The following is a 922,746-nucleotide window of genomic DNA, read 5'->3' as shown; positions in this document are numbered from 1 at the left end:
TTCTTTTGAGTGAAAAAGGCTTAGAAGAAGCAAAATTCACTATGTACATTTGTAACCAAACAAGAACTAATGCTTTAATTCGTTATGTTGACGAACCAAATACCAAACCAATAATAAACACTCTTAGCTATGAAAGAAAATTAGTTTTTATTGATACATTTGGTAGCGAAAGTGTTGCTAAATTTGCTGATAATCCACAATTAATTACTAATTGGAAGAGATATTATGATGATGGAGTGTTACGTACAGAGTTTGTGGCTTTAGGTCAAGATAAAATGATAACCTTTTTAGAAAAATATGGTGACATTCCAAATGAGGTATTTCAGAGTTTGAAAATTGAAACTAATTTTAAATTTAACAGACTTTTAGAATTTCCTGACGCAACTCATAATATTAGTTATTTTAACAAAAGAAGAGCTGAAATGCTAAAACCTTTTTTTGCCGATTCAAAAACGGGGAATTATATTAGATTAAATGAAGTTGATAATTATATTGAACTTGAATTAAAATTAAACAAAAAACTTAGAGCTTCTTTGAAACATGAAGCAGGAGACTTAATTGATGATATTACTGGTCTTAGTTATGATACAATGGGAATAGGTCAAAATGTAATTATTCCTTGGACAAAGAATGGAATAGATTCTGTGAACTATTGGTTTGAAGAATTTAAAAAGTCAATTACTGTACACTTTAATAAGATTAATAAAACTCCGCCCTTAGATTATGTAGTAATAGATTATAAATATTTTGATCAAATTTCATTAGCAGTGAATTCTAATCCAAATTTTTTAAAAAATCAAATAGATCAGTTTATTATACAAAATCATAATCAATACATTGATAAATTAATAAAATTAAACTACTAATAATATGGCATCAGCATTTATTCAATACCAAAATGATAAAGGTTTCAATATTGCAGAAGAATTTATGCAATTAATGATATACTATATTCATAAAGAACTTGAAAAACCTCAATACGCTTTTATAAATAAAAATTTATTTATTATGGGACATGAAGGTATAATTAATGGTATTTCAAGTGGTTATTTAACTCTTCCTTGGAAAAGAATTTTAGTAAGTACAGAAGAAGAACAGACGATGATTCAAATTTTGCAAAATGTTAAAATAACTTTACAGAATAAAGGGGCTTTTATATCAGTTTCTGAATTACAATCAATTCAAACTAACGATAAAGATTTTAAGCATTTATACAGTAGAAATCCGTTTCCTGTAGCAGAATTAATTAAAATAATAGAGGTTTTAATTCAAATGTTACAAGGTACATGGGCATCAAATAATTATGATATGGATGTTAATTATAAGTATTAAAATATGAATTAACCCGATCGCGCTCCCCGCTGGCTCGAGCATCCCTCTCCTGAACGCAAAGTATTTCTTACATTAGCTCAAAAATAATAAATGAGCAGAAAATACAAATTTGGAGATAAAACTGGAGCTTACTTTATAAGTTTTGCTACGGTATACTGGATAGATGTTTTTACAAGAGAAGAGTATTTTGGGTGCATTGTTGAATCATTAGATTACTGCAGAAAGAACAAGGGGATGGAGATTTATGGTTATTGTATCATGCCTAGTCATATTCATTTAATTTTCAGATCTGAAAATGGAGATCCTTCTGGCTTAATACGAGATTTCAAAGGTTTTACTTCTAGAAAAATGCTCAAAGCAATTGAAGAAAATCCGCAAGAAAGCAGAAAAAAATGGATGCCCTGGATGTTTGAAAGAGCCGGAAAGAAAAACAGCAATGTAAAATTCAGGCAATTTTGGCAGCAAAACAACAAACCTATTGAAATCTGGTCTTTAAAAGTTTTCGAGCAAAAGTTAAACTATATTCATAATAACCCTCTCGAAACTGGTTTTGTAACTAATCCTGTAGATTGGAAATACAGCTCTGCCAGAAATTATGGCGATAATGATCAAACTGTTTTAGAAATTGATATTAATTGACTTTCTGTGTGTGCACGAGCGAGACGCTCGCGCCAGCAGGGGGCTATTTTAAATTATGATGATGTTATTTATGTATCACCTGCTATAATTAACCAAGAATTTAATGGCCTAAATTTACCCTATGGGGATATCATGCCTATACCGGCCTTTGCTCTTAAATGGTTAATAGATCAAAATGAAGATACACAAAATATAATTAATCTCTTGGAAAGAGGAGCCACAATGGCAGGAGTTATATTTCCTATTTTAAAACTTTATCAAGCTGTTTTTTTAAGTGAAATTATTTATGAGTCCTTAGGATTAGGTTTTACAATAATTAACAATACATTAGGTGCTGGACTTCAGGATCAAATCAAAAAATATGATGAATCAAAATCAACATCAGACCATCCATATAGATTAGGTCAAGAGCTTTTAAGTTATTATAATTTGCTATCATCTATATATGGGGCAAATGGAATAAAAAATGCTATTTCAGAAGCAAAAACTATAAAAAACAAAATTAAAGTTCTTACTGAATTCGAGAACATACTTTCACTAAAGGGCGTTAGAGACGATTTTAGATCTTTTATGTCTGTTCAATTTCCAAATGATAATATTGACGCATTTAATATTATGAGTGAACATATTGATCAAATCGAAAAAGAATTTAACAGATATAAATATTTAAAAAATCAAAATTTATAAATAAATTAAAAAATGAAAATACTCATAACTCATTATTTTCTAGTTTTATTGGCAAGTAAATGATGGGAGTATTTCAGAAAAAGTTCCAAATAAATTACCGCCTTGGTCTTTGAAAATCTTAATACTAGGATGGTTGCATATAATAAAACTATCTATATAAAGTCGCGATAATTTATTAGGGTCAATAATAACAATAGTACTACGTAAGTTATTGATACAATTAAGTTCAATTAATCCTTTATTTTTAGTTACATCTAAAACGGCAAGTTTATTATAGGCGCAGTTAATTTTCCTCAAAACTTCATTGTTTCCAAACTTAAGAGTTGTAATCAAATTATTATAGCAAATAAGTGCAGTCAAATTATAATTTTCACTTAAATCAATAGTTTTCATTTGATTATTACTGCAATTTAATTCTGTTAAATTTGTATTCTTACTTAAATCAAGTTGTATTAATTTATTATAAGGACAATAAATTTTTGTCAAAGCCTTATTTTTACTCAGATTTAAAGCTGTAATTTTATTATCAAAGCAATCCAATGTAGTCAAAGATGTAAAATATTCGATTCCCGATAAAGATGTAATATTCTTTCTTCTAACACTTATTACTCCATCATATAAAGCAACAGAAGAGTGATTTGAAATAAATTTACCATCAGGAGTAAAAGCCAGTGGTACTATTGTCTTTAAATAAGCTTTAAAATTTACATCTGGTATTTCAGCGTACACTGGAGGCGGGTCATTTTTTTTAAAACAGCTATAACTGATATTTGCAATTGTAAGCATAACAGAAAAGATTATTATCCTCATCAAAACTGTCTTTTTCTTTTTTGGAGTAAATGTTTTTTTTACCATTATTTATATTATTTGATTCTATCAAACCTAAAATTTCAATTTATTATATGCAAGTTTATAAATTAAATCATTTTTGAACAACATATTTGTAAGTTTTTTCAAAACAAAAATGCATTCCCAATTCTATTTACTAATGTGAGCGGAAATACTCATTAGCACATAGCCCCCCGCTAGCGCGAGCGTCCCGCTCGTGAACGCAAAGTTGTCTTGTCCTAAAAATAGATCTACAAAAAATAAAACAACTCAAAGACCAAAAATCTTTGAGTTGTTTTTAAAATCAAAAGAGAAAACCAAATCTCTTAAACTCAAAAAAAATACCCCCGCTGGCGCGAGCGTCCCGCTCGTGAACGCAAAGTATTTCTTACATTAGCTCAAAAATAATAAATGAGCAGAAAATACAAATTTGGAGATAAAACTGGAGCTTACTTTATAAGTTTTGCTACGGTATATTGGATAGATGTTTTTACGAGAGAAGAGTATTTTGGAAGCATTGTAGAATCATTAGACTACTGTAGAAAAAATAAAGGAATGGAGATTTATGGTTACTGCATAATGCCAAGTCACGTTCATTTAATTTTCAGATCTGAAAATGGAGATCCTTCTGGCTTAATACGAGATTTCAAAGGTTTTACTTCTAAAAAAAAGCTCAAAGCAATTGAAGAAAATCCGCAAGAAAGCAGAAAAGAATGGATGCTCTGGATGTTTGAAAGAGCCGGAAAGAAAAACAGCAATGTAAAACTCAGGCAATTTTGGCAACAAAACAACAAACCTATTGAAATCTGGTCTTTAAAAGTTTTTGAGAAAAAGTTAAACTATATTCATAATAACCCTCTCGAAACTGGTTTTGTAACTAATCCTGTAGATTGGAAATACAGCTCTGCTAGAAATTATGGCGATAACGATCAAACTGTTTTAGAAATTGATATTAATTGACTTTCCTGTGTGTGCACGAGCGAGACGCTCGCGCCAGCAGGGGAAGTTGATGCTTTAAAATTAAATCCTGCAGCAATTGAAAGAATGACAGCTGCAGAGATTAATGCATTACAAACTACAAGAGAAAAATTGTTAGCCGAAATGTATATTTTAAGAAAAAATGCCAATACCAATACAATAATAGAGGGTAAAATTAGAGCTTATCGAGATTTTAGAAATTTAAATATTCCGAATGCGATTAGAGGAACTAAAAGTGAATGGGATCTCGCTAGACAAACAATTTTAAATTACAGAGCCGCAGGAAACAGTGCTGGTAACTTTGGATACTTAGAAGGAAATATTAACAATAACTCTTTAGATAATTTACTAGATTCTTTAACTGGAACTAGAATATTTAGAAGTATTAAATCAGAAATTGCAGACACAGAGCCATATATTTTTACGCCTTTAGATGTAAAATGGACTAGAAACACTGATTCGGAATTTAGAATGTTAAATAAACTTGCTTTATCTTTAGAACCTAATGCAAAAATCACTGACGAATTTCTTAACTATGAGGGCACATTAAAGATAATATCCGAAAATGCATATTGTACATCTTGTCAAGGTATTGTTATACAATTTAATAAAATGTTTCCAAAAATTAATATTGTTCTAATTGACGCAACTAAAATATAATTAATTATGAGTAAAAATTTTGAAATTATTTTTGACGGTCTAATGTATGGGCCTTTCAATTATAGACTACAAATAAAAAACAGATTATATAATTTATCCTATTCATTACAAAAATCTTTTACTAATGATCAGGAAAATTACAAACTAAATATTGATGATTTAGATTACAAAGAAATTTATTCATTAGGAGGTGGTTTATGTTTTTCTGCTTTTAATTGGAATAAGGACATTGAAAAAAGAATAATTGAAAGGTCAAGCATCAATAATTTCACAGGTATTCCATTTTTTTTAGGAACTAATGAAGAAAGAATAGAACTGAACAAAAATGATAAAAAAAAGTTGATAAATTTTCCCAAAGATTATTTTGATAATTTCATAATAAAAATTAAAAGTTTAAATGTTCTGTCTGAAAAAAACAAAATATTTGAGAACCAAAAACAATTTACAATTGATATAGATGACCCCAATTCAATCGAAACTTCAGTAGCTGAATATAATTTCAATTATAAGACAAATTTCTTTGTCACTGAAATAAAATTGATTGATCAATTATATTTTGCAACAATTCAAGCTACTAAAGCATCATTATTAGATGTTTTTTGTTTAGGTTATAAGGTTTATCTGGATGATGAAAAAAGAAGATCCTCGCTGGCTTGAGTGGCCCACTCCCCCCGCTGGCGCGAGCGTCCCTCCAGCTAGCGCGAGCGTCCCGCTCGTGAACGCAAAGTATTTCTTACATTGGCTCAAAAATAATAAATGAGCAGAAAATACAAATTTGGAGAGAAAACTGGAGCTTATTTTATAAGTTTTGCTACGGTTTAATGGATAAATGTTTTTACGAGAGAAGAGTATTTTGGGAGCATTGTAGAATCATTAGGCTACTGCAGAAAGAACATGGGAATGGAGATTTATGGCTACTGCATAATGCCAAGTCACGTTCATTTAATTTTCAGATCTGAAAATAGAGATCCTTCTGGACTAATACGAGATTTCCCCCCGCTAGCGCGAGCGTCCCGCTCGTGAACGTAAAGTATTTCTTATATTAGCTCAAAAAAATAATGAGCAGAAAATACAAGTTTGGAGATAAAACTGGAGCTTACTTTATAAGTTTTTCTACTGTATATTGGATAGATGTTTTTACAAGAGAAGAGTATTTTGGGTGCATTGTTGAATCATTAGATTACTGCAGAAAGAACAAGGGAATGGAGATTTATGGTTATTGTATCATGCCTAGCCATATTCATTTAATTTTCAGATCTGAAAATGGAGATCCTTCTGGTCTAATAAGAGATTTCAAAGGTTTTACTTCTAGAAAAATGCTCAAAGCAATTGAAGAAAATCCGCAAGAAAGCAGAAAAGAATGGATGCTCTGGATGTTTGAAAGAGCAGGAAAGAAAAACAGCAATGTAAAATTCAGGCAATTTTGGCAGCAGAATAACAAACCTATTGAAATCTGGTCTTTAAAAGTTTTTGAGCAAAAGTTAAACTATATTCATAATAACCCTCTCGAAACTGGTTTTGTAACTAATCCTATAGATTGGAAATACAGCTCTGCTAGAAATTATGGCGATAACGATCAAACTGTTTTAGAAATTGATATTAATTGACTTTCCTGTGTGTGCACGAGCGAGACGCTCGCGCCAGCAGGGGGAACATTGGACTAAAGGCAATAGATTTGCAATAAATATAGAATCGCCGAGATATGCTTGCACAAGCTGTCAAAGTTATTTGGTATATTTAAAAGAATTAGCCAAACAAGAAGGCAAAATTTTAGAAATTAGAATGATTTCACATCCAAGTGCCAAATCATATAGTGATATTCAAACAATACTTAAAAAGCCATGAAAATAGAATATTTAAAAAAATTAAAAGAAAATCCAATAAATTTTGGAGAATTACTCAATTTGGAAATTGAAGGAATTACTTTAAACGAAATTGCAAATTTAGAACAACTCTATAACACAGGAAAATCATTCCCAAAAGTTCTTAAAGAATTACTTTTTTTGGCTGGCCAGTATTGTTATGTATGTGATTATGGTGTAAATGAAGACCAAAAAGAATTACAAGAATCTACAAGACAAGATTTACTAGATAATGAAAGAATAATTTCACGACCATTTTATGTTATTGATGTATATTCGACAGAACGTTTTTTGTTTATTTACCTGGATGAAGGTGAAAATCCAAAAATTTATACAGCACATCCATCCGGCGAAACACAAGATTGGATTACACCTCTAAGCAATTTAACTATAAAAAGCCTAGTTGACAGTAGAATAGAAAGAGCTAAAAGAGGAGAAAACCCGTTTTAAAATATTTATATCTGAAGCGAGCATCTCGCTCGTGAGCGTAAAGTATTCCCCCGCGCTAGCGTGAGCGTAAAGTACTTCTTATATTACCTCAAAAAAAATGAGCAGAAAATACAAGTTTGGAGATAAAACTGGAGCTTATATTATAATTTTTTGCTAGTGTCTACTAAATAGAAAAACAACTCAAAGACAAGAATCTTTGAGTTGTTTTTAAAACTAAAAATCTTCTCCAAGCAAAATCAAAATCACATTTTAAAATACAATCTGGAAACTTAGAACCATAAGTTTCCCGACTCTACTATTGGCTTTGTTTTAAGCCAACACAAAAACCTTATTTCTTTGTTTTACAGCTCTGTAAAATAAAACCCTATTGTGATGCCACTAACACAATTTTTAAGCATTCAGATTACTTCCAATCATCCAAAATCAATAACTGTTTGTAAGTATCTTATATATCTGAATGAATTACGGTAATCCCCTATAAGCCCGATTAAAAGCCTATAAATTATTTAAACCCGTAAAAATTAATTAAAAATGAGTACAAATCACAACAGAATCAGAGTCGCAGACTTAGAAAAAAATCAGCCAAACAAAATTTTAAAAACAAATCAAAATGGTGAATTAGAGTTTACCGATGCAAACAATCTTCAAGCCGAAAGTTACAATGCCCTTGACTGCATCACCGAAGGTAAAACCTTAGATGCCAGACAAGGGAAAGTATTGAAAGACATGATTGATCTTAAACCCGTAGACCTAGCTTCTGATACGGAAACTCAAATTAGTGCAGCAGTTCCTGAAGATAAAAAAGTAGTTAGTCGCTTGAAATTGTTTAATTGGTGGGAATGGATGAAGAGAAAAAGTGAAATCATTGTCGGCAATTGGACTTTTAATAATATTTTGAAAATAGGAAACTCAGGCTATCTTATGACGGATACATACAAATTTTGTATAAGAGGAAATCAAGGAAAAACGCTTCAAATAGGTGTTGAAGGAGTAGCCGATGATTCTATTTCAATCGATGTTACTGGAATTTCCTTAAAAAATCGTCTTACATTACCTATTGGGACTTCCACAATTCCTGCTCTTGTTATTCCTAACGGTGTGCTAACTTCATCTCCTCAAAAGGGTGCAATAGAACGAGATCTTACAGGAGAACTTTATCATGTTATAAACAATGCCCGATATAGAATATTTGACAGTCGTGATTCTGGAAATTTTTTAACAACGACTTGGAGATCAACATACACAAGTTCTGCATCTGTATCAGGAACTTATGTAAATACATCAGCATCATCGATATCATCTATTGCTTCGGGTGCTTTAGGCTCTTCTAATCAAGGAAATTATTTATTTAAAACATTTGATAACTATTTGATTAAAAATGGAAATTATTCACCCTCATTAATTGCTCCTAAATCTGTTTTATTTGAAGTTTATTTAAAAGGTAATAATTGCAAGTTTTCAGGAAGTCAATACATTAAATTATATTCTGTTGAAAGAACGGACGTAACGACAGAAAATAGTATTAGAAATTATGAAATCCCAATACAAACAAATTTAAGCCAAAGTGGTGATCTTCTTGGCTCTGTCTTAATGTTTTCAGAAACAACTTACGATACTTTTGGTAATAAAATCTTAGAGAATTACAAGAAATATTTTTTACAAACAATTGATTATGTTGGAAATTATACAGATTTGAAATTTTCAGATGCCTCAATTTCATTAGAATACAGAGTAAGTGTTTTATTCGATGACTCTACAAATCAGAACTCTAAAAATGTTTATGCAAGACCAATTTTCACAAACTATTCTTCACTTTTTTTAAAAATATAATTAAATAGTTAACTATAAATGATGTGGCTGTCTCATTCAAAAATAGAAATGAGACACCACCATCTTTTTACAGAACTCTAAATTTATTACTTTTTACCCTAATCTTATCCACTCTCTTTACAACCCTGTAAAGCCTCAGAACATCCATGTTAAACCGCTAAGCAGCTCTTTTTTAAACTCCAATTTTAGGCACATCTTTACACTGTCAGAAGAAAAAAACAGGTTCTGAAACTCTTAAAAACTTTAGTCTTTTGAAAAAATCATTAAGCAGATAAATTGCTAAAAACTGCTTAGAAAAATCCTAAAAAACTATGCATTTACATCGCAAAGATTGGTTCGATCTTACTCCAATTTAATCATTCTGAATACGAACAAAATTAAAGTCAAAAACAAAATTAGAATATGCCAACTAATCCAATTCCTGCGGTTCCAATTCCTACAGCGCGATATTATCCGAGATTGTCCGAGATAATTACTGTAGACGATTTACCAGAATTCTTATCGTTTGTCGAAGATGGTTTGAATTCCATTTTTGATAAAATCCATTACAAAAATTTACAATATTCAAAAGGATATCGTGGTGATTCTGCCTTTTATAGTCTTGATATTGTATCAAGCAAAAAACTGGCTCTGCCTCTGCCTTTTGGTCTAGGTTTGGTTCTTAATCCAGATCTAAAAGACAATGATTCTTCTATATCATCATTTCCCATTACGTTAGAATATCAGTGGGAAATTCTGGCTTTCTTAAAAACATTCAGCTCCAGCAATTTCTCTTTTTCTATGGAGGACTTTTATGCTGTGGGTCTTCAGGTTTTCCGCATCAGCGAAGAACAAGTTGTCGCTCATATGATGAATATTTTTGTGGAAGCCGAAGAAGGAAAAACAAAATACGAACAGCTTTTAGAAGATATTAATACGCTTCAAAATACTAATCTGGAATTTCCAACAAATGTAGAACAATCCATTGGAGGTATTATTGACCTCATCAACGATAGTACTATAATTACAAAATCGATTCCGCTATTACTATTCGGAACTTACATCGCTAATGAAGGTTTTACTTTAGACGAAATCAAGCAAAAATTGCAAGATTTCTATAACATTGTAGCTCCAGACGGAATCGAAGCTCACATTAAAAGAATTATTACTCCAAAAGCAAAAGCAACTTTAGCTTTAAGTGCCGGTATTGAGTTTCCAAGAAACATCTTAAAACCTGTCAACTCCGATGGAACTGATTATGGCACCGGAACTGAAAAATCGATGTTCGTATTTGCTCAGGCACAATTGTATGCAGATACCGAAGAAGGTATTGGCTATCAATTAGAAATGGGAGGATCACTCGAACCTAAAACAGCCATGATTGGCAATACGGGTTTACTTCTTCAATTAGACACTTTAAAAGTCGATTTAAGCAAGAAAACCAATATCCCAGAAGCCGATGCTGACGGACGCCCGAATGATTTCGTTGGAGTTTATGCTCGCGCTGTTTCAGTAACTCTTCCTTCAAAATGGTTTAATGATATTCCTAAAACGCCAGGAAGTACAGCTCCAACACTACAAATTGGTGCATCAGATTTATTAATCGGTACAGGCGGACTTTCTGGAAATATTTATCTGGAAACAGTACCGAGTACAGATGGTGCTTTTAGTTATTTCAACGATAAATTCAATTTTAATTACCCCATCATCATGTTCCAAAAGGACGAAAATGGTGTGGCCAATAAAAAAGAAATTGCCGATTACTCGTCTTTACTTGTCTTTTTACAAGAATTAAATAGTAAAGGCTTACCATACGCTTTTGATTATCCATTATCGTTAACAACTATTAACGATTCGACCACTTATATTTTTACCGAAGCAAAAGATTATCAAAATTTCCTAGCAGAACTTTACGATAATACACTTTGGAAAACTATTGGTTCTGAGAAAAAAGGATTCAAAGTTGGCTTCAATAAATTTGATATTACTTTCAAACAAAATAAAGTTACTAGCTCTAACATTAAAGGTGCTTTAGAAATTCCAAAACTTACAGAAAAAAATGGAGATGCATTAAAAGTCAATCTTGAAGGTCACTTAAATGATGATGGAGATTTTAACCTTACTGCTTCATTCCCAAAAGATAATAAACCAAAAGCAAATCTATTTGACCTTGTTAATATTGATTTCCACAGTTTTGAACTTGGTAAACAAGATGAAGATTACTATTTAGGAACTTCTTGTTATGTTTCTTTTCCTGAAGGAACTTTAATGGGAAGTTTATTAAAAGGGAAAGGATTTGAGGTTGAAAAATTGCGTGTGTACAGCGACGGAAATATTGAAGTTGAGGGCGGATCTATTCCAATTCCTATCAGTCTTTCGGTCAATTTAGGTCCAGTTCAAATGGCAGTTACGAACATCAACTTTGGTTCAACCCAAATTAATGGCCGTAAATATAATTTCTGGGGATTTGATGGTGCCATCAGTATCAATCCGCTTGGAGTTGATGCTCGTGGTGAAGGGGTTAAATTTTATTACTCTACTGATCAGAACTCCGAAAACGGTCTTAAAAAAGATTCCTTTTTAAGAATCCAAACTATTGAAGTCGATTTAATCATTCCAGGAACTGCAACAGAAGCTTCGGCTATGGCTATTATCAATGGTATGATTTCGCTTCCTGAACCAGGAAAATCTAAAGAATTTATTGGTGAGGTTGGCTTAAAACTGCCAAAAGCAAAAATTTCTGGAAGTGTTGGCATGCGTTTTATGCCTAAATATCCTGCTTTTTTAATTGACGCAAGCATTGAACTGCCTGTTCCTATTCCACTTGGATTTTTGGCTATTAATGCCTTTAGAGGTTTATTAGGATTTAGATATGTCGCTACTAAAGAAGCTGTAGGGTTAACAAAAGACGATTCATGGTATAAATATTACAAACATCCGAAGCCGGGTATCAATATTAAAAAATTCAGCGGCCCTCCAGACTCTATGCAGTACAATTCTCCATTTTCTATTGGAGCTGGAGCCACTTTTGGAACAGTTGCAGATGGTGGGCATGTATTGTCTTTGAGAGCCATGCTTTTATTGTCTCTGCCTACTCTATTTTATATTGAAGCAGGGTTGAATGTTATTTCCTCACGATTAGGACTGATTGAAGATGACCCTAGTAATCCGCCATTTTTTGCTATGGTTGCTTTTGGAGATGATTCATTAGAACTAGCAACTGGAGCAGATTTTAGTATTCCAAAAGATGGCGGTCAGATATTTAAACTCACTGCATTATTAGAAGCTGGTTTTTTCTTTAAAAATCAGAAACCTTGGTATGTTAATTTCGGAACAAAAGAGAAACCAATCGAAGCTGAAGTTTTAACCTTATTTAAAGCAAAAGCTTTCATCATGATTTCTGCTCAGGGAATTGAAGCTGGGGCCCGATTAGATTTTAAACTGGAGAAAAGTTTTGGTCCTGCCAAAGTCAAATTGTGGGCTTATTTGGAAATAGGTGGAAAAATTTCATTCAAACGCCCTCAAATGGGTGGTTACATTAGTGCTGGTGGTGGAATTCAGATTAAACTCTGGATTATTAATGTCGAAATTGCTTTAGATACGATATTTTCTGTTGAATCATTTAAACCTTTCTTGATTTATGCTAGACTAGAACTAAGTGTTCGTGTTAAGATTGCTTTTGTGAGGGTACGTAAAAATTTCACCGTTGAACTGCAATGGGATCTTAACCGAGTAGTTGATCGTACGCCATACAGCCCACTTCCTAAAGGAACTGTGGGAGACGGAGAAGATGATAGAACATTAGAAAATGTCAAAGGTGTGCATATGCTAACCAATCAGGCATTTGCTTTGGATTATTTCAAATCTGCTGGAGAAAAAGATTATGATGAAGACAAGCTTTTTCCAGACGGTACGCCAAGGCCAGAGTTTATTACATCGATAATTCCTTTAGATACTTATATTGATATTAAAACGGCTAAAGGATTAGTCCCTAGTGCTGATTTGGCTAAAAAAGTTGGAGGATATACTGGTGAGGCCAAAAACTATACTGATTTGATGCCTCCTGAAGCAACATCTAAAGCAGGTAGACCAATACGTCAAGTTAAACACGAATATGGAATTAAATCGATCAATTTGAAATCTTGGAATGGCTCTGAATGGGTAGATTATAATCCTTTTGAAGCAGTTGTACAAGATACTGAAAGAACCAATGAATTAAAGGGATTACCTTGGGCACATTGGCAAAAAGCAATTGACCAATATGATTCTATTAGAGTATTAGCAACAAATCCGTTTTCGTTTTTAAGTGCAGCCGAACCAGGATGGCATGTTCCTGAACAATTAGGAATTACGTCTACAAAATTATTTTGTGCTTCAACACAAATCGAAAAACAGCATATGGATTTCCTTAACAAACAAATTGGAAAGCGTTACTATGTGCCAATGCAGTACGAAGCTGATAAAATCAATGGTTTGTTTTTCAAACTTATTGGAGAACTTTCTGTGATTGAAGATCAATACACGCTTGAAGGTGGCGATTTTATGAGTATTACAACCAATGAAAATCCTTTTGGATATAATCGATCATTGTCTTTTAGAAATGAAAACGAGTTAGAAATTATTTTTCCTGAATCTGCTATTGATCCAGAATTAAGGCTTACAACTCAGGCAAAAGAAGTAAAAATTACAGCTTACACTGCCACGTTTAACGATGGTGATAAATTAGTATCATATACGCCTATAAGCTTTAGTAAAACTAAGACGGACGCATTTTCTTCAGAACAAACTTATTTGAAAGCGGAATTTTCAAATGCTATAATCTTACATACTGAAGAAATTGATGGTCAGAGAAAAAAGATCGATAAAATTCTAATTAGTCCCGTTTCAGCAAATGCAAAGCGCATTAAAGAAATCAGAAACGAAATTGCAGCATTATTTGACAATAGGTATAGCGAATTAACAGGAGAGAGTGAAATGACATTAACAGATCCTGTAAAAATTACCAAATACAATTTGTTAATGACTGAATTGGCCAATCTGAAATTGGATGCTGGTAATGAAAATCCTAATGCTGAAAACAATCCAAATGCATTGACTTTTACTCATTATTATGGTTATAATGGTAGAGCTTTATATGATTTTGATCAAGTAATCAAATTTAATGATTCGTATGTGATCACAATCCATCCAAAAGAGAATGCTAAAACTACAATTTTGTTACAAGTCAATTCTGATGGCACAATTGTTAGAGAGCGATTAATTAATGGAATTGTCACTTCTCTTCAGGTTGTAAATGGCAATTTACTGGCAACTCAGGCTTTAAACGCAGAACAATGTAAAGGAATTGGAGAAGCAACAATTGATCTTGACTTTATTGTAGGATGCTCCTCTCCTATTGCCGCAACTGCAATTGTCGAAATGGATGAAGAACTAAATCCGATTTTAGGCACGCAATATTTGAATACTTATTCTTTAGGTTTCAACAAAATATTGCTATTAGCAAATAATGACCTTCTTTGGATTAACAATACATTATCAAATGAAACTCAAATCAGTTGGATTAAAGGAAGTGACAGAACTGTGATTTATCGTTCTAAAATTAACGGAGAAGCAGTTAAAGTTCTTCAGCATAACGATTCAGAATTCAGTTTGATTACTAAGGATAAAAAAGTTATCCGTTTAAATGTCGACAATGTATCAAAAGTAATTTCTGCAACGGATACAAAAGTAATTTCTACAACTGAAGTAGTTGAAATTATCGATGCCATAGTTGCGAATACTAAAACACTGCTTTCAGTTAAATTATCGAACGGCAAGTTTGCCTTGGCGCAGATCGATGGAAATACTCTTTCATTAGTAAAAAATGACACCATTTTTGATTCGGCTGTTTATTTATCTAATCAGACATTAAATGATCATTCTGTTTTGGCTTACAATACGCATTATTTGTTTGTATTGAATGAAACTTTAACCCAAACACGATTAATTAAAAGAGAAACAGATGTTGCTGATGCTTCAATCATTCATATCCAAAATGAACCGTCTGTAAATGAAATTATGATGCTTTCCAGCAAACCAAAAGAGAAAGGCATTTATTTTTCATTGTTTAGCGATGCCTTTGATAATTGTTCTTTACATCCTGCCGAGCAAGTTTCTGTAACTGCTTCGACAGCTGCTCTGACAGTCGGAAGTATCAATTATACAGTATTGGGTTTAATTAGTGGATTAGATTTTAGAAGAAGCATTAAAACTTCGAAGATAATTACAACTGATGCAATTATTTGTTCAAGTCTAGTAAATACTGAAGATCCAGAACTTGATTACACTACTTATATTCAGAGAGTCGATTGGTTTAGCAAAGAAGAGTATTATCATAATCAAACGATTTTGGATATTCCTGCTATAGCAGGGCAGTTACAAGCGATGAAAAATGCTGTTGAAACCACAGTACAGCCGGTTTGGAGGCCAAATACAACGTACTGTTTAGATTTTACATTAACAGATACGGTTGATGATAATAAAAAGAATCCTATAGAATTTAAATATTATTATGGTTTTAAAACTCTTGGTCCAATTGGGCACTTCCCAGTTAAGGAGTCTCAAGCAATTGATCCTCAAAATCCGCCAGCGAAAAATGAATTGACAGCATTGTCTAAATCTCCGCTAACATCATTAAGGAGCTATCTGGATTATAACCGTTCTTATCCAAATGCAGACGGAAGTTTATTACAGTCTAAACCTTCATTCTACGGCAACGAACAGTGTGACATTTCTTTATTCTTTACGAGTACATATACTTCTCATATGTTTAAAGACTGGGCTTCATACGGAACTGGAAAACCTGAGATTAAAGGAAAACTTAATCTTTTCATCAAAGATCCGCTAACTGATCTACTTATTGAATATCCAATAAAACCATTGGAAGAAGGACAAGAAGAAATCGCCTATCCACAACCGATAGAAAAAGATAATGATTTAGAGTGGACTGATGATAATGATCCTAGAATTCCATTGGGTGTTAGAATGTTAAACAATTTTATTGAAGATCCTTCTAAGACGCGATGCACACTTGTGTTAGGACAACCTTTAAAACCAAAATCATTAAAATACAAAACAACTTTAACCAATTTAAAACCTTCTAAACTGTATACTGTTTTAGTCAATAACTATTTTGATGGTGCGCAAATAGGAATATCAAGTGAAAGCAAAAATATCCTCGTACATCAATTTGGATTCCAGACTTCACGCTACAAAGATTTTAAAGAACAAGTTCAGAGTTATTTTGTTGATGAAGAAAAAACTAAAGAAGCCTTGTATGATGTGAATGTTAATCTGGATCAGGAACGTATTGATGCTCTGCATTACTTGATTGCTCCTAAAACTGATAATTCTGCAAATGCATTGAGCGATTCAATGGCTACAAAATATCAGCATTTGTTTGATCGTGCGACCGAAGGAATCTTAAAACTTTCTCCTCTTGATCCTGCACAAGGTACTGAAGTAAATAGAATTATTGATACGAATACTGGAGCAACGATAGCACTTTTAGTTCGAAACCCAGAGCCTTTTAATATTCCTAAAATGCCTTTGGAAGAAATTCAAGATACGATTTCTGTTTTAGATGGATCAGAAAACCCAATATCTGGATATAGTGTACTGCATTCAAAAGATTACTCACAAGCTTTGATTATGCATAACAGCAAAACCATTTCAGGAATAGAAAACTTGAAAATCAGGTTTAAATACAGAATGTGGAATAATGACGGAACTGGTCCTTTAACAAACATTATTGATACGCAGATACTGCCATTACAAAATACAAATCTTTAAAAAAATAAGAAAAAAATGAGTTCTATAAATCTTCAGGAAAGCCAGCTCTCGGGCTGTGCAACTTATGTAGCAATTGTAGTCGACGAATCAGGTTCGATCAATAGAAACGAAGCACAGCAAATTCGCGACGGATTATCTTTATTTATCAATTCTCAGAAACAAAGTAATATCACACTTTCGTTAATCGGAATGTCTAACAGCGATACCGCTGTTAGGCCCGATAACGTTATCCAGAAAAAAATTTCTAGTAATTATCAGGATTTTATTGATTGGATTGATTTATATGGCCTTGGCAATGAAAGCATTCAATCAGATTATTGGGCCTCTGGTTTAAATGTTGCCAAAAACTTATCTGTTACTCCAGATATCGTTTTTGTAGTTACTGACGGTCTGCAAGTCAATAATTCTGACTATTTAAAAAATCTTTTTACGGAGTTAAATCTAACTTCGAAAGTTTTTGTGTACGGAGTAACAAGCTCATTTGATACTATTGAAGAACTGACAACACCGCTGACAAACTTTTTAGAAAGAACACCAGTTTTAAAAAATGATCAGACTTCTGCCTTAGATTCAGATTATATCAGAGTTCCCGATTTCAGTACTTTAGGAATTGAATTAAACAGACTTGCAACCAACTTATCTGATTTACAAATTGGCTGTTTTTCTAACGTCAGCATTATTGACGATAATTTAGTTTATCCTTCTTTAAGAAAAGGATTAAGAGTAAGTACACCATGTGGAACTTTAGTTCTAAGAAACAAGAGTAGAGTTCCACTGACTTTAAGCGGTGGAACCAAAATTCATAAAGAAAAAAATCTAAATGGACTTATTTTTAAGCTTGACAACTCGGTAATAATTCCAGGGAAATCTGAAGTTGAAGTTCCAATTCGAATTGAAGGAAAAGCTTTAGCACTTGGTCATTTTTCAGCTCTCGTAGATCTAAACAGTGTTTTTAATCCTTTAGGAATAAGTATTAATTTTAATGTTGGGAGAGAATCATCAATCATTGATATTTCTTCAGAAAAAACAAATCTGCAGTCGGCCTATTTACAAATCGCCGCAGCAGGTTCAAGAGGAATTGACAGTACAAAAGGAATTCATCTTCGATGGATGCTGACTGGCAAATTAGGTGAAAATCACCTTCCAAAAGGAGAATTGTACGATGGACAAAATTCTAATTCAAGCTTTAATAAACCTGATGATTTTGTAAAAGTCTACAGAGCACCTTACACAAAAATCAGCCAAACAGTAGATTTAACCCAAAATCCAAATGTTGTAGACAACAAAAAAGCACTTTGGATTTATAAAACAGTAAATCCGCAAAGATCTGTATATGTTAACTTTAAAGATGATAAAAAATATAAATCAATTAAACTTAGGATTGATCCATTAACTAATCCCGTAGATTTTATGCAGGCTTATGGAAATAGTTTGATTGAGATTGAAACCAAAACCGATTTATTCTTTGCAGCCGAATTAGATTTTTCATCTTCAAATACTTCAAAAAGTGTAAAACTGGAAACTTTATCGGTTGCTGAAAACAAAATCGCAGTTGCTAAAAACGTGAGCATCCGTAAAACCTATACTTCAGCACAACTAAACGATAAGGTCCGTGTAGTTGCTGAAAATGGAAGAAGTATTCGATTTAAAGCCAATTATTGCCTTTTAAACTCTATTCAATTTGAGTTTTATTCTGATTTCATTACTAATGCTAATGCTAACGGAGACTGGATTTTAAAAGGAAAATATGGCCTTGAGACTGATGACTTTAAAGTTTTTGAACAGCTTGAACCAAAATTAAACACTGTTCACGGAAAATGGTTAAAATTTAATGATGGTGAATATGTAAACATTAAAAACTATAAAGCAAAATGGAACAGACCAACTGCTGAAGATGATATTACTGACGAAAACATCAAAGATATTGTTCTGAAATATATTGAGCTAAGTAAATCAGGTAATCCGACGGCCAAAAAAGATATTCATTTTGGAGATAAGATACCTATTAATGACCCAAAAGAAGGAGAAGTGCAACAATACGCTGAAAACTTAACTGAAATATCTTATCTAGATCTTTTAAACATAGCTGCAAACGATTATCATATTGCGCGTATGTTAGGTTTAGGCTGTTTAGATCTTGATGAGGAAGTTTATGATGGAGAATATATTTATTTAACAGAATATACCACTTTTGGAAGTTTAGATGAAGATCCAGAAGGAAAAGAAGTACAACATCTTTCAATGAGTATTCCAACTTCTATCAATACAGAGCGTATGCCTCTTCCTGTGCAGTTAAGCAAAATTGTTCCAGGATTAAATGTTGATTCGGATGAAAATCCAAATAACAGAATTACAGATCCTGAAGGTTATAGTTTTGATGGAAAGAAACGATTTGTGAGTTTATTTATGGATGATATCATGGATTATGATACTGTAACTACAAATCCTAAATCACAAGATGATTTTTTCAAATCATCATTAGAATATGATGGAAGTACTTTTACTTTCCCTGTTTATTTAGGAATTGATCATAAAATTGCTTCTGAAACAATATGGAAAAATCCAGAATTATCACATGATGTTGAGTACAAAAGCGTCAATCAAAATCTAAAAGAATCAGAATTTGAAACTGTTCCAATTTACATTCCTAAGTCTGGAAAATCAGTTTTAAATGCTATTCAGGAAAAAACAGGTGAAAACACGTATATCTATCAAGGATACGGAATTAATATTTTCTCGAGAGCTACATCTGGACGCCAAATCAGCATTAAATCTGATATTAAACCTGCCAATAATTTAATGCCTCCGAGCAATATGAATGCGCTTTTGGTTACAGAAGAAAATCCGTTATTGTTTACTTCTCAATCAGAACAAGAACTATTAGGCAAGATTACCGGAACAGACAAAACTTTGGTCCGAATCATGTTTGATTACTATTCTGCACAGGAATTGTTAAGTTATCCTGTTCCAAAAGAAATATCTGTTGAAGATGCAGAAACCGATACGGAATCTATTTTTCCTGATGCTGAAGAAATATTGGCAGATCATTTTAAACTGTATTACAAAGACGGACTTCCTGAAGTGGAATATGGTGAAATTGAAATTATTGACAATGATACAGCCAATAACCTTACAGCGATTGTAAAAATAAAAGAGTATAAAATTATCAGTAGTGGCCAACAAATTAAAATTGCATTAGATAATGTAAATAAAACAAGATTTACCGGCGGAATCTTAACGATTGGAGATCAAAATTATATTATCCAAAATATCGAAGTTACACTTAGAAAGGATCCAAATTCTAATGATGTTTTTGATTATGCTCTAATTGAAGTATTGAAAAAAGAGGTAACCGACAAACTTCATGCTGATGGAGATGCAACAATCGATTCTGAACAAATTCTAGACATTAAATATCCTGAAAGCAGATTATGTACACTGGTGCAAAACATGCAGACCATTTCTAATTGGCACCAGCCTCAAATTGATTTTACAATTCAATATCCTGAGAATTTAAATGTTATTCATCGTGAAGTTATTGATCACACCAATGAAAACGGAGAGAATCTGCAAGTCGAAAAAACAAGAGGAGTTTGGAACAAAGCTGTAATTGAAAGAGTTTTTGAAGATTCGTACGAAATGCAAGAAAATGGAGAGTACAAAGTAAATAACGAAGGCGATCTGATTCCATTACCAAAAGGTCAGAAAAAACATTTAGGATTATATAAAATCATCTTCAAAAATTTCAATTTACCTCAGCATCTTCAATTTAAATCGGAGAAAGAAAACTCTGTAGAATGGGCAAATGGTATTGTGAGATTGTTTACAAAAAGCGCTTTTAAAGAAGGAAATCCTGTTCCTGTAAAATCGAGAAAAGAGTTTAAGGTTTATAAAACCGAAAATATCGGTACAACAGGAGATTTAGTCTTGTATATCGATGATCCAGATTTCAAACTTGGCAACTATACCACACAAACTATGGCTGAGGGCTATGATGAAATTTTAGGTGCAGAAGATGGTCCTCGCGAAGAAAATGAGCCAACAAATTACGCTAATGATTATGTTTCTCAGTGTGTAAACTATTATCCAAGTTACAAGGTTTATTTGTACGCAGATCGTGTTTCAGGAATTACAAAGGAAAATATTCAGCCAAGAGAAAATGAGAGCACACATTATTCTAGTTTTGGAATCAGTACGCATTCAAAAGCAACTATTGGCTACAAATCAAAAATTAGCATTCCTTGTCCAATGTATGCTGTCAAGGTCGAGAAAACTGAAAAACCTGAAGAGATTATTGGTGGCAGTTTGTATGCAACACGTCCAGATTTTTACAATCGTTCAACTTTCACTTTTACGACCAAATATAATGAGGAACGAAAACCTTATGGCCTATTGCATTATAGAGCTAATGACGAAGATTTGCTGAATGTTTTATACAAACCAACAACTGTAAGTACAATTCGTGAAGAATTGAACAAATTGGGAGGAAATGATGAAATTGATTTCAACAAACGATGGGTAGATTTTTTAGATTTTAACGGACTTGCTACAAGAGGCCAATATGATGTTTTTCCAAAAAATGAATCTGAAGAAAATTATCAGTTTCCATTACCTGACAATGATGAATTAATAGAACTAATTAATGATTTTATCAAATGGCATAATCAAACACAAGATACAGATGAGCCAACGATAACTTCGATTACATCATTAAATAAGGTTTTAATTTCAAAAAAAGTTAAAGATCCAATGTTAGCGGTATATTTTATTGAACAAGCTATTTACAATGCCTTTGTTCCATTAACTGAAGTGCCTGTAATTTATGAGCATATCAAGGACAATAAGTATGTACCTATTAATAAAAAACAGACCATTAAAGATAAAAATGGAAATGCTTTAAAACCAACTGATTCTGATTTTGACATTGCACCAATGATGAAGGTTGTAAGTGAAACCGAAAACAGAGTACAATTTACCGATTTTAATCTGGATGGAAATTCTCAAAACATCTATTTCTATGCTGTTCGTGAAATGGACATTAAGATGAATTTTGGAGAATTCAGTGATGTTTTAGGACCTGTAAGACTAGTAGCTTCTACTCCACCTAAAACTCCCGAAATTAAAAGAATTATGCCAATTCTTGAAAATAAAGTATTAGGAATTAAGCCTGCGGTTCAGATTGAGTTAAATGCGTATCAGCCAGAATATAAAATCAGAAAAATTAATGTCTATCGTGCTGCAACAATGCTTGAAGCTCAGGCTATCAGAACGATGAAACTAGCTAAAGAAATTGTAATTGATGAAAATACTCTATCTGCGGATTTTGAAAATGTCTGGACCGTTTACGATGATTTTGAAGATTTAGAAGAAGTCCCATTTGGTGATGGTATTTTTTACAGAATTACTGTTTCTAAACAAATTGAATATGCAGATCCAGAATCAACAACAGAAAATCCAATTATAAATATTGATTATACTCCTTCACAGCCATCAAAAATTACAGCAACAGTTATGGTAGATAGTGTTTCGCCTGAATCTCCAGTTTTAGAAGCATCTAGGACTGTCACAGGGGCAAACGGAGAAAGGATTACTTCTGTCATATTCAACTGGGAGAAAACGGTTTATAATGGTAAATATCATTTATATAAAATGAACGGTCAAGGGAATTGGGAGAAGATTCATGAAATTTCAACAAATCTCGAAAATGTTGCCTTACCGCTTCAGCTGACAAAATTAAAAAATGATGAATTGATTATCAAAGATGAAAATGGAAATCGAATCTATCATCATTTCAAAACAATCTCAGAAAACTCATCAGGCATGGTCAGCAGTGACGAAAAAATCCTAACTCTTTAAAATTAATAAATACCAATGAATCAAATCATTGGTATTTATTTCAGGACTTAATAAAACATTTAAAAGCAAAGAAATAAACTAAACAAAATGGCAACAAGTAGAAACGACTTTCACGGCAAATTCAATAATGGCGATATTCCAAATCATTTTGACTTTGTCGAAATTTTTGACAATTTCGTTCATAAAGACGATGACAAGGCTAATTTCCAAATGGTCGAAACAGGAACGGATAACCAACATTACATCACGCCAGCACTTTTAAAAGCCGCGTTTCAAAATGCGGGAATTATTGCAGGTAATTGTTATGTTCCTTATAAAGAATTTCAGGATAACTTTTCAGGATCATCTATTCAACTGGAATCTTCTCCTATTGCAGACAGCGCTAAAGTCTATAAAAACGGACAATTATTAAAAGAAATTGAAGATTATAATGTAAACTACGACAGTGGTGTACTTACTTTTTCGGAACCTATAAGCGGTCGAAATATTGAGATAAATTACTGGTCTAAAAATTTTGATACTGAATCTGAGGGATCTGGTTCGAATCCGATTCTTGGAAGTTTGTCTATTCCTTTCAAAGAAAATTTTGACGAACTAACTTTTAATAATGATAAAATCACTTTAACAAAAATTCCGGTAAAAGACAGTGTCAGAATTTATAAAAATGGCCAGCTACTTAGAGAAGGCACAGGTAAAGATTATACAGTAGATTATAACAATGGCGCTATTACATTTTCGGCTGTAATAAGCAATCGTAATATTGAAGTTGACTATTGGTATAAAAGCACTGTTACTTTATCTGATTTGGAATTAAACACTAAATATGTTGATTTAACTACAGCTCAGACAATTGGCGGGAATAAAACTTTTACAGAACCAGTTGAAGGTAAAAGCTTTATTAAAACTGGCGGAACTTCAAGTCAATTTTTAATGGCAGACGGTTCTGTATCAACTTCTCCAGGTTCTGATTACGATGCAGGACATTTTATTAGTATCCTTTCTACTGGAGGCTATCAAAAATTCAGTAACGGATTAATACTGCAATGGGCTTATTTAATGAATAATTCCACTACTTACGCTTTTCCATTAACGTGGCCTAATCGCGCTTTAAGCGTTGTTTTATCTACTATTAGAAATTCGTCAGGAAACAAAGGCTTTAATCACGTATACTCCATTACATCAACATCCTACTTTGCAGTAATTGATGGAAATTACGGCTATATGTTTGCAATTGGATATTAATATAAATTAAAATATAAAAATTATGTATAAAGGAACATACAACGAAAACGGAGAATACACAGGATTTTATGTTGAAGGAATCCATCAAAATATTCCGGAGCGACATATTGAATTAACTGAAGAAGAATGGCAACAGGCATTGTCCAAAAATTACAAGGTAATTGATGGCAAACACACTTATTCTCCTTTTATTCAAAACAAGGAAGAGCTTTTAGCCAACTTAAGAGCCACAAGAAATGCGCTTTTAATGGATAGTGATTGGACACAAATGCATGATTCGCCACTTTCTGAAGAGAAAAAAGAAGCGTGGAAGAATTACAGACAAGAGCTTAGAGACTTAACTGATTTAGAAGATACCGCAACTATTGTTTGGCCAATAAGCCCTATGTAACGATTACTCAATCGTGAATCTTCGATGAATAAACAATCAAATAATTATTCTTTATTAAAAATATGGAAGAAAACTTAACATACAAACCTTTTGCTTATATAGACCAATATGTTCCTGAAGAAGGAACATTGGTTTATTATAATACTGAAAAGACTTTAGCCGTAAAAAAGAATGATTGCTCCTATGGGACATCTGGAAATCTAGTTACTTTAACAGCTCCTGCCAATAAATTTGTTTCAACTATAAGTGTTGCAGATGCAAACCAACAAGCAGAATCTTGGTTAAACGCAAATGCGCAAGCTTATGCCAATAATACTGGTATTTGCACTATTAGAACTACTGCATGGCGAGGAGAAAACCCATCTTGTGTATTAGAACCATCAACTACTCTACTCCCTTTTGATTATATGATAATTAAATACAAATGGGCTCTAGGTGCGGGTGTCGACTTAGATACTTTTACAGGTCTTATAAATACTGGTATCGGTACTTTAGACAATAAATGGGTCGGATTTGGACTTGGCAGTGAAGTTCCCGCAAGTGCTTTGGCTCAAAATTCTTATGCAATGTGGGGTGGGGATGAAACGGATAAAACTGGTGTTGAAACCTGTCTTATAAATTTCAAAAAAATAAAAGAGGATTACTCTACTTTAAATCATATCCAAGTAAGAATGGCTGGGGTCTGGTGGGATTCAAAAAACACTGGAAATATCGATGTAGAAATCACAACCTACCTTGGTGGAACTATGGAGAAAGTAGGCAAAGACATTGTAAATAACAACGGACAGCTAGTTCAACAGCTGAATTTTTCAAAAAATGTCTCAATACAAGGAAAGCGTTTAACTATAGACCAAGTAACCAACATTGGGTACATTAATTATTCTAACAACCTCTCAACTGCAAATGTTGTGATAAATTATTAAAAATATGGGAAATACAGGATACAAGTCTTTTGAAACACTAGAAAGATATTACACAGATGATGGCACTTCAACTGGAGAAACTAAACCCAATATAGTTACGGATCCAGATTATATTGCTCCTTTTAAAGATGAAGTCGAATGTCCGCCAAGTGCTCGTTTTTATAATACCATACAAACCAAAACTGTAACTAGAAATAATTGTGGTGCCGGATATATGGGAAGCGATGTCACACTTACAGCCTATCCAAATCAATTTGTTTCAAATGAAAGTATATTAGACGCAAATAATCAAGCAATTGCTTGGCTAGAGGGTAACGCTCAAATATATGCTAATAATGCGGGAGTATGTACAATTGCTCCTATTACAAATCCGACCGTACCGACATTACAGCATGCCTATTATGGAGGCGAGAATATGATACTTGAATGGCCAAATTATATTGATTCAGGAGTTATAACTTATGAATTATATCGTAGTATAAATAATGGTACTCCTATGCTTTTACAAACATCAACAGACACCTTTTATCATGATAAATTATCAAATGGTGTGACATATTCATATCAAATTAGAATTAATTCTAATGGATACATTTCTCCTTACAGTAATACGATCACAGTCACAGGTACATCTTCATAAAAAATGTAATTCATAATATTTTTGGGGTTTCTATACCCCAAAAGATTATTTTTTTTCAAAAAACTACTTAAAAAATACCATAAAAATGAGCACAAACCACAATAGAATAAAAGTCGCCGATTTAGAAACAAGTGAGCGAGACAAAATTTTAAGCACAAACTCCAGTGGCGAGCTGGAGTTTCGTGATATTAATAGCATTAAAACTGATAGTTATAATGGATTAGATTATACTGAAGAGGGAAAAGCTTTGGATGCTAGACAGGGAAAAATTTTGAAGGATTCTCTAGATTTAAAAGAAGATAAATCTAATAAAGTACAGAATATTGAAGAAAACAAAAACTCAACATCTGCATTCCCTAGTATTAAATCATTATATGATTGGAGTAAAAGTATTTTTAAAACATGGCTAACAGATATAGAAAATTTTTCATCTACGACCTATACTTTGAATATTGATAATATTAACAAGAAAACTGTTTTTTCTTCTTCAACTGCTGTTTCATTAATCATCCCTTCCAATTCATCTTTATTACTACCGATCGGCACTAAAAAAGAAATTACAAATAGAGGAACAGGAGTAATTAACATTGTGGGAGCAGGAATTAATTTTATAACAAATATTCCCCTGACCATAACAAATGGAGAATCACGAATACTAACAAAAGTCGAATCCGACACATGGGTTATATCTGGCGGAACAAAAAATTCACCTATGGTAAAGGGTGTTTATTTTGTTTCTTCAACAGGAAATGATTCTACTGCTGAACCAGAAAATCCAAACAAACCTTATTCAACTTTAGATAATGCAATAACTTCTTTTTTAGCAGACCCTAATTCTACATATATACAGATTCTTTCACCTACATCATTTAATATTAATGTTGCCATGAATAATGGAACAACAAAAAGATTTGATTTAAGAAGTGAAGCTGCTTGCACAATAAATGTAAAAACTGCAAATGTATATACAGTAAATAGTCAATATTTTAATATTGATCTACCAGTGGGAAACATCTATTTTACACCACCTACTCTCTCAGCAATTGGTTTCAATAATGCTTTTGTAAACATTAAAAGTAATTTGGTTGAGTTTTCTGAAACATATCAATGTGGCACAGGAAATTCTGCCAATTCAAGTATAATTTGTAATACTTTAAACATTAAAATAACTAATACTAATGGAATTTTTGCAGGAACTGGTGGAGGGCGAAAAATATACATAAAAGCTACAAATTTAAATTTTCGTGGTAAAAGCTATTTGGTTGGTACATTTATGAAATTAACTTTAGATTTTGACAATTTGACTCACGACGATACATTTTTACTTTTAAATAATGCTTTTACTTCTGGAGATATTAATCATGGAAGTATTTCTTCAGTCTCACCTTATTCAAATTCAAACTTTAGTTATTTATATGGTAATAATGTTAGTATTAATTTTAAAGACAATGCACAAATAAGTTCAAATATTAGTATAAATAGATCTAATTGTAATGGCAGATGCAGAATAACTGGAATTGCAAGTTTTCCCAATTCAGATCAACTTATTGGAGGTGGAAATAACTACGCTGGCTTGATGTTTATAGATGCAACTGTTACTGCTAAAAATCTAATTAAGGGAACTAGTCTGACGAAATTAATCGTATTCTCAAATTCTACATTTACAATTTTAGGAGGATATTTTATTTCATACTTAGAAATAAATTCAACAACAACTTATGATGAAATAACAGCTGATTTTATAGGCAACAACTACATTATAGTTCAAAATGACAACCAATACATTACTCTGGATGAAACAAATTGGCCTTCTATTAATCAGCCAACATGGAATATAAAAAATGGAATTTTATTTACTAATGGATTGATTTCTCCAGGAGTAAATATTCTTCAAAGAAGCTTAAATCAATACAATTCATCAACAATAGTAGCCTAAAGAACTAATAATCTTGTAACAAATCAAAAAATGAGCACAAACCACAATAGAATAAAAGTTTCTGATTTAGAAACAAACGAACCAAATAAGATTTTAACTACAAATTCCAAGGGTGAATTGGAATTTAGTGAAATTAATAAATTTTCAGAGTTATCAAATTTAATTACAACAATTAAACCTATAGTGTCTACGGTTTTACAAGCTCAAAATGCTATTGGTTTTGTTGACTATATTAATTCTTTAAATCCGATTTTAACTGTAGGCGCCAATGAAATCGTAAAATTTACGACCACTGATTCAGGGCGAGTTTTTCAAATAAATCTTAGAGGCAGAAGTTTTGGAATTGGCCAATCGCCTATTACTGTTTCTGATGTTATTGAGATTACAGCTTTTTTAAATAAAGATATTAAACTGAGTAATTATCCATCAACTCGCAACGATGGAAATTTAACTAACAATAAAGTATTAAGTACAGATGTAAATGGAAACTTAAAGATGTACACTTTTACAAATTATCCCGCTCCGCATATTACCGATGCTTCACTTTTTTTTCTTCCAAGTACCACCGGCAACTTAACAATAAAAGGCGCATTTTTTACTCCAAATATGACAATTTCAATATCTGGACATACTGTAAATTACTCAACATTTGTTAGTGACAATGAAATAATAGTCAACATTACAACCAGCGCAAATGAGGGAAATTTTGATATCATCCTAAACAATGGAATCAGCACAATTTTTAATGGACGTCTACTAGTTGTCTTAGGTATTATTCATAAACCAGGAATTTCTGACTGGACAGTTATTAATGGATCTCCTAATCTGAATATCACTGGAGATATTAAATTAAGTTTATATGATGTTGCCTGTTCAGCAACTTGCTTCACAATTCCTAGTGATAAGGATTTTAGAGTTTATTTTACATTAACAAGATCTCCTCTGGGTGCAACTATTGGCAGTCCTAATGAACCTTGCATATCATTAATATCTTCATCAGACAATTCAGTAAAATTTGCAGCGCAAGTTTATTTAAATGGAGCCGACGTTACTTCAAACTTAAGAGCTTACCAAGCTTCATCAGGATTTGAATATTCTAAAGATATTGGCATTCTTGAAAGCTTTATTATGAAAACTAATCCTCCAACTTTTTACTTTGAACGTATTGGAAATCAGTATCGTTTGCGAGATTACAACACTAATATTGTATTTACAGATATTTTTTATGGCGATCTAAAAATAAAGGCAAATATTAGAAAATTTGACATTACTAATATTAGATATGTTGAGCTTGCCAGCTAAATAATACTAATAAATACCATAAAAAATGAGCACAAATCATAACAGAATAAAAGTCGCTGATTTAGAAACAAATCAGCATGATAAAATTTTAATAACAAACTCCAATGGAGAATTGGAGTTTGGTGACATAACCTCAGCCTTAGATTTTAAAACAGTCAATGGAGAATCAATCCTTGGTGACGGAAATATTGATTTATCAAACAAACAAGATATTTCAAATCAATTAGAAGTAAACGCAAGTCAAACCATTCCTTCTAGTTGGCATGGAAAAACTGTACTTTTTACAGCCAACTGCACAATTACAGTTCCAGCGTCATTGCCTCAAAGTTTCATTTTTAACGGAGTCACATTGCTTGGCGTAAATGTAACTTGGGCAATAACAGCGCCACATACATGGCTGTTTGGAACTCCATCAGTAACAACCGAAAAACAGATTTTCACTTTTACAAAAAGAGGACATACAAATAGTGTTTTATTATTAGGTGTATAACTATGGGAGCTTTATTACAAAATACTATTTTCGGAAGGTCAAAAATAAATACTGTGTCCTATAGGGGAAAAACTAAAACCAATTTATTAACCCAAATGTATACATCTCTCAGTCCTGATGGGACAAGGTTATATACAACTTTACACAATGGACCAGATTCGATAGCGCAATATTCCTTATCAATTCCTTGGGATGTAAGTACAGCAACCTATTTAAGCAAGTCTATCACTATGACCCAAAACGGAGAAAGCCAAATTAGAGGTCATTACTTTTCCCCTGATGGCAAAAAGGTTTTCGTTTCTGGAACAACATCTAAATGCATTTATATTTATCAGCTTGAAACGGCTTGGGATGTCTCCACAATTAGTTATTTAGGATATTATCCGATCGGAACAACATCATATAATTTTTTCAGTCCAGATGGAACAATGTTCTTTAATCATACTGGTAGTACCCTTACAAAATATCTGCTATCAACACCATGGGATGTAAGCACGCTGACACCATCTCAAACACTTAATTTTAGCACACATGGATTTTATGTAACTCCAGATGGCAAATCTATTTTATATACGAAATTGAGTGGCCAAAGATCAGTTATTAAAATAAACCTGCAAAATCCTTATGATCTAGCTGGTGCAATTACCTCTGAATCAATTGACTTATCAACTATAATAACTACATCTAATTTTCATGCTGTTAATTTTAGTCCTGACGGTTTAAAAATGGTTTGGAGCTCATACACAACTAGCATTTGGAGTTTTGATTTATCTAAACCTTTCAAAATAAATGCAATCTTAAAAATAATTTAGATAAATCTATAAAGTTAACAAGTCTTAATTATAAAGGCATTAGAAAATTATTTCAATAAACAATATTAAAATGAGCACAAACTATAACAGAATAAAAGTCGCTGATTTAGAAACAAATCAGCCCGATAAAATTTTAAAAACAAATCAAAATGGAGAACTAGAATTTAGTGATATTTTTCAAAAAGAATCTGAGCCAGTTTCCGCAACAACTGCAGGCATTGTTGATAATACATCTTTACAAGAATTAGGAGGTGTAGATAAAACTATTAATGGTATTAGAATCGGTAAAGGAGGTTCAAATCAGGCTGCTAACACCGTTTTAGGAGTCAACACGTTAAGTGCTAATTTGACAGGAACCTCTAATACTGCAATAGGAAACGGTGCGTTAAATGGTAATACTACAGGTATAAGAAATACTGCTATAGGTAATATTGCTCTAAATAAGAATACGATTGGAACTAGAAATACGGCGGTAGGTGATAGTGCCCTAAATAACAATATTGATGGAATATACAATACAGCAGTAGGATCTAATGCTATGGTGGCTAATACTTCGGGAAAATATAATGTTGGAATAGGAAGATCTGCTTTAACTGCAAATACTACAGGTGAGTCTAATGTTGGGCTAGGTTATGGTGCTTTAGATGGAAATACTACTGGATTGGGTAATATTGGAATAGGTACAGGTACACTACATAAATCAATTACTGGTGAATTGAATGTAGCTATTGGCTACGGAGCTTTAATAGGATCTCCTTCAACAAATACTTCAAACTCAAGAAATATTGGAATAGGTCCAAATGCGGGAAACTCTTTGGTAACTGGAAATGACAATATATTAATAGGCTCAGATATACCAAGTGCTGTAAACGCAGGTTTATTAGACGGAAACGAAAATATTATTATAGGAAAATTAAGCAATGGTAATCGTTATGCAAGTAATAGCACTGTTTTAGGAAGATTTACAACATTGGATAATAGTATAACTAATAATATGATATTAGGGGATGGATCTGGTAATATTGCTATCAGAAAACTAACAGATAATACATTGTTGGCTCCAACTCAGACTAAGACTTTAATAACAGCAGATACGACAGGGAAAGTTATTGTAACTAAAGAATATTTGTTATCAAGCTTGCCAACTTTAACAACTTCAAACATCGCTCCAACTTCTGCTACAGCTGTAGGAACAAAAGGAGACATTAGAATAGATAATGATTATGTCTATATATGTGTAGCAACAAATACTTGGAAAAGAAGTGCTTTAACAACTTGGTAAGCAAATATTTTAATATTCAACAAATTAGAGAATTACAAATGTAATCTACAAGTTAATAAACTTTAGAGCAATTAAACCCAGCGTCAGAAGGAAAAAATCTTCTGACGCTGTTTTTTTTATGGATCGTCACTTTGCGATAATTCTTTTCATTCCAACCAATCAAAAAATTCACTATTTTTAAAGTAATCTTCATTCTTTTATTATGACCGATAAATCACAACTTTTAAGTTCCATTTTTAGGCATCTTGACGGATTAGTTACGGCTCCTGTAGCAATAGCGCTCAAAAACAAATCTGTTTTAGAATTTATTTTAGAAAAAGAACAGCTCACATTATCTGAGCTTACAAATGCTTTTAATGCCAATGAAGGTTATCTGAATGTCGGTTTGAGAGTTTTGGCTTCTCAAGGATTTCTGGATTACGAAGTCAATAACAAAACTCAGGAAATTAAGATTTCAGTAAACGAAAAAACCAAAACAGCTTTTTCATTGTTTTATCTCTACGAAGATGTGGTGAGTTTGTTACAGTTATCAATTCAGTTTCATCCGCGTTTGTTTGAAGATGTTCCTTTTGAAAGACTAAATGCCATTTTTGAAAAATATAAAAAAAGGTACGGAATTGAGCCTTCAGAAGATCAGTTGAAAAACAGCATTCAAGAACAGATTTTAAAACATATTGAAGGTTATCTGATTGGCCCAACCATTGTTCGTTTGGCAATGAACGGAATGTTTCATAAGTATTTTATGGAAACTTCTTTCAGACCCGAAGAGTTTCATAAATCACCCGAAAATTTTAAAAAGATATTGGACTTTTTTGTTCATCTGGGATGGTTTCTAGAAAAAAACGGCAATTATCAGTTTACTGAAGCAGGCTTATTTTTTGCCAAAAGAGCCAGCGCTTATGGCGTTACGGTTTCTTATCTGCCAACCTTTGCCAAAGTTGAAGAGTTAATTTTTGGCAATCCAGATATTTTAAGAACAGCTGAAGGCGAAAACGAACTTCATGTAGATCGTGAAATGAACGTTTGGGGAAGCGGTGGCGCTCACGACACTTATTTTAAAGTGGTTGATGAAATTCTGATCAAGCTTTTTAATCTTCCTATCGAAGAACAACCAAAAGGAATTCTCGATATGGGATGCGGAAATGGCGCTTTTTTGCAGCACATTTTTGAAGTAATCGACAGACAGACTTTAAGAGGGAAAATGCTCGACGAATATCCGCTGTTTATAGTTGGAGTTGATTATAACCAAACTGCCTTGAAAGTAACTAGAGCCAATTTGATAAATGCAGATATTTGGGCAAAAGTAATCTGGGGCGATATTGGCCGCCCTGATTTGCTAGCCAATGATTTGAAAGAAAATTATAATATTGACTTGAAAGATCTTCTGAATGTGAGGACTTTTCTAGATCACAACAGAATTTGGCAAGAACCGAAACATATTAATCCAAACAGAGTTAGTACCTCAACAGGCGCGTTTGCTTATAGAGGAAAAAGAATCAGCAACAATCTGGCCGAAGATAATCTTTTGGAGCATCTTCAAAAATGGTCTCCATATGTGCGTAAATTTGGTTTGCTTCTTATAGAGCTTCATACCATAAATCCACAACTTACAGCCAGCAATTTAGGCAGAACTCCCGCAACGGCTTATGATGCTACTCACGGTTTTTCTGACCAGTATATTGTTGAAATTGATGTTTTTAATGCGATTGCGGCCGAAGCTGGATTATTTCCGGATAAATCCATTTTTAAGAGATTTCCCGATGCTGATACTGCAACGGTGAGCATTAATTTGTTGAAAGGAAAATAAGCGAAATGTCAAATATCAAATATGAAAAGTAGATAAACGATATTTTTTACATTGCTGTACTTTTACAAAAACATTTTCAAGCTCTGGAAGAGCGAAATATTTATAGCTGAGAATTCAAAATACAAAGTAAAAAGCTCCAGCGGAGCGATATATTTCTTAAATTAAAAAGGAGCGATCTTTTGAGACGCTCCTTTAATTTGAATTATTTAAAAAAATCATTTCCCACCAATCAATTCCATAATCTTGTCATAAATCGCAGTATTCTGATAAACACCCATGAATTTTTCAGAACCTGGTCCATAAGCAAAAACTGGAACAGGAATTGCCGTGTGATCGTTGGTGCTGAAGCTTCCGTGAACGTAACCTTTTTCAATACTTCCATCAATTAGAGATAATCCTCCCGTTTCGTGATCTGCAGTTACGATTAACAAAGTTTCCGGATTTTTATCTACAAATTCCATTGCCTGGCCAACCAATTTGTCAAAATCAAGCATTTCTCTCACCACATATTCTACATTATTCTGGTGTCCGCCATAATCAATTTGAGCGCCTTCAGCCATAATAAAAAACGGATTTTTTGTTTTCGAAAAAGTGTTGGTCGTTTTCGCTAAAGATTTCGTTAGAAAATCTCCTCTTCCATTTTTCATAGAAACCACCGCTGCATCTTCTAAAACAACAAATTTGCTGTTTTTAATGGTATCTAAACTCGAGAATTTATCAGAGAAAGTATATCCTTTTTCGGTTAAAGTTTTAGACAAATCTTTACCGTCTTTTCTGGAAATAAACTCTTTCTGCCCTCCTCCAATTAAAATATCTGATGAACTTGAAAGAAAATCGTTCGCAATTGGTTCGCTCAAACTTCTTTCTGGTTGATGTGCATAAAATGCAGCCGGAGTTGCGTCTGTAATATTGCCCGCAGAAATAATGGCCGTTTTATAGTTTTTCTTCGCCAATTGTTCTGCAATTGTCTGAAGTGCTTTTCCTTGTTCATCGACACTGATAAAACGATTATTAGTTTTATGTCCTGTAGCCATTGCCGTAGCTCCTGCTGCAGAATCTGTGATATAACTATCTGAAGCTTTTGTGATTGAAAATCCTTGCGTTGGAATATTGAACAAACTCAATTGCCCTTTGTTTGCGGTGTAACCAGAATAAATTTGCGTTAATCCCATTCCGTCTCCAATTAAGAGAATAACATTTTTTGGACGTTTATTCTTGAAACCATTTTTAGGAACATACGCTTGATGAAATTCTGTATTCTGGTAAAATGTCGTTTTAATGTTATTAATAAATTGAGTCAGCTCGGCAACTTTATCCGTTCCGATAAAATCAACTTTTAAATTCATCAAAGTCATATACGTATTCACGTTGTCTTGCGTAGCCCAGAATCTTATTTTTTTGTTTTGATCGTGGACTTTTTTGATAATTGTCTGAATTTTTTCAGAATCTGGCTGCGTCAAAACACCTTTTCCGTTCCAAACTGTGATTTCATGCAAATCTTCGCTGATCATCTCAACTCTCGCTAATTGATCTGGAGTATAATTTTCATTCAGCCTTCCGTCAAAATAAATAAAATCTGGATATTCCTTCCATAGTGACGGTAAAGGTCTATTTCCAGAAATAACCACTTTTATGTTTTTATTCGAAATAATATCTGGAAAAGTTTTTAGCTGCTGTGTAATTGTTTTTAAAGTCGAATCGGCATCTGACTTTATATCAATCATTACAATCAGAGGTTTATTGCTTGGATACGCTTTTCCTTCCAATGTTTTTAATTTGTTTGAAAGCGGTTCCAAATACATGCTTTTAAGTGTATTGTGAGAAGCAATTTCTTTAGAAGTATGAGCCACAAATAATTCGTTATTTACTAAAAAAACATCAGCTTCTATAACTCCTGTTTCATTAGAATAGGCACCATAAAATGGTAATTTGCTTTCGTAATCGTTATGAGAATGAATGTTAGACGAACTGTATTCTTGCGCTTGAGCAAACAAGCAAAATTGAAGGCAAAAAAGGGTGATTATTTTTTTCATCGAAAATGAGTTTTATTCTTTTAAAGCCGTAGGTAACTTTATTAGAAATGGAGTTTTATAATTTATTAAGTTCTATTTGTCATTCCGAGGAACGAGGAATCACACTAGAAATTCCGTATAGAATTTCTCCAATCTTTGTCGAATCCCGAGTGTGATTCCTCGTTCCTCGGAATGACAAACTTTTTTTACAACTGCAGTCTCCTGACTAAGACTGCAGCGTAAAAAACTAAAAAAACACAACATTTTTTTTTATTACCAGCCTTGGTTTTGAGTTAAAGCTCCTTTACTCACTGCGATTTCATCTGGCGGTATTGGCCACACATGATGAACTGCAGGATTGAAATTACGGGCAGGATAAATAACACTTCCGTTATAATGGTGCAATGGTTTTGCATAAGTTTCTTTTGCGTCTCCCCAGCGTACTAAATCAAAATGACGGTCTGTCCACTCGCCTGCTAGTTCGCATCTTCTTTCTCTTTTCAAATCGACCATTGTAGCTCCAGAAATATCTGCAAGACCTGCACGGTGGCGAATCATATTGATTTCTGTATCTGCATTTTGACCTTTCATTAATTTCGCTTCCGCTAACATCAAAATCACATCAGCATAACGTAAAAGAGGAACATTTAAAGCTGTTGAAGGTTTGTCTCCGTTTGCATTTACATAACGAATATCCACTCCGCCCGATGTTGTTTTTGGATAACTGAACGGCTCCATATATTTTTTAAACTGATAACCTGTTCTGTTACTTGAACTTACAACATGATTTCCTTCATTGAAAGTTACAGTTTCTCCGAAATAAACAAATTTGTCTCCTTTTTGTAAAATCGTAGCGCTTCTTCTTTTATCGTTTGGCGCATAAGTATCAAATAATTCTTTTGTCGGATAAAAATTTCCCCATCCGTTGTAAACTCCCCAACCTTTATCTTCTAGACAAACTCCAGGAAAAATAGAACCTAAAGATGTATTTTCGGCACTTGAAGTCACTGACCAAATATATTCTGAAGACCAATTGTTGCTGATTTTAAATACATCTTCAAAATTGTCTAATAATTTGTGTTTTCCGCTAGCCACGATCATATTCGCATATTTGATGGCATTGTCCCAATCTTTTGCATATAAATAAGTACGAACCAAATATGCCCAAGCCGCAGTTTTGTGAGCGCGTCCGCGATTGTCTGGTGTTAGCTGATCAAAATAAGGCAACAAATCGGCTGCTTTAATTAAATCTGCTGCAATGTAAGCGTAATTTTCGGCTACGTTTTTAGCGCGAGGCACATAAACATTTGTCGGATTTTCTCTGTCCTGAATCGGAATTCCTGCACGATCGTCTCCATAATGATAGGCTAATTCTAAATGCATTACAGCATGATTAAAATAAGCTTCTCCCAACATTCCGTTTCTTGTTTTTTCATCCAATGCAATATTTGGAATATTACGAATCACGTCGTTGCAACGTTTCATAATTTCGTAGTGAATTCTCCAGATATCTTTTGTATCCGATTCTGATCCGTCTACGATAAAATTTTTGATTCTTTCTGCGTTTTGTCTTGGTTTTGTGCCAATATCATCGCTGGCATTATTCAGCCAAAAGAAACCACGACCGTACATATTATCATCGGAATACAAAGCATAAATTGCATTTACTCCTGCTTTTGCATCTGCTGGCGTTTTCCAGAAATTCCCGCTCGAAGGAGCTCCTTGCGGCACAACATCAAGTTCGCTTTCGCAAGCCGAAGTGCTTATCAAAAGCACAAAACTCAATAATAAAAGACTTATTTTTTTCATTTTAATTGTTTTTTATTTTTTAAAAAGTTGCGTTAACACCTGTCATGTAAATACGAGAAAGCGGATAACGTCCTAAATCCATTCCGAAGTTTTTAAGTCCCACCTCAGGATCCATTCCAGAATAATTAGTAATCGTAAATAAGTTTTGTCCAGAGATGAAGAATCTCAATTTTGCTTTTCCATTCAGCCAGCTTTCTTTTATAGTGTAACCGATAGAAACGTTTTTCAATCTTAAGAAAGAAGCATCTTCAATATATAAATCAGAAATACGTCCGAAATTGTTATTATTGTCTGTTGACGAAAGAATTGGAACATTGGTATTGGTATTTGTTGGCGACCAAGCGTCTTTTGAATCTGCCAATAAATTGTAACCTGGGAAAGAAGCATTTAGACCTGTATATCTTACGGCATTGAAAACACTATTTCCTGCAGCACCCGTGAAGAAAATATTCATATCAAATCCTTTGTATTTGAAATTGGCATTCAAACTATACGTTGTTTTTGGGAAAGGACTTCCTAAAACTACTCTATCACTATTATTGATTACGCCGTCGCCATTTTCATCTTTGAATTTAATATCTCCAGCCACCGCATTTGGCTGATACATTACACCATTTTTGTTTACATACGCTTTCACCTCTTCATTACTTTGGAATAATCCGTCTGTCTGATATCCATAGAAGGCTCCAACTGGACTCCCCACTTGATAAATATTGGCTAATGGCAAACTACGAACTCTGCTTAATCCTAAAGGTTCTAATGAATTTAAATCATCTTTAATAGAAACAATTCTATTGCTTAAGAATCCAGCGTTTGCGGTAACATCAAATTTAAATTCTCCACGAGTTTTTTGGTACGTTAAACTCACCTCGATTCCTTTATTTTCAACATCTCCTGAGTTTACAATTCTTCCTTGTGGTGTTCCAGAAACTCCAGGCAATTGGTCACGAACCAACATGTCTTTGTTTTTCTTTACATAAGCATCGACAGAACCAACCAAAGTATTATTTAGCATTGTAAAATCTAAACCAATATTGGTCTGCTCAGAGCTTTCCCATTTTAAATTCGGGTTTGATAATTCGCTTTCAGCGTAACCGTAATTGATGGACGGAACTGCTCCAATTAAAGCCTGAGTTTGTACCAAAGGCACACTAAATTGGTATGGTCCAAGGTTTCCTAAGTTTCCAATTTGTCCCCAGCTTGCACGAAGTTTCAAATTGCTGATGATTGGCTCAATACCTTTCATAAAATTTTCTTCAGAAATTAACCAACCTGCAGAAACTGAAGGGTACACTTTCCAACGGTTATTTTCTAATAATTTTGAAGTTCCGTCACGGCGAACAATTCCAGAGATTAAATATTTCTGACTGAAATCGTAATTAATTCTTCCCACATAAGAAGAAATAATTTCATCTGATCTTCCTGCCGCGGTCTGCTGAATTAATTTTGCATTCAATAAATAACGCTGTGATGGATCTTCGTTATCAAAACCAGTTCCTTCAACTGTGTAAAAATCTCTTTTTGTTTCTTGATAGGTATATCCAGCTAAAGCTTTCAAATTGTGTTTTCCAAATGATTTCTCATAAGAAATCGTCTGTTCGCTCAATAAATCGGTAACTGTTGAGTTTTTCAACGTCAATCTATTGAAATCGAATATTTTTCCTGGCTCAGTAACTTTTACTGTAAAGTCTGTTGCATTGTCTTGAATTCTAGTATATCCCCAATTCGATTTTACTTTTAATCCAGAAACAATTTCCCATTCTGCATACGGATTGATCAAAATTGTTGAAATAGGATTTTTATTGTCTAATCTTTTCAAATACGCCACCGGATTGATAACGTCTCCATAAGAACCAACATATTTTTCTGGAACACCACCAAATTGACCCGAACCATCTTCTCTGTAAATTGTTGCGTTTGGCGGATACAAAATCGCGGCTTGAATTGCTCCTGTGTACGAACTTGAAGTATTTGCAGTTTGCCCGTCTGTTAATGAGTATGATAAATTTTCTCCAATTGTAAAATTATCAGCCAATTTAAAAGAAGAATTTGCTCTTACTGTGTAACGTTCTCCGTAAGTGTTTAACAAAATACCTTCGTTTTTTCTATAACTTCCAGAAAGAAAAAAATTAGATTTTTCTGTTTTTCCGTTTACCGAAAGCGACAGATCTTGAATTTCTCCTGTACGGAAAATTTCATCCATCCAGTTTGTTTTTGTTGTTCTTGCAGTTGGTTCAAATGCTGGATCGAAAGCAGGAATTCTTGGCAAACCTGCATTATCTCTTGCAAGATTCATCGCATCAGCATATTCTGCAGCGTTTAAAACCTCTAATTTTTTCGCTACATTCTGGAAACCTCCTTGGTAGTTTACATTTACATTAATCTTATCTGAAATTCCTTTTTTAGAAGTGATTAAAATTACTCCCCCAGAAGCTCTCGCACCGTAAATTGCTGCAGAAGCTGCATCTTTTAGGACATTTATCGAAGCAATATCGTTTGGATTAATAGTATTTAAAGAACCGCTGTAAATGATTCCGTCCAAAACAATTAAAGGTGTTTCAGCGTTCAAAGATCCAATACCACGAATGTTGATTGTCGGCGATGCAGTCGGATCACCACCATCGTTAATTACCGTAACTCCGGCAACTGTTCCTTGCAATAATTCAGCTGCGTTGTTGTAGGTTCTGCTAGAAGTTTCTTTCATAGAAACAGAACCAACCGCTCCTAAAACTTCATTCTTTTTTACGCTTCCGTAACCCATTACCACAACTTCTTGAAGCTGTTTTACATCAGCCGCCAATTTTACAGTAATATTTTGTGAACTCGTTACTTTTACTTCTTGCGTAACATATCCCACATAAGAAAAAATAAGCGTGGCTTCAGAAGCATTTACTTCCAATTTAAATGTTCCGTCAAAATCTGTTGCTGTTGCTGCGTCTGAACCTTTATCTTTAATTCCAACTCCTGGCAACGGCATATTATCGTCTCCTCCAAAAACAGTTCCCGAAACAATAATTTTATTCTGATCTGCAGAAGCAACTTTCTGATTTTTCTTGATTACAATATTGTTGCTCACAATCTCATATCGAAGCGCATTTCCGCAAATTTTATCCAACGCCTGTTCAAGCGTTACGTTATTCAGTTTTAAACTTAATTTCTGATTGGCGTTTACTTGGCTGCTTTCGTACATAAAATGCACATCAACCTGATTTTCAATTTTTTGAAATATATTTTTTATACTCTCATTATCAACTTTTAAAGTGACTCGTTTGTTAATGTCAACGTTCCCAGCTTGCACTGTTAGTGCGGCAAAAAACAAAGTCATAAATAGGAATAATTTTGTTCCCATTGTCCTTATGCCGGCATACCGCATTTGTTTTTCATTCATAGTTTTTAGATTTAGTGTAATTGTTTTGTTTATTAGTTTGCTACGTAGTTTTATTTTTATTGTTTAAAGAATTATTCGATTTTGTAAACCCCAGAATCCATTTTGTATTGGGCATTGATGATGTTGCACACCAATCCAATTACCTGATCAGCAGGCAGTTCTTTAAAATAAGCGCTAATCTTTAAATCGTTTAAATTCTTGTTTTTGACTTCAATTGCAACATTATAATTACGGTTGATTGTGGCCACAACTTCAGAAAGAGGCGTTTCTTCAAAAACCATAATATTTTTTCGCCAAAGCGAAATGGTATTTACCGGAATATCCTTAAAAGCCTGAAGCTTATTATCCCGAGATTTAAAAACCACTTTTTGTCCTGGCGTCACATACACATTCTCTTCAGTAACAGTTGATTTCACGTTTACTCTTCCTGTCGCAACCGAAACTTCTTGCGTGGTCTGATCAGGATAAGCTTGAACATTAAAACTAGTTCCAAGAACTTTGGTATCCATTTTATTAGTATGAATAATAAAGGGATGCTTTTTGTCTTTGGCTACATCAAAAAAAGCTTCTCCGCTCAAATACACTTCTCTCGTATCGCCTTTAAATTCCTTCGGATATTTAAGAACACTTCCAGCATTTAGCCAGATTTTTGTTCCGTCACTTAATTTTATTTGAGCATGTTCGCCAAGTTTTACTGCAAATTCCTTGCTTTCAACAGTATTTGATATTGAGTAAAAAAACACTGATAATCCAACAAGGAAAACTAAAGAAGCCGCAACAGCCCAATTTTTGTATGAAAGAGCAGTAACTTTATTCGTATTCTTTATTTGTCTTAACTCCTTTTTCAGTTTTGAACGGTTTGATTGAACCATTTCCATATTATCAAAAAAATCATCTGTACGATCGTACCATTTATTCCACATTTCTTGTCCTTTTGGGGAATACTTTCCTTCTAAAAAATTTTTGATTTCGTTATTTGAATTTTCAGGCATTATAATTTCTTTATGTCTATACTAGTATGTCTTGGGAATTGTAATTTTAGGTAGGCGCAAAAGGTTACGCTTCTGTTAAGAAAAAGGTAGATTCTTAATCTGAAGTTTACTTTTAATTGAATTCACCCAAATAGGTACGCATGAATTTCAGCGAGTACGTAATATGATATTTTACGGTTTCGATTGAAACATTCAATTCTTCGGCGATTTCTTTATTGGTGTACTGTTTTACACGGCTCAGAATAAAAACCTCTTTTGATTTTTTAGGAAGTAATGATGCCGCTTCGTCAACCGCTTTTTGCAACTCGTCATAATAAATAGAATCCTCGATCGCATTATAACTGGTTTGCGAAACAGTGTTTTTTTTTAAAACTTCTTGAATGTATTGATCAGTAACTTCGTGCGATTTTATATAATCTAAAGTCATATAGCGAACCGAAGTGTAGATGTACGCCGCAAAACTTTTCTGGATTACAATTGTTTTGCGTCTTTCCCAAATAGAGGTAAAAACTTCCTGCACAATTTCTTCTGAAATGGCAATCGATTTCATTCGGAGATATACGAATCGAACGAGCAGATCTCGATATCGGAAATAAAGTTCATCAAAAGCTTTATCCTTGCCTGATTTTAATAATTCGACAAGTTCTTCGTCTGTAAACTTCTTATACATGATTCATTATTTTGATATGAATAATCAAATCAAAAGTGTGAGCCAAAACACTTTTTCTGATTTCGTCTTGATAATGATCGTGCTGTTTAAAAATTGGCATATACAAAGTATTGGTTTCTTCTTATATGTCTCCAAAATTAAAGCTGAGGGTAGGTCGATTAGGTTACGTTTACATTAATAAAACCTCTCTAAAAAGAAACATATTATTAACATTTGAAGTTAAAAACGAACTGAAAAATAAGGGTTTGTAGTATTTCGCGTAAAAAATGAAATACTTTGTTTGGTATAACAATCTTTCTCTTATAAAAAGCAGAAAAAGTGCTTAACAAATAATTAATGGGAATGCATTAAAATAATGTTTAACCTATTCAAAAATCACAAGATGAAGCACTTCAGATGTATAAAATGATTGGATTTGAACGTACAAAATCAGAAGAAGTTCTTTTTTCAAACAGTCTTTCCTATTATCAAAAAAAGCTCTTTTCAGAACGAAAAGAGCTTTTTTAATTTGTAGTTTATTTTAGTCTAGAGATTCATTTTTTTAGCATCTTCAACAAACTGTTTCAATCCAATATCTGTCAATGGATGTTTCAACAAACCTTTAATTGCCGATAATGGTCCAGTCATAACATCGGATCCAATTTTAGCGCAATTGATAATATGCATCGTGTGTCTTACAGAAGCCGAAAGGATTTGAGTTTGATAATCGTAATTATCGTAAATCTCTCTGATTTCAGCAATTAGGTTCATTCCGTCTGTAGAAACGTCATCTAATCTTCCTAGAAATGGAGAAACATAAGTTGCTCCTGCTTTTGCAGCCAATAATGCCTGACCAGCAGAAAAAACTAAGGTCACATTGGTGCGAATTCCTTTTGAAGAAAAATATTTACAAGCTTTTACACCATCTCCAATCATAGGCAATTTTACAACGATTTGCGGATGTAAAGCGGCTAATTCTTCACCTTCTCTTACCATTCCTTCAAAGTCTGTAGAGATTACCTCAGCAGAAACATCACCGTCAACGATATTGCAAATAGCCAGATAATGGTTTAAAATATTTTCTTTTCCTGTAATACCTTCTTTTGCCATTAAAGACGGATTGGTGGTTACGCCGTCTAAAACACCTAAAGCCTGCGCTTCTTCAATGTCCTGAAGATTGGCAGTGTCAATAAAAAATTTCATAAGTTTTTTGGTTTTGTTAATTGTTTTAATTGTTTTTTCGACGAATGAATCGCATAGTCTGTCATTTCGACGAAGGAGAAATCTTCACGAGAAACTCGACAAAGATTGGTTATTTACTTTGTAGAGCTACTTACGGAGATTTCTCCTTCGTCGAAATGACAAACTGTATGTATTTCTTTGCTTAAGTAAAATTTTAGTGAGTGAAAAATGTGCATTTCGATTGATTCTGCTCTTCAAAAAACCTTCAATAAAAAATATCCTCTTATTTTTTTATCAAACTGACTTTTGATTCTATTTAATTTTCAAAAAATAGCAACTAAACCTTAAATCTACTTTTTTCAAATCTCAAGAAAAAAGCCATAATCTTAATACACATTTTCAAAGTTTTTAGATTTTCTGTCTCACTAAATATTTTGTAGAAACCTAACAGGTTTTTAAAACCTGTTAGGTTTAATATTAAAATCTAAACCAATTAAATATATTGGTTGATGATATTTTCAAATAATTCTTGTTTACCGCTTTGAAGGTTTAATTCTCCATTTTCGTGAGCGATAGTGTAAAGATCTTTCAAGCTTAATTTGCCATCAGCAAAATCTTTTCCTTTTCCAGAATCAAATGAGCTGTATCTTTCTTTTCTCAATTTCTCGTAAGGAGAAGAAGTGATGATTTTATCAGCAGTCAATAAAGCTCTTGCAAAAGTATCAGCACCGCCAATGTGCGCTAAGAAAACATCTTCTAAATCTGTTGAGTTTCTTCTAATTTTCGCATCAAAATTAACTCCACCGCCTTGTAGTCCGCCAGCTTTTAAGAAAACCAACATAGCTTCAGTAGTTTCTTGGATATTATTTGGGAATTGGTCTGTATCCCAACCGTTTTGGTAATCCCCTCTGTTCGCATCGATGCTTCCTAACATTCCAGCTTTTGCAGCCACTTCTAATTCGTGTTGGAAAGTATGCTGTGCCAAAGTAGCGTGGTTTACCTCGATGTTGATTTTGAAATCTTTATCTAAACCATATTCTTTCAAGAATCCAATCGCAGTTGCAGAGTCGAAATCGTATTGGTGTTTAGATGGTTCCATTGGTTTTGGCTCGATAAAGAAAGTTCCTTTGAAACCTTGAGCCCTTGCGTAGTCTCTAGACATTGCCAAGAATTGCGCCATGTGGTCAAGTTCTCTACCCATATCGGTGTTTAATAAAGACATATAACCTTCTCTACCACCCCAGAATACATAGTTTTCTCCGCCTAAAGCGATTGTTGCATCAAGCGCTAATTTTACTTGTCCTCCAGCTCTTGCCACTACATTAAAATCTGGATTTGTAGCCGCACCGTTCATGAATCTTGGATTTGAGAAACAGTTTGAAGTTCCCCAAAGCAATTTAATTCCAGATTCTGCTTTTTTCTGTTTTAAGTAATCTGTAATAAAAGCCAAACGTTTTTCTGATTCTGCAAAAGTTGCTCCTTCAGCAATCAAATCGTAATCGTGGAAACAGAAATAATCGAATCCCATTTTGCTGATGAATTCAAAAGCAGCATCTGCTTTATCTTTTGCAGCTTGATAAGGATCTGATGAAGCATCCCAAGCAAAATTTTGAGTCCCTGGCCCGAATGGATCGCTACCTTGTCCGCAGAAAGTATGCCAGTAAGCGATAGCAAATTTAAAGTGCTCACGCATTGTTTTTCCAGCTACAACCTGGTCCGGATTGTAATATTTAAATGCCAACGGATTGTCAGATTCTTTTCCTTCAAACTTAATTTGGCCAATACCTTTGTAGTATTCTTTATCTCCTAAAACTATCATTTGATTTTTTTATTTATTTGTTAATATTAATTCTAATTCTTGTTTCCATTTTTTATAAGCAGTTTCATAAGGTTCTTTATTGTGAAGTGGCAAAAATGTCATTACGTGATCGTTGTCACTTACGTTAGCTCCAAATTTGCTGTAATCTCCATCTTTTAAGCCAACCGCTCTCGCTGCGCCAACTGCTCCTGTTGTATTGTAAATTTCAATTTCGTGACCAATTAAAGTTGCCACCGTATTCGAGAAAATCTCCGAACGGAAAAGATTATCATTTCCAGCTCTAATGACATTAATCGTTGCATTATCATCTTTTAAACATTCCATTCCGTACACAAACGAAAAAGCGATTCCTTCAAGAGATGCTCTAAACAGATGCGCACTGTTATGAATATTTAAGTTGAGGTTTAAAAAGTGTGTTCCAATAGTTTTATTGTTAAACATACGCTCGGCACCATTCCCAAACGGAATCACCACAACGCCTTCTGATCCAATTTCAACATTAGAAGCTTTTTCATTCATTACCTCATAACTTTCGTTCCCCATATTATTGCGAAGCCATCTGTACTGAATTCCTGCTCCGTTAATATTCAAAAGCTTACCCACTCTCGGCGTTTCCAATTCATAGTTTACATGAACGAAATTGTTTACTCTTGTGCTTTTTCCAGAAGACATTTCGCTAACCGCATAAAAAACGCCCGAAGTTCCGCCCGTAGCCGCCACTTCTCCCGGATTCAATACATTTAATGAAAGTGCATTATTTGGCTGATCTCCTGCTCTATAAACAATCGGAATTCCAGCTGGCAATCCAGATTCTGCAGCAGCTTTTTCTGTAACGACACCTTGATTTGTAAAGTTTTCTACAATTTTCGGAGTCAATCCTGTATCAATTCCGTAATATTCCAAAAGCCAATCGGCTACTTTATTTTCTTTATAATCCCAAAGCATTCCTTCAGACAAACCATTTTTGGTCGTCGTTACTTCGCCTGTCAATTTCAAAGCGATATAATCTCCAGGAAGCATGTATTTAGCAATTTTATTGTAAATTCCTGGTTCATTTTCTTTAACCCATTTCAATTTAGAAGCGGTAAAATTTCCTGGCGAATTCAATAAATGCGACATGCATTTCTCTTCTCCAATTTCAGCGAAAGCCTTATTTCCAATTTCAACTGCACGACTGTCGCACCAAATAATTGAATTTCGAAGCGCTTTACCATTGTTATCAACAATCACCAATCCGTGCATTTGGTACGAGATACCAATTCCTTGAATTTTAGAGGCATCAACATTTGCTTCTTTTATCGCTCTTTTAGTTGCCGTACAAATGTGTTGCCACCAGATTTCAGGATCTTGTTCTGCCCAGTCTGGGTGAATCGAAAGAATTTCCATTTCGTTCTGAGGTTCATTCAAAACGATTACTTTTTTACCCGTTTCTGCTTCAACAATTGCTGCTTTCACAGAAGAACTTCCAATATCATATCCGATATAATACATACTTACAATGATTCTCTTATTATTAATTTTGTCGGCACATAACACTTCGTTTCTTCGTCATGCGTAATAAATGCCGCTGCTTTGGTTCCCATTTCTTTAAAATCGGTCGAAACAACCGAAATTCCTTTGTATATAAATTTCTTCATCGGGGTTTCGTTGTACGATAAAAAGCCAACATCTTTTCCCGGTTCGTAATCTTTCTCTTTGCACTGCTCTAAAAAGTGCCCTAAAATCCTGTCGCTTACGCTGATGTAGGCAATTCCTTTTTCAATATTGAACTTTTTAGGATCTGTAATCACTTCGTGTTCAAAACCAAAATCAGCACAAAATTTCTTAAAAAACTCCACCGTTTCCCACGGATGATTCGTAAAATCAGGATATACAAATTGTATCTTTTTATACTTTTTAAACAAATCAACAGCCTCCGTCAAAGACTCATAAAAAGCTTTCCCGAAATCCTGAAAAATGTAATTATTCGTTTTATCGGCCTGAATATTCCAATCAATCAAAAGCAATTTATCGCTTGCAATTGCTGATAACGCTGGAGCAATATCTCGGTGATCAAAATTCATCACCACATATTTATAATACTTCCCGATTCCGTTATTGATGATCGTTTTAAAAACATCAATATTATAATGATGAAACTGCACATCAGTAATCACATTATCTGGCAGATTGTTCACAAACGAATGATACAAAACCTCTTTATAAGCCTTAAACGTATCCAAAACCAAAAGAACTTTTCTTGTTTCACCTGCCACATAATAACCTTTATTCGGCACAGAATCAATTACTTTTTGGTCTTTCAAAATCGAATACGCCTTAAAAACCGTGTCTCTCGAAAGCTGATAGGTTTTGCAGATTACATTAACAGAAGGCAATAAATCTCCCTTTTGCAAAATATTTTCCGCAATAGCATTCGTAATCCCGTCAACCAACTGCTGGTACTTCGGAATATCACTTTCGTGATTGATTATAAATTCAAATTTTTCTTCTTCTTTTAGCATACCGTTCTGTTCCGTTCTGTTATGCTAAAGTAGCTAAAAATATTTTACAAAAAATTATTTTTTAGATTAAAATTGTTATTTTTTTAAGCCCTTTTAATCTAATATTTCGGGCGTGTGCTTGTCCCGATAACTATCGGGAGGCTATCCGTTGCAAGTCCTCGCACTTCCTTCGTCAGGCTCCGGGCTTTCCACTTCTATCCCTCACACGTAACGGTTTCAGAAGAAATGAACGTAACATTATTTTTTTTTAAAAAGCTTCAGCAATATAATTTACCGCAAAATTCGCGATTCAAATAGTTATCGGGGACACGAAGAACGCAAAGATTATTATCACCGATTTATCCGCCCAGTTTGTCATTCCGAGGAACGAGGAATCACACTAGAAGCTCCGTACAGAATAAAGCCAATCTTTATCGAATCCCGCGTGTGATTCCTCTTTCCTCGGAATGACAAACTCTTTTGAGAGAAATAAAAAACAAAACTTCAAGCAGCACAACCGATTGTATTTTTTCTTAAATTTTTTACAAAAATCTTAATCAAATAATCTTCTTATTCCATACGGATCAATCGTAACAATAGAACCGTCTTCCAAATAATCTATCTTCGTCACTTTCATGCTTCGAAGATGCGTCACTCCTTTTGAAAGGCTCGAATCATGATAAAACAAATACCACTCGCCTTCCACTTCACAAATAGAATGGTGCGATGTCCACCCGATAACCGGATTCAGAATCCTTCCCTGATAAGTAAAAGGCCCATACGGACTGTCTCCGATTGCATAACAGATGAAATGCGTGTCTCCTGTTGAATACGAGAAATAGTATTTTCCATTGTACTTATGAACCCACGAAGCTTCAAAAAAACGGCGCGCATTATCGCCTGCCAAAATCTCATTTCCTTTTTCATCCAAAATCTTGATTTCTTTTGGCTCTTCTGCAAACTCAAGCATATCATCTCTTAACAAAGCTACAATTGGTCCCAGAGCTTTCTCTTCAGCCAAAGGCTCTTCATTATTCTGATCGTATTTATTATTTCGGTATTTCTGAAGCTGTCCGCCCCAGATTCCGCCAAAATAGATGTAATGTTTCCCGTCTTCGTCTTCAAAAACCGCAGGATCAATGCTGTAGCTGCCTTTTATGGCATCTCTTTCAGGAACAAAAGGCCCTACGGGAGAATCTGAAACAGCAACGCCAATCTGGAAAATTCCGCTGGCGCGTTTGGCTGGAAAATACAAGTAATACTTTCCGTTTTTATGCGCCGCATCTGGCGCCCACATCTGCTTTTCGGCCCAGGCAACATCATCAACGTGGAGCGCAACGCCATTGTCAACAGCTTCCGATGAAATGTCTTCCATAGAAAAAACATGGTAGTCTTCCATTCCGAAATGGTCGCCGTTGTCATTGAACGGAATTCCAGCATCAATGTCATGCGACGGATAAATGTAAATCTTCCCGTTGAATACATGCGCCGATGGATCGGCAGTGTAGATATGGGATACTAAAGGCTTCGAAATAGCCTGATTATTGATTTCTTCAAAATTAATGTGTTCAATGCTGTCTTCAGGCATAGGGATATTTTTCTTTTAATAATTAACTTCTTCTTTCTTTAAGCTCAGTTTCAATCTGTACTTCCATTTCCTTGTTGATCTTATAGAAAAACAGTAATCCAGCTCCAATCAAAAAAGGAATTGCTGGAAAAATGCTCACCAGTAATTTAATTCCGTTTATGGCAGTTTGAGACTGTTGAGGTGTATTCGGAACGTAATCAAAATACCCTAAAAACAAAGTGGTTAACGCACCTCCAACACTCAACCCTGTTTTTAGTCCGACCATCATGGCAGAAAATATAATGGCAGTTGCACGGCGATTGTTCAGCCATTCCGAATAATCGGCTACGTCGGCAATCATTGCCCAAAGAATTGGGATTGTGATTCCGTAGAAAAATCCGTGCAGGATCTGAGAGAAAAATATTAATCCAATTGACGCTGGCGGATAGAAATAAAAAGCAATAATAAATAAGGTTGATATGAATAAGAACACACCAAAAACATTTCTTTTTCCGTATTTATCTGCCAGATTTTTAGACAACGTAATTCCGACAATCATAAAGATAATTCCGCCCGCATTAAATAATCCAAAACCTGCCGAAACAGGATCATTCCCAAAATGGTTCAATCCTATGTTAGTTAGAAAATCTAAAATGGGCTCGATAAAAACGGCCAATTGCTCTTTATCTACATAATTCTCAAAATAATACACATACGAACCGCCTTTCATCGCCAAAGTCACAAATACCAAAGTCGTCAAAGAAAGCATAATTATCCAAGGTCTGTTTTTAACTAAATCGCTTAAATCTTCTTTTATGCTTGATTTTTGTTCTGGCTTCGGAATGATTCTTTCTTTGGTGGTTAAAAATGTAATTAAAAGCATGATGGTTCCGATAATCGCCAAAGCAGTCATAACTTTTTCGATTCCGACAGCCTTATCTCCGTTCCCAGCACTTTTTATAATGCCAAGCATAAAAACCTGAACAAAAAACTGTGCAAACATCACCGCAACAAAACGATACGACGACATACTGTTCCTTTCACCCATATCTCCCGTAATCACACCACTTAAAGCAGAATACGGCAAATTGTTTCCTGCATAAAAAAGTAACAGCAAGGTATAGGTTACAACAGCATAGATTACTTTTCCTTTATAGGAGAAATCAGGAGTTGAAAAAGCTAATAAAGCCACCACTCCAAGCGGAATAGCAGTTATTAAAATCCAAGGTCTAAATTTTCCCCATTTGGTGCTCGTTCTGTCTGCCAAAACCCCAATAATCGGATTAAAAATAAAAGCTGCTATTAATCCAACAATCAGCATGATGATGGAAGAATCTGTTGGCGATAATCCGTAAATATCTGTGTAAAAATACGCCAGATATGTCATCAAAGTCTGGAAAACTAGATTAGCTGCTAAGTCTCCTAAACTGTATCCAATTTTTTCTTTGATGGATAATTTTTGTGAAATGTTACTCATTGGTGGTTTTGTGGTTAGTTAGTTCTCGTCCTGCAAGGTTTCCACAACCTTGCGGCTTTCAATTGTTTCAAAATACTTCTCAAACATACCTACAAGGTTTTAAAAACTTTACAGAAAAGCAAATTGCAATCAAAACAATCGGTTGTGTAAAATTATACAAAAAAATATATACTGCAAATTTAGTTTGCTTTATTTATGTATTTTTCTATTTCACAACCGATTGTTAGACAATTCATCAAAATTTACGTGTTTTGGGTATTATTTTTTAGTTTCTTTCAGCTTTATTATGCTGTCATAAGCTTTTTTATGTCTTAAATCTTTATCAAATGGAAGCGGATAATTGGTTCTTCCTTTGATCGGCCAGTCGTTTAACCAAGATTGTCCATCATGAACGCCCCAAAATGTTACACGGCTTATTTTGTCTTTATGCTTTAAAAATAATTTAAAAATCGACGCATAACGTTCTGCAAGTTTGTTTTGGATAGAATCTGGCAATGCTTTTGGATACGGATTCATTTTTTCGCTTCCTTCAAATTTCTGATTTACATCTGCACCTTTCAAATCCCATGGATTTGGCAAAACGGTAATATCCAATTCTGTAAAAGCGACTTTAAGTCCTAAAGCCGAATATTCTAAAATGCTTTTTTCTATTTCTTCTATTGACGGACTATTTAATCGCCAGTGCCCCTGAATTCCAACTCCATCAATTTTTCCGCCTGCTGCTTTAATTTTCTTGATTAAGGCAATCGCTCCAGCTCTTTTTGCAGGTTCTTCAATATTATAATCGTTGTAATATAGATCAACTTTCGGATCGGCTTTTGCTGCGAGTTTGAAAGCATCAGCCAAATATTTCTCTCCGAGTGTTTTCAAAAAAACTGATTTTCTCAAGGTTCCATCTTCGTTTAGAGCTTCATTTACAACGTCCCACGAGTTAATTCTTCCCTTGTATTTGGAAACTATCGTTGTTATATGATCTTTCATAAACGCTTTCATCTCTGTACTATCAGCAATTTTTTCCATCCAAGGCGCTAATTGGCTGTGCCAAATCAAAGTATGCCCATGAATAAACATTTTATTCTTCTCACCATAGGCTATAAATTTATCTGCCAGAGTAAAATCGTATTTATCTTTCTGCGGATGGGTAAACATTGATTTCATAATATTTTCTGCCGTAATCGCATTAAATTCTTTTCGGATCAGAGAATCTTCTTTTGCATTTTTTTCATTGATCTGATTTAAATCAAGAGCGGTTCCTATATAAAAATCATTTTTATAGGCATCTTTTAAAGTAAGATTTTCTTTCTGCGATGTACAGCTGATAGATACTAGAGCTGTAAAGGCAAATAAATAAGGTTTAATAAATTTCATGTCTTTGGGTTTAAATAGTTAATATTTTTTATTTGATTTTACAAATTCAATTTATAAGCAATTCCCATTTCAAGACCTCTTAATTCAGCCAAACCTTTTAATCTTCCTGTGAGAGAATAACCAGGGTAAGTTTCTGTTTTTTCATCCACTTTATGAAGAAAACCATGATCTGGGCGCATTGGAAGACTTATTTTTCTTTCGTTCATTAATAGTAGTAATTTCTCTATAACAACTTCCATTCTGACATTTCCATTTAAATGCTCCGATTCCCTAAAAATGGTTTCGCTTTCGCGGATAGTGTTTCTCAGATGCAAAAAATGAATTCTATCTCCAAAATCGTCTATTATTTTTTCGAGATTATTTTTGGGATCAGCGCTCAATGAACCTGTGCAATAACATAATCCGTTGGCAGTTGAAGGAACGGCGCTGAAAATAGCTTTCAGATCGGCTTCTGTTGAAACAATTCTTGGAAGACCTAAAACCGAAAATGGCGGATCGTCTGGATGAATAGCTAATTTTTGCCCATTTTTATCCGCAATTGGAGTTACTTCTGATAAGAAATAAATCAGGTTTTCTCTTAATTTTTGATTATCTATTTCGGCATAATTTTCTAAAAGAGATAAAATCTGTTCTGCTGTAAAATTGATTGTACTTCCTGGCAGTCCTAATAAAACATTTTTAAACAATAATGCTTTTTCTTCTTCAGATAACTGACTTCCAAATTGCAGTGCTTTTTCTTTTTGAGCATCAGAATAATCATTTTCTGAATTTGGTCTTTTCAAGAGAAAAACATCAAAATAAGTAAAAGCATCCTGATCGTATAACAAAGCTCTGCTTTTGTCTTCGTTTATAAAATTATGATTGGTTCGCACCCAATCCAGAATCGGCATGAAATTGTAGGTTATGGTTTTGATTCCGCATTCTGCCAGATTTTGCAAACTGATTTTATAATTTTCAATGTATTGCTGATAATTTCCCGAAGCTCGTTTGATTTCTTCATGAACAGGTAGACTTTCAACTACAGTCCATTCCAACCCTTCATTTCTAATCATCAGCTGTCTTTCCTGAATTTCTTCAACCGTCCAAATCTCGCCAACAGGAATCTGATGCAATGCGGTTACGATTCCGGTTGCGCCAGATTGCTTAATGTCAATTAGTTTAACATTATCATTTGGTCCGAACCATCGCATGGTTTGCTGCATTTTAATCATACTTCTTTTTTTTTGCCACTAAGGCGCTAAGGCACAAAGTTTTTTTTCTACCATTAAGGTATTAAGTTCATAAAGCTAAGCCTTTAATTATCCTTTTTTCTTTAGGTTTAAGTCCATAAAGTCACGCCTTAATTTCCTTTTTATCATAACGATTGAGTTCAAAGTTTTGCTTAATTTTCTTAATACCTTAATGGTAGAAAAACTCTAAAGAAAACCTTTAGGCCTTAGCGCCTTTGTGACATTTTCACAATTAAAAACCAATACTATTTCCACCATCAACTGGCAATACTGTACCAGTAGTATATTTTGATTCGCTTAAAGCGAAATAATATACCGCGTCTGCAATATCTGATGGTTCTCCTAAATACCCCATTGGTGTTCTTCCTAATACTTTATTTTTTCTTTCAGGATCGTTGTCAAGTGCCGTCGAAGACATTTTGGTTTTAATGAATCCTGGAGCAATACAATTCGCACGAATACCAAACTGTGCCAATTCAACTGCCATAGCACGAGTCATGGCTTCGATTGCGCCTTTGCTTGACGAATACGCAATAACTTTTGGGATTCCGTATTGTGATGCCATAGAACTTATATTGATGATGCTTCCTCCTCCATTTTCTTTCATGTTTTTTATCACTTCTCGGCTTACAGCAAAAACACTAAGCAAATTGGTATGAATTATCGAAAGAAAATCTTCATCAGTTACATCTGGAATTTCTTTTTTCATATTGATGCCTGCATTGTTAACCAAAATATCTACTGGCCCATTCTTCGTAATACTTGCGATCATTTCGGGAATTCCGGCTAGATTATTTAGATCAAAGATGACAGGAACAGCATTTTCACCAATTTCTTTGCAGGCTTCTTCTGTTTTTTCTTTTGATCTTCCGATTATATAAGTTGTGATTCCGTTGTCACAAAGTTTTTTTGCGGTTGCAAAACCTAATCCCGAATTTCCTCCGGTTACAATTGCCGTTTTTTTGCTCATAATTTTTATTATACATTTTTTGAACGCTGATGACACGGATTCGCTATAGCGAAAACGCTGATATATACGGATTTTTTATTCTTATTTTAAATGGAAAAAATCCGTCTTTTTTCCGTGTCTTCGCTATAGCGAATCCGTATCATCCGCGTTACAATTATTTATTTATCCATTCCCCGGTGCAAAAGGGAATTTTAATGATTTGAAATGCTCTAAAGTCTGCGTTGGTTTTTCTACACTAGGAGGAAGTTCTTTTCCTGAAAATTGCTGAAAATACAGCAAACAAGCATCGCGCCACCATTTTGCTTCTTTATACTGAATTTCCAATAACATTTCGACTTCTTTAAAACGTTCGCTGTCGATATATTTTTCCGTTTTCTTCCAAATCTCCTGCATCTCTTTGACCTGATTTACGCCTTCCTGATATTTTAGCGCCAGACCATTCCAAAGCGTTTGACCATTTTTTAGTTTATAATCCCACGAAACATGATGAAACCACAAAAGGTCTTTTTCAGGACAGGTTTCTAAGTTATCAAAGAGATTTGCGACTTCTGGTGCGTATTGCGAAACGGCATTGGTTCCCGATTTCGATCTGTCAAAACCAATCCCGTTTTTATCTGCTTTATGATAATAGGTCGGATTCCATTCTGGTCTTGATAAATTGGAAACCCACGGTCCTGGCCCATAATGATGTCCCGTGTCCATGATATGATGCAGACCAAGTGGTGTCATATAATTGACAACGGCTTCACGAGATTCTATCATGACATTTTTTACTGGTTTGATGAAGTTTTCATCATTAGAAAAAGTACTTCTTAACCATTCGTCGGCAATGGTTTCTGAATCCAGATACGGATTCCATGCCAGTCTTCCGAAACCGTACCAATTGGCCTGTGCAAACGGATGTCCTGTCCAGTTTAAGTCGTTTCCAATATTAGCAACGCCTGCGATTCCTGTTAGTTTATTTTGATATAAAGTGCCGTCAATCACTTTGGCGACGGTTGAACCTTTTCCTTTTTGATAAGTATCGGATTCCAGAACTTCCTGAAATAATTTAGGAAGGAAAACCAAATGCGTGCTGAAACCTAAATATTCCTGTGTAATTTGAAATTCCATCATTAAAGGCGTTTTTGGCATTGCTCCAAATAATGGATGAAATGGTTCTCGTGGTTGAAAATCGATGGCTCCGTTTTTGACCTGAACAATTACATTTTCCCTGAATTTTCCATCGTACGGCTGAAATTCAGCATAAGCCTGTTTGGCACGATCGTTCGCGTCATGTTCAGAATAGACAAATGCTCTCCACATAACTACTCCGCCAAAAGGCGCAACGGCATCGGCCAGCATATTGGCTCCATCGACATGATCTCTTCCGTAATTTTGTGGTCCTGGCTGACCTTCTGAATTGGCTTTTACCAAAAATCCGCCAAAATCTGGAATTCGTTTATAAATTTCTGCCGACTTGTTTTTCCACCAATTCATCACTTCAGGATCATTTGGATCGGCAGTCTTTAGCTTCCCAATTTCAATAGGCGCCGAAAATCTTGCAGTTAAATACACTTTTATTCCGTAAGGCCTGAAAACATTGGCCAAAGCTTCTACTTTCTCTAAATATTGCGGAGTAAGAATTAAAGCGTTTGCATTTACATTCGTTAAAACCGTACCGTTAATTCCGATTGAAGCATTCGCTCTGGCATAATCAATATAGCGCTGATCGATAAAATCAGGCAATTTCTGCCAGTTCCAAAGAGAAAATCCAGCGTAACCACGTTCGATAGTTCTGTCCAGATTATCCCAGTGATTTAGGATTCTGATATTGGTCTTAGGAGAATCAGCAATATTTAAGTTTTTAATCGATTTATTCGTCTGCAGTATTCTCAAGAAATTAAAAACTCCGTATAAAACGGCAACATCATTTTTTCCCGTAATAACAATTTGTCTTTTATTCTTAAGGGAAAAAGATCTTATGATAAAACCTTCATTATTTATTTTATCAAAATCAGACTGCAGTTCATTTTTAATTTCTGCATTTAAATTTGACTGTGAACCTACAATAATATTATTCTCTCCTTTTACTTCTGATTTAATTTCAGGAATATTTCCCAACATGGTCAAAAATGCCGTTTTCAGTTCTTTTTCAGCAATTTTTATGGTTTCAGAATTTCCTAATATTGCGATTCCTTTAATATTGTTTTTGTATTCTGAAGCCATTCCAGAATTGGTAACGGCATTATACTGAAGCCAAAGTTTATAATCCTTTTGTGCTGAAGCTGAAAAGGAAATCAGAAAAAACAGAAAAACAAATCTTAGTAAAGTCATTGGTTAATTTTATTCTTTTAAAATCTTTTTTTAAACAACAATATTTTATTTCTTGTTTAGAGCATTTGATAAAATTTTAATTCAAAAAATATATTATTCGAAATAAAACAACAATTGCAATCGGTTGCGTAAAAATATAGGATTGTTATGTAAGAAAAAAATTTTAGCTACTTTTTTTTCTAAAAAAATAATTTATATAACAAATAAAAGCAGGATAATTATAAAAACTATCCTGCTCTATGGTATGTTAAAAAATTTTTTAGCTTTATTTCTGAGTAGATTCTCTTGCGAGTACTTCTGTATTTAAAAAAGTGATTTCTTTAGCATCGTCATTTTTAGACGATTTTAAATTTTTAATGATAATTTCAGCCGCCGCCTTTCCCATTTTTTCAGCTGGATGCGTAATAGTCGATAAATTCGGATCTATAATCTGCGAAATTGGATCATTATTAAAACCAATAACTTTGAATTCTTCGGGTACTTTAATACCGCGTTTTTTAGCAGTTTGAACAGCGCTTACAGCCAAAATATCTCCTGGCGCAAACAATCCGTCTGGAAGTGGCTTTAAATCGAATAAAGCATTACTAGCTTTAACACCGTCTTCGTAAGTAACAGAATTTAGATTGATAATCAGTTCTTCCTCAATTTCGATATTATGATCTTTTAAGGCTTCTATATAACCTCTTTTTCTTTCGTTATACAGATTCCCTAATTCAGAACCAGCTGTAAAATGTGCAATACGAATACAACCTTGTTCAATGAGATGTTTGGTTGCTTTGTAACCTGCTGTATAATTGTCAATTACTACCCTGAAAGTATTATAACCTTTTGGAACCCTGTCGACAAAAACCAACGGAATATTATTGTTGGAAAACTGATGAAAATGAGCCGTATCTCTAGTTTCCATCGCTAGAGAACAAATTACGCCGCTTACGCGATTTGAGTACAAAGATTTCGCCATATTCACTTCTTCTTCATACGAATCATGCGACTGCATAATGATTACCGTATAATCCGATTTTTGAGCTGTGATTTCGATTCCGCTAATTAAAGAAGACAAAAAGGGCTGTGTAACGGTAGGAATCAAAACACCAATTGTCCTAGTTTTGTTGCCACGTAAACCTGCTGCTAAAGTATTTGGGACAAAACCCATTTCTTCAGCAGTTTTTTTCACTTTCTTAATCGTCTTATCACTTATCGTGTGATGATCTTTTAAAGCTCGTGAAATAGTAGATGTTGCCAGATTAAGTCTCTCGGCAATGTCATAAATCGTTACATGTTTATTTTCTTCCATGAAATAAAAAATAAAGATGTAAATATAAGCTATTTTCCCTCAAGATGTTCTTTAGAAAAACTGAGATTAGACAAAATATTCCCAACCAACCGTCTTATAAATAGCAGTTGGTTAGGAATATTAATTTCTGTCCTGATCCTTTATTTTTGAACATTGTTCTTTTTGTCTTTTAGAATTTTACCTTCTTTGGTAAACTCTAAATCAATTTTACTAGTCAGATCGACATCGAGATCTTTGTGTCCATAGTCGATGTGCGTTATTTTTTCGTTCGGATGATTTTTGGCTACATAAGCCTTAATATTATCTGGAATAAAATCGGTTGGAATTGGGTTATCTCCGCCATCAACTTCACGGTACGAACCGTCTTTCCAGAACTCCACCTCTGTTCCGTCTTTCAGTTTTACTTCATAACCTTTTTCTCCATGTTCAGGATCTTTTTGAGCTTTTTCTACCGAAGTATGGTTAAAATGCTTCTTCAGAAATTCCTGTGCCGGTTTTGGCAATTCGGTTACTTCGATTTTCTTCTGCGCGCTGGCCGAGATTGTTATAATAAACAATGCTATGGCTAAAAATATCTTCGTATTCATAATTTGATTTTTTAAATGTAGTCTCACTAATTTACTACAACCAAAAATGCATTCAAATGATTTTAAGAAAGTTTTAGAGTTTTAATCACACTTAAAAATCTGATTACCAAAGGTTTTAAAAACGGTTAATATCACAACTTTGCTTAATAATTTTATTTTTAGAAATATTATTTTGATTGTTTTGTAGTACTTTTACCTCCAAGCCAAGAATTAATTGGCTTCTTAAATCCCAAGTTTACAAGACTTTAAAACTATTCTATTTTTTATTTAGGATACAAACCAAAAGCGTATGGCGATCTGGTCAGGAAGATTATATTTATTGATTTTCATCTTTTTATCGTTTGGTCTGCAAGCTCAGATTGAAACGAAAAAGAAGAATTTTGTTTCCAGAAATCCTCTAAAAATTAAAGAGGATAAAAATACACTGGCCCTTTATGATTTGTACAATAAAGGCGAAGAGAAAAAGGCTTACAAAAAAGCACATTCTATTCTAAAATCAGGGACTGCGGACAATAGAGCTCTTGCAAGAACTAATCTGCTTCTGGCTTATTATTTCAATAAAAGAGCCATTATAGATTCTTCTATTTATTATACTCACCAGGCTCTAAAATTTAATACTGCTGTAAACGATTCATTAAAAAGCAGGCTTTTTTCACTTGGCTATAATTTGCTGGCCATCAATTATAAAAAAAGAGGTTTGCTGAATGAAAGTAAAAAATGGCACTTAAAAGGTATTGAAGCTTCTCAAAAATACAACGAAACAAATCTTTATTATACCCACACGCACGGTTTGGCACAAACATACAGTGAATTGGGCGATTATGACAATGCACTGGAATTGTTCAAACAATGTTTGGAATATAAAGATGACAACGAAATTATCTTAGGAAGTTATATCAATATTGGAGACATTTATTCGAAGCTGAAAGATTACGACAATGCCAATATTTTTTATAAAAAAGGAAAAGTACTCTGCGAAAAAACCAATAATAATCAGGGACGAGTTATTGTTTTACTAGGTCTCGGAGAGAATTATCAACTGCAAAATAAATCTCAGGAAGCTTTAAAAATGTTTCAGGAAGCACTTGCTATTGCTGATAAAAGCGAACTAAACCAACTGTCTATTGTTTCCCGCAGCAGTATTGGAGATACTTATATTTCTTTGAAAAAATACAACGAAGCTAAACTGATATTTTCTGAAGCGCTTCAGAAATCTGTTCATTTTGGTCTACTTCAAAATCAGAGTTATATTTATGATGAATTGAGAAAAATCGCTATTCTTCAGGACGATTATAAAAGTGCTTATTCATTTTTTGAAAAATCGACACACATAAAAGATTCTATCAATAATCTTCAGAAAATAAAAGAGATTAATGAGTTAGAAGTCAAATACAAAACGGCACAAAAACAAAAAGAAATCGAAACTTTAAAGTTTGAAAACGAAGCTAGAAAACTGACGCTTGCCAATCAGGAAGAGGCCATAAAAAACATGATTCTGCAAGAGGAAATTTCGAAGAAAAATAACGAAAATACAATTCTGGCGTTTCAGAATTCATCGAACAAAAAAAGAAATGAAATTGCTCTTTTAAAGAAAGATCAGCAATTGAAGGCTTTAGAAATCAATCAGCAGAAAAAAATGCGATGGTTTACCGTTATTGCTTTTCTGGTTTTACTTATTCCGATAATGGGCCTTTTGTTTCAGTATTATAAGCGATTTAAAGTTCAGCGTTTACTTAATATCAAACAAGCAGAAATCAGTTCACAAAAAATTGATGGCATTCTAAAAGAACAGGAATTAGAACTGATAAAAGCTTCGATAAGCGGACAAGACAAGGAAAGAAAGCGAATTTCGCAGGAATTGCACGATAGTATTGGCGGAAATTTAGCTGCTATAAAACTACAAGTCAATCATTTGAATGCTTCTGATTTTTCTACTATTCAAAGAATCAGTCTTCAATTGGATGAAACGTATCAGCAGGTTCGAAATTTATCACATACACTTCTTCCAAAGAAATTCAGCCAGAATAATTTTTTAGAAGTTCTCGAATCGTATTTGAAAAATATCAGTGAAGCAAGCAAAATCAAGATTTCGTATATTCCATTTCCGAAGAAAGAAATTAATGAACTGGATGAAAATATTCAGATTGAGGTTTTCAAAATTATCCAGGAACTTTTAACGAATACGATTAAACATGCAAAGGCTTCGGAAGTGGAAATCCAGCTGAACTATATTGAAAATATATTTAATGTTATGTTTGAAGATAATGGAATTGGTTTTGAAACGAAAAACTATTCTAAAGGAATTGGTTTTATTAATCTCGAGAACCGCATCAAAAAACTAAATGGCTCTTTTGCAATTGATTCGAAACTAAAAAGAGGTTCTATTTTTAATATAGAAATTCCGATTGCAGAACCGAAAATTAAACCGAAAATTAAAGGAATTGATTTGAAAAATCACCTTGATGAATTGAAAAGCAAGTAATATATTTGTTGAATGAACCCAGTTAACTTACTTATTGCCGACGATCATACAATGTTTCTTCAGGGAATTATTGCTCTTTTGGAACAGGAACCTAATATTACCGTTATTGACAAAGCGGCAAACGGAATTGAAGCGCTCGAAATCGTTAAAAAGGGAATTGTTGATTTTATTATCTTGGATATCAGCATGCCTGAAATGGACGGAATTGAATTGAGTAAAATCCTCAAAAAACAGTATCCAAATGTCAAAATATTGATTGTAAGCACACACAGCAATGTGATGGTTATTTCGAGACTAATTCGAATTGGGGTGAATGGATATTTGTTGAAAAATGCTGAAAAAATAGAGCTTTTAAAGGCTATTAATACAATTGCTTCGGGAGAAAATTATTTTGCGGAAGAGTTGGAAGAAAAGCACCTTTCGAATAGTTCTCGAATTGAAAAACAGGTTTCAAATTTAACCGAACTCAGCTCGAGAGAAAAAGAAATTCTGGTGCTGATTGCACATGAGTATAATACGGCAGAAATTGCCGAAAAAACGTTTATTAGTTTAAATACCGTAAATACGCACCGCCGTAATTTATTGTCTAAACTAAATGCTAAGAATACGGCGGGTCTTGTAAAATACGCAGTCGAAAATGGTTTAGTTGATTAAATTATATCTGACTAAACTATATTACTAAGCTCGAACAAAAGTAAAGCTCCCCAATGCTTATACTAATTATTCGAGCAAGTAATAAGAATCTGATTTTAATCAAATTAAAATTGCATGATAACATCAATTTAATTCTCCAAAAATATAGTTTGATACACCTCGTTTACATGACAATTTAATACAAAAGTACTCCTATTCTTGTTCTTTTAAATCACTATAAATAGTGATTTTTACTAGATTTTATACTTCCGTTTAAGTTTAGCATTCCAAAACCATATAAAAACAGAAAACCCCGTTTCCAACGAAACGGGGTTTTCAAAAGAAAGGCGACGACATACTCTCCCACATGACTGCAGTACCATCTGCGCAGGCGGGCTTAACTTCTCTGTTCGGGATGGGAAGAGGTGAGCCCCGCCGCAATAACCACCTTAAGGCTATTCGCTGCAAGCAGCTTCCGACTGTTAATTATCAATTGTGAATTGTTAATGATCAATCAGACAATATTTTAACATACTGGGATAAAGAAACAAATAAGCTTTTCTAGTTAAGAAAGTTCCTTCCTCCCCGCAGGGCGGGGAGGAAAAGTCTGTGCATAAGCTTACGGATTATTAGTACTACTCGACTGTGACATTACTGCCTTTACATCTGTAGCCTATCAACGTGGTCATCTTCCACGATCCTTAAAAGAAATCTCATCTTGTGGTGGGTTTCGCGCTTATATGCTTTCAGCGCTTATCCCTTCCCAACGTAGCTACTCTGCGGTGCCCCTGGCGGGACAACAGATACACTAGAGGTTAGTCCAATTCGGTCCTCTCGTACTAGAATCAGATCCACTCAAATTTCTAACGCCCGCAGTAGATAGAGACCGAACTGTCTCACGACGTTCTGAACCCAGCTCGCGTGCCACTTTAATGGGCGAACAGCCCAACCCTTGGGACCTTCTCCAGCCCCAGGATGTGACGAGCCGACATCGAGGTGCCAAACCCCCCCGTCGATATGAGCTCTTGGGGGAGATCAGCCTGTTATCCCCGGCGTACCTTTTATCCTTTGAGCGATGGCCCTTCCATGCGGAACCACCGGATCACTATGCTCTACTTTCGTACCTGATCGACCTGTATGTCTCTCAGTCAAGCTCCCTTATGCCATTGCACTCTACGCACGGTTACCAAGCGTACTGAGGGAACCTTTAGAAGCCTCCGTTACTCTTTTGGAGGCGACCACCCCAGTCAAACTACCCACCAAGCACTGTCCCCCGCAACACGGGGTTAGGCCTCAGATAAACAAAGGGTTGTATTTCAACAATGACTCCACAGCGCCTGGCGACGCCACTTCACAGTCTCCAACCTATCCTACACATCATTTATCCAAGGTCAATACTAAGCTATAGTAAAGGTGCACAGGGTCTTTTCGTCCCACTGCGGGTAAACGGCATCTTCACCGTTACTACAATTTCACCGAGCTCATGGCTGAGACAGTGTCCAGATCGTTACACCATTCGTGCAGGTCGGAACTTACCCGACAAGGAATTTCGCTACCTTAGGACCGTTATAGTTACGGCCGCCGTTTACTGGGGCTTCAATTCAATGCTTCTCCGAAGATAACATCTCCTCTTAACCTTCCAGCACCGGGCAGGTGTCAGGCCCTATACTTCATCTTGCGATTTTGCAGAGCCCTGTGTTTTTGATAAACAGTCGCCTGGACCTCTTCACTGCGGCCCCGATTGCTCGGGGCGACCTTTCTCCCGAAGTTACAGGTCTATTTTGCCTAATTCCTTAGCCATGAATCTCTCGAGCACCTTAGGATTCTCTCCTCAACTACCTGTGTCGGTTTACGGTACTGGTTCTTACTGCCTGAAGTTTAGAGGTTTTTCTTGGAAGCCCTTAGGCGCACTATCTCTTTGTCCGAAGACTCCGAGTACTATCGCATTTCACCAAACTCTCCGGATTTGCCTAGAGAGCCTATAGCTAGGTGCTTTAACGAACTATTCCGTCAGTTCGCGGCGCTTTCATCACTCCGTCACCCCATCACAGCAATAAGAAGTACGGGAATATTAACCCGTTGGCCATCGACTGTCCCTTTCGGGTTCGCCTTAGGTCCAGACTAACCCACAGCTGATTAGCATAGCTGTGGAAACCTTAGTTTTTCGGTGTGCGGGTTTCTCGCCCGCATTATCGTTACTTATGCCTACATTTTCTTTTCTGACCGGTCCAGCATACCTTACGATACACCTTCAGCCCTGTCAGAATGCTCCCCTACCACTTGCACATACATGCAAATCCATAGCTTCGGTAATATGCTTATGCCCGATTATTATCCATGCTCGTCCGCTCGACTAGTGAGCTGTTACGCACTCTTTAAATGAATGGCTGCTTCCAAGCCAACATCCTAGCTGTCTGGGCAGACAAACCTCGTTCTTTCAACTTAGCATATATTTGGGGACCTTAGCTGATGGTCTGGGTTCTTTCCCTCTCGGACTTGGACCTTAGCACCCAAGCCCTCACTGCTGCAAAACATTATATAGCATTCGGAGTTTGTCAGGAATTGGTAGGCGGTGAAGCCCCCGCATCCAATCAGTAGCTCTACCTCTATATAACTATTATCAGCGCTGCACCTAAATGCATTTCGGGGAGTACGAGCTATTTCCGAGTTTGATTGGCCTTTCACCCCTACCCACAGGTCATCCGAAGACTTTTCAACGTCAACCGGTTCGGTCCTCCACTGTGTGTTACCACAGCTTCAACCTGCCCATGGGTAGATCACACGGTTTCGCGTCTAACACTACTGACTAAAGCGCCCTATTCAGACTCGCTTTCGCTGCGGATCCATGGCTTAACCACTTATCCTTGCCAGCAGCGTTAACTCGTAGGCTCATTATGCAAAAGGCACGCCGTCACCCCACGAAAGGGCTCCGACCGCTTGTAGGCGCATGGTTTCAGGATCTATTTCACTCCGTTATTCACGGTTCTTTTCACCTTTCCCTCACGGTACTGGTTCACTATCGGTCTCTCAGGAGTATTTAGCCTTAGCGGATGGTCCCGCCGAATTCAGACAGGGTTTCACGTGCCCCGCCCTACTCAGGATGCCGCTATCCATTACGCTCGTTGCCCATACGGGGCTGTCACCCTCTATGGCGCTCCTTTCCAGAAGCTTCCGGTTCCTTGCGCATGAAATGTCGCGGTCCTACAACCCCGGCAATGCCGTAACAATGCCGGTTTGGGCTAATCCGCGTTCGCTCGCCACTACTTACGGAATCACTTTTGTTTTCTTCTCCTCCGCCTACTTAGATGTTTCAGTTCAGCGGGTTTGCCCACCTATCGGTGTGCTATATCTTCAATATAGCGGGTTGCCCCATTCGGATACCTGCGGATCGATCGGTGTGTGCCCGTCCCCGCAGCTTTTCGCAGCTTATCACGTCCTTCATCGCCTCTGAGAGCCTAGGCATCCCCCATGCGCCCTTATTTTGCTTATTGCACCAATCTTGCCTGTTAGAACAAGACCGTTTTTTTTGTTTTTATCATTGCCGATAAAAACGCTTTCTACTTTCTTATTATTTTCTTATCCCAATATGTCAATGAACTTTTACCTACCGTTTTTACGGCAGCTTCGTGGAGAATAACGGAGTCGAACCGTTGACCTCCTGCGTGCAAGGCAGGCGCTCTAGCCAGCTGAGCTAATCCCCCAAATCTAATGATGAATTGTGAATTATGAATTATGAATTAAGATTCATAACGCTTCAACTCTAGAATTTCCTTCTCTTCAAGCTTTAAAAAGTAGTCCCGGGCAGACTCGAACTGCCGACCCCTACATTATCAGTGTAGTACTCTAACCAGCTGAGCTACGAGACTCTGTTTTTTTTTACTTAAAAGTTTATTTCTTTAAATTAACAGCAAGAGTAATGCAATTTCACGATCCAAAACCTAAAACAGGCATCTTATTTCCCAAGCGTGCCTTCCGGCTAACACTTTGGGCTCTAGAAAGGAGGTGTTCCAGCCGCACCTTCCGGTACGGCTACCTTGTTACGACTTAGCCCTAGTTACCAGTTTTACCCTAGGCAGCTCCTTGCGGTCACCGACTTCAGGCACCCCCAGCTTCCATGGCTTGACGGGCGGTGTGTACAAGGCCCGGGAACGTATTCACCGGATCATGGCTGATATCCGATTACTAGCGATTCCAGCTTCACGGAGTCGAGTTGCAGACTCCGATCCGAACTGTGACCGGCTTTATAGATTCGCTCCCCCTCGCGGGGTGGCTGCTCTCTGTACCGGCCATTGTAGCACGTGTGTAGCCCAAGGCGTAAGGGCCGTGATGATTTGACGTCATCCCCACCTTCCTCACAGTTTGCACTGGCAGTCTTGTTAGAGTTCCCGACACTACTCGCTGGCAACTAACAACAGGGGTTGCGCTCGTTATAGGACTTAACCTGACACCTCACGGCACGAGCTGACGACAACCATGCAGCACCTTGTAAACTGTCTTGCGAAAGATCTGTTTCCAAATCGGTCAGTCTGCATTTAAGCCTTGGTAAGGTTCCTCGCGTATCATCGAATTAAACCACATGCTCCACCGCTTGTGCGGGCCCCCGTCAATTCCTTTGAGTTTCAAACTTGCGTTCGTACTCCCCAGGTGGGATACTTATCACTTTCGCTTAGCCACTGAAGTTGCCCCCAACAGCTAGTATCCATCGTTTACGGCGTGGACTACCAGGGTATCTAATCCTGTTCGCTACCCACGCTTTCGTCCATCAGCGTCAATCCATTGGTAGCAACCTGCCTTCGCAATTGGTATTCCATGTAATCTCTAAGCATTTCACCGCTACACTACATATTCTAGTTGCTTCCCAATAATTCAAGTCCTGCAGTATCAATGGCCGTTCCACCGTTGAGCGATGGGCTTTCACCACTGACTTACAAGACCGCCTACAGACCCTTTAAACCCAATGATTCCGGATAACGCTTGGATCCTCCGTATTACCGCGGCTGCTGGCACGGAGTTAGCCGATCCTTATTCTTACGGTACCGTCAGGCTCCTACACGTAGGAGTGTTTCTTCCCGTACAAAAGCAGTTTACAATCCATAGGACCGTCATCCTGCACGCGGCATGGCTGGTTCAGGCTTGCGCCCATTGACCAATATTCCTCACTGCTGCCTCCCGTAGGAGTCTGGTCCGTGTCTCAGTACCAGTGTGGGGGATCTCCCTCTCAGGACCCCTACCCATCGTTGCCTTGGTAAGCCGTTACCTTACCAACAAGCTAATGGGACGCATGCTCATCTTCCACCGTTGTGACTTTAATAACCGAACCATGCGGTCCGGTTATGCTATGAGGTATTAATCCAAATTTCTCTGGGCTATCCCTCTGTGGAAGGCAGATTGCATACGCGTTACGCACCCGTGCGCCGGTCTCAAATTCCGAAGAACTCTACCCCTCGACTTGCATGTGTTAAGCCTGCCGCTAGCGTTCATCCTGAGCCAGGATCAAACTCTTCATCGTATATTTTAATAATGTATATGCGACGCCTTGCTATCGGTTCTTTTAAAAATCTTTCGATTCCATTACTCTTATTCTATTTTGTTTTGAAATCTCTTTCAAAACGGCTGTCAATTCAATATGTCTACGAACGTGTCTTTTTCTTTTTCCGCTTGTGTTTCAAAGCGGGTGCAAAACTAAAACTTCTTTCTGTTTCTCGCAAGAAAAACTTGAAAAATTTTTGAAGCTTTCTTATCGCCTCATCTTTTCCGTTTTTCTTCCAATCCTTCAATGAGCTTCCGTGTTTTGCGGGGTGCAAATGTAAAAAGCTTTTTCTTTTCCCGCAAGCTTTTTTCAATCTTTTTTTCGAAAATCTCTTTCCTTAAAATGTGATCAGACTGCCGGAATGTCTAAGAGCGCTTTTCGCCGTTGCGGGTGCAAAAGTAGTGCCTTTTTCCGCTTTTCCAACACTTTTCCCAGACTTTTTTCAATCTTTTTTCCCGCCAATCCATAACCTTCTCATAACAAGGAGTTTACATTTCTGATATTTTTCACAGAACGTAAGGCTTTTCTTCGTTACCCCCGGAATCGGGCTGTTTTGCCGCAAAGGCGCTAGGGCGCGAAGCCTGTTTTTTCCGCTTTTCGGCCCCTAAAGACGCCAAGCTTTACAAAAAATCTTCATCTGAAAACCCAACCCCTAGCCCCGATAGGAGCGGAAATCCTTTTGGGGCCGGGGTTCGGCCCCAAAAGATTGAAGCGCATAGCGGGAAAAAGCTCCTAAAAAAAACCTAATTTCAAAAACTACCCTTATATATGTCGAGCATAAGACGCACTGCAGTGCATCTCTACGGAAAAACGGGAATTTGATTGCAAACATACCTATACAAATAAACCCGACAGGTTTTGAAAACCTGTCGGGTTGTAACCGAGATTTACTCTTATATATATAAGTATAACTTATAAACTATATTATATGTACTATTCATTCAAAGCGTCTATTACGTCTTTGGTGATTTGAATGCTTTTTAGTTTTGCTTGGTGATCGAAGATTGGACTTGTCACCATTAGCTCGTCGATTCGGGCATAGTCAACAAACTTTTTCAAATCGGTTACTAGCTGTTCTTTGTTTCCTGTGAAGGTTCCTGCTGTCATTTGATTTACATGGAAACGTTCTGCTTCATTCATGATATCGTCTAGCGATAAAACTGGAGGTTGCAATCCTTTACGATCATTTCTAATTAGATTTAGGAACATTTGATACAAACTTGTCGATAGCAATTCTGCTTCTTCATTTGTATCGGCGGCAATGATATTTACACATGCCATTGTTTTCGGCTTGTCTAAATATTCTGATGGCTGGAAATTTTCTCTGTAAAATTCAAACGCTTGGATCATTAATTTTGGCGCAAAGTGTCCAGCAAAAGCATAAGGCAATCCGTACGCTGCTGCCAGAGCTGCGCTATCCATACTTGACCCTAAAATCCAGATTGGGACATTTAGCCCTTCGGCTGGAAATGCTCGAACTTTTCCTGTGGCGTTTTCGCTTGAAAAATATTCCTGAAGCTTGCTTACATTTTGCGGAAAACGTTGTGCTTGCTCAAAAAAGTCTTTTCGAATGGCTTCGGCTGTTGGCTGATCTGTTCCCGGCGCTCTTCCTAAACCTAAATCGATTCGGTTTGGATAAAGAGTTTCTAAAGTTCCAAATTGTTCTGCCACTACTAAAGGAGAATGATTTGGAAGCATGATTCCGCCAGAGCCTACGCGGATATTTTCGGTTTGACTTGCTACATAACCAATTAAAACCACAGTTGCAGTACTTGCAACGTGTGCCATATTATGGTGTTCTGCGAGCCAGATTCTCTTGTACCCTAATCTATCGGCTAATTGCGCTATGTCTTTTGTTTTTTGGAATGTTTCTGTTGCGTTACTATCTTGGGTGATAATTGCAAGCTCTAATATTGAGACTGAAATTGGTTTTTTCATATAATTTAAGGCTAAAATGCAAAATTAAGCCATTTATGCGAATGCCTTTTGTTTTCTAATGTTAATAGAATTATAATATTCTCAATTCTTTCCAAATAACTATTTTTTAATAATTAATTATTGTTTTACAATAATTAATTATACATTTGCAATATCAATTTAATTTTTCATTGTATGAAGACTACTCACATTGTTTCTAGAATATTGTTTTATTTTACCCGATTCTTGGCTGTAGTTTATTTTTTCTTGGCCGCTTACTCGGTTTTTACTTTAGTTACAGGGTTATTTCTAACATTTAAAGATAACGGAAAGTATTTTCAGGTTTGTTATCCGTTTACTACGCATCCTGTAATGTTGGGCGATTACAATCTGCCGTATATTCTCTTTGATTTTTTGGCTCCGCTAAGTCTTTACGGACTTTTCTTTTTACTGAGTAGTAATGTCTTTAAGATTTTCTTTCAGCCAAAATTATTTACTCAAAATGGAGTTTTGCACTTAAAACGCTTTTATTTATCCAATTTATTCATTCCGAGTATTGTTATATTTTTTGCTTTCTTCTTTGTTCCTTTAGATAATGAAGTGGCACTTTTTATCATATTGCACGGAATGCTTGGCGCTTTTGCTTATATTTTAGCTGCCATTTTTAAACAAGGTTTAAACCTTCAAAACGAACAAGACTTATTTATATAGCTATGCCAATAATTGTAAATGTTGATGTAATGCTTGCCAAACGCAAGATGCAGAGTAAAGAATTGGCAGAGAAATTAGATATAACACCTGCTAATTTATCTATTCTAAAAACTGGAAAAGCAAAAGGTATTCGATTTGATACTCTCGAAGCTATTTGCAAAATCCTAGACTGCCAGCCTGGTGATATTTTAGAATATGTAAGCGAGTAGTTTTCTTTTAAATCAAATTTTCTGAACCTAAAAATCGGCTTTTTGAGGCCGACAGGACTCTTATTGCCTAGAAATTTCAAATCATCATTTATATCATCATCAAAAATCAATCAAAAAATGAACAGTTTATCAATCAAAAATCTCAGCAAAACGTATGAGAACGGCACACAAGCGATTGACCATTTATCCCTTGAAATTTCAAACGGAATGTTTGGCTTGCTTGGACCAAATGGCGCCGGAAAATCGACTTTAATGCGAACCATTGCAGCTTTGCAGGAACCCACTTCGGGAATTATCGAGTTTAACGGAATTAATATTCTCGAAAATCCAATGTTTATCAGAGAAAATCTAGGATATCTTCCTCAGGAATTTGGTGTTTATCCTAAAATTTCTGCTTATCGTCTACTCGATCATTTGGCCATTTTGAAAGGAATTATTAATAAAAAGGAACGACACGATCAGATTTTGTATTTGCTGCAGCAAACCAATTTATTACAGCATAAAGACAAAGCGGTTCATTCTTTCTCTGGTGGAATGCGTCAGCGTTTTGGAATTGCTCAGGCTTTACTGGGAAATCCGAAGATTATTATTGTGGATGAGCCAACAGCTGGATTGGATCCGGAAGAAAGAAACCGATTTAATAATCTGCTGAGCGAAATTGGAGAAAGCATTATTGTGGTTTTATCTACTCATATTGTAGAAGACGTTCGTGACTTGTGTCCAAAAATGGCTATTATCTCTAACGGGAAATTGATTCTCGAAGGAAAACCTAATGAGACAATCGAAACTTTAAAAGGTAAAATCTGGACGAAGGCAATTCAGAAATCGGAATTAGAAGATCATAAATTGAACTTCAATATTATTTCTTCTCATTTAAATTCAGGAAAAATTAATATTCATGTTTTCTCAGAATATCAGCCAGATTCTGGTTTTGAATTGATTTCGCCAGATTTAAGTGATGTTTATTTCAGTGTTTTAGGTCAAAATCAATTTAAAAATTAGAGTTATGCTTTCTAAATTAATTCAATTTGAATGGCATAACAATACCAGAAACTGGACATTTTATGCCACATTTATTATTTATTTGGTTTTAGGATTTTTTGTGAGCGCTTTTGCGAATTTCTCTTTTTCGGGTGCTTACAAAAATAGTCCGTATGTGCTTACGTATGCGATTGGTTTGATTTCGCTGATGACGATATTTTCGATTACGCTTCAGGCAGCGCAAAGTTTTTTAAGAGAATACGAATCCAAGTTCGATTCTATTATCTTTTCTTCTCCTGTTTCGAAGTTTCATTATTTGGGAAGCAAATTTATTACGGCTTTTAGTATTGCTGTAGTTTCATTTGGAATGTTTATCCTCGGAATGATTATTGGGCATCAAATGTCTTGGCTTTCTGAAAGTGAAATTGGTCCTTTTAAAATTCTCAATTATCTCTGGCCTTATTTGGTAATTGTGATTCCAAATATTTTTCTGTGTCTTTCGATATTGACAGCTTTGGCTTGGCTTACGAGAAGTAAACTTTTTATTTATGTCGGCGGTTTATTAATCTACATATTATATATAGCGGGTTCGATTTTTTCTAATTCGCCTTTATTTGCAAATGCTTCTCCGTCTTCCGCGAAAGCGATGTCTTTGGCAGCAAAAATAGATCCGTTTGGTTTGGCTGCTTTTTTGGAACAAACGAGATATTGGACATCAATTGAAAAAAACACCCAACTGATTTCACTTTCGGGCAACTTTTTATTCAATCGAATCTTGTGGATTAACGTTTCATTACTTCTGATTTTTGTTTCATATAAATTGTTTTCATTCCGAAAATCAAAAACTAAAAAGGTAAAATTGGGTAAAGACAACACAAAAGAAACAAAAACATATTCTGTCACAATTCCAAAACAGCAATCTAAAACCTCAAAACATAATTGGGCTGTTTTTAAAAGCAATTTGAAAATGGATATTTATTTGGTTCTAAAAGGGATTCCATTTTTACTGATTGTAATTTTACTTTCAGGATTATTAATGATTGAGATTTCAGATGAAATTGACGGTGGAATCAGATTGGCAGAAAAAATTACCGATACGGCTTTGATGATTTCTACCATAATGGATCGCCTTCCGTTTATCCTGACTTTAATTCTCTTATTTTACAGCAATGAATTAGTAAATCGAAGTGAGAATTCGAGATTTGAAATGCTGGAAAATACTGCACCTTATTCTCAGTTTACCGTTTTAATGGCAAAATTAACGGCGCTTTTTATTATTCCGTTACTCCTCATTAGTATCAGTATTTTGATTGGATGCGGATTTCAGATTATCAATTCAAATGCTCCAATCGAAATTGGTCTTTATCTTTCTTTGTTCTATTATCTCGGATTTCCGTTGTTGTTGATTTCGATTTTAATAATTGCGATTCAGACTTTCGTCAAAAACAAATATTTAGGATTGGCCGTTTCTGCCTTTATCTGTATTTTATTTTGTACCGGAATTGGCGAACAGCTGGGAATTTCGCATCCATTATTCCGATTTGGAGATTCTTTCAAAAGAGAATATTTTGATTTAAATGGCTTTGGAGCTTATACTTTTCCGTTTCATATTAAGATGTTTTACAATCTGGGTTTGGCTTTAGTACTTTTGACTTTGACTGGAATTTTATGGAAACGTAATGCTTCAATTGTAAAAACCTTTCGCAGAAATTCATTTAATAGTGTTCAAAAAGCGATTTTGGGTTTCGGAACTCTTCTTTTTATTGGTTTTGGAAGTTATCTTTTTTATAAAACGAATATTGAATATCCGTATTTAACTGAAGAAGATCAGAATAATTGGAGCGAACAATACGAGCGCCAGTTTAAAAAATATACTAATCTGGTACAGCCAACGATTATTGCTGTAAAAAGCAAAATAGATTTATTTCCTGAGGAAAATCGTTATGAAGTAAAAGGAACTTACGAATTAATCAATAATGCAAAAAAACCTATTGATAGTTTACTCCTATATATAGATCAAAATTCGAAACTTGTTTCTGTTGAAATTCCGAATGCTAAAAACTTAGACGACGTTTCCGCATTTCATCATTATTGGTATCGATTGGAAAAGCCTTTGTTACCTCAACAGAAAATGAAAATGAGTTTTTGTTTTGAATCTTCGTGGTCGCCTTTTAAAGGGCATACTGCTTTTAATTCTATAATTGAAAATGGATCTTTTATGCGAATAAGCCGTTATTTTCCGCTTTTCGGTTATCAGGATTCTAATGAAATCAGCAGTAAAAAAGAACGTACGAAAAGACATTTGAAACCTCAGACTCCGTTGAAAAAATTGGAAGAGAAATCAAATGCTGCAAATGATTTTATTGGTTACGATGCTATTGTTTCGACTTCTGGAAATCAAACTGCAATTGGAGTTGGGAATTTAATTGGAAACTGGAAAAAAGACAATCGCAATTATTTTCATTATCAATCAAACGGAAAAATTCCGTTCCGATTTGCTTTTTCGTCAGCCGAATATCAAATTCAAAAAACGAATTACAAAGGCATTTCAATTGAAGTTTATTATGATAAAAGGCATTCTAGAAATGTCTCAAAATTAATTCAAGATGTAAAAAACACTTTAGATTATTGCCAAAACAATTTTGGAAAATATCCTTACAAAACTATTCGTTATGCGGAAGTTTCTGCTTTCGCGGATGGATTTGCGGCGACTTCATATCCGTCAACGGTTTTTATGAAAGAGAATTTTGGGTTTTACAGCAACCTCAACAACAAGGATAAAGAAGATGTTATCAATCAATTGACGGCTCATGAATTGTCGCATGAATGGTGGGGAAATTCGCAAATAAGTCCGGAACAAAAAGAAGGAAGCTGGATTTTGACTGAAACTTTAGCCCAATACACCGAATTGATGTTATATGAAAAAGAACATGGTTTGGAAAAAGCGCTCGAAACTTTAAAAATTCATCTCGATTTGTATTTGAGCAGCCGCAGTTATGAACCCGAAACTCCTTTATATAAAACCAATTACGAAACGCCGCATTTACCTTATGATAAAGGAATGCTGGTTATGCATCAGCTTCGGGTTTTAATTGGGGAAGAAAAAGTAAATCTGGCTTTACGAAATTTTCTAAATCATTCGAAATACCCAAATCCGATTCCTGATGCTGAAAGTTTATTAAAGGAAATTTATGCTGTCGCTGATTCTAAACTACATCCTAAATTGAATGAAATGTTTAAGCAGATTATTACGTATTCTTCTAAAATAAATTCGGTTGAAAGTCATAAAAAAAATGACTTTTACGAAGTTTCTTTTAAAGCGGTTTCTGAGAAATTCAGAGAAAATGCGACTGGAAAACGTACACCAATACTAAATGATTCTACAATCGATATTGGAATTTATGATGAAAATGGTAAGCTTTTCCGTTATCCTTTCGCTGTAAAAAACAATAAACTTGAAGATAAAATCAAACTGAAAACAAAACCTCAGCGAATTGTAATTGATCCGTATTTAATGAATATCGATACTTTTATAAAGGACAACGAAAAAGAGATCGATTAAGTTTTTTTGCCACAGATTTAAAGGATTAAAATGATTATTTATTTGAGATAAATCTTTGCGATAATTTTTAGCGCAAACAAAAAAATCATTTTAATCCTTTAAATCTGTGGCTAAACTTTTATTTCAATTGAATCAAAATCTGTTTATGAGTTGTTTTTCCATCATCTTGTATGTTCAAATCTTTTGGTGATTCGATTTCAAATTTGGATGGAGTTTCTATATTTAATGAAATGTCTTTGTGGCGAAACGTTTCCGGAATTTCTGGAAGTATAATTGCTACTTCTACTTCTTTTTTGTTTTGTTTGTATTCAATTTTAATTCTGTCTCTTAACCAAATATATTCGTAAACTTCCTGCCACGGCGCCATCCAGATAGAATCGTTTCCTTTTATACCATATTTATCGGCAAGCGTTGTCATATAATATTTGAAATCCGGAAAACGTAAACTTAAATTCCAAAGATTTGTATTTCCTGTTCCGTGGGTAAATTCGTTAAACCAAACAGGTTCTGGCTGTTTTACAATCGAATCTATGGCTTTTAAATAACGATCCATTGTTTTAAAACTGGTTGTGTCTTTTGAACTCAATACAAAAGTTCTGGCCGAAATCATTTTATCCAAATTTACTTTCGAATTCACTTTATAAACCGGACCAGTACCATAATAAGAAGCTACAGAAAAATGTCCATTATTAAGAGCTTCTTTTTCATATTCCAAATAATACTTCTCATCTCCTTCTCCACCCGGAACTACAAAATGAGACATTGTAAAATCTAAATTTTGTTTAATTGAAGTTGTATTTTCTGTTACTTCTGTTTTATAATTCGTTCCGTGTTTAGTAGCATGATGAAAACTATGATTCAAAATATCCCATCCTGCATTGTACATTTCTTTGATTTCAGACCATGAAAGATGTCCACGGTTTTCAGGTAAATCACGAATAGATCCGCCATTGATTGCTAAAGCGAGTTTAAACGGAATTTTATTCCCGAATCCGTCCGAATAAAAAAGTCCTTTTGAAGTGGTTCCGTCTCCGCCCTGATCAATTTTCCATTCGTTTTTATCAGGATTACTGATTTTTCCGCCATTTAACAATGGAAAAGCAGTTAAATATGCCGAACGATATCCATCATCAAGTGTAAAACTATAAGCAAAATGTTTGTTGAATTTTAATGGCGACGTTTTTATTTCGACTTTGTTTTCTGATTTCAGTTTAATTTTAAAGGAAATAGTTTTCGTTTTTGAAGAATCTTTTTGAATAATTCCATTTGAAAAACTATTAAAACTTCCAAAGATTACAAAAGCTATTATAAAATGAATTTGTTTTGACATAAATTTTAGTGGTTCTTTTTCGATCTAAAAGTACATTTCTTTTTGAAAAATATTTTAAATCTGATTATGTCTTAAAAAATAATTTGTTCCGAATAAAAAAAGAGAACTAATTTTAAAGCTAAATTTGTACATCAAATACCAAAATTTGATTTAGCATCTCTGCAAATGACACACAAAATTTTAATTATAGACGACGAAGAAAAACTGAGAAGTCTGCTGGCAAGAATTATAAAATCGGAAGGATTTGAAGTTTTTGAAGCCAAAGATCTAAAATCGGGTTTCAAAAAACTGGAACAAACCGAAATTGATGTTGTTTTGTGTGATGTCAAACTTCCTGACGGAAACGGGGTCGATTTTCTTCAAAACATAAAAAACAGTTTTCCTTTAACAGAAATAATTCTTCTGACTGCTTTCGGAAATATTCCGGATGGCGTTAAGGCCATGAAAAATGGTGCTTTTGATTATATTGTAAAAGGCGACGATAACGATAAAATTATTCCGCTTCTTTATAAAGCGGTAGAAAAAGTGCAATTGCAGAAAAAAGTACAACAGTTAGAAAAACGAATTAATGATAAATATTCTTTTTCGACTATCATTGGAAAGTCAAAAGGAATCGAACAAGTTATTGATCTCGCACAAAAAGTCGCAAAAACGGATTCGACTGTATTATTGACGGGCGAAACTGGAACTGGAAAAGAAGTTTTTGCTCAGGCAATTCACGAAAACAGCAATCGTTCAGGAAAATCGTTTGTGGCTTTGAACTGTAGCACTTTCACCAAAGAGATTTTAGAAAGTGAACTTTTTGGTCATAAACAAGGTGCTTTTACTGGAGCTGTAAAAGATAAAAAAGGTTTTATTGAAGAAGCAAACGGAGGAACTTTGTTTCTGGATGAAATTGGTGAAATGCCAATCGATCTTCAGGCGAAATTATTGCGTGTTTTAGAAACCAGTGAATATATTCCCGTAGGTGACACAACTCCAAAAAAATCAAATTTCAGATTAATTGCTGCTACACATCGTGATTTAAAAACAGAAAGCGACGAACATCGTTTCCGTTCTGATTTGTATTTCCGTTTGAATATTTTCGAAATCAAATTGCCATCTTTACGAGAAAGAGTTAAAGATATTCCGCTTTTGGCAAATTATTACGTTAAACAGTTTTCAGAAAAAACGAACAAAAAAGCCTTGCAGATTGGGGATGATTTTCTGCAGAAATTAGAAAATTATTCCTGGCCGGGAAATATTCGTGAACTAAAAAACGTTATCGAAAGATCTGTTATTTTGAGCAGTGGCGATATTTTAACTTCAGATGTTTTGCCTTACGAAATGCAGCATCAAGCGGAAAATAACCCGAAACCAATGTCAGCTTTCTCTATGCAGAGTGTTGAAAAACTCCATATTCAAAAGGTTTTAAATTATACGAAAGGAAATAAGGCTGAAACGGCAAGATTATTAGAAATTGGTATTGCGACTTTGTATAGAAAATTGGAAGAATATAATATCCAGCCGTAATCTCCTGCAAGGTTTTAAACCCCTTGTAGGTTTAAATATATTTTGAAATATCTAAACTTTAATACAGAATACCTACAAGGTTTTGAAAGCCTTGCAGGAACGTAACAATCTTATCATTTCAATAAAAGCTTATCATTTTGATAGGCTTTTTTTATGCCTGATTTTTGGCACAAAACTACATTTCTTTTATTTCCAACACTTTACACCTTAACTTCATTTTTCGGAACATCTTTTGGCATAAGAAGGAAAACATTAAAAAATCCTTCTCATGAAAAATCAAGTTACCTCAATCTATAAACAAGCAGAAAGGTTTGCCGAGATTACTAAAAAATCAATTATCTGCGGCAATATCGTTCGGGCTAAAAAATGTTTAGCTCTTGCTGAACGGTTATTTAATACTGGAAGCATCGAAACTAAAAACGCTATTTCTAATGTATATGTTTTCTCTGTTTCTTCTTTTATGGAAATGCGTCATTGCAATATTTCACATCTTTTTCCCCAAACACTTAAAGCAGAATATATCAAGCAGATAAATGCTTCGGGGGTATAAAGTTTAATCGGTTAACCGTTTAATTGTTTAATCGAAAAAAACTAAAATCTACAATCTTAAATCTAAAATAAATTATGATCACCATTCTTCTTCTCGCTTTAGCAATTTTACTGTTTGCGATTTGTTTTCTATCAGTTGAATTCTTTGAAAAAATCTAAATCATGACTGCACTATTTATTATTTCAATCGCCGTTTTCGTGTATTTGATTTATGTATTAATCAAACCTGAAAAATTCTAAAAATGAAAAAGTCAAATTATAAAAATAAAAATCTGCCATTACTATATGCGTGTGCAGGATGGACATTAGCCTTTATCGTTCTGATGCTATTTTTATAAGAACCCAAAAATTAAATAATTTCTAACAAATAAAATATGAACACAGAAATACTAGGTGTCATAGGTATTTTTATTCTTACCATTGTTTTAGCCATTCCGTTAGGGAAATATATTGCTAAAGTTTTCTTGGGAAACAAAACACTTCTTGACCCGATTTTCAATCCAATTGAAAAATTTATTTTTAAAATCAGCGGTATAAATCCAACTGAAGAAATGAACTGGAAACAACACTTAAAAGCACTTTTAAGCATCAATATGCTTTGGTTCTTTCTCTGCTTCTTTGTTTTGCTTTTTCAGGGCTCTTTGCCTTTAAATCCAGACAATAATCCGTCAATGACTCCCGATTTGGCTTTTAATACTGCCATTTCGTTTTTAGTGAATTGCGATTTACAGCATTATTCAGGCGAAAGCGGTGTTTCGTACTTATCACAAATGGTTTTAATGTTTCTGCAATTCGTTTCGGCTGGTGTCGGAATCGCTGCTGCGGTAATGGTTTTTACCGCTATGCGTGAAAGAACCACAGATAAACTAGGGAATTTTTACAATAATTTAATTAAAAGCTGTACTCGTATTTTACTTCCGCTTTCTGTCATTGTAGCGGCCATTTTAACATTCAGTGGAACTCCAATGACATTTGAAGGAAAAGATACTATTACCACATTACAAGGTGATCAAGTTGAAGTTTCTCGCGGACCAGCTGCAGCGTTCGTGGCAATCAAACATATCGGTACAAATGGAGGCGGATTTTTTGGAGCTAACTCAGCGCATCCGTTAGAAAATCCCACTTATTTGACTAATGCCGTTGAACTTTGGGCACAAATGATTGTACCGTTTGCAATGATTTTTGCACTTGGTTTTTTCCTTAACAAAAGGAAATTCTCTTTCATCATTTTTGGTGTCATGACCGTTGGATTTTTGCTTCTGGTAATTCCAACAATCTCTAGTGAACTCAACGGAAATCCTGCTATTGCAAAAATGGGAATTGCACAGACAACTGGAGCAATGGAAGGAAAAGAAGTACGTTTTGGCCCTGCTATTTCAGGATTTTGGAGCATTGCTACAACAGTGATTTCTACGGGTTCTGTAAATAGTATGCACGATAGCGCAATGCCAGTCTCTGGAGCTATGCAGTTATTGGCGATGATGGTCAATGCCTTTTACGGCGGATGTGGTGTTGGTTACCTCAACTTCTATATTTTCATTATTCTGGCTGTATTTATTTCTGGTTTAATGGTTGGTCGAACTCCTGAATTTTTAGGGAAGAAAATCGAAGCTCGGGAAGTAAAAATTGCTGCTTTTATTGCAATTCTTCATCCGTTATTGATTTTAGCCGGAACTGCTTTAGCTTCTTATTTTGCCGCGCATGATACCGCAATGGGATATTGGTTCAGCGGAAATGCCACAGGATGGTTAAACAATCCTGGAAATCACGGATTCTCTGAAATGTTATACGAATACACTTCGAGCGCTGCCAACAACGGTTCTGGTTTTGAAGGTTTGGGAGATAATAATCCGTTTTGGAATATCACAACTGGAATTGTTTTATTGTTGAGCCGTTTCATTCCGATTATTGGGCCTCTTGCAATTGCAGGTTTATTAGCCAATAAAAAATATATTCCTGAAAGTGCGGGAACTTTAAAAACTGACACCTCAATTTTTGGAATAATGATTTTTGCTGTGATTGCCATTATTGCTGCTTTATCTTTCTTCCCAGCTTTGGCTTTAGGTCCATTGGCAGAATTCTTTACTTTAAAATAACAACTCATTTTTCAATGCTGAAAATATTTTAAACACATAGAAAACATAGTTTTTTCTTTACTAAAAAAGAATACCAAAAAGAAACTAGTTTCTAACACATAGCTATGTGTATTAATGCAAGTGAAACGTCTTTATCTCAAAGTAAAATCTATGTTTCTATTGTTTAGAAAAAAGTCAACCAAATAATATAAAAAAATGACAACTAATAAATCCACATCATTATTTGAAAGCAAACAGGTAAAAGAAGCTTTATTGCAGTCTTTTGTGAAGCTGAATCCAAAAATGATGGTAAAAAATCCGGTAATGTTTACCGTAGAAATCGGAACTGCCATTATGTTTGCCGTTTGCGTTTCGATCTTAATGGGCGCAAACGATCAGGGAAGTTTTGTTTACAATTTCATTGTTTTTCTAATCTTATTTACAACGCTTTTGTTTGCTAATTTCGCTGAAGCGATTGCCGAAGCCCGAGGAAAAGCACAAGCTGACAGTTTAAGAAAAACTCGAGAAGAAACTCCGGCAAGACAAATTCTGCCTAACGGAGAAATAAAAAATGTAAGTTCTTCGACATTAAAAAAAGATGATATTTTCATTTGTGAAGCAGGCGATTTAATTGCTGCTGATGGAGAAATAATTGAAGGCTTGGCTACAATCGACGAAAGTGCCATTACGGGAGAAAGTGCTCCAGTAATTCGTGAAGCCGGCGGAGATAAATCTTCGGTAACTGGAGGGACAAAAGTATTGTCTGATAAAATTAAAGTAAAAGTAACTTCTGAACCTGGCGAAAGCTTTTTGGACAAAATGATTGCCTTGGTTGAAGGTGCGAGCCGTCAGAAAACACCAAACGAAATTGCTTTGACAATTTTATTAGCGGCTTTTACCTTAATCTTCGTGATTGTTTGTGTTACGCTAAAACCGTTTGCCGATTATGCCAACGCTCCTATTACAATCGCTGCTTTTATTGCTTTGTTTGTGTGTTTAATTCCAACAACAATTGGAGGTTTACTTTCTGCGATTGGTATTGCCGGAATGGACAGAGCTTTACGTGCCAACGTAATTACAAAATCTGGTAAAGCTGTTGAAACTGCTGGCGATATTGATGTTTTGCTTTTGGATAAAACCGGAACAATCACAATTGGAAACAGAAAAGCAACCAATTTTTACCCAACAAAAGGAATTTCTTTTGATGATTTCGTTAAATCAGCAGTTTTGAGTTCGCTTGCCGATGATACACCTGAAGGAAAAAGTATTCTCGAGTTAAGTGAAATGATTGATGTGAAAAGTGAAACGAAAGCCTCGTTTTTACAAACTACTTCTGACATCGCGCACACTATCAAGTTTACTGCCGAAACCAGAACTTCTGGAGTAGTATTAAAAGACGGAACTAATATTAGAAAAGGTGCACAAGATGCTGCAAGGAATATTGCTCAACAAGCTGGAAATTCTTTTCCAGAAGATACAGCACAACAAGTAATTTCAATTTCGTCTAATGGAGGAACGCCTTTAGTAGTAATCAAAAACAACGAAATTCAAGGTGTAATCGAATTACAGGATATTATCAAAACCGGAATGAAAGAACGTTTTGAACGCTTACGCCGAATGGGAATCAAAACGGTTATGGTTACGGGTGATAATCCGCTTACAGCTAAGTTTATTGCTGAAAAGGCTGGTGTTGATGATTTTATCGCTGAAGCAAAACCTGAGGATAAAATGAACTATATCCGAAAAGAACAAGCTGAAGGAAGATTGGTTGCGATGATGGGAGACGGAACAAACGACGCTCCTGCCCTTGCGCAAGCAAATGTTGGAGTTGCCATGAACAGCGGAACTCAAGCTGCAAAAGAAGCTGGAAATATGGTCGATCTTGACAATGACCCAACCAAGTTAATTGAGATTGTTGAAATTGGAAAACAGCTTTTAATGACTAGAGGAACTTTGACTACTTTCTCAATAGCCAATGACGTTGCAAAATATTTTGCCATTGTTCCTGCGCTGTTTATTACTGCGATTCCTGCGCTTCAAGGTTTAAATATTATGCATCTCCACAGTCCAGAAAGTGCTATTTTATCGGCTGTGATTTTCAATGCGATTATCATTCCGATTTTGATTCCGCTTGCATTGAAAGGTGTTGAATACCGTCCGATTGGGGCAAGTGCCATTTTAAAACGCAATCTTTTGATTTATGGTTTAGGCGGATTGATTGTTCCGTTTATCGGTATAAAAATAATTGATTTAGTTGTTGCGCTATTTATGTAAATAGAAGTTACTAAGACACTAAGCTACTAAGATTCTAAGTTTTTTTTCTTAGCAGCTTAGAAACTTAGCAACTCAGAATCTTAAAAATAAAAAAAATGAAAACTATATTTTCACTCATAAAACTTACTGCCGTTACTTTAATCTTATTTGCAGTTATTTATCCTCTTGCGATTTACGGAATCGCACAAATTGCTCCAAACCAAGGAAAAGGAGAAACTATTTCGGTTAACGGAAAAGTTGTTGGCTATCAAAAAATTGGACAAAAGTTCGATAAATCTAATTATTTCTGGGGAAGACCTTCGGCTGTAGATTACAACGCTGCAGGAAGTGCTGGAAGCAACAAAGGGCCAAGCAATGCTGAATATTTGGCTTTGGTTCAAAAAAGAATTGATACGCTTTTATTGGTTCATCCTTATTTGAAAAAATCTGATATTCCAGCTGATATGGTTACGGCCTCAGGAAGTGGTTTAGATCCAAATATTTCTCCGCAAGGCGCTTTGATTCAAGTGAAACGTATTGCTAAAGAAAGAAATTTGGCTGAAGCAAAAGTAAAAGCTTTGGTAGAATCTAAAATTAACTCGGCTGTTGTTGGTCCTGAAACTGTGAATGTTTTGGAATTGAATGTGGCGCTGGATCAGCTTCGCTAAAGCTCTAAGTTGCTAAGGTTCTAAGATACTGAGATTCTAAGTTTTTTTTCCTAACAGGTTTCCGAAACCTGTTAGGTATGAATCGGCATCAACTATTATCGTAAAGTAATCGTGTAGTTTGTCATCCCGAGGAACGAGGGATCTCTGCAAGTAGCTCAACAAAGATTGGCGAATTTCTATACGGAGTTTCTTGTGGAGATTTCTCCTCCGTCGAAATGACAAACTAGATGGAAAAAAACGAAAACGAAAACGCCTTTTTACCCCAAATGTCCTAGCCCCGATAGTAGTGGAAATCCTTTTGCTTTTTTCTTTAAAAAGCAAAAGATTGAAACGGATAGCGGGATTAGCTCCTAAAAAAATCTACTAAATAAATAATTGAATACCCAAAAAATGAAAAAAATAATACTTACTGCTTTAATCGCTTTTGGTTTTAGCAATTTACATGCACAAGAAGAATCTAAAAGTCCGTTTACGTTTTCTGGATATGTAGACGTTTATTATAGTTATGATTTCGGGAAACCGGAGAATCATACAAAACCGGGCTTTTTTTATAATTATAACCGAAGCAATGAAGTGAACCTGAATTTAGGTTTGGCAAAAGTGAATTATTCGAAGGGAAATGTCCGAGCAAATTTGGCGCTGATGGCGGGAACTTATGCACAATATAATATGTCGGCTGAACAGGATTTACTGCAGAATGTTTATGAAGCGAATGTTGGCGTGAAGATTTCGCAAAAACATGATTTATGGATTGATGCCGGAATAATGCCTTCGCATATTGGTTTTGAAAGCGCGATTGGAAAAGATTGCGCCAATTTAACCCGAAGCATTCTGGCAGAGAATTCTCCTTATTATGAAACTGGAGTAAAAATTGGTTATACTTCTGATTCTGGAAAATGGTATTTGGCAGCCATGTATTTGAACGGTTGGCAGCGAATTCAGAAAATTGAAGGAAACCAAACGCCTGCTTTTGGAACGCAGGTTACATACAAACCTTCGGACAGAGTGATTTTGAATTGGAGTACGTATATTGGAAATGAACAGCCCGATATTGATAAAAAGTGGCGTTACTTCAATAATTTTTATGGACAATTTAAAGTAGCAGAAAAAGTGAATTTGACAACTGGTTTTGATATTGGTTCTCAGCAATCGGCTAAAGGAAGCGAAAAATATGATGTTTGGTTCTCTCCTGTTTTGATTCTGCAATACAAACCGACTGATAAAATTCAGCTTGCAGCACGTGGAGAATATTACAGTGATGAAAAAGGTGTAATTATCGCAACTGAAACTCCAAACGGATTTAAAACTTACGGATTTTCAGCTAACTTTGATTACTTAGTTACTGATAATGTTATGTTTAGAATTGAAGCCAGAAATCTATCTAGCAAAGATGAAATTTTTACCAAAAATAATCAGCCAACAGATACAAATACCTTTGTGACAACTTCTTTGGCAATTAGTTTCTAGGAAAATTTTCTTGCCACAGATTACGCAGATTAAAAGGATTTTTCTTTGTGCTAATTTATTCGCCACGAATTCACGAATTAATTCAAATAAAAATTCGTGAATTCGTGGCTAAAAAAAATAAAAACTTTGTGACTTAGCGCCTTCGTGGCAAAAAAACATGAAAGAAGAAAACGAAAATAACGCACAGCATTTTCTGGACTTGATTCAGAAATCACGGAAAGGGAAATTTAAAATCTACATTGGAATGAGTGCCGGTGTGGGCAAAACTTTTCGTATGCTTCAGGAAGCGCATTCGTTATTGAAAAACGGAATCGATGTCAAAATCGGCTACATCGAAACGCATATGCGGAAGGAAACACATGAGTTATTGGCGGGTTTGCCAATTATCCCGAGGCGGACTATTTTTTATAAAGGAAAAGAACTCGAAGAACTCGACGTTCAAGCAATCATCAACCTTAGACCAGAAGTGGTTATTGTTGATGAATTGGCGCATACAAACGTTGAAGGAAGCAAAAACGAAAAACGCTGGCAGGATGTTTTGGAGATTTTAGACGCTGGAATTAATGTGATTTCAGCTGTGAATATTCAGCATATTGAAAGTTTAAACGAAGATGTAAAACGAATCACAAATATTGATGTTCAGGAGCGAATTCCTGATAATGTTCTGCGTCTGGCAGATGAAGTCGTAAATATCGATCTGACTTCAGAAGATTTAATTGCGCGTTTAAAAGAAGGAAAAATTTATACGTCAGATAAAATTCCGACTGCTTTGGCTAATTTTTTTAAATCGGAACAGATTCTGCAATTGCGTGAATTGGCATTGAAAGAAGTGGCTAGTCAGGTGGTTCGTAAAGTAGAAAGCGAAGTCCCGAATTTGCACGCTTTACGGCATGAAAAATTGTTGGCTTGCATTAGCAGTAATGAAAAAACTGCTAAAATCATTATTAGAAAAGCCGCTCGATTGGCAAGTTATTACAACGGCTCTTGGTATGTTTTGTATGTAGAAACTCCTAAAGAAAGTAGTACAAGAATTGCACTTGATAAACAAAGACATTTAATTAATAACTTTAAACTCGCTGTACAATTGGGCGCAGAGGTTATTAAATTGGAAAATTCAAATATTACAAATGCTATTTTGACAACGGTAGAAGAAAAACAAATTACAACTGTGTGCATCGGAAAACCGCATTTTAATTTGTTTAAAGTAATTTTGTCTACAACAATTTTCAGACGTTTGCTAAACAAATTGTCTTTATCAAATGTAGATCTTGTTATTCTGTCGTGAAAAATTTTTAAACCATATAAGTTATATCAGTTCATTTAAACGAGGCTGCTTAATTTAACCGCAAAGGACGCAAAGTTTTGTGCAAAGCACACAAAGATTAAATTAAAAAACTTTGCGTCCTTGCGACTTTGCGAGCAAAAAATCTAGCGAACTTTGCGAAACCTTTGCGCCCTTTGCGGTTCAAAAAACTAACATTTTCTTATATAACTTATATGGTTCAAAAAAAACTAAATGTTTTATAAAATGAGAATTAAAACCAAATTGAATCTGGGTGTTGGATTGTTATTTTTAATGATCATCATTCTCTCGTTAGTGAGTGCTTATTCTGTTTTTTTGATTAAGCAGGACACTGAAAATATTTTGAAATCCAATTACAATACGCTGGAATATTCCAGAAATATGATTTTGGCTTTGGACGAAATGAAATCCGGTTCAAAAGAAACGATTCAGAGTTTTGAGGAGAATCTCGAAAAGCAGACCCAAAATATTACGGAACCAGGCGAAAAACAAGCTACCGAAAAGCTTAAAGCCAGTTTTGCCCTTTTAGACAAAAACAACTCCAACGAAACTGTAAAAACACAGATTCGTCAGAATATTTTTGCGATTATGAAGCTGAATCTGGATGCCATAAAACAGAAAAGTGACATTGCTAAACATTCGGCTGAAACGGCTAATTTATCGATTGCCATTGTAGGGAGTTTATGCTTTCTGATTGCTTTTAATTTATTGGTTAATCTTCCGAATAATATTGCCAATCCGATTAAAGAATTAACACTGAGCATTAAGGAAATTGCCAATAAAAATTATTCCGAACGTGTTCATTTTACAAGTCATAGCGAATTTGGAGATCTTGCAAAATCTTTCAATACAATGGCGCAAAAGCTTGAAGAATATCATGACAGCAATGTTTATAAACTTCTATTTGAAAAAAAGCGACTGGAAACCTTGATTAATAATATGAACGATCCTATTATTGGTTTGGATAATGAAGGAATTGTTTTGTTTGTGAATGATGAAGCACTGAAAATTATTGGTCTAAAATCGGAAGATATTATTGGAAAACCAGCATCTGAATTGGCAATTTCTAATGATTTGATTCGTTCTTTGATTCTGAAAGAAAGTGAAACTCCGAAAAAACAACCTCTCAAAATTTTTGCTCACGGAAAAGAAAGTTATTTCGAAAAAGAAATTCATAATATCACGATAACGCCAACGGGCGAAGAAAAAGAAATTAATATTGGCGATGTCATTATTCTTCGAAATATTACGCTTTTTAAAGAACTGGATTTTGCTAAAACTAATTTTATTGCCACCGTTTCGCACGAATTAAAAACGCCGATTGCTTCTATAAAACTAAGTCTTCAATTGCTTGAAAATGGAAAAACGGGCGATATGAACGACGATCAGAAACAATTGGTTGAAAGCATAAAAGAAGATAGTCAGCGATTGTTGAAAATTACAGGCGAATTGCTCAATTTATCGCAATTGGAAACGGGAAATATTCAGTTGAATATTGGGAAAAGCAATCCACATGAAATTGTAAAATATGCTGTAGAAGCTGTAAAAGTTCAAGCAGATCAAAAACAGATTCAGTTAGTTGTTGATGCCGATGAAAATCTCAAAAACGTAAAAGCCGATGCCGAAAAAACAGGCTGGGTTTTAATTAACTATTTATCAAATGCCATTAGATATTCATCTGAAAAAAGTACGATTCTTATTAAACTAAAAGAAGAGAATAATCAAATGGTTTTTCAGGTTATAGATACTGGAAAAGGAATTGATGCAAGATACAAAGACAAGGTTTTTGATAAATATTTTCAAGTTCCAGGCAGTCAGAAATCTGGAACTGGATTGGGGTTAGCGATTAGCAAAGAGTTTATTGAAGCACAAAACGGAAGTGTTGGGGTTGAGAGTAATTTAGGATTGGGAAGTACATTTTGGTTTTCTTTGAAAGTATAAAAAAAAATAAAACAATTCTTATGTTTTTTCTTTAAAATATAATATTTTTATTATTGAGTTTAATATTAAATGGCACAAACGGCATCTATTAATTAATATTCACTTAAGGTTCAATTAAGTTCAAAATACCAGACTTAAACATTCGTTACTATTGCAAAACATAACACCAAAAACAATGTTCCGCAAAACGATTTCCCTCGTATTCCTGTTCGTATTATTTTCTGCTAATGCGCAGCAAAATGATTCCATTGCAAAAATTGACAGCACGTCAAATAATTTGAAATTCAATTACAAACAGCTAATTATTCCATCAGTTTTGATTGGGTACGGCGTAATTGGAATTGGAAATGATCAACTTTTAAGCTTCAATCGCCAGATAAGAGCAGAAGTTAAAGAAGACATTGACGAAAAAATTACAATTGATGACTTCTCTCAATACGCACCTGCAGCATCTGTTTATGCTTTGAATGCTTTTGGCGTAGAAGGGAAAAATAATATGCGTGATCGTTCGGTCATATTTGCAACTTCGTATATTATTATGGCAACGACTGTTTTGAGCTTAAAATCTATTGTACATGAAGAAAGGCCTGATGGAAGTTCAAACAACTCCTTCCCTTCTGGACATACTGCAACTGCTTTTGCTGGAGCCGAATTTTTATATCAAGAATATAAAGACAAATCGATTTGGTACGGAATTGCAGGTTATGCCGTTGCAACAGGAACCGGACTTTTTAGAATTTACAACAATCGCCATTGGTTGACTGATGTTGCGGCTGGAGCGGGAATTGGAATTTTGAGTACCAAAATCGCTTATTGGATCAATCCTTATATCACTAAAAAATTATTCAAGTCAGATTCTGAAAACAAATCAACCTCTATGATTATGCCTTTTTATAATGGACAGCAATATGGATTGGGTTTTGCGAAAGTTTTTTAGTTTTTTTTGCCACAAAGGCACTAAGACACAAAGTTTATTTATCTTTTTTTGAATAGCTTTGTGTCTTAGTGCCTTCGTGGCAAAAACTCTTTTTTATGTATTAGAAGTATTATTCTTAATCTCTCGAACTTCTCTTTTCAATTCTAAAAGCAAATCTTTCATTGCACCCGTTTCTGTCGTTTCTTGTTTTTTATCCGAACGGCCAATGTTACATTCGTATTCCCAAATTTCCAAAATTTCAGAAGCTTTCACTTCATAATTTGGATAAAAACTGTTATCAGATTCTAAAACCAAACTATTCTTTTTGTTTTTATTGAGACGTTTATATACTATTCCTTCATTCTTAGTAATCAAAATATAGGTTTTGCCATCCATAACCTCTCCCAGCTTTTCTACGTAACGGCCAATAATAATGGAACCATCTTCGTGTGGAGGCATTGAATCGCCTTCAACTGGAAATCCGCGGTGTTTTCCAGGGCCTAAAAACGGAAGTGTAATCTGCTGTAAACTTTCGATATATTCTGGATCAGCATATCCGTTGAGGTAACCGGCTTTTGCTTTTTGAGATACAATTTCGATATAATTTTCTCCAAAACTATCCACTTGAATTGGCAAAATAAGTCGATTGCCTTCTAGTTTTATCAAATTTTGCACATCAATTTTACGTATATCGACAGATAATATCAAGTCAATACTCATATGAAAATATAATGCAATTTTCTTTAAAATGTCATACGGCGCTTCCGAAGTTCCATCTTCGTATTTCACGTATCTTCCTCTTGTAATGCTAAGGTTTTCAGCTAATTTTTCTTGTGATATTTTATGCTTAACCCTTAATGCTCTGATGTTGTCTGAAAATAAGGACATAATTAATTTGTTATAATTTGGAACAGCAAATATACTAAAAATGTTCTAATCTGTGCTAATTTTGTTTCATACAAAAACAAAAGGAAAAAATGGCACGGGCAATTGTACATATGGATTTGGATACCTTTTTTGTATCCTGTGAAAGACGCACCAACTCAGAACTCAACGGAATTCCGCTTATTATTGGCGGAGGCGACCGAGGCGTTGTGGCATCTTGTTCGTATGAAGCTCGCAAATTTGGAGTCCGTTCTGCCATGCCGATTCGTATGGCATTAAAACTTTGTCCAGACGCAAAAGTGATGAAAGGCGACATGGAATTATATTCGCAATTGTCTCATGATGTTACCGAAATTCTTCAGGAAAAAGCGCCTGTTTTAGAAAAAGCCAGTGTCGACGAATTTTATTTGGATATTACTGGAATGGATCGCTTTCACGGAAGTTATAAATGGACAAACGAACTGGCACAAAAAGTAATTAAAGAAACTGGACTTCCTATTAGCTTTTCATTGTCTATTAATAAAACAGTTTCTAAAATTGCTACTGGGGAAGGCAAACCAAAAGGAAATCTTGAAATTCCGGAACATAAAGTGCAAACATTTTTAAATCCGCTTTCAATTCAAAAAATACCAATGGTGGGAGCTGTGACTTTTCAGCTTTTATCTCGAATTGGCGTTCGTAAAATTCAGACTTTAGCCGAAATGCCTGTTGAGGTTTTACAGCAAATGATAGGTAAAAATGGTATAGAACTTTGGAAAAAAGCTAACGGAATTGATCATACGCCTGTAGAGCCTTACAGCGAAAGAAAATCCATTTCGACAGAACATACTTTCTCTCAAGACACAATTGATCTTACAAAACTCAGAAGAATATTATTAGGAATGGTCGAAAAACTGGCTTTTCAGCTTCGTGCAGAACAATGGCTGACTTCAACTGTTACGGTTAAAATTCGTTATGCCAATTTTGATACCGAAACTAAACAATGTAGAGTGGCTTATACCTCTGCCGATCATGTTCTGACTAAAAATGTAATAGAACTTTTTGAGAAAGTTTACCAGCGCCGCATGCGTCTTCGTTTGATTGGCGTTCGCTTTAGCGGATTGGTTCGCGGAACGTATCAAATTGATCTTTTTGAAGATACTCAAGAAATGCTTGCGCTTTATGCCGCTATGGATAAAATGAAAAACCGTTACGGTTTTGATGCCGTAATGCGCTGTGCTGGAGCCCATTTCAAACCGAATACTAAAGACGAAATCTTAAAACGTATCAAATAATGTATCTTAATTGCCATTCATATCATTCATTGCGTTACGGCACGATTCCGCTTAAGGAATTGATTGACGAAGCTGTTTCGTGCGGTATAAAAGCAATGGCATTAACAGATATTAACACTGTTACCGGAATTTACGATTTTATAAAAGCTTGTCAGGAAAAAGAAATTAAACCTTTGGTGGGAATGGAATTTCGATGCAATCATGAATTCCGATATATTGGTCTGGCGCAAAATGCTGAAGGTTTAGCCGAAATGAATCGTTTTTTAACAGAATATAATTTTAGTGGAGAAAGTTTGCCTTTGCGCGTTCAATTCAAATCGGCTTTTGTTATATATACTTTAGAAAATGCTCCTGAAAAGCTTTTTGAAAATGAATTTATCGGAGTTCGTCCTGAAGAAATTTCGGGTCTTCTGACTTCAAAACATAAAAATAAAATCTCCAAAATGGTGATTTTGCAGCCTGTAACTTTTAGAACTAAAAAAGAATACAATCTGCATAAAGTTCTTCGTGCTATTGATACGAATATTATTTTATCAAAACTTACAGAAGCTGATTATTGTAAAGTTTCTGATGTGATGAAACCTGTAGAATCTATTCTGCCATTCTATGAAAAATATCCTGAAATCATTTTGAATACACAGCGTATCATTGACGATTGTAATTTTCAATATGACTTTTCGGCTAAAAGAAATAAAAAGTTCTATACTCAAAACCGTCAGCAAGATTTAGAAAAATTGACCGAATTGGCTTGGGAAGGATTTGAAAAACGGTACGGAAACGAAAATATTGAAGCAAAAGCTCGTGTGGAAAAAGAATTGAAAGTAATTGACGAATTAGAATTCAGCGGTTATTTTTTAATTACTTGGGATATTATTCAATATAGTAATAGCCAAGGTTTTATGCACATTGGTCGCGGAAGTGGTGCCAACAGTATTATTGCTTATTGTTTGGGAATTACAGATATCTGCCCTATCGAATTAGATTTATATTTTGAACGTTTTCTAAACTTAAACCGAAAAACGCCACCAGATTTTGATATCGACTGGAGCTGGCAGGAACGCAATGTAATTTTAGAATACATCTTCGAGAAATATGGTAAAGATCATGTTGCTTTCTGCGGTACGAATGTCGAATTCAAATACCGTTCTATTTTTAGAGAAGTCGGAAAAGTTTTTGGCCTTCCGAAAGAAGAATTAGATCTTCTGGCAAAAAATCCAGAAGAACTTCATCCAACCAATAAAATAGTAAGACTGGTTCAGGAATACGGACAAATGATGGGTAAATATCCTAATCAGCGAAGCATGCATGCGTGTGGAATTCTAATTTCTGAAGAACCGATTACCAATTATACTCCTCTCGAAATGCCTCCAAAAGGTTTTCCAATTGTACTTTTTGATATGCATATTGCCGAAGAAATCGGTTTTGATAAATTCGATATTCTAAGTCAACGTGGTATCGGACATATTGATGACAGTGTAAAACTGATTGAAAAAAATCGGGGTATAAAAGTTAACATTCGTGACACTTCGATTTCTAAAGACGAAGCTGTTTGCAATTCATATTTAGCAAAAGGAGATACAATTGGCTGTTTTTATATTGAAAGTCCCGCTATGCGCGGTTTACTGCGTCGTTTAAATTGTGACAATTATAAAATTCTCGTCGCAGCATCGTCTATCATTCGTCCCGGCGTTGCACAATCGGGAATGATGAAAGAATATATTTTTCGTCATAATAATCCAAATCAGTTTGAATATTTTCATGAGGTTTTCAAAGAACATCTTGGTGAAACGTACGGCATTATGGTGTATCAGGAAGATGTAATTAAAATCGCCCAGCATTATGGCGGACTTCCCGCTCCTGACGGTGATATTTTGCGACGTGCCATGTCTGGAAAAGGAAGATCTTTGGAAGCCTTACAGAAAGTAAAAGATAATTTCTTTGCCAGTTGTGCTCAAAAAGGTCATCCATTAGCATTAAGTCAGGAAATTTATCGTCAGATTGAATCTTTTGCGGGTTATTCTTTCTGTAAAGCACACTCGGCTTCTTATGCTGTTGAAAGTTATCAAAGTTTGTATTTGAAAGTTAATTATCCTGTTGAATTTATGACAGCCGTAATCAACAATCAAGGCGGATTTTATAGAACCGAAGTTTATGTGCACGAAGCGAGAATGTCTGGCGGAACAATTCATAATCCGTGTGTTAATAAAAGCGAATATCAGACTACTTTGTACGGCACTGATATTTACCTTGGTTTTATGCACATTCAAAGTCTGGAATCCAAAATTGCACATTTAATCGAATCGGAAAGAGGAAAAAATGGCGAATATCTTTCTTTGGAAGATTTCATAAATCGGATTCCAATAGGAATTGAAGGCGTTAAAGTTCTGATTTTCATTGGTGCATTTCGTTTTACAGGAAAAACAAAAAATCAGCTTTTGATAAGCGCCAGTTTGCTTTTAAACAATTTTAAACCCGAAAATAGAAATCTAAAACTTTTACAAGAGCCTGTCAAAGAATACAAACTTCCAACATTGGAACGCTCTGTTTTTGAAGATGCTTTTGACGAAATCGAATTGTTGAGTTTTCCTGTTTCCTGTACCGTTTTTGATCTTTTACAGACCAAATATCGTGGCAATATAATGGCTAAAGATTTAGTGAAATACCATAAAAGACAAGTAAAAATGCTAGCTTATTTAATTTCTAGAAAACATGTGCCAACAAAAAAGGGATCTATGTATTTTGGAACTTGGATCGATTATGAAGGAACTTATTTTGATACAGCACATTTTCCTGATAGTCTGGCAGAATACCCTTTTCAGGGCGGCGGCTGTTATCTATTATTAGGAAATGTTGAAGTCGATTATCATTTTCCAACTATTACAATAACCAAAATGGCCAAAATGCCTTTTATTCCAGATCCCCGTTATATGGATTCGAAAGACCAATATAAAACACAGAATCAAATTAAAGAAGATATAAGCCTTACGCACAGAAAGCCTTATCCGCAAGGACATGAAATTAATCTGCCAAGGCATCGAATGAAATTTTAAATGAGTATCCCAATTTAACACATAGAGAGATAATTTTTAGCTTGTAGAGACGCCATTTTAACTTTAACCTATGTGTTAAATTTTAAATAACTAAAGAACAACTTACGTTATATAAAGATGAAAAATACGGAATATGCTATAGTCGATATTGAAACCACAGGCGGAAATGCCAGTGGCAGCCGCATTACAGAAATTGCGATCATTATTCATGATGGCAAAAATGTGCTGGATCGTTACGAAACACTTGTAAATCCTCAACAGGACATTCCTCCTTCTATTTTTGGATTGACAGGTATTAATAACGAAATGGTTGCCAATGCACCAATCTTTGATGATATTTCAGAAAAAGTATTAGAAATGCTTACTGACCGTATTTTCGTTGCTCACAATGTTAACTTCGATTACTCATTCGTTCATCATCAGCTGGAACAGGCAGGTTTTAAGTGGTCTGCTAAAAAACTTTGTACCGTTCGTGCAGCCAGAAAAATCAAACCTGGATTGGGTTCTTACAGTTTAGGAAATCTTTGCAATTCTTTAAATATCAATTTAGAAAACCGACACCGCGCGGGCGGAGATGCAGATGCTACTGCCTTATTGTTTTCTCTTTTATTAGAATGGGATGATGCTGGAGAAATAGAAAAAATGATCAAGAAAACAGCACAAGATCAGCGCTTGCCTCCTAACCTTCCGCCAGATGATTTTAATAATCTGCCAGATAAACCAGGCGTGTATTATTTTTATAATCAGGCAAAAAAAGTGATTTATGTTGGAAAGGCAATTAATTTAAAAAAACGAGTAACATCACATTTTACAGGAAACAACATCAATCCGCAAAGACAGCATTTTTTAAGGGATATTCACGGAATCTCTTTTGAAGTCTGCGCTACCGAATTAATGGCACTTCTTTTAGAATGTACCGAAATCAAAAAACTCTGGCCAACTTATAATAGAGCTTTAAAGCGTTTTGAAGCTAAATTTGGCATTTATCAATACGAAGCGCGAAATGGCTATAAATATCTTGCCATTGGAAAAGTGAGTAAATTTCAGGTTTGCATTCATGAATTTAGCAGTTTGCATGAAGGCATTAATTTGCTTCGAAGTCTAGCTGAACGTTTTGGAATTGATCATCGCTTCTGTAAATATTCAAGATCTGAAGAAGGAGAATTTTTCTACAATAATAATGTGCAAAGTCTGCCTGATGTCATAATGCATAATGCACAAGTCGATAACGCCATTGATTATCTGTTAAACAACAGGCCTACTTTTGCCATTATTGACAAAGGAAAATCAAAAGAAGAACGCAGCTGCATTTGGATTGAAAATGGGCATTTTTATGGTATGGGATATCTTCCTTCAGATGTTTCGATTCACGAGCCTTTGGATGTAAAAAACTATGTTACACCTTACAAAAGCAACCAATATATAGAGCAATTGATTTTTTCTTATGCAGAAAAGCATCCTAGAAAAGTATTCTTTAAAAAACATTTCTTGGTCTAAAATCAAATTAGAGAAAAATAGAGCTGTAAAAATCAAAATTATGACACTATTTAGCGACACCGAATTATTTACCACTGGACACGGAGGTAAAAAAATATTTGATCTTCCAGATTGCGAATTAATTCTGATTGAAAATTTCTTCAGCAAAGAAGAATCAGATTCTTTTTATGAAAGGATACTTCGCAAGACCAAATGGAGAGAATATGAAATGGAAATTTATGATAAAACCTATACTGTTCCTAGAATGATTGCCTGGTATGAAGATAAAGATAATGCAGGAGCTGATCCAAACGGACCAGATTGGACGTATGAATTGTTAAAGATAAGAAGTCGTGTAGAGAAAGAAACACAGCTTGATTTTAACAGTCTTCTGTTAAATTTATACCGAAACGGAAAAGATGGCGTTGGCTGGCACAGCGACCGAGAAGACAAGTGCGGTAAAGATCCAGTTATAGCATCTGTCACTTTTGGAGAAACCCGAATGTTCAAACTTCGCCACAAATTCAGAAAGGATATTCCGCTAGTAGAAATTCCGCTTCATCATGGTTCTTTCTTACTAATGGCAGGAACTACGAATAGCTTTTGGCAGCATCATGTACCCAAAACAGCACGCAAAGTTTTGCCCAGAATAAATTTAACATTTAGGCAAACGCAACGTAATACGTAATGCATTCAGAACTAAAAACTAGCTGATTTATTAGCTCAATCTCTACGAGGAAAATTCTGTCGAAAAAAGTTAAAATACTGATTGTATGAATGTTTTATTAGGCTGAACCTTCCTTTTTTACTATTTTTGCAACCTTTTAAAAAAATATAATACCGTAATGGCTTATTCAAACAACGATTTAGCGCGCTTCTTAGATGCGCAGAACAAACTTTATCTTACTGCTCTTTCTGAAATCGGAAAAGGGAAAAAAGAGACGCATTGGATGTGGTTTATTTTTCCTCAAATTAAAGGATTGGGTAAAAGTGATACTGCAAATCTTTATGCCATTAACGATTTAAAAGAAGCTACACATTATTTGGAACATCCTATTTTAGGAAAACATTTAATTGAAATTTCAGAATTGCTATTAACCTTTAAAATGAAATCTGCTGATGGGATTTTTGGCGATTTAGATGCCCGAAAATTGCGTTCTTGCATGACTTTATTCTCTTTGGTAGAAAATGCAAATCCGATATTTCAAGAAATTCTGGATGCTTTCTTTTCTGGAGAAACCGATCCGCTTACTTTGTCTATTATTAATTCAACTATAAAATCTGTTGATGAACCGGTAGAAATATAACCCGAGTTTACAGCGATTATTTACATTTAAAAGACACTAATTATAGTGTCTTTTTTTTGTTTGCATCCATACCTTAATGAAAATCAAGCACCTAAATTATTTATTTGAAAATAATAGCGTTAACTTGCATAATCAACCTCAAATCTAAACCAAATTATGACAGAAAAAATCAAGACTTTACAAATCATCCATCTTGGCATTTGCGCTGGGACGATTATCGCATATTTCATTATAGGAAATATTTCTTTAGAAACACTAAATATTCCTGCTATTGATTCAAATTCAATACTATATCTTATTATTCCTGTTCTTGCCTTTGTTTTGAGCAGCATCTTATTCAAAGCACAATTAAAACAGATTGATCCGAAATTAAAACTTGAAGACAAACTGCCTATTTATCAAACTGCTTCCATTATGCGATGGGCAGTTCTTGAAGGCGCCGCTTTCTTGATATTATTCATTAAACCCGAATTTATTATATTCGGAATCCTTCTCATTGTTTATCTTCTTTTTCTAAGACCTACCGAAGAAAGAATTACTAATGATTTATCTAATTCTTAAAACCTATAAAGCATAAAAAAAAGCATCTTGAAAAATCAAGATGCTTTTTTTATTTCAATTAAAATTAAAAACATTATTCGCTTGGTTTTGTTAAATAGTAAACTGGGATTCCGGTTAACATAATTAATACTCCCCAGCCGCAGGTTGAAAATTTTGTAATTAATAGCGAAATACAAATCGCCGAGGCTACAACAATATATAGCATTGGTAAAAATGGGTATCCGAATGCTTTATACGGTCTTTCTGCATCTGGCATTTTCTTTCTAAGAATAAAAATGCCGTAGATTGTCAGAATGTAAAAAATCAATACGATGATAATTACAAAATCCAGCAAATCACCATATTTTCCTGTCAAGCACAAAGCCGAAGCCCAAATACATTGCGCCCAAAGTGCCCAAGCTGGAACGCTCGAACTGTTTAAAACAGCTGCTTTTTTGAAAAACAAACCGTCTTTTGCCATTGTATAATATACTCTTGCTCCCGCCATAATTAATCCGTTGTTACACGCAAAAGTCGAAATCATAATCATAATTGCGATAATCAGCGCTCCGATATTTCCAAAAATATAATCTGAGGCCACAACTGCAACACGGTCAAATTTTGCTGTTGCAATTTCATCAAACGGAACTACAGCCAAATACATAAGATTTGTCACTACATAAAGAGAAGTTACTATGAAAGTTCCTAGAAACAAACTAAGACCAACATTTCGTTTCGGATTTTTAATTTCTCCCGCAATAAAAGTCACACCATTCCAAGCATCACTAGAAAATAATGATCCAACCATTGCTGCTGAAATTCCAGAAATCAAAGCAGTTCCGCTAATTGGCAACCATGATCCGCTTTCTTTATTAAATGTTTTTGTACTCCATCCGTTTACCCAGTTTGCATCCCAAATTGAAGCTTTCGCGGCAAGCGTTAGTCCAAAAACAACTAATCCTAGCAGCGATAAAATTTTAATTATTGTTAAAACGGTTTGCAGAATTTTTCCGTTTTTCACTCCACGGCTATTAATGAAAGTTAAAATGATGATGGTTAAAATTGAAACTAGCTGAGCTGCATTCAGTTTAAAAGCACCCAGTTCGTAAAGAATATTTTCATCGCTTAACGGCTCATACAAGTAAGCTGCAAATTTTGAAAAAGCCACTCCTACTGCTGCAATGGTTCCAGTTTGAATAACTGCAAAAAAACTCCATCCGTACAAAAACGCAATCAGTTTATTATAAGCTTCTTTTAGGTAAACATATTGTCCTCCTGCTTTCGGAAACATCGCGCTCAATTCGCCATAGCTAACCGCAGCGACAACGGTAATAAATCCAGACAAAAGCCAGATTAAGGTAAGCCATCCTGCCGAGCCTACTTGTCTGGCGATATCGGCGCTTACGATAAATATCCCGGATCCGATCATAGAGCCAACCACAAGCATGGTTCCGTCTAAGAGTCCGAGTTCTCTTTTAAAATGTTCTTGGTCGTTTTCTTGCATTTTTATTGGTTTAGGTTGGCTAAAGATATACTTTTTTCTGAAATCTTAATATTAACTGATTAATTTAAAAGAAAAGAAAAAAAACATACCACTTACGGTTTTACGTAATGTTGTAATATTTAATTTACATATTTTTGAGTAAAACAGAAAAATGCATTAACAAAATATTCAGCAATCATAATATAGAATATTTTGTCAATATTAAATATCAGAAATTTAACCTAACGTTTCAATAGTAATTTCAGGTACTTCGATATAACTGTAAATAAATTTATTGAGCGGATTGCAAAATCTGAAGTTAAAATCTGAAAGGCGGAACAAATTAACCCAAATCTAGTACCTAAAGTTTTCGTCTTTAAAGGCAATTATTTTGCAAACGGGAAATAAAAAATCATGAAAAATTTAAAAATTTATCTAAGCATTACTTTCATTTTACTGATAACAAGTGCAACTTTTCTTGCCTGCACAAGTGATGAAAGCGACAAACAAACAGCAAAAACTTCTATAGAAGAATCCAAAACTAATTCCCCAACAAGCAAAGCAATACAAACTACTTGTGGCATTGTAAGTCCAACAATATCAATCCCTGAAACTTCTGAAGTTTTTCCAGGCTCACAGGTAACATATACTTATACTAATACTACTGGAACACCAAGTAATATTCAATGGAGTACAAACGATCCAGTAAACATTCAATTACTTTCAAATACCGGATCAACAATAACAGTTAAATATTCAAATAGTTTTACAGGAGGTCAAATTACCGCTGGAGGAACTGGGGACGGGGCATTATTTTGTCAATCAATCGTAAATGTTGTAAAACTTGATTGTTGCACACCAGTTCTTTCTGCATCGTATATTTGTAGAGGAAGCGGCACAGGAAGTGCAGGGGGAAGTCTAGAAATATCAATTCCTACTAGTAATAATTGTAAAATTACTTGGGAACATATTACTAAAATAGATTTAAGCTTGTCAGATGGAACTAAATTTACAGTTACCAATCCAAGCAGTTTATACAACCAAAGTCAAGGCACATTAACATATCCATACATTCTAACCAATAACAAAATAAATTTACCATTTAGAAATCAAGAATGTTCGCCGGACATCGCATGCACTGCTACATTTTACTTTAATAACGGCTGTCCTCCAGCAACTGCAACCGTAGTAACCTTGGGACCACTTGAGACATCTAATTAAATTTAATTATTAAAACTTAAAAACTGCAAAAAATATTTTGCAGTTTTTTTTATGCTCTTATCCAACATATAACTTAAAGAAACCCTATCATTACGGGAACATTTAAGCAAATGCAACAATCTCTACCTTTGGTTTTGAAGCATTAGAAATTTTCCCTAACTTTAAATAAAAACATATATCATGACTTGGGATCCGAAAAAATACAACGAATTTAAAGAAGAACGTTCCAAACCGTTTAATGATCTTACAAGTCATATTGTTAACAAACCCAATCTGAAAGTTATAGATCTTGGATGCGGAACGGGTGAATTGACCCAAAAATTGCATCAAAAATTGACCAATCCCTTTGTTCTTGGTATTGACAATTCTGCCGAAATGCTGACAAACGCTCCAGTACAAGAAAATCTTGAATTTAAAGAAAAAACCATTTTAGAACAGGTTGAAGATGAAACCAAATGGGATTTGATTTTTTCAAACGCTGCATTGCAATGGATTGATAATCATACCGAACTTTTCCCGAAAATTATTTCTCGCATAAATCCTAATGGTCAGTTGGCAGTTCAGATGCCACAGCAAAATGAGAACATCCTAAACAAAATACTTTTACAATTGGCGCAAGAAGAACCTTTTGCTTCATATCTCAAAAATTGGACACGCCCTTCTCCAGTATTAACTTTAGATGAATATGCTAAAATCTTATTCGAAAATGGCGGCAAGGATTTAGTTCTTTATGAAAAAGTTTATCCTATAATTTCTAATAAAAAAGATGATTTTTTTGATTTCATTTCAGGTTCTGCGTTGACGGTTTATCAAGAAAGATTAGGAGAAGAAGCATTTACAGCATTAACAACCGAATTCAAAAAAAGAATAGACGCTTATTTTCCTGTTGTGCCATCTATTTACGCCTTCCGAAGATTGATAATTTATGCTACATTTTAATTAAAAAACTAAAAAGCCAGTTTCAATTTTTAAACAAAATAAGGCCTAATTATTTATTTTTTCATCTTATTTTTTTATCCCATTTTCTTTTAAAAATCGAATTACAAAGTCAGTCCTTTTGACTTAAAAATTAAAAAAATGGATTTTCAAAACCACAATTAATTAAATCACAAACAATTAAACAAAAATACCTGAAATAAAAATATTTTTGTTTCCGCCTAATTTTTTTTGCGAAAATCATAAGATAAATTTTATTATATTTGAGAGAATGATTTTATAAGCCTATATACAGAGCAAAATATCTTAACAAGTTTTAACGATAACATGAATTGATTTTCCCCCATAATCATCTATTCATACTTGCAAAACACGCAAAAAGACACATTTTATTAACCTACTAATTTTAAGATTATGTCTAAATTGCAAGCTTTAAAAAATTTTCGTTTCCCAAATGTTTTCATTCTTATTTTAATAGTATTCATTTCTTGCGCATTATTAATCTGCATTAATTTTTTTACTATTAAAATCTTATCCGCCAATAGAGCTTATGTAAATGGAGAATCACATTATTCGAAAGGACAAAAAGACGCATCTAGACATTTAATCACCTATTTATTTACAAAGAATCCTGCACAATGGAAATTGTATCTGGAAGAATTAAAAGTACCGCAGGGAGATGGCATTGCAAGAATTACACTCTTGAAAGCTGGCGATAACGAAGTGGCGAGAAAAGGTTTTTTAACAGGCAGAAACAATGAGGATGATTTAGACGATATTATCTGGCTGTTTGAGAATTTTAAAAATGTTAGCTTTTTATCTAAAGCCATAAATGAATGGGGACAAGGAGACAAATTAATTTTTGATCTGTTTGTTATTGGCCAGCAGATTAATGCCAAAATTGAGCATAATATATTAACCGCTGAGGATCAGAAGAAATACTTGAAGCAAATAAGTTCAATAAGCGACCGATTAACAGTTAACGAACGTAATTTTTCAAACACATTAGGAGAAGGAACTCGAAAAATAAAGGATCTGCTGATTATTGCTAACATATTTTTTATACTGGTTATAGTTTGCAGTGTTTGCCTTTATTATTCGATAATGGTCAAAAGGCTCTTAATTTCAAAAAAAGAGACAGAAGTAAAAAATGAAAATCTTGTTATCGTAAATCGCGAATTGGATCGATTTGTTTACAGCGCATCGCATGATTTAAGATCACCCATTACTTCATTAAAAGGCCTTATCGAAATAACAGCATTAGAGGACGATGTACAGCAGGTTCGGAATTATCTGCAAATGATGCATCAAAGTCTTGCCAGACAAGATCAGTTCATTAGCGACATCATTGATTATTCTAAAAACAAAAGAAAAGAGATAATTATGGAGCCTGTAAGCTTGAAAGAACTTTGTAATGAAGCTATTCTGCAATTAATGCACATTGAAAATGCAAACAGAATAAAATTCACTCAGGAACTTTTGGTAGATCAGATTAAAAGTGATGGTCTTCGTTTAAAAATTATTATTAACAATCTCCTTTCTAATGCTATAAAATATGCAGATTGCAGTAAGCCCGAAATGTTCATTACAATAAAAACTTATTTTAGTGAAGGCCAAAATAAGATCGAAGTAACAGATAACGGAATCGGAATTCATGACGATAACAAAGCGAAAATTTTTGACATGTATTTTGGAACAAACAAAAACAAAGGTTCTGGCTTGGGTTTATACATTGTAAAAGAAGCTGTTGAAAATATTAGAGGAGATATTTCAGTTTTTTCAGAAAGCAGTGTTGGAAGTAAATTTATAGTAACAATACCAGACTCATATGCCGTATAAATCTCAATTTATAATTATAGAAGACAATCTGATAGATCAATTTGTCACTAAAAAGCTGTTGAAAAAAGGGCTTGATATTAATCCTGTTTATATAGCTAATAATGGAAAAGAAGGAATGAACTGGATTCTAAAAAATCAGAATCTAAATCCATTGATTATTCTTTTAGATATTCAAATGCCTGTCATGAATGGTTTTGAATTTTTGGAAGAGTTTGATAGACTTCCTGAGGATGTAAAAGAGAAAATTGAAATTTTTGTCCTTTCTTCGACTTTAGATAGTGATGAAATCAAAAAGGTCAAAGAAAACAAATACGTGACTGATTTCTGGAATAAACCTTTTAGATTAGAAATATTGAAAAATGCTTTTCTTTCAGCTTAATTTAAAACACGATTTACTTGAGAGAAAGCCCTTGTGTAATATGGTTCTTTTGTTGAAGAAATCATTACACCGCCATGAGTGGATGAATGTACAAATTTAATCTCACCGTCAACATTTTCAACAACCATACCTACATGATTTATATGACGTCTACCATTGGTTCTAAAAAAAATTAAATCGCCTTTTTGAGCCTCCTCTGAAGCTATTTTTGTTCCTATTCGAGATTGTTCTATTGAACTTCTTGGCAGTTTAATATCAAAATTGCCAAAAGTACAAAACATTAATCCTGAACAATCAAACCCCGCTTTTGTTGTTCCGCCAGATCTATATCTTATACCTATATTTTCGGTTGCGCTTGCTATAAGCTGATCTATTAATTCAGAATTATTTCCTGTTCTCACAAATGTCGAATCTCTCTTTATTTCTGGAGCCGTTACAGCTATTTGATTAGAAGAAGAAGCATCTTCTTGGACATTAGTTTCTTGCAACCCCTTCGCCGCTTGAATAGCATCTGCTTTTTCTTTTGGAACACGAATTTTCAATAAATATCCCGCAGGCACTTTTCCTTTAATTGATGGATTTTGACGTTCTAATTCCGCAACTGTAATCCCGTATTCTTTAGAAATCCCGTATTTTGTTTCTTTTGCTTTAACTTCTCTTATAAGTTCTACATCTGTTGAAACTACTTCTGAATTAACTGGAGTTTCGTTTTGAGAAGTACTATTTGACGCAACATTATTTGAAGGAATGTTTATCTGCTGTCCGATTTTTAAACCTTCGCTTTCTAGAGATGGATTTGCTTTCTTTAAATCATCAACAGAAACATTGTATTTTTTAGAAATTCCCCAAAGCGTTTCTTTGGAGGCTACTTCGTGAGTACCAGAAGCAGTTATTGTAGAGACATTAGCATCTGCAACTTCAACATTTTTAGATTTTGCCTTTGCAGTAGTTTTATTTTTATTCGGAATTAAAAGGATTGAGTTTAGTTTTAATATTTTAGGAGCATTTGGGTTTGCATTTGCTATGTCTTTTACTTTTACTCCATATTTTTTAGCAATAACAGAAAGGTTATCTCCTTGTGAAATTTTGTGCTTAATAAAATTATCCTGCGCAAAGGCTCCGACACTGAAAAAAAACAATACTATTATTAACCGATAAACCATATTTCTTGAATTACATTTTTATTATTATTTCAAGAGCTTAAAACACTAATTTTTAAACTCAAAAAAATCATTTTTATTACGTGCATCGGCGAATTTAACTTTTTAAAGTAAAAAAAACACGATTTTTAACAACAAATTTTAGTTAAAACCTAAAATTTAAAAGTTGGTTAATCCCCGAAAAATCTTTTAGACTGAATTTCAAAACGTTACAAATTTACAATACTTTTCCTACAATTAAAAACAATAACAGATAAAAAACGCCCTGTTTTTTTTCAGAGCGTTTAATTTATAAGTGAAACTTAAAAAAATTTAAGCTTTTCCGGCAGCAATCAAATTCAATGCAGAGCCAGCTACAAACCAGCCAATCTGTCCTTCATTGTAAGTATGGTTTGCTAAGATAATATCTTTTGTACCGTCTGCATGAACAAATTCTAATGTCAATGGTTTGCCTGGAGCAAATTCTGTTAAATCTAAGAAGTTAATAGTATCATCTTCTTGGATTTTGTCATAGTCTGCTTCATTTGCGAACGTTAATCCCAAGAGACCTTGTTTTTTAAGGTTTGTTTCGTGGATACGAGCAAAAGATTTTACCAATACCGCTTTAACACCTAAGAAACGAGGCTCCATAGCTGCATGCTCACGAGAAGAACCTTCTCCGTAGTTATGATCTCCAACTACAATAGATGGAACTCCAGCTGCTTTGTATGCACGAGCAACAGCAGGAACAGCGTCATATTGTCCAGTCAATTGGTTTTTCACAGAGTTTGTTTTTTGATTGTAAGCATTTACCGCCCCAATCAGCATATTGTTTGAAATATTATCTAAGTGCCCACGGAAACGCAACCATGGTCCAGCCATAGAAATATGATCCGTTGTACATTTTCCAAAAGCTTTGATTAGCAATTTAGCACCTGTGATATTTTTTCCATCCCAAGGCTCAAAAGGAGCCAATAACTGCAAACGCTCAGAAGTTGGATTAACCACTACTTGAACATTTGATCCGTCTTCAGCTGGAGCTTGAAATCCTGGATCTTCAGCAAAGAACCCTTTAGCAGGAAGTTCATCTCCTGTTGGCTCTTCAAGCATTACCTCTTCACCGTCTTCGTTGATTAGTTTATCAGTTAGCGGATTAAAACCTAAATCACCTGCAATAGCCAAAGCAGTCACCAATTCCGGAGAACCTACAAAAGCTAAAGTATTCGGGTTACCATCGGCACGTTTTGAGAAGTTACGGTTGAAAGAGTGCACAATAGTGTTTCTTTCTTCTTTCTCTGCCCCTTCTCTATCCCACATACCAATACATGGCCCGCAAGCATTTGCAAATACTGTAGCATTGATTTTATTAAAAGTATCAATAAATCCGTCTCTTTCTATTGTAGAACGCACTACCTCAGAACCTGGCGTAATAGTAAATTTCGCTTTCGTCTTTAAGTTTTTAGCAGCAACTTGTTTTGCTAAAGAAGCAGCACGAGAAATATCTTCGTAAGATGAGTTTGTACAAGAACCGATCAAACCATACTGAACCTGTAACGGCCAGTTATTTTTGATTGCTTCTTCTTTCATTTTAGAAATCGGAGTAGCTAAATCTGGTGTAAAAGGACCATTTAAGTGTGGCTCCAATGTAGATAAGTTGATTTCAATCACTTGATCAAAATATTGCTCTGGATTAGCATATACTTCTGGATCTCCTGTTAAATAAGGAGCAATCTTGTCTGCAGCATCTGCAACATCTGCTCTATTTGTAGAACGAAGATAGCGCCCCATTGAATCATCATAACCAAAAGTAGAAGTTGTAGCTCCAATTTCTGCCCCCATGTTACAAATAGTTCCTTTACCCGTGCAAGACATTGCTTTCGCTCCTTCTCCAAAATATTCTACAATTGCTCCGGTACCTCCTTTTACAGTAAGAATGCCCGCAACTTTAAGAATAACATCTTTTGGAGCTGTCCAGCCTGATAATTTCCCAGTCAATTTAACTCCAATTAATTTAGGGAATTTAAGTTCCCAAGCCATTCCAGACATAACATCTACAGCATCTGCTCCACCAACACCAATCGCTACCATTCCTAAACCTCCTGCATTTACAGTGTGAGAATCGGTACCAATCATCATTCCGCCTGGAAAAGCATAATTTTCAAGTACTACTTGGTGGATAATTCCAGCGCCTGGTTTCCAGAAACCGATTCCGTATTTATTCGAAACAGAAGACAAGAAATCAAAAACCTCATTACTTTGAGTTTTTGCTCTAGCCAAATCGGTTGCTGCATCTACTTTTGCCTGAATCAAGTGATCACAGTGAACTGTTGTAGGCACCGCCACTTTAGATTTTCCGGCATGCATAAACTGCAATAAAGCCATTTGCGCTGTTGCATCCTGACACGCTACTCGGTCTGGTGCAAAATCAACATAATCAACTCCTCTCTTAAACACCTTAGATGGCGCTCCATCCCAAAGGTGATTATATAAAATTTTCTCCGTTAAAGTAAGGGGACGACCAACAAGCTCACGCGCTTTATCAACACGCGCAGGCATATTTTCGTATACCTTTTTAATCATTTCAATATCAAAAGCCATAGATTTTTTGTTTTTATTATTCTTTTTTGAACATGACAAGTTACAAAAAATAGAACAATTATTACTAAAAAAGCCCGAGTTTTACGACTCGGGCTTTTAAAATATTATTAAATAATCTTTTGATTACATAACTAATTGTTTATTAGAAGGAGCAAACTTCGTTAAGTTGATTCCGTCTACTGCTGCAGTGTATTCTTCCATTGTTGGAGTTCTACCTAAAATTGTAGAAAGAACAACAACTGGAGTAGAAGAAAGCAATGATTCTCCTTTTTTTCCTTCTTTATCTTCTACAACTCTTCCTTGGAATAAACGAGTAGATGTTGCCATAACCGTATCTCCTTTAGCTGCTTTTTCTTGATTACCCATACAAAGGTTACATCCTGGACGCTCTAAGTACAACATGTTTTCGTATTCTGTACGAGCTGCCGATTTTGGAGCATTATCGTCAAATTCGAAACCTGAATATCTTTGTAAAACTTCCCAGTCACCTTCAGCTTTCAATTCATCAACGATGTTGTAAGTTGGAGGAGCAACTACAAGAGGAGCGTTGAATTCAACTTTTCCATTTTGCGCCTCAACGTTTTTCAACATTTGAGCCAATATTTTCATATCTCCTTTGTGAACCATACAAGAACCAATAAATCCAAGATCTACTTTTTTCTCTCCACCATAGAAAGATAATGGTCTAATAGTATCGTGAGTATAACGTTTAGAAACGTCTTTATTATTAACGTCTGGGTCAGCGATCATTGGCTCAGCAATTTGATCCAAATCAACTACAACTTCAGCATAATATTTAGCATTTGCATCTGGAGTTAAGGCTGGTTTTTCACCAGATTTAATTTCTGCAATTCTCTTATCAGCTTTGTTGATTAAACCTTGAAGAACTTGTCTATCGTTGTCCATTCCTTTATCGATCATGATTTGGATTCTGCCTTTAGCAATTTCCAATGATTCGATCAAAGTATCATCTTCTGAAATACAGATAGAAGCTTTAGCTTTCATCTCCGCAGTCCAGTCTGTAAATGTAAACGCTTGGTCAGCAGTAAGAGTTCCGATGTGAACCTCAATAATTCTACCTTGGAATACATTCTCACCGTTGAATTTCTTAAGCATTTGAGCTTGTGTAGCATGAACCACATCACGGAAATCCATGTATTCTTTCATATCTCCTACGAAAGTCACTTTTACAGATTCTGGAATTGGCATAGAAGCTTCTCCAGTTGCTAATGCAAGAGCAACAGTTCCTGAATCAGCACCAAAAGCAACACCTTTAGACATTCTTGTATGAGAGTCACCACCAATAATGATTGCCCATTCGTCAATCGTAATATCGTTAAGTACTTTGTGGATTACGTCAGTCATTGAGTGGTAAACACCTTTAGGATCACGAGCAGTGATTAAACCAAAGTTGTTCATGAACTTCATTAATTTAGGAATATTTGCCTGAGCTTTTTTATCCCATACAGAAGCAGTATGACAACCAGATTGGTAAGCACCATCAACAATTGGAGAAATAACTGTAGCAGCCATAGACTCTAGCTCTTGAGCAGTCATAAGACCTGTAGTATCTTGAGAACCTACAATGTTTACTTCTACACGAACATCAGATCCAGCGTGCAATACTTTTCCTGGAGCAATACCAACAGCATTTTTGTTGAAGATTTTTTCAACTGCTGTTAAACCTTGTCCTTCATTAGAAATTTCTTTAGATGGAGCAAATACAGCAGGAGCTTCGATATCTAAAACTTTAGCCGCAAAAGTTTGTAATTTTTTACCAAATACAATTGCATATGATCCTCCAGCTCTAATGAACTCTTTTTTCTGAGGAGTGAATGATCTTGAAATATCAATTAATTCCTGATCACCATTGTATAGTTTTTTTGTTTTTGTATTAATAGTAAGAACAGTTCCTGTAGCAACAGAATATGCTTGCTCAAGAATTGGCTCATTATTTTCGTTTAATACAGGTTTTCCGTCTGAGTCAAGCTTTTTAACCCAGTTTTTTAGATCAATTCCGATTCCTCCAGTTACATCTACTGTAGTAAGGAAAATTGGAGAAATACCGTTTGTTCCTCCAACAATTGGAGCGATGTTTACGAATGGAACATATGGACTAGCTTGTTTTCCTGTCCAAAGCGCCACGTTGTTTACACCTGACATACGTGAAGAACCAACTCCCATTGTTCCTTTTTCAGCAATTAACATCACGCTTGCATCTGGATGCTTAGCCTGTAAAGCTTGAATTTCTTCTTGCGCTTGAGGCGTAATCATACATTTTCCGTGAAGTTCACGGTCTGAACGTGAGTGAGCTTGGTTTCCTGGAGATAATAAATCTGTTGAAATATCACCTTCTCCAGCGATATAAGTAACAACCTTAATTTCTTCAGCAACTTCAGGAAGTTTAGTGAAGAATTCAGCTTGCACATAACTTTCAATAATTTCTTTAGCAAACGCATTACCAGCTTTGAAAGCTTCTTTCAAACGATCTGTGTCGGCATCGTAAAGGAAAACTTGAGTTTTAAGAACATCCGAAGCCTGTTTAGCAATTGCAGCATCGTTTCCTAAAGCTAAATCTAATAACACTTCAATTGAAGGTCCACCCTTCATGTGTGATAATAATTCAAAAGCAAAAGCAGGTGTGATCTCTTTAACTACAGATTGACCTAAAATAATTTCTTTTAAAAACTTTGCTTTTTCACCTGCAGCACTTGTAGTACCTGGTAAAGTATTGTAAATAAAAAACTTAAGAGAATCTTCGCGGTATGCGTTATCAACATCTTTAATTTGGGCAATGATTTCGCTTAATAATTCAGCTCCATCGATTGGTTTAGGGTGTAACCCTTGATTTTTTCTTTCTTCAATTTCTTGAAGGTAATCCTGATAAATACTCATAATAAAAGCGGATTTATTTTTTTGAGGCAAATTTAAGCATTAAACCCGATAATTAAAAAAAATATAATAGAACAAGCCTTTTCAAAAATTATTATTGCTAAAAAACGATTTTCACTGCTTGTTTTTACCAAAAAATCAATTTTAAATTAAAATAATGAATTATTAATATTTAAAGATCTTTTCTTTAACAAAGTCGAAATTCGATGTTATAAAGTAAGTAAGTTTTTACCTCTGTTTTCACTAAGAATCTTTCTAAATAAACAATTATAACGTTATAGTTGATCTTTTTGACGTCGTTTGAACGTCATCGATCGATTTTAAATTCTAGACAAAAACAAAAAATCCCGACAATAACTTGTCGGGATTTAGTAAATATATTTTACAGAAATTACATTAGTTTTTTAATGATTGCTTCTTCTGTAATTCCTTCTGCATCGGCCTTGTAATTTTTGATAATTCTATGACGAAGAATTCCTGTTGCCACTGCTTGAACATCTTCAATATCTGGTGAAAATTTTCCATTGAAAGCAGCGTGTGCTTTTGCTGCTAGAATCAAATTCTGCGAAGCTCTTGGTCCTGCTCCCCAGTCCAAATAATTCTTTACAAAGTCATTGGTCAAAGAATTGTCTGGACGAGTTTTGCTTACCAGAGTTACTGCATATTCTATAACGTTGTCTGCGACTGGAATTCTGCGTATTAAATGCTGAAAATCGATGATTTCCTGCGCATTAAACAACGGATTAATTTCTGTTTTGACATCAGAAGTTGTTCGCTTTACTACTTGAACTTCTTCTTCAAAAGTTGGGTATTCTAATTTAATAGCAAACATAAAACGGTCTAACTGAGCTTCTGGCAAAGGATAAGTTCCTTCTTGCTCAATTGGGTTTTGCGTTGCCAAAACAAAATAAGGCAAATCTAACTTGTGATGCTGACCAGCAATAGTTACTGATCTCTCTTGCATTGCTTCTAATAATGCTGCTTGAGTTTTTGGCGGTGTTCTATTGATCTCATCAGCCAAAATAATATTAGAAAAAATTGGGCCTTTAATGAATTTGAAGTTTCTATTTTCATCCAAAATCTCACTTCCTAAAATATCAGAAGGCATCAAATCTGGCGTAAACTGAATTCTTTTAAAATCTAGCCCTAAAGCCTGAGACAAAGTATTTATCATTAAAGTTTTTGCTAAACCAGGAACTCCAATTAAAAGCGCGTGCCCTCCAGAAAATATACAAAGTAAAATTTGATCTACAACGGCGTCCTGCCCTACAATGATTTTCGCTATTTCTTTTTTTAATTCATTTCTTTTTTGAACTAAATTGTGAATTGCTGTTACGTCAGACATTTATGAATGTATTTAAAATTAAAAAGAGTTAATTCTATGAAATCATAAAACTAACTCTTTTTATTTATTTATTAAAACTTATTTTTTTAACCAGTTATTCGCAAAAGTACAGTCTTTATACTCTCCAATAATTTTGATGTAAGTATCTTTAATTTTAGTATCAAACCATTTTGCAATTGCATTGATCTGCTTTTCTTTAAGTGCTAATTCTTTAATTTTAGTATAATCTTTAGCGTAATCAGCAGTGTGCTCATCAATTCTATTTGTAACGGTAATTAACTTATATGTTTTTTTACCTTTATCATCTGTGTTTAAAAGTGGCTGAGAAACTTCATCTCCTTTTAAATTTGAAACTTGGCTATATAATTGCGGATCCATTTTTGTCAACTCAAATCTAGTGTCTTGAGTTGTTGGGTTTACTAATGTTCCTCCGTTTGCTCTAGTTTCTTTTTCATCCGATTCGGTTCTTGCCGCTTCGGCGAAAGTTATCTCTTTATTGATAATTTTATTTCTAATATTGGTAATTCTTTCTTTCGCTTCTTTTAAGGCAGCTTCTGAAACTGTTGGAGCAATCAAAATATGACGAAGTTCAACTTCTTGTCCTTTAATTTTTTCTACCATTATAATATGAAAACCAAAAGTTGTCTCAAATGGTTGCGAAATTTCTCCTGCCTGAAGACTAAAAGCTACATCTTTAAACTCTTTCACAAAAGGCGTTTTTCTTGTCATTTTATAATAACCACCGTTTGGTGATGATCCTGGATCCTGAGAATACAAAACGGCTTTTGTAGCAAAACTGGAACCTTCAAGAACATCTTTTCTTATAGCGTTTAATCTATCGATTACTTTTTGTTTGTCTTCTTTAGAAATTTTAGGCTCCACAACAATTTGTGCTACTTCCATTTCAGCTCCAAAAGTTGGCAATTCGTCTTTTGGAATTTTCTTAAAGAAATTACGAACTTCCTCTGGAGTAATCTCAACATCTTTAATGATTTTATCTCTCATTTCAGAAGCCAATTTCTGCTCCTTTAAGATATCAGCAAAATAGGTTTTAAATTCTTCTACAGAGCTTTTCTTATAGTATTCAACTACTTTATTAATGTCACCTACTTGCTGTGTCATATAGTTAAGACGCTCTTCCATCATGCTTCTAACTTCGGCATCACTCACAATAATACTATCCTGAATGGCTTGGTGAGCATATAATTTGTCTTCTAAAAGTTTACCAAGCATTTGGCATCTTGTAATATCTTTTATAGATCCGCCTTGAGCAGTAATTTCTAAAAATCCTTTATCAATATCAGAATCTAAAACAATATAATCTCCTACCGTCGCAATAATTCCATCGATTTTCAATTTTCCACCAGAAGGAGTTTCGACTGGTTTCTGAGCAACAACATCAGGAATAACTTCTTGCGCCTTGATAATTGGAGTTAAAAAAAGAAAAAAACAAATTGTTAGTGCAAACTTGAAATCAATTGTTTTTAGCTGTAATTTTTTTAATAACATTATTTTAATTTTTATTTGAATGTAAAGCCTGTTTTAGATAATCCTTCTAAAATTACATATGTTCAACTTAAACATAAATAATTAAAGTATAGTTCTTTCGTAACTTATAACGAACAAAAATAACAATTCAATTACATAATCCAACTATCCGATATACTATTAACAAAAAATTATAGGATAGTTCTATAACAGTATTCCAAATTGGTTATTTCAATTTTCTTAATGCAACAAAAGGCGCCATTATAAATCGTTCCATAATTTGAATTTTAAGAGCAAATAAATGCTTAATTATAAAGGCTCTAAAAAAAAGTTCTCAACACTACAACGTTTTCGTAAAGAGCTATTTTCTTATAAATTAAAATTAAATCAAAAAAAAATTACTTTAGATGCGTATTTGTCATTTTAAAGTATTAAAAAATGAAAATATCTGCTTTTTTAAAGCTTGATTTTGACAATTACAAAACTCACTATTTAACTTAACCACATCTATTATGAAAAAACCTATTTTAAAATTATGCGTTATTACGGCATTTACTGGACTGCTATTTTCGTGTTCGCAGAACGAAATGAGTGAAACTGATTCAAAAGCTGAAAGCCAAAATTTCAAAATTATTGATGTTACGCATCATGACGGAAAACCTTTTAGCACAGGAATTTCCAGTTCTTCTTCAACAGGAAAATATGTTGACAATCCAGGTGGAGGTGTTATGATGCAAGCTTTCTACTGGGACGTTCCTTCTGGGGGAACTTGGTGGAATACCGTAAGCAGCAAAGTAACCGCATGGGGTAACGCTGGAATTGGCTCTATTTGGCTTCCGCCTGCTTCAAAAGCACAAAACGGAGCTTTTTCTATGGGATATGATCCAACAGATTACTTTGATTTTGGAGATTACAATCAGAACGGAAGCATTGAAACCAGATTTGGATCAAAAACTGAATTAGTAAATTTAATTACGGCTGCTCACAACGAAAATATCAAAGTTTACGCAGATATCGTAATCAACCATAACAGTGGCGGACAATCTGAGGCAAATCCTTTTACAGGAACAAATACGTGGACTAATTTTACAGGTGTTGCTTCGGGTAAATTTCCTCGTAACTATAATGATTTTTATAAAAACAGCTACGGAAATAATGACGAAGGATCTTTTGGAGGATTTCCAGATTTATGCCATGCTGCGCCAAATGTGCAAAACTGGCTGTGGCTACGCACTGACGGAGTTGGTAAATATTATAAAAACACTATGAAATTTGATGGCTGGAGATTTGACTATGTAAAAGGTTTTGGTGCATGGGTTGTAAATTCATGGAATGCCAATGTTGGCGGATTTTCTGTTGGAGAATTGTGGGATTCAAATGTAAATGTCTTGAATGATTGGGCAAACGCCGCCAATAGTTCTGTATTTGATTTTGCTTGCTATTACAAAATGAATGATGCTTTTGATGGAAACAATCTTGCTCTTTTGAATGATGATATGATGTGGAAACGCAATCCTTACAAAGCAGTGACTTTTGTAACCAATCATGATACTGACGAAATTTGGAGCAAAATGTTAGCTTACTCATATATATTAACTCATGAAGGTTATCCAACAATTTTCTATAGAGATTATGAAGAATGGCTGGACAAAAACAAACTGAATAACTTGATTTGGATTCACAATAATAAAGCAACGGGAACAACTTCTATCTTATATTCTGACAATGACGAATATGTGGCAAGAAGAAATGGTTACAACGGAAATCCTGGATTGGTAGTTTACATCAACAACTCAGACGTATGGCAAGAAAGATGGATTCAAACGAATTGGGCTAATACTCAAATTAAAGATTTCACAGGAAACTCATCTTGGTATCCGACAACTCAAGCCGATAAATGGGTAAAAATACAATGTCCTCCAAAAGGATATTCAATTTGGTCAATTAATCAGTAATTTAAAATGACTATTTAAGGCTGTTGCAAAACAGCCTTATTTTTTTCTAAAAAAACCTTTTAATAATAAAGACTTCCAAATTTACGAACTGAATATTTTCATAAAGCCGTATTTAATAGTACTTTTGCAACCTATTTATACGAAATATGAGCTTTTTAAAAGAAATACAACGCAGAAGAACATTTGGAATTATCTCGCACCCTGATGCCGGTAAAACAACTTTAACTGAAAAATTACTGTTGTTTGGAGGTGCTATTCAGGAAGCTGGAGCGGTAAAAAATAACAAAATTAAAAAAGGAGCAACGAGTGACTTTATGGAAATCGAGCGTCAGAGAGGTATCTCGGTTTCGACTTCTGTGCTTGCTTTTAATTATAAAGATAAAAAAATCAATATCCTTGATACTCCCGGACACAAGGATTTTGCAGAAGACACCTTTAGAACTTTAACCGCTGTTGATAGTGTAATTGTTGTAATTGACGTTGCAAAAGGGGTTGAGGAGCAAACAGAAAAACTGGTTGCTGTTTGTAGAATGCGTAACATTCCAATGATTGTTTTCATCAATAAATTAGACCGTGAAGGTAAAGATGCTTTCGATCTAATGGATGAAGTTGAACAAAAATTAGGATTAAAAGTCACACCGTTAAGTTTCCCTATCGGAATGGGTTATGATTTCCAGGGAATCTACAACTTATGGGAAGAAAACATTAACCTTTTCAGTGGAGACAGCCGTAAAAACATTGAAGAAACCATTGCTTTTTCTGATGTTCAAAACAATCCAGAACTAGATAAAATTGTAGGAGAAAAAGCGGCTAATAAACTTCGTGAAGAATTAGAACTGATTGATGAAGTTTATCCAAAATTTGAGCGCCAAGATTATTTAGATGGAAAAATTCAACCAGTATTCTTTGGTTCTGCTTTGAATAACTTCGGAGTTCGTGAACTATTAGACTGTTTCATTACAATCGCTCCTTCTCCAAGAGCAAAAGATTCTGAAACTCGTACAGTTGAACCTACAGAAGAGAAGATGACTGGATTTGTTTTCAAAATCCACGCTAACATGGATCCAAAACACCGTGACCGTTTAGCGTTCATCAAAATCGTTTCTGGAACTTTCGAAAGAAATAAACCTTACTACCACGTTCGCCAAAAGAAAAATCTAAAATTCTCTAGTCCAAATGCATTTTTTGCTGAGAAAAAAGAAATTGTAGACATTTCATATCCTGGTGATATTGTGGGCTTACACGATACCGGAAACTTTAAAATTGGAGACACTTTAACAGAAGGAGAAATCATGAGTTTTAAAGGAATTCCGAGTTTCTCTCCAGAGCATTTTAGGTACATCAATAATGCTGATCCAATGAAAGCGAAGCAATTGGAAAAAGGAGTTGACCAGTTAATGGATGAAGGAGTTGCTCAGTTGTTTACTTTAGAAATGAACAATCGTAAAGTTATCGGAACGGTTGGAGCGCTTCAATATGAGGTTATTCAATATCGTTTAGAGCATGAATATGGAGCTAAATGTACTTACGAAAACTTCCCAGTGCATAAAGCTTGCTGGGTTAAACCTGATGACGCTAAAAATGAGGAATTTAAAGAGTTTAAACGTATTAAACAAAAATTCTTGGCTCATGATAAATACGGACAATTAGTATTCTTAGCTGATTCTGATTTTACTATTCAAATGACGCAAAGTAAATATCCAACTGTTAAATTGTACTTTACATCTGAGTTTGATTAATAATTCACTTTAGATTAAAACATAAAAGGCTGTCAATTTATTTAGACAGCCTTTTTCATTTACATTCCCCAATATGTAAATTTGATGATTATCGTGTATAATTAATTCCTAATCCGCCCGCAATATAGATTTTAGTAAGTTCATCAGCTGAAATAATTATATTTTGCTGTAATACATTATCTTTCACTAAACTCATATTAAAAGGAATTGTTTTCGAAAGATAATAATCATTGGCCGTGATTGTGACTTCAAATGCTTTAGAATCCTTCGCAATTAATATCGGAATTAAAAACTCACCTGTTTTTGAACTCATTTTTATATTACTCTTTGAACCATTAATAGAAATAGCTAGATTTTGATATATTTTTTTATCGAAAGGTTTATTTGTTTTGGCATCAAGTAATTTTCCTTTTATAAAAATTGATTGTTCTTCTGTGTTTTGAACATAAGCAACTTTTCCAACTGTATAACCTACTGGATCTGGAACCCTAATCTCAGTTTTTGCTGTATTTTTTTCTTGTGCGGTTACATTTGATGCTAACAAAATTGACGCCGCCACAGCTGCATATTTTAAGTTATTGATTTTTGACGTTTCATTAAAGTGAAATTCTTCTGCCAACTGAGTTGTTTTTAATCTGGCACAAATCGATTGATCTTTATTTTCAGCAATGAATTTAGCAACTTCAGAATTCGTCTTTTTACTTAAATCAATTACATTTTTCATGCAGGAACTACAAAATGAACCTCTTTCATTTGGAATCATTTTATCGAAATTTTCAGAACATGGACTTGCTATTTCTAAGGTGAATTTCTTTTTCATGGACATATCTTTTTAAGTTAAAAAAATCTGTAAGAGACTATTTACTTATATAGAGTACATTTTGCATCCAAAGGTTGGGAAGAATGAAAAAAATTTTAGAATAAAAAAAGCGCTAATATTAAATTAGCGCTTTTTTATAATTTGAATTAAATCAACCTTTTACTAAGTCATTATATTTCAAAATTCAATCTTTTTTAGGCAACACCAAGTTAATAAAACACTTAGCTAAAAAGAAACTTTGTCGACTAAAGTAAATTATATTCGACAAACTGCATTCTTTGTTCTGTATTGCAAAAAAAAAGCCCCTTTTACAAGGGGCTTTAAAATTTATGCTTGTCCAGCTGGACCAAAATTAAGTGGAATTGGTGCTTGTTCCGTTTCTTTGATTTCGCCATGAGCGGCCTCAAATCTGTGGATGTTTTCACCTATTGCTCTCAATAATCTCTTAGCATGTTGTGGTGTCAAGACAATTCTTGACTTTACCTTGGCTTTAGGAATACCTGGCATAATACTCACAAAATCTAAAACAAACTCAGATGATGAGTGATTAATAATTGCTAGATTAGAATAAATTCCTTCTGCAATAGTTTCGTCTAACTCAATGTTAATTTGCTCTTGTTGTTGTTTCGGATTACTCATAGTTTCCTAATTAATAAATGTATTCTTCTTTATTAGCCATCATTTCGTTGTAATCGTCTTTAGATCCTACGATAGTGTTATCGTATTCTCTCATACCAGTTCCCGCAGGAATTCTGTGTCCAACAATTACATTTTCTTTTAATCCTTCTAGATCATCTACTTTACCAGCTACTGCAGCTTCGTTAAGTACTTTCGTTGTCTCCTGGAATGAAGCCGCAGAAATGAATGATTTAGTTTGCAACGAAGCTCTTGTAATACCTTGTAGAACTGGCGTTGCAGTTGCAGTGATCACATCTCTTGCTACAACAAGATTTTTATCTGTACGTTTCAATAATGAATTTTCGTCACGTAACTCACGAGGAGAGATGATCTGACCCGGTTTCAATACTGAAGAATCTCCAGCATCTTCTACCACTTTCATTCCGTATAATTTATCGTTTTGAATGATAAAGTCTTTAGTGTGGATCAATTGATCTTCTAAGAATAGAGTATCTCCTGGATCTTCAACTTTAACTTTACGCATCATTTGACGAATTACAACCTCGAAGTGTTTGTCATTGATTTTTACCCCTTGTAAACGGTAAACCTCTTGAATTTCATTTACCAAGTACTGTTGAACAGCAGCCGGACCTTGAATTCTTAAGATATCATCTGGTGTAATTGCACCATCAGACAATGGGACTCCCGCTCTTACGAAGTCATTTTCTTGTACTAAGATTTGGCTTGAAAGTTTCACTAGATACTTTTTAACCTCACCAAATTTAGACTCGATAACGATCTCACGGTTACCTCTCTTAATTTTACCGAATGATACAACACCATCAATTTCAGATACAACTGCTGGGTTTGAAGGGTTACGAGCCTCAAGAAGCTCGGTAATTCTTGGTAAACCTCCCGTGATATCACCCGCTTTAGAAGAACGACGTGGAATTTTTACTAATACTTTACCTGCTTTAATTTTCTCACCATTCTCAACCATTAAGTGTGCACCTACTGGTAAGTTGTATGAACGAATTAATTCACCTTCTTTACCATAAACTAATAAAGTTGGAATTAATTTTTTGTTTCTAGCCTCAGAAATTACTTTTTCTTGGAAACCAGTCTGCTCATCGATCTCAACCATGTATGATTGTCCTTGTTCTAAATCTTCATAAGCAATCTTACCAGTAAATTCAGAAACAATTACACCATTATATGGATCCCATTTACAGATTACAGTTCCTTTAGTAACAACGTCACCGTCATTTACAAAAATACTAGATCCATAAGGGATGTTATGCGTATTTAAAACAATTCCAGTTCCCTCGTCAATTAATTTCAACTCAGTAGAACGTGATACAACGATATCAACTTCGTTACCTTCACTATCCTCACCTTTAACTGTTTTTAAATCTTCGATTTCAAGTCTACCATTGAATCTTGTAACAATACTAGACTCTTCAGAGATACCTCCAGCAACCCCTCCAACGTGGAACGTACGAAGTGTCAACTGTGTACCTGGCTCTCCAATAGACTGAGCTGCAATAACTCCGACAGCTTCACCTCTTTGTGTCATCTTACCAGTAGCTAAGTTTCTACCGTAACATTTCGCACAAATACCTTTTAAAGCTTCACAAGTTAATGGAGATCTAACTTCAACTTTCTCAATTGGAGACGCTTCGATAGTCTTAACAATTGATTCTGTAATTTGTTCTCCAGATCTAACCATGATCTCATTAGTAAGAGGGTTGATAACGTCTTGTAATGCAACACGTCCTAAAATTCTCTCACCTAAAGATTCAACGATTTCCTCATTTTTCTTCAAGGCAGCAACTTCAACACCTCTTAAAGTTCCACAATCCTCGATGTTAACAATAACATCTTGAGAAACGTCATGAAGCCTTCTTGTCAAGTAACCAGCATCGGCCGTTTTAAGAGCCGTATCCGCAAGACCTTTACGAGCACCGTGAGTAGAAATGAAGTACTCAAGGATCGAAAGACCTTCCTTAAAGTTAGAAAGAATCGGGTTTTCAATAATCTCACCACCACCAGCAGTAGATTTTTTAGGCTTAGCCATCAAACCACGCATACCAGTTAACTGACGAATCTGCTCCTTAGAACCCCTCGCTCCAGAGTCAAGCATCATATATACAGAGTTGAAACCTTGTTGGTCTTCTCTAATATTTTTCATTGCTAACTCTGTTAACTGAGCATTTGCTGAAGTCCATACGTCAATAACTTGGTTGTAACGTTCGTTATTTGTGATAAGACCCATGTTATAGTTAGTTGAGATTCCTTCAACTTGCTCTCTGGCATCTGCAATTAACTTAGTTTTTTGTTCTGGAATTCTAATATCACCTAAAGAGAATGATAAACCTCCTCTAAATGCGAATTTATACCCCATATCTTTCATATTATCCAAGAAAGCTGCCGTTGTAGGTACATCAGTCACACTTAAAATGTGTCCGATAATATCTCTAAGGTTTTTCTTAGTCAATACGTCATTGATATATCCAGCTGCTTCTGGTACTACTTCGTTAAATAATACACGTCCAGCAGTTGTCTGGATGATTTTGTACACTAACTCTCCGTTATCATTAAAATCTTTTGCTCTAATTTTTACACGAGCATTCAATTCTAATCTTCCTTCGTTTAATGCAATATTTACTTCTTCAGCAGAATAGAAAGTTAAGTCCTGACCGATAATTTTGTGATCTTCTGTAGAAATACGCTCTTTGGTCATATAGTATAGACCCAAGACCATGTCCTGAGAAGGTACAGTAATTGGAGCACCATTTGCAGGGTTCAAGATATTGTGAGAAGCCAACATTAATAATTGCGCCTCTAAAATAGCTTCTGGTCCTAACGGTAAGTGAACCGCCATCTGGTCACCATCGAAATCGGCGTTGAAAGCCGTACATACTAATGGGTGTAACTGGATTGCTTTTCCTTCAATTAATTTTGGCTGGAAAGCCTGAATACCAAGTCTGTGCAAAGTAGGAGCACGGTTCAGTAATACTGGGTGACCTTTAATTACGTTTTCAAGGATATCCCAAACTACAGGCTCTTTCTTATCAATGATTTTCTTAGCAGATTTTACTGTTTTTACAATACCTCTTTCGATTAATTTACGAATAACGAAAGGTTTGTATAACTCAGAAGCCATATCTTTTGGCAATCCGCACTCATATAATTTCAACTCTGGACCAACGACAATTACCGAACGAGCAGAATAATCCACACGTTTTCCTAAAAGGTTTTGACGGAAACGTCCTTGTTTACCTTTTAATGAGTCAGATAATGATTTTAATGGTCTGTTTGATTCTGTTTTAACAGCAGAAGCTTTACGAGTGTTATCGAACAATGAATCTACAGATTCTTGCAACATACGTTTTTCGTTTCTTAAGATAACTTCTGGAGCTTTAATCTCCATTAATCTTTTTAAACGGTTGTTACGGATGATTACACGACGGTATAAGTCGTTCAAATCTGAAGTTGCAAAACGACCTCCATCAAGTGGCACAAGCGGACGTAATTCTGGTGGAATAACTGGAACCACTTTCATAATCATCCATTCTGGACGGTTTTCGCGGTTTTCGTTAGACTCACGGAAAGACTCAACAACTTGCAATCTTTTTAAAGCCTCAGTTTTTCTTTGTTTAGAAGTCTCGTTGTTAGCACTGTGTCTTAATTCATAAGATAAAGCATCTAGGTCAATACGAGCCAATAAATCCATAATACACTCTGCTCCCATTTTGGCAACAAATTTATTAGGATCTAAATCGTCTAAATATTGGTTTTCTTGCGGAAGAGTATCTAAAATGTTTAAGTATTCCTCTTCAGTTAAGAAATCTAATCTTTGTAATGATTCTCCATCTGCATTTTTAGCGATACCTGGCTGAATTACTACGTATCTTTCGTAGTAAATAATCATATCTAATTTCTTAGATGGAAGACCAAGGATATAACCAATTTTGTTTGGAAGAGAACGGAAGTACCAGATATGAGCAATTGGCACAACAAGGTTGATGTGTCCTACTCTATCACGACGTACTTTTTTCTCAGTAACTTCAACACCACAACGGTCACAGATGATACCTTTGTAACGAATTCTTTTATACTTACCACAAGCACACTCGAAATCTTTTACTGGTCCAAAGATTCTTTCGCAGAAAAGTCCGTCACGCTCTGGTTTGTGAGTTCTATAGTTGATTGTTTCTGGCTTTAAAACCTCTCCTCTTGATTCTTTCAAGATAGATTCTGGTGAAGCCAATCCAATAGAGATTTTGTTAAATCTTTTTACTGGATTCTTATCTTTATTGTTTCTATTATTCATCATAGTTTTTACTATTGATTTACTGCTGTTAAAAATTGATTTTAGATTTTCATAATCTCCATCTTTCAAAAATTGCTTTCAAAAGAGTTAAATCATCGCGCTTACCTCGGTTTACTTCTCTAAACCTCAAACTCTTATTTGAGGTGCTAGTTATAAAATGCCCTGCATTATTATAAAAAATCGGAACGGGTTACGGGTATAAATCTTAAAAACTTTAATATTTAGTAATAGTCAGCAGTCTCAGTTTTCAGCGTTAACTGAATACTGAAACTGCGACTGAAAACTTTTATTTATTCTTCCAAACGAAGATCTAATCCTAGACCTTTCAATTCGTGCATTAATACATTGAATGATTCTGGTAAACCTGGTTCTGGCATAGTTTCACCCTTAACGATAGCCTCGTAAGTTTTAGCTCTACCAATAACGTCATCAGACTTAACAGTTAAGATCTCACGTAGAGTACTAGAAGCTCCATAAGCCTCAAGTGCCCAAACCTCCATCTCTCCGAAACGCTGACCTCCAAATTGAGCTTTACCTCCAAGTGGCTGTTGCGTAATCAATGAGTATGGTCCAATAGAACGTGCGTGCATCTTATCGTCAACCATGTGTCCTAATTTAAGCATGTAAATTACACCCACAGTTGCTTTTTGTGCGAAACGCTCTCCAGTACCACCATCATATAGGTAAGTATGTCCGAAACGTGGTACTCCAGCTTCATCAGTCAAAGCATTGATTTCGTCTAGAGAAGCACCGTCGAAGATTGGAGTAGCAAATTTTCTACCCAAGTTCATACCAGCCCATCCTAATACGGTCTCATAAATCTGACCAATGTTCATACGTGAAGGTACCCCAAGTGGATTCAATACGATATCTACTGGTGTTCCATCTTCTAAGAAAGGCATATCTTCATGGCGAACGATTCTAGCAACAATACCTTTGTTACCGTGACGACCCGCCATTTTATCACCCACTTTTAACTTACGTTTTTTAGCGATATAGATTTTAGCCAATTTCAAGATTCCAGATGGTAATTCATCTCCAACTGTAATAGTAAATTTCTCTCTTCTTAAAGCTCCTTGTAAGTCGTTCAGCTTAATTTTATAGTTATGAATTAAATCATTAACCATTTTATTAGTAGCGTCATCAGCAACCCACTGACCTTTGCTTAAGTGAGCAAAATCCTCTACTGCGTAAAGCATTTTTTGAGTATATTTTTTACCTTTTGGTAAAACTTCCTCACCCAAATCATTCATTACACCTTGAGACGTTTTTCCGTTAACGATCAAGAATAATTTCTCTACTAATCTGTCTTTTAATTCAACAAATTTAGTTTCGAACTCCATTTCTAAAGCGCCTAAAGCATCTTTATCTTGAGTACGTTTACGTTTATCTTTTACGGCTCTTGCAAATAATTTTTTGTCAAGAACTACACCATGTAAAGATGGAGAAGCTTTTAATGAAGCATCTTTTACATCACCAGCTTTATCTCCGAAGATTGCGCGAAGCAATTTCTCCTCTGGAGTAGGATCTGATTCTCCTTTTGGTGTAATTTTTCCGATCAAAATGTCGCCAGGTTTAACCTCTGCTCCAATTCTGATCATACCGTTTTCATCTAAGTCTTTAGTAGCCTCTTCAGAAACGTTAGGAATATCGTTTGTTAACTCTTCGTTTCCTAACTTAGTATCTCTAACCTCTAATGAATAATCATCAACGTGGATAGAAGTAAAAATATCATCACGAACTACTTTCTCAGAAATCACAATCGCATCCTCGAAGTTGTACCCTTTCCATGGCATGAACGCAACTTTTAAGTTTCTACCTAAAGCTAATTCTCCATTTTGAGTAGCATATCCTTCAGACAATACTTGTCCAGGAACAACTCTGTCACCTCTTCTTACGATAGGTTTCAAATTGATACTTGTACCTTGATTGGTTTTTCTAAATTTAATTAAGTTGTACGTTTTCTCATCAGCATCAAAACTTACCATTCTCTCGTCTTCTGTACGATCGTATTTAATAGTAATGATGTTAGCATCTACGTATTCAACAGTACCATGCCCTTCAGCATTGATCAATACTCTTGAGTCAGAAGCTACCTGACGCTCTAAACCTGTACCAACAATCGGTGCTTCAGGACGGATCAAAGGAACTGCCTGACGCATCATGTTTGATCCCATCAACGCACGGTTCGCATCATCATGCTCCAAGAAAGGAATCAAAGATGCAGAAATCGAAGCGATCTGGTTAGGAGCAACGTCTGTATAATGTACTGAACTTGGTTCAACAACTGGGAAGTCACCCTCTTCACGAGCAATAACATTGCTAGCTGTAATTTTACCTGAAGCGTCCATATCAATGTTTGCCTGAGCAATCATTTTTCCTTCTTCTTCTTCAGCACTTAAATAGATTGGCGCGCTTTCTAAATCAACAACACCATCTGTTACTTTACGATATGGAGTTTCAATGAATCCCATTCCGTTTACTTTTGCATAAACACCAAGAGATGAAATCAAACCAATGTTTGGTCCCTCAGGAGTTTCAATCGGACATAAACGACCATAGTGAGTATAGTGAACGTCACGAACCTCGAAACCAGCTCTCTCTCTCGAAAGTCCACCTGGTCCAAGTGCAGAAAGTCTTCTTTTGTGTGTAATCTCAGCTAATGGATTCGTTTGGTCCATAAATTGAGATAACTGGTTAGTACCAAAGAAAGAGTTGATAACTGATGATAATGTTTTAGCATTAATCAAATCAATTGGTGTAAACACCTCATTATCTCTAACGTTCATTCTCTCACGAATAGTTCTAGCCATACGTGCTAAACCAACACCGAATTGTTGAGACAATTGTTCTCCAACTGTTCTAACACGACGGTTTGATAAGTGATCAATATCATCAATCTCTGCTTTAGAGTTGATCAACTCGATCAAATATTTAACGATTGTAATGATATCCTCTTTAGTAAGCACTTGCTTATCCATAGGGATATCTAAATCTAACTTCTTGTTCATTCTATAACGACCAACTTCACCTAAGTTATAACGTTGATCTGAGAAGAACAATTTATCTATAATACCACGAGCAGTTTCCTCATCAGGCGGTTCAGCGTTACGCAACTGACGGTAGATGTGCTCTACAGCTTCTTTTTCAGAGTTAGTTGGATCTTTTTGTAACGTATTGTGGATAATAGCATAATCTGCTTGATTGTTATCCTCTTTGTGTAACAAAATAGATTTTACGTTAGAATCAATGATCTCTTCAACATTATCTTTGTCGATAATAGTATCACGATCAAGGATGATTTCGTTACGCTCGATAGAAACTACCTCTCCAGTATCTTCATCTACGAAATCCTCATGCCATGTATTCAAAACACGTGCAGCAAGTCTTCTTCCAATATATTTCTTAATTCCTGTTTTAGATACTTTAATTTCTTCAGCTAAGTCGAAAATTTCAAGGATATCCTTATCTCTTTCGAAACCGATAGCACGGAATAAAGTTGTTACAGGTAATTTTTTCTTTCTATCGATATACGCGTACATTACGCTGTTAATATCAGTAGAGAATTCTATCCAAGATCCTTTAAAAGGAATTACTCTCGCAGAATAAAGTTTAGTTCCATTTGCGTGGAATGACTGTCCAAAGAAAACCCCTGGAGAACGGTGTAATTGAGATACTACAACACGCTCGGCACCATTAATAACAAAAGTACCACTAGGAGTCATGTAAGGAATTGTTCCAAGATAAACATCTTGTACAATAGTTTCAAAATCTTCGTGTTCTGGATCTGTACAGTATAGTTTTAACCTAGCTTTTAAAGGCACACTATAAGTAAGACCTCTCTCTATACATTCTTGAATTGTATAACGTGGCGGATCAACAAAATAATCTAGGAATTCCAATACAAAGTTATTTCTTGTATCTGTAATTGGGAAGTTTTCCATGAAGGTATTGTATAACCCTTCGTTGCCTCTTTCGTCAGATTTCGTTTCTAATTGAAAGAAATCTTTAAAAGATTTAACCTGAACATCCAAAAAGTCTGGATAGTCAGGGATATTTTTTGTAGAGGCAAAATTCAATCTTTCAGTCTGATTTGTTATCATCAATGGACAAAATTTTGATTAAAAAAAAGTAATTTATTTTTGTGTAAATACACATTGTTTAATCTATACTTTCTTATTATAATCAATACATCTTTAAAAATTAGTTCTATAAATTAAGTCTAATTTTCTTTCTTCGTATTGATCAAAAACTTTTTCGTATTTTAAACTATGGGATAATAAAATTGATATATTTTATTATACGAAAAATGGTTTAGGCCTTTGAGTGTTAACTCAAGACCTAAACCTAGTTCTTAAACTGAGTTTAATTATTTAAGCTCAACAGTAGCTCCAGCCTCTTCTAAAGATTTTTTAAGACCTTCAGCCTCTTCTTTAGAAACACCTTCTTTAACGTTGCTTGGTGCACCGTCAACTACATCTTTAGCTTCTTTAAGACCTAAACCAGTTAATTCTTTAACTAATTTTACAACAGCTAATTTAGAAGCTCCTGCATCTTTCAATACAACTGTAAATTCAGTTTGTGCTTCTTCAGCAGCACCGTCTCCTCCACCAGCAGCAACTACTACAGCAGCAGCAGCAGGCTCGATTCCGTACTCATCTTTTAATATTGTTGCTAATTCGTTAACTTCTTTAACTGTTAAGTTAACTAATTGTTCTGCGAATTGTTTCAAATCTGCCATTTTTTCTATCGTTTAAAATGATTTGTAAAAATATAATTTATTTATTGTGCGCTAATTAAGCAGTAAGAAAGTACTCTTCCTTACATTTATAATTACTCTGCTCCTTCTTCTTCGCTTCCTGCGAATTTGTTTTGTAAAGCAGAAATAATTCTTTGAGCTGGAGATTGTAATAATCCAATGATTTCTCCGATAAGCTCTTCTTTAGATTTAATTGTAGCTAATGCATCTAATTGATTATCTCCAATGTATACTTCAGAATTGATGTAAGCTCCTTTTAAAACTGGTTTATCAGATTTCTTACGGAAATCTTTGATAATTTTTCCAGGTGCGTTAGCAACATCAGAAATAAAAATAGCACTGTTACCTGATAAAACTGTAGGTAAATCACCATAATCATTATCAGAAGCTTCCATTGCTTTTGCAAGCAAAGTGTTCTTTACAACTTCTAATTTGATACCTGCTTTGAAACAAGCTCTACGTAAGTTTGAAGTTGTCTCTGCGTTTAAACCAGAAATATCAGAAATGTAAATGATATTTGTACCAGCTAACTGCGCAGTTAAATTTTCAATCGCGATTGATTTTTCTTCTCTAGTCATACTAAAAATTTTTAACTACCAATTATACTGCTTTTGGGTCTAATGCGATAGCAGGACTCATTGTGCTTGTAAGGTGAATACCTTTGATGTATGTACCTTTAGCAGCAGTTGGTTTAAGTTTTATTAATGTTTGAATAATTTCGTGTGCGTTGTCAACAATCTGCTCAGCTCCAAAAGAAACTTTACCGATTCCTGCGTGTACGATACCAGTTTTATCAACTTTAAAGTCAATTTTACCAGCTTTAACTTCTTGAACAGCTTTAGCAACATCCATAGTTACAGTACCTGTTTTAGGGTTTGGCATTAAACCTCTAGGTCCTAAAATACGACCTAATGGACCTAATTTACCCATAACAGCAGGCATAGTAATAATCACATCAACATCTGTCCAACCGTCTTTAATTTTTTGTAAGTAATCGTCAAGACCAACGTGATCTGCTCCTGCTTCTCTAGCTTCCGCTTCTTTGTCTGGAGTAACCAATGCTAATACTTTAACGTCTTTTCCTGTTCCGTGAGGTAAAGTAACTACACCTCTAACCATTTGATTCGCTTTTCTTGGATCAACACCCAAACGAACTGCGATATCAACAGACTCATCAAATTTTGCAGAAGCAACAACTTTAATTAATGCAGCAGCATCTTTTAAAGAGTATAATTTGTTCTTTTCAATTTTTGAAGCAGCCTCTTTTTGCTTTTTTGTTAATTTTGCCATTTCTTTTTCTTAATTAAAAAGGAGCATCTCCTGATACAGTTATACCCATAGATCTAGCTGTTCCAGCAACCATACTCATAGCTTTCTCAATTGTGAAAGCATTTAAGTCCGGCATTTTGTCTTCAGCAATAGTTCTAATTTGTTCCCAAGTAACGCTAGCTACTTTTTTACGATTAGGCTCACCAGAACCAGATTTTAGCTTCGCAGCTTCCATTAACTGAACTGCTGCTGGAGGAGTCTTAACAACAAAATCAAATGATTTGTCTTTGTACACAGTGATTTGCACTGGACAAATTTTGCCAGGTTTATCCTGAGTTCTAGCATTAAATTGCTTACAGAACTCCATGATGTTAACCCCAGCAGCTCCTAAAGCAGGTCCAACCGGTGGCGACGGGTTCGCAGCACCTCCCTTAACTTGTAGTTTAACTACCTTACTAATTTCTTTAGCCATTTTTAAAAAATTTAACACTGTAATCTATGGAAGCGATTACAATGGTTTATTATAGTGTAACAAAAAATTATACTTTTTCTACTTGCATAAAACTTAATTCCAATGGAGTTTTTCTACCGAAAATCTTAACCATTACCTCAAGCTTACGCTTCTCTTCATTGATTTTCTCAACAGATCCATTAAATCCATTGAAAGGTCCATCAATAACCTTAACCGTTTCACCAACACTAAATGGAATAGAACGAGTGTCTGTATTAACAGCCAATTCATCCACTTTTCCTAACATACGGTTTACTTCAGAAAGTCTCAAAGGAACAGGTTCTCCGCCCTTAGTTTCTCCTAAAAATCCAATAACACTAGTAATTGACTTAATAATATGAGGAATCTCACCAACTAAGTTAGCTTCGATCATAACATATCCAGGAAAATACACTTTATCCTTAGATGATTTTTTCCCATCTTTTACAGTAACCACTTTTTCAGTAGGAACTAAAACCTGAGAAACATAATCCTCCATACCTAATCTCGCAATCTCAGTCTCGATATAAGCTTTCACTTTATTTTCTTGACCACTAACCGCTCTAACTACGTACCATTTTTTCACATTATTATCTGCCATCACAAAAAAATTATCCTTTTAACCAGTTAAAAAATCCAGCCAAAGCTTTTGCAAAAAATTCGTCTACTCCCCAAGTTGCCAAAGCGAATAAAATCGAAAATACAGCTACAACAATTGTCAATTTTTGTACTTCAGCCCAAGCTGGCCAAGTAACATTTGACTTTAACTCTTCGAAAGCCTCTGATAAATAATTAGTAACTTTTGTCATTTGATATATTTTTTATTGCACGGGCGGAGGGATTCGAACCCCCATCAACGGTTTTGGAGACCGCTATTCTACCCTTGAACTACGCCCGTAATTAAAGCCAGTGATTAAAAAATAATCACTGGCTTTTTATTTATTTTTATAGAATTACTCTACGATTTCAGTAACCTGACCAGCACCAACTGTTCTACCACCTTCACGGATAGCGAAACGTAAACCTACGTTCATAGCGATTGGGCTTAATAAAGCAACCTCAATAGTTAAGTTATCACCTGGCATTACCATCTCTACACCTGCTGGTAAAGTAATAACTCCTGTTACGTCAGTTGTACGTACGTAGAACTGTGGACGGTAGTTATTGTGGAATGGAGTGTGACGTCCACCTTCTTCTTTTTTCAAGATATAAACCTCAGCTTTGAATTTAGAGTGTGGTTTTACTGAACCTGGCTTAATGATAACCATACCTCTTTTGATGTCTGATTTATCAATACCTCTTAACAATAAACCTACGTTATCTCCAGCTTCACCTCTATCAAGGATTTTACGGAACATCTCAACTCCTGTAATAGTAGAAGTTAATTTTTCAGCTCCCATACCGATGATCTCAACAGGATCTCCAGTGTTAGCAACTCCAGTTTCGATACGACCTGTAGCAACAGTTCCACGACCTGTAATTGTAAATACGTCCTCAACTGGCATCAAGAATGGTTTAGCTACGTCACGTACTGGCTCTTCGATCCAGTTGTCAACAGCTTCCATTAATTCGATAATTTTAGGTACCCAGTTTGGATCATTGTTTAATCCTCCTAAAGCAGAACCTTGAACTACAGGACCATTATCTCCATCATACTCGTAGAAAGATAATAAATCTCTAATTTCCATTTCAACAAGCTCTAATAACTCAGCATCATCAACCATATCCACTTTGTTCATGAAAACAACGATTCTTGGAATACCAACCTGACGTCCTAAAAGGATGTGCTCACGAGTTTGTGGCATTGGACCATCTGTAGCAGCAACTACTAAGATAGCTCCGTCCATTTGAGCAGCTCCAGTAACCATGTTCTTTACGTAATCCGCGTGACCTGGACAGTCAACGTGAGCGTAGTGACGGTTAGCTGTTTCGTACTCTACGTGAGATGTATTGATAGTAATACCTCTTTCTTTCTCCTCTGGAGCGTTATCGATTTGATCAAACGATTTTGCTTGACAGTAACCAGCATCTGACAATACTTTTGTAATTGCAGCAGTTAATGTAGTTTTTCCGTGATCTACGTGTCCAATTGTACCTATGTTTAAGTGCGGTTTGGAACGATTAAAATTCTCCTTTGCCATTTTACTTAATTTTTAATCTTAGTTATATATTAATTTTCAATTTCCTACTTACTTGAGCCAATGTCGGGATTTGAACCCGAGACCTCTTCCTTACCAAGGAAGCACTCTACCCCTGAGCTACACCGGCAGAGAGTTCTGATTTTAGATTTCTGAATTTAGATTTTAGATTTTTAAAAACCTAAAACCCAAAACCTTAACCTCTTTTTTTTGTGGGGAGAGCAGGATTCGAACCTGCGAAGTTCACACAGCAGATTTACAGTCTGCCCTCGTTGGCCGCTTGAGTATCTCCCCTAATTTTAAAATTCCATTATTTTTAAGAACCAATTTCAAATCGCATTTGAAATTTATTGAGCCGATAGAGGGACTCGAACCCACGACCTGCTGATTACAAATCAGCTGCTCTAGCCAGCTGAGCTACATCGGCGAATACATTAAAAAAGTCCGCTATTTCTAACGGACTGCAAATGTAGCTATTTTATCTTTTAATCAAAACATTTTTTAAAAAAAAATTTCAATTAAATGTGCGCTCTTATTTTTTCCTTCCTTTTTACCAGCAAACGTTCTAACGACTCTGCAGAAAGCTCAACCGCCTCTTCAAATGTTTTACACTGTTTTTTTACCAAAAAATCATCACCAGGAACATTAATCTTTATCTCCACCACCTTATTCTCTTTATCACTTGTTCTTTCTACTTTTAAAAAAACATCTGATGAAACCACACGATCGTAGTATTTCTCTAGCTTACCCATTCTTTCTTGGATAAAATCGACCAATTTTCTGTCGACAGTAAAATTAACTGCATGAACATCTACCTTCATAATAAAAATTTTAGGATTAACATTTAGAATCACTATTTACTTCTTGGATGCGCACCCTTATATACTTTTTTAAGTTCCGCAAGACTATTATGAGTATAAACTTGTGTAGACGCCAAACTAGAATGCCCTAGCAATTCTTTAACTGAATTCAAATCTGCCCCATTATTTAAAAGATGTGTTGCAAAAGTATGACGAAGCACATGCGGACTTTTTTTTACCTTTTCTGAGACCCTACTAAAGTATGAATTTATTAAACGATAAACAAAAGATTCGCTCAATTTTAACCCTTTTTTCGAAACAAAAAAATAGTCCGAATCAACTAAACTTTCCAAACCATCCCTTTCCTTTATATACAAATCAATTTGATCAGCAATAATTGGCAAAATAGGAATAATGCGCTCTTTATTTCTTTTCCCTAAAACCTTAATCGTATTACCTGAAAAATCAACATTCTTAATCATCAAATGAATTAATTCCGCCCGACGCATCCCCGTAACATAAAACATCTCTACAATAAGCTTATCTCGGATTTCTTCAAAACCAACCGGAGCCTCCATCCCACCCAGCAAATCCTTCAATTCTTTTTCCGAAAAAGGAACCTGAACCACTTTTGGAGTTTTCAAAGACTTATGCTTCAGCATCGGATTAATCTCAATCTGCTTTGATTTTAAAAGAAACTTGTAATAAGCTTTTAGAGAAGCCATCTTTCTATTTACCGAAACATTTGAAATATCTTGATCAACTAGAAAAACAATCCAACTTCTCACTTGGCTATAATTCACCAAATCAATACTTTCTTGATCAAAAGACTCTTTTACAAAAGATTCAAAAGCCGTTATATCATTCAAGTAAGCGCCAACAGTATGCGAAGAATATTTTTTTTCCAATAAAAGATAATCCGAAAAAGCTTCTTTATTCGTTTTCATAAAATCTAAAAATTAAGCATAAAAAAACCGTTAGCATCAAAATTAAAACATTTTGACCACTAACGGTAATTATTTTCGAAAAGCTGATATTAACTTTCTAAACTATCTTTCAAGCCTTGAATGTAAGCCGCTTTTTGGATTTGGGCTCTTTTGATAACAGAAGGCTTAATAAAAGCAGTACGTGCTCTTAATTGACGAACAGTTCCTGTTTTATCAAATTTTCTTTTATAGCGCTTTAATGCTCTATCGATATTTTCTCCGTCTTTAATTGGTATAATTAACATAATATAGACACCTCCTCTCGTTAAGGCTGCAAATGTATATATTAATTATGAATTATGAGTTATAAATTTTGAATTATTTTCACTTAAGACTTAAAATCAGAAAGAAAAACCATTTTCCATTTACTTCATTTACCTTTTAAACACCATTATTTCAATAAATTTCTAGAAATAACCAACTTCTGAATTTCAGTTGTTCCTTCTCCTATAGTACATAATTTAGAATCTCTATAGAATTTTTCTACTGGAAAGTCTTTAGTATAGCCATAACCTCCATGAATCTGAACTGCATCATTTGCAATTTTAACACAAGCTTCTGATGCATACATTTTTGCCATAGCACCAGATGTAGTTACTGGTTTATACTGTTGCTTCAAATAAGCCGCTTTATGCAAAAGTAACTCCGAAGCCTCAATTTCCGTTGCCATATCTGCCAATTTAAAGGAGATTCCTTGAAAATTACTAATTGGCTGTCCAAATTGATGTCTTTCTTTTGAATATTTCAATGCGGCTTCATACGCTCCTTTTGCAATTCCTAAAGAAAGAGCTCCAATAGAGATCCTTCCACCATCAAGAATTTTCATAGCCTGTACAAAACCTTCGCCAACTTCTCCTAATCTATTTGCATCAGGAACACGACAGCCATCAAAAACCAATTCAGCCGTTTCGCTTGCTCTCATTCCTAATTTATTTTCTTTTTTACCAGATGAAAAACCTTTCATGCCTTTTTCAAACACAAATGCCGTCATTCCTTTAGAATCGCCTTTTTCGCCAGTACGAACTATTACAACAGCAACATCTCCAGATATACCGTGCGTAATAAAGTTTTTTGCACCATTTACAATCCAATGATCGCCATCTTTAACGGCGGTCGTATTCATTCCCCCAGCATCAGAGCCTGTATTGTGCTCTGTTAATCCCCACGCACCTATATATTCTGCTGTAGCCAATTTTGGCAACCATTTTTTCTTTTGTTCTTCGTTTCCGAAAGTTAGGATATGATTTGTACATAAAGAATTATGCGCCGCAACAGACAAACCTATTGACGGGTCCACTTTAGAAATCTCTTCGATTACTGTAATATATTCATGATAACCCAAACCAGAACCTCCATATTCTTCTGGAACTAAAACTCCCATGAAGCCCATCTCGCCAAGTTGCTTAAATAACGGAATTGGGAAAATCTGCGCTTCATCCCATTCCATTATATAAGGTCTAATATTTTTTTCTGCAAAGTCTTTTATAGACTGTGCAATCATTATCTGCGTTTCGTTGTAATCAAAGTTCATGAGTTAGTTTCTTTTAGAACTCCAAATATAAACTAATTATTTTTGCTTTTTCAACAGGAAAATCTTTAATTTTTATCAAATCCTCAATATTATTAAAATTTCCATTCATGCTTCTATACGTTACAATTTGTTTTGCGAGTCCATATTTAAAGTACGTAAACTGAGCTAATTCTTTTATCGACGCCTCATTTACGTTAATTTTCTTCATATTTAAAGGAACGACAACTTTAAAATGACTATTTAATTCGTTGATAACTTCTGGCGAAAGTCCCCAAATATCTTTCATTTGCTCCATTGACACAAAAGAGCCTAAAATTTCTTTTTGGCTTAATATTCTAGTCGAAAGCCCTTCTCCTATTCCGTAAATTTTCATTAAGTCTTCTTTGGTAGCCTGATTGATGTCCAATATTTCAAGCTTTTCTTTTTTAGGAAAACTTTTTACAGCGAAATCTTTTTTATCAGCACTTTCGTTACTTTTATTTTGTTTCCAATCTGGAAACTTAAATAAAGGAGAAATTTTATGTAATAGTGAATCTGAAACTCCAGTAACTTTTTGAAATTCTTCTGCTGAGTTTACATATTTATTTTCTCTGCGAAATGCCATTAAACGGTCAATTTCTTCAACCGACATTCCAAGCTTGTACCCTTTATAGTCAGAAATAAAATTAGGATTAAAAAGATAATTAGTTGGCTTTGCGTTTTTATCAGTCAATTTCTCTTGATCAATTTCTGACTGAAGCGCAAGCCACTGCACTTTTTCTGGATTTTTAGTTTCCAAAATATTAAAATCGGATAATAAATAAAACAACTGTAATCCTATCATAATAAGAAAGAGCATAAAAATACCTATGCGTTGCTGTTTTGTAAAATAAAAATACTTGTTTAGAGGCTTAAAATTCATGCTAAAAATATTTTCAAAGAATAAATTAAGAAAAATCCCTCAAATTTATCAAGAAAATTAGTAAGAAAAGTAGTTTTTAAAAAATTATCGAATCTATTACAAAACGTCAATTAATTTAATGAATGTCAATGCTTAGAGAATCTTTCTTACGAGTACTGTAAAAAAAACAAAGATTTTATAACTTAAAACATGATAATTGTTTTTATTTTTTACAAAAAACAATACATTTGGCACTTAATAACAAATAAACCAATAAAATAATATGTCAATTTGGAGAGTTAAACCTATATCAGCCTTTGAAGCCGATATGAAAAAAAGTGATTTAAAGAGAGTCCTAGGAAAATGGAGTCTTACTGCCATTGGTGTTGGTGCCATTATCGGCGGTGGAATTTTTGTACTTACAGGTACTGGGGCTTATTATCATGCTGGTCCAGCATTAGCAATTTCGTTTATCATCGCAGGTATTGCGTGTGTTTTTGCGGCTCTTTGCTATTCTGAATTTGCTTCTATCTTACCTGTCGAAGGATCTGCTTACGCATATGCTTATGGTACGATTGGAGAAGTTTTTGCCTGGATTATTGGATGGGGACTAATTCTCGAATATGCAATGGGATCTATGACTGTAGCAGTTTCCTGGTCCGGTTACTTTAATAAACTACTGAAATTATTTCATATAAAACTTCCTGATTGGCTTACAACAGATCCTGCAAGTTATACAGGAGAAGGCTTCTCAATGAATCTTCCTGCTTTCTTGATCGTTATTTTAGTCATTTCATTACTTATTAAAGGAACAAAAAGTGCAGCAAAAGCAAATAATGCTATTGTAATTCTTAAAGTATCTGCCGTTATTTTCGTAATTATTGCTGGTCTTTTCTTCATTAACACAGCAAACTGGAGCCCATTTATTCCTGAAGCAACTCAGATTGTTGAAAAAGAAACTACTCACAATGCTTACGGAATTGGAGGTATTATCTCTGGAGCTGCTGCTATTTTCTTTGCTTACGTTGGCTTTGACGCCGTTTCTACACAAGCAGGAGAAGCTATTAATCCTAAAAAAGATGTCCCTTTTGCGATCATTGCTTCTTTATTAATCTGTACTACATTATATATTCTTGTTTCTTTAGTATTAACAGGAATGATGAACTACCAAGACTTTAACCCGCTAGGAAAATACCCTGAAGCTATTAAAGCTCCTGTTGCTTACGCATTTGATATTGCTGGACAAGGATGGGCTGGATTTATTATTACAGTTGCTGCTACTATTGGTTTAGTTTCTGTATTAATGGTAATGATTATGGGACAATCTAGAATTTTCCTTGGAATGTCTAAAGATGGTTTAATTCCTTCTGTTTTCTCTAAAGTAAACCCTATTTCTGGAACTCCAAAAACAAACTTAATGATTCTTGGCGTTATTATCGCAACTGTTGCGGCTTTTACTCCAATCAACAAATTGGCAGATATGACAAGTTTTGGTACTTTGTTTGCCTTTACAATGGTTTGTATCGCTGTTTGGATTTTAAGAGTAAAACAACCAGGATTAACCAGAACATTTAAAGTTCCTGCTTTACCAGTTATTGCGGTACTAGGAATTGCAATCAACTCTTATTTAATTTTTAACTTAAGTAAAGATGCACAGTTATTATCTTTTGGATGGCTTATTCTTGGTATCATTGTATACTTTGGATATAGCAAGAAAAGATCTAGACTTAATAATACAGATGCGGATTTTGAATAATTCTCAATTCTAGTCATAAAAAAAAGCTCCAAATTTAAATTTGGAGCTTTTTTTTATAAATCAAATACTGATGTTCTTTTTGATCGGATTAGATCTTTTAGTCTAATCCAAAAAGCAAGAGTCAAATAAACTCCAAATCCTAAACCGGCTGTAACAAAAGAAATATAGATAAAAAACAATCTGACACTTGTTACGCGCATTCCGAGTTTATCTGCTAGTCTTGAAGAAACATGAAAACCATATTTTTCAAAAAAGAATTTAAGTTTTAAAATTGCCGACATCTTGATATTTTAGATTTTAGACTTTAGATTTTTGGATTCCCGACTGCTCAGGATTACAAAAGTACAAATTATCTAATTATTTTTAAGCAGTTCTAATCCTATAGCACATTTTAAGCATGCTTTATGCTCACAATATTCATTTTTAAGTTCAAGTAATGCTTGACTTTCAAATGCCGACTGAGACTTTATTCCAAACGAATTAAACTTGTCAATAATGGCATTTTTCTCTGGAGCAACTTCATTTATAAAGTCAATCAAATCTTCGGCAATTGATTCGCCCCTTATATTAGAATAAGCAAATTGAAGCGGCATTATAGTATTAATAATCACTAAATCTATAAATGACTTAGAAAGCATCTTAGACTTCTTTGGACTTTCTTTATCAAACTGATAATGGTTCTGCCAATACAGACTTGCAGAAATATTCAGCAATCGATATACTTCATCAACAGATTTTAAATCAATTATTTTTGAAAATGGATTTTGATGCCTATGATATAAAGATGCTAATTGAGAAAGCCTAATAGTCGGGAAATTATCTGGGCGAAGCTTAAAAAACTGAAGAGGATCTGCATAAGTCTTTTCTATCTGATATTTATGCAGCAAATAAAAATATCGAAACTTTAAATCTTTATAATAAATATCTTCTTTTTCTGTTTCCAATAATCCTGAAGTTCCAAAAAGAAGCGCTTCAAGATTTTCGACTTCAAAACTTTCTTTTCTAATTACTGAAAAAGGAATTGCTTTTGATATCTGCAAAAAGGAATTTCCGTTGGTATTTAAACCAAAATTTTTTGCCAGAAGGCAAAATAAGACCGCTTCCCAATCTTGATTGGTTTCTTCTAATAATTGATAAATAAACTTGGATTTTCGCTCTAAACGTTCAAAAAACAATCTTTCTCGCCAGTTCTTAAACACAAATTTGTCAATCTCTTTTAATTGCCTTTCACAAGAAATCCATGTTTTTGGAGAAACTAATGCATTATAATTTTCGATTATTTCTTTTGAAACATAATCTTTAAGGACTAGAACGGATATTTCTGTATTGTCTTCTCTAAAAATGGCTGTGTCATTTTCCCACACGACATGAAGAATCACATTTTTATAAGCGGCATCTTTTTCATGATTATGCAAATACCAGTCTGAAGATTTTAAATGAATCTCTACATTACCGGCCCACTTCTGATTTCCGATTTCTATATGAGCATTAAAAAAATCAGGCCCAGCAAGCTCCAAATAATCGCCTGTTTTAATGATGGTTATTTCTTCCCCTTGAGCAGATTTTAAATTCAAGCTACCAAACTTCTTGAATTTCCAGAGGTAATGAAGGAAGTCTTCTTTCATTTTAGATTTTATAGTGTAATTACAAAATCTAAAAGTAATTAAATTTTAATATTATTCTTACAAATAAGTGAAATTATTTAACGAAGCAAGTACAATTTAGCACAAGCTCTTGCATCTGATAGTGCCTCATGGTGATTTAGCTGAATATTCATTTCGCGACAGCAATCACTTAATTTGGTTGGTTTTATACCTTTAGCTTTATAGATTTTAACGGTACACTCCCATTTTGTAGCAATGTTCAAATCATCATAATTTAAGCCATGAAGCAGCATTGTTTTCATTAAAACATTACGATCAAAACTTTCATTGTGTGCCACCACAACTCTATTTTTTAACCTTTTTTCAATCTCAGGATAAATTTGAAAAAAAGATTTTGCATTGACTGTATCTTTAGGATAAATTCCGTGAACACGAATCGTAAACGGATTATATTCATTATTTGGCGGTTTAATTAAAGAAACATATTCGTCTACAATAATTCCGTTTTCAACCGTAACAATTCCCACAGAGCACGGATGATATCCTGTCGCAGTTTCAAAATCAATAGCAGTAAAATTCATATTTTATTTTAAAAAGACAAATCCATAAACCTTATCGTAAAACAATTAGGCTTATGGATTGTTATTATTTGTAAAGGCTTACTTTATTGAGCCAATAATATCATATTTAGTGATAATGTGGTGATGTCCGTTTCCTAAATCAACTAAAACAGCATCATTTTCTTTGCTGAAAAGTTTTGAAACTTCCTCAATTGGCGTTCCTAATTTTACAATTGGGAAAGGTTTACCCATTACTTCTTTAATTGGTTTTTCGGCTACATTTTTATCAGCAACATAGCTTCTAAACAAATCTGTTTCGTCTACAGAACCAACAAAACCGTTGATGTCAACAACCGGAATCTGCGAAATTTTATATTTACGCATACGCTCAATTGCATGCGAAACTAATTCCTCAGTACGCACTACAATCAGTTCTTTATCAATATGATCTTTGATAACATCTTCTGCTTTTGTTACGTTTTCTTCTAAAAATCCGCGTTCACGCATCCAATCATCGTTGAACATTTTACCTACATATCGGCTTCCAGAATCGTGAAATAGCACTACTACAACATCATCTGGCTTAAAATGTTCTTTCAACTGTAATAAACCTTTTATACAAGCACCTGCAGAATTTCCAACAAAAATACCCTCTTCAAGAGCAATCTTTCTAGTATAAACCGCAGCATCTTTATCGGTTACTTTTGTAAAGCCGTCAATTAGAGAAAAATCAACATTTTTAGGCAAAATATCTTCTCCAATACCTTCTGTTATATAAGAATAAATTTCGTTTTCATCGAAGATTCCCGTTTCGTGATATTTTTTAAAAACAGAACCATAAGTATCAATTCCCCAGATTTTGATATTTGGATTTTGCTCTTTTAAGTATTTTCCAACTCCAGAAATCGTTCCCCCCGTTCCTACTCCAACAACAAAATGTGTAATTTTTCCGTCTGTTTGTTTCCAAATTTCAGGTCCTGTCTGTTCGTAATGTGCCAACGAATTTGACATATTATCATACTGATTTACATACCAAGAATTTGGAGTTTCTTCTGCCAAACGCTTTGAAACCGAATAATAAGAACGTGGATCTGTAGGTTCAACATCTGTAGGACAAACAACAACTTTTGCTCCAACAGCACGAAGAATATCCATTTTTTCTTTAGACTGTTTGTCTGAGATCACACAAATTAATTTGTATCCTTTTACGATTGCAACAAGTGCAAGTCCCATTCCCGTATTTCCAGAAGTTCCTTCAATAATAGTTCCTCCTGGTTTTAGTCGGCCATCTGCCTCAGCATCTTCAATCATTTTTACAGCCATTCTGTCTTTTACAGAATTACCAGGATTAAAGGTTTCGACTTTTGCCAATACTAACGCATCAATTTCAGCAACAATTTTGTTGAGTTTTACTAATGGTGTGTTACCAATTGTTTCTAAAATGTTATTTGAAAAGTCCATTTTTATTTAAGTTTTATTAAGTGGTTCTAAATAAAAAATAAAGCCAGTTTTTATTGGAAGAAATTCCAAACCAGACCAAAACGAAGCACAAAATCACGATACGGATTATGTGGCGCCGCATAATAGTTGCTTTGTGTAAATAAAGCATTAAAATGTTCCGCTTTTAAATAAAAACGGGTCTGGCGTATTCTGGCATTTACAAAGAAATCGAATGTTGCAAAACCTCCGGTTTTTTTATCCTGCTGTACAAAAAATTCTGCAATAACAGGATTATAATCATCTCCATAGTATTTCGTCATATAATTAAATACAAGCCCTGTTTGCATAAACAATGCTTTTTTAAATAAATGATTTGAGTAATAGAATGTGTTTCTAGTCACAAAATCAGGCACATTCAAAATTAAATCTGACTGATCTACTTTCTGATATAAAAGTGTATTATCTAATGCAAAAGGTCCAAATTTAAATTCTCGGCTTGCTTTTATCTCTAAATAATTAATTACATTTCCGTATTGCATTGGTTTCACAATCTGCTCACTTGCCGCTTTTTCTGCGTCTGTAGCCATATCAGTAAAATATAAATGATCTTTTAGAACTGTATATTGAACTTGTCCTGTTAACCATGGAGTTGTAATCTCTGCACTTAACGAATTGATTTTTTCGTTTTTAAAATTATTAGACCAATTGTACGAAATCCAGCTACTTTGGTACAAATTATAATTATTGTTCGGCAATTTATTAATGTTGCGATATCTGAAATCAAATTTGATTTTTTCACTCATATTGTATCGCAGCTTAGCGTCTAAATCTGAAAGCGACTGATTGGTAATTGATCTTGAATACAAAAATCTACCATTCCATTTGTTTTTCTGATACTCGTATTGAGCACCGAAATTATTAAACTGCAAAAACAAATTATCTGGAACCGCACTTCCGTCAGCATTAACAATAATTCTGTTGTATTTATAATTGGATCTATAATCGTCTAAAAAAAATATAAACTTACCTAAAAGAGAATTCTCATAAGCCGCTCCTACTTTATTATACAATCTTTCGTATTTAGTCTGATCGTTAATATTGCTTGCTGCGTACGAGTCGCCAAATCGCTGTATTCGCGTAGTTGATCCATCGTTAGCTGTTATTGTTGAAATTACAGTTGGCTGTTTATATTCATAATCTTTATATTCATAGTTAAATTGATGTGTTATATATAGGTTATTGCTTGCATCATTTTGATTTACTCTAAAGGCATGGTCAAAAAACAATCTTCTTCCTTTTAAAAATGACTCTGCGTCAGTTAAATATACCTGCAATCTTTGTCGATTTTTATAATCTTTATTATCACTTTCAAAATCAGCATCGTTTGTAATACCTCCATTTTCCTCATTCAATATATCCTGATTTGTAAAATGCGCGTTTATTGCGTAACGCTTATTGGTTGTAGCATAACTGGTTGTAATTCTTAAATTTCCAGCACTAACCAATTGATTATTATAATCTCCCTCAGATCTTAATCCTTTATAAGCTATAGAGAAATTAAGATTTTTAGAAGCATTTAATGTGATGAAAGAATCTACATTTTGTCCTTTTTTTATAGTAGTATTAAAGAACAACTCTGTTAAGGGAGTTGCAACAGAATAATATCTAATTTGATCTGCCTGCATATATAGAGAATGCTTCCCGTTAAAACCAATTTCTGGATAAGGAGAAAAGCTCGTCAAACTATATTGCAACGTATTTAATGGCTGGCCAATATTAGAAAACTCCTGAAGTCCAAAAAGATCTTTTCTTAAATGGTTCTGTCTGTAAGCACTTTTAATCGTCAGTGAAGTATCTGCATAAATGGTATCATGTTCTAATGTCACAATTTTATATTGATCTATTGTCGCTATTTTTTGTTTTTTCTTTTTTACGGTATCCGTTATACTTGAATATTCCGTATTCATATCTAAATTACTTTTAGAAGCAGGTTTTTTCCCTTGCGAAAACAATAAAGTTGGAACAACTAATAGATATAGAAAAATGAATATTCTCATTGATGGCTTTGTATAAATTTATTTTGTCAAAATTTGCTAAGCAAAGGTAAATTATAAAAACAAATAAATAAAAAAACACTTCATTTTATACAATTGCCTTGGCTGACAGTACGAAAACGAATATTTTTGCTGAAAATTTCATCTTATTTGTTATTTAAAACCTAAAAAATGCTCGAAAAAAATTTCTCAGGATTTGTTTTAGAAACTGGAACTGACGAAGCTGGCAGAGGCTGTCTCGCTGGTCCGGTTACTGCCGCTGCTATAATTTTACCAGAACATTTTGAAAATGCAATTTTAAATGACAGTAAGCAATTATCAGAAAAAGCAAGAGCTCTTTTAAGACCTATTATAGAAAAAGAAGCTTTGTGTTATGCTGTTACTCATTTATTTCCAGATGAAATTGACGAAATAAATATTCTTAATGCTTCGATGAAAGGAATGCAAGAATGCATTTTGAAGTTAAAACATATTCCAGAATTCATTATTGTCGATGGAAATCGCGCTTTAAATGCAAAACTTGGACTTAAAAATACTTTTGGAAAACAATTTACGTCTGATGAAATCACGTTATTAAAATCGATTCCGAATCAAAGTATTATAAAAGGCGACGGGAAATATTTGAGTATTGCCGCAGCATCTATTTTAGCTAAAACGTATCGCGATGAATATATGGATAAAATTCATGAAGAATTCCCGATGTATAATTGGAAACAAAATAAAGGATATCCAACCAAAGAGCATCGCGAAGCTATCAAAGAATTTGGAACGACAAAATACCATAGAATGAGTTTTAGACTTTTACCAGAACAGTTAGAACTCGATTTGTTTTAATAAAAAACGACCTAAATAATTAGGTCGTTTTTTATTTACTTTTTACTTTTTACTTTTTACTTTTTAAAAACTCAGCAAATTGTTTTGTATCGTAATAAAAAGGTCTTACTGCCGTAATTTTTCCATCTTTCAAATCGAAATGTTCTGAAATTGGAACTGACATTGTTTTACCCGATTTTTTAGCTTTGCAGCTTATTGTAAAATAAATGACAACTTCATTTTTAGAAGCATCGCTAAAATAAGTTGGTTCTTTCTCTATTTGCAAATCAAAAAACTCTGTTGATTTTGTGAACATTTTAGTCCATTCACTAAAACCTGTGTAAGTACCTCCGTAAGGCAAACCTGTCGCTTGACTGTAAACTGCGCCATCTGCCACTACAGTAGCCAAAGCATCAAAATCTCTTGTTTTAAAAAGGCTTTCGTAATATTTTGCTACTACTTTTAAATTATCAGCTTCTAAGTTTTTCAAAATATCCGCTTCAGATAGAGATGCTCCTTTATCCCAAAAACCAATAATTTTACTTACTTGCCCTTTGCCATTTAAACGTGCAAAATCGCGGCCAGCCATTATAAGATTGTTTTTAGAATCAAGAACTTTCCATTCCCAGGTTACATAATTGTCTTTTACAATTTTGGCTCCCGAGGTTAAAACTGCATCAGGATTCTTTTTGTAAAATTCGTTAATAACATTATTAAATGCGACAATTCCTTTTGTAGATGCAGACGGATCTTCAAAAGTACTGTCTTCTAACCAAATCAATTTAATTAGTTTTAATCTGGCATCACTATTTTTTTCCTGCCACACTTTTTCATAAACCGTAATCGGATATAATTTATCTTTCTTTTGAGCAAAAAGACCATTAAGAATAAAAAGAAAACATAATAAGTAGATTTTTCTCATAAGCAATGAAATTAGATTTGATTAAACTTTATTAGTAATGTTTCAAATTTAGCATAAATACTGGCGGGAATTACAAAAGTTGCGCAATTTGCCATCCTTTCAAAATCTTAACTTTTGCCAAATACTTTTTAAAACTTTTGAATATAATTTTAGAAAAAAACAGCTTTCTATCTAAATATTGAAATCCCATTTAGAGAAAGAATATACTTCGTTTATCTTGAAATAGTCTTATTTTATTGGAAGAAAATAAAAAAACCGTCTCAAAAAAACTTGAAACGGTTTATATTTTTAGAAGGTTATTTAAACAAATTCAGCTTCAAATAGCTCTTTTAAATGTTTGATGATTTTTGCTTTTACTTCTTCTTCATCTACTTTTTCTACGCCAAGTTCGACGTTTAATGATGTGACGCCTTTTCCGCGAATACCGCAAGGAATAATATTGTCAAAATATCCTAAATCGACATTTGCGTTTAAGGCAAATCCATGCATGGTAACCCAGCGTGAAGCACGAACACCCATTGCACAGATTTTGCGTGCAAACGGAGTTCCAACGCCAAGCCAAACTCCAGTTTCTCCTTCGCTCCTGCCCGATTCTAAGCCGTATTCTGCTAAAGTTAGAATAATTGATTCTTCTAAAAAACGCAAGTATTTATGAATATCGGTAAAGAAATTTTCTAAATCAAGTATCGGATAACCTACAATTTGCCCGGGCCCATGATATGTAATATCACCGCCACGGTTGATTTTATAAAAAGTCGCTCCTTTGGCTTCTAATTGTTTTTCGTTTAATAACAAGTTTTCAAGATCGCCACTTTTTCCTAAAGTATAAACGTGCGGATGCTCAACAAATAATAAATAATTTGGTGTTGGCAGATCAAGTTCTTCTCTTCTGTTCTTGATTTTTAAATCGACAATGTCCTTAAAAATTTCTTCTTGATATTCCCAAGTCGATTTATAATCTCTTTTTCCCAGATCCTGAAGTTGGATTTTTTTATTCATTTTAATTATTTTTCAAACTCAACATCAAAGTTCAGTTTGTCAGGATTCTCCATATAATCCGTAAAAGAGTATTGAATTGTAATTGATTTTCGATCGTCGCTAAATAAAGCCGTTGGGTTAGAGACCTTCTTTATTTTTTTTGGAAAATGGTATTTTACGATATAACTAGATGAAGCAAACATCATTTTAGACATATCTCCAGCAGAATCTTTTGCTTTTGCTGCCTTTTTCTGCTGGTCGATAACTGCTTTTCGTGTAAATTTCTTTCCGTCATAAGAATAACTTAATTTACTGCCATTATCTCCAAAACCGCTCCCAAGCGGATTTGCTGCTGCACCTCCTTCTAATTTTTGAAATGTGCTTAAAGTTTGTAAAATATCTTGAAGTTCGTTTACATTTTTAAAATCAGTTGCCATTGTCATTAGAAACTGCTTTTTCTCGGAACTCATTTTTGTAGATACTATGAAATTCTCGAGTTTTTTAAGCTCTTTCTGTGTTTCTGGCGACAACTTAGCGATACTGTCTTTTTTCTCTTCAAATACTTGTTTGAAAGTAAAAGTAGTATCAATATCTTTTTTAGCGTCTCCCATTTGACCTGCGATTTGATCACCAGCCATTTCCATTAATGCAGAACCATCCATGTCGACAGAGAACTTTCCAGTTCCGTTATCATTAATTGTAATGTTTTCAGTAAAAGTGCAGCTTGTTAATGTTACTAATAGAAAAGAAAAACTAAGTAATTTATATAATTTCATCGTTTACAATTTTTTATCAAATATACGAACTTTTTTAAGGCGCTAAGGCTCCGAGATTTTAAGTTACTAAGTTTATTAAAAAACCGACAAACCTTTTTATTCTAAAATGACTTCTAGATTGGTGCTTTCTGGATCTTTTAAACAATCAATAAGCTGAAATTCTAAGCTCAAAGATTTTTTATCTGAACTTATAACCGATTTTGAGTTTGAAACTGATTTTATGTTTCTAGAAAAATGATATTTTAAAACATACGATTGTGCCAGTTTTGAAGAGCCATATTTTTCTTTGAATTTTTCGGAATCTGCTTTTGCCTTTTCAAATTCTCGTGTGTTTATAATTGAAACTGAGCGTTTGAAAACTTTACCATCAAAATTATATGAGATTCTGAAATAATGATTTTCTGCCGTCAAAGCGTAATTATGCTGAATGTCAGACGCATAATCTTCTGTCTTAAATAAATCTGGAATTTCTGATGCTTTATTGAAATGAAGAAAAAATTCCGTTTTGTATTCTTTCTCAAAAGAACTCTTTTTTAAATGTGCTTTCACATTGGCATATTTTTGAAATAGCTGCTGTTCTTCTGGCTGATATCTTATGAAGTTTTCATTGTATTTATCGATATAATCTTTAAAAACATAAGTCGTATCCTGAAAAATATTTTCTTTACCATATTCTTCCCCTGCCAATTGCATATAATTATTTTCTTCTCGAAGCTGGACGACTTCGATATTCCCGCTTCCGTCTGGATTAATCGTGATTGTTTCGGTAATTTGACAACTTGCAAATAAAATTAGAATTAATAAGCTTGATAAATATTTCATTTTTTAAAGAAGGTTCTGATGTTTTGAGTTGCTAAGATAATCTGTTTTTAATTTAATTTCTTACAATATAGAAGGTCTAATAAAAACAAAATAGTCTAATCTAGCCCCGATAGAAGCGGTATCCTTTTTCTCCCTTCTTTAGGGAGGAAAAGATACAAGCGGATAGCGGGACTAAAGGTGATTGAAAACCAATAAATTGATGCTTCAAAAAATCTAAAAACTGCATTCTAAAATTTGCATTCTTTTCTTTATCTTTGCACACTTAAAAAAATAGCACAAAATGGCATTATCAGAACAAGAAATCATTAGAAGAGAAAAACTTCAAAACTTACGCAACTTAGGAATCAATCCTTATCCGGCTAATCTTTTTCCTGTAAATCATACATCTAAGCAGATAAAGGAGTCATTTGAAGAGGGTAAGAAGGTTATCGTTGCGGGACGTTTAATGAGTGTTCGTGATCAAGGTAAGGCTTGTTTTGCTGAGTTACAAGACAGCGAAGGGCGTATTCAATTGTACGTAAACCGTGATGTTTTGTGTGAAGGCGATGATAAAACTTTATACAACCAAGTATTTAAAAAATTAACCGATTTAGGTGATTTTATTGGTGTTGAAGGTGAATTGTTTACTACTCAAGTTGGTGCAAAATGTATTCGTGTTAGTGGTTTTACTTTCTTGAGTAAAACGTTACGTCCGCTTCCGTTGCCAAAAGTAGACGAAGAAGGAAACGTACACGATGCATTTAACGATGCTGAATTGCGTTACAGAATGCGCTATGTAGATTTAACGGTTAATCCTCAGGTTAAAGAAACTTTCCTTAAGAGAACCAAATTGTTCACTGCAATGAGAGAGTATTTTAACAATGCAGGATATCTTGAAGTAGATACTCCGGTTTTACAGTCAATTCCTGGTGGAGCTTCGGCAAGACCATTTATTACGCACCATAATTCACTTGATATTCCGCTTTACATGCGTATTGCTAATGAGTTATACTTAAAAAGATTAATTGTTGGTGGATTTGAAGGTGTTTATGAGTTCTCTAGAAACTTCCGTAACGAAGGAATGGACAGAACGCATAATCCTGAATTTACTGCAATGGAAATATATGTAGCCTACAAAGACTACAACTGGATGATGGAATTTGCTGAAGGTTTATTAGAGCATTGTGCGATTGCTGTAAATGGTACAAGCGAAGTTACTTTTGGCGAGCACAAAATCAACTTTAAAGCGCCTTACGCACGTGTTACGATGACAGATTCTATCAAACATTTTACTGGTTTTGATATTTCTGGAAAAACAGAGCAAGAATTGTTTGAAGCTGCAAGAGGAATGGGAATCGAGGTTGACGAAACAATGGGTAAAGGAAAATTGATCGATGAGATTTTTGGAGCAAAATGTGAAGGAAATTATATTCAGCCAACTTTCATTACAGATTATCCAAAAGAAATGTCGCCGCTTTGTAAAGAGCACCGCGATAATCCAGATTTGACGGAGCGTTTCGAATTAATGGTTTGCGGTAAAGAAATTGCAAATGCGTATTCTGAATTAAATGACCCAATTGACCAAAGAGAGCGTTTTGAAGATCAAATGCGTCTTTCTGAAAAAGGTGATGATGAAGCAAACGGAATTATCGACGAAGATTTCTTAAGAGCGCTTGAGTATGGTATGCCTCCAACTTCTGGAATGGGAATTGGAATGGATCGTTTGATTATGTATTTGACAAACAATGCTTCTATTCAAGAAGTTTTATTGTTCCCGCAAATGCGTCCTGAGAAAAAACAAGCTCAGATCGAACTTTCTGACGAAGAAAAATTCATCATTGACTTGCTTACGAAAAATGAAAATAGAATGGATTTGACGCAACTAAAAATTACAGCTAACTTAAGCGGTAAAAAATGGGATGCTTCTATGAAAAACTTATCTAAACACGGTTTAACTAAAGTTGTTGTTGACGGCGAGTTTAAGTTTGTGGAGTTGGTTGGGTAAATTCCTTTAAAACAATATATAAATTAAAAGGAGCTTTAAAAGCTCCTTTTTTATTGTTTCTGATTTTCTAAATAAATAACTAATTCATCTACATTAGTAAAGGGATTTAAATCAAACACATCTGTGCCTTCATTATTTTGAACAACAGTTATTCTACTTTTTTCAGCATTAGATTTGGCTGTAGTTATTTTATCTTTTAAAATTGAATAATGCTTGAAATTATTTTTCTCGTAATTCTCCATTCCAGCACATTTCTTCAATTCTTTTTCCAACTCTGCTTCTGAAGTAAAAGCTTTTGTTGAATTTTTATAATGCAATAAATACCAACCCTCAAAGCAGATACTTGAAAAAATTACAGTTATATTTTTCGTTTTAGCTAATTTAAAAGCTTCATCTCTTTTAGCCTGATTGTCATGATCAAAAACGACAAATATTTCTTCAAAGCCTTCTTTTTTTGCTTTTTTTATTGCTTCTTCTACAACACCTTTACAATCTACTTTGTTACTTTGAAAAACATTTACAGCAATAGTTTTAGGCAATCCTAAATCTTCTTTTAAAGCATTAAAATAGTTTTTCTCAGTCAATCCCTCACAAAGAATGAGAACCTTCGATTTTAATTCTCGTTCCTTAAATTTATTTTTAGGCCTTTTAGTCATTATTAGAATTTATAAAATCAATTAATTCATGTCTAAAAGTTTCCTTTGAAATATTTGGAACCGCTCCAAATCGACCTTCAATATACCATTTCTCAAAATTCCCGTCTCCTCTAATTCCTTTAATATCCGAAACAGTATATAATTCCGTTTCCCCTTTTGAATTTTTCTCCACTAAATTAATTTGATCTCTTCGTAAATTATTTTCAGGACTCAAAAGAGTTGTATCATGAGTTGCAAATATAAATTGAGCTTCATTTTTATTAACTTCTGGATCATTGAATAAGCCTAAAATATATTGAGCAATTTCTGGGTGTAAACTCCTTTCAAATTCATCAACTATTAAAACATGTCCATCAATTAAAGCGTTTAGTATTAACGGCACAAAAGCAATAAATCGCTGTGTACCAGAAGATTCATCTTCAAAATTAAATTCAATTTTTTCCATTTTACTATTTAAATGGAAAGTTTTAATTCTCCCGTCTCTTTCTTCAAGATCTACAACTTGCGTATCGATTTTCTGAATCAACGATTTGGATAAGTTTAAAATCCCTCCCCAAGCATCTGCATCATCAAACATAATTCTACTGAAAACTTCATTAAATCGATCAGAGTGCAACTTGTCCGTTGGCAAAATATATATCTTTCTAAAATTTTGATAAACTTCTTTTGCAACCTCAATATTCTCTAATGCCGCCTTTCCTAAAAATAATTGATTTTCATTTGTACGTTGCTTTATACTTTCAAAGATTCCTTCATACCCATTACCTTTTGTAATTTCTTGCCGATTCCTTTCAAACACTTTAACTTTTAACCCTTTTGGGAAACTAAAAAGTGATTCTTTTAGAACTTCTTTTCTAAAAACCTCTACAGAATAAATATACAAAGTATTTTCAATTAATAAATCAATTGAAAAAAAAGACGGTTGTTTTAAACATTCAGCACTCATTTTGAATGGGTTGAACAGCTCTATAAATTCATTTGGTTTATTATCTGTTGAATTTTGCACGAAAGTCTTAAAATCAAATAAAGCTTTAATTATATTACTTTTTCCACTTGCATTTGGTCCATAAATAGCTGCAGACGTTAAGGCGTAATACTCTTTATTTTTAGTGGCATGAGGATTTACATTTTTGATTACATTGATTGGATTTTTCAAATCACTAGGAATCATAGACAACTCAACCATTTCATTAATTGATCGAAAATTTGACACTCTAAAGTTTAACAACATCACTTAAGGGGTTAATTTGTAAATATTATGCAAATATATGCTTTATTTAAGCTTTTGGCGTCAAATAAAAGCTAAATTTTATAATTTGATCAAAACGCATACTTCTCCAATTTTCCTCCTTGAATATCCAAAACCTTAGTGCTTTCTTTTGGAACATCACCTTTTATAACTTCTTGAACAGATGGATTAGACGGATATTTTCCGTCTTTCATTTTTAAAAGATGAAATTTTCCCCCACTTTCAAATATAAGATCATAAAATTTTTCAGTTGCTGAAGTAGTTACATAAATTGGAAAATCGGTTACGGTGAAACGATTAATTACACTTCCATCATTATTTAAAATATAGCCCGAACAGCCTCCGCTTCCGCAGAAATAGGGGTTTGAAAAACCAACTAAATATTCGTTTTTCTTATCGTTATTTAAGTCGAAAGCATCGTAATAAAAATAACGATCCTCTTTTGTCATAGCAGGAATATCGTTCTTTAATAAAACCAACAATTGCTCACGTATTAGTTCTATTGCCTTGTCTTCTTTTGGAGCAGCTTCACTCAAATTGGCTGTTCCTCCAAGTGTTTTAGACAATGTATCTTGAACAACTGTTTTTACAATATTTTTTGAATTATCTTTATTCTGACAAGAACTCAATGCCAGAATAGCAATTAGAATTAAAATTTTATTTTTCATAATCTGAAATTTTAAATTCGTTATAATTTACACCAGCAAAGCGGCTTTATTTTCAATATCATTTTGTTCCAACAGAGATTTTATATTATTGAAAGTCACCAAAGCAATTTGTGTCAAAGCTTCATTGGTAAAAAACGCCTGATGTGCGGTTACCAAAACATTTGGAAAACTCATTAAACGCTGAATCGCATCATCTTGAATAATGTCCGCAGAAAGATCTCTAAAGAACAGTTTTTCTTCTTGTTCGTAAACATCAATTCCTAAATAACCTATTTTTCCTTCTTTTAAACCTTCAATAACCGACGCCGTTTCGATTAATCCGCCACGGCTTGTATTGATAATCATCACGCTGTCTTTCATAAAAGAAATTGAAGTGGTATTGATGACGTGTTTTGTCTGCTCATTTAGCGGACAATGAAGCGAAATAATATCACTTGATTTAAAAATCTCCTCTAAACCAACAAAAGAAACCCCATCCTTTTTCATCTCTTCGTTTTCAACAATATCATAAGCCAAAACTTTACAGCCAAAACCTAATGCTATTTTAGAAAATGCCTTTCCTATATTTCCAGTTCCAATAATTCCAATTGTTTTTCCAAATAAATCAAAACCTAATAATCCGTTTAGAGAAAAGTTTTGCTCACGAACTCTATTGTAAGCTTTGTGTGTTTTTCTGTTTAAAGTCAAAATCATCGCCATAGCATGTTCGGCAACTGCTTGAGGAGAATAAGCCGGAACACGACAGACTTTTATTCCATGTTTTTTAGCTGTTTCTAAATCAACATTGTTAAATCCGGCACAACGTAACGCAATAATTTTTACTTTTTTTTCTGCTAATTGATTGATAACCGTTTCGTTTACAATATCATTTACAAAAACACAAACAATCTCACATTCCTCAATTAAGGCTACAGTTTGCGGATTCAATTGCGTTTCAAAAAAGTCCAACTGAAAACCAAAATCTTCATTGTATTTATTGAAAAACGTTTTATCGTAAGGCTGAGTTGAGAAAAAGGCGATTTTATTGTTATGAGACTTCATAAATCTGATTTTGAATGATTCCTTAAAATTAAGAAAATTATTTCAAATCTCTTTAATGAAGTATAAATCAATCATTTTCTTTTTTGTGAACAACATCATTGAATTAGTGCGTTGAAAACTGCCAACCTCAGCAGGATAAAAATCTCCTTTAGATAAAAACTCACTCAATTTATATTCAATATATTCTTTAGTTTCTTCAGAAATCCAAAGCTTTATTGAATTATTCTTATAAAAAATAAAATCATCATCCTTAATTATAAATATTTGTAATAAAATATTTTCTAAGCTTTCTAATGTTTGAGTTTCAATTTCGACTTCATCGTGTACATTGAGAGATTTAATTTTATTAAGAAAATCAAATCCACTTTTATCATTAAAAATAAAATGTAGAGAGCCTAAAGTAAAACTTATTTTTGGCGGCATAGCTTTATTTTTAAGTACTAAAGAAAATCTCTTGCAACTTTAATTTGTAGAAATTCTGCTTCAATTTCTTTATTATTTGTGATCTCTTCTAATTGGAGTTTTTCATCTTGAACTATAAACCTAATCACTTTTCTTTCATTTGTAAAAAGAACACCAAACTCTTTATCATTTTCATCCTCACTGTAAGAAATCAATAATAAATTATGCATATCAAGATTTGATTCTTTAATTAATTCTTTTAAGTCCAACCATTCTTCATTTAAAAGCTTAGTCAATTCTAAAATTTCTTGCTTATTAATTCTATTTGTCTATTCTCCATAATTAAGTTTCTGCGATTCCGCCAATACCAACTATTTTATTATTTGTTGATTTAATTTTCATCAACAATACCTACCTCTTGAAGTCTTATAAGTCCTTCCAAAATAGGCTTATATTTCTTTGTAGGTTTTGCTAAGGGAGCCACGAGTACTTTGTCTAAATGTGGTGAATCTAAAAACATCTTAACCATAAAAAAAACATCTGGATAAGCAATCGCAAACTCTTTATTAAGTCTATCTATATTTGAAATATTCTTTTTTCGGATAATAAACTGTGAATCTTTATTTCGTTTGATTAAATCTGATGGAATTCCATTACAATCAAAAGAGAGCAATTTAGCTCCTGAAATATCAAGAGCGTATTCTATATTTTTATAATAATTATTACGTAATTCATTGAAGCAATTTTGTAAATCAGGTCTATCATAAATACTGAATGCTGCGGAATTTATTTTTAGATTCCCAATGTTACCTGATAACTTAACATTTTTAAAAAGTGGTGAATGAAATATTAAAATTTCATTAATTCTTAAGTTTTCTATTAATACATCTTCAAAAATACAAGGACCAATATCACAACTTGAAACTGACAAATTCTCTGCTATTACATTTTTAATATTACTTATATTTGATGGATTTTTAGAAAGAGAAAGAGCACAATTATCAAATATGCAATTTTTGAAAATTAAATCTGAGAAAATTGCACCTCCATCGTCAAACATCATTTTAAATTCTTGATTTACAAATTCTTTCATAATTATTATTTAATATCCTATATTTCTTTTAGATAATTAATACTCTTCATTTCTTCAAAATATTTTTTTATTTTGAAATTTTTCATTTTTATTATTTCACAAACTAAATAAGTTTTTTTTTTATAAACTGCCGCAATAAGTTATAAGACAAACAGATTAAGACACATTACTAATTAATAATCAGATATTTAAATCCGAATAAAATCAAATTCACATATATAAATTAAACCAATTCAGTTTATTATAGTCTAATATGCTATAACCTTAAAAAGACAAATCATGAAAAAATTATTAATTGCAGCTTTGTTATTTGTTGGAATAGCAAGTTTTGCACAAGAAAAGAAAGAAAGGTTAACTCCTGAACAGCGCAATGAAAAACAATTGCAAAAATTAACAACAGAGTTAAATCTGGATGCCAGTCAGCAAGCTCAAGTAAAACAGCTTTTAGCAGACAGAAGTGCAAAAGCTGAAAAACTAAGAGATGCACGTCAAGAGCAAAAAGAAAGCGGTACAAAACCAACTGCTGCAGAAAGAGAAGCTTTTAAAAAGGAAATGATGGCTGAAAAAGATGCAAACGATGCTAAAATGAAATCGATTTTGAATGCTGACCAATACACAAAATGGAAAACCATTCAAGAAGAAAACAAAGACAAAGCGAGAGAAAAAATGAAAGAATATAGAAAGGATAAAAACTAAACAAAAGAGGCTTAATTGCCTCTTTTTTATTTCTCAATATTCTTTAAACTTTCCTTAATAGTTTCTGTTAAATAAAAGATAAACCTCAAAATGCCATTAAACTTAATAATTCTGATCAAGTCTAATTGCTATAAACCTTTTTAAAAAAACGAATTATGAAAAAATTATTTATTGCAGCTTTATTATTTGTTGGAATAGTAAGTTTTGCACAAGACATCGATCAGAAGCCGACACGCGATCAACGAGAAAAATTAACTCCAGAACAGCGTAACGAAAAATATTTGCAAAAATTGACTTCTGATTTAAATTTAGATAATAAACAGCAAGAGCAGGTAAAACAGCTTATCGCGGAAAGAAGTGCTAAAGCCGAAAAGTTTAAACAATCTCGAAAAGACACGAAAACGCCTCCAACAGCTGAAGAAAAAGCAGCTTTCAAAAAACAAATGGAAGAAGACAAAGCAGCTAATGATGCTAAAATGAAATCTATTTTAAATGCCGATCAGTACACAAAATGGACAGCTCTAAAAAAAGAGCATAAAGGTCATCATAGAGGAAAAGATCATAAATCGCCACAAGAACGCGATCAAGCTCATTTGCAAAAGCTGACAACTGATTTAAACTTAAATGCGGATCAGCAAAAACAAGTTGGCGAACTTTTATCTGACAGAAGCACAAAGATGGCAATGCTTAAAAAAAGCAGAAAAGATTCTGGTGTTGAGCCAACTGAAGCTGACAAGAAAGCCATGAAAAAACAGATGGAAACAGATCATAAAGCTTATGATGCCAAAATGAAATCTATTCTGACAGCTGACCAATATAAAAAATGGACTGCAATTCAGAAAGAGCATAAAGATAAAATGAAAAAATACAGAAAAGATAAAAAATAATCTTAGTTCTAAAAAAGAAAAGGAGGCTTTAAGCCTCCTTTTTTATTAAAATGATTTTGATACCTTATCAATCGCATTGATTGTAAAATCTAAATCTTCGTAAGTCAATGCATCTGTAATAAACCACGTTTCGTATGCAGATGGTGCAATATAAACACCTTCTTGTAATAATCCGTGGAAGAATTTTTTGAATGTTTCGTTATCACCTTTTGCAGCAGTTTGAAAATCTGTAACTGGATTTGCATCAAAATGAACAGAAATCATAGAACCTACTCTATTAATCGTAAATACAACATTGTTAGCTTTTAAAACTCTATCGATTCCTGCTTCTAAATAAGCTGTTTTTTCTTCTAATCGTGTAAAAATTTCTCTATCCGAATCTAGAGCTTTTAACATTGCTAATCCCGCTGCCATAGCTAAAGGATTTCCAGATAATGTTCCTGCTTGGTAAACTGGTCCAAGAGGCGCTAGATAATTCATGATTTCTTCGCGGGCTGCAAAAGCTCCAACAGGAAGTCCGCCACCGATAACTTTCCCGAAAGTCACGATATCAGCATCAATTCCGTACAATTCTTGAACTCCTCCGCGCGCCAAACGGAAGCCTGTCATAACCTCATCAAAAATCAATAAGATTCCGTTTGCTGTACACAAATCTCTTAAACCTTGCAAGAATCCTTTTGCCGGTGGAATACATCCCATATTTCCAGCAACTGCTTCGATAATAATCGCAGCAATTTCTCCTTTATTAGCTTCGATTAAAGTTTTTACATTTTCTAAATCATTGTATTTTGCTAACAAAGTATCTTTTGCAGTTCCTTGTGTAACTCCAGGACTATTTGGAGATCCAAAAGTTACTGCTCCACTTCCCGCTTGAATCAAAAATGAATCTGAATGTCCATGGTAGCAACCTGCAAATTTTACAATTTTATCTCTTTTGGTAAATCCGCGAGCCAGACGGATTGCGCTCATACAAGCTTCTGTACCTGAATTTACAAAACGTATTTTATCAATATTTGGAACCATAGAAACAGCCAAAGCAGCGATTTCGGTTTCCAATTCTGTCGGCATTCCAAATGAAGTACCCAATTTTGCTTTTTCAATAACAGCATCAACAACTGGCTGATATGCATGACCCAAAACCATTGGCCCCCAAGAGTTGATGTAATCAATTAATTTGTTTCCGTCTTCATCATATAAATAAGCACCTTTAGCACTTTTTACAAAAATCGGAGTTCCGCCAACCGCTTTAAACGCTCTTACTGGTGAATTTACTCCTCCCGGAATTACTTTTTCTGCTTCAGCAAAAAGCTGACTACTTCTTTTATATAACATTTTTTATTTTAGATTTTAGAATTCAGATTTTAGATTAAAACTGAAAACTTATTTTGAATTTTAGATTGATTTTCAAAACTGATCCCGATAGCTATCGGGAGAGACTGCGACTGAAAACTTATTTCACTTTCAACCTCTGTCCGATCGAAATTGCATTATCAGTCAGATTATTTTTTCTTTTTAAATCTTCAACCAATAGATTGAATTTCTTTGAAATTGAATATAGCGTATCTCCTTTTTGAACCTCATACGTATTCGGATCGTATTGATTCATATTGATCTTTGGATCAGAAGCGACATCATAAGATGATTTTTTTGGTGGAGCTGTCGAAGTATTTATTGGCACATAATTTCTTCCTGTAACCTGACAATCGTATTGATGCAGATTGTAACGTTCAATATAACTAATTAATTTATCAGGATATTTTGGATCTGTTGCGTATCCGCAAGCTCTAAGTCCTTTTGCCCAAGCTTTGTAATCGTCTTTTTCGTAAGTGAATAAGCTAGCGTATCGTTTTTTTCCAACCAAAAATAAAGCGTGATCTCTATACGATTCTGATGCTTGAGGATATTTTCTAAAACATTCCTGAGCCGAATCATCATCATGGCGAACACTTTCTCCCAACCAATCATTATGGCATTTTATTCCAAAATGATTATTAGCATCTACAGCTAAATCTCCTCTTCCCGCACCAGATTCTAAGATTCCCTGCGCCAAAATAATACTCGCCGGAATTCCGTAAGTTTTCATGTTTCCCATTGCAATTTCTTTGTACTGCAATACATAATTATTAATCAAATCGCTGGTAACAACTGTTTTTGATGTAGATTGAATAACCTCAGTTGTATTATTTGTAGAAGGGTAATTTTTACCGATTGGTTTAGCAGGAGTACTTCTTTTTGTCGCCGCCGTTCGAGTTTGAACAGCTGCCGCTTTTTTAGTCGTCGCGATGGCAGGCTTACTAGAAGAGCAACTTGCTAAAGCTAATATTACGAGAAGTAATACAATTTTTTTAATCATTGGTTTTGAGTATTGGTAATTTTTTCTGCTTCAACTTTATATTCATTCCGTCAATTCCCTGCAATCCGCCAGTGTGAATGAGTAAAATTTTTGAATGTGCAGGAAAATAATTTTTGCCGATTAAATCTATAACGCCAAAAACCATCTTTCCTGTATAAATTGGATCTAAGGGCACTTTTGTTTTTTCAAAAAAAGCATTAATAAATTCAATTAATTCTAAATTTATCTTGCCATAACCTCCAAAATGATAGTCAGAAATTAAATTCCAGTTATCTTTTTTTGCAAAAATACGAATTTCATCGTTTAAAAAGTCACCTTTTAACGCTGGAAAACCCAAAATTTTCTGATTTGGCAACACACTATTAATTAATCCAGAAATCGTACCGCCAGTTCCAACCGCACAGCAAACGTAATCAAAAACTGAATCTTCATCTGTCAAAATCTCTTCACAACCTTTTACAGCGAGTTCATTTGTGCCGCCTTCTGGAACTAAATAAAAATCACCAAACTTGTTTTTCATTTTCTCAATAAAAGATGCTTCGCTTTTTAATCGATACTCTTCTCTCGAAACAAACTCAAACTCCATTCCGTTTTGCTGAGCAAATTTAAGCGTTGGATTTTCTTCTATTTTGTCGAAAAATTCGTCTCCGCGAATGATTCCGATAGTTCTAAAACCTTGCTCTTTTCCTGCATAAGCTACCGCCGCAATATGATTGGAGAATGCTCCTCCGAAAGTCAATAAAGTGTCTTTATTTTCAGCTTTCGCCTGAAGTAAATTGTATTTCAGTTTTCTGAATTTATTTCCTGAAACAAACGGATGAATTAAATCTTCACGCTTTATTGTCAACGAAATATCATTCGGAAATTGAATATTTATGGATTGATTGAAAACTGGATTCATTTTAATTTGATATAATTCAGAAACTGAAAAACTGATCGCTTTTTGAGATAGTTCAAATTAGTTTCGTTTGTATACGCTTCTCTTTCAAAACTGATGTTTCGGTACGCTAAATCTTTGTTTTTGTATTGAATTAACCGAATTAAAAACTCAAAAACATACCAAATAAAGAATGGAAGAATTAACATTTCTAATTGCTGACGTAAATGTATTTTTTCATGATTAACAAAAACTCCATTTGCTTTATCAAAATCATATTTTACCAAAACAAACGGAAATACAGCCATTCCTCGATATCCTTTCGGAATTAAATATTTAGCAACAATCAGAAACATTGGCTGTAAAATTTATAAATTTGTAGCTATAAAATTGTTCGATTTCAATAAAATCATAATCAAATATTTTTATTTTTGATTTTAATTATTCGAAAAAGAACGCGAAGCAGATTTATGAAAGAGCAAAGTAATGAAAATAAATTAATCGAAGGAGAAGATTTTTACTATACACCTGAAGGTTACAAATGCTTGACCGAAAAACATCATTTAAAACGTGGTTACTGCTGTAAAAGTGGCTGCCGCCATTGTCCGTACGGATTTGATAAACGAACAGGGGAAATAAGAAAGAAATAAATTAGATAATGTGACAATTTGAAATTAGAAAATTTAAATAAACTCCAATTTTTAAATTCCAAATTCCAATCTAAAATCAACAATCCTAAATCAACAATCTAAAATATTAATATGGATATCCATTCACGAAAATTCAGGATTAAAATCCACAAGTCCTATCATAGGCCGGATATCCGTTATCCTTAGTTTTTTTAATTAGAAAATGTGACAATTTGAAAATTAGATGATTTAAATAAATTCCAATTTCCAATCTAAAATTAGAAATGTGATAATTTGAAAATTATTACCGATAATATTCATTTGCATTTATTTCGCTCCGCTGGAGCTTTTGTATTGCGTGATTATTGTTTTCTATAAATATTACGTCTTTCTAAGGCTTTATTTTATCAGCTCCAGAGGAGCAATATTTATAGAAATCATTTAACTATTTGTCATATTTACGCTCCCGAGGGGCGACATAATTTTATAAAAAACAAAAAATTAATCTGTTGTTAATCTAGCTGAAATATCTTAGCATCTTAGAACCTTAGCAACTTAGCATCTCCAAAAGAAAATGACTTTCAAAGAACAAATACAACAAGGAATACCAAATATATTACCACCAAAAAAGGAATACGATTCAGCGATTAATCATGCTCCGAAACGAAAAGAAATTCTTTCAGCAGAAGAGAAAAAGCTAGCATTGAAAAATGCTTTGCGCTATTTCGATCCAAAACATCATGCAGAATTAATTCCTGAATTTTCAGAAGAATTAGAAACTTATGGGCGTATTTACATGTATCGTCTTCGTCCTGATTATAGAATGTACGCAAGACCAATTGATGAATACCCAGGGAAATCGTTGCAGGCAAAAGCGATCATGCACATGATTCAGAACAATCTGGATTATGCAGTGGCACAACATCCGCACGAATTGATTACTTATGGCGGAAACGGAGCTGTTTTCCAAAACTGGGCGCAATATTTATTGACAATGCAATATCTGTCTGAAATGACAGATGAGCAAACTTTAACGATGTATTCTGGCCACCCAATGGGATTGTTTCCTTCGCATAAAGAAGCACCAAGAGTTGTGGTTACAAACGGAATGGTAATCCCGAATTATTCTAAACCTGACGATTGGGAAAAAATGAACGCTTTAGGGGTTTCGCAATACGGGCAAATGACAGCGGGAAGTTATATGTACATTGGTCCTCAAGGAATTGTACACGGAACAACTATTACAGTTTTAAACGGTTTCAGAAAAATAAAGCAAAATCCAGAAGGAAGTTTATTTGTAACTTCTGGTCTTGGCGGAATGTCGGGCGCACAGCCAAAAGCTGGAAATATTGCAGGTTGTATTACGGTTTGTGCCGAAGTAAATCCGAAAATCACAAAAATCCGTCACGATCAGGGATGGATTAACGAAGTCGTAACTTCTACTGACGAATTGGTTGCCAGAGTTACTTTGGCGAAAGCCAACAAAGAAACGGTTTCAATTGCTTATTTAGGAAATGTTGTGGATGTTTGGGAACGTTTTGATCAAGAAAATATTAAAATTGATTTAGGTTCAGATCAGACTTCACTTCATAATCCGTGGGCTGGAGGTTACTATCCAGTTGGAATTTCGTTTGAAGAAGCAAATGATTTAATGGCAAATAATCCAGAATTATTCAAAGAAAAAGTTCAAGAAACTTTACGTCGCCACGCTGCAGCAATTAACAAACATACTGCAAAAGGAACTTACTTTTTCGATTATGGAAATGCCTTTTTATTGGAAGCTTCACGTGCGGGAGCTGATGTTATGGCTGAAAATAATATTGATTTTAAATATCCAAGTTATGTTCAGGATATTATGGGTCCAATGTGTTTCGATTACGGATTTGGTCCTTTCCGTTGGGTTTGTACTTCTGGAAAACCTGAAGATTTATTAAAAACAGATGCTATTGCTTGTCAAGTTTTAGAAAAAATGGCTGAAACTGCGCCAAATGAAATTCAGCAGCAAATGCAGGATAACATCAAATGGATTAAAGGTGCGCAAGAAAACAGATTGGTTGTCGGTTCTCAAGCCCGAATCTTATATGCTGATGCTGAAGGACGAATTAAAATTGCTGAAGCCTTTAATCAAGCGATTGCTAAAGGAGAAATTGGCGCTGTGGTTTTAGGACGCGATCACCACGACGTTTCTGGAACGGATTCTCCTTATAGAGAAACTTCAAATATTTATGACGGTTCTCGCTTTACAGCCGATATGGCCATTCATAATGTAATTGGAGACAGCTTTAGAGGAGCAACTTGGGTATCAATACATAATGGCGGTGGCGTTGGCTGGGGAGAGGTTATAAATGGTGGCTTTGGTATGGTTCTTGATGGTTCTACAGAGGCTTCAAAGCGTTTAGTTTCAATGCTTTTCTGGGATGTTAACAATGGAATTTCAAGAAGAAGCTGGGCAAGAAATGAAGGTGCTGTTTTTGCTATAAAAAGAGCTATGGAAGTTGAGCCATTATTGAAAGTAACTTTACCTAATCTAGTTGACGAACGTTTGCTTTAATTAAATTGAGAACATTAATTCTTAGAAATATGAAAACACTTAAGTTAATTCCGTTTTTGCTATTGCTGATACTTACTTCTTGCAGTACCGTGACTGTTTATTCTGATTATGACAAAACTGTCGATTTTACGCCTTATAAAACGTACGCCTATTTTAAGCCCGGAATTGACAAGGTCGAAATATCAGATTTAGATAAAAGAAGAATTCTACGAGCAATTGATGATCAAATGCAAGCTAAAGGCTTTACAAAAAGCGATAATCCAGATTTGTTAGTAAACATCTTTACTAAGTCAAGAGAGCAAGTAGATGTAAACCAATTTACTGCTGGCTGGGGTTATGGCTGGGGCTGGGGTTGGAATCCTTACATGATGTATGGAGGACAAACTACAGTTTCTACTTCTACTGAAGGCACTTTGTATATTGATTTAATTGATGCTAAAAAGAAAGAAATGATTTGGCAAGGTGAAGGAGTTGGAACTCTGACAAGAAACATCGATAAAAAAGATGAAAAAATTGCTGAATTCGTTGCTAAAATTTTAGCTCAATATCCGCCAGTAAAAAAATAATTCTTTACATTTGCCTTTCAATCAATAAAGAAAATGACAAACTTTAACAACATTATTATCGCTATTATTAGCATTATTGCAATTCAGCAGTAATGGCGAGGTGCTATATAAGTTTGTAAAATATAATTTATAGAAACCTCCCAATTGGGAGGTTTTTTATTTTAAAAAAGTTTAAGACAAATATTTTTTTGCCACAGATTTCACAGATTCACACAGATTAAAAATTATAATCCTTTTAATCTGTGGCAAAAAAAATAAAAACAAAACATCATGAGTTTATTTGAAGAAGTACTTAATGCCCAAAAGCATCTTGAAAATGTAGTTGCCGCAACACCTTTAACGCAAAATTTGAATCTTTCAGACGAATTTGAATCTACTATTTTACTAAAAAGAGAAGATTTACAAATTGTTCGTTCCTATAAAATTAGAGGCGCTTATAATAAGATTTCTTCTTTAAATGAAAAAGAAAAAGCAAACGGAACTGTATGCGCCAGTGCAGGAAATCACGCTCAAGGTGTTGCCTATTCCTGCAATCTTTTAAAGATTCATGGTAAAATTTACATGCCAAAAACAACTCCAAAACAAAAGGTAAAACAAGTTCAGTTATTCGGAAAATCATTTGTTGAAATTGTTTTAACTGGAGATACTTTTGATGACGCTTATGCTTCGGCAACTGCAGATGCGATCAAAAATCATAAAACATTCATTCATCCTTTCGACGATGAAAAAGTAATCGCTGGACAAGGAACTGTTGGATTAGAAATCTTAGAAAGTTTTAAAGAACCAATCGATTATGTTTTTGTTCCTATCGGCGGTGGCGGACTTGCTTCTGGTTTATCCGAGGTTTTCAAACATTTAAGTCCACACACAAAAATAATCGGTGTTGAGCCAAAAGGCGCCCCTTCAATGAAAACTTCAATCGAAGAAAACAAAAATACACCCCTAAAATCAATTGACAAATTTGTTGATGGTGCAGCAGTTAAACAAGTTGGCGACAAAACATTTGAAATCTGCCGTTATAATTTAGAAGATATTATTTTGGTTCCAGAAGGAAAAGTCTGCACCACTATTTTAAGATTGTACAATGAAGAAGCCATGGTGGTTGAACCAGCAGGAGCTTTAACAATTGCGGCTTTAGATTTTTATAAAGATAAAATTAAAGGAAAAAATGTCGTCTGCATTGTAAGCGGAAGTAACAACGACATTGAAAGAACTGCCGAAATAAAAGAACGCTCTTTGCTTTACGAAGGTTTAATGCATTATTTTATGATTCAGTTTCCGCAACGTCCGGGAGCTTTAAAAGAATTTGTCAACAATATTTTAGGTCCAGATGACGACATCACTTATTTCCAGTTTGCCAAGAAAAATAGCCGAGAAGTAGGTTCTGTTGTGGTTGGTTTAGAATTGAAAAACAAAAATGATATAATGCCAATCAAACTGAAAATGACCGAAAATGGTTTTGAGTTTCAATATCTGAACGATAATCAAGATTTGTTTACGCAATTGATTGGATAATAAAAAACAAAGGCTGTCAGATGGGATGACAGCCTTTTCAAATTCAATACAAATTACTAATTGAATTGTGGATGTAATTATTGCTTCAAGATTTTTTTCGAATATGAACCTTTACTATCGTTAACTTTTACAATGTAAACGCCTTTTGGCAATCGAGAAATTTCTACTTCTGCTTGATTTCCTTTCACAAATTTTACATTCTTCTTTAAAACTGGCTGTCCAGTAATATTGAAAACCTGCACTTCAGCATCTCCTTCATGATTCGTATCAATTTTTAAAGAATCATCTGTTTCATTCACAAAAATAGTCATATCATTTGAGCTTGTATTTTCAACTACAGTCGTTTGTGCTGCTAAAGCGCTTTTTGCTGTAGAAGATTCAACCTGTACTAACTGCCACTGCTGATTTAACCCTCCTGTATAAGACCAAACCTGAATATTAGCGCCATTTGCTGTAGAAACATTTTCAACATCAAGCGATTTGCCACTGTTTACGTTTATAATTTTATAATAACCTGTGCCAAGACTTGTTACTGTCCATTTGAATTCATTTGAAGATGAGAACGTTTTCTGCTGTACTTTTAATCCATCAGCTGTCCCGTTGTTTTCAACAGCCAAATACATTCCTGTCGATTTTACGATGATGTAATAATTACCGCTTCCGTCAGGAACAAATTTCCAACGTTGGTTACTTCCTCCTCCGTTTGTTATATCATACTGCTGGATTCTGCTTCCGCTTGTAGTAGCATTGTCAGCCACATCTAAACCTTTGTTACTGTTTCTTGAAATAATGTTATAATATCCAGGAAATTCGGTAGGAGGCGGTGTTCCAGAGCTCCAAGTAAAAGTAACAGCCGACGAAGCTGGAACTGCATAATTAAATGCCGAAGATCCTGAAACCACTTTTATTGTATTTGACGAACCTCCAGAATTATATACTACAAGTGCAGTTGACCCGTCAGGGTTTTTGAAAGCAGCAGACTGAATACTGCTGTTTGTGCTTGAAGCCCCAATTCGCACAGCACCCGGTTTCACAAATTTTGAAATCTGACCAATAATATAATACGCTACATTTTTAGTATAACTTGTGCTGTTATTTACTGTAATAGCACCTAAACAAGTGCTGCATCCTCCTGGAGTGCGTGGCCCTAAACTTGAATTATTTGCAGCATTCCATTCTAAAACTGTTTTAGACCAGTTATTTGTACTACCAATAACTACGTTTTGCATATGCCAGCCAAAATCTCCACTAAAACTTCCGCCAGAACCCGTGTATTGTTCTGTGAAATAAACGTTTTTATTGGTTTGAGTTTTTACCGTTGACATAGCTGAGATGTTTCCTAAATACAAGTGAAATGCTGCTCCGTCAACATAAGAACTGTTATTTAAAACATCAATTGGATAGGCTGTATTGTCGCAATTGTGGTCAAAAGCAATGATTTTGATGTTTCCGTAACCCGCTGCAGCCATTTGAGGTCCAAGTTGTTGATTAATGAAATTCTTCTGTTCTGTAGAATTCATCAGCATACTTGGTTCGTTGTTTGGATTTTCTGGCTCGTTTTGTGGTGTAATTCCCCAAATATTAATACCTTGTGCTTTCATAGCATCAAAATATTTTACGAAGTATTTCGCATACGCTGCATAATATTGCGTCTGTAGAGAACCTCCAACCCAAGCCCCATTGGTTTTCATCCATCTTGGTGCAGACCAAGGCGTTGCCAAGATTTTGATGTTAGGATTAATGAGTAAGATTTTTTTAAGGATTGGAACCAAATAAGTCAAATCAGGTCCGTTCAAGCTGAAATTATTCATGTTCGTGTCGCCCGAAGTTTCATTGTAACTGTAAGACGAGCTGCTTAAATCTGAAGCTGCAATACTAATACGAACTACGCTTGCATTTAATCCCGTTGTCGGATTGTATAAATCATTCAACAATTGGTTTTGCTGTGTCGTTGCCATTCCAGAAATAACTTCACAGCTTCCTTCTGTAAGCGTATAACCGAATCCGTCCATGGTTTGATAGGTCGTTCCTGCATTTACTGTTACAGTTGAAGGATTTGTTCCTGAATTGGTTCCGAAACTTACAGTCGCCTGCTGCTGTAATAATTTAGTTTGATCTCCTGAGGTTATCCAAGGAGTTACCGTCTGAGCATTTAAGCTGTTCATGAATAAAAGCGTACCGCAACATAATAGTTTCAACGCTTTACTTACCCGAATTGTAGGTGTTTGAGTAGTTTTGTGCATTCTTTTGTGGTTTTGGTTTGATAATTAGTTTTTTCTTATTTATTCAGTTTTATTTTATTAAAACATCACAATATTATGAGTATTTTCACAACATTATCAATTTTTTAACTTTACAAATACACATCAAATTAAAAAAATCGATATAACAAAAACTCATCTTATTGTTTTTCAAAACTCTGAAAAACAATATTTTAAAAAATTAAAAATCATAAAAAACTTACCTATCAAAACCAAAATAACTCATCATAAAATATAAAATCTATACAATTCCTTACAAAATGCGATTTTGCCTAGCAAATAAAGGCATATGACAATTATCAGGAAGGCAAAAGAAAGATATATTGTATTTTTGCAGTTTACTTAAAATACAATAAAATGACAGCTTTAAAAGATATTTCGACAATAGAAGATATTCAGCAAATGGTTAACAGCTTTTATGCAAATGTCAGAAAAGACGATTTAATTGGGCCAATATTTAATGACAAACTACAAGATCGCTGGGAACCTCATCTGCAAAAAATGTATAATTTCTGGCAAACCATTTTATTTGATGTTCGCGCTTATTCTGGAACACCTTTTCCTCCGCACAAACAATTACCCGTCGACAAAACACACTTTGACCGTTGGATTGCTATTTTTAATTCAACAATTGATTCGCAATTTGCAGGACCAATAACAGAAGAAGCTAAAATGCGAGCTACTAATATGGCTTTTATGTTCAGCCATAAAATTGAGTATTTCAGAAATGCAGAAAATGAAATGAGGAATGCAATAAAAAAATCTTAAAAAATTTCTTTCAAATAAAAGTAGAACTCTATATTTGAATAAATGAATTAAACCCAAATCTATATTCTTTTATTTATGAAAAAAATATTTTTTTTTATTGCAATCTGTTTCTCATTTTTAAATCAATTATCAGCACAATCCCAAACTTCAGCTTCTAATTTATACAAAGGAACAGTTGACGGAAAAACTCCTATAACTGTTTACATTAAAACAGAAGAAAATCCTTGCACAGCAGATTTGATGTATACTTCTATGTATCGCTATAATAAATCTAACAAATGGATTCAGCTGAATATCACTCAAGGCAAAAAGAAAGAAAACGAATTTATTATGGTAGAACAGGGCTTTAGCGGTGTTTTAATTTTGCAGAAAAACGGAAACTCCTTTACTGGTTTGTGGATTAGTCCTGATACTAAAAAACAATTGAAAGTTGAGCTAAAAGAAGCTGCCATGACTAAAAAAGAATCGGAAAATCTCGAAAAGACAATGGAAAAAGTAAATTATGAAAATAATGACTGCTAAAATTTGATTTTCGTCAAGCTCTTTAAAATCTACAAAAATGCAATAAAAATCAATTTCGAATAAAAATTTTGTGATGTATGATAAAAATTCGAGTCGTAAATTCGTAATTTTACATTTTAATCTACAACGTTTTCGAAATGAATCCAAATATTGAAACCAATCCGTTATTAGAGCGATTGCCTAAACATTTACAGCAATTTATTAAACCTCAAGATTATAGCGATTACACTCCTATCAATCAGGCGGTTTGGCGATATGTGATGCGCAAAAATGTAGATTATCTTTCTAAAGTTGCGCACGATTCTTATTTGGAAGGTTTACGCAAAACGGGAATCGAAATAGATTCTATTCCGAGCATGTACGGTATGAACCGAATTCTTAGCGAAATTGGCTGGGCTGCGGTTGCCGTTGACGGGTTTATTCCGCCAAATGCTTTTATGGAGTTTCAGGCTTATAACGTTCTAGTTATTGCTTCAGACATTCGTCAATTGGAACACATTGAATATACTCCAGCTCCAGATATTATTCACGAAGGCGCTGGCCACGCTCCTATTATTGCCAATCCTGAATATGCCGAATACTTGAGGCGTTTTGGAGAAATTGGCTGTAAAGCGATTTCTTCTCACAAAGATTACCAAATGTATGAAGCGATTCGTCTGCTTTCTATTTTAAAAGAAGCTGAAGATACGCCACAAGAAAAAATCGACGAAGCAGAAAAAGCGGTTGCCGATTTACAAAATGATATGGGCGAATTGTCTGAAATGGCTCAAATTAGAAACCTGCACTGGTGGACCGTAGAGTATGGATTAATTGGAACAGTTGAAAATCCGAAAATATATGGCGCTGGATTGCTTTCTTCTATTGGTGAAAGCGCGCATTGTATGACAGATAATGTGAAGAAAATCCCTTATGATATTTCAGCTGCGAATCAGAATTTTGATATTACACAATTACAGCCTCAACTTTACGTAACACCAACTTTTTCTCATTTAAGTTTGATCTTAGAAGAATTTGCCAACAAAATGGCTTTACGAACCGGAGGACTTTCTGGAATTCAAAAACTGATTCATTCAAATGCTTTAGGAACTATTGAATTGAGTACGGGTTTACAGATTTCAGGAGTTTTTACCAATGTCATTGAAGAAGAAGGCAAACCAGTTTACATCCAAACAACAGGAAAAACGGCTTTGGCTTATCGTGAAAAAGAATTAGTTGGCCACGGAACTTTAACGCATCCACACGGATTTGGAAGTCCGATTGGGAAATTGAAAGGTTTTAATCTTGCAATTGAAGATATGAGTCCGAAGGATTTACAGGCTTATAATATTATTGAAGGTGAAAAAATAAAACTAGAATTCGAAGGCAATATTATTGTTGAAGGTGAAATTATTACGGGTTCACGTAACCTTCACGGAGAAATTATTTTAATCAGTTTTAGAAATTGTACCGTTACACATGGAGAAACTGTTTTGTTCCAGCCTGAATGGGGTAATTATGATATGGCCATTGGTAAAAAAGTAATTTCTGCTTTCTCTGGACCTGCCGATGTGAATAGTTTTGATCTAATTAATATTGTTCCGTCAACGAAAACGATCAAAGCAAAACATACAGATGAACGCGATGACTTAGAGCATTTATATGCCGCTGTTCGCGAAATAAGAACTAATAAATCTTCTAAAACAGAACTGAAAAACGTTTTTGAAAAACTTAAAAATAATCATTCAAACGACTGGCTATTATCTGTCGAAATTGCTGAACTTTTGAATGATTCTGATGAAAAACAGCTTTTACAGGAAGTTCTAGTTCATTTAGATCAATTGAAAGTAAAACGTCCTGAAATTGCACATTTAATTTCTGGCGGTTTGGATTTGATTTTTGATAATTTGCCACAAAGGCGCTAAGACGCAAAGTTTTTTACTTTTTTAAGTTTACTTTTCGACTCTGCGTCTTTGCGAGATTCTTTTATAGCTTTGATCCCAAATCCTGACTTAATTCAGTTTCAGACTCAATAGTTTTTCCGTTATATTGCAGTTTCCAGCCCATCGAATTGGTCATGATTAAAATCTTAGACAATTCGCTTATTAGTCTGTTTTGAGCGTTTGTTTTAAGGGTAGATTTTTCGATTTTCTTAGCCAGATTCGCTTTTACCGATTTATTGATTTTATTGTAATCATCTCCCGTAAACGGATTCAGTTTGCTTTGTTCAACATCGTAAAACTGAATATCTGGGTTTATGGTAATTTCCTCTTTCGGAATATTTAAAATCGTGATGGTTTTATTTTTTTCATCAATATCATATTTCATTTGATGAAGATCATAAGCCACCGTTACGTTGGCATTGACCACAATTAATGCTTTTTTCTCAAAAGAAATCATGTCCATCAAATACTTCTGCTGGTTTTTATAGGTAATGACCTCTGAAAAATGTCCTTCGGTTACAACCAATTTACCAACATTAAGAATCTGCTGCTGAATTAAATTGGTGTTATATTGAATATCAGAATCGTCGTCTTTTTTGAACTGGCAATATTTAAACCCCAGAACAATTATTAAAACAATAACTCCAACACCTATAATTCTTTTAATCAAGTTTTGCATTCCTCTAAAATATTTTAGACCAATTTACTTCTTTTTATTCTTTTTCCCTGCCACGAATTCACGAATTTTCTCTAATTTTTTGTCTATTATTTTTTCCAATTTCACAAATTAAAAAATCCGTTTAATTCAATTATAAGCAATACATAGATTATAATAATTCGTGAATTCGTGGCTAAAAAATTAGAACGGATAACCGATAGCGATATTCAGAATTAGATTGTCTTTTCTCCAAGAACTGCTTCCGAAATTAACATCATCAATTAACCATCTTTGTCCGTCTGGCAAAGCAGGATTTCTGAGCGGAATTGCCAAGTCTGTTCTTAAAACAAAAAACGATACATCAAAACGTAAACCTACTCCAGCGCCAACAGCAATTTCTTTCATAAAGTCTTTTGAAATTTCTGCTCCAGGTTTGTCCGGATCGGCATGCAAAAGCCAAATATTTCCCGCATCTAAAAACACCGCTCCTTTCACAATGCTAAATAGTTTTGCTCGGTATTCGGTATTAAATTCCAACTTCAAATCGGCTGATTGATCAGGGGTATAATTATTATTTGTTGGAGGCGGGATCACATAACTTCCTGGCCCCAGAGTTCTTGCTCTAAAAGCTCGAATACTATTGGTTCCTCCAACTACAAATTGTTTTGATGCGGGAAGTGTATTCGAATTTCCGTAGGCAAATCCAGCTCCAACGATCAATCTGCTTGCGAGTTCACTTTCTTTTCCTAGTTTTAAATAATGCCTGAAATCAGTTCTGATTTTTACATATTGACTAAACGGAACATCAAATATCGTTTTAACTTTATTGGGATAATCTGCACCTGTAACCAAACCTGTAATATTTCCTGCCAAATCTAATTCGCCATTAAAATAAATAGTGTTTTTTCGGCGTTTCTGCATCGTGTTAGTGTAGGTATAATTGTAAGTTGGCCCAAAAATTAACTGTTTCTCAATTACTTTTCCTAATGCTGGATCATCTTTTATATCTTCTAAATATTCTGGCGTTACATGATTTGGACTTACATATGTCACATCTATAACATTCAATTGATGCTCTTTTCGAATATTTTCTTTCCATAAATAACCAAAAGAGGTATTGAAAGAATTCAGCGCATACAATTGTGTACGTTTTTGGTATTCATAACGAATTGTTGCCTTGGTTCTTGGCACATATTCGCTGTTTCCTTCAATATGAAAAGGAGTTATAAACCTCGGCCATGTTAAACTAACTTCTCCCCCAAGTTTATAAATATTTTTACCTTTATTAACACCACCTAACTGAAAATCGGCTCCTCCAAAAATCGAGGCAGTAAACAATTCTGCACCACCCAAAAAGTTTCTATTATTCCAGTTCAAATTCAATTCTGTACCAGTGTAACTTGCTGAATTGGTTTTCCCGATAACTTCGACACGAATAAACTTTTTAGGTAAAAGAGTTAAGTAATAATAGGAATCTAAAGCATTGTCAATACTGTCTGAAGGCTTAAATTCATTTTTAACAAAACTGAAAGTTCCTAGATTTACAAAACGGTTCAGAGTCAAATTATGATCTGTTCGGTTGTATAAATCCCCTTTTTTAAAATAGATTGTTCTGTCATAGACTCTCGGTTTAAAAGTCTCTGCAGTATCAATAATCGTAAAATCTTTGTACTGTGTGATATTCTTTTTTCTATAAACCATACTATCGTTGGCCAGAGAATAATTCGGATAAACAAAAATGTTATTTATGGTATAAGCTCTTAAAGCTTTTGCAGGCGTTTCATCTTTAATAACCAATCTTATTTTTACTTCGTGATCGCCCTTACTGCTGTCTACTTTTGCCAGAAGATAATCGGGACTGAAATAGTAATATCCTTTTTCTTTCAACCTGGCATCGATACGTTCTCGTTCTGCTTTTATAACATCCAAATCATAAGGTTTTCCCACTTTCAATAAACTGCGTCGGCTTGATCTGGCAATTATTTTTGACATTTTTAAAGAATCATCTGGAAATGTGACGCTTTTAATAATATATTGCTTTTTGGGAACAACGGTATATTCTGCCGTAACTCTTTTATTACTTACGGTAGAATCGGCACTTACGCGAGTTTTAAAATAACCTCTGTTTTCTGTAAAATTTCGTAAAACTGAAGCGTTATAATCTAAATCTACTTTGCTGAAAAGCACTGGCTCTTCTCCCACTTTAGTTCGAAGCCAATATCTAAAACCTTTTTGTTTTTTAGGTTCGCTAGCAATATTATAAAACCATAATTTCGGGCGTAATCCTAAAAACGTTTTATTCGGTTTTGGGCGAAGAAGTCCTTCCAACTCCGTTTCGAGTGCTTTTCTATCTTTCTTTTTCATAATAGAATCTTTCACTTTTACCGAGCCGCCTGTGTACAACAAATCGCCTTCTGGAAGATATTTTGTATTACTGCATCCAAAAACAAAAAACAGGGATATCAGTACAAAATACTTTGCAAAATGACTATTTATATGATTACGTTTTTTGTTCATTTCCTTCAATTTGATTTTCCTGCAATTCCTCCTTCTCTTTATCTTCCTTCTTTTTCTGTTTTTCTTTTTCTTTTCGAAGCTTTTCTTCTCTTATCAGTTCTTTTTCTTTTTCGGTTCGATGGAAAAGTTCTCTGAATTTATTGTAACTCATCGTGATAATAAAAGCAACACCCGTTTCTATCACCTGTCCTTCTACTGCCACTTGATATTGATTTTTTCTGTAGGCACGAACCATATAACGGCCGTCTTTCGTTAATTGATAATCCAAAGCGACATCTCCGGCAATATTGGTACTTTCTTCATTGGCTCGCTCCGCGCCTTCTACTCCAAAACTGCTTCCAACAGTTACTTTTAATCTGTCATCCAACAGTTTTTTTGAAACCTCCACATTCAGATCGGTTCTGTTTTGCATGGTTCCAGAAGTGTAATCTTCAGACGATTCTAAATCAAAATTGACTTCAAATCCTGTAATTAATTCTCCAGCCAGATTATTCAATTGCTGCGAAAGAATCTTACTCACACTTTGTCTCGCCATCGTTTCGGCACTGATTCCTCCGCTCTGACTCGCAAACGGATTTTCACCCACAAAACGGTTTAATAACAAAAGGGCAAAAACCTGTTTGTTCAATTCTGCAGGATCTTGTTCTAATTGTTTCAACTTGGTTTGCGTCATTGTAACCACATCTGTAGAAACATTATAATTTCCATCTGGCAATACAATTCCAAATGAAATTTCAGGTTTCATCAATTCTCCGTTCATTTTCAGTAAAGTCTGAAACGGAAGTTTTTGTTTATATGTGTTTTGAACTGCCTGAGTCTCACTTTGTAATTGTTTTCCAAGTAAATCAATTGGTGCTGCATCAACCTTATATATAGCCGTAATGCTTACGTTTGCCATTGTTGGTTCGCCATTCCAAGTAATAAAACTGCCTTTCTGGATATCGAATTTTCTTTTAATTCCGTTAAAATTCATTTGATAAGCACCATCTGAAAATTCATATTTCCCAGTTAGAGTTGTTTTTCCAGACTGATCGATTCCCCCAACCAATTCAGCTTCTCCTTTTAAGTTCAGATAATCTCCGTTTGACTTATCAATCAGTAAAGTCAATTCTGCTTCTTTGTCGATCGTAATGGCAACGTTAACGTCCATTCCTTTTAATTCCGATTGATCCAATTTATTCTGAAGATCAACTGTTTGTTTGAGATACATATTATCTTCATCCACAAACTCCACAATTCCTTCACGATCCGCAATTGAAGGGTCTGACTGTGGCATTACGACCGTAAACTTGGTTTCTTTATTTATTTTTAAAGTTCCATCTACAACCGGACTTTCTAAACTTCCTTTAATATTCAATTTAGTATCCAAAAATAAATCTCCGTAGAACAAATCATTATCAACAGCTTTAGAATGAATCGCTCTAAAATCGTCAGCTTCAACAAGCAGATTAAAATTGTATTTAACAAAATCTGGGGATTGAATAGTTCCATTCACGAACAGTTCATTATCATTTTCATCTAAAAGAGAAAACTTATCAAACGAAATTACTCCTTCATTGAAAGTGATTTTTTCTTGTCCCGTTTTAAAATAGGAATTAAGCTGTGTCACTCTGAAACCGGCATCATTAAAGTTCAATTCTCCATTCACTTTTGGTGCCGAAGTATTTCCTGTAACTTTAAAATTTCCAGACAAAAAACCTTTCCCTTCGGTAATATTGCCCATACTGAAACCTTGAATACTTTTGATGTACAGCTTATTAATTGCCATATCTAAATCAAAACTGCCTTCTGCAATTTTATATTCTCCAGTAAGTTTTACGTCATTGCCTTCATCACTTAAAACGACATTTGCAACAAGGGTATCTTCGGTTTTATTATCAACTTTTATTTCTAAATCGCCGACTTTTTCTCCTTTAAAAGTAAAATCATCTATTCTTAAATCGGATGTAAAAGTTGGTTTAGTCATTACATTTTCGACCAATGCATTTCCATTTATTAAACCTTGAATCATCGATTCATCTTTCGAGACCATATTCATAATGGTTCCCATTTTGAAGTTCACAAAATCAACTTGCAATGGCGCATTATTTTGTGTTCCCTGAGATTGAATCTTCAATTGGTCACCTTCCTTATTCAAATAAAACTTATTGATATAAAGTCTCTTGTCTCCAAATTCAATTGCGTTTTCGGGATCGACTGTCCATTTATCATAATTTAAAACAAAGCTGTCGGCATCGATTTTAAAAATGTTTTTGGAGTCTTCGTGTTTCAGGTTTCCAGCAATAAAATACTGCTGTTTTTCTTTGGCATCTTTGACTTCTAAGGCATACGTCAGTTCATTATTTTCTACTTTTCCTGACAAACTCGTAAACGGAATTTTAAGCGAGCCGCTTTCTATAGTCGCCACAGAAATCAAATATTGCAGCGCATTTTCTTTAGTTTCGATATTTATTCTTCCGTCCGAAATAGTGTTTCCGCCATACACAATTCGCGGAATCGTTCCTTTTACTTCCAAAGAATCGGCTTGACTGTTATATTTTCCGTTTATGGTAAAAGGCTCTAAAGCTGTGAGTTTTGGCAATAATTTCAAAAGCACAGGATCATTATCCACTTTCAAAGTAAAGGCCAATCTTTGTTCGTCTGATTCAGCGTTGACTTTTGGATTTTGAAGATTAATGTATTTAGACAATGATTTCTGAAGTGAATTTGCCAAAGTCGTCAATTTGTATTTTCCAGTCACTTCAGCTTTTAAAAATTGAGACGAAATTTTAATTGAATTACTGTCTTTATCTGCAAACGCAAAAACGCGGATAGAATCTAAAACAATTGGTTCTTTGTCCTGCAAAATCTGAATGTTGGACAGAAATAGTTTTCCGTTCAAGAAATCTGGATTGCTATTGGCAATATCGGCATCAACATTTCCGCGAAGTTTCATTGGGCCGGCATGAAGATTCAATTTTTCTAAATCGGCTATATCGAGATTTAATTTCAATTTTACGGTTGGATATTTGTCTTTTGTATCTCCGCTTGCGGTTAAATTAAAATTCAGATTTGGATCTTCCATTCCAGATTTTACTGCAAAAGATCCGTTTTCGATGTTTCCTTTCAGCGTTAGATCTTTATACGTATATCTGTTAAAAACTGCTTTCTTAACAATTCCATCAATTACGGCATTTGCCGTTTTCGGGTCTAAACCGTTTCCTTTTACTTTCGCGTTAAGCGTAATTTTCCCGATGGAATCGTTTTTGATCAATCTACCTAAATCAAACTCATTTAAGGAAACTGTAGCATCGTATTTCTCTCTTTTTTTAATACGCTGATCAAATAGAGCATCAACTTTTGCATTTCCGAAACTGCTGTTTAAAGCCAGATTCGTTTTGAAATTCTGAACAGAGCCTTTAAATTTCCCTTGCAAACTTAATTGAGATGGTAACTGAATATTCTTCGGAATTGTTCCAGCCGGCACAAACATATTAATGTCTTTTGCTGTGCTTGACATCTTTTTAATGTTCAAATCGTAATAGGCTTTTTCAGCATCTGGCAGTCCGGCTATTTTCCCCGAAAGGGAAACTTTTGTCGTTCCGATACCGCTCATTTCGAATTTGGAAATATTCAAATCTTTTACTTTTCCGCTCACACGGCTATCCACGTACAAAATCGCATTCGGATTGCTTTTAAACGGATTTGTATTTTGAAGATCGGGAACAAACAGTAAAATATCTTTAAAACCAATTTTAGACTGTTTTAAATTGGCATCAAGGGCAAGATTTCCTAAATCTTTCTGAAGTGATTCAAGTGATTTATATTGCGCTTTAACTTTATCCTGAACGAGAGTCTGCGGTGTTTTTAAATACAGATTTTCTAAAGAAGCATTTTTCGGTCCGTAAAAGAAATCGGTTTTGAAAGACTGAATCTGCAAACCGCTTTTTTCGTTTATGGTTAACGCTTTAATATTTCCTGAAATTGTATCATTTCCATAGTATAATTTCTCTGCTTTAAAATTGAATTTATCCAAATCCAAGTGTGCATAATCAATTCCTTTTGTTTTGGGTTTTGACTGCATATCGTCAAATTTGAAAGCGATATTTTCTAGATTGGTTTCGTTGAGTTTTACTTTCCAACCTGCTTGTTTTATGGCTGTTGTATCTAAGTCAGGAGCTTGAATCTGCTTATCTTTTACACCAAGACGCAAATTTCCTTTAAGATTTTTAACTTCAAAAGTATTAAAATCCAAAAACCGTTTATTAATATTAATCTCATTTACTACTAAATTTAAATTTCCTAAACTGATGCCCGAATTTAATTTGGAATCTTTATTATCGTATAAAACATCGATTTTAGACAAAGCTATTTTATCTAGTTTCAGTTTAAAATCTGGACGTTTTGAAACAGTGTCAACGGTTTTAACAGAAACTTCAGCAATTTTCTCGACAACGTCTTGATCTAGCACTACTTTCAAACCATTTAAATTGATGGTCGGAATATTAAAATCCATTTTATCAAGATCGAACTTTTTGAATTTGGTATCAAAATGCGTCAAGTTTACTTTGATATCATTCTTCGAAAAATTATCTTTAAAATTAAATTTAACCTGATCGAGATTTACTTTAACAACCGAAATTTTAAACGGTTTAGCATCGGTATCTTCTACTTTTGACTCTTTTGATTCAAATGCTTTTATGATATAATCAAAATTGAAAACGCCGTCTTTGTTTCTGGAAATATTCGCTTTTACATTTTCTAATGAAACAGAATTGATTTCGAGCTCGCTGCTTACGAGTTTAAAAAGATCGACATCAACCTCTAATCGTTTACCAGCCAACAAAGTATCTTTTTTTTGATCTTCAAAATAAAAACCTTCCAGAACTACATCTTTGGGAAATTTAATTAGAATTTTATCTAAAGAAACTTTAGTTTTAATCTTACCTTCAAGATAAGTAATCGCTTTGTTCTTAACGAAATTTTGAACTGACGGAACCTGAATTAAGATTATGAGAACTAATAAAAATGCAACTACAGAAACCACGCACCACATTAAGATACGAAGTGTTTTTTTAAGAAAATAAACTGGTTTCTTATTCATACGTCAATAAAATCGTTAAGATTAAAATTGCTTCTGAAAAAAGCAGGATTAGACATCTTACAAAAATGTAAAATTTAAACCTTAACAATTTACATAATTATGAGGAATTATTCTAAAATTTTATTGCCAACTGATTTATTAAAAACCAAGAAAAAAGCCAAACAATAAAATTATTTGGCTTTAATACTTTCTATTTAATTATATATATTTTTCTAATAAGAATATTTATTTGTAAAAGCGATTGATTGTCCGGGGTAATAATTAATTTCGGTAGGGAAATTATGGTCATTATAAGTATATGTTATCTCATTGGTGTAACTAGAATTGTTTGATAAAGTAACAGAATAACTTGTTACATTATTAACCGATGAACTAACTTGCGGCTGTTCCTCAAAGATTTTATTAAACCCTAAAACATTTCTCATCGGACTATTTTTATTATCATACTTATATGTTGTTACAGATGATGAAGTTTCATATTTTATGATATTTCCATCCTTTAATGTATAGATGTTCTTTGCAGAAATGACTTCTTCTGCCCCAGTTGAAATGGTAATTCTGCTGACTACAAATGAGACAACATCATTAGAAACATAGGTATAAGAATACTTGTCATAATAGTCTCGCCCTGTTAGTTTTCGCAAATAAGTTGTTAGTTTGCCATCAGTATAACTATACTCATTTGTCAAATCTGAGCTCTCTTTCTTTGTAATTAAATCTCCTGTATATGTATATTTTACAACATAATTATCAGAATGGGTACTACTGACAATTTTATTTCCATCAAAAACGAAATCAATAGTCACAGGGCTATCAAGTCTAGAAATAATTTGTTTTTTGGGCACTGTACTTGTCTCAGTATTCTGAGGAGTGTCGCTTTCGCTTGAACAAGATGTAAAAATAAATAGCGAAATACAAAGCAAATAAGTAATTTTTCTCATCATATTTAAAGGTATTTACTACAAATAAACATAATTTTAGAATCAAAACATAATAATTGTTCGTTTTTATTTTAAATATTTTTAAAACAAAACTCAAAAAAGTATTTTTTTACCACTAAAATACAATATGAGGCCATTTTTCTTCAACTTTTTTCATTTTCTGTTGAAGATTAGCTAAAAATTTTTGGTGCTGTTCTGATTCTGGATTGAAACTGCGATGACGAAGACTTTTTTGGATTTCGTCTACTTCTTTCATTACTTGAACAATTTCTTCTGAAACATAATTTTCGCTGAAAAGTTTCCAGATGTAATCTATCGCAATCTGATTGGGATGCAACATATCTTCGTTATAAAAACGATAATCACGAAGTTCGTCCATCACGATTTCATAAGAAGGAAAATAGTTATGAATTTTGAATTTTGAATTTTGAGTTTTTAAAACTTGATGTAGTGCCGTGAATAAATGAGATTTACTTAATTGGTTTTCTATAAAACCATCTTTTATATGACGTACCGGGGAAATCGTAAAAATGAAATTTATATATGGATTTAATGTCTGAATTAAATCGATCGTGTTTTGAATGCTTTTCTGAATAACTTCGGTGGACAATAATTCTTTTGAGAATTGTTTTTGAGCCACTTTATGGCAATTGGCAACAATTTCATCTTTTTCGAGATTTCTATAAATCCAAGAAGTTCCAAAAGTGATGATAATATGGGTCGCTTCTTTAAGTTGTTTATGGGTTTCTGTAATTGCTTTATTTAACGATTCCAGCAATTCTTGTCGATCTGAGTTACTTAAATCGGAATGCACTTCGTAACTATGCCAACGTTCGTTATAAAAAAAAACATCTTTTTCTTCGAACCATTCTTGTTTAGAAATTCTGCTAAATAATTTCTCAATAGAAACCGGATTAAAAATAATTCCAAAAGGATTCGTCTCATTCTGAAATTTAAAATAATCGAATTTCTCGGCCATATTTTCTGCAAAACAAGATCCAATAGAAAGTATTTTCGAATTATAATCGATTGGAGAATTGCTTTTTGAAATTGGAATTTGGGTTCTGAATTGCATGATTTTGAAATTAACTACGAATTTCACCAATTTTAATCAATAAAAAAACCAAATACAGAAGTATTTGGCTTTTTATAAATTTAAATATTACTTAATGTTTAATACGTATATTCAATTTCATACTCAATATTTTTTCCTCCTCCATCAAATGAAGTATGTTTTGTTGGGTATGAAGCATCATTATAAATATAAGTCGTTAAATAAACCGATGGATTCGGAAATTCAGTTGCTGTTCTTGTAGTTTTTACAATATTATTAGTTCCAAATCCATCAATTTCGTTTAATAATAAATTGAAACCTAGTATATTTTTAAGGGGATTTTTTTTGGAATCATATTCAAAAACTAATGTTGTGGTTGAAGAACCAGACTTTTCTTCCACTTTTATTAAGTTTCCATCTTTATACGTTAAAGTTCCTTCTCCACTTTTACTTTCGGTTTTCTTTATATTATCAACGGTGTAATCAATGTAAGAAACTGTTCCATTCGAATTATGAGTATAAACCACTTTCTCAATATAATAACCGTCTGGATACTCGATACTTATGTCTTCTCTAAAAACTCTAGTTTTTAGTTTTCCATTTTCATAACTATATAAAACTTCTTCATTTTTACTTTCTTTGCCATTTTCTATATCAAACTCTTCTTGTTTAATTATCACATCTCCATTGTATGTAAATATTGTTTTTGAATCTTCTCTAATGATATTTAGAATTTTATTACCATCGTAAGTTAAAGTTCCTTTACTATTTGTTCCTAAGTAAATAGAAGGGTAAACATAAGAAATCGTCTTTGGCAATGTAGAATCAATTTCTTGCAAAGGAGAATTTTCATCACTTGAACATGATGATAGGATTAATGCTATAGCACCAAAAAGCCATAATTGCTTTTTCATAATTGAGAAATTTTGTTATATTCTTCAAAATTAAGAAAGCCAGAAGCATTTGCAACTGGCTTAATATTATTAATAAAAATCTTCACTTATTAATAAAAATATTCCGTAGTACCTAGACTGTCAGACCCGTTATCAACTTCTTTAGTTGGATATCCTTGCTCATTATATGTAAAAGTGCTGTTTGTCCACAAATTACCATCTGATGTATCTGTAAGGATATTGAATTTAATTCCATTTCCTTCTCCATCAACAAATGCAATTTTATCCATTCCCAAAATATTTTTTGTTGGATTATTTTTATTATCATAAGTATATTTATGATTTGGTGAGTTAGAACTTATAATTTCGCTTACTTCACCATTTACAAATTTAATTGTAGCTGTTCCTGAAGCAACCGTTTGAGAAACATCACTTCCTGAATACCCTTTTACTGAAATTGTACCATCTGTATTATAAGTATAAACTTCCTTGTAACCTCTTAATATCGCTACACCTTCCTCATCGTCATATTCAACTCTTAAAAAAGTTGATAGCTTTCCATCATTAGTGTATGTAAACGTATTTACTTGTTCTGATTTTCCATTAGGGAGCTTGTAATCAATTTTTGTAATTAGATCTCCTGTATAAGTATAATACAGATTGAAAAATCCAGTATCATCTGTTACACTTACTATTTTGTTACCATCGTACTTAAAATTAACGGTAGCTTTATCACCTTCTGGACTTGTAATAACAGTTTTTTTAAGCAAAACAAGATCTGAAGAACTTGACGAATCATCGCTTGAACAAGATGTTAAAACTAGTGCTAAAGCACCAAAAAGGCATAATAATTTTTTCATATTGATTTGGTTAAAATTTGTTAATGGTGCAAACGTAGTACAACCAAATAGTAAAACCTTACGTGATTCCACATCAAAGCACATTTTTCAATTAAGTCAATTCTTAAAACACTAATAGTAAACAACATAAAAGTTTAACTAAATAATAAAGTTTTCAAAAAAAACTTAAATATGGAAAAATAATCTGCCTTTATGACTTCTTATTTTCAAATTAAAAAAGTGAGACACATAAAAAACTTTAAAAACCCTATCAGCAATTTCACCTGTAAAAAATTTAGATTTTTAATAACAAAAACCAACTCTAGAAACTAAAACAATTCCTTATTTTTGCATCTTCCATTTTTTTAAAATCTTATATGAAATTACTATATACCTACATTATCAGACACAAAATGCTCTTGTTTTTTGCGTTGATAATGGCTACTATCAACATTTGTTTCAGTTTGTCAGATTCAGTAATCACAGGAAAATTAATGCAGGACTGTGGCGTTGGAATCTCAAAATACAAAGGAAACGAAATCGGATTTATCAAATCTTTGGCTTTCTGGCTTGGCCTTTCTCTTGGCGCTGCTATGATTTCCAGAATTACCAAAAACTTTCAGGATTATTTTACCAATGTGGTCATTCAGAGAACGGGCGCGCAAATGTATACTGACGGAATCAAAAAATCTCTTGACCTTCCTTATGCAGAATTTGAAGATCAGCGAAGCGGTGAAACTTTAAGTAAACTGACAAAAGTTAGAATCGATTCAGAAAAACTGATTACGCTTTCTATTTCGTTAATCTTTCAGACTATTATCGGTTTTATATTCGTAATAGTTTATGTTGCCAGAATCAATTTCAGGATTTCGATTATCTTTTTAATTACGGCGCCAATTATTGCTTTGGTAAGTTTGTATTTAGGGAAAAAGATTAAAATCGTTTCTCGAAAAATTGTGAATCAAACTAATGCATTGGCAGGTTCTACCACCGAAAGTTTACGAAATATCGAATTAGTAAAAAGTCTTGGTTTGACGTATCAAGAAGAAAAGCGTCTAAACTTAAATACTTTTAAAATTCTGCAATTAGAATTACAGAAAATTCGTTTTATTAGAAGTTTAAGTTTCATACAAGGAACAACGGTTCATTTCTTAAGAACCTGCGTTGTTTTCGCTTTGTATTACTTCTTATTTGGAGGAAAAATTATTGTTGGAGATTTATTGACAATGGTATTTTTCACTTTCTTTATTTTTGGTCCTTTACAGGAATTAGGGAACTTTATTATTGCTCTGAATGAGACGAAAGTTTCTATGGAGAATTTTAAACATTTATTAAATGCTCCAAAAGAATTCCGCCCAAAAACTCCAAAACATGTTGGAGCGATTCAAAAATTGCTTTTCTCAAATGTAAGTTTTCAACATAAAACCGCCAAATTTAAAGCAGTCGAAAATATCAATTTCGAAATCAAACAAGGACAAACCGTCGCTTTTGTTGGTCCGTCTGGATCTGGAAAAACAACTTTAGTAAAATTATTAGTTGGATTGTATACTCCAGAAGAAGGAGAAATTCTGTACAATGACATCGATTCAACCGAAATTGATTTGCTAGATTTAAGAAAACAACTTGGTTTTGTGACTCAAGATGCACAATTATTCTCAGGAACAATCCGCGAAAACTTATTGTTTGTTAAACCAAATGCAACCGACGAAGAACTTTATGATGCTTTAAAACGTGCAAGCTGCGACAAACTTCTAAAACGTGCTGAAGATGGTTTAAACACCACAATTGGCGAAGGCGGAATCAAAGTTTCTGGCGGTGAAAAACAGCGTTTATCTATCGCAAGAGCTATTCTTAGAAATCCTAATTTATTGATTTTTGATGAAGCGACTTCTGCTTTGGATTCTATTACCGAAGAAGAAATCAATGATACGATTAGAAATATTTCAGACAAAAACAGAATCACAGTTTTAATTGCACACCGTTTATCAACCGTAATGCACGCTGACAGAATTTTTGTTCTTGAACAAGGTAAAATTATTGAGCAAGGTAAACACGAAGATTTAATCGTGGAGAAAGGGCTTTATTATGCGATGTGGCGCCAGCAGATTGGTGAGAGAAAATAGATTTTCTAAGGTGCTGAGATACTAAGTTGCTAAGATTCTGAGTTTTTTATGCCTTATTTGTCCATTTCTCCTTTCGAAATGACATAAAATGAGAAAATACTATAAATAACAAAACCCGACAGATTTTAAAAATCTGTCGGGTTTACTTTTATAAAAAACTCAGAACCTTAGTATCTTAGATTCTTAGCACCTTTAAATTATTTCACGAATTCCACTGCTTTAGATAAAGCTTCAGCAATTCCATCAACATTTTTACCTCCTGCAGTTGCGAAGAAAGGCTGTCCTCCTCCTCCACCTTGTATGTATTTCCCTAATTCGCGAACAACTTGTCCAGCATTTAGGTTTTTCTCAGCTACAATTTCTTTTGAAATATAACAAGTTAACATTGGTTTCCCTTCGTGAGCTGTAGCGAAAACAACGAATAAGTTGTTATAAGAACCACCCAATTCGTAAGCCAAATCTTTTGCTCCTTCTGGATTTAAATCTACTTGTTTTGCTAAGAACTGAACGCCATTGATTTCTTGCAATTCTTTAGCCAAATCAGCTTTCATGTTTTTAGCTTTATCTTTTAATAATGCTTCTAATTGTTTTTTCAATTGAGCGTTTTCATCTTGCAATGCTAAAATTGATTTTACTGGATCTTGAGCATTTTTAAGTGCATCTTTAATTTCAGCCAAAGAAACAGCTTGAGATTCAAAATATTCTTTCGCTGCTTCACTTGTAATCGCTTCAATCCTTCTAATTCCAGCAGCAACAGCTCCTTCAGAAACAATTTTAAAATGCCAAATATCAGATGTATTTGCAACGTGAGTTCCACCGCATAATTCGACAGAATCTCCAAATTTAATAGTACGAACTAAATCTCCGTATTTCTCTCCAAATAAAGCAATTGCTCCATCTTCAAGAGCTTGCTCTTTCGGAATTGCTCTTTTTTCAATTAATGGCAAACTCTCACGAATTCTCGCATTCACAAAATTTTCAACCTCTACTAATTCTTCATCAGTTACTTTAGAGAAATGAGAAAAGTCAAAACGCAATGAAGCATTTCTTACCATCGAACCTTTTTGCTCAATGTGAGTTCCTAAAATCTTACGCAAAGCTTGGTGCAACAAGTGTGTAGCCGAGTGGTTTGACGAAGTTTTAGCTCTTTGGTTTGCATCAACAACCGCATTAAACGTTCCAGTAAGATTTTCTGGTAACGATTTTGCTAAATGTATCGTTTGGTTATTTTCTTTTTTAGTATCAATAATATAAACGATATCACCATTTTGAGCTTCTAAATATCCTTTATCTCCCGTTTGTCCTCCGCTTTCTCCATAGAATGGAGTTGCATTGAAAACCAATTGGAAAATCTCACCATCTTTTGCACTTTCTACTCTACGGTATTTCGTGATTTTTACTTGCTGTGATAATCTATCATACCCAACAAACTCTTGAATATCATCTTCTACAAGCACATTCCAGTCACCAGCCGTTACTTTAGACGCTGCACGAGATCTTTCTTTTTGTAATTGCAATTGTTCCTGGAATCCTTCTTCGTCTAATTTCAATCCTCTTTCAGAAAGAATCAAAGCTGTTAAATCAATCGGGAATCCGTAAGTATCATACAATTCAAATGCCTTTTTACCATCAACAGTATCTGTATTGTTATTTGAAATTACAGCATCTAAAAGAACTAATCCTTGATCTAATGTTTTCAAGAATGAATTTTCCTCTTCACGAATTACATTCGAACAAAGTGCTTTCTGTGTTCTGATTTCTGGGAAAGAATCTCCCATTTGTTCGCTTAAAGTTTCAACTAATTTAAAAATAAATGGCTCTTTTGTTCCTAAGAAAGTAAATCCGTAACGAATTGCACGACGCAAAATTCTACGAATAACATATCCTGCACCCGTGTTAGAAGGCAACTGACCGTCAGCAATAGCAAAGGCTACCGCACGAACGTGATCTGCCACTACACGAATAGCAATATTCATTTTATTTTGTTCTTCACTAATGCCTGTTACATCATTAGTTGTGTATTTAGCTCCAGTAATGGTTTCGATTTCTCTAATTAAAGGCATGAAAACATCCGTATCATAATTTGATGTTTTTCCTTGTAAAGCCATGCATAAACGCTCAAATCCCATTCCGGTATCTACGTGTTGTGCTGGAAGTTTTTCTAAAGATCCATCCGCTTTACGGTTGAATTCCATGAATACGTTATTCCAGATTTCAACTACTTGCGGGTGATCATTGTTCACTAAACTTTTTCCAGAAACTAATGCTTTTTCTTCTTCAGAACGTAAATCAACGTGAATTTCAGAACAAGGTCCGCATGGTCCTTGGTCACCCATTTCCCAGAAATTATCTTTTTTATTTCCTAAAATGATTCGATCTTCGTCGATTAAAGTTTTCCAGATGTCCCAAGCTTCTTGATCAAACGGAACGTTATCTTCTTTACTTCCTTCAAAAACAGAAACATAAAGATTCTCTTTTGGAATTTTGTACACTTCTGTCAATAGTTCCCAAGCCCAGTTGATCGCTTCTTTTTTGAAGTAATCGCCAAAAGACCAGTTCCCTAACATTTCGAACATAGTATGGTGGTATGTATCAATACCAACCTCTTCAAGATCGTTATGTTTTCCTGAAACACGAAGACATTTTTGCGTATCGGCTATTCTTGGACTTTTTGGAGTTCCGTTTCCTAAGAAAAATTCTTTAAACTGGGCCATTCCCGAGTTATTGAACATTAGGGTTGGGTCGTCTTTAAGAACAATAGGAGCTGAAGGAACAATAGTATGCCCTTTACTCTCAAAAAAATCTAAAAATTGTTTACGTACGTCTTGTGATTTCATATTTAAAATTAGAAAAATGTGTCTGTTTTAATGTGTCAATTTGAAAATTAGATGATTAGCTAATCTATTCATTTGATGATACGTTAAGTTTTTTATAATGTAATCAAAAAACTTATATTTTAAACAATAAATTGCCTATTTTGCGCATTATCTAATGATAAAATAGCCCCAATATCTAATCATTAATCCTTGTAAAAAAAGTGTCGAAGAGCTGAAACATTTATCAGTTTTATTCGACTAACTTATTTTACAGGGAGCAAAAATAGCGTATTTTAAAATATGGCGAAAGTAAAATATTATTACGACCCAGAAAATCTGGCTTATACGAAAATAAAAACCAGAAAAAGAATAAAAATAGGTTACGCATTACTGTTTTTAACTGCTTCAGCATTATTCGGTTTTTTAGTTTTTGTCCTTTTAATTAACACGCCGTATTTCGAAACCCCAAAAGATCGTCTACAGGCACGAGAAATTGAAAATTTAAAACTTCAATATGCCATTTTGAATAAAAAACTGGATGAAATTGATGAAGCGGCAGATGCTTTAGAAGAACGTGACAATAACATTTATCGAGTTTACTTCAATAAAGCTGAAATTCCAGATTCGATTCGAAAAGCTGGTTTTAGAAGTTCTGACAGATACAAAGCATTAGAAGGATATAACAATTCTCAATTGGTTTTAAATGCAACAAAAAGAATTGACAAACTTTCGAAGCAATTAGCGATTCAGTCGAAATCTTTAGATGAAATTCTGAAATTAGCTGGAGCTAAAGAAAATTTATTGCTAGCGATTCCTGCCATTCAGCCAGTTCGAAATGAAAATTTAAAACGTGTCGCGTCAGGTTTTGGATATCGCATTGACCCTTTCACGAAAGTGAGAAAAATGCATAACGGAATGGATTTCACTGCCAATACAGGAGCTCCAATATACGCAACAGGAGATGGAGTGGTAGATAGAGCTGACAACACGGCTTCGGGATACGGAAATCATGTTGTGATCAGGCACGGTTTTGGATATGAAAGTTTGTACGCGCATTTAAGCAAATACAACTGCCGACCAGGACAAAAGGTAAAACGCGGCGATGTTATTGGATATGTAGGAAGCACAGGAAGATCTGAAGGTCCGCATTGTCATTATGAAGTGCATAAAGATGGGAAAGTCGTCAATCCGCTAAATTTCTATTATGGAAATATTTCTGCTGTAGAATATGTAGCGATTTCGCAAATGGCAAACCAAGAAAATCAATCATTAGATTAATATTCTAAAAAATAGTATTTTTGAAATAAAAATAGAAAAAAACGAACCATGCATATTGAACTTTCTAAAGACAAACGATATTACAGTATTGGCGAAGTGGCCAAAGCTTTTAATGTCAATGCTTCTTTGATACGATTTTGGGACAGCGAATTTGACATTCTAAAACCTAAAAAAAATGCAAAGGGAAATAGGATGTTCACACCAGAAGATATTACAAATCTTCAATTGATCTATCACTTAGTAAAAGAAAGAGGATTTACACTTGAAGGCGCCAAAACACACTTAAAAGAGGGCCAGAAGAAAACGTTAGATAAATTCGAAATAATACGTAAATTAGAATCGATAAAAACGCAACTAAACGACATAAAAAACGAATTGTAATTAAAAATAGAAATAAACTTAAATCAACAATCATGAAAAAATTCTTACCTTGGATTATCGCCGCAGTTGTTATTATTGGAATTTATAGCTGGGTAAAAGGAATTAACAACACTGCAGTAACATTAAATCAAACTGTAGAACAATCTTGGGGAAATGTTCAAACGGCTTACCAACGACGTAATGACCTTATTGGAAATTTAGTAAACACTGTAAAAGGTGCTGCTGATTTCGAAAAATCGACTTTAACAGCTGTTATTGAAGCTCGTGCAAAAGCAACAAGCGTAACTGTAGATCCATCTAACATTACACCAGAACAACTTGCTGAATTCAACAAAGCACAAAGCGGAGTATCTTCTTCTTTATCAAGATTATTAGTTTCTGTAGAGCAATATCCAACCTTGAAAGCGAATGAGAATTTCTTAAAACTTCAAGACGAATTGGCTAGTACTGAAAACCAAATTTTGACAGCAAGAACTCGTTTCAATGAAGCTGTAGCACCTTATAATAACCATATTAAAACATTCCCAAATAGTCTGTTTGCAGGTATGTTCGGTTTCAAAGAAAAAGCATATTTCAATGCTGTTGAAGGAGCAGATAAACCAGTTGAAGTAAAATTCTAAGAATAGCTAACTAACTCTAAAATCATTTTCATGTCAAAAGTAGAAGATTTTTTAACCAAAGAAGAAGAACAAGAAATTGTTGAAGCTATTCGTATGGCCGAAAATAATACTTCTGGCGAAATTAGAGTGCATATAGAAAAAACAACTTCTAAAGTTCATTTTGATAGGGCTTTAGAAGTTTTTCATGAATTGCGAATGAATGAAACTAAATTGAAAAATGGAGTATTACTCTATTTTGCAGTTGAAGACAAAAACTTTGTAATTTGTGGAGACAAAGGAATTAATGATGTAGTAGCCAACGATTTTTGGGATTGTACTAAAGATATTATGGTGAATCACTTTAAAGCTGGCAATTTTAAACAAGGAATTGTTGACGGTATTTTGAATGCCGGCGAACAGCTTAAAAAATATTTTCCTTCTCAGGAAGATGATGTAAACGAACTATCTAACGAAATCTCAAAAGGATAAATAATGAAAAATTCCAAAATTAAAATCCCAAATTCTAATAGAATTTTTCAGATTACTTTTTTATTTATCGCATTATTTATCAGCAATGCTATTTTTGCGCAATTTGAGATTCCACCAAAACCTAGTTTTCAGACTTCTGTTTACGATTATGCTAATATTTTAAGTTCTACTGAAAAAGCACAATTAGAAGAAAAACTAATTCGCTATTCTGATTCGACTACAACTCAAATCGTAGTTATTACCATTGAAAGTTTAAAAGGAGAAGATGTAAGCCAATTAGCAACAAAATGGGGTCAAACTTGGGGAATTGGAGGAACTAAAGAAGACGATAATGGAGTTGTCATTCTTTTAGCTAAAAACGAAAAGAAAATCGCTATCAATCCAGGATATGGACTTGAAGATCGTTTAACCGCGGGGATTGGAGGAACAATCATCAGAAACATCATTATACCAGAATTTAAAGCAGGAAGTTTCTACAACGGTCTTGATAAAGGAACTGACGCTATTATTGATGTCTTTAAAGGAAAATTTAAAGGCGAACGTAAACAAGCAAAAAAAGGACAAGACTTTCCTATTCTGCCTTTTATCGTAATTGTCGTAATTGTTTTAATCTTGCTCTCTCGAAATAAAAGAGGCGGAGGCGGAAATTCTGGCAACAATGGTGGTGGAGGCCCTAGCCTACTCGACGTTATTATTTTAAGTAATCTTGGAAGAAGTGGCGGAGGCGGATTTGGAGGCTTCGGAGGCGGATCATCAGGTGGTGGTTTCGGCGGAGGCGGAGGCTTCGGCGGTGGATTTGGCGGCGGAGGTTTCTCTGGCGGTGGATCTAGCGGAGGCTGGTAAATTAAATTTTGTTTGATGTTTTAAGTTTTGTTTAAAGTTTCAAGTTATCTTTGAAAAGATTTTAGTTTCAAAATTTAATTCATAATTTATAATTCATAATTCATAATTAAAAAATAGATGTTATCACATAAAGCAAAATACGCCCTTAAGGCCTTACTTTATTTAGCAGAACAAGACGAAAATCACATTTCTAGAACTGTAGAAATTGCTGATGGCGCTAACATTCCTAAAAAGTTTTTAGAGCAGATTTTATTAGATCTAAAACGCGGTCGTTTTGTAAGCAGTAAGCAGGGAAAATTTGGCGGATATTATCTGATAAAATCCAAAAATGACATCACTTTGGCAGAAATTCACCGATTATTTGACGGTGCAATTGCACTTTTGCCATGTGCTTCTTTAAATTTTTACGAGCCTTGCTCTGATTGCAAAACCGAGTCTGAATGCAGTCTGCGTCACGGTTTGATGCTTATCAGAGACAAAACTTTGAAGGCTATGGAAGGCATCACAATCGCTTCACTTGTAAAAAAATAAAAAAATATTTTTTAAAGTCTAGTAAATCGATAGAATTAATTATATATATTTGCCAAAAATAATTAACTAATCATTTACAAAATTTTAACTCATGAAAGTACATTCTAGTAAATCAGGTGGACAAAATCTTTTGCAAAAAAAACCTAATTATAATTTCACAACTGTGAATAATGTTTCATCTATGATGTGTATGTGTTGGTAAAAAAAAATTTAATTTTAAATTCTACTAATCATATATACTTAATATAAAATAATGAAAACATCTATAAAAAATATACTTACAATACTTGCAGTTTTAACATTCTCAATCTCATTCGCTCAAAAAATTGAAGGGGTTGTCACTACTGATCAAAATATCCCTTTAGAAGCTGCCAATGTGGTAATTAAAGGAACTACTTTTAGCACAATTACAGATTCTGAAGGAAGATTTTCAATAGAATCTCAAGGCAAATTACCGCTTACATTATTAGTTCAATATATTGGCTATAATACTGCTGAGCTTGAAATTACAGCTATACCAGCCTCTCCATTATTAATCACTCTAAGCGAAGAAAATAAACTTGTTGAGGTTGTGGTTTCTTCAAGAAGAAGAATTGAAAAAGTGCAAGATGTGCCAATCGCCGTTTCTGTTGTTACAGGAAAACAAGCAGAAGCTGCAGGAGCTTTTAACGTTAACCGTATTAAAGAATTGGTTCCTTCTGTTCAATTATATTCTTCTAACCCTAGAAATACTGGAATTAACATTAGAAGTTTAGGTTCACCATTCGGACTTACAAATGATGGTATCGATCCTGGAGTTGGTTTCTACGTAGACGGTGTTTATTACGCTCGTCCAGCAGCAACTACTTTAGATTTTATCGATGTGGAGCAAATTGAGGTATTACGTGGTCCACAAGGTTCATTATTTGGAAAAAACACTACTTCTGGAGCTTTCAATATTACATCTCGCAAACCAAGTTTTACACCAGGCGCAGATTTCGAAGTAAGTTATGGAAACTATGCTTTTTTACAAGCTAAAGCTTCTATCACAGGAGCATTAGGAAAAAAAGTTGCGGGTCGTTTATCTTTCTCAGGAACGCAGCGTGATGGTTTAGTTGACAACATTGTTACAGGAAGACCAACAAACACTTTAAACAATCAAGGTTTTAGAGGACAATTATTATGGACTCCTACAGAAAATACAAACGTTACTTTTGCAGGAGATCTTACAACACAGCGTCCTGACGGATATGCTCAGGTTGTTGCTGGTGTTGCTCCTACTCAAAGAGCTGCATACCGTCAGTTTGATGCTATTATTAAAGATTTAAATTACCAATTACCGAGTTTAAATGCTTTTGACCGTAAAATAGATCATGACACTCCTTGGCGTTCTGGACAAGATTTAGGAGGAGTTTCGTTAAACATTGATACTAAAATTGGAGGCGGAACACTTACTTCTACAACAGCTTGGCGTTTCTGGAACTGGGATCCATCAAACGACAGGGATTTTACAGGATTACAAGTTTTGGCAAAATCTCAGAACCCAACAAGACAAACTCAGGTTACGCAAGAAGTTCGTTATGCTGGACAATTAACTTCAAAAATTAGTGGTGTTGCAGGTGTATTCTTTATCGATCAGACTTCTCAAACAAATGGTACAGAAGAATCAGGAAATGCTCAATGGAGATTCTCTCAAAGCTCAACTAGTCCGCTATGGAAAACTCCAGGTCTTTTTGAAGGATATGGAATTCATACTGATGCAAGAATTAGAGCTTCTAGTGCAGCCGTATTTGGTCAGATTGATTGGGCACTTACAGAACGTTTCCATGTTTTACCAGGTTTAAGATTTAACTTTGATAAAAAAGACGCTCATTATGCTCGTAAAACTTATGGAGGTCTTCAAACAACAGACCCAGCTTTATTAGCCTTGAAAAAATCGGTTTATTCAGATCAGGCGTTTGATTCAGATACAGACAATACAGACTTTTCTGGAAACATCACGCTTACTTACAAAGCATCAGACAAAATCAATATTTACGCAACAGCTGCTAAAAGCTACAAACCTGTTGGAGTTAACGTAGCTGGTCTTCCAACAAATGCAGCAGGTCAGCCAATGACTGATCTTGCAGTAGTTAAACCAGAAAAAGTATATCATTATGAAGTTGGAGTAAAAACATCTCCGTTTAAAAACTCAATCTTCAACTTAACGTTCTTTAATACAGACATCAAAGATTTCCAAACCAACGTTCAGGCTGCTGAATTGGGTGTAAACCGCGGTTATCTTGCTAATGCAGATAAAGTACGTGTAAGAGGTGCAGAATTGGATGCAAGTTTTGTGATCAGCTCACACTTAACTATCAATGGCGCTGCAACTTATACAGATGGTAAATATGTGAAGTTTACGAATGCGCCACTTCCATTGGAGGAAACTGGAGCACCAGTTGCCTTCAAAGATGTTTCTGGAACTGAATTGCCAGGTGCTTCAAGGTGGGCTGGTTCGCTTGGAGGTGAGCTTTCTGACAATGCAAGATTCTTTGGTAATGCTGGAAAAATCTTCTTTGCGGCTGACGGATACGCTCGTTCTGAATTTTCTTCAAGCCCTTCGGCTTCAAAATATTTAGTAGTACAAGGTTATGCTATCTTTAATGCTCGTTTAGGTTTCCGTGCTTCGCAAGGTTTGTCTATTCAGTTTTGGGGAAGAAACCTATTCAATAAAGATTACTATGAACAATTATTGCCTGCAGGTGGTAACTCAGGACAATATGCTGGAGTTCTTGGTGATCAAAGAACTTACGGGATTACACTTAAGTATGCACTGTAAGATGGTTAGTTAGTTTTAGTATTAAAAAGAGATGCATTTTAAAATGTGTCTCTTTTTTTATTTCACAAAAAAACTTTCAAAACAAATTTTAAAATAGAAAGAAATAAGATCATTTGTATAAATTCGCAACCTGAATTTATAGTTTTTGAACAGATCTTTTAGATTACTTTTTATCATAATCTTTGCCAGCCAAGTCATTACGGGGCAAAATCAAAGAAATATCGACCAGCAAACTTTAACCTGGATTCGATACTATAATATTTTCCCATTATCCGAAAAATGGGCTCTGCATTCTGAATTTGATAATCGAAGCTTTGTAAACCCTGTCCATGAAAATCTTTTTGTTATAAGATCTCAAGCTCGTTACAGAGCAACTAAAATGATGGATTTTGGTGCTGGATTTGCTTTTTTTAGTGTGAATACTCAAAACCCAAACATTGATCCTGATTATTCCGTTCCTGAATATCGTGGACAGCAAGACCTTACTTTAATTAACGATATTTCCAAAATAACTTTTCATAATCGTTTTCAGTTAGAAGAGCGATTTATTCAAAAAGCAGACAAAAACGGACTTCTGGATGAATTCTCATTTGCTTTCCGATTCAGATATCGCTTGCAATCCATGTTTACTCTTTGGGAAAAAGAAGGCAGAAGCATAAAGGGTACGATCTCTGACGAAGTTTTATTCAATTTCGGAAAAGACAATCGCAGAAATACATTCGATCAAAATCGTTTCTACGTTGCTTTACGTTATCATTTCAATCCAAATCTGGGTTTAGAATTGGGTTATTTAAAAAACTTTCAAAGACGCGCCAGCGGTGTAGATTTCTATGATCGTGATATTATCAGGTTTACAGTCTATCATAGAATTAACCGGAAAAAGTTATGAGTTGTGAATTACAAAAAATGCCTATCAAATATAATTTGATAGGCATTTTTTGTAACCTTTGAACCTTTGTTCCTCTGAACCTTTGCACCTTAAAAACTAAGATCCTCTCTGTCTCCTTCCTCCTTTTTTGCTTTCGGCAAAATTTCCAATTTTATAAGCTAAAGAAAACATTACGTAACGTTTTAAAACTGTATTTTCTTCATCTCGGATCGAAGTTGGCGAAATGGTTCTTGTTGCACTTTGGTTTTGATTTAAAACATCATATACTTTTACTTTTGCATATAGTTTTTTATCCAAAAACCCGTAAGACAAACTAGTATTCCAAAGGAAAAAATCCTTTTTGAAATCGTCTGAAATATTCGAATTATAAGTATATCCAAAGTCATTTCCGAAAATTAAATTTGCTGGCCAATACGATGTTGTCTGTAAATTAACTCTGTGAATTACGTTTGAAGTGGCGTCTCTTGAATAGTTTTCATATCGCGTTTCATTGTATGATAAACTATAAGATGGCGCAATCGAAAGCACTTCACCATAATCATAAGAAGCATAAACACTTGGCGTAACGACAACCGATTTTGCATAATACAAAACAGCATTGGTGAATCCTTTATCAAAATTATAATTACCGCTTAAACGCAAACCGTATCTTAAAGTATGTGCATCTTTTTTAATCTGCTGATTCCAGTTTCCTCCAATCGAAGCCGAATAAGTTCCTGAAATATTTACATAAGTCGTATTTCTTTTTCCGCTATCATCGTAAATCGAAGTAGAAACAATATCATTGCTATAATAATCCCCTTTAAGAAATAAACTATAGCCAGAACGTGTTCTAAAATCAAAGTTTTTAAAATCTATACCCGCAGTACTTTTTTCAATCGGATTAAGATTTGGATTTCCAATGACACTATTTAACGGATTATTTAAATCTGCAACCGGCATTAATTGCGTAGCCGACGGAAGTGCATTTGAATAATCGTATTTAAAAGTTAAGTTTCTAGAACGGTCAAATTTATAACGAAGCTGAGCTGTTCCGTAAGGCAACATATATCTTTTATTCAGATCTGTAGCTTGATTTAAATAAAAAGAATGATTATCAAACTCCACAATTGATGTTCTCGAATTTACATTAAGCGTAAATTTACTTTTCTGCCAAGTAATACCCACTTTTGGCGTAATTGAGTTTTGTTTTGATGTGGTATAATTGGTCAGCGATAAGTTTAAATCTGAATATTCTTGTGACGCATCATCAAAATTAAATGTTTTTTGATCATTCATAGAACTCTGCCAATCAAAATCAGTTCCGAAACGCAATCTCAACGAATCTGTTACTGGTTCTGTATATTCTAAATCAAGCGAATAAGCATCACTTTTCGATGTATTTTTTGCATTCTGATTTCTTTCATCGTTTGGCTTATTATCTTGATAAAAAATAGTCTCAGAAATGTTGATTCCGTTCGAATCGTTTTTAGTGTTATTATTATTGAAAACTACACTTAAATTTCGTGATTTCTTTTCGAAAGTTTTATTGAAATTAATGCTGTTTGCAAAACTTGTATTAGAGCTTTCTGTGTGCGATGTGGCTGTACTTTCGTTTAATGCATCGCCATTTTCATTTTCAGAAAAAGTCGATGATTCAGTACTACTGTTTGATTCGGATAAATTCAATTTAGGAGCAAAAACAATCTGCATAGAAGGATTGATTTTGTATTCCAATTCAAAATTCACCTTGTTTCCAGTGTTTTCATTTCTAGTTTTAGAATCGGCTTCGGTCAAAATATTACCTGTTGGCAATAAACTTAATTGGTTCGATTTGCTATCATTTTTAGTTACAGCATTTGTAAAATTATAGCTGCTCATAAACTCCAAATCTTTGGTCCAATCATCAGAATAATTAATTCCGGCCAAAGTAGACTGCGTAATTCCTTTTCCTCCACTGCTAGCGCCTTGACTTCCGCCTTTAGCATTTCGTCCGCCTCCCATATTATCAAAAACCTCATCCATAGAAAATCCTGTTGAGTTGATATTGTTTGAAGAAGCCAAAACGCTTATTTTTTGTTTATTTTTGAAAAAGTTCATCATTAAACTACTTTCGTAGCGTTCGTCTGAACCATATCCGCCAAGAACTTTACCAAAATATCCCTTATTTTTCTTTTCGTCAATTGTTATATTTATGCTCGAATAATCTGAAGTCGATTCTTGTTTGGCCAATTCTTCTTTTTTGGTTTTAAAATCAGAAACTTGAACTTTTTTAATAATATCGGCTGGAAGGTTTTTAATGGCAATAGCTCCATCTTTATCAAAAAATGCTTTTCCGTTGACTAAAACCTGATTGACTTCTCGCCCATTTACCGTAATTTTTCCTGTATTATCTACATCAAAACCTGGCAACTGTTTCAGCAGCGTTTCCACATTTGCATCTGGACGCACTTTATACGAGCCAGCATTAAACTCTAAAGTATCTTTTTTAATGGTAATTGGCGGTGCTTCGCTCTTGATTATCACTTCGTTTAAAACGTTAGCATTTTCAAGCATGTATAGTTTACCAAAATCTTTACTTTCCGTAAGACCTTTTTGTTCTTCAAAATAAGTTTGGTATCCCGTATAATTAACCTTTAAAAAAACTGGCTTATCATATTTTTTAGTATTGATGATAAAATTTCCATTTTTATCAGTCGTAGCATATTCAATAATGGTTGAATCTTTTACAGTCGTAAAATAAACCGTGGCGAGTTCTAGCGGAAGCTGTGAGTTGATATCAACTACAGTTCCTTTAATAACGATATTGTTTTGGGCATTTGCCGAATAAACAAAAGCTAAAAACAATAAAAATGAATAAATCTTGGTCATAAAATTGGGTTAGTTAGATCAGTAAGACTTAAAAAAATGCAAAAGGTTTAATTGTATTTTTTACATTTAACCAAATATGATGCCAATACAAAAACCGATCTTTTAATAATCAAGACACCAAACATAAAAAAATCCCCTATTCAAGGGGACTATTTTTTATTTTTCTCTTATGTAAATATCGATCGGAACTCCTGCGAAATCCCATTTCTCACGAATTTTATTTTCCAAGTATCTCTTATAAGGTTCTTTAACGTATTGCGGTAAATTGGCAAAAAATACAAATTGCGGCGTTTGAGTTGGCAACTGCATGCAATATTTAATTTTTACATACTTCCCTTTCATTGCTGGTGGCGGATAAGATTCAATCACCTTCAACATATATTCGTTGAATTTTGAAGTTGGGATTCTCTGTTTTCTATTTTCGTAAACTTGAACTGTAGCTTCAAGAGCTTTTAACAAACGTTGTTTTGTTAAAGCAGAAACGAATAAAATTGGCACATCTGTAAAAGGCATCAATTCTTTTTTAATTTTCTCTTCGTAATCACGTGTAGACATGGTATCTTTTTCTACCAAATCCCATTTGTTTACCAAAATTACAACACCTTTTCTATTCTTCTCAGCAAGCCAGAAAATACTCTGATCTTGACCTTCAAATCCACGAGTTGCATCGATAACTAAAATACAAATATCTGCATGCTCAATTGCTCTTACAGAACGCATTACAGAGTAAAACTCTAAATCTTCCTTAACTTTTGCTTTACGGCGAATTCCCGCAGTATCAACCAAATTAAATTCAAAACCAAAACGGTCAAATTTAGTATCAATTGCATCACGAGTTGTTCCTGCAATATCTGTAACCATAAAACGGTCTTGACCAATCAAAGCGTTGATAAAACTAGACTTACCTGCATTTGGACGTCCTACAACTGCAAAACGAGGCAATTCTACTTCTGGAGTAACTGGCTCAGGTTTTACAGGGAACGCTTCAATTAAAGCGTCTAATAAATCTCCTGTTCCGCTTCCAGAGATACTTGCAAAAGTATAATAGTCACCTAAACCAAGGTTATAAAACTCTACAGCGTCTTTTTCACGCATCGCGTTATCAACCTTATTTACAGCCAATAAAACTGGTTTTGTTACTTTACGAAGCAATTTTGCAACGGTTTCATCCATTGGTGTAATTCCTTCTTCAACATCAACCACAAAAATAATAACATCGGCTTCGTCGATAGCAAGTTCTACCTGTTTACGGATTTCACCTTCGAAAACGTCATCAGACCCTCGAACATATCCACCTGTATCAATGACAGAAAACTCTTTTCCGTTCCACTCGCTTTTACCATAGTTTCTATCGCGGGTAACCCCAGATACTGAATCTACAATAGCTTCTCTTCTTTGTATCAGCCTATTAAAAAGGGTCGATTTCCCTACATTAGGTCTTCCTACTATCGCAACAATGTTATTACTCATTTTATTGAATTTTAGATTTTAGACTTTAGATTTCAGATTCTTAGCTTCCTAAAAACCTAATCACTTGTAATCTAAAATGCCTTATTTAAATTTTTTGCAAAGGTAGTTAAAAAAAGTTGCTGAGACGCTAAGTTTCTTAGTACCTAAGTTTTTATTGTTTTTTTGTATAATTTTCAGGAGCTAAATCCAGCTGTCCACTATATCTTTTGTGGCGAACCCCGCCACAAAAGGATGCCGTTCCCATCTGGGCTAGGACACCTATTTTCAAAAGAACTTTTGTTTTCACGATTAAACAAATCAACGGTTAACCGATTAAACAAAAACTACTGATTATATCCGAAACGTTTCAACATATTAGCATTGCTTCTCCAATTTTTGTTCACTTTTACATAAAGCTCAATGTGAATTTGTTTTCCGAAGAATTTCTCTAAATCAGCACGGGCATCGGTTCCGACTTTCTTCAAAGCTGCACCTTTATGTCCAATAATGATTCCTTTTTGTGTATCGCGTTCCACCATAATTACCGAACGGATTCTAATAATATTGTCGGTTTCATGAAATTCTTCTGTTACGATTTCAACTGCGTATGGAATTTCTTTAGCATAATTCAATAAGATTTTCTCACGAATGGTTTCGTTAACAAAGAAACGTTCTGGTTTGTCTGTTAATTGGTCTTTTGGATAATAAGGTGGTGATTCTGGCAACAATTCGATAATTCTTCCAAAGACTTCTGGAACGTTGAAGTTCTGCAAAGCTGAAATTGGAAAAATCTCTGCATTTGGCACTTTTTCTTTCCAGAAAGAAACTTGCTGTTCTAATTGTTCTTGGTTTGAATTATCAATTTTATTTAAAAGCAATAAAACCGGAATCTTAGCATGAATAATTTTCTTAAAGAAGTCTTCGTCTTTAAGATCCTGCTCGCCTATTTCGACCATGTAGATTAAAATGTCAGCATCTTCAAAAGCCGATTTTACAAAGTTCATCATCGATTCCTGCATTTCGTATGCAGGTTTAATGATTCCAGGAGTATCAGACAAAACCAATTGGAAGTCTTCTCCGTTTACAATTCCAAGAATTCTATGACGTGTAGTTTGTGCTTTTGATGTAATAATCGACAATCGTTCTCCAACGAAAGCGTTCATCAATGTTGATTTTCCAACATTTGGATTTCCGATAATATTTACGAAACCTGCTTTATGTGACATTTTTTGCTTTATTTATTCTGCAAAGGTAGTCATATCAACTCAATACAGAAAATAAAACATTTTTTTAAGTTTTCGTTGGATTTCTAAAAAATCGGCGTATCTTTGCACCCGAAACATCGCGGGATAGAGCAGTAGGCAGCTCGTCGGGCTCATAACCCGAAGGTCACAGGTTCGAGTCCTGTTCCCGCTACAGAGAATGACCCATCAAATTTTTGATGGGTTTTTTGCTTTTTACTGCCTCTGTCAATGCCTGCAAATGTTTGGACTAAACCAAAAATCGAGTTTACTCTACCTGTTAGATATTCCCGATTTTCAGTCCTAATTGACAATCCCTCTGGAAATACCAGATTTTGGATTCTTATTTTGCTGTCAATATCCCCTTCTTTCCAGCATTTATTGATGTTTGTAACTTTCTCTATTACTTTATCGATATGTCTGCCGTGGTTAGATATTTTTTTGCTGTTTGCCATAATCTGAATCTCCATTTCCTTTAATTCCATGTCAAACTGATGTGAGTATCTATTGTATTTTTCATCCCCGAAATTCGGATTTTCAAAATAGCGTTTATCCAGATTTTCGATTTTAGCTTCCAAATCTTTTTTCTTCGAAAGCAGACCTTTCATTTCTTCCCTACCCTCATTTTCCATGATATCAAAAAGCTTGTTCAGCTGAAGTTTGAAAGGTTCTACAAATTGAGGACTTAGCGTGTATGTTGATAACAGCTTTTCAAAAGAATCATTCAATCCTTCCATTTTTGAATATGGCGTGGTCAATGCATTGAAACTTGCATTTCTGCATTTCTGGCATTTGTAATAATGCACATTCTTTTTTCTTACCACATAGCTTGTCAGAAGGCTTCCGCATTCGCATCTTAAAAATCCTGTCAGAGGTCTGAACTCATTGATCCTGCTTTTGGAGTATTCTTTAACTGGCACTTTGGTTTCAGAGAGCATTCTGTCAACTTTCAAAAAATCGTCCTCGCTGACCAGACCTGTCCAGTTTCCTTTCACTGGCTCTTCAAGCAGTGCATTTACCAATATTCCGCAGTAAAAAGGATTGCGCCACATAGAACCGAGTGACTGTTTTGTAATATCTAGATTCAGCTTTCCCAATTTCTCCCTGATTACAAAATCCCTTTCTCCTGCAAGCTTCCATTTCCAAGCCTTCTTTAAAATCTCTCCTTCAAGATTTATTGTAATAGACTGCTTCTCCTGCATTAGAGCATAATCTCCAACTTTCTTTCCTCTCATTGTATAGCCTCTTGGAGCTTTGCCGAGCCAGTTTCCCGCTCTCAGCAGTGCCTTCATGCCAGGAATTGTCTTTTCAAGCCTGTCCATGTTTTCTCTTCTGGCATCTAAAAGCTTGCTGTAAATATCAAGTTTGCTGTACTCGTCATTGGTGCACAGACCAGAAGAAGTTTCAATTAAATGCACACCCAGCTTATCCACAAGTTCATGAACTATGGTAATGGCGTTTCCCCCTGTTCTGGAAAACCTGCTGATAAATTTTATGGCGATTGCAAAAGGTTTCTGTTTTGCGCTTTTGACCTCTTCCAATAGCCTTGTAAACTCCTTTCTGGTAAAATCTCCCGAAGCGCTTTCATAAGTCCCTCCAAGCATATTTTTGAGCGTATAGCCATTTTTAGAAGCAAACTGTATTATTTCTATGCGCTGTTCTTCTAGGCTGTTGTTTACTAATTGCAATTTGGAGCTTACCCTTGTGTAGCCCCAGATTTCTTTTACCTCAGCTTTTTGCGCTAATTTCTCCTTCTGAAATTTCTTAAAACTTTCAATCCCCATAATCTACATTTTAAAATTATATACAATCACTGCCAATTGAAATAAGCTTTCGATTATCTCATTCCCCTCCAATTCTGAAATATCTTCAAAACCTCTGCATCTTCTTAATTCTTCAACTGTTAATTTCCCTTCATTTGTTTTAGTTTTTTCTTCTTCATCACAAATACCCCTTTCTCCTTCACAGAATCTAACTCCTTGTTTTTCAATTTGTAAATTCACAAAAGTTTTCCCTCGGGTGATTCTTCTCCTCTCATCCGTTGCTCTGTTTTCCATTATACAATTCCTCTTCATTAAAAAAAGACCGAGCCTCGGTCTTTTTTGTTCCACAATCACTATCCGCTATAAAGTTAAAACACTTTTTTCATTTTACCCTGATCAAAATCTGGTGGGGATACTACAAATATAAAACCTAATTCATTGAGGTTCATAAGTAAAATTTACCTATCATCACTCAATCCATTTTCATGTTTTCACAAAGATAAATCGCTTTTGCGTCAATCTCATGGACATAATATGTCCATAAAACTTTTAAGCAGTGTCAATAATACAAATAATTTAACTGCTTCATATTATAAATAAGCCAAAAGAAAAAAGAAAAGCAAGGTATTGGACACAGCCAGAGAAGTGCCCATAACGTATTTTTCTCGTCCCTCAAAAAATCCGCCCTTCGGGACTTATAGCACTTCAACTGTCTGACTGTCCAATTTCAGACTGCTTTCTTTTTTCCCTTTTTCTTTTTTTAAATATTTTATCTATTGTCACATCCTACAGCCATCATGGACATATTTTGAACATGATACATTCAAATATTTTTTCTAAATTAGAAGCTTGCTTTTAAAAATCTCCAAAGATTGCCACGTTCCTGCAATCAGCAAGATGAACGGTTGTTTAACAACCGCCTATCTTGCCACCCATTGCCTCGGAACTCGGCGGTGGAGAAACTTAAAAGCAAAGAGTTTGATAACAATGAAAATGAAAGATGATGAAAAGAGAAAATTCAAACAGAACACGAATCGTGGGACTGCGATTCACTCCTTTGGAGTATGCCGAACTAGAAAAGAGATTCAGAGCAAGCACCTGCCGAAAATTAAGCGACCACATCAGAAGCCACTTATTCAACAAACCCATTGTCGCCACCTACAGAAACCAGTCTTTAGACGAACTGATGGAAGAGACAGCCGTACTTACTTCCGAATTGCGGGCAATCGGCGATAATATAAATCAGATTGCCAGAAAGATAAACACGCTCAAAACGATTCCCGATTTCAAAGGGCATCTTTATCTGTTCGAAATCCAGAGAAAAAGGCTTTTTGATAAAATGGAAGAGGTCTCAGGCCACACCCAGAAAATAGCAGAAAAATGGTTGCAGTGATAAAAACAAGCTCGTCCATAAGAGGCATTCTGAATTACAACGAAAATAAAGTTGAGATTGGAAAAGCGGAATGCATAAGTGCTGTGAATTATCCGTTGGAGCTGGAAAAACTGAGTTTCACTTCAAAATTAAACCGCTTTCTAAAACTGGCAGAACTCAATACCAATGCGAAGCGGAATTCGGTGCATATCTCACTCAACTTTGATCCTTCGGAGAATCATTCGAAAGAAAAACTGGCTGAAATTGCAGACACTTATATGGAAAAACTGGGTTTCGGCAGACAGCCTTATCTGGTATACCAGCATTATGATGCGGGTCATCCCCACTGCCACATCGTGACAAACAACATTCAGAGAGACGGAAAAAGAATCGATCTTCATTTACTGGGAGTGAGAAAATCAGAACCTGCCAGAAAAGAAATTGAAGAAATGTTCGGACTTGTAAAAGCTGAAGGAAGAAAACAGAAAGAACAATTTTCGTTAAATCCGATAGATATAGGCAGAGTCCAGAAAGGCTATTAATTCAGTTTTAAACAAGGTTATATTTGACTATAAATATTCAAGCCTGCCTGAACTCAATGCCGTTTTGAACCTCTACAATATCCATGCGGACAGAGGAACTGAGGAATCTAGAGTTTTTAAAAATAATGGTCTGCTTTACAAAATACTTGACCAGAATTCGAAACCGATCGGAGTGCCGATAAAAGCCAGCGAATTCTACAGCAGACCTACCTTAAAATTTCTGGAAGGAAAATTTAAAACCAATAACGCAGAGAAAGAGTCTTGTAAAAAATATGTAAAAAATGCCATAAAACTGGCTTTCCTTCGTGAAAACATATTTTCTCCCGAAAAATTATCCAAGATATTGGAACAAGAAAGCATTAATATGATACTAAGAAAAAGCAGTGAAGGACAGCTTTACGGAATAACTTACGTCGACCATAAGACCAGATCCGTTTTCAATGGAAGCAGTCTGGGAAAAGAATTCACTGCAAAAGGAATTCAGGAAAGCTGTGCCATCAACATTCTGGCATTTGAAAGAAAACACCAAAACTCGACTTCAACTAGTTCAGAGAACTTTCAAAATCTGGAATCAAAAGATTATATAAAAGAAAATCTTCTTGATATACTGCTTCGGGGAGAAAAACTAAATGATTATGTTTCGAAACAATTCAAACAAAAAAAGAAAAAGAAGCTCTTTTATAGGATATAAAAAATGATTAAGGGTGCAAAAATGCACCCTTATTTATGTCTCTAATTTTCGTTAGCAGATCCAATTAATAATTAACATTTTATATTTTTTTAGTTTTTTAGGTTATTATTTTATAAAACACCTATTTTGAACACTACGAAACTCGCAATGTAAAACACTAATCAAATTTTGGATTATAGTATTCAAATTTTAATTCAGAATTATGAATTAGAAATTCAATAGCTCTGTTTGAACTTTTCTCCTTTTCTAAACGCAATAATCTTTTTCTTAAAGTATGTTTTACATTTAATAAGTTTATATCAAACGATTTCATTTCCAATGCAAGCTTTGGTTCCCATGGGCGCATAACATAATTATAGTTTCTCTTTTTATTAAAGATAAGTACTGATATTATGGGAAATCCTTCAACGAGAACTTCTTTTTTTGCAATTAATTTACCCAAAAGAAAATAGCCTATAAATACTTTTTTCTCTTTTATAACAATGCCTTTTTCTAATAATAGTAGAGAAATTAAAAGCAAGATTATTATACCCAAAATAATTGCAACGTAATACGTTAACATATTTAATTTAGAGTTTAATATTCCTAAAAAAACAAAGGCTATTATAAATAAAACAAAAAATAAATTTTTCCGCTGATTATATTCAAAATTCTTCTCTAATATAATTATCATTTACTTTTAATATTGGGTTCATTTACAACTATTACTTTGTGTGTCGCCCTTACTAAATTCTCGATATAACGAACTTTATCTATTGACTTTTGAGAAAATGTATCAACTGTCACATGATCATCAATAATACCATCCAAGTAATAAGTTCCTAATTCTGAAAATTTTATTCCGTAAATAGGTATTGATTTATTGTTAATTGCTCCAAAAGTATCTAATTCCATTTTTTTTAGCTCATCGACACTATACTTTATATCTTTTGTTTTTCGCATATAGTAAAGTATATACCTGCTTCTTTTCTTATCATCAAAAGTTTTGGTAATGGTATCTAGTACACTTTTATAATTAATATTGCCTTTATAGACTTTATTAATATAGACTGTATCAGGAAAATCAAAATAAAACTCAACAGTTTCATTTTTAAAACCATTGTGAACAATACCTTCTTTTTTGACACGTCCTTTTTCAGCGTTTTGATTGTCTTTACAAGAACTAAAATTTAATATCAAAATAGCACTAACGGCTACTATTATTCTTTTTTGCTTCATCATAAGCTTTACTTTTTTCTTTAGCGTCATTAGCCCTAACTTTATTAATATCTCCTCTTTTTACAATTGTATCTTTTTTAAATGTCTGAACTTGTGATGGATTAATTCCCATTGCGGGTACAGCTCTTGAGTTTTCAGTTTCAATAGTTACATAATCACCTTCTTTACTTTTGCTCATCGTTGATTCAGATTTTACTTCTTCTCCGCCGTCTGGAGTTTTGACAAAAGGATTACTACCATCTGGTGCTACCCCTGGTACCGTCGTCGGCGGACCATAAACATCTGTCAATCCAATAACTGCACTCATATCAACTTGTTTCGTTTCTCTACCCGCTTGGTCTGTTGTCATCCCGCCTGACTTTCCTCCTTCAGTCGCAAAACTAACACCAGAACCAGAAGCTTTTCTAGCTTTTTCGGGTTTACCTATTTTAATATCGGGAGTTATTTTATCTAAGAAGGCACTAGCTTTTTGGGCTACTTCATTTCTTAAATTGGAAACAACCGTACTTACCTTATTTGCAACGTAATTTCTCACTGCAGATTTAGCTCTATCGATTAATCCTGTAAAAGGGTTATCTGGCCACATACCATCTGGGTCAATAAAATACACAGGATTATCCATTGCATAGTTATAAGGTGACCACCTGCGACCTTGTTCTGCAAGTGGATCAATATTCATCCATCTTCCAACTGCTGGATCATAATTACGTGTCCCGTAATCGTAAAAGTTAAGCCCCAGCTCGTCTTGGAGCTCTTTGCCATTGTACTTATACTTATAAGGGTCTGTAAATTTTTTCTATACAACGAATGCCCTCCTGCAAAAAATCTCTATATAAAGAACGTCATTTATAAAATAAATTTTATTCAATTATCTTATAAGAAATTATGAAACTTTATATATTACAACAAAAGCAAGACCTTCTATGCTTCAATAAACAACTTACTTTCGTATTTTATTGTTAGAATCATATATATATCTTAAAAAAAACTGTTGCTTCTCTGAAGCCATCTTATTACAAAATTCAGATGCTATCTGAGTTTGATTATGCTCAAATAAAAATAAAACTAAATCCGTAATATGCTTTTGATTAATACTGTCAATATAATTTTTGAAACTCATTGCATTAATTATTTCTGCAATTAACTTCGCATTTAAAATTGGATTACCTTTAACTCTTAAAACAACAAGCGTTTCCAAAAATTGATGGGTAAAATGACCTTTGTCTATATTCCCGCACGATTTTAAGATGAGTTCCTTATATTTTTCGTTGAGTTCTGGAATAAATACTATCCATTTAGATAATAAACCTAAATTTTTTTGTTCTTCTCTTTTTAACGTATTTTCATACTTAACAGTTAACAGCTCCCAGAGATTAAGTACGCTAGTCTGAAATTTAAATTTTTCTAATTCCGATAAACTATTTTGATAGTCTTTTTGTTGCCATACAAATGTAATTAAAGAACTTACCATATCATCTGAACAAATTTTTAAAAATTTCAAAAGTAAACTTTCACTTGATAAAGTTTCAAATTCCCAGAAATAAAATGTTGCAAGATGCCTAATTAAACCATTGTGACGTACACTTAATAGTTTTTCATTATTTTCTATAGCTCTTTCATAATGTGGATGGAAAATCCCATACAATTCTTCATTAAAAGGTGGATTCCCAAATAAAACACCTCCCATAAAAGCTAGCCATTTATCTTCATCTAATTTATAATGACCTTGGACTTGATTTACTATCCAGCTTTTATTTAAAAAATAAAACTGTTCGAAATACAAGCCTTGCAGAATATAAACTTCAATAAATCCTCTATCTGACATGCTTTCAAATATAGATTGCACATCTGCTTCCCATTTATTATCCTCTCCCTTAGGAAGATTTCTAGCCCTACGCAGTGAATATTCTAAAAGTGCCTTTAATGATTTTCCTGCAAGAGAATTAAATAAGTAACTGACGTAATCCCTATTTTTTATTTGCGAATCATTGACTACATCTATTCTTTTAATAACATTTATGATAATATCTTTAACAATTGAAATTAAGTAGCTATCGAAAGCATGATTATCATTTTTTAATCCTTCAGTAAGAAAATGTGAAATAGCTCCTAGAACCAAATCAAAACTATAGTCTGACGAGAAATTCTCATTTTTTTTCTCTTGCATGTGTGACTCTTCATTTTTAGTAATAAATAAAAAATATTGAAGAGTTTTTTCTAAATCATACGTATTTCTTTGTTTCCAAGCATCTTCAAGTCCATCTATAATACTATAAATGTAGATGTTCTCAATTTTAAAAAACGAATGTATTTCTTGTACGAATTTTTCAGGATTTTCCCTAACTGCAACTTTTAAAGTGTCAGATAATCCTCTTATACTTGGACTTTTCCATCCTTTATCAGGCTGAAATGTTTTAATATAATCTACAATTTCAAAATTAGTCATTCTCATCAAATCTTCTTTCGAAAGAGGAGAAACTGAACCACTGCTTATTTTTACTTCTCCAAGTGTTTCATAGTGTTCACTTGTTAAATTCAAAGCTTTTGAAAGTTCCAAATATTTTTTATCAAAGAAACTAATATCTTTTAATGCTGAATACCAATTGAGTTGCCAATATTCTTTCTGCTTTTCATTTTCATTTGTTCCCTCATCACCTCCTCTTTCAATTATTTCCTTAAATATTAATTTCTCCTCTGATGTAAATAAATGTTGATTTGTTCGTAATAAGTCAAATAGCTCCTTTTGATATTCATGACGTGAAAAAAAATGAAAAATATCATCATTTTTATTTAATAATTTCCAAAATAGAGGCTTAAGTACATTCCAGTTTTCGCAAATTACATATAGTGCTATTCTATTATAAAAAACAATATTATATTTTTTATCCTTAGAAAAATGCTCTAATAAAATAATTGTATCATGGGGATCTATCTTTGCTTTCTCATTAAGTAAATCTCTAAAAATTATTCCAAAAACTGTAACTAATTTTTCTGAATTACTGTGTAAGCTATCCAGTTTTCGAATACTATCAAAACCAAAAGCAGAAGTTAAATCTGTGGTCAATGCAAATTTCAACCTTTCAAAAACATTTTCATTTTGCGGATTATAAATAATATCACGGATTTTCAGTATTGTAATAATTTCTTTTTTTAATGAAATCTCATCTTTATCTTCCCAGTTATATATAACATCCGTATTATATTCATCTATACTTTCTAATTTTGTTTTGACCAAAAGATTTTCTCTATCAATAAAAATTGTAATGTCATAGTTCTTATCTCCATCAACAATTGAATAATTAATACCATTAGGATAATCTAATAATAGAAATTTCAAAGTTCTACCTAAATTTAAAATAAAATCGTTTGAACAATACTTAACAACTTTATATATAAGTTCATTTTTCTCAAACTTTTCAGCTAAAAAATACAAATATAATCTGGAGTAATAGCTTTCTCCTTCACCGTATATATTACTTTTAATCTGTTCGGTCTTCTCAACATGAAAAAGATGTTCAAGAATTATTTCGGCTTTTAGAATATCTTCATGAGTTGGCTCCTCATTCAAAAATTTAGGTAAAAGACTCTCGCATATCTCGGAAGTTTGGAGCATCGTATCAAAATTTCCCGAAAGCCAAACAGGAATAAAATTTAAAATTTCTACTGGTATTTTTTCATTAGGAATATTTACCAAGATTTTAATAAATCGATACCATGTCTTAAAATTATCTTTAGGATGTTCAGAGACATTTTTAATAACGGCAAGTAATTCGTCTATCTGGTCTAATTCTTTACCTTCATTAATTTGAACTGATAATTTTTCTAGGTATGTTAAGGAATCCCAATAGGGAATTTCAAATCCATTCGAAACTTGAACAGGATCAGGATTATTCTGAGGATCAAAAAAGCCTTCATTCTTTAAAAAATTAAACCAAATCATTATTCCCTATATTATTTAGAAAGTATTGTTTGTAACTTTCATGTCTATTTAATAAATTTTTAATTATTTCTTGCTCAAATGCAGTAGGTGCCTTTTTTAAAAGAATTAAATCTATATATCTTATATTTTCAAGATAATCTATATCTGGAGATGAAATAGAAGTTGAGCTTGTATTCTTTTTATTTTCTAGTAAAGCAGATTCTTGTTGTTCCTTTCTCTCCTTTAAATAACTTTGAAAGCTATAGTCTTTGAGCTCTTTACGTAAAATATTAAAAAGTTTTTTACCAAAATCTGCATTTTCTCCAAAATACTCATAAGTTAAATCTGCATTCTTAAATTCAGATTTTAAACCTTCATGCAATTCAAATCGGCGTCCGCTATCAATGCAAAAATCTCTATAATTTAATGTTGTAAAGATTGAATTTGTGTATTGTTTTTTTTTAAGATAATAAATGAGACTTAAGATATTTACAGTATCTCTATAACTGTCTTTAGAGTGATTTGGAACAATTGTTTGAAGATTTCTAATGCCAGATTCTAATAGAATAGAATCATCATATGGTGCTTTTTCTGAATAAGATGACAATATAAGATCAATTCTTTCAATCCTTTTTTGTACATTTTTCTCAATCTCTTCAGAGTTGTATGTAGATGCTAATTCAGAATTGTGTTTAAATAAAGTTATATCTTCTTTTTCTCTTTTTTGAAAGTATTTTACAATTTCTTTTTGATACTCAATCTTACGTCTATTCCATTCATCAATAATATTTGTTGGTACGATATGTTTTAAATAACCGTTTTCAATCCAGTAACAAAGCTCTTCAAGATAATTATCTTCTTTTTTAAAGTCTATACGAAGAAGTTGTAGCCATACACAAGTATCTAAAGTGATATTTAGCATTAAGTTATAATCTTTTTATTAAATAAACATTAACCATTTTGTTTTCGATATTGCTAATATAGTACTATTTTTTACTTACAGTAAATTCATTCAAAAAAACTAAAAAGAAATAATTTCATAGAATTAATACTTATACTGGTCTGTAAAATTTTTCTCTACAATAAATGATCCATTGCAAAAAAACTATGTAAAGACTTATTATTCTTACGAAAATAGTTTTTGTTTATCAAAAATCCTAAACTAAAAATCTGAACTTGATCGATGATTGAAGAAAAACGAAAATTATAACAAACTAATTATTTTAATCCGTTCAATATTAATTCTTAGAATTTTATAATCCTCTACATTTCAAAAAAACAAAAAAACACTTACCCTCTAAAAACCAAGTATTTATACTTGTGTAAATTCACTGCAAAAATTGTTAATTCGCATTAAATAAAACTTTTTTTTTTCAAAACTATCTTCAAGATTAATTACATATTTTACCTGTGATAATATTAACCGTTAAACCTAATTAACATGAAAAAATCTATTACTTTAATTCTTACAATTACAGCATTTTTGATTCAAATGCGTGTAATATCACAAACTTCGGAAATGGATAAGGCTGAAAATTATTTCAGGAATTCTAGTGTAATTACATATAATGAAGATTACAGTCCGAAGGATTATATTGGTTCGTTAATTTATTACAAAGCGGGAGAAGAAAAAAATCTTAAAGTGTTAAAGATTACAAAGCCTGATGATAGTACTATTATTAGCACAGCCATAGATGATATTCTATATCAAAAAATGCATACACGCGAAGAAGTTGCATCTGCTAAGTTTTTAGGCATTTTCAACACAAAAGTAACCAATAAGCATCTATTAGAAGTAATATTGCTTCGTGATTATTCTCTTGAAGCTCAATCATTCCTAACAGACTTGGTCTTATACCAACAAGTGTTAAAACTTTCAAGCCAGTTAAAAGATGCTGGCTACAAAGCAGAATTTGTCTGGAAAGTAAATGTTAACAAATTAACTTCAAGAGTTTTTAAAGAAGGAAAAATAGAAGCTGGATTTAATTATCAAGTAGAAGGAAGTGGTGGCGTCTATAATAAAACCGAAGATTTTACGAAAAAGAATTTAATAACATTGCAAACAATTGATGTTACAATCTTTCTCCCGACGGCAACTAAATCTATTGATAAATTTATGCAAGGAAAATACAACCCACCAACAACTGAAGAATTACTAGATTTGCAAAAAAATAAAGATTATATTCTAGTTGAAAAAATTGTTTTCGATAAATCCTTATAAATGTAGATTTACTTAAAATAGAGTTTTTATTTGCTAGGCTTTATTTATTTTTCTTGCTCTTATTTTACTAATAAATTTTCATTAAGTCCATAAAAAAGCTCTCATTTCTGAGAGCTTTTTTTAGTTTATCATCTTAAATAATTATAATACCGTATTGAAATATCTATTCATTCCTGCAAAATTATATTTGCTAGAAAGCATATTGTCGATTTGTTCTTGAACTTCTCTTATAGTTTCAGCATCATCTAATTTTAGCAGAGCCTTTTTAAAAGCCCTAAAAATTTTGTAAACGGAATATCTCAAGTTTTTTAATTCTATACGATTAATTCCATAAAAATCTTCAGCAGCTTTTACATAAACCGAATATTCTTTTCTTTTAGGAATAATTTTTACCTCTTCAGTAACATCATCTACTTCATAAGCGAAGTAAGTTTCCGGATTGTCAAAATATGGATTTAACAACAATGCCTGCTCTCTAAAATGTTCCTCAGTATATGTTTGTAGAGTGTAATTAATCCCCACATCAATTGGATCTGGTGAAATATTTCCAGCAAGGGCATCAATTTCGTCGTCGGTGCTAATATTAAATATTGAAGGTGAAGGATATAAATTAGCCCCTATTATTGGAAAATTATCACTTTTATAAGTTTGATTACATATCTGGCAGGCAAATAAATAATTATCATAAGTGTAGGCTAACCACCAGTAAATGCTCTTTGGCCTATAATGTTCGACATCTCCATGTGCTACAACATCAGTGTTTGCCTCACAATAGGCACATTTTCCAAAACTTTCTTTTTTTAACTGTGTCTTTGCCGTTTTCCAGAAAGCACTTTTAAATAAAATTGGCTGGGTATTGTCATTTAAAAAAGCTCTTCGAGCCTGCATTAATTCTTTATCTCTCTCTCGTTTATCAGCACCTCTGTACTTAGCGTTTATTGCTCGAGCAGTCCTTAATCGTTCTAAAGATATCATAAAAACTATGCCTTAATTTTTAATTTCTCCTCAATCTTTTCAAGCAGTTCCAATTCTTTCAAGCTTGCTGTCTGCAGATTTCTCTTAGGCAGATCCTTTAATTTACTTTTAACAATCTTCATTGTTTTTTTCTCAGTTTCATTTAAAGAATCTCCTTTGGATTTTAAAGCCTCGTATTCCTTTTTAACATTCTGTATTTCATAACTTTCATCCGTTTCCAGTCCAAAAACAGGAGTCATAAGCAATTGATTTATTAATAATGATTTCGGAGAACCTATGAACGGAATAATTTCAACTATATTAGAATCATTTCTTTTTAAAGCAAATAACTCTCCTGTATCAGCCTGCTGTGCAGTAAGCGGTGAATGGGTTGTTGCGACAACTTGAAAATTAGGCAGTTTGTTGCCAATAAAATCTAATAGCTTTCTCTGCCATTTAGGATGCAGATGCAGGTCCAATTCATCTATCAATAAAAGACCTCGTGACTCTAAAGGCTTATTATAGCTTCTAAAAGCTTCGGTTATCCTAAAAAGCAGATCTCCTATCCAAGCAGCCATATTTTGATATCCGTCGCTCAACTGATCTAGTGAAATTAATCCATCAACTGTATCAAACATTACCTGCTTATTCTCCTTATCTATAGAATGAAATATAATTCCAGGCAGAAAGTCCTTCAACGCATCTTTTACGAGATTAATTCCCTGCGCACCAGAACGATAGTCCAGCTCAATAATCCATGCCGTCAAAGGATTTAAAGTTGAAGAATTATCAAATAGGTTTCTGACGTTCATAGAACGCGGGCTTCTGCTTTTTTCGAAATTAGAGAACACTTCATTTGACAGTCTTCTGCTTGCGCCGTAAGCTACAATAAAATAATTCCTGTTTGCATTCTCAATGGCGCTATCAATTAAGTATAAAGAATCTTTATTTTTAGAAATAACTTTTGAGAGATTATCGCCTCTTTCAAATTTCAGAGAAATTTTTCGCTCTTCGCCTTTTTTTGTTTCTATTACCGCACTGATTAAGCAATTACTTTCACCAAATTTTATCCAAGAATCGACATTCCCTAAAAGTTCGCCCAATGCACTACTTCCAGAAGTAACCAAGGCTATCGCTTTTAGGATATTACTTTTACCTGTACCATTTTCTCCCAAAATTAAAGTCCATTTTCTATTGCTCTTCTTATCCTTCTCAAAAGATAGGCTGATATCAGAAAGACATTTAAAATTCCTAAGTTTTATTTCTTTTAGAAACATGATTTCTTATTGTAAAATTATTAATCAAATTTACTATTTTTTTTAATTGTAAATATTTTTAATATATTTAATTGCTTTCTACTTAATTCCTTATAGAGGGAAATACCTGTTTATCAGCTCCCTCTGATGTGAGATGTTCACTTTAAAATATTTCTCAGTCGTTCCTGGCCATTTATGCCCTGCAAGTTCCTGCACTCTTTCTAATGGAATATTCTTTTCGTTAAGCCAGTTGCAGATTACGCTCATTCGAATAGTCTGAGGATTTAATTTCCTGTCAGGGAATAATCCTCGTAACGGTTCAATCATGGCATGTATGCTGTTCACCACAATAGGCTGTCCAAGCTTTGTCAATATGAATTTATCACTGCTCCCGCGCAGTAAGGCAGGCCGTGTTTCATTTATGTAATTATGAAACAGTATCATCTGCTTGGGAACAAGCTCCAGCGTTCTTTTATTGAGATTGGCAGAGCCTTTAATGTAAACTGTGCCATTATCAAGATCAATATCCTTTAAAGCCAGCCTTGCTATTTCATCGCTTGCAAGCCCCTGATAGATTAAAAGGGAAATCAGAACATTGTTTCTCACATCAAGATGCTTGTAGCGGTTCTCACGTTCCATTAAAAGCTGCAGTTCTGTGCTGTTGAACAGATCCTGCACCTGAATGGTCTGGTTGCCCTTAATCTTGATATTAAGCTTTCTGCATGGATGGTCATTTCGATAACCGCACATTACCAGATAGTCGTAATATTTTTTAATGGCTGAGAGTATTCTGATTCGGTACTGCACGTTGGACTGCTTCTGGCTGACTTTATCCATATGCTTGACTATATCTTTGTACTGGTATCTCTTAGCCTTTGGATTGGTCTTTAAAAAGTGATTGATTGTATAGAGATAGCTCTGCGCTGTCTTCTCCGCTACAATTCCTCTCAGGTAATTTTCAAGATCAGGTTTCTTATTTTCCATGGGATAGTTTTTAAAAGTTTACCACTGGTTTGCGTTTTTTGTTCTGAATCGCATAAATGTAGGTGGTATTGATCTGCGTATGCCCCAGAAAACTCCGTATAAAGTCAATTCCCGCCTTATTCTCTGCCAGATGATACGCAATGCTGTGGCGCAGGCAGTGAAGCGTGATTTCTTTCTGTACAAGCTCGAATTTTCCCGTCTGCTCAATCATCTTGTTTAAAATCTCATTGAGGTTTTCTCCAGTTGACCTTCTGCCTCTGCTGTTGATGAAAAAGGCTTCCTCATTTTGGTTTCTCCCAGTCAGCCTTTCAGGCCTTTCATCCCTGACATATTTTTTCAGGTACTGCAGAACCGTATCGCTCATTGGAACTTCACGTCTTTTGTTTCCTTTTCCCTGTCTGACAACTAGCATTCCTTTAATCAGGTTCACATCTTTCAGATCAAGGCTGGCAATCTCCGACCTTCTCAGTCCGCATCCGTAGGCGATGGAAAGCAGGGCTTTTTCCATTTCATTTTCTGCATGATGGTATACCAGTTTTATTTCTTCAATCGTGAGAATGTTTCTCGGCTTCTGAGTTCCTCCAGTAATGGAAGGGATATAGTAGGTATTCTGGATTTCCTTGTTTTCAAGAAGATATACCTGAAAAAGCCCCTGAACAAAAAGATGAAGTTTAACTGTTTTTTCAGCCAGAATGCCGTTTCCTCTTTTCTTTGGCCTTGAAGAAAGATAATCAAGATACTTCACCGATTCTTTTGAAGTCACATTCTGGATTCTGCTGATTCCTGCCTGTTCCAGCCAGATCAGAAATTCCGTTATGATGTTTTTATAAAGGTTTGATCTTCCCTGCTTGTAATTCCTTACTTTAACAAATCCTGCGAATGCCACTGCGAGCCTTAGAAATTCCCTGCTCTGTATCGTTTTTTTCATTTGATCTTATATTTCTTAATGTTGATTTTGCTGTTTATCTTCTGCTTTAAAAAAGTGTCCGCTTGCACATTCCGCGGAACGCGGAACACCAGTATCGTATTGCCAGTGTTTTCAATGCTTTCGGTGTTCCGCTGGCGTTCCGTGGTGTTCCACTTTTGAGTTTTAATTCCTTGATTTCTCTAAAATTCGTCAAGCTGTCTGTGCAGTTCTTTTCGGATTCTGCTTTTAAGCTTTTCCATATCATCCCAGTAGGAGATCATAAATTTAAATCCCCTGTTAAAAGAGCCTTCAACAGGCTGGATGTATTCAAGCTCCTGAAGCAGGTTCATATAGCGGAAAGCTGATGTTTTGCTGATATTCAGCCCTTGTCTGATCTCTCTTGCCGTGAACTTTTTTGATGTTCCTTCTTTCTGCTTTTTTATAAAATCTTTCAGGTGCTCAAAAAACTGTCGGGTGCTTTTATCAAGCTCATCCACTTTGATGATGATCGAACTGAAGAAAACATCTACGGCTGATTTTATATCTGCTTTGTCAGTAATCAATCTGCCTTTAGAATCTGTTTTTCTCTGGTACTGGTGGAGAATTGTAATCTGGCAGACAAAGTTCTGGAACTGCGAGTTCAGTCTTCTGAGCATTCTGGCTTCCAGCGGAAGGCTTAGCTTATCGGCAAAGGGATTTACGACCTCATAGGATTTAAGCACGCGCATCACGTTTCTTAAAAGCTGTTTTGCCTGTTCTTCCTTGTCGCTGTCTGCCTGTCCTGCTGTTTTCAGGTTCTGTTTTTTGATGATTCTCAGTGTCTGCTGTTGGCTTTCATCCACTCCCAAAATCACCGAACGGCTCATATTGTCGTAATACACCTCAGCTTTTGTGGTTGTGGTAAGGCTGGCAAAGTGCGCCTGAACCTGTTTGATCTTTCCCCTGTTATTGCCGAATATGTCTTTAACCACAGTGGAGCTGGTTAGGAATTTGGCAGACTGCATTTCCCTGAAGGCATACTGCGCCTCTTCATCAAGCCCGTCAAAATCCTGAATGATAATCAGCTTGTTGATCAGTTCCTTCTCCCTGTAGTGATAGAGCGATTTGCTTGTAATTCGTGTCATATTCATCACATCCTCCTGAGGCATGCATCCTGCAATGCCGTTTATCAGGTGGCTTTTTCCCTCACCGCTTGATCCCTGAACAAGCCCGTGCAACAGGTAGGGCATTTTATAGCTGGATGCGAGGATGAAAAGTACGATCCTGTTTTCTTCTTCGCCCACAATGCCGTTCTGTTCCAAAAGCCTGTCTATATTTTCAAGCAGTCTGGGTTTTGCGAGAAATGCGACAGCATGTTCCTGCGCCTGAGGCGTAAGCTCTTTTTCGGCAAAACGTTCCGCCATCGGGTTTATTTCAGCCTCAAAAAGCGATTCCCTGTGCTGTTCCAGAAGATCGGTAAGCGTTACCAGATCCTTTTCAAGGCTGTCATAATCAAAACCCTGCTTTTCGGATAAGTCCGTGCACTGGCTCTGAACGCCTGAAAAATCGAACAGGTCGATTTTAAGCCTGTGTTTTCTGTTGGTATTGTATTCCACAATCTGAAGCGAAATCCTGAGATTTCCCAAGTCCATCGGCAGATTTCCCAGAACAAAGAAAGTCCCCGAGAGGCCTTTGTAGCTGATTTTGTAGCCGTTTACAATCTGCAGTCCTTCGCCTGCTTTTTCCGTTTTTGCGCTTTTTAAAAGATTCGATATCCCTTCCGCTCCATAATTGACCCACATGTCATTCAGACTGTGCCCCTCGGGAAGTTCCACTATTGAAAGGGGAACATCTGGTCTTGCCTCCTGCATTTGTAATCTGATCTTCTCCATTTTCTCACCGCTTAAAGATTACTATTGATTCCAGTTCATTCAATGATTTGATAATTTCAATATGCTCATCGAGCAGTTCCCCGTCATGAAGCGCAATGACCGCTTCCCTCTGATCCAGTATTCTGCTCTGCATCAGGCTGGCGCAGTCAATAACAGTCGGTGCCAGATAGAGCTTTCTGGTAAGCGGATGAGGATATGCAGGATAGATTCCTTTCTGGTTTAAATATTCCTCCTTGGGACTGTCCAGATCAAAACGGAGCGCAAAATAGTTCACAATCTCGTTCTCTCTGTCCAGCAGGGGAAATATAAGCCCGTAGCGCCCGAAGACGGTATAGGCTGTCAGAGAATCATCCCGCACTCCTGCATCACTCTTGGTTATTACTCCAAGCTCCACAAACCTTTCTTTAGATTTAAGGGTCTTGCGGTGGTGGAACTGTCCCGAATTAAAGCCTATTCTCAGGTCTGAATATTCCAGTCCGATGCTTTTCAGGTACGCTTTGGGCTTTAAGGCCTTTGCGCTTCTGATGCCAGTCTCAAATGAACGGAAAAGTGATTCTAAACTTTCCATATGCTTTAATTTTTTAATTGATTTCTGCGCTGTTATAAGCACAGCGATGCCCTGCCTGAAATAATCTTTCAGGCGGAAGTGCGGTATGGGCGTTAATTTTAAAGGCCGTCTGTGACAGGGACAGCCATTTATGAGAATAGAAATCTATAAATAGATTTCTACTGCAAAGATAAACCAGATTTCAATGCGCATCCTGCCCAAAATTTGGGCAGGATCATGTAAAGATAATTGATATTATTTTCTTTTTCAAAGGTAAAATATACCTGTGAAAGCCGTAGAACGTAGTTTTTTATTCGGTAAAGATACTATGCTTTTTTCCCAATCTCATGGACATAATATGTCCATGAAAACGGTTCGGGCACTATTTGGAAAGCCAGTGTTCATTTATCTTCATTCCTCTTATCAAGCATTCTGTAGATTTCATCCAGAACTTCTATTTCTGCGCTTGGAATCAGCTGAAGGGCAAGCTCCAGAACAGAACCTATATAAATCTCCCTGTTATCCAGTTCATCCGAATAAACAACATTCAGGCACATTCTAATCAGATTCACTCCGAGACAAGTCATATCTGCATAACCATAAAATCTTATCTCACGTATTGATTCCCCCTCTTTGTCCTGAGCAGGTTTGAGCAGTTTAAAATGATAGGATGCAAAATCTTTAAATTCTTCCAGTGTTTTTATTTTGTCAGTTTCCATAATATTAAATATTAAAACTTTATGTTGGCTATTCTGTTTCTTCTTTATTTTCTGAAAACAGATCCGTAATCTCATTTAAAAATTCAAATTCGTCAACTGGAAACAGCTGAAGAGCAATTCCCAGTATTAGCCCAACATCAATGTATTGGTTTTCGATTGTAGGCGGAACTTCTGGGCTGTCGTGATCTAAAGCGATAATGCACAGCTTCATCAGGTTTCTGACAACAGAACCAAGTTCGCAATAGCCATAAACCCTGATCTCTGCATTATACATGCCCCTTTTAGCCTCTGCTTTTTTCAGGGCATTAAGCAGTTTTCCGCTTAACGCCCTGATGCCTTCCAGTTTTTTGATTTTATCGGTTTCCATAACTTCATTTTTTTTATGCAGATAAAACTTCCTGCTGATGGATTCCCTCAAGCCTCTCAAGTTCCTTCTGGATCATGGCTTCCCCTTCTTTCATAAAATCACGGCATCTGCCTTCCATTATTCCATAGTAATCGTAACCATAACTATTGCATCTGCTGAAACGAAGCGTGTTTGGATTCTTTTTCAAAATCTTGAACATGTTTTTTTCATCACTGCTGTTTCGGGGAAAATATTCCGAAGTCAAGCTTGTGAAGTATTCGCACAGCTCAAATAAGTAGCCCAGTGAGAAGTGATTTGGGGTATATCCCAGAAATACCCTTATAAGGGAAAGGCAGGTCTGTTCCACTATCTGGTGAAGTGAACACATTCTTACTTCATATGAAAAATACTGGTCGTTATTATAGATAAGATCCCAGATCGATTCACTAACATTTCTTCTGTCTCCCGCGTATGCTGAAGTGCTTTTCACATATCTCTTTTCTGGATTCTTAGCCCAGATTATAGGCGATCTGTATGCATCTATATGAATCCTCTGCGCATTCTTAAAAATATTCCAGAAGAAATACTGCTGGTCTCCATATAATTTGACGATGTTTCTCAGGCTGTGCATGAGAATGGTTACCGTGATCTGTCCTCTTGATCTGCTCTTTATTTTATCGGTGAGGTCATTGCCGATATTATCCTCAAACTCTTCCGCTATAACCAGCAGATAAAGATGGACATGCTTTTCTTTCTGGACGGGCTTCTGAAAAGGCTCATTAAAAGTATAACTGCTTTTCTTCTCTGCAAAACAGTAAATGCCTATCGGATCGATGTTCTGTGAAATAACTCGATAAATTAAATCGGATGCGGTGTTTTGGATTGCTTTCATAATTTTACTCATTTTAGTTAATACTTGTCTGAAAAATTGTATTTTTGCTAAACACACTGGCAAGTAAGCGATTAACCGTATGGTACGCTATCAAATTGTTCCGTACCGTACATGAGAAAATATGTATCATACATAAATCTGGCTTTTTTATTCTTAATTATTACCTTTGAGCTATGAGCACACTAACAAAACCAAACCACATGGGGCGCAAGATCAGCCGTATCCGTGAACTGAAAGACATGAAGCAGGAAGCATTGGCGCAGGCTATGGGAACAAACCAGCAGGCTGTTTCTATTTTGGAAAACAGCGAAACTATTGATGATGAAAAATTAATGCAGGTGGCAAAAGCTTTAGACGTGAGCGTGGAAGCAATTAAAAATTTTTCTGATGAAGGTGTAATTAATTATTTCAACAATATATACGATAACGACATTACTGGTGGTATTGTTAATGCACCGTATTCTAATCACTGTTCATTCAATCCATTAGATAAACTAATAGAAGCCCATGAACAGCAGATCAAACTATATGAACGTTTGGTTCAAGCCGAAAAAGACAAAGTCGAATATTTGGAAAAACTTCTAAAAGCCAAATAAGCTTTTATAAAAGATATATTAATTCCAAAAAGAGGCTTTCGAGTCTCTTTTTTTGTTTTCCAATACCCTGTGAAATACCAAAATGCACAAATCATGAATAAAACTGTACATCTTAGAATTAAAAAGGAAATTGACAGAAGCAGTGAGGCTAAGGTGTTAAAGCTTAAAGGCACTTTAATCGCAAAAGGCTACACTGAAATAATCCATATCAAAGACGAAAACGAAGATTTCTACCTCAATACATTTTCAACTGATCCAGACAGGAAAAAAGAAGCTGAAAATTATGTGCTGGAATTCATCTCTTCTAACGAATTAAATGAGAGCGTATCGCTGATCGATAACCCAAAAAGCGATTTTGCACTGCTTTCTTTCTAAGCCCCCTTCTAAAAGAAAAAAAAGCAAAGCAAGTTATTGGACACAGCCAGAGAAGTGCGCATAATGACTTTTTCTCGTTCCTCCAAAAAGCCACCCTTCGGGACTTATAGCACTTCAACTGTCTTATTGTCCAATTGCAGACTGCTTTCTTTTTTCCCTTTTTCTTTTTTTAAGTATTTATTGATGTAACAGCCTACGGCCATCATGACCATATTTTACGCATGATACATATAAATATTTTTCCTAAATTAGAAGCCTGCTTTTAAAAATCTCCAAAGATCACCTCGTTCCTGTGATCAGCAAGATGAACGGTTGTTTAACAACCGGCTATCTTGCCACCTATTGCCTCGGAACTCGGCGGTGGAGAAACTTAAAAGCAAAGAGTTTGATAACAATGAAAATGAAAGATGATGAAAAGAGAAAATTCAAACAGAACACGAATCGTGGGACTGCGATTCACTCCTTTGGAGTATGCCGAACTTGAAAAAAGATTCAGAGCAAGCACCTGCCGAAAATTAAGCGACCACATCAGAAGCCACTTATTCAACAAACCCATTGTCGCCACCTACAGAAACCAGTCTTTAGACGAACTGATGGAAGAGACAGCCGTACTTACTTCCGAATTACGGGCAATCGGCAATAATATCAATCAGATTGCCAGAAAGATAAACACCTTCAAAACAGTTCCTGATTTTAAAGGGCATCTTTATCTGTTCGAGATCCAAAGAAAAAAACTTTTTGATAAAATGGACGAGGTCTCAGGCCACACCCAGAAAATAGCAGAAAAATGGTTGCAGTGATAAAAACAAGCTCGTCCATAAGAGGCATTCTGAATTACAACGAAAATAAAGTTGAGATCGGAAAAGCGGAATGCATCAGTGCTGTGAATTATCCGCTTGAACTGGAAAAACTGAGTTTCGCTTCAAAATTAAACCGCTTTCTAAAACTGGCAGAACTCAATACCAATGTGAAACGAAACACAGTGCATATCTCGCTCAACTTTGATCCCTCGGAGAACCATTCGAAAGAAAAGCTGGCTGAAATTGCAGACACTTATATGGAAAAACTAGGATTCGGCAGACAGCCTTATCTTGTGTATCAACATCACGATGCAGGACATCCCCATTGCCATATAGTAACAAACAATATTCAGAGAGATGGGAAAAGAATTGACCTGCATTTATTAGGGATCAGAAAATCAGAACCCGCCCGAAAAGAAATTGAAGAAATGTTCGGTCTTGTAAAAGCCGAAGGAAGAAAACAGAAAGAGCAATTTTCGTTAAATCCGATAGATTTCGGCAGAGTCGAATACGGAAAAGCAGAGTCCAAAAAGGCTCTAAATTCAGTTTTAAATCAGGTGTTGTTTAATTACAAATATTCGAGCCTGCCTGAACTCAACGCGGTTTTAAACCTCTATAATGTTCATGCTGACAGAGGAAGCGAGGAATCGAGAGTTTTTAAAAATAATGGACTGCTATATAAGATACTTGACCAGAATTCAAAACCTATTGGCGTGCCGATAAAAGCCAGCGAATTTTACAGCAGACCTACCTTAAAATTTCTGCAAGGAAAGTTTAAGTCTAATGACGCAGAGAAAGAGTCTTACAAAAAATATGTAAAAAATGCTATAAAGCTGGCTTTCTTTCACGAAGACATATTTTCTCCCGAAAAATTATCCAAGATTTTGGAACAAGAAAGCATTCATATGATATTAAGAAAAAGCAGGGAAGGACAGCTTTATGGAATAACCTATGTTGACCACAAAACCCGATCCGTTTTCAACGGAAGCAGTCTGGGAAAAGAATTCAGTGCAAAAGGGATTCAAGAAAGCTGTGTCATGCAAATTCTTGCATTTGAAAGAAAATATCAAAATAGTCTTTTAACTACCTCTGAAAACCTTCAAAATCTTGAATCAGGAGAGTTTGCAAAAGAAAATCTTGCAGACATCTTGCTTCGTGGCGAAAAAATAAATGACTATGTTTCGAAACAGTTTAAACAAAAAAAGAAAAAGCGATTACATAGTAGACGGATATAAAAAAGTTAAGGGTGCAAATTGCACCCTTAACTTATCTAATATTAGTTCATACTTCCCAAATCATTTTATTTCATTTTTGATTAGGAACCATTCATATTTAATTTATCAATTTATTAATATCTTCTATCGTGATCTGTTTTCTATATTCTATTAATGACTTTTTTTTATCAATATCAAAATTAGAAATAGGTGTCACTATATTTGATTTTACATTTTTGTCTATTGATAAAATACTATCCATTAGACTTTTATTATATCTATAGTATAAATTTATTTTTTCTAATTGATTTTTAAAAGACTTTGAGTCATCAAAATTCAATTCTTCATTTTGATACTTTTGGTTATAAGTAAAAAACATTTTTATTGTGTCCTTTGGCTTTATATAAAAAACTGTTGAGGAATTTGGCTGTGAAACTGGAACATCCGAACTATTAATTTTTAAACATACTCCTGCAAATTCATTTTTTTTATCTTTATTAGATACTCCATAAGAGTTAGCAAAAATCATTGCTTCTCTTTCACTTGGATTATAAAAGGAGATTAAAAAGTGAATTTTTTTGTTATTCACTGTATCCTGTATTATAATCTTGTCACACTTAGCCAAAATTCTAAAATCATTATTTTCTTTTTTACTACATCCAATAGCAACCAAAAGAAACAAAAGTAAAAGTGTCTTATTCATGCTTTTTAATTTAATCAATAGTTCCATTAAGTATTTTAGTCATTGCTCCTTGAATTTCTTTCTTCCATTCAGGTGTCGTACCTTTCCAAGAAGAATGATTGATTTGCGTCTGATATGCTTTTGCATGACCTTTGCCTTCTCCAGTTACTCCTCCTTTAAAATGAGCATTACCTTCGTGAGCACCAGTATTCTGAATATTATTAACAGTAAATTGCCCTCCTCTCCACATACTACTAGTCAAATTAAAAGTTATATTATTACCTGATGTATATGCTGGCGAGTTTGGTCTTTCTATATTATAGGATTCAGGACTATTTGATCCAATTGTAAAATATTTATTCCCATCTGTTGTCGAATTTGTTTCTTTCGCATAATAAGAGGAAACTGCTCCTCCACTCAATTCAGATACATCGAAAGCCATATCATCGCCTTTAGATATAATGTCTGTTGCTGCAGTATTTACCATATCAATTTCACTTTGAGTAAAATCCTTTTCGGGATTTTGTCCCATTACCTGATCAAGATTTTGACCTAATCTTGTAGCCTGACTGTGCGTTAGTTTTCCATTTTTATCGGTATAATTTCCTTTAAATTGAGATTTTGTTGCGATGTTAAATACTTTTTCATCCATAAATAAAACCTCGCCTTTAAATCCTTCACTATCAGTACCTAAAAATTTACCATTCAATCCATAAATTGGAGACATTGCTTCCATACCATCAGGATCAATGAAATAAATCGGATTGTTTAGCGCATAAGTGTATGGGCTAAACCTTCTACTTTTCTCTGACAAAGGGTCAATATTCATCCATCTACCAATTGCAGGATCATAATTCCTTGCTCCATAGTCGTAAAAGTTAAGCCCCAGCTCGTCTTGAAGCTCCTTTCCGTTGTACTTATACTTATTCGCTGTCGGCAAATAATCATTATATCCTTTATGTTTTAGTCCAAAAGGATAATAATTATTCTCTTCAATAATTTCAAGAACCTGCGTTGTCGGGTTTTTAGCATAGCTAACGCGCACGTTTCCTAAATGGTCTTTGTACTGGAAAACATACGAAAGCCCTCCTGCCGTATTCTTTACATACCCTTCTGCTGTCGGGAAAAACTCCAAAACATTGTCTTTGTACTGATAACCGCCTAAATAGTCGGTCACCTTTGCAACCGTGCCCTCAGTTACGGCCTTCCTGATTTTTTGCCCAGACGCATTGTAAAAGTATTCAATACTTCCTGCTGTTCCAAATATTATTTTCTTCGGCAGGTTTAAATGATTGTAAGTGATGCTGGTTATATTTTTGTTTTTATCAGCAATCATATTTCCGTTTTCGTCATAACTATAATCATCATCGGTTTTATTCACATCATTAAATCCGCTGCTGTTATTAGAATTATCTGCAACTTTAGACAATTGGTTTGAATTTGTGGGATAGGTATAAACCAAATCGTCTATGCCAAGATTGCCCACTTGAGGGTCATAATCTCCATTACGGCTCAACTTCATAATATTTCCATTTTTGTCGTAAGACAGATTTTCATCATAGGCGCTTGTAGTCAGACCATTCTTCTCATATATGGCATTTGTTAGGCGGTTCAGGTTATCATACTTATAACCATATGCCCTTTCGTTTAAGTCTGAAGCCGTTTTCCAGAATGTTTCTGAGATGTTTCCGTTATAAAGCGCTTTTACATCTGATATATCAGTCTGTGTGGTTTCATAATTAATCTTGAAAGCAAATAAGTCCACAGGATCAGTATTCTGCTGCAGATTACTTGTCTTGTTAATCTCTTTCAGCCAGCCTCTAATATTATATTGATAATCTACTTTTTGAAGCGGATTTCCAACGCTGTTTCCTACCTTCTTGCTTTCCAGCTGTCCTAAGGCGTCATAGGTATTCTCAGCCAAAAGCTCTACAGTTCCTCCATTTATCTGATGCGTATGAGTCAAAAGTCTGTCCTGAGGCGAATAAGTAAATTCTTCTCTTACCGCAATCTCTGGATTACCGGAAGTTCTTTTATGTTTAGTAACTGTATAAAGTGCTTTCCCTGTGAAATCAATTTTACTCTCACTTGAAGTATATCCACCCAAATAATTCTTAAGGTAGTTTTTTACTGGTCTTGCCTTATCATCATAGAATATTGTACTGGTCTCACCTGCTGATGAAGAGGCTGTAGTTATCGCCCTTGTCCAGCTTCCTGTTGCTAGCGTCTTTACATTGCTTAAAACGGATTGCCCCTCAATAGAAGATGGAAGAGGCTGTGCATTTGGAAATGCATAACTATCATAATAATTAACGGTTAAAAGCTTAAAGCTTGTCGGTGCAATGGCATTGCTGTAATATGCTTCGATTCCGTCAATTGTTCCAGAAGTCTGCTTTGTTTCAAATAAAACTGTCGCAGCGTTCTGAGTATCCTGCAGCGATTTTCTCGTCGCTGCATTTGAAGTCTGGCTGCTCCATCCTGTATAGACAGGCCTGCCAAAAGCATCATATTTTGTGATGATCCACCCCAAAGCACTTTCATCTTTAAAAGGTGAATATGCCGGTCCGGTAGCAACTGGCCTGTCCAATTTATCGTAAACGATAAATTCCCATCGCTTGCCTGGAAGCTTTTTTTCTGCCAGACGGTTTTTGTTATCGTATTTGTACTGGTAGCATAAACCATTTAAAACATCATCATTAATGGTTCCTTCTGCTTTCGGCGGAATTACGTAAGTAAGATTGCCAAAAATATCATAGACATAATAAGTATCGTACTTGTCTCCTGCAATGTAGGTTCGTTTCATTACAATCTGCCCTTCCTTGTCTTTAAATTCTTCTGTACCAGCATTGGCTCCGGGAGCAGTGTTCTCATCATAAGTAACTACTTTAAACAGTTCACCTGCTTGATAAGTCCCTGAATTAGAAAAACTGATTTCATAAAGACCAGAACCTGAATTCCAAGTCGCTACAGCTTTATACAGTTTTACTTCGCTATCTGCGTTTGTTTGGTAGTCAAATTTAATTTCATTTCCAGAATCCATTGCCCAAGCCGTCCCTGGAGCCGCCTGTTTTAGAACTCTGTTTAATGGCGAAGGTTCAAACTGTTTCTTTGAATATGGATTTGAACCATTTTCATACAAACCACTATAAAATGAACCCGATGTGATAATAGCCGCATTGGTGTCGATTCGACCATAATTAGTTCCTCCATTTGCAACTGCATAAGGTAGATATTCTTTTACCTGTCTGCCAAATCCGTCATATTCAAAAGGGGTAACAAGGTCTTCTCCGTTTCCGCCCTGACCGATCACTAGAGTTTGCAAAGAACGTCCAAGTCCGTCATAATAAGTCACATTCTGAGTCATCTCTTGTTTTGTCAAAGAGCTTAAATTTGCTGACTGAACTGCCTTTTTAGGAGCTATCGTGTAAATGAAATTATCATCACTGAAAGTTTGCGCTTTTATACTCATACTTGCAACAAAGAACAATAAAATAAATAATATGTATTTTTTCATAAATAGTATGTTTGTCTTATTTGCCCTAACAATTTAACCTCTAATCACTTCTAAATTAACACTTACAATACTAGCTGCATTTAAAAAAATTGTAGTCAGCTTATCTGCTTGACCAGCAGGAAATACAACGGTAACAACCTGACTATATATTAATCCATTGGCACGTTTAAAATCTACAGTAAAGTTTAGTGTTGCTCCATTATGATTTGTACCAGTAGCCCAAGCATCAATACTAAACTCTTTGGTTGAAGTATTGAAGAAATATTCATACTGAAAAGTTATTGTACAAGTACCATTTGTATTAGCATAAGCTTGTCCGTCTGTATTAAATTTAGCAAGCCCTAAGGCATCTGCATCTGCCTGAGAAAGTGTTGATGTGGCAGCACCAACTCCTTGATTATAGATCACTGTCCCACCAGTTCCATTTTGTCCGCAATTATTTCTGGTAAATGATCCACTTCTGGAAATACTATTATATGGACAAACACCATTTGTATTAGCGTAAATTTGTCCATTATTATTTACATCAGCTTGCGCTAAATCATCGGCAGCAGCCTGAGAATAAGTCGAGCTATATGTTCTAGCAGAAACAGTATAGGTAACAGAACTTCCAGGCGAGCCACTTGCACAATTATTTTTAACAAATACACCTGATTTAGCTGCGCTAAAAAAAGTACATTGGGCCATTTCATTTGCATTGTATTGTCCGTTTGTATCCATATCATTTTGTGCCAATCCATCTGCCTTTATCTGAGAGCCGCTAGTATATTTTCCAGCAGGAACAGTATAAATATAAGTTCCTGGAGTACTGCCTGCAGGGCAATCATTTTTGGTGAATGTTTGGCTAATTGCGACATTGCTGTACGTACAGCCGCCATTTGCATTCGCATTGGCCTGGCCGTCTGCATTGAATTTCGCAAGCCCATTTGCGTCTGCATCCGCCTGGGAAACCGTCGATGTCGATGCTCCTACAGCCTGGCTGTATGAAACGCTTGAACCCACTCCGCCTGCAGCGCAATTGCTTCTGGTGAACGAGCCGCTGTAGGCCTTGCTGCTGAAGGTGCATGTGCCGCTGGCATTCGCATTGGCCTGCCCGTCTGCATTGAATTTAACAAGCCCTTTTGAGTCTGCATCTGCCTGGGAAACAGTCGATGTCGAGGCACCCGCAGCCTGGCTATAGGATACGCTTGAACCCACACCGCCTGAAGCGCAATTGTTTCTGGTGAACGACCCGCTGTAGGCCTTGCTGCTGAAAGTGCACGTCCCATTGGCATTCGCATTGGCCTGCCCGTCTGCATTGAATTTGGCAAGACCTTTTGAGTCTGCATCCGCCTGGGAAACAGTCGATGTCGAGGCACCCGCAGCCTGGCTGTAGGAAACGCTTGAACCCACACCGCCTGAAGCGCAATTGTTTCTGGTGAACGACCCGCTGTAGGCCTTGCTGCTGAAAGTGCACGTCCCATTGGCATTCGCATTGGTCTGCCCGTCTGCATTGAATTTGGCAAGACCTTTTGAGTCTGCATCCGCCTGGGAAACAGTCGATGTCGAGGCACCCGCAGCCTGGCTATAGGATACGCTTGAACCCACACCGCCTGAAGCGCAATTGTTTCTGGTGAACGACCCGCTGTAGGCCTTGCTGCTGAAAGTGCACGTCCCATTGGCATTCGCATTGGCCTGCCCGTCTGCATTGAATTTGGCAAGACCTTTTGAGTCTGCATCCGCCTGGGAAACAGTCGATGTCGAGGCACCCGCAGCCTGGCTGTAGGAAACGCTTGAACCCACACCGCCTGAAGCGCAATTGTTTCTGGTGAACGACCCGCTGTAGGCCTTGCTGCTGAAAGTGCACGTCCCATTGGCATTCGCATTGGTCTGCCCGTCTGCATTGAATTTGGCAAGACCTTTTGAGTCTGCATCCGCCTGGGAAACAGTCGATGTCGAGGCACCCGCAGCCTGGCTATAGGATACGCTTGAACCCACACCGCCTGAAGCGCAATTGTTTCTGGTGAACGACCCGCTGTAGGCCTTGCTGCTGAAAGTGCACGTCCCATTGGCATTCGCATTGGCCTGCCCGTCTGCATTGAATTTGGCAAGACCTTTTGAGTCTGCATCCGCCTGGGAAACAGTCGATGTCGAGGCACCCGCAGCCTGGCTGTAGGAAACGCTTGAACCCACACCGCCTGAAGCGCAATTGTTTCTGGTGAACGACCCGCTGTAGGCCTTGCTGCTGAAAGTGCACGTCCCATTGGCATTCGCATTGGTCTGCCCGTCTGCATTGAATTTGGCAAGACCTTTTGAGTCTGCATCCGCCTGGGAAACAGTCGATGTCGAGGCACCCGCAGCCTGGCTATAGGATACGCTTGAACCCACACCGCCTGAAGCGCAATTGTTTCTGGTGAACGACCCGCTGTAGGCCTTGCTGCTGAAAGTGCACGTCCCATTGGCATTCGCATTGGCCTGCCCGTCTGCATTGAATTTGGCAAGACCTTTTGAGTCTGCATCCGCCTGGGAAACAGTCGATGTCGAGGCACCCGCAGCCTGGCTATAGGATACGCTTGAACCCACACCGCCTGAAGCGCAATTGCTTCTGGTGAACGAGCCGCTGTAGGCCTTGCTGCTGAAAGTGCACGTCCCATTGGCATTCGCATTGGCTTGGCCGTCTGCATTGAATTTCGCAAGCCCATTTGCGTCTGCATCCGCCTGGGAAACCGTCGATGTCGATGCTCCTACAGCCTGGCTGTATGAAACGCTTGAACCCACTCCGCCTGCAGCGCAATTGCTTCTGGTGAACGAGCCGCTGTAGGCCTTGCTGCTGAAGGTACATGTGCCGCTGGCATTCGCATTGGCCTGCCCGTCTGCATTGAATTTAACAAGCCCTTTTGAGTCTGCATCTGCCTGGGAAACAGTCGATGTCGAGGCACCCGCAGCCTGGCTGTAGGAAAAGCTTGAACCCACACCGCCTGCAGCGCAATTGCTTCTGGTGAACGAGCCGCTGTAGGCCTTGCTGCTGAAAGTGCATATTCCGCTGGCATTCGCATTGGCCTGGCCGTCTGCATTGAATTTCGCAAGCCCATTTGCGTCTGCATCCGCCTGGGAAACCGTCGATGTCGAGGCACCCGCAGCCTGGCTGTATGAAACGCTTGAACCCACTCCGCCTGCAGCGCAATTGCTTCTGGTGAACGAGCCGCTGTAGGCCTTGCTGCTGAAGGTGCATGTGCCGCTGGCATTTGCATTGGCCTGGCCGTCTGCATTGAATTTCGCAAGCCCATTTGCGTCTGCATCCGCCTGGGAAACCGTCGATGTCGATGCTCCTACAGCCTGGCTGTATGAAACGCTTGAACCCACTCCGCCTCCTTCACAGTTATTTCTTGTAAATGTTCCTGATTGTGCTGCACTCTGATACATCACAACACTAGTAGAAGAATTATCACCACAATCTATAGTTTGACCTTTATAATTATAACAGTATTTTTGGAGTACATTTAGATCTTTATCTTTCACAAATCTTAATCTTTGATCTGCATCATATTCATAATAAGTAGTGAATCCTTTAGCATCAGTTATACTTGTAACTCCTATTAACGGATTATAGGTATAAGTAGAAACAAAAGCATTTGGAAGTGAATTTCTGAATGTGTTCAGTGCATTTCGAAACTTTTGTTCTGAACAATTATCTGATATGCAATTATCTGAATCATCATTAGAGAGTGTTTGCAAATTTGCAATACTCTCAGCAGTAATACTGCCGTAAGACAAATTATCAATTTTAGCAATTGGCTGAGTTTTATTGTAACCCCAGATAATAGATACTGGAGTTCCTCCATCTAGCGTATATTGTAAAACATTGCCTTTTTCATCATACAGATCATATGTTACTTTTTTGTCAAGATTTAAATCTATTGACAATGCTCCCTTATTAGCATAAACAGTTTTTGGAAGAAGAAGATTATTGGTAGAAACGCTCTTATCGTAGTTAGTTAACTGTTCTGATATTTTAATTCCTCCTTCTAAAGATACTGTATTCAAAGGTATTCCTACCATATAGGCAGACTTCAGATCAGCTATAAAAGGCCTGGAAGCCATTTCTGGATCGCCAGCGTAAAAATATTTTGTTTCCAATATTTCTCCAACTGAGTTCTTAGTAGTTCGTGAAGTTAATTGCAAATGTGTAGGATTGCTATAATTAAATGTTGTATTACTTACTAAAGTGCCTGTTAAACTATTTGATGCATTATAAAAATAACTTGTTTTCTCAGACGTTTTTTGGTAGTACCATAAAAAAGGAATATTAAAGGTTATTGGTTCAATACTTTGTAAAACTGTTATTCCTCCATTAACATAATAAGGGCACACAAGATTAAAAGGATCTGATACATTTTCACGAATATTTGTCGTTGAATTACGAAACATCTTAAATCCATTGTAAAAAGACTTATTTGAAGGATCTTCAAAATAAGTATTTTTTTCTTCTTCTATTATAAAACTGGTTCCCCCAACTGTCTTATATATTTTTTTATTTAAAATTTTACCTCTTTTCCATGGTGTTGAAATTTGTACTGCTGGACTACCTAAAGGAATTTCATCACCGCCAACAGTAAACTCATATTGAGTGTAACCATTATTAATCTGATTTGTAGGATCAATCTGTTTTTCCTTGACATATTTATAAATAACAGAATTTCCTTCAATACCAAATCTAGAGTTTGATGTGATACTATAAGTTGATTGAGAATTAACCCCTGCAAGACAAGCTATTTGTTCATATTCACCAATTGGCGATGCACACGTCATATATTCATAATTCGTGAAATTTTTCGTAGAAAAAGATGTGACCATCTCATTGATTAGGCTACCGCTTGTGTGACTTGAATCAGCTATATCCGAATAATCAAATTCTTTTTTTAAAAGTAATGCATTATTACTATCAAAACTTTCAATATTTTTTATTCTTAAGCCAGCTCCTAAATTATTCCTAGGTTCAGTATCATTATTAACATATTTTAATTGCAAGTTTTTCACACTGTAATACTCCCCGTAAACTGCTATTTCTATCCTTCCTGATTGCGGCAAATTAACCTTCTCACTATATTGTTGCCCCACTAAGGGTCCCGAATTGTACACCTCAATCCCTCCTGAAATAACCTTTACTTTTGCATAATGATATTTAAGTAGGGTTGGATTATCTCCTTTTGGCTTATCTAATTCAAATGTTAACAGTCCTTCAGTATTGAAAGCGGTAAAAGGAATTGACACATAATTAACTACATTTACAGGATCATCTTCTCTTGGAGGTATAGTTCCTCCTGACCCTTGTACCACACTACTGTTAACAATTACAGGAATGTATCTATTAAAAGGATTGACACCATAAAATTGATTATTTTCATAATTAAATCTGGTCCATCCTTTTGTTGGGTAATGTATCTCTTTTAAAATCCCTGCCTGAATAGCCGAAGCACTAACAGAACGATCTGCGTTACCCACTTCTGTTTCATAAGGGGCCAATAAATAATGTTTCGGAATTAAATCCTGATTATTGACTAAACCATTATTATAACCAAAATAATCTTGCCCTTTTGATGTTTTACTCGGTAATAAAATATCTGAATAAACAAATTCTTCCTCAACCTGGCCGAATATGCTAACGATCCTATTTAATTTTAATCTCTTGTCTGTATATGAGCTACTTGATCCGTTAAAATATGAATATTCAAAAGTGTAGCCTTTTACATTGTTAAATCCATCAGGTGCCAATTGCTGAATTTCGATTTTACCCAATGATCCATTGGCACTTCCCTCAAATAAATCTTGTCTATTTGCATTCTTTGTGAATAATACTTTAGAATTACCATCATTAAAAACAATTTCTTTTATTTTTTTTAAATTAGTCACCGTACTTCCTCCTTCACTAATTACTGCACTAATTTGATTTTGATTATTTTCACCAAAAGGGCATCCCCCTCTAGTGATACTCCTTTTTACCTCCACCCTTTGAGAAAAATTCATATCTGTTAAACTTCCATCATTTTGGTAAGTGAAACTGATTTTATTATTTGAAGGAGTTTTGATTTCATCAACGTACCACGCACTAATATAACGATCGCTATGGCTCATAGACCGTACAGAAGATTCTGTGGTATTAAGTGAATATACATTTCCCTGAGGATCGGTTATTTTAAATTTCAAGGTAGATCTATTGGCTCCTATTAAATCTACTTTAAAAGCATTTGGAGGTATGGTTACTATCTCATTGTTTGCAAAATTTTTAATATAAAAACTTCCATTTACTGTAGGGGATGAAAAAACATACATATCCTTTACTCTTGATTGGTCAAGACCTGCCACTAGAGTATTGATCGATTCATGTTTATATGGATGTGCTCTAAAGTAGGTAATAATAGCATCATCATCAGGAATGACATCAACTAAATCATTATTTTCATCTACTTCGTCTCTTGGACTCAAAATCACTTGTGCCCCGGCATTTAAATTCCAACCTAATCCAACCCATGTGGCTTCCTGAGCAACTTTTATACCTGAAGCATGATAATCTAAAGAGATTGGCAATTTAAAATCTTTTATGTCAATGGTATATAATGGGATTGAAATTCCTGGAACTCCTGTAGATAAATCAACTGGATATTCACCATATTTTAAAAAAGCCGATGCTTCTGGAGATTTGGGTACAAAATCTGGTTTTGGAGTATTATTGCTATAAGTTTGAGCTTGTGATTTTACCGAACCTGTAATTAATAATAGCACTGGCAATATTATTTTGGCAAAACCTTCTAAAGTTAATCTATACATCTGATAGTTTATTATTTTAAGCTTATTTGCTTGTTATTCTTTTTATGACTTTCACTGATTCTGTTTTTACATCAGTCTGAATCTTTATGATGTAGACACCTTCTGCATAATAAGTCAAATCCACGGGAACTGTTCTGCCAGAAATATCGAACCTTTGGAGTGTTCTTCCTAAAATATCTATTACAGAAGCAGTTCCTTTATTAAAATCATAACCTATAATAACGTTGGTATAAGTCGATACTGGGTTAGGAATGGCTTCTATACTTGCTTTGACTTTTTCTACTTTTGCTTTATCTTTAAGTTTGACAACCCAAAAATCATTAGATCCAATATTGGAATTTTTATCTTTTGAAGAGCCAGAATTTGATGTTCCAGCCATAAGGTATCCGCCGTCTCTAGTTTCAATCAGTTTGCGAAGTATATCTTCACCACCGCTTCCTACACTTTTGTTCCAGACTTCATCACCTTCCCCATTGATTTTTAAAGCTATGTAATCGTTTATGCCGTCTTTTTCTTTAGCAACCATTCCTACTGCTTTTGATACGAGACCGCCGCCTCCTGATTTAGGACGAGAATTGCGCGCATGCCCACCAATTAAATAGGTATTGTCATCATTTTCAACCAGCGAGGTTAAAATATCTACTTTCCCAAAATCGAAGGTTTTGCTCCATAGCACTTCCCCTTCCTTATCTAATTTAAGAACCCAGTAATCAGTTCCGTTGGCAACAATTCCCCCTTCTGTTGTTAATGCATTAGGACTATTAGAATTTCCCCCCAGAATATATCCATCATCTTTGGTCTGATGAATTACATAAGGCTGATCATCGCCGTCTCCTCCATAGGTTTTCTGCCATTGAATTACTCCTGAATCATTTATTTTTAAGATCCAGTAATCTCCTCCACCTTTATTTGCTTCTGTCTTATCGCCAGAAACATGAGAATTAGAGTATCCCGCAAGAATATAACCGCCATCAGAAGTCTGTTCCATGCTTCTCAAAATATCAGAATATTGGCCCCCATAAGTTTTCTGCCATTGGATAACGCCTTCTTTGTCTAGTTTGACAATCCAGTAATCCATGCTTCCTCTGCTCTTTTCAGATTTAGAATAAATATCTGCCGCAAAAGAGTTCCCGTCTAGTTTTGAAGCTGAAATCGAATTTGGGTTCGAACTTGAGGAACCTCCAAGAATATAGCCGCCGTCTCTTGTCTGAAAAGCGCATAGCAACTCATCCTGGCCGTTTCCGCCTATCGTTCGCTGCCATTGCTCGTCTCCTGCAGCGTTTAATTTTATGACCCAGAAATCAGCAAGACCCTTACAGTTTTCTTTTTTCTGGAAGCTCTTTGACGAACTTGAAGTCCCAGCAAGAATAAAACCGCCGTCTCTTGTATTTTTTATACTCTGAAGAAGATCAAATCCAGATCCGCCGTAACTTTTCTGCCAGTCAAGTTCTCCATTTTCCTTCATCTTCCAGACCCAAAAATCCAAGTCGCCATGATTGTCATCGTCTTTATTACCAGTTTTATTTGAAAGCGAACTTCCAGCTAAAATGAAACCATAATCAGCCGTAGGCTGCGCATCAAAAAGGTAGTCAGCATGTGTGCCTCCATATGATTTCTCCCAAAGAATATCTTGAGAATATCCAGTAAGAGAGATCGAAAAAAGAAGCATTAGGTAAAATTTTCGCATATGCATTTTTTATAAACTTAAGATGATTCAGTATAATGCGGGCGAAAATAATGCAATGAAACTAGAATTCTTTACGGTTTTCCGTAAAGAATTAACTTTTGTTTAGCCTTGAGCTGGTATTTGTTTTTTGTTCAAGTCATTGCTCCAAAAACAACTTTAAAAAAAGCAAAAAACATAGCGCTTGCTAAAGATGTTTTTTATTAAATTTTAACAGTTTATTGAGCGCTGATCATCGCTAGTCGAATCATCATAAATATTTAAAGATTAAGACGCATACGCCACTATACTAAAATAATCTTCCACAAATCGGTTAGATATTTGAATGCTTCCCGCTACTATAAAAAAATGAAAGCCTCCAAAGTTTATATTTTGCAGGCTTTTTTATGGTTCGAAAATTATTATCTAAAATTTTAATTTTTTGCAATATCAGTATTTGCTACAAATTTTGGTTCGAACCCCATCATGGATCTCTTAAGTTTCGCGATTATTTAATTGAATTTTATATCAATACTTTCAAGCGTAATTGTTCGCAAAGTTGCTGATGTATAATTTAAGCTAAAGAGAAATACACTTTTAAAACACAAAATAAACAATATTAGGCTTTTCATAATATGTCTTTAAATAGTTAGGTTTTAGAAATTACTGCTAACGTTTCGAAGCTACAAGAAGTGGAAAATCTGGTCACCAAATACTTTCGGTTACTATTAAATTTCTTGCGAAACGTAAACGTGAATTTACCAAATAATTTGCCATTTCTTGTAACTGCTGCTGTGTGTAGTGCCTTCTCTACATTTTTGTTCCGATATAATATACTTTTTTGTCTTTCGGCACTACAAATATTAATTCGGCTCCACTTGGAGTAATTCCATTGCAATAGATACTCCAAGGATAAACATATACATCTTCTTTTTTTAAATCTTCCACTTTTGGAAACCAAGGAATTTCGTGTTGCCAACCACTAGCCATTTTTACCGCATCATTCAAAACTTGAGGCAAACTATCTAAACGATAGAAACCGTTTTTATTTTTCAATTCATCGTGCGTCACTTTTGATATTTCAATCGCATATGCATCCAGATAATCGCCAGTAAAAGAGCGACCTGATTCATAACTATTTGTGACTTTTTCAATTCTTTGGTCTCCAAGTCCGCACCAATTTAATACAAATCTTACATCAGATTTTGTCGCTTTATTTTCAACAGTTTTATTTCCGATTGTCATTGAATAGGAGAAATACCCTAAAATTAGAATGATTCCAATTAATGATATTCCACCCCAAATCGCGAGTGCATTTTTCCCTATTCTTTTTATTTTATTGTTCACTTGTTTAAAATTCTAAAGGTTTGTTTTTGCATTACACACAACGTTCTGGTACTACAGCGGGTTTGGGATTAAATTAAGCCCATTCTTCGGATTTGCCAAATCATCCCAAGTACAAAACCATTTTTCCATTAAGCCAATTGCTCAAATCTATTATAGTAGCTGTTAGCGGATGTGTTTTTTATACGAAAGTTGCTGTTTTCAACCTCTCTTTTTCGATTCCTAGATTTTCAGAAATCCAATTTGTCAGCACTTTTTTCAATTCAGTTTTGTTAATTGTATTTTCCTCAGTTCTAACAGATAAATAATTTTCAGCAGTAATTTTTTCTACCAACTCTTTGACGGTTTCTATTTTCAATTCGTTACCAAACCATTTACATAAATAAGCACCAAATATTGAAGTAGCAATTCCAATAATTCCAATTCCCGAATAAATAAACAACAAAAAAAAAGATATTGTTGCTATAACAAATAAGGCATTGGTTATAAAATCTGGAGCTTTTAAAATATCAAGTTTAAATTTTATATTTCTTTCCACTTTTGCAATTAATGATTTTCTGTTCTTTCTTGGAAATAATATTTTAAGCGGAGTTTCTGTATTTAGATTTTCTTTTTCGATTATTTGGGTTTCAGCAAGTGAATTCCGCAATTTATAAAACGCTTGTTGTGATGTGCAACTTTCGATATTTTTTAAGTTTATTTTCTCGATTATTAAATCACATAATTCTTCAAAACTATTTACAATAATTGTTTTGTCTTTTTCAAACTCAAAATTATACATCTTCTCAATTTGAGGAATCATTAATTCGAGTTCTTCTATTTCAAAATCTTTTAATTTATTGTTTTCCATTTTCTTCGTTTTTTGGTAACATATCCGCTAACTTGTATATACTACTGACAACATCAGACTTATCATCGCAAAATTGGGTAGATATGACTGATAAAGCTTAGGGTTTATCTGTTATCAAATATATAATAATAAACTTATAAATAATCTAAAGAACTTTTAATTCGTTGATGCTTTTGGTACTGACATCGATCTAAAATTCAGTGGACTTTCTGCTTTATTGAATCAACTCAAACACGATTAATAAAATAATATTAACGTCGAATCAAAAAATTAAACATCATTTAAAACTTTCAAATCTTCCAATAAAAGGTTCGAATTCTGCACCGTCAAGGTCACTATAAAACAAAAAAGCCTGAGAATATAAATTCTCAGGCTTTTTTTGTGGGTCGAAAAATTTTAAAATTTTCTTCTACTTTTGAAAATGTCTATATATAGAGGAAATTTCGGTTCGAATCCCATCATGAATTCATCAAGTCGGACAATTCTCTTTTAGGTTTAAAAATTAAGGCTTAGTTCCTAATGTGAACTCTATGCTAAGTTTGCTAATCCAGTTTTTAACTTATCCATAACGTTCCGACACTATAACAGGTTTAAGCCATTATTCGAGATACCAATCCTTATCTATAGTTTATAGCCGTTTCAATTCTTCTCGTTTCTTTACTATATGCTTTTCTAAAATCAATTTGGTGGTAATTTGTCAACTCTTCCCAAACAATATTTATCGGATTAAAGCTTATGTCTTTAAATTCTGTAGTAATTATTGGAAAATTGAAATTACTTTCCAAATCCCAATTGATTTGTCTTTTTGAATTCATTATAATTACTTGTCCAATATAAACAATCAAATTATCATAGATTTCGCTCATTGCTTTTTCGTTTCCAAAATCAAAAACCAATTTTGATAATAAATCTAAACTTTTTATCGAATAATCTAATTGATTTAAATCTATTTCAAGTCTTTTAACCAATTGATTATGTAATTCGTCTACCTTATGAATAATAGAATTTCTCGAGATAGAATAAAAAAACCAATGTTGAATATTACTATTTCGTCCATTTTCTTTATCCTCTTTCATTCTTTTTAGTTTCAGTACGAAGTTGTCGAAATATTGCTTTTCAAATATAGTTCCTTTTCCGCCTCCTTTCTGATTAACTTCCTCAATGTATAATATTCTATCATCACTAATTAAGAAAACTTGATTTAATATAAAATTTCCACTGTCAAATTTTTCAGTTAAGAAATCTGTATATTCTTCGTTCAGTATCCCAACTGAATTAGCTACTTCTAAAGCTTCTTTTTTAGATAATCTTTGTATGGTGTTTTTTTTCATAAAATATCACACAACTTGTATATGTGATTTTATCCAACTTATCTACCCAAAATGGATTGGCTATGCTCAACAAAAATCAGGATTTTTTGTTTTCAAAAATAGGATTTTTATTTCACAAACAATCAAATCGGCAATTACACATCATTTAAAATTTTCAAATCTTGTATTAAATGATTCGAATTCTGCACCATCAAGGTCACTAGAAATTAAAAAAACAAATTTAATAAAGGGTAGACTTTTGCTATTAAATGTGACCGCGGAGGAGTTCGAACCATAGTTTTATTGAATTTATTTTTTAACTGTACAAAAGGTAAGTTATTATAATATCTCATTTAATTTCGTCACAAAGTTCGGGAATCACCTGCGGGCGCTTGCAAAAAATTCCCCCATAAATGCAGGATAAAAATCCTGCTTTATTGCGTTGCTTTTTGCGCTTGCTGGATGATTTCCGACTGATGTTCCATAATTAATTTTAAAATTTAGAAATTATGGAAACTTTAAATCACAAATGGCAGATTGTGTCGGAAATTGAATTAATCTACAAATCAAAAATTAAAACCTCTGAAAGACCTCAGATCAAATTATCCAAAGATGCTTAATTACTTTTGAAATCCTCATGGGATCAGGGTAAGATAGATTATTTTGAACAATTCAAGATCTTGTTTCTGAATCATTCATTCAAAGCCTTAGGACTTTACGAAATGTCCTCGGGAGGAATAACAGGAACTATAGTAGATCTCCGCATGATATTTTCGGCAGCACTTAAAGCAAATGCCACAAACATTATGATTACACATAATCATCCCTCAGGAAATACAAACCCCTCAGAAGCAGATAAACATATGACTGTAAAGATCAGACAGGCAGGCGAACTGCTTGATATAAAACCGCTGGATCATCTAATCATAACCTCGGAGACTTATTACTCCTTTGCAGATGAAGGCGTCTTGTAGGCGCCTTTTACCATTTTATACTGCTTTAAATCATGTTCTCAGAAGACATTATCAGTGTCCTATTAAGTGGATCTTTCCAATCTTAAAAAGGACTATTGATAATTTTTAAAGCAGAATTTGAACGAAAAAAATTAATATTCAGTAAGTAATTTTTTTTTTTCTAATCACCTCCCAAATGGTACCAGAATTGTGCAGTTAGAGCTACTTAAAAGGGAAACCCTAAAAATAAGGATTCTCAGGCTTTTTATGCTTCGAAAAAAACTTTCGAATAATATCCTTTAATAGCCGATTTCCCTTTCCAATAATCATGATTCCCATTCTTGATTGATAGCATACTAAAAATCCCATTATCAATTGTCTGCTGTTAATTCTTTCCGTCTTGTTTGATTTTATCAGGCACTTACAAATTTAAACTAAGCTTTGTTTTTTCCACAAGTCAAAGTATTTTTCTTTTTTCTCAAGCAAAACATGATGATTTCCCGACTCTACAATTTCTCCATTTTGCATAACCATAATTTTATCTGCATTTGCGATCGTGCTCAGACGATGGGCGATAATAATTACGGTTTTGCCTTTCTTTTTAAAATCTTCTATAGCTTGTTTGACAATCATTTCAGAACCTGTGTCTAAAGCTGAAGTGGCTTCATCCATTAATAATATTTCAGGATCTTTATATAAAGCTCTTGCAATCGCGATTCTTTGCTTCTGCCCTCCCGAAAGCATTGCACCGTTCTCGCCAATTTGGGTTTCAAAACCATTAGGCAACCTCTCAACAAATTCAATAATTCCCAATTGCTTTGACAGATCTAGTATTTTTTGAATATTGGGAAAAGAATCCCCTAATGCAATATTTTCTATAATGTTTCCCGAGAATAAATTCACCTGCTGCGGAATAACTCCAATAAGCTGCCTTAAACTTTTATAATGAATAAATTGAGTGTCATAATCCCCAAGGTATATTTTCCCTTCATTTATTGGATATAGGTTTTGCAACAGTGAAATCAATGTTGTTTTTCCGCTGCCGCTTTCCCCTACGATTGCTGTCGTTTCATTTTTTCTAAAGACAGCGTTAAAGCCTTTAAAAACATCCATTCTGGAGCCATATCTAAAACTGACATTTTCAAACTTTATATCGCCGATGTTTTCCCTTTGCATTTCAATTTTATTCTCTGTTTTTTCACGCTCCAAATCCATGATTTCAAAAAGCCTATCAGCTGCAATAAGAGCATTTTGCGCAGTCTTGTTCATCCCTATTAAAGAGGCGACAGGTGAAGTAAAATAGCTTATTAAAGCATAAAATGAGAATAGCTCGCCTGGTGTAATGGTGCGATCAATCACATAGCCTGATCCTGCCCACATAAGAATTACTGTAAATAAAGAAGCCAAAAATTGCGTGGAAGTTCCTGAAAAAATGCCATTTAATCCTGACTTATACGCAGTAAATAAAAGTTTTACAAATTTATTTTCAGTTTTCAGGTTTGAAAATTCTTCTATTCCAAATTCTTTGACTGTCCGAACATGCGTAACGCTTTCAACCAATTGAGTCTGAAGCTCGGCTGCATTCTCCATTATATTTCTTTCAACTTTCCTATTAAATCTATTGAGAATGAAATAGATTAAACCATAAAAAGGCACTACTGCTAAAATAATTAAAGCTAATTTCCAATAGTAGGTAAACATCAGGGCAAATGAAAAAATGACAATAAAAACATTTACAATCATATCAATTGCCACTTCATTAATAAACGATCTGATTTTGACGGCATCATTTATTCGCGATGTAATTTCACCTATCTGCATGGTGTCAAAAAAGCGTTGAGGCAAATGCAGCAAGTGCTTATAATATCCAAGAATTAATTTGGCATCAATCAATTGTCCCGTTTTCAAAACAAAAATACTTTTCTGAGAACCGATAAATCCTTGCACCAAAATCACTCCAATCATACAAATGCTTAGCAAATTAAGAAGTTTTCGATTGCCTTCTACCAAAACATAATCTGTAATCTTCTGGACATAAATAGACATTGCCAATCCTAAAACCGTAAAGATAATTGCACCAAACAGCGCCTGAATCAAAATAGTTTTATGAGGCTGGATCAAGTGCCAAAAGCGAGTTAGTGGTGACGTTTTTTCATCATACGTTTTAAAGCTATCATTTTGTGCAAAAAGTATTAATACGCCAGACCAGATCTTCTGAAACTCTTCAAAAGTATATACTTCCATTTTTCCTAAGCCTGGATCCATTACCGTAATTTTGGATTGATTTTCAACTTTCGCTTTTTCAATCTTATATATTACCACATAATGTTGCAACTGCTGTTTTACAACCACATGGGCAATTGCAGGCAATGGTACTTTATCCAAAGAATCTAGTCCTCCTTTAACCCCTTTGGCGGTAAAACCCATTTTCTCAGCAGCTTCAATAATGCCAAGAACATTAGTGCCTCGTTTATCTGTATGGGCATATTGGCGAATTCTTGCTATTGGGAGGTTAACCTTGTAATGATTTCCAATAGATGCCAAACAAGCAGCACCACAATCTTTAATATCATGTTGTTTAATTTTTATCGATGCCATTTTTATATTAATTATCGATTGATAACTGTTTCGGATTTAACCAGTCATCTACTTTATCAAATAGCAGGTCGAAGAGACTTCTTCTGGTTAAGATGTAACGGGTTGTGAGTGTCATACCTTTTGACACATTGGCTTGGTATCCTGATTTTAATCTCATTTTGGTTGTGCTTAATTCACTCCGCACTTTAAAAAAAGTTTGATTTTCTTTAAAAGAGACATTATGGTCAATATCAATAACTTTTCCCTCGAGCAGTCCCCATTGATTATAATTGAAAGCATCTAATTGAAATTTTACTTTCTGTTTTTTATAAATAAGCCCAATATCGCTAGGAGAAACCATACTTTCTACTATTAAATGATCTACTGCTGAAATATTTAATATCGTTTGACCGGCATTTAAAAATGAGCCCTCCTGAAGACCTGAAAAACTTTCGATTGTTCCTGAAATTGGAGCTGTAACAACATAGTTGTTTTCTTCAACTTTAATTTTTTCTATGCTCCCGCTCAAAGTTTTCATTCTCTCTTCAAGGTCTCTTTTTTGATTTTCCCAAGCAGATTTTTGTTCGCTTATATAACTTTTCAGCGCTTCATTGGCTGAACGCAATTCATATTCATATTTTTCAAACTCTACTTTGGCAATAATACTTTTATCATATAAGCCCTTATTACGATCATAGTTAATTTGTGCCTGCGAAACCTTGCTCTGCAATTCATTTTTACGGGATTGAAATTTTAAAAAATCTTCTTGCGCAGTCGAAGTTTTTAAAGACCCCTTTTTTCCAGATAAAATTGAATTTACATCCTGCAAAAGCGATGCAACAGAATTTGACACTTCTTTTTGAGTTTTTTTTTCGGTTTCCAGATTCTGCATCGCAATTCTGACTAGGGTATCTCCTTTTTGCACTATAGCATTATTTTTAATATTTAGCGAAATAATTCGGCCGCTGACAATAACCGGAATTGGGACATTATCTGTTGTGCTTCTTATAATTCCACGGCTCTGGCTGCTAATATCAACTTTTATAATTGGCAGCAATCCTAAAAAGATGATGATTACTAAAAGAACAGCTAAGTAGATAGAAATACTTTTTGTTTTGTTTTTTGAAGCTAGTTTTTCTAGTGTGTTTACGGGATCTAAACTGAAGTTCATAGCATATTAAGCTTTATTATTTTTCTAAAAAAAAAGACAATAGCATCCTAGGCTATTAAAGTTTTAAAGCACTTTAATAGCATTTACAATTAATTATAGGTTTCTATAGGCTGTAGATTTAGCTGTAGAATATATTATTTTAAGAATTGCCCAATTGCATATCCACGCAGATATGCAAATGCTAAAATGTAAATAATAATTAAGGCTGGTTTTAATGCAGATGGCATTAAATATATTTTATTAAGGATCTGAACAGGAGTTCATAAGTTTATTTTAAGATATAGCCAATTATGTACCCTAGTAAATAAACAGATACTGCTATCCTAACAATAATACTGATGCGTTTTAATAATTTTTGATTGTAAGTCATAGGTTCAGTTTAATAAATAAAACATTGCTTCTCCACATATTTTCCTACGAAATATGAGAAAAAGATAAGAAGCAATAGCGTATAAACTATAGTCAATAGCTTTTTATACTTCTTGCCTAAAAGAAGGCTTTCAATAATAGATTCCTTTTTATTCATTTAAGCAATACTCTCCTTCGTAATAAAATGAAGGAGAATATTGCATAATGGATAAAATTACTTTTTATATAAAGAACCAATAATGTAACCAAGTAAATATATAAACAAGGATACTAGTACTATAATTCTTACTAATTTCAATAATTTTGACGATTCCATAAGTGCTTTTTATTGTTGATATAATCTATAATATTATTTTAATGTGTCGCATTATAATAACCCATAGCGAATAAGCCTGGGGCAAATCCAAACAAAAAAGCACCTGCAACCATCCATTTTTCTATTTGTGTACCTCCTTCAGTGAACATCATTTCATCAAATGTTAATTCAATAACTTCGATTTTTTTTTGATCTAAATAATTTTCCATGGTCTTTCTAATATTAATGTTTCATAAAATAACCTACAGCATAACCGGCAGCATAACAAGCTCCGCCAATTTCAATAGCTGCCAAAAGTAAAGGCAAAATGCCTCCATCAATCTCTTGTACTTCCTGAGCATTAAGCTCCACTAAATTTAAACTTTCTAAATTCATAATTTGTATTTTTAATTGTTAAACATTTATCATGTTGTTTATTTTTAAAATCACTTTACAACTGAGTTGATCTTTTGCAATTGGCCAATTACATTATAGAAAAGAAATCTGTTCTTGCAGCGACGTCTTACTGTAAAAAATGTCTCACTTTTCTGAAGCCAAAACTACTTCAAGTCAATATTTAAATCAAGTAAAACTATTCTTGATTTATAAATCTAGATTCTTAATTTATAAAAAAACAAAAAAAACACACACAGAACACTGATTTTAAACAACTTAACAAAACATTTTTTATACAATATAACATTCTTTTTTCAAAGAAATATTCTTACAAGAAGCAAAATAATATCTATTTTTAAAATTTCTTTATTCTTACATTTTCAATAAAATAAATATATGCAAAATTCTAAAATAGATTTTACTTTTTTTCAATCTTTTGCCATAAGAATTCCTTCCTTTCCTGTAGATTTTTATCATGCCCTCACACAAAAAAAAGATATTCACGATACACTCATTAAAGAAATATTAAAGGACAATAATCTTAAAGAAGCTATATTTTTAGCTTCACCAGAATTATATAATGAAATACAGAAATGGATTTCAGAAGATCACTATCCACTTAACAAAACTAACAGGCTTAAAATTACGATTCTAAAATATTTAAGCCGTATGTCTACTAGATGTACCCCCTTTGGTCTTTTTTCTGCCTGCGGTGCTGGCCAATTTGCAAACACAACATGCATAAATCTTAATGGAAATGCTAGTTTAAACCTCGAAAAAAATATTTTTTATCGAAGAACTAGATTTGACATGCACTTCGTCAGCAACTTGGGAAAAGAATTAGAAACCGATTCCGTAATTCAAAATGAAATGCTTTTTTATCCAAATTCGACCATTTATAAACTAGGGGATTTTTATAGATATATTCAATATTCTTTGGATGATAAGCGCAAATATTCACTTGAAGCTGTTAAGAGCACAGATTATTTGGATTTGGTAATTCAAAAGTCTTATTTGGGCATTACTAAAAAAGACTTATCTCTTTACTTAGTGTCAGATAAAACAAGAGAAACAGCAGCAGTTAATTTTATCGATGAATTAATTAGCCATCAAATACTTGTTTCAGAATTGGACCTTACATTAACAGGGGAAGATTATTTTGATAAGTTGGTAAATTTATCTGATGACTTAACAAATAAATCTCAAAAACAGCATTTAAAAAGGGTAAGATCTCAGAATTTTCAATCAAAAGAAGTAACTGAAAATTTCACATTTAAAAATATAAAGAGTATAAGCAATGGATTACTGCAAATTGATCAAGCTAAAGATCCTTTTTCTCTCTATGAAAAAATTACCCAAAATATAAGCGACACAGACATTCCTTTTGATAAAAAATTTCTATTTCAGACAGATTTATTCCTTAGTTCCAATGAGTTTCAATTAAGTAAAAGTTATGCGCATGAAATAGTAAAAGCAATAAAATTTCTAAATAAAATCTCTGAGATGCCTAAAAAGACATTTTTAGAAAATTTTAAAGATAAATTTTCAAAACGTTATGAAGAAGAGATTATTCCATTAGTCACAGCATTAGATTTTGAAACAGGAATTGGTTATGGACAAAAAATTGAAAGTTTTGATATCACCCCTTTATTAGACGCATTAAATATAAATCAGAAAGCAAATACAGATGAATCTATTAACTTAAATGAAGTAGAAAAAATAATACATAGCAAACTAAAAAACGCCACACTAAAAAATAAAAAAAGCTTCGAGATCACTAGTAGCGATTTTGAGACTGTCGATTTCTCCAATGAAAATCTCCCATGCACTTTTTCATGCGTTTTCGAAATTATTCAAGAAAATAAAAAAGAGTGGATTGCAATTCAAAGCATCGGCGGCTCAAGCGCAGCAAATTTATTGGCAAGATTCTGTTACGGAAATGAAAACATCAATAATTTGGCAAATGAAATTACAAAATATGAATCAGATTATTTTAAAGATAAGATTGTTGCTGAAGTAATACATTTACCAGAAACGAGAACCGGAAACATACTAAGGAGACCAAATTTTAGATCTTACGAAATACCTTATCTAGGAAAATCTAGTTTACACCCTTCGAAACAAATTAATATCGAAGATATTTTATTAAGAATGTATTCAGGCCGTTTAATTTTATGGAGCAAGAAATATGACAAGGAAATTATTCCAAGATTAACAAATGCACATAATTATTCTAATAAAGCTCTCCCAATCTATCATTTTTTATGCGATATGCAATTTGAAAATTATAAATCCTCAATCGGTCTTAATTTAGAAATACTACAAAAATATCATGACTATTTCCCTAGAATTACATTTAGCAATTGCATAGTAGCAAAAGCAAAATGGATATTTACAAAGGAAAATAGTCCTGAACTTTTTACAAAGTCAAATCAAAACAAGAGCATTTGCTGTAAAGTTTTTTTCCGTGCTGTTGCAGATAGTTTATTTTCGGGCAGTAAGTCTCTGCCTCAGTATGTTTCATTAGCAGAAGGTGACAATTTATTGGTTATAAACACCGAAAACGACACTTGCATTGAAATGCTTATGTCAATTGTAAAAAATAAATCAAAATTTATTCTAGAAGAATTTTTCTTTCCATCCAACACAATAGTTACCGATAATAAAGATTATTATGCTAATCAATTTATTATGGGCTTAAAGACATAATCAAAAAATATTGCCTTATGTAAATATTTCGATAAAGCCTCTTTTATCCTTTTAAAGTATTGTCGAAGATAATTAATTACGACTGCCCAAAAGTTTAAATTTAGGATGCCCCAACTGCCATAAAGCAAATGCAAATCCATCTGCATAGTCGTTATAAAGCTGCAAATCGCTGCTATCCATACCATGTCCTGCGTCGTAATTTACTGCAAAAAGTATAGGATTTAAGGAGGTGGTAGATGCTTTAAGCCTTGCCACAAACTTTCCTGAAATAGATGGAGGAACACGGGCATCATTGATTCCTACCGAAATTAAACAAGCTGGATAAGCAACTCCCTTTTTTAAATGCTGATAAGAATCCATTTCATAAAGTGCGTTAAACTCTTCTTCTATATCAGGATTTCCGAATTCTTTCATATTATTCTGGCCGTTAGAAATCTCCTTGATTCTTGTAGTATTTAAAGTGCCATTTTCACATAACATCACTTTAAATAAATCAGGTCTTTCAGTTATGGCTCTTCCAACTAAAATACCTCCTGCGCTTCCACTCGAGATGGCAATTCTTTCTTTAGTGGTTATTTTTTCTTTAATTAAATATTCGGCTGTAGCTATTAAATCTTTCCATGAGTTTGATTTGCTGCTTTTGTAACCTCCCTGATGCCAATTGTCACCTTTTTCACCGCCTCCTCTTACATGGCTAACAACATAGACACCATCATTTAACACCCAAGACAAATAAATAGGCTCGAATATTGGCGTAAGTGACGTGCCATAAGCGCCATAACCATCAATAAGCACATTATTCGATTTATTCTTTCGAAGTCCTTTTTTGTAAATTAAAGAAACAGGGATCATAACACCATCTTGGGAAGGAATTTCAATTTCTTTAACGACGAAATCTGAATATTCTGGATAAGCGATTACTGGAGATAAAGGTGCTTCAATGAATCTATTATTTGCAATATCATAACGAAATCTATGCTTCGGATTAATCCAACCACTATAGCTTAGCCATATTTCAGAACTAAATTTATTCTTTATCTGCATCGTTATTGTCCCTGCACTTATAGGCGAAATTATTTCTTTCGTTTCGCGATTAGAAACAAAATATAAATGAGCTTCTACGCCATTTTTTGTTGTGCTATAGAATAGACCGTCTTTTGTAATAACAAAATCATCAATAGTCTCTTTTTTGTCCTCAGACACAATAATAGCCTTTTTTTCCAAATCAAAATCTAATATATTAGTTTTAAAAATATTAAAATTTGATGCATTTTTAGCTGATAAACAATATAAATCGTCATTAATAAGAATCTGATCTTTAATTTGATCTTCTTTCTTAAACAGCAATTTCCAGTCAATCCTATTACTTTTTAGATCTTCAGCTTTTGCATAGTAACAGTCATAATAATTAGAAGCGCCTGCTAAAAAAACTAAAATATATTTATCCTTTTGACCAAACTTACACAATAAGGGAAAATCTTCTGATTTAATATTAAATTCAGGATTATTGTTTTTTGAAAATATGATTTTGTGCTTTAAAGGATTATCACCTAATTTATAAATCACAGACTCTGTATTTAATATGTAGTTTTTCTCATTGGGATCAATAACTGGAATATGCTGATAAACGATTCCTGAATTATCGGAAAGCCAGTTAATTCCTTTTAGTTCAGCTGGCCATGTGTTAGGAATAACTTCTGGCAGAATAGACTTTGTATCGACATTTAAGAATGCTATCTCTCCAATTTCTTCTCCATTTTTTGACAAACCTAAAGCAACTATTTTATGATCCCAAGAAGGCTTTAAATAATTAATTATGTACTCATCCTTTTGTCCAATTTTATAATTTGATGGGTCATAAAGCAATACTTCAGACCCATCTTCTCCATTTTTAAAATACAACTTTCCCGTTTTATCTTTATCAGTTGCTTTTAAATAAAAATAATAATCATCATCAGTTACATTTAATAATGTCACACTAAAAGATTTTCTATTTTCAATCTCTATTAACTTATCTACAATTTCTTTCCTGCCTGAAATATTGTTTAAAATAGATCTAGTTCGAGAACTATTATACTTAAACCACTGCTGAACTAAGGTATCCTTAGGATTTTCCATATAACGATATGGATCACTTAGAGTTCTTCCAAAAAAGTTCTCTGTAAATTGTTTTTCAGGCAGAATATCTTTTTGCGCGATCAAAGAATTTACAAAAAATGAAAATAAAATAATTTGAAATAATTTAGCTTTTGACATTTAATTCTAATTTAATGGTAATATAGAAAAAAGTATAATAAACCTATTTATCTTTTTCTAACGGGGTCGGCTGTTACTATTCCCCCATTTCCCTCGTCATTTCCACCACCAATAATGACTTTAGGATTTTTTATTTCAGCCACTCTAAATTTATCAATCGATAATTCATTTGCTAATTTTGCTTTCTTTTTTTTCATGATTTAATTAATTTAAAAATAAGTAGAGCAAATATATATTGCTCCCCTGTCAAAGAAAAAAAACATATCTCTAGATTTATAAATTCATAACAAAATAGGATTTAAATATACATATATCAATAAGATACAAAATCAAATTTTATCATTTTCAACTATTTTTTTTATAAAAAAAGAAGGCTGTAGCCCTGTATTACTGTAAAATGCTTTGGCAAAAGACTCAGTACTGCTAAATCCTGCTTCTTGTGCTATTGCTTTAATTGTATATTTGCGAAACTTCTTATCTGTTTTCAGTTTTTTAATAATATAAGCAATTCTTAAATCATTAATATACTGGCTAAAGTTTTTATTTTTATACTGATTGATGACTTTAGACAGATAACTGTTATTAGTTTCAAATCTTATACTTAGGTCACTTAGTTTTAAATTTAATTCTAGATAGCCTTGTTCTTTTTCAAATAGTGCTATTTTTTTCAACAGCTCTTTTATTAAAGGCATTGGTAAATCAATAGATTTACTTGTGTTTTTTTCTACAATTTCGATATCACTTAATTCTCTAGGTACCAATTGCGAATCATTTGTTAAAGTTAAGAACCTCTCTTCAGATGATTTCTTTTTCTTTTGTGATCTATACAAATATAACAGTGCAGAAATCAATAGCGTAAAAACCGCAAATCCAATTGTTATGTAGCTTTTACTTTCTCTACTCATTTTTGATATAATCTTTTCTTTTTCAGATAATAAGTGTGGTATATTATAAGCCTGATGCATATTTTCAGACAAAACCGCATTGTTCTTATTAACTTTTTCATCAATTTCAATTAATCGATTTAGGTAATATAATTCTTTCGCATTATCTTGTAATCTTTTCGAAATTTCAATTAGATTAAGATAATTTTTCCTCAAAATAGAAGTAAACTCTTTCGTTGTTAATAATATAGCATCAACTTTTTCAAAATATTTTTTTGCTTTTAGATCATTTTTTTCTTCTTTTAAGATATTTTCTCCCTTGTAATAATAGGCTATCGCCAAGTTTATTTTATCATCATCTAAAAGTGATATAGCATCATCCAAAGCTCTATTGCTCCTATTATAGTCTTTCTTCAAATGATATGAAATCCCATTGTTCAGAATAAAATATGGATAATAAAAATCATCTTTTTTCATGTTTTCAAAAAAGAGATTCGCGTAATGTAATGCCAAATCAGGTTTTCCCAAACGATTATAAATATTAGAGAGGATCCATGCGGAATAAGTATAATATGGGGAATCGCTTTTTAACTTTTTATAGTAATTATAATTTTCTATAATTAAGGGCAAGGCCTCTTTAGGTTTATCCATCTCAATTTTTATCAAACCGATCTGTTGATTCACAAAAATTTGCTGTTCCTTATTGCCCGATTTATCTGAGTGTTTTTCAGCCTTTATAATTTCAGCCAATGCTTTGTTAAACTGCCCATTTGAGAAAAAAATTATACTTCGAAGTATATAAGCTTTGGCAGGAAAGACTAAGTCGCTTTTATATTTAGTTAGAGCAATAATTGAATCTGTTAGCGTAAACAAAGAATCTTCTCTGGAAACATATGCAAGCATATACATTCCGTTCGCCTTAATAATCTCGTCATGCTGCAGTTTAGACTTTTGGTAATATGCTTTCGCATAAATAGTATGTTTTTTAGTGTCCAATACTGAGTTATCAAAATGTTTTTCCAAAGTTTCAAAACTCATTCCTTTTAAAGAATCTGGAATTAAAAAATGTTCTGTATTTTGTGAAAAAATATTTGTCATAATCAACGACAAAAATAGTACATAAAAATTTTTCATTTTTGGGCTATAACACTTTTAAAGTATTGATTCATTAAACTATAACATAACATCTCATATTCTCTTTGTTTAGACCTAAAAGTCCTATTTACATTCATATGGATGATAGATACGATAAGCTCTAAAGAAATTATTTTATTATCTTTTTTAATTTTGTTTAAAATTGTTTTCAGTATCCCAATTTCTTCTTTTCGCATTCTCATAACTTTGGTAAGTCCTGACAAATATTCCGGATCCTTTTCTTCTTTGAGAAGCAATAAAATTTCATTCTTATATTTTGAATATAATTTTGAAATTTCTCTTGTATTTTTCCTATCCATATTATATTCCAATTTGAATTGAAAATAAAGATCCTCAGTAATTTTTTGACAATGGTCTAATGGAATCTCAAGATATTTAAATAGGTCATGCATCATAAGTAATGAAGCAAATATTCTAGTTATTTCATCATATTCTGAAACAGTACTATTGATAAGTTGAATAATTTTATTGCTGTGATAATAAAATATTTTTTCTATTTCAATAATAATGTTCGCACTATAACGCTCTATTTCTCTCTTATAAGTAGCTATAGAAATATCATAAACAATATGTTTTTCAAACAATTTAGAAAAATGAGCATTTGTTATTTGCATTACATTATGGTTATTATTACAATCGGTTAAATGAAAACGAATTCTTAAATGGTTTTCAGGATCCGTATATCGTATAAAAAACCACTTATCGATAAGATTACTTTTTAACAGTGTATCAACAATAAACAAAACATCATTGCTTAGTATGTAATCAGCAGAATAATTCCCACAATAAATTTTAAAGTAAAGCCATTCTTCGCCAGGAATAAAAACTCTTTTTACTTCCTCCACATCAACTTCGATTAGAATTTAAACAGATTAAAACAATATCTTCTTCAAATACATTATGTTTGGTTGTCATATTTAAAAATTTCCAATTCTCTATCTATTAATTTTATATCAGAAAAAAAATTATTCACTACTTCTATTGCAAGTACCAACTTTTGAGCTCAAATATACATTTTTTGTATTCTCAAAAGAAAAATTATCTTACAAAACATTTAAAATTACAAAGAGACACTCATCCTAGAGAAAAACTTTATGAAATCAGCAAACTTTTTAGTAGAACCCTTAGAGGTTTCTCAATCGCTAATTATGATAGAAGTTACAATACATCAAAATGATTTTTTAACAACAACACTTAATTGATAAAGAGTTAAAAGCCTTAGTTATATCTTGTAAATTCAAGGTAGCATTTTTAATTTCCTATTACATTTTTTTTTGACGAAGTATATCAGATAAAAATCTATAAATCAATTTATATAAAAGGCAACCATAATTTAAACCTGTAGCTAATTCGATTTGACAACTTAAGATCTAAATTTTAGCTTGAAGAAATTATATTACTTTTTTTAAATCATCTATAAAGTGGTTCGAAAATTGTCCCGTTAGGGCTACACAGACGAAAAGCTTCAAAGAAATCTGGAGCTTTTGTATTTTTATTTTGATTGTAATAATGTTTGTTAATTGATCCAGTTATGGATGCGAAGTCAGGAGACATTCGCACAGCTTTTCATAAGTACACTTCGAACAGCAAGGTTTATTTTTTATCTGTATAAATTTCAAATGGTATTAAATTATTTTATTTGACAATTTTTGCTGAAATATAATATGAACTTTCAACTTTTTCCCCGTACTCTTCATCAGGAAACCACTTGTCCTTTACAGAATTTAAAAAATTAGTATACTCTTCTCTATATTCTTCTGGCTGTACATCAGTTATTTTTGTAATAATTCCATCTTTAGAAATTGTGCAATATGCTTTAAAATTATAAGTAGATCCACTAGCAAGTTTTGCTGTAAACTTAAAATTGGCTGCGACATACTGATCCCAATTTCCATCTTTAAACCTAAAATATTTATGATTTCGTTCAGCAATATTTATGTACTTCTGTTTATTTTCATCGCTCTTATTTCGAGATATTAATTGATTTTTATTACCCGAAGCAGCGTCATTGAGAACAATAGCATCTTCAACAGAAATAGAAACACCATTATTACCACCGCTTATTTCTTTATCCCACTCTCTTTTAAGCAATTCAGAATCTACTTTATTTTTGTAGACCATTTTATTTAAGATCTCATCATTAATTTTTAAAGATTTTTCATTTTTCTTAAAATCCTTTAATGATAAGTCCGATTTAATTTCTTTCGTTTTATTATTTACCTTATTTATTTCTACAATTAAACCTTTGACCTCAGAATTAACTTTAACACCGTGAATAGTCAAAAAATTAACATTGTTGATTTTATTGTTTTTTGCAATAAAAACTTCAATGGTTTGAAAATCTCTAGATTTTATCTCTCCGATAAATTTAGTACAAACTATTCCTCCTATGTTTTTTGTTTCTTTAGTTTCAACTATTTCAGTAAATGCATTTTTTGATGATGGTTGATATTTAGATAAATCATAATCAATTTCATTTTTAGTGAAACTTATTTTAAATAAATTATCATTTCGCAAAAGATCAAACAAATACGATTTATCATAAATTATAAAAAAATCTTTTGGATTTGATTTGCATATAAAAACAGAACATTCTCTTTTATTAATTAAATATTTAACTTCATAATCGAAATTCAAATATGAATCTGTCTCAGTAGATTTAAATGAAGTAAGAAATACAACTATTGATATTAAAAAAATATTTTTCATTTTTAGCTTTAAAATTATTATTTTTCAAAAGTAGATGATTTTTTCATTTACTAATAAAGTAACAAACAATAATATCAAAATTAAACTACACTATTATAACTTCATAAAAATCTTCAAAAAATTGGTTAGATATTTGAATGCTTCCCGCTACACAGACAAAAAGCTCCAGAGAAATCTGAAGCTTTTTTTGTTTTAACTATCTTTGTTAACATCTCATTGCGATAACGAGCGGGACGCTCCGGCCAGCAGAGGGTAGTTTTTATTTCATTCGTTTTGCTTCTATCTTTTTTCCATTCTGCAATAAAAACAAATTTGAAACTTCTCCTTTTTCGTTCTTTTCAAATTGAATTTGTGCATCTACTACTTTGTAGAAAAATAACATTTCACTTTCTACAAATATCGGAAACGTATTTTGTCCTGTCAATTGTGAAAAAAGTTGATCTTTATCTAATGAAATTTTAATTTCAAAATCATTTTCAACTTTATAAATCCCAACAAACTTTTGAAGTTCTTCAGTTGTAATACTAATTTCTTTTCTGATTTTTTGCACAGGCAATGGCTTATTGTATAGAATATTTCTAATTGCTTTAGAAGGAATTGTAACGTTGTTGTGATTTTGAAGTATTATTATTGTTTTATCATTTGTAATATGTCTATCTATAAAAGTTACATAACCTGGCCAACCCCCGTTATGGTTTGCAATTGTTCCAAAATCAGCATTTTCTTCAATTCCCCAGCCAAAACCATAATTCCTTTTAGCCCCGTCTTTCAAAGTTGCTTTTTCAAAAACCGCTTTCATTCCCTCTTTTGTGAGTAATTTATTGGCATATAATGCTCTATCCCAAATCAATAAATCCTTTACAGTTGAATTAACTGTTCCGTCTCCAACAATACCATCAAGCCAAATAACCATTTTAGTTTCTTTCAATTCGTCTGGTAAAACACATTTTTTCAAACTATCTGAGTAAACATATCCAAAAGCATAATTGTCAATTTTCTTTGGTGATAATCTACGATTGTAAACAAAGGTATTTTTCATTTTCAACGGTTGGAAAATAGCTGTGTTTAGATAGTCAGCGTATGTCAAACCTGATGCCTTCTCAATTATTGATGCCAATAGCGCATAGCCCGTATTACTATATTCCCATTTAGTATTTGGCTCAAATACTATTTTTGGTTGATGTTTACTAAATAGATTAATTATGTCTTTGTTAGTAGCAATTTTAGATTTGTCAAACAAACTATCCATAAGCTGCATATAGTCTGGCAGGCCTCCCGTATGATTTAATAAGTTTCTTACAGTTACACCTTTATAAAAAGAAAGTTCGGGTAAGTATTTGTTGATATCATCGTCCAAATTTAACTTTCCTTTTTCTTTAAGTATCATTATCCCCATAGCTGTGAACTGCTTTGAACATGATGCCAATTCAAAAATCGAATTTTCGTTCAATTTTTCTTTTGTTGTTTCATTTGCAAGTCCAAAACTATGGCTGTAAATAACTTTCCCTTTTTCTGCAATTAGAAAATTTCCATTGATTTTCTCTTGTGAATAAAGAGAATTGAGTAAACTGTCAATTTTTTGAATTCTATCTTGTCCAAATGTAAGATGTGCAATTAAAAGAAGTCCTATTGTAATTGTTAATTTCATTTTTATTTCTTGTTAATTAATGTAGGTTAGATGTCCCACAAAATTGCCACCAACTTATTTATATGTGCGATAAAACCGCACAAAGCCATCCAAATTTGGATAGCTTTGTTTTATAAATTTCAGACATTATTTATTTTCAAATATATAATTTTTTCACTACAAACTTTCAAAAGGACATTAAATTTGATTGATGCTTTTTAACAATTATATGAATGGGCTATCCAAACAAAAAGCATAGAAAAAATAAAATATACATGCTAAAATATTGTAATAATCCAAGATAATCTGGTTAGATATTTGAATGCTTCCCGCTCTTACAAAACCCATGAATTTAGATTTCTTAGATTTGTATCTTATTCAGAAAAATTTATTTGATTTTAAACAAAATATTAGTGTTTTCAAGGGAGAAATGGTTTGGGGTAAAATTTCATATCACTAATTCTACGCTCCCCTTTTATTACATAAGATAAGTTCTTCCAGGCTTTTCATATAGTTAATAAAAAAACATTCTACATTGCCTGAAGATATTAAAATTAATTTTTTATCGCTTCAAAGCAAAATGCCCTTTGAAAATTCGATTATCTTCTAATTTTATAACATACCAATAATCATCTGCCGGCATTTGGGAGCCAAGATAAGTGCCGTCCCAACCTTGACCCAATGGAGTAATTTGTTTTAATAATTTTCCGTATCTATCAAAAATCTCAATAGTGGTTTTTGAGTTTGACACTGGATCAACTCCTTCAATATTCCAATAATCGTTATAACTATCGTGATTAGGTGTAAAAAAATTAGGGATTCCAAAAACGGGCACTTCTTTCGGTACAGTTCCGCAACCATTTAGATCTTTGATGTAAACGGTATGTATACCGGCATGCACATTTTCAAATGTATTTCTAATTTGATAATCTCCATTTTGATCATCTAAGGCATAAACATAATCTCCATTTCCTGTGGCAGAAACCGAAATCGTATTGGACTGATCTACAACTGCTATAATATTTGAAGCAATATCAGATGCTGAGACTTTTATTGTTCTGATTCTGGAACAATTTGTTTGCTTATCAGTAACCTGCACAGTAAAAGTCCCTTCTTTATTTACAGTTAAGCTATAACTTGTTTGATCTGAAATTAGAATTCCATTAAAAAACCAAGCATAACTATAATTATTAACTAAACTAAGGTCCAAAAGTCCTGCATCAATCTGTTTGGTAAAAGTTGGCAAATTACTGCATACCAGCTCCTCTCCTTTTAGATTAATCTTAGGTACAGGATTTACAATGAAATTAATAAAGGTAGCCGCTGAACAGGTAGTGCTGTTTGGATTAATGACTTCAACTTTTACATTTTGTGAGCTGGTTAAAAATGGATTTGGAAGCGGGCTTGCTAATAAATTATTATTAGCATCATAATATTTCACAATCATTCCGGTTTGTCCGCCTAATAAAGCAGCTTCAAAAGAAGAAGTATCAAAAGCATATTTACCATCTTGTTTAACTGGATCAGATTCATCATCACAAACAGTAGTAAGTACCGGATCAATTGCAAATACTTCCGGCAGATCATCAACAACAAAGGTAATTGTTGAATTAAACGAACATGCCGTTGCTGTATTGTTGGTTAAAATAACTTTCACAATCTGAGAACCTGTACTAAAAGGATTTGGCAAAGGACTTGAAAGTGGATTGTTATTTTGATCCAAATAAGAAACGGTTACATTCGTTAATCCATTAAGCAGCTCTCGTTCAATAGTTGAAGTATCAAATCCGTACAATCCATCCTGATCATCATCACAATGAATCTTTTTTAAATTTTGTGGGACAGGAACCGGCTCGACTCTTAAAGTGATATAACCTCCTAATCCTAAACAATCATTATTAAGTCTGCTATCTACACGGATAAATATTTTTTGACTATTAGGAGAACTTGTATTTCGATAATTAGAAATATCTGAAATAGCATTCTTCTCTGCTAAAGCATCTTCTAAATTTTGATAATAACTGATACCTAAAAGTTGACCAGAGGGAAAAATAGCTTTAATTTCAGTTGTTACAGAACTAAAATCAAATGCGGCAACACCATCTTTGTTAGTCCCTAAAACAGCATCATCACATTGCACAAACACCTTGGAATAAGTTGATGGAATTTGCGTGGTAGATACAATTAGATTTAATTCTGCAATTCGATAACAGTCATTAATATTTTCAACACGAACATATACTTTATCAGTACTAACGGTTTGGTTTCGATATGTTGTCGGATTTAAAATTGGATTACTGTTATTTTGAGCATCAGCAAGTGTCTTGTAAAAAGTAATAGTTTCATTTGCTGAATTAGAAGTTATTTTTACTATAGCTTCTTCTAAATTGAAAACACTAAAACCGTCAATATCATCATCACATTGTTTCAAATTAACAACACTTGTAATTAAAGGCAAAGCAAAAACTTCTAATTTAAATGAGGTTGCCGCTTTACAATCAGGATTATCCTTATTTACCACTTTTATAAAAATAGTTTCTGAGGCAATTGTGTTTTGATACGCATTTGGCGAGGCAATAGCCTGCGTTAATGCCGCATCCTTAAAATACGAAATGACAAACTGTGAAGATGATTGGCCATTTAAAATTGCTGTTGCTCTTAGCGTTAAATCGAAAATAACTTTTCCGTCTGTATCAGTTCCAACACTGCTATTATCGCAACTCGTTAAATTAGGGATTACCGTTGGTAAATTGGGCAAAGGAATATCAAATACATCAATATTAAAAGCAGTACTGCTTTTGCATTCTCCATTGACTTTGTTTGCCACTTCAGCAGTAATGGTTTCCTTTTGATAAGGAACAGTATTGATGTAAGAACCGGGAGAAGCAATTGCCACATTATTGGCAAAATAATTTACAGTAAACAAATTAGGGTCTTGTCCGTTTAATACAGCTGTATCCTGAGTACGTAAATCGAAAGTATGCAAACCGTCATTGTTAGCATCGCAAATTAATAAATCTTGAGGTTTCGTTGCGGTTGGAACTGCTGAAATTATGACATCTCTTGTTTTTACAACAGAGCCCCTCGTTCCTGTTGCCGTTACTGAAACGGTATAAGTTCCTGCTGTTGCAAAAGTATGTATGGGACTTAAATCTGTTGATCTGTTACCGTCTCCGAAACTCCAATTTGCCGACGTGATGTTTTGTGCATCTGTTAAAGCAAATTGGGTATTTTGATTGGAGCAAGAATTAGTTAACTGAATTTCTGGATTAAAGAAAAAAGAACTTACAAAAGGGGGCAAACCCATATTACACATTCGACCAGCTAAATCAACTGCATCCATTTGAAGATCACATCCAACACCTGTTGTATTTGGATTATTAATAACTCCTAATTTCAGTTTTCCATATTCAGCTATATAGATCTTGCCATTGGGGCCGAGTTGGAGTGCGCAAGGAAATATACTTGGAATTAAAGTTGTAAATGCTGAACCAACAATATTACTTGATGTCAAATCATATTGTATTACTTTGTAAGGTGAAGGATTTGTTACCGAAAGATATAAAATAGCACTATTTGGCGAAAATTCAACACTATACATACCATCCCCCGTCCTTAATACTAAAGGGTTCGATACCAAACCTGTGGCATTATCAAAATCTAATAATTCAAAGTTTTGCAAAGCGTGACAAATCGCTAATTTTGACCCATCAGGGGATATTTTCATGTAACCCCAAACATTTTCTTTCGAACCGTCCACAAATAGACCTACATTGGATGTTACAGGAATTGCACTTAATCCTGAAGAAGACAATAGGTAACTATAAAAAGTATTACTATTCCAACCGTGGGTAACTACCCAAAAATCAACCCCGTTTTTGTGCTTTACTATTGATAACTTTTCATCAGAGGGGGTGTAGATTAATACATTTTTATCGGAGGTAACAGCTCCAAGACCGCCATCTAAATTAATATCGACAATAGAATATCTAAAACCATTGGGATGCACTTCATAATCTAGCGTGAAAACATAAAATAAATTGGAAAAGCCAGGTTTCGGAACTATGGTTGCCGATTGGGTACTGGAACTATGCCCCATTAAATCTGCACCGTTTAGCATCACTTGATGGTTTCTGTTCCAGATAGTTACTCCATCAGTATAAAACAACAAATCTCCATTGCTGTTGGACAAACTGGCGCAACCTTCATCTGTGTTGAGTTGTCCGTCAGTAAGTGTGGTAACGGAACCGTCAGGATGAAACTTGATTCCAGCATTCCTACCAAAATACCAATTACCTGCTTCTTGTTGAGAGAAAGCAAATCTGGTAAATAATAATACTATAAAAAGTAATTTGTGTTTCATGAAATCTACTCCCGCAATTTTATTAATGTTTTTTGAGTTTTATTAAAAAATAATCCAAAGGTTATTTTAATTAAATAACATCTTTTTTAAATGAATATTCCCGTTTACATAACGTTTTGGCAATCACGATAACATTGACGTGTAAAAACATCAATCCAGTCTACAACTGTGGGCGTAATAAAATGCGGCAGTTTTTGATCTCGAATAGCATAACCTTCTTTCATTTCATTTTTTCATTCAAAAATAATGATTTTTCTTATTTAATATTTTTTTAAGAAGTAATCGTAAAAAGTCGGAGACTTTAATTACGTTTAGAAATTCTAAGACCAAAAAAAATTGCGCAAAGTTTAAAGTGACATTTGCGCAGCTTTTCAATTCAAACTTACTACTCTTTAAGGAGCGGGATTGTTAGTCAAAATTGATCTCGATACCTAATTTTAATTTCCATTCATTAAAAGATTTCTCATCCAATGGCCCAAAAATTCTGCCGCTAAATTTATCAATTATAAAATATCTTGACACTTTCTCATTTTTAGGCAACTGTAAAGCAATGATATAATTATCATCTGATTTAGCATTTTTGACAGTTTCTTTTAATATTATATCACTAAATACATTTTTCTCAACACTTTTGTAAATGATAGCCCCATCAGGCAAACCAATGTCTAAAGCATCATCTTCTGATAGGTAATAATAGCCATTTCCTAGATCCGCTTGATCTGTACATCCAGCTGTAATAAATATTACTAGTAAACACAAAATTTTTCTCATTTTATTTTATTGTAATAGTCGGATTAATGTAATGAATTTTATATGGTACAAATCTACCATTATATTGTTCCATAGTACGTGGTCTTCCCAAATCAGTCGCAATATTCCTAACGACATTTATAAAACCATCATCTGAACCTGTATAAATTTCTCCCTTACTTTCTCTCAAGGTCATATACTGTGCTGAAGCTTCATTTCCATCATCTGACCAAGAAGAGTTTTTAAAATCAACTCTAACTTTCCCTCCAGCTGCTTTAAGTAAAGCTTTAAAGGTTCGCAATTTCATTAACTTATTTAACGTTTCTTGATTTGCAGGAGGGTTAAAAAGGAAAAACAAATCTATTTTGAGGATTATTTTATCTTTTTGAGTATTATAGTATGTCCATAGTCTTTCAACTCTTCAAAACTATTAAAAGAGATCAATTTGCCATCAAAATTCTTCTTTTTTATTGGAGGATCATCAAATGAAATAGGATTATCTAACATTGTAAAATTATTTGACTCATCAGATAATTGAAAAACTTTATTCCCAAATTTTATAAATCCACTTTCGCCTCCTTCAATCAATCCAATAAATTTATATTTTGGAATGACTACAATAGGGTTAAGTTTCATTTTAAGTTTTTCATCAAAAAAAATCACTATCTCATATACGTTTTCTATTTTGTTCCCAATTTCTACATCCACATTTCTATAGTATAGTCTTGCTGGTATTTTCTCACCGGCTTCATTTACAATATTATATTTTTTTTCTATTTTAAGAGCTTTAGCATCTTTAAAATAAAAATAAGCAAAAGCAGTAATTAAAATAAGAACTATAAAAATTATCTTTTTCATTTTCTATGGATATTGACGGTAATAATTATTTGTATTTGTTTGAATGGCATTAACTGCAGGAAGCCCAACGTATCTTCTGTAAACATATCCATTATTATTTGGATAATTTTCATAATAACTCTTATTATATCCAAAATCAGAAGTCTTAATCTTATAATCTCCTGCGTAGATAGATTTTGTTGAGGAAATCATAATTGCAACGTGACCTGAAGCATCCCTAAATTTCGCCGCTATTGCTACAATGTCTCCAGCTTGAGGAGATGTAACAATCTGCCAGCCAGGAATATTATAATTGGGATCAGCCCAGGTCTGTTATTGAAAACTGGAGAAAAAAGTTGCGCAAAGTCAGAGACATTTGCGCAGCTTTTCATATGGAACTCTTTGGAGAGCTGGGGGTTTACTTTTAAAAAAACTGATAATACACTTGCGCTCAATTTATTTTTAATAAGCAATAATAAAAAACGACAGACTTTTAGCAAGTTTATCATTTTCCATAAAAAAATGCGCAAAGTCAGACAGTGCACACTTTTCAATTTTAGAACTCTTTGTCGAGCTTGGACACGAAAGTACTTATTTTGATTATTTCCCCTTATCCGTATTTATATGATCTGGCAATGAATCTAAAAATTCCTTATAATTTCTGTTAGCATATTTTAATTCAAAAGGTCCATCTTTAAAATTTAATTCCTTTAATGCAATTGCTTTATGAATCTTTCTAAAATTTTTAATATTAAATTCGGTCATATTTCCTGAATTAAGCGATTCAATAAATATTATTCCATCTTTATTATTGGTGAAGATGTAACGATCAGCTTTATAGTTTTTTTTGTCTTCATAATAATATTTCGAAATTGATACAGCTTTTCCATCAACAACTAATTCTTTAGTATCAATCTTTTTTAAAATCTGAGAATTAAAATAAATATTGCTATAGAAGTAACGTAACGTATCACTATGCTTATCAAAATTATAAATATAATAAGATTCATTTGCTTTTACAATCTTAATCATTTGTGAATTAAATATTTCATAATTCTTATTGTTTGTCGTAAAATTAAAAACTCTTATTTTGATATCCGTCATTGTTTTTAAATCTACATTATTACATGAAGAAAACAACGATAAGGATAAAATGATGTAATAAATAATATGTCTCATGAGTTATAGTTTATTTAGGGATCTTGTTATCCACCACATTTGAATCCAATAGTAAACATGTGTCAAAAGTAGTTAATGTATACAAAGAAAAATCATTTACTCAATATATAAATGATTTACGAATTGAGTTTGCAATAAATCAATTACAAGTAAATAACAAACTAAGAAAATATACGGTTCAGGCACTTGCCTTAGAGTTTGGTTTTAACAATGCAGAATCTTTTTCGACCGCATTTTACAAAAAAACAGGTATTAAACCAACCTATTTCATTAAAGAACTTGATTCATCTACATGAATTTAGAATATTAAACTTCAACACTTTACTCAATTTAAACAACTCGAAATTCCTGAATTTCGACAAGTACACTAATTTATTTGTCAGCTTAATAATATAAGAATTATACATTTGTAATAATAAATTTACATAATTAAAGAAACAACAAAATGAAAACGAAAAAAGAGAAAAAAGAAGTGCAGAAATTTGGTCTTGAAAAATTTGAAGTAGCTAAACTAAAAAACTTACGTTTAATTATTGGTGGTGGAGATGACCCTGTTGACACGAATGATCATAAAGGAAAGAAAGGTTCTTCTGAAGTTTGTAATAAACCATAAAACTAAAAATCTAATTTTACTAAAAAAACATTTCTATAGGCATGAAGTTAATTAATAGTTTCTTGATTTTTTTGTTCTTTTTTGTAAGCTGCAAATCTGCAAAAGAATATAAGAATTCTAACAGAATTTTAAGTTCTGAAAACAGTCCTAAAACAATGTCATTAAAAAATTGGTATCAAAAAGATTACCAAGAAGATACTATTCCAGGTATTTCACTAGATAAATGGTATCGTTTAAATAAAAAGAAACCAGAAAATAAAAATATTATAGTAGCTGTAATAGATACTCAAATTGATATAAATCATGAAGATTTAAAAGGACAGTTTTGGATAAACAACAAGAAAATTCCAAATAATGCAATTGATGATGATCAGAATGGCTATCTAGATGATATTAATGGATGGAGTTTTACAGGAACTAAAAGTGGCGGTTATGTAGTCTGGAATAGATATGAATACGTCCGCATTCTACAAGAATGGACTCCCCTATTTAAATATAAAACAGAATCTCAAATTGATTCTAAAGATTTATACAAATACAATGAATATCAAAGAGCTTTAAAGAAATTTGAAGAAAAAGACAAATTTTACAAGAATTGGTTAAAATCATTAGATCATAATGTTGCTATTTATCCTTTAGTGAAAGATACGTTAAAACATTTTTTCCCTAAAGAAGATTATACCTACAAGCAATTGGATAGTCTCTATAAAAAATATAAAATAAATGATAAAAGATATCGACAAAGAAGAGATGACGGCGATACAGATTTAGGAGCCCTAATTTCTTATATGATGGTTAGTTTAGAAGTTGATCAAAATTCATTGCAAGACATATTGGACCAACAAACTCAACTTGATTCTATAGTAAACAAAAACCTGAACGTAAATTATAACGAACGCCTTTCTATTGGTGACAACCCAAATATTTTAGAAAAAGGTTATGGCAATAATAAGATTAGCAATACCATAGAAGGTGTCAGAACCATTCAAGATCATAATACTATGGTTTCGGGAATTCTTGCAGCTAACAGAAATAATAATATCGGAATAAAAGGCATTGCAGATATAAAAATTATGCCTCTAAATATTTCTCCTTCTGGAGATGAGCATGATAAAGATATTGCAATGGCAGTTCGTTATGCCGTTGATAATGGAGCCAAAATAATTAATATGTCTTTTGGAAAAGAATTTTCACTGCATAAAGATTGGGTATCTGATGCTTTTAAATATGCCGAAGAACATAATGTCCTTTTAGTTCACAGTGCAGGAAACGATAGTGAAGATTTAGACAATGTAATTCACTACCCTAATGACCAAAACTATGAAGGCATTAGAGGGATCTGTAATAATTTTATTAATGTTGGTTCAACTACTAAAAATTTAGGAGAAAAATTAGTCTCTGATTACTCTAATTACGGTAAGGAAAATGTAGACTTATTTGCTCCTGGAGAAGATATTTATACCACAGGAGCAGGAAACATATATAAAACAGATTCTGGAACTTCATTTTCAGCGCCTATGGTATCTGGAACTGCTGCAATAATTTGGTCTTATTATCCAAATCTTACAGCAGCTCAGGTCAAACAAATCATTATGGATTCAGGGACTGTTTATACAATAGACGTAATATTGCCAGGAACTGAAGACAAAAAAGTTCCGTTTTCTGAATTATCTAAATCAGGAAAAGTTCTAAATGTTTACAATGCAATGCAACTCGCAGAAAAGGTCAGCAAGAAAAAGAAATGAAATCACAGTTTAAAATTTCATCCTTTTCACAATTTGTACTGAGAACACCTTTGTTTCCTATTTCATTTTATTTGGATCTTCTCAATAATTACAATTATGAAAAGGCAATTGCTATTTACCAAAATGCATTAATCAAAGAAGCGTTAAATCTAGCATCGCCAGAACTAGTAAATGAACTTAACAAATGGAAGACTTTTAAAGCTGATTCTTTTAATGAAAAAAAATTAGCTTTAGAATTTACTTTACTCAAGTACATTGCAAGAATGTCTTCAAGATGCACACCTTTTGGGCTGTTTGCTGGATGTTCTGTTGGGGAAATTAATACTGAAACTAATGTAATACTAGATTTGCCTGAAAAATACAAACGGTTTACTCAATTTGATATGCAATTCTGGGTAGCGTTACTTCAAAATATTGCTAAACGAAAAACAGCAATTTTTCACTTAAAATATTATCCTAATTCTTCTATTTATGAATTTGGTGATTTTTACAGATACATTGAATACAAATACATAAAGACTAAACGCGAACACAGTATTACATCTTTGCGAAAATCTGATGCATTAAAAGAAATAATATTAAAAGCGAAATCAGGCTTAACTGTAGATGCAATGGTTTCTGTTTTAGCAGACGATGACTCTGAAAAGGAAGAAGCCTATGAGTTTATAATGCACCTTATAAACTTCCAATTTTTAGTAAGCGAAATAGAAGCCACTGTAACCAGTAATAATGAATTCGAAAGGGTTTTAACAATTTTAAAAAATGCTCCAGACCTAAAAAAAGAATATCAATTTTTAAAAAACATAAATAAACAAGTTTTAGATTTAGATACTTCTTTAATTCCATCCGAAAACCAATACAAAAAAATCAAACAAAATATATTGGAAGAAGGATTTGAATATGATGAAAAATATCTGTTTCAAACCGATTTAACCACAACCCCTCTATCAAATAGTTTAAATGCAAGTGTTACAAAAAAAGTAACTAAAGGACTTCGTTTTTTAAATGGCATACAGCCTAAAAAAGAATTTAATAATCTTAAGGCATTTATTAAAGCATTCTCTAAAAGATATGAATATTAAGAAATGCCGTTAATGACGATTTTAGATACAGAATCTGGATTAGGTTATCCAATAAATCATGATATGAATGATTCGCACGAAATACTGGAGACTTTCTCTTTTAAACAGAAAAGAGATAAAAACGAAAATCAAGTTTGGACCACCTATGATTTTATTTTAGAGAAAAAACTTCAAGAATGTCTTTCAAAAAATCAAATAAAAATAGAGTTATCAGAAAGCGATTTTCCTGATTTTGATGCTAATTTTGATTATACTCCCGTCACATTTTCAGCACTGATTGAAATTCACAGTAATGAAAAATTAACCATTGAATCTTCAGGGAATATAAGCGCCGCGAAGTTTTTGGGGCGATTTTGTAATGGAAATTCTGAGATCCATAAGCTGACCCAAGAAATTATTCAAAAAGAACAAAACTATCACCATGATAAAATTTTAGCTGAAATTGTTCATATACCTCAGTCCAGAACGGGAAATATTTTACGGAGACCTGTTTTAAGAAATCATGAAATTGCCTATTTGGCAAATTCAGGTATTGAAAAGAAAAACACTATCGATTTAAATGATTTGTTTGTGTCCATTAGAAACAATAAAATTACATTACGTTCTAAGAAACATGATAAAGAAATTATTCCTTGTCTCTCAAACGCTCACAACTTTTACAATAATTCTTTGCCGGTATATCATTTTTTATGCGACTTACAGGCACAAAACATAAAGCCAATATTTAGTTTTAATTGGGGAATTTTAGAATCACATTATAATTACTTTCCTAGAGTTGAATACAACGAAATTATACTTTCAAAAGCAAAATGGATAATTACTAAAGAAGAAACAGCTTCCTTTTTAAAATTAAGTGGCAAAGATTTGTTTGAAGCATTCTCAAATTGGAGAATCAGCAAAGATATTCCATGTCTCGTTAATTGGGTTAATTCTGACAATACCTTGTTATTAGATTTTCAAACAGAAATTGGAATTCAATTGTTTTTAAAGTCAGTTAGAAATAGAGACAAAATTGTTTTAGAAGAATTTCTATTTGCTGGCGAATCTATTGTAAAAAACAGTGCAGGAGAAGGCTTTACCAATCAATTTATAGTATCCTTTTTCAAACAGCAAGAATAATGCAGAGAAATTTTTGTTTAGGAAGTGAATGGCTGTATTATAAAATTTATACATGAGTTCAAACAACTGATTTGGTTTTACTAGAAAAACTATATCCTGCTATTTTACAATTAAAAAAGAAAAAAATCATCCAAAAATGGTTCTTTATTCGATACAAGGATACTGACACACATTTTAGAATCCGATTTCTGGTAGAAAACAGAAAGGATTTAGCAAAAATAATTCAAATGCTTTATCGTCCGATAAATGAATTACTCCAAGAAAATTTGGCATGGCAAATTCAAACCGATACTTATAAAAGAGAACTGGAAAGATACGGTCAAACCACTATTGAAGGTTCTGAATTTTTGTTTTGGAAGGATAGTGAATTGGCGATTCAATATCTTTCGCTAAAAAAAACATTTGCCAAAAAAGAAATGGAACTGTTGTTCAGTTTCTGTTCTATTGATTCTTTTTTAAATTCTTTTTCTTTGTCGATTTTAGATAAGTATAATTTAATGGATAGATTGCAGCAATCTTTTAAAGAAGAATTTGGGGCAGATAAAATATTAAAAAAAGAACTTGATAAAAAATACAGAGAGATCGTTGGCGAACTTGGATGCTTTTTAAGAGAAGAAACTAAAAAAGATTTTCTTGATTTTTTCGAAATCATTGAAGAAAAACAAATTCAAATCGCAGAAAAGGCATTAGAAATAAAAAATGCAATCCAAATTGATCTTTATAGCTTTTTAGCTAGCCATATCCACATGATGATTAACAGGCAATATACGTCTAAACAAAGAATGTATGAGCTAATTATCTATGATCATCTATACAGATATTATAAAACTTTAAAGTATGAAAAAACGAATTCTCTTAAGTTAACACTATAGCAAACATTCTAAAATTCACAAGCTGTTCATCCTTTTTAAATCATCACAAAAGCGGTTCGAAAATTGTCCCGTTAGGGCTACTAAGTAAAACACCACTTCTACAAGTGGTGTTTTTTTTGTTTATACCAAGCCTATTTTATATTTAGCATCAATTACTCTTTAATTTATGTCCACTATAAACACAGGCCAAAATAATGAAAAACACGCTGCATAAGGAAGATAAAGATCTTATATTGTTCCAAAAATTCCAGCGGTCTTCGAAGATATTTCTCATTTGCCTCACACTTGTGTTTGAGGCACTTGTAAGATCAAACAACTCCAGGGTATTATTCAGAGGAACATTTACAAACACGGTTACAGCAAACACACCAAGTGAATAAAATAATGTAGCTGTCAAGAGCAACAGAAACGACGTTTTTTTGTAGTGCAGAAAACTGGTAATTGGGAGCATAATCAACGTTCCGAAAAAACAAATGAAAAATGGTATATTCTGAATCTCTCGATTGATGTTCTGCATGGCATTTAGAAATTCCTTATCGTTTAGTTTTCCTAATCCCAAACTCACCGAAATCGAGTATGAAAAGAAAAGCCCAGCCATTAATGCTGTTGTCGTTGCCGTTATAATTAGTAGAATATTTGATGCTTTCATTTTAATTGGAAATACTAACGGTTCTTTTTAAATATTCATTGGTATTTAGTTGACGTATCATAAAATCGGCAACTTCCTTACGGGCAATTTTTAGATTGAGTTTTTTAAAACTTCCGTCAAAACCTATGCGATACGTATTGGTAATTTGGTCATCTGTAAAAGCACTAGGCCTAACAATTGTATAATCCAAATTACTGTCCAAAATATATTTTTCTTGCAATTTATGGTCTTGAAATGCTTTTTTTAGCAACATCCCGAACATAACATGTTTCCAGATAAAATTAAGATTTCCATAGCTTTCGCCCAAGCCGAGCGTCGTTTGGCAAATCAACCTATTTAATCCTTTTTTTCTCATGGCTTCAATAATTTTTTTTGTTCCTTCTGCACGTATTTTGCCTTTTCTACCATCGCCTAAGGCACAAAAAACTGCTTCTTGACCATGCAACGCGTTTTCAACATCATTCAAACTCAAAACATCACCTACATGAATATGAAGGTTAGGATGAGAAATAGTTTGCAGTTTTTGCGGATCACGAACAAAAGCTGTTACTTCATCACCATTTTTTAATGCTTGTTTTACGATTTCAATGCCAACTGTACCCGTGGCTCCAAAGATTATTACTTTCATTTTGTATCAATTTTTAAGATTAGTGATACAAAATTCCAATAGATAAATGTTCTAAAATAGAATAAAAGCGACAGTGATAATTATTTCTCAAATGATTTTGGAGTTTTACCAGTAAAAGCCTTAAAAACTTTTATAAAATGAGATTGATCTGAAAACCCATTTTCATATACAATGTCGGTATGTTTTTCATAATCTTTAACCGTCAATTGATCCAATGAGGCTTGAAATTGGATAATCTTAGCAAACTGTTTAGGAGTAAGTCCTGTTTCAGTCAGAAATCTTCGCTCAAAGGTGCGAATATTGAACTTTAATTTACTAGCAATCGAGCGGATACTTTCTTGACCTTTTGTTTGAAAAATGTATTCTATACCTTGCCGTATTTCAAAATCAAGGTTTTCCTTTTTCTTTTCAAAATACCGTAAAAGCAATTTTGATATAATTTCAATTTTATCTTTTATGCTTTCACTCAATTCCAATTGTTTTTTGAGCCACTTTATATCTTCTTCAGTATCATCAAAGTAATAGCAGTTATCGTTTATACTCAGAGGCTGTATATCGAAAAATGTCTTCAAAACATAGGGATAGAGCTGAAAAACGATAATAAGAAACGCGCCCGAAATCTCAAGCTCAATTGGTAGAATTGTTTGGCCATATAGAAAAACTTCTGGCATCTTTTTATCGTGAGGCTTTACAACCAATCCGTGATCGGTTTGCTGAAACATCAAACCTGGACAGCCGTCTGCAAAAAAAGGTAATGTTGTATGTATATTTTTATCTCCATTTTCAAACACCCATATGTTTTTCACAAAAAGCGAAATAGAGTCTTCGGGAACAATATTTTGATAGTTCATATTATTATAATTACCTATTTATAAAATAATTGCTAATGAGATTTTATACATCAAATATCTGATTTTTTTCCAAAACGCAAATTTCTAGACATTTATGAAGCTTTTCAATTGTCAACAGCAGTAATATCAATAGTAACTTATATAGATTATTTAAAACGAGCTATTTTGTAATAGCCTAGAAAACACACTCAACAGAAATATTTTTTTTCTATCTTCCCAAAATAAAATCATATAAAATGAACCACCTGTTTTCAATAAAAAAATCATTTTTATTCAGCTTCATTCTGCTAACAAGCTATTTTCTAGTTTCTTTTCATATCAACAACAAAGAACAAAGCACTTCTTATAAAACCAAAAAAGTACTAATTTTTTCTAAAACTAATGGCTTCAGACATGAAAGCATTCCCGCCGGAATTGCAGCGATAAAAAAACTGGGGCAAGAAAATCATTTTATTGTAGATGCTACTGAAGATTCTCTGGCAATTAATTCAAAAAATTTAAAACAATACAAAGCTGTTATATTTTTAAGTGCCTCAGGTCATGTTTTAGGTGAAAATCAAAAATTGGCTTTACAAAAATTCATAGAAAATGGAAATGGTTTTGCAGGCATTCATTCGGCGACAAACTGTGAACCAGACTGGTCTTGGTATACGCAAATGATCGGCGGAATTTTTGAAGGGCATCCTGAACTGCAGAATGCTAAACTTATAATTGTAAATAACGAACATCCCTCTACAAAACATCTTCCAGCAATTTGGGAAAGAAAAGATGAATGGTACAATTTTAAATATTTAAACCCAAACGTAAATGTGCTTATAAAAATTGATGAATCTTCATATAAAGGTGGTAAACATGGCGATAATCATCCTTTGGCATGGTATCACGAATATGATGGTGGCAGAGTATTTTACACTGCTTTAGGACACAGCGCTGAAAGTTACAATGATCCTCTTTTTGTACAGCATTTACTTGGAGGAATAACTTATGCTATTGGCAGATAAAATCCTAACTACTGGCATGAAATGATCTTGAAAAAGTTCCATTTTTTCAAAAGGATAAACCATTTCTTATTTAGATTAAAATCTGTTTCATTAAACGTTGTGCGTTGTTTTTAATTTACAGTTGAAACTTCTGTTTTCCATCGATTGTATTCAAATACCTCTTTCAGAGTTTCATTTTCGATTTTAAATATCTTTGAGCTACCTTCTCCCCTATTTTCCTTCCCTTTATAAATTGCAATTCTGAAGTACTTTTTATCTTCAGAAAAAGCAGGAATCGAAAAACTGAAATAAAACTGATCTTCAATGTTTTTATCTATATTTTGTGTTTTCTCAGTAGCTTTTCTTATTTCTAATCTGGTTTTATCTTTGCCCCATTTAGGATTTACTATTACAACAATTGCATTTGGAATGTTTAAATTTAGGATACTATCATATTCTGATTTGTTTTTTACTTCAATTATATGTCTTGAATTTCTAACAATATTTATACAATCATTTTCAGCATATATTTTACAGTTCTTCAATTTAAAAGTTCTCCAATTTATTCTTTCTTTTTCTTCTTTTGGCTTCGTTATTAGTTCAATCGGAAAAAGGGAATCTTTTTGGAATATTTCTCTTTTTTGATAATTTTGAATACTATAGTCAAATTCTTTTTCAATTAAGTTTTCATCTGCAAGATTTATATATTTAAAATTGCCCATTGTAATTTCTGTGATTATTAAATTTAGAGTTTTTTCTAAATCAACATTCTGCCCATACATTTGAAACGAGCATAAAAATATAAACAAAATGAGTTTTTTCATTTTAGTAGTTTTTGAGTCAAAATAACGCACTGCCTATTTGTATAACAAAACATACAAAGCTATCTAAATTAAGGTAGATATATGTGATAAATATTATAGTTTCTCTACAATATACACACTTGAAAACTTACGATAAATATCAAGACTTATAAACTTGCCATTTTTAATTTCACATTCTTTCATAGTTCCTTCGTACTGAAAGTCAAGTTTGCCCATTAGGCTTTTACAATTCTTATTTTCTGTCTCAACAAATCCTTCAATTCTGTTAAGTCTTAAATTATCAAATGCATAATTACAAATTAACGGTATTGCTTCTTTGATAATTCCATGTCCCCAAAAATCTGGAATTAACCAAAAACCGATTTCTGCTTTTTTATGTTCTTTACTTAAATTATTTAAGCCAGCCGCTCCGTAAAATGTTTTATTATCAGCGGAGCAAATAGCAAACCAAATGCCCGTATCGTTTTTTTCAAGATCAGCAAAAAAAGACATTTGTTCTTTTGTTGCTTCCAATGTTTGAAAACTCACTCCATAATATTTAATAACTTCCGGATGCGAAAGTCCTTTGAAAACATTTTCAAGATCACTATCTGCAAATTGTCGCAGCAAAAGTCTTTCGGTTTTTATTGTTAGAAATTCTTTTTTCATGATTTTTTGCCAGTTTCTGATTATCAATTTTCTTGATCAAGCCAATATACAACTTACTCATTTTAAATAACATAACTTTTACACACCAACTATCAAAGCACTTTAAACTTGATTGATACTTTTTATACTTAATATGTATGGGGTGTGCAAGCAAAAAAGGATGAAAAATTAAGATACATAAGTTAAAACGCTATAATACTTCAAGACAATCTAACGAGTTATTTTAAATTTAAAATCAACTTACATTCTTTCAGTTCTACCCAAAATATTTTTAAAATAAAAAACCCTTTTGACAATCCTATTAAGCAAAATAAAATTTGCTAATAAAAACTAATCCATTATAGATTATGTGCGCCACTAATGGCAATAATATTGCATTTTTTTGATTCTTGCCCCTTACATATAAAAAAGCGAACAAAAATCCTCCTACAAAGGAATACAAAAAATAAAAAATATTATATAGATGGAATGATGCAAAAATAAAGGCTGATAAAAAGCAACAATATTTTAATTTCATTTTTATACTTTTCAAAATTTCAATAACAGCGTACTGAAATAGTAAAGTCTCAATGAAAGGAGCAGCTACAACAAATAAAACTATTTTTTCTTTAATTGTATAATGATCATTAAAACCTTTATTTAAAGAAATATCGAAGAGATTTGAAATAACAGAAAAGAGGTAATTATTTAAAAAATTTAGAAGAATTATAATCAATATTAGTTCCCACTGCCTAAGCCTAAATGCAATATTTTTTATTTTTGAAATCATTTAATAAAGTGTATCCATTAATCATTTATTTTCTAATGAGTTGCAAAATAAAGGGCATCTCCAAAAATTTTTCCGAAAAAATAAAACATTAGGGTAAACAGAATACTAACATAAATTATTACAAATAGTTTTTTATGTTTCTTACCTAAAAGAAGATTATCAATAAAAGATTCTTTTTTTTTCATTTTTAACCATACAAGCAAAACACAAATTCACTTATAGAAAATTTAATTATTCCCAGTCCAAAATACTAATTTGCCAATGCTCTACCAAAAATCTCCCCTTTATTAAAAACATAAAGTAAAAACAATAGAGTCGCAAAAGCTGCAACCAAAACATAAAACAAATTACTTTTTAAAAACCTCATATAATACTCTTTTTAATATACATCTGTAGCAATTTCTTGACTAGACCACTATAAAAACTGCTGACAATTATATCAGCAGTTTAGTCAATTGTTATTATATTACAAGTTGGTTAATTAACACTTATAATATTTACCTGATTCATAATCATAGCATAGATTAGGATATTGATAACCTCCCATAGTTTGTTTTAACTCTTTTTCAGTCAATTTTTGTACATCACTTGGTGTAAATTTTTTAATTTCTGTGTTTTTTGCGGTTTTTTTGAACATAACTTAATAATTTAAATTGATTAATATTTTCCAATAATTTAAAGACATTTGGAATCTCTGTCAATTCCTGCGCAGGACTTTTATTTTATTTATTTTATTTATTTTATTTATTTTATTTATTTTATTTATTTTATTTATTTTAAAATGAAACCAAATCACCTTGCTCAAATATTATCTCATTAGAAATGAATATAATATTGCTGAACTTAAATATTTTTTAAAAACTACAGAATTAAACCTACCATAGACTTCCTATGGGTTTGCATTCATAAAACCACAACCCTATTCACAAATATTGCTTTTTACAACGATATTTCCTTACGGAAAACCACATTTATATAAAAATTTAACATTTATAATTATTTTACAACACACAAAAACCCGAAAAACCTCAATAAAAACAATAGATAATAAAAATATCTAACAATACTATTTTATTATTTTCTTATAAAATTATTTATAAATAGCAATTATTTTCAAAACAATATAATTGGTCAGTTTAGTGTTTAACAAAACCAGAATATCTTTTTTTGACGCTTCTGAATCGTAATCGAAATGAATCAACATTTCAGAAATAAAATCTGAATATCGGATTCCGGCCTCAATTTTAGACAGAGCAATTTCATCTAAATCATCCAATTCATATTTTTTAGACACTTCATTAAGTTCTTTTATTTCTATAAAAGATGCTTCTTCCTCCTCTTGACCTGTAACGACTTCAAAACCTTTTAGCAGCACGATATTAAAATCTTCTTTGTCTACTAACCTTTTAAAATAATTTGATAAAGCTTCGGTATATAGATCTCTTTTCAATAGATAATTGTCGGCAAGAAACTTTTTATTTTTCAGCTCATAATCAAAATTCGAAATCAATTCTGCTACCTTCTCTTTATTAAGAAATTCAATTTCATTTTGATTTCCTACCGCTTCATTAATTAAGGCAGACATTTTTGAGTAACATTCGGGATAGTTTCTCATAACATAAACTTCCATCGCTTTGCATACGGCTGGGTTTCTTTTATATTCTCCCAGTAAGTGTAAGTATTTCTTTTCGGGCACATCCTGAAACTCAGCGAAGCCATCATAATAACCATCATTATATATTTCATCAAACAAAAAATCAAGCTTTACTCCCATATTTTGAGCACATTGATAAAACAAAATCTGTTCAAAAAACAAATTAAAATTAAGACAGTTAATTTTTGATGATGCAGCTATATTTTTATCTAAAAAATCAATGCTCGTCTTGGAGTACTGCCTAAAAAAATCTATGTCATTTCCTCCCACAACCCCCATATTGCAAGCAAAATTATTGGGTGCCTTATGGTACTTCTCCATTTCAACTGGCATATACAGGAGTTCTGATGAAATTTTATTCCACATTTTAATATAATTATCGGCGGTAATTTCTAAATTTTGAGTAAGCACAGCGGCATTTTTAAATTTAGCATCCAAAGATTCCCATACAAAAACATCTCCATCAACGTGCAAAAAAGGTTCGTTCTGCATCTGGTAAACTTTAATTTTAGAAACAGCCCATAAATCTTTAGGATAATTATTTAAATCATCTAAAACTACATGAACTTTGGTGTAAGGCAAATTCAATTTTTCAATTAAAATTTCATATCCAAAACGATCTGTATACAGTTCAACTTCTTCATGAAATTTAACTAATTGATGACTGCTTAAAATCCAGCTCAGCCAATTATATTTATAAGAAATCCAGCCATAATTGCAGGTTAAATCATTTAAATTTCCAGACCAAAAACTCTGTATTATTTTCATTTAAAAATGATGCTAAAAATTATTATGTGCAATTTAACGTAATTTCTTGTAAGTTTTTTACGGTATCCCGTACACCATAATAATGCTTGCTACAAAAAAAGCTTCAGATTTCTCCGAAGCTTTTTTGCTTGAATAAATTCAATAGTACTAATGGTATAGATTTCTATATATTTTACATGCATTTAATGGTACCGCCATCTACCCTAATGGTAGCTCCGCTAATATAATTAGCATAAGTACTACAGAGATATGCAACTGTTCCTGCGACTTCCTCAGGCTCTCCAAAACGCCCAGTATCGTTAGGAATTAATTGCTGAACAGCTTTAGATTTTATTTCTTCTAAATCTGTTCCCCAGTTAAACTTCGGTGCAGCATTTACAAGCCAATCTTCAACCATAGGGTTTATAATTGCTCCAGGAGATACAATATTTGAAGTTATTCCGGTTTCTTGCAATGATCTCGCAAGTGAGATGGAAAGATTATGTCTCGCCGCGAGAGTTGCATTGTAATGTGGTTGTTCTTTAATAGGCTGTATGCCTAGCCCTCCACCAATATGAATAACTCGCCCCCAACCTAATGTTTTCATCTGTGGCACTATACGCTGAATCATTCTTACATAAGAAACGACATTGTTGTTATAAATATCAGACCAATCATCTGTTGTTGCCTCACCCCAAGATTTATGCGATGTTGCACCAGCGTTATTAATTAAAATATCAATTTGACCATTTTTAAGCGCTGCAGAAGCAACCTCATCAGCTCCTTTATCGGTACTAAGATCTCCTAAAGCTATTTCTGCACTTCCACCATTATCGATAATTTCCTGACACACGACATTGGCACGATCTTCATTTCTACCATGAACTATAACGGTCGCTCCTTCATTTGCCAACATTTTAACTATTGATTCGCCAAGTCCCGAACTCGAACCCGTTACAAGCGCTCTTTTTCCTTTTAATTTTAAATCCATTTTTATCTGTAAATTAGTTGTTCTTATTTTTTTTGTAAAGGAGACATTCCAAATTCTTTCTTATAGGCATAAGAGAAATGAGACATATTAGCAAAGCCAATTTCTAAGTAGATATCGCTTGGGCGCTGCTTGCAATTTTCTATTAAATATTTTGCTTCAGAAAGCCGTTTTTTAGTAAGCCATCTGCTTGGAGTAACCTTAAATAATTTCGCAAAATCTCTTTTGAAGCCTGACAAACTGCGCCCAGTGAGGAAAGCAAATTTTTCCAACGGAACATTGTATCTATAATGACCATTCATAAACCCTTCTAAATCCAGTTTTCCTGGCTCGTTAAATTCAAACAGCATTTGCTTAATTTCAGAATCAATATCTGCAAGTATTAAAACCAGTTCTTTAATTTTAATTCGTAAAGCTTCACTGTCAACCTCTTTTCTTTGGGCATATTCACTGAATAGAGCTATAGATTTTTTCAACATGCTATTTGCCTTAATAATTTTCACTCCTTCACCATGAAATCTTTCTGATTTAAAACCCATTTCTTTCGAAATTACTTTAAGAGTATTTTGGTCAAAATGAATAGCTATTGACTTGAATCCGTCAGCCTCTGTATGCTTAATCGATTTTGTTAATTGATTTCTTCTAAAGAAGCGGTAATCACCAGCACTAAAAGTATATTTCTTATGTCCTATCCATACATCGTGTCTGCCACTTATGATATAACTAAAGATGTGATCGGACACAAAAGCTTCGCCTTCAACATTATCTCCCAAATAGAAGTTCTGCATAACCTTTGACTCTGAAAGAGTTTGATCTTTTTTGGATTCCATTTTCTCCTCATTTTTATCTGATACAAATTTCCAAAATATTTCAATCCGTAACTTTGTTCAAAAGTCCAAATTCATTTATTGTCTCTAAAAAAATAACTTCCTATTATTTTTGTTGATTTGGCAATCACTCCATTATCTTGATTAAAGATATTTCTTATATTCGTTATCACTAAATACATTATGAGCAATAATTTAAAGATATCGATACTCTTTTTATTGTTTTTACATGAGTCCAAAAATCAAATTAATATGAAAAAAAAGAGAATTCGTTTCGCCTTATTATTTTTTATTTGTTTTGTTTCTTCTGCATCATTTGCTCAATTATCTTCTGCAAAAATCGATTCCTTAATGCTTAATGCTCTACAAAGATTTAAAGTTGCAGGTGCCTCAATTGCAGTAGTTAAAGATGGGAAAATAATCCATTCTAAAGGATATGGCATTAATTCTATTGAAGCCAAAAAAGCAGTAGACGAATACACCAATTTTCAAATTGCATCTAATACAAAAGCTTTTACAACAGCCGCGCTGTCAATTTTAGAAGACGAAGGCAAATTGAAATGGACGGATAAGGTTAAAGATTATTTGCCTGAATTTAAAATGTATAACGATTATGTTACAGAGAATTTTAATATTCAAGATTTAGTAACGCATCGCAGCGGACTTGGATTAGGTGTTGGTGATTTGATGTTTTTTCCTGACGGATCCAACTTTACCATACAAGATGTAACAAAAAGTTTTCAGCATTTCAAACCTGTTTCTGCCTTTAGAACCAAATTTGATTATGATAATTTACTTTATATAATTGCTGGGGAAATAATAGCAAAAGTCAGCGGTCAGAGTTATGAGCAATTTGTACAGCAAAGAATTATAGTTCCTTTACAGATGAACCATACTTTTGTTGGAAGCCTGCTGAAAGACAAAACAAATCTTGCCGTTCCGCATTCTTCAACTTCGGGAACAATAAAAACCGTTGATGCTTATGATATAGGTATAGCAAGTGCCGCTGGAGGTATTTACTCCAACGTTGCCGATATGTCAAAATGGATGATTACACAATTAAATAAAGGCAAATATGGAGAAGATCTAAAATCATCTTTATTTTCTATAAAAAATCATGACGAAATGTGGCGTCTGCATACCATCATGAATACCGATTCTGATCCGAGATACAACTCTCATTTTAATGGTTACGGTTTAGGATGGTTCATATCAGATTCAAAAGGAAATCTTAAAGTAGAACACACAGGCGGTCTGCCAGGAATGCTGTCTAAAGTAACCCTATTTCCTGATCTAAACTTAGGAATTGTGATTCTAACGAATACTGAAAATGGCGGTGGCGGTCTTTTTACTGCTGTATCAAATACTATTGAAGACAGTTATTTAGGCCTTGATGATTATGGCTGGACAGATAAATTAGTCCAATGGATGAGCGAGGACAAAACTACAGGTGATGACGTGACTAAAAACGTATGGAAGAAGGTAGAATCTGTAAAAAATGTCAAAATAAAAAACGAAGACTTTGTTGGCATTTACGAAGATAAATGGTTTGGAAAAGCAGAAGTGTTTTTAAAAAATAAACAGTTATGGATTAAATGTCTTCGATCACCAAAGTTAAATGGACCAATGGCTTTCTATAACGCCAATACATTTGCAGTAAAATGGGAATACCAAGCCATGGAATGTGATGCGCTAGTTCTGTTTTCGCTTGATGAAACAGGTAAAGCCCAATCTATTAAAATGAAAGGCATTTCGCCAAACATTGATTTTAGTTTTGATTTTCAAGATTTAGACTTCAAAAGAGTAGAAAAATAGAAACTTCTTTTTATCATTCCTAGATGTAAATACAGCTTCAGAGAAATCTGGAGCTTTTTTGTTCTTATACAAACTAACACTCGAATCGGCAAAGAGAGCCTCTCAGTGAATATAATTTCCAAAATCTAAAATCAATGATTTATTGTCAGAATGGATAAAAAGAACTCTAACCAAACTCCCATCGTTAGTATCAATCAAGTATTCATAACTAATTACATCCCATAAGTCAATTAGATCAAAAATGTGTGTTTTTACTTTTTCTACTAATTGACTTAGATTGTCAATATGATAATTGCTTCTGAATATATCAGGCGCGTTGTTGAATGTTGCTAAATGATTAAGACACCATGAAAAATTCTCATTTATTCTCTCTCTGATGTTAGCAATATCTTTTCTTGTTGGCTGAATCTTGTTAAGGAAAAAAAATTCTGTACCCAAATTGTTTGGAGAGGAAAATACAAATCGATCTTGATCAGTTAATCTTTTATCAGTACTAACTTTTATATCAAGCATTGTCGGGTTATATCCGTCTGACAATACACTCATAAAATCGGAAAACAAACGAATTGAATTTTCCAATAACTTGATCCGAATCAATTCGGTCTCATTCTCTATCATATATTTTCTTTAAATCAACAGTTGCTCACATATCTACATGAAAAGTTCTATGCATAATCAACCAAATATAGATAATTCCTAATTCGTCGATCAATAAATTTAGAGAAATCTGAAGCTTTTTTTATAAATATACTTTATTGAAATAAACCCCGTTATTTCTTTACAATAATTTAATATCATGTTTTCGTATTAACTGATTTTATATTATTAAATGTTTTCTTAAATTCGCAATTCCGTAATGAAACCATTTGTTTTCATTCTAAAATTATGATTTTCATACCAATATCACAAAAAAGCAACTTTGTAATCCATTAAAAAAAATTATATTATAACTACAATTCAACACAATGCTTAAAAAACACAACCCCAAATTCTTATTTTTTACCCTTTTAACATTAATTTTTTCTGTCACTGCATTTTCTCAAAAAAGTGTTTATGCTGGAATCGAAATCGGCCGCAGAGCCATAAAAGTTTCTGTTATTGATGTAAACAACATCAGAAAAGCAGATTACAAAATACTTTCTTTCTGGACCGAAAGAATTCCATTTGCTGATCATATTACTGCTAATGGCGAACTTACTCAAGAAGATATCACTAAAACTACTGTAACGGTTACCAACCAATTACAGAAAATTAGAGCCGAAAATAAACTTCTTGAAGAAAACATCTTTATTGTAGCAGCTCCTGTTTTTGCATCTGCTCGCAACTTAGATGTTCTTAAAAACAAAATTGCTCTTTTAACTGGAAAACAATTAGAGGTTTTAGATGTTAACGAAGAAGCAAAAACACTTGTAAAAGGCGCTATTCCTCCTGTTGATTTTGCTAATGCTTTCCTTCTTGATATTGGTGCTCAAACTACAAAAGGAGGTTATATCGACGAACTTAAAGACGGTAAATTAGAATTTGTTCCGTTAGAACTTAGTTTCGGAACCATGACGCTTACTGATGCTGTAGAAAAAACAGTGGTAAACAAAAGTCAGGTTAACGATATGTCGACTTATCAAGAAAAGTCTTTTGACTATAATGTAATTCTACGTAAAAAAACTAAAGAGTTATTTGATGCAAATCCTCCTTTAGCAAAAAAGGATAAGTTATACTTATCTGGTGGTGCTGTTTGGGCATTTTCTACTCTTTTTTATGATGAAACTGTTAATAAAGAGCATTACGTTTCTTTAACTCTTCAGGATGTTATCGATTATGATGCTATTCTTAAAAACAACTTCGGTAAGTTTACAAACCTTGCAAAAACAAACAAAGAAGCGGCGAGAGTTTTAAGCACATACGATCAAAAATATTTGATTTCTGCAAACAATATTCTTGTAACTTGTCTTGAAAGTATTCCAGACTACGCAACAAAGAAAATTTACTTTGTAAAAGAAGGACAAGTAATCTGGTTGATCTCTTATATTGCTGACCGTTCGAAAAAAATCAATACTAACTTCTAGAAGTATTTTTAAAATTTTATAAGCCTCAGAGAAATCTGGGGCTTTTTTTGTTTCCTTCCATTTAGCGTAATTTATTTCAAAATGGTTGCAACTTATAATTTGCAACCATTTTTGCCATCCAAAGAAGTGTAGTTTTTCTTTTAAACTCTAATTTTAAAATCAAAAAAAAATCTTATATGAAATAAAACCACCCGATTATGAAAAATTTAACCGCTTTTTTTGTTATTGCCCTTTTAGCATTAACGGCTTGCAAAAAAGAAAAATCAAACAGCGATTCAGAAACCTTAAAAGATTCTACTGCTGTAAAAACAGATTCTTTGGCTCAGAAAAATAGCGTTGCTGTAACCGCAGCAAATTTCAACCGTGCAGAAACCGATGTTTATTTTTCAACTTCTGTAAAAGAATCGGGCGGTGTTGGAAACATGCATCATTACAGAACGCTTATGCCAATTGAAAAACAGACTGTTATTCGTGCCAATCGTGATGTTTTGTATTCTTCTGGCGTTTTTGATCTCGATGCAGGATCTGTAACCATAACGCTTCCCAACCCAGGGAAACGTTTTATGTCTATGCAGACAATCGACGAAGATCAATATTCTGAAACATATTATGCGCCTGGAACTTTTACTTTTACCAAGGAAAAAGTCGGCACACGCTATTTGATGTTGGCTATACGAACATTTATTGATCCAAATAATCCTAAAGATCTTCCTGTTGTAACGGGTCTTCAAGACGCCATTAAAATTGACCAGAAAGAAAAAGGAACATTTGATATTCCAAATTGGGATCAGATGAGTCAGAAAAAAGTTCGCGATTCTTTAATTGAAGTTTCCAAAAAATTGTCTGACACCAAAGGAATGTTTGGCCCAAGGGGAAAAGTCGACGAAACCCGTCATTTGCTTGGAAGCGCTACAGGTTGGGGCGGAAATCCTGAAAAAGATGCCTTATATCTTTCTGTAAATCCGAAAAAAAATGATGGGAAAACAGTTTATAAACTTAAAATAAAGAATGTTCCAGTCGATGGTTTTTGGTCTGTTAGTGTATACAATAAAACGGGTTATTTTGAGAAAAACGATCTGAATATGTATACTTTAAACAATATTACGGCAAAAAAAGATGCCGACGGATCAATCACCATACAGTTTGGGGGCTGTGACGGAAAAACACCAAATTGTATTCCCGTTACTGATGGCTGGAATTATTGGGTTAGACTTTATCGTCCGCATAAAGAAATACTTAATGGCACATGGAAATTTCCTGAGGCTGTTGAGGTTAAATAAAATATAATATTATAAAGGTGAAAGCTCTAGAGAAATCTGGAGCTTTTTTTATTATTTCACCTCATCGCAAAGTTCTTTAGTCCGCATTTCATTTATAATATCCAAAAGCTCCATTTCATCGGTTGGAAATAATTGAAGCGCTTGTTCTAAAACCAATCCAACATCTATTAAAGGCTTTTTATAATTATCATTTTCTAATGCCAAAATGCAAAGCTTTAACATGTTTGTTATTACACAACCTAATTCGGAGTAATTTAAAACCTTGAGTTCTGCATAGTAACCTTTATTAGCCGATTTTAAAATATTTAAATATTGAGCCGATTGTTTTTTTAGATATTTTACTTTCTCTATTTCTGCCGTTTCCATTCTTTCAATTTTATGTCATTTTCACTAATTCAAATGTCATAATATATTTTCACTAATCGGTTATCTTATATGATAACAATTGTTAATATTCCGCTAGGAATATCTCGTCGGTAGAAAAAATAATATTATTCGCATTGTGTCCTGTAGGGACACCTGATTTTAGGGAAATAAAAAATACGTTCAATTTATCAAACGTTCCTACGGAACGTGTAATCATCGTTCACATTTAAATTCTACCAACGAGACATTCCTACGGAATGAATTGCTCTAAAAATCTTGTTTGTATTTTTAAACATGACTTCATCAGATATAAAAACCAAAAATGCGTAAACCCAAAAGAACTTACGCATTTTTTCTGATGAAACATTATAACAAACGCCGTTTATCTTCTTCTTCCGCCACCTCCGCCGAAGCCTCCACCGCCTCCGAAACTGCCGCGAGAACCGCCTCCCATTTGTCCTGCGCTTGGCCTTGATGAAGAACCTCCTCCTCTATTAAAATTAGATCCTGAAGAGCTTCCTCTATTGAGATTTGAAGTCCCCGCACTTGGCGATGCGCTCTGACGGGTTCTTCCTGCAGCGCTCGTATTTCCTGCGCGATTGGTGTTTCCTGCTGATGGTCGCGAGTTGCCTCGATTATTATTATATCTGTTATTGGCAGAATTGTCTCGCACCGTATTAGAACGCATTTTATTATTGTTGTAATTATTAAAACTGTTTCTGTTATTAATATATACATTGTTTCCGCCATGATAATGTCCGCCATGATAACCATGATGATGGTAATAATGGTTATGACGATAAATTCCTACTGCTAGCACTGTAAAAGCAGCGAAATAAGGCGGATAAAATCCGTAGTAATAAGGTGGATAATATGGTACATACGCTGGAGAATACACATATTGTACAATTGGAACGGTTTCTACCACAACCGCTGTTACAGCTGGCGAGCTTTGAACGGGATCGTCTCCAGCATATGCGGGATTTGCTGTTTTTGCTGGTGACGATTTGCTTACTGGTTCAATAACATAATCTTTTCCATACAGCAGTTCATCGCCCACAATCTGCATTTTTACTTTTCCGTTTTTGTCTTTATCGACCAAAATAACAGCAACGTCCTGATTTTCATTTTTGTTTACAGCAACTTGAAGAATAAAAGTAAACGAATTGCCATTTTTCTTTGTAATCACTTTTATGAAGTCTACTTTTTTATCCAGATTCAAATCTAAGTTATTGATTCCTGTTTTCTCTAGATTTAAGTTTTTCTCAAATTCTTCAATAGTTTTTGATTTCTGAAACAGGGTCATCACGGCATAAAGATCAAGATTATCACCAGGAAGCCCAAGTTCTGGACCATCATTATCAGATTGGCAAAAAATCAATTGAGCAGACATGATTAATGCTACAGTCAAATATTTTGTAAATATCTTTATCATAGTAAGAGTATAAAATATTAATAAGAAGAGTAGAAAATGTTCTTTCTATACTTTCTACTCTGTACGCAGAAATCGTCTATTTTTTTTTGGTTTTATCCAATTCTCCAATAAAAGGAATGACATCTTGAATCTCTGCTCGTATGGTCACTTGTAAATACTGCTCAAGCTGTACAAATTTTGCGGCATTGATTCCGCCAATTGCTTTTACCAATTTAGAATGTGTTTTGGCAAGGAGTTTTTCAGAGTCTTGATTGTATTTCAAATTCTTTGAAGTTAATTCTGTTGCTTTTGCATCGCTTAAAGTGGCATAATTCTTTCCGTAATCTTCTAAAATCAGAATTTTTTGCTGGCTTAAGGCTTTACGTTCCGTTTCGTATTTGTCATAAATAGGTTTAAATGCTGCGGCTTGCGTATCAGATAAGCTTAAATATTCGTTAACTACATCGGCTTTTGATTTTCCATAAAGATCTTGGATTAAATTAATTTCATCAACAGAAGTTTGTGCTGCTGCGCTCAATCCAAAAGCTAGCGACAGTATAAATAGTATTTTTTTCATGATATTAATTTTTTAGGTTTAGTGTATAGGATGCTATTTTTTAAAAAGATTCTTTACTCGACCAATCCATCAGAAGCACTCATATCTCTTACGCACACATATTTGCCATCTCTTTTTTCAAAATAGCTCATATAATTTCCTGTATTAATTGGCGTTTTTGTAGAATCTGTTACTTTATAATATCCTACTTCTAGAACCATATTTCCGTCATGCGAAACGAAAACTTCTTTGGTTTCAAATGATATCGTATTGGTGTTATTAGTTAAATCAGATTTTAAAAATTCATATCTAGCATCTTTACCAATAATTGGTGGTCTGTTCTGATAAAAAGTTATGGCATCATCTGCATAGTAGCCAATCTCTTTAAGCTGTCCGGCATTGTATGTTGCAGCATATTCATTCTCTTTTGCCTGAATTTGTTTCTTGATTTCTTTTATGTCAACTACGTCATTTTCATCCTTTTTTGTATTGCAGGAAACCAACAAAGCAGAGAGCCCTGCGAGAACCACTCTTATAACTGTTTTATTTTTCATACACATTAAATTTTCAAGTTGATATTACATTATTCCTCTTTACTAATAGACCAAAAAGTAACAGTTGTCTTTAGCAATGATTTAATCAGCATCAATAATAATATTAGGATCATAAGTTTAGATTTGCTTAAAAAATAAGATTAATATTCTTCGAATATTTTTTGGAGTTCTGCTAAACTTCTCTGCTTCAACAATGCTACTGACAATAGGATTCTGGATTTCTGCGGATTTAAAGCGTATGAAGCAATAAGTCCGAGTTCATCATCATTACATTCTACATTACGACTTACAAGTCCGGTTGCAACGCGCGTGCTTCTAACTACGATGATTCCTTTTTTGCTGGCTCTCGCGCACGCATCTAGAGAAGCCTTATTCATGTTTCCGTTTCCAACTCCGGCAATTACAATTCCTTTGGCTCCATGTTCTATAGAGGCATCAATTAAATCAGGTTTCATATCTGCATCTGCGTAGATGATATCTACACGTGGAAAAGAAGTTGCACCTTTAACGTCAAACTCTGAGTTTTTCCCGAATTTTTGGCTAGGGTAATTAAAGAAATCATTTGTACCGTAAGAAGTAATACCAATAAGTCCACGAAGCGGAGACATAAAAGTCTGAACTGCCGTTGTGCTCACTTTTGTTAGAGATTGCGCAGAATGAATCCAATCGTTCATTACTAAAAGCACTCCACGTCCTTTGGCTTTAGGATCAGCAGCGACTGCAATTGCATTATACAGATTTAAAGGTCCATCTGCACTAATTGCTGTCGACGGACGCATAGATCCTACAAGCACTACAGGTTTATCTGTTTTTACGACCAGATTTAAAAAATAAGCTGTTTCTTCCATAGTATCCGTTCCATGAGTAATCACAAAACCATCAACATCTTTACTGGAAGACAATTCATTAATTTTGTTGGCTACTTTCAGCATAATTTCAAATGACATATCCTGAGATCCAACATTCGAAATCTGATCTCCTTTAATATCTGCTATTTTCATAGCATCTGGAATGGCATTCACCATTGCATCAATAGTAACCTGTCCAGAAGTATATCCTGACTGCACCCCAGTTTGAGCAGAGCCAGCAATCGTTCCGCCTGTTGCTAATATTAAAACTTTAGGTTTAGCCTGTCCAAACATGCTGATGTTTAATGATATCATCACCAACAAAAGCATTTTTTTGCAAAAGTTTATATTCAATTTCATGTTTTGATTCGTTTAAGGTTGAGGTTATTTTTGGCCTGTTAAGGTTGCAGGATCAAGAAGTTTTTTAATTTGATCTTCTGTCAGCAATTTCTTTTCGCGTATAAGTTCTAGAATACCTTTATTGGTTGCCAATGCTTCTTTGGCCAATTCGGTTGTTTTTTCGTAACCCAAAACAGGATTTAAAGCCGTTACAACCCCGACACTTCGATCCATATAATGCGCTAAAATGTCTTTGTTTACTGTAATGCCATCGATACAGTTTTTTCTAAACAATGGCATGGCTTTAAAAAACAATCCTTGCGATTCCATCATGGCAATGGCTTGAACAGGTTCAAAAGCATTTAACTGCAATAAACCAGATTGAGCGGCAATTGTAACTGTCAGATCATTCCCCATAACTTTAAAACACAATTGGTTCATAAGCTCAGGCATAACCGGATTTACTTTTCCAGGCATAATGGAAGATCCTGGCTGAAGTGCCGGCAAATTGATTTCGAAAAGACCTGTACGCGGTCCAGAAGCCAAAATGATTAAATCGCTGCTTATTTTTGCCAAAGCAACCGCCATGCTTTTCAATGTAGAAGAATACATTACAAATCCCTGTTGGCTAGTTGTTGCCGCAATAAGATCTTTGCTCATTACAATTGGTTTTCCAGTAATTTTTGCAAGATGCGTGGCTACTTTTTCTGCATAACCTGGAGAAGCCGTAATTCCTGTTCCAATAGCAGTAGCTCCCATATTTTGTTCGCACAGATAAGCTTCTGACTTTTTTAAAGCGCTAATTTCTGCATCAAGCTGATTCCCAAAAGCGTGAAATTCTTGCCCGACTGTCATTGGCACAGCATCTTGTCCTTCAGTTCGTCCCATTTTTAAGACATCTTTAAATTCGTCGCCTTTTTTATGGAAAGCTTTTGCCAAAAGATCAGCTTCCTGTATCAATTTGTCATTATGAAGCAGTAAAGCTACTTTTATAGCAGTTGGATACACATCATTTGTTGACTGTCCCATATTAAGATCATCATGAGGTTCAATGTATTGATACTCGCCTTTTTTATATCCGCTTAGTTCCAATGCGATATTCGCCAGAACTTCGTTAACATTCATATTGGCAGAAGTACCAGCACCGCCTTGATACAAATCAACTAGAAATTGATCATGATATTTGCCGTCAATTACAGCTTGACACGCTTTTTCAATAGCAGCCAATCTATCTTTTTTAAGTCGCCCTACATCGGCATTGGCGCGCGCAGCGGCTAGTTTTACCATTGCAAAAGCTTTAACATAATCTGGATACGATTGCGTTGAGAGGCCACTTATCTGAAAATTTTCTAACGCGCGGGCTGTCTGCACTCCATAGTAAGCGTTTGCAGGAATTTGTTTTTCTCCTAGAAGATCTTTTTCGGTTCGGGTCTGAGCATTGAGAGAGCCTAGAGACAATCCGAACAATAGCAGGTATTGTACAGTTTTACACATATTTTTCTTTTTTTTTATTGATTAAAAAACAAAAGGCTTTTACTGATTTCTTTTATAAAATGATTGTGAAAAATTATATCTAAAAGAAAACTGTATTTTATTTATTGAAGTACTCCAGCCATCATTGAAATTTTCGCGGTTACCCCACTGAAATTCAACACCTACCATGCAATTTTTTACAGGAGTGTATAAAAGATTTCCTAGAACATATTGTCCCTTTTTAAAAGCAGCGTCTGTCTGTCCGTCTGAATTGTCAATATCAATCATAGAATATCCAACTGCCGTACTGAATTTATCGCTCCAGTTATGATCTAAAAAGGCTACAACACCAACCAACGGAAGCGCAACACCTTTTACAGGAGTCACCGGATTACCAAAATTGTTTTTAATACCGACATCGACAGGAGCATCATTCATGTAGTTCTGAATTCCTTCTCCATAAACGACCTGTCCTCTAAAAACATCATTTTTACTAAAATTAATGTTTGTACTTAGATTAAGTCCCCATCCTACTGCATCTCCAGACAAGTCATACTGGTCATTATTCTGGTCTTTCCATTCAATTTTTCGCACTATACCGGCCAATTCAATATAGCCCCATTTTGTTCCCATATGGTATTCCGCTGAAAGGTCTGGCAAAGGAAATCTTGCCTTTACCCCTTGAAGTTCCACACGGTTTGCATAATCTCCCTGATCGGCACTCGCTCCTGGTCTTTCTAATGCAATTGTCAAACGGGTATCGCCTTGAATAGGCATGTATCGTATTTGGATGTTTCTAAAGAAAACCATTCCGGTTGGCCCCCAATATTCAAGCGAATTTGGAAATACGCCAATATCCATAAAAGGGCTCCAAGTTTGCCCTGCTCCAAATTTTCCTAATTCAGCATAAGCATGACGAAGACGAAAAGTTGTCTGTCCAGCATCGACACCTGTACCAAACAGCTCAAATTCAAAATGTGTTTTTAACTCGCCTATTCCAGTATCAAAATAATTCTTAAATCCTAATCTAGTCTGGCGCACAGAAGCGTAGTAACTGCCATCTGGTCCATATTCATTTTTAAAGGCAGGAAGCTTAGTCGGCCTTACTACATCATACCAATCCGATTGTATCTGATTGAAGTTATAACCGACATCGGTCATAATAAATCCGTAGATTTCCATGCTTTTATTCCCTTCATCTTGAGCCTGAACAAAAGTGGAAATGAGAAAACAAATTATAATGGTCCGATGCCTCACCGTTACCATTTGTAAAAAACTTTTCTTCATAATGATTATAGTTTGTTTGTTGTGGGATACTATTTTTCATCTCCTTTTTACAATTCCGGCATAAAATAAATTACCTTTTATTAAAAAAAATCTGGGGTACTGGGTCTGAGTTCAATAACTAAACAATTCATTTTTTACAGATGTACTTTTTTTGAAAAAGGGCAAAAAAACATTTTCAGCATAAAGACTATCCGATTTTTTGTTAAAAAAGCAACAAAAATCATTTTTTATACTGATTATCAAACAAATATAAACAATGCTAGCGCGCAATTGGGGTTATTAACCGTTACATTTAACCGTTAAAATATCAGATTAATAATACTAACATGTTAAAAATTTTCATAAATTTATGTCTTTATAAATATCTGGTCTTTAACATTTTATACGCCAAGTGACTTTTTTTACATTAATAATTTTCAAATAATTTATTATGGATATAAAAAAAATCCCCTCGGATAAAATATACGATGAGCTAGAAAATGTTTTAAAGTTTTATTCTTTTAAAAACTCAACATTATTAAGTAATTTTCTTCGATATATCGTTACAGAAACTCTAGATCAAAGGCAAAAGTATATCAAAGAATATTCAATAGCTGTAAATGCATTAAGCAGACCTTCTCACTTTAATCCCCATGATGATGCGATGGTTCGCATACATGCCGGAAGATTAAGAAAATTACTTAGTGAATATTATTCTACTGACGGAAAAGACAATTCGGTTATTATTCATGTCCCTAAAGGCGGTTACGTTCCCGAATTTATTCATAACAGTAAGATTAGACGGATTGATTCGTTTAGCAACAATACTAAAACAAATCCTGTAATTTCAGTTTTTCCTTTTAAATCAATGGCTCTCAGACCTGATTTAGATGCCTTCTCGCAAATTCTTTCTGAAGAAATAAGCGCAGAACTTTCCCGTTTTCAGGATATATCGGTAATTGGCCACTTTTCATCAGAAGTTATTTCAAAAATTAATGAAAATATTCTGGAGGCTGCCAATTTAGTCGGAGCAGATTTTATCATTACTGGACATATTCAGATTATTGATAATAAACTGCAGATTAGGATAAATCTAATCAACTCCTCTTCTGGAAAGTTTGTATTGACAAAATTGTTTACACCTGCTACAATAGATGATGGCATTAGAATTCAGAATGAAATTGTAAAGGATATTGTTGCTTCTATGGGCGGTTATTATGGTATTATTTTTAAAGAAATAGTAAAAACTGCACCTTCTAAAATAGAAAACAACTCTAGTATCTTAAAAGCAATCTGCAGTTATAACGAATATCAGTTATCTTATTCTATCGAAAATTATGCTAATGCCCTTTCCAATTTAAATGAGGCCGTAGAATTAGATCCAAACCACGCCATTGCTTGGGCAATGCTCGGCGAAATGCATCTAGCTTCTCTTGCCTTAGGATTAGACAATTGTAAAAAAACAATAGAAAAAAGCAGCCATTGCATTTCAAAAGCCTTAACAATTGATCCTAATTGCCAACAGGCATGGTATGCGCTGACACTTTTAAACTGTTTTAAAAAAGATCAGGATAACTGCCTTGCTGCAGCAGAACAATGCATAAAAATAAATCCCAATTCTTCTGGAATTGCTTCAGGAATTGGCTGTATGCTGATTTTTGTAGAATATTTTGAGAAAGGTTTTAATCTATTAGAAAATGCGATCCGCATGAATCCTTCGCATCCTTGGTGGATCAATATTGGGTATTGCTGCTATTACATTCATAAAAAAGATTATCAGAAGTCTTTATATTGGGCCGATAAAATGGACTTTAGTGAAACCATCTGGGATTCTATGCTTAAAGCCGTCTCTCTTTCGCTATTGAATGAAGATGCAAAAGCGAAAATCCAATTACACAACCTTCTGGAACTACAGCCTCAAACTGCAACAGAAATTAAAGAAATACTTTCTAGTTTTATACTTTCTGATGAAGTTGTTTTTAAAATGCTAAACAGCTTGAAAAGAATTGGATTAAAGGATGAGGTTTGATCCTTCTAGTGAAAACAAAAACGGCAAAAATTGACTTTAAGCCACTTTCTTTGCTGTACGCTTTTTCTTTTCCAATAATTTAAGATGATTTTCAGCACATAAGATTTTTTCGGTCGTGCCGTTTTTTTGTATTTCAATGAGATAATGAAAATCTCTTTCTTTTGAAATCGATTTTATTATAAGCCCCTTTTTAAAATCCATTTTTCTTTCAATTATGGTTCCCTTATAAGATATCCCACTCAATGCAGTGTAGGAAACATCTTGACCTTTTACAAATTTCATTGTTTTAGCGGTTTGTTTCTAATATTTGCTAATACTTCTAAATCTGAAAAACTAATGTTAAGGGGGGAAATCAGTTTTTCTATTTCGGCGAATGTAAAAAGTTTTGACAATCTACAAACCCGTATTTATACCTGTTTTTTGAATCTTAAATATACAATTTTTTTCAATGTAAAAATAACCTTGCAAAAAAAATTGATACAATTTAGAACAGCTTCTTTTATTCCTTTTTTAGGTTGAATTCCTAGCTTTGAAAGAATGAATTTTCGTTTCAAAAACAACTAAAACAAGGAGCAAAATGGTACAGGAAAGAGTAATGGAAAAGCTAGCAATTTTGGCAGATGCGGCAAAATATGATGTTTCTTGCTCATCGGGACAAAGCACACGCAAAAATAAAAACAAAGGATTGGGCGACACTGGGGGCGGAATCTGTCATGCCTTTACTGAAGATGGACGTTGTGTTTCTCTTCTCAAAATCCTACTTACCAATCATTGTATTTTTGACTGTGCCTATTGTGTGAGCCGAAAAAGCAATGATATTAAACGTGCTGCTTTTACTGTCCAAGAAGTAGTCGATTTAACGATTGGTTTTTACCGAAGAAATTACATTGAAGGATTGTTTCTGAGTTCTGGAATTTTTGACAATGCCGATTATACAATGGAACGTCTGGTTCGAATTGTAAAGAAATTACGGTTAGAAGAAAATTTTAATGGCTACATTCATCTCAAAGCGATTCCTGGCGCAAGCGAAGAATTACTAAAAGAGGCTGGATTGTATGCAGATCGTCTGAGTGTAAATGTAGAAATGCCTACAGAACAAAGCCTAAAACTACTCGCGCCCGATAAAAACCATAAGGATGTAATTAAACCAATGGAATATCTCAAAAACGAAATTATTGGGTATCAAGAAGAGAAAAAAGCGAATTACAAAACACCGCTTTTTGCTCCAGCAGGACAAAGCACTCAAATGGTAATTGGCGCAACAAAAGAAAATGATATGGAAATTCTCGGAATGGCCAATTATTTTTACGAACAAATGAAAATGCGCCGAGTTTATTACTCTGGTTACGTGCCCATAAGTTACGACAACAGACTTCCTGCTATTGGAACTCCAGTTCCTATGATTCGTGAAAATCGTTTGTATCAAGCCGATTGGCTAATCCGCTATTACGGATTTAATGTAAACGAAATTGTCGGTTTTGACCAGCCAAACCTTGATTTGGATATTGACCCAAAATTAGGTTGGGCATTACGAAATCTGCATCAGTTTCCAGTTGATATTAATATGGCAGATTTGGAATTAATTCAGCGCATTCCAGGAATCGGATTTTTGAGCGCGAAAAAAATTGTCGCTGCCAGAAAGTTCAAAAAATTACAACCCGAAGATTTAAAGAAATTAGGAATTGCCTACAACCGTTCTAAATACTTTTTGGCCTTTTCCTCACCTTTCTATCTGCAAAAAGATTTGACTCCTATTCAAATAAAAAGTCAAATTTTGAATATTCAGAATAGTAAATACAAAAATAATTTTTCGAACCAGCTTGCTTTATTTTAATTCAAATGACACAACTGCTTTATGATGGAAGTTATGAAGGCTGGCTTACAGCTGTTTTTGAAATCTACGAATACAAACTAAAAGATGTTGTTTTTGCCAAAGAACAGATTTCAAACACATTGCTTTTCTCAGATACTCATTTTGTAATAACTGATAATGTTAAAGCAAACCGAGTTTTAAATGGTTTGGAACAACGTCTCTCCCATCAAGGTTTCAATAACCTATATTTTGCTTTTTTATCTGAAATGGATCAGATTGAAGATATCTTATTCCGATTTGTGGAATATGTTTTTTCAAGTCCAATCAACATTGAAGGAGATTTAAGCCGAAACGAAGTATTGGACGTAAAAAAAGCGGCACATTTAACGGGAAAAGAAAGCCATAGAATGAAAGCTTTTGTTCGTTTTAAACTCACAAAAGACAATTTATATTATGCCATCATAGAACCAGATTGCGATGTTTTAACACTTATCGAACAGCATTTTAAAAACCGCTACGCAGACCAACGCTGGTTGATTTACGATTCAAAACGTAAGTACGGAATTTATTATGACCTTGAAAATGTATCGACTGTCGAAATGCAGTTTGAATCAAATCCTTCTTCCCGTTTTTTGGCAGAAATAAATGATGAAAACGAAGAATTCTTCGAGAATTTATGGCGCAATTATTTTAAGAGTGTCAATATTGAATCAAGAAAAAACACCAAACTTCACATCAAACACATGCCAAAACGATATTGGAAAAACCTGACAGAGAAAATTCCAAATCTTAAAAACAAAAGAACAATATAATTTTATAAAAAAATCTAATTTAATCTGCTGAAATCAATCAGATCTGCGTGAAATATTTTTTGCGAATTGGATTTTTTTCACGCAGATTAAAAAAGATAAAAAGCAGATGTGTGCAGATTAAACATAACTAGTGAGTGAAATTGGAATCTAAAAGTATTACTTGCTTTTCTTAAGCGCATCTATCAATTCAACCATATCAACTACAGCATAAGTTGAGCAATAATCTGATACGGCATAAGGAAGAATTAAGCTATTGTTATGAATAATTGCTCCACAAGAATAAACCACATTCGGCACATAACCTTCTCTCTCATCTTCTAAAGGAGAAAGCAAAGGTTCTGTCAATCGTCCTATTTCTTTTGAAGGATCGTCGAGATCAAACAATGAAGCGCCAATGCAATAACGTCTCATCGTTCCAACTCCATGCGTAATTACAAGCCATCCTTCTTCTGTCCAAAGCGGTGACCCACAGTTTCCAATCTGAGTAAGCTCCCAAGTATAGCGTGGTTCTTGCAGTAAAACAGGAGTATTCCATTGTGTTACTCGATCAGAATACATAATATAATTGTTTACCCCGTCAATTCTGGCAAGCATGGCATATTTTCCCTTTATTTTTCGAGGAAACAATGCGAGATTTTTATTCTGAGCCCCTTCTCCGTGAAGCGGCATAACTCTAAAACTATAAAAATCTTCAGTAGAAATTAACTTAGGAAGAATTGTATGTCCGTTATAAGCTGTATATGTTGCCATAACTCGACTTGAACCGTTATCATCTGTAAAACGAACAAAACGCGCATCTTCTATTCCGCGGCTCTCCGAATCAGAAATCGGAAAAATGACACGCTCCGTAATGTCAGAATCATGTTTGAACTGTAAATCGTAAAAAGAATTGGCCAGCCACAATATTTCTTCGAGCGCTACTTTTCTTTCTTCACGAATTAAAGGATCTTTTAAAGACTCAATCAGTAAATTTTTAAGAACTGCAAATTCAAATTCATCTGGAAGATCCTGCATTATCTGAGCAATGTATTTATCTGCTGTATGCATTTCGTACAGCTTAGTAAGAAATCGCTCTTTATTAAATAAGGTTTTATGTTCTATTTCTGCCTTATCAATATGATTTCCTATTTTCATGATATGCAGATTGTTATCACGGTCTAAAATCGCTCTTCTAAAAACAATTGACGAGATGTGACCTTCACCAGTTGCTCGAAAAGAAATAATAACTCGTTTTTCTCCTACTTCTAATCCCGTCTGATCAAAATCTTCTACAATTGACGGATTAAAAATTGCCGCCGATTCTATAGCGTACTCCATAGTGCAATAAGACCCAATGAGCATTTTACGGTCTAGAGACATTGCCTCATAATCAATTTGCATTTCTTCTATTATAGGTCTTATTCTTTCGCAGTGTCTAAAAAATACTGCCGAAATATTTCTATGTCTTCTAGCAAATTCACGAAGTGTCTGCTCTAAAGTCTGCAAGACCTGTTTCTCATCCAGCATCATTATCCGAAGTACCATTTGCTGCGTTCTTTCCTGCCCATTCATAAAATATCGGGCAACAACTCTTTTGGAATCTGGTAATAACTTTACATTTTTTCGGACAACGGATACTCGCATAATTGGAAATTTTATAACAAAAACATTTAAGGAAATTATTTATTACACAACAAGTTAGTAATTTTTGTTAAAGAAAAAAACTTAATTTTTTATTAAAACTTTGAATCGGCCTAGAATTGAAGGTTTTATTTATCGTCATTTCATCAAAAGTTTTTTCATAATTTCGTCTTTAGACCAGCAACTTAAAATCATGAAGAATAAAGTTAAATTTTTGAGAGAAGAAAAAAATATGACTCAAAATGAACTTGCCGAAAAATCTGGACTTTCTTTACGGACTATTCAGAGAATTGAGGCTGGAAATATTCTTAAAGGTTTTACCTTAAAAACTATTGCTGAGGCGTTAGAAACTCTTCCTGAAAATCTCATTATAAAAAAAGAAAATATACAAATAGAAAGGGCAAAACTTATTAATCTTTCGGTTTTATCAGGACTTATCATTCCGTTTGGCAGCGTCATTTTTCCTTTAATTTTAACGCACAAAACCCAAGATTCTATAAACAAAGAATTAGGAAAACAAATTGTGAGTCTTCAAATTGTTTTAAGCCTTTTACTTTCAATTTTAATGATCGCAAGTCCGTTTGTACAAAATTCGCTTACTTTAAAATTTCCGCTTTTCATTATTCCATTAATTGCAATTTTAAGCTTAAAACTCATTATCGTTATTCTAAACGGAATCAGTTTAAACCAAAAACAAGATCTTGCTATAAAACTGAAAAACAACTTCTTATAATTCAAGTCATAAAAATGACGTAAAACTGTCGTAGTGTTTTTGCACGAAAATCGGAATCGAAATCCGAATCTTGCAGAAAAAACAGACCATGAAATTATTTAAGAAAATTGCATTCGTATTTTTAATTATTATTGTTTTATTCTGCTTGGGAGGATATTTTTATTTTCAAAAGAAATTCACTCCGCCAGAGAACTATCTGAAGGTTTCGGGAACTGCTGAAAATATCCCGATGAAATGGATTTCAAGCAACGAAAACTCCCATTCTGCTTTACTTTTGCCTATAGAAATAAAAGGAATCAATCGAACATTCTATATGCAGTTTGACTCAGGTTCTCCTGTTACCGTTTTCTATAAAAAATCATTGGAATCAATTGCTGAAAAATTTCAAAATCAATTAAAAATTGATAATGAAAACTCCTCGATCTCTAGCGCTTTTAAGATCGGAAAAATGAATATAACTTCAAATGATTTTGAAATTTTAGATTATGGCGAAAAAATTAATTTCAACGATACAAATGCTGAAAATATAATTGGCACACTCGGAACCGATTTATTAGAAAAACGAATTACTGTTTTAGACTTTAAAAACAGTCAGTGTTCTTTTATAGAGAAAATTAAAGAAGATGATTTTGCTAATTTTGAATTCAAAAAACGCAAAATTCTTATTCCTTCGGTTATCGAAAATGAAAATCTAAAACTGCTCTACGATTCTGGAACGAGCGGTTATGAATTGATTACTACAAAAGAAATCTGGCAGCAATACCGTAATAAAAACAGTGCAATAAAAACAGAAAAAGGGAATTCATGGGGAAATACTTTGAGTGTTTATTCCGCTTCCGCGAAAAAGAAAATACAATTTGGAAAAGTCACATTGAATCTTTCTGAAGTTACTCATATAGAAGGCACTTCAGATTTGCAAAAATTCTTGATGAAACGTTCTGGAATGCAAGGAATGGTTGGCAACAAACTTTTCCTGAATCACAAATTGATTCTAGATTGCAGAAACGAAAAATTCAAATTGGAATAAAAGTACAATTCTACAATACTAAACGGTTTTAAGAATTGATTTTGATGATATTTTTGACGTTTTCGATAAAGATTTCCGTGTCTTTGATTTCTTGTTTAATCAAGTGATGATGATCAGATAAATTGTGCTGTTCCATCATATCTTTCTTTAAATATTTAATCATCGATTCCAGACTTCGCGTATCATTTTGATTCTGTCTTTTTAGTTCACGCTGTTTGCTTTCCAAATATTTTAAAGTCTCTTTTAACTTTTGAACGTCTAATTTTCCCAAACTTTTACTTTTAATATTCATAAAAAATAATAGCGTAGGAATGCGATAAGATTCAATATGCTCCAAAAACCAATACCATTTGAATTTATCTCATTCCCAGCCATTATTATTGACAATTACGTTCAAATCGAGCTTTTGGATTTAGGAAAGGCTTCTTTTTTTATTATTTTTCCGAATAAAAAAATAAATCACTGAATTACAATTATTTAATTTTAAATCTAGAAGAAAATATTTTTATTTTTTATAAGATGAATGCAACTACAAAGCATTATAACCATTAAAAAAACACAACTTTCAGAACCTCAAAACATTACCAAAAATCATCTAAAATTGTGAATATCTATTTGAAGATTTAACTATTATTTCTGCTGTAAAATTTATCTTTGGCATCCTTAAAATTTAAAAAGAGATGAGCGCAGTTTGGTACGAATGCAAAGTAAAATATAGAAAAACAGATGAAACTGGAGGACAAAAAGTTTTAACCGAACCTTATTTGGTTGACGCTTTGTCTTATACTGAGGCCGAAAAAAGAATGACTGAAGAAATGGCTGCTTATACTAGCGAAGAATTTAAAATCACAGCTATCAAAGTGGCAAATTATGCTGAAATTCATCCTTTTGAAAATGCAGATAGATGGTTTAAATCTAAAATCACGCTAATCGCTTATGATGAAGAAAGCGGTAAGGAAAGAAAAACTAGCATGTATATGCTGGTTCAGGCAAATGATGTTCGCGAAGCTTATGACAATACACTTCACATAATGAAAAATACAATGGGCGAATATTCTATTCCTGCTATTACAGAAACTCCAATTATGGATGTTTTCCCTTATTTCAGTGGTGAAGAAGGCGAAACAGAAATGTTAGAAAGATTTAATGCCTTGAAAGCTTCTAAACCAGAAAAACCAGAAGCTGAAATTATCGACCACATGGAATTTGAAACTGCTGTGGAAGAATAATCATCCAAAAAAACATCAAAACAAAAGCTTCAGAAACATCTGGAGCTTTTTTTATTTCCCTAAATAATTCAAAATAAATAATATATTAGCTATAGATAACTGACCCTTAAATCAAAACCAAATGACCAAAAGAAACCTGATTTTATTAGGATTTATAGTTTTAAAATTCATTCTTCAATGTGTTTTAATTAGCCCAGAATACGATTTGCAGCGTGACGAATATCTGCATCTCGATCAAGCAAATCATTTGGCCTGGGGCTATTTATCTGTTCCGCCAGTTACTTCTTGGTTTTCTTATATTATTCTCATACTCGGAAATTCGGTTTTCTGGGTAAAGTTCTTTCCTGTCCTATTTGGCGTCTTGACGCTTTTGATTGTCTGGAAAACAATAGAACTTTTAAAAGGTAATCTTTACGCCTTAATTCTTGGTGCTTTATGTGTATTGTTTTCGTGTTTGCTGCGTTTAAATACACTGTATCAGCCAAACTCTTTTGACGTTTTATGCTGGACTGCATTTTATTATGTTTTAATACAATACATTACTTCAGAAAACACAAAATGGCTCTATATAGGAGGCGTAGTTTTCGCCTTTGGCTTCTTGAACAAGTACAATATTGCGTTTTTATTCCTCGGATTAGTTCCTGCCATTTTACTTTCTAAACAGCGAAAAATACTGGCAAAAAAAGAGTTTTATTTTTCTCTGATTTTAGGATTAATATTAATTCTCCCGAATCTTTACTGGCAGTACAGCAATCATTTTCCGATTGTACATCATATGAAAGAACTGGCAGAAACCCAATTGGTAAATGTCGATAGAACCAATTTCCTAAAAGAACAAATTCTCTTTTTTATCGGCGGTTTATTGGTGATTTTAGCTGGACTTTATGCGGTTTTGTTGTATCAGCCTTTCAAAAAGTACCAATTATTTTTTGCATCGTTTGTTTTCACACTTTTGATTTTTATTTACTTCAAAGCAAAAGCATATTACGCAATCGGATTATATCCAATTTACATTGCTTTTGGAGCTGTATTTTTATCTCAAATCTTAAACAATGGATGGAAGCGTTTTCTAAAACCTGTTTTTATCCTAATTCCGTTATTGTTTTTTATTCCGATGTATGATATTGCTTTTCCAAACAAAAGTCCTGAGTATATGGTAGCGCATTCAGAGAAATATAAAAAAATGGGAATGCTGCGTTGGGAAGACGGAAAAGACCATCATTTGCCTCAAGATTTTGCCGATATGCTGGGCTGGAAAGAATTGGCCAGAAAAACAGATTCGCTCTACGCATTATTGCCCAACCAAAAAGAAACAATTGTGCTCTGCGATAATTACGGACAAGCTGGAGCGATTAATTATTATACTAAAAAAGGAATAAAGGCTGTTTCTTTCAACGCTGATTATCTCAATTGGTTTGATCTTAGTATTCAATACAAACATTTGATTCGTGTTAAGGATTTTGAAGAAAACGATAAAGAAATGAAAGAAACAAGTCCGTACTTTGAATCTTCGGTTATTGGCGGTGAGGTCACAAACCAATACGCTAGAGGATACCGCGCTACAATTTTTGTTTTCAAAAATGCTAAAATTGATATCAATAAAAGATTAGAGCAGGAAATCAACGAAGAAAAAAGTAAGATCATAAATGATTAATTTCAAAAACATATCTTATTTAAAAACTGGAAATCTAAAACAGCAAGCGGCATTTCATATATTGACCAAACATCAAGTTTTGGAAAATCTTGCCGAATTTGATCCAATCTTGGTTGGCACGATTCCGATAAATATTGATATTGAAAACAGCGATTTGGACATTGTCTGTTATTGGAAAAACAAATCTGATTTTATTGCTAGAATTAAATACCTATTCGAAAAAGAAAACCGCTTTTCGATTCGAGAAATCGTAATTGACAATCAAGAATCTGTTGTGGCAAACTTCTTTATTGAGGCTTTCGAAATAGAAATTTTTGGCCAAAATATTCCAACAGAACTTCAAAATGGCTACAGACATATGGTCATTGAAGACCAAATTCTAAGTTCTAAAGACGAAAACTTTAGATTAGAGATTATAAAACTGAAAGAAAGTGGCATAAAAACCGAACTTGCATTTGGCTTGCTATTAGGCTTAAACGGAAACGTTTACCAAGAATTATTGGATTATAAAGTCTAAGAAAAGCCATCTCTTTTTAAAATTATAAAAAATAAAGTACTAAAATTATTTGCATAACCGTATTTAGTGTGTATCTTTGCACCCGAAACATCGCGGGATAGAGCAGTAGGCAGCTCGTCGGGCTCATAACCCGAAGGTCACAGGTTCGAGTCCTGTTCCCGCTACTAATTGGGACAAAGAAGAAAATCTCTTCTTTGTCCCTTTTTTATTTAGCCCTATCAGCCTGTTGATACTGTAGATGAGATGCACCACTTCGTTTACTCGAGCGGTTCGAAACCCGTTTTCTGAGATCGTAAAATTCTCAGGAAAAATCGAACCTAATAAATCTCTCGATTCAATCCAGTTGCCGTTTTCATAATATTCGTTAAGCTTCATCAGGTTGTCTACTCCCGCTTTTAAAAGCTCTTCGATATCCTTATTTTCATCGTCGATACCAGATAATTTTAATTCAAGCCTTCTTACCATCTCTCCGTAATCTGACTTCATATCTCGATAGTCTGAAGCATCAATCTGTTTTGTTGCAAGTAGATCTCTTGCATTTGAGATTCTGGCTTCATAATCTTTGATCTGGCTTATAATTTTATTTTTTTCTTCCAACACATCCTTGATCTGTTCTTTATAACAGTCGCCTATGACATTGGCATAGATATTTTTGATTTCAGGAATTGGCACATATTTTTTAAGGTTTTGTATAAATATCTCATTGGCAGTTTCCGAATTAATCCTGTATCTGCAACCTGCACTGCAATGATAATACGGGTAATATTTATGTCGTCCTTTGGATATGCTTCCAGTCAATATTTTCCCGCAGTCGGGACAGATGAAAAAACCTCTCAGCGGAAAAGGCTTGGCTGAAAGAGCTTTTGGAAGATATTTGCGGGATCGCCCGTCAAGCACATCCTGAACTTTGTAAAAAAGTGATTCCGAGATCAATGCTTCATGCTGTCCTCTCACTAAAGTGCGTTCCTCATCCTTATATTTAGGAACTTCTATCTTTCCACAGTAAAGAGGATTGCGGATCGCTCTCCAAAAATGGTTCTTGCCTGCTTTAAGCCCCTTTTCTTTTGCCATGTGAAGCACCTGTTCCGTATTGAAAATTCCTTTGGAAAGTTCTTCAAAAGCCCATTTTAAAATAGAGGCTTCTGGCTGGTCGAATGCAATATATTTTGTACCGTCTTCTTTTACTCGGTTAACATATCCAATGGGAGCAATTCCCATATATCTTCCCTCTTTTCTAGCCCTTCTCATTCCGTGAAAGGTATTCAGGGCTCTACGGTCATTTTCTACCTCGGGAGCAGCCAGATAAAAAGCCAGCATCATTTTGTTCTCGGGTATTGAAAGATCCAAAGGCTGTTCTATAGCCTGAGGCTCAACTCCCAATTTTCTAAGCATACTGATCATCTGGTATGCATCTCCCGCATTTCTGCTGAACCTGTCCCATTTGGTAAACAGGAGAAGATCGGTTTTATTCTTATGCTTCTTTAAATCCGCAAGCAGTTTCTTCCACTGCGGACGGTTGAATGTCTTTGCCGAATGGTCTTCATAAATAACGTGTCTTATTTCAACTGCATTTATTTCGCAGTACTTGCGAAGCATTTCTTCCTGATTTCTCTGTGAGTAGCCCCTGTCTGCCTGCTCATCGGTACTCACTCTCACGTATAGGTCTGCTATTTTTCTCATCTTTTTTCTTTAAATAGTTTGAAACTGCCATGTTTGCCAGTTTTCTTAAAAATTCTAAAATCATTTCCGCCTGTTCCAGCGTTACTTCCACTCCTTCATCTTTCAGCATTTTTCTGGTCTTTTCTGCCGTCATTTTTCCTCTTTCTTCTCTTCCATCTTTCTCCATTTGAAATTCCTCTTCATTAAAAAAAGACCGAGCCACGGTCTTTTTGTTCCACAATCATTCATCGCTATAAAGTTAAAACACTTTTCTCATTTTACCCTGCGCAAAATTTGGGTAGGATAATACAAATATAAAACCTAATCACCTGAGGATCATAAGTAAAATTTACCTATCATCACTCAATACAATGTTATGATTCCAACAAAGATAAAATGCTTTTCTCTCAATGTCATGGACATAATATGTTCATGAAAACGGCATTGAAACCATTGATATGCCCAATATTCATTTATCTTCTTTCTTTTCATTGAGCATTCTGTATATTTCATCCATAACCTCTATTTCTGCACTTGGAATCAGCTGAAGTGCAAGTTCCAGAACAGAGCCTATATAGATCTCCCTGTTATCCAGTTCATCCGAATAAACTACATTCAGGCACATACGGATAAGATTCACTGCCAGGCATGTCATATCTGCATAACCATAAAATCTTATCTCGCGAATTGATTCCCCGTCTTTGTCATTGGCAGGTTTCAGAAGCTTAAAATGATAGGATGCAAAATCTTTAAATTCTTCCAGTGTTTTTATTTTATCAGTTTCCATAATTCTAAATATTAAAACTTTATGCTGGCTATTCTGTTTCTTCTTTATTCTCTAAAAACAGATCCGTAATCTCATTTAAAAATTCAAGTTCATCAACTGGAAATAATTGCAGTGCAATTCCCAGTATAAGCCCAACATCAATGTATTGGTTTTGAATCGTAGGCGGAACTTCTGCGCTGTCCTGATCTAAAGCGATAATGCACAGCTTCATTAGGTTTCTAACAACTGAACCAAGTTCGCAATAGCCATAAACCCTGATCTCTGCATTATACATCCCTCTTTTATCCTCTGCTTTTTTCAGGGTATTAAGCAGTTTTCCGCTTAACACCCTGATGCCTTCCAGTTTTTTTATTTCATCGGTTTCCATGATTTCCGCTTTTATGCTGATAATGTCTCATCCTGATGAATTCCCTCAAGCCTTTCCAGTTCCTTCTGAATAATGGCTTCCGCTTCTTTCATAAAATCACGGCATCTGTCTTCCATCAGCCCATAGTACAGATAATCAAAACTGTTCCTTCTGCTGAATCGAAGCGTGTTTGGGTTCTTTTTCAAAAGCTTGAACATATTTTTTTCGTCCCTGCTGTTTCGGGGAAAGTATTCAGAAGTCAAGCTTGTGAAGTATTCGCAAAGCTCAAATAAGTAGCCAAGAGAAAAATGATTAGGAGTATATCCCAGAAAAACTCTTATAAGGGAAAGGCAGGTCTGTTCCACTATCTGATGAAGGGAACACATTCTGACTTCATATGAAAAATACTGGTCGTTATTATAGATAAAATCCCATATAGATTCAGTTACATTTCTTCTGTCTCCTGCGTATGCTGAAGTGCTTTTCACATATCTTTTTTCTGGATTCTTAGCCCAGATTATAGGCGATCTGTATGCATCTATATGGATTCTCTGCGCATTCTTAAAAATGTTCCAGAAGAAATACTGCTGGTCTCCATATAGTTTTATAATATTTCTCAATCTGTGAAGCAGAATTGTGACGGTTATCTGGCCTCTTGATCTGCTCTTTATCTTATCGGTGATGTCAATGCCTATGTTATCTTCGAACTCTTCGGCTATGACAAGCAGATAAAGATGGACATGCTTTTCTTTCTGAACAGATTTCTGGAAAGGCTCATTAAAAGTATAACTGCTTTTCTTCTCTGCAAAACAGTAAATGCCTATCGGATTGATGTTCTGTGAAATAACTCGATAAATTAAATCGGATGCGGTGTTTTGAATTGCTTTCATAATTTTACTCATTTTAGTTAATACTTGTCTGAAAAATTGTATTTTTGCTAAATACACTGGCAAGTAAGCCATTACCTGTATGGTACGCTATCAAAATGTCCCGTACCGTACATAAGAAAATATGTATCATACATAAATCTGGCTTTTTTATCCTTAATTATTATCTTTGGACTATGAGTACATTAACAAAACCAAACCACATGGGGCGCAAGATCAGCCGTATCCGTGAACTGAAAGACATGAAACAGGAAGCACTCGCACAGGCTATGGGGACAAACCAGCAGGCTGTTTCTATCTTGGAAAACAGCGAAACCATTGATGATGAAAAATTAAAAGAAGTGGCAAAAGCTTTAGAGGTAAGTGTCGAGGCAATTAAAAATTTTTCAGAAGAAGCGGTGTTTAATTATTTCAATAGTTTTTACGATAATAGTCAGGGAACAGTGGGTAACTACCACTGTACTTTTAATCCCTTAGATAAACTGATAGAAGCCCACGAACAGCAGATCAAATTATTTGAACGTTTAGTTCAAGCAGAAAAAGACAAAGTCGAATATTTGGAGAAATTACTAAAAGCCAAATAAGCTTTTATAAAAGATATATTAATTCAAAAAAAGAGACTTTCGAGTCTCTTTTTGGTTTTCTAAAAGTTATCAATGTCATAGCAATTGAATAGCTTAAAATATTAGTTAACATATTTTTCATCTTTCTAGGTCTTTTTAACAAATATGGACAATCAACTTGAGCTAATTACAACCAAGAAAACAAGACTACAAAAAATCAAAGCGACTAATGCTTTAAGCGTTATCACTTCAATTTTTGTTTCTTTTTCCATTTCTCTGAAATGGTTCTGCATTTCAATTCTAACATCTAAATATTGCTGGTCGAGTGATTTTTGCATTTTTAATTTTTTAATATCAAAGTAAAATTATATTATTTAAAATTCATTACGGAAATCCACAAATCCTTTTATTTTTTTTACCTCTCTTACTCTATAATATTATTATTCTTGAACTTGTGCCTTAATTGGCTTCACTCAAAAACAAAAGTCTTATTGTAATATTTTTTGGATTTTTTTATTGTTAAATTCAATATAAATCATTTATATTAGCAACCTTTTAATTGTAAGATATTTTCTAGTTTAAAAAGAATTTATTAACCAACCAATGTTAATGCATATGCAGAAATTTATTAAGTATTCCGCTTGTTTTTTTATTGCACTTTTTCTTTTGTCGTGTAATAGTGATGAATTAGCAAAAAATCAGGAAAATGTAAAAACTGTTAGAACAGATTTAGAATTAGCAAAATTTTCAAATCTTAACATTGCCCAAAATGTTGAAGCGGATTTTGAAAATGTCAATGTAACTAAAAAAGATAATTTTACTATTTCAGAATTTTCAGCAAAAGAAAAAACTGTAAACACTTTTAAATCTGACATTCTGCAAAGCCAATTGAAATACCAAGGTGTTACAATTGAAAATGAAGACAAATCGCAATCGTATTTTTTAGAAGTTTATACGCTTGAAAAAAGTGCTGTTTACCCTCAGACTATCACAAATCTAAAGGGTTTTACAGGGGGATTGAATGTGTATTCCTTTAATGGTGAAAACTTAGGTTCAGTTGTGGTTAGAAATGGTAAAGCTACAAATGTTTCAGGAAAAAATGAATTGGATGTTTTAACAAAAGCAATAAATTTGTTTTATGTTCCGTCGGACATTACAAGCAAAATACCTTTGTGCGATGCAACATATACACAAACTGTATGGCTAACTCAAGACATTTGGCGAGTAGTTAGTCAAGGTCCAAAGATTTTAGAGGTTACCTATGTAGGTGAAAGGGTGACAAAAAGTATTAATATCTTGCCTTATCCTTGCGATGGTCCAGTAGACATAGAAGCTATAAAGCTTCAGCGAATGGCACATTATTATCGATATAGCGATGGGGGACAGTATCTTGGAGAAAGTTCTGCTTTCCAAATTATGGATTATCTTACAGGAAAAGCAAAGTGTCTTAATGATTTATTAAATAAAAACGGTAATTCTTTCGTCCAAAATCTATTTTCAAAGTTTAAAGGGGAATCAAAATTCGATATTGCGATTTCGTCCGTAGATGCTTTACCTAAAACTGTAGATGGCGTTGTAACATATCTTAATGGAAGGACGTTAAAGCCAAATGGTAAATTGATACAAATCGAAATTAGTACTACTGAAGCAAATAAAAGAGCTCCGCTTGAAGTTGCGAGAATTATTTTGCACGAATATATACACGCAGATATTTATAGGAAACTTGGCACAGTGCTTGCAATGAATGTAGAGAATTTAGATTTTAAAACGACATATGAAAAGTATGAAGGGGAACAGCACAGTGTAATGGCTACATTGTACGTTCAGAGCATGAAGGAAGCATTGAAACAATTTCATCAGAGTTTTTTTCCTGGTGACATCAGCGCTTACACTGCATATTGGGGTGAAGCTCCAAATGATGAATTTTATGAGGCTCTTGCGTGGGGAGGATTGAGGGATGAACATGTGAAAGCTTGGAATGATTTGCCAGATGCAAAAAAAGCATCTATAGTGGCTCTTGCTAGCAGAGTAGATCAATTCTCCAAAACAAGCCCTTGCAGTAATTAATAATAAAAAATAAAAGATATGAAAATTGCTATACTTATTATTTTGTCATTATTTCCTTGCTTACTAGGAGCTCAGGAAAAAGTAAAAGACACACTTTTATTTGCTTATGATAGTAATTATATTACCAAATATCCTGAAAATCCAAATTATTATTATATAAAAGATGGTAGTGGTGCTCGTATTGGTGGCTTTTACTTTACTGAAGTTCAAAAGATAGAGAATTACAAGACTAAAAAAAAAGAAATTGGTCTTAAAGAATTTATTAGGTCATCTAAATTCTATGACGAAAATAGAAGATTAAAATTAAGAGATTATGAGCTTACTGATTACCTTGAAAATTACGTTATTTTTTTAGTCAAAACTGAAGATGGCAAAAAAAGGTATATACAAGTTGAAGCAAGTTTTGAAATTGAATAAATAAAATGAAGAATAAATTTTTAGTGTTCTTAACAATTGGCATCGTGCTTTTTGTCTTTTTTTACTTCTCCGATTACTATTTTAACTTAAATATTGGTGACACATATTATGTTATCAATTATTTTTACCCAATACTTATTCTTTTGGTAATTAGAAGTGTTATTTTCTTTTATAAACGAAAGAAAGAAAAAATAGGATAATTATTTTTCGCAAACAAAAACCTCGAAAATACTTTCGAGGTTTTTGTTTTTTTGAACTAATTTAAATTTTATTATTTCTTTGAATAGAACTGTACGTTGAGAAATAACGATTGTTCCACCCTTAATTTTTAGAGTCATTCGCTAGATGCAAAATTAAAGACTAAAACTAAGACTTCTAAGGTTTTCAAATGAGCCAGACAGAAAAAAAGCCAAAAATTATGTACTGGAATTCATTAGTTCTATAGGGTCTTAATGACCGCATAATTTTGATTTATAATGTAAAGATCAATTTCACGCTGCTTTAGTATCAAAACTTTCTAAAACATTTCTAAAACAAAAAAAGTAAAGCAAGTTATTGAACACAGCCAGAGAAGTGCGCATAACATTTTTTCGTTCCTCAAAAATGCCCTTCGGGACTTATAGCACTTCACCTGTCTGATTGTCCAATTTCAGACTGCTTTCTTTTTTTCCTTTTTCTTTTTTAAGCATTTATTCATTGTAACAGCCTACAGCCATCATGCACATATTTTACGCATGATCGGTTCAAATATTTTGCTTAAATTGGGAGCCTGCTTTTAAAAATCTCAAAAGATTGCCACGTTCCTGCAATCAGCAAGATGAACGGTTGTTTAACAACCGCCTATCTTGCCACCCATTGCCTCGGAACTCGGCGGTGGAGAAACTTAAAAACAAAAGAGTTTGATAACAATGAAAATGAAAGATGATGAAAAGAGAAAATTCAAACAGAACACGAATCGTAGGACTGCGATTCACTCCTTTGGAGTATGTCGAACTGGAAAAAAGATTCAGAGCAAGCACCTGCCGAAAATTAAGTGATCATATCCGAAGACACTTATTCAACAAACCAATTGTAGCAACTTACAGAAACCAGTCTTTAGACGAACTGATGGAAGAAACAGCTGTACTTACTTCCGAATTACGGGCAATCGGCAATAATATCAATCAGATTGCCAGAAAGATAAACACGCTCAAAACAGTTCCCGAATTCAAAGGGCATCTTTATCTGTTCGAAATCCAAAGAGAAAGGCTTTTTGATAAAATGGAAGAGGTCTCAGACCATACCCAGAAAATAGCAGAAAAATGGTTGCAGTGATAAAAACAAGCTCGTCCATAAGAGGCATTCTGAATTACAACGAAAAGAAAGTTGATATCGGAAAAGCGGAATGCATAAGTGCTGTGAATTATCCTCTGGAGCTGGAAAAACTGAGTTTCACTTCAAAATTAAACCGCTTTCTAAAACTGGCAGAACTCAATACCAATGCGAAGCGGAATACGGTGCATATCTCGCTCAACTTTGACCCTTCGGAGAATCATTCGAAAGAAAAACTGGCTGAAATTGCAGACACTTATATGGAAAAACTGGGCTTCGGCAGACAGCCTTACCTGGTATACCAGCATTATGATGCGGGACATCCGCACTGCCATATCGTGACAAACAACATCCAGAGAGACGGAAAAAGAATCGATCTACATTTACTGGGAATCAGAAAATCAGAGCCTGCCCGAAAAGAAATTGAGGAAATATTCGGACTTGTAAAAGCCGAAGGAAGAAAACAGAAAGAACAATTTTCGTTAAATCCGATAGATATCGGCAGAGTCCTATACGGAAAAGCAGAGTCCAAAAAGGCGATCAATTCAGTTTTAAATCAGGTGTTGTTTGATTATAAGTATTCGAGCCTGCCTGAACTCAACGCGGTTTTAAATCTCTATAATGTTCATGCTGACAAGGGAAGCGAGGAATCGAGAGTTTTTAAAAATAACGGACTGCTTTACAAGATACTTGACCAGAATTCAAAACCGATAGGCGTGCCGATAAAAGCCAGCGAATTCTACAGCAGACCTACCTTAAAATTTCTGGAAGAAAAATTCAGGGTAAATGAAACAAAGAAGCAATACGGCAAAAGCCACGTTAAAAATGCTTTGAGAGAGGCTTTTTTTGATGAAAGAATGACTTCTGTCGAGAGATTATCCGAAAGACTTAAAGGTGAGGCCATTCATACTATTTTAAGAAAAAGTAGTGAAGGAAAACTTTATGGAATTACTTTTATAGACTTTAAAATGCAGTCTGTTGTCAATGGAAGCAGTCTTGGAAAAGAATTCAGCGCAAAAGGAATTCAGGAAAGCTGTGCAATGAATATTCTTGCACTTGAAAGAAAGTATCAAAACTCAATTTCGACAGATTATGAGAGCTTTCAAGATTTTGAATCAAGAGAGTATGTGAAAGAAAATCTTGCAGATATACTCATTCGCGAGGAAAGGATAAATGATTTTATCCCGAAAGAACTTATACAGAAAAAAAGAAAAAGATTGCGAAGAGGAATTTAAAATTTCTTGAGCATTAATTTTCATTTATTCTATCCTTGATAGGTATGTTTAAATTAACAAATTTAGCTATACATGGAATAATCAAAAATCATTTTTATTTAATGCTAGGAAACTAAGAAAAATGAATAATTTTATAAACCTTAAATTAAAAATCCAACTTATATAAGCTGAACTTGATGGCAAATAATGCTAACTTTAGTATGTAGTTTTCTATCTGCCGACATTGTTACTTTGTGATAACTGTAGTATTCAAATGAACAAAGACCTTTCTTTAAAATTCGGTAGATTAATAAGAGAAATAAGGCATGAAAAGAAACTTTCACAAGAAGAATTAGCTTTTCGTGCTGATGTTCATCGCACTTATGTTGGTATGATAGAAAGAGGAGAGAAAAACATAACTCTTGAAAATATTGATAAGTTTTGTAAAGGTCTTGAAGTTACTATGGAATTCGTTTTTCATAAACTTAAAGATGAAAATTAATGAAAGTAACATTACTAAGCCAAGGCTTTAATCCATCTTTGGATAAAGCTGTTGGAAACAAATTGATTGAATTTTTTAGCACAAACCATTATCAAACATTTACTGGAATATCAGCATTCGCAAGTGAAGCTGGAGTTAATGGACTTTCTAGCTGTATATCAAGTAGTACTTCATTCAAAAATCTTAACTTAATTGTCGGTATAGATCAACAGGGTACATCAAAAGAAGCTTTGGAAGAAATTTTAGATTTGAAAATTAACAGTTATATTTTTTATCAATCAGAAGAACCTATTTTTCATCCAAAAATCTATTTATTTGAAGGACTTGAAAAAACAGCATTAATTATTGGTTCTTCGAACCTGACGGCAAGGGGGCTTTTTAATAATATTGAATCATCGATTTTATTCGAATTTGATAATTCAGATAAAGATGGGGAGAATTTACTAATAGATTTAAAAAGTTACTACAGTACTTTATTTAATTTCACAGATCCTAATCTTTTCAAAATAGCACAAAGTACAATTGATTCTTTTGTTAAATTAGGAGTGGTTCCACTTAAAAAAGTTTGGTTAAAAAGACAAGGAAAAAAAGAAGCAAATGAAAATTTAGAAAAGGGAATTTTAAAAATACCTCAAAGAGCAGTTTCAAAGCTCCCCAAAAATTTTGCTGGCAAGAAGAAATCAAAAAAACTTGAACAAAACTACAACGAGGAGATAAGTGCAGTTGACGACCAAAATATAAGTACTGTATTAATTCCTGCTAATGCATTTACTAGCAACTTTACTGAAATTTGGAAAAGCAAACCTCTTACCGAAAGAGATCTAAATATTCCTCGAGGAAGTAATACAAACGAAACTGGATCAATGTCCTTAAGCAAAGGACTTTTAGATAATATTGACCAAAGGCATTATTTTAGAGATCAGGTTTTTAATTCTTTAGATTGGAATAATAGCACTCGTAAAAACAGTGAACATTTGGAAAAAGCAATAGCATATTTCAATATAATAATTGACGAAGAAGACAAGGGAGAATTTCCACTACAAATAACACATAATCCCAGAACAGATACAGAGAGCTACATTCAAAATAACTCTGTTACGAGCTTAAGCTGGGGAAAAGCAAAAACGTTAGTAAAAAATCGTGACTTGCTAGGAAAAACTTTAACATTATCAAAAGACGTAACATCTAAAGATAAATATACTTTAGTTATTAAATAATTGTTGAAATTTATTTTATAAAAAATGAAATTATTACATTGTATCTTATTCTTATGTGCTTATTTTTGTTAGAAAATAGAATACAATGCAATTAATAAAAGAAGCATCACATGATAAATTGAGAGGTGGGTTTTACACTCCTGAACCTATAGCAGAATTTATTCTAAAGTGGGCTTTTAATGGAAATAAGGAATTAGATATTTTAGAGCCTAGTTGTGGAGACGGAATCTTTCTTAAAGCAATAAAAAAGGGTAAATTTCAATACAACTCTGTAACAGCAATAGAGCTAGACGAAATAGAGGCTAACAAATCCAAAAGCATAAACCTTTTAGATGCTGAAATTATTAATACAGATTTTCATAATTATTGTATCAATACGACTAAAAAATTTGATTTAGTTATTGGAAATCCACCGTATATTAGATACCAATATTTCAATAAGGAACAACAAGGTTATGCTGGAGATATTTTTAATAAAGCAAATTTAAAATATTCAAAACTAACTAATGCATGGGTTTCTTTTGTTGTTGGCTCTTCTTTATTATTAAAAAATGAAGGAAAAATAGGATTCGTATTGCCTGCAGAAATATTGCAGGTTTCATTTGCAAAGCCACTAAGAAATTTTCTTGCACATTTTTACAATAAAATTAATATTATCTCATTTGAAAAACTTGTATTTCCTGACATCCAACAAGAAGTAGTGTTGCTTTTATGCGAAAAAAATAAAACAAATAAACATTTAATAGAACATCTAGAAATAAAAGATGCAAGTGCTTTAAAAAAGCTTGATATTAATAAATTGAAAAGTCCAAAAAAGAAAATTGACTTCAAATCAAATAAATGGACTTTTTATTTTTTAGAACAAAACGAAATAGATTTTTTAGAAAGGTTACAAGAATCTAAATTAATTTCTAAACTTGGTGTTTTTGCCACTGTAGAAGTAGGAATAACAACTGGTGCAAATCCATTTTTCACTGTCCCTTCTTCCACTGTAAAAGAATACAATTTAGAAAAATATGCAAAACCATTAGTAGGGAGAAGTGTCCAAGTTCCAAGCGTAATTTTCACTTCGAAAGACTGGGATAAAAATAAAGCAATTGAAGCAAGAACACATTTACTAACTTTTCCGAAAACATCTGAATTAAATGGTAGTTTAGGTGCCAGAAAATACATAAAAAAAGGGGAAGAACAAAACGTTAATAAAGGATATAAATGTGGAATTAGAGATGAATGGCAAATAATCCCATCACTGAGGATTTCAGATGCACTATTTATTAGGAGGAATAATCTTTACCCTAAATTAATTATAAACGAAGCAAAAGCATTTACTACAGACACAATGCATAGGGTCACAGTAAAATCAAATATTAATTTAGAGGCGTTAACTGCTAGTTACTATAACTCATTATCTCTTGCATTTACAGAAATATGTGGTCGAAGCCATGGGGGCGGTGTTTTAGAATTAATGCCTAATGAGGTTGAAGAAATTCTCTTACCCTATAATGCTAATAATAAAGAGCTTCTGCCACTAATTGATGAAATGATTAGAGCTAAAAAGGATATTTCCGAAATATTAGAAATAACAAATAAAATAATTCTTAAAGAAAATTTTGGATTAAGCAACGAAGAAATAGTGTTGGCTGATAATATTTGGAAAAAGTTATCTCAGAGAAGATTAAATAGAGGAAAATAGTTTTATAAAATTCAAAAGAACATTTGTTTAAATAAGATGAATATGACTAAGCACAATATTAAAAATTGCGTAGTAACAGATCTAGACGATACAATGTGGGATTGGCTAGGAATGTGGTACAATTCATTTAATCCTTATTTTAACGAAATCAGAGAATCTTTTAACATTGATGAAGACGTTTTAAAAGCTGATTTTAAAAATCTACATCAACAATATAAGACTACAGAAGTTTCATTTGCTTTTGAAGAACTTACATCCTTAAGTGATGAGAATAAGAAGAAAATAACTAAAAAACCATTAACAGGTAAAAGTATATTACATAAATATAATTCAAATAAAAAATCAAATTTAAGACTTTATGATGGAGTTCTAAAAACTTTATTGCATTTAAAATCTCAGGGAGTTTTGATAATTGGATTTACTGAATCCAATGCTTTCTTCACAAAATATAGAATAAAAAATTTAGAATTAGATGGAATATTTGATTGTATCTATACTCCTTTAGATACTGGAGCCCCAAAAAGCGTTGACAAATTTTATGATGATGAACATTGGGAACCAATAAAAACAGAGATAAGATACCTGTCAAAAAGCATAAAAAAACCTGATAGTGAAATCTTGGAGATTATTCTAAGGGATTTTCAAGTTGCTAAAGAGAATGCAATTTACATTGGAGATAAAATCGATAGAGATATTAGGATGGCTCTTGACGCTGGCGTGACAAGTATCTATGCGAAATACGGAAGTGAAATCGCCAGTGACAAATACAAGCTTCTCAAAGAAGTTACTCACTGGACTGATGAGGATGTAAAAAGAGAACAAGAATTTCACGAAAAACACAGAAACGAAGAAATAAAACCTGATCTAATTCTGGAAGAGTCTTTCAGTCAATTACTAAATTATATTTCTTTTACTTCATATGAAAAAAAACTGAACAAAGATCTAATTCCAAACATAATCTCTATTTGGAGTGATGTAGTTAAAGTTCAACAACACTTTAATGATATTGCCCTAAGAATAAGAAATCTTGCCTTAACAGCATTTACATTTATTATTGCAACTCTAGGCTATATCGTTAAAGAAAATATTGTATTCTATATTGGCGGAAAGGAAATTAATTCCATTACTGTATTTAGCTTTTTAGGAGCTTTGATTATTTTTTGCTTCTGTTTTATGGATCGATATTGGTATCATAAATTTCTTATCGGAGCAGTTAGTCAAGCATCATTTATAGAAAATAAATGGTACAAAATAATACCTGAAATTGGTCTTAGTAATGCAATAACAAAGCAAAGCGGTTTTTATGTTGGATTTGGCAGATTTAAAACTAAATTAGATTCAAAAAAGAGATTTTGGTTTTTCTATGCTCCTCTGATTTTAATTTTTTGTGTATTTTTCGTATCCTCATTTTTTTTAGATAATGATAAAAAGGCAAAAACCATAGAAAATTTAAAAATAAAAAACGGTGAGCAATTAAAAGAAATAGACAGTTTAAGAATAAAGCTTTTAGAAATAAAAATTTCTAATCAAATTAAAAGCACTCCCGTTATTAAATCAGACAAATTGGAGGCTCCTATTCATCCCAAAACTACCCAACATTCGAATTAACTTTTAATAAAAACACTTCGATTTTACAATCATTTAATCTTTATGTTAAAATAAATTGAAATTCTGATTTAATCAGAAATTGACTTTGCAACTTAAAATTTCAATAGAAAATACATATGTTTTGTTAATTTATTTTAATGACCGTCCGATCTTTAATTTCTGTTGACCACTGCACTTGCGACCATCAGCTTGGTCAATCAAAATGAAATTGTATATATTTTGCGTAGGATAGAGAAAGAATCTTCCATTTGCCTCTTCTTCAATTTGAACTCTAGGCACTAAAGTTATAGGTGTTTCAACTGATTATTTCCTGTGTTCCACTAACCTGCCATAACTGTCAATTTCTCGTGTTTAGCTTTAAAAACACCAAGTATTTCGTATCGAAAAAAGTCGATATACAATTGCATTATTGGATGATACAAGTAGAACTTGATTTGTTTGATTTTGCGCGAAGAGGGATTCTGTAGCCAAAAAAATATACAGAGAAATTATTATTCTTTTCATATCGTTCTTTCTACTACATATTTTAATTAATTCAAGACTTCCCATCTTTGTATCATACTCTAAATCTCCTGTCTCTAAATCACATTTTATTTCATCTATAAATAGAAATTCAGCGCATATCACTAACCAAACTTCACAAATTATCCAATTCGGTTATTTCATTAGCTAAATTAATTTTTTCTTTCGGTCGAGCAGATAAGTATTTTTTCATAACAGCAAAACATCTTTTTATATCAATTAGATTGTCATCAGAAAAAGTAACAGTAGTAATTCCAAATTCTTCAAAATAATCATTTCTTTTCTGCATTTCTTTATTCCATTTCTTTGACAATTCTGCATTGACATCTACTTGTTTCTTATCTTTTATTTTAGCTACAGACATATGGGAAGAATGGGGGCTTAATTCAAAGCCAATCAGTTCCATCGTATGAGAATTTAAAATTGTAAAGTCCAAACGATATTTGTGATCAACTTCAAGACCTTCATATCTAAATTCAGGGATTAGGAAAGGTTCTGATAAAACATCATCAGACATTTCAAGATATTCTACGTAGAAATCAAATACTGCTTTTTCGTATTGTGAATTAGAAACTCTCTTCAAGATATTCTTGTAAAATCTCAGTAATTCAGGAAAATCATCAAACTTTACCAATTCATTATTTTCTGGATCAACCAAACCTGTATTAAGAACATGTCCAATTGTCCAATACATATATTCAGCTCTTCTTATTTCACTTACATCATTTGTCCATATTTTGTCGCGAAATGCTGGAGCTATTACCAAACCCCAAACAAATTTACCGCCACCAAACCATACAGACCATAGATTTTCATTTGGTTTTACTCTAGTCCTTTCTTTTAAGTTTCTATAAAAATTACGCTCAAGAAATTTTAAAGTATAGTTTCTAAAAACTTCATCTTTCATAAGCTTCTTTAGTGGGGAATATCTGTTCTCAACATACTTTCTAAATCCCCTTATCCATTTAGCTTTGAAATCATTTGGATCACTAAATTGCATATTTATACTATCGACATATGTATTGTTCTTTCCTCCAATAGTTCCATGTAAAGATGATATGCTTAAATCAAAATCATCGCGTTCACGATGATATTTTCTTAAAACATTTGCCTGCATCTTTTTCATTTCTGCAGTCAATTGCTCATCAATTTCTTTTAATCTCTTTTTCTCTTCCTTATTATAACTCTTCATTAATATTGATATTCGATAAAATTATTGGTAACAATTATAAAGGCAATAAGAATATTAAAAACATACCTATTTTAAAACTAATTGCTGAAAGTTTATTTTGTAAATTACATTTCAAATATATTGTTTTTCTCTTACAATTTATTAAATAAATCTTGATTCTGAAGAATATAATCCTAAACTAACTTAACAGCTTTTCTGCTGTAAAATAGGAAGATTTCTGACTTTTCAATTATTTTATATTCTTTTAAAAAGCTTATTTTCCTCTAGTCCTTGCTAGTTCAAATAATTAAACTTTTTTGAAATTAAATAATTTTACTGTTCTTCAATTTTAAAAATTTTAAGGTGCGATTGTTTGTTTTCATTTTAATTTTTAATGATGATTAAACATTTTAAATGTTTTTTTCAGATAATAAAACGAGGTTAAACAGGAAAAAAAATCTTTGGAATGAAGATTTTTTTTATGTTCAATCTGAATTTTTTTAGAAATCAAATCATGAAAAATCCCGAGATAAGAAACAGATGAAACATCTTTACTTTCAAGGTTATTAAACCAAATTTCAAAATTAGGAGTTCCAAATGCTCTTGGATTTTCTTTAGCGCTATCTATCGCTTCTTTCAGATATTTTACACCATAACTTGTGTTAGGATCATCTTCCGGGTCAGTAAAATCACCTACACTTAAAAACTTTTTTTTCCAGTGTGCATCAGCTTTTAAACTTTTCCCAATCAAATCTTTAACCTCAGGTTCAAAATGTTTAACCTCATCCGTTATAAAATCGACATCTATAAAATCAGTATTTATAAATCTACCTTCTTTGATAATTTCAGAAAAGTGCAAATCTTTATTATATTCTAAAATGTTCTTTAATACTTTCTTATGAAGGTATCCTTTATAGGGATTATAAATACATAGTGTGAATCCATGCGGATACACAGCTCTCGGGCTGTTTTTATGAAATATAATGAATCCATTAATATTCTGACGATTAAAGATTGATGTTACATAATTAATAAATCCGTTCTTGTTTTTTACTTTTGAACGCGTATAATAATCGAACGTATCAAAACATTCGTACGAAAACAAACTCAGATAATCTATTTCGGATATTTCTCTTATCGGATTTATAATTGTGAAAGAAAGATCCTTAATTAAATCCTTATTATCCTTATGAACTTCTAATTGCAATGGGAGGGTAAGAATGTTTTTCCACAACATTGACAACTCCACAGCAGACATTAAAGTTGCCCTCCATTCATTTGAAATGGGGATCCAGATAATCTGTAAGTTTGACAATCCATGAAATCTATTCTGTAGACCTAAAGTATAAGCCGACAATTCGGTAATCGCCTCTCGTTCACTGCTGTCACTAATCTTTAGTTCAACTAAAGCGAGATTTAAACTACATGTATTGTATGCTAAAATATCTACTGAAGGCTGTTTCCCCTTCTTGGATTTTGTTTCTAGAAGTTTAAACTCCTTATCAATTAATTTGTAGAACTCAATATTTTCAGTTGAATGAATAATTTTCTCTCCAAGTACTAATTTCACTAAATCGGTAATACATATCTGTTCACTACTCTGATAGATTGCATTTTTTTCATCTATTAATGCTCTTTTAAAGTCTTTTAGATTAGTTATTTTCTTATGAAATTCATTAAAATTATCACACAAGAAATCTCTTACTTGAAATTCTTTTATCTTAATCATAATTACAATCTAATATTAAACCTGCAAGGGTTAATTTAAATAAAGTTAATTTAAATAGTTATATAATTAAAAAAAGAAAATATTTTTAGTAAAGAATTATTTTTCGACTTTCATGCAAGTTTTAATTTCTACATTAGTAAATTGTAACCTGCACTTAAATAATTAATAATGATTAGGGAAATATTAGAGGAATATATAACAGGAAATATAGTTGAAGAGAAATCAGGTGCGAGTGGTACGGTTTTTATTGTTGAGCATGATGCACATACCACTCCAAGAAGGGTTGCCTACAAAACAATAAAGGTTAATAAATTAAATACAGATCAAGAAAAGTATTTTATAGATGAGTGCGAACTATGGTTTTCGAGACAGAATAGTTATTTAGTTAAAGCATTTTACCCTTTAATTATAAAGGACATTCCATTTATTTGCATGCCATACTTCAAAAAAGATTTAAAAACTTTGATGCTTGAAAGAAGTTTCTCGTACATAGAAGCCTTGGTAATTTCTTGTAAGATTACGAAATCATTGGTAGAAATGCAAAAAAGTGGCATCAAGTATCATCAAGATTTTAATCCCCCAAATATTTTAATCGAGGATCTACAAGATAAATACCCTAACTATCAATCATTAAATGCTTTAAACTTAGTTCCTAAAATTTCAGATTTGGGAATTGCTGATCTAATTGAAAGAATCGGACCTACTTACGGAGGTGGAGGAGGAAAATTTCCTTTTAAAGCACCAGAACAATATGATAGAAAAAAATACTTAGGTTATAATCCCGATGTATTTGCACTGGCAACTATGATTTACATGCTTTTTACGAATAAACATCCTAATGATTTAAGCAAAGAAAGGGCACTGAATAAAAATACAAGTTCAAGTTATTTTTCGAACTGGGCATTTTCAGCTAAAATTTCGTTTACTAATAAGAATTTGGAGTTGATTCTTAATAAATGCCTTAAAGAAGATCCTACTGAAAGAGCATCTGCTATAGATCTTTATGATGCATTAATAGCAGAATTGGAAAAAATTGACAGTGTAACCGCAGACAAATTAAAATTTAATTTTGAATATTTTGACAAAAGTAATTCAGCAGATTTATTAATTCAAGAAATAGAATCTCTTAAGAACATTTTAAAGCTTCCATCTCGGAAAAATCAAATTTATATTAATATTTTAAAGAAGATTGAATATTTAAAAACTAACATAGTTAACGAACTGGATGTAATATCATTATGTGAATATTATAAATTATCAGCAATCAATTTTGACGAAAATATTCACCGCAAAGAAAACATACTTGAAAACACATTAGATATCACGAATATTCTTTTTAAGTGGCATTCAAAAATAAGGGTTCATCATCGATATTCTGAAATTAAAATGGGCGATAAGATCATACAAAAATTACCAAATTTTAGAGATATCGAAATAGTCTCTACCTATTTCGAAGTAATTTACAAAGTTCTATTAAAAGAACAAAATGAAAAATATATTGAAGATTTATTTAAAAAGTTCAACAATGATATATTTTATTCAATTTATTTATATACTAAAGCTTCATTGAAAAAAAACTATTCCAATGAATTAAGTGGAGCCATTGAATTACTTGAGAAAGCAACCCAATTAAATCCTACGGAGCCTCTGTTTAATTATATGATATACTACTGGATTCTTACGGATTATAATCAAATGAAAAATCAGAATGTAGATTTAGAAAATAAAAAACAAATTGCTTTTAAATATTTAAAAGAAAATTCTAAAAACTGGGAAATTTTAAAAAGCTTTAATCCTGATTAAAAAGAAATATATTTATTTTCTATTGAAAATTGAGCAAATTTCTCAAGTCCTATTTTTTTTAGCAACAAATTATCAAGAGAATTTTTTATTTGAGCAACTATCATAAAAAACAAAAAAATTAAAATGCGCATGATAAGACATTGTAATAATCAAAGATAATTTGTTAGATTATTGAGCGCTTCCAGCTACAACGATAAAAGCTTCAGAGAAATTTGAAGCTTTTTTGCTTACTTACCTTTAAACATCTTGGGTTTTGTTTACAAGCGTGATGCCAGCGGAGGATCAGGTTTTGAATGCTACTTTCGAATTCTTATTCCTTGTTCTTGTAATTTTAATAATGCTTGGGTTTCTGGCATATCTTTTCCTTTAGAAGAACAAAAGTCTATCATATCATATTCTAATAAACGTTGAATACTTTCTGCTTTATCTGAAATAGATTTAATTTTATCTAACAATTCCTCTTTTATGTTACCAGCATTGAAATCTTCTTCGTTTCCAATGACAACTTTGTGAATCAACCAATTCCTTTGCTTTAAAAAAACATTTAATTCATCTTGCAAAGACAAATTATATAGATTCTCCCTAATTGCAATTGTAATAGCTTTACCTAATGTATAACTCTGGTTTTGTTTTAAACATTCATCTGCTCGTTCTTTTGTTTCCGTGGGGTTCATTTTAAGAGTAATTGAATAACTCAGTGCTTGTTCAACCATTTGGGTTTTCAAGACAGCTTCTCCGATGAAACAATACAAATTAATTTCAGTATTGTTAGCTAGTATTTTTGTAGCACTCTTTTTCATTTGCTTTTCGTTTTAATAAAATTCCGTCTAAATTTATTTATCAAAGATATTTCCTTAATACGCAATGTTTTTGCGCAGTAAAAAATATTTAATTTCTTTTGATTTTTTTAAAACTCAATTGCACAGATTTGTAATCTGTACGCCCAAACATATCTTAATAGATTAAAAAAAGAAAAAATCAATAATTCAAAATCGCCAAGTTTTTAAAAAATGGTTCGAATTATTCTGTACCTCAGGGGTCAATATAAATCTTGGACAATTTAGGCCTTTTTAGAGAGCTAGAACCATTAAAAAACTTATTAAATCACTTATATTTCATTTTCAATATCTTTTGTCAACATCAAAAACACTTTTCATAAATTTAAACAATTATTTTTTTATGAAAGATATGGAAACAAAGGAATTGAAAAGGAAAGAATTATTTGATTTGGTTTGGTCAACACCTCTTACCAAACTTACATTGCAGTATGCTTATACAAACGAAGGCTTAAAAAAAATCTGCAAAGAATTTGAAATTCCAATTCCAGATAGAAGTTATTGGTCAAAACTTAAATTCAATAAGCTAGTAAAGAAAGTAGATTTTAATCCTAATTTCGATGGTAATGATAAAATTATTTTAGCATTAAGGAAAGAAGGAGAACCAATTAATATTGACCAAACACCATTAACAATAAGAACCAAAGAAATTGTAAATGACAAAAAAGCCCCTATAGTTGTTCCCGATACTATCATAAAACCAGATATTATAACAATTCAAACGAAAGAGTACTGGAAGGGTAAAATTAAATTCAGCTCATACCACAATGATAATACAATTGTATATCCAATTAGAGTCGGTGATAATTGCAGAAAAAGAGCACTACTTTTTATGGATGCTTTTACAAAATTATTACGTTACAGAGGACATGATTGGGGAAAAGAATATGATAATACAGGTGTGGTAATTGACACTATTTTCATAGAAATTGATCTACGAGAAGCAACTAAAAGAATCCCTTCCACAAAGCAATATTATACTTCTGATTATGTTCCAACAGGAGAGTTAATTTTCAAAATGGGTAAATATTCAGATGAAAAGGAATGGAGAGATGGAAAAACGAAATTAGAAGAACTTTTAGCAAGAATAATGGCTAAATTAGAAATCTATGCAGAGGCAGAAAAAATTCGAAAAGAAAAAAACAGACTGTGGCATTTACAATATGAAGAAGAACAAAAGCGAAAAGAAGAAATTAAAAAACTAAAAAATGAAGAAGTTGAAAAATTCAACAAATTATTAGCCCTATCTGAGCAATACAATAAAGCGCTCTTAATTAGACAATACATCGAAGCTGAAAAGCAAAAAGCAATCAGAAGTAACAATTTAACTATTGAAAAAGATGAATGGATAAAATGGGCTTGCGACAAAGCAGATTGGTTAGACCCATTGATTAACAAATGTGATGATATATTAGATCTATCATAATTTAATTTTAGATTTTCCTAATCCCTCTAAATCATACACAAAATGGTTCGAGAATTGTCCCGTTAGGGCTACTAAGAAAAAAAGCTTCAGAGAAATCTGAAGCTTTTTTTTGTTTTTTAAATTTTTATGGTAATTATTTACAGCAATTCTTTCAATACCTTTTTACCATTTTCATTATCTGGATTTAATTCAACAGATTTTTGATACATTTTAATTGCCTCCTCTTTTTTACCACTTTGAAGCAATGCCTCTCCATAGCTATCATATACATTTGAGCTATTTGGAAAAATTAATGCTGCTGAGGCGAATGTCAGTAAAGAGTTGTCTGTTTTTTGAGATCTAAGAAATTGATATCCTAATCTATTAAAATCTCTTTCTGACGCTTCGTAAGTGTCTGGCTTTTTTAAATATTCTTCAATTAACTGATTTGCTTTTTCTTTATTCCCGCTTTCAAGCAAACTGCCATAGACTCTCGAAAGACTCTGCAGAGGCATTTTATAAGGCTTATTTTCAATTATTTTTAAAGCTTCATTAGCCGTAACGAAAACCGGACTTGCTGTATTGGACAACATAATGACAGTATTGTTTCTAGTGATATTGTACATTAAAATTGATGTAAGTCCAGTATTGAGCCCATCGTGAAAAACTATTTTTTCATTATTATCATTAGTATAAGTCTGCCAACCCAAACCATAGGCTATTTCTTTTTCATACGCACGATAAGAAGCAAATGTTCCGTTATTAAGTTTTGCTGGAGTCAGCGCTTCTTCTAATTCTTTCTTGCCTAAAAGCTTATAGCTAAATAATGCTTTTTGATATTTCTGCAAATCTTGAGCTGTACTTACAATACCTCCAGGACCGTAAAAATTACTTTTCTCATCTATTAAAAAAGTTTCATTTAAGGTTTGAACATTTACTACGTTTGTCGAATAAAGGTTTGGATAAGTATACAACTCTACCTGATTTGGCGTTTTAAGCCTTCTATTCTTAGGCAGAAATGAATCTTTCATTTTAGCAGGTTCGAAAATATTTTTTTCCAAATAATCTCTAAAAGCAGTTCCAGCTATTTTTTCTACTATCAAAGCTGCAAGACAGTAATTAACATTATTATATTCCCATTTGTCTCCCGGAGCAAATGAAAGCTGAGCTTTATTTTCAATTAATGCAGGTATAATATCCTCATTTGAAAAGATTTTTTTTGGCTTTTCTTTTATTGCTTTATCAAATAAACGATAATAAGGAACCACTCCCGAAGTATGGCTGAGCAAATGTCTAATGCTAACATTTGGATAAGGAAAATTCAGAAGATACTTTTGGACTGGATCATCAATATTCAATTTCCCTTTTTGTTTAAGCTGCAGTATGGCAACTGCCGTAAACGTTTTTGATACCGATGCAATTGTAAATTGAGATTTTTCATTGATTTTTTCTTTCTTCTCGATATTAGAATATCCATAAAAAGCAGAAAAAACATTTTCTCCTGATTTAGAAATTAATACACTGCCATTAAAAAGGTCTTTTTTAGCAAGTGTTGAAAAGAAATCTTTTATCTCTTGCGCTGAGATATTACTTGTAAAAAGTAAAACTGTAAAACAAAGAATGATTTGTTTTTTCATTTGATTGATTGATTGATTGATTGATTGATGATTTTCTTAAACGAAAATAATAAAATATTATTACTACAATATATTTTCAAAAGTATATTATAACTATATATTTTTCTTAACCTGAAAATACAGCTGCATTACTAAAACAAAAAAGCTTCAGAGAGATCTGAAGCTTTTCTGTTTGGATTTTCGCTGTAACTATATATTAGCTATATTTTAAGTACATTAGATTACTCTTTTATTTCCAATTCTGTTTCGGTATGCATTACACATGCCCATTGATTATTTTCTTTAACCCAAGTAGAAGTGCAGACACATTTCACAGGAGCTTTTTGACTTTGATCTGCTATCTCAAAATCGAGACGATATCCTAGTACGGCAGTATTTTCAGCAATTAGCTTTTCTTTTACATCATAGATGTTCAGCACTTTTATTTTATTGGTTTGTCCAGAGTCGAACATATTTTTGAACTCAGTCTCGCTGATGCTCTGAATACCATTTTTTCCAGCAACTATGCATGGAAAAAATGTCAAATTTCTTACCGTTTCATAATCATTATTCTCAACTCCTTGCCAGTATTTTTTTTCCAATTCTATAATTTGTCCTTCCATATTATCTCGTTGTTAATTAGACATTTCACAAATTTCACATTAATATTAAAACAAAACCCCTCTTTTAACATAGATTTAATTCAAGCTTCTTAATTACAAATCTGGTTTTGAACCTTTTGAAATAATAGATCTCATAACCCTAGGAAACCATCTTTGCAGCCATACTGCTAATTTGCCGTGTCCCGTGAAAATGTAATTTCTCTTTCGTTTCAAAATAGCATTTACCATCACTTTCGCAGCTTTATCAGTAGGCCACATTAAATTTGACGGTCGCGGATCGTGCTGTTCAGGATGCCAAATTCCGTCATTATCAATTCGTGCAATTTCTGAAACCACAAATCCGGGATGCAAAGTAGTGCAACTCACGCCTGTTCCCATTAATTCAACCTGCAGAGTCTGACCAATAGAATTTACAGCCGCTTTTGAAGCGCCGTACGCGCCCACATTAGGATTAGGAAGATAAGCAGCAACACTTCCAACCAAACCAATTCGTCCTTTGTTTTTCTTTAAATATGGCGATGCATATTTTACCGTTAGGGCTAATCCCGTAACATTGCCTTGCAATTGCCTATTCCAATCTTTGGCTGTTAAGTTTTCGATGCTTCCAAAAACGCCAAAACCAGCATTGGCAACAACTATATCCAATCGCCCCCACTCTTTAATGATTTGTTGGACTGCATTTTCAATAGAGGTTTCTTCCATTATATCACATGGAATTACTAATGCTTGTCCACCTGAATCTCTAATTGTGTCGGCAATTTTATCCAACAGCACTTTTCGCCTTGCAGAAAGAACTACTTTATATCCTAATCTTGCCCATTCAAAAGTCATTGATTTTCCAATGCCAGATGAAGCACCTGTTATCCATATTACGTCTTCTTTTGCTTTTGTCATTTTTGCAACATTCATTTCAAACATCTAATTTACTCATTACAAACTAGATAAACAAAACAAAGACTTTTTATAATTGCATATTTACGAGCAGTAAGTTTACCTTATTTATTTCTCTAAATTCGATATCTTTACAATGAAAAATCCTAAATCAATGCTCACTATCTATCAAAGTCCAAAAATAATTATTCGCGAATTTTTACCTCAAGAGAAGCAGACATTCTTAGACCTTTTTAAAGACAATCAGGTTACACAATATCTTCCTGAAACTTCGCCTGAACGATATGTCGAAATGTTTAACGAATTGCTGGAAAATTATGAAAAGAAAAATCTCAGCAGATGGGCAATATTTAGTGCTATAGACAATGATTTTATAGGAATGTGTGTTGCACGTGTTTTTGCGCACAACACAAACCAGATAGAAATCGGATATGTATTAAGCCGAAACTACTGGGGAAAAGGTATTGCTACAGAAGTATGTAAGGCTCTCACGCAGTATAGTTTTGCAAATACAGATACCAAGGAAGTTGTAGCCATAACAGATCTTGATAATACAGGATCGCAAAATGTATTGCAAAAAGTTGGATTTGAACGATTAAGCAATTTGATAAGAAATCAAGAAGAGCTGGCTTATTTTAAGATAGAAAAGGTGTAATTTTGATAGCACAATTTATGCAGTCTCCCTAAAAATTTGAGAGATGACGTTAATTACCTGTCAAAATTCCATAAATCCAATCTAGTGATGTTTTTAATTGTTCCTCCAAACATTCCCATATGTCCTCTCGAATTCATATCAAAAGTTCCCACAATTATTATATATTTTTTATTGTATTCGTTCAAGTTTTTCTTTTGAGAAATTTATTTTGAAAAATTGACCCAAAAACCATTATCGGATATGCCTTTTGAAAAATCTTCTTTATGCAAATAAATTGCGTCTCCTTCAAATTCCAAATTCAAATACCCTATAACTTGAATTTGTTTTCCATCATATTTTTCTGGAGTTGAAATTAGCCTTATTAACGATATGTCATATTTGTGAAAAGATATAGCTTGATCTTTCTCGCTTTTTGATTTGTTAGGAGTTTTTTTATTCTGCGAAAAAGCATTTAATGAGAATGTCAATAAAATTAAAACGATATATTTCATGCTTCAAACTTATTTTATCAAGCAGACATTATTGCTGACTTTTAAATAATAAATATTTTTTACCTCACATATTGACCCCATATAAAAAGGTCTAGCAATACTACACAAAAAAAGCAAACAGTCACTACGGTTTTTCTATAAACTCAGAATTATTTTTCAAAAAATCCAACTTTCCAAAAGCAATATGATTCTTTTCTATTAGGATCACCCCTCAAATACTATAAAAATATTCTTTCAAAAATAAAATCATTCAATATTTCTAAAATTATTTTCTTCTTAAAAAAACAAACATTTTCTCCGCATAAACATAAAACAACAAATTATTAATCAAATAAATACAAATACATTAACTCGATTAAAACTAAAAAAATCATCCTCTAAAACAATTTTCAATCAAAAAAAATCAAAAAGTTTTTTCCAAAATGCTTTGTACATCTCAAAAATAGTTGCATTTTTGCACCCGCAATAGCAAACCAGGTCCGTTCGTCTATCGGTTAGGACGCCAGGTTTTCATCCTGGTAAGGGGGGTTCGATTCCCCCACGGACTACCTACTAAGACAAAAGCTTCAGAGAAATCTGGAGCTTTTTTTTGTTTATATTTACTCCATTAAATGTTTTAAAAAAGACAATCAAAAAAATCAACCCAAATCTTAAAATGAAACACAAATTAATAGCCCTTTTATTTGTATTCGCCTTTGCAAATATGTCTGGACAAGCGCCCGCCAGCAAAACCAATTATTCTAACAGCAATTTACCTGCAGAAGAAGTTGTTACCAACAAATCTTTAAAACCTCTAAAAAAGATTTCTCTAGACGACACTTCTATGTTAATTTATGATTACGACGGATCGCTTTTTTCATGGGATTTAGAAGTCGAAAGTATTGTTTGGACCGTAAAAGCTTCGGATGCTCAAACCGAAATGTGCGCCAACAAAATAACAATCCATGACGGAGTAGTATATATTCCGTTTATTAATGGTGAAATTTATGCTGTAGATAACGGAACAGGAACTATTTTCTGGAAATCCAGAATAGGCAATATTAAAGACCAGATTGTTCTAAAAGACCAAACTCCTGTAATAAGCAACGGAAAATTGTTTATTACTGCTCAAAATCAAAATCAGAGCAGTAATTTATATGCTTTGGATTTAAAAGATGGAAGCTTGTCTTGGAACTACAAATTAGACACGCCAAATAACGACATTGAGCCACTTGTTTTTGATAATAAGGTTTTTATTCAAAGTGCAACAAATGTATATTCGTTTGAAGTCAATACAGGAAAGCTATTGAATCAGAAAAGCTTTGATGAAACGATGAACGGAAAACCTGTTACAGATGGTGAAAGTGTTTTTATAGCTGGCGACAAGAACTGGCTTTACACTCTTAAACCAAATAGCTTAGATGTTTTATGGCAGTTTAAAATAGAAGAAAACCAAAACAATGTTAAGGAACGCATAGTATGCCACGACAAAAAACTATATTTTGCCGCACAAGGCCCAGAGGTTTCATCTATTTATGCTGTTGATTCTAAAACAGGAACTCAGCTTTGGAAAACAGATTTTAAAGGTGATAATGTAGAATATATTGTTAAAGAGGTTGACAATCTTTGGGGATATACACGCAACAAGAAACTTTTTGAATTGGACTTATCAAACGGCGAAATAGCTTTTGAAGAAAAACTAACTACGTTGCCTATTTCAAATATTGAATTTCCTGCCGACGATAACTTGCTTTACTATTATTGCGATGCCGGCTTGATTCAGTTTGATTTAAAAGAAAAAGATGAAAACGTATATTATATGCGTACTTCCCTTACAGACAACCCTTATAGCGCTTTTATCAAGATAATTCGATAATAGCTTCCGCTTTTCGAATAAAAAAAGACCATTTTTTCAAATGGTCTTTTTTATGCTGTTTTTAGAAAAATTTATGCTCTAAACAAAGCATATTTATTGTAGTTAAACAAAACTTTATCATAAGGAACATAAAGCGAAACTATTTTCTCTGTTGATTCATTGAATTTAATTCCGTTGTGTTTTCTAAACAAGTAGATTTCTTTTAAACAATTAGAAAGACTTTGGTGGATTTCGCTTGTAAAAGTTGGCAGTTTCTTATCTCCAACCAAAAGATCAATCTGATAGTTTGAACTACTTTTTGATAAGTTGTTCCCAATAATTCTAAGTGTAAAAGTTGTCGGTTTTCCGTATTGTTCTCCCTGATATTGCAGTGTCATGATTTCTTCTTATTAAATGATTAGTAATACCGCCTGTTAAATGGCTTTTGGTTCTCTAGATACTTTTATTAAAATTATAAAAATTTAGGCAAACATAAAAAATTCCGTTCTAAATTATAGGTTATTTTTTCAAGGAACCTTTAAGTCTAAAAAAAACGAAAACCGTAAGAAATTACGGTTTTAAATAATTAACTAAATGTAAAATTCATTCATAAGCATCGATTAATTTTGGGTAAACTATTGTAATTTATTTTCTTGGTTTATTTCTAATAAAAATGGATTTCCGTTTTCATCCATCATCGTCATATTTAAAGCATCTAATAATGCTATTTTTTTCGAAACTTCGCCTGTAAATTTATTGTACGAAAGATTCAATTCTTGCAACTTGCTAAGCTTTTCGATTTCTAGAGGAATTGCGCCTGTAAAATCATTATCAAACAAACTAAAATTCTGAAGTGAGTTCAGATTAATAATATCATTTGACAAATTTCCTGAGAATTTATTATTGTTTAACAGCAACACCTTCAGTCCAGAAATCTTATAAATTGAAACAGGCAGTTTTCCGTTAATTTCGTTATTAAAAACAGCTAAAATTTCTAACTGATTCAACTTTCCAATTTCCGCTGGAAGCTCTCCTGAAATGTTATTCATAAAAAGCTCTAAATCTTTCAATTTTACCAATTGGCAAATAGACGACGGAATTTCACCCGACAATTTATTATCAGCTACATTTAGCAATTCTAATTCCTTCAAATTAAAGATTGATGAAGACAAACTTCCTTCAATTTTATTCTTTTCAAGATTTAGCGATTCTAAATTTATAAGATCGTAAAGAGCTTCTGGCAATTCTCCCTGAAGATTATTATCTGCCAGATTCAGCGCCACAACTTTTCCATTTTCAGCTTTAACACCGTACCAAGTAGAAACAGACAGACTTAAGTCCCATTTGTTTTTCCATTGCAAACCATTTGTTGCATAGTACAATTTTATAAGCGCCTCTTTTTCTTTATCCGAAACGGTATCTGCCAAAACATTTAGCGAAAAAGCAAATAATAAAGAAAGGGTTACTAAAATTTTCATAACAGATTTGGGGATTTGTTATTAGCGTAAAAATATGCAATTCGCAGTTAAAACACACTAAATATCGACAAAGTGTTGAAAAAAATTTTACATGTAAGATTTATATTGCTTTTAATTATTTTCTAAAATCTGCACTTTTTTTGATTACATTTGATCAACTAATTCTAAAAACCTCATATCATGCAAATTAACTTCGCCGCTTTATTTATTGCAGCAATTGTTACACTCGTAACTGGTTTTATCTGGTACAGCCCAAAAGTATTTGGAACAATCTGGATGAAGGAAAACAATCTTACTCAAGAAGAGTTAAGAAAAGGAAATATGCTTAAAATCTTCGGACTTACGTATATTTTCTCTTTAATGATCACCATGACTTTAATGTCGCTTACCATTCATCAATCTGGCGCGATCGGAATGGTTGGCGGACCTCCTTTAATGGATAATGCAAAACCTTCATTTGCAGCCTTCATGGCAGATTACGGAATGGCATACAGGACTTTTAAACATGGTGCACTTCATGGTTTTATGTCTGGATTATTTTTCGCTTTTCCATTAATAGGAATTAATGGTTTATTTGAAAGAAAATCTTGGAAATATATTTTTATTCATAGCGGATACTGGATTCTTACTCTGACTCTTATGGGCGGAATCATTTGTGGATTTGCTTAATAATCTTCTTAAAAACCCGTTTGAAAAACTTATCTCAAACGGGTTTTTCTTAATAATAACTTAAACCCCATTAGTTATTCTAAATATTATCTAATTTTGAAGAAATTAGCTCACTCTTTTGAATACAACATATTCTTTCCAGATTTACAAAAGCGCATCTTTACTGCCTTTAGAATGGAACTCGCTTGCTGCAAATAACATTTTTTTGACACGAGAATATCTCGAAGTGCTGGAAAATTCCTCTCCAGTAAATATGACTTGCCATTTTATTGGCCTTTTTGAAGAGAAAAAATTAATTGGAATAGCTTTAACACAATTCTTATTTGCAGAAAAACTCGAATCTTTTGGTGAGCGCGACAAATGCTTAAAAACTTCGGTGCGCAATTTTGCTTTAAAGAATTTTGCCTCACACGTTTTATTTGTTGGAAATAATATGCTCACGGGACAAAATGCTTTTATTTTTGACAAAAGCGTTAAAGAATCAAAAGCCATAAAAACGCTTCACAAAGCTATTAATCAGCTAAAAAAAGATTTGAAAGAAAGCGGAAAAAAGGTTCACATAACTAGCATAAAAGATTTTACAGCAAAAGAAATAGAACCGCTTCAGGCTGAATTCAAAAACAATTATACGTTTTCGACCCAGCCGAACATGATTTTCGACATCAAAGAAAACTGGAAAACCGAACAGGATTATATTGACGCTTTGTCAAAAAAATATCGCGACCAATACAAACGCGCACGAAAGAAATCGGAAGGGATTGTAAAACAGCAAATGTCGCTTTCAGATATTAAACAATATGAAGATGTTATTTATGATCTTTATTTTCATGTTGCTAAAAATGCACCTTTCAACACTTTTTTTCTAGCTCGTGACCATTTTAGCTTTTTTAAAGAAATAATGGGCGATAATTTTCTGCTGTACGGTTATTTCTTAGATGAAAAACTAATCGGTTTCAATACTTTAATCAAAAATGGCGAAGTAATGGACACGTATTTTTTGGGTTATGACGAAAGCATTCAGCGCGAGAAAATGCTGTATTTAAATATGCTGTACGACATGATTGCCTATTCTATCAAAAAAGGTTTCCGTGAAATCGTCTTTGCCAGAACTGCTCTTGAAATTAAAAGTTCTGTCGGAGCAAAACCTGTTAAAATGTACGGTTTAATCACACACAGCAATGCTTTGATTAATCATAACATTTCAAGATTTTTCAATTATTTGGAACCCAAAACAGAATGGCAGGAACGCAATCCGTTTAAATAAATCTACGGAACTGCAATTTTCATCTGCTTGTGCAAAATATCAATTTCTAACGAAGTCTGCGCTCCGCAATATTCTCCATCAATTTGAAAATTAACAGGATAATCCGTTTTTATAGTTGCTTTATTGGTTGAAATAATTACAATGTCATCAGAGTCAATCGGCATATTTCCGGTAATTATTTTTCCAATTAAAAGCAGATCAAGACTTTTTAAAATCACCAGTTCAAACTTTCCATCATTCATCGCGCCATTCGGATTAATGATAACTCCTGTTCCGTATTTCTGCGAATTGGCAATTACAATCATTCGCGCTACATGCTCAACGGTTTTATTATTTGCTGAAATTGTTGCCACAAATGGCTCTTCAGATTCTTTAAGCGTAGTAAAAGCTTGGAGCGCGTAACCCCAAAATCCGCGAACATCACTTTGCTCATAATTTTTAACCAGATTGGCATTCAAGCCAAGATCACTCAGATGAATACTTTTTTTTCCGTTGATGCAAATCATATCCATTTCGATATAATGGTGCAAAAAGGCTATTTTGAGGTTCTCCTCTATTCCATCAGGAAGATTTAAATCTACCGAAAGTCCGTTTGCAGAACCTGCTGGTAAAATTCCGATTATCACATCATGCTCTTCCACAGCTTCGGCAACCATTTTTATCGTTCCGTCGCCTCCGGCAACAATAATTCGTTCTGGAACAGATTCATTATATAAAGATTGTATTGTTCTTAAATCATTTTTTCCAGTTGTTTCATATACTTCCAAATCAAAATGATTAGTTGCCGCAAACTCTTCAACAGCATCAATTAAATCAGATTTATCCAAATCTCCAGAAATCGGATTTACAACAAACAGAATATTCTTTTTCAAAATTTTATCTTTAAAATCAATTAAATTAAGTAAATTACAGTTACATAAATATACGCAATTAATGAAACCAATTCTACAATTATATCGCGGTTATGCAAATGAACAAGAGCTAATTGTAATGGGACACGTTTTAAAAAGGGAAAACAAATACAATTTTGAGAAGAGGAAATTAAAAAATGCCACTTCTATTCTCCGATTGTTCCGAATAAAAACCATTAAAAATTTTGATGTTTATCTTCATTACAATAACGAAGTAATTCATACCAAAACATTAGATGATGGTTATTTTAATTTCTGCATTCCGTTAGAAAAAGAAACTCATTTTGGATGGATGTCTTACGAAGTCAGCTTAAAATACAAAAACGAAATTATATCTTGCAAAGGCAGTTTTATACGACCTCATAAAGGAAAACTCGGAATCATATCGGATATTGACGATACATTCTTGATTTCGCACACCAATAATTTCTTTCGAAAACTTTACATTCTATTATTCAAAAATGTAAATGACCGAAAAGTTTTCAAAGATGTCGTACCGCATTATCAAGCTTTAAGTTCTGCGGGAAGAGATAATGTAGAAGAAGTAAATGCCTTTTTTTACATTTCTAGCAGTGAATGGAATTTATACCGATTTATTGCCAAATTCACACGAATTAACAAATTGCCCAAAGCGGTTTTTCTCCTAAAAGACATCAAAAGAGGAATCACCGATTTTTTCATGAGCGGAAGAGGAAATCACGATCATAAATTTGAAAAAATTAAACATGTTGTTGAATTCTACCCAACCCTAAAATATGTTTTAATGGGCGACGATTCTCAGCATGATCCCAAACTCTACGAAAGAATCTGCAAAATATTTCCCGTGACTGTGGTTGCTGTTTATATTAGACAAACTGGAAATTCTCCTAAAAAAGAAGTCCAAAACATTCTAAAAAATCTGGAAAGTATAAATGTTTCGGTGTGCTATTTTAAAGAAAGCAGCAAAGCAATTGAACATTCTAGATCTATTGGGATTATTAAGTAGTTTGTTTCATGTTTCATGTTTCATGTTTCATGTTTCATGTTTCATGTTTCATGTTTTAAGCTGAACTAAATGAATATTTAAACGCAAAGCACGCTAAGTTTTTTTTGATCATTGAGGTTTTACAAAACACAAAGTTCGCAAAACTATTTATTGATAAAGCTTTGCGAACTTTGCGGTAAAAATTACACATCAAGATAAGGACTTGAAACCTGAAACCTGAAACAAAAAACTAAGCATTCATCCCTTCAATCTCTTCCGAAACCACTTCCCAATCAATTAGCAATTGCTCTAAATCTTGTTTCTTTTTATTGTAAGCCGTAAAAAAAGAAGCATCTTCGATATGTTTGTCATAATTGGTTTCCAACATTTTATCGTCGTGCTGGATCTGTTTTTCTAACTGCTGAATCTGACTTTCAATCTTACTTAATTTGTTCTGAAGCGCTTTTCCTTTCTTCTGATCTTCGTAAGATAATTTACTCGCTTCTTTTTCTTTTGGAGCTGGCGTATTTTTCACAACATCTTTTTTCTCTACTTCACGCATATTTTCCATATTACGCTGCTCTAAGAAAAAGTTGATATCTCCAAGATATTCTTTAATTTTTTGATCTTTAAATTCGTAAACGATGTTCGACATTCCTTGAAGAAAATCCCTGTCGTGAGAAACCAATAATAAAGTTCCTCCGAATTTTTGAAGCGCTGCTTTTAAAACGTTTTTAGATTTAATATCCAAGTGGTTCGTAGGCTCATCCATCAGCAAAACGTTAATTGGCTGCAACAACAATTTACAAAGAGCTAAACGGTTACGTTCTCCTCCAGAAAGCACTTTTACTTTTTTCTCAACATCATCTCCACGGAAAAGAAAAGAACCTAACATGTCTCGAACTTTCATTCGGTTTGTGTCGGTTGCCGCATCTTCCATTGTTTGAAGCAAAGTGATTTCTCCGTCTAAATATTCAGCTTGATTTTGGGCAAAATATCCTAACTGCACATTGTGTCCTAATTTGATATTTCCTTCGTATTCAAATTCATTTACCAATGCTTTTATAAAAGTAGATTTTCCTTGTCCGTTTTGACCAACAAAGGCAATTTTACTTCCTCTTTCTACCAATAAACTAATATCTTTTAGAATCGTTTTGCCTCTATAAGCTTTTGTTACATGTTCAGCCTCAATAACTACTTTTCCTGGCTCTTTAGAAACTGGAAAAGAGATATTCATAACAGAATTATCGTCTTCGTCAACTTCGATTCTTTCTACTTTATCTAATTTTTTAATCAGCGATTGCGCCATTGAGGCTTTTGAAGCTTTTGCACGGAATTTCTCGATTAATTTTTCAGTTTCTTCAATCTTTTTCTGCTGATTTTTTTGCGTCGCCAATTGCTTTTCGCGAATCTCATGACGAAGCTCTAAATACTGAGAATATGGTTTATTGAAATCGTATGCTTTTCCTAACGAAATCTCGATTGTTCTATTCGTCACATTATCCAAAAACATTTTATCGTGCGATACAATTACCACAACTCCAGGATAATTTCGAAGGAAATTCTCCAACCAAATAATACTCTCAATATCTAAGTGGTTGGTTGGCTCATCCAGAAGCAATACATCATTAGACTGCAATAAAAGTTTTGCCAATTCGATACGCATTCTCCATCCTCCAGAAAAAGTCTCGGTTTGGTTATTAAAAACTTCTCTTTTAAAACCTAGACCTAAAAGAATTTTTTCTGTATCTCCGACATAATTATATCCACCAAGAAGATCAAAACGGTGCGTATAGTCAGATAGATCTTCTATAATCTTAGCATACTCTTCGCTTTCATAATCGGTTCTAGTCACCAACTGATGATTGATTTCTTCTAGTTTTTTCTCAACAACTTTAATTTCTGTAAAAGCTTCATACGCTTCTTCCAAAACGGTTCTTCCTTGTTCAAAATCAATATCCTGACGCAAGAAACCCATTTTAATATCTTTCTCCTGAGAAATTACTCCCGAGTCAGGTTTAAAATCGCCTGCTAGCATTTTTAGCATTGTAGATTTACCTGCTCCGTTTTTACCAACAAGACCTACGCGGTCGCCGGCACCCAAACGAAAAGTAACTTCTTCAAATAAATAGGTTCCTCCAAAAGAAACGGAAAGATTGTGTATATTAAGCATAATGTATTGCTGTAAATGTAAAGGCTAGAAAACCTTTTTATTCATTAAATAAATAGATTGCAAACAAGCGAATTATCCTGTTACAATTTTGAAAGTGCAAAAGTATAACTTTTAATTGAAGTTTTTATACTGAAAAACAATAGCTTTTAGAAAATTCAAAAACTAAAAGTCTTGTTTAATTCTAGACTTTTCTTCTTTAAATAGTTCGAAAATCATTGAATTGAAAATATACTTTTAAATGAATTTTAGAAAAAAAAAGAAACATCTAATAGTAAACATTATACTCAAATCAAACCAAAATAAGATGTAAGTTTTTATCCTAATTAAATAGCTTAAAGCCTGAAAATACCTTATATTTGCTTTAAATAATTACTCCAAATTCACACTTGTATCCAAATACAATCGAGGTGAATTAAAGACTATAAAAATTTACTTAAAATGTTCAAAAGAGGCTCCAAACTAAACAGCATAATAACAGGAAGTTGTCCAAAATGCCAAAAAGAAAGCATGTATGAAGACAAAAATCCGCTTCATTTAAGTAAAGTTCTCAAAATGAATGACCATTGCACCCACTGCGGATTCAAATACCAAATTGAACCTTCATTTTTTTATGGCGCGATGTATGTCAGTTATGCTTTAAACGTAGCCGTAGGTGTTGCTGCTTTTATAGTTTCATTTGTATTTTTTAATACCACAATAGAGCAATCATTCTTGGCAATCATTATAACGCTAGTTATATTATTTCCGTTCGTTTTGCGTCTCTCAAGAAACTTATACATCAATATGTTTGTTTCTTACGATCCTAAGGCTGGCCAAAAATAAGACCTTTCAAATATCTTTTATGAAATCGCTTAATATCTGCTTCTCTATCTAGCGGAACATTATTTTCTATATGATCGTATAACGCTTTTGCCATTGCAGGACCAAGCATTACACCACGTGTTCCTAATCCGTTAAGAATGTGCAGAGACTTATGTTCTTCATGAGTTCCAAGCAAAGGTCTTCGGTCCGCAACTGTTGGGCGGACTCCAGCAAAGTGCTTTACTATTTCAAAATCGCAGTTAATGATTTCTCTTATACGCTCCAAAAGCTCTTGCTTACCTTCTTCTGTAGGCTCAGCAGTTTTATCATGCCAATTATAAGTGGCTCCTACTTTGAACAGATTGTCGCCTAGAGGCAAGATAAAAACGCTTGTATTTACAATTATATCAAGATTTAAATCTGGCGCTTTTATAATAAACAATTCACCCTTTGTTCCATCTAATGGGAGATAGTTAAAAAATGGATTTTTATGCATTCCGAAACCTTCAGCAAAAATAATATGACGAGCCTGAATATTTTTATATTGAATTCCTGAGTCTACAAATTCTATAGCACTAAAATCAAAAGATTCTTCTCTTAATAAATCATTCTGAAGTAAATATTTTTGGTAATTATCTAACAACAAAGCTGTGTCAACATATCCTGTATGCAAAACTTCTCCATAATCGTATGGAGAATCAATGCTACTATATTTTTTTGAAATTAATTTAGTAGACAAAAAAGGAGCTAAATTGATTTTATCTGAAGCTGCAAACCAATTGTTTTGTTCTTCAATTGAAAAGAACTTTCTTAAAACTGGCATTTTAAAATTGAACTTCTCTTTTAGTTTTTCTTCAACTTTATCATAAAACTCGTTCATCAATACAAGCTGTTCTTTTGCATTCCAAACTTCGCTAAAGCGCTTTAAGATTACAGGATTATACAAACCGCCAGCAACTCTAGAAGAATTCTGAGATTTGTCATCTAAAAGTAAAATTGATTTGTTATTCTTAAGGGCGACTTCGGCAAAAGAAATTCCGGCCAACCCAGATCCGACAATTAAATAATCAAGCATTGTGAAGTTATATGATAAAATAAAAAAACTCTTACTACAAAGGTAGCGAGAGTTTTTCTTATAACGAGTTTATAAACTTAGTAATTCCACATATCTTCTTCAAAATTACGAATCTTCTCTTTTACTCTTTCCGATTCTAGCAATTGACTTTGCGCATTGTCTCTAATGTAATCTTTAATTTCACGATCCCCATACACATTTTCTTCTTTGTATATCACAGAATTAAAACGTCTAGAATTTAAGATCTGATCAAATGAAATTGGCGCTGCCGAATTTTTATCATTAAAGGCTTTTGCTTCATGCAATACCTCTCTCGCATTAGGAAAGAAAACCCAAAATAGCTCTATATAATCTTTTTCATCGCTATTCATGGTATATACGTCAGGAGTAACTGGGCAAATTCCAAGCAGACGGTACTTTAAATCACCTTGTCTTTTATCAAAATACCAAAATCCCTTAATTTTATACTGACTCACATCGGCAGATGTAAGATCTTGTTTTAGAATATATTCGGCAGGAACCGTTCTTGTTGGCCCAACTGTTTGGTCAACATAATTTACTTTTTTATTCTTTCCTGTACCTGTAACCACTTTTTTCTTTACAACACGTATTCTATAGTCATCAGGATATTGATTGATAAGCTCACGGCCTGCGTCTGTTGTATCAACACGAGATAACGCACCTTGAATATCTTTTAAAGTTTTTTTTGTATTAAAATAACTATCTGTATAAACTTCCGTGATCCTTCCATCTCTAATGCCTTTCGTTAAAACATCATAAAGAGAACGCCTATCGGGACCAATGTTAGCTGTATCTACCGGAAAATATAGTGGGAAATTGATCTTTTCATTCAAATCAATAATTTCCCAAACTGTCTTTCCCATTAAAATATCCCTATCATTTACATAACCATATTCTAAAGGTTTGTCATTATCAAATATTCTTTGGGCTGGCGTCTTAACTCCAATCTGGTCGGCTGTTTTGGCATTAAGTAAATTAGACTGAGCATTAGAAGACAAGCTTCCGAGAACAGTAACAATAGCAATTAATAAATTTCTTACTTTCATCATGATAATTTTTACAGAACATTAAACGAAATTTTATTACAAATATTGTTATTTTTCTTACATAATCAAAAAGAAATTAAATATTAATCCATATCACAGTAATCATTACTTTTTGACATAAAAAAACTCTTACTACAAAGGTAGTAAGAGTTTTTTAATTATTGTACTATGTATCAACTTAGTAGTTCCACATATCTTGCTCGAAGTTGCGAATTTTCTCTTTCACTCTTTCAGATTCTAACAACTGATTTTGAGCGTTGTCTTTCATATAATCGCTAATTGCTCTGTCTCCGTAAAGGTTTTCCTCTTTGTAAACAACAGCGTTAAAACGTCTTGAATTTAAAATCTGATCAAAAGAGATTGGAAGAGCTGAGTTGTTGTCATTAAAAGCTTTTGCTTCATGCAGTGCTTCTCTGGCATTTGGGAAAAATACCCAAAACAATTCAATATAATCCTTTTCGTCGCTATTCATTGTGTAAACGTCTGGTGTTACTGGACAAATTCCTAGTAAACGATATTTCAATTCGCTTTGACGTTTATCAAAATACCAATATCCTTTAATCTTATATTGGCTAACATCAGCAGCAGTAAGATCTTGTTTCAAGATGTATTCAGCAGGAACCGTTCTTGTTGGTCCAACTGTTTCTTCTACGTAAGAAACCGATTTGTTTTTACCTTTACCTGAAACTACTTTTTTCTTCACAACACGTGATTTGTAATCATCAGGATATTGGTTAATCAATTCTCTACCAGCATCTGTTGTATCAATACGAGATAAAGAACCTTCGATGTCTTTCATAGATTTTTTAGTGTTGAAATAACTGTCAGTGTAAACCTCAGTAATTTTTCCACCTTTAATAGCTTTAGTTAAAACGTCATAAAGAGAACGTCTGTTAGGACCAATATTAGCTGTATCTACTGGAAAATATAAAGGAAAGTTGATTTTTTCATTCAAATCAATGATTTCCCATGTTGTTTTCCCCATCAAGATATCTCTATCATCTACATAACCATAAGCCAAAGGCTTATCATTGTCAGATATCAATTGAGCAGGAGTTTTAAGTCCAATCTGAGCAGGAGTCTTTGCATTTAGCAAATTAGATTGCGCATTAGAAGCAAAACCTCCAGCGATAGAAACAATAGCTATTAAAAAATTTCTTACTTTCATCGTGGTATCGTTATAAGATATTGAATGTAGTTTACACTACTTTATTATTGTATTTCGTAAATTACAGGAGCAGTTCTTGGCAATAAATAACTACCAGCTCCAACAAGTTTAGTTTTAATTTCAGAAATAGTAACTTGGTCTCCTTTACCTGCTCTTGAAAGTACTTGTTTACATTGTGCATTCATTTTGTTTCCTGTAACAACAACTGTAGGCTGTCCAGCAATTTTCATATTGAATCCAACAACATCTAAACCAACTTCAAAATCAAAATCAAGAAGTTTAGCTCCAATAGTAGCAATCTCTAAGTTTGATTTAGGACCTTTAACAACTCCCATCTCACCTCTAATTGTTCCTGTTGGACCAGGAATACCTTTAATTCTGAATGTTTTCTTATCAGTTACTTTATCACCGTTTGGCAAAGTACCAGTTACAGAAATTGTAGTTTCAGTACCTTGACCTGGGCTCATGTTATATTTTCCTGGCTTTCCAGCAGAAGATAAACCTGGAGCACTTGCAACAATTTTGTTAGCATCAACACCAGCAAAAGATACAGAGATTGGGTTAACAACTCCTCTATACACTACGTTCATTTTGTCTGCAGAAATTGTAGCAGCGTTTGGTCTAGGAACTACAACGTATTTACCAGAGAATTTTAAAGGAATATTTTTTCCATCCTCTAAGAAAGTAAATTGTCCGTTGATATCTTGTTCTCCAACTCCACCAGCAGTTAAAGAGATAACAGCTTGTCCGTTTACAATTTGTCCAGGACCTTGGAAAGAAGTTGGTGTAGTGTTTTCGTCATAACGGCCTAAAACAACTTTACCAGTAACTTTTTCTCCTTGGAAATAAGCATTTTTATCTAAAACAACAATTGCTTGGTAGTTGCTGTAAGAAGCAGCAGCAACTGCAGCTTTACCTAATGCACTGTTGTAAACGTCTGTTTCAGTTTTTTTAACATCATTCTGCCAAGCTGAAAGTTTAGCAGCAGATGCAATAGCTGGGAATCCTTTAAAGTGATACGCTAAGTATTTTTCTTTAAGACCTTCTTTATTTTTTACATCAGAAACATCAAATTTCTTTTCAACCTCAGCGATAATTGCTGCGTATTTTTTGTCTGTTCCTAAAGCAGCTTTAATATCAGCTTTATATTTTTCGATTTTAGCGATAATTTCGTTACCTTTTTTAGTGTAACCGTCTCCTGTAAACCAGTCGTCGATATTATCACCTCTATCCATAGACTCGTAAGGCATTTTTCCTGTTGCTTTATCAACTTCGAAACCTTTAACAGCCTGAGCTTTTAGAGTACCTATATAATCATAAAATTCTTTTGTAATTGTTTCAACTTTGTGAGCTGTTACTGCAGCAATCGCAAATTCTCCTTTTGCTTCAGCAGCTTTTTGATCCAAAGAAGTTAATAAACCTGCATTTGTCTCTGTTGATGTTTTATTTGCACCTTCAAATTTTTCATTCATCAAACCAAAAGCAGAAATAACTTCTTTTGATACGTTCATTGCTAACATTGCGATGAAAACCAGATACATCAGGTTGATCATCTTCTGTCTAGGGGTTAATTTTCCTCCTGCCATTTTTTTCTAATTAGTTCTTTATTAATAAATTTAATATTTAGTTAAAAACTAATTATCCTTTGTTACTCATTGCAGAAAGCATACCACCGTAAACGCTGTTTAAAGAAGCAATGTTTGCAGTCATAGACGCCATTTGCTCTTTTAATTTAGAAGCGTTTTCAGCAATTTCTTTGTTAGCCTCAGCGTTTCTAGAAGCGCTTTCTAACTGTACTTTATATAAACTGTTTAATGATTCCATTTGAGCAGCAGCAACAGATAATTCTTCAGAATATTTCTTTTGTCCCGCGATTGAATCTACAGTTGGAGCAATTCCTTTAGCAGCAGATTCGAAGTTTTTGATGCTGTTTCCTAAACTTGACATTAATTCACCGTCAATTTTAGCTTCTTTTAATAATGTGTCTAATTTTTGAGATAATAATCCTTGAGCGTCAGTTGGAGTTTCTGCTTTAGCTTTTTTCTCTCTAGCTTGTCCGTTAGCTAATTCTGGGTAAACTAGTGTCCAATCTAGTTCTTCTTCAACTGGTTCGAAAGCAGAAAGCGCGAAAATTAACGCCTCAGTAACCAATCCTACTGAAAGCATAACTGTACCTGTTAAAGGTCCAATCTCGAAGTGAGTAATTTTGAATAACGCTCCAACGATTACCACTGCCGCTCCCATACCATAAGCGAAATTCATTGCTTTTTTACTTAATAATGCCATAATACTTTTTTTTTAGGTTTAAAATAGATTTGTTGGATATTGAATTAATTATAAATTACTTTTTTCTGTTTCCTGTAACTTGAGTACCCATGTAATCTTGTACAGTTCTGAATCCGATGTAACTTCTAGCTGAGTCAGCATATTCGTGGTCACGTGTACTTACCTGTAGGAAATAAGCAACGTCTTTCCAAGAACCTCCACGAACTACTTTTCTTTGGTTTTTACCATCGATAACGTTTGGATTCATTGTTGATACATATTCGTAAGCATTTGGATTATAAGCTGAATCTGTCCACTCAGAAACGTTTCCTGCCATGTTGTATAATCCGTAACCGTTTACATCGTATGATTTAGCTTCAACTGTATAAAGCGCTTCGTCAGCAGCATAATCTCCTCTGCTTGGTTTGAAGTTTGCCAAGAAACAACCTCTATCACTCTTAGTGTAAGGACCTCCCCATGGGTAAGTTGCAGATTCCAGACCTCCTCTAGCAGCATACTCCCATTCTGCTTCAGTAGGTAATCTGAAAGCATTTACTAAGTCACGTCCTTTTTTCTTAGATTTAATGTAGCTGTTTTTGTTTAAAGTTCTCCAAGCACAGAATGCTTTAGCTTGTTTCCAAGTAACACCCACTACTGGATAATCTCCATAAGCCTTGTGCCAGAAGTAATCATTGTGCATTGGCTCATTATATGAATAAGCGAAATCTTTAATCCAAACTGCAGTATCAGGATAAACATTAACCTGCTCAGTTTTTACGAAATCACTTCTTTTTCCAACTTTTGCTTTTGCAGCAGCTTGAATATCCATCCAAGAATAACGGAATTTCAATTTATTCACATCAATTGTTCTTAAACCATTGTATGATTCTTCAATTGGCAAATACATAGAATCCATTACTTCAGCGTAATACTCATCTGGATATGCTTTTGTATCTTTAATTAACTTAACTTTTCTGTTTAATTTTCTTCCAGCATATGGATCATCTTTTGTACCAACACTATAGTAGTTGTCGTACATGTATTTGTCATAAGCTGTCATTTTTTCTGGATCAGAATCATTAAAAGCGTAGTCAGCAATGCTTCCGCCTTTTTTACCTTTTCCATCAGTAGCTTTTTGCCCTGTTTCGTCAGCTAAAATTGCTAAACGAACTCTCATTGTAGAGTCTTTTACCCACTCCACAAATTGACGATACTCACTATTTGTAATCTCAGTTTCATCCATGTAAAACGAACGAACGGTTACAGTTTTAGTTGGAGCATCTTCTACGTTAGCTAAATCAGCATCTGATTTACCCATAATAAAAGATCCACCCGGAACTAATGTCATTCCATAAGGCTTCTCGGGATGCCATTTCCCTCCTGTAACACCAACTAATTCACCTTTGTCACCAGACTTACCACAGCCGATTACTAGTGTTAACATTGCTGCAAATGCAATAAACTTCTTCATATAAATTTGGGATTATCTATTCATTATTAAAAGTCCGTAAACGTATTTATTATTTATCTAAAAAACAATACTACTTGCGAATTTATTTTACCGTTCAAAAATAATGTTAAATAAAATAAAAAAAAAATATTTTATCGATAAACTGTTTCAAAAAATCGATGTAAAACGTTAATTTTTATATATTATATATATTTTCCTACTAATTAATTTTAACCTTTTTTAAGGGGTTCTAAAAATTTAAGATTTCACTTAAATTTTTGATCTATAAAGCGTTTTTTCTTTGCGCTTTCCACCATCTTTCTGGCAATTCTTGATTGCAAGCCGACAAATATTCATCGTAAGAACACGGTAATAACGTATTTCTTTTTAATTTATTGTTGCCGTTTGATTCGTATGGAATTTCAATCCACCAACGGTCCGTTTTATCACTTTTATAGAATATCAATTCTTCATCATCCAACGGAACTATATACTTTAAATAATTAGCCCTACTTCCAAATGGATATTCTTTTGAACGATAGTGATAACCTTCAATAAAATACCATACAATCTGAGCAATAATAACTGATTCAGCTAGTGTGCTATTATGATTAAACACTCCAAAAGAAGAAACTTTATCACTAATTCCAGCATATCTAGACAAAGCACAAATTTCTTTTCCGTTGAATCCGTTCGGCTCAAAAGTCACCATATTCCCTGAGGCAGAAGACTTTACAGAATTCAAATCTATACTAACCAAGTCTGCATCTCTGAAAACCGGTTCAGCCAATGTAATTTTATTTGAAATCTCGCCCAAACGATAAGCATCAAAAAATAGCTTTTCTATCAAATCGATTTCTTCTTGCGAATTATAATAGGTTTGATATCCTATATTACAATAGTTGAAAAGATTATTTGGTTCATCAATAATAATTTTCGTTAAATAAGAATTAGCAGAAACCGACTCATTCTCTTTACCAAAATCAAATTTATTATCAACAGCAACCAAGTTTACCATTTGCTCTAAATCGTCGTAAGCACGATACAAAGCATAGGTCAAATCCTGAGAACCTCCCAGGACTATAGGAATGACTTTATTCTTGATTAATACCGCTGTAACTTTCTTTAATGCAAAATAAGTATCCTCTACAGAATCACCTGCGAGTATATCTCCCAAGTCTGCAATTGAAGCATCCCAATTGCCTGGAAACATACTATAAAGTTTTTTACGCACAGCAGAAAGATTAACTTCGTTAATCATATTGATGTTTGTACGGTCTTCCAAAACACCAATTATAGCAATACTAATCTGCGCAATATCAGGAAACTGATCTTGAGTATGAAAAACAACTTTACTTCCAAGCTCTTGTGAAGACAGTGCTCCGACGAATTTTACAATTCCATCATTAACTGGTTCTAGAAAATCAAATTCCATTTATATACTTATTTCTTTTTAGCAGCTGTTTTTTTAGCTGTAGCTTTTTTAGCCGTTGTTGTTTTAGCTGCCGTTTTCTTTGCAGGCGCTTTTTTAGCAGGGGTTTTAGCCGCAATCATTTCTTGAACTTGTGCCAATGTTAATTTTGTCGCATCAACATCTTTACTTAATTCAATTTTGACTTTTCCTTTCAGAATCACAGAACGTCCCCAACGGGCTTTTTCTACTACAATCCCTTCTTCTTCCCAGTTATGAATAACCTTATCGATGTTTTTCTGAAGTTTTTCCTCAATCAGTTCTTCAACATCAGCTTGAGAAAGATTATCAAAATTGTATTTTTTGTTTACGTTTACAAAAAGTCCGTTCCATTTAATGAAAGGCCCAAAACGTCCTACTCCTTTTTGAACAGCTTCTCCTTTGTAAACTGCAATTGGCGCATCAGCAAGTGCTTTTTCGTCAATTAATTCTTTAGCTCTTTCTTTAGAAACATTAAGCGGATCTTCGCCTTTAGGCAACGAAATAAAAACGCTTCCGTGACGTACATAAGGTCCGTAACGGCCATTGTTCACTTCCACTTCTTCTCCTTTATATTCTCCTAAACTTTTTGGAAGCAAGAATAAATTCAAAGCTTCTTCCAAGGTAATGTTTCCTATATTTTGGTCTGCCATTAAGCTGGCAAACTTTTTATCTTCATCGTCAGCTTCTCCAATTTGAGCCATTGGTCCAAATTTTCCTAAACGAACTGAAACTTGTCTTCCGTCAGCATCTTTTCCTAAGATTCTTTCACCGCTTTCACGTTCTGCATTTGCCTCAACTTCTTTTACATTTGGATGAAACTGATTGTAGAAATCCTGCATCATTTTTGCCCAGTCAATATTTCCTTCGGCAATTTCGTCGAAATCCTGCTCTACTTTTGCAGTGAAATTGTAATCTAAAATGTTTCCGAAATTCTTCACCAAGAAATCAGTTACAATGGTTCCGATATCTGTTGGAACCAATTTTCCTTTATCAGAACCTGTGTTTTCTTTCAAAACTTTCTCTCCTACTTTACTATTTTGCAAAGTAAGCTGCGTGTAATTACGTTCTACACCTTCAAGAGTTCCTTTTTCAACATAATTTCTATTGATAATGGTTGAAATGGTTGGCGCGTAAGTCGAAGGACGACCAATTCCAAGTTCCTCTAATTTTTTAACCAAAGATGCCTCAGTGTAACGTGCAGGCGGTCTTGAATATCGTTCTGTGGCTGTAATATAGTTATTAGCCAGTTTTTCATTTACTTTTAAAGCTGGAAGCATTCCTTCTTGCTCCTCTTCATCATCATCGTGACCTTCTAAGTACACTTTTAAGAAACCTTCAAAAAGCAATACTTCTCCAGAAGCTGTAAAAACTTCATCATGATTATCTGCCTCAATTTTTACGTTTGTTCTTTCAAGCTGTGCATCGCTCATTTGCGAAGCCAAAGTTCTTTTCCAGATCAAATCGTATAAACGAGCTTGGTCACGATCGATATTTACGGTATGACGAGACATATCTGTTGGACGAATTGCTTCGTGCGCTTCTTGAGCTCCTTTATTTTTGTTGGCAAAAACTCTCGGCTTAGAGAATTCTTTTCCGTAAGATTTGATGATTTCTGCCTGTGCAGCATCCATTGCCTCTTTAGAAAGATTCACAGAATCGGTTCTCATATAAGTAATAAGTCCCGCTTCGTAAAGACGCTGTGCCAACTGCATTGTGATTCCAACTGGCAAATACAATTTTCTCGCAGCTTCCTGTTGAAGTGTCGAAGTTGTAAAAGGTGCTGTTGGAGATTTTTTGGTAGGTTTAGTTTCTAAATCGGCTACCTTATATTTAGAACCGATATTTTGATTTAAGAAATCTTCGGCTTCTTTTTTAGTATTAAAGTTTTTTGGAAGTTTTGCTTTGAAAGCTTTTCCTGCTTCGTTTACAAATTCAGCAACAATAGAATACGTTGCAACTGCATTAAAGCTTTGTATTTCGCGTTCTCTTTCAACAATCAAACGTACAGAAACCGACTGTACACGACCTGCTGAAAGTCCGCCTTTGATTTTTCTCCATAAAACAGGAGACAATTCGTAACCCACCAAACGATCTAGAACACGACGTGCCTGTTGCGCATTTACTAAGTTATAATCAATTTCTCTAGGATTATCGATTGCTTTAAGAATCGCAGATTTTGTAATCTCATGAAAAACAATGCGTTTAGTTTTTTTTGTATCCAATTTCAATTCTTCCGCCAAGTGCCATGAAATAGCCTCTCCCTCGCGGTCCTCATCGGATGCTAACCAAACCGTTTCGGCATTCTTAGAAAGTGTTTTAAGTTTAGTAACCAGGGCTTTTTTATCTGGGGAAACTTCATATTTAGGTTTAAAACCATTTTCTACATCTACACCTATTTCCTTCGATGGTAAGTCGGCTATGTGACCATAACTTGACTCCACCTGAAAATCACTCCCAAGAAATTTCTCGATCGTTTTCGCCTTTGCAGGTGACTCCACTATTACTAAATTCTTTGCCATTGCTCTATTTTTCTGCAACAAAAGTATTTATTTTTTTTAAATATTAACCTTACGAATGCATTTTTGAGGTATTTTGATATTATGAAACTTAAAATTGCAGATTTATCTGTAATAATCTCGATAATATATATAGGTATAACTTTTAATGATTTCTGACCGAGAAATGTGCTTTTATTTTAGATTCTAGATTAAATAATAAATTTTTTATAAGTTTAAAATATCTTAAAAGAATAATTCCATTTAGTTTAAACATTTCAATCATCTAGCAATGAATAAATATGACCTTTTATTACACAAGTCAGAGCAACTTGATTTTAACGATTATTCTTTATTTAATGAAGAAGAATCTATTCAAATATTACCGAACTTTAATACAATAAATATTTTTGTTGGATCAAATAATAGCGGAAAAAGTAGATTTATAAGAGCCTTGATGAAACAAAAAACGAATTCGGGATTATTTAATTTGAATATTCTAGAAGAGAAAATTGCAAATTACAATACAAATCTTTTACAATTAAATATTGATTGGATAAAAAACCCTAATCTTTATTCTACCTCTACACATACTTTTCTAAGTCAAAACTCGAAACTTGAGATATTACCGCTGAAGCTAACTAAAGAAGAATATTTTAAAACAACATTTAAAGGAAATTTTGATAATCAAAAAAAAATATTAACCAGCCTTCAAGCAATACCATCGCGCGCTATTCAAAATTATTATATTGACGCAAATTACAATATTAATATAAGGCTACCTTCTAATTTTAATCAATTAGTAAATGACACTATTTTATTAAACGAAGAAATTACTGCTTTTTACAAAACTAAATCCATAGGCACAAAGCTAAACTATTTAATACCAACGCTTAGAACAGCTCATTCTCTTTTTGAAGAAAAAGAAGTTGGAAGTAATGATTACTGCAAGATTAAAAAAAATATTTTTTTAGACACAATTACAAAAAATTACAATTTAAATTCTTTTAAAAGCATAGATTCAACAATTAAAGAAGAAAAAGACTCCTTCGAAAAGAAAATCTACACTTTTACAGGACTTGACCTCTACAATCAAATTGTTAATGCACGAAACGGCTTAAAAGAAGAAAGAAAAAGATTTGATGATTTTGAAAAATTTATAGGAAAAGAATTTTTTAATGGAGAATCTATAGATATTGTTGCACAATTTAATATTAATGAAAAACATGAAAATAATGACAAGAATGAAATTATCAATATTCACATAAAAGACAGAAGCAACTATCTTCATGATCTAGGCGATGGCATACAATCTCTAATAATATTAATGTATACAATATTTATCGCTCCTGAAAACACAATGATTTTTATTGATGAACCCGAATTAAATTTACATCCAGGAATGCAAAGATTGTTTCTTGAACAAATAACAACCAATCCAGCTCTTACAAAGAAAAAACTAACTTATGTTATTGCAACACATTCAAATCATCTTTTAGACTTAACTATTGAAAAGGATAATATCTCTATTTATTCATTCTCTAAAAGAGAAAACAACAAGTTCCAAATTAAAAACATCAATGCAGGAAGTAATGAAATAGTAAGAGAATTGGGCGTTAACAATTCTTCAGTATTTCTTGCCAATTCAAGTATTTGGGTTGAAGGCATATCAGATAGAAATTATATTAAAGCTTTTCTTATTGCTTATTGCGATTCTGAAAAAAAATCCATGCCTCGTGAAGATATCGACTTTGCCTTTCTAGAATATGCTGGATCAAATTTAGTTCACTATGAATTTAGCTATGAAGACAACGACAACATCAAAGCTTTTGCTTTAAATAATAAGATTTTCATTCTTGCTGATAATGATTCTGGCAAGGAAGAAAAACATGAAAAACATAAAGAACTTTGTGAATTAAATCCTGAAAATTTAAAATACAAATCAACGAGTCCGTATAGAGAAATTGAAAACTTAATAAGTGTCGAAATATGGTCAAAAGCAATGATCGAATTATGCAATAAGAATAAAATTAAAAAAGAAGAAGAAAAAATCTCAGTCCAAGAATCGATAAGTAAAAAAATCTCGAAAATTAACATTGAAGACTATAATGACAAATATATTGGAGAGTACCTTAAAGCATTAAAAATACCTGAATTAAACGATGTTTTTGAAACTTCCGGAAGAACTCCTAAATCACTTAAAAGTGAATATAAAGCTTATTTAAGTAAAATAATATTAGATAAAACAATCAACAAAGAAATTACTTGGGAAGATTTTTCAAAAAATGAAACCGTAAAAAGCATAACTGAGGAAATCTATGAATTTATATTAAAGAAATAATTTTCCATTATATAATTCCTAGCCCAGATTGCAGTGAAAAGCCCGGAGTAAAAAAAGCAAAAGTTTCTTGTTTTAAAAAAGCGACCAACGGAAGCTCTTTTTATAACATTAGAAACTTTGCTTTTTTTATGAGGACTTGGAGTGGAAAGCTGGAAATAGCTCCTGATAATTCTAAATTGCGAATTGTTAATTATGAATTTCTCTTTATATTTTTTCCTAACCAAAGTCTGCAAATGAATGTTCTCTTAATAATTCTCAAAACATTGTTAATTCTTTATCTGACATCTTGTCATATTCGTTTCAATTACCCTATCTTTGCACTTTGAATTTTTACAATGGAAAAGATTATTGAAGAAAGCAAACAGGGCGAAAGTCTTGTTTTGGAAAATAAACCTGAGAATACTAAAAAACTTTTTATAGAAAGTTACGGCTGTGCGATGAATTTTTCGGACAGTGAAGTCGTAGCTTCCATTTTGTCTGACGGAGGATATAACACAACTTCGGTTCTTGAAGAAGCCGATTTGGTTTTGGTGAATACATGTTCTATTCGTGACAAAGCAGAACAGACTATTCGTAAACGTTTGGAAAAATATAATGCTGTAAAACGTACCAATCCGAAAATGAAAGTGGGCGTTTTGGGCTGTATGGCCGAGCGTTTGAAAAGTCAGTTTTTGGAAGAAGAAAAAATAGTTGATCTTGTTGTTGGTCCTGATGCTTACAAAGATCTTCCAAATTTATTGGCAGAAGTTGAAGAAGGACGTGACGCCATTAATGTAATCTTATCAAAAGAAGAAACTTACGGAGATATTTCGCCTGTTCGTTTAATGAGCAACGGAATTACTGCTTTGGTTTCGATTACTCGCGGTTGTGATAACATGTGTACGTTTTGCGTTGTGCCTTTTACACGCGGTCGTGAACGTAGCCGTGAACCACAGAGTATTATGAACGAAATTCAGGATTTGTGGAATAATGGTTATAAAGAAGTTACACTTTTGGGTCAAAACGTTGACAGTTATCTTTGGTACGGCGGCGGTTTGAAAAAAGATTTTGTAAATGCTTCTGAAATGCAAAAAGCAACTGCAGTAGATTTCGATCAATTGCTTGAAATGGTTGCTGCTGGTTTTCCTAAAATGCGTATTCGATTTTCGACTTCAAATCCGCAGGATATGCATGAGAGCATTTTGCATGTTATTGCGAAATATCCGAATATCTGCAAACATATTCACTTGCCAGTTCAGTCTGGAAGTAACAGAATTTTAAAGGAAATGAATCGTCTTCACAGCCGTGAAGAATATATGGCTTTGATTGACAAAATTAGAGCGATTGTTCCTGATGCTTCGATCTCGCAGGATATGATTGCCGGTTTCCCAACAGAAACAGAAGAAGATCATCAAGATACTTTGAGTTTAATGGAATATGTAAAATATAATTTCGGCTATATGTATTCGTATTCTGAACGTCCTGGAACTTTGGCTGGAAGAAAAATGAAAGATGATGTTGAAGAGGAAACAAAAGCCAGAAGATTACAAGAAATTGTCGATTTACAGCAAAAACATGCTTGGTTTAGAAGCGAGGAATTTGTTGGAAAAACAGTTGAAGTTTTAGTAGAAAAAGTTTCTAAAAAATCTAAAGACGAATTTTCTGGAAGAAATTCTCAAAGCATTACGGTAGTTTTCCCAAAAGAAAATTACAAAATTGGAGATTTCGTAAATGTAAAAATCACAAGCTGTACTTCTGGAACACTGAAAGGTGAAGCTGTAGGATATTCTGAAATGAATTAATTTTTAACCGCAAATTTCCGCAAATTTCCGCAAATTATTTTTTTATGATTGATGGCAACGAATATTACTACAAGAAAGATCAAAATTATCAAATTGTAGGCATATGCATGGAAGTACATAGATTATTAGGACCCGGATTACTTGAAATTGTATATAAAAGATGCATTAGAAATTGAATTTAAAAATAACAACATTCCATATCATCGAGAAAAAGAATTTGCAATTGAATATAAGGGAACTATTTTGCCTCATAAATTTTATGCCGATTTTGTGGTTTATGATGACATAATATTAGAAGTAAAATCTGTAAAAGAAATCTGTAATGATCATCTTGCACAGGTTTTAAATTATATGAAACTAGCAGATACTCCCGTTGGAATAATTGCAAATTTTCAAAACAAATCATTAGTGCACAAAAGATTAATAAATTCATAAATAAAATTTGCGCTAATTTGTGTAATTTGTGGTTAATTAGTAACAAAGATTTCTAACGATTTTAAAAAGATCCGTATTACTCATTTTAATCTGTGGCAAAAGATAAAAATTATAGGCCAAAAGTTTAAACGTTAAAGGTCAAATCAAAAACTTGAAACCTGAAACAAAAAAACTTGAAACAAAAAACTATATGGAAACAGTTCAAGCAATAAAACAACGATTTGAGATTATTGGTAACGATCCAAAGTTAAATCGTGCTATCGAAAAAGCCATTCAGGTTGCTCCAACTGATATTTCGGTTATGGTAACTGGGGAAAGTGGTGTTGGTAAAGAAAATATTCCAAGAATTATACATTCGCTTTCACATAGAAAGCATGGTAAATATATTGCCGTAAACTGCGGTGCAATTCCGGAAGGAACTATTGATAGTGAACTTTTCGGACACGAAAAAGGAGCTTTTACAGGTGCAACAAGCACACGTGAAGGTTATTTTGAAGTTGCAGACGGCGGAACAATCTTCTTAGATGAAGTTGGCGAATTGCCATTAACAACTCAAGTAAGATTACTTCGTGTTTTAGAAAACGGTGAATTTATAAAAGTAGGTTCATCTCAAGTTCAGAAAACCAACGTGAGAATTGTTGCCGCAACCAACGTGAATTTATTCAATGCAATAGAAAAAGGTAAATTCCGTGAAGATTTATATTATCGTCTAAGCACGGTCGAAATTACTTTACCACCTTTACGTGAAAGAAACGATGACATTCATTTGTTGTTTAGAAAGTTTGTAGCCGATTTTGCTCATAAATACAAAATGCCACCTTTAAGACTGGATGATGATGCTATACAGCTTTTGCAAAAATTTAGATGGAGCGGAAATATCCGTCAGCTTCGAAATGTTGCTGAACAGATTTCTGTTTTAGAAACCAATCGCGATATCAGTCTTGCTACTTTACAATCTTACCTGCCAGCCGAAGGAAGCAATTTGCCTTCTGTTATTAGCGACAGCAAAAAAGAAAGTGATTTCAGTACGGAGAGAGACATATTGTACAAAGTGCTTTTTGATATGAGAAGCGACTTGAATGACTTGAAAAAACTGACTTTAGAATTGATGAAAAATGGCACTTCTAAAGTGCAGGATATTAATCCGAATCTAATTCAGAAAATATACGGAAATCAGCAAAACGACAGCGAAATTGATTTTGAAGAAGAACCAAGAACAGCTGTTATGACAACACCTGCAGTTCGTGAAGACAACTATCAAATGCAGGATGATAATTATTTATTTGCTGAAACTATCGAGGAAGAAGAAGTTTTACGTTTGGAACAAAAAGAAATCGAAATGATCAAAAAATCATTAGAAAAAAACAAAGGAAAACGTAAAGCCGCAGCAGATGAATTGGGTATTTCTGAAAGAACTTTATACCGTAAAATCAAGCAATTCGATCTATAAAATAATTAAGTTATAATTTCTAAATTCCAAATCCCAATCATTATATTTGGCCGCAATTGGAATTTAAAACTTTAAACATTGGATTTTTTCCAATAGACATTTATGAAAAAAATATATTCTCTTTTCGCATTATTAAGCCTTTTCATGTTGAGCGGCTGTTCAGTTTATAACTTCACAGGAACTGGAAAAATCGACGCCAAAACATTTCAAGTTAACTTTTTTCAAAATAATGCCGATTTAATTGAACCTGGAATCGATAGAACTTTCACGTTAGCTTTACAGGATTTGATTATGAATCAGACCAACTTAAACTTAGTTAGCAATGGCGGTGATTTGGTTTATGAAGGAGAAATTACAGACTACAGAATCACTCCGATGACTGCAACAGCAGATCAGCAGGCAGCTCAAAACCGTTTATCGATTCGTGTTAATGTGCGTTTTATGAATAAAAAGAAAGAAACAGATGATTTTGAGAAATCATTTGAATTCTATTACGATTTCCCAGGAAGAGACTTGCCAACAGGATCTGTTTTAAATGAAGCAATCAGAGTTATTTTTGAAAGAATCACACAGGATATCTTTAATCAGTCATTGGCAAAATGGTAATTTTGCTGTTTGTTGAATCGTTTAACCGCACAACCGTTTAAGCGATAAAAACAAATAAACGATTAAACAAATTAACCGAGTAAACCCAAAAAAATAAAGAATGAACGTTAGCGATTATACCTACTTAATGAATAAACCCGATGCTATTACTGAAAAGCAAGCGGATGCATTAGGCAGTGTTTTGAATGAATTTCCATATTTTCAAAGTGCTCGTGCATTGCGATTAAAAGGGCTTTACAATCAAAACAGTTTTAAGTATAATTATGCTTTAAAGGTAACTGCTGCACATACGGCAGATCGTTCTGTGTTGTTTGATTTTATTACTTCAGAAGCTTTTACTTCTATTCAGAATGATTTCTACGAACAAAAATTGAGAGATCTTCTTGAAATTACTGTTTTTGACAGCGAGATAATTTCACCAGAACAGATTCAGAAAGCTATCGAGATAAAAACAGATTCTGAAGAACAGCCTGTTCAAGATACAATTAAAGAAAGTCCAATTTCTTCAATTGAAATTCCTTCGGTTACAAAAATCGAAGAACCAATAAAAACGCAGGAACCTATAATTACTGAAGAACCTAAAAAAGTTCCTGAAATTGACCCTTCTATTTTCTTAGCCATAAAGGAAGCACATTCGGTTACTTTTGAAAAACCAGTAACAGTCGAAGAGCCAAAAAAACTTCCAGAAATAGATCCGTCTATTTTTCTCGCTATCAAAGAAGCACATTCTGTTACTTTTGAAAAACCAGTAATTGAAATAGAAAACAAAATTGATTCTACAGATTCAATTTCAAATATTGAAAAAGAGGAAGAAGAAACTAAAGCTTTAATAAAAGAAATAGAAGAAGAAACAACAATAAAGGAAGAACCTAAAATTGACCGTATTGAAAATTCTATTTTAAGTTCTATAAAAGTTTCTGAAACACCTTCTGTTCCAAACCCAATAACTTTTGAAGAACCTAAAAATGAGCGTATTGAAAACTCTATTTTAAGTTCAATTAAAGAAGCAGAAACTGTAAATGCTGAACAATCTGTAAAAGTTGAAGAAATAAAAGCAGAACCTATCGCAGAAGAGCCTGTCTTAAATTCGGTTGAAGATGAGGAAGATGATAGTGTTATCGAAGAAATGATCATTCCGGAATTTAAAATGAATTCTGTTGAACGATCTATTCTTTCTTCTATTAAAGAAGCTGAAACAAAAGCACCTGAAGAACCAAAAGAAGAGATTCTCGAAGTTCTGCAATCTGAGGATAAAGACGAAGAGGAAATCAAAGAAGAAAATGACGAGCCGATTGAAGAAATAATTGAAGAAGAAGAGCCTAATGAGCCTGCAAAAACAGCTGCAGAACATTTAGAAATTGGGAAACCTCTGGATTTTTCTCTTAATGAAAAACACTCATTCCAAGAATGGTTGCAATTATCTAGAACCGAACCAATTGATCGTTCAAATGATATGTCTCCAGAGGAAAAAGCGGAGAAAGAAGCGGCAGAAAAAGCAAGACTAGAAGAAGAAAGACAGAAAAAAGCTGAAATTATCGATAAGTTTATTGAAAATAATCCGAAAATTTCTCCAATTAAACCTGGAAACAGCACTCCAATAGTTCCAATTGAAAGCCCTCCAGAAGACAATTCATACCTAATGACGGAGACTTTGGCTAGAGTTTATCTGGAACAAAAGAAATATACAAAGGCAATTCAGGCATATAAAATATTAATTTTGAAATATCCAGAAAAAATTACTTTCTTTGCAGACCGCATATCGGATATAAAGATTTTACAACAAAATAACAATAACAATAATTAAGTAATGAGCACATTTTCAATTTTTTTAGTTTTAATCACAATAGTTTGTTTTCTATTGATCGTAGTTATCATGGTACAAAACCCTAAAGGAGGCGGATTGTCTTCTACTATCAGCGGAACTCAAATGTTAGGTGGAGTACAAAAAACAACTGACTTTTTAGATAAAAGTACTTGGACTTTAGCTACTGTTTTAATTGTGCTAATTCTACTTTCAAGCTTAAGTTTCACTGGATCTTTAAGCGATACGGAATCTAAAATCATTGACAAAACAGAAGCTCCTGTAAACACACCTGCAGCTCCTGCACAAGGAACTACTCCTGCTCCTGCAGCTCCAGCTACTAAATAATTTTAGCTCAATATAAAAATCTAATGCCAGCCTGTCAAAGCTGGCATTTTTTTTAAGAAAAAATGTCAGTTTTTCCAGCATGGCACAATTTCTGAAAGTTTATAGAACAGAAAAAAAACGTATAACTTATTAATAAATATAAAATCATGGCTTTAAACATTAAACCGCTTTCAGACCGCGTACTTATTGAGCCTGTTGCAGCTGAAACCAAAACTGCCTCAGGTATTTTTATTCCAGATACTGCCAAAGAGAAACCTCAAAAAGGAACTGTTGTAGCAGTAGGAAACGGAACTAAAGATCATACTATGACTGTAAAAGTTGGAGACACTGTTCTTTACGGTAAATATGCAGGAACAGAGTTAAAACTAGAAGGCACTGATTACCTAATCATGCGTGAGGATGATATTTTAGCGATTATCTAAAAAATATTGTATTAAGTACGGAGTAGTAAAAAATTAGAACTTCATTTAACTTGAAACAAATCAAACTTTAAACAAAAAATTAAAATGGCAAAAGATATAAAATTTGATATTGAAGCACGTGACGGTTTAAAACGTGGTGTTGATGCATTAGCAAATGCTGTAAAAGTAACTCTTGGACCAAAAGGTCGTAACGTAATTATCGGAAAATCATTTGGTGGACCTACAGTTACTAAAGATGGGGTTTCTGTTGCAAAAGAAATCGAATTAAAAGACGCATTAGAAAATATGGGTGCGCAAATGGTAAAAGAAGTTGCTTCTAAAACCAATGATTTAGCTGGAGACGGAACTACAACTGCTACAGTTTTAGCTCAAGCGATCGTAAAAGAAGGTCTTAAAAACGTTGCTGCAGGTGCAAACCCAATGGACTTGAAACGCGGTATCGACAAAGCTGTTGAAACTATCGTGGCTGACTTAGCAAAACAAGCTAAAGTGGTTGGAAGCGATTCTGATAAAATTCAGCAAATTGCTTCTATTTCTGCAAACAATGACGAAGTTATTGGTGAATTAATCGCTACAGCTTTCGCTAAAGTTGGAAAAGAAGGTGTTATCACTGTTGAAGAAGCTAAAGGAACTGATACTTTTGTTGATGTTGTTGAAGGAATGCAGTTTGACAGAGGATATCTTTCTCCTTACTTCGTAACAAATCCAGAGAAAATGGAAGTTGAATTAGACTCTCCATATATCTTATTATACGACAAAAAAGTATCTTCTTTAAAAGAATTACTTCCAGTTTTAGAGCCAGTTGCACAATCAGGAAAACCATTATTGATTATCGCTGAAGATGTTGACGGAGAAGCTCTTTCTACTTTAGTAGTAAACAAATTAAGAGGTGCTCTTAAAATTGCTGCTGTAAAAGCTCCAGGTTTTGGAGACAGAAGAAAAGCAATGTTAGAAGATATCGCAATCTTAACTGGTGGAACTGTAATTTCTGAAGAAAGAGGTTATACGCTAGAAAAAACAACTATCGAAATGTTAGGAAACGCAAAAAGAGTTTCTATCGATAAAGACAATACAACTATCGTAAGCGGTGCTGGTGAAGCTGATATCATCAAAAATAGAGTAAACCAAATTAAAGGTCAGATGGAAACTACTACATCTGATTATGATAAAGAAAAACTTCAAGAGCGTCTAGCTAAATTAGCTGGAGGTGTTGCTGTTCTTTATGTTGGTGCTGCTTCTGAAGTTGAAATGAAAGAGAAAAAAGACAGAGTTGATGACGCTTTACACGCAACTCGCGCTGCTGTAGAAGAAGGAATCGTTGCTGGTGGTGGTGTTGCTTTATTAAGAGCAAAACTTGCTTTAGCTGACTTAAAAGCTGACAACGCTGACGAAGCTACAGGAATTCAAATCGTTTCTCGCGCTGTTGAAGCTCCATTAAGAACTATCGTTGAAAACGCTGGTCTTGAAGGTTCTGTTGTTGTAGCTAAAGTTTCTGAAGGAAAAGGTGATTTCGGTTACAATGCAAAAACTGACGAATATGTAGATATGCTTACTGCTGGTATTATCGATCCTAAAAAAGTAACTCGTGTGGCTCTTGAAAACGCTGCATCAGTTTCTGGAATGATCTTAACTACAGAATGTGCATTAATTGATATTAAAGAAGAAAATGCCGGAGGTGGAATGCCAATGGGAGGCGGAATGCCAGGAATGATGTAATTCATTCTCTTCTTAAAATTTAAAAGCGCTGGATTTTTATCTGGCGCTTTTTTTGTTTGCCACTAATTGCACGAATTTCCACTAATGCTTTGTGTAAAAGAAGTTGCCACAGATTACACAGATTAAAAGGATTTCTTTATTGGATACACTAAAAAATTTTCACGCAGATTTTACAGATTCAAGCAGATTAATTTAATTTTTATAATCCATGATCTGCATAAAATAAAAATCCTTTTAATCTGTGCAATCTGTGGCTAATTAAAATATGCGCAAAATATTGAAAAAAAAATAATTCGTGGAAATTAGTGTAATTCGTGGCAAACCTTTTATTTAACATTCTCTTTTTCTTTAAAAAATCTGTTATCAATACCTTTGCGGTTCTATTTAAAATTGCACAATGAGAAAATTCACAACTCACTTTTTATCTTTTACATTTTTGCTTCTCACTACTTTTTTACAAGCCCAAAATAGCAAAGACAATTACGTTGTTTTAATTTCTATGGATGGATTTCGTTGGGATTATGGAAAAATGTATAATCTTCCAAATCTGAAGCAAATTGAAAAAGAAGGCGTTCATGCAAAATCGATGAAACCGTCTTATCCTAGCAAGACTTTCCCAAATCATTATTCTATCGTCACAGGGCTTTATCCAGATCATCACGGAATTATCAATAATGTTTTCTACGATTCTTCTTTAAATCAGTCTTTTTCATTATCAAGTAATGCCAAAAATGATTCGCGTTTTTATGGCGGAAATCCAATTTGGAATTTAGCTGAACAGCAAGGCGTAAAAACAGCTTCTTTCTTTTGGCCAGGTTCTGATATTGATAGCAGAAATCCGAGTTATTTCAAAAATTACGATGGCAAAGTTCCGTATGGTGCCAGAATCGATACGGTTATGAAATGGCTGCAACTTCCAGAAAAACAGCGTCCGCATTTGGTTACTTTATATTTTGACGAACCAGATCATACAGGTCATAATTTTGGTCCGCTTTCGCCAAAAACCGAAAAAACAGTGATCAAGATGGACTCCATTATGGGAGAAATATCTAGACGATTAGATCAATTGCCAATTGGCAAACAAATCAATTTAATTATCGTTTCAGATCACGGAATGGCCACTATCAGCAATGATAAAAAAGTAGCTGTTTTAGATTATCTAAAACCAGAATGGCTAGGTTATAAAGACGTAATTAATCCGATTATGAGTTTACAGGCAAAACCTGGTTATCAGGATTCGATTGCCAATGCCTTGAAAAAAGTGCCTCATATTAAATTCTGGAAATCATCTAAAGTTCCCGAAAGACTACATTACGGAACAAATCCTCGCGTGCATGATTTTGTTATTGAAGCTGAAAAAGGCTGGAGTTTAGTAAGCAAAGAAAGCACTCATATAAATGGCGGAACGCATGGCTATGACAATAATGAAAAAGATATGCATGCTATTTTCTATGCAAAAGGTCCTGCTTTTAAAGTCAATAAAAAAATAAAAACGTTTCAGAATGTTTCGGTTTATCCTTTAATTGCTCATATTCTAGGTTTGCAAGTAGGTGAAATTGATGGAAAACTGAGTGATGTTGAGAGTGCGCTGCGCTAAAATTAGATAATGTGTCAATTTGATAATTAGATAATTTTTGAATTGGAATAGCTCAATATAGTAAGTTGCCTCCAGCTTTAGCTGGAGGTTCACATATTTAAACACCTTGAAAGGCTTTAGCCAAACTAGCAAGTTTGGCTAAAGCCTTTTTCTTATGCACTTTTTATTCCTCCAGCTAAAGCTGGAGGCAAGTCAATAAAACATAAATTTATCTATTGCATAATCGAATGTCACACTGAGCGGAGTCGAAGGGCACGCCAATTAGTATGTAGGCTTCGACTCCGCTCAGCCTGACAAAAACTGAATCAATTATAGAAAACCAAACCCGACTGGTTTTAAAAACCTGTCGGGTTTATCATTGCATTTGGAATTTGGACCCGAGCGATAGCGAACAGGCAAAGCAATTTCAGCTATTGGAATTTCCTATTTAAAGCGCTGTTGAAACAGAAACTGATTTCCAACTTTCCAATTCTGCTTGAACGCTTGCTATTTTTTGGTTCGCCATATTATAAGCATCTTCTCCTAAAAATAAATGTAAAGGCGGATTCTGGTCGTTACTCACTTTTATTAAAGCTTCCGCTAATTTTACAGGATCGCCTGGCTGATTTTCATTGATATCTTCTTTGTGAGCACTTTCAGATTGTCTCACTTCTTTGTACTCTGCAATTGGATTTTGAGGCAATAATAATGAACTATCTTTTAAGAAATCGGTTCTAAAATAACCTGGATAAACAATTGTTGCGTGAACTCCAAATGGTTTTATTTCTGCCGCCAAAGATTCTGTCAAGCCTGCAACTGCAAATTTTGTAGAACAGTAAATTCCCCAGCCCGGAAATTCTCCATAATAACCGCCAACAGAAGAAATATTAAAGATATGTCCCTTTTCATTTGCACGGAAAATCGGCATTGCATTTCTGATTACATTTAATAATCCGAAAACATTTACTTCGTAGTTTTTTCTTGATTCTGCGTCGCTTAATTCTTCTAATGCGCCTAATAAGCCATAACCAGCATTATTTACTAAAACGTCAATTGTTTTAAAATGGCTTACGGTTTTGTCAATTGCATTTTTAACGCTTTTTTCATCAACCAAATCCATTTCTAAAGGAAGAAAACTTTCCGACAAACCACCCAATTCTTTAATTAAAGAAGCTTCACTTCTTGATGTTGCCGCTACTTTATAACCTTCTGCTAGTAATTTTTTAGCCAATTCTAATCCAAGTCCTTTTGAAGCACCTGTGATAAACCAAACTTTTTTATTGTCCATGATTTTAATTTTTTACGTTATAATTACAGGACAAAGGTATAAGCGAAGTGCTTCTCAAATATTGAAGCAATCAAACAAGAAGTTGCAAAAATCAAACAATTTCTGCTAAACGATAATTTTTTGGAGAAACCTGAACATTCTTTTTGAAAAAATTGATAAAATGAGACAATTCTTCAAATCCTAAGCACCATGCAATTTCATTAATATTCCAATTGGTTTGTTTTAGCAAAATCATCGCTTCTTGAACAATTCTTTCTGAAATAATCTGTGAAGTTGTTTTTCCAGTTGTTTCCTTTAATGCCTTATTCAAATGATTCACATGCACATTTAATTGATTTGCAAATTCAGAAGGCGAGCGGAAATTAATCTGCTGAGAAATCGATTCAATTGGAAATTGTCGCTCTAACAATTCCAAGAACAAAGAAGAAACACGAATTGTAGCATTCGATTTACTGTATAATGAAGCAGTTACAGTCTGCGTTTTTAAAGCTAGGTGAATAATCTCAAAAACAAGATTTCGAAGCACATCATATTTAAAAGCATAATCAGAATTGATTTCGTCCAGCATTCTTAAATACACTGCTTTTAAAGATTCTGCCAATTCAACAGAAACTGGAACAACAGGATTACCGCCCGGCTGAAACAACGGATATTCTTTTAAATTTCCAAACTGGCTAAAAAAAGCATCAGTAAAAATGCAGAAAAAGCCAGTCTGATTTTCATCTATATGTTCCCAACTATACGGAATCTGCGGATTGGCAAAGAATAAAGCCTGATCTTCAATCGAAACAACTTTATCAGCATAATGCACTTTGTTTCTTCCAATGATTAAACTGATTTTATAAAAGTCTTTTCGTGTGTAAGGCAACGGATTACAAGTACTTCCAATGTAATCATCCAGTTTAAAAACATTAAAATGTCCGATCTCTTTTTTTAGATTTTCGGGCATTCCTTTTATTTTTACTGTATAAAAGTCCTCTAAAGTTTCTGTTAGTTTCATTTTACAAAGTTACAAAAATCAAACATTCGATAATTAGAAAATTTGTCAATTTGATAATGAGATAATTTTGGATGTTGTTTTAATTGTCACCCTGAGCGGAGTCAAAGAACGCTCCAATTGGCATGTGGGCTTCGACTCCGCTCAGCCTGACAAACCAATAAACATAACAAACCCGACAGGTTTTTAAAATCTGTCGGGTTTGTTGTTACAAAACGTTAGACGCACTGCAGTGCGTCTCTACAGATACACGCTGCCAATATCATTATCTAATTATCTAATTGTCACATTTTCTAATTAACTAACCACTTTATAAGTAGGATCTTCAATAACATTAACTTTTATAACCGCATCAGCATTTTTCAGCAATTGTCTACAGTCGGCGCTTAAATGCTGTAATTCTACAGTTTTATTAACCTGATTGTACTTTTTAGTAATATTATTCAAAGCTTCAATTGCCGACATATCAGAAACACGGCTTTCTTTAAAATCAATTATAATATGATCTGGATCATTCTGGATATCAAATTTCTCCAAAAAAGCAGTAGTAGAACCAAAAAATAACGGTCCAAAAATTTCATAATGTTTTATTCCGTTTTCATCGATATAATGTCTTGCTCGAATTCTTTTGGCACTTTCCCAAGCAAAAACCAAAGCAGAAATAATGACACCAATTAAAACCGCCAAAGCGAGATTATGCAATACAATTGTAATTAAAGCTACTAGAATTCCAACAAAAATATCATGTTTAGGCATTTTATTGATAATCTTGAAACTTGCCCATTCAAAAGTGGTAATGGCAACCATCATCATAACACCAACTAAAGCTGCCATTGGCAATTTTCCGATTACGGGAGCTCCAAAAAGAATAATCATTAAAATAGTCAAAGCGCCAATAATTCCCGCAAGTCTGGCTCTTGATCCTGCTCCAAGATTTACTAAAGTCTGCGCAATCATTGGACAGCCTCCCATTCCGTAGAAAAAACCATTTAAGATATTTGAGCTTCCTTGTGCAATACATTCTCTGTTGCTGTTTCCTCTTGTTCCTGTAATTTCGTCAACTAAATTCAGCGTAAGCAAACCTTCTGTCAAACCAACAGCGGCAACAATTACCGAATACGGAAATATGATTTTTAAAGTCTCAAAAGAAAACGGAATATTCGGAATATGAAACGGAGGAAATCCGCCTTGAACCGAAGCAATATCTTCTACAGTTTTAGTTTCAATATTAAAAATAATTACGATTGCAAAAACAACCATAATGGCCACCAGAGATGCTGGAACCGCTTTTGTAATCTTAGGAAAAACCAAAACAATCGCAATTGTCAAAGCAACCAAACCTAACATAATATACAAAGGAGTTCCTTGAAGCCAAGAAACCTGACCATTGACAACGGTTTTAAACTGTTCTAACTGCGACATAAAAATCACCACCGCCAAACCATTTACAAAACCAAACATTACGGGCTGCGGAACTAACCGAATAAATTTTCCTAGTTTAAAAAGTCCAATGCAGATCTGGACGACACCACCAAGAGCGACAGCGGCAAAAACATATTCTATTCCGTGCGACTTCATCAAGGCAATCAAAACAATTACCGTTGCTCCTGCGCCGCCCGAGATCATTCCTGGTCTTCCGCCAAAAATAGCCGTCACTAATCCAGCAATAAAAGCTGCATATAAACCAACTAATGGCGGAAATCCAGCCAAAATAGCAAACGACAACGATTCTGGAATCATAGTCATTGCTACAGTTAAACCCGCTAAAATTTCGTTTTTATAATTGACTTTCTGGCTAAAATCGAAGAGTTGGAATGCTTTTTTCATGGCGTAAAATTAGAAAAATAATACGCAAAAGAGTAAACCTTTTATACGATAAAAAGTGATTGAAAAACATTTGAAGAAAAACAGTTAAATCAGACTAACTGTTCTAGAAGAAAAAGAAAAATAGAAAGTATAAAACTTAGCATTTCAGATTTAGTATTAAAATTAGAATATCACACAAAATACTTACAAAAAACATAAATACGTTAGCGTATATACACCTGTTTTAGAAATAGAACGTGTTAAATTATTCTAACCGCACACAAGTGTAACCTAAACGGTTTACATAATCTACAACATTATCATACTGCAAATCAACACCTTCAATTCTTAAAATTTTATCGCAGTCTTCTAGATCAAAATTGATTTTATAATCTGGAAACTGATTTTGTATCACTGTTATGATATAATCCCGATCAGATTCTTCCTGAACATTTGTTTTAAAAATCTCCACAATCCTATCGGTATCTTTTAATTCTTTAAACTGGTACATTTTATTTTTTATTAAAAAGATTTATAGAAACTCAGATCAAAAATAATGGAGAAGCCTTTATTTTAACAGCAATTTTATACCAATGGCGTCTAATTTATACGAATGGCGTTGGTATAAATTATTCCTGATAAATGCTTACAAACTATACGATTATATTATTTTTGCCGCTATGACAATTGCAAAAATCTACCAGAATTTTTTTCTACGAAACTTAATCGTAAATACTCTTGTTTATTTGGTCATTCTGGCCTGTATTTACGACGAAATAAAACTCAACGGACATAGCTGGTCTTATATTCTCAGTAAAATTGCCATGGGCTATTTCCCTTGCATTGTTTGGATTACGGTTTTTAATATCTGCATCATCAACCCTTTTTTATTTCACAAAAGGTTTAAAATCTTTTTTACGCTTCTTGCGGTCTATTGGACAGGTTTTTACTTTTTTATGAATTGGTTTTTTCCGCTTGTTGGGTTAGGAAATTTAAAAGCGCTTCAGATTGTATCATTGATCATAAACGGCTGTTTTTTCTATTTTCTGCACATTGTAATTACCAAAAAAATGAGTCAGGCCGATAAAGATATTATGAATTTCAAATCGGAACTTTCGTTTTTAAAACAGCAATTGAATCCGCATTTTTTATTGAATGCCATGAATAATCTTTACGGAGAAGCATTAGCAGAACCAGAAAAAGTTCCAGATCGAATACTGAATCTTTCAGATTTACTGCGTTATCAGATAGAAGCTTCTAAAAAAGATTTTGTTTTAATGCAGGAAGAAATTGCGTTTATAAAAAAATATATAGAATACTACACTTTTAGAAACGAAAGACTAGCTGTAACGCAAAAAATAGAAGGCGTTCATGACCAAATCGAGATTCCGCCTTTGTTCTTTCTGCCTTTGGTAGAAAATGCTGTGAAGTTTTCGGCCGAAACGGCTGAGCCTTTTATTGATTTAGATTTAAAAGTAAATTGCCGAAATTTGTCTTTTACCATAAAAAACAATTATCTCGATTCGGGATCGCGTCTTTCGAGCACGGGAATCGGAATTGAAAACCTAAAAAGACGTCTGGAAGTCTACCGCTTAAAACACGATTTAAGCTGTAAAAAAGACAAAAACATGTTTATCGTAAAATTGAATATATGGCACTTACCTACCGCTGTCTAATAGTTGATGACGAATCGCCGGCGCACAAAGCCTTGATTTCGCACATCTCCAAATTTGACGAACTGGAACATTCCGGAAGCGCTTTTAATGGTATGGAAGCCATAAAATTGCTCAACGAAAACCAATACGATATTATTTTTCTTGATATTAATATGCCTGTAATTTCGGGTGTCGAATTAATGGAACTCCAGCCCAAACGCCCAATAACGATTGTGACAACGGCATATTCTGACTTTGCGCTTTCGGCTTACCAAAACGATGCAATCGATTATCTGATGAAACCTATTTCATTCGATAAATTCTCAAAAGCAATCGAAAAAGCCAAAACCTATCATTCGGGAAATAACCTAAAAAAAGGAAACACCGACGACGAAAAAGTACTTTCTTATCGCTCGAACGGACAAGTAATTGAAACGCCTCTTTCGGATATTTTATATATCGAAAGTCTGGGCAATTATATGAAATTGTACAACTGCAAATTAAAATCTCCAATTGTTATTTACGGTTCGCTTGCGAGTATAAGTGCCGAAATTGATTGTGCACATTTCGTACAAGTACATCGATCTTATATTGTAAATACAACTAAAATTTCTGCTGTTACGACTAAAAACCTTACGATGTCTAATGGCGATATTATCCCTGTGGGAAGGAAGTATCAGATTCTGCTAAATAATCTTCCAATTAGATAATTTGTCAATTTGGATAATTTAGATAATTTTTGAAAAGCTCAACTTTTTTTTAAGTTGGGCTTTTTGTTTTTTACGCGTTTGTAAAATACGTAAAAGTACTTGTTGTTGAGTTTTTATTTATTGGTATAATTGTTTGGAAATAAATTTGTTGGATTATGGATTTCCGTAAAACATCAATTCTTAAAAAATTATCTTTACTAGGATTTATATCAAAAAAAATTATATGTGGGTAACAAATAATTCTACTTGGAATAAAAAAGCAACAAAACTTGAAAAATTTTTTATCGAAAGAATAATTCAAAGATGTGACTACGATGAAACAATTTCAAAAAAGCATCGAACAATAAATGGCTATACCCAATTGCAAGAATTAATAAGACTTGCAGAATTAAGCAAAAAAAGAATCAGAACGCTTAGAACATTAATATCAATTATTAAAGAATCAAAATCTGAACATATCAAACAAAATATTGTTAACGATATTGTTATAGATAAATATTTTAATGATCTAAAAAAATATCTTCAAACTATAAATGAAGATGAAGTTTTTAAAAATGATAGCTTAGACAAAATAGATATTTTTTTGCATAATTTAAAAAAGCATTCTCTTCAATTAGAAAAATATTATCACAGCAATATTATTCTAGAACTTAACTCAATTGATTTTAATGAGAAAGTCAAAATAGAAAGGTATCTTGGAAAACTTTCAGACTTGGTAGATCTCATCATACCATCTCTTTTACATAAAGGATATAGTATCAGCTCATTAAACGAAGTACTAAGAAGATGGATCGAAGCTCAAGTACATGTTAACTTACAGAAATTTTTAGATTTCTTCAATCATTCTTATGATTATTATGAAATTATAATTTATTTAGGAAATCGGGCAAGTGAGATTGCAGAATTCAAAAAAGTTGTTTACGATAAAGGCATAGCTGATATAAGAAAAGCTTCTGAATTTTCTAAAGATTTTTTACCTGAAAAATATTTTACTGAAAGGGAAGAAGTAATTTATTTTAGTTGTTATACAAAAGATCCCGTTTCTTTTGTGCGAAATCAATATGATCAATTATTAAAAGATATAGTAATATATCGAGACCGAAAATCTCTATCTTTATTTTCTAATTTTTTTAAAAATAGTTATTGGAGAAAAAGCGGATCATCACATAAATATTTTAAAAACGTAATTATAAATAGCGACCCTATAAGTGTTGTTTCGAGAAAAAGTACATTATTTATATCATTGGTAACTAATAAATATATCGTTTTTAATAATGAAACTTCATTAGATTTTTTAGATAATGAGCAATTAAAAAAATCAGTATATTATTACAACCTTGCATTAGGATCCAAATCAATCGAAAATTCTCTATCTCTACTATGGACAGCAATAGAATGTATACTTCCATATCGTATATATAAAGCAGATATTGAAAATGTAAGAACCCTTTTCTCAAAAACTTTTAGTTTCGGATCATATACAAGAGACATTCAGTACTTAATTAAGAGAATTACGATAGTAAATAATGTAAATAAAGGATGTTTTAATGCTTTAGGAGTTTCATCATTACCTAAAAATAATACAGGAGGGGATTTAATAGAATGGATTGATTGGCTTAAAACAGACTCAATTAAGAAATTCAAAACATTTAATGAAGTTTCTGTTTTACTTGCATACGAATATAGCCAAACTATTAAACCTTTAGTTGAAGGAAATCTTGAAACAATTCTTAAAAGAATGAATGCTTCAAAAAAATCAATTGGATATCAATTACAAAGAATTTACCTCCACAGAAATCAAATCGTCCATTCTGGAGATTATATAAATGAGTATACAAATTTATGGATACACCTTGAATGGTATGTAGGAAAATTTCTATATCACATTATAACTCAAACTGAAATAAATCATAAATTTGACAGTATTGAAAAATTATTTGTTGATTTAGAATCAAATTATGAATATTGCTGTTCATATATTGAAAAAAACAAAAATAAACCATGCAAAGATAGTGATAAAATAACTGCATTGCTTTTTAATGTTGATTGGCAATAAGGGAAGACAAAAAAAGAGACTTTGTAGAAAGTCTCTTTTTCGTTCTATAATTATCATTAAAATTATTTCTCCTTCAACAACTTCTCCAAATACTCCACTTTCTCCTTCTCTGCCTGAACCAAACGTTCATAAAGTTCTATTACTTTATCTAAAGGATTAAATGAACAAGTATTATTTTGACCGAATGCACCATTACTATTTGCAAAATTAGGTTCGTTAAAAGTATTAAAGTAATTGAATACTCCTTCATCACTAAAATTCTTAATAGTTTCTACAGAAACGCCTAAAGCTTCAGCAATTTTATTTAGTCTTTCGTCGTCAATGGTTTCGCTTCCTTCAAGAGTAGAAACATATTGCTGGCTCATGCCAAGGGCAATTGCTAACGCTTCTTGTTTCATACCTCTAAACTCTCTAATTCGGCTAATATTTCTGCCAATATGTTTTGGTTTTGTTGCTGTGCTCATAATCCAAAGATATTTAAAATTCTTCAAAGTTTTTTATTTCAATACAATACCTTTCTATCCAACAAAAGTATCATTTTTCGCACAACAAAAAAAGCTTCACCGTTTCGTTTTTGCACTAAATCTAAATACAATACAAAAAACTCACATCCTAAGTATTTACAGGGATTTCAATTTTCTGAAACCATTATTTTTATTTGTTTTAAATCTATAGCAATTGCTGTAATTTATGATTTTGTTAATTCTTTTCTTAAAAAAAATGTCAAACTAAGAAACTTTTCTTACTTAATTCTTTAAATTCGCCGCACAACCAAACCACTAAGCTGTTTATAAACCAATGACCATTTTTAATTTCTTTAAAAGATCTACTGTAAAATGCCCGAGATGTCTTGGAAAAAGATTTGTTGATTGGGATGATATCCGCCGTTTAAACCGACAATTGAAATGGGTTCCTGCGCCATGCGCCTATTGCGATGCAACGGGAAGAGTCCCCAAAGAATTGCTTTCTAAAGTTGCCGTAGATTGCATGTATCTCACAATCGATTTGCCAGAATCTGTAATAGAAAAAATAAAAGAAGGCGATCTTGAAACAATCGAAAAAGGAAAACAACGCGAACTTTTTGTAGATCATCTTATACAATACGCAGAGCATCATTACGTTACTCAAAATCTCGATGCAGAAAGTATTGCCAACCTATACTTAAATACCGAAGCAGAAAAAGCTCCTTATGCCGTAACTAGAGAAGAATTAATAAAATATATTCAAGGCGTAATCGAACTCAAAAAAACGGTATTACAATAATCTTTGCATCCCAATTACTCAAAATCTTTGACCGTTTACAAAAACAGGTAAAAACACCTATAGCCACGCTATTATTTTGTTCTAATATTGCTGTGAATAATTTTTAGTTTAGGCAAGGTTTTCTAATAGAAAGCTTTTTAATTTTTTGTCACTTTTTTTTGGAACAGAAAGTGGGATTTCAAATCGCTGGTACCGATTGGAAATTTCACTTTTTTTTTGCCATCTTGACGAAAGAAAGATAACCCTCATAAATTCCGCAACGATCCTATCAAAAACCCTAAAAATACACTTCTACAAAGTTATAAAACCTCAATTCTGTCCTATTGTAATACAAACAAGACTTTTAGAGGGAATTAAAAATAGAGCCTCTTTTTACTTTTGCAGCCGCTCATTTATCTTCGAGAAAATCTGATAAATGGATAAAAACAAGTAAAAAGTAAAAAAAGAGAATGAGAAAAATTATACTTATGCTGACATTAATTCAAAGCGGATTCGTGATGGCACAGACAGAAACTGAAAAAGTGGTAACCCCAAACGGGAAAAAAGTAAAAGTTTACACAAATCCAGTCACTACTGTTGACAATGGTTTAACCAGAACTGACGGAAATGTACAATTGGGCGGAGATTTAACAAAGCCTACTTTAATAAAAACAACTTCTGAAAATCCCTTAGCCATTGGAGGTTTACAAAACGGAACTTTAACAGATCAATTGTTAACTACAGATGCTAACGGCGTTTTAAGGAAAATATCTAATGGTAATTGGTGGAATACTAATGGAAACACAGGAACAATTGCAGGAACAAATTTTATTGGAACAACTGACGATCAGGACTTAGTTTTTAAGCGACAAGGCTATGTAATTGGAAGATTAACATCATCAAACATCTCTTTTGGATCTAGTAGCCTAACATATAATACTACTGGTGATCAAAACTCAGCCTTTGGAAGAACTGCCTTATTAAATAATACAACTGGGAGCAATAATACTGCCTTAGGCGCAGGAGCACTTGCGCGTAATACCGTAGGGGAAAAAAATACTGCTGTAGGAGTTAGTGCATTACCATTAAGTAACTCTGCCAATAGAAATGTTGCTGTAGGAGAAGCTGTTTTTGGCTCACTTTTAACAGGAAATAATAATATTGCTTTAGGCTTTGGTAGTGGAAGATATTTTGGAGATAACGCAGCAACTAATCTTCTAGATAATAGTACCGAAAGCATGTTTATTGGAGCAGAATCACGAGCTTTACTCAATGGATCAAAAAATGAAATTGTTATTGGGTATAATGCAAGAGGAAAAGGCTCAAATACAGTAACGATTGGTAATAGCCAGATAACTGAAATCGGCGGTTATGCACCTTGGTCAAATTATTCTGATTCTCGTTTAAAAAAGAATATCGTTAGCAGTACATACGGTTTAGATTTTATAAATAAATTACGTCCTGTGCTTTATAACATGAAAACAGGAACCACAGAATTACAATCTGGTTTTATTGCTCAGGAAGTAGAAAGTGCGGCAAATAGTATTGGTTATAAATTCAGCGGAATTGTAAAACCACAAAGTGATACTGATTTTTATAGTTTGCGTTATTCAGATTTTGTCGTGCCATTAGTAAAATCAGTGCAAGAGCTGAAAAAACAGTTGGAAGAGAAAGAAGAGAGAATTTTAGATCTTGAAAATCGTTTGCTAAAATTAGAGCAAAAACTTAAATAGTAATTAAAAGGAAGCATTTAGCTTCCTTTTTTATTTTCAACTATTTTATTTTAAAAAAATCCAACCTTTGCTACTTTGCTACTCTGCACCTTTGCTCCTCGAAAAAAAGCAGTATTTTTGCATTTCTGTAAACGCCACGAAATTAAAAGCCCAGAAATCGATATGACACGAGAACATTATATTCCGTTTAATAAAGAATTTTTACTCGAACAGCAAATTACCGCTTTTGCTAATGACCCTAAAAAAGTAGATGGTTTTAAGAAACTTTTCGAAATAATCGAACACTATTATCATTACGAATCTTTTAACTTAAACCGAAATCTAAAGCAAAACTATGCACTTTATGATCCTGATTTAAGCGAGAAAGAACGAGAACAGTTTATCAATAAAAGCGATTTTCCAGTTTTTAAAGAAACACTACTGAAAGTCCTTGAACGTGGTAATTACTACAGAATTAATCAAAAAGCTTTAAACGATGCTTTTAACGAATCTGATTTAATTGGACTGAATCTTTCTATCGACTTTAATGCTTTTAAAGATTTTGAACTTTATGCACGCGGACATCATAAAGCAAAAGAAAAGGTCAAAAAATATTTTTTTTGGACCAAAGAAGTTGAAATTGAATATTATGACCGTGTCTTAATTTACCTAAATTATAGCGAAGCAGATTACCTAAAAGAAAAGAAAGTCAAATTAGGTAAAATGCCAATCGATCCAGGTTCAATTGCCTTAAAAATATTCAAACGTGTACCTAAAAACGATCTCGAAACCATTTTCCCAAATGCTATTCCTAAAATGTCTCTTAAGGATAAATTGCTGCTTTGGGTACCGGGTGTTTTTGGCGGACTTTCGTTATTAAGTGCCAAGGTGATTCCGGCCCTGATCAATATGTATGAAGCTTATCAAACAGGTGAAACAATCGATTTGCTTAACAGCAAAACTTCTTTAAATCAGGGTTTAATTGCACTTGGAATTTTAGGAGCATATTGCTTTCGTCAATACAATAACTTCATAAATAAGAAAATCAGATATTCTAAAACACTTTCAGACAGCTTGTATTTTAAGAATCTTGGAAACAATAGTGGCGCCTTCTACTCTCTTCTAAATTCTTCTGAAGAAGAAGCTTTAAAAGAGACCATTTTGGCTTATACTTTTTTACACGAAAGTGAAGATTCATTAACAGCCGAAGAACTGGACAATCAAATTGAATCTTGGTTTAAAACCAAACTAAATACCGATTTGGATTTTGATGTGAATGATGCTTTATTGAAATTAAAAAGCATTGGTCTGGGAATAGAAACTAACGGAAAATGGAATGTGATTCCACTTAATGAAGCGCTTATTGCAATTGACGACTTGTGGGATAATGTTTTTAAATATAATCAGAAAGCCAAATCTTAAGAAAAATGAATACTTACAAATGTTCTTGTTGCGGAGAAGTTTTTGACCAAATGCCTTTGTGTTTTGGAAATGAATTTCCTGCTTATTATTTTACCATTACGCCAGAAGAAAGAGAACAAAGAATTGAATACGGAGGAAGCTGGTGTTATGTCGATGAAGAGCACTTTTTTCACAGAGGAAGATTGACAATTCCGATAATTGATTACCACGAAGATTTGGTTTTTAATGTCTGGACCACGATAAGCGAAGATAATTTCTGTCTTCGAATGGATTTGTGGGAAGATCCCAATAGAATTAACCAAGAACCGTATTTTGGCTGGATGCAGACTAATATCCCAACTTATGGCGAAACTTTATCTCTAAAAACAATTGCTATTGAGCAAAGCTTAGGGTTAATTCCAGAAATAAAAATGATTGAAGAAAATCATCCTCTAACTTTAGATCAAGAAAACGGAATTACATTAGAAAAAGCCATTTCGATTGTAGATGAAATAATGAAAATACAGCACGGCAAAAGCTAAAAGAAATTTTCTGTAAGTCATCAAGATTAGAAAAAAGAACAACACCTTCCATTTGATTGCGCACAATTTATTTCTTTTGTTTGATTTGTTCTAAAGTATCCCACGGAGCTTGATCACAAATTCTATTCAACTAAAACCACTTTCTTTAAAGATCTTCAGTTTGCATTAATTGCAGCATTTTCAGTTGGAAATTCATATCTCATTACAAACGATTTCCAATTATTTGATTCCAATTTTCCAATACACACTTACTTTTGAGTTCATAGAAACAATAGCAGAATTTCTATACTGCCCTGCACATTTAACTATTCTTTTGCGTTGACAGATAATTATGTCATTACTATTTGCCTATGTAATTGTGGCGATTAAGCCATTAACCTATAGAATTTATTCTGTTAAAATCTATTTTGTATCTCTGGAAAACCTTTAAAACCAAGACAACTCTTCTTTTTATTAAAAAGCGAAACAAGCATTTGTCTTATTTTATTACAACTAAAACTTTTTAAGGCTAAAATCTGATTATAACGCAACTAATTTAGCTTGATTTTATGAGAAAATTCAATCAACTCATAAACAACTCAGATTAAAGTATAACAAATCTTTTAAAACAACTTAAAATGAAAAAAATTACCTTGGTGCTCTTATTGATCCAGAGTGCATTTATGATGGCACAAACAAAAACTGTAGTGACTCAATATGGTGAAAAAGTTACTATAAGCCCCTATTCAAACAATGGTTTAACGGCCACAGGAGGCTACATACAGCTTGGCGGTACTTTAATACAAAATACTACCATACAAGCCACTCCGTCTGCTACTCTAGCTTTACTAGGATTGCAAGCAGGAGCATCTACAGACAAGATTTTAGTAGCTGATCCAACAACTGGCGTTTTAAAATTAGTAGATAGATCTACTTTTGGTGACAATCTTGGCAATCATACTGCTACACAAGATTTAGCAATGGAAGGTAACAATATTAATAACGCAGCAAATATTACAGCTACAGCAAAAACAACTACAGCAACTGCTCAAATTACAACTGGTGCTGGAGCTGGTAGAATCGCTGTTTCTGACGCAACAGGTAATGTAACTTGGACAGATCCTACTGCTATTAGCGTACAAGGTGACAATCTCGGTAACCATACCGCTACACAAGATTTAGAAATGAGCGGCAAGAATATTAATAATGCAGAAAATATTACAGCTACAGCAAAAACAACTACAGCAACTGCTCAAATTACAACTGGTGCTGGAGCTGGTAGAATCGCTGTTTCTGATGCAGCAGGTAATGTAACTTGGACAGATCCTTCATCTATTAGCGTAGCAGGAGACAACCTTGGTAATCATACTGCTACACAAGATTTAGCAATGGAAGGTAACAATATTAATAACGCAGCAAATATTACAGCCACAGCAAAAACAACTACAGCAACTGCTCAAATTACAACTGGTGCTGGAGCTGGTAAAATTGCTGTGTCTGATGCAACAGGTAATGTAACTTGGACAGATCCTGCAACTATCAGTGTAGCAGGTGACAATCTAGGTAATCATACTGCTACACAAGATTTAGCAATGAGTGGCAAGAATATTGATAATGCAGCGAATATTACTGCTACAGCAAAAACAACTACAGCAACTGCTCAAATTACAACTGGAGCTGGAGCTGGTAAAATTGCCGTTTCTGATGCAACAGGTAATGTAACTTGGACAGATCCTGCAACTATTCAAACTATTACATCAGAAATAGTAATTGATGAATTTAATGTGACAACAGATGGAACGGATACTTTTACATTAAGCAAAACACCAACTTCGACTGCCAAATTATTATTCCATATAAATGGTGTTTGCATTTCTACAGCGGCGATTTCTTTAACTGGTAATACTGTGAAGTATACTCCTGCTAATAATGCTTCATATGCATTAATGACAGATGATCTAATAAGAATCACCTATTTAAAATAATAGCTTCTCTAAAATCTATCAATACCTCGATCTATTGACAGTCCTTAATAATCGATATGGATTATTAGACAGATATATTTAATTAAACACCTGCAAGAGCTTTTTTTTGCAGGTGTTTTTGTTTAAAATTCTTATCTATTCTTTGTTTTGTCAATTCATTTGAGCAGGAGTTAGCTTATAATTATAATAAGTATCTTACCAAAATTTAAATAACATGGATTTATCTCTTTTTCCATAATTATGCCTTTGTATACCACTATTTCAGGATAAGACATAAAATATCTTAAAAAAACGCCATTTCGATTGCAGATGAAATAATGAAAACAAAGCGCGGTAAAAGCTAAAAGAAAATTTATTAGATTTACGCTACTAACTATAAAACCGCCCAAATGAGAACATTAGATCAATGGTTTGCAGAATATGCCGTAAGTCATCAAAACCCAAAAAACAAGACAATACATTATGTTTGTGTGCCTGCTATTTTCTTTTCAATAGTTGGATTATTTATGAGTATTCCGAGCTCGACAATCTCAAATACATTAAAACTAAACGCTCCAATTATCGAAAATTGGGCTTTTGTTGTACTCCTTTTTGTTCTGCTATTTTATATCAGATTATCTCTTGCAATGGCGGTTAAAATTGCTGTTTTTTCTATTCTTTGTTTAGTTGCAAATTATTACATCGGTCAGTTTGTTCCGTTGTGGGCATTCTCTATTGGCGTTTTTGTATTGGCTTGGATTGGACAATTTTATGGACATAATATTGAAGGTAAAAAACCTTCCTTCTTAAAAGATCTACAGTTTTTATTAATTGGACCAGCTTGGGTTGTAGAAAATTTGTTTTCGAGAAAATAGAATTAAAATGAAAGCGGAAAAAACAAGCAGAACGGCACAATACATGGCGTTCTTTCGAGCATTGGAAACACAATGTAAAAAAAGGTTGTTTTCAGATCCTTATGCCATTCATTTCATAGATTCAAAATTGAGATTGGCCGTTCGTTTATACAAATATCCAATTATCAGAAAATATATTAATAATACTATACAGAAAAAAATTCCTGGAGCTTTGTCTTCTGGAATTGCCAGAACAAAATATATTGATGATTTACTTGAAAATGCTATTTCAAATGGCGTAAAACAAGTTATAATTTTAGGTGCTGGTTTCGACACGAGAGCGGTACGCCTTGATTTTCTAAAAGATATTCCTGTAATAGAAATTGATCATCCTAATACTTCGAAGTTTAAAGCCGAAGTTTATAAAAATAGAATAGGGCAAATTCCTCAGAACATCCGTTTTCTTCAAATTGATTTTAACAAACAAAATTTAGATCAATTAGCATTAGAAAACAATCTGGATTTTTCTAAACCAACTACAATTATTTGGGAAGGTGTAACAAATTATCTTACCGAAGATGCTGTAAAAAATACCTTTTCATATATCGCTAAATTTGCTGCTAACAGTCATATTATTTTTACGTATGTACATAAAAATATAATCTTAAATCCAGAATCTTTTTTAGGTGGCAAAAAACTTCTGGAAGATTTAGAAAACCTTGAAGAACATTGGACATTTGGTTTTCTTCCCGAAGAACTACCAAATTATTTAAATCAGTTTGATATTGCACTTTTAGAAGATTTAGGAGCTAATGAATATCGTGAAAAGTTTCTGCCAAGCCGTTCTGAAAATGGATATGAATTTTATAGATCTGCAATTGGTATAAAAAAATAAACAGCTATTAAAAAGTATACAGACAGTATATAATCAGCAAAATAACTCCATAGATTTTTGCTAATATTTTCTTAATAAAAAAACAACAGACGATATAATTTCTACATTTATGCTTCGTTAATCAATTAAGAAAATATCAATCAAAAAACCAAAAACAAATGAAAAAAACCATTATTTTACTGCTGTTTTCAGTTATTAATATTGCTTTTGCTCAATCTGGAAAGATCTATTTAAAAAATGCAAAATTCAACATGGGTAAACCTAATACTTATGTTTATGAACCTCCTCAAGGTCTTGCAATAGAAGATAATGCTAAAGCAAATTTTCTCTATATTACCCCTAATGATTTTTCTTCTGACGTAAGTCCGCTGAAAAAAAGTGGAAAACGTTATGAATTTACAGCAAAAGTTCCTGATTCTGTTAGAGTGATCCTAGTAACAATAAACGATTCACAAAAAATTGCAGATAGCAATAATGAAAAAGGTTATTCTGTTCTTTTAAAGACACAAAATGATATTGAATTAGGAAAAAGTCTGATAGACGAAATTTATGTCAGAAGTAATGGAGGCTACTTTTTTAGATTAAAATCAGATCCAAAAAGAGAAGATTTAATAACTGAATATGATGCCATATTTGCAAAATATCCGAAATTAAGAGATGATATCGTTTCTTTAGAATATTTATACACTAAAAAGTCTCTCAACAGAGAACAAGGAACAAAAGATCTTCTAGCTTTTGCCGATAAATGTGTAAAACGAAATAGTGAAGAATATTTGACTACAGCTTATTATATCTATAGTTCAAATAATGACACTCAAGATAAAGCAACAAAATTGAGAAAGGAAATTTCAGAAAAGTATCCTGCAAATAGAATTGATAAAATGGATTTTATTCGAAATTTCTATGATCAGCCTGATAAAACCGAAGCTTCTATTTTAAAAAGTCTTAATACTTTTAAGACAAAATATTCTAACGATACTTCAAAGAGGTCACTAAATTATTTTTATTCTGTTTTGGTGCCGATATATTTAGATAAAGGAGATTTAAAAAAAGCGATAGAAATAGAACCCTATATAAACACACCGGCAGACTCCTATAATAATTTTGCTTGGGGCCAATCTGGTGGTGATTTAACAATGCCTGTAAAAGATATTGATTTTGCTACAAAAGTTTCTAAACGATCTTTAGACATTCTCGAAGCAAAACGAAAAGAATGCTTTACTCCTGATTATAATGATAAATTTAACATGTTTGCTGATACTTATGCACTTCTGCTTTATAAACAAGGCAAATATGAGGAAGCTTTTAAATACCAAAGCGGAGTTAAAGCGCTTAACGGGTTGGACGCTGGAGGAAAAGAACGCTATTTAGCAATGCTGGGCAAAGTAAAAAGTAAAGACGAAGTAAAAGCTTATATTGAGGATGAAATCGGTAAAGGCAACACATCACCGGCATTTCTTGCTAAACTAAAAGAAATTTACATTGAGAAGGAATTACCTATGGCTGAATATGATGCTATTCAGCAAAAAACAGAATTATTAGCACAGGAAAACAAAAACAAAGATCTTCTTGAAAAATTTGGAACTAAAAATGCCACTGATTTTACCTTGAAAAATCTAGAAGGAAAAGACACAAAACTTTCAGATTATAAAGGAAAAGTAGTTGTTCTTGATTTCTGGGCAACTTGGTGCGGGCCATGCAAAGCTTCTTTTCCAAAAATGCAACATTTAGTGACTAAATACAAAGATAAAGATGTTGCTTTCTTGTTTGTAAATACTTGGGAAAATGGTAAAGAGGACGACGTACTTAAAAAAGTTACTTCGTATATAACTGAGAAAAAATTCGACTTCAACGTCGTTTTCGATTCAAAAACAGAGGTTGTTACCAATTACAAAATACAAGCGATACCAACACGTATTGTAATTGATAAAACCGGTAATATTCTTGCTTATGACAACTCTAATACTGATCTTGGAGCAATTATAGATGAACAGTTAAAATAAAATCGAGCTTTAGCTAATTAAAAACTAACTAAAAGGACAAAGATATCTTTTGTCCTTTTTTTATGATTAAAATATACTTAAAATATTTTTATATTGGCATAATAAACCTAATCTATAAAATGAGAAAAATCTTCGTATTGATTGTTTCTGGAATTTTACTTTCAGCTTGCAAACAAACAGACAACAAAAACATTTCTGGCAAACAAGAAATAAAGAAAGACATTACCAAAGTTGAAAACTCATCGCAAACAGTAAAATCGGATTTGGGATTATTCGAACAATTTTCTAAAAATAAAAATGAAGTTATCCTTAAATTAAAATCGATTCCCAATAAAGAAGCTGCTAATGCATTGTATGAGAAATATTATGAAGAAAATAATATTTTGCTGGGACAGATCGAAGAAAAAGAATCAGGTGTATTAGATAAATTCTACAATGAAGAGGAAAAAGCTAAAAGAGAAGTGAAACTTTTAGGCGAAAAACTTTCAAGACATCAGTTAGAGTATTTTGAAATTGGAGAAGGGTATGTTGAAATTGAGACGCTACCTGATTTCTATTATAAAATCTTCAAAGATTATGTAACAAGCGATTACAAAGATTATTTGTATCTGAAAAGTGAAGAAAACAAAACGCTTTATTCTGCAGACGCTGGACTTGTAATCTCTTTTAAAGATCTAGGCGAGAGAGTAATTTCTTGGGAAAATTTCATGACCAAATATCCTAATTCAAAATTGATTGCATCTGTAAAAGAAGAATACAAAAATTACCAAATGGATTATTTAGTTGGTCAAGACAATACGCCAACAGCCGAAAGAGCAACAGATGAAAAATATATTTACCCAGAAAACATTCGAGAATTTAACCGATTCATGAAAAAATATCCAAAAAGTCCAACAGTTCCTCTAATTAACTTGTATATGGAGAACTTTAAAAGCGAAAGCGTTTTTGATTTACTAAGAGCTGAACAGGATAAACTATAACTAAGATATTTAACAACCAACAATCTAAATATGGAAAATAAAAACCAACCTATAACATTTGTTTTTTGGATAGTAGCCATCATTTTAGGCGTAACCTTATACAAGCAATTTGATTTTAAAAATTTAAAGTTTGAGAATCCGGCAATGGCTGTTATTTATGGCATTGCCTTTTTATTTTCAGTTTATTATATCATTAAAATTTTAAAAAAAAATAAAATATAATTAATAATAAACCTCGAAAAGTTTATGAAAGAGAATTGGTTATATATCAAATCGCCAGATTGTTACGAAACCCCCTCTGTCATTCAATTTAACAATAATGACATTAATTATTTTATTATTGAAAAAAGCAACGAAGATTCTCTATTAAAAATAAAAGATGAAAATAGAAGTAAAAATTTAGCCGAAACAAAACATCAGTTAATAAACCCAAATAGGATTCGTTTTTTTGAAAAAGGAAAAATATATTACTCCTTAAGTAATGAAGAATCAATTACAGAAAATTGTATTTTCGAAAATGATTATCAAAAACTACATCCGACCGAAACAGAATTAACAGAAAATGAAATTCAAAATTTGAAATTCGAGATTAATTGGAACGGAGAAAAGACAATTGTACGTTTTAATGAAGATTTAGATCCTCTATACATACAAGAAATAAATAAGCGACTGAATAGAGAGGGACGGAAAATTCTAATAGAAAAGTTAAATGATACATTGTTTGTTTCGTTTTATGAAAATGCCGCTTTAGACAATCTACTCCCAATAAAATATGTAGACAACCAGAAGATCATTCTATATGGTTTTCCTCAAGAACCTTATGAAATAGATTGCCAAATAAGTCTGTAAAAAATTAATCAAAAAAACACAGAATGGAATTGAATTTTAAAGATTTCCCTAAACTGATTACCGAAAGATTAGTATTAAGAAATATTGAAAACACTGATGTTGCTTTAATTCATAAATTACATTCTGATGCAATTGTAAATGCGTTTGTTGGAAGAGACAATTCGTCAAGCATAAAAAATGCCGAAGAATACATAATTAAAATGCAAAATTTAATAGCGAAAAATGAATGCATTTATTGGGTTATAACGGAAAAAGGAAATAACGATCTAATTGGTTCAGTTTGTTTATGGAATTTTGATGTTGAAAATGAAATTGTAGAAATAGGATATGAAATGTTGAGTGAATTTCAAGGTAAAGGAATAATGACTGAAGCAATCAAAAAAGTAATAGAATATGCGTTTGAAAAAATAAAAGCAAAAATAATAACTGCTTTTCCGTCTTCTGACAATATCAATTCTGTATCAATATTAAAAAAAATGAACTTTGAATTGGAGAATAAAAAATATAATAATACCCATGAGAATATAAAAAATCTGGTAACTTATACTTTAAGAAATAGTCCAATTAATAACTAGACGAAAACATTAAAAATTTTTGCCCCATAAAAAAGCCTGAGAATATATATTCTCAGGCTTTTTTAAATTTTATAGTGACCCCGGAGGGGTTCGAACCCCCAACCCTCAGAGCCGAAATCTGATATTCTATCCAGTTGAACTACGAGGTCAGTTTTATTTATGATTTTAGATTATAGATTGGTGATTGAAATCTAAAATCTACAGTCTAAAATCTAATAAAATTATATTTACGAAAGTAATTTCTTTACAATTGTAGAAATGGTTTTTCCTTCAGCAGTTCCGCCTAATTGAGCAGATGCTAATCCCATTACTTTACCCATTGAAGCAATTCCAGAAGCGCCTGTTTCAGCAATGATTTTTGCTACTACAGCTTCTACTTCTTCTTCACTTAATTGAGCTGGTAAAAACTTCTCGATTACAGCAACTTGAGCCAATTCTGGTTCAGCTAAATCTGGACGGTTTTGCTCTGTAAAGATTCTTGCGCTTTCTTTACGAGTTTTAACCAATCTTTGAAGTAATTTAATCTCATCATCTTCAGATAAATCTTCTTTAGATCCTGAAGCTGTTGAAGCCAATAATAATTCAGATTTAACAGCTCTTAAAGCTTCTAAAGCTACTGTATCTTTTGCTTTCATGGCGTTTTTGATTTCGTCCATGATTAGTGTTTGTAAACTCATGTTTATATTTTATTAGAATAAGCTAACGCTTATTAATTGATGTATTAATTTGACCCTTTGACTTCGCTCAGGGTGAAAATAAGATTCACTTTAAAAACCTATTTAGAAAGTCAAATTTTGAAATTCTGTGCGAAGATAAAAAAAATAACCCGAAAATTAAATCCAATTTTCGGGTTACCCTATATTATGATTCTAAAAATTAATCTACGTTATCGTGCAAAAATGAATTGTTTGAACGTAATTGTAAATCGTTATTACTGTCTGTTCCAACAGAGATTCTAGAATTTGTATTATTAGACTGAGAATTAGACAAATCTATTCCTAATCTTTTATAAGCAGGCTCTTTTTCCAGCTCATCAATTCTAGAAACATTGTTATGGAATTTATAGTTAAATTCTTTTAGTTTCTTTCTTCTTTCTTCTGCTCTTAAGCGCAATGTTTCTTCAATAGTCAATTCTAAAGGAGAAACTTCAGAAGTTGTTGTAATATCTGGCTGACTTGCAAAATCAGGTCTTGCTTTCAACGTGATGTTTAATTCCTCTGGAATTGTAGGCTCAACTACTTTTTCAACTGGTTTAGAAGCCAATAAATCGTTTTCAACTTCCATATATTCTTCTAGAGAATATTTAATGATTCCGTTATCTGAAACTTCAGTTACAGGAACAAATTGTACTGGATCGTTTACTTTAATATCACGAGTTTCATTTGTCAATTCAAACAGAACTCTATTATCTTCAACAACTGGCTCTCTTTTTACAGGCTCTTGCTTAAACAACGGAAGATCAAACGAGAATGTTGTTTGTTCTTCTCTTTCAAAAACTCTTTGCTGCTGCACTGGCTGTTGTTGTACTTGCTGAACAGCTGGTGCTTCAGGAGATGAAATTGTAAAATCGATATCTGTAATTGGCGAAACGATTTCGAAAGTAACATCTAGATTCTTAATAAACTCAGACATCACCACTAACTCTTCCTGATTGATTGCTGGAGCAACAGCTTGTGCAGTTGGAGTAAAAGTTTCGTCATCATCCATCAAATCAAAAACAACTTTATCTTCTACTTTTGCTGTCGGTGTATCAACAGTTAAGTCGAAAGAAGCAAGTGGTTTATTCGTTAAATTATGAACGCTTCTCTGCTCATCTTCTAACGTATGAATGATTTTCTTTGGTTCTGTATTTACAATTTCATTTTGTTGTTCTACATCAAATCCTGTAGCGATAATAGTTACAGCAATGGCTTCACCAAGAGTTTCGTCTTCACCAACTCCCATGATAATATTTGCATTGTAACCCGCTTCAGCTTGAATGTGATCGTTGATTTCTCCAATTTCGTCAAGAGTAATCTCATTAGTTCCAGAAACGATAAGCAACAATACGTTTTTGGCACCCGTAATTTTATTGTCATTTAACAACGGAGAATCTAATGCTGAAACAATAGCATCTTTCGCTCTGTTGTCGCCTTCAGCCACAGAAGATCCCATGATCGCAGTACCGCTGTTTGCTAAAACAGTTTTTGCGTCACGTAAATCGATATTTTGAGTGTAGTGGTGCGTAATTACTTCGGCAATACCTCTAGAGGCTGTTGCCAAAACTTCATCCGCTTTAGAAAATCCTGCTTTAAAACCAAGATTTCCGTATACTTCTCTTAATTTGTTGTTGTTGATTACAATTAAAGAATCGACTTGCTTACGCAATTTCTCAATTCCAATAATTGCTTGCTCCTGACGCACTTTCCCTTCAAATTGAAACGGAATGGTCACGATACCAACTGTCAATATTTCTCTTTCTTTTGCTAATTGAGCAATTACCGGAGCTGCACCAGTTCCAGTTCCTCCACCCATACCAGCAGTGATAAATACCATCTTAGTATTTTTATCCAACATTTTCTCAATATCCGAAATACTTTCGATAGCCGACTGCTGTCCAACGTCTGGGTTTGCTCCTGCTCCTAATCCTTCAGTCAAATTAACTCCTAACTGAATCTTATTTGGTACTGAACTATTTTGAAGCGCTTGCGAATCGGTATTACAAACGATAAAATCTACGCCTTTAATACCTTGTTTGAACATGTGGTTAATTGCGTTACTTCCGCCCCCACCTACACCTATTACTTTGATTACATTTGATTGATTTTTTGGTAAATCAAATGAAATACTTCCAAATTCTGAGTTGCTCATCATCTTTTTGGTTTTTTGAAATTCTTATTAAGTACATTTTTTACTTCTTGACTTGGGGCAAGAAATAATCCTTCTCTTTTTATTATTCTGCGTTGTCTAAAAATTCTTTGATTTTGTCGACATATCGATCAAAAAATGATCTTCTTATTTTGGTTTCAGTAGATTCATTTTTAGGCACCTTTTGACTTACGGTTTCTCTAGGTTCTTCAATGGTTTCTACTTTCTCAACGTAGTTTTCTTCAACTTCGTATCGCTGTACTGGCGGAGCCGTTCTGTAAACAATTTTTGGTTGTTCTTGAACCATTTCCATTCTAACAGCACTTTGCGAACTGTTTTCGATACTGTTCATTACTAATCCTACTGCAGTTGCAAATAGCGGGCTAGAGATTTCTTCACTAGAGTTTCCTGCCAAATGCTCATTCGGATAACCAATTCTAGTATCCATTCCTGTAATGTATTCTACCAGCTGTTTAATGTGCTTTAATTGTGCACCACCACCTGTTAAAACAATTCCTGCAATTAGCTTTTTACGGGGATCTTCGTGTCCATAAGCTTTAATTTCTGCAAAAACCTGTTCTACTATTTCCACAACTCTTGCATGGATAATTTTAGATAAGTTTTTAAGCGAAATCTCTTTTGGCTCTCTTCCTCTTAAACCTGGGATAGAAACGATCTCGTTGTCTTTATTTTCTCCCGGCCAAGCAGATCCGAATTTTATTTTTAAAAGCTCGGCTTGTTTTTCAATAATTGAACATCCTTCTTTGATATCATCTGTAATTACATTTCCTCCAAAAGGAATTACTGCAGTATGACGAATGATGCCATCTTTGAAAATAGCTAAATCTGTTGTTCCGCCCCCGATATCGATAAGCGCAACACCAGCTTCTTTTTCTTCCTGACTTAAAACAGCATCAGCCGAAGCTAATGGCTCTAATGTCAATCCAGACAATTCAATTCCTGAACTCTGGATACATCTTCCAACGTTTCTGATTGAAGATGCCTGACCAACTACAACGTGAAAACTTGATTCTAATCTTCCGCCGTACATTCCGATTGGCTCTTTAATTTCAGATTGCCCATCGATTTTAAATTCTTGCGGTAAAACGTGAATTATTTCTTCTCCCGGTAACATCGCCAGTTTGTTTACCTGATCGATTAGGAGCTGAATATCTTTTTCGCCAATTACTTCTTCAGGATTATTTCTGCTGATGTAATCTGTATGCTGAATACTTCTGATGTGCTGTCCGGCAATACCCACAACCACATCTTTGATTTTGTATCCTGAATTATTTTCTGCTTCAACTATAGCCTGCTGTATAGACTGAATCGTCTGCGTAATGTTGTTTACTACTCCTCTGGCAACACCCAAACTTTTGGATTTGCCAATGCCCAAAATCTCCAACTTACCATATTCATTTTTTTTGCCAATCATGGCAACGATTTTGGTTGTTCCAATATCTAGACCTACTGCAATGTTATCTTTTTCCATTTTCTATTATTTAGTGCAAACTACTTGTTCCGTAAACCTAAGGTCAATTTTTTTGTATTTGTATAACGAACTATCTAAAACTGCTTTTTGAAAGAAGGCTTTATAGTTTCTAAATTTCTTATCAACATTCATCGTTCTTCCAAAATCTATGAAGTAATCATAGTTACGATTAAACATTTTTAAGCTTCCATTCGGCATAATCTCTATAGCAATGATGTTTTTTTTCAAAAACGCATCGTCATAAATTGTGCGAAGTAAAGCTGCTAAATCTTCGTTATTTTTTTCATTTATTGCCCCTGAAACAAGAGGAACTCGCGCAGTGAAATTGTCCGATAAGGGCATTTTATTACCCTCATAGTCAATATAAAAAGAAGCGCCGCCATCATAAACTCTTGCTATGGGCGTCTTCTGTTTTACTACTGCTTTTAGAACTCCATCGATACTTACAAAAACATTTGACTTCTCAATCATGTCTTGCGTATCGAGGGTTTTCTCTATCTTATTCAAATCTACTTCATCTTTTCTAATACTGGAAGCGTCTCTTTTATTTTCTATCAACAATTTATTAACCGTTTCTGGCTTCACAAAAAGCGTATTTTCTCCTACAAAAACGACCATCGATTTTTTCAATTTTCGATCACCATTTCGATGTTGTGCGAAAGAATATAAAAACAAAACCAGTCCGAAAATAAGTACTAATCTGATATTTGTCCAATTAAATATTTTCATTTAAAATCTTTTTAATTGAAGGAACCATTTCTCCCAGATCACCAGCTCCGATTGTTACAATAATAGGTGCATCACTGGCTTTGATTTCACCTAATAAATCTTCTTTTGCAACAATTTTCTTGTTCGTATTGGTCATTTTACCCAAAAGCCATTCAGAAGTCACTCCTTCCATCGGAAGCTCTCTTGCAGGATAAATATCCATCAAAAATACTTCGTCAAACTGCGATAAGCTTTCTGCAAATCCGTCAACAAAATCTCTTGTTCTGCTGAACAGATGCGGCTGGAAAATTGCCAAGACTTTACGCCCTGGATACAATTCCCTAACTGCTTGATGAACAGCATTTATTTCTGTCGGATGATGTGCATAATCATCAATATATACTAAATTTTCGCTCTTAATCTGATACGAAAAACGTCTTCTGATTCCGTTGAATGAAGCAATAGCTTTTGCAATAGAATCGGTCGGGGTGCCGAAAGTTTTAGCCATCGCAATAGCCATCAATCCATTCATTAAATTGTGTTTTCCAGGCAGTCCGAAACGTAAATCTTTCATGATTTCTGACGGCGTTTGCACGTCAAAAACATAAGCCCCATCTTCGATTCGAACATTATAAGCCTTATACACAGCATCTTCATTTATAGCACATTGAACGCCGTCTAAAGGCAATTCTTTGGTTATAAAAAGATTATTTTTATCTTCTACTTTGGCAGCAAATTCTCTAAACGAAGCTTGAATTGCATCGCTAGTTCCATAAATATCCAAATGATCAGCATCCATAGAAGTCACACAAGCAATATTTGGATGCAAATGCAAGAATGATCTATCAAATTCATCTGCTTCTACAACCGTAACAGTTTTCCCGCTTCCGATCAGATTCGAATTATAGTTTTCTACAATTCCTCCAATAAAAGCTGTTACATCTGCACCGCTTTGAAACAGAATATGCCCCAAAATACTTGACGTTGTAGTTTTTCCGTGTGTTCCAGCAACCGCAAAACAAAAAGTATCTTTGGTAATGATTCCTAAAACTTCTGCGCGTTTTTTAACCTCGTAATTTCTTTCAATAAAATAATTCCACTCAGAATGTGTTTTTGGAACCGCTGGCGTATAAATCACCAACGTATTCTCAACATAATAATCACTTGGAATTAAATTTATATTGTCTTCAAAATGAATATCTATACCACTTTCAATCAATTCATTAGTCAGCATAGAAGGTGTTTTATCGTAGCCTGAAACTTTCTTTCCAATAAATTTGAAATAACGAGCCAGGGCACTCATTCCGATACCTCCGATACCAATAAAATAAACGTTTTGTATTTGATTTAAATTCATTTTCTATTAAAATTGATTAGTGAATGACTCAAAGATTAAAAACAATCCAAAAATGATTAGTCCAAATCCCCCAACAAAGCCTTTCAAATCGTTATAACTTTTCCTTTTTTTTCTTCTATAAAAAACATAACAAACTGTTAAGATACCTATCAAAATACAAATCATACCTCGATAAAAATAATCCCGATCCATGTATGTTCTACTTAATCAACTTCACAATTTCTGCAACAATATCTTGTGTCGCTCTTGGTTTGGCCAATTTTTTAATATTATCACTTAGCTGTTTCTGTTTTCCAGAATCTTTCAGCAGCGCTTCAAAAACAATGCTAAACTGACTGTCTAGTTCAGATTCTTTCAACAAAATCGCACCTTTTTCATCTACAATTGCCTGCGCATTTTTAGTTTGGTGATCCTCAGCTACATTAGGTGACGGAATAAAAATCACTGGTTTTCCGACAATGCATAATTCTGACACCGACGAAGCGCCTGCACGTGAAATTATGACATCTGATGCTGCGTAAACGAAATCCATTCTTTCAATAAAATCAACCACTTTTACATTTGGCTGATTGTATTTTTTATATTCTTCAAAATATAACTTCCCGCATTGCCAGATTACTTGCACGTCTTGAGAAAGAAAATTTTGCAGTTCTTTTTCAATTAACTGATTGACTCTTCTTGCGCCTAAACTTCCTCCTAAAACCAGCAATGTTTTCTTATTCGGATCTAAACCATAGAAAGCAATTGCTTCATCACGTTTACTTTCGATATCAATTAAATCCTGACGAACTGGATTTCCAGTTAAAACAATTTTTTCTTTTGGAAAAAACCGTTCTAAATTTTGATATGCCACACAAATCGCATTGGCTTTTTTGCTCAACAATTTATTTGTTATCCCTGGATAAGAATTCTGCTCTTGAACCACTGTTGGTATTCCTGCCGAACCTGCCGCTTGCAATAATGGTCCGCTGGCAAAACCACCCGTTCCAATTACTACATTTGGCTTGAACTTTTTAACAATTCTTTTTGATTCCAATAAACTGCTTGCCAATTTTAACGGAAACATTAAATTTTGTAAAGTCAATTTTCTTTGTAATCCAGCAATCCAAAGACCTTTTATTTCATAACCTGCCTGAGGCACTTTCTGCATTTCCATTTTATCTTTGGCACCTACAAAAAGAAATTCTGCATCAGGAAATTGTAATTTTAATTCATTTGCAATCGCAATTGCAGGATAGATATGCCCTCCTGTTCCTCCTCCGCTAAGTATGAATTTATACTTTGTCATCTTTCTAAAAATTACAACTTTTTAAAAATTTTTTATATTCTAATCTTATTTATTTAAAACCGCATTCATCGGATTTCTTGAATTATCTTCGATGGAATACAAAGCTTCTTCTTCGTAAATCTCTTCTTTTTCATCAACTGGCAAATCATCTTCTGCCAATTCTTTATCTATTAATCTCTGAAGCGCTTCTTTTCTTCTTGCTTTTTCTTCTTGTTCTTCAGCGATTTCTTCTTCTTTTTTGGTTACACTAATGATAATTCCGAGAGAGAAACAAGTCATCCAGATCGAACTACCTCCAGAACTTATCAGCGGAAGCGTTTGCCCTGTTACCGGCAATAATTCTACTGCAACCGCCATATTAATCATCGCCTGAAATATCATCGGAAATCCGAGACCGACGACGACTAATTTTCCAAACAATGTATTGGCTTTATGCGAAGCGATCACAAATCGGAACAGCAATAATAAGTACAGAACCAATATTGCAACACCTCCAACTAAACCATATTCTTCTACTACAATTGCATATATAAAATCTGAAGATGATTGTGGCAAGAAATTTTTCTGAACACTTTTTCCTGGCCCTAATCCGCCTAATCTTCCCGATGCAATTGCAATTTTTGCCTTTTCAATCTGATAATCATCTTCATCTGGTTTGTCTGTTGTAAAGTTCATAATACGACTTTCCCAAGTTGAAACCCTGCTGAAGAATCTTGAATCTGGAAATGCTTTAGCCACCAAAAGGAAAAAAGCCAACATTGCAATTCCCGATCCGATGATAAAAGCGATATATTTTAATGGATATTTACCAATGAACGTAAGCATCATTACCATTGAAAATATCAACGCTGTGGTCGAAAAGTTGGCTGGTAATATTAATGCCAAGGTGATAAATACCGGAATCCAAAGCTGAATAAACGAGGTTTGAAACGGTTCGTTTTCTTCTTTGGTTTTCGACAAATAACGTGCAACGTAAATAAACAATACGCTTGCCGCTAAAGTAGAAGTCTGAAACGTAATTCCAATGAACGGCACCTGAATCCAACGGCTTGCATTTGCTCCCGCAATTACTGTCCCTTTCAACAAAGTGTACAGTAATAATAACCAAACCACTGGAAGCGCAATTTTTGAAATTGCTCTAAAATAATGGTACGGCACTTTATGAACCCAGTAAATGATCAAAAAACCGATACAAACGTGAGCTAGGTGTTTTACCAAATATCCCAATGTATTTCCTGTTCCGTGACCTATATACGCCAGATTGCTACTTGCACTAAAAACAGGCATAAACGAAAACAACGCCAATAGGGCCACGAATGACCATATTACTCTATCTCCCTTTAGTTTATTTACCAGTTCCTTCATTGTAGATTTCTGATTTTAGATTTTAGATTATTTTCCAAAACCTTCGGTTTTATTTATTGATTCTTTTATTTACTGTTTTTAAACTGCTGACAAAAATGGCTGTTAATTCATTTGCTTCCTTTAGGATTGTCTCCAATTCTTCTTTTGCAATCCACATTTTTTCTTTAATAATCTCCAACCAAAACAAAGTTTCATCTGCTTCTTCTAAGACTATATTCATTTTAGCAATAAATTCTCTATCGCTTCTGGCTCGACAAACTGCTCTATAATTTGCTCCAACAGATGTTCCACTTCTTACTATTTGATTAGTTATTGATCTAATCACATTTGTATTTGGCATTTTTTCAGCCAGTTCAATTATCATCAAAGAGAACTTTTTGGTCCTCATTTTCATTTCATCTGTCGTCATAATCAAAAAGAACTTATTTTAATTCAAAGATTGGGAACAATCTAAAATCTGAACTCTAAAATCTAAAATTATAAATTGTGTACCGCTTGTTTAAATTGTTTTCCACGATCTTCGTAATTTTCGAATAAATCGAAACTCGCGCAGGCTGGAGACAATAAAACAACATCGCCTTTTTCTGTTAATCTTTGAGCAGTTTTTACTGCATCATTCATATTGTTTACTTCAACCATAATATCAACAACGTTTCCAAAAGCATCGATAATTTTGCGGTTATCAATTCCAAGACAAATAATAGCTTTTACTTTTTCGCGTACTAATGACATTAATTCGTTGTAGTCATTTCCTTTATCAACACCTCCAACAATCCATACCGTTGGTGCATTCATACTATCCAAAGCAAAGAAAGTAGCGTTTACGTTTGTTGCTTTTGAATCGTTGATATATTGAACGTTTTGTATTTTTAATACTTTTTCTAAACGGTGCTCAACACCTTGGAAATTAGATAGACTTTCACGAATTGTTGCATTTCTAATTTGCATCAATTTAGCTACAGAGCTTGCTGCCATGGCGTTTTTCATATTATGTTTTCCTTCTAACGCAATGTGTTCTGTATCCATTGTAAACTCTTCTTGGTTGATCTTTATTTCCATTTTGTTGTTATTTATAGAAGCCCCTTCATCAAATTTTTTCGTCAATGAAAAAGGAATTAGTTTTGCTTTTGTTTTGTTCTTCTTTAACCATTCTGTACTTGCTTCATCATCTGCATCGTAAATGAGATAATCATTTTCAGTCTGGTTCATCGTTATTCGGAACTTCGAATTGATATAATTTTCATACTTATATTCATATCGATCTAAATGGTCCGGACTAATATTGGTTATTATCGCAATATCTGGTCTATAATTTATTATTCCGTCTAACTGAAAACTGCTTAATTCAAGAACGTATGCATCGTATTTATTTTCTGCAACTTGCCACGCGAAGCTTTTTCCAATATTACCTCCCAACCCGACATTCAATCCTGCATATTTCAGCAAGTGATGCGTTAGCATTGTGGTGGTAGTTTTACCATTACTCCCCGTAATCCCGATGGTCATTGCCTCTGTGTAAGGTATCGCAAATTCGATTTCCGAAATCACCTTTACTCCCGCTGCAACCAGCTTTTTTACTATCGGAGATTTATCTGGAATTCCTGGGCTTTTCATCACCACATCTGCATTTAGAATTAAATCTTCTGTATGCTGCTCCTCTTCCCAGGCTATTTTATTAATGATAAGAACTTCTTTATAACTCTCTTTTATTTTTCCAAAATCGGATACAAAAACATCATATCCTTGTTTCTTACCGAGGATAGCGGTTCCAACTCCGCTTTCTCCTCCTCCAAGTACTACTAGCCTCATCTATCTTAATTTTAAAGTAATGATTGATAAAATGGCTAACATTACGGCAACAATCCAGAAACGGGTTACGATTTTACTTTCGTGATATCCCTTTTTCTGATAATGATGATGGAGCGGCGACATCAGGAAAATTCTTCGTCCTTCACCGAAACGCTTCTTCGTATATTTAAAATAAGTCACCTGAATAATTACTGAAGCACTTTCTGCTAAGAAAATTCCACAGAATAAAACAATCAATATTTCTTTACGAACTGCAATTGCCAAGACTGCGATGATTCCCCCAATAGTCAAACTTCCCGTATCTCCCATAAAAACCGATGCTGGGAATGAGTTGTACCAAAGAAATCCAATCAATGCTCCTACAAAGGCCGATATAAAGACTGTCATTTCTCCCGAATTGGGGATATACATAATGTTCAGATAATTTGAGAAAATGATATTACCTGAAACGAATGTAAAAATCCCGAGCGCGAGAACGGAAATTGCGGATGTTCCTGCGGCGAGCCCATCGATTCCATCTGTCAAATTTGCTCCGTTTGAAACTGCTGTGATAATGAAAATAACCACTGGAATAAATACTAACCAAGCCCATTTCTCATACCCATCTCCCATAAAAGACAATACTTCGGCATAGTCAAATTCGTTGTTTTTCACGAAAGGAATTGTAGTTGCTGTAGACTTTTCTTCAACTCCAGCAGGAACAATAACTGTCGAATTTGCTGCAGTTTTAAATACATCTGTACGACCTGTATCTGTTCTTACTGTAACGGCAGGATTAAAATAAAGAACTGCCCCAACGATTATCCCTAGTCCAACTTGACCAATTACTTTAAAAATACCTTTTAATCCTTGCTTATCTTTTTTGAATATTTTGATATAATCATCAACAAAACCAATTGTTCCCATCCATAATGTTGTTACAATTAGCAAAACAATATAGATGTTGTGTAATCTTGCAAATAATAAAACTGGAACCAAAGTGGCAAAAATGATAATCAGTCCACCCATTGTTGGCGTACCTGCCTTCTCATTCTGACCTGCAAGACCTAGCTCTCTAACTGTTTCTCCTACTTGCTGACGACGTAAAAAGTTAATTACTCTTTTACCATAAATAGTCGACAAAAGCAACGAAAGCATAAATGCCAAAGCTGACCTAAATGTGATGTACTGGAAAACTCCTGTTCCAGGAATGTCCAATGTTTTATCAAAATATTCAAATAAATAGTACAGCATATTTTTTATTTTTTAAATTCCAATTTTGAAATTCCAAATTCCAATCATTTTGGTGGTATTTGAACTTAATTTTTTCTTATTTATTTAGTTGTTCTAAAATTTCTTTTACCGTTTCCATATCATCAAAATGATGACGAACACCGCTTATTTCCTGATAAGTTTCGTGTCCTTTTCCTGCAATTAAAATGATATCTTTAGGCTGAGCCAATTGACAAGCTGTTTTAATCGCCTGTTTTCTATCTGTAATTCGCAGCATTTTTTTATAGTTGTGGGGCTCAACTCCCTGTTCCATTTCGTCCAAAATAACTTCGGGATCTTCATTTCTTGGATTATCTGAAGTTAAAACTGCTTTATCACTCAAGTCTGAAGCGATTTTTGCCATAATCGGACGTTTTGTCTTATCGCGATTTCCTCCACAACCCACAACAGTAATTAACTGCTCGTTTTTGGTACGGATATCATTTATAGTTTTTAAAACATTTTCCAATGCGTCTGGCGTATGTGCGTAATCTACAACAGCAGTAATTCCTCCATCTGAAACGATGTATTGAAAACGACCCGAAACACTTTCTAAATCAGACAACAAACGCAACGCTTCTAGACTATCAATACCAAGCTCTACAGCTGTTCCGTAAATAGCTAAAACATTGTATGCGTTGAAAGTACCGATCAGCTTTACCCAAACTTCATTGTCGTTAATTTTTAATAATAATCCAGACAATTGGCTTTCTAAAATCTGTGCTCTATAATCTGCATATGATTTTAAAGCATACGTCAGTTTTTTAGCCACTGTATTCTGAAGCATTACAGAACCGTTTTTATCATCAATATTTGACAATACAAAAGCCGATTTTGGAAGTGAGTCAAAAAATGACTTTTTAACATCTCTATATTCTGCAAACGTTGGATGATAATCTAAATGATCGTGAGACAGATTCGTAAAAATGCCGCCTACAAAATGCAAAGCTTCTGTACGTTTTTGGTGAATTCCGTGCGAACTTACCTCCATAAAACAGTGCGTAACTCCAGCCTCAACCATTTCATTTAAATAATGATTAATAGTCAAAGAATCTGGCGTTGTATGCGTCGCAGGATATTCCGTTTTATCTACTACGATTTTTACAGTTGACAACAAGCCTACTTTAAAACCAGCTTTTTCAAACAATTGAAACAATAACGATGCAATTGTCGTTTTACCGTTTGTTCCAGTTACCCCAACTAATTTCAGTTTTGCAGATGGATCTCCAAAATAATTAGCTGCCATAAAAGCCAAAGCCGTATTCGTATCTTTTACCTGAATATACGTTACATCATTAGCAGTATTTGCTGGAAGCGTATCACAAATAATTGCTTTTGCTCCTAGCTGAATAGCTTTCTCGATATAATCATGTCCATCTGAAAGCGAACCTCTTATTGCTACAAAAACATCATTTGTTTCTACTTTACGTGAATCAAATTCAATTTTAGAAATAGCAATATCTGTTGAACCTTTTACTGATTCAATAGCTACTTTATATAATATGTCTTTTAATACTTTCACGATAATTCTAATACAATTGTTGTGTTTTTGCTTATACTAGTTCCAGCTTGAATCGATTGATTTTTTACTTTCCCCATTCCATTTACTTTCACTTTTAAACCTAAATTCTCAAGTAAAGCAATCGCGTCCATTCCAGGCATTCCTTTTAAATTAGGAATCTGATTCAGCTTTTTATTGGCCTCAGCCGTATATTTATCATAACTAGCATCTTGCTTTGGAATTCTATTATCTAATTTTTTAATCTTATTTGTCGAAGGCGCATCTGTAAAAATCTTTTGAGCGATTCTTTTAAAAACTGGTCCTGCAACATCAGCTCCGTAATAGTTATTCTTAGCTGTATTTGGTTTATGGACTACCACAATACAAGAATATTTTGGGTGATCTGCTGGAAAATATCCCACAAAAGAAGAAGCATAATACAAGGCTGATTTTCCTTCTTTCCCTCCATAATTCATTTGAGCCGTTCCCGTTTTTCCTGCCATCGAAAAATCTTTCGAATACAATTTAGAACCTGTACCTTTCTTTACCACATTTAGCAATACCGCTTTCACTTTTTTCAATGTTTCCGGCGAACAAACTTTTGGATTTATAACTTCAACGTCAAATTTCTTGATGGTTTTGTTCCATTCTTTAATTTCAGACACAAACTGCGGTTTTACCATCACGCCATCATTTGCAACTGCATTATACAATGCCAAAGTTTGCATTGGTGTAACCGAAACGTTATACCCAAATGCCATCCATGGAAGTGTAGTTCCTGACCAATGTTTGTCTCCTGGCTGTGGAATGTACGGTCTGCCCTCTCCTTTAAAATGCAATCCTAACGTCTTATTTAATCCGTAACTGTTGATATGATTTACAAATTTAGACGGGTTACTTTTGTAATTATCGTAAACTGCCTGAACCATCACAGTGTTTGACGAAAGTTCGAATCCACGAGCTAATGAAACTTTTCCATAACCTCCATGATGAGAGTCTCGCACAGATCTTCCATAATATTTCACCACACCATTATGGCTATCGTAAACCGTACTTGTGTCAGCTACTTTATCTTCTAAAATAGCCATCAAATCAACCAGTTTAAAAGTTGAGCCAGGTTCATGAGATTCAGCAATAGCATAATTTGTTGTTTCGTAATACGATCCGTCCTCCGCTCTTCCTAAATTCGAAATTGCTTTCACATGCCCTGTTTGCGTTTCCATAACTACCACACAACCATGATCTGCTTCGTAATCTTCTAATTGTTTCAGCAAAGCATGATGCGCAATATCTTGAATAAAAACATCGATAGTCGAAATGACATCGTAACCGTCAATTGGATCAACTTCATTAACATCACGAATTGGCTTCCATTGGCCTTTTGCAATTTTCTGCTTTAAAATTTTACCGTCTTTTCCGTTCAGATAATTTTTAAAAGCCCACTCAATTCCTTTTCCTACTTCTACTCCAGTTGCTGGATCAATGCGGTCATAACCAATTGTTCTTTCAGCAATTTTACCTATTGGGTGTTTTCTAACTGTTTCTTGTTCAACGATAATTCCACCTTTAAAAGCTCCTAAATTGAATAATGGAAAACCTTTAATTTTCACATATTCAGTATAGCTTAAATTGCGGGCAATAAGAAAATAACGGTTTTTATTTTCGCGTGCTTTTCGCAATTCTTTCTGAAAATAACTGCTTGGCTTATCTAAAACTGTTGCCAACGAATCTGACAATGGTTTTACATATTTCTCAAACGTTTCTGTTTTTGGCGCTTTTGCATCAAAACGAATTTCATAATTCGGAATTGATGTCGCCAGCAAACTTCCGTCAGCAGAGTAAATATTTCCTTTATTGGCAGGAATCACAAAGTTTCTCACAGTACGCTGTTTTGCCAGTTTTCTGTAATAATCTCCTTCAACCCATTGAATATTGGTTAATTTAACAACAATAGCAATTGCCATCAAAAAGATGAAAACTGCTACGAGGTAAATTCTGTAGGATATATGTTTATCGTCTACTGCCATATTCTTTTAAAGAAACTTTTTTCTTCTTCTTTTTTAACTTCTATTTTCACTGGAGGAACTGTCGACGGAAAAATCTGTTTTTCTAACATTTTATCCGAAATGGTTGACTCCATTTTTAATTTCATCAATTCTGAACGTCGATCCACAAATTCCGATCTCAGTTCTTTTACTTCATTATTTAACTTCGCGATTTCAAAAACCTTCTGCTCGTATCGCTGTGTATTGGCAATCATCAAAATGGCCAGCAGGATTATAAAAACGATAAATCGCCAGTTTTTTACTGCATCTTCATGAATCAGGAATCTTGCTTTTAATATGCTAAATACGCCACTTTTCATTATTTCCTACCTTAATATATATTATAGCTTTTCTGCGACTCTTAATTTGGCACTTCTTGCTCTATTATTAATCTTGATTTCTTCATCATCTGGAACAATCAGTTTTCCGATAGTTTTGAATGGAACTGAAAAGTTTCCGTAAAAATCTCTTTCTGGCTCTCCTTCAAACATTCCGTTTTTAATAAATCTTTTTACCAAACGGTCTTCTAAAGAATGATATGAGATAACCGAAAATCTTCCTCCTGGTTTTAAAATCTCTAATGACTGTTCTATAAACTCTTTCAAAACATCCATTTCCTGATTTACCTCGATTCTGATTGCCTGATAAATCTGAGCCAATACTTTGTTTCGAACTTTCTCTGGCAAAAACCTTTTCAAAACTTCTTTTAATTCCTCAGTTGTTTTGATTGGGTAATCTTTTCTTGCCTCAACAATTGTTCTTGCCAAAACCGGTGCGTTTTTCAACTCCCCATAATCAAAAAAAACACGACGTAAATCCTGTTCTTCATATTCGTTAACCACTCGATAAGCATTTAAATCATTTCTTTGACTCATCCGCATATCCAACTCGGCATCAAATCTTGTTGAGAAACCTCTCTCAGGAACATCAAATTGATGTGATGAAACTCCCAAATCTGCCAAGATTCCGTCAACCGCTTTTACTCCGTGAAAACGTAAAAATCTTTTTATGAACCTAAAATTCTCATTTATCAGAGTAAACCTTTCATCTGGCAATGCATTAGCAAGCGCATCTTCGTCTTGATCAAATGCAAACAGCCTTCCGTTTGGGCCTAATCTTCTTAAAATCTCTTTTGAATGACCACCGCCCCCAAACGTAACATCTACATACACACCATCAGGTTTAATATTTAAACCATCTACTGTTGGATGAAGCAAAACCGGATTATGATATTCCATCTTCGTCGTCATTAATATTTCCCATTACTTCTTCGGCTAAATCTGCAAAATCCATATCTTCGCCGCTTATTGATTTTTCGTATAAATCTTTATCCCAAATCTCAACTATAGTAACCGCAGATGAAAAAACCACATCTTTAGAAATGCTTGCAAAAGTCACTAAGTCTTTTGGCACAAGTAATCTCCCCAATGCATCAACCTCAACCACTTTAACACCAGCAGTAAACCTTCTAATGAAATCGTTGTTCTTTTTTACAAAGCGATTAAGCTTGTTGATTTTTTTCATCATCGCATCCCATTCTACCATAGGATACAATTCTAAACACGGCTGAAAAACAGAACGCTTCAAAACGAATCCGTCTTGAAGAGAAGCCGTCAACTGCTTTTTTAAAGGCGCAGGCATCATTAGCCTTCCTTTAGCATCGACTTTACACTCATATGTTCCAACAATTGTGTTCAAAAAAACTAGTTAACATGTTATACAGCAAAAATATAAAAAATATTACCACATTTTACCACTTTATACCACTTTGTTAATAAGTTTAACCACTTTGCTACCACTTTCTATAATTCGCATTCAATCAATACCTTAACTATTAATTAACAGATTCTTAAATACGCTAATCATTCAAAAAAATAATGCGCTAATTTTCTTAAAAAATTGATTATAATGCATGTTTCTTAACATTTGGATATTTCAGCAAATAAGCTTCTAAATACTGATTTTTAACGATTTACAAGTTCTACTCAAATTATCTAGTTAAAAAATGACATCAAAAATTCATTTTTGTGTAATTAACCCTATATTTGTCGAAATTGAAATTGGCATTAGATTAGATGGACAAACACTATAGAAAAGAAGGCAAATACAGCTATTTTGAAGCTGGAGAAGGAACTCCGATCGTTATTCTGCATGGTTTAATGGGAGGTCTAAGTAACTTTGATGGTGTAGCACAATATTTCCCAACAAAAGGATATAAAGTTGTTATCCCAGATTTGCCAATATACACTCAAAGCATTTTAAAAACAAACGTAAAAAGTTTTGCGAAATACGTAAAAGACTTTATCACTTACAAAGGATTTGACAAGGTTATTCTTCTAGGAAATTCTCTTGGAGGACACATTGCTTTGTACCATACAAAACTTTATCCCGAGAAAGTTGCCGGACTTGTAATTACCGGAAGTTCTGGACTTTACGAAAGCGCAATGGGAGACAGTTATCCAAGAAGAGGCGATTATGAATACATCAAAACAAAAGCTGAAGCTGTATTTTATGACCCAAAAATTGCAACTCCTGATTTGATTGATGAAGTTTACGCGACGGCTAATGACCGAATCAAATTGATCAAAACTTTAACCATTGCAAAAAGTGCGATTCGCCATAATATGGCTAAAGATTTGCCAAAAATGGACGTTGAAACTTGCATTATTTGGGGTCGAAATGACTCTGTAACTCCTCCGAATGTTGCGGAAGAATTTGACAAATTACTACCGAATTCAACTTTATACTGGATTGATAAATGCGGTCACGCAGCAATGATGGAACATCCTCAGGAATTTAATGAAATTCTTGAAAAATGGCTTACTGAAAAGAATTTATAGCCATTAAAACTTATTTTTTTAGGAGGTTTTAAAACGAAAGATTATGAAAATTAACACCGCCGAATTTATTGTCAGCAATTCTGACGCATCAAAATGTCCGAAGGATTTTTTGCCGGAATATGCTTTTATAGGAAGATCAAACGTAGGTAAGTCATCTTTGATAAACATGCTTACCAACAATAAAAACTTAGCCAAAACATCTGGAAAACCAGGAAAAACACAATTAATTAACCACTTCAAAATCAATAATAATTGGTTTTTGGTCGATTTGCCTGGGTACGGTTACGCTAAAGTTTCAAAGAAAACAAAATCAACTTTTCAGAAGTTTATTACTGACTATTTCGAAAACAGAGAGCAATTGGTTTGCGCTTTTGTTTTGATTGATATTCGCCACGAAGCACAAAATATTGACATTGAATTTATGTCTTACATGGGCGAAAGCGAAATTCCGTTTTGCATTATTTTTACTAAAGCAGATAAAATTGGTAAAACTAAAATTGATTCGCATATCGCAGCTTACAAAAAACAGATGTTTGCCAACAACTGGGCCGAAATGCCGCAGTATTTTGTAACCTCATCTACAGAATCAATCGGAAAAGAAGAGCTTTTGTCTTATATCGATCAAGTGAATGAGGAAGTTTTTAAAAACAACTCCGAATTTTAAAGTTTAAATTCCAAAGTTTTAAAAATATAAAATAAAAGAAATCCCAAATTCCAAGTTTACAATTGGAATTTGGGATTTCTTTTATTGGAATTTATCACTGTAGTTTTTTCTTCGTTTTCCTTCTAAAATTTAAAGACCTCCATTCTTTATAAATCAGAAACTGATATAGAATATAAAAAAGAGAATTGAAGAACCAGAAATCGAGCACAAATGGTTCTGTAAAAATTACCGATTCGCTGTTTCCAGACAGAAAAATACCCGCACTGCTTGTTACATAAATAATTAGTCCGTTACAGAAATAGAAATAATTATGTTTATGCTTTTTTAAATTTGAGACAATAAAATAGACTGCATAAAATAACAACGGAATAGAGGTTATAGCTATTTCAACTAAATTAAATTCCCAATACAACGAAGGCCTTTTAAAATATTGATAGCCTAAAATAATCAACACCGAAACAAACACAATTACCATTATCTGTTTTAGCGCCTTACTTGAAAAGCTTTTATAAAAAAATAAATTGAGCGTAACAAATTGGAAAATAAAATAGTAATGCGAAAGGAAAAAATTAGAATTTGGATAAAGAAATCCGATAATATGGCAAAGCAGTTCTACACCAAACAAGAGAACCAAATAAGCTGTTATAATACGATATAAGACATCTCTTTTTTTGCAGGTCATGTAAAACCGTATCGCATTGGCAAGTAAAAAAAATAATCCGACAAGACTTACCAGAAAAGGAAACAGCATATAATTTGTTTTACCTAGACAATGTACAAAATAAAAAATCCCAAACCCAATATTTAAGATTGGAATTTGGGATTTGTTTTTATTTAAAATCTGACTATTTCGTTAGTTCTAGTTTTTCTGCAAAGTAATCGCAGAAATCTTTCATGGTATCAGACATTTTTTCGTCGTCTGTTGCACGTTTAAAAGTGTCTGACATAGCCACTAAAGTCTGGTGGAAGAAAATCTTCATTTCGTCTACCGGCATATCTTTTGTCCACAAATCGATACGCATGGTTTCTTTTGCTTTGCTATCCCAAATTGACAGCATTATTGCTTTTGCCTCTTCGGCTTGAACTCCACCGTCTTGTGCACTCCATGTTAGTTTTTCTGGAACGCGGTTTTCGTCCAATTCTATATTGAATTTAATCTCTGAGTTTATATTTGCCATTATTTCTTAGGTTTATATTTTGATTGTTCGAAAATTACCTTTGGCTCTATCTTAAATAATTCAGCCAAAGAAACATCACTATTATTTTTCATGTAAGAACGTACCATCTGCCAGCCAATCCAAGCTCCCACTCGCCCTGGAGAATCGTTATCTATTTCTAAAAAGAATTTAGAAAAAGGTGCTGGAGCTATAAATCGAGCTCTCAACTTTGGGTCTTCGCTATATAGCATTTCATTTTCTATAAAATAACGCCACATATAAGCTTCGTTTTCTTCGCACCATTTTATCTGCTCTGGAGTATACCCCATTTTTTCAGCATCAGTATATTCAGGAATCAATAAATCTTTAGCGTAAAGCTGTTTTCCTTCAAAAATCATTTGCGCTACAAAACTCTTATCTATAGAATTTGGAATATTTCGATACGAAAAACTAGAAACCACATCTGGCATAATTTGTCTTTCTTCAAAATTCTCTTTTAAATAATTTGGAAACTCATAAAACTTATGATCTTTTCCTAAATATAATTCCAAAGCTACAACCACAAGACTGTCTGCATAAATTGACTTTGCATTATAATCCATTTCTCCAATAACAGTAATTACTTTTGGAATTTTAGTTTTAGGAAAATAATATTTTACGTGCTGAAAAAGCTCATTAAATTCTTTGCGAACAGGTTCAAAATTGCTGTATTTTTTCTGAACTTCTTCATAAACTTCTCTCCAGATCGGGTCGTTCATTTTCTGAATCCAGACATTATCATCATTGCCAGGAAAGAAAAACGGATATTGTTTTTTTATTTTTGGAAGATCTTGAGGTTTGGTCTCAAAAAACACCTTGTCAAATCGTTCCACCTTAATATCAACAGGAATTTCTTCTACTTCTTTTTCAACCTTACTCTTTTGGTTACAAGACAAAAAAAACAGGCACAGAACCACTGCAAAGCGATAAATTTTCATTTTATTTTAATTAGATTTGTGTTATCAGAATTTTAAGCAGTTGCATACTCAAAATAATTCTGCAAATATACATCCCTGCATCTTAAAACTTAAACTATTATGGCTAAAAAAAGCACAATTCAGACAGAAAAGGTAAATACGCACATTGTAGAGTGGTTAAAAAATTACGCTACTAATGCAAAAGTAAACGGTTTTGTAATTGGAATCTCTGGAGGTGTAGATTCTGCAGTAACTTCAACTTTATGCGCACAGACAGGACTGAACGTTTTATGTGTAGAAATGCCGATTCACCAGGCAGAAAGTCAAGTTTCAAGAGGAAGAGAACACATTGACCAGCTAAAAAAACGCTTTCCTAATGTTTCTGACGTTAAGACTGATTTGACCGAAACTTTTGAATCATTCAAAAATGCCGTTCCTTCAACAGAAGATACTGCAAAAGTAAATTTAGCTTTAGCAAACACACGCGCACGTATTAGAATGACTTCTTTATATTATTTAGCAGGAATTCATGGTTTATTGGTTGCCGGAACCGGAAACAAAGTAGAAGATTTCGGTGTAGGTTTTTACACAAAATATGGAGATGGCGGCGTAGATTTAAGTCCGATTGCTGATTTAATGAAATCTGATGTATACGCTTTAGGAGAATTTTTGCAAATCCCGCAATCAATTTTAACAGCTGCTCCTACTGACGGATTATTTGGAGACAATCGTACAGATGAAGATCAATTGGGAGCAAGTTATGACGAACTAGAATGGGCAATGTTAGCCGCGGAGTCAGGAAATACGGCATCTGACTTTGAAGGGAGAGAAAAATCTGTCTTTGAAATTTATAAACGATTAAACACCAGCAACAAGCATAAAATGGATCCGATTCCAGTTTGTTTAATACCAAAAACGTTAAAATAATACATTTTAACATTCTCTGCGAGTTATTACAGAATTTATTTATTAATTTTACCGTTCCAAAAACATGAACAATTCTAAAAAAGGTAAAAATTATGATTAAAGTATGTCTAGCAGACAATCATCCTGTGACGCACTTTGGCGTTAAGTCTTATTTCAAAGACCACGATCAAATTTCAATTGTTGCCAACGTAGGCAATTTTTCAATGGTTAGAGATATTCTTCAAACGAAGGAAATCGATATTCTGATCTTAGATTTAGAATTAGAAGGTCTTTCAAGTATCTTCGAAATTAAATCAATCCTGAAAAATTTCCCAAAAACAAAAATTGTTATTTTCAGTGATCTTGCTGAGCAAATGTACGCTCCAAACGCAATTAAAGCAGGAGTTTCTGGGTATGTGCACAAAACAGAAAAACTTGAAACATTAGGTCATTCTATTATTAAAGTACACGAAGGAAAAATTATCATCAACGAAACAGTACGCAAAAACATGGCTCTTATCGCTAAACAAAGTAAAAGCGAGCGTCTGTACAGAAAACTTTCTAACCGCGAGATCGAAGTTTTACGTTACTTAAGTGATGGTAAGAAAAACAATGAAATCTCTAAAATCTTAAATCTGAACGAAAAAACGATCAGTACTTACAAACTAAGATTATTAACAAAATTGAATGTTACTAATTTAGTTGACTTAGTTAATAAGGCTAAGACTTTAGAAATTATTTAATTACAAAATCGATTAGCTTCAAATTTCAGCTAATCAAAACTTTATAAAAACTCTATCTTTTTTGAATCAATCAAATTAGATAGAGTTTTTCTCTTTTAGTGATAAGGCACCACTACTCGACCTAATTTTTTAGAAAAATTATTTAGGAGTTTAGAATAATCGATCACCATACTTAGAATTTCTGAATTGTCTTCTTGCGGATTAGTCAAAAGAGAATTCTTTAATTCTGCAATAATTCCAGATACCAAATACCATCTCATAGAAAATATCGTATCAGAAACATTCTGCTCTATAGTTTCGCTTTTGTGTTTTGGAAAAATATTCTGTCCTTCCCAGTTATGAATGGTCAGTCTTTCATCTTCCATTAAAATATTGGTTACTTCCTGAGCAAATTCGGGCTCTAAATGCATTAAATATTTATCTAAACTAAATGTCTCATTCTGATTATAAAAATCAATAATGTTTGTGTAAATATTCTGAAATAAAACATTCGACAACTGTACCTCATCTTCTTGAAGACTTAAATATATTTTTTCGAATACTTTATATTCTCTTTTTTCTGAAACTTCTTTTACATTTCCTTCTTCATCCGCTTTTAAGTACACATCTTCAAAACTCTCGACAACACTTCCGTACAAAAGTAAAATCTCAATGACTTTCCTTTCAAAGCCATATAAAATATCTACTTTTTGAGTCTGCTCTTGCGGATAATATCCCGGATCTCCTGGATAATCGTAACCTTCCGGCGGCCCGGTTCTAGGATCTTCTGGGTCTCCTCCTGAAAATGTACCTGCTTGCGGAGGCTGGTTCCTAACTACCTCAAAAGGCCTCTGCTCCTGTTTCTGCTTTTTATTTGCATCAGCGATATCTTTCTGAATAAGCTGTGCCAAAGTACTTGTCAAAACCTGCTCTGAAATATCCATAATTCGAGCACATTCCTGAATGTATACCTCACGCTGAATACGGTCTGGTATTTTAGAAATACTGGTTACCATATCACGAATCAGATCGGCTTTTTTTATAGGATCGTTTTTGGCTTCATTCATTAAGATCGAAGCCTTGAACTGTATAAAATCTTTACTGTTGTTTTCTAAATAAGCGACTAATTCATCGTGCGAATTTTTACGGGCAAAACTGTCAGGATCTTCTCCATCAGGAAAAGAACAAACTCTTACATTCATTCCTTCTTCCAGAATCAAATCGATTCCACGAATAGACGCACGCAAACCCGCAGCATCTCCATCAAAAAGAACCGTGATATTTCTCGTCAGACGATTAATCAAACGAATCTGATCTGGTGTTAATGCCGTTCCCGACGAAGCCACAACGTTTTCGATTCCCGCCTGATTAAACTGAATCACATCAGTATAACCTTCAACCAAATAACAATTGTTTTGTTTCGCTATTGATTGTTTTGCATGATAAATGCCATAAAGCACTTTACTTTTATGGTAAATATCACTTTCTGGCGAGTTTAGGTATTTTGCTGCTTTTTTATCGTTGGTTAAAATACGTCCTCCAAAACCCAGAACACGCCCCGACATACTTTGAATCGGAAACATTACACGCCCTTTAAATCGGTCAAAAGGACGATCTTCTCTTGGAATGGTTAAACCTGTACTTTCTAAAAATTCTAATTTATAGCCTTTTCCTAACGCTTCTTTGGTAAAAGCATCCCAAGTTTCTGGCGAATATCCCAGATTAAACTTTTTAATAGTCTCGTTGGTAAATCCTCTTTCTTTAAAATACGACAAACCAATTGCTTTTCCTTCCTCAGAATTCAACAAAACATCCTGAAAATACTTTGCAGCAAATTCAGAAACCAAATACATACTTTCGCGAATATCTGTATTGGCTTTTTCTGCTTCTGTCTGTTCAGTTTCTTCAATTTCGATATTGTACTTTTTAGCTAAGTATCGAATAGCTTCTGGATAGGTAAAATGAGAATGCTCCATCAGGAAGGCAACAGAATTTCCTCCTTTTCCAGAACTAAAATCTTTCCAGATACCTTTTGCTGGAGAAACCATGAACGAAGGCGAACGCTCATCTGAGAACGGGCTCAAACCTTTAAAATTACTTCCTGCGCGTTTTAAATTGACAAAATCGCCGATAACCTCCTCTACTCGAGCAGTTTCAAAAACAGCGTCAATGGTGCTTTGTGAAATCAAAGTGTATTAAATTTTTAAAAGTTGAGAGCTAGCAAAAATACGCAATTCTTGCTGGAATTTTTATCATTTCAAACCAAAAAAAGCACCTCTCTTGAGATGCCCTTTTACTAACTAAACTTAATTTTATATTTAATTGAAATCGAAGCGTAATCCCAAAGAAATATTATTTTGATCGACAGCATTTTTTTCAAATAAAGGTTGCAAATCATATTTCAAATACAAACTTGTCGCTTTGTAACCCACATAGGTGCTTAGTCCATAATTAAAATCATTTACATTAAAATTACCCTTTGTTTTTTGCTTTACATCATTTCCAACCGCATCGTCAAAACATAAAATTTGTTTTGATTTCACTCTAAATCCTGCATAACCCCCTATACCAAATCTGGCACTTTTATGAGATTTAAAATAGCTAACTCCATCTCGAACTTCTTTCTTAGTAAAATCAAACTCTAAATGCAATGGCACCATTACATATACATTTCTAAATCGGGATTCTTCTAAATGTACAGGGCTCGTAACTAAATCGGTTTGCGCACCATTTTTTTCAAAATAACGATCATCTGTAGCTCGCAGATTATTGTACATCAGAGACATTCCGTATTTAAAATGAAGCAAATTATCATCTTTTAAAATCCTAGTGTTCCCAGTTATCCCCCATTCATAAAAGTGAGACGGCAAATATTTAAAATCTGAATGGGCAACTTGGCCATCTGTCACTAAATTATTTACTCCAAAAGCAAAAACGAATTGGGTAGTGGTTCTTTTTGATTGGCGTTTATCAACATCTTTTTGCCCGTGATACACTTTCATAGAAGTAAGATTAATGATTGTTTTATCCTCTTTATCACAATCATTACAATCCCCAATGACAAACTTTGTCCCTTTGCTTTTATTTGAATTTTCGGTCTCAATTTTTCCATCAACTCTATCTTGAACCAATTGACTTAATTTATTTTCTTCGATAGCAACATTTGTTTCGATATTAGCAGCATGAACTTTAGCTTTACTTAATTTAAGTTCTTCTGCTTTTTCTTTCGAAATTTTCCCTTTTGAAACCTCATTATCTAATGAATCTACTTCGACTTTTAAAGCATTTTTTTCATCCTCTGTTATTTTTTTAATTTGATCAGCAATCGCTTTTGCTCTTACTTCAAATGGAATTTCTTTATGATCTTGTCCTTTAGTTAACCCAGTTTCTGGAACACTATCATCAACCACTTCAAGTTTTACATCTTTAAACCAAATTTGCCCTGGCCCATCTAATAAAACCCCATAAGCAATTGATGTTGCATCCTTTGGCACAAATAAAACAACTTCATATTTTGTCCAATTAGTCGAGCCTTTTATAGGTCTGTTCTGCATATTATCAAAAGCAAGTGTACGAGCAGCATAATAATCGATACGCATCCACAGTCCAGCCCATGAACTTACGTTTTCTGTCTTTACATAAGCAGTCATTTTAAGCTTTTTATCCTGATACAAATTTGGTTTTGCTCCTTTTCCCAAACTGCCAAAACCTTTTATTTTACTTTGAACTGATTTTATGCTAAAGATATTTTGATCTGCTGATTCAGGGTCTTTCTCAAAATTCATTTCATATTTTACAGGGTCATGTTGCCAATAAGACCAGTCTAAAACTTTTTTATAACTGCCATTCTCTTGTGCTGATAATTTAGTCGCCATGACAACTATCATCATTGTAATTAATATAATTTTTTGCATGATTTTCGTTTTTTGATTGATGATTGTTTATTTATTCTTCGTAATTCCTATTTGCTATAGCACTTTTTACAGCCTTCAAACTTTTATTAAATTTATCTAGTGCAGACTCTCTATAAGATTGATTTAATTCTGTTTCAGCATTTAATAGCAAATCATTAGGATTTACTGAAACCGCTTTTCTGTTTTTTTTAATTACCTCATCAGCAGATTTTGTTTCGACTTTACCACTGACTTCTGCTAATAGTTGTTCTGCAGTAATGTATTTGCTTTTATTTTCAGGTTGGTAATTTTTATTTTCAAAAGAATTAATTATTGCGCTATCTCTTTTTAAATCATTCCTGGCTGAAAGCTCCACTTTACTCTCAAGTTGTTTTGGATTCTTGTTTTGATTATGAGTGCCAACAACAGCTATCGCATTTTTCATTATTGGTTTCTGATTATGCTTATTGACACTTATAACATCCTCTTTGTGTATTCCTAAATCCAAAGTGTCTTTATTTATTTTTTGTTCTAAGACTATCGGCGTATTCTTTCTTATTTCTACAGTTTCAGAACGATTAAAATAAATTGTGCCAACCAATAAAAATCCGATGAAACTGGCCGCGATATACAACCATTTTCTTTTTGATTTTTTTGAATCAAGTTTAATCGGTTCTTTCTCTTCTGCCACACTCAACATCGCATCCAATCGATCCCAAGCTTTGCTGCTTGGCTCAATCTCGCGTTGGTTTAGCTTTTCACGGAAATCCTTTTCAAAATTATTCGGTTCCATTATCTTGTCTTTTTAAAATAGTAATTTGTGTTTGCAGCATTTTTCTAGCGTGCGATAATTGCGATTTTGATGTTCCTTCATTAATTCCTAACATCTTCGCAATTTCATTGTGTTTGTAACCTTCAATCGCATATAAATTGAAAACCATTTTATAACCGTCTGGCAAAGCATCAATTAAATACTGAATTTGTTCTACTGTAAACTGGCTGTCGATTTCATTAAAACTTTCTTCTACAAAAAATTCATCTTCGGCAAATTTTACTTTTTTCTGAACTCTTAAATAAGAAATAGATTCGTTAACCATAATTCGGCGGATCCAGCCTTCAAAACTTCCTTTGTGTTCAAAGTTTTCCAAATTTGTAAACACTTTCATGAAAGCTGTTATCATTACATCTTCTGCCAATTGAATGTCCTTTATATATTGACGGCAAACACTTAACATTTTCGAAGAATATTTACCATAAATCTGCTGCTGTGCCTGACGATTGTTCTCAACAGCCAGCTTTATGATTTTGGTTTCTTCTTGATGTAACTGAATAATTTTCATTTATAAGCTTTTCGGTTTTGTTTTTAGAAACAGACTTCTATTAGCATAGACGATTGTCGATTTGAAATGGTTGCATGAGCTTAAAAAAAAATAAAATTTTAAATCCCAAATTCCAAAACAATAGAAACATTGTAAGTTTTTATTTATAATTTTGTAAAATAAATCATTAGATTATGAACGAGAATATACAACTTTATCCGAATATCGAGAATGTCTTCGTTGACAAATCATTAGGTATTTTTTTCAAACCTCTTCTAACAATAAAAACATTGATTAATGATGAAGATTATAGTATTCATATAATTTCAACAGATGGTCTTTTTTGTAAAAATCAATACAAATATTCTGAAAATAATTTTTTTGGCTTTAAATACATTAATGGCAAATATGAATTTCTAGGTGAATTGGATGTTTTTGATGATTATGAAAAAATTCACAAACTCCACAATGCTTTAGAAAAAGACTTTACTCAAAATAGAGATACTTATTTAAAAGAAAAAAGAACTGTAGATGATTATTTAGAAAACATACTTCTACAATTAGAAAAAAATAATGTCTATGATTTTTCAAATGCGGAATACTATGCAGAAGCATTTTACAGCTACAATTTTACTAAATATTTCTATGAAAAATTTGGAGTCCATAAGCATATATCAGTCATAACTGAAAATTACGGCAAAAATACCGATCCTTTTTTATTAGATAAAAAAGAAGCTCTTTCCATCCTTGAAGAATTTTTAATTAATATGAATTATAATTTAAAAAGCGATTACCAAATTAATCAAAATATGCTTATGGCTGCTACAGAAATTTCTCGATTTATGACAATTGCAAGAGATGGAATAGTATTTTCTTTATTAGACACAACAAATAAAATTGTTTATATACTTGAATATTAAACGAAATAAAAAACTATTTTTTTCTCTCAATAACATAGTTGAACATCAAAGTCAGCGCCTCTTTATACTCAGAATCTTCGAAGTTTTGAAGTAGAGCAAGTGCTTCACTTCTTCTTATAATTAACATTAAAAAATAAATTAAATCTGAGTAAATATTATTTACAGCTTCATTTACAATTTTATCTCTCATATAATCAAATATGAATAAAAAAAATCTGTATAATAATTTTAGTTTTACTTTCTTCCTGTAAACAGAATAAAACAGACAAAAGGGTAAAAACTCAAAAGGATAAAACAGCCATTTTAAAATTAAACGATACTTCAAATCATAAATTTTATCCAAATAGAAATTGGCAAAAAAACATTCCTAAAGACAGTATTACTGAAATTTATTGGAAGGAAATTATTAGAAAAGAGTCTTTAAACAAAGAATTTAAAGACTCTTTTACGAATTCATTTCCTTTAAAAAATAAAACTATAACTTTTTTATGGACAGAAACAAAACAAGGGATTTTAATAAATGAAAATTATTGTAAAACAATTTCTGAACCAGAACGAGCTGCATTGGCTTTTATTGCCAAGAATGCTTTAAGTAATGGATCATTCAATAAAACAATGAAAGATTGCAATATTGAAATCGCTTTAAATTTAGATTATCAATGTTCAAATAAATATAATTACTATTTGCAATTATGGTTTAGAAATGATCTTTCATCTTTAGAAATAATAAAAAATTGTTCTAAAATGTCTGATATGGCATCTGTTCAATCACATTTTAATAAAATTACTTTGAAAATACAAGGAAATAAAATTTTTATTGATTCTAAACTCACCGGTTTCAATCGTGATATTTGGGACTGTACTTGGACTGAAAATTTTATTTTTTCAGTAAATGGAGACAATATTAAACTCATGAAGAAAACACAATCTGAGGAACAATATGTTTATTACTTTCCTAACGGAAGCGATGTAATTCCTCCTTCCGGCTATAAAAATAATGGACATGGTGAATATCGTTTGCCTAGAAAATCTAAAAAGAAATAAAACCTATTTCTTTCTCTCAATAACATAATTCACCATCAAAGTCAGAGCATCTTTATACTCAGAATCTTCGAAGTTTTGAAGTAATGCAAGCGCTTCTTGCTGAAATTCGACCATTTTGTTTTCGGCGTAAGCCAAACCATTATTATTTTTTACAAAGGCAATAACTTCTTTTACGCGTTTTTTGTCTTTGTTGTGGTTTTTGATGGAGTTTATCAACCACTTTTTTTCTTGCGGAGTACAAGTATTTAAAACGTGAATTAAAGGCAAGGTCATTTTTTGCTCCTTAATATCTATTCCTGTTGGTTTTCCAATGGCTTCTTCGCTATAATCAAATAAATCATCTTTGATTTGAAAAGCCATTCCGATTAATTCACCGAATTTACGCATATTTTCAACCTGAATATCGTCTTCGATTACGGCTTTCGCGCCAAGCGCACAACAAGCTGCAATAAGCGTTGCCGTTTTCTTTCTGATAATTTCATAGTAAACGTCTTCGGTAATGTCAAGTCTTCTTGCTTTTTCTATTTGGAGCAATTCTCCTTCACTCATTTCGCGAACGGCTACAGAAATAATTCTCAATAAATCAAAATCGCCATTATCAATAGAAAGCAATAAACCTTTCGACAATAAATAATCTCCAACCAAAACGGCAATTTTATTTTTCCAAAGCGCATTGATTGAGAAAAATCCGCGACGGCGATTACTGTCGTCAACCACGTCATCGTGTACTAAAGTTGCTGTGTGAATAAGCTCAATTACCGAAGCACCGCGATACGTTCTTTCGTTTACAGTGCCTCCAGAAACCATTTTTGCAGTAAGAAAAACAAACATTGGACGCATTTGTTTTCCCTTGCGGTTTACGATATAATAGGTGATTCGGTTTAATAACGCAACCTTCGAAGTCATCGATTCATGGAACTTTTTCTCGAAAAGTTCCATCTCGTTAAAAATAGGCTGCTTTATTTGAGACGTAATATTCATTTAGACTCCAAATATACTATTTTAAATAAAAAAACGTTGTGTATTTTAGGTTAGCTTTTAAATATTTTATTCTCTAACCTGAAAAAAAACACCAAAAATAGCTCTAACTAATACTGATTTGAATTCATTAACGTAAAAGAAAACCCAAAACTATTTATTTATGAAAACAAAATTTTTATTAATTGGAACATGTATAATTACATTGTCTTTTTTCATTAGTTGTAATTCTGATGAAAAAACAAGTGACGGATCATCAGCTAAGATTACAAACGACGAAATTATAGCTAATTCTAAAATTGACGCCTCTGTAGAGGATGTCACTAATATTGCTGAAGACCAGTTTAGTTCTCAGCTTAATGTAAATTCAAAACCTAGTGGACCGATAAAAAATTATCTTCCAAGCTGTGCCACAATTACCACAGTTTTAACCAATAATACTTGGACAAAAACAGTAGATTTTGGTGTTGAAGGCTGTACACTTAATAACGGAAATACAGTAAAAGGAAAAATGGTTGTTTCTTTTTCAAATGATTTTACTTCTTCCACACAAACCATCAGCTATACTTTTGAGGGATTTTATCATAATGGCAAAAAAATTCAAGGAAGCAAAAGTATTGTGAGAACTATTAAAGAAACCAATTTATTGGTAACGCCACACCCAGTTTCAACAGCTGCTATAGATTTAACGATTACTTTTGACGATGGGAAAGTTTATGCAAGAAAAGGAACTTTGGTAAAAGAAATGACTTCTGGTTACGACACTTGGTTTGATTGGGATGATAATGTGTTTGTCGTTACAGGAAGTTGCTCTACAACTTTCCCTAATGGAGATACTTTTTCGGCAGAAATCACAACCCCTTTAGAGTTTAATGCTTCGTGCAGAAAATCTATTGCAGTAAAAGGAATCGTTTCTATCACTAAAAATGGTGCTTCGGCAACTATTGATTATGGAAACGGAGAATGTGATACTCTTGCAACAGTAACAAAAGACGGAGTTACAGAAGAAATAGATTTGAAAAAATAAGCATCCTTTTTGTCCAAAATAAAAAGCATTAAAAACGAGAAATACTTCTGTTTTTTAATGCTTTTTTTTTATCGTGTAAAGCCAATCAAATGTCCCGATGGGACATATGCACGATTGTCAATATTTTTTTTCTACCGATCAGATACTCCTAGCGGAGTATATTTGGTGAATATTTTTATGCTTCTTTGTTGGCTAATTGTCCGCAGGCTGCGTCAATATCTTTACCTCGGCTTCTTCTCACTTTTACCACTACTCCAATATTTTCCAGAGCTTTTATATAAGCCATAATCGATTCTTCTGAAGCTTGCTGAAATTCGCCATCGTCAATCGGATTATATTCAATTAAATTGACTTTGCAAGGCACATATTTACAGAATTTAACCAAAGCATCAACTGAAGCTTTATCGTCGTTAATTCCTTTCCAAACTACATATTCGTATGAAACTTTGCTTTTTGTTTTTCTATACCAATATTCTAATGCTTCTCGTAAATCTTTTAACGGAAAGTTTTTACTGAAAGGCATAATGCGGGCACGCGTTTCGTCTATAGCTGAATGCAGAGAAACTGCCAGTTTAAACTTCACATCGTCATCTGCCATTTTTTTAATCATTTTCGGAATTCCTGAAGTAGAAACCATAATTCGTTTCGGAGACATTCCTAAACCTTCCTCTGATGTAATCATATCGATAGCTTTAATGACATTATTATAATTCATTAAAGGCTCTCCCATTCCCATGAAAACAATATTCGAAAGTGGATGATTGTAATATAGACGACTTTCTTTATCTATAGCCAGAACCTGATCGTAAATTTCGCCTGGTTCTAGATTTCGCATTCTTTTTAATCTTGCTGTTGCACAGAAATTACAATCTAAACTGCAACCAACTTGACTAGAAACACAAGCAGTAGTTCTTGTTTCTGTCGGAATTAAAACCGATTCAACCACCAGTCCGTCATGAAGTCGAACGGCATTTTTTACTGTTCCGTCACTACTCTTCTGCATTGTATCAACCTTAATATGATTAATTACAAAGCTATTCTCAAGCATTGATCTTGTAGCTTTCGCTACGTTTGTCATATCGTCAAAACTGTGAGCGCCTTTGCTCCACAACCACTCATAAACCTGATTTCCACGGAAAGCTTTATCTCCATTTTCAACAAAAAAATCGCGAAGCTGTTCTTTTGATAAGGCTCTTATGTCTTTTTTCTCCATTTGCATGCTGCAAAGTTAATCACTTTTGCCATTTTTTGTTTGGTTTTTGCATTCATTCTTAATTAAGCCTCAAAAAAAGCTGATCAAAAAATTATATTGGCATTTTCCCACACAGAATACAACACATTAACAAACAAGTATTTAGCAATTAATTTCATTTTAAAAAATTAAAATCATAGCAATAATAAGGCTTTACGCACCTTACTATAACAATTTAATAAAACTTTCATCATGATTTTTATCATTCCTTTTCTTTCGTGCGCGCGATAATTTTGGTTCAAGAAATAAGAAAAAGTTTTTCATTCTCTAACCACTAAATGAATTTTAAAACTTCCTTATTTAAATGATTAACCTATACTTTATCAACATGAAAACAATTCAATCCTTTTTACTAACAGTAATTTTTACAACAATTTCATTACATACAAATGCACAAAGAAATTATACCGTAGCTGCAAACTCAACTTTTGAAGTAGCTGGAACCTCTACCGTACACGACTGGGTAATGAAATCTACAGAAGGAACAGGAACAGCCAACTTAATCATTAAAGATTCTAAGCTAACAGGTATTAATAGTTTAACCATTTCCTTATTAGCAGAAAGTCTAAAAAGCTACAAGGCAAGCATGGACAAAGTTGCTTATGAAGCCATGGATACCGAAACACACAAATACATTGAATATGTTTTAAAATCTGCTGAAAAGCTTGATGAAACAACTTGGAACTTAACAGGTATTTACACTATTGCAGGCGTAAGCAAAGAATTTAAAACTCAGGTAAAAGTAACTACAAACAAAGGAAGCATCATTTTGCAAGGTTCTAATCAAATTACTTTTGGCGATTTTGAGATGACACCTCCAAAAGCTGCTTTGGGAGTTGTAAAAGCAGGAAAAGATCTAACTGTAATCTTCAATATTATCTTAAGCTAAATCTTAATGTTAAAAAACATTCTTTTTTAACATTTTAGCTCTTCGAATTAAATGTTAAAAAATAGCAATTCAATAAAATGAATCATCTCTTTTTGCATAACTGATCGATTCTATAGAAAATGAAAACGTTGTAGTTATTAAATACCTATTTAATAAAATTTTAACAATGACTTTTATCATGTATTAAGCTGATTTATAGAAGGATCTTTGATACAAGTTAAAGCAACATTCTTAGTACTAAATAGAAACTGGCCGACAATTAACTTATTTTTTATAATATAAACATGACAAAAATGAAAACAAATACATTAAAACTTTTCGCCGTTGTAACAGCATTTTTAGGAATCAGCTCTTTTGCAACAGCACAAAAATCATATGCCTTAGATAGCAAACCAACTTTTTCTGTTGCGGGTACTTCTACACTTCACGACTGGGAAATGAAATCGACTTCTGGAACTGGAACAGCGACTTTAAACATTACTAACGGAAAGCTAACAGACATTGAAGCTTTGACTGTAACTCTTTTAGCAGAAAGCGTAAAAAGCGAGAAAAAAAGCATGGATAAAGTGGCTTATGAGACTTTGAAAACGGACAAAAACAAAAACATTAAGTATGTTTTAAAATCTGCTGAAAAAGTAAACGAAACAACTTGGGAACTTACAGGAACTTACACCATTGCTGGAGTTAGCAAAGTTTACAAAACCTCTGTAAAAACAACGGTTACAAAAGATGGTTTAAACCTTCAGGGAACTAACAAAATCACTTTTACAGATTTCGGAATGAAATCGCCAACGGCAATGCTTGGAACAATAAAAACAGGTCAAGACCTAACACTAAAATTCAATTTAAACTTTAATTTATAAACGCCATGAAGAAAATTTATATTCTATTCGTCACATTAATCAGCACATTTGCTGTTCAGGCACAAGTAAGCTTTGGAAACATGCAAAATCAAATCTCTAGAGGAAAAGACGGTATCAACGTTTTTGACGTACAAAAAGACACTAGAGAATTTAAAGGTCTTAGTATTGACCTTGGAGGTGCTTTCAACATGGATTTTCAAGCAACAAATTCATTCAACGACCAACCTAATAACATTACGACTACAACTACTACAGCTACTGGAACAACCACTAGATCAATTACAGGGTATCGTTTAATGAATACTGAAAACAATTTTACTCTTCCTGCTGCTGATATGTACATTGGTGCTCAATTATTTGATGGAGTAAGAGTTAATTTAGATGTTTATTTGGCTTCAAGACACCACAATGATTCTTATGTAAAAGGTGGATACTTGCAAATTGACAAGTTAGACTTCATTAAAAAAGACTTCCTAGCTGATTTCATGAAATATGCTACTATTAAAATTGGACAAATGGAGAACAATTTTGGTGATGCTCACTTTAGAGGTTCTGATAATGGTAATACAATCAGAAATGCATTTGTTGGAAACAACATCATGTATTCTTTCACTACAGAAATGGGTATGGAAGTTTACTACAACAGAAGTGGATTGGTTAGCATGTTAGGTGTTACAAATGGTAACTTAAATCAAAGTAATGAAGAAGTTTTTTATCCTGCTGGTCCAAACGCTAATACAACGCACAGCCCTTCAATCTTAGCTAAACTTGGTTATGATAAACAGCTTAATCAAGATTTAAGAGTAAGAATAACTGGTTCTTATTACCATAATGCAAATCTTGGTAATGCAAACATATATGCTGCTAATAGATCAGGATTTGGTTATTGGGGTATTTTGAATAATAACGCTTATAAAAATACTATTACGAAGACCGATGCTAATGGTACTGTTATTTCTACAACTACTACTGATGTTCCTACTAGTTTCAGTAAAACATCTACTCCAGAGGCTACGTTCAACCCTAATTTCAAAAATTGGGCTACGACATACATGATTAACCCTTTTGTAAAATATAAAGGACTTGAATTCTTTGGAACAATCGAATTAGCTTCAGGAGGAGATAAAGCTGGTACTGATGACAAACGTACTGCTAATCAATATGCTTCAGAACTTATTTATAGATTTGGAGGAACTGAACAATTCTATATTGGAGGAAAATACAATACTGTATCTGGAAAATTATCTAATGCCGATGCTAAAAAGGTTACTGTAGATAAATTTGAAGCAAGTGCTGGTTGGTTTATGACTAAAAACATTTTAGCTAAATTAAACTACGTTAATCAAAAATATAAAGATTATTCACAATTTACAGGAGATCCTGCTACTGGAAATCTAAACAACTTTTATGGTGGTAAATTTGAAGGTTTAGTATTCGAAGCAACTATTGCATTCTAATGTAACAAAAATGAAAACAAGATTTTCAATCTTAATTATGGGTTTAGTAGTTTTCTTTTTCTTAGGAAGTGCTAAACCCACTTTTTTTCCAGAAGATACAGCTGTGGTAATAAATAAAATAAAAATAGAAATCACAGGTCTATCAACTGTGGGCAAATACAATTGCTCAAACACTTTTTCAATAAAAGATACTGTTTACGTAAACTCAGTTAAAAAAAACACTTTTAATACTGACATCAAAATGTCAAACTTTGATTGTGGCAACAAAATAATGACGAAGGATTTGCAAGGAACAGTAAAAGTCAAAAAATTCCCCAACAGCACAGTTTCCATAAGCGATATAAAACCAGTGGGGAAAAATTACAAATGCAGATTAAACTTTTTTATAACAGACAAAACACTCAAATACAAAGATTTTATGCTTTATAATACCGACGATAAAATCCAAGGAACGCTTAGTTTGAAATTCTCTGATATTGAGTTGGAGCCACCAGTAAAAATGGCTGGTTTGATTAAAGTAAAAGACGATATTGTAATTAATTTCAGCTTATACAAAAACTAATATTTTTCTTCCAAAAAAAATAAGGAGAATCAACATAGTTTTAAAATTTTGGCATAAGAATTGTTTTGTTCTTAAAAGAAAAAATAATCTTACAAAGAGCTCAATCATTTTAAAATTTGTAATTTTATTTTTCAGCCATGTAACCTTTAAGTTTTATCAACCTAAAAAAAATTGAAATTATGAAAAAACAAATTTTAAGTTTAGCTGTTATTGCTTTATTAGCATTCGCTGTTCAATCATGCGAGAAAAAAGAAAACAAACCTGCAGAAGATGAGTTAACGCTTGGCAACAAAGTAGATTCTCTTACCTCTGATATCGAAGAAGTAAAAGATAGCGCTGTAAGCAAAGCTGAAAATGCAGCAACTAAAGCAAAAGATGCAACAGAAACTGCAGCTCAAGACGTAAAAGACGCAACTAAAAAAGCAGCTGAAGATGTAAAAGATGCCACTAAAAAAGGTGCTGAAAAAGTTGAAAATGCTGCTAAAGCTGCTAAAGACGGAACTGTAAAAACAGCTAAAGAGGTAAACGAAGCTTTGAAAAAATAAATTTCATAGTAATCTTAACAGAAACCATCCGCTCACAGCGGATGGTTTTTTTATGCCCAATCGCAAGCAGATATTTTTGTATTTTTGCTTTCAAATTACAAGATACTACAACATGCATTTTATATCTCAAGAATTAGAAGATTACATCGAACAGCATTCTGAAAACGAACCAGAATTGCTAGCGAAACTTAATAAAGAAACCTACCAGAAAATACTTTTGCCAAGAATGCTAAGCGGTCATTTTCAAGGCCGTGTTTTAAGCATGCTTTCAAAACTGATTCGTCCAGTCAATATTCTTGAAATTGGAACTTACACAGGTTACGCTGCTTTATGTTTATGCGAAGGAATGCAGGAAAACGGGCAATTGCATACCATTGATATCAAAGAAGAATTAGTCGATTTTCAGCGAAAGTATTTTGACGCATCGCCTTGGGGAAAACAAATTTTTCAGCATTTAGGGGAAGCCGTAAACATTATTCCAGATTTAGACTTGAAATTTGATTTGGTTTTTATTGATGCCGACAAAGAAAACTACTTGAATTACTGGGAAATGATTGTTCCAAAAATGAATAAAGGCGGCATCATTTTATCGGATAATGTTTTATGGAGCGGAAAAATTCTAGAACCGGTTCATCCAAACGATGTCAGCACAAAAGTGCTTTTAGAGTACAATCAGCTTTTAAAAGACGATCCAAGAGTAGAGACTGTTTTATTGCCAATTCGTGATGGATTGACGGTTAGTCGTGTTTTATAATTTTTAGATTCTAAGGTTCTATTCAGATTTTAAACATTTTATAATGATTCACTTAAAACAAATTGATAGCGAAGGATTTTCAATAATTAATAATGTTTTTACAGAAAATGAAATTGAAAATCTAATTTCATTGATTGACAATAAAACTAAAAATGATTCTGATAATTCGACTTTTAGAAAATCTGAAGATTTATTTGCAATTAGACAATTTCATAAAGAAGTCCCAGAAACTCTTCCTTTTATTTTTAATGAAAAACTACAAGATATTATAGATTCTACTTTCGGTAAAGGCTTTTTTATAACTAAATCAATTTATTTTGATAAACCAGAAAAATCAAATTGGTTTGTAGCCTATCATCAAGATTTAACGATTTCAGTTGATCAAAAAATTGAAATAGAAAATTTTGAAAATTGGACGATAAAACAAAATCAATTTGCAGTTCAGCCACCTAGTGAAGTATTAGAAAACAATTTCACGATTAGAATTCATATTGACAAAACTACTAAAGACAATGGCGCTTTAAAAGTGATCAATAATTCACATTCAAAAGGAATTTTGCGAATTGAAAATCTTGATTTCGAAAAAGAAAAAGAAACAATTTGTGAAGTCGAAAAAGGTGGCATTATGATCATGAAACCGCTATTATTTCACGCATCAAATAAAACCACAAACAACGAACGCAGAAGAGTAATTCATATTGAATTTAGCAAACAACAGCTTCCAAATGGCTTGGAATGGAGTGAAAAAACCATCATTAACTAAGGTTCTGAGATACTGAGTCGCTAAGTTTCTAAGATTCTAAGTTCCTAAGTTTCTAAGATGCTGAGATTCTAAGTTTTCTGCTACTTAATTGCCTCCAGCTTTAGCTGGAGGTATATAATTTAGCCCCAAAGGCTTTAGCCATATACTTCATAATATTTGGCTAAAGCCTTTTTATTTGCCCATAAAAAAAACCTCCAGCTAAAGCTGGAGGCAATTTATATTATATATCTTTAAAACCATAGTATCTCAGCATCTTAGAAACTTAGGAACTTAGAATCTTAGAAACTTAGCATCTCAGAATCTTAGCAACTTAGCATCTTTAAAAAAAATCTATCCCGGAAAATACTGCGGTTTCAGCTTTCTATAAACTAAATAAAGCAAAAATCCGAAAAGAGCTCCGAAGAAATAGCCAGTAAGAATATCACCTGGAAAATGCAATCCTAAATAAATTCGGCTGTAAGCAAAAATTAATGGCCATAGAAATATAAAACCGAAATATTTGAAATAGCGCTTTAGAATCAAAAATAAGAAAGTCGCAACCGCCATAGTATTTGCTGCATGTCCAGAGAAAAAGCTATATGATTTTCTAACCTGTACAACTCTAATAATTGAATTTATTTCCGGATCATTGCATGGTCGCAAACGCTGGAAAGTATGTTTGAATAAGTTGCAGGTTTGATCTGTAAAAGCAATCAAAACTGCAATAAAAAGCAATAAATACAGGGTTTGCTTACCTCCTATTTTTTTATAAATAAGATAAAAAAGCAATAGAAAAAATGGCGTCCAATACAGCTGATTGGTAATAATAAGCCATAATTTATCGTATGTTTCAGAACCTAATCCATTAAGAAAGATTAAAAGATCTTTATCTAATTCCTGTATTTTTTCAAGCATTACATTTGGCGTTTTATAGGTCCAGAAAGAGTGTCAATATCTTCTTTTACCTTTTCGATTTCATTTGCAGTATCTCCTAAAAGATTTCCTGTATCTCCAAGTAAATTTGATTTTGCATTGTTAATTTCTGCATTGATATTTCCAGTAATATCGTTCAGAGATTTTGCATCAAGACCATTTGCCTCTGCTCCTTTCTGAATTTCGCTTTTAATATCATTAGTTGCATTTTTTAATTGAGCCATAGCTTTTCCCATTGTACGTGCAATTTCCGGCACTTTATCTGAACCAAAAAGCATTAGTACTATAAACAGTATAAAAACTAATTCTCCTCCTCCTATACCAAACATAACTTTTAATTTTGTAGTCACAAAGATATTAAATTTTGCAGCTTAGAGTTTTAAAATTAACTTAAAAAGTCCTTGAAAATGCATTTAATTAAAATAAAAAAGCTCATCAAGCATTTATAAACCTGATGAGCTTTTTATAAGCTTTTAATTTATTTAGTCAAATTTTGACTTTGTTTCTACTTTTGGCCAAGAGTTATTGGTTACATCAATATCAGCCGTTAGCAATTGCGGGTCAATTTGAATGCTCTTAATTGCTTTTGTTGTAGCATAAACTTTTCTTGCCGTATCATTACTTTTTCTCCAGATTTGCGCTGGATATTTGTAATTATCTTTAGAACCGTCTTCATAAGTGATTTCAACTAAAATAGGCATAATCATTCCGCCTGGTTTGTTAAATTCTACTTCGTAGAAGTACTTAGGAGATTTGATGCTCGCTTTTTCTTCAGCCGTAAAAGTCTGATCTACATAATCTGCTAAAGGTTTGAAATCTTGCACTTTTAAAGCTTTTTTCTTAGAATCGCTTACTTCTGCATTATCTCCAGAAACTAAGTAAACAAAAGGTCCTTTTTCGAATCCGAAACGTCCTTTTCTAACTTTTACATCTTTAATATCTGTTGTTGGAGTATCTGAAACATAATATTGTTTTACATCTTTAATTCCGATATCTACGAAATCTGTTGAGTAGAACCAACCTCTCCAGAACCAATCTAAATCTACTGCTGAAGCGTCTTCCATTGTTCTAAAGAAATCTTCTGGGGTTGGGTGCTTAAACTTCCATCTGTTTGCATACGTTCTGAATGCATGATCGAATAACTCTCTTCCCATAACTACTTCTCTTAAAATATTAAGACCTGTAGCTGGTTTTCCGTAAGCATTATTTCCGAATTGGTGAATTGTTTCAGAGTTTGACATAATTGGCTCTAAAAACTTCTGATCACCGCTCATGTAAGGAACAATATTTTTTGCTGGCCCTCTTCTTGAAGGGAAATTTGAATCTAATTCCTGTTCAGCCAAATATTCTAAAAATGAATTCAAACCTTCATCCATCCAAGTCCATTGACGTTCGTCAGAGTTTACAATCATTGGGAAGAAAGTGTGTCCAACTTCGTGGATAATAACACCAATCATTCCGTTTTTAACTTCTTTGCTAGTTACGCCATTTTCGTCAGGACGTCCATAGTTCCAACAAATCATTGGATATTCCATACCTTGATCTTCTGCAGAAACAGAAACTGCTTTTGGATAAGGATAATCAAAAGTATGAGAAGAATAGCTTTTTAAAGTATGAGCCACAACCATTGTAGAAGTTTCTCCCCAAAGCGGGTTTGCTTCTTTTGGATAAACAGATTCTGCCATAACAGTTCTGTTTCCAATTTTCACAGCCATTGCATCGTAAATGAATTTTCTTGAAGAAGCAATTCCGAAATCACGAACATTTTTAGCACTGAACTTCCAAGTTTTTTTCTTCTCAGAAAAACCTTTTTCAGCCGCTTCTGCTTCAGCCTGTGTTACAATAACTACAGGTTTATCAAATGATTTTTGTGCTTGTTCGTATCTTTTTACTTGTTCTGCAGTAAATACCTCGCTTCTGTTCATCAATTCTCCAGTTGCGTCGATTACGTGATCTGCAGGAACTGTGATGTTTACATCAAAGTTTCCGAAAGGAAGAGCAAACTCTCCACTTCCCCAGAACTGCATGTTCTGCCATCCTTCAACATCATTGTAAACCGCCATTCTTGGATAGAATTGCGCGATTACGTATAATTTATTGCCATCTTTCTCAAATAATTCATATCCAGAACGACCGCCTTCTTTTCTATAGTTATTGATATTATACCACCATTTAATAGAGAATGAAATTTTCTCTCCAGGTTTTAAAGGCGAAGTCAGATTAATACGCATCATGGTTTCGTTGATCGTATAAGACATTGCGCTTCCTTTAGCATCTTTAACTTGTTCAATATTAAAACCGCGCTCTAAATCTTTTTTCAAATATTTAGAAGAAAAACCATCAAGAGGCAAAACCTGACTGATTTTGTCGCTTTCTGCTAATGAAGTCTGTGTGTTTGCTTTAGCTTGATTTTGATCTAATTGAATCCACAAATACTCTAAACTATCTGGTGAATTATTAGTGTAGGTGATGGTTTCAGATCCGCTTAATTTTGATTTTTTATCATCCAATTCAACATCAATTTTATAATCTGCTTGTTGCTGGTAGTAAGCTGGCCCTGGAGCTCCAGAAGCTGTACGAAACATGTTTGGTGTTGCCAGCAAATCGTACATTTGGCTAAACTTGTTCGTGTCGTACTTTCCCTGTTGTTTAGTAGGTGTGGTTGTTGCTTTATCCTGCGCCACTAACATTGCAGGAAAAAGTAAGAATAATGAAAGTTTTTTCATAAATTTTTAATGGTAATTTCTTTAGGCTGTGAAAATAGTAATTAAAACATTAATTTTACCAATACATTAATATTTTAACAATTCTTTCCTTGAAGATTCTGTAAAAAGAACGCTTCTTTTTGTATCAAATGCTGAAATATGTGTAATGTTTTGCTGTTCTGAGTTCCAATCCACTAAAATAGTGTTTGAAATCTCAAGGGTTTTAAATTTATCTATATCCTTAATTCTGGAATAACAGACCAAAACATCGTCAGCTTCGACCTCTTTAGATAAAAAAGTTATGACTTTTTGCTGTCCATTTACTTTAATTGAAAAATGTTCAGATAGATATTTTTTTAATAATTCAACATCTGCCGGAGTTTCTTTACTAGTACCAACAAATGTCTTTTTGTGATACTTTTTCTCCATAGCATTATTCAAATCATCAATAAAAATTCGGGAAGTAATCTGGAGCATCTTCTTTTCAGCAGCATAATTTACTTGAAAAACCCCTACATAAAATTTATGAAAAGCAAATGCCGAAGTCAATACAAACAAAACTCCAAGCAATGGATAAATTATTCTTTTTTTCATTTTTGAGCAGCCTCAGCCTTCTTAAATTCTTTGTTCTTATTGATCATAAAGTCCATCAATTGAAACTTCTGATCTGGATCAACTAATTCTTTAGAATGCGGATCGTTTGAGCAATACATCAAAAACAATTCTACTTCATCATCTTTAAGATTGAGTGTTTTAGAATAAAAATCTTTTGTAAAGTTATCTTTAGCATATTCTACAAAAGCAATATCTGTGATTTCTTCCTCTTTTACTTCGTCTTTTTTGCTCAAAAGTTTTTTGACGTCTTTAAAAATTCGAACAAAATCGGTACCATATTTTATGGTCTGATCAGAAAGCATTGCATTATTTTTTGCGGTAGACTGTTTATCGTCTTCAAACTGCATATCTACATATTTCTGAGAACCGCCTTGTAATGATTTTACTTTTAATTCCTTATGAACCACAACTTCTTTAAGCTGATTATTAACCAAATCCAGCTTTATTTTCAAAAGAACCTCAGCACAATCTTTTTCAGTTAAAACCACTTTTTTTGATTGAAATGTCAAGCCAGAAAACAACAAAGTATCTTTAGGTTGTGCCATGATATCAAACAAACCGCCAGAACCAATAAATGTTCTGACATTCGCATTAATATTCATTACATAACCACTTTCAATGGCCAAAAAATCGTTTATAACCTGACCGTGTAATGGTTTCCTGAAACCGTTTTGTCCTAATACAAATTGACAAAATAAGCAGACAACGAGTACTCCTAGTTTATTTTTCATTTTCGAGAATTATTAGATATTTTCTTGCTAGATCTGTAATTAAAAACATACTCATTGTTTTGTTTTTAGTATTCAAAGATACAGCAAAATCAGCATCATCCACACAAAATAATTGAAATCCTTTAATATCATCGAAAGGAATTTTCAATCTATCTGTATAATAATTCTCCTCAAAAAGATATTCCAATTTTCTAAAAAGCGCTTCTTTTTTCTCTACATTCACTTCTTTTTTCAGCATTGCAGTCCGTCCCGAAATTTTATTTAATAGTTTATCAATAGATGTTGAAGTCGCAGTATAAACTTTTCGTTCTGCTGGCGTGTATTTTTTTTGTCCGTACGGAATAATCCCAAGATTTTCGGCTGTTATATTAGCATTTTCATTAACAACCACCTCTTTCAGCTCTACTTCTTTCGCAGTCATTTTTACAATTAAAGAGCTATTTATTAAATGTTCGGGAGCAATTCTAATCCTTACAGGATCGAGATTTACGGCTGAAAAAACCAAAACATCTCCTTCCCGAACAGCAATCGAAAAATTACCATCAGAGTCAGACACGGCAGTTGCTTGAGTAGCATTATTTATAATATTTACTCCTTCAACAGGACTAGATTGCTCTTGCACTTTTCCTGCTAAAAGTTTAACATCATTTTTTTGCCCAAAACCAATCTGAACAAAAAAAAGAAAAACAACAATAGCTATAATCTTATTTACTCTCACCAGCAATCATTTCTTTATATTTAACAGCCAATTCTCCTAAAAGAAATTCTGTAGAAGTTTTATTTTTAGAATTCAAAATAGCCGTAAACTTATCATTTTCTATAGCATAATATTCAAACCCTTTCACATAATCTGCGGGGATTTTTAATCGGTCAGTAAAATGATCTAGGCTAAACATATTTTCCAGAAGTATCATAAAAAACTCTTTCTTCTCAACAGCAACTTCTTTTTTAAGCATAGCCGTTCTTCCAGAGAAGAAATTTAGCAACGGATCTGCAGAAATAGAACCTCCAGCCATCATTCCCGCATCTGCTGTAGCATTTAGCGCAGTCGCTGTCTGCAACTTACGTTCTGCTGCAGTGTATTTCTTTTGTCCTAAAGGTACTATTCCTAAACTTTCAGCATTAATATTATCATATCGCTTCACAACAACTTCTTGCAGTTGATACATCACCATAGTAAGATTCACAGAAAAATTAAGATTTGAAAAATCTTCTTGCTTCAATGAGACTCTTTTTTCTTTAAAACTTATTGAAGAAAAAACCAGCACGTCATCAGGCTTTGCTAAAATCGAAAAAAATCCCGACGCATTTGTCGTTACCGTTTCTTCTGTTTGCGCATTAATCACATAAACACCTTCTAAATCTAAGGTATTAGAAGTTACTTTCCCATTAAAAACAGAACGTTCCAGAGTTTGTGACCAGCAAGCTTGCCCCGCCATAACAATTAAAAAACAAGTAATTTTCTGAAACAAAATGAAATAAATTAAAAATATTCTTAAAACGGTAAAAATATCCCAAGTCATTCCAAATTTAATATTAATGACTTGGTAAAAATATGTTAATTAAAATATTAAAAATTCAAACAAAAACAGAGTTTTTAATACCTTTAACAAACAAAATTTGAGTTTGAAAATCATGAAAAGCATTATCATTGCAAGCACCTCTACTTTACACGGAGGCAACTACTTAGAATATCTTTTACCTACTTTAAAAACACATTTTAAAAATTGCAAAACAATTTTATTTATTCCTTATGCTCGTCCAGGAGGAATTTCGCATGACGAGTATACGCAAAAAGCAGCAGAAGCTTTTAACAGCATCAATGTCAATGTTAAAGGAATTCATGAATTTGAAAATTCGCAGGATGCTGTTAAAAATGCAGAAGGAATCTTTACTGGCGGAGGAAATACTTTTTTATTGGTTACCCAGCTTTACAAAAACAATATTATGCAGTTGCTTTCTGAAACCGTAAAAAACGGCACGCCTTATCTTGGCTCAAGCGCTGGAAGCAACATTTGCGGTTTATCAATGCAAACCACAAACGACATGCCTATTATTTACCCTCCAAGTTTCCAGACTTTAGGATTAATTCCATTCAACTTAAATCCGCATTATCTGGATGCCGATTTGCAATCTAAGCACATGGGAGAAACTCGCGAAACAAGAATCAAAGAATTCCATGCTTTCAATTCAACTCCTGTTTTAGGTTTAAGAGAAGGGAGTTGGCTGGAAGTTAAAGGCGAAAAAATTACTTTGAAAGGAGCTTTGTCTGCGAGATTGTTTCAGCAAAACCAAGAAGCTCAAGAGTTAGAACCAGAAAGCGATTTGAGCGATTTGAAATAATTTTTTAAACCATATAAGTGATATAAGTTCATGTTAAAAGCTCAATAAAAAACTTTTATTTTTCTTATATCACTTATATGGTTCAAAAAACAAAAAAACAAAAAAGCCTCAAACAATGTTTGAGGCTTTTGAAGAGCGAAAGACGAGGCTCGAACTCGCGACAACCAGCTTGGAAGGCTGGAGCTCTACCAACTGAGCTACTTTCGCATTAACTGGGTGCAAAACTAAAAAATTTAATTTTTAAAACAAAATAAAAATCAAAAAATTTATTCTCACATAAAGTAAAACGTGTTTACTTTTTAGAGCGAAAGACGAGGCTCGAACTCGCGACAACCAGCTTGGAAGGCTGGAGCTCTACCAACTGAGCTACTTTCGCATTGGTTGTGCAAATATAGAAAGAAAGTTCAGTTCAAAACAAGCTTTTGGGCAAAAAAAATCAATAAAATTCAACATTTTTTTATAACTTATTTAAAATTAAAAAGTTATAAAAGCATTATTTTTTCAAAAAATCATGATTACAATCAGAGAAATTCCATCAAAAGAAACTTATACCGTTCGTCAACCTATTTTAAGAAAAGGAAAACCTATAGAAAGCTGTGTCTTTGAAGGAGACGACCTAGAATCTACCCATCATTTCGGTTTATTTGAAAACGAAAATTTAACAGGAATTATTTCGTTATTCGAAAAAATCAATCCTATATTTGCCGCTCAAAATCAAGCTCAGATTCGAGGGATGGCTGTTTTAGAAATCCACCAGAAAAAAGGAATCGGAGAAGCTTTGGTAAGACATTGCGAAGTGTATTGCAATGAAAACCAAATAGATTTAATTTGGTTCAACGCCAGAACTGCCGCTGTCGGATTTTATCAAAAAATGAATTATCAAACACTTGGTGAAGCATTTGAGATTAAAGATGTTGGCGAACATTATTTGATGTTTAAAAAATTATAAAATGAGAATATTTTACTCTTTAGTAGTAATATGCCTTTTTTTGGGATGTAAAAAAGAAGACCCAAAACCTACACCTATTATCAAAAAAAAGGTGCCAGCAATTATACTTACTGACGAGAGAACGGTTGAAATAGACACAGCATTAATAGGAGCTTATAAAAGTGAAACCTTAAAACAGTTTTATGCCGGATCTGAGAATCAAACCGTATGGGGAAACATTAAAAAGAGAACTTTTGTTTTAGCACAATTAGAAAAATCAGAAGAATTAGGCTTAGAACCAGAAGATTATAAAATATCTCAGCTGAAAAAGTTTGAAAGCAAAGTCGCTTCGTTAAACGATAAAGATTTGGCTACGTATGATATTTTGCTGACTTATAATTTTGAAAAATATCTAAATCATATATATAAAGGAAAGCTAGATCCTAAGAAGCTGTATACCAATTGGGATTTGGACGAAAAAGAATTTGATGTGAATTCTGTTCTAATTAAAGGATTCAACAAAAATAAATTAGATAGCATTGTAGAAAATATTCAGCCTAAAACAGAAACATACAAAGAACTCCTAAAAGCATTGGAAATCATCAATACTTTCCCAGATGACAACGTAAAAACTATTGAAGCAACTGATAAAATTGTTTTAAACGATACTAATCCCGCTTTAACAAACATTAAAAAAAGGCTTTTGTACTGGAATGACATGTCTGGAAAAGATAGCCTTAGCAATATTTACAACCACAAAACTTTTGAAGCCATAAAAAGATTCCAAGAAAGGCACGGTTTAGCTGCAGATGGAGTTATCGGAGCTGGAACTATTCGTGCTCTAAATTATTCTAAAGAAGATCGAAAAAAACAGATTATTGCCAATTTGGAGCGTTGGAGATGGTATCCGTCAGAATTGGCCGAAAACTATTTCATTATTAATATTCCCGATTACAGCTTAAATGTTGTCGAAAATAAGGACACCACTTTAGTTAGAAATATTGTAGTAGGAACCAGCAAAAGAAAAACTCCTATTATTACTTCTTTTTTAAAAACGGTTGTTTTTAATCCAACTTGGACTGTTCCTCCGACAATTTTAAAAGAAGATGTGGTTCCGGCTATGAAAAGAAACCGAAATTATTTGGCTAATAAGAATATCACTATCTATGATACTGCCGGCAAGGTAGTTTCTCCGATGGCATGGAATGAAAACAAACCTAACAACTATCGCTATGTGCAAAGTCCTGGTTATGACAATTCGTTAGGATTAATGAAAATCTTATTCCCAAATCATCACAGCGTGTATCTTCACGATACAAATCACCGTAATATTTTTGGGCGCAATAATCGCTCTATGAGTTCTGGATGTGTACGTGTTGAAAATCCATTAGAACTTGCCCAACATATATTAGATGTTGACGGAAACTGGCCTCAAGACAGAATTGACACTATTATTGCGAGTAAAACAACAATGAGTTTCAAGATTACCAAAAAGTACGCTTTATACCAATGGTATTGGACAGCATGGAGCAAAAAAAATCAGCTCATTTTTAGAGCTGATATTTATGATTTAGATTCGGATTTATATAAGCAATTAAGAAATTAGCCTCTCTTCCATCGCAAAACTTCTTGACGGATGGTAGATATACAAACACGATTTGTCTTTTATTAATTCTATAATCTCATTTGTCAATTCAACTGGAACTGCTGGACAGCCTTGGCTTCTCCCTAATCTTTTATGATTTCTGATAAAAGATTCCGATACATAATCTGCACCGTGCATTACAACGCCTCTTTCGCGAGCATTGTCATTTACGCCATTTTCTAAACCATCTAAACGCAAAGAAGCACCATGTTTTCCTTGATAAATTTCGCCAGTAGCATAAAAACCTAAACTGCTTTTAAATGATGAATTAAGATTTGAAAATGCTGAAGCAAATTCTTCTCCCGTATTTCTACCGTGAGCTACAAGCGAATTAAACAAAATTGTATTGCTAGTTAAATCAATCACCCACAAACGTTTAGTGTTTGATGACAAACTGAAATCAATTAATGTTAGGATATTTTTCTTGATCACTCCTCTTTCTTTCAACAAATAAAATCCTTTTAAAGCTTCCGAGAAAGTTTTAAGCTCAGGCATTTTAAAGCTGTTTGAATTTAACGAGTTATAAACGCTCTCAATTTTAGAATCTACTGTAACTTTTTCGACTTTAGCAATCGCCTTTACAGTGGCATTTTTTTTAAGATCGGCTGTGTTTTTCGAATCTTTTCCAAAAGACAATAGCAAAAACACAAATAACGGATAAATTTTGTAAATCATTGAATTTCTTTAGGTTAAACAAAAATTTGGGTATCGCAAAAATATAAAAAAATCATACCGTGCAAAATACAAGCCTGATTTTCAGGTGTTTTTTGTTTAAATTTTAACACTAAACGACCTTTCTGTAAGATTTTATCTTACGCTAAAAATCACAACGTTTTAACCCGTTTCTTAAAAAAAGTAAAACAAAATGAAAATCGTAAATTCAAAACATACAACATTACTAGTTTTGAATGAGTTATTAATAAAGATTTCGAGCATAATGTGTCATGACTATTAAGTAATGTAGACTAAAACACATCTTTTCTATTAATGTAAAATACTTTATTGACTACAATGCTGTCAAAAATAAGATCAGAAAAAGAGCTTAGCGTGAATTAATTTCAAAAAATAAAGGCTTCTTCAATTAAATCAATATTTTTTTTTATAGTTCATTTTATTAAATATAAATGTAACATTCCTCAGTTTTCAAACTTTAGAAATGCCTTATATTTGTAGAAAACAAAAAAGTAATGAACAAAAAAGTTATCCTTATGATTTTAGACGGTTGGGGAAAATCTCCTGACCCTAAAGTATCTGCAATCGACAATGCAAATGTTCCTTTTATAAACAGTCTTTACAAAAATTACCCAAGCGCTCAACTTAGAACTGACGGATTAAATGTTGGTTTGCCAGAAGGCCAAATGGGAAATAGTGAAGTTGGACACATGAATCTTGGTGCAGGAAGAATTGTATATCAAGATTTAGCCAAAATAAATTTAGCTGTAGAACACAAAACTTTAGCAAAAGAGCAAGTTCTTATTGACGCTTTTACTTATGCTAAAGACAACAATAAAAAAGTGCACTTTTTAGGATTAGTTTCAGATGGTGGTGTTCACTCACATACTTCACACCTTCGCGGCTTAATCGATGCTTCTCAAGAATATGGTTTAGATCAGGTTTATATTCACGCTTTTACAGATGGACGTGATGTTGACCCAAAATCTGGAGCAAAATACATTCATGATCTAGAAGATTACATTAAAGATACTCCTGTAAAAATCGCTTCTATCATTGGCCGTTACTATGCAATGGATCGTGATAAAAGATGGGAACGTGTAAAATTAGCTTACGATCTTGTAGTAAACGGTGTTGGAACTCCATCAACAAATCCTGTTTCTAGTGTTTTGGAAAGCTATGAAAAAGACGTTACTGACGAATTTATCGAACCTGTTGTTATTGTTGATGAAAATGCAAAACCTCTTGCTACAATTGTTGAAGGCGATGTTGTAATTTTCTTTAACTTTAGAACTGACAGAGGACGTGAACTTACTGAAGCGCTTTCTCAGCAAGATTTCCACGAGCAGAACATGCACAAACTAAACCTATATTATGTAACATTGACAAACTACGACGAAACGTATCAAAACGTAAAAGTAGTTTACAATAAAGATAATATTACGGAAACTCTTGGTGAGGTTTTAGAAAAAGCGGGCAAAAAACAAATCAGAATTGCTGAAACCGAGAAATATCCACACGTAACATTCTTCTTCTCTGGAGGTAGAGAAACTCCTTTTGAAGGTGAAGAAAGAATCTTAAGAAATTCTCCAAAAGTAGCAACTTACGATTTAAAGCCAGAAATGAGTGCTTACGAATTGGCTGATGCTCTTGTTCCAGAATTAAACAAAGGTGAAGTTGATTTCGTTTGTTTAAACTTCGCAAACGGAGATATGGTTGGTCACACTGGAATTATGGAAGCTGCAATTAAAGCTTGTGAAGCGGTTGACGCTTGCGCGAAAAAAGTTATTGACGCGGCTCTTGCTAACGATTACACTACAATTGTAATTGCTGATCACGGAAACTGCGAAACAATGATTAATCCTGATGGTTCTCCAAATACAGCTCACACAACAAACCCCGTACCGATTATTTTAGTTGACAAACAACTGAAGAGCATTCAAGATGGTGTGTTAGGCGATATAGCTCCAACAATTTTAGAATTAATGGGCGTGCAACAGCCAAATGCAATGACTTGTCATTCACTATTATAGGAAATATTTTTTTCTTTATATAAAAAGAGGCGAATTTTTTAGAATTCGCCTCTTTTTTGTTTTCAAGTCTGTTCATAAAAATCCATTTTTCACGTAATTTAAAAGAAAAATCTTACTTTTGTGTCATCATTAAAATCAAATGAAAAATGAAGAAAGAGATTTTAGATAGAATTAAGTTATTAGGAGGAAATATAGAAAATGTAAAAGGCAATTCGTTACAGGAAGATTTACAATCTATAACTTTTGATACGGTTTTATATCAACGACCAAAAGACACACCTTGGTCAACTTCCGAAGAAGAAGAACCTATTTTCGGAATTAGCGATTTCATTGACGAAAACAAAGCCATGTTTAAAGAAAACAAAGAGTCTTTCTACGACAAAATCATTCAAAAATATTTTAGATTAACAGAAGAAGGATTTGGACAAATGTTTTGGCAAGCTTACCCTTTTACTCCATTCAAAGAAGGCACAGAAGATTATAAAGAATGGAATGATGAATTTATAGATGAAGAAACTGATTTAAGTGAAATCATAAAAGTTACCAATAACCCAACACCCGATTTTATTTTACTGGTTACAAGCTATGGTTTTCCCGATAATTTTTATATCACTTTATCCGATCCAAATCCTGAAAACCCAACTTTATTTGGTACAGATCATGAAGTTTTTTTTAGAGAAGTTACTAATGAAGGGAATTTAGAAGATTTCCTAAAAACTTTTATGACGAAAGAAGAGCTTTTAGAGATTGTAAAAAAGAGAATTGAAAGTTAAAAATAGAATTTATTTACTTTTTTGATATTTAACGAAAGATTGCAATAGAAATTCCTCAGACAAATCACAATCTTTGCGGAATTTCTAGTGCAATTTCTCGTTCCTCGAAATGACAAAATTGTGATTATTACATTATAAAATAATGATACAATTGTTCAACCCCATAAATCACAAGTCCAATAACACCACCAACTAATGTTCCGTTGATTCTGATATATTGAAGATCTTTTCCTATTTCTAATTCTAGTTTTTCAGAAACTTCTTTTCCGTCCCAACTTTTTACGGTTGACGAAATCAAATCCCCAATCACTTTTTTGTTATTTAAAAGAATTGACAATAAATCATTTTTAATAAAATTATTGATCTTATCAATCATTATTGCGTCTTCTTTAATTCCATTTCCAAAAGTCTGAATTAATCCTGCAATGCTATTTTTAATAGAAGAATCGTCGCCTTTGCTCAAATCTTTTGTAATGGATAATTTAATTTCATCCCAAATTCCGTTGATGTAATCTTGAACTTCTTTTTTTCCGACAAAACCCAAAATGATATCATTGATTTTAATTCTCATTTCTTCTGAATTCTTTACCTTTTCTAAGAAGTTAAAAATGTATTCGTCAATTTTTAAACGAACGGCACTTTCTGGCTTTTTGGCTTCATTTAAAAAATCTTGCAAGCCATTAAAAACACCTTCAGTAATGCTTTTATCTGCCAGTCCAAAACTTAGAAGGGGAGTCGAAGCTTTTACTTTTTGTCTAATTAAATCTTTATTATTAGTCAATTCAGTGCCCATAACTTCGAGAAGATTCGTCAGCATCTGATTTTTCAATTCTCCTTTTTGCAAAGGTTCTAAAGCAACGGCAACCCAATTTCCGAAATTAATTCCTTCTATTTTTTCCTTAAATTGAACCTGAATAAATCTTTTTACATCCTCATCTTTAATGGTTCTTAAAATTCCCGGAATTACATTTACAGCAACTGCATTGGCAATTTTATTTGCATTTTCTTCTTTCGAAAGCCAATCTGAAGCTTTAGTTGCAAAATTGAATTCGTCTAATTTTATTTCTAATTTTTCTCTATCTAAAAACTCTTCAGAAACAAAATTTCCTAAGTTCTCTCCAATTTCATTTTTCTTAATCGGAATAATTGCCGTATGCCAAATCGGTATTCCCATCGGATGGCGAAATAATGCCACGACAGCAAACCAATCGGCAATTCCGCCCACCATCGCGGCTTCACTAAAAGCCTGAAGCATCGGAATTTTAAAGTAAATAGCAATTATAAATAACAACACTGCGACGCCCAAAAGTCCCAAAGCATTTCTCTTCATTTTCTTAAGAGCTTTTACTTTGGCAATATCTCGATCTATAATAGTTTCCATAATTATAAGCGTTTGTATTACTAATTTACGGCTTTTTTTGGAGATAATAGTTTTGCCACTAATTCCTCCAATTTTCATCAATTGCTTTTACCGTAAATTCTTTGACTAAATCATTTGTGCAAATTCGCGAAATTCGTGGCTAAAAATTTTGCGCAAAAAATGAGATAAAAATTGTACTTTTGCCAACTGAAAATGGGAAAAATATGATTATCCAGAAAACTAGAGAAGAAATCGAATTAATGCGCGAAAGTGCTTTAATCGTATCAAAAACATTAGGAATGATTGCTTCTGAAATTAAAGAAGGAGTTACAACATTATATCTTGACAAATTAGCCGAAGAATTTATTCGTGATCACGGTGCAGTTCCAAGTTTCCTTGGATTATACGATTTCCCGAATTCGCTTTGCATGAGCCCAAACGCTCAGGTTGTTCACGGTATTCCTAATAATGTTCCTCTAAAAAATGGTGATGTTATTTCGGTTGATTGTGGCGCTTTCAAAAATGGTTACCATGGAGATCATGCCTACAGTTTCGAAATTGGAGAAGTTGCACCAGAAGTTAAAAAACTTTTACGTGTTACTAAAGAATCTCTTTACGTTGGAATTAGAGAATTTAAAGCTGGAAATCGTGTAGAAGATGTTGGAAATGCGATTCAAAAATATACTGAAGCTCACGGTTACGGAGTAGTTCGTGAATTGGTTGGACATGGTGTCGGACAAAAAATGCACGAAGAACCAGAAATGCCAAATTACGGAAAACGAGGACGCGGAAAGCTTTTTGTTGAAGGAATGGTCGTAGCAATCGAACCAATGATCAACATGGGAACTAGAAACATTAAACAACTTAAAGACGGCTGGACAATCTTGACTGCTGACGGCAAACCTAGTGCGCATTTTGAGCACGATGTAGCTTTAGTTGACGGAAAACCTGAATTATTATCTACTTTCCAATACATTTACAAAGCTTTAGGTATCGAAAGCAACGAAGAAGACGAATTCAGACAAGTTCCTTTAGTACTATAATACAACCCGAATCAAACCTGTGAAAAAACTTTTCAAATTAGTTTTAAATACTATTCCAAGACCATTATTAATTCGTTTGAGTTATGTGGCGCGTCCAATTTTAGCTTTCTCTTTAAAAGGAGATAAATTTACAGATCCTATTGACGGAAAAAGCTTCAAATCATTTTTACCTTACGGATACGGAAAACAACGTAATAATGTACTTTCACCAAGTACACTTTCCTTAGAGAGACATCGTTTGCTTTGGCTGTATTTAAACGATCAGACCGATTTTTTTACAGCGCCAAAAAAAGTATTGCATTTTGCTCCAGAACAAGCTTTTTATAAAAGATTTCGCAAGCAGAAAAACTTAGATTACACCACAACTGACTTACTTTCGCCATTGGCTGATGTAAAAGCAGATATCTGTAATTTGCCTTTCAAAGACAACGAATACGACGTTATTTTATGCAATCACGTTTTAGAGCACATTCCAGACGACACAAAAGCAATGCAGGAATTATACAGAGTTTTAAAACCGGGCGGAATGGCGATTCTTCAAATTCCTCAGGATTTATCTCGTGACGTTACTTTTGCAGATGATTCGATTACAGATCAGAAAGAACGCGCTAAAATCTTCGGACAATACGATCACGTTCGTGTTTACGGACGCGATTATTTCGATAAATTAAGAAGTATTGGTTTTATTGTGATTGAAGAAGATTACACTAACAAAATTGCACCAGAATTGGTTGAAAAATACTGTTTAGCAAAAGGCGAGATTATTCCGCTTTGCTTTAAACAGGAAAACTAATTCTTTTTCACCATATAAGTGATATAAGTTCATTTAAAAGGAGTTTTCAAAATAGTAATAATTTGAAAACTCCTTTTATTTTTTTGCCCAAATCTAAATTACAAGCCTAACCAAATCCCTAAATCTTGGAACCTACAAAATCATTTCAGTTCTGTTTTGACATCAGTTTGGAAAAAAATCTGAATGTCTATATTCCAACCGCCTACATCGTTGAGAATACTAACGATATCAAATATTTAGACAAAAAAGCAAGTCCAGATGTACTTGAAAGTTTCGGAATCACTTTTGATAATTTAGATTCCAATTCAAAAAGAATATTAACAGCTTGCGATTCTCTTAAACCTGAATTTATTTTTAAAAAATTTGGCGCTAAAATTAAGTCCGCTAAAACAATTGCTGACTTACAAAAAGATTCAAAAATTGAATTTGCCATTCGTCAGCACTTAAAATTCAATTTAAGTTCGTTTTATGATTTGATTGTAAAAGAACAATTTCCTCTGTCTTTAAATCTTGGACCTGAAAAAGATTTTTACCGCTCAAGAGTCAGCATCTACCCGCTTGATTTTGAGCCTCAGATCCAGTTTGACAAACATTCCGAGGGCATTACCTATACTTTATCTTTAAAGGAAAATGAAACAATTTTCCCTCCAATGGACAGCAAAGTTGACATTCTTTTAGACGAACCAGGCTGGCTGATTATCAATAAAAAATTGGGGCAATTAAAAGAGTTGAACTCTAAAAAACTTATGCCTTTTTTAAAGAAAAAATCTATTGAAATACCATCAAAATTAGTTGATGATTACTTCAAGAGCTTTATTCCGCAAATCGCAAAGAAAATTGATATTGAAGCGACAGGTTTTGAGATTGAACTTCGTGACAAAATTATTTCGTGTACGATTCAGCCTATTCATGATTTCTTTAAAAACTGCTATTATCTTAATCTTTATTTTGATTATAACGGATATTCATTTGATGCGAGCAAAACAAAAAAAACACATTCTTTTGTAGATTTCAGTATTGCCAATGAACCTAAAATCATTCAGTTTAAAAGAAGTTCTGAAGAAAGTTTATATATCGAAAAATTAAATGGAATTGGTTTAACCAAAATCAAAAACGAATTATTTGGATTAAATTCAGAGGCTGAAAACACAGATCCTTTCATCAATGTTCAGCTGATTATTGATCATAAAGAAGAACTGAAAAATTTAGGTTTTACTATTGACAACCTAAAACTGGAAAGCAAAGAAATCATTACGGAAAATTATACCATTTCTGCTTCAAAAGAAACTGCTGGTGATTGGTTCGACATTAGAATAATAATTACCGTTGGAAATTATAAAATCAATTTCAGCGAAATTATTCCAAACATAAAAAGCAAAGAAAGGCTTTTTGCTTTGCCTGACGGAAACTACTTTTTGATTCCGCTAGAATGGTTCAGCAAATACGGTTCGCTGGCAAAATTAGCCAAAACAGAAAATGGCGTTCTTTTATTGCGTAAAAGCAATTTTACGGCTTTAGACGGAATTTCTGAAATTGACAGTGATTTAGATCAAATTCATCAAGCCGAATTTACTGGTTCTGACTTAATAAAAGCAACTTTAAGACCGTACCAAATTGAGGGGGTAAAATGGCTTTTAGGACATTTCAATTCCAATATGGGCGCGTGTTTGGCCGATGACATGGGACTTGGAAAAACACTGCAAACTTTGTCTGTTTTGGTTTCGGTACAAGAACAATTAGGCTTTACAACCAAAACTACCAATTTTGATTTGTTTGCCAATGAAACTACGATTGAAAGAGAACCATTAAAAGCTTTGATTGTTCTTCCGTCTTCGTTGGTTTTTAACTGGTTTAATGAAGCTGGCAAATTCACTCCTCATTTTTCAAAAATGCAATACGTGGGTAACGACAGAAAATCTTTAGCAAGCAGAATCAATTCGACCGATTTGATTTTTACAAGCTACAGCATCATTCATCGAGATATATCTATTTTAGAAAAATACGATTTCCGCTATTTGATTTTGGACGAAAGTCAATACATCAAAAACAAAAATTCTAAGATTTTTAAAGCTATAAATAAAATCAGTACAGGACATAAAATTGCTCTGAGCGGTACACCGATCGAAAATTCGCTTGACGATTTATGGTCACAAATGCAGTTTATCAATCCTGAGATTTTGGGCAGTTATGCTTTTTTTATGGAAAATTTCAAAAATCCGATTGAGAAAAAGCAAAATGAAGAAGTTTTAGCAGAATTAAAAAATCTTATCGCTCCTTATATTTTAAGAAGAACCAAAGAACAGGTTCTAAAAGATTTACCAGAATTGACAGAGCAGATTTATTACTGCGACATGGATTCCGAACAAGAGAAATTATACGAGAAAGAAAAATCTAAGGCTCGTAATTTCTTGCTTAAAACTGACGGTTCTGGTCCAGACAAAATCAATATCATTAACACTTTGATGAAGCTGAGACAATTGAGTAACCACCCAAAAATGGTCGATCAGGAATCTGAAGTTGATTCTGGAAAATATATTGCGGTTACCAATTATCTTGAAAACTTAGTAAAAGCAAAACAGAAAGTCATCATTTTCAGTTCGTTTGTTACCAATTTAAATTTTTATACCGATTGGTGCAAGGAAAACAAAATAGATTTCTGCGAAATTACAGGCGAAACTCCTGCAGATAAGAGGGAACAGCAGGTTAAAATGTTTCAAGAAAAAGAAAATCCGCTGTTATTCTTTATTTCGCTTAAAGCGGGAGGTGTTGGTTTGAATATTACAAAGGCTTCTTATGTTTTATTCTTAGACCCTTGGTGGAATCCTTTCGCAGAAAAACAAGGTGTTGCACGTGCGCACAGAATTGGGCAAATGAATAAAGTAAATGTGATCCGTTTTATTTCTAAAAATACGGTTGAAGAAAAAATCATCAAACTACAGGAAAACAAAAAATTATTGTCTGACTCGCTTTTAGAAGAAAGTTATATCAATGATGAAATTGAAGGCAACTTAGAATATATTTTAGGAAATTAATCGTTAAATCCAATAGAACGGCATCTTTTTCGTTGTATAAAATTGTTATATTTACAATCTTACAATGTTTTAAGATGCAGAAATTTTTATTTACAAGCTTTATTTTTCTTTTTATTTTCACTTTAGCGAAAGCTCAAGAAAAAGAAATCGATCCTCCTTATAATATTAAAACCGTTTCGTTTATTCAGAATGGCAGTAATGTTTCGCCAATTTTCGAATTGGGTTCTGCATTTACCTTTCAATTTGATGATTTGTTTGGTAATGAAGCCAATTATTACTTTGAAGTTATTCATTGCGATTATAACTGGATTCCAACACAAATTCCAAAAACGGACTATATTCTTGGAATGGATAATCAGAGAATTACCGATTTTTCCAATTCGTTCAATACGCTGCAGGTTTATACACATTATAGACTTTCTTTCCCTAATCAGTTTACGCAGCTATTGAAGCTTTCGGGAAATTATATGTTGCGAATTCTTAATGAAGACCGAGAAGTTGTTTTCTCAAGAAAATTTATTTTACATGAAAACCATTGTACCGTTGGAGTTCAAGTAAAAAGAAGCCGTAACCTCAGCAATATTGACTACAAACAGAATTTGGATTTTGCTATTTTATCTAATGATATTGTATTTCAAACCCCGTTGCAAAATGTAAAAGTGCTTTTATTGCAAAACGGAAACTTTCATACCGAGATAAAAAATGTTGTTCCTCAATACACAATTGGCAATCAGCTAGTTTACAAATACGACAAAGAAACCCAATTTTGGGGCGGAAATGAGTTTTTATATTTTGAAAACAAAGACATACGGGCGGCTAGTAATAATGTAGCCAAAGTAGGCTCTAACAATGATATTTACAATTCGTTTCTGTATACTAACGCTGCAAGAGGAAATCAGATTTATACAAATTATGAAGATGTAAACGGAAACTTTGTGGTAAAGAACATCAACGGTTCTAACAACGATATTGAAGCCGATTATGCTTGGGTTTATTTTACACTCTCTGCTCCTGCTTTTAGAATGAACAAAGACATTTATATTTCTGGAATGTTTAATAACTTCAGTCTTTCTCCAGAATATAAAATGGACTACAATAATGATAAAGGAGTTTTTGAAAAAGCCATTATGATTAAGCAAGGTTTTACAAATTTTCAATACACAGTTGCAGATAAAAAAGGAGTTGTTGATTTTGAAAATGCCATTGACGGAAACTTTTATCAGACTGAAAACGAGTACACCATCTTGGTGTATTACAAAGAAGCTACAGACCGTTATCAGCGTGTAATCGGAAAAGGAAATGCAAACTCTATCAATATAGTCAATTAAAACAATGTTAAGGTTTTAGATTAAACGATTTTTTTTTGTAGCTTTGCCTCTATAACACTCACATATATACGGCGTTAGTATGGTTTCTCAAATTACACGAGGCATAAAAATATCTGTTTTGACTAGTTTTGAAGGCACATACTTCAAAAACTACAAGATTCATTTTGCTTTTAGCTACGTAGTTACGATCGAAAATCATAGTAAAGATTCTGTACAATTAACTTCTCGCCATTGGGAAATTTTTGATTCTCTAAATGATTTAGAAGTTGTAGATGGTGAAGGTGTAATAGGCAAAAAACCAGTTTTAAAACCTGGCGAAAACCATACTTACAGTTCAGGTTGTTTATTATCGTCTCCTTATGGCGCAATGAAAGGTCATTTCAATATGATCAATTTTACTACAACGAAAACATTCAAAGTAATTGTACCTACTTTTAGAATGTGTGCTCCTTTTGCATTAAATTAAGATATAGTCTACATCTATAGCTTTTATCGTTATCTTAATCATAAAATTGTCAATTTATTAATTTATCCTTTGTACTTTTGTGCAGCGTTAGATTATTCGTAACAAAACAAATCGTCTAACTTTAAATTGTCTAATTCACAAATTTAAATAACATGCTTAAAGGATTTTTTCATGTACCAAAAGCGGTAAACGAGCCTGTAAAGAGCTACGCACCAAACTCACCAGAAAAAGCTGCTGTTCAAGCTGCTTATACCACAATGTGGAATTCTCAAATTGACGTTCCTTTATATATTGGAAGCGAAGAAATTAGAACTGGAAATACAAGAAACATTACAGCTCCACACGACCATAAACACGTTGTTGGAAAATACCATTTAGCTGAAAAACAACATATCGAAAAAGCTATTGCGAATGCTCTTGAAGCAAGAAAAAAATGGGCAAACATGGCATGGGAACAGCGTGCTGCTATTTTCTTAAAAGCTGCTGAACTTATCGCTGGACCATACAGAGCTCGTATCAACGCCGCTACAATGATTGGTCAATCTAAAAATATCCATCAAGCAGAAATTGATTCTTCTTGTGAATTAATTGACTTCTTACGTTATAATGTTGAGTTCATGACTCAAATCTACAACGATCAGCCAAAATCAGATTCTTCTGTTTGGAACCGTGTCGAATACAGACCATTAGAAGGATTTGTTTACGCTATTACTCCATTCAACTTTACTGCGATCGCTGCAAACCTTCCTGCAAGTGCTGCTATGATGGGTAACGTTGTGGTTTGGAAACCAAGTGATAGCCAAGTATTCTCTGCTAAAGTTATCATCGATGTTTTCAAAGAAGCTGGAGTTCCTGACGGAGTTATCAACGTAGTTTTCGGAGATGCTTTAATGATTACAGACACTGTTTTAGCAAGCCGAGATTTTGCTGGTGTTCACTTCACAGGATCAACTCACGTATTTAAAGATATTTGGGCTAAAATTGGCGCAAATATCCACAATTACAAAACATATCCAAGAATCGTTGGTGAAACTGGAGGTAAAGATTTTATCATTGCTCACCCAAGCGCAAACGTAAAACAAGTTGTTACAGGAATTACTCGTGGAGCTTTTGAATTCCAAGGACAAAAATGTTCTGCTGCTTCTAGAGCTTATATTCCACAAAGCTTATGGCCAGCTGTAAAAGAGCAATTAATTGCTGATGTAAAATCTATGAAAATGGGGTCTCCAGAAGATTTCGGAAACTTCATTACAGCAGTTATTCACGAAGGTTCTTTCGATAAACTAGCTAGTTATATTGATCAAGCTAAAAAAGATGCTGACGCAGAAATCATCGTTGGAGGAAATTATGACAAATCGGTTGGATACTTTATTGAGCCAACAGTTATTGTTACTACAAACCCAAAATATACTACAATGGAAACTGAGTTATTTGGACCAGTTATTACTATTTATGTTTATGAAGATGCTAAATGGGAAGAAACTCTTGAATTAGTGGACACTACTTCTGAGTATGCTTTAACAGGAGCTGTATTTAGCCAAGATCGTTACGCTATTGAATTGGCTACTACTAAATTACAAAACTCTGCTGGTAACTTCTATATCAATGATAAACCAACTGGAGCTGTTGTAGGAATGCAGCCATTTGGCGGAGCAAGAGCTTCTGGAACTAACGATAAAGCAGGTTCTGCATTAAACTTATTGCGTTGGGCTTCTCCAAGAACTATCAAAGAAACTTTTGTAACTCCAGAAGATTACAGATACCCTTTCTTGGGATAATTTTTTTATTTCAAATTTCAGGTTTACCTCCCAATATAAAAGTCGATTCTCATAAAGAATCGGCTTTTTGTTTTTTACTTACATTGAAATATTTATTTGTAGTATTTTTCTTATTTATTTAAAAATCAGCACTTTAAAAACTTGAAATGGCTTATTTTAATACTTTAAAAACTTTTAGTTCCATTCAGAAAAAACTCATACTAATAATTTTGTTTCAAATATTTAACTGTATATAAATAATATAAAAAACATAAGTATGAGAAATTTAAACAATGTTCCTAAAGTTATTATGGAATCTAAAAGCATTGGACATGCGATTGATTATAAATGGACAAAAAAGAAAACAAACAAACTTTTAGATCCTATTGAAGGTAATGAAGAACTTGAAAATGCCTTAATGCAGATCAATCATAAAGGTTCAATTGGTTTGACCGCAGCATTATTAGAATGGGTTTACTGGCGTTTTACAGGTTACAGTCAAGCTACAAATGATACGCAAAAACGAATTGAAGCACTTTGGTGCTCTATCAATAATCGTGAACAGACCAATCCTTTATTATTTGACACCGAATTCGAAATCCCAGCAACTGGTTCTGTCAACGGCGCCCTATGGATTGCATTAATGAATGTGAGAATGATAGATGTAAGATACCGCAAAGGCTCTTACTTTTTACAAAATGATCTTGTCGGATTGGTATTGCTGGCACGTCACATTACACCAAAAAAGAAAAGCTTTGACAATTGGTTTGCCCAAACTATTATAAACTTAACTCACTCTCATCCTAACCCGTACAGAAATGATGTTTTGGACGAAAGTGACGAAGCTGTATACGATTCATCACACGAGCCCGTAATCTGCAGAGAGTTTTTCTTTGATGAAAAATTCGAATATTCAGTTGAAGCATCAGAGAATGCTATTCATGCCTTCATTGATAATTTAGACCTTAAAGCGAACAGCTTTTTAAATCTTCCGAAAAAGGCTTCGTAATTTTTAAACTGTTTAGTTTTGTTCAAAAAAATAACCCGCTTAGAATATCCTAATCGGGTTATTTGTTATTAAGGTTTGAATTTTAAGGGAAGGTGAACCACTTTTTTAGTTTCAAAAAATTCATCTTCAAAAAAATCAGCCAAATCATATAAAGTAGCACTTGGAAAATCCTTTAACTCTTCGGTTAAATCGCCGCCTTTCAGATAAAGAATTCCATTTTTTAACATGTGTTTGTGCTGTTTCTTGATTTTATCTTTAATCCATGAAACAAAATCTGGCATATTAGTAACTGCTCGGCTTACAATAAAATCGAAGTCTCCTTTTACCAATTCAGCACGCTTTTGTTCTGCTTTTACATTCTTTAACTCAAGTGCATCAACAACACCTTGAACCACTTTTATTTTTTTGGCAATAACGTCAATCAAATAAAAACGAGTTTCAGGAAAAAGAATCGCCAACGGAATTCCAGGAAAACCTCCACCTGTTCCAACATCCAAAACTGTTGCCCCAGGTTCGAACTTCATCACCTTGGCAATTCCTAATGAATGTAAGATGTGTTTTGTATATAATGAATCAATGTCTTTACGCGAAATAACGTTGATTTTTTCATTCCAATCGTGGTATAAAAAGTCTAATTTTTGAAATTGTTCGATTTGAAGATCAGTCAAATTGGGAAAATATTTCAATATCTCATCCATTGCTATAATTTTTTAACAAAAGTACTACTTTACGATTGAAATATTTAACTCAATTTTGCAAATTGAAAATTTATAATAATTACCTTTGAAATCTATTTAAATTAATTATGAATAACACTGCTCCAACTTTTGCACGGCAAGACAATTTAAAGTTTTTTAGAACGCTTAACTCTCGCGTTAACAATTACTTTAAAGAAAATAATATCAAAAAAACCGGAAACTGGAAGTTACACTTAAAAGCTGTTATTCTATTTGCTGTTTTTTTAACTCCGTACTTTTTAATCCTTACGCTTAACATGCCGTTTTGGGTAATGTTATTATTATCAATTGTCATGGGCGTTGGAATGGCTGGTGTAGGAATGAACGTTATGCATGACGGAAATCATGGTTCTTACTCTACTAAAAGCTGGATCAACAAATTTATGGGCGGAACAATCTACGTTCTGGCCGGAAATGTTTATAACTGGCAAGTACAGCATAATGTATTGCACCATACTTATACTAATATTCCTGGACATGACGAAGATTTAGATGCAGGAAGAATTATTCGTTTTACAGAACATGCAGAATGGCATCGTTTTCATCGTTTTCAACATTATTACTCTGTTTTCTTATACGGTTTATTAACTTTTAATTGGGCTTTAACAACCGATTTTAAGCAAATGAGAAACTATTTAAAGAGAAAACTATCTTATGGCGAGCCCAAAAATCCAAAGATTTTGTGGACAACACTTATCATTACTAAAATGATTTATGTTTCAATCTGGATTGTTTTACCAATCGTAATTGGAATTACATGGTGGAAAGTGCTTGTTGGCTTTTTTGCTATGCATTACACAGCTGGATTAATCCTAAGTATTGTGTTCCAATTGGCACATGTTGTGGATCACACTACAAATCCAACTCCAAATGAATTAGGAGAAATGGATAACACTTGGGCGGTTCACCAATTGTACACAACAACTAATTTTGCTCCAAAAAATGCAATTGTAAATTGGTACACAGGCGGTTTAAATCATCAGATCGAACATCATATTTTCCCAAATATCAGTCATATTCACTACGGTAAAATTGCTCAAATTGTAAAAGAAACAGCAAAAGAATGCAATTTGCCTTATTACGAATACAAAACAATGCGAAGTGCCGTCATTGCTCACTTTAAGCATTTACGTGAATTGGGAATGAAACCAGAATTATCTGTTTAAAAAGCTAAAAAAATCTATTAATAATAACCTTCCTTAATAAAACATTCAAAGTTAAGGACATTCAAAATTTTCATAATGAATCATATTCTTTCGGACAGAATCAACAACTTAGCGACTTCGCAAACTTTAGCAATGGCCGCTTTGGCAAGAGAATTAAAAGCACAAGGAAAAGACATTATCAGCTTAAGTTTAGGCGAACCTGACTTCAACACACCAGACTTCATTAAAGAAGCAGTAATAAAAGCAGTAAACGAAAATTATAGCACTTACTCTCCAGTAGAAGGTTACCTAGAATTGAGAGAAGCAATTTGCAGAAAATTCAAGAGAGACAATAATTTGGACTACAAACCAACTCAAATTGTAGTTTCTACAGGAGCAAAACAATCATTATACAACATTGCGCAAGTAATGCTAAACGAAGGCGATGAGGTTATTTTACCTGCACCTTACTGGGTTTCTTATTTCGAAATCGTAAAGCTTTCTGGTGGAGTTCCAGTTGAAGTTCCAACATCTGTTGAAACCGATTTCAAAATGACACCAGAACAATTAGAAGCCGCTATCACTCCAAAAACAAAAATGATGTGGTTCTCTTCTCCATGTAACCCATCTGGTTCTGTTTACAGTAGAGAAGAATTGACAGCTTTGGCTAAGGTTTTGGAAAAACATCCAAATATATATGTAGTAGCAGACGAAATCTATGAGCATATTAATTTCTCAGGAACTTTCTGCAGTATCGGATCAATCCCAGGAATGTTAGACAGAACCATCACTGTAAACGGAGTTGCAAAAGCATTTGCAATGACAGGATACAGAATTGGTTATATCGGAGCTCCTGAATTTATCGCAAAAGCGTGTACAAAGATCCAAGGACAAGTAACATCTGGTGCAAATTCAGTAGCACAAAGAGCTACAATTACTGCTGTTGATGCTGATCCAAGCGTATTAAACGAAATGGTTAAGGCTTTCCACGGACGTAGAGATTTAGTGGTTGGATTATTACAAGAAATTCCAGGAGTAAAAATCAACGTTCCAGAAGGTGCTTTCTATGTATTTCCAGACGTTTCTTCTTTCTTCGGAAAAACTTTAAAAGGACACGAAATTAAAGATGCAAACGACGTTTCTATGTACCTTTTAGCCGAGGCAAACGTAGCTACAGTAACTGGAGATGCTTTTGGAAATCCAAACTGTATTCGTTTCTCTTACGCAACAAGCAACGATATTTTAAAAGAAGCATTACGCAGAATCAAAGAAGCTTTGACTGCATAACAATATTCTAAAGTTTATTAAAACGGCTTAAGGTTCAGAAGTTTCATCACTTTTATACTTTAAGCTGTTTTTTTTTGCGTGTCCTACGGCCGGGCTATCCACTATATCTTTTATGGCGAACCCCACCATAAAAGGATATCGCTCCTATCCCTCACGCAAACGGCATACGAGAAACATCATTCTACAAAAGAAAATTTTTGAGCATTTAAAATTGGCAAAATTCGAGAAATCCGTGGCGAATAAAAAAAGAGTTTCAAAATTCCCATTCCACAATATTATAAAACTCAAAATGTAATCCTATAAAAATAAGCATGTTATAATTATAAACTTTGTAACATATTAATTTTTAAAATTATAGGTCATGACACATGCAGAAGAAACCACAACAGAAACCATTAAAACTTTAGAAGGATTAATTTCAATTCTGGAAGATGGAAAATTAGGATATACAAATGCAGCGGAACATGTAGAAAATCCAGCAATGAAAACCGATTTTCTTGAATACGCCCGCGAAAGAGCCTTATTTATTGTAGAGCTACAAAACCAAATCAACAAACTAGGAAAATCGACAGATACTTCTGGCGGAGGTCCGCTTGGAGCTTTACACCGTACTTGGATTGATATAAAATCTGCCTTTACAGGTGGAGACACAGAAGCCATTATAAATGCCTGCATCACTGGTGAAGAAGCCGCTATCGAAAAATACAAAATGGCACTCGAAGAAAATCATTTGGAACATGATCAAGTCTACATCGTTTCAAAACAATTAAACAGTATTCAAAATACTTTATCACAAATTAAAATGAGAGCAAATTAATCGATCGATTCATGCTTTTTTTTTGAGAACTGCTCGGTCTTCGGATTGGGCGGTTTTTTTATTTTTTAAACTGAAAATAAATCTTACATTCGTCGCAACCAATTAAAAACTAAAAAACCATATGACATTAACTTTACGCTGGTATATCATTTTACTATTTGCAATTTTACTTTCTTCAATAACACAAGCACAAACAACTGGCAATTTCATAAAAGCCTCAATAGGTTATGGATCTAGCAGTTCTTATTACATTGAAGATTATGGAAGTCAAGATGAAGTTGATGTTATGGGAGGTGGACTTTATCTTCAAGGCGAATACATTATAGGACTAAAATCGTGGTTTAGCATAAGACCTTACGCCGGCGCCATTTTTGAATCTGTTGATAAAGATCAAAATGTACAAAATCAACCTCAATATAAAGTCACAACTAATGCTTTTTTAATGGGAGGAAAAGTTCGTATTTGCGCACCAATTCCATGGGTTGCCCCATTTATTGAAGGTGGAATCGGAACATCGATAGGTAAATTTGAAACCTTTACACCAAACGTCAATTTTAATAAAAGCACTATTTTAATGCATATTCCTTTCAGTGTAGGATTAGCAGTGGGAAGACATAATAGTTTTGAAATTGGTATTTCTGGATACTTTCATCCAGCGGCAAAACAATCGACTGGAATATTTGCAATCGGATATAATTTTCCATTAGATTAATCATATTCTCAATTCTCAAATTAAAAATTTCATTTATCTTCATTCCATATTAAGTTAACAATTTCAAAAAAATCGCTTCATCACTAGCAAACTCAAATAATTTATTAGACCTTTGCACACTTTTTTTCGGGAATACCACAAAAGTCTAAAGTTTTAGAAATGAAGAAGAAAATCGAAATATTAGCTCCTGCTAGAGATTTAATTGGAGGAATCGCTGCCATAAACAGTGGTGCAGATGCTGTATATATTGGCGCACCGCAATTTGGTGCACGTTCAAATGCAAACAACTCTATTGCAGATGTTGCTGAACTGGTAAAATATGCCCATCTATTTAACGCACAGGTTTTTGTGGTTATCAATACTATTTTATATGATAACGAATTAGAAACATGTCGCGCGATGATCTGGGAATTATACGATATTGGTGTCGATGCCTTGATTATTCAGGATATGGCTATTATGGAAATGGACTTGCCTCCTATCGTCCTTCATGCCAGTACACAAGCTAATAATCGTGACAAAGAAAAAATAAAATTTCTTAAAGATGCTGGAATCAAACGTGTGGTTTTAGCTCGTGAATTGAACCTGCATCAAATTAAAGAAATCTACGATTACGCTGATGTTGAATTAGAATTTTTCGTAACGGGAGCACTTTGCGTATCATTCAGCGGAAACTGTTATATGAGTGTGGCAAACGGAGAACGTAGCGCGAATCGTGGTTCTTGCGCACAAAACTGCCGTTTACCTTATAACTTAATTGACGGAAACGGAGAAACTTTAATCAGAAACAGCCACTTGCTTTCGATTAAAGATTTAGACGTTTCAGATCAGATTCCAAATTTGATCGAAGCTGGAATCGTTTCTTTCAAAATCGAAGGAAGATTGAAAGACGTCGCTTACGTTAAAAACAATGTTTCTTATTTACGTCAAAAATTAGACAGCTTTTTAGAGGGAAGCGATAAATACACGAAAGCTTCTTCTGGAAGATGTACATATACTTTCGACTCTACTTTGAGTAGAACTTTCAATCGCGGTTATACCGATTATTTTGTAAACGAAAGACATGCTAGTATTGGTTCTTGGGAAAGTCCAAAATCAAAAGGTCAATATATTGGTAAATTAATCCGAACTATTGGCGGTGCTTACGAAATCGAAAACGGCGAATTATTAAACAACGGCGACGGACTTTGCTTCATCAACGAAAATAACGAAGCTGACGGAATCTATGTAAACAAAGCCGAAAACGGAAAAGTTTATCCAAACGTTTTAAAAGAAATAAAAGACGGAACTTTCATTTATAGAAATAACGACGCTGCTTTCATCAAAATTATTGAAAGAGAAGACAGTGCGATCCGTAAAATCGGAACAACTTTATTGCTTACCGAAAACGAAAACGGTTTTGAATTAATCGCAACTGATGAAGATGGAAACGTAAGCACAGTAAAATTAGAACATCCGAAAGAACAAACTAAAACTGGCGAATCTATCGAGGAAAACATTAAAGTTCAATTGGCTAAAACAGGTTTTACTCCTTACAGCGCTGATGAAATTAATGTAATGTTCTCTGAAAACTGGTTCCTTCCTATTTCAAAAATCAACGAAATGAGAAGAAATGTTTTCGAACAATTATCAGAAATTCGTTTGGCAAATTACGTTCGCGAAGAACATCAATTAGTAAAAACGTCACATCCGTATCCAGAAACGAAACTGGATTTCATGTACAACGTTTCAAACAAAACCGCTCGTAAATTCTACGAACGTCATGGTGTTACCGAAATAGAAAAAGCATTTGAATTACAATGGGATCCAGGAAAATCTCGTGTAATGACAACTAAATATTGCATCAAATACGAATTAAAAAAATGTCCAATTCACCAAAAAGACATTGTTGGTGTTAAGGTAAAAGAACCATTGGTTTTAAAACAAGGAGAATTGGAATACAAACTAAAATTCAACTGTAAACCATGCGAAATGGAAATTTGGGAAAAAGATGCTGAATTTGAGATTGAAGAAGATCATTTTCATTAATTTTTACCGCAAAGTTTTTTAACCGCAAAGACGCAAAGGAATACGCAAAGTTCGCAAAGATTATTTTAAAATCTTTGTGAACTTTTTCTTTTTTTAAGCTTCTATTCCCCAAAATCTTGTCATTTCGACGAAGGAGAAATCTTCGCCAGTAGCTCTACAAAGATTGGCTTATTGGAACGGAATTACTCGTAGAGATTTCTCCTTCGTCGAAATGACAAACTGTGTGGTTATTTTGTCTTAAAAATAAAATCAATTGCAAAATTAAATCTGCTGAATCTGCAAAATCTGCGTGAGAAATTCTTTGAGTTCTTTTTTATCTTAAAAACAAAAATTTAGCGCTCTTTGCGTAAATCTTTGCGAACTTTGCGGTTAAAAAAAGCTTTTTCCCTACTTTTACTACTTAAACACTACAACACTCCAAAATGAAAATACTACTCCTAGGTTCAGGCGAATTAGGCAAAGAATTTGTCATTGCCGCACAACGAATCGGACAAACTGTAATTGCAGTTGACAGTTACGAAAATGCTCCGGCAATGCAAGTTGCACACAGTTTCGAAGTCATCAATATGTTAGACGGCGAAGCGCTTGACCAAATCGTAGCCAAACATAAACCTGATTTTATTGTTCCAGAAATAGAAGCCATTCGCACCGAACGTTTTTACGATTACGAAAAACAAGGCATTACCGTTGTCCCTTCAGCGAAAGCGGCAAATTTTACTATGAACCGTAAAGCAATCCGCGATTTAGCGTCAAAAGAATTGGGATTAAGAACAGCAAAATACCAATACGCCACTTCAGCTGAAGAGCTTCAAAAAGCCGTTCAGGAAGTTGGAATCCCATGCGTCGTAAAACCTTTAATGTCTTCGTCTGGAAAAGGACAATCGACTATTAAAACAGAAAGCGATATTGAAAAAGCATGGCAATACGCCGTTGCAGGTTCGCGTGGTGATGTTATTGAAGTGATTGTTGAAGCTTTCGTAGATTTTCATTCAGAAATTACGCTTTTGACGATTACACAAAATAACAATCCAACTTTGTTCTGTGCTCCAATTGGCCACAGACAAGAAAGAGGCGATTATCAGGAAAGCTGGCAGCCGGCTTTAGTTTCAGAAAAAGATTTATACGAAGCTCAGGATATGGCCGAAAAAATTACAGAAGCACTTGGCGGTGCCGGACTTTTTGGTGTTGAATTTTTCCTGACTAAAGAAGGCGTTTATTTCTCTGAACTTTCTCCGCGTCCGCACGATACAGGAATGGTAACTTTGGCTGGAACACAGAATTTCAACGAATTTGAATTGCATTTAAGAGCCATTTTAAGTCTTCCAATTTTCGAAATTACTTTAGAAAAAGCCGGAGCAAGTGCCGTAATTTTAGCATCTGAAGATTCTGCAAATCCAACTTTTAGCGGAATCGAAAAAGTAGCGGCTTTACCAAAAACGGATTTTAGGATTTTTGGAAAACCAACTTCAAGACCTTATCGAAGAATGGGAGTTGTTTTAAGTTATGATACTCTTTCAACTCCAATTAACGAAGTAACAGAACGCGCCAAAGAAACGGCAAAATTAATAACTGTAAATTCTTAACTATGAAAAATATAATATTAGCAACTTTCCTTTTTATTGGAATCGCTGTGCAAGCACAAAGCAAAAAGAAATTTGATAAACCAACAGTTGTAGAAGCTTCATGTGGAGAATGCCAATTCGGAATGAAAGGCAAAAGCTGTGATTTAGCCGTTCGTATTGACGGAAAATCGTATTTCGTTGACGGAACTACGATTCACGATCACGGAGATGCACACGCTGAAAAAGGTTTTTGCAATGCAATCAGCAAAGCTTTAGTTACGGGAGAAATCAAAGGAAACAGATTTAAAGCAACTTCATTTACTTTAATAGACGATAAAAAATAATGGCATTAATTCTCGAAAACATTGCCAAACACGTTTCTCTGACACCAGAAGAACAGGCGCTTTTTTTATCTAAACTGGAAACAAACACTTACAAAGCTAAAACGCTTTTATTAAACGCTGGTGAAGTCTGCAAACATTCCTATTTTGTAAACTCCGGAATTTTAAGAAGTTTCAACATCAACGATAATATTGTTGAACATGTTCTTTCATTCGCATGCGAAGGCTGGTGGATGAGCGATATGTACAGTTATTTTTCGCAAAAGCCGGGACAGCTTTTTATTGAAGTTTTAGAAGAAGCTGAAGTCGTTTCGTTATCCAAAGAAAATCAAGAACAATTGTATCTTGAAATTCCGAAGCTGGAACGTTTTTTTAGGATTTTAATTGAGAATTCATTAGTTGCAAATCAGCAAAGATTAATGGACAATTTAAGTTTACCTGCTGAAGAACGTTTCGAAAAATTCACTAAAAAATACGGCACATTAGTTCATAAAGTTCCTCAAAAACAAATCGCTTCGTTTATTGGCGTAACACCAGAATTTTTCAGCAAAATGAAAGCTCGACTTTTGAAGAAATAATATTTAGCCACAGATTTCACAGATTAAAAAGATTTTTTCTAGCCACAAATTACACAAATTTTCACAAATTTTATTTCAATATTATTCCGATTTAATTCGTGGAAATTTGTGTAATTCGTGGCAACATTTTTTAATCATTCTAATCTGTGAAATCTGTGGCAAAAAAAACACACACGGCTCAAAACGAACCGTGTTGTTGTGAATTAAAATTGCTCAACCTCTGTAGAATGTTCCATTGCTGTTATTGCTGATTTTCCTAACATAACAGTATTTTGAACCGCATCAAAATAAGAAGTCCCAACAAAAGCTTGATGTTTTACCGCTCTGAATCCGTTTTGTTGTAATGCGAATTCTCTTTCCTGCAATTCAGAATAACCTGCCATTCCGCGTTCTTTGTACGCTTTAGACAATTCGAACATACTTGTGTTCAAAGCATGGAATCCCGCCAAAGTGATGAATTGGAAAGCATATCCCATTTCGGCCAAATCTTCTCTAAACGTTTCCATTTCAGCAACTGATAATTTTGCCGCCCAATTGAAAGATGGAGAACAATTGTATGCCAGCATCTTATCCGGAAATTCTTTTTTCATTGCTTTTGCAAACTTTCTAGCGTAATCCAAATCAGGATTACTGGTTTCCATCCAGATTAAATCAGCATAAGGCGCATAACTCAAACCTCTTGCGATTCCCTGCTCGATTCCATTTTTTACATAAAAGAAACCTTCAGCTGTTTTTTCTCCTGTCAAGAATTTTCTATCTCTAGGATCAGCATCACTTGTTAATAAATTTGCAGCATCTGCATCTGTTCTAGCAACAATTAAAGTTGGAACTCCCATAACATCCGAAGCTAATCTAGCTGCAATTAGTTTATTAATTGCTTCTTGTGTCGGTACCAAAACTTTTCCGCCTAAGTGTCCGCATTTTTTAGCAGAACTCAGCTGATCTTCAAAATGCACTCCAGAAGCTCCAGCTTCAATCATAGATTTCATCAATTCGAAAGCATTTAGGTTTCCACCAAAACCTGCTTCTGCATCGGCTACAATCGGAACCAAATAATCTTTTTTATCTTCAATATTATTAACAGTCTGAATCTGATCGGCACGCAGTAAAGCGTTATTGATCTTTTTAACCACCATTGGCACACTGTTTACAGGATAAAGTGATTGGTCAGGATACATTTCTCCAGCTAAGTTTGCATCAGCAGCAACCTGCCATCCGCTTAAATAAATCGCTTCTAAACCCGCATCGACTTCCTGAATCGCCTGATTTCCAGTCAACGCCCCCAAACCCGCAACATAATCCTGACTTTTTAACTTTCTCCATAATTTTTCTGCACCTATTTTAGCAATAGAATGCTCAATTTTATAAGACCCCTGAAGCGCCACAACTTCACTCGCAGTGTAAGGACGTTCAACGCCTTTCCATCTCGGGTTCGTAATCCAATCATTAATCAATTCCTGAATTCTGTCTTCTGTTGTTTTCATAAATAGTTTAAGTTAAAGTGGTTTGTTTTTTAGTGTTCAGTCGCAGTTTTAAGTATTCAGTTTTTAACTGTGACTTTTTTTCTTTGAATTTAATTTTAAACACATAGAAACATAGTCATCCTTTGTGGTTAAAGGCGCTTCACTTACATAAATACACATAGCTATCTATGTGTGAAAAACTAGTTTTTTTCTTCTTTCTCTTTTCAGAAGATTAAGATCTATGTTTCTATGTGTTTAAAAATTTCATAGATATTTATAGCAAGGAATCGTTAAGAAATCCACAAAATGCAGATTTACAACCAATCTTTCCAGCAATTTTTCAGCTAATGGAAATTGCTGTTTTTCATGATTTTCTTCTCCTAATTCTTCCTTGATTTTTCTAAATTCATCTAAAGCTAATTCATGATAATATGCCAAATCTAATTTTCGCCCATTATCCAAAATCACTTTATTTTGAAGCCATTGCCACAATTGCGATCTTGAGATTTCGGCGGTTGCCGCATCTTCCATTAAATTATGCAAAGCTGCTGCGCCTTGTCCATTTAGCCATGAAGCCAGATATAACACTGCTACATTTATATTTTTTCTAACTCCGTTTTCTGTAATCAGTCCAATTGGCGGTTCAATCAAATCGGCTTCTGTAATTCTTCGATGTTCTCTTTTTACATGAATCTGATTTGGAGTTCGCATTCCTTTATCAAAAACTTCTTTAGCTATTGAAACTAAATCTGGGTGCGCAACCCAAGTTCCGTCGTGACCATTTCGAACTTCACGTTCTTTGTCGGTTTTTACTTTTGCGAAAGCGATAGCATTTGCTTCTTCATTATTTCGAATCGGAATTTGAGCAGCCATTCCGCCAATCGCATGAATACCACGTTTATGACATCTCTGAATTACCAGATTTGAATAGGCATTCATAAAAGGCGAAGTCATATTTACCTGATCACGATCTGGAACAATGAATTTTGGATTTTTTCTAAACTTTTTAATGTAAGAGAAAATATAATCCCAGCGCCCGCAGTTCAAGCCCACAATATGTTCTTTTAATTCATAAATAATTTCATCCAACTGAAAACTCGCTGTAATCGTTTCAATTAAAACCGTCACTTTTATAGTTCCGCGTTTTAGATTTAGATAATCTTCTGTAAAATCAATTACAGTATTCCACCATCTAGCTTCCAGATAATGTTCCAATTTCGGAATGTAGAAATACGGTCCTGAATTGTTTTCTAAAAGTTTTTTGTGATTGTGAAAAACATATAAACCAAAATCTACCAAAGAACCCGAAACTTCATTTCCTTCAATCAAAACATGTTTTTCAGGCAAATGCAAACCTCTTGGACGAACAATCAGCGTTGCGATTTTTTCATTTAAGTGATACGATTTCTGCTTTATCAAATCAGTAAACGTGATGGTTTTGTTAACAGCATCTATCAGGTTCATTTGTCCATCCATCAAGTTTTGCCAAGTTGGCGAAGTGCTGTCTTCAAAATCGGCCATAAAAGTTTTTGCACCAGAATTCAAAGCATTGATAATCATTTTACGATCAACTGGGCCAGTAATTTCAACTCTTCGATCCAATAAATCTTTCGGAATTTCTCCAGCTATCCAATTACTTTCTCTGATGCTTTTGGTTTCTGGAATAAAAACCGGCATGATTCCCTGATCAAAAGTGACTTGCTTCTGTTCTCTTTGTAAAAGCAGTAATTTTCTTTGCGATTCGAATTTTTTATGCAATTCGATAATAAACGCAGTTGCTTCTTCTGTCCAGATTTTTGGATAAGCAAGCTTTTTGTCGGCTAGGAATTCTATAGCCATTTCAGTGATCTCTAATTGGTTTTTCATAGCTGCAGATTTTAACTTTTTATTTAACAAAACAGATTTTCTGTTTTCATTTCATTTCGTTAAAAACATATAAATCATAACTAATTCATAATTAATAAGTTTCAACGATACAATGTTATAAAAAAGTTTTTTACAAAACAAGCGAACGTTCGCTAAATTTAAAAAATATTTTTTTGGCGATTATTTTTAGATTACTTACATTTGAATTATGGATATCGAAAAAGACTATATAAAGCTGATTTTTGGGCTAAAAATGAAACAAGTTCGTACGCAAAAAAACTTGTCTCTTTTTGGTTTGGCCAAACTGACTAATCTTTCAAAATCGTATTTAAACGAGATTGAAAAGGGAAAAAAATATCCGAAAACAGATAAAATTTTGCTCTTGTGCGAACATTTGGACGTGACTTACGACCAAATGGTGTCTTTAAAACTCGATAATAATCTCGCTCCGATTGGCGAAATCTTGAAATCAGGAATTTTAAAAGAGATTCCGCTAGAGCTTTTCGGAATCCAAGAAGCGGATTTAATTGATATTATTGCGAATGCTCCAGCAAAAGTCAATGCGTTTATTAGTACAATAATCGAAATTGCACAGCATTATAATTTGAGCCGTGAAAGTTTCTTTTTGGCTGCTTTACGATCCTATCAGGAAGCGCACAGCAATTATTTTGAAGATTTAGAAGAAAAAGTAATTGCGTTTTCGAAGTCATTTCAGATTAATCTGGATTCTAAAATTAGCGTTGAAGAACTAGAAGCGATTTTAAAAGAAGAATACGAATACAATATTAAAGAAATTGCTTTTACAGACCAAGAAGCTTTGGACGATTTACGCTCGATTTATGTTCCGAAAAGTAAAACTTTATTGCTTTCAACCGAACTCGACGCTCCGCAAAAAGCTTTCATTTTAGCTAAAGAAATTGCTTATAACTACTTAAACATTTCAGACCGACTGCTTACTTTCAGCTGGATTAAGTTTGAAAATTTCGATCAGGTTCTGCATAATTTCTATGCTTCTTATTTTGCCGGCGCTTTGTTGTTACCTAGAAAACTGGTTGTAGATAAAATCAATTATTTTTTAGAAAATGAAAATCCAAAACCTGAAGAATTTGTTCAATTAATCGAAAGTTTTGAAGTTTCACCAGAATCTTTTTATCAAAGATTGACCAATTTATTGCCAAAAGATTTTCAGTTGAAAAACTTATTTTTCTTAAGATTATCTCATAAAATCGGTTCTGATTTTTATCAGATAAATAAAGAATTACACATTACGCATCAGCAGGAACCACACGCCAACGAAACTAATGAACATTATTGCAGAAGATGGGTCTCGATAAAAACAATTGATGAAGCCATAAAACAAAACAAATCTCATTTTTTTGACGCTCAGATTTCGAGTTATGCCAATAGCGGAAACGAATATTTGGTTTTTTCATCGGCTACGAAAGATCCTTTTGCAGAAAATTACATCAGAAGTATTTCCGTTGGAATCCTAATAAATCCAACAATGAAAAAGAAACTCAAATTCATTGATGGAAAACCTTTGGTGAAACGAATTGTTGGTGTAACTTGTGAAACTTGTGCCGTGAAGGATTGTTTGGAAAGAAGCGCTCCACCGACTGTTTTGGAAAGAGAGAAACGCCATGAGAATACGGATGCAGTTGTACAGCAGTTTATCAATCAATACAGTTAGAATCTTATGAAATATTTTGCCTTACTAATAACCTTGTTATTTATCAATTTCAACCAAAAAACGGACAAACTTAGCGGCCGTTATAATTATTTGATTGAAGACGATAATGCTTATATCTTAAAAGATAAAATTACTTTTAAGGATAGCATTTTTGTTTTTGATAACAAGTTCATGCCGAAAGGGAAAATTTCTTATGGCAATGTAATATTATTAGACAATTTTATTAATACTGATTTGATTATCAGCATTCCGAAAGATCAGATTGAAAAAGATACAATTCCTTTTTTTATGCATGATAAGAAAAGTTCTTCTGCGAATTATCTTGATGAAGTGGTTGGGAAAGGGAAATTGATTCGTATTAAATAAAAGTTTTTTAATAATCTCGCAAAGACGCGAAGTCGCAAAGATTATTTCTTTTAATGCAATCTTGTCATCTCGACGAAGGAGAGATCTCCGCGAGTAGCTCGACAAAGTAAAATCTACAACGAAAAACAATGAAATTATTCAACTTTATTTTATCCTTATTACTAATGACATTTTCAAGTTGTTTAAGCCAAGCTACATCAGAGAAAGAGAAAACCCATATTTCAAAGCCTACAGCTAATATTGAAGAATTAGAAATGGAAGTTAATAACGGAGGATTTAATCAATATTTCTTCAATTCTAGCGGACAAAATTGTTTCGAAACATTAAAAGCATTGAAGAAAAATAAAAAGTTTAAAACCGCGAAAATTCTTGAATCGGCAATTAATTTAATTAATCCGAAAAAACTATCTAATGAAGATTTAATTATAAAACTTCGAAATCAAGAAGTAGAAGAACTAGACAATGAAGAAATAAATGCAAAATTAGAACTCTTGGATTTAGAGTTTTATAAATATGCTGATGGGAATTTGCAAGAATAATCTTTCCTAAATCTTTGTAGAGCTACTTGTAGAGATCTCTCCTTCGTCGAGATGACAAAACTGCATGGTTACTTTGGCATGAAAACTTTGTAATTTCTAATCTTTGTAGAGTTTCGTGTGTGATCCTTCGTTCCTCAGGATGACAAACTGAAATCTTTAAGTTTTTGTCTCAATAACTTCTTCTGAAAATAAAAACTTCTAATCTAGCCCCGATAGAAGTGGAAATCCTTTTGTGGTGGGGTTCACCACAAAAGATTGAAACGGATAGCGGGACTGAACGTCTTTTGAAAACCAAAATCTCTGCTTCAAAAAAACTTAGAACCTCAGCATCTTAGAACCTTAGAATCTTTTCTTAACCTAGATTAAGTGCTTTTCTTCTACATCGGCTGTATCTTTGTACCATAAAAATAACGAAAGGACAAAATCATGGAAAATATAGTATTGCACAAAGCAGAATCAAGAGGAAATGCAAATCACGGATGGTTGAACGCTTATCATAGCTTTAGCTTTGCGAGCTGGTACAATCCCGACAGAATTCAGTTTGGAGCGCTTCGTGTTTTAAATGATGATACGATTGCCGCAGGAATGGGATTTGGAACTCACCCTCACGATAATATGGAAATTATCACGATTCCGCTAGAAGGAGATTTGGCTCACAAAGACAGTATGGGAAATACTGAAGTAATTAAAAACGGAGACATTCAGGTTATGAGCGCTGGAACTGGAATTCAGCATAGCGAGTTTAACCCGAATGCAGATCAGCAGACTAAATTGTTGCAGATTTGGCTGTTTCCAAACAAAAGAAACGTAACGCCACGCTATCAGCAAATTACTTTGGATGTTGCTGACAGACATAATAAATTGTCTCAGGTTTTATCGCCAAATGCAGATGATGAAGGTGTTTGGATTCACCAAGATGCTTGGTTTAACATGGGAAATTTCGATGCTGGAATAACTGCTGAATATAAAATCAAAAAAGAAGGAAACGGAGTTTATGCTTTCGTTTTAAAAGGAAATGTTACCATCAACGGTCAGGAATTAAATTCTCGTGATGCAGTGGGAATTTCAGGAACTGGTACTTTAAACATTAAAGCCAATACAGACGCTGAATTTTTATTAATGGACATTCCGATGAATTATTAATTCAAACAAAAAACAATTAACACCTGTACTTTGAAACGATAATAAACCTGAAAATCAGATTATTATCGTTTCTTTTTTTTGTTCCATTTCAAAAGAAAGACTAACTTTATAAGTAAAAAAATTGGTTTGACTTTAAAATTAAATTCATACTTAAAATTTTAAACCATGAATCCAAACAACCTCACTAAAGAATACACAAACGGCGAAGTAACGATTGTATGGCAATCTGGAAAATGCATTCACTCGGCTAATTGTGTCAAAAACAATCCAGATGTTTTTCGTCCAAAAGAAAAACCTTGGATTACTCCAGAGAAATCTACAACTGAGAAAATCATTTCTACTGTTAATAAATGCCCGTCGGGAGCGTTGACCTTTTATATGAATAAAAAATAATCGTAAGAGACCTAACAGGTTTTAAAAACCTTTTAGGTCTTTCGCATTTCTTAATCTAGGTTAAGTGCTTAAGGACAACTGTCATCGTAACTTTGTCCTATCAAAATGAAATTAATTATTTAAAAAATAAAATTATGGCAACTACAAAATGGTCAATTGACCCAACTCACTCAGAAATTGGTTTTAAAGTTAAACACATGATGTTTACTAATGTTTCAGGAAAATTTGGAACTTACGAGGCTTCTGCAATCACAGAAGGAGAAAGTTTTGATAATGCAGATTTCAGTTTTTCTGCTGATATCGCTTCGATCGACACTGCAAATGCAGATCGTGACGGACATTTAAGAAGCGGTGATTTCTTTGACGCTGAGAATCATCCAAAATTAACTTTCAAATCTTCTGCTTTCAAAAAAATTAATGATGGTGAATTTGAATTGACTGGAGATTTAAGCATTAAAGGTGTTTCAAAAACAGTAAAATTCCCAGTTGAATTTAGCGGAATCATGACTGATCCTTGGGGAAATACAAAAGTAGGTTTAAGCATAGAAGGAAAAATTAATCGTAAAGATTGGGGTTTAAACTGGAACTCAGCTCTTGAAACAGGGGGTGTTTTAGTAGGTGAAGAAGTTCGTTTGAACATTGAATTACAATTTGTAAAACAAGCCTAATCTATTTGGTTTTAGATTTAATTGGTTGGTTAAAAGCCTTGCGTTTACTCGCAGGGCTTTTTTTTTCAGCCACCAATTACACAAATTTATTTCACGCAGATTTTTAAATGATTTTAGCAGATCTTAAAGATTTATTTTAATCTGCATAAATCTGCAAGATCTGCGTGAAACCAAATTAACAGCCACAGATTAAAATGATTTTCACAGATTTTAAAATCCACAACAATACTTTTAATCTGAAGCAAAAAATAATTTGTGAAAATTTGTGCAATTTGTGGTTAAAAAATCAACGTACTGTGTTTCTAAATTCTGTTGGCGACATTCCGGTTTGTTTTTTGAAGAATCGGGAGAAGTATGAGTAATCTTCGTAGCCGACTTTGAATGCGACTTCATTTACGGCTAATTGTTTGTCGATCAGCATTCTTTTTATTTCTAGAATTACACGATCTGTAATTACTTCTGTGGCTGTTTTTTGAAGAATTTCATTGCAGATTCTGTTTAAATGTTTTAGTGTAATATTTAGCTTTTCTGCATAAAACGAAGGCAGTTTCTGAGTTCTGAAATGTTCTTCTAAAAGCGATTCAAACTTGTTGATTTTGATATTATATGAATGGGTTTGATGAGAATAGGTTTCTCCATATTTTCTCGCTACTTCGATATGAATGCAATCCAATAAATTCAACAATTTATCTAATTGGTATTTGTTGTCTTGACTATTTTCGTGAATTAGCAAATCAAAATATGGAAGGATTTTAGGAATTTCCTTTTCTTCAAAAACCATTTCAGGTCGGTTTTGAATGGAATGGTAAAAGTTGTAATCGTTGATTTTTTTCTGTCCGAAATACAAATTGTACAATTCCTGCGAAAAGATAATTACAAAACCTTCAATATCTTCAGACAAATTCCAATGGTGCATTTGTCCTGGTTGAAGTACAAACAAACTTCCTCTTTTAATTTCGAACTGGTCAAAATCGACTTCATGAAACCCCGAACCTTTTGTAAAAAAGACCATCAAATACGAATCGTGCCTATGTGGCTCTTCGACAAAACTGTGATTTTTTAAATGCTCTTTAAAAGTATTAACATAAAAGTCGCGGTGAATATCGTTACAGCTAAAATTCTGAACACTATAAATAGGATATCGCTTCATAAAAATGTCTTTATTGTGCTAAAATAAGCGAAGATACTAAAAAGACTTTTATAACGCTCTGAATTACCTTTGTATAAACAAAAATTAACAATATCATGTCAAGCGCATTAACTCATATTTTAAAAAACGAATGTCCTGTTTGTCATAAAGGAAAAGTTTTTATAGACAAGAATATCTTTCTTAATTTCAGTTTCCCAAAAATGAATGAATACTGCAGTCACTGCCATTACAAATTCCAAAAAGAACCTGGCTATTTTTTTGGTGCCATGTACGTAAACTACGGATTAACAGTAGCTCAGGGTATCGCAACATACTGTATTGCACAGTTTTTCTTCGAAAAGAATTTTGATTTAAGAATTCTTCCAATTATTGCTGTTTCTATCACTCTACTTACTCCTTTTAACCTGAGATTTTCCAGATTAGCATGGATTTATATGTTTAAGGATTATACGAAATAAAAAAATAGTACTTTTGCCTTCCAATTGAAACTAATTTTCAATTTTAAAAAAAGTAAAAATTAAATTAGACAAATGAAAGCATACGTATTTCCGGGTCAGGGTGCACAGTTCACAGGAATGGGTAAAGACCTCTATGAAAATTCGGCTTTAGCCAAAGAATTATTCGAAAAAGCCAATGAAATTTTAGGCTTCAGAATTACAGATATCATGTTTGAAGGCACTGCCGAAGAACTAAAAGAAACTAAAGTTACACAGCCAGCAGTATTTTTACACTCTGTTATTTTAGCTAAAACTTTAGAAGATTTCAAACCGGAAATGGTTGCGGGACATTCATTAGGAGAATTTTCGGCTTTGGTTGCCAACGGGACTTTATCTTTTGAAGATGGTCTTAAATTAGTTTCTCAACGTGCTTTAGCAATGCAAAAAGCTTGCGAAATCACTCCCTCTACAATGGCAGCTGTTTTAGGTTTAGCTGATAATGTTGTTGAAGAAGTTTGTGCCTCTATCGACGGCGTTGTGGTTGCTGCCAACTATAACTGCCCTGGTCAATTAGTAATTTCTGGTGAAACTACTGCTGTTGAAAAAGCTTGTGAAGCTATGAAAGCTGCAGGAGCAAAACGTGCTTTAATTTTACCTGTTGGAGGTGCTTTCCACTCTCCAATGATGGAACCTGCAAGAGAAGAATTGGCTGCTGCAATCGAAGCAACTACTTTCTCTACTCCAATTTGCCCAGTATATCAAAACGTTACTGCAAATGCAGTTTCTGATGCTAATGAAATTAAAAAAAACTTAATCATTCAATTGACCGCTCCTGTAAAATGGACTCAGTCTGTACAGCAAATGATTGCTGACGGCGCGACTTTATTTACTGAAGTTGGTCCTGGAAAAGTTTTAACTGGTTTGATTAATAAAATTGACAAAGAAGCTGCTGTTGCTAATGCTTAATTTTAAGTGTTCAGTATTCAGTTTTTAGTGATCAGTTGAAAACTATACATACAAAAAGCTCTGAAAAAATTTTGTTTTTCAGAGCTTTTTGTCATTTCGACGAAGGAGAAATCTTCGCAAGAAACTCTACATAGAAAGCCTAAAAACTTTGCAAAGCTACTTGCGAAGATTTCTCCTTCGTCGAAATGACATACTAAAAGAATACTACAAAACCTTCTTTTCTTTCTTCTTGTAATTCACAATAAAAACTCCAAGAATAATAAGAGTTGTAGCAATAATAAAATCAACTGTAATTACTTCATCTAAAAGCAACCAGCCCAAGAAAACTGCAATTACTGTATTGATGTAGGACAAAATAGAAACCTGAACTGGAGTAACGTGTTTCAGAGCATAATTATAACTAAAGAAAGCAATTACAGACCCAAAAATCGACAAATACAATGCCGCTAAAATACTTTTCGCACTCCATAAATTCACATCAATAGTAGGCGAAAAAATAAATGCTAAAACAATCTGAATGCATGAAGCCATTGTAAATTGGTAAAATAAATTAAGAACTATATTTTTAGATTTATTCCCATGCAGTTTGGTATAAATTGTTCCCGCAGCCCAGGCAGAAATTGCAAATGCCATAAACATCATTCCGATTCTGTAATCGGCATCTAAAAAAGATCCCAGTCCGTCTTTAAATATAAAAACGACTCCCGAAAATCCTATTATAACTCCAATAAATCCTTTAAAACTTGGCTTTTGTAGTTTAAACAAAATACTGCCCAGAAAAATAAGTATAGGAGACATCGCACTGATTACCGAAGCTAGTCCGCTTGGCACAGTCTGTTCTGCAACGGTTGTAAAACCATTCGCTACTACAATCATCAAAATAGAAGGAACAAGCTGATGTTTTAAATTTTCCCAGCCAATCCATTTTAATTCTTTTTTGAATAATAAAATCATCATCATAATTAGTCCCGCCAATCCCTGACGAATGGAAGTTACAAACCAAGGCGGAATCGTTTCAACCGCAACTCTAATTCCTAAAAAGGTAGTTCCCCAAATAATTCCAACAGCCGCTAAGGCAAATATTAATTTATAATCTAAACTTTGTTTCATAATAATTAATAGCTAAAAAAAATCCCAAACTATATTGCTATAATTTGGGATCTTAAAATTTATAATTTTATTAAAAAATTACTTATTCCTCACTTTTTGTTCCCATTTCCAAGCACTTGCCATCGCTTCATCTAGACTTAGTTCAGCCTTCCATCCTAAAACATTATTTGCCTTGTCTGTATTTGCATAAGCTTCAGTAATATCACCTTCGCGACGAGGCATCATCTTATAAGGCAATTGTTTACCGCTGACTTTTTCGAAACTATGAATGACTTCAAGAACAGAACTTCCTTTTCCTGTTCCTAAGTTGAAAGTCTCCACTTTTGCCAAATTCTTTTTATTCAACAAACGCTGTAAAGCGATTACGTGCGCTTTCGCTAAATCTACTACGTGAATATAATCACGAATTGCAGTTCCATCTGGCGTTGGGTAATCATTTCCGAAAACCGATAATTCCTGACGCAATCCTACTCCAGTTTGTGTAATAAATGGAACTAAATTCTGAGGAACCCCCAATGGCAATTCACCAATCTCTACAGATTCGTGCGCTCCAACTGGATTAAAGTAGCGTAATAAAATAGCGCTGATATTGGTAACTTTAGCTGTATCTGTAATAATTTCTTCTCCGATCTGTTTTGTATTTCCGTAAGGAGACATTGCAGTTTGAACCGGAGCGTCTTCTGTAATTGGCATTTTTTCGGCTTGACCGTAAACCGTACAAGAAGAGCTGAAAATAAAACTTGCTTCAGGTTTTTGCTGTAATTCCTGTAAAAGATAAACTAAACTGCTAATGTTGTTTTCATAATACAACAAAGGCTGTTCAACACTTTCACCAACAGCTTTTGAAGCTGCAAAATGAATAACTCCAGCAACATCATTATGCTTTTTAAAGAAATCCCGAACGTCACTTTTTTCTCTTAAATCAATTTTTTCGAATAAAGGCGTTTTTCCTGTAATGGCTGTAATTCCTTTTAAAACATCTTCTGAAGAATTCGAAAGATTATCAATAATCACAACTTCGAAGCCTTCATTTTGCAGTTCGACTACGGTGTGAGAACCAATAAATCCCAATCCTCCTGTTACTAATACTTTCATTTTGCGGTTGTTTTTTCTAGTGGTTATTTAGTTTAAAGCTTTTATTTATTCAAAAATTCTAAAACAGAATCGGTAATAAATTTAATTTGTTCGTCGTCAAGTTCTGTATGCATTGGCAAAGCAATTACCTCTTGCACTAATTGGTTTGTAACTGGAAATTGCTCCTCTTTGTAACGCGGATCTAAATATGCTTTTTGAGAATGCAATGGAATTGGATAATAAATCGCACATGGAATTCCTTTATCCAATAAATGCTGCATTAAAGCATTTCTATCGGCATCTAAAATTCTTAATACATATTGATGAAAAACGTGGTCATTTTCGTTTGCATCAAAATCAGGAGTAACAATTTTTGCATTACCAGCGAAAGCCGCATTATATTTAGTTGCCGCCAGACGACGAGCTTTATTATATTCATCCAAAAGAGGCAGTTTTGCATTTAAAACTCCAGCTTGAATACTATCTAAACGTGAATTTACACCTACAACATCGTGGTGGTAACGCTCATACATTCCGTGATTTACAATTCCGCGGATAATGTGAGCCAATTTATCATCATTTGTAAAAATTGCTCCTCCATCTCCATAACAGCCTAAATTTTTAGAAGGAAAGAAAGAAGTTGCCGCAACGTGGCCAATTGTACCTACTTTTGATTTTGTTCCAGATTTAGAAACATAATCAGCTCCAATTGCTTGTGCATTATCTTCAATTACATATAGATTATGCTCTTTAGCAATTTCCATAATCGCATCCATATTTGCAGCACGTCCAAATAAATGAACCGGAACAATTGCTTTTGTTTTTGGTGTAATTGCTTTTTTTACTGCATCAATATCGATATTCATATTATGCAAATCAACATCTACCAAAACTGGAGTTAACTGCAATAAAGCAATCACCTCAACAGTCGCAGCGAAAGTAAAATCGGCAGTAATAACTTCATCGCCTGGTTTTAAATCCAATCCCATCATGGCAATCTGCAACGCATCTGTACCATTCGCACACGGAATAACGTGTTTTACTCCTAAATAGTCTTCAAGATTTTTTTGAAACTGATGAACCAAAGGCCCATTGATATAAGTATTTGTATCTAAAACTTCTTGAATTGAAGCATCTACAGTAGATTTTATTTTTTCGTATTGACTTTTCAAGTCAACCATTTGTATTTTTTTCATTTTCTAAATGTATTTAAAAAATTAAAGACGCTGTTTTTGGACAGAAATCTCTAAAAGGAGGAACAAAAATAGTTATTAATCGCTTCAAACCAATGAAAATAGTCGAAAGAAATGTAATTTAGCTGCAAAAAAAATTACATGCTTTTTTTATACAATCTAGCCATATATCTTGCGAGTTTTTTCTTAAGAATTGTAACATTATTTAGTCCGAAAATTAAACTTTTTGTTGAAGGTCGAAAAAATGTGTTTTCAATTTTAGAAGAAAAAATCAACGCTGACGATAAAACAATTTGGTTTCATTCGGCCTCACTGGGCGAGTACGAACAAGGACTTCCTGTTATAGAAAAAATTAAAGAAAAATATCCTCAACATAAGATAATTGTAACTTTTTTTTCTCCTTCTGGATATGAAGTCCGCAAAAATAACACTGTCGCAGATGTTACCGTTTATTTACCACTTGATTCCAAAAGTAATGCTAAAAGATTTTTAAAATTAATTCATCCCGAACTTGCATTTTTCATTAAATATGAATTTTGGCTTAACTATTTAAAGGAATTAGAAAAAAGCAAAACGCCAACATACTTAATTTCTGGAATTTTCAGAGACAATCAGATGTTTTTTAAATGGTACGGAGGATTCTATAGAAAAGCACTGAATGCCTTTACTTATTTCTTTGTTCAAAACGAAAAATCAAAACAAAAAATAGAAAGCCTAGGCTTTAAAAATGTAATTGTTTCTGGCGATACCCGTTTTGATCGTGTAAATGCCATTTTAGAAAGAGACAATCGACTGGATTATGTGGAGAGTTTTAAAAACAACCAACCAACGATTGTTATTGGAAGTTCATGGCCAAAAGATGAAATCTTAATTGCAGAATATATTAATCAAGCATCTGATCATATAAAATTTATAATTGCACCACACAATATCAAGCCAGATCAAATTTCAGATCTCCAATCAAAAATTACAAAACCGACAATTTTATTTTCAGAAAAAGAAAACAAAGATTTATCTATTTACAATGTTTTTATAATAGACACAATTGGAATCCTGACTAAAATTTACAGTTACGGAACGATTGCTTATGTGGGCGGCGGATTTGGAAATCCAGGAATACACAACATTCTAGAACCTGCCACTTTTGGAATTCCGATTGTAATTGGACCTAATTATTCAAATTTCGCAGAAGCAGTTGATTTAGTTAAAATTGGTGGCTGCATATCCATATCAACAAATATAGAACTAAAAGAAATCCTTGATCGATTATTGAATGACAAAAGCTTTCTAGAAGAAAAAAGCGAAATCTGCAGATCATTTATTCAAAACAACAAAGGAGCTACTGAAACAATCATGAAACTTATCTCATAGCTTTTTGAGCAGATTTAAAGCGTTAAATTCCGAAAAACAACAAAAAGGATTGCACTTTTGCTACTAAAATATTCTAGGAAATAGTCTTAAAAAACAAAACAAACCGTAAGACAGATAAATAAAACAGCCTGTTTTTATAAAGAATCTTCAATGAAAAATTATTTAGGCAATAAATTAGATAATTTAAGAAAAATTTATAATTTTGGCATATTATTTGATAAATAAGACAAACGTGAGCAGGGAAAATATTTTAAAAAAAAAGTGAAAAAATATTTTACATATTAAAAAATTTATATCTTTGCCACGAATTAATAATTAACCTTTTATAATAAAGTAAGATGAAAAAAGTATTTTTAAGTTTAGCTGTTGTTGCTGTATTAACTGTTGTATCTTGTAAAAAAGCTGACGCTGCTGCTGAAGCTCCTGCTGTAGATTCTACTGCTGTTGCTGTTGATTCAGCTGCTGCTGTTGTTGATTCTGCTGCTGCAACTGTTGATTCTGCTGCTGCTAAAGTTGATTCTGCTGCTGCTAAAGTAGAAGAAGTAAAAAAATAATTAGAACCTAAGTTCTAACGATTTTAAAACCATCTTTTAGATGGTTTTTTTTTTGCGATTAATTTTTTTTCATTAATCCAGAACAATAAAAAAGCGTCTGTATTTACAAACGCTTTTTTTTATTACCCATATCTTTTTTCTACTCCGCAGCTTCTTCCATTTCCTCTTCAAGCTCTTCATCACCAAAAATTGACTCACTCGAAGAAAAATCCAAAATCTCCGATCTGGAAGAATATGTTACAATTTCTTTTATTCCTTTTTGCAAAAGCAATTCTGTACTGTATTTTCGACTTGTAGCAAAGTGAACATCACCCAACATCAATTTAAAAAAATACTTCCCGCCAGAACCTTTAAATTTCAAAAATTTCGCAAGATCAATATTTGCTTTAAACCTCTCAATATCCTCTTCACATTCAAACCTCAATTCATAACTCAAACTCGTAAAAATCACTTTCCCCTTTCGCGAAGTAAAAGTAAATTTATATTCATCATTAAACCGCCTGCTGATCACAAAAGCACCCATTTATTAATTTTAGATTTTAGATTTTAGATTGTTGATTTTAGATTTCTGAGATTCTGAGATTCTGAGATTCTGAGATTCTGAGATTCTGAGATTCTGAGATTCTGAGATTCTGAGATTCTGAGATTCTGAGATTCTGAGATTCTGAGATTCTGAGATTCTGAGATTCTGAGATTCTGAGATTCTGAGATTCTGAGATTCTGAGATTCTAATAAATTTACTGCGTAAATTTATTATCCGCAAGTCTGCAAATAAAAAAAGCCTCTTCAAAAGAAGAGGCTTTAGTACTCAGAGCGGGACTTGAACCCGCACGAACATTGCTGTTCACTGGATTTTAAGTCCAGCGTGTCTACCAATTTCACCATCCGAGCATTGTATGGTTTTAGAGCGAAAAACGGGGCTCGAACCCGCGACCTCGACCTTGGCAAGGTCGCGCTCTACCAACTGAGCTATTTTCGCATTTTTAAATTTTACTAAGAACTGCAACACTTCATTTGTTTCGTATTGCGAGTGCAAATTTAGGACATTTATTCAATTACACAAGCGTTTTTTCAAAAAAAAATCGACTTATTTTATAACGTTCTGATAACCTAAAGTTTAAAATCGAAAAATTTTTGAATTTTATTTTTTAACCAGCATTCTTTTGATCTCATTCAGTTTCATCAATGCTTCTACTGGTGTAATGGCATTAATATCGAGATTCAGAATCTCTTCTTTTATCTCTTCTAACAAAGGATCATCCAGATTAAAGAAACTCATCTGCATTTCTTCATTTGCCGATTTTATTCCGTTCAAAGCATCGCTAGAATGATTCTTTTCTAATTTCTTTAAAAGTTTTTGCGCTTTCGAAATAACCAGCTGAGGCATTCCGGCCATTTTTGCCACGTGAATTCCAAAACTATGCGCGCTTCCTCCTTTTACCAGCTTTCTAACAAAAAGAACAGTATCTTTTAATTCTTTTACCGCCACATTGAAATTCTGGATTCTTGGCATCGATTCCGTCATTTCATTCAACTCATGATAATGCGTTGCGAAAAGCGTTTTAGCTCTTCCTGGATGTTCGTGCAAGAATTCCGCAATTGCCCACGCAATTGAGATTCCGTCATAAGTACTCGTTCCTCTTCCAATCTCATCCAGCAACACCAAACTTCTATCTGATAGGTTATTCAAAATAGAAGCAGTTTCATTCATTTCGACCATAAAAGTAGATTCACCCATCGAGATATTATCAGAAGCTCCAACTCTGGTAAAAATCTTATCGACAATTCCCATTCTAACACTATCAGCAGGAACAAAACTTCCCATTTGAGCCAGAAGCACAATTAAAGCTGTTTGTCTTAAAATTGCCGACTTACCCGACATGTTAGGCCCCGTAATCATAATAATCTGCTGCGTTTCTCTATCTAAGAAAACATCATTTGCAATATATGGAGTTCCAACAGGCAATTGTTTTTCAATTACAGGATGTCTTCCGTTTTTAATATCTAATTCAAATGTATCATCGATTTCAGGCTGCACATATTGGTTTTCTACAGCCATTTGCGTAAAAGAGCACAAACAATCCAATTGCGCAACCAAATACGCGTTCATTTGAACTGGTTTGATATAAGTTGAAATCCAAGCTACTAATTGCTCAAAAAGTTCACTTTCTATTTTATAGATTTTTTCTTCTGCTCCTAAAATTTTGGTTTCGTATTCTTTTAATTCTTCTGTAATGTAACGTTCTGCATTTACCAAAGTTTGTTTACGAATCCATTCTTCTGGAACTTTATCTTTATGCGTATTTCTAACTTCGATATAATATCCAAAAACATTATTAAAAGAAATTTTCAATGACGAAATTCCAGTTCTTTCAGATTCACGTTTTTCGATCCCTTCTAAAAATTCTTTTCCTGATGTTGAAATAGAACGCAATTCATCTAATTCCTCATTTATTCCTGCCGCTATCGCATTTCCTTTTGAAATGGCAACTGGCGCATCTTGATTTAAAGTAGTTTTAATTTTTTCGCGAAGCAGATCACAAGCATGCAAACTGTCTCCAATCACTTTTACAGCTTCTTGCGGACTTTCCAGCGCAAGTGTTTTAATCGGAATAATAGCATCCAAAGATTCCTTTAAATACACAATTTCACGAGGAGAAACTTTTCCTGCAGCAATTTTAGAAATCAAACGTTCTAAATCTGAAATCTGTTTGATTTGATATTGGATATTATGAAGAATTTCAGGGTTTGACTTTAAATAAGCCACAACTTCATGACGGCTTTTTACCTTATTTGCATCTTTCAAAGGCAAAGCCAGCCATCGTTTTAACAAACGACCTCCCATTGGAGAAAGTGTTTTATCAATCACATCCAAAAGCGTCACTGCATTTGGATTATAGCTGTGATATAATTCTAAGTTTCTTATCGTAAAACGATCCATCCAAACATAAGCATCTTCCGCAATACGCTGAATTGCCGTGATATGTTGCACGCGATTATGCTGTGTCTCTGACAGATAATACAGAATCGCCCCAGAAGCGATAATTCCTTCTTTTAATTCTTCAACACCAAATCCTTTTAAGGAATTTGTCTGAAAATGCTTTGTCAAGGTTTCTAAGGCATAGTCTTCTTTATAAATCCAATCTTCTAAGAAAAAACTATGAAAATCTTCTCCAAAAGCAGTTTTGAAATCATTTTTATTATTCTTTGGAACCAAAACCTCACTCGGATTGAAGTTCTGCAATAACTTATCAATATATTCTGCATTTCCCTGAGCCGTTAAAAACTCTCCTGTAGAAACATCTAAAAATGAAATTCCGATATTTTTATTAGCAAAATAAACCGATGCTAAGAAATTGTTTGACTTTGACTGTAAAACCTCGTCGTTCAGAGAAACTCCTGGAGTCACAAGCTCCGTTACACCTCTTTTTACAATAGTTTTAGTCATTTTCGGATCTTCCAGCTGATCGCAGATTGCCACACGAAGTCCGGCCTTTACCAATTTTGGCAAATAAGTATTTACAGAATGATGCGGAAACCCAGCCAATGCTGTTTCGGTATCAGACCCTGCTCCTCTTTTAGTTAAGGTTATCCCTAAAATTTTTGAAGCTCTAATGGCGTCTTCTCCAAAGGTTTCATAAAAATCTCCTACTCTGAAAAGCAGACATGCATCAGGATATTTAGCCTTGATCTCGTTGTACTGTTTCATTAAAGGTGTTTCCTTCACCACTTTCTCTTTAGCTGCCAAATTATTATATTTTTAAATGAAAAATTAAGACAGCGAATTTATGATTTTTTGGCGGCATATCGAAAGCTTCAAAAATTAAAATATTTTAAGATATTTTTAGTTACTGATTTAAGAATTTTACATAGCTTTGTTTATCATTTAAAAAAAGACCCTTAAAGATGAAAAAAATAATTTTATTCGCTATGTTGGCTGTTGCTGGTATCACAGTTACAAATGCACAAACAACTAAAAAAGCTAAAGCAGCTAAAGTTGCTAAAGTAGAAGGAGCAGGAATGCTTTTTGAAACTGAAACTATTGACTACGGAACTATCGCACACAATGCTGATGGAAAACGTGAGTTTGTTTTTGTTAACAACGGAACTAAACCATTAATCATTACAAACACTCAAGGATCTTGCGGATGTACTGTTCCAACTACTCCAAAAGAACCAATCGCTCCAGGAGCTAAAGGTGTTATTGGTGTAAAATATGCTACTGACAGAGTTGGTGCTTTTACAAAAACTGTAACTGTTACTTCTAACGCAGAAGGACAACCAACAAAAATCCTTACTATTAAAGGTACTGTTTTACCAGATCCAGTAAAAAGCTAATCTGAAAAACATTTAAAATAATGAAAAAGCTTCCTTATCTTTGGAAGCTTTTTTTATGACTACAATTCAAAAACAATGAGAAAACTCGAAAACAGCGAACTAGACCGTAAATCAATTGAAGATTTTAAAAAATCGGAGAAAACTCCTTTAATCTTAGTTTTAGATGATATTAGAAGTCTGCACAATATTGGTTCTGTTTTTAGAACAGCTGATGCGTTTTTGATTGAAAAAATAATTTTATGTGGTATTACTGCAACTCCTCCAAACAAAGAAATTCATAAAACCGCTCTCGGTGCAACCGAAACTGTTGCTTGGGAACATCATGAGAATGTTTTGGAAGTGATTGAAAATCTAAAAAAAGAAAATGTTTTGACTATGGCTATTGAGCAAGTCGAAAGTGCGATTTTTCTTCAAGATTTCAAAATCGAAAAAGGTCAAAAATATGCTTTAGTTTTTGGTAATGAGGTTTATGGCGTATCACAACAAGCTGTTGCGATCTGTGATGGATGCATTGAAATTCCTCAACTGGGAACAAAACACTCTCTTAATATTTCTGTAAGTGCCGGAATTGTTGTCTGGGATTTATTTCAAAAAATAAACTGGCCTGAATAAAAATTTATTTTTTTATTCTCAATTAATTGATATTTTTAGCGAATGAAGAATATCAAATTAGCAACCATTTCTCTTTTATTTTCTGTTTTAAGTTTTAATTTTTCCAATGCAAACGAAAATACAAAAACTTTTAACAAAAAGAATGCACACTTCTCAAAACCCAACATAAAATCAAAAGTAAAGAAACAAAAGAAAACCAGTTTTGCAATTGATCCACCTAAACTTATTGCGCAAGGAGATCAACTTTACTGTCCTCAAACATCAATTAATATTGTAACAGATTTTAGAATTGATCACGATGTTGCTGAAAATGGAGCACAGGTGCTTTACATTCAGATTTCCTCTGGATATTCAAATGGCTTTGACCGATTAGAGCTAAAAAATCCGACCTTGCATCCTAATATTGTAACCAGTTGGGACGCTACTTCCGGAAAGCTAAGATTGTCTGGAACAACTACTTCTGACACTCCTTATGATGATTTTGTTTCAGCAGTAAAGGATGTTGTATTTACCAACTCTTCTGCAACAGCTAGTGGCACAAGAACTTTTTCTATTACAATAGGACAAGCTAATTATTTGGCATCTACTGGACATTACTATCTCTTTATACCAAATGTGGGTGTAACTTGGACAAGCGCTCGAGATTTAGCAGCAACTAGTACTTACTATGGTCTTCAAGGTTATTTAGCGACAATTTTATCTGCTGATGAAGCAAAACTAATTGGTGAGCAAGCTTCTGGAACTGGATGGATTGGAGGTAGCGATGCTGAAACTGAAGGTGTCTGGAAATGGGTTACTGGCCCTGAAGCTGGAACTATTTTTTGGAACGGAAATGCAAATGGCTCGACACCAAATTATGCGTTTTGGAATACAGGCGAACCTAACCAACAAGGCGATGAAGATTACGCCCACATCACTCAGCCTGGTGTTGGAATAAGGGGGTCTTGGAATGATTTATCAAATACAGGAGACACCAGTGGTAATTATCAGCCAAAAGGCTATGTGGTGGAATATGGTGGAATGCCAGGAGAGCCCACGTTACAAATTGCTGCAAGCACCAAAATCACTATTCCTGTAGCAACTCCAGCTATTGATCCAACACCGGTTTGCGATTCTGGAAGCTTTACCTTTAATGCAACTGCAACTGCCGGATCAACAATTAGATGGTTTGATGCTGCTGTTGGAGGAAATTTATTGGCAACAGGCCCGACTTATACTACGCCAACAATAAATGCAACTACAACTTATTATGTTGATGCTGGCTGCGAATCTAACCGAAAATCAGTAAAAGCAAATGTATATGCCACTCCTACAATTCCAGTAACAGAAAAAGACACTTATACAAATTGCGGTCCAGGAACTCTAACGATTAAAGCAACTTCAAATGTTGGGATCATAAATTGGTTTACTTCGGCAACTGGAGGAACAAGCGTTTTTCAAGGAACAACCTTTACAACTCCCACAATTTCATCCAATACTACTTATTATGCCGAAGCTTCAAATAACGGATGTAATAATCCGACCAGAACTCCAGTAAATATTGTAATTTATACCCCTCCAGCCGTTACAGACGAAACCTTGACTCTATGCCAGTTTCAATCGATAACATTAGATGCGGGAGTTTCTGGAATGAGTTATTTATGGTCAAATGCTAATGAAACTACTCAGCAAATTACGGTTAGCAAAGGAGGTAAATATACTGTACTTGTAACAAGTCCGGAAGGCTGTTCGAACACAAAAACAATTACGGTTGAAGAACATATGATTCCTCAAATTGCACGCGTTGATGTTGAAGGAACAAGAGCCATTATTTATCCTGTAAAAGAAGAAGATTACTTTGAGTATTCTGTTGATGGTGTCCACTACCAAGATTCAACAGTTTTTTACGATGTCCCTGGTGGATTGCAAACCGCTTACGCAAGAGCAAAAGGATGCCCTGAAACTGAAAAACAATTTGTAGTACTTGTTTTTCCTGCATTTTTTACTCCAAACAATGATTCTTACAATGATGTTTGGGAAGTTACTGGAATGGAAAATTACCCTCAAGCTGTCGTTACAATTTTTGATCGCTACGGAAAATTAGTCGCGCAGTTAAGCCGTTTCAAAATGAGCTGGGATGGCACTTTTAAACAAGTTCCGCTTCCTGCATCTGATTATTGGTATGCTCTAAAAGTCGATGATTCAATGCCGGTATTAAGAGGACATTTTACATTAAAAAGATAATATGAATATAGAAACCATTCGAGAAATCTGTCAAAAACTAACAGGTACAACCGAAGATATAAAATGGGAACACGACCTAGTATTTTCTGTGGGTTCAAAAATGTATTGTGTTGTTGGGCTTGACCAAAATCCCACTTCTGCTTCATTTAAAGTTTTGGATGAAGAATTTGAAGAAATGAGCCATAAACCTGGATTTAAACCTGCGCCTTATGTTGCCAAATACAAATGGGTTTTAATTGATGATATTACAAGAATGAAAAAATCAGAATGGGAAAAATACATTCAGCAGTCTTATCGTCTTGTTCAGGAAAAATTATCTGCAAAACTTAGAAAACAACTCGGAATAATATAAATTTTAAGAAGCTGTTTTATTCTTAATTTCATTCAAGATATAAAGATAATCTTCGTGTTTCTTCACAAAATCACGGTCAGAAACATCAATGATTAAAACATTCAAATCGGTTTGAGATTTTATGTATTCCAAATAGCCGTTATTGATTTTTTCTAAATAAGCAGCTTCAATATTCTGTTCATAAACTCTTCCGCGCTTTTTGATATTTTGAAGAAGGCGATCTGTATTTTGATATAAATAAATATACAAGTCTGGCTTTGGCATTTCTTTGTAAATAATATCGAATAGATTTCTGTACAAACGATATTCATCTTCTGCAAGCGTTATTTTAGCAAAAATCAGAGATTTAAATATATGGTAATCGGCAACAATAAAATCTTTAAACAAATCAAATTGCGCCAAATCATCGGCTAACTGCTGATAGCGATCTGCTAAAAAAGACATTTCTAAAGGAAACGCATATCGGCTTTGATCTTTGTAAAACTTTGGAAGAAACGGATTATCAGCAAATCTTTCTAAAACTGTTTTCCCATTAAAATCCTCTGCAATTTTATGCACCAAAGTAGTTTTTCCTGCTCCAATATTGCCTTCAAAAGCAACATAATTAAATTGGTTTAACGGAATTTCTCCTATCGGACTTTTCAGATCCTGAACAACTGTACATACACTGTCGTCTGGAGTAATGGCAATCAATTCTGAAACTGTTTTCTGCAAAATTGGATGTTCCCAATTTAACTTTAAATCTTGCATTGGCAGTAAAACAAAATTTCTATTTTGCATTAATGGATGCGGAACCTGAAGTTTTTCTGTATCAATTATTTCTGCATCAAAAGCAATTAAATCAACATCAATAATTCTAGATTGATATCCTTCTTGATTCAAGCGGATTCTTCCCAGTTCCTTTTCGACTTTTAAAATCTGATTGAGTATTTTTTGTGCAGATGAATAGGTATGCAAAAGAAGTGCGCAATTATAAAAAGCATCACTCTCAAAACCCCATGCAGGAGTCTCGTAAAGTTTTGAAACCTGAATGACAGTTCCCACATTTTGGTGTATTAAATCAATACATTTCTGAATGTTTTCTAGTCTGCTGCCTTGGTTGCTGCCTATCGATAAAACGACTTGATGCTGTAATTTCATAATTAATGCAAATTAACTAAAACTATTTTAGAATTAACCAATATATTTGTGAAACGACGTCTCAAATCCAATCCTAAATTTAGATGTCTAATTTGTAACATTTTGCCCTTTTTCGCTACTTATTAAAAAAATATACATATGAAGTTTTTAGGAAATGTAATTGCCACAGTAATTGGTATTTTTGTTTTTATTATGCTCTTCTTTTTTGGAGTAATCTTTATCGGAGCCATTTTTGGTGGAGACGACACAGTTTCTGTCAAATCTGATTCGGTTATCGAATTGAACTTAAAAGAAATTAAAAACGATTACGCAGGAAAATACAAAGATCCGTGGGTAACTGTTTTTTCAGACAAAAAAGGCATTGGTCTGACCGATGTTATTAATGCTATCGAAGCGGCAAAAACAGATGATAACATCAAAGGAATTTCGATTTTAAATGACGAATCTTCTCTTGGTCTTGCACAATATAAAGATTTAAGAAACGCCTTAGAGAGCTTTAAAAAATCTGGAAAATTTGTCTGGGCTTATGCCAATACTTATTCTCAAAAAGAATATTATTTAAATTCTGTAGCTAATACAATTTACATAAATCCAGCGGGAGATTTAGATTTTAAAGGTCTTTCTTCTGAAGTTATGTTTTTCAAAGATTTTCAGGATAAATCAGGCATTCACATGGAAGTTATTCGCCATGGAAAATATAAAAGTGCCGTTGAACCTTTCTTAGAAAATAAAATGAGTGATGCCAATAGAGAACAAATCACTGCACTTTTGAACTCTATCTGGTCAATAGTTTCTGCTGATATTTCAAAAAGCAGAAATATTCCGCTTCCTAAACTAAACGAAATTGCAAACGGACTTTTGGCAAGAACTCCAGAAATGGCCAAACAACAGCATTTAGTTGATATCATTGCTTACGAAGATGTTTATCATGATGCGATTAGAAAAGCGCTGAAAGTAGACAAAGACGAAGATTACAACAAAATTTCAATCTCAGATTATACTCAAAATCACGTAACAACAGCTTTAGCTAATACTGCGACAGATCAGATTGCTATTATTTACGCTCAAGGCGAAATTGGAAGCGGTGAAGGTGATGTAAATACGATTGGAGAAGGTTCAATGAGACGTTCTTTGCAAGAAGCAAGAAAAAATGACGATGTAAAAGCGATCGTTCTTAGAATTGACAGCCCAGGCGGAAGCGCATTAACATCTGATTTAATTTGGAGAGAAATCGAAATTACTAAAAAAGTTAAGCCTGTTGTAGTTTCTATGGGTAATTATGCCGCTTCGGGTGGTTATTATATTGCTTGTAACGCTAATAAAATATTTGCAGAAAACAATACCATCACAGGTTCTATTGGAGTTTTCGGAATGTTGCCAAACTTTAGCCCATTGGCTAATAAATTAGGAATCAATTCTGAACAGGTCAAAACGCATGAGAATTCTGCAAACTACAGTCCGTTTTTACCAGTTGATGAAAAATTCAAAGCGTTTACTTTAGAAGGAGTTGAAAAAATTTATAACACATTTGTAAGCCATGTTGCTGAAGGCCGTAAAATGTCTTTTGCACAAGTTGATTCTATTGCTCAAGGTAGAGTTTGGTCTGGAACTGAAGCTTTAAAAATTGGTTTAGTGGATAAAATCGGCGGCTTGAATGATGCGATTGCTGAAGCTGCAAAAATCGCTAAAGTAAAAAAATACAGCACTCAAAATTATCCTGAATATGAAAAAACCTTAAACGATCTATTGGGTAATCTCCCTTTTGCAAAATCGAAAGAGGCATTTATAAAAGAAGAAATTGGAGAAGAGAATTATCTTCTTATTGAACAGGTGAAAAAATTCCAAAAACAAAAAGGAATACAAGCCATATTGCCTTACGGAATCAATATTTATTAATTGGATTAAAAGATGAACAAAGTAATTCTTTTTCTAACGGTTTTGTTTTGGAGTTTCTTAAACGCCCAAACCAAAAAAGAAATCACGTTTAAGGAAACGCCAGCGATTTTAAAAATAAATAACGATCAGATTTTTGGTACGTTGACAACTCCAGATTTAACCAAAAAGTTTCCGGTTGCTTTGATCATTGCTGGTTCTGGCCCAACGGACAGAAACGGAAATAATCCGATGATGAAAAACAATTCGTTAAAAATGCTGGCAGAAGCTCTGGCAAAAAACGGAATTGCATCTTTACGTTACGATAAAAGGGCAATTGGAGAAAGTAAAGCAGCAGGAGGATCTGAAAGCAGTTTGGTTTTTGAAAATTACATTCAAGATGCCAAAAGCTGGATTAATTATTTAAAACAAGACAAACGTTTTTCTAAAATAATTATAATCGGTCACAGTGAAGGTTCGTTAATAGGAATGGTTGCCAGTCCAAAAGCGGATAAGTTTGTTTCGATTGCAGGCGCAGGCGAACCTGCAGATCAAATTCTAAAAACACAGATTGGAGCAAAGTCAATGAAACAGCTTAATGACATGACTTTTCCGATTATCGATAGCTTAAAAAACGGATTTGAAGTCAAGAAAGTTGATCCAATGCTGAATTCTCTTTTCAGACCAAGTGTTCAGCCTTATCTGATTTCGTGGTTTAAATACAATCCGCAAACCGAAATACAAAAGCTTACTATTCCTGTTTTAATCGTGCAAGGAAACAATGATATTCAGATTGCGGTAAAAGATGCCGAGAATTTAAAGCAAGCCAACAAAAATGCAGATTTGCAAATTATTGACAAGATGAACCATATTATGAAAATTATTGATGGCAATCAGGAAGACAATATGGCTAGCTACAATAATGAAACACTTCCAATTTCTGAAGTCTTAGTTGAGAAGATTGTCTCTTTTATTGAGAAGTGATAAAATAAACACCCTAAAAAATCCGTTTTGAAAATAGTTCTCAACGGATTTTTTTATTTAACAATTTTAATAAATTTCTTACATAATTAAGAAAACTTTATCTTCAAACTCTAGTAAAAAAAACTATTTTTGCAGGAGTCTATTTTAAAAATGTAAACCCTCAAATCTATTTATATGCTAAAAAAAATTCTAAAAATAAGTGCCATAGTTCTTGTGGTATTTGTTGCCGCATTATTTGCCATTCCGTTTTTGTTTAAAGACCAGATTAAGGCTAAAATTGTCGAAGCCATCAACGAAAGTGTTGATGCTAAAGTAAGTTTTACAGATGCTGATTTAAGTTTGTTTAAGAATTTTCCAAACGCAACGGTTGGAATCGAGAAATTAGTTATCATCAATAAAGCTCCTTTTGAAGGCGACACTTTGGTTTCATTAGGAGAATTGAATTTAAAAATGAGCATTAAAGAGCTTTTCAAAGGAAAAGAAGAGCCTTTAAGCATTCAGGGAATTAGCTCTACAAACGGATTAGTAAATATTATCTTCAATAAAGATGGTGTCGGAAACTTCGATATTGCTCTAAAAGACAAAAAAGAAGATAAGAAAGACGAAGCAAGCAAACCACTTGCATTGAAAATTCAAAACTATAAAATCGAGAATTTTACTTTTAGATATATCGATCAAGGTTCTAAAATTAAAATGGTAATTGACAGTTTAAACCACGAAGGAACTGGAGATTTCACCAATTCAAAATTAGATTTAACTACAAAATCTACAGCAAAAGTTTCATTGGACATGGATAAAATGAATTACATGAAAAATGTGAAACTAACTTTAGACGCTGTTCTTGGAATTGATTTAGAGAAAAGCAAATATACTTTCAAAGAAAACAAAGCTTTAATCAATCAATTGCCTTTAGAATTTGACGGATTCATCCAAATGGCTGAGAAAGCTCAGATTTACGACTTAAAGTTTAAAACTCCTACTTCTTCTTTTACCAATTTCTTAGGCTTAATTCCTTCGGCGTACGCTGCTGGTTTAGATGGCGTAAAAACAACTGGAGATTTTACCGTAAATGGTTTTGCAAAAGGAGAACTTACAGATACAACTGTACCTAAATTTAATATTGAAATTGCATCAAACAATGCTTCCTTCCAATATCCAAACCTTCCAAAATCAGTTCAAAATATTGTAATTGACACGAAAATCATCAACGAAACTGGAATTTTGAATGATACTTATGTAAACCTAGATAAGCTATCTTTTAGAATCGATCAAGATGTTTTTAACGCTAAAGCGAATATTAAAAACATTACTGTCAATCCTATTGTTGATGCGGCTTTAAAAGGAACAATCAACCTAGCGAATCTTTCAAAAGCATATCCAATTAAAATGGATAAACCTTTGGCAGGTATTTTAAAAGCAGATGTTACTACCAATTTTGATATGGCTTCTGTAGAAAAAAGCCAATACCAAAACATTAAAAATGCTGGTACAATGAGTTTGTCAGGATTTAAATATACTGATGAGAACAATAAATCGATGAACATCAGCACGGCGATGGTTGAATTCAATCCGAGCAGAATTAACTTAAAACAGTTTGATGCTACAACTGGAAAAAGTGATATCAGCATTAACGGAGTTTTAGAGAATTTCTATGGTTTTATGTTTAAAAAACAAGAACTGAAAGGAAACTTCAATATGAGTTCGAACCAATTGGCTGTTGATGATTTCATGACTGCTGGCGAACCTGCTAAAGAAGAAACCAAAACTCCAGCAAAACCAGCTGATGCAATGAAGATTCCTGCTTTCTTAAACTGTACATTGAACGCAAAAGCAACAACGGTTTTATATGACAATCTGAAACTAAAAGATGTTTCTGGAAGATTGCTTATTAAAGATGAAAAAGCAACTCTTGAAAACTTTAAAACAAACATTTTCGGAGGGCAAATTGGTCTTAATGGAGCAGTTTCTACAAAAGAAAAAGTGCCAACTTTTGATATGAATTTAGGTTTCAATCAAGTTGATATTGCACAGACTTTTACACAATTGGATATGATGAAAAAAATTGCGCCAATTGCCGGAATCATTAACGGAAAACTGAATTCGACCATTAAATTAAATGGTAATTTAGATGCCAAAGAATTGACTCCAGATCTTAAATCGATTTCTGGAGATTTATTAGGCCAGTTGTTATCGACTACTGTAAATGCTAAAAACTCAACTGTTTTAAATTCGCTTACTTCAAATGTGAAGTTTCTAGATTTAAACAAATTGAATCTGAATGATTTGAAAATGGCATTGACTTTTGATAACGGGAAAGTAAATGTAAAACCATTTGACATAAAATATCAAGACATAAAAGCGACTATTGGAGGAACTCATGGTTTTGACCAAACGATGAATTATACGATCAAGTTTGATGTTCCTGCTAAATATTTAGGAACAGAAGCAAACAACTTAATTGCAAAAATGTCTCCTGCAGATGCTGCAAAACTGGATAATATTCCAATCAATGCTTCTTTAACGGGTAACTTTTCAAATCCTAAAATCAGTACAGATATGAAAGCTGCGGTGAGCAATTTGACTACACAATTGGTAAATCAACAGAAAGATAAACTGACTCAAAAAGGTACTTCAGCGCTTACTGATTTAATCAACAAAAACACTAAAGCAAAAGATACAACTCAGGCTGCTAAAACTGAAAAAGAGCAAAAAACTCAGGAAGTAACCAAAAAAGCAAGTGATTTATTGAACGGATTGTTTAAGAAGAAAAATCCTTAATTGAGCTGCTGAGATGCTAAGGTTCTAAGTTTCTGAGTTTCTCAAAGCTAAAAAAACTTAGAATCTTAGAATCTTAGAATCTTTAAAAAAAATCCTGTTCATTTTGAACAGGATTTTTTGTTTTTATATTGCTTTTGACAAACCATTCAATCTGCCGTTATTCAAAATTGTATTTATCGTTTTTATGTATTTCTTTTTCGTGTAGAGATTTACATCTATGCCAATGCTGCAATTATCATAAGGTTCGTACTTTTTCAAATTAGAAACAGAAAATAGTCCGATAGTTGGTGTATGTACAGCACTCGATAAATGCATAATTCCGCTATCGGCACCAATAAACAATTCTGCATTTGCAATAACCGATCCTATCTCGCGAATATCTTTACTATAAAATGTTGGCGCTTTAAATCCAATTTGAGATACATTTTCTACAGGGAGAATTTCAATAATATTATAATCTTTATACTCTGCAGTAAGCTGAGAATAAAATTTCTCCCACCACTCTTCTGAAAGACATTTTGCTCCTGTCGCGTAAGTAAAAATGCCAATCGTTTTTTTATCGTTATTTGTCAGTTCTTTCAATATTTTTCTGCCTTCAGTAATTTCAGAAGCAGATAATTTAAGATCTATAGGAGCAATTATTTTATTGCTATTTGTTGGCAATCTTAGTTTTGATAAGTAATTTCGAAAATTATAGACGGGGTATTTTGCGATGTGCTCAAAATCATTTTTTTGTTCTGCTGATTCTACTTCTTCATCAGAATCGCCAAAAAACTTATATTTTGCATTTGAAAATTGAACCGCCAATCGGCCCGAAGAGGAGTTTTGATCTACATTAATTGCGAGATCGTAGTGTGCTTTTTTTAATGAAATCCAAACTTTTGAGTATTCCACTAAACTTTTGAAAGGCTTTTTGGGCAAATGAATTATTTTATCGACGCTATCATATTTTTCAAAAATAATGGGAGCTAATGTACCCTTTACAAATAAATCAATTTTACAATTTGGAAACATTTCAGACACTTCCTGAACGAGTGGCGTAATCAATAAGAGGTTTCCTAACCTTCCGTTTGGTCTGCAAATAAGAACTTTTTTGATTTCGTTCTTATCGACCAAAATAAAATCGTCCTGCATATTTGCCTTCCCAACATTCTTTGTGAGACTCCGCATTATGCTACGTCTGTGCACATTTAATTTATTTAGAACACTCATTTGTGGAATAATTTACGATTATAAATCTTAATTAATTTTAGAAACAGTGGCAGTTTCAAATCTACCTTCTTTTATTTTCTAAAAATAAATTCTTCCAATAAGCATTTGTTACAAAATTGTAATCAAATGTATCAATATTTACATTTTTTGTTTTTGGAATTAAGTTAAAATTACAACAAATATTAACTTAACCAACAAATTAATAGATAGTTACGTAAAAAATATCGACAAATTCCCAATAAACCTAGACGTCTATAGTAACCACATAACCTTCAGAACCGCGGACATTAAAAACTGTTCCATTTTCAAATAATAAGTACTGGCCTTTAATTCCAGTTAATTTTCCACTGAAAGAAGGTGTCTTATCTAAGTTTAAACTATTCACTTTTGCAGGATAGGTTAAAACTGGGTATTGAAGATCGTAAACATCATTTTTTTCAGCATAAAAATAATCTCTAACTTCTGCTGGAATTAAACTTTCGATTTTAGCTTTCTCAGTAATTAAATCAAAACTTTCAACAGAGTTTTGCAACATTTTTCTCCAATTAGTTTTGTCAGTATAATGGTCTTTTAGTGCCACCTCTGTTATTCCAGCCAGATATCGGTTTGGGACCTCAACAATTGCAATCGCTTGAGAAGCACCCTGGTCGATCCATCTTGTCGGAATCTGCGCTTTACGGGTTACGCCAACTTTTATCTCGCTCGCCGAAGCTAGATAAACAATGTGAGGCTGTAGCTGTGCTTTTGATTCGTACTCTAAATCTCGGTCTGCAATTCCTAAATGCGCCGTACTCAATTCTGGCCTCATAATCCAATCTCCTACAGCCGGACTCGAATAAAAACATTCGTAACAAAAACCTTGTCGGTATATTTTTTTCTTTTTACCGCAATTCAAGCATTGACAGCCTACAAAATTGATTTCAATTTCTTTGTCTAATAATTGATTCACATTTAAGAAACTATCTTCGAAAACCAAATAATATTGAATTGGACTTCCAAGTTCAGTTTGCATTTTTGTCAGTACGCCTTGATATTGCATTCGTATTTTTATTTATAATTGCTGATTTAGATCCATCAAAAGATTTAAAGTTTTTTGTGTTAAAATTCGACTTTTTAGATAGAATCTTTGCTACAAATCGAATTGTTTTTTACAAAAAAATACTATTTTTGATATGAAGACAAAGTTACTATTTGTCTCTCGATATTCAAATTTTAAGTTTTTTGTTTTACAAAGATTGTGAGATTTAAAACCTAAAATCAGTTAACTAAAAAACAGATTCATGCCTTTATCTATTATCAATTCGTTTGCATCTTGGGTCCTAAAACAAAGGATTCACCAAATAGAGCTTTTTTTAAAATACCCTAATGAAGTTCAGGAAGAATTATTGCACAACTTATTGACGGCATCTGAAAATACAGTTATTGGAAAAAAATATGAATTCTCGTCTATAAATTCATATCAAACTTTTGCAGAAAGGGTTCCAATTGCAACTTACGAAGAATTGCAGCCGCTTATTGAGCGCACACGTTTGGGCGAACAAAATGTTTTTTGGGAAACACCTATTAAATGGTTTGCCAAATCAAGTGGAACTACAAATGCCAAAAGCAAATTTATTCCAGTAAGTAACGAAGCTCTAGAAGATTGCCATTATAAAGGCAGCAAAGATCTTTTGTGTCTTTATTTGAACAATAATGAAGATTCTGAATTGTTTTTGGGAAAAAGTCTTCGCTTGGGCGGAAGCTCTCAGATTTACGAAAACAACAATACTTTCTTTGGAGATTTATCGGCAATTTTGATTGAAAATATGCCAATTTGGGCTGAATTCAGCAGTACGCCAAGCAGTAAAACTTCGCTGATGAGCGAATGGGAAACGAAAATTGCAGCTATTATCAACGAAACTAAAAATGAAAATGTAACCAGTTTTGCAGGGGTTCCGTCTTGGATGCTGGTTTTAATGAATAAAGTTCTTGAAAATACAGGCAAACAAAGCTTATTAGAGCTTTGGCCAAATCTGGAAGTTTATTTTCACGGAGGCGTAAGTTTTTCTCCATATAGGGAACAATACAAAAAACTATTGCCAAGCAAAGATTTTAGATATTACGAAATATACAATGCCTCTGAAGGCTTCTTTGCGATTCAGGATTTAAATAATTCAAGCGACTTGCTATTAATGCTGGATTATGGGATTTTCTACGAATTTATTCCGATGGATACTTTTGGAACTCCAAACCAAAAGGTGGTTCGTCTGGCAGATGTTGAATTGAATAAAAATTATGCTATTGTTATTACTACAAATTCTGGTTTGTGGCGTTATTTAATTGGCGATACAGTTCGTTTTACTTCATTAAATCCGTACAGAATTAGAGTAACGGGAAGAACCAAACATCATATTAATGTTTTTGGCGAGGAATTAATGGTTGAAAATACCGATCAGGCCATTGCAAAAGCGTGTCAGATTACTCAAACAGAAGTTATTGATTATACTGTTGCTCCTATTTTTATGCATGACAAAGAAAAAGGTGCACATGAATGGATGATCGAATTCAAGAAAAATCCTGCTGATGTAGGTCTTTTCCAAAAAGTTCTGGACGAAACCTTGCAAACCCTAAATTCTGACTACGAAGCGAAACGCTACAATAATATGACTTTAAATCCTTTGGTAGTTAATGTTGCCCGTGAAAATTTATTCTATGACTGGCTAAAGGAAAGAGATAAATTGGGCGGTCAGCATAAGATTCCGAGACTTTCGAATCAGAGAGATTATTTGGAACAATTGAAAGAAATGTGCTAAAACAACTTATAAAATGAAAGAAACAAAATTCAGCGAAATGACCACTGAAGAACTGATTAAAAATCAGAAGACATTAAAAACCGTGAATACCGTTTTTTGCGTTGTGCTTTTTATGCTGTTCATCCTTAATATATTTATCATTTTTATGAAAGGTTTTAGCGCCATGAGTGTTGTTCCAATTGCTTTATTGCCTATTCTTTTCTTGAATTTGAAGAATTTGAAGGAAATAAAGAGAGAGTTGGAATCGAGGGAATAAAAACATTAATTCCACTAAACCCGCATGAGGGATAGAAGTGGAAATCCTTTTGTGGCGGGGTTCGCCACAAAAGATTGAAACGGATAGCCCGGCCCGCCTTTTTCTGGCGGGACATGCCCATATAAAACAAACCTCAGATCTTAATTGAAAGACTGAGGTTTTGTTTTATTGCACCTAATATATCATTTCGACGAAGGAGAAATCTCCACAAGTAGCTCCGTAACGAAAAACCAATCTTTGTCGAGTTTCTTGCGAAGATTTCTCCTTCGTCGAAATGACAAAAATTGTGCAAAATTAAACTTCTACATCATATCGATATATCTATCGTGATATCCTAATAAGTATAAAACACCATCAAGACCTAAACTTGAAATTGAAGTTGAGGCGCTTTCTTTTACTTTTGGTTTGGCATGGAAAGCAATTCCTAGACCAGCTAAGTTTAGCATTGGCAAATCGTTTGCTCCATCTCCAACTGCAATTGTCTGATTGATGTGAATTCCTTCTTTTTCTGCAATTGCTTTTAGATATTCTGCTTTTTTCTGACCGTCTACGATATCACCGATATATTTACCGGTTAGTTTGCCATCTTTTATTTCTAATTGATTGGCGTGAACGTAGTCTATTCCTAATTCTTTTTGAAGATATTCTCCAAAGTATGTAAATCCTCCTGAAAGAATTGCAGTTTTATAGCCGTAGTATTTTAAAGCTTTCATCAAACGGTGTGCTCCTTGAGTTATTGGCAAATTAACGGCAACGTTTTGCAAAACCTCTTCGCTTAAACCTTCCAGAAGCGCCATACGCTTTTTGAAACTTTCGTTGAAATCAATTTCACCGTTCATAGCCGATTCTGTAATAGCTCGCACTTGATCTCCTACTCCATTTAATTCTGCAAGCTCATCGATTACTTCGGTTTGAATTAAAGTCGAATCCATATCGAAGCAAACCAAACGGCGGTTTCTTCTGTAAATATTATCTTCTTGGAATGAGATGTCAACGTTGAGCGTTCTGGAAATTTCCATAAAACTTGCCGTCATGATGATCTTGTTTACAATTTCGCCCGTTACAGACAATTGAATACAAGAACGCGGATATTCTTCTTTTTCTACAACAGAAGTTCTTCCTGTTAATCGGATAATAGAATCGATATTTAAATTTTGATCTGACAATATTTGAGTCACCGCAGACAATTGTGAAGCCGCCAGTTTTTCGCCCAAAATATTGATGATATAACGCTGTTTTGATTGTGATTTTACCCACGTTTCATAATCTTCAATAGAAATCGGAATAAATTTTACTTTGATTTCCAATTCGTATGCTTTAAACAAAAGATCTTTTAAAACGGGTGCGGATGAAGAACCTGCAGCAATTTCGAACAAAATTCCTAAAGAAAGCGTGTCATGAATATCAGCTTGCCCGATATCTAAAATATTAGCGTCGTATGCTGCCAATACAGCTGTTAATCCTGCTGTAACTCCAATTTTATCGTGTCCAGAAACTTTTAATAAGATTATTTCTTTGTCTTCTGCTGCCATTTTTCTTTCTTGATTATGAAGCGACAAAAATCGGCAATCTCTTGTTGATAAAAAAGAATAATCTTTGTTTTTTTGAAACAAAAAAGCACATTTTCATGTGCTTTTTAAAGTAATTTAACAATTATGTCCCGCTATTAAAATAACGTAACTTTTATGTTATTTCATTCCTTCGTTTTTATCAAAACTCACCATCCAGTTGATGCCGAATTTATCTTTAAACATTCCAAAATAAGATCCCCAGAAAGTGTCATTCATCGGCATTTCTACTTTTCCTCCTGCTGAAAGTCCGTTGAAGATTTTATCTGCTTCTTCTCTGCTTTCTGCATTAACAGAAACCGAAAAATTATCGCCAAAACCGACATCGCCGTATCTTGGATGCGTGTCGCTTCCCATTAAAATACTGCTTCCGATTGGAAGCGATACGTGCATGATTCGATTTTGAGCTTCTTCAGAAAGCACTTCCCCTTCTTCTGCTGGAGCATCTTTAAATTTTCCGATATACGGAAAATCTCCGCCAAAAACTGATTTGTAAAACAGAAATGCTGCTTCGCATGTTCCGTTAAACATTAAATATGGATTTACTGCTGTTGCCATGATATTTTGTTTTTAATTGTTAATTATCAGTTGTAAATTGTAAATTCTCTTTCTTCTATTCTCTTTTCTCTCTCTTCTAGCTTTACTTCTCTGACAATTCTTTAATCAATTCTACCGCTTTTGGAAAGGCATCCTTGAAATAATCAATATGTTTTTCAATCACATCTACCTCAACATGAAGATCTACAACATCTCCTTTTTGAGTCAGTCTGTATGTTTCCAGAGAACCACTCCATTTTTCCGTTTCCTCATTTGGCGGCACTTCTTTAAAATCTTTGATTTCGCCAAGATGCTTAAAAGCCATATATTCGTTTGGAATTTTAGTCTCAATAAGGCTATTCATCCCTGTTCCTCTAGATCCTAGAAAATAAATTTTATCCCCTTCGTTCCAATTCGATTCAGCGTAACTTCCTTCACAAAAAGCGCTTGTCCACTTTCGGTAAGTTTCATCATCCCATAAGACTTTCCAAATTTTTTCTTTAGAAGCCTTTATCTCAGTATTAAATATTAATTTTTCCATCTTAACCTGGTAATTTACTAAAATCCATAAATAGAATATTCCAACGATGACCATCCAAATCGGCAAAACCACAGCCATACATCCAACCTTGGCTTTCTGCTGGAGGAGCAAAAATAGTTCCACCGGCTTCTTTAACTTTTTCAGCTAATTCATCAACTTCTTCTCTGCTTTCTGCGTCGATCGAAATCAAGACTTCCGAACTTGAATTCGTATCTGTAATGTTGTTCTTGGAAAAACTTGAAAAAAGCATTTCTTCAAAAAGCATTATCACAAAATGTCCTTCACCTACAACCATGCACGTCGAACTTGGCGTATCATGCTGTTCATTAAACGAAAAACCAATTTTCCAGAAAAAGTCTTTCGCTTTTGCCACATCCTTTACAGGAAGATTCAACCATATTTGTTTTGTCATTTTTTGTTTTTTTTGTTGGGTTAGATATTTATTTCTTCTTTTTTAAACCATATAAGTAATGCAAGCTAATTTAAGTTTGTAATCTTTGAACCTTTGTCACTTTGAGACTTTGAGCCTAAATTAATTAGCCTCAATGTAAATTTTAAAATTATCCAAAATTGCCTGCCAGCCAGCACGCTGCATTTCTTCTGGATTTTGTGATTCTGGGTCAAAACTTTCAATTATTTCAACACCATCTGCAGTTTCTGTAAAAGTAATTTCAACCTTTCTTCCGTCTCCCATAACATACGAAAGCGCTTGGTTTGGTTTTACTAAAGTAAATTCTCCTTCGAAATCAAAACTCATACTTCCGTCTTTTGCAGCCATAGTCGATTTGAATCTTCCACCTTCTCTCAAATCAGCTTCTGCATAAGGCGTGTGCCAATCAGGAGAAGCAAAGCTCCATTTTGTAATATGTTCTGGAGTATTCCAAAAATTCCAAACTTTGTCAAGAGATGCATTAACGGTCTTTTTAATTGTTATCATTTTTTAAGTTTTAATAATTTTATTTTTCGTTTGATTTGTTCTTACTTAATTACATGTTTTCTGGAATCTGACTTTCATCCATAAAGAAAACTTCCCAATGATGTCCGTCTACATCTAGAAAAGTTCTTTGGTACATCCAGCCATAATCTTGAGATTGCTGGTAATCTGTTCCTCCAGCCTTAACTGCCTTCTCAATCATTTCATCTACCTGTTCTCGAGTTTCTACAGAAAGTGCCATAAGCGCTTCGCTGGTTGTTGTAGAATCGCAAATTTGTTTTTTGGTAAAAGTTTGATAAAACTCTTTTACCAAAAGCATCACAAAGATGCTTTCGCTTATAACGATACAAGCTCCTTTGTCATTAGTAAATTTCGGATTAGTTGGAAAGCCGAGTTCGTTAAAAAAAGATATTGCGCGATTTAAATCTTTTACAGCAAGATTTAAGAAGATTTTTGTTTTCATCTTTATAAAATTACGAATTAATTAAAACAAATTTAATTTTTTAAGATTACTTAAAAATGCCAATAAAAGTCATTTTTAGGGGCATTTGAGACAATTTGATTATTTTTGTAAGATACTGAAATTCCAAAAGACCAAAAATCATGAGCAAGAAACTAGGATTAATCGTACCTCACGACTATAAATTACTGAGCATCGCGGCGATATTAGAAGTATTCGAAACCACGAATAAACTTACTGCTGGAGATGAGAAACCATTCGAAATTATAATTTTTCAATCTCAAGAGCAGTCCGATCAAGGAAATTTATTTGGATATAAAAGCAATGCCATTGAAACTTCGGATAGTATTCTAGACTTAATTTTAATTCCCGCTTTTACGACAGATAATATGAGCGAAATGATTAAAAAGAATAAAAGTTTTATTCCGTGGTTGCAAAAACAGCATAAGGCTGGAGCTGAATTAGCGAGTTTTTGTACTGGAGCTTTTTTGTTTGCTGCTTCTGGTTTACTAAATGAAAAATTAGCTACAACACATGTTGATGCCTGCAGTGCTTTTACAAAAGCTTTTCCTATGGTAAATTTAAAACCAGAAGAAACTCTAACAGCAGACGGAAGTTTATACACTAGTGGCGGATCAACTTCAACTTTTCACTTATTGATTCTTTTGGTTCAGAAGTTCTGCGGAAACGAAATGGCGGTTAAAATTGCTAAAATATTTTCTATCGATTTGAATCGATACAAACAAAGTTATTTCAGCACCTTTAGACCCAATCATTTACACAATGATTCTCTAGTGGCCATGTTACAGCAAAAAATTGAAAGCCAATATCATTCCATCGAAAAACTGGAAGAAATCACAAAAGATATTCCAACAAGTGCCCGAAACATGACACGCCGTTTCAAACAAGTGACAGGAATTCCTCCTATTGAATATTTACAGAATATAAGAGTAGAAAGTTCCAAGAAATATTTAGAACAAACCCAACTTTCGATTTCAGAAATTATTGAAAAAACAGGTTATAACGATCCAAAAGCGTTTAGAAAGGTTTTTTATAAAATGGTAGGCATGAAACCTATTGAATATCGCGAAAAGTTTAGAGTGCAATAATTTTTAGAGGCAGGTCAATTCGTTTTCATTAGAACGTTTCGTCCTGCTCTACACTGTATTCCCGATAAACAAAAACTACGGCTAAAAAGCCTTGTTTTTCTAAATCGGGGGATGCCGTTTCGATCAGGGCTATTATAGAAGTTTTGTATTTCATAAAACTGAACAAAAAAGACAATAAAAAAACCTGCTCAAAAGATGAACAGGTTTTAGAAAATATATTTTCAATAAATTAAGAAGCAATTTCCATACGCTTCAATAAGTTTTTACTTAGTGTATGTTCTGCATATTCTTTATCGATTGTCAAACTAATATCGTCAGAAGTTGGCAGTTCGTACATCGCATCTGTCAAGATAGCTTCACATAACGAACGTAATCCACGAGCTCCTAGTTTATATTCTAAAGCTTTATCTACAATAAAATCTAAAGCCTCGTCTGTAATCGTAAACTCAACATCATCCATTAAGAATAATTTCTGATATTGTTTAATCAATGCATTTTTAGGTTGTGTTAAAATTGCACGAAGTGTTGCTTTATCCAAAGGATCCATGTGCGTTAAAACTGGCAAACGTCCAATAATCTCAGGAATCAAACCAAAGTCTTTAATATCTTTTGGAATGATGTATTGCAACAGATTATCTTTATCAATATTGTCAGTGTTTTTAGAAGTTGAGTAACCAACTGCCTGACGGTTTAAACGTTTTGAAATAATACGCTCTACACCATCAAAAGCTCCACCAGCAATAAATAAGATATTTTGAGTATTCACCTCAACAAATTTCTGGTCTGGGTGTTTACGTCCACCTTTTGGCGGTACGTTTACAACTGTTCCTTCCAATAACTTTAATAATGCCTGTTGAACACCTTCTCCAGAAACGTCACGCGTTATTGACGGATTATCACTTTTGCGAGCAATTTTATCAATTTCGTCAATAAATACGATTCCTCTTTCTGCTTTCGCTACGTCGTAATCTGCCGCTTGAAGCAAACGAGTCAAAATACTTTCAACGTCTTCTCCAACATAACCAGCTTCTGTCAATACTGTCGCATCAACAATAGCCAAAGGAACGTCTAACATTTTAGCAATAGTTTTTGCCACTAATGTTTTTCCTGTTCCTGTCTGGCCAACCATAATGATGTTGCTTTTTTCAATCTCAACTTCATCGTCCAATTGCTGTTGCATTAAACGTTTGTAGTGATTGTAAACCGCAACCGACATTACTTTTTTAGTCTGATCTTGTCCAATAACATATTGATCTAGGAAAGCTCTAATTTCTTTTGGTTTCTTTAAGATCAAGTCCCCAACTAGTTTTGCGCTTCCGCTAGATTTTAATTCTTCTAAAACAATTCCGTGTGCCTGTTCAATACACTTATCACAAATGTGTGCATTGATACCAGCTATTAATAAATTAGTTTCTGGCTTCTTTCTTCCACAAAACGAACATTCTAATACTACTTTTGCCATTCTTTATTTAAGTTACTAAGCTGCAAAGATACTAAGTTTCTAAGCTTTTTGATTTAATTAAAACTTAAAAACTTAATTCTTTGCAGCTTAATATTTATTTTTTTGTTTCAAGTTTAATTTTGCTTCATCCCGATAGCTATCGGAACAAGTTAATCTTTGAACCTTAGTTCCTTTGCAACTTTGAACCTTACAAAAAATTATCCTCTTCTTAATACTTCGTCAATCATTCCGTACTCTTTTGCTTCATCTGCTTTCATCCAGTAATCACGCTCACTGTCTTTGTGCACTTTGTCAAAAGTTTGTCCTGAATGGTGCGAAATAATGTTGTATAATTCGTCTTTTAATTTCAGCATCTCACGTAAGTTGATTTCCATATCTGTTGCAACTCCTTGTGCTCCTCCAGATGGCTGGTGAATCATTACTCTTGAGTGAGGTAACGCAGAACGTTTTCCTGCTGCTCCTGCACATAATAATACCGCTCCCATAGAAGCTGCCATTCCCGTACAGATTGTCGCTACATCAGGCTTGATGTATTGCATAGTATCGTAAATTCCTAAACCTGCATAAACACTTCCTCCTGGAGAGTTTAAGTAAATTTGAATATCTTTTGAAGCATCAGCGCTTTCTAAAAATAGCAACTGAGCCTGAACGATATTAGCGATTTGATCGTCGATACCTGTTCCTAAAAAGATAATTCTATCCATCATTAATCTTGAGAACACATCTAATTGAGAAATATTCAACTGACGCTCTTCGATAATATATGGAGTCATGTTTGTTGGTGTCATTGCTGCTACGATTTTATCGTAATACATTGCGTTTACTCCTTGGTGCTTTGTAGCAAATTTTTTGAATTCTTTACCGTAGTTCATATTTTTAGTTTATAAAGTTTTGAAAATCTAAAGTCAGAAAATGACTAAAACGAATTAAACAAAGTTCATACCTTTTTATAAGAGATGCCAATTTGTCTTCTTTTTAAAGATGCTAAGATTCTAAGGCGCTAAGGTTCTAAAGTTTTTTTACTAAGGAACATTTACCAACTTAAAATCTAAAACAAAAAAAGAACGTCAACAGAATAAAAATTCCATTGACGTTCAAATATAATTATTTTTATCTTTCAGTTTCTGTAATAAAATCTTAATTTTTAAAAAGTATACTTCTTAACTTTCGGCTTTAAAACTTTTGACTTTCAGACTTAGATTTATTCTCCGTAAGAAGCTGCGATAAATTCTTCGTAAGTAACCTCTTTAGTAGTTGGGTTAGCTTTTTCTTTGAAAATATCTAACATTTTAGATGCTACAACTTGCTCAGAAAGTCTTTTCACTTCGTCTTGGTTAGATAAAACTCTAGCCACGATTCCTTGAACTTCTTCGTCAGTTGGGTTTGTTTGACCAAATTGAGCCATCTGCTGTCTGATTGCGTTTGATGTAAACTCTTTCAAATCTTCAAATGTAATTTGGATATTGCTTTGAGCTAATGCTTTTCCTTCAATTAATTGGAAACGTAAACCTTTTTCAGATCTTGCGTATTCTACTTCAGCTTCTTCTGGAGTTAATTTCTTCTCTCCAACAGTTTGCAACCATTTTTTCAAGAATTCAGCTGGTAAATCGAATTTTGTGTTTTCGATTAAGAAATCCTGAACGTCTAATAATAATTTTTGTTCTGCTTGCTGTGCGAATTGTGCTTCAGCATCTTCTTTAATTTTAGCTTTCAAATCTTCTAAAGAAGCTACTTTTCCTTCTCCAAAAAGTTTATCGAATAATTCTTGGTTTAATTCAGCTGGCTCAGAACCATTGATTGCTTCGATTGTGAAGTTTACTTCAACATCTAAACCGTGAACACCTTCGTGACCTACTTTTAAGTAATCCATTAATTGGTGATCGTCATCAAATAAACCTTTTGTGCTTACTGTAACAACATCTCCAACTTTTTTACCTATGAATTGTTTTTGAGCTTTTTTGCTGAATGTATCAACAGAAATTGTAGTAGTATTATTGATTCCGTTTGCTTCGCTTGCAAAAGTTCCAGTTAAGTCAGATTTTGCATCAGATACTTCTTGTGGAACTGCTTTTCCAAATTGTTTTTGGATACGCTCAACTTGTCCGTCGATTAATTTATCGTCAGCAGTAACAACGTATTTTACGATATTATTTTTAGCTTCAAGATCAATTTCGAAGTTTGGCACTAAACCAATTTCGTACTCGAAAGTTAATTCTTCTGCATCCCAGTTAAAATCTTCGTTTACTTTTGGAAGCGGAGTTCCTAAAAGATTTAATCTTTCAGATTGAATATAACGCTCTAAAGCCAAATCAACTACTTTTTTGATCTCTTCTTGCTTAATAGCTTTTCCGTATTGTTTTTCAACAAGATCTTTAGGAACTTGTCCTTTTCTGAATCCTTTTACTTGCGCTAAAGGCATTTTTTCGTTGATTCTTTTTGCTACTTGACCTTTATAATCCATATGAACAACGTTCATAACAATTGTCTCGTTTACAGCGTCTATTGCTACTCTTTTAATATCCATCTTCTTCTTTAATTTACGTAATAAAATTGGGTTGCAAAATTATAAAATTTTTGCAACCCAACCAAGTTTTTAATCTATTGTATTTGAAGCAGTTTTAATCTGCCCGATTTGTTTTTTATTTGTCGTCTCCCAGTATTTTATAAGTAAGAGATTGAAGTATAGACAAAATAATACTGAATATTAGTGCTGTCCAAAATGAATTTACCGCAAAACCGCCTACAATATTAGTGCAAAGCAAAATAATCACCGCGTTGATCACCAGTAAAAACAAACCTAATGTGACCAAAGTAACCGGTAAAGTCAAAATCACTAAAATTGGTTTTATAAAAACATTCAGCAATCCTAAAACTACCGCAACAATTAGAGCTGTACCAAAACTAGCCACATGCACTCCCGTCAAAATATTAGACAACAACAAAACTAAAGCAGCAGTAACAAGGAGTCTAAGTAATAATTTCATGGTTCTTGAGGTTTAAAATTTATTTAAAAGTAATAAAATTTCATCAAAAAAGACTACTCTTTTAAAAACGTAGTGGTCAATTCGAAAAACATCTGCGGATTTTCAGCATGAAGCCAATGCCCTGCATTTGGAATAGTCTCTAGCTTTAAATTTGGAAAATGCTGACGAATTCCGTCAATATCCTGATCTTGAATGTAGCCTGAACTCCCACCTCTAATAAATAATGTCGGATTTTTAAAAACAAGATTATCTGCCAAAGGTTTCCCAATCGCATCTAGATTATTATTGAAAGCCTCTAAATTAAATCGGAAAGCCAATTGTCCAGGTTCTTTCCAATATAAATTCTTTAGCAAAAACTGGCGCGTTCCAAAATCTGTTACATATTGTGATAAAATTGCCTCCACATCATTTCGGCTTGGTTTTACCGAAAAATCAACAGCATTTAATCCTGCCAAAATATCTTGGTGATGCTGTTTGTAGAATCTCGGACCAATATCTGCCACAATCAATTTGTCTACAATTTCAGGATGAGTCGTTGCAAAAAGCATTGCTACTTTTCCTCCCATTGAATGGCCTAGAATATCAATTCGCGTTAGATTATTTGCCTGACAGTATTCATAAACATCCTGAACCATGGCCTCGTAACTCCATTCGTCTGAATGAAAACTGCGACCGTGGTTTCTTAGATCTAAAATATGAACTTGAAATCCGGCTTCTACATATTGTCCGGCAAGAGTTTTCCAGTTATCAGACATCCCAAGAAATCCGTGCATGATGATAAATGGCTTGCCCTCGCCTTCTATTTTTGAATAAAGCATATTTTTATTTTTTTTCTTTTAAAGAATTATTTCAATTTATTCAGATACATATTTACAGTATTATCTAAGCCAAGATAAAGTGCCTCCGAAATCAAGGCATGTCCAATAGAAACTTCTAATAATCCTGGAATATTCTGTTTGAAAAACTTGATATTATCTAAACTTAAATCGTGTCCAGCATTGATTCCTAAGCCCAATTCATTTGCCAATTCTGCCGCTTTAATGTACGGTTCAATTCCTTTCTCGTTTCCTAAACTATATTGATGTGCAAAAGATTCTGTATACAATTCAATCCTATCTGTTCCTGTTTTCTTTGCACCTTCAATCATTTCTAAAATCGGATCAACAAAAATCGAAGTTCTGATTCCGTTTCTTTGAAATTCCTGAATAACTTTAGTTAAATAATCTTGATTTTTAATGGTATCCCAACCTGCAGAAGAAGTTATTGCGCCAATTGCATCTGGAACCAATGTCACTTGATCTGGTTTGCATTCTAAAACCAAATCAATAAAATTATGCTGCGGATTTCCTTCAATATTATATTCTGTTGTAACAATAGCTTTTAAATCGCGTGCATCCTGATAACGAATATGACGCTCGTCTGGACGAGGATGAATTGTAATTCCCTGCCCTCCAAAACGCTGAATATCTGTCGCTACTTTTAATAAATCGGGAACATTTCCGCCTCGAGCATTTCTAAGCGTTGCTATTTTATTGATATTTACACTTAATTTTGTCATATAAATAGATATTAATTCTAGTAACATTATATTTGTCACGACAAAAATACAAAGTAAAACAGAGCGGTTTTCGGTATTTTTTGATTATTTTGCATCAAATATCCTCAATTGATTTATGACAGAAATTACAAACTATATCACAAACGATTTCAGGGCAATTGACAGTCAGGAAACAATAGCGTCGATTCAGGACTTTTTTGTCGATGTAAATTTTTCTCATTTTCCGATTTTAGAAGATGGTGTTTTTATTGGAAGCATCTCTTCAGACGATGTTGAAACATTTGACATTGAAAAAAAAGCAATTGATTACAAATATACTTTAGAACGTTTTTTTGCCAGAAAATCAATGATCTGGTTAGATGTTCTAGAAGTTTTTGCAAAAAACCACACCAATCTTCTTCCAATTCTTGATGAGAATAATAATTATATAGGTTATTATGAAATGGAAGACATCATGAAATTTTTTCAGGAAACTCCATTTTTGAAAGAGCCAGGAGCGATTATCATTGTCCAAAAAGGCCTTTTGGATTATTCTATGAGCGAAGTAACACAGATTGTAGAAAGTAATAATGGTAAAGTTCTAGGGTGTTTTGTTTCTGAAGCTGACACAGAAAATGTTCAGATTACTATAAAAATTGGTTTAGGAGCGATTAATGAAATCATTCAAACCTACAGAAGATATGGTTATGAAATCATTTCAGAACATCAAGAAGACACCTATATTAACAGTTTAAAAGAACGATCAGATTATTTAGACAAATACCTTAATATATAAGTTATGAATGTGCCAATGGGAAAATTAGTTAATTAGATGATTTTCGCATTTCCCAATTATCTAATTGAAACATTGACCAATTCTCTAATTTAACAACTAATGAAAATAGCCATTTACGGACAATATTATCAGAACAGTACCGAACCTATTATAAAAGACATTTTCAACTTCTTTAATACCAACAATATCGAGATGGTAATTGAAGAAAATTTTCTGAACATGCTTTATGAAAAACAGCTTGTAAAAAAAGAATACAAAACTTTTTCTCCAAGTACTGCTTTAGACAATAGTTTCGAAATGCTTATCAGTATTGGTGGCGATGGAACAATTTTAAGAGCCGCTGCTTTCGTTCGTAATTCTGGCGTTCCTTTATTAGGAATCAACGCTGGAAGACTAGGCTTTCTGGCAAAAGTTCAGAAAGAAAACATCGATATTTTACTTCAATATGTTATTAGCCAAAACTACACAACTTCTGAAAGAACTTTATTAGGAATAACATGTGAACCGTATAACGAAGCTTTTAAGGAACTTAATTTCGCTATGAACGAAGTTACAGTGAGTAGAAAAGACACGACTTCGATGATTACAGTTGAAACTTATTTGAACAATGAATATTTAAATTCTTATTGGGCCGACGGACTAATCATTTCAACGCCAACCGGATCAACTGGGTATTCTCTAAGCTGTGGGGGGCCAATTTTAACACCAGATGTAAAGAGTTTAGTTATTACACCAATTGCCCCACATAATTTAACCGCCAGACCGCTTGTTATTCCTGACGATACCGAAATTACATTGCGTGTTACAGGAAGAGAAGACCAATATTTGGTTTCTTTAGACTCGAGGATTTCTTCTGTAAAAAACGAGTCTATTTTAAAAATAAAAAAAACAGATTACAAAATTAAAATGGTTGAAATACCAGGCGAAACTTTCTTGAAAACCTTAAGAAATAAATTGCTTTGGGGAGAAGATAAAAGAAATTAAACTCTTTTCTGATTCTTCACTATACGATAATACCACATTTTCTCGTTCTGCATGTAGTGAATCATCATTAAATGGCTCAAAATCATAACGTAAATTGAAAAAAAAGCACATTTAACTAAAGGAACTTTGATTCGTATCGATAATTATTATATTTGCACGCAATTTTGAATTAAATGAAGAAAATTTTTAATTTATTGTTATGTTTTTTCCCTCTTATTACACTAAATGCTCAGATAAATGAGATTGGTGTTTTTCTTGGCGGAAGTAACTTTGTGGGAGATGTTGGGAAAACAACTTATATCGCTCCAGAAAAACTAGCTTTTGGTGTTCTTTACAAATGGAATAGAAGCCCAAGACACTCTTGGAGATTTTCTTATACTCAATCTAACGTAAGCGGAAATGACTTCAAATCTGATGAAACAGGAAGAAACCAAAGAGGTTATCGTTTTGACAATGATATTAAAGAGTTTTCTGCAGGCCTAGAATTCAACTTCTTCGACTTCAATCTGCATGATGATCATACCAAAATAACCCCTTATGTTTTCACTGGTTTAAACTACATTCTTTACGACAACTTGTATAGATACACCACAAGTCCAAATGTAATATATTCTCAAAAAAACCGTGGTTCAGTAGCTATACCTATAACATTAGGTGTAAAATCAAACATAACGCCTCGCTTTGTGCTAGCTGCCGAAGTTGGTGCACGTTATACTTTTACAGACAATATTGACGGAAGTAATCCCAATACAAGCAATCCAAATATTCTAAAATTTGGAAATTTAAATAATAATGACTGGTACGTTTTTTCAGGTCTTACTTTGACGTATACCTTTGGAAAAAAACCATGCTATTGCGCATACTAAAAATGAATTTAATAGAATCAATAGATCACACAAACCTACCTAAACACCTTGCCATTATTATGGACGGGAACGGACGCTGGGCAAAACAACAAGGCTACTTACGTGCGTTTGGACATGAAAATGGAACAAAATCTGTAAAAGAAATCATCAAAACCTCAGCCAAACTTGGAATTGAGTACTTGACCCTTTATGCTTTTTCTACAGAAAACTGGAATCGCCCTAAATTAGAGGTTCAGGCATTAATGAAAATATTGATCAATTCATTAAAAAAAGAACTTGTTACCCTTCAAGAAAACAATATCAGACTTAATGCAATTGGAAATCTTGACAAATTACCAAAAACAGCCCAAAAAGAACTTTTGGATGTTATGGAAAAAACCAAAAACAATACCCGCTTAACTCTTACCCTCGCTTTAAGTTATGGCTCCAGAGAGGAACTGGTAAATGCTGTAAAGGCAATTAGTGATAAAGTTAAAAATAATATAATTTCAATAGACACTATTGACGATTCAATTATAAATGAGCATCTTTACACGCAAAATTTACCTGACGTAGATTTATTAATACGAACAAGTGGAGAACATAGAATAAGTAATTTTTTGCTATGGCAAATCGCCTATGCAGAATTGTATTTTACTAATGTCTTGTGGCCAGACTTTAAAGACCAAGATTTATATGAGGCTATTATTAGTTATCAAAAAAGAGAACGTAGATTTGGAAAAACCAGTGAACAAATTAAATAATTTTTTAGTGTTGCAAAAAAAAATACAAATAGTCTTTACCCTTTTACTTTTGGGTAGTTTTTCACAAATTAAAGCACAAGAAAGAGTCCCTTTCGATCAAGGGAAAAAATATATTCTAGCTAAAGTTTCTGTTGTTGGTAAAATAAGCTTCAATGAACAGACTGTTGTTACCTTTTCAGGACTTCAAAAAGGTCAGGAAATCACTGTTCCTGGTGAAGAAATCAGTAGTGCAATTAAAAAATTAGGCAAACTTGGACTTTTTGATGAGATTGCTTTCTACGTAAATAAAGTAGAAAATGATAGCATCTATTTAGATTTAGATATTGTTGAGCTTCCTAAATTAAATGAAGTTAAAATCGTTGGTGTTAAGAAAAGCAAAGTAGAAGGCTTAATTAAAGACAACAATTTGACTAAGAACAAAATTGTAAACGAAAACTTAATCACTACAACAAAAAATTACATTGAAAACAAATATAAAAAAGAAGGTTTTTATAACACAAAAGTCAATATAACAAATACTCCAGATACTATTAATGGGCATCAAGTCAATATGCTTATTAGAATTGACAAGGGAGACAAAGTCAAAATCAGCAGTATTGATTTTACAGGAAACAAACAGCTATCAGACAGCCAATTGCGTGCTGCAATGAAAGACACGAAACAGAAAAATTTTATTCGCGTATTTAAAGCATCTAAATTTATTCCCGAGAAATATAAAACTGACTTAGAAAAAGTAATCGCTGCCTACAAAGAAAAAGGGTATCGTGACGCCCGTATTATTTACGATTCAGTACAATATAACAAGAAAAAAAATACGCTTGCAATTAAAATTAATGTTGAAGAAGGAAACAAATATTACTTCGGAAATATTAAATTCTTAGGTAATACCGTTTATTCAGATCAGCTATTAAGCCGTTATTTAGGAATCAAAAAAGGTGAAACTTATAATGGGGTTTTACTAGAAAAAAGAATTGCAGATAAGACAAAACCAGACGCAGAAGACATTACCAACTTATATCAAAACAATGGTTATCTGTTTTCAAATATTAATGCTGTAGAGGTAAAAACAGTTAACGATACAATCGATTTTGAGATTAGAGTAACTGAAGGCCCTATCGCTTATTTCAACAAAATTACGGTTGTTGGAAATGACAAGACAAACGACCATGTTATATACCGTGAGCTAAGAACAAAACCAGGTGAAAAATATAGTAAAGAACAATTAGTCAGAACAATTCGCGAGATTGGACAATTAGGGTTCTTTGATCCTGAGGCAATCGATCCTAAATTTAAAAACGTAGATGCTGGAGCTGGAACAGTTGATATTGAATATAATGTAGTAGAAAAAGGATCTAGCCAGGTTGAGCTTCAAGGAGGTTATGGCGGTGGAGGCTTCATTGGTACATTAGGGCTTTCATTTAACAACTTCTCTGCCCGTAAAATGTTCGACAAAGAAGCTTATAAACCTTTACCAATGGGAGATGGACAAAAGGTTGCTCTTCGTTTACAAGGAAGCACCTATTTCCAAACTTATAGTTTATCTTTCTCAGAACCTTGGTTTGGAGGAAAGAAACCTGTACAATTTAGCTCATCTATTTCATACAGTAAGCAATTTCTTAACAATTATATCACTAGAACTGTTGATAAAAGCAAAAGTTTTAATATTTTTACAGTACAAGTTGGTTTAGCAAAAAGATTAACAGTGCCAGATGACTACTTTGTATTATCACAATCTTTAAGTTATCAGCACTACGACCTAAACAATTACAACACTGGATTGTTTACTTTTGGTAATGGTGCATCTAGAAACTTAGCTTATACTATTGGACTTTCAAGAAGCAATAAAGGGGTAAACCCGATATTCCCAACTTATGGTTCTGAATTTAGTATTACTGCAAAAGTTACACCTCCATATTCATTATTTAATGGTATTGATTATGGCGATTTGAAAAACCAAAAAGAATATAAAACACAATATACTGGTGAAAACAGATCAGATGATTACCAACAACCTCTTAATAAAGGAGATTACTATAAAACTGATAGTTCAGGAAAAATTATGAGTGTTGGATCTGATTACGCAAGCGCCGATACAGATGTAGCAAAAGTTGATCAGAAAAAATATAACTGGTTAGAATATTATAAAGTTAAATTTAAAGGAGACTGGTATACTAAAGTATATGGAAAATTAGTATTAAGAACACTGACAGAGTTTGGTTTCTTAGGAGCTTATAATCAAGAAAGAGGAGTAATTCCGTTTGAGCGTTTTTACTTAGGAGGTGATGGTATGGCCAACTACTCAATGGATGGTAGAGAGACCATTCAGTTGAGAGGTTATCCAAACAACTCTTTAACTCCTGTAAATGCAAATGGAGATGCAATTGGAGCAACGATTTACAACAAGTTCTCTATGGAATTACGTTACCCAATTACATTAAAAGCATCTGCATCTATTTTTGCCTTAACGTTCTTAGAAGCAGGCTCATCCTATCCAACGTTCAAAGATTACAACCCATTTGACTTAAGCCGTTCTGCTGGTGCGGGTTTACGTGTATTTATGCCTGCATTTGGATTATTGGGTATTGATTTTGGTTATGGATTTGACGCTCTTCCAGGACAATCAAAACCTAATGGATGGGAAACACATTTTATCATTGGACAACAATTTTAGAGAAATAACGTTTGGTTAAAAATCATCAAATAAAGTTATGTTATGAGAAAACAATTTTTATTTATATTTTTAGCCTTGATTGTAGCAAATACAAGTCAGGCACAAGGTAAGACTACTCGAATTGGCTACATCGACATGGAATATATTTTAGAAAATGTTTCCGATTATAAAGAAGCTAAATCACAATTAGAGCAAAAAGCTCAAAAGTGGAAACAAGAAGTTGAGGCTAAAAAGTTAAATATAAATAACTTGAAGGAAAGCTTAAAAACAGAAAAAGCTTTACTTACAAAGGAATTAATAGAAGAAAGAGAAACAGAAATTAAGTTTCTTGAACAGGAAATGATGGATTATCAGCAGAAACAATTTGGTTCTGATGGAAATCTAATGAGACAGAAAGCAGCTTTAGCTAAACCTATACAAGATCAGGTTTTTACTGCTGTGCAAGATATAGCAGAGGCAAAAAATTATGATTTTGTTTTTGATAAATCATCAGATCTTACTATGCTTTTTAGCAATAAAAGATTTGATATCAGCGATCAGGTTTTAAGAATCTTAAACCGTACTGAAAAACGTGAACAGCTGACTAAAAAACAATTGAAAGAGCAAGAGGCTAAAGAAAATATTGAAAATGCGATTGATGAGAATCCAGCAATGGCCGATCGTCAAAAAGCACTTGACGAGAAAAAAGCAGCGAGAGAAAAACTAATTCAAGACAGAAAATTAGAACAGGAAGCCAAGAGAAAAGAATATGAAGATAGAAGAAAAGCTTTACAAGAAGAGAGAGAAGCTAAAAAAAATGGCACGGTTTCTGGAACAGCTCCAGCAGCAGCAGTGACAGAAGCTGCTAAAACAAGTTCGACTGCTAAAACTGTAACACCAACAGCAACTGGAACAACACCCGCTGGTGAACAGCCTACAATGACAAAAGCAGAAGAAAGACAATTGCTTTACGAACAGCGTAAAAAAGAACTGGAAGAAAGAAGAAAGAAAATTTTAGAAGAAAGAGAAGCGGCTAAAAAAGCAAAAGAAGCCGAATCACAAAAAACAAATACGACCAATAATTAATTAATATTTTAAAAATGATGAAACAAATCAAAACTTTACTAATTGCTGCAATTCTTATTTTAGGAGCAAGTAACACAATGAACGCACAAGCGAAGGTAGCTCATGTTGATGTAAGCGAGATCATGTCGAAAATGCCTGCTATGCTAGATGCTCAAAATCAACTGCAAAAATTAAGTGGTACATATGATGCTGAATACAAAAAAATGGTTGACGAATATCAAGTGAAAATTAAAAAGTACGAAGCTGAAGCTGCAACTGTAACAGATGCTGTAAACGGTGAGCGTTCTAAAGAAGTTCAAGATATGCAAAAGAGAATTGTTGACTACAGAGACAATGCTCAAAAAGAATTACAACAAAAAGAAACAGATATCGTAAAACCTTTAATGGAAAAAGTAAGAGCTTCTATCCAAAAAGTTGGAAAAGCTAAAGGTTTCCAATACGTTTTAGACGGTTCTACTTTATTATTAGCTGATGGTCCAAACATCACTGCTGACGTTAAAAAAGATTTAGGATTCTAAGAAATTAAATTCCGATAATTAAACTGCTCAATTTATATAATTTGAGCAGTTTTTTTTTACAAAAAATTAAACTTAACCTTTGGTATTATTTCAAGATTTCGCTTAACTTAGAATAACTAATTTTTATTAAAAAATATTAAATTTGCTTTATGATAAACAATAATCCTATAGGCGTCTTTGATTCTGGCATTGGCGGAACTTCCATCTGGAGCGCCATTCATGACCTTCTTCCAAATGAAAAAACCATTTATCTGGCTGACAGTAAAAATGCGCCTTATGGCCAAAGAAGCAAAGATGAGATTGTTGCATTAAGCAAAAAAAATGTAGAGTTCTTGCTTAAGAACAATTGCAAGCTAATCGTTGTTGCTTGCAATACTGCTACAACAAATGCGATAGTAGAATTACGTGCAGATTATGATGTTCCATTTGTTGGAATTGAACCTGCCATTAAACCTGCTGCAAACAATTCTCAAACTCAGGTTATTGGGATTCTAGCTACAAAAGGAACGCTTAATAGTGAGCTGTTTAATAAAACTGCCGAGATGTTTCATAACACCAAAATCATTGAGCAGGTTGGCCACGGACTTGTACAACTTATTGAAGACGGCAATTTGTACTCACCAGAAATGACACAATTGCTAGAATCATATCTTCAGCCAATGATTGAAGCTAATATCGATTACTTAGTTTTAGGATGCAGCCACTACCCTTATCTAATTCCTCAAATAAAAAAAATTCTCCCAGATCATATTAAAATAATAGATTCAGGAGAAGCCGTTGCACGTCAAACTAAAAATCTGCTCAAAGATAAAGTTGGCTTTTCTGAAAGTGCAGATATTGATCCAGTATTTTATGTAAATTCTGATCCTAAAGTTTTAGAATCAATTTTAGAGTATAAATATCCTGTAATCAAAAAAGATTTTTAGATTATTATTCAAACTTTCGCTTGACAAACCAAATTCCGTCCAATGATAAGTTTAATGATATTTTATGGTAGTTTTCTTTTATTAAATCATTTGCAATTCTACCTTTCTGTCCGTAAGAATAAGAGACATTAAGTGATGAAAATGTGTTTTCAATTGGAAGATTTAGTCCGATAGAAATAGACGCACTGTTAACACGCTGTTTGTCAACTTCGAGATAACCATTATCAAAATTTACACCAGCCGCATATCCTACTCTATCCCAATATCTTCTAACATTCTTTTTGGCACTGTAAGTAAACCCCAGCGCAAAACGATCTTGATTTACAAACTTTCCATAAAGCTCAGACTGATTGGTATCTTTCCATAAACTCCTTTCGTAATCTAAAGTTACATTCAGATTATTTCTAAATCGCTTACTAGCTCCAAAACCTATTTCTAAAGGAATGTAATAATCATCTACGTCTGAGGCTTTATCGGTTTCTATAGAAGATTCTACTTCATCTGCAATACTTGTTACCGATTGCACTTTGGAAGCATTGATTCTGGAAGGAACTTTAACAGTCATTCCAATTGTAAATGTAGAATCTACTTTAAACTGAGCTCCCAAAGTTGCACGAACTCCTCTATAATCTGTTTTCTTATGTACAGTTGTGATTGTATTTGAAATTAAAAAAGCACGATCATCAACCGTATTTCCAAAAAGGAATGTTCCTGTCGCTCCTACTGCCAACTTTTTTCCAAATCTATATCCGTATGAAAAATCCAAATTATTCAAACCTCCAGATCCTTGTGCTGTAACATAATAATATTCTTGGCTGTCAGTAATTGGAAGTTTTAAATTAGAAATTTTGAATACCGAACTAGAATATGGACGAAGTGCCAAACTAAAACCAGAGTTTTTTGTAACTGGAAAAGCAAATGCCAAATGAGAAAACTGAAAATTATTTCGCTTTTCTTCTCGATTACTGCTCTGATAAGTTGTGGCAATCGCTTTTCCTCCAATATCAAAAAGAAAATGATTTTGACACATGGATCCTAAAGAAGCTGGATTTAAATTATTAATAAAAGTATCTGAAGGCAAAGCAATTCCAGAACCACCAATTGAAGGCAAATAGCCAAAATCTGAATCATACAAACTTCCAACACCGTAAAGCGAATATGGAGAACTCGAAATACTTTGAGAAAATGAAGTCAGCGACATCAAAAGGAAGCAACTCCATAAAAAAATTCTATTTTTCATTTAGTAAGAGATGTAATAAATTTTCAACTGAATTTTATTGTTCAAGTGCTTCTGATCACCTAAAACTATTCGGTTAACAGACTGTGCAATTCCTGGCAATGTCAAAATAAGCGATGATCTTGAATCAGATTGTTTCAGCATTTCCTTTTGAAGAAAGTTTCCAACCGAAATTGAGTACCCAACATTTTCGTTAAATTCATCAGTGCTTTTACTCAGTTTTCCGTAAACTGAAGAGCCAGCGGCATTCACAAGAGTTCCGCTTATTCTGTTTAAATTATCTCCCACATAAACAGTTAGCGAATCAGCTAGAGGATATTTTTCTGAATAAGTATTATTAATCGGTTTAAGAATCAATTCTGCATCGACAATAGCACCGTTTGCCGAAATATTCTTAAACTGTTTTATGTTTGGAAAATCGACCCGACATGCAACACCTGTTCCAGATTGTATAAATCCTTGGTTATTGACTAGTGTACTTGATAATGTACCAGTAGATACAGGGAGATTTTGCAGGATGGTTCCTGTTTTGTCGAGCGAAATAGAGTTAAACTGTTTCGAAGTGTCTAAAATCGAAAAATCGATTATATATGGAGTTTCACTATCTGTTTTATACTTTGAATAATACAACCGAACCTTGCTTTCCGAAACACTAAATCCGATAACATTGGAAGAACTTGAATTTTCTGGAACCAATACAAACCCTTTCAAATATTCTGTAAAACTGTCAAAATCTGTAACTTCTCTTTTCTTTATTTTTTGAAAAAGAGCTTCCCCAAATTCTTTACTCATTTGAATATTAATCGAATCTTTTTCCTTCGGTCGCGGCTTATAAGATATTGTACCCAAACTTTCCGAACTATAAGTCAGCGTCGAATTATTATAGAAATTATTATCCTCTTTGTTTGGTTTCACTTTTTGAGTTAGTCTATGGATATTAAACGTCTGGACTTTTGTAGTATCTCCATAATAATACCTGTCATACTTAAGAATCATAGAAATGGAATCAAACACATAATTCACAGACTCTGTATCTGACCCCACACTAGACAAAACATAATTGCTAGTAGAAAGCTGAAAGTAACTATCCGATTTTACTTTTCCGAAAATAGGATCATCGTAATTTCCTATTAGAATTCTACCTCGGCTTGAAGTTGCCAATGAATCAAAATTAATCGTCGACATATTGACCGTGACCGTATCAATCAAAATCACTTTATTGCTTAAAGCCAAATAATCTGACCCAACCGTAAATTCGCCAGTATCTGTATCTGTGCCACATGAAAATAAGGTCAGTACAAAAAGCAGTATCACTATAAACTTGTGCATAATTTAATTTTTGGGCAAATATAAATGGCACACTTTGGCAACACACTATAACATATACTACCGTGCTATTTTAAGCTACAGATTGTACAAAACAATCTATAATCTAAATTCTATTCTCAAATTTTAATTCGACCTTAAAAACAGTGGTTTTATCTATCAAAACACGTCATATATATATCTTCTTTTTTTTAAGGGCTTCATCCGTCTAATTTTGAACCAATAAAATAAATAATGAAAGTAAGGTTTTTAGTTTGTTCTCTTTTTTTGATTTCATTTTTAGGTTTAAAAGCTCAGGAAAATTTTAGTGCTGCTGTTAATTTCAAAACTGAGCCAACAGAAAAGATAAATTTTAACGAAACAAACATTGCTGTTTTTTATCAGAAGAAACTAGGAACAAAAAGCAAAATAGCGAACACGTTGGAATATTCTAATTTGAAAGTGAATTACGAATTGAATCCATACAATTTTTACGCAGATCAGGAAAAATTCAACCAAGTTCAAAACAAGTTTGAGTATTCGTCTGAAATAGCAGAAAAAACAAAATGGAAGCTTTCTGTTATTCCAACGGCAAATTTTCAAATCAAATTGGATTTTTCAGATGTTACTGTTTTAGGAAGTTTAGAAATCAGTCAGAAGATTGGTTCAAAACTAAATGTAATTGTCGGAGCAGGTCGAACATCCATTTTTGGAGCGCCAAAGATTACGCCGATTGCTGCTTTTGATTATAAAATGAATGAGAAAATCAATTTTAGAATCGGATTTCCTGATTCCAAAATTTCTTATTCTAATAATGACCGAAACAAATTTAGTCTGACGAATAGCTTTAATGGAAATTTTTATCATTTGGACGAAACATCCAGTACAGAAAACAATGCTGAAAAAGCTGTTTTATCGGAAATGATTTCGGCTTTAGAATACGAAAGAAATGTTGCCGGCAATTGGTTTTTAAATTTTAAAGCTGGTTATGATTTCAACAAAAAATACAATTTACTAGATAGCAATGACCATAAGGTTTACGACTATAATACCGGAAATGGCTATGTTTTAGGAATAGGGATCAAATACAAACAATAAATTAAATACACTATGATTAATCTAAAAAAAGGAATTTTATTCACAGCGCTTTTTTCAAGCCTCTTTTTTATAAGCTGCAGCAATGATGATGACGATGATGATTTGGTAGGAAACTGGATTAAAAAATCAGCCTTTGATGGCCCTGCAAGATCTAGTGCTACAAGCTTTGTTATCGGAGATTATGCTTACGTAGTAGGTGGTTATACTGGCGACGTTTATTTAAAAGATCTTTGGGTTTACAATTCAAATGGAGATTATTGGGAACAAAAAGCTGATTTTGGTGGTGTTGGAAGAAGTTCTGCTTCTAGTTTTGCATTAAACGAAAAAGGTTATGTAGGTCTTGGTTATGACGGAACAAACAAGCTGAAAGACTTTTATCAATACGACCCTACTGCAAACAGCTGGACACAAAAAACAGATTTTGCAGGAACGGCACGTTATGCAGCTGTAGGTTTTCAAGTTGGCGGTAAAGCCTATTTTGGAACGGGTTATGACGGAAACTATCTAAAGGATTTTTATCAATACGATGATCAGGCCAATACTTGGACTCTTGTAAATGGCTTTAGCGGTAACAAAAGACGTAATGCAACTGTATTTACAATTGCAGACAAAGCATATTTAGTAACTGGTGTAAATAATGGTGTTTATCAAGAAGATTTCTGGGAGTTTGATCCATCAACAGATGTTTGGACAAGAAAACGTGATATTGATAAAGATACTGATGACGATTACAGCTACAACGACGATTATGCGATTGTACGTTCTAATGCTTCAAGTTTTTCTATGAATGGTTTAGGATATGTTGTAGGAGGTGAAAACATCAAAACAGTTTGGGAGTACAATCCGTCAACTGATTTATGGACAGAAAGAACTCCAATGGAAGGCGCAACAAGAACCGATGCTGTTGGTTTTGCCATCAATAACCGCGGATTCTATATGTTAGGACGAATTGGTTCTACTTACTTTGATGATGCCTGGGAATTTAAGCCATTAGACGAACAAAGCGATGACGATAACTAATATTAAACAATTCTTCTGGAGTAATATCCAGAAGAATTTAATGGTTTTTACAGTCCTTTTACTTTTTAGTGCATGCACAAAAAAAGAAGCTTTAACATCTGCATCTTTCAAAACAAATTCTGGATGGGGTTATACAATTGCCTACAAAGAAAAAATCATAATTAAACAATCCATTATTCCTGTAATAAGTGACACTAAAAGTTTTGAAACAGAAAGCGATGCTCTAAAAGTTGCTGGTCTTGTAAAACAGAAACTCAAACAAAACTTATCCCCAACGGTAAACAAAAATGAACTAATTTTATTAAAAATAAAATTGTAAATGCAGATCGATACCATTAAAAATACAGGCTATAACAAAATATTATTCCATTTCATGATTTGGATTTTCTTTATTCTGACTTCATTAATTCAGTTTTATGAAAGTCCGTTTAAGCTCGACAATGATTTTTATGCCCAATGGCTTTCAGGGATTTTCTTGTTTTATCTGAACTATTTTTATTTGGTTCCAAATTATCTGCTGCAAAAAAAATATTGGCTGTACGGCGCATGTGCCATTGGTCTGATTGCACTATTTCTGGTAATACGATTAAATTATTTTATTCCTGAATTTAGACATTTAAGGCCCGAAAACATGATGCATGCTGACACCATTATTCGTGATCCGCATTTTTTTCCAAGAGATGGTAGAATGCGTCACAGAATAGAAATGAGACAGCCATTTTTTTTCAAGATTGCTCCATCATTTTTCTATATCCTGATTATTACGATTTCTGCAATTATTAGAACATTAACTGAATTTTATAACAATCAGCAAAATAAACTAATCGCCGAAACACATAGAACAAATACTGAATTAATCTATTTGCGTAAACAAACCAACCCGCATTTTTTATTTAATTCTTTAAACAGTATTTATTCTTTGGCACACAAAAAATCTGATTTGGTCCCTGATGCCATCGTGACCTTGTCTGAACTAATGCGCTATATGCTGTATGAAACAGATAACAAAACGGTGGCTTTAGAAAAAGAGGTCAATTATATTCAGAATTATATCGAATTGCAAAAACTGCGATTAAATAATATTGAAGACATTGTGATTAATGTACATGGAGATACCAAAAACAAATTTATCGAGCCTTTGTTATTGATTTCTTTTGTAGAAAATGCTTTTAAATACGGAACCGATTATAAAGGCGCAGCCCACGTAAAAATCAAAATTCTTATTACAGATCACAATCTTGATTTTTGGATCGAAAATGCAATTGAAAATTATGTAAAGGATCCCGAAAACTCAGGAATTGGATTAGTAAATATTCAAAGCCGCCTTGATCTTCTTTATCCAAATGCACACACACTAACCATTACTCAGAATAATAAATATTACCGAGTTCATCTAAATTTAAAGTTAGACGAAATTAAAACCGCAATAGATTAAAGACAACTGATTATGGACAGAAAAAAATTTATCCGAAATGGTATTTTGGGCATTGCTTCATTGGCAACCGCTTCAAAATTTTTAGAATCATGTTCAAAAAGTGACAATGATGATAGCGACTCTAGCAATTCTGGAGACGGAAGTTGTACTGTTTCTCCTTCAGAGACAAAAGGCCCGTTCCCTATCAAAACGCCAAGTCAGCTGGTTTTAGAAAACATCAAATCTGACCGGGTTGGAATTGCGCTATTGATCAATTTAAAAATTGAAAACAAGAATAACAATTGCGAACCTCTTTCGGGAGTTTTGGTCGACGTCTGGCATTGTGACAAAGACGGAAATTATTCTGAATACGGAGGCACTCAAATGCAGCAGACCGATTATACTTCTGTCCATTTCTTGAGAGGAAGACAAACTTCAAACGCTAATGGAGAAGTTTCTTTTATCACTATTTATCCTGGCTGGTATCAAGGAAGAGCTCCGCATATTCATGTAGAAGTTTTATCCAACGCAGGAAATTCATTATTGGTAACACAGATTGCCTTTCCGGAAACAATTTCTAGTCAAGTATATTCAAGCACAAATTATGCTGCACATGGACAGGCAGATACTACAAATGCAAGGGACAATATTTTTGCCGATAGTTTAGCTGAGGAATTGGCTACAATGACTGGCAACCTAACAGATGGATATACACTTACAAAAACGATAACCGTTAACGCATAATTTTGATTTGTAAAAACCTGTATTTTATGAAAATTTTAAAACTTAATTTACTGGTTTCAAACTACTTTTGAATGCGAAATGAAATTTTAAAAACTAATCCAGAAAAGATGAAATGTGTAATTATTGATGACGAACCTTTAGCGGTAGAACTATTAGAGGATTTTGTCAAAAAAGTAGATACTCTTGAACTGATCAGCACTTTCAATAATGCTATCGATGCCGTTTCATTTATTAACCAGAATAATGTCGATTTGATTTTTCTGGATATTCAGATGCCGCATTTTTCTGGAATTGACTTTTTAAATACTATCGAGAAAAAACCTCTAGTCATTTTCACAACTGCTTATTCTGATTATGCCGTAGAAGGATTTAATCTCGGTGCCGTCGATTATTTGGTAAAACCAATTCCGTTTCACCGATTTCTAAAAGCAGTTGTTAGAGCACAACAAGTTTTACATCCCACGGCAACTCAAACTCTTACAGAAAGCAGTAATACGCCTGAAATAGAACAAGATTTTATGTTTGTTCGAGCTGAATATGAAAACGTAAAATTGAATTTTGCCGATATCCTTTTTATTGAAGGCCTTAAAGATTATGTCAAAATTTACACTACAGATAATAAATTTACATTGACATTAATTAGTCTAATAAAACTTGAAAATTTGCTTTCAAGCAAAGGTTTTGCCAGAATTCACAGATCTTACATTATTAATATCAAACATGTAAAATCGATTCAGAAAAATAAGGTGTTAATAAGCGATAAAAGAATTCCAATCAGTGAAAGCTACAAAAATACTTTCTTCGAGAAAATCAACCTCTAATTTCTTTGAAATTCAAAAAAAAGAAAATTCCAAATTCCAAAAAGCCTAGACTCTTGGAATTTGGAATTTCTATTTTGAGATTTCCATCTGGAATTTCTATTCTTCGTTTTTGAACCAACTCGAATACATTACGTAATTATTCGAAATACGTTCTATTTCGCCTGCAAAATCAGACTGATCAATGTCTTTTACTTTTTTGGCAGGAACACCTGCATAAATACTTCCAGAAGTTACAACCGTGTTTTGAGTAACTACAGCCCCTGCAGCAATTATAGCATTGCTTTCTACCACGCAATTATCCATTACAATTGCTCCCATTCCGATTAAAACATTATCATGAATCGTACAACCGTGAACAATTGCATTATGGCCAATTGAAACGTTATTTCCTATAATCGTTGGGTGTTTTTGATACGTACAATGAATTACAGCTCCATCTTGAATGTTTACCTTGTTTCCAATTTTAATAAAATGAACATCTCCCCTTACAACAGCATTAAACCAAACGCTGCAAGATTCTCCAAAAGTAACATCTCCAACAATAGTAGCATTTTCGGCCACATAACAATCCTCTGGAATAAGAGGTGATTTTCCGTTTACAGATTTAATCAGCATAAAAATAAATTTAGTTAATGGCAGGACAGTTACAATCGTAACGCTCTTTTTTACAGAACAAATTAATTCCTAAAGTAATTTGATGATATCCGCCAGTGTCAAACTTAACATCTCCCATTACTTGAGAATACGTATAAGCAAACATAAAATTCTTAAAGTTAACTCCAATAATTGGTGTAAAGTATTGTAATTTCTGAGATGCTACGCCACTTCCTGAAACATATTGTGCGCCATCAAAACCTCTTCTATAAGATAATGCAGCCCATAGACTTCCAAAATCCATGTTTTTGTAGGCTTTCATATTTATGTCGAGTGTTTTTTCTTTTGTCTGATCAAATAGCTGAAAAAGAATCGAAGGCTCCCAAGTCCAATTGTCGTTTTTACCAAATACATAACCAGCACTCAATAAAAACTTTCTAAGATTATCGCTTTCGTAATCTGAATATAATTCTCTTCTTGTTTCTAATAATCCTTGAACTGTTGCGTGTGCATAGAAATTCAAATAATTATAAGAAGCTCCAACATCAATATTGAAATACGAATCTTTCTGAATGGAACCAAAAACTATTGGATCAAATGTGTTTCCAAATTTTGTTTCGTCTAATTGGTTTTGAATCAAACCTCCGCTAATTCCAAAAGACAGCTGATTTAAATCCAGTTCATCTCTCGAAAACATAATATGATGCGCATAAGTCAATTTTACACCTTTTTCAGAATGATATCCGTTTTTATCATTAAAAACAATAATCCCAGCTCCAGAACGTTCGCCAATTCTTCCGTTAAAACTCAAAGTTTGCAATGAAGGAGAATCTTCTTCTCCAAACCATTGTTTTCTAGCTGTTAATCTTATTTTGGCGCAATTGGCTGCACCTGCCATAGAAGGGTGAATAAGATAATAATTATCAGACAAATAATCAGAATAAACAGGTATTCCCTCCTGGGAATAAGAGTGGAAAGCAGTAATGAGAAAAATTAATAAAACCTTGATTTTTAATTTCATAAAGACAATATTGTATCCAGATAATTTTCACTCTTGCAATTTAACACGATTTATTTGAAAAGAGTCTTAATTATTTTATTAAAAAATCAAATATAGCCATTAGTAGAAAATAACTTTAGTAAATTTGCAAAAAATATATTATCATGACTAAAATCACTATAAAAGAAACTCAAAATCCAACTATTTTAAAGTTTGAATTTGAAGATTTCATCACTCAGAATCAAAACTTTGAGTTCAAAAATATCGATGAAGCGCAAGCTTCTCCTCTTGCACAGCAATTATTCTATCTGCCATTTGTTAAAACAGTTTATATTTCTGGAAATTTTATCGCTATCGAAAGATACAGCATTGTAGATTGGGATGATGTGAAAGATGCTGTCGCTGAACAAATCAGCACTTTTGTTGACAAAGGTGGCGTTATCATTAAAATTGATGAAACAAAACCAAAAAAACAGCCAATTACAGTATATGGAGAAACAACTCCAAACCCGTCTGCACTGAAATTTGTTGTGAGCAGAATGCTTACTCGCAATGCTGTAGAATATAAAAATATTGACCAGACTGCTTCTTCTCCATTAGCTCAGGAATTGTTCAAATTCCCATATGTGAAAGAAATTTTTATTGACGAAAATTATATTTCAGTAACAAAATATGAAATCAATAACTGGGACGAAATCACTTTAGAATTAAGAACTTTCATTAAACAATTTATCGAAAACGGAGGAACTGTTTTAGATGAAAGCCTAATCGAAACTAAAGCAAAAACTGAAGCAACAAAAGATGAAGCTTTTGATAAACTGGATGTTACATCACAGCAAATCATTAACATCTTAGAAGAATATGTAAAACCAGCGGTAGCTGCCGATGGAGGAAATATTGCTTTTGAGTCTTATAATGAAGATGACAAAACGGTAAAAGTATTGTTGCAAGGTGCTTGTAGCGGATGCCCTTCTTCTACATTTACTTTAAAAAGCGGTATCGAGAATATGCTGAAAAGCATGCTGAATGATGACGCTATAAAAGTAGAAGCGGTAAATGCTTAATCTCATAAAATACATTATGTTCAAAGCGTCTCAATGAGACGCTTTTTTTATTATTAATCTCTAGCTTTCAATTATTTATCATTAAAAAAACGAGTAGTTCTATAAAATTAATTAATATTGTATTCTTAACCAATTAATTAAAAACCATGGGATTATCTTCATTTTTTAAAAATTTATTTGGCTCAACCAAAGAGTCTGTAACTGAATTGGCAAATAATGCCGAAGAGACTTTTGAACAAGCAAAAGAAGCTGCTGCACCGTATATTGAAAAAGCCGAAGCTTTTGCGGAAGAAACAATAGAAAAAGTAAAAGAAGTTTCGGAGCCAATTATTGACCGCGCTTCAGAATATGCTGAAAAAGCAAAAGAAACTGTAAGCGAGTATGCAGATAAAGCATCTGAAGCCATAAATGACGTTGTAGATACTGTCAAAGAAAAAACAGCATCTTTGACTTCTGAAACCTCAGAAAATGTTTCTGAAACAGTTGCCGATGTAAGCGAAAAATCTGCTGCAGAAGCAGAAGAAATAGCAGATGAAGCCGCTGACAAAGCTTAAACGCGCTTTTCTGATAATGTAAATATTTTTATATTTGCACTGTTAATATGCCTTCTCTTTTGAGAAGGTTTTTTATTTTAAAATCATGAATCTTAGTCCAGAACAAGTCAGTAAATATATTAGTCGTTTTATTGACATTTTAGTTGATTATTCGCCAAAGCTTATTTCTGCATTTTTAATCTTATTTGTTGGTTTATATGCCATCAGATTAATCAACAGAATCATTAGAAAAGTAATGATTCAGCGAAATCTAGATCCTACATTAACAAAATTCTTAGCCGATATTTTATTATGGGCTTTACGAATTTTATTATTTGTAACCTTTATTTCCAAATTAGGCATTGAAACCTCTTCTTTTGTCGCTATTTTAGGAGCAATGGGTCTTGCTGTTGGTTTATCCTTACAAGGATCGCTTTCTAATTTTGCAGGCGGAATGCTTATTATTGTTTTCAAGCCATTTAAAGTTGGAGACACCATCGAAGCTCAAGGTGTTGTTGCTACTGTTCTCGAAATTCAGATTTTTGTAACTAAAATGTTAACTGGAAATAACCAGACTGTTTTTGTTCCAAATGGATCTTTATCTAATGGCAACATTATTAATTACTCAATGCAAGGAGAAAGAAGAGCCGATTTGACTTTCTCTATTTCATATGATTCGGATATTAAAAAGGCCAAAGAAGTACTTTTAGCAGTGCTGAACAATAATCCAAAAGTATTGAAAACGCCTGCACCAGAAGTTTTTGTAAAAAACCTTTCTGCAAGTTCAATAGATTTTGCTGTTCGTCCTTGGGCAAAAAATGCCAATTATGGAGCGGTTTTTTCTGAAACATTAGAAAATTGCAAAACAGCTTTGGATGAAGCAGGAATTGCTATTCAGCCTTACACAATACAGAAATAAAAAATATTATTCCTTTTTTGAAGGAGCAGTAATAATAAAATCTTTTAAATAATAAGGTTCAAAATAAGCGACATCCACAGTGTCGCTTTTTTGATACTTATCAAAACTGATTTTACTCATGGCTTGCGCCGAAGGGTATTTAATGTTTTCTAAAAACACAAAATTGTCTTTAGTTAAAACAGTTTTACACTTATCAGCACAATCGCCAACAAAGTAAAGTTTGTCTGTATATTCCTGAAATGAATTTTCATCTATAATTTCGGCTTTAATACCTCTTTCAATAGTCAAATCAGAATTAAAAATGGCGCTGTAAACTTCCATACGGCGTGCATCTAACATAGGTATAATTTTTCCATCTGCAACTCCAGCTTGCGACGCCAAAGTCTGCATCGTATCAACAGCAATCAACGGAATATTTAAAGCATAACACAAGCCTTTAGCTGCCGAAACACCAATTCTCAAACCTGTATAAGAGCCTGGTCCTTGGCTCACTGCAACAGCTTTTAAATCGTGAGCCGTTATTCCTGCTTTTGCAATAACTTCTTCAATAAAAACATGAAGTTTTTCGGCATGCGAATATCCTTCATCAGCCAATTCGCTGCAAACAATGGTCTGACCATCTTTTGCAATAGATACTGAACAATTTTTAGTAGCCGTTTCGATATTGAGAATAAAAGACAAAATATTAAATTTTAAATTATTGTGGTATTATATTATTTCTTTGGAGCTTCTGCTTTTTTAAGCTTTACCTTATCTCCTGAATTTAGTTCTTTAGAAACTGTTGTGTACGGCCCTGTGATAACAACATCACCAGGTTTTAATCCAGACATTACTTCAATATTAGTATCGTCCTGAATTCCGGTTTTAATGATTCTAATCTTAGCTTTATCTCCAACTTTTACAAAAACGCATTCGAATTTTTTATCGCTTTTTGGAGCCGCTTTTTTATCTTCATTTGGATCTTCAACCTTAAAATCTTTTACCGCTGTAGTGTCTGATTTTACTACAACAGAACTAATTGGCACTGCCAAAACATTTGTTTTTGTAGTTGTAACAATATCAACCGTAGCTGTCATTCCTGGTCTGAAAGGAGAATATGTACTTGGTTTTCCTTCTAACAAATCTTGATAGGACTCTTTCAGGATTCGAACTTTAACTTTAAAATTCGTCACCTGATCTGAAGTTAATGTTGTACTTGCAGAATTAGAAATGCTGGTTACAACTCCCTTAAATTTCTTTTTCAAGTAAGCATCAACTTCAACATTTGCTTCATCCCCGATTTTAATTTTTACAATATCATTTTCATTCACATCAACTTCGACCTCCATATTGTTTAGGTTGGCAACACGCAAAAGCTCAGTTCCTGCCATTTGCTGCGTTCCTAAAACTCTTTCTCCCAGTTCTACATTTAATACAGAAATAGTTCCGTCAGCAGGAGAATAAATTGTTGTTCTTCCTAAGTTATCTCTAGCTTCTGTAACAGATGCCGAAGCGCTTTGAACATTATAATAAGCGCTTTGTTTTGTTGCTTTGGCAACTTCAAAAGTAGAAATGGCTTTATCCCAATCTGATTTTGAGATTACACCTTTGTCATATAATATTTTATTACGCTCATAATTTGCTTTTGCTTCTTTAAAACTTGCGTCAGATTGAGTAAGACTTGCTTTTGTTCCAGCTAAATTTGCAACAGATCTTTCTAATCCTGAGGTATATAAATCTGGATTTATTTTTACCAATAAATCGCCTTTTTTAACCACCTGCCCCTCTTTTACATTAAGTGAAATAATCTCGCCCGAAACCATCGAGGCAATTTTAACTTCAATTTCGGGTTGGATTTTTCCTGTTGCAGAAACTGTTTCAACAATTGTTGATGCCGTAACTTTTGCAGTTTCTACTTCTTTTCCTTCGTCCTTATTCCCTATTACCCCAGCCTTAGAAAGACCAACCAAAGCCACGATAATAACAACCGCAACTCCTAATAAAGAATAAACTGTTTTTTTCTGCATAATAAATTATTTTGTAATAATTGGAACAATTGGAATCCCGAAATAGAACTCTAATATTTTAATTTTAAACATGTAATCGTATTTTGTTCTAATAACATCAGACTGTGCATTAGTCAATAATGTTTGAGCTTGTGTGAAATCGAACGAATTCATTAAACCTACATCATATTTTTCTTTTGCATAATTGTAAGCTTGCTGTCTTGCCTCTAAAGTTACAGTAGCCGATTCATAAGTATTTAAAGCTCCTCTTGCATCTGTAAACGCTGTATAAACATTACGTTGCAAATCTAAACTTTTTTGCTCTAAATCTATTTTAGATTTTTCTAAACTTACTTTATTGCGCTCTACATTATTTCTTACTGAGAAACCATTAAAAATAGGCACAGAGAGCTGGAATCCGAAAGATTGTCCTTTATTATCTTTAAACTGATCTAAAATTGGATCCGCTTTGCCCACAACCGGTATATAATTATCCTGCAAAACTGCCTGATTGGTTCCCTGAACATATCCAATTTGAGAAGTAGGATTTGCCGTATTTGGTGTAGAACCCACTACAATATCAGAATAACTTGCTCTAGTATTAAAACTGTAGAAAGCACTCAAGGTTGGCTGATAAGCTCCTTTGGCAATAGCAACATTTTTTTCTGCAATTTCCAAATTTGTCTGAGCTAATTTTAGCTCTGTTCTTGTTTCTTTTGCTTTATTGTAGATTTCAATAGGGCTTTGAGCCAAAATATTGTTTTCATCCATCGCATTTGTATCGTCGACAACATCAAAATCTGCAAATTCTTTTAATTGTAAAAGCTGAGCTAAACTCAATTTAGAAATCAATAAGTTGTTTTCAGAAACTGCTATGTTTTGCTTATCTGTTGCGACAGTAGCTTTCAAATCGAACAAATCTCCACGTGGAATGGTTCCAGCATTTACCATTTCTTCTGAACGAGCATATCTTTTCTCATCGATTGACAACTGTTCTTTTTTAACTTTCAAATCTTCTTTGTTAGATAAAATCTGTAAAAATGCACTAGCAACATTCAAAGAAATATCTTCTTGCATTTTTAACAATTGGTATTGCGATGCAATTATTGATAATTTCGATTTTCTAAGAGTATTTTGATTTTGCAAACCCTTGTAAATATCTACTCCCGCATTTAATCCTATTGAAGAATATTGTGTAGTTTGGTTACGTAAAATACCTGTTGTAACATCTTGGTTCAAACCAATGTTCCAAGAGTGAGAAGCACTCCCGTTTACAGATGGAAGATAATTACCAAACGCCACTTTTTTATCAATATCGGCATTTTTCAAATCCAGTTCAGATTGCTTGATCGTAATATTATTTTCAAGTGCGTATCTCACACACTCTTCTAAAGTCCATTTTTTTGATTGCGCCTGTCCAGTTAGTCCAAAACCGAATAACAATGCTATAACCAGACTATTATATTTATTTATTTTCATATACTTTTAATGAAGGCGCAGTAAACCGAACTACGCAAATTTAACATTTTTAAAACCAAAAAGATCCTTAACCTTTTAAATTAGCTTATTTTTTTTCTTTGTCTCCTTCGTTAATTAAGCCCTGATTCCAGATTTTAATTTTATCTGTATCATTAACGCCGCTTTTAACTTGAACGTAGATTCCATCGCTCACCCCAAGAACCAAATCTCTTCTTTGAAATTTCTGTGGAGCAGTTTCAATTTCTACATAAGGCTTTTGTGTTTTTTTGTCAAATTGAACTAAAGACTCTTTAATTGCCAAAACTTTCTCTGCTTTTTCTAAAATAATTGAAGCATTGGCACTTAAACCTGCTCTAATAAAAGTATCATCTCTGTTAACCATTTGAGCTTTAATTTCAAACTGGATTGCTCCGTTTTCTGTAACTCCTTTGGGAGCAATATAATTTAAAACTGCATCAAATTTTTTATTTTCGATTGCACCAATTGTAATTTCAATTGGCATTTTCTCTTTAATTTTTCCAACCTCAGATTCATCAATTTTTCCAATGAAAATCATTCTTCCAACATCGGCAACACTTGCAATTGTAGTTCCTTCGTTGAAGTTGTTGCTTTCGATAACTTGGTTACCCACTTTTACTGGAACATCCAATACCATTCCGTTCACTGTCGAACGAATTAATGTATTTGCATAACTTCCCAAAGAAGAAGTTGTTCCTGTTTTAACGATATCTAAGCCTTGTTTTGCAGCTAAATAGTTTTGTTTCGCCTGATTGTAAGCCAACAAAGCTGCGTCATAATCATTTGCAGAAATTACATCTTTCTCAAACAATGTTTTCTGTCTTTTATAGATTTTTTCCTGATTATCTAATGCTATTTTAGCGGTCTGCACCTGATTCTGAGAATTGCTTACGTTGGAAACATTTGCTACAACTCTAATCTTAGCAATCATATCGCCGGCTTTAATTTTTTCACCCGCTTTAATGTACACTTCTTCAATAATACCTGAGATATTTGGCTTGATTAGAACCTCTTCATCAGGCTGAATATTACCTGTCGCAATAGTATTTTTTACGATAGTTTTAATTTCTGCTTTTTCCGTTTTAAATACAATCGGTGATTCTTGGTTTTTAGCATATAAATAGTATAGCGCTCCAAAAAAAACAACTGCAATAAATATTAAAATGGTTACGGTTACTCCTTTTTTCATTTGTCTAGGGTTTAATCGATTTATTTTGATTGATAATTTATTCTGTTCTTAATGCATCTACAGGTTTAACATTGATAGCGGTCTGTGCTGGGATAAATCCGGCCAGCAAACCAGATCCGACCAATATAATTAATGCTACAAATACAACTCCCAAATCTACTGTCGGATTGGCAAACATCGTATTTTGATCTGCAGGCATCGAGTCTAATGCCATATTTAAAACTGCTATAATTCCTGTGGCAACAGCAATTCCAAGCATACCTGAAATAATGGTTAAAAATATAGACTCCGTTAATATTTGACTTCTAATTGCTCCAGGTGTTGCACCTAAAGCTCTTCTAATTCCGATTTCTTTTGTACGTTCTTTAACCACAATCAACATGATATTCGAAATTCCGATTACACCAGAAATCAAGACCAATGTTCCTACGAAATAGGCAATTACTTTCAAAATATTGAATAAGCTTTGCACTTTGTTAAACTGCTCGTACAAATCAAAATTTCCAACTGCTCTGTCATCTGTCGGATTTATAGAATGTAATGATTTTATAATCTCTAAAATTTTAGGCTTTAAATCGGTTATAGAAGTTTCATCTTTCGCGGTAAGCGCCATCCATCCTACTTTATCACCATAATTGAAAGCCTGCTGAAAAGTTGTAAAAGGAATAAAAATATTCTTCTGCTCCTGTTCTGCATTTCCTCCTTGCTGTTTAGATTTATAAACCCCAACAACCATAAAATTGATGCTATTAATTTTTATATAAGTTCCAACAGCTTCCTCTTCTTTACCGTAAAGCTCACTGATAACACCTTTTCCAATTACGCAGACTTTTCTTTTTTGCTCAATATCCTGCTGATTTACAAATCTTCCTTTAATGATATCCATTGGCTGCTGTTTAATCAGCTCTGGATAATCTCCATAAATTGTAAATGCAGAAGTTTTGGTTCCTCTTACTACGTTATTTGTTCCGTTAAAATCACCTAACTGATTTCTTGGCGATACATATAGCAAATCTGGCAATGCTGCTTTTAAAGCGGTTACATCACTATTTCTAAAATCATAACGTCTTGTTTTTGGCAAACCTTTATAAGCCTTAGAGGTAGTCTGGCTCCACATAAACATAGTGTTGGTTGCAATTCCATCAAAACCTTTTTTAATACCATTTTCCAAGCCATTACCCGCAGCAAGTAAAATTACCAAGATAAAAATACCCCAAAAAACACCAAAAGCGGTCAGGATAGTCCTGAAAGGATTGGCGGTTAAGGCCTGTAAAATCTCGTCCCAATTATCTTTTTTAAACATAATTATTCGTCTCTAAGTGCTACAATAGGTTTAATTTTGGCTGCTCTATATGCCGGAAAAAATCCTGCCATTGCTCCTGCAAAAACAAGTAATACCAAAGTAGTTAAAGCAACACTAAAATCTACTTCAGGGTTTCTGAAATATTCACTCTGAACCATCGGCCCAACAAATTCCAATAATGCAAGGCTGGCCAATAATCCGACAAAACCTGCAATGGTCGTGATAAAGATTGATTCGTGAAGAATCATGGTAATAATTGAAAAAGGCGAAGCTCCAAGCGCTTTTCTAATTCCGATTTCTTTTGTACGTTCTTTTACAATAATAAGCATGATATTACTTACCCCAACTACACCAGCAATAATAGTACATATACCAACCCACCAGAAAAAGAGCCTGATATACAAGTTCAAATCATAAAACTGTTTGGCATCTTTAACCGAATTGTAAACCCCTACACCACCGTCATCTTCAGGAGCCACAACATTTTTACTCTTTAATAAATCTTTTAAATCTTGTGTAAACTTTTCCGATTGAGCCAGCGCTTCATCATAATCTTTTGTCTTTTTTAAAGTAAAAAACAAATTGCTGATTTTGTCGCCTCCGCCAAATGTTTTCTGAACAGTAGTCAATGGCAGATAAGCACGAGTTTCTTCTCTTTCTCCTCCTGGATCTGTAAAAACCCCCACTACTTTGAAGTTGATATTGTTAATTAGGATTTCTTCTCCTATTGCTTCTTTATCTTTAAGCAAATCGGTTTTCAATTTCATTCCGATAACAGCCACTTTTGCGTTACTTTCTAAATCCTTGGCATTGATATAACGGCCTTGCACTATGGTTAAATTTTCAATTCCGCCATAATCTGGATTTACTCCTCTAAACTGATAACTTCCAGATTCTTTTCCGTAAGCAAAAGCCTGTCCCCAGTAATTATTTGTCGAAGCTCTAAGATCCAACTTATCTTCAAATTTTTGTACCGATTGATTGTAATCGCTATTGCGAAATTGAATCTGTCTTCCTGGATTCAATCCTTTGTACTCTTTAGTCGTTGTTCCAGACCAAACCTCTATAATTCCAGCCGCATCACGTTCAAATTGTTTTTCAATTCCGTTTTGAAGACCTTTACCTGCACCAAGCAGGATTACCAAAATAAAAATCCCCGAAGCCACAGAAACACCTGTTAAGAAGGTTCTTAAACGGTTTTTAGAAATGGCTTCAAATATTTCTTGCCAGCGTTCAATATTAAACATAAGACGAAGCTCTAACTTGTTCTACTTTTTTATCATCGATAATTAGTCCATCTTTTAGGACTACATTTCTTTTGCACATTGCGGCAATATCTGGCTCGTGTGTAACAATTAAGATTGTTTTTCCTTCATCATTAATTCCTTGAATAAGTTCCATAACTTCATACGAAGTTTTAGTATCTAGGGCTCCTGTCGGCTCATCGGCAAGCAAGACTTTCGGATTTGATGCCAATGCTCTTGCTATAGCCACACGCTGTTTCTGACCTCCGGAAAGTTCGTTTGGCAAGTGGTGAACATGAGAACCTAAACCTACTTTTTCAAGATATTTCATTGCAATATCATAACGCTCTTTTCTTTTAACTCCTTGATAATACAAAGGCATCGCAACATTATCCAATGCCGTTTTATAATTAATTAAATTAAAAGACTGAAAAACAAAACCTAAAAACTTATTACGATATTTTGACGCAAGGGTTTCGTTTAATTTTTTTATTGGCGTTTTATCTAAAATATAACTTCCAGAATCAGCTTCATCCAAAATTCCTAAGATATTAAGAAGCGTTGATTTACCAGAACCAGATGACCCCATGATCGCAACCAATTCTCCTTCTTCTATATTAAAATTAATGCCTTTTAATACATGTAATTCTGAACTTCCCATCTTATAGGATTTATGTAAATCTTTAATTTCGATCATGGTTTTGTTAATTTTTTTAGACAATAATAACGTTTTTATTAAGTAATTTATGATAATAAAAAGTTAATAAATTTGTTACCTATTCTGTATAAGACTTCATTCTTTAGTTATTGTTACACTTTTTTAATAAAATATGATTGTTTTCGTAATTTTACCTCATTATAAAAATCATCTTAAATGAAGCTTAGTTCTATTATTTCAATGTTTACGGCACTTGCGGTGTTATCGGGCTGCTCATCAGCTCAAAAATTAGAAACATTAAAACCTGAACCAGACGATGCCAGTCCCTTAATTTATGACAGCAATCCTTCTTTTATTAACCTTCCTATAACCATCAAATTAAGCGATATTGAAAATCAGACCAACTCTTTGCTTAACGGTTTAATTTATGAAGATAACAACATCGAAGACGATGATATTGAGATGAAAATCTGGAAACAGGCTCCAATTAAAATTCAAAATGACCCTTCAAATCTTGACAAAAGAATCAGAACCATTTTACCGCTTAAAGCGAATATCAAATATCGAATTGGCACAAAAAAACTGGGAGTGGAATTGTACGATGTTAGAGAATTTAACTTAAACGGAGTTATAACACTTTCTAGCGAAACTGCTCTAACCAATTGGAAACTGACTACAAAAACAGAGTTTAAATCTCTTGATTGGAACGAAAGCCCTACTATGACCGTATTTGGTAAAAACATGCCGATTACGTATTTGATCAATCCTGCTATTTCTATTTTCAAAAGTAAACTGGAAAAGAAAATAGACGAAGTGATCGAAAAATCAATGGATTTTAAGCCTAATGTTCTTCAAGCGGTTGAAAAAATCTGTACCCCTTTTCAAATGAGTGACACTTACGAAAGCTGGCTTCGAATTGTTCCGATCGAAATATATTCGACAAATGCAAAACTTAAAAACGATTCATTCTTGCTTGACATGGGCATGAAATGCAACATGGAAACTATCGTTGGCAAACAGCCAGAATCAAAATATAGTGCTAGTAAAATTGTTCTGAAACCTGTTGCCAAAATCCCAAATCAGATTTCTGCTAATATTGCTGCCATTTCAAGTTATGTAGATGCGTCTAAAATTATGACCAAGAATTTTGCCGGTCAGGAATTTGGCTCTGGCAGTAAAAAAGTGACTGTAAAAAATGTTTCTATCTGGCACAAAGATGGCAAAATGGTTATTGCACTAGACGTTTTAGGCTCAATCAACGGAACACTTTATTTAAATGGTTTTCCTTCCTACAATACACAGACAAAAGAAATTTACTTTGAGAAATTGGATTATGTTTTGGACACCAAAAGCAAATTGATGCGCACAGCAAACTGGCTGGCACAAGGATATATTCTTAGAAAAATGGAAGAAAGCTGCCGATATTCTATTCAGCCGAATTTGGATGAAGGTAAAAAAAGCATGGCAGGTTATCTAAAGAATTATTCGCCAATGCCGGGAGTATTTGTCAATGGAAAAATGGAAGATATTCAGTTTGACAAAATACAGCTAACCAATCAAGCTATTATCGCTTTCATCAAAATAAACGGAACGGTAAATGTCTCGGTTAACGGACTTAAATAAAAAGAAAAAGGCAGTGTAATTACACTGCCTTTTTCTTTTTAGAATACATACGATAAATCAAATATCCTATTATCAATACGAGTAAATATGGAATCACCATTAGATAAACAATCCCATCATTTACTGCTTCAGCTTTTTTAATATTAGAATCTCCAGCTAACGCAGCACGACACATTGCACATTGAGCATTAACTGAAATTCCAATTAAAAAAATACAAATCCCAAAAATTAAACTTTGGAATTTGGAATTTGATTTTTGGATTTTATTTTTAGTGTACATAATAAGGCGAAATCATTAAATAAACAATCACTCCCGTTACTGCCACATATAACCAAAGCGGAAAAGTGATTTTAGCGATTTTTTTATGTCTATCAAAACGTTTTGCAAGCGCTCTTACATACGTAATCAAAACAAGCGGAATAATGGCAATCGACAATAAAATATGCGTTATAAGAATAAAGAAATACACATAACGCAACGCTCCTTCTCCTCCATATTTTGTAGAGTCTGAAGTCATGTGATACGCTACGTACATAACCAAAAATGCAACCGACAATGCAATAGCAAAAGTCATCAATCTTTCGTGTAGTTTTTGGTTTCCCTTCTTAATTGCCAATACTGCCCAAACCAACACAACAGCTGTAATACCGTTTGTAGTTGCATAAATTGGAGGCAAAAACGATAAAGGCTCTACATTAACCCCAAAATCTTTTAATTTAACTCCGAACAAAATTGCCACAACAACAGGAATTATTATTGAAACCGCAATAATAAATTTGCTAAATTTTTTCTCTAAAGTATTATCTTCCATTTTTATTCTGCTAATAAAATTTTAATGTCTTCTTGAATATCTCGTACTCCTTTTTTATCTAAACCGTCATAATAAATATTCGGATTTCCGTATTCATCTTTTCTGCAGCGAATGTTTCCATCTTTATCAATTAAAGCAAACAAACCAGAATGCTCAAATCCACCACTTACTTTATCATTTTCTCCTGCATAAAGATTAAATCCTTTATTAGACAAATCCATAATTACGTTTCTGTCCCCAGTCAAGAAATTCCAATTCGAAGACTTCACTCCAAGCAATTTTGCGTGATCTTTTAAAACCTCAGGCGTATCATGTTTTGGATCAATTGTAATGGAAACAATTCCGAAGTTTGGATTTCCAAAAAAGGTCTTTTCTATCTCCAGCATACTCATGTTCATCTTTGGACAAATTGAAGGACAAGTTGTAAAGAAAAATTCCAGAACATATACTTTCCCTTTATACGTTTCATTTGAAACTTTTACATTGTCTTGGTTTGTCAATTCGAATTTTGGCGCTGGCCCAATTGTCAAAAGTTTAGCTTCTTTTGAAGATTTTACTCCAACATTATCCAAACGATTTCCTTTTACAACGTCACCGTTTTTAACTCGATCAACAATTTTAGGAATGGCATAAATCCCAAAAATCAAAATGACAAAAGAGATTCCAATATATGATTTGTTCTTAAACATTATAAATGATATTAAAGTTGCTTTGTAGCGTTATGATTTTTCTTTAAAGCTGCGCGGTATTCGTAAAGGATAATCTTGAAGTCGTCCAGCATTTCATTGCTTAACTCTGATGGGTGAAAAGTATCGTATCCTTCTTTATACTCTTTTGGATCTTTTCTTCCTCTTAGATTACGTTCTTTATCGATAATATAAACATTGGAAGTTCCAAGATTCTCATTCAGTTTTTCTTTTAAATGCAATCCGTCGTAGAACTTCTGTATTTCTTCTTTTGGAGCAAAAACAAAGTTCCAGTTTTTAACGTCTGTAAAAGGAGACAAAGCATCAACTATCTTTTGAGCTTCCGCTTCAGTTCCAGTTGGACAAAGCACTACAAACTGAAGATCTTCAAAACCATTATAACGTTTGTAGATCTTTTCGTTTAGATTAAAATAATTGCCTCTATTCTCAAGAATGTTTGTACCGGAAAAACCCAATACAGTAATTTTTTTATCAAGGGAGATTTTTTTTCCGTTTAATGAATTCCAATTTCCAAAATCGGCTACTTTAGGTGTTATTACAGGAAGAGTAGTAAAGCTATTTACACCAGAAGCAAAAAATAAATAGGCTACAATTGGCAAAACAAAAAGTACAAAGAGAACTATATTTTTTTTCATTGTATTAACGGAGAATTATTGAGGTACAAAAATAAAAAAAGCTCCGTAAATCGGAGCTTCTTTTCGAATTAATATCATGTTAAAAATTCCATTTAATAGTAGAATCTTTAAAAACCCCATAAATATAATGTCCTTCTGTTAACAGAATAAACAATAAATATAAAACTAGGAAGATAACAGGAGAAACTACAGACCATCTAAGACTGCTTTTTTCACCTTCCATGTGCATAAATGCCCATACAATATAATATGCTTTGAAAATTGTAAGGATATAGAAAATCCAGTTTAACAAGTTCAAGCCAATAAAATGAGTAAACTCTAACGCTCCAGGTTTGTAGATACCTAAGATAACTTCAACTGTAGTTACTACTGAAAGCAATCCGAAAACAAACCAGATTCTTTTTGTATTTGATACGTGCTCGTGTGACATAATAATTAAATTCTAAAATTAAACTAGGTAGAAAACTGTAAATACAAATACCCAAACTAAATCTACGAAGTGCCAGTATAATCCAACTTTTTCTACCATTTCGTAGCTTCTTCTCTTCTCATAAGTACCTAATAATACATTAAAGAAAATAATGATATTGATGATTACTCCAGAGAATACGTGGAATCCGTGGAAACCTGTAATAAAGAAGAAGAAATCAGCAAATAGTTTATTACCGTACTCGTTTCTGATCAAGTTAGCTCCTTCTACAACATATTTGGCACTAGCTAAATGTTTTTCAGATTCTTCTCTTGATAAGATTGTCTTTTTCTTTTTATCTGTAAGTTTTTCTGTTCTAATTAAAATTTCAGGATGAGCTTTAAAACCAGCCTGAACTTCAGCAACTGTGTAAGTTGGAAGAGATTGAGCATCTTCCATAAACCAAGTTGATTTGCTTCTTGTTAAAGCTTCTCTTTGTTCTGGCAATTTAACAGCAAAATCAGCTAAAGCTACTCTTTTACCATCTTTATCCACAAATTGAAGTAAACTTCCTCCAACTGTTTCAACTGCACCATATTCTCCTTTAATGAAGTTTTTCCATTCCCAAGCTTGAGAACCAACGAAAATTAAACCTCCAATAATAGTTAAGAACATATAGATTGCAACTTTTGTCTTTTTCAGTTGGTGTCCTGCATCAACAGCTAATACCATTGTCACAGAAGAAAAGATCAAAATAAAAGTCATTAAAGCTACATAATACATTGGAGCCGCAACACCATGCATAAATGGGAAGTGAGTGAACACTTCATCAGCCAAAGGCCAAGTTTCGATAAATTTAAATCTAGAAAAACCATAAGCTCCTAGAAATCCAGAGAATGTTAAGGCATCTGATACGATAAAAAACCACATCATCATTTTACCATAACTTGCTCCTAAAGGCTCATTGTGACCGCCTCCCCAAGTTTTTTCGTCGTTGTTTGCAGTAGTAACTGTCGCTCCCATAAAAGATATTCGTTAAAAAGTTCCCAAATTTACGTTTTTTTCTTATTTAAAGAAATATAAAAATAAAAATAAATATACCCATAATAAATCCAAAAAGTGCCAATACATCGCACCTAGCTCTATCCCAAGAGTTTGAGTCGAATTGTATTTTTGTTTAAAATGATTATAAATTATAATTAAAAGTGAAATTAATCCGCCAGCCAAGTGCAACAAGTGTGTAACTGTCACCACATAAAGGAAAGTTGTAGTAATCGAACTACCTTCTCCTGTAAAGTAATACCCTTCAGCAACGATTTGTCCAAATCCTTTGAATTGCAATACCACAAATAAAACCCCTAAAGCTAAAGTTCCAAGAAGCAATCCTGTAACTGCGCTTCTATTGTCTTTCTGAATAGCTTTTTTTGCCAAGTGAAAAGTAACGCTACAAGCAATAATTACTGCTGTACTCCAATAGAAAGCAGAAGGAAGTTCAAAATTTTTCAACCAGTCTGCTCTTGATTTACTTACTACAAATGCGCTTGTCAAACCAGCAAACATCATGGTCATACTAACCATTGCGAAAAGCAGAATCAGTTTTGCTGATTTTGATTTTCTTACTTGTTCTTCATTTGTTTTTAATGTCATTTCCATAACTATCTTAAAAATTTATCTACTATAAATACAATCTGCAGAAGTGAGATGTAAGAAACACTCACCAGCATTAATGTTCTCGCTGCTTTTGGAGTTCTCAGCTTATACAAACGAACTGCATAAAAAAGCATCCAAATCCCCAACAGAAACACTAAAACCGCTGCAGTTGGAGAAATAAACAATTGCCCCGTAAAACCTAATACTGGTAATAACGAAGCTATAATAAGCCAAATTGTATACAATATGATTTGCAATGCTGTTCCTTTATCTTTTTTACCTGTCGGAAGCATAAAGATCCCTGCTTTTTCATAGTCTTCATATAAAAACCATCCGATAGACCAAAAGTGTGGAAACTGCCAAAAAAATTGAATTAAAAATAAAGTTCCTGCCTCAATACCAAATTCGCCTGTTGCTGCTACCCAACCTAACATAAACGGAATTGCACCAGGAAAAGCTCCAACAAAAACAGACAACGAAGTTACTGTTTTTAATGGCGTATAAACACTTGTGTATAAGAATATAGAAATCGCAGCAAACATTGCCGATTTCGCGTTTATTGTATAAAGAAGTGCAATTCCAATAATAGTAAGCAGACTCGCTACCAATAAAGCTACTTTAGGAGACATACGCCCTGAAGGAACCGGACGATTTTTGGTACGATCCATTAGAGAATCGATATCTTTTTCGATTACTTGATTGAAAGCGTTTGAAGCCCCAACCATACAGTAACCGCCAACTGCCAAAACAGCCAAAACACTCCATTCAAAAGGATGATCAGAATCTACTCCTAATAAATATCCAGCAATAGAAGAGAACAACACGCTAATAGCAAGACCAGCCTTAGTAATCTCTTTAAAATCTAGAAATATTGATTTGATTGATAATGTATTTTTTGCAGCGTTCAATACCGTTGTATTTTGTGTATTTTTTTTGAGTGGTGCAAATGTACAAATTAGATTGTAGAATATTAACTTATAAAAATAGATTTTTTTCAATAAAACCTTTACAAATTAAGATCTCAGCATTCTTTAACACTATTATTTCGAAAAATCTTATTAAAAAGACTAGTAATCAAAATACCAGTTAAAAATATCTGAACGTAAACCAATACTAAACCAAGTCGTACTTTGTTTAAAAGTTGTTGCTGTTTCTTGAGTCGGATCAAAATTTCTGTAGATTAAACTTCCAAACAGTTTCAAATTTGTCATTGGATTAATTAAATAACCTCCTTGAACATCGGCAATAAAAACATTTGTTTTATTTCCCTGTCCAATTTTCACACCTGTATCGTACGGACGTTTTACATCATAGCTTTTATAAATATTTCCACCATAGTTATAAGAGTCTTGTGCAGTATCAAAATCTAAACCTCTGGTTCCTACTGTCAGCTTAGCGTCTGCAAGCCAGCGTCCTTTATGATATCTTGCAATTGCAATAAGTTCTTTAAAATTCCCGCCCCATTGGTGCCCAACGCTCTGATTGTTGTGTCCGTAATTTGTAATAACAGCACTGTGAGAGTAAACATAAGGACGCACACGATTATACTCAACCTGCACTAACAAATCTTTTACATTAAATGCATTAAAGTATTTTGCTCCAAACTGAAATCCAAATTTGTTTTTCCAGCTTTGATTCCCTGCTCCAACATCAGAAACAGAAAACTCGTCAATCAAAAATTGCGAATACAGATTTATACTGTTATTCCATTTGTATTTACCTGTTATTCCTAAAAGCGCATTTCCACTTTTAGATGAAGAACCAAATTCTACTGCTCGGTAAAAAATAATCGGATTAACAAAATTAGCATCAAAACCTCTGTTATTGGTATTTGTCCAAACTACAGATTCAAAAAAACCTAAGTTTACTCTATTCGAAACATTCCAGCTCAAATAGTGATTGGCCATGAATTTTGTCGCGTAAGTTTTTTCAGCCGTTACTTCAGGACGAACATCTTTCATCCACATATACGTATTGGTATATTTAATTTTCCAGAATTTGGTATTCAGTTTAAAATATGGGTACGGACTTGCTCCATCGCTTTCTAACAAAGAACGATAACCATCCCCAATAAAATTTCTTCCGTAACCTAATTGAAAATCAAATATTTTTCCTGGTGCGAAAGTAATATTCGCTTCCGCTAAAGGAAAATCGTAAGCATCTGTCTTGAATCTTTTTGCAATTCCAACTCCAGGAATGATCGCTGGATTTCCTCCTGATGGTTTAATAGACTCAGCATAATCATTAAAGTATCCTGCAAATCTTCCTTGACTTTCAAAAAATGTAGTGGTAAAGTTTATCTGTTTTCCAAGACCTCCTCTAAAATTAAGAGCTCTGGTGTTTACGTAAGTGTAAGAAGCATCCAGATCTGAAGCTTTACCCATTTGTAAATCAACAATCGGGTTTAAAGCAAACCAGTAATCTTCTCCCTGGATCTGCACTAGGTTTTCATTCCACCACTTTCTTCCTAGCCAAGTTGAAGCTTTTTTCTGCAACGATTCATTCACCGCTCTCAAATTATAATACTTTGAAACCTCAGCATACGTATACGGCTTAGAAGCTGTATGGCTATTGCTTCCGACTTGATTCATTTCTGCATCAAACTGAGCATAATAACTATGCGAAAAAGGGATATTTAAATGACTATCGAATTCTGGATTTCGGTATTTTTTATACACGATACTATCCAACTCCGTCATTGGTTTTGCTGTCTGCTTTTCTATTTCTGCTGCTGCCTGAGCTTCTGCCGCAAGTTGCGCAGAACTTTTTAGCGGTATATCAATAGAAATCGTGTATTTAGAATACGTTGGTTTTCCGTTGTAAGTTGAAGGTTTTATTTTTGGAAATATCCCGAAAACTCTTTTGGCTTCTTTAGACAATTCTTCTGTTTCAGCAGAAACATAAATCACTTTAAATTCTCCTTCAGCATTTACTTCAAAAAGTAATTTTACTGCCCCTTTGTAATTGCTCTGTTTTAATTTTTCTGGCACTTGAAAATTGCTAAAAACAAAATCTTGAACTTCTTTATAAAAACAGGTTTCTAATTTTTTACTATCTAAATTTTCGCAGTTTGGAAAAACTGGAAACATTTCTGCTGTAAAACCAGGCTGAACCGAAGAATTACCATTTTGTTGAGAAAAAACAATAGAGAATGAAAAAATTAAGACAAGGGACAAAAAAAACTTATTCACTTAAAATTTGGGTATTTATTTAATATTGATTTGGGGATATTTCTCCGTTTGCAATTGCTTTTGCTGCTGAAGTTCCGATACGTTTTACTCCTAAACGAATCATCTCAGCTGCTTCTTCAAATGAACGGACTCCGCCGGCTGCTTTTATGGAAAGCGGCGAAGCATTTTCAAGCATCATAATTATGGTTGGGACTGTTGCTCCGTTCGGAACACCATCATCTGTTTTGTAAAAACCAGTAGACGATTTTACAAAAACAGATTCAAAATCATCTTCTTTAAAATTAGATACTACAACATGTTTTATTAAGGCAGATAGCTGAATAATTTCTTTATCTGTTAAGGCAGCAACTTCAATAATCCATTTTACTGTTTTATCATTTGCCAGTCCAATTTGTGTTCCGATCAGGATTTCTTTTTTTACTAAATCGAGATCGCCATTTTTGAATGCTTCATAGTTGCAGACAAAGTCTAGATCGTCAGCTCCGTTGGCTATGGCTTCATTTGCTTCTTTAATCTTATCTTCCAAACTTGACTTCCCTTCCGGAAAATCAATCACTGTTCCGACTAATAGGACAGAATTGGCTTCTGCTATCATTTGTTTGGCCAAAGCTACATATTCTGGGCGAATCATAATTAGTTTGAAACCTTCTTGAATTGCTTCGGCAATTGCATTTTTGACTACAATAGTATTTTCTGCTTCCGAAAGACCAGCTTGCGATGCAGTTTTTAAATACGTTGAGTCCAAATATTGCTTTACATTCATTTTGATAGAAGTTGCAGGAAACCAGCACAAAAGTACATTTTATATTGAAAAAACATAGCTTTTAAACGCTTGATTTTCTTGTAATAAAAAACCCACCGAAGTGGGTTTCTAAAATTATATTTTATCGATTTGCTTTTTAAATCCTATTGCTGAGAAAACTGCCACAACTGCTCCAAGCGCATTTGCCAGAACGTCTGTAACATCTGAAGCTCTTGTTAGCGTAAGGGCACTTTGAAGAATTTCGATTGTAATTCCAAAAAAAACAGAAAATATAAACGAAATCAAATAAGCTTTATAATCATCCGCATCTTTTCCTTTTAATTCTTTCTTGAAAAATAAAATCCAAGAAATGGTGAATCCAAAATGAAAACAGAAATGTACAATTTTATCAATACTTGGAAAATTAACCGCTGGTATATTACTAGAATCTGTCAAGCAAAAATAAGTAATGATTCCAGAGCAGATAATTGCCCAAATTAATAAGAGTTGTTTAGGCACCGATTAAATTTTTATAAGCTTCATCAGACAATAAAGAATCGATTTCTGATGCATCAGCAATTTTTATTTTAATCATCCATCCAGCTCCGTAAGGATCTGAGTTTACTGTTTCAGGAGCACTTTCTAAATCATCATTAAACGCAATGATTTCTCCTGATAATGGTAAAAATAAATCAGAAACTGTTTTTACAGCTTCAACAGTTCCAAAAACCTCATCTTTTGAAAGTGTCTGATCTAAAGTTTCTACTTCAACATACACGATATCTCCTAACTCTTTTTGTGCAAAATGAGTAATTCCCACTGTTGCAACATCACCTTCGATGCTAACCCATTCGTGATCTTTTGTGTACTTTAAATTTGCTGGTATGCTCATAATAGTTGTGTTTGAAAATTGATTGTTTAAAATTTAAGCCACAAATGTAATAATCTTCTAATAAAATTTAGTTTAGAAACTCAAATTTAATTTCCGAAATTATAACGAAGTGTGAAACCTGATCTGATATTCGTTAAAGGGAAAGAAGTCGAAATAACTGCTTTCGAGAACGAATGGTCATAATAGAATATTGCTGTTAAGTTTTTACTGAAAGCATAATCTGCTGTCAATTTTAACGTCCAGATATTCTGTCCTGCTGCCAGCTGATTATTATCGTAATCTAAATAGCGAACCAGAGTTTCGTTATTTCTATATGAAAAATCGGCTTTTATGTTGATATCACTTTTAATAATTCCAGTTGGATTATCTGCCAATCTTGATGAAATAATTACGTCTTTAAAACGATATCCTACTCCTACAACGTACTCTACTCCTCTAACTTCTGTCAATAAATTATTGTCGAAACTCATAGACAAAGCACGGTCTTTTTTAACCTCTGTCAATAAACGGAATGAATTCTTCAGCTCAAAATCAACTCTAAGAAGTGGACTAAACTGTTCCACTAAGTTGACATTAGACATAATCGTTTTATTAAAGAAGTTCGTATTTACATCCTGTCCTGCCGGATTTTCGAAATAATCAAAATTAGATCTAAACTGACTGATCGTATACGATGCTCTATAATTATGTTGCAAAGAAAAACGTCTAAAATGATCTTTAAAATACTTATAACGCATTAAACCATTATATTTCACACTCCAGTTCGGGATAGGAAAACTCCTAAAAATGCCTGTTGAGCTCTTTGAAGCATCTGCACCCGTATAAGCTGCCATAAATGAAGGAAGTAAAACCGCTTGATTGCTTTTTGAGAAACCAATAGGATATCCTTCATTCGCCACATATATTTTATAATTAGGATCTGTTTCTGCTGGAATAGGGTTATTTATATCCCCATATCTAGGAATTTCTCCACCTCCATAATGTTGCTCTGCCAAACGATTTGCGATAACTAAACGATTGCTTCTAAAATCGTCAAATGCAGACGATTCAGTTTCTGTACTTGTTGAAAAAGCCGTTTTAATTAACACGGTCGAAATAGAAAACATTCCGTACGTATATGGAGACAAGGGCACATATTCATTTGTTGCAGGATCCACACTATATTGTTCTGATGAATTTTCAGAATAAGCACGATCCATAGCCAAATCAATCTTTAAATCTGGCAGCAAATCTACGTTTGCCGTTACTTTCAATAGTTTGTTGCTTACTTGAGTAAAGTTTTGGTTAAAATTCTGATAGCTTGTCAGCCATCCGTTTTTAGCCGCTTCAAAACGCACATCATCTTGGCTACCAAACACAAATCCTAACGAAGGTTTAGATGTACCAAAGAAACCTACACCAGGAATATAACCCGGTAAAACTGTTCCGCTATTTTTAGTATAGTTAATCTGAACGTTTTTAATACTCGTCAAAACTCCAATCAAACCATCATAAAAAGGACTGCTGCTTGTAACTGGTTTAGTCGTATTTACAATTTTCTCTCCTGGTTTTGGCGGTGCTGCAGGTTTTGCTTTCGCAGGTTTTGAACCTGGTGTAAGACCCAAATATTTATACAGCGTATTCATATTCAATGTCGTCGAAAACGTATTTGAATTGGCATTTTGAACCGTATTTCCTAAATCCCACAGCGTTTTCGTTCCATCTGGATTTTCTTCTTGATACTGAGACATTGCCGTTGATGATCTCTGCCAGTTATAATCGGCCGTATATGAATAAGTCGCTTTTACAAAACTAAATATTGGAATTTTATTGATTGGAATATCATAATTCAGAACCAATTGCTGCAAATGCTGATTGGGTATACCAATATCAAAATAATCATCCCAGATATTAAAATCTTCTTTTGGCGTATTATCGTCGTTCAAAAAGTTTCTAACAATATTGTTTGATGCTGCCGTATAGTTCAATTTTAAAGATTTTGTCAAATTAAATCCGAAACCATATTGGTAATTGAATGCAAAATTTCTTCTGTAAAGCGGATCAAGTCCGATACCTTGAACATCTTCAACTTGTCTATATTGCTGGCGGTTGCTTTGCCTTAAAATGTTAGTATTAAACGAAACATTCGAAGGAAGATAATTAAAGTTAAAGTCGCTTAGCATTTTCCAATAATCGCTCTTTTTCATGAATTGGGTTTGCTTAAACGGAACTACTTCTTTTGGCTGGAAAGTATAAGCATAATTTACGGCTGTATTAGACTGTTCATCATTATAATTCTCCACTTCATAATCGTGCCTTTCTACCTGATTGTATGATTGAGAAAAAGTAAAGTTTTCTACATCATAAACATGAGGTTTCTTCTCTGGCGCTCTATCTTTTCTTACTCCAATAAAATTGATGCTTCTACGCTTAGTATAATCAACTGCACGCGTTCTTATATTTTCTTTTTCTGCTGGATCTGTAGTCTCTTTAATCAATTGATCTAACTTGATATCCTGATTAAACGGATCGTATTCTGGCGTAATAACCTCTTCTCCGATAGCATAATTGAACGGAAGATTAATACCCCATTTTGGAGGCAGCAACTTTCCTAAATTTATGTTCGTTACAATGTTATACTGCTGAATATCTTCACGATCTCTCTCGTTGGCACCTTGTTCAAGAGAACCAAAACCAATAGTGCTCTTTTTACCAGAAGCAGACAATGTCATTAAATCGGCCATATTGGTATCTACATTCAGTAATGCAGCCATACCACCCTTGTTTTCCAAATCAGACATACGAAGTTCGTTAAACCAAACTTCTCCCATAATATCTTTATGGTTTGCCGCACTTTTTACTCCGACCATTAGATTTCGAACTAAACCAAAATTCGGATTTCCTTTAATACCTAAAGTTAATTTACTGTCTTGGTCACCTCCTTCGACATCTGGATCTCGGTCTGGATAATAGATACCATTTATATCTCTTTTTGGAGAATTGATATCGATATTCATTCCTAAAATCTTCATTCTTGTCAATAAAGAAAGAGCCAAATCAATATTGTTTTCTTCAAGCCAAACCTGATCTGGACTGATAGTACAAGATCCGCCTGTTCTTGTTACTTTTAACGGAATCTCTACTTGATAAAAGTTTTGCGTAAAATCATTACCGAAACGAATAAATCCGATCATCTCATCATCCAAAAGCTGATTTTCATTTGGAAGCGATTCCGCATGAAGGAACATTTTCAATTTTTTGTACTGACGCATATCGACACTTACATTTTTGAAAACTGCTCGAGAATCTTGATATTCTAATCCTGAACCTCCAATTCTAACTGCTAAAGACTGTTCATTTTGGTTAATGATTGTATTATTATTGTACAATTGCTCTCTTTGAACTCCTGGCGGAATAACATAGTTCACTGGACATTTTGTACCATTTTCTTGAATATTAACTGCTGCGACATCAAATTGAGTTCCATCATCATCAGGATTTGTATCATTTGCATCTAGTGTTCCTGTATATTTTCTCCATTCTCCTCTAACTAAATCTAAAGCTCCGAAACGAACCGTCATTTGATCATTAAACCCAGTCATAAACATACGCATGAAACGGATTGATCTAAAGTCTGTAATATTTCCGATAGTGTTTTGAGGTTTAGAAACTGGAATTTTAAATTGAATCCATCTTGCATTGGTTGAACCTCCATTCGGAAGTTCTACGTTCTGAACTTCTCTAATATCTGTGATATAATTTTCTCCAACCTGCATGCCTGGTCTCACATCAATACTATATTCATAATATGCATTGATTGTACTCATGGTATTGTCACGATTGATATCTTCAACGTCTGGAAGAGTTGTAGAACCACGGTTTGGATCATCAACGCTTACAGCTGAGTTTCCTTCTGTTCCGTTGTATTTTTTATAACGCTGTAAAACGTCTCCTTCTGTATTTAAAAAGTACGTATAATTATCTGCTGCAGGATCCGACTCTCCTGCATAGTTGTTATAAACCGATCCTTCTTTTGCATCTGGCAAACCATCTAAACCGACATCCTGATTCTTACGATTATCCGGATTGGTATCAAATGCATAAATCAAGGATTGAGATGCAGGAACGTCTCCCCAAATTGGTCGTGGGTTTACCATAACCTGATCTGGACCTAAACCATTTTCGTATTGTTTTCTTCCGTCTTTTAAAACGTCTTCCGAAACTTCACCTAAATTGAAATAAATTTTTCCGCTGTTAGTACCTTGAGCCTGTCCATTACCAACATAAGGATCCAATACCCAAAATTGAATATATTCGACATTACCCTGCTCAAAGTTAGTAGAGTTCAGTGCGCGCATAATACCTCCAAAATTTGTTGCAGGATTACTCGAAGCAAAATTAGGGTTATTATTATATGGCCCTCTATCTGATGGATAATACGTCAAATCTAAAGTATTTACCACTTGAATCTGCCCTTGCGCAATATCTGTATTTGGGTAGAGCTCTTTACTATATATTCTTCTTGTTGTATTTAATGATAAATCATCATTTGAGATTCCAGATGGTTTTGAAGTATAGAAAATCGGGTCAATCGTATACCAAGACAATTTCGCACGTTTGTAACCGTACTCTAGCGTATTTGAATTAGCGTTAAAAGTATTATCGTTGGCCGAATTAATAAATGGCGTCGAAGCCAAACTCCATGCATAAGCAGATCTCATATCGATTGTGGTCTGAGTACCTTCAAAGTCATCGATATAAATAGTAGCTTCACCTTCAAAATCACTTGCTTTTGGAGCATCTGGTTTCAAAAATGCCACTTCCCCACGAATCGAAAGATTAGAAGGAACATCAGTATCTATATTTGGCAGTTTATTAGCTAATCTTGTTAAAAACGGGACTTCTGTAGAGTAATTTCCGTTAAATCCAAAAATAGTGTTATTTACAGATTCTTGTCCATAGCTTGACTTTTGAGTAAAAGGACGTTCCGTCATTTTTAAGAAAGTACCACCAACAACAAACTTTTCAGAAATTTTATGTTCAATGTTGAATCCCATGAATCGTCTTGTCTGCTGTCCAAAGATCGAATTGTTTTCTAATGAAACTTCGATCGGGGTATTAGAAGCTTGAAGCGAAGGGTCTAATATCTGCACTCTTCCTAATTGATAATCTACACTATAATCTATACCTTCTACCAACACTCGTCCTGCAGCCGTTACAACCACAGATCCTTGCGGAACGTTGAAGGCACCAATTGGAATACCGTTACTACCTGAAGATTTATATTTTCCTCTTAATAAAAATTTGTTTTTATCGCTATCCTGCAAAGCACCCGCTTGAGTATTTCTATACATGTTTCTAAACACATATTTCTTCTGATTCGGGTTATAAGTAGATGGATCATTATAGCTTTCTCCAGAATTAGTATTTAATTTTCTAAATAAAAGCTCTCCAAAAGGCTCTTTTGTGGTGAAGATAATTCGCGCATTCTGCACATCAACAGTTACTCCCGGAACATAATCAAAGAATCCATCTCCTCCTTTTTGTGGATCATTGTTATAATTTAACTGATCTAAGTTAAATACATTTAACAGTGGTGTCTTTGTAATATAATAATTGTTTGGATCAGGATTTACAGGATCATCATCCGGAAAAAGAGTTCCTTGAACCGGTGTAATATAATTTATTGGCGAAGGATCTGTATAAAGAATATTAAGCCTGAAATCTTCTTGTTTGATTTGGTAGGCTTGCGGAATTTGATACACGTTTTTCATCATCAAGTTCCAAACTGGATTCTGAACATTTGTTAAACTGCTTTTCAGCATTTTCAACACCAAACTCTGCGTTACAATTGCCTGATTTCCGTTATTGTTTCCTGTAACTACGGTTCCATCCACACCATCACTACCAAATTCACCAACTTGGTACACTTTTCCTCCAACTGTATATTCAAATGCAACTGCCAAAATTTCGTCATTGGCCAAACGCTGCTGTAATGAGATATAACCTAACTGCGGGTTAAAAGTATATTCGTTTGTAGTTAATTTTCTAGCATTTTCTAGAACAGAATAATCTGTACCTTCATTTGTATTAGCATTATTAAATCCAGATTTTGCGGTTACAATTTCTCTAATATTAGAATTTAAATAGCTCCCTGGTTTTCCAATTGATGCTGGATCGTATTTATTGTTGGTATTATCTGTTGGAGAGTCAATAGGGTTATTAAAGAAACCATTCGAATCTGTAATCACAACCACTTCGTTATCTGGCACGCCAGAAACCTGACCTTCTCCTAAATCTTGAAGTGCAATAATATTTCTTAAGTTATTGCTTTGTGTTGTGACTCTGTTCTGCTTATTGGTTACCCAAACTTCGATTCTTGTAACTTGAACACGGCTGTCTATTAATGGATAATTTTTTAATGAAGCATCATACTTATTTCTAAAGTATTGCGATAAGAAGAAATGTCGGTCATTATCGTAATCTAAAGCAAATAAATCAAAGTTTTGGACAGTTCCTCCACCTTCTGCGACTATACTTTTGGTTTGTGACTTTTGTTCTGAAAAAACTCCCGTAATGGTTGTCTTACCAAATTGCAGCTGTGCTTTGACCCCAAATAAACTTTGCGCACCTCGAATAAGTGTGCTATTTAAAGGCATGCTAACATTACCCACCTCAACTTTCTGAACAATATCGTCTTCTGAAGGCGTATAAGCCAGTTTAAACAAATTCTGAAAAGCAAAGGTTGATTGTGTATCGTAGTTGGCATTTACTTCAAGACGAGTTCCTATTTTTCCCATTAAACTCATACTGATCCTTTGGTCAAAATCAAAAGTGAGGGAAGATCTGTTTCTTGGAGAAAATGAAGGATTATCTTGTTTAGTATACCGTAAACCCAAATCCATTTCTACTGATCCTGTGGGCTTTACATCTATAGTATTACTTCCAAAGATACTTTCGAACAAACTCGAATTAATGTAATATCTTGGCAATAAATCTTTTTTGGCAGCTTCGGCACCAGCTTTTTTGCCATCAATGGCATCCGATTTTTTTCTAAAATAATTTCGTCTCGATTCTTTTAGAACTAAATCTTCGTATTCTTTTGGAGTTAAAATTAAAGGGTAATTGATAGAGAAACCATCTACCGAAGTAGTGTAAATATAACGATCTGTAATAGGATCATACCTATATGCAGAAAGTACACTTGGAGGGTCCTCTATATCTATCTTTCCTACTGAAAACTGAGTTTTAGTTGTATCTTGAGTTACCGGTGTAACCTGTGCGCGCAAAACATTACCGCAGAGTAATACCAGCAACAAAATACAAATTTTACGCATAGAATTCTTTTATATAAAATGAAATTTATAAGCTTTTTAAAGCCTTTTTGATAATTGTTTCAGCAGTAGCTTCAGGATCTTCTTTTACAATTCTGTCTACCACTTTTTCAGAAGCTTTTCGCACAAAACCTAGAACTTCTAGAGCAGATAACGCTTCATCTCGGTTTCTATTGTTTTGAACAGCAAAAACTTCATCAATATTATACAATTTAACAACTTTTTCCTTTAAATCCAGTATAACTCTTTGTGCTGTTTTGTTTCCAATCCCTTTTATCGACTGGATTATGCCTACATCTCCAGATGCAATGGCATTTATAATTTGCTTTGGTTCTATTGACGAAAGCATTGTTCTTGCGATTCCGGCTCCAATTCCTGAAACAGAAATGAGCATTCTAAAAATTTCACGTTCCGATTTTTCGACAAAACCGTATAAAGTATGCGCATCTTCTTTAATTTGAAGATGCGTATACAATTTTATATTTTCAGAATTTGGAATTAAGGAGAAGGTATGCAGCGATATATTCACCTGATAACCAACTCCTCCACAATCAATTACAACCTCTGTAGGATTCTTTTCTACTAATCTCCCCTGCAACTGTGCTATCATAAATATAGTTTATTAGTATCAAATATAACAAAAATGCCATAAAACTACGACAAATTTGTTCAATCCTTTGTAAGAACGTTTATTGTGTTATTTTATTCTTTTTGCTTTCTTTTTCCTGTGCATCAATAACAGCAATTGCCGCCATGTTGACCATTTCTTCAACACTTGCACCTAATTGGAAAATGTGAACTGGTTTGCCCATACCCATCATGATAGGTCCGATTGAGTTCACTTTGTACAATTCTTTTAATAATTTGTACGTAATATTTGCTGATTCTAAATTAGGAAAAACTAATGTATTTACTTTCTTTCCAGCTAATTTAGAGAATGGGAATTTCTCTTGAAGCATTTCTGGATTCAAAGCAAAATCTGCTTGAATTTCTCCGTCAACAATTAATTCTGGATGGTTTTTATGCAAGTAAGCTACAGCTTCTCTAACTTTTGAAGCGCTCTCACTTGTTGAAGAACCGAAGTTTGAGAACGAAACCATTGCAATAACTGGCTCAATTCCGAACATTTTTGCTGTTTTTGCCGTCATAATCGCAATATTAATCAAATCTTGTGCAGATGGATTAATGTTGATTGCTGTGTCTGACAAGAACATTGGTCCGCGAGACGTAAGCATCATATTTGCAGTAGCAATAAGTGAAGCATTTTGTGCTTTTGGAATTAACTGCATCATCGGTTTTACAACAGAAGGATAGCTTCTTGAGTGCCCTGTTACCAATGCATCTGCCTCTCCTTCATTAACCATCATGGCTGCAAAGTAGTTTCTTTCACGCATGAATTTTTCTGCATCCAGTTTAGAAACGCCTCTTCTTCCTCTTGTTTCCCAGAATGATTTTGCAAATTTGTTACGTCTTTCTGCTTCTTCATCTGTTTTAGGATCAATGATTTCAAGATCAGCATCAAAACCTAATTCTTTTTTCAATTCTAAAATCACTTCTTTGTTTCCTAACAAAATTGGGAATCCGATTCCGTCTTCGTAAACAATTTGAGCTGCTTTTAAAACGTTTAATTGATCTGCTTCTGCAAAAACAATTCTTTTCGGATCTAATTTAGCACGGTTTGTAATCAAACGCACCATTTTGTTATCGTTACCCATACGTTCGCGAAGAACATCTTCGTAAGCTGCCCAGTCTGTAATAGGATTTTTTGCCACTCCAGATTCCATTGCTGCTCTTGCAACTGCAGGTGCTACAACCGTAATCAATCTAGGATCGAATGGTTTAGGAATGATATATTCTTGACCAAAACCAAGTTTTGTTGCTCCATAAGCTACGTTTACCTGCTCTGGAACTGGTTCTTTTGCCAAAATAGCTAAGGCTTTTACAGCCGCCATTTTCATTTCTTCGTTGATTTTTGTCGCTCTTACGTCTAATGCTCCTCTAAAAATATAAGGGAAACCTAATACGTTATTTACCTGATTAGGAAAATCTGAACGCCCTGTAGCCATAATAACATCTTTACGAGTTTCTACAGCCAAATTATAGTCGATTTCCGGGTTTGGATTTGCCATTGCAAATACAATCGGATTGTTTGACATTGTCAATAACATTTCTGGCGAAAGAATATCTCCAGAAGATAATCCGATGAAAACGTCAGCACCTTTTACGGCTTCGTCTAAAGGAATTTTAGCTCCGTCGATAGCATATTTTAATTGTAAATCTGATAAAGATGGATTGTCTTTTGTTAAAAGTCCTTTACTGTTGTACATTAAAATATTCTCCACTTTTACTCCAAGTGAAACATATAAATCTGTACAAGCAATTGCAGCAGATCCTGCACCAGAAACTACCATTTTTACATCTTCAGCTTTTTTTCCTGCCAATTCAAGTGCATTGATTAAAGCTGCAGAAGAGATAATTGCTGTTCCGTGCTGGTCGTCGTGCATTACTGGAATGTCCAATTCTTCGATCAGTCTTCTTTCTATTTCAAAAGATTCTGGAGCTTTAATATCTTCCAGATTGATACCTCCAAAAGTTGGAGCAATATTTTTTACAGTCTGAATGAATTCTTCAACATTTTCTGTATCAATTTCGATATCAAAAACATCAATGTCAGAGAAAATTTTAAACAATAAACCTTTTCCTTCCATTACAGGTTTTCCTGCTTCTGGACCAATATTTCCAAGTCCTAAAACAGCTGTACCGTTTGAAATTACGGCTACTAAATTACCTTTTGCTGTATATTTATAAACGTCTTCTTTGTTTGCTGCGATTTCTAAGCATGGTTCTGCAACTCCTGGCGAATAGGCCAATGATAAGTCTCTTTGTGTTGCATATTTTTTTGTTGGAACTACCTGAATTTTTCCTGGAGTTGGCTCTGCGTGATACAGTAACGCTTCTCTTCTTTTACTCTCTTTGTTCATTGTTTTTAGCTTTTATTCTAGCTTACAAAGATATAAGTCTTGTTTTAAAATGGCGTCTTTTTAGCGTTTTCTTTTCCTAAAATCTATTCGAATAAATAAAAAAAGTCCAATAGAAATTGGACTCGTTTGAATTTTTATCGTTTTTAGGTGTGCTTTATTGAGAAATATAAGAATTCAAATGGTTGATGGTGTCTTTCTGAATTTCTATAATTGCCTTCACTACATCGCTGATTGAAATGACTCCAACCACATTTCCGTCTTCTAAAACAGGCAGGTGTCTTATTCTTTTTTCGCTCATAAGTTCCATACAATCTTCAAGATTATCTGAAAGTTTTACTGTAAAAACATGACTTTCCATAATCTCATGAACAAAAGTTTCTTTTGAAGATTTATCTTTCAGTACAATTTTCCTAGCATAATCTCTTTCAGATAATATTCCTTTTAAAATATTATCATCCATCACTAAAATTGCCCCAATGTTTTTTTCTCCCATAACTTTTAACGCATCATAAACCGTTAAATTGGAGAAAATCGAATAAACATTTCTTCCTTTTGCTTTAAGTATTTGATCTACAGTCATAATGAAAAATTTTTAGATTTATAAAGTTAAAACAAAAACCAACACAATCTGCAACGAAATCGATTTTTTAAAATCATAACCAATTCATTTTAAACATAATACATCAAAATTTAGATTTTCAAAATTATAGTGTAAAGAATGAAATTGTTTAGAATTGTTTTTTGAGGAAAATTAGATTTTTTAACGTTTACCGACCAGAAACTCCTAGCGGAGTTTTTTCATTTTTATTGATCTATCAAATGTCCCTACGGGACATTATAAATACGGATAAACATTTGCGTTCTACCAATCAGTCACTCCTAACGGAGTGTTTTTTTCACACATTATATATAATTCGAAACCCACTCCGCTAGGAGTGACTGATTGGTAGAAAAAAAAATCACACCACCCATCCATTATCCCGTAGGGATTATTTCTAAACAAAAAAACCTTTTCTAAAATTTAGAAAAGGCTTTTTGTAATTTATAAAGAAATGATTTTTATTACATCGCAACAATAATAAACTCGCTTCGTCTATTTTTCATGTGTTCTTTTTCTGAACATTTTACTCCGTCAGCACATTTGTTTACTAATTGTGTTTCGCCATAACCTTTTGCAGTTAGTCTGTCTTCGCTGATTCCTTTTTGAATTAACCAATTTTTAGTTGATTGTGCTCTTTTCTCCGAAAGAATCTGATTGCTTTCTGAAGAAGAACGGCTATCTGTATGCGAACGAATATCAAGTTTCATCGCTGGATATTCATTTAAAAGATTGACCACTTTCATTAACTGCGGTTCTGATGTTTTCTTGATGGTTGCTTTACCTAAATCAAAGAAATTCATAGGCAGATTTAACAGTTTTGCAATATCTACTCCTACTCTTATAGAACCCAATTTTACTGGACTGATTGTCGTTTTTTTGATTGCTACAGTTTTTGCTGCAAGTGGCTTAAATACTTTATTTAATGCAATCATTTGAGTAGTTTCTCCTTTTTCTTTAAGGATTGCTACCACAACTTCTTTAGCATTATAATCGTTTTTAGCCGTTCTAATAGTATATTTTTTACCGCATCTTAAATCAGGAAAAATGTAATTTCCTTTTTCGTCTGTAGAGATTGTTCCAACTGGATCAAATTTTTCGTTAAACAAAGTCAGAGATGTATTCGCTAAGATTTCATTTGTTTCTGCATCGGTAACCGTTCCAGATAAATTTTGTTCGCAGATTAGCCTTCTTGTTTCTGTAAATCTATAAATATCATCTAAACCTAGTCCATTCTCTCTGTTTGAAGAAAAATAACCGCTTCTGCTTTTACTGTCAATGCTAAAAGCAAAATCGTCTTGTTTGCTATTTACTGGTTCACCAACATTTAAAACGTCATCATAACTTCCGTTTGCTTTTATACGAGAAGCAAAAATATCCAATCCACCTAAACCTGGACGTCCGTCAGAAGCAAAATACAATTCGTTATCTCCAGAAATGAACGGAAAAGTTTCTCTTCCTTCCGTATTAATTGCTGGCCCTAAATTTTCTGGCGTGCCAAAAGTTCCATCTTGATTGATTGCAACTTTATAAATATCAGACTGCCCTAACGTTCCCGGCATATCTGATGCGAAATACAACGTTTTTTCGTCCACACTTAAAGCTGGATGCGCCGTACTATATTGGTCGCTGTTGAACGGAAGTTCTTTTACATTTTGCCAAGTGTTATCGATAAGTTCTGCTTTGTACAATTTAAGAAGCGTTACGTCTTTATCGTTGCTTCTTCTTTTACCGTCTGTAAAATTATTTCGCGTGAAATACATCGTACGTCCGTCTTTTGTAAAAATTGGACTTGACTCATTGAAGTTGTCTTTTTTCCTTTTTACTAAAAGCTCTGGTTTTCCAACGCTTCCGTCTGGCATTAAATCGGCTGTATATAGTCTAGAAAATGATCTGTTTGTCCATTGAAAATTGGATTTCACAACTCCGCCCGTATCGCGCGCAGAAGTAAAAACAATTTTGTTATTGTAAACTACACTTCCATAATCTGAATATCTTGAATTGACTCCTGCATCGGCTATTTGAAATCGGCCTGAGTTTTCTTTGATATCTTCTAGATAGTTTTTATCGCTTCTGATTAAATCTGCTCTTTTTTCCGCACTTGCCTTATGATTAAATTTCTGTAAAATTTCATCAGACTTACGATAATCTCCAGCTGATTTTAATGATTGTGCATATCGATACAAATATTCAGCATCTTGGTTTTCGTTTATTATAAATAATTGCTCATACCATTTTAATGCGCTTTTTAATTCTCCATTAAAATAATATGAATTTGCCAAACGCTGAATTATTCCTTGGTCGGTAGTCTGCTCAGTTACCAAACTCTCGTAAACTTTTATTGCATCCGCGTAAGCGTACTCTTCGTATTTTTTATCTGCATATTTTATGTTCATGTTTGTGAATAGGTTTTGTGCATTCACATTTGAAATAAAACTAGACAGTAAAAAGATCAAAATTATTTTTATAGCTTTCATAGGTTGTATTAAAAGAATCTTGGGGATATCATTTTATTGTAATTATTGAAGAATTCGAATCTTAAGAAAATCTCATGAGATCCAGAATTGTATTTTCTCAATTGCGTAGTTTCATGATCGTAACCATAACCGATATACATTCCTTTTGTTACTTGAAATCCTGCCATAGCACTAACAGATGCGCTCCAACGATAAGCAAGTCCTAAAACGAATTTGTCATTGAACATGAAATTTCCTGAAACATCTACTTGCAAAGGCGCTCCTTCTACCATTTTGGTCATTAAAGCTGGTTTGAATTTTATGTATTCTAAACGATCCAGATTAAACACATAACCTGCTATTAAATAATAATTGATTTTCTCTTTGAAAATAGCGACATCATCTGAATCATAACGATTTGTTTCTATAAAATTAGGAACCGATAATCCGATGTAAGCTCTATCTGAATGATAATAAATTCCGGCTCCAACATTTGGCGAAAATTTATTTTTTAGATTCTGAAATTGCGGATCATCTTGATCTTCATAGCTCAATTTATTAATATCGATATTGAAAAGATTGGCTGTTCCTTTGATACCAAAAGATAAATTCCATGATTCTGATGTTGGAATCGTATAAGACAAATCTGCAGATAAAGTATTTTCTACCGTTGGTCCGATTTTATCATTTACCAAAGAAACCCCAAGTCCTAAATCACTATTTTTTAAAGGTGTATTAACCGAAAAAGTACTCGTTTCTGGCGCTCCATCTAACCCAATCCATTGTGTACGATACAAACCAAAAACGCTTAAAGCTCCACGTGAACCTGCATACGCTGGATTGACTTCGATTGTGTTATACATGTATTGCGTGTACTGCGCGTCTTGCTGCGCATTGGACACAATCGAAAAAAACATAAAAACTAAAATTAATTTTTTCATTTATTAAGCTTTAAAACGGCTTAGCCTAAACTAAGCCGTATTCCATTTTATTTATTAAGGTATAAGTAACCAGATTCTTGGTGAGACTTCTGAGCGCTGTCTTTGTATTTTAAGATATAGAAATACGTTCCAACCGGAAGACCATCTGTTTGTTTGATTGTAGAACGTCCGTTAGAATATCCGACAAAAACTCTATCATTATTGTTATACTGATCTATATTGAAAACCAAAACTCCCCAACGATTATAAATTTCAACTGTATTGTCTGGGTAACATTCAATTCCTCTGATATAAAACCTTGCATTCTTGCTGTCTCCATTTGGAGAAAAAGCATTCATAACTTTAATAGAACATCCATTTAAGTCTAAAACTGTTGGACTATCTCCGCTGTTGCTTGCATCGTCTGACTGATCTTCTACCACTACTCCTCTTACGCTGCTTCCTTTTACAGTTGCCTGATTACTCACACTGCCTCGATTAATATCTTCTTGAGTGATTTTGTAAACCGCTGTAAAATTCGTTTCGTTAGATTCGTTTACTCCCAAATTAATTGCTTGCCCTGAAACTACAACTCCTGGTAATGGATCGTTTATTGTGATTCCAACAAGAGGGACATTTCCTGTATTGGTTACAGTAAATTTGTATGTAATTGTTTCTCCTGCATTTGCAAAACCGCTTTTATTTTCGTCATTGAAAACCGCTGTTTTGATAACCGAAATAGCTGGAACTTCAACAAAAACATTTAATACGGCTGTTGAACAATTTGTACCATTAGCTTTTTCACAAACCTGATAAGTCAACGGATAATTTCCTCCTGGCGTGTTTGGCTTAACATTTACCGTTCCGTCAGCATTCCATTCAAAATATGGACTTTCTGTTACAGGCTTAACTATAACATCTGCTGGATTTATTGGCTTACCGTTTATCAAATCATTATCTAAAACATTTACAAACTCTAATGAACCATTGATTCCATCGGCACTAACATCATTATCGTTATTTAATGTAATTTGATTATTTGTTGGCACAGTCGGATCTACAACATTATCAACTGTAATCTTAACTACTGCCTGACTGCAATTTGATGTATTTGCAGCTTCACAAATCTGATAAGTCAATTCGTAAACTCCATCTGCTGTATTTGCAGCGATGTTGATTGAACCGTCTGCATTCAATGAAATATTTGGATGCACAACCGGAACTGATAAAATAACATCTGAAGCTTTCAATTTTGCTCCGTTTAATAAGTCATTTTCAAAAATATTAATCGTAGCATTTGCTCCTTTTTTCACATTTATAGGTCCTGCTTCATCATTATTTGCTTTAATGCTAAATGTTGGATGCGCATTACAATCTGGCGTTGGTGGCGGATAAGCCACAGAAACTGTAACTGTCGGATTTAATGAAAACTGAATTTTTACACCATTTCTGGTAGCTTCAAATCCGTCTGCTCCTTCTGCCCAAATTCCGTTATTTAAAATCCATCCTGGCCAATCTGTTCCATTTTGGTTGCTATCAATCTCAGCTCCTGGCCATAAAATGTTTCCGCTTAATGGCAGATTGGTTTGAGTTGCCACTACATTATTATTGCTGTCAATCCATTTAACCGTTAATAAGTTATTTGTCGTGAAATTGTCTGGCGTAACAGTATAATTAACATAAGGAACGTTATTTGAACAATAGCTATTTGCAACTACTGTCATTTTTGGTTCTGTTACGGTAACTTTTACAACATTTGAATCACAGTTATTTGGATTTAGTTTCTCGCATATTGTGTACGTCAATTCATATTCTCCTGCAGGCGCATTAGGTGCTAATACAACATTTCCGTCTGCATCGACAGTTAAATATCCTTTTGGATCTGCTTGAGTTACTTTAAGATCTACATCAGATGGCGCTAATTTATTTCCATCTTTAGTATCATTCTCAAAAACGTTGATTACTTTCTGTGGAACGTTCACTCCAACTGCCGGCACAAGATCTTCATTCGCTACAAGATTTCCACCTGTAACTTTTATTATTGTAATTACCGAATCACAATTTGTTGGATTTGTGTTTTCACAGATTTTATATTCTACATTATAGTCCGCTGCTGGCGTATTTGGAGCAACAGTGATAGTGTAATCTGAATTTAACGTTAAACCTGTCGGAAGCATTCCGATAATTTCAAACTTAACTTCCCCCGCTGCTGTTCCAACCACAATCGGATTTCCGTTTAATTTGTCATTTGCAATTAATGAAATCGTAGTTCCTCCGATATTTCCGTTTATCGAAGCTATCACATCTTCAACCGCATCTATTACCGGCGTGCCTACCGTTACTTTCACAGTATTTGAACTGCAGTTGTCCGGGTTCAATTTCTCGCAGATTTCATAAGTCAATTCATAAGTTCCCGCTGGAGGATTGGCGCCTAAAACAATGTTTCCGTCTGTATCTACAGTCAGATATCCTTTTGGATCTGCAACTGTCGTTTTCAGCGTTACATCTGAAGGATTTAACGGCTGAGCATTTTTAGTGTCATTGTCAAAAACATTTTTGCCTAATGTCTGAGGAGCATTCGATCCTAAAACTGCTGGAATTTCATCTGCATTCGCTACAAGATTTCCTGCTGTTACTGGCACAATCACCGTTACTGAATCGCAGTTTAACGGATTTGTATTTTCGCAGATTTTATATTCTACGTTATAGTTTCCTTTTGGCGTATTTGGCGCAACAGTGATAGTGTAATCTGAATTTAAAGTTAATCCCGCTGGAAGCGTTCCGATAATTTCAAACTTAACTTCTCCTGCTGCTGTTCCAACTACGATTGGGCTTCCGTTTAATTTGTCATTTGCTGTCAATGAAATTGTTGTTCCTCCGATGTTTCCGTTTATCGAAGCTATCACATCTTCAACCGCATCGATTACTGGAGTTCCAACTGTTACTTTCACAGTATTTGAACTGCAGTTGTCCAGATTCAGTTTTTCGCAGATTTCATAAGTCAATTCATAAGTTCCAGCTGGCGGATTAGCTCCTAAAACAATGCTTCCATTTGCATCTACAGTCAGATATCCTTTTGGATCTGCAACCGTAGTTTTCAGCGTAACATCTGCTGGGTCTAACGGCTGAGCATTTTTAGTGTCATTATCAAAAACATTTTTCCCTAATGTCTGAGGAGCATTCGATCCTAAAACTGATGGAATTTCATCTGCATTCGCTACAAGATTTCCTGCCGTAACCGGTACCGTGATAGTTACTGAATCGCAGTTTAACGGATTTGTATTTTCGCAGATTTTATATTCTACGTTATAGTTTCCTTTTGGCGTATTTGGCGCAACAGTGATAGTGTAATCTGAATTTAAAGTTAATCCCGCTGGAAGCGTTCCGATAATTTCAAACTTAACTTCTCCTGCTGCTGTTCCAACTACGATTGGGCTTCCGTTTAATTTGTCATTTGCTGTCAATGAAATTGTTGTTCCTCCGATGTTTCCGTTTATCGAAGCTATCACATCTTCAACCGCATCGATTACTGGAGTTCCAACTGTTACTTTCACAGTATTTGAACTGCAGTTGTCCAGATTCAGTTTTTCGCAGATTTCATAAGTCAATTCATAAGTTCCAGCTGGCGGATTAGCTCCTAAAACAATGCTTCCATTTGCATCTACAGTCAGATATCCTTTTGGATCTGCAACCGTAGTTTTCAGCGTAACATCTGCTGGGTCTAACGGCTGAGCATTTTTAGTGTCATTATCAAAAACATTTTTCCCTAATGTCTGAGGAGCATTCGATCCTAAAACTGATGGAATTTCATCTGCATTCGCTACAAGATTTCCTGCCGTAACCGGTACCGTGATAGTTACTGAATCGCAGTTTGCTGGAACTGCCCCTACTTCGCAAATTATATATTCTACACTATAGTTTCCTTTTGGAGTTCCTGGAGCTACTGTAATAGTTCCAGATGGATTTAATGTTAGTCCAGATGGTAAAGTGCCTACAATATTGATCGTCACTTCTTGTGAATTAGTTCCAATTGCAACTTTATCACCATTTAGCGTATCGTTTTCTACTAGTGATATTGTTGTTCCGCCAATGTTTCCATTTATTGGAGCAATCGTATCTACTATTGCGTCTATTGTATTTACAACCTTAACCTCTGCTGTTGCTTTTTTACAGTTTGAAGGGTTTGCGTTTTTCTCGCAGATCTCGTAGATAATGCTGTATGTTCCGCTTGGCGTGTTTGCAGCTAGAGTAACGTCTCCGTTTGCATCAACGCTCAATAGTCCGTCACTGTCAATGGTAACTACTGTGTTGCCAGACGTAACAAATACTCCATCTAAAGTATCGTTTGATTTTACATTTCCGATAGTTGCCGCTGACGTTCCTGAAGTTTTTGTTCCGAAATTATCATTAACAGCAACTAAATCATTTACTATTTTAATTGTTACAGTAGCTGAATTACAATTTCCGCTGTTCGCAATTTCACAAATTGAATAGTCAAAAGTATAAGTGCCTGTTGGCGTATTTGGTTTAACTGAGACTGAACCATCTGTATCATTGAAATTTAATACTGAAGGTAAAGAACTAGTTAATGTTACATCAATATCAATTCTGCTTACTTCATTGCAATTTAAAATATCATTATCAAAAATATTAGCAATAACAGTCCCTCCAATAACCCCATTTGATGAAGAAATTGTATCATCATTTGCTTCAATAGCTCCAATTACTTTAACCGTTTGCGTACAGGTCTGTGTATTTCCTGCTGCATCTTTTGCTATCCAAGTTACAGTCGTGTTTCCGATTGGAAAACTTGATGGCGCATCATTTGTTACCGTTACAGTTCCGGTGCAGTTGTCTGATACCGTTGGCGTTCCTAAAACAACTCCTGATGCTGCGCATAAATTGGCATCTGCCGAAACCACTACCACTACTGGGCATGTGATTGATGGTTTCTGAATATCACTAATAATTACCTTTTGAGTCGCTGTTTCTGTGTTTCCGTTCCCATCATTAAAAGTCCAATTAATGGTGTAAGTTCCCTGAGCTGAATAAGTCAAAGGATCTGTCGTTGTTCCAATCACCGCTCCTGCACAATTATCTGTAGTCGTAGGAGCTGTTGCTGTTGCAGAACATTCTCCTGTAATATCAGCCAATGTTGGTTTTACAGGTTTCTGGGTATCTTTAACAATTACCTTTTGGGTGGCCGTTTCTGTATTTCCGTTACCGTCATTAAAAGTCCAGTTAATGGTGTAAGTTCCTTGTGCTGAATAAGTCAAAGGATCTGACGTTGTTCCGATTACTGTTCCTGCACAGTTGTCTGTGGTTGTTGGAGCCGTTGCTGTTGCAGAACATTCTCCTGTAACATCAGCCAATGTTGGTTTTGCAGGTTTCTGGGTGTCTTTAACAATTACCTTTTGGGTGGCCGTTTCTGTATTTCCGTTACCGTCGTTAAAAGTCCAATTAATGGTGTAAGTTCCCTGAGCATTATAAGTCAATGGATCGGATGTTGTTCCAGTCACCGTTCCTGCACAGTTGTCTGTGGTTGTTGGAGCTGTTGCTGTTGCAGAACATTCTCCTGTAACATCAGCCAATGTTGGTTTTGCAGGTTTCTGGGTGTCTTTAACGATTACCTTTTGGGTGGCCGTTTCTGTATTTCCGTTACCGTCGTTAAAAGTCCAGTTAATCGTATAAGTTCCTTGTGCTGAATAAGTCAAAGGATCTGACGTTGTTCCGATTACTGTTCCTGCACAGTTGTCTGTGGTTGTTGGAGCCGTTGCTGTTGCAGAACATTCTCCTGTAACATCAGCCAATGTTGGTTTTGCAGGTTTCTGGGTGTCTTTAACGATTACCTTTTGGGTGGCCGTTTCTGTATTTCCGTTACCGTCGTTAAAAGTCCAATTAATGGTGTAAGTTCCCTGAGCATTATAAGTCAATGGATCGGATGTTGTTCCAGTCACCGTTCCTGCACAGTTGTCTGTGGTTGTTGGAGCTGTTGCTGTTGCAGAACATTCTCCTGTAACATCAGCCAATGTTGGTTTTGCAGGTTTCTGGGTGTCTTTAACGATTACCTTTTGGGTGGCCGTTTCTGTATTTCCGTTACCGTCGTTAAAAGTCCAGTTAATCGTATAAGTTCCTTGTGCTGAATAAGTCAAAGGATCTGACGTTGTTCCGATTACTGTTCCTGCACAGTTGTCTGTGGTTGTTGGAGCCGTTGCTGTTGCAGAACATTCTCCTGTAACATCGGCTAATATTGGTTTTGCAGGTTTCTGGGTGTCTTTAACAATTACCTTTTGAGCAGCAGTTTCTGTATTTCCGTTACCGTCGTTAAAAGTCCAGTTAATGGTGTAAGTTCCTTGTGCTGAATAAGTCAAAGGATCTGACGTTGTTCCGATTACTGTTCCTGCACAGTTGTCTGTGGTTGTTGGAGCCGTTGCTGTTGCAGAACATTCTCCTGTAATATCAGCCAATGTTGGTTTTGCAGGTTTCTGGGTGTCTTTAACAATTACCTTTTGGGTGGCCGTTTCTGTATTTCCATTCCCGTCATTAAAAGTCCAGTTAATAGTATAAGTTCCCTGAGCATTATAAGTCAATGGATCGGATGTTGTTCCAGTCACCGTTCCTGCACAGTTGTCTGTGGTTGTTGGAGCCGTTGCTGTTGCAGAACATTCTCCTGTAATATCAGCCAATGTTGGTTTTACAGGTTTTTGGGTGTCTTTAACAATTACCTTTTGGGTGGCCGTTTCTGTATTTCCATTCCCGTCATTAAAAGTCCAGTTAATCGCATAAGTTCCCTGAGCATTATAAGTCAATGGATCGGATGTTGTTCCAGTCACCGTTCCTGCACAGTTGTCTGTGGTTGTTGGAGCTGTTGCTGTTGCAGAACATTCTCCTGTAACATCAGCCAATGTTGGTTTTGCAGGTTTCTGGGTGTCTTTAACGATTACCTTTTGGGTGGCCGTTTCTGTATTTCCGTTACCGTCGTTAAAAGTCCAGTTAATCGTATAAGTTCCTTGTGCTGAATAAGTCAAAGGATCTGACGTTGTTCCGATTACTGTTCCTGCACAGTTGTCTGTGGTTGTTGGAGCCGTTGCTGTTGCAGAACATTCTCCTGTAACATCAGCCAATGTTGGTTTTGCAGGTTTCTGGGTGTCTTTAACGATTACCTTTTGGGTGGCCGTTTCTGTATTTCCGTTACCGTCGTTAAAAGTCCAGTTAATCGTATAAGTTCCTTGTGCTGAATAAGTCAAAGGATCTGACGTTGTTCCGATTACTGTTCCTGCACAGTTGTCTGTGGTTGTTGGAGCCGTTGCTGTTGCAGAACATTCTCCTGTAACATCAGCCAATGTTGGTTTTGCAGGTTTCTGGGTGTCTTTAACGATTACCTTTTGGGTGGCCGTTTCTGTATTTCCGTTACCGTCGTTAAAAGTCCAGTTAATCGTATAAGTTCCTTGTGCTGAATAAGTCAAAGGATCTGACGTTGTTCCGATTACTGTTCCTGCACAGTTGTCTGTGGTTGTTGGAGCCGTTGCTGTTGCAGAACATTCTCCTGTAACATCAGCCAATGTTGGTTTTGCAGGTTTCTGGGTGTCTTTAACGATTACCTTTTGGGTGGCCGTTTCTGTATTTCCGTTACCGTCGTTAAAAGTCCAGTTAATCGTATAAGTTCCTTGTGCTGAATAAGTCAAAGGATCTGACGTTGTTCCGATTACTGTTCCTGCACAGTTGTCTGTGGTTGTTGGTCGCGTAACTGTCACAGAACATTCTGCTGTAATATCTGCTAATGTTGGTTTTGCAGGTTTTTCTGTATCACTAACTTTAACTGTTGAAACAGCCGATGTTTGCTCGCAGCTTGTTACTGTATTTTTAACTTTTACTTTATAATCTCCGTCAGAGTTTACAACTAATGAAGAAGAAGTTTGCCCAGAAATTACAGCATTGTTTCTGTACCAAACATAAGTCGCTGAACTTGCATTTGTAGCCGCTGTCAATGTTGTGGTTAAACAGGCCGTTAAATTTCCAGTTATAGTCGCGGTCGGCAATGCATTTACGGTTACAATATGTGTAGTAGTCGCAGGTCCGTTACATCCCGCAGCACTTGCTGTGATTGTAGTTGTTCCTGACCAGTTTGCAGCGTACGTCACCACTCCCGTTGTAGCATTAATTGTATTACCCCCTGCGATACTTGCAGGATCCAGATTATAACTAATACTTGTTGAATTACTTGCAGTTGTGGTTCTTGTATCTGTTCCTGCTCCTTGGCAACGAGAAGATGTTGTAGGAGAGAATGGTGAAATTGTCACATTTGGCGTTAAAGTTACAGTTCCTTGAATTGTTGCTTCTGTACAAGGTGCAGTATGTCCAACAGTTGTAATGGTGTAAGTGCCTCCTGCTGTTGGGTTTCCAGAAATTGTAATTGTTTTTGCATTAGTATCGACCGCAGCAGATAATCCTGCAGGCAAATTAGATACTGTAGCATTTGTAGCACTTCCTCCAAAAGTGTAAACAGCACTAGGGACTGATGCTCCAGAACAAACCGTTGGATTTCGAGTGCCACTTGTAAATACAATGCTAGAAGGGGTATTTATAACCGCTGCAACAGCAATTCTTGATGTTGAAGTACAACCTGCAGCTGTTACTGCACCCACATAGTAAGTTGTAGTAGCTGATAAAGTTGGAGTGTTAAAAGTTGCTCCAGTTCCTAATACTGTCAAAGTCGTAGGATCTGCATACCAATTAATAGTTGCACCTGTTGAGGCGGTTGCTTTTAATTGTAATGATCCTGCACCACAATTTGAAGCCTCTGTTGTCGAATTTATTGTTGGTATTGTATTTATTGTTGCTTTAACTTCAGTTCTTGTTGACGTTGTACAGCCATTATCTGTTGCTTCAACATAATAAGAAGTTGTTGCAGATAAACTTGGCGTAGTAAAACTCTCTCCTGTCCCTAATGATACTCCTCCTGTTGATGCAGCATACCAATTGATAGTTCCTGCTGATGCTTCAGCGCCCAAAGTTACTTCTCCAGTTCCACATCTTGATGCAGGAGAAACTCCTGTTATTGTTGGTTTTGCATTAATAACGAAATTTACCGCTGCTCTACAATTTGAATTACCTGAACAAGCCGCATAATATGTTTTTGTTCCTTCAGTAGCAGTGTTTGTCAATCCTGATCCTGCAACTCCCACTGGGTTAAATGAAGAGCCAGTATAAATCGATGAACCTCCAGTTGATGTAGTATACCATTCAATTCCACCTATAGTATAATTTACAGTAATCTGCATATAATCTACATATGCAGTAATGTCATTACTTGATGTTCTAGTGATACTTGCAGATAGAGCAATTCCAAAATTTGAATTATTAATATCTGCAGGAGTCCAAGTGGTATTCCATAAATCTGATGATCCACCATAATTTGCTGCAGAAGTAGAACTTGTTGACCAATTAGATCCTGTGATACCTTTATTTTCACCAATAACATTTCCTGCTTTAATTAAACTAACAACATTATCTTTAACATTCACAGTAGAGCTGGCAGTACTACTATAACGACCAATTGTAACTTGAATTCCAGTAATTGCAGCATTCGTAGGAATATTAAAATCAAAATCTGTTCCTTGAAGAGACCTTGTCGCAACAGTGGTGTTCCCTCCACTATTAACAGTTGCAGATGCATAGCTTGAATCATTAGAAGTCACTCTCGAAGGATTAGACCAAGAAAGTGATGCCGTACCTACACTATTACCTAATCTTGCGATTTTTGCTCCTGAGCTATTAGACGTTCCACATGGAGAAGAAGCTGTTAATGACCCCGTTCCATCTTGACAAATAGCAACACCTGTAGCCGTTGGCGCTCCTGCAACAGCATTAACAACAATTCCTGCATTAGGTGCAGAAGTACATCCTTGCGCATTTGTTGTAGTTACAGAATAAGTTCCTGGTACCAATCCAGAAAAAATACCAGTTGTACTATTTACTGGAGCAGAAACAGGATTGGTTCCCGTTAATGTATAACTTATTCCTGAACCGTTTGCAGGTGTATTAACCGTTATAGTCCCAGTTGGAGATGCACAAGTTGTTTGCGTTACACTCACAGTTGGTGCTGCAGGCAAAGCTAAAATTGAGATATCATCAAGGGCAGTACTTGTTCCATTAAAATTTACACCAGGAACATTTGATTGCCCAGTTCCCTCATAAGTTTTATTTGCAGTGCCATAAGCATTTGTAAATGCGGTTATTCTTCTAGTAGAATTGGCAGTTGTACGTGTTGGGTCAAAGTACAATGCTTGAGCATTTGCACTATAAATTCCTGCCGCCATAGAAGCGGCAACTTTTCCAACTAAAGTTATAGTAACAACTGCATTTTGTGCAATATTAAATCCTCCAAAAACGGGATTATTAGCGGTAGCTGTTGTCGAATTGGCTAAAGTTCCTGCTGGCCCCGAAGCTCCTGCAGAATAAGTTGCAATAGCCGAATCGAATTCAATACCTGTTGGAAAACTAAAATCCAACATCACTCCAGCCGCATTTCCAGCTCCCGTATTTTTTATTTCGATTTCATAAGAAACTTTTTCATCAATAGAATTACAAACTGCAGTGGTCGATAATGTTTTTACTTTTGTTTCAAGAACTGGAAAACAATTTGCATTAACCTGTAAATTTGGCGGTACGTCTGCTACTGTAAAAGTCGATACATAACCATCTGTTCCAGCTATAGCACCGTGAGTAATTCCTTTTCCTGCATTAGATTTACCAGCCGCTCCCCCAATTACTTTTGTTGTAATGGTTACTGAACTTGAAACATTGTGGCAGATAATTCCACCTCCTCCACCTCCACCTGGTCCATGCTCGTTATTATTGTCGTTTTCAGTATTTCCTCCTGCTCCACCACTAGCTTGAATTTGAATGTTGGCAGTACTATTATTAGAAACATTCAATAAAACTGTTCCTCCTGCTCCTCCTCCTCCAGCACCATCTGGTGAGTTAGCATAAGTTCCTGGTGCTCCATTTCCCCCATTTGCATAAATAGTACCATTCCCTAAAACATTTCCAGCATTAATAAGGATAATTGCCCCTCCAACACCTCCTTTTACACCAGAAGAGGCATTATTTGCATCTCCGGCGCCACCGCCTCCCCCCATAATAAGCCTTGGAAATTTTTCAATTACAGTATACGATATTGATCCTGGTCTTCCTCCTCCTGTAAGATTATTAGAAAAGAGATCTCCTCCTCCTCCTTGCCATCCAGCTCCTCCAAGACCACCAAACCCGCCATTACCACCGCCACCTCCACCGGTGTTGTGGTCATTACCACCTCCTCCTGCATTGGCAGGAGCACCTCTTCCAGCAGAGCCTCCTGGCATTCCTTCCACTGTATTTGCTACCTGATTAAAGCCATCCCACATATACTTAGGCGTACCAGCTATTCCTTCCCCTTTTCCAGAAACATTACTTTTTGAAGAGTCATCAACATAAGTTTTAGAATCGTTAGTATTCGAATCTGCTTTTGGGCTATATCCTCCTCGAAACCCCCTTGCACTACCATCAATGCTAAAACCATTAAAATTGAATGTTCCAGAAACATTAAAAGCAATAATACCACCGGCAACTCCATTAAATGGTGGTGTAGTAATATTGGCTGTAAGGGTTAAATTAGAGTATTGAGGTACTCTCACTACTTGAAATGTTCTCTTTCCTCGTGTTGTTGTAGCATCTGCATTATAAAAACTATTCAGGACGCCATTGTTCGTGCCTGTGCCTTTAAATGTCAAATTCCCTCCAGTTAAGGGCACACTGTTTGTTGCAATTACATACTCAAAAACTCCAGTATTACCACGAGACGTAAATCCTGTACCCCCTTGACTATCTGGACCGCTATTTGTTGTTCCCGAACCATAACTATTTGTATTTGTATAATTTATGGTTGCATCCTGCATTTGAATAATTAAAATCAAGTCTCCAGCTGAAATCGGAATAGCTCCAAAATTATTCGAATATTGATCCGTTGCAGGCACTCCAGCTAACAAAATAGATTGAGCTCCCGCATTTAAAGTAATATTTCCTGAAATTGGATAATACGTATTTACAGATCTTGAAACGGCAACAGGTCCATCAACTCCAGGAGTTCCGCATACTTGTGCGAATGAAGTTATTGGTAATATGGCAAATAGGATAAAAAGAATTAGTCTAGAAAATCCAGACTTACAAAAAGTAGAGTTACGCATAGACGACTTGTGTTTGTGGAACAGAAATTTTGGATACTAAAAAACGGATGATCGTTTTTAGTATATGTGTGAGATACGTGAAAAAATATAAATTGGATTTTGAGAAACTTGAAAAAGTTTTCCCGAGACTTACACAAAAAAAGGACATTATGTAGACCATGACATTGTATAAAAAAGACTAAAAAAGTCTTTCTGGTTTTAAATTAAGTAGATTTGGAAAGTGCGAAAGTATATCGCGAAATCAAATCGAACCTTATTATTCCGACAAAGTGCACATAAAGTCGTCAAACAACAGTTTTTAACAATTGTTCATCGATTGAAAATCAATTTTTTGTAAATATTTGACAACGAAATAGCTGAATTTTCTTAAATAATTATAATAATTTAGAATTCTTACAGAATTTATTGACAATTAAGTAAATTAACGTAAGAAATAAAAAAGATAAAGAAAAAGCACATAACCAACAAAGCAATTGATAGTCAATACTTTAAAACAAAACTACAAATACCAAAATGCTATTTTAAAAAATTGATATTGCGTTTTAAACCGCCAAATTTGGTTCTTTTGATAGGGGAATTTTTAAAGACTGTTCGAAAAGTCTCCTCTGTAATTTCTAACCAGTCTTTTTTAGTAAAAGAAAGCAAGTCTGGATTCGGATTAAACAAAGGTTCTGAGTGTGGTTTTGAAAATCGATTCCACGGACAAACATCTTGGCAAGTGTCACAGCCAAACATCCATTCATCAAATTTTCCTTTCATTTCTTCTGGAAGATTTTCTTTTAATTCGATGGTATAATACGAAATACATTTACTGCCATCTACAATGTAAGGAGCTACAATTGCCTGCGTAGGACAAGCATCAATACAAGCTGTACAAGAACCGCAATGATCTGTGACAGCATAATCATATTCTAATTCTAAATCAATAATAAGTTCGGCTATGAAGTAAAAAGAGCCTACTTTTTGAGTAATCAAATTACTGTTTTTTCCTATCCAACCCAAACCGCTTTTGGCTGCCCAAGCTTTATCTAACACCGGTGCTGAATCGACAAAAGCACGTCCAGAAACTTCTCCAATGTTTTCTTGAATCGAGTGAAGAAGCTCTTTTAGTTTATCTTTAATTACAAAATGATAATCCTGTCCGTAGGCATATTTAGAAATCTTAAAACTTTCATCATTTTGAAATGAATCTGGATAATAATTAAGCAAGAGGGATACGACACTTTTACCATCATCAACCAATAAAGTCGGATCTAAACGTTTGTCAAAATGGTTTTCCATATAAGCCATTTGACCATTTCGATTATTTTTTAGCCAATTTTCAAGTCGAGGCGCTTCTTCCTCCAAAAAACCAGCTTTAGAAATACCGCAAGAAAGAAAACCAAGTCTTTTGGCTTCTTCTTTTATAAATTTCGAATATTTTTCTTTAGAATTAATCATTATCTCTCAGAAAAAACAACTTCAATACCAACAGGTTTTAAGGTAATCAAAGGATTAAAATTGATCGTATTTCGTACTGAAACAACTTTATATTTTTTGATAATATGACAAATCGCTAAACACATTTCATAAATAGCAAAACCAGTACCAATGCACATTCTTGGTCCTGCTCCAAAGGGATAAAAATATTGCATAGACTGTTTTTTTTGTTCTCCTAAAAAGCGGTCTGGATTAAACTGATCTGGATTATCCCAATATTTTGGATTTCGATGTAATTCATAAAAAGAAACTCCAATCAAAGTATCTTTTTTGATAGTAAATTTTCCTAAAACGTCATCTTCTACGTTTTGTCGGTCTGTAATCCAAGCTGGCGGATATAAACGCATTGATTCATTCAAAACTGCATTTATATAAGTCATTTTTTGGAGCTGCTCTACAACATTCTCACTTTCCGATTCAACTTTAAGAATTTCTTCAAATACTTTTTGCTGTACATCTAAATGACTTCCTAACAATTGCAATGTAAAAGTCAAAGCATTTGCAGTTGTTTCATGTCCAGCAATAAATAGAATTTTTATTTCATCTATTAATTGTTCAACAGACATACCCTTGCCAGTATCTTCATAGCGAGTTTCCAAAAGCATGTTCAGTAAGTCATTCACTTCATTTTGAGAAGCAATTCTTTCTTCTATAATACCTCTAATAATTGCATCGTTTTCCTTTGCCAATTGAAGATGCTCTTTTACCTGTCCACTAATCGAAAACCACCATGCTTTATGTGGCAATCTAATTTCTTTAATTAGAAAATTCTGGACTGCTTCAATAATATATTTTATACGGTTAAGTTTTTCTTCTTCAATAGAAAATTGAAATAATGATTTAGCGACAACATTAAATGCTACCTCACTCATCATAGGAAAAAGATCAACTTTTTTATCAACAACAATTTCTTTTAGCTCAGAAACGATAGTTAGTTTCATATTATCAACTAACTGATTCATTTTTTGCTTATGAAAAGCAGGCTGAATAAGCCTTCTTTGTTTCAGCCAAAATTCTCCATCAACCGTTAAAAGACCTTTACCTAAATATTTAGAAAGATAAACAGACTGGAATTTAGATTTATAATAATTCTTCTGATTTTTCTGTAGTATATATTGAGCAACATCATTATCTCTTGATAAGATAATGTGTCTTGATTTTCCTATTCGTATAGAAAAAGAATCTCCAAAACGATCAAAATATTTTTCATGATAAGGTATAGGATTTCTACGGACTCCTTCTGCATCAACAAAAAATCTTAGAATAGAAAGTTTTGGCGGATAATTATATTTTTTACTTATAGACATTTCTATATGTGTTAAAATAATTCTCCCTGATTATTTGTATTTACTTTTCCAAGATGTTTATAAGCCTTATCCGTAACTTCTCTTCCACGAGGTGTTCTCATTATAAATCCTTCTTGTATTAAAAAAGGTTCGTACACTTCTTCAATAGTTTCACTACTTTCGCTAACCGCCGTAGCTAAAGTTGAAAGTCCAACCGGCCCTCCTTTAAACTTATTGATAATCGTAAGTAGTATTTTATTATCCATTTCGTCCAGACCGTGAGCATCTACATTAAGTGCTTTTAAGGCATATCTAGAAATTTCTATATCAATTCTTCCGTTCCCTTTTATCTGCGCAAAATCACGAACTCTCCTTAATAAAGCATTTGCGATACGAGGAGTTCCACGGCTTCTTCCTGCAATTTCAATAGCCGCCTCTAGATCAATAGGCATTTTTAATATAGAAGCGCTTCTTTCAACAATAGTAGTTAAAAGTTCAGTAGTATAATATTGTAATCGAGAAGATATTCCGAAACGGGCACGCATTGGAGCAGTCAATAATCCTGATCGCGTTGTCGCTCCAATCAAAGTAAAAGGATTCAAGTTAATTTGAACCGTTCTTGCATTTGGCCCCGATTCAATCATAATATCAATCTTGAAATCTTCCATCGCAGAATACAAGTATTCTTCAACAACAGGACTAAGTCTATGAATCTCATCAATGAACAAAACATCTCTTTCGTCTAAGTTTGTCAGCAAACCAGCCAAATCGCCAGGTTTATCCAATACTGGACCAGAAGTAATTTTAATACCAACTTGTAACTCATTGGCTAAAATATTTGCCAAAGTAGTTTTTCCTAGACCTGGAGGACCATGAAAAAGGGCATGGTCAAGCGCTTCTCCACGCTGGTTGGCGGCAGCAACAAAGACTTTCAAATTTTCCAAAACTTGATCTTGTCCGGCAAAATCATCAAATGACAGCGGACGCAATCTTTTTTCAAGATCTAACTCTTCTGAGTTATATCCTTTGGTAGTAGGATCTAGATTTTCATTCATCCCACAAAGATATATAAACTAATCAGTTTCTAAAATAGTTAAACTGAACGATTAAAACTTTAACTAAACAAAAAAGGCTGTCATTTCTGACAGCCTTTGATTATTTCTAGTGGTGTAAAACTTCTTCACCTTCTTTCATTGGTACATTTTGAGGAACAAAATCTACATCGTGATTAGGGTTACTGTAGTCATACGGCCAACGATATACGTGAGGAATTTCTCCTGGCCAGTTTCCGTGAATATGCTCAACTGGTGTAGTCCACTCTAAAGTTGTAGATTTCCATGGGTTTTGAGTTGCTTTCTTACCGTAGAAAATACTGCTAAAGAAGTTGTATAAGAATACTAATTGGAACGCACCTCCAACAAGAGCAAATGTTGTAATTAAAACATTCACATTTTGCAAATCATCAAATAATGGGAAGTTTGTATTAGTATAATAACGTCTTGGTAAACCAGCTAATCCGATAAAGTGCATTGGGAAGAAAACTCCATAAGCACAAACTGCAGTTACCCAGAAGTGGATGTAACCTAAGTTTTTGTTTAACATTCTTCCGTACATTTTAGGGAACCAGTGGTAAATACCAGCAAACATTCCGTAAAGTGCAGAGATACCCATTACTAAGTGAAAGTGAGCAATTACGAAGTAAGTATCGTGAACGTTAATGTCTAATGTACTATCTCCTAAAATGATTCCTGTTAAACCTCCAGTGATGAAAGTAGAAACCATTCCGATAGAGAATAACATCGCTGGGTTGAATTGTAAGTTACCTTTCCATAAAGTTGTAATCCAGTTAAATGCTTTTACAGCAGAAGGGATTGCAATCAATAAAGTTGTGAAAGTAAATACAGACCCTAAAAAAGGATTCATACCTGAAATAAACATGTGGTGACCCCAAACGATAGTTGACAAGAATGCAATTGCAAGAACTGACATAATCATCGCTCTATAACCGAAAATTGGTTTACGAGCATTTGTAGCCATAATTTCTGAAACAAGACCCATCGCTGGTAAGATTACGATGTAAACCTCAGGGTGACCTAAGAACCAGAATAAGTGCTCAAACAATACTGGAGAACCTCCTTGGTAGTGTAAAACCTCTCCTGCAATATAGATATCAGATAAGAAGAATGAAGTACCAAAACTTCTATCGAAAATCAATAATAAAGCTGCAGATAATAAAACTGGGAATGAAATAACACCAATAATAGCTGTTACGAAAAATGTCCAGATTGTAAGAGGAAGTCTAGTCATAGACATTCCTTTAGTTCTTAAGTTAAGTACAGTAACAATGTAATTTAAAGATCCCATCAATGAAGATGCGATGAAAATAGCCATAGATACTAACCATAATGTCATACCTGTTCCAGATCCAGGAATTGCTTGAGGCAATGCACTTAATGGAGGGTAAATTGTCCATCCTGCAGAAGCTGGTCCAGCTTCAACAAATAAAGAACATAACATTACAACTGCTGATAAGAAAAACAACCAGTATGAAATCATATTCATAAATCCAGATGCCATATCTCTTGCTCCAATTTGAAGTGGAATCAATAAGTTACTGAATGTTCCACTCAAACCTGCCGTCAGTACAAAGAATACCATGATGGTACCGTGAATTGTAACTAAAGCCAGATAAATATCATTTGCCATTACACCATCAGGTGCAAATTTATCTCCTAATAAAACATTAAATATTTTGAAAGACTCTTCTGGCCACGCTAATTGCATTCTAAAAAGCAAGGACATTGCAATCCCAATTACTCCCATAACAATACCAGTAATCAAGTATTGTTTAGCAATCATTTTGTGATCAATACTAAAAATATATTTAGTAATGAACGTGTCCTTATGATGATGTTCGTGCTCGTGATCGTGTCCGTGATCGTGACCGTGCGCTTCTGCTGACATATATTTGTACTTTAAATTTTCTTAATAATATTATTTCATCGCAACTTTAGCTACAGCAGCTTTAACAGTATCAACAACTGTTTTAACAGTATCAATTACTTTTGCAGCAGTATCTGTAGTTGGTGCAGCTCCTTCAGCTGGTTTCTCAGCAGCAGCTGCCGCTTTAATATCTTGAGCTAAAGTAGTTTTCTCACTTAACCATTTTTTGTAATCCTCTGGAGTATCAACTACAACTTTCATTTGCATATTGTAGTGAGAAGCTCCACAAATTTTATTACATAATAATAAATAATCAAATGTGTAAGGATCTAAAGCTGTACCCCCTTTTGCAACTAATTCAGCGCTTTTTTCAGCTCTAAGTTTGTTGATGTGCGCAACTTTTTCAACCATAAATGGTAACTCTCTATATTCTGCAGTAGTATAAGTTGGAACGAAAGCAAATTCAGTAACCATACCTGGAACACAGTTCATTTGTGCTCTAAAGTGAGGAAAATAAGCAGAGTGCAATACATCCTGAGAACGCATTTTAAAGTGAACTTTTTTACCTTTAGGGATGTGTAATTCTGAAACTACAATATCATCTTGAGCATTAGGATCTGACATATCCACCCCTAATGTATTAACTCCTTCAATTAAACGTACGTTAGCTTTACCTAAAACATTGTCTTGTCCAGCATATCTAGCCGTCCATTTAAATTGTTGAGCATATAATTCGATTTCGATTACATCTTCATCTTTATCAACAAACATAATGTTATTCCAAGCATACAATCCGTAAAGGATCAAACAAGCTAAAACAACAGATGGAATAATACTCCAGATTGCTTCAAGTTTATTACTATCAGCAAAGAACAATGCTTTTCTATCTTTATTTCCTCTATTTTTAAAAGAAAACCAGTAAAGCAAACCTTGCGTAATAACTTGAACTGTAAAGATTAAAACCCAAGTAATATTCATTAAATTATCTACTAAACCACCGTGCTCAGAAGCAGGAGTATGAAGTACCAAATTACCCCATTTTAGTAAACCATAAATCGTAAATATATAAATGAAAGCTAAAAAGCCAAACATAATATATCCCTGAACGTTATTGTCATTATCTGATGCAACCTGAGAATCATCAGAAGACGATCCCACCTGAGTAAGATCAAATATCTTCGTCAATTGCCATAATGCAACCGCTAATAAAACTAAAACTATAATTACCAACAAACTTGTCATCTGTTTACTTCTTTAAATATTAATAATGAAAATGTTTACTTTCTTCGATGAAAGGATTTCTTTTTGCAAGCAAAGGAGATTTAGTTAATGCAGTAAATACAACAAATATAAATAAACCTAAGAAGAAAAGAATCGATGCAATTTCAGGAACTCCAATAAACCATTTGTCTCCTACTGTACCAGGCATAATCATATTAAAGAAATCAACATAATGACCTAATAATATTACAATACCTGCCATTACAACAACCCAGTTAAGACGTTTGAAGTCAGTATTGATTAATATTAATAATGGGAAAACAAAGTTCATAACAACCGCTCCAAAGAAAGGAAGGTTATATAATTGAATTCTTGTTACAAAATAAGTTACCTCTTCTGGAATGTTAGCGTACCAAATCAACATGAATTGAGAGAACCATAAATAAGTCCAGAATACACTAATACCAAACATAAACTTAGCTAAATCATGGATATGACTTGTATTTACATACTCTAAATATCCTTTAGATTTTAAATAAATTGTTACTAATGCAATAGTAGTAATACCACTTACGAAGAAAGAAGCAAATACATACCAAGCAAACAATGTACTAAACCAGTGTGGGTCAAATGACATAATCCAATCCCAAGCCATGATAGACTCAGATACGATAAAGAATACTAAGAATCCTGCAGAAGCTTTGAAGTTCTTTTTGTAGTAAAGATCATCATTTGCTTCATCTTGTGCTAAACAGTTTTTTCTTGAAAAGTGACGGTATAAATTCCATCCTAACAAAAAGATAGCTGCTCTTACAATCCAGAAAGGAAAGTTTAAATAACCAGATTTTCCAGCAATAATAGCATCATAATTAGCATTTTTAGGATCTGTTACACCCTCTCCTAACCAAACAAAGATATGGTTGAAGTGCAATCCGCATAAAACTAAGATGATAAAGAAGATAACAGAACCAGCTGGTAAATAAGCTGTGATACCTTGCATAACTCTAAACAAAACTGGAGACCAACCTGCTTGAGCAACTTGTTGGATAGCATAGAAAGCCAAAACTCCCATTGAAAGCAGTAAAAAGAAAATACAAGCTACATATACAGCAGACCAAGGCTTATTTTGCAATTGGTGTAATACGTGCTCTAAATGTTTTTCGTGCTCATTTGCACCAGAAACTTCAGCATGTGCAGCTCCTTTGTGAGCGTCATGTCCAGCTTCAGCAGCTTCATGATGACCTGCTTCTTTGTGAGATGCCTCCGCTTTTTCTTCATGTGCAGCACCATGTGAACCATGTTCATCTGCAGCTAGTATTTTTTCAACTTCTTGAATATCTTTTGGTGCACTTAAAAAACCATACCCAATTCCTAATAAACCAACGGCCATTAAGATGATAGAAAAAGTTTTTAATTTACTTGAAAATGTATACATATCTATTACGATCAGTTTGTTCAACAATTATAATTGGCTTTTTAGTTTCAGAACATAGTCAGCAACTAACCAACGTTCGTGAGCACTTAATTGATTTGCATGTGAACCCATTGCATTTAAACCATAAGTCTCAACATGAAAAATACTTCCTTCAGTGATCTCTCTGTCTTTATAGCTAGGTACTCCAAGAAATTTTTCTCTTTCAACCAATTTACCTTTACCGTTACCAGCAGCACCATGGCAGCTAATACAGTAAATTTCGAAAAGTTCCTTCCCTTTTCCAGAGTTTTTCTCTTCTTCTGTCAATGGAGATTTTAAATTAGCTTTTGCTAATTCATAACCAGCCGTTGAATTTTCATATTCATAAGGTTCAAAACCTCTATTGATAGTTCCTGCAACAGGAAGCTGTCCTTCTTTTCCTCCCTTAAATATTTTTGCTTCTGAATATGGCTCGTAAGCAACAGACTCATACATATTTGGGAAATACTGATAGTTCGGTGCCGAATTATTGTGGCAAGATGAAACTAAAATAGTTATACCAACTAAAAGTGTTATTTTATATATCCTTTTCATAGCTACAATTAATTCTTTTCTATTACTTTAACTTCAACAGCTCCAGTTCCTTCAAAGAAAGAAACTAATTCAGCTTCGTTATCATTTACAGCAACCTCCATTAAAAAGTGGTCATCAGTTGTTCTTACATCTGGGTTTTCAGCTTCTTTAAAAGGCCATAATCTACTTCTCATGTAGAAAGTAATTACCATTAAGTGAGCTGCAAAAAACACAGTCATCTCAAACATAATCGGCACAAAAGATGGCATATTTTGGATAAAACTAAAACTTGGTTTACCTCCAATATCCTGTGGCCAGTCATGAATCATGATGTATCCCATCATTGTTGTTGCAACAGAAATACCAACACATCCATATAAAAAAGCACATATTGCTAATCTTGTTGGTGCTAATCCCATGGCTTTATCCAATCCGTGAACTGGGAATGGAGTAAAAACCTCTTCAATATGATGATGAGCAGCTCTAGTTTTCTTTACTGCATTCATCAAAACGTCATCGTCATTATAAATGGCGTATATAACTTTATTACTCATGATGTGAATCTTTACTGTTTGCTCTTTCTCTAATATAATTATCTCCTGTTCCTTTCAAAATTGTTTTAACCTCTGCCTGAGCAATTACAGGGAATGTTCTAGAGTATAATAAAAACAATACAAAGAAGAAACCAATTGTTCCAATGAAAATTCCAATATCAACAAATGTTGGTGAGAACATTGTCCAAGAAGATGGAAGGTAATCTCTATGTAAAGAAGTAACAATAATTACAAATCTTTCAAACCACATACCGATGTTTACTACAATCGAAATGATGAATGAGAACATGATACTTGTTCTTAATTTTTTGAACCACATGAACTGAGGAGAGAACACATTACATGTCATCATTGACCAATATGCCCACCAGTAAGGTCCAGTAGCTCTATTTAAGAATGCATATTGCTCATATTCTACACCTGAATACCAAGCTACGAATAACTCAGTGATGTAAGCTACACCAACGATAGATCCAGTAATCATGATAATGATGTTCATTAACTCGATATGCTGTAATGTGATGTATGCTTCAAGGTTAGACACTTTTCTCATAACGATAAGCAATGTGTTTACCATCGCGAATCCAGAGAAAACCGCTCCAGCAACGAAGTATGGAGGGAAAATTGTTGTATGCCATCCAGGAATTACAGAAGTAGCAAAGTCCATAGATACAATTGTGTGTACAGAAAGTACAAGTGGAGTAGCTAAACCAGCTAATACTAAAGATACTTCTTCAAAACGCTGCCAGTCTTTTGCTCTACCGCTCCATCCAAAACTTAAGATAGAATAAACTCTTTTGTTAAAAGGAGTAATAGCTCTATCACGAAGCATTGCAAAGTCAGGTAACAAACCAGTCCACCAGAAAACTAATGATACTGAAAGATACGTTGAAATCGCGAATACGTCCCAAAGTAAAGGTGAGTTAAAGTTTACCCATAAAGATCCAAATTGGTTTGGAATAGGTAATACCCAGTATGCTAACCATGGACGTCCCATGTGAATGATTGGAAATAAACCTGCTTGTACTACAGAGAAGATAGTCATAGCTTCTGCAGAACGGTTAATGGCCATTCTCCAACGTTGACGGAAAAGTAATAATACCGCAGAAATTAATGTTCCAGCGTGACCAATACCAACCCACCAAACGAAGTTAGTAATATCCCAAGCCCAGCCAACTGTTTTATTTAATCCCCATGTTCCGATACCGGTAGATACGGTGTAAATTATACAACCTAACCCCCAAAGGAAGGCTATTAATGCGATTGAAAATACAATCCACCATTGCTTGTTTGCAGGCCCCTCAACAGGTGCAGCTACATCTACAGTTACATCGTGATAAGATTTATCACCTATAACTAAAGGTTTTCTAATGGGTGCTTCGTAGTGAGACGACATAATCCTTTATATTGTTTCTTAATTAATAATTTTACTAAGTATTTCTAACTTTAACATGGTAAACCACATTAGGTTTTGTACCTACATGCTCTAATAAGTGGTATGATCTTTCATCAGCAGCTAATTTGGCAACTTTACTTTCTTTATCATTTACATCACCAAATATCATCGCTCCTGAAGAACAAGCACTAGAACAAGCTGTTTGGAATTCACCATCTCTAACTGGACGGCCTTCGTTTTTAGCTTTCAATTTAGTTGCTTGTGTCATTTGGATACACATAGAACATTTCTCCATAACACCACGAGAACGTACGTTAACGTCTGGATTAAGAACCATACGTCCTAAATCATCGTTCATATGATAATCGAACTCGCTGTTTTTGTTGTATAAGAACCAGTTAAAACGACGTACTTTATATGGACAGTTGTTTGCACAGTAACGAGTACCAACACATCTGTTGTAAGCCATATGGTTTTGCCCCTCACGACCGTGAGAAGTTGCAGCAACAGGACAAACTGTTTCACAAGGTGCGTGGTTACAGTGTTGACACATTACAGGTTGGAATGCAACTTGAGGATTATCTCCTGCTTTTTCCATTTCATTAAATGTAGATAATGAACTAGATAAACCGGCAATTCCTTCTTTTCTTTCATTATCACCTTCAAAAGTACTTTCAGAAGAATAGTATCTATCGATACGTAACCAGTGCATATCACGGCTTCTTCTTACCTCTGCTTTACCTACAACAGGAACGTTGTTCTCAGCGTGACAAGCGATAACGCAAGCTCCACATCCAGTACAAGCATTTAAGTCAATTGAAAGATTGAAGTGGTGACCAGTTGTACGATCAAATGATTCCCATAAATCTACAGTAGTAGCCTCAACCTCTTGGTGATCTAAAGATACCATTGGTTTTTCATTCCAATGTTCAGCATCTTTAGTATTGAATATTTCTAAAGTAGTTTCTTTAATAATATCTCCTCTACCCATTAAAGTTTTCTGACCTTGAACACAAGCAAACTCGTGTACTCCTCCAGCTTTTACTATAGATACAGATTGAACATTATTGAAACCTTTATATAAAGCGTAAGCATTTAAACCTACTTGCATTTCTTCTTTTAGAGCTGCTTTACGTCCATATCCAAGAGCTAGACCGATAGTACCAACTGCTTGACCTGGTTGAACGATAACTGGAACATTTTCTAATTTAGTTCCGTCAACAGTAATAGTAGCATAACTACCATTTAAACCTCCGTTTGCAACAATTTCGTTAGTCAAACCAAGTTTTTTAGCATCTGCATTAGAAACTGTTACATAGTTATCCCAAGAAACTCTTGTGATTGGATCTGGAAACTCTTGCAACCATGGGTTGTTAGCATGTTGTCCATCTCCTAATCCTGTTTTAGTATATAATACTAATTCAAAATCACCAGCAGATTTAGATTTTGCAACCGCATTTGCAGCAGTAGCAGCATCAATAGCTCCTCCTGATAATGCTGAAGCTCCTAAAACAGCAACACCATCGTGCAATACTTTATTCCAAGAAGCACCTGCAGTATAAGCTCCAGAATTTGCTTTTAAGTAGTCATAATAAGTACCTGCAGTACCGTTTACTGACAATAAAACATCTTGAAATTGTTTTGTATTGAAGATAGGACGAATTGTAGGCTGAGTTAAACTATATGTTCCGCTTGTAAGCTCAAGATCTCCCCAAGACTCTAAATAGTGAGGAGCTGGCGCAGCAATTGAAACAATTGATGCAGTCTCATCTTCTTTTAATGAAAATGCAACTGATGTTTTAACTTTTTTCAATCCAGATACAAAAGAAGCTGAATCAGCTAAAGTATAAACTGGGTTAACTCCACTCATAATTAAAGTATGAACACTTCCTGCATTCAAATCTTTAATTAATTGTGCAACTGCAGCATTAGAACCTTTTCTAATTTGTCTTGCTCCAGCAGTACTAAAAGCTTCACTAGCCAATACTTGATTGATAGCCAAAACTAATAATTGAGCATTTTTATCTTCAATTCCAGATACTAAAACTCCTTTTGAACCAGCAGCTTTAAGCTGTTGAGCAGCCTTTACTACTTCAGTTTTAAAGTTTCCTTCTAAAGTTACAGGAACAGAAGCACCTACAACAATATTATAAATTTGAACTAAAGCTTGCTTTTGAGCAGCTACAGTCATTGGAACACGCTTATCAGCAGCAGCTCCAGATAATGTCATGTTTGATTCAAACTGAAAGTGACGAGACATTTTTCCGTTTTGAGGAATACGTCCTTGTGCATATCCAGCATCATATCCTCCACCTTGCCAGTCTCCTAAGAAATCAGCACCAACAGAAACGATTAAAGAAGCTTTTGAAAAATCATAATCAACTAAAGCTCTTTGACCATAAACAGCTTCAAAAGCATCTAAAGCTTCAGATGAAGAAACTGCATCATATACAACGTGCTTAGCGTTTGGATTTTTTGCAATAAACTCGCCAATTAATTTTTCTGTAGATGGACTTGCTAAAGTATTAGTTAACAATACTACTTGACCGCCTTTAGCTTTAGCATCTGCTAAACTTGATTTGATTTTCAAATCAACCGCTGACCAAGAAGAATTTTGACCGTCTACTTTTGGCTCTTTCAAACGAGCGCTATCATACAGACCTAAGATAGATGCATGAATTCTAGCATTCGCAGAAAATTTAGCTCCAGCAATTGTATTGTTTTCAATTTTAATTGGACGACCCTCACGAGTTTTCACCAAAAGATTCGCAAAATCAAATCCATCAAAAACTGTAGTTGCATAGTAATCTGCAACACCAGGAATGATTTGCTCTGGTTGTAATACATAAGGGATAGACTTGTGAACCGGACCTTCGCAAGCAGCTAATGTTACAGCCGCCGTACTAAACCCTACGTACTTTAAAAAGTCACGACGTGAAGTTCCTGAAGTAGATAAAGCCTCAGCATTACCTAAAAACTCATCAGTAGGAATTTCTTCAACAAATTCGTTATTTCTAAGCGCCTCAACAATAGAGCTATTTTCTAGCTCCTCAACACTTTTCCAGTATTTTTTGTTTGATGACATTGTATATATATATTAAAATCTTAATAAATCGATTAATAGTGGCATTTACCACACTCTAAACCTCCCATTTGCGCTGCAGTTAACTTCTCTACACCGTATTTTTTAGAAAGTTCAGCATGAATTTTGTCATAGTAAGCATTACCTTCCATCTTAACATCAGTTTTTCTATGGCAATCAACACACCATCCCATTGTTAATTTAGAGTATTGCTTCATGATTTCGAATTCTTGAACTGGTCCATGACAAGTTTGACATTCAATACCAGCAACAGAAACGTGTTGAGAGTGGTTGAAGTAAACGAAGTCAGGCAAGTTGTGAATACGAACCCATTTTACAGGCATTGTTTTTCCAGTATAAGCTTGTTTAGCCTTATCCCATCCAACAGCATCATATAATTTTTGGATTTGAGCATCGTAGAACGCTTTGCTGTACTCAGGAGTAGCAGTAGTTTCAGCAACCTCAGAAATGTTTTTATGACAGTTCATACAAACATTTAAAGAAGGAATACCAGCTGTTTTACTTACACGAGCAGCAGAGTGGCAATATTTACAATTGATTTCGTTATCACCAGCGTGAATTTTGTGAGAGTAGTGAATTGGCTGAATTGGCTCATAATTTTGATCTACACCTACCTGCATTAAGTATCCGTAAACAAAATAACCACTAGCCAAAAGCAAGAAGATTGCAGTTACTAAAACCAAGAATTGATTTTTAGCGAAAGCTTTCCAAATTGGAAGTCTTGCTTCTTCTGGAGCAATCTCAATACCGTTTTTATTTGCAACTTTAGTTAAAACTTTGTTTACCATAAACAACATCACAACTAAAATAGCCATTACAAGAGCAAGAGCTCCTAAAATAATGTTATTTGAAATAGCACCATCCTGAACATTTGTTCCAAGAGGAGTTGCAGCACCTCCCGCAGCCGCAGCAGGTTCAGCTTTAGGCTCAGAAGTATACGCTATGATGTTATCAATATCTCCTTCAGACAATTGAGGAAACGAAGTCATAACAGCTTTGTTATTTTCCTCAAAAAGTTTAACAGCAACAGGATCACCTGACTTAATCATGTCAGAACTGTTATGCACCCACTTGTAAATCCAAGCCATATCATGCTTAGAAGCAACTCCCCTTAAAGCAGGACCAGTTGATTTAGCATCTAATTTGTGACATGCAGCGCAATTTGCATTAAAAAGTTCCTTCCCTTTTACTGGATCACCGCCTCCTGCAGCTGGAGCAGCCGCAGCAGCCTCAGGCGCCGCCGGAGCAGCAGCATCTTGAGCAAATGAAGTTAGGGAGAAAATTAACGTTAGCGATAAGCCAAGCAGCAATTTTCTTGAGATCGAATTATGGTTACCCACCTTTTTCATATAGTATAAATAATTGTCTACTAATTTTTGGTATGATTTTTTCTGTACTAAATCCAGCAAAAACCTATACCCTCTTTTAAAACTTGCACAAAAATACGACTTATGAGCTATTCTCAAAACCTTAAAATAGTCTTAATTATCAATTTATATCAATTCTAAATAATATTAAAATTTTACACTCAAACTTTAAATAGTATTTTTGCATAAAAACCATCACATTATGAGAATTTTAAGTCCTTCAAAAAGCCTTTTATTAACAATTACAACGATTGCTTTTGCACACAATATTAATGCTCAAGACCAAAATTTAACACTAAATCAAGATCCTAAATTTGAGCAATTATTAAACGAGAAGCGCAAAATTAACACGTCAATAAATACAAACGATACTTACAGAATCCAAATCTTTAGCGGCAAAAGTGACGAGGCAAAAAAAACGTTATCGGATTTCAAAAGAGAAAATTCAGACATAGACGGAACTATCATTTTTAGCACTCCAAATTACAAGGTAATTGTCGGGAATTTCAAAACCAGAATAGAAGCTGAAAAAAATTTAGTAGAAATAAAAAAAAGATACAAAAGTGTTTTCTTGCTTAAACCTGGCAAATAATCTGAAATTGAAATAAAAAAAGCGAGATTTACCATCTCGCTTTTTTATTAAATCTTTTTTAAGTTTAAATCAATTGATTTACAATTTTTCTAGATCTAGTTCACAACCTTGATCCCACTAGCTAAAAAACGTATTTCTTCTTTTGGCATTTTAATCGCATCTATTTCTGCCTTTGTTTTTTTAGCATCTTTTGCATAATGCTTAAGCTCTTCAACCGATGTTACTTTCTTTTCAGCATTTCCTTCCAAAACTACATTTTTACCTTTTAATGCAGTAGGCACAAAAAAAGCGTAATCTTTCATTTTCACAAAGAAAGATGAACCATCTTCTGTTTTAAGAGTTATCCAGCATCCCCTTTTCTCACAAACATCGGTTACTTCCCCTTTTACCGCAATTGCTTCTAGCTTTTTAGCATTGCCTAATTTGCTTTCAAGTTTGTCAACCGAAATTGCCTTATTTAAAACAGCTTCTGAAACATCCGCCCCATAATAATCTCCAACTAAAGCATTTCCAGATGGCGGCGCAGGTTTCTCAACACTCTCTTGCGAAAAAGATACTGTTGAAAAACTTATAAAAAACAAGGTAGCATATATTAAAGCTCTTTTCATATCTATATTATTTACACCCAAAAATAATATAAAATTTAAAACAATACCCTTAATTTTAAATCACTAGACTTTTATTTTGAATTCGAATCTAAAATCTGCTGTATTTCTTTTTTAACACCATCCCAATCAGCCAGAAAATTTGAATTACCCCAAAGACAATCTACAGCCGCCTGCCCCATAACTCTACCCATTTTCACATCACTATCCCAATGTGCATTACAAATAACTCGACTTTCACCAAAGTCATGCCCACGTTCCAAAATCTCCTTCTCCTTTTCAGGAAAAAGTTTAATTAAAACCAATGACCACGCCCAACCAACAGCAGCATGACCAGAAGGAAATGACCCCACTTTATACAAAATATTTTCTTGATCCGGAGTACAAGTCTTTTGATTATTAACCATAAATGGCCTTTCACGCTTATAGTGATTTTTAGCCGCATAAGTTGACAATCCTGCATCTGTCATAACTCTGCGCATTAGTATATAAAGCTTAGGTGTTTTTGACTCACTAATTGATATACCTATAATTGGTTCAAATGATTTAACTGCAAAAGGAAAAGACAAATCTGCATCTCTTGCTGCTTGCAAAAAACGTTCGTTATCCTTGGATTCTAAAGCATTTTTGGCACGTTCTAAGTCAAGCTCAAAAAGACTCGAGTTCTGTTCCGGAGGAGGTGACAACAAAAGAAGACTATTTGGCATTTCTGCTTCAGTCAAATACCCCTCAAGCAAAGCAGGCATTATTTCCCTTAACTGCTGAACATTCGTAAAATTACTAATGGCATTATCTGATTTAAAACGTCTGCCAAAAATCATATTAACAATATGAATTATTCTTATCCTCATATCAGTACAAATATTCTATTCAACAAACTATTTTCCCACCTGGACCTATTTCAAAAAACAAAAGAAAATTACTACACAAAGAAACAAACATTCTACGAACCAGACTGCAGCTAAATCTCTCATTTATGTTTCATATTATAAAATGAAACACATTTACAATGACTAATTTTCCAACACCACATTTCATTAATATCATAATTTTAAAACAAAAAAAGTCCCAATTTTCATCGGGACTTTTAAATATATCATTGAATTTTATTTCAATTTCTTTTTGATTGCTACTTCATGGTAAGCTTCGATGACGTCATTAATTTCGATATCATTAAATCCTTTTATTTGGATACCACAATCGTAACCTTTAGTTACTTCTTTCACATCGTCTTTGAAACGTTTCAAGGCAACTAACTCTCCTGTATGAACCACAACTCCATCTCTAATAACTCTAATTTTAGAAGTTCTCAAGATTTTACCATCAGTCACCATACATCCAGCAATTGAACCCACTTTAGAAATTTTGAAAATCTCACGAATTTCAGCATTACCTAAAACTTCTTCTTTCATCTCTGGCGCCAACATTCCTTCCATCGCATCTTTCAAGTCATCGATTGCCGCATAAATAATAGAATAGTAACGGATATCAATTTCTTCTTTATCGGCAAGCTGTCTTGCATTTCCTGCAGGACGAACGTTAAATCCGATAATGATTGCATCTGATGCAGAAGCCAAGTTAACATCGGTTTCTGTAATTGCACCAACACCTTTATGGATAATATTAATTTGAACTTCTTCTGTAGAAAGTTTAGAGAACGAATCTGATAATGCTTCAACAGAACCATCCACGTCTCCTTTAAGGATTACGTTTAATTCTTTAAACTGACCAAGAGCAATACGACGTCCAATTTCGTCAAGCGTAATATGTCTTTGAGTACGAACAGACTGCTCACGCATTAATTGAGAACGTTTAGATGCAATTTGTTTTGCTTCTTTTTCGTCTTCAAATACATTAAACTTATCACCCGCTGTTGGCGCTCCGTCTAAACCTAAAACTGATACTGGAGTTGAAGGACCAGCAGATAAAACAGTATGTCCTCTTTCATCATGCATCGCTTTAACTTTACCATGATGCTTACCAGCAAGCATATAATCTCCAATTTTCAAAGTACCTTGCTGTACTAAAATTGTAGAAACATATCCTTTTCCTTTATCTAAATAAGCCTCAACAACAGTTCCCTGAGCCGCTTTATTTGGATTTGCTTTAAGATCTAAAATCTCTGCTTCTAATAAAACTTTCTCCAATAATTCTTTAACCCCTGTTCCGACTTTTGCAGAAATATCATGTGATTGAATTTTTCCACCCCAATCTTCAACAAGTAAATTCATACCTGCTAAACGCTCTTTAATTTTATCAACGTTAGCATTTGGTTTATCAATTTTATTGATTGCAAATATAATTGGCACTCCCGCAGCTTGCGCGTGAGAAATTGCCTCTTTTGTTTGTGGCATGATATCATCATCCGCCGCAACTACGATAATTGCAATATCTGTAACTTGAGCTCCACGTGCACGCATCGCTGTAAACGCCTCGTGACCCGGAGTATCTAAGAATGCTATTTTTTGTCCGTTATCCAAAGTAACTCCATACGCTCCAATGTGCTGAGTAATACCTCCAGACTCACCAGCGATAACATTTTCTTTACGAATATAATCCAGTAAAGATGTTTTTCCATGGTCAACGTGACCCATTACTGTCACAATTGGCGCTCTTGTTACTAAGTCTTCTTCTCTATCTTCTACAACTTCTATAGCTTCTTCAATATCTACTGTAATGAATTCAACATCGTAACCAAATTCATCTGCCACAATAGTTAATGTTTCAGCATCTAGACGCTGGTTCATGGTAACCATGATACCAAGAGACATACAAGTTCCAATTACTTTAGTAATCGGCACATCCATCATGATTGCAATTTCACCTACAGTAACGAACTCAGTAACTTTAATTGTTTTACTTCCTTCGTCAAGAGCTCTTTGCTCATCATCAGATTTCTGACGGTGTGTTTCTCTTTTATCTCTTCTATATTTAGCCGCTTTAGATTTTCCTCCTTTACCTTGAAGTTTTTCAAGAGTTTCTCTAATTTGGTTTTTTACTTCTTCTTCTGTTGGCTCAACTTTAGCCACAATTGCAGGACGGTTTCCTTTTACAAAACCAGGTCTTTGGCTTCTGTTAGCATTAAAACCTCCTCCATTGTTACCTTGAGCTGGTTTGTTATTTGGATTTGGCGTTCCAGGCGCATTACCTGTAGTAGGCTTTGGCGCACCAGGCGTACCCGGTTTTGGACCAATTCTTTTACGCTTGTTTTTATTTGCGTTATTATTATTTCCAACTCCAGGAGCTCCAGGTTTATTCTGAGCCGCTTTAGGATCTTCTTTCTTTTTCTTAGGTTTATTAAATTGAGACAAATCAATTGTCTGACCTGTAAGAGTAGTTCCTGTAAGCTTTTGATATTGAGTTGTAATAGTCTCCTCTGAAGTTGTTGGATCAGTAGACACGATAGGCTCCTGAGCAACTTTAGATTCTGCTTTAACTTCTTTTTTCTCAGTAATAATAGGTTCTTCTTTTTTTGTTTCAGAAACAGGAGTTGAAACAACTGGTTCAGATTTTACTGTTTCGTTTTGAACAGGTTTTTCTGGCTGCACTTGAGCAGCAACAACTTTTGGTTCTTCAACCTTAGCTGTTTCCTCAGAAGGAGTAATCGCAGGCTTTTTTGGATTCAAGTCAATTTTACCAACTTGTACAGGTCCAGAAACAACTGCTCTTGCTTTAATTATTTCTTGCTGTTTTTGACGCTCTTCTTCTTGTCTGCGTTTGTCTTCAATTTCTTTCTCACGCTCTACACGCAATGCTTCTTTTTCCTTTCTTTTTTCTTCTCCAACCTCTTTAGAAGCCTCCTTGTTCCCCTTATCGCCCGCAAATTGGCTTTGAAGGATATTAAATTCGCTATCAGAAATTTTTGCATTTGGATTTGCATCAATAGCAATTCCCTTATCTTTTAGATAATCTACAGCTCTTTCTAACGAAATATTTAATTCCCTTAAAACCTTGTTTATTCTTATTACTCTCTCTTCAGACATATAACCTTTTTATTATTACCTTTTTCGTTGTGTTGTTAGAGCAGATGTAAGCTATTGCTTAATTATCAAACTCTTCTTTTAGTATCTTCATAACATCTAGAATCGTTTCCTCTTCTAAGTCTGTTCTTCTTACTAAATCTTCTACGTCGTGTTTCAAGATACTTTTTGCAGTATCCAAACCGATTTTTGCAAACTCTTCAATTACCCATTCTTCGATCTCATCTGAAAACTCTGTCAATTCAACATCATCTTCATCTGCAACAGTACCGGCAACATCTCCTTCACGAATAACATCTAACTCATAACCTGTCAATTGACCTGCTAATTTGATATTGTGACCACCTCTACCAATTGCTTTAGAAACCTCTTCTAATTTCAAGAACACTTCAGCTCTTTTGTTATCTTCATCAATTTTGATAGAAGAAACTTTTGCAGGGCTTAGAGCTCTTGTTATAAATAATTGAATATTGTTTGTATAATTGATTACATCAATATTTTCATTTCCTAATTCGCGAACAATTCCGTGAATACGAGAACCTTTCATTCCAACGCAAGCTCCAACTGGATCAATTCTATCATCATAAGAATCTACCGCTACTTTTGCTTTTTCACCCGGAATACGAACTACATTTTTCACTGTAATTAATCCGTCGAAAACTTCTGGAATTTCTTGCTCAAATAATTTTTCTAAAAACTTCTCTGAAGTTCTAGACATAATAATCTGAGGTTTATTTCCTTTCAATTCAACGCTTTCAATAATTCCACGAACATTATCTCCTTTACGGAAGAAATCTGATGGAATTTGTTTTTCTTTTGGAAGTACAATTTCATTTCCTTCATCATCAACCAAGATAACTACTCTTGGACGCACGTGGTGTACTTCAGCTGTATAAATATCACCGATAATATCTTTAAACTGTTTGTATAAGTTTGTATTATCGTGTTCGTGAATTTTAGATATAAGATTCTGACGAAGCGCTAAGATAGCTCTTCTTCCTAAATCAATCAATTTTACTTCTTCAGAAACTTCTTCTCCAATTTCAAAATCCGCTTCAATTTTTCTTGCTTCAGTCAATGTAATTTCCTCATTTTCAAAATCAAGATCCTCATCAGCAACAATTACTCTTCTTCTCCAAATTTCCATATCACCTTTATCAGGATTAATAATGATATCGAAATTTTCATCTGAACCGTATTTTTTCTTTAATGCATTTCTAAATACGTCCTCTAAAATTGCCATAAGCGTTACACGATCAATAAGTTTATTATCTTTAAACTCTGAGAATGAATCGATTAATGCTAAATTTTCCATGCGAATTTTTTAATTAAAATTAAAATGTTACCGTAACAACTGCCTCTTTAATTTCTGTATAAGGTATTTGTTGCTCTTTTTGAACTGTTTCTTTTCCTTTTCCTACTTTTTTCGGTTCTCTTGCTTTCCAAGACAAAATTATGAAAACATCATTAGCTTCTACTAATTCTGCTTCTATTTTTTCTGTATTTGTGGTAACAATCAACGTTCTACCAACATTTTTTTTGTATTGTCTTATCATTTTAAGAGGAGTTCCTACTCCAACCGATGCTACTTCAAGCGAAAAATCCTGCTCTTCACGATCCAGATTATTCTCGATTGCACGACTAATGTCAATACAGTCTTGTAGCGCCACTCCATTATCTCCGTCTAAACCGACACTAATTTTAAAAGAATCCGAAACAGCCAAATCAACCAAAAAGATTGATGGTTTTTCCAGAAGAGCTTCCGTAATTAATCCGTTTACTTTTTCTTTAAATGTCATAATTTTATAAAAAGAGGGGACACTTAGTCCCCTCATTATTTAGATTTTAATAAATAACAGTGCAAATATAGTGTTTTTTTTATAAATCAAATAAATTGATTGCTCTAAAATAATTTCTTATCTTTATATAGCATTAAAAACGCGAATTATTCATAATTTTTAACCCTCAAAATCATGAAACGAATTTTAGTACCTACCGACTTCTCAGAACATGCAGAAGACGCTTTAAAAGTTGCCACTCAAATTGCAAAAAAGAACAATTCTGAAATCATTCTTCTTCATATGCTTGAATTGCCACAGCAATCAAACGATGCAATAATGGGCGGAACCAGCATTCCTGAAACTATGCTTTTTATGAAGAAAGCAAACGAAACACTAGACGAAGTTGCCTCTAGAGACTACCTAGAAGGAATTCCGGTAACTGAAATCGTAAAAATGGACAAACCTATACACGGTATCACTCAAATTAGCAAAGATTACGACATTGATCTAATTGTCATGGGATCCCACGGATCTTCTGGCGTCGAAGAACTACTAATAGGCTCAAATACAGAAAAAGTAGTTAGAAACTCTGAAATTCCTGTTTTAGTCATCAAGAAAAATATTCCAAATTTTAATGCCGCAAACATTGTTTTTGCCTCTGATTTTTCAGACGAAGCAAAAAAACCATTCGAAAAACTCTTAAATTTCACCAAACTATTTGATTCAAAATTACACTTAGTCACCATTTGCACACCTAACAGTTTTAAACCAACTCATGTTAGCGAGGAAGCAATGAATGATTTTATAGAAGAATTCGATATCTCCAATTACACCACCCAAATTTACAACGACACCAATATCGAAAAAGGAATTATAAATTTCTCCAACAAAATAGACGCAGATGTTATTGGAATGTGCACACATGGCAGAACTGGCTTTGCACACTTCTTCAACGGAAGCATTAGTGAAGGCCTAGTAAATCATGCAGTAAAACCTGTAATTACCTTTAAAATCTAAAAAAAGCAAAAGCTTCTCAATTGAGAAGCTTTTTTTTTAAAACTTATTAAACTTAAAAATGCAACTGCATTTCAATACCTTTTTTTCAACCTTCTCCCGTTACAACATCAATTATAGGTTTAACTATTGGCGCAACTGCCTCAACAACTTTCAATAAATCATCAAGAACACCTCCGCCTTGCACTTCTTTCATTTCAGAAGTGCTTAATTTCATAGAATTAAATTTTTCAAAATTATCCATAACTTTAATTTTTTAAGATTATTACTCTATTAAAAACAAAAATACACTGCAGTATTTCCATCCCACCAAATATACATAAAATACTGATAAACAATTAAATAAAAAACAAATCTATACCCCAAAAAAAACCTTTAGCTTTAAAAAAAAAACTCACTCATGAGCTTTTAAACAAAGTTTATTTGAACCTCACAACAAAGCCTTCAGCTAGCTTTATCTAGAACTTTGTCAAATAAAATTTAAAAGCTTATATCATGAAAACAATAGACAAAATTTACATTAATGGAGAATTCGTTACTCCAAACGGAACCGAGTATTTTGATTTAATTAGCCCTACAACAAACGAAAAATTAGGAAAAGTTCGCTTAGGAAACGCTGAAGACACTCAAAATGCTATTGAAGCAGCCAAAAATGCTTTCAAAACTTTTTCTAAAACAACCTATTTAGAAAGAATAGAGTACCTAAAAAACATCAAATCTTCTGTTGAAAAAAGAAAAGATGACTTTATCAATATAATGACAGAAGAATATGGAGGAACATTTCAGTTTGCAAGCGTAAGCTACGATTATATGCTGAAAAGTTTTGACTCTGCAATCAACCTGCTTAACTCTTACAGTTTTATTAAAACAATGGGAGAATCTGAAGTTCAAATGACACCAATTGGCGTTGTCGGAATCATCATTCCATGGAACTCAAGCAATGGTTTTATCTGTAGCAAACTATCTACAGCAATTGCAGCTGGTTGCACAACTGTAATTAAACCTAGCGAAATGAGCGCTCAACAAACACAATTAATTTCAGAATGTCTTCATGAAGCAAATCTTCCGAAAGGCGTTTTTAATATTGTAAACGGATTAGGAGAAATTGTTGGTGCCGAAATAAGCAGAAATCCAGATATCGCCAAAATATCTTTCACAGGGTCTACAAACGTTGGAAAAATAATTGCAAAAGAAGCAGTCAATACCATGAAAAGAGTCACTCTTGAACTTGGCGGAAAGTCTCCAAACATTATTCTAGACGATGCCGATTTCTCGAAAGCCATTCCGCTTGCCATTGGCGCAGCATTTATGAATAGCGGACAAGCTTGTATTGCCGGAACTAGATTATTGATTCCAGAAAACAAATTGAACGAAGTAAAAGCTCTTATTAAAGAAACAATTCCAAATTTCATTGTTGGAGACCCAAAAAATCCCAACACAGCAGTAGGCCCAATGGTTAGCGAAAAACAATTCAATCGCGTTCAAGATTATATTCAGACCGGAATTAATGAAGGCGCAGAAATATTAAGTGGCGGACTTGGAAAACCTGAAGGATTAGAAAACGGAAATTTCGTAAAACCAACTGTTTTCATCAACGTTAACAATCAGATGCGCATTGCTAGAGAAGAAATATTTGGCCCTGTTTTATCTGTCATCACTTATAAAACAGAAGAAGAAGCCATTGAAATTGCTAACGATACCACTTATGGATTGCAAGCTTATGTAAGTTCTTCAGATTCAAAAAGAGCACACAATATTGCCTCACAAATTAATGCTGGCCGTGTTCAGATTAACGGAATTGGCCACGATCCAATGGCACCTTTCGGCGGATTTAAACAATCTGGAATCGGACGTGAATTTGGAACTATTGGCCTTGAAGCTTATTTAGAGCCGAGAGCATTGATTCAGCCAAAATAATCTTCATCAATCTGGAAATCTTTAGGCTAAAGATTTCCAGATCTTTTAGTATTTTTACAATATGAGCACTAAACCAAATACAAAGCCCAAAATTCTTTACTCGTGCTATTATTCACGCAGTCGAGAAGGCGAGCATTTTATACCCGAACATGTTTTCAGCTATCAGATTTCTGGAGAAATGATCGCTTCAGACAGTAAAAACACCTTTCATTCAAAAGCAGGAGATTTTCGCTTTAGCAGAAGAAATCATTTGGCAAAATTTACCAAGATTCCGCCAGAAGGAGGAGAATTTAAAACCATTTCTCTTTTTCTTGATCAGGAAATTTTAAAAGAAATTAGCAAGGAGTACAACTTGAAAGCTGATAAAAAAGCCGATACAGACGCTATGTTTTCACTAGCTCCCAACCCACTCTACAAATCTTTCATGGAATCGCTTATATCTTATCTTGAAGTCGAAGAAGAAAAGAACGAAGCTTTATTCAATTTAAAAATTAAGGAAGCCGTTCATCTTTTATTAAAAGTAAATCCTGAATTAAAAGACATTTTATTTGACTTTAATGAACCTGGCAAAATCGACCTGGAAGCTTTTATGAATAAGAATTTTCATTTCAACGTCCAAATGCAGCGATTCGCCTATCTTACAGGAAGAAGTTTGGCAACTTTCAAAAGAGACTTTCAAAAAGTATTTCAAGAAACACCCGGAAAATGGCTTTTAAACAAAAGACTTCAAGAAGCATATTATTTAATCAGCCAAGGAAATCCGCCATCAGAAGTGTATATTGGCGTTGGTTTTGAAGATCTTTCGCATTTTTCATTTTCATTTAAAAAGAAATTCGGAATTGTTCCTTCTTCTTTAAACCACAAATAAGCTTTCACAATAAGCCTCCTCAAAAATACGTCTTTCGCAATAAGTTTCCCGTGGTTGAAACCACGGACTATATTTAAAACAAGACACATAAAGCTTTGAGAACTTTGCCTTCATTATAAAATATCTTTGCATACTTTGCGTATACCTTTGTGTGCTTTGCGCTAAAAAAACCTAAATTTAAAGCATAAAAAAAAGCCTCTCATTTCTGAGAGGCTTTTCTGTTGGTCTACTAGGACTCGAACCTAGAAAGACGGCACCAAAAACCGTAGTGTTACCATTACACCATAGACCAGCAGTGCGGTTAAGCGGGTGCAAATTTAAGTCTTTATTTAATTTATGCAAATTTTAAATGAAACTTTTTTAAATAAAAAAAAGTCTCTCATTTCTGAGAGACTTTTCTGTTGGTCTACTAGGACTCGAACCTAGAAAGACGGCACCAAAAACCGTAGTGTTACCATTACACCATAGACCAGCAGTGCTGTAAAGCGAGTGCAAATTTAAGTCTTTATTTAGTTTGTGCAAACTTTTTGAGCAAAAAAAATCATTTTTTTTGATTTTTTTCACATTGAAATCTGCTTCCACTTCGAAAACTTCTCAGAAACAACACGTTACTTTAAACTTATAGTTTTATAGAATTTTTTGTTAATGCTCGTTTCTTTACATAAAAAAACATTTTCTTTGTAGGATAGAAAAACATTCAAATTTTTAACACCTAAATATGGCACAATTCAATTTCAATAAATGGAATACAATTATTGGTTGGTTTGCATTTGCAATCGCTTTAATCACTTATACATTAACAGTTGAACCTACAATGAGCTTTTGGGATTGCGGAGAATATATTGCTACCGCAGCCAAACTTGAAGTAGGTCACCCGCCGGGAGCTCCGCTTTTCCAGATGATGGGTGCATTTTTTGCCATGTTTGCGATAGATGCTCAACATGTGGCTGTAATGGTTAACATGATGTCTGTTTTCTCTAGCGCATTTACCATATTATTTATGTTCTGGTCATCCACTATGATTTTGAAAAAGATTGTGGCTCGTTTTGCTGAAATTGACCAAAACAATTCGATTGTTATTTTAGGAAGTTCTTTTGTAGGTGCTTTGGCTTACACTTTCTCTGATAGCTTTTGGTTCAATGCCGTAGAAGCCGAAGTTTATGCAATGGCTTCTTTATTAATTGCATTACTTTTCTGGCTTGGTTTACGTTGGGAGCAAGACATGGACAAACCAAAAGGAAATAAATGGCTTTTAATTATTTCTTTGGTTGTTGGTCTTTCGTTTGGGGTTCACTTTATGGCTCTTTTAACTATTCCATCTATTGGATTTTTATACTATTTCAAACATTACGAAAAAGTTACCATCAAAAACTTCCTTATCGCCAATGTAGTTGTTATTGGGATTTTATTATTCATTTTCAAATTATTGCTTCCATTAACTATGGCATTTTTCGGAAAAACCGAGATTTTCATGGTAAACAGCATGGGACTTCCATTTAACTCAGGAACCATATTTGTAGCATTATTATTTGTTGCCTTTTTCTATTTTGGTTTAAAATACACTAGACAAAAAGGTTTAATATTCTACAACACTATTATATTGTGTATTTTATTCATCTTGATTGGTTTCTCAACTTGGTTAATGCTACCTGTTCGTGCAAACGCCAACACAGTTATTAACGAAAACAAACCATCTGATGCTACTGAGGTTTTAGCTTATTACAATCGTGAGCAATATGGAGTGAATCCTTTGTTTTACGGACCTCAATATACTGAACTTTTTGCTGGTCTTGATGCTAAAACTCCTTATTTAGACAAAAAACCAAACTACGAAAGAGATTATAAAACAAGTAAATACATTATTACCAACAATTATAAAAATGCAGAACAAAATTCTGATGACAATCAGAAAGCAATTCTACCAAGAATGTGGAGTACAGAAACGGGACACATTCAAAACTATATCAACTTTACAAATCCTCCAAAGTTCCGAATCAATCCTAATTATAATTATGATGAAGATTTGGCTAAATACGGAATTGATGCTAGCCAATTAAGCGAAGATGAATACAATAAGGCTACAGCTCAATTGCGTAATGAAGTTGAAAAAACAGTTTCTGAGTTTAGAAGAGCTTATGCTCAAAAACAAATTGACAACGAAGGTTATGTAAAATTCTTAAGAAGCTACGGAGAATATTTAATTATTGAGAAGCCTTCTACAGCTGACAACTTCAGTTTCATGTTTGAATATCAATTTGGATATATGTACTGGAGATATTTGATGTGGAATTTTGTTGGACGCCAAAATGATGTTCAAGGTAAATATGATAATTTAGACGGAAACTGGATCAGCGGTATCAAAGCTTTAGATTCTGTTCATTTAGGCTCACAAGACAACCTTCCAACAGATGTTTTAAACAACAAAGGCCGCAATGCTTATTATTTCCTTCCTTTTATTTTAGGATTAATTGGTATTATGTACCATGCAAACAAAGATTTGAAGAGCTTCTATGTACTTTTGGCTTTGTTTTTATTTACAGGAATTGCCCTAAAAATATATTTAAATGAAAGACCTTTTGAGCCTCGTGAAAGAGATTACGCTCTTGTAGGTTCATTCTATGTCTTTGCCATCTGGATCGGATTTGGTGTTTACTCGCTCTATGAAAGTTTGTATAAATACTTGGCTCCAAAAATTGCCGGACCAGTAATTATTGCCGGAAGTTTGTTGGCTGCGCCTGTTTTAATGGCTTCTCAAAACTGGGATGATCATGATAGATCTGGAAGATATACAGCAGTTGCAATGGCAAAAGCGTATTTAAGTTCTTGCGACAAAGACGCAATCTTATTTACCATTGGAGACAATGACACCTTCCCTCTTTGGTATGCGCAGGAAATTGAGCATTTTAGAACAGATGTCAAGATTGTAAATACGAGTTTATTTATGACAGACTGGTACATTGATCAAATGAAAGCTAAGTCTTATGAATCAAATCCGTTGCCTATTTCTTTTGTGCATAGCCAATATGTGGGAGATAACTTGGATTACACAGCTTACATTCAGAAAATCGATACACGTTGGAACATTAAAGATTTTATCGATTTTATCAAAAACCCTAAATCGACTGTTGGTTTACAAAACGGACAAACTATTCATTTCTATCCAACAAACAAGATTAGAGTGAATGTGGACAAAAACACTATTATCCAAAATAAAGTAGTAAATCCTAAATATTACGATTCTATTGTTCCTTATTTAGACATTGATATCAAAGGAAGCGCATTATACAAAAACCGTTTAATGATGCTTGATATCTTGGCTAATAACAACTGGAAGAGACCAATTTACTTTAGCGGTGGAGCTTTTGATGATGAAGATTATTTATGGTTAAAAGATTATCTGCAATTGGACGGAATGGTGTATAAATTGGTTCCAATTAAAAACACTCCTTCTAAAGATGGCGGACCATTAGATATGGGACAAATCGATGCAGATAAAATGTACGATATTGTAATGAAATGGGATTGGGGAAATAGCAATGGAAACATTTATCACGACCCTGAAACTAGAAGAAACAGTATTACGTACCGTACTAATCTTTCGAGATTAATGAACCAGCTTATTGCTGAAGGTAAAATTGACAAAGCTAAAAACGTAATTAATTTAGCAATGACCAAAATGCCTTTAGACAAATATGGATATTATTCATTGGTGGAGGCTTTTACTGATGGCTACTATAAAGTTGGCGAAAAAGCTAAAGCACAAGATCTTTTAAACAAATTAGTCCAGAAATATAAAGAGAACTTAAACTATTACAGTACGTTGACTCCTTCTGATCAAACAGATTTAGCGGTAGATATCATTACCGATATTGAGCGTTACAGAAGCTTATTGCATGTAATGGATGATAATAAAGACACCGCTTTTTACAACCAGCACAAAACAACATTTAATACTTACGTGAATGTTTTTGAGCGTTTTGGACGTGAAAAAGAATAAATAATATACGAAAATCTTACTTATTAAAAAAATGCAGCGCTGTTTGATAAATAGCGCTGCATTTTTTAATTTTATACATACTAATACAATTTTAATTCAAAATGAGCTTCTATTGGGTAAAAACTAACGCATTTATCAAAAAGGTATTTTCTAAATATTGCTGGGACATTCCTAACAACGAAAAGAAAATATACCTGACTTTTGATGATGGCCCTACTCCAGAAATTACAGATTGGGTTTTATCTGAATTAAAAAAATTTGATGCAAAAGCTACTTTTTTCTGCATCGGAAAAAACATTAAAGCCAATCTGGCTTTATTTGAAAAGCTAATTACCGACGGACATTCCATTGGCAATCATACCATGAACCATGTGAATGGCTGGAAAATCCATACCAATGAATATATCGAAAATGTAAAAAATTGTGCCGCTGTTTTAGATGAGCAAGAGAAAGCTCCTAATCGCTTATTGTTTCGTCCTCCTTATGGCAAAATCAAAAAAGCGCAATCTAAAATCCTTAGAAGTTTGGGGTATAAAATAGTAATGTGGGACGTTTTAAGCGCTGATTTCGATCAAAGCATTACTCCAGAAAAATGCCTTGAAAATGTTACCAAAAATGTAAAATCAGGAAGCGTAATTGTATTCCATGACAGTATTAAAGCTTCTCCAAATTTAAGATTTGCTTTGCCTAGAACACTGCATTTTTTAAAAGAAAACGGATATAAATTTGATATTATTCACTAAATAACATCAACAAAAGAGAAGTTATTTAGACGTTAAATTGTTCCTGAACAATTCCGATTATTGTATTGGCATCAAGCTCTCCAGATTGCCTCCAGATCATTTGCCCTTCTTTATAAATCATTAAAGTTGGAAGTCCTTTAATACGAAGTGCTTCTGCTAGTTCCTGATTTTTATCTACATCAATTTTGATTACTTTGGCTTTATCGCCAAGCGCAGCAGCTACGTCCTTAATAACAGGATGCATAGAAACTGAAGATTCATTCCAATCTGTGTAAAAATCAATTAACACTGGAACTTGGGCATTTATTAGTTCTCCAAATTTTGACATAAAACCAAAAAATTAAGTTTTTTAAATCTCTTAAAAGAAATAAATATTATACAAATGTAGCATTTTTAACGAATTAACCGACATTACGGCCTTTTTTTAGTTCAATTACTGTTATTTCAGGCATAATTCCAACTCGTCCTGGATAAGCATGAAAACCAAAACCGCGGTTAACATAAACGTATCTTCCCACGTTTTCGTACAATCCTGCCCATTGTTTGTAAATGTATTGCGCCAAACTCCATTTAAAATAGCCTGGAATCTCAATTCCGAACTGCATACCGTGAGTGTGGCCAGCAAATGTTAGATGAAAATTCTTTGGGTGGTCTTTAATTTCGGCATCCCAGTGGCTTGGATCATGACTCATCAAAACTTTAAAATCGTCTTGATGCACATCTTTTGAAGCTTTATTCAAATCACCTGCCTTCTTAAAATTCACACCCCAATTTTCAACCCCAATTAAAGCAATTTTATCATCGCCTTTCTGAATATAAGTATGTTCGTTCAGCATTAATTTGAAACCAATTTGGCCATACAAATTTTTAATAGCTTTAAAATTTTCGTCTTTTTCTTTTTCAGAAGGCCAAGTCACATATTCGCCATAATCGTGATTTCCTAAAACCGCAAACTTTCCATATTTATAATCTTTAATACGGCTAAAAGTTTCCAGCCAAGGATGCATTTCTTTGGCATGAGTGTTCACAATATCTCCAGTAAACAAAATCAAGTCCGATTCTTGTTCATTGATCAAATCAATGGCATAATTTATTTTCTCAGGATTATCAAAACTTCCGCTATGAACATCTGAAATCTGAGTAATTTTAAATCCATCAAAAGCATCTGGAAGATCAGGAAAAAACACAGTTTGTTTGATTACCTTGAAATTATATTTGCCTTCAAAAATTCCATAAATAATAGAAAGAAATGGAATTGCAGCCAAACCTAAAGCGATCTGACTAACAAACTTTCGCCTGTCGGGCATCATTTCTTTTCGAGGAGCATTATAAACAAAATAATTTAAGATACTGGCTCCTACTCTAAAAATATCTTCACCAAACATTATTAGCGTAAGCACAATTTTTGGCACATATACGGTCAGCATCAACCCAGTGGTAAACATAAATTGTCTAGTCTGGCCAACAGAACGATCTAGTTGCGAAAAAGAATAGATAATAAAGATTAAAACCAATAAGCTTATAATTTGGTAACTAATCAAAACCCAGCGTGTTTTGATTAAAGTTCGAAAAGCCTGATAGGAATAGAACTCAATAAATAATAAAAGAGCACATAGAATTATAAAACGAAAAATCATTTAATATATAGTTTTAAACAAAGTAACAAAGAATGAAAATTCTATTTCTTTTTATTATAAAAAATTTAACGCTGTAAAATGTAAAAAGCCGAAAGATTACTCTTCCAGCTTTAACCTACCAACCTTTAAAACTATTTAATCTTAAGACTTAAAATCTTATATTATTTTGCTTTTGGAGTTTCTGTTTTTGCAGTTTCTGCTTTTTTCTCTCCTTTAGCTTTTTTGCTTGCTTTTTTTTCAGTTTTCACCTCTTTTGATTTTGCTGGTGCTGGAGTTGTTTGTGCGCTTGCCATTGCAACTGTTCCTAAAACTGCTACTGTTAAAATTGCTAATTTTTTCATGACTTTAAATTTTTATGATTGTTATTTTCATTATTTATAAGTCAAAGGTATAACCGCAAAATGAAGACCAAATGAAGAAGAAGCCTTACAAAAAAGTTTAACTTTTAATTGTGATTTTGAAACCATAATTTAAAAGAAGCGCCTTCTCCTAGTTCAGATTCGACCGTGATTTCTATATGATGGAAAGAAGCAATACTCTTAGCAATTGCAAGACCTAACCCCTGCCCTTCCTGATCATAGCTTATTCTGGTAAAACGGCTAAATATTTTTTCTAGCGGCGATTCATCCATTCCAATTCCGGAGTCTTTTACTGAAATAAAATAATGATGATCTTCAAAACCATCTTCTACAATAATCTTTCCTTTTGGCTTATTGTATTTAATGGCATTGGTTACCAAATTATAAATCAGGATATGAATTAAGGTTTTGTTTCCAGTAAAAATAAAACTGTTCTCCATTTTATTTTCGAACTGAATTTCTTTATCATCGATACGATCTTGAAGATCTTCCTGCAAATCAGAAACAATTTCGCGAAGATTAATCTCTTCATTCAATTCATATTGATTATTATCTATTCTGGAAATCAACAATAAATTATTGATGATTTTTTTGAGCATATCCAGCGTTTTTAGCGAACCTGCAATTTTATCGACTGCATTATCATCTAAAGATTCATTTTGCAACAAATTTTCGAGTTTGTTCTTAAGCAGCGCAATTGGCGTTAAAAGTTCGTGAGAAACATTAGAAATAAACTGCTTTTCCTTTTTAAAAACTTCGGCAATACGATCCATCATTTGGTTTAAGACAAAATCCAATTCTCTAAAGTCTCTTGAAGCCGCTTTTATCGGAGTATGATCAAATGTTTCTGGTTCGTTTACACGCCTAATCTTGGTATCAATAATTTTATAGAATGGTTTTAAAAGATATTCAATATAAAAAGTATCAGCCAAAAAAGTAATAAAAAGAATAACCACAAAAACAATGATTATAAAAAGTCTTATTACAAAAGTTAAGTCATTTACTTCGCTTAAACTGCTTCCAATTTCAAGCTGATAATCTTCGCCTTCGTAAGTAAAATGATGCTGCAATATTCTGTATTCGCTTTCTTCATTTTCAATCTTGCGGTACTCGTTTGTAAAAGTTGTTTTTTTCTGATGCGGTTTTATTGGCATTTTTGAAAGCACCAAGAACTCGCTGTGAAGTGTCGAAAACTCAGAAAAAGTTTGAGTCGAATCATCTTGATTTTCCATAAAATCATTGATTTCCGCTTGGTTAAGATGCTCGATAAATTTTTTCTTTTTCTCTAGCAGACTATTATTAATATGATGATAGACCACATTTTCTACCAAAATAGGAAGCATTAGCCATAAAATCAAAATGACCAGCAATCTGGTCAGTGCATTAAAAATAGCTAATTGATGTTTTATTTTCACAGCAAAAATTTTATTCGTTTATACGATAACCAACATTTCGAACCGTCTCAAACCAATCTATAGCAGTATGTTTGTCTAATTTTTTGCGAAGATTTCGAACATGAACGTCTATAAAATTAGAATCTGAATTAACCTCTAAAATATCACCCCAAATATGTTCGGTCAATTGTAATCTTGTAATCACACGGTTTTTGTTGAGAACTAAATACTGAAAAATATCAAACTCTTTTTTGGTAAGACTTAACGGAATTTCATTAAAACTTACTTTATAATCCTGAAGCTGCAGCAAAAAACCATGAATACTCAAATTGTTTAAAGTAAAACCATGAATCCTGCGAATCACAGCAAACAATCTCGCCGCCAGTTCTGTCAAGGCAAAAGGCTTTGTCAAATAATCGTCGGCTCCAAGATGAAGTCCGTTAATTCTGTCGTCCAATTCTCCGCGTGCAGTTAGTACAATTACTGCAATTTTTGATTTAGTTTTTCGAACAGCCTGCAAAACTTCAAAACCATCACCATCAGGCAAACCCAAATCGAGCAGCATCACGTCATAATCATTACTACCAAATTCTTCAAGAGCATCTGCACAATTATGCGCAATTTTACAGATGTAGCCAGCGTTGCATAAAAAATCGTAAACTTCTACAGCAAGTTCTTTATTATCTTCAACAATTAAAACATTCATAAACAAGGCTTTTTAGCGCAACTAAAATTAATCAATTATCAAAAGTCTAGCGCACATTATTAAAAAATTAACTAATGAAAAAAGCTGACAAATTTCTTCATCAGCTTCTTCAATCGCATTCTCATAATCATTATTCCTGTTTTGCCTTCGTTACAATGCTTCGAAAACAAAACGAGAGCAATTCTTATTTTTTCATGGTTGCAGCATCTTCTTTTGGCGCTTCAGCTTTTGCTTTTTTGTTTCCTTTGTGATGATGTTTGGTTGCTTTAACTTCTTTTGTAGGCGCTGCTTGAGCTGGAGTTGTTTGAGCGTTTACCATTACACTTGTTCCTAGAACTGCTACTGCTAATAAAACTAATTTTTTCATGATCTTTAAATTTTTAAATTAACCAACTTTATATATTAAATTATTTTTTTACTTCTTTTTTTGTTTCTTTATTTACTTTTGCTGTTTCTGTTTTTGAAACTTCACTTTTTCCTGATTTTACTTTTTTATCAGATTTGTTTTTTGGGTGTTTTGTTGCTTTTACTTCTTTTGCAGGAGCCTCTTTACCATCTTTTGCAGGAAATGCATGAACCATTGCACTTGTTCCTAAAACTGCCACTAATAACATCAATAAATTTCTCATGATTTCTAAGATTTAAATTAAATACCTTTTATTTTACAGATCAAAATTACCCTAGCAACATGAAGAGAAAATGAAGAAATAACTGAATAAAATATTTTTAACTTGATATTAACTTTTGCTTTTCTTTCTAGCATATAAGTTCTATAAGTTCATTTAAAAACTCTTCACAAATATGTAGACGCACTGCAGTGCGTCTCTACAAGCACGTCTCTACAGGTGCGTCTCTACTAAAATGAACTTATATAACTTATATGGTGGAAAAAAAATCTTGTTAGTCTAATTTTTGAGAACCCAATTGTTTATTTTTACAGACTAATATTTTTAATATGTCAACTCAAAAACGCCTTTTTCTTCTAGATGCTTATGCATTAATTTTTCGTGGTTATTATGCTTTTATTAAAAACCCGAGAATCAACTCAAAAGGAATGGATACATCTGCAATTATGGGTTTTATGAACTCGCTTTTGGATGTTATTAAAAGAGAAAAACCAGATCATTTGGCCGTTGCTTTTGATAAAGGAGGAAGCCATGTGAGAACCGAAATGTTTGTAGACTACAAAGCAAACCGAGACGAAACTCCTGAGGCAATTAAAATTGCTGTTCCGTATATTCAAGAATTGTTAAGAGCCATGCATATTCCGATTATTGAACTTGAAGGCTGTGAAGCCGATGATTTGATTGGAACAATTGCAAAACAAGCCGAAAAACAAAACTATCAGGTATTTATGGTAACGCCCGACAAAGATTTTGCTCAATTGGTTTCTGAGAATATTTTTATGTACAAACCTGCCCGAATGGGTAACGGAATCGAAATTTGGGGAGTTCCTGAGGTTTTGGCAAAATTTGAAGTGGAAAGGCCAGAACAAGTAATTGATTTTCTTGGAATGATGGGTGATGCTGTCGATAATATTCCTGGGCTTCCTGGTGTTGGTGAAGTAACTGCCAAAAAATTCCTGAAAGAATTTGGCACTATGGAAAACCTTTTAGCAAATACTGATAAGCTTAAAGGTAAAATGAAAGAGAATATAGAAGCCAATAAAGAAAAAGGAATTCTTTCTAAAAAGCTGGCAGCCATTATTACCGATTGTGATGTTACTTTTAATGAAGAAGATTACGAACTTTCTCGTCCAGATATCGAAAAAACAGATGCTATTTTTCAGGAATTAGAATTCAGAAGAATGGCTGAGCAGTTCGATAATTTATTTAGAACAGATGGCGGCCAGACAGTTGCTGCAACTCCAGATGCAAAACCAGCTAAAAAAGCGGCTGCTAAAAATGAAGACCAATTTGATCTTTTTGGAGGTACAGAAGATGAAGATACAGATACTCCAAGAACTTCTTTCTATAACACTTTAGAAAATACAGAGCATTTTTACCAAACCATTCAAGGCGATTTAGGTATTAAAATGCTTTTACAGAATTTACAAAAACAGACTTCAGTTTGTTTTGATACAGAAACTACAGGAATCGATGCTTTGCATGCAGAACTTGTTGGAATGTCTTTCTCTTATGAAAAAGGAAAAGCATTTTATGTTCCGTTTCCAGAAAATCAAGAAGAAGCAAAAGCTTTAGTTGAAAAATTTGTTCCGTTTTTTGAAAATGAAAGCATTGAGAAAATCGGACAGAATTTAAAATACGATTTAAAAATCCTTTCTAATTATGGCGTTAGTGTAAAAGGAAAGCTTTTTGATACTATGATTGCGCATTATCTGATTAACCCAGACATGCGTCATAATATGGATATTTTGTCAGAAACTTATTTGAAATATTCTCCAAAATCTATTGAAACTTTAATTGGTAAAAAAGGGAAAAATCAGCTTAATATGCGCGATGTTCCTTTGGAAGACATTAAAGAATATGCAGCTGAAGATGCCGATATTACGTTACAATTAAAAGAAATCTTCACAACTCAATTAGACAAAACCGAAACTAAAAAGTTATTTGATGAAATCGAAATTCCGTTAGTAAGCGTTTTAGCTGATATGGAAATGGAAGGTATTCGTTTAGATGTTGATTTTCTAAAAGAAATGTCTAAAGAAATGGATGTCGAAATCAAATCTTTGGAGCAGAAAATATACGAAACAGCTGGTGAGAAATTCAACCTAGCTTCTCCAAAACAATTAGGCGATATTTTATTTGATAAACTTAAAATTGGCGGAGCTAAGCAAAAGAAAACCAAAACGGGACAATATGCAACTGGCGAGGAAGTTTTGACTTATTTAGCAAATGACAACCCAATTGTAAAAGATATTTTAGATTGGCGCCAGATGGTAAAACTGCAAAGCACTTATATTTTAGCTTTACCAGAACAAGTCGACAAAAAAACATTACGCGTTCATACGGATTACATGCAGGCGGTTGCTGCTACTGGGCGTTTGAGCTCTAATAATCCGAACTTGCAGAATATTCCAATTCGTACTGAAAGGGGACGTCAGATTCGTAAAGCTTTTGTGGCACGCGATGAGAACCATACTTTAATCTCTGCCGATTACTCTCAAATTGAATTGCGAATTATTGCAGCTTTAAGTGGCGAAGAAAATATGATTAAAGCTTTCCAAAACGGCGAAGATATTCACAGAGCAACCGCTGCAAAGGTTTTTAATGTCGCTTTAGAAGAAGTTTCCCGCGAACAAAGAAGTAATGCTAAAACGGTAAACTTCGGAATTATCTACGGTGTTTCTGCTTTTGGATTAAGCAGCCAGACTTCACTTTCTAGAAGTGAAAGTGCCGCTTTGATCGATGCATATTACAAAACTTATCCGCGTTTGAAATCTTATATTTCAGAACAAGTCGAATTTGCACGCGAAAAAGGTTATGTACAAACTATTTTAGGCCGTCGTCGTTACTTAAAAGACATTAATTCTGCCAATGCCGTTGTAAGAAGCGCCGCTGAACGAAATGCTGTAAATGCGCCAATTCAAGGAAGCGCTGCCGATGTGATTAAAATTGCCATGATTAATATTCATAAAAAACTTCGTGAAGAAAACTGGAAGTCTAAAATGTTGCTTCAAGTACATGATGAGCTTGTGTTCGATGTTCACAACGACGAACTCGAAAAAATCCAGCCTATGATTAAACACGAAATGGAAAATGCCTTTAAAATGTCGGTGCCTTTAGAAGTTGAACTTGGTTTAGGTAAAGACTGGCTAGAAGCGCATTAATTATAATTTTAGATTTCAGAGTGTTGATTTTAGACTTTACAACTCTTGAAAACAATCCAATTTTACAATTCATAAAAAAAACCATCAGTTTTTGCTGATGGTTTTTATTTTTTTTATTTTTTTCGAGTTGATTCTCTTTCTTTCAATTTTGTTTTGATGACAATTGTTTCATAATCTGAAACCGTTCCTTCTGGCTCTTCTAATCTTTCAATTAATCTTTTTGCGGCAACTTCTCCAATTTCAACTCCATGCTGACTTACTGTAGTCAAACTTGGCGATAAACGTCTTGAAGCTAAAATTCCGTCGGCAAAACCAATAATAGAAATATCTTCTGGAACTCTGTATCCTTTTTTCAAACTTACTCTTAAAGCAGCAACTGAATCATTTTCGTCCAAAGCAAAAATTCCGTCAATTTTATTATCAAAAAGAGAATCAATTTTAGCTTTCATATCTTCTTCAGAATCGGTACGAAGAATGATTTTTTCGTTAACCGGAATATTATTGTCTTTTAAAGCTTTCAAATATCCGTCGGCTCTTAATTTTCCAACACTTAAATTATCTACAGACGATATTAAAGCAATGTTTTTGCATCCAAGATTAATCAAATGCTGTGTCGAGTTTAATGCCGAATCAAAATCATCTACGACAACCTTATCACAATCTACTTCGTCAGCAATACGGTCAAACATCACGATTGGAGTTCCGTCGTTAATTATTTCAGAAAAATGATTGTAATCTTGAAGTTTTTGAGCTTCTTCTGAAACCGAAAGGATAAATCCGTCAATAGTTCCATTACTCAACATTTCAAGCGTATGAATTTCTTTTTCTAAAGATTCGTTAGAAATACAAGTAATTACATTATATCCTTTTTTATCGGCGACTTTCTCAATACCGCTAAAAACTTTCGCAAAGAAAGAATTTAGAATATTAGGAATAATTACTCCTATCGTTTTGGTTTTACGATTTTTCAAATTTAGACCAATAACATTCGGCTTATAATTTTTGAGTTTGGCATACTCCTTAATCTTAACCTTCGTTTGCTCACTAATTTCCGGACTGTCATTCAATGCTTTAGACACTGTTGACACAGAAACTCCTAGTTCTTTCGCAATTTGTTTTAGAGTTGCTTTAGCTTTCATCTATAAAAGTTTATGTAATTAATACAAATATAGTAGAATTACCGAAAATAAAACAAAAAACAGCCATTTGTCTTTTAAATTATACCACCTATTCGAAAAAAATCCATAAAAGAAGATTTTTATAAAACCGTATCCCTTAAAATTTCGTTAATAATAAAATACCAAACAACTAAGACCAATGTTGTTAACCTAATAAAAAACTTGATTATGAAAAACGAAGTTAAAATTCATGAAGTTGATCCTTCACTGAATAGCAGAAGGAGCTTTCTTAAGCTCAGTGGATTAACATTAGTAACCACAGGTTTGGTTCTAGCTGGCTGCAGCGATAATGATAATGACAACAATATGGAAGACACTTCTCTCCCAGGAGTAAGAAATGGTGTTTTCGATTTGGGTTCGGGAGATTTTGGAGTGTTAACCTATGCGTACGCCCTAGAGCAGCTAGAAGCAGACTTTTATACTAAAGTTGTAAATTCTACAAGCTTTAATACAGTATTTAATGACACTGAGCGTCAAGTTTTGACTGACTTATATCATCACGAAGTAGTTCATAGAGATTTTTTTAAAGCAGCTTTGACTGGTGCACTTCCAGATCCTAGTTCACAACTGCTTCCTTCTTTAGCCTTTAATTACGGTTCTTTAAATTTTAATAGCCGTACAGAAGTTCTTGCCACTGCAAAAGCTCTTGAAGACACAGGCGTTGCCGCTTACAATGGAGCTGGAAGATTAATTAAAACTGCCGATTACTTATTATTAGCAGGGAAAATTGTTTCAGTTGAAGCCAGACATGCATCGGCCATAAGAAGTTTGATCAATCCGAATTCTAAAGATTTTGCTGGAGACGATATCGTAAATATGTCAACAGGGTTAGATGATGCAAAAGATCCATCTAAAATTCTGCCGATCGCTGCTGGTTTTATTACCACAAAATTTACAGCTAAATACTTGCCTTAATCTTAACCGCTAAAACTTAGAAATTATGAACATTTTAAAATTTATAGAATCCTTTACTGATGACAATTTAATGAACAGTACTGGTTCACGCAGAGACAGTTTTTCTCATTTTGGAAATATTGGAAAAAATTTAGCATTAGCGTCAATTCCTTTCGGATTGTCGGCTCTTACTAATAAAGCTTTCGCTAAAGACATAACAGCAACGCCAGCAACACCAATTGGAGCTCTTCAGTTTGCTTTAACCTTAGAGTATCTTGAAAATGAATTTTACGCAATGGCATTGGATTCTGGTGTTATTCCAGCTTCTGAAAATGGTGGACGCGATTTAAAAGTCTTTCAACAAATTGCAGATCATGAATCTGATCACGTCAAATTTTTAATTGCTGGATTGGGCGGTACAATGAGCCCTAACTTTGTTCCTAAACCCACTTTTGACTTTACTGTAGGAGGCGCATTTGATCCTTTTAATGATTATCCGACCTTTTTAGCTTTAGCGCAAGCTTTTGAAGATACGGGAGTCAGAGCGTACAAAGGGCAAGCCGCAAATTTGATAACAACGCCAGATTTATTGACAGCAGCATTGCAGATTCATTCTGTAGAAGCTCGCCATGCTTCTGAAGTAAGAAGATTAAGAGGTTTAAAAGGATGGATTTCCAATTCTGACCGAGGTGCTGGAATGCCAGCAGCCACTCAACCTGTTTATGATGGTGAAGGCGTAACGGTACAAGCAGGATTTAATACCGCTGCCGCATTTGGTGCCGCGGCCGGTTCAGAAGCTTATGATGAACCACTTACAACGCAACAAGTAGTCGATATTGCCAATATATTTATTGTATAATCGATTTCCTATCTAAATATTTAACCGTCTTTACTTTATTGTAGAGACGGTTTTTTTATACATTAATTAATTCAAAAACTGAGTCCCTGATTTTCAGCAGATAAAATATTCTTTCAGGTATTTGGTTTTAAAATAATTAATTGTACTTTTGCATCCCCTTTATTGGGGATGGAATGTTTAATTAAAATAATATTATGGACGCATTAAGCTACAAAACAGTTTCAGCAAGCAAAGCCACTGTAACTAAAGAGTGGATTGTTGTTGACGCTGAAGGTCATAACTTAGGACGTCTTGCTTCTAAAGTTGCAATGATCTTAAGAGGTAAGTACAAGCCAAGTTACACACCGCACGTTGACTGTGGAGATAACGTAATTGTTATCAACTCAGAAAAAATTAACCTTACAGGTACAAAAATGAATGACAAAATTTACATGCGTCATACAGGTTACCCAGGAGGACAAAGAACTTTAACTGCTAAAGTATTGCAAGCTAAAAATCCAGCTGCATTAGTAGAAAAAGCTGTAAAAGGTATGTTACCTAAAAACAAATTAGGTGCTGAACTTTTTAGAAATCTAAATGTTGTTGTAGGATCTGAGCACAAACACGGAGCTCAAAAACCTAGAACTGTTAACCTAAATGATCTTAAGTAATGGGAGTTATTCACAAAATCGGTAGAAGAAAAACCGCTGTTGCACGTGTATACGTTTCTGAAGGAACTGGAAACATCACTGTAAACAAAAAAGAATTCGCAACTTACTTTCCAACTGCAACTTTACAATACAAAGTTTTACAACCATTGTCTATGACAGAAAATGTAAACAACTTTGACGTAAAAGTAAACGTTTACGGAGGTGGTACAACTGGTCAGGCAGAAGCTGTAAGAATGGCATTAGCACGCGTAATGTGTGAAGTTAACGCTGAAAACAGAGGAATCCTTAAACCAGAAGGTTTATTAACAAGAGACCCTAGAATGGTTGAACGTAAGAAATTCGGTCAGAAGAAAGCTCGTAAGAGATTCCAATTCTCTAAACGTTAATATTACCTGTCTTGTTCAGATGGGACAAGACATTATCAATTATTTATTGAAATTAAAAAACACAGTTATTGTTGCTCTCCTATCGAGGTAGGATATAGTTTAGCATCTAAATGTATGAAGCCTGGGAAACCGCCATTCAGACATTGCTAATCAACAGAACGTAAACTAGTACAAAAATGGCAAACAAAATAGAAGTAAAAGAATTACTAGAAGCAGGTGTTCACTTCGGACACATGACTAGAAAATGGGACCCAAACATGGCTCCTTACATTTATATGGAGCGTAATGGTATTCACATTATCAATCTATATAAAACTGCAGCTAAAATTGAAGAAGCTAATGAAGCTTTGAAAAAAATTGCTGCATCAGGTAGAAAAATCTTATTCGTAGCTACCAAAAAACAAGCAAAAGACATCGTTGCTGATAAAGCAAAAGCTGCAAACATGCCTTACATCACTGAAAGATGGCCAGGTGGAATGTTGACTAACTTCGTAACTATCAGAAAGGCAGTTAAAAAAATGTCTTCTATCGATAAAATGAAGAAAGATGGTACTTTCAACACTTTATCTAAAAAAGAGCGTTTACAAGTTGATCGTCTACGTGCTAAATTAGAGAAAAACTTAGGTTCAATTGCTGATATGTCTAGACTACCTGCAGCATTGTTCGTAGTAGATATCAAAGCTGAACACATCGCAATAAAAGAAGCTCAAAAATTAAACATTCCAGTTTTCGCAATGGTTGATACGAATTCAGACCCAAGAGAGGTTGATTACGTGATTCCTGCAAATGATGACGCTTCTAAATCAATTGACAAAATTTTATCTTTAGTAACTACTGCAGTAATCGAAGGTCTTTCTGACAGAGGTGCTGAAAAAGAAGTTGAAGCTGCTGAAGAAGCTCCTGCTGTTGAGGCTGAAGCTGCTCCTGCAACTGAAACTGAAGAATAAATCAAATTTTAAATTCCAAATTTTAAATTCCAAATTCCAAATACAAAATTAAAAACGTTATGTTGATAATTTAATAAAATTGGAGTTTGGGATTTAAAAGCTGGAATTTTTTACTTTTAACATTAAAAATTCAAAATATTATGTCAACTATTACTGCTGCAGACGTAAATAAATTAAGACAATCTACAGGTGCCGGAATGATGGACTGTAAAAAAGCTTTAGTTGAAGCTGAAGGAGATTTCGATAAAGCAATCCAAATCCTTAGAGAAAAAGGACAAAAAGTTGCTGCTAACCGTTCTGACCGTGAGTCTGCTGAAGGAGCTGCTGTTTCTTTTATCAATGCTGACAACACTAAAGGAGCTATCATCACTTTAAACTGTGAAACTGACTTCGTAGGTAAAAATGAAGCTTTCGTTGCTTTAGCTAAAGATTTAGTAGAAAGAGCTATCAACTTCTCTTCTAAAGAAGAATTATTAGCTTCTGATTTCAACGGAATCACTGTTGCTGAGAAATTAATCGAGCAAACTGGTGTTATCGGTGAGAAAATCGAAATCGGTGGTTTCGAAATTTTAGAAGGTGCTTACGTTGGATCTTATGTTCACGTTAACAAAATTGCTGCTTTAACTGCAATTTCTGCTCCAGTTGCTAACGCTGAAGCTTTAACAAAAGACATCTCTATGCAAGTTGCTTCTATGGGAGCTGATACTTTATCTTACAAAGATTTTGATCCTGCTTTCGTTGAATCTGAACTTGCTGCTCGTATTGCTGTAATTGAAAAAGATAATGAAGAAGCAAAACGTTTAGGAAAAACTTTGAAAAATGTTCCTAAATACATCTCTTTCTCTCAATTAACTCCAGAAGTTATCAAACAAGCTGAAGAAGATGCTAAAGCTGAATTAAAAGCTGAAGGAAAACCAGAGCAAATCTGGGACAAAATTCTTCCAGGAAAAGTACAACGTTTTATCTCTGATAACACAACTTTAGATCAAGAGAAAGCTCTTTTAGATCAAAACTTCATCAAAGATGACAGTAAAAAAGTTGGTGATTACGTAAAAGGATTCAATGTTGAAATCACTGGTTTCAAAAGAGTTACTTTAGGTTAATATATTATTTTCAATATTAAAAAGCCCGAATATTTATTTATTCGGGCTTTTTTATTCTTACATAAATTAACTTTCGACTGGAAAATTTCTCGCTCGCATCAATGCATCAGATTTCGGGGCATGCCCTCTAAAATTCTCATACATTTCTTCATTATCAATAGTATTTCCAACACTTAAAACTGTTTTATAAAGTCGCTCGGAAACATTTTTATCAAACGGCCCTTCTGCTTCCAAAAAAGCCTCATAAGCATCTGCATTGATAACATCTGCCCACAAATAACTGTAGTAACCAGCCGCATAACCGTCACTTGAAAAAATATGTGCAAATTGCGGAATTCTGTGCCTCATTACAATTTCCGAAGGCATATTAATTTCAGTTAAGACTTTCTCTTCAAATGCGTGTGGATCAATTATATCAGTTGTTAAATGCAATTTCATATCGACAAAAGAACTAGAAATCGTTTCGACCGTTGCAAAACCTTCGTTAAAGTTAGCCGCTTTTCCTATTCTTTCTACTAATGACTGCGATAATGGTTCGTTTGTTTTATAATGAAGCCCAAACTTGTTTAAAACCTCAGGCGTTGCCAGCCAATGCTCTAATAGCTGAGATGGAAACTCGACATAATCTCTTGCAACAGAAGTTCCTGAAAGGCTCGGATACGTAACATTAGAACACAATCCATGAAGTGCATGTCCAAATTCATGAAATAAAGTCGTGGCATCATCCCACGAAATCAAAACAGGCTCACCACTATTTCCTTTAATAAAATTGCAATTGTTTGACACAATAGGAAGCACATTACCTGTTATTCTCTGCTGATCTCTATGCGAATTCATCCAAGCTCCGGAACGCTTTCCTGTACGTGCATAAGGATCAAAATACCAAAGTCCTATCGCTTCTCCTGTATTTTTATTATTCACTTCCCAAACTCGAACATCAGGATGATAAACCGGAACATCAAATAATTGCTTAAAACCTAAGTTAAACAATTCACCAGCCGTCCAAAACATTCCTTCTCGCAAATTTTCCAGCTGCAAATATTGTTTAATTTCATTCTGATCTAAATCATATTTCGCCTTTCGTACTTTTTCTGCGTAATAACGGTAATCCCAAGGCTGAATTTTAAAATCTCCACCTTCTTCATCCACCATTTTTTGCATAGCCGAAACGTCATTTTTTACTTTTTCTACAGCAGGTTTCCAAACAGAATTCATTAAATCTAGCGTTTTCTGCGGATCTTTAGCCATTTTATTTGATAAACTCCACTCAGCAAAATTCGAAAAGCCTAAAATCTTTGCTTTTTCGGCTCTTAATTTTAGAATTGACACAAGTGTTTCGTTTGTATCATTTTCGTTCTTATTATCACCTCGTTTTACAAAAATATCAAAAGCTTTTTCTCTTAAATTTCTTCTGTTTGAGAAAGTCAGAAAAGGCTCAATTGAAGATCTAGTGTTTCCAATACAGCCTAAAGCAGTAAGATTTCGCTCTTTTGCTTCGGCAATAGCTGCATTCTTAAATTCTTCAGGCAAACCGTCAAAATCAGCTTCTGTATTTAGCTCTATATATTGATTGTTTTCTTCTGCAAGTAACTTTTGACTAAAAGCAGTAAAAAGTCCCGCTAATTCCTGATTAATCTTAGCCACTTTCTCTTTATCTTGAGCTTTTAGTTCTGCTCCTTCCCTAACAAAATCGGTATAATACAGCCATAATAAACGCTGCTGTTCCTTCGTTAAATTCTTCTTTTCATCTGATTTGTACAAGGCTTCAATTCTAGAGAATAGTTTTTCATTCTGATACAGTTTATCATTAATCTCTGCTAATTTTGGCGACATTTCGGTATCTACTACGTTAAATTCTGGAGTACTTAGATTAGATCTGTAAATACCGTAAACAGCATGAATTTTATTTAATTTTTCACCAGAAAGCTCTAAAGCAATGATTGTATTTTCAAAAGTCGGTTTTTCTACATTATTTGCAATTGCATCAATTTCTTCTAATTTTTCTTTAATTGCGAATTCTATTGCGGGCTTAAAATCTGAAACTTTATAGGCCGTAAAATCTGGAACTCCTCCGTAAGGCCCAGACCAATCTTTTAACAATGGATTATCTAATTCTATCGGTGTTTTCATAACAAATGCATTAATTAATTTTGTGCAAAATCTGACTGCCAAAAAATGCAACAGAATCTCAAAATTAACCAATCGAAGGCAAACTTCATACGCTAACGAATTATAGTTTCAAAGATTTAAAAGAAATAGTTTATTTTTGAAATATCAATACCAAAAATCAAATGTTTAGAACCAGAAAAGAAATTGTTTTTGTAATTTTAGCAGGAATATTTATTACCAATGCTGTTGTTGCTGAGTTAATTGGAGGAAAGTTAATTCAAATTGGGCCTTTTGTCATGAGTATAGGAATTCTACCTTGGCCAGTTGTATTTCTAACTACCGATTTGATTAACGAATATTTTGGCGAAAAAGGCGTAAAAAAACTTTCTTTCATAACTGCATGTCTGATTGCATATGCTTTTTTAATACTTTTTATGGCGATTACTATTCCAGCTGCAAAAGGAATTAGCCCAGTAAACGACGATCAATTTCAAGCCGTTTTTGGGCAGAGTATGTGGATTATTGTTGGAAGTTTAATCGCTTTCATGGCATCACAGCTTATTGATGTGTGGATATTTTGGTTCTTTAAAAACAGAACCGGCGAAAAGAAAATATGGCTGAGAGCAACCGGTTCTACTGTTATTTCGCAATTATTTGATTCGTTTATTGTTTTAGGAATTGCATTTTGGCTTCCCGGAAAAATTGATTTCGACACCTTTATATCTTCAGGATTAATAGGATACACTTTTAAACTAGCAATAGCTATCTTATTAACTCCAGCAATTTATTTAGGACATCATTTGATTAAAAAATATTTGGACGAAGATCCTGCACATAAAGGATAAAGAATAAAAAAATATTTAGGTCATGAAAAAAAATTACTTGCTTATTTTATTCTCTGCTACCTATCTCTTTTTAAGCTGTGGCAATGATGAAAAAAGACAGCCCCAAAAAGTCATTCAGTCTGTCAATAACCTGACACCTGCTACTGTGAAAGTAAATCCAAAGATTTCTTCAAAAACTATCACAGCACCAAAAGAATTTGAGTCAAAAAAGACTGTTGTCCCAAAAAATCCTTTTTCAGTCAAAAATCCAATAGATTTTAAACCGATAAGTTCCCAAACTACAAATAACACAGCCATTCCCCCAACTTCTATAAAAAAAGAAGTTAACGACAAGCTTTTAAATTTTGTCAATGTCCGTAAAATATTAGACAATTGTAAAATGGGTCAGACCATGACTCAGAAAGAACTAACAGAACACTTTGAAATTCCAGCAGAAGCAGTAAAATTAGTAAAAAGTGTAACTAAAACAGCCGAAAACGAGTTGGCTGTAAAATGGCAATCTACTTGGCTAGTGGAGCGAATATCTGATGCAGAATTGGAAGATGGCAAAATGAAGGTAGTTTTTAAAGCCAATAAAATGTATACTTCTGGAAATGCGATTGGCATTAAATACAACAGGAAAATTTATAATAATTTAGTAATAATTGGTCGTTCAGCTTATATTCCGAGCGTAAAAGGATATAGCTGGCAAATTGGAAGATAATGGAAAACTAAACAAAAAAAGACAGATTCGCCTGACACACAGTTAATTACAAATCAATAACAAAAAATACGAAAAAACTTATTAGAAATCCTTGGTTTTATCTTAAAAGATTTTACTTTTGCCAAACATTTAACAAATAAAATCTACCAAAAATGAAAAAACTAAGCATTCTTTTTGTGTCAATCTTGACATTAGGTTTAACAGCGGTTTCTTGCAGCAGTGATGATGACAAGGACGGCGGATCAATTGAAGGAAAATGGGAAGTAACTCACCAAGGAGCAATTCTAAATGGCCAAGAGGTGATACAGCCTTATGATAGTGAAGGCTGTGAAATTCCATCAATGACTTTTACTAATGATGGAAAATTCATCGATATCACATCAGAATATTGGGATTCAAAATGTAGCACCTATACTGAAGATGGAACTTGGAAAAAAGATGGAAATACATTAACTCTAAAATATAGTGATGAGGAGGTTAAATGGGAAATCTCTGAATTAAGCAGTAGTACGTTAAAAGTAAAAATGACATATTCTGAAGGAGGCATATCAGTAAGTGCTGTTTCTATATACAAGAAAAAGTAATTCAAAAAAATAAGTTTACCAAAAGCTTCAGACTTCATAGTTTGAAGCTTTTTTTATACATTTAAAATAAAAAATGGAACCAATAAGATGCGGCTGGTGTTCTGCCAGCGATTTATATAAAAAATATCATGATGAAGAATGGGGAACTCCAGTTTATGACGACCCGACTATTTTTGAGTTTTTAATTCTAGAAACTTTTCAAGCAGGTTTAAGCTGGATTACTATTTTAAACAAAAGAGAAAACTTCAAAACTGCTTTTGATAATTTTGATTATAAAAAAATTGCTGATTATTCTGAAGATAAAATTGAAGAATTACTTCAAGACACTGGAATCATCCGCAATAAACTTAAAATTAAATCGGCTGTTACAAATGCTCAGGCTTTTATGAAAGTCCAAGAAGAATTTGGAACTTTTTCTGATTACATCTGGAAATTTACTGACGGAAAACCGATTGACAATAAGCCAAAAATGCTAAAAGATATTCCAGCAACCACTCCAATTTCTGATGCCATCAGTAAAGATTTAAAAAAACGCGGTTTCAAATTCGTAGGTTCAACAGTCATTTATGCTCACATGCAGGCGACTGGAATGGTCAATGATCATGTAGAAGATTGCTGGACAAGAAATAAATAGTTTTCAGTTGCAGTTTCATTTTTTTTGAACCTGAAACATGAAACCTGAAACTTTTAAACAAAAATTCATTACATTTGCTTCACACTTTAGGGGTGTCTGCATCACGCAGGCTGAGATTTTACCCTCTGAACCTGATCTAGTTCATACTAGCGTAGGGAAAAGTAAGATGACTTCTTGAACGCATTTCTATGCGTTATTGCAGCCATTCCTAACGTGTATCTATACACTAAACTAAAAGGAATGGAACTAAAAATCAATCAACAAATTAAAAAATTCAATGCTGAATCGCTAAGCGTTCAATCATTGCTCGATCTCGAAATTCCGCACAAACAAAACGGAATTGCCGTTGCTGTTAACAATACTGTTGTTCCAAAAACCAATTGGAACGAATTCCTCGTACAAGAAACCGACGAAATTTTGATTATTTCTGCTACGCAGGGTGGTTAAATTCCAATTTGCCAACCTTACGTAGACGCATTGAAATGCGTCTCTACAGTAAACCTGAAACCTGAAACAAAAAACACTATGACTAAAGAAGAACAAATATCCAGAACCCCATTTCCCAATTCTAAAAAGGTTTATATCGACGGAGAAATTCATCCGATAAAAGTCGCTATGCGAGAAATTGCTTTGAGCGATACTAAACTTTCCAACGGCGGCATTGAAAAAAATCCTCCTGTAACAGTTTACGACACTTCTGGGCCTTACACTGATCCAAATATTGAAATCGATATTCGAAAAGGATTACCACGCTTACGCGAAGGTTGGATTCTTGATCGAAATGATGTTGAAATTTTAGATGAAATCACTTCAGATTATGGTCAAAGTCGATTAAAAGATGAAACACTAAATCATCTTCGTTTTGAATATTTGCATCAGCCAAAACGTGCCAAAAAAGGCGCTAACGTAACACAATTGTATTACGCCAAACAAGGAATTATCACGCCAGAAATGGAATATATCGCGATTCGTGAAAACCAGCGAATCGAGCTTTTAAACGAACAAACCAAAGCAATGCAATGCCAGCATGGCGGACAAAGTTTTGGCGCAAATACTCCAAAAAGCAAAATCACTCCAGAATTCGTTCGATCAGAAGTGGCCTGCGGAAGAGCTATTATTCCAAACAACATCAATCATCCAGAAAGTGAACCGATGATTGTGGGTCGTAATTTCTTGGTAAAAATCAATGCCAATATTGGAAACAGCGCTGTGACTTCAAGCATTGAAGAAGAAGTCGAAAAAGCCGTTTGGGCTTGTCGCTGGGGCGCTGACACCATTATGGATTTATCTACAGGAAAAAATATTCACGAAACCAGAGAATGGATTATTAGAAATTCTCCTGTTCCAATCGGGACTGTTCCGATTTATCAGGCTCTTGAAAAAGTAAAAGGAATTGCAGAAGATTTGACTTGGGAAATTTTCCGTGATACGCTAATCGAGCAGGCAGAACAAGGGGTTTCGTATTTTACAATTCACGCCGGAGTTTTGCTTCGTTACATTCATTTAACCGCAAATCGTGTTACTGGAATTGTTTCGCGCGGTGGATCAATTATGGCAAAATGGTGCTTATTTCATCATAAAGAAAACTTCTTATATACACATTTTGAGGAAATTTGCGAAATCATGAAACAATATGATGTGGCTTTTTCTCTTGGAGATGGTTTACGTCCGGGATCGATCGCAGATGCTAATGATGCTGCACAATTTGCAGAATTGGAAACTTTAGGTGAATTGACAAAAATTGCTTGGAAACATGATGTGCAAGTTTTCATAGAAGGTCCAGGGCACGTACCAATGCACATGATTAAAGAAAACATGGACAAACAGTTAGAACATTGTCACGAAGCGCCATTTTATACTTTAGGGCCTTTGACAACAGATATTGCACCAGGCTACGACCATATCACTTCTGCAATTGGAGCGGCCATGATTGGCTGGTACGGTTGCGCAATGCTATGTTATGTAACTCCAAAAGAACATTTGGGTTTGCCAAACAAAAAAGACGTAAAAGACGGCGTAATCACGTATAAAATTTCGGCTCATGCTGCCGACTTAGCAAAAGGTCATCCGGGAGCGCAATATCGTGATAATGCATTGAGTAAAGCACGTTTTGAATTCCGTTGGGAAGATCAGTTTAATTTGGCTTTAGATCCTGATACTGCAAGAGAATTTCATGATGAAACACTTCCAGCTGATGGTGCAAAAGTGGCACATTTCTGTTCGATGTGCGGGCCAAAATTCTGCTCTATGAAAATATCACAAGAAATTAGAGATGTCGCTGCAGCAGAAAAAGGAATGCAGGAGAAATCAGAGGAATTTATTGAGCAAGGGAAAGAGATTTATATTTAAGTAAAAAGACAAAAGAATCAAAAAGAAAGATATGATTGTGATTACAAATCCTTTTTTTATTGAAGATGAAATTGAAATGCCGAATTCTCTATTAGAAGAAGGATTGTCTTTGCTTCATATTCGGAAACCTAATTTTTCCGAGTTGGAAATGGCTCAATTTATTAACCAGATAAAACTAGAATTTCGAAATAAACTGGTTTTACATAATCATCATCATTTAGCAGAAGATTTTGGCATTGACCGATTTCATTTTTCTGAGAAAGAAAGAAAACAGAATTCAGCCTTTCCTGCAAGGTTTTCAAAACCTTGTAGATCTAAATCAACGTCAACACATTCAATTGAAGATTTTAACTCATTAGAAAATGATTTTGATTATGCATTCTTAAGTCCAGTTTTTAAAAGCATTTCAAAAGAAAATTATCATCCAAAAATTGATCTTTTTGAAGCATTAAAATTGCGAAAAAATCACAAAACTAAAGTTATTGCTTTAGGCGGAATTGATTCTCAAAACATACACAAGACTCTTAAAAATGGTTTTGATGATATCGCTCTTTTAGGAAGTATTTGGAACCATGAAAATCCTGTAAAACAATTTAAATTATGTCAGAAAATCGTCCTTTCGTACTCACAATCGCAGGTTTAGATCCGTCTGGAGGCGCTGGGATTTTGGCTGATATCAAAACATTTGAACAGCATAAAGTCAGCGGTTTTGCCGTTGCGACTGCTAACACCATTCAAACAGAAAATGAGTTTTATAAAATAGAATGGATTAATATCAATTTTGTTATCAGATCTATTGAAGTCTTGTTTCAAAACTATAAAATCAGCGCTGTCAAAATCGGAATTGTACCTTCTCTGTCTTATTTGAATCGGATTCTTTCGAGCATAAAACTAATTTCGCCAAGCACAAAAATTGTCTGGGATCCAGTTTTAAAATCTACAACAGAATTTGATTTTTTAAATATCGAAGATCATTCGAACTTACACCAAGTACTATCCAAAATAGATTTGATTACCCCCAATTATATCGAAATTGAACAATTGCTTCCTGGTTTTATAAAAGATAATCTTTGGATTGAAAATGACATTTCGACTGCAATTCTGCTCAAAGGCGGACATAATCTAAACCAAGTCGGAAAAGATCAATTGTTTTTAAAAAATAAGATTATCGATTTATTTCCAACAGAAAAAAAATGTTCTGAAAAACATGGCTCTGGCTGTGTACTTTCTTCTGCAATCGCTTCAAATTTAGCACTAAATCAAACTATGGAAACTGCCTGTAAAAATGCTAAAACTTATATCGAAAATTACCTGAGTTCAACACCAACTTTAATCGGATATCACCATGTATAGCAAACTTCAATATATCTCGCAGGGCGAAACTATCGAAAAACAATTACACAATATTCATCAGGCACTCGACTCGGGCTGCAATTGGGTGCAAATGCGTTTTAAAAACCAGACACCAAAAGACACTTTTACTTTAGCGGAAGCGGTAAAACCTTTGTGTGAAAAGTACGCAGCCAATTTTATTGTAAACGACGATTTGCAACTTACTAAAGAAATAGATGCTGACGGCATTCATCTAGGTCTAACCGATACTAAAATCGACGAAGCTAGAGCTTTTTTAGGCGCTTCAAAAGTAATCGGAGGAACTGCTAATACTTTTGAAGACATTCAAAATCACGTTAAAAATGGATGCAATTATATCGGATTAGGCCCTTTTCGCTTTACTGCCACAAAAGAAAAATTAAGTCCGATTTTAGGATTATCGGGCTATTTTGACATACTTCAAAAACTGAAAAAAAATAAAATCGAAATTCCAGTTTATGCTATAGGAGGCATCACTTTAAGAGATGTAAGTCCGTTAATGGAAACTGGAATTTTCGGAATTGCCGTTTCTGGAATCATTACCGAAAGTGATGAAAAGGAAAAATTAATTCAACAATTAAAAGAAAAATTATATGCAAACATCATTGTTTAATATAGGAGACAAAACCTTTAATTCCCGTTTGTTTCTTGGAACAGGAAAGTTTGGTTCAAATGAAGAAATGGAAAGCGCCATTTTAGCTTCAGAAAGCGAATTGGTTACTGTTGCACTAAAACGCATTGATCTGGAAACCGATACTGACGCCATTTTATCGCATTTAAAACACCCTAATATCAATTTATTACCCAACACTTCTGGAGCGCGAAATGCTAAAGAAGCTGTTTTTGCCGCTCAATTGGCACGAGAAGCTCTTGAAACCAATTGGGTAAAACTAGAAATTCACCCAGATCCAAAGTATTTAATGCCAGATCCGATGGAGACTTTAAAAGCAACTGAAGAATTGGCGAAATTAGGTTTCATCGTTCTTCCCTACATTCATGCTGATCCTGTTTTGTGCAAACATTTAGAAAGTGCAGGAACTTCTGCAGTAATGCCTTTGGGTTCACCAATTGGAAGTAATAAAGGTTTAAAAACGATTGATTTCCTTGAAATTATAATTGAGCAAAGTACGGTTCCCGTTATTGTCGATGCTGGAATTGGAGCTCCTTCTGATGCCGCAAAAGCGATGGAAATTGGTGCCGATGCTGTTTTGGTAAACACGGCAATTGCTGTAGCAGGAAATCCGAAATTAATGGCTGAGGCTTTTAGAGAAACGGTTATTGCAGGAAGAAAGGCTTTTGAAGCGAAAGTCGCCAATCAACAAAATTATGCTTCAGCTTCTAGTCCTTTGACTTCTTTTCTTTATGAGTAATTTTTGGTTTCACGCAGATTTCTGCAGATTGAAGCAGATTTAATTTGATTTTTTTATTGCTCAAATCTGCATAAAACCAACCTTTTAAAAAGAAAGAAAATTCTTAATTTTATTCCTTTGATAAAATTTGGAGAATTATGACTGAGAATGAAATTTCGTATCTGATAAGAGGAGCAATTTTTAAAGTGTATAACAATTTAGGACCAGGTTTGTTTGAATCTGTTTATGAGAGTGCTTTGTTTTATGAATTAGAAAAGCTGGATTTAAAGATTCAAAAACAAGTTGAAGTTATAATTCCATATGAAGAAATAACGTTAGATCCAGTTTTTAGAATTGATATTTTAGTAGAAGACAAAGTAATTATAGAATTAAAATCTGTAGAGGATTTAGCCCTTATTCATTACAAACAAGTAGCAACATACTTAAGATTAACAAATAAAAAATTAGGCTTGTTAGTAAATTTCAATACGACAAACATTCTTAATGACATTAAAAGAATTGCAAATAAAATCTAATCAATCACACAGATCAAAAATTAAATCATTTTAATCAGCTTAAATCTGTAAAATCTGCGTGAAACCAAAACAAAATGAAAACATTCAAATCCATTTTCGAGCAATACAATTGGGATGAAATCCAGACCAGAATATATAAAACCACATCAAAAGATGTCGAACGTACTTTGGCTAAAACCAAATACAATCTTGACGATTTTTTGATTTTGATTTCTCCAATCGCTCAGAATTATTTAGAACAAATGGCACAGAAATGCCATGAAATTACTAAGAAACGTTTCGGAAAAACGATTCAAATGTATGCTCCACTATATTTGAGCAATGAATGCCAAAATATCTGTACGTACTGCGGATTTAGCTTAGACAATAAAATCAAAAGAAAAACCCTTACCAATGCCGAAATAAAACTTGAAGTTGAAGCTCTAAAAAAAACTGGTTTTGATCATGTTTTATTGGTTACAGGAGAAGCAAATTATACCGTAAACATCAATTATTTTCTGAACGCAATTAACTTAATCAAAGAGGATTTTTCGATTATTTCTGTTGAAGTTCAGCCACTTTCAACCGAAGATTATCAGCGTTTGCATGAGGCTGGAGTTTATTCCGTTTTGGTTTATCAGGAAACGTATCATCAGGAAGTTTACAAAAAGTATCATACCAAAGGCAAAAAATCAAATTTTGATTATCGATTGGAAACTCCTGACAGAATTGGAACTGCTGGAATTCATAAAATTGGTTTGGGAGTTTTATTAGGCTTAGAAGATTGGCGAACCGATAGCTTTTTCAGTGCTTTACATTTAGATTATTTGCAGAAGAAATATTGGCAGACAAAATATTCGGTTTCTTTTCCTCGCCTGCGTCCAGCAGAAGGAATTATCGAACCCAATTTTATTATGGATGATAAAGATTTGACGCAATTAATCTGCGCTTACAGATTGTGGAATGAAGATTTAGAAATTTCGATTTCAACACGTGAAAACGAGAAATTCAGAAATAATATTATTCCAATTGGTGTTACGAGTATGAGTGCGGGCTCTAAAACAAATCCAGGCGGTTACGTTGTCGACCCGCAATCTTTGGAGCAATTCGAAATCAGCGATGAACGTACCGCCGAAGAAATTTCAAAAATCATAAAAAACGCAGGCTACGAACCCGTTTGGAAAGATTGGGACAAGAGTTTTATTTCAGAGTTTAGAGTTTAGATTTCAGATTTTTCTGCTTTTCATTCAATCTAAAATCTAAACTCTAAAATCTAAAATTAAAAAATGAGTATCATAAAAGAATTCCTTCGTTACAACAGACAAACTATTCTCCCTGAAATTGGTGACGAAGGGCAAGAAAAATTAAAAAAAGCTAGAGTTTTAGTAATTGGCGCCGGTGGTTTGGGCTGTCCAATTTTACAATATATTGCAACCGCTGGAGTTGGTTTTATCGGAATCATGGATTTTGATACGATTGAAATTCACAATCTCCACCGACAAATTTTATATACCGAAAATGAAATCGGAAAACAAAAATCGATAGTTGCCAAAGAAGTCGTTTCAAGACTAAATCCGCTGATTGAAGTTCTAGCGATTAATAAAAAATTAACTGCTGAAAATGCATCGGAAATCATTCAACAATATGATATTATTATAGATGGTTCTGATAATTTCTCCACTCGATATTTAGTCAATGATACTTGCGTTCAGCTTAACAAACCGTTGGTTTACGGAAGCATTTTAAAGTTTGAAGGCCAGCTTGCTGTTTTTAATCATAACGGAAGTAAAAACCTTCGTGATTTATTTCCTGAAATGCCCGATCCAAAAGATGTTCCGAATTGCAATTTGAATGGCGTTTTAGGAACATTACCTGGAATTATAGGCAACATGATGGCACACGAAACACTCAAATTAATTCTCGAATTGCCAACTTTAAATAATGAATTAATAATCTTTAATACTTTGAACTGGAACTTTATAAAGCTGAATTTCTAGAAAACCACCTCATCACCTACGCTAATAATTCCTGAATTCAAACTCACAATATTAGTTCCGAATAAAACCGAATTATCAACATTTCTGTATTTGCTCAACGTTTTTAGAGGTTCTTTTTTTAAACGCCCATTTTCCGGATCATTGTTCACCATAACACATCTTCCGCAGGGTTTTATATTTTTAAATTGAACTTCTCCTATTGTAAAGGTCTTAAAATCGTCTTCTTCATGAGGATTTTCAGTGCTTACTACAAGGTTTGGACGAAATCTTTTTATGGTAATTTTTTCATCCAATTTGTCATTCAAAAAATCAAAGCTTTTGGTTCCAATTAATAAATATGGATAACCGTCTGCTAAACTTACATTGAATGTTTCTTTCAATCTGGAGCTTTCGTGTTTACGAGCTCCATTTTTTAGTATTTTGACCAATTTACATTCAAATCCCAAATGTTTACTAAACCATTTTGAAGTTTCTTGGTTTACCTCAACAACTTCGCTCTTATCATCCCAAACATTTACTTTAATTGTATTTTCTAAAGACTCATCAATAGAAAATTCATGTTTTTGGTCTTGAAAAGTAATACCAATTTTTCCATCTAAAATCTGTGGATAAAATTGACTCATGATTCGATATTCTCTTTGCGTAAGCATTTGATTTTCTGCATCGATCAGCATCCAACGGCGATCGTTTTCAAATCCCATTTCTTCCGCTTTTGCAGACTTCAAACTGATTCCCGCCAAACTTTTTATCGGATAAATATAAATTTCTTTTATGCTGTAAATTGCGCTCATTTCCTATTTCTATTTACTTTTTAAAATGGACATAAACTCTTCACGATCAATTTCGCGGCAGCCTAAACTCTCCAAATGGGGATTATAAACCTGACAATCTAATAACTTGTAATTTTCTTTCTTCAAATATAAAGCTAAAGCAATAAAAGCCGTTTTTGAAGCATTTGAAACTTTAGAAAACATACTTTCTCCGCAAAAAATTTTTCTCTTTCCCAAATCAATTCCGTAGAGACCACCAACCAAAACATCATCTTGCCATACCTCAACCGATTTTGCCACTCCTTCTTCATTCAATTTGCAGTAGGCTTCAATCATTTCATCCGAAATCCAAGTTCCATCCTGTCCTTCTCTTTTTATCTGCTGACAGTTTAAAATTACTTCTTTGAAATTTTTATTATAAGTAACCTTAAATATTTTCTTATTGAGAATTTTTCGCATGCTTTTAGAAATCGCCAATTCATCAAAAAATAATACCATTCGCGGATCTGGCGCCCACCAAAGAATTGGTTCTCCTTCATTAAACCACGGAAAAATACCGCTTTTGTAAGCCAATAGTAAACGCTCTGGACTTAGATCGCCTCCTATTGCTAAAATTCCTTCTTCATCAGCTTCTGTAACTGGCGGAAAATATAAATCGTTGAATAAATAGTACATTTTTAAAAATAATCATTTTTAAATTCCAATACTGAAATTCCAAATTCCAAACTATATGTAAGTTTTAGTTTTAAACAAAAGAAATCAAAAACAAAATTCCAAATTCCAAATTCACGAGAATGAATTGGAATTTGGAATTTAGTAAATTGAATTTTAAACTCTTAGAACGGTAAATCGTCTGGTTCGTCTTCGTTTACGTTTGTAGCTGGAGCAAAAGTTTCTGCTGTTGGCATTGGCGGTGCTTGTGTAGGAGCATCAGCACTCATTCTTTCGATTCTCCAACCTTGAATACTATTGAAATATCTAGTTTCTCCTTGCGGATTAACCCATTCTCTTCCTCTTAAATTGATAGAAACTTTTACTGCATCTCCTTGTTTATAGCTACTCAATAAATCGCATTTATCTTGTGTAAATTCGATTAAAATATGTTGTGGATACTGTTCCTCAGTAGTAACAACTAACTCTCTTTTTTTGAATGAGGCACTAACTTGCTGCTCTGGGTTAACCACTTTTACTTTTCCTGTAACTTCCATCTTCGTCTATATTAATTATTGTTTCTATTTCTTTTATTTTTTAGCTAAAAGCACTTTCCACGCCGATTCTACATCGCCATTATCCAAGTATTTTTTGGCTTCTAAATGTACTTTTTTCTGGTCGTCTGAGCTTAAAACTCCTTTGACTGCGAAATTTTCTTTCACAAATATACTAACTTCTTCTTTTGTAGGCAAGGCTTCAATATTTCCTAATTTGCCTAAATCATTCCCATCAAAAACAGCGCTTTCTTTTACAAAATCTGGTATCGCATCTACGCCTACTCCCAATGTTGTCAAGGGTTTTGCGACTTCAAAAAGTCCTTGATTAGATCTTGAGTACCAATTATTTCCAAGTCTTGAAACCAAATCAATTTTATGCTGATCGATTGCTCCATTTTCATCTAAAATAGACTCGTGAATATGGATTTTTACCACTTCACATAAAATCAGATTTCCTGCTCCTCCTTCTGTTCCTAACGGAATAATCTGGGTAATCTTGCATTCAAATTGAACTGGAGATTCTTTTACGCGATATGGTTTTACCAAATCTGAAGGAATTTGAGTTAATCCCGCTTTGATAAATTCGTTTACACCGTCTGCATATTCTGTACTTGCCAATGATGTTTGCTGCACAATATCATAATTAACAACATTTATTACTACTTCGCGAGTCGCTTCGGCATTAATCAAAGTATGTTTAATTGTATTATCACGAACGCGTCTTGATGGAGAAAAAACCAAAATCGGCGGATTGGCACTAAACACGTTAAAGAAACTAAATGGAGATAAATTAGGAATCCCTTTTTCGTTAATTGTGCTTGCAAAAGCAATAGGTCTCGGTCCGATTGAACTCTGCAGATAGCCTTGCAATTTGGCCGTTGGAATCTCTTTTGGGTTAACGCTGATCATACTTTAAAATTTACACAGAATCTCATTTTAGCAACTACAAAAGTATTGAAATGGTTTAATTAGAAGAAATAGTTTTAGAGATAAAATCGAAAAATCTTTCAGCACCGGCAAAATATAAAATGTATATATTTCGTTATATTTATACCTCAAAAAAACTGATATGTCTTTTTCTGAAAGAACAAATACAACCCGCTGGATTATTATTTCTGTTTGTTTTATAATCATTTCTCTAATTCTTTGGAACACATATACTTTCTTCCAAATTTTTAAAAATGAGGAACGTTTGAAAATGAACCTTTTTGTGAAGGCGCAAATTACTATAGTCAACGCCGACGAAAATACCGATGTAGAACTTCCGCTTCAGATTTTCAACAATAACACTTCGATTCCTGGAATAATAATGCTCTATGATAACGTGGTAAGTGCGGTAAATGTTCCTGACGAAATTCTTAATGATAAGAAAAAAAGAACTGCTTTCTTAAATAAGCTAAAAAATGAAAATGAGCCAATCACTTTTGAATATGCTCCAGGAAAATATCAGACGCTATATTACGGAAACTCTTCATTACTGAATAAACTAAAATATTATCCGATTGCCCTGCTTCTAATTATATTCTTGTGTATTGCTTTAATTTACAATTTTTATAAAAGCACTAAAATGGCAACCCAAAATAAACTTTGGGCGGGGATGGCAAAAGAAACGGCACATCAAATTGGAACTCCTCTTTCTTCATTAATTGGCTGGGTAGAAATATTAAAAACCGAAAATATCGATCCGTCGATTAGTACTGAAATTGAAAAAGATATTGAGCGTTTGCAAACCATCACAGATCGTTTTTCTAAGATTGGTTCTATTCCTGTTTTAGAACTTCATGATATTGTAGAAGAAACCAGAACGGCTTATGAGTATCTGCAATCTCGTTTTTCTAAACAAGTTGCTTTTTCGTTTCATGCTCCAGATTCTCCTATTTTAGGAATGATAAACCCTACTTTGCATAGCTGGACTATCGAAAACTTGGTTAAAAATGCTATTGATGCCATGAAAGGAAAAGGAACTTTGGACCTTCAAATTGAGCAAGATGCATATCAGGTAAAAATCAACATTAAAGATTCTGGAACTGGAATTCCTAAAAAACAGTTTAAAACTATTTTTGAAACTGGATATACCACAAAAAAACGCGGCTGGGGACTTGGACTTTCTTTAACGAAAAGAATTGTTGAGGAATATCACAATGGAAAAATTAAAGTCCTTCATTCTGAAATCGGGAAAGGAACTACTTTTCAGATTGCTTTAAATAAAAAAGTGCAGTAATTAATTTACTGCACTTTATATTATTTTCAGGTTGAGCGACATCAAAATCCTTACAAATTCGATTGAATATCTTTTGCTAAAGCTTCAAACTCTTCTTTTGAAAGTGAAACTTTATCAATAAAACGCATTTCATCCATATGGTTTAACGGAATCAAATGTACGTGTGCATGAGGCACTTCAAGTCCAACAACTGCAATTCCGATTCTTTTGCATGGAACTGTTTTTTCTAAAGCTGCTGCAACTTTTTTAGAAAACTTCATTAAACCTAAATACAGTTCTTCATCCATATCAAAAATCTTATCGATTTCTTGTTTCGGAATACAAAGTGTGTGTCCTTTAGCATTTGGATTTACATCTAAAAATGCTAAGTAGTTTTCGTCTTCTGCAATTTTGTAAGCTGGAATTTCTCCGTTTACTATTTTAGTGAATATTGATGCCATGGTTTATTTGTGTAATCGGTTAAACGAATAAACGATTAACCAGTTAAACTAATATTTAGTCTCTTGTAATTTCTAGAATCTCAAATTTCAAAACTCCGTTTGGAACTGTGATTTCAGCTACTTCTCCAACAGATTTTCCTAGCAATCCTTTACCAATAGGAGATGTTACAGAGATTTTACCTGTTTTTAAATCAGCTTCGCTTTCTGCTACAAGCGTATATTTCATTTCCATTCCGTTGCTTTGGTTTTTGATTTTCACATTTGATAAAACCAAAACTTTAGAAACATCTAATTGCGATTCGTCAATTAATCTTGCATTTGCATATACTTCTTCAAGTTTAGCAATTCTCATTTCTAATAAACCTTGCGCTTCTTTTGCCGCATCATACTCTGCATTTTCAGACAAATCTCCTTTATCTCTTGCATCTGCAATATCTTGAGATGCCTTTGGACGCATTACACTCTTTAAATGCTCCAATTCATCTTTTAATTTTTTTAATCCTTCAGCTGTATAATAAGATACTTTACTCATAACTTCATCGTTTATATAAATACAAAAAATCCCATCGCGACGGGATTTTCTTACCACAAATATACTATAATTTTTAATAGTACATAATTATATGTTAATCATATAGATTTCAAATCTAAATAAATTATTTTTGTTTTAACTAATTCTTATTCAAATAATGAAAAAAATCTGGTTCTTTATCGCATTTACCGCAGTTTTATTTGCTTGCAGTGACAATAATCGAAGCAATAATAATCCGTACATCCCAAACTATTCGATAAATGCTTATCTCGACACAAATCTTCCGACTTATAGCAAATTACTGCATGTAAGCAACCCTGTTTATGTTGCCAATTATGGTGCAAAAGGAATTATTGTCATGAAAACCGGTGAAGGAACTTATACGGCTTTTGATGCTGCATGCCCAAATCAGGCCTTAACTTCTTGTACAGCAATGACAATCGATGGAATTTATGCTGTTTGCTCTTGCGATAAAACTCAATACAACTTATTTACAGGACTTGGCGGAAAAGAATATCCAATGAAACAATATCGCGTCGAATCTTCTGGAACAGTTGTTCATGTATATAATTAAAAACAGAAAAGCCTGAAATAGTTTTCAGGCTTTTTTTTTGTGTCTTGATTTAATTAGAATTTCAAATTCAAACCAATTAAGAAATTTGTTCCTGCTTGCGGATAATAGTACGGATAAATATCCCACATGGCTCCATTTGAAACATATTTTTTATCAAAAATATTATTTACTAAAGCTGTAATTGTGATCGATTGAAAAATCGTTTTTGGCTTAATTTCGTAAGATGCATTAAAATCATTTACAAAGTAATCTGCTAATTTTGCTGCTGGAAGTTCGATATTGTTCATGTATTGCTCACCAACATATTTTTGTAACAATGATAGATATAATCTTTCTATAGGCTTATACACGATTACGTTTCCTGCAATTACTTCTGGAGAATAGGCAATTTTTGTTGTCCCGTAATATTCGCCATCAACAGCTAAATCAACATTTTTATTGCTGCTTAAAGTAAAGTTTGGTCTTAAAGTGAATTTCTCAGAAAGTGCAATAGTCGCATCAAATTCAAAACCTAAACGGTAACTCTTCTCTGTATTAGCACGAATTGGGTTTCCAACATCATCTAATCTTCCAGTTAAAATCAATTGGTCTTTGTATCCCATGTAATATACATTTGAGTTCAGCTGGAATTTCTCAGAGTTGAATCTCCATCCTAATTCAAAATCATTCAATTTTTCTGGTTTTACATTTCCACCTTCGTAGTCTGTTCTATTTGGTTCACGATTTGCTCTTGCGTAAGAGAAATACAAAGTGTTTTTTTCGTTGAAAGCATAATTCAAACCAGCTTTTGGATTGAAGAAATTGAAAGTATCATCTACCAAACCTGTTTCAGCGCTATTGGCTTTGTAACGAACTCTTCTATATTGCAAATCCCCATAGAAACTTAATTTTTCAGTGAATTGATAATTGGCTTTCGCGAAAATATTACCGTCTGTTTTTGTTGAATAATCATCATAATAATGATCTCCTAATTCTGATTGTGAAGCGTATCTCGCCCAGATTACTTTTCCGAAATGATCGCCTTCATATTTATTCCAACCCCCTCCTAAAATAACATTTAGTTTTTCAGTCACATATTTAGCAGAAAAAGTAGTTCCGTAGAAATCATTATCTAACCATTTTTGACGAATTAGATCAGTTTCTGTAACTGTCCCAACTGGATTTAAACCATATTCGGCCATATCAGAATCTTCTTTATAGTTTTCGTAGTATCCTTTTCCTTTAGTATAATGAAGCGCAAAGTTTGTACTCCATTTATCAGAAATGGATTCACTCCAATGCAATTGATAATGATCTTGGTTGTAATTATCCGTCTCATTATCATAGAAACGTACATTTCCTGCTTCATCTGTGTACATTCCTGCCGAATTGAAAGTGCGGTTTTCATTTAAAGTTTCTCCATCAATTCCATTCCAAGATTGATACGTCTTTTGAGTTCCTCCAAAAACCAACGCTTTAATTAAAGTTGTTTTGCCTACGTAAGTTCCCTGCAAGAAATATGATTTTAAATCTGCACTTCCTCGGTCAATATATCCGTGTGTTTTTATTGTAGATAAACGCCCAGCAATTTCAAAATGATCATTTAATAAACCTGTACTAAACTTTACCGTATTTTTAAATGTATTGAATGATCCTGCAGAACTTGAAATTTCACCTGTCGCTTTTCTAGCATAACTATCCGTTAGCATATTTAAGCTTGCGCCAAAAGCACCCGCGCCATTTGTAGATGTTCCAACTCCGCGTTGCAATTGAAGGCTTTCTACAGAAGAAGCAAAATCGGGCATATTTACCCAAAATGTTCCTTGACTTTCCGCATCGTTATACGGAATTCCGTTTATGGTTACGTTTACACGTGTAGCATCGCTTCCACGCACTCTGATCCCTGTATAACCAACACCATTACCTGCATCCGAAGTTGTTACAACTGAAGGAAGATAGTTCATGAGAACCGGAATGTCCTGACCTAAATTTCTATATTTAATTTCCTTTTTATCCATATTGCTAAAACTAACTGGAGTTTTAGTAGTAACACGAACCGCAGAAACTAAAACATCATCAAGCTGATTCACTTTTGTAGAATCCTGCTGCTGAGCAAAAGAGAAAAGAGAAAAGAAGATAGATGAAAGAAATAAAATAGACTTGGTTCTGCTCATTTTTCGAACCTTAGAACCTTTGAAACTTAGTACCTCAGTACCTAAAAAAATAGTTTTCATTCGTAAAGAATTACGAATAAAAGGGGGAATTATTCTTTGTTAAATTAATAAATGTGTTTCACGACAAAATAAAGTGTGCACGCTCGATAATGTCGTTTTTTTCCCTTAGCAACATTACTCGCTCAGGTTCTTTGGGTATGATCTCAGCTCGTTATTTGGAGCACCCCTTTGAGACAGTGCAAATTTAGTGTTAAAATATTTAAAACTCCAAAAAAGAAATTCCAAATTCCAAAAACTTACTTTTAATTAGTTTAATGGAATTTGGAACTTTAAAAATTGATATTTAATCAAAGCTAGGTTTTCTCCTTGATTTCTTCAAGTCAGAAACATTCTTTTTGTCTTTGATTCGTTTCTTAATTACAGCTTTTGGGACTTTAGTTGCCTTTCTAACTTTCGGAACATAAAGTCCTTTTTTGATAATTTCCAGAAATCGTTTGGTTACAATTTCTTTATTTTTAAGCTGACTTCGGTCTTCGTCACAATTTAAAATTAAGATATTTTCAGAAGTCAATCTTGCTGAAATATTTTCTTTCAATAATAGTTTTTCGTCTTCAGACAAAGCTTGAGAAGCATTTAAATCAAAAGTCAGAACTACTTTAGACGAAACTTTATTCACGTTTTGCCCTCCAGAACCGCTGCTTCGAACGGCTTTAAAGTTTAATTCTGCTATGATTTTGTCTGAATCCATATTATTGTGGCTGATGTGCTGCTTTCAACAAATCATTTACCGTTTTTACGGGATTAAAAGTAATCAAAGGAACAGCTACAAAAATGGTTAACCAATTGGCCATTGAACCGTTCCACAGACCAGGCAATTCGTAGCTTCTCACCGTTTTGCCATCAACACTCTTTTCTACAATAAAACCCGCTTTTTGATCTACAAATTGCAATAAATCGAATTTTTCGTTTTTGTAGTTTTTTATACCACAAACCAAATCTACGGGATTAAAATGTGTTGCTTCTGCTAAAATTGCCTGTTGCTTTTTACTAGCTAAATCCACTTGAGAAGTTTCAACAATTTGAAGAGAATTAGCCCCTTTATCATCCATTACCCAAAACGGTCCGCCTCCTGGTTCGCCTTCATTTTTTACCATTCCGCAAACTCGAATTGGCCTATCTAAAAGTTCTTTCAGCTTGCTTATTTTATTCTCAAAAGTAAATTTACTGAAGTCATTACTCATTTCAACATTTAGCTCTTCTTTTAAAAATAAAATAATATCCGTCAAGTGATTTTCTTCAACCTTATTTTGGTCAATTGCTTTTAAATAAGAAAAAACTTTTTGCTGTATTTCAATTAAAACGCCCGCTAGCGCTTTTTTGTATAATGTAATTTTATCAATATGATTCTGAATGACATTATCTATATTTTTAATAAAGATTACATCAGCGTCAAGATCATTTAGATTTTCAATCAGAGCACCATGTCCACCTGGTCTGAAAATTAAATTGCCATTTTTATCTTTTACCAATTTGTTTTCCTCATCAATAGTGATTGAGTCTGTACTTTTATTTTGGTACGAATACCCAATATTAATTTTAACTCCAGCAGGTTCTTCAATTTTTTCTATAACCTCATCCACACCTTTATAAAACAAATCTTGGTGAATTTCTGATACAGTAAAATGCAAATTAGACACCTTATTTGAAGTAGCATAATGTATACACTCATTTAAATGCTCTTCAATTGGGGTTGCAATGTGTGTTTCGTACCAATGAAAAGGCAATACCGCTTTTGGTTTATTGGCAAAGTCGAAATAATCAGGAGATAATAATAATTTTATAAAATAGTAATTCTTGTAATCCCTTTCAAATGTTTCAAAATCAGGATAAATTTCTCGCAATTTTTGATCTATTTCCTTGAAGAAAGGAAACTTTTCCATTCCAACAATAAAAATGGCAAGCTCTTTATCTTTCTTTCTATTGATATAAGCATTAATAGTCTCTTTTTGAATATCAAAATCATTAAGAAAAGCTGTCAAAAATTTAAACATCCTAGTTGCAGCACCTGATGCTGGAACAAACTTTTTAATTTTTAGGTTTTCTTTCTGTTCATCAAAAAAAACTGCTTTTTCTTCGAACTCATTTTCCGACAAACTTAAAATTCCATTAGCAGTTGTGGCTGGACTAACTAAATTGCTTTTTGCAATTCCATTGTCAAGGATTTCCATCTGTTTTAGAATTTTTTCAAAAGGAATTCCTCTATCATAAATTTGAACAAAATCTGATGACGTAAATCCTTTTTCTTTAGCAATAGTCAATTCATCAATAATAGCTGTTGCTTTTGCCAAACGTGTTTCTTTGTCGCCAGATAAGGTTATAAAAGGCTTTTTTGTATCGATTAGAGTCTGTTTAAAAACAGAAAAAACCGTTTCGCGTCCTTCAGGAGTATCACGAATGTCGTCTTTTTCCCAAGGAACATCAATATCGGTAAGGAAAAACAAATCGTACTCGTGTTTTAATGCCGCTTCATTTAAAAGCGGATCACAAAAACCATAATACATTTCAGAAAACACTTTGGTTACCATTAAATTGGTATCACAAAACAAGTATTTATTTGCGTTTGCCAATTTTTCGTTTTCCAATGCAGTCTGACCGTAGGCAATAGGCATCATATCATCGTCTACACAAATATGCTTATTCTCCTCCCATTTTTCTTGCAGATAGTCGCGTGCAAACTCGGGAACCCATTCGGTTCCGTAGTAATCTGCAAGCTGTTTTGCTAAGGTTGTTTTTCCTGTACTTTCAGGACCAAACAAAGCAATTTTTATGATGGTTGTTTTTTGCTGTCTAAGATCTTTCTCCATTCTAAATAAGCTGAAATAGCCAAAATTGTAAAAATTATATACTGAAGTGACAGCATCCCTAAACCGCGATAAGCGTAGAGAGGCACAACAATAATATCACCAATAATCCAAAGTGTCCAGTTTTCTATTTTTTTTCTGGCCATATACCACATTCCTGCGAAAAATATTCCTGACGAAATCATATCCACATAATTGTCAGGGTGTATTGCATAATCGAAATATTTATAAATCCCGAAAACTACAAAAACAGTCACAATAAACAGTAAGATTCCGATTATTTTTTCATTAAAATTTGTACGGGTAATAGGCATGTTATCTTCAGCCGTTCCTCCTTTTGCCCAAACATACCAGCCGTAAATACTCATTATTGAAAAATAAGCGTTTATGATCATATCGCCGATATAGCCTGCCACATAAAGCAGATATACTGATATTGCCGTCGCAATTAATCCTGTTGGATACACCCAAATGTTTTCTTTTTTTGCAAACCAAACACTTAAAATGCCACATACAAAAACCAGAAACTCTAAAGCAATATGCCATAAAGGTGCATTTTTGTAACTATCTAGAAAAAAATCTATCATGAAAATGTGGTATTTGACTTTTATAACTCAAAAAAACGATTGTTATTTTCAAAAGCAGTTCCAATAACAACCAAATCTGCACCAGCCTTATATGCTTTTTGAATTCCGTGCAAATCTACAATTCCTCCTCCAACAATAACAGGAATTTGAATATTTTGAGAAACAAGTTCAATCATTTCTGTCGGAACAGGCTGTTTTGCACCGCTTCCCGCTTCTAAATAAATCAGTTGATTTCCTAACATTTCGCCCGCCTGAGCTGTCGCCAAAACCAAATCAAGATTTTCACGGCTTAAGGGTTTTGTTTTGCTCACACGAGCAACAGCAGTTTCGTTACCGCTTTCTATTAAAATGTATCCTGTAGAAATAACCTCAAGATTAGTTTTTTTAAGAATCGGAGCAGCTTGAACCTGATATTCAATCAAATAATCTGGATTTCGGCCAGATAACAAAGACAGGAATAAAATACCATCTGCTTTTGGTGAAATCTGAGAAGGATCGCCAGGAAATAAAATAACTGGTAGATTTGTTTTTTGTTTTAATGCAGTAATTAATTCTTCTAAAATAGTATTCTGAACAACGCTACCTCCAACAAAAATATGAGTTGCAGGCGATTGGTTAATTTTATCAATCAAATGATTTAAATTTTCCAATACAATTTTATCAGGATCCAAAAGCACTGCCAGTAATTTTTGGCCATTGCTTTTAGCTTCTAAAATTTGTTGTCTAATAGTGAGAATTTGTTCTTGCATACGGGGTGTAAAAGTAAAAGATTTTTAATGCAGAAGAACTATTTTGAATGAATTATATTTGTTCAACGTCTTTTGACAATGTAAATAACACATTATGATTACAGTTCAATTACTAGAAAAGTATGGAGTTATAAAAAAATCATTTGATAAAAATGATATTATTTTCGAAGAAGGAAATCTTCCGTCGCACTATTACCAAATTATTTCTGGCGAGGTAAAAATGAGCAATTATAATGATGATGGACGTGAATTTATACAAGGCATTTTTTATAACGGACAATCTTTTGGCGAGCCTCCATTGTTTTTAAATCAAAAATATCCAGCAAATGCAATTGCTGTTGAAAATACTGAGATTTTTATTCTTCCGAAAGAAAACTTCATGAGACTTTTAGAAGAAAACCCAAAAGTGAGCATTCAAATAATAGAAAATCTAGCGCAGAGATTATATTATAAATCGGTTATGGCTGCAGAGATTTCGACACATGAACCTGAACATCGTGTCTTAAAACTGATTGATCATGGAATCGCCTACTTCAATTTTCAAAAAGATAAAAATGGATATTTGATTAATTTTACCAGACAGCAGATTGGAGATTTGACTGGCTTACGCGTTGAAACTGTCATTAGAGCAATAAAAGCATTAGAAAAAAAAGGCGAATTGAAGATTATTAACCGAAAAGTATACAGATAAAAAAATTTCCGTTTTATGATTTTAATCATAAAATGAAGCGCTATTGTGGATGTAATTTTGTTGATATAAAAAACTGAATATCATGACACTATATCAAACAACATTCGACATTTTCAATAGAAATTATATGGGTTCTGCTGCAATGGCAGTAATTGGGCAAAGCTGTTTAGGAGGCGCCGCAGCTATGTATGTTCTAGCCAACGGAACTTCAATTCCGCAAATGATCCAACTAGGAATCATTGTTTTAGCTTGTGTTTTCGCAAATACATCTATCTTGGCACAAATGAAACATAAAGTAGTTTTCAACCTTATTATGTTAAGCGCAACTTTAAGTTTGTTCTTTATACTTTTGAATAGCTTATTCTTATGAAAAAACAAATAGAAAATAGAGCGGATGTTTCCTTTTTGGTTCATCAATTCTATGCTAAAATAAGAGCCGATAAAGAAATCGGCTTTTATTTTAATGAAATGATTTCTGATTGGGATGCGCATCTCGAAAAACTAACTGATTTTTGGGAAACCAATCTATTTGGCGTTCGCAAATACAAAGGAAATCCGCATTCTGTTCATAATGAAGTTGACGCTCATTTTGATGAAAAAATCGCACCTAATGAATTCGGAATCTGGTTAAATCATTGGTTCCAAACCATTGACGAGCATTTTGAAGGCGAAAATGCAGAAACACTAAAAAGACGCGCTAGAAAAATGAGCACTTTTTTATACATGAGCATGTTTCAGCACCGTCAAAAAGAAAGTGAAGTTTAAATATATAAATCTTGGAATTTGGAATTTTATATTAAAATTTTATTTCTCAAAAGCATAAACCAAAGTAAAAGTTCCATCAAAATTATCAGATTTGACTTCCTGATAATGTACATCGAAATCTTTAACTAAATCATCAAAATGAAGACTTGCCTGCGTTTGGGTTTTATCTAAAGAAAAGTTGTCTACATTAATATGATCTTTAAAACTTATACCTTTTTCATTTCTTATTTTAAAGATCGCCTCTTTGGCTCCCCAGATTACGGTAAGTTTTTTTATGTATTCTTCTGTAGAATTCGGTTCTAGATAATCACATTCATAATCGGTGAATTTATCTGCAATTCTCTGAATCTTTTCTCGTTGCAATTCCATATCAATTCCAACCTTTTCTTTGCTTATAATTATCGCTGCAAAATGGTACGAATGTGTAATTGAGATATGATTATCACAATCAAAATACGGTTTTCCGAACTCATCATAATGCAAATCTTTATCTGTAAATCCCATTTCCTGAATCAGCATTCTAACACTTAAAAAAGCACGCTGATGCATCTGTGATTTCATTCCGTCCAGTCTGCGCTGTGTCTTTTCTTTCAGGGTAACGCGACTATACAATTCTTCAAAAGATTCGGTTATTTCCCAAATTAGGATTTTAGTATTTTCATTGAATTGTATGGTCTGAAATAAAGGCATTTCTTTTTAATTATAAATTGTAAATGATTAATTATAAATTAATTGGCAGTAAATTTTAAACCATATAAGCCATTTAAGAAAATATAGCTGGTGGCTTAAAGAATGCATTAAGTAAATATAAGCAATTCGCAACAAAGGTAATAGTTTCCGAATCTTTTTTAAATGAACTTACATCACTTATACGATTAAAAACGATTTTTAGATTAACATTCTAGAGATTAAGAAATTAAAGATTTCACAAATCTTACAGAAATTAGTAAAATTAAAAACCTATTACGTAAATTTGCAAAAATTTTACAATATACAAATATACTATAAATGAGTACTACAACTACGCCTTATGTGGCTTATAAAGTAAAAGACATTTCTCTAGCGGCTTGGGGAAGAAAAGAAATTGAACTAGCTGAAGCTGAAATGCCAGGTTTAATGGCACTTCGTGCTGAATACAAAGACGAACAACCATTAAAAGGTGCTCGTATTGCTGGATGTTTGCACATGACGATTCAAACTGCTGTTTTGATCGAAACTTTAATTGCTCTTGGTGCAGAAGTTACTTGGTCTTCTTGTAACATTTTCTCTACTCAGGATCAGGCTGCTGCTGCAATTGCTGCTGCTGGAATTTCTGTATACGCTTGGAAAGGTTTAAATGAAGAAGAATTTGACTGGTGTATTGAGCAAACTTTATTCTTTGGTGAAGACAGAAAACCATTGAACATGATTTTGGATGACGGTGGAGATTTAACTAACATGGTTATTGATCGTTACCCAGAATTGGTTCCTGGAATTAAAGGTCTTTCTGAAGAAACTACAACTGGTGTTCACAGACTTTACGAAAGAGTAAAAGCTGGAACTTTACCAATGCCTGCTATCAACATTAACGACTCTGTTACTAAATCTAAATTTGATAACAAATACGGATGTAAAGAATCTGCTGTAGATGCTATTCGTCGTGCAACTGACTTAATGTTGGCTGGAAAAAGAGTAATTGTTTGCGGATATGGTGACGTTGGAAAAGGAACTGCCGCTTCTTTTAGAGGTGCTGGTTCTATTGTAACAGTTACTGAAATCGATCCAATTTGTGCTTTACAAGCTGCAATGGACGGTTACGAAGTGAAAAAATTAGATACTGTAATTGCTAATGCTGATATCATCATTACAACTACAGGGAATAAAGATATCGTGGTTGGAAGTCATTTCGAGAAAATGAAAGATAAAACTGTTGTTTGTAACATCGGACACTTTGATAACGAAATCGACATGGCTTGGTTAAACAAAAACCATGGTGCGTCTAAAATCGAAATCAAACCTCAGGTTGACAAATATACTATCGCTGGAAAAGATATCATTATCTTAGCTGAAGGTCGTTTAGTAAACCTTGGTTGTGCTACAGGTCACCCAAGTTTTGTAATGAGTAACTCATTTACAAACCAAACTTTAGCTCAAATCGAATTATGGAACAATAGCGCAGCTTACAAAAACGAAGTTTACATGTTACCAAAACATTTAGATGAAAAAGTTGCTGCTTTACACTTAGCTAAATTAGGCGTTGAATTAGAAACTTTACGTGAAGATCAAGCGGCTTACATTGGTGTTGAAGTTCAAGGTCCATTTAAACCAGAATACTACAGATATTAATTGATTTTAGATTGAAGATTTCTGATTTTAGATTTCTTTAATTACATATTTCAAACCCGACAGGTTTTTAAAACCTGTCGGGTTTTGTTTTTAACAGACAAAAAAGATTTCTATAAAAAATATGCTTTTTAAAGAATATCTCTTAATTTTAGTAATTAAAATAAGTTACTATTTCTCAACTACATAAATACTGTAATCTTGAAAAAAACATCTTATTTATTCGTCTTCTTATTTTTACTTACACTTCCGCAGATTATTTTTTCTCAAGAAAAAAAGCCTAAAGTCGTATTGGTCTTAAGCGGTGGCGGTGCAAAAGGAATTGCGCATATTCCTCTTTTACAGAAACTAGATTCTCTGCATATTGTTCCAGACCTTATTGTTGGAAACAGTATGGGAAGCATTATTGGCGGTTTGTATGCAATGGGATATTCTGGTGACAGTATCGAAAAAATCACTAAAGATATTTATTGGGACAAACTCTTAGGCGGAGGCCAGTCATTACGAGCTGTAAGTGCCGAAGAAAAACGAGAATTTCAAAGGTATTTGGTTGGAATAGGTGTTAAAGACGGAAAACTTAACAGCATTGGTTCTCTATTAAATGATCAGAATCTAAGAGAATACCTTTCTGAATTAACCTTTCCTGTTTACAATGTCAAAGATTTTGATAGCCTGCCGATTCCTTTCAGAGCTATGGCTACAGATTTGGTCGAAGGAAAAGAAGTTATTTTAAGCAAAGGGAGTTTATCTTACGCCATGCGTGCCAGTATGTCGTTGCCTGCAATCTTCAAACCCATGCCTTACGGAAAAACGGTTTTGGTAGATGGTGGAGTCTTAAATAATTTTCCGACAGATGTTGCCAAACAAATGGGAGCCGATATTATTATTGGAAGTGATGTCGGAGGCGGAATGGAACCTGTCGATAAGCTTAACAATCTTATGACCATATTAATGCAGACCAGTATGTTCCCGAGCAATATCAAAAATCCTGCAAATCGTGATTTATGTACAATACTGGTCGATCATTTACCAAATCTCCGTTTTTCTACTGCCGATTTTGCCAATAGCAACGAAATCTACAAAGACGGTAAAATTGCCACAAATCAAAATCTTCCAGCTTTAATTGCGCTTTCAGAAAAGTTAAAAGGATTTCAGCAGAGAACTCATAAACTGCCCGATATGCCAAATGAGTTTGTTCTCGATACAATTGTTTACAAAAAAATAAGTCCTGAAAATATGCCTCTTGTTGTCGGAAGAGCCAATCTTAAAACTCATGTAAAATACACCACCAAAGATTTAATAGCGGGTATTAACAGAGCCATGGGAACCAATCTTTTTGATGAGATTACTTATAGTTATTTCATTAAAGATGAAGATAAATTAGGCATTACCTTATTCGGATTTGAACGTGCTAAAAATCAGCTCAACACCTCAATTCATTATGATACATATAGAGGTGTGGGAATAATTTTTAACTACACAGGAAGAAATGTCCTTGCAGATGCATCGCGTCTTCTTTTAACGGTAGATATTGCCGAACAGCCAAAAGCAAGAATCAATTACCAGAAAAATTTTGGACAACACCGAGAATGGTGGTGGATGTCTGAAGCTTATGGGGCTTTACTTCGTCAGGAAATTTATATCAATGGCAAAGCATCAGACAATATACTTTACAACACTCTTGAAATCAATAATGAGATAAACAGAAATTTAAATTCTCTAAAAAGTTATGTCGGTTTTGGACTAAACTATAGTTACACAAATCTAAAACCAAAATATGACCGTGAATACAATCCTAATTCTTTAAGCATCAACAACTACAGCTTTAACAACATTGAATTCAACTTGCATTATTCTTATAATGACATGGATAAAGTTTTCTTTGCCACAGAAGGAACTACTATAAAATCAAACGTGGCAAGATCTCTTCTTACAGATCTTGATGCCTCGCTTTACGATCCAGACTTTAAGCGTATTTCTGGCTCAACAAATGGCTACACCAAATTGGGTTTGACTTATGAAAAGAGGTTACCCATAAAAAAGAAAATTACAGGAATTGTAGCATTCGACTCTTATTTTATTTTTCAGGATAAAGAGAAAAATGACGATCTTCCATTTTCAGGACTTGGTTATGCCGCAAAATATTTTATAGGTGGCATTATTCCAAGTTCTGGCAGCAATCGCTTCTCGTTTGCAGGGCTTCATGAAGATGAACTGAATGTAACACAGTATATGGGGCTGAAACTTGGATCTCAAATAAACTTAATTGGAAAAATTTACCTCACCCCTCACTTCAATATCGCATCTGTCGGTTTTGACACTTTTAACGACTATATAAACCATGCTTTTAATCCAAAAGGAAATTGGGATGATAATTTAGAAACCAGTCTTGTAATATCAGGAGGAGCCGCAATTTCCTACCAGTCCATTTTAGGCCCAATTCATTTTGATACTTCTTGGATCAATAATATTGACAAAGTAAGATTATTTTTCAGCGTAGGATTATCACTTAATCCATAGTAGAATTAATCCTAAAAGTTTAAGTTTGAAATCCAAAACATCTTGAAAAATAAAAGAAGACAAAAAATATGATTGAAAAAGTTTTATGTGAAACACATGGCACAAAAGAAATGACTTTTGGCTGTATTCACATTGCAATGGCAACAGACTCTAAAGAAAAAGTAGGTTTTTACTATTCAGAACCCGAAGAAGATCTTCCTCAAATTGCTTGGTGTGGAGCATGCGAACAATGGCTTCTTGATAATGGCGAAGAATGGACTGATGTTTTTCAAGCTAAAGCCGATTTCCAAATGTTATGCATTGATTGTTTTGATGAGATAAAAAATAATGAAATAGAAATTCATATTCGATAATTAAATTCCCTTTCGTTTTAAACAAAGCTTAACTTTGTAAAAAACGACAATCATGAAGAATTTTTTATTTTTATTTATTGCTATTGTTTTCGAAATCATTGCTACCTCAGCATTAAAAAAATCTGAAGAATTCACCAAACTTATCCCAAGTATCATTACCATTATTGGATATTGTGGTGCATTTTATTGTTTAAGTTTCGCCATCAGAACCATTCCTGTCGGATTTGCCTATGCCATTTGGTCTGGAGTCGGAATCGTTTTAATCACTATAATTGGCGCTATTTTCTTCAAAGAAATCCCCGATTTACCCGCAATCATTGGCTTAGCTTTAATTATAATTGGAGTTGTTGTGATTAATGTTTTTTCTAAAACTGTGGCGCATTAAGATTATGATTTTCAAACATGCAACAATATCCGATTTAAACGAAATGCAGCAATTGTATATCGAAACGATACAAATCGTTTGCAAAAATGATTATGATTCTACTCAAATCAAAGCTTGGATTTCTGGCGTAAAAAACACAGAACGCTGGATTGAAGTAATCGAAAAACAATTCGTTTTATTAGCTATTATCGAAAACAAAATTGTAGGTTTCGGAACCTTAAAAGATGGCAATTATATTGATTTCTTCTACATTCATAAAGATTTTCAAAGACAAGGAATTGCCGATAAAATTCTAAAAGAATTAGAAATGGAAGCCAAAAAACATAATTCAACAATCATAACTTCAGATATTAGCATAACAGCAAAACCATTTTTTGAAAAGAAAGGATTCGTTGTAAACGCCGAACAAAAAAATATTCGTTTGGGCATTGAATTAATTAACTTTAACATGGAAAAAGAATTGTAAAATTTTGTTTCAAGTTTTAGGTTTACAGTTAAGTTGGATCGTGAAACTTGAAACCTGAAACAAAAAAAACTCAGCAAGTTTCGGATTTTTTGCCTGCCAAAACCAATCGATCTTTGTATTATAAAATGGAAAGAAAATGAACACACAGGAAACCATCAATTATAATCGTATCGCCGAAGCTATAGATTATATCAAAGCTAATTTTAAGGATCAGCCTAATCTGGATGAAGTTGCAGAGAAAGTACATTTAAGTCCTTTTCACTTTCAAAGGCTTTTTAGTGAATGGGCAGGAACAAGTCCGAAGAAATTTTTACAATATACTAGTATAGAGCATGCCAAAAAATTACTCAAAGAAAATCAGGCAACCGTTTCTGAAACTGCTTTTGAAACAGGATTCTCAGGAACAAGCCGCCTTCACGATTTATTTGTAAATATTGAAGGAATGACACCTGCCGAATATAAAAACGGCGGCAAAAATCTAGCTATCAATTACAGTTTTGCCGAAAGTCCATTTGGGAATATTATCGTTGCATCGACTTCAAAAGGCGTTTGTTTTATGGCTTTCGCCGAAGATGAAATAACAGGACTTATTGCATTGAAAGATAAATTTCCGAATGCATCTTTTACGCAAAAACTAGATTTAGCGCAACAAAATGCATTGTTCATTTTCCAAAATGATTGGAGTAAATTATCAGAAATAAAACTGCATTTAAAAGGAACAGACTTCCAACTGAAAGTTTGGGAAGCTTTGCTTAAAATTCCAATGGGACAGCTTTCTACTTACGGTTCGATTGCACACCAAATTCAAAAACCAAATGCATCGAGAGCGGTTGGAACTGCCATTGGAAGTAATCCTGTTGCGTTTTTAATTCCGTGCCATCGCGTGATTCAGTCTTCTGGAACCTTTGGCGGTTATATGTGGGGAAATACCCGAAAAACAGCCATAATTGGCTGGGAAGGTGCACACATAAATCTTTAATTTTTTTAGCCACAAATTCACGAATTAAACTAATTCTATGCACATAGATTTTAAAAATAATTCGTGAATTACTTCGTCCGTTCGCTATCACTCGGGTCGTGGCGAAAAATCTCAAATCTCAAAACCGCAAGTTTCGGATTTTTTACCCTTTCCGATTTTAGAAACTTTGCATTCTAAAATCATACGAAATGGAAAAACTAAAAAACAAAACCACTTTTATTACAGGCGGAACCAACGGAATGGGATTTGCAACTGCTCAGGAATTTATCAATAATGGCGCAAAAGTAATCATAACCGGACGCAGTGAAAAAACAGTAAATAAGGCCGTTGAAGAATTAGGAAAAAACGCAATAGGAATTGTATCGAACGCGGGAAGGTTATCTGATATTTTCGAACTTCAAAATCAGATAAAAAAGCATGCCAATAAAATAGATGTTTTGTTTGTAAATGCTGGATATGGAAAATTCAATTCTATTGAAAATGTCACAATCGAAGAATTTGATGAAGTTTTTGATATGCTGGTTAAAGGAACTTTTTTTACCGTACAGCAGATTTTGCCATTAATGCCAGAAGGAAGTTCAATTATTTTAAATACTACTTTTTTAACCGATATCGGCCAGTCCAATATGGCAATTTATACAGCTGCAAAAGCTGCTGTTCAATCTTTTATCAAAACTTTTGCCGCTGAATGCACTTCAAAAAAAATACGCGTAAACGGAATCAGTCCAGGTTACATTGCCACAAATATTTTCAATAATACGGGTATGAGTCAGGAAAATATCCAAAATACAATCGATGCCGTTACACCTTCTCTACCGTTTCAACGTTTTGGAGAGCCATCTGAAATTGCCAAAACAGCACTTTTTCTAGCTTCAGATGATGCTTCTTACATTCACGGAGTTGAAATAAGAGTTGATGGCGGTTTATCAAAAACAAAACCATGAAAACAAAAATAGAATCTCTAAACTGGGAGAGCATCACCGAATCTATGCACGAAAATGGATTCGCAATCATTCCAAAAGTGCTTAATAATGAACAATGCCAAGACTTAAAATTTGATTATGACAATCCAAATTTATATAGAAAAACAGTTGTAATGGAACGCTACCGATTTGGTTTAGGCGTATACAAATATTTCAATTATCCGCTTCCAGATTTAATTCAGAACATTCGATCTGCAATCTATCCGAAATTAGCACCGATTGCAAATGCTTGGATGAAAGCTTTAAATATCGATACAGTATTTCCAATAAAACATGAAGATTTGCTAAAACAATGTCATGCCAATAATCAACTGAAAGCTACAGTTTTAATTCTAAAATATGGCAAAAGTGGTTTTAATACTTTACATCAGGATTTGTATGGAGATGTTTATTTTCCTATTCAAATTGTGCTTTTTCTAAATGAACCTGATGAAGATTTTACTGGAGGTGAATTTGTTTTAACACAACAAACACCTAGAGCACAATCTAAAGCGATTGTTTTAAAACCAAAAAAAGGAGATATTTTGATTTTTACCACCAATTTTAGACCTGTAAATGGCACGAAAGGTTATTATCGTGTGAATATGAAACATGGCGTAAGCGAAGTACATTCGGGTGAAAGATATACGTTAGGAATTATTTTTCATGATGCGTTAAATTAAGGGACAAAGGTACAGAGGCGCACAGGTAAAAAGGCTCCAATACATCGTATATCTGTAGAGACGCACTGCAGTGCGTCTACACAACGTTAATCCACAAAGGCATTTCTCTCACAGATACCGTAGATTTAAACAGATTTTTAATCATACTAATTCTTTTAATCTGTGGCAAATTAAAAACCAATCTTTGCGTAGACGCACTGCAGTGCGTCTCTACAGTATAAAAAACGGATAATTTTCATGATAAAACATAGTGAAATTTCAGATTCAGATCTTCGAAATAAAATTAAAAAAGGCGAAATTTGTTTCGGTGGCAATCAAAAATTAAAAATCTACGGAACACTTCGATGTTCTTCAGGAAAACGAATGAAACGGGAGAACCGAGTCTTCTTTTCTTCTGAAAAAGATGCCAAACAAAATGGTTTCAGGCCTTGTGGTCATTGTATGAAATCAGATTATAAAAAATGGAAAAATGGACTTATTTAATCCGCAAATAGACGAAACTACAAATCTGCTTCCGAAAGATGGAACGGTGAATTATTATGGAAAACTATTTTCGAGAACAGACGCCGACTTCTACCGTGATATTTTACTAAATACAATCGAATGGAAAAATGATGAAGCTGTTATCTTCGGAAAATTAATTTTAACCAAACGAAAAGTAGCTTGGTATGGCGATCAGGAATTTGAATACACGTATTCGAATACAACAAAAAAAGCGTCGCCTTGGACTCCTGAACTTTTGAAATTAAAGAAAATTATTGAAGAAAAAACAGGAGAAACTTTCAATTCTTGTTTGCTGAATTTATATCATACGGGCGAAGAAGGAATGGCTTGGCACAGCGATGCCGAAAAAGATTTGAAGAAAAATGGCGCAATCGGATCTGTGAGTTTTGGAGCCGAACGTAAATTTGCTTTCAAACATAAAGAATCAAAAGAAACTGTTTCGCTGGTTTTGGAACATGGAAGTTTGCTTGTCATGAAAGATGAAACACAAACATATTGGCTTCATAGACTTCCTCCAACAAAAAGCACTCAGAAACCAAGAGTTAATTTGACTTTTAGAACCATTGTACGATAGGAATGTTACTTTTTTGAAGCCACAGTTTCATAAGATCGTATCAAGGCATCTTCAAACATTTCGGGTCTTACTTTTGAAAGTTCGACAATTGTCCAACCTTGTTTTCCCCATTTATTTGGAATTGGATAAAAAATCTTTTCGCTTGACGCACAAAAAACCGACTGATCGATTTCGTTTAATTTCAAAACTGCATGATTATTTTTTTCATCAAAAGTGGCAAAAATCTTCTTTTTAACTCGAAAGGAAGTTTTCTCAAAATGAGGTTCTTCTGTTACATCTGGAAATGACATTGCTAATTTTCTGAATTCTTCAATTGAAACCATATCGACTTTTTTATCAAACCTAAAAGGTTTTAAAAACCTGTTAGGTCTTCGTTATGTAAAACTTACCAGCCTTGATTTAGTCCATTCTTCAAGACTTCTTCATATTTATCTTTATCAAAAGAATACAAGTTTGGAGCTTTGTGCGCCACATTACTTTTCTTTTCGTCAAGTTTTGTTAGAATTCCGATATTAGTAATTTTGCGCAAAAAATTTCGACGATCCAATTTTTTATCCAAAATCGTTTCATATAATTTTTGCAATTCTGGAATAGTAAATTTCTCTGGCAATAAGTTGTAACCAATTGGCATTAAATTCAATTCTATTCTTAAAGTATCTAGAGCTTTATCCAAAATTTCACGATGATCTAGAATGAGTTCAGGAACTTCTTTGTGATCGATCCATTCAACAAGTTCAAGTTTGCCAGCCGGATTTGGAAGAATTTTTGAAAAATCTACCAAAGCATAATATCCAATTGTCACAAAACGGCGGGTAAGCCATTTCCCTTTCTCTTCCTCAATTTGAAGGTATTCCAGCGTTTGCTTATCAAAATGCTGATTATTACGATTTACTTTTCCAAAGGTTGCAAATTGTCTTAAAAAAACACCATCAACACCTGTTCTGCTATTTAATACTGTTATGGCGGCAGTATCAATATCTTGATCTACAGGAATAAATCCGCCAGGTAGAGACCATTTATTAGCTCGTTCCACTTTAATCAATAAAACTTTTAATTGATTATCATGAAAACCAAAAATGACACAATCTATGGAAAGTCCTGGCTGGTAGTTTTCATTATTATCTATAATGTCTTTTAACATCAAAATCTGTATAAATTCTTGATTTAATAACTCTGCAATTTACTTCATTTTTACATAAATGCGGTGCTATTCGATTAAAATAGAAGTGTCGAAATTACAATTTTAACGAAAATTTAAAGTCAAATTTAAAAAAAATAAGTACATTGCGTCATAATAACACATTAATGATTTCAATTGTTAAAATTCAAATCAAAAACAAAGAAAATAATATAGACAACTACCATTTATCTTCAAAGTGAGTGTAGAAATTAAATGTAGAAAGTTATGAATGCCAATCCTTTAAAAAATTTTAATCAAAAGATTAGAAGCAAAATTCTAGATTCTTTTGGTTTTGTTTCTAAGACCTATCTCTTAGAAGCTTCATTGAAATACAGTGAAGAACAGGAAAGAATTTTCAACGAGATGATTGTTGAAACCGATGCGAAAAACAAAAAAGCAAAACAAGAAGCATTTGACAAAGCTTTGTATGCTTCCTATAAAGGAATTGGCGCTATGGATTTTGTGAATACTGTTATAAAATAACCTTGTCCCTGTTTATAATTTATAATGCGGCCTCACTCTTAGTGAGGCTTTTTTTTTATTATAAATTTCACATCATTATGAAAGAAAATCATTATTTATTAATTATTTTAGCTTTTTTTAAAAGTAAGAATATACCCCTATAGAAAAAGTACATGGAAAACATAATTGAATCAGAAAGCTACAAAATTCAAAAACCAGAAAGCTGGGCGCCTACAATTAACGACGATCAACTTATTGACTCAATAAAAGAATCCGATTTCTCAAATAAACAAGTTGAAGAAGGACGTGATTTCTGCTACTTCTTAGATAAAATTTATTATACAAGCGATACTGAAAACAGTGAATATGCCTGCGTTGCTTATACGCTCAACGAACCTTCGAACCTTGAAAGCGCTTCGGTGAGAGATGTCGTTGTCGAAGAAAATGAGACGTATGTTATACACCGAATCAGCGTTTTGAGAGACGGCGTTTTGATCGATAAAATTGCCGATACCAAGATTAAAGTTTTGGATAGCGAAAATCAAAGCGAAGGCGGTATTTTGAGCAGTAACAAAAAAGTAAATATTACCATTAAGGATTTACGTCTTTATGATGTTTTAATTACTGAAGATTCTCGCACAAAGGTTTTTACAGATCGCGATTTTATGCGAAAAGAATTTCTTAAATATGTGTATGTAACTCCAAGCACTTATTGGGCTTACGGAAAATATAAGTTTTCTTTTATCAACGACAGAAAAGAATCTATTGCATACAAAAAAACATTTTTTAGAGATGCAGAAGGAAATGTCTTAGAACCAGAAATTAATTACCTGAAAAAAGGCGAACAATTTGTAATTGAAAAAGAAAATTATATTAACTCTTTTGATGCCAACAGAGAAATTGCACCTTTTATTGATTTTGCTACAGACCGTAACTGGATTGATTTATCTAATTATATTTCTCCGCTTTATGAAGAAATATACAATAAAGCTTCTCTAAAAGAATTTGCTCCAAACCTTGTTGAAAAACTGGATGCCATTGCAGATCAAGACGAAAAGCTACAGTTTGCTATTGACTATGTTCAGAGTCATGTTTACTATATTTTTAATGCTGATGAAATGAACGGCCACAAACCGCAAGAACCATCAATAACTTATGAAAATAAACAGGGTGACTGTAAAGCAAAATCGGTTTTATTGAAAGTTGTTTTAGATTATATTAATGTTGATTCTTCTGTAGTATTGGTAAACTTCAACTCAGATCATTACATCAAATATTATCTTCCGTCTCTATTGACTTTTAATCATGTTATTGTAAAAATCAATTACAAAGGCGAAACTTATTTTGTTGATGCGACTTCAAGAGACGAATTTGGATTAATTGAAAATCGAGGTTATATCTATTTTATGCATTACTTGGAAGTAAAACCAAATCAGGAATTATCGATAAAAGAACCTCATAAGTTTTCTTACTATGGCATAAATGAAAAGGTAGATTTTAGCGCTCAAAATAATACTGGAAAGCTAAAACTGGTTACGACTTACAAAGGAAATCGTGCCAATTATATGCGTAAATATTTCAAAAACACTAACAAAAGAGAAATAATTGACAGCTGGAATAATTTTCTTTTCTATGCTTTAAATTACTCCAATGATAGAAACGGAACCGATATCAGAACTATTTTTAAAGATGCAGCGATTGAAATTGTAAGCGATGATAAAAAACTGAACGAGTTTACAATCCAGTATCATACTTCGATCGAGAATCCTTATTTTACAGATTCTGAAAAGAATCGTTTCTTAATGTATTTTGATCGAAATGTGGTTAAAAACTCAGCCCGTGATTTTATACACAGCGATCTTTGTTTCTGGCATAATTTTGACAATGAGAAATACGAAATCAATTTAACGACAGATCAGAAAATAGATACTCAAGAGAAATATACTATTCAGGAAAGTACTATTGCTAATCCGTATTTTGATTATACAAGCCGTAAAAAAGTGACTAAAAATGGTGCTTCTATTGTTGTCGATTTTAAGCCATTGATCAATCTAGAAATTCCAAGTGAAGATTTTGAAGATTTTAGAAATGCACATCATGAAGTTGCCGACAGTAATTTCGGAATCGGAATTGATATTATTGAGGAAGGTTTATTGAATATGCTGAAATTCAGTTTTAAGAAACGACTTAAATAATAAACGAAAAAAAGCGGGATTTTAAAATCCCGCTTTTTTATGCAATTCTTTGTCTATAATTATTTTTCAACACATAGAAACATAGTTTGAAGACTTAAAAAAAGGCGTTTCACTAATTTCAATGCACATAGGCTATGTGTTAAAGCTTGCTTTTTCTGTAATCTTAAACAAAAGCTATAAAATCTATGTCTCTATGTGTTAAAATATATTTCTTTAATTTCATCCTATGAATTAATTTACTAATTCAAAATCAGATTTTAATTTAATATCTGCTGACGAAGCCCCGATCATTACTTCAAAATCTCCTGGTTCAGCAACCCATTCTAATTTATTATTGTAGAAAGAAAGTTTCTCTTTGTCAATTGTAAATTCGATTGTTTTAGATTCTCCTGCGTTTAATTTCAATTTTTGGAAATCTTTCAATTCTAAAACTGGTCTCACAACAGATCCAAATTTGTCTTTCAAATACAATTGAACTACTTCTTCTCCAGCAACTTTTCCTGTATTTTTCAATTGGAAAGAAACTTTAATTGTTTCGTTGCTTTTTATTTTAGTTGAAGATAATTTCAATCCTGAATAATCAAATGTTGTATAGCTCAAACCGTATCCAAAAGGAAATTTCGGAGAATTCTTCAAATCGATATAAGCCGAAACATAGTTAGTTGAATTTTCATCTTTTGCAGGTCTTCCCGTACTGAAGTGATTGTAATAAATTGGCACTTGCCCTACTTCTCTTGGGAAAGTCATTGGCAATTTCCCTGATGGATTGTAATCACCAAATAAAACATTTGCAATTGCATTTCCAGCTTCAGTTCCTAACCACCAAGTGTACATAATTGCAGGAACATTGTCTGCAGTCCAATTGAAAACAAGAGGTCTTCCTGCATTAATTAAAACTACAACTGGTTTTCCTGTAGCCATAACTGCTTTTATCAATTCTTCCTGAACTCCTGGCAAATGAATATCGCTTCGGCTTTTTGCCTCACCGCTCATATCGTGTCTTTCACCAACACTCAAAATAACAACATCAGCTTGTTTGGCAGTTGCAACAGCTTCTGCAAAACCATCTTTGTTGTCACCCGTAACTTCACAGCCTTTTGCATACAATAATTTAGTGTTTTTGCCTACTTTATTTTGCAAACCATCCCATTGCGAAACTACCCATTTATCGTAGTTTACTTCTGGCAATTCAACAGCCCAAAATCCCATATTGGCTTTGTACTCTTTTACCATTGGTCCGATAAAAGCAATTGTTTTGGTGCTTTTTGAAATTGGTAAAGTCTGGTTTTCATTCTTCAATAAAACAATACTTTTCTCAGCCATTTCAAGAGCCGCTTTTCTATGCTCTGGATTGTTTAAAGCTTTTTCTTCTCTTTTTGGATCTGAATATTTGTAAGGATCATCAAATAATCCTAATTCAAATTTCTTGCGAAGAATACGTCTTACAGCGTCATCAACTAAATCTATAGAAACTCTGCCTTCTTTTACTAAATCTGCCAAATTCTTACGGTATGCATTACTTTCCATATCCATATCGCTTCCTGCAGTAATGGCTGAATAAGCCGCTTCTTTAAGATCTTTAGAATAACCATGAGCAACCATTTCTCCAATTGATCCCCAGTCTGAAACTACGAAACCTTGAAAATTCCATTTTCCTTTTAAAATATCTCTCTGCAAATGCGCATTTCCTGTTGCTGGAATTCCATTAATATCGTTGAACGAATTCATGAATGTCGCCGCTCCAGCGTCTAAAGCCGCTTTGAAAGGTGGCAAATACGTTTCCAAAAGCATTCTTTCGCTCATATCAACAGAGTTGTAATCTCTTCCACCAACACCTGCACCATAAGCTGCAAAGTGTTTTACACAAGCCATAACAGAGTTTAAATCTCCTAATTTATTTCCTTGGAAACCTTTTACTCTGGCATAAGCAATTTTAGATCCTAAATAAGTATCTTCTCCTGCACCTTCCATTACACGACCCCAACGAGGATCACGACCGATATCAACCATTGGAGCAAATGTCCAGTGAATTCCACTTGCTGCTGCTTCTGTTGCTGCAACTCTAGCGCCTAATTCGATTGCTGCTAAATCCCAACTTGCCGCTTCTGCTAAAGGCAACGGAAAAGTCGTTTTGTATCCGTGAATAACATCTTGACCAAACAACAACGGAATTTTAAGTCTTGACTGCATTGCCAATTCTTGGTATCCTCTGGTATATTTTGTTCCGATAACATTTAACATCGAACCAATTAAACCCTGTTTGATTTCGGCTTGTTTGTTCGGATTAATCGTAATTGGCCCCGTAGCCTGATTGTCGCCAGTATATTGATTCAACTGGCCGACTTTTTCTTCAATTGTCATTTTCTTCAACAGATCATTGACTTTCTGATCTATTGTTTGCTGTTGTGCCGACGCAAAAAGCGAAAGCATAAACAGCGTAATTGTGGTTACTTTTTTCATAGTTTAAGTTTTTACCAAACGAAAGTAGCAACTGCACCTGCGTTTAGTGTGGTTGTGGTTTGTTTTTGGTTGTATTTGATATTAAATGTTTCTGCCGAAGCTCCATCATTTTCTACAATTAAAACGGTTTGTCCTGATGGAGTTTTGAAAGCCACATTATATAAGTTTGCTGCAATATTACTTCCAATTCTTACCGAACCCTCTGGAACAAATTTAGAAGCATGTCCAATAATATAATATCCTACTTCTCTTTTGATGTTCTGATTTTGGTCAATCATCAAAGCTCCTTTACAAGTCGAACAACCTCCTGGAGTAAAAGGTTTGTAGAACTCATCATTTGCCAATCCCCATGAAAGTGCATTTTTACTCCAGTTTCTCATTGAACCGATTACTACATTTTTCACGCTCCATTTTAGGTCTGTTTCAAAGTTAGTTCCTGAACCAGTATATTGTTCTGTAAAATACAAATCTTTATTTGGAAATTCGTTATGAACAGTAGTCAAAGCGCTAATGTCTCCTTCGTATAAGTGAAAAGCTGATCCTGTTACAAACGGATTTGCTTTTGGATCTCTTAAAATCGTCAAAGGATATTCTGGTTTGTTGCAGTTATGGTCATAAACAATAATTTTGGTTTTGATTCCTGCTTTCGCGAAAGCGGGACCTAGATGATTCCCAATAAAATCTGCCTGCTGTTCTGCCAACATTAACATACTTGGATTGTTTCCTGGATGTAATGGCTCATTTTGAGGTGTAATGGCATCAATAACAATTCCGTGCGATTTCATAGCTTGAATATATTTTACAAAATACTGAGCGTAAACTCCATAGTATTGTGGCTTTAAACTTCCGCCTTTTGAGCTTCCGTTGTCTTTCATCCAAACTGGAGGCGACCACGGAGAACCCATTATTTTTATTTTAGGATTTATAGACAAAATCTCTTTTAAAACCGGAATTACATCGTTTAAATCTGGACCAAGATTAAAATGTTCCAAATTCATATCGGTTTGTCCTTCTGGCATATCATCATACGAAAAAACTTTTTCATTCAAATCTGATGCTCCAATACTTATTCTTAAATAACTTAGACCAATTGCATTGTCTTTTCTTGAAAATAATTCCTGAAGTAACGCTTCTCTTTTTGCCTTATCTAATTTTTTGATAGCCTGAGCGCTTCCTCCTGTTAACGAGAATCCAAAACCTTCTATGGTTTGAAATTTCTCAGCTGGATTTACTTCAATAGTCTGATTTGAATTTGTCTCTGAACTAAAAACTAAATCAGTTTGTTTTTTAAGTTTTGAAGTTTCATCTGTAGTAGTAATCCAAGATTCTACTTTTCCAGAATTGGCAGTAACACTTTTTGAAGATCCACAGTTAAACTGCATCGCAATTAATGGCAGCAAAACTAGGATTTGAAGTTTTTTGTTGATGTTTTTCATTTTTAATCTATTTCTATTAAAACAGGCAAATGATCTGATGGATATTTTAAATCTTTAGAATCACTTAACACTGCGTGTTTTTGAACTTTTAAACCACTATTTTTTGAAATAAAAATATAGTCTAATAATAAGGTTACGGGTTCGTTGTGTTTGAAATCATTGAAAGTTCCAGAAGGTCCGAAAGGTTTTTCTATTGAAACATCTTTGGTATCATCCATTACTTTTTTGATTTCACCAATTTGCGTTGTGTTTGGTTCAGAATTGAAATCACCCATTAAAAACGCTGGATAATTTTTAGTGTTTAGCTCTTTCATTTTAGAAAGAACAAGCTGTACGCCTTTTACCCTTGCTTCTTCTCCCATATGATCTAAATGCAAATTGAAAACCCAAAATAGTTTTTTCGTTTTTAAATCTTTAAAAAGTCCGTAAGTGCAAACTCTGTTGCAGGCTGCATCCCAACCTCTCGAAACTACATTTGGAGTTTCAGACAACCAGAAAGTGTTAGATTGTTCGACTTTAAAACGATCTTTTTTATAGTAAATCGTACAAGCTTCTCCCAATCCGCCTTCTTCTCTTCCTATTCCAAATCTGTTATAATTTGGCAGAGCCGATGCAATATCTAAAACTTGATTTGGCGTTGCTTCCTGAACTCCGAAAATTTCTGGACTATAAAACCCAATTTGAGATGTGAAATAATCCTTTCGTTTTGGCCATGCATTTTCTCCATCTGAAGCAACATCCAAACGGATATTATAAGTCATAATTTTTAAATTCTGACCATAAAATGAGTTCACGGCTAAAAGCAGCATTACTGCAAAAACAAGTTTGTTTATCTTTTTCATGTTAAAAAATTTTAATCTTGTAAAGCTAGTGTTTACGAGGCTTTAAAGAAAAAAATCTATTTAAAAGTTATGTTAATTATACACTCTTACGTAATCAATTTCATAAGTTGCACTTTTGAAATTTGGATCTACAGTTCCTCCAAAATTTCCTCCCATTGCTAAATTTAGAATCACAAAAAATTTCGCATTAAATGGAGTTGTGCTTGAGTTTTTATAAGTGTAAAATAAATTATCGTCTACATAAAATTTGATGTTTTCGGCATCCCATTCGGCAGCATAAATATGAAACTCGGTTGTAGAACTTGGCACTGTTGTCGTTTTGGTATCTGGTGTATTTCCTGAACGCCCTGGAGAATGCAGTGATGAATGAATCACATTTGGATTATTCCCAACTGATTCTAAAATGTCTATTTCTCCGCATGCTGGCCAGCCTACAGTACCAATATTATCTCCTAACAGCCAAAAAGCTGGCCAGGTTCCGCCACCAGCTGGTAATTTTGCACGAACTTCTGCTCTTCCATATTTAAAAGAAAATTTGCCTTTTGTCAGCATTCTGGTAGAAGTGTATTGGCTTCCTTGGTAAGCTTCTTTGATTGCTGTGATTTTCAAAAGACCTTCTTCGATTTTTACATTTTCAGAGCGGTTTGTATAATATTGTAATTCGTTATTTCCAAAACCGTTTCCATTTCCTAAATCATAACCCCATTTTGAAGAATCTGGTGCTCCATCTATATTAAATTCGTCTGCCCAGATTATTTTTCTAGCTACAAAAATATTAACAGATGTTGAAGTACTTATAAATTTTGTTCCATTGTATGCAGAAACAATAATAGGATAATTTACAGTTCCTGATGCTGTAAACTCATAACTTAGGGCACCAGTGGTTAGCTCTTTAAGTTCATTATTTATCAATACTTTATATGATTGTGCATTTGTAGCATTGATTGTTAATTTGATTTTTCCGCTTCCGTCTCCATTTGGCATTTCAGCAGTTTTTCCTACCACATCAATCTGAACAGAAAGATTTGCTGGTACATCGCTTGCGGGAGAATCTCCACCTGAATCATTATTACTGCTACAAGATTGAAATGCAAACAATAGAACTAAAGTAAATTCTCCAACTCTATTTACGAGATTGATTATTTTCATCTTTTACTATTTAAATGGTTTAGTTAATAAATTGAATATCAAGATAAATATTATTCCTTCTACTTTTTATTTTTGTTCACAAAAAAGTCAAAATAGTTCAGATTAAAACCTCCTTTTTCAAATACAGCTTTTACTTTATTTGAACCTGATTTCAATACAACATTAGATAAAACAACTGTTTTCCATTTATCATTCCCTCCAGTTGAAGGAAGTGAAATCACTGCTGATTTTGTTCCCCCTTCAGTTTCTAGATACAATTTTCCTTCTGCTTTTTCGCTCGAATAGCGAATGGCAACATTGTAAGTTCCTTCTTTTGCATCGACAGTGTACTGAAGCCATTCTCCGTCTTCGATAAATGAAACTTGATAACCGTTTGAGTCTTTATCCTTGCATGGCAAAATATCAACGCCATCATTTCTCATGCTATTACCGCGATTCCATTGCTCGTCTTTCCCAGTTACCGATCTATAATTTATAAAATCAGTATCAGAATAGGCTTTCTCGTTGGTTCCCAAATCGTAATGCGTTGCCGCAATTTTGCCAGGAACTGCGTTCTTCTTGTATGGTTTTGTATCGTCTGTCTGCACTTGTCTAAACATAGCATCTATTACATCTGGCTTAACAGTTACATTTTCCATTTTGTAATTGTCTGCTATTTTCATTAAGGTCTTTTTTGCAAATTCTGGCGATGGCTTTTGTCCGCCATCTTTCCAATATTTCAATAAAACATCATATTCTGGAATTTTAGTAACAGAAGTTACCCCAGCAATATTGTCTATTTTTTTCATTGGCCAAAATGCCCACCCAATGTTGTTTGTTTCAACCAAAGTCAGAGCATCTTTAAACCAAACATTAGAATTTTCTCCGCTTTCTCCCATCCAGATTGGCACATTATATTTTTCTCTGTAGCCCAACATCTGTTCGATCGAAGCTTTGTCAGTATAATTCCAATATTTGTGAAAACTTAAAGCTAGATTGTCATCCCAAAGAGGAAAAATTCCGTTGTAGTTATTTCCCCAGCAGTTTCCTTCAATAAAAATTAAATGATTTGTATCGACTTCGCGAATGGCTTTTGTAACCGCAACCATTAAATCTCTTAAAGGTCCGTTTGAATTTTCGTCGCAGCCATTTTTGTTTGATCCTGTAAAATTCCAGTTTGGTTCATTTATAATATCATACGCGCCAATCCAAGGATTATCGCGGTAACGAGAAGCTAATTTCTTCCATAAAGCAATCATTTTTTTCTGATTAGCTTCGCTTTGCCAAAGTGCAGGTTTTGTCGTGTCAAAGTCCGAAATTGCCGCATCATTTCCCTGTCCGCCTGGAGCAGCGTGCAAATCTAAAATCAGGTATATTTTATTTTCTGCACACCATTTCAGCAAATTGTCAGTCATAGTAAAACCTTCTTCGATCCAAGTGATTTCACCGTTTTTTTCCTGTTCGATTGGTGGAGTGTACAGATTGTAATGCATGGGAAGACGAATAGAGTTGAATCCCCATTTTGCCAAAGAATCGATATCTCGTTTTGTGATTCCGTTTGCCTTGTAGGCTGTGTAGAATTCTTTTGTTTCCTCCTCGCCAATTAAATCTTGTATTTTTTGTCGAATTTGATATTGCGGACTTGCAAATGGCTGTGTCTTTAACATGTAGCCTTCTTGCACCATCCATCCTCCAAGACCTAAACCTCTTAAAAGAACATTTTTGCCATTACCATCAACAATTTTTTGTCCGTCTCTGTGCAAAAAACCTTGCCCGAAAGAAGCGATCGAAATCAGAAACTGAACTGTTAAAATTATTTTTTTCATATCGAATGGTTATAAATTTATTTCCAAGTATAAGTCCCAACTGATCCCGCTTCAAGCGAAGTTGTTACCCATTTTCCGTTAAATTTAATATTAAAAGTTTCTGTTACAGAGCCATCATTTTCGACAATCAATACTTTAGAACCAGAAGGCGTGATAAAAGCTACATTTTGCAAGCTTCCTCCAGAATTGCTTTCAATTCTAGTAGATCCCATTGGAACAAATTTTGAAGCATGAGCGATGATATAGTAGGCTACATTACGCTGAAAACTATCACTAGAAGTTATGGTTATCGCTCCTTTACACATTGTACAGCCTCCATCTGTATGAGGTCCAAAATTTGCATTATTAGCGACATTCCATTCTAAAGCATTTTTACTATAATTTCTCATCGATCCGATAATTACATTTCGAAGATGCCATTTTAAATCACCATCAAAACTACCTTCAGAAGAAGTCCATTGTTCTGTAAAATATACATTTTTAGTTGGATAAGAATTGAACACATTGGTTAAAGCGCTGATATCACCAGCATATAAATGGAAAGCAGATCCTTCTACAAAAGGAAATGCATCTCCATCTGCCAAAATTGCTTTTGGATAATTTGGATTATCGCAATTGTGATCGTACGCAATAATTTTGACGTTTAGATTTGCTGTTTTAAATGCTGGCCCTAAACTATTTTTTATAAAATTGGCCTGATCTGCTGCAGACATATACATACTCGGGTTGTTTCCGTCATGCAAAGGTTCGTTTTGAGGAGTTACGGCATCGATTGTAATTCCCTCAGCTTTCATCTGCTGAATGTATTTTACAAAATATTTAGCATAAACATTATAATATTCAGTTTTCAGTTTTCCACCTTTAAAACTAGCAACATCTTTCATCCAAATAGGCGCCGACCAAGGCGTTGCCAAAATTAAAATCTTCGGATTAATTGCCAGAATTTCTTTCAGCATGGCAATTAAATTTTTATCTTTTTCTAAACTAAATTTATCTAGATTTAAATCTGTTTCTCCAGTCGTAAGATCATTATAAGTAAAAGGCGTTGCATTTAAATCTGAAGCTCCAATACTGATTCTGATATAACTTACTCCAATTGCGTTTTCTCCATTCCCGAATAATTCTTGCAAAAGAGCCGTTCTTTTTGCTGGGTTTAATTGGTTTATAACATCTACACTTCCTCCTGTCAAAGTATATCCGAAGCCATCAATTATCTGATATTTTTGAGCTGCATTCACTTCAATATTTGCATATGCGTTTGATGTAGTTCCAAATCCTAAAGTTCCAGATTGTTTTGCCAATAAAACGCTCTGATTTCCTTTTGTCAACCAGAAGTCAACATCATTTGTCACTACTACGGGAGGATTTACGACTGGCGGATTTACAGGCGGATTTTCTACAGGATCACTTGAAGAAGAACATTTTACCTGAGCCATTACGACTGCCATGAAGAAAAACGCTTTTATGGTATTCTTTAAATTAAATTTCATTTTTTGTGGTTTTAAGTTAGTTCAAAAATTAGTATACAATAGTCTGTATAGCATGTGCCGGAATAGTAATTGTCGTTTTTCCTGTTTGATTTTCTAAAGAATAAACAACTTCTTTTTCAGATTTATTCATTACTACAGTAATCAATTGTCCGTCAGAATTTTTAAAAGAAGTACTCAATAAAGATTTATCGCTTATGGTTTCAAGCACTCTTTTTGCGTTTGGTCTAATGAATTTTGAGAAATGCCCAATATAATAATACATTGGAGTATAAATTAATTCATCTTTTGTTGTATCAGCATGGATTGGCGCAAAACAAAAATTCCCAACATGATTTGGGCCTCCGTTCTGGTCCAATAGAATATTCCAGTCTGTCCAACCAACTGTTCCGTTATTAAAATCATGAATCATATTGATTCCGTAACGCTCTGCATTTCCCCAGAATTGATATTTTGAAGCATCAAATTTTTCGATACAGCCTTCTGTAAAAAGCAGGTTTTTGTTTGGAAATGCTTCATGAACTTTTGCTACCGATTCAAATTGAGGCGGGCCTCCGTTCCATGTTTCATACCAGTGAAATCCAATTCCCCAAGCATATTTAGAAACTTCGGGATCCGAGAAAACAAGGTTTGCTCTTTTAGTTAGCATTTCTCCTCGGTTATGATCCCAGATAATGACATTTTTAGAAGCAAGTCCTTCTTTTTCTAAAGTTGGACCAAGATGATTTTTAAGAAAATCTCTTTCTGCTTCTGGAGTATAGATGCAAGATTCCCATCTTTGTTTGGCCATTGGTTCGTTTTGAACTGTCATTCCCCAGATTGGAATTCCTTCTTTTTCGTATTCTTTTATGAATTTGGCATAATACAGTGCCCAAGCAGATGCAAATTCAGGCAATAAAACGCCGCCGTGCAAAATATCATTATTGTCTTTCATGAAAGCTGGGGGACTCCATGGGCTAACAAATAATGTTAATTTCCCGCCGGCTGTTTCAATTGCTCTTTTGATTAAAGGAATTCTATATTTTCTATCGTGATCTATGTTGAAAGTTTTTAGTTCTTTGTCTCCTTCAGAAACATAAGTATAACTGTCACTGCTGAAATCACAGCTGTGAATGTTTGTTCTTGCCAAAGTATATCCGATACCTTTATTTTTATCGTAATAAGCATTTAAGAATTCCTGCTGTTTTTTTGGCGATAATTTTGCAAAAACTTCTGCGCTTGCATCTGTAATTGCTCCTCCGATTCCCAGGAAGGTCTGGTCAGTTTTTTCGGGATTTACAGTAATAGATACTGTTGATGTTTTTTGTTGTGTAGTGTTGTTTTTTGAAATTAAATCATTTGATAGTGACAATTTCAATTTGGTATTTTCGGCAGTAGTATAAACCTTTATTTTATTATTTTTTTGAGCCGTTATTTTTGAGGTAAAACAGCTTAATTGCATTAAGACAAAGGCTGATAGAAATATTTGAGAGGTAACTTTCATGTTGCTTAAATAATCGTTTTAAAATTAAAAGCAAGAGAAGACTAAAATGGATGATTCAAATTAGTCCTCTTCATTACTTTACTACAAAATATTAATAAACAAGTGTTTGTATAGCATGCGGCGGAATTTTTACTTCTGCCTTTTTATCTCCAATAATTAAATTGTAGGTAAGGTCGTTTGCTGATTGGTTCATGACAATAGTTGCCATAGTTCCGTCAGCATTTAAAAAAGAGGTACTCAATAAAGCGCTTTTGCTTACTGCTGTACTTACTCGAGTAGCATTTAGACGGATAAACTTTGAAAAGTGCCCGATGTAATAATAAGATGGCGTGTAGATTAATTCTCCTGTTGTTGTATCTGCATGAATTGGTGCAAAACAGAAATTTCCAACATGATTAGGTCCTCCAAATTGGTCTAAAAGAATATTCCAATCTGTCCAAGCAACTGTTCCGTTATTAAAATCATGAATCATGTTAGTTCCGTAACGTTCTGCATTGCCCCAAAATTGATATTTTGTTGCATCAAATTTTTCGATACAGCCTTCAGTAAACATTAGTTTTTTATCTGGATAAGCTTCATTTACTTTTCCTACGTTATCAAACATTGGTGCTCCTCCTGACCAAGTTTCGTACCAATGGAATCCCATTCCCCAAACATATTTTGATGCTTCTGGATCAGAGTAAATTACGTTAGCACGATAATTCATTAAATCACGGTTGTGATCCCAAACAATGATTTTTTTATCACCAAGATTTTCTTTTTTCAAAGTTGGCCCAAGATAATTTTTGATAAAATCTCTTTCGGCTTCAGCTGTGTAAATGCAAGATTCCCAAGTTTGAACAGCCATTGGCTCATTTTGTGTCGAAGTTCCCCAAATCGGAATTCCTTCTTTTTCGTAGGCTTTAATAAATTTTACATAAAAGTTTGCCCAAGTCTGATAGTATTCAGGAAGCAGAGTACCGCCTTTTAATACATTCTTGTTACTTTTCATAAAAGCATTTGGCGACCAAGGAGCAGCGTAAGTCATCAATTTTCCACCTGCTTTCTGTATAGCTTGCTTTATTAAAGGAATACGAAATTGCCTATCATGATCAATAGAAAAAGTCTTCAAATCTTTGTCTCCTTCTTCGATATAAGAATAGCTTCCACTGCTAAAATCAGAACTTTGAATTGTGGTCCTTAGCAAAGAATAGCCTATTCCTTTTTGTTTATCGTAATAAGCATCTAAAAATTCTGCTTGTTTTTCTTTTGAAAGTTTGGCAAATATTTCGGCGCTAGCATCTGTAATAGCTCCACCGATTCCCATAAAAGTCTGAAACTTTTTAGATGGTTCCACAAAAACAGAAGTTTCTGTTTCTAAGGGTTGTTTTGCAGCAGAAAAAGTCAAATTATCTGTAGTGGTTAATCTCAACTTTGAGTTTTCCGCGGTGGTATAAACGGTTATTTTTTTGCCGTTGGTTGTAAACTCTTTTTTTGTTTTTGGCTGTTGCGCAAATGCTGCAGCAGCAAACAAAAGGCATAAAATTTTTAGGCTATTTTTTTTCATTCGCTTCCAATTATTATGTTTTTAAATTGAAGTTTAGAAGAAATCAAAATAGAGTTCTACCTATGAAGGATTTAAAAAATAGCCCATACTCATAATGATTATGGGCTATTTACAACCAAACTTAAACTTAAACTTAACTTAACTTTTTATTTTCCTCTGAACTCAATTTTCGTAACTGTGATTCCGTCTTTAGTGAAAGTATTGCCGCCAGAACGGATAAGTAAATAGACTTTTCCGCTTTCACTGAATTTCACAACATTTGAAACTGTACCTGTTTTGTCATTTTTGACGCAGCCAACTTTAGAAAGCATTCCAGAGAATCCTGATTTTGCACAACCATCCCAAGTACTTAATCCCATAACTTTGTTGTCTTTGTACTCAACTCCAGATTGTGGAACTGATTTGCCAGCATAAACTTCAAACCAAGTTTCATCAGAGCCACTAGTAGAAGAAACTTTCATATCTATCGTATACTCTTTATCCTTTATAACATCAATTGCTTGATAAATCCCTTCCTGTGCCCATCCTCCTGGAGAGTGAATAGTTGCACTGTTATTAGCAAATGACCAGAATGCGGCACCTGTAGAACTAAGATTTAAAACTGTCCATTTTGCTTGATCTGCAACAGTTGCAAAAGTTCCCCCTTGCACTAAATTTCCTTTTAATGGATCTGATGTAGCAACTACAACATCTTGTGATTTTGTAGCTGTCGCACCTCCAGCACCAATTGCAGTATGCACAATTGTATACGTTCCAGCATCTGGTAAAGAAATTTCTTCTTCCATTTTACCTGAATAAGTACCTGCTCCTATATCCCATAATGATTTTAAAACTCCTTTTGGCTGAGCCACCAATTTATAAGTATTTACTTTTCCTTCAACTGGTGTAACTGTAAAAGATGCATCGACATTATCATTGGTTAATCCGTTATTCTCAACGGAATCTTCAGGTTGACAGCTAGTTAAGCTTAATACTGTCGCCATAAAAAACAACGCTAAAAGACCTTGTTTTTTTATTAAATTTATTTTCATATGATATTGTATTAACTAATTAGTAATTAGGATTTTGAACTAACTGAGTATTCTCTAGGTCTTTTTGAGGAATAGGCCAAACCTCATTTTTACCAGCAACGAACCCACTAGAAGCAAGAACAGTTGCCGCTTTTCCAGTTCTAACTAAATCGAACCAACGGTGTCCTTCTCCTGCCAATTCTAGCCTTCTCTCGTTAGCGATTGCATCTAATGATACTGGTACAGAAGCCAATCCAACTCTTGCACGTACAGCATCTAATAAAGCTTGTGCCCTAGCCCCAGTTCCTCCTAATGCTTCTGCTTCCATCAAATAAGTATCTGCTAAACGAATTGCATAAGTATCTTGTTTGTAATTTAAGGCTGCAGCTCCTCCTCCTGTAGATGTATCTGAGTTTAAAGGCATAAATTTCTTTAAGAAATATCCTGTATCCTGATCTCCAGTAGAATATTCTGCTCCTCCTGCTTTTAAGGCTAGCATATCCATAATTGTGGCATCAAAACGAGGATCTCCTTTTAAAGCATCATATAAGCTCTTAGTAACTGGATTAAAACTCCATCCTGAAATATAATCTGGTGCAGACGAATTAGTTCCTCTAGTATACCCCCTTGGTCCAACCATAATATTTACTGAGTTTCCTTCGTCAGCGCCTCCGCCCCAGAATCCCCAATCTGCATTACTTTTATCTGTATGCATGATTTCGATAATAGCTTCTGAGTTAAATTTGTTACTTATTACCCATAAATCTGAGAATTTAGTCAACAACTTGTAACCATACATGCTAGTTCCTCCAGGCGTACCATTTACATCTGCAAATTCAGCAGCTGCTAATGAGTTTTTACCTTCGTACAAATAAACTTTACCTAATAGCGCTTGCACTGCTCCTTTTGAAAGACGACCACCTTCTGTTGGAACATCAACTTTACTAGGAAGTACTGCTTTTGCTTCTATTAAGTCTTTTTCTATCTGTGCATAAATTTCTTCTGGAGCAACTTGAGTAACTTTATACCCTTCCGCTGGCGAAATTGGAGTCAGAATTAATGGTAAATTTCTAAATGTTCTTACTAACTCAAAATAGAAATATCCTCTCAATGCTTTTGCTTCTGCTGCAAAACGCGCTTTTTTCGTATCTGGCATATCCACATCTGGCAATTTTACCAATAAAATATTTGCTCTGGCTATTCCCTGAAAAAAATCACCCCAATAACTTCTTGGCATATTTATTTTGTCAAGTGTATAATTATCAAAAGCATGTATACCAGCGCCATCACCAGGCCCTCCTCCTCCGGCATAGAAATCATCTGAACCAGCATTTAGCATAGTGATCATGTTTTCAAAACCTTTAGATTGTTTACCCATAATATCATAAACAGCAACCAGCGCAGAAAATGCTTCTGCTTCATTTTTATAATAATTATCTACTAAGGGAAGTCCTTTAGGTTCAACTGTTAAAAAATCTTCACCACAAGAAGAGCTAAGAAGCAAAAGTCCAACAGCAATGAATGAATATTTTATATTTTTAATTTTCATAATCTTTAATTTTAAAATTGTAAATTAACCCCTACCATAATAGTTCTAGCTTGTGGATAATAACCTTTATCAATACCCATAACTCCTCCACCAATTTCTGGATCATAACCAGAGTATCTTGTAAATGTCAATAAATTTTCACCTGTTAAATAAAGCCTAGTTTTTGAAAGACCCGCTTTTGACACAACATCACTTGGAAGATTATAACCAATTTGAACTGTTTTAATTCTCCAGTAATCCCCATCTTCTAAATAAAAATCTGATGGTCTTGAGAAGTTTTTATTGTTATCAACAGTTGATAAAATTGGATATGAATTAGTTGATCCTTCTCCAGTCCAACGGCCTAAAGCAGAAGTCTGGTAGTTAGCATCTGTAATATCTAGACGACGTAATCCTTGGAAAATTTTGTTTCCAATCGCTCCTTGAGTAAAGATTAACAAATCAAAGTTTTTATAATCTAAATTAACTGTGAAACCATATGTGTATTTTGGAAGTGGACTTCCGATGAAAGTTTTATCATCATCTGTAATTGTACCATCTCCATTAAGATCCTGCCATCTGAAATCTCCTGGTCTTGCACCTGGTTGAATTAAACCACCTGAAGCATTTGTGTAAGCATTGATTTCTGCTTGATTTTGAAAAATCCCTTGAGTTTTAAATCCGTAAAAAGAGTTGTAAGATTGTCCTACTTGTGTTCTTGTTACTGCACCCATATTTTGGAAAGTAGCATCTCCAGAAATAAACTGAATATCTTTTCCTAAGTTAGTTACTTCATTTTCTAAATAAGAAATGTTTCCACTAATGTTTAAACCAACCTTACCAATTTTTTTACGATAAGAAAGTTCTAAATCAACCCCTTTGTTATCCATGTCAGCAACATTTGCAGAAGGTCTTCCAGTACTACCAACGTGACCAGGTAAATCAATATCCTGTAAAATACCTGTAGATTTTTTAATATAAAAATCTGTCGTTAATGATAAGTCATTGAAGAAAGTAACATCAAAAGCAACGTTTGCTTGGCTAGTTTCCTCCCATTTCAAGTCTGGATTTGCTGGCGCATTTGGACTATTACCAACAACTACTGAACCTTGATTTCCAATAGTATAATTTCGTCCCGCACCAATAGTTGCTAAATATTTGAAATCTCCAATAGCATCACTACCTGTAATTCCATATCCTCCTCTAAACTTTAATTGCGTTACTACCTTATTTTCTGGCCAGAAGTTTTCTTTAGTTGGTACCCATCCTAATGAGAATGAAGGAAAAGTTCCATATTTGTAATTTTGACCAAAACGAGAGGAACCATCACGACGTACAATACCTGTAAATAAATATTTCTCTTTGTAATCATAATTAGCTCTTGCAAATAATGACGTTACTTTATGCTCATAACCATTGTAAGCAGAAGCTGTAATGTCGTCCTGCGGATGATCGGTCGGGAAAGTAGCCTCATCAAAATTAGTATAAGGTACATTAAAATAGGTTACTGTAGAACCCGATGTGATATTATCCACATAAGCTCCTTGTCCTATTAAAACTGAAAAGTTGTGATCTGCAATTTGCTTTGCATATGAAACAGTGTTTTCAATGTTCCATCCAAAACCTTTATTAGTATTTCTACTCAAATTATTTTTTGCATTAATAGTAGAAGAGTTAAAATAATATTGTGGAGTAAAACTTTCTGAGCCCCAATATGACAATTTACCCCCTAATGTAGTTCTAAATTTTAAACCTTTAATCGCTTCTACTTCTAAGTAAGCATTACCTACAAAATTATCTGCCCATCCATAATTACCTAATCTAGTTTGAATGTATGCTAAAGGGTTACTCATTTCCTGAACTACCTTTTGAGAAATTCCGTAAGGATTTCCATTTACATCTCTTAAAACATAATCCAAAGTATATGGTGATTGATTTGCAACAGCTGGATCTGTAACAATCGCCGGTGTAATTGGATCTAAATTGATAGCAGAACTTAATGGCCCTCCATATTCATTATTTGTATTTCCAATACCAACCGTTTTTTCGTGAGAGTAACCTAAAGTTTGACCAAAAGTTAATCCTTTTACAATTTTATGTGTTGAGTTTAAACGGATGTTTTTTCTATTGTAGTTAGAAATTGGAGTAGCTACAATACCTTCCTGATCTAATAAACCAAAAGAAACGTAGAAAGTAGATACATCATTTCCTCCTGATAAACTTAATTCATGACCTGTTCTTTGAGCGTTATCATTGAAGATTGTTTTTTGCCAATCTGTCCCTGCTCCATAAGAAGAGACGTTTTTGTATGGAAGATCGTACGGTTTAGAAGTATCTGTATAACCATTTGCATATCTTTCATTCATTATAGTTGCATACTCAGTAGCATTTAACAAATCAAGTTTTCTTGCTGCTGCAGAAAATCCAGTGTACCCATTATAGTTTACACTCATTTTTCCAGATTTACCTTTTTTAGTTGTGATAAGGATAACCCCAGCTGCTGCTCTAGCACCATAGATCGCTTGAGACGCTGCATCTTTTAAAACCTCCATAGAAGCAATATCCGACTGATTCAAATAACCAATTCCTCCTGAGTCAACAATTACACCATCAACAACCCATAAAGGCTCATTGTTACCAAAAGAAGTAATACCCCTTACTCGTATTGTAGAAGAAGACCCTGGCTGTCCTGCATTTGCTGCGATGGTAACTCCAGAAACCCTACCTTGAAGAGATTGTTCAACCCTTGTTATTGGTAAATCTTCTAAATCTGATGCTTTCACACTAGAAATTGCTCCAGTTACAACAGATTTCTTTTGAGTACCGTATCCAACAACAACAACCTCATTTAAAGATTGTGATTCTGGTTTTAATTGAACTGTAATTTTTGTTCTTCCGTTTATAGCTTCAGTTACTGTAGCATAACCAATAAACGTAATTGTTAATGATCCGTTTGAAGGCGCTTGAATCTGGAATTTCCCGTCAAAGTCTGACGCAGTAGATTTTGTAGTACCTTTTAATAAAATTGTTGCACCTGGAACAGGCATACCACTTTCATCATTAATTATTCCATTTACTGTGACATCCTGAGCCACAGCTATAACCGAGAATAACAAAGATGAAATACAAAAAACAAGTAATTTTGTTAATTTCATTTTTCTAAAAATTTTGGTTAATTAATTAGTAATTTGATGCAATACTAAAATTAAATTTTCACTTTTCACATCTTAAAGTCACTACAAAAACACATCAAATTGAAAAAAATAATATTATAAAAACACATCAAAAAAATCATAATTATTTGATTATTAAATAATTAAAAAAATAAAAAATAGTACTAAAGAAAAGTTAATTTAAAAAAATAACACTACACTATATTTCTGTATGAAAAGTTTATTAAAAATTATTAAAACTACAACGTGATAGTAGTACTAACCAAAACATAAACAACTATAATATAGACAATTACAATAACATTAAGCTCAATTTTAACAAAAATCAAAAAATAGAGAATATCATATTTTTACCTTACTTTTTTTACATTATTGATAATATTTTTTATCGAAAGAAAAATCTTATTTTTGATAAATTTATAAGAAATATTTTACTTTTGTAGCGATTTATAAATAAAAAATTGAAAATATTCACCTCAAAAAATGGAGAAAAAAGTCAGTTTTGATGCAAATAATGAAGTCATGTTCACTTTCTATCAGATTCTAAATTTCAAGACCTACCAGAAGATTGATTAACTTATAATACAAGAGAAGAAACAATTTCTAATAATCATTCAAAAGAGACAGCAAAAGGATCCTGCTTACTTCCCAAATTCTTTAGTATTGCTCTACACGAAAAGAATATAGAATTGTATCAGAATACAGTGCAGAAATTGAATTAGAGCAAAGCTTTTGCCTCTACATTCTCTCTTTATAGGCATATTTTACAGTATATTTAACTATTCCAACTATAACAAAAAATAGCCCATAATCGAAATTATGGGCTACCCAGGCAATAAACTTAACTTAAACTAACCATAGTTTAAATCTTCAGAATACACTTACGTTTTATTCGTAACGAAGCATAAGATGTTTGAAATTCGAAAAAGGAATCTTTTAGTCTTCCTTTTTCGAAATAACTAACACAAAATATTATTATTCAGGTTTGAAAACAAACGTCCAACCTGTTCCATATGTTTCACTATTACTTAAATAAAGAATCATCTTGTCTTCTTCAAGACTTACGATAGTATAAACACCATCAGCATTTCCTGCAGCTGAACCTAACATTTTTGAATTTATGATAGTCAACTGTTTATTTTTGATATCCAGTTTAAAGCTTCCTTTTGTCGGTGTAGCACTTGCTGTTTCATAATGGTTGTAATTTGCTGCTCCATCTAGATCAAAATGCATTTTCCCTAATGCATCACTTGGAGGACAACAATCCCCAGCATTCCACCAAGCTGTCATAGCACTTTCAGCACTTCCATTTGGAGACATAAACCACCAGAATCTTCCAGAACCTTGCGTACCATCAAAAACCCACGTTTTACCAGCTGCCGTATTAGTTCCAACTAAATCATACCAGTCTTGCTCTAAAGGAGTGTCTAACTGATCAATTTGAACATCAATCGTCTTAGTAAAAAATTCAGCACCTAGAGTTCCAACAAAAGTAAATGTCGCTTTTCCTGGAATAGGATAAACAAACGTTACTTCATTTGTTAGCGCTTTATCTAAACCATAATCCCAATATCCAGTCACACCCAGAGTTGTCATATTAAGAGTGATCTTATTTCCACCTGGCGTACTTTGAGTAGCTACTAATTCAACTCCAGCAACGTCAGTAGAATTCGTTAAATGCTGTTCATCTACTATTGGGTCACATGCTGAAAAAGTCAACGTAAAAAGAGCCAAAAGAAGATATAATATTTTATTGATTTTCATATTTATCTATATTAATATTGTTAAATTTTACCACCCTGGATTTTGTGTATAAACTCCATTTGATAGTCTAAGTTCTGTTTCAGGCATAGAAACCAAACCTTTAGTCTCTGGTCTATATTTTACGCTGTAATTTGCTGCAGTACCTGAATTTCTAACTGGAATCATGCTATTGTACGCATTATCAACATCTCCCCAACGAATTAAATCAAACCAGTGCAATCCTTCGAAAGCAAATTCATGCAAACGCTCTGCTTTAATGTTTTCAAGTGAATATCCAACTGGATCCAGTTTTGCTCTTGCTCTAACTGCATTTAATCCTGCTGCTGTTTTAGTAATCTCAGAATGCATCAATAATACATCTGCGTAACGCATAAAGATAAAATCTTGCGCATGCATTAATTGCATATCAGTATTAGACCAGTTGTACAATTGAACAAACATTCCGACAGTAGTTCCACCTGCATTAGGGTATTGTAGAGAAATATATTTTTTATTGAAATATCCTGTCTCATGATCTCCTTTATCTTGCGCGTAACCAGCTGTTCCTTGATCTGCTTTACCTACTTCAAGTATAGAGCCTCTTTTTCTTGGATCGCGTTCTTCCCAGTTACTGTATAAACTTGGATTTACTGTACACCAGCCCCATCCTTCTCCAAATGGCACTAATGAATTACCACGTAATGCAGAGAACAGACATAATCTATTAGTATAAATATTACCATTTGTCCAAGACCAATCTCCAAAAGAGAAACGCTGAACAAACATTGTCTCATAATTTCCAGTTCCAAATGTTGGACTAACACCATCTTGTCCTACCCATGACAAACCTTCTGTTGCAGCCCATGGCAAAACATTATTTCCAGAAGCTTTATTAACATAAGAGTAAGGCCAAAGATTTCTAAAATCAGGAACCAGAGCATGTCCGCTATTAGTCATACAGTCAGTTAAATAACTTGCTACTTGTGTTGCATTCAAAGATCCTCCTTCTGCCAAAGGCAATTCCTCAGTAGCTTGTTTCTCCATATTTGTCATATAACCTGTGTAAAAGAGAAATACACGTCCTAAATAAGCTTCTGCAACCCATTTATTAGCATGACCATATCTCGATGTTGGAATACTTGGAAATGGCGTGGCTGGCATTATTTCTATTGCCTTTTTTAAATCTGATGCAATCTGTGCAAATGTTTCAGTATAAGTATTTCTTGGCCCATCTTTTTTCCCATCAATAGTTATGATTAATGGAACTCCTCCAAAAAACTTAGCTAATCTGAAGTAGAAAAATGCTCTCATAAAATAAGCCTCTCCAATTGCTTGTTGCTTAAATTGATCAGCTTCAGCAGGAGTATTAAAATAAGTGCTAAAATCTGCAAGAGGCGTTTTCTCTATAATTGCATTTGTTCTCGCAATACCTCTATAAGACTGAACCCACATATCTAAATAGGTATCATCTACAGGATCTTCAAAATTATCAACCCATTTAGCTGTTTTATCATCAGGACCTCCTCCTCCTAACATCATATTATCCATAAGATTGGCTGCAATCTGCTCCTCACTATGCACATTATTTGTATAAATAGCGTTATAAACTCCAGCAGTTGCTTCTTCAATATCTTGAGGTGTCTTATAAAAATTCTCTAAACTCTTTTCTGTCAAATTATCAGTATCAAGATAATCATCACAGCTCGCTACAATAAATACAGCCGAAATCGCTACTAAATATTTTATTTTTTTCATTGTAATTGTATTTATATTAAAAATCAGCACTTAAACCAAACATCACCGTTCTAGCTTGTGGATACAAACCTAAATCAATTCCTGAAGCCCAAGGAGCATTTGTATTATCTCCTGACCAACGAACTTCTGGATCCATACCATCATATTTAGTAAATGTATATAGGTTATTTACTGCAACATAAAATTTAAGATTTGAGATGAACTTGAAATCTTTAAATATTTCGTTGAAATTATAACCTAACGTTAAGTTGTTTATTCTCAAATAATCTGCATTTTGCATATAAATATCTGACACATAATTGCTGTTTCTATTTGAAGTGGCACTTAATCTAGGCATTTTAGTAGATGTACCTTCTCCATGCCAACGATCAAAAACATCAGAAGTATAATTTTGAGCAGGACTATCCGCAAAAGATCTATATGACTGCATAACTTGCATACCAAATTTACCAGCCATAGTAGTGTTCAAGTAAACATTTTTGTATTCAAAATTTAACTGAATCCCTAATTCAAAATCTGGATTTGGATTCCCTAGGTAAACTTTATCGCTTTCGTCGATAACACCGTCATTATTTTGGTCAACAAAACGAACATCACCAGGACGTTGATCGCTAAAATAAGGTTGTCCATTTGGACCAACATATTCACTAACTTCTTGTTGATTTTGCAAAATTCCTGCTGTTTTAAAGCCGTAGAAATAACCTAATGGGTAACCTACCTTACCTCGTGAGATTTCTCCTGTTCCTTGAGACAATACGTTAGAAGGACCATGTAATATTCCGTCAGCATTTGCAATTCTAGTAACTTTATTTTTATTGAATGCACCACTTACAGTAGCTCCATATTTAAAGCCTCCAATTTTATCATTCCAATTTACAGAAAACTCAAAACCTTTGTTTTCGATATCTCCACCATTAAAATAAGGAGGTGCAGCTCCATCTGTTCCTCTTCCTGCTGCTAGAACTAACCAGTCTTTAGTAGTTTTATTATACCAATCTAAAGTCACATTTAATCTTGAATCAAAAAAACTTGCATCAAGACCAAAATCTAATTGCTCTGATGTTTCCCAAGTTAAATCTGGATTTGTTACTCTAGCTGGATAAGCTGTAGTTCCAGAAATTGGTTTTGTATCTCCAAAAAAGTATCCAGGAAAAACATACGCAATATTTGAAGAGTAATAAAAGTTAGGAATATCTTGGTTACCATTTTGCCCCCAGCTTCCTCTCAATTTTAATGAATTAAGCCATTTTGAAGAGCTATCCATAAAATCTTCTTTTGTAACTACCCAACCTGCAGAAACAGAAGGGAAATACCCCCATCTTTTGCCTTCAGCAAAGTTAGAAGAACCATCGGCACGTATTGTTGCTGAAAGAAGGTATTTTTCTTTATAATCGTATTGTGCTCTAGCAAAATAAGACATAATACCACCTCCACCAGCTGAAGTGTCCATTCCATTAGTTCCAATATCATTAATTGTTTTTGGAGCTGTGTTGTTTAAGTAAGCATATTGCGGATCTTCACCAAATGTTAAATTGTTTCTAGAACCACTAACATTGTTGTTCACCAAATATTGAATTAACTCAGTTCCTGCAACAGCAGAAATATTATGATTTCCAAATTGTTTTTTATAAGAAACCGTATTTGTCCAAGTTGAATTAGCTCCAATATAAGAATACTGAGATGCACCATTGATATAATCTTGATAAAGCACACCCAAATTATATGTTGGGTTCATAGATCTACCATATCCAAACCAAGAATCAATACCATAAACCGTTCTAAATTTCAAATCTTTAATCGGTTCAATTTCTAAGAAGGCATTTCCTGTAATTCTATTATCTTTTGGATAATTATAATTACTTCTATAAAACATTACCGCTAAAGGATTTGTTTGGCCTGTAGAAATACCATCTAAAGTTGGAGTAAAACCAAATTTATCAATATTTCTGTCAATTGAAGTCTGCCAATAAGCTGGCTGTAATGGATTTGCAGTTAATGCGTTATGCAAATCATTGCCATAAATATTACCATTAGAAACCCCTCTATTTTGAGAATTAGTGTAAGTAACATTTTCTCCTACAGTAATGATGCTATGGCTATCATTCTTTTTAAGAACCATTTGAGTATTTAATCTTGCTGTAAGTCTTTTAAAACCTGCATCTACTAAATCTCCACCAATAATACCATCTTGCTCGAAGTAAGAAACTCCAAAAGCGTAAGTTATGTCCTCGCTACCCCCAGTGATGTTAAGAGAGTGATTCATGATCGGAGCATCTTTTTTACTCATTTCATTAATCCAGTTTGTACCTGTCCATCCATTTTGTAATTTCTGCCAAATCTCATTTCCTAATTGAGTACCAGCGCCAGGAAATTGAGTGTTTAACCATGAATTATTAGTCAAAAGTTTTTGCCAATCTTGACGAGGCAACCCATCATTTACTCTTCCTTCATCCATAATGTACATATACTCTTGCGCATTCAAAGGATCTAAGTTTTTATAGATATTTTGAATACCAAAATAACTGTCATAAGTAATTCTTGCAGCTCTACCTTTTTTACCTTTTACTGTCGTAACCAATACAACTCCATTAGCCGCTCTAGATCCATATATAGCTGCAGAAGCCGCATCTTTTAATACATCAATAGATTCAATATCTGAAGGGCTCAAATAATCAATATTACCAACAGAAATACCATCAACAATGTACAACGGATTTGAGTTTCCATTCGTACCCAATCCACGAATAGTTACCTTAGTACCAGCCCCAGGTGAGCCATTTGTTCTTGTAATACTAATACCGGGAGCAATACCTTGAAGTGCCTCCATAGCAGATCCTGTATTTAACTCCTTAATCGTTTCTCCTTTAAGATTTGTTGAAGCACCAGTAATGAGACCTTTTTTCTGAGTACCATAACCTACTACGACAACTTCATTCAAGTTTTGAGATGTTGCAGTAAGAAGCACATTCATCTTTGTCCTTCCATTAATAGCCTCATTTAGTGTATTAAAACCAACGAAACTAATAACTAATACCCCATTTGAAGGAGCGCTGATCTGAAATTTCCCATCGAAGTCAGATGCAGTTGCTTTATTGGTTCCCTTTACTAAAACCGTCGCTCCTGGGACGGGCAATCCACTTTCATCATTAATGGTTCCATTTACTGTCACATCCTGAGCAAATGCAACAGCTGAAAACAGCAAAGACGAAATACAAAAAATAAATAATTTTGTTAATTTCATTTTTCTAAAAATTTTGGTTAATTAATTAGTAATTTGATGCAATTATAATGTTAAATTTTAATAAGCATTCTATTAAAATTCTTTACAAAAACACTTCAAACTAAATTTTAACACACTACAAAAACACAACATTTATTACCTAATTATTTAATTTACAACAATTTAATTTTGAAAAAAAAATGTTACAAAAATGTTAATTAAAAAAAACGTATATTACATTGCTTTAACAGCAAGTAATACGCTATAAATTAAAAATAATTTAAAAAACACGATTTATTTTGTTTGATAAATCAACAATCTAAAATCAAAATAAAGCATTTATAATAAAAATATATTTAAAATTTTATGAAATCCGTAGTTAGATCCTTCACATTATTTTTGTTATTTTTCTTACAAACAAAAAGTTTTTCTCAGGTAAAAAATATAGGAATTCCAGATATAAAAAACTATAAAAGATCAGAATATAAAGGTGGTACTCAAAACTGGAGTATAGATCAGGATAAAAATGGAAACATTTATTTCGCAAACAATAGCGGTCTGATCCAATTTGACGGTTCAAATTGGCATAAGTATTCTTTGCCCAACAAATCTGAGATTAGAAGCCTGAAAATCGATGCTTTAGGAAGAATATTTGTAGGCGGAAATAATGAATTCGGATATTTTAAAACCGATGAAAAAGGTATTTTAAAATATCATTCTTTATATAATTTATTAAGTCCGATAGATAAGGAAAATATTAATCTCATCTGGAGAATACACATTTTTAATGGCGAAATTATCTTTCAATCCTTTAGCAAAGTATTTTTTCTAAAAAATGAAAAAGTTACTACACTTACTGCTCCCCATAAATTTCAGTTTTCATTCTTAGTAAACAATCGTCTATATTTTCAGGATAAAACATTAGGTGTGCTTGAATACAAAAACAGAAAGCTCACCGCAATAAAAGGCACTACTGTTTTTAACGATAAGGAGATATGGTCTCTTTTTCCATTATCAAATAACAGATTGTTATATGCTACTTTAGAAAAAGGGCTTTTCGTGTCAGAAAATGGCATTATCAAGCCATGGGCAACTGAGGCTAACGAATTTATTAAGAAAAACACATCTCTAGGAGGAGCTATCATCAAAAACAAGTTTATAATACTTAATTCGGTATTAGACGGTGCGATTATTTGTGATTTGAACGGAAAAATAATTCAGCATCTAAATCGTCAAAAAGGCATCCAAAACAATACTATTTTAGCATCTTTTGTTGACAAGAAAAGCAATATCTGGCTTGGACTCGACAATGGTATTACTTTTATAAATGAAAATTCGCCTTTTTCTTATTTTGATTACAGTTATAACATCGGGACAGTATACGCATCAACAACGCATAATGGAAATCTTTATGTGGCTACAAACCAAGGATTATTCTATCACGCTTGGGGAGGCTCATTTAAAGATAGTCCGTTTACAAGAGTTGAAGGAACAATTTCGCAAGTTTGGAATATTCAAGTTTTAAATAATGTCTTAATATGCGCTAGTAATAGTGGAGCGTTAATTATTGAAAACAACAGAGTTTCGAAAATACTTGACAATAAAGGTTATTTCGGGTTTAAAAAAATACCGGATCATGAAAACTATATAATAGGCGAAAGTTATAACGGATTTTCAGTTTTCAAGAGGTCCGCAACTGGATACGACTACTTACATCAAGTGAAGGGTTTTGATGAAACAACTAACAATTTTTCTGTAGAAATAGATGCAAACTATTTATGGCTTAAGAAAAACCCTTTTCTGTATCAAGTAAAATTGTCTGAAGATTTACAAAGGTTTGATTTCATCAAAAAACACGTCAATATATCAGAAAAATTTAAAGGAATTAACAGTCTTCAAAACATTAACGGCAAAGTATATTTTCAAGTAAAAAATCATTTTTACAGGTATTCTGTCGAGCAAGAAGCATTTTTTGAAGATAAAAAAATCACCAATTTATTCAACGGAATCCCAACCATCAACACTTTAATTGAAGATTCAGCCGGAAATCTCTGGTATGCGTTTAATGAATCGCTTGGTGTATTAGTAAAAAATAAAAACGGGACTTTTACTAAGAAACAGGCCATATTCTCCAACTTAACAGGGAATTTGGTAAACAATTATATTTCTGTAAATGCCATAGATCCTCAAAACATCTTTATAGGATTAACAGATCGTTTGGCGCATTATAATTCGACTATTCCAAACACTTTTATGACAAAACCTAAAGCTTTTATTGAAAGCTTTACCAACCCTGGAGACACCATTTTAACTGGAAATCTAACTAGTAAACTAGAATCATACAGCATACCTTACAAACACAATCGCGTCAAATTTACCTTTGCGTCGCCAACTTACGAAAATCAAGAAAATGTAATGTATTCTTATAAATTGGAACCTTTTGAAGAAAATTGGCGCGGCTGGTCATCTACAGCCATAAAAGAATATACCAATTTGAGAGAAGGCAATTATGTAATGAAATTAAGAGCACGAAACAGTTATGGTATCGAATCGAATATTACTGAAGTTGAATTTACAGTATCTCCTCCTTGGTACAGACACTTTTTGGCTTATTTATTTTACTTGGTACTCATCTTATTGGGCGCGTATTTAATTTCCGTTAGAATTAAATTAAAGATTAGAAAAAATAGGTATTATGAAACTATAGAACAAAGAAGATTGTATCTCGAAAAAGAATCTAAAATTAGACATGAACAACATGACTTGGAGAAAGAAATTGAGAAGCTTAAAAACGACAAACTTCAAATCAAGATCCTTGCAAAAGATAAAGAACTAGTAAACAACTCCTTACAGGTAGTAAAAAAGAACAAAGTATTAAACGGAATTATTCATAAACTGAAAGATATTGATACTGGAATATTAGATGAAAACACTAAAGCTGAGTTTAGCAAACTTCATAAAAGTATAGTAAAAGAAGTAAATACTGACAAGAGTTGGAAAGACTTGGAAAAACACATTAAAAACGTTCATTTCGAATTTCTGAAGCGACTAAAAGGACAGTATCCGACTATTTCACCTAGAGAATTGGATTTATCGACTTATTTATTAATGAATATGTCTACAAAAGAAATAGCCGAAATTATGAACATTTCGACAGGTGGGGTTGAGTTGGCCCGTTACCGTTTAAGAAAGAAATTAGGATTAAACAAAAAAGAAAACCTAATTGGATTTTTAATGAGCATATAAAAACAAAGCCATTCAAATACTGAATGGCTTTACTTTTTTTAAATATAATCTAAAGTTCGCTCTAAGGCCATACCTCTCGAACCTTTTATTAATATCATATTAGAATCAAATTTGAAGGTCTTAAGGAATTCAGCAAAAGCATCGAATGTTTCAAAAAACTGAATGTTTTCATTAGAAATTTTATTAGCAAAAAAAGATTTTCCTAATAAAAAGCATTGAGCTTCATTCTGACTTTCCAAAGAATCAACTATAACTTTATGTTCATAAAGGCTTTCGTCTCCCAATTCGAACATATCTCCAAGAATCATAATCTTATTTTTCTTGTCTAACTGCAAGAAATTAGTAATCGCAACAGCCATACTGCTCGGATTAGCATTATAAGCATCTAAAATAATCTCATTTGAACCTTTTTGCATCATCTGAGACCTATTGTTTGCCGGAATATAATTTTCGATAGCGCTCTTTATATCGCTTTCTTTTACATTAAAGTATTTTCCAATCGCCGTTGCCGCATTAATATTATTGGCGTTATAAAGCCCAATTAAATGCGATTCAATTGAGAAATCATTATAATCAATAGCAACAAAAGGATTTGCGGTAATATTCTGAATATTCAAATCTGCATTTTCTTTTTTTACTCCAAAAGTAAATGATTTTATTCCTTTAGATTTTTCTATCTGAATAGGATCTTCCAGATTTACAAAAACAGTTTTTTGGTTTGTCGCAAGATATTGGTACATTTCGCTTTTACCTGCAATCACTCCTTCAACTCCTCCAAAACCTTCCAAATGTGCTTTTCCAAAGTTAGTTATATAGCCAAAATCGGGTTGTGCAATCTGGCATAAAAACTCGATTTCTTTTTGATGATTAGCGCCCATTTCGACAATTCCAATTTCCGTTTCTTTGGTAAAAGAAAGCAAAGTCAATGGCACTCCAATATGATTATTTAAATTGCCAATAGTCGCTTTTGTTTTAAACTTTTTTGACAACACAACATTAATTAATTCTTTTGTCGTTGTTTTTCCATTACTGCCTGTTAAAGCAACAATTGGTAGCCCTAAATAATTCCTGTGAAATTTTGCCAACTCCTGAAGTGTTTGCAGACTATTTTCTACCAAAATGGTTCTATCATCAATAAAATAAGATTCGTTGTCAATAACAACAAATAAAGCGCCTAAATCTAATGCTTCTTTAGCAAATGTATTAGCGTCGAAATTCTCCCCTTTAATAGCAAAAAACATCGAATTCTTCTCGATTTTTCTTGTATCAATAGACAGAGAACTGCACTGTAAAAACAAGTTATGAATGTCTTGAATATTCATTTATATATTTTTTAATAAGTCATAAAAGTAGAAAAAAAACAATAAAAAAATTCCAAATTCCAGACTGAATATTCAGCTTTTGGAATTTGGAATTTTTATTATTTGAATTCCTAAATCTTAGTTTCTAGGAGATTTTCTTTTTTCAGATTTTGAACCTACTCTAGACATTGCACATCTGAAACCAATGTAATCAGTTGCCATATCTTGAGGGAAGTATCTTCTTTGAGCTGGATCTAACCAGTAAGCTCTATCTCTCCAAGAACCTCCTTTGTAAACTCTTACTTTATCATCGATTAAAGTTGTACGTTTACTAGAGTTATCATATTTTCTGATCATTTTTCCTAAACTGTCTGTAGTAACATTGTGTTTAGGAGAGTTGTACATTGCCTGATCTGCTTTAGGTCCAGACTCTGAATCACCAAAATCAAAAAATCTAGAAGATTGCTTATCACCATCTCTATAGTTGATGTTGTCGCTTGTACTGAAATTTTGTCTTAAATACGTTTCTTGTTCGTCAACTGGCACTTGAGCAATTTCGCCTGGAAGGTTTCTTGCAATCACTTTACCGTTACTTAAAGTATCATATTTAATTGTAGCCGTTGTAACAATTTCAATTTTACCATCTTTACCAATTTTATTTTTAGCATATTGGTTACCTCTGTAATAGTTGAAATCATTTGCTTCATTATCAATAATTGGTCTGTAGACGTCAGCTACCCATTCTGCAACGTTTCCTGCCATATCATATAGACCGAAATCGTTTGGCGCATAACTTTTCACAGCATTTGTGATATCTGCTCCGTCATCTGACCAACCTGCAATTCCACCGTAATCACCATTTCCTTGTTTAAAGTTAGCCAATTGATCACCTTTGTTTTTACGTTTGTTAGAACGTGTGTAATCTCCAGACCAAGGATATTTCTTTTGTCCTTTGTAGATATTGTATTCTCTTTGTCCAACATCAGCAGCAGCTGCATATTCCCATTCAGCTTCAGTAGGAAGTCTGTACTCTGGTAAAATAATTCCAGATGAACGTTGTGCGTAAACATTTTTCTCTTCTGGCACAACACCGTCTTTACCAGCTTTAGGTCTTCTCCCCGTTGGATTTTTCTTTAAAACGATTTCTTCACTTGCACCACGTGATGTACTTGGAGACATCAAGTATCCTTCAGTATTAAATGCATTTTCAGCATTAACATCATTTGTTTTAGCTCCTTTTTTAAGATATCCGTTTTTCTCTAAAACAGCCTCGTTTACACGGTCTGTTCTCCATTTACTAAACTCAACTGCTTGAATCCAGTTAACACCAACTACAGGATAGTTAGCATAAGATGGGTGTCTTAAATAGTTGTTAGTCATCGTTTCGTTGTATCCTAAACGATTTCTCCACACCAATGTATCAGGAGATGCTCCTTCGTAAATGTTTTTGTAATTTTCTTCTGTTGGTGGGAAAACTTTCTTTAACCACTCTAGGTATTCTAAGTACATACCGTTCGTAACTTCAGTTTCATCCATATAGAATGATTGAACGTGTTGTTGAGTTGGCGTGTTATTCCAATCATGCATAACATCATCCTGTACTTTACCCATAGTAAACGTACCTCCTTCAACAAAAACTAAACCAGGGCCAGCCTGTTGTTTTTTACCTGCATTTCTGGCAGCAGTTCCATTCTGACTATCTACATCCCAGCCAGTAGCTCTAGAAGCGTGAGTGGAACTCGATTTTTTGCTACAACTAGCCGTGCCCAACATCAATACCATTGACATCATTAACTGCAAGACTACAATTTTGTTTACTTTCATACTCATTCTTAGGTGATAAATTTAGGTGCTGCAATATAATAATTAACATTTAATTGGCAACATCTGTTCTAATAATTTTATTTAGCTGTTTTTTACCAGAAAATAACCTTTAGTTACGAACGCAAAAATATACTTTTTATTATTACTATAACATGAAATACTATATTTTTACTTACTAATTATTTTTTAATTAAATTTCGCCTTTTTAACAGATGAAGCAAGCATTTCTAATTTACATTTTTTTAATTCCAATTCTCTCATTTTCACAGCTAAATGGGACGATTACAATCGATTGGCAAAATAAAAAAGAAGTAAATTATGGCGAAAACAAATTTATAATTCCGCACTTCTCAGGAAGCAGTTTTCGCTTCGACATTACAAAAAAAAGCATAACGTTGCTTCAAAACTTAAATCAGGCTGGCGTTTCAAGCAGCAGTTTGGTGCAGATCAGCAATGTCATTTTTGAGTCGATTTCGAGAGCTGATTTAGGCGATTTAGCACCTGAAAATATTCCCGAAAAGCCAAATGAATCGATAATAGTTACAAATGCAAGAGATATAAAATATTCTTTTCTTTCTTTGTCTCCTATAATTAAGGAAGGAAACAGCTACAAACGCATAAAGTCCTTCTCTTACTTTATTAGCAATTCAAACGCGCGAACTGCTTCAAGTTCTTCATTTCAAAAACCGGCAGCAATAGTAAATTCTGTTTTAGCTTCTGGCGACTGGTATCGGTTTTACATTCAGAAATCAGGCGTTTACAGAATCAACAGATCTTTTTTGCAAAGTTTAGGATTTGATCCCTCTAAAGTTGATCCGAGAAGAATAAAAATCTACGGCAATGGCGGAAGAATGCTTCCTCTTGCCAACAGCGCTTATTATCCAGATGATTTGACCGAAAATGCCATACAGATAGCTGGAGAAAATGATGGCGTTTTTAACAATGAAGATTACATTCTTTTTTATGCGGAAGGAATTGAAAATTGGAACCAAGAAAGCCAGACCAATTTAAACTTATACGACACTAAGTCCTATTATTATATAACAGCTTCGGGAGGCGACGGAAAAAGAATTCAAAACCTAAATCTGCCAACAGGAAATAGTACTTTAGAACTAAACACGTTTGATGACTATCAATACCACGAAATTGACCAAACCAACATTGTTCATCTTGGCCGTCAATGGCTCGGAGAATCATTTGATATAAATCAAGAACAAGAATTCTCCTTTAGTTTTCCAAATCTTGACACTTCTGTTCCTGTAAAAATAGAAGTTAGTGCTGCAGCGGCATCTTTAACCTCTACTTCTTTTGCCATAACAGCAAACGGACAAAACGCAGGAACTATAAGTTTTTCTCCTTTAATAGCCAATTCTGATACCAAATACACAACAGGCAAACTTCCTGCAAATACTCAATTTACCGGAACAGATAATATCAAAATAAAACTTACCTATAATAATAATGGCGTTCCAGGATCAAAAGGTTATCTGGACTACATCAATCTAACTGCAAAACGAAAACTTTTAGGTATAGGCAAACAATTTCACTTTCAATACAATGCTGCAGGCTCCACAGCTGGAATTGTTAATTATACTATTGGAAACGCATCAGGAATAGCGCAAATCTGGGACGTTACAGACCTATATAATGTTTCTAAAGTCGAAACCGCCAATCAATCTTCTTTTAGTTTTAAAGCTAATTTAGGAGAGGTTAGAAAATATATTGCGATAGATCCTTCTGATTATTATGCTCCGTTAAAAGAAAATCAGTCAAAAATTGCCAATCAGAATTTAAAAGGAACACTTTTTAGAAACAGCCAAAACGCTTTTCAGGACATTGATTATATAATAGTGACGCCAAAGTCTTTAGCTTCTCAAGCAGAAAGATTAGCCAATTTTCATAGAACAAACTCTGGTTTAAACGTAAAAGTTATTTCTTTGGAAAACATCTATCAAGAATTTTCTTCTGGCAAACAAGATATTGCAGCCATTAGAAACTGTGTTAAATATATTTACGACAATGCTTCTTCATCAGACAAAAGAATACGCTATTTAAATTTATTTGGAGATGCTTCATATGATTATAAAGACAGAATTTCGAACAACACTAACATTGTACCTATATATCAGTCTCTAATAAGCAATACTGTGGGAGAAGCTTCATTTCCTTCTGATGATTTCTACGGATTAATGGACGCCAACGAAGGAGTTATCATTCCTTCTCTTGCCGGGATTGATATTGCTTTAGGAAGAATGCTGGTTTCAGACAATGCACAAGCTCAGGAAATGGTCAACAAAATCATAGAATACCATGACACAAAATCTTATGGAAACTGGAGAAATAATGTTGTTTTAATTAGCGATGACTCTGACAGATCAGGCGATCAAACTTTACAAGCAAACCAAAATGCCCTTGCAGATCAAATCGCGACCGAAAAACCTTTTTTCAATATTGATAAAATATTTTTGGACGCTTATACTCAAGAAGCTTCCGCAGGTGGATCGCGATATCCGAAAGCAAGAACCGATTTTTTTAATGCTTTTGAAAAAGGTGCTCTTATATTTAATTATTTAGGACATGGTGGCGAAGACGGATTGGCCAGTGAAAGAATTTGGGAGAAATCAGACGGACAAAACCTTACCAATCAGTACAAATACCCACTATTCATTACCATCACATGTGAGTTTTCACGTTTTGACGACCCAACAAGACCTACAGCTGGCGAATATGTTTACTGGAATCCAAAAGGAGGCGCAATTTCAATGCTGACCACTGTTAGAGAAATCGGACAGACAAATGCCGAAGAATTCAATAAAACAATTAGCAAAAACTTACTTTCTTATGGTTCAAACCAATACAATACTATCGCAGAATCTTTAAGAATATCCAAAAATGAAAATCCGAGCTCTTCAAGCAATGTTGTTTTTTATATAGGAGATCCAGCTTTAATGCTAGCAATTCCAAAACCACGAATTAATTTAACGAAAGTAAACGACATTGTGATTTCGCAAGCAATTCCTGATTTTAAATCATTATCAAAAATTAAAATTTCAGGAGAAATCACAGACGAAAACAACACTTTATTAAGCAATTATAACGGAGAATTGGCTACTGCTATTTTCGATAAATTAATTACAAATACTACTTTAAACAATGACGGCTTTAGCCCTCCAATGCAATTTAAAACTCTTGGAGAAACCATTTTTAGAGGAAATGCCTCTGTGACCAACGGACAATTCGAATTTAGTTTTGTAGTTCCCAGAGACATCAGAATACCTGTAGACAATGGAAGAATCAGCTTTTATTCGAAAAGAAATGAATCATTAGAAAACCAAACCGGCTACAACAACACCATCAAAATTGGGGGAATAAACGAAAATGCACCTCAGGACAATATAAGTCCAAAAGTGAAGTTATATATGAACGATGAAACTTTTGTATCGGGAGGAATAACAAATGAATCGCCATTTCTTTTGGCCTTTCTGGAAGATGAAAATGGGATCAACACAGCAAGCGGAATCGGCCATGATATTGTCGCTATTTTAGATGGAGACGTAAGCAATCCCTATATTTTGAATGATTATTATCAAACAAAATTAGATGATTACACCAACGGAAATTTACGTTTCCCATTCCGAAATTTAGCTCCTGGACTGCATACCATAAGTTTTACTGCTTGGGATGTTTACAACAATCCCGTTACGAGTGAAATTCAATTTACAGTTGTAGGAGACGATTCTTTGACATTATCACACGTTCTTAATTACCCAAATCCATTTTCAACTTATACACAATTTTGGTTTTCTCATAACAGACCTTATGAGCCATTAGACGTGCAGGTTCAGGTAATGACTATTACAGGAAAAGTAGTTTGGACAAAAAATCAAACCGTTACTACAGAAGGTTTTTTATCAAGAGAAATAACATGGGATGGAAGAGATGATTTTGGCGATAGAATCGGAAAAGGAGTGTATATTTACAAACTGACTGTAAAATCAAATTTAACAAATAAAAAGGCAGAAAAATACGAAAAGCTTGTTATCCTATAATATTATATATATTTGCATCACCAAAACACAAGTCCCATAAATGAAAAAACTATCACTTTTACTAATTTGTATTTTTAGCATTTACACCTCAAAGGCCCAAGAATCAAGGCCTATCGTTACTGGAGTACCTTTTTTATTAGTTGCTGCTGATGCTAGAGCAGCTGGTTTAGCAGATCAAGGAGTAGCCACTTCTGCTGACGTTTTCTCACAACAATGGAACCCTGCAAAGTATGCATTTTCTGAAGATGCGCAAGGTCTTTCTATTAGCTACACCCCTTATTTAACAGATCTTGCCAATGATATTTCATTGGGTCAGGTTACGTATTACAACAAAATCAACGAACGAAGCGCATTTGCAGGAAGTTTTCGCTATTTTGGTTTTGGGGGAATCGAACTAAGATACACTGGAGATCCAAATGAAGCCGTAAGAGAAGTAAATCCAAACGAATTTGCTTTAGACGGATCGTATTCACTTAAATTAAGCGATCGATTTTCTATGGCAGTAGCTGCGCGTTTTATTAATTCAAACCTAAAAGTCGCTTCAGAAGAAGTTGATGCTACATCTGCTAGCTCATTTGCAGTTGACGTAGCCGCTTTTTACCAATCAGAAGAAATTGCTTATAGAGATTTCAATGGAAGATGGAGAGCTGGTGTCAACCTTCAGAATATGGGGCCAAAAATCAGTTACGATAACGACGATATAAGCTCAAACTTCTTGCCTGCCAATTTAAGATTAGGAGGAGGATTTGATTTTATTTTTGACGATTACAACAAACTTACCTTAAGTGCCGAGCTTACTAAACTTCTAGTTCCAACCCCTCCAGGAATCGGAACACCTGTTGATGTAAATGGCGACGGAGATTTTGATGATCCTGAAGATATTTCTCAACAAGAAGCAACAGATATCGGATATAGAAATTATAACGATATTGGCTGGTTTGAAGGAATGTTTAAATCTTTTGGAGATGCTCCAGGCGGATTTAAAGAAGAAATGAAAGAGGTAACTTATAGCATTGCTGGAGAATACATGTATCAAGATGCTTTTGCTTTCCGTTTAGGATATTACCACGAAAGCCCAGAGAAAGGTGCTAAGCAATTTTTCTCTTTAGGAGCAGGGTTTAAATACAATATCATGAAAATTGATGTTTCGTACTTATTCTCAGCTTCAAAAATAAAAAACCCTTTAGAAAATACACTTCGTTTCTCTTTAACGTTTAACTTTGGAGACAAATACGATAATTACTAAAGAGAAAAGATTAAAATAGAAATAACTCAATCCAAATTCCGGCATTTTAGGAATTTGGATTTTTTTTCCCTTATAAACAGATGAAAGAAATTAATATAACCTCTTCATTTACAATATTTGATAATTTAAATGAACTTCCAGCCGAAATTCAGGATTTAATGAATCAAGCTGTAGAAATCAGAAAAAAAGCTTATGCCCCTTATTCACAGTTTAAAGTTGGCGCTGCTTTACTTTTAGACAACGGAAAAGTAATCTTAGGTTCAAATCAAGAAAATGCTGCTTACCCATCGGGACTTTGCGCTGAACGAACTGCTATTTTTTATGCCGGAAGCACTTATCCAGAAGCAAAAATCCTGAAAATGGCAATTACAGCAGCTTCAGACACTAATCAGACTGCTGCCCCTATTCCACCTTGCGGATCTTGCCGACAATCAATAGCAGAATATGAGATAAAACAAGACACTCCGATAGAAATTTATTTTATGGGAGAAATTGGTGAAGTTTACAAATCGTCATCCTTAAAAAATTTGCTCCCATTGATGTTTGATAAAAAGTTCTTGTAAAAAAAAGCCAAAAAGTAGTCATTTAATTTTAGTTCTTAAATGTAATGTCTTATTTTTGCATCCCGACCTTTCGGGCGCAAATTTGTGGGAGGAAACTATTTTGCGTTACAGGCACAATAATCGATAACACAAACAACTTTAGCAAAAGAAAGAATTCAGATGAAAGAAGTTACAAAAGAGGTATATTTAAAGTGGTATGAGGACATGCTGCTTTGGAGAAAGTTTGAAGACAAACTTGCAGCATTATACATCCAACAAAAAGTTAGAGGTTTTCTACACCTATATAATGGTCAAGAAGCTGTATTAGCTGGCGCACTGCACGCTATGGATTTGACCAAAGACAAAATGATTACTGCTTACAGAAACCACGTTCAGCCAATCGGTATGGGGGTTGATCCTAGAAACGTAATGGCAGAACTTTTAGGAAAAGCAACAGGAACGTCTAAAGGTATGGGAGGTTCTATGCACATTTTCTCTAAAGAACATGGTTTTTATGGCGGGCACGGAATTGTAGGTGCTCAAATCCCAGTTGGGGCAGGTATTGCTTTCGCAGACAAATATTTTAATACTGGCGGTGTTACCCTAACTTATTTTGGTGACGGAGCTGCTAGACAAGGTTCTCTTCACGAAGCTTTTAATATGGCTATGTTATGGAAACTTCCAGTTGTATTTATTGTTGAAAACAACGGTTATGCAATGGGAACTTCTGTAGAAAGAACTGCAAACCACACTGACATCTGGAAATTAGGTTTAGGTTATGAAATGCCTTGTGGACCTGTTGACGGAATGAACCCTGTAAAAGTTGCTGAAGCAATGCACGAAGCTATCGAAAGAGCTCGTCGCGGAGATGGACCAACTTTCCTTGAAATGAAAACGTACCGTTACAGAGGACACTCTATGTCTGATGCACAATTATACCGTTCTAAAGAAGAGGTTGAAGAGTACAAAAAAATCGACCCGATTACTCAAGTTCTTGATGTAATTATGGATCAAAAATATGCTACAGAAGAAGAAATTGAAGTAATTGACCAAAGAGTTAAAGACTTAGTTGAAGAGTGTGCGAAATTTGCTGAAGAATCTCCATACCCAGATTTAAAACAATTATACGATGTAGTATACGCACAAGAAGACTATCCATTTACACCTCATAAATTATAATATCATGGCGATTAAAGTAACAATGCCTCGTTTGAGCGATACTATGACTGAAGGAACGGTAGCAACTTGGCTTAAAAAAGTAGGCGACAAAGTAAGCGAAGGTGATATCTTAGCTGAAATTGAAACAGACAAAGCAACAATGGAGTTCGAATCTTTTAACGAAGGAACTCTTTTACATATCGGAATTCAAGCTGGAGAAACTGCTCCAGTTGATTCATTATTAGCTATCATTGGTAAAGAAGGAGAAGACATTTCTGCTCTTTTAGCTGGTGGTGATGCTCCTGCTGCCGAAGCTCCAAAAGCGGATGCTCCTGCTGCTGAAGCAAAAACTGAAACTGCTGCTCCTGCAAAAGCTGCAGCTGAATTACCAAAAGGTGTTATAGTAGTAACTATGCCACGTTTAAGTGATACAATGACAGAAGGTACAGTAGCAACTTGGTTGAAAAAAGTTGGCGATACTGTAGCCGAAGGAGATATTTTAGCAGAAATTGAAACAGACAAAGCGACTATGGAGTTTGAGTCTTTCAATGCTGGAACATTATTATATATTGGAATTCAAGAAGGAAGTACTGCTCCTGTTGACAGCTTATTAGCTATCATCGGACCTGCAGGAACTGACATTTCTGGAGTTGCTGATAACTTTACTGCTGGCGGGGCTGCAACTGCAAGTGCTCCTGCTGCAGAAGAAAAAGCTGCTCCTGCTGCTGAAAAAGCACCAGAAGCTGCTGCTGAAACTTCAAATGGAGGAAGAATTTTAGCCTCTCCATTGGCTAAAAAAATCGCTTCTGACAAAGGAATTCAATTAAGCCAAGTTAAAGGATCTGGAGAAAACGGAAGAATCGTAAAAAGCGATATCGAAAACTTTACTCCATCTGCTCAGGCTCAAACAACTGCTTCAGCACCTGCTGCTAAACAAGAAGCATCTGCTCCTGCTGCTCCAAAAGTTTTTGTTCCTGCTGGTGAAGTTTACACAGAAGAGATCAAAAATTCTCAAATGCGTAAAATCATTGCAAAACGTCTTTCTGAGTCTTTATTCACTGCGCCTCACTACAACTTAGTGATCGAAGTAAGTATGGACGAAGCTATGCAAGCTAGAGCTGCTATCAATAGCGTTCCTGATACAAAAGTATCTTTCAACGATATGGTAATCAAAGCTTGTGCTTTAGCATTGAAAAAACACCCAAAAATCAACTCTACTTGGAAAGAGGATGCTATCATCATCAACCACCACGTAAACATTGGTGTTGCTGTAGCTGTTGAAGACGGATTAGTAGTTCCTGTATTGAAATTTACTGATGCTATGAGTTTATCTCAAATTGGCGGTTCAGTAAGAGATCTTGCTGGAAGAGCTAAAAACAAAAAATTAGGACCACAAGAAATGGAAGGAAGTACTTTTACAGTATCTAACCTTGGTATGTTTGGCATCACTGAATTCAATTCAATTATCAACCAGCCAAACTCTGCGATCCTTTCTGTAGGTGCAATTGTTGAGAAACCAGTAGTTAAAAACGGTCAAATCGTAGTTGGAAACACAATGATGTTATCATTAGCTTGCGACCACAGAACAATTGACGGTGCAACTGGCGCTCAGTTCTTACAAACATTAAAACAATACATCGAAAGCCCAGTTACAATGTTGGCGTAATCGTTGTTAATTTTATAATTAAATCCCGTTTTGTTTATTCAAAACGGGATTTTTTGTTTAATTTTCATCCTCAAATTCAAAACCTCACAAAATGAAGAAACTAATTCTTGTCGCTTTATTTCTGACAGCAATTGCTTGCCAGAAAAAAGAGCAAACAGAAAAAACTGCTGCTGTTACAGACGAACACAGTTATTCTAAACCAGAACTTGCTGTTGCAAAACACCTTAATCTTGATATTAAAGTTGATTTTGACACACAGACCATTTCAGGAAAAGCATCTTGGACAATAGACAACATCAGCAAGGGAAATGAAATTATTTTCGACGAAAACACTTTAAATATTACAAAAGTTACTCTTGGAGACGACGAGAAAGAAACCAAATTCGAGCTTGGTGCATCCACAGAATTTCACGGAAAACCACTTCAGATCACTATTGAGCCAAATACTACGAAAGTAAACATTTACTACAACACCACTAAAGATGGTGTGGCTTTGCAATGGCTTAAACCAGAACAAACCGCAGACAAAAAGAAACCTTTTGTTTTCTCTCAAGGCGAAAGTGTTTGGTCTCGTACTTGGATTCCGTGTCAGGATTCACCAGGAATTCGTTTTACTTATAATGCAAAAGTTACGGTTCCTAAAGATTTATTGGCAGTTATGAGCGCTGTAAATCCGCAGAAGAAAAACGATACTGGAGTTTACACTTTTAAACAAGACAAAGCAATTCCTTCTTATTTAATGGCAATTGCAGTTGGAGATATCGAATTTCAAGCAATCGATAACAGAACGGGAGTTTATGCAGAACCATCTGTTTTAAAAAGCGCAGCTTATGAATTTGCTGAACTTGGAAAAATGGTAAATGCTGCTGAAAAACTATACGGACCTTACAGATGGGGACGCTACGATGTATTGGTTTTACCACCAAGTTTCCCTTATGGCGGAATGGAGAATCCGAACTTGACTTTCTTAACTCCGGGAGTATTGGCTGGAGATCGTTCTCTTACGAGTTTGTTAGCACACGAATTAGGACACAGCTGGAGCGGAAACTTAGTTACAAACGCAACTTGGGATGATATTTGGCTAAACGAAGGTTTCACTACTTATGTTGAACACAGAATTGGAGAAGCTATTTTCGGCAAAAAGGAATTTGACATGCAAAACGTTATCACCAACAAAGAATTGGTTGATAATGTTGCTGAATATGGAGACACAAATCCAGATACAAGATTAAAAGTTAGTTTGACAGGAAGAAATCCTGACGACGGAATTAGCATGATTCCTTATGTAAAAGGGTATTCTTTTTTAAGAGTTATTGAAAATGCCGTTGGTCGCGATAAATTTGATCCGTTTATCAAAAATTATTTTGATTCTCATGCTTTCCAATCTATCACAACAGAAGATTTTGTAAAGTATTTGAACGAAAATCTTATCAAAGGAGATAAAGCTTTAGCAGATAAAATCCAATTAGACAACTGGATTTACAAACCAGGAATTCCATCAAACATTGTTCCTGTAAGTTCAGCAGAATTTGATGCTATTGACGCAATTCAAAAAAGCTGGAGAGAAACTGGCGTTGCAGGTTTAAGCAAAAAAATCACCACAACTGCCGAAAAACAGCATTTTATAGATCATCTTCCAGCTGATATTACAGCAAAAGAAATGGAAGCAATTGACAAAGAATTCAACTTTACTAAAGGAGGTAATTTTATCATTAAACGTCAATGGTTTGTTCAGGCAATTCGTCATCAATACAAAGCCGCTGATCCTGCAATTGAACAATTTTTAATAGGAAGCAGCAGAACTGGATCTATCATGATGCTTTACAAAGAAATGGTCAAAACTCCAGAAGGAAAAGTTTGGGCTAAAAAAGTTTTTGATAAAGCAAAATCTGGTTATCATGCCACAACTATTCAGGATGCTGCAAGTGTTTTGAAATAATTTTTCTAGAATATAATTTTAAAAAGAGTCTGTTCTTAAAGAACAGACTCTTTTTTTTTACGCCTTATTTGTCATTTCGACGAAGGAGAAATCTTCACAAGAAGCTCAACAAAGATTGGATTCTCATTGCGGAGTTACTCGCGAAGATTTCTCCTTCGTCAAGATTGCGTGAATTGTTTGCAGAATTTCTAGTGCGATTTCTCGTTCCTCGAAATGACAAACTATACGAAAACACTCTTTTGAAACCGAGTGCCCTAGCCCAGATTGAAGCGGAAAGCCCGGAACTCAAAACCCTGATTTTTCTTGCCAGAAAACAGCGACCAACGGAAGCTCGTTTTATGGCTTAGAAAAATCAGGGTTTTGAGTGAGGACTTGAAACGAAAAGCTGGATTAGCTCCTGAAAAAAAAGCTAGGGAAAATTATCCATCACATAGCGTACATTCTCCATGTTCTAAAATCTGCAATCGTTGCAACTTTGTAATGTCAAAAGACAACAACAAATAACAACTTTAAAAAATTAAATAAAATGGCACGATTAACAGCATTAAACCCAGAAGAAGTAACAGGAAAAACTAAAGATTTATTCAACGCAGTTCAAGCAAAATTAGGCGTTGTACCAAACATGATGAGAACAATGGGGAATTCTCCAGCGGTTCTGGAAGGATATTTAAACTTAAGTGGCGCTTTGAGCCACGGAAAATTAAGCGCAAAAACTGGTGAATTAATCGCTTTAGCAGTTTCAGAAAGCAACTCTTGTGACTACTGTTTAGCAGCTCACACTTTTATTGGAGAAAAATTAGTAAAAGTAGATCCAGCAGTTTTAAAAGCAGCAAGATCTGGAAATTCTGACGACGCAAAAACAGAAGCGATTTTACAATTGGCTAAAACATTAATCAGTAAAGGCGGTTTAGTAAACGATGAAGATGTAAATAAAGCTAAAAACGCTGGAGTTTCTGATGCTGAAATTGCAGAGACTATCGCACATGTTGCTTTGAATGTATTGACAAACTACTTTAATAATGTAGCAAATACTGAAATTGATTTTCCAACAGTTTAATCAAGATTTGCACAATCACTATAACAAAAAACAATTTATAATGATAGCTGTGAATTTATTTCATGGCTATCTTTATACTTTCAAAAACAAAAGAAATCATGAGTTCTCAAAATGTTTTTACTTTAATCAATCCGCAGAATGGCAATTTAGCCTTCAAGATTCTTCCTTTTGATGATAACAGCCACTTTGATCATTTACAGCGTAATAACTATTACTCTTTAATTTGGGTTACTAAAGGAAAAGGCAAAGTAAAAGCCGATTTTGCTGAACATCAATTTGAAGAAAACTCACTTCTCGCCTTTTCTCCGTATCAGCCTTTTATGCTTTGTGTAAATGAGCCAATTGAAGGAATCGCGATTCATTTTCATCCTGATTTTTATTGCATTCATATGCATCAAAAAGAGGTTTCGTGCAATGGCGTTTTATTCAATAATATTTATCAGCCACCTTATGTTCACGTTACAGAACAAGCGGAACAAACTTTTAAAATGGTAATTGAACAAATGAAAGCTGAAATTCAGAATGCAGAATTAGCTCAATACGAATTATTGATTTCGTATTTAAAAATCTTTTTAATCACCGCTTCGAGATTAAAAACAGAACAATTGGAAGAAATGAAATCGGTTCCAGATTCTAAAGAACCTGTCATTCTTCAAAGCTTGAAAGATGCAATTGAACTGAATTTTAAAACCAAACATTCAGCTGGAAATTATGCTGAATTATTGAATATTTCTCCAAAAGCATTAGCCAAAATATCTAAGAATTATTTCAATAAAACTTTAACCGATTTGATTTCGGAAAGAATTATTATTGAAGCTAAAAGAGAATTGTACCTAACCAACAAAACCGTAAAAGAGATCGCCTACGAATTAGGTTATGACGACGAACATTATTTTAGCCGTTTCTTTAAAACGAATGCTGATGTTTCCCCTCAAATTTATCGTGAAACTGTAGGATTTGGCAAAATGGACACTTAAAGTTTAGAGTCGCAGTTTATCAGTAATCACAGACCTGAAAACTTAGACTATTTATTCTTCGCTTCAATCCACTTTGACATGTACATTGTGCTTTTGAACGCATGATGCTGCAACAAATTTCCCATAAAATTATGAAGACGATGGCTTTTTGAATCAACCAAAAGTGAGATTACCAGTGAGATTAATTCATTTGAATAATTTCTTTTCTGATAACATTTATTGATTATTTCGATTCCGTTTTTTTGAGATTGTTTCCAAAGGTTTTCATCTTGATAAAGTTCAATTGCTTTTTTAGCAAACTCTACTGCATCATCTTCAATAAAACCATTCCAAGGCAAATTGACATGCATGGCTTCAGAACCAACAGATGTTGTTGCGCTTGGCGTTCCGCATTGCATAGCTTCTAATAATTTTCCTTTCAGACCTGCTCCAAAACGAATTGGCGCTAAAACCACTTTTGCATTTTTTACTATTTCATTGGCATCTTCTGCCCTTCCCATAATGTAAAAACCATTTTTAGGTTGATGCAACTGCAATACTTTCTGCGAAGGATAAGCTCCATAAACCTTCAAAACTGCTTCTGGAAAATCTTTTTTTATAGAAGGCCAAATGGCTTCTTTTAAATATTGAACGGTATTCCAATTTGGTTCATGAAGAAAATTTCCAATAAAAACAAAATCATTTCGGTTTTCAAAAGAAGGCAATTGTAGCAAGTCTTCCTCTTTCATTTCATCAACCAAAAAAGGAAGATAAAATAGTAAGTCTTCATTAATCTTAAAAACCTCTTTTAGAATATTCATTTCAAATTCAGAAATAATTAAAGACAAATCGCAACGTAAAACACTAGCAATTTCTCTTTTTGCCACTTCTTCAGACAATAAATCTTCTAATTCGAAAATTCGGTTTTCTTTAAATGCTTTTTGCCTTGCGGTTCTTAAACAATGCAAATCTTCAGTATCTAAAATTCGGATCGCATTTGGGCATTTTTCAACAACTCGCCAACCAAACTGTTCTTCGACCATAAATCGATCAAACAAAACAACATCTGGATTTAATTCGGCTACAAAATCATCAAAACTTGAAGAATTAAGTTCGATGCTTTTTTTTATTACTCCAAATTCAGACAAATCAACCATAAAATCGCTGTCCTGAGCCGCGCTTGCAAATGTAATTTCAAATCCATTTGCCTTGAAAATAGAAATCAACTGCATCATTCTTCCTCCTGCTGCAGAAGACTTTGGCTCGGGCCAGACAAACCCAATAATTAAAAGTTTTTTTAGCTGATTCATTGTAATTGGTTTCAACTTACAAAATAATGCTTTTTTCAGCGCAATCGCACAACATTTCCTGACTTTTAGTAATAAAAATCACTAATTTTGCAGGAATTAAATGCTGGGAAATTATGTTGGGATTAAAATTAGCTACAGACCCTCGCTGGGTAAATATCGTTGAGTCAAATATCGAAGAAATTTTAACGGATCACGCTTGGTGCGAACAAAAAGCGGCTTCAAACGCAATTAGTATAGTCACTTACAACTCTGAAATTGAAGAATTGGTAACCGAAATGCTCGAAATTGCCAGAGAAGAACTAGAGCATTTTCAAATGGTTCATAACATTATAAAGGAACGCGGACTTACATTAGGACGCGAGCGAAAAGACCATTATGTAAATGAACTTTTTAAGTTTATGAAAAAAGATGGAAGCAGAAGAGATGCGCTTTGCGACAGACTATTATTTTCTGCAATGATTGAAGCTAGAAGTTGCGAACGTTTTAAAGTGCTTTCAGAAAATATAAAAGACGAAGAATTAGCTAAATTCTACCGCGATTTAATGATTTCTGAAGCGGGACATTACACTACTTTTTTAGGATTTGCCAGAAAATATCAAGACAATATAGATATTGATAAACGCTGGAAAGAATGGATTGAATATGAAGGTTCTATCATTACCAATTATGGTAAAAAAGAAACCGTTCACGGATAAATTACGCTCTTTTTCAACTCTATCTTTTACACTTAAAAATCACATTTTGCTATGGAGAAAAGTAAATCCAGATCAATCGTTTTTAAAATTGCGAAGTATACAGGAATAACTTTTGCGGTTATTATAGGATTATTATTCTTAACGCCTATCGTCTTTGAAGACCAGATTAAAGAGCAAATCAAGAAAACTGCCAACGAAAGATTAAGCGCAGAATTGAATTATTCTGATGTTTCGGTGTCATTTTTCCATCATTTCCCTTCACTGACCTTGACTTTAGACAATTTAAGTCTGAATGGTTCGGCTCCGTATACAAACGAAAAATTCATCACCGCAAAAGAGGTTTCTTTCGGGATAAATGTGGCGAGTCTGATTTTCAGCAAATCAGTAAAAATTGATCAGATTTATTTATCAGATTCTTTTATAAACGTAAAAGTAAATCCAAATGGAGAAGCAAATTACAACATTTATAAATCCCAAGAACAAGCTTCTAAAGCTAAAGATAGTAGTGATACAGCGCTAAAATTGGAGCGAATCGAGATTTTAAACAGTAAAATTGTTTACGATGATAAATCAACTAAAGTCCATTTTGATGCATACGGGTTTAACTATTTAGGAAAAGGCGATTTAAACAAAGCTGTTTTTGATTTATATTCTAAAGCCAACATCGAAAAATTAAATATCGTCTACGAAGACGAACCCTATTTAATGAACAAAAAGATCGATGCTGACTTAATTACAAAAGTAAACATCAACTCGCTTTCTTTCTTTTTCCAACAGAACAACCTTAAAATCAATCAGCTTTTGGTCGATTTTAAAGGAAAATTCGACATTTTAAAGGATGGCTACAATATGGATTTCGTTATTAAATCCAATAACAGTAAACTTTATGATGTCTTTACAGCGTTACCTCCAAAATATATTACTTGGCTTTCTAAAACAGAATTAAAAGGAAATACAAATCTGCTTTTGACTTTAAAAGGAAAGTACATTACTTCTGAAAATATTGCTCCAGATTTAGATTTGGATATAAAAGTAAGCGATGGTTTTGTCAATTATAACAAAAGTGCATTTCCCGTTTCAAACTTAAATTTAGACGTTAAAACAACTGTTCCATCTCTAAATCCAGATTTGGTAATTGTTGATGCCAAAAACTTATCGCTAAACATTAATCAGGATTATTTAAAATCGAAATTTTTGGTTAAAGGCGTAAATACTCCAGATATTAACGCTGATTTTAAAGCTAAAATTGATCTTGAAAAACTACTTAAGGCACTTGGAATTCCAGATATTGAATTAAAAGGAACTCTAGCTGGCGATGTAAAAGCAAATGGGGTATTTGACCAAAAAAACAAGCGTTTTCCCGTTACAAACGGAGTTCTTAATTTGGATAACGGATATTTAAAAACGCCATACTATCCAAATCCGATTACCGATATTACGATTAAATCGAAAATAGAAAACCAAAAAGGGACATTTGCCGATCTGAAAGTAAACTTAACGCCAACTCAATTTACTTTTGAAGGAAAACCTGTTTTTGTACAGGCTGATTTAAGCAATTTTGACGACTTGAGTTATGATGTAAAAGCAAAAGGAGAATTGGACATTAGCCGAATTTATAAAGTTTTCTCGCAAAAAGGTCTTGATCTTGATGGTTTTATAAAAGCTGATGTATCTTTAAAAGGAAAGCAAAGCGATGCCGAAAAAGGAAATTATAGCAAATTGAATAATAAGGGAACTCTTGAATTAAGAAACATCGGAATTGCATCTGAATATCTTCCAAAGAAATTCATTATCAAAGAAGGAATTTTTAAAATCAATCAGGATAAAATGTCTTTCAATAATTTCCTAGCTGCTTACGGGCAATCAGATTTTAAAATGAATGGATATTTACAGAATGTAATTAATTATGCTACCACAAATACAGGCGTTTTAAGAGGTTCTTTTAAAGTTACTTCGCGATACATCAATGTTGACGAATTTATGTCGGAAACTGCTCCAGGAACTTCTGTAACAGAAACCACTAAGCCAAAAACAGAGACAAAAACAGAAAACACACAAACCGGTGTAATTATTATTCCTACAAATCTGAATTTAAACTTTACGGCTAATGCACAAAAAGTAAATTTTGACAAATTAAACCTTCAAAACGCTGTTGGAAACTTAAGCATGAATAAAGGCAAATTGACCATGCAGAATACAGGCTTTGACCTAATTGGATGCAAGGTTAGCATGAACGCCAATTATCAAGCAGTTACAACCAAAAAAGCTAATTTTGATTACGCCATCAAAGCCACCGATTTTGATATAAAAAGAGCGTATAACGAGATTGAAGTTTTCAGAAAAATGGCAAGCGCCGCAGAGAAAGCACAAGGAATTGTTTCGTTAGATTATCAGCTTAAAGGACGCTTAAATGCAAACATGGATCCTGTTTATCCTTCTCTTGTTGGTGGCGGAACTCTTTCTGTAAAAGATGTAAAAGTGAGAGGATTGAAAATGTTCAATGCTGTAAGCAAACAAACCAATTCTGAGTCTATGAAAAATCCAGATCTTTCAAAAGTAGATATCAAAACAACGGTTAAAAACAATATTATAACTGTAGATCGCTTTAAATTTAAGTTTGCTGGCTTTAGACCAAGAATCGAAGGCACAACAAGCCTAGACGGAAAACTGAACTTAAAAATGCGTTTAGGATTACCTCCTTTTGGTATTTTCGGAATTCCATTAACTGTTACCGGAACTCAGGACAATCCAAAAGTAAAAGTGGGCAAGAAAACCGAAGATTTGGAAGAAACTAAAGATAGCGAGGAATAAAATTTAATTTTTGGAAATTCCAAATTCCAAGTTCAAAGGAGCTAAATCAAAAATGAGTATTAAACGAGTAATAATCTTTTTCGTAATAATTGCAAATTTAGGGTTCTTATGGACTATTTTTAATATGTTTTATTACAATGAACAATCTTTTGATTCATCCAAAAAAACAACTCTAACTGCAGATAAAATAATCAAAATAAAGAGCGAAGCAGGAAATTGGAAATGGAATAAAAAGAACTATGATTTTTATAAAGAATACAACTTTACATTAAATAAGAACGAAATTCTTGAGTTTTGCAAAATTACAAATTCATCAAATGCAAAATATATTGAGAATACTAGAGCATTACTATGGATTGAAATTGAAATTATAGAAAACACTTCAAAAACAACAATATATTTAAAACAAAATATCGAAAACGAGGTATACTTCGAAATCAATCACGAGACTTTCGAAGGAAAACAATTAGAAAAATATATCAAAAAGCATTTAAAAAGAAAACTTTAATTAAGTTTCAAATAGTACCTTAGAAAAATACAAAATCCCCTTTCCCATCAACCATAACAACAAAGCTAAACCAAGCAATTTCCAAGCCCAGCCTCTTCCTCTTTTCCAATTTGAGAAAAAAGAAAAAGCTTCCATGTACTTTATTATTAAAAACAGGGTTGATCCTATAATCGCAAACCAAATTACTTCATTTAAATGAAGATTAAAACCATATATAAAAATGGCGCCGAGAAAAAAGAGCGTAATAAATTGTATAAAATAATAGTTTCTTAAACTGTACTTATGATTCATTTTTAACGATAAAACTAAAAATGACAAAATCAATAAACTTATTAGAGCAGAGATAATATTATAAAAAATAAGATTTTCTTGCAGCGCCAATACTATCGTGACAACAACCGCAACAACAGTACAGGCCGCTAGAGAATTAATACTTCTATCTCTATCATCTTCTTTATAAAAAGGAAATAAAACAGGATAAATATATTTTTCTAAGGAACGCCAGAAAGGCAAGGCATAAACCGTAGCAATTCCCGATAAAACTACTTCGTAATTATAAAAAACATCAGCAGGAACTTTATACAGTACATATAAAAGTGCAATTGTAATTATAAAAGCTGGAAAACATATCGTTTTAATAGTCTCCCAAGAATCTTTACCCCAAAAGTTATTTTCTATTTCGTAAACATATCTTTTAATCCAATATTCTTTTGTAAATAAGGCCGTAGACTGGCTCCATAATAAAAACAAGCCTAGATGTATAATTACGGTTCGCAATACAGATTCTTCAACAATACAGCCATAAATTACACAAGCTGCTCCAATTAAAAGCAATTCAAGAGTCAGCAAAACCGGTGAAAACAAAATCCTTACTATAGGAGCCAAATGATTCACCAAAAATCGAATTAGTAGACTCCAATATTTTTTAAACAAAGCAATAACAGCACAAATAGCAATAAATGCCGAAAGATAAAACATCCAATTGGTTAGCAATTGCGTCTGCATCCACAATTGCACAGCAGAATCTTTTTGCGGAGTATAGACAATATCTGAATTTAGGAAAACCTCTTTTGCTAATTCATCCCTTAGATTATTAGATAAACTAGGAAGTTCATTTTTATGCGCATTCCAAAACTGATCTGTATTGAAACCATTCTTTTTTAGAACTTCAAATTCATACAGAACATTTTTCTGCTTATTGCTTAAAGCACTCAAATGAATAGCAACACTATCTGATACAACTTTACCATAAGTGCTTATGCAGAACAAAAGGGCAAATAAGAGTATTTTTTTCAACTTATAACATTTAAAGAGTTTGAAGATATCCAATTATCCCCAATTTTACAAATGTAAGTTTTTTACTTAACGCAATGTGTTGAAAATAAAAAACCCGATCTTTTCAGAACGGGTTTTCTATAAAAGTAATCTATGATTATTATGCCTCGAATGGAATAATAGATACATAAGATTTGTTATCTCTTTTCTTTTGGAACTTAACAACTCCATCAACTTTAGCATGTAAAGTGTGATCTTTACTGATGTAAACGTTTTCACCTGGATTGTGTTTTGAACCTCTTTGTCTAACGATGATGTTTCCAGCAATAGCAGCTTGACCACCATAAATCTTAACGCCTAAACGTTTTGATTCTGATTCTCTACCATTCTTCGAACTACCGACACCTTTCTTGTGAGCCATGACGTATGAGTTTAAATATTGTTATTATTCTTTAGTAGTCTCTTTTTTTGCTTTTGGAGCTGCTTTTTTTGCTTTTGGAGCTGCTTCTACTTCTTCAGTAGCTGCTGCATCTTCTGCTACAACTGCTTTTTTAGCTGCTGCTTTTTTTGTTCCTCCTGCTGCAGTAATACCTTCAATTACAATTTGAGTAAGATATTGTCTGTGACCATTTCTTTTTTTGTATCCTTTTCTTCTTTTCTTTTTGAAAACGATAACTTTATCTCCTTTTAAGTGTTGTAACACTTTAGCTTCTACTGAAGCACCTTCTATAGCTGGGGCGCCTAAAGTTACATTTCCATTGTCATCTAACAAAAGAACTTTGTCAAAAGAAACTTTTGAACCTTCTTCGTTAGCTAAACGGTGAACATAAACCTTTAAGTCTTTGCTTACTTTAAATTGTTGCCCTGCTATCTCTACGATTGCATACATATCAAATTGATTTATTGAATTTTAAGGTTGCAAATATACAACTAATAATTTACTATGCAACCCATAAAAGCAAAAATATTTTCAACTAAAAAAACCTTGTTTTTCAAGCAGTTCCACATAGAAAACAAAATTAATTTAAAGTAAAAGATTGTTAAAATAGCATTTATTTGAAAACAAATCTGTAATACATAATTAAAAAAAACTATTTTTGGTGTAACCAAAATCAACTCTTGTCTACCTACTATTGTTGATATTTTAAAATTATTAATCTTTATGAAAAAATCAATAATGATGTTAAGTGCTGCATTAATGCTTGGCGGAGTGGCTCATGCCCAAAAAGTAGCTTTTGAAGAATACGATTTAGACAATGGATTGCATGTCATTTTACACAATGATCCGTCTGCTCCTGTTGTTATTACGTCGGTAATGTATCATGTTGGATCAAAAGACGAACGTCCTGATCGAACAGGTTTCGCACACTTTTTTGAGCATTTATTATTTGAAGGAACTCAAAATATAAAACGCGGAGAATGGATGAAAATCGTTACCGCAAATGGTGGAGTTAACAATGCTAACACTTCTGACGATAGAACGTATTATTATGAAGTTTTTCCCTCTAACAGCTTAGAGCTTGGTTTATGGATGGAATCTGAGAGACTAATGCATCCTATTATTAATAAGGTCGGCGTAGATACACAAAATGAAGTAGTAAAAGAAGAAAAAAGAATGCGTTACGACAATCAGCCATATGGAAATATTCTGGCAGAGGTTAAGAAAAACATGTTCAAAAATCACCCTTATAGATGGACGACTATCGGTTCAATGAAAGATTTGGATGCCGCAACTCTGGAAGAATTTCAGGCTTTTAATAAAAAATTCTACACTCCAAACAATGCCGTTTTAGTGGTTGCCGGAGATTTCGAAAAAACAAAAACAAAAGAATGGATTCAGAAATATTTCGGACCAATTCCAAGAGGTGAAGAAGTTAAAAAGCAAACTTTTACTGAAGAGCCAATTACACAAACCATTAAGGCTACTTACGAAGATCCGAACATTCAGATTCCGATGATTGTGGCTTCATACAGAACGCCTTCAATGAAAACTAGAGACGCTAGAGTATTAGACTTAATTTCTTCTTATTTAAGTGATGGAAAAAGCTCTAAACTTTACAAAAAAATAGTTGACGACAAGAAAATGGCATTACAGATTGGCGCGGTTGGATTTAGCCAAGAAGATTACGGAACATACATTCTTTATGGCCTGCCGATGGCTCCATATACAATTAATGATATTTTAAAGGAAATGGACGAGGAAATTGTAAAAATCCAAACCGATCTTATTTCTGAAAAAGATTATCAAAAATTACAGAACAAATTCGATAACAATTATGTAAACGCCAATTCAAGCGTGGAAGGAATTGCTGAAAATCTTGCTTCGTATTATTTACTTTATGGCGACGTTAATTTAATCAATACCGAAATTGACATCTATCACTCGATTACAAGAGAAGAAATCAGAGAAGTTGCCAAGAAGTATTTGAACCCAAATCAGCGTTTGATTTTAGATTATATTCCGACAGCCAAATCTCAAAACTAAGAATATCGAATCATGAAAAAAATATATCCTTTTTTAATCCTTATTTTCCTAACTGGAATTATGCAAGCACAAGATCGTCCACAACCCAAACCAGGAAATGCCCCAGTAGTCAACATCAAAAAACCGCAGACCTTTGTTTTATCAAACGGCATGAAGGTTTTGGTTGTTGAAAACCACAAATTGCCTAGAGTGAGCTATACACTTACTTTGGACAATGCTCCATTTACTGAAGGCAACAAAAAAGGGGTTGACGAATTGACTAGCAGTTTAATCGGAAACGGAACCAAAAAAACAACCAAAGAAGCTTTTAACGAAGAAATTGATTTTTACGGAGCTAACATCAATTTCACTTCTCAAGGTGCTTATGCAAGTACATTATCAAAATATTCAGGACGTGTTTTAGAACTTTTGGCAGAAGGAGCATTACAGCCAAATTTTACTCAGGCAGAATTTGACAAAGAAAAAGCAAAACTTTTAGAAGGTTTAAAAGCTGACGAAAAAAGCGTTCCTGCCATTTCAAACAGAGTTGTCGATGTTTTGGCTTTTGGGAAAAATCATCCTGCAGGAGAATACCTTTCTGAGGAAACGGTTAAAAATGTTACGCTTGCAGATGTTCAAAACAATTACAAAACTTATTTTGTTCCAGAAAACGCTTATTTGGTCGTTATTGGCGATGTAAAATTTAAAGAGGTAAAAACAGCTGTTGAAAAATTATTCAGCGGATGGAAAAAACAAGCAGCGCCAAAAAACACTTATCCAAATCCGACGAATGTTTCAAACTTGCAAATAGATTTTGTTGACGTTCCAAATGCAGTTCAATCTGAAATTTCATTGGTGAATACTATTAATTTAAGAATGAGCGATCCTGATTTTTTCCCAGCAGTTATTGCTAATCAAATTTTAGGAGGCGATTTTAACAGCTATTTAAACATGAATCTTCGCGAGCAGCACGCATGGACTTACGGCGCAAATTCAAGCATTGGAAGCGGAAAATATGTGACTAAATTCAAAGCGTCTTCGGCCGTTAGAAATACTGTTACAGACAGTGCAGTTGTTCAGTTTGTAAAAGAAATTAAAAGAATTAGAACCGAAAGAGTTGATCCAGAAGTTTTAAGAAACGTAAAAGCAGGTTATATAGGAAGATTTGTAATGCAGGTTGAAAAACCACAGGCTGTTGCACGTTATGCTTTAAACATTGAAACAGAAAAACTTCCTGCTGATTTCTACGAAAAATACATTCAAACCATCAATAACGTTACTGCTGACGATATTTATCGCGTTGCCAACAAATACTTTTTACTGGATAATATGCGAATTGTTATTGTCGGAAAAGGAACTGATGTTATTCCTGGTTTAGAAAAATTACAGATTCCAATTTCTTATTTCGACAAATATGGAAATCCAGTTGAAAAACCTTCAACAAAAAAACAAGCACCAAAAGATATTAGCGCAAAAACAGTTTTTGAAAACTATATTAATGCTATTGGCGGAGAAAAAGCAGTTACATCTGTAAAAACATTATATATGAATGGTTCCACAACGATTCCGCAAGCTCCTACTCCATTGACTTTTATCTCTAAATTAGATTCAAGAGGAAAAATGATCGTTTCGCTTTCTATGGGAACAATGAATTTAATGAAACAGGTGGTTAATGAAAAAGGCGCTTACGTTGAACAACAAGGTCAAAGAAAAAACCTTGAAGGAGAAGATTTAGCAGAAATGAAAGCTAATGCCGCTCCTTTTGAAGAATTACAACTTGTAAAAAGAACCGATCTAAAAGTGGAAGGAATCGAGCCAATCAATGGAAGCGATGCCTATGTCATTAAAGACGGCAAAACAAAATATTATTACGACGTTAAATCAGGATTAAAAACTGCCGAATCTAAAGTTCGTGAACAAGCTGGTAAATCAGTTGAACAAATCACTAATTTCAACGATTATAAAGAAGTAAAAGGCGTTAAAGTTCCTTTTAACCTAGTTCAGAATGTTGGTTTTGAATTGGATATCAAAATGTCTGATATCAAGATTAACGAAGGAGTTTCTGAGAAAGATTTTCTATAGAAGGTTCAAAGTTACAAAGGCTCAAAGGAACAGAGGTTTTCTCTGAGCGTTTAAAATAAGAATCTTTAAAGCTTTGTCAAAGTTTGAAGCTTTGACAAAGCTTTTTTTTTATTGATTAAGTTTTCTTAGACTGAGCGGATTCGAAGCCAATCCACTTATAATTCACAACTCAAAAAAAACTATTTTTTCGCCGACAAATAAACTCCGATCAAAATAATAAAAGCACCTACCGATTGAATTGGCGTCAGGAATTCATTATCCAATAATCCCCAGAAAAAAGCAACTATCGGAATTAAATACGTTACTGATGTTGCAAAAACTGGTGATGACATTTGAATCAATTTAAAGAAAAGAATGTTGGCAATTCCGGTTCCCAAAATTCCTAAAATAGCTACAAAAAGTATAGAATGCTGTGTTTCTGCAAAATGTATTTTCTGGCTAATATCGGTTGTGCTTAAAATGATTAATGCAGGCAAAAGCAAAACCGCAAAATTTCCTGTTGTGATGCTTACCGAATTTAAATCGTGCAGATATTTTTTAATTAGATTGACGTTGATCGCGTAACTCAACGTTGCTATAACCACCAGTAAAACATAGAAATAATTTTGAGTTCCACTCGAAGAATCTCCGCTCAGAACCAAAAGCAGACAGCCTAGAAGTCCAACAAAAACGCCCAAAACTTGTCGTTTTTGAAATTGAATTCCAAATGCTATAATTCCTAAAACCAGAGTATTTAAAGGCGTTAGTGAATTCAAAATCGCCACAATGGAACTATTTACCTGAGTTTCTGCAATAGCAAAAAGATACGCTGGCATGAAAGTTCCGAAAAGCGAAGTTATGGCAACAAATTTCCATTGACGGCGTGAAATCTTTTTTAGACTATTAAACCCTACAATCAGCAAAAACAAAGCAGCAAAAATAATTCGGAACGATCCTACTTGAACAGCGGTTAAACCAACCAATCCTTTTTTTATCAGAATAAAAGAGCTTCCCCAAATAAGAGAAAGAATCGCTAAGTAAATCCACTTTAACTGTTTTGTTTCCATAAATTGCATTTTACTGCAAATTTGTAATTATTTTACGAACTGACCTCTCTCTTTTTATTAATTTTGCAAACAAGTAATTAGCAATCTAAAATTTAATATATAATGAAAATTTCAAAAATCTTATTCGCTGCAGCAATCACTGGTTTAGTGTTCGTTGGCTGTAAAAAAGCAGAAGACAAAAGTCTTGAAGTCGTAAATAAAGAAAAAAGTGCTCCAAAAGAACACAAACCAATCGCCGCTGAGAATCTTCAAACAGCAAGCTTTACAATTGACGGTATGACTTGTGCTGTTGGATGCGCTAAAACCATCGAAGAAGAATTAGCAAACCTTGACGGAGTTGAAAAAGCAACTGTTGATTTTGACAAGAAAACAGCAACGGTAAGTTTTGACAAAACAATCCAAAATCCAGAATCTTTAACTAAAGTGGTTCAAGAAACTGGAGATGGTAAAACATATAAGGTTTCGAATTTTAAGTCTTAAATTCGAACTTCAACGAAATAAAAATGGCTGTTTCAAAAATAGAAACAGCCATTTTTATTTTACTCTACACTGTTCCGTAAGAACATTTCCTTTGTAGAAAATTATATCATCATAGTTTTTTACGTTCCGCAGGAACGTCTAGTTTTGACATTTTTTTGACAATTCTTCACATCAAACGTTCCTACGGAACGTAAAATATCTGGTTGTTTTTTTTCTACCAACGAAACATTCCTACGGAATGAGACCATAATATTAGAAATGAAAAAAGGATTCAAAATTGAATCCTTTCTATTTTTTATTTCCATTTCAACGTCTCCATCAAACGCTGCATATCGTTTTTAACATAACTCGCGGCAGGCATAATCGAATCAAAGTTTGGTTTTGCGTAAAAGTACATCGAACCAATTAAAAAGTGTTTTGTACTGTCGGTAACGTAAAACTGAGAGTTTGTAGCTGCGTTTCCGTCTACTTGGTAAAACATTCCGTAAACCTTTTTCTGTGGGTTTAAATATGGTTGTTCTAAAATATCATCGGCTTTAATAACGTGCTCGTAAGTCAGTTTTTGGGCATCTCGCAGTAATTTGTCAATATTGCCATTTACTGGCTTGTACGTCAAATAAATGGTCGCTTTCATCTTTGGATAGGTAATGGCGAAACCGCATTCTTTTTCCCCTTTTATAATAGCATCTTCATTCATTTGAAAAGTAAACGGACAGGTGTTTTCAAAATTCACATATTTTGCTTCTGGATAATCTAATCGCAGGAAACTAGCTGGTTTCGGAAGAACATCATTTTTACAGCTTATAACCGTTAGCGCAAGCAAAATTGCTGTTATTGAAAGTATTTTGTTAAGCATTTTTATTTATGGTTACTTTTATTTGTTTTACACGCTTTTTATCTACTGTTTCTACGGTGAAAATACAGTTTTCAAAAGGCACTTTTTGATCTTTTTTCGGAAAATTACCCAAAATCTCCAGAATAAATCCAGCCAATGTTTCGGCTTCGCCTTTGTGGGCTTCAAAAACATCTTCGTCAACATCTACAATTCTGTAGAAATCTTTCAAGTTTATTTTTCCTTCAAAAAGAAAATTATTTTCATCAATTTGCGAGAAGTTCAGATTTTCATCATCAAATTCATCACTAATATCCCCTACAATTTCCTCGATAACATCTTCTAACGAAACCAATCCAGAAGTTCCGCCATATTCGTCAACCACAATGGCTAAATGGCTTTTTAAACTTTGAAAATCCTTCAACAGATTATCCAGTTTTTTATTCTCTGGAACAAAGAACGCTTCTCTGATCAAAGAAGTCCAATCAAATTCTTCTTTATCAATATGAGGCAGCAAGTCTTTTACGAAAAGTACGCCTTCAATCTGATCGATATTATCTCTATAAACTGGAATTCTTGAAAATCCTGTTTCAATTATTTTAGGATAAATTTCTGCGAATGTTTCTGATATTTCCAATGCAAAAATATCAATTCTTGGACTCATTACCTGCTTTGTATCGGTATTTCCAAAAGAAACAATTCCTTCAAGGATTTTCTGTTCTTCTGTTGAAGTCCCTTCCGAATCGGTAAGTTCCAATGCCTGAGAAAGTTGATTCACAGAAAAATTACTTTTTTGCTTGCCTAATTTGTTTTGAAAATATATCGTAACAGCACGCATTGGCAAACTGATCGGTGAAAGCACTTTATCTAAAAATGTCAGCGGATAAGCGACACGTTTGGCAAATCGAACGCTGTTTCTGCTTGCATAAACCTTAGGAAGCACTTCGCCAAATAATAAAATCAGGAAAGTAACCAGAATTACTTCTAGCGTAAATTTAAAAGCTGGCGAACCTACATTGGCAAAAATATTTTGTCCTATATAAGCAAATAGAATTACAACCCCAATATTGAAGAAGTTATTTGCAACCAATAAAGTTGCGAGAAGTTTTTTAGGTTTATCTAATAAATTTGAAATAATTTTTCCTTTTGCAGGATTATCATTTAAAGAATTGTCGATATCTTGCTGTGACAAAGAAAAAAGCGCAACTTCAGCACCAGAAACGATTGCTGAAAGAAATAACAAAACAAATATTCCGACGAAACCAATAATTATATTGGCGTCAAGATTGGTAGAAAAAAGTAAACTGGGCTCTGGGTCCAAATTGCATAAAATTAGTTAAACATCACTTTAGAAAGGCAAATCATTAATTGGAAGCCCTTCATTAGCAGCATCAAAGTTAGTATTTTTTGCCGACTCTACATCCTGGTTTTGTTTTGTATAAGCAGTTTCTTTTTTGGTCGTCAGAAAAGTAAACTCTGTAACCTGAATTTCGGTCGTATATTTTGTCGTTCCATCTTCTGTCTGCCACTGACGAGATTTTATTCTTCCTTCAACATAAATTTTATCTCCCTTAGAAAGATATTTTTCGCAAATCTCTGCGGCTTTATTACGCACAACCAAATTATGCCATTCTGTAGAGGTAATCTTTTCATTGGTCGTTTTATTGATATACACTTCATTTGTAGCCAGCTGAAAACGTCCGATGCAGTTTCCTCCATCAAAATAATGCATCTTTACATCATCGCCTAAATGGCCAATAAGCATCACTTTATTTAATGTTCCGTTCATAGTTTTTGGTGGTATTTCTACCAAAGATACATTTTTTTAGCAATTTATTTCTTGCTTTTCTATAAAATTATATATCGCAATCGGAAAAGGAAAGGTTTTTAATTTTTGGGAATCTATTCCGTTTTCGATTTTCTCTTGCACTTTGATTTTCCAGAATTGTATATGCAGATGCTGGTGCGAAAGCTTATGTACAATGGTCGATTTACTGTAATCTTCTATATTTATAATAGTATATTCTGGAAAAATTTCATCTTTTGCTTTTTTGGAAACTTCGTTAAAACCAACAATAGATTCTGTTTCCAACAACGGAAATTCATATAAATTATGCCAGATTCCTTTTTGGGTTCTTTTCTGAATTAATGTATTTCCTAAAACATCTTCCAAAATCAGATAATTAAAATATCGATTGGTCACTTTAAGCTTCTTAGATTTTACAGGAAGCATATTTACTTTTCCCTTTTGCAATGCAGCGCAGCTTTCGTTAAAAACACAAACAGAACAGTCAGGGCTTTTAGGCACACACTGCAATGCGCCAAACTCCATTATCGCTTGATTGAAGATCGCAGGATTATCCTTTGGCATTAATTCTTGTGCCAAAGCTGCAAACTCTTTTTTAGTTGCTGGAAGCGCAATATCAGATTCAATATCAAAATAGCGAGACAATACTCTAAATACGTTTCCATCAACAACAGGAACAGGTTCATTATAAGAAAAAGAAGCTATTGCCGCTGCAGTATACTCACCTACCCCTTTAAGCTTTAAGAGTTCTTTATAAGAATCAGGAAAAACTCCATTTAAATCATTACTTATATATTGAGCGGTTTTATGAAGATTTCGAGCACGCGAATAATACCCTAAACCTTGCCAAAGTTTCAAAACCTTCTCTTCTGGCGCCTCTGCTAAATCTTTTACAGTAGGAAATTCCTTGGTAAATGAGAAAAAGTAAGGCATTCCTTGCACAACTCTCGTCTGCTGAAGCATAATTTCTGAGAGCCAAATTTGGTACGGATCGACCGTTTTTCGCCACGGCAAATCACGTCTGTTCTGTAAATACCATTTTATCAATATGTTATGAAAATCCATTGCAAAATACTTAGATTGCAAAAGTAAATGTTTATGTAATTAAAATTTAACGAATTAGCTTGATTAATTATTTTTTTAATTCCTATATTTGCAAACTCAAAAAAATAGTACACCATTTATAAAATAAAATAGGAAAGAAAATGACGAAAGCAGATATCGTAGCGAAGATTTCAGAGAAACTAGGTCTTGAAAAAGGAGACGTTCAAGCAACAGTAGAAACTTTTATGGAAGAAGTTAAGACTTCTTTAGAAACTGGAGACAATGTATACTTAAGAGGTTTCGGTAGTTTTATCGTTAAAACTAGAGCTGAAAAGACTGGAAGAAACATTTCTAAAAACACTACTATTAAAATTCCAGCACACAACATTCCTGCGTTTAAACCTGCAAAAGTTTTTGTAGAAGGAGTTAAAACTAACAACGAAGCAAAATAATATTAATTAACATAAATCTGACACAATATGCCAAGTGGTAAAAAAAGAAAGAGACATAAGGTAGCGACTCACAAACGTAAGAAAAGAGCGAGAGCTAACCGCCACAAAAAGAAAAAGTAGTTTTAAACTACTTTTTTCTTTTTAAACGTTCATTGAAATTGGAGTTTGATAGTCTCAGTCACATATTACAGTTAGCAGCTTAAAACTGCTTACTGAGACTGAAAACTGACAACTAACTCCACCGGGTTAATACCTGTTAAAAATATTGTTTAATCCATCCTTACAATTCAGTTATGAGTTATGAGTTATGAGTTATGAGTTGTAAAACTTGAAACTTGGAACCTAAAACCTGAAACTAAAAGTCTGGATAAAAATTTACAGTGTGAATAAAGAATTAATCATTAGATCTAGTTCTGAAGCAGTAGATTTTGCCTTATTAAAAGATGGAAAACTAATTGAATTACACAAAGAAGAAGAAAAAAGCAACTTTCAGGTTGGTGATATTTTTATTGCCAAAATTAGAAAACCAGTTGCGGGACTTAACGCTGCTTTTGTAAATGTAGGTTTCGAAAAAGATGCCTTTTTACATTATCACGATTTGGGTCCAAATCTAGCTTCTCAGCTGAAATTCATAAAACTTGTAAGCGCAGGTAAATTAAAAGATTTCTCCCTAAAAACCTTTCAGTTTGAGAAAGAGATTGACAAAGATGGCATCATTACTGATATTTTAAGTGCCAATCAATCTGTCTTAGTTCAAGTAGTTAAAGAACCTATATCAACCAAAGGCCCAAGAATAAGTGCTGAGCTTTCTCTTGCCGGAAGATTTATCGTTCTAGTTCCTTTTTCTGATCGTGTTTCTATTTCTCAAAAAATAGAAGACAAAAAAGAAAAGGATCGTCTAAAAAAACTTGTTCTATCGATCAAACCTAAAGGATTTGGTGTTATTGTTCGTACAGTAGCCGAAGGCAAAAACGTAGCCGAATTAGAAAAAGATTTGCAGAACCTGCTTGGCAGATGGTCTGCAATGTGTAAAAAATTACCAACTGCTCATCATCCATCAAAAGTATTAGGAGAGCTGAATAGAGCTTCTTCAATATTAAGAGATGTATTTAATGATACCTTCAGCGGTATTCAAATAGATGATGAAGAGTTGTACCATCAAACGAAGGAATATCTGCAAGAAATTGCACCTTCAAAACAATCAATTGTCAAGTTTTATCAATCAAATGACACTCCGATTTTTGAGAAATACAATATAGAGAGACAAATCAAAACTTCATTTGGCCGAACTGTTTCTATGAGCAAAGGTGCTTATCTTATCATAGAACACACTGAAGCTCTTCACGTTATTGACGTAAACAGCGGAAACCGTTCTAATAAAGCGACCAACCAAGAAGACACAGCCATGGAAGTAAATATGATTGCCGCTGCAGAAATTGCCAGACAATTACGTCTGCGTGATATGGGCGGAATAATCGTAGTTGATTTTATCGATATGTCTAATCCAGAAAACAGGAAAGTTTTGTTCGACTTCTTGCGAGAAGAAATGAGCGACGATAAAGCAAAACATAAAATATTACCGCCGAGTAAATTTGGTTTGGTTCAAATTACAAGACAGCGAGTAAGACCAGAAGTGAATATCAAAACCAGAGAGGAAGATCCTAACAAACATAATGGTGAAATTGAAGCTCCAATTTTAATCATTGATAAGATCACCGCTGATTTAGAAAGACTTTTAAAAACCCACAAAAATGTTGTGCTTAATACACATCCGTTTGTGGCTGCATACCTCAGCAAAGGTTTTCCATCATTACGTTCAAAATGGTTTTTTGAACATAAGAAATGGGTGAAAATCATACCTCGTGACGCTTACACGTACTTAGAATATCATTTCTATGATAAAAAAGGAAATGTTATTACAGAATAAAAAACAAAAAACCGCCTTTCGAAAGACTGGCGGTTTTTTTGTGCTTTTTTTATAGCCGTTAATTATATATATTTAAAATATATAAATGAACATTTAAAACTTTGATATGGATTTCAATAAATTATCAGGGAGATTAATTATTTACTGCTTAGCACTTATACTATTTTCTTTTAGAACGAATGCTCAAAACACAAAATCTGAATCGACAATTCCTCAATGGCCAATTTTATATGTAAATTATTCAATTGCTGATAAAAGTCTTTTTACAGGCGGTCTTGAATTTTGCCTAGATTGCAAAGATAAAAACAAGCTCTTTTTAGGTGCTGGATACGGAACTACAAATAGCTATAATGGCAACTATTATGGCCTTCCAGATGTACATTTATCATACAATACAGAATATCTTTTGTTTGTAAAAGCTGGAAGTTCTTCTAAAAATGCTTACGCAGTTGGCGGTTTAACAGTTTTTAATATGATAGATTTAGGTTTAGGATATTCATTTCCATACAATAAAGAAAAGATTCCAACTTACGAGGGATTTACTGCTTCAATCTCATTTCGATTTACCAAAAATAAAGGTGCGTACACCAAACTTAATATCATACAATAAACCTATTCCCTTACAATTTCAATTTTTCTTCTGATTTCATTTCCAGAAGCATCTACAACTGTGATGTAATGTATTCCTGTTGTTGGCGTAATAGGCAGTTCATGAAATGTTTTTGTCGTGGCTTTATAAACATCATCAACATACCAAAACAATTCTTTATCTCTTTCAGAATAAGCCACTTTTAAAATCACGGGCTGAACATTACTATTGAAATCTTTTGTTAAATAGATTTTACTATTCGCCTTTGGATAAATAAAATCCATTGTAGTGGTTTGTGTTCCTTCGCATCCTTCTTTGAATGGCGGTAAAGGCAAATATTCGATATGCTGGCTTTTGTAATACCACGCCATAACAGGAGGCAGTACAAACCAATTTTTAGTTACAATATTATCGATACTCTCACAACTGCTGTTTACTTGAAATTGTTCTGTTTTATCTAAATGAATTGTTCTGTGATACGGACAAACTTTAGTCGATTTTCCTTTTTTAGTAACCCACTGTTTGATTTTCGGGCAATTATCTTTTGCTAAATATCCGCTTAATCGGCAAACCTCAACTTCGGCCAAATCATTATAAGGCGTGTCAAACCATCTTTGTCTTGGCAGTAAATTAAAAACATCAAATAGAATTGGCGCTGCACTGGTTACTCCCGTCAAAGTTGGTCTTCCCTCTCCTGTTGCATTTCCAACCCAAATTCCAACCACATATCGCGAATTGGTTCCTATTGCCCAAGCATCACGATTTCCAAAACTTGTTCCTGTTTTCCATGCAATTTTCAGCGAACTGTCGTAAAACTTCCAAGCTTCGTCTCCTTCAGGCCTATTGACCTCTTCCATTGCGTTGTACGTCAACCAAATTGATCCTGCGCCCAAAATGTTCTTTTGATCGGTTTCTGATCCAAAATCGGGCTTAAAATCGTTTTTATAGTTGAGTTCTGTAAATTCGTTTGTTCGATATTTACTTTTATTTTTAGTGTAATAATTAACAGTAGACGAAAGATTGGCATACGTTCGGCATAAATCCCATAAATTGCTTTCTGCACCACCCAAAATAAGTGACAAACCATAATGATCGGGTGTTTTATTGATATTTTTCAATTTAAACTTTTGCAGTTCTTCGTAAAATTTATTGACAGTAAATTCCTGAAGCATTAAAACTGCGGGAATATTTAACGAACGTGACAATGCACGATGCGCTGGAACAGCTCCGTCAAAAGTTAGATTAAAATTCTGAGGTGTATATCCTGAAATCTGCGTTGGAATATCGGCAACTAAAGTATTAGGCAATAATTCGCCGTCATCAAGCATTGCGCCATACAAAAGCGGTTTTAAAATACTTCCTGTACTTCGCGGTGCATCAATAATGTCAACATCTTTTTGATGATCTTTATCTGTTGGAGAATTCCCTACATAGCTTATTACATTTCTATTCTGAACATCAATAACCAAAATAGCCAGATTATGCACTTCGTTCTGTTTATACTGATTGTAATAATATCTAGCAATTTGATTAACACGATTTTGCAAAGCATAATCAATTGTAGTTTTTACTCTTGTTCCTTCTTCATTTTTCGCCACTCTTTGCAATAAATGAGGCGCAATTTGAGGAAGATCATACGGTTTTTGAGGCAAAGGTTCTTCTATCGAAAGTTCATACGTCTGCTTGTCGATTATGCCTTCTTGATATAGTTTTAATAAAAGTCGGTTTCTTTTATTAAGCAGTTTTATTTGATTTTTCCCTGGATAAATTAAACTTGGCGCATTCGGCAAAACGGCTAAAACTGCATTTTCCGCCCAAGATAACTGATTGGATTGTACGCCAAAGTAACGCCATGAAGCCATTTCTAATCCCACAACATTCCCTCCAAATGGCGCATGCGCTGCATACATTTCGAGAATTTCATTTTTAGAATATCCTAATTCTAATCTCGTTGCGAGAATAATTTCTATTATTTTTTCAAAATAGGTTCTATTTTTTCCTTTTCGAGAAAGTCTGATTACTTGTTGCGTAAGCGTACTTCCGCCTCTGACCACTTTTCCTGCTTTTCTATTTTGTTTAAAAGCATTGATCATTGCCCCAGGATTGAAACCAGGATGTTTGTAGAAATATTCGTCTTCAAAATACACAATGCATTTCTTGAATTTTTCTGGAACGCTATCTTGTGCAGGAAAACGCCATTGTCCGTCACGAGCAATTTTAGCTCCTAAAAGTTCTCCTTCTTTGCTTTCAATAACTGTTGAATAGGGTTCTTTAAATAAAGTTCGAGGTATCGAAAAATAGTAAATCAGCAAGAGCAGAAATGCAATTGCTGATTTTATTTTGTTTTTTTTAATCCAATTTATAATGCGTTGGAAAAACGCTTTTAACTTATTTTTCAATACTTATTTTTTTTACCGCAAAGGCGCAAAGATTTACGCAAAGTTCGGAAAGTTTTTCTCTCGCAGATTCGGCAGATCAAGCAGATTTATTTTATCTGCTTAATCTGCAAAATCTATGGGAGACTTTTTTTCAAAGCTCACAAAGTTTTTTTTTTTGCCACAGATTACGCGGATTAAAAAGATTTTTGTATTCGCCACAAATTCACGAATTTAAATTATGACAAATTAATTCGTGAATTCGTGGCTAACAACTTTACTTCACCACCTCAACCCAGAATCCTTTTGTTCTCGCTAAGAACGTATTATCATACATCGCTTCGCATTGCAATCCAGGTAAATAATAATTTCCTAAATACGATGCGTTTAGTAGGATTCTGAAAACTTTGGTTTCTCTCGCTTTCATTCCGAAATAGAAATTCGTTCTATCGTCACGAATGTCGATATAATCTGCAATATTATTTACAGCATCTCCATAATCTGTGAAGCGAGTATTTACAATTTCGAATCCTGAAGGCAGAATTTGTGATAACGCTACGTTTTGAACACTTTCTCCTCTTTGGTTTTTAATCGTAACCTCAGCAATAAACTCCGTTCCTTGATTAATTCTTGAAACATTGATCACGCTTCCTTTTCTATTTTTGAAAACAATAGAAGCTGTAACATCGCTTTGAACCGCATTTTCTTGTCCAATTGGCAATATTCCTGTATTCAATACACGCACATAAACCGTATTAGCTTTATTGTTTTTCAAAGTAATACTATTTGTGCCAGAAGCAACAGACAAACTGCGATCTGCAACCGATTTACCTGTGTTGATTGTCTCGCCCTTTCCGTTTTTACTAAACTGAATATTGATTCCTTTCGGACCATTACTCATCGCAAATTTCGACATTGCATATAAACAGTAAGCCGTTGTTTGCGTACTCATCCATTGATTCGTTGACATTTCTTTAGCTAATTTTGTCGCAGTAACAAATGCTTTTTGTTTTTGATCTAAAAGAAGCATTGTTTCTAAAGCCATCGCTCTGTTCCTTTCACCTGAACCATAATAGTAATAACTGTAGCCATCTGAACTTCCATCAATACTAGTTCTTAAAAATAAACTTTGTCCGGCTGATTTTTGGCCTGCTAAAACATAAGCTGCAGCCAAACGAAGCATACTTTCGTTTGAAATTCCTTTTGTCTCTCGAAGTCTATTCATTGATGATAAATCAGCATTTCCTGCTAAAGCCAACGTGTATAAACGATATGCTTGTGCTAAGTCATTTCCGTATTTCGGTTCAAATCGCCATTGTTTTGCTTCTTTCTGCTGATAACCTAACCATTTTGATTTGAAATTAATCGGCAATACATATCCTTTTTTCTCTGCTTCAATCAAGAAATGTCCAGCGTATGAAGTCCCCCAATCGTCTGCAATTGCATTTCCTTGCCAGTAAGGCATTCCGCCATTTGACAACTGGAAATTACCCAATCTTGCAATTCCAGCCGCAATATTTTTTTGAATTAAATCTTTGCGTTTAGCATCAATATCAGCCACATCTCCCAAATACAACTGTGGAAAAACAGATGAAGTCGTCTGCTCTACACAGCCATGCGGATATTGAATTAAGAATTGTAATCTTCCATTCAGATTCATTGATGGCATTGACGAAACTTCCAATCTTGCTTTGTTACTTCCTGCAATTCCGAAAGTTTTCCATGAAATTGTTTTAGTGCTATTTGGTGTTAAAACAACATCGGTAAATGTACTTGTAACCGGATTCGGGTTCGTCATGTCGATTTCAACATCATAAACCGATTTCTCACTTCCTGAAGTCGCTACAACTTGAACTTTTGCTATTCCAGTCGCAGAACCGACAACTAAATTAAAATACGCCATTTTTTCATCAGGCTGTGCAAAATTGAGTTTCTGAACTGCACTTCCTGCTACTTTCAATCCGTTGCTTGTTTTTACCTGAATTGTGACGTTTTTAATCTTATTTTCAGTTGCAAAAACCGTCACAGGCAATGTCACTTTTTCTGATGGTGAAATTTTTCTTGGCAATGAAGCCAAAACCATCAACGGGCTCTTAACCTGAGTTGCTTTTTCAACGCTTCCGTAAGCACTTGTATTGGCATCTCCCGCCACAACCATTGTTCGAACTGAACCAATATATTTTGGGAGTTTTAAATCATGTGATTTTGTTTCTCCTTTTCCTAATTTAAATGGTCCGTAATACAATACAACAGGTTTAAAACGGTTTGCTTTTTTAGCTTTTCCGCCTCCTAAATCCTGATCACCACCAATACTGAAAATCTGGTTTATTTTTCCTCCATAAGCACCAATTACATCATCGTAAACGTCCCAGGTTTTTACTCCCAAAGCTTCGCGAACATAGAAACTATCCCAAGCATTTGGTGTTTTAAAACGAGTTAAATCCAAAAGACCTTCATCTACAACAGCAATTGTATACGTCATTTCTTTACCTGATTTCTCCCCTACTTTTACTGTAAATGGCTGTTCTGGTCTTAATACATCTGGCATATTTAGAGTTGGTGCCAAAATGGTATTTTTATCTACAACTTCAATTGGCACAATTCCGTACATACGAATTGGCGAATCGTTTTTAGTAGAAGCGTGAGGCTGTAATAATGTGATATTAAAATATACGTTTGGCGCCATTGCTCCCGTAATTGGAACCTCAACTTTAGTTTCCCCTTTTTTAGTCTCAGCCCAAATAGTCTGCACTACTCTTGATCCGTTTTCTATCGAAATTAAAGCGCGACCTCCTTCACTTGAAGGGAAGGAAATCTGTGCTTTTTCTCCAACTGCATAATTCTTTTTGTCGGTAGAAAAAACTAACATATTCGCTGTAGAAGCGTCTCTGTTGCGTGTTTTCCCAGACCAGATTGGCCAATCGATATTTACCGTTAACGAAGTTGCATGTCCGCTTTCACCATCTTCAACACGAATTAAATAACGTCCCCATTCTTCGTCTGTCAAAGCAAATTGGAAACTTCCTTTTCCGCTTGAATCGGTATTAATGACAAATGTTTTGTATGAAGTCGTTGCATTCGAAGAATTATAATTTGATAAATTATCGCTTGAAGAATCCCACCACCATCTCCAATCTACTTTGTAAACTCTTACTTCAAGATTTCGAACTGATTTTGGCCTTCCGTTTTCATCAACCGTCACAACATCAAAACGATTGTTTGCTCGCGTTTCAAGCATGCTGTACTTGTTCAGTTCTGGCGTTTTAAGTCCAACATAAGTTTTGTACGGAGAATAAGTCGTCGACATCACATCTGTACTAAAATCTCCTCCTTCTTCATACACTTTTGTGATGAATGAAGCGCGCAACATTCCCGGTGCTTGACCTTGCAATCTTGGCTGAATATTCACTGAAGCTTTTCCGATTTCATTTAATTTTCCAGAGAAAACATTGATTTCTTCTGTGCTGAATTGACGAGCCAAATCATCAAAAGTATATTTTTCATAACCTTTAAAAGTGGTTGCCTGCTGGGAGAATTTAGCCTGCATTTCTACATTCAAATTCTTGGCAATTGCGCCGTGAAGCCACGTTACTTCAAGATTATCCGTGTTTGGATAAGAAGCCGAAAGTGTTTTTCTGCTAAAGGTATTTTTGATTTTTAAACGATTTGGTTTAATCGTTTCAATCTTAATGCTCTTATAGAATTTAGCTCCACCAACGCTCACCATCGCTTCCCAGTTTCCTGTTGGCGCATCCTGATTTGTTGGCACTATAAAGGCATAATGATTTAAATCATTTGTTTTTTGAACAGTTTGATAAACTGTTTTACCATTCGGATCGTTTAATCTGAATTTGATTGGATGCGATTTCGGAAGTTTATTAGCGGCATCATTCAAAATAAATGACAAATACAAATTATCTCCTGGACGCCAAACGCCTCTTTCTCCGTAAATAAATCCTTTTAAGCCTTTTTGTAAAGTCTCACCTGAAACATCAAAATTACTTACTGATAATGAAAGTCCGTCATCCAGCTTTACGTAAGTCGACTGATCGCCTAAAGTTACAATTGCGAAATAGGCAAATTTATCCAATTGGAAAGATGCAATACCTTCGCTGCTTGTTGCTTCTGTTGCAATTTTTTGCTGTTGGAAGTTATACAAATCAACTCTTGCATTAGAAACTGGTTCTGTTGTAACTATATTATTTACAGCAAATAAATACGATTTATTTTCTCCTCTTTTAGCAATAACTCCTAAATCTGAAGCTAAAATATTGGTTGCGATTCTTGCATTATAATAGTAAGAACCTGTGCAAGGATCCTGACTCTCTCTCCAATCGTAATCATCATAATAGTAATAATCGTCGTAAGAGTTTCCGCTGTAGTTTACGTCGTTTTCATCGACTTCTTCTTCCTCCGCTTCGTCGTCATTTCCTTCTGATGTTTCGCATTTATAAAGCGAATATTTCTTTTTATAAACAAATTCAACTCTGTAAATTGCTCCTGGTTCTGGTTTAATAATTTTAGATAAATCTAAGGCATATGTATTCCATTTAGAGAGATTTACGAGCGTGCTTTCCCTTAAATTCAACGTAGTTTTGGCGATTGGCTGCGCTACTTTTTTGAGGTTTTGTCCTCCGTTTAATTCGTTGTATTGAAGAAATTGCAGGATATTATTTTTGTAAATCTTATACACTTTTACATCAACAGCGCTTAAGTTTACGGCTTCGAAATTTAGTTTTAAATTGTTTGAACTTGGCAGAATCGTTCCGTTTTTCACAAAACGAACATTTGGTTTGATCTGATCAAAAGAGATTTTCTCACTATAATTGTTTTCCAGTTTTTTACCGTACTGACTTTCTATTCCCTGAAAAACTTCCAGCAATAATTCGCCCGTTACAACTTGTTCTGGCTCTTCGTCTGGCACATATTCAACTACTTCTTCTGCAACTGCTGCAGCTGAATCTACAGCAACTGCGGCTGAATCAACCACAACGGCTGCCGAATCTATAGTGACGGCTACTGGCTCTTCTGAAACTACTGCTACAGGTTCATCTTTTTTAGGAGCATTTTGGTTCGTAAAATATACTTTAAGTAAATTTCCTTGTGTAGAAAATTTCAGGTTGTTGGTATTTTGAATCGAAACCAATCCAGCAAAATCCTGACCTTTTTCTAATGGTTCAGAGAAATTAATTAAAACCTGCTGATTGTTTCCGTCTGGAACTTCAACTTTTATAACTTTAAATTCATTGATGCTCGTAATTGGAAAATCAATTTGTCCTTTCTGGTCAATATCAAAATCATTTCCATCATAAATAATTTCAAGATTGGAAGCTTCAGAAAAACGTTGAATGCTGTCAATTATAAAATGAAATTCCTTGCCTGAAGCAGGAACTTTATCAAACTTTATTTTAAGATCATTTCCTTTTTGTTTGGCTTGAACTAATTTTATAGCCGTTTCAAGATCAATATTATCTGCTGTTTTAAGGGTGCAGTTCAAATATTGGTATTCTTTACTGTATGATTGAATATCAGCCGTATTTATGGTAAAATCCTGTTTAACCGTTTTAACTGTAAAGTTAAATTTAGAAAGTTCCTTTTCTTTTTCTTTCGGAATGGCGGTTAGTTTATCTAAGTTTAAAGTAACTTGATATTCTGTTCCTGCTTCTAATTTTTTCTCTGGAATAAAAGCTAAAGTATTTGTTGAAAGTGCTATAACTTTTCCGTGAACATTAGGCGAAATATCAAACAAATCATCGTCTAATTCTTGATTGGGTTTCCAATCATTTTTATTAAATGCCAAAACCACACGAATATCAGAATCCACAGAAACGATTCCGCCCGTAAAACTGGTAATGTAATCTTTGAATAAGGAAAAATCAGAATTGAAATCTGCAGCTGATTTGCGACCGCAGGATTGAAAAATAAAAAACACAAAAAATACGAGAAATAGTCCTTTTGCTTTCACTTTTGTTTAGAGTTAAATGGTTAACAAACTAGAAATTTAACACGAATTACCGTTAAAGCCATAACAGCAAAATGAGATTTAAATTATGTTAAAAGTAAAATATTTTTCGAACTATTTAAGAAGAAATTTCTTTACATTGATTATTTAACTTTTGTTGAAGTTTAATCATTGCTCTCAAAGCTCAGAACCTAATTTTGACAAAACTTTATCCATTTCTAAAAAATGATTTTCTTTGTTTGATGAATAAAAAATTTGATCGTTACTCATCACTATAATTACATCATCATCATGATGTCCATAGAAATTAATTCCTTCCGTCCACTGTTTAAAAGAAACTCCTTTATTTGTATAATTTTCATCAATAAATTTTAAGGCTTTATCATCTATTTCATAAAAACATTCAGCAGTATATTTTAAAGCAAAACCAGCCTGAAGAAATGCCATTGCAGTAAAGAAATCGGTTAAGGTTTCTGTTTCCAAATTCCATTCCTTTTCATCATAACTCATGTAAACGGACGGATTGGATTTTGACAAATCATCTTTATGAATTCCCCAAACGCAAGCTTTTTGATTTTCAGAATAAAATATTAGATAATCATCATTTTTATAATATTGAAAACACTCTGGTATAATTAATAAATCTTGTGTATGATTTAAATTTTGGATTTTCCCTAATTCAGTATAATAATCCACAAACACCTCAGGAAGCTGTCCGAAAATATCTTTTACAACCTGAATTTCATCATTTGTAAAACCATTTGATTCTGTGATATGGAATAGTTTTCTTATTGTTGAAAAATCTGTCATGTTACATTGGAATTATTTACGTCTTTCCAGAAAAAATCGTTTCATCAAATCTGCCGCTTCATTAGCCATTACACCAGAAACAACAGTCGTTTTCGGATGCAATTTTGTTCCCATATTTAAAAATCCGCGTTGTTCGTCGCGTGCGCCAAAAACAATTTTAGAAATCTGACTCCAATACAACGCACCTGCACACATTTGGCAAGGTTCAAGGGTTACGTAAAGTGTACAGTCTTTTAAATATTTTCCGCCCAGAAAATTAGCTGCCGCGGTGATTGATTGCATCTCTGCGTGAGCCGTGACATCATTTAACAATTCGGTCAAATTATGACTTCTTGCGATTACTTTATCGGCTACAACTACAACAGCTCCAACAGGAATTTCGCCTTTTAAATAGGCTTCTTCAGCTTCCTGCAAAGCTTTTTTCATAAAATATTCGTCTGTAAAAGGATTTTCCATATCTGCAAAAGTAAAACTTTACTCAATATTTTTATTACATTTAAACTTTGATATTTGAATTATGGAAAGAAATTACAAAATCAGCATTTCTAGACCATGCCATGAAAGTTGGGATGAAATGACTTCAAATGGAAATGACCGTTTTTGTATGAGCTGTTCTAAAACTGTTGTTGATTTTGCCTCGATGCTTCCTGAAGAAATTCAGCAATACATTATTAAAAATAAAGGCAGTAAAATTTGTGGCCGATTTAAAAAATCTCAACTTGATTCGATAACAATTCAAATTCCCAATAAGGTTCTTTACACACAAACGCATTTCCATAAAATGTTTTTACTGGCTTTGTTTATTGCAATGGGAACTTCTTTGTTTAGCTGTGCAGATAAAGAAGGAAATAAGAAAAAAATTGAGAAAATTGAAATTGTTGACAATGTCTCTCAAAGTCAAGATAAAGATGTTTCCTCTTGCTATGGCCATCAAATTGAATCTAAAAAAGAAAAAAGAAAAATACCGAAAGAAAGAGTCACAATGGGAATGGTAACTCTTTCCAAACCTATTGAATATTACAGTTTTAAATATAGTATTATATATAATGCCGTTGATTTGGATATTTTACCTGCACCAAAAGACGGAATGAAAAAATTCTATTCTTACTTTGCAAAAAATTATACTGCTTCAAAAAAAGGAGAAATGTCAGTCTTATTTGTAGTAGAAAGAGATGGCACTTTAACTAATTTTAAAGTAACTAAAAATGCATCATCAGAAAATGAAACAGCAGTTATTAAAGTTTTAGAATCTGGGCCAAAATGGATTCCTGGAAAAACAAACAATCGAGATGTTCGATCAACTTTCATTTTGCCAATTATATTTAAATAATGGAAATAAACCATAAAATAACTGCTCAGACAAAGCGATACAAATTGCTTTTAGCATTGTATGCAGTTATAGGAACAGCATTTTTGTTTGGCTGCCAAAACAAAGAGGATAAAAAAGAAAGAATCGAGAATATTGAAGCTGTCACAGATACTTCGATAACAAAATCTGTTACTTTAGATAAAACAGCAATCGACACAAAAAAATCAGACCAAACTGCACCTTCATTATCTAAAGCTGAGCAAATTGAATTTAAAAAAGCGACACCAATATTACAAGAAAAAGTTGCAGAAGATAAAACGTCAAAATCTGAAAAGACAAAAAAAGATGATGCTCCGTTAACTGTAAAAGCTCCTTTGAATTCTAACGCAGAATTTCCTGGCGGAATAGAACAATTTCATAACTTTTTTATGAAAGAATATAAAAAACCAGAAGACGTAAGTTATTGGAAACTTAATTTTACACTTGCATTTGCAGTAGAAAAAAATGGTACAATTTCATTTCTTGAATGTTCGCCAGCAGTTGAAGAACCTTTAGAAAAAGAAATTATCAGAGTTTTAAGTTTGTGTCCAAAATGGCAACCCGGCGAATCGAACGGAAAAAAAATCAGGATGCAATATTCTGTGCCTATCATTTTAAAATAACAGTCTAATTTGCGTATATTTTTTAAAATTAACACTTAAAAAAGAAAGAATAATCTTATATTTTATAACTTGCGTTTTTAATTATGCAAAAGTATGAAATCAGATTATAAAGTGAGAATTTCCAAACCATGCAATGAAGATTGGAATAAAATGACACCCAATGAAAAAGGGAGATTTTGCGCAGCATGCAATACAACTGTAATTGACTTCACCAATAAATTACCTTCTGAGATTCAACAATTTTATATTCAAAATGAAAATCAGAAAATCTGCGGAAGGTTCAGGAAATCGCAAACTGAGTTGGTGGACATTCGAATTCCAAGCAACATCTTATTTTCTCAAAATCAATATCATAAAATATTCTTACTGGCTTTATTTATAGCTATGGGAACTTCTTTATTTAGTTGTTCAGATAGTACCGGAAACAAACATAAAATTGATTCCATTACAATTGATAAAGAGGAAAAAACAAAAAGGGAGAGAGAGCTCAATCAGTTAGTAAGACAATTGCGTAATAACAATCATAGAGGAACAACGATGGGACCACCTCCTCCTTTAAAATACGAAACTAAACCTAGCCCTAAAAAGAAAATAAAAAATGAATCTCTAACAATTAATATAGATACCACTCAAACAGATTCTAAAAAAAATGAAACAAACTCAGTAAAAATTGGTAATAATCCAGTAACAATTGGACTAATGCCTATCAATGTTAATTACAGATTGGAAGAAGAATTACTGATATCTAAAGACAGTATTATTAAAGTGATTGAAAATCGAATGATAAATATTCCTGCTAAAGAATTCGAAGGAGAACAAATTCTTACTACACCCAATACTCAATTAAAACTTGAAAAACAATAATTAAATTTAAAACCGTAAATTTGCTTTTTACCTTACAATGAAAAGCGATTTACTTTCAAACATATACAATCCAGCCGATTTACGTCTTTTAAAAGAAGAACAGCTTACTCAGGTTGCTCGAGAATTACGTCAATTTATTATTGAGGTCGTTTCTGTAAAAGAAGGGCATTTGGGCGCAAGCTTAGGCGTTGTAGAGCTTACAATTGCTTTGCATTATGTTTTTAATACGCCCGAAGATTTATTGGTTTGGGATGTTGGACATCAGGCTTACGGGCACAAAATTCTGACCGAAAGAAGAGAAAATTTTCATACTAACAGACAAATTGGAGGTCTTTCTGGTTTTCCTAAAAGAAGCGAAAGTGTTTACGATACTTTTGGCGTTGGGCATTCTTCTACTTCTATTTCAGCGGCACTCGGAATGGCGATTGCGTCAAAATTAAAAGGTGATTTTGATAAAGAACATATTGCTGTTATCGGCGATGCTTCAATTGCCAGCGGAATGGCGTTTGAAGGGTTAAATCACGCTGGAGTTACCGATGCTAATATTTTGGTCGTCTTGAATGATAATGCAATCGGAATTGATCCAAGCGTTGGCGCTTTAAAACAATATCTTACTTCAGTTAAAAACGGAAAAAATCCGCGACAAAATAATATTATTAAATCTTTGAATTTTGATTATTCAGGGCCAATAGACGGTCATGATCTTCCTAAATTAATCAAAGAATTAAATCGTCTAAAAAAGATAAAAGGTCCAAAATTCCTTCACATTGTAACTACAAAAGGAAAAGGATTGCAGCAAGCCGAAGAAAATCAGGTAAAATATCATGCGCCTGGAAAATTTGATGCTTCGACTGGAGAAATTCATTTAAAATCTGAAGAAAATCTTCCGCCTAAATTTCAAGATGTTTTTGGTTTGACCATTTTAGATTTAGCCAGAAAAAATGAAAAAATAATCGGAATCACACCCGCAATGCCATCTGGAAGTTCATTAAAATTTATGATGGACGAATTCCCAGAACGTGCTTTTGATGTAGGCATTGCCGAACAGCATGCAGTAACTCTCGCAGCAGGAATGGCCACTCAGGGCATGATTGTGTATTGCAATATCTACTCTACATTTTTACAGCGTGCTTACGATCAGGTTATTCATGACGTGGCTTTACAAAATTTACCTGTCATTTTTTGCTTGGACCGCGCTGGATTAGTCGGTGAAGATGGTGCAACACATCATGGTGTTTTTGATATTGCTTATCTGCGTTCAATTCCGAATATGGTAATCTATGCTCCACTGAACGAAATTGAACTTCAAAACATTTTATATACGGTTCAATTAGGAATAGATCATCCAATTGCAATTCGATATCCAAGAGGCCGCGGAGTCCTGCCAAATTGGGAAGTAGAAAATTTCGGACATTATGAAAAAATAATTTGGACACAGGCAAAATGCTTGAAAGATGGTACGAAAGTTGCTGTGCTATCGGCCGGAACAATTGGAAATAATGTTATAGAGGCTTTAAAAGAATCTACCAATTCTAACGAAATAGCCCACTACAACTTTAGCTTTATTAAACCACTAGACACCAACACATTAAATACTGTTTTTTCGACTTATGAAAGGATTATCACCATTGAAGAAGGAGTTAAAAATGGCGGTTTTGGAAGTGCAGTTTTAGAGTTTGCAGCATCAAATAATTTTAAGAATTCTATTGAAATTTTGGGTGTTCCAGACGAATTTATCGAGCATGGAACGGTAAATCAATTGCAAGAATTGTGTAAAATTGACGTTAAAAGTTTAATAAATCTTTTTTCTAACGGTTCAAAATAATTATTTTGCGACACCAAAAAAAAATTACCTAATGAAATTATTGCGTTCTACCCTTTTGCTATTATTGCTTTTGTGTACTTCTAATAACTTTGCCCAGATTATACAAACCACTTTAAGCCCAAATCAAGCCCCTAAACCGCCTTCCAACTGGAGCAGAAAGAATCAGGTTGGTTTTGACATTTCCGAAATTGCTTTTGTAAACTGGAGCGCCGGGGGAACAAGTTCTATTTCAGGATTGTTTAAAGGTGAATTTAACAGAACCTACGCAAAGAAAAATCATAAATGGGTGAACGAGCTTATTGTAAAATATGGTTTAAACAAACAAGACGGGATCGAGTTAAGAAAAACAGACGATGCTTTTCAGTTCAACTCAACTTACGGTTTTAGAAAAGATACGGCTTCAAACTGGTACTACTCTTCCAAATTAAACTTCAACACACAATTTACAGACGGTTATAATTATCCAAACCGAGATGTTGCCATCTCTAAACCTTTTGCACCAGCTTATATCTTTCTGGGAGCTGGGGCAGAGAATTCAAACAAAGAAAAAAACAGAGTTTTTTACTTCTCTCCTATTACATTAAAAACTACTTTAGTTCTTGATCAATATCTTGCAGACCAAGGTTCTTTCGGGGTTAAAAAAGCAGTCTATGCACCAGATCCTTTAGATCCTACACAGCAGATATTAATTGAAGGAGGCCAGAAAGTAAAAGCTGAATTTGGTATACTTTTTACAGCTTATATGAAAAACGAAATCTATAAAAACGTTTTTTACGAAAACAGATTAAGCTTATATACTGATTACTTAAACAAATTCGGAAATGTCGATATCGATTATGACACGCGTCTTGACCTTGTGGTTAATGCTTATGTAAAAGCCAATATTGGGGTTCACTTAATTTATGACGACGATATTAAAACCAAAAAAGATGTAGTTGATCCAATCACAGGGGCAACAACTCAGGAAAATGACGGCCCTCGAATGCAATTAAGACAAGTGTTAGGTGTTGGACTAGTTTACGCCTTTCAATAAAAAACAGATATAATTTAAAAAAAAGCTTCTTTCAGAAATCGTTCTAAAAGAAGCTTTTTTTTAGCTCAAACAAAAAAAAATTAACGCTTTTTCTGTCCCTGAATGGTTTCGTATAATTCAAGCGCATTTCCGTCTGTAAGAAGCGAAACGTAGTGACAGATGTGCAGTAAACGTTCGTATAAATTAGTTTTGTCTAAATGATGTTTTTCTGGCAGCATTTTTAAAATCAGTTTATCATAATTTGAAGCCGTTCCTTCATATTTATTATTGAATGCTGTTATGAATTTATCCAGCAATGTTTGAATGATTTGATAACCCACAATTTCTTTCTCAATCACTTCGCGGCTCTGATAGATTTTATCAACGCTTAATTTGATAATATCATTCATTTGTGCTTTGTATTTGCTTTTATCTGTTAAAGCATACGGGAACTTTCCTGCAAGAATTGCTTCTTCATTTTCAACAAAAACATTTACGGCATCATTAATCAAAGTTCCAATTGCCAAAGCTCTTAAATAGCTGATACGATCTTCTTTTGTGGTTAAAGATTTATATTTAGAAACACCAATGTTGTCTTTTACCAAATTAATCAAATACTCTAAGGCAAAATCTTCAGAAACCAGACCTAAATTAATTCCGTCTTCAAAGTCAATAATTGTGTAGCAAATATCATCTGCTGCTTCGACCAAATATGCCAATGGATGTCTTTCAAAACCAATATCTTCACCAGATTTATTGGCAATCATTCCCATGTCTTTGGCTACTTCTTCAAAGAACAATTTATCTGACTGAAAGAATCCGTATTTTTTATCGGCAATATTATTGGTTGGCTTTTTCGGAAGGCTTTCTTTCGGATATTTCATAAAAGCGCCTAAAGTCGCGTACGAAATACGAAGTCCGCCCTCAATTCCTGGACGGCTTGCTGTAAGAACCGAAAATCCGTTGGCATTTCCTTCAAAATCAATTAAATCTTGCCATTGCTTATCGGTAAGCTGGTTTCTATATTTCTGGCCGTTTCCGATAGAAAAATATTCGCCAATTGCTTTTTCTCCAGAATGTCCAAAAGGCGGATTCCCAATATCGTGTGCCAATGACGCTGCAGCAACAATTGCTCCAAAATCATTCATATGATAACCGTGAATTTCTTTCAGATAAGGATACTTTTCAATGATTTTTTTTCCAACCAAACGGCCAAGCGAACGTCCGACAACAGAAACTTCTAAACTATGCGTTAAACGCGTATGCACGAAATCGGTTTTAGAAAGCGGAATAACTTGTGTTTTATCTTGTAAACTTCTAAAAGCAGAAGAAAATATAATTCGGTCGTAATCTACCTCAAATCCTAAACGAGTATCATCTTGTTCTACACGTAATCTTTTGCTTGTATCTCCCTGACGTTTTAATGATAAAAGTTGTTCCCAGTTCATTTGATTTTAGATTGTTGAATTTTAGATTTTAGATTGATGATTTTAGATTAATCATCTAAACGTCAAAAATACGTTTTATTTTAGGATAAAAACAGACAGCAGATTAAGTTTTATTCGCTACGAATTTCACGAATAATTACGAATAATTTTAAGCACAATGATTTGTGAGAATTAGTGAAATTTGTGGCAAAAATCTAAACACCACTCTAAAAAAATCACTTTAATCTATTAGATCTGTGGCAAAGAAAAATTAAAACTCTAAAGCAGTACTATGCTTAATTTCCCCCATTACAAAAATACTGTTCGTATTTCCTATGTTTTCTATGGTCGACAGTTTATTCATTACAAAATCTTGATAACTAGCCATATCTTGCACCAAAATCTTGAGCATAAAATCATAATCTCCAGCAATGTTATAACATTCTATAATTTCTGGAAGCGCCACAATATCTTTCACAAAATTGCTTCCGACATTTTTAGCGTGCTCTTTTAAACGGACATTACAAAAAACAGTCATTCCGCGATTCATTTTCTTCTTATCTAAAAGCGCAACATATTTGGTAATATAACCGTCTCTTTCTAGTCTTTTAATTCTTTCATAAACGGGAGTAACTGTCAAGAATAATTTACTTGCCAGATCTTTTGTATTGATATTGCAGTCTTCTTGAAGGTATTTAAGGATCAACAAATCGGTTTTATCTAAGTTTTCCATAGTTTTTTTTACGGCTAGAAGTTCATTTTAAACAATTTCAAAGTAATTAAATCTTTAAAAATCTATTTTAAAAACACATTTTACTGAAATAAACCTCAAATATAAGTTATAAAAACCAATAACGTAAATTTGTTCAGTAAAAAATACTGAATCAAAAATGAAAACAAACAACTTAGGTTACCCAAGAATTGGCAGCAACAGAGAACTGAAAAAAGCCAGCGAATTGTATTGGGCGGGAAAAATTTCGGCAGAAGAACTTATAGATGCTGGAAAAGAAATCCGTCTTAAAAACTGGAAATTACAAGCTGAGGCAGGAGTTGATTTAATTCCTTCTAATGATTTTTCTTTTTATGATCAAGTTTTAGATTTAACACTAACTCTTGGAGCAATTCCAGCACGTTATCACGAATTGGCAAAAAGCAATTCATCTCTAGATTTGTATTTTGCAATGGCAAGAGGTTCTCAAAAAGACGGACAAGATGTTGTGGCGATGGAAATGACAAAATGGTTTGATACCAACTATCATTACATTGTTCCTGAATTCACAAAGAATCAAAAGTTTGAATTGTTTTCTGAGAAAATAATCAATGAATTTAAAGAAGCAAAAGAAGCTGGAATTGCTACAAAACCCGTTTTAATTGGCCCTGTTTCTTATTTATTATTAGGGAAAGAAAAAGAAGAAGGTTTTAATAGAATTGATCTTATTGATGCTTTATTGCCTGTTTATTTTGAAATTTTAGAAAAACTGCAAGCCGAAAATGCAGAATACATTCAATTGGACGAACCTTTCTTAGCTTTAAATTTATCTGATAAAGAAAGAGGCGTTTTCACGAAAGTATATAACGAAATCAATGCTCGTTTTCCTAAACTAAAAATTGTTTTAGCAAACTATTTTGACTGTTTTGGAGAAAATCTAGAAACAGCTTTAGCGCTTCCTGTTGACACTTTTCATTTGGATTTAGTTCGTTGTCCGCTTCAATTAGATGACATTTTAGAATCTGGAAAATTGGCTTCAACCGTAAATCTTTCTCTTGGAGTTGTTGATGGAAGAAATATCTGGAAAAATGATTTCAAAAAATCTCTGGAATTAATCAAAAAGGCAACTGACGCGTTAGGAAATGATAGAGTTTTAATTGCTCCTTCTTGCTCATTAATCCATAGTCCGTGCGATTTGGATTTAGAGACAAATGATCAGACTTTAACTCCAGAAATTAAACAATGGCTGGCTTTTGCTAAACAGAAAATCAGCGAAATTGTTCTTTTAAAACAATTTGCCTCTAATGAAGTAAACACTGAAAACTCTGCTGATTACAAAGAAAATGTTTTGGCAAACGAGAATCGTAAAACTTCGAAATTAATTCATAATAATGAAGTTAAAGCGCGTGTTGCCGGAATTACAGCTTCAGACGACAAACGTAAAAGCACTTTTGCATCAAGAAGAAAAAGCCAAATTGAAGCTTTAAAATTGCCATTATTTCCAACAACCACAATTGGATCTTTTCCTCAAACGGCAGAAGTGAGAAGCTGGAGAGCGAAATTCAAAAAAGGAGAATTAACAGCTCAAGAATACAATGATTTAATCGAAAAAGAAACCGAAGCAACCATTCGTTTTCAAGAAGAAACCGGAATCGATGTTTTAGTTCATGGCGAGTTTGAACGCAACGATATGGTGGAATATTTTGGAGAACAATTATCAGGATTTACTTTTACGAAAAATGGCTGGGTTCAGAGTTACGGAAGCCGTTGCGTGAAACCGCCTGTTATTTACGGCGATGTTTCTCGTCCGAATCCAATGACTGTAAAATGGTCGCAATATGCACAATCTTTAACCCCTAAATGGGTAAAAGGAATGCTTACTGGGCCTGTAACGATTCTGCAATGGTCATTCGTGAGAAACGATCAGCCTCGTTCTGAAACTTGTACACAAATCGCTTTGGCTATTCGTGATGAAGTGGTTGATTTAGAAAAAGCAGGAATCAAAATCATTCAGATTGATGAGCCAGCAATTCGCGAAGGTCTTCCGTTAAGAAAAGAAGAATGGGCAAAATATTTAGATTGGGCAGTTCGCGCTTTCCGAATTTCTGCAAGCGGAGTAAATGATGATACGCAAATTCACACACACATGTGCTACAGTGAATTTAATGACATCATTCAAAACATTGCCGACATGGACGCCGATGTTATTACAATTGAATGCTCACGTTCGCAAATGGAACTTTTAGACGCTTTCGCAGACTTTAAATATCCAAACGAAATTGGACCTGGAGTTTACGATATTCATTCTCCTCGTGTTCCATCAAGTGCAGAAATGGTTCGATTATTAGAAAAAGCTTCAGCAGTTATTCCGATTGACCAGTTGTGGGTAAATCCAGATTGCGGTTTAAAAACCCGCCATTGGGACGAAACCAAAAAAGCGCTGATTGAAATGGTTGCCGCAGCTCAAGAAATGCGAACAGCTGTGGAAAACCCTGTGACTTAATTCTTTTTAAATAGTTTTTGTTTTTATGCCAGCAAATGAGGCCGAATATTAGTTATGATTCGGTTCGGCTTCATTCTGTTGGCATTTCTTTTTAGGAATTAACAAACTTTTCAAACATTAAGTTGTTTCATTTTTTTGACACGCTTTGTGTTAATTCATAAAACTTTTCTTCTGTCTTAAAAAAAACAGATGTAAAATTCTGTATTTTAGCTATTTACAATTAATAATTTTAATTTTATGTATTCAATAGCTCAATACACAGATTTTTTTATTAGTTATTTAGAAACCCAAATTATAGATAAAGAACCTAAAAATCTATACGATCCTATATCGTATATGATGGCTTTGGGAGGAAAACGATTACGGCCAACGCTTACTCTACTAACTACAGAAATTTTTGGAGCAGATTATAAATTGGCACTGCCTGCTGCTTTGGCAATTGAAGTTTTTCATAATTCCTCATTAATTCATGACGATATTATAGACGAAGATCCTATTAGAAGAGGAAAAGCTACCGTGCACAAAAAATGGAATACTAACATTGCTATTCTTGCTGGAGATGCAATGATTATTCTAACTTATGGTTATCTGCAAAATTATGAACCAAATCTTTGCAAGGATTTAATTAAAGCAGTCAATAAAATGGGATTGGAAGTATGCGAAGGACAAATTTGGGATGTTGATTTTGAGACCCGTCAAAATGTTACCGTTTCAGAATATCTAAAAATGATTGAGTACAAAACGGGAGCCCTTATAGCGACATCAATGAAAATTGGTGCCCTAATTGCTCAAACATCACAAGAAAACTGCGATTTAATTTATGAATTTGGACTTAATATAGGCTTAGCATTTCAGCTGCAAGATGATTATTTGGATCTTTTTGGCGACACTCTCACTTTTGGAAGACGACTAGGAGGCGATATCATTTCGAATAAAAAAACCTATTTATATTTTAAAGCTCTTGAAATTACAAGTGAAAGCGAAAAAGAATTATTAAAAGATTTGTACGCTGTTCGCCTGGAAGACAACACCAATAAAATTAAAACCATAACTGATTTGTTTCTGAAATATGGAGTGGCAAAAGCAACACAAGAATCAATCAAAAAGTACACTAATAAAGCTTCTAAAATTTTAGACAAAATCAATATAGAAGAGGATAAGAAAAAATTATTAAGAGATTTTGCCGAGAGTTTAATAGGAAGACGAGTTTAATTTTTAATCCCCAAAACACTTTTCGCAACAGAAAAATTTTTCATAAAAAAACGCTCCATTTGGAGCGTTTTCTGAAATTGAATATAAAAACTAAAGATTAGAAGTTTTTAGAAATTCCAATGCTTGCTGTTTTACCAAAGTTGAAATTAAATCTGCTTACATCTGGACCGTTGTTATCATAATTTAATGTTTCGTAACCTAAACCACCAATGCTGAAGTTAAGACCAAAACCATTTTTCATGTTAATGAAAAGAGCTGGAGTTACACCAATGTACATTCCATCTGCTTTATATTTTGTGTAGTTTGATCCAATGTAATCTTTTTCAGTTTGATTTTGGAAACCAGCTCCTAAATCTGCGAATACTGAGAAAGTTTGGCTTAATGGCATTGTGTAACGTACAAATGCACCAAATTTAGAACTGTTTGTTTTGTATTCATTTACACCTTGATCATCTTTTGAAGAAGCAACTGTAAACTCACCTCCAACTGTCCAGTTTTCGTGAAATTGGTAACCTACTTTTGGAGAAAAAGCAAATTCGTTTGATTTTCTTTCAGCATTACCGAAATCTCTTGTTTCAGAAGAATAAGAGATGTTTCCACCTACTAATACTGTTCCTTTTTGTGCGTTTGCAAAACTGCAGATAGCTAAAGCAGCCATCACTAACATTTTTTTCATAATTTGGGTTTTATTTTAATTTTAGCATTCCCTTAACAATAACGATGCCGTGAATGCTGAGCTACCCAATTTTTTTATAATTACTTTAAAAGATAAAATTTTAGTAATCGAGACTATTTCTGTTTACTTTTGTAGCAAATAAAAAGTCATGTCGATAGAAGTAAACAGCATATCAAAAAGTTACGGAGCGCAAAAAGCTTTAAATGAAATTTCTTTTAAAATTGAGAAAGGAGAAATCGTAGGATTTCTTGGTCCAAATGGAGCTGGAAAATCTACGTTGATGAAAATTTTGACCACTTATTTACTTGCCGATAGTGGCTCAGCCCTTGTAAATGGTCACGATGTCATGACAAACGCAAAAGAGGTGCAACGATCTATTGGGTACTTGCCAGAGCATAATCCACTGTATTTGGATTTGTATGTTCGTGAGTATTTGGCTTTTAATGCCGATGTTTATAACGTGCCAAAATCAAGAATTGAAGAAGTCATTCAACTGACAGGACTGACACCAGAAAGCCATAAAAAGATTGGACAGCTTTCAAAAGGATATCGCCAGCGCGTTGGATTGGCAAATGCTTTGCTTCACGATCCAGAAGTTTTAATTTTGGATGAACCAACTACAGGTCTGGATCCGAATCAGTTAATGGAAATTCGTAATGTGATCAAAAATGCGGGAAAAAATAAAACAGTTTTTTTATCCACACACATTATGCAGGAAGTCGAAGCAATTTGCGATCGTGTCATAATTATTGACAAAGGACAAATTGTTGCAGACAATAAATTAGACCATTTGGTAACTGCAGACAAAGAGCAAGTTATTGAAGTAGAGTTTGATTACAAAGTTGAAGAACAGCTTTTGGCTAAACTAGAAAATATTTCTTCGTACGTAAATACTCATGACATGACATGGGAGCTGACTTTTGTTACAGACAAAGATATGCGCCCTACTATTTTTGATTTTGCCAACGAAAATGGATTAAAGACATTACAATTGAATCAGAAAAATAAAAATCTGGAAGCTGTTTTTAGAGAAATTACTAAGTAAGTTTTCAGTCACAGTCACGGTTTTCAGTTAGAAAAGCGGTTTGTTTTTTATAAAACAAACCGCTTTTTTTATTGTCTTTTTTCTACAAATCAGAAAAATTAAGATTTTTCAAAAAAATAATTTATTTTTATTTAGACTTGTTACAAATAACACTATATTTGGCAAATCAAATTTTAAATGCCACTATAAGTCATGCATACTTCTTCTATAGCAACAATTGCATTTACATACCGCATATAAATTTCGTTCTTTAAATACCTTGTTTTTTGTTTTTTTTTGTGTTAGTCAAGAGCCTGTTCCTTCAAACAGGCTCTTCTACTTTTATAAGGATTATAATTCTGAAAGCACTTCTCTCATTTCCTCAATTACAATTTTCACATCATCTTCTGTAGTTCTCCAATTTACAAAAGAAGCGCGAATGCCCTTTTTGTTTTGATAAACTGTTGGTGTCATAAACACTTTTCCTGTATCATTCAAAGCAGATAAAAACTGGCTTACTTTTTCCTGATTGTGTTCTCCTTTTAAAGTAAAACAGACATTATTAAGACGAATTGGCGCTAAAAGTTCAAAATCATTTTCTATTAAAGCATTTCCAAAATGTAAAGCCAATGCTGTACTATCTTCAATAATATCTCTGAACCCTTCTTTCCCATACGCTTTAAGCGAAAACCAAGCTGGCAGCGCACGCAAACGACGTGAATTTTCAGGAAGCACATTCAAATAATTAAAATTCTCCAACGGATTGCCTAAATAGGGCGCATTTGAATTCTGAAAGGTTTCAATCTGAAGATTAATGTGGTCTTTTTTAATTAAATAAAAAGCACTTTCATAAGGCACATTTAGCCATTTATGGCAGTCAATGGTAATACTGTCTGCGCCATCCCAGCCTTTTACATAATGCTTGTATTTTTCTGAAACGGCAGCAAATCCACCAAAAGCACCATCAATATGCCACCAGAAATTGTATTTTTCTTTTAGTGCTGCAATGGCTTCAAAATCATCAAAATCGGCTGTGTTTACAGTTCCTGCACTCGAAATCAGAATAAAAGGTTTTCCGTTTAAAGCTTTGATTTTTTCTTCTAAATCGGCAATATCCAAAGCCTCACGATTTCCTTCAATTGTTTTTACAACCGTATAATTCTGGCTTCCAATTCCTAAAAGTGATAAACATTTTACAGAAGAAGAATGCGGTGTTGCTGTTAAAATATTGATTGGTTCTGAAATTCCATTTTTAGCAAAATCTTTTCCAGACTGTTTTCCAAACCATTGCCTTGCAACTGCTAAACTTGTGAAATTAGACATTGTAGCACCAGTAACAAATCCGCCTAAAAATGAATCAGGAAGCTCTAATAATTGTAATAATAAATTAATAGTTTCAAATTCTATTAATGCTGAATTTCCGCCCTGCGATGTTACAGATTGTGTATTTTGATCATAAACCGATGCCAGCCAATCTCCAACAATAGATGCCGGTGTTGAACCGCCTGTTACAAATCCCCAATATCTTGGCCCAGACGAAGAAACCATCAATGGAGCCAGTCTCTCATTAAATTCCTTTAAAGCTTCGATAGATCCTAAACCTAATTCGTTTAGCTCGGTTTTAGGATCGATTGAATAGGTATTGGATGTTGGAATATTTTCAATATTATTCAGAAAATCAATCCCTTGCTGTTTTGTTTTTTCTAAGATATTCTCAAAATTATTGAGATCATGCTGTAATTTTGAATTCATAAGTTTGTTGTATTAATTATGTCGCGCAGATTGCGCGGATGAGAAAGATTAATAAAAATTTGAGTGTTTTAAGGAACTGCTACCACTTTGTCTTTTCGGAGAATCTAGAAACCATCATCGAGCAGATTACATCTCCGTTAGCATTTAATAAAGTAGCAATTGGATCAACCAAAGTTCCCAGAATCATGGCAACTGGAAGAGCCTGTTCCATAGGAAAACCATAAACTGTTATGGCTAAAATTTCTCCAATATAACCTCCGTTTGGGATTCCTCCTTCTACAATCGAAACAATAACTGTAATTCCGAGTGCCAAAAGAATTGTCATCGGATCTGAAAAGTCTTTACCAAACATGGCAAACAAAAAAGTTATTTTTAAGATAGATGACATACTCGAACCGTCTTTATGCAAAGGCGCTCCAAGCGGAATTACTAAATTGCGCACATGTGCTGGAATTCCCATTTTTTCTGCTGCTGCTAAATTGGCCGGAATCGTTGCGATACTGCTACAAGTTCCTACTGCTGTTAAAGAAGGCATTATATTGTTGCTCCAAAAAACTTTAAAAGCTCTTTTTCCGCCAGCAACAAGTGCATATAAACTGAAAAACACAAAGAAATAGAAGACACAAGCTGCATAATAAACTGCCATCGGTTTTGCATAAACTCCCAACAATTGCGGGCCAAAAACACCAACCTGATAGGCAAAATAAGCTCCTAAACCAATTGGTGCAAATTTCATGATGATGTTCAAAAGCTGCTTCATGACCTCGTTTCCTGAATCTAGAAAACTCTTGAAAGCCTTTCCTTTTTCTCCTGATTGCAATGTGGCAAAACCCACTAAAAAAGAGAAAATAATTAAGGCCAGCATACTTTTTCGAGACAATAATTCGAAGAAATCATTTGCTGTAAGCAGTTTTGCAATTTGGTCTCCTGCTGATCCCGATGTTACTTCTTCAAACGGAACTTTTGCAATAGCAATATCTTCATGAATCGGAAAAAGATAAACCGTGCAAATCATCACAATTGCCGAAATCAAAATGGTAGCGAGAAAAACCAATACCATTATAACAAACAGTTTCCCTAATTTTTCTGTCCGTTCCAAATTCGCTACCGAAGAACCAATCGTAAAAAATATAAGCGGAATAATGGCTGTAAAAAGTAAATTCAGAAATATATCGCCAAGCGGTTTTATTATCAAAACATCTTCCCCAAATACTAACCCGAAAATACTTCCGATTATAATACCGCCAAGAAGCCATAAAATACTGCTGTAACTCTGCAAAAAATTGATTTTCTTAACTTCCATAATGTAGAGAATTATAATTCAGAAGGGTTAATAATAAGGAATGAAAGTACTCAAAAAACTGTGGAAATTTTGTTTGCCACAGATTAAAAAGATTGGAAAGGATTTTTAATCTTTTTAATCTGTGGCAAAAAACTATTTTTCCAGAACAATAGTAGTAAAAGCTCTGTCAACCAATTCGCCTGTTTTACTTTTTACTTTTTCGGTCTGTGTTTCTGTATAAACAATTTTGAAATCAGATTTTTTGATTAATTCCTGCGCTTTTTGATTACTGTACAATTCAAATTCGAATTGAGTAAAAGGCAGAGTTTTCATGAAATCTTCTTCAGCAAATGTCAGACAGAAATTACCGCTTGGTTTTAAAACCCTGTAGATTTCTGAAAGCAATTCTTCTGGTTTCTGCCAGAAATAAATTGTATTTACGGTGAAAATTTTATCAAATAATCCATCTTCAAACGGAATCGTATTTCCGTCATAAAGTGAAAAGAAAGCCTGTTTTTGAGAAACAAAATTTCGATTGATCTGGCGCGCTTCCTGAAACATTAGTTCCGACATTTCCAGTCCGTAATATTTTAGTTTTTCGGCTTGTTCAAACAGAAATTCTACGTGACCCGCGTTTCCGTGACCTAATTCCAGAATTCTGTTTTCGTTTGAAATATTTAGATTCTGAATCGAATGTTTGGTCATATTGATGTTCGTTTCGTTCATCATATTGGCCATTTCGATTCCTTTTTCTCCCGATGGATGTTTTAATTGAGAGGCTATGGCTTGTAGTTCTTCTTGTTTCATAATTTTTAAATTTCAATTAGAAAATACCAAATTCCAACTTTTTTGTCATTCCGAGGAACGAGGAATCACACTAGAAACTCCGCAAAGTAGATCGCCAATCTTTGTAGACACCCGAGTGAGATTCCTCGTTCCTCGGAATGACAAACTGTACTCAAACAACTTTGTCAAAGTTTAAAACTTTGACAAAGTTCCTCGCAAAGACCTTAAAAAACCTGACTTGCAATCTGGCGGATGTTCTCAGATTTACCCATTGAATAATAATGTAAAAACGGAACTCCTGCTGCTTTTAATTCTAATGACTGCTGAATCGCCCATTCGATTCCGACTTGTTTGATTTCAGCGTTATTTTTGCATTTGTCTACTGCATCGATTAAATCTTCTGGTAAATCGATTCTGAAAATCTGCGGTAAAACTTGTAAATGTCTTTGAACAGCAATTGGTTTAATTCCAGGAATAATCGGAATCGTGATACCCATTTCTCTTGCTTTTTCTACAAAGGCAAAATATTTTGAGTTGTCAAAAAACATTTGTGTTACTACGTAATCTGCTCCAGCGTCAACTTTTTCTTTTAATCTTTTCAAATCTGATTGTAAAGATGGTGATTCCAAATGTTTTTCTGGATAACCCGCAACTCCAATACAGAAATCGGCTTTGTTATCAGCATCCATTACTTCATGAAGATATTTTCCGCAGTTCAAATCGTTGATTTGTTTTACCAAATCAATCGCATAATGATTTCCTCCTGCTTTTGGCGTAAAAGATTGTTCGTCTTTCATCGCGTCACCACGAAGTGCCATTACGTTGTTGATTCCTAAATAATGACAGTCAACCAACATGTACTCGGTTTCTTCTTTGGTGAAACCACCGCAAAGCAAATGCGGAACCGTATCTACATTGTATTTATGTTTTATAGAAGCGCAAATTCCAAGCGTTCCCGGACGCATACGAGTCAGTTTTTTGTCCAAAAGTCCGTTACCGCGGTCAATGTAAATATACTCCTCGCGAGAAGTGGTTACATCAATAAACGGCGGATTAAACTCCATTAACGGATCAATATTATCGTATAATTCCTGAATGCTTTTCCCCTTTTGAGGCGGAATAATTTCAAATGAGAATAATGTTTTTCCTTTGGCGTTTTCTATATGTTCTGTTACTTTCATTTCTTTTTAGTTGATAGTTTTTGGTTGATTGTTGTTAGTTTAATTCTAAGTTTTGTTGATGCTAAAACCATCAACCAACAACTGACAACCATAAACTATATTATTTTTTTATAATAGTTAATAAAACCGTTTAATAACTTTTTACAAGTTTGAATCTGTGCCAACACAATATTAAATGTATTCTCATCAATGTATTTTTGATCCAATGCTAAATAATACTGCGTTTCTAATTCATACAATGACCCTCTTGAAATATGAAGAAAATGTATTGTTTCTTTTGATGTTTGTCGCCCACAACCTTCTGCTATATTTGAAGGAATTGAGATTGCCGCTCTTCTCATCTGATTTGTCAATCCAAACAATTCTTCCTTTGGAAACAGTTTAGAAGATTCATATAACAAATTCACCAATTTTCGAGCTTCCAGCCAAACTTCTAATTTACTGTATTCCATTTTAGTTGTTCGTTTATAGTTGTTGGTTGATGGCACTTTGAGCTCAGATCTATCAACCAAAAACCAACAACCATCAACCAATTTAATCTGCTATATTAGGATTTAACCATTTCATTGCGTAATCAAGCGGTACATTTCGGCGTTTGGCATAATCTGTAACCTGATCTTCTTTTATTTTTCCTAGTCCGAAATATCGGCTTTTTGGGTTTCCGAAATAATATCCTGAAACCGATGAAGCTGGCCACATTGCCATACTTTCTGTTAGTTTCACTCCTATTTGTTTTTCAACATCCAAAAGTTTCCAAATCGTTGGTTTCTCCAAGTGATCTGGACAAGCCGGATAACCCGGAGCAGGACGAATTCCTTTATAACTTTCTTTAATCAATTCTTCGTTGGTTAAAGATTCTTCTGAATCATAACCCCAGAAATCTTTACGCACTCGCTCGTGAAGATATTCGGCGAAAGCCTCAGCAAAACGATCGGCAAGCGCTTTCACCATAATCGAATTATAATCGTCTAAATTCTTTTCGTATTCAGCAGCCCATTCGTCAACACCAAAACCAGTAGTTACACAGAAAGCTCCCATATAATCCTCAATTCCGCTTTCTTTTGGCAGAATAAAATCGGCCAAAGCGATATTTGGTGCGCCTTTTGTTTTTTGCGACTGCTGACGAAGCGTTAAGAATTTCTCTAAAACTTTTCCGTTTTCATCGCGCAATTCGATATCGTCATCATCCACCTGATTCGCAGGGAAGATTCCGTAAATACCTTTTGCTTTTAGTTTTTTCTCTTCTAAAATCACTTTTAACATTGCCTGAGCATCGTTAAAAACAGAAGTTGCTTCTTTACCCACAACCTCATCCGTTAAAATTGCTGGATATTTTCCGTACAATTCCCAAGTCTGGAAAAATGGTGTCCAGTCGATATATGGAACCAAAACATCCAATTCTACTTCGATGGTTTGTGCGCCGATTACTTTTGGTTTAACAGGAGTATATTCGCTCCAATCTAATGGCAATTTGTTTTTACGAGCATCTTCAATCGTTAAGAAATTTTTATCTCTTGAACGATTTAAGAACGTTTCTCTAAACGAATCGTATTCTGCACGAATATCGGCAGCGTATATTTTTCTATTATGATCCAACAGGTTTCCTGCAACGGTAACCGCTCTCGAAGCATCGTTTACGTGAATTACAGTTTCTCTATATTGAGGTGCAATTTTCACGGCCGTATGCGCACGCGAAGTCGTTGCTCCACCAATCATAATCGGGATTTTAATATCTTGTTTGTCTAATTCTTTGGCTAAATATACCATTTCGTCAAGCGAAGGCGTGATCAGTCCGCTTAATCCAATAATGTCAACTTCATGTTCAATTGCAGCCGAAATAATTTTTTCCGGAGGAACCATAACACCAAGATCTACAATCTCATAATTGTTACAAGCCAAAACCACAGAAACAATGTTTTTACCAATATCGTGAACGTCACCTTTTACGGTTGCCATTAGGATTTTTCCGTTTCCTTGTTTGTCTCCGGCTTGTTTGCTCGCTTCAATAAAAGGCAATAAATAAGCCACGGCTTTTTTCATTACACGAGCCGATTTTACTACCTGTGGCAGGAACATTTTTCCGCTTCCGAACAAATCTCCAACCACATTCATTCCGGCCATTAAGTTGATCTCAATAACTTCGATTGGTTTTGTTGCTGCCAAACGTGCTTCTTCAACATCTTCTTCAATAAAAGCATCGATTCCTTTTACTAACGAATGTGTAATACGCTCCTGAACAGTTCCAAAACGCCACTCCTGAACCGTTTTTTCATCACTTTTTGCTTCGCCTTTTACGCTATCTGCAAAATCCAAAAGTCTTTCGGTTGCATCGTCACGTCTATCTAAAATTACATCTTCAACGTATTCTAATAAGTCTTTCGGAATATCATCATAAATCGTCAACATTTCAGGGTTTACGATTCCCATCGTCATACCGTTTTTAATCGCATGGTATAAAAATACCGAGTGCATCGCTTCACGAACCGTATCATTTCCTCTAAAAGAGAACGAAACATTACTTACACCACCGCTGATATGTGCATGTGGCAAATTTTCGCGAACCCATTTTGTTCCTCTAAAGAAATCCAATGCGTTCAATCTATGCTCTTCCATTCCCGTTGCAACTGGGAAAATATTCAAATCGAAAATAATATCCTGCGGAGGGAAATTTACTTTGTTCACCAAAATATCATACGAACGCGCACAAATTTCTACACGACGATCGTAATTATCAGCCTGACCGACTTCGTCGAAAGCCATTACAATTGCAGCGGCACCGTAACGTTTGATTAATTTGGCGTGGTGAATAAAGGCTTCTTCTCCTTCTTTTAACGAAATCGAGTTTACAACGCTTTTTCCTTGTACTACTTTCAGACCAGCTTCGATGATTTCCCATTTCGAACTGTCGATCATAATAGGAACTCTCGAAATGTCTGGTTCGGCCGCAATTAAATTCAAAAATTTAGTCATTGCCGTAACACCGTCAAGCATTCCTTCATCCATATTAATATCGATGATCTGTGCTCCTCCTTCTACCTGCTGCCTTGCAATATCAAGTGCCTCGTCATATTTCTCTTCCTTGATTAATCTTAGGAACTTTCTTGAACCTGTTACATTCGTACGCTCACCAACATTCACGAAAACACTTTCCGGCGTAATAATCAACGGTTCTAATCCTGATAATACAAGGTCTCTTCTTTTTTCTGTCATTTTTTTCTAAGTTACTAAGATCCTGAGATTCTAAGGTTCTAAGTTTTTTATTCTATATTTTTTAGGTCTTTAAACCTGTAATCTTTTAATATTTTGGGCGTGTCCCTCCGGGCCGGGCTATCCGTTACAAGTCCTCGCTCTTCCTTCGTCAGGCTGTGGGCTTTTCACTTCTATCCCTCACGCAGGCATTGTGATATAAGTTAAATTATTCAAAACCTTTTATTCACTTTGTTGGTATGGTTTGCAAATCCATATCTCGTTATACTATCTAGCCATTTCGTCTAATGATTGAAGCATTGTTTTAATGTTATTTTTTGCCGAAATTTCATTCGCTAGTCGCAACCTTTTAGAACCAATAATGGCATCTGACATCGTAGCATTCCCTGATTGATTAATACTTTTACTAAAAACCAAATTATTTTTATTATACAACTTGTATTCTATTGTTGTTTCTACAGTTAAATTAAACCACTTAGGCCTACTTACAGAAATTATATTTACTTCAAGAACCCAATCACCATCTGTAATAGCTTCTGTTTTTGTAAATGCATTAGATTCAGTAAATGATTTTTTTAATGCCTCTTCAAAATTTTTATTAGAAATATTAGATACCCAGAATGGGTTTGTCTTTTTTCCACCTGTAACAGATTTTATGTAAAGCTGATCTCCAATCTGTTTTTCAACTTTATAATCTTTGACAGTCATACCTTTAATAGATGCACTAGATGCACATCGACTCAAAAAAACTGAAACAAAAACTATTAAAACTATATATTTAAATTTCATCTCTAATATTTCATAAAATTGGACTACACCAATACCGGCGCCACTCTAGGCTTATAATCCTTCGCAACCTCAGCCATTAATCGAATATGATCCGGAGTTGTTCCGCAACAGCCACCGATGATATTAATTAAATTATCGTCTAAATATTCTTTAATGAATGCTTGTGTCTGCTTTGGTGTTTCATCATATTGTCCGAATGCGTTTGGTAATCCTGCGTTTGGATGCGCCGAAACATTAAAGCTTGTGTTATGCGCTAATGTTTTTAAATACGGTTTCAACAAATCGGCTCCTAGTGCGCAATTGAATCCTACGCTTAATAATGGAATATGCGAAACTGAGATCAAAAACGCTTCAACAGTTTGTCCTGAAAGTGTTCTTCCTGAAGCATCGGTAATTGTTCCTGAAACCATGATTGGAATATCAAGATTACGTTCTTCTTTTACTTCTTCGATTGCAAAAAGTGCTGCTTTTGCATTTAAGGTATCAAAGATTGTTTCAACTAAAAGCAAATCACAGCCTCCATCCATTAAAGCTTCCACTTGTTCTTTGTATGCAATTCGTAAATCATCGAAAGTCACAGCTCTGTAACCTGGATCATTTACATCTGGTGACATACTTGCCGTACGGTTCGTCGGTCCGATTGAACCGGCTACGAAACGTGGTTTTTCCGGATTTTTTGCGGTAAACTCATCGGCAACCTCGCGTGCAAGTTTTGCCGATTCGTAGTTTAACTCGTAAACCAAATCTTCCATGTGATAATCGGCCATACCGATTGTCGTTCCTGAGAAGGTATTGGTTTCTACGATGTCAGCACCAGCTTCAAAATAAGCGGCATGTACGTCGCGGATTGCTTGTGGTTGTGTTAGGGATAGTAAATCGTTGTTTCCTTTTAACGGATGCGGAAAATCTTTGAAACGCTCTCCTCTGAAATCTTCTTCTGAGAAGTTATAGCGTTGCAACATTGTTCCCATTGCTCCGTCAAGGATTAGGATATTTTTTTTTATTGCTTCTTTTATCGTAATTGCCATATTTTTTTTGCCACTAAGACGCTAAGGCGCCAAGTTTTTTTATTTTTAATTTTTTAAGGCACTATTTAAACCTGACAAATTTTGAAAACCTGTCGGATTTAGCCTTCGATATTTTTTTACTTTAATTCCAAAAGTGCACTATTGTTGGCTCATTAGCCCCGATTGAAGTGGAAATCCTTTTGTTTTTTTCTTAAAAAAACAAAAGATTGCAACGAAAAGCGGGAACTATTGACTGCAAAAATGCGCCAATGATTCGCTCCTTACCGAATTGCTTCGGTAAATATTGTATGTTGTCTGGAAAAGTTTTGAGAAATACTGTATGTATTTGTGTTATCTATCTTTAATACTGGAAAATGTCGTATAAAGTAGAATTTAGCACCTTCTTTATGATAAAGGGTTGCTAAGGTTTCATCGGGTCTATCCCTCCGCCTTTCGTGATAACGAACAATAATTTTAAGAACAGTGCAAAGGTATGAAATAGGCTTTCGATTTGCAAATGTTTTTTTAAGGTGCTGAGGGACTAAGATGCTAAGGTTCTAAGTTTATAACTTAGTGTTTAGGCTTTTGTTTGGTTCCTCTAAAATTGATAATTGTAATGCTATCCGATTCTTTGTCAATACTGTAAACCAAATAATTGTTTTTATCTACAATTGCTTTATACAGTGACTTATTTTTTTCGGATTTCGGGAATTGTTCTGGATTGAGATTGATTTGATTTATTACTTGTTGAATTTTATTTTCTAAGTTTAAAATCTCCTTTTTTGTCCATTTTGCTTCAAGATAATCAACAACTTTATTAAATCCTTTTACAGCTTGTTTGGTCCATATAAATTTTAATGCCATTTAGAAAATCTTTTCATAACATCTTCGTGACTTACAACTTCTCCCTTTTCAGCTTGGTCGAGTCCAATTTGAATTTCGGCTTTTTCTGATTCTGATAATTCATCAAACCAATCATTTTGATTTGCTTTCAAAACCAATTCGAGTTTTTCTAAAACACGCTCGTCTTCTACCTTTACCAACTCCTGAATAAATTGATATTTTCTAGCCTCTAGATTCATGATTACTAAAATTTATAATTACAAAGATACAAATAAAAAAGCCCAAACTTAAAGTTTGAGCTTTCTATATAAAAATCTTAGAGTCTTAGTATCTCAGAATCTTAGCAACTTACACTATCGCTTTAACAACCGCTTTTGGTGCTTCTTTACGAGTTCCGTCGAAACCGTCTACACCAGAAACTGTTGTATATTTCAATACGTATTTTTTACCTGGATTGATGATTTGGTAAGCAGCCTGACACATTAAAGTTGCTTCGTGGAATCCGCAAAGGATTAACTTTAATTTTCCTGGATATGTGTTTACGTCTCCAATAGCAAAGATTCCCGGAATGTTAGTTTGGTAATCTAATGCATTGTTTACTTTGATTGCATTTTTCTCGATTTCTAATCCCCAGTCGCCGATTGGACCTAATTTTGGTGTTAATCCGAAAAGTGGAATAAAATAATCACATTCGATTTTACGGTGTGCTCCGTTTTCTTCGATATCCAAAGATTCTACGTGCTCTGCACCGTTGATTCCAACTACTTCTGCAGGAGTGATTAATTTGATTTTTCCAGCTGATTTTAGTTCCTGTACTTTTTCTACTGAATCCAGAGCTCCTCTGAATTCGTTTCTTCTGTGGATTAAAGTTACTTCTGAAGCTACGTTTGCTAAGAAAATTGACCAGTCTAATGCTGAATCTCCTCCTCCTGCAATAACAACTCTTTTATCTCTGAATTTCTCAGGATTTTTAATGAAGTATTTTACTCCTTTATCTTCATAAAACTCGATATCTTCGATAAGTGGTTTACGAGGCTCGAAACTTCCTAAACCTCCAGCGATTGCGATAACTGGTGCGTGGAATTTAGTTCCTTTGTTTGATGTTACAATGAAAGTTCCGTCTTCTTGCTTTTCAACTGTTTCAGCACGTTCTCCTAAAGTAAATCCTGGCTCAAATTGTTTGATTTGCTCCATTAATCCGTCAACTAAATCTCCGGCTAATACTTCTGGGAACCCAGGAATATCATAAATTGGCTTTTTTGGATATAACTCTGATAGTTGTCCTCCTGGTTGTGGAAGCGCATCTAAAATGTGGCATTTTAACTTTAGCAATCCTGCCTCGAATACGGCAAATAAACCTGTTGGCCCTGCTCCAATTATAAGTATATCTGTTTTAATCATTATGTTGTTGTTTATAATCATTCTTAATAACGCAAAGAAACGAATAAATCCTTGTACTTTCAATGATTTTTATCATTAATTTCTTTCCGAAACCTTTTTACTCTTTATTTTTTAATGAAGAGGTAATCTCGTTCATTCTTTTAACCTTTTCTTCAAAATTACCTTTAAGTGTTTTTCGGTATTCATTCAGGTTCTCAACCATTTGATTGATATCTTCTGGAATTACTTCCTCAAAAAACTCCCTAAGCCTTTTGGCTGTTGTTGGTGATTTTCCATTTGTTGAAATGGCAATTTTGACATTTCCTTTTGTTACGATTCCGCCTAAATAATAATCACATAAATCTGGCGTATCGGCGATGTTGCAAATCAGATAACGCTTTCTGGCTAAATCGTAAACCTTTTTATTTACTTTCAAATCGTCTGTACAGGCAATTACCATGTGACGTTTTTTGAGCATTTTCTTTTTAAACTTTTTTTCCGTCAATTTAATTGAAGGATGTTTTTCTGCTAAAACCTTAATTTCTAAATGAAAATCAGGTGCAACTACCTCAACATTCGCATTCGGACTTGACTTGAGCAAGAATGAAAGCTTTTCCAGACCTACATTTCCTCCGCCTACAATCAAAACATTTAAATTGTGAAGCTTTAGAAATATTGGATATAATTCGTTTTGTTCCATGTTACCAATATGTTGTTCCTAACGGAACAATTAATAATGCAAACTTCGGGTTAAAACCTGACGCTGCAAAATCGGTGTCAATCATATGTTCCTAACGGAACATTATTATTGTGAAAACATTTATTTTTTTCTACCGATGAAATGTTCCTAACGGAACATATAAATTCTAACGAATTTCTTCTTTTGATAGAAATTCTTCGTAAAATCCTTTTAATTTGTTGCTTTCTCGGACAACTTCGCCCAAAACAATAATCGCTGGCGAACCCAATTCTTTTTGTTTTACAACTTCTAAAATTGAATCCACTGTTCCAACTCCTACTTTTTCTTCTGCTGTTGTTCCGTTTTGAATGATCGCAACGGGTAAATTTCCTTTATCTTCTTTTTGAAACAAATCAATGATTTGAGGCAGTTTGTGCATTCCCATCAAAATCACAACTGTTGCAGATGATTTAGCTGATAATGCAATATCTGAAGATAACTTCCTGTCGGAAGTTGTTCCTGTAATTACCCAAAAGCTTTCTGAAACGCCACGTTTTGTAATCGAAATTCCCTGACTTGCCGGAACTGCAACTACTGATGAAATTCCTGGAACTACGATTGTTTCAATTCCGAAACTTTCTGCAAAATCAATTTCTTCTCCACCTCTTCCAAAAATAAACGGATCTCCTCCTTTTAATCGAACTACATTTCCATAAGTCAAAGCATTATCGACAATCAATTGATTGATCTGATCCTGCGTGTAGGCATGATTTCCGATTCTTTTTCCAACAAAAATTCTAATCGCATTTTTTGGTGCGTAATCCAGAATTTCTTCGTTGGCCAAAGCGTCGTATAAAACCACATTTGCTTCAGCCAATGCTTTTACAGCTTTCAGCGTCAGTAAATCGGGATCGCCCGGACCTGCACCGACTAAAGTTATTTTGGGTTTTATATTATGCATTTGCTAATTCCTGTGCTCTGAAAGTTTCGATTTTATCAAAGAAAACAGTTGCTTGTGCAATGTAATCTTTAGCAAAAGCTTCAGATGGTTCATTTTTATTGATTTGGTAAACCAAGTCTTTAAAAGTTGAGTTTAATTCGATTTTATTCGTGTCGATAAAAACAGTATCAAACAAGTCTACAATTCCTGCGTGGTGATTTGTTTTTTGGTTTTCTGCCAATAACAATGCTTTTGCACCGTTTACAAATCCTGCATATGCATGGTAAATTGCATCTGACCATTTTTTTTCGTCGAAAGATTCCTGAGCCAAGATCAATTTCTCTTTAGCTTCAAACAATAATGTCGCCACTAAATCGATCACCACTCCGGCACATTCTCCAACTCCAACTGCTTTTACGTAATTGTCTGCGTTACCCCAATCTACAAAATCGGCTTCTGTTAAATTGGTTACGTCTGCGTAAGGCTTTAAGATTTCGTAAAAATATTTTTCTCCTTTTGCATCATAATAATCAAGGAATTTTTGTCCGTTTCCGTTAGCATCAAAATCATTTAAGATGGTACGCAACGCATCTGGACCTCGACGGCTAGGCACTTTGATTACTTTATCAGCAAAACGTCCTGCTCCGTTTCCTAATCTTCCTCCACCCAATAAAACTTGTAAAGCCGGAGCCACCAGTTTTCCTGAATTGATAGACATTCCTTGGAATCCAATTGCAGACATATTATGTTGTCCGCAAGCATTCATACAACCTGAAATTTTAATTTCGATTTCGCGGTTGTTTAAATACTGAGGATATTCTGTTTTTAAAACTCTTTCTAATTCTTCTGCAATACCGGTACTACTTGCAATCCCCAAGTTGCAAGTATCAGTACCCGGACATGCCGTAATATCTCCAACTGAATTATATCCTAATTGAACAAAGTCAAGTTTGGCTAATTCTTGATAAAAGAAAGGAAGATTCTCCTCTTTTATGTTTCGTATTACAATATTTTGACGCAATGAAAAACGCAATTCATTTGCTCCGTAATTTTTAATTAAATCAGCTAATAATCTGGCTTTATCTGTGTAAAAATCTCCTAACAAAACTTTGATTCCGATAGCATAATAACCGTCTTGTTTCTGTTTGATTACATTCGATTTTTTCCACGCTTCATACGCTTCTGTATCTTCGATTGTAACTTGCGGAACTTCTAATAACGGTTCTGTAATTGGACCGTCGAAAGCGGTTGTATCTATTTCGTATGTTTCAAAAGCAATGGCTTTTTTCTCTTTTTCAACTAAATCAAGGAAAGCATCTTTTCCCATTTCTTTGATTAAGAATTTCATACGCGCTTTCATTCTTTTTGCACGTTCTCCGTATCTGTCGAAAATACGAATGATTCCTTCTGCTGTTGGTATAATTTGGTTAACCGGAACGAATTCTGAAAGTAATTCGGCATGTGCTGGCTGAGATCCTAAACCTCCTCCAAACATGATTTTGAAACCTTTTTGTCCGTCTTTGATTTTCGGAATAAATCCTAAATCGTGTAAATAACTCAACGCCGTATCTTCGTCTGAAGAAGAGAACGAAATTTTGAATTTACGTCCCATTTCCTGACAAATTGGGTTTCTTAGCAAATATTGGAAAAGTCCGTGTGCGTAAGGCGAAACATCAAATGGTTCGTTTACGTCAACTCCAGCTAATTCGCTTCCTGTAATATTTCTAACGGTGTTTCCGCAAGCTTCACGAAGTGTAATATCATCTTTAGCCAAATCTGCCCAAAGTTCAGGTGTTCTGTCTAAACTTACGTAGTGAATCTGAATATCCTGACGTGTTGTAATATGCAAACGTCCTGTAGAATATTCATCAGACACTTCTGTAATTCTTCTTAACTGCTCGCTGGTTACTTTTCCGTAAGGCAATTTGATACGAATCATCTGAACACCTTCCTGACGCTGACCGTAGATTCCACGCGCTAAACGAAGACTACGAAAACGCTCATCATCAATTTTTCCTCCGCGGAATAAGTGAATCTTTTTTTCTAATTCGATAATCTCCTTCTGAACTACCGGATTTTCTATTTCTGTTCTAAAACTTTCCATTTCTCTTTAGTTGTTGGTTGTCAGTTGTTGGTTGTTGGTTTGCTGGCAGATAACTATCAACCAAAAACCATCAACTATCAACTAGCGAATGAATCCTACTCCTGCTGTTGTGTTTGTTGCTGTATCAATTAAGATGAAAGCTCCGTTTGATTTGTTTTCGTTGTACGGATCAAAATATAACGGTTTGCTTAATTTGATGCTCACTTCTCCGATTTCGTTAATTGCTAATTGTGTTGCCGGAGTTGTTCCTGAATAATCTGTTGCAATAGTATTTTTGATGCTTTCTACTTTTGCTAAAACTCTATTTGTATTATGTTGTACCAAGTATTTTGTTCCGGGAACGAGTTTTTTGCTGTCCATCCAGCAAACTGTTGTCGTAATATCTTTTTCAATTTTTGGAAGCTCGCTTGATTTTACAATCATATCGCCTCTCGTAACATTGATATCATTTTCTAATTCGATTGTAATTGAAGAACCTGCTGTGGCTTCATCAAATTGCTTATCAAAAAAGTGAATTTTAGATACTTTTGATTCTGTTAACGATGGAAGAACTGTTACAGCATCTCCAACTTTAATTGAGTTACCATATAATTTTCCTGCGTATCCTCTAAAATCGTGGTATTCTTCTGTTTTTGGACGAATAACCGTCTGAACTGGGAAACGTGCTTTTCCTGCTTCGTAAACATCATGAGAATGTAATCCTTCTAAATGTTCTAAAACAGTTTGTCCATTATACCAAGGCATATTTTCTGATTTGTCCACAACGTTTCCACCATTGATTGCACTTAACGGAATGTAACTTACGTTTTGCTCTTTGAAAGTACTTTTTGCATTTAAAGCCTCGAAATCAGCTTTGATTTTATTGAAAACTTCTTCTGAATAATCAACTAAATCCATTTTGTTAATCGCAACAATTACTTCTTTTACTCTCAATAAATTATTGATGAAAAAGTGACGGTAAGTCTGCTCGATAACGCCTTTTCTGGCATCAATTAAAATAATCGAAACCTGAGAAGTCGAAGCTCCTGTAACCATGTTTCTTGTATATTCTACGTGACCCGGAGTATCGGCAATAATGTAACTTTTCTTTGCAGTCGAAAAATAAATATGCGCAACGTCAATCGTGATTCCTTGTTCTCTTTCTGCTACCAATCCGTCTGTTGCCAAAGAAAAATCAAGGTAATCGTATCCTTTTTGTTTACTGCTTTTTTCGATTGCTTCTATTTTATCAGTTGTCAACGATTTTGTATCGTACAATAATCTTCCAATCAAAGTACTTTTCCCGTCATCTACACTTCCTGCTGTTGCTATTTTTAAAACGTCCATTCTAATTTATGTTGTTGGTTGTTGGTTTATGGTTGTTGGTTTTTCTAAACATCAACTAAAACCATCAAAATGTATTTAATCTGTTTTTTTGTCTTCTTGTTGTAATTATTGAAGTTTTCAGCTGTCAACTAAAAACTATCAACCAACAACTTAAAAGTATCCCTGTTGTTTTCTTTTCTCCATTGCAGCTTCAGAACGTTTGTCATCGATTCTGGCTCCTCTTTCAGAAATGGTTGATGATCTGATTTCTCCAACCACTTCTTCGATTGTTGCTGCGTAAGATTCAACAGCTGCGGTACAGCTCATATCTCCAACGGTTCTGAAGCGAACAATTCTTTCTTCGATTTGTTCGTCTTCTTCTTGGTACACAAAAGGAGAATGCGACCAGATTAAACCGTCTCTCAAAAAAACTTTTCTTTTATGTGAGAAATAGATTGATGGAATCTCGATTTTTTCTTTTTCGATATAACTCCAAACATCTAATTCTGTCCAGTTTGAAATTGGGAAAACACGAACGTTTTGTCCATTTTCAATTTTTCCATTTAAAATATCAAACAACTCAGGTCTCTGATTTTTTTCGTCCCATTGTCCGAAATCATCACGAACAGAGAAAATACGTTCTTTAGCTCTTGCTTTTTCTTCATCACGACGCGCACCACCAATACAAGCATCAAACTTAAATTCTTCAATTGCATCTAAAAGTGTTGTTGTTTGTAAACTGTTTCTGCTTGAGTATTTTCCAGTTTCTTCAACTACTTTTCCTTCATCAATAGCATCCTGAACATTACGAACGATCAACTCTAAACCTAATTCTTCTACCAATTTATCTCTGAAAGCAATTGTCTCAGGAAAATTGTGTCCCGTATCAACGTGCAAAAGAGGAAACGGAATCTTAGCAGGGAAAAATGCCTTTTGCGCTAAACGCACCAATGTAATAGAATCTTTTCCTCCTGAGAAAAGTAAAACCGGTTTGTCAAACTGTGAAATTACTTCTCTGAAAATGTATATCGCTTCACTCTCTAAAGCGTTTGTTTTTAATACTGAACTCATTGTTTTTTTGTTTGATATTTTGTTGTGAAAATTTTGTTTCAGGTTTAAAGTTTCAAGTTGCCTGATCTAAAAATCCCCACTCTTTATTCTATAATCTATTTTCTATTCTCTAAAAAAGTCTTGCCTCTTTCTTCTTACTTCTAAAAAGTCTATTCTTTCTTAGCGCTATGCAACCCACATTCTTTATGGCTTGATTCCCACCACCATCTTCCGGCTCTGATGTCTTCTCCTGGAAAAATCGCTCTCGTACAAGGCGCACATCCAATGCTTACAAAACCTTGTTTGTGTAAAGCATTTTGCGGAACATTGTTTTCCGATAAATACGTTTCAACTTCTTCTAAAGTCCATTTTAGTAACGGATTGAATTTGATGATTTCGAAGTTTCCATCGTATTCAAACAGACTTAAATCATGTCTGTTTTCTGATTGTTCTGCTCTTAATCCTGTAATCCAAACTGAATTTCCTGCCAAAGCTTTTCGTAACGGAACTACTTTTCGAATAAAACAGCATTCTTTTCTGTTTTCAACTGAATCGTAAAAGCTGTTTGGACCTTTTTCCTGCAATAGTTTTTCAACTGATGCCGCTTCTGGAAAATAAACCTCGATTGGTCTTTTGTATTTTTTTAATGTTTTATGAAAAACATCATACGTTTCCTGAAATAATCTTCCTGTATCTAAAGTAAACACCTTAATATCTGTGTTACTTTTTGCAATAAAATCAGTAATTACTTGATCTTCTTGTCCGAAAGAAGTCGAAAAAATTACTTTTCCCGGAAATTCTTTTGCTAAAAAAACTAAGGTTTCGTCAAGCGAAAGCACTTTCGTTTTCTCTAATAATTCTTGTACAATAATCGCACTCATAATCTCTTCCTTTCTAAAATTATCTTTTACAATAATTTAGATAATGTTTTTAAACTCAACAATATAATTAGAACCCCAACTGCAATCATCATTGGTTTTCTTTTAATTCTAGTCACTAAAAATGCCGCAATTGGCGCTGCAATAACCCCTCCAGCAATTAATCCGATAATAACCTGCCAGCCGTGAATTCCTCCAAAAAGCATGAATGTGATTCCGCTTGCAAATGAAATTGCAAACTCAGCAGCATTAACAGAACCAATTGTATATTTCGGGTTTCTTCCTCTTCCTAATAATGTTGAAGTTACGATTGGCCCCCAGCCTCCACCACCAACTGAATCCATAAAACCACCAAAAACAGCTAAAACGCCTAATTTTTTAGTTTTCTTTTTTTCAACATTTTTCTTCAACGCTTTTTTGATAATAATCGAAGCCAAAACAATCATATAAACTGCAATAAAAGGCTTAATAACATCACCGTCAATTACATCAGACAATAAATAAGCTCCTGTTATAGAACCCAAAACTCCCGGAATCAATAAATGTTTTACCAGTTTTTTATTGATGTTTCCGAATCTATGATGAGAAAGTGCCGACGCTCCCGTTGTAAACATTTCTGAAACGTGAACTGCTGTACTGCTCACAACTGGTGGAACTCCATAGGCTAATAAAAACGATGTTGAAGTGGCCCCATATCCCATTCCTAAAGCACCATCTACTAATTGAGCAAAAACACCAATTAAGAAGAATGCTAAAAGATTGTGATCAAATCCTTGCACTAAACCATCCCAAGAAAACTCAGCGTGATGATTATAAATTAGTGTAGCCACTAAACCTAACAACAAAAGTACAGGTATCACAACCCATAAATTTTCCTTTGATAAAGCATTAGACTTTACCGCTGTGTTGTTTAACTTAAGTTCATTTTCCATGTTTTAAGAATTTGTTTTTGCTCTTAAAAATCCATTACCCTATCGGCTTAGTAGATTACTTTGCAAATGTACTACATATTTTGAAATATCAAAACAATATATTTACTTTTTTACAATAGCTATTCTACTCTAAACCAACATACAAGACATTTAAAGAACGATTAGTAAATTAATTTAACAAATTATGCACTGCTCCTTAAAATCTTAACAGCACAGCCTAATTTTGTGATTTGTAAAAATACACATTTAATCTCTACCAAATCTATAGGATAATTGTAAAAATGTTATTATTTTAGCGCCAAATTTTTTTTATGGATTTTCAGATTGGTCTTGTCATTGCAGGCTTAGTAGTTGGATTTATTGTTGGGTTAACTGGTGTAGGAGGCGGTTCTTTGATGACGCCAATTTTATTATACTTTAATATTCCGCCAACAACCGCGGTAGGAACCGATTTATTATATGCCGCGTTTACTAAAGCCGGAGGTGTATTTGTACACAACAAAAAAGGCAACATCAATTGGAAAATTACGGGTTGGCTGACTTTAGGAAGCGTTCCCGCCGCTTTATTGACATTATGGATTTTAAACAGCATAAAAACTGATATTGAAACCATCAATAGAGTTATTAAATACAGTTTAGGCTGGGCATTATTATTTACTTCTGTTGCTATTATATTCAAAAAAAGGCTTTTGAAATTTTCTCAGAAACATGCTGGTGATAAATTCCACAGCGAAAGCACTACTCAAAATATGCTGACTATTGGAATTGGAGTTTTATTGGGAGCTACCGTAACATTGACTTCTATCGGAGCTGGAGCTTTAGGAACTGTAACTTTATTTTTCCTTTATCCATTACTGCCAACACCAAGATTAGTGGGAACTGAAATTGCACATGCTGTTCCTTTAACTTTAGTTGCTGGAATCGGACATGCTTCAATGGGAAATCTAGATATTGGCTTATTAGGACAATTGTTGATGGGATCGCTTCCTGGAATATATTGCGGAAGTATGTTAAGCGGAAAAGTTCCCGATCAATTTCTTAGAAACGCAATCGCCGTAATGCTTTTTATGGCTGGATATAAATTGATATTTTAGTTCAGTTTTTAAACCATATAAGTAATATAAGTTCATTTAAAAAATTGCAGACAAAGTCTGAACGAACTTATATTACTTATATGGTGAAAAATTAAAACGCAATGTCTGCCAAAGAATTACTTTCTAATATTTTAAGTGTATTATCGCGGACTTCTGTCATTAATCGGCGCGCTGCGCAAGTTGATTCATCATCGCAGTCATCACATCTTTCGTAGAAATTATGACTTGCGCAAGGCAATAACGCGATTGGACCTTCTAAGATACGATAGACTTTTGCCATACTGATATCTTTTGGATCTTTTATCAAATAATATCCTCCGCCTTTTCCTTTTTTCGCACCTAAGAAACCTGAATTTCTTAGTAACAACAAAATACTTTCTAAAAATTTTATCGAAATATGTTCGCTTTTCGCAATTTCGGCAATCTGAACGGGTTCGTTATTTTCGCGTCTGGCTAAATAAGTCAAAGCTTTGATTCCGTATTTTGTCTTTTTTGAAAGCATGTTTATGTTTTAGATTTCAGCTTTTCAAGAGTTAACTGATTGCTGTAAATTATTAAACAACAAAAATATGCTTTTTGTTCGAACTATCACAAAAGAATAAAGTTAAATTCTACTAATTCTATCAGATTACTTCGTTTATTCTCTTCTAAACATACAAAAATAGACTTTTTATAAAAACCCAAGAATCAAAAAAGACGATTTTCAATAGTAAATCTTACTATCAAAAATCGTCTTTATATAGAAATTGAAAATCTAAAGTCTAAAATCTGTAATCTAAAATTTAAGAAAGCGCTTGTTTCAAATCTGCAATTACATCTTCAACGGTTTCTAAACCAACAGAAACACGAACAAGACCTTGCGTAATTCCTACCGCCAATTGATCTTCTTCAGATAATTTACTATGCGTTGTAGAAGCTGGATGCGTTACAATAGTTTTTACATCGCCAATATTTGCCGAAAGAGAACATAATTTAATTTTATCTAAAAATTTCCTTCCTGCTTCAAGACCACCTTTAATTTCGATTGCAATAATGTTTCCTCCTAAACGCATTTGTTTTTTCGCAATTTCATATTTTGGATGTGATTTCAAGAATGGATATTTCACACTTTCGACGTTTGGATGACTTTCTAAAAATTCAGCTACTTTTAGAGCATTTTCGCAATGTTTATCTACACGAACAGCCAAAGTTTCTAAACTTTTAGATAAAACCCAAGCATTAAATGGAGACATTGCTGGACCAGTATTTCTTGAAAACAAATAAATTTTTCGAATTAACTCCGCTTCTCCAACTGCAACGCCTCCTAAAACACGACCTTGACCATCTATTAATTTTGTTGCCGAATGCACTACGATATGAGCACCGTATTTAATAGGCTGCTGAATATATGGTGTTGCAAAACAGTTGTCAATTATTAAAATCAGATTGTGTTTTTTTGCAATTTGACCTAATAATTCTAAATCAATTACATCTACACCAGGATTTGTTGGTGTTTCTGCGTATAAAATTTTAGTATTAGGTTTAATGAAACTTTCTATTGTTTCTGGTTTATTGATATCAAAATAGGTTGTTTCAATATTCCATTTTGGGAAATACGTCATGAATAACGCGTGAGTTGATCCAAAAACACTTCCTGCTGAAACGATGTGATCGCCAGAATCTAACAATGCAGCAAACGTAGAATAGATTGCTGCCATTCCTGTTGCAAAGGCATAACCCGCTTCCGCTCCTTCCATTGCGCAAACCTTGTCAACAAATTCAGTTGTATTTGGATTGCTGAAACGAGAATAAATATTACGAACTTTTTCTTCTGTAAATGAAGCTCTCATATCCTCTGCATCTTCAAATATAAAACTTGAAGACAGGTACAAAGGCGTTGAATGTTCCTGAAATTGTGTTTTTTCTAAATGTGTTCTAATGGCTTGTGTTTCAAAACCAAATTCTTCTGTATTCATTGTGTGTTGTTTTTGTTTTTTTGTTTCAGGTTTAAGGTTTCAAGTTTTACAAACTAAAACCTAAACTAAAAACAAGTCAATTATTTATGCTCAATCTGAGCATTTTCAAATTATCTAATTGACTAATTATCTAATTTTATAAAGCTTCGTTGTTCAATACAACTTTGTATTTAATCGTAGCTGTTGGCTCAACTGTTTTGGCTACTGAACAGTATTTCTCAAAAGAAAGCTGTGCCGCTTTTTTTGCTTTTTCCGGATTGATTTCTCCTTCTAAATAGAAAACCACATCGATTTCTTTAAAAGGTTTTGCTTCTTCAATCTGAACACGTGTTCCTTCAACCTCAGCATTAAAAGAAGTGATTTCCTGACGCTGTTTTTTCAAGATCGAAATCATATCAATAGCGCTGCATCCTGCAACTCCCATTAAAACTAATTCCATTGGACTTGCACCTAAATCGCTTCCGCCAAACTCGGCTCTGCTATCAACGTCAACTACGTGTCCGCGTTCATTTTTTACTTTAAAATGAAATGCGTCATTTACTCTGTTTAAAGTTACTTTCATTGTGTTGTTATTTTTTTTGTTTTTTATTCTTCTCAATTTTGTCATTTCGACTGAAAGGAGAAATCTTCGTTGCTAAATCGACAAAGATTGACATTACTTTGTCGAGCTACTTGCAGAGATTTCTCCTTCGTCGAAATGACAAACTAGGTTTACAAATCTTAAATCTATCCCGATAGCTATCGGGACTAAAATCTGCAATCTAAAATCAATTATCCTTTATCCGACAATCTCAAAATATCTCCGAAAACTCCTCTCGCTGTTACTGCAGAACCTGCACCAGCTCCTTGAATAACGATTGGACGATCTCCGTAAGATTCTGTGTAAATTTCGAAGAAAGAATCAGAACCTTTTAATCCACCTAATGCAGTATCTTTTGGTACTGAAACTAATTTTACTTCTAGATTTCCTTTGTCATTTTGTAAATCTCCAGACAATTCACCAATATATCTTAAAACGTGATTTGGCTGTTGATCTGCTTTTATTTTAGCATAAATCGGATCGAACTCTTTTAATTTCGTCAAGAAATCGGCAGCGCTTCCTTCACGTAAGTGCTCTGGAATTAGATTTTGAATTGAGATTTCTTCGAATTCATTTTGCAAATCTAATTCTCTAGCTAAAATTAATAATTTTCTACCAACGTCATTTCCGCATAAATCCTCACGCGGATCTGGTTCTGTATATCCATTATCAATTGCTTCCTGCAAAATTTCGCTGAAAGGCGCATCTTTCGCAGAGAAATTATTGAATAAATAACTTAATGTTCCAGAGAAAACTCCTTTTATTTTTGTGATATTTTCTCCTGAAAGGTGCAATAATTTAATAGTATCAATTAACGGTAAACCTGCACCAACATTAGTTTCATACAAATAATTCTTTTGGTTTTCTGCCAAAGCTTTTCTCAATTCTTTGTAGAAACCATAAGTCAATGTATTGGCTACTTTATTAGAAGAAATCAAATCGAAACTGCTTTCTACAAGCGGAATATAATTTTCAACGAAAGTTGCACTTGCAGTATTGTCAATCGCAATTAAGTTTTCTAAATGGTGCTCATTAGCGAAAGCAATAATATCTTTAATTGTATATGCTTCACCTTTAGTTTCAATATCATTTTTCCAGTTGCTGGTAACACCGTATTTGTTTAAAAGCAATTTTTTAGAATTCGCTATAGCAAAAACATTCAACTTAATGTCTTTACGCTTTTCAATCGCTGCAGCCGATTCTAAAATCTGATTGATTAAAGTTCCTCCAACTAATCCGTGGCCGAAAATTGCAATGTTGATCTTCTTAGAAACTCCAAAAATCTCTCCGTGAATTACGTTTAATGCTTTGTTTAACTCCTCTTTCTTAACAACTAAACTCACGTTTTTACCCGTTACAGTGTTGTTAAACAAAATCGGAACAATTTTATTTTTAATTAAAGCAGTGTAAGGTTTATGGAAAGTGCTCAAATCCTGTCCGATAATTGAAATTACCGATACGTTATCTGTAACTGTAATCTGATTTACGTCTTTAGAATAAAAGTCATTTTCAAACTCTTTTTCTAATTCAACCATTGCAAGAGTAGCTTTTTCTGTTGCCACAACCAATCCGATTCCTCTTTCTGAAGAACCTTGAGAAATGATACTCACGCTGATATTATGATCACCCATCACTTTAAAAATTCGGGCATCAACTCCAGCTTTTCCAAGCAATCCTCGTCCTTCAAGATTTACGAGAGAAACATTTTCTAAAACAGAAAGTGTTTTAATTCCTTCTTTAGAAGAATCTGATGTAATTAAAGTTCCGCGATTTTCGTGATTGAAAGTATTTAAAATACGAAGCGGAATATTCTTTTCCAACAAAGGAATAATCGTTTTAGCATGAAGAATCGTCGCACCGAAATTTGCCAACTCATTTGCTTCATTAAACGATAAATATTCGATTTTCTTAGCGTCTGCCACTAAATCTGGATTTGCTGTGTAGATTCCGTCTACGTGCGTAAAGTTTTGTAATTCTTCGGCATTTAAATAATTTGCGATTAACGAAGCGGTATAGTTACTGCCATTTCTACCTAAAGTAGTTGTGTCGTTGTTGTTATTAGATCCAATGAAACCTGTAACTATATTAACCGTTTCTCCGTTATGTTCTTTAAAATAATTTACTACGTTTTTCTTTGAAAGCTGTTCTAATGGCTGTGCATCGCCAAATTTAGAATCGGTTTTCAATAATTCTCTTGTATCCACAAAATTGGCTGGAATTCCTTTTTCCAACAAAATAGCCGTCAATAATTTAGCCGAAAGCAATTCTCCTTTTGACAAAATCTGATCTTTGATTTTTTTGCTGTAATCGCCGATTAAACTTACACCTTCAAAAAGTTTGTCTAAGACATTAAACTCTTCAGACAAATCAACTTGCGGGTAATCTGATATTTGATATTTTTTAAAATTCTCTAATAATTCTTTATAACTGCCATTTTTAGCAGCAATGCTTAAGATAAATTCAAGCTCATCTGTCGCATTTCCGCGCGCAGATACTACAACGGCAATTTTTTCACCTTGATTTACTTTATCTGAAATGATTGAAACAACTTTGTTAAGTCCTTCTCCGTTTGCTAATGATTTACCTCCAAATTTTAATACTTTCATTTTTATTTCTTTATTGTTTCTGCCTTAAAAATGTCGGCAAGTAAATGATCTAATTGTTTGTACTCGATTAAAAAAGCGTCATGTCCGTGAACCGAATCAATTTCGCTGTAGAAAACATTGTCTTTAAACTTCTTCAATTCTTCATAAGTTTCTACGTTTTCTTTTGCTGTAAAAAACAAATCTGAATTGATTCCGATAATATGAATTGAAGCTTCTGTTTTAGATAATAAGTTTTCAAAACTTTCACTATTTCTAGTGATATCAATTGTTTTAAGCAACTGATTCATTAATTTATAAGAAGACAGCTGATATCTTTTCTGCAATTTTTTGCCGTGATGTGCCAGCCAGCTTTCGATATTAAAAATCAAAAGGTCTTGATTGATTGTTCTTTGGAATTTTTCTTTGAATGATTCTGGCGAACGATAACAAAGCATGGCATGTATTCTGGCATCTTCAATTGGTTTTGAAGAATTGTTTAAAATCTGTTCTTGCAGGAAGCAATTGGCGATGAGCCAGTCCGTAGATTTCCAGTCGCTCGCAATCGGAATAAGGTTTTCTGTAATATTTGGTGCCAAAGCAATGATTTCCCATGCAATTCCGCCTCCAACAGAACCTCCGATAACCGCAAAAAGTTTTTCGATATGTAAAGCTTTTATACCTTCAACAAACATTCTTGCAACATCTCTGGCTGTAAAGTCAAGATAATTTTCGATCAAGAAAGAATTGCTTCCGTTTCCAGGAATATCAAAGGCTAAAATGGTATAAACAGCAGTATCGATGGTTTTACCTTCGCCAATTAAGTCATTCCACCAGCCGTTTTCGCCAGTTACCTGTGCATTTCCTGTTAAGGCATGATTGACCAAAACAATAGGCGCACTATGCAAAGGCTGTCCTGACAGTGTAAAACTTAATGGTATAGAATGATAGGTTGCACCACTTTCTGTGATGAAATCTTGAATTATAATAGGGTTTGGTATATTTTCCAATTTCAAATCTGTTGTATTATTGATTTGTATATGGAAATATTAGAAAGAAAAACTAGGTTTAACTAGAAAAAATCTTGTTGTTATCTTTCCACGTTTGGCGTGGTAGAATGTAGCACCTTCTTCGTTTTACCGAAGGGTTGCTAAGGCTTCATCGGGTCTAATCCCTCGTCCTTTCTTTATAACATTTCAATATTTGTTTGAACTTAACGAGTGCAAATTAACTACTATTTTCTCTAACAAACAAATTTTATCTAAAAGTGTTTGTTAAATTTCTGAGACTTACTTTAGCAAAAACTATTATACGCAAAAATTTACCGAACAAAAATGCCCAGTAAAATTAAGCAGGTTTTACCCTAGTTTATGATGCTTCTTCTGTTTAGATAAAAAGCGTATCATTTTCTTTTGAATACATCAAAAACAATAAAGAGTTTGGTGCTTTTTTCTTAGCTCCTTTACTTTCTTCTGTGATTCCAGCCTCTGTTATTCCGAATCTCGGATGAGCCAATTCGTTTGTTGGCGGCGGATTATTTTTTCTTGTCCTTCTGTTTTTCAAATTTGAAATTTTTTCTGCTAAGTAGTTCAATGTGCTCATGATATTAAGTTTTAGTTAAGTTGTGTTTTATAATCTTTATTTCTCGTTTATCTTTTTGTTAAATCGCTTTCTGGAATAAAAAAACCCTTTTGGATTTTCAGATACCAAAAGGGTTTAAGTTTTTACACTCACGTATACTTTTAGTATCAACAGACGTATGCGCAAATAAGCGCGACAGTAAACATCTTGTTCATCTGTAAGGATTTATTCATCTGTAAGGATTTATTCATCTGTGATTTATATTGTATTTTATTTAAATTCTGCATTTGTATTAAATTAAAAAGCCTCCCAAAATTTCTTGGGAGGCTCTTACTATATTATTATTGTATTCTTACAATTTTTTTAAGCAATAGACACCCCAGCCTCGGTCTTAACCGAAATGGCACAAAACATTTTGTTGACTTTTAAGTTCATTTGATTTCTAGTAGTTTTTGGGTATAACAAATATGCAATTATTTTTTTTATTACACAAATTAAATTCAAGAATTTAATTACAAAAATCGTTAAAAATCAATTTTTTAACGTCAAAAAACATCTTACAAAAACGAAAACGAAATAATACAAGTAAAAAACTTACAAAACAAGCTTGCTTTTCTTCATAACTCCATTTGACAAATCAATTTATCAAAGAACTTTTTTACCTTTTTCTAAAAAATTAAAGCCAAACTGCTTCTTTGCTTCTAATTTTTTCTGCAATTTTTAGAATATCGGTTATAATTCCTCTCGAAATTGCCTGTTTGCATGGCGGAGCACTCTGAATTACAATCGGAATATCGGCGTAAGATTTGGTATAAATTTCAAAAATATTGTCAGATCCTTTCAATTGTCCAATTGGAGAATCTACTGGTTCCGAAATTAATTTGGCTTCTAAAGTGCCTTTTTCTACATCAAATTCTCCTACATATCTAAGCACATGATTTTCTGCTTGAGTTATTTTGGCAATTTTAAAAGATTTATCTACAGCCACTTTGTCGAGCACTCCATTTTTTTCCAAATGTTCTTCGGTTATAAAAGGTTTTATTTCAATATCTGAAAGCTCAAAATCTTTTCCTATTTCTCTGGCCAATATCAAAAGCTTTCTTGCCGTATCATTTCCAGAAAGATCTTCTTTAAAATTTGATTTCATTAATCCCAAAAGGCTTGTGTCTTTTAGAACAGATGAAAAAGAAACTTCTTCTGATGAAAATCGATTAAAGACATAACTCAAATTATCGGAGAAAACACCTCGAATCTTCGTAATTTTTTCGCCCGAATAATACAAATCTCTTAAGGTCTGTAAAACAGGGATTCCAGTTTCGACCGAGGTTTCATACAAAAACTCTTTATCATACTTTTTAAGATCTGCTCGCAGTTCTTTATACAAGTCAATCGGAAGCGTATTAGCTTTTTTGTTTACTGCTACAATATTGAATCCGTTTTTGATTAGCGTATTATAATGTTTCACCAATTCATCACTCGCTGTTGCATCTACGGCAATTAAGTTTTCAAATTCGTTTTCTTGTGCAAATTCGACAATATCTTCTACTTTAAAAGGAACTGCCAATTGTCTAAAATTGGTTTCCCAAGAATAGCCTACACCTTCTTTCTCAAAAAAAGCAACCGTCGAATTGGTTATTATTGGAAAATGAAAATCGATGTTTTTACTTTCAAGGAAAAACTCCTGACTTTCGATAATCTGATTAATCAAAGTACTTCCGATATTGCCAATTCCGAAAAGGATAATGTTTATTTTAAGCTTTGACATAATTTCTAACATTTTAAATATTTTACCATATAAGTAATATAAGTTCATTTAATTGGGGCGTTTATTATTTAAACGTCTTCTTAAGTTAGACGCACCGCTGTGCGCCTTCACTAAAATGTACTTATATTCCTTATATGGTTTAAATTTTATAAAGATGCTTTTCATAAAAAATCACCTTTAGCAAAACCACTCGCTAAAGGCAATTTTTCAAACAAAAAACAAAAAAACCTAATTTTTATTGATGCTGTATTGAGAAAGCGAAACGCTCTCAAAAACAGTTTGCAGATCGGCAATTAAATCTTCAATATCTTCAATTCCCACAGAAAGACGAATCAAGTCTTTAGAAACTCCTGTTTCTATTTGCTCAGCTTCTGTTAATTGCTGGTGCGTAGTACTTGCTGGGTGAATAATCAGTGATTTTGTATCACCAATATTTGCTAGCAGAGAGAATAATTTGGTGTCGTCTACTACTTTTTTAGCAGCGTCAAAACCTCCTTTTAATCCGAAAGTGATAATACCGCTTTGTCCTTCTGGCAAATATTCTTTGGCCAAAGCATTGTATTTGCTAGATTTTAAACCTGGATAATTTACCCAGACTACCTCATCTTGTTTCTCTAACCATTCGGCTAGAGCCAAAGCATTTTCACTATGTTTCTTAATTCGGATTGGAAGTGTCTCTAATCCTTGAATAATCTGGAAAGCATTAAATGGACTTAAGGCAGAACCAAAATCACGCAGACCTTCAATTCGAGCTTTTGCTATAAAAGCTGCATTTCCTAAGGCTTCATGATATACTAATCCGTGGTATCCTGCAGATGGCTCGGTAAATTCAGGAAATTTTCCGTTTGCCCAGTCAAAATTTCCAGCATCAATGATAACGCCTCCTAATGAAGTTCCGTTTCCTGCGATATATTTAGTTAAGGAATGAATAACAATATCGGCACCATATTTAATTGGGTTTAATAAATAAGGTGTCGCAACTGTATTATCTACTATAAATGGCACTTTGAATGCTTTGGCTTCTGCCGAAATTGCTTTTAAATCTAATATGTCTAATTTTGGGTTTCCAAGAGATTCAACAAAAAAAGCTCGCGTGTTTTCTTTGGCTGCTTTAGTAAAGTTTTCAGGTTGTGAAGGATCAACAAAAGTAGTTGTGATTCCTAATCTTGGCAACGTAACTTTCAGAAGGTTGTAAGTTCCGCCATACAAACTGTTTGACGCTACGATATGATCTCCTGCTTTTAATAAAGTTAATAATGTTGTAGAAATTGCCGATGCTCCAGAAGCCGTTACTACTGCTCCAATTCCGCCTTCAAGTGCCGCCAGTCGCTGTTCCAAAATATCGTTTGTCGGATTGTTAAGTCTCGTGTAGATAAATCCAGCTTCGGCAAGACCGAACAGATTGGCTGCATGATCTGCATTATTAAATACGTATGAAGATGTCTGATAAATTGGCACGGCTCTAGTTCCTGCGTTTTTAGTTACGTCGTGTCCTGCGTGTAGTGCGTTTGTTGCAAATTTTTGTGTACTCATGATTTCTTAGTTTTTTAGGTATTGTTAATACGTTTATATATTGTAATTGATATTGATTTTTAGAAATTGATTTAAGCTAAAATGTCTTCAGCTTCTTCTTCAAGATCATATAGATGAAACAATAAAGATTTCTCTGTTTTTCTCTGCTTTGCAGGATCATATTTTAAAGTTTCAGTTGATGATTCTTCCGAATTATTATTTCTTAATAAGTATTGAAATGCGATTGTATTTATATCTAGTGTATTCATGATTTAAAATTTAAAATGTTGGAAATAAAAAAGCCCTTTCGGATGGCGACCAAAAGGGCTTATAGTTTAACTATAACAAAGATTGTCTCTTTCACTTTTGGCAACAGCAGGTTTGGATGCACATTTGCATCATCTTACAACACATCATATCTCTTTTTGCTATTGTTTTCATTTTATTTAAAAATTGAATTTTACTATTTTTTAAACTCGACTAATTTGATAGAATAAATGTAATAAGTATTTTTTTAACGACCAAATTAAAATTGAAGTTTTATATTATTTTTTTTGAAATTTCTTTCAAACCTTTATTTAAAAGGCTTGAAAGAAATTATTTTAATTAAAATTTAAAGCTTAAGCGCGCAAAACCAAATCTTCCGTTTAATCCAAATTGAGAAACTGCTCTTGAATAAGCAAATTGATTCGCATTTGTCAAATCTGTACTTGGCGCTGGCGACAAAGTTGGCGTTGTATTTGTAAAAGCTGGAGTTGCAGGATTATTTCTGTCTGGATAAACATCTCCTATATTATTAACTCCAATTGTTGCTCTCAAATGTTCGTTGATCTGATATCCTAAAGATAAATCGGTAACCAATTTTGCGCTGTATTCTGGATGTTCGTACACAGAAGAAAATCCGTCTAGATTAACATCTGTTGCTCCTGGATCTGTAACTTTTCCGAAATAGCTATTTCTTAAATAAATATCTAGTTTTTTAATATTGAAAGTTGTCATCAAATTGGCTTTCAATTTCGGAATCGCTTCTTCTAAATATACTCGGCTTGATTCTGGAAAGAAAGAATAAATATAAGGTTCTCCTCCTGCATTAACGATTGATTGCGGAATATGCAAATCGCCTACTCTTTTGGTTTCATTAAAACTAAATGCAAAATCATTTCTAATTGTGAAATCTTGAATTACATCATATTTCTGAGAAATTACCAAATCAATTCCTTTTGTTTCAGAATCGATTCCGTTTGTCCAAAACGAAGCTCTTTCTACTCCTTTCAAATCAAATGCCTGTTGAAATAAAGTCAACGCCTCAGCCTGTTCTGGAGAAGTTGCCGCTGCTATCTGTGCATCTGTAGGTCTTGAATATTGTCCAGACAATACAATTCTGTCGTTGATTCTTGTAAAATAAGCATCAGTTGCAATGGTTATGTTAGCTTCAGGAATTTTGAATGTAAATCCTGTACTGATGCTTTTTGATTTTTCTGGCTTTAAACTTTCAATTCCAATGCTTTTTGCCGCTTGCGAATCATTGGTAAAATAACCAACTTGATATGGAGCACCGTTTATAAATTGTGTTGAACTTGATTCAAAATATCTTTGCTGTAAAGAAGGCGCTCTAAAACCTGTTTGTCCAGAAATTCTCCAATTGATGTTGTCATTTAGTTTTAAAAGAGAAGCCAGTTTGAATGTAACTGTATTTCCAAAATCTGAATAGTTTTCATAACGCGCTGCTCCATTTACAAGCCATTTTTCAGTGGCATTCAATTCTAAATCAACATAAGCCGCACCACTTTGTCTGTCTTTTTCTTTAGCATCCGAAGGCTGGAATCCTGAAAACCCTTGCGCTCCTGCTCCACGTTTGTTCCCGAAGAAGTCTGTTACAATTAATGGCGAATTGCTTGGCAGAATTCCTGAAACTAAATTTCCATTTACATCATATAATCCGTAAGAAGCTTCTTCTCCTGCTTTAATCTGATAATTTTCATATCTGAATTCACCTCCAAAAGCAACGTTCAATCCAGAAAGAATATCTAGTTTTTTACTAAAATCCAAATTGGTTGTGCTTTGTAAAAACGAAACTTTTCCAGCATCAAAACTAAACGGTGAATTTGTTCCTAGAGTTGCATTGATCGTATTATTTACATCATAATTAAAAGAGTTTGTTCCTAAGTTGGTGCTTAAATCGGTATCAAACCCAAATAATTGCGTAGTTACACCAACTGCTCCAGAAGCATCTAAAATTTTCGATTCAATTTCTGGCAAGAATCCATTTTCATACACTTGCGTGAAAGTTCCTGAACCATTTGGCAGTCTGTTAAATGCATATGATTTACCGCCTCTATAAGAAACTCCACCAAAAGAATATAATGAAGTGATTTCGCTCAAAGGATATTTAGCATTAAAATACAATTGTCCTGCAGCCAATTCTGACTGTCCAACACTCATATTATAATCACTTCTCTGTTGACCTCTATAAGCCAGTTCATTATTCGTCACATCAAAATTTAAAGCCGTTTGCATCTGTGCAATTGTCGATGCCGATGCAATAGCGTTTTGCTGTGCCGTTGTAAAATAACTTACTTGCGGTGCATATTGTTTTAGTGATGATAAAATCTGAGCTGAATTTGTAGTTGTATTAATGTTGCTAAACAAAGAGTTGATTTCTACTCCATCTTGCGCAGCTCTATTTTCAACCGCATTGTAAGCATTAAAAATTGGGTTGCTTCTAATTCCTGCTCTACTTGTTGCTTGTCTTGTTACTGCAGTTCCCGTAACATTTAAGAAACTTCCTGGTTTGCCTAATGAAGTTCCGTAGTTTAAATCGATTTGGGCGGTTTGTCCGTCTGCTCCTCCTTCAAAATTATTTGATCCAGAAGATAGATTGGCTCCGTATTGAATTCCTCCTGTCAAATAATTAGCATTTTTCTTTAGAACAATATTAATAACTCCGGCAATTGCATCAGAACCATATTGCGCGGCAGCTCCATCTCTTAAAACTTCAATTCTTTCTATAGCAAAAGACGGAATGGCATTTAAATCTGTTCCCACAGATCCCCTTCCTGGCGATCCGTTTATGTTTACCAAAGCACTTGTGTGTCTTCTTTTTCCGTTTACTAAAATTAAAACCTGATCTGGTCCTAATCCTCTTAATTGGGCAGGATCAACGTGGTCTGTTGCATCTGCTGTAGATGTTGGGTTACTCGTAAATGATGGAGCAACATAATTTAAAATCTGCGTTACGCTGGTTTGCGGTGCTCCTTTTGTTATTTCTGATACGTTAAAAACATCAACCGGAACTGGTACATCTGTTTTAACTCTGTTTTTACTTCTTGATCCAATAATAGTAACTTCAGACAGTTCGTTGTTTTTTAAACTATCTTGCTCTTTTTTATTGTCTTGAGCATAAAGTCCTGAAAATGTCACAAGACCTAAAACGATTAGTACATTTTTCTTCATTTCTTCTTTACTGATTAATTAGTGTTTTTGGCTTAAAAAAAATCTTACAGCTTTTATTTTTTGAATAAAAAAACCTCTGCGGTTCGGCAGAGGTTCTATTTATATATTTTGAAAAATATTTACAATAGTGTCTCTGCGGAGAACTCCGGCATCTTACAAGACATCATATTGCAAACTGTAAATTTCATTTGTTTCTTTTGTTTTAACGGGGCAAAGTTGCGAACTATTTTTTAATCGACCAAACAAAAAACCAAATATTTTCTATTACCCTATCAAAATAGTATGTTATTGTTAAATTTCTGCTAGAAAAAATAAAAAAAGTTGAACTTTAATTTGCAAATCAAAATGGTTTCATACCTTTGCACCCGAAATAGAGGAAAAATTTGAACTGATTGCAACCTCTTCATAATGAAATGGTTTCGTTATGAATGCTGAAAGATTCATTTCAGCAGTAAAAAATGCTAAAGCAGGAACCCTCCTTTAGCCCTTTTTAGCAATTATTTCCTCGCTTAAATTTAAAATTAATACATTTTTATTACATTATTATGGCTTATTTATTTACGTCAGAATCTGTTAGTGAAGGGCATCCAGACAAAGTTGCAGATCAAATTTCGGATGCATTAATTGACAACTTTTTGGCATTTGACGCTGACTCAAAAGTAGCTTGTGAAACATTAGTTACAACTGGTCAGGTAATTTTAGCAGGTGAAGTAAAATCGAATACTTATCTTGATGTTCAGCAAATTGCACGTGAAGTAATCCGTAAAATTGGATATACTAAAAGTGAATATATGTTTGAAGCGAATTCTTGTGGAATTCTTTCAGCTATTCACGAGCAGTCTGCAGATATTAACCAAGGTGTTGACAGAGCTAAGCCAGAAGAACAAGGTGCAGGAGATCAAGGAATGATGTTTGGTTACGCTACAAACGAAACTGAAAACTTCATGCCATTGGCATTAGATTTATCTCATAAATTATTACAAGAGTTAGCAATTTTAAGACGCGAAAACAAAGAAATCACGTATTTACGTCCAGATGCTAAATCTCAAGTAACTTTAGAATACAGCGACGATAACAAACCAACTCGTATTGATGCGATTGTTATATCAACTCAACACGATGATTTTGACGAAGAAGCTGCAATGTTAGCAAAAATCAAAAAAGATATTATCGAAATTTTGATTCCTAGAATTATCGCTAAAAACCCAGAGCACGCTCATTTATTCAACGATAAAATCAACTACCATATTAACCCAACAGGAAAATTCGTTATTGGAGGACCTCACGGAGATACTGGTTTAACAGGAAGAAAAATTATCGTTGATACTTACGGTGGAAAAGGTGCTCACGGTGGTGGTGCATTCTCTGGAAAAGATCCAAGTAAAGTAGATAGAAGTGCTGCTTATGCAACTCGTCATATCGCTAAAAACTTAGTTGCTGCCGGTGTTGCTGATGAAATCTTAGTTCAGGTTTCTTACGCAATTGGTGTTGCTGAGCCAATGGGAATTTTCATTGAAACTTATGGAACTTCTAAAGTAAACTTAACTAACGGTGAAATCGCTAAAAAAGTAGAAGCTATCTTCGATATGCGTCCTTACTTTATCGAGCAACGTTTAAAATTAAGAAACCCAATCTATAGCGAAACTGCTGCTTACGGACACATGGGACGTAAACCAGAAACTGTTACTAAAACTTTCTCTGCTCCAGGCGGAAACGAAAAAACGGTTACTGTTGAGTTGTTTACATGGGAAAAACTTGATTTTGTTGACCAAGTAAAAGCTGCTTTTGGATTATAATTCAGACTTATAGACTAACTTAGATTATTAGACGTCTAGATTAGCTAAACATAAAAAGCCGATTTCTAATTCTAGAAATCGGCTTTTATTTTATACTGATAATTCTTTATTAATATGTTCCGTTACTCATTTTAGTTAAAACTTCCTTCATTTGATTTGCAGTTTCTTCATCAACGTCACTAGTAATAAATTTTACTGCTAAAACCTGTGTTTCGATAGCTTTTTGTGTCTGTCCATCTTTATAATACAATTGCGCTAAAGTATCTAAATAATACGGATTGTTTTTAGATATTACTAAACTATATTCAGACCATTTAATAGCGTTCTTTATAAAGTTTGAGTTCTGTGGTTTTAATACAACTGCCCATGCCGCGTTATTGCAAATATCTGAGTGGTAAAGTTTAAATGAACTCCATCCATCATAAGAATAACTTGAGCTAGAATCTAAACCTCCAAAAATAGCATCTAATTTTTCTATTGGGCTTGGTCCAGCTAATGTATTATCAAAATAAGAACTGAACTCTTTCAAATATGCAGTATTAGAACCATCCTGATCTTCAAGCTGGCTTAAATAATAAAAATAATTTCTGTAGGCATCAAAATTTCCTTTTCCAGATGCTATGATCTTTTTGTAAACAGAATTGATTTTCTCTTTATTCATTTCGCCTGTAAGACCGTCCTGAGAAGCGTACAGATTCTGCTGTAATGCATTAGAAATTTCAGAAACAGCACTTCCTATATTATGAACTTCTGGCGCACTATTATTGAAAGCAACTTTATTATTCTCAATATCATCAGAATGTTTTAGCAAATAATCTATTGCTAGAAAATCAGTATCATTAAGAATTCTGTCTTGATTAAAAAGCTGTTTTGTAAATCCTTGATTTTTGATTTCTTTTATAATAGTCTCAGCCAAATACATGTTTACAGCTTTATCTTTTTGGTGCGCTTCAATCAATTTTTTCCATGTTTGAGCTACTTCTTTTTGGTCTAAAGCCGTTTTTGTAATTACAAAATCAGTAGAATTAGGATCGCTTACTGAATAATCTGAATCATAATCATAAGACGTTTCTAATAAAGCCGCTTTATTAAAAGCATTAATTAAATCTGCATCTGAGGCTTTTTTGTTCGTTAAAACTTTATCTATAGAAAGGAAAGCATTTGCTTTTTGAACTTTTCTATACAAATCGCCATAATAGCTAAACTGATATTGCTGTGTTGTTAAATCTGATTTTGCAACAGCCAGTACATCACCGTTTCCGTTTAAAACCAATACGCTCGGATCATTCGTAATTTTATTGTTTTTCAGCCATTTTTTATCATCGGCTCCAGCCAAATAATAATTGTAGGTATCGTATAGCGCATTATACGAATCATACATATTATATCCCGTTTGAGTTTCTTGTTCTTTTACAAAAGCATCAAAACCTTCCTTAGCCGATTTATTCTTGCTGTCAACCACGACTACCAAAAATTTGTTGCTGGCTGTTTTGGTAGATTCTATTGCCTTTTTTAGATTGTCTTCTATTTTTAGTTTAAAATCGTATTTGGTATAAGAAGCTGGAGGATCAATAGGATAAGCTGCTGCTGGCACCGCAGTAGTATCAACTGGCAGACTATTATATATGCTATCCACTACAGCACTTCCATAAGAACCGTAATCAGGATCTTTCCCAGGATAAGTCCAGTTTGTAACAGACTGTGTTTCTATCGGAACTACTGTTGGAGCCTTAGCCGGCTTCTCATCTTTTTCGCTCACAAACACTAAAGGATCTTTTCCTGCTTGATCAGAAATTTTTAATTCTTTTGTATTCTTATCAAAAGATCCAACAAGATTTAAATCGCTGAGAACTGCCAAATCATAATTGATTGTTATCTCTGAAACATCTTTTGGCAATGCATATTTATTAACATCGCTTTTCCCATTATAATCCTCATAAACCAAATAAAGGAAATCAGTCTTTTCTATTTCAAAATCCAAATCTGTTTTGATATATTCAGGATCTACTTTCGTTTTTATATCTGAAAGTCTCTGGTATTGAACAGATTCTGTCCCTTTTTGAGTTCCTATGTAAAAAGAATAATAAGACGGATTCAAAAACTTAATCTTAATTTTTTTTGCTTTTTTATCTTTAGCAAAAGAGAGATCAAATCTATTATCTATGGTATTTTTACTTTTTAAGAAAACCAAAGAATCGCCTTTAATTTCATATCCTCCCGAATAAAAAACCAGTTCATACTTGTTATCATCTAATAAATTCAATTTGATTTTTCCCCCTTTATTCGTAGATAAATAGGTTCCTTTTTCAATGCCACTTGTTTGAGAGAAAGAAACAAAAACTCCAGCAAACAAGAGTAAAAAACTCCATGTAAAATTGCGCATGATTACGTTTTTAGTCGTTAATAATATAGCGCAAAGATATCTGATTCTCCATTAAACAAATCACAAAAACCACAATATTAGCACCAAAAATACTACAAATTGTATTTCATCGAAAATATGATGTAACGTGGCTGCACAGTATATTGAGAAACCCTTGTAGAGAATTGTGAGAAGCTGTCATCGTTAAGATATGTTGTGTTCAACAAATTGGTTGCCGAGATTTTATATTCCCATTTGCTGTTCTTTTTCTGGTAAATTAAACTGGCACTTAAAAAATCATATTCGTTATCAACGGTTTTATCGCCATTATAATAATGGTAAAATTCGTATTCTGAAACAAAAGAGAAACTATCCAAGAAATAATAATCTAATCTTGCAAATGGTTTATCAGTGTAAAAGGTTGAACCACTATATTTATTTATCAAAAGATTGTAGCCAAATTCAATATTTGGAAGATTTTTATAATTTGTTGAAGCTCGAACGGTATAGCTTTGGCTGAAACTTTCTGTTGTTGACAATTGATTATTCTGAATATTATTGAATTTCGACCAATTAAAACTAGCATTTGCAGAAGCTTTATAATTCTTTAAAAACGAACGCCCGTAATTTCCCATTCCCGTAAAAGTCTCATCAGCTAAATTGGAGTTGTAAGGAACTGATGATTGGTTAATTCCGTCAAAATCTGCTTTTGTTTTAATCGCATCAACTTTTCTGGTGTAAGTTGCATTGGCAAAAATGTTCTCAAAATTGAACATATTATACTTGAAATAACGTAACGAATGTACTTGTGAAGTCGCATTTTCTAAGAAACGATTTCCGCGAAACAAACTGCTATAATTAGACAAAACATAACCCGAAGCCAACTGATTGATATCTGTAAAATCGTTTGTTAGAGAAAAATTATACGTTAATGTTTCTGATTTTTTGATTTGATACAAAGCAAAGAAATCCGGAAGCACTTTCGTGAAATTCTGAGAATAATTGGTTCCTAATTGTCCGTTTGTCATTTGATACGTATGAAAGCTTACTCCGGGTGTGAACGTAAATTTTCCTGTGAGGATTTTATAATGAAAACCTAAAAAAGCATCATTAAAACGATAATCTACATCATTATTATTTTGAGCATTATTCAAATCGTTTCTAGTTCCATCATCTAACATTTGAAAAATGTGAGAATTAAAGTTCTGATACGAATACGTATTTCCTAAAGTAATATTGAAATTACTTTTTGGTGTAACCATATAATAATAATCTAGTTTTGCATCTAGTTTATTGGTTTTTACAAATCGGTCTTGATTATAATCATTTCTGTTTTGTCCCGAAATATATCCTGATAAATCAAAAGGAAGTGTTTGCAAATTAGCATTATAAAAAGGATTTTCGTCCTGATATAAATGCTGCATTTCAAAAGCAAAGATATTTTTAGCACTTTGCGTATAATACAAACTCAAATTCTGATTAATCGAAGTAGGATCTTGTTTTTTTGTTGTAAAAATATCTTCTGAAGTCGCAACGTTTTGAACAATCTGTTCTCTAAACAAATCTGAGTATTCTTCTTGTTTAGTAAGCTTGGTTAAAATATCATAATCAAACTGAAATTTGTCGCTTGGCTTATAGGTTGAGCTTAATTTAAAAAGTCCCAAATTATTTTTCTGATTGGTATTTTCGTTACTTTTCTGCTGATCTCCAGATTCTAAAATTGTTGTTTGCGATTTGGTTTCTAAGTCGGTTTTTGAAGTTGAAAGAATTCCAAAACCGCTTATATTCCACGATTTTGTAGCTGAATAAGCAAAGTTTGTTGCGCCAAATTTCGTTTCAATTTCTTTTGCACGATTATTACGCAATAACGAAATTCCTAAATCATTAGACGAAACATTAAAACTGCTTCCGCCTTTTTTCATCATATTTTTGAATCCTCCTGTAAACTTGAAATAATCTTGAGCCGTAAGAGGCAATTCACCAATATTATTAAAATTCGTAATTAAATTAATACTGTATTTTGGGCTGTAATAGAAAAGTTTTGGATTAATGATATATCGGCTGTCCAATTCTGCAACTCCAATTCCTGCTGTTACATCTCCAAACCAAAAGTTCTTTTTTCCTTCTTTCAGTTTAATGTTCATCGCCACATTTTCCTGATCGTTTTCTAGACCTTTTAATTGGCTTATTTCGTTATAATTTCTTAAAACCTGAACTTTATCAATAGCATCGGCCGGAATATTTTTAACGCCTAATTTGGTATCTCCATCAAAAAAATCTTTTCCCTCAACCATCAATTTGCTGACTTTTTTTCCTTCAACTTCAATTTCTCCATCGGCATTTACCTCAACTCCTGGAAGTTTCTTTAAGACATCTTCAAGCTTTTTTTCTGTTCCAGATTTAAAAGAATCAGCATTATAAACAATTGTGTCGCCTTTTATAGAAACTGGCATTTCGCGAACAATTTCTACGCCTTCCAATTCTATTCCAGCGCCATCCAAAACAATATTCTGAGTCATGTTTTCAGACTTAGTCGATACTGCAATTTCTTTAGACTTCATTCCCAAATAACTTATTTTAATGGTATAAGCTGTATTGGGTTTCAAAGTCAACTGAAACTTTCCTTTATCATTGGTTATTCCGTAAGAATCCATTGCTTTTGTACCATTATTAATAGCCATAATATTGGCCATTTCTAAGGGATTTTTCTGCTCATCCTGAATAAAGCCATCAAAGCGAACACTTTGAGAAAAGCATATAGAGGTAAAAAGTAAGGCAAATACAAAAAGTGTCTTATTCATTATAAGAATATTGAAAGTTTAGACCCGAGCGATAGCGAACAGGCGAAGCAATTTGGATTTTGGATTTTGAAAAATTGTAATTTTAAAGATATTATCTTCCCATAGAAGGAGGTCCGCCAGCACGGCCGCGGTTCATTTCTCTAAATTCTTCCATTTTTTTAATTACTGTTTCGTCATATTCTTTCTGAGAAACTACTTTTCCTTTTTTAGAAGGTTTTATTTCTACCTTATCTTTGGCATTCAAAACAATTTTCGAACATAAAATAGTCGTTGTCCCATCGTTGATTTCTAAGATTAATCCCGGAAGTCCCCAATAATTTTCTGGTCCTTGATTGATCGGAATTTCAGGCGTATACCAGGCTGTCACGACAATTTCTTTTGGCATTTCGAAATTATCTGCAAAATTCGTTTTGGTATCTCCAGAAGTCTTTTTCTCTTCATCCTTTTTGTCATCATTTTTTTTAGGTCTGAAGTTTCTAAAATCGGTTTTACTTGCCTGTTTTACAGCTGTCGCTTTGAAGCAATTGTAACCGCCAATTTGCTTAGTTTCTTGTTCTAATTTCCATTCTAATTTTGGAAGAGAATCTACAACAAGAAATTCCTTGCCCATGAATTCTTTATCAACTGTATATGTTTTTGCTTTCACATCCTTATAGAAAGTACCTCCACCGCCAGTAAGCGAACCAAACATAACTCGAAAACCTCCTTGCTGTTGGCCAGGCGCTTCTAATTTTTCTTCTTCTTTATAAATTGATGCTGCTTTATCGAAATTTAAAATGAATGTTTTTTCGAGCATTTTTTTCATACGCTCTTCCATATTTTTCTGCATTTCTGGAGTAATATCTCTATTGCCACGCATTCCTTCAAATTTTGGCGCTTGGGTTTTAGACTCGTAAACAGCCATTCCCTGAAAATCTTTTTGAGCTTGAATTTGACTAGAAACAAGCAATAAAGTAATATAAAAAAATATCTTTTTCATTTCATTTTCTTTAAGTGAGTAAATCCGACAAAACTTACATTCAAATGTATTATTTATTTTAAAATTCAAAAAACTAAATATATAAACGGCATTAAGGTATAGATAGAACCGCTTATTTTTTAGACTATTAGATTAAAAAAAGGTTTAAGACTTAAAATTGAAATTTAAAGAAGAGTTTTTTGTAATTTGGTGCTCTTGTAAAATAATTTCTAATGCGTAAAACTGTGCAAAAAATTTTATCCTCCATATTTCTTTTCTGCACTTTCCATGCGCTTTCTGCTCAGGATTTGAGTATAAATCCAACTTTAATTTCTCAATACAAAAATACTTCTGATGCTTTTTTAGGATATGATGCTTTTGGATATTCGTATCAGATAACCAATAATGTTTTCAGTAAAGTTAAAGGAAAAGAAATCTTTGAATACAAAAATGTTTCTTTGGGGAAAATAACAAAAGTTGACCTCCAGAATCCGCTAAAGATTGTTTTGTTTTATGAAGATTTCAATAGTGTAGTTTTATTGGACAATCAATTAAATAAAATGACCGAAATTAATTTTTCGCAGAATGCCACTCCAATTGTAGTAAGTGCGATCGGAATGTCCACGCAAAATCAACTATGGATTTACAATACTTTAAACCAGCAAATTAGTCTTTTTGATTATTTAAAAAATGAATACAAAACCGTCTCAATTCCACTGACGGAACCAATTCAATATTATCAAACCGATTTTAATACTTTCTTTTGGGTTGACAAGAAAAACAATTGGTATTCTTGTGACATTTTTGGGAAAATTACTTCACTAGGAAAAATAGCCGATTTTGATAAAATTGCCATTGTTAATTCTTCTCAATATCTTTTCAGTAAGGATAATTTATTGTATTTTAAAGGTTTCAATAAACCAAATCCAGAAGTAATTTCTGAGATTAAAATTTCAGAAAAAACCTTTGACAATTTTTATTACAAAGACCAAATTTTATCTATTTTTACAGCTACAGATATATCAAATTATAAAATCGTAACACCGTAATGCACATAGCAATAGCAGGAAACATAGGCGCAGGAAAAACAACTTTGACCAAATTATTGGCGAAACATTTCAAATGGGAACCTCATTATGAAGACGTAGTTGATAATCCGTATCTGGATGATTTCTATCATCAGATGGAGCGCTGGTCGTTCAATCTTCAGATTTATTTCCTAAACAGCCGTTTCCGTCAAGTGCAGCAAATTCGCGAAAGCGGAAAAAAAATCATTCAGGATAGAACGATTTACGAAGATGCTCATATTTTTGCTCCTAACTTATATGCAATGGGTTTAATGACAAGTCGTGATTTTGAGAATTACACGTCTTTGTTCGAATTGATGGAATCGTTGGTTAAAGCTCCCGATTTATTGATTTATTTGAGAAGTTCGATTCCGAATCTTGTTGGTCAAATCCACAAACGCGGGCGTGAATACGAAAACTCTATTTCTATCGACTATTTAAGCCGTTTGAACGAAAGATATGAAGCTTGGATTCAGACTTACACAAAAGGAAAACTTTTAATTATTGATGTTGATAATATCAATTTTGTTGACAATCCAGAAGATTTGGGAGATATAATTAATAGAATCGATGCTGAATTAAACGGATTGTTCTAAGATTAGAATCTCGATTTATACAAAATAAAAATGCCTCTAAAATTATTTAGAGGCATTTTCTTTTATTATACTAACAGGTTTTGGAAACCTGTTAGGTATTTTTTTAGTTATCCATTTTTTCATTCTAATTGAAATGTTCAAGTGGATACCTAACAGGTTTTGAAAACCTGTTAGGATAGATCGTACTTATTTCGCAGCTTCAACTTTTGCTAAAACTTCTTCTTCAGTTCCTTCAAAAACTTCGGTTGTTGTTTTTCCGTCTACTGTTTTGGTAACAGTTCCAGTAGTTTTTCCGTTGATATTTTTAACTTCAACACGAACTGATTGACTTTCTGTATGAGAGTATTTTCCGTTTGCATCAAAATGAGCCAGACATTTAGCTGTTTCTTCTTCAGAACAACCTTTTTCTTTACACATTTTAATACATTCTTCTTTTGTCATTCCAGACATATCGCCGCATTTAGACATTCCTGCATGCATTTCAGTTTTAGCACAGCAAGAAGCTTTTCCAGCAATATCTGACGGAGCATGGCCTTCACCCAAAATTGGAGCAATTACCAATCCAATCAAACAAGTTAATTTGATTAAAATATTCATTGAAGGTCCAGAAGTATCCTTAAACGGATCTCCAACTGTATCTCCTGTTACCGCTGCTTTATGCGCATCAGAACCTTTATAAGTCATTTCGCCATTAATCATAACTCCGGCTTCAAAAGATTTCTTAGCATTATCCCAAGCGCCACCAGCATTGTTTTGGAAAACAGCCCAAAGTACGCCAGAAACCGTAACTCCAGCCATATATCCACCAAGCATTTCAGCAATTAATTGATTATTGTCTGGGTAAACTAATTTTCCTAAAAGAACAATCAAGATTGGAAAACCAATTGTTAAAACTCCTGGAAGCATCATTTCGCGTAAAGCGGCTTTTGTAGAAATCTCAACACATTTTCCGTATTCTGGTTTTCCTGTCCCTTCCATAATTCCAGCAATTTCTTTGAACTGGCGGCGAACTTCGTACACCATATCCATTGCCGCTTTTCCAACAGAATTCATTGCTAAAGCCGAGAAAACTACCGGAATCATTCCACCGACAAATAACATCGCTAAAACTGGCGCTTTAAAAATATTGATTCCGTCAATTCCTGTAAATGTTACATAGGCCGCAAATAAAGCCAATGAAGTTAAGGCTGCAGAAGCAATTGCAAATCCTTTTCCTGTTGCTGCTGTTGTATTTCCTACTGAATCCAAAATATCTGTTCTAGTACGAACTTCTTTTGGCAATTCGCTCATTTCGGCGATTCCACCAGCGTTATCAGAAATTGGTCCGAAAGCATCGATTGCCAATTGCATGGCTGTTGTAGCCATCATTGCTGAAGCCGCTAGCGCCACTCCATAAAATCCTGCCAAAACATAAGAAATCCAAATTGCGATGGCAAACAATAATACTGTTGGGAAAGTAGAAATCATTCCCGTTGCCAAACCTGCAATTACGTTTGTCCCTGCTCCTGTAGATGATTTTTGAACGATAGCCAATACTGGTTTTGTTCCTAATCCTGTATAATATTCTGTTACTGACGAAATAGCGCCACCAACTACCAATCCAACTAAAGTGGCATAGAAAACACGCATTGATGAAATCGCTTTGGAACCTTCTCCAAAGAAAGTCATTTGCATTGTTTCAGGAAGCATGTATTGCACTAAAAAGAAGCAAGCCACAGCTGTTAAAACAATAGAAACCCAGTTTCCTATATTTAATGCTTTCTGCACTTGTGCTTCTTTAGCATTGTCGTTTGATATTTTTACTAATGTTGTTCCGATAATCGAAAATAAGATTCCGAAACCAGCAATTGCCATTGGAAGCAAAATTGGGCCAATTCCGCCGAAAGCATCATTGATGCTTCCGCCCATATCTTTGATCACATAGTTTCCTAGAACCATTGCAGCAAGAACAGTTGCTACATAAGATCCAAATAAATCAGCTCCCATACCTGCAACGTCTCCAACGTTATCTCCCACATTATCTGCAATTGTTGCTGGGTTACGAGGATCATCTTCTGGAATTCCTGCCTCAACTTTACCCACTAAATCGGCACCAACATCGGCAGCTTTTGTGTAGATTCCTCCTCCAACTCTGGCAAACAATGCGATAGATTCTGCACCAAGTGAAAATCCAGCAAGAGTTTCTAAAACAACCGTCATAGTATCTGTGTCTTTCCAAACTCCTCCAGAAAACAAATGAAAGAAAATGATAAAAAATGATGTTAATCCTAAAACAGCTAAACCTGCTACACCTAACCCCATTACAGTTCCTCCGCCAAAAGAAACTTTTAAAGCTTGCGGAAGACTCGTACGAGCTGCTTGAGTAGTCCTAACGTTTGTTTTAGTCGCTATTTTCATTCCCATATTTCCTGCTAAAGCAGAGAAAAATGCACCAAAAATAAATGCTATTACGATTAATAAATGTGTTTTTACTCCTGGAATAAAAGTGATTCCTGCCAAAGCTAAACTGGCAATAATCACAAAGACGGTTAATAGTTTGTATTCGGCTTTTAGAAAGGCTAAGGCTCCTTCGTAGATGTAATCTGAAATCTCTTTCATCTTACCGTCTCCAGCGTCTTGTTTTAAAACCCAAGTCCTTTTTATTCCCATGAAAAGTAATCCTAAAACTGCCATGATAATAGGCAGGTAAATCATAAATGCATTCATAATATTTTATTGGTTTTGGTTAATAGTCAACAATCTAACTGAACGAATTTAAACAAAAAAGCAATACTCCTGACGGCAGTATTGCTTTTTTTATAATAGAATAAGGTTAAAATTATTTAATGCTAAATAATCCAGCCGGTTTATTTTCAATGTCATCAAAACGTTTTGTACACTCAGCGATGATATCATAAGCTTCTTTTACGTCTCCCCATCCTTCTACGTCTACTTTTTTGTTTTCAAGATCTTTATAAACTTGGAAAAAGTGCTCGATTTCTTTTACTAAGTGTGGGTTGATATCAGAAAGGTCATTTAATGAATTCCAGATTGGATCTGAAACTGGTACACAAATAATTTTCTCGTCTGGTCCTTTGTCATCTGCCATGTGGAAAACACCAATTGGTTTAACCTCCATTACACATCCAGGAAAAGTTGGTTCGTTTACCAAAACTAATACATCAAGAGGATCACCATCTAAAGCTAAAGTTTCTGGAATAAATCCGTAATCTGCTGGGTACATCATAGAAGAGAATAACATTCTGTCGAAACGCATTCTTTTAATTTCAAAATCGTACTCGTATTTATTTCTGCTTCCTCTTGGTATTTCGATCAATACATCGAAAGTCGTTAATTTGTCTGCGGTCATTTTTGTTTTTTATTGTTTCTATAATTTCGGTTGCAAAAATAACTAAAGAATCTAGTTTTACAATAAAAAACAAGGTTAAATTATCCTCATTAGAGTTTAAAAAACAAGCAATTAATAGCTAATTGTTCTATTTCTTTTTTTCAAGTAATAATGCCAGAGCAAATAGGTCGCATAAGATCGATATGGACTCCATTGTTCGGCATGAATTTCCATTTCCTCTTTATCGTGAATATTCAGCAATTCTTTTATGGTATTAATTACTGCAATATCACCAAGCGGAATCAAATCAGGCTCTTCCAGACAAAACATTAAATAAATATCGATGGTCCAGTTTCCAATTCCTTTTAATTTAATTAATTCTTCACGAACTTGTTTTGCAGGTTTTGACGCTAACCCTTCAATATCTAATTCTTTATTTAAAACCGCTTCCGCCAAAATTTTAATGTATTTTGTTTTCTGACGGCTGACTCCAAGGCTTCTAAATTCTTCATCAGAAAGAATAGCCATGTTTTCAGGATCACAAGTTGCAAAAGCTTTTATTTTTAAGAATGTAGCTTTCGCCGAATCTATAGAAACCTGCTGCTCAAGAATTAATAAAACCAAAGTTTCAAAACCTGGAGGACGTCTAGGGATTGGTGGCAATCCATACTTTTCTATTATTTCTAGAAATATTGGATTTTTAGAGGAAAGGAAATCTATGGCTTCTTGCATGATTATAGTTTTCGAAAGTAAATCAAATTTAAGAAAAATGGAGTTAGTTCTCGCAAAGTCGCCAAGTCGCTAAGTTTTTTTTATCTCTCGCAGATTAAGCAGATTAAGCAGATTAAGCAGATAAAGATCTGATCTCGAATCTCAATGATTATCAAAAGCTAGAAACAAAAAAATCGCAAAGATTTAAAACCTTTGCGACTTTGTAACTTTGAGCCTTTGCATCTTTAAAAATAAAATCCGAACGATCCTTTTACTGCAAATTTATGAGCATCTGGCATATCTAGATAATTTCCTCTCCAAGAGAAATCAATTCTAAAAACTTTAAATATATTTCCAATTCCTGCATGATATTCATAATACACTTTTTCTGGAGCATTATAAGGTAATCCCGAAGCATTAATAGCGCGGTTTGCATCAGAGATTGTTCCGTGAACCGCTCTTACTCCAACAAATTCTCTCCAGTTTAGTTTTCTCATGAATGGAATTCTAGCAAATAATCTACCTCCAAAATCATGATTCCATTGTAAGGTTGTATATTGATCCGTAACAAATTCGTAGAAATTTAAGTTACTGAATGTATTTTCAATTGTAAAATAAGTCTGGTTACCCGGAATTACACTCATCAAACCTAACGGAATTGTACCAAAAGTTTTTCCTGTTTCAATCGTGATATTTGTTCTTCCTAATGGTCCAATAATAATGGGCTGCCTGTAGAAAACCTGAATTTTTTCGTAAGCAAAATCACTATCAAAAACACCTTTCAATCCATAACTAAAATTCACAAAGAAATGACTGTATGGACTGTCTACCAAATCTCTTTCTACACCATAACCGATAGTTTTTCTGTTTGGCATAAACTCAAACTGAATGTTTGCCTCAGATTGTTTTACCATGCTTTCAACAACTCCTGCTGGATTTGCCGCAGTTGGTAAAGTTGTGTAATAATCAAGACTAAAGGTTTTAGAAGCCGATTCTAATGTTCGATACGAAAGTCCTGCCGAGACAATAAAATTCTTTTTAGGCTCCATTTCTACAGAAACATTGCTCAAATTAATGTTGGTCAATTTTCCATTACTTCCTGTTGTAAACAGTGCAGAAGATGCAAAACTTCGTCCTAAAACGTCATTTGTAGTCGTTAAACTCGCACCAATTTGTTCGATATCACGCCTATTTCCTCCAGAGATTATGACACGGTTTTTCTTGTCAACCATCCATTTTCCAGAAACACCATATTTGAATTTATTATCGTCAAATCCATAAGCTGTATAAGCCTGAATACGCCATGGGTCATTTGGACCAAAATAAGTTCTTCCACCCACTCTTAATCTTATACCTTCGACTTCATTATATCCGAAAGTGGAGAAAATTGGTCCGTAATCGAAGTTCTTAAATTCGATGTAACCGCTTCCTAAAATCGAGACGAGATTATACAATTGCTTAAATCGCTTGACGGTCTGTAAAGTGTCAAGCATTTTATAAATTCCCTGCTCGTCTTTATTTAATTTTTCAAAACGATTTTCCTCCCAGAATTCGGGCGGTCGATCGTAAACAGCATTGTCTATAAAATTGACTTCTTCTTTATAAAACTTCTCTGGTTTCTGAATGTTGAATTTATGATTGCGATATAAGGTTGTTCTTTTACCATAAACTCCTTTTGATTTTTCTTTTTTGTTTAAAGCAAAATCAGACATCATATAATCACGAGTCAAAAGGAAAACAGAATCGTTTTCTACTTCAAATTCTTGCTCGATATAAATATCTTTTACCCAGTTAATATTGGCACTTTTAGTTACGCCCATATTAATTTTTTTGATGGCAAAAGTGGTATCGTTTACCCAAAAATCTCCTTTAAAAGTCAATTCGTTTTTGCGTCTCGGATAGAAAACAATATTATAACACCATTTCTTATCGATAAAAGCACTGTCTTTTAAGACATAATTGTAAACATCGATTCCGGTTCTTGATAGCGGACTTGTAAAACTTTTATCAAAAAACTTCAGGTGATTGTCGTAAATATTATAATCCGAATAAAGGTCTTTTACAAAAGATAAAATCTGCTGATTTCCGTTAAAACCAGACATTTTATTTCCCGTAAGGTTTTCTTTTACTTTCTTTAGTTTGTTGTCTCCATAAACATCATAAACCGATTCGTTTATGAAAATCGGCAAATAGGTTTTTCCAGTAACATCTGAAGTATCAACATGATTAAAGATAAATTCCATTCCTTTAAAAAGCTTATTTTTCATAAATGCACTATCAATAGTGTTCATGTCAAATTCCACTTTTTCGTACTTCTGCATTTGATATTGATTAAATAGGTATAATCCGTTTTTACGTTTTCTTTCCCATATTTTTCTCAAAATATCCAATGCTGGATTATTCTTCTTAGATGTTTTTCCGGTATAAATTACAACTTCGTTAAGCACTTGTTCTTCGAACAAAACAATTTTAAAATTATAATTTACCGCTTTTTCCAAAGGAACTTCCTTGTCTGAAAATCCTGCCGAAGTAACCAAAAGTGCAGTATAAGTATTTGGCGACTCTAAATAAAAACGGCCGTCTTCATTAGAAACGATTCCAATATTAGAACCTTTAAAAACTACATTGGCAAAAGGTATTGGCTGGTTGGATTTGTCCAAAACAACTCCACTCACCTTAGTTTGTGCAGTAGCAACATTCGCAAAAGCAAATACAATATATAAGAGAAGTAGAGTTAATTTGTTCATTATAAAGTAAAAAAAAACTTCACCAATCCATTCTGCCTGATGAAGTTTTATGAGTATTTTGTATTTGTATTATTTGTATAATACTTTTTTAACTGCTTTTACTACATCACCTGCATTTGGCAACCAGTCTTTTAACAATACTGGAGAATAAGGTGCAGGAGTATCAGCAGTTGTAATACGTTGAATTGGCGCATCAAGGAAGTCAAAAGCTTGCTCTTGAACGATATAAGAAATCTCAGAAGAAAGGCTGGCAACTGGCCAAGCTTCTTCAAGGATTACTAAACGGTTTGTTTTTTTAACCGATTTTAAGATAGCATCTTTGTCCATTGGACGAACTGTTCTTAAATCGATAATCTCACAAGAAATTCCTTCTTTTGCTAATTCATCAGCAGCAATGAAAGCTTCTTTGATGATCTTTCCGAATGAAACGATAGTTACATCTGTTCCTTCACGTTTAACATCGGCAACACCTAGAGGAATTGTGTATTCTCCGTCTGGCACTTCACCTTTGTCTCCGTACATTTGCTCAGATTCCATGAAAATAACTGGATCGTTATCACGAATAGCAGATTTTAAAAGCCCTTTTGCATCATAAGGAGTTGAAGGAACAACAACTTTTAGCCCTGGAGTATTAGCAAACCAGTTTTCTAAAGCTTGTGAGTGAGTAGCTCCTAATTGACCAGCAGAAGCTGTTGGTCCGCGGAAAACGATAGGCACATTAAATTGTCCTCCTGTCATTTGACGCATTTTAGCAGCATTATTAATAATTTGATCAATACCAACTAAGCAGAAGTTGAATGTCATATATTCTACAATAGGACGGTTTCCGTTCATTGCAGAACCTACTGCAATTCCTGAAAATCCAAGCTCAGCAATCGGAGTATCAATTACTCTTTTTTCACCAAACTCAGCTAGCATTCCTTTAGAAGCCTTGTAAGCTCCATTGTATTCTGCAACCTCTTCTCCCATTAAATATATGGATTCATCGCGACGCATTTCTTCGCTCATTGCTTCACAAATGGCCTCTCTAAATTGTATTGTTCTCATATTTTTTATTGTATGTTGAATTTTCTGAAGAGCAAAAATAAATATTTTAAATAACTTAAAAGCATAAATTGAATTTAAAATCGCATGAACTTCTATCTGTTCTCAGGTTTTAACTTTTTAAACTTTATTGTGACAATTACGAAATCGATATAATAACGTATAATTCACACTTAAAATCGCTTAAAATATTTTTTAGACAAACTTCTGTCTATTTGTTTAATTCTTGTTTCTCCAAAATTCATTCATCTTAACGTAAAAAACCAAAAATTAGTATTTCTCAGACAAAATTAATTTGCTTTCCAACTATCGGCTATTGCAAAATTCCTAACAATCAGACAAAATGAATATTATTTTATTTTTAGATTCCGATGAAAATCATCCAAAACTGAACAATCTGCGAAATCGTAATAGTTTTAAAAAATATTATGCATGCATAGTATAATTATTCCAAATTAAATTCTAAATTTGTAAAAGCATATTATAAATTCAAAATATATACTTATGAAAATACTAGTTTGCATCAGCCATGTGCCTGATACTACTTCAAAAATTAACTTTACCAACGGTGATTCAGAATTTGACACTAATGGTGTACAATATGTAATTAACCCTAACGACGAATTCGGTCTTACACGCGCTATATGGTTTCAAGAACAACAAGGTGCAAATGTAACGGTTGTAAACGTCGGAGGTCCTGATACTGAACCAACTTTACGTAAAGCATTGGCTATTGGAGCAAACGAAGCTATTCGTGTTAACGCAAATCCTACAGATGGTTTCTTCGTAGCAAAACAATTGGCAGAAGTAATTAAAAATGGCGGTTATGATCTTGTAATTGCTGGTAAAGAATCTTTAGATTATAATGGAGGAATGGTTCCTGGAATGATTGCTGGAATCTTAGGATACAACTTCTTAAACTCTTGTACAGCTTTAACTATTGACGGAAACAATGTAAAAGCAGTTCGTGAAATTGATGGTGGTAAAGAAACTGTAAGCACTACTCTTCCTTTAATTATCGGAGGTCAAAAAGGTCTTGTTGAAGAAAAAGATTTGCGTATCCCGAACATGAGAGGAATTATGACTGCTAGAACTAAAGCGCTTACTATTCTTGAGCCAGTTGATGCAACTGTAAATACAAAAGCGGTGAAATTTGAAAAACCAGCTCCAAAATCGGCAGTAAAATTAGTTTCTGCAGATAATTTAGATGAGTTAATCAATTTATTACACAACGAGGCTAAAGTGATTTAAGATTGTAGACTTTAGATTTTAGATTGCTGATTGCAATACGAAATCTAAAACTCAACATTTGATTCACTTCAAAATCTAAAATCAATAATCATTTTAGATTTCATTTTCAAAAATCTGAAATCTAAAATCTAAAATCTAAAATTGTTATGTCAATATTAATATACGCAGAATCTGCAGAAGGAAAATTTAAAAAAGTTGCTTTCGAATTAGCTTCTTATGCTAAGAAAGTAGCTGAATCATTAGGGACAACCGTTACTGCTTTAACAGTAAACATCAGTGATGTAAGCGAGTTAGGCAAATACGGAGTTGATAAAGTTTTAAAAGTAAGCAATGATAAATTAGCTGGTTTTAACGCAAAAGCTTACGCTGATGTTATCAAACAAGCTGCTGAAAAAGAAGGAACAAAAGTAGTATTGCTTTCTTCTACAACAGATAGCATTTATCTTTCACCGCTAGTTGCTGTGGCTTTAAATGCTGGTTTTGCTTCAAATGTAGTTGGATTGCCAGTTAGCACTTCTCCATTTCAAGTAAAAAGAAATGCTTTCTCAAACAAAGCTTTCAATATTACACAAATCGATACAGATGTAAAAGTTCTTGGTTTAGCTAAAAACTCTTACGGACTTTTTGAAAGTGCAGGAGCTGCTGCTGCAGAAGATTTCAACCCAACTGTTGGAGATAATGACTTTGGAGTAAAAGTAGAATCTGTAGAAAAAGTATCTGGAAAAGTTTCTATAGCAGACGCAGATATCGTAGTTTCTGGCGGACGCGGATTGAAAGGTCCAGAAAACTGGGGATTAGTAGAAGATCTTGCTGCTGTTCTTGGCGCTGCAACTGCTTGCTCTAAACCAGTTTCAGATTTAGGATGGAGACCTCACAGTGAGCACGTTGGACAAACAGGAAAACCAGTTGCAACAAACTTATATATTGCAATTGGTATTTCTGGAGCTATTCAGCACATCGCAGGTATCAACTCTTCTAAAGTAAAAGTAGTGATCAATAATGATCCTGAAGCTCCTTTCTTTAAAGTGGCTGATTATGGTGTTGTTGGAGATGCTTTTGAAATTGTACCGCAATTAACAGAGAAATTAAAAGCTTTCAAAGCTCAGCATTCTTAATACAAAGAATTCTCTTTAAAAATATTGCTGCCTAAAAACAAGATGTTGTATCTTTGTTTATAGGCAGCTTTTTTGTTCCATATTTTTTGATTAAAATTGCAGCTTTATTTTCCAACCCAAAATAGTATTAAAATAAGGTGCTAAGTGCCTTTTTTACAAACATATATGAGTCTAGTAAAATTATCCATAAAAGGAATTTCATACAGTCAAACTCAAAATGGCGCTTATGCCTTAATTTTGAATGAAGTCGACGGCGAAAGAAAATTACCTATTGTTATTGGCGCTTTTGAAGCCCAGTCAATCGCTATTGCTTTAGAGAAAGAAATAAAACCGCCACGCCCGTTAACACACGATTTATTCAAGAATTTTGCCGAAAGATTTGATATCGTGGTAAAACAAGTTATCATTCATAAATTAGTCGACGGTGTTTTTTATTCAAGTTTGATCTGCGAAAGAGATAAAATCGAAGAAATTATCGATGCACGAACTTCTGATGCTATCGCTTTGGCACTTCGTTTCAACGCTCCTATTTTTACTTATAAAAACATTTTAGATAAAGCTGGAATTTATTTAAAATCGAATACTGCCGAAACAGATTCTGGCGCTCAAGAAATTGATGATGTCCTTTCAAATCCTGAAACTTTCGGACACGAAGAAGAAAGCAACCAATCTGGAGACGTATACGCAAAACATTCTTTACAAGAATTAAACGAGCTTTTAGACCAAGCCGTTTCTCAAGAAGATTACGAAAAAGCAGCAAAAATTAGAGACGAAATCTCTAGAAGATAAATATATGTTTAATCGTTAAACTGTTTATTCGTTAAATCGATTAAACAAATCTACAATTAAACAAATCCACGATTAAACGATTAAACAAAATGAAACAATACTTAGATTTAGTAAAACACGTTTTAGAAAACGGCAATCAAAAAGGAGACCGTACCGGAACAGGAACTAAAAGCGTTTTTGGCTACCAAATGCGTTTTGATTTAAGTGAAGGTTTCCCAATGGTTACGACCAAAAAATTACATTTAAAATCCATCATTTACGAATTGCTTTGGTTTTTAAAAGGCGATACGAATATCAAATACCTTCAGGAAAACGGAGTGAAAATTTGGGATGAATGGGCAGATTCTAATGGCGATTTAGGACCAGTTTACGGTCACCAATGGCGCAATTGGAACAGCGAAGAAATCGATCAGATTTCTGAATTAATTACCGAATTAAAAACAAATCCGAATAGCCGAAGAATGCTGGTTTCTGCGTGGAATCCTTCGGTTCTGCCAGACACTAAAAAATCTTTTGAAGAAAATGTAGCAAACAATAAAGCGGCATTGCCTCCTTGCCATGCATTTTTTCAATTTTACGTAGCTAGTCCAGATCCTGAAAAAGGGGAAACAAAAGGAAAATTGTCATGCCAATTATATCAGCGAAGTGCCGATATCTTTTTAGGAGTTCCTTTTAACATTGCTTCTTATGCATTGCTAACTATGATGATTGCCCAAGTATGCGATTTAGAACCAGGCGAATTTATTCACACTTTTGGTGACGCACATATTTACAACAATCATTTTGAGCAATTGGAACTGCAATTAACTCGTGAGCCAAAACCATTACCAAAAATGATTTTAAATCCTGAGATTAAAAACATTTTTGATTTTGATTTTAATGATTTTACACTTGTAGATTACGATCCGCATCCTGCCATAAAAGGAAGTGTTGCTGTATAAAAAACAAAAATCCGCTTTAATAGCGGATTTTTTTATACAACTAAAACACTGTTCTCACTGCCAGCGTAATCATTCCATTTATAAGAATCGGCTTCTGGATCATTTACATAATTCCCGTCAATCAGATACTTAAATTCGTAAATCGCATCTTTCACCAAATCGTAAGTTGCTTTAAACGTTCCGTTTTTTAACTTGCTTAAAGCTCCTTCTGAGGCATTCCAGTTATTAAAATCTCCAACCACCGCTGCCGAATCAGCATCTTTGGCATCTATTGAAAATGTAACTTTAACAACCGGCTTCGTTTTGATAAATTGTTTTTTCAAAGACATAACTATTTCGTTTTTAGATTTATACACCTAAAATTAATTAAATTCAACGAAACACTAACTACCGTCAGAACCGATTTATGATAATACCAAAAACAGTATATTTTTTTCGCTTTATTGGTAATTTAAAGCAGTTAAAATTTTGTTTTTCAAATTATTGAGTCATTAAAAAGCAAATATTCTATACCCAAAATATTGTCTTTCGAAAATAAATTTTAACTTTATGATCTCATTTTTATCTTATGGAAAAAGAAGTGCACGAACAATACGAATATGCTAGACGCCGATTAAGACAAAAAAAGGTCTTATATTTTCATTTTGTACTTTTCCTGCTTGGAAGTTTATTTTTATTTATTGCCAATAGATTTTTTGGCTTTGGAGAAGGCACAACCCAAAATTGGTGCATCTGGGGTATTACCATCTGGCTTTTCCTTTTTATTCTTCATTTTATAAAAGTGTATATAACCGACCGTTTTATGAATAAAAAATGGGAAAGAGAGCAAATTGACCGATTAGTTGCTTTACAGCAAAAAAGAATCAGCCAGCTTGAATCTTCTATTAATGAAGAGAATGAAAATAAAATTTAGTTAAGCATACCATGATTATAATGATAGCGGCTGCGGCCGAAAATAATGCGCTTGGAAAAAACAACGAATTAGTATGGCATTTGCCTAATGATTTTAAAAGATTTAAATCGCTTACTACTGGTCATCATATTATTATGGGAAGAAAAACTTTTGAAAGTTTTCCGAAACCATTACCAGATCGCGTTCATATTGTAATTTCTCGTCAAGAAAATTATAAGCCAGAAGGGTGCATTGTAGTAGATAGTATCGAAAAAGCAATTGCCATTTGCCCTGAAAACGATGATAGTTATGTTATAGGCGGTGGCGAAATTTACAATCTTGCTCTTCCGTTTACTGATATTATCGAACTAACCAAAGTTCATCATTCTTTTGATGCAGATGCTTTTTTTCCTAAAATCAATAAAAGCGAATGGGTTTTGGTAGAATCTGAAGAAAATTATAAAGATGAAAAACACCTTTATGATTATACTTATGAAACTTACATTAGAAAATAAATAAAAAACATCCTCTTTTTAGGGAGGATGTTTTTAAATAATTGATTTTTGAAGCCTAACTCGCTCAAGAAGAATTTTGTTTAAAAAAAATCACAAATGTCGAGAAACATCTGTAAAACTGAATAACATTTAATGTTATTTGAGACCTAAGTCTCAAACGCCTCTAATAACAAATACCACTAAGATATTAAAGGCAGAAAATTAAAATTTCCAAAAACAAATTTAATCCTAAGAACGTACTTTGCGCTTAATATTAGTATTTCCCCCCAAGAACAATACTTTTCAAAACTCTTTCATGAACAAATGAACTACCAGCACAAAAAAAGTAATCATCTGTTTAAGTCATAGCGACATTATCAATCATTAAAACTTTAATCATTTTTACTTGAACAAAGTTGCTCATAATAGCGCTACTAGACAATACCAAGATTTAGGGATTTTATCAAAATACCTAGATTTAGGGATGGCAAAATTTGTTCTAAAACAAATCCTTCCAAACATTTATTTTACAAATTAAAAAACTCAATTACAGTTAAACTAGATTGTTTATATTTGCCTAAATAAAAAAAATGTCTGAAAAAATAACTCCGTATAAAGACTCTTCTTTAGGTAAAAAAGAGCAAGTAACCCAAATGTTCGATACTATTTCTGGGAATTACGATAATTTGAATCGTGTAATTTCTTTTGGAATTGACGTTAAATGGCGTAAAAAAGTATTAAAAATAGTATCAGACAAAAAACCAAAAGTTATTCTTGATATTGCAACTGGAACTGGCGATTTGGCCATTTTGCTTGCACAAACTAATGCTGAAAAAATTATTGGTCTAGATATTTCTGCAGGAATGCTGGAAGTAGGAAAAAAGAAAGTGGAAGAAAAGAATCTTTCGAATGTTATTGAACTAGTTTTAGGTGATTCTGAAAACATGCCGTTTGAGGACAATTATTTTGATGCAATTACAGTTGGTTTTGGCGTAAGAAATTTTGAAAATCTAGAAAAAGGTTTTGCAGAAATCTTAAGAGTCTTAAAACCAAATGGAGTTTTTGTTATATTAGAGACTTCTGTTCCAGATAAATTTCCTTATAAACAAGGCTACAATTTTTACAGCAAAAATATACTTCCATTAATTGGAAAATTATTTTCTAAAGATAATGATGCCTATGGTTATTTATCTGAATCTGCTGCTGCTTTTCCTTATGGAGAAGCCTTAAACAATATTTTAAGAAAAACTGGGTTTATAGATGTTGTGGCAATGCCTCAAACTTTTGGTGTCGCAACAATTTATTCTGCATCTAAAAAATAGTATGAAAAAAGTTGTAATCTTATTTTTATTGGTCTTAACGACAAAAGGACATTCGCAATTTGCTAAAAACATGTTTAGCAAAGATCCTATTATTAATCTTGAAAACTGGCAGAAACAGCGTATTTATTTTGGCTACTATCTTGGTTTTAATAGTTTTGACTTTAAATTTGATTACAAAACTCCTGTACCGGAAGATATCCAAGTTAAAAAAACAACTGGCTTTAACGTAGGTGTTGTGGCCGATTTAAGGCTTCAAGAATATATTAACTTGCGTTTTGAGCCAGGTTTGTATTATACTAAACGCGATCTTTATTTTCCTGGCATAAGCAACAAAGAAAGCGATTATTTAAGAGAAGTAAACAGTACTTACATTCACTTTCCTTTATTATTGAAATTTTCTGCTTTGCGTACGGGAAACATACGCCCATACTTAGTTGGCGGTATGTCTACAACTTTAAACTTGTCTAGCAATGCTAAATCTAAAGACGATAACTTTGAGCAGAAATTTAGAGTAAAACAATGGACAGCAGCTTATGAATTAGGATTAGGAATTGATATTTTTACCGAATACTTTATCTTCTCTCCTTCTGTTAGAGGAATGTTTGGCATAACCGATGAACTTATTAGAGATAATAATCCAGACAGTCCGTGGACAGGAAACATTGATTCGATGAAATCTAGAGCGCTTTTAATAAATTTTACTTTCCATTAAAACAAAACATCAACTATTTCGTTTAAATTCACTAAGAATAATTGCTGTTGCAGTAGCTACATTTAGACTTTCCGTTTTTTGTAGCTCTCCAAATCTAGGAATTGTGAGACGGCTGGTTACGATTTTTTCAATCTCATCTGAAATTCCGTTGGCTTCATTACCCATAATAATGATGCCATTCTGAGGCAGTTTTGATTGATAAATATTCTCCCCGTCCATAAAAGTTCCAAAAATTGGCAGTTTAGTTTGAGCAAGAAAAAGTTTTAAATCAACATAACTTACATTCACTCTGGCAATAGATCCCATTGTAGCTTGTACCACTTTTGGATTATAAATATCCACTGTTTCTTTAGAACAGACAATCTGCTTAATGCCAAACCAATCGCATAGACGTAAAATAGTGCCTAGATTTCCTGGGTCTCTAATGTCGTCTAAAGCTAAAATCAAGCCCGAATCGATTATTTCTTTTTCGGCTGGAATTTTAAAGACCGCCAAACAAGAATTTGGAGTTGACAAAGCACTTATTTTTTTCAGTTCTTGTTCATTAATAAGAGTGCGTTTTGACGCATGAACCGTTTGAAAATCATTTAAAGTGGTGTATAAATGTTCTAATTCAAAATTGGATTGCAGCAATTCTTGAATTACTTTTACTCCTTCAGCAAAAAATAATTGATTAGCAAAACGCTGCTTTTTTTGATGCAAGCCTGATATTAGTTTTATTTGGTTTTTACTAACCATAAAATAATGTACTTTTGAATTAAATATTAAAAAACACTTGAAAAATAATTCCACAAAAATAATAGCATTTATTCTAATTGCAATATTAATTTGCGCTTGTAATGCCGTAAAAAGAGTTCCCGATGGAAAAAACCTTCTTGTAAAAAATAATATTCTAGTTAACGGAAAATCGACAAACGATGAGATAGCTTCAAATCAGATGTACCAAAAACCAAATGGTAAATTATTAGGCTATAAACTTCGATTAAATTTATACAATTTAGCCAATTTAAATCCAGATTCTACTTATCAGGCAAAATTTAAAAACAATCCTGGAAAATATGAGCGTATGTCTAAGATATTTTCTGCAAAACAAGTGGATCGTCTTGGACAATCTTTTTATTATAAAGGAATTCATGAATTTCTAAAAAGCACTGGTGAACCGCCAGTAATCATTGATACTTCCAAAACTAAAAAATCATTGCTTCGTTTAAAATACTATTATTTCAATAATGGTTTTTTTAATGTTCAAACCGATTATACTATTGATACGGTTGGAAAAAAGAGGGCCGCAATTAATTATAACATCACTACAGGACCGGCTTATAAGTTAGATACAATTAGAACCAAAATAATGACTCCTGCCTTAGACTCATTATATAGAACTAATAACGAGCCTTCCTTATTAAAATCTGGAAATCAATATAAAACCACTGATTTTGAAGAAGAAAAAAACCGCATTACAACTTATTTTAGAAATCATGGTGCTTACTATTTTCAGCCAACCTATGTAACTTTTGACATTGATACCATTGGCAAAAAAGCTAAAGCTGATGTAACTTTAATAATAAACAATAATACCATTCAAGGAAGAGATTCTAGCCGTACAGAGCCTTTTAAATTGTATAAAATCAGCGATGTAAACATTTACACCGATTATTCTGCTGCAAATGCCAAGAAAAAACCAACAGACAGTGTAACCTACAACAACTTTAATTTATATAGCTACAAGACTTTAAAATACAAACCGCGTGCTATTACTGATGCTATTTTCATCACAAAAGGAAGTACTTTTGCCGATTTTAGAACGACTCTTTCTTCTCGATATTTGAATAACTTAAGGATTTTTAACTATCCGTCAATACAATACGAAGTAGACAAGAGAGATTCTACAGCTCAATCTCTGATTGCCAATGTTTATTTGACTCCGAGAAAAAAATACAGTTTCGGAGCCACTCTTGACTTAACCCATTCCAACATTCAGGATTTCGGAATTGGAGCCAGTGTTTCGGAAACAATTCGAAATGTATTTAACCGCGCTGAAACCCTTGAAATTTCGGCTCGTTTAAATGTGGGATCATCTAGAGATATGGCGAATCCAAATAATAATTTCTTTAATGTTTCTGAATATGGTCTGGATATGAAATTAAATTTCCCAAGAATCCTGCTCCCTTTTGGAACTGAAAAAATTATTCCCAAAAGCATGATTCCCTACACCTCTATTACTTCTGGTTTTTCTAAGCAGCGAAATATTGGTTTGGACAAAGAAAACTTTACAGGAGGTATCTCGTACAACTGGACACCAAAACGTCATAATACAGCAAAATTCGAATTGTTGAATGCACAGTTTGTCCGTAATTTAAATCCAGACAATTACTTTAATGTATATACTTCATCTTATGATGATTTGAATTATATCGGAAAAGATTACAATACTAATGTCAATAACTGGGGAGATACCCCAGAGGAACAGGCTAGAAAAGATCTTACTATACCTAAAGGAACTACAGGATTTACAAATGACGTATTGACTGGAAAAACAGCCTTGACTCCGGGCAATTCGCAATATCAGGAAGTTGAAAGCATTGAGGAAAGAAGAGTTCGTTTGACTGAAAATGATTTTATTCTGGCAACCAGTTTTTCTTTCACCAAAACAACCAAAAAAGATCTTGCAGACAATAATTTCTATCAATTTAGAACGAAAATAGAATCTGCTGGAACCTTATTATCTGCTGTTTCAGCAATTGGAAATTTACCTAAGAACTCTAGAGGAAACTACGAGATTTTTAATCTGGAATATTCAGAATATATAAAAACTGAATTTGACTATATCAAACACTGGGATTTTGGAAAAGAGAAAGTTCTAGCAGTGAGAAGCTTCTTTGGAATCGCAATTCCGTTCGGAAATTCAAACTACATTCCGTTTTCACGAAGTTATTATGGCGGAGGTTCCAATGATAACCGTGCATGGCAGCCATATGCTTTAGGACCTGGAAGCACCAACGCAGTAAACGACTTTAATGAGGCGAATATGAAAATTGCAGCGAGTGCCGAATTTCGTTTCAAAATTTTCGGAGATGTAAAAGGTGCATTCTTTGCAGACGCCGGAAATATCTGGAATGTACTCGATAATGTGATAGATCCGAAAGCAAGGTTTGACAACTTAAACGATTTAGAAGAAATTGCTTTAGGAACAGGATTCGGTTTAAGATACGATTTGAGCTTTTTTGTGATTCGTTTAGATTTAGGCTTTAAGACTTATAATCCGGCGCATGAGAAGGGAGACCGATGGTTTAAAGAATACAATTTTGGACACTCAGTTTTAAATTTTGGTATAAATTATCCGTTCTAATGCTAATTAATTCTTATTTTTGCAACCTAAAAACTAAAAACAACTATAAAAAAAATTAAAATGGCACACAACATTAAACCAGGAGTAGCTACAGGAGATCAAGTACAAGAGATCTTTAATTATGCGAAAGAGAAGGGTTTTGCTCTTCCAGCAGTAAACGTTACTGGATCAAGCACAATTAACGGAGTTCTTGAAACTGCAGCAAAACTAAACGCGCCAGTTATCATTCAATTTTCTAACGGTGGAGCTCAATTCAACGCTGGAAAAGGATTATCAAATGCAGGTGAAAAAGCAGCAATCGCGGGAGGAATCGCGGGAGCAAAACATATTCATACTTTGGCAGAAGCTTACGGTGCAACTGTAATCTTACACACTGACCACTGTGCAAAAAAACTTTTACCTTGGATCGATGGTTTATTAGATGCTTCTGAAAAACATTTTGCAGAAACAGGAAAACCATTATTCAGTTCTCACATGATCGATTTGTCTGAGGAGCCAATCGAAGAGAACATCGAAATCTGCAAAGAATATTTAGCTAGAATGAGCAAAATGGGAATGACATTAGAAATCGAGCTTGGTATTACAGGTGGTGAAGAAGATGGCGTTGACAACTCAGACGTAGACAGCTCAAAATTATACACTCAACCAGAAGAAGTAGCTTACGCTTACGAAGAATTATCTAAAGTGAGCCCTAAATTTACAATTGCTGCTGCTTTCGGAAACGTTCATGGTGTTTACAAACCAGGAAACGTAAAATTAACTCCAAAAATCTTAAAAAATTCTCAAGATTTCGTACAAAGCAAATTCAACACTGGACACAACCCAGTTGATTTCGTTTTCCACGGAGGTTCAGGTTCTACACTTGAAGAAATTAGAGAAGCTATCGGATACGGAGTTATCAAAATGAACATTGATACAGATTTACAATTTGCATACACTGAAGGAATCCGTGATTATATGGTAAACAATATTGAGTACTTAAAAACTCAAATTGGTAACCCAGAAGGTCCAGATGCTCCAAACAAAAAATACTACGATCCAAGAAAATGGGTTCGTGAAAGCGAAGTGACATTCAACGCGAGACTTGAACAAGCTTTTGCTGATTTAAATAACGTAAACACACTTTAAATTTTAGATTTTTGAATTTAGATTTCAGATTTCTAATGAAGCCTGAAATTTAAATTTTGAATTCAGATTGAAAAATCTAAAATTTAAAATCTACATTCTAAAATTAAAAAAATGGCTTGGTTTAAAAGACAAGAAAAAGGGATTACGACCGCTACTGAAGATAAGATGGACGTTCCGAAAGGATTGTGGTACAAATCTCCTACTGGAAAAATTATTGATGCTGACGAATTGGCGAGAAATTTGTTCGTTAGCCCTGAAGATGATTTTCACGTTCGAATTGGAAGCGCAACCTATTTTGAAATTTTATTCGACAACAACGAATTTGTTGAGTTAGATAAAAACATGACTTCTAAAGATCCTTTGCACTTTGTTGATACAAAGAAATATGCAGACCGATTGAAAGATGTAATGGAAAAAACTCATCTTAAAGACGCTGTACGTACGGGAGTTGGAAAATCTAAAGGAAGAGAACTTGTAATCTGCTGTATGGATTTTGCATTCATCGGTGGATCTATGGGGGCTGTTGTAGGTGAGAAAATTGCAAGAGGTATTGATCACGCCATCAAAAACAAACTTCCGTTTGTAATGATTTCTAAATCTGGTGGAGCTCGTATGATGGAAGCTGCTTATTCTTTAATGCAATTAGCAAAAACTTCTGTAAAACTAGCTCAATTAGCTGAAGCTAAATTACCTTACATCTCTCTTTGTACAGACCCAACAACTGGAGGAACAACTGCATCTTACGCTATGTTAGGAGACATCAATATCTCTGAACCAGGCGCTTTGATTGGTTTTGCTGGTCCGCGTGTTGTTCGCGATACTACAGGAAAAGATTTGCCAGAAGGTTTCCAAACTGCTGAGTTCTTATTAGAGCACGGTTTCTTAGACTTTATCACGCCAAGAAAAGAATTGAAAGATAAGATCAACTTATACATCGATTTGATTCAAAACAATGATATCAGATAGTTTTAAAACTATTTAAAATAGAGAATCCCAAGAAAATTGCTTCTTGGGATTTTTTTTGGTTGTATATTCGCTTATTGTAATATAAAACTTATTTTTTTATGTTTAAGATTAAATCTATAGAAAAATTAAAACATGAGCTTTTGGCTCAAAAACAACAATTAAGAAACTTTCCTAAATCTGCTCAATTTCCCTTTGACAATCTATATATAGAAATAGTTACTCAAATTAAAACTATCGAAATTTCCGCCGAATGTATATTATTAGACAGCGTTCAGTCTTTTAATGAAAATAAAGAATTTTCAGATGCAGAATATTGGAGAGTAAATTCGACAAATGAAGAAATTTCGAGCTACTGGTTTTTTGCAAATAATGGACAAGGTGACCTTTGGCTTTTTGACAAAGAAAATAAAATTTATTTTTACGATCATGACCAAGAAGAAATGAGTCCTGAAAATTTTTTAGATATGGGTTTAAACTTTGAAAAATGGCTACAATTTGCAGATCTCAACAATCAGCTTGATACTCTTTTCATAAATCTAGATAAAATTGACAAACATCTTATATTAAAATATGAAGAGAAATTAAAAGAAATTAGTATTACTCTATTTAACAATTACCCATTTAACTATTATTAAATCCATAATAGATTAAAATCTGAAGGGAAAACAATATTTATTTTTTCGGCTTGTTATTTCGAAGTTCTTTTTCTGCTATCGTAAAAGCTCTCTTTTCACGCCAAACAGCATAACGCTTTCTAAAAACCACTTTTATACCGCTGTCTACTGCGCCATGCATAAATAAACTCCAAACGCTGGCTACTTTTCTAGACCATGATTTGTCCCATGCGCGAAGTGTTAGAGAAAAAGAACCATCAATGTAACGCATCCAATGCCACATTCCTGTTGGCATAAATAACGTATCTCCGTGTTCAAGAAAAACTTCATACCCTTCTACTCCTTTTAGAGCAGGAAATTTTTCAAAATCGGGATTAGCCACATCATAATCTTCTAAGGCATAAGTGGTATTAGGAATACAATAGAGTCTTTTCTTCCATTTATTATCAAATAATATGATATGCTTTCTTCCACCAAAATGGGTATGAAAAAGATGCGGTAAATCGATATCATAATGCAAAAAAGTAATCGCTTTTGAACCTCCAAAAAACATAGCTGGCATACTTTCTATAAAACCTCCCATTAATTCTTTTGGAACTTTTACATCATTAACTAATTCTGGTCTGTGCTTAAAAAGATTAAAGAAAAAAATACGCAATTGTGTAGGTTCTCTTTTTATAAGATCTAAGTATTCGCCAAATTTCATGCTGGCGATTGAAGCATTAATTACTTTTGAAGGATCGGCTTTAGAATTATCTACCAATTTTACCTCAATATCTCCAGCAATTTCCTTAAAATATTCTGTCGACCATTTTTCTTTTGCAGGCCAATCATTTGTGAGTCCTTTTATAATTAAGGGCTTCTTTTTGTCTAAATAATTTCTTTTGAAATCTTCTCTAGAAATAGACTCAACAGTATCGACAGATTTAAGATTAAAGCTCATTGTTTGAGTATTTTATGTTCTTGGTCTATCAAAAATATCTAATTATTTTGAGCCATCAAAATTTACAGTAAAATAACACAAAAACAATATTACATTCCTGTTCGAATGGCTTCTACAGGATCTAAATTTGCTGCAGAAACCGCTGGCAGAATACCAGAAATTAATCCAATAAAGGCAGCTAAAGTTGTTCCTAAAACTATATTGCCAAAACTTAAAACAAACTCGAAATCCAGCAGTTTTGTCAAAGCAAAAGCAATTCCCCAAACCATCAGAAGACCAATAATTCCGCCAATAACTGATAGAATAATAGCTTCAAACAAAAATTGGAATAAGATAAATTTATTTTTTGCTCCTAATGATTTCTGAATTCCGATAAGATTTGTTCTTTCTTTTACGGAAACAAACATAATATTGGCAATTCCGAAACCGCCAACCAGAAGAGAAAATCCGCTAATAATCCAACCAACAAAATTCATCTGCCCTAAAATACCATCAATAAAATCAGTAAAACCTGAAAGGACATTAATAAAGAAATTATCCATTTCTCCAGCTTTCATTCCGCGAATTGCACGAAGTTTCTGAGCGATTTCTGCTTTATATGCATCCATATCAACACCTTTTACTGGTTTTAAAACAATAACAGGAGTCATCGAATCGCTATCTCCGTACATTCTTCGTAAAAAATTAGCAGGAAGATAAACCGAAGTGTCATTGCTATCTCCAAAAAAACCAGCTCCTTGTTTTGCCATTACGCCAATAACGGTAAAACGCTGTCCGTATAGACGAATATTTTTGCCGATCGGATCGCTTGAACCAAAAAGTCCATCAGCGATATCATATCCAAGAACAATAACAGGAGTTCCAGAATTCGATTCAGATTCATTATAAAATCTTCCTTTATCAAAACTCAATCCATCAATATCGACCATTTCGCTTGACGACGGAATAATATTTACATCGCTGACTGTTTTAGAATCGTATTTTAAACTTTCTCTATTTACAAAAAGCTGGTATCCGACTTGATCGGTATTATTCATTGAGTTTTTTAAGCCAATGTATTCGTCATATTTTACATTTGGAAACTGTTCTCTCTTCCATTGCGGAATTTCAGATGGTCCAAAGCAATATTTCATTAAATAAATTGTATTTTTATCTAAACTGCTCAAATCTTTAGAGATTTTTTTATCTAAAGAGTCAACAGCAGCCAAAACAGCGATAATCGAAAAAATACCAATCGTAACACCTAAAAGCGACAACAGAGTGCGTAATTTATTATTTCGCAAAGCATTGATGGCAAAGCTTAGACTTTCCTTTAATAATCTTAGATAAACGATCATATTTTCGTATTTTTCAATAAAGTAAAATTCAATAATTTAAATTCAAAAACCTAATAAAAGTTAACTTACTCATCAGTAGATTTTTTTAGCATTTTGTTACACTAATTTTTTTTAATATAATATATAAAAAAACTACTTTTGCAGTCTCAAAATCATAACTACACAATGAGCACAACTAAAAAAATACAATCGGCATTAATTTCTGTTTTTTCTAAAGATGGATTAGAACCAATTGTTAGAAAATTACACGAGCAAAATGTAACACTTTATTCAACTGGAGGAACTGAAGATTTCATCAAAAACCTTGGCATTCCAGTAGTTCCTGTTGAAGACATTACTTCTTTCCCAGAAATTCTTGGCGGAAGAGTAAAAACTTTACACCCAAAAATTTTTGGAGGTATCTTGAATCGTCAAGACAACGAAAGCGATGTTCAGCAAATGAAGGAATTTGATATTCCTCAAATCGATTTAGTAATTGTTGATTTGTATCCTTTTGAAAAAACTGTTGCTTCTGGAGCTAGCGAACAAGATATTATTGAAAAAATTGATATCGGTGGCATTTCATTAATTCGTGCTGGTGCAAAAAATTTCAAAGACACTGTAATTGTAGCTTCTGTTAATGAGTACAGCTTACTTTTAGATTTGATTACGGAGCAAGACGGAGCAACAACTTTAGAAAACAGAAGATTGTTTGCTACAAAAGCATTCCATGTTTCATCTCACTACGATGGAGCTATTTTTAATTATTTCAATACAGACGAGACTATTTACAAAGAAAGCATTGCAAACGGTCAAGTTTTAAGATATGGTGAAAACCCTCACCAAAAAGGATTTTTCTTTGGAGATTTTGATGCAATGTTCAAAAAACTTCACGGAAAAGAATTATCATACAACAACTTATTGGATGTGGACGCAGCGGTTAATTTAATTGCTGAATTTAAAACTGACGGACCAACATTCGCCATTTTAAAGCACAACAATGCTTGCGGATTGGCTTCAAGAAAAACAATCAGCGAAGCTTATTTAGCGGCTTTAGCTTGTGACCCTACTTCAGCTTTTGGAGGAGTGCTAATTTCTAACACTAAAATTGATTTAGAAACTGCGCAGGAAATCAACAAATTATTCTGCGAAGTTGTAATTGCTCCAGCTTATGATGATGAGGCAGTTACAGTTTTACAAGAGAAGAAAAACAGAATTATTTTAGTACAAAACGACGTTGAATTGCCAGCTCGTCAAGTAAGAACTTGTCTTAACGGATTGTTAATTCAGGACAGAAATAATATTACGGATAATAAAGAGCATTTAAAAACCGTTACCATTACAGAACCTACTGCTCAAGAGATCGAAGATTTGATCTTTGCTTCTAAAATCTGCAAGAATACAAAATCAAACACAATTGTATTTGCTAAAAATGGAACATTGATTTCATCAGGTACAGGTCAGACTTCAAGAGTTGACGCTTTAATTCAAGCAGTTGACAAAGCAAAAGCTTTTGGTTTTGATTTAAATGGAGCTTCGATGGCAAGTGACGCATTTTTCCCATTTCCGGATTGTGTAGAATTAGCCAAAAAAGCAGGAATAACTGCTGTAATTCAGCCAGGAGGTTCGATAAAAGACGAATTAAGTATAAATTATTGCAATGAAAATAATCTTGCAATGGTATTTACAGGAACTCGTCATTTTAAACATTAATTTGTTTAACTTTGTTCGATAAATAATTTATAACATTTTAAACCCCTAAAAAACTTATGGGATTTTTTGATTTCATGACCGAGGATATTGCGATAGACCTTGGAACCGCAAACACTTTAATCATTCATAATGATAAAGTTGTCATTGATAGTCCGTCTATCGTTGCACGTGATAGAGTATCAGGCAAAATCATTGCTGTTGGTAAGGAAGCCAATATGATGCAAGGTAAAACACATGAAAACATCAAAACTATAAGGCCTTTGAAAGATGGTGTAATCGCTGATTTTGATGCTTCGGAAAAAATGATCAATATGTTCATTAAAAGTATTCCTGCATTGAAAAAAAGAATGTTTACTCCAGCTTTACGTATGGTTGTATGTATTCCTTCTGGTATTACTGAAGTGGAGATGAGAGCGGTGAAGGAATCTTGTGAGAGAGTAAACGGAAAAGAAGTTTACTTGATTCATGAACCAATGGCGGCGGCAATTGGTATTGGTATTGACATTATGCAACCAAAAGGAAACATGATTGTCGATATCGGAGGTGGTACAACAGAAATTGCTGTTATCGCTTTAGGCGGAATTGTATGTGACAAATCTGTAAAAATTGCAGGTGACGTTTTCACAAATGATATCGTTTATTACATGCGTACACAGCACAACTTATTTGTTGGAGAAAGTACTGCTGAGAAAATTAAAATTCAAATCGGAGCGGCGATCGAAGATTTAGATGGTCCACCAGAAGATATGTCGGTTCAAGGTAGAGATTTGCTTACTGGTAAACCAAAACAAGTAGATGTTTCTTACCGTGAAATTGCAAAAGCATTAGACAAATCTATTCAGCGTATTGAAGATGCGGTAATGGAAACATTATCACAAACTCCACCTGAGTTGGCAGCAGATATCTACAACACTGGTATTTATTTAGCTGGTGGAGGATCTATGTTGAGAGGACTTGACAAACGTATCTCTCAAAAAACAGATTTACCAGTTTATATTGCTGAAGATCCATTAAGAGCTGTTGTTCGCGGTACAGGAATGGCTCTTAAAAACATTGCAAAATTTAAAAGTATCTTAATCAAATAAGATTCAAAATAATAATCAATTTACTTTTATGAGGGTCAAATTTTATTATTTGACCCTTGTAAAAACTGAAACCTTTAAGCAATCCTGAAACAAAATAACCAGACAAGAAATGCAGCAAATATTTAATTTCCTTATAAGAAACAGTAATCGATTGCTGTTTTTGCTGCTTTTAGGTATATCGTTAGGACTCACTATTCAATCTCATTCTTACCATAGAAGCAAAATAATCAGCTCTGCCAATTTCTTAAGTGGAGGTGTTTACGAAAAAATCAATCGTATTAATGAATATTTGAATTTACAAGCTGAAAACGACGAACTTGTACTTGAGAACGCAAGATTAAAAAGTCTTTTATTCAATAAAGAAGACACTTCCAAATTACCTTTGCCAGATACTATTAAAGGAGTAAAACCCGCCGATATAATTGTGTCAAAAGTAATTCACAATACATACAGTACACACGAAAACTTTCTTACTTTGAACTCTGGATCTAATGAAGGTGTTAAACCAGATATGGGAGTAATAAACAGTTTAGGAATTGTGGGTATTATAGATGATACATCGCCAAGATATTCTACAGTTGTGAGTATTTTGAACATGAAATCTAGGATCAATGCGAAGTTAAAAAAATCAAATCACTTTGGGTCTTTAACTTGGGATGGAAAAAGCACTGGTTTCGTACAGTTAAGAGACGTTCCGAGATTAGCTTCGGTTAGAAAAGGAGACACAATTGTAACAGGAGGTCAATCCGTAATTTTCCCTGAAGGAATAAATATTGGAACCGTTGAAACAATTTATCAAGAGCGAGAAACAAGCTTCTATGTCATAAAAGTTAAATTATTTAACGACATGACAAACTTAGGGCACGTTTATATCATCAAGAGCAAGGACAGAGAGGAACTTATTAATTTAGAAAACAAAGAAAAAAATGAATAGCGCTCTGTTAGTCAATATTTTTCGATTTATTATGTTGCTGGCAATTCAGATTGTTATTTTCAACAATATGAATTTCCTAGGATATATAAGTCCTTTTCCATATATCTTGTATATCATTCTGTACCCTGTAAACAGCAATAAAGCAGGATTAATAATTTCTAGTTTTTTCTTGGGATTAATAATGGATATGTTTTGTAATTCTGGCGGGATACATGCCACTGCCTGTGTCGTTTTAGCCTATTATAGACCATATATATTTAAATTTTCTTTTGGTTTAAGTTATGAATATCAAACCATTAAACTAAACGAATCTTTAACACCAGAACGATTTTCATTCATACTAGTTTCGGTTTTAATTCACCACATTGTATTATTTGTTTTGGAAGCATTTCAATTCAAATTTATCTGGGACATTTTGCTCCGAACCTTATTTAGTTCTATCTTTACTATAATCACCTCAATAATAATAATTTATCTTATTAAGCCCAATAAACGATGAGAAAAGTCCTGCTGCCCACTATAATTATTATTGCAGCGTCTTTGCTAGTGATTAGGATTTTTTACCTGCAGATTATTGATGATTCTTTTAAATTGAAATCAGAAAATAATGCGATAAAAAAAGTGTATGACTATCCTGAAAGAGGTTACATCTATGATCGTAATGGCAAACTTCTTGTTGCCAATCAGCCCTCTTATGACATCATGGTTATTCCGAGAGAGGTAAAAAAAGATTTGAATATTGCTGAATTCTGTGCGCTTTTAAATATCACTCCTGAAGACTATCATAAGAGAATGGAAAAAGCAAAGGTGTACAGCCCTAGACTTCCATCTGTATTTTTATCGCAGTTGAACAAGAATGAATTTGCTGCTTTTCAAGAGAAAATCAGAAAATATGACGGTTTCTATTTCCAAAAAAGATCTCTTCGCGATTATGAAGTAGATTACGGTGCCAATATTTTTGGTTCTATTACACAAGTAAATGAAAGCCAAATTGCAAAAAATCCTTATTACAACAGTGGAGATTTAATTGGAAGACAAGGCGTAGAAGAGAGTTACGAAGAAATATTGCGAGGCATTAAAGGTGTTAAATACATTCAAAAAGATAAATATAATAGAGAAATTGGATCTTATAAAGAAGGGAGATATGATACGATTGCCGTAGCCGGAGAAGATATCAATTTGACCATTGATGCTGAACTTCAAAAATATGGCGAGGAATTAATGATCAACAAAAGAGGTGGAATAGTTGCAATTGAGCCAAAAACAGGTGAAATTTTAGCACTTGTTACTGCTCCATCTTACGATCCTGGAATTTTAGTTGGAAGACAAAGATCTAAAAACTACACTCTTTTATATAATGATTCTATCGCAAAACCATTATACGACAGAGGTCTTTTAGCGGAATATCCTCCAGGTTCTCCATTTAAAATCCTAACTGGTTTAGTTGCGCTTCAAGAAGGTGTAGTAAATGAGCAAACAACTTTCATGTGTCATCACGGATTCAGTTATGGTGGAGGCCGATTCATGAAATGCCACGGTTTTGGTCCACACCAATTACATAATGGTATTTACAACTCTTGCAACACTTATTTTGGACAAGCTTATATGCTTACCATCAACAAGTACAAAGATCCTGGTCATGCAGTTGATATCTGGAGCAGTCATGTAAAAAGTTTTGGACTAGGTCAGTTCATGGGTTATGATTTACCTACCGGAAGAAGAGGAAACATTCCAACTTCTAAAACCTATAAAAGAATCTATCCTAACGGAGGATGGAGAAGCTCAACCATTGTATCGAATGCAATTGGCCAGGGAGAAGTTTTGATGACACCAATTCAATTAGCCAATATGATGGCGACTGTTGCCAATCAAGGCTATTATTACACTCCTCATATCATTAAAAAAATTGAAGGAGAAAAGATAGATGAGAAGTTCACTACAAAACACGTGACCACAATTGATCAAAAATATTTCCCACCGGTTATTAGCGGATTATTTGATGTATACAATAAAGGTACAGCGTATGCTCTTAGAGTTGAAGGAATTGACATTTGCGGAAAAACGGGAACTGCAGAGAATTATGCAAAAATAAACGGTAAGAGAGAAAAACTTAAAGATCACTCTATATTTGTTGCTTTTGCTCCAAAAGACAATCCAAAAATAGCTATTGCCGTTATGATTGAAAATGGAGGTTTTGGAGCAACAGTTGCTGGTCCGATTGCCAGTTTAATGATTGAAAAATATTTGAGAAAGAAAATCACAAGAACTGATTTAGAAATAAGAGTATTAAATAAAAGTTTGGTATCTGAATACGCTAAACTTGGAGGCATGAATGCAGCAAGTGCTATAGAATCTGTTCCAAAAGATTCTGTTTTGCAAGCAAAAATTGTAAAACCAAAAGTACCAGCAGCCGTAACAGCACCTAAAACGGAAGTTAAAAAAACAGCAGTAGACACAACTAAGAAAAACTAAGAAAGATTATTTCAGATGAAAAATCAAAGTGTAAAAAATAATATTGATTGGATAAGTGTCTTTATCTACATTACGTTGGTAACTTTAGGTTGGCTTAATATTTATTCGTCTTCTCTATTATCAACTGATGGAACGTACCAAAAACAGCTTATTTTTATCTGCTGCACTATTCCATTGATATTTGTTGTACTTTTTGTTGATGGCAAGTTTTACGAAAAATATGCCAGTATCATATTTGGAGTTTCCTTATTGTCTCTTGCGGGATTATTTCTTTTTGGAAAAACCATTGCAGGACAACGATGCTGGTATGCTATTGGCAGCTTTACTTTACAACCATCTGAGTTTGCAAAAGCCGCAACTTCTCTGGCATTGGCCAAATATTTAAGTGACACACAAATCAACTTAAAAGAAACCAATAGACAAATTCAGGCTCTGGCTATTATGTTATTGCCAGTAATTTTGATTTTACCACAGCCAGATCCTGGAAGTGCTTTAATTTATAGCGCATTCATCCTTGTTTTGTACAGAGAAGGTTTACCTTCTTGGTATGTATGGACAGCCTTTATAACCATTGTTCTTTTCGTTCTTACTTTAGTTTTAGAACCATACGCTGTTATTGCAATGGCTTTTGTCGTGCTTGCAATTATACACTTTAAAGGCAGAGTAGTTGATAGAAACATCATTTTAAGCGGAATTTTATTAGTCCTAATCTCTGGATTTGTTTTCTCTGTTGATTATGTTTTTGATAATGTTTTTAAACAGCACCACAGAGACCGTTTTAATATTTTATTAGGTAAAACTGTAGATATGAAAGGTATTGGATATAATACCAATCAATCTGAAATTGCAATTGGATCTGGAGGATGGCTTGGAAAAGGTTTTCTTGAAGGAACACAAACCAAAGGAGGATTTGTACCAGAGCAGCACACCGATTATATCTTTACCACTGTTGGTGAAGAATGGGGTTTTGCGGGTTCATTGGTCGTAATTTTACTTTTCACAGGTTTGCTTCTTAGAATTATTTATTTAGCAGAAAGGCAAAAAACAAAATTCAGTCGAGTTTATGGATATTGCGTCGCTGCAATTCTCTTTATACATTTCTTTGTAAATATTGCCATGGTAATTGGAATTTTCCCAACAATCGGAGTTCCTCTGCCCTTCTTTTCATATGGAGGCTCTGGACTCTGGGGATTCACCATTTTATTGTTTATTTTCCTCAAAATGGATGCCAACAAGGTGAATGAATGGTAATACTTTAAAATATTCAATTTTTAAATCCCAAATTCCAACTTGAATTACTTTTGTATTATACAACTAAAATAATTTAACCTTAAAGCTGTAATTACGTTTCAAAAACTGATTATAGCTTTTTTGTTTCTATTAACTTAGATTTATCTGCAAAGAAAACTACATCATATAATAAAAACATCTATAATAGCTTTAACAACAAGCATAAAAAAATCCGAAGCTGAAAACTTCGGATTTTTTTTTATTCTTTATTTGATTATATCTCTTCGTGTGGTCTCTTTTTTAAAAGTTTCAGCAGAACTGGGAATGTCGAAATAATGATGATAATAATAATGATATATTCAATATGTTTCTTTAAATCTATTCCTTGTTTTAAGAAAACTCCGTATAAATAATGTCCTGCGAAAATCAATATAAATGACCAAAGAAAAGAACTCAAGACGTTATAAAACATAAACTTCTTTTTGTCCATCGAAACGATTCCTGCAACAATTGGAGCGAACGTTCTGAAAATTGGCAGGAAGCGTGCATAAATAATTGCCTTTCCTCCGTATTTCTCAAAAAAATCTTTTGATTGAAGCAAGTACTTTTTCTTAAACCAGAAAGTATCTTCTTTTTTGAATAAATAATAACCACTTTTTGCTCCAAACCAATAACCAGTCATATTACCTAAAACTCCCATTATGGCAACTGCAGTAGCAAGCAGAAACACATTTACAAAATCATTTGGAATATAGGCAACATTTTCAATTAGATCACGACTGTAAATACCTGCTAAAAAAAGCAAACTATCTCCAGGCAGAAAAAACCCTGCAAAAAGTCCTGTCTCAGCAAAAACTATAAACAGCACAATAAATAACCCAATCTGAAAACCTCCGACGCTTAAAGTAATATAAAATTCAGGGTTTAGTAACTGGGTCCATTCAAAATTATTCATAAATGTGATTGGTTATTTTTTATAGTTCGTGAAAGTAACAATAATTTACCTTAACCACAATAAAATGCGGTATTTTAAACATAAATTAACTATTAAAAAAAGCCCAGACTTCTTTGTCTGGGCTTCTTTTTACACTATTCTCTTACATACTTGCAACAGCTATGAAGATTGTCATAATCTTCAGTTGTCGCTTTAACTTCCTTAGTATCATGACCTGCCTTTGCGATTGCTTTGTTTAAATCTGAAGGAGAACATTTCTCTTCATTTAAAATAACCGAAAGCTGATGCGAACTTACATCCCAGCTTGCTGTTTTTACGCCTGGAACGCCATAAGCCGCTTTTTCAATTCGTTTCTTGCACTGTTCGCAGTTCCCGTTTACTTCTGTTGTATACTTTAAATTCTTATTTTTTTTAGTTTGAGCCTGAGCTGAAAAACCTAAAAAAATCATCATTGCGATTAAAACTATTTTATTCATTGTATTTAATTTTTATTGTTGTTGAAATTGTTATTTAATTTTAAATCTAAGTCCTGCATAATACATTTGTCCAAAAATTGGTGCATATGCAATTGATGCATCAAAATTAGGTCCAAAAGGATCATTTGCTCCTAAAATTGCTTTCTCTTGTCTATAATTTCCAATATTTTCTCCCCCAATATACACTTCAAAAACTGAAGAAAAAACTCTGGTCACTTGTGCATTCATTACAGCATAAGAAGGTGAAAAATCAGGAAATTGATCTTCTGTAGGATTTGAAGCCGTATATGGCAACTGCTGCTTTCCTGACCAATTGTAAGTAAAATCAAACTTCCATTGTTTGTCGTTGTTCATGGCTGTTTCGTATTCTAAATTTCCTAAGAAACGATGTTTTGCCTGAAGCGGACGTTGGAATGTTCCTCTTAAATAATCGGTTTGGATGTCGTAATATTTATAAGCTGTTCTTAAGTTTAAATTGTGAATCAATTCGTAATTGAACTCAACCTGAAGACTATTTGCAAAAGAACTTCCTTTCAAATCATAAAACAAAACTTGTTGCGGACTTTGCATCACATCTACAATGGCTTGATTTTGGAAATCGGTTCTATACAGATCAAAACCTGCATCGGCGTTTCTATTGAAAAGACGGAACTTCTGTGAAAAACTCACTCCATAATTCCAAGCAATTTCAGGATTTAGCCCATATACTTTTCCATTAGAATCTAAAACCGAAAAAGTTCTTGAACTAGCAAAAAGCTGCTGATTTTCAGCAAAGATATTAGCAGAACGCTTGCCTCTTCCTGCAGAAAAACGAATTACCCCATTTTTCCAAGGATTATATCTCATGTGCAGTCTTGGCGTAACAAAAAATCCTAATCGGTTATGATTATCTACTCTTCCGCCTAAAATCAAACTGAAATTGTCTGTATTATCATAAGTATATTCGAAGAAAGCACCAACCGAATTATCGATTCTGCTAACATCTGTTAAGTTTACAAATTCCTGGTATTGATCGTAAGTAAAATTCAGACCAGTCGTAAACTTATGCATGGTATTGTTTATAATCGAATTAAAAATCAAATTAGAATAAAAACTATTCTGTTTAATATCATATTGATTTAAACCATAATAAGAATCCTGTTTATGACTATTAAAAGCATTTTGAAAACCAATACTCTGATATGGCATGTCTTTAAATACATATCCGATTTTTGTCGATACATCAAATCGCTCTGTATTAATTTCTGAACCCCAGTAATTAGTTGTGCCTCGATCACGATCTTTATCAAAATCTACTTCTCCAGTTTGTTTTTTATCATTCATATATCTGAAATTGATAAAACTTACTAAACCGCTTTCTGGATCATAATATTGATAACGATTCAAAACATTGATTTGTTTCCCTAACGGATTATCGAGAAAACCGTCTTTGTTCATATCGTTTTTGGCTACACGCGCATTTCCGTGAACAAATAAGCTAGTCGCCCATTTGTCTGATAATTTTTTATTAAAATGGGTGTTTAATTCAAAACGAGAATCTGTCGATCCGTAAGCATTCAAGAAGAAAGGAATATCATTTAATGGCTTTAAAAGCTCTGTATTAATCTGGCCAGAAATGCTTTCGTAACCATTTATAACGCTTCCCGCTCCTTTCGTAATTTGGACACTTTCAATCCAGGTTCCTGGTGTAAACGACAATCCATAAGCTTGAGATGCTCCTCGAACTGACGGAATATTTTCTTCGGTAATCATTAAATAAGGACTGGTTAGTCCAAGCATTTTGATTTGCTTAGTTCCTGTTAAAGCATCAGAAAAATTGACATCAATTGATGGATTGGTTTCAAAACTTTCAGCCAAATTACAGCAAGCCGCCTTAAGCAGTTCTTTGCTAGTAATTACGGATGTATTGGCTGTCACGGTAAAGGATTTTTTAATCCCTTTTTGCTTTTTAGTAATTTTTACTTCTTGCAGATCTTCCTGTGAAAAGGCAGAAAAAGAAAGCAAAATCATCGCAAAAAGCATTATATTTTTTTGCATAAAAAATTGATTTTAATGTTGAAATAGAATTACATTTCTGTTTTTGCGGAAGCAAAAGACATCAAAATGTAAACGCAAAGTCTTAATCAAGACTCGCAGTGCATCTTAACATTAAAATCAGGAATAGAAAATATACTGATGGTATAATTTAAATAAAGGGGGGGCATTTGCATCAGCATAATATGAAAGAACTTCTTTCTTTTTGAAATTTTGAATTTCTAAAAAGACTAGAGGTTTGTAATCCTGTATAACTGCTGGAAAAGCAAATTGAAAGAAGAAGAATTTGATTGTTGCGTTATCTGATTTCTTTTCAAAATGAACAACCTTATCTTTGCAGCAAGAGTTCTTTTTCTCTTTAGAACCGCAACATTTCTTCTCAACAACAGGTTCTGCTGTTGTTTTTAAAGAAACCGAAGCAATTTCTCCGCCACAATAATGCACATCAAAAGCAAACCCTATATTGGAAACCAATAAAAGGAACGCTAAAAACAGACCTGTGCACTTTTTCAAATTCATACTGCAAAGCTATTTAAAAACTCTAGAAAAAAACTAAAACAAATGTTATTTTTTAGTTTTTTGAAGCTGATAATAAAATCCCGGAATAAATAATAATATAAAAATAGGCTGAATTAAAAATCGTCTAACGTAAAAAAGAAGCCAACTGCCATCTGGAAAATATTCTAGAATAATAAAAAATGCTATTAGAAAAACAACTAAAAAAATACTATAGATCAGAAGACTAAATTTAAGAATATCACGATCTTGAAATAAAGCATAAATCAAAGCCAAAGACAAAATTGAATTTAAAGAATAACGAAAAAAAAGTCCTGCAAAAAGTTTTAGATTATCTACTAGCGGATATGGAATAGACTGAAAGTCGGCATCAAAATATACCAGAAAAGGATCGTAAAACAGTTCTCTTTCAAACGTTCTAATCAAAGCAAAACCTATTACAACAACAATTGCAACAAAAATTTTTAATTTATTTTCTTTTAATTTATTTAGCATACTTTGAAAATCTATTAATCCAGAAAATCCATAAAAGAAAAACATACCCGTAAATCATCAAAGGAAAAAAAATATCATGCAGAAAATTGGCATATCTCGAAAAATGATATATCAATACAATTAAAAGTGAGATCCTAATAATATTCAAAATGTAAATAGATATAAGCCCTAGTATTATAAATAGGGATGTCTTTTTTAAATTCCCCGAAAAAGCACTCACAAACGACACAAACAGTATCATTACGCTTACAGCATTACAACCTTCGATAATGCGCGCTATAAATCTACCATTCAAGATAATTTCTTGCCATGGATTTTGAGAGCTTTTTTGAATGATTACATCATAATTTAAAAGCTTTAACAATTGTTCTGAATTTTTACCAGAAATCATTGTTACAGCATCAAGATCTTCTGACTGATAGCTATTTAAATAAAACTTATAAAGTAAAGTAAGAACAATATAGGTCAGAAAAAAAATGCTAATAAAAATCAAAAATGGCTTAAACTGGACTAAATATTTTTTCAAGAGATTTTTTTTTCAAATTTATATATTTTTTGAGTTCAGCTTTAAATACTTTTGTATAAAATTTAATATCATGACATTTCAAGAATTACAACCACAGATAAGCAGTATTACTGCTGACAATCAAAAAAATAGAGACGAAAAATTATTAGCAATCTGCCAGCTTTTAAACGAAAATGTAGAATATTACAATTGGGTCGGCTTTTATTTTGCTAATCACGACACTAAAACTTTACATTTAGGCCCTTATGTTGGTGCAGAAACAGATCATACTGTTATTCCATTTGGAAAAGGTATTTGCGGTCAAGTAGCAGAAAGTAATGCTAATTTTGTTGTGCCAGATGTTAAGGCGCAAGACAACTATATTGCTTGCAGTTTGACTGTTAAATCAGAAATCGTAGTGCCTCTTTTTGTGAATGGAGTAAATATTGGCCAAATTGATATTGACAGCCACGTTATTGATCCGTTTACAGAAGCTGACGAAAGATTTTTAGAATTTGTAAATCAAGAAGTTGCTAAATTATTCTAAAAACGTTAAATTTAGAATAAAAAATAGAACTGAATGAAAAGAAACATCTTCATCTTATTGCTTCTGATAATTTCAGTTAATCTGTCTGCGCAAATTAGCATGATGTCTAAAAAAATCTTTTTAGACTCCTTAAATCGTGAATGTACACCCGAAAATCATGCTTACACAAGAGTAATTACCAATTATTCTCAGAAAAGCATCCGTTATGTTGTGACTGATTTCTACAAAAATGGAAGAAAGAAAATGACGGGATCAACCTTAGATCGAGATGTTTTAAAAAAAGACGGAGAATTTATTTACTATTATAAAAATGGTGCAAAAGAATCTGTTATAAATTATTCTGAAGACCATAAAACTGGCAAAGAAATTAGCTGGTACGAAGATCAGAGTAAAAAATGCGAAAAACAGAACATTTGGGATCCGAAAACAAAAAAGCTCCAAACTTTGATTCTAAATTGCTGGGATGTAAATAAAAACCAAACCGTTACGAATGGAAATGGAGATTACGAAGAAACAGATCAGTTTGTTAGTCAAAAAGGAACAATCAAAGGCGGATTGAAACAAGGTTACTGGGAAGGGAATGACATTTTACGAAAGATTACGTTTGTTGACAATTATGATCAAGGAGTTTTAATTTCGGGCGTAAGTACTGATGCAAACAATGTCAAATTTTCTTATTCTTCTTTGAGCGAAAAGCAATCTGGAAAAAAAGCCCAGAAGTTAAAATAGAAATCAGATTAAATCAAGAACAAAAAAACAGATCTAAATACCTAAAAATAAATTTCTTATGCCCATTTTTTAGATTCTTTTATTTTTTTTTGATTTTTCTGTTTTTTTAATCTAATTTTGCACCCGTCTTACAAAAGTTGTACGACATACATAAAAATCATTTAAAACAATATTGGAATGTATTTAACTAAAGAAAAGAAAGAAGAAATTTTTGCACAACACGGTGGTGCTACAAACACTGGAAGCGCAGAAGGTCAAATCGCATTGTTCACTTACAGAATCTCTCACTTAACTGAACACTTGAAAAAAAATCGTCACGATTACAACACTGAGCGTTCTCTTGTACTATTAGTAGGTAAAAGAAGAGCTTTGTTGGACTACTTGAAAAAGAAAGATATCAACAGATATCGTGAGATTATCAAAGTATTGAATATCAGAAAATAATCAATATAGAAAAGAGGTGCGAGAGTGCCTCTTTTTGTTTTTACATTACAGCTGTTTATAATAAGCATATTACAAGAAAAAAAGTTTGGTTTTTCATTGGGTTTTAGATAACAACAACTACACACAACAACAACTACAACACAACTAAAACCCATTGTATAATCAAAAAGGAAAAATTTATGATTCCACAAGTTTCACAAGAAATTATCGATTTAGGAGATGGAAGAAGCATCTCAATCGAAACTGGTAAATTAGCAAAACAAGCCGATGGTTCAGTTGTTGTACGTTTAGGAAACTGTATGCTTTTAGCAACAGCAGTTTCTGCAAGAACATCTAACCCAGGTGTTGACTTTTTACCATTAACGGTAGATTACCGCGAAAAATTTGCTGCTGCAGGACGTTTCCCAGGAGGATTTTTCAAAAGAGAAGCAAGACCAAGCGACAGTGAGGTATTAACAATGAGATTAGTTGACCGTGTTTTACGCCCGCTTTTCCCAGACGATTACCATGCTGAAACTCAGGTTATGATTCAATTAATGTCTCACGATGACAATGTTATGCCAGACGCATTAGCTGGTTTAGCAGCATCTGCAGCATTAGCTGTTTCAGATATTCCATTTTACAACTTAATTTCTGAAGTGCGCGTTGCTCGTATCGACGGAAAATTAGTAATCAACCCAAGTAGAGAAGAGTTAGAAAAATCTGACATCGATATGATGATCGGAGCTTCTATGGATTCTGTTGCAATGGTTGAAGGTGAGATGAAAGAAATCTCAGAAGCTGAAATGGTTGAGGCAATTAAATTTGCACACGAAGCAATTAAAGTTCAAATTGTTGCTCAACAAAAATTAAGAGCAAAATTAAGCTCTCAAGAATATAGAACTTACGAAGGTGAAATTGAAGACGAAGCTGTTTACGCTAAAGTAAAAGCTGCCGCTTACGATAAATGCTATGCAATTGCTCAGGAAGCTTCTGGAAAAGCTGAAAGAGGTGAAAAATTTGCAGCTGTTAAAGAAGAGGCTAAAGCTTTGTTTACTGAAGAAGAATATGCTGAAAATGCAGATCTTGCAGGTTTAGTTGGAAAATACTTCTACAAAACAAATAAAGAAGCGGTTCGTAACGTAATTCTTGAAAAAGGAATTCGTTTAGACGGTAGAAAAACTACAGAAATCAGACCAATCTGGTGCGAAACAGATTATTTGCCATCTGTTCACGGATCTTCTTTATTTACACGTGGAGAAACTCAAGCTTTGGCAACAGTAACTTTAGGAACTTCTAAAGAAGCTAACCAAATCGATTCTCCATCTGAACAAGGTGAAGAGAAATTCTACTTACACTATAACTTCCCTCCTTTCTCTACTGGTGAAGCAAAACCATTAAGAGGAACTTCAAGAAGAGAAGTTGGCCACGGTAACTTAGCTCAAAGAGCTTTAAAAAATATGATTCCTGCAGATTGTCCTTATACAATCCGTGTTGTTTCAGAGGTATTAGAATCTAACGGTTCTTCTTCTATGGCAACAGTTTGTGCTGGAACAATGGCGCTTATGGATGCTGGAGTCCAAATGACAAAACCAGTTTCTGGTATTGCTATGGGATTAATCACTGACGGTGAAAAATTTGCTGTATTGTCTGATATCTTAGGAGATGAGGATCACTTAGGAGATATGGATTTTAAAGTAACTGGAACTGCTGACGGTATCACGGCTTGCCAAATGGATATAAAAATCGAAGGATTACGTTATGACATTATGGAACAAGCTTTAGCACAAGCTCGTGACGGACGTTTGCATATTTTAGGAAAATTAACTGAAACAATTGCAGCGCCAAGAGCAGAAGTTAAAGATCATGCACCAAAAATTATCACTAGAACTATCCCTGGAAACTTTATTGGAGCGTTAATCGGACCTGGAGGAAAAGTAATTCAAGAATTACAAAAAGCTACTGGAACGACTATCGTAATCAACGAAGTTGACGAACAAGGTGTAGTTGAAATCTTAGGAACTGATCCTGCTGGTATCAAAGCTGTATTGGCTAAAATTGATGCCTTAACTTTCAAACCACAAATTGGCGAAGCTTACGAGGTTAAAGTGATTAAAATGCTTGATTTTGGAGCTGTAGTAGAATACACTGCTGCACCAGGAAACGAAGTATTGCTTCACGTATCTGAGTTAGCTTGGGAACGTACAGAAAACGTTGCCGATGTAGTTAAAATGGGAGATATTTTCCAAGTGAAATACTTAGGAGTTGATCCTAAAACTAAAAAAGAAAAAGTGTCTAAAAAAGCACTTGTTCCAAGACCTCCACGTGAGGAGAAAAAAGAGTAATCAGATCTTAGTTTACTAAAGGTTTATTTATAGAAAACCCCGTTTCATGATTATGAAACGGGGTTTTTCAATTAAAAAAAGTAGCAAGCTATTTCTTTATTTTAATGATTAGAAAGTTAAAAATTTATCAAAATATTCACCTCTCTAGTTACTGTCAACTTTCAAGCTTCAAATATACTATAAGTATAGTTTATTCCTGTTTGAAGCAAATTCTATAGAGTTTTTATTACATTTTAACACTATGACGTGATTTTTATAACATTTTTTTTATACTTTTGGACCTAATCAATCCAAAAACAAAAAAATCACATTTCCTTTGAAAAACCACAAAAAAAAAGCGATTTATCTATCGTTATTTGCAAGCCTATTAAACATATCGTATTTACATTCACAATCTACTGAAAAATCTTCATTATACGATTACTTCGACCAAACAGTCGGAAAAGACAATTTAAATATTAATAACGGAATCGTTCATAGCGAACCTTTTCGCCCAATTGCTGGTAAAAGCAGGTATTATACTGAAGAGTTTAATATTGGCGACATCAGTTTTGAAGGCCAGATTTATTCTAATGTTAATCTTAAGTACGACATTTTAACTGACCAAGTTATTTACAAACAAACCGGATCTTCTGAAAACTTACCGATTAATCTAATCAGCGAAAAAGTTGATTATTTTTTCATTAAAAACAAAAAGTTCGTCAACATAAAATCCGACCTAAATAAGGTTAATGATCTTGCTCCAGGTTTTTATGAAGAAAACTACGCCGGCGACAACGTCTCTTTATATATTAAACATTATAAAGAAAAAGTAAAAGTCTTCCAGTCTGACGGTGTTTACTACAATTTCATCTATAAAATCAATTACTTCCTAAAGCACAATAACCATTTCTACAAAGTAGAATCGGAGAAAGATTTCAAGAAAATTTTCCCTGACTATAAAAAAGATATCAGTACCATTTACAATACTGATAAAAAATTAGAACGTTCCGATAAGATGAAATTCATGGAAAATCTAACAAAACAAATCAATGGTCTTTTAAAAAAAAGTTCTAATTAAATGAAAAAAATTACTCTTATTCTATTTTTAATTGCCTTTCAACAAATAATTTATTCTCAAGTAATCAGCGACAAAATAACGGTTGAATTTAAAAATGCAAATATAAAAACTGCCATTCAAGATATCGAAAAAGTATCTTATTTCAAATTCTATTTTGATGAAAAATGGCTGGAAAATGACAGTACTTCAATATCTAAACAATATAAAGAAGTTAGAATTGGTGAAGTTTTGGAAGATGTTTTTCAGAACACAAGCTTCAACTTTTACGTTTCGGAAAACAAAGTTATAGTTACAAATAACAGTATCATCTACAGTCAATTGCCTGATGATTATTTCGGAATTCCTCTTGAAAGAGACGAAAACGGAATGATCAGCCCAATTTTCTATCAACAATATGATTCGATCAAAAAAACCAATTCAAGAAACCCAAATAAAAATATTAGGGATATTGTTTTGATTGGTAAAGAAGTGAAAAATCAGAAAAAGAAAACTTATACCTTATCTGGTATTATTAGAGGCGGAAAAAATAATGCTGGAATTGCTAATGTTTTAGTAAAAATACCAAACACAGAATATTCTGCCACTACTGATAAAAAAGGGTATTATAGCTTACAAGTTCCTGGAGGTTTAAATGTTATTGAAACGGAGACGTTCTCATATAACAAAGTGACTAAAAATATCATGGTTTACAATGATGGATCGTTGAACTTTTCGTTAACCGAAGATATAAATCAGCTTGATGAAGTTTTAATTAAAACAAACAAAAGTAAAACTGCAAAATCAGCAATTACCGGTGTAACTACCATTGATGCTGAAGGAATTAAAAATGTTCCTTTGGTGCTTGGTGAGCGTGACATTCTTAAAGTGGCTTTGACAATGCCTGGAATAAAAACTGCTGGTGAAGGTTCTTCTGGATATAATGTTAGAGGTGGTAAAGAAGATCAAAATTTATTTTTGTTGGACAATGCTACGTTATACAATCCGTCACATTTCTTCGGTTTTTTTACAGCTTTAAATCCTTATACAACTAAAAAAGTTGATATTTATAAAGGTAGTATTCCAGCTGAATTTGGAGGAAGATTATCTTCTGTTTTTGACATTACTTCTAAAACTGGAAGTTTTGATGAGTTTCAAGGTGAAGGCGGTATTGGCCCAGTAACCAGCAATTTAATGCTTTCTACTCCTGTGGTAAAAGGAAAATCTAGTTTGGTAGTTGGAGGAAGAGCAACTTATTCTGATTGGATTTTAAAAAGCTTAGACGATGAGAACTTGAAAAACAGTCAGGCTTCTTTTTATGATTTCATCCTAAAATACAATCATAAAATAAATGCGAAGAATGATATCGAATCTACTCTTTATTATAGCCATGATAAATTTAGTGTGTCATCAGATTCATTGTATAAATACAGCAATAGATTAGCGACTTTAAAATGGAATCATACTTTCAATGAGAAAAACAAAGGTTCTTTGATTGTTACTAATAGTGAATACAAATTCAACATTGACTACGAATCTGAAGGGGTTAATAATTTTGATTTTGGTTATAAAATCAATGAAACTCAAGCGATGCTGAAAATGAATTATTTATATAACGAAAAGCATAAATTCAGTTATGGTCTTTCGACAAAATTATATTCTGTGGATCCTGGATATTTGAATCCGACAAATCCTGAATCGACATTAGTTCCTGTTGATGTTGAAACAGAAAAAGGATTAGAATCTGCGGCATATATTGGTGACAATTTTAAAATAAGCGACAAATTCTTGCTTGATTTTGGTTTACGATATTCCACTTTTGCTGCTTTAGGGAAATCTACTCAGAGAATTTACGAAAACAATGTTCCTATTAGTGATGCAACTGTTATAGATACAAAAACATACGGCAATAACGAAGTAATTAAAAGATATGGAGGTTTAGAACCTAGAATTGCAGCTAGATATTTCCTTGACGATGATTTTTCGGTAAGAGCGAGTTATGATAAAACATATCAATACATTCATTTATTGTCAAATAATACAACTCAATCTCCAACAGATATTTGGAAACTTTCAGATTTAAACGTAAAACCAGAAAGCGCTCAACAAGTTTCTTTGGGATTTTATAAAAATCTTAAAGGTGGAGATATAGAATTTAGTGTGGAAGGGTATTACAAAAGATCCAAAAATATCTTGGACTATAAAGTTGGAGCCGAATTATTATTGAATGAAAATATAGAAACCGAGCTTTTACAGGGAGAAGGAAAAGCTTATGGTATAGAATTTTTGGCTAAAAAACAAGTTGGAAAATTAAACGGTTGGCTTGGATATACGTATTCAAGATCTTTAATAAAATTGGATAGCCAGTTTAATGAAGAAAAAGTAAATAACGGAAAATACTTTGCTTCAAATTTTGATAAACCACACGATTTCAGTGCCGTTTTAAACTATAAAATTACACAGCGTTATAGTTTTTCAAGTAATTTTACATATCAAACCGGAAGACCAATTACATATCCGATTGGTAAATACGATTACGGCAACGAGCAATATACTGTTTACAGTGATCGCAATAAATACAGAATCCCTGATTATTTCAGACTTGACATTGGTTTGAACATCGAAGGAAATCATAAAATTAAAAAGCTAGCACATAGTTTTTGGAATATTTCAGTTTATAATGTTTTAGGAAGAAACAATCCTTATTCTGTATTCTTTGTTACAAAAGAAGGACAAATCAAAGCTTATAAAACATCTATTTTCTCTATTCCAATTCCAAGTATTACTTATAATTTCAAGTTTTAAAGTCATGAAAAATTTTACATATAAAATCTCCCTTTTCTTAATTCTGGCATTTGCAGCGAGCAGTTGTACAGAACAATATGTGTTTCAGAATAATGATTTTGAAAGCGCTCTAGTTGTTGAGGGAACTATCACGAACGAACTTAAAAATCAAACAATAAGACTTTCTCAGGTTTATCAGCTTGAAGAAAGTGGTCCTAAACTTGAAAAAGGAGCTAGTGTATCTGTTTCTGACGATCAAGGAAACGTGTATCAATTTGAAGAAAAAGATACGCTATATGCATCTGTAACTCCTTTTAAAGCGGAACCTGGAAGAAAATATCAATTAAAAATCAGAACACGAGAAGGTAAAAATTATACTTCAGACGAACAGATTTTAACTACTGAAACTAAAATTGATAACGTAACAGCTACTGCAGAAAATGTCAATGGCGAAAGAGGTGTGCAAATAAACGTAAATAGCTATGATCCAACTAATACTTCAAAATATTACCGCTATGAATACATCGAAACTTATAAAATCATTGCGCCTGTATGGTCCCCTCAAGAAACCGTAATGGAGTTTTCTCCAGAAATTCCTGCAGACCCAGACAACGATTTTCCTGGGTCTCCGGCACGAGAATATATTAAATTGCAACTCAGAAATCGTGAAACCAGAACTTGCTTTTCAACTAAAAAATCAAATGCTATAATTTTAAACACGACAAACAGTCTAAGCGAAGACAGAGTACATTTCCCTGTTCGCTTTATTAGCAATCAAAATTATATCATTACACATCGTTATAGCATTTTTGTAAAACAATATGTTCAAAATTTAGCTGCTTACACATATTATAAAACTTTAAGAGATTTATCATCTTCTGGCGGTGTTCTTTCTCCCAAACAACCTGGTTTTTTCTATGGAAATATCAAATCGGTAGAAAATCCATCAGAAAAAGTGATTGGCTTCTTTGAAGTTTCTGCAGTTTCTTCAGAAAGAATTTTCTTTAATTATGTTGATTTATTTCCAAATGAAAAACTTCCTCCGTATTATGAAAACGATTGTGATGTTAAAATTTTTCTAGATTGTGAAGGACTTCCTCCTTGTAATGGAGCCGTCTTACGTTCAAACATAAGAACCAAATCATTAGTGTTCTTATCTACAAATTTTAATGATGAGTACGCAATGGTAAAACCCGCTTGCGGAGATTGCACTTCATTTTCATCTAATATCGTTCCTCCTTTTTGGGTAGATTAATCTTTTATTAAATTCATGAAACACTTTTCAACATATAATCAGGCTAATATTCTAGGCAAAATGAGACATTTAGTGCTTTTGATGTTTTTATTAATTCAAAGCGGATTTATCTATGCTCAGAATTCACAAACAAAAAACGATATACCAACCACTTCAACGCAAGAAACTATTTTTCTTCATTCGAACACAACTAGCTTTTTGACTGGAGAAACACTGTATTTTAAACTGTATTGCTTAAATCCTTTAAACAACAAAGCTAGTCAAATAAGTAAAATTGCTTATGTTGAATTAATTGACAGTGAGAAAAAATCACTTCAAAAAAATAAAATATACCTTGATAACGGAATTGGAACTGGAGAACACTTTATTCCAACGACTTTAAAAACTGGAAATTACAAAGTCATTGCCTATACAAAATGGATGCTGAATAATCCAAATTCTCAAAAGCCTGAAATAGATATTTTCATTATCAATCCGTTTCAAACTCAAGAGCCAAATGACAATATTACATTTGACCTTGTTACCACGCAAAATACTGCAACGGCAATTCAGACCATAAATTCGAACACAGGAAATGACAAAAGAATTGATTTTGATTTTGACAAAGAAAGTTATTACACTAGAGAAAAAGTCAATTTAAAATTGAAGTCATTGACTGGAAGCATTGAAAAAGGTAATTATTCTGTTTCTATTAGAAAAACAGATCAGATTCCAACTTTAAAACAGCTTACGCCAGCTGAATTTGTTAAGAAATCTGCAGAAAGCTATGTTAATTTTACACCTGGTTCGTTTACTTATATTCCAGAAGTAAGGTCTGAACTTATTACAGGTTATATTACATCAAACAGTAATCAAAATGTTGGAGACAAATCGATTGCTTTATCATTGCCTGGAAAAGAATATGTTTTAAAAATTGTAAAGACAAATGCTCAAGGAAAATTTGCATTTTTACTTGATCAATTTCCAAATTTTCCAAACGCAATTTTGCAGGTAATTGACGAAAACCGAAATGATTACACTGTCAATCTTGATCCATTTCCAAAATTTGATACTTCCTCATTACAATTCATATCAAAACTGAATTTGTCGCCAGAATTAAAAAAAGACATTGAAGAAAGATCTACAGCAAGTCAGATTCAAAATGCCTACTATCAAATTAAAAAAGACAGTTTGGTCACAGAGGCTGTAATGAATCCATTTTTTACTACGATTGAAAAATCATATGTTTTAGACGATTACACTCGATTTCCAACTTTAAAAGAAAATATAGTAGAGGTTATTGTAGAACTTTATTATAGAAGAAACAACGGCAAATACCAACTCCACATAAGGAATAATCAAAAAGATTTAGAAATGTATGGACCGCCATTGGTGCTTGTTGATGGACTTTTAATTCAAGATCCGAGCGATCTTTTTGACTATAACATGGCAAATGTCAGTAGGGTTAGTTTAATAACAGAACCTTATGTATATGGCCCAAATTTGTATGGAGGATTAGTTAGTTTTGAAACCAAAAACAATGAATTTTCAGAAAATTATGTAAAAAAGTACCTGAAAATAACGGAAATCCAGCGTCCTAATCCTGAAAAAGTGTATAATAATCCTGATTATTCGCCAGGAAATAAATTACAAAGGGTTCCCGATTACAGATACCAACTGTTATGGAAACCTGATATTAAACTAAATACAAAAGAAGAAGATTTATCATTTTACACTTCTGATATTAAAGGAAATTTTGAAGTTATTCTGGAAGGCTTTACCGAAAATGGACAGCCCGTATATGTTTCAAAAAATATCACTGTAAAATAATTACACAAAAAGCAGAAAATAAAAGCCTTGATTACATTGTAAATCAAGGCTTTTTCATTTTATCACAATAAAAATTTTCAATTTATAAAAATAAAATAGTTTTTTTGTAACTTTTTCGATACTCTATTCGTATAACCATTTGTACACTTTAAAAAATAGGGAGACAACAACATGAGACAACTTAAAATCACCAAGCAGGTAACTAATCGTGAAACTGCATCGTTAGATAAATATCTACAAGAAATTGGAAAAGTTGACCTAATTACCGCTGATGAAGAGGTAGAATTAGCACAAAGAATAAAGGCTGGTGATCAAAGAGCTTTAGAAAAACTAACAAAAGCCAACCTACGTTTCGTAGTATCGGTGGCTAAACAATATCAAAATCAAGGATTAACTCTTCCGGATTTAATTAATGAAGGAAACTTAGGTTTAATTAAAGCGGCTCAACGTTTTGATGAAACTCGTGGTTTCAAATTCATTTCTTACGCTGTATGGTGGATTCGTCAATCGATTCTTCAAGCATTAGCTGAACAATCTCGTATTGTGCGTTTACCATTAAATAAAATTGGTTCTATCAATAAAATCAACAAAATGTACGCATTATTAGAGCAATCTAACGAGCGTCCGCCTTCTGCTGAGGAAATTGCAAAAGAACTTGATATGACTGTAAACGACGTAAAAGAGTCTATGAAAAACTCTGGACGTCACCTATCTATGGATGCACCTCTTGTTGAAGGTGAAGATTCTAACCTTTATGACGTATTACGTTCTGGCGAATCTCCAAATCCAGATAGAGAATTAATTCACGAATCTCTTCGTACTGAAATCGAACGTTCTTTAGAAACATTAACTCCAAGAGAAGCAGATGTTGTTCGTTTATATTTCGGTCTTGGCGATCAGCACCCAATGACTCTTGAAGAAATTGGTGAAACTTTCGACCTAACTCGTGAGCGTGTTCGTCAAATTAAAGAAAAAGCAATCCGTAGATTGAAACACACTTCTAGAAGTAAAATCCTTAAAACTTATTTAGGATAAACAATATAAATTTCAATATTTTTAAATCCCAAATTACAATTGGCTTGGAATTTGGTTGTTTTAAATTGGAATTTTACCGCAAACAACAGTTTGATTGACTGTTCGTTTTTTGATTGATGATTGAAACTCCGGCTGATTACCGGAGTTTTTTATTTTTTAGTATTGAGCTGAAATGTTTGTAACGCAGAGTACACAAGGATTTTTCGCAAAGTTCGCTACGTTTTCTAAGCTATATTTTAATAGAGTAAAGAAAACACAAAGCTTTGAGAACTTTGCCTTCTCAAATAATTTCAAACAGAAACTCTGCGAACTTTGCGAAAAAACTTTGCGCTCTTTGCGTTATTTATTAAACAAAAAAAACCTTGCGAACTTTGCGTAAATCTTAGCGAACTTTGCGGTTAAACTTTATCTTTGCTACAAAACAATACACAATGAAAAATACATTTATTGCTCCTTCAGTCCTTGCCGCCGATTTTGGCAATCTGCAACGAGATGTCGAAATGATTAATAACAGTAAGGCTGATTGGTTTCATATTGATATTATGGACGGAGTTTTTGTTCCGAATATCTCTTTCGGAATGCCCGTTTTAGAAGCCATTTCAAAACATGCCAAAAAATATATCGATGTTCATTTAATGATTATTGATCCCGATCGTTACATTAAAACTTTTGCAGATTTAGGTGCAAATGGATTAACAGTACATTACGAAGCCTGCACACATTTACATAGAACACTACAGGCAATTAAAGCTGAAGGAATGAAAGCTGGTGTAGCAATGAATCCGCATACAAACGTTGATTTATTAGAAGACATTATCAACGACATTGATGTGGTTTGTATCATGAGTGTAAATCCAGGATTTGGAGGACAATCCTTCATCGAAAACACTTACGATAAAGTAAAGAAGCTAAAAGCACTGATAACACGAAAAAATGCCTCAACATTAATCGAAATTGACGGTGGCGTGACTAGTAAAAATGCAAAACAATTGGTAGAAGCCGGGGCAGATGTTTTAGTTGCTGGAAGTTTTGTTTTTAAAGCTGAAAACCCAACAGAAACCATCGCTGATTTAAAAAGTATTGCCACTTTTTAATTTTAGAAAAACAAAAAAGAAAAGTCCAAAAAATAATTTTGGACTTTTCTTTTTTAACCTACAACCTTACTTAGGCTGAATCCAATAAGGATTTGCTTTAAGTTTTTCTACCACATATTGGATAACTTTCTGAGCTTTCAGGCTATTTCCAGATTTATCTAATGGAGGCGAAATAACAGCAATTCCAAATTTACCAGGACACACAGCCAATATTCCTCCTCCAACACCGCTTTTTGCTGGAAGTCCCGAATTAAAAAGCCAAATTCCAGAATTATCATAAAGACCAGCAGTTGCCATTACAGGCAAAGTATACATTACAGTTGTCTGACTAACAACCTTATTTTTTGTAACAGGATTAACACCGCCATTTGCCAATGTGGCCGCCATTGTAGCAAGATCCTTTACATTTACATTCAATGCGCATTGTTTTGTATAAAGATCTGTTGCTTGTACTGGATCAAAATATATTCTGTTATAAGCCAATAGCAAATGTGCAATGGCTTGATTTCGCAAATTATCACCAGCCTCACTTATATAAACAGGACGATTTATAGAAAGTGGCCTTCCTGCAAAATCACTCTGAATTTTCAGGATTTCTTTCCATTTTGCTATAGAATCATTGCCTCGAATAAGACTCGTGGTTGCAATAGCTCCAGGATTCACCAGAGGATTAATATTATCACCTTTATGCATTTCAACAGCAACAATAGAATTAAATGGCAATCCAGTAGCATTTACCCCTATTTTGTCTTGCAAAAACTGTGGACCTTCTTGCTCAATTACTTTTGCCATAGTAAACACTTTCGATATACTTTGAATGGAAACCATTGAAGTTATATCTCCCTTTGTATATACAGCTCCCTCTGCAGTAACAAATGCAATACCAAAAATATCAGGATCAACATTGGCTAGTTCTTTAATATAGTCGGCATTTTTTCCTTCTTTTAAATCTTTAAATTTATCAAAGGCATCGTTAAGTGCATTTTCTATATTTTGTTTATTCAGTACTGTTTGGCTATTGCCGTGGTTTATGATAAAAGCAATCATTAAACCAGCAAAAATCATTTGCCTCTTCATTTTAAAAAAATGCATTCTTATTTCTATTCTAGATTAATTTATGGGTAAACAGTATTTATTAAAAATCCTTACTGCTTTTTAGGTTTTTAAGATTGGGGAAGAAATCAATTCCTGTCATTTTTTCTAAAGTTTCGATTGGAACTACAAAATCATAAATAGATTTGTCGCTCTTTTCATTTGGGACTAAAAATGCAATTGCTTTATGTTCTTTACCAGTTTTCGCTAAAACAATTTTATAAAAATATTTAGGAACAGCCACTTTTTCTATTCCAATTTTTTTGTCTGTATCTTTGGCAATTCCGCCAGTTACGACATAAATATCATTGTATTTTTCTGCCCAATAACGGGTCTTCTGCTCTATTCTATTCCAAATTCCCGCATTAAATTCCTTTTTCTGAGGAGAAATATTCGACGTGTAAAAAGTATCATTGTATGCCTTTTTACTGAATTCCATATCCCCAGCAGGACAAAGATGCCCTTTATCATAACCTGATTTTTTATAATTTCTCCAATCAGCAGAACCTGTAGTTACTTTTGGATCTTCAATAAAATAAGGTCTTTTGTAGTCATTATTTTTCAGATATTCCTTTTTCAATTCATAAGCAACCCATTCTGCTTGTTCAAACTTTTCGTTATATGAAAGCGTGTAATATTGATGCTTTACAATTTGTTTGGTTGTCGAAGTCGGGAGATAGGCAATGGTATATAAAGAATCTTTATGAGTAGAATTCCCTTTAAAAGAAACCACTTCATTACTATTAATCTCTTCAGTATTTTTTGCATCTTCTTTTTTACATGACAGTAATGTAAAACTTAACAAAATCAAACCCAAATAACCTTTCATACTTCTATTTTTAAAAGCGAACTTACAAAAAAAACGCTCCATAAATTCAAAATTTATAGAGCGTTTTTAAACAAATTAAATTCTTTTCGAACTTAAGACTTCACTAGTTTATCCTTTTTCATTTTAGGATTAACCGTATTTTTTACCAAACTTTTTGTTTGCAAATCATCCAATACATTTAAGGCCTCTTCTACATAAACATCTTTTGATAATGCTTGGTGCCAAGCATCTCTTTTTTCTTTTAAAGAAGCATCAGCTTTCATTTCTTCCTCTTCGTAAGGAAGCGATTTAAAGATTAGATCATTTTTGTAATCAGAAATTGGCTTATATTTTTTTCCTTCGTTTTCAACTTGTTCCTGAGTTTCTTTAAAACTCTTAATGTTTAAGCTATAAACGTTTTCTTTATTCTTAACATCGATCCATTTTGCATTATCATCAATTAATTTAAATTGAGGATTTTGCGCAATTCTGTTTCTACTGTTATTGATAGCTTTAGTAAAGTTTTCGTTAGAAGTCCATGTACTATAATCAGCCGGATCAATTTTATCCCAAGGCATAGCATTATCAATATCTCTCTCTCCCATTTTTAGGTAAGCATAACGATCTGGCATTACTACATCACTATGAACACCTTCAAGCTGGGTAGAACCTCCGTTAATTCTATAAAACTTCTGTCCTGTAATTTTCAATGCTCCAAGATCTCCATAATTTGCATTACGCACAAACTGATTTAAATCAAGAACATTTTGAACAGTTCCTTTTCCGTAAGTTTGTTTACTTCCGATAATCACACCACGTTTATAATCTTGGATTGCAGCCGCCAAAATCTCAGATGCTGAAGCAGAAAAACTGTTTACCATGATAACCAATGGCCCATCCCATTCGATTTTTTTATCTTTATCGTATAAAACTTCTTTCTTTTTACCGGCAGATTTCACCTGAACAATTGGCCCGTCTTCGATAAATAAACCAGCAATATCAACAACTGTTGAAAGAGATCCTCCTCCATCATCACGAACGTCAAGCACAATACCGTTGATATTTTCTTTTTTCAATCTTTCTACTTCACGAGCAATATCTTTTCCTGCATCACGTCCGTCTTTATTCTCAAAGTCGATATAGAATTTAGGAAGATAAATCACTCCATATTTCAAGCCGTTTTTCTCAACAACACTAGATTTTGCATACGTTTCTTCAATTTCAACAACATCACGAATGATAGAAATCACCTTGATAGAACCATCTACTTTTTTAACCGTAAGTTTTACTTCAGTTCCTTTGTGTCCTTTGATTTTTTTAACAACATCATCCAAACGCATTCCCACAACATCTACTGGCTCTTCATTTCCTTGAGCAACTTTCAAGATTAAATCACCGGCTTCAAGCTGTTTTCCTTTCCAAGCTGGACCTCCAGAAATTAATTCATCAATTTGAGTAAAATCGTTTTTCTTAGTCAAACGAGCTCCAATACCTTCTAGTTTTCCACTGATGTTTACATCAAAACGATCTTTTTCTTCTGGTGCAAAATAGCTTGTATGTGGATCAAAGCGAGTCATGATAGAATTCAAATACACAGAAAACCAGTATTCTCTATTCAAATCTTTGATTACGCCAAAATTATCATCTAAAGATTTTAAAGAGCTTTCGCGAGTTTCTTTTTCTAAAGTTTCAAAAGATTTTTCTTTGTAAGCTGGATCTTTTTTCTTCTTCTCTTCTTCAATTTTTTGTTTGGTAACTAAAGAAGAAAGAGTAGATAATTTAATTTGTTTTCTCCATCTCTCATTAAGCTCTGTTAAGTTTTTTGCATACGGAATATGCTCATAATCTGCATTAAAAGTCTCATCAACATTGTAATTAAAAGGCTGAGCTAAAATCGTTTTATAGCGTTTTTTACTTTCTTCCATACGCTTCATCAATCTTGTATAAGTAAGGTTGAAGAAAGTAATATCTTTATTCAAAAATTGATCATCAAGCATTAATTCATACTGCTTAAATTCATCAATATCTGACTGCATAAAAAATCTTTTAGAGGGATCTAGTGCGTCTATATAATCTTTAAAAATTCCTTTCGAGAATTCATCATTTATTTCTGCTGGACTATAATGCCCTTTTTCAATAACAAATGCTAATAATTCTAAAAGTGTCTTGTCTCTATTCGGATCTGGGTCGATTGTCCTATCGGCATTCATCTTAAATGCAAATAATGTAAGCGATAAGCACAATACGGCTATGAGTATCTTATAATTTCTTTTCATAAACTTTATAATAGCATTCATCAATTTTTTTATCTAAGTTACGTTAAAAACTATGCCACGAGAGCTAACGCTTCGATAATTTTTTGTTAAAGATATAAAAATGTTTAATTCGTAAAAAAGTTCTTTACCTTAGTTGACAAATTTTACACTATTTATGACTTATCGCAAATAATTGTGATTAATTTTGTTCTTAAAATCCTACAATTGTTAAATCTACACATAATATTTATTAAATGAAAGCTGAGAAACCACTAATATTAGTGACTAACGATGATGGTATTTTGGCTCCCGGAATTAGAGCCCTTATTAGCGTTATGGAAACAATAGGCGATGTAATTGTCGTTGCCCCAGACAAACCACAAAGCGCAATGGGACACGCCATCACAGTCAACAATACTTTATTTATAGATAAAATTTCAAAAGACGATGACACAATTGCAGAGTACAGCTGTTCTGGAACTCCTGTAGATTGTGTAAAATTGGCAGTAAACGAAATCTTAAAACGCAAACCAGACTTATGCGTTTCGGGAATCAACCACGGATCAAATTCTTCTATCAATGTTATTTATTCGGGAACCATGAGCGCGGCTGTTGAAGCTGGAATAGAAGGCATTCAAGCAATTGGTTTTTCTCTTTTAGATTTTGATTGGAATGCTGATTTTGAACCGATAAAGTCTTTCGTAAAGAAAATTACTTTAGAAACCCTAGCTAATAAACTTCCTCCAGGAGTGGTTTTAAACGTGAATTTTCCGAAATTAAAAGAATCTGAAATTAAAGGAATTAAAGTTTGTCGTCAAGCGAAAGCTTATTACGCCCAAAAATTTGACAAAAGACAAACTCCTTTCGGAAAAGATTATTACTGGCTTGCGGGCAAATTTGTAAACGAAGACAAAGGCGAAGATACCGATGAATGGGCTTTGGCAAACGGATACATTTCGGTCGTTCCTGTACAGTTTGACTTGACTGCCCACCACTCTATTCAGCAACTTAACACTTGGAAATTAAATGACTAAAGAAGTACTTATCGGTTTTTTAATCGGAATTTTTACAGCTCTTTTAGGAAGCTATCTATTCATCACATTTTTTACCACATTTGACATTTCACAAGGATTTCAGATGATTCGAGAATACGGATATCTTGGAAAAATAATCACTATAGGAACACTTTTAGATCTTGGCGTATTTGCTATTCTTCTTAAAAGAAATAAAGAATATATGGCTCGAGGCGTAATTTTAGCCGTGATTGTATTGGCAATTTCTACATTAGTTATTTAAATCTTATCTTTGCTAAGTTCCCTTTAGGAGTTACAAATTAGCACATTTACAAAAAAACCAACATGAAGTATTACATAATTGCAGGAGAAGCCTCTGGAGATTTACATGGTTCAAATTTAATGAAGGCATTATACGTTGAAGATCCAGAAGCTGAAATTAGATTTTGGGGCGGAGACTTAATGCAGAAAGCAGGCGGAACTCTAGTAAAACATTATCGCGACTTGGCTTTTATGGGCTTTATTGAAGTGGTTTTCAATTTAAAAACCATTTTAAACAATATTAAAATCTGTAAAAAAGACATCACGGAGTTTAAACCAGATGTGATTATTTTTATTGATTATCCTGGTTTTAATATGCGAATTGCAAAGTGGGCTAAAGAATTAGGCTATAAAACACATTACTATATTTCTCCTCAAATTTGGGCTTGGAAAGAAAACAGAATTAAAGCAATCAAACAAGACGTTGATAAAATGTATGTGATTTTGCCTTTTGAGAAAAGTTTCTACGAAGATAAACATCATTTTCCTGTAGATTTTGTTGGGCATCCACTTATCGATGCGATTCAGAATCAGCCTGCTTTTGATGAAGCTTTGTTTAGAAAAGAAAATAATCTAGGCGAAAAACCAATCATTGCTGTTCTGCCAGGAAGCCGTAAACAGGAAATTACCAAAATGCTGAGTGTAATGCTGAGTGTTGTTGATGATTTTCAGGATTACGAATTTGTTATTGCTGGCGCTCCAAGTCAGGAATATGAATTTTATCAGCAATTCTTAAAAAATAAAAACATTGCATTTGTTTCCAATAAAACTTACGATTTGCTACGTTCTTCAACAGCTGCATTAGTAACTTCTGGAACTGCAACTCTTGAAACAGCTCTTTTTAAAGTTCCCGAAGTAGTTTGTTATAAAGGAAGTGAAGTTTCATATCAGATTGCAAAACGAATTATCACTTTAAAATACATTTCTCTTGTAAATTTGATTATGGATCAAGAAGTTGTGACTGAATTGATTCAGGGAGATTGCAATAAAAAACGAATCAAAGAAGAACTTCAAAAATTATTAGAGCCTGACTATCGCAATAAAGTGCTACAAAATTACGATATATTAGAACAAAAATTAGGCGGAGTTGGCGCAAGTAAGAACACAGCGAAACTCATTGTTGCCGATTTAAAACAAACTAATTAATCTATTTTGAAAAGAATACTACTTTTTCTGCTTTTAGCAATTGCTTTTACTTCCTGTAAATCAACTTCTTCTGTTGCAAACAAAAACGAATCTAAAAAAGAAAATAGATCGTTGGTAAATAATTTAATTGAAAAGGCAACTGACAATATTGGCGTGCGCTACAAAGCTGGAGGAACCACAAAAAGTGGATTTGATTGTTCTGGATTGGTTTACACTACCTTTGAAAGTGAAAATATACAACTTCCGAGAAGTTCTTATGATCAAGCAAAAATTGGAAAAGTAATTCCGTTAAACGATGCTCGAAAAGGCGATCTAATTTTCTTTAAAACCAACAAAAGCAGACAAATCAACCATGTTGGATTGATTACAGAAGCCAATTCTGATGAAGTAAAATTTGTGCATTCGTCAACCTCAAAAGGAGTTATTATTTCTTCTACCAAAGAGCCGTATTACAAAAATTCTTTTGAGCAGGTAAATAGAGTAATTCCTTAAAAAACTCATTTTATTTATTATTTTTCTTACAAATATTTAATACTTTTATACCATGAAAGTATTAGATTTTCCGTTAATAAAAATTACGCTTGCCTTTATTCTTGGCATAATCGCTTCTTATTACCTGCATTTTTCTATTTCAGTTATTGCCTTTTGGGTTTTAATAAGCTTTATAGCATTTTGCGGCGCCTTCTTTTGGAATTTAAAGCACAATAAGAAATCTATCTTATTTGGAAATCTGAGCTATATTTTATCTTTCTGCATTGGAGCATTAACGCTTTTATGCCATACACAAAGCCTTCAAAAAAGCAATTACACACATTGCCAAACAGCTTTCATAAATCCTGAATCTGTCACATTAATTTTAAGAGAAAAACTAAAAAGCAACGATTATAGCGATCGTTACATTGGTCTTGTAAAAACAATATCGGAAAAAGCCTATTCGGGAAAAATAATTGTAAACGTCCTGAAAGACAGCACCAAAAACCCTTTAATTGTAGGGAATAGCATTAAAATCCAAACCGTTTTACAGCAAAATAAACCCAGTAAAAATCCGAATCAATTTGATTACGGCAGATATTTAGCCGACAAACAAATTTATGCGCAGATTTATTGCCAGAAAAAAGAAATTTTGGTCAGCAATACGGTTCAAAAAGACATTTGGTATTACTGTGCAAAATTGCATTCGAGAATAATTTCCAATCTTGAAAAATCAAAATTCAATAACGCCGAAATGAATGTGGCTCTGGCTTTAATATTAGGCCAACAGCAAGAGATTTCACAAGATATAATCCAAGACTATCAATATTCTGGAGCTACGCATATTTTATCTGTTTCAGGGCTTCATGTGGGCTTTATAATGCTTTTCATCACTTTTATTCTTAAACCTATTCCAAACACGAGAAAAGGTTCATTTTTAAAATTAGCTTCTATTCTAATTTCTTTGGCAGGTTTTGCCATAATTTCTGGTTTGTCACCTTCAGTTTTGAGATCTGTAGTGATGTTTTCATTTGTTGCAATTGGGAATCATTTGCGCCGAAATGGAAATATCTATCATACTTTACTAGTTTCTATTTTATTGATATTACTTTTTGAGCCGTATTTTCTATTTGATGTCGGTTTTCAATTAAGTTATATTGCATTGTTTTTTATTCTTTGGCTACAGCCGATTTTAAAAAACATTTATAAACCAAAATATAAAATATCGGTTTACATCTGGGAAGCACTCACGGTTTCTTTTGCGGCACAAATTGGCACTTTGCCTTTATGCCTTTATTATTTCCATCAATTTCCGGGCTTATTTTTTGTCACAAACATCATTATACTTCCTGTTTTGTCTTTTATTATGATTGCTGGAATTGTCATAATGATTATCGCCATTTTTACCAGTCCTCCATTGTTCATGACAATAATTTTTGAAAAAAGCATTTATCTGCTAAACCTTATGATTCACACAGTAGCTTCTGCCGATTCATTCGTCATTCGAGATATTAGCTTTAATTTTTACCATTTGTGGGCATTCTCATTCTTTATAATTGGCACTATAATCTGGATTAAAAAACCAAGTTTTAAAAAATTGATATTTGTGTTTACCTCAATTATTACAATACAACTTGCTTTTATTTTAACCAAAGTTGAAACCGAAAATGAAGAAGAATTGATTGTTTACAATGAAAAAAACAACACGCTTATTTCTGAGCGCTTAGGAAAAAACATAGTACTCTATAGTAGAGATACTATCGATAAAAACATGAATAAAAGAAATATAAATTCTTATCTCGTTGGAAATTCAATCAGTTTGTCTAAAATCAAAGAGATTAAAAATGTGCTTTACTTTAAAAATAACAAAATACTAATAATTGATAGAACTAAAGCTTTCTCCGAAAAAATAAATCCAGATATTGTAATCCTTACTCAAACCTCAAAAATAAATCTAGATCGGCTGCTGCAGAAGATTCATCCAAAAGTTGTTATTGCAGATGGTTCAAATTCCAATTCAATTCAGAAATACTGGGGAAAAAGCTGTCTTAAAAAAAATATCCCTTTTCATTCCACAAAAGAAAAGGGATATTATCAATTATAATTTTATTCTGGATTTAAAATTGAATTGGATTCAGAAATCCAAGATTTAACACCAGAACCTGTATAGCCAATAAGCCCTAGTTTATTAAAATTTGTTTTTCCTTTCCTGACTGTTACCTCAGAAAAGCACACTTGAGGAATATCTTCTATCCCGAAAGCATTCTTCAACATTAGATTTTGTTCTTTAACAGCATCAGAAGCTGAAGAGTCTGAAAGGTCTAGTTTTACCAATATCACATTTCGCGACCATTCTTCAAAATCTCGGGTAGCAAAAATTTCATTTTGAAGCTGAGGACTTACGCCTTGAGCGGTAAAAAAAATCAATAACGGTTTTCTTTTTTCTGCACTTACGGCTACAGCATCATTAATGTCGGTTTTCCAAATTATATTTTGAGAATTCATACAAAATGGACTTAAAAATAGTAGTAGGATGAGTAATTTTTTAGGCATATAATTTGGGTTTTGATTATGTTAATAAAACTAAAATAATACAAAAACAGAATCTGATAAAATTTTTTAATGAATTAAAAACCAACTCGTAAGCATTAAAATCAAATTGATAATAAATCGCTTATTTTTTAATAAATGTTAAATAAACACTAGTAAAAATAATCAAATTCTCTACTGACGTTTCAGAAAAAAAAATCCCCTCTCTGTAAAACATAAAGGGGACTAAAAAAATTAAAATAAAAGTCGAATGAAATCGTTTATTATTCTACTGGATGCAAAATTGCATTTGACTCTGCAATCCAAGCTTTTGCTCCTCCAGGTTTGTAGGCTATTTTTCCTAAAGCACTAAATGTCGTTTTGTTTTTTCTTACTGACGCCATTGCGAAACATACTTCTGGAAGATCTTGAACTCCGAATGCATTTTTTAATTTTACATTCTGTTCACGATCACTATCTGAAGCATTCATATCAGATAAATCTAATTTTACTAAGATCACATTATCTCGCGACCAAACAGCAAAATCAGGTGTTTTAAAGATTTCGTTTTGGAGATTTTCTGGTACACCTGAGGCAGTGAATAAAATCAACATCGGTTTTTTCTGGTCATTACTTATAGCAATAGCATCTGTCATGTTTGTTCTCCATGCTAAATTTTGTGCTTGCATCATAAATGAACCTAAAAAAAACAGTAGGATAAGTAATTTTTTAGTCATATAAATTGGTTTTGGTTAGATTAGCAAGACGAAATTAACATTATATTTTAATTATCCAAATTATATTAATACAAAAAATACATTATATGTTTTTTTTCATTTAATAAAATATTAAATAATCAATTTGAAGCTATTTTTATAAAGAATTTTTCCTACTAAACAAAAAAGGTCCCTTACAAAGTAAGAGACCTTTCATTATTTTTTCAAACTAAAATTTACATTTTCTTCGGATGCACTATGCCTTCTGCAACAGTTAACCAAGCTGATGGGCCGCCGGCCACATATCCTGTTTTACCAAGACCTTTAAAGTTAACTCTGCCATCTTTTGTTTCTGCACTAGTAAAGAATATAGTTGGAAAACCCTGAATCCCGAAAGCTTGCTGCAATTCGTTATTCTGGCTTTTAAGTTCTGGTGTCTGAGGAACAGATCTAGGATAGTCCAACTCAACTAGAACAACATTATCTGTTGCCCATTTTTTAAATTCAGCAGTCTTTAAAACTTCATTTTGCAAACGAATACACCATCCGCACCAATCACTGCCGGTAAAAAACATTAGCATAGGCTTTTGTTCTTTATTGCTTACAGTAATTGCTTCTCTAACATCTGTATACCATTTTAATTCCTGTGCCTGTAGATTTGCTGCACCAATTAAAAATAAAGCAATAAGTACTATTTTTTTCATAATGAGAAATTTTATACAAATTTATGCAAAAACTAATTACAATATAATTATTTAACTTCTTGCATTAATTTTCTAATCAGTGGCGTTGCAACAATTAAAACAATACCTGCAATAAAAGAATATACGGCTAATTGATAATAACCATCTGTATAAGCAATTAACTTAGACATTAATGTAGTTCCTGTATTAGCATCAGATATTTCAGCTCCTAATTTTCCTGCCGCAAACTGACCAAATGCACTTGATAAGAACCATAATCCCATCATCATTCCAAACAATCTTTTAGGAGATAATTTTGTAATTACCGACATCCCGATAGGGCCGATGCACAATTCCCCAAGCGTATACACAAGGTATCCTAAAGCAAAAACATCTAGAGAACTTAATCCGTCTGCATCTACAAAAAATCTGGCACTGTAAAAAATAAAGAAACCTGCCGCAAGCAAAACAAATGACAAACCAAACTTAATAACTGTATTAGGTTCAATTTTTCGCTTCGCCATAAATATCCATAACAATCCTACCAATGGACTAAAAATAACAACATACAATGAATTGATACTATTATTTACCACATTTGGATCGATATGGAAAAACAACATTTTGTTCGATAAATTATCCTTTGCAAACAAAGACAATGAACCACCTGATTGCTCAGAAATAGCCATAAACATAAAATAGCCAAAGATGAATACAAATGCAGCCAAAAGTTTTCTCTGTTGCTTTCCGTCCTTTAACATTATCAGTTCATACGCAAAATACAGCAATGCCACAATTCCCATTGTATACATAAAGTACTCTGTAAAATCAGAATTGATAACCATTATGTAAACTAATGGAATTACAACAAATGAACCTACATAAACTGCTATTTCGTAAAGATTACGTTTTTTAGGTTCATGGTTTTCTAACGGAGAATTTCCAATTGGCGCTAAGTGTTTTTTCGTTAAAAGAAAAGTTATAACTCCAATTATCATAACAATTGCTGCAGAAAGGAAGCAAAGACTCCAAGAATAGTTTTTCCCTAAATAAATAGGAATCGCTCCTCCAAGCATTCCACCAATATTAATTCCCGCATAAAACAGTCCGTAACCTGCGTCACGACGACCGTCATTTTCATGATACAGCTCTCCTACCATTGAAGATACGTTTGGCTTAAAAAAACCTGTTCCAATAATAGAAAGTGTTATTCCATAGTAAAAGAAATCATGCGGAGAAGCTGCAATAAGCAAATTCCCCAAAATCATAACGATTCCTCCAAAAAGAAGCGATTTCTTGAAACCTAGAATTTTATCGGCAAAAATTCCACCGATAAAGGTAAACGCATATACAAACGCCTGAATTGCTCCGTATTGCAAATTTGCTTTTCCTTCCAATAAACCTAATTGGTCTACCATAAAAAAAGCTAAAACCCCTCTCATTCCGTAGAAACAAAAACGCTCCCACATTTCAACCAAAAACAAGTACCACAATTGCTTTGGGTACTTGCCTTGAAAATTTTGAATTTCTTCTAAAGTAATATTGTTTTCCATTCTAATTATCTAACACCGTGCATTAATTTCTTCAATAGTGGTGTTAAAGCAAATAATAAAATTGCAGCAATACCTGTCAAGACAACAAAAACCATAAAGAATTCGTATAAGTTATGGATTTCAAATCCTGCAAAAATTGGATTTTGCGCACTAATCTGATGATGATCCAACAAAGCCAATTGGTCTGCCGAAAGCGTTATTTTTTTATCTAGAACCGCTTGAAGATCGATTCCAAGTTCTTTTGCTTTTGCAAATTTATCTCCAGTTGCTGGCAAGATAGAACCTAAAGTTCCCCCTAAAGCGTAACCTGATGCATTTGACAAAAAGAATACTCCGTATAATAATGACGCAAAACGTTTTGGAGATAATTTACCTACCAATGATAAACCAATCGGAGATAAACACAACTCAGCACATGTATTTAAGAAATATAATAAGATAAGCCATTTAACTAATAAAAGTCCAGAAGTTCCGATGTAAGAAACTTGAGTTGCAATCATAAAGAAACTGATCGAAATGATCACTAAACCAGCAGCAAGTTTTACTGGTGAAATCGGTTCTTTTCCTTTAGCTCTTAAAGTATCCCAAAGAACACTGAAAGGAACCGCTAAAACGACAACAAACATTCCGTTAAAAATCTGAACCATCGATGGTGGCATTGCCCAACCAAAGAAGTGTCTGTCTGTTTGGTTATCTGCAATAAAAGTTAAAGATGAACCTGCTTGCTCAAACGCTGCCCAGAAGAAGATAATAAAGAACGAAACGATATAAATTACAATAATTCTATCTCTTTCAACTTTAGTTAAAGAAGTGTCAGAAATAATTAATCCTGCCAAAGCCAAACCACTTGAATAAATCAAAGTATAAATCAAGTTCTGACCTACAACGTAATGGAAAAAGAATCCTAAAGCAACAAATGCAATTCCCGCACCAATAAGAGCTTTTGTAGAAAAGTTTGCTTTTTGCGCCTCTCCTTCTTCAAAATCTGAAGCATCATTTTTAGAAGGAAGCCCCCCTAATGGTTTTCCTTCTGGAGAAACCACATATTTATTTTTTAAGAAGTAAAAAAGAATTGTACCTAATAACATAGCCACAGAAGCCGCCATGAATCCCCATCTGAAAGCATGGATATCTCTAATTCCTCCTGCGTCTTTAACATCTCCTAATAAAGGACAGATAGACTGACCTAAAAATGCTCCAATGTTAATTCCCATATAGAAAATAGTAAAAGCACTATCTAGTTTTGTTTTTTCTTGTTTTGGATACAAACTTCCAACCATACTAGAAATATTTGGTTTAAAGAATCCGTTACCAAAAACAATTACTCCTAACGCAGAGTACATAATAATTTTTGCCAAACCTAAATTAGATCCAAAAACACTTCCGCTCGTAAACAAAAGCAATTGTCCTATTGCCATTAATAATCCTCCCAGTAGAATACAATTTCTGTTTCCTAAGTAACGGTCGGCAACAAAGCCTCCCAACATTGGCGTCAAATAACAAAGTCCAAGAAATCCTCCATAAATTAATGATGCTTCTTCTTCTTTCATCAATAATGAATTCACAAGAAATAAAGTCAATAAAGCGCGCATTCCATAAAAATTGAATCGCTCCCACATCTCCGTTCCAAATAATACCCAAAGACCTTTTGGATGCGCTGTTTTTACTTGAGTTTCTCCCATACTATTCTTTTTAATTAGGTTTAAATATTTCTAGATTTATAAATTTTCTTTGATAAAGTTGGTCATTTTGGTATAAAGCTGAACTCTCGTTTTTCCGCCATAAATACCATGATCTTTATCTGGATAAATTTGAGAATCAAATTGTTTATTTGCCTGAATTAAAGCTTCCATCATCTGCATTGTATTCTGAACATGAACATTGTCATCTGCAGAACCATGAATCAATAAGAACTTCCCTTTCAATTTATCAACGTGATTTATAGGAGAGTTTTGATCGTATCCGCTTGCATTTTCTTGCGGAGTCTGCATGTATCTTTCTGTGTAAACACTGTCATAAAATCTCCAGTTTGTAACTGGCGCAACAGCAATTGCCATTTTGAAAACATCGTTTCCTTGGAAAATACAGTTCGAAGCCATAAATCCACCATAGCTCCATCCGAAGATTCCAATTCTTGAAGCATCAACATAAGGATAAGCACCAATTACTTTTGCTGCATCAATTTGGTCTTCAACTTCGTATTTTCCTAATTCTTTTTGAGTTACTTTTTTGAAATCAGCTCCTTTGTAACCTGTTCCTCTTCCGTCAACACAAGCTACGATGTAACCTTGCTGAGTTAATGAAGCGAACCAGTAATCATTAGAATTATTCCACTGATTTGCCACCTGTTGAGATCCTGGACCAGAGTATTGGAACATGAAAACAGGGTATTTTTTTGAAGGATCAAAATCTTTTGGCTTTAAAATCCATGCATTTAGCTCATTTCCTTTAGCTGTTTTTAAAACAAAGTATTCTTTTGATGGAAGGTTGTATGCTTTCAATTTATCAGCAAGTGCCTGATTATTTTCGATAACTTGAATTTCTTTTCCTGTTTTAGCCTCGTTTAAAGTATAAGTTGTAGGCTGCGTATTGCTTGAGAAAGTTGTAATAAAGTATTGGAAATTTGGACTGAAAGTCGCTGCACTTGTTCCTGTTTTTGAAGACAAACGCACTTTATTTTTCCCATCTAAACCAATTCTGTAAAGATCTCTGTTGATAGAACCATTTTCTGTAGATTGATAGAAAATAGTTTTTGTTTTTTCGTCGAAACCGTAGTATGAAACCACTTCCCAGTTTCCTTTTGTAACTTGATTTTTAAGTTTTCCGTTTTTATCATACACATAAATATGATTAAAACCGTCTTTTTCGCTTGTCCAGATAAAACTGTTATCTTTTAAGAAAGTCAAATTATCAGTTATATCTACGTAAGCTTTATCTTTTTCATTTAAAACCACTTTTGAACTAGCAGTCGTACCATCAATAAACAATATATCTAAATTATCTTGATGACGGTTTAAAACCTGCGCAGAAAGCACATTCGCATCATTCGTCCACTGCATTCTCGCAATGTAGAAATCATTATATTTTCCTAAATCTACTTTTTTAGTTGCTCCCGCAGCTACATCATATATATGCAGTGAAACTTCTGAGTTTTTTTCTCCAGCTTTAGGATATTTAAAAGTTTCAATTTTTGGGTATAAGTCTTTATGGAAGATTGACATTGAAAACTCAGGAACCTGGCTTTCGTCAAAACGAATATAAGCTACTTTTTTACTGTCTTTACTCCAATCGAATGCACGCACAAAAGCAAATTCTTCTTCGTAAACCCAATCAGTAATACCATTTATAACCGCATTTTTCTTTCCGTCTGTAGTAATCGGAGCAGATTTTTTTGAAGCTACATCATACACATATAAGTTGTTTTCTCGTGCGTAAGCGATTTTAGTGCCATCAGGTGAGAAAGTTGGCTCTTGAATTTGGAAATCAACAAGTTTAATCAGAGATTTTGCTGCGATATCATAAAGGTAGTAATCAGCAGTAAAGGAGTGACGGAAGATTTTAGAAGAATTACAAGCAATTAAGATCTTTTTTTCAGAAGCATCGAAGGTATAGCTGTCAATTCCGTCGGCAAGTTCTTTGTAGTTTTTAGTATCAATAAGATTCGATACTTTTTTCAGGGTTGCAAAATCGTATAAATCAATCTGCATACTTCTGCTCGCCTGGTCAACATTTAAAACAGTATATTGATTTGTATTTTTTAGCGATTGCAGTTCATCCATTCCTTTAGCCCGGAAAGTACCGCTAAAAACATTTTCGACAGTTATTTTCTGCTGTCCAAAAACAACCGCAGTTAAAAATAAAAATACTGCAGTAAATTTACTTGTATTCATTAGAATTATTTTAAATATAAAAAGAGCCCAATTTTAGTAAAAAAAATAAACATAATACACATTTTAAGTGTTAAATGTTAAAAAAAATAACGATTGCGCACTTTCATGTATGAAATAGATTGCAATCAAAACTCTTAAAATAGTATCTTTGCCGCAACAATATTATTTAATACATTGAGAATGAACAACGCTGTTGCTGGATTTTCTAAATTATCCAAAAAAGAAAAAATCGATTGGATTGCAAATGAATACTTTTCAAATCCAGAAGAGGCACATGATATTATAAGAAATTACTGGAATTCAGATGAAAAGCTTCAGCAGCTTCATGATGAATTTATAGAAAATACGATCACAAATCTTTATATCCCGCTTGGAGTAGCTCCTAACTTTATGATCAACGGAAAATACAAAACGATTCCGATGGCTATTGAAGAAAGTTCTGTGGTTGCAGCAGCTTCTAAAGCAGCAAAATACTGGTCTACTAGAGGAGGATTTAAAGCTACTATAATCAATACCGAAAAAATTGGCCAGGTTCATTTTACTTATAGCGGAGATGCAGAAAAACTGCACAACTTTTTTGACCAGATAAAACCTAAATTCTTCTCAGAAACACAAAGCATTACCAAAAATATGCAGCAACGTGGCGGAGGTATTTTAGATATTATATTAAAAGACAAAAGAAGTTTACTAGAAAACTATTATCAGCTTCATGCTACTTTTGAAACCAAAGACAGCATGGGAGCCAATTTCATCAATTCTTGTTTGGAGCAATTTGCTTCTACTTTAAAAGAAGAAGCTCAAAATTCTGATTTATTTAAAAATGGAGAAAAACTTGAAGTTATAATGAGCATTCTTTCCAATTATGTTCCGCACTGTCTTGTTAGAGCCGAAGTTTCTTGTCCCATAGAAGATTTAGCAGAAAAACATATTACCAACCCTCAAGAATTTGCAGAACGTTTTGTTCAAGCAGTGCAAATCGCAGAAATTGAACCTTTTAGAGCGGTTACACATAATAAAGGTATTATGAATGGTGTCGATGCTGTAATTTTGGCAACAGGAAATGATTTTAGAGCTGTAGAAGCTGGCGTACATGCTTATGCTGCCAAAAATGGACAGTACGCAAGTTTATCACATGCCAAAATTGAAAACGGAATTTTTACTTTTTGGCTTGAAATCCCTCTTGCAGTTGGTACTGTTGGCGGTTTAACTTCATTACATCCTTTAGTAAAATTGTGTCTTGAAATTTTACAAAAACCTTCTGCTCCAGAATTAATGGAAATCGTAGCTGTGGCAGGATTGGCACAAAATTTTGCTGCGTTGCGTTCCTTAACCACAACAGGAATTCAAGAAGGACACATGAAAATGCACCTGAACAACATCATCAATCAATTTGAAGCTACCGACGAAGAACGTCATTTAATTAAAACGCATTTCAAAAAAACAGCTGTTTCTCACAGTGCTGTGGTAGAATTTATTGAGAATTTAAGAAAATAACCTAGTTAAGAAAATCCAATATTTTAAATTCCAAATTCCAATGTTAGTTCTTGGAATTTTGGAATTAAAAATTTGGAATTTATAATAAAAAACAAGTATGCCAACAACCTTTTATAGTAACGGAAAACTTTTTATCGCTGGTGAATATCTCGTTTTAGACGGGGCAGATGCTTTTGCATTGCCTACAAAATTTGGCCAAGATTTGGTCATTGAAGATTTAGACAACAAACAGATCGAATGGAAAAGTTATGATTACGACAAACATTTATGGTTTGAGGAAACAATCTCGTTTGATGAAGTTATAAAAGGTTCAGATCCGCAAATTGATACCGTAAAATCAACACTGGTCAATATTCTGCATGAAGCTTATATTTTAAATCCAAAATTTATTGATAATGCTAACGGATATAAAGTAAGCACGCACTTAAGTTTTCCAAGAAATTGGGGATTAGGAACTTCTTCTACTCTTATCAATAACATTGCACAATGGGCTGGAATTAACGCCTATACTTTACTGAAAAACAGTTTTGGCGGAAGCGGTTACGATATTGCATGCGCACAAAACAACACTCCTGTTTTATACCGAATAAAAGATAATTTTGTACAGCAAGTAGAATTTAATCCAGATTTTAAAGAGCATCTTTATTTTGTTTATCTAAATAAAAAACAAAACAGTAAATCTGCTATCTATTCATACAACAATCATAAAAATAGCCATCTATCAGAAAGTGTCGCGCAAAATAATAAAATCACAAACGCAATACTTAATGCCAAAACATTAAAAGAATTTGCTGCTGCAGTACAAAAACACGAAATTCATCTAAGCAATGTTTTAGAAATGCAAACTATAAAAGAGGCTGTTTTTCCAGATTTTAATGGCGTAATAAAGAGTCTTGGGGCTTGGGGCGGAGATTTTATTCTGGTAGTTTCTAAAGAAAATCCGAAAGAATATTTTTTTAATAAAGGATATGAGACAATTTTGACTTATGAAGAAATGATTCTATAAAAGCAATTACAACTAATAATTTGCTTTTTTAGTTTTAACATGTTTTGTTGTCTCCAAACGACGAACCGATTTGCTTTCCTGCTCATTTGACTCAATAAGTCTATTGTGCAAGCGTTCCGCCATTTTTTCGATGCTGTTGGTAATCGAATCGTAAACCACTTCCATCCGTCGGTGTTTTTCTTCTTTTACGGCTTTCAGCACATCTTCAACAAAAACCTTATCGTATTTTTCAGCTACAGAATCATGCGTATTGGTTAGCCTGATTACATAATCATTGCTCAAAATAGTAACTTTAAAATGCTGTTCTTCGTTACTCAAATAATACTTTCCACCCAATTCATCAACATTGATGTCGGTGCTGCTCACTTTTAAAAGCTCTGTAATAATACCGTAGATATGACTTTCTATTTTGGTATATACTCTTGGCTTTTTTCTAAAAAATTTAAAAGTAAAAAACATTAAATGATTTTATTATTAAGCTTTTTGTTTATTTAGATAATTTCTTTTATTGTGCGGCAAAAGCCAAAAATATGTTAAAGTTAAAAATCGAGCAAATTAACTGTAATAATTTGAATATCACAAGTTTTTTAAATTAAATTTCGATAATTCCTATATACTTTCAGAAAATTAACAGTAAAAATTTACAAAACAGAATTGCTGATTTCTAAAAAAAGAAAAACCCGAAACACTTAAAGCGTTTCGGGTTTTATATGAGATGAAGTACTTTTTAATTAGTAATTAAATTGTAATCTGTTATCTTCAATTTTAGCATTGTTTTTCAAGGCTGGCAATACTCTATTCACATCAGATGCGCTTTGAGCTTTTACTTTCTCTACATATGCTGCATGATTAGCAATTGCAGGAGCTTTTACAGTTTTGATGTTTTTAACTACATAAACACCTGTGTTTCCTTCAATTGGAGCAGAAATTTTGTTTGCAGTTAAAGCAAATGCATTACCTACAACTCTTGGCTCTTGCCCAACTCCACCAGGAAGAACTGGATTATCAAGAGTTACATCAGTAGCTTGCTGAACAGCAACTCCTGCAGCTTTAGCAATAGCTTCAAGGCTTGAACCTTGCATTTTAGCTTTTAACAATTCTGCTTTTTTCTTATTTTTCAAGATAGGCTCTACATAAGGCCTTGCCATATCAACAGAAACTAAACCAGATTTGTTTTCACCTTTATATTGTGCAATAACGTGTCCTACGTTTGCAATTTCAAAACGTTTAACGTCTCCTTTATCTGTTTCTTTGTCAAAAGCCCATCTGATAATGTTACGTTGGTTTCCTAATGGTCCAAACGCTTCATCCATAGCTTTTGCATTAACTGGCTGAGCCACTTTTAATCCTAATTCTTTAGCAGCAGCGTTAAAGTCTTTATCAGCAGCATCCATTTCAAATTTAGTTGCCAAGGTAAATACTTTATCAGAAGTAGCTTCAGAAGGCTCAATTTTTTGAGCAATTGTAGCTAAACGAATTCCGTCTTGTTTATCTGTAATTTTGATAATGTGAAATCCGAAAGGAGTTTCAACTAAACCAACTTTACCAATTCCGTTGCTGAATACAAAATCATTGAAAGGTTTTACCATTTGGTTTGGCCCAAAATATCCTAAATCACCACCTTGTTGAGCAGATGAATCATCAGAACTTGTAAAAGCCAACATCATAAAGCTATCTGGATTAGCTTGAACTTGCGCTAAAATTTCTTCAGCTTTAGCTTTAGCTTCTTCTTTAGTTCTTTTTTCTTTTGGGTTTGGAGTTTGAGATCCTTCATAACCAATTAAGATATGACTAGCTTTTGCATTAACACCAGCTTTAAATCCTTGAGATTTAGAAATTGCATAGTATCTTCCGTAAACGTATGGCCCGTAGATAGCTCCAGCAGGCAAGCTGAATAATTTGTCAGCATCAACAGCTGGCAATGCATTTTTAGGAACATAAGTAGAATCGTAAGGAACATCAGAATTTGCATTTACAAATTCAGCAATGTTTGTAGCGTTTTTGAATCCTGGCAATGTATCATTTTTACCAGTTTTTGCGTTGTAAACAACACTTCCCGATAATAATGCAGTCAATTTACCTTTAATTTCAGCTTCATCTTCTTTAGAAGCTTTATCTTCAACTAAAACGTATTGAATTTCGCGAGTTGCATCTGCTTTGAATTTTTTCTCGTTTTTCTTCATGTAAGCAACGATCTCATCGTCAGAGATTTTTACTTCACTATCTTTAATAGAAGAATAAGGAGCAGCTGCAAAAGCAAAACTTACTTTATTAGTTTCCATTTCATACTTTAATTTTCCTTCACTAGCAGTTGTGTAAAGTCCTGATTTAATTAAAGTATTGTAGATTTGAAATTTTGCATTCAATTCAGCATCTTTCTCTTTTTGAGAAATGTATTGTGCTGCTTCCGGATTAGATTTAAAATAATCTTTGAACTTAACAACATCAAAAATTCCTGCTGCGTTTAAGAACATTGGATTTTTACCAATATTTGGATCTGATTTTAAAACCTCTAAAATGTGTTTTTCACCAACTCTCAATCCTAATTTATCAAATTGTGATGACAATAAAGCGATTGAAACTTCTTGATCCCAAACTCTGTTTGCAGCTTCAGTGGAAGTTATACCTTGCCCACTTTTTTCAACATTACTAACTTTAACTCTAAAGTCTTCAAATGAAATATCTTTTCCATCGATGCTTCCTACATCTTTTGAACTTTGACCAAATGTTCCTCTTGTGAATAGATCTTGTATTATAAATGCAAATAATGCAAGTGCAATAACTCCTATCAATAAAGCGGAACGCTGTCTAATTTTTGCTAAAACTGCCATTTTATTATCGTTAATTTTATATTCAGTTTGCGAAAATACAATTATCTAGTTAATAACAATACAACTAGCGTTTTATTTTCAATATTTTTTTTCATTAATTTAAAAAATCAGTCTTTAATTGTCAATTTGACTAGTTCTATTTTCTTATTTGAAGCCTCTTGAATAGAAAAATGAAACTTATCTATTACAATTTTATCTCCTTTTTGTGGGATTTCTTTCGTATGATACACAATAAAACCTCCTAATGTGCCGTAAGAATCCTCTTCTGGAATCATCAATCTGTAGGTTTCGTTCAAGTATTCAACATCTAATCGGGTTGAAAACAAATACTTGCCTTCTCCTATTTCTTCTTCGATCAATTCTTCGTCTAAATCGTGCTCGTCTTCAATTTCACCAAAAAGCTCTTCGACAATATCTTCAATTGTAACAATTCCTGAAGTCCCTCCATATTCATCTAAAACAACTGCTACGTTTTTTCGTTTTTTGATCAATAAATTCAAAACGTCTTTGATTAAAATAGTTTCAGGAACAAATTCGACTGTCATCAAAACCGATTTTATCGTCAATGGTTTTTTAAACAAATCGAATGAATGAACATAACCCACGATGTCGTCTAATGAATTCTGGCTTATGATAATTTTAGAATATCCCGTTTCTATAAACAAGGCTTTAAGATCATCAACTGTATCAAACAAATCTATATCTACAATTTCTGTTCGAGGTGTCATTATATCTCGCGCCTTTACATTTGAAAATTCTAAAGCGTTCTGAAAAATCTGAATTTCAGAATCTACTTCTTCATCTTCTTCAACAGTGCTCATCTGTTCTGTAATGTAATTTCCTAGTTCTATACGACTAAACAAATGGATTTGATTCCCTTCTGTTTTAAAAAATTTGCTCAGCACAAAATCAGCAATCCAAATAAAGAAAGTGGAAATGTAATAGAATAATCGGTAAAATAAATAAGCAGGAAGCGCCAGAATTTTAATTAAAGAATTGGCATAAATCTGAAAAAATACTTTTGGAAAAAATTCAGAAGTCAGCAAAACTACAAATGCTGCAAGTAGTGTCTGAATAAGAATATTCCACCAATCAGAAAAAATAAAACCAAAATGAGCCATCCAACCCAAAATCAGATCACCCATAAAAAAACCGTAAATCACCAATGCCACATTATTGCCAATAAGCATGGCAGCAATAAACTTAGATGGATTTTCGGTTAGCTTTGTTAAGATTCGAGACAGGAAATCGTCTTGTTTCTTTTCAATTTCGAGATAAATTTTGTTGGCGGATGTAAAAGCGATTTCCATCCCAGAAAAAAAGGCGGCTAGTATTAAACAGATTATTATAATACTAATTTCCATTTTTTATTGTTTTTTGTTTCGATCGTTGTGCCTGTTAAGAAATCTTCTCCTAAAGAAAAACATAAAAATAGCCATCCCTGCAATTACAAAGTAGAAAGGATAACTTTCATCTCCCTCATTTAATTTTACGATACCATCATAAGTAAAGAAAACTGCAAACAGGATGTAAACGTATTGTGTATATTTTAAATAACCCATAATATTATAATTCTTTGTCTGATTCTATTTCACCGCTTATTCGCTGCGAATTGATTACTTTAAAATCTTTGCTAAAATCTATTCCTTGACCATAGGAAACTCCCTTTGCATCGGTCAATTTGAATTTTCTTTCTGTATAAAACCATTCGTTTTTCTGGTCAAAATACAATTGTTCTGTTTCTAAAACCTGTCCAGCTTCTGAAGTGATTTTTACTTTTCCTATCAAATCAATGATTCCTGTGTTTTTATAAGAAACTGCATAATTGCCTTTTATAAAGGTGCGTTTTTGCTTCTTATCATATAATGTCACATCAATTCCTTTAGGAAATTCTGTGAAAGGAAAATCAAGATTTGAATAATCTAACATTTTCGGACTTATCAAAACACCTGTAATGCGTCCAGAATCTGTATATTTAATATTTACAGTATCTGCATCACTGGCAGGAACAAATTCTGAGAAGTTAATTTTCTGAACTTCTTTAAAATTACTTTCGCATCCAAAAAATAGTGTCACAGCAAAAACTGTGACAGCTATGAGACTATATCTTTTTGGTAAATTCATTTGCCAAATGTAGTAAATTGTAATGAGCTTCTAAAAGATATTCTGTTTTGATTATTGGTATTTGCTCTTCACAAACCATTTATCATTGAAAGAGAAACTCACACTGAAATTAACGTAATTCTCTTGCACTAAATCTGCAGAAGTTGTACCACGTTTACCAAATTCAATTCCTAAGTTTACATTTGAAAATGATCCCGGAATTGGAATTCCTGCTCCTAATGACATTCCGACATCTTTAATGGATTCATTATTTACGATCAAACCAATTTTTTCATATTTCAAACCTGCTCTATACGTAATTCTGCTCATATAGCTTGTAAAAGAAGCATAGTTTGGAAGATAATATCCTCCAAGCGCATACTTAGAATAGCTTTCATATCTAACGTTATCAGCAGCATTGTAATAATTTGCTAACTGCCCATCTCCCTGAAAAGTCATATTTGCTCCTACAAGCCATTTTCTCGCTTCACCAATACCTAATCCAATACTTAACTTATTTTGAAGCTTCAATTTTGTTGATTCTTTAGGAACTACATAAGGATCTGGATCTCCTTGAACTGAAATAACTTGTGTATTATCCGAATTCAGATTACTTGCAAAAGAATAGCTTAAACTAGAGAATATACTCATCTTTTTATGGATCTTTTTCTGATACATTGTTCCGAAACTAAATCCCATACCCGAAATTTCAGAAGTATTAACCTCCGCTGTTCCATTTTGAACTCCCGTAACAGCTTCGATACTTGTTGTAGTGATTTTTCCAAAATTATACTGTGCATCTACTCCAACATTCCAGTCTTTCATTATTTTATATGACAAACCAAAATATACCTTATTTACACCGCCTTTTCCATCAAGTTGCGAGCTTGTTGCTCCTTCTATTGCAGAATTGTCGTTACGAATTTTGTATCCTACCGAAGTTACAGGGATCAAACCAAATGAAGCACCAAATTTCCCCATTGGGATTCCTAATGCCAAATAATCAAAAGTAGAACGCTGTGCTTTTTCTGATGCAGAAGTTGTTTTTAAATTTGAAGTCGCAAATGTTCCTCCAACTGTAAAAGTTGTTTGAATTAAGCTGGCATAACTTGCTGGGTTTTCTAAATTTAAGTGAATCGTATCTTGTTCTACTGCAACTCCTGCCATAGATCTGTTTTCAAGAGTTCCCTTGAATCTCACATCTCCTATTCCGAAAAAAGAATAAGGCGAAGCAGTACCTTGTTGAGCGAATGAAACGAACGATATAAGCAAACAAGCGCTTAGTATTACTTTTTTAATCATTGTCGATTTTATATTGATATGTTTGGCTCAAACTCTCCAGAAGGAAATTTGAATTGGCAAATATGGTATTTTTTAATCGTTTAGCCAAAAAATCTGCATCGCCTCCCGTTAAAATTATGATAAAATTTGAAAACTCTTTGCGATATTCATCGATAAAACCGTCAATCTCATAGACGAAACCATTCACAACGCCAGAATGAATGGCCTGTGCCGTAGAGTTTCCTACATAAGAATCGGGAGCTTCTAAGCTTAATAACGGCAGTCTAGCAGTAAAATTATGCAGTGATTCATATCGTAAACGAAGTCCTGGAGAGATGGCTCCTCCTAAATAATTATCGTTTTCGTCGATAAAATCATAGGTTATGCAAGTTCCTGCGTCTATAACCAAACGGTTTTGTTTTGGAAATTGCAGTGTTGCCCCTGCCGCCAAAATCATTCGGTCTATTCCTAAAGTTTTTGGAGTTGCATATTTATTATGAAAAGGAAAAACATCTTCGTGAGTAAAAAAATGAACTTTCAGTCTATTTTCGAAAGACAAAAATGATTGTTTTTCGATATTTCCGACTGAAGCAACGACCAAATCGGAGCATTTTGGATATTTTTCTAAAATTTTTTCAATTTTTTTTTCGAGTTCATTTTTTTCAAAAACAAAATTTTCTAGAGCAGTATTATCCTCAAAGACAGACGCTTTAATTCTGGTGTTTCCGACATCAACCGTTAAAATCATATTTTCTTTTTTGCTTTTGCGAAGATACGAATTGATTTTTTCTAAAAAATGTTTTGCACAAACCAAAAATGATTATATATTTGCACCCGCAACAAGCACGGTACCTTAGCTCAGATGGTAGAGCAATGGACTGAAAATCCATGTGTCCCTGGTTCGATCCCTGGAGGTACCACAAAACCCGAATAGAAATATTCGGGTTTTTTGTTTTTTATACTTTTCTGTTTTATCTAACCCGCAAAGAGCGCAAGGTTCGCAAAGTTTAAAAATAACTTTGTGAACCTTTGCGTAAATCTTTGCGCTCTTTGCGGTTAAATCCTTTTTCACTTCGAAATCAATTGTCAATAAATAAATAGTTTTTGTTAAAAAAGTATTGACTGAATAAAAAATAATCTTATATATTCGTAAAACTGTATTTTTCTTTTTCATTCACTAACAAGATCTCAAAGCAGTTTTATGAGCAAAACTTCTACTAAAGGCATTTGGAAAGTAATTTCAGCCTCTTCTATGGGCACCATGATTGAATGGTACGATTTTTATATTTTTGGCAGTTTAGCTGTTGTTATTTCAACAAAATTTTTCCCTAGCGATAATCCGACCGCAGCGTTTCTATCAACTTTAGCCACGTTTGCTGCCGGATTTGTAGTTCGCCCATTTGGAGCTTTGTTCTTCGGAAGGCTTGGAGATATCATTGGACGAAAATATACTTTTATGGCTACCTTATTATTAATGGGTGGTTCAACCTTTTTGATAGGCTGTATTCCAAGTTATGAAACAATTGGTTTTCTAGCTCCATTATTAGTTTTGATTTTACGCCTGCTTCAAGGCCTTGCTCTTGGAGGAGAATATGGCGGCGCTGCTACTTATGTGGCCGAACATGCACCAGCAGGAGAAAAAGGATATTGGACTTCTTGGATTCAGACTACTGCGACTGTTGGTTTATTTATTTCGCTAATGGTTATTCTGGCCACGAAAAGTGTGCTTTCTGCAGAAGCTTTTGATTTATGGGGATGGCGCGTTCCTTTCTGGGTTTCGATTGCCATGGTTGGAGTTTCTTACTTGATTAGAAAAAACATGGATGAATCTCCCGTTTTCGCGAAAGCTAAAAAAGAGGGAACAACAAGTACAAATCCGTTGAAAGAGAGTTTTGGAAACCGATACAATTTAAAATTTGTTCTTTTAGCATTATTTGGAGCTACAATGGGACAAGGTGTTGTTTGGTATACGGGACAATTCTACGCAATGAGTTTCATGAAAACGGTCATGAATGTTGATTCTTCGCAAGTTGATGAATTATTAGGAATTGCCCTTTTGATTGGAACTCCATTTTTTATTGTTTTTGGATGGCTAAGCGATAAAGTTGGACGTAAATACATTATGATGCTTGGAATGTTATTAGCTATTTTTTCTTACAGACCTATTTATAAAATGATGTACAATACAACAGACATCAACCAGAAAACGGAAATAGTACAAAATCCAATTGAAAAAAGCGAAAAAAAAGCTGATGGAAGTACTATTACAACAACTCAAAAAAAATATACTGATGGTACAACCGTAACGGAGAAAAAAACGTACATGGACAAAAAAGATGCACAGACAAGTGTTTCAATTCATATTAATTCAAACGATAAATGGACTTTAATTCTTCTGGTTTTTATTCAAGTGCTATTTGTAACAATGGTTTATGGTCCGATTGCGGCATTTTTAGTAGAAATGTTTCCAACTAAAATCAGATATACTTCCATGTCTCTTCCTTATCATGTAGGAAATGGAATTTTTGGCGGATTGCTTCCTGCCATTTCCACTTATTTTGTATCACACGCCAAAACAGCAGGCAAAGCCGATTTTTATTTGGACGGATTATGGTATCCTATAATTATTGCTGGAATCTGCTTTGTTATTGGAATGATTTATATTGACAACAAAAACAAAATTACTCACCTTTAAAATTTACAAAAAAATGAATGCGATTAAACAAGTTTTAGGGGCGTTATGGATTGCTTTAGCAGCGGCGGCTGCCTATTTTTGCGTGTTTGAATTTGGTTTGCCAAAACTTCTTTCAGACCAGCAGGACGATTTAGTATTTGGTGTAATTATTCTATTTATACTAACGCCGCTTATTGTTATGGGCTTGGGAACATTTGGATATTATTCTTTAATTGGAGAATATAATAATCCGAAAAAGAAAAAAGAAAAAAACAATTATCGTTAAAACATAAAACTCCATCGACTTATTTAATCACCTCGAAAAAAACACATTTATATTACAAAAAACTACTTTAAGCAAAAAAGGGCTGTCCATTTCTAGACAGCCCTTTTTAATTACTAACCAAACCTAATTTTTAATAAACTTCACAACGCGAACTTTATTATTCTCGTCAAACGTCTTTACAAGATATAATCCAGAAGCTAAACTACTCGCTGAGAATTGATATTCTGTATTTCCGTTTGTATTAAATGTTTTTACTAATTGCCCTGTAATAGAATAGATATCTACTTTTGAGGTTTTAAACCCTAAAGTAAAATAATCGGCAACAGGATTTGGGTATAAACTAACTTGATTTCCTTTTTCAAAATCTTCTATTGCCAAATTTGCCTGTTTATTGCCATAAATTCTATATTCTCCGGGAGCCAAACTTATTGGAGCGTTTACATCGGTAACGTTAATCGTTGAATTATCCATTAAGTTGTACCATGCTCCTGTATATTGAAATCCTGGAATCATATTTTGTGCAGTTGTTTCAAAATTGGCCAAAATTACAACATCTTTAAGCTGAGCCGAAGTCAAATTGCTGTTCGTAATTTTGATATTAACCGTCAAAGTAGTCGTATTGGCCATTGTTGCTGTCCCTAAAAATACAGGCTCTGCTTTTTTAAGGGTAATCATCTTAGCCCAATCGTTGTAAATTTTGTTTCGATTAGAATCACCCAACCAATTTTCTGTCCATTGCGGTTGCGGTTTGGTGTCTAATTTACAGTCTCCTGGAGTAGTTGACGATTCATCATTTACAGTTCCGTTATTACAGCTAAAAATAGAATCATCCATTCCTAATTCTCCAAAATGCCAAATCATTTTTGGGCCAGGAATCAACAAAGAAACCGCCCCAATCGCAGACATTCTTGATAAAGCTGTATTTAATGTTTTTACATTATAACTTCCGTTTGAAGCTCCATATTGCACATTTTTATACATCAGACGTTCCTCATCGTGGCTTTCTGCATAACCCATTAAACGATTGGCAGCAAATCCGCGGTTTGCACTATTCATTCTAAAAATATTGCTTTCAGAAGCATATCCCATAGACAATTGATTGTATTCGTTTGTCATTTTCCCCCACATCATCACCCCTTTACTTGGTGTTTCTCCTACTCTGTAGTTAGCCCATTCCTTTTCTTCTACATCAGTCCCTAAATGCTCAAAAATAGTATAATGTGTAGGATCAATTGCCCAAGAAAAATCAGCATATTTTTTTAATACATCCACTCTATCTTGTTGATATGCGTTTGTACACGTTTGATCTGAAGCTGTACAAGCCTGCGTAAATCCTTTGGTTAAATCCCAACGGAAACCATCAATTTTATATTCTTCAATCCAATGTTTGATAACTCGATTTACATAATATTGTGTTTTTAAAGATTGATGATTAAAGTCTTCTCCAACACTATAACTATGTTTCGCTACAGTATTAAAATATGGATTTTCCGCAGTTGGCGAACCAAAACCGTCTCCATCAGGATCATTCATCCACATTCTGACCATCGGATTTCTTCCAAAAGCGTGATTTAACGCAACGTCAAGAATTACAGCAATTCCGTTTTGATGGCATAAATCAATAAACTCTTTTAATTTATCTGACGTTCCGTAAAACTTATCTAATGCCATATGAAAAGAAGTATTATACCCCCAACTTTCATTGCCTTCAAATTCCATTACAGGCATTAATTCAATAGCATTGATTTTTAAGTTTTTAAAATAATCTATTCTATCAATTAAACCCTGATAGCTTCTTGAAGCATCAAAATCGCGAACCAAAACCTCATAGACTACCAACTTTTCCTTTTCAGGTTTTACAAAATTGCTCACTTGCCAATTATAAGGAGTCTGCCCTGTTTTCAAAACCGTAACCTCAAAATTTTGCCCCGCAGGATAAGCAGGCATATTTGGATATTTAGCAGCTGGAATTGAAGGATCATCATAAGGAGATAATACTAAAGTAGAATATGGATCTGCCGCTTTTACTAAAGATGGCGAATTTGCCAACGGCGTTGCATCACCAACCCAATACTGATACATATTATTTACACCTGAAACTAAGCCAGTTATTTCTAACCAAAATTTTCCTGAAGACGGGTCTTTCTTCATAGCGTAAACAGATGTTGGCTGCCAATTGTTAAAGCTTCCCGCTACATAAACAAAGTCCTTTAATGGTGCGTCCAAAACCAAAGTCGCTTTTGTAGCATCGGAAGAATTATAATTAATTCCATCAACCATACCCGCTGGCATAGCCTGAGATATTGTATTTGGATTTACTATAACAGAAAATTTTTTAGAAACTGTAGTCGTTCCTTGAGTTGCAACTAATTCATAACTTTGGTTTCCTGTAATATTGATATGTGTATAAGAATAACTTGAAGTGCTGGCATTTGTATTAATTATTGTTCCATTAGCTTTTAAAGTATAACTACCTGCTCCTCCTGTGTTTGTTGCACTAATAGTAAAATTTGAGCCAGAATTGATGATCGAAGTGCTATTTTCAACCGGAGAAGTCAAAGTAACTTGGAAAGATCCGACTTCAACCAAAATATCTTGCGATTTTTTATCTCCTGTTCCATCTTTCGCTTTAACCAAAAAGCCAATTCGTCCTATTCCGTTTCTTGCAAAATATGTAGCAGGTGTAATTGTTTTGGTATAAGTATCAGTTCCTGCGTTATAGGTAAATTTACTTGCTTCGTTGGATGAAGTCCAAGTCCCGTTGGACGGACTATCCGATTGATTAGTATCATTTACATCATATGACCACGACCACAGATATAATGCGTTCGTGCCATTGATTCCCCATGAAGTTTCATTAATACTACTGCCATTTATAGTAATAGTAATAGATGATGTATCTTCAAAAGTAGAAGGATTTATTGAATAAGTAACTGTTTGAGGCTGGGCAAAAACGGTTACTGCCATCAATAAAAATATTGATAGTAATGTTTTTTTCATAATCTCGTGGTTTGTGTGGTTAGTTAGTTTGATTAAAAAAGGGCTATCTGGAGATAGCCCTTTTTCAGTTATTAACTGAAGTTCTTATTGATTAGGAATCATTACATAACTTCCGTCTAAATCATTGAAATAAATAACGTATTTAGATTTTGCTACAGGTATATTATCACCAGTTCCTCCTCCAGAGAAAGGAGTTTTTCCTCCCCATGAAACATCCCAAGCATCATTTGCTCTAAATTTAACCTCTCCATCATTCAAAGATGTAACTCCTAATGTCCAAACATGCGCATTGAAAGCTGATTTTACCATTGGAGTTGAAGCGTCCCAACCTTTAGAAGTAGCACTTCCAATAATTCCTACTGTTGAATAAGTTGTTGCCCCAGCACCAGCCGCATATGGATCTAATGTGTAAGTTAACTTTTGAACATCCATTTTAAATTTATAATATCCATCAGCAGGTATTTCTATACTTGGCGGATCTTGATCTGCTTCTGTTCCTCTATATACTAAAGAACCTGCAGATCCTCCATACATTGGAGCCCAATTTCCTAAGTTTTTAATAGCTTTGAAATATCCTTTTTTGAAATATCCCGTAAAAGTATATTCGTTAGCATTAGTTCCGCTTCTAAATAAAATTTGATTTCCTTTGTTATTATCCCAACCCGAAGCGGTTGCATCTCCAACTAAATACCAGTCAGAAAAATTATAATCAACTTTTCCAACATAAGGAGTAACACTAATTGTTATAATACCCTTAGAAACTTGTGCAAAGCCTCCAGCAACATCTGACTTAATTTTAACATCATACATTGCTGCCACTTCAGGTTTTCCTCCAAGATCAATAGCCGCTTGATTTAAATCTTTAACTAGAACCGAAACTTCTTTTACTCCATTAGCAGTCGTTCCAAGTGTTTTAGCCGCAGTAAAATCACCGCCTTTTTTATCAATCAATAAAGTATATTTTACAGATACTGAAGTTGAGTATTCTGCAGCTGACCAAGTAAATTTAGCTGCTTCTTCTCCAGCTTTTTCAACATCCAAAATATAGTTTTGCCCTGTTGCTGGCGCTGTAATTTCTGGTGCTGTAACCGCATCAAGAACTGGTCTTTCATCTACAGCATCAGCATTACATGAAACTGCCAATACACCAATAAATGCGATTAAAATTTTATATATATTTTTCATTTTTAAGTGCGATTAGATGTTAGTATCCTGGATTTTGTTTCAAAGTTGGATTTGCCTGAATTGTTTTAGCAGGAATTGGCATAAGATCTCTTGTTGAAGCAGTCGAAATTCCATTTTGAACGCCGCCTTTCCACTGCCAGATTTTATCTCCTCCTGTAAATTTCCCAAAACGAATTAAATCAGTTCTTCTATGGCATTCCCAATATAATTCTCTTCCTCTTTCCGCAAGAATAAAATCAAGCGTTAAATCTCCGGCTGTAATTGTTGGAGCATTTGCTCTTGTTCTAATTTGATTGATATAACCAACTGCCGTACCGATATTTGCTGAAGCTGCTCCTCTCACAGCTGCTTCTGCATACATTAGATAAGCATCTGTAACTCTAAACATTGGAAAATCTGTATCTGGTATATCCGTTCTCTGAGCAGCTGTCCCATTTGATTTTATATTTGTAAATTTTGTTATTGCGTAACCATCTGTAAAGGTTCCTATATTAGTAATATCCAATGCTTGACCAGGTGTATAAGAATATAATCTTTTATCTCCCCAAACTTGTTGTTTTCCTAAAGATACAGGAGCGTTATTAAATCCAGTTGGAGCAGGAACTTCAACACCATTCAAAGTGATTTTTCCAGTTACAAAATTGAACACATAAGTATTATTTGCATTATAACCTGACTGAGTTTCATTTCTGTCACTTGAATCAAATGCTTGACCATCTTTATTAACTAAAATACCAGTGTTAGTTACTAAGTTTTTACTTTTAGTTTGATAGAAATCAAAAGAACTAGTTGGTGCACCAAACGATCCGATAAACTCTTTACGAGCTCTGATTCCCTGCCATCCACCATCCATGCCTTGTGCAGCAGCATCCATACTTCCTCCGATAGAAGCGTGAAGTATAAAACTCATTCCGCCTCCAGTGGCTCTAATAGCATTTCCATCACTGACAATTGGGAAAATAAATTCATTTTGAGCTCCATTTTTGTCATTATCAGCAGAGAATAAATTACGATAAGGTATATTTGCAAAAGTATATCCTGAATTAATTACTTCAGTACACATTGTTGCGGCATCATTATTTCTTTCCGTTCCTGTATATACTTTAGCATTTAAATAAATTTGAGCTAATAAAAATTTAGCAGCAACTTTATCAATTCTTCCATATTCATTAGTTCTAGCATTTGGCAGACTGCTATCTAAATCTTTTAATTCAGACTCTACAAAAGCAAAAACTTCTGCCCTTGATTTTTGCACTGGATAAAAGAAACCAACAGGATCTGCTTCAGTCGTAATTGGCACATTACCAAATAAATCCATTAGGTTCACATAAGAGAAAGCCCTTAAGAAACGTGCTTCAGCTCTAAAAGTTGCTATTTCAGCTTTTAGACTTGCATCAACACCTCTTGAGTTTAATTTGTCTTCTGTTGTTTGTCTTAAAAACTCATTTGCCAAACTGATATGGTAAGATGCTCTAGAATATGTCCCGTATAAAAACTCATTATTAGGAGACCAAGTCTGAGTGTTCAATGTAGGCAAAGTACCATCAGCCCAAGCAATTATTGCTTCATCTGTAGTAAACTCCTGAGTTACAAAAAGCAAACGCAAGTAACTACTGAAATCCCCACTAAGACCAGCAATATCAGCTTGTCCATCACCATCATTTCCTCCTACATATAGTCCAGCATATAATTTTGCTAAAACTTGCTTGTAAGATGCTGGGTCTTCGAAAAAAGTTTCCGATAAAAATTCATCATCATCTTTTGGCGTCACGTTTAAATCGTCAGTACACGAAGTAAGCGTCATACTCATTCCTAAAATAAATAGGAAAAAATAAGATATATATTTAAATGATATTTTCATTTTGTATGTTTTAAATTTTTGTTTTTCAATGTACTTATTAGAAACTTGCATTTACTCCAAACAAGAACGTTCTAGCTCTTGGGTAAACGTTACCATCAATTCCGTTGAATTTCTCCGGATCCAATCCATCATATTTTGTAAGTACAAAAACATTCTGAACACCAGCTGAGAATCTTAAAGAAACATCTTTTAATAAAGATTTATCTAAAGTATATCCTAGAGTTACGTTATCTAATTTGATAAAAGAAGCATCTTTTACATAATAGTCTGATAAGTAACGTTGTGTTCCATTATCTTCAAAAACAAATCCAGTATTTAAGTAATCTGAACTTACATTTGACAAGTCAGTTTGTCTTCTTAAAGCAGCATCAGAATAGCCCATGTTAGAATTTACGTTATCAAAAATGTAATTTCCTAAACTTGCTCTCCAGTTCATTGTAAAATCAAACTTTTTGTAGTTTAAAGTTGAGAATAAACCAAATGTGTAATCTGCAGTTGGTTTGTTATATCTGTAACGATCGTTAGCATCAATTTTACCATCTCCGTTTCTGTCTACATAAGCTCCAGCGATTGGTTTTTTGTTAGCATCATATAATTGTTCGTAAACAAAGAATGAGTTTGGAGCCGATCCAACTGTGTTAATTAAAACTTTGTTTCCATTTCCACCTTTAATGTTATCTCCTACCTCATAACCTTGGAAACCTTCAACAGTTTGACCTAAACTTTCAATTTTTTGATCTAAGTATGTAGCATTAACAGCAACATTCCAAGTTAAATTATCTTTTTTAATGATATCAGATTGAAGGCTAAACTCAACTCCTTTTGTTCTTAAATCACCAATATTATTAAATCCTTGGTTTCTTAAGTTAGCTCCATCTGGAACCAATACATCAGCCAATAAGTCAGATGATTTCTTATCAAAATAGTTAAGAGTACCTGTAATTCTATCATTTAAGAATCCGAAATCAACCCCAATATTCATTTCAGCTAATTCTTCCCATTTGATATTTTGGTTATATCCTTCTGGTCTAGCTGTTCTGTAAACAACACCATTAAATACATACTGAGTATTAACAGTACCTAAAGTAACTCTTCTTAAATAATCGTACTGAGCAGAAATATCTTGCTGACCTGTAGTTCCATAACCAACTCTCAATTTTAAGCTAGAAAGCGTTTCATTATCTTTTAAGAAAGACTCTTCAGCAATATTCCATGCAAAAGCACCTCCCATAAAGTTACCCCATCTGTTTTCTTCAGAAAAACGTGAAGTTCCGTCTCTTCTGTAGTTTAAAGTCAATAAATATTTACTGTCCCAACCTAAATTCACACGACCAAAATACGATTGCAAATTGATGTCTGGATCCGTAATAACATCCTCATTTCTTGTAGCTGCAGGCTGTGTAAGCGCTCCTGATTGATATTTTTCTTTTTGGAACAATTGGTAGTTATAACCAGCAGTAGCATCCAATTTAAGTTTTCCTATATTTTTGCTATAAACAAAATAGGTATTTAAATTTTTGTTTTGAAGGTCATCAGTATAAGTATCATAGTTACCCAAATTTACCCAAGTCCCTGAACTAAAAGGGTTTGGCTGATATCCTAAAGCACTTTCTGTACTTTGTCTGTTGTATCCGCTACTGTCAAATCTGTCAATACCAGCTTCAGCAACAACTCTTAAATCTTCGAAAAAGTGGAATTTATAGTCAACGCTAATATTACCCCATTTTCTTGTAGATTTAGATCTTTTATCTTCTTGATTTAATCTCGCAACAGGATTTTTAGCAGGTAATAATGCTAAATTTCCGTTTGGCTCCAACCATTCAAAATATCCTCCATAACGAGAACCTGCTTGGTAAGGAGATTGAGTTGGATCAAAACTGATTGCAGAACCAATAACTGCGTCTTCGTCCTGAAATTGATTTTTACTGAAAGATAAGTTTCCGCTAATATCAATTTTTAAGTGATTGTCAAATAAAACTGGATTTAACGATATCGATGTCGTAGTTCTTTCAAAAGAAGTATTTCTTAAGATTCCTGGGTTATCAACATTTCCAACAGATAAACGTACCGGCAATTTATCAAATAAAGCACCGCTTACAGAGATATTATTGTTTGTTGTAAGAGCTGTATGGAAAATTTCATCTTGCCAGTTTGTGCTTGCAGTTCCCATTAATGCTTTTTGAGCATCGCTTCCTTTTTCGTTTACGAAAGCACGAAATTGATCTGCACTTAAAACATCAACTGTATTAGCAACTGTATTAATACCAACTTGAGAACTGAAGTTTACTTTTACACCACCTTTAGTCCCTTTTTTAGTTGTAATTACAATTACACCATTTGCCGCACGAGAACCATAAATAGCTGCCGCAGAAGCATCTTTTAATACTGTAAAAGATTCAATATCATTTGGATCAATCGTAGATAAAATACTTGTAGCACCACTTGGCACAGCATTACTTAATGGAAGTCCGTCCAAAATAATCAATGGATCATTAGAAGCACTTAATGAAGATCCTCCACGAATTCTAATATCTGCTTTTGCTCCAGGTGCTCCACCTCCAACAACATTCACACCAGCAATACGACCACCAATTAAACTTTCTGGAGTTACGTTAATACCTTTGTTAAATTCTTTTGCTGAAATTTGAGAAACAGAACCCGTAGCATCTTTTTTCTTAACAGTACCATAACCTACTTGTACAACAACTTCTTGTAATTGATTTGTATCTTCGCTTAAAGAAACAGCTAAGTTTTTTTGACCATTAAATACAATAGTCTCTGTTTTGTATCCGATAAATGAAACTAAAATTTTGTCTCCATTTTTCAGATTAGGCAATTGAAATTTACCATCAAAATCAGTAGAGGTACCTCCTGCAGCACCTTGAACATTTACATTTACTCCCGGTATTGGCTGACCTGTGGTATGATCAGTTACCGTACCATTTAAAGTGTTCTGAGCCAACACTGTAAAAGGCAACAATAGGAATAAAAATAACAACTTTTTGTAAATTGTTTTCATACTTTTTGTTTAAATTAGTTTTGAGTTTTTGAATGTTAGTTAAGTTTTTAATTTTACTTCGAATTTCAAAATTATGAATTTATTAACATGCTCAACCAGAGACATTTTTTATTGCTTTACGAAAACGTGGTAGTGTTGAAAACTTTCTATATTTTGTAATCTTTTAGCGTTAAAATTGTCAATTATAAAAATTTCAGATACCTTTATTATTAAATAGATTTTTTTCAATTAACTACATGAAACGAAAAATAACCCTAAAACAGATTGCAAAAGAACTGGATGTTTCTATTTCAACTGTCTCAAAATCACTTAGAAACAGCCTTGAAATTGGAGAAGAAACAAGGCTAAAAGTGCAGGCTTTTGCAAAGTTTTACAACTATAAACCCAACAATATTGCCCTTAGTTTAAAAAACCGAAAAACTAAGAGTATTGGCATCATTATTCCCGAAATTGTACACTACTTTTTCTCTACTGTAATCAACGGAATTGAACAGGTTGCGAACGAATATGGCTACAGCGTAGTAATCTGTGTATCTGATGATTCCTTTGATAAAGAAGTTCTAAATATGGAGATGTTAGCCAATGGAAGTATCGACGGTTTTATCATGTCTCTTTCTAAAGAAACCCAATATAAAGGCGACTTTCACCATATTACGGAAGTTATCAATCAAGGAATGCCTGTGGTTATGTTTGACCGCGTTACCAATGATATTTTATGTGATAAAGTTATTATTGATGATAAATCTGCAGCATATGAAGCCGTTCAGAGTTTAATCGACAGCGGACGTAAAAAAATCGCACTCGTAACAACAGTTGATTATGTAAGTGTTGGAAAATTAAGAACTGACGGTTACGAAAAAGCTTTATTAGATAACGGACTGCCTTTTAATGAAGATTTAATCATAAAAATTGAAGATGTAGATACTTGCGAAATAACCATTTCTGAGCTTCTGCACGCCAGAGCTTTCGATGCTGTTTTCGCTGTAAATGAACTTTTCGCAGTGACTATTATCAAAACTGCGAATAAAATGGGATTAAAAGTTCCTGAGGATTTAGCGGTCATTGCATTTACAGACGGAATTATTTCAAAGTACTCTACTCCAACCATTACTACTGTAAGTCAAAGCGGTGAAAAAATGGGAAATAAAGCCGCTAAAATGCTTATTGAACGTATAGAAGCTGAAGAAAATGAGGATGAAGAGCACACTGAAAATTACATTACAGAAGTCATAGAAACTCATCTCATAAAAAGAGAATCCACTGATTAAATTTCTTAAAATCAATACTTTCTAAAGCCATAAAAAATATTTATGGCTTTTTTATTAGCATATATAAAAAAATAATTTATAATTTTACGCCCGTCAAGGCTTTTAGTTTTACTTCGAAAGAAACAAAGTTTTGATAAGCAAAGCGCTTATCGTATAATTTTTCAAATTACGATAATGGAAAAGCGTAAATTAAGTTTCTGGGAAATCTGGAACATGAGTTTCGGTTTCTTAGGAATCCAAATGGGGTTTGCACTTCAGAATGCAAATGCCAGCAGAATTCTTCAAATTTTTGGTGCCGACGTACATGAACTTTCGTGGTTCTGGATTATTGCTCCCCTTATGGGATTAATAGTGCAACCCATTATTGGTCATTACAGCGATAAAACCTGGGGAAGATTCGGCAGACGAAAACCTTTCTTTTTAGTGGGAGCCATTCTAGCTTCGGTAGGATTAATTCTAATGCCGCAAGCTAACATTTTCATTTCTGTTTTACCTGCCTTATGGGTCGGAGCTGGAATGCTAATGATTATGGATGCCTCTTTCAACATTGCGATGGAACCTTTCAGAGCACTTGTTGGAGACAATTTAAGGACAGATCAGCGTACTGCAGGATTTAGCATCCAAACTTCTTTAATTGGTTTTGGAGCCGTAATTGGTTCTGCATTGCCATACATTCTTACGAAATATTTTGGCGTACCAAATAGCACAGTTCCTGGAAGCGTTCCATTAAACCTAACGTTATCTTTCATTATTGGAGCAGCAGTTTTAATTGGTTCAATCTTAGTTACGTTATTCACAACAAAAGAATATTCACCAGAAGAATTGGCAAAATTTGAAGATCCACAAAATGATGCGATTTCTGATTCTGAAGAAAAATCAAAAATTACAGACATCTTTACCGATTTTGCAAAAATGCCTGTTACAATGCGTCAGTTAAGCTGGGTGCAGTTTTTCTCTTGGTTCGGATTGTTCGGAATGTGGGTTTTTACCACTCCAGCAATTGCGCACCACATTTACGGTTTACCATTGGAAGATACATCAAGCCAGCAATATCAAGACGCTGGTGACTGGGTCGGAATCCTGTTTGGCGTTTACAACTTAGTATCTGCCATTGTCGCTTTGTTTTTCTTGCCTTATATCGCTAAAAAAATTGGAAGAAAAGCAACACATTCTCTTTCATTGGTTATCGGAGGAATTGGTTTAATCTCCATTTATTTCATGCCAAATGAAGACTGGGTTGTACTGCCAATGATCTTAATCGGAATTGCTTGGGCGAGTATCCTGGCAATGCCTTACGCTATTCTTGCGGGTTCAATTACACCTAAAAAAATGGGGGTTTATATGGGAATCTTCAACTTCTTTGTTGTTATTCCTCAAATTGTAAACGCTTTAATTGGTGGTCCAATCGTAAAATACCTTTACAATGGAGACGCTATTTACGCCTTAGTTACTAGCGGAGTTAGCTTTCTAATTGCTGCTGCTTTAGTTTCTAAAGTAAAAGACGTAGACGACTTTACTCAAAAATCATAATTAAGAATTTTCCATACAATGAGCAAAAAAGCATTCATATTCGATCTTGACGGAGTGATCGTTGATACCGCTAAATACCACTTTTTGGCTTGGCAAAAAATTGCCAAATCGTTAAATATCAATTTTACGCACGAAGACAACGAACTTCTAAAAGGTGTTAGCCGCGTTCGTTCGCTAGACATTATACTTGGGTTAGGAAATGTTCAAGCTACTCAAGAACAAAAAGATCAATGGTTAATTCAAAAAAATGAAGATTACCTATCTTATTTAGTTGACATGGATGAAAGTGAGGTTCTTCCTGGGGTTTTAAAAGTCCTAAAACTATTAAAAGATAAAAACCAAGGAATTGCACTGGGTTCTGCCAGTAAAAATGCAAGACCAATTCTAGAAAAAACAGGCGTTCTGACGTACTTCGATGTTATTGTTGACGGAAATGATGTCAGCAATGCAAAACCAGACCCTGAAGTTTTCTTAAAAGCGGCTCAATTATTAAACATTGATCCAAAAAATTCAATCGTATTTGAAGATTCTGTTGCCGGAATTCAGGCAGCAAACATAGCAGAAATGGTAAGTGTGGGAATTGGTGAGGAAACAATTTTACATGAAGCTGATCATATTTTTAAAGATTTTACCCAAATCGAAACAAGCTTTATTGAAGAGTTAATTGGATAATTAGAAAATGTGTCAATGAGATAATGTTGCTCATCGGCAAATATTCTAATGAAACAATTACTCAAATGAATGTAAAAAGTTAATAAGAAACCAAGGCAATTATCGAATTACCAAATTGCCGAATTATCTAATTTAAAAGATGAACCAAGATTATATAAAACCAGACAATTGGTCTATTATTGAAGAAGGATTTGATGCAGAGAGAGTAAAATCTTCTGAAAGTCTTTTTAGTATCGGGAATGGCGCTATGGGACAGCGCGCCAATTTTGAGGAAACGTATTCCGCAGAAACTTTCCAAGGAAGTTATATTGCAGGAATTTACTATCCAGACAAAACAAAAGTGGGCTGGTGGAAAAACGGTTATCCAAAATATTTTGCTAAAGTACTTAACGCTCCAAACTGGATAGGAATAGATATCGAAATCAACGAAGAAAATCTGGATCTAAATACTTGTACCGAAGTTAGAAACTTTCGTAGAGAATTGAATATGAAAGAAGGTTGGTACAATCGTTCTTTTGAAGCAGTCTTGAGAAATGGAACTGAAATCGCGGTAAACGTTCGTCGTTTTCTTTCATTAGATTTAGACGAAGCTGGAGTAATTAAATACGATATTACACCTTTAAACAAAGATGCAAAAATCGTTTACAAACCGTATATCGACGCTGGCGTAACCAATGAAGATGCCAACTGGGAAGAAAAATTCTGGGAACCTTTGGAGGTTAAAAAAGGGACAAACGAAGCTTTTGTAACCGCTCAAACTTTCAAAACGCATTTTAAGGTTACGACTTTCATGCACAATACGATTTTTGCTAACGGAGAAAATGCAAATATTTCACCGTCAACAATCGATTCAACTGTAGATAAAGTTCAGTACACTTACGGAACTATTATCGCAAAAGGACAAACCTCAACTATCCAGAAAATTGGAGGTTATGCCATTTCTTTAAACCACGAAAATACCTTAGCTGGAGCCGAAAAAGCAATAAAATCTGCTGTTGCTTTAGGTTACGAAACTTTACTTCAAAACCAAATTGAAGCTTGGGCGAAAATCTGGGAAATGTCAGATATTACAATCGAAGGCGATGTTAAAGCACAACAGGGAATTCGTTTCAACATTTTCCAATTAAACCAAACGTATTCTGGAAAAGATTCTCGTTTAAATATTGGTCCAAAAGGTTTCACTGGAGAAAAGTACGGGGGATCTACGTATTGGGACACTGAAGCTTATTGCATACCGTTTTACATGGCAACAAAAGATCAGCAGGTGGCGAGAAACTTGTTGACGTACCGTTACAATCAATTAGACAAAGCGATTGAAAATGCTAAAGACAATTTAGGTTTCAAAAACGGTGCTGCTTTATACCCAATGGTAACCATGAATGGTGAAGAATGCCACAACGAGTGGGAAATCACACACGAAGAAATTCATAGAAACGGAGCGATTGCTTTTGCCATCTACAACTACAACCGCTACACGGGAGATTACTCTTATATTCCAGAAAAAGGTCTTGAGGTTTTAATCGGAATTGCGCGTTTCTGGCATCAAAGAGCTTCTTTTTCTAAAGATAAAAACCAATATGTAATCCTTGGAGTTACAGGTCCAAACGAATACGAAAATAACATCAACAATAATTTCTACACCAATTATATTGCAAAATGGTGTATTGATTTTGCTGCAGAACAAATCGAAAAAGTAGCTTCAGAATATCCTGCAGACCACAAAAGAGTTATGGATAAAGTAAGTCTTTCTGCTGAAGAAATCAAAGAATGGAAAAAAGTGGCAGATGATATGTACTTCCCTATTTCTGAAGAACTTGGAATTTATCTTCAGCAAGATGGTTTCTTAGATAAAGAATTAGTTCCTGTAAAAGATTTAGATAAATCACAGCGTCCAATCAACCAAAAATGGTCTTGGGACCGTGTGCTGCGTTCGCCATATATCAAGCAAGCTGACGTTTTACAAGGCTTTTATTTCTTCGAAGATCATTTTTCGAAAGAAGAATTAAAACGCAATTTTGAGTTTTACGAATCGTTTACCGTTCACGAAAGTTCGCTTTCTCCTTGTGTACACTCGATTCAAGCTGCTGCTTTAGATAAAATGGACATGGCATATACCTTTTATTTAAGAACTTCTCGTTTGGATTTGGACGATTATAATAAAGAAGTAGAAGAAGGTTGTCATATCACATCAATGGCTGGTACTTGGATGAGTATCGTAGAAGGTTTTGGAGGAATGCGTGTGAAAAATGATCAGCTTCATTTCTCTCCAAAAATTCCAAAAGAATGGAAAGGCTATTCGTTTAAAATCAATTTCAGAAACCAGATTCTGAAAGTAGCTGTAAATCACAACGAAACAACATTTACTGTAGACGGCGATCAAGATTTAACAATTATCGTTAACGGAAAACCTGAAATTGCAAGTAAATTTGTACAAATAAATTAATACAATAAACCATTAGGTATAATTAATTAACACATAGAAACATAGATTTAGAGCACTCAAAAGGCGTTTCACTTATTTAAAATAAACATAGTTGGCTATGTGAAAGAAACAGGTTTCTCTTTATTCTCTTTTTTTAAAATAAAATCTATGTTTCTATGTGTTAAAAACAATTACACCACCAATACGTTACTATAAATTTAAAATCTAAAAAACATGAAAAACTTATTTTTCGCAAGTTTAATTTTGTTTGCGTTCAGCACCGTTGCAAAAGCGCAGCAGTTAAAATCACCCGAAGGAAAGTTCGTAATGGAATTTTCTCTTCAAAACGACGGAACTCCAGTTTACAATTTAAAATACAAAAACAAAGAAGTTATTAAAACCAGTAAACTGGGTCTTGAACTTAAAGATGATAAAAAATCTTTATTGAACGACTTTACAATTGCTGACACGAAAACTTCAACTTTTGACGAAACTTGGAAACCAGTTTGGGGAGAAGTAGATCACATCAGAAATCATTATAATGAACTGGCAGTTACTTTAAACCAAAAAAGTACTGACAGACAAATTGTAATTCGTTTTCGTTTATTCGATGACGGTTTAGGATTCAGATATGAATTTCCAGCCCAAAAGAATCTTACTTACTTTGTAATCAAAGAAGAAAGATCTCAATTTGCCATGACTGGAGATCATACTGCTTTCTGGATTCCAGGAGATTATGACACTCAGGAATATGATTATACAAAATCAAAATTATCTGAAATTAGAGGTTTATCTCAAAAAGCATACACGGCAAACGTTTCTCAAAAATCTTTTTCACCAACAGGAGTTCAAACTTCTTTGATGTTAAAAACAGCTGACGGAATCTATATCAACTTACACGAAGCTGCTTTGATTGACTATTCTTGCATGCACTTGAATTTAGACGATAAAAACTTAGTTTTCGAATCTTGGTTAACTCCTGATGCAAAAGGAGACAAAGGTCATATGCAGGCGCCAAATCACTCTCCTTGGAGAACGATTATGGTAAGCGATGATGCCAGAGAAATCTTAGCTTCAAAAATGACGTACAACTTAAACGATCCATCAAAAATTGATGATACTTCTTGGATTAAACCAGTAAAATACGTTGGTGTTTGGTGGGAAATGATTACAGGAAAAAGCTCTTGGTCATATACTAACGATTTCCCAACAGTTCAATTGGGAGTTTCTGACTTTTCAAAAGCAAAACCAAACGGAACTCACGGAGCAAACAATGCTAATGTGAAAAAATACATTGATTTTGCTGCTGCAAATGGTTTCGATGCTGTTTTGGTTGAAGGATGGAACGAAGGCTGGGAAGACTGGTTTGGACATTCTAAAGATTATGTTTTTGATTTCTTAACTCCTTACCCAGATTTCGACGTAAAAGCTTTACACGAATATGCTAAATCTAAAGGTGTAAAAATCATCATGCACCACGAAACTTCAGGATCTGTTCGTAACTACGAACGCCACATGGATGCAGCTTACAAATTCATGAACGATAACGGATATGATGCTGTAAAAAGCGGTTACGTAGGTGATATTTTGCCAAGAGGTGAAAACCACTACAGCCAATGGATTGTAAATCACTATCAATATGCAATCGAAAAAGCAGCTGATTACAAAATTATGGTGAACGCTCACGAAGCAGTTCGTCCAACAGGAATTGCAAGAACATATCCGAACTTAATTGGAAACGAAGCAGCAAGAGGAACAGAATACCAAGCTTTTGGAGGTTCTAAACCAAATCACGTTACGGTATTACCATTTACACGTTTAATTGGTGGTCCAATGGATTACACTCCGGGAATCTTCGAAATGGATATCAGCAAAATGAATCCGGATAACAAATCGCATGTAAACAGTACAATTGCAAATCAATTGGCATTATACGTTACGATGTACAGTCCGTTGCAAATGGCAGCTGATACTCCGGAAAACTACAACCGTTTTCCAGATGCATTCCAATTCATTAAAGATGTGGCTGTAGACTGGTCAGAAAGTAAATATATTGAAGCTGAACCAGGTGATTTTATCACAGTTGCGCGTAAAGCAAAAGGAACAAACAACTGGTTCGTTGGAAACGTAAACGGAGAAACTCCTCGTACGTCAAACATCGATTTCAGTTTCCTTGAAAAAGGTAAAAAATACACAGCAACAATTTATGCTGATGCAAAAGATGCGCATTACAAAACAAATCCGCAAGCTTATGCTATCAAGAAAATTGCTGTAACTAATAAATCAAAATTATCTCAGTTTTCTGCTCCAGGAGGAGGTTATGCGATAAGCATTATCGAAAACAAATAATTTTTAAAGACAAGTAATTACCCCCAAGATTACTTGTCTTTTTTTTAATCAACATCTTTTTGTCACATCGAGCGGAGTCGAGATGCTGCAAAGGTTCTCGACTCCGCTCGAACTGACAATGAAGAATAATTTCTTATTACTATGAAAAACCCAAAAACATCATTTATCTATAAATTAGTTCTATTGGTCTTATTGTTTTCCGCTTCCGCGAAAGCGCAAATCCAAAAAGTGGAACCACCATTTTGGTACGCCGGAATGAAAAATTCGGAACTGCAGATTATGTTCTACGGAAAAAATATTGCACAATACGAAGCTTCAGTTTCTAATAATGTTGTGATTAAAAACGTTGAGAAAACAGAAAACCCAAATTATCTTTTCGTAACCATCGATACAAAAGATGTAAAAGCTTCTGAACTAGTTTTCTCTTTCAAAAACAATAATAAAGTTGCCTTTAAACAAAAATATGTTCTGAAAGAAAGAAGAGCCAATTCCGCAGAAAGAAAAAGTTATGATGCATCGGATTTGATTTACTTAATTATGCCAGATCGTTTTGCCAACGGAAATCCTCAAAACGACAGCAATGCTTCATTAACTGAAAAATCAAATCGTCAAGATCCAAGCGGACGTCACGGAGGCGATATCGAAGGAATCATCAAAAATCTAGATTATATTTCGTCTCTTGGTGCAACGACAATTTGGAGTACGCCTTTATGCGAAGACAACGACAAACAGCATTCGTATCATACGTACGGACAATCTGATGTTTACAAAATCGATCCCCGCTACGGAACGAATGATGATTACGCTCGTCTTTCTGCAGAAATGCACAAAAAGAACATGAAACTGGTTATGGATTATGTTACGAATCACTGGGGAATTACACACTGGATGGTGAAGGATTTACCAACAAAATCATGGCTTAACCAATTTGAAAATTACACACAAACACACCACAGACGTGAAGTAATTACAGATATTCACGCTTCAAAAATCGATCAGGAAGTTTGTATTGACGGCTGGTTTGTGCCTTCAATGCCTGACTTGAATTTAAGAAATCCGTTAGTTGCAAAATACTTGACTCAAAATGCTATTTGGTGGATTGAATTTGCTAACCTTGACGGATTCAGAGTAGACACTTACAACTATTCGGATAAAACGGCAATGGCAAATTGGGCAAAATCTATTACAGATGAATACCCAAACTTTAATATTGTGGGCGAAATCTGGATGCACAATCAGGCGAATTTAGCTTTTTGGCAGAAAGACAGTAAAATTGGTGCAATTGAAAACTACAATTCGAATTTACCCAGTGTAATGGATTTTACGCTTCAAAGCCAAATCACCTCTGCCTTCAGTGAAGATGAGCCAAACTGGGACAGCGGATTGATTAAATTCTATAACAATTTTGCAATGGATTTTCTATATCCAAACACGAATAACATTTTGGTCTTCGCCGAAAATCACGATACAGATCGTATGAACGAAAAGTTCAAATATGATTTGTCAAAATACAAACTGGCTATGACTTTATTGGCAACCGTTCGTGGAATTCCGCAGATTTATTACGGTTCAGAAATCGGAATGGGCGGTGATAAAGGTAAAGGCGGAGATGCCGATATTCGTCAGGATTTCCCAGGCGGATGGGCTGGAGATAAAAACAACGCTTTTACAAAAGAAGGAAGAACTGCTCAACAAGCAGCTTTCTTTGATTTCTCTTCAAAATTATTCAACTGGAGAAAAACAAACGAAGCAGTTCATTTCGGAAAAATGACACATTACATTCCAGAAAACAATACTTATGTGTATTTCAGATATACTGATAATAAAACGGTTATGGTCGTTTTCAATAACAATGCAAAAGAGCAAATTGTAAAGACAGCTCGTTTCAAAGAAAGCATCAAAAACTTTAAATCTGGTAAAGATGTTATCACAGGAAAAACATTCGATTTAGCTTCTGAAATTACATTGGAACCAAAATCAGCTTTGGTTTTAGAATTGGAATAAAGCTTTTATTTAAACACATAGAGACATAGTTTTTCTTAGCTGAATAAAAGGCGTTTCACTTGTTTAAAAAAACATAGTTATATCAACGTAAAACTATGTGTTAATGACTAGTCATTTTTTTCTAACTTTTTAGACAAAGAAAAATCTATGATTCTATGTGTTTAAAATTTTATTGCCACAGATTAAAGGATTATCACAGATTTTAAAAAATCATTTTAATCTTGTAATCTGTGGCAAACCTTTATTATAAATCTTCGTTAAATTTGAAATAAATGAAAAAATACACTTTCCTTTTTTTATCTTTAGTATACTTAACAATGAGTTGTTCTGGCTCAAAATCAGTTACAATGAATACTACTTCGAAAATACCTTTCGTTTGGGAAGGGGCAAATGTTTATTTTTTGCTTACAGATCGTTTTTACAACGGAGACACTTCCAACGACGTCAATTTTAACCGAACCAAAACTCCTGGAAAACTACGCGGATTTGAAGGTGGTGACATCATCGGAATCACTAAAAAAATCGAATCAGGTTATTTTGAAAAACTAGGAATCAATGCCATTTGGCTTACGCCGATTGTTGAGCAGATTCATGACGGAGTTGATGAAGGAACTGGATTGAGTTATGGTTTTCACGGTTATTGGGCAAAAGACTGGACAGCTCTAGATCCAAACTTTGGAACAAAAGAAGATTTGGCCAATCTGGTTAAAAAAGCACACGAAAAAGGAATCAGGATAATTTTGGATGGCGTTATTAATCACACAGGTCCAGTAACTCTCGAAGATCCAGTTTGGCCTTCTGATTGGGTTAGAACCGGCGTTGTCTGTGATTACAAATCGTTTGAAAATACGACAATATGTACTCTGGCAGAAAATCTTCCAGATGTAAAAACAGAAAGTACTCAAAATGTAGAATTACCTCCTTTTTTAATCGAAAAATGGAAAAAAGAAGGTCGTTATGAAAAAGAAATAGCGTCATTGGATGAATTTTTCAAAAGAACAAATTATCCGAAAACGCCTAAATATTACATCATAAAATGGCTTACCGATTATATTCTAGAATTCGGAATTGACGGTTACAGAGGAGATACGGTAAAACACACCGATGAAAATGTTTGGGCCGACTTCAAAAAAGAATGCGACTATGCATTCGAAACTTGGAAAAAACATCATCCTTTACAGGTTTTAGATCAAAATCCTTTTTACACGATTGCCGAAGTTTACGGTTACGGAATCAGCGGTGGTCAAGATTATGATTTTGGAGATCGAAAAGTAAATTATTTCCAAAACGGTTTCAACAGCATGATCAATTTTGAATTTAAATGGAATGCTGCGCAAAACGATTACGAAGGTTTATTTTCTAAATATTCCAATCATTTAAATAATGAATTAAAAGGATATTCTGTTCTCAACTATATGTCTTCACATGACGACGGCCAGCCTTTCGATGCCAATCGAACAAAAAGCATTGAAACAGCCAATAAACTATTTCTTTCTCCGGGAATGTCTCAGGTTTATTATGGAGATGAATCGGCTAGATCTTTAGTTGTTGAGGGAACTCAGGGCGATGCCACTTTGCGTTCAAATATGAATTGGGATGATATTCAAAACAATCCTGAAACGCAGAAAACACTTTTGCATTGGCAGAAATTAGGTCAATTCAGAAGAAACCATCCTGCCGTTGGAGCAGGCGTTCATAAACTGATTAATCCGTATCCTTATACTTTTTCAAGAACTTTTACTCAAGGTTCTTTTACAGATAAAGTAGTTATGGGATTAGATTTACCAAAAGGCAGAAAAGAACTTCCTGTTGGTGATATTTTCCCAAACGGAACAAAACTTAAAGACACTTATTCAAATCAAGAAGTTGAAGTTATTGATGGAAAAGTAATTATTGATAATGATTTTGACATTGTTTTACTAGAAAAGATTTAAAGGTTTTTCAACAAAGAAACACGAAAATTTCCACGAAGATTCGCAAAGTTTTTTGGCCACAGATTATTAAGATTAACACAGATTTTTTCGCCGCGAATTACACGAATTTTCACGAATTAATTTATCATATCTAAATTGGTGAAAATTGGTGAAATTCGTGGCGAAGGAAAAAAAATCATTTTAATCTTAATAATCTGTGGCTAACTTTTTTTATAATCCTTGTGCCCTTTGCGTAAAACTTTGCGACCTTTGCGGTTAGAAAAAACACTGCAAAATGCTAAAAATTTCACATCGAGGCGCCAAAGCCTACGAACCTGAAAATACTTTACAAGCTTTCCAAAAAGCCTTAGACCTAAATTCAGACGGAATTGAACTCGATGTTCATTTGAGTGCCGACGAACATATAATCGTAATTCACGACCAAACCATCGACAGAACAGCCAACGGAAAAGGTCTTGTAAATGATTTTACTTTAGCAGAATTAAAATCATTTTTGATTGATGGAAAATATCAAATTCCAACGCTAAATGAAGTTTTCGATTTGGTTGACAAAAAATGTTTAATCAATATCGAATTAAAAGGTTTAGAAACTGCTCCAAAAGTTGTTGCGCTAATTGAGGAATACATTGAAAAAGGCTGGAAATACGAGAATTTCATCATTTCAAGTTTTGATTGGAATATGTTAGAGGAAACAGCAAAACTAAATTCAAATATTCCGATTGGTGTTTTAACAGAAGAAAATATAGATACTGCTCTGGCTTTCGCCGAAAAAATAAAAGCTAAAGCCATTCATCCTGATTTTCATTTATTGAATGAAGAAAATGTTCATCAAATTAAGGAAAAAGGATTTCTGGTTTTACCTTGGACAGTAAACTCCGAAGAAGACATTCAAAAAGTAAAAAGTTATAAAGTCAACGGAATTATCTCTGATAATCCAGACAAAATATAAAGTTTAAAAATAGCCACAGATAAAAAGTTTTTTTGCCACAAATTGCACAAATTTTCACAAATTTAAACGCAATAATTAATTTGCGAAAATTTGTGCAATTTGTGGTTAAAGAAAAAATCTAGCTAAAAAAATTAGTGCCAATTCGTGTAATTCGTGGCAACCCAAAAAAAATATGATCAAAAATTTCGACATAATAATCGTTGGCGGAGGCGCAGCAGGTTTCTTTACCGCAATTAATATTGCAGAGAAAAATCCGAAACTGAAAATCGCCATTTTAGAAAGAGGAAAAGAAGTGCTTTCTAAAGTGCGCGTTTCTGGCGGTGGAAGATGTAATGTTACACACGCTTGTTTTGAACCAAACGAATTAGTAAAATTTTATCCTCGCGGAGAAAAAGAACTTCGCGGGCCTTTTCATCAATTTTGTTCTGGAGATACGATCGAATGGTTCGAAAAACACGGCGTAGAATTAAAAATCGAAGAAGACGGCAGAATGTTCCCTGTTTCTAATTCATCACAAACCATAATTGACTGTTTCCTTAAAGCAACTGAAAAATTAGGCATAAAAGTATTAACGGGTCAAAGCGTTCAGTCGATTTTCAAAAAAGAAAACCATTGGAAAATAGATACACAAACAGACAATTATGCTGCTGAAAAATTAGTAATGGCAACGGGAAGCAACCCAAAAATATGGGAAATGCTTCAAGAACACGGACACGCAATTGTAAGCCCCGTTCCTTCCCTATTTACTTTCAACATCAAAGATTCGCGAATTAAAGAATTACCAGGAGTTGCAGCACAAGTTACTGTTCATGTAAAAGATACAAAACTGGAATCAACAGGACCTTTATTAATTACGCATTGGGGAATGAGCGGACCCGCAATTCTAAAACTTTCGGCTTGGGGCGCACGTATTCTGCATGATAAAAATTATCAATTTACGATTTTCGTTAATTGGTTAAATGACGTTGATACGGAAGATGCTGAGAAAACCCTAAAAGATTTAAAACAGGAACACGCTAAAAAAGCGGTTTCTAAAAAATCACCTTTTGACTTTCCAAACCGTTTATGGGAAAGTCTGGTTTTGGCTTCGGGAATTGATTCAGAGACTAAATGGGCAGATTTGTCTAAAACCCAATTGCAGAATCTGACTTCACAATTAACAAAAGCCGAATTTAAAGTCAACGGAAAAAGTACTTTTAAAGAAGAATTTGTAACCGCTGGCGGAATCGATTTAAAAGAAATCAATTTTAAAACCATGGAAAGCAAAATTCACGAAAACCTTTATTTTGCTGGGGAAATTGTAAACATAGACGCTATTACCGGCGGATTTAATTTTCAGAATGCCTGGACGAGCGGGTTTATTCTGGCTCAAAATATTTAATAGAATGAAATTTAAAGGAATTATTTTTGATTTAGACGGAACTTTGGTCAACTCATTACACGACATTTCAGATGCGATGAATAAAGTGCTTACTGCTCTAAATTATCCTACACATAGTTACGACACGTACCAATATTTTATCGGAAGCGGTTTACGAAATTTGGTAAGCAAAGCATTGCCAGCCACAAACAATTCTGATGATGAAATCGAAAGTTGTTTTGAATGTATGGTTGATGAATACACTAAAATCTGTACGCTAAAAACAAAACCTTACGAGGGTATTGTAGAACTATTAGGAAACTTGACTTCACAAAACATCAAAATGGCAGTTTTCTCCAACAAAGCCGACGAGTTAACTAAGAAAATAGCTTATGAATTATTTCCTGAACAATTTGACACAGCGGTTGGTTTAAGTACAGAAGAACTAAAAAAACCAAATCCGTTTGAGGCGATTGAAATTAGTAAAAAATGGAATTTAAAACCAGAAGAAATCCTGTTTGTTGGAGATTCTGATATTGATATGAAAACGGCTTTAAACGCAAATATGTTTCCGGTTGGCGTAACTTGGGGATACAGAACCGAAGATGAATTGAAATCTAGTGGAGCAAAAGTGGTTATTAATAATGCTTTAGAACTGATTACTATTTTATAAAATCATGAATCCTTCTTTAAAAAAACAAATACAAGCAATCGCTTCGTTTTCTGAAAAAGAAATCCAAACGATTGATTCTTGTTTTGAATATGAGAAATTTACAGCCAAAGAATATCTTTCTTCAATGGGAAAAACCAGCAGTAAAATCTTTTTTATTGTTGAAGGTTTGGCGCGTGTTTATTACTTAAAAGACGGAAAAGAAATTACAACTTATTTAAGCTGTGATGATGGTTTTATCGCTTCGTATTCAAGTTTTATAAATCAATCGGTTTCTTTTGAAAATATTCAGTGTATTGAAGATTGCGAAGTGCTTTCGATTACCTTTGAAAAAATGCAATTTTTGTATAACGAAATTCCAAATTGGGAACGTGTCGGAAGAATTCTCGCCGAGCAGAATTATCTTTGCATGGCAGATCGTGTTTTAAAACTTCAAATGATTCCGGCAAAAGAAAAATACCAAACTTTTTTAATTTCGGCTCCAGCCAAAATAATACAGCGAACACCTCTAATTTATATCGCTTCTTTTCTAGGAATTACTCCCGAATCACTAAGCAGGATCCGTCAGGATATTTCTTAACATTTATCAAGTGAGTTGAAAAACGGAATTTAAATCTTTGTCAAAATAAAATTTGAAAAAGATGAAGAATATTGCCAAAGACGTTTACCAAATTCCCTTATTTCCAAGAAACGCCATAAATTGTTATTTGATTGAAGATGTTTTGATTGATGCCGGAATTAGAACTTCTTCTAATAAAATATTAAAATCAATAAAAGAAAAATCCGTTACAAAACACGCATTGACGCACGCCCACGCCGACCATCAGGGGAGCAGTAAAATAATCTGTGAAACACTAAATATTCCGCTTTTATGTAGTGACGCTGAAAAAGAGTTTGCTGAAAGCGGTAATGTATTTACAGAATACCCAAATCCGAATCATATTTTTTCAAAATTTCAGAAAAACTTCTGGGCAGGAAAAGGACATTCAGTTGCTAAAACCTTAAAAGAAGGTGATCAAATTGGAGGATTTACGGTTATTGAAACTCCAGGACATTCGAGTGGTCATTTGTCTTTTTTCAGGGAAAAAGACGGCATTTTGATCGTTGGCGATGTGATGACCAATATGAATTTGCTGACTACAAAAGTCGGATTGCACGAACCTCCACATCTATTTACCGCTGATAAGGAAACCAATCGAAAATCAATTTTAAAACTTGCATCTTTAAACCCCAAAATATTGTGCTTTGGCCACGGACCTATTTTGTTTAATAATGGTGAATTAGAAAAATTCATTCAAAAAAGCAAAATTGCTTATTAACAAGAATTTACAGATTCTGTAAGTTTTCGTTAAGACTATTCTAATAATTTTACTCTCAACTAATTAATCCTTATATGAGAGTAAAATTACTTACCACAATTTCTGTTTTCACCTATCAACTCACTTTTTCTCAATCCGAAAAACTATTAACTGGAAAAGTTCTTTCACAAAACATTCCACTTAATAAAGTAGAAGTAATTAATAAAACTGCCAAGACCAGCACAAGAACAAACGAACTCGGCGAATTTTCGATTCTGGTACGACCGCAAGATAGTGTGTTGTTTTTCTCTAAAGATTACTTTTTTAAAAGACTTAAAATTTCTCAGGAAAATATAGATCAAAACAACATCGTTGTGAATATGATTCTAAAACCAGAAGAATTAGATGAGGTCTTAATCACAACTATAAAATTCCCTCACGTAGGTCCAGCTGCAGAAGTTTCAGATTCAATTGCATTACAGAGAGCATCTCGTGATTTACGAAAATATACGGGAGTTTATGACGGCACCATTTCAAATGGAATGAATTTTGGCGCTATGGGAGCAGGCCTTTTAAGTTTGTTTAAAAAAGATGATAATGCCAATAAAAAACCTAAAAAGAAAACTCCTGAATTGGATTTCAAAACATTCGTGGAATCAACTTGTCCTTTAGATTTCTTTACGAAAGATTTAAAATTAAATCCTGATGAAAAAGCTCTTTTCCTAGAATTTTGTACAGCCGATCCGCAATCGGAAATTATTCTAAAAAAGAAAAATTTGCTTTATACAATGGATTTTTTATATGCTAAAAATGAAGAATTTAAGAAGCTGAAGTAGACTTTCTCAGCTTCTTCCATTTTATAAAAAATACAACAAAAGCAATTAATAAAATTAGTATTACGCCCGAAAGGATAACAATAATTATTTCCATTTGAGATATATAACCTGAATATATGTTCCCTTTGCTTTCTCTTAAAGCCCGAAGTTGAGAGCCATAACTTTGAGCTCTTTCACGATAATAGTTAATTTCGCTCTGGGAACTATTTATCATTCTTTCCACAATTAAATCTCCCTCGTAACCATATTTTCTAGCAGTCCTGTAAGTCTCAAGCGCACTGCTATTTTTTCCTAATAATTCTGCAAGATTTGCAAGTTCAAAGAGTAAAATTGAAATGATTTTATCTTTTGGTTCTATAAACGACATTCTTTCATTTACTTGGAAATAAATCGACTGTGCTAATTTTTCAATTTCGTTTTTAGACAATTTCGTTTTAGGTTCGCGTGAAATTCCAAAATTTGTATTAATTAAAAACTGACCTGAAACATCCTTTAAATTCTTGATTTTAGCTTCTAATATTTTCAAATGAAGCCATTCTGATCCTTCATGAGATTTAGGATTAATAGCAATAGATTTCTTAATCCAATTATAGGCTTTTTGGTTTTCCCCCATCAATTCATAAAGTGTCCCTAAATTAGATGCTGTCGAATATCTATTAGGTTTAATTTTTTCAATGTTCAGATATAATTTTAGAGCTTCATCATATTTTCCCAGAACAATTAAAAGATATCCTTTATCAGATAGATAATCTAAATCTTTTGTTTTTTTATATAAACTGTCAAGTTCAATTATCAATTTTGGAAAATCTCCTTCGAAAAAATTATGGCCTTGAGGGTTAATACCATCATAATCTTGATATGCATATGCTCCATTTTTTAAAATTTTAGTTTCGCCATTTAAACAAGCAAAGGTCTTTAAGGAAAATAGAACCAAAACAATAACGAAAAACTTCAATTTATTCATAAAGCATATATGTAAAGAATTAAACTTGAAACCTGAAACAAAGAAAACTTGAAACTAAAAAATTTTACTTATTCAACCACCAAATACTGGCATTTAAAACTGTTGCAAACCCAACCCAAGCTAAGTAAGGAATTAATAAATAACCCGCAGTTTTATTGATTTTGATAAATTTTAAATACGTTTCGTAAATCATCAGCCATAAAAGCACAATTTCGATTAAAGCCAACATCGGATTTTTTAATCCGAAGAATAAATAAGACCAAATTGAATTTAAAATCAATTGAATAATGAAGAAAAGCAAAGCTTTTTTAACTTCTTCTGTCTCTACTTTAATTTTGTCCCAAACTAACGCTGCTGCAACGGCCATTAAAATGTAAAGTACTGTCCAAACGGGCATAAAAATCCAATTCGGCGGATTAAAAACTGGTTTTTCCAGCATGACATACCAAGTCTCAATACTTGGTTTTGTAACCACTCCCGCAGAATATCCTACTGTTAAACAAATTACTAAAGCTATAGCGATTTTTACGAACTTATTCATGACATCAAATTTTGAATTCAAAAATAGGCAAAAGAAAATTTAAACCATATAAGTGATATAAGTTCATTTTAGCAAATTCCGCTTATAATTTCTTAAATAACTTATATGGTGAAAAATGAAAAAGTTATCTTTGCCAAAATTTTATAATTCATGTTAACAGCAGCCGATTTTATACCAAATCCATATACTTCAACAATCGAAAACGGGAACTTTGAGTGGAGCGCTCCAAGCAATATTGCATTAGTAAAATATTGGGGGAAAAAAGAAAACCAGATTCCGGCAAATCCTTCTGTTAGTTTTACGCTTAACAACTGTAAAACCATTACGAAATTGGCTTTTTCTAAAAAAGACGCTTCGACTTCGCTCAGCGGGACAAATGGTTTTTCATTTGATTTACTTTTTGAAGGAAAACCAAAAGAAGATTTCAAGCCAAAGATTCAGAAGTTTTTGGAAAGAGTTGAGGTTTATCTGCCGTTTTTAAAGGATTATCATTTTACGATTGATACGCAGAATACTTTTCCGCACAGTTCGGGAATTGCTTCTTCGGCTTCTGGAATGGCAGCATTGGCAATGAATTTTATGAGTTTGGAAAAATTGTTAAACCCAGAAATGACCTATGATTATTTCTATCAAAAAGCTTCATTTTTGGCTCGTTTAGGTTCTGGAAGTGCTTGCCGAAGCGTAAAAGGGAATGTAGTAGTTTGGGGAAATCAGTCAAATATCGAAGGAAGCACTGATTTGTTTGGTGTGGAATTTCCATATACAATTCATGAAAATTTCAAGAATTATCAAGACACCATTTTATTGGTTGACAAAGGCGAAAAACAAGTTTCGAGCACCGTTGGACACGATTTAATGCACAATCATCCGTATGCAGAAAGACGTTTTGCTCAAGCACATGAAAATCTGGATAAATTAATTGCCATTTTTGAAAGCGGAGATTTAGAAGAATTCATCAAAGTTGTAGAAAGTGAAGCACTGACTTTACATGCTATGATGATGACCTCAATGCCTTATTTTATTTTGATGAAACCCAACACACTTCAAATCATAAATGCAATATGGAAATTCAGAAATGAAACCCAAATTCCAGTATGTTTTACGCTTGATGCTGGTGCGAATGTGCATGTATTATATCCTGAAAACGTTAGCGAAAAAGTACTTCAATTTATTCAGGACGAATTAGTTGTATTTTGTCAGAATAGTCAATACATTTGCGACAAAATTGGAGAAGGTGCGATTGCATTATAATTTTGCGTATCTTTAGTTAAAATTTTGATTATGGATATTCAATTAGAAAAACGTGAGGCGATGGAGATGTTGAAAGAGACTAATGATCCTACACTTATTATGGCGATTGCAAAATTGCTTAGAAAAAATAAAAAAGATTGGTGGGATGATTTAACTGATCAACAAAAAGAAGATATAGCTCAAAGTGAATTAGAATTCGAAAGAGGAGAATTTACGAGCTACGAGGATGTTATGAAAAAATACAGATAGTGGATCTTAAAGTAAGTTTTTCAAAAACAGCGGAGAAAAATTTAGATTCAGTTTTAAAGTTCATTGAAGCAAGATGGTCAGAAAAATCAAAAAAGCTGTTTATTATCAAATTTGAAAGAGCAATTTCAATAATGATGATGAATCCAGAAATTTTTCCAAAATCATCCGTAAATAAGAAATATCGAAAATGTGTTATAACCAAACAATCTAGTTTGTTATATAGTTTTAGTGCAAACGAAATCAGGATTCATAATATTTTCGACACTAGGCAAAACCCAAATAAAATTAAGAAAGACATTAAATAGACCATGAAAGGACCATTATTTTACTCAAAAATATTACTCTTTGGAGAATACGGAATTATCCGCGACTCTAAAGGACTTTCTATTCCTTATAATTTTTATAATGGCGCTTTGAAAAAAAGCGAAGAACCTACTGAAGAAGCAATTGCATCTAACAGAAGTTTGAGAAGTTTTGCTTCTTATCTTGAAGTTCTGCATACTCAGCAGCCAGAATTGGTTACTTTCGATTTAGAAACGCTTCAGAATGATGTCGAAACTGGAATGTATTTCGATTCTAGTATTCCGCAAGGATATGGTGTTGGAAGCAGCGGTGCACTTGTTGCGGCTATCTATGACAAATACGCTACAAACAAAATTACTGTTCTAGAGAACCTAACTCGCGAAAAATTATTACACTTAAAAAATATATTTTCTCAAATGGAAAGCTTTTTTCATGGAAAAAGTTCTGGTTTAGATCCTCTAAACAGCTATTTGAGCATTCCTATCCTGATTAATTCAAAAGATAATATTGAAGCAACTGGAATTCCGACACAAAGTTTTGACGGAAAAGGTGCTGTCTTTTTATTAGATTCAGGAATTGTTGGAGAAACAGCTCCAATGGTTAGCATTTTTATGGAAAATCTAAAAGATAAAGGTTTCCGTGCGATGCTTAAAAATCAGTTTGTGAAATATACAGATGCCTGCGTAGAAAACTTCTTGCATGGCGATATGAAATCTTTGTTTACCAATACCAAAAAGCTTTCTAAAGTTGTTCTAAATCATTTTAAACCAATGATTCCAGAGCAATTTCATGGAATCTGGCAACACGGAATTGACTCTAACGATTATTATCTAAAACTTTGCGGTTCTGGAGGCGGTGGCTATATCCTTGGATTTACTGAAGATTTAGAACGCGCAAAAGCAGCTTTGAAAGATTATAAGCTAGAGGTAGTTTACCAATTTTAATGCTTTAAACCCAGAAATTATTTGAGTAGATTCCCATAAGTTTTCATCCTAAAAAGTTATTTATTATGAAAAGTATTTTTAAAATAATTAAAGCAACTTTTTTAGGAGGAATTCTCTTTTTGGCACCACTAGTTGTACTGCTTGTTATTCTGGAAAAAGGTTATGGCATTATTCAAAAAATCACGCTTCCGCTTGCAAAACACCTTCCTAGAATACATGTTTTAGGAATTGCTCTTCAAGAACTTGTTGGAATAATAATCATAATTCTTATTTGCTTTCTTGCGGGTTTATTGGCCAAAACTGCCAAAGCCAAAAATTTGGTTCAAAAATTAGAAGATGGAATTTTGAGCTTTGTTCCAGGATATTCATTCATGAAAAATATGAATGAAAATATTATGGGGCTTGAATCTAAAGATGATTTAAAGGTCATTCTTGTTCCAACAGACGCTGGATTGCAATTTGCTTTTCTAATTGAAGAGATAAACGAAAACAAATTTGCCGTTTTTATTCCAGATGCGCCAAATCCGTGGAGTGGATCTGTAGTTTTCGTTGAAAAGAAAGACATTACAGATATTGATATTTCTCAAAAACAAGCTTTGGCCTGCATTAGAAAATTAGGATTCGGTTCTAAAGTTTTATTAAAAAACAAGCTTTAATTCTTCTAAAAAAAATAATAACCTTAAATTACCACTCTAAAAACTATAACCTATAAGAAATGCTGAGCAGACAAAATAAACTTTTAATAATGAAAATTGTTAGTTTGTTCTCTGTAGTTAGAGGTTATAACATTCCAATAATAGTTTTAGCACAATATTTATCGGCGATTTTTATATTGGCACCAGAAATTCGAGCACTGGATATTCTGCTCGATTTTTATTTGTTTCTGATTGTTTTTGCTTCTGCTATTACAATTGCTTCGGGCTATATTATCAATAATTTTTACGATAGCCAGAAAGACTTAATAAACAGACCCACCAAGTCGATGCTCGATCGTTTGGTAAGTCAGAAAACAAAACTGAATGTTTATTTCAGTTTAAATTTCCTAGCAGTTTTAATGGCTTCTATAGTGTCATGGCGTGCTTTTTTATTCTTTTCTGTGTATATTTTCATGATTTGGTTTTATTCGCATAAAATTAAAAAGTATCCAATTATAGGAAATCTAATGTCAGCATTGCTTGCTGTAACTCCGTTTTTTGCCATCTTACTGTATTTCTACAATAAAATTTCGTTTGAAGAAATCGAAAATCATATGAGTCATTTTGTAGTGATTTCTGCTCATGCGGTTTTCTTGTTTTTACTTTTACTAATTCGCGAAATGATTAAAGATCTTGAAAATCTGAAAGGCGATTTAGTAAACGATTATAGAACAATTCCTGTTTTATATGGCGAAAAAATCTCAAAACAAGTTATTACAGCTTTGACTGTTTTGACCATTGTTCCTGTTTATGTTTTGGTCAATATACATGACGTTGGTTATATGGACATTTATTTTTATGTCTGTTTTGGCGTTTTACTTTTTTTCCTGATTTATTTATGGCAATCAAATTCTAAAGAGCAGTTTTTAAGGCTTCATAACGTTTTAAAATTCCTAATTGTTTCTGGTGTTTTCTGCATCGTCTTAATTAACCCTAGTGTTTTATGGCACGGAAAGGAATTGATTTCTAATTACTAATTTTTGTCTCTCACAGATTAGCAAACTTTTCTTTTTGTTTAAATCTGCAAAACAACATAATTAAAAGAAGCCAATTGTTTGATTTTAGCCCCGATTACTTCACTTAACTTTTATTTTAATTGGAGTTCAGTGAACTTCGTTTGAAGTGGAAATCTTTTTATTTTTTTCTTTAAAAAATAAAAAATTGAAACGAAAAGCGGGAAACCATGTCTCAAAAAAAAGCCAATTGTATTGCTCCTGAACATCTTAAAATAAAGTGCTATTAATCTAAGAACATTGAACTTAAGATTTATTAGCAGGAAAAAACTATCTTTGCACAAATTAATGATTCTATGAACAACAAGGAAGGCAACAATAAAAGAGGCGGATCGAGACCAAATAGCTCACGATCAAACTCTAACAAGCCAAAACCTCCTATGGCTAAGCGCGCGCAAGGGCCTAAAAAAGTAAAACCTGAAGTTAAAGCTGCTCAGGAAGCTGCTGCTGAAAAATTCAGAAAACAAAATCAGCCAGCAAAGAGACAAAAAGCTTCAGATGAAATTCGTCTGAACAAATACATCTCTAATTCTGGCGTTTGCTCTCGCCGTGATGCCGACATTTATATTCAGTCTGGAAACGTTAAAGTTAACGGTAATGTAGTTACTGAAATGGGTTATTTGGTAAAACTAAATGATGTTGTAAACTTTGACGGTGTTACGCTTACTCCTGAAAAGAAAGAATATATTTTATTGAATAAACCTAAAAACTTTACAACTGCTCTTGATGAAGGTCAGGAATACCGTAACGTTCTAGAGCTAGTTCGTGGTGCTACAAATGCAAAAATTGCTGCTGTTGGAAGAATGGACAAGAATACAACTGGTTTGCTATTGTTTACGAACGATACTGATATGATTCGTAAATTTACACTACCGAATCAAAAATCGTCTAAGATCTATCAAGTCTCTTTGGACAAAAACTTGAAATTTGAAGATTTAGAAAAAATCAGCAAAGGCTTAGTTCTTGACGGACACCGCGTTTTTGTTGAAGAAGTAAGCTATATTGATAATGAGCCAAAAAGCGAAGTTGGCCTTAAACTGCGTACTGCTAACGTAAAAGTGGTTCGTGCTATTTTTGAATCTTTCGAGTATAATGTACTACGAATTGATCGTGTTTCGTTTGCTGGATTGACCAAAAAGAATCTTCCTCGCGGAAACTGGCGCTTTTTGACCGATCAAGAAATTATCAATTTGAAAAACGTTTAATCGTTCTTCAAATCTAAATTATAATGAATCCTGTTTTCTTCTTGAAAATGGGATTTTTTATTTTTAAAAACTAAAGAAATTATGTCCGAAAAGGGTAAAAATAGATCTTCCGATTGATTGGTTTTTATCTTCTACTGTTTCGTAATTTGAAAAACCTAGGATGATTTTGATTCCGGGAGGAATGCTGTTTAAAATGTCTCTTTTTTGATCTTCTAAAAGAAGTTTTAAGCTTTCTATAAGTTGTAGATTGTATCTTAAGTAAGACATTACAAGTAGTGCAGAAAAGTTAAGTATTTCTCTAGCTGTTTCGCTTTTAATACCAACTTCGTTAGAAACCATTTCTGAAATTCTTCCTTTTTTATTGGAGAATAATTCTTTCAGCAGTATATTTCCTTCTAAACGGTAACAGTCATCGACTGATAAAATTCTTCCTGCATTAAAATCTACTTCTTGATAGAAAGTGGAATCTTCTTGGATTAGTGAAACAATTTCAGAATAAAAATCAGATTCTTCGGCTTTGTTATAGAGTCCCATCAAGATTGTGCCGATCGAGACGTCTATTCCCTTGATTAAAAGTGCATCATTTTCAAAATAAAACTTGTTTAACTTGGAGACAACATTAGAAGAAATAAAGCGTCTAAGTTCAATTTGTAGGTTTGGGGTCATACTCATAACTTAAAAAATGATTATTTATACTTGTTTAAAATAACCGATAAAGTGAGGCTTTTCATCGATTATCGTGATAAAAATATAAAATATTTTAACATTTCCAAAAATTAAGTTAAAAATTTAGGTGGTCTATTTTCAAGCATTTAGCCTCAAAAAATAAGGAAATGAGCAAATATAAAGCTTGACGTAACTTATAAGATACAAAAATTATTTTTAAAATTTTAAGAGTTTTTTTCAAAAAATCAAAAATATAAGAAAAAGCTTAAGGTCAAAATTACCATTTAGAAAATTAATGCTCTATTTTGCCAAAGTATAGTCAGAAAAATACCGAGATAAATTACTGAAAAAAAGAAGTTCACAAAACTCGAAGCCAAGAATCCTAAAACAGAACCTGTGGCCGCTTTTAAGGCACGTTTATGATTTTGAGAATCGTATAATAATTCGCCAACAAGCGCGCCTACAAACGGACCAATAATAACTCCAAACGGAATTGGCGCCAAAATCCCAACAATCAAACCAATGTTGGTTCCCCAAACTCCATAAGAGCTCCCGCCAAATTTTTTGGTTCCCTTAGATGGAATCACGTAATCTAAAATTGTAATCGTTACCATCAAAACAAAAGTGATTCCCAGAACCCAATAATTGTTTTCTACCGCTTTGGTTAGATACAGCAATAATAGTCCTACCCAGCAACTTGACAATCCTGGTAAAACAGGAAGAAAACTCCCAAAAACGCCAACAATTACACATATAAACCCTAAGAGAACTAAAAGTGAATCCATATCTTTTTTATCAATTTATTTTTACAAATTACTACTTTATTTTTTTTCGCACAAACCTTAAAATATGTATCTTTAAAGTACAGAAGCTCCATAAACATCGGTAAGCTTCGCAAAAAAATCGTATTTTTGTTCATTCATTCAATTTTAAAACTTTGAGGCAGTTTTTCCCTTTTTTTATTTGTATTCTTTTTAGTTCTTGTCAATATTTTGAGAAGCAGGTTCCGTCTGAAAAAGAATTACTTCAAAAAGAGTTAAAATCAATCAACTGGAAAGAAGTTGATGAATATCCTTCTGTTCCTAACTGCGAAAAAATTGCCGATAAAAAACTTCGTCAGCAATGTTTTTTTGAAGTCATGTCAAGCCTTATCCAAGAAAAACTAAACGTAGATACTCTATCTATATTATACCCAGAATTGGACACGATCGAAGTAAAAGTAACTGTTTTTCCAAATTCAACCATGAAGTTTGAACCTCAGTTTCCTAAAGATTCAGTAGCGTATGACACGATAAAAATCGACAGCATTCTGCATGCTCGCTTAGTCGATTTCCCAAAAGTAAATCCAGCTATAAAACGTGGAATTCCAGTAAAAACACAATTTATTTTACCTGTCATTCTAAAAGCAAAAGACGAGAAATAGTTTTTCTAAACCATATAAGTTATATAAGTTCATTTAAAATTGGGATGCGTACCATGCCAACTGAAAGGATTACGTAACTTAAATTTCTTATATAACTTAAATGGTTAATTTATTTTGCAAAGCGTCGGTCTTTCCATTCATAAGAACCAAACAAACTATAAAGGGCAACAGTCGAACTAAAAAACGGATACAGCAAACTACTCAATAAAAGGCTTTTTATTCTGGTTTTAATCAAAAATTGATTGGTTATTGAAAGCAAAACACAATCAATTGCAAACTTAGAAAAGGCGAAAAGTACAAAAATTGGATAAGACCAAATTCCGAAAAGCATAAAGAAAAATCCAATTACAGAACTCAAATTTCCGAAGAAAACAATCAGACCCAAGAATTTACCAAAAGTGCTTCTATACGAACTTGTTTTAGCTGCCCAACGAACTCTTTGATGAAATAATGCTTTCCAATTTTCGGTTGGCTTTGTTATAACAATTGTTTCATCAGCTTTTATATAATGAACTTCATTTGGGAATTTCTCAATAGCCTTTTGCAGTAAAAAAACATCATCTCCGCTCGCTATTTTGTCGTTTCCATCAAAGCCATTCAGTTTCTCGAACAATGATTTTGTGTACGCCAAATTGGCTCCGTTACACATAAAACCTTTATTCAAACCAAAACTTCCAATAGTTGCACCTTGCAAACTTGTCAAATCTAATTGCTGAAAATGATCTAAAAATGAGTTTTCACATTGATACCTTATAGCACTAGCTAACATCGAAACTTTGTTCTCCTGAATGTAATTATCAAAAGTTAAAAGCCAATTTTCGGGAACAGTGCAATCAGCATCAGTTGTAATAACCCAATCGGTTTTCACATGTTGCATTGCCGTTGTAATCGCATCCTTTTTTGGAGAATTTGAAATCCTGAGGTTATCGATTATCGAAACTTGGAATTTGGAATTTAAAACTTGGAATTTTTCTTTAGAATTATCATCGACTAAAATCACTTCAAATAAATCTGTCGGGTAATTTAAGTTTGAAAAACTCTCTAAAAGTATAGGCAGGTTTTCTTTTTCATTTCGAAACGGAACTATAATCGTAAAACTAGTTTGCGGTTTTAAATCCGTTATTTGATATTTCTTCACTTTAAAAAAACCATAAATCAGCAAAGAAATGCTTAAAATATAAATGGTTAATATTGCGAAAAATCCAAAAATCATTCTACTTTTTTGGTTTTAAAATTCAGTACAAAATAACTTCCTAAAACTACTGGCAATACTACATTCAAAAACCACATTAAAGTGCTGATGAAAATTACAATCCATTCGTTTACACCCAAAATTCCAAAGAAATAAATCGCAACACTTCCTTTCACCGCAAAATCTAAAAACTGAAAAGTTGGCAAAGACGAAGCCAAAAAGTAAACCGAAGTAATCGCAGCCATTAAAGTCAAATAAGGAAGATCGACATCAAAACCTAAAAACAAAAAGTAATATTGATGCGAGAAAACCAAATAGCGGCAGATTCCTAAAAAGATATTTTTTTGATGAACCGATTTCGGAATTTCGTTGATTTTATGAATCAGTTTTTCAATCGAATAACCTTTTACTTTTATCTTTTTAATGGAGAATAATAGAATCAAAATCAGTACAAATCCACCAAAAAGAATAAGAACTGTTTTAGTTGTAATTACATTGAATTCAGCATTAAAATACAACAATCCGAAAATCCCAAAAATGATGGTTAGAATCATTTGGATTCCGTTGCAAATCAGGTTTAAAAAAACAACTCTTTTGGCTTCAGATTTTGGGTAATACAATGCTTTTCCAGCATACTCTCCTACTCCATTTGGCGTAAAAATTCCTGCTGTCAATGCTGCTAAAACCTGTTTTGTAGATTCGTAAACAGAGATTTTATGAATAACTTGTACAAGATTCTGCCACTTTAAAATCTCGAAATAACGATTCAAAACGCTCAAAAGAAGAATAAACGAAATCCCTAAAACCGACTGATTTTTCTTGAACAAAACAATAAACTTCTGCCAGTCTAATTTGTCGTTGTTAGCCAACTGATTATAAATAAAATAAAATGCGCCGCCAACAATTAAAAGTTTGGCCAGAAGAACTAGGAATTGCTTAGCTTTGTGAGGAATTGAAATCATGCCGCAAAAGTAATCAAATGTGGCAATTAGGAAGTGAGAAAATGAGTCAATTTTCTAAACTTGAAACCTTAAACTTGAAACAAAAACTCTCTTGACACAAGAACGCATCATATTTGTTTTTTTATTAGTGCTACTGATCTCATGTAGCCAAATTGATAATAATATGCCAAAACAATATGTTAGAATCATGGGCAAAGGTTCTTGGGGATATAATGATGAAAAAGGAAATATTATTATTCCTTTAGGAAAATATAAATTTCTCAATCCATTGGATGAGAAAGGAATGATATTAGCCGAATTAAAGAACAAACATGGTTACATTGACATTCATGAAAATATAATTGTTCCTTTTGATTATGATGATATTAATCTGTTTAGTCAAGATTTAGCTTGTGTAAAAAAGGACAATAAATATGGTTTTGTTGATCGAAACGGAAAAATTGTAATTCCCATTCAATTTGAAGATGAAACCTATTTTCAAAAAACAGGATTAGCTCTGGTAGAGAAAAATAAACTTTATGGCTTTATAAATAAACAAGGAAAAGAAATAATTCCTATCATTTATCAAAACGCAAACGAAGGTACAGCAGACAGTTTAATTTCTTTGAATAGAAAAGGAAAATGGGCTTTTTTTGATTCCTTTGGAAAGCAAAAATCTGATTTTATTTATGATGAAATTGCTTTAACTAATATTAATATTAACGGAGAAAGCGAAAGTACCTTTTGGAAGAATGGATTAATTTTAGTTCGAAAAAACAAACAAATTGCTTATTTGGACAAAAATTTAAAAGAAGTGATTCCTTTCGGAAAATATAACAATGGGGAAAGATTCAATACTAACAGAATTGCCATTGTTTCTAAAAATCATAAATACGGAATCATTGATGAATTTGGAAAAGAGCGAGTAAAATTAGAATATGATACCATAAAACATCCTGAAGAATCCTATCATGAATCTGAAATTTTTGTTGCTAAAAAAGGCAATAATCTAGTTTTACTCGATGAACATGGGAAGAAAATTTACGACAAGATAAAAGACTTCTCTTTTGATTACTGTCGTTTAAATAAAAAAATTGAAAAAATCTATCACGTTCAGGATTTGAATGGAAAATATGGTGCGGTTGATACAAAAGGAAAATTGATAATTCCCGTTATTTATGATGAATTTCAAGATTTTGGAAGCAATTACAATACAATTGTAAAGTATAAAGGAAAATTTGGATTAATCGATTCTGATAACAAAACAACTTACCCAATTGAAAATGAATCAATCTATTCAGTCGACAGAAGAGATTTAGATTATTATGTTATAAAAAGAAACAACAAATATGGAGTGATTGACAAAAATCTAAAACCAATTTTTAATTTTGATTTTCAGAATTTATCTCCTTGCTTTTACGATACAAAAAATAGATTTATTGCTAAACAAAACAATAAATTTGGCGTTATAGACAGAGCAGGAAGAATAATTATCCCCTTTGCATATAGTGAAATGTCCAATTGGGTTGAATATGGTCCTGGTGAAAATTATCATTTCGTAACAAAAAATAACAAACATGGTTTAATTACTAGAGAAGGAAAAACCGTTATTCCAGTAATCTATGACAGTCTTTTTTATGATAGTGATAAAATAATTATTCTATCTAAAAATGGTAAATACGGTGTTGTTACGATTCAAAACAAACAGGTAATTCCTTTTGCGTACGAAAAAATTTATTTGGAGCCGAGTCTCTTTTCAAAGAAAAAAGAAACTGAATTTTATGTTTTGAAGAATGGAAAATATTCAATCATAAATGATAAAAATGAAGTAATTAAATCGGATATTTCCAAAAATGAAGTAGAAAATAAATTCTCTTATTATTACAATTAAAAAAATTGACACAAGAACGCATCATATTAGGTATTGACCCTGGAACCACAATTATGGGTTTTGGATTGATTAAAGTAATCAATAAAAAAATGGAATTTCTGCAGTTAAACGAATTGCAACTTTCCAAATACGATAATCACTACCAAAAACTAAGAATCATTTTTGAGCGAACTATCGAATTAATCGAAACACATTGTCCGGACGAAATTGCAATTGAAGCGCCTTTCTTTGGAAAAAACGTGCAATCGATGTTAAAATTGGGACGCGCGCAAGGCGTTGCTATGGCTGCGGGACTTTCAAGAGGTATTCCGATTACAGAATATGAGCCTAAAAAGATAAAAATGGCCATTACAGGAAACGGAAATGCGAGCAAAGAACAAGTTGCCAAAATGCTCCAACAGCTTTTAGGCTTAAAAGAATTACCAAAAAACCTTGACTCTACAGACGGTTTGGCGGCTGCGGTTTGTCATCACTTCAATTCAGGAAAAGTTGTTTCTGGAAAGAGTTATTCGGGTTGGGACGCTTTTGTGAAACAAAATGAAGATCGAGTTAAGAAATGAGTCAATGTGACAATTTGATAATTCTTTAGAGAACGAATAAATTATCTAATTGACACATTATCTAATTATCTAATTAAAAAATGAGCGGCATTTATATTCACATTCCTTTTTGCAAACAGGCTTGCCATTATTGCGACTTTCATTTTTCTACTTCGATGAAGAAGAAGGATGAAATGGTTTTGGCCTTGGCTAAAGAAATTGCTGTGCGCAAACCCTTCGACTCCGCTCAGGGTGACAATATCATTGAAACGATATACTTTGGTGGTGGAACTCCTTCTGTTTTATCGAATGATGAAATCAACTTTTTAATTTCTGAAGTTTACAAAAATTATAAAGTTGTCGAAAATCCCGAAATTACGCTTGAAGCCAATCCAGATGATTTGTCTGCGGAACGAATTTTTGAATTATCCAAAAGTCCTATAAACCGTTTAAGCATTGGAATTCAGTCTTTTTATGAAGAAGATTTGAAAATGATGAATCGTGCTCATAATTCGGAGGAAGCAAAAAAATGTCTTGAAGAAGCAACCAAATATTTCGATAATATTTCACTCGATTTGATATATGGAATTCCTGGAATGAGTGACGAAATGTGGAGACAGAATATCCAAACCGCTTTAGATTTTGGTATTCCGCATATTTCGAGTTATGCTTTAACGGTTGAACCGAAAACAGCTTTAAGCAAATTAATTCAAACCGGAAAAGTTGCTGAACCTCAAGACGAAGTCGCATCCAACCATTTTATGATTTTGGTTGAAATGCTTCAAAAAAATGGTTTTATTCATTACGAATTATCGAATTTCGGAAAAGAAAACTATTTCTCTAAAAACAATTCAGCTTATTGGCTCGGCAAAAAATATATCGGAATCGGACCTTCTGCACATAGTTACGACGGCGAAAAAAGAGGCTGGAATATTGCAAATAATTCATTGTATTTAAAAGCAATTCAAAACGATGAACTTCCTATTGAAACAGAAGTCTTAACTATTTCAGATCGTTATAATGAATATATTATGACAGGATTGCGAACTATTTGGGGCGTTTCTTTAGACCGAATTGAAAAGGAATTTGGATCAGAATATTTAAACTACTTATTAGCACAATCTCAAAAATTCTTAAACGACGATTTGCTTTCGATCGAAAATAATATTCTAAAACCAACTCCAAAAGGAAAATTTTTAACGGATGGAATTGCTTCAGATTTATTTTATCTAAATTTGGATGAATAAAAATTAGCCACGAAGGCACAAAGGCTCAAATTATTAAACTTTGTGACTTAGCGTCTTTGCGGCATAAAAACCAAATTTGTGTTAGCAAAAATCAACAACTTCGAAATCGACTTATCAAAACCTATTGATATCTCCATTCCATTAACCAATACTGACGAAAACCCAATTGCATGGTACATCGAAAAACCGTCAATTGAACCTGTCGTTTTTGGCGATTGGATCGGTAAAGTTTCAGAAGGAAAATCGTCTACGAATTTCAATAATATTTTCTTCAATCCGCATGGACATGGTACGCATACGGAATGTCTAGGGCATATTACGAATGATTTTTACAGCATCAACCAATCGTTGAAGCAGTTTTTCTTTTTTGCTAAATTGATTACGGTTGAACCTGAAAAAATTGGAGATGATTTTGTAATTACAAAAGAACAAATTCAAAAAGCCTTTAGCATTTCGACTTCGCTCAATGTGACAAATGAAGCTTTAATCATTAGAACGCTTCCAAATCAAAAAGAAAAAAAGTCTCGTAAATATTCGAATACCAATCCGCCGTATTTGTCTGAAGATGCCGCGATTTTCATCCGCGAAAGCGAAATTCAGCATTTACTGATTGATCTTCCAAGTGTTGATAAAGAACATGACGAAGGAAAATTATTGGCTCATAAAGCTTTTTGGAATGTTAAGGACACGCATAATCTAAATTCTGACGCAAGATTTAATGCCACAATTACAGAAATGATTTACGTTTCAGACGAAATTGAAGATGGAGATTACATACTAAATCTTCAAATCGCTTCGTTTGAAAATGATGCGAGTCCATCAAAACCAATTTTATATAAAATTTAAAAAAACAACCACAAATTTTACAAATTTTCGCAAATTATTTTGCCACTCCCGATAGCTATCGGGATAAAGTATTAAAATGATTTAATTTGTGAAAATCAATTAATCTGTAGTAAAATATTAAAAAGAAATTTGTGAGAATTTGTGTAATTTGTGGCTAAAAAAACAAAAAATAATGGTAGCCATCTCTACAGATAAAACAAAACTCGATGTTCCGTTTATACAGAACTTTTTAAAAGACATTTATTGGGCAGCGGGGCGAACTATAGAAGAAGTTCAACGCACGATTGATGCTTCGGTTTGTTTCGGAATTTACTTAGATGACAAACAAATTGGTTTCGCGCGCGTCATTACTGATTATGTTGTTTTTGCTTATTTAATGGATGTTTTTATTGATGAAAAATACCGCGGAAAAGGATATTCTTCCATATTAATTGACGCAATGATGAATGAGCCTCAATTGCAAGAAGTTAAAATCTGGCGCCTGGCAACCACTGACGCGCACTTTTTATACGAGAAATTCGGATTTACAAAACTGAATCATCCTGAAAAGATGATGGAAAAAATAGTCAAATGAAAACAGTCTTAAAACTCGAAGAAGTCGCTTTATTTATTCTCGGAATATTTCTTTTCAACCGCTTAAGTTATGAATGGTGGTGGTTTCTGGTTTTAATTTTAGCACCCGATTTATCGATGATTGGATATGTTTTCGGAAATAAAATCGGCGCTTTTGCTTATAATTTGTTTCATCATAAAGGACTTGCTCTTTTAATTTATGGAATCGGATGTTATTTAAGTATTGAAATTATTCAATTAATAGGAATTATTTTATTTTCGCATTCTGCAATGGATCGTGTTTTTGGTTACGGATTGAAATACGAAAAAGGTTTTAAGTATACACATTTGGGTGAAATTGGTAAATAAACAGTTATGAATTTAGAAACGTTTTACGAATATTGTCTTTCGAAGAAAGGAGTCAGCGAACATTTCCCTTTTGATGAAGACACATTGGTTTTTAAGGTAGGCGGAAAAATGTTTGCTCTGTCTTCTCTTTCTCAATGGGAGAAAAACGAGCAGTCTGTCAATTTAAAATGTGATCCAGACCGCGCGCAAGAACTCAGAGCAGAATATGATGAAATTCAACCAGGATATCACATGAGCAAAGTGCATTGGAATACAATAGCCTTGAACGGAAATTTACCTGTAAAATTTGTCAAGGAATTGATCGACCATTCGTATGAATTGGTTTTCAAAAGTTTGACGAAGAAAATTCAAAATGAAATTACTCAATTAGAAAATTAGGCATTACATTTGCAGGGTAAGATCAAAACTTAAAAACCCGAATCAGTTTGCAAATTAGCAATTTATAGAATCATGAAAGAACAATTTAAAAAATTTCTGAACGAAGAACAAGATCCAAAAGCGATTGAAAAAATCACTTCGAAACTTAACGATTTATTGATGAAAGGCGAAGAAGTTGGATACATTGCAGTACAGAAAAAACCTGCTATTACTGTTTTTCCAGACAGCATTGTATTAACTAACAAACGTATCATTATCTGCAAGCCTAAAAATTTAGGTCTTTCTATGGATTTTACCGACTATACTTGGGATGATATTGCGAGTACTTTTGTAAAAGAAAACATTTTAGGTTCTGAATTTTCATTTGGCACTAAAACAGATTTAGCTGTTTCTATTGATTATATTCCGAAAATTCAGGCTAGAAAAATTTATACTTACGCTAAAGAACAATTGGATTTATTAAAAAATCCTGTTCAAACAGCAACTCCAGTTCAAGAAATTGCTGAACCTGTTTTTGAAGAAGAAGCTGAAGAAATTGAAGAAGTAGAAACAGAAGAAGTAACAAGCTTTGCTGAAATTTTACCTGCAGCTCCAGCTGTTACTGAAACTTATGAACCGCTTCCGACTCAGCCAGCAGGAGAGCGCAAATTAAGCGATTTATCTAAAGAAGAGCTTTTTGATAAATTACAGAACTACAAAAAACTTCTTGATAATGGTTTGATTATGCAAGGAGAATATGATGCTTATAAAAAAGAGATTTTAAGTTATATGTAGTTTAAAAGTACAAAGTTCTGAGTACAAAGTACAAAGATTATTGACTTTGTCTAAAATAAAAAAGGCCCGAAATAGACATTCTATTTCGGGCTTTGTATTTAAACTTTGCACTTAGAAACTTTGCACTTTGTACTCATTTACAAAGTCGCCTTCTGCTTTTCTACAAATTTATGTGACTGTAACTCCAGTAACTCTTTTGCATTTTTTCGCTGGAGGTCAAATAAACCTTTATCTTCGGCGATATCTGCATATACTCTATCATGCATTTCGGCGCTTGTTTTCACCAATAAATCTCTTTGATATTTATTTTGAGCCAAAGTGGCTTTCATAGCAGTTTCAGCTTCTTCTTGTTTGAAATCGAATTCTCCTTTTGGAGCTAATAATTTGGCAATAATTGGTGATGTTTCAATTGCTAAAAACAACAGCATAATGAAAAATGATGGCAGCCATGGCAATTTATTCAAGGCATTAATACGAGCCATTAATCCGTCGAAACCTTCAATGATCGGCTGAGTTTGCGAAACTTTTTTGTCTAAATCGGCTTGAAGCTGTACGCCTGCTTTTTCTTTTTCGGCGATTTTAGCTTCGTTTGCCTTTTTTAAAATTTCAAATTCTTTAAGAGCCGCATCATGTTTTTCACGTTTCTCTTTATAAACTGGACCTTTTCCTAATTTCTTCGTTCCGGCAGTTCCTTCAGCTTCGGTGATATAAACCGAATATAAATCGTTTACTTCTTTCTCTTTCTTTACAATATCAGCTTTTAATGCCGCGATTTCTGCTTTATTCTTATCTAAATCTGTTTTGAAATAAGTTCCGATTTGTTTCTTGTTAGCCAATTCCATTTCGTTTTTCTCTTTCAACAAAACTGTATTGATTTCTTTTTCGAAAATTTTAATTTCTAAAGGTTTCGAAATTACAATTGCAATAATAATAGCCAATGCTATACGCGGAGTTGCCTGAAGGAATTCATCCAGAAAACGATCTCTTTTTTTAATTGTAGAAACGATAAATCGATCTAAATTAAAAATCAATAAACTCCAAACAAATCCAAAAATCAGAGCGGGATAAATAGAATCGAAAACGGTAAAAAGTGCATAAGCGCTGGCCAAGAAAGCCATAACTGCTGTAAAGAATACTGTGGCGCCAATACCAACATATTTGGTTTGTTCGCCTTCTGAGCAGTCTTTCAGGATGTCTCTATCGGCTCCTGAACATAGGATAAAAAATTGTTTTAACATGATTGATGATTTTTGATTGTGATTGATACGGCAAATTTAACGCCAAATTTTTAAATACGATCAAAATATCAATTTCTTTTTAGTTGTGAATCAAACGTTTGAAAGTTTAATGTTAGTTAAACATTAATAATTATAAGCAATAACTGACGAATCATAACACTATGTTAATTTTTTTTCAAGGCTTTAGTAATACACGGGTCTTAGTTTCGCAACCGAAATCAAACTAAACACACACAATGAAGAAATTTTATCTATTAACCGCATTCTTTTTATTCGCCTTTACAGGTTTTGCTCAGAAAGCGATTATATCTGGAAAGATATTAGACGCCGATGACAAACTGCCTCTTCCTGGAGCTATGGTTCAAATTGTAGGCGAGAAAAAATACACTGTTTCTGACTATAACGGTCGTTTCGAGTTATTAAATATTAATGAAGGAACTTACAAAGTTGAAGTAAAATATATTGGATATACTACTTTGACTCAAGAAATAAAAGTGGAGCAAGGAAAGAACAATGTTATTGACTTTGCCCTTAAAGCTTCAGAAAACGAACTGAAAGAAGTTATTGTTGGAGACATTTTAAAAGGTCAGGCAAAAGCCTTGAACCAACAGAAAAACAATAAAAATATCGGAAACGTAATTTCTTCTGATCAAATGGGACGTTTTCCAGATGCTAACGTGGGAGATGCTTTAAAACGTGTTCCAGGTATCACCATGCAGAATGACCAAGGTGAAGCTCGTAACATTATTATTAGAGGTTTGGCTCCGTCTTTGAACTCTGTTACTTTAAATGGTGACCGTATTCCGTCTGCTGAAGGAGACAACAGAAACGTACAAATGGACTTAATTCCGTCTGATATGATTTCAACTATCGAAGTAAACAAAACATTGACTTCAGACATGGATGCTGATGCAATTGGAGGTTCTGTGAACTTAATTACAAGAGCAACTCCAAACGGAGAAAGAATTTCTGCAACAATGGCTGGAGGATATTTGCCAATTCGTGACCACGCTTCTTATACTGCTGGTTTAGTTTATGGTAATCGCTTTTTTGACAATAAATTAGGAGCTGTTTTCAGTGGATCATATAATAATGTAGATTATGGTTCTGATAACATCGAAAACGAATGGGTAAAAGATGAGTTTGGAAATGAATTTGTACAAGCATCAGAAATTAGAAAATACGATGTACAGCGTATCCGTCGCAGTGCTTCTGTTGCTTTAGATTACAAATTCGACGACAATAATACCATTTTTGCGAATGCAATTTATAACTGGAGAGATGACAGAGAAAATCGTTTTAGAACTACTTACGATGATATCGAACCGCTTTACAATGGTGAAGAAATTGTTGGTTTTGAAGGTCGCGTAAAACGTCAGACAAAAGGAGGTTTAGACAACAATAGAAATAAAAACAGAAGATTAGAAGATCAGAGAGTACAAAACTATTCTATTCGTGGAGAGCATTTAATCAACTCAACATTAGATTTGGACTGGTCTGCTAACTATGCAAAAGCAAGCGAATATCGTCCAGGTGAACGTTATATCGAATACCGTCAGAAAGGTCTAGAAATGTTCGAAGATTTATCAGATATTAGATTTCCGCTAATTACTACGGTTGGTGAATCTGTTGATAAATTTAAATTTAATTCTGTTACCGAAAACACAGATGAAACAAGCGAAAGCGAATTTGGCGCAAAAGTAAATATCCGTTTCCCATTCTCTGTTATTGCAGGTGAAAAAGGAAGATTAAGAACGGGGCTTAGACTTCGTTTGAAAGAAAAAGAAAGAAACAATAATTTCTATTCTTATACTCCGCTTAATGATGATATCGAGTTATTATCTCAAGTTCCAACCTCTTATTTTGACGGAAAAGATTTTAATCCAGGAAGTAAATATGTACCGGGAACTTTTGCTTCAGCTTCTTTCTTAGGAAGTTTAGACTTAAACAATGCAACTTTATTTGAAAAAGAAGCTGATCCAGCAGAATATTTAGCGGTAAATTATAACGCTAAAGAAAGAATTACAGCTGCTTACGTAAGATGGGATCAAGACTTTAACGATAAACTTTCTATGGTTTTAGGTTTCCGTTTAGAAAACACTCATATTGATTATACTGGAAACCGTGTTTTGGACGAGGAAGAATTAGAGAGCAAAATAAACAACACCAACTCTTACACTAATTTATTGCCAAGTATTTCATTGCAATACAATGCAACAAAAGATCTAGTTTTAAGAGCAGCCGTTACAACAGCTTTAGCAAGGCCAAACTATTACGCATTAGCTCCTTATGTAAACAACATCGCTGCCGACAAAGAAATCACGGCCGGAAATCCAGATCTTAACGCTACTTATTCATACAATTATGATTTCATGGCAGAGAACTATTTCAAATCGGTTGGTTTGATTTCTGGAGGTGTTTTCTACAAAAGATTAAACGATTTTATTTACAACTACAGCGACAACCAATATACTGCTGAAAAATTTGCTGCAGATTTCCCAAATCAGGCAAACCCAATTCCAGCGGGAGAAAACTGGTCATTTTTACAGTCAAGAAATGGCGAAAATGTAGATGTTTACGGGTTTGAAGTTGCTTTTCAGCGTCAGTTGGATTTCCTTCCTGGTAAATTCTTGAAAGGATTTGGTATCTATTTAAACTATACGTACACGAAATCTAAAGCAAGCGGAATTGCTGACGAAGACGGAAACGAAAGAAACGACATTAGTCTTCCAGGAACAACGCCTCACATGTTTAACGGATCTTTATCTTGGGAAAACAAGCGTTTTTCTGCAAGAATCTCAACCAATTTTACATCTGATTATTTAGATGAATTAGGTTCTGAATCTTACAAAGACAGTTACTATGACAAGCAGTTTTTCTTAGATGCCAATGCTTCTTATAAAATCACTCCAAAACTTCGCTTTTTTGCAGAAGCAAATAACCTAACAAATCAGCCGTTACGTTACTACCAAGGAGTTGCTGCACATACAAAACAAGCTGAATATTATCAGCCGCGTTACAATTTCGGATTGAAACTAGACTTGTAATCTGCACTTTTTTAAAATTCTTAAATTAGACAGAGTTTAGCGCTCTGTCTAATTGCATTAAAATATATAATACAAATGAAAAATACATCTTTAGTTGCTTTTTTACTTTTAAGCTTATCATTTACAGCTTGTAAAGACGATAAATTAGCGCCAATTCAACCAAATGCCGTAAAACCGACAGCGGTTACAGAAGCTTTGCCTCACGATACAGACGATCCTTCAATCTGGATTAATCCAACTGATGCTTCAAAAAGCATTATTATCGGAACAGATAAAGACACAGACGGAGGTTTATATGCTTTTGATTTGAATGGAAAAATCCTTAAAAAATCAATTCCGTTAAAACGTCCAAACAATGTTGATATCGCTTACGGATTGATTATTGACGGAAAAAAAGTTGATGTAGCCGTTACGACAGAACGCGAAGAAAACAAAATCAGAATTTTCAGTTTACCTGATTTAGAGCCAATTGACAATGGCGGAATTCCAGTTTTTGAAGGAGAAGCAGAGCGCGATCCAATGGGAGTTGCTTTATATACTCGTAAAACTGACGGAAAGATTTTTGCTATTGTGGGAAGAAAAACTGGCCCATCTGGAAGTTATTTATGGCAATATGAACTTTCTGGAAACGGAAAATTTGCTGCCGCAAAAGTGGTTCGTAAATTCGGAACTTACAGTGGAAAGAAAGAAATTGAGGCCATAGCTGTCGATAACGAATTAGGTTTTGTATACTACTGCGACGAACAGGCTGGAATTAGAAAATACAAAGCAGATCCGGCTTTAAACGATAATAAAGAATTAGCATTCTTTGGTCAGAAAGATTTCAAAGCAGATCATGAAGGAATTGCTATTTACAAAAAAACAGATTCTACAGGATATATTTTAGTATCTAACCAGCAGGCAAATTCTTTTATGGTTTACCCTAGAGAAGGTGCAAACGGAAATGCAAACAATCATCCTTTGTTGGCTGAAGTGCCAACTTCTACAATTGAATGTGATGGTGCAGATGTTACAAGCGTAAATCTAGGTCCAAAATATAAAAATGGACTTTTTGTAGCAATGAGCAACGGAATGACTTTCCATTATTATGCTTGGGATTTAATCCAGAAACGTATAGACGAAAAGAAGAAATAAAGATTCAGTGTTGATTTGAAATTGCAGTTTTTCAGTACTTTCCTTTAAACTGTGCTGAAAACTGCGTTTCAATGTCTTAAAAAGTACTCATTGTCAGGCTGAGCGAAGTCGAAGCCCAGTTTCCAATTGGAACGCCCTTCGACTTCGCTCAGGGAGACAAGCAAACAGTATCAGACAGACACAAAAAACAAAAAAAGCTGTTCATTTCTGAACAGCTTTTTTATTTTGAATTAAATAATTCCTTTTATTCTGTAATCGGTGCACCTGCTAAGATTTCAGCATTTGCAAACTCTTCAAATTTCGCAAAATTAGCTTTGAATTTATGAGCCAATTCTAACGCTTTTTTATCGTATAAATCTTTGTCTTCCCAAGTGTTTCTAGGATTTAAAATTTCCACTGGAACATTTGGACAATCTTGAGGAATTTCAATTCCAAATACTTCATGATTTTTAAACGCTACATCATTCAATTCTCCTTTTAATGCGGCAGTAATCATAGCACGAGTATATTTCAGCTTCATACGGCTTCCTGTTCCGTAAGCTCCGCCAGTCCATCCAGTGTTAATTAACCAAACTTTTACTCCTGCATCTTTCATTTTTTTGCTCAACATTTCAGCATAACGCGTTGGATGCAAAGGCATAAATGGCGCTCCAAAACAAGCAGAGAAATTCGGCTGAGGCTCTGTTACACCAGCTTCTGTTCCAGCAACTTTTGCTGTATATCCAGAAATAAAGTGGTAAGCCGCCTGACCTGGAGTCAATCTTGAGATTGGAGGCAAGATTCCGAAAGAATCCGCAGTTAAGAAAAATATATTTTTAGGATTGTGTCCAACCAAACCTGGCTGTACATTATCAATATGCGTGATTGGGTAACTTACACGAGTGTTTTGAGTAATAGAAACATCATCAAAATCAACAACGTTTGTTCCTGCTTTGAAAACCACATTTTCTAAAAGCGCTCCTTTTTTGATTGCTCTAAAAATGTCTGGTTCATTTTCTTCTGTTAAATTAATAACTTTTGCATAGCATCCGCCTTCAAAATTGAAAACAGTGTTTTCATTTGTCCAGCCGTGCTCATCGTCTCCAATTAATTTACGCTCTGGATCTGCAGATAAAGTTGTTTTTCCAGTACCAGACAATCCGAAGAAGATTGCTGTGTCTCCTGCTTCACCAACATTGGCGCTGCAGTGCATTGGAAGTGTATTTTTGAAAACTGGAAGGATAAAGTTTAATGCAGAGAAAATTCCTTTTTTCATTTCTCCTGTATAACCTGTCCCGCCAATTAAAGCAATTTTTTTAGTAAAATCTAAAATAGCAAAATTAGACTGGCGTGTTCCGTCTACAGCAGGATCTGCCATAAAACTTGGCGCACAAACTACTGTCCATTCTGGAGTAAAATTAGCCAGTTCTGAAGCTTCTGGGCGTAAGAACATATTGTAGCAAAACAAGTTTGACCAAGCTGTCTCTGTTACAACACGAACATTCAATCTATAATTTGGATCAGAACACACATAAGAATCACGAACAAAAACTTCTTTGTTTGATAAAAATGCTGTTACCTTATTATAAAGCTTTTCAAAAGCTTGGGGCTCAAATGGGATATTTACATTTCCCCACCAAACTTGATCTTTAGTAATATCGTCTTTTACGATAAAACGATCTTGCGGAGAACGACCTGTAAATTCACCTGTATTAATTGCCAACGCTCCAGTAGAATTCTCAACACCTTGACCTGACTGCAAAGTAATCGCATGTAATTCATCTGCAGATAGTTGATAACGAACTTTTGCATTTTCAATTCCTAACTCTTTTAACGAAATCGATTGCGCCAAAACTGTATTAGTGTCCATAAATTTTTAAGTTGTGTGTGATTTTTTGTTAAAGCAAAATTACAGATTAATTTTTATTTCTTTTAAAATAATTAAATTTCACTTCGATTTCTGTCAAAAAAGAAAAATTTCACTTTTAAAATTACAAAAAGAAAAAAATAATCGGCTCCTAATTTATTTATTTACAACCTTATGCGCGAATTTGTTATATTATTTTTGTTTGACAAAAGAAAATACAAAAAAGTCACACAAATAAAGTTATATGTTATTTATGTGACAAAATTAAAGATTAATTCTTAGACAGAATTTTTTTTTCGGGATTTTATGATTTTCTCTTCAAAATCGTAAAGAATAACAGCGCCCAAGCAATAATTAATAAGAAACCACCCAAAGGTGTTGCGAATACGATAATTTTAGATTCGAACAAAGTATAGTCTTTTGTTGCCAATAAATAGATTGAACCGCTGAAAAGCAAAACGCCTGCAACGACCAAATTATAGATCGTTTTTAAGGTCTTTTCTGCAAGATCCTTTTGTGTAGATAGAAAAAGAAGAAAAAGAGCGTGGTACATTTGATAACGAACACTAACTTCAAAAGTATTTAATTGGTCAACCGAAAGATATTTTTTTAATAAATGAGCACCAAAAGCACCCAAAATAATAGCCAGCATACCAATAAAAGCTCCCGTTAAAATAATTCTTCTTTTCATAATATATCTCTTTTGAAATTTCAAACAAAAATACTTCAAACGAACTGAAAAACCGCCTTTGTTTCTAGATTATTTAGAACAAAATCAAGTTATTTTTTGGGTTTTGCGAAAAAAATAATTTTATTTTCTTTAATTTGAATTGTTATATTTATAACAATTAAATATATTTGTGTTAAATATTTAAGACATGAGAAACATTTTAATATTTGGAGCAGGAAGATCTGCATCTTCTTTAATTCGATATTTATTATCAAAATCTAATGAAGAAAAACTGCATTTAACGGTAGCTGATCTTTCATTGAATCTTGCAAAAGCAAAAACACAGAATCATCCAAATGCCACTCCGCTTGCCTTAGATATTTTTAATGCCGACGAAAGAAAAAAAGCTATTGAAAATGCATCAATAGTCATTTCTATGCTTCCTGCGCATCTGCATATCGAAATTGCTAAAGATTGCCTTGAATTTAAAAAACATCTTGTTACGGCATCTTATATAAGTGACGCTATGCAGGCTTTAAACGAAGAAGCCATCCAAAACAATCTGATTTTCATGAACGAAATTGGTCTTGATCCAGGAATCGACCACATGAGCGCCATGAAAGTCATTGACGAAATCAGATCGAAAGGCGGTAAAATGCTTTTGTTTGAATCTTTCTGCGGCGGACTTGTAGCTCCTGAATCTGACAATAATTTATGGAACTACAAATTTACTTGGGCGCCAAGAAATGTAGTTTTGGCAGGTCAAGGCGGTGCGGCAAAGTTTATTCAGGAAGGCACTTATAAATATATTCCGTATAGCGCTTTGTTTCGCAGAACCGAATTTCTAGAAGTAGAAGGTTACGGAAAGTTTGAAGCGTATTCTAATCGAGATTCGCTTAAATACAGATCAGTTTATGGTTTAGATGATATTCTAACTTTATATAGAGGTACAATTAGAAGAGTGGGATATTCTCGCGCTTGGAATATGTTTGTACAGCTTGGAATGACTGACGATAGCTATATTTTAGAGGGGTCAGAAAATATGAGTTATCGTCAGTTTATTAATTCTTTCCTCCCGTATCATCCGACAGATTCTGTCGAAATTAAAACTCGATTGATTTTAAAAATCGATCAGGACGATATTATGTGGGACAAGCTTTTGGAACTGGATTTATTTAACCCTAACAAAAAAGTAAATCTGCCAAACGCTACTCCAGCTCAAATTTTAGAAAAAATCTTAACCGACAGTTGGGCTCTTGAACCAAAAGACAAAGATATGATCGTAATGTATCATAAATTTGGTTATGAACTGAATGGCGAAAAGAAACAAATTGATTCTAAAATGGTTTGTATTGGCGAAGACCAAACATATACTGCAATGGCAAAAACAGTTGGGCTTCCGGTTGCAATTGCTACTTTGTTAATCTTAAACGGAAAAATCACAACTCCAGGCGTTCAGCTTCCGATTAAAAAGGAAGTTTACGAACCTATTTTGAAGGAATTAGAAGAATATGGGGTCATTTTTAATGAACAAAATGTACCTTATTTTGGATACAATCCAGACTTGTTTTAGTCTGGGTCTGCATGTTTATTTTAGAATTTTTTTTAATTAGTTTTTAATTTTATCCGCTTCTCCCATCAAGAAGCGGATTTTTTTTCTTTTAAGGGATAAAGGTGCAGAGGTGCAAAGCGACAAAGGCTTTTAAGCAAACTTAATCTTTGCAAAGACTAAAAGCCTTGCAAAAAAAAACTTTGAACCTTTGAACCTTTGTTACTCTGAACCTCTATTTCTCACTTTGAATAGTAATTGGTAAAGAATACAATACTCTAACTGGTTTTCCGTTTTCACTACCTGGAATCCAGTTTGGCGAAAGTTTTAAAACACGAATTGCTTCCTCTCCTAGTCCGTATCCCGCATTTTTTACAATTGAAATTTCAGACAAACTTCCGTCTTTTTCGACCATAAACTGCATGTGAATTTTGGTGTCTATATTATTTTTAGAGGCTTCCGCTGGAATTTTAAAACGTTGCCCCACAAACTTGTAGAACTCGAGCATTCCTCCCGGAAATTCAGGTTGTTTGATTTCAGAATCGCCAGCTTTATATACCTTATTGCTCATAAGATTAACGTCTTGAGCCACAGCTTCAGAACTGAAAGCGAATAATAATACCATACAAACAGCAACAACCGCCAGTACTTTAAACACAGCTTTTGAAACAGATTCTTTTTTAGTCATCATTATTAAACGTTTTTTAGTTATTTCATAATTGATATTACTTGCCAAAGCGACAGTATGTTTCTTTGAAGCAAATTGCAACAATAAGTTCTGATAACTTTTAACTTCATCAAATTGTTTGTTTACCGCTTCATCAGCCAAAAATTCATGATTGAGTTTTATGGCTTTTTCAAACAAAACAAACATCGGATTAAACCAAAATACGATTTGCAAAACCTCAACAAAAAGAATATCCAAAGTATGTTTTTGCTGCAAATGTGCTTTTTCATGAGCGATTAATTCTGATGGAATTTTTCCATCTGTAAAATCTTCTTTACTGATAAAAATAGCATTCCAGAAAGAGTGTGGCAAAATCGATTCCTTTACTAAAACAAGTTTCTGATTGGCTATAAATTCTACCGAATTCTTTTTCATTTTCAAGAAAAAAGAAGACACATTTACAACAAATCGAATCAATAAAATCGTTGTAATAAGAACATAAATTACACCTAAAAAGAAATATACGATTTCACTGTATGAAACTTCGTTTAAGATTGATTTACTAGACACAATCATTATTTCATCCAGCTGAATTGTTTTAATTTTTGAAGGAAAAAATGATGCAATCGAAAACAATTGCAACGGAATAACTAAGCTAAAAATCAAACTTCCGAGAAGATAAGAACGATTGAATCGAAACATTCTTTCGTTTTCCAATAACAATTTATACACCGCATAAAAAACAGCAAGTAGCAAACCCGATTTTAAAAGATACGTTATCATTTTTTCTTTTTTTGAATTTCTGAATCGATTATTTTTTTAAGATCTTCTAATTCTGAAGCCGACAAATTGGTTTCGGTCGTAAAAAACGAAGCAAACTGCGAAGCCGAATTATTAAAGAAATTGCTAATCAGCCCTTTTACATGTTTGGCAAAATAGTCTGTTTTCTTTACCAGCGGATAATACTCTCTCGAATTTCCAAATTCGTTATACGCTACAAACTTCTTATCGATCATTCGTTTTAAAAGCGTCGCCACGGTTGTTGTTGCCGGTTTTGGCTCTGGATACGCTTCAAGTAAATCTTTCATAAAAGCCTTTTCAAGCTTCCATAAATGCTCCATTAACTGTTCTTCTGCGTTTGATAATTGTATCATGGTTTGATATTTTCAAGTTTTTCTATTTCTGGCAATTCTTTTTTATACTCTTCTAAATTCCAATCAATGTTTAATTTTACTGCATAGTCCGCCATTGTACCAAGCCCCACCTCGGCACGTCTTTTATCTACATTATCTGGATCTATCATTGGCGATATATACATTTTATTGGTCTTTTTATTCTTTGCGGCCTGACTTCCATAAATTTGTGGCCTTCCTTCTCTCAAAGCTACTCGATCTTCTAAATACGCTAGATTTGCAGGATTTGCATTGCCTTTTTTAACAGCTTCTCTCATCATTGGCAGATATTTTTGCTGATATTGTAAATCGGCATGCTGAATAACCAGAAACAAAGTCTGATTTCCCTGTGTTCCTACCACATTTTTTCCCAACCAGCCTCTTTCATCCAGTATTTTCATCACCTTAATCAGGTTGATACTGTCTTTTCTTTCCATAATCTTTCCAATGCTGTCAACTTTCTTTTTATCAGGTTTAGTAGCTCTGTAAACATTCATAAACTCTCCACGAATTTCCTGATCTTCGGTATAAATCTCTGCAAGTTGTTTTTCTAACGCCTTATCATAATTTGCTCCAATAATATCTAATTTCTTCTGCAGTTTATCAATTGTTTTATTCCATTGCTTTTCGGAATGCAAAGGCTTTAAATCGTTGTCAATTTTAATATGAGCAATATTCTCGTAACCGTTATCGATAGAAAGATTCAGCCATTTAAGCGCTTTTTTATGCTGCCTAGCCATAGATGCAGAACAGCCTGCGTTGTATAAATCTGTCGATGATTTTTGCTCTATTTTAAAAGCTTTTTCATAATACGAAACAGACAATTCATAGTTTTTTCCCGTGTAGCAAGAATCTGCTTTACGAACCCACTCTTTATACGTTTGAGCTTGCAAGAAAAAGCAGTTCATTAAAACAAAAGAAAGCGTGATTAATTTTTTCATGGTTTAGAGGTTAGTTAGTTTATTTAATATTTTGTTCCGAAATCAATTCTCCTTTATCGTAATTCTTGATATTTTTTAATTTTCCGTTATCCGAATAAAACTTCCATTCTCCAAAATAAAACCAATGCGTTTCAACAGAATTCGTTTCTAATTTAGTTTTCCCTTTCGATTCCAGTTTTCCGTTTTCGTAATAACTTTTCACGACACAGATTCCGTTTTTATATTTCTCGGTTTTGTAGATTTTTCCGTTAATGTACGATTTCCACTTTTTAACAGGAACATCATTTTTATAATATTCATACGATTTATAATCTGTTCCATCTTGCGAATAACTATCAATCCAAACGCCTTCTTTTTTCCTATCAATTTTCTGATTGATCGGTTTGCTTTTGCAACTTAAAAGAAATATTCCGCAAAACAATAGTAAAAAAAGGTTTTTCATATTCATTTGCTCTACAATTATAGATTTGTTTCTACAAATGTAGAGTTAAATTTTAAATATGCAAGAAAAAGAGGTCTTTTTTTGAAAAGGGGCAAAGGTTCAGAGAGACAAAGTGACAAAGGTTTTTCTACTCTGAACCTCAACAAAAAAGTACGAAAACAAAAAAAATCCGCTCATTTCTGAACGGATTTATATAAAACTTTGCACCTCTGTGCCTTTGAACCTTTGTCCCTTTTTTACTTACTTAATTCCACAAAATACTTGTAAAACAACGGAATAGTCTCAATACCTTTCAAGTAATTAAAGATTCCGAAATGCTCATTTGGCGAATGAATAGCATCGCTATCCAAACCAAATCCCATTAAGATGGTTTTACTTTTTAGTTCTTTTTCGAACAAAGCCACAATCGGAATACTTCCGCCAGAACGAACTGGAATTGCAGGAACTCCAAACGTTTCTGTATACGCTTTATTTGCCGCCTGATAACCAATGCTGTCAATTGGCGTTACATAACCCTGACCACCGTGGTGAGGCGTTACTTTTACTGTAACTCCAGCCGGAGCAAGACTTGTGAAATGTTTTGTGAAAAGTTCTGTAATCTCTTCCCAATCCTGATTTGGAACCAAACGCATCGAGATTTTAGCAAAAGCCTTACTCGCAATGACCGTTTTAGCACCTTCGCCAGTATAACCTCCCCAGATTCCGTTTACGTCTAAAGTAGGACGGATTGAGTTTCTTTCGTTGGTTACATATCCTTTTTCACCGTAAACATCAGCAATGTTTAAAGCATTTTTATATTTTTCTAAGCTGAAAGGGGCTTTTGCCATTTCTGCTCTTTCTTCTGCAGATAATTCTTCTACTTTATCGTAGAAACCTGGAATGGTAATATGATTGTTTTCGTCGTGAAGCGAAGCAATCATTTTTGCCAAAATATTAATTGGATTCGCCACAGCCCCACCGTATAAACCTGAATGCAAATCGCGGTTTGGACCTGTAACTTCTACCTCAACATAACTCAAACCTCTTAAACCTGTCGTGATAGACGGCTGTTGGTTGGAGATCATTCCTGTATCTGAAATCAAGATTACGTCGTTTTTCAGTTTTTCTTGATTGCGTTCTACGAACCAAGCCAAACTTGCTGAACCTACTTCTTCTTCACCTTCAATCATGAATTTTACATTACAAGGCAACGTATTGCTTTGCACCATTAATTCAAGCGCTTTTACGTGCATGTACATCTGACCTTTGTCGTCACACGCTCCACGCGCGAAGATGGCTCCCTCTGGGTGAATATCTGTTGTTTTAATAACGGGTTCAAAAGGTGGTGAAGTCCATAATTCTAATGGATCTGGCGGTTGTACGTCGTAGTGGCCGTAAACTAAAACCGTTGGAAGATTTGGATCTATAATTTTCTCTCCGTAGATAATTGGGTAACCTGGAGTGTCGCAAGTTTCGACATAATCGCACCCTGCTTTTGATAAACTTTCTTTTACAGCCTCTGCTGTGTCAATAACATCTTGAGAATATGCAGTGTCGGCAGAAACCGACGGAATCTTTAATAATTCGATCAATTCGTTGATAAACCGATCTTTATGTTGTTGAACGTAGGACTTAATATTTTCCATTTAAATTATTTTTATAGAAACCCAAAAGTACAAAAAAGAGAATTAAAAAAAATTTTCAAAAAATGCTTTGATAATTCAAAAGTATGCCTATCTTTGCACCCACAATTACCGCGGATATGGCGAAATTGGTAGACGTGCCAGACTTAGGATCTGGTGCCGCAAGGCGTGTAGGTTCGAGTCCTATTATCCGCACTTAACAAAAGCTTCTGAAGATTTTTCAGAAGCTTTTTTGTTTTTAGTTAGTTTCTTTATCAAACCGATTTCTATATTTGATCAGATAAAACTTTAATCAAAAATATTTTGAAAGTTTTTAATACTTTTTAATTAAAAAAAAGAAATATGATAATAGGAATTTCATCATTTTGCTGGGAATGCTTTAATGAAACAGAAAAAACACCCGAAGACTACCAACGACTAAAACTTGAGCTAAATTCCGATGTTGATTTTGAAGTAGAACTCAATGATGAAAATTTGTACGAATTTATTTGCCCAAAAAACCATCATTCATTAACACAACTTCAAGAACAAAAATTTGAGATATTATTTGACATAGCTTCATTAGCCTTATTGGATGGCTATACAAAAGAAGCCGTTTCAAGCTACTCAAGCTCTCTTGAACGTTTCATTGAATATTGTATTTTAATATTTTCATTAAAAAACTCAGTCACAATTGATGCTTTTAGTAAAACTTGGAAACAAATGGCAAATCAATCTGAACGGCAAATTGGTGCTTTTTTAATACTTTGTTTACAAGAAGGAATAAATAATAGAATAGAAGCAAAACGATCCGAATTTAGAAACAAAGTTATTCATAAAGGCTACATACCATCATCAAAAGAAGCAATCGATTATGGTCAATATGTAATGTCATTTATTCAAGATACATTAAAAGAACTAAATAAAATGAGTGGAGAATATTTGCAACAAGCAATGAATATTCATCTAACAAAAAATGGAGATAAAGTTTCTGGAAATGTTCGTTTAGCTAATGCGTCGATGCCAACAATTATAAGCCTGCGAAGCATAAACAACGAAGATTACGGAAACACCCTTCTAATTGATTCTTTAGACTCAGTAAAAGAAAACAGCTTTTACAAACATTTTTACAGAAAAAAGATTAAATAAAAAACTCAAAGTAAACTTAATTTTTGCCATTTCGACGTAAGGAGAAATCTCCACAAGAAACTCCACAAAGATTGGCTTTTCGTTACGGAGTTACTTGCGAAGATTTCTCGTTCCTCGAAATGACAAACTACGCGGTAACTCATCTTTATTAATTCCTCTTGACGAAAGGAGCTTTTCAGCATCACCAACAGGCTGTACACTATGAAAAAAATTGCGGAAATCACTCTGGAATTTTTTGTCGGTTTTGCTTTTTATTTCTCCTTTCGTCAAAATGAACTTTTATAGTTTTCTCACTTACTCCACTTCCAAATATGGATCTAAAACCTCTGCTAATTCATTTACCCAGTAAAAGAAATTTTCAAGGTTTATTTTTCCCATTTCATCTCTTTCTCTTATTACGCTTAACGTTAATAGATAATTCGTTGTTCGTAATGCTTTCGCCATATCTTTTGGATCGATGACATCAGTAAAAAAATCTAAGAGTCTTTTTTCTGTTTCTTTCGAAAGATCTTTTGTAGTCATTGTCTTATTTTTTATATGGGTCAAATATAATAAATTACACCCATATATGGGTGTAATTGAAAAATAAATCTTATCACTTTTGAAATATGAATATTTCAGAAGAAACTTTTATTACAAATCTTGGCATTCACATTAGACAATTACGTGAAAAGAAAGGCATGTCTCAACAAGACTTAGGCGACGATTGCGGCATTACACAGAATCAAGTTGGAAGAATTGAAAGAGCTGAAATAAACACTACAGTAAAAACTCTTGTAAAAATCGCTAGTGCTTTAGATATTGAACCTAAAGAATTGTTTGATTTTCCTTTGAAATAATCTCTTAAAAAAATGAAGATTCAAAAGCATAAAAAAACTGAATTTTTTATTTCTGTTTCCATAATCATTCTTATAATGATTGCTTTTCTAAATCTAAAAAGGTTTCATGTAAAATTTCAAAACAAAACAGGAGAAAATATTGATTCTTTGGTAATTGGAGGAAGATTAATTGGTAATTTAAAAAACGGAGAATCAACACAAGAAATTAGTTTTAAAGAATTTCTTTTTGATGGTTCAATCCCATACGAACAAATAAGCGGTAATTCGAATAACAAAAAATTAGAGAAATTAAATTGGAGCTGGTGCGGCACGGACATAAACACTAAATCCGAAGGCTTTTATTATTTTGACATTAAAAAAGCTTTGGATGAAAAAGGAAATCCATGTCTTTATTTAGTTCAGCACAACACAAAAATTTTCTGGGAAGAATAATAAAATTTCTTTTTTCAAAAACTTAAGGGAGAGCTTGTGAAAATTAAAAAATACGGAATGATAAAATACAAACATCTTGATCTAACTCAAAAAATTGCTATTGCCATTCCAACATTATTTTTTCTAAGTTGTATCACAAAAAGATTTGTAGAAAGATTTCGATTTTCAACAGATTTTCGCTGGATATATGAGTATGGAAGCATTGGTAGTTTATTTTTATGCTTATTTCTTGTCGTTTTCTCTTTTGCTAATTCTATTTTAATTCTTCGAGATTTAAAATTAAAATGGACTTCCAAAGTTTTGTGGCTATTACTCAGTTCTTCTGTTTTTCTTTTAGTAGCAGGATTAATGATTGCAATCAGATTTGACATTGCATAATTTTTAGCTAAAGCCTTTTCTTTTCAATCAAAAAAAAAAAACCTCCAGCTAAAGCAGGAGGCAATTCATTTAACTTTCTTATTCCATAAAGTATATCCGTCTAGTTTGTCATTTCGAGGAACGAGACTCGAGCGATAGCGAATAGGCGAAGCAAATCTTCGCGAGAAGCTCGACAAAGATTAGCTTTTCGTTGCAGAGTTACTTGCGAAGATTTCTCCTCCGTCGAAATGACAATACTTTATGGTTACAATGCGGAAAAAAACTTTGCGGAGTTTCTAGTGTGATTGCTTCGCCAGTTCGCTATCGCTCGTGTCCTCGTTCCTCGGAATGACAAAAAAAGAGCAAAAATCCTTTTAATCTTAATAATCCGTGGCAAAACAAAAAACAATTCAGAAATTTCTTTAATTATTTTACAGTTTAGTATTTAAATATTCTTATTTTTAAAACACCAAAAACCTAATTCTCAAAATTTCGCTTGTTTTTAAATCTCAAAAAACAATTAGAACACATGAGAAAATACAGATTACTAGTCCTTTTTTTAGCAATTATTGCTATTTTTTATTTTGCGAGAACGGTTCGAAGCTTTACCGTTCAACACGAAACCCGAACTCTTAAATCGGAGCATTTTATTGTTTCTTATAACGGAATTTATAAAAGCGAGGCCGAAAAAGTCAGCAAACATCTGGAGGAAAATTATTCTCGAATAAGAGAAAATCTAAAAGATATAGAACACGACCCGATAAAGGTTTTTGTCTACGGTTCGCAATTCAAGTTTAATGAAGCGACAGGTTTAGCAGAAAACACAAAAGGTACAAGTCGTGGTCCAAACGAATTTCATTTTGTATGGACGAATTGGTTTAATTCTATTTTTCCAGACGATCCGCTAAAAACGGCTTTGCATGAGTTTACACATTGCGTTCAGCTCAACATATTAATCTATAAAGCAAAAGACACCATCATCACACAAGACCGACTGACTTTTGAAAGGGAATTTGATAAAAAGTTTAAAGCCGAATATCCGCGCTGGCTCTGGGAATCGATTAGTATTTTTGAAGCGAAAGAAGTTAATTCGCTAAGCGTAAAATATGCCAAAAGCAAAAACCTGACTCTAGAAGATCTTAATCACGGCAATCAGATTTACAACATTGGCTACACAATAATCGAATATATGACTCAAAAATGGGGAAAAGATATTCTGCCCAAACTGATTGCGTCTTTCGGCAACATCCAAAAAACATTGAATGTAACGCAAGAGGAATTTGAAAAAGGATGGATGGCTTTTTTGGAAGAGAAGTATTAAACGCCTTTAAATATCCGTCTAGTTTGTCATTCCGAGGAACGAGGAATCTCCACGAGAAGCTCTACAAAGATTGGCTTTTCGTTGCGGAGTTACTTACGGAGATTTGCTTCGCCTATTCGCTATCGCTCGAGTCTCGTTCCTCGGAATGACAAGATTGTGGTTAATTACACAAAAAAACCTTTGTCAAAGTTTAAAACTTTGACAAAGGTCTCATGTATCATATTTTTGGAATTTAGAATTTTAAGAATTGGAATTTAATATCTCAATTATCTTATCTACATTAATCTCACTATAATCATTAATATAAAAATCGCATGGCGGAAGCTGTTCTTTTGTATGCGTGCTCAAAACGCCTACGACTTTCATTCCGGCATTTAATCCTGCTGTAATTCCCGAAAAAGAATCTTCGAAAACCACACAATCTGACGGAGAAACACCAACACGTTCTGCCGATTTTAAGTATACTTCAGGATTTGGCTTATGAAACGTAACATCTTCTGATGACATCATCGAATCCATTTTTTCGCCAAGTTTCAGGAAATTGGCAATTAAATCCAAGTTCGCACGAGGTGCCGATGTGGCAACTGCGGTTTTGAAACCACGAGATTTTAATTCGTTTAAAAAATCCATATAATGCGGAATTGTTTCGACTTTGTCTTTGTAAATCTCACGGAACATTCCTTCTTTTTCGTCTTCCAGTTTTATCAATTCTTCTCCCGCAATCGGACGTTTGAAGAAATGCGTCATGATATAACTATTGTGTTTTCCGTACATATGCTCTTCAAACTCTTCCTGAGTGTACGGAATATTATATTTATCGAAAAACTTTTCAAAAGCGATTACATGATGTGGATTGGTGTGTGAAATCACGCCGTCCATATCAAAAATTACACATTGCTGGCTCATAATTTTGTTGTTTTTAACGGTTGCAAGATACTGATAAGTGTTGTTTACCACAACAATTAAACGCACTGTTTGTCATTTCGACGAAGGAGAAATCTCCACAAGAAGCTCGACAAAGATTGGACTTTCGTTGCGGAGTTACTTACGGAGATTTCTCCTTCGTCGAAATGACATAAAATGAGAGCAGAACTTAGAACTTGAAACATTAAACCTGAAACAAAATCTTTACCCAATCCAAATCTTACTTTTCATCAAAGTCACAGTCTGTCTCAAATGCTGATTACACGCAATAAGAACAATCAAAACCAACAAACCATAACCTACAATCGTATAAATTTCCATATCAGCTAAGAGAGTCGATTGTTTAGTAATGCTTCCGAAAATCTTTTTCATAGCTAAAACATTGGCATTATCTGCCGAATATCCTTTAGCAATAAAACTTTGCGTGGTGCTGGCAATGGTTTGCTGTGCTTCGGGATTTTCTCCAGTTACAAATTGGCTTAGTTTAAAAAAGTGTTTTTTGTTTAAAAATACTGTTGCATTCTGCATCACGCAAAATCCAATCGTACTTCCCCAAAAACGTCCCGAAACGCCGACAATTCCCGAAGAAACCGCCATATTTGCAGGAACCGAAGATGTGGTAAAGAGAATTAACGGAACAAATAAAAACCCCACTCCGATACCCTGCAAAAAGTACGGAACAATAATATCTGACAAAGCCACATCGGGCACAAATAGAAACGTAAACCAAAAATGATACAAGGCAATTAGCGAAAAACCAATCAGGAAAATAATTTTGGTAGAAACCGATTTCATCAAGAAAAAAGCCGCCAAAACCAATCCGATTATATTTCCGAGTCCGTTAATGTACTGCACGCCCGCAACACGCGACGGATCCCAATTCCAAATCGAATACATAGCCGAATGGCAAAGACTAAGCGTTGCCCTGCTGATGTAGAACAGGAAAAACAATAAAAACCCAATTCTCAGATTGGCATATTTAAAAACTTCAAAATCAAAAGTTGGCCTTTTAACTAAAAGCTCTTTGAAGATGAACAAACCTCCCGTAATAAGTGCCATAATAAGCATTAAAACCATTTGAGAAGATTCGAACCAATATTTTTTCTCGGCATACACAAAAAAGTAGGCACCGCAAAGAATAGCTGTTAAAACCAAAAAATAGCTCATCCAGTCGATTTGATACAACGGGATTTTCTTTGTGATTCGGTGCCCACGAAAAGTAACCAAGATTAAAAAGACATTTAAAACCTGCAGTCCGCCCGAAACATACAGCATGTATTTCCAGTCGTAATGATCCAGAAACCAAACCGCAATATTCATTATAAAAGGTGTTGACAACAATAGTGATCCGTAATAAAACGAAAATCCAATGATAATGGCATTTTTAGAATTAAACTGCTCAATCAATAATTGTCTGATGGTAATTACGGGAAGCGCCATTAAGATTCCTTCGGCAATTCTCATAATCAAGAAAAGCGAAAAATTGGTAATATACGCCGATGAAACTATTGTAATGCCAATTAAGGAATACACCGCCATCAGATAATTTTTGGCTGGAAAAAAACTCGAAAAACGGGCTTCGATCAAAATA

General features: G+C 33.8%; 762 protein-coding genes, 18 tRNA genes, 3 rRNA genes, 4 pseudogenes and 3 riboswitches (2 of these 790 only partly in view). Of the genes and pseudogenes, 364 read left to right on the top strand and 423 right to left on the bottom strand.

Annotated elements, in window-relative coordinates:
* The 4 genes from ACNRYB_RS10250 to ACNRYB_RS10235 form a co-directional block, all read left to right on the top strand.
* On the top strand, positions 1 to 866 hold the end of the coding sequence (locus ACNRYB_RS10250) for a hypothetical protein (RefSeq protein WP_473729991.1). 2,380 nt of this gene lie to the left of the window's left edge; 866 of the gene's 3,246 nt are visible here — the last part of the coding sequence; the start codon falls outside the window, past its left edge; the stop codon is at positions 864 to 866.
* Positions 867 to 870: 4 nt separating this feature from the next.
* Positions 871 to 1,332 carry a hypothetical protein gene (locus ACNRYB_RS10245; RefSeq protein ID WP_111363120.1) on the top strand — a complete coding sequence of 154 codons (462 nt, stop codon included), beginning with the start codon at positions 871 to 873 and terminating at the stop codon, positions 1,330 to 1,332.
* Positions 1,333 to 1,422: 90 nt separating this feature from the next.
* Positions 1,423 to 1,971, top strand: a complete 549-nt coding sequence (locus ACNRYB_RS10240; RefSeq protein ID WP_473729990.1) for an REP-associated tyrosine transposase — start codon at positions 1,423 to 1,425, stop codon at positions 1,969 to 1,971.
* Positions 1,972 to 1,977: 6 nt separating this feature from the next.
* Positions 1,978 to 2,658, top strand: a complete 681-nt coding sequence (locus ACNRYB_RS10235; protein ID WP_473729989.1) for a hypothetical protein — start codon at positions 1,978 to 1,980, stop codon at positions 2,656 to 2,658.
* Between the two features lie 45 nt (positions 2,659 to 2,703).
* On the opposite strand, the gene ACNRYB_RS10230 is transcribed toward ACNRYB_RS10235, so the two are convergent.
* A complete protein-coding gene (locus ACNRYB_RS10230) occupies positions 2,704 to 3,513 on the bottom strand; it encodes a leucine-rich repeat domain-containing protein (protein WP_433765728.1) in 810 nt (269 codons plus the stop codon).
* A gap of 384 nt (positions 3,514 to 3,897) precedes the next feature.
* Between ACNRYB_RS10230 and ACNRYB_RS10225 the strand changes: the two genes are divergently transcribed.
* The 18 genes from ACNRYB_RS10225 (at position 3,898) to ACNRYB_RS10140 (ending at position 33,756) form a co-directional block, all read left to right on the top strand.
* Positions 3,898 to 4,446: an REP-associated tyrosine transposase gene (locus ACNRYB_RS10225; RefSeq protein WP_473729988.1), complete on the top strand. Its 549-nt coding sequence runs from the start codon at positions 3,898 to 3,900 to the stop codon at positions 4,444 to 4,446.
* A gap of 84 nt (positions 4,447 to 4,530) precedes the next feature.
* Positions 4,531 to 5,124, top strand: coding sequence for a deaminase domain-containing protein (locus tag ACNRYB_RS10220; protein ID WP_473729987.1), 594 nt, complete (start codon positions 4,531 to 4,533; stop codon positions 5,122 to 5,124).
* Between the two features lie 6 nt (positions 5,125 to 5,130).
* Entirely contained in the window at positions 5,131 to 5,781 is a 651-nt protein-coding gene (locus ACNRYB_RS10215; protein ID WP_129748872.1) for a hypothetical protein, read from the top strand.
* Positions 5,782 to 6,182: 401 nt separating this feature from the next.
* On the top strand, positions 6,183 to 6,731 hold the full coding sequence (locus tag ACNRYB_RS10210; protein WP_433765726.1) for an REP-associated tyrosine transposase: 549 nt from the start codon (positions 6,183 to 6,185) through the stop codon (positions 6,729 to 6,731).
* A gap of 234 nt (positions 6,732 to 6,965) precedes the next feature.
* Entirely contained in the window at positions 6,966 to 7,436 is a 471-nt protein-coding gene (locus ACNRYB_RS10205) for a hypothetical protein (protein WP_263525559.1), read from the top strand.
* 531 nt (positions 7,437 to 7,967) lie between these two features.
* Positions 7,968 to 9,266: a hypothetical protein gene (locus ACNRYB_RS10200; RefSeq protein ID WP_129748951.1), complete on the top strand. Its 1,299-nt coding sequence runs from the start codon at positions 7,968 to 7,970 to the stop codon at positions 9,264 to 9,266.
* Positions 9,267 to 9,668: 402 nt separating this feature from the next.
* Positions 9,669 to 17,075, top strand: coding sequence for a hypothetical protein (locus ACNRYB_RS10195; protein ID WP_473729986.1), 7,407 nt, complete (start codon positions 9,669 to 9,671; stop codon positions 17,073 to 17,075).
* A gap of 15 nt (positions 17,076 to 17,090) precedes the next feature.
* Entirely contained in the window at positions 17,091 to 22,931 is a 5,841-nt protein-coding gene (locus tag ACNRYB_RS10190) for a vWA domain-containing protein (RefSeq protein WP_473729985.1), read from the top strand.
* An 87-nt stretch (positions 22,932 to 23,018) separates the two neighbouring features.
* Positions 23,019 to 24,173 carry a gp53-like domain-containing protein gene (locus ACNRYB_RS10185; protein WP_473729984.1) on the top strand — a complete coding sequence of 385 codons (1,155 nt, stop codon included), beginning with the start codon at positions 23,019 to 23,021 and terminating at the stop codon, positions 24,171 to 24,173.
* A 22-nt stretch (positions 24,174 to 24,195) separates the two neighbouring features.
* Positions 24,196 to 24,564, top strand: a complete 369-nt coding sequence (locus tag ACNRYB_RS10180) for a tail fiber assembly protein (RefSeq protein WP_473729983.1) — start codon at positions 24,196 to 24,198, stop codon at positions 24,562 to 24,564.
* Positions 24,565 to 24,626: 62 nt separating this feature from the next.
* Entirely contained in the window at positions 24,627 to 25,487 is an 861-nt protein-coding gene (locus tag ACNRYB_RS10175; protein WP_473729982.1) for a DUF5977 domain-containing protein, read from the top strand.
* Positions 25,488 to 25,491: 4 nt separating this feature from the next.
* Complete coding sequence (locus tag ACNRYB_RS10170) at positions 25,492 to 26,127, top strand: DUF5977 domain-containing protein (protein WP_129748945.1); 636 nt, start codon at positions 25,492 to 25,494, stop codon at positions 26,125 to 26,127.
* Positions 26,128 to 26,212: 85 nt separating this feature from the next.
* Positions 26,213 to 28,063 carry a hypothetical protein gene (locus ACNRYB_RS10165; protein ID WP_473729981.1) on the top strand — a complete coding sequence of 617 codons (1,851 nt, stop codon included), beginning with the start codon at positions 26,213 to 26,215 and terminating at the stop codon, positions 28,061 to 28,063.
* Between the two features lie 30 nt (positions 28,064 to 28,093).
* Positions 28,094 to 29,365 (top strand): hypothetical protein, encoded by a 1,272-nt coding sequence (locus tag ACNRYB_RS10160; protein ID WP_473729980.1) that lies wholly within the window; start codon positions 28,094 to 28,096, stop codon positions 29,363 to 29,365.
* 25 nt (positions 29,366 to 29,390) lie between these two features.
* Positions 29,391 to 29,855 carry a hypothetical protein gene (locus tag ACNRYB_RS10155; protein WP_473729979.1) on the top strand — a complete coding sequence of 155 codons (465 nt, stop codon included), beginning with the start codon at positions 29,391 to 29,393 and terminating at the stop codon, positions 29,853 to 29,855.
* A gap of 95 nt (positions 29,856 to 29,950) precedes the next feature.
* Positions 29,951 to 30,667, top strand: coding sequence for a hypothetical protein (locus ACNRYB_RS10150; protein ID WP_473729978.1), 717 nt, complete (start codon positions 29,951 to 29,953; stop codon positions 30,665 to 30,667).
* Positions 30,668 to 30,737: 70 nt separating this feature from the next.
* Entirely contained in the window at positions 30,738 to 31,949 is a 1,212-nt protein-coding gene (locus ACNRYB_RS10145) for a hypothetical protein (RefSeq protein WP_473729977.1), read from the top strand.
* A gap of 202 nt (positions 31,950 to 32,151) precedes the next feature.
* The gene (locus ACNRYB_RS10140) at positions 32,152 to 33,756 is read left to right on the top strand and encodes a class I SAM-dependent methyltransferase (protein ID WP_473729976.1); all 1,605 of its coding nucleotides are present in this window, start codon (positions 32,152 to 32,154) and stop codon (positions 33,754 to 33,756) included.
* Between the two features lie 215 nt (positions 33,757 to 33,971).
* Here the strand turns inward: ACNRYB_RS10140 and ACNRYB_RS10135 are convergent, their stop codons facing one another.
* From ACNRYB_RS10135 to ACNRYB_RS10055, 17 genes are all read right to left on the bottom strand, one after another.
* A complete protein-coding gene (locus ACNRYB_RS10135) occupies positions 33,972 to 35,789 on the bottom strand; it encodes an alkaline phosphatase (RefSeq protein WP_473729975.1) in 1,818 nt (605 codons plus the stop codon).
* 252 nt (positions 35,790 to 36,041) lie between these two features.
* The gene (locus tag ACNRYB_RS10130) at positions 36,042 to 37,577 is read right to left on the bottom strand and encodes a RagB/SusD family nutrient uptake outer membrane protein (protein ID WP_473729974.1); all 1,536 of its coding nucleotides are present in this window, start codon (positions 37,575 to 37,577) and stop codon (positions 36,042 to 36,044) included.
* A 19-nt stretch (positions 37,578 to 37,596) separates the two neighbouring features.
* Entirely contained in the window at positions 37,597 to 40,965 is a 3,369-nt protein-coding gene (locus tag ACNRYB_RS10125; protein ID WP_473729973.1) for a TonB-dependent receptor, read from the bottom strand.
* A gap of 71 nt (positions 40,966 to 41,036) precedes the next feature.
* Positions 41,037 to 41,957: a FecR family protein gene (locus ACNRYB_RS10120; RefSeq protein ID WP_473729972.1), complete on the bottom strand. Its 921-nt coding sequence runs from the start codon at positions 41,955 to 41,957 to the stop codon at positions 41,037 to 41,039.
* Positions 41,958 to 42,069: 112 nt separating this feature from the next.
* Positions 42,070 to 42,627: an RNA polymerase sigma-70 factor gene (locus ACNRYB_RS10115; protein ID WP_473729971.1), complete on the bottom strand. Its 558-nt coding sequence runs from the start codon at positions 42,625 to 42,627 to the stop codon at positions 42,070 to 42,072.
* 525 nt (positions 42,628 to 43,152) lie between these two features.
* On the bottom strand, positions 43,153 to 43,809 hold the full coding sequence (fsa, locus tag ACNRYB_RS10110; protein WP_129748935.1) for a fructose-6-phosphate aldolase: 657 nt from the start codon (positions 43,807 to 43,809) through the stop codon (positions 43,153 to 43,155).
* A 472-nt stretch (positions 43,810 to 44,281) separates the two neighbouring features.
* Entirely contained in the window at positions 44,282 to 45,607 is a 1,326-nt protein-coding gene (gene xylA / locus ACNRYB_RS10105) for a xylose isomerase (protein ID WP_129748934.1), read from the bottom strand.
* Between the two features lie 9 nt (positions 45,608 to 45,616).
* Positions 45,617 to 47,098 (bottom strand): xylulokinase, encoded by a 1,482-nt coding sequence (locus ACNRYB_RS10100; RefSeq protein WP_129748933.1) that lies wholly within the window; start codon positions 47,096 to 47,098, stop codon positions 45,617 to 45,619.
* Positions 47,099 to 47,100: 2 nt separating this feature from the next.
* The gene (locus ACNRYB_RS10095; protein WP_129748932.1) at positions 47,101 to 48,108 is read right to left on the bottom strand and encodes a GntR family transcriptional regulator; all 1,008 of its coding nucleotides are present in this window, start codon (positions 48,106 to 48,108) and stop codon (positions 47,101 to 47,103) included.
* 532 nt (positions 48,109 to 48,640) lie between these two features.
* Complete coding sequence (locus ACNRYB_RS10090; protein WP_129748931.1) at positions 48,641 to 49,675, bottom strand: glycoside hydrolase family 43 protein; 1,035 nt, start codon at positions 49,673 to 49,675, stop codon at positions 48,641 to 48,643.
* Positions 49,676 to 49,697: 22 nt separating this feature from the next.
* On the bottom strand, positions 49,698 to 51,131 hold the full coding sequence (locus ACNRYB_RS10085; protein WP_129748930.1) for an MFS transporter: 1,434 nt from the start codon (positions 51,129 to 51,131) through the stop codon (positions 49,698 to 49,700).
* 258 nt (positions 51,132 to 51,389) lie between these two features.
* Complete coding sequence (locus tag ACNRYB_RS10080; RefSeq protein WP_129748929.1) at positions 51,390 to 52,499, bottom strand: endo-1,4-beta-xylanase; 1,110 nt, start codon at positions 52,497 to 52,499, stop codon at positions 51,390 to 51,392.
* 38 nt (positions 52,500 to 52,537) lie between these two features.
* Positions 52,538 to 53,701: a mannonate dehydratase gene (gene uxuA, locus ACNRYB_RS10075; protein ID WP_473730241.1), complete on the bottom strand. Its 1,164-nt coding sequence runs from the start codon at positions 53,699 to 53,701 to the stop codon at positions 52,538 to 52,540.
* Positions 53,702 to 53,960: 259 nt separating this feature from the next.
* On the bottom strand, positions 53,961 to 54,698 hold the full coding sequence (locus ACNRYB_RS10070) for an SDR family NAD(P)-dependent oxidoreductase (protein WP_091498139.1): 738 nt from the start codon (positions 54,696 to 54,698) through the stop codon (positions 53,961 to 53,963).
* Between the two features lie 162 nt (positions 54,699 to 54,860).
* Complete coding sequence (locus ACNRYB_RS10065) at positions 54,861 to 57,014, bottom strand: alpha-glucuronidase family glycosyl hydrolase (protein ID WP_473729970.1); 2,154 nt, start codon at positions 57,012 to 57,014, stop codon at positions 54,861 to 54,863.
* A 265-nt stretch (positions 57,015 to 57,279) separates the two neighbouring features.
* Complete coding sequence (locus ACNRYB_RS10060) at positions 57,280 to 58,308, bottom strand: LacI family DNA-binding transcriptional regulator (RefSeq protein WP_129748927.1); 1,029 nt, start codon at positions 58,306 to 58,308, stop codon at positions 57,280 to 57,282.
* Between the two features lie 140 nt (positions 58,309 to 58,448).
* Positions 58,449 to 58,895 (bottom strand): PepSY-like domain-containing protein, encoded by a 447-nt coding sequence (locus ACNRYB_RS10055; protein ID WP_473729969.1) that lies wholly within the window; start codon positions 58,893 to 58,895, stop codon positions 58,449 to 58,451.
* 289 nt (positions 58,896 to 59,184) lie between these two features.
* Between ACNRYB_RS10055 and ACNRYB_RS10050 the strand changes: the two genes are divergently transcribed.
* Together ACNRYB_RS10050 and ACNRYB_RS10045 are read left to right on the top strand one after the other, a co-directional pair.
* A complete protein-coding gene (locus ACNRYB_RS10050) occupies positions 59,185 to 61,377 on the top strand; it encodes a tetratricopeptide repeat-containing sensor histidine kinase (protein ID WP_473729968.1) in 2,193 nt (730 codons plus the stop codon).
* Between the two features lie 12 nt (positions 61,378 to 61,389).
* Positions 61,390 to 62,031 carry a response regulator transcription factor gene (locus ACNRYB_RS10045; RefSeq protein ID WP_473729967.1) on the top strand — a complete coding sequence of 214 codons (642 nt, stop codon included), beginning with the start codon at positions 61,390 to 61,392 and terminating at the stop codon, positions 62,029 to 62,031.
* Between the two features lie 321 nt (positions 62,032 to 62,352).
* On the opposite strand, the gene rrf is transcribed toward ACNRYB_RS10045, so the two are convergent.
* The 6 genes from rrf to ACNRYB_RS10015 form a co-directional block, all read right to left on the bottom strand.
* Positions 62,353 to 62,462 (bottom strand): 5S ribosomal RNA (rrf, locus tag ACNRYB_RS10040).
* A gap of 157 nt (positions 62,463 to 62,619) precedes the next feature.
* Positions 62,620 to 65,502, bottom strand: a 23S ribosomal RNA gene (locus tag ACNRYB_RS10035).
* Positions 65,503 to 65,637: 135 nt separating this feature from the next.
* Positions 65,638 to 65,711, bottom strand: a tRNA-Ala gene (locus ACNRYB_RS10030).
* Between the two features lie 91 nt (positions 65,712 to 65,802).
* Positions 65,803 to 65,876 (bottom strand) — tRNA-Ile (locus tag ACNRYB_RS10025).
* A gap of 129 nt (positions 65,877 to 66,005) precedes the next feature.
* A 16S ribosomal RNA gene (locus ACNRYB_RS10020) occupies positions 66,006 to 67,519 on the bottom strand.
* Together the 16S, 23S and 5S rRNA genes with 2 tRNA genes alongside form the textbook arrangement of a ribosomal RNA operon.
* A gap of 954 nt (positions 67,520 to 68,473) precedes the next feature.
* Positions 68,474 to 69,478, bottom strand: a complete 1,005-nt coding sequence (locus ACNRYB_RS10015) for an LLM class flavin-dependent oxidoreductase (RefSeq protein ID WP_473729966.1) — start codon at positions 69,476 to 69,478, stop codon at positions 68,474 to 68,476.
* Positions 69,479 to 69,652: 174 nt separating this feature from the next.
* On the opposite strand from ACNRYB_RS10015, the gene ACNRYB_RS10010 reads away from it, so the two are divergent.
* The 4 genes from ACNRYB_RS10010 to ACNRYB_RS09995 all read left to right on the top strand — a co-directional run bounded on the left by ACNRYB_RS10010 (position 69,653) and on the right by ACNRYB_RS09995 (position 74,920).
* On the top strand, positions 69,653 to 70,168 hold the full coding sequence (locus tag ACNRYB_RS10010; RefSeq protein ID WP_473729965.1) for a DUF2975 domain-containing protein: 516 nt from the start codon (positions 69,653 to 69,655) through the stop codon (positions 70,166 to 70,168).
* A gap of 2 nt (positions 70,169 to 70,170) precedes the next feature.
* Complete coding sequence (locus ACNRYB_RS10005; protein ID WP_008466864.1) at positions 70,171 to 70,377, top strand: helix-turn-helix domain-containing protein; 207 nt, start codon at positions 70,171 to 70,173, stop codon at positions 70,375 to 70,377.
* A gap of 117 nt (positions 70,378 to 70,494) precedes the next feature.
* Positions 70,495 to 71,379: an ABC transporter ATP-binding protein gene (locus ACNRYB_RS10000; protein WP_473729964.1), complete on the top strand. Its 885-nt coding sequence runs from the start codon at positions 70,495 to 70,497 to the stop codon at positions 71,377 to 71,379.
* Positions 71,380 to 71,383: 4 nt separating this feature from the next.
* Positions 71,384 to 74,920 carry an ABC transporter permease/M1 family aminopeptidase gene (locus ACNRYB_RS09995; RefSeq protein ID WP_473729963.1) on the top strand — a complete coding sequence of 1,179 codons (3,537 nt, stop codon included), beginning with the start codon at positions 71,384 to 71,386 and terminating at the stop codon, positions 74,918 to 74,920.
* A 118-nt stretch (positions 74,921 to 75,038) separates the two neighbouring features.
* Here ACNRYB_RS09995 and ACNRYB_RS09990 read toward each other — a convergent pair whose 3' ends face one another.
* Positions 75,039 to 76,250 (bottom strand): polysaccharide deacetylase family protein, encoded by a 1,212-nt coding sequence (locus tag ACNRYB_RS09990; RefSeq protein ID WP_473729962.1) that lies wholly within the window; start codon positions 76,248 to 76,250, stop codon positions 75,039 to 75,041.
* 165 nt (positions 76,251 to 76,415) lie between these two features.
* Between ACNRYB_RS09990 and ACNRYB_RS09985 the strand changes: the two genes are divergently transcribed.
* The 10 genes from ACNRYB_RS09985 to ACNRYB_RS09940 all read left to right on the top strand — a co-directional run bounded on the left by ACNRYB_RS09985 (position 76,416) and on the right by ACNRYB_RS09940 (position 88,955).
* Complete coding sequence (locus ACNRYB_RS09985) at positions 76,416 to 77,762, top strand: sigma-54-dependent transcriptional regulator (protein WP_473729961.1); 1,347 nt, start codon at positions 76,416 to 76,418, stop codon at positions 77,760 to 77,762.
* A gap of 268 nt (positions 77,763 to 78,030) precedes the next feature.
* Positions 78,031 to 78,312, top strand: a complete 282-nt coding sequence (locus ACNRYB_RS09980; protein WP_132989583.1) for a DUF7674 family protein — start codon at positions 78,031 to 78,033, stop codon at positions 78,310 to 78,312.
* A gap of 161 nt (positions 78,313 to 78,473) precedes the next feature.
* Positions 78,474 to 78,551: a K(+)-transporting ATPase subunit F gene (gene kdpF / locus ACNRYB_RS09975; protein WP_073099479.1), complete on the top strand. Its 78-nt coding sequence runs from the start codon at positions 78,474 to 78,476 to the stop codon at positions 78,549 to 78,551.
* Positions 78,552 to 78,685: 134 nt separating this feature from the next.
* Positions 78,686 to 80,407: a potassium-transporting ATPase subunit KdpA gene (gene kdpA, locus ACNRYB_RS09970; protein ID WP_473729960.1), complete on the top strand. Its 1,722-nt coding sequence runs from the start codon at positions 78,686 to 78,688 to the stop codon at positions 80,405 to 80,407.
* Between the two features lie 195 nt (positions 80,408 to 80,602).
* Complete coding sequence (kdpB, locus tag ACNRYB_RS09965; protein ID WP_473729959.1) at positions 80,603 to 82,660, top strand: potassium-transporting ATPase subunit KdpB; 2,058 nt, start codon at positions 80,603 to 80,605, stop codon at positions 82,658 to 82,660.
* Positions 82,661 to 82,755: 95 nt separating this feature from the next.
* On the top strand, positions 82,756 to 83,307 hold the full coding sequence (locus ACNRYB_RS09960; RefSeq protein ID WP_473729958.1) for a K(+)-transporting ATPase subunit C: 552 nt from the start codon (positions 82,756 to 82,758) through the stop codon (positions 83,305 to 83,307).
* Positions 83,308 to 83,697: 390 nt separating this feature from the next.
* A complete protein-coding gene (locus ACNRYB_RS09955) occupies positions 83,698 to 84,774 on the top strand; it encodes a porin (protein ID WP_129746234.1) in 1,077 nt (358 codons plus the stop codon).
* A 157-nt stretch (positions 84,775 to 84,931) separates the two neighbouring features.
* Entirely contained in the window at positions 84,932 to 86,059 is a 1,128-nt protein-coding gene (locus ACNRYB_RS09950; RefSeq protein WP_073418160.1) for a sensor protein KdpD, read from the top strand.
* A 243-nt stretch (positions 86,060 to 86,302) separates the two neighbouring features.
* Positions 86,303 to 88,018 carry a sensor histidine kinase gene (locus ACNRYB_RS09945; protein WP_473729957.1) on the top strand — a complete coding sequence of 572 codons (1,716 nt, stop codon included), beginning with the start codon at positions 86,303 to 86,305 and terminating at the stop codon, positions 88,016 to 88,018.
* Positions 88,019 to 88,193: 175 nt separating this feature from the next.
* Positions 88,194 to 88,955: a phosphatase PAP2 family protein gene (locus tag ACNRYB_RS09940; RefSeq protein ID WP_129746239.1), complete on the top strand. Its 762-nt coding sequence runs from the start codon at positions 88,194 to 88,196 to the stop codon at positions 88,953 to 88,955.
* Between the two features lie 93 nt (positions 88,956 to 89,048).
* On the opposite strand, the gene ACNRYB_RS09935 is transcribed toward ACNRYB_RS09940, so the two are convergent.
* Entirely contained in the window at positions 89,049 to 89,822 is a 774-nt protein-coding gene (locus ACNRYB_RS09935; protein ID WP_008466879.1) for an XRE family transcriptional regulator, read from the bottom strand.
* A gap of 89 nt (positions 89,823 to 89,911) precedes the next feature.
* On the opposite strand from ACNRYB_RS09935, the gene dinB reads away from it, so the two are divergent.
* The 6 genes from dinB to ACNRYB_RS09905 all read left to right on the top strand — a co-directional run bounded on the left by dinB (position 89,912) and on the right by ACNRYB_RS09905 (position 97,487).
* Positions 89,912 to 91,093, top strand: a complete 1,182-nt coding sequence (dinB, locus tag ACNRYB_RS09930; protein WP_473729956.1) for a DNA polymerase IV — start codon at positions 89,912 to 89,914, stop codon at positions 91,091 to 91,093.
* On the top strand, positions 91,093 to 94,143 hold the full coding sequence (locus ACNRYB_RS09925) for a DNA polymerase III subunit alpha (RefSeq protein ID WP_473729955.1): 3,051 nt from the start codon (positions 91,093 to 91,095) through the stop codon (positions 94,141 to 94,143). Before dinB ends, ACNRYB_RS09925 begins: the two co-directional genes overlap by 1 nt.
* A gap of 117 nt (positions 94,144 to 94,260) precedes the next feature.
* Positions 94,261 to 95,640 (top strand): exonuclease domain-containing protein, encoded by a 1,380-nt coding sequence (locus ACNRYB_RS09920; RefSeq protein ID WP_129746242.1) that lies wholly within the window; start codon positions 94,261 to 94,263, stop codon positions 95,638 to 95,640.
* A 40-nt stretch (positions 95,641 to 95,680) separates the two neighbouring features.
* Positions 95,681 to 96,307, top strand: coding sequence for an alpha-ketoglutarate-dependent dioxygenase AlkB family protein (locus ACNRYB_RS09915; RefSeq protein WP_129746243.1), 627 nt, complete (start codon positions 95,681 to 95,683; stop codon positions 96,305 to 96,307).
* 157 nt (positions 96,308 to 96,464) lie between these two features.
* Positions 96,465 to 96,926: a DUF1810 domain-containing protein gene (locus ACNRYB_RS09910; protein ID WP_129746244.1), complete on the top strand. Its 462-nt coding sequence runs from the start codon at positions 96,465 to 96,467 to the stop codon at positions 96,924 to 96,926.
* A 156-nt stretch (positions 96,927 to 97,082) separates the two neighbouring features.
* Positions 97,083 to 97,487 (top strand): MFS transporter, encoded by a 405-nt coding sequence (locus ACNRYB_RS09905; RefSeq protein ID WP_129746245.1) that lies wholly within the window; start codon positions 97,083 to 97,085, stop codon positions 97,485 to 97,487.
* A gap of 73 nt (positions 97,488 to 97,560) precedes the next feature.
* On the opposite strand, the gene ACNRYB_RS09900 is transcribed toward ACNRYB_RS09905, so the two are convergent.
* Positions 97,561 to 98,970, bottom strand: a complete 1,410-nt coding sequence (locus ACNRYB_RS09900; protein WP_473729954.1) for an APC family permease — start codon at positions 98,968 to 98,970, stop codon at positions 97,561 to 97,563.
* A gap of 393 nt (positions 98,971 to 99,363) precedes the next feature.
* On the opposite strand from ACNRYB_RS09900, the gene ACNRYB_RS09895 reads away from it, so the two are divergent.
* The 4 genes from ACNRYB_RS09895 (at position 99,364) to ACNRYB_RS09880 (ending at position 103,324) form a co-directional block, all read left to right on the top strand.
* On the top strand, positions 99,364 to 100,170 hold the full coding sequence (locus ACNRYB_RS09895) for a hypothetical protein (protein ID WP_129746247.1): 807 nt from the start codon (positions 99,364 to 99,366) through the stop codon (positions 100,168 to 100,170).
* 180 nt (positions 100,171 to 100,350) lie between these two features.
* Entirely contained in the window at positions 100,351 to 101,109 is a 759-nt protein-coding gene (locus tag ACNRYB_RS09890; RefSeq protein ID WP_473729953.1) for a methyltransferase domain-containing protein, read from the top strand.
* A 411-nt stretch (positions 101,110 to 101,520) separates the two neighbouring features.
* Positions 101,521 to 102,945 carry a sensor histidine kinase gene (locus tag ACNRYB_RS09885; RefSeq protein WP_129746249.1) on the top strand — a complete coding sequence of 475 codons (1,425 nt, stop codon included), beginning with the start codon at positions 101,521 to 101,523 and terminating at the stop codon, positions 102,943 to 102,945.
* The gene (locus ACNRYB_RS09880; protein ID WP_473729952.1) at positions 102,935 to 103,324 is read left to right on the top strand and encodes a response regulator; all 390 of its coding nucleotides are present in this window, start codon (positions 102,935 to 102,937) and stop codon (positions 103,322 to 103,324) included. Before ACNRYB_RS09885 ends, ACNRYB_RS09880 begins: the two co-directional genes overlap by 11 nt.
* Here ACNRYB_RS09880 and ACNRYB_RS09875 read toward each other — a convergent pair.
* The 5 genes from ACNRYB_RS09875 to ACNRYB_RS09855 all read right to left on the bottom strand — a co-directional run bounded on the left by ACNRYB_RS09875 (position 103,321) and on the right by ACNRYB_RS09855 (position 112,807).
* The gene (locus ACNRYB_RS09875) at positions 103,321 to 104,487 is read right to left on the bottom strand and encodes a C40 family peptidase (RefSeq protein WP_473729951.1); all 1,167 of its coding nucleotides are present in this window, start codon (positions 104,485 to 104,487) and stop codon (positions 103,321 to 103,323) included. The two genes, ACNRYB_RS09880 and ACNRYB_RS09875, sit on opposite strands and share 4 nt — an antisense overlap.
* A 309-nt stretch (positions 104,488 to 104,796) precedes the next feature.
* Positions 104,797 to 107,061 (bottom strand): aconitate hydratase, encoded by a 2,265-nt coding sequence (locus ACNRYB_RS09870; protein WP_129746252.1) that lies wholly within the window; start codon positions 107,059 to 107,061, stop codon positions 104,797 to 104,799.
* Between the two features lie 123 nt (positions 107,062 to 107,184).
* Positions 107,185 to 109,956 (bottom strand): bifunctional aconitate hydratase 2/2-methylisocitrate dehydratase, encoded by a 2,772-nt coding sequence (locus ACNRYB_RS09865; protein ID WP_473729950.1) that lies wholly within the window; start codon positions 109,954 to 109,956, stop codon positions 107,185 to 107,187.
* Positions 109,957 to 110,344: 388 nt separating this feature from the next.
* The gene (locus ACNRYB_RS09860; protein WP_091135614.1) at positions 110,345 to 111,298 is read right to left on the bottom strand and encodes an AAA family ATPase; all 954 of its coding nucleotides are present in this window, start codon (positions 111,296 to 111,298) and stop codon (positions 110,345 to 110,347) included.
* 78 nt (positions 111,299 to 111,376) lie between these two features.
* Positions 111,377 to 112,807, bottom strand: coding sequence for a peptidylprolyl isomerase (locus ACNRYB_RS09855; protein WP_343705681.1), 1,431 nt, complete (start codon positions 112,805 to 112,807; stop codon positions 111,377 to 111,379).
* A gap of 491 nt (positions 112,808 to 113,298) precedes the next feature.
* Between ACNRYB_RS09855 and ACNRYB_RS09850 the strand changes: the two genes are divergently transcribed.
* Positions 113,299 to 114,741, top strand: coding sequence for an alpha-amylase (locus tag ACNRYB_RS09850; RefSeq protein ID WP_473729949.1), 1,443 nt, complete (start codon positions 113,299 to 113,301; stop codon positions 114,739 to 114,741).
* Positions 114,742 to 114,887: 146 nt separating this feature from the next.
* Positions 114,888 to 116,480: a peptide chain release factor 3 gene (locus ACNRYB_RS09845; protein WP_008466910.1), complete on the top strand. Its 1,593-nt coding sequence runs from the start codon at positions 114,888 to 114,890 to the stop codon at positions 116,478 to 116,480.
* Positions 116,481 to 116,568: 88 nt separating this feature from the next.
* Here ACNRYB_RS09845 and ACNRYB_RS09840 read toward each other — a convergent pair whose 3' ends face one another.
* From ACNRYB_RS09840 to ACNRYB_RS09745, 20 genes are all read right to left on the bottom strand, one after another.
* On the bottom strand, positions 116,569 to 117,300 hold the full coding sequence (locus ACNRYB_RS09840; protein WP_473729948.1) for a hypothetical protein: 732 nt from the start codon (positions 117,298 to 117,300) through the stop codon (positions 116,569 to 116,571).
* Between the two features lie 327 nt (positions 117,301 to 117,627).
* Positions 117,628 to 117,939, bottom strand: coding sequence for a DUF3467 domain-containing protein (locus ACNRYB_RS09835; protein ID WP_012024017.1), 312 nt, complete (start codon positions 117,937 to 117,939; stop codon positions 117,628 to 117,630).
* A 10-nt stretch (positions 117,940 to 117,949) separates the two neighbouring features.
* On the bottom strand, positions 117,950 to 122,257 hold the full coding sequence (gene rpoC, locus ACNRYB_RS09830; RefSeq protein WP_473729947.1) for a DNA-directed RNA polymerase subunit beta': 4,308 nt from the start codon (positions 122,255 to 122,257) through the stop codon (positions 117,950 to 117,952).
* Positions 122,258 to 122,544: 287 nt separating this feature from the next.
* Positions 122,545 to 126,357, bottom strand: coding sequence for a DNA-directed RNA polymerase subunit beta (gene rpoB, locus ACNRYB_RS09825; protein WP_091492769.1), 3,813 nt, complete (start codon positions 126,355 to 126,357; stop codon positions 122,545 to 122,547).
* A gap of 266 nt (positions 126,358 to 126,623) precedes the next feature.
* The gene (gene rplL, locus ACNRYB_RS09820) at positions 126,624 to 126,995 is read right to left on the bottom strand and encodes a 50S ribosomal protein L7/L12 (RefSeq protein ID WP_008466917.1); all 372 of its coding nucleotides are present in this window, start codon (positions 126,993 to 126,995) and stop codon (positions 126,624 to 126,626) included.
* Between the two features lie 92 nt (positions 126,996 to 127,087).
* Positions 127,088 to 127,591: a 50S ribosomal protein L10 gene (gene rplJ, locus ACNRYB_RS09815; protein WP_091492767.1), complete on the bottom strand. Its 504-nt coding sequence runs from the start codon at positions 127,589 to 127,591 to the stop codon at positions 127,088 to 127,090.
* Positions 127,592 to 127,613: 22 nt separating this feature from the next.
* Positions 127,614 to 128,303 carry a 50S ribosomal protein L1 gene (rplA, locus tag ACNRYB_RS09810; protein WP_025572415.1) on the bottom strand — a complete coding sequence of 230 codons (690 nt, stop codon included), beginning with the start codon at positions 128,301 to 128,303 and terminating at the stop codon, positions 127,614 to 127,616.
* A gap of 13 nt (positions 128,304 to 128,316) precedes the next feature.
* The gene (rplK, locus tag ACNRYB_RS09805) at positions 128,317 to 128,754 is read right to left on the bottom strand and encodes a 50S ribosomal protein L11 (protein ID WP_008466923.1); all 438 of its coding nucleotides are present in this window, start codon (positions 128,752 to 128,754) and stop codon (positions 128,317 to 128,319) included.
* Between the two features lie 67 nt (positions 128,755 to 128,821).
* Positions 128,822 to 129,373, bottom strand: a complete 552-nt coding sequence (nusG, locus tag ACNRYB_RS09800) for a transcription termination/antitermination protein NusG (RefSeq protein ID WP_008466925.1) — start codon at positions 129,371 to 129,373, stop codon at positions 128,822 to 128,824.
* Between the two features lie 10 nt (positions 129,374 to 129,383).
* Complete coding sequence (secE, locus tag ACNRYB_RS09795) at positions 129,384 to 129,581, bottom strand: preprotein translocase subunit SecE (protein ID WP_008466927.1); 198 nt, start codon at positions 129,579 to 129,581, stop codon at positions 129,384 to 129,386.
* A gap of 18 nt (positions 129,582 to 129,599) precedes the next feature.
* Positions 129,600 to 129,670, bottom strand: a tRNA-Trp gene (locus ACNRYB_RS09790).
* Positions 129,671 to 129,725: 55 nt separating this feature from the next.
* Positions 129,726 to 130,913 carry an elongation factor Tu gene (gene tuf / locus ACNRYB_RS09785; RefSeq protein ID WP_008466928.1) on the bottom strand — a complete coding sequence of 396 codons (1,188 nt, stop codon included), beginning with the start codon at positions 130,911 to 130,913 and terminating at the stop codon, positions 129,726 to 129,728.
* 55 nt (positions 130,914 to 130,968) lie between these two features.
* Positions 130,969 to 131,040 (bottom strand) — tRNA-Thr (locus tag ACNRYB_RS09780).
* A gap of 83 nt (positions 131,041 to 131,123) precedes the next feature.
* A tRNA-Tyr gene (locus ACNRYB_RS09775) sits at positions 131,124 to 131,204 on the bottom strand.
* Between the two features lie 59 nt (positions 131,205 to 131,263).
* Positions 131,264 to 131,337, bottom strand: a tRNA-Thr gene (locus ACNRYB_RS09770).
* A gap of 91 nt (positions 131,338 to 131,428) precedes the next feature.
* Positions 131,429 to 131,731 carry a ribosome hibernation-promoting factor, HPF/YfiA family gene (gene hpf, locus ACNRYB_RS09765; RefSeq protein WP_008466930.1) on the bottom strand — a complete coding sequence of 101 codons (303 nt, stop codon included), beginning with the start codon at positions 131,729 to 131,731 and terminating at the stop codon, positions 131,429 to 131,431.
* A 32-nt stretch (positions 131,732 to 131,763) separates the two neighbouring features.
* Entirely contained in the window at positions 131,764 to 132,657 is an 894-nt protein-coding gene (locus tag ACNRYB_RS09760; protein ID WP_473729946.1) for a tyrosine-type recombinase/integrase, read from the bottom strand.
* Between the two features lie 89 nt (positions 132,658 to 132,746).
* Positions 132,747 to 132,941, bottom strand: a complete 195-nt coding sequence (gene rpsU, locus ACNRYB_RS09755) for a 30S ribosomal protein S21 (protein WP_026730435.1) — start codon at positions 132,939 to 132,941, stop codon at positions 132,747 to 132,749.
* Positions 132,942 to 133,087: 146 nt separating this feature from the next.
* Entirely contained in the window at positions 133,088 to 134,227 is a 1,140-nt protein-coding gene (locus tag ACNRYB_RS09750; protein WP_473729945.1) for an acyl-CoA dehydrogenase family protein, read from the bottom strand.
* A gap of 13 nt (positions 134,228 to 134,240) precedes the next feature.
* Positions 134,241 to 135,050, bottom strand: coding sequence for a ComEA family DNA-binding protein (locus ACNRYB_RS09745; protein WP_317126347.1), 810 nt, complete (start codon positions 135,048 to 135,050; stop codon positions 134,241 to 134,243).
* Positions 135,051 to 135,390: 340 nt separating this feature from the next.
* Here ACNRYB_RS09745 and ACNRYB_RS09740 point away from each other — a divergent pair, with 340 nt between their 5' ends.
* The gene (locus ACNRYB_RS09740; RefSeq protein ID WP_473729944.1) at positions 135,391 to 136,863 is read left to right on the top strand and encodes an APC family permease; all 1,473 of its coding nucleotides are present in this window, start codon (positions 135,391 to 135,393) and stop codon (positions 136,861 to 136,863) included.
* A gap of 53 nt (positions 136,864 to 136,916) precedes the next feature.
* On the opposite strand, the gene ACNRYB_RS09735 is transcribed toward ACNRYB_RS09740, so the two are convergent.
* The 5 genes from ACNRYB_RS09735 to ACNRYB_RS09715 all read right to left on the bottom strand — a co-directional run bounded on the left by ACNRYB_RS09735 (position 136,917) and on the right by ACNRYB_RS09715 (position 142,524).
* On the bottom strand, positions 136,917 to 137,144 hold the full coding sequence (locus ACNRYB_RS09735) for a PspC family transcriptional regulator (protein WP_008466940.1): 228 nt from the start codon (positions 137,142 to 137,144) through the stop codon (positions 136,917 to 136,919).
* Between the two features lie 72 nt (positions 137,145 to 137,216).
* Complete coding sequence (locus tag ACNRYB_RS09730; RefSeq protein ID WP_473729943.1) at positions 137,217 to 138,488, bottom strand: DUF2851 family protein; 1,272 nt, start codon at positions 138,486 to 138,488, stop codon at positions 137,217 to 137,219.
* A gap of 77 nt (positions 138,489 to 138,565) precedes the next feature.
* The gene (locus ACNRYB_RS09725) at positions 138,566 to 139,048 is read right to left on the bottom strand and encodes a 3'-5' exonuclease (protein WP_129746265.1); all 483 of its coding nucleotides are present in this window, start codon (positions 139,046 to 139,048) and stop codon (positions 138,566 to 138,568) included.
* Between the two features lie 78 nt (positions 139,049 to 139,126).
* On the bottom strand, positions 139,127 to 140,488 hold the full coding sequence (locus ACNRYB_RS09720; RefSeq protein WP_111364141.1) for a pyridoxal-phosphate dependent enzyme: 1,362 nt from the start codon (positions 140,486 to 140,488) through the stop codon (positions 139,127 to 139,129).
* Between the two features lie 50 nt (positions 140,489 to 140,538).
* Positions 140,539 to 142,524, bottom strand: coding sequence for a putative porin (locus tag ACNRYB_RS09715; protein ID WP_129746266.1), 1,986 nt, complete (start codon positions 142,522 to 142,524; stop codon positions 140,539 to 140,541).
* A 168-nt stretch (positions 142,525 to 142,692) separates the two neighbouring features.
* Here ACNRYB_RS09715 and ACNRYB_RS09710 point away from each other — a divergent pair, with 168 nt between their 5' ends.
* On the top strand, positions 142,693 to 143,355 hold the full coding sequence (locus ACNRYB_RS09710) for a ribonuclease HII (RefSeq protein ID WP_433765635.1): 663 nt from the start codon (positions 142,693 to 142,695) through the stop codon (positions 143,353 to 143,355).
* Positions 143,356 to 143,404: 49 nt separating this feature from the next.
* Here the strand turns inward: ACNRYB_RS09710 and ACNRYB_RS09705 are convergent, their stop codons facing one another.
* The 4 genes from ACNRYB_RS09705 to ACNRYB_RS09690 all read right to left on the bottom strand — a co-directional run bounded on the left by ACNRYB_RS09705 (position 143,405) and on the right by ACNRYB_RS09690 (position 146,832).
* Positions 143,405 to 144,256 carry a nuclear transport factor 2 family protein gene (locus tag ACNRYB_RS09705; RefSeq protein ID WP_473729942.1) on the bottom strand — a complete coding sequence of 284 codons (852 nt, stop codon included), beginning with the start codon at positions 144,254 to 144,256 and terminating at the stop codon, positions 143,405 to 143,407.
* A 300-nt stretch (positions 144,257 to 144,556) separates the two neighbouring features.
* Positions 144,557 to 145,255, bottom strand: a complete 699-nt coding sequence (lipB, locus tag ACNRYB_RS09700) for a lipoyl(octanoyl) transferase LipB (protein WP_263524518.1) — start codon at positions 145,253 to 145,255, stop codon at positions 144,557 to 144,559.
* A 5-nt stretch (positions 145,256 to 145,260) separates the two neighbouring features.
* Entirely contained in the window at positions 145,261 to 146,010 is a 750-nt protein-coding gene (locus tag ACNRYB_RS09695) for a hypothetical protein (RefSeq protein ID WP_473729941.1), read from the bottom strand.
* A gap of 96 nt (positions 146,011 to 146,106) precedes the next feature.
* Positions 146,107 to 146,832 (bottom strand): hypothetical protein, encoded by a 726-nt coding sequence (locus tag ACNRYB_RS09690; protein ID WP_473729940.1) that lies wholly within the window; start codon positions 146,830 to 146,832, stop codon positions 146,107 to 146,109.
* A gap of 280 nt (positions 146,833 to 147,112) precedes the next feature.
* On the opposite strand from ACNRYB_RS09690, the gene lysS reads away from it, so the two are divergent.
* Complete coding sequence (gene lysS, locus ACNRYB_RS09685; RefSeq protein ID WP_473729939.1) at positions 147,113 to 148,816, top strand: lysine--tRNA ligase; 1,704 nt, start codon at positions 147,113 to 147,115, stop codon at positions 148,814 to 148,816.
* A gap of 50 nt (positions 148,817 to 148,866) precedes the next feature.
* Here the strand turns inward: lysS and ACNRYB_RS09680 are convergent, their stop codons facing one another.
* From ACNRYB_RS09680 to ACNRYB_RS09650, 7 genes are all read right to left on the bottom strand, one after another.
* Positions 148,867 to 149,472, bottom strand: coding sequence for an RloB family protein (locus ACNRYB_RS09680; RefSeq protein WP_129746272.1), 606 nt, complete (start codon positions 149,470 to 149,472; stop codon positions 148,867 to 148,869).
* A complete protein-coding gene (locus ACNRYB_RS09675; RefSeq protein WP_242502486.1) occupies positions 149,465 to 150,643 on the bottom strand; it encodes an AAA family ATPase in 1,179 nt (392 codons plus the stop codon). The genes ACNRYB_RS09680 and ACNRYB_RS09675 overlap by 8 nt, the downstream gene beginning before the upstream one ends.
* 149 nt (positions 150,644 to 150,792) lie before the next feature.
* Positions 150,793 to 151,389 carry a hypothetical protein gene (locus ACNRYB_RS09670; protein ID WP_473729938.1) on the bottom strand — a complete coding sequence of 199 codons (597 nt, stop codon included), beginning with the start codon at positions 151,387 to 151,389 and terminating at the stop codon, positions 150,793 to 150,795.
* A 27-nt stretch (positions 151,390 to 151,416) separates the two neighbouring features.
* Complete coding sequence (locus tag ACNRYB_RS09665; protein ID WP_473729937.1) at positions 151,417 to 152,430, bottom strand: 2-hydroxyacid dehydrogenase; 1,014 nt, start codon at positions 152,428 to 152,430, stop codon at positions 151,417 to 151,419.
* Positions 152,431 to 152,472: 42 nt separating this feature from the next.
* Positions 152,473 to 152,853 (bottom strand): hypothetical protein, encoded by a 381-nt coding sequence (locus ACNRYB_RS09660; RefSeq protein ID WP_473729936.1) that lies wholly within the window; start codon positions 152,851 to 152,853, stop codon positions 152,473 to 152,475.
* Positions 152,854 to 152,870: 17 nt separating this feature from the next.
* Complete coding sequence (locus ACNRYB_RS09655) at positions 152,871 to 153,128, bottom strand: hypothetical protein (protein WP_473729935.1); 258 nt, start codon at positions 153,126 to 153,128, stop codon at positions 152,871 to 152,873.
* Positions 153,129 to 153,223: 95 nt separating this feature from the next.
* On the bottom strand, positions 153,224 to 153,925 hold the full coding sequence (locus tag ACNRYB_RS09650; protein ID WP_473729934.1) for a hypothetical protein: 702 nt from the start codon (positions 153,923 to 153,925) through the stop codon (positions 153,224 to 153,226).
* 279 nt (positions 153,926 to 154,204) lie between these two features.
* On the opposite strand from ACNRYB_RS09650, the gene ACNRYB_RS09645 reads away from it, so the two are divergent.
* Together ACNRYB_RS09645 and ACNRYB_RS09640 are read left to right on the top strand one after the other, a co-directional pair.
* On the top strand, positions 154,205 to 154,621 hold the full coding sequence (locus ACNRYB_RS09645) for a hypothetical protein (RefSeq protein WP_129746276.1): 417 nt from the start codon (positions 154,205 to 154,207) through the stop codon (positions 154,619 to 154,621).
* A 155-nt stretch (positions 154,622 to 154,776) separates the two neighbouring features.
* Positions 154,777 to 155,508 (top strand): hypothetical protein, encoded by a 732-nt coding sequence (locus tag ACNRYB_RS09640; protein ID WP_473729933.1) that lies wholly within the window; start codon positions 154,777 to 154,779, stop codon positions 155,506 to 155,508.
* A 45-nt stretch (positions 155,509 to 155,553) separates the two neighbouring features.
* Here the strand turns inward: ACNRYB_RS09640 and hemL are convergent, their stop codons facing one another.
* The 4 genes from hemL to ACNRYB_RS09620 form a co-directional block, all read right to left on the bottom strand.
* Positions 155,554 to 156,840: a glutamate-1-semialdehyde 2,1-aminomutase gene (hemL, locus tag ACNRYB_RS09635; protein WP_473729932.1), complete on the bottom strand. Its 1,287-nt coding sequence runs from the start codon at positions 156,838 to 156,840 to the stop codon at positions 155,554 to 155,556.
* A 118-nt stretch (positions 156,841 to 156,958) separates the two neighbouring features.
* A complete protein-coding gene (locus tag ACNRYB_RS09630) occupies positions 156,959 to 157,861 on the bottom strand; it encodes a glucosaminidase domain-containing protein (protein WP_473729931.1) in 903 nt (300 codons plus the stop codon).
* Entirely contained in the window at positions 157,854 to 158,762 is a 909-nt protein-coding gene (locus tag ACNRYB_RS09625; RefSeq protein WP_473729930.1) for a 1-aminocyclopropane-1-carboxylate deaminase/D-cysteine desulfhydrase, read from the bottom strand. The genes ACNRYB_RS09630 and ACNRYB_RS09625 overlap by 8 nt, the downstream gene beginning before the upstream one ends.
* Positions 158,759 to 159,094, bottom strand: a complete 336-nt coding sequence (locus ACNRYB_RS09620) for a hypothetical protein (RefSeq protein WP_473729929.1) — start codon at positions 159,092 to 159,094, stop codon at positions 158,759 to 158,761. Before ACNRYB_RS09620 ends, ACNRYB_RS09625 begins: the two co-directional genes overlap by 4 nt.
* A gap of 114 nt (positions 159,095 to 159,208) precedes the next feature.
* Between ACNRYB_RS09620 and ACNRYB_RS09615 the strand changes: the two genes are divergently transcribed.
* The 4 genes from ACNRYB_RS09615 (at position 159,209) to ilvA (ending at position 163,999) form a co-directional block, all read left to right on the top strand.
* Positions 159,209 to 159,388 carry a DUF5522 domain-containing protein gene (locus ACNRYB_RS09615; RefSeq protein ID WP_473729928.1) on the top strand — a complete coding sequence of 60 codons (180 nt, stop codon included), beginning with the start codon at positions 159,209 to 159,211 and terminating at the stop codon, positions 159,386 to 159,388.
* 553 nt (positions 159,389 to 159,941) lie between these two features.
* Positions 159,942 to 161,918: a urocanate hydratase gene (locus ACNRYB_RS09610; RefSeq protein WP_473729927.1), complete on the top strand. Its 1,977-nt coding sequence runs from the start codon at positions 159,942 to 159,944 to the stop codon at positions 161,916 to 161,918.
* 29 nt (positions 161,919 to 161,947) lie between these two features.
* Positions 161,948 to 162,484 (top strand): DUF4136 domain-containing protein, encoded by a 537-nt coding sequence (locus ACNRYB_RS09605; RefSeq protein WP_473729926.1) that lies wholly within the window; start codon positions 161,948 to 161,950, stop codon positions 162,482 to 162,484.
* 270 nt (positions 162,485 to 162,754) lie between these two features.
* The gene (gene ilvA / locus ACNRYB_RS09600) at positions 162,755 to 163,999 is read left to right on the top strand and encodes a threonine ammonia-lyase IlvA (RefSeq protein ID WP_111364180.1); all 1,245 of its coding nucleotides are present in this window, start codon (positions 162,755 to 162,757) and stop codon (positions 163,997 to 163,999) included.
* Positions 164,000 to 164,076: 77 nt separating this feature from the next.
* Here ilvA and ACNRYB_RS09595 read toward each other — a convergent pair whose 3' ends face one another.
* Positions 164,077 to 166,242, bottom strand: a complete 2,166-nt coding sequence (locus ACNRYB_RS09595; RefSeq protein WP_473729925.1) for an RICIN domain-containing protein — start codon at positions 166,240 to 166,242, stop codon at positions 164,077 to 164,079.
* 375 nt (positions 166,243 to 166,617) lie between these two features.
* Here ACNRYB_RS09595 and ACNRYB_RS09590 point away from each other — a divergent pair, with 375 nt between their 5' ends.
* From ACNRYB_RS09590 to ACNRYB_RS09580, 3 genes are all read left to right on the top strand, one after another.
* A complete protein-coding gene (locus ACNRYB_RS09590; RefSeq protein ID WP_129746285.1) occupies positions 166,618 to 167,028 on the top strand; it encodes a group III truncated hemoglobin in 411 nt (136 codons plus the stop codon).
* A 75-nt stretch (positions 167,029 to 167,103) separates the two neighbouring features.
* Positions 167,104 to 167,550, top strand: a complete 447-nt coding sequence (locus tag ACNRYB_RS09585) for a hypothetical protein (protein WP_473729924.1) — start codon at positions 167,104 to 167,106, stop codon at positions 167,548 to 167,550.
* 137 nt (positions 167,551 to 167,687) lie between these two features.
* Positions 167,688 to 169,451: an aromatic amino acid hydroxylase gene (locus ACNRYB_RS09580; RefSeq protein WP_473729923.1), complete on the top strand. Its 1,764-nt coding sequence runs from the start codon at positions 167,688 to 167,690 to the stop codon at positions 169,449 to 169,451.
* 61 nt (positions 169,452 to 169,512) lie between these two features.
* Here ACNRYB_RS09580 and ACNRYB_RS09575 read toward each other — a convergent pair whose 3' ends face one another.
* The 7 genes from ACNRYB_RS09575 to ACNRYB_RS09545 form a co-directional block, all read right to left on the bottom strand.
* Positions 169,513 to 170,148 (bottom strand): DUF4230 domain-containing protein, encoded by a 636-nt coding sequence (locus tag ACNRYB_RS09575; protein ID WP_165352416.1) that lies wholly within the window; start codon positions 170,146 to 170,148, stop codon positions 169,513 to 169,515.
* A 180-nt stretch (positions 170,149 to 170,328) separates the two neighbouring features.
* On the bottom strand, positions 170,329 to 172,644 hold the full coding sequence (gene tamL, locus ACNRYB_RS09570; RefSeq protein WP_473729922.1) for a translocation and assembly module lipoprotein TamL: 2,316 nt from the start codon (positions 172,642 to 172,644) through the stop codon (positions 170,329 to 170,331).
* Positions 172,628 to 177,727 carry a translocation/assembly module TamB domain-containing protein gene (locus tag ACNRYB_RS09565; protein WP_473729921.1) on the bottom strand — a complete coding sequence of 1,700 codons (5,100 nt, stop codon included), beginning with the start codon at positions 177,725 to 177,727 and terminating at the stop codon, positions 172,628 to 172,630. Before ACNRYB_RS09565 ends, tamL (ACNRYB_RS09570) begins: the two co-directional genes overlap by 17 nt.
* Before the next feature lie 212 nt (positions 177,728 to 177,939).
* Entirely contained in the window at positions 177,940 to 178,671 is a 732-nt protein-coding gene (locus tag ACNRYB_RS09560) for a hypothetical protein (protein ID WP_473729920.1), read from the bottom strand.
* Positions 178,672 to 178,783: 112 nt separating this feature from the next.
* Entirely contained in the window at positions 178,784 to 179,743 is a 960-nt protein-coding gene (locus ACNRYB_RS09555) for a GSCFA domain-containing protein (protein WP_473729919.1), read from the bottom strand.
* Between the two features lie 98 nt (positions 179,744 to 179,841).
* Positions 179,842 to 180,636, bottom strand: coding sequence for a hypothetical protein (locus ACNRYB_RS09550; RefSeq protein WP_473729918.1), 795 nt, complete (start codon positions 180,634 to 180,636; stop codon positions 179,842 to 179,844).
* Positions 180,637 to 180,725: 89 nt separating this feature from the next.
* Positions 180,726 to 181,475, bottom strand: coding sequence for a hypothetical protein (locus ACNRYB_RS09545; RefSeq protein ID WP_473729917.1), 750 nt, complete (start codon positions 181,473 to 181,475; stop codon positions 180,726 to 180,728).
* 356 nt (positions 181,476 to 181,831) lie between these two features.
* On the opposite strand from ACNRYB_RS09545, the gene ACNRYB_RS09540 reads away from it, so the two are divergent.
* Positions 181,832 to 183,577 (top strand): ABC transporter ATP-binding protein, encoded by a 1,746-nt coding sequence (locus tag ACNRYB_RS09540; protein ID WP_473729916.1) that lies wholly within the window; start codon positions 181,832 to 181,834, stop codon positions 183,575 to 183,577.
* 197 nt (positions 183,578 to 183,774) lie between these two features.
* Here the strand turns inward: ACNRYB_RS09540 and alaS are convergent, their stop codons facing one another.
* The gene (alaS, locus tag ACNRYB_RS09535; protein ID WP_473729915.1) at positions 183,775 to 186,414 is read right to left on the bottom strand and encodes an alanine--tRNA ligase; all 2,640 of its coding nucleotides are present in this window, start codon (positions 186,412 to 186,414) and stop codon (positions 183,775 to 183,777) included.
* Positions 186,415 to 186,693: 279 nt separating this feature from the next.
* On the opposite strand from alaS, the gene ACNRYB_RS09530 reads away from it, so the two are divergent.
* The 8 genes from ACNRYB_RS09530 (at position 186,694) to ACNRYB_RS09495 (ending at position 194,203) form a co-directional block, all read left to right on the top strand.
* Positions 186,694 to 187,671 carry a M23 family metallopeptidase gene (locus tag ACNRYB_RS09530; protein WP_473729914.1) on the top strand — a complete coding sequence of 326 codons (978 nt, stop codon included), beginning with the start codon at positions 186,694 to 186,696 and terminating at the stop codon, positions 187,669 to 187,671.
* Between the two features lie 48 nt (positions 187,672 to 187,719).
* Complete coding sequence (locus tag ACNRYB_RS09525) at positions 187,720 to 188,052, top strand: MerR family transcriptional regulator (protein WP_012023968.1); 333 nt, start codon at positions 187,720 to 187,722, stop codon at positions 188,050 to 188,052.
* A gap of 32 nt (positions 188,053 to 188,084) precedes the next feature.
* On the top strand, positions 188,085 to 188,672 hold the full coding sequence (locus ACNRYB_RS09520) for a LemA family protein (protein ID WP_343705645.1): 588 nt from the start codon (positions 188,085 to 188,087) through the stop codon (positions 188,670 to 188,672).
* A 30-nt stretch (positions 188,673 to 188,702) separates the two neighbouring features.
* Complete coding sequence (locus tag ACNRYB_RS09515; RefSeq protein WP_473729913.1) at positions 188,703 to 189,140, top strand: TPM domain-containing protein; 438 nt, start codon at positions 188,703 to 188,705, stop codon at positions 189,138 to 189,140.
* A gap of 3 nt (positions 189,141 to 189,143) precedes the next feature.
* A complete protein-coding gene (locus tag ACNRYB_RS09510) occupies positions 189,144 to 189,983 on the top strand; it encodes a TPM domain-containing protein (protein ID WP_129746298.1) in 840 nt (279 codons plus the stop codon).
* A gap of 117 nt (positions 189,984 to 190,100) precedes the next feature.
* On the top strand, positions 190,101 to 190,514 hold the full coding sequence (locus tag ACNRYB_RS09505; protein ID WP_012023964.1) for an RrF2 family transcriptional regulator: 414 nt from the start codon (positions 190,101 to 190,103) through the stop codon (positions 190,512 to 190,514).
* Between the two features lie 253 nt (positions 190,515 to 190,767).
* Entirely contained in the window at positions 190,768 to 193,314 is a 2,547-nt protein-coding gene (locus ACNRYB_RS09500) for a TonB-dependent receptor (protein WP_473729912.1), read from the top strand.
* 145 nt (positions 193,315 to 193,459) lie between these two features.
* Entirely contained in the window at positions 193,460 to 194,203 is a 744-nt protein-coding gene (locus tag ACNRYB_RS09495) for a DUF2490 domain-containing protein (protein WP_473729911.1), read from the top strand.
* Between the two features lie 96 nt (positions 194,204 to 194,299).
* Here the strand turns inward: ACNRYB_RS09495 and ACNRYB_RS09490 are convergent, their stop codons facing one another.
* The 3 genes from ACNRYB_RS09490 to era all read right to left on the bottom strand — a co-directional run bounded on the left by ACNRYB_RS09490 (position 194,300) and on the right by era (position 199,728).
* On the bottom strand, positions 194,300 to 197,053 hold the full coding sequence (locus tag ACNRYB_RS09490; RefSeq protein ID WP_473729910.1) for an outer membrane beta-barrel protein: 2,754 nt from the start codon (positions 197,051 to 197,053) through the stop codon (positions 194,300 to 194,302).
* A 156-nt stretch (positions 197,054 to 197,209) separates the two neighbouring features.
* Complete coding sequence (gene der, locus ACNRYB_RS09485) at positions 197,210 to 198,523, bottom strand: ribosome biogenesis GTPase Der (RefSeq protein ID WP_473729909.1); 1,314 nt, start codon at positions 198,521 to 198,523, stop codon at positions 197,210 to 197,212.
* A gap of 323 nt (positions 198,524 to 198,846) precedes the next feature.
* Positions 198,847 to 199,728, bottom strand: a complete 882-nt coding sequence (era, locus tag ACNRYB_RS09480; RefSeq protein ID WP_111377359.1) for a GTPase Era — start codon at positions 199,726 to 199,728, stop codon at positions 198,847 to 198,849.
* A gap of 117 nt (positions 199,729 to 199,845) precedes the next feature.
* On the opposite strand from era, the gene ACNRYB_RS09475 reads away from it, so the two are divergent.
* Positions 199,846 to 199,918 (top strand) — tRNA-Met (locus ACNRYB_RS09475).
* Here the strand turns inward: ACNRYB_RS09475 and ACNRYB_RS09470 are convergent.
* Positions 199,878 to 201,527 carry a recombinase family protein gene (locus tag ACNRYB_RS09470; protein WP_473730240.1) on the bottom strand — a complete coding sequence of 550 codons (1,650 nt, stop codon included), beginning with the start codon at positions 201,525 to 201,527 and terminating at the stop codon, positions 199,878 to 199,880. The genes ACNRYB_RS09475 and ACNRYB_RS09470 overlap by 41 nt on opposite strands.
* Before the next feature lie 3 nt (positions 201,528 to 201,530).
* On the bottom strand, positions 201,531 to 201,800 hold the full coding sequence (locus ACNRYB_RS09465) for a hypothetical protein (protein WP_473729908.1): 270 nt from the start codon (positions 201,798 to 201,800) through the stop codon (positions 201,531 to 201,533).
* Between the two features lie 706 nt (positions 201,801 to 202,506).
* On the opposite strand from ACNRYB_RS09465, the gene ACNRYB_RS09460 reads away from it, so the two are divergent.
* From ACNRYB_RS09460 to ACNRYB_RS09450, 3 genes are all read left to right on the top strand, one after another.
* Positions 202,507 to 202,899 carry a plasmid mobilization protein gene (locus ACNRYB_RS09460; protein ID WP_473729907.1) on the top strand — a complete coding sequence of 131 codons (393 nt, stop codon included), beginning with the start codon at positions 202,507 to 202,509 and terminating at the stop codon, positions 202,897 to 202,899.
* Positions 202,887 to 203,420: a relaxase/mobilization nuclease domain-containing protein gene (locus ACNRYB_RS09455; RefSeq protein WP_473729906.1), complete on the top strand. Its 534-nt coding sequence runs from the start codon at positions 202,887 to 202,889 to the stop codon at positions 203,418 to 203,420. Before ACNRYB_RS09460 ends, ACNRYB_RS09455 begins: the two co-directional genes overlap by 13 nt.
* Before the next feature lie 64 nt (positions 203,421 to 203,484).
* Positions 203,485 to 204,111 (top strand): hypothetical protein, encoded by a 627-nt coding sequence (locus ACNRYB_RS09450; RefSeq protein WP_473729905.1) that lies wholly within the window; start codon positions 203,485 to 203,487, stop codon positions 204,109 to 204,111.
* A gap of 157 nt (positions 204,112 to 204,268) precedes the next feature.
* Here ACNRYB_RS09450 and ACNRYB_RS09445 read toward each other — a convergent pair whose 3' ends face one another.
* The 5 genes and pseudogenes from ACNRYB_RS09445 to ACNRYB_RS09425 form a co-directional block, all read right to left on the bottom strand.
* A complete protein-coding gene (locus tag ACNRYB_RS09445; protein ID WP_347053517.1) occupies positions 204,269 to 204,784 on the bottom strand; it encodes a hypothetical protein in 516 nt (171 codons plus the stop codon).
* Complete coding sequence (locus tag ACNRYB_RS09440; protein WP_473729904.1) at positions 204,781 to 205,332, bottom strand: hypothetical protein; 552 nt, start codon at positions 205,330 to 205,332, stop codon at positions 204,781 to 204,783. The genes ACNRYB_RS09445 and ACNRYB_RS09440 overlap by 4 nt, the downstream gene beginning before the upstream one ends.
* Positions 205,298 to 206,095 (bottom strand): annotated as a pseudogene (locus ACNRYB_RS09435) (RHS repeat-associated core domain-containing protein); the annotation flags it as partial. The pseudogene ACNRYB_RS09435 and the gene ACNRYB_RS09440, both read right to left, overlap by 35 nt.
* Before the next feature lie 174 nt (positions 206,096 to 206,269).
* Positions 206,270 to 209,269, bottom strand: coding sequence for a hypothetical protein (locus tag ACNRYB_RS09430; RefSeq protein WP_473729903.1), 3,000 nt, complete (start codon positions 209,267 to 209,269; stop codon positions 206,270 to 206,272).
* Positions 209,256 to 210,170 (bottom strand): PIN domain-containing protein, encoded by a 915-nt coding sequence (locus tag ACNRYB_RS09425; protein ID WP_473729902.1) that lies wholly within the window; start codon positions 210,168 to 210,170, stop codon positions 209,256 to 209,258. Before ACNRYB_RS09425 ends, ACNRYB_RS09430 begins: the two co-directional genes overlap by 14 nt.
* 519 nt (positions 210,171 to 210,689) lie before the next feature.
* Between ACNRYB_RS09425 and ACNRYB_RS09420 the strand changes: the two genes are divergently transcribed.
* Positions 210,690 to 211,469, top strand: a complete 780-nt coding sequence (locus tag ACNRYB_RS09420; protein ID WP_473729901.1) for a hypothetical protein — start codon at positions 210,690 to 210,692, stop codon at positions 211,467 to 211,469.
* 141 nt (positions 211,470 to 211,610) lie between these two features.
* Here ACNRYB_RS09420 and ACNRYB_RS09415 read toward each other — a convergent pair whose 3' ends face one another.
* The 9 genes from ACNRYB_RS09415 to ACNRYB_RS09375 all read right to left on the bottom strand — a co-directional run bounded on the left by ACNRYB_RS09415 (position 211,611) and on the right by ACNRYB_RS09375 (position 219,945).
* Positions 211,611 to 212,444, bottom strand: coding sequence for an HNH endonuclease family protein (locus ACNRYB_RS09415; RefSeq protein ID WP_473729900.1), 834 nt, complete (start codon positions 212,442 to 212,444; stop codon positions 211,611 to 211,613).
* Between the two features lie 5 nt (positions 212,445 to 212,449).
* Positions 212,450 to 213,700 (bottom strand): AAA family ATPase, encoded by a 1,251-nt coding sequence (locus tag ACNRYB_RS09410; protein ID WP_473729899.1) that lies wholly within the window; start codon positions 213,698 to 213,700, stop codon positions 212,450 to 212,452.
* A gap of 90 nt (positions 213,701 to 213,790) precedes the next feature.
* Positions 213,791 to 214,663 (bottom strand): tyrosine-type recombinase/integrase, encoded by an 873-nt coding sequence (locus ACNRYB_RS09405; protein WP_473729898.1) that lies wholly within the window; start codon positions 214,661 to 214,663, stop codon positions 213,791 to 213,793.
* Positions 214,664 to 214,673: 10 nt separating this feature from the next.
* Positions 214,674 to 215,591 (bottom strand): tyrosine-type recombinase/integrase, encoded by a 918-nt coding sequence (locus ACNRYB_RS09400; RefSeq protein WP_473729897.1) that lies wholly within the window; start codon positions 215,589 to 215,591, stop codon positions 214,674 to 214,676.
* Between the two features lie 179 nt (positions 215,592 to 215,770).
* Complete coding sequence (locus tag ACNRYB_RS09395) at positions 215,771 to 217,441, bottom strand: RNA-dependent RNA polymerase family protein (protein WP_473729896.1); 1,671 nt, start codon at positions 217,439 to 217,441, stop codon at positions 215,771 to 215,773.
* 4 nt (positions 217,442 to 217,445) lie between these two features.
* A complete protein-coding gene (locus ACNRYB_RS09390; protein ID WP_473729895.1) occupies positions 217,446 to 218,009 on the bottom strand; it encodes a hypothetical protein in 564 nt (187 codons plus the stop codon).
* A gap of 380 nt (positions 218,010 to 218,389) precedes the next feature.
* Positions 218,390 to 218,707: a hypothetical protein gene (locus tag ACNRYB_RS09385; protein WP_406845375.1), complete on the bottom strand. Its 318-nt coding sequence runs from the start codon at positions 218,705 to 218,707 to the stop codon at positions 218,390 to 218,392.
* Positions 218,708 to 218,735: 28 nt separating this feature from the next.
* Positions 218,736 to 219,074 carry a hypothetical protein gene (locus ACNRYB_RS09380; RefSeq protein WP_473729894.1) on the bottom strand — a complete coding sequence of 113 codons (339 nt, stop codon included), beginning with the start codon at positions 219,072 to 219,074 and terminating at the stop codon, positions 218,736 to 218,738.
* A gap of 13 nt (positions 219,075 to 219,087) precedes the next feature.
* Positions 219,088 to 219,945 carry a hypothetical protein gene (locus tag ACNRYB_RS09375; RefSeq protein ID WP_473729893.1) on the bottom strand — a complete coding sequence of 286 codons (858 nt, stop codon included), beginning with the start codon at positions 219,943 to 219,945 and terminating at the stop codon, positions 219,088 to 219,090.
* A gap of 173 nt (positions 219,946 to 220,118) precedes the next feature.
* Between ACNRYB_RS09375 and ACNRYB_RS09370 the strand changes: the two genes are divergently transcribed.
* The 4 genes from ACNRYB_RS09370 to ACNRYB_RS09355 all read left to right on the top strand — a co-directional run bounded on the left by ACNRYB_RS09370 (position 220,119) and on the right by ACNRYB_RS09355 (position 222,951).
* Positions 220,119 to 220,541 (top strand): helix-turn-helix domain-containing protein, encoded by a 423-nt coding sequence (locus tag ACNRYB_RS09370; RefSeq protein ID WP_473729892.1) that lies wholly within the window; start codon positions 220,119 to 220,121, stop codon positions 220,539 to 220,541.
* Positions 220,542 to 220,634: 93 nt separating this feature from the next.
* Positions 220,635 to 220,916 carry a hypothetical protein gene (locus ACNRYB_RS09365; protein WP_473729891.1) on the top strand — a complete coding sequence of 94 codons (282 nt, stop codon included), beginning with the start codon at positions 220,635 to 220,637 and terminating at the stop codon, positions 220,914 to 220,916.
* A 443-nt stretch (positions 220,917 to 221,359) separates the two neighbouring features.
* Positions 221,360 to 221,716, top strand: a complete 357-nt coding sequence (locus tag ACNRYB_RS09360; protein ID WP_473729890.1) for a plasmid mobilization protein — start codon at positions 221,360 to 221,362, stop codon at positions 221,714 to 221,716.
* Positions 221,704 to 222,951: a relaxase/mobilization nuclease domain-containing protein gene (locus ACNRYB_RS09355; protein WP_473729889.1), complete on the top strand. Its 1,248-nt coding sequence runs from the start codon at positions 221,704 to 221,706 to the stop codon at positions 222,949 to 222,951. The genes ACNRYB_RS09360 and ACNRYB_RS09355 overlap by 13 nt, the downstream gene beginning before the upstream one ends.
* A 97-nt stretch (positions 222,952 to 223,048) precedes the next feature.
* On the opposite strand, the gene ACNRYB_RS09350 is transcribed toward ACNRYB_RS09355, so the two are convergent.
* From ACNRYB_RS09350 to ACNRYB_RS09320, 7 genes are all read right to left on the bottom strand, one after another.
* The gene (locus ACNRYB_RS09350) at positions 223,049 to 223,633 is read right to left on the bottom strand and encodes a hypothetical protein (protein WP_473729888.1); all 585 of its coding nucleotides are present in this window, start codon (positions 223,631 to 223,633) and stop codon (positions 223,049 to 223,051) included.
* Positions 223,634 to 223,643: 10 nt separating this feature from the next.
* Positions 223,644 to 227,126 carry a DUF6443 domain-containing protein gene (locus ACNRYB_RS09345; protein ID WP_473729887.1) on the bottom strand — a complete coding sequence of 1,161 codons (3,483 nt, stop codon included), beginning with the start codon at positions 227,124 to 227,126 and terminating at the stop codon, positions 223,644 to 223,646.
* Positions 227,127 to 227,159: 33 nt separating this feature from the next.
* Complete coding sequence (locus ACNRYB_RS09340) at positions 227,160 to 233,930, bottom strand: DUF5977 domain-containing protein (RefSeq protein ID WP_473729886.1); 6,771 nt, start codon at positions 233,928 to 233,930, stop codon at positions 227,160 to 227,162.
* 22 nt (positions 233,931 to 233,952) lie between these two features.
* Positions 233,953 to 235,617, bottom strand: a complete 1,665-nt coding sequence (locus ACNRYB_RS09335) for a T9SS type A sorting domain-containing protein (RefSeq protein ID WP_473729885.1) — start codon at positions 235,615 to 235,617, stop codon at positions 233,953 to 233,955.
* 786 nt (positions 235,618 to 236,403) lie between these two features.
* The gene (locus tag ACNRYB_RS09330) at positions 236,404 to 236,940 is read right to left on the bottom strand and encodes a hypothetical protein (protein WP_473729884.1); all 537 of its coding nucleotides are present in this window, start codon (positions 236,938 to 236,940) and stop codon (positions 236,404 to 236,406) included.
* Positions 236,941 to 237,118: 178 nt separating this feature from the next.
* Positions 237,119 to 237,787: a hypothetical protein gene (locus tag ACNRYB_RS09325; protein ID WP_473729883.1), complete on the bottom strand. Its 669-nt coding sequence runs from the start codon at positions 237,785 to 237,787 to the stop codon at positions 237,119 to 237,121.
* A 617-nt stretch (positions 237,788 to 238,404) separates the two neighbouring features.
* On the bottom strand, positions 238,405 to 239,118 hold the full coding sequence (locus ACNRYB_RS09320; protein WP_473729882.1) for a hypothetical protein: 714 nt from the start codon (positions 239,116 to 239,118) through the stop codon (positions 238,405 to 238,407).
* 488 nt (positions 239,119 to 239,606) lie between these two features.
* Between ACNRYB_RS09320 and ACNRYB_RS09315 the strand changes: the two are divergent.
* Positions 239,607 to 240,071: pseudogene (locus ACNRYB_RS09315) on the top strand (JAB domain-containing protein).
* A gap of 408 nt (positions 240,072 to 240,479) precedes the next feature.
* Here the strand turns inward: ACNRYB_RS09315 and ACNRYB_RS09310 are convergent.
* From ACNRYB_RS09310 to ACNRYB_RS09295, 4 genes are all read right to left on the bottom strand, one after another.
* Entirely contained in the window at positions 240,480 to 242,648 is a 2,169-nt protein-coding gene (locus ACNRYB_RS09310; protein WP_473729881.1) for a peptidase domain-containing ABC transporter, read from the bottom strand.
* Between the two features lie 7 nt (positions 242,649 to 242,655).
* A complete protein-coding gene (locus tag ACNRYB_RS09305; protein ID WP_473729880.1) occupies positions 242,656 to 243,798 on the bottom strand; it encodes an HlyD family secretion protein in 1,143 nt (380 codons plus the stop codon).
* Between the two features lie 723 nt (positions 243,799 to 244,521).
* A complete protein-coding gene (locus ACNRYB_RS09300) occupies positions 244,522 to 244,692 on the bottom strand; it encodes a hypothetical protein (protein ID WP_473729879.1) in 171 nt (56 codons plus the stop codon).
* Between the two features lie 13 nt (positions 244,693 to 244,705).
* Entirely contained in the window at positions 244,706 to 244,858 is a 153-nt protein-coding gene (locus ACNRYB_RS09295) for a class IIb bacteriocin, lactobin A/cerein 7B family (RefSeq protein ID WP_473729878.1), read from the bottom strand.
* Between the two features lie 396 nt (positions 244,859 to 245,254).
* Between ACNRYB_RS09295 and ACNRYB_RS09290 the strand changes: the two genes are divergently transcribed.
* The gene (locus tag ACNRYB_RS09290) at positions 245,255 to 247,567 is read left to right on the top strand and encodes a lantibiotic dehydratase family protein (protein ID WP_473729877.1); all 2,313 of its coding nucleotides are present in this window, start codon (positions 245,255 to 245,257) and stop codon (positions 247,565 to 247,567) included.
* Positions 247,568 to 247,639: 72 nt separating this feature from the next.
* On the opposite strand, the gene ACNRYB_RS09285 is transcribed toward ACNRYB_RS09290, so the two are convergent.
* The 12 genes from ACNRYB_RS09285 to ACNRYB_RS09230 form a co-directional block, all read right to left on the bottom strand.
* The gene (locus tag ACNRYB_RS09285; protein WP_473729876.1) at positions 247,640 to 249,823 is read right to left on the bottom strand and encodes a prolyl oligopeptidase family serine peptidase; all 2,184 of its coding nucleotides are present in this window, start codon (positions 249,821 to 249,823) and stop codon (positions 247,640 to 247,642) included.
* Between the two features lie 47 nt (positions 249,824 to 249,870).
* Positions 249,871 to 250,020 carry a hypothetical protein gene (locus tag ACNRYB_RS09280; RefSeq protein WP_473729875.1) on the bottom strand — a complete coding sequence of 50 codons (150 nt, stop codon included), beginning with the start codon at positions 250,018 to 250,020 and terminating at the stop codon, positions 249,871 to 249,873.
* Positions 250,021 to 250,152: 132 nt separating this feature from the next.
* Positions 250,153 to 251,841 (bottom strand): helix-turn-helix domain-containing protein, encoded by a 1,689-nt coding sequence (locus ACNRYB_RS09275; protein WP_473729874.1) that lies wholly within the window; start codon positions 251,839 to 251,841, stop codon positions 250,153 to 250,155.
* Complete coding sequence (locus ACNRYB_RS09270) at positions 251,838 to 252,707, bottom strand: thiopeptide-type bacteriocin biosynthesis protein (protein WP_473729873.1); 870 nt, start codon at positions 252,705 to 252,707, stop codon at positions 251,838 to 251,840. The genes ACNRYB_RS09275 and ACNRYB_RS09270 overlap by 4 nt, the downstream gene beginning before the upstream one ends.
* Positions 252,708 to 253,497: 790 nt before the next feature.
* A complete protein-coding gene (locus ACNRYB_RS09265) occupies positions 253,498 to 254,571 on the bottom strand; it encodes a hypothetical protein (protein WP_473729872.1) in 1,074 nt (357 codons plus the stop codon).
* Between the two features lie 259 nt (positions 254,572 to 254,830).
* Positions 254,831 to 256,219 (bottom strand): serine hydrolase, encoded by a 1,389-nt coding sequence (locus tag ACNRYB_RS09260; RefSeq protein WP_473729871.1) that lies wholly within the window; start codon positions 256,217 to 256,219, stop codon positions 254,831 to 254,833.
* A 541-nt stretch (positions 256,220 to 256,760) separates the two neighbouring features.
* Positions 256,761 to 260,561 (bottom strand): T9SS type B sorting domain-containing protein, encoded by a 3,801-nt coding sequence (locus ACNRYB_RS09255; protein ID WP_473729870.1) that lies wholly within the window; start codon positions 260,559 to 260,561, stop codon positions 256,761 to 256,763.
* Positions 260,562 to 260,969: 408 nt separating this feature from the next.
* On the bottom strand, positions 260,970 to 261,332 hold the full coding sequence (locus ACNRYB_RS09250) for a hypothetical protein (protein ID WP_473729869.1): 363 nt from the start codon (positions 261,330 to 261,332) through the stop codon (positions 260,970 to 260,972).
* Position 261,333: 1 nt separating this feature from the next.
* Positions 261,334 to 261,618 (bottom strand): hypothetical protein, encoded by a 285-nt coding sequence (locus tag ACNRYB_RS09245; protein WP_129746306.1) that lies wholly within the window; start codon positions 261,616 to 261,618, stop codon positions 261,334 to 261,336.
* A 65-nt stretch (positions 261,619 to 261,683) separates the two neighbouring features.
* Positions 261,684 to 262,169: a hypothetical protein gene (locus ACNRYB_RS09240; RefSeq protein WP_129746307.1), complete on the bottom strand. Its 486-nt coding sequence runs from the start codon at positions 262,167 to 262,169 to the stop codon at positions 261,684 to 261,686.
* A 3-nt stretch (positions 262,170 to 262,172) separates the two neighbouring features.
* Entirely contained in the window at positions 262,173 to 262,361 is a 189-nt protein-coding gene (locus ACNRYB_RS09235; protein WP_129746308.1) for a hypothetical protein, read from the bottom strand.
* A gap of 387 nt (positions 262,362 to 262,748) precedes the next feature.
* Entirely contained in the window at positions 262,749 to 263,327 is a 579-nt protein-coding gene (locus tag ACNRYB_RS09230) for a hypothetical protein (protein ID WP_473729868.1), read from the bottom strand.
* Between the two features lie 23 nt (positions 263,328 to 263,350).
* Here ACNRYB_RS09230 and ACNRYB_RS09225 point away from each other — a divergent pair, with 23 nt between their 5' ends.
* The 5 genes and pseudogenes from ACNRYB_RS09225 (at position 263,351) to ACNRYB_RS09205 (ending at position 268,758) form a co-directional block, all read left to right on the top strand.
* Entirely contained in the window at positions 263,351 to 263,623 is a 273-nt protein-coding gene (locus ACNRYB_RS09225; protein WP_262708811.1) for a helix-turn-helix domain-containing protein, read from the top strand.
* 149 nt (positions 263,624 to 263,772) lie between these two features.
* Entirely contained in the window at positions 263,773 to 263,940 is a 168-nt protein-coding gene (locus ACNRYB_RS09220; RefSeq protein WP_165352419.1) for a hypothetical protein, read from the top strand.
* A 155-nt stretch (positions 263,941 to 264,095) separates the two neighbouring features.
* A complete protein-coding gene (locus ACNRYB_RS09215) occupies positions 264,096 to 265,685 on the top strand; it encodes a S8 family peptidase (RefSeq protein WP_473729867.1) in 1,590 nt (529 codons plus the stop codon).
* Positions 265,682 to 267,886 (top strand): annotated as a pseudogene (locus tag ACNRYB_RS09210) (lantibiotic dehydratase family protein). Before ACNRYB_RS09215 ends, ACNRYB_RS09210 begins: the two are co-directional and overlap by 4 nt.
* 71 nt (positions 267,887 to 267,957) lie before the next feature.
* Entirely contained in the window at positions 267,958 to 268,758 is an 801-nt protein-coding gene (locus ACNRYB_RS09205) for a thiopeptide-type bacteriocin biosynthesis protein (protein WP_473729866.1), read from the top strand.
* A gap of 148 nt (positions 268,759 to 268,906) precedes the next feature.
* Here the strand turns inward: ACNRYB_RS09205 and ACNRYB_RS09200 are convergent, their stop codons facing one another.
* The 3 genes from ACNRYB_RS09200 to ACNRYB_RS09190 all read right to left on the bottom strand — a co-directional run bounded on the left by ACNRYB_RS09200 (position 268,907) and on the right by ACNRYB_RS09190 (position 270,886).
* Complete coding sequence (locus ACNRYB_RS09200) at positions 268,907 to 269,407, bottom strand: anthrone oxygenase family protein (RefSeq protein ID WP_473729865.1); 501 nt, start codon at positions 269,405 to 269,407, stop codon at positions 268,907 to 268,909.
* Position 269,408: 1 nt separating this feature from the next.
* On the bottom strand, positions 269,409 to 270,035 hold the full coding sequence (locus ACNRYB_RS09195; RefSeq protein WP_129746315.1) for an NAD(P)-dependent oxidoreductase: 627 nt from the start codon (positions 270,033 to 270,035) through the stop codon (positions 269,409 to 269,411).
* 80 nt (positions 270,036 to 270,115) lie between these two features.
* Positions 270,116 to 270,886, bottom strand: coding sequence for a helix-turn-helix domain-containing protein (locus tag ACNRYB_RS09190; protein WP_473729864.1), 771 nt, complete (start codon positions 270,884 to 270,886; stop codon positions 270,116 to 270,118).
* A gap of 236 nt (positions 270,887 to 271,122) precedes the next feature.
* Between ACNRYB_RS09190 and ACNRYB_RS09185 the strand changes: the two genes are divergently transcribed.
* A complete protein-coding gene (locus ACNRYB_RS09185; protein ID WP_473729863.1) occupies positions 271,123 to 271,887 on the top strand; it encodes a ThuA domain-containing protein in 765 nt (254 codons plus the stop codon).
* Between the two features lie 110 nt (positions 271,888 to 271,997).
* Here ACNRYB_RS09185 and ACNRYB_RS09180 read toward each other — a convergent pair whose 3' ends face one another.
* The 8 genes from ACNRYB_RS09180 to ACNRYB_RS09145 all read right to left on the bottom strand — a co-directional run bounded on the left by ACNRYB_RS09180 (position 271,998) and on the right by ACNRYB_RS09145 (position 278,326).
* On the bottom strand, positions 271,998 to 272,690 hold the full coding sequence (locus ACNRYB_RS09180) for a hypothetical protein (protein ID WP_473729862.1): 693 nt from the start codon (positions 272,688 to 272,690) through the stop codon (positions 271,998 to 272,000).
* Between the two features lie 93 nt (positions 272,691 to 272,783).
* Positions 272,784 to 273,338 (bottom strand): GNAT family N-acetyltransferase, encoded by a 555-nt coding sequence (locus tag ACNRYB_RS09175; protein ID WP_473729861.1) that lies wholly within the window; start codon positions 273,336 to 273,338, stop codon positions 272,784 to 272,786.
* 301 nt (positions 273,339 to 273,639) lie between these two features.
* Positions 273,640 to 274,107, bottom strand: coding sequence for a lysostaphin resistance A-like protein (locus ACNRYB_RS09170; RefSeq protein ID WP_473729860.1), 468 nt, complete (start codon positions 274,105 to 274,107; stop codon positions 273,640 to 273,642).
* Positions 274,108 to 274,139: 32 nt separating this feature from the next.
* Entirely contained in the window at positions 274,140 to 274,292 is a 153-nt protein-coding gene (locus tag ACNRYB_RS09165; RefSeq protein ID WP_473729859.1) for a hypothetical protein, read from the bottom strand.
* A 296-nt stretch (positions 274,293 to 274,588) separates the two neighbouring features.
* A complete protein-coding gene (locus ACNRYB_RS09160; RefSeq protein ID WP_473729858.1) occupies positions 274,589 to 274,744 on the bottom strand; it encodes a hypothetical protein in 156 nt (51 codons plus the stop codon).
* 453 nt (positions 274,745 to 275,197) lie between these two features.
* Positions 275,198 to 276,529, bottom strand: a complete 1,332-nt coding sequence (locus ACNRYB_RS09155; RefSeq protein ID WP_473729857.1) for a DUF6734 family protein — start codon at positions 276,527 to 276,529, stop codon at positions 275,198 to 275,200.
* A gap of 172 nt (positions 276,530 to 276,701) precedes the next feature.
* Complete coding sequence (locus tag ACNRYB_RS09150) at positions 276,702 to 277,499, bottom strand: SDR family NAD(P)-dependent oxidoreductase (protein ID WP_473729856.1); 798 nt, start codon at positions 277,497 to 277,499, stop codon at positions 276,702 to 276,704.
* 23 nt (positions 277,500 to 277,522) lie between these two features.
* Entirely contained in the window at positions 277,523 to 278,326 is an 804-nt protein-coding gene (locus ACNRYB_RS09145) for an AraC family transcriptional regulator (RefSeq protein ID WP_473729855.1), read from the bottom strand.
* Between the two features lie 249 nt (positions 278,327 to 278,575).
* On the opposite strand from ACNRYB_RS09145, the gene ACNRYB_RS09140 reads away from it, so the two are divergent.
* Entirely contained in the window at positions 278,576 to 280,138 is a 1,563-nt protein-coding gene (locus ACNRYB_RS09140; protein WP_473729854.1) for a serine hydrolase, read from the top strand.
* 102 nt (positions 280,139 to 280,240) lie between these two features.
* On the opposite strand, the gene ACNRYB_RS09135 is transcribed toward ACNRYB_RS09140, so the two are convergent.
* Complete coding sequence (locus ACNRYB_RS09135) at positions 280,241 to 280,756, bottom strand: hypothetical protein (RefSeq protein WP_473729853.1); 516 nt, start codon at positions 280,754 to 280,756, stop codon at positions 280,241 to 280,243.
* Between the two features lie 347 nt (positions 280,757 to 281,103).
* On the opposite strand from ACNRYB_RS09135, the gene ACNRYB_RS09130 reads away from it, so the two are divergent.
* Both ACNRYB_RS09130 and ACNRYB_RS09125 read left to right on the top strand, forming a co-directional pair.
* Positions 281,104 to 282,201, top strand: a complete 1,098-nt coding sequence (locus ACNRYB_RS09130) for an exopolyphosphatase (protein ID WP_473729852.1) — start codon at positions 281,104 to 281,106, stop codon at positions 282,199 to 282,201.
* Positions 282,202 to 282,398: 197 nt separating this feature from the next.
* Positions 282,399 to 283,481, top strand: coding sequence for a DUF1214 domain-containing protein (locus ACNRYB_RS09125; RefSeq protein WP_473729851.1), 1,083 nt, complete (start codon positions 282,399 to 282,401; stop codon positions 283,479 to 283,481).
* 51 nt (positions 283,482 to 283,532) lie between these two features.
* Here ACNRYB_RS09125 and ACNRYB_RS09120 read toward each other — a convergent pair whose 3' ends face one another.
* From ACNRYB_RS09120 to ACNRYB_RS09090, 7 genes are all read right to left on the bottom strand, one after another.
* Positions 283,533 to 283,847: a hypothetical protein gene (locus tag ACNRYB_RS09120; protein WP_129746323.1), complete on the bottom strand. Its 315-nt coding sequence runs from the start codon at positions 283,845 to 283,847 to the stop codon at positions 283,533 to 283,535.
* 382 nt (positions 283,848 to 284,229) lie between these two features.
* Positions 284,230 to 285,282 (bottom strand): hypothetical protein, encoded by a 1,053-nt coding sequence (locus tag ACNRYB_RS09115; protein ID WP_242502491.1) that lies wholly within the window; start codon positions 285,280 to 285,282, stop codon positions 284,230 to 284,232.
* A gap of 76 nt (positions 285,283 to 285,358) precedes the next feature.
* Complete coding sequence (locus ACNRYB_RS09110) at positions 285,359 to 285,838, bottom strand: hypothetical protein (RefSeq protein ID WP_473729850.1); 480 nt, start codon at positions 285,836 to 285,838, stop codon at positions 285,359 to 285,361.
* Between the two features lie 53 nt (positions 285,839 to 285,891).
* Positions 285,892 to 286,371, bottom strand: coding sequence for a YybH family protein (locus tag ACNRYB_RS09105; protein ID WP_129746325.1), 480 nt, complete (start codon positions 286,369 to 286,371; stop codon positions 285,892 to 285,894).
* Positions 286,372 to 286,511: 140 nt separating this feature from the next.
* Positions 286,512 to 287,579, bottom strand: a complete 1,068-nt coding sequence (locus tag ACNRYB_RS09100) for a type II asparaginase (RefSeq protein ID WP_129746326.1) — start codon at positions 287,577 to 287,579, stop codon at positions 286,512 to 286,514.
* 24 nt (positions 287,580 to 287,603) lie between these two features.
* Positions 287,604 to 289,052 (bottom strand): aspartate ammonia-lyase, encoded by a 1,449-nt coding sequence (locus ACNRYB_RS09095; protein WP_473729849.1) that lies wholly within the window; start codon positions 289,050 to 289,052, stop codon positions 287,604 to 287,606.
* Between the two features lie 39 nt (positions 289,053 to 289,091).
* Positions 289,092 to 290,318 carry a DcaP family trimeric outer membrane transporter gene (locus ACNRYB_RS09090; protein WP_473729848.1) on the bottom strand — a complete coding sequence of 409 codons (1,227 nt, stop codon included), beginning with the start codon at positions 290,316 to 290,318 and terminating at the stop codon, positions 289,092 to 289,094.
* A gap of 430 nt (positions 290,319 to 290,748) precedes the next feature.
* Here ACNRYB_RS09090 and ACNRYB_RS09085 point away from each other — a divergent pair, with 430 nt between their 5' ends.
* Positions 290,749 to 292,326, top strand: a complete 1,578-nt coding sequence (locus tag ACNRYB_RS09085) for a tetratricopeptide repeat protein (RefSeq protein WP_473729847.1) — start codon at positions 290,749 to 290,751, stop codon at positions 292,324 to 292,326.
* Positions 292,327 to 292,362: 36 nt separating this feature from the next.
* Here the strand turns inward: ACNRYB_RS09085 and ACNRYB_RS09080 are convergent, their stop codons facing one another.
* Positions 292,363 to 292,608, bottom strand: coding sequence for a hypothetical protein (locus ACNRYB_RS09080; protein WP_343705624.1), 246 nt, complete (start codon positions 292,606 to 292,608; stop codon positions 292,363 to 292,365).
* Between the two features lie 295 nt (positions 292,609 to 292,903).
* Here ACNRYB_RS09080 and ACNRYB_RS09075 point away from each other — a divergent pair, with 295 nt between their 5' ends.
* On the top strand, positions 292,904 to 294,160 hold the full coding sequence (locus ACNRYB_RS09075; RefSeq protein ID WP_473729846.1) for a putative DNA modification/repair radical SAM protein: 1,257 nt from the start codon (positions 292,904 to 292,906) through the stop codon (positions 294,158 to 294,160).
* Positions 294,161 to 294,165: 5 nt separating this feature from the next.
* On the top strand, positions 294,166 to 294,951 hold the full coding sequence (locus tag ACNRYB_RS09070; RefSeq protein WP_473729845.1) for a TIGR03915 family putative DNA repair protein: 786 nt from the start codon (positions 294,166 to 294,168) through the stop codon (positions 294,949 to 294,951).
* 156 nt (positions 294,952 to 295,107) lie between these two features.
* Here the strand turns inward: ACNRYB_RS09070 and ACNRYB_RS09065 are convergent, their stop codons facing one another.
* A complete protein-coding gene (locus ACNRYB_RS09065) occupies positions 295,108 to 296,574 on the bottom strand; it encodes a glycoside hydrolase family 130 protein (RefSeq protein WP_473729844.1) in 1,467 nt (488 codons plus the stop codon).
* Positions 296,575 to 296,764: 190 nt separating this feature from the next.
* Here ACNRYB_RS09065 and ACNRYB_RS09060 point away from each other — a divergent pair, with 190 nt between their 5' ends.
* A complete protein-coding gene (locus ACNRYB_RS09060; RefSeq protein WP_473729843.1) occupies positions 296,765 to 297,304 on the top strand; it encodes a helix-turn-helix domain-containing protein in 540 nt (179 codons plus the stop codon).
* Between the two features lie 88 nt (positions 297,305 to 297,392).
* On the top strand, positions 297,393 to 298,331 hold the full coding sequence (locus tag ACNRYB_RS09055) for a hypothetical protein (RefSeq protein ID WP_473729842.1): 939 nt from the start codon (positions 297,393 to 297,395) through the stop codon (positions 298,329 to 298,331).
* Positions 298,332 to 298,359: 28 nt separating this feature from the next.
* Here ACNRYB_RS09055 and ACNRYB_RS09050 read toward each other — a convergent pair whose 3' ends face one another.
* Positions 298,360 to 298,602 (bottom strand): hypothetical protein, encoded by a 243-nt coding sequence (locus tag ACNRYB_RS09050; RefSeq protein WP_242502494.1) that lies wholly within the window; start codon positions 298,600 to 298,602, stop codon positions 298,360 to 298,362.
* A 409-nt stretch (positions 298,603 to 299,011) separates the two neighbouring features.
* Between ACNRYB_RS09050 and ACNRYB_RS09045 the strand changes: the two genes are divergently transcribed.
* The 4 genes from ACNRYB_RS09045 (at position 299,012) to ACNRYB_RS09030 (ending at position 301,895) form a co-directional block, all read left to right on the top strand.
* Positions 299,012 to 299,560 carry a DUF4494 domain-containing protein gene (locus tag ACNRYB_RS09045; protein ID WP_473729841.1) on the top strand — a complete coding sequence of 183 codons (549 nt, stop codon included), beginning with the start codon at positions 299,012 to 299,014 and terminating at the stop codon, positions 299,558 to 299,560.
* A 121-nt stretch (positions 299,561 to 299,681) separates the two neighbouring features.
* Positions 299,682 to 301,214, top strand: a complete 1,533-nt coding sequence (locus tag ACNRYB_RS09040) for a glycosyltransferase family 39 protein (RefSeq protein ID WP_473729840.1) — start codon at positions 299,682 to 299,684, stop codon at positions 301,212 to 301,214.
* Entirely contained in the window at positions 301,207 to 301,731 is a 525-nt protein-coding gene (locus ACNRYB_RS09035) for a DUF4269 domain-containing protein (protein WP_473729839.1), read from the top strand. Before ACNRYB_RS09040 ends, ACNRYB_RS09035 begins: the two co-directional genes overlap by 8 nt.
* A 91-nt stretch (positions 301,732 to 301,822) precedes the next feature.
* Positions 301,823 to 301,895: transfer RNA gene (locus ACNRYB_RS09030), tRNA-Met, on the top strand.
* Here ACNRYB_RS09030 and ACNRYB_RS09025 read toward each other — a convergent pair.
* From ACNRYB_RS09025 to ACNRYB_RS09005, 5 genes are all read right to left on the bottom strand, one after another.
* A complete protein-coding gene (locus tag ACNRYB_RS09025; RefSeq protein WP_473730239.1) occupies positions 301,855 to 303,411 on the bottom strand; it encodes a recombinase family protein in 1,557 nt (518 codons plus the stop codon). The two genes, ACNRYB_RS09030 and ACNRYB_RS09025, sit on opposite strands and share 41 nt — an antisense overlap.
* Positions 303,368 to 303,613: a hypothetical protein gene (locus ACNRYB_RS09020; RefSeq protein WP_473729838.1), complete on the bottom strand. Its 246-nt coding sequence runs from the start codon at positions 303,611 to 303,613 to the stop codon at positions 303,368 to 303,370. Before ACNRYB_RS09020 ends, ACNRYB_RS09025 begins: the two co-directional genes overlap by 44 nt.
* A gap of 246 nt (positions 303,614 to 303,859) precedes the next feature.
* Positions 303,860 to 304,177 carry a hypothetical protein gene (locus ACNRYB_RS09015; protein ID WP_473729837.1) on the bottom strand — a complete coding sequence of 106 codons (318 nt, stop codon included), beginning with the start codon at positions 304,175 to 304,177 and terminating at the stop codon, positions 303,860 to 303,862.
* A 28-nt stretch (positions 304,178 to 304,205) separates the two neighbouring features.
* A complete protein-coding gene (locus ACNRYB_RS09010) occupies positions 304,206 to 304,544 on the bottom strand; it encodes a hypothetical protein (RefSeq protein ID WP_473729836.1) in 339 nt (112 codons plus the stop codon).
* 11 nt (positions 304,545 to 304,555) lie between these two features.
* The gene (locus ACNRYB_RS09005; RefSeq protein WP_473729835.1) at positions 304,556 to 305,413 is read right to left on the bottom strand and encodes a hypothetical protein; all 858 of its coding nucleotides are present in this window, start codon (positions 305,411 to 305,413) and stop codon (positions 304,556 to 304,558) included.
* Between the two features lie 173 nt (positions 305,414 to 305,586).
* Here ACNRYB_RS09005 and ACNRYB_RS09000 point away from each other — a divergent pair, with 173 nt between their 5' ends.
* Positions 305,587 to 305,994 carry a helix-turn-helix domain-containing protein gene (locus ACNRYB_RS09000; protein WP_473729834.1) on the top strand — a complete coding sequence of 136 codons (408 nt, stop codon included), beginning with the start codon at positions 305,587 to 305,589 and terminating at the stop codon, positions 305,992 to 305,994.
* 152 nt (positions 305,995 to 306,146) lie between these two features.
* Here the strand turns inward: ACNRYB_RS09000 and ACNRYB_RS08995 are convergent, their stop codons facing one another.
* A complete protein-coding gene (locus ACNRYB_RS08995; RefSeq protein ID WP_473729833.1) occupies positions 306,147 to 306,311 on the bottom strand; it encodes a hypothetical protein in 165 nt (54 codons plus the stop codon).
* Between the two features lie 277 nt (positions 306,312 to 306,588).
* On the opposite strand from ACNRYB_RS08995, the gene ACNRYB_RS08990 reads away from it, so the two are divergent.
* From ACNRYB_RS08990 to ACNRYB_RS08955, 8 genes are all read left to right on the top strand, one after another.
* Positions 306,589 to 308,040, top strand: a complete 1,452-nt coding sequence (locus ACNRYB_RS08990; RefSeq protein WP_473729832.1) for a hypothetical protein — start codon at positions 306,589 to 306,591, stop codon at positions 308,038 to 308,040.
* A gap of 18 nt (positions 308,041 to 308,058) precedes the next feature.
* The gene (locus tag ACNRYB_RS08985) at positions 308,059 to 308,457 is read left to right on the top strand and encodes a hypothetical protein (RefSeq protein ID WP_473729831.1); all 399 of its coding nucleotides are present in this window, start codon (positions 308,059 to 308,061) and stop codon (positions 308,455 to 308,457) included.
* A 921-nt stretch (positions 308,458 to 309,378) separates the two neighbouring features.
* Positions 309,379 to 309,771 carry a plasmid mobilization protein gene (locus ACNRYB_RS08980; RefSeq protein WP_109192062.1) on the top strand — a complete coding sequence of 131 codons (393 nt, stop codon included), beginning with the start codon at positions 309,379 to 309,381 and terminating at the stop codon, positions 309,769 to 309,771.
* A complete protein-coding gene (locus ACNRYB_RS08975) occupies positions 309,759 to 311,003 on the top strand; it encodes a relaxase/mobilization nuclease domain-containing protein (protein ID WP_473729830.1) in 1,245 nt (414 codons plus the stop codon). The genes ACNRYB_RS08980 and ACNRYB_RS08975 overlap by 13 nt, the downstream gene beginning before the upstream one ends.
* Positions 311,004 to 311,256: 253 nt before the next feature.
* The gene (locus ACNRYB_RS08970; RefSeq protein ID WP_109192061.1) at positions 311,257 to 311,484 is read left to right on the top strand and encodes a helix-turn-helix domain-containing protein; all 228 of its coding nucleotides are present in this window, start codon (positions 311,257 to 311,259) and stop codon (positions 311,482 to 311,484) included.
* Complete coding sequence (locus tag ACNRYB_RS08965; RefSeq protein WP_109192060.1) at positions 311,484 to 312,701, top strand: phospholipase D family protein; 1,218 nt, start codon at positions 311,484 to 311,486, stop codon at positions 312,699 to 312,701. Before ACNRYB_RS08970 ends, ACNRYB_RS08965 begins: the two co-directional genes overlap by 1 nt.
* Before the next feature lie 85 nt (positions 312,702 to 312,786).
* Positions 312,787 to 314,394 (top strand): Eco57I restriction-modification methylase domain-containing protein, encoded by a 1,608-nt coding sequence (locus tag ACNRYB_RS08960; RefSeq protein WP_109192059.1) that lies wholly within the window; start codon positions 312,787 to 312,789, stop codon positions 314,392 to 314,394.
* Positions 314,395 to 314,436: 42 nt separating this feature from the next.
* Positions 314,437 to 316,002 carry an HAD family hydrolase gene (locus tag ACNRYB_RS08955; RefSeq protein ID WP_167398294.1) on the top strand — a complete coding sequence of 522 codons (1,566 nt, stop codon included), beginning with the start codon at positions 314,437 to 314,439 and terminating at the stop codon, positions 316,000 to 316,002.
* A 637-nt stretch (positions 316,003 to 316,639) separates the two neighbouring features.
* Here the strand turns inward: ACNRYB_RS08955 and ACNRYB_RS08950 are convergent.
* Together ACNRYB_RS08950 and ACNRYB_RS08945 are read right to left on the bottom strand one after the other, a co-directional pair.
* Complete coding sequence (locus ACNRYB_RS08950) at positions 316,640 to 317,716, bottom strand: topoisomerase II (protein ID WP_109192056.1); 1,077 nt, start codon at positions 317,714 to 317,716, stop codon at positions 316,640 to 316,642.
* Between the two features lie 370 nt (positions 317,717 to 318,086).
* Positions 318,087 to 319,424 (bottom strand): hypothetical protein, encoded by a 1,338-nt coding sequence (locus tag ACNRYB_RS08945; protein ID WP_473729829.1) that lies wholly within the window; start codon positions 319,422 to 319,424, stop codon positions 318,087 to 318,089.
* Positions 319,425 to 319,592: 168 nt separating this feature from the next.
* On the opposite strand from ACNRYB_RS08945, the gene ACNRYB_RS08940 reads away from it, so the two are divergent.
* Complete coding sequence (locus ACNRYB_RS08940; RefSeq protein WP_109192054.1) at positions 319,593 to 321,227, top strand: protein kinase domain-containing protein; 1,635 nt, start codon at positions 319,593 to 319,595, stop codon at positions 321,225 to 321,227.
* Positions 321,228 to 321,523: 296 nt separating this feature from the next.
* Here ACNRYB_RS08940 and ACNRYB_RS08935 read toward each other — a convergent pair whose 3' ends face one another.
* Positions 321,524 to 322,027, bottom strand: a complete 504-nt coding sequence (locus ACNRYB_RS08935) for a hypothetical protein (RefSeq protein WP_109192053.1) — start codon at positions 322,025 to 322,027, stop codon at positions 321,524 to 321,526.
* A 379-nt stretch (positions 322,028 to 322,406) separates the two neighbouring features.
* Here ACNRYB_RS08935 and ACNRYB_RS08930 point away from each other — a divergent pair, with 379 nt between their 5' ends.
* The gene (locus tag ACNRYB_RS08930; protein WP_109192052.1) at positions 322,407 to 323,489 is read left to right on the top strand and encodes a hypothetical protein; all 1,083 of its coding nucleotides are present in this window, start codon (positions 322,407 to 322,409) and stop codon (positions 323,487 to 323,489) included.
* A 137-nt stretch (positions 323,490 to 323,626) separates the two neighbouring features.
* On the opposite strand, the gene ACNRYB_RS08925 is transcribed toward ACNRYB_RS08930, so the two are convergent.
* From ACNRYB_RS08925 to ACNRYB_RS08915, 3 genes are all read right to left on the bottom strand, one after another.
* Positions 323,627 to 325,105, bottom strand: a complete 1,479-nt coding sequence (locus tag ACNRYB_RS08925; RefSeq protein WP_473729828.1) for a serine hydrolase — start codon at positions 325,103 to 325,105, stop codon at positions 323,627 to 323,629.
* Positions 325,106 to 325,326: 221 nt separating this feature from the next.
* A complete protein-coding gene (locus ACNRYB_RS08920; protein WP_473729827.1) occupies positions 325,327 to 325,707 on the bottom strand; it encodes a nuclear transport factor 2 family protein in 381 nt (126 codons plus the stop codon).
* A 93-nt stretch (positions 325,708 to 325,800) separates the two neighbouring features.
* Entirely contained in the window at positions 325,801 to 326,601 is an 801-nt protein-coding gene (locus ACNRYB_RS08915; RefSeq protein ID WP_473729826.1) for an SDR family NAD(P)-dependent oxidoreductase, read from the bottom strand.
* Positions 326,602 to 326,752: 151 nt separating this feature from the next.
* On the opposite strand from ACNRYB_RS08915, the gene ACNRYB_RS08910 reads away from it, so the two are divergent.
* Complete coding sequence (locus ACNRYB_RS08910; RefSeq protein WP_473729825.1) at positions 326,753 to 327,253, top strand: GNAT family N-acetyltransferase; 501 nt, start codon at positions 326,753 to 326,755, stop codon at positions 327,251 to 327,253.
* 53 nt (positions 327,254 to 327,306) lie between these two features.
* Here ACNRYB_RS08910 and ACNRYB_RS08905 read toward each other — a convergent pair whose 3' ends face one another.
* A complete protein-coding gene (locus ACNRYB_RS08905) occupies positions 327,307 to 327,438 on the bottom strand; it encodes a hypothetical protein (protein WP_473729824.1) in 132 nt (43 codons plus the stop codon).
* A gap of 18 nt (positions 327,439 to 327,456) precedes the next feature.
* Positions 327,457 to 327,744: a hypothetical protein gene (locus ACNRYB_RS08900; RefSeq protein WP_473729823.1), complete on the bottom strand. Its 288-nt coding sequence runs from the start codon at positions 327,742 to 327,744 to the stop codon at positions 327,457 to 327,459.
* 476 nt (positions 327,745 to 328,220) lie between these two features.
* On the opposite strand from ACNRYB_RS08900, the gene ACNRYB_RS08895 reads away from it, so the two are divergent.
* Positions 328,221 to 328,292, top strand: a tRNA-Glu gene (locus ACNRYB_RS08895).
* Positions 328,293 to 328,399: 107 nt separating this feature from the next.
* On the top strand, positions 328,400 to 329,599 hold the full coding sequence (locus ACNRYB_RS08890; RefSeq protein WP_473729822.1) for an outer membrane protein assembly factor BamB family protein: 1,200 nt from the start codon (positions 328,400 to 328,402) through the stop codon (positions 329,597 to 329,599).
* A 71-nt stretch (positions 329,600 to 329,670) separates the two neighbouring features.
* Here ACNRYB_RS08890 and ACNRYB_RS08885 read toward each other — a convergent pair whose 3' ends face one another.
* Both ACNRYB_RS08885 and ACNRYB_RS08880 read right to left on the bottom strand, forming a co-directional pair.
* Positions 329,671 to 329,976: a hypothetical protein gene (locus tag ACNRYB_RS08885; RefSeq protein WP_129746370.1), complete on the bottom strand. Its 306-nt coding sequence runs from the start codon at positions 329,974 to 329,976 to the stop codon at positions 329,671 to 329,673.
* A gap of 237 nt (positions 329,977 to 330,213) precedes the next feature.
* Positions 330,214 to 331,056, bottom strand: coding sequence for a leucine-rich repeat domain-containing protein (locus ACNRYB_RS08880; protein ID WP_473729821.1), 843 nt, complete (start codon positions 331,054 to 331,056; stop codon positions 330,214 to 330,216).
* 180 nt (positions 331,057 to 331,236) lie between these two features.
* On the opposite strand from ACNRYB_RS08880, the gene ACNRYB_RS08875 reads away from it, so the two are divergent.
* Complete coding sequence (locus ACNRYB_RS08875) at positions 331,237 to 331,725, top strand: DUF1761 domain-containing protein (RefSeq protein ID WP_473729820.1); 489 nt, start codon at positions 331,237 to 331,239, stop codon at positions 331,723 to 331,725.
* Between the two features lie 118 nt (positions 331,726 to 331,843).
* Positions 331,844 to 332,989, top strand: coding sequence for a GNAT family N-acetyltransferase (locus tag ACNRYB_RS08870; protein WP_473729819.1), 1,146 nt, complete (start codon positions 331,844 to 331,846; stop codon positions 332,987 to 332,989).
* A 2-nt stretch (positions 332,990 to 332,991) separates the two neighbouring features.
* Here ACNRYB_RS08870 and ACNRYB_RS08865 read toward each other — a convergent pair whose 3' ends face one another.
* Positions 332,992 to 333,861, bottom strand: a complete 870-nt coding sequence (locus tag ACNRYB_RS08865) for a diacylglycerol/lipid kinase family protein (RefSeq protein ID WP_473729818.1) — start codon at positions 333,859 to 333,861, stop codon at positions 332,992 to 332,994.
* Between the two features lie 61 nt (positions 333,862 to 333,922).
* On the opposite strand from ACNRYB_RS08865, the gene ACNRYB_RS08860 reads away from it, so the two are divergent.
* Entirely contained in the window at positions 333,923 to 334,885 is a 963-nt protein-coding gene (locus ACNRYB_RS08860; protein ID WP_473729817.1) for an App1 family protein, read from the top strand.
* 229 nt (positions 334,886 to 335,114) lie between these two features.
* On the opposite strand, the gene ACNRYB_RS08855 is transcribed toward ACNRYB_RS08860, so the two are convergent.
* Positions 335,115 to 337,037: an ABC-F family ATP-binding cassette domain-containing protein gene (locus ACNRYB_RS08855; protein WP_473729816.1), complete on the bottom strand. Its 1,923-nt coding sequence runs from the start codon at positions 337,035 to 337,037 to the stop codon at positions 335,115 to 335,117.
* Positions 337,038 to 337,475: 438 nt separating this feature from the next.
* On the opposite strand from ACNRYB_RS08855, the gene ACNRYB_RS08850 reads away from it, so the two are divergent.
* Positions 337,476 to 337,859: a DUF983 domain-containing protein gene (locus tag ACNRYB_RS08850; RefSeq protein ID WP_343705586.1), complete on the top strand. Its 384-nt coding sequence runs from the start codon at positions 337,476 to 337,478 to the stop codon at positions 337,857 to 337,859.
* Here the strand turns inward: ACNRYB_RS08850 and ACNRYB_RS08845 are convergent.
* The 8 genes from ACNRYB_RS08845 to topA all read right to left on the bottom strand — a co-directional run bounded on the left by ACNRYB_RS08845 (position 337,840) and on the right by topA (position 348,835).
* Positions 337,840 to 338,913, bottom strand: a complete 1,074-nt coding sequence (locus tag ACNRYB_RS08845) for an NAD(P)/FAD-dependent oxidoreductase (protein WP_473729815.1) — start codon at positions 338,911 to 338,913, stop codon at positions 337,840 to 337,842. The genes ACNRYB_RS08850 and ACNRYB_RS08845 overlap by 20 nt on opposite strands.
* 77 nt (positions 338,914 to 338,990) lie before the next feature.
* Positions 338,991 to 339,980: a type IX secretion system ring subunit PorN/GldN gene (gene porN / locus ACNRYB_RS08840; RefSeq protein WP_473730238.1), complete on the bottom strand. Its 990-nt coding sequence runs from the start codon at positions 339,978 to 339,980 to the stop codon at positions 338,991 to 338,993.
* 178 nt (positions 339,981 to 340,158) lie between these two features.
* Positions 340,159 to 341,148 (bottom strand): type IX secretion system ring subunit PorN/GldN, encoded by a 990-nt coding sequence (gene porN, locus ACNRYB_RS08835; protein WP_008467088.1) that lies wholly within the window; start codon positions 341,146 to 341,148, stop codon positions 340,159 to 340,161.
* A 44-nt stretch (positions 341,149 to 341,192) separates the two neighbouring features.
* Positions 341,193 to 342,734 (bottom strand): type IX secretion system motor protein PorM/GldM, encoded by a 1,542-nt coding sequence (gene porM, locus ACNRYB_RS08830; RefSeq protein WP_260672707.1) that lies wholly within the window; start codon positions 342,732 to 342,734, stop codon positions 341,193 to 341,195.
* A 52-nt stretch (positions 342,735 to 342,786) separates the two neighbouring features.
* On the bottom strand, positions 342,787 to 343,434 hold the full coding sequence (gene porL / locus ACNRYB_RS08825; protein ID WP_008467092.1) for a type IX secretion system motor protein PorL/GldL: 648 nt from the start codon (positions 343,432 to 343,434) through the stop codon (positions 342,787 to 342,789).
* Between the two features lie 55 nt (positions 343,435 to 343,489).
* Positions 343,490 to 344,884 (bottom strand): T9SS ring complex lipoprotein PorK/GldK, encoded by a 1,395-nt coding sequence (porK, locus tag ACNRYB_RS08820; RefSeq protein ID WP_008467094.1) that lies wholly within the window; start codon positions 344,882 to 344,884, stop codon positions 343,490 to 343,492.
* Positions 344,885 to 345,146: 262 nt separating this feature from the next.
* A complete protein-coding gene (locus ACNRYB_RS08815; protein WP_473729814.1) occupies positions 345,147 to 346,298 on the bottom strand; it encodes a formimidoylglutamase in 1,152 nt (383 codons plus the stop codon).
* A gap of 8 nt (positions 346,299 to 346,306) precedes the next feature.
* The gene (gene topA, locus ACNRYB_RS08810) at positions 346,307 to 348,835 is read right to left on the bottom strand and encodes a type I DNA topoisomerase (RefSeq protein ID WP_473729813.1); all 2,529 of its coding nucleotides are present in this window, start codon (positions 348,833 to 348,835) and stop codon (positions 346,307 to 346,309) included.
* Positions 348,836 to 349,103: 268 nt separating this feature from the next.
* Here topA and ACNRYB_RS08805 point away from each other — a divergent pair, with 268 nt between their 5' ends.
* The 11 genes from ACNRYB_RS08805 (at position 349,104) to ACNRYB_RS08755 (ending at position 361,308) form a co-directional block, all read left to right on the top strand.
* Positions 349,104 to 351,152 carry an AAA family ATPase gene (locus ACNRYB_RS08805; RefSeq protein WP_473729812.1) on the top strand — a complete coding sequence of 683 codons (2,049 nt, stop codon included), beginning with the start codon at positions 349,104 to 349,106 and terminating at the stop codon, positions 351,150 to 351,152.
* 335 nt (positions 351,153 to 351,487) lie between these two features.
* Positions 351,488 to 352,933: a tRNA (N6-isopentenyl adenosine(37)-C2)-methylthiotransferase MiaB gene (miaB, locus tag ACNRYB_RS08800; RefSeq protein ID WP_343705583.1), complete on the top strand. Its 1,446-nt coding sequence runs from the start codon at positions 351,488 to 351,490 to the stop codon at positions 352,931 to 352,933.
* A 44-nt stretch (positions 352,934 to 352,977) separates the two neighbouring features.
* Entirely contained in the window at positions 352,978 to 353,109 is a 132-nt protein-coding gene (locus tag ACNRYB_RS08795) for a GxxExxY protein (RefSeq protein ID WP_473729811.1), read from the top strand.
* Complete coding sequence (locus ACNRYB_RS08790; RefSeq protein WP_473729810.1) at positions 353,075 to 353,368, top strand: GxxExxY protein; 294 nt, start codon at positions 353,075 to 353,077, stop codon at positions 353,366 to 353,368. The genes ACNRYB_RS08795 and ACNRYB_RS08790 overlap by 35 nt, the downstream gene beginning before the upstream one ends.
* A 190-nt stretch (positions 353,369 to 353,558) precedes the next feature.
* The gene (locus ACNRYB_RS08785) at positions 353,559 to 354,818 is read left to right on the top strand and encodes a sigma-54 interaction domain-containing protein (protein WP_473729809.1); all 1,260 of its coding nucleotides are present in this window, start codon (positions 353,559 to 353,561) and stop codon (positions 354,816 to 354,818) included.
* A 102-nt stretch (positions 354,819 to 354,920) separates the two neighbouring features.
* Entirely contained in the window at positions 354,921 to 355,424 is a 504-nt protein-coding gene (locus ACNRYB_RS08780) for an LptE family protein (RefSeq protein WP_129746383.1), read from the top strand.
* Positions 355,425 to 355,524: 100 nt separating this feature from the next.
* Positions 355,525 to 357,228 (top strand): tetratricopeptide repeat protein, encoded by a 1,704-nt coding sequence (locus ACNRYB_RS08775; RefSeq protein ID WP_473729808.1) that lies wholly within the window; start codon positions 355,525 to 355,527, stop codon positions 357,226 to 357,228.
* 3 nt (positions 357,229 to 357,231) lie between these two features.
* Positions 357,232 to 357,573 (top strand): preprotein translocase subunit SecG, encoded by a 342-nt coding sequence (gene secG, locus ACNRYB_RS08770; RefSeq protein ID WP_129746385.1) that lies wholly within the window; start codon positions 357,232 to 357,234, stop codon positions 357,571 to 357,573.
* 146 nt (positions 357,574 to 357,719) lie between these two features.
* Positions 357,720 to 357,995 carry a co-chaperone GroES gene (locus tag ACNRYB_RS08765; protein WP_008467105.1) on the top strand — a complete coding sequence of 92 codons (276 nt, stop codon included), beginning with the start codon at positions 357,720 to 357,722 and terminating at the stop codon, positions 357,993 to 357,995.
* A gap of 84 nt (positions 357,996 to 358,079) precedes the next feature.
* Positions 358,080 to 359,711 (top strand): chaperonin GroEL, encoded by a 1,632-nt coding sequence (groL, locus tag ACNRYB_RS08760; RefSeq protein ID WP_473729807.1) that lies wholly within the window; start codon positions 358,080 to 358,082, stop codon positions 359,709 to 359,711.
* A 397-nt stretch (positions 359,712 to 360,108) separates the two neighbouring features.
* Positions 360,109 to 361,308, top strand: coding sequence for an alkaline phosphatase family protein (locus ACNRYB_RS08755; protein WP_473729806.1), 1,200 nt, complete (start codon positions 360,109 to 360,111; stop codon positions 361,306 to 361,308).
* Between the two features lie 427 nt (positions 361,309 to 361,735).
* Here the strand turns inward: ACNRYB_RS08755 and ACNRYB_RS08750 are convergent, their stop codons facing one another.
* The 4 genes from ACNRYB_RS08750 to ACNRYB_RS08735 all read right to left on the bottom strand — a co-directional run bounded on the left by ACNRYB_RS08750 (position 361,736) and on the right by ACNRYB_RS08735 (position 365,889).
* Positions 361,736 to 362,575, bottom strand: a complete 840-nt coding sequence (locus tag ACNRYB_RS08750; RefSeq protein ID WP_473729805.1) for an oxidoreductase — start codon at positions 362,573 to 362,575, stop codon at positions 361,736 to 361,738.
* Between the two features lie 91 nt (positions 362,576 to 362,666).
* Entirely contained in the window at positions 362,667 to 363,575 is a 909-nt protein-coding gene (locus tag ACNRYB_RS08745; protein ID WP_473729804.1) for a helix-turn-helix domain-containing protein, read from the bottom strand.
* A gap of 294 nt (positions 363,576 to 363,869) precedes the next feature.
* Entirely contained in the window at positions 363,870 to 365,399 is a 1,530-nt protein-coding gene (locus tag ACNRYB_RS08740) for a SulP family inorganic anion transporter (protein ID WP_473729803.1), read from the bottom strand.
* A gap of 244 nt (positions 365,400 to 365,643) precedes the next feature.
* Positions 365,644 to 365,889 (bottom strand): hypothetical protein, encoded by a 246-nt coding sequence (locus ACNRYB_RS08735; protein ID WP_473729802.1) that lies wholly within the window; start codon positions 365,887 to 365,889, stop codon positions 365,644 to 365,646.
* 82 nt (positions 365,890 to 365,971) lie between these two features.
* On the opposite strand from ACNRYB_RS08735, the gene ACNRYB_RS08730 reads away from it, so the two are divergent.
* The 3 genes from ACNRYB_RS08730 to ACNRYB_RS08720 all read left to right on the top strand — a co-directional run bounded on the left by ACNRYB_RS08730 (position 365,972) and on the right by ACNRYB_RS08720 (position 369,799).
* Positions 365,972 to 367,054, top strand: a complete 1,083-nt coding sequence (locus ACNRYB_RS08730; protein ID WP_343705576.1) for a sensor histidine kinase — start codon at positions 365,972 to 365,974, stop codon at positions 367,052 to 367,054.
* Positions 367,030 to 367,743 (top strand): LytR/AlgR family response regulator transcription factor, encoded by a 714-nt coding sequence (locus ACNRYB_RS08725; protein ID WP_473729801.1) that lies wholly within the window; start codon positions 367,030 to 367,032, stop codon positions 367,741 to 367,743. The genes ACNRYB_RS08730 and ACNRYB_RS08725 overlap by 25 nt, the downstream gene beginning before the upstream one ends.
* A gap of 223 nt (positions 367,744 to 367,966) precedes the next feature.
* The gene (locus tag ACNRYB_RS08720; protein ID WP_473729800.1) at positions 367,967 to 369,799 is read left to right on the top strand and encodes a hypothetical protein; all 1,833 of its coding nucleotides are present in this window, start codon (positions 367,967 to 367,969) and stop codon (positions 369,797 to 369,799) included.
* 62 nt (positions 369,800 to 369,861) lie between these two features.
* On the opposite strand, the gene ACNRYB_RS08715 is transcribed toward ACNRYB_RS08720, so the two are convergent.
* Entirely contained in the window at positions 369,862 to 370,263 is a 402-nt protein-coding gene (locus tag ACNRYB_RS08715; RefSeq protein ID WP_473729799.1) for a helix-turn-helix domain-containing protein, read from the bottom strand.
* A 334-nt stretch (positions 370,264 to 370,597) separates the two neighbouring features.
* Here ACNRYB_RS08715 and ACNRYB_RS08710 point away from each other — a divergent pair, with 334 nt between their 5' ends.
* The 12 genes from ACNRYB_RS08710 (at position 370,598) to ACNRYB_RS08655 (ending at position 382,795) form a co-directional block, all read left to right on the top strand.
* A complete protein-coding gene (locus tag ACNRYB_RS08710; RefSeq protein ID WP_473729798.1) occupies positions 370,598 to 371,062 on the top strand; it encodes a hypothetical protein in 465 nt (154 codons plus the stop codon).
* 449 nt (positions 371,063 to 371,511) lie between these two features.
* Positions 371,512 to 372,774 carry a tail fiber domain-containing protein gene (locus tag ACNRYB_RS08705; protein ID WP_129746399.1) on the top strand — a complete coding sequence of 421 codons (1,263 nt, stop codon included), beginning with the start codon at positions 371,512 to 371,514 and terminating at the stop codon, positions 372,772 to 372,774.
* Positions 372,775 to 372,936: 162 nt separating this feature from the next.
* Positions 372,937 to 374,175, top strand: coding sequence for a TMEM143 family protein (locus ACNRYB_RS08700; protein WP_129746400.1), 1,239 nt, complete (start codon positions 372,937 to 372,939; stop codon positions 374,173 to 374,175).
* A gap of 5 nt (positions 374,176 to 374,180) precedes the next feature.
* Positions 374,181 to 374,696, top strand: a complete 516-nt coding sequence (locus ACNRYB_RS08695; protein WP_473729797.1) for a DUF2199 domain-containing protein — start codon at positions 374,181 to 374,183, stop codon at positions 374,694 to 374,696.
* Between the two features lie 617 nt (positions 374,697 to 375,313).
* Positions 375,314 to 376,660: a hypothetical protein gene (locus ACNRYB_RS08690; protein WP_473729796.1), complete on the top strand. Its 1,347-nt coding sequence runs from the start codon at positions 375,314 to 375,316 to the stop codon at positions 376,658 to 376,660.
* Positions 376,661 to 377,049: 389 nt separating this feature from the next.
* Positions 377,050 to 377,514: an Mpo1 family 2-hydroxy fatty acid dioxygenase gene (locus ACNRYB_RS08685; RefSeq protein ID WP_263524383.1), complete on the top strand. Its 465-nt coding sequence runs from the start codon at positions 377,050 to 377,052 to the stop codon at positions 377,512 to 377,514.
* 7 nt (positions 377,515 to 377,521) lie between these two features.
* Entirely contained in the window at positions 377,522 to 378,388 is an 867-nt protein-coding gene (locus tag ACNRYB_RS08680) for a class I SAM-dependent methyltransferase (protein ID WP_129746404.1), read from the top strand.
* 158 nt (positions 378,389 to 378,546) lie between these two features.
* Complete coding sequence (locus tag ACNRYB_RS08675) at positions 378,547 to 380,391, top strand: TlpA disulfide reductase family protein (protein WP_473729795.1); 1,845 nt, start codon at positions 378,547 to 378,549, stop codon at positions 380,389 to 380,391.
* Between the two features lie 119 nt (positions 380,392 to 380,510).
* Positions 380,511 to 381,371 (top strand): hypothetical protein, encoded by an 861-nt coding sequence (locus ACNRYB_RS08670; RefSeq protein WP_473729794.1) that lies wholly within the window; start codon positions 380,511 to 380,513, stop codon positions 381,369 to 381,371.
* A gap of 30 nt (positions 381,372 to 381,401) precedes the next feature.
* Positions 381,402 to 381,593 carry a hypothetical protein gene (locus tag ACNRYB_RS08665; RefSeq protein ID WP_129746407.1) on the top strand — a complete coding sequence of 64 codons (192 nt, stop codon included), beginning with the start codon at positions 381,402 to 381,404 and terminating at the stop codon, positions 381,591 to 381,593.
* 24 nt (positions 381,594 to 381,617) lie between these two features.
* Positions 381,618 to 382,220, top strand: coding sequence for a hypothetical protein (locus ACNRYB_RS08660; RefSeq protein WP_473729793.1), 603 nt, complete (start codon positions 381,618 to 381,620; stop codon positions 382,218 to 382,220).
* A 23-nt stretch (positions 382,221 to 382,243) separates the two neighbouring features.
* The gene (locus ACNRYB_RS08655; RefSeq protein ID WP_473729792.1) at positions 382,244 to 382,795 is read left to right on the top strand and encodes a GNAT family N-acetyltransferase; all 552 of its coding nucleotides are present in this window, start codon (positions 382,244 to 382,246) and stop codon (positions 382,793 to 382,795) included.
* A 75-nt stretch (positions 382,796 to 382,870) separates the two neighbouring features.
* On the opposite strand, the gene ACNRYB_RS08650 is transcribed toward ACNRYB_RS08655, so the two are convergent.
* The 16 genes from ACNRYB_RS08650 to ACNRYB_RS08575 all read right to left on the bottom strand — a co-directional run bounded on the left by ACNRYB_RS08650 (position 382,871) and on the right by ACNRYB_RS08575 (position 400,156).
* Positions 382,871 to 382,944: transfer RNA gene (locus tag ACNRYB_RS08650), tRNA-Arg, on the bottom strand.
* Between the two features lie 78 nt (positions 382,945 to 383,022).
* Positions 383,023 to 383,472, bottom strand: coding sequence for a GatB/YqeY domain-containing protein (locus ACNRYB_RS08645; RefSeq protein WP_129746412.1), 450 nt, complete (start codon positions 383,470 to 383,472; stop codon positions 383,023 to 383,025).
* A 199-nt stretch (positions 383,473 to 383,671) separates the two neighbouring features.
* Positions 383,672 to 385,648 carry a cell division protein FtsZ gene (gene ftsZ, locus ACNRYB_RS08640; RefSeq protein WP_473729791.1) on the bottom strand — a complete coding sequence of 659 codons (1,977 nt, stop codon included), beginning with the start codon at positions 385,646 to 385,648 and terminating at the stop codon, positions 383,672 to 383,674.
* Positions 385,649 to 385,727: 79 nt separating this feature from the next.
* Positions 385,728 to 387,134, bottom strand: coding sequence for a cell division protein FtsA (gene ftsA / locus ACNRYB_RS08635; RefSeq protein WP_129746414.1), 1,407 nt, complete (start codon positions 387,132 to 387,134; stop codon positions 385,728 to 385,730).
* A 6-nt stretch (positions 387,135 to 387,140) separates the two neighbouring features.
* Positions 387,141 to 387,863, bottom strand: coding sequence for a cell division protein FtsQ/DivIB (locus tag ACNRYB_RS08630; protein WP_473729790.1), 723 nt, complete (start codon positions 387,861 to 387,863; stop codon positions 387,141 to 387,143).
* On the bottom strand, positions 387,850 to 389,199 hold the full coding sequence (gene murC / locus ACNRYB_RS08625; protein ID WP_473729789.1) for a UDP-N-acetylmuramate--L-alanine ligase: 1,350 nt from the start codon (positions 389,197 to 389,199) through the stop codon (positions 387,850 to 387,852). Before murC ends, ACNRYB_RS08630 begins: the two co-directional genes overlap by 14 nt.
* Positions 389,200 to 389,398: 199 nt before the next feature.
* Positions 389,399 to 390,487 (bottom strand): undecaprenyldiphospho-muramoylpentapeptide beta-N-acetylglucosaminyltransferase, encoded by a 1,089-nt coding sequence (gene murG / locus ACNRYB_RS08620; RefSeq protein WP_473729788.1) that lies wholly within the window; start codon positions 390,485 to 390,487, stop codon positions 389,399 to 389,401.
* Between the two features lie 45 nt (positions 390,488 to 390,532).
* Positions 390,533 to 391,852: an FtsW/RodA/SpoVE family cell cycle protein gene (locus tag ACNRYB_RS08615; RefSeq protein WP_129746417.1), complete on the bottom strand. Its 1,320-nt coding sequence runs from the start codon at positions 391,850 to 391,852 to the stop codon at positions 390,533 to 390,535.
* Between the two features lie 49 nt (positions 391,853 to 391,901).
* Entirely contained in the window at positions 391,902 to 392,240 is a 339-nt protein-coding gene (locus ACNRYB_RS08610) for a four helix bundle protein (RefSeq protein WP_473730237.1), read from the bottom strand.
* An 89-nt stretch (positions 392,241 to 392,329) separates the two neighbouring features.
* On the bottom strand, positions 392,330 to 393,661 hold the full coding sequence (murD, locus tag ACNRYB_RS08605; RefSeq protein WP_008467152.1) for a UDP-N-acetylmuramoyl-L-alanine--D-glutamate ligase: 1,332 nt from the start codon (positions 393,659 to 393,661) through the stop codon (positions 392,330 to 392,332).
* The gene (gene mraY, locus ACNRYB_RS08600; RefSeq protein WP_343705547.1) at positions 393,662 to 394,894 is read right to left on the bottom strand and encodes a phospho-N-acetylmuramoyl-pentapeptide-transferase; all 1,233 of its coding nucleotides are present in this window, start codon (positions 394,892 to 394,894) and stop codon (positions 393,662 to 393,664) included. It lies immediately after the preceding gene.
* 76 nt (positions 394,895 to 394,970) lie between these two features.
* On the bottom strand, positions 394,971 to 396,434 hold the full coding sequence (locus ACNRYB_RS08595) for a UDP-N-acetylmuramoyl-L-alanyl-D-glutamate--2,6-diaminopimelate ligase (RefSeq protein WP_129746420.1): 1,464 nt from the start codon (positions 396,432 to 396,434) through the stop codon (positions 394,971 to 394,973).
* The gene (locus tag ACNRYB_RS08590) at positions 396,431 to 398,440 is read right to left on the bottom strand and encodes a penicillin-binding protein (RefSeq protein WP_473729787.1); all 2,010 of its coding nucleotides are present in this window, start codon (positions 398,438 to 398,440) and stop codon (positions 396,431 to 396,433) included. Before ACNRYB_RS08590 ends, ACNRYB_RS08595 begins: the two co-directional genes overlap by 4 nt.
* On the bottom strand, positions 398,431 to 398,778 hold the full coding sequence (locus ACNRYB_RS08585; RefSeq protein WP_008467159.1) for an FtsL-like putative cell division protein: 348 nt from the start codon (positions 398,776 to 398,778) through the stop codon (positions 398,431 to 398,433). The genes ACNRYB_RS08590 and ACNRYB_RS08585 overlap by 10 nt, the downstream gene beginning before the upstream one ends.
* Before the next feature lie 21 nt (positions 398,779 to 398,799).
* Positions 398,800 to 399,708 (bottom strand): 16S rRNA (cytosine(1402)-N(4))-methyltransferase RsmH, encoded by a 909-nt coding sequence (gene rsmH, locus ACNRYB_RS08580; protein WP_192811813.1) that lies wholly within the window; start codon positions 399,706 to 399,708, stop codon positions 398,800 to 398,802.
* A complete protein-coding gene (locus ACNRYB_RS08575) occupies positions 399,683 to 400,156 on the bottom strand; it encodes a division/cell wall cluster transcriptional repressor MraZ (protein WP_473729786.1) in 474 nt (157 codons plus the stop codon). Before ACNRYB_RS08575 ends, rsmH begins: the two co-directional genes overlap by 26 nt.
* Before the next feature lie 377 nt (positions 400,157 to 400,533).
* On the opposite strand from ACNRYB_RS08575, the gene ACNRYB_RS08570 reads away from it, so the two are divergent.
* Together ACNRYB_RS08570 and yihA are read left to right on the top strand one after the other, a co-directional pair.
* Positions 400,534 to 401,298 carry an alpha/beta fold hydrolase gene (locus tag ACNRYB_RS08570; protein WP_129746422.1) on the top strand — a complete coding sequence of 255 codons (765 nt, stop codon included), beginning with the start codon at positions 400,534 to 400,536 and terminating at the stop codon, positions 401,296 to 401,298.
* A 43-nt stretch (positions 401,299 to 401,341) separates the two neighbouring features.
* Positions 401,342 to 401,962, top strand: a complete 621-nt coding sequence (gene yihA / locus ACNRYB_RS08565; RefSeq protein ID WP_473729785.1) for a ribosome biogenesis GTP-binding protein YihA/YsxC — start codon at positions 401,342 to 401,344, stop codon at positions 401,960 to 401,962.
* Between the two features lie 845 nt (positions 401,963 to 402,807).
* Here yihA and gldC read toward each other — a convergent pair.
* Both gldC and gldB read right to left on the bottom strand, forming a co-directional pair.
* Positions 402,808 to 403,140 (bottom strand): gliding motility protein GldC, encoded by a 333-nt coding sequence (gene gldC / locus ACNRYB_RS08560; RefSeq protein WP_008467164.1) that lies wholly within the window; start codon positions 403,138 to 403,140, stop codon positions 402,808 to 402,810.
* A complete protein-coding gene (gldB, locus tag ACNRYB_RS08555) occupies positions 403,140 to 404,096 on the bottom strand; it encodes a gliding motility lipoprotein GldB (RefSeq protein WP_473729784.1) in 957 nt (318 codons plus the stop codon). The genes gldC and gldB overlap by 1 nt, the downstream gene beginning before the upstream one ends.
* A gap of 99 nt (positions 404,097 to 404,195) precedes the next feature.
* On the opposite strand from gldB, the gene nadE reads away from it, so the two are divergent.
* Complete coding sequence (gene nadE / locus ACNRYB_RS08550; protein WP_129746425.1) at positions 404,196 to 405,002, top strand: NAD(+) synthase; 807 nt, start codon at positions 404,196 to 404,198, stop codon at positions 405,000 to 405,002.
* 92 nt (positions 405,003 to 405,094) lie between these two features.
* On the top strand, positions 405,095 to 405,724 hold the full coding sequence (locus tag ACNRYB_RS08545; protein WP_008467169.1) for a response regulator transcription factor: 630 nt from the start codon (positions 405,095 to 405,097) through the stop codon (positions 405,722 to 405,724).
* Positions 405,725 to 405,819: 95 nt separating this feature from the next.
* Here the strand turns inward: ACNRYB_RS08545 and dnaG are convergent, their stop codons facing one another.
* The 4 genes from dnaG to ACNRYB_RS08525 form a co-directional block, all read right to left on the bottom strand.
* Positions 405,820 to 407,892 carry a DNA primase gene (gene dnaG, locus ACNRYB_RS08540; protein WP_473729783.1) on the bottom strand — a complete coding sequence of 691 codons (2,073 nt, stop codon included), beginning with the start codon at positions 407,890 to 407,892 and terminating at the stop codon, positions 405,820 to 405,822.
* A 129-nt stretch (positions 407,893 to 408,021) separates the two neighbouring features.
* Positions 408,022 to 409,617, bottom strand: a complete 1,596-nt coding sequence (locus ACNRYB_RS08535; RefSeq protein ID WP_473729782.1) for a hypothetical protein — start codon at positions 409,615 to 409,617, stop codon at positions 408,022 to 408,024.
* A 31-nt stretch (positions 409,618 to 409,648) separates the two neighbouring features.
* Entirely contained in the window at positions 409,649 to 410,389 is a 741-nt protein-coding gene (locus ACNRYB_RS08530) for a hypothetical protein (protein WP_129746428.1), read from the bottom strand.
* Complete coding sequence (locus tag ACNRYB_RS08525; RefSeq protein WP_129746429.1) at positions 410,376 to 410,936, bottom strand: RNA polymerase sigma factor; 561 nt, start codon at positions 410,934 to 410,936, stop codon at positions 410,376 to 410,378. The genes ACNRYB_RS08530 and ACNRYB_RS08525 overlap by 14 nt, the downstream gene beginning before the upstream one ends.
* Positions 410,937 to 411,109: 173 nt before the next feature.
* On the opposite strand from ACNRYB_RS08525, the gene ACNRYB_RS08520 reads away from it, so the two are divergent.
* Both ACNRYB_RS08520 and ACNRYB_RS08515 read left to right on the top strand, forming a co-directional pair.
* On the top strand, positions 411,110 to 411,835 hold the full coding sequence (locus ACNRYB_RS08520) for a hypothetical protein (RefSeq protein WP_129746430.1): 726 nt from the start codon (positions 411,110 to 411,112) through the stop codon (positions 411,833 to 411,835).
* 564 nt (positions 411,836 to 412,399) lie between these two features.
* Entirely contained in the window at positions 412,400 to 412,879 is a 480-nt protein-coding gene (locus ACNRYB_RS08515) for a hypothetical protein (protein WP_165352425.1), read from the top strand.
* A 3-nt stretch (positions 412,880 to 412,882) separates the two neighbouring features.
* Here the strand turns inward: ACNRYB_RS08515 and ACNRYB_RS08510 are convergent, their stop codons facing one another.
* A complete protein-coding gene (locus ACNRYB_RS08510) occupies positions 412,883 to 413,860 on the bottom strand; it encodes a polyprenyl synthetase family protein (RefSeq protein ID WP_109191933.1) in 978 nt (325 codons plus the stop codon).
* A gap of 160 nt (positions 413,861 to 414,020) precedes the next feature.
* Between ACNRYB_RS08510 and ACNRYB_RS08505 the strand changes: the two genes are divergently transcribed.
* Positions 414,021 to 414,884: a hypothetical protein gene (locus tag ACNRYB_RS08505; RefSeq protein ID WP_473729781.1), complete on the top strand. Its 864-nt coding sequence runs from the start codon at positions 414,021 to 414,023 to the stop codon at positions 414,882 to 414,884.
* Positions 414,885 to 415,059: 175 nt separating this feature from the next.
* Here the strand turns inward: ACNRYB_RS08505 and rlmN are convergent, their stop codons facing one another.
* The gene (gene rlmN, locus ACNRYB_RS08500) at positions 415,060 to 416,103 is read right to left on the bottom strand and encodes a dual-specificity RNA methyltransferase RlmN (protein ID WP_343705540.1); all 1,044 of its coding nucleotides are present in this window, start codon (positions 416,101 to 416,103) and stop codon (positions 415,060 to 415,062) included.
* A 337-nt stretch (positions 416,104 to 416,440) separates the two neighbouring features.
* Here rlmN and ACNRYB_RS08495 point away from each other — a divergent pair, with 337 nt between their 5' ends.
* The 7 genes from ACNRYB_RS08495 to ACNRYB_RS08465 all read left to right on the top strand — a co-directional run bounded on the left by ACNRYB_RS08495 (position 416,441) and on the right by ACNRYB_RS08465 (position 421,969).
* Positions 416,441 to 417,025, top strand: coding sequence for a YceI family protein (locus ACNRYB_RS08495; RefSeq protein WP_473729780.1), 585 nt, complete (start codon positions 416,441 to 416,443; stop codon positions 417,023 to 417,025).
* Between the two features lie 293 nt (positions 417,026 to 417,318).
* The gene (locus ACNRYB_RS08490; RefSeq protein ID WP_473729779.1) at positions 417,319 to 417,888 is read left to right on the top strand and encodes a YceI family protein; all 570 of its coding nucleotides are present in this window, start codon (positions 417,319 to 417,321) and stop codon (positions 417,886 to 417,888) included.
* A gap of 5 nt (positions 417,889 to 417,893) precedes the next feature.
* Positions 417,894 to 419,345 (top strand): hypothetical protein, encoded by a 1,452-nt coding sequence (locus ACNRYB_RS08485; RefSeq protein ID WP_473729778.1) that lies wholly within the window; start codon positions 417,894 to 417,896, stop codon positions 419,343 to 419,345.
* A gap of 10 nt (positions 419,346 to 419,355) precedes the next feature.
* Positions 419,356 to 419,907 (top strand): hypothetical protein, encoded by a 552-nt coding sequence (locus ACNRYB_RS08480; RefSeq protein WP_473729777.1) that lies wholly within the window; start codon positions 419,356 to 419,358, stop codon positions 419,905 to 419,907.
* A 179-nt stretch (positions 419,908 to 420,086) separates the two neighbouring features.
* A complete protein-coding gene (locus ACNRYB_RS08475; RefSeq protein ID WP_129746438.1) occupies positions 420,087 to 420,452 on the top strand; it encodes a hypothetical protein in 366 nt (121 codons plus the stop codon).
* Between the two features lie 112 nt (positions 420,453 to 420,564).
* A complete protein-coding gene (locus ACNRYB_RS08470; RefSeq protein WP_109191925.1) occupies positions 420,565 to 421,206 on the top strand; it encodes an O-methyltransferase in 642 nt (213 codons plus the stop codon).
* A gap of 43 nt (positions 421,207 to 421,249) precedes the next feature.
* A complete protein-coding gene (locus tag ACNRYB_RS08465) occupies positions 421,250 to 421,969 on the top strand; it encodes a phytanoyl-CoA dioxygenase family protein (protein WP_473729776.1) in 720 nt (239 codons plus the stop codon).
* Positions 421,970 to 422,299: 330 nt separating this feature from the next.
* Here the strand turns inward: ACNRYB_RS08465 and ACNRYB_RS08460 are convergent, their stop codons facing one another.
* The 7 genes from ACNRYB_RS08460 to ACNRYB_RS08430 all read right to left on the bottom strand — a co-directional run bounded on the left by ACNRYB_RS08460 (position 422,300) and on the right by ACNRYB_RS08430 (position 428,455).
* Positions 422,300 to 422,863 carry a phosphatase PAP2 family protein gene (locus ACNRYB_RS08460; RefSeq protein ID WP_129746440.1) on the bottom strand — a complete coding sequence of 188 codons (564 nt, stop codon included), beginning with the start codon at positions 422,861 to 422,863 and terminating at the stop codon, positions 422,300 to 422,302.
* Entirely contained in the window at positions 422,863 to 423,210 is a 348-nt protein-coding gene (locus tag ACNRYB_RS08455; protein ID WP_129746441.1) for a Sec-independent protein translocase subunit TatA/TatB, read from the bottom strand. Before ACNRYB_RS08455 ends, ACNRYB_RS08460 begins: the two co-directional genes overlap by 1 nt.
* Positions 423,211 to 423,363: 153 nt before the next feature.
* A complete protein-coding gene (locus tag ACNRYB_RS08450; protein WP_473729775.1) occupies positions 423,364 to 425,607 on the bottom strand; it encodes a M1 family metallopeptidase in 2,244 nt (747 codons plus the stop codon).
* 66 nt (positions 425,608 to 425,673) lie between these two features.
* Positions 425,674 to 426,180: a DUF6702 family protein gene (locus ACNRYB_RS08445; RefSeq protein WP_129746443.1), complete on the bottom strand. Its 507-nt coding sequence runs from the start codon at positions 426,178 to 426,180 to the stop codon at positions 425,674 to 425,676.
* The gene (locus tag ACNRYB_RS08440; protein WP_129746444.1) at positions 426,177 to 426,932 is read right to left on the bottom strand and encodes a hypothetical protein; all 756 of its coding nucleotides are present in this window, start codon (positions 426,930 to 426,932) and stop codon (positions 426,177 to 426,179) included. Before ACNRYB_RS08440 ends, ACNRYB_RS08445 begins: the two co-directional genes overlap by 4 nt.
* The gene (locus ACNRYB_RS08435; protein ID WP_473729774.1) at positions 426,922 to 427,650 is read right to left on the bottom strand and encodes a carboxypeptidase-like regulatory domain-containing protein; all 729 of its coding nucleotides are present in this window, start codon (positions 427,648 to 427,650) and stop codon (positions 426,922 to 426,924) included. Before ACNRYB_RS08435 ends, ACNRYB_RS08440 begins: the two co-directional genes overlap by 11 nt.
* The gene (locus ACNRYB_RS08430; RefSeq protein WP_473729773.1) at positions 427,637 to 428,455 is read right to left on the bottom strand and encodes a carboxypeptidase-like regulatory domain-containing protein; all 819 of its coding nucleotides are present in this window, start codon (positions 428,453 to 428,455) and stop codon (positions 427,637 to 427,639) included. Before ACNRYB_RS08430 ends, ACNRYB_RS08435 begins: the two co-directional genes overlap by 14 nt.
* Before the next feature lie 112 nt (positions 428,456 to 428,567).
* Between ACNRYB_RS08430 and pepE the strand changes: the two genes are divergently transcribed.
* Positions 428,568 to 429,275 carry a dipeptidase PepE gene (gene pepE, locus ACNRYB_RS08425; protein ID WP_473729772.1) on the top strand — a complete coding sequence of 236 codons (708 nt, stop codon included), beginning with the start codon at positions 428,568 to 428,570 and terminating at the stop codon, positions 429,273 to 429,275.
* A 134-nt stretch (positions 429,276 to 429,409) separates the two neighbouring features.
* Here the strand turns inward: pepE and ACNRYB_RS08420 are convergent.
* Positions 429,410 to 429,482: transfer RNA gene (locus tag ACNRYB_RS08420), tRNA-Gly, on the bottom strand.
* A gap of 96 nt (positions 429,483 to 429,578) precedes the next feature.
* Positions 429,579 to 429,651 (bottom strand) — tRNA-Gly (locus ACNRYB_RS08415).
* Between the two features lie 135 nt (positions 429,652 to 429,786).
* Between ACNRYB_RS08415 and ACNRYB_RS08410 the strand changes: the two genes are divergently transcribed.
* Together ACNRYB_RS08410 and ACNRYB_RS08405 are read left to right on the top strand one after the other, a co-directional pair.
* Entirely contained in the window at positions 429,787 to 430,224 is a 438-nt protein-coding gene (locus tag ACNRYB_RS08410) for a GNAT family N-acetyltransferase (RefSeq protein WP_473729771.1), read from the top strand.
* Between the two features lies 1 nt (position 430,225).
* Positions 430,226 to 431,809 (top strand): L,D-transpeptidase family protein, encoded by a 1,584-nt coding sequence (locus ACNRYB_RS08405; RefSeq protein ID WP_473729770.1) that lies wholly within the window; start codon positions 430,226 to 430,228, stop codon positions 431,807 to 431,809.
* On the opposite strand, the gene ACNRYB_RS08400 is transcribed toward ACNRYB_RS08405, so the two are convergent.
* Positions 431,798 to 432,523: a murein L,D-transpeptidase catalytic domain family protein gene (locus tag ACNRYB_RS08400; RefSeq protein WP_473729769.1), complete on the bottom strand. Its 726-nt coding sequence runs from the start codon at positions 432,521 to 432,523 to the stop codon at positions 431,798 to 431,800. The two genes, ACNRYB_RS08405 and ACNRYB_RS08400, sit on opposite strands and share 12 nt — an antisense overlap.
* A 512-nt stretch (positions 432,524 to 433,035) precedes the next feature.
* Here ACNRYB_RS08400 and gpmI point away from each other — a divergent pair.
* Positions 433,036 to 434,553 (top strand): 2,3-bisphosphoglycerate-independent phosphoglycerate mutase, encoded by a 1,518-nt coding sequence (gpmI, locus tag ACNRYB_RS08395; RefSeq protein WP_473729768.1) that lies wholly within the window; start codon positions 433,036 to 433,038, stop codon positions 434,551 to 434,553.
* 146 nt (positions 434,554 to 434,699) lie between these two features.
* Positions 434,700 to 435,326: a hypothetical protein gene (locus ACNRYB_RS08390; RefSeq protein ID WP_473729767.1), complete on the top strand. Its 627-nt coding sequence runs from the start codon at positions 434,700 to 434,702 to the stop codon at positions 435,324 to 435,326.
* Positions 435,327 to 435,453: 127 nt separating this feature from the next.
* On the opposite strand, the gene ACNRYB_RS08385 is transcribed toward ACNRYB_RS08390, so the two are convergent.
* Positions 435,454 to 436,707: a DUF445 domain-containing protein gene (locus ACNRYB_RS08385; RefSeq protein WP_473729766.1), complete on the bottom strand. Its 1,254-nt coding sequence runs from the start codon at positions 436,705 to 436,707 to the stop codon at positions 435,454 to 435,456.
* Between the two features lie 203 nt (positions 436,708 to 436,910).
* On the opposite strand from ACNRYB_RS08385, the gene map reads away from it, so the two are divergent.
* The 7 genes from map (at position 436,911) to ACNRYB_RS08350 (ending at position 446,114) form a co-directional block, all read left to right on the top strand.
* Positions 436,911 to 437,729, top strand: coding sequence for a type I methionyl aminopeptidase (map, locus tag ACNRYB_RS08380; RefSeq protein WP_286969718.1), 819 nt, complete (start codon positions 436,911 to 436,913; stop codon positions 437,727 to 437,729).
* A gap of 19 nt (positions 437,730 to 437,748) precedes the next feature.
* Entirely contained in the window at positions 437,749 to 438,522 is a 774-nt protein-coding gene (locus ACNRYB_RS08375) for a class I SAM-dependent methyltransferase (protein ID WP_473729765.1), read from the top strand.
* A gap of 125 nt (positions 438,523 to 438,647) precedes the next feature.
* Positions 438,648 to 441,554 (top strand): DEAD/DEAH box helicase, encoded by a 2,907-nt coding sequence (locus ACNRYB_RS08370; protein WP_473729764.1) that lies wholly within the window; start codon positions 438,648 to 438,650, stop codon positions 441,552 to 441,554.
* Positions 441,555 to 441,628: 74 nt separating this feature from the next.
* Positions 441,629 to 442,882 (top strand): type IX secretion system plug protein, encoded by a 1,254-nt coding sequence (locus ACNRYB_RS08365; RefSeq protein ID WP_473729763.1) that lies wholly within the window; start codon positions 441,629 to 441,631, stop codon positions 442,880 to 442,882.
* Positions 442,883 to 442,961: 79 nt separating this feature from the next.
* A complete protein-coding gene (gene apaG / locus ACNRYB_RS08360; protein WP_008467225.1) occupies positions 442,962 to 443,348 on the top strand; it encodes a Co2+/Mg2+ efflux protein ApaG in 387 nt (128 codons plus the stop codon).
* A gap of 152 nt (positions 443,349 to 443,500) precedes the next feature.
* A complete protein-coding gene (gene pruA, locus ACNRYB_RS08355; protein ID WP_473729762.1) occupies positions 443,501 to 445,126 on the top strand; it encodes an L-glutamate gamma-semialdehyde dehydrogenase in 1,626 nt (541 codons plus the stop codon).
* A gap of 256 nt (positions 445,127 to 445,382) precedes the next feature.
* Positions 445,383 to 446,114 carry a hypothetical protein gene (locus ACNRYB_RS08350; protein ID WP_473729761.1) on the top strand — a complete coding sequence of 244 codons (732 nt, stop codon included), beginning with the start codon at positions 445,383 to 445,385 and terminating at the stop codon, positions 446,112 to 446,114.
* A 68-nt stretch (positions 446,115 to 446,182) separates the two neighbouring features.
* Here ACNRYB_RS08350 and rsmG read toward each other — a convergent pair whose 3' ends face one another.
* Entirely contained in the window at positions 446,183 to 446,812 is a 630-nt protein-coding gene (gene rsmG / locus ACNRYB_RS08345) for a 16S rRNA (guanine(527)-N(7))-methyltransferase RsmG (RefSeq protein ID WP_473729760.1), read from the bottom strand.
* Between the two features lie 107 nt (positions 446,813 to 446,919).
* On the opposite strand from rsmG, the gene ACNRYB_RS08340 reads away from it, so the two are divergent.
* The 8 genes and pseudogenes from ACNRYB_RS08340 to ACNRYB_RS08305 all read left to right on the top strand — a co-directional run bounded on the left by ACNRYB_RS08340 (position 446,920) and on the right by ACNRYB_RS08305 (position 455,321).
* The gene (locus ACNRYB_RS08340) at positions 446,920 to 448,017 is read left to right on the top strand and encodes a fatty acid desaturase family protein (protein WP_473729759.1); all 1,098 of its coding nucleotides are present in this window, start codon (positions 446,920 to 446,922) and stop codon (positions 448,015 to 448,017) included.
* A 75-nt stretch (positions 448,018 to 448,092) separates the two neighbouring features.
* Positions 448,093 to 449,283: a pyridoxal phosphate-dependent aminotransferase gene (locus ACNRYB_RS08335; RefSeq protein WP_129746461.1), complete on the top strand. Its 1,191-nt coding sequence runs from the start codon at positions 448,093 to 448,095 to the stop codon at positions 449,281 to 449,283.
* A 361-nt stretch (positions 449,284 to 449,644) separates the two neighbouring features.
* Positions 449,645 to 450,100: a ferritin-like domain-containing protein gene (locus ACNRYB_RS08330; protein ID WP_066032728.1), complete on the top strand. Its 456-nt coding sequence runs from the start codon at positions 449,645 to 449,647 to the stop codon at positions 450,098 to 450,100.
* A 121-nt stretch (positions 450,101 to 450,221) separates the two neighbouring features.
* Positions 450,222 to 450,812, top strand: a complete 591-nt coding sequence (locus tag ACNRYB_RS08325) for a hypothetical protein (RefSeq protein WP_473729758.1) — start codon at positions 450,222 to 450,224, stop codon at positions 450,810 to 450,812.
* A 159-nt stretch (positions 450,813 to 450,971) separates the two neighbouring features.
* Positions 450,972 to 452,840, top strand: coding sequence for a peptidase U32 family protein (locus ACNRYB_RS08320; RefSeq protein ID WP_473729757.1), 1,869 nt, complete (start codon positions 450,972 to 450,974; stop codon positions 452,838 to 452,840).
* Positions 452,841 to 453,259: 419 nt separating this feature from the next.
* A pseudogene (purT, locus tag ACNRYB_RS08315) lies at positions 453,260 to 454,423 on the top strand (formate-dependent phosphoribosylglycinamide formyltransferase); the annotation flags it as partial.
* A 2-nt stretch (positions 454,424 to 454,425) separates the two neighbouring features.
* On the top strand, positions 454,426 to 454,746 hold the full coding sequence (locus ACNRYB_RS08310; RefSeq protein ID WP_129746465.1) for a DUF6370 family protein: 321 nt from the start codon (positions 454,426 to 454,428) through the stop codon (positions 454,744 to 454,746).
* Entirely contained in the window at positions 454,746 to 455,321 is a 576-nt protein-coding gene (locus ACNRYB_RS08305; protein ID WP_066032734.1) for a Crp/Fnr family transcriptional regulator, read from the top strand. Before ACNRYB_RS08310 ends, ACNRYB_RS08305 begins: the two co-directional genes overlap by 1 nt.
* Before the next feature lie 203 nt (positions 455,322 to 455,524).
* Here ACNRYB_RS08305 and aceA read toward each other — a convergent pair whose 3' ends face one another.
* Together aceA and aceB are read right to left on the bottom strand one after the other, a co-directional pair.
* The gene (gene aceA / locus ACNRYB_RS08300) at positions 455,525 to 456,805 is read right to left on the bottom strand and encodes an isocitrate lyase (RefSeq protein WP_129746466.1); all 1,281 of its coding nucleotides are present in this window, start codon (positions 456,803 to 456,805) and stop codon (positions 455,525 to 455,527) included.
* 243 nt (positions 456,806 to 457,048) lie between these two features.
* Positions 457,049 to 458,650, bottom strand: a complete 1,602-nt coding sequence (aceB, locus tag ACNRYB_RS08295) for a malate synthase A (protein ID WP_129746467.1) — start codon at positions 458,648 to 458,650, stop codon at positions 457,049 to 457,051.
* A 208-nt stretch (positions 458,651 to 458,858) separates the two neighbouring features.
* Here aceB and ACNRYB_RS08290 point away from each other — a divergent pair, with 208 nt between their 5' ends.
* From ACNRYB_RS08290 to ACNRYB_RS08265, 6 genes are all read left to right on the top strand, one after another.
* On the top strand, positions 458,859 to 460,340 hold the full coding sequence (locus ACNRYB_RS08290; RefSeq protein ID WP_473729756.1) for a helix-turn-helix domain-containing protein: 1,482 nt from the start codon (positions 458,859 to 458,861) through the stop codon (positions 460,338 to 460,340).
* Positions 460,341 to 460,346: 6 nt separating this feature from the next.
* Positions 460,347 to 460,706, top strand: coding sequence for a hypothetical protein (locus tag ACNRYB_RS08285; RefSeq protein WP_473729755.1), 360 nt, complete (start codon positions 460,347 to 460,349; stop codon positions 460,704 to 460,706).
* Positions 460,707 to 460,834: 128 nt separating this feature from the next.
* A complete protein-coding gene (locus tag ACNRYB_RS08280; protein WP_473729754.1) occupies positions 460,835 to 461,245 on the top strand; it encodes a DMP19 family protein in 411 nt (136 codons plus the stop codon).
* 426 nt (positions 461,246 to 461,671) lie between these two features.
* Positions 461,672 to 462,388 carry a pirin family protein gene (locus ACNRYB_RS08275; RefSeq protein WP_473729753.1) on the top strand — a complete coding sequence of 239 codons (717 nt, stop codon included), beginning with the start codon at positions 461,672 to 461,674 and terminating at the stop codon, positions 462,386 to 462,388.
* A gap of 165 nt (positions 462,389 to 462,553) precedes the next feature.
* Positions 462,554 to 462,781, top strand: coding sequence for a (4Fe-4S)-binding protein (locus ACNRYB_RS08270; RefSeq protein ID WP_111364966.1), 228 nt, complete (start codon positions 462,554 to 462,556; stop codon positions 462,779 to 462,781).
* Positions 462,782 to 462,915: 134 nt separating this feature from the next.
* Complete coding sequence (locus ACNRYB_RS08265) at positions 462,916 to 463,449, top strand: YceI family protein (protein ID WP_119789331.1); 534 nt, start codon at positions 462,916 to 462,918, stop codon at positions 463,447 to 463,449.
* 286 nt (positions 463,450 to 463,735) lie between these two features.
* Here ACNRYB_RS08265 and ACNRYB_RS08260 read toward each other — a convergent pair whose 3' ends face one another.
* Complete coding sequence (locus ACNRYB_RS08260; RefSeq protein ID WP_129746471.1) at positions 463,736 to 464,599, bottom strand: helix-turn-helix domain-containing protein; 864 nt, start codon at positions 464,597 to 464,599, stop codon at positions 463,736 to 463,738.
* A gap of 95 nt (positions 464,600 to 464,694) precedes the next feature.
* Between ACNRYB_RS08260 and ACNRYB_RS08255 the strand changes: the two genes are divergently transcribed.
* Positions 464,695 to 465,057: a DUF983 domain-containing protein gene (locus ACNRYB_RS08255; RefSeq protein ID WP_129746472.1), complete on the top strand. Its 363-nt coding sequence runs from the start codon at positions 464,695 to 464,697 to the stop codon at positions 465,055 to 465,057.
* A gap of 72 nt (positions 465,058 to 465,129) precedes the next feature.
* Complete coding sequence (fabD, locus tag ACNRYB_RS08250; RefSeq protein WP_129746473.1) at positions 465,130 to 466,002, top strand: ACP S-malonyltransferase; 873 nt, start codon at positions 465,130 to 465,132, stop codon at positions 466,000 to 466,002.
* A 204-nt stretch (positions 466,003 to 466,206) separates the two neighbouring features.
* On the opposite strand, the gene ACNRYB_RS08245 is transcribed toward fabD, so the two are convergent.
* The 3 genes from ACNRYB_RS08245 to ACNRYB_RS08235 all read right to left on the bottom strand — a co-directional run bounded on the left by ACNRYB_RS08245 (position 466,207) and on the right by ACNRYB_RS08235 (position 469,382).
* Positions 466,207 to 467,112, bottom strand: coding sequence for a DMT family transporter (locus ACNRYB_RS08245; RefSeq protein WP_129746474.1), 906 nt, complete (start codon positions 467,110 to 467,112; stop codon positions 466,207 to 466,209).
* 78 nt (positions 467,113 to 467,190) lie between these two features.
* A complete protein-coding gene (galE, locus tag ACNRYB_RS08240; protein WP_473729752.1) occupies positions 467,191 to 468,207 on the bottom strand; it encodes a UDP-glucose 4-epimerase GalE in 1,017 nt (338 codons plus the stop codon).
* Positions 468,208 to 468,248: 41 nt separating this feature from the next.
* Positions 468,249 to 469,382, bottom strand: coding sequence for a DegT/DnrJ/EryC1/StrS family aminotransferase (locus ACNRYB_RS08235; protein ID WP_129746476.1), 1,134 nt, complete (start codon positions 469,380 to 469,382; stop codon positions 468,249 to 468,251).
* Positions 469,383 to 469,520: 138 nt separating this feature from the next.
* On the opposite strand from ACNRYB_RS08235, the gene ACNRYB_RS08230 reads away from it, so the two are divergent.
* Together ACNRYB_RS08230 and ACNRYB_RS08225 are read left to right on the top strand one after the other, a co-directional pair.
* Positions 469,521 to 470,750, top strand: a complete 1,230-nt coding sequence (locus ACNRYB_RS08230; protein ID WP_473729751.1) for a 3-deoxy-D-manno-octulosonic acid transferase — start codon at positions 469,521 to 469,523, stop codon at positions 470,748 to 470,750.
* Positions 470,751 to 471,088: 338 nt separating this feature from the next.
* On the top strand, positions 471,089 to 471,304 hold the full coding sequence (locus ACNRYB_RS08225; RefSeq protein WP_008467260.1) for a PG1828 family lipoprotein: 216 nt from the start codon (positions 471,089 to 471,091) through the stop codon (positions 471,302 to 471,304).
* 139 nt (positions 471,305 to 471,443) lie between these two features.
* Here the strand turns inward: ACNRYB_RS08225 and ACNRYB_RS08220 are convergent, their stop codons facing one another.
* The 4 genes from ACNRYB_RS08220 to mutS form a co-directional block, all read right to left on the bottom strand.
* Positions 471,444 to 471,827 (bottom strand): DUF1508 domain-containing protein, encoded by a 384-nt coding sequence (locus ACNRYB_RS08220; RefSeq protein ID WP_473729750.1) that lies wholly within the window; start codon positions 471,825 to 471,827, stop codon positions 471,444 to 471,446.
* 282 nt (positions 471,828 to 472,109) lie between these two features.
* Positions 472,110 to 472,195: transfer RNA gene (locus tag ACNRYB_RS08215), tRNA-Leu, on the bottom strand.
* A 15-nt stretch (positions 472,196 to 472,210) separates the two neighbouring features.
* Positions 472,211 to 472,283, bottom strand: a tRNA-Gly gene (locus ACNRYB_RS08210).
* Positions 472,284 to 472,445: 162 nt separating this feature from the next.
* The gene (gene mutS / locus ACNRYB_RS08205) at positions 472,446 to 475,052 is read right to left on the bottom strand and encodes a DNA mismatch repair protein MutS (RefSeq protein ID WP_473729749.1); all 2,607 of its coding nucleotides are present in this window, start codon (positions 475,050 to 475,052) and stop codon (positions 472,446 to 472,448) included.
* Positions 475,053 to 475,210: 158 nt separating this feature from the next.
* Between mutS and ACNRYB_RS08200 the strand changes: the two genes are divergently transcribed.
* The 4 genes from ACNRYB_RS08200 (at position 475,211) to ACNRYB_RS08185 (ending at position 478,829) form a co-directional block, all read left to right on the top strand.
* Complete coding sequence (locus tag ACNRYB_RS08200; protein ID WP_129748767.1) at positions 475,211 to 475,642, top strand: DUF1573 domain-containing protein; 432 nt, start codon at positions 475,211 to 475,213, stop codon at positions 475,640 to 475,642.
* 75 nt (positions 475,643 to 475,717) lie between these two features.
* Positions 475,718 to 476,254 carry an RNA methyltransferase gene (locus tag ACNRYB_RS08195; protein WP_129748766.1) on the top strand — a complete coding sequence of 179 codons (537 nt, stop codon included), beginning with the start codon at positions 475,718 to 475,720 and terminating at the stop codon, positions 476,252 to 476,254.
* 42 nt (positions 476,255 to 476,296) lie between these two features.
* On the top strand, positions 476,297 to 478,477 hold the full coding sequence (locus ACNRYB_RS08190) for an Ig-like domain-containing protein (protein WP_473729748.1): 2,181 nt from the start codon (positions 476,297 to 476,299) through the stop codon (positions 478,475 to 478,477).
* A gap of 1 nt (position 478,478) precedes the next feature.
* Positions 478,479 to 478,829, top strand: a complete 351-nt coding sequence (locus tag ACNRYB_RS08185; RefSeq protein ID WP_473729747.1) for an MmcQ/YjbR family DNA-binding protein — start codon at positions 478,479 to 478,481, stop codon at positions 478,827 to 478,829.
* 3 nt (positions 478,830 to 478,832) lie between these two features.
* On the opposite strand, the gene folK is transcribed toward ACNRYB_RS08185, so the two are convergent.
* Positions 478,833 to 479,969, bottom strand: a complete 1,137-nt coding sequence (folK, locus tag ACNRYB_RS08180) for a 2-amino-4-hydroxy-6-hydroxymethyldihydropteridine diphosphokinase (RefSeq protein ID WP_473729746.1) — start codon at positions 479,967 to 479,969, stop codon at positions 478,833 to 478,835.
* A 138-nt stretch (positions 479,970 to 480,107) separates the two neighbouring features.
* Between folK and sppA the strand changes: the two genes are divergently transcribed.
* From sppA to ACNRYB_RS08165, 3 genes are all read left to right on the top strand, one after another.
* Positions 480,108 to 481,865, top strand: a complete 1,758-nt coding sequence (gene sppA / locus ACNRYB_RS08175; RefSeq protein ID WP_473729745.1) for a signal peptide peptidase SppA — start codon at positions 480,108 to 480,110, stop codon at positions 481,863 to 481,865.
* Between the two features lie 12 nt (positions 481,866 to 481,877).
* Positions 481,878 to 482,825 (top strand): alpha/beta hydrolase family protein, encoded by a 948-nt coding sequence (locus ACNRYB_RS08170; protein WP_129748761.1) that lies wholly within the window; start codon positions 481,878 to 481,880, stop codon positions 482,823 to 482,825.
* A gap of 174 nt (positions 482,826 to 482,999) precedes the next feature.
* Positions 483,000 to 485,603, top strand: a complete 2,604-nt coding sequence (locus tag ACNRYB_RS08165) for an AsmA family protein (RefSeq protein WP_473729744.1) — start codon at positions 483,000 to 483,002, stop codon at positions 485,601 to 485,603.
* A 123-nt stretch (positions 485,604 to 485,726) separates the two neighbouring features.
* Here ACNRYB_RS08165 and ACNRYB_RS08160 read toward each other — a convergent pair whose 3' ends face one another.
* Both ACNRYB_RS08160 and ACNRYB_RS08155 read right to left on the bottom strand, forming a co-directional pair.
* Complete coding sequence (locus ACNRYB_RS08160; RefSeq protein ID WP_473729743.1) at positions 485,727 to 486,815, bottom strand: glycosyltransferase family 9 protein; 1,089 nt, start codon at positions 486,813 to 486,815, stop codon at positions 485,727 to 485,729.
* Between the two features lie 244 nt (positions 486,816 to 487,059).
* Complete coding sequence (locus ACNRYB_RS08155; protein WP_473729742.1) at positions 487,060 to 487,854, bottom strand: DUF2797 domain-containing protein; 795 nt, start codon at positions 487,852 to 487,854, stop codon at positions 487,060 to 487,062.
* A gap of 241 nt (positions 487,855 to 488,095) precedes the next feature.
* Between ACNRYB_RS08155 and ACNRYB_RS08150 the strand changes: the two genes are divergently transcribed.
* Positions 488,096 to 489,607 carry a GH3 auxin-responsive promoter family protein gene (locus tag ACNRYB_RS08150; RefSeq protein WP_129748757.1) on the top strand — a complete coding sequence of 504 codons (1,512 nt, stop codon included), beginning with the start codon at positions 488,096 to 488,098 and terminating at the stop codon, positions 489,605 to 489,607.
* Between the two features lie 13 nt (positions 489,608 to 489,620).
* The gene (locus tag ACNRYB_RS08145; RefSeq protein WP_129748756.1) at positions 489,621 to 489,863 is read left to right on the top strand and encodes a redox-active disulfide protein 2; all 243 of its coding nucleotides are present in this window, start codon (positions 489,621 to 489,623) and stop codon (positions 489,861 to 489,863) included.
* A gap of 302 nt (positions 489,864 to 490,165) precedes the next feature.
* Here the strand turns inward: ACNRYB_RS08145 and serB are convergent, their stop codons facing one another.
* The 6 genes from serB to ACNRYB_RS08115 all read right to left on the bottom strand — a co-directional run bounded on the left by serB (position 490,166) and on the right by ACNRYB_RS08115 (position 493,906).
* Complete coding sequence (gene serB / locus ACNRYB_RS08140; RefSeq protein WP_129748754.1) at positions 490,166 to 491,395, bottom strand: phosphoserine phosphatase SerB; 1,230 nt, start codon at positions 491,393 to 491,395, stop codon at positions 490,166 to 490,168.
* A gap of 156 nt (positions 491,396 to 491,551) precedes the next feature.
* Positions 491,552 to 491,989: a VOC family protein gene (locus ACNRYB_RS08135; RefSeq protein ID WP_129748753.1), complete on the bottom strand. Its 438-nt coding sequence runs from the start codon at positions 491,987 to 491,989 to the stop codon at positions 491,552 to 491,554.
* An 82-nt stretch (positions 491,990 to 492,071) separates the two neighbouring features.
* Entirely contained in the window at positions 492,072 to 492,509 is a 438-nt protein-coding gene (locus ACNRYB_RS08130; protein ID WP_473729741.1) for an SRPBCC domain-containing protein, read from the bottom strand.
* Between the two features lies 1 nt (position 492,510).
* Positions 492,511 to 492,921 carry a VOC family protein gene (locus tag ACNRYB_RS08125; RefSeq protein ID WP_473729740.1) on the bottom strand — a complete coding sequence of 137 codons (411 nt, stop codon included), beginning with the start codon at positions 492,919 to 492,921 and terminating at the stop codon, positions 492,511 to 492,513.
* A 120-nt stretch (positions 492,922 to 493,041) separates the two neighbouring features.
* A complete protein-coding gene (locus tag ACNRYB_RS08120) occupies positions 493,042 to 493,446 on the bottom strand; it encodes an SRPBCC family protein (RefSeq protein ID WP_473729739.1) in 405 nt (134 codons plus the stop codon).
* A 49-nt stretch (positions 493,447 to 493,495) separates the two neighbouring features.
* A complete protein-coding gene (locus ACNRYB_RS08115; RefSeq protein ID WP_129748751.1) occupies positions 493,496 to 493,906 on the bottom strand; it encodes a VOC family protein in 411 nt (136 codons plus the stop codon).
* Between the two features lie 140 nt (positions 493,907 to 494,046).
* Between ACNRYB_RS08115 and ACNRYB_RS08110 the strand changes: the two genes are divergently transcribed.
* The gene (locus ACNRYB_RS08110) at positions 494,047 to 495,012 is read left to right on the top strand and encodes a GlxA family transcriptional regulator (protein ID WP_473729738.1); all 966 of its coding nucleotides are present in this window, start codon (positions 494,047 to 494,049) and stop codon (positions 495,010 to 495,012) included.
* Between the two features lie 229 nt (positions 495,013 to 495,241).
* On the opposite strand, the gene clpX is transcribed toward ACNRYB_RS08110, so the two are convergent.
* The 6 genes from clpX to ACNRYB_RS08080 all read right to left on the bottom strand — a co-directional run bounded on the left by clpX (position 495,242) and on the right by ACNRYB_RS08080 (position 501,016).
* On the bottom strand, positions 495,242 to 496,474 hold the full coding sequence (gene clpX, locus ACNRYB_RS08105) for an ATP-dependent Clp protease ATP-binding subunit ClpX (protein WP_008467306.1): 1,233 nt from the start codon (positions 496,472 to 496,474) through the stop codon (positions 495,242 to 495,244).
* Between the two features lie 197 nt (positions 496,475 to 496,671).
* The gene (gene clpP / locus ACNRYB_RS08100; RefSeq protein ID WP_129748748.1) at positions 496,672 to 497,346 is read right to left on the bottom strand and encodes an ATP-dependent Clp endopeptidase proteolytic subunit ClpP; all 675 of its coding nucleotides are present in this window, start codon (positions 497,344 to 497,346) and stop codon (positions 496,672 to 496,674) included.
* Between the two features lie 329 nt (positions 497,347 to 497,675).
* A complete protein-coding gene (locus ACNRYB_RS08095; RefSeq protein ID WP_129748747.1) occupies positions 497,676 to 498,998 on the bottom strand; it encodes a trigger factor in 1,323 nt (440 codons plus the stop codon).
* Between the two features lie 115 nt (positions 498,999 to 499,113).
* Positions 499,114 to 499,458 carry a phage holin family protein gene (locus tag ACNRYB_RS08090; RefSeq protein WP_008467309.1) on the bottom strand — a complete coding sequence of 115 codons (345 nt, stop codon included), beginning with the start codon at positions 499,456 to 499,458 and terminating at the stop codon, positions 499,114 to 499,116.
* A 53-nt stretch (positions 499,459 to 499,511) separates the two neighbouring features.
* Complete coding sequence (locus ACNRYB_RS08085) at positions 499,512 to 500,276, bottom strand: alpha/beta fold hydrolase (protein ID WP_129748746.1); 765 nt, start codon at positions 500,274 to 500,276, stop codon at positions 499,512 to 499,514.
* Positions 500,277 to 500,302: 26 nt separating this feature from the next.
* Positions 500,303 to 501,016, bottom strand: a complete 714-nt coding sequence (locus ACNRYB_RS08080; RefSeq protein ID WP_473729737.1) for a pyridoxine 5'-phosphate synthase — start codon at positions 501,014 to 501,016, stop codon at positions 500,303 to 500,305.
* 115 nt (positions 501,017 to 501,131) lie between these two features.
* Between ACNRYB_RS08080 and ACNRYB_RS08075 the strand changes: the two genes are divergently transcribed.
* The 8 genes from ACNRYB_RS08075 to murI all read left to right on the top strand — a co-directional run bounded on the left by ACNRYB_RS08075 (position 501,132) and on the right by murI (position 509,564).
* A complete protein-coding gene (locus ACNRYB_RS08075; protein WP_129748744.1) occupies positions 501,132 to 501,791 on the top strand; it encodes a CBS domain-containing protein in 660 nt (219 codons plus the stop codon).
* A gap of 99 nt (positions 501,792 to 501,890) precedes the next feature.
* Positions 501,891 to 502,775 (top strand): NAD kinase, encoded by an 885-nt coding sequence (locus ACNRYB_RS08070; RefSeq protein ID WP_008467317.1) that lies wholly within the window; start codon positions 501,891 to 501,893, stop codon positions 502,773 to 502,775.
* A gap of 173 nt (positions 502,776 to 502,948) precedes the next feature.
* On the top strand, positions 502,949 to 503,641 hold the full coding sequence (gene porG, locus ACNRYB_RS08065; protein WP_129748743.1) for a type IX secretion system protein PorG: 693 nt from the start codon (positions 502,949 to 502,951) through the stop codon (positions 503,639 to 503,641).
* 2 nt (positions 503,642 to 503,643) lie between these two features.
* Positions 503,644 to 504,384, top strand: a complete 741-nt coding sequence (locus ACNRYB_RS08060) for an isoprenyl transferase (protein ID WP_129748742.1) — start codon at positions 503,644 to 503,646, stop codon at positions 504,382 to 504,384.
* On the top strand, positions 504,317 to 507,055 hold the full coding sequence (gene bamA / locus ACNRYB_RS08055) for an outer membrane protein assembly factor BamA (RefSeq protein WP_129748741.1): 2,739 nt from the start codon (positions 504,317 to 504,319) through the stop codon (positions 507,053 to 507,055). Before ACNRYB_RS08060 ends, bamA begins: the two co-directional genes overlap by 68 nt.
* 42 nt (positions 507,056 to 507,097) lie before the next feature.
* On the top strand, positions 507,098 to 508,120 hold the full coding sequence (locus tag ACNRYB_RS08050) for an OmpH family outer membrane protein (protein WP_129748740.1): 1,023 nt from the start codon (positions 507,098 to 507,100) through the stop codon (positions 508,118 to 508,120).
* 14 nt (positions 508,121 to 508,134) lie between these two features.
* The gene (locus ACNRYB_RS08045) at positions 508,135 to 508,638 is read left to right on the top strand and encodes an OmpH/Skp family outer membrane protein (protein WP_170830271.1); all 504 of its coding nucleotides are present in this window, start codon (positions 508,135 to 508,137) and stop codon (positions 508,636 to 508,638) included.
* A 149-nt stretch (positions 508,639 to 508,787) separates the two neighbouring features.
* Positions 508,788 to 509,564 (top strand): glutamate racemase, encoded by a 777-nt coding sequence (gene murI / locus ACNRYB_RS08040; RefSeq protein ID WP_343705487.1) that lies wholly within the window; start codon positions 508,788 to 508,790, stop codon positions 509,562 to 509,564.
* A gap of 4 nt (positions 509,565 to 509,568) precedes the next feature.
* On the opposite strand, the gene ACNRYB_RS08035 is transcribed toward murI, so the two are convergent.
* Positions 509,569 to 510,804 carry an aromatic hydrocarbon degradation protein gene (locus ACNRYB_RS08035; RefSeq protein ID WP_473729736.1) on the bottom strand — a complete coding sequence of 412 codons (1,236 nt, stop codon included), beginning with the start codon at positions 510,802 to 510,804 and terminating at the stop codon, positions 509,569 to 509,571.
* Positions 510,805 to 512,130, bottom strand: coding sequence for a DUF4270 family protein (locus ACNRYB_RS08030; RefSeq protein ID WP_473729735.1), 1,326 nt, complete (start codon positions 512,128 to 512,130; stop codon positions 510,805 to 510,807).
* Between the two features lie 231 nt (positions 512,131 to 512,361).
* Between ACNRYB_RS08030 and ACNRYB_RS08025 the strand changes: the two genes are divergently transcribed.
* The 6 genes from ACNRYB_RS08025 to ACNRYB_RS08000 all read left to right on the top strand — a co-directional run bounded on the left by ACNRYB_RS08025 (position 512,362) and on the right by ACNRYB_RS08000 (position 517,203).
* Positions 512,362 to 513,204, top strand: coding sequence for a DUF6268 family outer membrane beta-barrel protein (locus ACNRYB_RS08025; RefSeq protein WP_473729734.1), 843 nt, complete (start codon positions 512,362 to 512,364; stop codon positions 513,202 to 513,204).
* Positions 513,205 to 513,216: 12 nt separating this feature from the next.
* Entirely contained in the window at positions 513,217 to 514,224 is a 1,008-nt protein-coding gene (locus ACNRYB_RS08020) for a Kelch repeat-containing protein (protein ID WP_129748736.1), read from the top strand.
* Positions 514,211 to 514,543 (top strand): DUF4907 domain-containing protein, encoded by a 333-nt coding sequence (locus ACNRYB_RS08015; protein WP_129748735.1) that lies wholly within the window; start codon positions 514,211 to 514,213, stop codon positions 514,541 to 514,543. The genes ACNRYB_RS08020 and ACNRYB_RS08015 overlap by 14 nt, the downstream gene beginning before the upstream one ends.
* The gene (locus ACNRYB_RS08010) at positions 514,544 to 515,659 is read left to right on the top strand and encodes a sensor histidine kinase (protein WP_129748734.1); all 1,116 of its coding nucleotides are present in this window, start codon (positions 514,544 to 514,546) and stop codon (positions 515,657 to 515,659) included.
* Between the two features lie 12 nt (positions 515,660 to 515,671).
* A complete protein-coding gene (locus ACNRYB_RS08005) occupies positions 515,672 to 516,382 on the top strand; it encodes a dioxygenase family protein (RefSeq protein WP_473729733.1) in 711 nt (236 codons plus the stop codon).
* A gap of 71 nt (positions 516,383 to 516,453) precedes the next feature.
* A complete protein-coding gene (locus ACNRYB_RS08000; RefSeq protein WP_242502603.1) occupies positions 516,454 to 517,203 on the top strand; it encodes a LytR/AlgR family response regulator transcription factor in 750 nt (249 codons plus the stop codon).
* 96 nt (positions 517,204 to 517,299) lie between these two features.
* Here ACNRYB_RS08000 and ACNRYB_RS07995 read toward each other — a convergent pair whose 3' ends face one another.
* The gene (locus ACNRYB_RS07995) at positions 517,300 to 517,818 is read right to left on the bottom strand and encodes a gamma carbonic anhydrase family protein (RefSeq protein ID WP_129748732.1); all 519 of its coding nucleotides are present in this window, start codon (positions 517,816 to 517,818) and stop codon (positions 517,300 to 517,302) included.
* Positions 517,819 to 517,828: 10 nt separating this feature from the next.
* Complete coding sequence (locus ACNRYB_RS07990) at positions 517,829 to 518,818, bottom strand: PorP/SprF family type IX secretion system membrane protein (protein WP_129748731.1); 990 nt, start codon at positions 518,816 to 518,818, stop codon at positions 517,829 to 517,831.
* A 143-nt stretch (positions 518,819 to 518,961) separates the two neighbouring features.
* Between ACNRYB_RS07990 and ACNRYB_RS07985 the strand changes: the two genes are divergently transcribed.
* The 3 genes from ACNRYB_RS07985 to ACNRYB_RS07975 all read left to right on the top strand — a co-directional run bounded on the left by ACNRYB_RS07985 (position 518,962) and on the right by ACNRYB_RS07975 (position 521,313).
* On the top strand, positions 518,962 to 519,861 hold the full coding sequence (locus ACNRYB_RS07985; protein WP_129748730.1) for a NifU family protein: 900 nt from the start codon (positions 518,962 to 518,964) through the stop codon (positions 519,859 to 519,861).
* A gap of 146 nt (positions 519,862 to 520,007) precedes the next feature.
* Positions 520,008 to 520,415: a YtxH domain-containing protein gene (locus ACNRYB_RS07980; protein ID WP_473729732.1), complete on the top strand. Its 408-nt coding sequence runs from the start codon at positions 520,008 to 520,010 to the stop codon at positions 520,413 to 520,415.
* An 85-nt stretch (positions 520,416 to 520,500) separates the two neighbouring features.
* A complete protein-coding gene (locus tag ACNRYB_RS07975; protein WP_473729731.1) occupies positions 520,501 to 521,313 on the top strand; it encodes a mechanosensitive ion channel family protein in 813 nt (270 codons plus the stop codon).
* Positions 521,314 to 521,319: 6 nt separating this feature from the next.
* On the opposite strand, the gene tsaB is transcribed toward ACNRYB_RS07975, so the two are convergent.
* The 7 genes from tsaB to ACNRYB_RS07940 all read right to left on the bottom strand — a co-directional run bounded on the left by tsaB (position 521,320) and on the right by ACNRYB_RS07940 (position 529,228).
* A complete protein-coding gene (tsaB, locus tag ACNRYB_RS07970) occupies positions 521,320 to 521,994 on the bottom strand; it encodes a tRNA (adenosine(37)-N6)-threonylcarbamoyltransferase complex dimerization subunit type 1 TsaB (protein ID WP_473729730.1) in 675 nt (224 codons plus the stop codon).
* Positions 521,995 to 522,026: 32 nt separating this feature from the next.
* Complete coding sequence (locus tag ACNRYB_RS07965; RefSeq protein ID WP_129748727.1) at positions 522,027 to 523,319, bottom strand: efflux RND transporter periplasmic adaptor subunit; 1,293 nt, start codon at positions 523,317 to 523,319, stop codon at positions 522,027 to 522,029.
* A 6-nt stretch (positions 523,320 to 523,325) separates the two neighbouring features.
* The gene (locus tag ACNRYB_RS07960) at positions 523,326 to 524,777 is read right to left on the bottom strand and encodes a TolC family protein (RefSeq protein WP_129748726.1); all 1,452 of its coding nucleotides are present in this window, start codon (positions 524,775 to 524,777) and stop codon (positions 523,326 to 523,328) included.
* Positions 524,778 to 524,862: 85 nt separating this feature from the next.
* Positions 524,863 to 525,984 (bottom strand): efflux RND transporter periplasmic adaptor subunit, encoded by a 1,122-nt coding sequence (locus ACNRYB_RS07955; RefSeq protein ID WP_129748725.1) that lies wholly within the window; start codon positions 525,982 to 525,984, stop codon positions 524,863 to 524,865.
* Between the two features lie 37 nt (positions 525,985 to 526,021).
* Positions 526,022 to 527,287, bottom strand: a complete 1,266-nt coding sequence (locus ACNRYB_RS07950; RefSeq protein ID WP_473729729.1) for an ABC transporter permease — start codon at positions 527,285 to 527,287, stop codon at positions 526,022 to 526,024.
* A 2-nt stretch (positions 527,288 to 527,289) separates the two neighbouring features.
* The gene (locus tag ACNRYB_RS07945; protein ID WP_473729728.1) at positions 527,290 to 528,534 is read right to left on the bottom strand and encodes an ABC transporter permease; all 1,245 of its coding nucleotides are present in this window, start codon (positions 528,532 to 528,534) and stop codon (positions 527,290 to 527,292) included.
* On the bottom strand, positions 528,527 to 529,228 hold the full coding sequence (locus tag ACNRYB_RS07940) for an ABC transporter ATP-binding protein (RefSeq protein ID WP_111376646.1): 702 nt from the start codon (positions 529,226 to 529,228) through the stop codon (positions 528,527 to 528,529). Before ACNRYB_RS07940 ends, ACNRYB_RS07945 begins: the two co-directional genes overlap by 8 nt.
* A gap of 177 nt (positions 529,229 to 529,405) precedes the next feature.
* Here ACNRYB_RS07940 and ACNRYB_RS07935 point away from each other — a divergent pair, with 177 nt between their 5' ends.
* Positions 529,406 to 530,812 (top strand): DUF4403 family protein, encoded by a 1,407-nt coding sequence (locus ACNRYB_RS07935; RefSeq protein ID WP_473729727.1) that lies wholly within the window; start codon positions 529,406 to 529,408, stop codon positions 530,810 to 530,812.
* Between the two features lie 19 nt (positions 530,813 to 530,831).
* Here ACNRYB_RS07935 and ACNRYB_RS07930 read toward each other — a convergent pair whose 3' ends face one another.
* The 30 genes from ACNRYB_RS07930 to ACNRYB_RS07785 all read right to left on the bottom strand — a co-directional run bounded on the left by ACNRYB_RS07930 (position 530,832) and on the right by ACNRYB_RS07785 (position 581,660).
* The gene (locus ACNRYB_RS07930) at positions 530,832 to 531,092 is read right to left on the bottom strand and encodes a hypothetical protein (protein WP_473729726.1); all 261 of its coding nucleotides are present in this window, start codon (positions 531,090 to 531,092) and stop codon (positions 530,832 to 530,834) included.
* A complete protein-coding gene (locus tag ACNRYB_RS07925) occupies positions 531,082 to 531,624 on the bottom strand; it encodes a DUF420 domain-containing protein (protein WP_473729725.1) in 543 nt (180 codons plus the stop codon). The genes ACNRYB_RS07930 and ACNRYB_RS07925 overlap by 11 nt, the downstream gene beginning before the upstream one ends.
* 2 nt (positions 531,625 to 531,626) lie before the next feature.
* Positions 531,627 to 532,313 carry an SCO family protein gene (locus tag ACNRYB_RS07920; RefSeq protein WP_473729724.1) on the bottom strand — a complete coding sequence of 229 codons (687 nt, stop codon included), beginning with the start codon at positions 532,311 to 532,313 and terminating at the stop codon, positions 531,627 to 531,629.
* Positions 532,314 to 532,324: 11 nt separating this feature from the next.
* A complete protein-coding gene (locus tag ACNRYB_RS07915; RefSeq protein WP_129748718.1) occupies positions 532,325 to 532,966 on the bottom strand; it encodes a hypothetical protein in 642 nt (213 codons plus the stop codon).
* Positions 532,967 to 533,045: 79 nt separating this feature from the next.
* Positions 533,046 to 533,396: a cytochrome C oxidase subunit IV family protein gene (locus ACNRYB_RS07910; RefSeq protein ID WP_160780963.1), complete on the bottom strand. Its 351-nt coding sequence runs from the start codon at positions 533,394 to 533,396 to the stop codon at positions 533,046 to 533,048.
* 18 nt (positions 533,397 to 533,414) lie between these two features.
* Positions 533,415 to 534,398, bottom strand: a complete 984-nt coding sequence (locus ACNRYB_RS07905) for a cytochrome c oxidase subunit 3 (RefSeq protein ID WP_473729723.1) — start codon at positions 534,396 to 534,398, stop codon at positions 533,415 to 533,417.
* Between the two features lie 42 nt (positions 534,399 to 534,440).
* A complete protein-coding gene (locus ACNRYB_RS07900) occupies positions 534,441 to 535,028 on the bottom strand; it encodes a cytochrome c oxidase subunit 3 (protein ID WP_008467366.1) in 588 nt (195 codons plus the stop codon).
* A 2-nt stretch (positions 535,029 to 535,030) separates the two neighbouring features.
* A complete protein-coding gene (cyoE, locus tag ACNRYB_RS07895; RefSeq protein ID WP_473729722.1) occupies positions 535,031 to 535,933 on the bottom strand; it encodes a heme o synthase in 903 nt (300 codons plus the stop codon).
* 159 nt (positions 535,934 to 536,092) lie between these two features.
* Entirely contained in the window at positions 536,093 to 538,216 is a 2,124-nt protein-coding gene (locus tag ACNRYB_RS07890) for an energy transducer TonB (protein ID WP_473729721.1), read from the bottom strand.
* Positions 538,217 to 538,235: 19 nt separating this feature from the next.
* Positions 538,236 to 538,979 (bottom strand): deoxyribose-phosphate aldolase, encoded by a 744-nt coding sequence (gene deoC, locus ACNRYB_RS07885; RefSeq protein WP_473729720.1) that lies wholly within the window; start codon positions 538,977 to 538,979, stop codon positions 538,236 to 538,238.
* Between the two features lie 114 nt (positions 538,980 to 539,093).
* Positions 539,094 to 539,477: a VanZ family protein gene (locus ACNRYB_RS07880; RefSeq protein WP_129748713.1), complete on the bottom strand. Its 384-nt coding sequence runs from the start codon at positions 539,475 to 539,477 to the stop codon at positions 539,094 to 539,096.
* The gene (gene gcvH, locus ACNRYB_RS07875) at positions 539,470 to 539,850 is read right to left on the bottom strand and encodes a glycine cleavage system protein GcvH (protein ID WP_129748712.1); all 381 of its coding nucleotides are present in this window, start codon (positions 539,848 to 539,850) and stop codon (positions 539,470 to 539,472) included. The genes ACNRYB_RS07880 and gcvH overlap by 8 nt, the downstream gene beginning before the upstream one ends.
* 86 nt (positions 539,851 to 539,936) lie before the next feature.
* Complete coding sequence (sov, locus tag ACNRYB_RS07870) at positions 539,937 to 547,166, bottom strand: T9SS outer membrane translocon Sov/SprA (protein ID WP_473729719.1); 7,230 nt, start codon at positions 547,164 to 547,166, stop codon at positions 539,937 to 539,939.
* A gap of 25 nt (positions 547,167 to 547,191) precedes the next feature.
* On the bottom strand, positions 547,192 to 547,773 hold the full coding sequence (gene ruvA / locus ACNRYB_RS07865) for a Holliday junction branch migration protein RuvA (protein WP_111364852.1): 582 nt from the start codon (positions 547,771 to 547,773) through the stop codon (positions 547,192 to 547,194).
* 79 nt (positions 547,774 to 547,852) lie between these two features.
* Positions 547,853 to 550,144 carry an NADP-dependent malic enzyme gene (locus ACNRYB_RS07860; protein ID WP_473729718.1) on the bottom strand — a complete coding sequence of 764 codons (2,292 nt, stop codon included), beginning with the start codon at positions 550,142 to 550,144 and terminating at the stop codon, positions 547,853 to 547,855.
* A gap of 154 nt (positions 550,145 to 550,298) precedes the next feature.
* Positions 550,299 to 550,724: a CBS domain-containing protein gene (locus ACNRYB_RS07855; protein ID WP_111364849.1), complete on the bottom strand. Its 426-nt coding sequence runs from the start codon at positions 550,722 to 550,724 to the stop codon at positions 550,299 to 550,301.
* A 482-nt stretch (positions 550,725 to 551,206) separates the two neighbouring features.
* A complete protein-coding gene (locus ACNRYB_RS07850) occupies positions 551,207 to 553,219 on the bottom strand; it encodes an OmpA family protein (RefSeq protein WP_473729717.1) in 2,013 nt (670 codons plus the stop codon).
* An 8-nt stretch (positions 553,220 to 553,227) separates the two neighbouring features.
* A complete protein-coding gene (locus ACNRYB_RS07845; protein WP_129748708.1) occupies positions 553,228 to 554,139 on the bottom strand; it encodes a PorP/SprF family type IX secretion system membrane protein in 912 nt (303 codons plus the stop codon).
* A 47-nt stretch (positions 554,140 to 554,186) separates the two neighbouring features.
* On the bottom strand, positions 554,187 to 566,342 hold the full coding sequence (locus tag ACNRYB_RS07840; protein ID WP_473729716.1) for an Ig-like domain-containing protein: 12,156 nt from the start codon (positions 566,340 to 566,342) through the stop codon (positions 554,187 to 554,189).
* Positions 566,343 to 566,858: 516 nt separating this feature from the next.
* Entirely contained in the window at positions 566,859 to 567,782 is a 924-nt protein-coding gene (queG, locus tag ACNRYB_RS07835; RefSeq protein WP_473729715.1) for a tRNA epoxyqueuosine(34) reductase QueG, read from the bottom strand.
* Positions 567,782 to 569,128, bottom strand: a complete 1,347-nt coding sequence (locus ACNRYB_RS07830) for a cytochrome P450 (RefSeq protein ID WP_473729714.1) — start codon at positions 569,126 to 569,128, stop codon at positions 567,782 to 567,784. The genes queG and ACNRYB_RS07830 overlap by 1 nt, the downstream gene beginning before the upstream one ends.
* An 11-nt stretch (positions 569,129 to 569,139) precedes the next feature.
* A complete protein-coding gene (gene ruvB / locus ACNRYB_RS07825) occupies positions 569,140 to 570,162 on the bottom strand; it encodes a Holliday junction branch migration DNA helicase RuvB (RefSeq protein WP_111379234.1) in 1,023 nt (340 codons plus the stop codon).
* A gap of 106 nt (positions 570,163 to 570,268) precedes the next feature.
* Positions 570,269 to 572,071: a cytochrome c oxidase subunit I gene (locus ACNRYB_RS07820; protein WP_008466848.1), complete on the bottom strand. Its 1,803-nt coding sequence runs from the start codon at positions 572,069 to 572,071 to the stop codon at positions 570,269 to 570,271.
* A 30-nt stretch (positions 572,072 to 572,101) separates the two neighbouring features.
* Positions 572,102 to 573,292, bottom strand: a complete 1,191-nt coding sequence (locus tag ACNRYB_RS07815; protein WP_129748550.1) for a cytochrome c oxidase subunit II — start codon at positions 573,290 to 573,292, stop codon at positions 572,102 to 572,104.
* Positions 573,293 to 573,311: 19 nt separating this feature from the next.
* On the bottom strand, positions 573,312 to 574,706 hold the full coding sequence (locus ACNRYB_RS07810) for a quinol:cytochrome C oxidoreductase (protein WP_473729713.1): 1,395 nt from the start codon (positions 574,704 to 574,706) through the stop codon (positions 573,312 to 573,314).
* 27 nt (positions 574,707 to 574,733) lie between these two features.
* Complete coding sequence (locus tag ACNRYB_RS07805; RefSeq protein ID WP_129748548.1) at positions 574,734 to 575,279, bottom strand: c-type cytochrome; 546 nt, start codon at positions 575,277 to 575,279, stop codon at positions 574,734 to 574,736.
* Positions 575,280 to 575,287: 8 nt separating this feature from the next.
* Positions 575,288 to 575,812 carry a DUF3341 domain-containing protein gene (locus ACNRYB_RS07800; protein WP_008466841.1) on the bottom strand — a complete coding sequence of 175 codons (525 nt, stop codon included), beginning with the start codon at positions 575,810 to 575,812 and terminating at the stop codon, positions 575,288 to 575,290.
* The gene (gene nrfD, locus ACNRYB_RS07795; protein ID WP_008466839.1) at positions 575,805 to 577,208 is read right to left on the bottom strand and encodes an NrfD/PsrC family molybdoenzyme membrane anchor subunit; all 1,404 of its coding nucleotides are present in this window, start codon (positions 577,206 to 577,208) and stop codon (positions 575,805 to 575,807) included. Before nrfD ends, ACNRYB_RS07800 begins: the two co-directional genes overlap by 8 nt.
* Before the next feature lie 34 nt (positions 577,209 to 577,242).
* Positions 577,243 to 580,293, bottom strand: coding sequence for a TAT-variant-translocated molybdopterin oxidoreductase (locus ACNRYB_RS07790; RefSeq protein WP_473729712.1), 3,051 nt, complete (start codon positions 580,291 to 580,293; stop codon positions 577,243 to 577,245).
* A 32-nt stretch (positions 580,294 to 580,325) separates the two neighbouring features.
* A complete protein-coding gene (locus tag ACNRYB_RS07785; RefSeq protein ID WP_473730236.1) occupies positions 580,326 to 581,660 on the bottom strand; it encodes a cytochrome c3 family protein in 1,335 nt (444 codons plus the stop codon).
* Between the two features lie 220 nt (positions 581,661 to 581,880).
* Between ACNRYB_RS07785 and ACNRYB_RS07780 the strand changes: the two genes are divergently transcribed.
* A complete protein-coding gene (locus ACNRYB_RS07780; RefSeq protein ID WP_129748545.1) occupies positions 581,881 to 582,270 on the top strand; it encodes an SPOR domain-containing protein in 390 nt (129 codons plus the stop codon).
* Between the two features lie 95 nt (positions 582,271 to 582,365).
* Here ACNRYB_RS07780 and ACNRYB_RS07775 read toward each other — a convergent pair whose 3' ends face one another.
* From ACNRYB_RS07775 to rimP, 5 genes are all read right to left on the bottom strand, one after another.
* The gene (locus ACNRYB_RS07775; protein WP_473729711.1) at positions 582,366 to 582,878 is read right to left on the bottom strand and encodes a DUF4920 domain-containing protein; all 513 of its coding nucleotides are present in this window, start codon (positions 582,876 to 582,878) and stop codon (positions 582,366 to 582,368) included.
* Positions 582,879 to 582,949: 71 nt separating this feature from the next.
* Entirely contained in the window at positions 582,950 to 583,726 is a 777-nt protein-coding gene (locus ACNRYB_RS07770; protein WP_129748544.1) for an acid phosphatase, read from the bottom strand.
* Positions 583,727 to 583,981: 255 nt separating this feature from the next.
* Positions 583,982 to 586,858, bottom strand: a complete 2,877-nt coding sequence (infB, locus tag ACNRYB_RS07765; protein ID WP_473729710.1) for a translation initiation factor IF-2 — start codon at positions 586,856 to 586,858, stop codon at positions 583,982 to 583,984.
* A 58-nt stretch (positions 586,859 to 586,916) separates the two neighbouring features.
* A complete protein-coding gene (nusA, locus tag ACNRYB_RS07760) occupies positions 586,917 to 588,170 on the bottom strand; it encodes a transcription termination factor NusA (protein WP_095927936.1) in 1,254 nt (417 codons plus the stop codon).
* A gap of 19 nt (positions 588,171 to 588,189) precedes the next feature.
* The gene (rimP, locus tag ACNRYB_RS07755) at positions 588,190 to 588,654 is read right to left on the bottom strand and encodes a ribosome assembly cofactor RimP (RefSeq protein ID WP_008466827.1); all 465 of its coding nucleotides are present in this window, start codon (positions 588,652 to 588,654) and stop codon (positions 588,190 to 588,192) included.
* 174 nt (positions 588,655 to 588,828) lie between these two features.
* Between rimP and ACNRYB_RS07750 the strand changes: the two genes are divergently transcribed.
* On the top strand, positions 588,829 to 589,653 hold the full coding sequence (locus tag ACNRYB_RS07750; protein ID WP_473729709.1) for a universal stress protein: 825 nt from the start codon (positions 588,829 to 588,831) through the stop codon (positions 589,651 to 589,653).
* 85 nt (positions 589,654 to 589,738) lie between these two features.
* Here the strand turns inward: ACNRYB_RS07750 and ACNRYB_RS07745 are convergent, their stop codons facing one another.
* Positions 589,739 to 589,894: a hypothetical protein gene (locus ACNRYB_RS07745; protein WP_473729708.1), complete on the bottom strand. Its 156-nt coding sequence runs from the start codon at positions 589,892 to 589,894 to the stop codon at positions 589,739 to 589,741.
* A 251-nt stretch (positions 589,895 to 590,145) separates the two neighbouring features.
* Between ACNRYB_RS07745 and ACNRYB_RS07740 the strand changes: the two genes are divergently transcribed.
* Complete coding sequence (locus tag ACNRYB_RS07740) at positions 590,146 to 591,567, top strand: aldehyde dehydrogenase family protein (protein ID WP_473729707.1); 1,422 nt, start codon at positions 590,146 to 590,148, stop codon at positions 591,565 to 591,567.
* Between the two features lie 61 nt (positions 591,568 to 591,628).
* Entirely contained in the window at positions 591,629 to 592,435 is an 807-nt protein-coding gene (locus ACNRYB_RS07735; RefSeq protein ID WP_473729706.1) for a helix-turn-helix domain-containing protein, read from the top strand.
* 221 nt (positions 592,436 to 592,656) lie between these two features.
* On the opposite strand, the gene ACNRYB_RS07730 is transcribed toward ACNRYB_RS07735, so the two are convergent.
* Positions 592,657 to 592,727, bottom strand: a tRNA-Gln gene (locus ACNRYB_RS07730).
* 109 nt (positions 592,728 to 592,836) lie between these two features.
* Positions 592,837 to 592,907: transfer RNA gene (locus ACNRYB_RS07725), tRNA-Gln, on the bottom strand.
* A 246-nt stretch (positions 592,908 to 593,153) separates the two neighbouring features.
* On the opposite strand from ACNRYB_RS07725, the gene ACNRYB_RS07720 reads away from it, so the two are divergent.
* Both ACNRYB_RS07720 and ACNRYB_RS07715 read left to right on the top strand, forming a co-directional pair.
* Positions 593,154 to 596,432, top strand: coding sequence for a glycosyltransferase family 117 protein (locus ACNRYB_RS07720; protein ID WP_473729705.1), 3,279 nt, complete (start codon positions 593,154 to 593,156; stop codon positions 596,430 to 596,432).
* A 101-nt stretch (positions 596,433 to 596,533) separates the two neighbouring features.
* Entirely contained in the window at positions 596,534 to 597,175 is a 642-nt protein-coding gene (locus tag ACNRYB_RS07715) for a polysaccharide deacetylase family protein (protein WP_473729704.1), read from the top strand.
* Between the two features lie 25 nt (positions 597,176 to 597,200).
* Here ACNRYB_RS07715 and ACNRYB_RS07710 read toward each other — a convergent pair whose 3' ends face one another.
* The 7 genes from ACNRYB_RS07710 to ACNRYB_RS07680 all read right to left on the bottom strand — a co-directional run bounded on the left by ACNRYB_RS07710 (position 597,201) and on the right by ACNRYB_RS07680 (position 601,900).
* Positions 597,201 to 597,503 (bottom strand): thioredoxin family protein, encoded by a 303-nt coding sequence (locus tag ACNRYB_RS07710; RefSeq protein ID WP_008466807.1) that lies wholly within the window; start codon positions 597,501 to 597,503, stop codon positions 597,201 to 597,203.
* 73 nt (positions 597,504 to 597,576) lie between these two features.
* Entirely contained in the window at positions 597,577 to 598,812 is a 1,236-nt protein-coding gene (locus tag ACNRYB_RS07705; protein WP_343588317.1) for a metallophosphoesterase, read from the bottom strand.
* Positions 598,813 to 598,973: 161 nt separating this feature from the next.
* On the bottom strand, positions 598,974 to 599,153 hold the full coding sequence (locus tag ACNRYB_RS07700; protein ID WP_160780940.1) for a hypothetical protein: 180 nt from the start codon (positions 599,151 to 599,153) through the stop codon (positions 598,974 to 598,976).
* A gap of 104 nt (positions 599,154 to 599,257) precedes the next feature.
* Positions 599,258 to 600,586, bottom strand: a complete 1,329-nt coding sequence (locus tag ACNRYB_RS07695; RefSeq protein WP_473729703.1) for a sensor histidine kinase — start codon at positions 600,584 to 600,586, stop codon at positions 599,258 to 599,260.
* Positions 600,587 to 600,596: 10 nt separating this feature from the next.
* Positions 600,597 to 601,271 (bottom strand): response regulator transcription factor, encoded by a 675-nt coding sequence (locus ACNRYB_RS07690; protein ID WP_473729702.1) that lies wholly within the window; start codon positions 601,269 to 601,271, stop codon positions 600,597 to 600,599.
* 184 nt (positions 601,272 to 601,455) lie between these two features.
* Positions 601,456 to 601,638: a hypothetical protein gene (locus ACNRYB_RS07685; RefSeq protein WP_160780938.1), complete on the bottom strand. Its 183-nt coding sequence runs from the start codon at positions 601,636 to 601,638 to the stop codon at positions 601,456 to 601,458.
* 40 nt (positions 601,639 to 601,678) lie between these two features.
* Positions 601,679 to 601,900 carry a hypothetical protein gene (locus ACNRYB_RS07680; RefSeq protein WP_343588323.1) on the bottom strand — a complete coding sequence of 74 codons (222 nt, stop codon included), beginning with the start codon at positions 601,898 to 601,900 and terminating at the stop codon, positions 601,679 to 601,681.
* 326 nt (positions 601,901 to 602,226) lie between these two features.
* On the opposite strand from ACNRYB_RS07680, the gene polA reads away from it, so the two are divergent.
* The gene (gene polA / locus ACNRYB_RS07675; protein WP_473729701.1) at positions 602,227 to 605,061 is read left to right on the top strand and encodes a DNA polymerase I; all 2,835 of its coding nucleotides are present in this window, start codon (positions 602,227 to 602,229) and stop codon (positions 605,059 to 605,061) included.
* Between the two features lie 113 nt (positions 605,062 to 605,174).
* On the opposite strand, the gene ACNRYB_RS07670 is transcribed toward polA, so the two are convergent.
* The gene (locus ACNRYB_RS07670) at positions 605,175 to 606,200 is read right to left on the bottom strand and encodes a LacI family DNA-binding transcriptional regulator (protein WP_129748532.1); all 1,026 of its coding nucleotides are present in this window, start codon (positions 606,198 to 606,200) and stop codon (positions 605,175 to 605,177) included.
* A 207-nt stretch (positions 606,201 to 606,407) separates the two neighbouring features.
* Between ACNRYB_RS07670 and ACNRYB_RS07665 the strand changes: the two genes are divergently transcribed.
* From ACNRYB_RS07665 to tsf, 6 genes are all read left to right on the top strand, one after another.
* Complete coding sequence (locus ACNRYB_RS07665) at positions 606,408 to 607,154, top strand: ferritin-like domain-containing protein (protein ID WP_129748531.1); 747 nt, start codon at positions 606,408 to 606,410, stop codon at positions 607,152 to 607,154.
* 25 nt (positions 607,155 to 607,179) lie between these two features.
* Positions 607,180 to 607,992, top strand: a complete 813-nt coding sequence (locus tag ACNRYB_RS07660; protein ID WP_129748530.1) for a ferritin-like domain-containing protein — start codon at positions 607,180 to 607,182, stop codon at positions 607,990 to 607,992.
* A 194-nt stretch (positions 607,993 to 608,186) separates the two neighbouring features.
* The gene (gene rplM, locus ACNRYB_RS07655) at positions 608,187 to 608,642 is read left to right on the top strand and encodes a 50S ribosomal protein L13 (protein WP_008466793.1); all 456 of its coding nucleotides are present in this window, start codon (positions 608,187 to 608,189) and stop codon (positions 608,640 to 608,642) included.
* Positions 608,642 to 609,028: a 30S ribosomal protein S9 gene (gene rpsI / locus ACNRYB_RS07650; protein WP_012023687.1), complete on the top strand. Its 387-nt coding sequence runs from the start codon at positions 608,642 to 608,644 to the stop codon at positions 609,026 to 609,028. The genes rplM and rpsI overlap by 1 nt, the downstream gene beginning before the upstream one ends.
* A 176-nt stretch (positions 609,029 to 609,204) precedes the next feature.
* Positions 609,205 to 609,975, top strand: coding sequence for a 30S ribosomal protein S2 (rpsB, locus tag ACNRYB_RS07645; RefSeq protein WP_008466790.1), 771 nt, complete (start codon positions 609,205 to 609,207; stop codon positions 609,973 to 609,975).
* 140 nt (positions 609,976 to 610,115) lie between these two features.
* Positions 610,116 to 611,078 (top strand): translation elongation factor Ts, encoded by a 963-nt coding sequence (gene tsf, locus ACNRYB_RS07640; RefSeq protein ID WP_132990828.1) that lies wholly within the window; start codon positions 610,116 to 610,118, stop codon positions 611,076 to 611,078.
* Positions 611,079 to 611,144: 66 nt separating this feature from the next.
* On the opposite strand, the gene ACNRYB_RS07635 is transcribed toward tsf, so the two are convergent.
* The gene (locus ACNRYB_RS07635) at positions 611,145 to 613,208 is read right to left on the bottom strand and encodes a M3 family metallopeptidase (protein ID WP_473729700.1); all 2,064 of its coding nucleotides are present in this window, start codon (positions 613,206 to 613,208) and stop codon (positions 611,145 to 611,147) included.
* A 161-nt stretch (positions 613,209 to 613,369) separates the two neighbouring features.
* Here ACNRYB_RS07635 and ACNRYB_RS07630 point away from each other — a divergent pair, with 161 nt between their 5' ends.
* The 13 genes from ACNRYB_RS07630 to ACNRYB_RS07570 all read left to right on the top strand — a co-directional run bounded on the left by ACNRYB_RS07630 (position 613,370) and on the right by ACNRYB_RS07570 (position 623,534).
* A complete protein-coding gene (locus ACNRYB_RS07630) occupies positions 613,370 to 614,032 on the top strand; it encodes a queuosine precursor transporter (protein ID WP_129748528.1) in 663 nt (220 codons plus the stop codon).
* Positions 614,033 to 614,054: 22 nt separating this feature from the next.
* The gene (locus ACNRYB_RS07625; RefSeq protein ID WP_473729699.1) at positions 614,055 to 614,735 is read left to right on the top strand and encodes a hypothetical protein; all 681 of its coding nucleotides are present in this window, start codon (positions 614,055 to 614,057) and stop codon (positions 614,733 to 614,735) included.
* Between the two features lie 152 nt (positions 614,736 to 614,887).
* On the top strand, positions 614,888 to 615,319 hold the full coding sequence (locus ACNRYB_RS07620) for a lipocalin-like domain-containing protein (protein ID WP_129748526.1): 432 nt from the start codon (positions 614,888 to 614,890) through the stop codon (positions 615,317 to 615,319).
* Positions 615,320 to 615,392: 73 nt separating this feature from the next.
* On the top strand, positions 615,393 to 615,953 hold the full coding sequence (locus ACNRYB_RS07615) for a DNA-3-methyladenine glycosylase I (RefSeq protein WP_473729698.1): 561 nt from the start codon (positions 615,393 to 615,395) through the stop codon (positions 615,951 to 615,953).
* Positions 615,954 to 616,031: 78 nt separating this feature from the next.
* Positions 616,032 to 616,128, top strand: a riboswitch (TPP riboswitch).
* A 65-nt stretch (positions 616,129 to 616,193) separates the two neighbouring features.
* Entirely contained in the window at positions 616,194 to 616,400 is a 207-nt protein-coding gene (gene thiS, locus ACNRYB_RS07610; protein ID WP_473729697.1) for a sulfur carrier protein ThiS, read from the top strand.
* Between the two features lie 78 nt (positions 616,401 to 616,478).
* Positions 616,479 to 618,302 (top strand): phosphomethylpyrimidine synthase ThiC, encoded by a 1,824-nt coding sequence (gene thiC / locus ACNRYB_RS07605; protein ID WP_473729696.1) that lies wholly within the window; start codon positions 616,479 to 616,481, stop codon positions 618,300 to 618,302.
* A gap of 31 nt (positions 618,303 to 618,333) precedes the next feature.
* Positions 618,334 to 618,945, top strand: coding sequence for a thiamine phosphate synthase (locus tag ACNRYB_RS07600; protein ID WP_473729695.1), 612 nt, complete (start codon positions 618,334 to 618,336; stop codon positions 618,943 to 618,945).
* Positions 618,903 to 619,655, top strand: coding sequence for a hydroxymethylpyrimidine/phosphomethylpyrimidine kinase (locus ACNRYB_RS07595; RefSeq protein ID WP_473729694.1), 753 nt, complete (start codon positions 618,903 to 618,905; stop codon positions 619,653 to 619,655). The genes ACNRYB_RS07600 and ACNRYB_RS07595 overlap by 43 nt, the downstream gene beginning before the upstream one ends.
* Positions 619,648 to 620,286 (top strand): thiamine phosphate synthase, encoded by a 639-nt coding sequence (locus ACNRYB_RS07590; RefSeq protein ID WP_473729693.1) that lies wholly within the window; start codon positions 619,648 to 619,650, stop codon positions 620,284 to 620,286. Before ACNRYB_RS07595 ends, ACNRYB_RS07590 begins: the two co-directional genes overlap by 8 nt.
* The gene (locus ACNRYB_RS07585) at positions 620,267 to 621,043 is read left to right on the top strand and encodes a thiazole synthase (protein ID WP_129748519.1); all 777 of its coding nucleotides are present in this window, start codon (positions 620,267 to 620,269) and stop codon (positions 621,041 to 621,043) included. The genes ACNRYB_RS07590 and ACNRYB_RS07585 overlap by 20 nt, the downstream gene beginning before the upstream one ends.
* Positions 621,044 to 621,180: 137 nt before the next feature.
* Entirely contained in the window at positions 621,181 to 621,558 is a 378-nt protein-coding gene (locus ACNRYB_RS07580) for a GxxExxY protein (RefSeq protein WP_473729692.1), read from the top strand.
* 74 nt (positions 621,559 to 621,632) lie between these two features.
* Positions 621,633 to 622,760 (top strand): 2-iminoacetate synthase ThiH, encoded by a 1,128-nt coding sequence (thiH, locus tag ACNRYB_RS07575; protein ID WP_473729691.1) that lies wholly within the window; start codon positions 621,633 to 621,635, stop codon positions 622,758 to 622,760.
* Positions 622,761 to 622,823: 63 nt separating this feature from the next.
* Positions 622,824 to 623,534 carry a HesA/MoeB/ThiF family protein gene (locus ACNRYB_RS07570; protein WP_473729690.1) on the top strand — a complete coding sequence of 237 codons (711 nt, stop codon included), beginning with the start codon at positions 622,824 to 622,826 and terminating at the stop codon, positions 623,532 to 623,534.
* Here the strand turns inward: ACNRYB_RS07570 and ACNRYB_RS07565 are convergent.
* The 4 genes from ACNRYB_RS07565 to ACNRYB_RS07550 all read right to left on the bottom strand — a co-directional run bounded on the left by ACNRYB_RS07565 (position 623,531) and on the right by ACNRYB_RS07550 (position 626,421).
* A complete protein-coding gene (locus tag ACNRYB_RS07565) occupies positions 623,531 to 624,325 on the bottom strand; it encodes an MOSC domain-containing protein (RefSeq protein ID WP_473729689.1) in 795 nt (264 codons plus the stop codon). The genes ACNRYB_RS07570 and ACNRYB_RS07565 overlap by 4 nt on opposite strands.
* Positions 624,326 to 624,334: 9 nt before the next feature.
* Entirely contained in the window at positions 624,335 to 624,979 is a 645-nt protein-coding gene (gene aat / locus ACNRYB_RS07560; RefSeq protein WP_129748514.1) for a leucyl/phenylalanyl-tRNA--protein transferase, read from the bottom strand.
* 161 nt (positions 624,980 to 625,140) lie between these two features.
* Positions 625,141 to 625,512 carry a DUF3127 domain-containing protein gene (locus ACNRYB_RS07555; RefSeq protein WP_129748513.1) on the bottom strand — a complete coding sequence of 124 codons (372 nt, stop codon included), beginning with the start codon at positions 625,510 to 625,512 and terminating at the stop codon, positions 625,141 to 625,143.
* A gap of 33 nt (positions 625,513 to 625,545) precedes the next feature.
* On the bottom strand, positions 625,546 to 626,421 hold the full coding sequence (locus ACNRYB_RS07550; RefSeq protein WP_129748512.1) for a flavin reductase family protein: 876 nt from the start codon (positions 626,419 to 626,421) through the stop codon (positions 625,546 to 625,548).
* A 160-nt stretch (positions 626,422 to 626,581) separates the two neighbouring features.
* Between ACNRYB_RS07550 and ACNRYB_RS07545 the strand changes: the two genes are divergently transcribed.
* Positions 626,582 to 627,733: a sensor histidine kinase gene (locus ACNRYB_RS07545; RefSeq protein WP_473729688.1), complete on the top strand. Its 1,152-nt coding sequence runs from the start codon at positions 626,582 to 626,584 to the stop codon at positions 627,731 to 627,733.
* Between the two features lie 50 nt (positions 627,734 to 627,783).
* Here ACNRYB_RS07545 and ACNRYB_RS07540 read toward each other — a convergent pair whose 3' ends face one another.
* The gene (locus tag ACNRYB_RS07540) at positions 627,784 to 628,173 is read right to left on the bottom strand and encodes an HIT family protein (RefSeq protein ID WP_129748510.1); all 390 of its coding nucleotides are present in this window, start codon (positions 628,171 to 628,173) and stop codon (positions 627,784 to 627,786) included.
* Between the two features lie 55 nt (positions 628,174 to 628,228).
* Entirely contained in the window at positions 628,229 to 628,705 is a 477-nt protein-coding gene (gene greA, locus ACNRYB_RS07535; protein WP_008466743.1) for a transcription elongation factor GreA, read from the bottom strand.
* A 157-nt stretch (positions 628,706 to 628,862) separates the two neighbouring features.
* Between greA and ACNRYB_RS07530 the strand changes: the two genes are divergently transcribed.
* Positions 628,863 to 629,279: a Rieske (2Fe-2S) protein gene (locus tag ACNRYB_RS07530; protein WP_129748509.1), complete on the top strand. Its 417-nt coding sequence runs from the start codon at positions 628,863 to 628,865 to the stop codon at positions 629,277 to 629,279.
* A 53-nt stretch (positions 629,280 to 629,332) separates the two neighbouring features.
* On the opposite strand, the gene ACNRYB_RS07525 is transcribed toward ACNRYB_RS07530, so the two are convergent.
* The 5 genes from ACNRYB_RS07525 to ACNRYB_RS07505 form a co-directional block, all read right to left on the bottom strand.
* A complete protein-coding gene (locus tag ACNRYB_RS07525) occupies positions 629,333 to 631,492 on the bottom strand; it encodes a TonB-dependent receptor (RefSeq protein WP_473729687.1) in 2,160 nt (719 codons plus the stop codon).
* A 283-nt stretch (positions 631,493 to 631,775) separates the two neighbouring features.
* Positions 631,776 to 632,180, bottom strand: a complete 405-nt coding sequence (gene arfB, locus ACNRYB_RS07520; RefSeq protein WP_129748507.1) for an alternative ribosome rescue aminoacyl-tRNA hydrolase ArfB — start codon at positions 632,178 to 632,180, stop codon at positions 631,776 to 631,778.
* 1 nt (position 632,181) lies between these two features.
* Entirely contained in the window at positions 632,182 to 634,296 is a 2,115-nt protein-coding gene (locus ACNRYB_RS07515) for a DUF4301 family protein (RefSeq protein WP_129748506.1), read from the bottom strand.
* Entirely contained in the window at positions 634,257 to 634,880 is a 624-nt protein-coding gene (pnuC, locus tag ACNRYB_RS07510; RefSeq protein WP_129748505.1) for a nicotinamide riboside transporter PnuC, read from the bottom strand. The genes ACNRYB_RS07515 and pnuC overlap by 40 nt, the downstream gene beginning before the upstream one ends.
* 20 nt (positions 634,881 to 634,900) lie before the next feature.
* Positions 634,901 to 635,629 carry a phosphoglycerol geranylgeranyltransferase gene (locus tag ACNRYB_RS07505; protein WP_473729686.1) on the bottom strand — a complete coding sequence of 243 codons (729 nt, stop codon included), beginning with the start codon at positions 635,627 to 635,629 and terminating at the stop codon, positions 634,901 to 634,903.
* 94 nt (positions 635,630 to 635,723) lie between these two features.
* On the opposite strand from ACNRYB_RS07505, the gene ACNRYB_RS07500 reads away from it, so the two are divergent.
* The 3 genes from ACNRYB_RS07500 to ACNRYB_RS07490 all read left to right on the top strand — a co-directional run bounded on the left by ACNRYB_RS07500 (position 635,724) and on the right by ACNRYB_RS07490 (position 637,085).
* Entirely contained in the window at positions 635,724 to 636,320 is a 597-nt protein-coding gene (locus ACNRYB_RS07500; protein WP_473729685.1) for a Crp/Fnr family transcriptional regulator, read from the top strand.
* An 82-nt stretch (positions 636,321 to 636,402) separates the two neighbouring features.
* Complete coding sequence (locus ACNRYB_RS07495; protein ID WP_129748502.1) at positions 636,403 to 636,690, top strand: hypothetical protein; 288 nt, start codon at positions 636,403 to 636,405, stop codon at positions 636,688 to 636,690.
* Entirely contained in the window at positions 636,687 to 637,085 is a 399-nt protein-coding gene (locus ACNRYB_RS07490; protein ID WP_129748501.1) for a group III truncated hemoglobin, read from the top strand. Before ACNRYB_RS07495 ends, ACNRYB_RS07490 begins: the two co-directional genes overlap by 4 nt.
* 39 nt (positions 637,086 to 637,124) lie before the next feature.
* On the opposite strand, the gene ACNRYB_RS07485 is transcribed toward ACNRYB_RS07490, so the two are convergent.
* Positions 637,125 to 637,775, bottom strand: coding sequence for a 4'-phosphopantetheinyl transferase family protein (locus ACNRYB_RS07485; RefSeq protein WP_129748500.1), 651 nt, complete (start codon positions 637,773 to 637,775; stop codon positions 637,125 to 637,127).
* 318 nt (positions 637,776 to 638,093) lie between these two features.
* Between ACNRYB_RS07485 and ahcY the strand changes: the two genes are divergently transcribed.
* The 10 genes from ahcY (at position 638,094) to ACNRYB_RS07435 (ending at position 646,833) form a co-directional block, all read left to right on the top strand.
* Positions 638,094 to 639,410, top strand: coding sequence for an adenosylhomocysteinase (gene ahcY, locus ACNRYB_RS07480; RefSeq protein ID WP_111367939.1), 1,317 nt, complete (start codon positions 638,094 to 638,096; stop codon positions 639,408 to 639,410).
* Positions 639,411 to 639,608: 198 nt separating this feature from the next.
* Complete coding sequence (locus tag ACNRYB_RS07475; protein WP_473729684.1) at positions 639,609 to 641,927, top strand: patatin-like phospholipase family protein; 2,319 nt, start codon at positions 639,609 to 639,611, stop codon at positions 641,925 to 641,927.
* A gap of 68 nt (positions 641,928 to 641,995) precedes the next feature.
* Positions 641,996 to 642,280, top strand: a complete 285-nt coding sequence (locus ACNRYB_RS07470; RefSeq protein ID WP_129748498.1) for a hypothetical protein — start codon at positions 641,996 to 641,998, stop codon at positions 642,278 to 642,280.
* Between the two features lie 52 nt (positions 642,281 to 642,332).
* Positions 642,333 to 642,665, top strand: a complete 333-nt coding sequence (locus tag ACNRYB_RS07465) for a DMT family transporter (RefSeq protein ID WP_129748497.1) — start codon at positions 642,333 to 642,335, stop codon at positions 642,663 to 642,665.
* Positions 642,666 to 642,669: 4 nt separating this feature from the next.
* The gene (locus ACNRYB_RS07460; protein ID WP_473729683.1) at positions 642,670 to 643,131 is read left to right on the top strand and encodes a GNAT family N-acetyltransferase; all 462 of its coding nucleotides are present in this window, start codon (positions 642,670 to 642,672) and stop codon (positions 643,129 to 643,131) included.
* Between the two features lie 136 nt (positions 643,132 to 643,267).
* Positions 643,268 to 644,110 (top strand): bifunctional helix-turn-helix domain-containing protein/methylated-DNA--[protein]-cysteine S-methyltransferase, encoded by an 843-nt coding sequence (locus ACNRYB_RS07455; protein ID WP_473729682.1) that lies wholly within the window; start codon positions 643,268 to 643,270, stop codon positions 644,108 to 644,110.
* A 188-nt stretch (positions 644,111 to 644,298) separates the two neighbouring features.
* On the top strand, positions 644,299 to 645,054 hold the full coding sequence (locus tag ACNRYB_RS07450; protein WP_473729681.1) for an SDR family oxidoreductase: 756 nt from the start codon (positions 644,299 to 644,301) through the stop codon (positions 645,052 to 645,054).
* Positions 645,051 to 645,755: a 2OG-Fe(II) oxygenase gene (locus ACNRYB_RS07445; protein ID WP_473729680.1), complete on the top strand. Its 705-nt coding sequence runs from the start codon at positions 645,051 to 645,053 to the stop codon at positions 645,753 to 645,755. Before ACNRYB_RS07450 ends, ACNRYB_RS07445 begins: the two co-directional genes overlap by 4 nt.
* A gap of 237 nt (positions 645,756 to 645,992) precedes the next feature.
* Entirely contained in the window at positions 645,993 to 646,238 is a 246-nt protein-coding gene (locus ACNRYB_RS07440) for an Ada metal-binding domain-containing protein (RefSeq protein ID WP_473729679.1), read from the top strand.
* Positions 646,225 to 646,833 (top strand): alpha-ketoglutarate-dependent dioxygenase AlkB family protein, encoded by a 609-nt coding sequence (locus ACNRYB_RS07435; RefSeq protein ID WP_473729678.1) that lies wholly within the window; start codon positions 646,225 to 646,227, stop codon positions 646,831 to 646,833. Before ACNRYB_RS07440 ends, ACNRYB_RS07435 begins: the two co-directional genes overlap by 14 nt.
* A 5-nt stretch (positions 646,834 to 646,838) precedes the next feature.
* Here ACNRYB_RS07435 and ACNRYB_RS07430 read toward each other — a convergent pair whose 3' ends face one another.
* Positions 646,839 to 647,156, bottom strand: coding sequence for an MmcQ/YjbR family DNA-binding protein (locus ACNRYB_RS07430; protein ID WP_129748491.1), 318 nt, complete (start codon positions 647,154 to 647,156; stop codon positions 646,839 to 646,841).
* A 62-nt stretch (positions 647,157 to 647,218) separates the two neighbouring features.
* A complete protein-coding gene (locus ACNRYB_RS07425) occupies positions 647,219 to 647,974 on the bottom strand; it encodes an NUDIX hydrolase (protein WP_343588356.1) in 756 nt (251 codons plus the stop codon).
* Positions 647,975 to 648,238: 264 nt separating this feature from the next.
* Here ACNRYB_RS07425 and ACNRYB_RS07420 point away from each other — a divergent pair, with 264 nt between their 5' ends.
* Positions 648,239 to 648,496 carry a hypothetical protein gene (locus tag ACNRYB_RS07420; protein WP_473729677.1) on the top strand — a complete coding sequence of 86 codons (258 nt, stop codon included), beginning with the start codon at positions 648,239 to 648,241 and terminating at the stop codon, positions 648,494 to 648,496.
* 152 nt (positions 648,497 to 648,648) lie between these two features.
* A complete protein-coding gene (locus ACNRYB_RS07415) occupies positions 648,649 to 650,670 on the top strand; it encodes a hypothetical protein (protein WP_473729676.1) in 2,022 nt (673 codons plus the stop codon).
* A gap of 231 nt (positions 650,671 to 650,901) precedes the next feature.
* On the opposite strand, the gene ACNRYB_RS07410 is transcribed toward ACNRYB_RS07415, so the two are convergent.
* From ACNRYB_RS07410 to ACNRYB_RS07345, 14 genes are all read right to left on the bottom strand, one after another.
* Positions 650,902 to 653,130 carry a glycoside hydrolase family 3 N-terminal domain-containing protein gene (locus ACNRYB_RS07410; RefSeq protein ID WP_473729675.1) on the bottom strand — a complete coding sequence of 743 codons (2,229 nt, stop codon included), beginning with the start codon at positions 653,128 to 653,130 and terminating at the stop codon, positions 650,902 to 650,904.
* A gap of 11 nt (positions 653,131 to 653,141) precedes the next feature.
* On the bottom strand, positions 653,142 to 654,566 hold the full coding sequence (locus ACNRYB_RS07405) for a glycoside hydrolase family 30 protein (protein WP_473729674.1): 1,425 nt from the start codon (positions 654,564 to 654,566) through the stop codon (positions 653,142 to 653,144).
* Between the two features lie 2 nt (positions 654,567 to 654,568).
* Positions 654,569 to 655,408, bottom strand: a complete 840-nt coding sequence (locus tag ACNRYB_RS07400) for an endonuclease/exonuclease/phosphatase family protein (protein ID WP_473729673.1) — start codon at positions 655,406 to 655,408, stop codon at positions 654,569 to 654,571.
* Positions 655,409 to 655,480: 72 nt separating this feature from the next.
* Entirely contained in the window at positions 655,481 to 656,557 is a 1,077-nt protein-coding gene (locus tag ACNRYB_RS07395) for a glycoside hydrolase family 16 protein (protein WP_473729672.1), read from the bottom strand.
* 59 nt (positions 656,558 to 656,616) lie between these two features.
* Complete coding sequence (locus ACNRYB_RS07390) at positions 656,617 to 658,362, bottom strand: cellulase family glycosylhydrolase (RefSeq protein WP_473729671.1); 1,746 nt, start codon at positions 658,360 to 658,362, stop codon at positions 656,617 to 656,619.
* A gap of 17 nt (positions 658,363 to 658,379) precedes the next feature.
* The gene (locus ACNRYB_RS07385; RefSeq protein ID WP_473729670.1) at positions 658,380 to 659,852 is read right to left on the bottom strand and encodes a glycoside hydrolase family 30 protein; all 1,473 of its coding nucleotides are present in this window, start codon (positions 659,850 to 659,852) and stop codon (positions 658,380 to 658,382) included.
* Between the two features lie 28 nt (positions 659,853 to 659,880).
* Positions 659,881 to 661,332, bottom strand: a complete 1,452-nt coding sequence (locus ACNRYB_RS07380; RefSeq protein WP_473729669.1) for a glycoside hydrolase family 30 protein — start codon at positions 661,330 to 661,332, stop codon at positions 659,881 to 659,883.
* A gap of 91 nt (positions 661,333 to 661,423) precedes the next feature.
* Positions 661,424 to 662,878 carry a glycoside hydrolase family 30 protein gene (locus ACNRYB_RS07375; RefSeq protein WP_473729668.1) on the bottom strand — a complete coding sequence of 485 codons (1,455 nt, stop codon included), beginning with the start codon at positions 662,876 to 662,878 and terminating at the stop codon, positions 661,424 to 661,426.
* A gap of 146 nt (positions 662,879 to 663,024) precedes the next feature.
* Positions 663,025 to 663,909 (bottom strand): hypothetical protein, encoded by an 885-nt coding sequence (locus tag ACNRYB_RS07370; protein WP_129748479.1) that lies wholly within the window; start codon positions 663,907 to 663,909, stop codon positions 663,025 to 663,027.
* Positions 663,910 to 663,928: 19 nt separating this feature from the next.
* Positions 663,929 to 665,437 (bottom strand): RagB/SusD family nutrient uptake outer membrane protein, encoded by a 1,509-nt coding sequence (locus ACNRYB_RS07365; protein WP_129748478.1) that lies wholly within the window; start codon positions 665,435 to 665,437, stop codon positions 663,929 to 663,931.
* An 11-nt stretch (positions 665,438 to 665,448) separates the two neighbouring features.
* Entirely contained in the window at positions 665,449 to 668,571 is a 3,123-nt protein-coding gene (locus ACNRYB_RS07360) for a SusC/RagA family TonB-linked outer membrane protein (RefSeq protein ID WP_129748477.1), read from the bottom strand.
* A 993-nt stretch (positions 668,572 to 669,564) separates the two neighbouring features.
* On the bottom strand, positions 669,565 to 670,353 hold the full coding sequence (locus tag ACNRYB_RS07355; protein ID WP_473729667.1) for a hypothetical protein: 789 nt from the start codon (positions 670,351 to 670,353) through the stop codon (positions 669,565 to 669,567).
* A 27-nt stretch (positions 670,354 to 670,380) separates the two neighbouring features.
* Positions 670,381 to 672,087, bottom strand: a complete 1,707-nt coding sequence (locus tag ACNRYB_RS07350) for a RagB/SusD family nutrient uptake outer membrane protein (RefSeq protein ID WP_473729666.1) — start codon at positions 672,085 to 672,087, stop codon at positions 670,381 to 670,383.
* A 16-nt stretch (positions 672,088 to 672,103) separates the two neighbouring features.
* Positions 672,104 to 675,328: a SusC/RagA family TonB-linked outer membrane protein gene (locus ACNRYB_RS07345; RefSeq protein ID WP_129748474.1), complete on the bottom strand. Its 3,225-nt coding sequence runs from the start codon at positions 675,326 to 675,328 to the stop codon at positions 672,104 to 672,106.
* A 345-nt stretch (positions 675,329 to 675,673) separates the two neighbouring features.
* Here ACNRYB_RS07345 and ACNRYB_RS07340 point away from each other — a divergent pair, with 345 nt between their 5' ends.
* Positions 675,674 to 678,553, top strand: coding sequence for a helix-turn-helix and ligand-binding sensor domain-containing protein (locus ACNRYB_RS07340; RefSeq protein ID WP_129748473.1), 2,880 nt, complete (start codon positions 675,674 to 675,676; stop codon positions 678,551 to 678,553).
* Between the two features lie 38 nt (positions 678,554 to 678,591).
* On the opposite strand, the gene ACNRYB_RS07335 is transcribed toward ACNRYB_RS07340, so the two are convergent.
* Positions 678,592 to 679,875, bottom strand: a complete 1,284-nt coding sequence (locus tag ACNRYB_RS07335) for a UDP-N-acetylmuramoyl-tripeptide--D-alanyl-D-alanine ligase (RefSeq protein WP_473729665.1) — start codon at positions 679,873 to 679,875, stop codon at positions 678,592 to 678,594.
* Between the two features lie 117 nt (positions 679,876 to 679,992).
* Entirely contained in the window at positions 679,993 to 681,678 is a 1,686-nt protein-coding gene (gene gldJ, locus ACNRYB_RS07330) for a gliding motility lipoprotein GldJ (RefSeq protein ID WP_129746224.1), read from the bottom strand.
* A 212-nt stretch (positions 681,679 to 681,890) separates the two neighbouring features.
* On the opposite strand from gldJ, the gene porU reads away from it, so the two are divergent.
* From porU to ACNRYB_RS07290, 8 genes are all read left to right on the top strand, one after another.
* A complete protein-coding gene (gene porU / locus ACNRYB_RS07325; protein WP_473729664.1) occupies positions 681,891 to 685,727 on the top strand; it encodes a type IX secretion system sortase PorU in 3,837 nt (1,278 codons plus the stop codon).
* A 40-nt stretch (positions 685,728 to 685,767) separates the two neighbouring features.
* A complete protein-coding gene (gene porV / locus ACNRYB_RS07320) occupies positions 685,768 to 686,973 on the top strand; it encodes a type IX secretion system outer membrane channel protein PorV (RefSeq protein ID WP_473729663.1) in 1,206 nt (401 codons plus the stop codon).
* An 80-nt stretch (positions 686,974 to 687,053) separates the two neighbouring features.
* Positions 687,054 to 687,536 carry a cytidine deaminase gene (gene cdd / locus ACNRYB_RS07315; protein ID WP_129746212.1) on the top strand — a complete coding sequence of 161 codons (483 nt, stop codon included), beginning with the start codon at positions 687,054 to 687,056 and terminating at the stop codon, positions 687,534 to 687,536.
* 159 nt (positions 687,537 to 687,695) lie between these two features.
* Entirely contained in the window at positions 687,696 to 688,694 is a 999-nt protein-coding gene (gene pdhA, locus ACNRYB_RS07310; protein WP_160780881.1) for a pyruvate dehydrogenase (acetyl-transferring) E1 component subunit alpha, read from the top strand.
* A 4-nt stretch (positions 688,695 to 688,698) separates the two neighbouring features.
* Positions 688,699 to 690,339, top strand: coding sequence for a dihydrolipoamide acetyltransferase family protein (locus ACNRYB_RS07305; RefSeq protein WP_473729662.1), 1,641 nt, complete (start codon positions 688,699 to 688,701; stop codon positions 690,337 to 690,339).
* Between the two features lie 91 nt (positions 690,340 to 690,430).
* Positions 690,431 to 692,278, top strand: coding sequence for a hydrolase/aminopeptidase (locus ACNRYB_RS07300; RefSeq protein WP_473729661.1), 1,848 nt, complete (start codon positions 690,431 to 690,433; stop codon positions 692,276 to 692,278).
* Between the two features lie 526 nt (positions 692,279 to 692,804).
* Positions 692,805 to 693,335, top strand: coding sequence for a carboxymuconolactone decarboxylase family protein (locus ACNRYB_RS07295; protein ID WP_473729660.1), 531 nt, complete (start codon positions 692,805 to 692,807; stop codon positions 693,333 to 693,335).
* 98 nt (positions 693,336 to 693,433) lie between these two features.
* Positions 693,434 to 694,312, top strand: coding sequence for a helix-turn-helix domain-containing protein (locus ACNRYB_RS07290; protein ID WP_473729659.1), 879 nt, complete (start codon positions 693,434 to 693,436; stop codon positions 694,310 to 694,312).
* Positions 694,313 to 694,359: 47 nt separating this feature from the next.
* On the opposite strand, the gene ACNRYB_RS07285 is transcribed toward ACNRYB_RS07290, so the two are convergent.
* The gene (locus tag ACNRYB_RS07285; protein ID WP_473729658.1) at positions 694,360 to 695,601 is read right to left on the bottom strand and encodes a glycosyltransferase family 4 protein; all 1,242 of its coding nucleotides are present in this window, start codon (positions 695,599 to 695,601) and stop codon (positions 694,360 to 694,362) included.
* A gap of 113 nt (positions 695,602 to 695,714) precedes the next feature.
* Between ACNRYB_RS07285 and ACNRYB_RS07280 the strand changes: the two genes are divergently transcribed.
* Genes ACNRYB_RS07280 through ACNRYB_RS07270 form a run of 3 tightly spaced genes read left to right on the top strand, consistent with a single transcriptional unit; the run spans position 695,715 to position 699,615 of the window.
* The gene (locus ACNRYB_RS07280; protein ID WP_473729657.1) at positions 695,715 to 696,296 is read left to right on the top strand and encodes a MiaE family protein; all 582 of its coding nucleotides are present in this window, start codon (positions 695,715 to 695,717) and stop codon (positions 696,294 to 696,296) included.
* 51 nt (positions 696,297 to 696,347) lie between these two features.
* Complete coding sequence (locus ACNRYB_RS07275) at positions 696,348 to 699,107, top strand: hypothetical protein (protein WP_473729656.1); 2,760 nt, start codon at positions 696,348 to 696,350, stop codon at positions 699,105 to 699,107.
* A 52-nt stretch (positions 699,108 to 699,159) separates the two neighbouring features.
* Entirely contained in the window at positions 699,160 to 699,615 is a 456-nt protein-coding gene (locus ACNRYB_RS07270; protein WP_473729655.1) for a hypothetical protein, read from the top strand.
* Here the strand turns inward: ACNRYB_RS07270 and ACNRYB_RS07265 are convergent, their stop codons facing one another.
* The 3 genes from ACNRYB_RS07265 to rplU all read right to left on the bottom strand — a co-directional run bounded on the left by ACNRYB_RS07265 (position 699,616) and on the right by rplU (position 701,779).
* Positions 699,616 to 700,911, bottom strand: a complete 1,296-nt coding sequence (locus tag ACNRYB_RS07265; RefSeq protein ID WP_473729654.1) for a hypothetical protein — start codon at positions 700,909 to 700,911, stop codon at positions 699,616 to 699,618.
* A gap of 139 nt (positions 700,912 to 701,050) precedes the next feature.
* Positions 701,051 to 701,311, bottom strand: coding sequence for a 50S ribosomal protein L27 (gene rpmA / locus ACNRYB_RS07260; RefSeq protein ID WP_008466657.1), 261 nt, complete (start codon positions 701,309 to 701,311; stop codon positions 701,051 to 701,053).
* Positions 701,312 to 701,335: 24 nt separating this feature from the next.
* Positions 701,336 to 701,779 carry a 50S ribosomal protein L21 gene (gene rplU, locus ACNRYB_RS07255; RefSeq protein WP_008466656.1) on the bottom strand — a complete coding sequence of 148 codons (444 nt, stop codon included), beginning with the start codon at positions 701,777 to 701,779 and terminating at the stop codon, positions 701,336 to 701,338.
* Positions 701,780 to 702,052: 273 nt separating this feature from the next.
* Between rplU and ACNRYB_RS07250 the strand changes: the two genes are divergently transcribed.
* Positions 702,053 to 703,375 carry a M16 family metallopeptidase gene (locus ACNRYB_RS07250; protein ID WP_129746203.1) on the top strand — a complete coding sequence of 441 codons (1,323 nt, stop codon included), beginning with the start codon at positions 702,053 to 702,055 and terminating at the stop codon, positions 703,373 to 703,375.
* 12 nt (positions 703,376 to 703,387) lie between these two features.
* Positions 703,388 to 705,436: a M16 family metallopeptidase gene (locus ACNRYB_RS07245; RefSeq protein WP_207214057.1), complete on the top strand. Its 2,049-nt coding sequence runs from the start codon at positions 703,388 to 703,390 to the stop codon at positions 705,434 to 705,436.
* A gap of 179 nt (positions 705,437 to 705,615) precedes the next feature.
* On the opposite strand, the gene ACNRYB_RS07240 is transcribed toward ACNRYB_RS07245, so the two are convergent.
* Positions 705,616 to 706,482 carry a DMT family transporter gene (locus tag ACNRYB_RS07240; RefSeq protein WP_473729653.1) on the bottom strand — a complete coding sequence of 289 codons (867 nt, stop codon included), beginning with the start codon at positions 706,480 to 706,482 and terminating at the stop codon, positions 705,616 to 705,618.
* A gap of 102 nt (positions 706,483 to 706,584) precedes the next feature.
* On the opposite strand from ACNRYB_RS07240, the gene ACNRYB_RS07235 reads away from it, so the two are divergent.
* The gene (locus ACNRYB_RS07235) at positions 706,585 to 706,962 is read left to right on the top strand and encodes a heavy-metal-associated domain-containing protein (RefSeq protein ID WP_066032860.1); all 378 of its coding nucleotides are present in this window, start codon (positions 706,585 to 706,587) and stop codon (positions 706,960 to 706,962) included.
* A 295-nt stretch (positions 706,963 to 707,257) separates the two neighbouring features.
* Here the strand turns inward: ACNRYB_RS07235 and gldD are convergent, their stop codons facing one another.
* From gldD to mutY, 4 genes are read right to left on the bottom strand one after another with little or no spacing between them, the layout of a single operon-like run.
* A complete protein-coding gene (gene gldD, locus ACNRYB_RS07230; RefSeq protein ID WP_066032864.1) occupies positions 707,258 to 707,818 on the bottom strand; it encodes a gliding motility lipoprotein GldD in 561 nt (186 codons plus the stop codon).
* On the bottom strand, positions 707,811 to 709,115 hold the full coding sequence (locus ACNRYB_RS07225) for a gliding motility-associated protein GldE (protein ID WP_473729652.1): 1,305 nt from the start codon (positions 709,113 to 709,115) through the stop codon (positions 707,811 to 707,813). Before ACNRYB_RS07225 ends, gldD begins: the two co-directional genes overlap by 8 nt.
* A 27-nt stretch (positions 709,116 to 709,142) precedes the next feature.
* The gene (locus ACNRYB_RS07220) at positions 709,143 to 709,583 is read right to left on the bottom strand and encodes a single-stranded DNA-binding protein (RefSeq protein WP_008466647.1); all 441 of its coding nucleotides are present in this window, start codon (positions 709,581 to 709,583) and stop codon (positions 709,143 to 709,145) included.
* A gap of 36 nt (positions 709,584 to 709,619) precedes the next feature.
* Positions 709,620 to 710,666, bottom strand: coding sequence for an A/G-specific adenine glycosylase (gene mutY / locus ACNRYB_RS07215; protein WP_473729651.1), 1,047 nt, complete (start codon positions 710,664 to 710,666; stop codon positions 709,620 to 709,622).
* A 140-nt stretch (positions 710,667 to 710,806) separates the two neighbouring features.
* On the opposite strand from mutY, the gene ACNRYB_RS07210 reads away from it, so the two are divergent.
* The 3 genes from ACNRYB_RS07210 (at position 710,807) to ACNRYB_RS07200 (ending at position 713,634) form a co-directional block, all read left to right on the top strand.
* Entirely contained in the window at positions 710,807 to 711,097 is a 291-nt protein-coding gene (locus ACNRYB_RS07210; protein WP_007805026.1) for an HU family DNA-binding protein, read from the top strand.
* A gap of 382 nt (positions 711,098 to 711,479) precedes the next feature.
* Positions 711,480 to 713,024 carry an Rne/Rng family ribonuclease gene (locus ACNRYB_RS07205; RefSeq protein ID WP_129746198.1) on the top strand — a complete coding sequence of 515 codons (1,545 nt, stop codon included), beginning with the start codon at positions 711,480 to 711,482 and terminating at the stop codon, positions 713,022 to 713,024.
* Positions 713,025 to 713,130: 106 nt separating this feature from the next.
* On the top strand, positions 713,131 to 713,634 hold the full coding sequence (locus ACNRYB_RS07200) for a hypothetical protein (RefSeq protein WP_473729650.1): 504 nt from the start codon (positions 713,131 to 713,133) through the stop codon (positions 713,632 to 713,634).
* A gap of 2 nt (positions 713,635 to 713,636) precedes the next feature.
* Here the strand turns inward: ACNRYB_RS07200 and pbpC are convergent, their stop codons facing one another.
* The 4 genes from pbpC to ACNRYB_RS07180 form a co-directional block, all read right to left on the bottom strand.
* Positions 713,637 to 716,012, bottom strand: a complete 2,376-nt coding sequence (pbpC, locus tag ACNRYB_RS07195) for a penicillin-binding protein 1C (RefSeq protein ID WP_473729649.1) — start codon at positions 716,010 to 716,012, stop codon at positions 713,637 to 713,639.
* Between the two features lie 253 nt (positions 716,013 to 716,265).
* Complete coding sequence (locus ACNRYB_RS07190) at positions 716,266 to 721,953, bottom strand: alpha-2-macroglobulin family protein (RefSeq protein ID WP_473729648.1); 5,688 nt, start codon at positions 721,951 to 721,953, stop codon at positions 716,266 to 716,268.
* A gap of 174 nt (positions 721,954 to 722,127) precedes the next feature.
* Positions 722,128 to 722,760, bottom strand: a complete 633-nt coding sequence (locus tag ACNRYB_RS07185) for a hypothetical protein (protein ID WP_473729647.1) — start codon at positions 722,758 to 722,760, stop codon at positions 722,128 to 722,130.
* Positions 722,761 to 722,772: 12 nt separating this feature from the next.
* Complete coding sequence (locus tag ACNRYB_RS07180) at positions 722,773 to 723,216, bottom strand: nucleoside deaminase (protein ID WP_263524154.1); 444 nt, start codon at positions 723,214 to 723,216, stop codon at positions 722,773 to 722,775.
* 61 nt (positions 723,217 to 723,277) lie between these two features.
* Here ACNRYB_RS07180 and ACNRYB_RS07175 point away from each other — a divergent pair, with 61 nt between their 5' ends.
* The 5 genes from ACNRYB_RS07175 (at position 723,278) to ACNRYB_RS07155 (ending at position 728,453) form a co-directional block, all read left to right on the top strand.
* Complete coding sequence (locus ACNRYB_RS07175) at positions 723,278 to 724,090, top strand: energy transducer TonB (RefSeq protein WP_473729646.1); 813 nt, start codon at positions 723,278 to 723,280, stop codon at positions 724,088 to 724,090.
* Positions 724,090 to 724,731 (top strand): hypothetical protein, encoded by a 642-nt coding sequence (locus ACNRYB_RS07170; RefSeq protein WP_263524152.1) that lies wholly within the window; start codon positions 724,090 to 724,092, stop codon positions 724,729 to 724,731. The genes ACNRYB_RS07175 and ACNRYB_RS07170 overlap by 1 nt, the downstream gene beginning before the upstream one ends.
* A gap of 93 nt (positions 724,732 to 724,824) precedes the next feature.
* Positions 724,825 to 725,595, top strand: a complete 771-nt coding sequence (locus tag ACNRYB_RS07165; protein ID WP_473729645.1) for a hypothetical protein — start codon at positions 724,825 to 724,827, stop codon at positions 725,593 to 725,595.
* A gap of 37 nt (positions 725,596 to 725,632) precedes the next feature.
* On the top strand, positions 725,633 to 727,420 hold the full coding sequence (locus ACNRYB_RS07160; protein WP_473729644.1) for a 1-deoxy-D-xylulose-5-phosphate synthase: 1,788 nt from the start codon (positions 725,633 to 725,635) through the stop codon (positions 727,418 to 727,420).
* A 31-nt stretch (positions 727,421 to 727,451) separates the two neighbouring features.
* Positions 727,452 to 728,453 carry a DUF3078 domain-containing protein gene (locus ACNRYB_RS07155; RefSeq protein WP_129746192.1) on the top strand — a complete coding sequence of 334 codons (1,002 nt, stop codon included), beginning with the start codon at positions 727,452 to 727,454 and terminating at the stop codon, positions 728,451 to 728,453.
* 80 nt (positions 728,454 to 728,533) lie between these two features.
* Here ACNRYB_RS07155 and ACNRYB_RS07150 read toward each other — a convergent pair whose 3' ends face one another.
* Both ACNRYB_RS07150 and ACNRYB_RS07145 read right to left on the bottom strand, forming a co-directional pair.
* Positions 728,534 to 729,880 carry a deoxyguanosinetriphosphate triphosphohydrolase gene (locus tag ACNRYB_RS07150; RefSeq protein WP_473729643.1) on the bottom strand — a complete coding sequence of 449 codons (1,347 nt, stop codon included), beginning with the start codon at positions 729,878 to 729,880 and terminating at the stop codon, positions 728,534 to 728,536.
* 250 nt (positions 729,881 to 730,130) lie between these two features.
* The gene (locus tag ACNRYB_RS07145) at positions 730,131 to 730,592 is read right to left on the bottom strand and encodes an Lrp/AsnC family transcriptional regulator (RefSeq protein WP_012023598.1); all 462 of its coding nucleotides are present in this window, start codon (positions 730,590 to 730,592) and stop codon (positions 730,131 to 730,133) included.
* 157 nt (positions 730,593 to 730,749) lie between these two features.
* Here ACNRYB_RS07145 and metE point away from each other — a divergent pair, with 157 nt between their 5' ends.
* Both metE and ACNRYB_RS07135 read left to right on the top strand, forming a co-directional pair.
* Entirely contained in the window at positions 730,750 to 733,071 is a 2,322-nt protein-coding gene (metE, locus tag ACNRYB_RS07140; RefSeq protein WP_473729642.1) for a 5-methyltetrahydropteroyltriglutamate--homocysteine S-methyltransferase, read from the top strand.
* A gap of 237 nt (positions 733,072 to 733,308) precedes the next feature.
* Positions 733,309 to 734,283, top strand: coding sequence for a polyprenyl synthetase family protein (locus ACNRYB_RS07135; RefSeq protein WP_473729641.1), 975 nt, complete (start codon positions 733,309 to 733,311; stop codon positions 734,281 to 734,283).
* A 97-nt stretch (positions 734,284 to 734,380) separates the two neighbouring features.
* Here ACNRYB_RS07135 and ACNRYB_RS07130 read toward each other — a convergent pair whose 3' ends face one another.
* The gene (locus ACNRYB_RS07130; RefSeq protein ID WP_129746188.1) at positions 734,381 to 734,959 is read right to left on the bottom strand and encodes an outer membrane beta-barrel protein; all 579 of its coding nucleotides are present in this window, start codon (positions 734,957 to 734,959) and stop codon (positions 734,381 to 734,383) included.
* A gap of 148 nt (positions 734,960 to 735,107) precedes the next feature.
* Between ACNRYB_RS07130 and gldA the strand changes: the two genes are divergently transcribed.
* A complete protein-coding gene (gene gldA, locus ACNRYB_RS07125; RefSeq protein ID WP_129746187.1) occupies positions 735,108 to 736,004 on the top strand; it encodes a gliding motility-associated ABC transporter ATP-binding subunit GldA in 897 nt (298 codons plus the stop codon).
* Positions 736,005 to 736,334: 330 nt separating this feature from the next.
* Here the strand turns inward: gldA and ACNRYB_RS07120 are convergent, their stop codons facing one another.
* The 18 genes from ACNRYB_RS07120 to ACNRYB_RS07035 all read right to left on the bottom strand — a co-directional run bounded on the left by ACNRYB_RS07120 (position 736,335) and on the right by ACNRYB_RS07035 (position 756,098).
* Positions 736,335 to 737,735 carry a pyridoxal phosphate-dependent decarboxylase family protein gene (locus tag ACNRYB_RS07120; protein ID WP_473729640.1) on the bottom strand — a complete coding sequence of 467 codons (1,401 nt, stop codon included), beginning with the start codon at positions 737,733 to 737,735 and terminating at the stop codon, positions 736,335 to 736,337.
* 79 nt (positions 737,736 to 737,814) lie between these two features.
* On the bottom strand, positions 737,815 to 739,038 hold the full coding sequence (locus ACNRYB_RS07115; RefSeq protein WP_473729639.1) for a dicarboxylate/amino acid:cation symporter: 1,224 nt from the start codon (positions 739,036 to 739,038) through the stop codon (positions 737,815 to 737,817).
* A gap of 132 nt (positions 739,039 to 739,170) precedes the next feature.
* Entirely contained in the window at positions 739,171 to 739,824 is a 654-nt protein-coding gene (locus ACNRYB_RS07110; protein ID WP_473729638.1) for a class I SAM-dependent methyltransferase, read from the bottom strand.
* A gap of 203 nt (positions 739,825 to 740,027) precedes the next feature.
* Entirely contained in the window at positions 740,028 to 740,984 is a 957-nt protein-coding gene (metF, locus tag ACNRYB_RS07105; RefSeq protein ID WP_343705415.1) for a methylenetetrahydrofolate reductase [NAD(P)H], read from the bottom strand.
* Between the two features lie 95 nt (positions 740,985 to 741,079).
* Entirely contained in the window at positions 741,080 to 741,436 is a 357-nt protein-coding gene (locus tag ACNRYB_RS07100) for a four helix bundle protein (protein ID WP_129746182.1), read from the bottom strand.
* Between the two features lie 82 nt (positions 741,437 to 741,518).
* Complete coding sequence (gene metH, locus ACNRYB_RS07095) at positions 741,519 to 744,194, bottom strand: methionine synthase (RefSeq protein WP_473729637.1); 2,676 nt, start codon at positions 744,192 to 744,194, stop codon at positions 741,519 to 741,521.
* 264 nt (positions 744,195 to 744,458) lie between these two features.
* Positions 744,459 to 744,980 carry a hypothetical protein gene (locus ACNRYB_RS07090; protein ID WP_165352413.1) on the bottom strand — a complete coding sequence of 174 codons (522 nt, stop codon included), beginning with the start codon at positions 744,978 to 744,980 and terminating at the stop codon, positions 744,459 to 744,461.
* Positions 744,981 to 745,003: 23 nt separating this feature from the next.
* Complete coding sequence (locus tag ACNRYB_RS07085) at positions 745,004 to 746,008, bottom strand: homocysteine S-methyltransferase family protein (protein WP_473729636.1); 1,005 nt, start codon at positions 746,006 to 746,008, stop codon at positions 745,004 to 745,006.
* A gap of 327 nt (positions 746,009 to 746,335) precedes the next feature.
* Positions 746,336 to 746,452, bottom strand: a riboswitch (SAM riboswitch).
* Between the two features lie 105 nt (positions 746,453 to 746,557).
* A complete protein-coding gene (locus tag ACNRYB_RS07080) occupies positions 746,558 to 746,851 on the bottom strand; it encodes a type II toxin-antitoxin system RelE/ParE family toxin (RefSeq protein ID WP_263524132.1) in 294 nt (97 codons plus the stop codon).
* The gene (locus ACNRYB_RS07075; protein WP_263524131.1) at positions 746,842 to 747,069 is read right to left on the bottom strand and encodes a hypothetical protein; all 228 of its coding nucleotides are present in this window, start codon (positions 747,067 to 747,069) and stop codon (positions 746,842 to 746,844) included. Before ACNRYB_RS07075 ends, ACNRYB_RS07080 begins: the two co-directional genes overlap by 10 nt.
* Before the next feature lie 109 nt (positions 747,070 to 747,178).
* A complete protein-coding gene (locus ACNRYB_RS07070) occupies positions 747,179 to 748,231 on the bottom strand; it encodes an NAD(P)/FAD-dependent oxidoreductase (protein WP_473729635.1) in 1,053 nt (350 codons plus the stop codon).
* Positions 748,232 to 748,328: 97 nt separating this feature from the next.
* The gene (locus ACNRYB_RS07065; protein WP_091493804.1) at positions 748,329 to 748,910 is read right to left on the bottom strand and encodes a precorrin-2 dehydrogenase/sirohydrochlorin ferrochelatase family protein; all 582 of its coding nucleotides are present in this window, start codon (positions 748,908 to 748,910) and stop codon (positions 748,329 to 748,331) included.
* A gap of 166 nt (positions 748,911 to 749,076) precedes the next feature.
* The gene (gene cobA / locus ACNRYB_RS07060; RefSeq protein WP_473729634.1) at positions 749,077 to 749,850 is read right to left on the bottom strand and encodes a uroporphyrinogen-III C-methyltransferase; all 774 of its coding nucleotides are present in this window, start codon (positions 749,848 to 749,850) and stop codon (positions 749,077 to 749,079) included.
* On the bottom strand, positions 749,843 to 751,933 hold the full coding sequence (locus ACNRYB_RS07055; protein ID WP_473729633.1) for a HEPN domain-containing protein: 2,091 nt from the start codon (positions 751,931 to 751,933) through the stop codon (positions 749,843 to 749,845). The genes cobA and ACNRYB_RS07055 overlap by 8 nt, the downstream gene beginning before the upstream one ends.
* Before the next feature lie 81 nt (positions 751,934 to 752,014).
* Entirely contained in the window at positions 752,015 to 753,259 is a 1,245-nt protein-coding gene (locus tag ACNRYB_RS07050; RefSeq protein WP_473729632.1) for a sulfate adenylyltransferase subunit 1, read from the bottom strand.
* Between the two features lie 150 nt (positions 753,260 to 753,409).
* Positions 753,410 to 754,309, bottom strand: coding sequence for a sulfate adenylyltransferase subunit CysD (gene cysD, locus ACNRYB_RS07045; RefSeq protein WP_008466601.1), 900 nt, complete (start codon positions 754,307 to 754,309; stop codon positions 753,410 to 753,412).
* Between the two features lie 149 nt (positions 754,310 to 754,458).
* Positions 754,459 to 755,169 (bottom strand): phosphoadenylyl-sulfate reductase, encoded by a 711-nt coding sequence (locus ACNRYB_RS07040; protein ID WP_473729631.1) that lies wholly within the window; start codon positions 755,167 to 755,169, stop codon positions 754,459 to 754,461.
* Between the two features lie 26 nt (positions 755,170 to 755,195).
* On the bottom strand, positions 755,196 to 756,098 hold the full coding sequence (locus tag ACNRYB_RS07035) for a sulfite exporter TauE/SafE family protein (protein WP_473729630.1): 903 nt from the start codon (positions 756,096 to 756,098) through the stop codon (positions 755,196 to 755,198).
* 311 nt (positions 756,099 to 756,409) lie between these two features.
* On the opposite strand from ACNRYB_RS07035, the gene ACNRYB_RS07030 reads away from it, so the two are divergent.
* Positions 756,410 to 757,192 carry a sulfite exporter TauE/SafE family protein gene (locus ACNRYB_RS07030; protein WP_473729629.1) on the top strand — a complete coding sequence of 261 codons (783 nt, stop codon included), beginning with the start codon at positions 756,410 to 756,412 and terminating at the stop codon, positions 757,190 to 757,192.
* Between the two features lie 91 nt (positions 757,193 to 757,283).
* Here the strand turns inward: ACNRYB_RS07030 and ACNRYB_RS07025 are convergent, their stop codons facing one another.
* The 10 genes from ACNRYB_RS07025 to ACNRYB_RS06980 all read right to left on the bottom strand — a co-directional run bounded on the left by ACNRYB_RS07025 (position 757,284) and on the right by ACNRYB_RS06980 (position 770,620).
* A complete protein-coding gene (locus tag ACNRYB_RS07025; RefSeq protein ID WP_008466594.1) occupies positions 757,284 to 757,694 on the bottom strand; it encodes an RrF2 family transcriptional regulator in 411 nt (136 codons plus the stop codon).
* A 280-nt stretch (positions 757,695 to 757,974) separates the two neighbouring features.
* Positions 757,975 to 759,147 (bottom strand): trans-sulfuration enzyme family protein, encoded by a 1,173-nt coding sequence (locus ACNRYB_RS07020; RefSeq protein WP_184157957.1) that lies wholly within the window; start codon positions 759,145 to 759,147, stop codon positions 757,975 to 757,977.
* A gap of 136 nt (positions 759,148 to 759,283) precedes the next feature.
* A complete protein-coding gene (locus ACNRYB_RS07015) occupies positions 759,284 to 759,709 on the bottom strand; it encodes an OsmC family protein (RefSeq protein WP_026728534.1) in 426 nt (141 codons plus the stop codon).
* Between the two features lie 209 nt (positions 759,710 to 759,918).
* Positions 759,919 to 762,333 (bottom strand): bifunctional aspartate kinase/homoserine dehydrogenase I, encoded by a 2,415-nt coding sequence (thrA, locus tag ACNRYB_RS07010; RefSeq protein WP_473729628.1) that lies wholly within the window; start codon positions 762,331 to 762,333, stop codon positions 759,919 to 759,921.
* Between the two features lie 2 nt (positions 762,334 to 762,335).
* Positions 762,336 to 763,319, bottom strand: coding sequence for an alpha/beta fold hydrolase (locus ACNRYB_RS07005; RefSeq protein ID WP_473729627.1), 984 nt, complete (start codon positions 763,317 to 763,319; stop codon positions 762,336 to 762,338).
* A gap of 77 nt (positions 763,320 to 763,396) precedes the next feature.
* Positions 763,397 to 763,504: riboswitch (SAM riboswitch) on the bottom strand.
* Between the two features lie 191 nt (positions 763,505 to 763,695).
* Positions 763,696 to 763,911 (bottom strand): hypothetical protein, encoded by a 216-nt coding sequence (locus ACNRYB_RS07000; protein WP_091128295.1) that lies wholly within the window; start codon positions 763,909 to 763,911, stop codon positions 763,696 to 763,698.
* 655 nt (positions 763,912 to 764,566) lie between these two features.
* On the bottom strand, positions 764,567 to 765,655 hold the full coding sequence (locus tag ACNRYB_RS06995; protein WP_473729626.1) for a homoserine dehydrogenase family protein: 1,089 nt from the start codon (positions 765,653 to 765,655) through the stop codon (positions 764,567 to 764,569).
* Between the two features lie 228 nt (positions 765,656 to 765,883).
* Positions 765,884 to 767,188 carry an O-acetylhomoserine aminocarboxypropyltransferase/cysteine synthase family protein gene (locus tag ACNRYB_RS06990; RefSeq protein WP_473729625.1) on the bottom strand — a complete coding sequence of 435 codons (1,305 nt, stop codon included), beginning with the start codon at positions 767,186 to 767,188 and terminating at the stop codon, positions 765,884 to 765,886.
* A gap of 71 nt (positions 767,189 to 767,259) precedes the next feature.
* Positions 767,260 to 767,436 (bottom strand): hypothetical protein, encoded by a 177-nt coding sequence (locus ACNRYB_RS06985; RefSeq protein WP_473729624.1) that lies wholly within the window; start codon positions 767,434 to 767,436, stop codon positions 767,260 to 767,262.
* Positions 767,437 to 767,773: 337 nt separating this feature from the next.
* Complete coding sequence (locus ACNRYB_RS06980; RefSeq protein WP_473729623.1) at positions 767,774 to 770,620, bottom strand: TonB-dependent receptor plug domain-containing protein; 2,847 nt, start codon at positions 770,618 to 770,620, stop codon at positions 767,774 to 767,776.
* 545 nt (positions 770,621 to 771,165) lie between these two features.
* Here ACNRYB_RS06980 and metK point away from each other — a divergent pair.
* Positions 771,166 to 772,416: a methionine adenosyltransferase gene (metK, locus tag ACNRYB_RS06975; RefSeq protein WP_057117586.1), complete on the top strand. Its 1,251-nt coding sequence runs from the start codon at positions 771,166 to 771,168 to the stop codon at positions 772,414 to 772,416.
* A gap of 109 nt (positions 772,417 to 772,525) precedes the next feature.
* Here metK and ACNRYB_RS06970 read toward each other — a convergent pair whose 3' ends face one another.
* The 3 genes from ACNRYB_RS06970 to ACNRYB_RS06960 all read right to left on the bottom strand — a co-directional run bounded on the left by ACNRYB_RS06970 (position 772,526) and on the right by ACNRYB_RS06960 (position 778,558).
* A complete protein-coding gene (locus ACNRYB_RS06970) occupies positions 772,526 to 774,799 on the bottom strand; it encodes a hypothetical protein (RefSeq protein ID WP_473729622.1) in 2,274 nt (757 codons plus the stop codon).
* Positions 774,800 to 774,891: 92 nt separating this feature from the next.
* Positions 774,892 to 777,579: a carboxypeptidase-like regulatory domain-containing protein gene (locus tag ACNRYB_RS06965; RefSeq protein WP_473729621.1), complete on the bottom strand. Its 2,688-nt coding sequence runs from the start codon at positions 777,577 to 777,579 to the stop codon at positions 774,892 to 774,894.
* Positions 777,580 to 777,670: 91 nt separating this feature from the next.
* Positions 777,671 to 778,558: a GLPGLI family protein gene (locus tag ACNRYB_RS06960; protein WP_473729620.1), complete on the bottom strand. Its 888-nt coding sequence runs from the start codon at positions 778,556 to 778,558 to the stop codon at positions 777,671 to 777,673.
* A 212-nt stretch (positions 778,559 to 778,770) separates the two neighbouring features.
* On the opposite strand from ACNRYB_RS06960, the gene ACNRYB_RS06955 reads away from it, so the two are divergent.
* Positions 778,771 to 779,586: a hypothetical protein gene (locus tag ACNRYB_RS06955; RefSeq protein ID WP_473729619.1), complete on the top strand. Its 816-nt coding sequence runs from the start codon at positions 778,771 to 778,773 to the stop codon at positions 779,584 to 779,586.
* On the top strand, positions 779,586 to 780,200 hold the full coding sequence (locus ACNRYB_RS06950; protein ID WP_129746158.1) for a deoxynucleoside kinase: 615 nt from the start codon (positions 779,586 to 779,588) through the stop codon (positions 780,198 to 780,200). Before ACNRYB_RS06955 ends, ACNRYB_RS06950 begins: the two co-directional genes overlap by 1 nt.
* A 186-nt stretch (positions 780,201 to 780,386) precedes the next feature.
* Here ACNRYB_RS06950 and ACNRYB_RS06945 read toward each other — a convergent pair whose 3' ends face one another.
* The 5 genes from ACNRYB_RS06945 to ACNRYB_RS06925 all read right to left on the bottom strand — a co-directional run bounded on the left by ACNRYB_RS06945 (position 780,387) and on the right by ACNRYB_RS06925 (position 788,033).
* Positions 780,387 to 782,906, bottom strand: coding sequence for a sodium-translocating pyrophosphatase (locus ACNRYB_RS06945; protein ID WP_473729618.1), 2,520 nt, complete (start codon positions 782,904 to 782,906; stop codon positions 780,387 to 780,389).
* Positions 782,907 to 783,018: 112 nt separating this feature from the next.
* Entirely contained in the window at positions 783,019 to 783,549 is a 531-nt protein-coding gene (locus ACNRYB_RS06940) for an inorganic diphosphatase (protein ID WP_111288276.1), read from the bottom strand.
* Between the two features lie 111 nt (positions 783,550 to 783,660).
* Positions 783,661 to 784,260, bottom strand: a complete 600-nt coding sequence (locus tag ACNRYB_RS06935) for a DNA-3-methyladenine glycosylase family protein (protein WP_473729617.1) — start codon at positions 784,258 to 784,260, stop codon at positions 783,661 to 783,663.
* Positions 784,261 to 784,484: 224 nt separating this feature from the next.
* Positions 784,485 to 786,986 (bottom strand): DUF5686 and carboxypeptidase-like regulatory domain-containing protein, encoded by a 2,502-nt coding sequence (locus tag ACNRYB_RS06930; protein WP_473729616.1) that lies wholly within the window; start codon positions 786,984 to 786,986, stop codon positions 784,485 to 784,487.
* A gap of 69 nt (positions 786,987 to 787,055) precedes the next feature.
* Positions 787,056 to 788,033 carry a pyruvate dehydrogenase complex E1 component subunit beta gene (locus tag ACNRYB_RS06925; protein WP_008466560.1) on the bottom strand — a complete coding sequence of 326 codons (978 nt, stop codon included), beginning with the start codon at positions 788,031 to 788,033 and terminating at the stop codon, positions 787,056 to 787,058.
* Between the two features lie 501 nt (positions 788,034 to 788,534).
* On the opposite strand from ACNRYB_RS06925, the gene ACNRYB_RS06920 reads away from it, so the two are divergent.
* The 4 genes from ACNRYB_RS06920 (at position 788,535) to ACNRYB_RS06905 (ending at position 792,126) form a co-directional block, all read left to right on the top strand.
* Positions 788,535 to 789,281 carry an electron transfer flavoprotein subunit beta/FixA family protein gene (locus tag ACNRYB_RS06920; protein WP_473729615.1) on the top strand — a complete coding sequence of 249 codons (747 nt, stop codon included), beginning with the start codon at positions 788,535 to 788,537 and terminating at the stop codon, positions 789,279 to 789,281.
* A 146-nt stretch (positions 789,282 to 789,427) separates the two neighbouring features.
* Positions 789,428 to 790,396: an electron transfer flavoprotein subunit alpha/FixB family protein gene (locus ACNRYB_RS06915; protein ID WP_008466557.1), complete on the top strand. Its 969-nt coding sequence runs from the start codon at positions 789,428 to 789,430 to the stop codon at positions 790,394 to 790,396.
* 165 nt (positions 790,397 to 790,561) lie between these two features.
* Positions 790,562 to 791,185 carry a bifunctional nuclease family protein gene (locus tag ACNRYB_RS06910; protein ID WP_008466556.1) on the top strand — a complete coding sequence of 208 codons (624 nt, stop codon included), beginning with the start codon at positions 790,562 to 790,564 and terminating at the stop codon, positions 791,183 to 791,185.
* An 89-nt stretch (positions 791,186 to 791,274) separates the two neighbouring features.
* Positions 791,275 to 792,126, top strand: coding sequence for a thymidylate synthase (locus tag ACNRYB_RS06905; RefSeq protein WP_111379457.1), 852 nt, complete (start codon positions 791,275 to 791,277; stop codon positions 792,124 to 792,126).
* Between the two features lie 32 nt (positions 792,127 to 792,158).
* Here the strand turns inward: ACNRYB_RS06905 and ACNRYB_RS06900 are convergent, their stop codons facing one another.
* Positions 792,159 to 792,455 (bottom strand): isoamylase early set domain-containing protein, encoded by a 297-nt coding sequence (locus ACNRYB_RS06900; protein ID WP_129746152.1) that lies wholly within the window; start codon positions 792,453 to 792,455, stop codon positions 792,159 to 792,161.
* Between the two features lie 239 nt (positions 792,456 to 792,694).
* Here ACNRYB_RS06900 and ACNRYB_RS06895 point away from each other — a divergent pair, with 239 nt between their 5' ends.
* The 4 genes from ACNRYB_RS06895 (at position 792,695) to porT (ending at position 795,546) form a co-directional block, all read left to right on the top strand.
* Entirely contained in the window at positions 792,695 to 793,039 is a 345-nt protein-coding gene (locus tag ACNRYB_RS06895; RefSeq protein ID WP_354590857.1) for a 2TM domain-containing protein, read from the top strand.
* Between the two features lie 11 nt (positions 793,040 to 793,050).
* Positions 793,051 to 793,533 carry a dihydrofolate reductase gene (locus ACNRYB_RS06890; protein ID WP_111379458.1) on the top strand — a complete coding sequence of 161 codons (483 nt, stop codon included), beginning with the start codon at positions 793,051 to 793,053 and terminating at the stop codon, positions 793,531 to 793,533.
* A 569-nt stretch (positions 793,534 to 794,102) separates the two neighbouring features.
* Complete coding sequence (gene ubiE, locus ACNRYB_RS06885) at positions 794,103 to 794,834, top strand: bifunctional demethylmenaquinone methyltransferase/2-methoxy-6-polyprenyl-1,4-benzoquinol methylase UbiE (RefSeq protein WP_473729614.1); 732 nt, start codon at positions 794,103 to 794,105, stop codon at positions 794,832 to 794,834.
* Between the two features lies 1 nt (position 794,835).
* Positions 794,836 to 795,546 (top strand): type IX secretion/gliding motility protein PorT/SprT, encoded by a 711-nt coding sequence (porT, locus tag ACNRYB_RS06880; protein WP_343705384.1) that lies wholly within the window; start codon positions 794,836 to 794,838, stop codon positions 795,544 to 795,546.
* Positions 795,547 to 795,555: 9 nt separating this feature from the next.
* On the opposite strand, the gene ACNRYB_RS06875 is transcribed toward porT, so the two are convergent.
* On the bottom strand, positions 795,556 to 796,284 hold the full coding sequence (locus ACNRYB_RS06875) for an RNA methyltransferase (protein ID WP_129746150.1): 729 nt from the start codon (positions 796,282 to 796,284) through the stop codon (positions 795,556 to 795,558).
* Between the two features lie 37 nt (positions 796,285 to 796,321).
* Here ACNRYB_RS06875 and tamL (ACNRYB_RS06870) point away from each other — a divergent pair, with 37 nt between their 5' ends.
* The 4 genes from tamL (ACNRYB_RS06870) (at position 796,322) to ACNRYB_RS06855 (ending at position 801,624) form a co-directional block, all read left to right on the top strand.
* Positions 796,322 to 798,895, top strand: coding sequence for a translocation and assembly module lipoprotein TamL (gene tamL / locus ACNRYB_RS06870; protein WP_473729613.1), 2,574 nt, complete (start codon positions 796,322 to 796,324; stop codon positions 798,893 to 798,895).
* A 60-nt stretch (positions 798,896 to 798,955) separates the two neighbouring features.
* A complete protein-coding gene (gene fbaA, locus ACNRYB_RS06865; RefSeq protein ID WP_008466540.1) occupies positions 798,956 to 800,023 on the top strand; it encodes a class II fructose-bisphosphate aldolase in 1,068 nt (355 codons plus the stop codon).
* A gap of 111 nt (positions 800,024 to 800,134) precedes the next feature.
* Positions 800,135 to 800,989 (top strand): acetyl-CoA carboxylase, carboxyltransferase subunit beta, encoded by an 855-nt coding sequence (accD, locus tag ACNRYB_RS06860; protein WP_111367748.1) that lies wholly within the window; start codon positions 800,135 to 800,137, stop codon positions 800,987 to 800,989.
* A 98-nt stretch (positions 800,990 to 801,087) separates the two neighbouring features.
* Entirely contained in the window at positions 801,088 to 801,624 is a 537-nt protein-coding gene (locus ACNRYB_RS06855) for an SMI1/KNR4 family protein (RefSeq protein WP_263524097.1), read from the top strand.
* Positions 801,625 to 801,661: 37 nt separating this feature from the next.
* Here the strand turns inward: ACNRYB_RS06855 and ACNRYB_RS06850 are convergent, their stop codons facing one another.
* On the bottom strand, positions 801,662 to 802,546 hold the full coding sequence (locus ACNRYB_RS06850) for a cupin-like domain-containing protein (RefSeq protein ID WP_473729612.1): 885 nt from the start codon (positions 802,544 to 802,546) through the stop codon (positions 801,662 to 801,664).
* A gap of 89 nt (positions 802,547 to 802,635) precedes the next feature.
* Positions 802,636 to 803,883, bottom strand: coding sequence for an ABC transporter permease (locus tag ACNRYB_RS06845; RefSeq protein WP_473729611.1), 1,248 nt, complete (start codon positions 803,881 to 803,883; stop codon positions 802,636 to 802,638).
* A 165-nt stretch (positions 803,884 to 804,048) separates the two neighbouring features.
* Here ACNRYB_RS06845 and purH point away from each other — a divergent pair, with 165 nt between their 5' ends.
* The 6 genes from purH (at position 804,049) to rodA (ending at position 811,317) form a co-directional block, all read left to right on the top strand.
* Complete coding sequence (gene purH, locus ACNRYB_RS06840; RefSeq protein ID WP_129746145.1) at positions 804,049 to 805,575, top strand: bifunctional phosphoribosylaminoimidazolecarboxamide formyltransferase/IMP cyclohydrolase; 1,527 nt, start codon at positions 804,049 to 804,051, stop codon at positions 805,573 to 805,575.
* A gap of 56 nt (positions 805,576 to 805,631) precedes the next feature.
* Positions 805,632 to 806,660: a rod shape-determining protein gene (locus tag ACNRYB_RS06835; protein WP_008466528.1), complete on the top strand. Its 1,029-nt coding sequence runs from the start codon at positions 805,632 to 805,634 to the stop codon at positions 806,658 to 806,660.
* A 109-nt stretch (positions 806,661 to 806,769) separates the two neighbouring features.
* Positions 806,770 to 807,594, top strand: coding sequence for a rod shape-determining protein MreC (gene mreC / locus ACNRYB_RS06830; protein WP_343705378.1), 825 nt, complete (start codon positions 806,770 to 806,772; stop codon positions 807,592 to 807,594).
* Entirely contained in the window at positions 807,587 to 808,093 is a 507-nt protein-coding gene (locus ACNRYB_RS06825) for a rod shape-determining protein MreD (protein ID WP_129746143.1), read from the top strand. Before mreC ends, ACNRYB_RS06825 begins: the two co-directional genes overlap by 8 nt.
* Positions 808,090 to 810,066: a penicillin-binding protein 2 gene (gene mrdA / locus ACNRYB_RS06820; RefSeq protein WP_129746142.1), complete on the top strand. Its 1,977-nt coding sequence runs from the start codon at positions 808,090 to 808,092 to the stop codon at positions 810,064 to 810,066. The genes ACNRYB_RS06825 and mrdA overlap by 4 nt, the downstream gene beginning before the upstream one ends.
* A 15-nt stretch (positions 810,067 to 810,081) precedes the next feature.
* Entirely contained in the window at positions 810,082 to 811,317 is a 1,236-nt protein-coding gene (rodA, locus tag ACNRYB_RS06815) for a rod shape-determining protein RodA (RefSeq protein ID WP_129746141.1), read from the top strand.
* Positions 811,318 to 811,570: 253 nt separating this feature from the next.
* On the opposite strand, the gene ACNRYB_RS06810 is transcribed toward rodA, so the two are convergent.
* From ACNRYB_RS06810 to xrtF, 6 genes are all read right to left on the bottom strand, one after another.
* Positions 811,571 to 812,251: a DedA family protein gene (locus tag ACNRYB_RS06810; protein ID WP_343705376.1), complete on the bottom strand. Its 681-nt coding sequence runs from the start codon at positions 812,249 to 812,251 to the stop codon at positions 811,571 to 811,573.
* 134 nt (positions 812,252 to 812,385) lie between these two features.
* The gene (locus ACNRYB_RS06805) at positions 812,386 to 812,727 is read right to left on the bottom strand and encodes a heavy-metal-associated domain-containing protein (protein WP_129746139.1); all 342 of its coding nucleotides are present in this window, start codon (positions 812,725 to 812,727) and stop codon (positions 812,386 to 812,388) included.
* A 30-nt stretch (positions 812,728 to 812,757) separates the two neighbouring features.
* On the bottom strand, positions 812,758 to 814,764 hold the full coding sequence (locus ACNRYB_RS06800) for a TonB-dependent receptor plug domain-containing protein (RefSeq protein ID WP_473729610.1): 2,007 nt from the start codon (positions 814,762 to 814,764) through the stop codon (positions 812,758 to 812,760).
* Between the two features lie 117 nt (positions 814,765 to 814,881).
* Positions 814,882 to 815,280, bottom strand: a complete 399-nt coding sequence (locus ACNRYB_RS06795) for an HYC_CC_PP family protein (protein ID WP_129746137.1) — start codon at positions 815,278 to 815,280, stop codon at positions 814,882 to 814,884.
* A 45-nt stretch (positions 815,281 to 815,325) separates the two neighbouring features.
* Entirely contained in the window at positions 815,326 to 815,772 is a 447-nt protein-coding gene (locus ACNRYB_RS06790) for an exosortase F system-associated membrane protein (RefSeq protein WP_473729609.1), read from the bottom strand.
* Positions 815,762 to 816,298: an exosortase family protein XrtF gene (gene xrtF / locus ACNRYB_RS06785; protein WP_129746135.1), complete on the bottom strand. Its 537-nt coding sequence runs from the start codon at positions 816,296 to 816,298 to the stop codon at positions 815,762 to 815,764. The genes ACNRYB_RS06790 and xrtF overlap by 11 nt, the downstream gene beginning before the upstream one ends.
* 70 nt (positions 816,299 to 816,368) lie before the next feature.
* Here xrtF and ACNRYB_RS06780 point away from each other — a divergent pair, with 70 nt between their 5' ends.
* From ACNRYB_RS06780 to rpe, 10 genes are all read left to right on the top strand, one after another.
* Positions 816,369 to 816,824, top strand: a complete 456-nt coding sequence (locus ACNRYB_RS06780) for a GAF domain-containing protein (RefSeq protein ID WP_129746134.1) — start codon at positions 816,369 to 816,371, stop codon at positions 816,822 to 816,824.
* A 33-nt stretch (positions 816,825 to 816,857) separates the two neighbouring features.
* Entirely contained in the window at positions 816,858 to 817,553 is a 696-nt protein-coding gene (locus tag ACNRYB_RS06775) for a toxin-antitoxin system YwqK family antitoxin (protein ID WP_129746133.1), read from the top strand.
* 177 nt (positions 817,554 to 817,730) lie between these two features.
* Positions 817,731 to 817,997, top strand: coding sequence for a 30S ribosomal protein S15 (gene rpsO / locus ACNRYB_RS06770; RefSeq protein ID WP_008466503.1), 267 nt, complete (start codon positions 817,731 to 817,733; stop codon positions 817,995 to 817,997).
* A 179-nt stretch (positions 817,998 to 818,176) separates the two neighbouring features.
* Complete coding sequence (locus ACNRYB_RS06765; protein WP_129746132.1) at positions 818,177 to 820,321, top strand: polyribonucleotide nucleotidyltransferase; 2,145 nt, start codon at positions 818,177 to 818,179, stop codon at positions 820,319 to 820,321.
* Positions 820,322 to 820,637: 316 nt separating this feature from the next.
* Positions 820,638 to 821,381 carry a hypothetical protein gene (locus ACNRYB_RS06760; protein ID WP_129746131.1) on the top strand — a complete coding sequence of 248 codons (744 nt, stop codon included), beginning with the start codon at positions 820,638 to 820,640 and terminating at the stop codon, positions 821,379 to 821,381.
* Positions 821,382 to 824,162, top strand: a complete 2,781-nt coding sequence (locus tag ACNRYB_RS06755; protein ID WP_473729608.1) for a TonB-dependent receptor — start codon at positions 821,382 to 821,384, stop codon at positions 824,160 to 824,162. It begins immediately after the preceding gene.
* A 4-nt stretch (positions 824,163 to 824,166) separates the two neighbouring features.
* On the top strand, positions 824,167 to 825,396 hold the full coding sequence (locus tag ACNRYB_RS06750; RefSeq protein WP_473729607.1) for a DUF4249 domain-containing protein: 1,230 nt from the start codon (positions 824,167 to 824,169) through the stop codon (positions 825,394 to 825,396).
* Positions 825,397 to 825,411: 15 nt separating this feature from the next.
* Positions 825,412 to 827,205 (top strand): hypothetical protein, encoded by a 1,794-nt coding sequence (locus ACNRYB_RS06745; protein ID WP_129746128.1) that lies wholly within the window; start codon positions 825,412 to 825,414, stop codon positions 827,203 to 827,205.
* 171 nt (positions 827,206 to 827,376) lie between these two features.
* Positions 827,377 to 828,240 carry a sigma-70 family RNA polymerase sigma factor gene (locus ACNRYB_RS06740; protein WP_007804760.1) on the top strand — a complete coding sequence of 288 codons (864 nt, stop codon included), beginning with the start codon at positions 827,377 to 827,379 and terminating at the stop codon, positions 828,238 to 828,240.
* A 431-nt stretch (positions 828,241 to 828,671) separates the two neighbouring features.
* Positions 828,672 to 829,334 (top strand): ribulose-phosphate 3-epimerase, encoded by a 663-nt coding sequence (rpe, locus tag ACNRYB_RS06735; RefSeq protein ID WP_473729606.1) that lies wholly within the window; start codon positions 828,672 to 828,674, stop codon positions 829,332 to 829,334.
* A 66-nt stretch (positions 829,335 to 829,400) separates the two neighbouring features.
* Here rpe and glsA read toward each other — a convergent pair whose 3' ends face one another.
* From glsA to ACNRYB_RS06720, 3 genes are all read right to left on the bottom strand, one after another.
* Positions 829,401 to 830,411, bottom strand: coding sequence for a glutaminase A (gene glsA / locus ACNRYB_RS06730; protein WP_473729605.1), 1,011 nt, complete (start codon positions 830,409 to 830,411; stop codon positions 829,401 to 829,403).
* Between the two features lie 58 nt (positions 830,412 to 830,469).
* Positions 830,470 to 831,255: a DNA/RNA non-specific endonuclease gene (locus tag ACNRYB_RS06725; RefSeq protein ID WP_165352411.1), complete on the bottom strand. Its 786-nt coding sequence runs from the start codon at positions 831,253 to 831,255 to the stop codon at positions 830,470 to 830,472.
* 92 nt (positions 831,256 to 831,347) lie between these two features.
* Complete coding sequence (locus tag ACNRYB_RS06720; RefSeq protein WP_129746124.1) at positions 831,348 to 833,531, bottom strand: carboxy terminal-processing peptidase; 2,184 nt, start codon at positions 833,529 to 833,531, stop codon at positions 831,348 to 831,350.
* A gap of 212 nt (positions 833,532 to 833,743) precedes the next feature.
* Between ACNRYB_RS06720 and surE the strand changes: the two genes are divergently transcribed.
* The 5 genes from surE to ACNRYB_RS06695 all read left to right on the top strand — a co-directional run bounded on the left by surE (position 833,744) and on the right by ACNRYB_RS06695 (position 838,544).
* Positions 833,744 to 834,523 (top strand): 5'/3'-nucleotidase SurE, encoded by a 780-nt coding sequence (gene surE, locus ACNRYB_RS06715; protein WP_278019697.1) that lies wholly within the window; start codon positions 833,744 to 833,746, stop codon positions 834,521 to 834,523.
* Positions 834,516 to 834,785: a hypothetical protein gene (locus ACNRYB_RS06710; protein ID WP_343705358.1), complete on the top strand. Its 270-nt coding sequence runs from the start codon at positions 834,516 to 834,518 to the stop codon at positions 834,783 to 834,785. The genes surE and ACNRYB_RS06710 overlap by 8 nt, the downstream gene beginning before the upstream one ends.
* A 62-nt stretch (positions 834,786 to 834,847) precedes the next feature.
* Positions 834,848 to 835,969, top strand: coding sequence for a lipid-A-disaccharide synthase (lpxB, locus tag ACNRYB_RS06705; RefSeq protein WP_008466483.1), 1,122 nt, complete (start codon positions 834,848 to 834,850; stop codon positions 835,967 to 835,969).
* 6 nt (positions 835,970 to 835,975) lie between these two features.
* Complete coding sequence (locus ACNRYB_RS06700; protein WP_473729604.1) at positions 835,976 to 836,461, top strand: C40 family peptidase; 486 nt, start codon at positions 835,976 to 835,978, stop codon at positions 836,459 to 836,461.
* A gap of 52 nt (positions 836,462 to 836,513) precedes the next feature.
* On the top strand, positions 836,514 to 838,544 hold the full coding sequence (locus ACNRYB_RS06695) for a ComEC/Rec2 family competence protein (protein ID WP_473729603.1): 2,031 nt from the start codon (positions 836,514 to 836,516) through the stop codon (positions 838,542 to 838,544).
* A 2-nt stretch (positions 838,545 to 838,546) separates the two neighbouring features.
* Here ACNRYB_RS06695 and ACNRYB_RS06690 read toward each other — a convergent pair whose 3' ends face one another.
* From ACNRYB_RS06690 to ACNRYB_RS06665, 6 genes are all read right to left on the bottom strand, one after another.
* Entirely contained in the window at positions 838,547 to 838,945 is a 399-nt protein-coding gene (locus ACNRYB_RS06690) for a thioredoxin domain-containing protein (protein ID WP_008466480.1), read from the bottom strand.
* Positions 838,946 to 839,253: 308 nt separating this feature from the next.
* Positions 839,254 to 839,706 carry a thioredoxin family protein gene (locus ACNRYB_RS06685; RefSeq protein WP_343705354.1) on the bottom strand — a complete coding sequence of 151 codons (453 nt, stop codon included), beginning with the start codon at positions 839,704 to 839,706 and terminating at the stop codon, positions 839,254 to 839,256.
* 215 nt (positions 839,707 to 839,921) lie between these two features.
* The gene (locus tag ACNRYB_RS06680) at positions 839,922 to 840,389 is read right to left on the bottom strand and encodes a thioredoxin family protein (RefSeq protein ID WP_008466477.1); all 468 of its coding nucleotides are present in this window, start codon (positions 840,387 to 840,389) and stop codon (positions 839,922 to 839,924) included.
* Between the two features lie 47 nt (positions 840,390 to 840,436).
* On the bottom strand, positions 840,437 to 841,921 hold the full coding sequence (locus tag ACNRYB_RS06675; protein ID WP_473729602.1) for a peptide MFS transporter: 1,485 nt from the start codon (positions 841,919 to 841,921) through the stop codon (positions 840,437 to 840,439).
* Between the two features lie 5 nt (positions 841,922 to 841,926).
* Positions 841,927 to 843,603 carry a peptide MFS transporter gene (locus ACNRYB_RS06670; RefSeq protein ID WP_129746118.1) on the bottom strand — a complete coding sequence of 559 codons (1,677 nt, stop codon included), beginning with the start codon at positions 843,601 to 843,603 and terminating at the stop codon, positions 841,927 to 841,929.
* A 36-nt stretch (positions 843,604 to 843,639) separates the two neighbouring features.
* A complete protein-coding gene (locus ACNRYB_RS06665) occupies positions 843,640 to 845,811 on the bottom strand; it encodes a S9 family peptidase (RefSeq protein ID WP_473729601.1) in 2,172 nt (723 codons plus the stop codon).
* A 180-nt stretch (positions 845,812 to 845,991) separates the two neighbouring features.
* Between ACNRYB_RS06665 and ACNRYB_RS06660 the strand changes: the two genes are divergently transcribed.
* Together ACNRYB_RS06660 and ACNRYB_RS06655 are read left to right on the top strand one after the other, a co-directional pair.
* Positions 845,992 to 847,305, top strand: a complete 1,314-nt coding sequence (locus ACNRYB_RS06660) for a hydroxymethylglutaryl-CoA reductase, degradative (protein WP_473729600.1) — start codon at positions 845,992 to 845,994, stop codon at positions 847,303 to 847,305.
* Between the two features lie 97 nt (positions 847,306 to 847,402).
* Positions 847,403 to 848,311, top strand: a complete 909-nt coding sequence (locus ACNRYB_RS06655; RefSeq protein WP_129746115.1) for a GYDIA family GHMP kinase — start codon at positions 847,403 to 847,405, stop codon at positions 848,309 to 848,311.
* 12 nt (positions 848,312 to 848,323) lie between these two features.
* Here the strand turns inward: ACNRYB_RS06655 and ACNRYB_RS06650 are convergent, their stop codons facing one another.
* The 6 genes from ACNRYB_RS06650 to ACNRYB_RS06625 form a co-directional block, all read right to left on the bottom strand.
* On the bottom strand, positions 848,324 to 848,770 hold the full coding sequence (locus ACNRYB_RS06650; protein WP_129746114.1) for a hypothetical protein: 447 nt from the start codon (positions 848,768 to 848,770) through the stop codon (positions 848,324 to 848,326).
* Between the two features lie 272 nt (positions 848,771 to 849,042).
* A complete protein-coding gene (locus tag ACNRYB_RS06645) occupies positions 849,043 to 851,142 on the bottom strand; it encodes a peptidylprolyl isomerase (RefSeq protein WP_473729599.1) in 2,100 nt (699 codons plus the stop codon).
* A gap of 107 nt (positions 851,143 to 851,249) precedes the next feature.
* Positions 851,250 to 852,506 (bottom strand): hemolysin family protein, encoded by a 1,257-nt coding sequence (locus ACNRYB_RS06640; RefSeq protein WP_473729598.1) that lies wholly within the window; start codon positions 852,504 to 852,506, stop codon positions 851,250 to 851,252.
* A gap of 202 nt (positions 852,507 to 852,708) precedes the next feature.
* On the bottom strand, positions 852,709 to 853,266 hold the full coding sequence (gene lptC, locus ACNRYB_RS06635) for an LPS export ABC transporter periplasmic protein LptC (protein WP_129746110.1): 558 nt from the start codon (positions 853,264 to 853,266) through the stop codon (positions 852,709 to 852,711).
* A 51-nt stretch (positions 853,267 to 853,317) separates the two neighbouring features.
* On the bottom strand, positions 853,318 to 854,547 hold the full coding sequence (locus ACNRYB_RS06630; protein WP_473729597.1) for a hypothetical protein: 1,230 nt from the start codon (positions 854,545 to 854,547) through the stop codon (positions 853,318 to 853,320).
* On the bottom strand, positions 854,540 to 855,274 hold the full coding sequence (locus tag ACNRYB_RS06625) for a type III pantothenate kinase (protein ID WP_129746108.1): 735 nt from the start codon (positions 855,272 to 855,274) through the stop codon (positions 854,540 to 854,542). Before ACNRYB_RS06625 ends, ACNRYB_RS06630 begins: the two co-directional genes overlap by 8 nt.
* A gap of 99 nt (positions 855,275 to 855,373) precedes the next feature.
* On the opposite strand from ACNRYB_RS06625, the gene ACNRYB_RS06620 reads away from it, so the two are divergent.
* From ACNRYB_RS06620 to ACNRYB_RS06610, 3 genes are all read left to right on the top strand, one after another.
* Positions 855,374 to 855,446, top strand: a tRNA-Phe gene (locus ACNRYB_RS06620).
* 281 nt (positions 855,447 to 855,727) lie between these two features.
* Positions 855,728 to 857,221 carry an MFS transporter gene (locus ACNRYB_RS06615; protein WP_473729596.1) on the top strand — a complete coding sequence of 498 codons (1,494 nt, stop codon included), beginning with the start codon at positions 855,728 to 855,730 and terminating at the stop codon, positions 857,219 to 857,221.
* Between the two features lie 13 nt (positions 857,222 to 857,234).
* Positions 857,235 to 857,486, top strand: coding sequence for a DUF6814 family protein (locus ACNRYB_RS06610; RefSeq protein WP_473729595.1), 252 nt, complete (start codon positions 857,235 to 857,237; stop codon positions 857,484 to 857,486).
* A gap of 123 nt (positions 857,487 to 857,609) precedes the next feature.
* Here ACNRYB_RS06610 and ACNRYB_RS06605 read toward each other — a convergent pair whose 3' ends face one another.
* From ACNRYB_RS06605 to ACNRYB_RS06590, 4 genes are all read right to left on the bottom strand, one after another.
* Positions 857,610 to 860,486 (bottom strand): alpha-amylase family glycosyl hydrolase, encoded by a 2,877-nt coding sequence (locus ACNRYB_RS06605; RefSeq protein ID WP_473729594.1) that lies wholly within the window; start codon positions 860,484 to 860,486, stop codon positions 857,610 to 857,612.
* An 84-nt stretch (positions 860,487 to 860,570) separates the two neighbouring features.
* A complete protein-coding gene (locus ACNRYB_RS06600) occupies positions 860,571 to 861,671 on the bottom strand; it encodes a SusE domain-containing protein (protein WP_473729593.1) in 1,101 nt (366 codons plus the stop codon).
* Positions 861,672 to 861,690: 19 nt separating this feature from the next.
* Complete coding sequence (locus ACNRYB_RS06595; protein WP_473729592.1) at positions 861,691 to 863,532, bottom strand: RagB/SusD family nutrient uptake outer membrane protein; 1,842 nt, start codon at positions 863,530 to 863,532, stop codon at positions 861,691 to 861,693.
* A 37-nt stretch (positions 863,533 to 863,569) separates the two neighbouring features.
* Positions 863,570 to 866,551, bottom strand: a complete 2,982-nt coding sequence (locus ACNRYB_RS06590) for a SusC/RagA family TonB-linked outer membrane protein (protein WP_473729591.1) — start codon at positions 866,549 to 866,551, stop codon at positions 863,570 to 863,572.
* A gap of 236 nt (positions 866,552 to 866,787) precedes the next feature.
* Here ACNRYB_RS06590 and ACNRYB_RS06585 point away from each other — a divergent pair, with 236 nt between their 5' ends.
* From ACNRYB_RS06585 to ACNRYB_RS06525, 13 genes are all read left to right on the top strand, one after another.
* Positions 866,788 to 867,819: a LacI family DNA-binding transcriptional regulator gene (locus ACNRYB_RS06585; protein ID WP_008466448.1), complete on the top strand. Its 1,032-nt coding sequence runs from the start codon at positions 866,788 to 866,790 to the stop codon at positions 867,817 to 867,819.
* 174 nt (positions 867,820 to 867,993) lie between these two features.
* A complete protein-coding gene (locus ACNRYB_RS06580; RefSeq protein ID WP_066032947.1) occupies positions 867,994 to 869,349 on the top strand; it encodes an MFS transporter in 1,356 nt (451 codons plus the stop codon).
* A gap of 18 nt (positions 869,350 to 869,367) precedes the next feature.
* A complete protein-coding gene (gene pgmB / locus ACNRYB_RS06575; RefSeq protein WP_473729590.1) occupies positions 869,368 to 870,021 on the top strand; it encodes a beta-phosphoglucomutase in 654 nt (217 codons plus the stop codon).
* A 139-nt stretch (positions 870,022 to 870,160) separates the two neighbouring features.
* Positions 870,161 to 872,464 carry a glycoside hydrolase family 65 protein gene (locus ACNRYB_RS06570; protein ID WP_473729589.1) on the top strand — a complete coding sequence of 768 codons (2,304 nt, stop codon included), beginning with the start codon at positions 870,161 to 870,163 and terminating at the stop codon, positions 872,462 to 872,464.
* A gap of 213 nt (positions 872,465 to 872,677) precedes the next feature.
* A complete protein-coding gene (locus ACNRYB_RS06565; RefSeq protein WP_473729588.1) occupies positions 872,678 to 874,792 on the top strand; it encodes a glycoside hydrolase family 97 protein in 2,115 nt (704 codons plus the stop codon).
* 141 nt (positions 874,793 to 874,933) lie between these two features.
* Complete coding sequence (locus ACNRYB_RS06560; RefSeq protein WP_473729587.1) at positions 874,934 to 876,796, top strand: glycoside hydrolase family 13 protein; 1,863 nt, start codon at positions 874,934 to 874,936, stop codon at positions 876,794 to 876,796.
* Positions 876,797 to 877,068: 272 nt separating this feature from the next.
* Entirely contained in the window at positions 877,069 to 878,730 is a 1,662-nt protein-coding gene (locus tag ACNRYB_RS06555) for an alpha-amylase family glycosyl hydrolase (protein WP_473729586.1), read from the top strand.
* 274 nt (positions 878,731 to 879,004) lie between these two features.
* On the top strand, positions 879,005 to 879,679 hold the full coding sequence (locus tag ACNRYB_RS06550; RefSeq protein ID WP_473729585.1) for a glycerophosphodiester phosphodiesterase: 675 nt from the start codon (positions 879,005 to 879,007) through the stop codon (positions 879,677 to 879,679).
* Positions 879,680 to 879,851: 172 nt separating this feature from the next.
* Complete coding sequence (locus ACNRYB_RS06545; protein ID WP_473729584.1) at positions 879,852 to 881,060, top strand: BaiN/RdsA family NAD(P)/FAD-dependent oxidoreductase; 1,209 nt, start codon at positions 879,852 to 879,854, stop codon at positions 881,058 to 881,060.
* Between the two features lie 4 nt (positions 881,061 to 881,064).
* A complete protein-coding gene (locus ACNRYB_RS06540) occupies positions 881,065 to 881,712 on the top strand; it encodes an HAD family hydrolase (RefSeq protein WP_473729583.1) in 648 nt (215 codons plus the stop codon).
* Positions 881,713 to 881,716: 4 nt separating this feature from the next.
* Positions 881,717 to 882,289 carry a Crp/Fnr family transcriptional regulator gene (locus tag ACNRYB_RS06535; protein ID WP_473729582.1) on the top strand — a complete coding sequence of 191 codons (573 nt, stop codon included), beginning with the start codon at positions 881,717 to 881,719 and terminating at the stop codon, positions 882,287 to 882,289.
* A 61-nt stretch (positions 882,290 to 882,350) separates the two neighbouring features.
* On the top strand, positions 882,351 to 883,028 hold the full coding sequence (locus ACNRYB_RS06530; protein ID WP_473729581.1) for an MBL fold metallo-hydrolase: 678 nt from the start codon (positions 882,351 to 882,353) through the stop codon (positions 883,026 to 883,028).
* Between the two features lie 74 nt (positions 883,029 to 883,102).
* Positions 883,103 to 883,843 carry a hypothetical protein gene (locus ACNRYB_RS06525; protein WP_129746091.1) on the top strand — a complete coding sequence of 247 codons (741 nt, stop codon included), beginning with the start codon at positions 883,103 to 883,105 and terminating at the stop codon, positions 883,841 to 883,843.
* Here ACNRYB_RS06525 and ACNRYB_RS06520 read toward each other — a convergent pair.
* Positions 883,827 to 884,807 carry a tetratricopeptide repeat protein gene (locus ACNRYB_RS06520; RefSeq protein WP_473729580.1) on the bottom strand — a complete coding sequence of 327 codons (981 nt, stop codon included), beginning with the start codon at positions 884,805 to 884,807 and terminating at the stop codon, positions 883,827 to 883,829. The two genes, ACNRYB_RS06525 and ACNRYB_RS06520, sit on opposite strands and share 17 nt — an antisense overlap.
* A 64-nt stretch (positions 884,808 to 884,871) precedes the next feature.
* On the bottom strand, positions 884,872 to 885,348 hold the full coding sequence (locus tag ACNRYB_RS06515; RefSeq protein ID WP_129746089.1) for a TspO/MBR family protein: 477 nt from the start codon (positions 885,346 to 885,348) through the stop codon (positions 884,872 to 884,874).
* A 150-nt stretch (positions 885,349 to 885,498) separates the two neighbouring features.
* Here ACNRYB_RS06515 and ACNRYB_RS06510 point away from each other — a divergent pair, with 150 nt between their 5' ends.
* From ACNRYB_RS06510 to ACNRYB_RS06485, 6 genes are all read left to right on the top strand, one after another.
* On the top strand, positions 885,499 to 886,599 hold the full coding sequence (locus tag ACNRYB_RS06510) for a diphosphomevalonate decarboxylase (protein ID WP_473729579.1): 1,101 nt from the start codon (positions 885,499 to 885,501) through the stop codon (positions 886,597 to 886,599).
* Between the two features lie 30 nt (positions 886,600 to 886,629).
* Complete coding sequence (locus tag ACNRYB_RS06505; protein ID WP_111367628.1) at positions 886,630 to 886,848, top strand: hypothetical protein; 219 nt, start codon at positions 886,630 to 886,632, stop codon at positions 886,846 to 886,848.
* 308 nt (positions 886,849 to 887,156) lie between these two features.
* Positions 887,157 to 888,095, top strand: a complete 939-nt coding sequence (locus tag ACNRYB_RS06500; protein WP_129746086.1) for a mevalonate kinase family protein — start codon at positions 887,157 to 887,159, stop codon at positions 888,093 to 888,095.
* A 65-nt stretch (positions 888,096 to 888,160) separates the two neighbouring features.
* A complete protein-coding gene (locus tag ACNRYB_RS06495; RefSeq protein WP_129746085.1) occupies positions 888,161 to 888,751 on the top strand; it encodes a DUF502 domain-containing protein in 591 nt (196 codons plus the stop codon).
* A 59-nt stretch (positions 888,752 to 888,810) separates the two neighbouring features.
* Positions 888,811 to 889,767, top strand: a complete 957-nt coding sequence (locus ACNRYB_RS06490; protein ID WP_473729578.1) for a geranylgeranylglycerol-phosphate geranylgeranyltransferase — start codon at positions 888,811 to 888,813, stop codon at positions 889,765 to 889,767.
* 332 nt (positions 889,768 to 890,099) lie between these two features.
* On the top strand, positions 890,100 to 891,008 hold the full coding sequence (locus ACNRYB_RS06485; protein WP_263524030.1) for a pseudouridine synthase: 909 nt from the start codon (positions 890,100 to 890,102) through the stop codon (positions 891,006 to 891,008).
* A gap of 63 nt (positions 891,009 to 891,071) precedes the next feature.
* Here ACNRYB_RS06485 and ACNRYB_RS06480 read toward each other — a convergent pair whose 3' ends face one another.
* Both ACNRYB_RS06480 and ACNRYB_RS06475 read right to left on the bottom strand, forming a co-directional pair.
* Positions 891,072 to 891,674 (bottom strand): DUF937 domain-containing protein, encoded by a 603-nt coding sequence (locus ACNRYB_RS06480; protein WP_201998940.1) that lies wholly within the window; start codon positions 891,672 to 891,674, stop codon positions 891,072 to 891,074.
* Between the two features lie 284 nt (positions 891,675 to 891,958).
* A complete protein-coding gene (locus ACNRYB_RS06475; protein WP_473729577.1) occupies positions 891,959 to 892,459 on the bottom strand; it encodes a DUF456 domain-containing protein in 501 nt (166 codons plus the stop codon).
* 152 nt (positions 892,460 to 892,611) lie between these two features.
* Between ACNRYB_RS06475 and ACNRYB_RS06470 the strand changes: the two genes are divergently transcribed.
* A complete protein-coding gene (locus tag ACNRYB_RS06470) occupies positions 892,612 to 893,097 on the top strand; it encodes a hypothetical protein (RefSeq protein ID WP_354588989.1) in 486 nt (161 codons plus the stop codon).
* A gap of 109 nt (positions 893,098 to 893,206) precedes the next feature.
* On the opposite strand, the gene ACNRYB_RS06465 is transcribed toward ACNRYB_RS06470, so the two are convergent.
* Positions 893,207 to 894,310: a glycosyltransferase family 2 protein gene (locus tag ACNRYB_RS06465; RefSeq protein ID WP_473729576.1), complete on the bottom strand. Its 1,104-nt coding sequence runs from the start codon at positions 894,308 to 894,310 to the stop codon at positions 893,207 to 893,209.
* On the bottom strand, positions 894,307 to 895,251 hold the full coding sequence (locus ACNRYB_RS06460; protein WP_473729575.1) for a hypothetical protein: 945 nt from the start codon (positions 895,249 to 895,251) through the stop codon (positions 894,307 to 894,309). The genes ACNRYB_RS06465 and ACNRYB_RS06460 overlap by 4 nt, the downstream gene beginning before the upstream one ends.
* Positions 895,252 to 895,414: 163 nt before the next feature.
* Here ACNRYB_RS06460 and ACNRYB_RS06455 point away from each other — a divergent pair, with 163 nt between their 5' ends.
* The 8 genes from ACNRYB_RS06455 (at position 895,415) to ACNRYB_RS06420 (ending at position 901,826) form a co-directional block, all read left to right on the top strand.
* The gene (locus ACNRYB_RS06455; RefSeq protein ID WP_473729574.1) at positions 895,415 to 897,121 is read left to right on the top strand and encodes a WG repeat-containing protein; all 1,707 of its coding nucleotides are present in this window, start codon (positions 895,415 to 895,417) and stop codon (positions 897,119 to 897,121) included.
* A 5-nt stretch (positions 897,122 to 897,126) separates the two neighbouring features.
* A complete protein-coding gene (gene ruvC / locus ACNRYB_RS06450) occupies positions 897,127 to 897,681 on the top strand; it encodes a crossover junction endodeoxyribonuclease RuvC (RefSeq protein ID WP_473729573.1) in 555 nt (184 codons plus the stop codon).
* An 80-nt stretch (positions 897,682 to 897,761) separates the two neighbouring features.
* Positions 897,762 to 898,907: a radical SAM family heme chaperone HemW gene (hemW, locus tag ACNRYB_RS06445; RefSeq protein WP_473729572.1), complete on the top strand. Its 1,146-nt coding sequence runs from the start codon at positions 897,762 to 897,764 to the stop codon at positions 898,905 to 898,907.
* A gap of 78 nt (positions 898,908 to 898,985) precedes the next feature.
* Complete coding sequence (locus ACNRYB_RS06440; protein WP_473729571.1) at positions 898,986 to 899,753, top strand: cyclase family protein; 768 nt, start codon at positions 898,986 to 898,988, stop codon at positions 899,751 to 899,753.
* A gap of 172 nt (positions 899,754 to 899,925) precedes the next feature.
* Positions 899,926 to 900,327 carry a GNAT family N-acetyltransferase gene (locus ACNRYB_RS06435; protein WP_473729570.1) on the top strand — a complete coding sequence of 134 codons (402 nt, stop codon included), beginning with the start codon at positions 899,926 to 899,928 and terminating at the stop codon, positions 900,325 to 900,327.
* On the top strand, positions 900,324 to 900,674 hold the full coding sequence (locus ACNRYB_RS06430; protein ID WP_473729569.1) for a DUF4260 domain-containing protein: 351 nt from the start codon (positions 900,324 to 900,326) through the stop codon (positions 900,672 to 900,674). Before ACNRYB_RS06435 ends, ACNRYB_RS06430 begins: the two co-directional genes overlap by 4 nt.
* Positions 900,675 to 900,680: 6 nt before the next feature.
* Positions 900,681 to 901,052, top strand: a complete 372-nt coding sequence (locus tag ACNRYB_RS06425) for an MmcQ/YjbR family DNA-binding protein (protein ID WP_129746072.1) — start codon at positions 900,681 to 900,683, stop codon at positions 901,050 to 901,052.
* 72 nt (positions 901,053 to 901,124) lie between these two features.
* Entirely contained in the window at positions 901,125 to 901,826 is a 702-nt protein-coding gene (locus tag ACNRYB_RS06420) for a PH domain-containing protein (RefSeq protein ID WP_473729568.1), read from the top strand.
* A gap of 137 nt (positions 901,827 to 901,963) precedes the next feature.
* Here the strand turns inward: ACNRYB_RS06420 and ACNRYB_RS06415 are convergent, their stop codons facing one another.
* Positions 901,964 to 903,064, bottom strand: a complete 1,101-nt coding sequence (locus ACNRYB_RS06415) for a DUF4407 domain-containing protein (RefSeq protein WP_473729567.1) — start codon at positions 903,062 to 903,064, stop codon at positions 901,964 to 901,966.
* A gap of 236 nt (positions 903,065 to 903,300) precedes the next feature.
* Here ACNRYB_RS06415 and ACNRYB_RS06410 point away from each other — a divergent pair, with 236 nt between their 5' ends.
* Positions 903,301 to 906,111 carry a TonB-dependent receptor gene (locus ACNRYB_RS06410; RefSeq protein ID WP_473729566.1) on the top strand — a complete coding sequence of 937 codons (2,811 nt, stop codon included), beginning with the start codon at positions 903,301 to 903,303 and terminating at the stop codon, positions 906,109 to 906,111.
* 75 nt (positions 906,112 to 906,186) lie between these two features.
* The gene (locus tag ACNRYB_RS06405; protein ID WP_473729565.1) at positions 906,187 to 907,245 is read left to right on the top strand and encodes a phytase; all 1,059 of its coding nucleotides are present in this window, start codon (positions 906,187 to 906,189) and stop codon (positions 907,243 to 907,245) included.
* A 244-nt stretch (positions 907,246 to 907,489) separates the two neighbouring features.
* Here ACNRYB_RS06405 and pckA read toward each other — a convergent pair whose 3' ends face one another.
* Positions 907,490 to 909,094: a phosphoenolpyruvate carboxykinase (ATP) gene (pckA, locus tag ACNRYB_RS06400; RefSeq protein WP_473729564.1), complete on the bottom strand. Its 1,605-nt coding sequence runs from the start codon at positions 909,092 to 909,094 to the stop codon at positions 907,490 to 907,492.
* A 301-nt stretch (positions 909,095 to 909,395) separates the two neighbouring features.
* Complete coding sequence (locus ACNRYB_RS06395; RefSeq protein ID WP_473729563.1) at positions 909,396 to 909,782, bottom strand: DUF423 domain-containing protein; 387 nt, start codon at positions 909,780 to 909,782, stop codon at positions 909,396 to 909,398.
* Between the two features lie 187 nt (positions 909,783 to 909,969).
* On the opposite strand from ACNRYB_RS06395, the gene ACNRYB_RS06390 reads away from it, so the two are divergent.
* A complete protein-coding gene (locus ACNRYB_RS06390; RefSeq protein WP_473729562.1) occupies positions 909,970 to 911,334 on the top strand; it encodes a saccharopine dehydrogenase family protein in 1,365 nt (454 codons plus the stop codon).
* A gap of 211 nt (positions 911,335 to 911,545) precedes the next feature.
* Here ACNRYB_RS06390 and ACNRYB_RS06385 read toward each other — a convergent pair whose 3' ends face one another.
* From ACNRYB_RS06385 to ACNRYB_RS06365, 5 genes are all read right to left on the bottom strand, one after another.
* Entirely contained in the window at positions 911,546 to 912,760 is a 1,215-nt protein-coding gene (locus ACNRYB_RS06385; protein ID WP_473729561.1) for a M56 family metallopeptidase, read from the bottom strand.
* Positions 912,757 to 913,131: a BlaI/MecI/CopY family transcriptional regulator gene (locus tag ACNRYB_RS06380; RefSeq protein ID WP_198854767.1), complete on the bottom strand. Its 375-nt coding sequence runs from the start codon at positions 913,129 to 913,131 to the stop codon at positions 912,757 to 912,759. The genes ACNRYB_RS06385 and ACNRYB_RS06380 overlap by 4 nt, the downstream gene beginning before the upstream one ends.
* The gene (locus ACNRYB_RS06375) at positions 913,128 to 914,090 is read right to left on the bottom strand and encodes a DUF6624 domain-containing protein (RefSeq protein WP_473729560.1); all 963 of its coding nucleotides are present in this window, start codon (positions 914,088 to 914,090) and stop codon (positions 913,128 to 913,130) included. Before ACNRYB_RS06375 ends, ACNRYB_RS06380 begins: the two co-directional genes overlap by 4 nt.
* Before the next feature lie 19 nt (positions 914,091 to 914,109).
* Entirely contained in the window at positions 914,110 to 914,532 is a 423-nt protein-coding gene (locus ACNRYB_RS06370) for a toxin-antitoxin system YwqK family antitoxin (protein WP_473729559.1), read from the bottom strand.
* A 236-nt stretch (positions 914,533 to 914,768) separates the two neighbouring features.
* Positions 914,769 to 916,157 carry a dipeptidase gene (locus ACNRYB_RS06365; RefSeq protein WP_008466344.1) on the bottom strand — a complete coding sequence of 463 codons (1,389 nt, stop codon included), beginning with the start codon at positions 916,155 to 916,157 and terminating at the stop codon, positions 914,769 to 914,771.
* 110 nt (positions 916,158 to 916,267) lie between these two features.
* Here ACNRYB_RS06365 and ACNRYB_RS06360 point away from each other — a divergent pair.
* Both ACNRYB_RS06360 and ACNRYB_RS06355 read left to right on the top strand, forming a co-directional pair.
* Positions 916,268 to 916,349: transfer RNA gene (locus ACNRYB_RS06360), tRNA-Leu, on the top strand.
* Between the two features lie 147 nt (positions 916,350 to 916,496).
* Positions 916,497 to 917,282, top strand: coding sequence for a hypothetical protein (locus ACNRYB_RS06355; protein WP_473729558.1), 786 nt, complete (start codon positions 916,497 to 916,499; stop codon positions 917,280 to 917,282).
* Positions 917,283 to 917,576: 294 nt separating this feature from the next.
* Here the strand turns inward: ACNRYB_RS06355 and ACNRYB_RS06350 are convergent, their stop codons facing one another.
* Positions 917,577 to 917,804, bottom strand: coding sequence for a hypothetical protein (locus ACNRYB_RS06350; protein ID WP_473729557.1), 228 nt, complete (start codon positions 917,802 to 917,804; stop codon positions 917,577 to 917,579).
* Positions 917,805 to 917,890: 86 nt separating this feature from the next.
* On the opposite strand from ACNRYB_RS06350, the gene ACNRYB_RS06345 reads away from it, so the two are divergent.
* From ACNRYB_RS06345 to ACNRYB_RS06330, 4 genes are all read left to right on the top strand, one after another.
* Complete coding sequence (locus tag ACNRYB_RS06345) at positions 917,891 to 918,121, top strand: helix-turn-helix domain-containing protein (RefSeq protein ID WP_433779836.1); 231 nt, start codon at positions 917,891 to 917,893, stop codon at positions 918,119 to 918,121.
* A 12-nt stretch (positions 918,122 to 918,133) separates the two neighbouring features.
* A complete protein-coding gene (locus ACNRYB_RS06340; RefSeq protein WP_473729556.1) occupies positions 918,134 to 918,553 on the top strand; it encodes a hypothetical protein in 420 nt (139 codons plus the stop codon).
* 57 nt (positions 918,554 to 918,610) lie between these two features.
* Positions 918,611 to 918,931: a hypothetical protein gene (locus ACNRYB_RS06335; RefSeq protein WP_473729555.1), complete on the top strand. Its 321-nt coding sequence runs from the start codon at positions 918,611 to 918,613 to the stop codon at positions 918,929 to 918,931.
* 508 nt (positions 918,932 to 919,439) lie between these two features.
* Positions 919,440 to 920,231 carry a hypothetical protein gene (locus ACNRYB_RS06330; protein ID WP_473729554.1) on the top strand — a complete coding sequence of 264 codons (792 nt, stop codon included), beginning with the start codon at positions 919,440 to 919,442 and terminating at the stop codon, positions 920,229 to 920,231.
* 240 nt (positions 920,232 to 920,471) lie between these two features.
* Here ACNRYB_RS06330 and ACNRYB_RS06325 read toward each other — a convergent pair whose 3' ends face one another.
* Positions 920,472 to 921,203, bottom strand: a complete 732-nt coding sequence (locus ACNRYB_RS06325) for an HAD family hydrolase (protein WP_473729553.1) — start codon at positions 921,201 to 921,203, stop codon at positions 920,472 to 920,474.
* Between the two features lie 156 nt (positions 921,204 to 921,359).
* On the bottom strand, positions 921,360 to 922,746 hold the 3' portion of the coding sequence (locus ACNRYB_RS06320; protein WP_473729552.1) for an MFS transporter. The gene runs 197 nt beyond the window's last position; only the last 1,387 of its 1,584 coding nucleotides appear in the window; its start codon lies beyond the right edge, outside the window; its stop codon occupies positions 921,360 to 921,362.

This window comes from Flavobacterium sp. CR10, assembly GCF_055814415.1.
The sequence above is the reverse complement of the archived record's forward strand: the minus strand, read 5'-3'. Positions and strand labels throughout refer to the sequence as shown.

Excerpts from the sequence above, each read along its gene's own strand:
- hemW (WP_473729572.1), top strand. The coding sequence starts at position 897,762 with ATGAGCGGCATTTATATTCACATTCCTTTTTGCAAACAGGCTTGCCAT.
- ACNRYB_RS06425 (WP_129746072.1), top strand. The coding sequence starts at position 900,681 with ATGAATTTAGAAACGTTTTACGAATATTGTCTTTCGAAGAAAGGAGTC.
- porK (WP_008467094.1), bottom strand. The coding sequence starts at position 344,884 with ATGAAGAAGTTTATTGCATTTGCAGCAATGTTAACACTAGTAATCGGC.
- ACNRYB_RS06990 (WP_473729625.1), bottom strand. The coding sequence starts at position 767,188 with ATGAGTACACAAAAATTTGCAACAAACGCACTACACGCAGGACACGAC.
- ACNRYB_RS09000 (WP_473729834.1), top strand. The coding sequence starts at position 305,587 with ATGAGTACATTAACAAAACCAAACCACATGGGGCGCAAGATCAGCCGT.
- ACNRYB_RS08445 (WP_129746443.1), bottom strand. The coding sequence starts at position 426,180 with ATGAAAAAAAGAATAATTTATCCATTGCTTGGAGTTTTGTTTGTATTG.
- nrfD (WP_008466839.1), bottom strand. The coding sequence starts at position 577,208 with ATGTCGTCTCACTACGAAGCACCCATTAGAAAACCTTTAGTTATAGGT.
- ACNRYB_RS09160 (WP_473729858.1), bottom strand. The coding sequence starts at position 274,744 with ATGTTCAAAAAAACCGCAAAAAACACAGAAATTAAAAAATTTACACCA.
- ACNRYB_RS10100 (WP_129748933.1), bottom strand. The coding sequence starts at position 47,098 with ATGTATTATATCGGATATGATATTGGAAGTTCTTCTGTGAAAGCAGCA.
- lptC (WP_129746110.1), bottom strand. The coding sequence starts at position 853,266 with ATGAATTTACCAAAAAGATATAGTCTCATAGCTGTCACAGTTTTTGCT.
- ACNRYB_RS09710 (WP_433765635.1), top strand. The coding sequence starts at position 142,693 with ATGCTCGAAAAAAATTTCTCAGGATTTGTTTTAGAAACTGGAACTGAC.
- ACNRYB_RS07860 (WP_473729718.1), bottom strand. The coding sequence starts at position 550,144 with ATGAACAAAGAGAGTAAAAGAAGAGAAGCGTTACTGTATCACGCAGAG.
- ACNRYB_RS08900 (WP_473729823.1), bottom strand. The coding sequence starts at position 327,744 with ATGAAATATATCGTTTTAATTTTATTGACATTCTCATTAAATGCTTTT.
- ACNRYB_RS09245 (WP_129746306.1), bottom strand. The coding sequence starts at position 261,618 with ATGAAATTGCGAACCTTTAAAGCTTTACTTAAAGCAGCTGGAGGGAAA.
- ACNRYB_RS08985 (WP_473729831.1), top strand. The coding sequence starts at position 308,059 with ATGAAAATTGCTATACTTATTATTTTGTCATTATTTCCTTGCTTACTA.
- ACNRYB_RS08955 (WP_167398294.1), top strand. The coding sequence starts at position 314,437 with ATGACTAAGCACAATATTAAAAATTGCGTAGTAACAGATCTAGACGAT.
- ACNRYB_RS09880 (WP_473729952.1), top strand. The coding sequence starts at position 102,935 with ATGCCGTATAAATCTCAATTTATAATTATAGAAGACAATCTGATAGAT.
- ACNRYB_RS07515 (WP_129748506.1), bottom strand. The coding sequence starts at position 634,296 with ATGGAGAAAGATCTTAGACAGCAAAAAACAACCATCATAAAAATTGCT.
- ACNRYB_RS09430 (WP_473729903.1), bottom strand. The coding sequence starts at position 209,269 with ATGATTTGGTTTAATTTTTTAAAGAATGAAGGCTTTTTTGATCCTCAG.
- ACNRYB_RS07935 (WP_473729727.1), top strand. The coding sequence starts at position 529,406 with ATGAAGCTTAGTTCTATTATTTCAATGTTTACGGCACTTGCGGTGTTA.
- ACNRYB_RS08880 (WP_473729821.1), bottom strand. The coding sequence starts at position 331,056 with ATGAAAATTTTAGTAACCCTTTCTTTATTATTTGCTTTTTCGCTAAAT.
- ACNRYB_RS09910 (WP_129746244.1), top strand. The coding sequence starts at position 96,465 with ATGGCTTATTCAAACAACGATTTAGCGCGCTTCTTAGATGCGCAGAAC.
- ACNRYB_RS10000 (WP_473729964.1), top strand. The coding sequence starts at position 70,495 with ATGAACAGTTTATCAATCAAAAATCTCAGCAAAACGTATGAGAACGGC.
- ACNRYB_RS08025 (WP_473729734.1), top strand. The coding sequence starts at position 512,362 with ATGAAAGTAAGGTTTTTAGTTTGTTCTCTTTTTTTGATTTCATTTTTA.
- ACNRYB_RS07350 (WP_473729666.1), bottom strand. The coding sequence starts at position 672,087 with ATGAAAAAAATAAAATATTTAGTAGCGATTTCGGCTGTATTTATTGTA.
- ACNRYB_RS09275 (WP_473729874.1), bottom strand. The coding sequence starts at position 251,841 with ATGAAAAATTTTTATGTACTATTTTTGTCGTTGATTATGACAAATATT.
- ACNRYB_RS09290 (WP_473729877.1), top strand. The coding sequence starts at position 245,255 with ATGCAAAATTCTAAAATAGATTTTACTTTTTTTCAATCTTTTGCCATA.
- ACNRYB_RS07145 (WP_012023598.1), bottom strand. The coding sequence starts at position 730,592 with ATGGAAAACTTAGATAAAACCGATTTGTTGATCCTTAAATACCTTCAA.
- ACNRYB_RS06725 (WP_165352411.1), bottom strand. The coding sequence starts at position 831,255 with ATGAAAGGTTATTTGGGTTTGATTTTGTTAAGTTTTACATTACTGTCA.
- ACNRYB_RS08110 (WP_473729738.1), top strand. The coding sequence starts at position 494,047 with ATGAGCAAGAAACTAGGATTAATCGTACCTCACGACTATAAATTACTG.
- ACNRYB_RS07790 (WP_473729712.1), bottom strand. The coding sequence starts at position 580,293 with ATGTCATCAAACAAAAAATACTGGAAAAGTGTTGAGGAGCTAGAAAAT.
- ACNRYB_RS08680 (WP_129746404.1), top strand. The coding sequence starts at position 377,522 with ATGAAAGCGGAAAAAACAAGCAGAACGGCACAATACATGGCGTTCTTT.
- ACNRYB_RS09950 (WP_073418160.1), top strand. The coding sequence starts at position 84,932 with ATGAAAGAAGAAAACGAAAATAACGCACAGCATTTTCTGGACTTGATT.
- arfB (WP_129748507.1), bottom strand. The coding sequence starts at position 632,180 with ATGGATTCAGACAAAATCATAGCAGAATTAAACTTTAAAGCCGTTCGA.
- accD (WP_111367748.1), top strand. The coding sequence starts at position 800,135 with ATGGCTTGGTTTAAAAGACAAGAAAAAGGGATTACGACCGCTACTGAA.
- ACNRYB_RS10145 (WP_473729977.1), top strand. The coding sequence starts at position 30,738 with ATGAGCACAAACTATAACAGAATAAAAGTCGCTGATTTAGAAACAAAT.
- ACNRYB_RS07555 (WP_129748513.1), bottom strand. The coding sequence starts at position 625,512 with ATGGAAGTTACAGGAAAAGTAAAAGTGGTTAACCCAGAGCAGCAAGTT.
- ACNRYB_RS08730 (WP_343705576.1), top strand. The coding sequence starts at position 365,972 with ATGGCGTCTAATTTATACGAATGGCGTTGGTATAAATTATTCCTGATA.
- ACNRYB_RS09640 (WP_473729933.1), top strand. The coding sequence starts at position 154,777 with ATGAAAAAATTATTTATTGCAGCTTTATTATTTGTTGGAATAGTAAGT.
- rlmN (WP_343705540.1), bottom strand. The coding sequence starts at position 416,103 with ATGCAAATGGAGAAAAAAGACATAAGAGCCTTATCAAAAGAACAGCTT.
- pepE (WP_473729772.1), top strand. The coding sequence starts at position 428,568 with ATGAAAAGCATTATCATTGCAAGCACCTCTACTTTACACGGAGGCAAC.
- ACNRYB_RS06525 (WP_129746091.1), top strand. The coding sequence starts at position 883,103 with ATGAGAGTAAAATTACTTACCACAATTTCTGTTTTCACCTATCAACTC.
- ACNRYB_RS08000 (WP_242502603.1), top strand. The coding sequence starts at position 516,454 with ATGCGAAATGAAATTTTAAAAACTAATCCAGAAAAGATGAAATGTGTA.
- ACNRYB_RS06490 (WP_473729578.1), top strand. The coding sequence starts at position 888,811 with ATGCTGAGCAGACAAAATAAACTTTTAATAATGAAAATTGTTAGTTTG.
- ACNRYB_RS09005 (WP_473729835.1), bottom strand. The coding sequence starts at position 305,413 with ATGAAAGCAATTCAAAACACCGCATCCGATTTAATTTATCGAGTTATT.
- ACNRYB_RS06660 (WP_473729600.1), top strand. The coding sequence starts at position 845,992 with ATGAACAACGCTGTTGCTGGATTTTCTAAATTATCCAAAAAAGAAAAA.
- mreC (WP_343705378.1), top strand. The coding sequence starts at position 806,770 with ATGCAGCAAATATTTAATTTCCTTATAAGAAACAGTAATCGATTGCTG.
- ACNRYB_RS06505 (WP_111367628.1), top strand. The coding sequence starts at position 886,630 with ATGGATATTCAATTAGAAAAACGTGAGGCGATGGAGATGTTGAAAGAG.
- ACNRYB_RS07670 (WP_129748532.1), bottom strand. The coding sequence starts at position 606,200 with ATGAAAGCTAAAGCAACTCTAAAACAAATTGCGAAAGAACTAGGAGTT.
- ACNRYB_RS06655 (WP_129746115.1), top strand. The coding sequence starts at position 847,403 with ATGCCAACAACCTTTTATAGTAACGGAAAACTTTTTATCGCTGGTGAA.
- gldJ (WP_129746224.1), bottom strand. The coding sequence starts at position 681,678 with ATGAAAGTAAACAAAATTGTAGTCTTGCAGTTAATGATGTCAATGGTA.
- ACNRYB_RS07300 (WP_473729661.1), top strand. The coding sequence starts at position 690,431 with ATGAAGAAACTAATTCTTGTCGCTTTATTTCTGACAGCAATTGCTTGC.
- ACNRYB_RS09565 (WP_473729921.1), bottom strand. The coding sequence starts at position 177,727 with ATGAATAAGAAACCAGTTTATTTTCTTAAAAAAACACTTCGTATCTTA.
- ACNRYB_RS10205 (WP_263525559.1), top strand. The coding sequence starts at position 6,966 with ATGAAAATAGAATATTTAAAAAAATTAAAAGAAAATCCAATAAATTTT.
- ACNRYB_RS07920 (WP_473729724.1), bottom strand. The coding sequence starts at position 532,313 with ATGTTTAAGAACAAATCATATATTGGAATCTCTTTTGTCATTTTGATT.
- murG (WP_473729788.1), bottom strand. The coding sequence starts at position 390,487 with ATGACAAAGTATAAATTCATACTTAGCGGAGGAGGAACAGGAGGGCAT.
- ACNRYB_RS08750 (WP_473729805.1), bottom strand. The coding sequence starts at position 362,575 with ATGGACAATAAAAAAGTTTGGTTTATCACAGGTGCTTCAAAAGGACTT.
- ACNRYB_RS08915 (WP_473729826.1), bottom strand. The coding sequence starts at position 326,601 with ATGACAAAAGCAAAAGAAGACGTAATATGGATAACAGGTGCTTCATCT.
- ACNRYB_RS07905 (WP_473729723.1), bottom strand. The coding sequence starts at position 534,398 with ATGGGAGCGACAGTTACTACTGCAAACAACGACGAAAAAACTTGGGGA.
- ACNRYB_RS06665 (WP_473729601.1), bottom strand. The coding sequence starts at position 845,811 with ATGAATACAAGTAAATTTACTGCAGTATTTTTATTTTTAACTGCGGTT.
- ACNRYB_RS07810 (WP_473729713.1), bottom strand. The coding sequence starts at position 574,706 with ATGTATACATTTTCAAGTAAATTAAAAACTTTTTCTATCATCTTAATG.
- ACNRYB_RS07855 (WP_111364849.1), bottom strand. The coding sequence starts at position 550,724 with ATGACTGTAGATCAAATACTTAAAGCAAAAGGAAGAAATGTTTATTCG.
- ACNRYB_RS07915 (WP_129748718.1), bottom strand. The coding sequence starts at position 532,966 with ATGAAAAAAAATATAGTTCTCTTTGTACTTTTTGTTTTGCCAATTGTA.
- ACNRYB_RS06355 (WP_473729558.1), top strand. The coding sequence starts at position 916,497 with ATGATAATAGGAATTTCATCATTTTGCTGGGAATGCTTTAATGAAACA.
- ACNRYB_RS09385 (WP_406845375.1), bottom strand. The coding sequence starts at position 218,707 with ATGGAAACTGACAAAATAAAAACACTGGAAGAATTTAAAGATTTTGCA.
- ACNRYB_RS06985 (WP_473729624.1), bottom strand. The coding sequence starts at position 767,436 with ATGAATACACTAGATATAAATACAATCGCATTTCAATACTTATTAAGA.
- rsmG (WP_473729760.1), bottom strand. The coding sequence starts at position 446,812 with ATGGATGAGATATTGAAATATTTTCCCAATTTGACTGATCTTCAAATC.
- ACNRYB_RS08050 (WP_129748740.1), top strand. The coding sequence starts at position 507,098 with ATGAGAAAACAATTTTTATTTATATTTTTAGCCTTGATTGTAGCAAAT.
- ACNRYB_RS06555 (WP_473729586.1), top strand. The coding sequence starts at position 877,069 with ATGAAAAAATACACTTTCCTTTTTTTATCTTTAGTATACTTAACAATG.
- ACNRYB_RS07565 (WP_473729689.1), bottom strand. The coding sequence starts at position 624,325 with ATGAGCGCAATTTACAGCATAAAAGAAATTTATATTTATCCGATAAAA.
- rsmH (WP_192811813.1), bottom strand. The coding sequence starts at position 399,708 with ATGACGACGAAGATGGAATATCATAATCCGGTTTTGCTTCATCCAACA.
- ACNRYB_RS06540 (WP_473729583.1), top strand. The coding sequence starts at position 881,065 with ATGAAATTTAAAGGAATTATTTTTGATTTAGACGGAACTTTGGTCAAC.
- ACNRYB_RS07845 (WP_129748708.1), bottom strand. The coding sequence starts at position 554,139 with ATGAAAAAATTAATTTTAGTTTTTATGTTTTTTTCGATTGTGTCCAAT.
- ACNRYB_RS09255 (WP_473729870.1), bottom strand. The coding sequence starts at position 260,561 with ATGAAACACAAATTACTTTTTATAGTATTATTATTTACCAGATTTGCT.
- ACNRYB_RS10180 (WP_473729983.1), top strand. The coding sequence starts at position 24,196 with ATGTATAAAGGAACATACAACGAAAACGGAGAATACACAGGATTTTAT.
- ACNRYB_RS07200 (WP_473729650.1), top strand. The coding sequence starts at position 713,131 with ATGGATTTCAATAAATTATCAGGGAGATTAATTATTTACTGCTTAGCA.
- ACNRYB_RS08305 (WP_066032734.1), top strand. The coding sequence starts at position 454,746 with ATGGCATTAATTCTCGAAAACATTGCCAAACACGTTTCTCTGACACCA.
- ACNRYB_RS08400 (WP_473729769.1), bottom strand. The coding sequence starts at position 432,523 with ATGATTTACAAAATTTATCCGTTATTTGTGTTTTTGCTATTGTCTTTT.
- serB (WP_129748754.1), bottom strand. The coding sequence starts at position 491,395 with ATGGCAGCAGAAGACAAAGAAATAATCTTATTAAAAGTTTCTGGACAC.
- ACNRYB_RS10190 (WP_473729985.1), top strand. The coding sequence starts at position 17,091 with ATGAGTTCTATAAATCTTCAGGAAAGCCAGCTCTCGGGCTGTGCAACT.
- ACNRYB_RS06475 (WP_473729577.1), bottom strand. The coding sequence starts at position 892,459 with ATGGATTCACTTTTAGTTCTCTTAGGGTTTATATGTGTAATTGTTGGC.
- sppA (WP_473729745.1), top strand. The coding sequence starts at position 480,108 with ATGAAGTTTTTAGGAAATGTAATTGCCACAGTAATTGGTATTTTTGTT.
- ACNRYB_RS09625 (WP_473729930.1), bottom strand. The coding sequence starts at position 158,762 with ATGAATCCAGTTTTCAATCAATCCATAAATATTCAATTTCCGAATGAT.
- porV (WP_473729663.1), top strand. The coding sequence starts at position 685,768 with ATGAAAAAACTATCACTTTTACTAATTTGTATTTTTAGCATTTACACC.
- ACNRYB_RS07130 (WP_129746188.1), bottom strand. The coding sequence starts at position 734,959 with ATGAAAAAAATGTTAGTGATGGCTGCTTTAGCTATCTGCAGTTTTGCA.
- ACNRYB_RS07945 (WP_473729728.1), bottom strand. The coding sequence starts at position 528,534 with ATGTTTAATATTGAACGCTGGCAAGAAATATTTGAAGCCATTTCTAAA.
- ACNRYB_RS09195 (WP_129746315.1), bottom strand. The coding sequence starts at position 270,035 with ATGAAAGTAATAATCTTTGGAGCCACGGGTACAGTTGGCATTGAAATC.
- ACNRYB_RS09935 (WP_008466879.1), bottom strand. The coding sequence starts at position 89,822 with ATGTCCTTATTTTCAGACAACATCAGAGCATTAAGGGTTAAGCATAAA.
- ACNRYB_RS09650 (WP_473729934.1), bottom strand. The coding sequence starts at position 153,925 with ATGAAAGAATTTGTAAATCAAGAATTTAAAATGATGTTTGACGATGGA.
- ACNRYB_RS08505 (WP_473729781.1), top strand. The coding sequence starts at position 414,021 with ATGAAAACAAAATTTTTATTAATTGGAACATGTATAATTACATTGTCT.
- ACNRYB_RS09595 (WP_473729925.1), bottom strand. The coding sequence starts at position 166,242 with ATGCACAAAACTACTCAAACACCTACAATTCGGGTAAGTAAAGCGTTG.
- ACNRYB_RS06460 (WP_473729575.1), bottom strand. The coding sequence starts at position 895,251 with ATGATTTCAATTCCTCACAAAGCTAAGCAATTCCTAGTTCTTCTGGCC.
- ACNRYB_RS06330 (WP_473729554.1), top strand. The coding sequence starts at position 919,440 with ATGAGAAAATACAGATTACTAGTCCTTTTTTTAGCAATTATTGCTATT.
- ACNRYB_RS08980 (WP_109192062.1), top strand. The coding sequence starts at position 309,379 with ATGATGAAAAGAGAAAATTCAAACAGAACACGAATCGTAGGACTGCGA.
- ACNRYB_RS10015 (WP_473729966.1), bottom strand. The coding sequence starts at position 69,478 with ATGAAAAAACCAATTTCAGTCTCAATATTAGAGCTTGCAATTATCACC.
- ACNRYB_RS07335 (WP_473729665.1), bottom strand. The coding sequence starts at position 679,875 with ATGAATATTCAAGACATTCATAACTTGTTTTTACAGTGCAGTTCTCTG.
- ACNRYB_RS08285 (WP_473729755.1), top strand. The coding sequence starts at position 460,347 with ATGAAATATTTTGCCTTACTAATAACCTTGTTATTTATCAATTTCAAC.
- aat (WP_129748514.1), bottom strand. The coding sequence starts at position 624,979 with ATGTACTATTTATTCAACGATTTATATTTTCCGCCAGTTACAGAAGCT.
- ACNRYB_RS09090 (WP_473729848.1), bottom strand. The coding sequence starts at position 290,318 with ATGAAGAAAAGTTTTTTACAAATGGTAACGGTGAGGCATCGGACCATT.
- ACNRYB_RS06465 (WP_473729576.1), bottom strand. The coding sequence starts at position 894,310 with ATGATTTTTGGATTTTTCGCAATATTAACCATTTATATTTTAAGCATT.
- ACNRYB_RS07290 (WP_473729659.1), top strand. The coding sequence starts at position 693,434 with ATGAGTTCTCAAAATGTTTTTACTTTAATCAATCCGCAGAATGGCAAT.
- ACNRYB_RS07185 (WP_473729647.1), bottom strand. The coding sequence starts at position 722,760 with ATGACAGATTTTTCAACAATAAGAAAACTATTCCATATCACAGAATCA.
- ACNRYB_RS06590 (WP_473729591.1), bottom strand. The coding sequence starts at position 866,551 with ATGAAAACAATTTACAAAAAGTTGTTATTTTTATTCCTATTGTTGCCT.
- ACNRYB_RS10070 (WP_091498139.1), bottom strand. The coding sequence starts at position 54,698 with ATGAGCAAAAAAACGGCAATTGTAACCGGAGGAAATTCGGGATTAGGT.
- ACNRYB_RS06845 (WP_473729611.1), bottom strand. The coding sequence starts at position 803,883 with ATGATCGTTTATCTAAGATTATTAAAGGAAAGTCTAAGCTTTGCCATC.
- ACNRYB_RS08890 (WP_473729822.1), top strand. The coding sequence starts at position 328,400 with ATGAAACACAAATTAATAGCCCTTTTATTTGTATTCGCCTTTGCAAAT.
- ACNRYB_RS07025 (WP_008466594.1), bottom strand. The coding sequence starts at position 757,694 with ATGCTTTCAAAAAAGACAAAATACGGAATCAAAGCTTTGACTTATTTA.
- ACNRYB_RS09085 (WP_473729847.1), top strand. The coding sequence starts at position 290,749 with ATGGATATAAAAAAAATCCCCTCGGATAAAATATACGATGAGCTAGAA.
- ACNRYB_RS07975 (WP_473729731.1), top strand. The coding sequence starts at position 520,501 with ATGAATCTTAGTCCAGAACAAGTCAGTAAATATATTAGTCGTTTTATT.
- ACNRYB_RS06550 (WP_473729585.1), top strand. The coding sequence starts at position 879,005 with ATGCTAAAAATTTCACATCGAGGCGCCAAAGCCTACGAACCTGAAAAT.
- ACNRYB_RS07990 (WP_129748731.1), bottom strand. The coding sequence starts at position 518,818 with ATGAAATTAAAAATCAAGGTTTTATTAATTTTTCTCATTACTGCTTTC.
- ACNRYB_RS06405 (WP_473729565.1), top strand. The coding sequence starts at position 906,187 with ATGAAAAATACATCTTTAGTTGCTTTTTTACTTTTAAGCTTATCATTT.
- ACNRYB_RS09845 (WP_008466910.1), top strand. The coding sequence starts at position 114,888 with ATGAGCTTTTTAAAAGAAATACAACGCAGAAGAACATTTGGAATTATC.
- rpmA (WP_008466657.1), bottom strand. The coding sequence starts at position 701,311 with ATGGCTCACAAGAAAGGTGTCGGTAGTTCGAAGAATGGTAGAGAATCA.
- ACNRYB_RS07815 (WP_129748550.1), bottom strand. The coding sequence starts at position 573,292 with ATGACAAGTTTGTTGGTAATTATAGTTTTAGTTTTATTAGCGGTTGCA.
- ACNRYB_RS08720 (WP_473729800.1), top strand. The coding sequence starts at position 367,967 with ATGTGGGTAACAAATAATTCTACTTGGAATAAAAAAGCAACAAAACTT.
- ACNRYB_RS09540 (WP_473729916.1), top strand. The coding sequence starts at position 181,832 with ATGAAATTACTATATACCTACATTATCAGACACAAAATGCTCTTGTTT.
- ACNRYB_RS09905 (WP_129746245.1), top strand. The coding sequence starts at position 97,083 with ATGACAGAAAAAATCAAGACTTTACAAATCATCCATCTTGGCATTTGC.
- ACNRYB_RS08525 (WP_129746429.1), bottom strand. The coding sequence starts at position 410,936 with ATGAAAATTATTCAGTTACATCAAGAAGAAACCAAAATCATAAAGCTG.
- era (WP_111377359.1), bottom strand. The coding sequence starts at position 199,728 with ATGTCACATAAAGCAGGTTTCGTAAATATTATCGGAAATCCAAATGTT.
- ACNRYB_RS09695 (WP_473729941.1), bottom strand. The coding sequence starts at position 146,010 with ATGAAATTATATAAATTACTTAGTTTTTCTTTTCTATTAGTAACATTA.
- ACNRYB_RS08235 (WP_129746476.1), bottom strand. The coding sequence starts at position 469,382 with ATGAAAAAAATACAAATGGTTGACTTGAAAAGTCAATACGAAAAAATA.
- ACNRYB_RS08705 (WP_129746399.1), top strand. The coding sequence starts at position 371,512 with ATGAGAAAAATTATACTTATGCTGACATTAATTCAAAGCGGATTCGTG.
- ACNRYB_RS09860 (WP_091135614.1), bottom strand. The coding sequence starts at position 111,298 with ATGTCTGACGTAACAGCAATTCACAATTTAGTTCAAAAAAGAAATGAA.
- ACNRYB_RS07055 (WP_473729633.1), bottom strand. The coding sequence starts at position 751,933 with ATGGAAAGTTTTAGAACAGAAATAGAAAATCCGGTAGTTCAGAAGGAG.
- ACNRYB_RS09355 (WP_473729889.1), top strand. The coding sequence starts at position 221,704 with ATGGTTGCAGTGATAAAAACAAGCTCGTCCATAAGAGGCATTCTGAAT.
- ACNRYB_RS07015 (WP_026728534.1), bottom strand. The coding sequence starts at position 759,709 with ATGAAAGTAACTTTAAACAGAGTAAATGACGCATTTCATTTTAAAGTA.
- ACNRYB_RS09705 (WP_473729942.1), bottom strand. The coding sequence starts at position 144,256 with ATGAGAAAAATCTACTTATTATGTTTTCTTTTTATTCTTAATGGTCTT.
- ACNRYB_RS06390 (WP_473729562.1), top strand. The coding sequence starts at position 909,970 with ATGAGAAACATTTTAATATTTGGAGCAGGAAGATCTGCATCTTCTTTA.
- porM (WP_260672707.1), bottom strand. The coding sequence starts at position 342,734 with ATGGCAGGAGGAAAATTAACCCCTAGACAGAAGATGATCAACCTGATG.
- ACNRYB_RS09130 (WP_473729852.1), top strand. The coding sequence starts at position 281,104 with ATGCTTAAAAAACACAACCCCAAATTCTTATTTTTTACCCTTTTAACA.
- ACNRYB_RS10050 (WP_473729968.1), top strand. The coding sequence starts at position 59,185 with ATGGCGATCTGGTCAGGAAGATTATATTTATTGATTTTCATCTTTTTA.
- ACNRYB_RS07160 (WP_473729644.1), top strand. The coding sequence starts at position 725,633 with ATGAAAAGCGATTTACTTTCAAACATATACAATCCAGCCGATTTACGT.
- kdpB (WP_473729959.1), top strand. The coding sequence starts at position 80,603 with ATGACAACTAATAAATCCACATCATTATTTGAAAGCAAACAGGTAAAA.
- lysS (WP_473729939.1), top strand. The coding sequence starts at position 147,113 with ATGGCATTATCAGAACAAGAAATCATTAGAAGAGAAAAACTTCAAAAC.
- ACNRYB_RS06910 (WP_008466556.1), top strand. The coding sequence starts at position 790,562 with ATGAGTCTAGTAAAATTATCCATAAAAGGAATTTCATACAGTCAAACT.
- ACNRYB_RS07170 (WP_263524152.1), top strand. The coding sequence starts at position 724,090 with ATGGAAATAAACCATAAAATAACTGCTCAGACAAAGCGATACAAATTG.
- ACNRYB_RS07420 (WP_473729677.1), top strand. The coding sequence starts at position 648,239 with ATGAATGCCAATCCTTTAAAAAATTTTAATCAAAAGATTAGAAGCAAA.
- ACNRYB_RS09680 (WP_129746272.1), bottom strand. The coding sequence starts at position 149,472 with ATGACTAAAAGGCCTAAAAATAAATTTAAGGAACGAGAATTAAAATCG.
- ACNRYB_RS07740 (WP_473729707.1), top strand. The coding sequence starts at position 590,146 with ATGAAAACAATAGACAAAATTTACATTAATGGAGAATTCGTTACTCCA.
- porN (WP_473730238.1), bottom strand. The coding sequence starts at position 339,980 with ATGAAAGTAAGAAATTTATTAATTGCTATTGTTACTGTTCTCGGAAGC.
- ACNRYB_RS08775 (WP_473729808.1), top strand. The coding sequence starts at position 355,525 with ATGAACGTTAGCGATTATACCTACTTAATGAATAAACCCGATGCTATT.
- ACNRYB_RS09120 (WP_129746323.1), bottom strand. The coding sequence starts at position 283,847 with ATGGAAACGGCAGAAATAGAGAAAGTAAAATATCTAAAAAAACAATCG.
- ACNRYB_RS09080 (WP_343705624.1), bottom strand. The coding sequence starts at position 292,608 with ATGAAATTTGTAAAAGGTCAAGATGTTTCCTACACTGCATTGAGTGGG.
- ACNRYB_RS09990 (WP_473729962.1), bottom strand. The coding sequence starts at position 76,250 with ATGTCAAAACAAATTCATTTTATAATAGCTTTTGTAATCTTTGGAAGT.
- ACNRYB_RS07080 (WP_263524132.1), bottom strand. The coding sequence starts at position 746,851 with ATGGCATTAAAATTTATATGGACCAAACAAGCTGTAAAAGGATTTAAT.
- fbaA (WP_008466540.1), top strand. The coding sequence starts at position 798,956 with ATGGCACACAACATTAAACCAGGAGTAGCTACAGGAGATCAAGTACAA.
- ACNRYB_RS07085 (WP_473729636.1), bottom strand. The coding sequence starts at position 746,008 with ATGGCAATTACGATAAAAGAAGCAATAAAAAAAAATATCCTAATCCTT.
- ACNRYB_RS07900 (WP_008467366.1), bottom strand. The coding sequence starts at position 535,028 with ATGGAAATGACATTAAAAACAAATGAAGAACAAGTAAGAAAATCAAAA.
- ACNRYB_RS07550 (WP_129748512.1), bottom strand. The coding sequence starts at position 626,421 with ATGATCAGCGTTAACCCAAAAGAGATTCCAACGGCCAAATTGCAAGGC.
- murC (WP_473729789.1), bottom strand. The coding sequence starts at position 389,199 with ATGAATTTAAATCAAATACAAAACGTTTATTTTATTGGTATCGGAGGT.
- ACNRYB_RS09235 (WP_129746308.1), bottom strand. The coding sequence starts at position 262,361 with ATGATTTCCTCAACAAAATCTATCTACGCAGGAGATTATAAGATTAAG.
- ACNRYB_RS06970 (WP_473729622.1), bottom strand. The coding sequence starts at position 774,799 with ATGCGCAATTTTACATGGAGTTTTTTACTCTTGTTTGCTGGAGTTTTT.
- ACNRYB_RS10065 (WP_473729970.1), bottom strand. The coding sequence starts at position 57,014 with ATGACTTTACTAAGATTTGTTTTTCTGTTTTTTCTGATTTCCTTTTCA.
- ACNRYB_RS08265 (WP_119789331.1), top strand. The coding sequence starts at position 462,916 with ATGGCAACTACAAAATGGTCAATTGACCCAACTCACTCAGAAATTGGT.
- ACNRYB_RS09310 (WP_473729881.1), bottom strand. The coding sequence starts at position 242,648 with ATGGCATCGATAAAAATTAAACAACATGATATTAAAGATTGTGGTGCT.
- ACNRYB_RS08700 (WP_129746400.1), top strand. The coding sequence starts at position 372,937 with ATGACACGAGAACATTATATTCCGTTTAATAAAGAATTTTTACTCGAA.
- ACNRYB_RS08075 (WP_129748744.1), top strand. The coding sequence starts at position 501,132 with ATGACAGAAATTACAAACTATATCACAAACGATTTCAGGGCAATTGAC.
- ACNRYB_RS07595 (WP_473729694.1), top strand. The coding sequence starts at position 618,903 with ATGTCAGAAAATCGTCCTTTCGTACTCACAATCGCAGGTTTAGATCCG.
- ACNRYB_RS10215 (WP_129748872.1), top strand. The coding sequence starts at position 5,131 with ATGAGTAAAAATTTTGAAATTATTTTTGACGGTCTAATGTATGGGCCT.
- ACNRYB_RS07580 (WP_473729692.1), top strand. The coding sequence starts at position 621,181 with ATGACTGAGAATGAAATTTCGTATCTGATAAGAGGAGCAATTTTTAAA.
- ACNRYB_RS09585 (WP_473729924.1), top strand. The coding sequence starts at position 167,104 with ATGAAAAAAATATTTTTTTTTATTGCAATCTGTTTCTCATTTTTAAAT.
- ACNRYB_RS08945 (WP_473729829.1), bottom strand. The coding sequence starts at position 319,424 with ATGATTAAGATAAAAGAATTTCAAGTAAGAGATTTCTTGTGTGATAAT.
- rpe (WP_473729606.1), top strand. The coding sequence starts at position 828,672 with ATGAAAAATACATTTATTGCTCCTTCAGTCCTTGCCGCCGATTTTGGC.
- ACNRYB_RS08365 (WP_473729763.1), top strand. The coding sequence starts at position 441,629 with ATGCAGAAATTTTTATTTACAAGCTTTATTTTTCTTTTTATTTTCACT.
- ACNRYB_RS07370 (WP_129748479.1), bottom strand. The coding sequence starts at position 663,909 with ATGAAAATAAATTTAATAAAAAAACAAGGTCTTTTAGCGTTGTTTTTT.
- porU (WP_473729664.1), top strand. The coding sequence starts at position 681,891 with ATGAAGCAAGCATTTCTAATTTACATTTTTTTAATTCCAATTCTCTCA.
- ACNRYB_RS08230 (WP_473729751.1), top strand. The coding sequence starts at position 469,521 with ATGCTTTTTTTATACAATCTAGCCATATATCTTGCGAGTTTTTTCTTA.
- ACNRYB_RS09415 (WP_473729900.1), bottom strand. The coding sequence starts at position 212,444 with ATGATATCTTTAGAACGATTAAGGACTGCTCGAGCAATAAACGCTAAG.
- ACNRYB_RS06610 (WP_473729595.1), top strand. The coding sequence starts at position 857,235 with ATGAATGCGATTAAACAAGTTTTAGGGGCGTTATGGATTGCTTTAGCA.
- uxuA (WP_473730241.1), bottom strand. The coding sequence starts at position 53,701 with ATGCAGCAAACCATGCGATGGTTCGGACCAAATGATAATGTTAAACTA.
- porN (WP_008467088.1), bottom strand. The coding sequence starts at position 341,148 with ATGAAAGTAAGAAATTTTTTAATAGCTATTGTTTCTATCGCTGGAGGT.
- ACNRYB_RS09200 (WP_473729865.1), bottom strand. The coding sequence starts at position 269,407 with ATGAAAGCATCAAATATTCTACTAATTATAACGGCAACGACAACAGCA.
- metK (WP_057117586.1), top strand. The coding sequence starts at position 771,166 with ATGGCTTATTTATTTACGTCAGAATCTGTTAGTGAAGGGCATCCAGAC.
- ACNRYB_RS08095 (WP_129748747.1), bottom strand. The coding sequence starts at position 498,998 with ATGGATATTAAAAGAGTAGCAATAGACGCTGTAAACGAGACAATTGTT.
- ACNRYB_RS07115 (WP_473729639.1), bottom strand. The coding sequence starts at position 739,038 with ATGGAAGTTAAGAAAATCAATTTTTTGCAGAGTTACAGCAGTATTTTA.
- ACNRYB_RS08545 (WP_008467169.1), top strand. The coding sequence starts at position 405,095 with ATGATTAAAGTATGTCTAGCAGACAATCATCCTGTGACGCACTTTGGC.
- ACNRYB_RS10150 (WP_473729978.1), top strand. The coding sequence starts at position 29,951 with ATGTATACATCTCTCAGTCCTGATGGGACAAGGTTATATACAACTTTA.
- rpsI (WP_012023687.1), top strand. The coding sequence starts at position 608,642 with ATGGGAGTTATTCACAAAATCGGTAGAAGAAAAACCGCTGTTGCACGT.
- ACNRYB_RS08755 (WP_473729806.1), top strand. The coding sequence starts at position 360,109 with ATGAGAAAATTCACAACTCACTTTTTATCTTTTACATTTTTGCTTCTC.
- ACNRYB_RS07210 (WP_007805026.1), top strand. The coding sequence starts at position 710,807 with ATGACGAAAGCAGATATCGTAGCGAAGATTTCAGAGAAACTAGGTCTT.
- porT (WP_343705384.1), top strand. The coding sequence starts at position 794,836 with ATGAAAAAAGTTGTAATCTTATTTTTATTGGTCTTAACGACAAAAGGA.
- ACNRYB_RS09180 (WP_473729862.1), bottom strand. The coding sequence starts at position 272,690 with ATGAAAAAACTCATTTTGTTTATATTTTTATGCTCGTTTCAAATGTAT.
- ACNRYB_RS09025 (WP_473730239.1), bottom strand. The coding sequence starts at position 303,411 with ATGAGAAAAATAGCAGACCTATACGTGAGAGTGAGTACCGATGAGCAG.
- ACNRYB_RS08200 (WP_129748767.1), top strand. The coding sequence starts at position 475,211 with ATGAAAAAAATAATTTTATTCGCTATGTTGGCTGTTGCTGGTATCACA.
- ACNRYB_RS07665 (WP_129748531.1), top strand. The coding sequence starts at position 606,408 with ATGAAAAACGAAGTTAAAATTCATGAAGTTGATCCTTCACTGAATAGC.
- ACNRYB_RS06720 (WP_129746124.1), bottom strand. The coding sequence starts at position 833,531 with ATGAATGCTATTATAAAGTTTATGAAAAGAAATTATAAGATACTCATA.
- ACNRYB_RS07110 (WP_473729638.1), bottom strand. The coding sequence starts at position 739,824 with ATGAAACAAGAAGAACTACAAGCCATAGCCTCTCAATTAAAACATCCA.
- ACNRYB_RS07600 (WP_473729695.1), top strand. The coding sequence starts at position 618,334 with ATGATTGTGATTACAAATCCTTTTTTTATTGAAGATGAAATTGAAATG.
- ruvB (WP_111379234.1), bottom strand. The coding sequence starts at position 570,162 with ATGAATGAAAATCTAGATCCTACTACCAAAGGATATAACTCAGAAGAG.
- ACNRYB_RS06950 (WP_129746158.1), top strand. The coding sequence starts at position 779,586 with ATGCACATAGCAATAGCAGGAAACATAGGCGCAGGAAAAACAACTTTG.
- clpX (WP_008467306.1), bottom strand. The coding sequence starts at position 496,474 with ATGGCAAAAGTAGTATTAGAATGTTCGTTTTGTGGAAGAAAGAAGCCA.
- ACNRYB_RS09465 (WP_473729908.1), bottom strand. The coding sequence starts at position 201,800 with ATGGAAAACAGAGCAACGGATGAGAGGAGAAGAATCACCCGAGGGAAA.
- ACNRYB_RS07700 (WP_160780940.1), bottom strand. The coding sequence starts at position 599,153 with ATGAAAAAATTAGCAATTTTAACAGTAGCAGTTTTAGGAACAGTTGCA.
- ACNRYB_RS10185 (WP_473729984.1), top strand. The coding sequence starts at position 23,019 with ATGGCAACAAGTAGAAACGACTTTCACGGCAAATTCAATAATGGCGAT.
- ACNRYB_RS08965 (WP_109192060.1), top strand. The coding sequence starts at position 311,484 with ATGAAAGTAACATTACTAAGCCAAGGCTTTAATCCATCTTTGGATAAA.
- ACNRYB_RS08165 (WP_473729744.1), top strand. The coding sequence starts at position 483,000 with ATGCTAAAAAAAATTCTAAAAATAAGTGCCATAGTTCTTGTGGTATTT.
- ACNRYB_RS07270 (WP_473729655.1), top strand. The coding sequence starts at position 699,160 with ATGAGTATTAAACGAGTAATAATCTTTTTCGTAATAATTGCAAATTTA.
- rpsO (WP_008466503.1), top strand. The coding sequence starts at position 817,731 with ATGTATTTAACTAAAGAAAAGAAAGAAGAAATTTTTGCACAACACGGT.
- dinB (WP_473729956.1), top strand. The coding sequence starts at position 89,912 with ATGGCACGGGCAATTGTACATATGGATTTGGATACCTTTTTTGTATCC.
- ACNRYB_RS07735 (WP_473729706.1), top strand. The coding sequence starts at position 591,629 with ATGAGCACTAAACCAAATACAAAGCCCAAAATTCTTTACTCGTGCTAT.
- ACNRYB_RS08410 (WP_473729771.1), top strand. The coding sequence starts at position 429,787 with ATGATTACAATCAGAGAAATTCCATCAAAAGAAACTTATACCGTTCGT.
- ACNRYB_RS09230 (WP_473729868.1), bottom strand. The coding sequence starts at position 263,327 with ATGAGACATATTATTTATTACATCATTTTATCCTTATCGTTGTTTTCT.
- ACNRYB_RS09250 (WP_473729869.1), bottom strand. The coding sequence starts at position 261,332 with ATGAGAAAAATTTTGTGTTTACTAGTAATATTTATTACAGCTGGATGT.
- ACNRYB_RS10245 (WP_111363120.1), top strand. The coding sequence starts at position 871 with ATGGCATCAGCATTTATTCAATACCAAAATGATAAAGGTTTCAATATT.
- ACNRYB_RS08330 (WP_066032728.1), top strand. The coding sequence starts at position 449,645 with ATGACACATGCAGAAGAAACCACAACAGAAACCATTAAAACTTTAGAA.
- folK (WP_473729746.1), bottom strand. The coding sequence starts at position 479,969 with ATGAAATTACAGCATCAAGTCGTTTTATCGATAGGCAGCAACCAAGGC.
- pgmB (WP_473729590.1), top strand. The coding sequence starts at position 869,368 with ATGAGCAAAAAAGCATTCATATTCGATCTTGACGGAGTGATCGTTGAT.
- ACNRYB_RS08670 (WP_473729794.1), top strand. The coding sequence starts at position 380,511 with ATGAGAAAAATCTTCGTATTGATTGTTTCTGGAATTTTACTTTCAGCT.
- ACNRYB_RS09675 (WP_242502486.1), bottom strand. The coding sequence starts at position 150,643 with ATGATTCCTAGTGATTTGAAAAATCCAATCAATGTAATCAAAAATGTA.
- ACNRYB_RS06855 (WP_263524097.1), top strand. The coding sequence starts at position 801,088 with ATGTTTAAGATTAAATCTATAGAAAAATTAAAACATGAGCTTTTGGCT.
- ACNRYB_RS07705 (WP_343588317.1), bottom strand. The coding sequence starts at position 598,812 with ATGATTTTTCGTTTTATAATTCTATGTGCTCTTTTATTATTTATTGAG.
- secE (WP_008466927.1), bottom strand. The coding sequence starts at position 129,581 with ATGACAAAAGTTACTAATTATTTATCAGAGGCTTTCGAAGAGTTAAAG.
- ACNRYB_RS09150 (WP_473729856.1), bottom strand. The coding sequence starts at position 277,499 with ATGGATTTAAAATTAAAAGGAAAAAGAGCGCTTGTAACGGGTTCGAGT.
- ACNRYB_RS06485 (WP_263524030.1), top strand. The coding sequence starts at position 890,100 with ATGAACAACAAGGAAGGCAACAATAAAAGAGGCGGATCGAGACCAAAT.
- ACNRYB_RS08490 (WP_473729779.1), top strand. The coding sequence starts at position 417,319 with ATGAAAACAAATACATTAAAACTTTTCGCCGTTGTAACAGCATTTTTA.
- gldD (WP_066032864.1), bottom strand. The coding sequence starts at position 707,818 with ATGCTTAACAAAATACTTTCAATAACAGCAATTTTGCTTGCGCTAACG.
- ACNRYB_RS09140 (WP_473729854.1), top strand. The coding sequence starts at position 278,576 with ATGAAAAAAAAGAGAATTCGTTTCGCCTTATTATTTTTTATTTGTTTT.
- ACNRYB_RS10135 (WP_473729975.1), bottom strand. The coding sequence starts at position 35,789 with ATGAAAAAAATAATCACCCTTTTTTGCCTTCAATTTTGCTTGTTTGCT.
- ACNRYB_RS08745 (WP_473729804.1), bottom strand. The coding sequence starts at position 363,575 with ATGAAACTAACAGAAACTTTAGAGGACTTTTATACAGTAAAAATAAAA.
- ACNRYB_RS09895 (WP_129746247.1), top strand. The coding sequence starts at position 99,364 with ATGAAAAATTTAAAAATTTATCTAAGCATTACTTTCATTTTACTGATA.
- ACNRYB_RS06965 (WP_473729621.1), bottom strand. The coding sequence starts at position 777,579 with ATGAATAAGACACTTTTTGTATTTGCCTTACTTTTTACCTCTATATGC.
- ACNRYB_RS08405 (WP_473729770.1), top strand. The coding sequence starts at position 430,226 with ATGAGAATATTTTACTCTTTAGTAGTAATATGCCTTTTTTTGGGATGT.
- ACNRYB_RS08245 (WP_129746474.1), bottom strand. The coding sequence starts at position 467,112 with ATGAAACAAAGTTTAGATTATAAATTAATATTTGCCTTAGCGGCTGTT.
- ACNRYB_RS06565 (WP_473729588.1), top strand. The coding sequence starts at position 872,678 with ATGAAAAACTTATTTTTCGCAAGTTTAATTTTGTTTGCGTTCAGCACC.
- ACNRYB_RS06585 (WP_008466448.1), top strand. The coding sequence starts at position 866,788 with ATGAAACGAAAAATAACCCTAAAACAGATTGCAAAAGAACTGGATGTT.
- rpsB (WP_008466790.1), top strand. The coding sequence starts at position 609,205 with ATGGCAAACAAAATAGAAGTAAAAGAATTACTAGAAGCAGGTGTTCAC.
- thiH (WP_473729691.1), top strand. The coding sequence starts at position 621,633 with ATGAAAACATTCAAATCCATTTTCGAGCAATACAATTGGGATGAAATC.
- ACNRYB_RS07720 (WP_473729705.1), top strand. The coding sequence starts at position 593,154 with ATGGCACAATTCAATTTCAATAAATGGAATACAATTATTGGTTGGTTT.
- ACNRYB_RS09735 (WP_008466940.1), bottom strand. The coding sequence starts at position 137,144 with ATGTCGGCAATTTTAAAACTTAAATTCTTTTTTGAAAAATATGGTTTT.
- ACNRYB_RS06675 (WP_473729602.1), bottom strand. The coding sequence starts at position 841,921 with ATGGAAAACAATATTACTTTAGAAGAAATTCAAAATTTTCAAGGCAAG.
- ACNRYB_RS06920 (WP_473729615.1), top strand. The coding sequence starts at position 788,535 with ATGAAAATACTAGTTTGCATCAGCCATGTGCCTGATACTACTTCAAAA.
- ACNRYB_RS08160 (WP_473729743.1), bottom strand. The coding sequence starts at position 486,815 with ATGAGTGTTCTAAATAAATTAAATGTGCACAGACGTAGCATAATGCGG.
- ACNRYB_RS07075 (WP_263524131.1), bottom strand. The coding sequence starts at position 747,069 with ATGAATCTAGAGGCTAGAAAATATCAATTTATTCAGGAGTTGGTAAAG.
- ACNRYB_RS09055 (WP_473729842.1), top strand. The coding sequence starts at position 297,393 with ATGAAATTATTTAAGAAAATTGCATTCGTATTTTTAATTATTATTGTT.
- ACNRYB_RS09720 (WP_111364141.1), bottom strand. The coding sequence starts at position 140,488 with ATGGACTTTTCAAATAACATTTTAGAAACAATTGGTAACACACCATTA.
- ACNRYB_RS08785 (WP_473729809.1), top strand. The coding sequence starts at position 353,559 with ATGGAAACAGTTCAAGCAATAAAACAACGATTTGAGATTATTGGTAAC.
- infB (WP_473729710.1), bottom strand. The coding sequence starts at position 586,858 with ATGTCTGAAGAGAGAGTAATAAGAATAAACAAGGTTTTAAGGGAATTA.
- rplM (WP_008466793.1), top strand. The coding sequence starts at position 608,187 with ATGGACGCATTAAGCTACAAAACAGTTTCAGCAAGCAAAGCCACTGTA.
- ACNRYB_RS07175 (WP_473729646.1), top strand. The coding sequence starts at position 723,278 with ATGGAAAGAAATTACAAAATCAGCATTTCTAGACCATGCCATGAAAGT.
- ACNRYB_RS07680 (WP_343588323.1), bottom strand. The coding sequence starts at position 601,900 with ATGAGAAATTTATTGATGTTATTAGTGGCAGTTTTAGGAACAAGTGCA.
- ACNRYB_RS09100 (WP_129746326.1), bottom strand. The coding sequence starts at position 287,579 with ATGAAATTGAATATAAACTTTTGCAAAAAAATGCTTTTGTTGGTGATG.
- ACNRYB_RS07750 (WP_473729709.1), top strand. The coding sequence starts at position 588,829 with ATGAAACGAATTTTAGTACCTACCGACTTCTCAGAACATGCAGAAGAC.
- ACNRYB_RS07470 (WP_129748498.1), top strand. The coding sequence starts at position 641,996 with ATGATTGAAAAAGTTTTATGTGAAACACATGGCACAAAAGAAATGACT.
- ACNRYB_RS06805 (WP_129746139.1), bottom strand. The coding sequence starts at position 812,727 with ATGAATAAAATAGTTTTAATCGCAATGATGATTTTTTTAGGTTTTTCA.
- ACNRYB_RS09065 (WP_473729844.1), bottom strand. The coding sequence starts at position 296,574 with ATGCGAGTATCCGTTGTCCGAAAAAATGTAAAGTTATTACCAGATTCC.
- ACNRYB_RS08120 (WP_473729739.1), bottom strand. The coding sequence starts at position 493,446 with ATGATAACAATTAAAAAGACCGTTAATGCATCTCTTGACAAAGTTTGG.
- ACNRYB_RS09170 (WP_473729860.1), bottom strand. The coding sequence starts at position 274,107 with ATGATTTCAAAAATAAAAAATATTGCATTTAGGCTTAGGCAGTGGGAA.
- ACNRYB_RS07285 (WP_473729658.1), bottom strand. The coding sequence starts at position 695,601 with ATGAATCAGCTAAAAAAACTTTTAATTATTGGGTTTGTCTGGCCCGAG.
- ACNRYB_RS08080 (WP_473729737.1), bottom strand. The coding sequence starts at position 501,016 with ATGACAAAATTAAGTGTAAATATCAATAAAATAGCAACGCTTAGAAAT.
- ACNRYB_RS08115 (WP_129748751.1), bottom strand. The coding sequence starts at position 493,906 with ATGAAAACAAAAATCTTCTTAAATCTTGCTGTAAAAGATTTAAATCGC.
- yihA (WP_473729785.1), top strand. The coding sequence starts at position 401,342 with ATGAAAATTAACACCGCCGAATTTATTGTCAGCAATTCTGACGCATCA.
- ACNRYB_RS08045 (WP_170830271.1), top strand. The coding sequence starts at position 508,135 with ATGATGAAACAAATCAAAACTTTACTAATTGCTGCAATTCTTATTTTA.
- ACNRYB_RS09300 (WP_473729879.1), bottom strand. The coding sequence starts at position 244,692 with ATGGAAAATTATTTAGATCAAAAAAAAATCGAAGTTATTGAATTAACA.
- ACNRYB_RS07305 (WP_473729662.1), top strand. The coding sequence starts at position 688,699 with ATGGCGATTAAAGTAACAATGCCTCGTTTGAGCGATACTATGACTGAA.
- ACNRYB_RS06630 (WP_473729597.1), bottom strand. The coding sequence starts at position 854,547 with ATGATTAAAAAAGTAATACTAAGCGCTTGTTTGCTTATATCGTTCGTT.
- ACNRYB_RS08125 (WP_473729740.1), bottom strand. The coding sequence starts at position 492,921 with ATGACAAAACAAATATGGTTGAATCTTCCTGTAAAGGATGTGGCAAAA.
- ACNRYB_RS08005 (WP_473729733.1), top strand. The coding sequence starts at position 515,672 with ATGGACAGAAAAAAATTTATCCGAAATGGTATTTTGGGCATTGCTTCA.
- ACNRYB_RS07660 (WP_129748530.1), top strand. The coding sequence starts at position 607,180 with ATGAACATTTTAAAATTTATAGAATCCTTTACTGATGACAATTTAATG.
- ACNRYB_RS09305 (WP_473729880.1), bottom strand. The coding sequence starts at position 243,798 with ATGAACTTCAGTTTAGATCCCGTAAACACACTAGAAAAACTAGCTTCA.
- ACNRYB_RS07440 (WP_473729679.1), top strand. The coding sequence starts at position 645,993 with ATGATAAAACATAGTGAAATTTCAGATTCAGATCTTCGAAATAAAATT.
- ACNRYB_RS10115 (WP_473729971.1), bottom strand. The coding sequence starts at position 42,627 with ATGTATAAGAAGTTTACAGACGAAGAACTTGTCGAATTATTAAAATCA.
- ACNRYB_RS07360 (WP_129748477.1), bottom strand. The coding sequence starts at position 668,571 with ATGAAATTAACAAAATTACTTGTTTTTTGTATTTCATCTTTGTTATTC.
- ACNRYB_RS06690 (WP_008466480.1), bottom strand. The coding sequence starts at position 838,945 with ATGAATTCTCAAAATATAATTTGGAAAACCGACATTAATGATGCTGTA.
- ACNRYB_RS07180 (WP_263524154.1), bottom strand. The coding sequence starts at position 723,216 with ATGGAAAATCCTTTTACAGACGAATATTTTATGAAAAAAGCTTTGCAG.
- ACNRYB_RS09835 (WP_012024017.1), bottom strand. The coding sequence starts at position 117,939 with ATGAGTAATCCGAAACAACAACAAGAGCAAATTAACATTGAGTTAGAC.
- alaS (WP_473729915.1), bottom strand. The coding sequence starts at position 186,414 with ATGAAATCACAAGACGTACGTAAACAATTTTTAGATTTTTTTGAGAGT.
- ACNRYB_RS06745 (WP_129746128.1), top strand. The coding sequence starts at position 825,412 with ATGAAACACTTTTCAACATATAATCAGGCTAATATTCTAGGCAAAATG.
- ACNRYB_RS06895 (WP_354590857.1), top strand. The coding sequence starts at position 792,695 with ATGGAAAAAGAAGTGCACGAACAATACGAATATGCTAGACGCCGATTA.
- ACNRYB_RS07425 (WP_343588356.1), bottom strand. The coding sequence starts at position 647,974 with ATGTTAAAAGACATTATAGATAATAATGAAAACTACCAGCCAGGACTT.
- ACNRYB_RS06595 (WP_473729592.1), bottom strand. The coding sequence starts at position 863,532 with ATGAAAATATCATTTAAATATATATCTTATTTTTTCCTATTTATTTTA.
- ACNRYB_RS06905 (WP_111379457.1), top strand. The coding sequence starts at position 791,275 with ATGAAACAATACTTAGATTTAGTAAAACACGTTTTAGAAAACGGCAAT.
- ACNRYB_RS06710 (WP_343705358.1), top strand. The coding sequence starts at position 834,516 with ATGACTAAAGAAGTACTTATCGGTTTTTTAATCGGAATTTTTACAGCT.
- queG (WP_473729715.1), bottom strand. The coding sequence starts at position 567,782 with ATGATTAATTCTAAAGAAAAATATTCGAAATTTATAAAAGAAGAAGCC.
- ACNRYB_RS09460 (WP_473729907.1), top strand. The coding sequence starts at position 202,507 with ATGATGAAAAGAGAAAATTCAAACAGAACACGAATCGTGGGACTGCGA.
- ACNRYB_RS09345 (WP_473729887.1), bottom strand. The coding sequence starts at position 227,126 with ATGAAAAAATACATATTATTTATTTTATTGTTCTTTGTTGCAAGTATG.
- ACNRYB_RS07450 (WP_473729681.1), top strand. The coding sequence starts at position 644,299 with ATGGAAAAACTAAAAAACAAAACCACTTTTATTACAGGCGGAACCAAC.
- ACNRYB_RS09145 (WP_473729855.1), bottom strand. The coding sequence starts at position 278,326 with ATGGAATCCAAAAAAGATCAAACTCTTTCAGAGTCAAAGGTTATGCAG.
- ACNRYB_RS08925 (WP_473729828.1), bottom strand. The coding sequence starts at position 325,105 with ATGAAAAAACAAATCATTCTTTGTTTTACAGTTTTACTTTTTACAAGT.
- ACNRYB_RS09340 (WP_473729886.1), bottom strand. The coding sequence starts at position 233,930 with ATGTATAGATTAACTTTAGAAGGTTTTGCCAAAATAATATTGCCAGTG.
- ACNRYB_RS08855 (WP_473729816.1), bottom strand. The coding sequence starts at position 337,037 with ATGCTTAATATACACAATCTTTCCGTTTCTTTTGGAGGAACCTATTTA.
- ACNRYB_RS08340 (WP_473729759.1), top strand. The coding sequence starts at position 446,920 with ATGAATAACACTGCTCCAACTTTTGCACGGCAAGACAATTTAAAGTTT.
- lipB (WP_263524518.1), bottom strand. The coding sequence starts at position 145,255 with ATGAATAAAAAAATCCAACTTCAGGATCTGGGAAAAAGAGATTATAAA.
- ACNRYB_RS06800 (WP_473729610.1), bottom strand. The coding sequence starts at position 814,764 with ATGCAAAAAAATATAATGCTTTTTGCGATGATTTTGCTTTCTTTTTCT.
- ACNRYB_RS07405 (WP_473729674.1), bottom strand. The coding sequence starts at position 654,566 with ATGAAAAACATCAACAAAAAACTTCAAATCCTAGTTTTGCTGCCATTA.
- ACNRYB_RS09615 (WP_473729928.1), top strand. The coding sequence starts at position 159,209 with ATGAAAGAGCAAAGTAATGAAAATAAATTAATCGAAGGAGAAGATTTT.
- clpP (WP_129748748.1), bottom strand. The coding sequence starts at position 497,346 with ATGAACTACGGTAAAGAATTCAAAAAATTTGCTACAAAGCACCAAGGA.
- ACNRYB_RS07995 (WP_129748732.1), bottom strand. The coding sequence starts at position 517,818 with ATGCTGATTAAATCTGTAAACGGAAAATCACCTCTTATTCCAGAGGAT.
- ACNRYB_RS10010 (WP_473729965.1), top strand. The coding sequence starts at position 69,653 with ATGAAGACTACTCACATTGTTTCTAGAATATTGTTTTATTTTACCCGA.
- ACNRYB_RS07070 (WP_473729635.1), bottom strand. The coding sequence starts at position 748,231 with ATGATTAAAACAGATATACTTATAATTGGAGCAGGGCCAACAGGTTTA.
- ACNRYB_RS07940 (WP_111376646.1), bottom strand. The coding sequence starts at position 529,228 with ATGATCGAAATTAAAGATTTACATAAATCCTATAAGATGGGAAGTTCA.
- ACNRYB_RS07090 (WP_165352413.1), bottom strand. The coding sequence starts at position 744,980 with ATGAAATTTAAATATATAGTTTTAATAGTTTTTGTTTCAGTTTTTTTG.
- kdpA (WP_473729960.1), top strand. The coding sequence starts at position 78,686 with ATGAACACAGAAATACTAGGTGTCATAGGTATTTTTATTCTTACCATT.
- ACNRYB_RS08930 (WP_109192052.1), top strand. The coding sequence starts at position 322,407 with ATGAAAGATATGGAAACAAAGGAATTGAAAAGGAAAGAATTATTTGAT.
- ACNRYB_RS09920 (WP_129746242.1), top strand. The coding sequence starts at position 94,261 with ATGAAAAATACGGAATATGCTATAGTCGATATTGAAACCACAGGCGGA.
- ACNRYB_RS09890 (WP_473729953.1), top strand. The coding sequence starts at position 100,351 with ATGACTTGGGATCCGAAAAAATACAACGAATTTAAAGAAGAACGTTCC.
- ACNRYB_RS09400 (WP_473729897.1), bottom strand. The coding sequence starts at position 215,591 with ATGAAAAAAACGATACAGAGCAGGGAATTTCTAAGGCTCGCAGTGGCA.
- ACNRYB_RS08310 (WP_129746465.1), top strand. The coding sequence starts at position 454,426 with ATGAAAAATATAATATTAGCAACTTTCCTTTTTATTGGAATCGCTGTG.
- ACNRYB_RS09260 (WP_473729871.1), bottom strand. The coding sequence starts at position 256,219 with ATGAAATTAACAATTACAATAGGACTTCTTTTAATTGCACATCTTACA.
- ACNRYB_RS06545 (WP_473729584.1), top strand. The coding sequence starts at position 879,852 with ATGATCAAAAATTTCGACATAATAATCGTTGGCGGAGGCGCAGCAGGT.
- ACNRYB_RS08290 (WP_473729756.1), top strand. The coding sequence starts at position 458,859 with ATGGATATCGAAAAAGACTATATAAAGCTGATTTTTGGGCTAAAAATG.
- ACNRYB_RS07620 (WP_129748526.1), top strand. The coding sequence starts at position 614,888 with ATGAAAAAACTAAGCATTCTTTTTGTGTCAATCTTGACATTAGGTTTA.
- ACNRYB_RS09590 (WP_129746285.1), top strand. The coding sequence starts at position 166,618 with ATGACAGCTTTAAAAGATATTTCGACAATAGAAGATATTCAGCAAATG.
- ACNRYB_RS08270 (WP_111364966.1), top strand. The coding sequence starts at position 462,554 with ATGAATCCAAACAACCTCACTAAAGAATACACAAACGGCGAAGTAACG.
- ACNRYB_RS07630 (WP_129748528.1), top strand. The coding sequence starts at position 613,370 with ATGTTTAGAACCAGAAAAGAAATTGTTTTTGTAATTTTAGCAGGAATA.
- ACNRYB_RS08480 (WP_473729777.1), top strand. The coding sequence starts at position 419,356 with ATGAAAACAAGATTTTCAATCTTAATTATGGGTTTAGTAGTTTTCTTT.
- ACNRYB_RS09560 (WP_473729920.1), bottom strand. The coding sequence starts at position 178,671 with ATGATGAGAAAAATTACTTATTTGCTTTGTATTTCGCTATTTATTTTT.
- ACNRYB_RS06340 (WP_473729556.1), top strand. The coding sequence starts at position 918,134 with ATGAAGATTCAAAAGCATAAAAAAACTGAATTTTTTATTTCTGTTTCC.
- ACNRYB_RS09960 (WP_473729958.1), top strand. The coding sequence starts at position 82,756 with ATGAAAACTATATTTTCACTCATAAAACTTACTGCCGTTACTTTAATC.
- ACNRYB_RS07800 (WP_008466841.1), bottom strand. The coding sequence starts at position 575,812 with ATGAGTAATAAAGTTATATACGCCATTTATAATGACGATGACGTTTTG.
- ACNRYB_RS06650 (WP_129746114.1), bottom strand. The coding sequence starts at position 848,770 with ATGTTTTTTACTTTTAAATTTTTTAGAAAAAAGCCAAGAGTATATACC.
- topA (WP_473729813.1), bottom strand. The coding sequence starts at position 348,835 with ATGGCAAAGAATTTAGTAATAGTGGAGTCACCTGCAAAGGCGAAAACG.
- ACNRYB_RS06900 (WP_129746152.1), bottom strand. The coding sequence starts at position 792,455 with ATGTCTTTGAAAAAACAATTTATCAAAACGAAGCCGGTTGTTAAAGTT.
- deoC (WP_473729720.1), bottom strand. The coding sequence starts at position 538,979 with ATGAATGTAAAGCAATATTTGGACTCAACGTATTTAAAAACTGCATCG.
- ACNRYB_RS08805 (WP_473729812.1), top strand. The coding sequence starts at position 349,104 with ATGAATAAATATGACCTTTTATTACACAAGTCAGAGCAACTTGATTTT.
- ACNRYB_RS08935 (WP_109192053.1), bottom strand. The coding sequence starts at position 322,027 with ATGAAAAAGAGTGCTACAAAAATACTAGCTAACAATACTGAAATTAAT.
- ACNRYB_RS07295 (WP_473729660.1), top strand. The coding sequence starts at position 692,805 with ATGGCACGATTAACAGCATTAAACCCAGAAGAAGTAACAGGAAAAACT.
- secG (WP_129746385.1), top strand. The coding sequence starts at position 357,232 with ATGAGCACATTTTCAATTTTTTTAGTTTTAATCACAATAGTTTGTTTT.
- ACNRYB_RS09125 (WP_473729851.1), top strand. The coding sequence starts at position 282,399 with ATGAAAAATTTAACCGCTTTTTTTGTTATTGCCCTTTTAGCATTAACG.
- ACNRYB_RS09075 (WP_473729846.1), top strand. The coding sequence starts at position 292,904 with ATGGTACAGGAAAGAGTAATGGAAAAGCTAGCAATTTTGGCAGATGCG.
- purH (WP_129746145.1), top strand. The coding sequence starts at position 804,049 with ATGAGCACAACTAAAAAAATACAATCGGCATTAATTTCTGTTTTTTCT.
- ACNRYB_RS08335 (WP_129746461.1), top strand. The coding sequence starts at position 448,093 with ATGAATCATATTCTTTCGGACAGAATCAACAACTTAGCGACTTCGCAA.
- ACNRYB_RS06670 (WP_129746118.1), bottom strand. The coding sequence starts at position 843,603 with ATGGGAGAAACTCAAGTAAAAACAGCGCATCCAAAAGGTCTTTGGGTA.
- ACNRYB_RS06380 (WP_198854767.1), bottom strand. The coding sequence starts at position 913,131 with ATGATACAATTATCAAACGCAGAAGAACAGTTAATGGAGCATTTATGG.
- ACNRYB_RS06940 (WP_111288276.1), bottom strand. The coding sequence starts at position 783,549 with ATGACCGCAGACAAATTAACGACTTTCGATGTATTGATCGAAATACCA.
- ACNRYB_RS07710 (WP_008466807.1), bottom strand. The coding sequence starts at position 597,503 with ATGTCAAAATTTGGAGAACTAATAAATGCCCAAGTTCCAGTGTTAATT.
- aceB (WP_129746467.1), bottom strand. The coding sequence starts at position 458,650 with ATGAAAAACCAATTAGAGATCACTGAAATGGCTATAGAATTCCTAGCC.
- ACNRYB_RS06850 (WP_473729612.1), bottom strand. The coding sequence starts at position 802,546 with ATGAGCTTTAATCTTAAATCTGTCGATACTGTTGAGTCTATTTCTAGA.
- ACNRYB_RS07635 (WP_473729700.1), bottom strand. The coding sequence starts at position 613,208 with ATGAAAACACCGATAGAATTAGATAATCCATTGTTAAAAGATTGGTCT.
- murI (WP_343705487.1), top strand. The coding sequence starts at position 508,788 with ATGATAAACAATAATCCTATAGGCGTCTTTGATTCTGGCATTGGCGGA.
- ACNRYB_RS07930 (WP_473729726.1), bottom strand. The coding sequence starts at position 531,092 with ATGTACACTAAAAATAAAATCCAAAAATCAAATTCCAAATTCCAAAGT.
- ACNRYB_RS07690 (WP_473729702.1), bottom strand. The coding sequence starts at position 601,271 with ATGAATGTTTTAATTGTTGAAGATAATAAAGAACTTGCTGTAGAAGTT.
- ACNRYB_RS09545 (WP_473729917.1), bottom strand. The coding sequence starts at position 181,475 with ATGAAAAAATTATTATGCCTTTTTGGTGCTTTAGCACTAGTTTTAACA.
- ACNRYB_RS08260 (WP_129746471.1), bottom strand. The coding sequence starts at position 464,599 with ATGAAGCGATATCCTATTTATAGTGTTCAGAATTTTAGCTGTAACGAT.
- ACNRYB_RS08735 (WP_473729802.1), bottom strand. The coding sequence starts at position 365,889 with ATGTACCAGTTTAAAGAATTAAAAGATACCGATAGGATTGTGGAGATT.
- ACNRYB_RS09045 (WP_473729841.1), top strand. The coding sequence starts at position 299,012 with ATGAGCGCAGTTTGGTACGAATGCAAAGTAAAATATAGAAAAACAGAT.
- ACNRYB_RS10085 (WP_129748930.1), bottom strand. The coding sequence starts at position 51,131 with ATGAGTAACATTTCACAAAAATTATCCATCAAAGAAAAAATTGGATAC.
- ACNRYB_RS08220 (WP_473729750.1), bottom strand. The coding sequence starts at position 471,827 with ATGGGTGCTTTTGTGATCAGCAGGCGGTTTAATGATGAATATAAATTT.
- ACNRYB_RS08960 (WP_109192059.1), top strand. The coding sequence starts at position 312,787 with ATGCAATTAATAAAAGAAGCATCACATGATAAATTGAGAGGTGGGTTT.
- ACNRYB_RS07775 (WP_473729711.1), bottom strand. The coding sequence starts at position 582,878 with ATGAAAAGAGCTTTAATATATGCTACCTTGTTTTTTATAAGTTTTTCA.
- ACNRYB_RS09510 (WP_129746298.1), top strand. The coding sequence starts at position 189,144 with ATGAAAAATTCCAAAATTAAAATCCCAAATTCTAATAGAATTTTTCAG.
- gldC (WP_008467164.1), bottom strand. The coding sequence starts at position 403,140 with ATGGCAAATATAAACTCAGAGATTAAATTCAATATAGAATTGGACGAA.
- ACNRYB_RS10060 (WP_129748927.1), bottom strand. The coding sequence starts at position 58,308 with ATGGAAGAAAATAAACATGTAACGATTTATGACATTGCCGAGAGACTT.
- ACNRYB_RS09550 (WP_473729918.1), bottom strand. The coding sequence starts at position 180,636 with ATGAAAAAGCAATTATGGCTTTTTGGTGCTATAGCATTAATCCTATCA.
- ACNRYB_RS08010 (WP_129748734.1), top strand. The coding sequence starts at position 514,544 with ATGCAGATCGATACCATTAAAAATACAGGCTATAACAAAATATTATTC.
- ACNRYB_RS07715 (WP_473729704.1), top strand. The coding sequence starts at position 596,534 with ATGAGCTTCTATTGGGTAAAAACTAACGCATTTATCAAAAAGGTATTT.
- thrA (WP_473729628.1), bottom strand. The coding sequence starts at position 762,333 with ATGAAAGTATTAAAATTTGGAGGTAAATCATTAGCAAACGGAGAAGGA.
- ACNRYB_RS09940 (WP_129746239.1), top strand. The coding sequence starts at position 88,194 with ATGTTCCGCAAAACGATTTCCCTCGTATTCCTGTTCGTATTATTTTCT.
- ACNRYB_RS08070 (WP_008467317.1), top strand. The coding sequence starts at position 501,891 with ATGAAAATAGCCATTTACGGACAATATTATCAGAACAGTACCGAACCT.
- ACNRYB_RS08970 (WP_109192061.1), top strand. The coding sequence starts at position 311,257 with ATGAACAAAGACCTTTCTTTAAAATTCGGTAGATTAATAAGAGAAATA.
- ACNRYB_RS09135 (WP_473729853.1), bottom strand. The coding sequence starts at position 280,756 with ATGATAGAGAATGAGACCGAATTGATTCGGATCAAGTTATTGGAAAAT.
- ACNRYB_RS07985 (WP_129748730.1), top strand. The coding sequence starts at position 518,962 with ATGACTAAAATCACTATAAAAGAAACTCAAAATCCAACTATTTTAAAG.
- ACNRYB_RS08570 (WP_129746422.1), top strand. The coding sequence starts at position 400,534 with ATGGACAAACACTATAGAAAAGAAGGCAAATACAGCTATTTTGAAGCT.
- ACNRYB_RS10160 (WP_473729980.1), top strand. The coding sequence starts at position 28,094 with ATGAGCACAAACCACAATAGAATAAAAGTTTCTGATTTAGAAACAAAC.
- ACNRYB_RS06775 (WP_129746133.1), top strand. The coding sequence starts at position 816,858 with ATGAAAAGAAACATCTTCATCTTATTGCTTCTGATAATTTCAGTTAAT.
- ACNRYB_RS07455 (WP_473729682.1), top strand. The coding sequence starts at position 643,268 with ATGAACACACAGGAAACCATCAATTATAATCGTATCGCCGAAGCTATA.
- fsa (WP_129748935.1), bottom strand. The coding sequence starts at position 43,809 with ATGAAATTTTTTATTGACACTGCCAATCTTCAGGACATTGAAGAAGCG.
- ACNRYB_RS09455 (WP_473729906.1), top strand. The coding sequence starts at position 202,887 with ATGGTTGCAGTGATAAAAACAAGCTCGTCCATAAGAGGCATTCTGAAT.
- ACNRYB_RS09915 (WP_129746243.1), top strand. The coding sequence starts at position 95,681 with ATGACACTATTTAGCGACACCGAATTATTTACCACTGGACACGGAGGT.
- ACNRYB_RS07415 (WP_473729676.1), top strand. The coding sequence starts at position 648,649 with ATGGAAAACATAATTGAATCAGAAAGCTACAAAATTCAAAAACCAGAA.
- lpxB (WP_008466483.1), top strand. The coding sequence starts at position 834,848 with ATGAAGTATTACATAATTGCAGGAGAAGCCTCTGGAGATTTACATGGT.
- thiS (WP_473729697.1), top strand. The coding sequence starts at position 616,194 with ATGGAACTAAAAATCAATCAACAAATTAAAAAATTCAATGCTGAATCG.
- ACNRYB_RS06600 (WP_473729593.1), bottom strand. The coding sequence starts at position 861,671 with ATGAAAAATATATATAAAATTTTAATCGCATTTATTGGTGTATTGGCA.
- ACNRYB_RS08530 (WP_129746428.1), bottom strand. The coding sequence starts at position 410,389 with ATGGAACCGAATAATTTTGAAAAGGATTTCCGTGAAAAGCTAAACCAA.
- ACNRYB_RS06615 (WP_473729596.1), top strand. The coding sequence starts at position 855,728 with ATGAGCAAAACTTCTACTAAAGGCATTTGGAAAGTAATTTCAGCCTCT.
- ACNRYB_RS08195 (WP_129748766.1), top strand. The coding sequence starts at position 475,718 with ATGAGAAAACTCGAAAACAGCGAACTAGACCGTAAATCAATTGAAGAT.
- ACNRYB_RS07220 (WP_008466647.1), bottom strand. The coding sequence starts at position 709,583 with ATGAACGGAACATTAAATAAAGTGATGCTTATTGGCCATTTAGGCGAT.
- ACNRYB_RS07040 (WP_473729631.1), bottom strand. The coding sequence starts at position 755,169 with ATGAGTGCGATTATTGTACAAGAATTATTAGAGAAAACGAAAGTGCTT.
- cobA (WP_473729634.1), bottom strand. The coding sequence starts at position 749,850 with ATGCATAATATAAAACCCAAAATAACTTTAGTCGGTGCAGGTCCGGGC.
- ACNRYB_RS09240 (WP_129746307.1), bottom strand. The coding sequence starts at position 262,169 with ATGAAAAAGATAATTTTTATAGTTCTTATTTTAATTACTGCTTTTGCT.
- nadE (WP_129746425.1), top strand. The coding sequence starts at position 404,196 with ATGGCTAAAAAAAGCACAATTCAGACAGAAAAGGTAAATACGCACATT.
- ACNRYB_RS09885 (WP_129746249.1), top strand. The coding sequence starts at position 101,521 with ATGTCTAAATTGCAAGCTTTAAAAAATTTTCGTTTCCCAAATGTTTTC.
- ACNRYB_RS06645 (WP_473729599.1), bottom strand. The coding sequence starts at position 851,142 with ATGGCAGTTTTAGCAAAAATTAGACAGCGTTCCGCTTTATTGATAGGA.
- ACNRYB_RS09840 (WP_473729948.1), bottom strand. The coding sequence starts at position 117,300 with ATGAAAAAGAAATTCACCTTAGAAATAGCAAGTCCATGTTCTGAAAAT.
- ACNRYB_RS07500 (WP_473729685.1), top strand. The coding sequence starts at position 635,724 with ATGATTACAGTTCAATTACTAGAAAAGTATGGAGTTATAAAAAAATCA.
- ACNRYB_RS07430 (WP_129748491.1), bottom strand. The coding sequence starts at position 647,156 with ATGGTTTCAATTGAAGAATTCAGAAAATTAGCAATGTCATTTCCAGAT.
- ACNRYB_RS06335 (WP_473729555.1), top strand. The coding sequence starts at position 918,611 with ATGATAAAATACAAACATCTTGATCTAACTCAAAAAATTGCTATTGCC.
- ACNRYB_RS09395 (WP_473729896.1), bottom strand. The coding sequence starts at position 217,441 with ATGGAGAAGATCAGATTACAAATGCAGGAGGCAAGACCAGATGTTCCC.
- ACNRYB_RS06605 (WP_473729594.1), bottom strand. The coding sequence starts at position 860,486 with ATGAAAAAAACATTACTATCAATATTTTTATTGATGGCAGTAACCGTT.
- ubiE (WP_473729614.1), top strand. The coding sequence starts at position 794,103 with ATGTCTGAAAAAATAACTCCGTATAAAGACTCTTCTTTAGGTAAAAAA.
- ACNRYB_RS09370 (WP_473729892.1), top strand. The coding sequence starts at position 220,119 with ATGAGCACACTAACAAAACCAAACCACATGGGGCGCAAGATCAGCCGT.
- ACNRYB_RS06455 (WP_473729574.1), top strand. The coding sequence starts at position 895,415 with ATGCCAAAACAATATGTTAGAATCATGGGCAAAGGTTCTTGGGGATAT.
- ACNRYB_RS09740 (WP_473729944.1), top strand. The coding sequence starts at position 135,391 with ATGTCAATTTGGAGAGTTAAACCTATATCAGCCTTTGAAGCCGATATG.
- xylA (WP_129748934.1), bottom strand. The coding sequence starts at position 45,607 with ATGATAGTTTTAGGAGATAAAGAATACTACAAAGGTATTGGCCAAATT.
- ACNRYB_RS06385 (WP_473729561.1), bottom strand. The coding sequence starts at position 912,760 with ATGATAACGTATCTTTTAAAATCGGGTTTGCTACTTGCTGTTTTTTAT.
- thiC (WP_473729696.1), top strand. The coding sequence starts at position 616,479 with ATGACTAAAGAAGAACAAATATCCAGAACCCCATTTCCCAATTCTAAA.
- ACNRYB_RS08690 (WP_473729796.1), top strand. The coding sequence starts at position 375,314 with ATGAAAAAAATTACCTTGGTGCTCTTATTGATCCAGAGTGCATTTATG.
- ACNRYB_RS08470 (WP_109191925.1), top strand. The coding sequence starts at position 420,565 with ATGCATTTTATATCTCAAGAATTAGAAGATTACATCGAACAGCATTCT.
- ACNRYB_RS07840 (WP_473729716.1), bottom strand. The coding sequence starts at position 566,342 with ATGCGTAACTCTACTTTTTGTAAGTCTGGATTTTCTAGACTAATTCTT.
- ACNRYB_RS06640 (WP_473729598.1), bottom strand. The coding sequence starts at position 852,506 with ATGGAAATTAGTATTATAATAATCTGTTTAATACTAGCCGCCTTTTTT.
- ACNRYB_RS06740 (WP_007804760.1), top strand. The coding sequence starts at position 827,377 with ATGAGACAACTTAAAATCACCAAGCAGGTAACTAATCGTGAAACTGCA.
- ACNRYB_RS08940 (WP_109192054.1), top strand. The coding sequence starts at position 319,593 with ATGATTAGGGAAATATTAGAGGAATATATAACAGGAAATATAGTTGAA.
- aceA (WP_129746466.1), bottom strand. The coding sequence starts at position 456,805 with ATGAAAACAACAGAAGACAGAATTCAGGAATTGATTAATGATTGGATT.
- ACNRYB_RS07540 (WP_129748510.1), bottom strand. The coding sequence starts at position 628,173 with ATGGCATCAATATTCACTAAAATAGTAAACGGAGAAATTCCAGCTTAC.
- ftsA (WP_129746414.1), bottom strand. The coding sequence starts at position 387,134 with ATGGAAAAAGATAACATTGCAGTAGGTCTAGATATTGGAACAACCAAA.
- ACNRYB_RS08145 (WP_129748756.1), top strand. The coding sequence starts at position 489,621 with ATGAAAGAAACAAAATTCAGCGAAATGACCACTGAAGAACTGATTAAA.
- ACNRYB_RS07960 (WP_129748726.1), bottom strand. The coding sequence starts at position 524,777 with ATGAAAATAAATAAATATAATAGTCTGGTTATAGCATTGTTATTCGGT.
- gpmI (WP_473729768.1), top strand. The coding sequence starts at position 433,036 with ATGAACAAAAAAGTTATCCTTATGATTTTAGACGGTTGGGGAAAATCT.
- hemL (WP_473729932.1), bottom strand. The coding sequence starts at position 156,840 with ATGTTATATAAAAGAAGTAGTCAGCTTTTTGCTGAAGCAGAAAAAGTA.
- pruA (WP_473729762.1), top strand. The coding sequence starts at position 443,501 with ATGCTTAAAGGATTTTTTCATGTACCAAAAGCGGTAAACGAGCCTGTA.
- ACNRYB_RS09095 (WP_473729849.1), bottom strand. The coding sequence starts at position 289,052 with ATGTGTAAAACTGTACAATACCTGCTATTGTTCGGATTGTCTCTAGGC.
- ACNRYB_RS09190 (WP_473729864.1), bottom strand. The coding sequence starts at position 270,886 with ATGAACTATCAAAATATTGTTCCCGAAGACTCTATTTCGCTTTTTGTG.
- ACNRYB_RS08585 (WP_008467159.1), bottom strand. The coding sequence starts at position 398,778 with ATGAAAAGTGGCGTATTTAGCATATTAAAAGCAAGATTCCTGATTCAT.
- ACNRYB_RS06835 (WP_008466528.1), top strand. The coding sequence starts at position 805,632 with ATGGGATTTTTTGATTTCATGACCGAGGATATTGCGATAGACCTTGGA.
- ACNRYB_RS07910 (WP_160780963.1), bottom strand. The coding sequence starts at position 533,396 with ATGTCACACGAGCACGTATCAAATACAAAAAGAATCTGGTTTGTTTTC.
- ACNRYB_RS08950 (WP_109192056.1), bottom strand. The coding sequence starts at position 317,716 with ATGAAGAGTTATAATAAGGAAGAGAAAAAGAGATTAAAAGAAATTGAT.
- glsA (WP_473729605.1), bottom strand. The coding sequence starts at position 830,411 with ATGAAGAGGCAAATGATTTTTGCTGGTTTAATGATTGCTTTTATCATA.
- ACNRYB_RS07275 (WP_473729656.1), top strand. The coding sequence starts at position 696,348 with ATGGAGAAAAGTAAATCCAGATCAATCGTTTTTAAAATTGCGAAGTAT.
- ACNRYB_RS06980 (WP_473729623.1), bottom strand. The coding sequence starts at position 770,620 with ATGAAGAAAAATGTACTAATCGTTTTAGGTCTTGTGACATTTTCAGGA.
- ACNRYB_RS09040 (WP_473729840.1), top strand. The coding sequence starts at position 299,682 with ATGACCAAAAGAAACCTGATTTTATTAGGATTTATAGTTTTAAAATTC.
- ACNRYB_RS08320 (WP_473729757.1), top strand. The coding sequence starts at position 450,972 with ATGAAGAAGAAAATCGAAATATTAGCTCCTGCTAGAGATTTAATTGGA.
- ACNRYB_RS08255 (WP_129746472.1), top strand. The coding sequence starts at position 464,695 with ATGTCAAGCGCATTAACTCATATTTTAAAAAACGAATGTCCTGTTTGT.
- ACNRYB_RS09985 (WP_473729961.1), top strand. The coding sequence starts at position 76,416 with ATGACACACAAAATTTTAATTATAGACGACGAAGAAAAACTGAGAAGT.
- gldB (WP_473729784.1), bottom strand. The coding sequence starts at position 404,096 with ATGAAAATTTATCGCTTTGCAGTGGTTCTGTGCCTGTTTTTTTTGTCT.
- ACNRYB_RS09630 (WP_473729931.1), bottom strand. The coding sequence starts at position 157,861 with ATGATTAAAAAAATTGTATTACTTCTCGTAATATTAGCTTTAGCAAGT.
- ACNRYB_RS08795 (WP_473729811.1), top strand. The coding sequence starts at position 352,978 with ATGATTGATGGCAACGAATATTACTACAAGAAAGATCAAAATTATCAA.
- ACNRYB_RS07490 (WP_129748501.1), top strand. The coding sequence starts at position 636,687 with ATGAAAAAACAAATAGAAAATAGAGCGGATGTTTCCTTTTTGGTTCAT.
- ACNRYB_RS07435 (WP_473729678.1), top strand. The coding sequence starts at position 646,225 with ATGGACTTATTTAATCCGCAAATAGACGAAACTACAAATCTGCTTCCG.
- ACNRYB_RS07445 (WP_473729680.1), top strand. The coding sequence starts at position 645,051 with ATGAAAACAAAAATAGAATCTCTAAACTGGGAGAGCATCACCGAATCT.
- gcvH (WP_129748712.1), bottom strand. The coding sequence starts at position 539,850 with ATGAGCATACCAGCAAATTTAAAGTACACAAAAGATCACGAATGGGTT.
- nusA (WP_095927936.1), bottom strand. The coding sequence starts at position 588,170 with ATGGAAAATTTAGCATTAATCGATTCATTCTCAGAGTTTAAAGATAAT.
- ACNRYB_RS09855 (WP_343705681.1), bottom strand. The coding sequence starts at position 112,807 with ATGTTATTAAAAAAATTACAGCTAAAAACAATTGATTTCAAGTTTGCA.
- bamA (WP_129748741.1), top strand. The coding sequence starts at position 504,317 with ATGAGGCTATTATTAGTTATCAAAAAAGAGAACGTAGATTTGGAAAAA.
- ACNRYB_RS07020 (WP_184157957.1), bottom strand. The coding sequence starts at position 759,147 with ATGAATACAGAAGAATTTGGTTTTGAAACACAAGCCATTAGAACACAT.
- ACNRYB_RS06420 (WP_473729568.1), top strand. The coding sequence starts at position 901,125 with ATGAAAGAACAATTTAAAAAATTTCTGAACGAAGAACAAGATCCAAAA.
- ACNRYB_RS08685 (WP_263524383.1), top strand. The coding sequence starts at position 377,050 with ATGAGAACATTAGATCAATGGTTTGCAGAATATGCCGTAAGTCATCAA.
- ACNRYB_RS08440 (WP_129746444.1), bottom strand. The coding sequence starts at position 426,932 with ATGAAAAATAAACTAGGAGTACTCGTTGTCTGCTTATTTTGTCAATTT.
- surE (WP_278019697.1), top strand. The coding sequence starts at position 833,744 with ATGAAAGCTGAGAAACCACTAATATTAGTGACTAACGATGATGGTATT.
- ACNRYB_RS07355 (WP_473729667.1), bottom strand. The coding sequence starts at position 670,353 with ATGAAAATCAATAAAATATTATATCTTCTTTTGGCTCTTTTTACGTTG.
- ACNRYB_RS08085 (WP_129748746.1), bottom strand. The coding sequence starts at position 500,276 with ATGCTTTATTCAAAAATAGAAGGCGAGGGCAAGCCATTTATCATCATG.
- ACNRYB_RS07460 (WP_473729683.1), top strand. The coding sequence starts at position 642,670 with ATGATTTTCAAACATGCAACAATATCCGATTTAAACGAAATGCAGCAA.
- ACNRYB_RS09580 (WP_473729923.1), top strand. The coding sequence starts at position 167,688 with ATGAATCCAAATATTGAAACCAATCCGTTATTAGAGCGATTGCCTAAA.
- ACNRYB_RS09610 (WP_473729927.1), top strand. The coding sequence starts at position 159,942 with ATGACTTTCAAAGAACAAATACAACAAGGAATACCAAATATATTACCA.
- ACNRYB_RS08325 (WP_473729758.1), top strand. The coding sequence starts at position 450,222 with ATGACATTAACTTTACGCTGGTATATCATTTTACTATTTGCAATTTTA.
- ACNRYB_RS09525 (WP_012023968.1), top strand. The coding sequence starts at position 187,720 with ATGCATATTGAACTTTCTAAAGACAAACGATATTACAGTATTGGCGAA.
- ACNRYB_RS09505 (WP_012023964.1), top strand. The coding sequence starts at position 190,101 with ATGTTATCACATAAAGCAAAATACGCCCTTAAGGCCTTACTTTATTTA.
- ACNRYB_RS09760 (WP_473729946.1), bottom strand. The coding sequence starts at position 132,657 with ATGAAAACGAATAAAGAAGCTTTTTCGGATTATCTTTTATTGGAAAAA.
- ACNRYB_RS08510 (WP_109191933.1), bottom strand. The coding sequence starts at position 413,860 with ATGAATATTACGTCTCAAATAAAGCAGCCTATTTTTAACGAGATGGAA.
- ACNRYB_RS09115 (WP_242502491.1), bottom strand. The coding sequence starts at position 285,282 with ATGATAAAGATATTTACAAAATATTTGACTGTAGCATTAATCATGTCT.
- ACNRYB_RS08475 (WP_129746438.1), top strand. The coding sequence starts at position 420,087 with ATGAAAAAACAAATTTTAAGTTTAGCTGTTATTGCTTTATTAGCATTC.
- ACNRYB_RS08920 (WP_473729827.1), bottom strand. The coding sequence starts at position 325,707 with ATGGAAGGACAAATTATAGAATTGGAAAAAAAATACTGGCAAGGAGTT.
- ACNRYB_RS09010 (WP_473729836.1), bottom strand. The coding sequence starts at position 304,544 with ATGGAAACCGATGAAATAAAAAAACTGGAAGGCATCAGGGTGTTAAGC.
- mutY (WP_473729651.1), bottom strand. The coding sequence starts at position 710,666 with ATGGATTTTCATAACATATTGATAAAATGGTATTTACAGAACAGACGT.
- ACNRYB_RS07340 (WP_129748473.1), top strand. The coding sequence starts at position 675,674 with ATGAAATCCGTAGTTAGATCCTTCACATTATTTTTGTTATTTTTCTTA.
- ACNRYB_RS10080 (WP_129748929.1), bottom strand. The coding sequence starts at position 52,499 with ATGAAATTTATTAAACCTTATTTATTTGCCTTTACAGCTCTAGTATCT.
- ACNRYB_RS07375 (WP_473729668.1), bottom strand. The coding sequence starts at position 662,878 with ATGAAAAAAAATAGCCTAAAAATTTTATGCCTTTTGTTTGCTGCTGCA.
- ACNRYB_RS07585 (WP_129748519.1), top strand. The coding sequence starts at position 620,267 with ATGCAAACATCATTGTTTAATATAGGAGACAAAACCTTTAATTCCCGT.
- ACNRYB_RS08860 (WP_473729817.1), top strand. The coding sequence starts at position 333,923 with ATGAAACCAATTCTACAATTATATCGCGGTTATGCAAATGAACAAGAG.
- ACNRYB_RS07365 (WP_129748478.1), bottom strand. The coding sequence starts at position 665,437 with ATGAAAATTAAAAATATAAAATATTCATTCATTGCTGTTGGACTTTTG.
- ACNRYB_RS09605 (WP_473729926.1), top strand. The coding sequence starts at position 161,948 with ATGAAAACACTTAAGTTAATTCCGTTTTTGCTATTGCTGATACTTACT.
- ACNRYB_RS07850 (WP_473729717.1), bottom strand. The coding sequence starts at position 553,219 with ATGAAAGCTATAAAAATAATTTTGATCTTTTTACTGTCTAGTTTTATT.
- ACNRYB_RS08450 (WP_473729775.1), bottom strand. The coding sequence starts at position 425,607 with ATGAAAAAACTTTCATTATTCTTACTTTTTCCTGCAATGTTAGTGGCG.
- ACNRYB_RS07530 (WP_129748509.1), top strand. The coding sequence starts at position 628,863 with ATGAAAAAAATCTGGTTCTTTATCGCATTTACCGCAGTTTTATTTGCT.
- murD (WP_008467152.1), bottom strand. The coding sequence starts at position 393,661 with ATGAGGCTAGTAGTACTTGGAGGAGGAGAAAGCGGAGTTGGAACCGCT.
- ACNRYB_RS09350 (WP_473729888.1), bottom strand. The coding sequence starts at position 223,633 with ATGAATAAGACACTTTTACTTTTGTTTCTTTTGGTTGCTATTGGATGT.
- ACNRYB_RS09725 (WP_129746265.1), bottom strand. The coding sequence starts at position 139,048 with ATGAATTTTACTGCTATTGATTTTGAAACTGCGACAGGATATCATCCG.
- ACNRYB_RS07465 (WP_129748497.1), top strand. The coding sequence starts at position 642,333 with ATGAAGAATTTTTTATTTTTATTTATTGCTATTGTTTTCGAAATCATT.
- ACNRYB_RS09670 (WP_473729938.1), bottom strand. The coding sequence starts at position 151,389 with ATGAAAAATAAAATTTTAATTCTAATTGCTATTCTGGCATTGAGTTCT.
- map (WP_286969718.1), top strand. The coding sequence starts at position 436,911 with ATGATTATCCAGAAAACTAGAGAAGAAATCGAATTAATGCGCGAAAGT.
- ACNRYB_RS07410 (WP_473729675.1), bottom strand. The coding sequence starts at position 653,130 with ATGAAAAAAGTAACCACAATTACGCTGTTTATGCTTTCGCTTTTTGCG.
- porG (WP_129748743.1), top strand. The coding sequence starts at position 502,949 with ATGAAGAAAATTTTTAATTTATTGTTATGTTTTTTCCCTCTTATTACA.
- ACNRYB_RS09575 (WP_165352416.1), bottom strand. The coding sequence starts at position 170,148 with ATGCAAAACTTGATTAAAAGAATTATAGGTGTTGGAGTTATTGTTTTA.
- ACNRYB_RS06430 (WP_473729569.1), top strand. The coding sequence starts at position 900,324 with ATGAAAACAGTCTTAAAACTCGAAGAAGTCGCTTTATTTATTCTCGGA.
- ACNRYB_RS06685 (WP_343705354.1), bottom strand. The coding sequence starts at position 839,706 with ATGACTAAAAAATTACTTATCCTACTGTTTTTTTTAGGTTCATTTATG.
- ACNRYB_RS06570 (WP_473729589.1), top strand. The coding sequence starts at position 870,161 with ATGAACCAAGATTATATAAAACCAGACAATTGGTCTATTATTGAAGAA.
- ACNRYB_RS09445 (WP_347053517.1), bottom strand. The coding sequence starts at position 204,784 with ATGATAATTATATTAGAGAAGAATTTTGAATATAATCAGCGGAAAAAT.
- ACNRYB_RS08665 (WP_129746407.1), top strand. The coding sequence starts at position 381,402 with ATGGAAAATAAAAACCAACCTATAACATTTGTTTTTTGGATAGTAGCC.
- ACNRYB_RS06810 (WP_343705376.1), bottom strand. The coding sequence starts at position 812,251 with ATGAATAATTTTGAATGGACCCAGTTACTAAACCCTGAATTTTATATT.
- ACNRYB_RS08520 (WP_129746430.1), top strand. The coding sequence starts at position 411,110 with ATGAACGAGAATATACAACTTTATCCGAATATCGAGAATGTCTTCGTT.
- ACNRYB_RS10225 (WP_473729988.1), top strand. The coding sequence starts at position 3,898 with ATGAGCAGAAAATACAAATTTGGAGATAAAACTGGAGCTTACTTTATA.
- pdhA (WP_160780881.1), top strand. The coding sequence starts at position 687,696 with ATGAAAGAAGTTACAAAAGAGGTATATTTAAAGTGGTATGAGGACATG.
- metF (WP_343705415.1), bottom strand. The coding sequence starts at position 740,984 with ATGAAAGTAACAGAACATATAGAAAACGCCAAAGGAAAAACATTATTC.
- fabD (WP_129746473.1), top strand. The coding sequence starts at position 465,130 with ATGAAAGCATACGTATTTCCGGGTCAGGGTGCACAGTTCACAGGAATG.
- ACNRYB_RS07770 (WP_129748544.1), bottom strand. The coding sequence starts at position 583,726 with ATGAGGATAAGAATAATTCATATTGTTAATATGATTTTTGGCAGACGT.
- ACNRYB_RS08090 (WP_008467309.1), bottom strand. The coding sequence starts at position 499,458 with ATGAAATTATTACTTAGACTCCTTGTTACTGCTGCTTTAGTTTTGTTG.
- ACNRYB_RS06925 (WP_008466560.1), bottom strand. The coding sequence starts at position 788,033 with ATGAGAACAATACAATTTAGAGAGGCCATTTGTGAAGCAATGAGCGAA.
- rplK (WP_008466923.1), bottom strand. The coding sequence starts at position 128,754 with ATGGCTAAAGAAATTAGTAAGGTAGTTAAACTACAAGTTAAGGGAGGT.
- ACNRYB_RS08130 (WP_473729741.1), bottom strand. The coding sequence starts at position 492,509 with ATGGAAAAATTAATATTTAATACTGAGATAAAGGCTTCTAAAGAAAAA.
- ACNRYB_RS07000 (WP_091128295.1), bottom strand. The coding sequence starts at position 763,911 with ATGAGCACATTGAACTACTTAGCAGAAAAAATTTCAAATTTGAAAAAC.
- ACNRYB_RS09420 (WP_473729901.1), top strand. The coding sequence starts at position 210,690 with ATGAAAAAATCTATTACTTTAATTCTTACAATTACAGCATTTTTGATT.
- ACNRYB_RS08190 (WP_473729748.1), top strand. The coding sequence starts at position 476,297 with ATGAAGAATATCAAATTAGCAACCATTTCTCTTTTATTTTCTGTTTTA.
- ACNRYB_RS09285 (WP_473729876.1), bottom strand. The coding sequence starts at position 249,823 with ATGTCAAAAGCTAAATTATTTCAAATTATTTTATTTTCATTTTTTGTA.
- ACNRYB_RS10120 (WP_473729972.1), bottom strand. The coding sequence starts at position 41,957 with ATGCCTGAAAATTCAAATAACGAAATCAAAAATTTTTTAGAAGGAAAG.
- ACNRYB_RS09730 (WP_473729943.1), bottom strand. The coding sequence starts at position 138,488 with ATGAAAGAAGACTTCCTTCATTACCTCTGGAAATTCAAGAAGTTTGGT.
- ACNRYB_RS09865 (WP_473729950.1), bottom strand. The coding sequence starts at position 109,956 with ATGAGTATTTATCAGGATTACCTTCAAGAAATTGAAGAAAGAAAAAAT.
- ACNRYB_RS07805 (WP_129748548.1), bottom strand. The coding sequence starts at position 575,279 with ATGAAAAGGATATATAAAATAACACTTTTAGTTGGTATAACTATTTTA.
- ACNRYB_RS09175 (WP_473729861.1), bottom strand. The coding sequence starts at position 273,338 with ATGAAAAAAGAATTTCTAACAATAAAAACCGAAAGACTTTTGCTGCGA.
- ACNRYB_RS09335 (WP_473729885.1), bottom strand. The coding sequence starts at position 235,617 with ATGCGAAAATTTTACCTAATGCTTCTTTTTTCGATCTCTCTTACTGGA.
- kdpF (WP_073099479.1), top strand. The coding sequence starts at position 78,474 with ATGACTGCACTATTTATTATTTCAATCGCCGTTTTCGTGTATTTGATT.
- ACNRYB_RS08465 (WP_473729776.1), top strand. The coding sequence starts at position 421,250 with ATGATTCACTTAAAACAAATTGATAGCGAAGGATTTTCAATAATTAAT.
- ACNRYB_RS09470 (WP_473730240.1), bottom strand. The coding sequence starts at position 201,527 with ATGGGGATTGAAAGTTTTAAGAAATTTCAGAAGGAGAAATTAGCGCAA.
- ACNRYB_RS06795 (WP_129746137.1), bottom strand. The coding sequence starts at position 815,280 with ATGAATTTGAAAAAGTGCACAGGTCTGTTTTTAGCGTTCCTTTTATTG.
- rpsU (WP_026730435.1), bottom strand. The coding sequence starts at position 132,941 with ATGTTAATTATACCAATTAAAGACGGAGAAAATATCGATAGAGCATTA.
- ACNRYB_RS09110 (WP_473729850.1), bottom strand. The coding sequence starts at position 285,838 with ATGAAAAAAATACTATTTATACTGTCGCTAGCTTTTGGATTGAGCGCA.
- ACNRYB_RS08385 (WP_473729766.1), bottom strand. The coding sequence starts at position 436,707 with ATGGAAACTATTATAGATCGAGATATTGCCAAAGTAAAAGCTCTTAAG.
- ACNRYB_RS07165 (WP_473729645.1), top strand. The coding sequence starts at position 724,825 with ATGAAATCAGATTATAAAGTGAGAATTTCCAAACCATGCAATGAAGAT.
- ACNRYB_RS07235 (WP_066032860.1), top strand. The coding sequence starts at position 706,585 with ATGAAAATTTCAAAAATCTTATTCGCTGCAGCAATCACTGGTTTAGTG.
- der (WP_473729909.1), bottom strand. The coding sequence starts at position 198,523 with ATGAGTAATAACATTGTTGCGATAGTAGGAAGACCTAATGTAGGGAAA.
- ACNRYB_RS10230 (WP_433765728.1), bottom strand. The coding sequence starts at position 3,513 with ATGGTAAAAAAAACATTTACTCCAAAAAAGAAAAAGACAGTTTTGATG.
- ACNRYB_RS09035 (WP_473729839.1), top strand. The coding sequence starts at position 301,207 with ATGATTAATTTCAAAAACATATCTTATTTAAAAACTGGAAATCTAAAA.
- ACNRYB_RS09265 (WP_473729872.1), bottom strand. The coding sequence starts at position 254,571 with ATGAAAAATATTTTTTTAATATCAATAGTTGTATTTCTTACTTCATTT.
- apaG (WP_008467225.1), top strand. The coding sequence starts at position 442,962 with ATGGTTTCTCAAATTACACGAGGCATAAAAATATCTGTTTTGACTAGT.
- ACNRYB_RS09440 (WP_473729904.1), bottom strand. The coding sequence starts at position 205,332 with ATGATGAAGCAAAAAAGAATAATAGTAGCCGTTAGTGCTATTTTGATA.
- pckA (WP_473729564.1), bottom strand. The coding sequence starts at position 909,094 with ATGGACACTAATACAGTTTTGGCGCAATCGATTTCGTTAAAAGAGTTA.
- ACNRYB_RS09520 (WP_343705645.1), top strand. The coding sequence starts at position 188,085 with ATGAAAAAATTCTTACCTTGGATTATCGCCGCAGTTGTTATTATTGGA.
- ACNRYB_RS09165 (WP_473729859.1), bottom strand. The coding sequence starts at position 274,292 with ATGAAAAAAAAAGAATCTTTTATTGATAATCTTCTTTTAGGTAAGAAA.
- metH (WP_473729637.1), bottom strand. The coding sequence starts at position 744,194 with ATGACAGAAAAAAGAAGAGACCTTGTATTATCAGGATTAGAACCGTTG.
- ACNRYB_RS06345 (WP_433779836.1), top strand. The coding sequence starts at position 917,891 with ATGAATATTTCAGAAGAAACTTTTATTACAAATCTTGGCATTCACATT.
- ACNRYB_RS07685 (WP_160780938.1), bottom strand. The coding sequence starts at position 601,638 with ATGAAAAAATTAGTTTTATTAGCAGTAGCAGTTCTAGGAACAAGTGTA.
- cysD (WP_008466601.1), bottom strand. The coding sequence starts at position 754,309 with ATGAGTTCAGTATTAAAAACAAACGCTTTAGAGAGTGAAGCGATATAC.
- ACNRYB_RS07150 (WP_473729643.1), bottom strand. The coding sequence starts at position 729,880 with ATGAACTGGGAACAACTTTTATCATTAAAACGTCAGGGAGATACAAGC.
- ACNRYB_RS06410 (WP_473729566.1), top strand. The coding sequence starts at position 903,301 with ATGAAGAAATTTTATCTATTAACCGCATTCTTTTTATTCGCCTTTACA.
- tuf (WP_008466928.1), bottom strand. The coding sequence starts at position 130,913 with ATGGCAAAGGAGAATTTTAATCGTTCCAAACCGCACTTAAACATAGGT.
- ACNRYB_RS07250 (WP_129746203.1), top strand. The coding sequence starts at position 702,053 with ATGAAAAAATCAATAATGATGTTAAGTGCTGCATTAATGCTTGGCGGA.
- ACNRYB_RS09325 (WP_473729883.1), bottom strand. The coding sequence starts at position 237,787 with ATGGAAAACAATAAATTAAAAGATTTTGAAATAGAAGAACTCGAATTA.
- ACNRYB_RS06790 (WP_473729609.1), bottom strand. The coding sequence starts at position 815,772 with ATGCTAAATAAATTAAAAGAAAATAAATTAAAAATTTTTGTTGCAATT.
- ACNRYB_RS09660 (WP_473729936.1), bottom strand. The coding sequence starts at position 152,853 with ATGCCGCCAAAAATAAGTTTTACTTTAGGCTCTCTACATTTTATTTTT.
- ACNRYB_RS07400 (WP_473729673.1), bottom strand. The coding sequence starts at position 655,408 with ATGAAAAAGATAAACAAACTTGTTTTTGCAGTAATGCTGCTTTTAGCC.
- ACNRYB_RS09425 (WP_473729902.1), bottom strand. The coding sequence starts at position 210,170 with ATGCTAAATATCACTTTAGATACTTGTGTATGGCTACAACTTCTTCGT.
- ACNRYB_RS06750 (WP_473729607.1), top strand. The coding sequence starts at position 824,167 with ATGAAAAATTTTACATATAAAATCTCCCTTTTCTTAATTCTGGCATTT.
- ACNRYB_RS07065 (WP_091493804.1), bottom strand. The coding sequence starts at position 748,910 with ATGGAACAAAACGAATTATATCCAATATTTCTAAAGCTTCACAATTTA.
- ACNRYB_RS08740 (WP_473729803.1), bottom strand. The coding sequence starts at position 365,399 with ATGAAAAAAGCATTCCAACTCTTCGATTTTAGCCAGAAAGTCAATTAT.
- ACNRYB_RS10240 (WP_473729990.1), top strand. The coding sequence starts at position 1,423 with ATGAGCAGAAAATACAAATTTGGAGATAAAACTGGAGCTTACTTTATA.
- ACNRYB_RS07780 (WP_129748545.1), top strand. The coding sequence starts at position 581,881 with ATGAGAATTTTAAGTCCTTCAAAAAGCCTTTTATTAACAATTACAACG.
- ACNRYB_RS08495 (WP_473729780.1), top strand. The coding sequence starts at position 416,441 with ATGATTAACCTATACTTTATCAACATGAAAACAATTCAATCCTTTTTA.
- ACNRYB_RS08185 (WP_473729747.1), top strand. The coding sequence starts at position 478,479 with ATGAATATAGAAACCATTCGAGAAATCTGTCAAAAACTAACAGGTACA.
- ACNRYB_RS10175 (WP_473729982.1), top strand. The coding sequence starts at position 24,627 with ATGGAAGAAAACTTAACATACAAACCTTTTGCTTATATAGACCAATAT.
- ACNRYB_RS08695 (WP_473729797.1), top strand. The coding sequence starts at position 374,181 with ATGAATACTTACAAATGTTCTTGTTGCGGAGAAGTTTTTGACCAAATG.
- ACNRYB_RS06370 (WP_473729559.1), bottom strand. The coding sequence starts at position 914,532 with ATGAAAAACCTTTTTTTACTATTGTTTTGCGGAATATTTCTTTTAAGT.
- ACNRYB_RS08845 (WP_473729815.1), bottom strand. The coding sequence starts at position 338,913 with ATGCTTGATTATTTAATTGTCGGATCTGGGTTGGCCGGAATTTCTTTT.
- ACNRYB_RS09980 (WP_132989583.1), top strand. The coding sequence starts at position 78,031 with ATGAAAAATCAAGTTACCTCAATCTATAAACAAGCAGAAAGGTTTGCC.
- ACNRYB_RS08460 (WP_129746440.1), bottom strand. The coding sequence starts at position 422,863 with ATGCTTGAAAAAATACAGGAATTAGATAAAGATCTTTTAATCTTTCTT.
- ACNRYB_RS06945 (WP_473729618.1), bottom strand. The coding sequence starts at position 782,906 with ATGAATGCATTTATGATTTACCTGCCTATTATCATGGCAGTTTTAGGA.
- ACNRYB_RS06415 (WP_473729567.1), bottom strand. The coding sequence starts at position 903,064 with ATGTTAAAACAATTTTTTATCCTATGTTCAGGAGCCGATAGAGACATC.
- tamL (WP_473729922.1), bottom strand. The coding sequence starts at position 172,644 with ATGAACAAAAAACGTAATCATATAAATAGTCATTTTGCAAAGTATTTT.
- ACNRYB_RS10155 (WP_473729979.1), top strand. The coding sequence starts at position 29,391 with ATGAGCACAAATCATAACAGAATAAAAGTCGCTGATTTAGAAACAAAT.
- ACNRYB_RS09380 (WP_473729894.1), bottom strand. The coding sequence starts at position 219,074 with ATGGAAACCGATAAAATCAAAAAACTGGAAGGCATCAGGGCGTTAAGC.
- ftsZ (WP_473729791.1), bottom strand. The coding sequence starts at position 385,648 with ATGATGAGCAACTCAGAATTTGGAAGTATTTCATTTGATTTACCAAAA.
- ACNRYB_RS08615 (WP_129746417.1), bottom strand. The coding sequence starts at position 391,852 with ATGAAGGAACTGGTAAATAAACTAAAGGGAGATAGAGTAATATGGTCA.
- ACNRYB_RS09155 (WP_473729857.1), bottom strand. The coding sequence starts at position 276,529 with ATGAAAATAATACAGAGTTTTTGGTCTGGAAATTTAAATGATTTAACC.
- rimP (WP_008466827.1), bottom strand. The coding sequence starts at position 588,654 with ATGACATTTAAAGAAAAAGTAAACGGATTAATTACGGAAGCTCTTCTG.
- ACNRYB_RS09645 (WP_129746276.1), top strand. The coding sequence starts at position 154,205 with ATGAAAAAATTATTAATTGCAGCTTTGTTATTTGTTGGAATAGCAAGT.
- ACNRYB_RS06680 (WP_008466477.1), bottom strand. The coding sequence starts at position 840,389 with ATGAAAAAAATAGTACTTATTGCTTTATTTTTAATTGGTGCAGCAAAT.
- ACNRYB_RS09320 (WP_473729882.1), bottom strand. The coding sequence starts at position 239,118 with ATGAAAAAAAACACCATACAAAGATTATCTAAAAAAGAAGCTTTAGAA.
- ACNRYB_RS09280 (WP_473729875.1), bottom strand. The coding sequence starts at position 250,020 with ATGAAAAAAAAGAAAGCAAAATTAGCAAATGAATTATCGATTGATAAA.
- ACNRYB_RS10170 (WP_129748945.1), top strand. The coding sequence starts at position 25,492 with ATGGGAAATACAGGATACAAGTCTTTTGAAACACTAGAAAGATATTAC.
- ACNRYB_RS09665 (WP_473729937.1), bottom strand. The coding sequence starts at position 152,430 with ATGAAGTCTCATAACAATAAAATCGCCTTTTTCTCAACTCAGCCTTAC.
- ACNRYB_RS08150 (WP_129748757.1), top strand. The coding sequence starts at position 488,096 with ATGCCTTTATCTATTATCAATTCGTTTGCATCTTGGGTCCTAAAACAA.
- ACNRYB_RS08350 (WP_473729761.1), top strand. The coding sequence starts at position 445,383 with ATGAGAAATTTAAACAATGTTCCTAAAGTTATTATGGAATCTAAAAGC.
- ACNRYB_RS06625 (WP_129746108.1), bottom strand. The coding sequence starts at position 855,274 with ATGATTTTAACGGTTGATGTCGGAAACACCAGAATTAAAGCGTCTGTC.
- rplA (WP_025572415.1), bottom strand. The coding sequence starts at position 128,303 with ATGGCAAAATTAACAAAAAAGCAAAAAGAGGCTGCTTCAAAAATTGAA.
- ACNRYB_RS08675 (WP_473729795.1), top strand. The coding sequence starts at position 378,547 with ATGAAAAAAACCATTATTTTACTGCTGTTTTCAGTTATTAATATTGCT.
- ACNRYB_RS06915 (WP_008466557.1), top strand. The coding sequence starts at position 789,428 with ATGTCAATATTAATATACGCAGAATCTGCAGAAGGAAAATTTAAAAAA.
- ACNRYB_RS08655 (WP_473729792.1), top strand. The coding sequence starts at position 382,244 with ATGGAATTGAATTTTAAAGATTTCCCTAAACTGATTACCGAAAGATTA.
- polA (WP_473729701.1), top strand. The coding sequence starts at position 602,227 with ATGTCAACTCAAAAACGCCTTTTTCTTCTAGATGCTTATGCATTAATT.
- sov (WP_473729719.1), bottom strand. The coding sequence starts at position 547,166 with ATGCGTAAAATTTGTATTTTGTTGCTGGTATTACTCTGCGGTAATGTT.
- ACNRYB_RS07385 (WP_473729670.1), bottom strand. The coding sequence starts at position 659,852 with ATGAAATTTAATTTAAAGAATACCATAAAAGCGTTTTTCTTCATGGCA.
- ACNRYB_RS09995 (WP_473729963.1), top strand. The coding sequence starts at position 71,384 with ATGCTTTCTAAATTAATTCAATTTGAATGGCATAACAATACCAGAAAC.
- gldA (WP_129746187.1), top strand. The coding sequence starts at position 735,108 with ATGTCGATAGAAGTAAACAGCATATCAAAAAGTTACGGAGCGCAAAAA.
- ACNRYB_RS08910 (WP_473729825.1), top strand. The coding sequence starts at position 326,753 with ATGCTCACTATCTATCAAAGTCCAAAAATAATTATTCGCGAATTTTTA.
- ahcY (WP_111367939.1), top strand. The coding sequence starts at position 638,094 with ATGAGTACTACAACTACGCCTTATGTGGCTTATAAAGTAAAAGACATT.
- ACNRYB_RS06520 (WP_473729580.1), bottom strand. The coding sequence starts at position 884,807 with ATGAATAAATTGAAGTTTTTCGTTATTGTTTTGGTTCTATTTTCCTTA.
- ACNRYB_RS07495 (WP_129748502.1), top strand. The coding sequence starts at position 636,403 with ATGACACTATATCAAACAACATTCGACATTTTCAATAGAAATTATATG.
- ACNRYB_RS10210 (WP_433765726.1), top strand. The coding sequence starts at position 6,183 with ATGAGCAGAAAATACAAGTTTGGAGATAAAACTGGAGCTTACTTTATA.
- ACNRYB_RS07830 (WP_473729714.1), bottom strand. The coding sequence starts at position 569,128 with ATGTCTATAAGTAAAAAATATAATTATCCGCCAAAACTTTCTATTCTA.
- ACNRYB_RS10095 (WP_129748932.1), bottom strand. The coding sequence starts at position 48,108 with ATGCTAAAAGAAGAAGAAAAATTTGAATTTATAATCAATCACGAAAGT.
- ACNRYB_RS07980 (WP_473729732.1), top strand. The coding sequence starts at position 520,008 with ATGGGATTATCTTCATTTTTTAAAAATTTATTTGGCTCAACCAAAGAG.
- ACNRYB_RS08995 (WP_473729833.1), bottom strand. The coding sequence starts at position 306,311 with ATGCAAAAATCACTCGACCAGCAATATTTAGATGTTAGAATTGAAATG.
- ACNRYB_RS09850 (WP_473729949.1), top strand. The coding sequence starts at position 113,299 with ATGAAAAAACCTATTTTAAAATTATGCGTTATTACGGCATTTACTGGA.
- ACNRYB_RS08990 (WP_473729832.1), top strand. The coding sequence starts at position 306,589 with ATGCAGAAATTTATTAAGTATTCCGCTTGTTTTTTTATTGCACTTTTT.
- ACNRYB_RS10140 (WP_473729976.1), top strand. The coding sequence starts at position 32,152 with ATGACCGATAAATCACAACTTTTAAGTTCCATTTTTAGGCATCTTGAC.
- ACNRYB_RS09060 (WP_473729843.1), top strand. The coding sequence starts at position 296,765 with ATGAAGAATAAAGTTAAATTTTTGAGAGAAGAAAAAAATATGACTCAA.
- ACNRYB_RS07135 (WP_473729641.1), top strand. The coding sequence starts at position 733,309 with ATGTATTCAATAGCTCAATACACAGATTTTTTTATTAGTTATTTAGAA.
- ACNRYB_RS09530 (WP_473729914.1), top strand. The coding sequence starts at position 186,694 with ATGGCGAAAGTAAAATATTATTACGACCCAGAAAATCTGGCTTATACG.
- ACNRYB_RS07590 (WP_473729693.1), top strand. The coding sequence starts at position 619,648 with ATGTATAGCAAACTTCAATATATCTCGCAGGGCGAAACTATCGAAAAA.
- rpoB (WP_091492769.1), bottom strand. The coding sequence starts at position 126,357 with ATGATAACAAATCAGACTGAAAGATTGAATTTTGCCTCTACAAAAAAT.
- ACNRYB_RS07925 (WP_473729725.1), bottom strand. The coding sequence starts at position 531,624 with ATGGAAGATAATACTTTAGAGAAAAAATTTAGCAAATTTATTATTGCG.
- ACNRYB_RS09070 (WP_473729845.1), top strand. The coding sequence starts at position 294,166 with ATGACACAACTGCTTTATGATGGAAGTTATGAAGGCTGGCTTACAGCT.
- ACNRYB_RS10055 (WP_473729969.1), bottom strand. The coding sequence starts at position 58,895 with ATGAATACGAAGATATTTTTAGCCATAGCATTGTTTATTATAACAATC.
- ACNRYB_RS08710 (WP_473729798.1), top strand. The coding sequence starts at position 370,598 with ATGACCATTTTTAATTTCTTTAAAAGATCTACTGTAAAATGCCCGAGA.
- ACNRYB_RS07100 (WP_129746182.1), bottom strand. The coding sequence starts at position 741,436 with ATGGAATACAGTAAATTAGAAGTTTGGCTGGAAGCTCGAAAATTGGTG.
- rplL (WP_008466917.1), bottom strand. The coding sequence starts at position 126,995 with ATGGCAGATTTGAAACAATTCGCAGAACAATTAGTTAACTTAACAGTT.
- ACNRYB_RS06375 (WP_473729560.1), bottom strand. The coding sequence starts at position 914,090 with ATGAAAAAATTAATCACGCTTTCTTTTGTTTTAATGAACTGCTTTTTC.
- ACNRYB_RS08630 (WP_473729790.1), bottom strand. The coding sequence starts at position 387,863 with ATGAAAATATTTAATTGGACAAATATCAGATTAGTACTTATTTTCGGA.
- ACNRYB_RS08020 (WP_129748736.1), top strand. The coding sequence starts at position 513,217 with ATGATTAATCTAAAAAAAGGAATTTTATTCACAGCGCTTTTTTCAAGC.
- ACNRYB_RS06930 (WP_473729616.1), bottom strand. The coding sequence starts at position 786,986 with ATGAACAAATTAACTCTACTTCTCTTATATATTGTATTTGCTTTTGCG.
- ACNRYB_RS07155 (WP_129746192.1), top strand. The coding sequence starts at position 727,452 with ATGAAATTATTGCGTTCTACCCTTTTGCTATTATTGCTTTTGTGTACT.
- greA (WP_008466743.1), bottom strand. The coding sequence starts at position 628,705 with ATGAGTAAAGTATCTTATTATACAGCTGAAGGATTAAAAAAATTAAAA.
- ACNRYB_RS07280 (WP_473729657.1), top strand. The coding sequence starts at position 695,715 with ATGTTGGGATTAAAATTAGCTACAGACCCTCGCTGGGTAAATATCGTT.
- ACNRYB_RS08455 (WP_129746441.1), bottom strand. The coding sequence starts at position 423,210 with ATGTTTGGTATAGGAGGAGGAGAATTAGTTTTTATACTGTTTATAGTA.
- ACNRYB_RS06510 (WP_473729579.1), top strand. The coding sequence starts at position 885,499 with ATGTTAACAGCAGCCGATTTTATACCAAATCCATATACTTCAACAATC.
- ACNRYB_RS07050 (WP_473729632.1), bottom strand. The coding sequence starts at position 753,259 with ATGGACGTTTTAAAAATAGCAACAGCAGGAAGTGTAGATGACGGGAAA.
- ACNRYB_RS08170 (WP_129748761.1), top strand. The coding sequence starts at position 481,878 with ATGAACAAAGTAATTCTTTTTCTAACGGTTTTGTTTTGGAGTTTCTTA.
- ACNRYB_RS09900 (WP_473729954.1), bottom strand. The coding sequence starts at position 98,970 with ATGCAAGAAAACGACCAAGAACATTTTAAAAGAGAACTCGGACTCTTA.
- ACNRYB_RS08885 (WP_129746370.1), bottom strand. The coding sequence starts at position 329,976 with ATGACACTGCAATATCAGGGAGAACAATACGGAAAACCGACAACTTTT.
- ACNRYB_RS07240 (WP_473729653.1), bottom strand. The coding sequence starts at position 706,482 with ATGGAAACAAAACAGTTAAAGTGGATTTACTTAGCGATTCTTTCTCTT.
- ACNRYB_RS08225 (WP_008467260.1), top strand. The coding sequence starts at position 471,089 with ATGAAAAAAGTATTTTTAAGTTTAGCTGTTGTTGCTGTATTAACTGTT.
- ACNRYB_RS08155 (WP_473729742.1), bottom strand. The coding sequence starts at position 487,854 with ATGCAATATCAAGGCGTACTGACAAAAATGCAAACTGAACTTGGAAGT.
- ACNRYB_RS07505 (WP_473729686.1), bottom strand. The coding sequence starts at position 635,629 with ATGCAAGAACAAATTCTCACTATTAGACAACAAATTTTAGAAGCTAAA.
- ACNRYB_RS07745 (WP_473729708.1), bottom strand. The coding sequence starts at position 589,894 with ATGGATAATTTTGAAAAATTTAATTCTATGAAATTAAGCACTTCTGAA.
- rpoC (WP_473729947.1), bottom strand. The coding sequence starts at position 122,257 with ATGATGAATAATAGAAACAATAAAGATAAGAATCCAGTAAAAAGATTT.
- ACNRYB_RS09515 (WP_473729913.1), top strand. The coding sequence starts at position 188,703 with ATGTCAAAAGTAGAAGATTTTTTAACCAAAGAAGAAGAACAAGAAATT.
- miaB (WP_343705583.1), top strand. The coding sequence starts at position 351,488 with ATGGAAAAGATTATTGAAGAAAGCAAACAGGGCGAAAGTCTTGTTTTG.
- cdd (WP_129746212.1), top strand. The coding sequence starts at position 687,054 with ATGAAAGAAATTAATATAACCTCTTCATTTACAATATTTGATAATTTA.
- ACNRYB_RS09690 (WP_473729940.1), bottom strand. The coding sequence starts at position 146,832 with ATGAAATATTTATCAAGCTTATTAATTCTAATTTTATTTGCAAGTTGT.
- ACNRYB_RS09715 (WP_129746266.1), bottom strand. The coding sequence starts at position 142,524 with ATGAGAATATTCATTTTTCTATATCTATTAGTTGTTCCAACTTTATTG.
- ACNRYB_RS09390 (WP_473729895.1), bottom strand. The coding sequence starts at position 218,009 with ATGGAAAGTTTAGAATCACTTTTCCGTTCATTTGAGACTGGCATCAGA.
- ACNRYB_RS10220 (WP_473729987.1), top strand. The coding sequence starts at position 4,531 with ATGACAGCTGCAGAGATTAATGCATTACAAACTACAAGAGAAAAATTG.
- ACNRYB_RS07965 (WP_129748727.1), bottom strand. The coding sequence starts at position 523,319 with ATGCAGAAAAAAACAGTTTATTCTTTATTAGGAGTTGCGGTTGTTATT.
- galE (WP_473729752.1), bottom strand. The coding sequence starts at position 468,207 with ATGAAAGTATTAGTAACAGGAGGATTGGGATTTATTGGTTCTCACACC.
- ACNRYB_RS10165 (WP_473729981.1), top strand. The coding sequence starts at position 26,213 with ATGAGCACAAACCACAATAGAATAAAAGTCGCCGATTTAGAAACAAGT.
- rodA (WP_129746141.1), top strand. The coding sequence starts at position 810,082 with ATGAAAAATCAAAGTGTAAAAAATAATATTGATTGGATAAGTGTCTTT.
- ACNRYB_RS07030 (WP_473729629.1), top strand. The coding sequence starts at position 756,410 with ATGGATTTTCAGATTGGTCTTGTCATTGCAGGCTTAGTAGTTGGATTT.
- ACNRYB_RS06350 (WP_473729557.1), bottom strand. The coding sequence starts at position 917,804 with ATGACTACAAAAGATCTTTCGAAAGAAACAGAAAAAAGACTCTTAGAT.
- ACNRYB_RS06955 (WP_473729619.1), top strand. The coding sequence starts at position 778,771 with ATGCGTAAAACTGTGCAAAAAATTTTATCCTCCATATTTCTTTTCTGC.
- ACNRYB_RS09555 (WP_473729919.1), bottom strand. The coding sequence starts at position 179,743 with ATGCAATTCAGAACCCAAATTCCAATTTCAAAAAGCAATTCTCCAATC.
- ACNRYB_RS08715 (WP_473729799.1), bottom strand. The coding sequence starts at position 370,263 with ATGAGCACAGCAACAAAACCAAAACATATTGGCAGAAATATTAGCCGA.
- ilvA (WP_111364180.1), top strand. The coding sequence starts at position 162,755 with ATGAGTTTATTTGAAGAAGTACTTAATGCCCAAAAGCATCTTGAAAAT.
- nusG (WP_008466925.1), bottom strand. The coding sequence starts at position 129,373 with ATGGCAGATAATAATGTGAAAAAATGGTACGTAGTTAGAGCGGTTAGT.
- ACNRYB_RS07785 (WP_473730236.1), bottom strand. The coding sequence starts at position 581,660 with ATGAAAAAGGTGGGTAACCATAATTCGATCTCAAGAAAATTGCTGCTT.
- ACNRYB_RS08430 (WP_473729773.1), bottom strand. The coding sequence starts at position 428,455 with ATGACTTGGGATATTTTTACCGTTTTAAGAATATTTTTAATTTATTTC.
- rplU (WP_008466656.1), bottom strand. The coding sequence starts at position 701,779 with ATGTATGCAATCGTAGAGATAGCAGGGCAACAATTTAAAGTAAGCAAA.
- ACNRYB_RS07390 (WP_473729671.1), bottom strand. The coding sequence starts at position 658,362 with ATGAAAAAAATAATTTTAACAGTTCAGTTTCTGATTTCGATCGCTTCT.
- ACNRYB_RS06825 (WP_129746143.1), top strand. The coding sequence starts at position 807,587 with ATGAATAGCGCTCTGTTAGTCAATATTTTTCGATTTATTATGTTGCTG.
- ACNRYB_RS06765 (WP_129746132.1), top strand. The coding sequence starts at position 818,177 with ATGATTCCACAAGTTTCACAAGAAATTATCGATTTAGGAGATGGAAGA.
- ACNRYB_RS07525 (WP_473729687.1), bottom strand. The coding sequence starts at position 631,492 with ATGAAAACTATTTTTTTAGGTACTGAGGTACTAAGTTTCAAAGGTTCT.
- ACNRYB_RS09745 (WP_317126347.1), bottom strand. The coding sequence starts at position 135,050 with ATGATAGGATTACAGTTGTTTTATTTATTATCCGATTTTAATATTTTG.
- ACNRYB_RS07545 (WP_473729688.1), top strand. The coding sequence starts at position 626,582 with ATGTCTTTTTCTGAAAGAACAAATACAACCCGCTGGATTATTATTTCT.
- ACNRYB_RS07485 (WP_129748500.1), bottom strand. The coding sequence starts at position 637,775 with ATGCCTTTATTTCAGACCATACAATTCAATGAAAATACTAAAATCCTA.
- ACNRYB_RS06365 (WP_008466344.1), bottom strand. The coding sequence starts at position 916,157 with ATGGAAAATATTAAGTCCTACGTTCAACAACATAAAGATCGGTTTATC.
- ACNRYB_RS06495 (WP_129746085.1), top strand. The coding sequence starts at position 888,161 with ATGAAAAGTATTTTTAAAATAATTAAAGCAACTTTTTTAGGAGGAATT.
- ACNRYB_RS07120 (WP_473729640.1), bottom strand. The coding sequence starts at position 737,735 with ATGAATTCAAAATTACAGCATGATCTCAATAATTTTGAGAATATCTTA.
- ACNRYB_RS07625 (WP_473729699.1), top strand. The coding sequence starts at position 614,055 with ATGAAAAAAAATTACTTGCTTATTTTATTCTCTGCTACCTATCTCTTT.
- ACNRYB_RS10195 (WP_473729986.1), top strand. The coding sequence starts at position 9,669 with ATGCCAACTAATCCAATTCCTGCGGTTCCAATTCCTACAGCGCGATAT.
- ACNRYB_RS09220 (WP_165352419.1), top strand. The coding sequence starts at position 263,773 with ATGAAAACGAAAAAAGAGAAAAAAGAAGTGCAGAAATTTGGTCTTGAA.
- ACNRYB_RS06935 (WP_473729617.1), bottom strand. The coding sequence starts at position 784,260 with ATGCAAGAAGCCATAGATTTCCTTTCCTCTAAAAATCCAATATTTCTA.
- ACNRYB_RS06395 (WP_473729563.1), bottom strand. The coding sequence starts at position 909,782 with ATGAAAAGAAGAATTATTTTAACGGGAGCTTTTATTGGTATGCTGGCT.
- ACNRYB_RS08535 (WP_473729782.1), bottom strand. The coding sequence starts at position 409,617 with ATGCAAAAAATTATATTAATTACAATGATGATAGTTGTCATGGCGACT.
- ACNRYB_RS10130 (WP_473729974.1), bottom strand. The coding sequence starts at position 37,577 with ATGAAAAAAATAAGTCTTTTATTATTGAGTTTTGTGCTTTTGATAAGC.
- mrdA (WP_129746142.1), top strand. The coding sequence starts at position 808,090 with ATGAGAAAAGTCCTGCTGCCCACTATAATTATTATTGCAGCGTCTTTG.
- rplJ (WP_091492767.1), bottom strand. The coding sequence starts at position 127,591 with ATGACTAGAGAAGAAAAATCAATCGCGATTGAAAATTTAACTGCGCAG.
- ACNRYB_RS07345 (WP_129748474.1), bottom strand. The coding sequence starts at position 675,328 with ATGAAATTAACAAAATTATTTATTTTTTGTATTTCGTCTTTGCTGTTT.
- ACNRYB_RS10090 (WP_129748931.1), bottom strand. The coding sequence starts at position 49,675 with ATGCCTGAAGACAGCATTGAACACATTAATTTTGAAGAAATCAATAAT.
- ACNRYB_RS06755 (WP_473729608.1), top strand. The coding sequence starts at position 821,382 with ATGAAAAAAATTACTCTTATTCTATTTTTAATTGCCTTTCAACAAATA.
- ACNRYB_RS07245 (WP_207214057.1), top strand. The coding sequence starts at position 703,388 with ATGAAAAAAATATATCCTTTTTTAATCCTTATTTTCCTAACTGGAATT.
- ACNRYB_RS08060 (WP_129748742.1), top strand. The coding sequence starts at position 503,644 with ATGAATTTAATAGAATCAATAGATCACACAAACCTACCTAAACACCTT.
- ACNRYB_RS08815 (WP_473729814.1), bottom strand. The coding sequence starts at position 346,298 with ATGGAATTTGATTTTCTAGAACCAGTTAATGATGGAATTGTAAAATTC.
- ACNRYB_RS09750 (WP_473729945.1), bottom strand. The coding sequence starts at position 134,227 with ATGAACTTTGATTACAACGAAACGCAGATAATGATTGCACAGTCTATA.
- ACNRYB_RS10200 (WP_129748951.1), top strand. The coding sequence starts at position 7,968 with ATGAGTACAAATCACAACAGAATCAGAGTCGCAGACTTAGAAAAAAAT.
- ACNRYB_RS07950 (WP_473729729.1), bottom strand. The coding sequence starts at position 527,287 with ATGTTTAAAAAAGATAATTGGGACGAGATTTTACAGGCCTTAACCGCC.
- ACNRYB_RS09105 (WP_129746325.1), bottom strand. The coding sequence starts at position 286,371 with ATGAAAAATAAAACAGTTATAAGAGTGGTTCTCGCAGGGCTCTCTGCT.
- ACNRYB_RS08280 (WP_473729754.1), top strand. The coding sequence starts at position 460,835 with ATGAAATTATTCAACTTTATTTTATCCTTATTACTAATGACATTTTCA.
- mraY (WP_343705547.1), bottom strand. The coding sequence starts at position 394,894 with ATGCTGTACTATTTATTTGAATATTTTGATAAAACATTGGACATTCCT.
- ACNRYB_RS09295 (WP_473729878.1), bottom strand. The coding sequence starts at position 244,858 with ATGAATTTAGAAAGTTTAAATTTAGTGGAGCTTAATGCTCAGGAAGTA.
- pnuC (WP_129748505.1), bottom strand. The coding sequence starts at position 634,880 with ATGATAGATTTTTTTCTAGATAGTTACAAAAATGCACCTTTATGGCAT.
- ACNRYB_RS08875 (WP_473729820.1), top strand. The coding sequence starts at position 331,237 with ATGCAAATTAACTTCGCCGCTTTATTTATTGCAGCAATTGTTACACTC.
- ACNRYB_RS06480 (WP_201998940.1), bottom strand. The coding sequence starts at position 891,674 with ATGACCCCAAACCTACAAATTGAACTTAGACGCTTTATTTCTTCTAAT.
- ACNRYB_RS06435 (WP_473729570.1), top strand. The coding sequence starts at position 899,926 with ATGGTAGCCATCTCTACAGATAAAACAAAACTCGATGTTCCGTTTATA.
- ACNRYB_RS10125 (WP_473729973.1), bottom strand. The coding sequence starts at position 40,965 with ATGAATGAAAAACAAATGCGGTATGCCGGCATAAGGACAATGGGAACA.
- ACNRYB_RS08850 (WP_343705586.1), top strand. The coding sequence starts at position 337,476 with ATGTTCAAAAGAGGCTCCAAACTAAACAGCATAATAACAGGAAGTTGT.
- ACNRYB_RS08485 (WP_473729778.1), top strand. The coding sequence starts at position 417,894 with ATGAAGAAAATTTATATTCTATTCGTCACATTAATCAGCACATTTGCT.
- ACNRYB_RS06875 (WP_129746150.1), bottom strand. The coding sequence starts at position 796,284 with ATGGTTAGTAAAAACCAAATAAAACTAATATCAGGCTTGCATCAAAAA.
- porL (WP_008467092.1), bottom strand. The coding sequence starts at position 343,434 with ATGGCATTATTAAGTAAAAAAGCAATGAATTTCGCTTATGGTATGGGA.
- ACNRYB_RS10005 (WP_008466864.1), top strand. The coding sequence starts at position 70,171 with ATGCCAATAATTGTAAATGTTGATGTAATGCTTGCCAAACGCAAGATG.
- tsf (WP_132990828.1), top strand. The coding sequence starts at position 610,116 with ATGTCAACTATTACTGCTGCAGACGTAAATAAATTAAGACAATCTACA.
- ACNRYB_RS08645 (WP_129746412.1), bottom strand. The coding sequence starts at position 383,472 with ATGAGTTTACAAACACTAATCATGGACGAAATCAAAAACGCCATGAAA.
- ACNRYB_RS07615 (WP_473729698.1), top strand. The coding sequence starts at position 615,393 with ATGGAACCAATAAGATGCGGCTGGTGTTCTGCCAGCGATTTATATAAA.
- metE (WP_473729642.1), top strand. The coding sequence starts at position 730,750 with ATGAAAACAAACAACTTAGGTTACCCAAGAATTGGCAGCAACAGAGAA.
- ACNRYB_RS09620 (WP_473729929.1), bottom strand. The coding sequence starts at position 159,094 with ATGTTTCTGATTGTTGCTAAATATTTAATTCCGAAAGGATATCGAGGA.
- ACNRYB_RS09875 (WP_473729951.1), bottom strand. The coding sequence starts at position 104,487 with ATGGTTTATCGGTTAATAATAGTATTGTTTTTTTTCAGTGTCGGAGCC.
- ACNRYB_RS08030 (WP_473729735.1), bottom strand. The coding sequence starts at position 512,130 with ATGCACAAGTTTATAGTGATACTGCTTTTTGTACTGACCTTATTTTCA.
- ACNRYB_RS08610 (WP_473730237.1), bottom strand. The coding sequence starts at position 392,240 with ATGAGGACCAAAAAGTTCTCTTTGATGATAATTGAACTGGCTGAAAAA.
- ACNRYB_RS09375 (WP_473729893.1), bottom strand. The coding sequence starts at position 219,945 with ATGAAAGCAATCCAAAACACCGCATCCGATTTAATTTATCGAGTTATT.
- ACNRYB_RS09405 (WP_473729898.1), bottom strand. The coding sequence starts at position 214,663 with ATGGAAAATAAGAAACCTGATCTTGAAAATTACCTGAGAGGAATTGTA.
- ACNRYB_RS06580 (WP_066032947.1), top strand. The coding sequence starts at position 867,994 with ATGGAAAAGCGTAAATTAAGTTTCTGGGAAATCTGGAACATGAGTTTC.
- ACNRYB_RS08035 (WP_473729736.1), bottom strand. The coding sequence starts at position 510,804 with ATGAAAAATAGAATTTTTTTATGGAGTTGCTTCCTTTTGATGTCGCTG.
- ACNRYB_RS09410 (WP_473729899.1), bottom strand. The coding sequence starts at position 213,700 with ATGTTTCTAAAAGAAATAAAACTTAGGAATTTTAAATGTCTTTCTGAT.
- ACNRYB_RS08590 (WP_473729787.1), bottom strand. The coding sequence starts at position 398,440 with ATGGCAGTAGACGATAAACATATATCCTACAGAATTTACCTCGTAGCA.
- ACNRYB_RS07955 (WP_129748725.1), bottom strand. The coding sequence starts at position 525,984 with ATGAAAAAAGGAGTAACCGTAACCATTTTAATATTTATTGCAGTTGTT.
- ACNRYB_RS09215 (WP_473729867.1), top strand. The coding sequence starts at position 264,096 with ATGTCATTAAAAAATTGGTATCAAAAAGATTACCAAGAAGATACTATT.
- ACNRYB_RS09945 (WP_473729957.1), top strand. The coding sequence starts at position 86,303 with ATGAGAATTAAAACCAAATTGAATCTGGGTGTTGGATTGTTATTTTTA.
- ACNRYB_RS07820 (WP_008466848.1), bottom strand. The coding sequence starts at position 572,071 with ATGTCAGCAGAAGCGCACGGTCACGATCACGGACACGATCACGAGCAC.
- ACNRYB_RS08275 (WP_473729753.1), top strand. The coding sequence starts at position 461,672 with ATGGAAAATATAGTATTGCACAAAGCAGAATCAAGAGGAAATGCAAAT.
- ACNRYB_RS08780 (WP_129746383.1), top strand. The coding sequence starts at position 354,921 with ATGAAAAAAATATATTCTCTTTTCGCATTATTAAGCCTTTTCATGTTG.
- ACNRYB_RS08725 (WP_473729801.1), top strand. The coding sequence starts at position 367,030 with ATGGCACTTACCTACCGCTGTCTAATAGTTGATGACGAATCGCCGGCG.
- ACNRYB_RS09015 (WP_473729837.1), bottom strand. The coding sequence starts at position 304,177 with ATGGAAACTGATAAAATAAAAACACTGGAAGAATTTAAAGATTTTGCA.
- ACNRYB_RS06960 (WP_473729620.1), bottom strand. The coding sequence starts at position 778,558 with ATGAAAAAGATATTTTTTTATATTACTTTATTGCTTGTTTCTAGTCAA.
- groL (WP_473729807.1), top strand. The coding sequence starts at position 358,080 with ATGGCAAAAGATATAAAATTTGATATTGAAGCACGTGACGGTTTAAAA.
- ACNRYB_RS08390 (WP_473729767.1), top strand. The coding sequence starts at position 434,700 with ATGAAGAAAGAGATTTTAGATAGAATTAAGTTATTAGGAGGAAATATA.
- ACNRYB_RS06995 (WP_473729626.1), bottom strand. The coding sequence starts at position 765,655 with ATGTCAAAGCTTAAAATAAACATTATCCTTTTCGGAATTGGCAATATC.
- ACNRYB_RS09955 (WP_129746234.1), top strand. The coding sequence starts at position 83,698 with ATGAAAAAAATAATACTTACTGCTTTAATCGCTTTTGGTTTTAGCAAT.
- ACNRYB_RS08765 (WP_008467105.1), top strand. The coding sequence starts at position 357,720 with ATGGCTTTAAACATTAAACCGCTTTCAGACCGCGTACTTATTGAGCCT.
- ACNRYB_RS09925 (WP_473729955.1), top strand. The coding sequence starts at position 91,093 with ATGTATCTTAATTGCCATTCATATCATTCATTGCGTTACGGCACGATT.
- ACNRYB_RS07035 (WP_473729630.1), bottom strand. The coding sequence starts at position 756,098 with ATGGAAAATGAACTTAAGTTAAACAACACAGCGGTAAAGTCTAATGCT.
- ACNRYB_RS08660 (WP_473729793.1), top strand. The coding sequence starts at position 381,618 with ATGAAAGAGAATTGGTTATATATCAAATCGCCAGATTGTTACGAAACC.
- ACNRYB_RS08015 (WP_129748735.1), top strand. The coding sequence starts at position 514,211 with ATGACGATAACTAATATTAAACAATTCTTCTGGAGTAATATCCAGAAG.
- ACNRYB_RS06515 (WP_129746089.1), bottom strand. The coding sequence starts at position 885,348 with ATGAATAAGTTCGTAAAAATCGCTATAGCTTTAGTAATTTGTTTAACA.
- ACNRYB_RS07395 (WP_473729672.1), bottom strand. The coding sequence starts at position 656,557 with ATGAAAATAATCAATCTCGTAAATAGAGTTGGAGAATTTACTTTAGTT.
- ACNRYB_RS07570 (WP_473729690.1), top strand. The coding sequence starts at position 622,824 with ATGAGTATCATAAAAGAATTCCTTCGTTACAACAGACAAACTATTCTC.
- ACNRYB_RS09490 (WP_473729910.1), bottom strand. The coding sequence starts at position 197,053 with ATGACCAAGATTTATTCATTTTTATTGTTTTTAGCTTTTGTTTATTCG.
- ACNRYB_RS06535 (WP_473729582.1), top strand. The coding sequence starts at position 881,717 with ATGAATCCTTCTTTAAAAAAACAAATACAAGCAATCGCTTCGTTTTCT.
- ACNRYB_RS06780 (WP_129746134.1), top strand. The coding sequence starts at position 816,369 with ATGACATTTCAAGAATTACAACCACAGATAAGCAGTATTACTGCTGAC.
- ACNRYB_RS09870 (WP_129746252.1), bottom strand. The coding sequence starts at position 107,061 with ATGGCTTTTGATATTGAAATGATTAAAAAGGTATACGAAAATATGCCT.
- ACNRYB_RS06890 (WP_111379458.1), top strand. The coding sequence starts at position 793,051 with ATGATTATAATGATAGCGGCTGCGGCCGAAAATAATGCGCTTGGAAAA.
- ACNRYB_RS06695 (WP_473729603.1), top strand. The coding sequence starts at position 836,514 with ATGAAAGTATTAGATTTTCCGTTAATAAAAATTACGCTTGCCTTTATT.
- ACNRYB_RS06500 (WP_129746086.1), top strand. The coding sequence starts at position 887,157 with ATGAAAGGACCATTATTTTACTCAAAAATATTACTCTTTGGAGAATAC.
- ruvA (WP_111364852.1), bottom strand. The coding sequence starts at position 547,773 with ATGATAGCACAGTTGCAGGGGAGATTAGTAGAAAAGAATCCTACAGAG.
- ACNRYB_RS07380 (WP_473729669.1), bottom strand. The coding sequence starts at position 661,332 with ATGAAAGTTACCTCTCAAATATTTCTATCAGCCTTTGTCTTAATGCAA.
- ACNRYB_RS09185 (WP_473729863.1), top strand. The coding sequence starts at position 271,123 with ATGAACCACCTGTTTTCAATAAAAAAATCATTTTTATTCAGCTTCATT.
- ACNRYB_RS08975 (WP_473729830.1), top strand. The coding sequence starts at position 309,759 with ATGGTTGCAGTGATAAAAACAAGCTCGTCCATAAGAGGCATTCTGAAT.
- ACNRYB_RS09500 (WP_473729912.1), top strand. The coding sequence starts at position 190,768 with ATGAAAACATCTATAAAAAATATACTTACAATACTTGCAGTTTTAACA.
- ACNRYB_RS08135 (WP_129748753.1), bottom strand. The coding sequence starts at position 491,989 with ATGGCAACAGCAGTAAATCCATATTTAATGTTTAACGGAACATGCGAA.
- ACNRYB_RS10045 (WP_473729967.1), top strand. The coding sequence starts at position 61,390 with ATGAACCCAGTTAACTTACTTATTGCCGACGATCATACAATGTTTCTT.
- ACNRYB_RS06530 (WP_473729581.1), top strand. The coding sequence starts at position 882,351 with ATGAAGAATATTGCCAAAGACGTTTACCAAATTCCCTTATTTCCAAGA.
- hpf (WP_008466930.1), bottom strand. The coding sequence starts at position 131,731 with ATGAAGGTAGATGTTCATGCAGTTAATTTTACTGTCGACAGAAAATTG.
- ACNRYB_RS06560 (WP_473729587.1), top strand. The coding sequence starts at position 874,934 with ATGAAAAACCCAAAAACATCATTTATCTATAAATTAGTTCTATTGGTC.
- ACNRYB_RS09365 (WP_473729891.1), top strand. The coding sequence starts at position 220,635 with ATGAATAAAACTGTACATCTTAGAATTAAAAAGGAAATTGACAGAAGC.